Here is a 919213-nt window from a genome sequence, read left to right on the forward strand (position 1 = left end):
GAGCTGCCCCGTTTGCGCTACCGCTGCTGGGCGGTGGTGCCACGGTGGGCAGGGTGGTTCGTCGCCTTGTGGAGTTGCCCCGTTGGCGCTACCGGCCGCTGCACGGTGGCATCCTGCCCGGTGCCCGGTGCCCGGTGCCCGGTGCCCGGTGCCCGGTGCCCGGTGCCCGGTGCCCGGTGCGACTCGCCGAGCCGAGGAGTTCGATGCGGGGTCGGGGCGGGATCGGGGCGGAGGGCTTTTCGCGCCGCGCTGGCGGTAGCGCCAACGGGGCAGCTCCAAAGGGCCCGTAGGGGACTCCCGATGCTCGTCGAACAGGATTTCGTCAACCCGCCGTCGTCGCTGTGGCCCGCCGGACGGGTCGAATGTGGGAGGGCCGTTCCGATGGGCTGAGCTGGCTGAGTTGGGCCGGCTGGGCTGGGCATTGCCAGGGCCTTTGTCGGGCGGTTCGGGCGCATGTCGGATGCGCGAAACAGGTCCTACCGCGACTTGCCGTTTCGGGCCGACATGGATACGGAGCGTCGCTATGGTGCCCACGACGCGTACCCATGACAGGAGGTCTGATGGGCAACGAGGTGCTGCGGGTGGCGATGGCCGCCGTGGGGGAGACGGCCGAGTCGCTGGCGGAGAAGGTCCGTGTCGACCCGAAGACGGCCGCCCGGTGGCTGGCGGACGGGCGGACTCCCCACCCCAGGACCCGGTTCGCGGTCGCCGGCCTGCTCGGCAAGGAGGTTGCCGAGCTATGGCCGGAGCCGTTCCGCCGCCGGGACCTGCCGTGGTTCCGGGCATGGGCCGAGTTGGAGCAGGACGCCACCTCGCTCCGGTCGTACCAGCCGTTGTTGGTGCCGGGGCTGCTCCAGACCGAGGGGTACGCCCGGGCCGTGCTGAGCACCGGCGGGCTGCTGCCGGCGGCCGAGGTGGAGCGGATCGTGGCCGGCCGGCTCGACCGGCAGGCGATCCTGTCCGCCGAGGCCCCACCGCAGCTCGTGGCGGTGATCGACGAGGTGGTGCTGCGCCGGGTGGTCGGCGACCGGATGGTGATAGCCGGCCAGCTCGCCCACCTCGTGTCGATGGCCGAGCGGGAGCACGTGCAGGTTCGGGTGATCCCCGCCGAGAACCCGTGGCACACCGGGCTGGCCGGGCCGTTCGTTCTCGCCCGTTTGCCCGACGGGACGGAGTTCGCATATATCGACAACCAGCTTCGCGGTCAGGTCGTGAGCGACCCGGTCGACGTTGCTAGCCTGGGACGCAGGTGGGAGAGCGTCACCGGCGAGGCGCTGCCCCATCGCCGGTCGATCGAGCTGATCAGGGAGGTGGCGACGACATGGAGCTGACCGACTCGCTGACGGCTGCCCGTTGGCGCACCGCGACCCGTAGCAGCAACAACGGCGGGGACTGCGTCGAGGTGGCCGACAACCTGGCCGGGCGGGTGCTGGTGCGCGACAGCAAGGACCGCGACGGCGGGACCCTCAGCTTCGCCCCGGCCGCCTGGCGGGCCTTTGTGGACCTTGCCCGCCGCCCGCCGACCGCCTGACCGGGCGGCCGGGGGGCTCAGGCCGTACCCCAGCTGTAGGTCTGCTTGCGGAGCTTGAGGTAGACGAAGGCCTCGGTGGCGAGCACGCCCTCGACGGCGCGCAGCCGTTGCAGGATCTCCAGCAGGTGGGCGTCGTTGCGGCAGACCACCTCGGCGAGCAGGTCGAACGACCCGGCGGTGATCACCACGTAGTCGACCTCCTCGAACTCGGCGAGCCGGTCGGCCACCGCCTCCAGGTCGCCGTCGGTGCGCAGGCCGATCATGGCCTGGCGGGGGAAGCCGAGTTGGAGTGGGTCGGTCACCGCGACGATCTGCATCACCCCGGCGTCGAGCAGTCGCTGCACCCGCTGGCGCACCGCCGCCTCGGACAGGCCGACCGCCTTGCCGATCGTCGCGTACGGCCGGCGGCCGTCCTCCTGGAGCTGCTCGATGATCTGCTTGGCGACGTCGTCCAACAGAGCGTGACTGGCACCCCCGCGGACGGCGACGCGTCGCCCGCCGTTGCCGCTCTCCTGCTGCCGGATGGTCATCGTCCGCTCCCCATGTCCGCTTCCTCCACGGAATCGTAGTGCCCCGGCGCAGTCTGGCGTAATTCGTGGTGCATCGCTATCGCGGCAACGGAATCCCTTGTGAGGCAGGTCAGCTCATGTCAGGATCAGTCGTCCATCGCCTGAAGACCCTCCCGCCGTCGGGCCATCCCCCGTCCCGCCCGCCGGCGATGACCCCCTAGGAGTCGTCACATGCGAACTCCCCTCCGGCCCCTCACCCGGCGTGGTCTGCTCACCGGCACCCTCGGATCCGCCACGATGCTCGCCACGGCGGGCGCGCTCGCCGGCTGCGGCACCAAGGGCGCCCAGCAGACCGAGGCCGGCTGCGTCAGTGAAGACCTCTCCGGCACGGAGAAGAAGCTGGCGTTCTCGAACTGGCCGCAGTACATGGACGTCGACGACAAGAACGAGTCGAAGCGGCCCAGCCTGGACGCGTTCGTCGCCTCCAGCGGCGTCCAGGTGACCTACACCGAGGACATCAACGACAACAACGAGTTCTTCGGCAAGGTGCAGAACCAGCTCGCCGCCTGTCAGGGCACCGGGCGGGACATCATCGTGCTGACCGACTGGATGGCCGCCCGGATGATCCGGCTCGGCTGGATCCAGAAGCTCGACCCGGCCAAGATTCCCAACGTGACGGCCAACCTGCTGCCGTCGCTGCTCAACCGCTCCTTCGACCCGGAGAACCGGATCTCCATCCCGTGGCAGTCCGGCCTCGCCGGCCTCGCCTACAACGGCGGCGTCACCAAGGAGATCCGTACGGTCGACGAGCTGCTGACCCGCCCCGACCTCAAGGGGAAGGTCACCGCGCTGTCCGAGATGCGCGACACGATGGGCCTGCTGCTCCAGTCGAACGGCCACGACTCGGCGAACTTCACCGCCGCCCAGTTCGACGACGCGCTGAACAAGCTCAAGAAGGCCGTCGACTCGGGGCAGATCCGCAAGTTCACCGGCAACGACTACGCCCCCGACCTGGCCAAGGGTGACATCGCCGCGTGCGTCGGCTGGTCCGGCGACATCATCCAGCTGTCCGGCGAGAACGAGAAGATCAAGTTCGTGGCGCCGGACTCCGGCGTGATGCTGTTCAGCGACAACATGATGGTGCCGAACAAGGCCACCCACCGGGCGAACGCCGAAGAGCTGATCAACTACTACTACCAGCCGGCGGTCGCCGCGAAGCTGGCCGCGTACGTCAACTACATCTGCCCGGTCAAGGGCGCGCAGGCCGAGATGGAGAAGATCGACCCGGAGCTGGCCGCCAACCCGCTGGTCTTCCCGGACGACACCCTGCTTGCGAAGTCCAAGGTGTTCATGGCGCTGGACGAGAAGCAGGAGAGGGAGTACGAGGGCAAGTTCCAGCAGGTCATCGGCGCGTGACGGGGATGAGCGCGAAGACGACGGGACGCGACGCGCCGGCCGGCGACCTGCGGCTGGTCAACCTGACCAAGAGGTTCGGCATCTTCACCGCGGTCGACGACCTCGGCCTCACCATCGGCCAGGGCTCGTTCTTCGCCCTGCTCGGGGCGTCCGGCTGCGGCAAGACCACCACCCTGCGCATGATCGCCGGCCTGGAGCAGCCGACGAGCGGGCAGGTGCTGCTCGGTGACCGGGACATCGCGCGGCTGCGCCCGTACAAGCGGCCGGTCAACACCGTGTTCCAGAGCTACGCGCTCTTCCCGCACCTCAACATCTTCGAGAACGTGGCGTTCGGGCTGCGTCGGCGCGGCATCCGCTCCGTCGGCGACGAGGTCATGCGGATGCTCGCGCTGGTGCAACTCGACGACTTCGGCCACCGCCGCCCGGCCCAGCTCTCCGGCGGGCAGCAGCAGCGGGTCGCGCTGGCCCGCGCGCTGATCAACCGGCCCCAGGTGCTGCTGCTCGACGAGCCGCTCGGCGCGCTCGACCTGAAGCTGCGCCGGCAGATGCAGATCGAGCTGAAGCGCATCCAGACCGAGGTCGGGATCACCTTCGTGCACGTCACCCACGACCAGGAGGAGGCCATGACCATGGCCGACACCGTCGCGGTGATGAACGCGGGGCGGATCGAGCAGCTCGGCGCTCCGGCCGACATCTACGAGTACCCGGCCACCGCGTTCGTGGCGAACTTCCTCGGCCAGTCCAACCTGCTCGCCGCCGAGGCAGCCGGTCCCGCCGGGTCCGAGGTGCCCGTCACCGCCCACGGTGCCGGCTTCTCCGTGCCCGCCGACCGCGCCCGCGCCGACCGGGGCACGGTCTACCTGGGGGTACGCCCCGAGAAGCTGCACCTGGCGGACTCCGCCGATCAGGTTCCCGCCGGCCACCAGCACGTCACCGGCGTGGTCACCGACGCCTCGTACGTCGGGGTCAGCACCCAGTACCTGGTACGCACCGGCTGGGGCGGCGAGCTGTCCGCGTTCGCGGCGAACAGCGGGCTCGGCGGCCGGCTGCCGGTCGGCGCGTCCGTGGTGGCGCACTGGGACCCCCGGCACGCGTTCCTGCTGCCCCGGGAGCCGGGTCAGGACGACCGCACCGCCGGCCTGCTCGACGAGCCGGTGGGTGCGTCCTCGTGACGGCGCTGGCCCACGTACCCACGTCGACGGGGCGACCGGCTGGGCCCCCGCAGCCGGCCCGGCGCGGGCGGCACCGGCTGCTGCCGTACCTGCTGCTCCTGCCCGGCGCGGCCTGGCTGCTGCTGTTCTTCGCCGTGCCGCTGTTCCAGCTCGCCGTTGCGAGCCTGTACGACCCCAGCGGCTCGCTCTCCACCGGGTACGCGCTGACCTGGGCGTTCGGCAACTACCCGGACGTGTTGCAGGCGTACTGGCCGCAGTTCGCCCGCTCCTTCGGGTACGCCGGGATCGCCCTGGTGCTGGCCCTGCTGATGGGCTACCCGCTGGCGTACGCGATCGCGCAGAAGGCCGGCCGGTGGAAGAACCTGTTGCTGGTCTGCGTGGTCGCCCCGATGTTCACCAGCTTCCTGGTGCGCACCCTGGCCTGGAAGACGATCCTGTCCGACAACGGCGCTCTGGTCGGGCTGCTGCGCGACGTGCACCTGCTCGGCCCCGACGGCCGGCTGCTGGCCACGCCGATCGCGGTGATCCTCGGGCTGACGTACAACTTCCTGCCCTTCCTGGTGCTGCCGCTGTACGCGAGCCTGGAGCGGCTCGACCACCGGCTGCTGGAGGCGGCCGGCGACCTGTACGCGAGCCCGGTGCAGACGTTCCGCCGGGTCACCCTGCCGCTGTCGATGCCCGGCCTGATCGCCGGCACGCTGCTGTTCTTCATCCCGGCCACCGGCGACTACATCAACGCGGAGCTGCTCGGCACCCCCAACGAGTACATGATCGGCAACGTCATCGACTCGGCGTTCCTGGTCCGGCTGGACTACCCGCAGGGCGCGGCGCTGTCGTTCCTGCTGATGGCGGCGATCCTCGCGGTGGTCTTCGGCTACCTGCGCCGAGCCGGCACGGAGGAAGTGCTATGAGGTTTTCCCGTTGGCTGGCCGACCGCTGGGTGATGGGCGTGGCCCTGCTGGTGCTCGGCTACCTGGCCCTGCCGATCGCCGTGGTCGCCGCCCTGTCGTTCAACCGCCCGTCCAGCCGCCTGTCCTACGACTTCAACGAGTTCACCCTCGACAACTGGCGGCAGCCCTGCGCCACCTCCGACATGTGCGACGCCGTGCTGCGCAGCGTGCAGATCGGCTTCATCTCCACCGTCGTCGCCACCGCGCTCGGCACGCTGATGGCGTTCGCGCTGGTGCGGCACCGGTTCACCGGCCGGTCCGGGATCAACCTGCTGATCTTCCTGCCGATGGCCACCCCCGAGCTGGTGATGGGCACCTCGCTGCTGGCCCTGTTCGTCTCCGCCGGCGTGCCGCAGGGCTTCTGGACCGTCGTCATCGCGCACGTCATGTTCTGCGTGTCGTTCGTGGTGGTGACGGTCAAGGCGCGGCTCGCCGGGATGGACCGGCGGCTGGAGGAGGCCGCAGCGGACCTGTACGCCGGCCCGTGGCAGACGTTCCGCCTGGTCACCCTGCCGCTGGTGCTCCCCGGAATCGTGGCCGCCGCGCTGCTGGCGTTCTCCCTCAGCTTCGACGACTTCATCATCACGAACTTCAACGCGGGCACCACCGTCACGTTCCCGATGTACGTCTGGGGTGCCGCCCAGCGGGGCATCCCGCCGCAGGTCAACGTCATCGGCACGGCGATGTTCGTGATCGCGCTGCTGCTCGTCGGGCTCACCTCGCTGCGCGGCCGACGGTCCCGCCGGGCAGCCCTCCCGATCGCCCCGACAGCAGGCCGCCCGGTCACCCCGGCCCCCGGCCTGCCGGTCGCCCCGGCAGCCGGCGGCCGGGCGAAGAATCCGTCATGATCCTCCCGCATACCGGCCGGGCGCTCGCCGACGCGGCACCCGTGCCGTACTGGCTCGACCGGCCGGAACGCCCCGACCCGCTGCCGCCCCTGACCGACGCCCACGCCGCCGACCTGCTGGTGATCGGCGGCGGGTACAGCGGGCTGTGGGCGGCCCTGCTGGCCAAGCAGGCCGACCCCGAGCGGGACGTGCTGCTCGTCGAGGCCGGCACCTGCGGCTGGGCGGCGTCCGGGCGCAACGGCGGGTTCTGCGCCGCCTCGCTCACCCACGGGCTGGCCAACGGGGCGGACCGTTTCCCCCGCGAGATCGCCGAGCTGGAACGCCTCGGCCGGGAGAACCTGGCCGACATCGCCGCCACCGTCGACGCGTACGGCATCGACTGCGACTTCGAGCGCACCGGCGAACTGGCGGTGGCCGTCGAGCCGTACCAGCTCGCCGGGCTCGCCGAGGATGTGGAACTGGCCCGCCGGTACGGCCACGACACGCGGCTGCTCGACCGCGACGAGGTGCGCGCCGAGGTCGACTCGCCGACGTACCTCGGCGGGCTGTGGGACCGCGACCGGGTGGCGATGCTCGACCCGGCGCGGCTGGCCTGGGGGCTGCGCCGGGCCTGCCTCGACCTCGGCGTGCGCATCCACGAGCACACCCGGGTCACCGGCCTGCGCGGCGACGGCCCCGCCCTGCGCGCCGCCACCCTCGGCGGAACCGGGCGGGCCCCCGGCGTCGTCCGCGCCCGGCGGGTCGTCCTCGCCACCAACGCGTTCCCGCCGCTGCTGCGCCGGCTGCGCGCCTGGCTCGTCCCCGTCTACGACTACGCCCTGATGACCGAGCCGTTGAGCCCGGCCCAGCGGGACGCGATCGGCTGGCGCAACCGGCAGGGGCTCGCCGACACCGGCAACCAGTTCCACTACTACCGGATCACCGGCGACGGGCGGATCCTGTTCGGCGGCTACGACGCGGTCTACCACCACGGCAACCGGGTCGCCCCCGAGCTGGAGCAGCGGCCGGCCACCTTCACCGCCCTCGCCGAGCACTTCTTCACCACGTTCCCGCAGCTCGCCGACGTGCGCTTCAGTCACCGCTGGGGCGGCGTCATCGACACCTGCACCCGGTTCTGCCCGTTCTTCGGCACCGCGTACGACGGGCGGCTCGCGTACGCCGCCGGCTACACCGGCCTCGGCGTCGGGGCCACCCGGTTCGGCGCGCGGGTGATGCTCGACCTGCTGGCCGGCGGGGACACCCCGCTGACCCGGCTCGACATGGTCCGGGGCAAGCCGCTGCCGTTCCCGCCGGAGCCCGTCCGGGCCGCCGGCATCCACCTCACCCGCTGGTCGCTGGCCCGCGCCGACGCGCGCGACGGCCGGCGCAACCTCTGGCTCCGTACGCTCGATCGTCTTGGTTTGGGGTTCGATACCTGATGCGCATCCTGCTCGTCGGCGCCGGCGGTGTCGGCTCCGCCGCCGTCGCCATCGCCGCCCGCCGAACATTCTTCGACACCATGGTCGTCGCCGACGCCGACCCCGCCCGCGCCGCCCGCGCGGTCGACGGCCACGGGGACCGCTTCGTCGCCGCGACCGTCGACGCCTCCCGCGCCGACGCGGTGGCCGCGCTGTGCCGCGAGCACCGGATCACCCACGTGCTCAACGCCGTCGACCCGCGCTTCGTCATGCCGATCTTCGACGGCGCGTACGCGGCCGGCGCCGACTACCTCGACATGGCGATGTCCCTGTCCCACCCGCACCCGAAGCGCCCGCACGCCCAGACCGGCGTGAAGCTCGGCGACGACCAGTTCGCCGCCGCCGACCGGTGGGCCGGGGCGGGCCGGCTCGCGCTGTGCGGCATCGGCGTCGAGCCGGGCCTTTCCGACATCTTCGCCCGGTACGCCGCCGACGAGCTGTTCGGCGAGATCGACGAGATCGGGGTACGCGACGGCGCGAACCTGACCGTGGAGGGCCACGCCTTCGCCCCGTCCTTCTCCATCTGGACGACGATCGAGGAGTGCCTGAACCCGCCGGTGATCTGGGAGAGGGATCGGGGCTGGTACACCACCGAGCCATTCAGCGAGCCCGAGGTGTTCCACTTCCCCGAGGGGATCGGCCCGGTGGAGTGCGTCAACGTCGAGCACGAGGAGGTGCTGCTCATCCCGCGCTGGGTCGACGCGCGGCGGGTCACCTTCAAGTACGGCCTCGGCGAGGAGTTCATCGAGGTCCTGCGCACCCTGCACAAGCTCGGCCTGGACTCCACCGAACCGGTCACCGTGCGCGGCGTGCCGATGTCCCCGCGCGACGTGGTGGCCGCCTGCCTGCCCGACCCGGCCACCCTCGGGGCGAAGATGCGCGGCAAGACCTGCGCCGGCACCTGGGTCCGGGGCCTGTCGAAGTCGGGCGAGCCCCGCGAGGTCTACCTCTACCACGTCGTCGACAACGAGTGGTCCATGCGTGAGTACGGCCACCAGGCCGTCGTCTGGCAGACCGCCGTCAACCCGGTCGTCGCCCTGGAACTGCTCGCCACCGGCGCGTGGTCCGGCACCGGCGTGCTCGGCCCGGAGGCGCTGCCCCCGCGCCCGTTCCTCGACCTGCTCACCGGCTACGGCTCGCCCTGGGCGATACAGGAACGATGACCAGCCGCAGTCGCCAGCCGTACGACCACCCGGACATCACCGATGGCGGAGCGGCAGTCGCCTCACCCGTAGACGGCCTCTGGCGAAGCTGACGACCGCCCCGATGCGGAGGTCGTCGAGAACCGACGGCAGGTTGGCGATCAACAGCTCCGTGCGGCTCTGGGCCGGATCGGCAGTTCCTGTTCCGAGATGGCCGTCGCAGCGAATTCCAGTGCGGAGAGCACGTCCGCGCGTTCGAGGTGCGGGTAGCCGCCCAGCACGTCGTCGATGCTGCGCCCGGCCGCGAGCTGGCCGAGTACGGCGGTGGCGGTGACCCGAGTGTCCCGGATACAGGGCAGCCCGCCCATCCGCCCGGGGTCGACGGTGATCCGCTTTGAAGCCATGGCTGGACTCTACGGCTGGCCGATGGATCACCGCTGTTCCCCGCGCCAGCCGATCAGGGAGGTGGCGATCCGAACTACGGCGGCTGCGTGTCGATCGACAGCGATGTCGACTGGGCCGACGGTAGCGTCACCCACCTTCCTCCGCGATCTTGCGCTTGAGGCCCGGTCAAATGTAGTAAATCGGTCATATTTGGGGCCGTAACTGCAAGATCGCGGGAGGCAAGGGGGAGGGGCGGGGCAGGGTGGGGTTTTCCACAGGAGGGTTGGTTTTCCACAGGGCGCGGGGTGGGTGCAGCGGCTGGGGTGTGGTTCTGGGCAGTCTGCCTGCATGGGGACTCAACTTTGGCGTACCGCGTCGCTGCTCCAAGCCACCACGCGGAAGCGGCTCCGGGTCGGTGTAGCGAACGGGCGGGTTGTCCGGGTGCGGCGAGGGGTGTACGCGAATCGCTCTGTCGATGATCGCGATTCGCTACAAGCCCTGTTGATGTGCCTGCCGCCCGAGACGATGCTGGCCCGGCAGACTGCCGCCCGAATGCATGGTTTCGGTGTTCTGCTCGAAGGTGCCGTTCATGTGCAGTTGCCGCCCGAAGTCCCCAAGCCGCGCCTTCCTGGTCTGTTGGTCCACCACTCGGCCCTGCCGGCGGAGCCGGTCATGGTGGACGGGCTGCCCTGTGTGCCGGCTGCCAGATGCGCGGTGGACCTGGCGAGGACGGTGCGGCGACTGGACGCTCTCCCGGTGCTCGACGCCGCGGTTCGGTCCGGCGCGGTGTGCCGGGATGAGTTGGTCGTGGAAGCCCTGGTCCATCGAGGGCTACGGGGTGTGCGCCAGGCGCGCTCACTGGCGTTGTTGGCCGACGGGCGGTCCGAGTGCCGACAGGAGAGCCAGCTGCGGTTGGTGCTGATCGACGGCGGCCTGCCGGCGCCGGAGCCGCAAATCTGGGTGCTGGACGGGGACGGGGTGGCGCGATACCGGCTCGACCTGGGATACCGCGAGCGGCAGGTTGGCATCGAGTACGACGGTCTGTCCCACCTCGATCGTGATCGACTGCGACATGACCGGGACCGCGCCAACTGGCTGGATGCCGAGGGCTGGACGATGCGCTACTTTACGGACCGCGACCTCTACCGCCGCCCTGCCCACATCGTCGCGACGGTCCGCACAGCCCTATGTAGCTGACCCACCCTCCCCGCGTCCCCGCGTCCCCGCGATCTTGCACCAGCGGCCCCGACAACTTTCGTGAAGCGGGCATTTCAGGGGCCGCAACTGCAAGATCGCGGGAGGGAGAGGGTGAAAGTGTGGGTGGGTGGTCAGGGAGGGCTGTTGGGTACGAGGTGGGAGCGGATCAGGAATCTCACGCCGTCGGGGGCCTCCAGGCTGAAGCCGCTGCCCCGGCCCGGGACCACATCGACCGTGAGCCTGGTGTGCTTCCAGAGCTGCCACTGGGATTTCGAGATCCAGAACCCGACGGGCTCGGGGACGCCGTCGATCACCAACGAGGCGAGCAGCACGTCGGAGCCGCCGGTGCGGAACTCGCCCGCCGGGTAGCACATCGGGGCGCTGCCGTCGCAGCAGCCGCCGGACTGGTGGAACATCAGCGGCCCGTGCCGCCCCCGCAGCGACCGGATCAGCTCGGCCGCCGCGGGGGTGAGGGAGACGGGCGACGCCGCACCGCCCGGGTCGGGCGGGAAACGCTCGCCGGTGCCGACCGGATCGGCCATCAGAAGAAGCCGAGCTTCTTGGGGGAGTAGCTGACCAGCAGGTTCTTCGTCTGCTGGTAGTGCTCCAGCATCATCTTGTGGTTCTCCCGGCCGATGCCGGACTGCTTGTACCCGCCGAACGCGGCGTGCGCCGGGTACGCGTGATAGCAGTTCGTCCAGACCCGACCGGCCTGGATCGCGCGTCCGGCCCGGTACGCGGTGTTCATGTCCCGGGTCCAGACGCCGGCCCCGAGCCCGTACAGGGTGTCGTTGGCGATCTTCACGGCGTCGTCGAGGTCGGCGAAGGAGGTCACCGAGACGACCGGGCCGAAGATCTCCTCCTGGAAGATCCGCATCGCGTTGTCGCCTTCGAAGATGGTCGGCTGCACGTAGTACCCGCCGGACAGCTCCCCGCCGAGGTCGGCGCGCTCGCCGCCGGTGAGCACGCGCGCGCCCTCCTGGCGGCCGATGTCCAGATAGGACAGGATTTTCTCCAACTGGTCGTTGGACGCCTGCGCGCCGATCATCGTGTCGGTGTCCAGCGGGTGACCCTGGCGTACCGCCCGGGTGCGGTCCACCGCCGCGGCGAGGAAGTCGGCGTAGTGGCCCTGCTGGATCAGCGCCCTCGACGGGCAGGTGCAGACCTCGCCGGAGTTGAGGGCGAACATGGTGAACCCTTCGAGGGCCTTGTCCAGGAAGTCGTCGGACGCCGCGCTCACGTCGTCGAAGAAGATGTTCGGGCTCTTGCCGCCCAGCTCCAGGGTGACCGGCTTGATGTTCTCGCTGGCGTACTGCATGATCAGCCGCCCGGTGGTGGTCTCGCCGGTGAACGCCACCTTCGCCACCCGGGGCGAGGAGGCCAGCGGCTTGCCCGCCTCGACGCCGAAGCCGTTGACGACGTTGACCACGCCGGGCGGGAGCAGGTCGGCGATCAGCGAGATCAGGTAATGGATGGACGCCGGGGTCTGCTCGGCGGGCTTGAGCACCACGGCGTTGCCGGCGGCGAGGGCCGGGGCGAGCTTCCACACGGCCATCAGGATCGGGAAGTTCCACGGGATGATCTGCCCGACCACGCCGAGCGGCTCGTGGAAGTGGTAGGCCACGGTGTCGTCGTCCAGCTCGCCGAGGCTGCCCTCCTGGGCCCGGATCGCCCCTGCGAAGTACCGGAAGTGGTCGATGGCGAGCGGAATGTCGGCGGCCAGGGTCTCCCGTACCGGCTTGCCGTTCTCCCAGGTCTCGGCGACCGCGAGGGACTCCAGGTTCTCCTGCATCCGGTCGGCGATCCGGTTGAGGATCAGCGCCCGCTCGGCGACCGGGGTGCGGCCCCAGGCGTCGGCGGCGCCGTGGGCGGCGTCGAGGGCGCGTTCGACGTCCTCGGCGGTGCCGCGGGCCACCTCGCAGAACGTCTGGCCCGTGATCGGGGTGGAATTCTCGAAGTACTGGCCGCCGTGCGGCTTGACGTACTCGCCGCCGATGAAGTGGTCGTAGCGGGACTGCCAGTGGGTGGGCGCGTCGTAGCGCGTCATCGGTACCTCCGCCGTCGGTGCTCGGGGTGACGGCGGCGACGTTAGTTACACCGACGTTGCAGCGACGTTGCGCGCGGGAGGTCGTACTCGATGCCGAGCTGGCGGGCGCGGGCCAGCGCGAGGGGCCGGCGGGGTGCACCGGGCGGCAGCGCCCGCGCCAGGGCCTGCCAGCCGGCCAGGTCGTCGGTGCCGGCTGGCGTCGCGGTCCAGGCCGCGAGCGCCGCCGGGTCGCCGCCGGCCAGCACGGCGGCGCGCAACTGCCCGTCGACCAGCCGGCGCAGCCGCGCGACCCCCGGCGCGTCGGAGGAGGGCAGCAACGACCCGGGGTACGCGTCGAGCGCCCCCGCCACCTCACCGCGTTCCAGCAGCTCGGTGACGGTCCGGAAGTCCGCCCGCACCCGGGCGCGCAGCCGGTACGGGCGGGAGCCGAGCAGCTCCGCCCCCAGCGCCCGGCGCAGCCGGGACAGCTCGGCGCGCAGGGTGACCGGGTGCAGCCGGTCGTCGCCGTACAGGTCGAGCCCGAGCTGCTCGCCGGTGCGCCCCTCGGGATGGTCGAGCAGCAGCACCAGCAGCTCGCTGTGTCGGCGGCCGAGCCGGACGGTCCGCCCGCCGACGCGCACCTCCGCCTCGTCGCGGCCCAGCGCGCGCACGGTGACCGTGTCCGGCTCGGCCGGGCGGGCGGCGGCGAGCTGGGCCTCGGCGGCCCGGGCGGTGGCCCGGACCAGGGCGAGGCTCTGCGGGTGGGCGAGGTGGTCGCCGCCGGTGATGTCGACCGCGCCGAGCAGCCGCCCGGTGGCCGGGTCGTGGATCGGGGCGGCGGCGCAGGTCCAGCGCTGCACGCGCCGGCTGAAGTGCTCGGTGGCGAAGATCTGCACGCTGTGGTCGCAGGCCAGGGCGGTGCCGGGGGCGTTGGTGCCGGCGTGCGCCTCGTCCCAGCGGGCGCCGGGCACGAAGTTCATCCGCTCGGCGTGCCGGAGCACCCCGGGATGCCCCTCCACCCAGAGCAGCCGCCCGTGCGCGTCGCAGACCGCCATCAGGTGCGCGCCGTCCAGGGCGATCCCGCCGAGCAGGTCCCGGAACAGCGGCAGCACCCGGGCCAGCGGGTGGGCCGCCCGATAGCCCTCCAGCGCGTCGTCGGTCAGCTCGACCGGCGGGGCGACCTCGGGGTCGACCAGCGCCGAGCGCTGCCAGGACCGGCGGACCACCTCCCGCACCCGGCCCGGCTCGGTTCCCGCGAGGAACGCCTCGTGGGCGGCGCCGACCTGCGCGATCCGCTCCGCCGGATCGGCGCCGAACTCCAGGGCGAGCCACGGGTCAGCCATCGGTGACCTCCTCGCGACCATCGTGACGTAGCTCACCACCGATCGCCAACACCGGTTGCCGGTCGGGTTTCGTCCGGGCGATGCGCCCGTAGGCCCGATGGCTGCCGGGTGCGGGCCCACGGGTGGTGTCGTCCGGGCGGCGGGCCCGTCAGCCGAAGGCGTTGTCGAGAATGTCCAGGCCCCGGGCCAGCTCCGCGTCGGAGATGACCAGCGGGGGCAGCAGGCGCAGCACGTTGCCGTACGTGCCGCAGGTCAGCACCAGCAGGCCGGCGGCGTGGCAGGCCGCCGCGACCGCCGCCGCGGCGGCCGGGTCCGGGACCAGGGTGCCGGGTCGGACCAGTTCCACGGCGAGCATCGCGCCCCGGCCGCGTACCTCGGCGATCCGCGGATCGCCGGCGGCGATGGCGCACAGCCGCTCGTCCATCGTCGCCCCGATCCGGCGGGCGGTGGCGGCCAGGTCCAGCTCGTGCATGGTCTCGATCGTCGCCAGCGCCGCCGCGCAGGCGATCGGGTTGCCGCCGTACGTGCCGCCCAGGCCGCCCACGTGCACCGCGTCCATCAGCTCGGCCCGGCCGGTCACCGCCGCCAGCGGCAGACCGCCGGCGATGCCCTTGGCCAGGGTGACCAGGTCCGGGACGACGTCCTCGTGGTCGCAGGCGAACCAGTCCCCGGTGCGGCAGAACCCGGTCTGGATCTCGTCGGCCACGAAGACCACCCCGGCCGCCGTCGCCCACTCGCGCAACGCCGGCAGGAACCCCGGCGCCGGTACGACGAAGCCCCCCTCGCCCTGGATCGGCTCGATCAGCAGCGCGGCGACGTTCTCCGCGCCGACCTGCTTCTCCACCGTCTCGATCGCCCGGGCGGCGGCCTCCGCCCCGGACAGCCCCCCGTCCCGCAGCGGGTACGACATCGGCACCCGGTAGACCTCGCCGGCGAACGGCCCGAACCGGTGCTTGTACGGCATGTTCTTCGCGGTCAGCGCCATGGTCAGGTTGGTCCGGCCGTGGTACGCGTGGTCGAACACCACCACTGCGGGACGCCCGGTGGCGTGCCGGGCGACCTTCACCGCGTTCTCCACCGCCTCGGCGCCCGAGTTGAACAGCGCCGAGCGTTTCTCGAACGTGCCGGGGGTGAGCGCGTTGAGCTGCTCGCAGACGGCCACGTACGACTCGTACGGCGCGACCATGAAGCAGGTGTGGGTGAACCGCTCGACCTGCGCCTTCACCGCCTCGACCACCCGGGGCGCGGAGTTGCCGACGTTGGTGACCGCGATGCCGGCGGCGAAGTCGATCCACTCCCGCCCGTCGACGTCGGTGATCGTGCCGCCGCCCGCCCGGTCCACGTACGCGCCGACGACGCTGCCGACGCCCCGGGCCACCGCCGCACCGCGCCGTTTGTGCAGCTCCTCCGAGGAAGTCATGGGGTCAGCCCTCGATGTTGTGCATGACGTGCTTGATCCGGGTGTAGTCCTCCAGGCTGTACACCGAGAGGTCCTTGCCGTGCCCGGAGTGCTTGAAGCCGCCGTGCGGCATCTCCGAGACGAACGGGATGTGGGTGTTCACCCAGACGCAGCCGAAGTCGAGCCGGCGGGTCATCCGCATCGCCCGGCCGTGGTCGCGCGTCCAGACCGACGCCGACAGGCCGTAGTCGACGCCGTTGGCCCAGCGCACCGCCTCGTCCTCGTCGGAGAAGCGCTGCACGGTGATGACCGGCCCGAACACCTCGTCCTGGATGATCTCGTCGGCCTGGCGCAGCCCGGAAACCACGGTCGGCGCGTAGAAGTAGCCGCGCTCGCCCTGCCGGGAGCCGCCGGCCCGGATCGCCGCGTGGTCCGGCAGCCGGTCGACGAAGCCGCTCACCCGGGCGAGCTGGTTGGCGTTGTTCAGCGGGCCGTACAGCACGTCGGCGTCGTCCGGGGGGCCGGTCCTCGTGTTGCGGGCCTGCTCGGCGAGCGCGGCCACGAAGTCGTCGTGGATGCCGGGGCCGGCGAGCACCCGGGTCGCGGCCGTGCAGTCCTGGCCGGCGTTGAAGTAGCCGCCCATCGCGATCGCCTCGGCCGCCGCGGCCACGTCCGCGTCGTCGAAGAGCACCACCGGGGCCTTGCCGCCCAGCTCCAGGTGGGTCCGCTTCAGGTCCGGCGCGGCGGCGGCGGCGACCTCCATGCCCGCCCGGGTCGAGCCCGTGATCGACACGAGCTGCGGAATCGGGTGCGACACGAGGGTACGACCGGTGTCCCGGTCGCCACAGACCACGTTGAACACCCCGGGCGGGAAGAACTCAGCGGCGATCTCGGCGAGCAGCAGCGTCGACACCGGCGTGGTGTCGGACGGCTTCAACACCACCGTGTTGCCCGCCGCGAGCGCCGGGGCGATCTTCCAGACCGCCATCATCAGCGGGTAGTTCCACGGGGTCACCTGGGCGCACACGCCGATCGGCTCGCGCCGCACGTACGAGGTGTGCCCGGCCAGGTACTCCCCGGCGGAACGGCCCTCCAGCAGCCGGGCCGCGCCGGCGAAGAAGCGGAACTGGTCCACCGCCGGGGGCAGTTCCTCCTCGGCAGTGAGTTGGCGGGGCTTGCCGGTGTTGCGGACCTCCGCGTCGACCAGCTCGGCCGCCCGAGCCTCCACCGCGTCGGCGAGCCTGAGCAGCGCCCTCTGCCGTTCCCCCGGGGTGGTGTCCCGCCACGTCTCGAACGCGGCGGAGGCCGCCCCCATGGCCGCGTCCACGTCCGCCGCGCCGGAGACCGGCGACTGGGCGAAGACCTCGCCCGTGCACGGGTCGATCAGGTCGGCGTACCCGCCGTCGACCGGGTCGACGTACGCGCCGTTGACGAAGTTGCGCAGCTTCTGCTGATCGCTCATCAGGTGTCTCCGGGGGATGGCCGAGGGTGCGGACGCGGAGGTTATCGGAATCTGACTGCCATCTTGGCTACCGAATTCGCGGCAGACAAGGGTTTGAGCGACTGTTTCCGTGCGAGTGCGCGTGGTCTAGGCTGCCGAGGTGTGGAGCCGAGAGCCTTCTTCGTCGCCGGCCGCCCCGCACACGGCGAGGGCGAGCTGACCGTCACCCACCCGTACGACGGGCGCGCGGTGGGGCGTACCACCCTCGCCACGCCCGACCAGGTCGAGGCCGCCGTCGCGGCTGCGGCCGGGGTGGCGGCGGAGGCCGCGGCCCTGCCCGCACACGTCCGCGCGGCGGCCCTGGACCACGTGTCGCGCCGGCTCGCCGAGCGGGCCGAGGAGGCCGCCGCGCTGATCACCGCCGAGAACGGCAAGCCGGTCAGGTGGGCGCGGGCCGAGGTGGGACGCGCGGTATCGACGTTCCGCTGGGCGGCCGAGGAGGCCCGGCGGTTCTCCGGCGAACTGCAACGCCTCGACACAGACCCGACGGCCACCGGGCGGATCGCCCTGGTCCGGCGGGTGCCGAAGGGGCCGGTGCTCGGCATCGCGCCGTTCAACTTCCCGCTCAACCTGGTCGCGCACAAGGTCGCCCCGGCCATCGCGGTCGGCGCGCCCATCGTGGTGAAGCCCGCCCCGGCCACCCCGCTGTCGGCGCTGCTGCTCGGCGAGATCCTCGCCGAGACGGAGCTGCCCGAGGGGATGTTCTCGGTGCTGCCGCTGCCCAACGAGCGGGCCGCCGAGCTGGTCGCCGACCCGAGGCTGCCGGTGGTGTCGTTCACCGGCTCCGGGCCCGTCGGCGCGGCCGTCCGCCGGTCCGTGCCCGACAAGCACGTCACCCTTGAGCTGGGCGGCAACGCGGCGGCCGTCATCTGCGAGGACTGGAACACCGACGAGGACCTGACCTTCGCCGCGCACCGGATCGCCACGTTCTCCAACTACCAGGCCGGGCAGTCGTGCATCGCCGTGCAGCGGGTGTACGTGCACGAGTGGCTCTACGACGCCTTCCTGCCCAGGCTGGTCGCGTCGGTGCAGGCGCTGCGGACGGGAGACCCGTCCGACGAGCTGACCGACGTCGGGCCGCTGGTCTCCGTCGCGGCGGCCGAGCGGGTCGAGGCGTGGGTCGACGAGGCGGTGGTGGCCGGGGCGACCATCGAGGTGGGCGGCCGGCGCGACGGCGCGACCTACCCGCCGACCGTGCTGTCCGGGGTGCCGGCCCATGCGAAGGTGCACGCCGAGGAGGTGTTCGGGCCGGTCCTGGTGGTCGCCCGGGTGGAGAACGACGCCGCGGCGTTCGCCGCCGTCAACGACTCGCCGTACGGCCTCCAGGCGGGCGTGTTCACCCACCGCCTCGATGTGGCCTTCGCCGCCCACCGGGCGCTGGAGGTGGGCGGGGTGATCGTGGGCGACGTGCCGTCGTACCGGGCCGACCAGATGCCGTACGGGGGAGTGAAGGGCAGCGGCGTCGGCCGCGAGGGCCTGCGCAGCGCGATGGACGACTACACCGACGCTCGCGTCATGGTGCTGACCGGCGTGCAGTTGTAGCGCTACCAGGTGCCGTCGTCGCGTACCCGGGCGGGGGCGCGGCCGAGCAGCAGGGTGGTGAGGGCGGCGTCGATGTCGTCGCCGAGGAACCACTCGCCGGCCTGGTCCAGCACGAACACCCGGCCCCGCTCGTCGATGGCGATGATGCTGTCCTGGCCCTCCGCGCCGAGGGGAAACAGCCGCCTGCCGAGGACCGCGCCGAAGTCGGCGAGGGTGTCCGCCGAGTGCGCCGCTCGCGTCGGATTGGTGTTGAACCAGCTGATCCACACCTCCTGCCCGGGGCCACGACGGAAGGATGGGACGGCCGGGAACGCGGTGAGGGCGGCCCTCGCCGCCGGGAAGGGTTCGTGCCGGTGCAGCTGACCGGCCACCTCGCACGTGTCCTCGATGGCCCCGGCCGCGAGAACCGGGTTGAACATCGCGTCCTCCCACCCGCCGTCCATCAGCGAGTCGGCGACCTCGGCGGGGAAACGGCCAGGGTGGATCGGCGCCTGCGACTCCGGCCGCCACTCCCGCGTGTAGGCGAGATCGGACCAGTCGAGTGCGTGGAAGTGCACCAGGAAGTTCACGCACGAGTCGCAGGGCCGCTCGGCCGCGCCCCCCGCCGGGTCCCCGGGCTCGCGCACCCGGTGCACCTCGAGCCGGCAGGTCTCGAGAAGGGAGTAGGCGTCCGCCATGGTCATCGGCCCCCCGCCCTCGGCGGCGCGGCGGTGGTCGTACGCGTGCAGCAGGTCGGACACGACGATCACTTCCGCGTGTCGGTCTCCGCCCCGCGCCAGATGGCCCGGAGGCAACTCGTCGAGGTAGGCCCGGACCAGCGGGTGGTGCCGAAGGGCGACGTCGCCCTTGGCGCCCTGCGCCGTGTATAGACGACCCTCGACGGTCAGGTGCGCGACGGCACCCGGCGTCGGCAGGCGGCGCACCTCGCGGAGGAGTTGGCTCGCCGGGTCCACCGTGCGCGGCGCGGGCAGCTCCGGCCGGCTGCGCCGGTACATCTCCCGCACGGCGGGGAAGGGCAGGCGGGGCCAGGTCGAGACCTCGCCGGTCTCCTTGTCCACCACCATGGTCGGCAGGTCGCCGGGAGGCACGGCGGCGGTCTGGGCCACAGTGGATGTGATCAGGTAACCGAGGTCGAATTCCTCGACCAGCGGGGCGCACTCGTGCCCGAGGCGTTGGGAGTCCCGGTGGGCCCAGACGGCGGCGAGTTGCTCGGCCTGCTGATGGTCGATCACCCGGTTGAAGTTACCGGACCCCACGGATTCCGTGGCACCCGGTATGTTCTGGCCTACCTACGGTGACGAGGAGGGTGGCGTTGGCCGAGAGCGTGGACCGGGACGCCAACCGGGCACTGCGGGCCCGGTTCGACGAGGTGCACGGCCAGTACCGACAGCTCCGCTCGGGACTGGACGAACTCCAGAGCCGACTCGCGCACCTCCGGGTCACCGAACGCTCCGACGACGGGCAGGTGACCGTCGTCGCCGGAGCCCGGGGCGAACTCGTCTCGGTGGATGTGCACCCCTCCGTGTTCCAGGACCGAGATGCCAAGGCGCTGAGCCGGAAGATCACCACGACGGTGCACCGGGCCACCGCCGCCGCGGTCGCCGCCACACAGGAGTTGGTCGCCGGCTACCTGCCGGCCGGATCGGGCTCGGTGGACTTCCTCCGTACCGGCGACTTCGGGTCCCTGCTGGGCCGGGTCGACGCCGTCATGCGGCGCGGGGAGTGAGCGGCATGGCCGATGGGCAGCTCTGGCTGGACCCGGGCCGCGCGCGTCGCGGCGGCGCCGACCTGACCTCGGCCGGCGAGGCGGTGGCCGCCCGGCGCGCGCAGGTGGGCGGCCGGATCGCGGCGGCCAGCGCGGCCCGCCCCTGGGGCCGGGACGGCATCGGCGCGGCCTTCGAGAAGCAGTACCGCGGGTTCGAGGACACCCTGCTGCGCGCCTGGGCGGGCGTCGGGCGCGCCATCGAGAACCTGGGCGACGACGTCGTGCGGTCCGTGGACAACGAGGTGACGACGGACGCCCGAAGTGCCGGACGGCTCGACCGGATCTCCGACCAGCGGCCCGCCGGGCGCTGACGACCCCGAGGACCGCCGTGAGCCTGCTGCCGAGCCCGATCCCGCACCCCCTCGACTACTCGCCGTGGGAGCTGCCCGGCTGGGTCTACGAGGCCCTCGACTGGGTGATCGGCGTGGAGTGGCCGGAGGGCGACGAGCGGGCGGTCTGGGACCTCGCCGACCAGTGGTACGGCGTGGCCGAGGCCCTGGCGGGGCCGCGCGACGACGCGGTCGCCGCCGCCGGCGAGGTGCGCAGCGGGTACGGCGGCATCGGGGCGGTCGCGGAGGCGTTCGACGCCGCCTGGCGGCGGGTGGCCGACGGCGACGAGGCCCCGCTGCCGGTCCTGCTGGCCGTCAGCGTCGACCTCGGCCGGCTGGTCGAGGAGTGCGGCTGCGACATCGAGGGGGCGAAACTCGAGGTCTGGATCGAGCTGGGCATTCTCGTCGTCGAGCTGCTCTCGGTGGCCGTGGCGGCGGTGCTTACCGCAGGCGCCGCCTCGCCCGCCGCCGGCGCCGCGATCACCGCGAGCCGGTTCGTCGTGCAGCAGATCTTCAAGCGGCTGATGGCCCAACTGGCCCGCAAGACCCTCAAGCAGGGCCTGAAGGAGGCCGGGGAACGCGCCGCCAAGCGGGTGGCCGAGGGCGGCGTGCGGGGGCTGGCCCGGAAGGCGGCGCTCGGCGGGCTGGCGGAGGCGGCCGAGGAGGCCGGGGTCACGCTCGCCACGCAGGCGTACCAGAACACGACCGGCCGCCGGCACGGCCTGGACCTGGCGGACGCGGGAATGTCCGCGCTCGGCGGCCTGGCGGGCGGGGCGGTGGCGCCGCTGGCCGGTCTCGGCCGACACGCGACCGGGCGGGCGGCGCGCGTCGGCGAGCACTTCGGCCGCGAGATGACCGGTGAGATGATCGCCGAACAGGCGGCCCGCCTGGCCACCGGCCAGGGCCCGATGTCCCTGGAGGACGCGGCGCGGGCGGCGGCGTCGGGCGTCACCGGATCGGCCACCGGCCAGACCGACGCGGCGCTGCACCACCGGATGGCCGCCCTCGCCGGGGCGTCCTTCGCCCCGACGGACCTCGGAGCCGTGCCGGTGCCGACGACGCCGGACGGTGCACCGCTCCCCGCCGCCGGGATGACGAGCAGGGAGGGTGACCAGCCGCAACCTGTGGACGGTGGCGCTCCGCCCGAGCGCGTGGTCGCTGCCGCTCAGTCACCAGCCACCGCCACGACGCCCGCACATGCGCAGGCGCCCTTCGTTCCCCCGGTTGACACCCCCGGGCTCCCGGCGACGCCGGTCATGTCCGCCATCCCGGTAGATCCCGCGGTCGGTCTGCCCTCCGCACCGCAGTCCGGGTCCGGCCCCGGTTCGGTGGAAGCAGCAGGGCCCGGCCACCCGACGCTGTCGTCGATCCCGGCCGACGCCGCACAACCCGGGAGCCGGGGCGTGGAGACAGGGCCGCCGGCAGCCGTCGGTGGCAGCTCGTCGACCGTCGGCGGATCGAACCCCGTTCCACTGGCGAACGCGACGTCGACTCAGCCTTCGTCGCCGATCTCGGCGGCGGCGTCCGGCGCGAACCCGACCACCCTCCCGCCGGTGGTGTCGGCGTCGCCGTACGGCACCGCCGGCCCACTCGGAGCGATCGGGCAGAACAGCTTGGTCACGGGACACGATCCGGCTCCGCCGCCACGGTTTCTCCCGTTGGAGACCGGGCACCCGCACCCGCGTCCAGCTCCGCAATCGGCCCCGCAGCCCGCGCCGGAGCACCCCGATCCCACGGATCCCACCGTTCCACGGCCGAGGTCACCCGAGTGGTATGCGGCGCAGTGGGCTGCTGAGCGCGAGGCGTTCGACCGGCGCCGGTACCGGGACTACTTCCAGCGGCAGCGTGCCTGGTACGAGGACAAGCGGCGACGCGATCGTGCGGCCGAGCTTCGTGAGGAGGCTGAGCAGCACTACGAGCAGGCGCGCTGGCTGATTCGCGAGGCGTACAGCCTGCACCGCGCAGGCCGCCGTGACCTCGCCGACCAGTTCATCCGGGACGGCCGGCAGGCGGAGCGCCAGTACCACCGGCAGATGGGCCTCGCAGAGGAGGTGCTCGCCGGAAGGGCCGCCCCCAAGGTCGTCGAGGTGGACAACCGGGAGGACTTCGAGCGCATCAACAGCGACGACCCCTCCCTCATCGTCGGCGTCGTGGAGGGCGACGGCCCCTCGGCGCTGACCGGCGACGACGATCCGCCGCCGATCGACCGGTCCCGCCGCTACGGGCAGTGGGGCGGGCTGCGCCCGCCGCTGGCGCTGCATCAGTCGGACCTCGAACAGGCTGTGCCCCGGGACGCCGGTGGGCGGATCCTGCGGACCGCCGACCCCCGGCGGGGCGGCTGGTTCCGGCTGGCCAACGACGGCGGGCCGGCCGCCGACCCCACCCGGGGCATCAACTGCCTGGACTGCACCCTCTCTCTCTACGAGACGTGGATGCACGGGCGTCCTCGGGTCTCCGCACCCCGCACCTTCGACGGGTACGCCGCCGGGGACATCACCCGGCCCCTCGGCGGTGAGATCGACGGCCCGGGGCGGGTGGAGGACGCCACCGGCGGGCGCTTCCAGAAGGTCGTAGACCCCGATGAGGAAGCCTCCCCGTGGGATACGTGGGGCGCGGTGAGCCGGGGGTTCGGCAGCGTGGAGGGCCGGTTGCGGGCCGGCGGTCACGGCAGCTACGCGTTCCTCATCACCACGTACGAGGGCGGCGGGTCACACGCCTGGGTGGCGCTCAACCAGAACGGGAGCGTGCTCTACCTGGACCCGCAGAGCGGTGCTGTCTCGGACATGCCGCTCTACACGCACAGCAGCAGGCCGGCCCCGCACAACGTGACAGGAATCGACGCCCTGATCCTCGGCCCGGACGGTCGTCCCATGCCGCTGGCCGGCGCAGGGCCGGGGACGTTCAGCCAGCGGGCCGAGGCGTCCGATGAGCCGCCCGCGCCCGTGCGAGAGCGGCAGCCGGGCCCCGACGACCCGTCGGACGACGACCTGTACATCAACCGGATGCACCTGCTCGAAGGCCCAGGATCAATTGATCCGGAGTCCTGGGGACCCGAGAAATCGGGGCGTCCGAAGGACTACCCTCCCACGTCTGGCGAGGGCGAGGCGGATTCTGAAGGCGACAGGCTCCGCCAAGCCCGTAACGAGGCCCGGGATCACCGGTTGGCGAGTGGGATCTCGCCAAAGCATGTTGTCGCTGCCAGCTCTGATCTCGATCAGGTATTCGCCGCCGGTGTCACACCGGCGGAGCTCGCGTCCGAACTGGACGGGGTTACCCTGCGACGGCTCGTGCCACAACTGGACGAGGCGGCAGCTCAGGATGTTGCCAGGCTCCTCGCGGACCGTCGGGTACGTCAGATGCTGGACGACACCTGGCGAGTTTCATCAATCGGCGAGCCGTTACTCGCCGAGACGCTGGTAGAGCAACTGGTGCAGCAACCGAACCTGGCGCGGGTGATGTTGGAGACGCCGGAGTTGGTCGTGTCTCTGACCGCGCGTCCAGAGACGCTGCATCATCTTGCGAGCTATGAGCGTGCGATCGGCGTACTGGAATCCGTAGCGGTCGAGGTCAACGGGCGCGATCTAGATTCGATGGCCGATGCGAGTGCGCCAAAGCCACGGCCCACGCCATTGAGCGCCGAACAGCGAGAAATCAGCGCGAGTGTTGATCTGGGGTCCAGTGATCCGGCTCAGCCAGGTTTCGACCAGACGCGGCGTGCAGATGTCGAATACCAAGCCGAGTTTCTCGAACGCCTTTACCAGGATTCGGTGTCCGCGCAGGAAGAGTTGGTGACGCTGGCCCAGGGCCTTGCCCATGACGGAGACCAGGTGGTCGGTGCGGCGGGCTGGCGTCCGAGGCCCAAAGGTAGGCAACGCGCGGAGGATAAGATAAGAAAATACCAGGGTGACGTATCGCGGTTGCTCGATCTCGCTGCGGCGAAGGTCGAGTTCAACTCGCTGGGTGATGTCTACAAGGCCCTCGAACGGCTGCGTGACCATCCCAGAGTGCAAATCGTCGCTTGCGACGACCGGTTCCAGGCTCCACAGAATAGTGGCTATCGGGACGTCCAGTTGGTGCTGAGGATGTCCAACGGGCATCTTGCGGAGTTTCGGCTGCACCTGGCAAGCATGGACGAGGTGGCTGCCTGGGAGCACTCTCTCTACGAGGTCAAGCGAGACCTTGAGTCTCTGGCCCGTCAGGATGGCCGGAAGTTGAACTTGCGAGAGCGGGCGATAGTTGACGGTATCCTTGAACGCCAGCAGCAGCTGTTCTGGAACGCGCTAATTTCGTCTCTATAGGAAGCCAAATGAGACCTGTGTCCGGCCTGATCCTTCCCTCCTATTATCGCTACTATGCCTCACCGGTGAAGATTGTCGCTTCGTCTGATGGTGGTATCCGGGTGTGGCGGGTCTCCATCGACACTGGCGGCTGGCGGCAGGAAAACGAAATTTTCGAAGAGATAGTGTTTGCCGTCGGTGGTGACATCTTTACGCTTTCACCCGACCGGTTCGTGCAGGAGGTGGAAGCGTATCGAGGCCGGCATCTGTCAGGAAAGGGGCCGATTTTCGCGCTCTACGAGACAGTCGATGCAATCATCGGCGCGGAGACGCGAGAGGGGCGCCGCCTCACGGAGCGAGAGCAGGTGTTGGTGCGAGGCATCAGGCGGAAAACCTTCGTCTTGTTCGAGGAGCAGTTGCAGCAGGGAGGTGATCCTGGAGCAGACCCAACCATCGCCGCTCCCTAGTCCGGAACTATCCAGCGCGGGATCTCTCGATCAGTCGTTCTGACCGAGGAAGTGGCCCCTCCTCGGGCCCACACCCACCAAGATCCACTATCGGTGCTTGAGGGGTGCCCCCTGAAGGGAGCGGGGCGGGGAACCCGGTGGACGCGGATGGCGGTGGTGTGGCTATTATTAGTCCGCACGCCGCCCGGCCCAGCCGGCGCGGGGAGCATGGTGGCTGTAGCTCAGTTGGCAGAGCACCGGGTTGTGGTCCCGGTTGTCGTGGGTTCAATTCCCATCAGTCACCCGTTGCACGAAGGCCCCCTCCGTACGGAGGGGGCCTTCGTCGTATCCAGGGCTGCCGGTCAGGTGGTCGGCTCGGCGCTGGGGGTCTCGGCGGTGTCGCCGGGGGTGGCCTCGGCGCTCGGGGAGGCGGCGGCGTCCGGGTCGTACGGAAGGGCACTGCCCTTGACGTACTCGTCCCAGCTCATGTTCCAGTCGGTCCAGCCGTTGCCGTTGGCGAGCTTGCGCTCGGTGCCCTTGACGGTGATCGGGTCGCCGATCCGGGTGTTGGCGAACAGCCAGGCGCCGTTCTTCATCGAGACGTTCACGCAGCCGTGCGAGACGTTGACGCTGCCCTGCTGCCCCTCCGACCAGGGGGCGGCGTGGATGAACTCGCCACCCCAGGTGAGCCGCTGGGCATAGTCGATCTTCGTGCGGTAGCCCTCCTCGGGGCCCAGTTCCTCCATGGTGTCGAAGACCGTCTTGCGCAGCTTCTCGATGACGATCATGGTGCCGCTGGAGGACGGGGTGCTCTTCTTGCCAAGGCTGACGGGGATGGTCTTGATCACCTTGCCGTCCTTGGTGACGGTCATCCGCTTGGTCTTGTTGTCGACCGTCATGATCACCGCCGGGCCGGTCTTGACGTCGACCGACAGGTCGGCCCGGCCGTACCAGCCGTCACCGAGGGGCAGGCCGCCGGCCTGGATCCGGTACGAGACGGCAGTGCCGGCCTTCCAGAACTCCTTCGGCCGGAACCGGATCTCGGTGGGGCTGACCCAGTGCCAGATTCCCTCCTGGGCGGGCGTGGAGGTCACCGTCATCCGGCGCTGGACGTCGTCGCGGTAGTCCTCCGAGACGGCCCGGCTGAACTTGACGATGAGCGGCATGCCGACGCCGACGACCTGGCCGTCCCCGAGGAAGCTGCTGATCCGGACCTGCTTGCCCGGCTTCGCCATCGTGGTGAAGGTGCTGGTCGCCTGCGCCGGCTTGCCGTCGTCGCCGGTGGCGGTGACGGTGGCGGTGTAGGTCTCGCCGTACTTCAGGGCGCCCTTCGGCAGCCAGCTTCCGCCGTCGGCGGCCACGTTGCCCTCGACGGCCCCGCCGGCGGAGTCCTTCAGCTCGACGGTGGTGTCCTTCGCGTCCTTGGTGGTGAAGGCGACGCCGGTGGACGCCGGCACGTCCTTGGCGTCGGCTGCGGGCCCGGTGATGGTGGCGGTGGCCTTCGGTGCGCTCTCGCCGCCGCCCTGCCAGGCCGGCGAATTGCCCCCGCCGCCCTCGTTCGTGCAGGCGGAGGTCACCGCCAGTACGGCGGCGAGCAGCCCCGCCGCGAACATCCGGCGGCGGCCGTCCCGCCGGCTCAGCTGGTCCTGCGTCGCGCGCATGATTCCCTCACTGTCGTGGTGCCCCGGTTGCCATCGTCTCTCACTGACGCACGGGAACACGTACCCGTTGCGGGGGGTGAAGAGAAACACGGGGACCATCATGTCCGAATGCTGCTAAAATATCGACCTTTGCGAGCGCTGTACCTGAACGACGGGAGGGCGGGGCACCCGACAAGTCGGGTGCCCCGCCCTCCCGTGGCGGTCGTCGCGTCAGGCCAGATCCGGGCCGGAGCCGCCCTCCGGCACCGGCAGCGCGCTGCCCTTGACGAACTCGGCCCAGCTCAGGCTCCAGGCCGTCCAGCCGTTGCCGGCGGCGAGCTTGCGCTCGGTGCCCTTGATGGTGATCGGGTCGCCGACCTTGGTCTGCGCGAAGAGCCACTTCGCATGCGCCGTGGAGACGTTCACGCAACCGTGCGATACGTTCTGCCGCCCCTGCACGTGCTCGGACCACGGCGCGGCGTGGATGTACTCACCGCCCCAGGTGAGCCGCTGGGCGAAGTCGATCTCGGTGACGTAGCGGTTGGCCGGGTCAGGATCGTCCCGGGTGTCGAAGGTCGTCGACTCCTTCTTCTCCATGACGACCATGGTGCCGCTGGAGGACGGGGTGCTCTTCTTGCCCAGGCTGACCGGGATCGTACGAACGACCTGGCCGTCCTCGGAGACGGTCATCTTCTTGGTGGCGTTGTCGACCTTCATGACGAACGACCGGCCGATCTTGGCGGTGGCGCTCCGGTCGACGTTGCCGTACTTGCCGTTGCTCAGCGGGATGCCGGCCAGCGCGATCCGTACGGTGATCGTGGTGCCGGACTTCCAGTACTCCGGCGCCCGGTAGTACGCCTGCGTGCCGTTGGAGACCCAGTGCCAGGCACCCGGCTGCGGCGGGTCGGTGCGGACGAACATCCGCTTCTGCACCGCCTTCCGGTCCTTGGCGGGGATGCCCGGGTGGAACTCGGCGACCACCGGCATGCCGACGCCGTACGTCTTGTCGCTGAACAGGTAGAGCCCGGAGGCGATCGTCGACTTCGGCTTGGCCATCGTGGTGAAGGTGCTGGTGCCCTCCCGGGTCTGGCCACCCTCGCCGGCGGCCGTGACGACGGCGGTGTAGCGGGTGCCGTACTTCAAGGCGCTGTTCGGAACCCACGACGAGCCGTCGGCGCGCCAGCGGCCCTCGACCTTGGCACCGTTGGCGGCGGTGAGGGCGACATCGGTCACCTTGCCGCCCTCGGGAATCTTCGCGGAGATCTCGGCGCTGACCGGCCTGTTCTTGGCGCCGTCCGCCGGGCTGACCGTGAGCGGCGGGCCGGCACTGGTGGCCGGCTCGGCCGGGGCCGTCCCTGATTCCGCGGCGACGCTGCTGCCGACGGAGGGGGCAGCGTCGACGAACTCCGCCTTCTTCTGGTCGTCTCCGCACCCGGTCAGTGCCAGCGACGCCATCAGGCTCAGGGCCCCCACCCTTGCCCCGACCCGCGCGAACCTGCCCATTCCCACCCCTGTTCTCGCGTCCTGGCGGACATCGTGCCGCATGAGGGCCAGGAAGTATCGCCTGCCTGCACCTGAGTCGTTGGTTTGTGTGGTTATGTCCGGTAAGCCTGCCCGAAGGGGGGAGCTGGGTATCGGATTGGAGTGCGCTCCGGAGGGCATGCTAATCTTCTCCCCGTTGCCAACGAGCGCCGCTAGCTCAACTGGCAGAGCAGCGGACTCTTAATCCGCGGGTTCGGGGTTCGAGTCCCTGGCGGCGCACCACCTCTGTCAAGGCCATATAGCCATCTGGCTATATGGCCTTGATCTTTGGGTGTCGCTGGGTGTCATATGGGCGTGGCCCGCAGTCGGGCCGGACTCGCGCCCCCAACATGGCGAGACGGTTAAACCGTCATAACACGCAAAGTACGCGAATCAGACGTCCTCTCACATGCAGGGTCAGAGTGGCAGGTGATCGCGTACCAGGCTTTCGGCCGAGTCGATCGCGGTCACCAGCGCATTCGCGACGTCGTACTGGTCGAGCCCTGCTAAGGCGGCTTTAGCCTCTGGCCGCAGGGGAGATGGCGAGACGTCCAGGTTGGCGGCTTCGTCGGGGAACGGCGTCGCGAGCAGCGCCTCGGCGAGATTCGCAACTCCCGCAGGGTGGCACCGACAGAGGCTTTCGTTGACCGGGGTGGGCAGGGTCGACGCAAGGACCGCCAAGCCGTTGAGGTGTTTCTTGAGATCGAGGTGATCCATTCGTGCTGCGGTCAGCAGCTCCTCTCGTGTCACGACCCGACAGGCGATGATCTTGATCTCGTGGAGCAGGTCCAGGGCGCGGTTGAGGGCTCGCTCGTGGCGTACGCCCACAGACCGGCGGGCCCGCTCTTCGTCACGGGTCGTGTCCTCGGCGAGCTTGCGGGCCTTGTCGTGGGCTCGCCATAGGCGGGCGTCGCGCCAGGCGAGCCCGCCGAACACGGCGAGCGGGGCGCAGGTCGTCGCGATGATGTCAGTGATCTCCATGAAGGAATCCCCCCGGTGTGCGGTGACGGAGGAAAAAATTCTTGAGGCTGCTGGGGTCTCGATGCCCGACGCCTGAGCGGCTGCTCAGCCACTGGCGCCCCTCTCCGACCTCCGCATTGGCCGACGGCAAGCGGTGGAGGCGGCCGGCCACGGACGGCGGCCTTGCGGGCCGCTTATCAGGATCAGCACAGGTCACCCGGGACCGTCCGTATGGCAGGCAGGATTGACTGCCAACTGCCGGACCGCCTCTAGGCTCGGGGCCCGTTAGTGGTGCTCGGTCATCTGACTTGGATCTCGGATGTGTGCGGCAAGACGGGGATAAGCCCCGTCTTGCCGCACCTCGATAGACCCGCGAATCACTGAAGACGAACCGCACCACGGCACTCTGTAGTGGTCAGCGCCAAAGAGCCTGCACCGTACAGACCCCTATCTCGTATCCGCTACCGGCCGGCGCCGGGTGTGGTGGTGATAAGAGGTCGCAGGGTGTGGGCGGCTATGCGCATGCCTTCAAGGGTCTTGTCGAGCGAGCCGCCCCACACAGGGTCTTCGTGCTCTACTGCGATGTCGCCGTCGTATCTGGCGGCGTAGAGGGTGTCGACGATCCGGTTCCAGTCGAGTTGGCCGCGGCCCGGAATTCGGTAGCGCCACCAGCCGACGTCAGTAGTTGAGGCACGTTTGACGGTTTTGCCGAACACTCCGTGCCTAGTGCGTGCTCGCGAGTCGATCTGAATGTCTTTGGCTTGGACGTGGCCGACAATGCCGGTTTGCAGAGCGTGTTCGAGCGCATCTAGAGGGTCGATGCCAAGCCAGGGCAGGTGGGATGGGTCGTAGGTGAGGCCGAAGCCAAGGTCGGCCATCCAGTCCCACAGCTCCGGCGAGTAGGCGAGGTTGGCTGGGTATCCATCGGGATGCCATCCCTCCATAGGGCAGTTCTCGACGAGCAGTTTGACGTCTCGGTCGGCTGCGTACTGGGTGAGCTGGGGCAGGTGCTGCTCGGCAAGTTTTAGGTTGGCGGCTACCGGCTGGGTGATGTCGCGTCCAATGAACGTGTTGACGTGCCGGACGCACAATGCGGCGGCCGCGTCGATGCAGGCTCGCAGGTGCTGGTGGATGCGGTCGCGTTCTGTGACGTCACGGTGCAGGTTGTTCTCGCAGTAGGTGATCGCTGAGATGGTGAGGCTGTGGCGTTCCATCAGTTCGTGATTTCGGGCGACGTCGCCGGCGGTGAGGCCGGCGACGTCGAGGTGGGCGGCATGGTGGATGTGCTGGCTGCCGACCGGCCAAGCGGCAACTTCCAGTGCCTCATATCCGGCCAGGCTCGCCCAGTCCGCGATGTCGTCCAATGTCATCTGACCGAGTGCAGCAGTTAGCAGCCCAAGTCTCATAACGTTTCTTATTGCCTTTCGGGTTCAGGTTCGGTTTAGCAACGGAGGGTGGTCACGCGGCAGCAGAAATCCACTGCGGCGCGGTTCCTGACTGAGCGTGGGGTAGCCGGCGGTCTGCCATATAAGGTTGGTGGGAGCGATTTTCATCGCGGATCCAGTAAAGCCAGCCCAGCCATTTAAATGTGTCTTGGGTCATGGGGTAGAGCGAGCCGTGCTTGCTGGTTTGCAAGGGCAGCAGGTGCTGCAGAAGGTCGATCGCATCGTTGAGGATGCGATCGTCGCGTGGCTGTGTCTGCACCTGGGCAAGGTGAAGGTATTTGAGGCTTTCCAGCGTGTCGGGGTGGCTCCCTCCTTGAACTCGGGCACGGTCTTGGGCAACCGCCTCCAGGAGAGTGATGGCGTTTACCCCGTCGTGGGCAAGGACGCGCATTTTCGCTTTAGAGTGCCGGGCGTCGTTGGAGTCAGCATGGTCGAAGCCCAGTTCATGGGACCGATCGATGATGATGCCGTCGTAGCGGGCTGCGGATTCTCCGTTGTGTCCGAGCTGTCCTAGAAGCCATGCGTATTGGCAGCGGAAATTAAATTGCGTGCGCATGTCTGTGTCCGGCGAGCGGGCTAGGCGCGCCTCCAGCGAGCGAAATCCGACCTCAGCCTGGTCGAGCCTGCCGAGTCCGACCAAGGACCAGAGCATTATCAGCGTGGTCTGCGGGTCGCCGTAGCCGAAGACCTCCTCTTCATCCTTGCTCAGCCGGCGCAGCAGGGTCGCTGCCTTCCGGTAGTTGCCGCTCTCACAGTAGGCTTGGGCATAGCAGCGCCGTACGTCCAAAACTGCTGGGTGGCGACGACCCAGATGGTTCGCCAAAGGTGATGCGACATGAATGAGCCGCAAAGCGGCCCGCTCGTCTCGATCTGCGATCAAGGCTTCCGACAGCGAGGCGACCGTAGCCACCATCGCTGCGCAGGTTTGCGGGTCGAGCGATGGCGGACGACAGCGGCGCAGCAGTGTCCGCAACTGCACGATCGCCGTCGAGGTGTCGAACCGATCAGCGCGGCTCATAGTGCGCAGGTCCTGCCCGCTGGTTGTCAGGAATTCGGCGCCCTCCAAGATGCTGCCAGCCACGCCATCTTGGCCACTACTTTGAATGAGGCCTGGGATGTCGAAACGCCACTGTGGCGTCGCCGTCGCGGTGTTGCCCGAGGATGTGCCATCTTCGTCACCCGCAGTCGAGGCGTGGCAGTGGGTGATGTTGGCGTCTGCTTGCGTGGTGGCGTCGGCAGTGGAGCGGTGACCTGTCGGTCGGCTTAAGGAGTCGCTGCCGGTGCCGCAGATATGCGCGGGCTGGGCCGGATCCGTGGGAAGCGCGATGCGGCGCTGTTGCTGAAACAGGCACCCCAGCCCCAGTTCGAAGGCATCGTGAGCGATTTCGCCGATGGGCCCCGTCTCGCTACCGCTGGCATCATCCAAGTCCCCGCTTTCCTCGATCGGCAGAGACTCGATCGCGGCCATCATCTCGCTGAAGCTCTTCAGGCGGCTACCGAATCCCTCGGGTAGTGCAACCTCGCCGAGCCGGAGCAATTGCATGTCCAAGAGGTCCATGTCGAGCTCATCGTCGTTGAATTCGGTCATCGCGTCACCTCCTGGGTCGTCGCCCGCTGCGGGGCATATCCGGCTAGCGTCGGAGTGGCCCGCAGCGCAGCTTTGGCTTTGTTGTAATTGGTCTTCACCGTCTCTGCACTGATGCCTAAGAGCTCGGCGACCTGCTTTTGAGTGAGGTCCTCGACGCCGATAAGGATCAGTACCTGCCGCTGTCGAGGCGGCAGTGCTCCGATCGCACGCTGCAGGTCCACCCGTGAAGGCACCGTGCTGCTTGGATCTGAGGTCGCCGACCACCTGGCCTGCCATTTCTCGACCTTGGTACCCACGACGTCGTCTCCGGGAACGACGTCAGCGTGGCCTTTGCTGGCGTACCAATTCTTGATACGCCACCACGCGACCCTTATCAGCACCGCTTCCGGTGCCCGGAGCGTGTCCCATCCCCGCATCATGTGGGCCCAGGTCTCCTGCTCGATCTGCTCGGCTAATCCTGTGTCGGCGACCCGGCGCTGGATAAAAGCCGCTAGTCTGCGATGGTGCAGCTCGTAGAACGTCTCACGGGGATCGGCTCCCTTCGCGTGCGCATTGCCGCCCGCCACTTTGGTCGTCCCATCGTCGTCATTGTCTCGGGGAGGTAAGTGAGGCCTGCGCCGCCGCAGCAGTCAGCGACCAGACGAGGTCTCACTTTGCGGCGAGACCTCGGCGGCCTGTACGGCGGTCTCCATCACCGAGCCACCAGAACCGCAACGCCGGTTGCCCGCCAATAGCTAAGTCCGCAGGCGATCCGGCAACGGGGGATGTGTGTGACGCGGATCACATGACGAGCTGGGGTGTGTCCTGTATGGGTTTTTGACCTGGGATTGTTGATCATGCTCGGGTGGTGGGGCGTAGTGAGTTGACCGACAGGGCCTGGGCGCGGATTGAGCCGTTACTTCCGCCCGTCGTGGGTCGGGGTCGCAGGTGGCGTGATCACCGGCAGGTGATCAATGCGATCCTGTGGAAGCTGCGGGCCGGTGCCTAGTGGCGGGACCTGCCCGAGCGTTACGGGCCGTGGAAGACCGCGCATGAACGGTTGCGGATCTGGACAGGACGTGGTGCTTCCTTTCGCGTCGTTTCCTGTCGTAGTAGGCCCGTGACTCTGGTTGCGACAGTGAGGCGAACGCGGCGAGGTAGAAGGCGCGTTTGAGCTGTTTGTTACCTCGCCGGGCGGGGTGTTCGCCGCGAATGGAGGAGCCGGAGGCGCGTGTGACCGGTGCTAGGCCGGTGTAAGCGGCCAGGTGTCCGGCCGTGGCGAAGGCGTTGCCGTCGCCGACGTCGATGAGGATTCGGGCGGCGGTCCTGACCCCAATGCCGGGCATGAAGGTCAGGACCGCAGAAAGAGGGCGGGCCTCCAGGAGCTCCCCGATCCGGGCCGCGAGGAGTCTTCGCTGGTTCAACACGGAGCCGAGAGTGCTGACACGACCGGGGATGATGAGTGTGGCGGCGTCGGTGCCTGGGGCGACCACGGTCTGTTCGGCGAGCGCAGTGAAGATGTCCTAGACCAGGCGTTCTGCCATCTGCGGCCGCCTTCGGCCGCAGCAGTGCGACCAGCCTGCGTCGTCCTGCATTCCTGAGCTGGGCCGGGGAGCCGAAGCGTTCGAGCAGTGTGAGCACTGTGGGGTGGTCCAGGCGGGGGCCGAGGACCTTCTCCAGCGGCGGGTGAATCTGCGTCAGCAGACCCCGCAGTCGGTTCTTGGTGCGGGTTACCTCGGTGGCAAGGTCGTCGTCGAAGCCGGTGAGCATCTCCAGCTCGGCCACGGCCTCATCGGCCGGTTCGACGGCCCGCAGCGTGTGCGGCATCACGCGGGCTGCGTCCGCGATGACGTGCGTGTCGCGGGCATCGCCTTGGCCTCGCCGGGGTAGAGGTCGGCGATTCGCCGCATCGTCAAAGGGCGGTTCGGTAGCTCTTGTACATTGTGGGTTTGGCTCGGGATGTGAATGCGAGTGATGGTCGTAACCGGTGAGGTCTCGGTCGCGTTGGGCCGATCATGGGCGAGCGAGCGGCGTACCCGAGTGACCTGACCGATGAGCAGTGGGCGGTGGTCGGACCGTTCCTGCAGGCGTGGAAGGACCGGCACCCGTCGGTGTCGGGGCATCAGGGTCGCTACGAGCTATGGGAGATCGTGAACGCGATCTTCTACCAGAACCCGGACCGGGTGTCAGTGGGCGTACCTGCCGCACGACCTGCTCGCCGAAGTCGGCCACCTACTACTACTTCGCCCTGTGGCGTGACGACGGCACCGACCAGGTGATTCACGATCTGTTGCGCTGCCAGGCGAGGGAGAAGGCCGGCCGCCGGGAGGACCCGACCGCGGTGGTGTTGGACACCCAGTCGATCCGGGCCGCCAACCACGTCCCGGCCGCGACGACGGGCAAGGACGCCGGCAAGAAGGTCCCGGGCCGCAAACGAGGCCTGGCCGTGGACGCCCTGGGGTTGATCATCGCGGTGGTGGTCACCGCCGCGTCGGTCACCGACAACGCGATCGGCATCCGGCTGCTGGACAACGTGGTGGCACACACCCCGACGGTGACCAAGGCATGGTCGACGCCGGGTTCAAAGACGACGTGCAGATCCACGGCGCCGTAAACGGTATCGACGTTGAGCAGGTCAAACGCTGCGACACCACGGCCGGGTTCGTGCCGATCGCCCGCCGGTGGGTGGTGGAGCAGACCAACGGCACCCTGATGCTGCACCGCCGCCTGGTCCGCGAGTACGAGAGCCGACCCGCCTCAGCGGTGTCCCGCACCTGGTGGACATCCACGGCGAACCTCATCCGCCGGCTGACCGGCACCACCACGCCGTCCTGGCGCGACCCAGCCCACCAGCGGTGACCCAGCCGCCGCTGCTGACCCTGCTCACCGAGCGCGAAACCGCCGCCGGCCTCACCGTCGAGCGGCTCCACGAGCAGATCGCCACCCTCACCGACCAGCTCACCGCAGCCCAGACCGAGGTGGCCGAACTCGCCATCACCCGCAAGACGCTCCTGAGCCTCGGCGGCCGCCCGACACCGCACCACCTGCCGACACGACCATCGCCAGCCCGGCCTACCAGCAGATCCTCGCCGTGTTCCACGACGCCACCGCGCTGATGCGCTCCAAGGACATCTGCCATGCCCTCGGCACCGGCACCACCGCCAAGGACACCGAGAACCTCCGCGCCAAACTCAAACGCCTCGTCGCCCGCCAGATCCTCACCGAATCCGAGGCCGGCCTGTTCACCCTCACCCCGCCACCGCCAGCCGCGTAGCACCACGTACAGGACCTCTACCCCGCGCACAAACCCACAACGGACAAACTGTCCTAAATCACCCTCTCACTGGGGTTGGGGCCTCTTTCGTGCCAGGGGGGTCGCTCATGGGTGCCCGGGAGCCGTTGGACCGGTCGGCGCTTGCCGGCCAGACGCGGTCCGAAGGTTGGGTCGACGGCGACGGTCTGTCGCGTCATGGGCACGCTCCTAAAAGGAGTTCGTGTTGCCTGGTCACTATCTGACCGGTGGCCGCTGCGCCCGTCCGGCCACGGCTCAGCCCGGGCGACTACCTGCTTGAGCTTGCTACTCCATCCTCGAGGTAGACACCGCCACGCCCGATCGCAGCGACCGCCGCGGCGACCCGCCGAGCCAACCGAGGGATCAACACTTCTTCCAGGCGCGCCGGCTCCACGAACTCGAACCGATCCAGCTCCTCCGGGCAGAGGCGCATCGTTGCGATCTGGTCCGCCGTCAGCACACCACCGTCGAACACGAACATGAGCCCGCCGTCCCACGGGGGGCTCGCCGGAACCCAGTCGACGCACAGCAGCGCTCCCGTGGGCACCGAGAGACCCAGTTCCTCCCTGATCTCACGCGCGCAGGCATCCGCCGGAGACTCGTCCGGTTCCACCGTCCCACCGGGAACTTCCCACACGTCCTTGTACGTCGGGTGAACCACCAACACCCGACCCGCTCGGTCACGGAGGATCACACCAGCCGCCGCGCGGACCCGCGTCACGTTTGCGATGTAGGAGAGCTCAGGTTTGGGCTGCGTCTCGGCCACGACGACTGACCCTACGGGCTTGCCCGGCTCTGTGGAACCAACGGTGTTCGGGGTTGACCCTGTCCGTCAAACCGGGGCAGGCCCAGATCAACGAGGTCTCCGGCTTCAGATTCTGCAACGTTGCTGAACCATCCACCGGAGACCTCGATACACGCCGCACTCCGACCCGTGAAGATCCTTGAGCCGGCTCAGACCCTGGAACCGACCCTCACAGTCGACACGTACACCCAGGGCGTCCGATTACGGTCGGAACGGTTACCTTCGGAGCCCGTAGGCGCGGTCGATCTGCTGGGCCACTCGATCGCCTGCGGTGTCCCAGGCTTCTGCCCGGATGGAGACCGCACCGGTGGTGCGACTCAGCGCCGGGTGCGTGACCTGGGCCCGGTACACCCCGTCGTGCCCGCGCGACACCCGGGCCGGCGTCCAGTGCGCGCCGTCGTCGTACGAGACCGAGAGCTTGAGCCCGGCGATGGCGGGTGCTCCGGTCGGCTGGGGCTGCCACGGGGTGACCGTGGAGGCGTACGGCCGCCCCGCCCGGGCGTTGTCGTCCAGGGCCAGGTCGAGGCCGTAGTTGAGCTGGATCAGCGGTTGCCAGCCACAGGCTCCCTCACTGCCGAGGTAGGTGGACGGGCACTGGTACGGGATGGCGACGTTGCCCGCCTCGACGCGGCTCGATCGGAAGGTCCAGTCGGTGCTGACCTTCTTGCCGTACTGCTGCCCGCTGAACTTGTCCTCGTAGGCGGTGCGCAGCGTGTACTTCGCCGGGTCCGCACCGAGGGTGTAGTGCGGGAGGTTGACCCCACCCGGGGCGGAGGGGATCTTGACGCCGTCGCGTTCCAGTGAGTAGTTCACGCTGCCGTCCGAGACGACCCACTTCTCCCGGTCGTTGACGGGGACCGTGCCGCCCAGGTAGACGTACAGGTCGTCGCCCTCGCGGCAGACCATGCAGAGGCTGGTCACCGTGTTCGGCTTCCACTGCGCGCCGGGTGTGATCATCCCAAGAGCACTGGGCCCCTGGTTGATGGTCTCCGATGCGGACGAGGGGACGCTGAAGCCGCCGGAGGTCTGGATGGAGCGTTCCGGTAGGGCCGGGTCGTTGTGATTGATCAGCGCATAGTCCCGGCTCCACCGGATGTCCGGTGAAGCTCGTGCTGAGCGATCAGCCACTGGCCATGGTGCCGTTGCGTCTGCACCCGGTGGACCTCGAGTGCGCGCTGCTCGTGCGCGACTCGACCCTGCTGTCCGCCCTGTCCGCGTTGTTCGAGATGTACTGGGAGCGCGCTGTCCCGTTCGACGTCGGCATCGGCGACAAGCCGCTACCGAACGAGGACGCCCCCTCCGGTCCGGAGCGGGCACTGTTGTCGCTGCTCATGGCGGGACTGACCGACCAGGGCACCGCCGACCATCTCGGCTGGCACCTGCGGACCGTCCGGCGTCATCTCAGCGCCCTGCTCCGGCGGCTGGACGCCGCAACCCGCTTCCAGGCCGGCTACCAGGCCGTGCAGCGGGGCTGGATCACTCCCGAGGACGCACCGGCACCGTGAGTCGACTGATGAGTCCGGGCGAGGAGGCGGCGTACGAGCTGATCGTCGACCGCCCGTCAGCGACCCTGGCCGCCCTCGCCGGAAGCTGGTCGGGGGGCGAGCGACTCCCCGCGGTGCTCGCCCGACTCGCCGCCGCCGGCCTGATCACCGTCCTGCCCGGACCACCCGAGAGGTACGTGGCCACCGCTCCGGAGAAGATCGCCTCCACCGTGCTGGTCGAGCGAGAATTGGAACTGGACCTGGCGGAGGAGTTTGCCCAGCGGTTGGCGACGGCGTACCGAAAAGCGCGGGCCGAAGCTGCGACGGCAGACGTCGTCGAGGTCGTCACCGGGCACCGCGCCGTGCGCCAGCGTCTCGCCCAGGTGCAGCGCTGCGCGTGACGGGAGATCATGTGCCTTGAGACGCCTCCCTATCTGGATCCGGACGGAACCGGCACGGCCGACCTCGAGTTGCTCGCGGCCGGGGTCACGTCGCGGTGCATCTACGACCGGGCCGCGATCGAACAGGCCGGGGTGCTGCCCGAGATCGAGCAGATGGTCCGCGCCGGTCAAGAGGCACGGGTGTTGCCGAACCTGCCGATGAGGCTGTACATCGCCGACGGCCGGCTGGCCGTGCTGCCGTTGCAGCGTGACTCCGCCGGCTCCGAGGCCGTGATCGTCGTGCACGCCTCGGCGCTGCTCGACGCGCTCGGCAAGCTGTTCGAAGGGCTCTGGCAACGCGCCGTACCGTTGCGCCTTCCGACCGTGAAGGCGCAACCTGGGCGGCGACGGCACGCCGTGTCCGAGGAGAGACTCATCGCCCTCCTGCTCTCCGGCATCACCGACGAGGCCATCGCCCGGCATCTCGGCATCAGCTACCGGACGGCACAGCGTCACATCGCCGCGCTGATGGCCGGGCTCGGCGCGGACACGCGGTTCCAGGCCGGCGTCCAGGCCGCCTTTCGTGAGCATCGCAATCTCGGGACGCCACTCGACGTGGGCCAGGAGGTTCACCCACCCCGATCGTCCTGACCGTCCGGAGGTACACGTCAGCGCAGCGCCGCGAGTGTCGTCGCGAGCCGGTCGAAGACGACCTCGTCGACGGTCACTCCGGCGTGCCGGAGGGCGAGCACGGCCGCGCCGACCACCCCGTCGGGGACGATGCATACCTCCGCGGTGGCGCCGTCCCGGGCGTACCGGGCCGCGATCTGGTCGGCCAGCGTGCGGTGCCGGGTGAGGATGCCGCCGCCGAGCGTGATCACGCCGCTCAGGCCGGGGATGACCACCGCGTCGAGGGTGCGCAGCAGCGCGTCGGCGGCGTCGCGGACGATCTCGTCGGCGATCTCGTCGCCGGCGGCCTGGAAGGCCAGGTGCGCGAACTGGGCGAGCTGCACCGGGCGGATCGCGTAGAGGGTGTCGAGTGCGTACGAGACGATGGCCGGGCGACCGTCGGAATCCGGAGCGTGGCCGCCGGCCTGGCCGAGTTGGTCCAGGAGTAGTCCGGTGAGCGCGGTGGCCGGACCGCGGCGGTCGAGCTCGGCCAGCGCCGCCCGGACCACCCGCTGTCCTATGTAGAAGCCGGAGCCGTCGTCGCCGAGCAGCCAGCCGAGCCCGTCGGCGGTGGCGATCATCCGGCCCCGCTCGACCCTGATGGCCGCCGCGCCCGTGCCGGCGACGAGCGCGTATCCGGCCTCCCGGTACGTGCCGGAGAAGAAGGTGGCCAGCAGGTCCGATTCGACGACCGGGGTCGCGGTGATGCCGACTGCCTTCAGCGGTGCGGTGAACGACTCGACGTCCATGTGCGGGCTCGCGCCGGCCATGGCGAACACGACCCCGCCGATCTCCTCACCTGACACGCCGGCGGCCGCCAACGCGGCCGTGGCACTGGCCGCCACCGAAGCGGCCGCGTGTACGGGTCCGGCGGAGGTCGGGTTTCCGCTGCCGGTGCGGGCGTAGCCGAGACATCGGCCCTCGGCGGTGACGACAATGCTACGGGTCGAGGTGCCGCCGGCGTCGACGGCGAGCAGATCAGGCATCGTTACCAACCCGTGACCCGGGGCTCATTGCCCCCACCGAGATTCTGCAATTAGTTTTCACGAACTGAATCTAACAGTGATAGGACTTTTCATCATCATGTCTTCGGCTGAAGTATCCCCGGCGCAACCGACGGCCGAGTTCGGCGTCAGCAGTCGCATCCGGGCGCAGCTGTCACACATGACACAGTCCATGGCGAAGATCGGCCAGCTCCTCCTGGAGAACCCCGAGCTGCCGCTCCAGTTGTCGATCACCGAGCTTGCGGAGCGCGCGGGCACCTCGGCGGCGACGGTGACCCGCTTCTGCCGGCTGATCGGCTACGGCGGCTACCTGCCCCTGCGGGTCAGCTCGGCGGCCGACCTTGGGCGGTCGAGCGCGCAGGACACCTGGGAGCAGGTGATCGGGAACACCTTCCACCCGGGGCAGGACCCCGCCGAGGTGTTGCGGATGCTGCTCAACACGCACGTCGGCGCGTTGCAGGCCACCGCCGATCTGGCCGACCTCGCCCTGATGCAACGGGTCGTCGCCGCCATCGCCGCCAGCTGGCACGTGGACATCTACGGCATCGGCGGCAGTGGGATCGTCGCCGCCGGCATGCATGAGCGCCTGTACCGGATCGGGATCAACGCGCATGCGTGGACCGAGGTGCACCTCGGCCTCACCAGCGGCGCGCTGCTGGGGGAGGGCGCCGTGGCGATCGGCATCTCCAACAGCGGTCGCACCAGCGAGACAGTGGAGATGCTGGCGCTCGCCGGTTCGCAGGGCGCGCTCACCGTGGCCCTGACAAGCGATCCCAGCTCGCCGCTCGCCGCAGCCGCAGACATGCACATCCAGAGCTACGCGCCCGGCGAGTACCTCCAGCCCGGGGACTTCGCCGCGCAGCACGCCCAGCTGTTTCTGTTCGACCTGCTCTACCTGATGGTCGCGCAACAGAACTTCGAACGCACCACGACGACGCTCGCCCGGACCGCTGCGGCCATCGCCAGCCATCGCGAAACCCAGTCCCGGCCGCCGCGTACCGCGACCGCCTCCCCGACGAACGGAACGCCTTCCTGATGACGACCCTCTTCCGTGACTATTCGACGCATGTCTCCAGCCGCCTCCGCGCCATCGACGAGGAGGTCCGTTCGGGCGGCCTGGACGGGGCGATCGAGCTGATCGTCAACGCGATCGAGAACGACGGTGTGCTGCACGCCTTCGGCACCGGTCACTCCGAGGCCTTCGCGATGGAGATCGCCGGCCGGGCCGGCGGGTTCATCCCGAGTCACGCCATCGCGCTGCGGGACCTGGTCCTGTTCGGTGCCCGGAGCGACGCCTCCATCCTCGTCGGTGCCGAGTTGGAACGCGACAACAGCATCGTGGACGAGCTCTACGACCTGTACGAGATGCACCCGGCCGACGTGTTCCTCATCGCCTCCAACTCGGGCGTGAACGGCTCGATCGTCGGGCTCGCCCTGCGCGCCAAGGCCGAGGGGCATCCGGTGATCGCCGTGACCAGCCTCGAACACACCAACGCGGTCGCCCCCAAGCATCCCAGCGGGAAGCGCCTCTCGGACGTCGCCGACATCGTCCTGGACAACCGTGCTCCGTACGGAGACGCCACCCTCGGCCTCGGTGACGGGCTCGGGGTGGGGGCGGTCTCGTCGATCACCGCGGCCTACTTCGCGCAGCTGCTGACCATCGGCGCGGCGGAGCGCATCCGAGCGGCCGGGCAGGTGCCGCCGCTGTACATCTCGGCCAACATTCCCGGCGGCGACGAGCACAACGGCGCCCTGGAACGGCGCTACGGGACGCGCATCAAGCCCGTCGCGTGATCCCGGGCAACCGCGGTGACGCCCGACGTCGCAGCGGACCCGCCACGGCCACAGAAATCGCAGACAGCAAGGCCCATCGAAAGGTAGCCACCCATGTCCTCTGAATTGAAACCATTCAATCGCCGGCTGTTCCTGCGGGGTGCGCTGGCGACGTCGCTGGTCCCCGTCGCCGGTGTGCTGGCCGCGTGCGCCTCGCCGGGCGACGACGCACCCAAGGGCACGTCGACCACCGGCGCCACGAGCGCCCAGAACCCGTTCGGACTGGCCGCCAACACCGAAGTCGACGCGGTCGTCTTCAACGGCGGCTACGGCTACGACTACGTCACGTTCGCGGGCGGCCTGGCCGAGGCGAAGCACAGCGGCGTCAAGATCAAGGTCCAGCCGTCGACGGAGATCGCCCAGGAACTCCAGCCCCGGTTCGTCGGTGGTAACCCGCCTGACCTGATCAACAACGGCGGTGCGGGCAAGATCTCGCTGAGCACGATCGTCGACCAGCTGGAGACCCTCGACGACGTCCTCGACGCGACCAACTACGGCGGTACGAAGATCGCGGACAGCCTCTACCCGGGGGTCAAGCTGCCCGGCACGTTCAACGGGAAGTTCGTCGCGCTGAACTACGTGATGACCGTCTTCTCGCTCTGGCACTCGGCCTCGCTGTTCGAGGAGAACGGCTGGACCCCGCCGAAGACCTGGGCCGAGGCGAAGGATCTCGGCGCCAAGGCGAAGGCGAAGGGCAAGTACCTGTTCGTCTTCGGCAAGGAGGCGGCCAACTACTACCACTGGACGCTGGTCGACTCGGCGATCAAGGAGGGCGGGCACGAGGTACGCCTGGCCCTGGAGAACCTGGCGCCGAACGCGTGGTCGCACCCGGCGATCCAGGGCGTTCTCAAGGAGATCCACGACATCGTGCGGGCCGGCTACATCGTGCCCGGTGGCGCAGGCACCCAGTTCACCGCCGCGCAGGCGAAGTGGAGCAACGACCAGCAGGCTCTGCTGTACAGCTCGGGCGGCTGGATCGAGAACGAGATGAAGAAGGCCACCAAGGCGGGCTTCCGGATGACCGGTGTGCCGGTGCCGACCCTGTCGACGAGCCCGGCGCTGCCGTTCGAGGCGCTGCGAGCCGCAGCCGGCGAACCGTTCATCGTGCCGGCCAAGGGCAAGAGCCCGGCGGGTGGCAAGGAGGTTCTGCGCGCGATGCTCTCCAGCGAGGCCGCCGCCAACTTCTCGAAGACCCGGCTGGCACCGACGGTCGTCAAGGGGACCGTACCGGCCGACGGCTACGGCTCGACCGCGCTGGTCTCGCAGACCAAGATGCTCGAGGCCGCCGGCCAGAACATCTTCGACTTCGTCTCCGAGGGTTACTACGGGATGGGCGCCGACCAACTGGTCCTGTGGAACTCGTTCCTCGCCGGCGACCTCGACGTCGCCGGAATGACCAAGGGCCTGCAGTCCGTGAACGACAAGATCGCGAAAGACTCGTCCATCCAGAAGATCAAGGTTAGCTGAATGCGATGACAGGTACGACGATGCTGGGCGGCCGGCGTGCCGCCAAGCGCCGCCGCAAGCTCACCTTCGACCGGGTGAGCTTCATGGCGGTGTTCCTGGTGCTTCCCCTGGCCATCTTCGCGATCTTCGTGATCTCGCCGTTCGTCCAGGCGCTGTACTTCGCGATGACGGACTGGACCGGCTTCTCGCCGGACATGCACTTCATCGGTCTGGAGAACTTCGTCAGGCTCTTCGGTGACGATGTCTTCCTGCGCGCTCTGCTGAACAACGTGGTGCTCGCGATCGTGGTGCCCATCGTGACCATCGCGCTCGCTCTGGCGATCGCCAGCATGGTGACCGTCGGTGGCCCGAGTACGGGAACCGTGCGGGGCCTTCGCGGGTCCAGCTTCTACCGGGTCGTCTCGTTCTTCCCGTACACGGTGCCCGCCATCGCCGTCGGGCTGATCTGGGCCCAGGTGTACGACCCGTCGAGAGGGCTGCTCAACGGCCTTCTCGCCGGAGTCGGCCTCGACGGGTTCGCGGACTTCCCGTGGCTCGGCAAGGCCACCACCGCGTTGCCGGCGTCGATCTTCGTCATCATCTGGAGCTTCGTCGGCTTCTACACCGTGCTGTTCGTCGCGGCGATCAAAGGTATCCCGGCTGAGACGTACGAGGCCGCGCGCCTGGACGGTGCCGGTCGCTTCCGCACCGCCTTCTCGATCACCATCCCGCAGATCCGGGACAGCGTACGGACCGCGTACGTCTACCTCGGCATCATCGCCCTCGACGCGTTCATCTACATGCAGGCGTTGAACCCCACCGGCGGGCCCGAGTACTCGACGCTGACCATGAGCCAGCAGTTGTACACCGTGGCCTTCCGTAAGGGGCAGTTCGGGTACGCGACCGCCATGGGCGTGGTACTCGCGGTGGTGACACTGATGTTCGCCGCGATCGTGTTCCTGGCCGACCGCCTGACCAGCGGACGTGCCGACGGGAAGGAGCGGACATGACCGCGCTCGCCGCCGAGAAGGCGCGCCCGGCCACCTCGGCCACCCCCGCGCCGCCTCGCCGTCGCCGGAAAACCAGCCGTGGCGACATCGCCGTCGCGGCGACCTCACACACCCTCCTCGTCGCCTGGGCCGTCATCGTCATCGTCCCGTTCCTGTGGACGGTCATGTCGTCGTTCAAGTCGACCGGTGAGATTCTGGCGTCGCCGTTCTCGCTGCCCAGCGAGTGGAGCTTCCGCAACTACGCGGCGGCCTGGACGGGCGCCGGAATCGGCGGCTACTTCCTGAACACGGTCATCGTGGTGGGCACCGCGCTGTTCATCGTCATGTTGCTCGGCGCGATGTGCTCGTACGTGTTGGCGCGGTTCCGCTTCCCGGGCAACCGGTTCATCTACAACGCGCTGCTCACCTCGATGACGTTCCCGCTGTTCCTCGCGATCGTGCCGCTCTTCTTCATCCTGCGGAACTTCGGGCTGCTGAACACCCTGCCGGGCCTGATCCTGACCTACGTCGCGTTCGCCCTTCCGTTCACCGTCTTCTTCCTGCACTCGTTCTTCAAGGCGCTGCCGGACGAGATCCACGAGGCGGCGCAGATCGACGGCGCGGGGGAGTGGAGCACGTTCTTCCGGGTGATGCTGCCCATGGCGAAACCCGGTCTGGCCTCGGTGGCCATCTTCAACTTCCTCGGGCTGTGGAACCAGTTCCTACTGCCCATCGTCCTCAACACCGATCGTGACAACTACGTGCTGACGCAGGGCATGGCGGTGTTCGCGTCGAGGGCCGGCTACGCGGTCGACTTCGGCGCGCTGTTCGCGGCGGTCGTGATGACCGTCCTTCCCGTACTCGCCATCTATGTGATCTTCCAGCGCCGGCTTGAGGGCTCGGTCTCACAAGGCACCTTCCGCTAGCCCGCGCCCACCCGCCACACCTAGCCAACCCCTCACGCCTATCGCTAGGCGTTTCACGTCCACCAGGAAATGAGGACAGTCTTGCGCGCGACTCTCCGCCGCATGATGGCCGCTGGGCTCATCGTCGCGGCGACGACAACCTGGGGGCTGGTCAACGCCCCCACCCACGCATCGGCGGCCCCGTCGGCGTCGAACATCCCGGCCGACCCGTACGACGTTCCCGGCTACGCCCCGGACGGCACGACCAACGTGGCCGCGACCGCCAGGGTGACGTCCTCGTCCAGCTACGAGATGGCCAACGAGTCCTGGGCCATGGCGCTGCTCAACAACGGGGTGGCGGGCAAGGCCGACGGCTGGAGCACCAACCCCTACGACAAGGTGCAGGTCCCCACCACGGCGGCCTGGGCGAGCTACGACCTCGGGGCGTCACACGACATCGACCGCGTCGTCGTGTTCCCGAGGGACAAGAGCTTCCCCGCCGACTACCGCATCGAGGTGTCGTCCGACGGCACCGAGTACCGCAGCGTCTTCACCAGCACCGGCAACGCGGCCGGCCGCACCGCGCCCCAGGTCGTCGACCTGGCCGACGTGGAGGGCCGCTTCCTGCGGCTGTACGTCACCCGCCGCAACGGCGTCGCGACCGGTGACGGATACCTCGTACAGCTCTCCGAACTGGCCGTCTTCGGCGGGCTCAACGAGACGATCCTGTCCATCGAGAAGCCCGCGCTGCTGCTGGAGACCGGGGCCGTCGAACGGCTACCCCACCGGGCGGTCGCGCCCGGCGGGACCCCGAAGCTTGTCTGGACCTCGTCCGACGTGGGTGTGGCCACCGTCGACGGCTCGGGCGTGGTGACCGCCGTGGCACCGGGCAAGACGGTGATCACGATGGCCGCGCCGCAGCTGGAGAAGTCCAGGTCGATCCCGGTCGAGGTCCGCAACGAGGTGGAACGGGTCGAGGACAAGTTCGTGATCTCGGCCTTCTGGCCGCCCACCACCGAACACGTGAACGAGACCCAGTACAGCTACCTGGGCGACGCGGGGATCGACCTGGTGCTCGCGACCCAGCTGCACAGCTCCAAGGAAATCAACATGGAGATGGCGCGGCTGGCGCACAAGAACGGCTTCCAGATCATGGTCCAGGACGGCCGCATCGGGCCCGGCATGGTCAACATGACCGACGAGCAGATCCGGCAGGAGGTGCTGGGATACACCAACGTCCCAGGCGTCGGCGGGTTCTTCATCGTGGACGAGCCGTACGACCCGACCCCGTACGCCCGGGTGTTCAACACCATCAAGGAGGTCGCGCCCGAGTACGACGCCCACCTGAACTTCCTGCCGAGCTTCGCGTACGGGTCCGAGGCCGAGTTCACGCGGGTGACGCAGGGGTGGCTCGACCGGGTCGGTGACCGCGGCTACCTGATGTACGACCGGTACCCGTTCGGCTGGACCGAGAACAGCCTCGACTACACCGGCTTCCTGAACAACATGAACACGGTGCGGAAGGTCGGGCTGGCCAACAACGTCAAGACGGCGCAGTACCTGCAGGCTGTCGGGGTTCCTGGCAACTTCCGGCGGATGAACCCGACCGAGATCCGCTACGAGGCCAACATGGCTCTCGCGTACGGGTACAAGAATCTCTCGTACTTCACCTGGTGGACGCCGACCAACCGCGGCGAGGTCTTCACCGACGCCATCATGACCGCCGACGGGCAGAAGACCGACCTGTTCGAGCCGGTGAAGCAGCTCAACAGCGAGATCCACGCCCTCGGGCCCACCCTGATGAGGCTGGACGCCAAGGAGGTCTACCTCAACGGTCAGACCTGGGGCCAGGAGGCTGTGCCGGCGGACTTCCTGGTGCGCGCGCAGTCGAAGGACGACCTCACCTTCTCGTACATGCGCGACCGCGAGAACGGCCGCAACTACGTGATGGTCGTCAACAACAGCTTCACCCAGGCGAAGGACGTCTCGCTGCGCTTCGGCACCGGGATCGGCTCGCTCGAGGAGGTCAGCCGGCAGACCGGCAAGCCGGTCGGCGTCGCGCTGGACAACGGCGCCCTGAACCGCAAGTTCGACAAGGGCGAGGCCGTCCTCTACGCGCTCCCCGCCGGCTACGACTACGACGCTCGCCCGACTCCGGTGAACGCCAATATCGCCGAGCACAAGCCGGTCACCGCCGACAGCACCCAGAGCGGGGGCGACTGGTCGCCGACCGGCGTCACCGACGGGCAGCGCTTCGCGCAGGGCGCCGTGAACGGGTGGAGCACGCCGACCACCGAAGCCTCCCGGAAGGCGAACCTCACCGTCGACCTCGGCAGGGAAGAGACCCTGAACCGGATCGACCTCTACCCGGCGGGCACCGTTATCGACTACGGCGGCACCTTCCCACGGGACTTCGCCGTCCAGGTGTCGACGGACGGCGAGTCGTGGCGAACGGTCAAGACCGTCACCGGTCAGGGCCGCGCCGCCGGTCCGCTCAGCTACAGCTTCGACGCCACCAAGGGCCGCTACGTGCGGATCGCCGTGCAGGAGATGAACCGGTGGGGCGGCGGCTACGCCGCGGCGTTGGCCGAGCTCGAGGTGTACCACGACGACGGCGGCACCCCGGCGCCCCAGTCCCCGCCGGTCACGCCCGCGCCCCCGCCGTACGTCGAGGGCCAGAACATCGCCAAGAACAAGACGGTGGTCGTGTCCTCCACCACCCCCGACAGCACCTACGAGCAGTGGGGCTATGCCTCCAAGTTCCTGGTCGACGGGCGGACGGACAACGGTTGGACCAGTAACATCCGGCGCAACACGACACCCAACGCGCAGGAGTGGGCCGTCGTCGGTCTTCGCGCCGACTACGACGTGAGCGAGGTGAAGGTCCACGCGCTCGGCGCCTTCCCGGTCGACTACAAGGTGCAGCTCTCATCGGACGGGGGCGAGTGGACCACCATCGCCGACGTGAAGGGTGACAACGGCAGCACCGCAAAGCCACGGGTGTTCACCCTGGACAAGCCCGTGCGCGCCGCCTTTGTTCGGGTCATCGGCAGCAAGCTGCGCATGGGCGGCAGTGCGGCCGACGGCTACCTCATGCAGGTGGCGGAGATCGAGGCCTTCGGCACACCGGCCAGCGACCGGCAGGCACTGCGGAAGCGGATCGCGGAGGCCGAGGGCAAGTCGGAACCGCAGTACACGGCCGACAGCTGGGCGGGCCTCACCGACGCACTCGCGAAGGCCAGGACGGTCGCTGCGGCCGCCTACCCCTACCAGTACGAAGTGGACAAGGCCGAGCGGGCGCTGTCCACCGCCCTGGAGGCTCTGGTCCGTCATCCCAACTGGGAACGCGCCGTCGAGTACCGCAAGGGTGCCCGCGTGATCCACAACGACCGGGCGTACGAGGCCCAGTGGTCAACGCGTGCCGAAGTGCCTGGCGTCTCTCCCTGGGGCGCTTGGGCCGAGGTGGGCGTCCCGGTGGAGACCCCCCAGGGCAAGCACGCCTCGTGGACGAACTCGTGGATCTACACCAGCGGCGACATCGTGGCCCACGACGGCCACCTGTGGAAGGCGCAGTGGTGGACCCGCAACCAGGAGCCCGGTGACCGGAACGGGCCCTGGCTCGACCTCGGGAGCTACTGACAGGTCAGTGAAGGCCGGGGCGCGGTCGTGACGACCGCGCCCCGGCCTTCGGGTCATCAGTTCGCGTGACCGCCCGGCCTGTCCGCCCACGCGGTGTTCGTCGCTGCTGGTCGCTGGAGCGGCGCACGACCAGCTCCGGCTGGAACACCACGTGTCGGTGCCGGTGCGTCTCGCCGGACTCGCCCTCCTCCAGCAGCAGTTGCGCCGCGGTGCGGCCGAGCTGCTCGCGGGGTTGACGCACCGACGACAGCGGCACCGCCGCCGCGCCGGCGAACTCGATGTCGTCGTAGCCGACGATGGCCACGTCGGCGGGCACCCGCATGCCGCGCGTGGTCACCTCCTGCAGCACGCCGAGCGCGATCAGGTCGTTGGCGCAGAAGACGGCGGTGGGACGTTGCCGGGCGGGCAGGGCCAGCAGGTCCTCGGCGGCGCGTCGTCCGGCGGCGACGGTCAGGCTGGCGGTCGTCGCGACCCGCAGTTCGGCGCCGTCACCGCGTTCGTCCAGCGCGGCGGCGGCCCCGGCGTGCCGTTCGGCGACCTGGGCGATGGAGAACGGGCCACCGAGGTACGCGATGCGGCGGTGGCCCTGGTCCAGCAGGTGGTCCATGGCCAGCCGGCCGCCGAGCACGTCGTCGACGGCCACCGAGCAGCGGCTGGCCCGGCCCGCGCCCCGGTCGACGAGCACCACCGGAATACCGCGGTCGACCAGCTTCTCCAGGTGGGGTTGGGAGCCGTGCCGGACCGGGGTGATGAGCACGCCACGGACCCGCTGCTCCTCCAGCAGTTCCAGGTGCCGGCGTTCCCGGGCGCCGTCCTCGCCGCTGTTGCAGACGATGAGCATGGCGCCGGCCTCCTCGACCACCTGTTCGGCGCCGCGCACCACGTCGGTGAAGAACGGGTTGGCCACGTCCAGTACGACGATGGCGATGGTGCGACTCTGTCCGGCGCGCAGTTGGCGAGCGGAGTCGTTGCGGACGTAGCCGAGCTCGGTGATGGCCTCGAGCACCCGCTGGCGGGTGGCGGGGGCGACCGTGTCGGGCCGGTTGAGCACGTTGCTCACCGTGCCGACGGAAACGTCGGCGTGCCGGGCCACCTCTTTGATGTTCGCCGCTGCCATGGCTCCCTCGACGATCGGTGCGGTGGTTGGTTGCGGCCCGCGGCCGGGGTGCGGGCACCTCGGTCGCGGTGTCTCCTGCTGCCGTACCGGCGGGTCGGAACTGGTCCGACCGGGTGACGGCCGGGATTCTATAGCGCTTAAAACGTTTCATCATGCCAACGACGGTGCCGGCGCGTCCCCGAGTGCTGGCCGTAGGGGCGGTTCCGGACCCGCCTTGTGGGTCCGCTCGGGCAACCGGCGAGAAATCGCCGGCAAACCCTTGACGGCGTGAATGCCTGCCCCTACGGTCCAAGCACAACCACTGAAACGATTCAGGGGGTCGGATGGGCCCCGGCGCACCGGGCGCGGACGGCGCTCCGCTGCTGGTACTGGACGGCGTGGTCGTCCTCGGTCCGCCCCCCGTCTTCGACAAGAGCGACATCGACCAGTTTCAGTTCTGACCGCCCACCCGGCGGTGCCGACGCCCGTCGCGCCGGCACCGCCCGGGGGAGGCACCGATGGGAGAACCATGCCCCGCGTCTGTTTCACCTTGCAGGTCGATCCCGCCCGCCTGCACGAGTACCGGGCCCGGCACGCGCGCGTGTGGTCTGAGATGCTCGCCGCCCTGGCCGAGAGCGGATGGCGCGACTACTCCCTCTTCCTCCGCGAAGACGGCCTGCTCGTGGGGTTCCTGGTGACCGACGACTTCGCGGCGGCACAGGCCGCCATGCAGGCCCGCGACGTCAACGCCCGCTGGCAGGCGGAGATGGCACCCTTCTTCCTCAACCTCGACCAGGGCACGGCCGACCGTGCCATGCGGCCACTGGACGAGATCTTCAACCTAGAGGCGCAGCTCGCCGCCCAGACGGGAGAAACACCATGACCCAGACCGACGCGCCGACCGACGAGGGAGTCAAGCAGGCCCTACGCGCGCAGCGCATCGAGACCCCGTCCTGGGCGTACGCGAACTCCGGCACCCGCTTCAGGGTCTTCCCGCAGGAAGGTGTGCCCCGCAACCCGTACGAGAAGATCGCCGACGCCGCGACGGTGCACCGGCTGACCGGGGTGGCACCCACAGTGGCCCTGCACATTCCGTGGGACCAGGTCGACGACTACGCCGCGCTGGCGAAGCACGCGACGGACCTGGGGGTAGCGCTTGGCGTGATCAACTCGAACGTGTTCCAGGACCCGGACTACATGCTTGGCAGCGTCACCAATCCGGACCCGCGGGTGCGACGCAAGGCGACCGACCATCTCCTCGAGTGCGTCGACATCATGGACGCCACCGGTTCGCGCGACCTGAAACTGTGGTTCTCCGACGGCACCAACTACCCGGGCCAGGACGACATTCGCGCCCGGCAGGACCGCCTCGCCGCCGCGCTGCGGGAGGTGTACGGCCGACTCGGTCCGAATCAGCGGATGCTGCTGGAGTACAAGCTGTTCGAGCCCGCCTTCTACACCACGGACGTGCCGGACTGGGGCACCGCCTACGCGCACTGCCTGGAGCTCGGGCCGAAGGCGCAGGTCGTCATCGACACCGGACACCACGCGCCGGGCACGAACATCGAGTTCATCGTCGCGTTCCTGCTGCGCGCCGGAAAGCTCGGCGCCTTCGACTTCAACTCCCGGTTCTACGCGGACGACGACCTCATGGTCGGCTCCGCGGACCCGTTCCAGCTGTTCCGCATCATGTACGAGATCGTGCGCGGCGACGCCCTGCGCCAGGAGTCCGGCATCGCCTTCATGCTCGACCAGTGCCACAACATCGAGCCGAAGATCCCCGCGATCATCCGCTCGGTGCTCAACGTGCAGGAGGCCACCGCCAAGGCCCTGCTCGTCGACGCCGACGCGCTCGCCGACGCGCAGCAGGCCGGTGACGTGCTCGGCGCCAACGCGGTCCTGATGGACGCCTACAACACCGACGTGCGGCCGCTCCTCGCCGAGCTGCGCACCGAGATGGGCCTGGACCCCGACCCGATCGCCGCCTACGCCCGATCCGGCTACTTCGAGCGCATCCGCGCCGAACGCGCCGGCGGGCAGCAGGCCGGCTGGGGCGCCTGACCACCACCCGAGAACGCATACAGGAGACGTGAGAACGATGCATCCCGAGGTACAGGCACTCATCGCCCGCAGCAACCGGCTCGGCGCCGACACGACCACCACCAACTACGCCGGCGGCAACACCTCCGCCAGGGGCGAGGCCACCGATCCGGTGACCGGTGGCCCCGTCGAGCTGCTCTGGGTCAAGGGCTCGGGCGGCGACCTGGGCACGCTGACCGAGGCCGGCCTGGCCGTGCTCCGGCTCGACCGCCTCCGGGCCCTCGTCGATGTCTACCCGGGCGTCGAGCGGGAGGACGAGATGGTCGCCGCGTTCGACTACTGCCTGCACGGGCGGGGTGGGGCCGCGCCGTCGATCGACACGGCGATGCACGGTCTGGTCGACGCCCCGCACGTCGACCACCTGCACCCCGACGCGGGCATCGCGATCGCCGCTGCCGCCGACGGGCCGGAGCTGACCAAGGAGATCTTCGGCGACCGGGTGCTGTGGGTGCCGTGGCGGCGGCCCGGCTTCCAGCTCGGCCTCGACATCGCCGCCGTGGCGAGGGCCAACCCGCAGGCGATCGGCGTGATCCTCGGCGGGCACGGCATCACGGCCTGGGGGGCGAGCAGCGAGGAGTGCGAGCGCAACTCGCTGGAGATCGTCCGTACCACCCAGGCGTACCTCGACGACCGGGGCCGGGCCGAGCCGTTCGGCCCGGTGCTCCACGGATACGAGCCGCTGCCGGTGGACGAGCGGCGGGCCCGCGCGGCGGCCCTGGCGCCGGTCCTCAGGGGCCTGGCGTCGACCGACCGTCCGCAGGTCGGCCACTTCACCGACAGCAACGCGGTGCTCGACTTCGTCGCCCGCGAACGGCACCCCGCGCTCGCGGCGCTCGGCACCTCCTGCCCGGACCACTTCCTGCGCACCAAGGTCCGCCCGATGGTGCTCGACCTTGCGCCCACCGCCCCGCTCGAAGACACGATCGTCCGGCTCAAGGAGTTGCACACCGCCTACCGCGACGACTACCGCGCCTACTACGAGCGGCACGCCACCGGCGACAGCCCGCCGATGCGCGGCGCCGACCCGGCCGTCGTCCTCGTGCCCGGGGTGGGCATGTTCAGCTTCGGGGCCAACAAGCAGACCGCCCGGGTCGCCGGCGAGTTCTACGTCAACGCCATCAACGTCATGCGCGGCGCCGAGTCGGTGTCGCGGTACGCGCCGATCGACGAGGCCGAGAAGTTCCGCATCGAGTACTGGGCGCTCGAAGAGGCCAAGCTCGCCCGGATGCCCAAGCCCAAGCCCCTCGCCACCCGGATCGCCCTGGTCACCGGTGCCGGCTCGGGCATCGGCCGGGCCATCGCCCACCGCCTCGCCGCCGAGGGCGCCTGCGTGGTCGTCACCGACCGGGACGCCGCCGCCGCCGACACCGTCGCCGGTGAGCTGGGCGGGCCGGACGTCGCGGTGGCCGTACCGGTGGACGTCACCGACGCCGAGGCGGTGGCCGCCGCGGTCCGCGCGGCGGTGCTCGCCTACGGCGGCCTGGATCTGGTGGTGAACAACGCCGGGCTGTCGCTGTCGAAGTCGTTGCTGGAGACGACCGAGGCGGACTGGGACGTACAGCACGACGTGATGGCCAAGGGCTCGTTCCTGGTCTCGCGGGAGGCCGCTCGGGTCCTCATCGATCAGGCAATGGGCGGCGACATCGTCTACATCTCCAGCAAGAACTCCCTGTTCGCCGGCCCGAACAACGTCGCCTACGGCGCCGCCAAGGCCGACCAGGCGCACCAGGTCCGCCTGCTCGCCGCCGAACTCGGCGGCTACGGCATCCGGGTCAACGGCATCAACCCCGACGGCGTGGTCCGCGGCTCCGGCATCTTCGCCGGCGGCTGGGGCGCCAAGCGCGCCGCCGTCTACGGAGTGCCGGAGGAGGAGCTGGGGGAGTTCTACGCCCGACGCACGCTGCTCAAGCGCGAGGTGCTGCCCGAGCACGTGGCCAACGCCGTCTTCACGCTCACCGGCGGCGAGCTGTCCCACACGACGGGTCTGCACATCCCGGTGGACGCCGGCGTCGCTGCGGCCTTCCTCCGCTGACCCGGCGTGGTGCGGGATGAGGACGACGATGCTCGTGGAGAATCCGGTGCTCGACGAGGGGGTCAGCTGCGACCGGCTCGGCGTGACCGCCCCGATTCAGGCGGTCGGGTGGGCAGTTCGGCGGGGAATGCGGTGAGCAGCGTCCGCCTCGCCGCAGTGGACCTGGGCGCGTCCAGCGGCCGGGTCATGCTCGCCCGCGTCGGCCCAGGCCACCTGGAGCTGGCCGAGGTGCACCGCATTCCCAACGAACCCGTGCGGGTCGGGAACACCTTGCACTGGGACATCCTCGCCCTCTATCGGGGCATCCTCGACGGCCTGCGGGCCGCCGGGCCGGTGACCAGCATCGGCGTCGACTCCTGGGCCGTCGACTACGGGCTGCTCGACGCCTCCGGCGCGCTGCTCGGCAACCCGGTGCACTACCGGGACAGCCGCACCGACGGGGTGGCCGAGCGGATCGCCGAACAGCTGGGCGAGGAGCAGCTCTACACGACCACGGGCCTGCAACAACTGCCGTTCAACACGCTCTACCAGCTCGCCGCCGCGGCCGGCACGCCGCAGCTGGGCATCGCCCGCCGGCTGCTGCTGATCCCGGACCTTGTCGCGTACTGGCTCACCGGTCAGCTCGGCGCCGAGATCACCAACGCCTCGACGACCCAGCTGTACGACCTGCGCCGGCGGGCCTGGGCCACCGGCCTGATGGCCGACGCCGGCATCCGCAGCGAGCTGTTCCCGCCGCTGCGCGAGCCGGGCACCCGGATCGGCCCGGTCCTGCCCGGCCTGGGGCTGCCCGGCTCGCCGCAGGTGGTGGCCGTGGGTTCGCACGACACCGCCTCGGCGGTGGTGGGCGTGCCGGCGGCGGGGAACCGCTTCGCCTACATCTCCTGCGGCACCTGGTCCCTGGTGGGAGTCGAACTCGACGCCCCGGTGCTCACCGAGGCGAGCCGGCAGGCCAACTTCACCAACGAATCCGGCGTCGACGGCACGATCCGCTACCTGCGCAACGTGATGGGTCTGTGGCTGCTGCAGGAATCGCTGCGTACCTGGGGTGGCCCCGACCTGCCCGACCTGCTGCGGCGGGCGGCCCTTGAACCGGCCTTCCGCTCCGTCGTGGACCCGGACGACCCGGCGTTCCTGCCGCCCGGCGACATGCCCACGCGCATCGCCGACGCCTGCCGGCACGCCGGCGAGCCGGTACCCGCCACCCCGACCGCCATCGTCCGCTGCATCCTCGACAGCCTCGCGCTGGCGCACCGGCGGGCCGTCCGCCAGGCGCAGCAGCTCTCCGGCCGGCACGTCGACGCCGTGCACATCGTCGGCGGCGGCGCCCGCAACGAACTGCTGTGCCAGCTCACCGCCGACGCCTGCGGGCTGCCGGTGCTCGCCGGGCCGGTCGAGGCCACCGCGCTCGGCAACGTCCTGGTACAGGCCCGCACCGCCGGTATCATCGGCGGCGACCTGGCCGCCCTGCGGGCCGTGCTGCGCGAGACCCAACACGTCGTGCGGTACGAGTCGCGCGGCGACGAGGCGGCCTGGCGGGCCGCCGAGACCAGGATTGGTGGGTGAACATGCGCATCGCACTGTTCGTGACCTGCCTCGCCGACACACTCTTTCCCGAGGCGGCGAAGGCGACGGTGCGGTTGTTGGAGCGTCTGGGGCATGAGGTGGTGTTCCCGACCGATCAGACGTGCTGCGGGCAGATGCACGTGAACACCGGCTACCCGGACGAGGCGTTGCGGCTGGTGCGCCGGCACGTGCGGGTGTTCGCCCCGTACGACGTGGTGGTCGCCCCGTCCGGCTCCTGTGTCGGTTCGGTGCGGCACCAGCACGCGATGCTGGCCCGCCGGGCCGGCGACGAGCGGTTGGCCGGTCAGGCGGAGGAGGTGGGCCGGCGCACGTACGAGCTGTCGGAGCTGCTGGTCGACATGCTGGGGGTGACGGATGTGGGGGCGTACTACCCGCATCGGGTGACGTACCACCCGACCTGTCATTCGTTGCGGATGCTGCGGGTGGGGGATCGGCCGCTGCGACTGTTGCGTGCGGTGCGGGGTCTGGATCTGGTGGAGTTGCCGCAGGCGGACGAGTGTTGCGGGTTCGGTGGGACGTTCGCGGTGAAGAACGCGGACACCTCCACGGCGATGCTGGCGGACAAGATGCGTCATGTGCTGGCGACGCGGGCTGACGTGTGTACGGCGGGGGACGCCTCGTGCCTGATGCACATCGGTGGTGGCCTGTCCCGGCTGAGGGCGGGGGTGCGCACGGTGCATCTGGCGGAGATCCTGGCAAGCACGGAGGGCTCGGAGACGGCGGGGGAGCGGGACCGGTTGGAGGTGCGATCGTGAGCCGCACGTTCCTGGGCATGCCGGCGACGGCGCCGCGCGGGGTGGGGCATCTGCGTGGCGACGAGCCGTTCCCCGCGGCGGCCCGGCGGGCGTTGGGTGACGCGCAGCTGCGCCGCAACCTGCGCCACGCCACCACCACCATCCGGGCCAAGTCGGGGGCGGTGATCGACGAGGTGCCGGACTGGGCGGAGCTGCGCGCCGCCGGATCGGCGATCAAGACCGACGCCATGGCCCGTCTGCCGGAGCTGCTCGAACAGTTGGAGGCGGCGGTCACCGCGGCCGGTGGCACCGTGCACTGGGCGGCCGACGCGGTCGAGGCGAACCGGATCGTGACCGAGTTGGTGGCCGCGACCGGCAGCGACCGGGTCATCAAGGTCAAATCGATGGCGACCCAGGAGATCGGCCTGAACGAGGCGCTGGAGGCGGCCGGGATCGAACCGGTGGAGACCGACCTGGCCGAGCTGATCGTGCAGCTCGGCCAGGACCGGCCCAGCCACATCCTGGTGCCGGCGATCCACCGCAACCGGGCGGAGATCCGGGAGATCTTCCGGCGGGAGATGCCCGACGTCGACCCCGGGCTGACCAGCGAGCCGGCGGCCCTGGCCGCCGCCGCCCGCCGCTACCTGCGCCGGATCTTCCTGAGCACCCGGGTAGCCGTGTCCGGGGCGAACTTCGCCGTCGCCGAGACCGGCACCCTCGCGGTGGTCGAGTCCGAGGGCAACGGACGGATGTGTCTCACCCTCCCGGAGACCCTGATCACCGTGATGGGCATCGAGAAGGTCATCCCCCGGTGGGCGGACCTCGGGGTGTTCCTGCAACTGCTGCCGAGGGCGTCGACCGGGGAACGGATGAACCCGTACACCTCGATGTGGACCGGGGTGACTCCCGGCGACGGGCCGCAGCAGGTGCACCTGGTGCTGCTGGACAACGGCCGCAGCGCGGTGCTCGCCGACGAGGTCGGCCGGCAGGCGCTGCACTGCATCCGCTGCTCCGCCTGCCTCAACGTCTGCCCGGTCTACGAGCGCACCGGCGGGCACGCCTACGGGTCGGTCTACCCGGGGCCGATCGGGGCGGTGCTGTCCCCCCAGCTGACCGGGGTCGCCGACAACGCCTCCCTGCCGTATGCCTCATCGCTCTGCGGCGCCTGCTACGACGCCTGCCCCGTCATGATCAACATCCCGGAACTGCTGGTGCACCTGCGCAGTCAAGCCCCCCACCCGCGCGCCGAAGCGGCGGTGATGGCCGCAGCCGCGTACACGATGGACCACCCGGCGCTGTACGCGGCCGCGCAGCGGGCCGCGGGCCTGACCCGGGTCGCCGGCCGCGCCCTGCCCCCACCGCTGAACGGCTGGACCAGCAGCCGCGACCTGCCGCACCCGCCATCGCAGACCTTCCGCCAGTGGTGGGCCGAGCGGTGAACTCACGCGAGCTTGTGCTCGGCCGGATCCGCGCTGCCCTCGGCGACAACCCGGCAACAGTCGATGTGCCACGCGGGTACCGGCCCGCCGGCTCCGCCGCCGACCTCGACCTGCTGGTCCACCGCCTGACCGACTACCGGGCCACCGTCCATCGGTGTGCCGGCGGCGAGGTCGCGCAGGTGATCGGCCGGATCCTCGGCGGCCGGCGCATCGTGATCCCGCCCGGACTGCCCCGCCACTGGCTGCCCGACAGCGTTGCCACGGTGATCGACGACAACCTCACCGTGGAACAGATCGCCGCCGTCGACGGGGTCGTCACGGCGGCCGCCGTGGCCGTCGCCGAAACCGGAACCGTGGTCCTCGACGCCGACCCGGACCAGGGCCGCCGGATCATCAGCCTGCTGCCCGACGTGCACGTCTGCGTGTTGCGGGCCGACCAGGTCGTCGCCGGCGTGCCGGACGCCCTCGCCCGGGTTGCTCCGCACCGGCCGCTCACCTGGATCAGCGGGCCCTCCGCCACCAGCGACATCGAACTCAACCGGGTCGAGGGCGTCCACGGGCCCCGACAGCTGCACGTCGTGATAATTCCCCCCGCCTAGCGCGGGTGTCCACGTCTCAGGGGGAGGCCGACGGGACTCACCCGCATCCTCGCTGTCAGAAGAGGGTCAGCGGCTCGACCGGCATCGGTTGGGGCAGTGATTGCAGTTCGGGTACGCGTGCCCGTACGGCGTCGTGGAAGCGGCGGGCGAGCACGGGCGCCTCGGCGTTGTCCGGGGTGTGGACGAACATGGTGGGCGTACGGCCCTCGCGCAGCCATCCGACGGTGACGTCGATCCACCGCTGCCAGCCCTCCACGGTCCGGGCGGAGTCGTCGCGGCCGAGATACCGGACGATCGGCCGGTCGGTCAGCGCGCGCGATCGGAGCGGCATGCGCGGCTTCCTGGTCCACGCCTCCCGTTCCGCGTCGCTGGTCGGAGGGCTCCGGAAGAACGCGGTGGTGTCGAACGGGATCCACTCGGCAGCCGCGGCGGCGAGCGCCTCCTCCAGGAGCGACGTCGAGCGAGGATCGTCGAAGAAGGCGGGATGCCGGACTTCCACGGCATACCGGTGGGAACTGGGGAGCCGGCGCAGAAAGCGGGCGAGCACGGCGACGTCAGCCGGGCCGAACGACCCCGGCAGTTGGATCCACAGGGCGTGGGCCCGGGGGCCGAGCGGCTCGATCGCGTCCAGGAAGACGCGAAGCGCCTCGTCGACGTCGGCGAGGCGGCGTTCGTGCGTGATGAGCTTCGGCACCTTGAGCACGAAGCGGAAGTCGGGGTCGGTCTGCTGCGCCCACGAGGTCACGGTGTCCCTGGTCGGAGTCGCGTAGAAGGTCGTGTTCCCCTCGACGGCGTCGCACCAACCGGCGTAGTGCCGCAGGCGCTCGTGGGACGGAAGTGGGTGCGCCAGCAGGCGCCCCTGCCATGCCTTGTGGGTCCACATCGCGCAGCCCACGTGAAGACGCATCACCCCGACCCCTTCCGGCCTGCCGATGCCGGCGGGCGTCGACCGAACATGAACCGGCGGTACTACGACGCCCGCAGCGCGGGGTAGGTCAGCTCTTCGCCGTAGGCGCGCAGCAACTCGGGCAGTACGTAGTAGTCGGGGTGGTCCTCGACCAGATGCAAGCGCGTCAGCTCGCACACGAGTGGGTACACCTTGGTCGAGGAGACCAGGGCGAGGGCGGCGGCGCTCCGCGTCGTGAAGTGGCTCTCCGGGTGGCGGGCCAGCAGTCGGAACAACCGGGCGGCGTCCGGGGTGAGCGCCGCGTACGACCAGGAGAACACCGAGCGGATGTTCGTCGCCGGATCACTGTCGGCGAGGACGTCCAGCCGCCGGCGCGAGTTGCGCAGATGCATGGCGAGGTAGCCGAGTGAGGTGCTGGGATGCCGGTTCGCGAAGGTGGCCGCGCCGGCCAGTGCCAGGGGCAGCCCCTCGCAGTGCTCGATGACCTCGTTGAGCGCCGGGTGGTCGGCGGCCGCCCGTAGGGCACCGAGTCGGCGGGCGAGCAGGTCCCGGGCCTCGATCAGTGGCATGCGAGACAGCGTCAGCAGGTCGGCGCCGTCGGCGGTGCCCAAACCGGAAAGTCGCTCCCGGCTGGTCACCAGGACCAGCGAGCCTGCCGACCCTGGCAGCAGGGGACGGACCTGCTGGGCATCGCGGGCGTTGTCCAACAGGATCAGCATCCGACGGTCAGCCATCAGGGTTCGGTATAGGCCGACCTGAGCGTCCGGATTCGTCGGCATTTGGTGCGACGGGAAATGCAACGCCGCAAGGAGACTGTGGAGGGCCGCGCCGGTCGTCAACGGGCTGTGGTGCGGGTCGAACCCGCGCAGGTTGAGATAGATCTGGCCGTCGGGGAACCGGTGGCGCACCCGGTGGGCCCAGTGGACGGCCAGGGCGGTCTTGCCGATTCCGGCGCTGCCCACGATCGCCAGGGTGGCCGTCGCGCCGTCCGTCGCGGTCAGGTGGGCATCGAGCAGCCGCATCGGCTCCGCCCGCCCGACGAACGAGGGGATGCTGGCCGGAAGCTGCGCCGGCACCGGGCCCGGCATCAAATCCGTCACTGTCCGTGTTGGAAGTGCCCGCGATTTTGTGATCAACGCTGCCGCTTCTTCGTCACTGAGAGTGAGTGCGTCGGCCAGTTTGCGAAGTGTGCCGGTGTGCGGCTGCTGGATCCGGCCGGTTTCGAGACCACGGATCGTGCCCACGCTCAACCGCGAGAGGCTGGCCAGTTCTTCCTGCGTAAGGAGGGCCCGCCTGCGTAGGGCGCGCACGAGGCCGGCGAGTGAGGCGGCTGGCGTGGACGCGTCGTGACTCAGATCCTCCGCCAAGGCCGTGCCTCCAACTTGATGACTTATTGACGGTTAGTTATCTGGATCTACCCGCATGCCCGGGAGAAAGTGTAGCCACTCTCCGTCGATTTTCAGGAAGGGGGCTCGCGTATCCTCATGGCCTCAAACCCGCCTGCCGCCTCAGCTTTCCGGCAACTGCTCAGGTACGTGCGTCCTCACCGTCGGGTCCTGGCGGTCGGCACCGTGGTCAGCTCCGCCGGTGGCGCCGCAGCCCTGGCGACACCGCTGCTGGCCAGGGAGTTCGTCGATCGGTTGGGCTCCGGGCGGCCGATCCTGGGGCTGAGTGTCCTGCTCTGCGGGATCGTGCTCGCCGGTGCCGTCGTCGCCGCCGCGGGCCGGTACCTGATCGACCGGACCGCCGAGGAGATCGTCCGCGACGTCCGGTCCGGCCTGGTCACCCGGCTGCTGCGGCTGCGGGTCGGTGCGCTCAACACCACGCCCCCAGGTGACCTGATCTCCCGGGTCACCGCAGACACCACGCTGCTGCGTCACGCGACCACCAACGACCTGGTGGACCTGGTGCTCGGGACGGTCGTCCTGCTCGGGATGGCCGGATTCATGGCCTACCTGGACCCGGTCCTGTTCGGCGTGGTGGCCGCGGTGATGCTGCTGGTCGGCGGGGCCACCGCCCTGGTCATGCCGCGCCTCGGCGCGGCGAACCGGCGGGCGCAGGATGCCCTCGGCGACATCGGCGGCCAGTTGGAACGCGCTCTCGGCGCGTTGCGCACCATCAAGGCCAACGGTGCGGAGCGGCGCGAGGCCGGGGTGATGCACCGGGCGGTCGACACGGCCCGCGACGAGGGGATCACCGCCGCCCGGTGGAGCGCCGTCGCCGGTTCCGCGTCCGGACTGGTCGTTCAGCTGTCCTTCCTCGCCGTGTTCGGGGTCGGCGGTGCCCGGGTGGCCGACGGCAGCCTGCCGGTGTCGTCGTTGATCGCCTTCCTGATGTACCTGTTCTACCTGTACTCACCGATCAACCAGCTGGTGCAGGGGGTCAGCGGGCTGCAGGCCGGGATGGCCGCCGTGCGCCGCATCGAGGAGGTCGAAGCGCTCTCCACCGAGCCGGACGACCGGATGCCCCCCACCGGCGCCGCGCGAAGCGCCCCGGCCGCCGACGTCGCTCCGCACGGCACAGTCGGCCGGTACCCCGGCGGCGGCCCGTCCGCCGAGGTCGCCGTCGCCTTCCGCGAGGTCCACTTCCGGTACGCCCCCGACGGGCCGGACATTCTGTCCGGAGTGGACTTCGAGGTGCCGGTGGGCGGGATGACCGCGCTGGTCGGCCCCTCCGGCGCAGGCAAGTCGACGGTGTTCGCGTTGCTCGAGCGCTTCCACGAGGCGGACTCCGGGGTGGTGGAGTTCGCCGGCCGCGACGTGTGTGACCTGCCCATCCCGCAGCTGCGCGCGGACCTGGGGTACGTGGAGCAGGACGCGCCCGTGCTGTCCGGGACCCTTCGGGAGAACCTGCTCTTCGCCGCGCCGGACGCCTCCGCCGCCCAACTGGCCGAGGCCATGGAACAGACCCGGCTGAACGATCTCGTCAGTCGCCTCCCCGACGGCCTGGACACCCTGGTCGGGCATCGGGGGATGAACCTCTCCGGCGGGGAACGGCAACGCATCGCGATCGCCAGGGCCCTGTTGCGCCGTCCCCGGGTGCTGCTGTTGGACGAGGCGACCTCCGCCCTCGACGGGCTCAACGAGCTGAGCCTGCGCGACGCGATCGCCGAGGTGGCGCGGGTCAGCACCGTGCTGATCATCGCGCACCGACTCTCCACGGTGACCATGGCCCGGCAGATCCTGCTCCTCGACGGGGGCCGGATCCGAGCCCGTGGCACCCACGCCGAGCTGATCGACTCCGACGACCTCTACCGAACCCTCGCGATGACGCAGCTGCTCGACGCGCAGTCCGGCGCGGTTCGACGCACGGCCACCGCCTCCTGATCCACTGCGCAACGAAGGATTGGCCAGACAGACATGACACAGCAGGGCGAGATTGCGATCGTCGGGATGGCCGCCCGGGTTCCCGGCGCGGACAACGTCGAGACCTTCTGGAGCAACATCCTCGACGGCCACGAGGCGATGGCCGTCACCGACGACGAGGTCGCGCGCCTGCGGGGCGTCAAGGAGTCGACTCTGGTTCGCCCCGAGTACCGGCGGGTCTACGCCGGCGCCGCCGACCTCGACCTGTTCGACGCCGACTTCTTCGGCCTCAGTCCGCGGGAAGCCGCCCTGGCCGACCCGCAGTTCCGCCTCTTCCTGGAGCTGGCCCACTCCAGCCTGACCGCGGGCGGGCACGACCCGGCGGGCGACCTCGGCCGGGTCGGCGTGTACGGGGGCAGCGCGGCCAGCGACTATCGCGAGGACTACATCGAGGCCAACCCGACGGTGGCCGACGCGGCCGGCGGGATGAGCATCCGCATCGGCAACAGCCCGGACTACATCGCCCCCCTGGTGTCGTACAAGCTCGGTTTCCAGGGGCCGAGCCTGTCCGTGTACACCGCCTGCTCCACCTCCCTGGTCGCCGTGCACCTCGGGGTGCAGGCCCTGCTCCTCGGCGAGATCGACGTGGCCGTGGCCGGGGGCGTCCAGGTGGACCTCCCCCTGGACGTGGGCTACGTGTACGAGGCCGGGGGAATCCGCTCCGCCGACGGCCATGTCCGCCCGTTCTCCGCCGACGCCTCCGGCACCATCTTCTCCAACGGTGGAGCGGTGGTGGTGCTCAAGCGGCTGGCTGACGCGCAGGCCGCCGGGGACCTCATCCACGGAGTCCTGCTCGGCTCGGCGATCACCAACGACGGCAACCTGCGGGCCGGGTTCGCCGCGCCCGGCGTGGACGGGCAGATCAAGGTGGTCCGCGCCGCCCTGGAACGCGCGGGGCTGACCGCCCGGGCGATCGGGCTGATGGAGGCCCACGGCACCGGCACGGTGGTCGGCGACCCGATCGAGGTGGACGCGCTGACCCAGGCGTACCGGGCGGACACCGACGAGGCCAGCTACTGCGCGCTGGGGTCGGTGAAGGGCAACGTCGGACATCTCGGAGCGGCCGCCGGGGTGGCCGGACTGATCAAGGCGACCCTGGCGGTCCGGGAGGGAATCATCCCGCCGACGATCAACTGGGCCCCGGTGAACCCCGCCATCACCCTGGACGACAGCCCGTTCCGGCTGGCCACCGAGCCTCAGCCGTGGACCGGTGAGGCCCGGCGGGTCGCCGCGGTCAGCTCGTTCGGCATCGGCGGGACCAACGCGCACGTCCTCGTGGCTCCGGCACCGGAGCCCGAGCAGCGGCCCGATCCGGTCGGGCCGCACCTGCTCACCCTCTCCGCCCGCACACCGGAGGCGCTCGCCACCGTCGCGGACCGGCTCGCGGCACACCTGGAGACCGCCGACGTCCGCCTCGACGACCTCGAGTTCACCCTGCACGAGGGGCGCACGGCGCACCCGGTACGACGGGCGGTGGCGGCCCGGTCGACGACGGAGGCGGTGGACCGGCTGCGGGCCGCCGGCTCCCACCCGGCCGTCCCGGTCACCGGTCACCGCGAGGTCGCCTTCCTCCTGCCCGGACAGGGCGCCCAACACCCCGGGACGGGGCGCGGGCTGTACGCGGCCGAGCCCGCGTACCGGGAAGCGGTCGACGCCTGCAGCGACCTGCTCGTACCCCTGCTCGGCCTGGACCTGCGCACCCTCCTGCACGCCGACCCGACCGACGACGCGGCGCAGGCAGCCCTGGCCCAGACCGCCGTCACCCAGCCGGCCATCTTCACCCTGGAGTGGGCGTTGGCCGCCCTGTGGAAGGCCCGGGGAGTCGTACCGGCCGCGCTGATCGGGCACAGCGTCGGTGAGCTCACCGCCGCCGCCATCTCCGGGGTCTTCTCCCTGGAGGACGCGCTGCGCGTGGTGGCAGCCCGGGGTCGGCTCATGCAGTCCGTCGCCCCGGGCGCGATGCTCGCCCTGCCGGTCGGCGTCGAAGCCGCGGCCGACCTGCTCCCGCCGGACCTGGAGATCGCCGCCGACAACTCCCCGTCGGCCTGCGTGGTCAGCGGCACCGAGGAGGCGGTGGCCCGGTTCGCCGCCGAGCTGGAGGACATCGGGATCACCGGCACCCCGCTGCGCACCTCGCACGCCTTCCACTCGCGGATGATGGAGCCGATCCTCGACGAGTACGCCGCCGTGGTCGCCGCGACCCGGCTCGCCGCACCCACCGTGCCGTTCCTGTCCAACGTCACCGGCGACTGGGCCGACCCGGAGCAGGTCACCCAGCCTGGCTACTGGGTCACGCACCTGCGCCAGCCGGTCCGGTTCCGGGCCTCGGCCGCCCAGCTGATCCGCCGGGGAAACCCGTTCCTGCTGGAGGTCGGCCCGGGACGCGCGCTCGGTGCGTTCGCCCGACAGACCGCGATCGCGCAGGGCATGACCCCGCAGTGGGCCGGCAGCCTGCCGACCGTGCGGGAGGGTACCGACGAGCGGGACCACATCCTGGCGACCACCGGGGCGTTGTGGGCCGCCGGGGTGCCGGTCGACCTGGCCGCCGTCCGCACCGGGCCGGCGCCCCGCCGGGTCGAGCTGCCCGGGTACCCGTACGAGCGACGGCGGCACTGGGTCGACCCCGACCCGACCGCCCGGACCGTGGTGGCCGAGACCGAGCAGATCCCGAACGAACCGCTGCAGACCCCGTTCTACGTGCCGGTCTGGACCCAGGCGCCGCGCACCGCCGGAGCCGCGGACGTCTTCGGCGAGCACTGGCTGGTCCTCGGGACCGACCCGACGTTCACCGCCGAGGTCGCCGCCGCGGCCCTCGCGCACGGCGCCAGTGTGACCCGGCTCGACGCGGGGCCGGCGTTGATCGAGGACTTCGGCGTCTTCGAGGCCGACCCGGAGGACCCGACCCAGATCCGGGCGGTCATCGAGCAGCTGTGGGACAGCGGCCAGGCACCCGACCGGGTGGTCGTCGGCTACGACGTGCCGGGCCCGGAGGGGCACCCGACCGGCACCGACCCGACCCCGGCGCACCAGTCGTACCGGCGGGCCGCCGTCCTGGCCTGCGCCCTGCTCGACGTGGTCCGCGACCCGGTGGAGCTGGTCGTGGTCACCAGCCGGCTGTTCTCCGTGGCCGGTGAGGAGGCGGTGCCGTTCAGCGCGACCGCACTGGGCCCGTTCCGGGCGCTGCCGCGGGAGGCCTCGCTGGTGACGGTACGTCACATCGACCTGGACGGGATCGGCCCGGCGCGGGTGCGCGCGACCCGACTCGTCGACGAGATCCGGCATCCCGCCGACGAGGTGGTCGCGGTGCGCGGGCACCGTCGGGCGATCAGGTCGTACGCCACCCTGCGACACGGGCCGGTCCACCGGTCCGCCCTGCGCCCCGGCGGGGTCTACGTCATCACCGGTGGTCTCGGCGGCCTCGGCGTCACCATCGCCGAGTCGCTGGCCGAGACGGAACAGGCCCGGCTGGTCCTGGTCGGCCGGACCGGCCTGCCGGAGCGGGCCCGGTGGGCGGAGCTGTCCGAGGCTGCGGGGACCGACGAGACGGTGCGCCAACGGATCGAGGCGGTGCAGCGGATGGAGCGCCTCGGCGCCCAGGTGCGGGTGGTCGCCGCCGACATCACCGATCCCGACGCCCTGGCCGCGGTGCTGGGGGAGACCGTGGCGGAGTTCGGTGCCGTGCACGGCATCGTGCACGCCGCCGGGCTGGCCGGTGGGCAGTTGCTCGCCCTGCACGACGAGCAGAACGCGGCGAGGGTCCTGCGTCCGAAGGTGGACGCGGTCCTGGCGCTGTACGACCAACTCACCACCGAGAAGTATCCGGAGCTGGACTTCGTCGCGCTGTGCTCGTCCATCATCGCGGTCACCTCCGGGTACGGCCTGTGTGACTACGCCGCGGCGAACCTGTTCATGGACGCGTTCGCGAACTCGGTGGCCGACCGGCCGGGCCGTCCCCGGGTCGTCTCCATGAACTGGGTCGGCTGGCGCGAGGTCGGCATGGTGGCCGACCAGGGCGCATCCCAGGGGGTGCAGGCACTGCGGGCGATCAGCCAGGGCGGTCGGACGGAACCCCTCGCCCATCCGTTCCTGCAGTCGGTCACCGTGAAGGCGGACGGCACCCACCGGTACCAGGGGATGCTCACCCCGGACGGACACCGGGCCCTCATGGAGCACCGGATCGCCGGCGCGGCGGTGGTTCCGGCGACGATGCTCCTGGAGTCCGTCCGTGCGGCGGCCCACCACGCCCTGGGCGAGGTGCCGGTGCGGATCCAGGACCTCCTCTTCAGCGACCCGATCGTGGTCACCGGTCCACTCACCCTGACCCTGTCGTTCGCGCCGGAGCGAGCCGCCGAGGGCGCCCCGTTCGAGATCACGGTCGGCGCGGACGGGGCGGGCCCCCGGACGGTGCACTGCCAGGGCGTGCTGCGGACGATCGACAAACTGGCCGGTGAGACGGTCGACCTGGACCGGGTCCGGGCCGCGCTGCCGGCCGTCGACGCCCGACGGCAGTCCTCCGGGATGGTGGCCTTCGGCCCGTACTTCGACGTGGTCCGGGAGTACTTCCGCGACGGGGACACCGGGCTCGCCCGGCTCGTGGCCGATGACGCCGACCCCCGGCTCTGGTTGCATCCGGCCCTGCTGGACCAGGCCGCCCACGGCCTGTCCGGCGCGGCGGCGAGCTACCTGCCGTTCTCGTACGCGGGGGTGCGGGTGTACGCGCCGATCCCGGCCGAGGCATGGGTGCTGCAGACGCACCGCCAAGACCCGGACCGACCCGAGTTCATCGAGGTCGACGAGGTCATCGTCGACCGCGACGGGCGGGTCTGCGTGATGGTGGACAGCTACATCCTGCGAGCCCAGACCGCGGCGGGAACGGCCTCCGCCGCCGCCGACGCGTCACCGACCCGCCCGGCGGCGGTGGCCGGTGGGCCGACCGGGTCGTCGTCGGGTGACTCCCTGATGCTGATCAGCAGCGAGCAGGGGATCGAGCTGTTCCGCCGGATGCTCGCGGTGCCGGACCAGCCACAGCTGATCACCTCGGTGGGTCCGCTGCAGAAGCGGATCGACGAGATGCGGGCCTTCTCCGCCGACGCGGTCACGACCCACCAGGACACCACGGCCGGCGCGGGCACCGCCCGCGCGGAGAACCTCGGCGGGTACGTCCCGCCGGAGACCGACGTGGAGAGCGCCATCGCCGAACTGTGGGCGCAGGCGCTCGGCATCGCCCCGATCGGCCTCGACGACGAGTTCCTCGTCCTCGGCGGCTCGTCGTTGACGGCGGTCCAGCTGTCCTCGCGGACCCGCGAGCGGTTCGGCATCCAACTGTCCGTCGCCGAACTGTTCGAGCACTCGACGGTGCGTCGGCTCGCGGTCCTCGTGGACAACCGGCTCGACGCCCTGTTGGACAGGCTCGTCGACCAGGCCGCCGGCTCCGGGGACGGTTGGGCGTGAGCGGGGACCGGCCCACCCGGGCGGAGCTGCGGGCCCAGATCCTCGCCGGACGCCGGTCGTTCATGGCGCCAGCCCCGTCGCGGCCGACGCCGCTCTCCGAGTACCCGGACCTGTTGCCGATGACGGAGGCGCAGCGGCGGCTCTGGTTCGCCGACCGGCTGGCCGGACCGCTGCCGGTCTTCACGCTCAGTACGGAGATCGAGGTCTGGCCGGACCGGGACGTGATCGTGGCGGCCTGCCGCACCCTGGTCGACCAGCATGCCGCCCTGCGCAGTGCCGTCGTGGTCGAGGCGGGGGTGCCCTCGATCCGGCTGCGTCCCGCCGCCGACTTCCCGGTGTCCTACGTCGATCTGGGCGGCCTCTCGGCGGTGGCGGCGCAGGCCGAGCTGGCCCGGCACCGTGCCCGGGCCGCCCGGTACCGGTTCGACCTGGAACACGAGCCGCTGATCCGCTTCACCCACCTGCGACTGCCGGACGGGAAGGGCCGTCTGCTGATCTCCGTGCACCACCTCACCTGCGACGGGCACTCCCTTTCCCTCCTGGCGGAGACGCTGAGCACGGGCCGGCCCACGTCGGAGCGGATGGACTACCCCGACTACGCGGTCTGGCGCGACTCGGTGGAGCAACGCGCCGCGCTCCGCGCGGAGGTCGACCGGGCGGTGGCGGCACTCGGCGACGCCCCTTACCCCGTACGGATCCCGGCCGACCTCGTCGAGGTCCCGGCCGACCCCGCGCCGGCCGGTGGGCCCGCGGCACCGCAGGTCGGTGCGCCGGCGGATGCCTTCGAGCACGACGTCGCGCTCCCGGCGGAGCTGCACGACGAGGTCCGGGCGGCCGCCCAGGCCCGCCGGACCACCGACACGGTGCTTCTCTTCGCCGCGTGGGCCCGGGTGGTGGCGGCCTGGACGGGCCGTACCGACCTTGTCCTGGGCATGCCGGTCTCGGTGCGCGACCACGAGGACGTGGCCCGGATAGTGGGGCTGTTCGTCAACACCGCTCTGGTCCGGGTCACTGTCGACCCGCTCGCTCCTGCCGGGGACACGGTGGCGGCCTGCGCGGCGGCGGTGGCGAGGGCCCTCGGGACCACCCAGGCACCCCTGGAGGCGGTCCGGCGGGGCGTCTACGGCCCGTCCGCCGGCCCGTCCGCAGGCCTCGGCGTGTGCTTCAACAAGTTCTCCGTCGACCCGCGTCTGATGGATCTCGTCCCGCGACCACCCTCTCCGGGGGCAGCCGAGATGCCGGTCGTACTGGAGATCGCCGACGACAGCCGGCGCTATCACACCAAACTCGTCTTCGACCCGACCCTGTACCGTCCCGCCACGATCGCCCGGCTGGCCCGGGCCTTCCACGCCCAGCTGGCCGAGTTGATCGGCTCGACCCCGCCCCCCGTCCCGTCCGACCTGGGCCGGTCTGCTCCGGACCTGCCCGGCCCCGGGACGTCCGACGTGGCGCCGACCAGCTCCGAACGGCCGGGGGCCGACCCCGCCGGGGGGTCGGAGCTGCTCGACGTCCTGCGCGGGCACGCGGCGGCCGACCCGACGCGCACGGCCGTCGACGGGGAGACCGGGACGCTGACCTGGCAGGAGCTGCGGGACGCGGTCGACGACCTCACCGGTCGGCTGCGGGCGGCCGGGGCGCGACCCGGCGACCGGGTGGTGGTGGACACCACGCGGGGCGTGCCGGCCCTGATCGGGCTGCTGGCGTGCCTGGCCGCCGACACGGTGTACGTGCCGCTGTCGCGGCGGCTGCCCGGTCCGCGCCGCGCCGCCGTCGCACAGCAGGCGGCGGCCACCTGGGAGATCACCGACGTGGACGGCGACGGGTCGACGGTTCGCCCGCTGCCGGGCCGGCCCGGCCCGGAGCTGCCGACCGCCCCCGGATACCTGATCTTCACCTCGGGGAGCACCGGGGTGCCGCGCGGCGTCCACGTCGCGACCGGCACCCTTCTCCGACACGCCCGGGGCATGGTCGAGCGGCTCGCCGTCCGCCCCGCCGACCGGTACCTCCAGTTCGCCGAGCACGGCTTCGACGCGGCCATCGAGCAGGTCGTCGTGCCACTCCTGGCCGGTGCCACCCTGGTCCTGCGCGGCGAGCAGCCGTGGGACCCCACCCACTTCGGTCGGATCTCCCGGCGGACCGAGGTGACCGTGGCGAACCTGCCCACGCCGTGGTTCGTCCAGTTCACGGGCGCACCGCAGGCGACCTGGGCGGACCTCGCCGGCAGCGCCCTGCGCATCGTCCTGGCCGGCGGGGACGCCCTCACCCCCGAGGCGGTCGCCCGGTGGGCGGCGTCGGCCCCGCGACGCATCGCCCTGCTCAACGCGTACGGTCCGACGGAGTCGGTGATCACCGCGACGGTCGGCACGGTGGCTGTGACCGCGGGCGGTGCGGTGCCGGCGTACCCGTCGATCGGCGCGGCCGTACCCGGCCACGAGGTCCTCGTCGTCGACGCCCGGCTCGACCCGGTCGCCCCCGGGGAGGTCGGGGAGCTGCTCGCCGGAGGGCCGCTCGCCACCGGCTACCTCGCCGATCCCCGGGCGACCGCGTTGGCCTTCGTTCCGCACCTGACGCGACCGGGGGAACGGCTGTACCGGACCGGCGACCTGGTCCGCCACTCGCCGGCCGACGGCGGACTGGAGTTCCTGCGTCGTGCCGACGACCAGGTGAAGGTCCGGGGGGTCCGGATCGAGCTCGGGGACGTCGAGGCCGCGTTGCGCGCCCACCCCGACGTCGCCGAGGCGGTGGCCACGGTCACCGACGGCCCGGACCGGCACTTCGTGGGTTGGGTGGTGCTCCGCCCGGGCCGCGCCGTCGGTGAGGCCGAGCTGCGTACCGCGGCGGCCGGCCGGCTGCCGCAGGTCGGCGCGCCCCGCCGGGTGCACGTCCTGGACCACCTGCCCAGGAGCGCCGGGGAGAAACCCGACCGTCAGGCGCTGCGGGAGCGCACCACCGATCCGGCCGCGCCCGCCTCCTCCGGCTCCGCCGCTCCCGCGCCCGCCTCCGCTGTCTTCGCCCCCGCACCCGCCGGTGGCGGCGCCGCGCTGGTGGCCGCCCTGGCCGGGGAGCTGCTGGCCACCACCGTCGAGGTGGACAGCGACTTCTTCGCCTGCGGCGGGGACTCGCTGAGCGCGGCGCAGCTCGCCGCCCGGTGCGCCGAGGCATTCCACCGCGACGTCGACCTGGCCACGGTCTTCGCCAATCCGACGCCGGACCGGCTGGCCGCGGCGATCGGCGCGCTGCCGGAGGTCGGGCCGGACGACACCGGCGACGGCCCGCCGGTGCCCCGCCGGCCACAGCCGGGCGACCGGACGGCACTGACCCCCACCCAGCAGCGGTTCTGGTTCGCCGCCCGGCTCCAGGGCCCGGCCGCCCAGGTCGTGCCGATCCCGTTGCGTCTGGCCGGCCCGCTCGACGTGGACGCGCTGCGCGCCGCCCTGACCGCGCTGCTCGAACGGCACGGAGTGCTCCGTAGCCGGATCGTCGGGTGGGGCGACGGGGTTCGCGCCGAGGTGCACGGCGTCGACGAGGACGCCCTCGCCGGTCACCTCGCCCTCCGGACCGCCCGGGACACGGCCGGCGCCGACCGGGCCGTGGCCGCGGAGATCCGGCGGTCGTTCGACCTGCGGGAGTCGTGGTTCCGGCCGTACCTGACCGTGCTCGACGACGGTGAGCACGTCCTGCACCTGGCGGTGCACCACATCGCGGTGGACGGCGACTCGGTCGGCATCCTGGTCCGGGAACTCCTCGACAACTATCAGCGCGCCCGGCGGGGCGAGCCGGTCCAGCGGGACCCGGTGATCCAGTACCCGGACGCCGCCTGGGCGCAGGCGGGGACCCGGCGGGCGGCCGACCGGCTGCCCGACGCCGTACGGGCGCTGGCCGGCACGGTCGACCTCGACCTGTCGGCCGCCGGCCCGGACCCGGGGGACGCGGCGGCCCGGCGGCTCACGGTGCCGGTCGACGCGTATCGCGCCGACGCGGTGGCCCGGCGCCACGGCGTCACCCCGTACTCGGTGGTGATGGCCGCCTGGCAGCGGGCGCTGGCCCGGTGGAGCGGCTCCACCGGCTTCGCCGTCGGGCTGCCGGTGTCGCTGCGCGACGCGACGGGCGCCGGCATCCCGGGACCGTTCCTCAACACGGCAGCCGTCCGTGCCGTGCCGGCCGGCGGCACCCGTGCCGAGCACCTCGCCCGGGTGCAGGAGAGCCTGACCGCGGCGTACGCGTACCGGTTCGTGCCCTTCGACCGGGTGACGGCGCTCGCCGACCGGCGGCCGGACCGGGCCGTCCCGGTGTTCCGGACGATGGTGGGCTGGGAGCAGGGCCACGAGGCCGCGACCGTGGATGGGCTGCGGGTGGACTGGTTCGAGCCGACCTCGCTCGGCCTGCCGGCGCCGCTGGTGCTCACCGTCACCGCCAACGGTCGGGCGCACACCCTGGCCGTCCGGTTCGACTCCGGCCAGGTCGGCCGGCGTCGGGCCGCCGACCTGGTGGACCTGCTGGTGGCGGAGCTGGGCGACGACCCGGGCGACGAGACCCACGTCGGGTCGGCCGGCGCCCCGGCCGGGGCGGTCGACCGGTTGGCCGACCGGGTGGCGCGGCAGCCGGGCGGGCCGGCCGTCGTGCAGGGCGAGCGGGTGTACGACTTCGCGGAGCTGGACCGGCAGGTGAGCGCGGTGGCGGCCGGGCTGCGGGCATCGGGTGTCGAACGCGGCGACCGGGTGCTGGTGTCGCTGGCGACCCGGCTGGACACGCTGGTCGTGGCGTACGCGCTGTGGCGGCTCGGCGCGGTGTACGTGCCGCTCGGCCCCACCCCACCGGTGGACCGGGTGCGCCGGATCGCCTCGGTCAGCGCCGCCGGATGGTTGGTCGCCGACCGGGACACCGGCGACGTCCCCGCCACGGACGGCGGGGCGGTGCTGACCCGGATCGCCTGGCCGTTCGGTGCCCCCGCCGACCCGTCGGACCACGGGCCCACCGAGCCGTCCGGCTACCGTCCGCTGCCATCCGAGGCGGCGTACATCATCCACACGTCCGGTTCGACCGGGCAGCCGAAGGGCGTCGTGGTGGAGCACGGCCAGCTCGCCGCATTCCTCGCCGCCTTCGACGCCTTCGGCCCATGGGCGGGAGCGCGGTGCCTGGTCGGGCTCGCCGCGCCCACCTTCGACGCGAGCGTGCTGGAACTGTGCTGGCCGGCCCTGCGCGGCGGCCCGGTCGTCTACCCGACCGAGTCGGTCACCTTCGACCCGGCCTCGGTGGTACGGGCGTTCGCCACCGTACGGGGACATGGCTGGCCCGCCGCGGCCTTCGCCACCCCCAGCCTCTGGCAGGAGGTGCTCCGCCTGGACCCCGACGCCGTACGCGATGTCGCCGTCGGCACCGGTGGCGAGCCGGTGTCGGCCGATCTCCTGTCCGCGCTGCACGCGGCCGGCGCCCGGCCGAGCGTGTTCTACGGCCCGGCCGAGACGACGATCATCTGCGCCGGTGTCCAGGCCGATGCCGAACCCGGATCGGCGCTGGTCGGTGTGGCCCTCACGCCGACCCGGCTGTACGTCCTGGCCGACGACGCCCGCCCGGCCACCGAGGGCGAGGCGTACGTGGCCGGGCCCCTGGTCGCCCGGGGTTACATCGACGCCCCGCGGGACACCGCCCTGCGGTTCGTGCCCGACCCGGAGGGCACCGGGGCCCGGATGTACCGCACCGGTGACCGGGTTCGTCGCCGTGCCGACGGCGTTCTGATCTTCCTCGGGCGCCGCGACGACCAGGTGAAGGTGCGCGGGGTACGGATCGAACTGGGGGAGGTGCAGGCGTGCCTGACCGCCCACCCCGGGATCGAGGCGGCGGCGGTCGTCCTCGTCGGCGAGGGTGGCACGGCGCGGCTGGCCGCCGCCGTGGTCGCCCGCGATCCGGCCGCCGAACCCGACGACCTGGCCGTCCAGGTGCGGTCCTGGGCCGAGTCCCGGCTCGTCCCGCAGGCCGTGCCGGTCGTCGTGCCGGTCCCGGCCCTGCCGGTGTCGGAGCACGGCAAGATCGACCGACAGGCGTTGCTGGCCCGGCTCGGGGGCGACGACGCCGAGCCCGACCGGACCGCCGTCCTGGGCGACGACCCGGTCGTCCGGCTGGTCGCCGCGGTGTGGCAGGCGCACCTGCACGCCCCGGTCCCGTCGGCCACCACCGACTTCTTCGAGGCCGGTGGACACTCGATCGCGCTCCTGCACGTGGTGGAGACCATCGAGCGCATCTTCAGCATCGACTTCCCGATCGCGCGGGCGTTCGAGGTACGGACGGTCACGGCGATGGCGGACGAGATCCGGGCCATCGCCGGCGACAGCGCCGGGCCGACAGCGGGCATCGCGCTGGAGGTATTCGGAGGCAGCCCGCAATGACGTTGCAACTCAACGATCCGGAGCGGATGGCCGAGTTCCAGCGCCGGTTGGCCGCCGCCGGGCTCACGCCCGCGCCGGCGGTGGCGGAGCGGGCCCCCGGCACCGGGGCGGGCGCTGACCGGCGGGCGTTGCAGCCCAGCGAGGCCGGGCTGTGGTTCCTCGACCGGCTGCACCCGGGCAGCCCCGAGTACATCGTCGCCGCCGCCGTCGCCATCCGGGGCGACCTGGACCCGGGTCGGCTCGCCGCCGTGTTCGCCGGGCTCGTCGCCCGACACCCCACGCTGCGCACCCGGTTCGCCGACAACGACGGCACGGCGTACGCCGAGACGATGCCGCAGGCGCACCCACCGGCTCCGGTCGTCGAGACCCCGCCGGACCTGGACACCTGGTTGTCCGCCGCGGCGGCGGAACCGTTCGATCTGCGGACCGCCCCGCTGGCGCGGCTGCGGTTGGCCGGTGACGGCACCCGTACCGTCGCGCTGCTGACCGCCCACCACATCGTGGTCGACGGCGCCGCGCTGGACACCCTGCTCACCGAGCTGTTCGCCGGGTACGCGGGCGCTCCGCAGCACCCCGCGCCGGTCGCGCCCCGCCCACGCCCGCCGATGCCCCGGTCGCCCGAGAGCGCGGCCTGGTGGCGGGCCAGCCTGGACGGGGTCGAGCCGGTGGACCCGCCCACGATCGGCGCCCGCCCGGCCGGTCCCCGCCGGGGCCAGCGCGTCGGCCACCGCCTCGACACCGACCTGAACGAGGGGATCGACGCCCTCGTCCGGCGGTACGGGGTGACCCGGCCGGCGGTTTTCGCCGCCGCGTACCGGCTCGTCCTGCGGGCTTTGTACAGCCACGACGACATCCTCGTCGGCCTCCCGGTCAGCCTCCGCGCCAAGCAGGACGCCGGGGAACTGGGCAACTTCGTCAACCTGGTCTGCCTGCGCAACCCGACCCGGGCGACGACCACCGTCGCCGACCTGCTGCGTGCCGAGCAGCGGGCGCTGATCCAGGCGATCGCCCACCGGGACACCCCGTTCGACGAGGTGGCCGATCACCTCGCCGGAGGGGTCCGGGGCGGCGACCGAACGCTGGTCCGGGCGGTGTTCAGCCACCACCGCACCCAGGAGCGGGAGGCGACCCGGGTGGCCGGGCTGGTGGTGGAACGGCTCGACGTCGACCTGGGCACCGCGAAGTTCGACCTGACCCTGCAGGTGGAGGACGTCGGGGCCGGCTCCCGGCTGTGGCTGGAGCACGACGTCGCGGCGTACCCCGACGACGTCGCCCGCTCCCTGCTGGACAGCTACCGGCGGGCGCTGACCGCGGTGGTGGCCCGGCCGCAGGCCGCCCTGTCGGCGGTTCTCCTCGACGACCGCCGCCCGGCCGTCGCCCCCGGGTGGACCGGACGAGGGAACCGGGGCGTGGTCGGCTGGTTCGAGGAGACCGCCGCCCGCCACCCCGGCCGGATCGCGGTCGCCGACGGGACCACCTACGGCGAACTGGACGCCTGGGCGGACCGGATCGCGGCCCGGCTGCGCCCGGCCGGCCCGGACGCCCCGCCGGTCGCCATCCTCACCGGTCGGAACCCGGGGATGCTCGCCGCCATCCTCGCGGCGGCGAAGTCGGGCCGCACCTACGTCCCGCTGGACGCCGAGCACCCCCGGGGCCGGATCCGCCAGATCCTCGACCAGGCGGGCGTCGACACCGTGATCGCCGATGCGAGCAGCTCCGAGGTGCCGACCGGCCGGCAGGTCGTGGACGTCGACGACTGCCGGCGGGCACCGCGACCGGACACCGCACCGGATCGGGCGCCGATCCCGTGGTCCGCCCCGCTGTACCGGATCTACACCTCCGGCTCGACCGGCGCCCCGAAGGGCGTCGCCGTCACCCACGCCAACCTCGGCTCCCTGATCGACGGGGCGCGGGACCTGCTCGACCTGCGCCCCGACGACCGGTGGAGCGTGTTCCACTCGGTCGCGTTCGACTTCTCGGTGTGGGAGATCTGGGCGCCGCTGGTCGACGGCGCCACCGTCGTCCTGGTCGACCGGGACACCGCCCGGACGCCGCAGCGCTTCCTCCGGCTGCTCCACGACGAACGGGTCACCGTCGTCAACCAGACGCCGACCGCGTTCGGGTCGCTGACCCAGGCCGTCACCGAGGACGGTCCCGGGACGCCGGACTCGCTGAGGCTGGTGGTGTTCGGCGGTGAGGCGTTGCGGCCGGCCACCCTGGCGGGCTGGTTCGAACGCCTCGGTGACCGGACCCCCCGCATGGTCAACATGTACGGCATCACCGAGACCACCGTGCACGTGACGTGGCGGGACATCACCCGCGACGACATCGGCGTCGCGAGCCCGATCGGCAGGCCGCTGCCCACCCTCGCCACGGTGGTGGTCGACGCCGACCTCAACCGCCAGCCCGTCGGGTTCGCCGGGGAACTCATGGTCGCGGGAGCCGGGGTGAGCCTCGGGTACGCCGGCTCACCGGCCCGTACCGCCCTGCGGTTCGTCCCCGACCTCACCGGTGGCGGTGGCCGGATGTACCGCACCGGCGACCGGGTCCGGGAGCGTGCCGACGGCGACCTCGACTACCTCGGACGCGTCGACGAGCAGCTCAAGGTGCGCGGATTCCGGATCGAACCCGCCGAGGTCGAGCACGCCCTGCTCGCCCACCCGGACGTGACGGACGCCGCCGTGACAGCCGCCCAGGTCGGGCGTGCCGGCGTCGGGTTGATCGGCTTCGTGCAGGCCGGCCCGGCGGCCGACCCGGATCAGATCCGTGCCTTCGTCGCCGTCCGGCTCCCCGACCACATGGTTCCCCGGGTGCACCGGCTCGACCGGCTGCCCCGCACCGTCAACGGCAAGCTCGACCGGCGGGCCCTGCTGGCCCTGGCCGCGGAACTGGCCCCCCAGCGGTCCGGCCCGGCCGACGGCGGGCACCCCGTAGACGACCGGGAACGGGCGGCGGTCGCGGTCTGGCAGGACCTCCTCGGCGTCGCCGACGTCCGGGTGACCGACAACTTCTTCGCCCTCGGCGGGGACTCGATCCTGGCGGTCCAGGCGGCCACGGCGATGTCCGCCCGGGGACTGCCGGTCACCGTCGCCGACATCTTCGACCACCAGTCGATCCGGGACGTGATCGCGGCCGTCCCCGGCACGACGGTGGCGGAGCCGACGGAGGCCCCGACCACGCCGGTGGCCCCGGTCGGCCGGGCGGACCACCGGCACCTGCTCGCCCCCGGCGACGCCGACCGGCTGCCCGCCGGGGTGCAGGACGCGTACCCGCTGACCCTGCTGCAGCAGGGGATGCTCTTTCACCAACTGGAACAGAACAGCTACCTGAACGTCACCACCACCCTGGTGCGGTGCGCCGTCTTCGACGGTGAGCTGCTGCGGCAGGCGTTCGACCGGGTCGTCCAGCGGCACCCGGTGCTGCGCAGCGGATTCGACCTCGCCACCTGTTCCGAGCCGCTGCAACTGGTCTGGCGGCACGTCGGCGTCGACCTGCCCGTGGTCGACTGGCGGGACCGGGACGACGCCGAGGTCCAACGGGGCCTGCGGGACTGGATGGCCGAGCAGCGCCGCCAGCCGTTCGACTTGACCCGCCCGCCCCTGGTCCGGTTCACCGCCCACCGCGTTTCCGACACGGAGTTCTGGTTCAGCGCGGTGGAGTGCCACGCCATCCTGGACGGCTGGAGCTTCACCTCCACCCTCACCGAGGTCCTGGAGGAGTACGACCGGGTGTGCGCCGCCGCCCGGGACAACCGGCCACTCGCCCGGCTCGTCCCGCCGCCGGACTCGTTCGGCGACCACGTCTGGCGGGAGCGGCGCACCCTGGCCGACCCGGCGGCGGTCGAGCTGTTCCGGGACGTCATCGCCCGGGCCCGGCCGGTGCGGATCCCGACCCGGACCGAGGGCGGCGCTCCCGGACACCGGCAGCGGGCCCTGCTGCCGCTCGCCCCCGAGGTGCAACGCGGGCTGGAGGCGGCGACGGTCCGGCTGCGCCTGCCGATGAAGAGCCTGCTGCTGGCGGCGCACGCGGTGGTGATGTCCGTCCTGTCCAACGCGGACGCGGTCACCCTGGGGATGGTGACCAACGGCCGGCCGGAGACGGCCGGCAGCACCCAGACCCGGGGCCTGTACCTGAACACCCTGCCGCTGACCGTCGGCGTCGGTGGGCGCACCCTCGCCGACCTGGCCCGGGCCTGCCTGGCCGAGGAGAGCCGGCTGCTGCGCTTCCGTACCTATCCGGGAGTGGCGACGGAACTGGCGTTCGGCCGGCAGCAGCTGATGACGACCGCGTTCAACTACACCCGGTTCCACGCGATGAAGCGGGTGAGCAGCGGCGGCGACGTCCGCCGGGTGGGGCACCTGGAGGAGGAGGCCCCCACCAACTACCCCCTGTACGTGTCGTTCGACCACGGTGCCGCCGACGACAGCGACCACCTGGTCCTCATCCTGATGGCCTCCCCGCGGCACTTCACCGACGCCGCCGTGGAGTCCCTGCTCTCCTGCTACCGCGCCGTGCTCACCGCGATGGCCGCCGACCCGAGCCTGCCGGTGACCGACGTGGCGTGGTCGACGGGGAACACCCCGACCGCCACCCCGGCACCGGATCCGGGCACCCTCCCGGGGCTGCACGAGACCGTCATCGACCGGGCGGCCCGCTGGCCGGACCAGATGGCGGTGCGCGACGCCGGTGGCGCCGTGCTCACGTACCGGCAACTGGCCGACGCGGTCGGGCGGGCCGCCGGTGGGCTGCGGGCGGCCGGCGTCGGGCGGGGCGACACCGTCGGGGTCTGCCTGCCGCGCGACCACCGGTTGGTGGTGACCATCCTCGCGGTCCTCAGCGTCGGCGCGGTGTACGTCCCGGTCGACCCCGACCTGCCGGCGGCCCGCCAGCGGGTGATCCGCGACCGGGCGTCCCTGCGGTACGTGGTCGCGGCCACCCCCACCCGGCCGCACCTGGCCCCGGAGATCCCGGTCCTCGACGTCGACGACCTGGCGGCGCACCCCACGCCGGCCGGGCCTCCGGTCGCCACGCACCCGGGGGAACTGGCGTACCTGATGTTCACCTCCGGGTCGACCGGGGAGCCGAAGGGCGTCATGATCCCGCACGGCGCGTTGACCGCGTTCGACGGCGCGATCGGCGACCGGTACGGCCCGGGGGCGGTGATGCTGGCCGCCACCAACGCGTCGTTCGACATCTCCGTCGCGGAACTGCTGATCCCGCTGGCCCACGGCGCCGGGGTGGTGGTCTTCGACCGGGGCGGGCGCTTCGACCCGGACGAGTTCGCCACGGTGGTGCGTCGTGCCGGGGTGACCATGGTCCAGGCCACGCCCTCGCTCTGGACCGAACTGCTCGACGGGGACGCCGACCTGCGCGGGATCGAGGCGTGGACCGGCGGCGAGGCGTTGACCGCCCGGCTGGGGCGGTCGCTGCTGGGCCGGGCCGGGGCGGTGCACAACTGGTACGGGCCGACCGAGACCACCATCTGGTCCACCGTCCACCCGGTGACCCCGGACGACCTTGACCCGGCGGTGGTGCCGGTCGGTCGGGCGCTGCCCGGTGAGGCCGCCCACGTCATCGGGGCGGGGCTGCGGCAGGTGCCCGACGAGATGGTCGGTGAGGTCTTCATCGGCGGCGCCGGACTGGCCCGTGGCTACCTCGGCGACCCGGCGCGGACCGCCCTGCGGTTCGTCCCCGACCCGTTCGGGGCGCCGGGATCGCGGATGTACCGCACCGGGGACCGGGCCCACCGGCGGGCCGACGGGGTGCTCCACTTCGCCGGTCGCGTCGACGACCAGGTCAAGCTCAACGGGTACCGGATCGAACCGGGAGAGATCGAGGCGGTGCTGGCCGGGCTCGCCGAGGTCGCCCGGGTGGCGGTCGCGGTACGACACGGCCAACTCGTGGCGTTCGTCGTCCCGAGGCAGGACGAGATCGACCTCGCCGCCCTGCGGGGACGGCTGCGGGACCTGCTCCCGGGTCACCTGGTGCCCCGCCTGGTCCGTGCCGACGACCTGCCGTTGAACGCCAACGGCAAGGTCGACCGGGGGCGGTTGCCGGACGTGGTGTTCACCCAGGACGTGTCGACGGCGGAGTTCGTCGCGGCGTCCAGCGCCGCCGAACGGACCCTGGCCGACGTGTGGCGGGAGGTCCTCGGCGCTGACCGGATCGGCGTCCACGACAACTTCCTCGACCTCGGTGGGGACTCGATCACCGCGTTGCGGACGGTCGCCCGGGTCAAGGCGCGGGGACTTCAGGTCGCGGTCGCCGACATGCTCGGCCCGCAGACCCTGGCGGAGGTGGCTGCGGGGGCGACCACGGTTGCCACGCCCGCCGAGTCGGCGGCCGGGCCTGACGGGCCCGGCCCGGCCGACGACGGACGGGCCGGATCGGCTGGGTCGGACGTCCCGACCGGTTCGGACCCGGCGGACCGATCCGCCCGGGCCGGCGGCGGGGTGCACCCGAACGCCGGCGGGATCGTCGAACCGGCCGGCGAGCCGGAGCGGGCGGCCCACCCCGCCGCGTCGCTCGACGGCGTCGACGTCAGCCTGGCTGGCCTCGACGAGGAGACCGCCCGTGCCCTGATCGCGCGGCTGAGCAGCAACGGAGAGGAGCGTTCCCGATGAGCGGCCCGAGCCTGGTTGAGGCGATCTACCCGCTGACCCCGCTACAGGAGGGGATGCTTCTGGAGTCCCTCGACGCCGGAGACGCCCGTGCGTACCTGAGCCAGGTCCGCTACACCCTGCGCGGGGCGGTGGACGCCGATGCGCTGCGGTCGGCGTGGACCGCGGTCGCCGCCAAGCATCAGGCGCTGCGGGCCTGCGTGGCGTACACCGGGCTGACCGCCCCGGTGCAGGCCGTGTACCGGCAGCCGTTCGACCTGCTCGAGGTCGTCGACGGGGTGCACGACGACGAGGCCCTCGACGAGCACCTCCGGCGGGACCTGGACGCCGGGTTCGACCTGGAACGTGCGCCCCTGCACCGGGTGCGACTTCTCGAACGCGCCGACGGCACGTGGGAGATGGTGTGGACCTCTCACCACATCATGATCGACGGCTGGTCCATCCCGATCGTGGTCAGCGACGTCTTCGTCGCGTACGGCCAACGGTGCGCCGGGGCCCCGATCGATCTCCTCCCGACCGCCGACTACCGCGACTACCTGCGGTGGACCGCCGGGCGGGACCGGGGGCAGGTGCTGGAACACTGGCGGCGGGCGCTGCGGGGGTTCACCGAGCCGACGCCCCTGCCGGCGCCGGCGCCCGGTGCGGTCGACCGGGGCCGCCAGGTCCTCGTAGCGACCCTGCCGGCCGTGGAGTCGACCCGGCTCGTCCAGCGGGCCAAGCAGGAACGGGTCACCCTCAACACCCTGATCCAGGCCGCCTGGACGGTCGTCCTGGCCCGGTTCAGCGGCCGCGACGACGTGCTGTTCGGCGCCACCGTCTCCGGCCGGCCGGCGGCCGTGCACGGGGCGGAGACGATGGTCGGCCTGTTCATCAACACCCTCCCGGTACGGGCCCGGCTGCCCCGACGGGTGCCGGTGGCGACCTGGTTGCAGGACCTCCAGCGGCGCTTCCTGGCCAGCCGGGAGTACGAGGAGGCGTCGCTGCGCGACATCCGGTCGGTGGCCGAGGTGCCCCGGCACCGGAGCCTCTTCGAGACCATCGTGGTGGTCGAGAACTATCCGCTGATCACCGACGAACGGTTCGGTGACCGGCGCCCTCCGGTGGACATCGTCGCGGCCACCTCCCGGGAGGAACTCGCCCACCCGCTCGTGCTCAGCGTGGCGGGCGGGGCGGAGACGGTGGTCGAGCTGTTCTACGACGACGCCAAGGTCTCGGCTCCGGCGGCCCAGGCGATGCTCGACGGGTTCGTCGCGGTCCTCCGGGCGCTGGCCGACGGCAGCGCGTCCGGGGTGGCCGACCTGCTGGCGGCGGTGCCGGCGGCTCCTTCGCTGACCGGCGGGTCGCCGGCTGTCGCGGAGCCGCCGCTGGTGCCGGCGGTGCTCCGGGCCATGGCGGCGGCGTCCCCCGACGCGGTGGCCGTGGTCGACGGTCCCCGCCGGGTGAGCTACGCGGCGCTGCTCCACGCCGCCGACCGGGGGGCCGGTCGGCTGCGCCGGCACGGTGTCGTCCCCGGCGGGACGGTCGCCCTGCTCGCCGATCGTGGCGTCGACCGGGTCGCGGCGACCCTGGCGGTGTGGTTCGCCGGGGGCCAGTTCGTGCCGCTGGATCCGGACTGGCCGGCAGCCCGGACCACCGCGCTGCTGGCCCAGGTCGACCTCACCGTGGTCCTCACCGACGATCCGGCCGGCGTGGCCACCGACGCCCCGGTGCTGTCCCTGACCGACCTCCTCGCGGACGCCGACAGCGTCGACGCCCAGGAGCCGGTGGAGGCGGGCCGCACCGACGCGGCGTACACGATCTTCACCTCGGGGACCACCGGGCGATCCAAGCCGGTCGTCATCGAGCACGGTGCCCTCGCCGCAGCGGTGGCGGGGTGGGAGACGGCCCACTCGTTCGCCGCCCGTACCCGCAACCACCTGCATCTGGCGAACCCGGCCTTCGACGTGGCGATCGGCGAGGTGCTCCGGGCGCTGTGCGCCGGCCGGACGGTGGTCGTGGCCTCCCGGGCCGCCGGGGAGGACCCGGCGGCGCTGCTCGACCTGATCCTCGACGAGCAGGTAGACGTCGTGGACATTCCGCCCAGCCTGCTGCGTCCCCTGATGGACGAGGTGGAGCTGTCCGGGCAGCGCCTCGACCAGCTCAGCACCGTCCTGATCGGCGGGGAGTCCTGGTTCGCCCGCGACTACGTCCGCCTTGCCGAGGTCGCCGGCGCGCGGACCCGGGTGGTCAACGCGTACGGCATCACCGAGACCAGCATCGACAGCGCGTACGCGGTCCTGGGCACCGTCGCCGGCCAGGCCGAGACGCTCTGGCTGGACGCCACGTACCCGGGGGTGGACGCGCTCCTCGTGGACGGGACCGGCAGGCCGGCCCCGGTGGGGGCCCGGGGCGAGGTGTGGCTCAGCGGCCCCACGCTCGCCCGCGGGTACGACCGGGATCCGGCCCGCACCGCCCTGCGGTTCGTCCCCGACGCCCGCCCCGGCCGCGCCGGCGCGCGGGCGTACCGCACCGGTGACCTGGGCACGATCGACGGACGGGGACGGCTGCACCTGCTCGGCCGGGTCGACGCGCAACTGTCGGTCAACGGGCACCGGATCGAGCCGCAGGAGGTGGAGGCGGCACTCCTCGTCCACCCCGATGTGGCCGGCGCCGCGGTCACGGTCCGCGACGGGCACCTGGTGGGGTTCGTGACCTCCCAGACCGCGACCCTGGACACCGAACAGGTACGGGCCCACCTGCGCGCACTGCTGCCGTCGTACGCCGTGCCGATGCTGGTCCAGATCGACGCCCTGCCGGTCACCGCGAACGGCAAGCTCGACCGCGCGGCGCTGCCGGCCACGGTGGACGGCCGTCCCACCGTCACCGGCCACGTCGAGCCGTCCACCCCGACGGAGCGGATCCTGGCCGAGGTGTGGCGGGAGGTCCTCGGGGTCGACGTGGTCGGTGTCCGGGACAACTTCTTCGACCTCGGCGGCGACTCGATCGCCGGGTTGCGGGTCAAGGGCCGGGCCGCCGGGCAGGGCATCGACCTGCAACCGCGCGACGTGTTCGCATACCAGACCGTGGCTGACCTGGCCGCCTACGTGGACGCCCGGGAGCCCGACGCGGCCGTGGCGACCTCGGTCCACGAGGGTGAAGTCCCGTTGCTGCCGATCCAGCGGCTGTTCCTGGACCACGCCGGCGTCGACCCGGCCCACTTCGACATGGCCCAGGGCATCCGGCTGGCCCAGGCCCTCGACCCGGACACCGTACGGGCGGCGCTGGAGGCCGTCGCCCGCCGGCACGGCGCCCTGCGGACCCGGTTCCGGCGCACCTCCGACGGATGGCGGCAGTGGGTCGAGGCGGCACCCGACCCGCTGGTGACCCTCCGGGTGGTGGACCTGCGGGGGCGTCCCGACGATCGGGCGGCCACCCACCGGTCGCTGCTCGCCGGCCACCGTTCCGGCCACGACCTGGCCGCCAGCCCGCTCTGGTCCTGCCTGGTGGTGCTCGACGACGAGGAGACCACCCTCTACTTCGCCGTGCATCACCTGGTCATGGACATCTACTCGTGGCGGTTGGTGATCCAGGACTTCCTCGGCAAATACACCGTCCTGGCCGCCGGCGAACCGCCCCGGGACACGCCGATGGCCGGCTACCCCGAGTACGCCGTCGCGGCGGCGGCGCAGACCAGGTCCCTGCGGGAGCTGGAGTCGGCCTGGCTGTCGACGATCGGCACTCCCCGTCCGGTCCCGACCACCGAGTCGGGCGGCGAGAACACCCTGGCCGGGGTCCGGAGCGTCGAGGGGGCGGTGTCCCCGACGGCCACCGACACGCTGCATCGGTTGCGCGCCGACGGCGGTACCGCCAGCCCGGTCCTGGTCACCCTGCTGGCCGTGTTCTCCCGCGCCTACAGCCGGTGGTCCGGGGAGGATCTGTACCTGTTCGTGGAGACCCACGGCCGGGACACCACCCTGGGCGGGGTGGACACCAGCGCCGCCGTCGGGTGGTTCACCGCGCTGTACCCCGCGACCGTGCCGTACCGGCCCACCGAGTCCTTTTCCGACACCTGGTGGCGGGTGCGCCGGCTGGTCGAGTCGGTGCCCCGCCCGGTGTCGTCGTTCGGGCTGCTCCGCGACGCCGAACCGCGGTCGGCGCTGGCCGATGTCCCGCTGCCACAGATCGCGCTGAACCACACCGGGACCATGTCGGCCGACGTCGACGGCTCCCACCGGCACGGGTTGAGCGTGGTGCCGGTGCCGTCGCTGATCGCCGACCCGACCACCCGCCGCGACCAGTTGATCGACGTGGAGACCGGCGTCGCGGACGGCCGGTTCCAGTTCGCCGTGAACTACAGCTCCGCGCACTTCGACCAGGCCGGCATCGAGAAGTTCGCCGCCCTGTTCAGCGAGGAGATGGAGAACCTGCCTGACCACATCGAGGAGGAGAAGACTCATGGCGCTGTTTGACGAGGACGACGACACCATCATCTACGCCGTCGTGGTCAACCACGAGGAGCAGTACTCCGTCTGGCCCGTCGACCGGGAGGTACCGGACGGCTGGCGCGAGGTCGGGGTGACCGGACGCGTCCGGGAGTGCCTCGACCACATCGAGAAGGTGTGGGTGGACATGCGCCCGCTCAGCCTCCGCCGAGCACTGGAACCACAGTGACGTTCCCGGCGACGAAGCGCACCGCCACCCAGCCCGCCGTGGCCGACCATGCCCCGCACGAACCGGCCGGCCCGCTGCCGTACGGGCCGGACTGGGCGCTCCTGCCGTCGGTCTTCGCCCGGGTGGCCGGCATGCCGATGGACTGGCTCCTCGTCGAGCCGGGGGCCGACCACGCCACCGCGCGGGCCGCCGGGGAACGGGCCCTGGCGGAGATCGTCCGGCAGCCGCTGTTCGCCGAGGCGTTGACCTGGCAGAACCGGGGCATGTTCCAGCAGGCGCGGCGCAACCTCGACTCCACGCGGCCGAAGCGACGCCGCGAGGCGCAGCGACGGCTCTGGGCGTACGCGGCCCGGTACTGCGCGAAGAACGACACCATCGGGTTCTTCGGGCCGATCGTCTGGGGCTCGGTCACCACCGGCGCCACCGACGTCGGCCCGGTGACCGGCCGGCTGCTCCGACGCGGGGTGTTCTTCGAGCACTGGGCGCTGCGGGCGGTGGCCGCCGCGATCGAGACCCGGCACGGCCTCGACCCGTGGACCATCCCGCGGCTGGCCGCCGGGGTGGCCGTCGTCGCCGACGGGGTGCTGCTGGCCGACAACGCCCCGATGCGGCTGGCCGCGCTGCCGCGCCGGGTCGTCGAGGTGTGCGACGGCACCCGGACCGTCGCCGACGTGGTGGACGAACTCGCCGACCACCCCGCGCCGGAGGTCAACGCCGCCCTGACCCGGCTGCGGGCGATGGGAGTCCTCACCGCCGGGCTGGTGGTGCCCCGGCGGGTCGACCCGGAGGCGCACCTGCGCGGCCAACTCGCCCGGGTCGCCGATCCGGGTCGCCGGGTGGCGGCGCAGGCGGACCTGGCCGAGTTGGTGGCGGCCCGGAACCGGGTCACCGACGCCGCCGGGGACGCCGACCGGCTCGCCGATGCCCTCGACGGCCTCGACCAGTCGTTCGTCGGGATCACCGGGCATGCCCCCCAGCGTGGTGCCGGCCGCTTCTACGCCGGGCGGGGAGTGGTCTACGAGGACTGCCTCGGCGACCTTCCGGTTCGCCTCGGCGCCGACGTGCTGGACCGGATCCGTCCCGCCCTGGAACTGTTGCTGTTCAGCGCGGCCTGGTTCACCCGGGCGGTGGCCCAGTCCTACGAGCGGTTCGTCGCGGACCTGATCACCGAGCGGGAGTCGACACCCGGCGCCGGGGTGCCGCTGTCGGAGGTCCTGACGGCGGTGGCTGGCACGACCGAGTGGGGTGCCGCGTCCCCGGCCGACGCCGTCGCGCAGCGGCTGCGCCGGACCTGGCACGCCCTCCTGGTCGCCGGAGCCGACCCGGGCCGGCGGCGGATCGGGCACGACGCGGCCGCCCTGCGTCCCCTGGTCGAGTCCGCCTTCGCCCACGACGTGGTGGGGTGGCGCGGCACCCGGCTGTACAGCCCCGACCTGATGATCGCCGCCCGGTCGGCGGCGGACCTGCGCGACGGGCGGTTCCTGGCTGTCCTCGGCGAACTTCACCCGGCCCACAACACCATGGACGTGTTGGCCGCCGACGCCTGGCACCCGGACCGCGACCGGTGGCACGAATGGCTGGACCGCAGCGCCCCCGCCGACCGGGTGACCCCGCTGTATCCGCTGGACCACGAGCAGATCAACTCGCGGACCGTCCCGCCGTCGGCCTACCTGTCGCCGTCCGCCACCTACCTGGGGCTGGGCTCCGGCGCGCCGTACCACCCCCGGAACGCCCGGCTGCTCCCGGTGTCGGCGCTGCGGGCGACCCGCGTCGGCGACCGGGTCGTCATCACCTCGTCGGTCGACCCGGAGTACGCCGGTGACGTGCCCACCGTCCTCGGTGAGCTGCTGGCCAACGCGGCGGCCACCCGGTTCGGGGTCCTGCCGGCCGCCGACCACCGCCCCCGGCTGTGCATCGACGACCTGGTGGTGCAGCGGGAGAGCTGGACGTTGTCCTACCCCGAGTTGCCCGGTTCGAAGCAGAGCGCCGACCGGGCGTACGGCGAACTGCGGGCCGTCGGCGCGGCCCGGGACATGCCCCGGCACGTGTTCGTCACCGTCGGCGGCGAGCGCAAGCCGTTCCACCTGGACTTCGACAATCCGCTGTCGGTGGAGGTGCTGCTCACGCACGTCCGGCGACAGCGGATCGCCGATCCGACGGGGCGGGCCACCTTCGTGGAGATGCTGCCCGCCCCCGATCAGCTCTGGCTGACCGACGGGACGGGTCGCCGGTACACCGCCGAGTTCCGGATCGCCTGCGTCGACCAGCGCACCGCCGGCGACGCACACCCCTCGTCCACCGGAGCGCAACGATGAGCGTCGCCCGTCTCGTCCCCCCGCCGGGTCCCGCCGACGATCGTCCGGTGCTGGTCGTCGTCCCGTACGCCGGCAGCGGCGTCGCGCCGTTCCGGGACTGGGGCGCCGACCTGGCGAGCCTGGCCACGGTCACCGCCGTCCTGCTCCCGGGCCGGGAGCGGCTGTTCGGCAAGCCGGCGCTGACTTCGATGACCGACATTCTGCGCGGGCTGACCCCTCAGGTCACCGCGCTGCGACCCCGGCCGGTGGTGCTGTTCGGGCACAGTCTGGGCGCGGCGGTCGCCTTCGGACTGGCCCGCGAGCTGTGCCGGGAGGGCGTCCCGCCGGCCGCCCTGATCGTCTCCGGAGCCGGTAGTCCCTGCCGCCGGGACCCCACCGACGTGATGCACCTGCTCAGCGACGAAGACCTGCTGCAACGCACCGTCGACTACGGCGGAATGCCCCCGGAGCTGCTGGCCAGCCGCGATCTGCTGGCCGTGTTCACCCCGATCCTGCGCGCCGACTACCAGGTCCTGGAGACCTGGGCCGTGGACCCGCTGCCGCCGCTGGACCTCCCGGTGACGGTGCTACGCGGGGTCAGCGACACCTCGGTCACCGACTACCAGGCCGACGGGTGGCGCACCCACACCGTCGCGCCGCCCGTCGAACGGTTCTTTCCCGGCGGGCACTTCTTCGTCCACACCGCCCGGGAGGAAGTGCTCCACACCGTCCGCGACGTGCTGGCCGCCGTGCCCCGCCGCGTCTACACCTGACCCGCGACACAACGATTAGGAGAAGTACCTTGCACGCGATCTCGTTGACCGGTCACGGCCCCGGAGGCCTGGAGATCCACGACGTGCCGGATCCGGTCGCCGCCGGCAACCAGACCCTGCTCCGCGTCCGCAGCGCGGGCGTCAACTTCTCCGACGTCCACATCGTCGAGGGGACCTACTCCCTCAAGCCGCCGCTGCCGTACCGCCCGGGCATCGAGGCGGTGGGCACCACCGCCGATGGCCGCCGGATGCTGGGCCGGGCCAGGCAGGGGGCCTGGGCGGAGGTTTTCGTCGCCGAACAGTTCCTCGAGGTGCCCGATTTCGTCTCCGACCGGGCCGCCCTCGCGATGGCCACCCAGGGGTTCACCGCCTGGCACATCCTGCGGACCATGGCCCGGATCAGCCGTGGGGACACCGTCGCGGTGATGGCCGCCGCCGGCGGCGTCGGGTCGATCGCCGTGCAGCTCGCCAAGGCGTGGGGGGCCCGCCGGGTGATCGGCGCGGCGTCCACCCCGGACAAGCGCGCGCACGTCGCCGCCCTGGGCGCCGACGAGACGGTGGACTCCACCACCACCGACATCGGCGCGGCCCTGGTCGAGGCGAACGGGGGCCGCATGGTCGACGTGATCCTGGAGATGCACGGCGGGCCGCAGCTCGACTCGGCTCTTTCCGCGCTGGCGCCGTGCGGGCGAATGGTGATCTTCGGCTCGACCTCGGGGGAGCTCAGCACCCCGGTCCGGCCCGAGTCGCTGATGGCCGGCACCCGGACCATCGCCGGCTTCTCGGCGTACAACCTGGTCTCCGACCGGCACGAGGTGTTCCCGGAGACCATGGTGGGACTGTTCGGCATGATCAAGAAGGGGCAGCTCGACATGGAGACGGGCCGGTCGTACCCGTTCCGGGACGTGGCGCAGGCCGTGACCGACATGCGGGCGCGGGTCACGACCGGCAAGGTCAGCCTGGACTTCGTGGGCTGAGCCGGATGGAAGCCGTCCCCGCCGGGATTCCCGCCGCCCTGGGCCGCGTCGTGGCCGCCCACCCCGACCGCACGGCGCTGGTCGTCGCCGACGACGCTGTCACGTACGCCGAACTCGGCCGTCGGGTCGACGCGGTGGCCGTCGCCCTTGCCGCGTGCGGGGTGGGCCGGGGCGACGTGGTGGGCCTCCGCCTCGACCGGTCCGTCGACATGGTGGTGGCCCTGTTCGGGGTGCTGCGGGCGGGGGCGGCGTACGTCCCGGTGGACCCGGCGCATCCGGCCCGGCGCCAGGCGGCGGTCCTGGCGGAGGCGGGCGTCACCCGGCTGATCACCGAACCGGGCACCCCGACCGGCCCGGACGTCGTGGTGCCGGAGCTGGCCGACGCGTTGCGCGGTGAGGTCACCGTCGACGCCGCCGCGCTCGCCCGGCTGCCCGAGGTCACCGATGCCGACCTGGCGTACGTGGTGTTCACCTCCGGTTCCACCGGCCGTCCGAAGGGGGCGATGGTGCCGCACGGGGCGGTCCTGGCGCTGGCCGACGGACTCCTCGCCTGCGGGGCGGCCGGGCCGGGACACGACGTGGTGGCGTGGAACGCCGGCCTCTCCTTCGACGCCTCGGTCCAGCAGTGGCTGCGGCTGCTGCGTGGCGACACCGTGGTCCTGCTCCGCGAGGCCGACCGGCTCGACCCGGCCGCGTTCGCCGAGGTGCTGCGCACCCGTCGGGTCACCGACCTCGACATCACCCCCACCCACCTGCGGGCGCTGCTGCCGTACCTGGACCAGTGCGGGGACCTGCGCATCCTGGTCGGCGGCGAGGCCATCGGGGACGGGCTGTGGGCGGAACTGACCGAGCGGGCCGGGACGACGGCGTACAACGTCTACGGGCCGACCGAGTGCACCGTGGACACGGTGGTGGCCCGGGTCGGTGCGGCGGACCTGCCGGTGATCGGCCAGCCCCTGCCCGGCGTCCGCGCCCGAGTGGTCGACCCGGCGTTGCGCGAGGTGGGGCCCCGGGAGCTGGGTGAGTTGCTCCTCGCCGGCCCCCAGGTGGCCTGGGGGTATCTGGGGCGGCCCGCGGCGACCGCCCTGGCGTTCGTGCCGGATGCCGGTGCCGGACGGGGCGGGCGGGCATACCGCACCGGCGACCTGGTGCGGCAGCTGCCCGACGGGGACCTGGCGTACCACGGACGCCGGGACCACCAGGTGAAGATCCGGGGAGTGCGGATCGAGTTGGGCGACATCGAGCACGCGTTGCGCCGACTGCCCGGGGTCACCGATGCCGTGGCGCTGGTCCGCGACGGCGCTGTCATGGCGGTGGTCACCGGGCAACCCGACCCCGGTGCCTGGCGCGCCGACCTGGCCGACGTCCTGCCGGCCGTCGCCGTACCCGCCGATCTGGTGGTCCTGGCGGCGCTGCCCCGCAACGCCAGCGGCAAAGCCGACCGGGCGGCCGTCTCCGCCCTGCTCCGCGCCGGCCGTGCGGCCCCGGCCGACCCCGCTCCCGCCGCGCCGCCGATGACCGACCGGGAACGCTACGTCGCCCGGCTCTGGACGGAGGTCTTCGGGGCCCGTGACCTCAGCGCGGACAGTGAGTTCGCCGCGCACGGCGGGCACTCCCTGTCCGCGATGGTCGTCGCCGAGCGAGCGGCCCGGGAGACCGGACGGGCCGTCACCGTCGCAGACGTGCTGGCCGAATCCACCGTCGGCGGGTTCGCCGCCGTCCTGGACGTCCGGCCCGCCGCCGCCGCGCCGCCGCGACCCGCCCGCCCGATCACCGGGGGCCGGCGCAGCGCTCCGCTGGCACCCCAACAGGAGGGGCTGTTCCTGCTCCACCAGATGTACCCGCACTGCTCCGCCTACCACGTCCCGGCGCTGCTGCGCCTGCGTGGCCCGGTCGACCTGGACCGTCTCGACCGCGCGGTCGCCACCGTGCTGGGGCGGCACGCGGCCCTGCGTACCCGGGTCGGAATGGTCGCCGCCCGGCCGGTGCAACTGGTCGCGGACCCGCCGGAGCACGGCGGCCTGGTGGTGGCCGACCCCACCAGCACCGTCGAGGACTGGGCGGCCGAGGTGGTTCGCCGCCCGTTCCGGCTGGACACCGGCCCCCTGTTCCGGGCGGAGGTGCTGGTCACCGGAGCGGACACCTGCCTCCTTGCCCTGGTCGGGCACCACATCGTGGTCGACGGCTGGTCCATCGAGGTGGTCCAGCGCGACATCGGTCGGGCGTACCGGGGTGAGCACCTTCCCGAGCCGGTGCAGTTCCCCGCAGTCGCCGCCGCCGCCCGTTCCCCGGAGCACCGGGCCGCGGTCGAGGCGGAACTCGCCTGGTGGGTGAAGCGACTGGCCGACCTGCCCGGGCCGGTCCGGCTGCCGTTCGCCCGCCGCCGTCCGGTCACCCCCCGGTTCCGGGCCGGGCGGGTGGCCCACCGGCTGCCCGAACAGGTGGCCGGAGAGCTGCGCGACCTCGCGGTACGTCACCGGGTGCCGCTGTTCCCCCTGCTCGCCCTGGGCCTGGCGACGGTGCTCAACCGGTACACCGGGCAGGACGACCTGGTCATCGGCACCCCGGTCGCGGACCGGGACGACGCGGACCTGGCCGATTCGGTGGGCTTCTTCAACAACTCGCTGGTCCTGCGCCTGGCCGTGGACCGGAACCGGTCGGTGCGGGACAACCTGCGCATGGTGGCCGACGAGGTCGCCACGGCCCTGGCCCACCGGCGCGTGCCCTTCGACGAGCTGGTTCGGGAACTCGCCCCGCCCCGGGTCGCCGCGGCCAACCCGATCTTCCAGATCTGGTGCAACCTGCTGTCGTATCCGGCGACGCCGCTGGACCTCGGCCCGGGGACCCGGGTCGAGGCGCTCACCCCGCCGTTGCCGGGGGCGTTGTTCGACATCTCGGCGTACTTCGTCGACGACCGGGACGGTGTCGGGCTCGAGCTGGTCTACGACCTGGACCTGTTCGACCACGACCAGATCGAGGCGGTGGCCGACGACTGCGTCCGGGTGCTCGCCGACCTTCCTCGCGACGCTGCCCGGCTGCTCGCCGACGTCGGACGGGCCGACACGAGCACGGCGCGGTCCCCCTGGCGGGCGTACCCGCCGGTCACCTCGTCAGCGGCGGAACTCGGGCGCACCCTCCTGGCCGCCCTGCGGCGCACCGGGAACAGCCCCGCAGTCCTGGCCGGTGACGGGACATTGACCGGCGATCAGCTCGCCTCCACCGTCGTCGATCTCGGGACGGCGCTGGAACGCGTCGACCCTGGGCGGCGACGTGTGGTGGCGGTGATGGGTGGCCGGAGTCCGGCGCTGGTCGCGGCCCTGGTCGCCGTGCTGGCCGGAGCCAGGACGTTTCTGCTGGTCGACGCCGCCCTGCCGCCGACCCGCCGAGAGCGGATGCTGGCCGCCGCCGGCGACCCGGTCGTGGTCGATGCCACCGGTGACCGTCCGGCCGTGCGCCCGGACCAGGCCGCAGGCATCCCGGCGGCCCGGGACGGAGCGTCACCGGTGTCCGGTTCGGGATCGCTACCTGCCGGGACGGCCTACCTCGCGTTCACCTCCGGCAGCACCGGTCACCCCCGGCCGGTGGCCGCCCCGGCGGCCCCGCTGGCGGCCCTGCTCCAGTGGTACCCGGCCGCGTACCGGCTCACCGGGGAGGACCGGTTCTCCGCGCTCGCCGGGGTCGGCCACGACCCCCTGCTCCGTGAGGTGCTGGTCGCGGTGGCGGTGGGTGCGTCGGTGCACCTGCCGGCAGCCTCGGAGGCCGCGTCGCCGACCGCGCTGGTCCGCTGGCTCGCCGTCCGGCGGATCACCGTTCTGCACCTGAGTCCCGCCCTGGGGCGGCTGCTCGTCGCGGCTGCTCAGGCGTCCGGCGTCCGGCTGGTCGACGTCCGACTGGTCGCCTTCGGCGGCGGCGCGGTGGACGCTCGGGACGTCGCTGGTATCGCCCGACTCTGTCCCGGGGCGCGGGTGGTGTCGCACTACGGTGCCACCGAGACCCCCCAGGTGGCCGCCACGATCGACCACGGCCATCCCCGATCCCGGGAGACCGCCGACATCCGACCGCTGGTCGGCCCGGCCTCGCCCACCGCCGAGATCCTGCTCACCGACGACGACGGGCGCCCGGTGCCGGTCAACGTGGTGGGCGAGATCCGGGTCCGCAGCCCGTACCTGGCCCTCGGCTACCCGGGGGACCCGACCGGCACGGCCCACCGTTTCGGGCCGGACCCGCACGGCGAGAAGGGCGTGCGGCTGTACCGGACCGGGGACCTCGGGATGGCCCGGCCGGACGGCACCATCGAGTTCCGGGGCCGGGCCGACCGGCAGGTCAGCCTCAACGGCACCCGGGTCGAGCTGGACGAGATCGAGGCGGTGCTGCGGGAGCACCCCGACGTGACCGACTGCCTCCTGCTCGCCGACGGGCCCGACGGGGTCACCGCGTACGTGGCCGGGCCGCCGGAGCTGACCGGGGACGGATTGCGCCGGCACCTCGCCGACCTGCTGCCGGCCACCATGCACCCCGGTGACCTGCGGATCCTGGCGGCCATGCCGCTCACCCCGAACGGCAAGCCGGACATCGCCGCGCTGCGCGCGATCGCCGTCACGGCCGACGCACGCGCCGACGGGCCCATGGTGTCGCTGGTCGGGCGGGTCTGCGCCGCCGCCCTGGGCCACGACACCCTCGGCCCGGATGTCAACTTCTTCGACGCCGGTGGTTCGTCGCTCAGGCTGATCGAGGTGGAGGCCCGGCTCAGCCGTGCCCTGGGCGCTCCCGTCGGGCTGGCCACCCTCTTCCAGAACCCGACCGTCCGGTCGCTGGCGGCGGCCGTCGACCGGATCGTGACCCAGCCATCGAGAGGGAGTGTCCCGGGTGAGTAGTCCGGACGATCGGCGAGCACTGGTCCTCGTCGGGTACGTGCAGGGTTGGCTGCCGTTGCTGCGCCGCACCGTCGGCGACCTGCGCGTGATCATCATCGAGGAGCCGGCCGTGGCGTACGCCCGGGGGGCCCGCGCCCACCTCGCCGCCCACTGGCCCGAGTGCGACCTGTACGAACTGGACTTCCGACGCCCGATGGCGGCCGACCTGTTCCACCTCTGGCATCCGGACCTGCGGATCCAGGCGGTCGTCCCGGTCGACGACGCGGGGGTGGTGTTCGCGGCGCGGTTGGCCCAGCGCCTCGGCCTGCCCGGCGCCGGACCGGCGTCGGCGGAGATCCTCGGCGACAAGTTCCTCCTGCGCCAGGTGGCGGAGGCCGGTGGCGTCGCCGGCCCGCAGTGGCGGCTCATCCGCTCGCCCGCCGACGCGGTGGCCTTCGCCGAACGGGTTCCCGGCGGGCTGGTGCTCAAGCCGACCGCGCGGGCGGGCTCGTCCGGGGTGCAGATCGTCCCGGACGCCGCCGACGTTCCGGCGGGCTGGGAGCGGATGGTCGCCCCACCGGCGCACAGCAGCACGCGCTTCCCCGCGGTGGAGTCCTACCTGGCCGAGCGGCGCATGGTCGGGCGGCAGTACAACGTGAACCTGCTGGTCCGCCGGGGAGAGGTGCTCTTCCGCAACGTCACCGCCACCGATGTCGCCCCCGGTGCAAATCCGGTGCCGGTGACCGAGACCATCGACCCGGACCTGCCGCCGGCGCAGTACGCCCAGTTGGTCGCCGAGGCGGAGCGGCTGGTCGCCGCAGTCGACTTCGACACGGGGTTCATCCACAGCGAGTGGATCATGGAAGACGGCGTGGTCCGGCTGGTGGAGTGCGGGGGGCGCCTCGCCGGCGGCCCCATCATGCTGATGATCGGATACGCGTACTCCTACGACGTCGTCGCGGCGTACCTGGCGGTGATGTCCGGCGAGCCGCTGGACGTGGCCCCGCCGACCCAGCCGCGCTCGGCCTCGATGTTGCTGACCAAGCACGTCCGGCCGGGGCGGGTGACGGCGATCACCGGCGCCGGGGCCGCCGGGGCTCGGGATGGTGTCCTGGCCCTGGACGTCTTCGTCGCCGAGGGAGACCAGGTGGGGGAACTGGTCTCTCTGCCGAGCGTGGCCGCCAGGGTGGTCACGCTCGGCCGGACCGTCGCCGAGGCCCGGTCGGTCGGCGAGGACGCCCTCGCCGTCCTCGACGTCAGCACCGTCCTTTCCGTGGTCGAGGACGGCCGAGGCGGGAGGCCGGATCGTCAACTCCGGGTTGACGAATGAGGGTGCGTCAACCTATGGTTGACGCATGACGAGTCCTGCCCAGATGCCCAGTTCGATCCGCCTCGACGACCTCATCGCCGGGATCAAGAAGGCCCACACCGACACCCTCGACCAGCTCGCCGGGGCGGTCGTGGTGGCCGACCACCTCGGCGACGTCGCCGACCACCTGATCGGCCACTTCGTCGACCAGGCCCGCCGCTCCGGCGCGTCCTGGACGGAGATCGGCCGCAGCATGGGGGTGAGCAAGCAGGCGGCGCAGAAGAGGTTCGTGCCGAAGGCGTCCACCGAACCGTCGGCCCTCGACCCCAACCGCGGGTTCGGCAACTTCACGCCGCGCGCCCGCAATGTCGTGGTCGCCGCCCAGGAGGTGGCCCGCGCCGTCGGGAACGCCGAGATCCGCCCCGAGCACCTGGTGCTCGGGCTGCTCGGCGAGCCCGACGGCCTCGCCGCGAGGGCGATCGTCGCCCAGGGCGTACCGCTGGAGCGGTTGCGGGAGGCCGCGACCGCGGCCCTGCCGGCGCCGACCGACACGCTGCCCGCCCTGATCCCGTTCGACCCCGGGGCCAAGAAGGCGCTCGAACTCACCATGCGGGAGGCGCTGCGGCTCGGTCACCAGCACGTCGGCACCGAGCACATCCTGCTCGCCCTGCTGCAACTGGAGGACGGCGCCGGAGTGCTCACCGGCCTCGGCGTGGACGGGGCCGCCGTCGAGGCCGCCGTCGCCGAGGCTCTCGCCGCCGCACAGGAGTAGGAAGGCCCTGCCGCGCCTGCGGGTGGGAGCGTCGCCGCCCGACAGCCGTCGGGCGGCGACGGGGCGTCAGGAGGCTGCGGGTGGCACCGGAGAGACGGCTGCGGCGGTGGGGAATCCGTACCGGAGCGCGTGCTCGGGATCGGCCGGGTCGACCTGGCGGATCCCGGCGTCGGCGAGCCGCTTGTTGACCTCGTCGAGCTGCTCGCGGACCAGCCGGGCCTCCTCCTCGGTGACCCGGCCCCGGTGCGGCTTGCCGGCGTGCTCGATGGTGCCGTAGTCCGGCTTCTCGGCGCCCTTGCGCGCCTTCGGCGGGCGGACCCGCTCGGCGGTCTTGAGCAGTTGGGCCATCGGCACGTCGGTGGCCATCGCGTCGAACTCGCTGGCGGTCAGCACCACCCGGCGGGGCTCGCCGCCGCCGTGCTGGTCGTGGATCTCCACCACCGCGACGTCCAGCGTGGCGTCGTCGATGCTCTCCACCTCGGCCGTGGTGGCGTCCAGCTGCACGGGGCCGGCGACCAGGTCGGGGTGCTCCAGCACCACGACGCGGACCACCTCGTCGTCCGGCCGCAGAACGGTGCCGCTGAAGTCGGAGACGTGGATCGTCTTCTTGCCCATGCGCGGAGCTTCTCCTGTCGATGACCGGAATTTCGGACCAGAAGAAGTTACCCGACAGGTGTGCGAAAACCCCGGCTCGACCCGGCCGGGTGTGTCGTCACCGACGTTGATCGTTGCGCCCACGGGGACGGCGGACCATGCTCACCCGATGGCTGACCCATCGGCGACCCACCGGCCACCCGGACCCGGGGCGCGAACTCATCGGCCGCCGCGCACCGAGGCCGAGGCGCTCGCCGTACAGGACCGGATGCGACCCCTCGCCGACCTGGTCGGGCCGGGTCCCACCGCGCCCGCGACGGTGGCCGGCCTGGACGTGGCGTACGCCGAGAGCGGCGACCGGCTCGCGGCGGCCGTCACCGTGCTGGACGCCCGGACGCTGGCCGTGGTGGACCGGGCGGTCGGCGTGGGGCGGCCCGCGTTCCCCTACGTCCCCGGGCTGTTCGCCTTCCGGGAACTGCCCGCGCTGCTGGACGCGCTGGAGAAGCTGACCGTCCGCCCGGAACTGCTGGTCTGCGACGGGCACGGGCTGGCCCACCCGCGCCGGTTCGGGCTCGCCTGCCACCTGGGCGTGGTCACCGGGCTCCCCGCGATCGGGGTGGGCAAGACGCCGCTGGTCGGCGAGTGGGAGCCGCCGGCGGCCCGGCGCGGCGCCTGGTCGCCGCTGCGCGACGGCGGGGAGGTGGTCGGCCGGGTGCTGCGTACCCGGGACGGGGTGAAGCCGGTCTTCGTGAGCGTCGGGCACCGGATGAGCCTGGACAACGCCTGCGCCCGGGTGCTCGCGCTGACGCCGAGGTACCGGCTGCCGGAGACCACCCGCACCGCCGACCGACTCTGCCGCGAGGCGCTGGCCGCCGCCTGCTGACGGACCTGCTGGCCGCCCGCCCACGCGGCGGGCGGGGGCGGTTTCCGTAACGCAAGGCACATGCGGGGAGCTCGACGAACTACCGGGCCCCGCACCCGGTAGTAACCTGACCAGCGGACCCCACCCGGGGATGAACGGTGAGGTGAGCATGGCGGTACGTCGGCGGGCGACGCGGATCGCGGCGGTCTGCGTGATGCTGGGCGGCCTCGTGGCCGTCGGGGCGACGCCGGCCCTGGCCGACGGCGACTCGGTGCGGGTGCGCTCGGCCGACAGCTTCCGGGCGGGCGGCTCGCCGGGGACGGTCAACGTCGAGGTGCGCAAGCGCACCGGGGGCTGCGTGCTGGTCCGTACCGGGTTGGGGCTGCGGCTCGACGGCCTCGCCGCGGACCAGGCCTCCGTCCAGGTGGCCAAGGCCGGTCGGTGGTGGCCGGTGTCGGTCTCCGGCGGCGGGGGCGGGGTCACCGCGAGTCAGGTCGCGCCGACGAACCCCACGCTGTGCAAGGGCAAGAGCCTCACGGTGCGCTACCGGGTGACGTTCCGGGCGGGTACGCCGGGCGGCCGGCTGGAGCTGGCGGGTGAGGCGACCAACGCGTTCGGCCGTGCCCTCGGCCGGGACGCCACCGCGGCCCGGGTGATCGGGGAGAAGAAGAAGCCGAGCCCGTCACCCACCTCGTCGCGTAAACCGTCGCCGAGCCCGACCGTGGCGCCCACCGAGGCGGTGGAGGCCGGCGGCCCGACCCTGGCCGCGGCCGCCGCCCGGGCCGGCTCGGCAACCCCGGTCGCCGCCGAGGAGGACTCCGGCGGTCTGTCGGTGTTCATGCTCTTCGGCGTCGGCCTGGTCGTGGTGGGCGTCGGCCTGATTGTGCTGCTGGTGCGCCGGTCCCGGGCCGACAAGGAGCCGGCCGCCGGCCGGGGCGAGTACCCGCCGGTGCCGCTGCAGGGCAACCCGGGCGGCACCACGTACCGCTCCGGAGGCGGGGCGGCGACCCCGCCCGCGCCGCCCACCGGCGGGGTGTACGGCCGGCCGGCCGCACCCCCGTCCGCCGGGACGTACGGCGCCCGCCCCGGCCCGCCGGCCGCCCCGCCGGTCAGTGGCGGCGGGGTCTACGGCGGCGGTACGGCGTACCCGGCTGGCGACACCCCGCCCCGGCAGCCCGGCCCGCCCGAGGCGCCGGGTCCGGGTGGGCCGCCTGGTCCAGGTGGGATGCCGGGTCCGGGTGGGACGCCGCCCGGCCCGGGTGGGCCCCCCGCGCCCGCCGGTGGCGGCGACGCGACGACGATCATGCCCCGCCTCCCCGGCTGAGGCGGGGGAGACGGGGGCGCTCCGATACGCTCAGGTGCGTTGAGGACCTGCGGCCAAGGAGCGGAACCCGTGTCTGATCTGTCCCGGATCGTGAAGGCGTACGACGTCCGGGGTACGGTGCCGGACGAGTGGGACGAGCGGGCGGCCGAGGCGCTCGGCGTCGCCTTCGGTCAGGTTCTCGCCGCCGCCGACGAGCCCGGCGACGCGGTGGTGATCGCGCACGACATGCGGGCCAGCGGTCCGGCCCTGGCCGAGGCGTTCGCCGCCGGCGTCCGGGCGCAGGGGCGGTCGGTCATCGAGCTGGGTCTCGCCTCCACCGACATGCTCTACTACGCCTCCGGCATCCTCGGCCTGCCCGGTGCCATGTTCACGGCCAGCCACAACCCGGCCAAGTACAACGGCATCAAGTTGTGCCGCTCGGCCGCCCGCCCGATCGGGCAGGACAGCGGCCTGGCCGAGATCCGGGACCGGGCGCAGGCGCTGCTCGACTCCGGTGCCGCGCCCCCGGCCGAGGCACCGACCCGGCCGACCGAGCGGCGCGACCTGCGCCCGGAGTACGCCGCCCACCTGCGCGGGCTGGTCGATCTCTCCGGCATCCGGCCGCTGAAGGTCGTGGTCGACGCCGGCAACGGGATGGGTGGTTGGACGGTGCCCAGCGTGCTCGGCGACGTCGTGCTGCCGGCGCTGCCGCTGGAGATCGTGCCGCTCTACTTCGAGCTGGACGGCACGTTCCCCAACCACGAGGCCAACCCGCTGGACCCGGCGAACCTGGTCGACCTCCAGCGGGCCGTCCGCGAGCACGGCGCCGACCTGGGGCTGGCCTTCGACGGCGATGCCGACCGCTGCTTCGTCGTCGACGAGCGCGGCGAGCCGGTCTCCCCGTCGGCGATCACCGCCCTCGTGGCGGTCCGCGAGCTGGCCCGGCATCCCGGGTCCACGGTGATCCACAACCCGATCACCTCCCGGGCGGTGCCGGAGATCATCGCCGAGCACGGCGGCAAGCCGGTGGTGGCCCGGGTCGGGCACTCCTTCATCAAGGCCGAGATGGCCCGCACCAACGCCGTCTTCGGTGGCGAGCACTCCGCCCATTACTACTTCCGGGACTTCTGGTTCGCCGACACCGGCATGCTGGCCGCGATGCACGCCCTCGCCGCGCTCGGCGAGCAGGACCTACCGCTGTCCGAGCTGGCCCGGGAGTACGAGCGGTACGTCGCGTCCGGCGAGATCAACTCTACGGTGGCCGACCAGGCGGCGAGGGTGGCCGAGGTGCGCGCCGCGTACCCGGAGGCGACCGCCGGCGAGCTGGACGGGCTCACCCTGAGCTTCCCCGACGGCGCCTGGTTCAACCTGCGTGCCAGCAACACCGAGCCGCTGTTGCGGCTGAACGTCGAGGCGCCGACCGAGGAGCGGATGATCTCACTCCGCGACGAGGTGCTCGACCGGGTTCGCCGATAAGATCGCCTGCGCCGGTCGGCACCGTCGACCGCCGTCCCCGCACCGTGGAAGGAGCCGCACCATGGCCCTGGACCCGCAGTTGCTCGAGATCCTCGCCTGCCCCGACACACACCATGCCCCGCTGGACTACGACGCCGGGGCGCAGACGTTGACCTGCACCGAGTGCGGCCGGATCTTCGAGGTGCGCGACGACGTGCCGGTGCTGCTGCTCGACGAGGCGCGCGGCGGACCCGCGCAGCAGCCGTGATGGAGGGAACGGCCGGAGTCAGCGGCCGCCGCGACGCCGACGAGTCCCTGCTGGACGACCCGGACGCCCTCGCGGAGCACGACCCGGGCGGCATGCTCCGGTTCACCGCCTCCGCCGGGGCGCAGGTCCGGGAGTCCGCCGCCCTGACCGCCGAGACGAACCTGACCGCGCTCGCCGACGACGGCCGCCCCCGGGCGGTCGTCATCGCCGGCATCGGCACGGCCGGGCGTACCGGCGACGTGCTGGCCACGGTTGCCGGGCCGCGTTGCCCGGTCCCGGTCATCCCGCACCGCAGCGCCGGCGTGCCCGGCTGGGTGGGCGCCGCCGACGTGGTGATCGCGGTCAGCGCCTCCGGCCGCAGTCCCGAGGCGCTCGGCGCGGCCGAGGCCGCGCACCGCCGTGGCGCCCGGCTGGTCGCCGTCGGCGCCCCCGACTCGCAGTTGCAGGCGGCGGCCGAGCGGGCCCGCGCGCCGTTCATCCCGGTGCCCCGCCGCGCCCCGGCCCGGGCCAGCCTGTGGGCGCTCACCGTGCCGGTTCTGCTCGCCGCCCGTACGCTCGGGCTCGTGAAGGTCAACGAGGCGGATCTGGCCGAGACGGCGGCGCGGCTCGACGCGGACGCCGACCGGTGCCGTGCCACGGCCGAGGCGTTCGTCAACCCCGCGAAGTCGCTGGCCCTTGGGCTGGCGGGGTCGATCCCCATCGTCTGGGGCTCGTCGCCGTTGGCCACCGTGGCGGCCCGCCGGTTCGGTGACACCCTGTCGGCCAACGCCCGCTATCCCGTGGTCAGCGGGGCGCTCGGCGAGGCCGGCCGGGGGCGGGTCGGCCTGCTCGACGGCGTGTTCGGCGGCCTCGCCGAGGGCGAGCGGGACATCTTCGCGGACCCGGAGGAGACCGAGGTGAAGGGCACCCGGCTGCGGCTGGTGCTGCTGCGCGACGGCGGCCTCAACGCCGAGGACGACGCCGACGAGCCGCTGGCGGTCGAGGAGCGTCGGGCCGACGCCGTGCAGACCCTCGCCGAGCGGCGCGGGGTGCGCTGCGACGTGGTGACCGCCGAGGGCGGCTCCGCGCTGGAGCGGCTCGCCTCGCTGGTGGCGGTGCCGGACTTCGCCTCCGTCTACCTGGCCCTGGCACACGGACTGGACCCGATGGCGGTTCCGGCCATCACAGAAATGAAGGAGCTGGCAAACCAGTGAGCACGTGCGGCATCGAACGGGGAGCGGCATGAGCGCCGACGGCGGTACCAAGGCGATCGTCGCGGCGCTGTTCGCGAACGTGGGCATCGCGATAACGAAGTTCATCGCGTTCCTGTTGACCGGCTCCTCGTCGATGCTGGCCGAGTCGATCCACTCAGTGGCCGACTCCGGCAACCAGGGCCTGCTGCTGCTCGGCGGCCGGCGGGCCAAGCGCGCCGCAACCCCCGAGCACCCCTTCGGGTACGGCCGGGAGCGCTACATCTACGCGTTCATCGTGTCGATCGTGCTGTTCAGCGTCGGCGGCCTGTTCGCGCTGTACGAGGCGTGGCACAAGGCGGCCAAACCGCACGGGATCGAGAGCTGGCACTGGGTGCCGGTCGTCGTGCTGGTCGCGGCCATCGTGATGGAGAGCTTCTCCTTCCGTACGGCGATCAAGGAGTCCAACCACATCCGGGGCAACCAGTCCTGGGTGCACTTCATCCGCCGGTCCAAGGCCCCGGAGCTGCCGGTGGTGCTGCTGGAGGACTTCGGCGCGCTGGTCGGTCTGGTCTTCGCGCTGTTCGGCGTGGGGATGACCCTGATCACCGGCAACGGCATGTGGGACGCGGCCGGCACCGCCATGATCGGCGTCCTGCTGGTGCTCATCGCGATCGTCCTGGCGATCGAGACGAAGAGCCTGCTGCTCGGTGAGGGCGCCGAGCCGAAGGACGTGGCCGCGATCGAGCGGGCCGTCACCGCCGGCCCGGAGGTCGAGCGGATCATCCACATGAAGACGCTCTACCTGGGCCCGGAGGAGCTGCTGGTGGCCGCGAAGGTCGCGGTCCCGGCGTGCGAGAGCGCCGAGGAGTTGGCGCGGGGGATCAACGCCGTCGAGATGCGGATCCGCGCGGCCGTCCCGGTCGCCCGGGTGATCTATCTGGAGCCGGACATCTGGTCCGTCGCGGCAGAGCGGGCCGGCACCGGCACCGCGGCTCCCACGGCCGCCCCGGACGCGCCGGACGCCGCGGTGCCGCACGCGACGGAGACCGCCACCGACGAGACCCGCACCGGGAGCTGAGGTGGAACCGCTGCACGGGCCGATCCGGGACTACGCCTGGGGATCCCGTTCGGCGATCGCCGAGTTGCAGGGGCGCCCGGTGCCCAGCGCGGGGCCGGAGGCCGAGCTGTGGCTGGGTGCCCACCCGGGTGCGCCGGCCACGGTGCGGCGCGGTGGTGCGGCGGCGAGCCTGGTCGACCTGCTGGCCGCCGAGCCGGGGCGCTGGCTCGGCGACCGGGTGGTCGAGCGGTTCGGCCCCCGGCTGCCGTTCCTGCTCAAGGTGCTCGCCGCGGACGCCCCGCTGAGCCTCCAGGCCCACCCGGACCCGGAGCAGGCCCGTGCCGGGTACGCGGCCGACGCGGCGCGCCCGGCGGGGGAGCGCAACTACGCCGACCCGCACCACAAGCCGGAGTTGCTGGTCGCGCTCTCGCCGTTCGAGGCGCTCTGCGGGTTCCGCGACCCGGCGGAGTCGGCCGAGGCGCTGGCCGCGTTCGGCGTGCCGGCGCTGGAGCCGGTGGTGTCGGCGCTGCGCGGCGGCCCGGCGGGGCTGCGGGAGGCCGTCCGGCTGCTGCTGAGCTGGCCGGCGGGGGAGCGGGCCGGGCTGGTGGCGGACGTGCTGGCGGCGCAGGCCGCGGGGCCGGACGCGGAGCTCGCCCGAGCGCTGGCCGGCCACTACCCGGGGGACCCCGGGGTGCTGGTGGCGCTGCTGCTCAACCACCTCCGGCTCGCCCCCGGGGAGGCGATCTGGATGCCGGCCGGCAACCTGCACGCCTACCTGCGGGGCACGGGCGTGGAGATCATGGCGGCCAGCGACAACGTGCTGCGCGGCGGGCTGACCCCGAAGCGGGTGGACGTCGACGAGCTGCTGCGGGTGCTCCGCTTCGAGGTGCTCGACGACCCGGTGGTGGCTCCGGAGCCGGTGTCCGCCGGGGTGATCCGCTGGCCGGTGCCCGTCGACGACTTCGCGCTGCACCGGGTGCGGCTGGACGCCGGCGCGCTGCCGGTCCGGCTCACGGTGCCGGGGCCCCGCGTGGTGCTCTGCCGGGCCGGGAGGCTCTCGGTCGACGACGGTCGGGGCGTTGTCGCCCTTGTGCCGGGGCAGTCCGCGATCGGCCCGGCTGACGCCGGCCCGCTCGTTCTCGACGGCGAGGGCGAGGCGTACGTGGCCACCCCAGGGCTCGACTGACAGTGCCCCCCCCGTAGAGGTAGGTCGACCCACGCGGCCGACACATATCCGAAATTCCCGGAATAGCTTGACGTGGCGCTGGCGCAGTGTGACGCTATGGGTACGCAGCGTTAACAAGACGAAGGTCTGAGGGCGCGCGGGGAACCAAACCGGGGGGATGCGCGGGGCGGCCGGACAGTGGGCGGGAAAGTCCGTTCACGACCGACCGCCCCGCGCGCTGTCCGCCTTCGCGCGTAAAGTGAAGGGTCGCGCAGCACTTCGTTCTTCGACAGGAGCTTCTATGACCAGCACCCTCCCGGCCGTCCCCAGCGGTACGCCGTCCGAGGACCGGCCGAGCACCCTCGCCGAGGGCGACTTCAAGGTGGCGGATCTGTCGCTCGCCGAGTTCGGGCGCAAGGAGATCCAGCTCGCCGAGCACGAGATGCCGGGCCTGATGGCGATCCGTCGTGAGTTCGCGCAGGCGCAGCCCCTCGCGGGGGCGCGGATCACCGGCTCGCTGCACATGACCATTCAGACGGCTGTGTTGATCGAGACCCTGGTGGCGCTCGGTGCTGAGGTTCGTTGGGCGTCGTGCAACATCTTCTCCACCCAGGATCATGCCGCCGCCGCGATCGTCGTCGGCGCGGACGGCACGCCCGAGGCCCCGGCCGGTGTGCCGGTGTACGCCTGGAAGGGCGAGAGTCTTCAGGAGTACTGGTGGTGCACCGAGCAGGTGCTGGCCTGGCCGGACGGTCAGGGTCCGAACATGATCCTCGACGACGGCGGCGACGCCACCCTGCTCGTGCACAAGGGTGTCGAGTTCGAGAAGGCCGGGGCTGTTCCGCCGGTCGAGTCCGCCGACTCCGAGGAGTACGCGGTCATCCTTGAGGTGCTGCACCGTTCCCTCGCCGAGGACGGCCAGCGCTGGACCCGGATCGCCGCCGGCATCAAGGGCGTGACCGAGGAGACCACGACCGGCGTGCACCGGCTCTACGAGATGCACCGCAACGGCACCCTGCTCTTCCCGGCCATCAACGTCAACGACTCGGTGACGAAGAGCAAGTTCGACAACAAGTACGGCTGCCGCCACTCGCTGATCGATGGCATCAACCGGGCCACCGACGTGCTGATCGGCGGCAAGATGGCCGTCGTGCTCGGCTACGGCGATGTGGGTAAGGGCTGTGCCGAGTCGCTGCGTGGTCAGGGCGCCCGGGTCGTGGTGACCGAGGTCGACCCGATCTGTGCCCTTCAGGCGGCGATGGACGGCTACCAGGTGGCGACCCTGGACGATGTGGTCGGGCAGGCGGACATCTTCGTCACGGCCACCGGCTGCTTCGACGTCATCACCAATGAGCACATGGCGCGGATGAAGCACCAGGCCATCGTGGGTAACATCGGTCACTTCGACAACGAGATCGACATGGCTGGCCTGGCCAAGCGCTCCGATGTCGAGCGGGTGAACATCAAGCCGCAGGTCGATCTGTGGAAGTTCGCCGACGGGCACTCGATCATCGTGCTGTCCGAGGGTCGGCTGCTGAACCTGGGCAACGCGACCGGGCACCCGAGCTTCGTGATGTCGAACTCGTTCGCGAACCAGACGATCGCGCAGATCGAGTTGTTCACCAAGCCCGAGGACTACCCGATCGGCGTCTACGTGCTGCCGAAGCACCTGGACGAGAAGGTGGCCCGGCTGCACCTGGGCGCGCTCGGCGCGAAGCTGAGCACGCTGACCAAGGAGCAGGCCGCCTACCTGGGCGTCTCGCAGGAGGGCCCGTTCAAGCCGGAGCACTACCGCTACTGATCCGCACGACAGGGACCGGGTCTGCCGCGCCGCGGCGGGCCCGGTCCCTTCGTGTACCGGGCCGGCCGCGTGGCCGGTGACATCGTCCTGAACAACTTGACGAGGTCACGGAACGGGAGGAAGGTATGGCTGCCCTAAGTTAGCTGAGGCATGCTGACGGATCATGGAGTGCCGATGTTCGCCACCTACCTGATCGGCCTGCGGGAGGGCCTGGAAGCGACCCTGGTGGTCAGCATCCTGGTCGCCTTCCTCGTGAAGTCGCAGCGCCGGGACCGGCTCCCCCAGGTGTGGGCGGGCGTCGGCCTCGCGGTGGCCCTCTCGGTGCTGTTCGGCTGGCTGATCGAGTACACCTCGACCTCGCTGCTGGCCCGCTCCGAGGACCGCGAGCTGTTCGAGGCGGTCACCTCGGTCGCGGCCGTCGCCTTCGTCACCTGGATGATCTTCTGGATGCGCCGGGCCGCCCGGACAATGGCCGGTGAGCTGCGCGGCAGACTGAGCGAGGCGCTCGCGGTCGGCTCCGTCGCGGTGGCCGGGATGGCCTTCCTCGCGGTGATCCGGGAGGGCTTGGAGACCGCCCTCATCTTCTACTCCGCCGCCCAGGGCGCGGCCGGGGACAGCGGGCCGCTGCTGGCCCTGATCGGCGGTATCGCCAGCGCCGTGGCCATCGGCGTGGGCCTCTACTTCAGTGCCCTGAAGATCAACCTGTCCACGTTCTTCACCTGGACCGGCGCCCTGCTGATCCTGGTCGCCGCCGGCATCCTCAAGTACGGCGTGCACGACTTCCAGGAGGCCGGCGTGCTGCCCGGCCTGAACGACCTGGCCTTCGACATCACCGGAGTGCTCGACCCGAGCACCTGGTACGCCGCCCTGCTCGCCGGGATGTTCAACGTCACCCCCGCGCCGAGCGTGCTGGAGATGGTCGCCTGGGTCGCGTACGCCCTGCCGGTGCTGCTGATCTTCCTGCGCCGGCCAGCCGCCCCGGCCCGGCCCGCCACGAACACCGCCGCCGAACCGTCCGGCCCGGCGGCCCCCGGCACCGACTCTTCCCCCACCAGCGGAACCGGGCCGGCGACCGCGTCGCCGCGCGCCTGACCTCACGAGGAGAAACTCCTGATGCGTACCACCCGCTTCCTGGCTCTGGCCGCCACCGGCGTGCTGGCCACCACCGGCGTCGCCGCCTGCGGCGGAGCGGAGAAGGACGGCGCAGCCGGCGACGGGGGCCCGATCACCGTCAAGGCGACCGACACCGCGTGCGAGGTCGGCCGCACCGACCTGCCCGCCGGCCAGACCTCCTTCAAAATCACCAACTCCGGTGCCAAGGTCACGGAGTTCTACGTCTACGCGGCCGGGGACCGGGTGATGGGCGAGGTGGAGAACATCGCCCCCGGGCTCAGCCGCGAGCTGCGCGTCGAGCTGCCCGCCGGGACGTACGAGACGGCCTGCAAGCCTGGGATGATCGGCAAGGGCATCCGGGGGGCGCTGAAGGTCAGCGGCACCGCCGCGACCGTCGCTCCCGACGCCGCGCTGGCCGAGGCCACCGCGAGCTACCAGCGCTACGTCAACAGCCAGACCGCCGCCCTGCTGACCAAGACCGAGGAGTTCGTGGCCGCGGTCAAGGCCGGCGACGTGGCGAAGGCCAAGGCGCTGTACCCGGTGGCCCGGACCTACTGGGAGCGGATCGAGCCGGTAGCGGAGAGCTTCGGCGACCTCGACCCGAAGATCGACGGCCGCGAGGAGGTCATCGAGGAGGGCATGGAGTTCACCGGCTTCCACCGGATCGAGAAGGACCTCTGGACGACCGGCGACATCAGCAAGGACGGCCCGATCGCCGACCAGCTCCTGGTCGACGTCAAGGCGATCGTGGCCAAGGCCAACGCCGAGAAGCTCACCCCGCTCCAGCTCGCCAACGGCGCGAAGGCGCTGCTCGACGAGGTCGCCAGCGGCAAGATCACCGGCGAGGAGGAGCGCTACTCGCACACCGACCTCTGGGACTTCAACGCCAACCTGGAGGGCTCGAAGGCGGCGATCGCCTCGCTCCGCCCGGCTCTGGAGCAGCGCTCCCCGGAGCTGGTCGCCCAGCTCGACAAGGAGTTCACCAACGTGGAGACCGCGCTCGGCAAGCACCGCGACGGGGACGGCTGGAAGCTGCACACCGCGCTGAGCAAGGCCGAGCTGAAGGAACTATCGGACAGCATCAACGCGCTGGCCGAGCCGATCAGCAAGGTGGCGGCGGTCGTCGCCCGGTGACCGACCGCCCCGGTGGGCGCAGCGACGAGGCAGGGAAGGGTGACGGCATGAGCGGGAATCAGGTGTCCCGGCGGAGGGCGATCACGCTCGCCAGCGCGGGCGTCGCCGGGGTGGCCGGCGTCGCCGTCGGGGCCGGCGCGCTGGCCCGGGGCGGCGGCGACCGCGCCGCTGCCGATGAGGGCGCGGCGGCCGGCGCGGTGCCGTTCCACGGTGAGCACCAGGCGGGCATCACCACCCCGGCCCAGGACCGGCTGCACTTCGTCGCGTTCGACGTCGTCAGCAAGGACCGGACCCGGCTCGTCGAGCTGCTCCAGGAGTGGACGGCCGCAGCCGCCCGGATGACCGCCGGGCGGGACGCCGGGGTGATCGGCGCGGTCGGCGGCGTCCCCGAGGCACCGCCGGACGACACCGGGGAGGCCCTCGGGCTGCCCCCTTCGCAGCTCACCCTCACCATCGGCTTCGGCCCGACGCTGTTCCGCGACGCCCAGGGGAAGGACCGGTTCGGCCTCGCCGGCCGCCGACCCGCCCCGCTGGCCGACCTGCCGCACTTCGCCGGGGACGCGTTGCGCCCGGAGCTGTCCGGCGGGGACCTCTGCGTCCAGGCCTGCGCCAACGACCCCCAGGTGGCGGTGCACGCCATCCGGAACCTGGCCCGGATCGGCATGGGCGTGGTGAGCGTCCGGTGGTCGCAGCTCGGCTTCGGGCGCACCTCGTCGACGTCCCGGGGGCAGGCCACCCCGCGCAACCTGTTCGGCTTCAAGGACGGCACCGCCAACCTCAAGGCCGAGGACGCCGGGCTGCTGCGCGAGCAGCTCTGGGCCCAGCCGGGCGACGGGCCGGACTGGATGGCCGGCGGGTCCTACCTGGTCACCCGCAAGATCCGGATGCTGGTCGAGACCTGGGACCGCAGCTCCCTGGTCGAGCAGGAGCAGATCGTCGGGCGGACCAAGGGCAGCGGCGCCCCGCTGGGCCGGGGCGACGAGTTCGACGAGCCCGACCTCGCCGCGAAGGGCGACGACGGTCAGCCGCTGATCGCCGAGACCGCGCACGTCCGGCTCGCCCACCCGAGCCAGCACGACGGCGCGCGCCTGCTGCGCCGGGGCTACAACTTCGTGGACGGCTCGGACGGGCTGGGCCGGCTCGACGCCGGGCTGTTCTTCATCGCCTACCAGCGGGACCCGCGCAAGCAGTTCGTGCCGATCCAGACCCGGCTGGCCCGCAACGACGCGATGAACGAGTACCTGCGGCACGTCTCCAGCGGCATCTTCGCCTGCCCGCCCGGGGTGCGCGACGGCGGCGACCACTGGGGCCGGACGCTCTTCGGCTGAGCCGGGCGGCCGGGCCCTGCCGGCGTCGGCGCGGCGTGCCGCCCGGCCCGCGTACCGGCGGGTCAGTCGCCGGTCCCGGCGACGTGCGGCCCACCCCCGGCCGGTGCCGGGGTCAGCTCCGGCCACAGCGGCGCGGTGCGGGCCCGGGCCCGGTGCAGCCGGTGGGTCGCCCGGCGGTGCCGCTCGGCCAGCACGGTGGCCAGGCACATCCCCGCCGGTAGGCCGGCCGGCGGCGGCGGTGTCGTCACGGCTGCCACCTCCGCCCAGAGCGCCCCGGCCAGCCGGGACCGGGCCGGCTCGGCGAACCGGTGCGCCCGGGTGACGTACTGCCGGACGGCCAGCGCGAGGCCGTCGTCGAGACGGGTGAGGTCCAGCGCGTACGCCCAGCCGGCCAGCGCCGGGGCCAGCAGCGGGGCGGGCCGCCAGGCGGTGGCGACGCGGGTGTGCACCACCATCGTGCCGGCCACCAGGTCGCCGAGCCGCCGGCCCCGCCGGTCGGTGAGCATCACCGCCACGCTCGCCACCCAGCTCAGCAGGGGCAGCACCAGGCCGGGCCACTCCACGGCCACTCCGACCAGGGCCCGGGTCAGCGACTGCCGCAGCCCCACCGGCCCGCCGTCGACCCGTACCACCCGCAGCCCGACCACCAGCTTGCCGGGCGTGCGGCCCCCGGCGAACCGCTCCCACAGCGTCGGGTAGCCGACCAGGACCAGGATCGCCCCGACGGTCTGCAGCGCGCTGCTGAGCGCCGCGTCCACGAGCCCGGCGGGGAACGCGGCCACCGCCGCCGACAGGCCGATCACCAGGACCACCGCGATCGCCGCCTGCGCCACCAGGTCGAGCAGCAGCGCCAGCACCCGGGAGCCGATCCGGGCGGCCCGGACGTCCAGCGCCACGGCCTCGCCGCTGACCAGGCCGGCGTCCCCGCCGGACGCGCCGGCGAACGGTGCCGGTGGTTGCGCGTTCACCAGCACAGTGAACACTATGGTCGCCGGACGGGGGAGGACCAGTGGATCTCGACGCGTACGTCGCCGAGCACCGGGGCGGATGGCGCCGGTTGGAGGAGCTGTCGGGCCGGCGTCGACTCTCCGCCGCCGAGGCCGACGAGCTGGTCGCGCTCTACCAGCGGGCCGCCACCCACCTGTCCGTGCTGCGCAGCCGCTCGCCCGAGCCCGGGCTCGTCGCCGAGCTCTCCCAGCTCGTGCTGCGGGCCCGGGGCCGGATCACCGGCCGGCCCCGCCCGTCGTGGGCCGCCGTCGGGCGGTTCCTGCTGGTCGGCTTCCCCGGTGCGGTCTACCGGGCCTGGCCGTGGTGGTGCGCGGTGGCGACCGGTTTCAGCCTGCTCAGCGGCTTCCTCATCTGGTACGTCGCCGGGCACCCGGACACCGCCGCCGCGTTCGTCGGCGAGGAGGCAGCCGCCGAGCTGGTCCGGTCCGGGTTCGCCGGCTACTACACCGAGTTCTCCGCGCCGACCTTCGCCTTCCACCTGTGGACGCACAACGCCTGGCTGGCCGCCCAGTGCCTTGCCTCCGGGGTGCTGGTCGTGCCGGTGCTCTGGCTGCTCTGGCAGAACGCGCTCAACGTCGGGGTGGTCGGCGGGGTGATGGTCTCCTACGGCCGGGCCGACGTGTTCTTCGGCATGATCACCCCGCACGGCCTGCTGGAGCTCACCGGGGTCTTCGTGGCCGCCGGGGTCGGGCTGCGCACCGCGTGGGCGTGGATCGCGCCGCCACCCCGGCTCACCCGGGGCCGCGCGGTGGCCGAGGCCGGCCGCTCCGCCGTGCTGGCCGCGGTGGGCCTGGTCGGCGTGTTCGCGGTCTCCGCCGGCCTGGAGGCGTTCGTCACCCCGGCCCCGCTGCCGGCCGCGCTCCGCATCGGCGCCGGCGCGGCCGTCTGGCTCGCCTTCCTCGCGTACGTCGTCGTGCTCGGCCGCCGGGCGGTCGGTGGGAGCGGCGTCCGGCCGGGTACCACCGCCGGGTCCACGGCCGACGCCTCGGGGCTCAGAGCCGGCCGAGGGACTTGAGGCGGAGGTAGGCGTCGGCCACCTCGGGGGCCAGCCGGTCCGCTGGGGCGTCCAGCACCGTGACGCCGTACCGGGTCAGGACGGCGCGGAGGCGGTCCCGCTCGGCCAGGGCGCGCCAGGCCGCCGCGGCGGCGTACGCGTCGGCGGGCCGGCCCGGTGCGGCGGTGGTCAGCGCGGTGAGCACGGGGTCGTGGGTCGCGGCGACGATCACCCGGTGCCGGGCGGCCAGCCGGGGCAGCACCGGCAGCAGCCCCTCACCGAGCGCCCCGGCCTCCAGCGCGGTGAACAGCACCACCAGGCTGCGTTGCCGCTCCCGGCGCAGCACCTCGCCGGCGATCAGCGCGAAGTCGGTCTCCACCAGGGCCGGCTGGAGCGGGGCGACCGCGTCCACCAGCCGGGCCAGCAGCGCCGGCCGGCCCGCGCCGGTCACCACGGTCCGGACCACGGCGTCGGCGGCGATCAGGTCGACCCGGTCGCCGGCGCGGGCGGCCAGCGCGGTGAGCAGCAGCGCGGCGTCGAGGAAGGTGTCCAGCCGGGGCTCGTCGCCGATCCGCGCCGCCGAGGTCCGCCCGGTGTCGAGGACGCAGACCAGCCGCCGGTCCCGCTCCGGGCGCCAGGTACGCACCAGCACGTCGGAACGGCGGGCGCTGGCCCGCCAGTCGATCGAGCGGACGTCGTCGCCGACGACGTACTCGCGCAGCGTGTCGAACTCGGTGCCCTCGCCCCGGCCCCGGGTCACCTGGGTGCCGTCGATCACCCGCAGCCGGGCCAGCTTCTCCGGCAGGTGCCGGCGGGAGTCGAAGCGGGGCAGCACCCGCAGCGTCCACGCCGGGGTGGCGGGGCGGCCGGCGCGCTGCCGGAACGCCAGCCGCAGCGGCCCGTACGAGCGGACGGTCAGCGCGACTGCCGGCCGGTCGCCGCGCCGGGCCGGGGTGAGCCGGGTCGGCAGGTCGACGCCCGCCCCCGGATCCACCCGGACGACCTGCTCCGGCGGCACGTCCGGCCGCGCTCCGGCCGACGGCACCCACTCGTCCCGGACCCGGGCGCGCAGCGTACGGGCTGAGTCGTTGGTCAGCCGCAGGGTGACGGTCGCGGTGCCGCCGAGTCGGACCCGCCGGTCCCCGTCCCGGTCGGCCGCGATCCCGGCCGGCGGCGCGGCCAGCGCCCAGTCGACGGCGGTCAGCGCCAGCACGGCCATGGTCATCAGGGCCACCCCGACGAACGGCGCCGGCCACAGCGGCAGGGTGGCGGCACCCGCCCCCAGCAGCGCCGCCGCCCGCCAGGTCATCGCGGCGTCGGCACGGTGGCCAGCACCGTGTCCAGCACCGCGTCCACCCCGACCCCCTCCAACTCCACCTCCGGGCGCAGCCGCAGCCGGTGCCGCAGAGTGGGGCGGGCGACGGCCTTCACGTCATCGGGGGTGACGTGGTCCCGGCCGGCCAGCCAGGCCCACGCCTTCGCGGTGGCGAGTAGGCCGGTCGCGCCCCGGGGGGAAGCGCCCAGCTCCAGCGCCGGCACGGCCCGGGTGCCCCGGCACAGGTCCACGACGTAGCCGAGCACCGGTTCGGCCACGTACACCCGGCCGACCGCCGCCCGGGCCGCGGCCAGGTCGTCGGCGGTGGCCACCGGCCGTACGCCGGCCGCGGCCAGGTCGCGCGGGTCGAACCCGGCGTGGTGCGCCCGGAGCACGCCCAGCTCCTCCTCCCGGCTGGGCAGCGGCACGGTGAGCTTGAGCAGGAACCGGTCGAGCTGCGCCTCCGGCAGCGGGTAGGTGCCCTCGTACTCGATGGGGTTCTGGGTGGCGGCCACGATGAACGGCTCCGGCAGCGGCCGGCGCTCGCCCTCCACCGACACCTGCCGCTCCTCCATCACCTCCAGCAGCGCGGACTGGGTCTTCGGCGGGGTCCGGTTGATCTCGTCGGCGAGCAGCAGGTTGGTGAAGACCGGCCCCTCGCGGAAGGTGAACGCGGCGGTGCGCGGGTCGAAGATCAGCGAACCGGTGACGTCGCCGGGCATCAGGTCCGGGGTGAACTGCACCCGTTTGCTGGTCAGGTCGAGGGCAGCGGCGACGGTCCGGACCAGCAGCGTCTTGGCTACCCCGGGCACCCCCTCCAGCAGCACGTGCCCCCGGCAGAGCAGGGCGAGCACCAGGCCGGTGACCACCCCGTCCTGCCCGACGACCGCCTTGGCCACCTCGGCGCGCAGCCGGTGCAGGGCGGCGCGGGCGTCGTCCGGGCCGGCGGTCGGCGGCTCGGCGGTTCCGGCGGGTCGGGTCACCGGGGGTCCTCCTTCGGCGGGGCGGAACGGGGGCGGGGGACGGCCGTCGGCCGGTGGGGGCCGGGCGGGTCGGCCGGTGGGTCGGCGGCGGCCGGTGGGTCGGTGCGGTGCGGGTCGGCCGGTGGGTCGCGGCGGGGCGGGTCCGGTGGACGCGGGCCGGCGTCCGCCCGGGCCGCCTCGGGCGTCCCCGCGACGGTACGGGTCAGCAGGTCCAGCGAGCGGGCCAGGTCCAGCAGCTCGCGGTCGGTGGTCGGCTCGTCGCCGTACAGCAGGTCGTGGGCCTGCGCGGCGGTGCCGCCGGCCCGCGCGGCGACGGCGGCGGTCACCGCGTCGGGGGGCGGGTCGGTGGGCAGGTTGAGCCGGGGCAGCAGCCGGGCCAGGGCGGCGGAGCGCAGCGTGTCGGCGGCCGGGCCCCGGGCGCGGGCCCGTTGGTAGAGCCGGGCCCGGCCGAGCACCGTCTCGGCCGAGCAGACGGCCACCGGCAGCGGTTCGGCCACCGGGGGGCCGAGCCGGCGGGCCCGCCAGAGCACCAGCAGCAGCGCGGCCAGGGCGAGCTGCGTCAGCAGGGCCCAGAACCAGGCGGGGAAGGCCGCCCAGAGCGGGTTGGGCGGGGACTGGCCGTCGGCGGCGGAGCCCTCGTCGCCCGGGTCCTCGCCGGACGTGCCCGGTCCGTCGCCGCCGCCGGGCGGCCTGTCGGTGCCGGTCCCGCCGCCGGGGCCCTCGCGATCGGCCGGCCAGCTCGGCCCGTCGGTGCCGCCGGGGCCCGGTGGGGGCGGGGCGGGACCGTCCAGGTCGAGCCAGACCACCCGGCCGGTCGTGCCGAGCAGGCCGGTGGCCAGCTCCCGGTTGCCCCGCTCGGCGATCCGGTCGTTGCGGAACGGGTCGCTGGTCCCGATCACCACGGTCTCGGTCGATGAGGGCACCCGGGCGAGCCCTGCGGCGTAGCAGCGGTCCACGGCCGCCCCGGACCGGCCGGGCGGGACGGCGTAGCGCTGCCGCTCGACGGCGGCGACCCCGGCGCGGGCCGCCTCGGGCAGCGCGCAGGGCCGCCCGTCGGCGTCCGGGCCGACCGCCCGGGTGGCCCACCGCCGGCCGGCGGGGACCAGGGGCAGGCCGGTGGCCTCCAGCACCTGCCGGGGCGGGTCGACCAGCACGAGTCGGGTCCGGCCGGGCAGGTCGCGCAGCGCGCCGAGGGTGTTCGGGTGCAGCAGTCCCGGCGCGGGCACGAAGAGCGTCGCCCGGCCGGCGGTGGCCAGCATCGCCCGCAGTGGGTCGGTCTCCCGCTGCACGGCGACGCCCCGGGCGCGCAGCGCGTCGGCGAGCCGGCTGCCGCCGTCCGTGTCGGTGGCGACCGGGGAGAGGAATCCCGGCTCGGTGGGGTCGGGCTGGTCCACGGCCTGGGTGACCACGGTGATCGTGATCAGCAGCCCGGCCAGTCCCAGCGGGATCGCCAGTCGGTGCCAACGCCGGCGGCGCGGTGCGGCGGCGGGTGCCGGAGCGGCGGGCCCGATGTGGTGCGGCACGGTGGTCACGCCCGCTCACCGCCCTGCGGGGCCGGGGCCGTGAGGACCAGGTGCAGTTCCGCGGCCAGCTCCCGCATCCGGTGGTCGTGCTCGGCGGCGGCCGGGCGCTGGGCGTACCAGAGGTCGGAGAAGATCCCGGCGGCGGCGGCGAGCGGCGGGCCGACCGGGGGACGGCGTGCCGTGGCGGCCGAGGTCAGCTCCGCGACCGTCATGCCCGGGCGCTGCTCCACCACCCGCCGGGCCGCCAGCTCGCCGAGCATGCCGCGTAGCCGCTCCCGCACCGCCTCGGCGTAGCGGCCCTGCGCCGCCAGCCGGTCGGCCAGGGGACCGGCCCCGTCCGGCGCGGGTGCCGCCGTCCCGGCGGTGGCCGGGCCGGTGCCCCGGTGCCGCCGGAGCCGGGGCCGCCGGGCGCGGCGGAGGCGGGGCAGCCGGAGCCGGGGCAGCCGGCGGGGCACCCAGGCCGGGTAGTGGTACCAGCCGAGCGCGACCAGCCCGGCTGCCAGCAGCAGGAGCAGGGCGACCAGCGGCAGCGGCAGGTGGTCGCCCAGCGCGGCCGTGGTCTCGGTCCACCACCGGCTGAGGCTCACCGGTCGGCCGCCAGCAGCGCCGGCTCGCCGAGTCCCGCCGGGGACCGGGAGAGCCGGATGTCCAGCCCCTCGGTGCGCATCCGGCCCTCCAGGTGCAGGACCGCGTCGAGGCAGGCCAGCGCCGGGTAGGCGACGCCGTTCACGCAGGCCCAGATCGCGCCGGAGACCGGCACGGCCCAGGCCGGGTCGGTGAGGGCCGCGAGGCCCAGCTCGCGCAGCCCGTAGAAGACGCCCAGGCCCAACCCGACCCGGACGATCCACCAGGCCAGGTAGCCGAGGAGGCGGACGGCGGCGGCCCGGCAGCCGGTGCGCAGCGCGAGGGCGGCGGCCCGCAGCGGCGCCCGGGCGGCGGCGACCCGGTCCACGACCAGCGCCGACGCGACCGAGCCCAGCAGCGCCCAGGCGACCACCCAGCCCGGCCCGAGCAGGGCCGCCACGAGCATGACCGCGCCGACCCCGGCGGCCAGCAGCGCGGTCGCCCCCGGCCGGGCCCCGGCGGGCCGGACCAGCTCGCCGGGGCCGGCGGTACGGCCCAGCAACGCCGCCCCGGCGGCCCGGGCGGCCGGGTTGCCGAGCAGCAGGACGATCACCGCCTCGGTTGCCGCCCCCACCGCCAGCAGCCCCCAGTACGGGGCGAGCTGGTCCAGCTGGAACGCGAAGCCGGGCGGCCCGGCCCCGGCGGCGACCCGCAGGGGGTGCAGCAGGAACTGCTCGGCGGTGGCGAGGACGAGTGCGGCCGGGATGAGCACCCGGGCGTGCCCGCGCAGCAGCAGGACGGCGGAGTCGAGCAGCTCCCCGACGGTCAGCGGCCGGCGCGGGAGCACGGCGGTCGGGCCGGCAGCTGGCACGCGTACTCCCCGGGGACGGCTGGCGATGGCCGGGGCTCGGCGGCACCCGCACCGGTCATGGTGACACGACCCCGCGCGCTGGACGTGCGGTGGACGGCCAACCGGCAGTACCGTGCCGGGTGACGCCGATCCCGGCGAACCGCCGACGCCGTCAGGGTGACGCCGGTCCCACCGAGACGAACGGGGATGGAAGTATAAATCCCATGAGAGCCCGGGTACTGGTGGTCGACGACGACCCCGCGCTCGCCGAGATGCTCGGCATCGTCCTGCGCAGCGAGGGCTTCCTGCCCTCGTTCGTCGCCGACGGGGAACGGGCGCTGGCCGCGTTCCGGGAAAGTCGGCCCGATATCGTCCTGCTCGACCTGATGCTGCCCGGAATGAGCGGTATCGACGTGGCCCGGGCGATCCGCGGCGAGTCCGGCGTGCCCATCGTGATGCTCACGGCGAAGAGCGACACCGTCGACGTGGTGCTCGGGCTGGAGTCCGGCGCCGACGACTACGTGGTCAAGCCGTTCAAGCCCAAGGAGTTGGTGGCCCGGATGCGGGCCCGGCTGCGTCGGGGCGAGGACGTGGCGCCGGAGATGCTGACCATCGGGCCACCCGGCAACCAGATCAGCATCGATGTGCCGGCGCACACCGTCAGCCGCAACGGCGAGGAGGTGAAGCTGACGCCGCTGGAGTTCGACCTGCTGGTCGCGCTCGCCCGCAAGCCGCGTCAGGTGTTCACCCGGGAGGTGCTGCTGGAGCAGGTCTGGGGATACCGGCATGCCGCCGACACCCGGCTGGTCAACGTGCACGTGCAGCGGTTGCGGGCCAAGATCGAGCCGGATCCGGAGCGACCGGAAATCATCCTCACCGTCCGGGGCGTGGGCTACAAGGCCGGCACCGGATAGCCTGGGTCGCACTGTGACCACCTCCCCGACGTCCGGTCCCTCACCCGCGGTCACCCGCCGGCCACCCGCCGCGCGGGAGCTGTGGCGTGTGCTGGCCGGGAGGGTGGCCCGGCTGGCGGCCGGCGTGCGCCAGACCTGGCGCCGCTCGCTGCAGGTCCGGGTGGTGACCATCACGCTGGTCACCTCCAGCCTGCTCGTCGGCGGGTTCGCGTACCTGATCGCCGACAAGATCACCAACATCCTGGTGGAGAACGCGGAGACCGACGTCCGGCTCCGGCTCAGCAGCGGCAGCGACTACGCGGCCAAGCAGTTCAGCCTCTACAGCCAGGCGCAGGAGGCCCAGCTCCAGGACACCATCGACGGCACGGTCAACTACCTGGCCGGCGGGGACCCGCAGCAGACCAGCGGGGTGGTGGTCGGGATCATCGCCGACGACTACCCCGGCATCATCGAGCCGCGCTTCTCCCCGGACGTGGAGGTCGGCCCGCTGATCAGCCGCGAGCTGCGGGCCACGGTCGCCGGGGGCAAGATCGCCAGCCAGATCCGCACCGGCCGGCTGGCCACCGACTCCACGAAATACCTGGTGTACGGCTCGCCGGTGCCGACCCGCTTCGGCCAGGTGGAGTTGTACTACCTGGTGCCACTGACCCGCCAGGACGCCACGGCGGCGGACGCCCGGGCCACCGTGGTGGCCACCGGGGCGGCGTTGGTGCTCCTGCTCGGCCTGCTCGCCGCCCTGGTCACCCGGCTGGTGGTGACGCCGGTGCGGGTGGCCGCCCGGACGGCCCAGCGGCTCTCCGCCGGCCTGCTCGACCAGCGGATGGTGGTCAACGGGGAGGACGACCTGGCGCTGCTGGCCGCGTCGTTCAACCAGATGGCCACCAACCTGCAACGACAGATCCTCCGGCTGGAGGAGATGTCCCGGTTGCAGCGCCGCTTCACCTCCGACGTCTCCCACGAGCTGCGTACGCCGCTGACCACGGTCCGGATGGCCGCCGACCTGATCTTCGCCGAGCGGGACGAGTTCGACCCGGCGGTGGCTCGCAGCGCCGAGCTGCTCCAGGCCGAGCTGGACCGGTTCGAGGAGCTGCTCACCGACCTGCTGGAGATCAGCCGCTTCGACGCCGGGTTCGCCATGCTGGACTCCGAGCCGACCGACCTGGTGCCGGTGGTGCACCGGGTCGCCGACCGGCTGGCCGGGCTGGCCGAGCGGGTCGGGGTGGCCATCGAGCTGGACGTGCCCGACTCCCCGGTGATCGCCGAGGTGGACCCGCGCCGGGTCGAGCGGGTGCTGCGCAACCTGGTCGGCAACGCCGTCGAGCACGGCGAGGCCAAGCCCGTCCTGATCACCCTCGGGCACGACGAGACGGCGGTCGCGATCACCGTCCGGGACCACGGGGTGGGGCTCAAGCCGGGCGAGGAGAAGCTGGTCTTCAACCGGTTCTGGCGGGCCGACCCGTCCCGGGCCCGGCAGACCGGGGGCACCGGTCTCGGCCTGTCCATCAGCCTGGAGGACGCCCGGCTGCACGGCGGCTGGCTGGAGGCGTGGGGCGCGCCGGGCCAGGGCGCCCAGTTCCGACTCACCCTGCCGGCCCGGGCCGGCGACCGGCTGACCACGTCCCCGCTGAGGCTGGTCCCCGGCGACGCGGCCCTGCCGTTCGGTGGCCCCCGGGACGGCGGGCTGCTCGCCATCGGCTCCGGAACCGGGGGCGCGCTGGCCATCGGGCCCGCCCCGGCGACCGGCGACCGCGCGGAGGTGGGGTCGTGACGCCGCGCCGCCGGCTCGCCGCGCCCCTCGCCGGGCTGCTCCTGCTCACCGGGATCACCGGCTGCGGCATCCCCAAGGAGTCCGAGGTCAGGGTCGATGGGCAGGTGACCGCCGCCAGGTCCGGCTCGTCGAGCTACCGCCGGGACGAGCCACCGGGCCCCGCCGCCAGCGGCACCGACCGCAAGGCCTTCGTCACGAACTTCCTCTCCGCCGCCGCCGGTGAGGCGGACCGGGCCTACTACCGGGTCAAGCAGTTCGTCGCCCCGGACGGGCGCAGCCGGATCCAGGAGAAGCAGCCCAGCGAGGTGGCTCTCACCGTGGTGCGACTGCGCGAGACGCCGGTGATCACCGAGACCACGGACGGCATCAAGGTCACCCTCCGGGTGCAGCAGATCGGCCTGCTGCGCGCCGACGGCACGCTGGTGCCGCCGGTGGCCACCGACACCGAGTACCGGTTCAAGCTGAGCGCCGCCCAGGAGGACAAGCCGGACGCCGGCTGGTACGTCAAGGACCCGCCGCCGAACGTGCTGCTGCTCAGCGACGACGCGCTGCGCCAGTACTACCAGACCCACACCGTCTACTTCTGGAACACCGACCACACCCGGCTGGTGCCCGACCAGCGCTACCTGCCCCTGGCCGTGCCCGACGAGCGGCGGGTCACCGAGGTGGTGAAGTGGCTGACGGCCGGGCCGTCGGAGTGGCTGGGGTCGGGGACGCGCCGGCTGCCGGACGGCACCCGCCTGATCAACAACGCGACCGAGTCGGACGGGCAGTGGGAGGTCAACCTCGACATGCCCGTCGACGCGGACGACAAGCGGGTCGAGCAGTTCGTCGACCAGCTCGCCTGGTCGCTGCCGGAGCTGGACGGCCAACTGGAGCTGAAGATCCACAACCAGTCCCGGAAGAAGGTGCCCGACCTCGCCGCGCACCGCCGGGCGAATCCGGCGTACCCGGTCACCGGCGACCCGCAGCGGTTCTGCGTCTACGACGGGGCGGTCCACCCGCTCGCCTTCGCCGGCGAGGCGAGCGGCCGGGTGCCGGTCGTGGCGGCGTACAACAAGGGTGTCGTGTCGGCCGGGTTCAGCCGCTCCGACGACACTGTGCTGGCCGCCCTGGTGACGACCGGGCCGGACCAGCGGCAGCGGCTCACGGTCGGCGCCGGCGCGGAGCCGGTCAGCGTCTTCCAGCGCAGCCCCCAGTCGTACGCCTCGATGGGCCGGCCGGTCTGGCTGCGCTCGCCCGACCCGGACCGCCCGCAGGGGCTGGTGGTGGCCGACGGCCGGCTCTACCGGTTCGACGGGAACGCCCAGCTCCGGCTGCTGCCGCTGACCGTCGAGGGCGAGGTGACGGCGGTGGCCGCCTCGCTGGACGGGCACCGGATCGCGGCGATCGTCGGAGGCGGCCTGTACGTCGCGGCGGTCAACCTGAACGGCGGTGTGGTCTCCGTGGGCCAGGCCCGTCGGCTGGTCACCTCGCTGACCGACCTCTCCGCGGTCGACTGGGCGACGGAGAACAGCCTGGACCTGGCCGGGTCGGTGGGGCGGCCGGCGGTCTACCAGATCAGCGTGGACGGTGCCCTGGAGACGGCGCTGCGTAACGACGTCGGGGCCCGGGTGACCCACCTGTCGACGTACCCGCTCAACCCGGTGGTGCCGTTCTCCAGCGGCAACCTGATGTACGAGGCGAACGGGGTGGCGTACCGGAACAACCCGTTCGACACCATCAAGCGGGACCAGGTGTTGGAGGTGACCCCGCCGCCGACCGGGGTACGGGCCGGCAACCCCACGGCCCCGTTCTTCCTCTACTGAGCGGGCGCGGTGCGCGGCGTCGGCGGGCTCTGGGCGGACCTCACCGACCTGGTGCTGCCGGTGGAGTGCGCCGGCTGCCGGGACCGCACGGCGACCGTCCGGCGCGGGTTCTGCCCCCGCTGCGTGGCGGCGCTGGAGGCGCTGGACCCCCGCCCCGTACGTCCGACCCCCGCCCCGGCCGGCCTGCCGCCGTGCGTTGCTCTCGGCCCGTACGCCGGGCCGCTGCGGGAGGCGCTGCTGGCGTACAAGGAGCGGGGCCGGCACGGGCTGGCCCAGCCGTTGGGTGGGCTGCTCGCGGAGGTGGTGGCCGACGCGGTGGGCGGGACGAGGCCGGTGCTGCTGGCCCCGGTGCCGGACACGGCGGCGGCGGCCCGCGCCCGGTACGGCGACCACCTGGACCGGCTGGCCCGGCACGCGGCGGTCCGGCTGCGCCGGGCCGGGTGGCCGGTGCGGGTGGTCCGGCCGCTGCGGGCGCTGCCCCGGCCGGACTCGACCACCCTGGACCGCGCCGGCCGCGCCCGGGCGGCGGAGTCGGCGTTCCGGTCCCGCCCCGGGGCGGGGCCGCCCCGGCCCCGCGTCGGCGTGCCGACGCCGGTGGTCGTGCTGCTCGACGACATCGTCACCACCGGGGTCACCCTGGCCGCCGCCGGTCGGGCGCTCAACGCGACCGGCCTGTCACCGCAGGTCGCCGCGGTGCTCGCCGCGACCGAAAAACGGCGTCATTGATGACGTTTCGTGTTTTGCGTTTCACCCGACCGTGTTCATCCTGTGAAAGTTCTGAGCCTTTCCGGGTCGGGGGGTGACGGACGGACGAACAAGGGTTAGCGTTTTGTTGTCGGGGGTAGGAAGGCATTCCCACCCGCCCCCGGCGGTGAGAGGAGGCGGAGCCGCACTGACCCGGTCGACGCCGTACGGGCTGCCCAGAGGGCGAGCCGGCCGGGATTTCCGAATCGAAGGCCGTCCGAACAAGGGAGGTCACGTGGACATCGTGGTCAAGGGCCGCAACGTCGAGGTTCCGGATCATTACCGGGTGCACGTAGCCGAGAAGCTCGCGAAGATCGAACGTTACGATCACAAACTTATTCGTGTTGACGTCGAGTTGTTCCACGAGCGCAATCCACGCCAGTCCGACCATTGCCAACGGGTCGAGATAACGTGCGTTTCCCGTGGTCCGGTGATTCGGGCCGAGGCCTGCACCGACGATTTCTACAGCGCGCTCGACGCCGCGATCGCGAAGCTGGACAACCGGCTGCGCCGGGCGGCGGACCGCCGCCGGGTCCACCGGGGCCGGCACGCACCGATCTCCGTCGCGGCGGCCACCGCCGACCTGCCGGTGGCGGATCTCGGGTCCCCCGTCGCGGCCCTCGACGGCTCGCGAACGGCCACCGCCGTCGCGGAACGGGTCGAGGAGGAGTACGACGACCAGCCCTGGCACATCGCCCGGGCGAAGGTGCACCCCGCCGAGCCGATGACCGTCGACGACGCGCTGTTCCAGATGGAACTGGTCGGGCACGACTTCTACCTGTTCCACGACAAGGAGTCCGGCCGCCCCAGCGTCGTCTACCGCAGACACGCCTACGACTACGGAATCATCTCCCTCGACGCCTGACCCCGACCGGCCGTTCCCCGCCGGCCCGTACGGGTCAGCGGGGAACGTCGGTGGCGAGCCGGGCGTAGATGTAGGAGTCGACCCGGATGCCGTCCGGAGCGGGCAGCCGGCCACGCAGCAGGCCCTCGCGGGAAAACCCTGCCTTCTCCAGCACCCGCTGCGAGGCCACGTTTTCGGGGCGGGTGCCCGCCCAGATCCGCGCGATCCCGACCTCGTCGAACGCCCAGCCGACGACGAGGCGGGCCGCCCGGGTGGCCAGGCCCCGGCCCCGCCCGGCGGGCAGCATGTTGTAGCCGATCATCGCCTGCCCCGTCGACGGCTCGTCGTGGTACAGCGCGCAGCCGCCGGCCAGCTCGCCCGTCGCTGAGTCCACAATGGCCAGTTCAGCGGCGACCCCGGCCAGCCAGCGGCTCCCCGCGAGGCGGCAGCGCCGCTCGATGTCGGCGAGCGACGGCGGCTCCGGCGGGACCCGGTTGGCGACGACCTCGGGCCGGCGGTGCAGCCGGTACATCCCCTCCACGTCGTCCGCGCCGACCGGGCGAAGGGCCACCACGCCGTCGGTGAGCCGGCCGCCGGGCAGGTCGGGCAGGGTCCGGGCCACGGGGCCGGGCGGGTCGTCGGCCAGCCGCACCCAGCAGACCCGGTCGTGCCGGCCGCCGTCGCGGGCCGGGGTCGCCGCGCGGCGTACCCCCTCGTGCTGGAAGCCGGCGGCGAGCGCGACCCGCTGGCTGGCCGTGTTCTCCGGGTGGGTGAGCAGCTCCAGCCGGGCCGTGCCGTGCGCGAACGCCGCCGCGGCCAGGGCCCGGGTCGCGGCGCTGGCCACTCCGCGCCCGCGCGCCCACGGCGCGACCCAGTAGCCGATCTCCGCCTGGCCCCGCACCGGAACCGGGTTGCTCAGGCCGATGCCGCCGAGCAGCCGGTCGGTGGCCGGGTCCGCGATCGCGTACGCGGCCCCGCCGGTGGCCCGGGTCGCCGGGGCACCCTCGGCGATCCACCACCGGGCGTCCGCCTCGGTGTACGGGCTGGGCAGGCCGGGCAGGAACCGCTGGGTGAGCGGGTCGGAGCAGGCCGACACCGTGTCCGCGACGTCATCGACGTGGAACGGCCGCAGCCGGACCCCGTCGGCCTCGACGGTGTCGGGCGGCGCGCTCATGTCAGGTCCCCAGGGAGCAGCGAGCCGGTCCAGGCGTCGCCCCGGGTGCCGTCGCGGCGGGTCAGTGCCGCCCGGGCCACGCCCTCCATGGTGAAGCCGGCCTTCTCCGCCGCCCGGCGGGAGGCGGTGTTGCCGACGAGCGCCCGCCACTCGATCCGGGCCAGGCCGAGGGTGGTGAAACCCCAGGTGGCCAGGGCGGCGGTCGCGGCGGGCATGTAGCCCCGGCCCCGGGCGTGCGGCGCGGTCATGAAGCCGACCATGCCCTGCACCGGGTCGGCGGCGGAGATCCGCAGGTCGATCGAGGCGAGGTACCGGTCGTCGCCGTCGGCGACGGTGAAGTACGCCCCCGTGCCGCGCGCCCACGTCGCCTCGGCGATGTCCCGCTTGAACCCCTCGGCGTGCGTCCGCTCGTACGGGGCCGGCACCGTGGTCCACTCGATCGTGTGCGGGTCGCGGCAGGTTTCGGCGATCGCGTCCAGGTCGCGCTCCTCGATCGGCCGCAGCCGCAGCTCCCCGGCCCCGACGGTGGCGAACAGGGTGGGCTGCGCCCGGCCGAAGACGGCGGCCCGGCGGGCGTCCAGGGTTTCCGGTCCGGCCGGCCCGGGGGCGCCCGGCGCGGGCAGCTCGCCGGGGAACAGGGAGCCGACCCAGCCCTCCCGCCGGCCGTCGGCTGCCGGGTGGGCCAGCCGCAGCTCGCCCTCGACCCGGAAGCCGGCGCGCAGCGCGGCCAGCCTGGAGGCGTGGTTGCCGATCTCGGCCTGCCAGAGCAGCCGGCGCAGCCCGAGGGCGTCGAACGCCCACCGGGCGACGGCCCGGGTGGCCCGGGCGGCGATGCCCCGACCCCGGGCCCAGGGGGCCACCCAGTAGCCGATCTCACCGGTGTCGGCCGCCTTGTCCAGCGCCACCAGGCCGCAGGAGGCGAGCAGTTCCCCCGTGGCGCCGTCGCAGACGGCGAACGGGGCACCGGTGCCGTCGCGCCAGGCCGCCGCGCTGAGTTCGGTGACGAACCCGTGGGCATGTTCGCGCAGGTACGGGCGGGGTACGGTGGTCCAGCGCTGGATGTCCGGATCCTGGCAGGCCCGGTGCACGGCGTCAGCGTCGGTTGCCTGCCAGGGCCGCAGCAGCAGGCCGTCCTCGGTGAGTTCCACGGGTTCCATCCGAGCCATCGTGCCGGATCGTTCGCGCTGGGCGTAACCGGATATCCCGCCGCCGGCCCGCGGTCCGAGCGTTATGTCGGTTTCGGCCGATCGGACCGCCGCCACCAGTGACCATCGGGCCGACGGAGCGCCTACGATGGGTCGAGACTGTCTAGGGGAGCGTTGATCCGTGTCGATTCTGGAAAAGGTCCTCCGCGCGGGCGAGGGCCGTATGGTGCGCCGGCTGAAGGCCATCGCCGCCGCCGTCAACTCGATCGAGGACGACTACGTCAACCTCACCGATGACGAGTTGCGGGGGCTCACTGATCAGTACCGGGAGCGGCTGGCCGACGGCGAGACCCTCGACGACCTGCTGCCGGAGGCCTTCGCCGCGGTGCGCGAGGCGTCCGCCCGGGTGCTCGGCCAGCGGCCGTACGACGTCCAGGTGATGGGTGGGGCGGCGCTGCACTTCGGCAACATCGCCGAGATGAAGACCGGTGAGGGCAAGACCCTGACCTCGGTCATGGCGGTGTATCTCAACGCGCTGTCCGGCAAGGGCGTGCACGTGATCACGGTCAACGACTACCTGGCCCCGCGTGACGCCGCCTGGATGGGGCAGGTGCACAGGTTCCTCGGTCTCACCGTCGGCGTGGTGCTGCCCAACCGGCCGGCCAGCGAGCACCGCGCCGCGTACGAGTGCGACATCACCTACGGCACCAACAACGAGTTCGGCTTCGACTACCTGCGCGACAACATGGCCTGGTCGAAGGACGAGCTGGTCCAGCGGGGCCACAACTTCGCGGTGGTCGACGAGGTCGACTCGATCCTGATCGACGAGGCCCGGACGCCGCTGATCATCTCCGGCCCGGCCGAGCACTCGGCCCGCTGGTACGGCGAGTTCTCCGGCGTGGTGGCCCGGCTCCAGCCCGGCAAGGACGGCGAGGGCGACTACGAGGTCGACTATGCCAAGCGCACCATCGCGGTGACCGAGCGCGGCGTGGCGAAGGTGGAGGACCGGCTCGGCATCGACAACCTCTACGAGTCGGTGAACACCCCCCTCGTCGGTTACCTGAACAACGCCATCAAGGCTAAGGAGCTGTACAAGCGCGACAAGGACTACATCGTCAGCGACGGCGAGGTCCTGATCGTCGACGAGTTCACCGGCCGCATCCTGCACGGGCGCCGCTACAACGAGGGCATGCACCAGGCGATCGAGGCCAAGGAGGGGGTGGAGATCAAGCAGGAGAACCAGACCCTGGCCACCATCACCCTCCAGAACTACTTCCGCCTCTACGAGAAGCTCTCCGGCATGACCGGTACGGCCCAGACCGAGGCGGGCGAGTTCAACAAGGTCTACAACGTCGGCGTGGTGACGATCCCGACCCACCGGCCGATGGTCCGGGAGGACCGGGCCGACGTCATCTACAAGACTGAGAAGGCCAAGTTCAACGCGGTCGTCGAGGACATCGCCGAGCGGCACCAGGCCGGTCAGCCGGTGCTGGTCGGCACCGTCTCGGTGGAGAACTCCGAGATCATCTCCCAGCTGCTGCGCCGCCGGGGCATCCCGCACTCCGTGCTGAACGCCAAGTTCCACGCCAAGGAGGCGGAGATCGTCGCCCAGGCCGGGCGCAAGGGCGGGGTCACCGTGGCGACCAACATGGCCGGCCGGGGCACCGACATCCTGCTCGGCGGCAACCCCGAGTTCCTCGCCGCCAACGAGCTGCGCCAACGCGGCCTCGACCCGGCGGAGAACGAGGAGGAGTACGCCAAGGCCATGGAGGAGGTCCTGCCCAAGTGGAAGCAGGCCTGCGAGGCCGAGGCGGAGGAGGTCGCGGGCGTCGGCGGGCTCTACGTGCTGGGGACCGAGCGGCACGAGTCCCGGCGGATCGACAACCAGCTGCGCGGTCGGGCCGGCCGGCAGGGTGACCCGGGCGAGTCCCGCTTCTACCTGTCCCTGCAGGACGAGCTGATGAAGCGGTTCCGGGCCGGCGCGGTCGAGGCGGTGATGGACCGCTTCAACATCCCCGAGGACGTGCCCATCGAGTCGAAGATGGTGACCCGTCAGATCAAGAGCGCCCAGGCCCAGATCGAGGGCCAGAACGCCGAGATCCGCAAGAACGTCCTGAAGTACGACGAGGTGCTCAACAAGCAGCGCCAGGTCATCTACGCCGAGCGCCTCCGGGTGCTCAACGGCGAGGACCTCTCCGACCAGGTCCGCAACATGATCGACGACGTGATCGGCGCGTACGTGATCGGTGCCACCAGCGACGGCTACGCCGAGGACTGGGACCTCGAACAGCTCTGGGCCAGCCTCAAGCAGCTCTACCCGGTGGGCGTCACCCTGGCCGAGCTGGAGGAGGAGATCGGCTCCCGGGCCGGCTTCGACCAGGACTTCCTGCTCGCCCGCCTCAAGGAGGACGCGAACGCCGCCTACGACCGGCGCGAGGAGCAGCTCGGCGAGGAGGGCACCCGCGAGCTGGAGCGGATGGTGCTGCTTCAGGTCATCGACCGCAAGTGGCGTGAGCACCTCTACGAGATGGACTACCTCCAGGAGGGCATCAGTCTGCGGGCGTACGCCCAGCGTGACCCGGTGGTGGAGTACCAGCGCGAGGGCTTCGACATGTTCGCCACCATGATGGACGGCATCAAGGAGGAGACGGTCGGCTTCCTCTACAACCTGGAGGTCCAGGTCCAGGAGGCCGAGGCCGAGGTTGAGGCCGAGGAGGTGCAGCTGCTGGACAAGCCGGTGGAGATCCGGGCCAAGGGCCTGGGTCGCGCCCCCCAGCAGCAGGGCCTGCAGTACTCCGCACCGACCATCGACGGTGAGGCCGGAGCCGGGGCGGTCGCCGTGGAGCGGCCCGAGGAGAAGGCCCCGCCGGTGCGCGCGGCCCGCTCCGAGCGGCCGGCCCGGCCGGCGGCCCCGCCGGCCCCCGAGGCTCAGCGCCGCCCGGCGGCCTTCGGCGGGAGCGGGCAGGCCGTGGCGGCCAACTCCGCCCGGGAGACGGTTCCGGCCCGGGGAGAGGCCGGCGGCCCGTCGCGTAACGCGCCCTGCCCGTGCGGCTCCGGCCGCAAGTACAAGCGGTGCCACGGCGCGGCCAACGGCGGCAACTGACCCGTCCGGCGCCGCCGACAACGGCGCCCGTCCCACCAGCGAGCACACGAAGGGGCCCCGGCGAACGCCGGGGCCCCTTGCTGTCCGCCAGGTCGCCCCGGCTTCGGCCCCGTGCCCGGCCTGGCTGCCGGCCCGCTGCGGGGACCGATTTCCGGCCCCGGCCTCGGGGCGCGGGCGCAGCCGTCGGGGCGGTCAGACGAGCTGGAGTACGGTGCAGAGCCAGCGACCGCGCCGATGCTCCAGACGGAGTGCCATCGCCCAGGTGTGCCCGGCGGCGCTGCCCAGGACGGCGGCGGCCTCCACGGCCGCGGGGCGGGGTTCGCAGACCCGCAGTCGGCGCAGCCGCACGGTCGGGCGGGTGGAGCGGCGACGGACCGGGCCGGTGCGCGCCGCCGCCCTGGTCAGTTCGTTCATCACGTCCGCCGAGCAGGCCGGCTCGCTCATCGGGCGGATCTGCCCGAGCGGCCGGTAGCCGTTGAGGATCTCCAGGCAGGTGGTGACGAAGCGCTGGACGGCCCGGGTGGCCTCCGGCGTGGCCGTGACCAGCGCGGCGGGCGGCGGGGCCGGTGAAGTGGCCCGCCCAGGACCGCCAGGGGCGGGGCGGGGGTCGTGCGGGCGCCCGCCGGGGCGGGCCGGGATGCGGCGGTGCGCCTCGAACAGGTCGAGGGCCAGTTGGGCGGCGACCGGGCGGGGCCAGCCCTCGGCCGGCTCCTCGGTGAACGGCGGGTCGAGCGGGGGCGCCGGTCGCACCCGGACCGCAGGACGGACGGGCCCGGGACGACGGGACTCAATCATCGAAACCCCCGCTGCTTGCGTTTGCCTTCGTTTGCCTCCGACAAGCTCGATTCTCGGCCAGGATAATGCCCGCGGTCAATGCCGCTCGGTGCGGTGGCCGCTACTCGGCGTCGCGGTCGTTCAGCGGGTTGTCCCGGACCCACTCGGCGGTCTCGGCGTATTTGTGCTGGATGTACTCCTCCAGGCGGGCGCGCTCGACCCGCCAGTGCCCCCGACCGCCGACCTTGATCCCGGGCAGCTCACCGCTGCGCACCATGTGGTAGACCTGCGAGTCCGACACGTTGAGCTCGGCGGCCACGTCGGAGAGCAGCAGGAACCTCGGCTCCATGAGAACTCCCGGGGTTGACGTCGTTTGCCTCAGTTTGCCATCCACTGCCGACAGCGTCGCCGACCCGCCACCCGCGCGGCAACCTCCCGTGCGGCGGGTGCGGGTGTATGACGGTCTAGGCGTACGGCATGATCGGCGCCCGGGGCCGGCGCACGCCGGCCGGCAGGCGGAGCGGGGGAGACGACCGGTGACCGAGGAGCTTGTCCGGGTGTACGTGCCGGCGATCGTGCCGATGCTGGCCCGCCTCCCCGAGCAGGGGCTGCCCGAGACCGACGCCCACACGGTGACCCCCGCCCTGCGCGAGTGGTACACCGAGGGCGACGAGGAGGAACTGGAGTACGTCGCGTTCACCCGGGCCGCCCAGGACGCGCTGCTCCTGCTCCGGGACGACCCGGCCGCGCCCCGTCGGCGCGCGGTGGTCGCCGTCGACGTCCCCGCCTCGGCGCTGCGGCGCACCGACGACGTGCTCGGCTCCAGCGCCGTCCGGCTGGTCCGACCGGTGCCGGTGACGGCGGTGGCCGCGCTGCACGTCGACGGCGACGACGCGCGTGACGACGTGGCCGCCGCCGCTGCCGTGGCCGCCGAGGCGCTGGCCGACGACCCGGACGCCCAGTTCACCGTCGACAGCGCCGAGGACCACGAGCTGGAGTGGTACGACGTCAGCGAGCTGGAGCAGCTGCTGCGCGCGGCGTCCTGACGCCGCCCGCGCACCCCGTGTCCGCCGTACCGGCGGGTGGGGCGGTGCCGGGGGACGGGTCGACCCGTCAGCGGTCGGCCGCCGCCCCCGCCGCCTCGTCGTCGGCCGCCGTCTCGGTGGCGTCGTCGCCCGGAGTGGGGCCCAGCGTGCGGCCGAAGGCGATGAGCGCGGTGAGCGCGCCGACGAAGAGCACCCAGATCCCGTTGTCGATCCGCGAGGTGCCCAGCGAGGTCTGGGCGACCGCGTCCGCCTCGCTCAGCGCGCCGGCCAGGTCGAGCAGCGAGCGCCCGCCGACCCGGATGATGATCTCGGCGAGCAGCAGGAGCAGGCCGGGACCGGCCCCGGCCAGCAGGTAACCGGGCCAGCGGGGGGCGGGCGAGGCCTGGTCGCGCCGCTCGGCGCGCCGCCTGGCCCAGGTGAGGTACCCGAAGGCGAGCAGACCCGCCAGCAGCCCGGCGAGCAGGGACTCCGACCGGGACACCCACTTCGCGGCGCCGACCATCGACTCCTGGGTGTCGCCCGCGCCGAAGAGGTCGAACAGCGGGTCCCGGGCCCGGCTGAACGCCACCACGAAGACCAGCGCGCCGAGCGCGGCGGCGATGATCGCGCCGGCCACCCGGGCGTTGCCTGCGCCGGCGACGGCACCGCCGATGATCGCCGCCGCGGCGGTGGTGCCGGCGATGACGTTGGTGGTCGCGTTGTCGAAGTAGGTCAGGTTGATCGCCACCGCCGCCGCGAGCCCGACCAGCACCCCGGTGCCGACCGCGACGGCGAAGCGCAGGGTGACCCGCTCGACGCCCCGCCGGGCCAGCAGGTTGGTCGCCGCCAGGGCGACCGCCGCGCCGGCCACCAGCGCGGCCGAGATGACCCCGGGCAGCGCGAACGCGGAGAGGCTGATCGCGGTGACCCCCGCCTCGGCGGAGGTGATCACCGCCCGGGTGGACCAGAGCATCGCCGCCAGCCAGGCCACGGCCAGCAGCGCCAGCACGACCGCCCCCGGGGCGCGCGCCGGCGTCGTACCTCCGGCGGCCGGTTCCGGCCCCACGGGCGACGCCGGCCCGGCGGCGTCGCCGGGCTCGTCGGCCCCGGCCGGGGCGCCCTGCACCGGCTGGTCCGGCTCCGCGGCGGTGGCGCTGCCGGGCTGGTTGCTCATCGTCTCCCCTTCGACGGACGCCCGGACCCGGCCGGCTCTGCCGGCGCACGGGCGGGGCTGGTCACCGGCCATCCAGCGTACGCGCCACCCGACCGCCGGCCCGCCGCCCGTCCGTCGCCACCCGACCCGCCCGTCCCGTGCCCCGGGCGGTGCGGGGAGTGGGCGGCGGCGGGCGAGGAATCGTAGGGGCGGCGAGGGCTGGGCGAGGGAATCGCCGGAGGTGGAGGCGGGTCGGCCGGTGATTCGCAGGGCGGGGGCCGCTGGGGCCGCGCGGGCCAGGTCGGGCGGGTGGGGCCGGGGCGGGGCGAAACCGGGGGTGCCGCGTGGGAGAATCGGCGCAGGTCCCGCCGCCGCGACCGGTGCAGCCCGCGGCGTACGGCGTCCGGCCGCCCGGCCGGTGCCCGCGGGTCCGATTTCGCCACCGCTGCCGAGATCGCCAGGAGCCCCGATGGACGCCGTGTTCTCCGTACCCGAGCCGCGTAACGAGCCGGTCCGTGCCTATGAGCCGGGCAGCGCCGACCGGGAGCGGCTCCAGCGACGCCTGGCCGACCTGGCCGGCGAGCGCCTCGACCTGCCGATGACCATCGCCGGCGAGCAGCGGATGGCCGGCGGCGAGTCGATCGATGTGGTGCAGCCGCACCGGCACGCGCATGTGCTGGGCGTCACCGGCCACGCCACCCACGACGACGCCCGCGCCGCCGTCAGGGCAGCCAAGGACGCCGCCCCGATGTGGCGGGCCCTGCCGTTCGAGGAGCGCGCGGCGATCTTCCTGCGCGCCGCCGAGCTGCTCGCCGGCCCGTGGCGGGACACCGTCAACGCCGCCACCATGCTCGGCCAGTCGAAGACCGCCGTCCAGGCCGAGATCGACGCGGCCTGCGAGCTGATCGACTTCCTCCGGTTCAACGTGCACTTCGCCCGGGGCCTGCTGGAGGAGCAGCCACTGTCCTCCCCGGGGGTGTGGAACCGCCTCGACCACCGCCCCTTGGAGGGCTTCGTCTACGCGGTCACCCCGTTCAACTTCACCGCGATCGCCGGCAACCTGCCCTCCGCCCCGGCGCTGCTCGGCAACACCGTGGTCTGGAAGCCGAGCCCGACCCAGCAGTTCGCCGCGCACTTCACCATGCGGCTGTTCGAGGCGGCCGGCCTGCCGCCCGGCGTGATCAACATGGTCACCGGGCGGGGCGAGGAGGTCTCCGACGTGGTGCTCGCCGACCCGGACCTGGCCGGCATCCACTTCACCGGCTCGACCAGGGTCTTCCAGCAGCTGTGGCGGACCGTCGGCGACAACATCCACCGCTACCGGGGCTACCCCCGGCTGGTCGGCGAGACCGGCGGCAAGGACTTCGTGGTCGCGCACACCAGCGCCGACGTGGACGCGCTGCACACCGCGCTGATCCGCGGCGCGTACGAGTACCAGGGCCAGAAGTGCTCGGCGGCGTCCCGGGCGTACGTCCCGCGGTCGCTCTGGGAGGGCGGGCTGCGCGACCGGCTGGCCGCCACCGCCGACTCGCTGACCTACGGCGACGTCACCGACTTCACCAACTTCGGCGGCGCGGTGATCGACGCCAAGGCGTTCGACCGGCACACCGCAGCTCTGGAGCTGATCACCGGCGACGGCTCCTGCACCGTGCTGGCCGGCGGCACCGCCGACGACTCGGTCGGGTGGTTCGTCCGGCCGACCCTGTTCGAGTGCACCGACGCCGCACACGAGACGTTCACCACCGAGTACTTCGGCCCGATCCTCGGCGTGCACGTCTTCGACGACGCCCGCTTCGACGAGGTCGTCGCCCAGGCCGAGTCGATCGCCCCGTACGCGCTGACCGGGGCGATCTTCGCCACTGACCGCCGGGTGGTCGACGCGGTGGCCGAGCGCATGCGGTATGCGGCCGGGAACTTCTACATCAACGACAAGCCGACCGGCGCGGTGGTGGGGCAGCAGCCGTTCGGCGGCGCCCGGGCCAGCGGCACCAACGACAAGGCCGGCTCCTGGCACAACCTGGTCCGCTGGATGTCGCCCCGGACGATCAAGGAGACCTTCGTCCCACCGACCGACCACACCTACCCCCACATGGGCTGACGCGTCCGGCGAGGGCTCCCGCCGCGTCGCGGGGGCCCTGGCCGTGCGCAGCGTGACCGGCCCTCAACGGACTGTCGCCCGCCGACAGTGCACAAAGGAAACCCTCCAGGGTGGCGAAACTGGCAAATCCTGGACGCCAGGTCGGCAAAGTGGCAGCGTAATGGGCATGGCGGATTCCGGAGTGAACCCTACGGCGGCGGCCCTCCTCGGGCTGCTCCACGAGGGTCCCATGACAGGCGGTCAGCTGATGGCCGCCGCCGAGCGCAAGCTCGCCCCGTACTGGTCGATGACACGCAGCCAGGTCTACCGCGAGCTGCCGGTGCTGGCCGAGCGCGGTCTGGTGCGGTTGGGCAAGCCCGGCCCTCGATCCAGCCAGCCGTACGCGATCACCGCGGCCGGCAAGCGGACGTTCTCCCGCTGGCTGGCCGAGGACCCGGGGCGGGACACCATCCGCAACCCGATCGCCCTGCGGGTCGCGTTCGGCGGCCTGCACTCGGCCACCCAGCTGCGCAACCTCCAAGTCTCCGCCAACGAATACCACAGCGAAGCCCTGGCCCGGGTGCGGGAGCAGGTGAAGAACGCCAAGAAGGAGGGCGACGCGTACGACGCCAGCGCGCTGGAGTTCGCCGTCGCCTACCACAAGGCCGCCCTGTCCTGGCTGAAGTCCGCCCCCGTCGGCTGACCCGATCGACGGCCCGCCACCCCGCCACCGGGCCGTCCCGGGGACTGCGTTCGCCCGTGACCAGCGCGGCCGACAGGCTCGCGCCCGTCGGCCGCGCGGACACTTTTCGCCCGCCACCGTGGGGCTCGCGAGCTGACCTGCCGTATTCGCAGTAGTCTTGTCTGTCGTGACCGCTGCCGATTACGCCGAACAGCTCAAGGAACTCGACGCCATCCTGCGCAACATCGAGGCTGTGCTCAACCTCGACCGACTGCACGAGGACAAGGCCCGGCTCGAGGAGCAGGCCTCCGCGCCGGACCTGTGGGACGACCAGGCCAAGGCGCAGCAGGTGACCTCCCAGCTGTCGTACGTCAACGGCGAGATCAGCAAGCTGGGCAGCCTGCGCTCCCGGCTCGACGACGCCCGCGTGCTGCTGGAGCTCGCCGAGGCCGAGGACGACCCCGGGGTGCTCACCGAGGTGGAGACCGAGATCGGCGGGCTCACCAAGGCCATCCAGGAGATGGAGGTTCGCACCCTGCTGTCCGGCGAGTACGACTCGCGGGAGGCGCTGGTGGCGATCCGGGCCGGGGCCGGCGGCGTGGACGCGGCCGACTTCGCCGAGATGCTGCTGCGGATGTACCTGCGCTGGGCCGAGCGGCACGGCTACCCCACCGAGGTCTACGAGACCTCGTACGCGGAGGAGGCGGGCCTGAAGTCCGCCACCTTCGCGGTCAAGGTCCCGTACGCCTACGGCACGCTGAGCGTGGAGTCCGGCACCCACCGCCTCGTGCGGATCAGCCCGTTCGACAACCAGGGCCGCCGGCAGACCAGCTTCGCCGGCGTCGAGGTGCTGCCGGTGACCGAGCAGACCGACCACATCGACATCCCTGAGAACGAGATGCGGGTCGACGTCTACCGGTCCTCCGGCCCGGGCGGGCAGAGCGTCAACACCACCGACTCGGCGGTGCGGCTCACCCACATCCCCTCCGGCATCGTGGTGACCTGCCAGAACGAGAAGTCCCAGCTCCAGAACAAGGCGTCCGCGATGCGGGTGCTCCAGGCCCGGCTGCTGGAGCGCAAGCGCCAGGAGGAGCAGGCCAAGCTGGAGGGGCTCAAGGAGAACGCCGCCGGCTCGTGGGGCGACCAGATGCGCTCGTACGTCCTGCACCCGTACCAGATGGTGAAGGATCTCCGAACCGAGCAGGAGACCGGCAATCCGACCTCGGTCTTCGACGGCGAGCTGGACAGCTTCATCGAAGCCGGTATCCGTTGGCGCAAGCAGCGACAGCTCGCCGGCGACGCTGCGTGATCGATCGCGGGCGGAGCGCGTCGTCGATCTCCCGTTAACCGGGTATTTCGATGACGCGCCTCGCATCGGCGGGCGTGGGGGCTTGGCTCATCGGTTACACCGCGTAGACTCACCACCCGTGATTCAGCTTGAGCAAGTGACGAAGACGTACCCGAAGGCGTCCCGGCCTTCGCTCGACAACGTGTCCGTCTCGATCGAGAAGGGCGAGTTCGTCTTCTTCATCGGTCCATCAGGCTCCGGCAAGTCCACCATCATCAAGCTGCTGCTGCACGAGGTGACCCCGAACAAGGGGCGGGTCGTCGTCAACAGCAAGGACGTCACCTCGATGCGCTCCTGGAAGCGACCGCACTTCCGGCGCTCGATCGGCTGTGTCTTCCAGGACTTCCGGCTGCTGCCGAACCGCACTGCGTACGAGAACGTGGCGTTCGCCCTCGAGGTGATCGGCAAGACCAAGGCGGTCGCCCGCCGGGTCGTTCCCGAGGTGCTGGAGCTGGTCGGGCTCGGTGGCAAGGAGCACCGCTACCCGCACGAGCTCTCCGGTGGTGAGCAGCAGCGGGTCGCCGTCGCCCGGGCGTTCGTGAACCGTCCGCTGATCCTGCTCGCGGACGAGCCGACCGGAAACCTGGACCCGGACACGTCGATCGAGATCATGCGCCTCCTGGACCGGATCAACCGCACCGGCACGACCGTCGTGATGGTCACTCACGACTCCAACATCGTGAACCAGATGCGGCGTCGGGTCATCGAGATCGAGAGCGGTCGCATCGTGCGCGACCAGGCCCGTGGCGTCTACGGGTGAGCCGGCGCTCCACCCCTGTGCAGCCTGACGACGATCACCTCACGCCGGAGACCCGGAGGAATTCCCGATGCGCGTGAAATACGTCCTGTCCGAGGTACTGGTCGGACTGTGGCGCAACGTGACCATGACCATCGCGATGATCATCACGATGGCTGTGTCGTTGACCATGCTCGGTGCCAGCGGTCTGATGTACAGCCAGGTAAACGACATGAAGGACCTCTACTACAAGAACATCGAGGTCTCGATCTTCCTGAAGAAGGAGGCCAACGAACAGCAGCGCGCCGACATCGACACCAAGCTGAAGAGCGACCCCCTGATCAAGGAGGTCGTCTTCGTTGACAAGGCCGAGGCGTACAAGCGCTTCCAGGAGATGTTCCAGGACGCGCCCGACCTGCTGAGCGCGGTCAAGGCGGACAGCCTGCCCGAGTCGTTCCGACTCAAGCTGGTCAACCCCGAGCAGTACCGGGAGATCTACAACCAGTACAAGGACACCGAGGGCGTCGACGAGATCGTCGACCAGAGCCAACTCCTGGACAAGATCTTCAAGATCCTCACCTCGGTCCAGAACATCGCCCTGGCGGCCGCGGCGGTGATGGCAATCGCCGCGTTGCTGCTGGTGGCGAACACGATCCAGGTCGCGGCGTACAGCAAGCGGCGTGAGGTCGCGGTCATGAAGCTCGTCGGCGCGTCCAACTGGTTCATCCAGGCGCCGTTCGTGCTGGAGGCCGTGGTCGCGGGCCTGATCGGCTCGCTGCTCGCACTTGTCGCCCTGATAGCGGCCAAGTATCTGCTGTTCGACGGCGCGCTCAGTGACCTTCAGGGACTGCTCTCCCCGGTCTCCTGGGGCGACATCCTCGTCGTTTTCCCGATCATGGCCGGCGTGGGTGGTCTGGTCAGCGCCGTCACCGCCTGGGTGACCCTCCGGTTCTACCTGCGGGTCTAGTCACCCCCGGGTCCGTCCGACGCGGCAGGGCCCTCCGACGCGGAATAATCCGCGCCGGAGGGCCCTTGTCGTTCGGGTAGCATGATCTCCGCTTCCGGCCCCGGCCGGCAGCCGCAACGAGGGGAGGTGGCGCCGATGCCACGGGAGAAGGGGCGCAAGGTCGTCGCCTCCAACAAGAAGGCGCGCCACGACTACGCCATCCTCGACACGTACGAGGCGGGCATGCAGCTGACCGGCACCGAGGTCAAGTCGCTGCGGGCGGGGCGGGCGTCGCTGGTCGACGCCTTCGCCCAGGAGCGCGACGGCGAGCTCTATCTGCACTCCATGCACATCCCGGAGTACACCCAGGGCACCTGGACCAACCACGAGCCCCGGCGTACCCGCAAGCTGCTGCTCAAGCGGCTGGAGCTCGACCGGCTGATCGGCAAGACCCGCGAGGGCGGCCTGACCATGGTCCCGTTGCAGGTCTACTTCTCCGACGGCTGGGCCAAGGTGGAGATCGCCCTGGCCAAGGGCAAGAAGTCGTACGACAAGCGGCAGGACCTCGCCAAGCGGGACGCGGACCGGGAGATCGCACGGGCCGCCGGCCGGCGTGGCAAAGGCATGGACGACTGATTCATCCCTGTTCGTCCGTTCCGGCACGCCGGAGCGGGCCTCGGGATGAAACCGGTTGCGGAAGGCGTTAGGCTTGTGTGGAGCCGCCGACAGGGGCGGCCCGTCGAGGGGGTGACTGGTTTCGACTTCGTACGCAGCGACAGGGGAAGCGAGCCGAGGAAGCCGACGTCGTCTCGAGAATCGGTCGTCGGAAACTTATAAGCGCCAAGAACAATCGCGCTGACTTCGCTCTCGCCGCCTGAGGCGAGTAGCTAAGTCTGTCGGCCTGGGAACGCCTTCGTCCCAGTCAGCCGGCATCAGTTAGAGGGCTGGCCAATCGGACCCGGTCGCGGGGTCCGTGCGGCGAGATTAATCAGCGACTGGGCCCGTCACACCAACTCGCTCGCGTGAGCGGTGGGGCCGAGTAGAGGCATAGCGAGCTGCGCTCGGAGAAGCCCTGACAAACCGGCGAAGGACCCGGGTTCGATTCCCGGCACCTCCACCACCTGACTGTGCGCCCCGGTCCACTGGACCGGGGCGCACAGTCGTGTCCGGGCCGGTGGACAGGCCGGTGACCCGAAGCCGGGGAACCGGAAACGGCGCGGGCGCGTCGAAGGGGTATGCGTCGTCCAGTTCTCGCCCTGGTGGGCCTGCCCCTGCTCCTCATGGCGGCCGGTTGCGACCCGGCCGGGTCGGAGCTGGCAGCCGACGACCGGTGGGAGTCGTTCCACCAGCGGGCCGTCGAGGTGGCCGAGGCGTGGCGCCCCGGAAACGCCTGGACCACCGGGTACGTGCCGCTTCAGGAGCCGACCGTGCTGCTCGGGGACCCCGACTTCACCCCGGAGACCGAGCAGGCGTTCCGCAACGGCTGGTACCGGGAGCAGATCCCGGTGCCCACCGCCAAGCCGGCCGACGCCGCGATCCGCTTCCCCGACGGGACCATGACCGTGCCGCTGGTCAGCGCCAGCACGGCGTACCGGCAGCTCGACCAGGGCGACCCGCCGCCGTGCGAGGGCCGGCCGCAGTGGCCGACGCCCGAGAAACGGCCGGGCTTCCGGCCGAAGCCCGGTGCCACGGGCGGGCCGACCATCGAGCCCGGCCCAGACGGGCCGATCATCAAGCCGGGTACCACGGACGGGCCGACCATCGAGCCGGGGCCGGACGGGCCGGTGAGTAGCGTGCCGTCGACTGCCTGCGTGCCGCTGACCGTCACCGCCGTGCGGCTCGGTGCCGCGCCGGTGCATACCAGCCGGGGTGAGGCGCAGGTCCCGGCCTGGGTGTTCACCGTCGAGGAGCTGAAGGCCCCGGTAGCCCGGCTCGCGGTCGTGCCCGGCTCGGTCACCGCCGTGCCCCGGGGCGTCGCGCCTACCCGGCCGGCACCCGACGGCGTGGTCGGTGCCCAGGACCTCCAGGCCGTCAACGGGGCCCGGCTGACCTGGCGGATCGGCATGGGCGCCTGCGACACCGGGGCCAATCCGTTGGTGCAGGAGCGCGACGATGTGGTGGTGGTCGGCGGCGGTGTCACCCCGGCCACCGGCATCTGCACCGATCAGCTTGTGCTCAAGCCGGTCACCGCCACCCTAAAGGCACCGCTCGGCGACCGGACGGTGCTCGACGTGACCACCGGCACGCCGCTGGTACTGCGCCGCTGACCCGCCGCCCCCGGCTGTGGCCCCGCGCTGGCCGCGATCTGTCCCGACTGCCGACTGCCGACTGCCGACGAGCGGTGAGTGGGTGGGGTCGTACTCGGCGGTCCATGTGGAGCTGCCCCGTCTGTGCTATCGGTCGGCGGTAGCACAGACGGGGCAGCTCCACATGGACTGACCGAGGGGTGGCCCAGCTCGGGGGTGGCCAATCCCAGCCCGGTGGTAGGCCATCCTGGCGGTAGGCCGGCCATTCGCCCCACGGAACCCAACCAGGCCCTGCGGCCCGCCCGGCCCGCCCGCACAGGCCAGTGCCTGCCTGGGTCTTCCCGGTTGGCCTGGCTGTGCCCGCGGGGCCTGGCTGCGCCGAGTGGGCGCCCGGTGGGCCGGGTAAGCCCCGTCGGCCCGCGGCGGTCGGCCCGCGGCGGTCGGCGGGCGGGGCGGGGTGGCGGGTGGGCTGGGGCTCAGAGCAGCCGTGGGACGTCGGTGCTGATCGGCACCGGCAGCACGGTGGGCCGGTCCGCGGCCAGCGCGGCGCGCAGCGCGTCGCCCAACCCGTCGGGCTCCTCGACGACCGTGGCGGCGCAGCCGTACCCCCGGGCCACCGCGGTGATGTCCAGGCCGGGCAGGTCCAGGCCGGGGACCCCGGGGGTGTGCTTCAGTTCGGCGAACGACTTGAGGATCGCGTACTGCTGGTTGACCGGGACCACGACGGCGAGCGGCAGGCGCAGCCGCGCGGCCGTCCACAGGGCCTGCACCGAGTAGTGGAACGAGCCGTCCCCGATCACCGCCACCACCGGGCGGCCCCGCCCGGTGTCCCGCTCGGCCAGCGCGATCCCGACAGCTGCCGGTAGCCCGAAGCCGAGCCCGCCGCTGGCCATCGTGAAGTAGGACGCGGGCCGGGTGGCCGGCAGCCGGCGGCGCAGCGCGGCCAGGTTGGACGGTGACTCCTGCACCAGCACCCCGTCGGGCGGCCAGTGCCGGGCCAGGATCGCGAAGAGGCCGTCCGGGCTCAGCGGTGGGCCCAGGTCGGGCGGCTCCGGGGCGGGTCGGGGCGGCGGGGGCGGGCGCTCGGCCGCCGGGAGCAGGTCGACCAGGGCGGCGAGCGCCAGACCCGGGTCGCCGAGCAGGCTGTCCCCGACCGGCGCGCGGGCCGTCTCCTCCGGGTCGTCGGTCACGTGCAGCAGCCGGGAGCCGGCGGGCAGGTAGTCCCCGGGCACGTGTGGGTAGTACCGGAACACCGGCGCGCCGACCACCAGCACCGTGTCGTGCCCGCGCAGCGCGTCGGCCAGCGGCCCGATCGCGTACGGCAGCACGCCCCGGTAGTACGGGTGGTCCTCGGGGAACGCGGCCCGTTCCGGGGCCGGCGCGGACCAGACCGGGGCGGCCAGCCGCTCGGCCAACGCGACCGCCGCCGGCCACGCTCCGGCCCGGTCGACCGCCCCGCCGAGGACGAGTGCCGGGGAGCGGCTGGCGGCCACCGTGGCGGCGAACTCGCGCAGCCGGGTCGGGTCCGGGGCGTACCGGGTGGCCACCGTGCGCACCTCGGGCGCCCCGGACGCCGGCTGCTGCCAGTCGTCCAGCGGCAGGGAGAGGAAGACCGGCCCGGCCGGCGGCTGCACCGCCGTGGCGTACGCCCGCATGAACGCCGCCGGGATGTCCTGCGCGCGGGGCGGCTCGTAGCCCCACTTGACGTACGGCTGGGTCAGCTCGACCGCCCGGCGACTGGTCAGCCGGGGCTCGATCAGCAGCATCTCCCGGGTCTGCTGGCCGGCGGTGACGATCAGCGGGGTCTTGTTGTGCCAGGCGGTGACCAGGTTGCCCATGCCGTTGCCGGTGCCCGGGGCGGTGTGCAGGTTGACGTGCGCGGGGCGGCCGGTCGCCTGGGCGTACCCGTCGGCCATCCCCACCGCGGACGCCTCGTGCAGGGCGTGCACGTAGTGGAAGTCGGCGGGGAAGTCCTGCAGGAACGGCTCCTCGGTGGAGCCGGGGTTGCCGAAGACGGTGGTCAGGCCCAGCGCCCGGAGCAGGTCGTACGTCGTCTCGCGGACCGTTGCCATCGGTGGGCCTCCGTGTCGCGGCGCGGGCTGCCTCCTCGCCGGAGACGAGCGGCGATCGGGCCCCCGACCTGCCGAATCTATCCGGAAAAGGCTCACCTATCGGCCAATTCGCCCAGCCCGTACTGGTCGCCGCCACGCCGGCCCGGGGTCAGGGGAGCGGGAAGGGCAGCTTGATCCCGTCCAGCGCCCGCCCGCACGGGCAGTCCCGCCCGGCCGGCAGGGCGGCGACCGCGTCCAACAGCACCCCGCGCAGCCGGTCGGTGTTCTCGCCGAAGACCCGGAAGACCTCCTCCTGGGTCACCGACTCGCCGCTCTCCACCCCCGCGTCCAGGTCGGTGACCAGGGCGATCGGGGTATAGCAGAGGGCCAACTCCCGGGCCAGCACCGCCTCCGGGTGGCCGGTCATGTTGACCACCGCCCCGCCGATCGCGGTGAACCAGCGGGACTCCGCCCGGGTGGAGAAGCGCGGCCCCTCCACGACCACCATCGTCCCGCCGTCGACCGCCGATACGCCCCGCCCGGCTGCCGCGTCGAGCAGCGTCCGGCGACCCACCGGGCAGTACGGGTCGGCGAAGGTCACGTGCACCGCGCCCCGGTCGTAGTATGTCTGGACCCGGCCGCTGGTGCGGTCGATGAGCTGGTCCGGCACCACGAAGGTGCCCGGCCCCAACTCGGGGCGCAGCCCGCCGACCGCGCACGGGGCGAGCACCTGGCGCACCCCGAGCGACCGCAGCGCCCACAGGTTCGCCCGGTACGGGATCAGGTGCGGCGGGTGCCGGTGGTCGCGCCCGTGGCGGGGCAGGAACGCCACCCGCCGGCCGCCCACCTCGGCGATCGTCACCGGGTCCGACGGCTCCCCGTACGGCGTCTCCACCTGGTGCTCGGTGGCACCTTCCAGGAGGGCGTAGAGCCCCGAGCCGCCGATCACCGCGATGTCCGCCGTCGGCCCCATCGCCACCCCCTCCGGTCCCACTCGATCATCCACCGGTCAGACCTTAACCAGTGCCCCGACCGCAAGCTATGGTGCCAGGCATGGCGTTGACAGCAGGGATGAGCGCGGAGTCCCGTGCCGACCGGGTGTGGCCCTCCACATCCCCGCTCGGCCCCGGCGTCGATGCCGTCCGGTCCGGCCGCGGTGCCGACGTCCGGGGCGACGGCCCCCGTCCCTCGGCGCGTGGCTGACGGATGTCTGACATGCAGGGAGAAGACCAGGCGATCGGCGGGCGTGCGATGGAGTCGATGACCGGACGGCTGCTGGTCGCGACCCCGACGCTCAAGGACCCGAACTTCGACCGGACGGTGGTGCTGCTGGTCGCGCACGAGCCGGGCGGGGCGCTGGGCGTGGTGCTCAACCGGGCCACCGAGGTCCCGGTCGTCGACGTCCTCGGCGACTGGAGCTACCTGGCCCGGGACCCGGCGGTGCTGTTCGAGGGCGGGCCGGTGCAGCCGGACTCGGCGATCTGTCTGGCCCGGTTGCGCGGCCCGGCCAAGCGGTTGCGCGGCTTCCACCAGGTCGCCGGCGCCGTCGGCACGATCGACCTCTCCGCCGACCCGGAGCGGATGCGGGAGAGCGTCGGCGGCATCCGGGTCTTCGCCGGCTACTCCGGTTGGGGTGCGGGCCAGCTCGAACAGGAGATCGAGGACGGCTCCTGGTTCGTCTTCGACGCGCTGCCCGGGGACGCCTTCGTCGACCGCCCGGACGACCTGTGGCCGATGGTCCTGCGCCGGCAGGGCGGCATGATGGCGGCGGTCGCCCACTTCCCGCCGGACGTCGCGCTGAACTGACCCGTGGGTGAGGGCCCGCGAGATGACCATGGCGGCCGGCGTGTGTATAGTTCTCTCCGTGCCCGGGCAACCGGGGGCAAAGTGAGGGGCCGTGGCGCAGCTGGTAGCGCACCACACTGGCAGTGTGGGGGTCAGGGGTTCGAGTCCCCTCGGCTCCACCCTTACGAAACGCCCTGGTGAGAAAGCGATTCTCTCACCAGGGCGTTTCTCGTTTTCGCTGCTCCCGGGCTACTGCATGCCAGAACCGTGCCAGATCAGGCGCTGAGTTTGCCGCGCGCCTCTTCGATCAGGGCGTCCCGGCGAATGTTTCTAACCTCATCGATTGGGCGTTTTGCAGCTCAGCAGCGGCAGCTGTTCCTGGCTTCGCGCGCGACACGTCTCGTGGACGGTTCGGCTTCGCGGTTTGGAGTCATCGACCGTTCCAGCCCGTAGGGAGGGAGTAATGCCAGCCTTCCTGCCATGCGAACGGTGCATCGACCTGGTCTTCGAGCGGAACTCCGTCCAGGAGATTCGCCAGAGCCCATCGGTTGGCGGAGTGGGCGATGAGCAGGATCTTCTTGCCGTCCCAATCGCGGGCGACTTCGGTGAGGAAGTCGCGTGTCTGGTCGACCACGTCCTGGTAGCTCTGCCCTTCCGGGAACGGCTCGTGGATGTGCTGAGACCTGATGCGTGCGAGCTCGCCGACCGGCATCCCGTTGAACGTCCCGTAGTTGCACTCACGCAGTCGTGGGTCTTGGCGAATGGGGATCCCGGTTTCTGTGAAGGCGATCTCGGCCGTCTCGACTGCGCGAGCCAGGTCCGAGGTGAACACGGCGGTAAGGCCGTCCCCGCTGCGGCGCTGCCCAAGATCGTGAGCCAGTTTTCGGCCCGTCTCCGACAGTTGTCCGGGCAGCCAACCGGTAGCGAAGCCGGTTTCGTTGTCCGTGGTGATCGAGTGGGTCTCGTAGACGATCTCGACTGCCATCGTGCGCTCCTCCTCGATGTCGCCAGGCAGCAATCGTCGCAGCGGTGGGGGCGCTGTTGTCAAAGGCCGGACGCCTCGGATCCGCCCGGCACGACGGCCCTGAACCTGCTCGGCGGGGCCGAGTCGTCTTCGGACGACTCGGCCCCGCTTTCGGTTCGTCAGGGGGCCACCCGGGTAGCCGGGCTGTCGCCCGGCAGGCCCGACATGTCGGCCTCGACCGGCGGCAACGGAGTGGTTCCGAGAACGCTGCCGTCCCTGGAGTACGCGGTGAGGGTGGCCGGCTGGTCCGGCGGTATCCGGGTGGTGCCGGCGTTCGACGCGTCGAGGGCGACCGTGGCCGGAGGCGCGCCGCCGACCGCGACCGTGACGCGGGCCGCGTCCGGCGGGGCGATCACCCGCACCTGGTCCGTCGGCGTGCGGGTGCCGTTGTCGGCCCGGATCCGCCAGCCGATCGGTCGCCGGTCGGCACCCTCGGCCGGCAGCAGCAGCCGCAGGTCGATCGACCAGCCGGTTCGGTCGTCGCCGTGCATGGCGTACGCGATCACCCCGCCGCCGGCGGGCTGCACGGTGAGTAGCGCGGCGGTCTGGCCGTGCTCGCTGCCCGACCAGCGCACCCGTACCGTCGTCCCGGCAGACAGGAGGCGACTGTCTTGAAGTGCCCAATCGGCCAAGTTGCGCAGGTTGGCGTCGTCCAGTGGCGTACCTCGGGCGCCCTGTCGGGCGGCGGCGAGCAGGACGTCCATCCCCGGCCCGGTCGAGCCGATCCCGGCGTACGGGCCGCCACCCAGGCCGCCCTGGAAGAACACGTGGTCGCCACGGGTGACCCGGATGAGGGGTTCGCTCCGAAGCGGCGCGGGGGGCAGGACGGCGATCCCGACCCCGCTGCCGTCCGCCCTGGCGAGGTCCTGGTACTCCAGGGTTCCCCTCGGCGTGTACCGAGGGGCGCCACTGATCTTCACGGTGGATTCGGCCGGCCCGACGACGACCGCGAATCCGCGCCCGTCGGGACCGTCCTGCATCAGGGTCATCACCGGGTCGTGGGTATCCCCGCTGTGGCCGGCGTAGCGCATCTGTTGGGCACTGGCCCCGGCCGGACCCACGTACCAGACCAGCGCCTCCTTGGTCAGCAGGCCGAACCGCCGCGGCACCGTGACCAGCGCGACCCGCTGGCCGGGCTGGTCACTGCCGTAGAGCAGACGAATCCGGTCGCGATCGCCGACCTTCCACATGCCGTCCGAGTTCCAGCCACCCAACGGGTTGTCGGTGCTCAGCCGCGAATCGGTGCTGATCCGTGCCCGCAGCGTGTCCAGCCAGGCCTGATCGGCGGCCAGCGCGCCCCGGGGCGGCGCGTCGAGCAGCGCTGCCGGGGCGGCGGCCACCGCGATGCCCGGCACCCACCCGGGCAGGGGCACCACGTTGGCCTGGACCCCGACGACCGCGGATACGACTGCGGCGGCCACCGCCGCCCGGATCAGCCGCGTCCGCCGGTGCCGTCGCTCGCGCCTGGCGAACCCCGGCCACGGGTCCTCAGGTACGTCGACGCCGTGCGCGGCCTGGCACAGCGCAGGATTGAGCGTCGAATTCGCGAAGCTCTCGATCATGCCAGTTCCTCCTCGAGCCGTACCGGGGACTGCGGGGCGGGTGGGGCGAACTCGACCCGCAGCCGGGCCAACCCGCGCGACGCCTGGCTCTTCACCGAGCCGATGGAACAGCCGAGAACCTTGGCGGCGTCCGCCTCGCTGAGGTCCTCGAAGTAGCGCAGCACCAGAACCGCCTGGGTCCTGGGCGGCAACCGCCGCAGCGCGGTGAGGAGCAGTTGCCGCTCCTCCACCTGCGCGTACGCGTCCGGCGTCGGCGCGCTGTCGGAGGTCAGCAGCGGCACCTCCAGCGGTCGCCGCCGACGCCGCCAGGAGATCGCCGTGTTGACCATCGCCCGGCGTACGTACACCTCGGGCGCGTCCCTGCGCAGCACCCGCCCCCAGCGCCGATGGGTCTTCTCCAACGCCGACTGCGCCAGGTCCTCGGCTGCCCCCCGGTCGCCGGTCAGCAGGTAGGCCGTTCGGAGCAACGGCCCCCACTGTCGTTGTACGAACAGCCGGAACTGTTCGTCGTCCTCGTGCCGACTCACGCCACCTCCAGGTCGCGTCCGCCTCGCGTTCACGTGCGGATGCAGAGTGAGACGCAATCGGCGGCGTCCGGGGTTGAGCGGGAAACCGCTCAGGTTCGGTGGCTGTCCGAGCTCAGCGCCGGGTCATCGTGGACGCGTATCCGCCCCCACCTGGGTAGATCCACTCGCCGGTGACCGTGGTGTCGTCGGCGCTGAACGTGCCCTCGTAGTAGGCCGGGCTGCCCTTCGCGCCGCCCCAGATGATGAGCTTGTCGCCGACGAGTTCGTAGACGTAGTCGAGGGTGTTGCCGGCACTGTCGTAGAACCGCGACACCACGTCCGCGCCGATCGGCTCGCCGAACGGGTGCAGGTGGCCGATGACCTCCAGGCCGGTGACCGGCTGGCCGAACTGGGTCAGCTCCACGTGCTGGAGCAGGAAGAAGCCGCCGGTCATCCACTCGTACCGCACGGTTCCCTCGGCGCCGCCGGTCACCGTCCAGGTGCCGACCAGGCGGTCCAGGGGGGTCAGTTCGGCGCTCGGCTGGGTGTTCTCAGACATCGTGTCCTCCTCGGTGGTTGCTTGCCGGTACCTCGGAGGCGGCACCCCGGCTTTGACATCTCACGACGTCGACCTGCTGTGGCCCGCGTCACATCCCCTGCGCGTCAAAGTGCCCGGTGCGGCCACGAGGTAGCGGCGAACACTGACCCAGGAGGAAGCCATGACCACCGTTCCCGCCGTCGGCCGCTCGTCCGAGCGTCTGCTCCTTCGGCGTAGCGTGATCCGAGGCCCGCGAACACGAGGATGACCATGAAGTATCTGCTGCTCAGCTACACGCCGGCCGCCGCGTGGAACGCCGCGACCGCCGACACGCCGTCCGAGGAGGCGCTGGCCGCGTTCGCCGCGTACCAGCGGTTCGAACAGGAGCTGATCGAGACCGGCGAGTTCGTCAGCAGTGAGGGTCTCGGGCACCCGGCCGTCAGCACCACGGTCCGCAGGACCCCGACCGGGCCGGTGGCGACCGACGGCCCGTTCGTCGAGCTCAAGGAGGTCCTGGCCAGTTTCGCGGTGATCGACGCGGCCAGCCAGGAGCGCGCCGTCGAGATCGTCTCGCGGATGGTCGAGGTGCTGGGCGAACCGATGGAGATCCGGCCGATCATGGGCGAGGACTTCGCCGCGTGAACGGCCTCCGCGGCGTCGCGGGCCGTCGAGCGGCCCAATTCGCGTGACGTCGGAGGTCGAGCACCTGCTGCGCGTCGAGGCGCCGCAGGTGCTCGGCGCGTTGGTGCGGCGCTTCGGCCGATTCGACATCGCCGAGGACGCGGTGCAGGAGGCGTTGCTCGTCGCGAGCCGGGCGTGGCCGACCGACGGTGTGCCGGAGCACCCGCGGAGCTGGCTGATCAGGATCGGGTACCGCCGGATGGTCGACCTGCTCCGCGCCGACCAGGCCCGACGCCGTCGCGAGCAGCACGTCGGCATGACCGAGCTGGCGATGCGGGATCCGGCCCGGCGGGCGCACCCGCCGCTGGAGACCGACGACAGTCTCACGCTACTGCTGCTGTGCTGCCATCCCGCGCTGAGCGCCACCTCCCAGGTGGCGCTCACCCTGCGCGCGGTCGGCGGCCTGACGACTGAGGAGATCGCGCACGCCTACGGAACGGCCGAGAACACCATGGGCGCCCGGATCAGCCGCGCCAAGCAGCAGCTGGCCCGCGCCGGTGCCCGGTTCACCCCGCCGACCGACGCCGACCGGGACAGCCGGGTGAACGCCGTCATGCAGGTGCTGTACCTGATCTTCAACGAGGGCTACACGGCCTCCACCGGCGACGCGCTCGCCCGCGTCGACCTGACCCGCGAGGCGATCCGGCTGACCCGCATGCTCCGCGACTCCCTGCCGGACGACGCCGAGGCGACCGGGCTGCTCGCGCTGATGCTGCTCACCGAGTCGCGGCGGGCTGCCCGTACGCGGGGCGACGAGCTGTTGCCGCTCGACGAGCAGGACCGGACACTGTGGAATCCCGAGCTGATCCGTGAGGGCACCGGGCTGATCGACAGCGTCTGGCGGCGGCGCGAGGTCGGCACGTACCAGTTGCAGGCGGCGATCGCGGCCGTGCACGCCGCGGCAGCGTCACCGGACCGGACGGACTGGCCACAGATCGCGGCGCTGTACCTCGGACTGGAACAACTCAGCCCGACCGCGCCGGTACGGCTGAGCCGGGTGGTCGCGGTCGCCCACGCGTACGGGCCGGCCCGTGGGTTGGCGCTGCTCGACGACCTCAACCGGAGCTACCACCTGGACGAGGAACCGCTGACCCGGCAACGGGAACGCGCCGTCCGCGCCCACCTGCTGGAGATGACCGGCGACGCAGCCGGCGCGGCGACGAGGTACCGCGAGGCGGCGGCCCTGACGCGGAACCAGGTCGAACAGCGGTACCTGCTGGGTCGGGCCGGTCGCATCGAGTGACCGTGTTGCCCGCGCTGGACGCGCTGGCCGTCGCCGTCGCGCGTAGCGTGATCGTGCAGCTGGCAGTATCCCCGGGAGGAAACGAATCGTGACCCTGTCCACCCCCGCTCCCACGCTCGCGTACTTCGGCGTCGACGCGCTGATCGACGACGACACCCGGGCCCTCCAGGCCGCCGTACGTGGCTTCGTCGACCGGCGGATCCGCCCGGAGATCGCCACCTGGTACGAGGACGGCAGCCTGCCCGTCCGGGACCTGGCCCGCGAACTCGGCGAACTCGGCGTGCTCGGCATGCACCTGGAGGGCTACGGCTGCGCCGGCACCTCCGCCGTCGCGTACGGGCTGGCCTGCTTCGAGCTGGAGGCGGGCGACTCGGGGCTGCGCTCCCTCGTCTCGGTGCAGGGATCGCTCGCCATGTACGCCATCTGGCGGTTCGGCTCCGAGGAGCAGAAGCAGCAGTGGCTGCCCCGGATGGCCGCCGGCGAGGCGATCGGCTGCTTCGGCCTGACGGAACCGGACTTCGGCTCCGACCCGGCCGGCATGCGGACCAGGGCCCGCCGCGACGGGGCCGACTGGGTGCTCGACGGTACCAAGATGTGGATCACCAACGGCTCCGTCGCGGATGTCGCCGTGGTGTGGGCCCGCACCGACGAGGGCGTCCGCGGCTTCCTCGTCCCCGCCGGCACCCCCGGCTTCACCGCCCCGGAGATCACCCGCAAGCTCTCCCTGCGCGCCTCGGTGACATCGGAACTCGTCCTCGACGACGTGCGGCTGCCCGCCGACGCGATGCTGCCGGAGGCCGCCGGCCTGTCCGGGCCGCTGTCGTGTCTCAACGAGGCCCGCTTCGGCATCGTCTTCGGGGCGCTGGGCGCGGCCCACGACTGCCTGGACACGACGATCGCGTACGCCCGCAGCCGCCTGATCTTCGACAAGCCGCTCGCCGCGTACCAGGCCACCCAGCTCAAGTTCGCCGACATGGGGCTGGAACTGGGCAAGGGGATGCTGCTGGCGTTGCAGATCGGCGCGATGAAGGACGCCGGCACGCTCGACCACCGGCAGGTCAGCCTGGGCAAGCTCAACAGCGTGCGGGAGGCCATCGCCATCGCCCGCGAGTGCCGGTCGATCCTCGGCGCGGCCGGGATCACCCTCGACTACCCGGTCATCCGGCACTCGGCCAACCTCGAATCCGTGCTCACCTACGAGGGCACCTCCGAGGTGCACCAGCTGATCATCGGACAGGTGCTGACCGGCCACGCCGCCTTCAAGTGAGCGGGGTCCGGCCCGGCCGGTCGGGAGCTGTGGCCCGTGAGGCTTGCCCGCCTCGACTCAATCGACGGCCCTGCCGCTGATCGGGGCCCGCCGGATCAGGGCCCGGTCGGCTGTTCGACGGGGACCAGGACGGTGCTGCCGGACCAGTTGATGTCCTCGTCCGAGATGGCCTTGTCCGGCTCGTCGTCCTCGTCCAGCGTGGAGTAGCTCGCGTAGTAGCGGCCGAAGCCGTACCCGCCGGCAGTCAGGGTGGCCAGCGCCCACGGCCGTAGCTGGTCGCGCAGCTTGTCGGGTGCCCGCCGGTCGACCGGCACCCGGAGGACCCCGAGCAGGTCGTACCACTCGTCTGCGGTGCCGGCATCGACGATCCGGGAGAGCGAGAACGCGTGCCGCACCTCCGGCTCCCGGCTGATCCACCTGACCTCGTTGAACATGTCGCCTCCTGCTGCTCGGAAGGACTTCCCGAAGCAGCATCGCTGACCAACTTGCTTATATCAAGAGGGTGGCTGCTGGCGTGTCCGTCGACTATGGTCACCCACATGGAAGCGCCAACGAACGAATGGAGTTGAGATGGCATCGAACCCCTCAAGGACACGTCGTAAGTCAACGCCTCCGCCCGCGTCCCCGACGGTCCAGGCGTGGGAGCTCGGGATGCGGCTGCGTGAGCGCCGCGAGGATGTGGGGATGACGGCGGTCGCGGCGGGCCGCGCCAGCGGCATCACGCAGGCGTACATCTCCGGGGTGGAGGCCGGCCGGGTCAAGGTGCCCGCCGACCGGCTGGCCCAGCTTGTCAAGATCTACGAGCTCGACCCGTCCGACGCCACCGAGCTGGAGGAGCTGCGGGTCGGTGCCATGCAGCGGGCCTGGTGGCACCAGTACTCGCAGCTCTTCCCCGCCGACTTCCTCCGCTTCCTCGGCTACGAGGCGGGCGCAGAGCACGTCCGCAGCTACCACAACGAACTGGTGGACGGGCTGTTGCAGACCGAGGAGTACGCCCGCGCGGTCATCCGGGGCGGCAACACCTACGTCCGGCTGACGGAGATGGACCGGCGCGTCGCCGCACGGATGGCACGGCAGCGGCGGCTGGACGGTGACCACCCACTGCGCCTGACCACCGTGATCGCCGAGGGCGCGCTGCGGCAGCAGGTGGGCGGCCCGAAGGTGATGCGCGCCCAGCTCGACCACCTCGACCGGCTGCTGACCGAGCGCCCAGGTGAGATCGAGATCCGGGTGATGCCGTTCGCCGCCGGTGCACACCCTGCGCTCGGCAGCCCGTTCCAGATCCTGTCGTTCCCGTCGCCCCGGCTGCCCGAGCTCGTCTGGCAGGAGGTGCTCACCTCCAGCGACATCATTGACCAGTCCAGCCGGGTCGCGGACTACGCCGTGACCTTCGCCGAGGCGCGGGAGCGGGCGTTAAGCTCGGCGGAGTCGCTGGCGCTGATCCGGCGGATCGCCAAGGAGATGACGTGATGACCCCTCGCCTCACCCCCGATCGTGGCTGGTTCAAGTCCTCCCGCAGCGCCAACAACGCGGCCTGCGTCGAGGTGCGGTTCGTCGGTGGCGCGGTGGGCGTCCGCGACACCAAGGACCGCAGCGGCCCGGCGCTCGCCTTCGACGGCAGCTCCTGGGCCACCTTCCTGACCGGGCTCAAGGCCGAATCGGCCAGTTAGCACTCCAACGTCACTTCGCCTGTCTGCGCTGGTAGTGGGATTGTCGGGCTCGGGCTTGGGATGTTCGTCGCCAGACCGACCAGTGCAGGATGTGCTCTGGTGAAAGCGCCAGGCCAGGGTGATGAACCGGTGCCAGCCTGTCCAGCCGCGGACCTGGTAGTGGTCCAGGCACAGTCGCGGAGTGTCCGATCCCGCCCGACGTTCATCCGCCCTCCGGGAGTCCCGTTCCGCTCCTTGCGGATGACCCGAGATCCTGGCCAGGGCCTCGGTCTCACCGGCCCTCAGCTATGTCTCCTCTTCCCGTACCTGCCCCGGGAGGTCGTCGCCACGCCGCCCCGGACACCGGGCAGTCGGGCGGCGGCCTGACGAATGCCCCCCACCCGGTCGGGGACCTGCCCTTCAGCCCCTTTGGAGCTGCCCCGTCCACGCTCCCACTCCACCGGTAGCACAAACGGGGCAGCTCCAAAGGGACCAACGCAGGGCACGCCGACCCGGTAGGGGCCGATGGTGTCGGCAGCGCGCGCGCATTCCAAGGGGCCTGCCAGCCGGAGACCCCACGACTTTGCCGGGGCCCTGCAGCGGCAGTACACCGGCACCGCCGGTCGTGTGGAGAACAGCCAGGTCGGACCAACCCGTCGGAGTGCGCCATTGCCCCATCCGAGACGGCCAGGGTCGGTGTTTGAGCCGACCAGTCAGTCACCAGTGGACCGTTGATCGGAAAGCCGACAGACATAACCGCACGCATCGCCGCCTCCGTAGCCTCGTCAGCACCGCACACCGAGGAGGTTGGGTGTCTGACGTCCGCATCCGGATCGAATTCACGCCGCTCGCCGACGACGACGAGTTCGTCCTCAACGAGCTGACCGAGGAGCTGGCGGACGACCTCGGCGAGGCCGGCGAGGTGGAGCGCGTCGAGCGGCCCACCACCGACCCGGCCGCCAAGGGCGTCGGCGAGCTGGCGCTCGGCGTGGTGACCGTGCTGGCGGGCGTCGACCCCGGCTACGTGCAGGCCCTGGTCGACGTGGTCCTGGCATTCCTGCAACGTCACACCGGCCGCCGGGTGCACCTGCGGGTCGGTGACGTCGAGTTGACCATCGACCGGCCCACCCACGGCCAGACCGACGAGCTGATCAGGACGATGCAGGCCGAGCTCGAACGGTCCCGCCGCTGATGGGTCGGCACGCCCTGCTGCTCGGTACGGCCGCCTGCCACGTCGACCGCGAGCTTGCGCACCTTCCCTCGGTACGACAGGACGTGGCGCAGCTCAAGGCGCTGCTGGACGGGGCCGGCGAGTTCGACACCGTACGCGCCGAACTGGACCTGCCGGCCGCGCACCTGCGTCAGGTCGTCGAGGAGTTCTACGGCGCGCGGCGCAACGGCGACCTGGCGCTGCTCTACTACTCCGGCCACGGCGTGCTGCACGGCGACGGGCAGTCGCTGTTCCTGGCCGCGACCGACACGGTCTGCGGGCAGTTGCACGCGACCGCGTTCGACACCGACGGCACCCTGCGTCATCTGCTCAACCACACCAAGGCCAGCCAGAAGGTCGTCCTTCTCGACTGCTGCTTCTCCGGCGCGTTCACGGCCCGGCACCGTTTCCGTGGCGGCGTGCGCGAGGAGCCGCGCCGCGCCAAGCGTGAGCGCGGCACCTTCATCCTGACCTCAAGCACCCACCTGAAGGCGTCGAAGGCGCAGGGACCGGACCAGCCGTCGATCTTCACCGAGGTGCTCCTCACCGGCCTGCGGGGCGCGGCCGAGGGGACGGCGGACGACGGCTGGATCACCACCAACGACCTCTCCCGGTACGCCCTGACCGAGATGGCCCGGCGTCGTCAGCACAACCCGGTCGAGTCGAGTGAGGGAGTCACCGAACCGATCCGGCTGGCGACCGTGCCCGGATCCGCCGCCGCCGCGAAGCAGGTGGCAGCCGCCCCGGCCACTCCGGCGGACGAGGCGCCGTTCGACGCGGACCAGTGGCGCCGCCTGGTGACCTACTACGTCAACTGCATGCAGCGGTCGACCGTGCTGCAGTCCCTCATCGATCCCCAGGCAACCGGCACGTACGTCGCGGCTCCGCCCGGGTCCGAGGCCGTCCTCACCGCGGACACGCCCGTCCGGCTGGGCGGTACGGCCGCCACACTCGCCGCGCGGGCCCGTGCCGACGGCAGGGAGGTGCAGTACGGCTATCCGGTCGTCGCCATCCGGCCCGGCCGGGGCAGACCTCCACGGCTCGCCCCACTCCTGGTCTGCGATGTCACCGTCGGCGCGGACGACGTCCTGCACGCCTCCTTTCCGCCCCGCCCCAGTTCAGCCCTCGTCGACCTGTTCCAGCTCTCCGAGGTGGAAGCCGACGAACTGCGGCAACGCGTCGAGCAGGCCTTCGTACCGGGGGATCCCGCCGCCCTGGTCGCCACCGCCGATGTGCTCATGAAGACGTTCGGGCTGGCCCCGGTGGTCGAGCTCGACCCGGCGACGCTCGCCGGCACCATCCGGCCGGGACCGGTGAGCCGGGTGCAGAACGCGGCCATCCTCTACACCGTCGACGCCACCGAGTCGCCGCAGCGGCAGCTCGTCGACGATCTGCGGGGCATGGTCAAGAATCCGAAGCTCATCGAGCGGACCGCCCTGGGCGCGCTGGCGCTCCGCCCCGACGAGGTGCCGCCGAAGCCGGTCGTGACGGTGGCGATGAGCGCCACGAACGAGGCACAGGAAGAGATCATCCAGGCGGCGATGTCGCAGCCGTTGACCGTCGCCCAGGGGCCGCCGGGCACCGGCAAGAGTCAACTGGTCACCGCCCTGCTGGCCACCGCCACCGCCGCCGGCCAGAGCGTGCTCATCGGTTCCACCAGCAATCAGGCCGTCGACTCGGTGCTCGGCCGGGTCACCGATTTGATCGGTCCGGGCCTGCTGGTGCGTACCGGCAACAAGGAACACCGTCTGCAGGAACCGAAACACCTCGCCGACATCCTCGCGGCCTATCCGCCGGCGGAGCACCGCACCGAGCCGGACGACCGTACGCCGCTGCACGAGCTGCGAATGCTGGCCGAAGAGGCGGCCCGCCTCCGTGGGAGGCTCGACGAGCTGCGTCTGCTCGAACGCGACCTCGCCGAGCTGGCCGTCGAGCGTGACTCCGACCCGGGCGCCGGGGTGGCCACGCTGCCGGACGACGACAAAGCCCTCAAGCAGCTCGTCCAACGGACCGATCGAGCGCTCGCCAGCAGGTGGTTCGGGTGGTGGTACCGGTGGCGGCTGCGGGCGTACCGGGTCGTCGACCGGGACGCCGTCGAGGCGCTCGCCGAGCGGGCCGTGATCGAGCTGCGCTGGCGCGAACGCCGGCAGCGTCTCGCCGAGCTGCCCGACGCCGAGGCTTCCTGGCGGGAACTCGTCGACCTGGTCGGCACCGACAGGCCCGCCCGCAGCATCGAGCTGCTGCGGGCGCAGATCGCCCGCCGGGTGGCTGCGGGAGCGCGCCTGTTGCAGGACCGGGCCGACGAGATGGCCAAGCCGCAGTCGGACAGCTGGGCCTACTTCCCCGAGCTGCTGCGGGTGCTGCCGGGCTGGGCGGTGACCGCGCTCTCCGCCCGGCGGTTGCGCAGAAGCCCCGCCTTGTACGACCTTGTGGTGATCGACGAGGCGGCGCAGTGCACCATTCCCGCGATCCTGCCCATGCTCTACCGCGCCAAGCGGGCACTGATCATCGGTGATCCGCGTCAGCTCGCGCCCGTCGTGGACCTGCCCGAGACCGACGACGTCACCGAGCGAGCCCGGGCCGATGTGAGTACCACCTGGCTGACCACCCGCCGGCTCACCTACACGGGCCACTCCGCGTACGACGCGTTCGCTGCCGCAGCGGGCGCGACGCACCTCCTCGACGAGCACTACCGGTGCCACCCGGACATCGTCGAGGTGCCGAACCGGGAGGTCTACCAGGGACGGCTCACCGTGCTGACCGACCCGGCCCGGCTGGCTGCTCCGGCCGATCCGGCGGTGCGCTGGCGCGACGTACCCGGAAGGTTCAGCCCCGGGGCGACCGGTTCCGGGCGTAACCAGGTGGAGATCGATCAGGTCGTCGCCGAGGTGGCGCACCTGCGGGCGGCGTACCCCGATGCCTCGATCGGGGTGGTCACGCCGCTCGCCGCGCACCAGCGTCGCCTGGCCGCAGCCCTGCGCGACGCCGGCCTCACCGACAACCTGCTCTGCGCGACCATCCACAAGTTCCAGGGCAGCGAACGGGACATCATGGTCGTCTCGCCGGTCGGTGCGCACGGCATCCCGGACCGCACCCGAGGCTGGCTCGTGCACCAGACCAACCTGTGGAATGTCGCCATCACCCGGGCCCGGTCCCAACTCGTCGTGGTCGGCGACCGTTCGTGGTGGTCGGGGCAACGTGGACTGCTCACCGCTCTGGCCCTCGGCCGCGAGGCCGCCGACAGAGTGCCGGATGCCTCGGTGGTGGCTACCGACCGGCTGCACCGCGCCCTTGGGGAAGCCGGCCTCGCCGTGCGGCGCGACGTACCCGTCGCCGGGCGGACCATCGACCTTCTTGTGTGCCACGCGGATGTCGAACTGGCCGTCGTCGTCGACGATCCGGCGGGGGATTCCGACGGCCGAGGACTGCGTAAGGTGCTCGCCCAGCTCGACATCACCGCTGGCCGCACCCCCGTCCGTCGCGTACCGGCCTGGCGTTGTCTGGCGGAGCCGGAGCGGGTAGCGGCCGAGCTGACCGACGACCTGCGCCGGTCAGCCGGTACGGATGCCCAGGAAGGGTGATGTCGAGACTTCTCGCCACGAGTGCCTACTTTCAGTGACACTGCCTGCCCACGTGATCCGACGGTCGTGACGACTACCAGCTCACCGCTGCTCCAGGTCCCGCCACGCTTCCAGTCAGGCGAGGTGGCCGTCGATCTCGGCCAGCTCATCGGCGGTGAAGTCCAGGTTGTCCAGCGCCGAGACGTTCGTCTCCAACTGCTCCACGCTGCTCGCGCCGATGATCAGGCTGGTCATCTGGGGGTCGCGCAGCGCCCAGGCGAGCGCGAGCTGGGCCAGCGACTGGCCGCGTCGCTCGGCGATCGCGCCGAGCGCCCGTACGGTGGCCATCTTCTTCTCGTCGAGGTCGCCCTCGTTGAGGAAGACGCTGGTGCGCACCCGGGAGTCGGCCGGGATGCCGCCCAGGTAGCGGTCGGTGAGCAGGCCCTGGGCGAGCGGGCTGTACGCGATGCAGCCCGCCCCGACCCGCTCCAGCGTGTCCAGCAGCCCGTCGTCCTCCGTCCAGCGGTTGAGCATCGAGTACGACGGCTGGTTGATCAGCAGCGGCGTGCCGAGGTCGCGCAGGATCGCGGCGGCCCGCTCGGTCTGCTCCGAGTCGTAGTTGGAGACGCCGACGTAGAGGGCCTTGCCGGAGCGGACGATCGCGTCGAGCGCGCCCATCGTCTCCTCCAGCGGGGTGTCCGGGTCGAACCGGTGGGAGTAGAAGACGTCGACGTAGTCCAGGCCGAGGCGGCGCAGCGACTGGTCCAGCGAGGAGATCAGGTTCTTACGGGAGCCCCACTCGCCGTACGGGCCGGGCCACATCAGGTATCCGGCCTTGCTGGAGACGACCAGTTCGTCCCGGTACGCCCTGAGGTCGGTGGCGAGGAGCCGGCCGAAGGTCTCCTCCGCCGCCCCGGGCGGGGGACCGTAGTTGTTGGCCAGGTCGAAGTGGGTGACGCCGAGGTCGAAGGCGCGGCGGACGATGTCCCGCTGCCGCTCGAACGGCCGGTCGGGCCCGAAGTTGTGCCACAGCCCGAGCGAGACGGCGGGCAGCCGCAGCCCGCTGCGCCCGGCGCGCCGGTAGGTCATCGTCTGGTAGCGCTCGTGGGCGGCTCGGTGGGTCACAACCACCGATCCTATCGCCGGGCCCAGCGCGCGACGGCCGCCGTGCTGGCGGCCCATCAGTTCCGCGACGCGGTCGTACCCGCCGGCCCTGATCGTCGTCCGGGAACACCATCCCGCGATCGCCTCTTGCAAGTGCGGCTCATGTCACTCTAAAGGGGACAGACGTCCGCAGACGGCCGTACTAGCCTGGCGCGGTGCCGAGCAATCCCCTCTCACTCCGGCGGCTCCCGGGTCCGCTCCGCGCGGTACTCAGCTGCGCCACGGCCGTTGTGGTCGCGGCCGGGGCGATCTACCTTCTGGGCCCGTGGTCGGCCGCTTCGCCCCCACAACCCGACGAACCCCGGCCGCTCGGTAAGCCGGTGGCCGTATCGGGCCGGTCGGTGTCCGTCCTCGCGGCCGGTGACATCCTCGTGCATCCGGAGCTGTGGCAACAGGCCCGGCGGGACGGTCGAGGCGAGATGAACTTCGCCCCGATGCTCGCCGGCGCGCGGCCCGCCGTCACCGCGTCCGATCTTGCCCTGTGTCACCTGGAGACGCCGCTCGCCCCGTCCGGCGGGCCGTACATCGGATTCCCGAAGTTCAGCGTGCCGCAGGAGGTGGTGCGGGGAATCAAGGAGACCGGATTCGACGGTTGCTCGACCGCCTCAAACCACAGCATCGACCAGGGTTATGCCGGGGTGAAGCGGACCCTGGACGCGTTGGACCGCGCGAAGCTGGGGCACACCGGCACGTACCGGACCGCCAGCGACGCCCGGCGTCCGCAGATCTACCAGGTCGAGGGCGCCCGGGTCGCGCACCTGAGCTACACCAAGAGCTTCAACGGGCTGCGCCGACCATCCGGTCAGAACTGGGTGGCAAACCTGATCGACGTAGCGAAGATCGAGCGCGACGCCGACAACGCTCGGGAGGCAGGTGCCGAGATCGTCGCGGTCAGCCTGCACTGGGGTACGGAGTACGAGCACGAGCCCGACGTCGACCAGCAGACCTGGGCCCGCAAGGTGGCGGAGGTCAGGAACGTCGACGTGGTCTTCGGTCACCACGCCCACGTCGTGCAGCCGGTGGAGAAGATCGGCGGCAAGTGGATCGTGTACGGGATGGGCAATCAGATCGCCCGCCACGCTGAGCCGGTGAACGTGAACCGGGATGGCGCCATGATCAGGGTGACCTTCGGCCCGACCGACTCGACGAAACGGTGGAAGGTGATAGCCATAGAGGCGATCCCGACCTTCGTCGATCTCAACCCGGATATCCGTTTGGTTGATCTCGAACAGTCGCTGGCCGATCCGGCGCTCTCACCCGGCCGGCGCCGGATCTACGAGGCGGCCGTGGAGCGGATCCAGGGCAGCCTCCTGACCAGGGCCGCCGACGAGGCCGGCCTGGTGGTACGCGGTACGCCCCTGCGCGATTGAGCGGTCCCGCCGGTACCGGGTCGACGGGCCGGGCCTGCCTATCACGCCCATCACGCCCGCATCGCGAACCTTTTCGCTAATCCGAATATTGCTAGCATTCGTCCTGGTTCGGGGTGTCTGCCGGTTGGGCAGCCGACGGAGCTCCGGCTTCGGTGGGCCGATCACGGGGGAAGGTAATCGGTTCGTGTCAGGCAGATTGGCGCAGCTTGCGCACCAGAGCCCCGGCGCCAGACCGGTCCAGCAGGATCAGCTGTTGGTCTGGCGGCGCCGCGCGCTCGACCAGCAGTTGCCGGCTGCGGCGTTTCCCGCCGGCACCAGTGCGCCATCGCTGGTCTACCTCTGGGCGACGATGTTCGTGGTGGCGGCGGCGGTGCTCGGTTTCACCGTGAACGCCCAGCGGGGCGTGCCCCCGGCGGTGGTCGACTCGCAGCTCGACGTCGTGTCGAAGATTGCCGGCAACCTCCGGTCGAACACCGGTGCCGCGGTCGAGGAACTCGACCGGACGGTAGCCGGACGGGCGGACGCGGACGACGCCGCGCTTCCGGCTCGGGTGGTCGCCGACGGGGCGGTCTGGAGTGGCGCCGCCATTGTGGAGACCGCATCCCGGAAACCGGTCACGGCCAGGGGCGCCGCGCTGCCGTACGAGCTCTTGCCGCCGGTGCTGCCCGCCAACGACACGATCACAGTCACCACCCCGGACGGTCCCGCCCTGGTACGCGGCGTCATTCTCGACGACACCCGGACCCTGCTCGCGATGCAGCCGCTCACCCTGCGGAACCTGCGGCTGAACCCGGACGCCGGACACGGCATCTTCATCATCACCCCGGACGGCCGGAGCAGCCTGATGCAGGGCGCGAACGCCGTCGACCCGGTCCACCTGCCGGTGGTCTTCCAGGGGCTGGCCGAGTCGGACTCCCGGCGCAGCCGGGAGGTGGTCGTGCAGGAATGGCCGGACCGGCACCTGGTGGTGTCGTCCGCCCCGGTCCGGAACGCCGGGCTGGTCGTCACCTCGCTCCTCGCCGCAGACGTGGCCGAGGGCACCTCTGGCATCAGCGGCCTGCTGCTCGGGCTCACCCTGCTGGCGGTGGCCGCGCCGGCCTTCCTGCTCATGCGAATGTCCCTGGTCCGCCCGGTACGGGCGCTGCTGGCGCAGGCCAAGGCCGACGCGTGCGGTGTCGTCACGCCCCACCGGGCGTCCGCCCGGGTCGCCGAGGCGCAACGCGTCGCCCGTGCACTGGCGCTCGCCTCCGGCGACAGCCCACCACCCGACCGCCGGTGGCTGCCCAGCGTCCTGCAGGGGCTGTCACTGGCCACCGTGGTCGCCCTCATCTGGCCGGTGGCGGCGGTGGCGCTCACCCTCAGCTCACCCGCCGGGTCGATACCCGCCCAGCTCGTACGGGACGAGGAGAACCGCGCCGAGGCGGCTGGCAACTCGCTCGGCAGTGCCCTCGACGGCGGCCTGCAGACGGTCTCCCGGATCTCCCGGTCCGTGCGGGCCTCCGATCCGGTGGCGACGTCCCGGCTGCTCGAAAGGGAACTCGACGAGGCGCGACGGTTCCGGGTGCTCTATGTGATCGGCCCCGACGGGAAGATAGTGACCACCGCCGGCCGGAAGCCGCTGCGGAGCGTCGGACCGGTGCCGGGCGAAACCGGGGTACTTCTCGACGACACGGTGTCCCGGATGCCGGTGCTGTACGCGTACCGGCTGATCGATGACGGCTTCGCCCTGGTCGGTGAGTTCGACCCGGACCCGCTGCTGGGGCTGATCCGCAACGTCGACGGTCGGGTCCGGGTCGTCGACGCCGAACTGCGCACCATCCTCGACTCCGAGGGATTCCGTGCCTACCAGCCACTCCAGGGTGAACTGGCCAGGCAGGTGGCGGTCGAGGTGCTACCCGGTGCCACGGTCGGCCGATCCAGCACCTCGAACGGGGATCCCGCACTCATCGCCGCCACCGGCCTGAACTATCCGGACACGGTCGCGCAACTAGAGTGGTCCATTGTGGTCGAGCAGGACCTCGCCGGGCTGCGCCTGCCGGAAGTCGTCGAGCGACGCTGGACCCTGCTGCTGGCCGGTGCGGTGGTGGGCATCATCCTGCTCACCCAGGTGTGGCAGCTCTACATCTTCGTCCGGCCCCTGCAGCGGCTGGCCGCCGTCTCCGAGCGGATCAGCGCGGGATCGGTCGACCTGCCGGTCCCACCCCAGCGGCACGACGACATTGGGGCAGTGGCCATGTGCCTGGAGATCTGCCGCCAGGTCCGCCACACCGGTTCCGCCCGATTCGGCGGTGCCATCCGGATGCGGGGCACCGAGGAGGACCGCACGACCGTACTGCCCCCCATCCGACGCCACGCCGCCCCTTCGGGCCGGGCCAGAAAGGGCTGACGTGACATACCTGTACACCGTCTACAGTCTGTGTTGCCTCGCGCTGGTGGTGGCTGGCGTGCTCGAGCAGCGCAACCACTATCGCAACCTGCACCGCATCCCGCATCGGGTGTTGGTGAACGGGATCCGGGGCAAGAGCTCGATAACCCGGCTCTGTGCCGGCGCGTTGCGCGGTGGCAACCAGGTCGTGGTGGCCAAGACGACCGGCACCGCCGCGCGGTTCATCTTCCCGGACGCCAGTGAGGAGCCGGTGCACCGCAAGTTCGGCATCGCCAACGTGGTCGAGCAGATCGGCATCGTCCGGCGGGCCGCCGTCTATCACCCGGACACACTGGTCATCGAGTGTATGGCGGTGATGCCGGCGCTTCAGGAGATCAACCAGAGCAAGCTGATCCGGTCGAACATCGGGGTGCTCTGCAACGTACGCGAGGACCACCTCGCCGAGATGGGCCCCACCCTGAACGACGTCGCCCGGTCGCTGTGCCGGTCGATGCCGGTGGGCGGGCTCTGCATCACCGCTGAGAAGGACCGGCTGGCCATCCTCGAAAAGGAGGCCGCCCGGCGCAACTGCCGGCTCATCGCGGTGGACCCCGACTCGGTGACCGACCGGGAGATGGCCGGCTTCGGCTGGATCACGTTCAAGGAGAACGTGGCCATCGCGTTGGCCGTGGCCGAGCAGCTCGGCGTCGACCGGCAGAGCGCGCTGGTCGGGATGTGGTCGGCACCCCCCGACCCGGGCGTGCTGTCGGTGGCCCGGGTGTTGCACGACAGCAAGCGGGTCCGGTTCGCCAACATCTTCGCCGCCAACGATCCCGAGTCGACGTACATGAACATCGCGCAGCTGGAGAGCCAGCACCTCATCAGCCGCCCGCTGACCATGCTGATCAACTGTCGGCCGGACCGGATGGAACGCAACGGCCAGATGGGCGCGCTGACCGCCCGGGTAGAACCGGAGAGCATCGTGCTGATCGGGGAGATGACCCGCAGCGCCCGGGGCAGCGTACCGGCGGAACTTCAGGACCGGGTGGTCGACCTGGGCGGCAAGCTCTCGCCGAGACGCCTGCTCGCCGAGGTGATGGCGGCGACCGGTGACGACTCGTCCATCGTGGCCGTCGGCAACATTCACGGCCAGGGTGAGGTGCTGCTGCACGAGCTGGCAGCGCTGGACAGCTGGTCGCCGCAGGACCACGGCCGGTCCGACTCGATGCTGCGGATGCCCACCAACCCCGGTCTGACCAGATTTGACAGGACCGCCCTGCTGGAAAGGACCCGACGGTGACCCTCGGAGGAGAGCTCAGCGCTCAACTCGCCACCGCATGCCTCGGCATCGGGCTGGTTTTCGCCCTGCTGTGCTATCTGACCACCAACCTGTCCCCCGGTGGCATGATCACGCCGGGGTGGATGGCGCTGGCCCTGATCGAGGACCCGCTGCAGGCCGCAGTCATCGTGGTGATGACCGTGGTCACCTACGGGCTGACCCTGCTGATGCAGCGGGTCGTCATCCTCTACGGCAAGCGGCTCTTTGCGGCGATCGTGCTGCTGAGCGTCTTTCTGCAGATGACGCTCTTCGTGATCGTCCAACGGGACCTGCCACTGCTGTTCGCGCACCAGACCCTGGGCTTCGTCGCGCCCGGACTCATCGCGTACCAGCTTGTGCGGCAGCCACCGAAGGCGACCGTGATCGCCACGATGATGGTAACCGCGATCACCTACGGTGTCGCGTTCAGCGGTGTCGTCGCCGGCCTGGTACCGGTCACCTGACCCGCCCCTCTACCGGAGAGAACACAGCATGAACTACCGGACGTACTCCCGCAGCCGGGCGGCGCTGCTGACCGTGGCCGCGTTCACGCTGCTGGTCGGCGGCGGTACCTTCGCCTACGTGGCGGCGCGGCCGTCGATGGCCGACCGGCTCGTCCTCACCCTGGGCTCGGCGGACGGGCAGAGCATGACGGGCAACGCCGGTGGGTTCAGCCACCGGCGGCTGAGCGCGCCGGACCGTACCGAGATCCTGGACGCCGACGGGGAACTCGTCGCGACCATGACCGACGGCGCCCGGACCGCCCACCTGATCGGGCCGGAGCGCACCTTCGCGGAACCACGCTTCACCAAGGCGAAGATCAACACCAATCTCTGGATACGGCTCGCGCCCCGGGGGTGGCGCGCCGGGGCCGAGAAGGAGGCATGGTTCTCCGAGTGGCTCGCGGCGGCCCGCAAGGACCGCTCGCCCGACGTCCTGGCGGTGGCGATGGAATACACCTACCTCGGCCAGCCGAAGAAGGACCGCGACGGCCAGCAGTATTCCGGCAATGCCGCCTTCGGGCCGCTCTCCAACCTCGATCCGGACGGTCGAGCCGAGAACTCCGACTTCTACGACTACCTCGGGGTCTCCTGGACGTTCCCCGACAAACGCGAGCGACCGGCCCCCTCGCACATCCTCAGCCTGGACTGCTCCGGGTTCCTGCGGATGGTCTACGGCTACCGCATGAAGTACCCGTTGCGGGGCACCAACAACCCGGGTGCGGGCCTACCGCGCCGGGCCTTCGCCATGGCCCAGCACGGGCCAGGCGTGCAGTTGATGCCGAACACCGGCCGGCGGGCCCGTGAGCTGGACCGGCTACTCCCCGGTGACCTGCTCTTCTTCAACGCCGGGCCGGTGCAGGGCGCCAACATCGAGCACTCGGGAATGTATCTCGGGGTAGACGACCGGGGTCATCATCGGTTCATCTCCAGCCGCACCACCGCGAACGGCCCGACCATGGGCGACCTCGGGGGCGACTCCACCCTGGATGGTACGGGCTACTGGGCCTTGCGCTGGCGTACCGCCCGCCGACTCTGATCAGTTCGCGGTGAGCCGGTCGGCGAGGGCCTTCACCACCCGGTCGCGGCCTTCCTCATCCCCCCGGACCGACCAGCTCAGCTCCAGGTGGATGTAGGCCGTGTCCAGATCGGCGGCGGCCAGGCCCTGCGCGTTCCGGGTCCCCTCCAGTTGACCGCACCGCTGCGCCCAGGCCCGGCAGGTGGTCAGGCCGGCCTCGGACAGGCCGTCGGCGATCCGGCGGGCCAGCCGGTTGGTCGGCGCTGAACCGGTCGACACCACGGCCTGGGCGTCACGGAGGTTCCGGTCGGCGAAACCGTGCAGTTGCATCTGGTGCAGGCCGTTGCGGGCGAACTCGATCGCCAGCACGTGAAACAGCGACCTGCTGTTGTGCGCGACATCGGCCGCGCCCTTCGCGGCCTGCCGATGCGCCCCGGCAATCAGCAACACGCTGCCCGGCACCTGCCGATGCAACGCCAGCCCCAGCAGCTCAGTGTTGATGTCGAAACCGGGATGCGGCACCTCGATCACCCACCGGGGTGCCGCCGAGCGGTCGACCAGCACCACACCCCAGGTTCGGTCGTCCGAGCCGGTGGCCAGGAACAGGCTGAACGGTCGGCCGGTGGCCGGATCGTCGCCGTGGTGGGCCTCGAAGCCGAGCGTGCCGAACAGTTCCTCCTGCCCGGCCCGGTCATCCCGGCCGGTGAGTAGCAACTGGGCCACTTCGCGGGCCTGGGCGCGTTCCTCGGATGTCGGGTTCCGGTGGGGGCCAACCGCGGACAGGCCGGCAATCAATCCGGCAATTAGCCGCTCCGGGTCCGGCCCGGGCGGGCTTTCCGGCCTTTTCTGGTCCTCGGCGCAGCCGGCGGACGCAAGCAGCGCGAGGGTGGCGGTGGTCGCCGTGGCGAGTATCTGTCGCCGGGTCGAGCCAACGGGGAAACTCGACTTCGGCATCCGTGCAGGCTACCGGATCATGAACGGCACTCTCGGAGCAACGGATCAGACTGATTGACATGAGCTCACGTGCTTGGAGGACCTGTGGCGGTCTCGGTAAGGCCCCTCGGCGGAATACGGGTCATCGTCGCGGCTCTCTTCGGAACTGTGCTGATCTGCGGTGCCGTCCGACGGAGGACCTGCTGCTCCAGTTGCCCATCCTGCTCGGGGCCGCCGGGGGCCTGGCGATCGTGGCGGCGCTCGTCTGGATCAAGACGGGCCGCCCGGGTTAGGAAGGTGCCCTTCCTATACCGAATGCGTTAATAAGGTGCCCTACCTTTCGCGTAGTTTCGGGGGATGCGCTTCGTCCAGCTCGACATTCCCAAGCCCATCTCCAAGATCGGCCTCGGCACCTGGCAGTTCGGCTCGAAGGAGTGGGGCTACGGGCCCGACTACGAGCGCCGAGCGGCGGAGATCGTCCGGCGGGCGCTCGACCTCGGGGTCACCCTGTTCGACACCGCCGAGGTGTACGGCTTCGGCCGCAGCGAGCGAATCCTCGGCGCGGCCCTCGGAGACGACCGGGGCAGGGTCGTGGTGGCCAGCAAGATCTTCTCGCTGTTGCCGGTCGCCCCGGTGGTGCAGCAGCGGGCGGTCGCCTCGGCGGCCCGGCTCGGCGTGCGCACCATCGACCTGTACCAGGTGCACCAGGCCAACCCGGTGGTCGCCGACACCACCACCATGCGGGGCATGCGGGCGTTGCAGGACGTCGGCCTGGTCGCCGAGGTCGGGGTGAGCAACTACAGCCTGCGCCGCTGGCGGTTCGCCGAGGCCGCGTTGGGCCGGCGGGTGCTCAGCAACCAGGTCCGCTACAGCATGGTCGACCGCGGGCCCGAGGAGGACCTCCTGCCGTACGCGGAGCAGGCCGGCCGGATCGTCATCGCGTACAGCCCGCTCGCCCAGGGCTTCCTGTCCGGCCGGTACGACGCGCGGAACCCGCCGAGCGGGGCGGTGCGCCGGGCCAACCCGTACTTCCTGCCGGAGAACCTGGAGCGCGGCGCCGCGCTGATCGGCGCGCTGCGCGAGGTGGCCGACGCGCACGACGCCACACCCAGCCAGATCGCCCTGGCCCACCTGCTGCGGCACCCCAACGTGGTGGCCATCCCCGGTGCGTCGAGCGTGGAACAGGTGGAGCGCAACGCCGCCGCCGCCGAGATCGACCTGGCCGACGACGAGTACGCGGCGTTGGCCGCCGCCGCCCGCAACTTTCGCCCGGTCACCGGCCTCGCGGCGGTGCCGAAGCTGATTCGCGCCCGGGCGGGAAGGTGAGGGCCCAGGCCCGTGTGGGCGACGGGACGGGGCGACGGGCCGTACCGCGCTAGCGTTGGTGGGGTGACTGAGCCCAACCAGGTTCTCCCGGTCCTGCCCGCCGACCTGCCTGCCACCCTGGGCGAGCTGCGGGCCGCCGGGCACCGACACCGCACGGTCAAGCAGGAACTCCGAGACAACCTCCTCGCCCGGATGCGCACCGGCGAGGACCGCTTCCCCGGCATCGTCGGGTACGACGACACGGTGCTGCCCCAGGTCGAGCGGGCCCTGCTCGCCGGCCACGACATGGTGCTGCTCGGCGAGCGCGGCCAGGGCAAGACCCGGCTGATCCGCTCGCTGGCCGCGCTGCTCGACGAGTGGACCCCCGTCATCGCCGGCTCGGTGCTCAACGAGCACCCGATGCGCCCCCTCACCCCCGCCTCCCGCGCCCTGGCCGAGTCCGCCGGCGACGACCTGCCGGTCGGCTGGCTGCACCGCTCGCTGCGCTACGGCGAGAAGCTCGCCACCCCGGACACCAGCGTCGGCGACCTGATCGGCGACGTGGACCCGATCCGGATCGCCCAGGGCCGCACCCTCGGCGACCCGGAGACGATCCACTTCGGGCTGGTGCCCCGCACCAACCGGGGCATCTTCGCCATCAACGAGCTGCCCGACCTGGCCGAACGGATCCAGGTGGCGCTGCTCAACGTGTTGGAGGAGCGGGACATCCAGATCCGGGGCTACCAGCTACGGCTGCCGCTGGACCTGTTCCTGGTGGCCAGCGCCAACCCGGAGGACTACACCAACCGGGGCCGGATCATCACCCCGCTCCGGGACCGGTTCGGCGCCGAGGTCCACACCCACTACCCGCTGGAGCTGGAACTGGAGCTGGCGCTGATCCGGCAGGAGGCCGACCTGGTCGGCGAGGTGCCGGAGCACGTGCTGGAGGTGCTCGCCCGGTTCGCCCGCGCGGTCCGCGAGTCGCCGTCGGTCGACCAGCGCTCCGGCGTCTCCGCCCGGTTCGCCATCGCCGCCGCCGAGACGGTGGCCGCCGCCGCGCTGCGGCGCACCGGTCTGCTCGCCGCCGGCTCCGATCCGGCGTCCGAGGCGCCGGTGGCCCGGATCGGCGACGCCGTGTCGGTGACCTCGACACTGCGCGGCAAGGTCGAGTTCGAGAGCGGCGAGGAGGGGCGGGAGATCGAGCTCCTGGAACATCTGCTACGTACCGCCACGGACGACACGTTCCGGGTCCGGCTGGCCGGGCTGGACCTGTCCGGCTTCACCGCGCTGGTGGACGACGGCCGGGTGGTCGAGACCGGCGAGCTGGTCTCCTCGACCGAGCTGCTGCGCCAGGTCGGCACCGTGCCGGGGCTGGCCAAGGCGCTCGACCGGCTGGGGATGGGCGACGCGCCGACGCCGGAGCAGGCGGCGGCAGGCATCGAGTTCGTCCTGGAAGGGCTGCACCTGACGCGCCGGCTCGGCAAGGACGTCACCGACAGCGGGCGCACCGTCTACGGCAGCCGGGGCTGAGCCGTGGCCGGCAACCGGTTCCGGTACGGGCAGTGGCACGGCGGGCCGGACCCGCTCGCCCCGCCGTACGACGTGCGGGCGGCGGTGGACGCGGTAGGGGCGGAGGTGCTGGCCGGCGGCAGCCTGCGGCAGGCGCTGCGCGACCTGCTGCGGCGCGGCCTGCAGGGCCGGGGCGGCCTGGACGACCTGGCCGCCCGGGCCCGGCGGCTGCGCCGGGAGACGCTGCGCCGGGGCGACCTGGACGGCGCGGTGACCCGGGCCCGGGCGCTGCTCGACCAGGCCCTCGCCGCCGAGCGGGACGAGCTGCGCGGGCGCACCGACGAGGCGGCCCGGTTCGCCGAGGCGGTGCTGGACAACCTGCCCCGGTCCACGGCCCGCGCCGTGCAGGAGCTCTCCGGGTACTCCTGGGTCAGCGCCGAGGCCCGGCAGGCGTACCAGCGGATCCTCGACGGGCTGCGCGGCGACGTGCTGGAACAGCGCTTCGCCGGGCTGCGGGACGCGGCGCGGGCCGCAGCCGACCCGGCCGCCCAACGGCAGCTCGCCGAGATGATGCGCGACCTCAACGACCTGCTTGCCCGGCACGCCCGGTCGGAGGACACCACCGACGCGTTCGCGGAGTTCATGCGCCGGCACGGCGAGTTCTTCCCGGAGCGGCCGAAGGACGTCGACGAGCTGGTCGACGTGCTGGCCCGGCGCGCGGCGGCGGGGGAGCGGCTGATGCGGTCCCTGTCGGACCAGCAGCGCGAGGAGCTGGCCGGCCTGATGCGCCAGTCCCTCGGCGACCGGCTGGCCGGTGAGCTGTCGGCGCTGGACGCGAACCTGCGGGCGCTGCGACCCGACCTGAACTGGAATCGGGGCGAGCGGGTCCGCGGCGAGCAGTCGCTCGGGTACGGCGAGGCGGCCGACGCGCTCGGTGAGATCGCCGAGCTGGACGAGCTGCTGGACGCCCTCGACCAGGACCAGCCCGGGGCCACCCTGGACGACGTGGACGTCGACGCGGTGTCCCGGACGCTGGGCCGCGACGCCGCCGACGACGTGCGCCGGCTGCGGGAGCTGGAACGGGAGCTGCGCCGGCAGGGCTGGGTCACCCGGGACTCCGACGGGCTGACGCTGAGCCCGAAGGCGCTGCGCCGGCTCGCCGGCACCGCCCTGCGCCGGGTCTTCGCCGACCTGACCGCTGGGCCGCGCGGCCAGCACGACCTGCGCTCGGCCGGGCCCGCCGGCGAGGCGAGCGGGGCCTCCCGGCCATGGGAGTACGGCGACGAGCAGCCGCTCGACGTGGTGCGCACCCTGACCCGGGCGGTCGCCCGATCGGGCCCGACGGTGCCCGTCCAACTCGCGGTCTCCGACTTCGAGGTGGTGGAGACCGAGCGCCGGGCATCGGCGGCGGTGGCGCTCTGCGTGGACCTGTCGTACTCGATGATCTCGCAGGGGCGGTGGGGGCCGATGAAGCAGACGGCGCTGGCGCTGTCCCACCTGGTGGCGACCCGGTTCCCGCAGGACGCGTTGCAGATCGTCGGCTTCGGCCGGGAGGCGGCGCCGCTGACCCAGGCGGAGCTGGCGGCGGTGGAACCGGACCTGCAGCAGGGCACCAACCTCCAGCACGCGCTGCGGCTGGCCGGCCGGCACCTGCGCCGCCATCCGGGCGCGGAGCCGGTGGTCCTCGTGGTCACCGACGGCGAGCCGACCGCCCACCTCGACCCCGACGACGGTGAGGCGTACTTCAACTGGCCGCCGCTGCAGGAGACGATCGAGGCCACGATCCGGGAGGTGGACCGGCTGACCCGGGCCGGCGCCACGCTCAACCTGTTCATGCTCGGCGACGACCCGGGCCTGCGCCGCTTCGTCGACGCGGTGGCCCGCCGTTCCCGGGGCCGGATGTTCACCCCGGACCTCGACGACCTCGGCGAGTACGTGGTCAGCGACTACCTCCGCGCCCGCCGGGGCCGCCGCTGACGGCAGGACCGAACCGCCGTCAAAGTGGCCCTGTTCGTGGCGTGCCCCTGCGCTTGCGGTGCCCCTGCGCTTGCGGTGCCCCTGCGCTTGCGGTGCCCCTGCACTCGCGGCGTGCTCTTGGCTCACAGGGTGCCCGGCAGCGGGCTGGTCCGCTCCGACCGGCCAACCCTCCATTGCTCCCTATGGAGCTGCCCCGTTCGTGCTACCGCCGATCCGGGGACCGTTCGTGCTACCACCGGTCCGGTAGCGCAGACGGGGCAGCTCCATAGGGAGCGCGCAGTGGCACCCGGACGCCCGCAAGGTCGGCCGTGGCGTCCGGAGTGGGCATGCAGTGGCACCCGGACGCCCGCGAGGTCGGCCGTGGCGTTCGGGCCGGCGGCGTGGGGGGCGACCACCGGTCCCCGGCCGTCACGTCGGCCCCGGCCGTCACGTCGGCTCCGGCCGTCGGCCCCGGCCGTCGGCCCCGGCCGTCACGTCGGCCCCCGGGCCAGCCTCGTCCCCTTCCGGGTGAACCGAATGCGCCCACCAGGGGGAGGGCGGCGGGGAGCCGGGTTGACTGGGGGCGTGGAGAGCGGGCGGTTGCGGCGGGCGTACGACGAGGTGCTCGCCGAGGTGGACGCGGGCGGGTTCGAGCCGCCGGGTGGCGGGGAGCTGAGCGCCGAGCAGATCGTGGCGCACCTGGCGGCCAACGACGAGCTGATGAGCGAGGCCACCGAGGCGGTGCTGGCTGGGTCGCCGTTCGCGTACTACGACCTGGAGACCGTGCATCGGCCGCAGCTCGACGCGCTGGTCGCCGAGTGCGGTGGGCTGGTCGGGCTGGCCACCATGCTGCGTGCCACCAGCCAGAAGCTCTGCGTACTGGTGGACCGGCTGGGTCCGGCGGTGGCGCAGACGCTCGTCGAGACCCGCCTGCACGAGGACGTCGACCTGCGGGTCGACGAGGCGCTGCCCTGGGGTCGCACCCTTGACCTGCACACCCGGGTCCACCTGCCCAAGCACCTCGCCCAGCTCCGCGCACTACGCCCGGAGTTGCACCCCCACCGCGGCTGACGACCCGACGCAAGAGGTCCCACGGGTTCGACCCTGTCGCGCGTACAGTGATCGCATGTGTGCTGTCCGTGTGGATCATGGCGTTGACCACGACGGAGCGGTGGATCTGCTGCGCCGGTCGTACGCCGCGGTCCCCGCCGGTGAGACCGTGCGACTGGCCAAACGCACTTCGAACCTGTTCCGCCCGAGATCGGCGCCGAGCGCCCCCGGGCTGGACGTCACCGGCCTCGGTGGGGTGATCGGGGTCGACCCCGAGGCGCGCACCGCCGACGTGCAGGGCATGTGCACGTACGAGCGGCTGGTCGACGCCACCCTGGCCCACGGGCTGATGCCGCTGGTGGTCCCGCAGCTGCGCACCATCACCCTGGGCGGGGCGGTGACCGGCCTCGGCATCGAGTCCACCTCGTTCCGGAATGGCCTGCCGCACGAATCCGTCCTGGAGATGGACGTGCTCACCGGCGCGGGCGAGATCGTCGCCGCCCGCCCCGACGGGGAGCACGCCGACCTCTTCGCCGCCTTCCCCAACTCGCTGGGCAGCCTCGGCTACGCCACCCGGCTGCGCATCGAGCTCGCGCCCGTGCGCCGGTACGTGGCCCTGCGCAACGTCCGCTTCACCGACCTGACCGCGCTGACCGACGCCATCGGCGAGGTCACGGCCACCCGGTCCTGGGGCGGGGAGCCGGTGGACGCGATGGACGGGGTGGTGTTCAGCCCTGGCGAGGCGTACCTGGTGCTGGCGGCCTTCACCGACGACGCGCCGCGGGTCAGCGACTACACCGGCCAGGACATCTACTATCGCTCGCTGCGCCGGCTCACCCGCGACTGGCTGAGCACCTACGACTACCTCTGGCGCTGGGACACCGACTGGTTCTGGTGCTCGGCGGCGTTCGGGGTGCAGCACCCGGTCGTTCGGCGGGTCTGGCCGGCCCGCTGGCGGCGCAGCGACGTCTACCACCGCCTCGTCCGGCTGGAGCACCGGCACCAGGTCGCCGCGCGCATCGACCGGCTGCGCGGCCAGCCTGCCCGGGAGCGGGTGGTGCAGGACGTGGAGATCCCGCTGGAGGGCATGGCCGACTTCCTGCGCTGGTTCGCCCGCGAGGTGCGGATGTCCCCGGTCTGGCTCTGCCCGCTGCGGCTGCGTGAGCCGGCCGGCCCCGGATCGGCCCGACCCTGGCCGCTGTACCCCCTACGCCCCGGGCAGAACTACGTCAACATCGGCTTCTGGGGGACCGTGCCGATCGCCGAGGGCGCCGCCGACGGCGACGTCAACCGGCTGATCGAGCGCGCGGTGTCCGACGCGGGCGGCCACAAGTCGCTCTACTCGGACGCGTACTACGACCGTCAGGCCTTCGACCGTCTCTACGGCGGCGGAACCTGGCGTGCGGTGAAGGACCGTTACGACCCGGACCACCGGCTCACCGGACTTTACGAGAAGGCGGTAGCACGAAGATGAGCCTGACCGATCGAGAACAGGGGGCGGCGAGCGTCCCGTCCACCCCGCCGGCCGGCGGCCGGCGGCCGGCGCCGACCGTGTCCGACGTGGTCCGCGCCGTAACGGCCGGACCCCTGCCGGTGCGAATCACCGGGTACGACGGCAGCGCCGTCGGCCCCGCCGACGCCGGGATCACCCTGGCCATCCGCTCCGAGCGGGGCCTGTCGTACCTGCTCACCGCGCCCGGCGACCTGGGCATGGCCCGGGCGTACGTCAGCGGCGACCTGGAGCTGATCGGCGTCCACCGGGGCGACCCGTACGAGGCGCTGCGGGTGCTCAAGGACGAGCTGAGGCTCCGCCCGCCGGCGCTGGCCGACGGGCTGGCCCTGGTGCGCGGGCTGGGCTGGGAGCGGCTGATGCCGCCGCCACCCCCGCCGCAGGAGGCCGCGCCGCGCTGGAAGCGGGTGATGAACGGGCTGCGCCACTCCCGGTCCCGGGACAGCACCGCCATCTCGCACCACTACGACGTCTCGAACGCCTTCTACGAGAGGGTGCTCGGCCCCTCGATGACGTACACCTGCGCGGTGTTCCGCGGCCCCGACGACACGCTGGAGCAGGCCCAGGCCGCCAAGTACGACCTGGTCGCCGGGAAACTCGCGCTCAAGCCGGGGATGCGGCTGCTCGACGTGGGCTGCGGCTGGGGCGGCATGGTCCGGCACGCGGCCCGCGAGTACGGGGTCAAGGCGCTCGGGGTGACCCTGTCGAGGGCGCAGGCGCAGTGGGCGCAGGCGGCGATCGAGCGGGAAGGGCTGACCGATCTCGCCGAGGTGCGGCACCTGGACTACCGGGACGCGCCGCGCGAGCAGTTCGACGTGATCTCCTCGATCGGCCTGACCGAGCACATCGGAGTGCGCAACTACCCGGTCTACTTCAGCGCCCTGCGGGACCGGCTGCGGCCCGGGGGCCGGCTGCTCAACCACTGCATCACCCGCGCCGACAACCGGGCCCCGCACCGCTCCGGCGCGTTCATCGACCGGTACGTCTTCCCCGACGGCGAGCTGCCCGGCCCGGGCCGGCTGATCGGCGAGATCCACGATGCCGGGCTGGAGGTGCACCACGAGGAGAACCTGCGCCAGCACTACGCGCTGACCCTGGCGGGGTGGTGTCGCAACCTGGTGGCGAACTGGGACGAGTGCGTGGCCGAGGTCGGCGAGGGCACCGCCCGGGTGTGGGGCCTGTACATGGCCGGCTCCCGGCTGGCGTTCGAGCGAAACGGCATCCAGCTGCACCAGGTGCTGGCCACCCGCAACGGCCCGGACGGGGTGAACGGCTACCCGCTGCGTCCGGACTGGACCGCCTGACCCACCGTACGACGAAAGGGGCGGCCATCCTCGGCCGCCCCTTTCGTCGAACCGATTGACAAGCAAATTTTTTACGTACAAACTTGTTTTTGTTATGAGAGACGTCCTGTACCTCGAAGAGATGTCGCAGGCCGAGACCCTGCTCAAGCCGCAGCGGATCGAGGTGCTGCGCCAGCTCGCCGACCCGGGCACCTGCACCGAGGTCGCCAACCGGCTGGGGCAGACCCCGCAGCGGGTCTACTACCACGTCAAGCAGCTCGTCGCGGCCGGACTGGTTGAGCAGGTGGCCGAGCGCAAGGTGCGCGGCATCAGCGAGGGCATCTACCAGGCGGTCGCCCGGTCCTACTGGCTCTCGCCCCGGCTCGTCGGCCGGATCGGCGGGCTGCGCCGGGCCCGCGACGAGCTGAGCCTCGGCCACCTGGTCGACCTCATGGAGGAGGTCCAGGCGGACGTCGCCGCCCTGGACCGGGCCGCTCCCGAGCTGCCCTCGATCGGGGTCTCCGGGGAGATCCGGGTGCCGGCCGAGCGCCGGCAGGAGTTCCTCGCCGACCTGCGCACCACCCTGCAAGAGCTGTTCACCCGCTACGGGGGCGCCGAGGGGGACGCCTTCAAGCTCGCCGTGGCCTGCTATCCCAAGGGAGAAGACCGTGACTGAACCGATGACCCTGCGCGCCCGGCTCGCCGCACCCGCCGAGGCCGTCCACCGAGCCCTCACCGACCCGGCCGAGCTGCGTGTCTGGCTGGCCGAGCACGCCGAGGTGGAGCTGCCCCACCGGTACGCGTTCTGGGGGCGCTACACCCCGGAGGGCGACGCCCCGCACCAGCGGCTCCTGCACGCCGACGAGCGGATACTGCGCTTCGCCTGGCTGCTCGACGGGGTCGAGACCACCACCGAGATCGCCCTGGAGCCGGAGGGGGAGTCGACGATCCTCACCCTGCGGCAGAGCCACTTCGACTTCGCCGAGGCGATCAACGGCGGTTCGATCCGGGGCGTGTTCCAGACGTACTGGGGCCTGGCGATCGCCAACCTGGCCGCCCGGCTGGAGGGCCGCGCGCTGCTGCCGCGCACCGACTTCACCTCCGCCGACCTGCGCGGCGAGCTGCTCATCGCCGCCCCGCTGCCGAAGGTGTACGAGTCGCTGATCGACTCGGAGCAGGCCAGCGCCTGGTTCGGGTACCCGATCGGCATCGAGCCCTGGGTCGGCGGCCGGTACGCCATGGGCGGCTTCGAGGCCGGTTACGCGGCCAAGGTGGTCGACCTGGACCCGGGCCGGCGGATGTCGGTCGACTGGGGTCCGACCGGCGTCACCACCTGGGAGCTGGCCGAGTCCGACGGGAAGACCAAGCTCACCATCGTGCAGAGCGGCTTCGACGAGCAGAACCCCCCGTACGCGGCGTGGAGCGGCTCGGTCGCCGGCCTCGGCGAGCTGGTCCGCTACCACCAGATGCCGGACTGGCAGCCCATCTGGCTCCCGGAGGAGCCGGCGACCGCCGACGCGGTCGGCTGAGCAGCACGCGTCCGCCCGCCCGCCACGGCAACCAGTCGCGGCGGGCGGACGCGCCCCGTCCTGAGCCCCTGGAACTCGGAGCGGTGAAAGCTGGAGGTGCAGAAGGCCGGGCGAGTGGGTAATGCGGGGCGATGTTCTTCATATTCGGGCTCCGCACCAACGTCGACCGCTCGGGCGTGGTGCAGCAGGTGTGCCGCAACTGCGGCAACCATGCGGCCCAGGTGATCAGCCGGCGGTCCACGAAGTTCACCCTGTTCTTCGTTCCGCTCATCCCGGTGCGGACCCGCTACACGCAGCAGTGCACCTTCTGCGGCGCCCAGTACGACATCGCCAAGGCCGAGGCGCGACGCCTCCCGGTCGGCTGATCCGCCGATGGCCCGCTTCCTCTGCTGGCTGATCGGCAGCCAGCCCGCCCCCGTGCCCGAGACCCCCGTCCACACCGCCTCCCGCCCGCCCTGCACCCCGGGCCGCCGCCCTCGTCGCCGCGCCCGCCGCCCGTCGGCCGGTACCGCCCTGCCCCGCTCGCCCTGGAACCGCTCCGCCGGCCGCTGAGCCGCCGCCGACCCGCGCGGTTGTCTTCGCCCTGGAGCCGGCGGCCCCAGCAGCGGCACCTACGCTGGGGCGGCTGCGAAGAACGGGGAGAATCGTGCGCAACCACCCGGCCGTCGTGCTCGTCGCCGTCCTGCTGTCGACTGTGTCGCTGCCCATCTCACTGACCGGTGCCTCGGTCGCATTGCCGGACATCGGCCGCGACCTCGACGCCGGGCTGGCCGGGGTGCAGTGGGTGGTGAACGGCTACAACGCCACCTTCGCCAGCTTCATGCTCGCCACCGGCGCGCTCGCCGACCTGTTCGGCCGCCGCCGGGTCTACGCCGTCGGCCTGGTGATCTTCGCGGTGGCCGGGCTGGCCGGCGCGGTCGCCGGGAACATCGTGCTGCTCGACGTCGCCCGAGTGCTCGCCGGGATCGGCGCGGCGGCCGCCGCCACCAGCGCCTCCGCCCTGCTCGCGGACGCGTTCCAGGGCCCGGCCCGGGCCCGCGCGTTCAGCCTCTTCGGCACGGCCATCGGTGTCGGCCTCGCGTTCGGCCCGTCGATCGCCGGGCTGCTGATCGAGGCGTTCGGCTGGCGGGCCGTCTTCGCCGCCCCTGCGCTGGCCACCTGTGCGGTCCTCGCCCTGGTCCCGTTGCTGCCGGAGTCCCGCCCGGCGCGCGCCGGCAGGGTGGACTGGGCGGGTACCGTCACGTTCACCAGCGCGCTGCTGCTGCTCATCTTCGGCTTCGTGCAGGGCCCCGAGTTCGGCTGGTCCGCCCCGGTGATCGTGGCCGCCTTCGTCGCGGCGGCGGCCCTGCTGGCGGTCTTCGTCCGGGTGGAGCGCCGCCGCCCCGAGCCGATGTTCGACCTGGCCCTGCTGGCGAGCCCCCGGTTCCTCGGTGTCTGCCTGGCGGCGGCCACCATCGTCGCGGTGCTGGTGCCGCTGCTGGTCTACCTGCCGTCGTACCTGACCACGGTGGTCGGCATGAGCCCCGGTGCGGCCGGCGGGACGCTCATCCTGCTCACCGCCCCCACCCTGGTGCTGCCGCTGCTCGGCGGCGCGCTGACCCGGCTGGTGCCGGCCCCTGCGGTGATCGTCGCGTCCGTGGTGGTGGTCGCGGTCGGGGCGGCCTGGGCCACCGTGCTCGCCCCGGACAGCGACGCCGCGACCCTCGCGGGACCGCTGCTGACCATCGGGTTGGGGATCGGACTGTCGATCGGGCTGCTCGACGCGATCGCGATCGGCAGCGTCGCGCCGGGCCGGGCGGCCACCGGGGCCGGGATGATCAATACTGCCCGGTTGTCCAGCGAGACGATCGCCATCGCGGTGGTCGGCGCGGTGCTGGCCAGCACCACCGCCGGCCGGCTCGCCGACCCGGGCTTCACCGGTGGTCTGCGTACCGTGCTCTGGGTGATGGCCGGAGCGGCGCTGGTCGCCGCCGCCACGGTCGCCGTGCTGGTGCGGCGCGGCGCGGCCCGCGCCGAACCGGCGCAAAGGGCCTATCGTGGCGTGTCGTGACGAGCACCGCGCAGCGACTGGCCGAGATCCGGGGCGACGCACCACCTCGGCGGCACAACGCCCGGACGATCGCCGCCCTGACCGGTAACCCCGGCTGCGCCCGCCGGGCCGTGCTGGACAGCGCGGGGGTGGACAAGCCGAAGCTGGCCGAGCGGGTCGGCTTCCCGGCCCGATTCGGCCAGTCCCGGTTCGCCATCACCCGGGGCAACGTGTTCGAGGCGCAGGTCAAGGCCGACGGCGGGGCCGAGCTGCTCCGGCTGGTCGCCGAGCGGCTCGGCGTCGACCCGGGCGGCCCGGCGACGTGGACCGACCTCGGTGCCGACGACCGGCCCGGCCAACCCGACCGGTCCGCGCGGTCCCGGGCCGCGTTGGCCGCAGCCGCGCCGACCGGCGCCGGGGACCCGGCCGCCCTGTTCGACCATCCGCTGCTCGGCCTGGACGTCGCCGGCCAGCGGGTGCACCTGGAGCCGGACCTGGTCGCCGCCCGGCTCGCCGGCCGGTTCCACGTGGTCGAGGTCAAGTCGTTCCCGGTGATCGACGGGCAGGCCGACCCGGGCAAGGTGGCCGCCGCCGCGATCCAGTCCGCCGTCTACGTGCTGGCCCTGCGCGAGCTGCTCGCCGCCGAGGGGCACGATCCCGAACTGGTCTCCTCGGACGTGCTGCTGGTCTGCCCGCGCGACTTCGCCAACCAGCCGGTGGCCAGCCTCGTCGACGTGCGCAAGCAACTGCTGGTGCTGCGCCGGCAGCTCGACCGGGCGGCCCGGATCGACGACCTGCTGGCCGACGTGCCGGCCGGCTTCACCGCCGACCCCACGGCCGACCCCGTCGATTTGCGCCGCTCCCTGCTGTCGGTGCCGGCCCGCTACGCGCCCGACTGCCTGGCCGTCTGCGAGCTGGCGTACTTCTGCCGGCACGCCACCCGCGCCGAGACGGCCACCCTGGGCCGGCCGGTCCGCGAGGCGCTCGGCGGGGTGGCGACGGTGGCGGAGGCGCTCGCGCTGGCCGGCGGCGAGCACGCCGGCGAGCCGGAGCAGGCGGAGGCCGCCGCGCTGCTGCGGGCCGCGGCCCGGCTGCGCGCCAACGCCCTGGCCGGGCGACCCGCATGAGTACGCTGCGCGCGCTCGCGAGGGCCCAGGCGCTCGCCGCCGGGGTGGCCCAGCCGGTGGCCACCGTCCGGCACCTGCACCTGTCGCCCCGGCCGCTGGTGCTGGTGCCGCTGGCCATGGCCGGCGAGGCCAACGCGCCCCTCGCTGCGCTGGTCGGCGCCGCCCCGGACGACGCCCGGCTGCTGATCGTGCCGCAGCCCCGCAACCGGGACCAGCGCTTCGCGTTCGCCGCCGAGCTGGCCGGGATCGTGCTGCCCTACCTGGACTCCTTCCGGGGGTTGTCCGAGGCCGTCGCGGTGGACCGGGGCCGCGACGTCCGGCACCGGTACGTCGACGCGCCGCAGCTGCTGCTGCCGAACCCGGCCGGGGTCACGTTCCTGCGGCTGTTCGGCCGTTCCACCCGGTTCCGCCGGCCCGACGGCGAGTACCCGGTGCACCCGTCGGTGCCGCTGCTCGGGCGCTGGCTGACCTTCTTCGCCGAACGGGCCGAGCACCCCGGCTCGTCGGCGCTGCTGGCGATGACCGAGGCGCTGACCCTGCACTGGGCCACCGGGCAGAGCGCGGTGGAGGACCTGCACCTGCCGGCGGTGCTCGGCTGGCTCGACCCGCCGCCAGGGCTGGACGGCGTGCGGGCGGCGGCCCGGGCCGAGGACCCGGCGGTCTGCCCCCCCGCCGGCCCGACCACCGACCCGGAGTTCGACAACCGGGTGCTCGCCCCGGCCATCGCCGCGTACACCGACGCGGCCGACGACGACACCGCCCGCCGGTCCGCGTACGCGGAGCTGGAGCGGGCCCTGCGCGGACAGCTCGCGCCCACCTGGGAGCTGATGTGGCGCGGCGTGGGGCTGCTCGCCGCGCTGCCGCCCGGCGCGCGGGTCGAGGGGCGCTGGGCCGGCGACCGGGACGCCTTCACCGCGTACGCCGAGCACGTCGACGCCGGCGGCGGGCCGCAGCCGCGCCGGGACGGGGCGGTGGCCGCGGCCGCGCGCCTGCACCGGCTGGAGCGGGCCGGCACCTCGTACGCGGTCCAGCGCGCCTACGACGACCCGCTGGTGATGGCCGAGCACCGGCTGACCGGGGAGGCGTTCGTCGGGGACGTGACGCTGGCCGACCCGATGCGGGTGGACGACACCGGCAAACGACCGGTGCTGCGGCCCCGAATCCAGGTGGTCACCACCGAGCCGGTGGCGGTGCCGGTGGGCGCGACGCTGTACTCGCCGGCCCGGCCGGGGCAGAAGGCGAAGGTGGTCTTCCTGACCCCGGCTGCCGACGGCAAGACCGAGGTGGTGCTGGAGCTCTCCGGCGGGATGGGCCGAGGGCTGAGCGCCCCGCCGGGCACCGTGCCGGAGGTGGGGGAGCGGCTCTGCCTCACCACCCTGTCGGACGGGTTCCTGCCGGCGGGGACGTTCCCCGATCCGGCGGAGACCCCGTGGACCCACGGCGGCCCCCCGGCCGCGACTACCCCCGACCAGAGCCCCGGCCCCGCTGCCGCTGCCCGTGTTGGTGTCGGGGCTGGTGTCGCTTCCACTACGGTGGTCGGCCCGTCCGACGGTGACCCGGCCGAGGACTGGGCTTGACCCGCTCCCCGGCTGGCCCGGCGGGTGCGCTCCTGGGCTCCTTTGGAGCTGCCCGCGTGAACGGGGCACCGGATGAGAGCCCTCTGGCCAACCCCGGCCACGCCTGGCGGCCCTCGCGGCTCTGGCGACCCCTGGCGGCCCTTGGCCGCCCCGTTTGTGGGGGCAGCTCCAAAGGAGCACTCGACACCACGTCCCACCCGGACGGGTCGTCCGCTGTCGAAGCGACAATGCGTTTCTGCTTGACCCGCGTGCGTACCCCGTGGGGCAGCCACGGCGCCGGCATCCAGGCCAACGGGCCGTCGCGGTGACTGCCGCCGCGCCGGCCCCCACGAACCATGGCAGCACTCGCCGGCGGCGGCCGGAAGACCCTGGCGGCCCGCCCGTAGGCTGACTACGCTTTCGTCGTTCGCCGTCAACGACCGGTCCTCACCATCGAGGTGCGCAAGGAGAGGAAGCCGGAGCGACCGCTGTGCTGCCCCACGACGCGCCTCACCCCCGCACGACCCCCGCCGGGGCGTACCGGCCCGGTCGGGCCGGACTCGTCGTGGCCGCGATCGTCCTGCTCGTCGAGGCGGTCTGGCTGGTCGCCCGACTGCCCGGCGCGGCCCTGGTCAGCGATCTCGGCGCGGTCGCGGTGGCGGGCTGGGCCGGCTACGCGTGCGTCGACGCGGCCCGCCGGCACCCCGCGCCGCTACGCCGGTTCTGGGCGCTGCTCGCGGCCACCATGGGTTTCGCCGTGCTCGGCCGGGCACTGTGGACGGCGCAGCGGCTCGGCGACGGCGGCCTGCCGAACACCCCGCTGATCGGGTTGCTGTTCACCCTCGGCATCGTCACCGGCACCGCCGCGCTGCTCTGCTCCCTCGCCGCCCCGCGCAGCGCCGTCGGGCGGGCCCGGACGGTGCTGGACGGCGTCATCGTCGGGCTCGCCCTCATCCCGATCGGCTGGGTCGTGGTGTTCCGCGGCATCGCCGCCGCCGACCTGACCGACCCGCTGCGCACCTTCGGGCTGCTCTACCCGATGCTCGATCTGGTGCAGCTGACCATCCTGGTCGCGGTGGCCGGGCCGGCCCGGCCGATGTGGCGTCCGCTGACCCTGATCGGGGCCAGCCTGGTCACCCGGGCGGTCGCCGACGCCACATATGTCTCGCTCTTCGCGAGCGGCAGCTACGCCCCCGGCCACCCGATCGACGTCTGCTGGCCGCTGAGCTACCTGCTGATCGCCGCAGCCAGCCGATACCCGCTGCCCCCGGCCCCGGACGACGTCGACGAGCCCACCGAGTCGCCGCTGCCGCCCTGGTGGCGGGTCGCCCTGCCGTACCTGCCGGTGGGCGGGGCGATCGTGGCGGTGATACTGGCCCGGCGGCCCACCGGGCAGACCCCGCACATGGTCTTCCTCGGCATGATGGCGCTGCTCGGCGTCCTGGCGCTGCGGCAGGGGCTGGCCGCCAACGAGAACCTCCGGCTGGTCGCCCGGCTGCGCCAACTCGCCTACACCGACCAGCTCACCGGCCTGCCGAACCGGCTGATGTTCAACCGCCGGCTGCGCGAGGCGCTGCGCGACGAGGCCCCGGTCGCCGTGCTGCTGCTGGACCTGGACGGCTTCAAGCAGGTCAACGACCGGTTCGGGCACGGCGCCGGTGACCTCCTGCTGACCAGCATCGCCGGCCGGATGGCGCGGGCCGTGGCCGACGACGGCAGCATCGCCCGGCTCGGGGGTGACGAGTTCGCCGTCCTCGTCGACGGCGACCGGCAGGTCCGGCCGGAGCGGGTGGCCGAGCGGCTGCTCGCAGCCCTGCAACCCTCCCCCGGGGAGGAGGAGGCGGGCGTGCACCCCTCGGCCAGCATCGGCATCGCCGAGTACGGCCCCCAGCACGCCTCCCACACCGACCTGCTCCGCGACGCCGACATCGCCATGTACGCCGCCAAGGCGGGCGGCAAGTCCGTGTACCGCACCTGCACCCCGGCCCTGCGGGAGGCGACGGTGAGCCGGGCGGAGCTGATCGCCGACCTGCGCCGCGCCGTCGACGAGGAGCAACTGCACCTGGAGTACCAGCCGATCGTCGACCTGGTCACCGGCGAGGTGCGCAGCGCCGAGGCGCTGGTGCGCTGGCGACATCCCCGGCTGGGGCTGCTCACCCCGGCGCGTTTCCTGCCGCTGGCCGAGGAGACCGGGCTGATCCTGCCGATCGACCGGTGGGTGATCCACGAGGCCTGCCGGGCCGCCGCCACCTGGCGGGACCGCGCCCCGGAGGCGACGGTCGCGGTGAACATCGCCGCCGCGCACCTGCGCCGGCCGGACCTGATCGCCACCGTCACCGCGGCCACCGCCGGCGCCGGCCTGGCACCCCGCGCGCTGACCCTGGAGCTGACCGAGTCGGCGCTGATCGACGGCAGCGACACGGTGCTGGAGCGGCTGCGTCAGCTCCGCGAGCTGGGCATCCGGATCGCCATCGACGACTTCGGCACCGGCTACTCGTCGCTGAGCTACCTGCACCACATCCCGGCCACCGAGCTGAAGATCGACCGGTCGTTCGTGGCCCGGTTGGGCGAGGACACCCGGGCGTACGCGACGGTGGAGATGGTGACCCGGTTGGCCGGGGCGTTCGACCTGACCGTGATCGCCGAGGGGGTGGAGACCGACGAGCAGCACGAGGCGGTCACCGCGATCGGCTGCGTCCACGGCCAGGGCTGGCGCTACGGTCGCCCCACCAACCTCGCCGACCTGCGCGCCGCACTGGCCCCGGCGGTACGACCCCGGGGTTGACCCTCACGCGACGGGCGGCGGGCGGCCCGGTCAGGGCGTCACAACAGCAGGTCGAGCAGCAGGACGCCGGCGAAGCCGACCACCGAGATGATCGTCTCCATCACCGACCAGCTCTTGATGGTCTGCCCGACGGTCAGCCCGAAGTACTCCTTCACCAGCCAGAAGCCGGCGTCGTTGACGTGCGAGAAGAACAGCGAGCCGCAGCCGACGGCCAGGGCCAGCAGTGCCACCCCGGGCCGGTCCAGGGTCGCCGCCAGCGGGGCGACGATGCCGGCCGCGGTGATCGTGGCGACCGTCGCCGAGCCGGTCGCGACCCGGATGCCGACCGCGACCAGCCAGCCCAGCAGCAGCGGGGACAGGCTGGCGTTCTCCGCCGCGTCGGCGACCAGGTTGCCCACCCCGGCGTCCACCAGCACCTGCTTGAACCCGCCGCCCGCCGCGACGATCAGCAGGATGCCCGCGATCGGCGGCAGCGAGCCGCCTAGCACCGACGAGACCTGCTTGCGGCTGAACCCGGCCTGGAAGCCGAGGGTGAACATGGCCACGATCACCCCGGCCAGCAGCGCCACGATCGGGGCGCCGACGATGTCCAGGGCCTTGCGGCCGGCGCTGCCCTCGGCCAGGACCAGCTCGCCGACGGCCCGCAGCAGCATCAGCGCCACCGGCAGCAGCACGGTGATCACCGCCGGCCAGAACTTCGGGGCCCGGCGGGCGGTCTCGGTGCCGGAGTCGTCGACCGGTGCGCCGGGGCGGCCGGTGCCGGGGTTGAGCAGGTCGTCCTCGGTGAGCAGCTCGCCGTCCACGCCGCCCTGCTGGCGGCCCGCGGCGCCGCGGTCGGTCCCGCCACCCCCGACGCCGGCCGACGTACGGGTCGGCAGCAGCGCCTCGGGGATCGTCGCGGGGACGTACCGGGAGATGATGTTGCCGAAGACCGGCCCGGCGATGATCACGGTCGGGATGGCGATCAGCAGGCCCAGCCCCAGCGTCAGGCCCAGGTCCGCGTTGAGCGAGGAGATCGCCACCAGCGGGCCGGGGTGCGGCGGGACCAGGCCGTGCAGCACCGACAGGCCGGCCAGCGCCGGGATGCCGACCTTCATCAGCGGCACGCCGGTGCGCTTCGCGACCAGCAGCACGATCGGCACCAGCAGCACCACGCCGACCTCGAAGAACAGCGGCAGGCCGATCAGCGCGGCCACCCCGGCCATCGCCCAGGGCAGGGCCGACCCGGAGACCTTGTTGACGATCCGGGTGACGATGCCGTCCGCGCCACCGGACTCGGCGAGCAGGCCGCCGATCATCGCCCCGAGGGCGATCAGCAGGCCGACCCCGCCGACGGTGGAGCCGACGCCGCCGCTGAACGACGTGACGATGGCGTCGGGCCCGACCCCGGCGGCGATGCCGAGCACGGCCGCGCCGAGGATCAGCGCCAGGAACGGATGGAGCTTGCCCCAGGCGATCAGGGCCACCACCACGGCGATGCCCAGCAGGGCCGCGATGATCAGTTGGGCGTCACCGGCGTCGGTGAGTGGTTCCGCCGGTGCGGCGAGCAGAGTGACCACGGCTATCACGACCTTCGGACGGCGTCCGTGCCAGCAGGGTACGGGCGATCACATGGGTGGAGAGGTGGACGGTGGCTCCGGCGGCAGGCTCGGGGCCAGCCGCCGCAGCGACGCGAACGTCGGGACGAGCGCGTCGTACAGCTCGGAGTGCAGCGGAAGCAGGGCGGCGTAGACGGCGGCGGCGGTCGGGTCGGGGCGTACCGTCTCGTCGATCTTCACCAGGTCGGCGGCGACGTCGACGGACGCGATCAGGCCGAGGGCCTGCATGCCCAGCAGTGCCGCGCCGAAGCTGGACCCCTCGTGGCCGGCAGGGAACCGCACCGGCATGCCGAGCGCGTCGGCGAGCATCTGCCGCCACAGCGGGCTCCGGGCGAAGCCGCCGCTGGCCCGCACCTCCCGCACCTCGTTGCCGGCCGCCCGCACCGACGACAGCACCAGGGCGAGCTGCTGGCAGACCCCCTCCAGCGCCGCCCGCACCAGGTGCTCGCGGCGGTGGCCGTGGGTCAACCCGACGTACGCCCCGCGCGGCAGCGCGCTCCAGTGCGGGGCGCGCTCGCTGAGCAGGTACGGCAGCATGATCAGCCCGCCGGAGCCGACCGGCGCGTGGGCGGCCAGGTCGAGCAGCTTCTCCTCGGACTCCTCGCCCAGCTCGGGGGCCAGCGCGTCGCCGGCCCACTGCAACACGATCCCGCCGTTGTTGATCGCGCCGCCGACCACCCAGCGGTCCTCGGTCAGCGCGTAGCAGAACACGCCGCCGAGCGGGTCGACGGCGGGGCGTTCGACCATCACCCGCATCGCCCCGCTGGTGCCGATCGAGCAGGCCACCACGCCGGGGTGTACCGCGCCGAGGCCCAGGTTGGCCAGCGGGCCGTCGCCGGCGCCGACCACGATCGGGGTGTCCGCCGGCAGGCCGGTCGCGGCGGCGGCCTCCGTGGTGAGCCCCGGCAGCACGGTGGTGGTCGGGACGAGCTGCGGGAGCTGATCCTCGGTGATCCCGGCGACCCGCAGCGCCTCGGCGTCCCAGGCGAGCCTCCGAATGTCCATCAGGCCGCTGGCCGAGGCGACCGAGTGGTCGGTGACCAGCGTCTCGCACAGCCGCAGCAGCACATAGTCCTTGATGCCGACCCAGTGGGCGACCCGCTCGAACAGTTTCGGCTCCTGCTCGGCGAACCAGACCAGCTTCGGCAGCGGTGCCATCGGGTGCACCGGGGTGCCGGTTCGCCGGTGCAGCGCCAGCCCCGACGGGACCGCCCGCAGCCGCTCGGCCTGCCGGCTGGAGCGGGAGTCCGCCCAGGTCACCGACGCGGTCAGCGGCTTACCGGCCGGGTCGAGCCCGATCAGGCTGTGCATCGCGGTGCTGAACGACAGCCCGGCGATCGGCCCGGGCAGCTCCGCCACCACCGCACGGACCGTCTCCACCACCGCGTCGAAGATCAGCAGGGGATCCTGCTCGGCGTAGCCGGGGTGCGGCTCGTCCAACGGGTAGCCGACGGAGTGGGTGGCGAGCTGCCGACCGTCCGTGTCGAACGCGACGCTCTTCGTGCTGGTGGTGCCGATGTCGACCCCGATCACGACACGCGGGCGCTGGTCCGGGCCGGTCACGGGTCCCCCCTCGCGTCGGTGCTGCCGGCGCGACATCGCGGCCCGGCTGCGGCTGACGTTACCCAGCGATCCACCGATCCACACGGCGTCGCCGAGGACCGCCGACAGAACGTGAACCGACGCGACGTCATCCGCTTATCGTCCGCTCTTGTCCGCCAATCAGGTGATTCGCCGGCTTCGCCGGGGTCGTCCGGCCGGTCGGCGCCGTTGATCCGGATGACACCCCGGTTGGCGGCTCGCGCGGCTAAGGAGTCGGCGTGGCGAAGACTGATTCGACGGGTTCCACGTGGCGGTACCGGTGGACGTACCGGCAGAACGAACGACGACAGCGGACGTACCGCGCCGCCGAGCAGGCGTGGCGGCGGCGCGACGAGGAGCTGCGGCGGCTGCGCGCGGCGGCGGCCGACTTCGGCCGGCGCGCGACGGCGGACGCCGGCCTGCCCCTGGAACTCGCCCCCGGCGAGCGGGTCCACTGGGCGCTGCCCGCCGCGCAACTGGTCGAGCTGCGGCACACCGCCGTGCTCCCCGCCCCCGACCTCAGCGTCGACCCCGGCCGGCCGGCGCTGCACCACCGACGCCCCGACGGGGTCAAGGTCACCGACGCCGGGATCGCCGTGCTCACCGACCGCCGGCTGGTCCTGCTCGGCGGGCGCGGCCGGCGCGACTGGGCGTACGGGAAGATGACCGGACTGGCCCACGACCCGGCGGCGCCGGTCACGCTGATCCAGGTCCTCGACCGGCGGCGCACCTCCGGGCTGCTGTTGCCCGCCGAGGCCGCCGCCGAGTTCCGGTTCACCCTCGCCCTCGCCTTCGCCGAGGCCATCGAGCAGCGAGGAGCCGTGCTCGCCCAGCTCGACGAGCTGATCGCCGAGCACGACCAGACCCGGCCGTTCCGCCCGGCCATCGCCACCCCCGGCCAGGCCCGGATCACCGCCGCCGTGCCGGGCGGCCGGCGTACCGTCGCGGTGGCCGTCGCCGCGGCGCTGCTGGTCCCCGCGGTGCTCTTCGAGTCGGACCCGCCGGTGCGGCCCGGCTCCGACGTCGCGTCCGCCGCCACCGCCGCCCCCACCCCCGTCCCCACGGCCCGCCCCGTCCTGCGGGCCACCCCGAAGACGACCCCGAAGGCGAACCCGAAGGCGACTCCGGAGTCGCGGCGGCGCACCGCGTCACCCACCGCGAAGCGCGACGGGCTCTGCGGCGCACCGGCGAACCCGTTCGGGTACGACTACTGCGGCGGCTCGCGCGTCCGCAGGCCCGACGTGCGGGTGTGCGACTTCTTCGACTGCGGGCAGGACTTCTGGGCCGGGCGGGGGTACCTGGTGCAGTGCCGCGACGGCGCGGTCAGCCTCACCGGCGGTCGGCGGGACGCCTGCGCCACGCACGACGGGCTCCGCCGCACCGTCTGGGCCTGAGTCCGCCTCCCGGGTCGGCGGGGTGGCGCGGGTGTCGCACCATCGGCGTCGTGATCAATCTGAAGCGGAACCACCACCACAAGAAGAAGCGTCGGGGCGACTCCTGCACCGACTGCGACTGCGACGGCCCGGACTGCTGCGACTTCGGGCTCTTCTCGTTCATGCTCACCCTCGGCTCGGTGGCCGCCGGGGCGACCCGGGCACCCGTCGTCGACCGGGCCGGCCGGGCCGCGATCCTCGGCTACCGGCGCTGGCTGTCGCACCGCTGGCCGGGCCAGTGCCGTTACACCCCGACGTGCAGCGCGTACGGGCTGGCCGCCGTAGAGCGGCACGGCCTGGCCGTGGGCGGGCGGATGGCCGCCGACCGGCTGCGCCGCTGCAAGCCCCACGTGCCCCGGGGCACCCACGACCCGGTCCGCTGACCGCCCGCGCCGCCCTGCGCAGCCCTGGCCGTTTCGGCGGCCGGGCGGCGTCAGACGGTGCCGAAGTCGGGGACGGTGAGGGTGCCGTCGGCGGCCAGCGGGAAGCCCGGGTTCCAGGCAATCTCCCACAGGTGCCCGTCCGGGTCGGCGAAGTAGCCGGCGTACCCGCCGTAGAAGGTTTCCCGGGCGGGCCTGGTGACCGTCGCCCCGGCCTCGACCGCCGCCCCGATCACCCCGTCGACCTCCTCGCGGGACCGGACGTTCTGCGCCAGGCTGAGCCCGCCAAAGCCGTCCGAGCCCGCGTCGCCGATGCCGGCGTCGGCGGCCAGCTTGTCACGCGCCCACAGCACGACGGCCAGGCCGCCGGCCTGGAGGAAGACGGTCTGCTCGACCTCCTGACCGCGCCAGCCGAGCCGCTCGTAGAAGGCGCGGGCCCGGGACAGGTCGGCGACTCCGAGGGTCACGAGGCTGATCCGCTGTTCCATCCGCGTACGGTAACCCCCGGCCGGGGCCGGCTCACCCGTCGGCACTCATTCCGGGGCGTGGCAGACGGCCTCGACGTTGTTGCCGTCCGGGTCGCGAACGAACGCGCCGAAGTAGGTCGGGTGGTACTCCGGCCAGATCCGCGGGGCGTGCAGCACCTCCGCGCCCGAGGCGACCGCCGCGTCGTGGAACGCCCGCACAGCGGCCCGGTCCGGGGCGGTGAAGGCGATGTGCGCCTCGTGGGCCTCTCCGGGCGAGGTCATGGGGCTGAGCCAGAAGTCAGGTCGCTCGCTGCCGTAGCCGATCACATCGCCGAACTCCATCAGCCGGCGCCCGCCCAGCGGGGCGAGGACGGCGTCGTAGAAGGCGGCGCTGGCCGGCACGCCCCGGACCTGGATGCCCAGGTGATCGATCATGGTGGGTCTCCCTCGCGTGTTGTGGCGAGGCCACGCTAGGGCCCGACTACGACAGTTTCGTCTCCGCCGAAGCTGGACGACGAACCGGCCGTCATCGGCCGAACAGCCGCTCGTGCTGGGCCCGGGCCAGCTCCACCAGCCGGCGCCGCACGTGTGGCAACTCGACCTCCCTGAACTTGAGGTTGGCCGGGAAGTCGAACTCGTCGCCGGTCCGCATCGCCTCGTCCAGCCCGTCGTCGGTCAGGTCCACGGTGCGGTGGCCCAGCAGCTGCGCCGGGTCGTACCGGCCGGTGGCCAGCAGCCGGTGCCACTGCGGGGTGCCGGGGTGGGGGCGGAACTCGAAGACGTTCGCCCGGAAGGTGCCGGGCGCGTTCTCGGTCAGGTCCCACAGCTCGCGTACGTGCCGGACGGTCGCCTCCAACTCGGCACGCGTCTCGGCGGGCCCGCCGAGGACGAAGTGACCCCTGACGTTGATGCCCCGGCGGGTGAGCCGGCGGACCACGTCCCGGGTCAGCTCGGGCCTGATCCGCTGGCGGAGGTGGCCGAGAACGCGCTCGCTGCCGGACTCGATGCCGAGCGCGACCTCCCGGCAGCCGTTCGCCGCGAGCGTCTCCAGGAAGGCGTCGTCGGCGTGGGCGAGGACGTTGATCCGGCCGGTGGCGTCCCAGACGTACCGGCCGCCGACGTCGGCCTCGGCGAACGCGGGCATGCAGCGCCGGGCGAACCGTTCGTAGCCGAGAAAGAGGTCGTCGACGAACCGGAACGCCCGCACGCCGTACCGGACGTTGAGCTCGTCCATCTCCGCGATGATGTTGGCCGGCTCCCGGGCGCGGATGGCAACGTTCAGGTTGGCGCTGACGGCCGCGCCGCAGAACGAACACTCGTACGGGCAGCCGCGGGCGCCCACCATCGCCGCCTCCCACGGCCCGTCGCCCGGCCGGTACGGGTCGGCGGCGAAGAACCGCCGGTCGACGAACGGCAGGGCGTTGACGTCCGGGGCCAGGTGCCAGGCCGTGCCCGGTACGCCGCCCGTGACCGGCGTACCCAGGATCGGGTCCCGCCACATCACGCCCGGAAGCCGTACCCGCTGGTGGTGGTCGTTCAGCAGCTCGACGAGCCGGGTCTCGGCCTCGCCGACGATCAGCGCCTCCAGGCGGGCGAACCGCGGGTCCGCGATGACCGACTCCGGCCTCGCCTTCGCCTGGTGACCGCCGACCATGATCTGGATCTCGGCGTCGAGGCCGGCGGCGATGCGGGCGCTCAGCTCGTACGTCGGCGCCAGCAGGTTGAACCCCACCCAGCGGGGCGCGGCCTCGTTGACGATGCTCTGGATCTCCTCGACGCTGAGGCCGAGGGACTCGCCGTCGAGGACGCCCACGCTGAAGCCCTGCACGGTGGCGTAGGTGGCGAGGTAGCCCAGGCCGAGCACCGGCAGGGTGAAGTCGTTGACCCGGGGGCGGAGCGTGTAGTCGCGTAGCGGCGCGTTGACCAACAGCAGGTCGAGCGGCGTGCCCGGCTCGACGCCGAGGATGGGCTGCTGCTCAGACGGCTCCGGCCTGTCGGCAGCGGAGGGCGAGGGCGGTGTACGGGCCCAGGTGCTCACCGGTGACTCGCCGCCACGTGCCGGCGGCGAGGGTCCGTCGGCCGGCCGGAAATGGTCGGGATTCGCGCGCCGCGCCCAGGTGCGGACGCCCGGGTCGCCGTACGGGTAGAGCGACCAGTCGTTGCTTCGGTCGGCAATTGCCGCCCCGGCGCTCCGGGGGGCGATCCCGGGAATCGTCTGGAGCTTCTTGACCAGGACCGACGGTGAGAGCTCCGGCCAGGACCCGCCGTGGGCGAGGAACGCGGTTGCGGCGTGCCGGAGCGGCCTGCGCCCGAACGCCGCGCCACTCTCGGTGAAGTAGCCATCGCTCAGGGTTAACACGCGCTTCGGAGATGGGGAAGTGTGAATGTCTATCTCGGCAGATGGTGCGATCCCGGTCCCGAACTGCGCCGCCGCTCAGGCGGCGATCGTCCGGGTGGAGGCGTCCACGTCGGCGGGCCCTCCTGCGTCCGAAGAGCCGCTTTCTATGTCGACCTGCTCGCAAACCGGGGAGCCCTCCTCGGCGAACCGTACACAGAGCAGCTCGATGGCAAGCTTCGGGAACTGCGGTTCTACCTGGACCGCGATGCGGTGCGGGTGACGTATTGGATAGCGTCCGACCGGCGGATCATCCTGTTGACGGTTTTTCGGGAGACCCGGATGCGGGAGGAGCGCGAAGTTGAACGCGCCCGTCGGGCGCTTGAGCGATGCGTAACGGAGCGGCACACGGTGAACGAGGGGGCGGAGCGATGAACGATCGCGCTGACTGGAACGAACTCCGGGAGCGCCGGATGGCCGAGCCGGGTGCCGCGGAAGCCTGCGAGGCGGCGCGCATGGCCTTCGAGCTCGGCCAAGCGGTGCGGCAGTTGCGAGAGCAGAACGGGTGGAGCCAGACCCACCTGGCGAGGGTGGCCGGCATGACGCAGTCCGCCGTCGCCCGCTTCGAAGCAGGGGGCACCGTGCCCACCTTGGCTGTCCTGGAGCGCCTGGCCCGAGCCCTGGGTATGAGGCTCGATGTCAAATTCGCCCCAGCAGCAGACGCGGCCTGAATTCCAGATCATTTCGATCTTGGTTGTCGAGAAGTGGGCTACTCACGGGATGATCGCTGCTCGGCCGATCAAGCGGCGATCGCCCGTGCCGCCGTGTACGTGTCGGCAGGAAGCGGATGGGCCAGCTCCCAGACGATCCGCATCGGCCGGTCCCCGGTGTGCTCCCGGTACGCCATCGGCCCCGCGTACAGGTAAGCCGGCGCGCCGAGGTCCCGGTCCGGCACCCGGGTCTCCCGGACGAACAGGTGCACCGTAGACCCCTGCTTCCCGTGATTGATGTACCGCTGCCCGGTCGTCGACACCGACGACGTGGTGCTCTGCGACTCCCACTGGAACAGCCGCTCGGTGATGGCCCGGTCGGCATACATGGTGGTGGGGGAGTAGTGCCGCTCCGACTTGACCAGCGTGACGAAGAACAGGTCCGCCTGCTCTGCCTCAAGCCACTTCACGCCCTCACGCAGCGACCCCGGGTTCGACATCCCGAACGCCGCACACGCCTCGTTTCGGCTGTACCGGGCGTGCACCCGCAGCACCCCCGCCCGCGTCGTCACCCGGTGGATCCGCTCCCGCAGCACCTCGGCGACCTGGCGCAGCTCGACGCAGCGCGCCGGCTCCGCCCACAGCCGCGTCACCCGCTCGTCCCGTGAGGCCAGCGACGAGTTCGGCCCCCACAGGTCGAAGTGCAGCATGTCCCAGAGCCGGCCGGCTGCGGGCCGTTCACCGGCCGCGACTCGGGCCAGTAGGTCCAGCCGGTCCACGTCGTCGAGGTGCAGCATCCGCCCGACCGCCCGCCCCAGCTCACGGTCGTCCGGGCCGGGGGGCGACGTCTCAAGGCCGGCGAGCCGCCGCAGCCCGGTCCATCCACCGACCGACGCCGACCGGTACACGTCTTCGATCTCCAGCCCGGTCTCGTGCAGGAACGTGGCCAGGTTGACGTCCCCGAGCTGCCGCAGCTCCGCGACCAGGCCCTTCTTCGAGGTGGGCATGGCGCTCCTGAGGTTGCTCAGCACCACCTCTTTCGCCACCCGGTCCAGCTCGACGTGGCAGCCGCTCGGCAGGGAGGGGAAGTTCTGCTCGACCGCGTCCCTGATCGCACGCCGGGTCACCCCGGTCAGCGCCCGCCAGCGCAGGTCGAAGCGGAAGTTCGCGTGCTGCCCGCCGATGAAGTCCAGCACCGTGAGGCAGGGCTTGTCGTCGTCCAGCCGCAGGCCACGGCCGAGCTGCTGAAGGAAGATCGTGGCGCTCTCGGTGGGCCGCAGCATCAGGATCGTGTCGACCATCGGCAGGTCGACCCCCTCGTTGAACAGGTCCACCGTGAACAGCACGCGCAGCTTCCCGGCCTTGAACTCCCGTAGCAGTTCGTCCCGCGACCGCCCGGCGCGGTCCGCCCGGGAGGTCACCGCAGCCGACGGTACGCCCCGGCGGGTGAACCAGTCCGCCATGAACTCCGCGTGCCCGATACTCACGCAGAACCCGAGCGCCCGCATCCGGTCCACGTCGACCTTGTCCCGCACGGCCTTGAGGATGATCCGCGCCCGCGCCTCGTTGCCGGTGTAGACACCGCCGAGCTCGCCCAGGTCGTACCCCTGGCCGCGCTTCCACCGCAGGTGCGACAGGTCCACGTCGTCGTGCATCCCGAAATACTGGAACGGGGCGAGCAACTGCCGCTCCAGTGCCTCCCACAGGTGCAGCTCCACGGCGGCGTGGCCGTCGAACCACCGCCGCACGTCGCCACCGTCGGCCCGGTCCGGGGTCGCCGTCAGCCCAAGCAGTACGCGCGGCTCCAACTGATCCAGCAGCCGGGCGTACGTCGGCGCCTCCGCGTGGTGGAACTCGTCGACGATGACCATGTCGTACGCCTCGGGGTCGATCTCCCGCCGGTGCAGCGACTGGATCGACGCGAAGACGTGCCGCCAGTCGGTCGGCTCCCTGCCGCCGACCAGCAGCTCGCCGAAGCTGCCGTCACCCATCACCTGGCGGAACGTCGCGAGGCTCTGCTTGAGGATCTGCTCCTGATGGGCGACGAAGAGCAGCGAGTCCACGGTCTTGCTGCGGTGTAGGCGTCGGTAGTCCAGCGCCGCCACGACCGTCTTGCCGGTGCCGGTCGCCATCACCACCAGGTTCCGGTGCCGGCCGTGCACCTGCCGCTCGGCGTCCAGGTCGGCCAGGATCTCCGCCTGGTACGGGTACGGCCGCACGTCCAGGTTCGCGATCTCGGTGACGGTGCCGTCCGACCGCTCACCACGCAGCGCCTGCCGCAGGCGTCCGGCGTCCCTGGTCGGCTCGTACGCCTCGAACGCCGGGTCGTTCCAGTAGTCCTCGAACGTGGCGGTGAACGTGTCGATGACGTGCGGCTGCTCGATGTTCGAGATCCGGACGTTCCATTCCACCCCGTCGACGAGCGCGGCCTTCGACAGATTCGACGAGCCGACGTACGCCGTGGTGGTGCCGTTGTTGCGGCGGAACAGCCACGCCTTGGCGTGCAGCCGGGTGGTTCTGGTCTCGTAGGAGACCTTGACCTCGGCTCCCAACTCGGCGAGCCGGTCCAGCGCCCGCTGGTCGGTGGCGCCCATGTAGGTCGTGGTGATGACCCGCAGCATGCCGCCGCGCCGGATCAGCTCGCGGATGGCCGGCTCGACGATGCGCAGGCCGTGCCACTTGATGAACGCGCAGAGCAGGTCGACGTGGTTGGCGGAGGCCATCTCGTGGGTGACCTCGTGGCCGATGCGGGGCTGGTGGCGGCCGTTGACCAGGAGTGCGCCGGTGGAGAGCGGGGTGGTGGGGCGCTGCGGGAAGGTCGGCTGCGCGGGTGGGGTGGGTGGGGCGGCGATGGCGTGCAGGAGATTCCGGGCGTCGGTGACCTGGTCGCTGGGGCCGGCCGCGTCGGGGTTGAGATCCGCGATTGCGGTGGCGAGGCGGTTGGCCAGGTCGACCTGGCGGTGGAGCTTGTCGTCGCCGCCGGGAACGGCCTGCAGGGCGCGGCTGATGAGGGTGGCGAGGTGACGGGTCAGGAACTCGTGGGAGTCGGCGGGGTCGAGGGGGCGGTGCTGGACCAGGGCGGCGTCGAGGTGGTGGAGCTGGCCGGCGAGCTGGTGGGTGATCAGGTGCTCGTAGATGCCGCGCGCAAGATCCGTCACTCGGGCAAGTTAAGCCCTCGCGATACGCCTTGCACCTGGGCACCGGTCGAGGCGGCCTGTCGGATAACTGACACGTCAGCCCAGCTATTGGACAAAGCACCTCTTTAACTGTTTCCGCCCGGGTTTCCCCCGTAAAGCCACGGCGATGGCGATGACCAGCAAAAGCAGTGTCCCTAAGACGGGTGGCTGTCCTTCGAGGGGCCAGACTATTGACTGATGGGTTGCGGGGCAGTGATCTGTGGCCCCAAGGGATCACATCGAACGGGGTCCCGCTGGTGGGCCTACTGCCGGTAATCTTCCCGACGTCTTGGAGCGAGATGAAGAGGCGATGCGCAGGATGCGGACTCCAGTAGCTTGGCGCTGGTGGCTGCATCGCACCTGGCATGACCTGGTATGGGACAAATTGCGTATCGAGTAAGAGCGCTGATCGTAACCCTGTCGTTGTGCGGGCTGTCTGGCGAATCTATGTTGGCGAAAAGTAGCGCTAGTTTGTAATGGGGGAATTGGATGGCGGAAGAGGAGCGGACCTTCGAGGCGGAAGTGCTCCGTGTTGCTCGGGCACTATTTGGTCGGTCAAATCAGTACCAGGGCTCCGGTTACCTGGACGGTAGGGAACGCGACGGGATCTTCATTTCCGAAGACTCCGTTGTGCTAATCGAATGCACTGTGTCTCGTCGGAAGGATAAGGCGACTTCAGATGGGCTAAAGCTTGCTAAGGCGTGTGCCGACTTTGCCAAGCAGTATCCCATGCGCCTGATAAAGGGTTACTTCGTTACGCGTGATGAGCCTCAGCCTGAGCAACGTGCCGCGATAGCGCGGCTCGGTGCGCCGGTAGTGGCCTGCAGCATGGCTCAACTCCGAGGCCAGCTTATCAATTCCCTTGAGTATCTCACCATTCGCCCTTCGTATCCATTTGGTAGTGCGCGTGACCCTGTATCCGGCAAAACGAATCCCAAAGAGTCCTACGTGCCCTTGGAGTTTGGGGTTGTTGGCGGGGGAGACCCTGTGGGGCTCCAGTACATTGCGTCACAAGTTGGATCCGGGCATTGTGTCGCCCTAATTGGTGACTATGGTGCCGGGAAGAGTATGACGATTCGCGAGGTTTTCAAAAAACTTGCTGAGTCTCACAGGAGGGGCGACCGCCGTTTCCCTGTGGTGCTTAACCTCCGCGATCATCAAGGGCAACGTGACCCCGACGAAGCCTTGGAGCGACATGCCCGGAAGATAGGATTCGAAGGTCGATCCCAGCTCGTCCGGGCATGGCTTGCGGGGGACGTTCATCTTCTACTGGATGGCTTCGACGAGATTGCTACGCCCGGCTGGATGGGGCGGGCGACGAGTTGGCGGGACATTAGGCGTTTGGCTACAGATCTCGTGCGCAAGTTCATCGATGGCACACCTGATGGTAGTGGGATCTTTATAACGGGGCGAACGCATTTCTTCGACAGCCTTCAAGAAGCGAGATCGTCTCTGGGGTTGCCATTATCTGCAAAAATTTTCACGACAAGCGACTTCACTGAATCCCAAATCTCGGCTTATCTCAAGCGGTATGACTGGGCCGAGGCGCTTCCTGAGTGGTTGCCGTCGCGACCGTTGCTCCTCGGCTATCTAGTAGCGACCGGTCTTCTGAAAGAGGCGTTGGCTACTGATGGATACTCGTCTGCTGCTGCCGCTTGGGATGTGTTGTTGGATAAGATTACAGAAAGGGAGGCGCGCAACTCTTCCGACGCTTTCGTTGAGGGATCAACGATTCGATTAATAATCGAACGGCTTGCTACAACCGCACGTGCGCGGCTGGACGGAATGGGGCCGCTCGCCCCAAATGACCTAACGAATGCCTTTACGTCGGTGGTGGGCTCGCCACCTGATGAGGGCAGTTACCAGATCCTACAGCGTCTTCCCGGATTAGGCGTGCAAGACGAGAGTAGTGGATCGCGCTACTTCATCGATTCGTCCTTGGCTGATGCCGCCCGCGCTGGTGATGTGACAAGATGGCTTACGGACCATTACTCCGACAAGTCACTTCTTGCTATACGAGGCACGGCTGCTGTAATGGAGTCATTGGGAATCGATATGGTGGTGGAGCGGCTTGTAGCGAGCGCTGTTAAGGGGACGCAGGCTGGTGCTGCCGCTGCGGCGTTCCAGCGTGAGGGCGGCGCCGACGGGATTTTGTTGGACATGCTGCAGGCAGCGAAAAGGCTACAGGACTTCAAGACCTCTGCATCCCTGTCGTTGGAGGGCTTGTTGATACCAACCCTGTCTATTGATGACGACTCCAGCCTGCGTGATGTTGTCTTTACTGATAGCGTAATTCAACATATGGATTTGACTGAATTTGAAGGTGACTCCAAAATGCCGACGTTCGTAAGGTGCGTCTTCGGCTTAATTGAAGGTGTTGCGTCCGTCGAGGCCCTTCCTGGGGGCTCCTTCATTGATTGCGACTACGAGCAATTTGATGCTGCGGCTCGAACGACCCGCGGGATTCTGGGAATCGTTTCCTTGACACCTCGGCAGCGAGTCGCACTAACAGTCCTTAAGAAGCTATATGTGCAAAGAGGGGTTGGCCGCCGAGAGGGTTCCCTCTATCGTGGTCTGGATGACAAGCATCGCGCCTTGGTGCCAGATGTGATCAGTGTCCTGACTTCCGCCGGCTTTGCATTAAGGGCTAAGCAGGCGAGTAACGTGCTTATCCTTCCGGCAAGGGGGCAAGCTGTGCGAGTCAGGAGGCTTCTAGAAGCGCCTGTCCAGTCTAGGGAGGAATTTTTCGCTTCGCTTTAGGGACACTTCTTAAGGTTTCGGGTATGTGTAGTCAATCAGGCGGACGGCAATTGCAATAATAAAGCGTTCGCGGTGCGTGCCGGCTGTCACGACAGGCCAACTCGCGAGCGGCCCCGGGGCGTGAGCTGCGGGGCCGCCCGAACTGCGCATCGGCCGGCTCTCCGCGACCGAGTACAGGCAGACCGGCCGGGTGAAGGGCCCACGACACGGTCCGGGTTGCAGCGAAGGTCGCTGACCTGGGCGGGTCGGCGGTCGTCATCGGTACGGCGGCCAAGTGGGCGATGGTCACCGACGGTTCTTGGCCGTGGGCGATCGTTGACGAGGCGTACCAGATGCGGTCGGATGCCCTGTTGCGCGTGGCGGGCAGGTTCGAGCGGGCGTTGTTCGTGGGGGATCCGGGGCAGCTCGATCCTTTTTCCACGGTCGAGACCGCGCGGTGGACGGGTTTGACGTGGGATCCGATGCAGTCTGCGGTGGCGGTGCTGCAGCGGCACAACCCGGGGCTGCCGGGGTACCGGTTGCCGGTGTCGTAGTGGCTGCCGGGGTCGGCGGCGCCGGTGGTCGCGGCGGCGTCCTACCCGTTCACGGGGCTTTGCTTATGAGTAAGATCCGTCACCGCTGAGAGCTGACTACTCTGCCGTGTCCCGCGCTGTTCCGAAAGCGCGTCGGATCAGGAGCGCTTTCCGGCGCTGGCAGCGCGACCGGGCGTGAGCGCGACACGACGGCCCGATGGGTGGTCCCCGATAGGGGTGTGCCCGGGCACCCGCCACCAAGCGGTGACAGGTGCCCGGGCGTTGTGGTCGGTCAGGTCAGGCGGGGCCGCCCGGCTGGACCACTCCGTTGACCTTCAACGTGTACGGCGCGTACTGGTTGACCTGCTCGGTCGGCTCGTCGTAGGCGACCACGGCGACGACCTTCGGGAACAGGCTGAGCAGGGCCAGCTTCGCCCGGTTCAGCGTCAGGCTCGACTTGCCGTCGAACTCGAACTGCGCGGCAATCGAGTGCTGCTCGTCGATGCCGATCAGCCGCAGGTTCCAGTTGTTGACGGTGATCGGCTTGATCTCCGTCGGCGAGTCGAACGGGGCGAGGCTGGTGCCGTCGCTGACCGCCGTGCCGCCGACGGTGATGTCGTCGACCAGCAGACCGCCCTCGTTGACGCCGCCGTCGCTGACGTAGCGGAAGCCGAGCAGGATCGTCTTGCCGGCGTACGCGGACAGGTCGAACGAGTGCGCCTCGAACCCGTCGGTCGTCCCGTTGAGCGCCGGACCGAACGGCCCGTCGATCGTCTTGTCGCCCGGGACGGCGGTGTAGGACGCGCCGCCGTCGGTGGAGACGGTGACGTAGCCGTAGTCGAAGCCGAACTCCGCACCGTACTTGGCGGCGAAGCGCAGCGTCGGGTCGGCGGTCGGCACGGCGACCGACGTGACCGCTGCGGCGTCCATGTTGTTGCCGTTCCCGGACCACAGGACCGGGTTGCCGGAGCGGTCCGGGTCGTTCGACACGACGGTCCACGCCAGCGGCAGCGGCGGCAGCGTCTTGGTGCCCTCGAACGACAGCGACCGCAGGTCACGGCCGCGCAGGAGCCGCCCGTCGGCCTTCTGCAGCGGTACGAAGTCGGCCCCGTTCGGCGCCGCCCCGGGGGTGGCGTTGGCGGCCGGGTTGGCCAGGTTGACCGTGGAGCGCAGGCTCGGCGTGGTCACCCGGCTCTTCGGTACGCCGAGCATGATCCCGCGCCGCGAGTCACCAACGATCTTGTCGACCAGCGTCATCGTCTGGTAGTCGTGGATGACCTGGTACATCTTGCTGACGCCCTTGGCCTTCAGCGCCGCGTCCAGGCTGGCCAGCCCCTGCCGCTCACCGTCCTTGTGCAGCCGGGAGATGATGTCCGTGCCGTACCGGTCGTACAGGAACTGCATGAACGAGTACGCGTTGCCGTAGTCGGCGAGCACCGCGTTCGGGTTCGGGCTCTCGCCCCACAGGGTGAGCGAGTTCTCCGGGCCGCCGCAGTCCCGTGGGTTGACGTTGTACGGCGTCTGCACCGTGCCGAAGCCCTGGTAGCAGTAGAGGTGGCTGTCGGCTCCCCGGTCGAAGACGGTCGTCGTGGTGTCGACGTAGCCGGTCAGCGTCTGGGCGAAGTCGGCCAGACCCTCGTTGATCCAGTTCCCCTCGAAGGGGTCGGTGTAGTAGTGCGCCAGGTGCTGCCACTCGTGGGCGAAGGTGCCCTCGTAGTTGAAGGGGCGGGCCGGGCGGCTGGTGCACAGGTCGTCAGTGGGCTCGTTCGGCGGGTTCGCCCCGGTGCGGTGGGCCCAGTCGAACGCGTCGACGGTCATGACGTTGCGGTCGAACAGCTCGTTGAACTGGGCCGAGAAGAAGCCCGCGATGTAGGTCGGGTTGGCCGGGAACTCGTAGTAGTTGTCGTCCCGGACGTTGTCGATCAGGGTGACCGTCTTGTTGCCGCCGCCGGTGTAGTCGCCGCCGTTGCCGTTGGCGTCCGGTCCGAGCAGGGCGTTGGTGCCGTCCCGGTCCGGCGGCGTGCTGAACGCGGCCGTCTCCTTCGGGTACATGTTGGTGTCGAACTCGTGGACGAAGCTCGCCACCTGCGCATCGGTGATTTGCGTCGACGAGGGGATCTGGGTTCGGCAGTCGCCGGCCGGGAAGGCGATGTCGTTGGCGACCCACACCTCGACGTTGTTGCCCGAGCCGCGCAGCGTGTAGTCCTTGCGGTAGATCCGGCCCTCGAAGTCGTTCATCCCGAGCCACTGCCGGACCGTGCCGACCGGCGGCGTCTCCGCAGCGGACGTGGTCTTCGAACGCTCCTGCGCGCGCGGCTGGTACCGGGTCGGCGTCTCGACCTTGCGGCCGTCCAGCGTGAAGTCCTTGCGGGTGAGCTCCCGGGTGTCGCTGGGCTGAGCCCGCTTCGCCACGGCCTGCTCGGGGGCGGCCGTCGCGGCTGACGCGGGAAGGACGCCCATAAGTGGTAGAACGAGTGTGATGGCTGCTGCACCGGCGATGCGGCTACGCGCCATGGGCCCCCCTTTGGGATGATGTGAATCCGGTTGACGGGGTCGCCGTCACAATCCACCGGGATTACATTTACGTTCGTACTGGTATCGATTGTCTTTGGCAATCGTCTTACCGCACGATCCGTCTTCACCGAGCCGGCTCTCCTGCCCCGTGGACGCCGCCTGCTCTCTGCCGCAGCCGTGTGGCGCTGGAGTGCTCGCCGAGGGCATCCGCCGGCCGGACCGGACACGTGAAGGGGGGCGACGCCGGTAGCCTCCGAAGATGCCGACGCCGAAGGCACGTCGCGTTGTGCCGGAGGGACGCGCCTGATCTGCCGGTTTCGCTCCCCGCTATCGTTTCTTTCGTCTTGGTGGGTATGGTGGGGTGGGTTCGAGGCGTCCGGAGGGTGATGTTGTGACCGTGGTGCCCGCAGGCGGAGTGGAGCCCAGCGGCGAGGAGCTCAGGCGTTTTGCCCGGCGGTTCCTTCGCGGGCGGCGATTGCAGCTGATCATCGATGGGTCGGAGCCGGTGGATGTGCCGCCCGTGGTGGGCGAGGCGCTGGCTGAGGTCGTTTCGATCCTGGGGCGCGGGCGGCCGGTGCGGGTGATGCAGGAGAACGTCGAGATCTCTACCGGAGAGGCTGCCGCGATTCTCGGAGTGACGAGGCCGACCGTCGTCAAACTGATGAACGACGGCGCGTTGCCCTACACACGCCCCAACTCCAGTCGCCGGGTTGCTCTGCACGATGTGCTGACCTACAAGGAGCAGCGATCGAGGGCCCGGCGCGAGGCGTTGGACGAGCTCACCGGGGACGCGATCGACATGGGCGTCTACGACGAGGCGATGCGGCGTGGGCGTGAGCCGTCGGACGATCAGCCGGGGCGTGACGGCGGCCGATGATCGTAGCCGTGCTGGATGCGTGCGTTCTCGTGCCCAGTGTCCTCGCTGACACCCTGCTGCGTTGCGCCGAGCAGGACCTGTATCGCCCGGTCTGGTCCGAGGCGATCCTTGGCGAGGTGCGTCGGAACCTGCCGCCTTCGGTTCGCGGTGCGAAAGCCGAACGTCGGATCGAGGTCATGCGTGAGCACTTTCCGGAGGCGATGGTCTCGGGGTACGAGCAACTTGTCAGCCAAATGAGCAACCATCCCAAGGACCGTCATGTGCTCGCCGCCGCCGTTGCGGCCGACGCAGAGGCGATCGTCACCGCCAACCTCCGCGATTTTCCCGACCACGCGCTCGCGCCGTACGCCATCGAAGCGCTGCACCCCGACGATTTCCTCTGTGCCCTGCTGGACGCCGTCCCGGATCGGGTCGCCGAGGTCATCATGCGGCAAGCGGAGGCCACCGGGAGGGGTGGGCGACCAAGACTAAACGTCGACGACATTCTCGCTGGCCTGGCGGGATGCCGGGTTACCCGGTTTGCGCACCAGGTTTCGGTGAAGCTGACATCTGGCCGGTAGCAGATCGGTGTGACGGTTGGCCTTCGGAGATACCCCTATTGACCAGCTAAGGGACGTCTCGTAACTTGGCAGTCAGTCCATGGTGGATCATGTCGTGGTGCAGGTGATCTCGGCAGTTCGCCCGGAGTGGATCTTCCCGTTCACCGGGTTGCAGCCCGCGCAGTTCCGCAGGTTGGTTCGGCTGGTCGCCGAGCGTGGCGGTGATGCGATCGCTGACGGGCGGCCGGGCCGGCAGTGGTCTCTCGACCTCGCCGACCGGGTGCTGCTGGTCGCGACCTACTGGCGCACGAACCTGACGATGCGTCAGATCGGCCCGCTGTTCGGGGTGTCGCACTCCGCCGCCCATCGGGTCATCGACACCCTCGGCCCTCTGCTCGCCCTCGCCCCGATGCGCCGACGTCGGGTCGACCAGGTCGCGATCGTCGACGGCACCCTCGTCCCGACCCGGGACCACCGGCTGGCCGCCCCGAGCAAGAACTACCGCTACTCGACGAACCTGCAGGTCGCCATCGACGCCCACACCCGCCTCGTCGTCGCCCTCGGCGACCCGCAACCCGGCAACCGCAACGACACCATCGTCTACCGCACCAGCGGCATCGACCAGAAACTGGCCGGACGGCCGGTCATGGCCGACGGCGCCTACCGCGGCAACCCTGAGGTGATCATCCTGTACCGCAAGCCCGCCGACGGCAGCGAGCTGCCCGAGTGGAAGGCAGACCTGAACAAGCAGCACCGCACCATCCGGGCGCAGGTCGAACACACCCTGGCCCGCATGAAGTGCTTCAAAATCCTGCGCGACTACCGGCGCGCCGCCCACACATTGGCCGACACCGCTTCCGGCATCGCCCACCTCCACAACATCATCCTCGCCGGGTGACACCAGCACTGTTGCCGAGCAACGCCTTCACCGAGTTACGAGACATCCTTTAGGCTCACCAACCGAGTCGGTGGTGGGAGGTGGGGCGATGCCCGTCGGGCTGGAGGTGCCGCCCGCCGTCGAGGCGGAACGGGTCATCACGGCAGTGCTGGCCGACCTGCGCTCTGGCGATCACCGGGGCGTGGTGGTCGACTCGCCGCCCGGTGCCGGTAAGTCGACCCTCGTGGTCCGCGCCGCCGTCGAGCTGGCTGCTGCCGGTGAGCCGCTGATCGTCATCGCGCAGACCAACGAGCAGGTCGACGACCTCATCGACCGGCTCGCCCGCAAGGCCCCCGAGCTGCGCATCGGCCGGCTCTCCGCCACCGAGTACAGGCCGTCCGACCGGGTGAAGGGCCACGAGACGGTCAAGGTTGCCGCGAAGGTCGCCGATCTCGGCGGGCCGTCCGTCATCATCGGTACGGCCGCCAAGTGGGCCATGGTCACCGACGGCTCCTGGCCGTGGGCGATCGTCGACGAGGCGTACCAGATGCGGTCGGACGCCCTGTTGCGCGTGGCCGGCAGGTTCGAGCGGGCCCTGTTCGTGGGGGATCCTGGGCAGCTCGACCCGTTCTCCACGGTCGAGACCGCGCGGTGGACGGGGCTGACCTGGGATCCGATGCAGTCCGCGGTGGCGGTGCTGCTGCGACACAACCCGGAGCTGCCGGTGTACCGGCTGCCGGTGTCGTGGCGGCTGCCCGCGTCGGCGGCGCCGGTGGTCGCGGCGGCGTTCTACCCGTTCACCGGGTTCCGCGCCGGCACAGGGCATGGTGAGCGGGCGCTCGCGTTGACCGAGGCCGGGCCGGGAGACGCCGTCGACGCGGCGGTGGAGTTGGCGGCGTCGTCGGGCTGGGCGTTGTACGAGCTGCCGGAGCGGCACACCCTGCGTACCGATGGGGAGGCCGCCGCCGCGTGCGCCGCGCTGGCGCTGCGGGTGTTGCGGCGGGGAGCGGTTGCCGTCTCGGAGCACGCGCCGGCCGGCGCGCCGGTCACCGCCGACCGGATCGCCGTCGGGGCCGCGCACCGCGACCAGGTCGCGGCCATCCGTGCGCACCTCGGCGAGGCCGGGGCGGGCATCACGGTGGACACCGCCAACCGGCTCCAGGGCCGCGAGTACGACGTGACGATCGTGTTGCACCCGCTTTCCGGGCGGCGGGACGCGACGGCGTTCCACCTGGAGTCGGGGCGGCTGTGCGTGCTGACGTCCCGGCACCGGCACGCGTGCGTGGTGGTGGCGCGGGCGGGGATCGTGGAGCTGCTGGACGCCCACCCATCGTCCGAGCCGGTGCACCTCAACGTCCCGGTCAAGTTCCCGGACGGCTGGCAGGCCAACCAGGCGATACTGAGTTACCTGCATTCTCAGTGACGCGCGACTGCGCCTGCTCGCCGCCGGGGCCCCGGGTGCGTGGATCCACCTCCCCGACGAGTTTTTGCTGGTTCAGGGCATGTCTGCGGGTAGGACACCAGGGAAGTGCGCTACAGATAGCGGTGACATGTGGAGAGTTTCCGTGTGGGGTTATGCCGGACGCCTCCCCGAGAGGTCAGCGTCGGAGAGGACGGAGAGCTCGTGATCATTCCCCGCAGCACGATCGTGGCGGCGAAGCCGGACATCCCGGATGCGTGACCTGCTCCGATCCGTGCGGGGGAAGCGCCTGGGCCTCGCGGAGTACGACGCCGACTTCTACGCCATCGTGCAGTCCGTTGACGGCCCGGTTCTGAAGACCGAGCGGATCCAGACGTTCCGTGAGCCGGGCAGCCCGAGCTGGGAGGCGTTCGCCGAGGGCCGCTGGGAGGAAGCGCTGCGCATCGCTGCCGAGCCCAACCCGGAGCTGGCGCGCTTCTTCCAGCAACTGGCGGAACGCGGCTCCGGGCTGCGGCGTCTGCGGATCGTCGAGCCGCCGCTCACCCCGTACCTGATCTGGGAGCTGCATTTCCTCCGCCACCGAGCCGACGCCGGCGAGCGGATCCGGGTGCTCGACGCCGATCTGGTCGGGGAGTTGGAGAGGGACCACGGCACCGTGCCCGAACTGATGGTCGCCGGTCGGCAGGCGGTGTACGAGGTCAGGTACGACGAGACCGGCACGCCGGTCGGAGCGGACAAGTTCGTCGACCCGGCGGTGGTCGAAGGCTGCCGGACGCAGGTCCTGGCGCTGCTGGACAAGGCCGAATCGTTCGACTCGTTCTTCGCTCGTGAGATCGATGGGACCCGGCCGCCCAAAGTCGACGCTCAGTAGCTGCCCGACGCGATCTCACCTGTCGACGTCTGCTGGGAATCCGCCTCTGCGAGAAGGGCCAGCAGCGTGTCGGACAACGCGGGTGCTGCGGCGATCGTCATCTCCGAGAGCGCGTCGTGGCTCGTGCCGTCGCGGTCGACCACCCTGGCTCCCGCCTCCCGTGCTATCGCCACTCCTGCGGCCATGTCCCAGGCATGGTTCGACAGGGTCAACGCCGCATCGATCCGGCCCTCGGCGAGCCACGCCAGGTCGAGGGCGGCTGACCCGGTCATTCGTACCCGTTGCGCCTTCTCGGCGAGCCGAGCCGTCAGTGCGAGACGCAGCCGGTTCTTCGGGGCTGCACCCGGTCCCACTGCGTAGTCGCCGATGGCGACGATCGCCTCACTCAAGTTTCCGGTGGTGCTGGCTCTGATCGGCTTGCCGTTGAGGCTCGCCCCATCGCCTCTGGCAGCCGCGTAACGGCTGTCGAGTAAGGGCAGCTCGATGACGCCGAGTACGGCCTCGTTGTGGTGGACCAGCCCGAGCGAGACGGCGCACAGGGGGATACCGCGTACGAAGTTGGCGGTGCCGTCGATGGGGTCGAGAACCCACCGCAAATCCGCTGAACCTGTGCTGCCCTCCTCCTCGCCGAGGAAACCGATGGCTGGCGTTGCGTGGCGGAGAAAGGCGCGAAGCTCCCGCTCGATTGTGAAGTCCAACTCGGAGGCAAGGTCCCGGTCGCCCTTGGCAATCAGCGATCCCGGTGAGCGCCCCCGCATGGCCTCCGCTCCTTGCCTGACCGCCTCGATGGCCACCGGAAGCAGTTCGGTGTAGTCCCTCACAGCAGCCGCCCCAGCTTCCATTGCGACTCGAAGACCTGTTCGAACACGGGGTAGAGCCCCGCCTCTCGCTCCTGCCGGCGCATTACGAACGCGGGGGCGTCCACCCCTCGACTCTCGGTCAGGTAGGGCTGGGCCACGCAGAGACCGTCCACGAGCACGATGTTGAACCGAAGTGTGCTGTCGTAGATGGCGAGTTCCAAGCTGCTGCGAAGCTCAGCGGGGAGCCGGTCGCGGACGCGGAGCATCGTCTCGATGTTGAGCTTGGTCAGGGCCGACAGTTGCCCGGCCGGAAAGCCCTCCTCCACTTCGCGTGCCGGCATGGCAGCACCGTCGGGGTCGAGAAAGAGGCAACGGATGCGGGTGCCCTTTTCCACGAGCGCGTGCCATCCGCGGTCCGGGTAGTCCTGGCACAGCATGTTGAGCGACAGGCCCGTTGCCCGGATTTCACGGGCGCTGTCGAACAACATGCTCGCGGGCAGACGTGCCGAGAGTTCGGACCTGTTCGGGTAGACCGCCGTGAGACCCGCGAGTTGGTCGGCGGAATTCTCCGGCCGCTCTTCCTGTGATTGCAGGGCCAGCATCACATCGCCGGGAGGGACAGCCGTTGTCTCCCAGTTCCGGACGTCCGCAGCGGTGGGCGACCACGTCAGCAGCGAAGCGAGCAGTCGGGCGAAGTCCTCGTGGTTGAGCCCGGCCGCCGTTCGCATTCGTCTCGTCTGCTGCTGAGCCAGAGATACGAAGTCGGGCTTGTCTGCGTCTGGGAACAGGCGGAGCGAGTCTTCGACGCCGGCGGTTGAGACGAAGCGGCTGCGGACCTCCTCGTTTGCCTTGCCGAGTGCCGTGTCGAGCGCGGCCTGCATCTCCGGGCGTGGGCAGACGGCTTCCTGTCCGGCCTCCCACTTCGAGACGGTGCGCTCGGCCACGCCCAAGTGCGCGGCGAAGTCCCGAATGCTCATCCGCAGGGCATGCCGTAGCGCCCTCGTCTCCCGGCCGGTCCATCGCTGCACCGTCGTCATCGCGCCACCTTCGGTCACGTCAAGCCGCCTTCGGGCAGCGTATCGGCAGTATGTGCGGCGGTGTTACCGCCTAGGTGCAGTGCGTAGTCGTTCTGGTCGAGGCTGCTCCCGATGATGGTGGACACATGGCCCGGGGCGGGTGCTGGCTCCGGGGACGAGTCCTTCCTCGACACGTCTCCGCCCCCGCCCGCCCCGGCGCCATTCCACCGATCAACCGGGGCCCTCCCTCCACCGAACCCGAGGACAAGGGCCCCTCCTTCCAACAGGGGAGCGTGAGCGTGGCGTACTCGGACGAGGTCGTACGGGAGGCCGTGTGGCAATGGCTGCGGCTGGTGGCGGCGGACGTGGAGCTGGAGCCGTACCTGGTCGGGGTCGATCTGGGCCGGCTCGGCGACCACCTGGCGGCGGCCCTCGGCGCGGCGCTCGACGGGCGCGCGGCGGCGGATGCCTGGCCGGGGCTCGGGCTGGGAGAGGAGCAGCACCGGCGACTGGTCGACTACCTCGCCGGGGTGCTCTGGGCGCTCGACGTGCCACAGACCGCGATCGCCGCCGCCCGCGCCACCTTCGCCGAAGAGGCACGCCCAACGGGGACCGCCGGGGAGGCACGCCCAACCGGGACCGCCGGGAAGGCACATCCAACCGGGGCCGGCCGGTGAGCGGCGTCGGCCTCGCCGCCTCCTGGGCGGCCACCGTCGCCGGCATCGACCGGGCCGCCGACCACTTCTGGTGCACGCTCGCCGACCGGATGCCCGCCCTGCTGCCCGAACGCGACGCGCCCCTGTTCCTGGCCGCCCTCGGTCAGCTCGCCACCGGCGACGACGGCCGGGCCGGGCGGGCCGCGCTGCTGACCGTCCTCGGCCGGGCCTGGCGCGACTGTCACCTCGGCCCGCACCACCAGGCGCTGATCGGCGAGGCCCTGGTCGCCACGGTGGCCCGCCACGCGCACCCACAGTGGACGGCCGCGCTGGCCGGCGCCTGGGAGCAGGCTGCCTGCCGCACGCTGACCGCCGTCCCGTACGCCGCCGACCGCGTCGGCGACGGCCCGGCCTGGTGGCCGGTGGAGGTGCTCGATCACGATCGGCCCGCCGGGGGCGTCGCCATTCTCACCGTACGTCCCCGGCGGCGGCTGCCGTTCCGCCCCGGCCAGGCCGTACCGGTCAGCGTCCCCGGTCTGCCCGGCCGGTGGCGCTGGTACTCGCCCACCAACGCGCCCCGCCCGGACGGCACGATCGAGCTGCACGTCCGCGCCGCAGGCGCCGTCTCCCGCGTCCTCGTCGACCGGGTACGCCCCGGCGGGCCGCTCTGGCTCGGCCCGCCCCGGGGCGCCGGCCTCACGCTCGCCCCCGACTCGACCGCCGACCTGCTCCTCGTCGCCGGGGGCACCGGCCTCGCCCCGCTGCGCGCCCTGGTCGAGCAGGTCGCCGCCGCGCCGGGCAGCCGGCGGGTGACCCTGGTCGTCGGCGTCCGCGCCTTCGCCGACCTGTACGACCCGATCAGCCTCGACAAGCTCCAGACCGCCCACGACTGGCTGACCGTCGTGCCCGCGTTCTCCCACGATGAGCACGTCGAGCCCGACGAGCGGGGCGACGCCATCACCGTCGCCCTGCGGCACCATCGGCCGGCCCAGGAGGTGTACGCCTGCGGCCCACCCGCGATGGTGGCCGGCATGCGGCTGCGGCTGCTCGCCGCCGGGGTGCCCGCCGACCGCATCCACCTGCCCGACGGCTGCGAGCGCTGACCGCACCCACCCGGCCGGTTGTCCACCGACGATGATCGGCGGGTCAGCGGTTCGGCGATCCGACGCCTACGCTGTGTGGGGGCGCCGGCCGACCGGGAACCTCCGGCGGGCCGGAGCCTTTCCTGGCCGCACGAACGATGAGGATTCCCGTGGGTTCCGCAACCCCTCAGGACGACCACACCGCTCGGCTCTCCGACCGATTCGACACCAGCGTGCCCCACCCCGCCCGGCGCTACAACTACTGGCTCGGCGGCAAGGACAACTTCGCCGTGGACCGGGAGTCCGGCGACCGGATCGCGGCCGCGTACCCGGCGATCCGCACCCTCGCCCGGGAGAACCGGGCCTTCCTCCAGCGGGCGGTGCGGTACCTGGCCGGCGAGGCCGGCGTCCGGCAGTTCCTCGACATCGGCACCGGCATCCCGGCGGCCGACAACACCCACGAGGTGGCCCAGGCGGTGGCCCCCGAGTCGCGGGTCCTGTACGCCGACAACGATCCGATGGTGCTGGCCCACGCGCGGGCGCTGCTGACCAGTTCCCCCGCCGGCACGACGGCGTACCTCGACGCCGACCTGCGCGACCCGGAGCGCATCCTGGCCGCCGACGAGCTGCACCGCACGCTGGACCTGTCCCGGCCGGTGGCGCTGCTCCTGGTCGCGGTCGCGCACTTCCTGACCGACGCCGACCGGCCGTACGAGGCGGTCGGCCGGCTGGTCGAAGCGCTGCCGTCGGGCAGCTACCTGGTGCTGAGCCACGTCACCATCGACCTCATGCCCGCCGAGGTCGTCGAGCGGATGCACATCGAGTTGGCGGCGCGCACGGTCGAACGGGAAGCCGTCCCCCGGTCCCGGGCGGAGTTCGCCCGGTTCTTCGACGGCCTTGAGCTGGTCGAGCCGGGCGTCGTCCCGGTGACGCAGTGGCGTGCCGAGGTGCCCGAGTCCGAGCGCCCGCCGCTGGCCGAGGCGTCGATCTACGGCGCGGTCGCCCGCAAGCCCTGACCTCCGGCGCCCCGCCGTGCGCCCGCTGTGCCGCTGCCATCCGCCGCCGGGGTTCCGGCGGGCTTGCTCGCGTTGCTTTCGCATGCCTCGATTGGTGTGAGATCGTCGGTGTCGATGCGTGGCCATCTCGGCACAGGGGGTGATCGGCATGGGGATCGCTGGCTGGCCGTCCGAGTGGTCGGTGCGGAAGTTCGGGCCCACCCTCGCGGTGTCTCTGCGCCGGGAGATCCCGGCGGCCCTGCACCGCGCGGTCGAGCTGGCCCGAGGCGCTCGGGAGGCGTCCGAACTGGACACCGACCACGCCTTCGGGCCGGTGCGCTGGAAGCAGCAGTACGAGGTGCTGCACGAGCACCTGCGCGAACTGCCCGACGTGACGGACGTGCATCCTCCCGGCGCGCAGGTGCGGGTGACAATCTGCCGCGACCATCTCCTGCTGCCGTGGCGGTACGCCAAGCGCGCCGACGTGGACATTCGGGACGCCCGGCCCGGCCGTGACCTCAGCCGGCTGATCCGGGACCTGTTGGTGCTCTTCGGGCCGGAGCCCAGCCACGAGGAGGTGCCCCTGCCGATGATGCCGCGCAGCCCCGAGGAGGCCCGCGACCGTGAGCCCCTGCGGGAGATCGTGGAGCAGTTCGCCGCCCGGCCCGAGGTGGTGCTCGTCGGGTTCGCCTGCAACTCCGACGCGGGCCTGCTCCGCGTGTCCTGGGGTGAGGCAGCACTAATCCGCGGCAACGAGCTGGAATGGGGCCACGTCGAGGACCTGCCGCTGCCCGTCGGCCGCTCGCCGCGCCGGCCTGCGGGATGAGGTGAGCAGTACCGCCGTTTCCGCCGGGCTGCGGGTGGTGGTTCAGGTGGCGTACTGGTCGCCGAACTCGCGGACGCCGCCGACGTCGACGGTGATCCGGCTGTTGTCGATCCACGCCCCGGTCGTGGCCCGCCAGCTCGGGTCGTCGCGCTCGTCGATATCGCTCCAGTCGGGCCGGTGGAGGCGGAGCTGAATCGGCCCGGTCGACGCGCCGGGCGCGAGCACCCCGTCGGTGAAGGTCAGCTCCACCCAGCCGGGGGCCGGCGTGCCCGGCAGCGGGTAGCGGGTCGGCGTCGGCGTCGGGCTGGGCGAACTGCTCGGCGGCGGCGGGGGCGGCGGGGGCGGGGGCGAGGGCGGGATGAAGAAGAAGAGTTGGCGTCGGATCCGATCGCAGCCCAACTCCGCCCAGTCGCACGCGGTTGCCAGCGAGACGTTGCCGCCCTCGAAGAGCATGTGGTACCGCACCCGCACGGTGGTGAGGTGCAGCGGCTGCGTACCGGTGTTGGTGACCCGCAGGTCGAACTGGGCCTGGTTGTTTGTCGGCGACCAGTCGGAGTTCAGGTAGCTGACCTTCGCCTTCCCGTACGCGGTGCGCAGGCTGGTGGCGGCCGAGGGGGTGGAGTAGCCGCCGATCGCGTACGCCTGGATCGCGATCCGGTAGTCGGTGCCCGGCGCCAGGTCGGTCAGCGTGATGCTGGAGGTGTCCACGTCACCCAGGCCCCGGTATGTGTGGGGGCCCAGCGGCATCATCACCTGGTATCTGATCGGGCCCGCGCCCTCCGGCTCGTCCACCCAGGTCGAGGGCGTCCACGACAGGGTGAGCCGGTGGGGCTCGTCGACGACCACGACGGGCGCGCCCGGGGTGGTCAGCGCCGGGGTGTCGTCCGCCCGCGCAGCGGTGACGGCGAGCAGGCTCAGCAGGCCGGCGACGGCGGCTGCGGCGATGACGCGACGGACATTCATGATGTCGATGCTAGGGATTTGATTAAGCGACATCAATGTTTGTTCGGCTGGATCTCCGGTTCGGCGGGCACGCGTTGATCTGCGATCTTCGCCGCTGGCGATTCCCGTGAATAGTGTCACCGTCCCGATGGGGCGACCGCTTTGGAGATCTACGCAGGCCGATGGAGTCCCCGGGTCAGGAGCGGGCCGTCCCCGCGACGCGGCGCGTGGCCTCGTCCAGCCAGCGGCGGTACCACCCGGCGAAGCCCAGCGGCGTGCCGTCGTCGTCCAGCAGCGGCTCCAACCCGCCCTGCTCGGCGGTGCCGTCGGCCCACATCGTGCCCCGCGCCGGCCCGGTGACCACCAGGACGTCCCGCAGCGCGCAGCCCTTGTGGCACAGGTACAGCAGGCCGCCGAAGTGCGCCTCGTCGTACATGATCGCGTCGTGCCGCTCCCACCAGGACTCCTCGGCCGCGTCGTACTCCTGCGCCGAGGCGAAGTCGTCCTCCTCGGGCTGCTCGGGCAGATCGTCCGCCTGGTTGAACGCCTCGGTGTAGGGGAACGGCCGCACCAGGGAGTCCGGGGTGGTCATGTCGGCGCCGTCGCCCTCCCACTGCCACCGGCCGTCGACCCGGCGCGGCGGGAACAGCCCGTACGCCGGGCCCGCGCCGCCCCGGCCGGCCTGGAGCAGGAACGACCGGTACTCCGTCGGCAGCTCCACCCGGAACTGGTCCTCCAGCTCGGCCAGCTCCGCCGGGGTCAGCGGCGGCTCCAGCTCCCAGCCGTGCCCGCCCGCCCCGAACACCTCGTCGTCGGCCGCCGGGGCGGCGGCCAGGAGGCCCAGCCTCTGTCGCACGTCGGACCAGTCGTGTCCCGTCACGCCCGAGACCGTACCGACACCCACCGACGCGGCGGGTTGTCGGTGCGGTGAGGTTGACTGTGCGCACCGAGCACGAGGGAGGGCCGCATGGGCGGGACGTCGGCGGGGGTGCGGATCGAGCGGTGGGCCGAGGACGACCTCGGCCTGTTGCGCCAGCTCAACATCCACGAGGTCCGGGAACACACCGGGGGCCCGGAGACCGAGGAACAGGTCGTCGCCCGGCACGCCCGCTACGTGGCCGGCCCCGGCCCCGGCAGCGGGAACATGTTCACCGTCGTGCTGCTGCCCGAGCGGGTCAAGGTCGGCAGCGTCGGCTACTGGGAACGGGTCTGGCACGACGAGCCGGTGTACGAGATGGGCTGGGCGATCCTGCCCGCGTACCAGGGGCGCGGGCTGGCCACCGCGGCGGTGCGCGAGGCGCTGGCCCTGGCCCGCGCCGAGCGGAACCATCGGCACGCCCACGCGTACCCCTCGGTGGGCAACCCACCGTCGAACGCCGTCTGCCGCAAGGCCGGCTTCGCGCTGCTCGGCGAGACCGACTTCGAGTATCCGCCGGGCCGGTGGATGCGCTGCAACGACTGGCGTATCGCGCTCACCGGCTGACCGCCCCCGCCGGCCGGAGCCGCCCCCACGCCGCCGTCCGGTGCCACTACCAGGGCAGGACGCCGTACCCGCCGTCGCCGTTGGCGAGGTGGCCCCAGAGGACGCCGCTCGGGCCGTCCGCCGGCAGCGTCGCCAGGTGCACGCTCACCTCGGCCCCCTCCTGCGGGCTGCGGAACCCGGAATGGCCGTTGAGGTCGGTGGCGCAGTAGCCCGGGTTGGCCGCGTTCACCTTGACCGGGGTGTCCCGCAGCTCCTTGGCGTACATCACGGTCACCATGTTCAGCGCCGCCTTCGAAGACGGGTACGGCACCGAGGTCATCGCGAAGTACGGCCCCGCCGGGTCGGTCATCGTGGCGAGCGAGCCGATCTCGCTGGACACGTTGACGATCCGGGCGGCCGGCGCGCGCAGCAGCAGCGGCAGCAGGGCGTTGGTCACCGCCACCACCCCGAAGACGTTCGTCTCGTACACCCGGCGCAGGATGCCGACGGTGGTGTCGCTGGGCAGCGACCGCTTCCGGTCGCCCAACACGATCCCCGCGTTGTTGACCAGCACGTCCAGCCCGTCGTACCGCTCGGCCACCCACGCGGCGGCGGCGGCCACCGACGCCTCGTCGGTGACGTCCAGCGGCACGGAGGTCGCGTCCACCCCGTCGGCGCGCAGCTTCTGCTCGGCCTCCCGGCCCCGGTCGGCGTCCCGCGCGCCGATCAGCACGGTCATCCCCCGGGCGCCGAGCTGCCGCGCCGTCTCGTACCCGATTCCCTTGTTCGCCCCGGTGATCAGGGCCGTCATCGTCGTCATGCACCGAGCATGCCGCCGTCGGGGGCCGGCCGGGAGAGACGCCTGAGCCTGGGACCGGCGGTACCACCCTCGGCCCGTCGGGCCGGGGCAGACTGGGGCATGACGACGAGCGGACTGCGACGTGACGAGCTGGCGGCGTTCCTGCGCAGCCGGCGGAACCGGCTGCGGCCCGCCGAGGTCGGCCTGCCCGACGGGGTACGCCGCCGCACCCCGGGCCTGCGCCGCCAGGAGGTCGCCCAGCTCGCCGGGATGTCCGTCGACTACTACGTCCGCCTCGAACAGGGGCGCGGCCCGCACCCGTCCCGGCAGGTGCTCGCCGCGCTGGCCCGGGCGCTGCTGCTGACCCGGGACGAGCGGGAGTACCTGTTCCGGGTGGCCGGGGAGAGCCCGCCGCCGTCGCCGGGGCCCAGCCGGGAGGTGTCCGACGGGCTGCGCCACCTGCTCGACAGCATGACGCTGACCCCGGCGTACCTGGTCGACGCGAAGTACGACCTGCTCGCCGTCAACCGGCTGGCCACCTTCTTCGTCGGCGACGGCGCGACCGGGGAGCCGAACATGATCCGCTGGATGTTCCGCCGACCCGACGCGGACGCGTCCTGGGACGACCCGGACGTCCGTCGGTTCGTCCGGACATCGGTGGCCGACCTGCGCGCGGCGTACGGCCGGTACCCGGGCGACCGGGGGCTGGCCGATCTGGTCACCGAGCTGCTCGGCGTCTCGCCGCGGTTCGCCGGGCTCTGGGCCGAGCACGACGTGGCGGAGCGCCGCCCGGTGGTGAAGCGGGTGCCGCACCCCGAGCTGGGGCCGCTGGAGTTCGAGTGCCGGGTGCTGCACGTGCCCGACGCCGACCAACGGCTCATTGTCTACGTGGCCGCTCCGGGCTCGCCGACCGAGACCGCGTTCCACCGGCTCGCCGACCGGGTCGGTTCCTGAGCGGCTGTCCCCACCGGTTCGAACCGTCGGGGCGGAGAGCGCGGCTGGCTCTCCCCGCCGCCGGCCCCCCGTGGCTGTCGCGCCGGCCTGAGGCGAGCGACACGTAGGCCCGGCCGGCTGCGGAAGCGGGCCCCCGCCGGCCGTGGAGGCGGTGACGAGGGCCCCGACGCGTCCGCTCAGTCGGGGAGGTAGTCGAAGGTGTCCGGGTTCGGCCCCTGCCGGCCCGCCTCGCCCCTGTCCAGGCCGCTGATCCGGGCCATCGTCGCGTCGTCCAGCTCGAAGTCGAAGATCCGGAAGTTCTCCTCGATCCGGCTCGGGGTGGTCGACTTGGGGAAGACGATGTCGCCGCGCTGCACGTGCCAGCGCAGCACGACCTGGGCCACGGTCCGGCCGACCTGCCCGGCGATGTCGAGCAGGGTCGGGTCGTCGAGCACCTTGCCCTGCGCGATCGGGGACCACGCCTCGGTGCGGATGTCGTGCGCGCTGCCGTACGCGCGCACCTCCTCGTTGCCGAGGTACGGGTGCACCTCGATCTGGTTGACCGCCGGCACCACGGCCGACTCGGCGGCGAGCCGCTCAAGGTGCGGCACCTGGAAGTTCGACACCCCGATGGAGCGGGCCCGGCCGTCGCGCCGGAACTCCTCCAGGACCTTCCAGGTGGAGACGAAGTCGCCGTCGTAGCGGGTGGGCAGCGGCCAGTGGATCAGGAACAGGTCGATGTGGTCCATCTTCAGCGCCGCGAGCGTGGAGTCGAACGCCCGGCGGGCGTCGTCCGGGCGGTGGAAGCCGTTGTTCAGCTTGCTGGTGACGAAGACCTCGCCCCGGTCCAGGCCGGAGGCGCGGACCGCCTCGCCCACCTCGGCCTCGTTGCCGTACATCTCGGCGGTGTCGATGTGCCGGTAGCCGATCTCCAGGGCCCGGCCGACCGCCTCGGCGGTGTCCTTCGGCTCGATCTGGAACACCCCGAAGCCGAGCTGCGGGATGGTATTGCCGTCGTTGAGCGTGATGTCGGGAATCGTGTTCGCCATTCGGCCGCCTCTTCCATTCGTCCGGGGCCGGCCGGTGCGGGAGCGCTTTCCCGCCCGCCGACCGGTCCGGCCGTGCCACCCGGTTCTCGTACCCCTTCCGGCCGCTTCCTCACGGTCCGGGGCGGGTGATGTGCGACAACCGGGCGGCTCCGGCGGCCCGACGAGCGGGTGGCGCCGGCGGGGGTCACCCCCAGATCGCGGCGGCCCACTCCGGGTGGTCGATGAACGGGTTGCGGTTGCCCTGCCAGCGGTCGTAGATGACCTGGTTGCGGCGCTTCTCGAAGGCGTCCGGCGGGTCGAGCTGGTTCCAGGAGAGCAGCACCGACAGCTTGCCCAGGTACGGGGCGCTGCCGTTGGACACGGAGTTGTTCATCTCCAGGTTCGCCCAGCCGTCGCCGCCCTCGTACCGGATCGCCATGTACATGATCATGCGAGCCACGTCGCCCTTGACGGCGTTGCGCGGCTCGAACGAGTCGGAGTCGGTGTAGCAGCCGGCGGCCTCGGAGACGGCGCTGCCGCCGTTGTCGAAGTCCTTGTTGCCGCGCGTGGAGTTGACCGAGACGTCCTCGGGGCGCAGGTGGTGCACGTCGGTGCCCGGCCCGGTGGCGGTGCCGAAGTTCCCGTGCGACTTGGCCCAGACGTGCTCCCGGTTCCAGTCGTTGACCCCGCCGCCGTTGGTGGTCTTGCTCTGCGACCGGCCGGTGTAGAGCAGCAGCACGTTGTTGGCGTTAGCCGGGTCCTGGTCGGTGTCCTTCAACGCGTCCCACACCTGGTCGTAGCTGAGCTTCGTCTGCGGGCTGATGATGGTGTGCAGCGAGTTGCGCAGCGCGGTGCCCGTCTTGCCGACGGCGTTGACGTAGTACGTCGAGTCGTACGGGCCGGAGCTGCCGGTCGGGCTGGGCGTCGGGGTGGGCGTGGCGGTGGGGGTGGCGGTCGGCGTCGGGGTGGGCGTCGGGCCGGGGGTGTCGCCGCCGAGGCTCATCGCGGTCGGGTTCTTCAGCCCGCCGTGGCTGAAGTACGCGGTCAGCGCCCCGGTGGTGGTGATCTGCCTGCCCCGCAGCCCCGGGTTGGTCAGCAGCCCGAAGCCAGTCCGGTACGCGGCGGTCACCTGGACGTAGAGCATCCTGCTCGTGCTGGTCTCGGCGGCGGTGTCGGCGATGGCGATCGCCGTGTCCGCCGTGTAGCCGGACGTGATCACCGTGGACGTCGCGGTCGGTTGGCCGATGACGTACCCGGTGACGGTGGCCGCGCGGCCGTCCTGGGCGGCCAGCGCCTGAGCGACGGTCAGCGAGGCCGCCGCCGAGGCGGAGGTGCTCGCCACGACGGGTGTCACCAGGGCCACGGCCAGTGCGAACGCCGTGATCAGCCGCCCGGGTAGCGAGCGGGTGACGCTCTTTGTATTCATGGTCAGCGATGTTAGCGGCGGAGGCCTGACCACCGGGAGAGCGCCGGAAAACTTTACGGGGGTGAATTCGCCGATCGGGGTTCGAACAGCACCGGCCAGGGGCGCAAAGCAGGGGTGAGCGGGGCGGTCGGCCGCGTCGGCTCCGCGTCGGCCAGCACCTCGGCGGCCAGCTCCCCGAACACCGGCGCGGCGGGGTGGCCGGCGCGCTGCGGCCAGGCCGCCGAGGTGCGCTTCACCAGCGGCGACCCCGCAACCGGCCGCCAGGCGATGCGCGGCTCCCGGCGGACCGTCGCCGCCGGCTCGACGGCCACCGCCCCGCCGGCCAGCACCAACCCGAACAGGAACTCCGGGTTCCGGGCCGGCCGCACCCGCCGGGGCGTGAAGCCGTGCCGCCGGCACACGTCCAGGACGTGGTCGTGCCACTGGGGCGCCGTCGTCCGGGGCGCGGCGATCAGGTCCAGGCCGGCCAGCGTCGCCAGCTCGACCTCCCGGGGCCGCGCCAGCGGCGACGCGCGGGGCAGCACCACCCCCAGCGGTACGGCCACCGCCGGCCCGAACCGCAGCCCGTCGGCACTGACCGGGTGGTGCACCAGCCCCACGTCCAGCCGCCGCTGCGCGAGCATCCGGACCTGCTCGGCGCTGGTCAGCTCGTGCAGGTCGACGTCCAGGCCGGGGGCCCGCGCGGCGAGCCGGTCCAGCAGCTCACGCAGCGTCACCGCTGGGGTCTCCGGCGGCACCCCGGCCCGCAGTACCCCGAGCGTCCCGGCCCGGACCTGGCGCATCAGGTCGCGCGCCCGCTGCTCGGCGGCGAGCAGCTCATCGGCCTCGCCGAGCAGGAGTTGACCGGCGGTGGTCAGCCGCACCTGCCGGCGGGACCGGTCGAACAGCTCGACCGTCAGCTCCCGCTCCAGCCGCTGGATCGACTGGCTCAGCGGCGGCTGCGCCATGCCCAGCGTCTCGGCCGCCCGGCCGAAGTGCAGCTCGCGGGCGACCACCACGAAGTGCCGCAGGTGCCGGAGCAGGTCCACGGCCGCCGACCCTACGCCAGCGTCCCGACCGGCGGGGCGGGGAACCGGGTGGGCGGACGCCCGGGCCTCGCCCGCCGGTACGGTGCCGGGGTGACGGTGGGGGAGCGGATCGCGGACGTCTTCGGCCGAGCCGGGGTGGCCGCCAGCCTGCACGTGGTCGACGTCGACGACGACCCGGAACGGGCCCTCGTCGACGCAGACCCGGGGCGGGCAGGCGACGCGGACCCGGGGCGGGTGGGCGGCGCGGAACCGAAACGGGTGGGCGGCGACGTGGGCCCGGGGCGGGTGGGCGGACCGGCCCGCGAGGTGGCGGTGCGCGCCGACGAGCAGGTGGTCATCGCGTCGGTCTTCAAGATCCTTCTGGTGCTGGAGTTCGCCCGGCAGGCCAGCGTCGGGCAGCTCGACCCGACCGAGCGGGTGCTGGTCCGGGCGGCGGACCGGCTCGGCGGCTGGGGGGTGGCCGGCTGCGCCGACGACGCCGAGGTGTCGCTGCGCGACCTGGCGTACTTCGCCATGTCGGTCAGCGACAACACGGCCGCCGATCTGCTGCTGCGCCGGGTCGGCCGGGACGTGCTGCCGATGCTCGCCGCCGAGCTGGGGCTGCCGCGCACCCGGATCGTCGGCGGGCCCCGCGAGCTGGTGGAGACGATGCTCGCCGACGTGGGGGCCCGCACCGAGGCGGAGTTCGCCCGGATCTTCCCCACCCTCTCCGACGAGCGGGTCCGGGCCATGCGGGTGCTCGACCCCGCGCACACCACGTCGAGCACCGCCCGGGAGATGACCCGGCTGCTCGGCCTGATCTGGCGCGACGAGGCCGGTCCGGCGCCGGCCTGCGCGACGGTCCGGGAGCTGATGGACCGGCAGCTCTTCTGGACCCGGCTCGCCTCCGGCTTCCCGCCCGGCGTGCGGGTCCGCGCCAAGACCGGCACCCTGCCCGGCCTGCACCTGGAGGCCGGGGTCGCCGAGTACCCCGACGGTCGCCGGTACGCGATGGCGGTGTTCGCCCGCACCGAACGGCTGGCTACCCGCCGCATCGACGTGGACCTGGCCATGGGCGAGGCGGCGCGGATCGCCGTCGAGGCCCTGCGCGACGGCTGATTTCCCGGCCCGTCGCCGCCGGACAGGGGTGCTGGGCTGGGCCGATACCCGATCGCATATCGGCCGTGCGTGCCGTCGATCTTGGACGCGGCCGGGGCCGCGGTGGTGAGGTCGAGGGGTCCCACCCGCACGACCTGACGGGGAGAATCCACCATGCCCGAGAACCACCTCGACCGCCGCCGCCTGCTGCGCGACGCCGCTACCGGAGCCGCCCTGGTCACCGTCGGCGGCCTCGCCGCCACCGGACCGGCAGCCCCGGCCCGGGCCGCCGCGCCCGCCCCGGCCCCCGCCCCCCGCCGCCCCGGAGCCGTCAGCTTCCGCTGGTGGGGCACCTCGGGCTGGCGGATCGACATCGGCGACCGGACGGTGCTGGTCGACCCGTACCTCAGCCGGTACGACACCGGGCTGTTCACCGGGAAGTTCAACCAGGAGACGCCGCTCACCGTCGCCGAGGACGTCCTCGGCCGGTACGTCGACCGGGCCAGCACGATCCTGGTCACCCACACCCACTGGGACCACTTCAACGACGTGCCCCGGATCGCCCAGCGCACCGGCGCCCGGGTGTTCGGCACGCTCACCGCGTACCACCTCGGGCTGGCGTACGGGCTGCCGGTCGGGCAGCTCAGCCCGGTCAAGGGCGGGGAGGTGCTCCAGTTCGGCGACCACACCGTCGAGGTGGTCGGCTCGCTGCACAGCCGCAACGCGTCGTACTCGATGGCCTTTCCCGGGGTGCGGGTGACCCCGCCGGCCCGGCCCGAGACGATCGCCGACCTGCCGGAGGGCGACACCCTCGCCTACCAGGTGCGGATCGCCGGCGGCCCGGCGGTGTTCTTCATGGGTGCCAGCGACTTCGTCGAGCGCGACCTCGCCGGGCTGGCCCCGGACGTGGCGATGGTCGCCCTCCAGTCCAGCACCGCCACCGCCGACTACGTGGCCCGGCTGATGGCCGCCCTCGACCACCCGAAGGTCGTGGTGCCGGTGCACTGGGACAACTTCGAGACGCCGCTGGTCAACCCGCCGACGGTCGCGCCGGCCGACCGCGAACGGCTCGACGCGCTGATCGCGGCGGTGCGCGCCGTGTCCCCCCGTACCAGGGTGCTGGTGCCGGAGTACGGCACGGCGTACCGCTTCTGAGCCCGGTCGCCAGTTGGCCCGGCGGGGGTCGGGGTCCGTGCGGCCCCGGCCCCCGCGCGGGTGCGTGCCGCCGCCCGATGATCGATCGACCGCAGTCGGGCAGTGACCGTCCGGTGTGGAATCCCGCCCCCGCCGACGCGTGAAGCGTGGAAAACTACGGCGGCCGGGATGACGCACTGATGGGACGGCACTATGGAAATGTCACGCCGCGATCTCCTCCGGGCCGCCGGCATCGCCGGCGCCGCCATGACCCCGTTGGTGGGGGCGGGTGAGGCACTGGCCGCCGACCGGGCTGTCGGAGCAGGAGAAGCGGCGGGCCCGGAGTACGACCCGCAGCAGCGCTTCGTCCAGGTGGTCGGCGGGGGCAGCGGGGTGCTGTACGGCATCCGCGCCGACGGCGCCCTGCTCTGGTACCGCCACGTCGACTGGCAGACGGTGGGCACCACCTGGGCCAGCGGCTCGGGACGGATCATCGGCGACGGTTTCCACCAGTTCGTCAGCGTCTTCGGTGGCGTCGACGGCTCGCTGTACTGCCTGCGTGGCGACGGCACGCTGCACCGCTACCGCTACGTCTGCTCGAACCTCGAGACCGGCGCCGGCTCCTGGGCCGCCCCGAACGGGGTGCAGATCGGCAACGGGTTCGACAAGTACCCACGCCTGTTCGGCTTCAACGGCTACGTCTACGGGGTCACCGCGGCCGGCGACGTGTACGCCTACCGGTTCAATCCGACGACCGGCACCTGGATCAACGGCTCCGGCACGCTGATCGGCAACTTCAAGACCTACCAGCTCTACGCCGACGACAGCGGTGTCGTCTACGCGGTCCGGTACGGCTACGTCTACTGGCACCGGTACACCGGCGGGGCCTGGGCCTCCGGTTCCGGGATGCAGATCGGCAGCGGGTTCACCAACCTGATGTACGTGGGGCTGATCGCGGCCGGGCAGGGCGCGCTCTACGGGGTCAACCCGGGCGTCTCCACCCAGTCGTGGCCGGGCAGCCTGGTGGAGTACCGGCTGAACAACTGGACCACGGCCGGCGCGGACCAGTCGGCCTCGTGGGCCAACGGCGGCGCGGGGAAGATCGTCAACGCGGGCTGGACGATCCAGCGGACCGCCGCGCTGCAGGGCTACACCCGGACGAACAGCGTGCGGCCCGGCGAGACCGTCCACATCGCCACGTCGAGCACCTTCGCCACGTTCACCGCGACGATGGTGCGGGTGGCACCGAGCGCCGCCGCCCCGGTGGAGGTCGCCGCGCCCGTGACGGTCGCCGGTGGCGTGCAACCGGTGCCGACGGGTTTCGTGCACACCGGCTGCGGCTGGGCCGACACCCTCTCGGTGCCGATCCCCGCCGACCTGCCCTCCGGGCTGTACGCCATGCGGCTGGAGGGCCCGCACGGGTTGCGGCGTCACCTGCCCTTCATCGTCAAGCCGGTCGTGCCCGCCAACCGCGTCGCCCTCATCTTCCCGACGAACACCTACCACGCCTACAACACGTACGGGAACCACAGCCAGTACTGCTCCGACCTCACCGGCGTACGCACCCTGTCGCTGCGGCGCCCCTCGACGGAGCTGAACGTCGAGGTCACCGGCAACATGGAGCACACGCTCTACTCGGACGTCCTGCTGACCCGCTGGATGACCGAGGAGAACATCGGCTTCGACTCGTACAACGACACCGATCTGCACCTGATCGCCGACTGGTCCCCGTACGACGCCGTCGTGCTGGGCAGCCACCCCGAGTACTGGTCCGAGGCGATGCGGCAGCACATGATCGCCTATGTCGCGGGCGGTGGGCGGCTGATCTACACGGGCGGCAACGGCGTCTACGAGCGGGTGTCGTTCAGCGCCGACCTGGGTCGGGTCAACTTCCGCAAGACCACCGGCGCGCGGGACGTCCTCAGTGGCGTCGGGATGCCCGCCTCCGAGCTCATCGGCGTGAACTACATCGACGACAGTTGGTTCACGTTCGCGCCCTACCGGGTGGTCAACAACCACGCCCTGCTCGCCGGCACCGGGCTCGCCGTGGGTGACCAGTTCGGCCATGCCGGGTACAACGGCGCCGCCAGCGGGTGGGAGGTGGACACCTTCCTCGGGCTCGCCGGTGAGGCGACCGAGGCACAGGTCATCGCGCGGGGCACCAACCCGGGCGGCGGCGCCTCGATGGTCTTCATGGAGAAGCCCAACGGCGGCTTCGTGTTCAGCGCGTCCTCCATCACCTTCAACGGCGCGCTCGCGACGGACGCCGCGGTGTCGACGATCCTGCGCAACGTGTTCACGCTCGCGTTGCCGGGCACGTAGGGCACCGGGGAAATTGCCCTCGCCGGTGGGGTCGGCGGGCGGAGCGCCGCAGGTCGTGCCGTCGGCGGCACCAGCCCGCCCCTCGATCTGTCCGGTGCTAGAGTCTGCGCGGTCCGGCGACGCTTCGGGGAGGATCGGCGATGGCGACGGCCTTCCGCGACGCCCTGTCCCAGTTACTCAAGGCCCGCGTGCCGGTGCTCCAAATCTGCTCGTACGAGGAACAGCGGGTGCTCGCCGAGATCGCCGCGGTCGCCCACGACGCCGCCCGGGTGCGCACTCCGCGCGGGGTCTGGACCTGGTCGGCGACCCGGGGTCTGGTGCCGCCCGACGGCAACCGGCGACAGGGCACCACCGATCCGGTGGCCGCCCTCGACGCGGCCTGGCGGATCGACGAGCCGGCCCTGGTCGTCCTCGCCGACCTGCACCCCGCGCTCGGCGCCGGTGGCCGCCCGGCCGACCCCGGGGTGGTGCGCCGGCTGCGTGAGCTGGCCGTCGCCTACCGCAGCGGCCCCGTGCCGCGCACCCTGCTGCTGTTGTCCCCGGTGTCGGACCTCCCGGTCGAGCTGACCAAGGACGTCACGGCGGTCGATTTCCCGCTGCCCACCGAGCCGGAGATCCGCGCGGTGCTGGAGGGGATCATCGCCGCCAACGCGACGACCGGGCGTATCCGCATCGACCTGGACGAGCGGGGCCGGGAACGGCTGGCCAAGGCGGCCCTCGGGCTGACCCTGCACGAGGCGGAGAACGCGTTCGCCCGCGCCATGGTGGATGACGGCGTGCTCGACGCCCGCGACCTGCGGCTCGTGCACGAGGAGAAGCGGCAGGCCGTCCGGCGCAGCGGGCTGCTGGAGTTCCTCGACGCCCCGGTGCCGCTGGGCGACGTCGGCGGCCTGGAGAACCTCAAGCGCTGGCTGGCCAAGCGGGACGGCTCCTGGCTCGCCGAGGCCGCCGGGTACGGGCTGCCGGCCCCACGCGGCGTCCTGATCACCGGCGTCCCCGGCTGCGGAAAGTCGCTGACCGCGAAGGCGGTCGCCGCCGCCTGGGGGCTGCCGCTGCTGCGGCTGGACATCGGCAAGGTCTTCGCCGGGCTGGTCGGCTCCAGCGAGCAGAACATGCGCGAGGCGATCCGGGTCGCCGAGGCGACCGCGCCCTGCGTGCTCTGGCTGGACGAGATCGAGAAGGGCTTCGCCGGTGGCGCGGGCGGCGACTCGGGCACCTCCGCCCGGGTCTTCGGCTCGTTCCTGACCTGGATGCAGGAGAAGACCCGTCCGGTCTTCGTCATCGCCACCGCCAACGACTTCGCCGCCCTCCCGCCGGAGCTGCTGCGCAAGGGACGCTTCGACGAGATCTTCTTCGTCGACCTGCCGACCCGGGCCGAACGCGCCTCGATCTGGAGCCTGCACATCGCCCGCCGGCTGCGGCACCCGGCCGTGGCCGGGGAGCTGACCGTCGACCCTGGACTGCTGGCCGAGCTGTCCGGGCTCAGCGACGGCTACTCCGGCGCGGAGATCGAGCAGGCCGTCGTCGCCGGGCTCGTCGACGCGTACGCGGAGCGCCGGCCGCTGCGCCGCGACGACCTGTTGCGCGCACTCGTCAACATGGTTCCGTTGAGTGTCACCCAGGCCGAGCGGATCACCGCCGTACGGAACTGGGCGGAACACCGGGCGGTCGCCGCGACCGCCGCCGAGGACTGGGACCTCGAACCCCGTCCGTCGGGTGGCCCGGGGCTGCCGGGCGGCGGGCACGGGGGCCGGGCGGTGGAGTTCTGATGCCGGTCCCCGCCCCCATCATCATCATCACCACCACCACGACGACGACGACAGGAGAGCGCCGGTGAGCATCTCGCTGATACTCGTACCCCTGGCGGTGGCCACCGTGGCCGCCGCGCACGCCGCCACCGCCGACCGCGACGGCGAGGGCCGGGTGGTCTGCCAGGTGCAGACCCGGATGCGTGACGAAACGCTGCTCGCCGCCGCGCTGCGGGACACCGGCGCGGCGGTGACCGCCGCCACCGACGAGATCACCGCCGACTGGGCCGGGGTACGGGCCGGCTTCCGCCGCGGCCCGGACGGCATCTGGACCGCGCACCTCAGCGGCGAGGTCGACGAGGAGCGGGCGGTGGAGATCGTCCGGTCGGTCGACGCCGCGTACGGGCGGCAGGTGCAGGGCGCGGTGCTGGAACGGCTGCGGGCCCAGGCCCCGGCCGCCGGGCTGCGACTGGAGTCGGAGCAGGTCACCGAGGACGCCTCGGTCCGGCTCGTCTTCGCCGTGCAGGAGCGGGACCGGTGACCGGCCAGCCCCGCGTCGTCGTCACCGTCAACCCGGACGGCTCGGTCAGCGCCGAGACCCAGGGCCTGCTCGGCGAGAGCTGCCTCGACTACGTGGCCGTGCTGGAGGACCTGCTCGACGCGCGGACGGTGCGCAGCGCGTACACGGCCGACCGCGACCGGGTGGCCACCGTCGTCGCCGACGAGCAGCACGATGTCGACCGCGCCTGACGGTTGGCCGCCGGGCTGGCCGCCCGCGTCGGGCCCACCGGCGTACCCGCCGCCGCCCGGCCCGCCCGGGTATCCGCCCCCGCCCGCTCCCGGCCCGAAGGGGTACCAGCCGCCGGCCGGTCCGCCCACCTGGGCCGGCGCGCCGCCGGTGCGCTCGCCCGGGGTCAGCGTCTGGTGGCGGCTGCGGCACAGCTGGTGGGTGCTGTTTCCGATCCTCGGGTTCAGCTGCTTCGGCGGGATCGGCTTCCTCTACGTCGGCATCCGGGCCCGGCGCGCGGCGTGGTGGATCTCCGGCATCGTCTACCTGCTCGTCGGCTGGGGCAGCCTCATCGGGCTCGAAGCCGTCGAGAAGGAGAGCGCCGCCAGCGCCTGGTGCGTCGGCCTGTGGCTCGTGGCCTGGATCGTCAGCATCATGCACGCCCTCGTGGTCAACGTGTACTGGTTGCAGTGGCGGGCCGGCCACCGGCCCTGGTACACCCGGCCCGCGCCGGGCTGGCCCGGGTCCGCGTACCCGCCCGGGGCCCTCGCCCCGCCGCCCGGCCCGCAGGTGGGCGGCGGCTTCGGCAGCCCCGTCTCCGGCCCGCTCGCCGTCGGGCAGCAGGGCGGGTACTGGGCCACCGGCGAGGCCGCGACCAAGGTCCCCGTCGACCCGACCGCCGGCCCGCCGCCGTCGACGCCGCTCCCCATGGTCGACCCGACCGCCGCGCCCCTGAGCTTCGGCACGCCGCTGAGCTTCGGGACGCCGGTCTTCGGCCCGCCCCCCACCCCGCCGTCGACCGCGGTGGGAACGCCGGCCGCCGCGCCGTCCCCGGTGGAGGTCAACGCCGCCGGGGCCGGGCAGCTCGCCGCGCTGCCCGGCTTCGACGCCGCCCGCGCCGGGCGGGTGCTCGCCGCCCGGGAGGCCCGCCGGGGGTTCGGCAGCGTCGCCGAGTTCGCCGCCGCCGCCGAGCTGGCCCCGCACGAGTACGCCCGCCTGCGCGACCTGCTCGTCTGCGTGCCGCCCGCCGGCCCGCCCGCCCACCCGGGGACGTCCGGTGGACGCGTACTCGATTTCTGAGACCGGCCCGGTGCGGCGCTCCGCCGCCGGGCCCGGCCGGGTGGCGCTGGCCCGGTTCCTCGCGTCGACCCGGGCCGAGGGGCCCGGCGAGCGGACCGCCCTGTGGGTGCAGGGCTGCGCGATCCGCTGCCCGGGCTGCTTCAACCCCCAGCTCTGGACCTTCCGGGGCGGGGAACTCGTCGCGCCGGCCGACCTGGTCGAGCGGGTCCTCGCCGCCGGCACACAGGGGGTGACCCTGCTCGGCGGCGAACCGTTCGACCAGGCCGGCGCCCTGGCCGAGATGGCCGCCGGGGTGCGCCGGGCCGGCCGGTCGGTGATGACCTTCACCGGCTACACCCGCGACGGCCTGCGCCGCGCCGTCGACAGCGGACGCGAAGACGTGGCAGCCCTGCTGGCCGAGACCGACCTGCTGGTCGCCGGGCCGTTCCGGGCCGACCTGGTGGACACCGACCGGCCCTGGGTGGGCTCCACCAACCAGGAGTTCGCGCTGCTCAACGACCGCTTCCCGGGGCTGCTCGACGAGCTGCCCGAGACACCGGACCGGGTCGAGGTGACCGTCGACGCCACCGGCCGGGTCTCGGTCAACGGCTGGGCCGAGGTCGACGCGCTGGACGAGCTGCTGGCCTCGGTGGGCCGCCCCCAGCGCCGGTCGGCCAACGCCGAGCGCCGGTAGCCGTAGCCCGCTCGGACCAGCGCGCCGAGCAGGCACCACACCGGGGGGACTCTCACTCCGGGGCCGCCCGGCGGGTCAGCCGCCAGTACTGCCGCTTCTCCTCGTCCCGCACCACCACCCCGAGCCGGGCCAACTCCCGCCGCAGGTCGTCGGCGTCCCCGCGCCGGCCCCGGTCCACCGCCCGCTGCCGCGCCCGCAACAGGGCGTCCGCCCCCGCCGGCAGCCCCGGCAGCCCGTCCACCCACCGCCGGTACGCGTCCCGGTGCGGGTCCGCGTCCGCCCACGGCCAGCCGTGCCCCCGGAACGCGGCGGCCAGCCGCCCGGCGCTCACGTCGCCGCGCTCCCGGGCCAGCTCCTCCTCCCCGTCGCCCAGCAGCACCAGGTCCCGCCGGTCGACGAACACCACCCGCACGGCCTGGCGGGAAAACTCCTGGTCCCGTCCGTCGCGGCGCAGCCGGACCCGGTCCGCGTCCACCTCGACCCGCAGCCGCTCCCAGGTGCCGATTCCGGCGACGACGAGCCCGGCCAGCGCGCCGAGCGCCAGCGCCCCGGCCTTGGCCCAGGGCTGGGACAGCCCGGCCAGCAGCTCGAACCAGCCCTGCGCGGGCACCCACGGCAGCCCGGCGACCGGGCCGGCGACGACGGTGAGCAGCCAGCCGGCGCCGGCCCCGACCAGCGGGAAGCCGCCCCACATGACCGCCAGCTCGCCCGCCCCGCCGTCGACCCGCGTCGGCGTGTCCCCGGCTCCCACGGTCAGGACACCTCCCGGCGCAGCGTGCGGACCAGCCCGGCCGCCAGCGGCAGCACCGTCCAGACCAGCACCGACACGGCCATCCGCCCCCACTGACCGGCCGTCACCTCCGGGCCGAAGAGCGGCTCCATGGCGACGCTGGTGTCCAGCCAGCGGGCTGGCTCCCGCAGCGCCGCGACCATGCCGGCCAGCACCGCCCAGACCGTCGGCAGCAGCAGGTAGGTGACCACCGCCAGCGGGGTGTTCAGCAGCAGCAGGCCGAACGCCGTGCCCATCAGCACCCCCAGCACCTGCAGGACCACCGCGTGGAACAGCCGGGCGCCCTCGAACGACCAGTCGCCCGACCCGCCCGTCGCCTTCGCGACCAGCGTGCCGAGCGCGGCGACGGCCAGGGTGACCAGCACCGACGCCAGCGCGGCCAGCACCACCGCGGCGAGCTTCGCGACGACCACCCGCTCCCGGCGGGGCACCAGCGCGTACGTGGTCAGCGCCGTGCGCTGGGACCACTCCCCGGTGATCGACAGGATGCCCAGCACCGGCAGGAGCAGGCCGGCGGGGAGCAGCTGCGGGACGAAGAACGCGGTGAACGTCTGTTCGTCGTCGGCCAGCACCCACAGCTGCACCACGACGATCGCGACGGAGATCAGGCCGATGCTGGCCAGCAGCCACCGTCCGGCCCGGGTGTCGACGAGCTTGCGCAGCTCCACGGCGGTCAGCCGGGTCAGCGACGGTCCGCGTACCCCCGGGTGAGCCGCCGGGGCGACCGCGGGTGCGGTGGGGGCGGTGCTCGCGCTCATGCGGTGGTCTCCTTCGTCGACGTGCCGCCGGTGAGGGTGAGGAAGAGCTGTTCCAGGCCACCGCCGCCGGCCGGGCGCAGCTCGGTGAGGGCGACCCCCGCGTCCGCCGCTGCCTGCCCGACCACGCCGGGCTCGGCTTGGACCAGCAGGCCGCCGCCGGGCGACGCGGCCGGGCCGGCGGCGACCGTCGCGGCGAGACCCGCGTCAGCCAGCGCCCGCCGCAGGGCCTCCCCGTCGCGGGCCCGGACCAGCGTGCCGGCGTCGGCCAGCAGCTCGTCCGTGCCGCCGGAGGCGACCACCCGACCACCCCCGATCACCACCAACTGGTCGGCCACCGCCTCCACCTCCCTCAGCAGGTGGGAGGAGAGCAGCACGGCGCCGCCCCGGTCGGCGAAGTCGCGCAGCAGGCCGCGCATCCAGAAGATGCCCTCCGGGTCCAGGCCGTTCGCCGGCTCGTCCAGGATCAGCACCCGGGGGTCGCCCAGCAGCGCGTGCGCCAGGCCGAGCCGCTGCCGCATCCCCAACGAGTACGCCCCGACGCGCCGCCGCGCGGCACCCGCGCCCAGCCCGACATGGTCGAGCTTCACGTCGACCTCCCGCCGGGGCACGCCCATCGTGGCGGCGGCCAGCGTCAGCACCTCCCGTCCGGTCCGCCCGGAGTGCTGCGCCGAGGCGTCCAGCAGCACCCCGACCACCCGGCCCGGGTTCGCCAGCCGCCGGTACGGCACTCCACAGACGGTGGCGGTGCCCGCGCTCGGCGGGGCCAGCCCGCAGATCATCCGCATCGTGGTGGACTTGCCGGCCCCGTTCGGGCCGAGGAAGCCGGTGACGCTGCCCGGCGCGCAGGTGAAGCTGACGTCGTCGACGGCGGCGCGACCGCCGTACCGCTTGGTCAGATGCTCAACTTCGATCATGGGTCGAGCCTGCCCGCGCCACCCGGCCGGGCGCTGCGGTCACCGGTCGAGAACCACGTCGACCTCCGGCCACGGCCGGCGTCGACTTTGGTAGCTGTCGGCGGGGCCCCGGCCTTCCTAGCATGGGGTGGTGACCAGCGCCGTCGTACCGGATCATCCCTGGCTGCTGCCGGGTGCCCTCGCCGACGTGGCGTCGTCCGGGGCGCGACCCCGACGGACCACCCGCGACTGGCTGGTGGACGCCCTCCTCTTCCTGTTCGCCCTCGGCTGGGCCGTCGCCGCCGCCTGGGACGCCGGCCAGCCCGACCCGGAGCTGGCCGGGCGGCTGCCGTACGAGTGGTTGCAAAGCCTCGACACCGTGCTCGGGCTGCTGGCCTGCGCGGCGCTGTGGTTCCGCCGCCGCTGGCCCCTCGGCCTGGCGGTGGCCACCCTGCCGCTCGGGCTGTTCTCGGCGACCGCCGCGGTGGCCCTCGTGGTCGTCATGTTCACGGTCGTGGTGCACCGCCCGCTGTCGCAGGCCGCGCTGGTGTTCGGCGGCTGCGCGCTGACCAGCGTCAGCTACGCGATGCTCCGCCCCGACCCGGCGATCGGATGGCGGGGCGAGCTGGCCTGGGCGGGCATCTTCACCGGCTCGGTGCTCGCCTGGGGGATGTTCGTCCGGGCCCGGCGGCAGCTCATTCTGTCCCTGCGGGATCGGGCCGACCGGGCCGAGGCGGAGCAGCAGCTCCGGGTGGCGCAGGCCCGGCAGCTGGAGCGCACCCGGATCGCCCGGGAGATGCACGACGTGCTGGCGCATCGGATCTCGCTGCTCAGCCTGCACGCCGGGGCGCTCGAGTTCCGGCCGGACGCGCCGCCGCAGGAGGTCGCCCGGGCGGCCGGCGTGATCCGGGAGAGCGCCCACGCCGCCCTCCAGGACCTGCGCGAGGTCATCGGCGTCCTCCGCGCCGAAGACCCGCCCCCACCCGGGCCGGCGTCGTCGGGCCAGGTGCCTACCGGGTCGGCTCGCTCCGGCTCCGCCCCCACCCCGGCGGCCCGGTCGGCGCCGGAGCCGGCCGCGGTGGAACGGCCGCAGCCGACCCTGGCCGACGTACCCGGGCTGGTCGCGGAGTCCCGGGCCGCCGGCATGCGGGTGGAGGTGGTCGACACCGTCGAGGCGGCCGGGACCGCACCCGCCGCGCTCGGGCGCGGCGCGTACCGGATCGTCCAGGAGGGGCTGACCAACGCCCGCAAGCACGCGCCGGGCGCGGCCGTCACCGTCCGGCTGTCCGGGGCACCCGGCGAGGGGCTGACCGTCGACGTCCGCAACCGCTGGCCGGTGGGGACCGGGTCGTCGCCCGTCATCCCCGGCACCGGCACCGGCCTGGTCGGCGTCGCCGAACGGGTCAGCCTGGCCGGCGGGCGTCTGGAACACGGGCGGGACGGTTCCGGCGACTTCCGGCTGACCGCCTGGCTACCCTGGCCGGCATGACCGGCAGGGAATACGACGACGACGGCGGCCCCGGACAGGGAGGCCCGGGGGAGCCCGTGCGGGTGCTGATCGTCGACGACGACGCCCTGGTCCGGGCCGGCCTGTCGATGATCCTCGGCGGCGTGCCCGACCTCCGGGTGGTCGGCGAGGCCGCCGACGGCGACCAGGTGCCGGCCGCCGTCGCCGCCTGCGCGCCCGACGTGGTGCTGATGGACATCCGGATGCCCCGGGTGGACGGGCTCGCCGCCACCGAGGCGCTGCGCGCCCAGCCCCGCCCGCCCGAGGTCCTCGTCCTGACCACCTTCGACGCCGACGACCAGGTGCTGCGGGCGCTGCGCGCCGGGGCGGCCGGGTTCCTGCTCAAGGACACCCCGCCCGCCGAGATCGTCCGGGCGGTGCGCCGGGTCGCAGCCGGGGAGGCCACCCTCTCACCGACGGTCACTCGGCAACTGATCCGGCACGTCACCGCGTTCGGGCCGGCCGGCTTCGACCCCCGCCGCGAACGGGCGCTGCGGTTGCTGGCCGGGCTCAGCGAGCGGGAACGGGAGGTCGCGGTCGCCCTCGGTCAGGGCCGGACCAACGCCGAGATCTCCGTCGAGCTGTTCATGAGCGTGGCGACGGTCAAGGCCTACGTCTCGCGCCTGCTCACCAAGCTCGACCTGAACAACCGCGTCCAGGTCGCCATCCTGGTGCACGACGCCGGCCTGGCCTGATCCCACCACCGCCCCGCCCCCGCGCTTCCTCGTGGGCCGCCCCTTGATCGTCTACTGGTCACCGGCGCGACACGCCGGGCGGGACGCCGGTACGCGACAGACGATCTCCACGGCTGACCAATCGAGCACCGCCGGCGTCGGCAGCACCCTGGGCGGGATCGGCAGGGTTGGAGGCGGTGACCAGCGCGGCGCGATGGGGCTCCCGTGCGGCGGGACGGGTTGGCCGGTCGCGCGGTGACCACTGGCCGGAGGCCGAGATTCCGGCCAGGGCCCCGGTCTCACCGGCCCTCAGTTATGTCTCCTCTCCCCGTACCTGCCCCGGGAGGTAGGCCCCGTACACCGGGCAGCCGGGCGGCGGCCTGACGAATCCCCCCCACCCGGTCGGGGACCTGCCCTTCAGCCCCTTTGGAGCTGCCCCGTCCACGCTCCCACTCCACCGACAGCACAAACGGGGCAGCTCCAAAGGGACCAACGCAGGGCAGGTCGACCCGGCAGGGGCCGATGGGGTCGGCAGCGCGCGCATCCCATGGGGCCTGCCAAGCCGGAGACCCTGATGACTTTGCCGGGGCCCTGGCTGGGGCCCTGGTGCGTGGAGTTTTCGGCATCATGAAGTCGACGCCGGGAACATGGACGGCCGACCGGTCATTTCCTCGACGAAGACCGAAAGCCCGATCAGTTCCTCGCCGTCGAAGAGCGATCCCCAGGCGACGAGGCCCGATCGTGAGGGAAGGTCGAACATTCCGTCGACCCGGAACCTGTGATGTGGCACGGGGGATGCCGTCAGAGCACTGCCGACTCGACATCCTCGTCGTCGGAGCCCGCATCCGGTGCGATGATTCTGAAGTTCGGCACCCGACGACGTTTTTCGGGTGCGAGCGGCGTCACTCCGGCCGGGACCCGAGTTCGGTGCAGGAAAATTCCGGTCATGCAGGTATCGCACCAGACGAGGGCGGTGCCGGACCCACTGCTGCTTCCGGTGAACGCCAGACGCACCTCACCGTCTCCGTTTGTGGGGCAGACGACGCGCTTGCGGGCTGGGAGTGCCTGGTACAGCTCTTCAAACGCGTCCATCCACGCTTCCCAGAGCGTCAACATGACTCCCTCCAAGGCAAGGCCTACTGATTCGCGGGATGGTTGTCCCACCATCGCCGCTCATGCTCCCGTGCGGGCTCCTCCCAGGGCTCAGTGTCCTCCGCTCTGGCTGGGTAGGGCAGCCCGTCCCGGATCTGCTGCACGTGGAAGCGTTCGTGTTCAAGGGTGCGGGCGAGTTCTTCTTCGCTGCGAAAGGCGGCGCGGTTCAGATACACCGTGCCGTCCGGGCCGGTGATTCCGGCGACTCCGTCACGGCTCTTGTTGATCACCACCTTGACCCCTTGCATGTCGATGCCGTACTTGTCGACCACGGCACGAACGTTGCTCATGTTCATCAGCAGTTTTTGGCCGCTCTTGGCGATACCGCTGTCACGTCGGAGTAGCCCGTCTTCTGGCGTGGTGGGGTCGTGGCGGGCGAGGTGGCGGAGTTGGGCTTCCAGCCGTTCCAGGACGCCGTCCAGCCGGCGCAGGATCGGGGCGACCCGACGGAGGCTGCCGATCAGCCCCGTGAGCAGCCGGGCGATCTTCGCGGCCCACCTCGCGGCCAGCGTGGACACCTGCGCGACCACCCAGGGTGTGCCCACGCCGAGCGTGCCGCCGGCGATGGCGAGCCATTCCCACAGCCGTACGGCGAGCACCGAGACGAAGTCGGCGATCAGATCCCGGACGAGTTCCCGTACCAGGGCGACCACCAGCCCGGTCCCGGTGGTGACGATGGCCATCGCCTCGGCGCCGGCACCCATGGTGGAAAGCGCCTCGCGGTGCCGCCCGGCGTGGGTCCGGTACGCCGTGCCGGCCTCGCCCCACCAGCCGGCCAGTTCGGAGGCGACAGCCGTGTCCAGGTCGGCGGCCGAGGAGCGCAGCGCCGCCGTGATGTTGGACCAGGTGGCGGCGTACGCGGTGAGTTGGTCGGGGTCGCCGGCCAGCCAGTCGAGCGCGTCGGAGAGCGGTTTGAGATGCTCGATGAGCCAGGCCACGCCCCAGGAGACGAGCTGACCCAGCGGGTCGACGACGACGGCGAGGGTGTCCAGGCCGGCGGCGAAGCCGCCGATCGTCCCGTCGATCCAGGAGCCGCTGCGGAACGCCTCGACCAGCAGGTCGACGTCCTCGGCCAGGCCGATGCCCGACCAGCCGGTGGTGCTGTCCACCCGCCCGGCGACCAGCGGGTTCGGCGCGCTCACCCGAGCCGCCCCGCCGTCGGATGGCGGGCCCCGACGGCGGCCCCGGCGGGCGGAACGACAAGCCGGGCCGGGGGCACGGTCACCGGGGCGGGCTGAGGCGTTCGGCGGCGCGCTGGTCGCCGTCCCAGTACCGGGAGGCCGCCGCGCGTACCCCGTGGGCGGTCTCGTCCAGCGCGTCGTGCGACTCGCGGAGCACCCGCTCGGCCAGGTCGTGCAGCGGCTTCAGCATCGCCGGGAAGGCCGCGCACAGCTGCCCGTACGCCTGGCCACCGAGCCGGATGCCACCGGCCGCGCCGATCGCCTGCCGGACCGTCGCGCCGATCCGGTCAAGGTTGGCCGCGTGCGCGGTCAGCGCCTCGGGGGTGACCTCCAGGGCCGTCGGACTGCCCGTGCCGCCGGCCGGGGCGCGGTCACCGGTCACGGCTCGACCCCGGGACGCCGCCGGCCGGGAGGGTCGTCGGGCGGTGGGGCGGGGAAGCGGCGGTCGTACCCGTCGAGGACGGCCCGACCGGTCTCGGTGTCGGCGCCGACGGTGTCGGCGACCGCTTCGGCGACCCGGCCGGTCAGGGCGGCCTGCGCCCGGCGCAGCGCGGTCATGATCTCGCGTTCGAGCCGGGCCGCCGGCCAACCGGTGAGCCGGTCGTCGAGGTGCAGCGCGACCAGGCCGCCGGAGCTGTCGACCCGTGCCTCGACCAGCCCGCCGGCGGCCCCGGCGCTGCCGGTGAGCCCGGCGACACGCGCGGCGAGCCGCTGCGCCCGCTCGGCGCGCTCGGAGATCGAGGCCGACCAGTCGGCCACCCACCGCTCGGCGTCGTCCAGGTCCCGACCGAACACCGCCGCCTCCCGTCGTCCGGAGCCGACCCAGACTAGCGGCGTTCACCGCCCGGCGCGGCCCCGCGCTGCGGCCCGGGTGCGCCGCGCCGGCTGCGGCCGGCTGATCGGTACCGTGCCCGCCCGGTACGCCGACGCGCCGGCCCGGCCGCGGGGCAGTCCTCGCGGTCGGGTCGGCGGATCCCGCCTGGCGGCCCCCGGTCAGTCGCCGCTGGTGCCGATCCCGCAGTTCGGCGCGGACCAGACGGTCGTGTTCGACGTCTGGTCGCTGTTGTTCTCCCGGCGGGAGTCCACGTGGACGTGGTCGTCGTGGTCCGGGTACCCGGGGCCGTAGATGCCGCTGAAGCCGTGGTCGCGGGCCGCGCGGGCGGCGTCGCACAACGACGAGTCGCGGGGGACGAGGTCGGCGGCGGTGCCGTAGAGGTGCTGGCTGTCCGCTGCCCCACCGACCTGCTTGTTGCACTCCTTGCTGCGGAAGCCGCTGGTGACGAGCATCGGCTTGTCCCCGAGGTCGCGCCGCAGCGCCTCCAGCTTCCACATGGTGCGCAGCGCGTTGGCCTTCGTCTTCGTCGCCGACAGCGGACCCCCGCTCCAGCCGCCCCGGCCACAGCCGCCGTCCAACTCCTTGTAGCTGAAGTGACGCGGGGTGCAGTCGTTGTCCTGGAGCGCGTACAGCTTGGCGTACGTCTGCGGCCCGGCGACCCCGTCGGCCTTCAGCCCGTACGCCGACTGGAAGCGCTTGACCGCGGCGGCGGTCTTCGGGCCGTACCGGCCGTCGTTCTCCACGATGTCCCGGGTGCCGGCCCACCCGGCGACCCGGATCTGGAGTTGGCGGACGTCGTCGCCGGAGCGCCCCTGGTACAGGTTTCGTTTCCAGGTGTAGCAGCCGTCGGCGTGGGCCGCCGGGGCGGCCACCACCGTGGCGATCGCGACGCCCGGCAACGCCAGGGCGAACGCGACCACGGCCCGCTTCAAGGTTTCGGCACGCACGGAAGTCCTCCCGTAAGGAGAGCGAGTGGGGTGAGCCGGGTCCGTCGACCGGGACGTCCCGTCCGTTCCACCCTCGCATCGTGGGGGCCTTTCGGAGGCGAATAACCGGAATTGTTCTCGCTTTACCCGTGGTTGGGGATCTGCCGGGGAAAGGGGGGTGAAATGGGGACACCCCATTGCGTCTCGCTGATGCACGGAGGGGCCGAAACGGTACGCGGGGCGCGGCGTGACGGAAACGTGATTCGGATCCGACGGAGGGTGACTGTCGGGGCGCGAGCGGCCGGCGGTAACGTCACCGGGGGCTGGGGGAGGTGGCTGTGGCACGTGGTGGCGTCTTCTGTGTCGAGGGACAGTGGCATCGCGACCTCAACGAGCGCGGATCGGTCCTGCCGACCCTGGAGCTGCTCGAACGGCTCGGCAAGATCCGGTTCATCCACAAGGACGCGGCCACCCGGGACGAGCTCTTCTACTTCCTCGACCGCTGGCTGCTCAAGCAGTACGCCGACTACCGGGTGGGCTTCTTCGCCATGCACGGCGAGCCGAGCCGGCTCTGCCTCACCGACTGGGACTCCGTCGACCTCGCCGACGTGGCCGAGCGGATGGCCGGCCGGTGCGAGGGCCGGCGGCTCTACTTCGGCAGCTGCTCGGTGCTGCGGGCGTCCGACGCCGCGCTGCGCGACTTCCTCGACGCCACCGGCGCCGCGTTGATCTGCGGCTTCACCCGCGAGGTCGACTGGGTGGAGTCGGCCGCGTTCGAGACCGTGCTGCTCGACGTGCTCGCCAACGGGCACCGGCACAACGCCGCCGAGCTGCGGATGGGCTCCGCACACTGGGCGCCCCTGGCGGCGTACCTGGGCTTCCGGGTGATCTACGCCAACGGCCGGGCGTGGCGGCCAACCGTGCGACCCCGGGTGCCGGCCCAGCCCACGGGGCGGACGGCAGCCCGGTCCCGCTCGGCGGGCACCGGTAGAAACGACTGACGGCACGGCACGCGGCATCGCGAGCAGCACCCGCCGGCTCGGGACCCTGCGGCTCAGTATCCGGCGGCTCAGTATCCGGCGGTGAAGCGCATGTTCTCGAAGCGCGGGTGCTCGATCTCGTCCACGACGGCGACGGCCAGGTCCTCGTAGCTCAGCACCGCGCGGCCCCGCTCGTCGGTGACCGGCTCGTCCGTGCCGGTCCGGTAGTGGCCCGTGCGCTCGCCGGGGTGGAACTCCAGCGGCGGTGGGGAGATGTACGTCCAGGTCATCCCGTCGGCCGAAGACCGGTACCAGGCCAGCGCGTCGGCCTGGCCCAGCGCGGAGTCCCGGTACTCCTCGGGGAAGTCCGGCTCCTCAACGAACGGGACGCCCCTCGGGCTGAGCAGGGTCGCCCCGCCGCCGACGTGGATCACCCGGGGCGGGTTCGGCAGGTCCCGCAGCACCGTGATCAGGTTCTCCGCCGCGTCCCGCCACAGCGCACGCTCCCCGCCGCCGACCGCCACCACGATCGCGTCCGCGCCCGGAGCCAGCTCCCGTACGCTGCGCGCCGAGGTGGCGTCACCGGTGACCAGGTCGACCCCGGCCGGCAGGTAGCTGACCGCCTCCGGCCGGCGCACCGCCGCGGTCACCCGGTGGCCCCGGTTCACCGCCTCGGCGGTGATCCGCGAACCCGCCGTGCCGCCGGCCCCGAACACCACGATGTCGCTCATCGCCTGACCGCCTCCCGCGCCGCACCCGTCGTCGTCCGTCCCCAGGCTAGGGAGCCGAGACGCCCCGGCGGTGCCGTTCCGGCGATCCCGGTCGGGAAGGCCGCGACCGGCGGGGCCGACCGGGCTCAGTCGACGAGGGCGGAGTAGACGAGCTGACGCAGCTGCGTTCGCAACGGGTAGGTGCTCGACGGCAGGAGCTGGGTGAACAGCAGCGCGGTGACCTCCTCCACCGGGTCCACCCAGAACGCGGTGCTGGCCATCCCGCCCCAGTAGTACTCGCCGACGCTGCTCGGCACCCGGGCCGGGACCGGATCCTGCACCACGGCGAAGCCGAGGCCGAACCCGACGCCCTCCAGCACCGTCTCGGCGAACCCGGACGGGGAGAACGAGGCCAGGTCCCGACCGCCGGGCAGGTGGTTGCGGGTCATGAAGCGCACCGTGCGGGGCCCGAGCAGGCGCACGCCGTCCAGCTCGCCGCCGCGCAGCAGCATTTGGGTGAAGCGGTGGTAGTCGGCGGCCGTCGAGACCAGCCCGCCGCCGCCGGACAGCCACGTCGGCTCGGTCAGGGCGGCTCGGCCGATCGAGTCGGCCCTGAACACCTGGCCGGTCGCCGGGTTCGGGGCGTACAGGGCGGCCAGCCGCTTGGCGTCCGGCTCGTCGACCCACCAGCGGGTGTCGGTCATGCCCAGCGGGCGTAGGATCCGGTCGGCGAGGAACTGGTCCAGCCGCCGGCCGGAGACGACCTCGACGAGCCGGCCGAGCACGTCGCTGGAGACCCCGTAGTTCCAGCTGCTGCCCGGCTGGAAGAGCAGCGGCAGCCGGGCCAGCGTCCGCGTGGCGGCGGTCAGGTCGGCCCCGGCGGGCACGCTGAGGTCGAAGCCGGCGGCCCGGTACAGGCCGTCGACCACCGAGACCTGGGCGAAGCCGTACGTCAGCCCGGCGGTGTGCGTGAGCAGGTGCCAGATCCGGATCGGCTCGACCGTCGGCACCGTGTGCGGGCTGGTCACCGGGCCCCTGTCGTAGACCCGGGCGTCGGCGAACTCCGGCAGCCAGCGGCTGATCGGGTCGGTCAGCTCGAACCGGCCCTCCTCCCACAGCATCATCGCCGCGACCGAGGTGATCGGCTTGGTCATCGAGTAGATGCGCCAGAGGGTGTCCGGCTCGACCGGGGCGCCCGCCTCCCGGTCCCGCAGGCCGTAGGTCGAGGAGTGGGCGATCTCGCCCCGGCGGGTGACGACGATCTGCCAGCCGGCGAGCCGCCCCTCGTCGACGTACCTGCCGAAGTGTTCGTCGATCCGCGCCAGCCGGGCGGGATCGAAGCCGAGCCGGTCGGGGTCGGTGCTGCGCGCCACACTCACCCGCCGAACCTACTAGCCGTTACGGGCCGTGCGGAAGATGCCGGCTTGCCCAGTAGGCTGACCAGGTGTTGGAGCCGACCGAGGACGTCACCTTCCGCCACGACGACTGGTACGGCGAGGAGCTGGTCGACCGGCACTTCGTGCGCTGCGAGTTCTTCCACGTGGACCTGACCGAGGTAATCAGCCGGGGTGCCGTCTTCACCGGCTGCACCTTCGGCAACGTGGCGTTCAACGCCTCCCGGCACACCGACTCGGCCTTCACCCGCTGCGTCTTCAAAAGGTGCAACTTCTTCGACGCCGAGTTCACCGGCTGCAAGCTGGTCGGCAGCAGCTTCGAGGAGTGCGACCTGCGTCCGCTGCGAATCGACGGCGGGGACTGGTCGTTCGTGGCCCTGCCGGGGGCCGACCTGCGCGGGGCGCGCCTGACCGACGTGCGGATGCGCGAGGTGGACCTGACCGGCGCCGACCTGACCGGCGCCACGGTCACCGGCGTCGACCTGTCCGGGGCCCAGCTGCACGGCTCCCGGCTCTCCCGCGCCGACCTGCGCGGCAGCGACCTGTCCGCGCTCGACCCGACCGTGGTGGAGCGGGCCGACGCGCTGATCGACGTCGATCAGGCGCTGGTGCTGGCCCGGGCGCTCGGCTTCCGGCTCGGCTGACCCCGGCCGGTTCTGAGCCGCCCCGGCGTCCCGGCAGCCGGGCCGCCGCCGGCCGGTCGGGGCGGAGAGGCCCCCGGGGGACAGTTTGTCCGTCGCGCCGCCGCGGAGCGGCCGTACGTTTTCTGCTGTCCCGGTCCGTCCATCCACTGTGGAGGCTTCACCGATGAGCAGCACCGCCACCCGTACCGTCCGTCCCGCGGCTCCCCTCGGCGACGAGGAGTCGGGGGAGACGCTCCGGGAGATCCCGCTGCCGCCGTACATCACGGGGGAGGACGCCCAGTTCGCGGTGCGGGCGGTGGTGGTGCACGCGCCCCGGCGCTGGTCGGGCGGGACGGTCTGCCGCAACGACGCGAGCCCGCACCCGTGCCGGCTGCACCGCTGGGGCCGGCGGGTGCTCACGCTGCGCGGTCTTCGGTCCGCCGAGATCGACGCGCTGATCGAGCGGGGCGACCCCACCGTGACGGTCCGCCCGCCCGACCGCCCCGGTGCCTGAGGATGCGGCGGGCCCGCGTCCCGTCCCGGCGGGCCCGCCGCCACGTCCCGTGGCCTGCGACCCGGGCCCCTTCCTCCGCACCCGGAAGGGGACCGGGTCGGTCAACAGGCGATCGGCTTCACCCAGGAGCACTCCCGGCCCTCGGGGGTCCGCGGCGTGTCGGGCGCAGCAGGCGGCGCCGGCCGCGACGCCCCCGGATCCCGTTCGCTGTACGACGCCAGCGCGATCGCGATCTGGTCCTCCAGCCCCTTGACCGACGAGGCGAGGTAGTTGTTCAGCACGATGGAGAAGGCCAGCAGGTGCCCGTCGGCGTCGGTGACGTAGCCGGAGAGGCCGGACGCGCCGGTCAGGCTGCCGGTCTTGGCGTGCACGTTGTCCGCCGCAGCAGTGCCGCGCATTCGGCTGCGCAGGGTGCCGCCCACGAAACGGTCGGCGTTGCCGGCGACCGGCAGCGCGGCGTACCAGGCGTCGAACCACGGCTCGGCGCGGACCGTGGCGAGCAGGGCGGCGAACTGGGCCGGCGGGATCATGTTCCGCCGGGACAGCCCGGAGCCGTCCCGCTGGCGCAGCGTCCCGGTGTCCATCCCGGTGTCGGCGACGTACTCGCTGATCGCGGTGAGCCCGGCCGGCCAGGTCCCGGAGCCGGTGAGGATGCGGCCGATCTCCTTGGTCAGCACCTCGGCGTGACCGTTGTTGGAAAGCTTGAGGAACGGCACCATCAGTTCGGCCAGGGCCATCGAGTCGTGCCTGGCGATCGGGGTGGCGTCGGCCGGGGTGGCCCGCCCGGGCACCGTCCGGCCGAGCACCCTGACGCCGTGCCGGCGCAGGGCGGCGCGGAACACGTCGGCGGCGTACCCGGTCGGCTCCCAGACGGTCACCCACTCGCTGGCCGGGTCCGCGCCCACGGCGATCTGGCCGGTGACGACGACGGTGTTGCTCCCGTGCGCGCGCTCGAAGGAGAGGGTGGTCTCCCCGGTGGACACGGTCTCGGCGCGGTTGTCGATCCGCAGGTACCCGTTCGGCGGGGTCATGGTGACCGCCGGCTTCCCCCCGGCCGTGGTGGCCGGGGCGGCGTGCACGATCGCGGTGCCCGCGTCGTAGTCCGTGTCCGGCGCGACGGTCAGCGCCGAGACCTGCGCGGCGTAGTAGTAGGGCTCGTCGTCCCAGGTCCAGTCCGAGCCCAGCCGGGTGTCGTCGTAGCGGGTGTCGTCGGCGACCAGGTCCCCGGTCACCACCCGGATGCCGGCTGCGGCGACCTGGGTGGCCAGTTCGTCGTAGTCGGTGGCGAGCATGGTGGGGTCGCCGCCGCCGCGTAGGTAGAGATTCCCGGAGACCAGCCCGCTCCGCCGCCGCCCGTCCGCGCTCACCGTGGTGCTGAACCGGTGGCCCGGGCCGAGCAGCGCCAGCGCCGCCGTCGAGGTCAACAGCTTGGTGTTGGAGGCCGGGACCAGCCGACGGTCACCGTTGCGGTCGTAGCGGGTCTCGCCCGTCGCGGTGTCCACCACGACCACCCCGGCCTGCGCGCCGGCGAGCCGGGAGTCGGCCAGGATCGCGTCGATGGTCGCGGTGAGCCGCGTCCGCGCCGGGGTGGGCGCCTCGGCGGTCGCGGTGGGGGCGCCGGCCGTGGCCGCGACGGCGACCAACGCCGCCAGCGCGAGCGCCCGGGGGAAGAGACGACGATGCATGCGCTGATGCTGCCATGCAGCTTTCTGCCGGGAAACCCCATCAGGTGAAGGTTATTGCCAAACCGGGGAGGTCAGGGGTTCGCGCCGCGCCGTCCGAGAACACCAGCAGCAGGGTGCCGAGGAACTCGGCCGCATACCACCTAGCGTCGTCCATGGGCCCAGCCTAGGGAGTGTCGGGGCAGCTGGGAGGCGGTTTTGCTGTGCGGGATCGGTCGAGCGCGGTCTATTTGACGGATGCCTCGTCAGGAGGCAACGTAGGCAGGGAGGGGCATGCGACCTGCCCCGTTTCGTACGGCGACGGGCCTTTCGTCGCCCAGCTCCCCCGCGTGCTCGTCCGCGGGCTGAGCCCGGCCTGTGCCGATCCGCGACCGGAAGAACCCACGAGGAGCCCACCATGCTGACCATGACCGACAACGCCGTGCTCGTGATCCGCGACCTCGCCGCCCAGGAGGATGTCTCCCCGGACGGCGGCCTGCGCATCGCCGCCGACGCCGACGCCGGCTCGCTCACCATCGAGCTGGTGCCCGAGCCGGCGCAGGGCGACCAGGTGGTGGACACCGAGGGGGCCCGGATCTTCCTCGACTCCGACGCCGCCGAGCTGCTCAGCGACACCTCGGTCGACGCCAGCGTCGACGACGAGGGAATCGTCCAGTTCGGCTTCACCGACAAGGAGTAGTCGCTCCGGCTTCACCCGCGAGGGAGGGGCCGCCACCCGCGAGGAAGGGCCGTCGCGACTCAGTCGGCCCGTCCGGCCTCGCCGCCCCGGTGCGGTCGGCCGGGGCGGCCACGCTCCGGGCCGCCGCGCCACCCGCCGGTCCGGCGCTCGCCACCCGACCACGCGCGGTCCTCCCCGCCGGGCCGCGTCCCGGGTCGCCGGTCGTCCGCCGGCCGCGCCCCCTCCGGTCGGCTGAGGTCGAACAGCACCCGTGCCAGGTGGTGCGAGGTGCTCCAGGCCGCCCAGTTCGTCGTCGACCCGGCCCCGGCCATGCCCCGGGACCGGCGCAGGATCTCGTGGTCGCCCCAGGAGAAGCCGGCCCCGCCCGCCGGCCAGTGTGGTGCCGACACCAGCGTCCGGCACAGGTCCGCCACCCGCTCGTCGCCCCGGCCGCCGCGCCGCGACCAGCGGTACACCCACCACGCCCCGTCGGTCGTGTAGCGGACGGTGGGCAGCCGGTCCCCGGCGACGTCCGCCCCGGGCACCGCGCAGTCGACCCCGTAGTCGCCGTACCCGACGCCGAGGTCGGCCAGCCGCCGCCAGAGCAGCCAGTCCCAGCGGTCCAGGCGTACCGGCTCGTCGGTGGGGAGCCGGGACAACGTCGGCGGCACCCCGCCGGCCGCCACGGTCACCGCCTGCCAGGCGTGCCGCCGCGCCCAGTCCACCAGCCGGCGAACCCGAGGCTCCGCCGACCGGACGTCGGCGGGGCAGCAGACGTCCCCGGCGTCCACGAGGAGTTCGCACTGTTCCGGGGCCAGCCGGGTGAGCCGCCAGATCCGCTCCACCGCGGCCGTCGTCGCGTCCGGGCCCGACCGGTCGAGGCCGGCCCGTAGCCGCACCACCAGCCGGTCGGCGTACGCCCGGGCCGCCAGGCCGTGCGCCGTCAGCCGTGCGTCGCTCTCCGTGAGCCCTGCCACCGGGACCAGCGGTACGCCCCAGCGGACCAGTTCGCCGCCCGCCCCGTCGGGCAGCGCGGTCACGTCGACCGCCGGCAGCAGCCCCGGCGGCAGCCGGGTGAGGCTGTCCGGAAGGGATTGGTCCATCGTGGACACGTCGAGCACCGGGGCGAGCAGGGCGGCCGTGACGCCGTCGAGGTGCCGGAGCGCCTCCAGCGTGCTCCGTCGACCGGTGAGGACGGGGCGGTAGACCGGCTCCGCCGCCCGATCCCTGTGCGCGGGCACCATAGTTCAATGTAGCGACACATCGGCGCTCGTCACAGGGCTTCCGGCAAATGCGGGCGCGCGGGCGCGTCGGTCGCTACCATCCTCGGGTGCCCGGCGCCCCCATTCGCTATCGCTCGTCCGAGGAAGACAGTGCCCGGTGGCGTGGTTTCCCCTTTCGCGACGGCGACATCGTCATCAGCACCCGGTCCAAGAACGGCACCACCTGGATGCAGATGATCTGCGCCCTGCTGGTGTTCGGCACACCCGAGCTGCCGGCGCCGCTGCCGGAGCTGTCGCCCTGGCTGGACTGGCTGGTCGAGCCCCGCGACGAGGTGTACGCCCGGCTCGCCGCCCAGCCGCACCGCCGGTTCGTCAAGACCCACACCCCGCTCGACGGGATCCCGCTGGACGACCGGGCGCACTACGTCGTGGTGGCCCGGCACCCGCTGGACATGGCGGTCTCCCTCTGGCACCAGAGCGGCAACCTCGACCGGGAGCGGCTGGCCGAGCTGACCGGCCAGCCGGCGCCGCAGGGACCGTCCGCCCCGCGTACCCCGTTGGTGGAGGCGCTGGGGCGCTGGGTGGACCGGGAGGCCGACCCGCGCGAGGAGATGGACTCCCTCCAGGGGGTGATGTGGCATCTCGGCGATGCCTGGGCCCGCCGGGACCGGCCCAACGTGACTCTGGTGCACTACGACGACCTGGTGGCCGACCTGGACGGGCAGATGCGCGCGCTGGCCGGCCGGTTCGGCATCGAGGTGCCCGCGCCGCGCTGGCCTGAGCTGGTCGAGGCCGCCACCTTCGACCGGATGTGCCAACGGGCCGACCGGCTCGTTCCCGACCCGGCGGGCGTGCTGAAGGACCGGTCGGCCTTCTTCCGGCGCGGTCGCTCCGGGCAGGGCCGGGAGCTGCTCGACGAGGCGACGCTGGCCCGGTACCGGGCCCGGACCGCCGTCCTCGCCCCGCCGGACCTGCTCGCCTGGCTGCACCGCGACGGCTGACCAGCCCCGGTGGCGGTCGACGACGGGGCCGTACCCGCCGGTCCGCGCCGTCGCTCCGCCAGCGGGCCCGCCGGCCGTTCCGCGCCGCCGGAGCGGCCCGCCTGGTCGTCCGCCCCGGCCGGGGCGGTCAGGACGCCTCGACTAATCCGCAGCTCAGCGGCGTGATCACATAGCTGAGAGTCCATGATTGGACAGCTCCTGCGCTGGCCCTGGATGGGCGGCAGCGATTAGCGTTTGCCTCATAAAGGGTATTGATCAGATTGAACCGGCAAGTGGCATCTGATCGGTATTTATCTCCCTTTCACCCCTCTAGCTCGCCGCCCCTAGCAGGCGGCAGTCAAGGAGCCACCATGTCCACCGCCGCCAAGCAGCCCGCCGATCAGCCCGTCGCGAGCGCCAGCGACCGCACCGAGGCCAGCGCGCAACTCGTTCCCGCGACCTTCGCCGGGATGCCACCCACCGCGCAGCTCTTCTGGGCGGTGATCGAGTCCACCGGGGTGCTGGTCCGCGGCTTCGGGGCCGCCTCCGCCGCCCGGCTCGGCGTCGGCATCTACCAGGTCGTCTTCGCCCACGACGTGTCCCAGTCGGCGTTCGTCGGGACGATCGGCCTGACCGGCAGCATCGGCAACTCGCCCAGCGGCGAGATCGCGGTGGTCGGCCGCGCCGGCGTGCCCAACGGGGTCTTCGTCCAGACCTTCACCTCGGCAGGGGTGCCCGCGGACCGGTCGTTCCACCTGACCGTCGCGTCCTGACCCCGCGAAATCCGGTCCCCGTCACGTCCGGTGGCGGGGACCGGTCGGGTGTCGAGCCCGGACACGGGCGCACGGCGCCGCCGCGACCCGGGGGTCGTAACGTCGCCGCGCTCCGGCCGTCTCCCACCACCGCAGCCGTACGGCGGTACGCCGGCGGGGACCTGGCTCGACCGGCCCGGTTGCGCCGGCTGATGCTCTCGATGCCCGGTCCGGGCGGGCCCAAACCCCGGATCAGTGAGGATTTCCATCATCTGCCGTTCCCGGCGTGACGGGGGCCGCCACCGGGTATGTGCCCGGCATGGAGCATTTCACGATCGCGACCGTCGCCGAGAAGAGCCCAGATTTCCGGCGGGTGCTGTGGACCGGTGAGCACACCCAGCTGGTGATCATGACCATCCCGCCGGGCGGCGAGATCGGCGAGGAGGTCCACGAGGACACCGACCAGATTCTCACCTTCGTCAGCGGCACCGGCGAGGCCCGGGTGGCCGGGGAGAAGAAGGAGGTCGCCCAGGGCGACCTGGTGGTCGTACCGGCCGGGACGAAGCACAACTTCGTCAACACCGGCCCCAACCCGCTGGTCCTCTACACCGTCTACGGCCCGCCCGAGCACGCCGACCAGGCCGTGCACCGGACCAAGGAGGAGGCCGACGCGGCGGAGGCGGCCGGCAAGGACGAGCCGCCGACCTCCTGACCGGTCCGGCCCGGCCGGCGAGGGCCCCCGCGCCCTCGCCGGCCTGATCCAGGCGGGCGCGGGTACCCGGCGCGGGTGGACCAGCCGCCGATCTCCGACTACGGGTTCCTCTCCGACTGCCGCTCCGGCGCGCTGGTCGGCCGGGACGGCTCGGTCGACTGGTGGTGCCCGGACCGGTTCGACGGCGCCTCCGTCTTCGGCCGGCTGCTGGACCCACGGGCCGGGCACTGGCGGCTCGCGCCGCTCGCTCCGGCCCGGGTGGAGCGGGCGTACCGGCCGGACACGCTGGTGCTGCGCACGGTCCACCACACGCCCTCCGGCAGCGTCGCGGTCACCGACGCCCTCTCCGCCCAGATCGGCGCGCGCGGCCACGAGGTGGGGATGGACTCCCCGGCCGTGCTGCTGCGGGTGGTCGAGGGGCTCACCGGCCGGGTCCGGATGGGCCTGGACTTCGTTCCGCGCCCCGAGTGCGGCCTGCTCACCCCGTACCTGCACGAGCAGGACGACGGCGCTGTGCTGGCCGCCGCCGGGCCGGTCACGCTGGTGCTGCGCGGCACCGGACCGGCCCTGCGCGCCGACCAGGACCGGGTCCGGCAGGAGTTCGAGGTCGCCGCCGGGCAGCGCGTCGGCTTCGACCTGGCGTACGCGCCGGCGTACCGCGAGCGGCCGGCCCGGCTGGACCCGGTCGTCGCGCTCGCCGAGACGGTGCGGGCCTGGGAGGGGTTCCGGGAGACGCACCGCTACGACGGCGCGTACGCCCCGCAGGTGCGACACGGCGCGACCGTGCTCACCGGCCTGACGTACGCCCGCAGCGGCGCGGTCGCCGCGGCCCTGACCACGTCGTTGCCGGAACGGATCGGCGGCGACCGCAACTACGACTACCGCTTCTCCTGGCTGCGTGACTTCTCGATGACCATGCGCGCCCTCTGGGTGGCCGCCTGCCCGACCGAGGCCTCCCGGCTCTTCGCCTGGGCGGCCCGCTCGATCGGCCGGGTCGGCGGGACGCCGGTGCCCGTGCTGTTCGGGCTGGAGGGGGAGCGGGACCTCACCGAGCACGACTGCACCCACCTGCGGGGGTACGCCGGCAGCCGGCCGGTCCGGATCGGCAACGACGCGTGGCGGCAGCGCCAGCTCGACGTGCCGGGCGAGGTCATCTCGGCGGTCTGGCGGCTGCACGAGCAACTCGGCGAACCGTTCGCGGAAGAGCTGCGGGAGATGGTGGTGGGGCTCGCCGAGCAGGTCGCCGCGACCTGGCGGCTGCCCGACCGGGGGATGTGGGAGACCCGGGACACCGACCGGCACTACCTGTCGTCCAAGGTGCTCTGCTGGACGGCGCTGGACCGGGCGGTCGTGCTGGCCCCGCAGCTCGGCGACCGCGCCGACCCCCGCCGCTGGGCGGCCATCCGGGACGAGATCCGCGCGACCGTGCTCCGCGAGGGCTGGAACGACCGGGTCGGCGCGTACACCGGGGCCTTCGGCTCGACGGAGCTGGACGCCTCGGCCCTCTTCCTGCCGGTGGTGCACTTCCTGGAGGCGTCCGACCCGCGGATGCGCGCCACCATCGCGGTGGTCGAACGCGAGCTTGGCACCGACGACGGGCTGGTGCGGCGCTGGAACACCGACCCGGCCGGCTTCCTGCTCTGCTCGTTCTGGCTGGTGGAGTGCCTGGTGATGGCCGGTGAGCCGGAGCGGGCCCGGCGGCTGTTCGAGCGGATCCTCGGGCACGCCAACGACGTGGGGCTGTTCGCCGAGCAGGTCGACCCGCGCACGGGGGCCCAGCTGGGCAACTTCCCGCAGGCGCTGTCCCACATCGGGCTGATCAACGCGGCCTGGCGGCTCACCGACCCGGCAGCGGCCTGAGCCCGGTGCCCGGTCCGGCCGTGCGCCGCGACGGTGGCGACCGGGGTCCCGGGGGTCGGCGGTGGCGTCGGGCCGGGCCCGTTCCCGTCGTCGCGGGCTGCAACAGGTCTGCAACCGTCAGGCATTGACGATGCTGTGTGGCCGGTCATAGCCTCAGGCGTGGGAAAGCCCTTTCCCCGAGGTGGTGAACCCACCTTCCCCCTGCGCGGTGACGGGCACTCCGCCAGGGCGCACGGTCCTCGGGCGTGGACCAACCGTCCCAAGCGCGCCACGACGCGCGTCGTCGTGGCCGCAACCACCTCCGAGAGCCGCCACCATCCTGCCAAGGAGGACAGAAGTGCAGATCAGACGCGCCAAAAACCGGCACCCGCTGCTGTGGGCGGTGGGGGCAGGGGCGACCGCGGTCACCCTCGCCGCCGGCATGGGCTCCTCCGCCCTCGCGGCCAGTGTCTTCTCCGACAACTTCAACGACGGCGACGCCTCCGGCTGGTCCAAGTCCGGCGGCACCTGGTCGGTGCTCACCGACGGTTCCGGGGTGTTCAACCAGGCCAGCACCAGCAGCGAGCTGGCCCGGCAGTTCGCCGGCCAGACCAGTTGGACCGACTACCAGGTGCAGGCCCGGGTGAAGCCCACCGGCTTCGGCTCCTCCACCGGGCTGGTCGGCCTCGCCGCCCGCTCCGCCAGCAGCACCAAGATGTACCGGCTGGCGCTGCTCGGCTCCGGCCGGGCCGAACTCCAGGCAGTCAACGGCAGCCAGATCACCGCGATCGGCTCGGCCTCGCTCGGGGTCAGCGCCGGGAACTGGTACACGCTGCGGATCGAAACCAGCGGCAGCACCATCCGCGGCTTCGTCAACGGCACGCAGATCGCCTCCGGCAGCAACAGCCTGGCCGCGTCCGGCCGGGTCGGCCTGGTCACCGCGTACGCCAGCGGCAGCTTCGACGACGTGACGGTCGACTCGGGCGGCGGCGGCACGCCGACCACCCCGCCGTCGACGACCGCCCCGCCGACCAGCGCCCCGCCCACCACCACGCCGCCGACGACGCCCCCGCCGACCACCCCGCCGGCGAGCTGGCCGACGCCCACCAGCAGCCAGAAGGTCGACGCCACCATCCCGGTCTCCGGCACCCTCGACGGCGGCATGAAGCGCTACTACGGCATCGGCGACGGCGGCCAGTCCGAGAGCCAGGACCCGATGTTCGAGCTGGCCGCCGGGGCCACCCTGAAGAACGTGATCATCGGGGCGCCGGCCGGTGACGGCGTGCACTGCGAAGGCAACTGCACCCTGATCAACGTCTGGTGGGAGGACGTGGGCGAGGACGCCGCCACCTTCCGCGGCGGAACCACGTACACGGTCGACGGTGGCGGCGCGCGGTCCGGCACCGACAAGGTGTTCCAGCACAACGGCGCGGGCACCGTCTACATCAGGAACTTCCGGGTGGAGAACTCCGGCAAGCTCTACCGGGCCTGCGGCAACTGCTCGACCTCGTACCAGCGCCACGTGGTGCTGGACAACATCACCGCCACTTCCACGAAGGTGCTGGCCGGCATCAACACCAACTGGGGCGACACCGCCCGGTTCAGCCGGATCACCATCCTCAACGATCCCAACCACAGCACCAAGATCTGCCAGAAGTGGAAGGGCGTACCGAAGGGCAGCGAGCCGACCGAGATCGGCGAGGGCGCCGACGGCGTGAACTGCCTCTACTCCGCCTCCGACATCACCTGGAGGTAGGAAAGCGGCGGCTCGACCCCGGGGGTGGGTCGAGCCGGCGAGGCCCTGCGGACCGTCCGCGTCCGCAGGGCCGCCGGGCCCGTGCCCCGGGCTGGCATGGTCGGGGGGATCGCGGGTAGAACAGCCGTCATGGACAGCCTCGACCAGCCCAGCGTCCTGCTCCCCGGCGACGTGCGGATGCCGCTGCTCGGCTTCGGCACCTGGCAGGCCACGGGCCAGGCCGGGTGCGACGCCGTGCTCGCCGCCCTCGACGCCGGTTACCGGCACCTCGACACCGCCACCATGTACGGCAACGAGGAGGAGGTGGGCCGGGCGGTCCGGGAGAGCGGGCTGCGCCGGGAGGACATCTTCATCACCACCAAGCTGCCGCCGGACCGGGTGGGACGGGAGCGGGAGACGATCGAGGCCAGTCTCCGCGCGCTCGGCACCGACCACGTCGACCTGTGGCTGATCCACTGGCCGCCGTCCGCGCCGGCCGACAGCATCCCGGTCTGGCGGGAGCTGCTCGCCGCCCGGGACGAGAACCTGACCCGGGCGGTCGGGGTGAGCAACTACGGCACCGCGCAGATCGACGAGCTGATCCAGGCCACCGAGGAGAACCCGGCAGTCAACCAGATCCGGTGGAGCCCGTCGCTGTACGACCGGCAGCGGCACCTGGAGCACCGGGACCGGGGCGTGGTGCTGGAGGGGTACAGCCCGTTCAAGTCCAGCGACCTGGCGGACCCGGTGCTGACCCGGATCGCCGCCGCGCACGGGGTGTCGCCGGCCCAGGTGGTGCTGCGCTGGCACATCGACCACGAGATCGTGGTGATCCCGAAGTCGGTCACTCCGGAGCGGATCCGCGCCAACGCCGACATCTGGGGCTTCTCGCTGACCGCCGAGGAGATGCGCGACATCGACGCCCTCGGCCACTGACGACGCCGCCCCCGTCCTCCAGTCGACGGTCTACGCCGCAATGCGGAGAGCCAAAAGCAGCATGCCCCGTAACGGACTCCGACGGCGACTACCGGAGCGCTCGTGTAGATAGCCTGTGGAGGGTATGCCTGACCCGCCAGAGAGTTGGGTGGAGGCAGGCTGGCTGCTGTCCGGCGAAGACCTGTGCGCCTACGACGGCTCCCGACTCGCGGTCCAGGAAGTCCGGTCGTACGCGGGCCAAGCACGCATGTACGACCTGACGTCACGATTGACTCGCTCGTCGAATCGCTCTCACCGATGTCTCAATGCAGAACATGGCAGTCGCAATCTTTTGCATAGGGATCATTTCCATGCATGTTTCTGAATTGCTCTTCCATCTCACGCGCCGTCGGGGGTTGTACTTGCTGAACGACAAGTACGTGACCGCAGTCGCATTCGTCGAGGGATTCGACCAGGCGTTGGACCGGCGGCCCCTGGAGGGGTTTCACGAGTGGGTGTGCCAACGCGTTCTCGGACGCCATACCGGCATGTCGTGGCCGTACGTCGTCGCTTCCGTCGAGGTTCCGGAGGTGTTGTCGGGCGGCTGTGACCTGAATGCCCTCGACTCGGAGACGCAGCGGCGGATGATCGACCGCATGCTCGTTCTCATCGAGGAGTTCACCGGGGCGGTTGAGGTCAAGGTCAGGTAAGGCCGGGAACGACGCAGGGGATGGGACCCGTCGGGTCGTGCCCCAGGGCCCCGGCAAAGTCGTGCGGGTCTCCGGCTTGGCAGGCTCCATGGGATGCGCGCGCTGCCGACATGATCGGCCCCTGCCAGGTCGGCCTCTGCCGGGTCGGCGTGCCCTGCGTTGGTCCCTTTGGAGCTGCCCCGTTTGTGCTGTCGGTGAAGTGGGAGCGTGGACGGGGCAGCTCCAAAGGGGCTGAAGGGCAGGTCCCCCGACCGGGTGGGGGCATTCGTCAGGCCGCCGCCCGACTGCCCGGTGTACGGGGCGGCGTAGCGGCGACCTCCGGGGCAGGCACGGGGAGAGGAGACATAGCTGAGGGCCGGTGAAACCGAGGCCCTGGCCAGGATCTCGGGTCATCTGCAAGGAGCGGAACGGGATTCCCGGAAGGCGGATGAACGTCGGGCGGGATCGGAGGCCCGTCCACGCCTTCTTTCAGAGAGCGCAGAGTGTACGACGACATGGATCACGCGGCGCTCGACTGGTACGACGGCGACGAGCCGTTGCTCGAAGCCGGGACGGCCCGTCTCTACCTGGACTTCGGCGGCGACTTCGCGCGGATGGAGCCCGTCCTCCAGTTGACGACCACCGTTGGGAGCGGCAGAGCCGGTGTTCGGCCAGACCTGGGCCCAGACGATCAGTGACTTCGCGGTGGAGGCGGTGATGAACAGTCGGCTGGCGTTCGAGCCGCTGCTGGCGGACCACCCTGGGATGGGCAGCGGGCTGCTCGACGGCCACGTACAGGTCGAGTTCACGGAGGAGGGGCGACGTCTGGCTGATGAACTCGCCGCCCGCCTCGACCGGAACCAGGAGCCGGAGCGTTGAGAGCGTACGACTTGGAGGCCGCGATGGCTGTGCTGATCCAGTCGCTGTCGCGGATGTCGACGAGGGCGAAGGCGGCGTTGTTCGGGGCCTGTGGTGAAGCGCTGTCGCCGTTGCTGGCCGACGTGGAGAGACTGACCTCGGGCAGATGGACCTTTCCTGATTCTCGGGTCGCTCTCGATGCCGTGGCCCGGTTCGTCGTCGGAGGCGCGGCTCAAGCCGACTACGCCGATCTTCGTGACCGGCTGCTCGCCTCCGGCCCTAACGGCCACGAACTGGACTCGCCGTGGAGCACGTACGCGCAGGACGCCCTTACCTGCATCGACGCGGCCTTGGTCGCGTCGTCGCTCTCGGCTGAGGAGTTCCGCGACGTCTGGATCGAGTTCGCCGTGGAGCCGATGGTCGCGTCGCTCAACGCGCGTGGCTACGACGTTTGGCACGAGCCCGTCCCGGCGGGTGGCAGCTCACTCCAGGTCGAACTCGACAACGTGGTCGAGTTCCTGGCCGAGACTGCCGTCTGGCTGTCCCAGTCCGACGAGGTCACCTCCTCGGACTACACCGAGCTGATCCGGGAGGCGGCGGTGATCCGGCCACCATTCGACCCGTAGCCGGTGTATGGAGGGTGACGGCCGGCCGGCCGCCACCGTCCATGGCGTTACCGGGTCAGAGCCGGGTGCAGGCCGCGCCGTTGAGGGTGAAGCTGGTCGGCGACGAGTACGCGCCGTTCAGCGTCCCCTGGTAGCCAAAGCTGGCGGTGCCGCCCGGGGCGAGCGTGCCGTTGTGGCCGATGTTCCGCGCGGTCACCGCCGACCCGCTCTGGGTCACGGTGGCGTTCCACGAGCCGGTGATCTGCTGCCCGGCCGGCAGGCTGTACGCCAGCGTCCAGCCGTTGACCGTCGACGAACCGGTGTTGGTGATCTGCACGTCGGCGGTGAAGCCGTTGTTCCACGAGTTCGGCGTGTACTTCACCGCGCAGCCGCCCCCGGCCGGGGGAGTGGTCGGCGGGGGCGTGGTCGGCGGCGGTGTGCCGCCGGTGTTCACCGACTGCGAGAACGAGTTGACCGCCAGCCCCGCGCCGCCCTGCCACGGCTCGAAGCCGGCCTGGATGCTGGTGAGGTACCACGAGCTGGTGATCGCGCCCCGGTTGCGCGTGTCGTTGATGAAGTCCAGGACGTCGAAGCTCATGGTGGGGATCGCCGACGGGGCCAGGTACGAGATGACGTTGTTGCCGCCGTTGTTGCCCCGCCAGACCTCCCAGGTGCGGCCGGCGACGGTGGCGCTGCCCACGGGCGAGCCGATCGGCTGGATCGAGCCCTGCCGGTTGAGCCAGATCATGATCTCCATCTGGTTCACCCCGTCCCGCTTCGGCGACGGGTCCAGCCAGATGTCGTACGAGGCGTTGTAGGTGGCCCCGCCGACGTAGTTGTAGCTGATGCTGCTGGGCGCGCTGCTGATCTGGCTCACCTGGACCGGCAGGTTCGTGCCGGGGGAGCAGTTGGTGTAGTGGCAGCCCACGAAGATCGACGGGTACGACACCGGCCCACCGTTGGTCGGGGCGGAGCCCTGCTGGCTGGTGATGCCGAACCCGTTGCCGGTGACGTTGATGCACTGTTGCGCGCTGGTGCCCCAGCGGTTGTTCTGCACGACGTACTTCCCGCCGATGACCGTCGAGCCGTACTGCTCGCAGATCTGGGTGTCGGCGGAGGCGGTGCCGCCGAGGGCGACGGCGACGAGCGAGCCGGCGGCGAGCAGGCCGGCGGTCGCGAGGGCGCGGATTGGACGCTTCATGAATGCTCCTAGGCTTCGGTGTCGGACGGGTCCGGAGGTGCGTCGGGAGCGCTCCCATGCGCTGCGGACACATTCACATGCCTGAAACCTTCGCGCAACCGGGACCGGCTCGTTTTCACCCCGGAGCGCATTCACTGGCGTGAATCACGCCCCGGCGCTCGCCTGGCCGGCTGGCTTTCGGCGATCGACGCCGCCCCGTCGAGGGGCGACCCGGCCGGGACGAACGGCCCTGGCGTGCACCGATCGCACCGAGTAGTGTCTTGCCTCCAACGCGTGCCGAACTCCCCTCCGGAGGCGTACACCACGATGGGTGGCTCCCCCCTGCGCATTCTCGTCGTCGGCGCGGGCATCGCCGGTCTGGCCGTGGCCCGGGGCCTGCGGATGGCGGGTTTCCGGCCCGACGTCACCGAGAAGCTGCCCCCGTCGGAACTCGTCGACACCGGCCTCTACCTGCCCGGCAATGCTGCGCGGGCGCTGCGCCGGCTGGACCTCGACGGCCCGGTGCGCCCGCTCGGGCAGGTCGTGCACCGGCAGTGCTTCCTCGACGCCTCCGGTGCCCCACTGTGCGAGGTCGACCTGGACGCCCTCTGGGCCGACGTCGGCGAGTGCCGGGCGCTGCCCTGGTCCGAGCTGCACCGGGTGCTGCTCACCGGGGCCGGCGGCGAGGTCCGGCACGGGGCCGAGGTGTGCGGGATCGAGCTGCTGCCCGCCGCCGTCGGCGTCACCTTCGCCGACAACACCGCCGCTGAGTACGACCTGGTGGTCGGCGCGGACGGCCCACGCTCGGCGGTGCGTTCCCTGGCCGCGCTGGGCGGGCCGTCCCGACCGGCGGGCCAGGTGGTCTACCGGGCCGTGGTCCGGGGCGGCCCCCGGGTCGAGGAGTGGACCGCGCTGCTCGGCCAGCGGGCCGGCTTCCTCGTCGTGCCGCTCGGTGCCGGGCGGCTCTACTGCTACGCCGACGAGGCGGGCACGGTGCCGCCGGCCGACCCGCCGGCCCGGCTCCGCGAGCTGTTCGGCGGGTACGGCGGGCCGGTGCCGGAGGTGCTGGAGGCGCTGGAACGGGTGCACGTCGGCACCACCGAGGAGGTCGAGCTGGGGCGCTGGTCCCGGGGGCGGGTGCTGCTCGTCGGCGACGCCGCCCACGCCACCGCCCCGACCCTGTCCCAGGGGGCGGCCATGGCGCTGGAGGACGCCGTGGTGCTGGCCGACTCGCTGAAGGGTGCCGACACCGTCGAGGCGGCCCTGACGGCGTACGAGAGTCGCCGCCGTCCGCGTACCCGGTGGGTGCGGGACCGGACCCGGGACCGCAACCGCACCCGAGACGTGTCGCCGGCGCTGCGCGACCCGCTGCTGCGCGGGCGCGGCGGGCGGATCTTCGGCGAGCACTACCGATTGTTGGTCGACCCGCTGTGAGGGTTCGCCCGCGGGGCGGTCATCGTAGCCGCCCACCCCACGCGGCACCCCCACCTGCTGGGGACTATCCTCCCTACGGATGACGGCCCGCAGATAATCACGCGTGCCGAGCGGCACAAACCCAGAACCGGAGGCCACTCGTGACCACCGTCGCACCCAAGCCGGTCGTGACCCGGCCCTGGCCGGTACGAGAGCCGGTCAAGGGGTCGGCATTCTCGCGGCTGCTGCGCACCACGGACGCGAAGCAGATCGGGATCATGTACATGATCACCGCGTTCGTGTTCTTCATGGTCGGCGGCCTGATGGCGCTGATCATGCGGGCCGAGCTGGCTCGCCCCGGGCTGCAGTTCCTGTCGCCGGAGCAGTACAACCAGCTCTTCACGATGCACGGCACGATCATGCTGCTGTTCTTCGCGACGCCGGTCGTGTTCGCCTTCGCGAACTACGTGGTGCCGCTCCAGATCGGTGCCCCGGACGTGTCGTTCCCGCGGCTGAACGCCTTCGCCTACTGGCTCTACCTGTTCGGCGGCCTGCTGGCGACCGGCGGCTTCCTCACCCCGGGCGGCGCGGCGGACTTCGGCTGGACGGCGTACACCCCGCTGAGCACGGTCGAGCACTCGCCGGGCGTCGGCGCCAACATGTGGGTCGTCGGCCTGGCCATCTCCGGTCTGGGCACGATCCTCGGCGCGGTGAACCTGATCACCACGATCCTGACCCTGCGCGCGCCCGGAATGACCATGTTCCGGATGCCGATCTTCACCTGGAACATGCTGGTCACCAGCCTGCTGGCGATCCTGATCTTCCCGCTGCTGGCCGCCGCGCTCTTCGCGCTCGCCGCAGACCGGCTGCTCGGCGCGCACGTGTACGACCCCGCCACCGGCGGGCCGATGCTGTGGCAGCACCTCTTCTGGTTCTTCGGGCACCCCGAGGTCTACATCATCGCGCTGCCGTTCTTCGGCATCATCACCGAGGTCATCCCGGTCTTCTCCCGCAAGCCGATCTTCGGCTACAAGGGTCTGGTCGCCGCGACCATCGCCATCGCCGCCCTGTCGATGAGCGTGTGGGCGCACCACATGTTCTCCACCGGCCAGGTGCTGCTGCCGTTCTTCAGCTTCCTGAGCTACCTGATCGCCGTCCCGACCGGTATGAAGTTCTTCAACTGGATCGGCACCATGTGGCGGGGCCAGATCACCTTCGAGACGCCGATGCTCTTCGCCGTCGGCTTCCTGGTGACCTTCCTCTTCGGTGGCCTGACCGGTGTGCTGCTGGCCAGCCCGCCGCTGGACTTCCACGTGCACGACTCGTACTTCGTGGTGGCGCACTTCCACTACGTGCTCTTCGGCACGATCGTGTTCGCCGTCTTCGCCGGGGTCTACTTCTGGTTCCCGAAGATGTTCGGCCGGATGCTCGACGAGCGGCTGGGCAAGATTCACTTCTGGCTGACGATGATCGGCTTCCACACGACCTTCCTGGTGCAGCATTGGCTCGGCGCCGAGGGCATGCCGCGCCGGTACGCCGACTACGCACCTCAGGACGGCTTCACCACGCTGAACATGATCTCCACGATCGGCGCCTTCATCACCGGCATCTCGACCCTGCCGTTCCTCTGGAACTGCTGGAAGTCGTACAAGACCGGCCCGGTGGTCGAGGTCGACGACCCGTGGGGTCACGGCAACTCGCTGGAGTGGGCGACCAGCTCGCCGCCCCCGCTGCGCAACTTCGACCGGATGCCGCGGATCCGCTCCGAGCGCCCGGCGTTCGACGCGAAGTTCCCGGAGCTGGCCGCCGGCCAGAGCCTGGCCGGCCCGCCCGAGGGCGGCGCGAAGCCGCTGACCAGCGAGTCCAACGGTGGCGCCAGCTACCAGGAGGACACCGCCGGGAACCTCGACCAGCGCTGACCCACACCGCACCGTACGACGGGCGCCGCACCCCCACCGGGGTACGGCGCCCGTCGCCTCTTCCCGTGGCGGGTCGTCACCCCGTGCCGTCCGCCCCGGTGACGCCGTCGCGGCCCTGCCCGTCGCGGCCCCGTCCGACCGGCCCTGGCCCGCCGGCCCGCCGGTGGGGCGTCACGACTTGCCGGATGTCGCGGCTTCCGGGGCGGGGGTGGGTGCGATGTGCGGGACATCAAGTTGTCCAGGCCGGGCCAGCTCGCCGCCGCCCGCCGGGGTCAGGGCGCGGCGGTGGCGCAGCTCGGCGGGGAGCACGGCGGCGGCGATCAGCAGGCCGATCGCGCCGGTCACCACGAACCCCCACCAGGGCGCGGAGGCGTCGATCACCGCACCGGACAGCGGGGCACCCAGCGCGATGCCCACGGTCACCGCGGAGCCGTGCAGGCCCATCGCCTCACCGCGCACGGCGGCCGGGACCAGCCGGCTGACCGCGTCGGCGGTGGCGGCGAGGGTCGGCGCGCAGAGCATGCCGGCCGGGACCAGCGCCAGGCTGAGCAGCCACCAGTGCCCGCCGCCCAGCCCGACCGGGAGGGTGCACAGGCTGAGCGCGGCCACCAGCGCCAGCGGGGACACCTGCCGGCTGACCGCGCCGTACGCGAAGCCGCCGACCAGCGAGGCGACCGCCCACGCCGCGAGCACCGCGCCCGTCCAGCCGACCTCGCCGCCGGCCCGCAGCACGGCGACCACCGCGACGTCGGTGCCGCCCAGCACCAGCGTGGCGGCGAGGCTGGCCACCAACAGGGCGACCAGCCGGGCCGTCAGCCACTCCCGGCGGGGCACCCGGCGGCGCTCGCGGGGCGGCTCGTCGGTGGCGCGGGTGGGCGGGTTCAGCAGCCAGAGGGCGATGCCGGCGGCGACGACGCCGGCGCCGACCGCGTACAGGGTGAACCGGGCGGACACGGCGGTGGACAGCGCCACGGCGAGGGCCGGGCCGACCATGAACGACAGCTCCATCGACATCGAGTCGAGCGCGTACGCCGGGCGACGCCGCTGCGGCGGCACCAGCGCCGCGATCGACTGCCGGATCACCGAGAAGATGGGCAGGGCGAGCAGCCCGGCGACGAACGCGGCCGGCAGCAGCACCGGATAGGGCAGCGCCGGCGCGGTGGACCAGAAGATCGCCTCGGCGACGGTGGTCAGGGCGAGCACCGGGCGCAGGCCGTGCCGGTCCACCAGCCGGCCGAGCAGCGGGGCGCCCAGCGCCGCGCCCACGGTGGTGGCCGCCCCGACCAGGCCGGCCGCCCCGTACCCCCGGCCGAGGTCGAACACCACGTGGAAGGTGATGGTCACCCCGGTGGCGGTGAGCGGGACGCGGGCGAGCACCGACACCAGCAGCAACGACCGGAGACCGGGCAGGGCGAGCACCTGCCGGTAAGGCTTCATGTTCACGACGGTCCGTACCTCCGGCGACATCCTCGTCCCCGGGTACGACACCCGCCAGCGGTTTACCGCCTCAGGCGGCCCGGATCACCGGCTCGCCGTGCATGGCCACTCCGGCACCCTCCATCGCGCGCAGCGCGACGTCCAGCGTCTCCGGTGCCACGGCGGCGGTCAGGTCGAGCAGCACGGTGGTGGCGAACCCCTCCCGTGCGGCGTCCAGCGCGGTGGCCCGTACGCAGTGGTCGGTGGCGATGCCGACCAGGTCGACGCGGTCCACGCCCCGGGCGCGCAGCCAGTCGGCCAGGCACTCGCCGTCGTCGGCGTGCCCCTCGAAGCCGGAGTACGCCGCCGCGCGCTCGCCCTTGTGGAAGATCGCCTCGACCGGGCCGGTGGTCAGCTCCGGGTGGAACTCCGAGCCGGCCGTGCCGACGACGCAGTGCACCGGCCAGGAGTCGATGTAGTCCGGCGGGTCGCCGAAGTGCGCCCCCGGGTCCACGTGGTAGTCCTTCGTCGCCACCACGTGGTCCCAGCGGTCGGGATCGGCGGCGAGCAGCCGGGAGATCCCGGCGGCGACGCCCGCCCCGCCCGTCACCGCGAGGGACCCGCCCTCGCAGAAGTCGTTCTGCACGTCGACGATGATCAGCGCGTTGGCCATGTCAGGGGTGCTCCTTCGCGGTGCGGGTCAGCCGGGCGGATGGCGAGGCGGCGGGGCGGTGGGCGCGGGTCAGCCGGCGGGGACGACGGTCACCGGGATCGCCGGGTCGCCGGCGGAGAGCTTCAGGCCCTCCCACGGGATCGAGATCAGGCACTGCCGCAGGTGCTCCCGCGACTCGTCCAGCGTCGGCAGGTCGACCGGCTCGCCGCCGGCCACGTACGACCGCTGCAGCAGCCGGTCGTGCGACTGCCGGTCCGGCACGCCCTGCGGGACGACGATCTCCTCGGTCGCGGTACCGGTCGGCTTGTGCCGGCGGACGGCCACCTTCCGGCCGCCGATCGTGGCCTTGTGCTCCGAGCGCTTCACCACCGGCCGCCCCGCCACCTCGACCAGCTTGTAGACCAGGCCGGCGGTGGGCGCCCCGGAGCCGGTGACCACGGCCGTGCCCGCGCCGTACATGTCGACCGGCTCGGCGGCGAGCGTGGCGATGGCGTACTCGTCGAGGTCGCCGGAGACGATGATCTTCGTCTCGGTGGCGCCGAGGGAGTCGAGCAACTCGCGGGACTGCTGGGCGATCACCGTCAGGTCGCCGGAGTCGATCCGGATCGCGCGCAGTTCCGGCCCGGCGACCTCGATCGCGTTGCGGATGCCCTGGCTGATGTCGTACGTGTCGACCAGCAGCGTGGTGTCCTTGCCCAGCGTGGCGACCTGGGAGGCGAACGCCGCCCGCTCGTCGCCGTGCAGCAGGGTGAACGCGTGCGCGGCGGTGCCGGCGGTGGGGATGCCGTACCGTTCGCCGGCGGCCAGGTTCGAGGTGAACCGGAACCCGGCCAGGTACGCGGACCGCGCGGCGGCGACCGCCGCCTCCTCGTGGGCCCGCCGGGAGCCCATCTCGATCAGAGTCCGGCCCCGGGCCGCGGTGACCATCCGGGCGGCCGCCGCGGCCACCGCGCAGTCGTGGTTGAGCACCGACAGCGCCAGCGTCTCCAGCACCACGCACTCGGCGAAGCCCCCGGAGACGGTGAGGATGGGGGAGCCGGGGAAGAACAGCTCGCCCTCGGCGTACCCGTCGATGTCGCCGGTGAAGCGGTAACCGGCCAGCCAATCGGCGCCGGCGTCGTCGACCACCCCACCGCGGCGCAGGAAGTCGACCTCGTCGGCCGAGAAGCGGAAGTCGCGGATCATGCCGATCAGCCGGGCGGTGCCGGCGACCACTCCGTACCGGCGACCGGTGGGCAGCCGGCGGCTGAAGACCTCGAAGACACACGGGCGGTCGGCGGTGCCGTCCCGTAGGGCGGCGCTGACCATGGTCAGCTCGTAGTGGTCGGTCAACAGCGCGGGGCGAAGGGTGCTCACCTGACCAGCCTAGAGTTCACTGCGCAGGCTCGCCCTCCTGGCCCGGGTACGACCGCAGTGCGGAACGCAGCTCGGCGCGCCCGGTCACCCCGAGCTTGCTGTAGACGTGTTGCAGGTGGTTGTCCACGGTCCGGCTGGACAGGAAGAGCCGCTCGGCGATCGCGCGGCTGGTCGCGCCCTGCGCGGCGAGCCGGGCGACCTCCCACTCCCGGTCGCTGAGGGCGGGCTGCCCGAGCCGCAGCGCCGGGGTGTCGACCTGGTCGCACCTGCCGAGGAGTTCGCCGAGGCGCGCGTGGGCGGCGGAGGCCGAGCTGGACCGGCGCCGCCGCAGCCGGCGAGCCGCCGCCGCGGTGGCCTCGGCGGCGTACACCCGCAGGTCCAGCCCGGCGAAGCCGTCGGCCACCGCGAGCAGTTCCTCGGCCGAGTTGTCGGCGGCGGCCCGGGCGCACCGGGCCAGCAGCGACGGCAGCGGGCCGTCGACCCGCTCGGACAGCTCGGCCAGCCGCTGGGCCACCGTCCGCCGGCTGCCGTCGCCGCAGGTCGGCCCGACCAGGGCGGTCGCCTGGCCCAACCGGACCAGGTCGTGCAGGACGAGCACCTCGTGCCCGGCGAACCCGTCGTCGCGGAGCCGGTCGGCCAGGGCTGCGAGGTGCTTGGCGGCGCCGGCCGGGTCGCCGGCGGTGGCGAGCACCGCTCCGCGGGCCTGCTCCAGCCAGGGGTAGAGCACCGCCATCCCCGGGGCGTGGGTGCGGTCCGCCTCGGCCATCGCCTCGGCGGCGTGCGCGGCGTCGCCCCGCAGCGCCGCCGCCTGGGCCCGCTCGGCGTGCGCCAGGCCCGCGTACACCCGGCTGGTGGCCAGCACCGCGCACGCGCCGAGGCTCGTCCTCAGTGCCGTGCCGCTCTGGCCGCGCAGCCGCGCCGCGTACGCCTGGAGGATGGCCAGGTAACCGGTGCCGAGCCGGAAGTCGCCCGCGCCGGCGAGGTCGGCGAACTCGTCGGCCACGATCGCGTCGATGCCGGCAAGGTCGCCGGCGAGGGCGAGCCGGGTCCCCCGGGCCAGCTCCAGGGCGAGTTGCAGGTACGGCATGTCGCCGCGCCAACGGGCCATTTCGGCCTGCACCTGGTGGATCGCCGCGCCGCTGAGGGTGAGCTGTCCCTGGGCGGCCTGGAGATGCGCCAGGGTGCACCGGGCGAGCTCGCGGGCGGCCACCCCGGCGGCCGGGCGGTCCAGCACCGCCCGGGCCAGCCGCACCGCCGGGCCGGTGTCCAGCCGATGCAGCCGCATGATCGCCTCGAAGGCGTTCACCCGGGCCTGGTCGGTGGCGTCGGGCAGCTCCCCGGCCCGCGCCGCGATGTCGTCCACCGTGGACTCCTGGCTGAGACCCCAGTAGCTGACCATCCCCCGCACGGTGAGCCACCGGCTGCGCCGCCCTGCCCCCGCCGCGTCGTCGGCGACCGCGTCGAGCATCACGATCGCCTCCTCCGGCCGGTCGGCGAACATCAGGAGGGTGGCCAGCAGTTCCGCGGCGTCGAAGCCCCCGTCGGCGTCCAGCGCCGCCCTGGCCAGCCGGGTCGCCAGCGGCACGTCGTACCGGGCGAACGCCTGGGCGGCCGCTCCCAGCAGCAACGCCGGGTCCTGTGCGGTGCCGGAGTCCAGCCGCCACACCGCCACGCGCAGCAGGTCGTCGCGGCGCCGCGTGCCCACCGCTTCCACCAGCTCGGCCAGTCGGGCCTGTAACCGTCGGGTGCGGCTGACCGGGCAGCGCCGCCGCATCACCTCGCCGTAGAGCGGGTGCGCCAGCCGGACGTCGGTTCGGCGGTCGTTGCGCTCCACCGCGATCAGGCCACGCTCCTCGGCGGTCTCCACGTCGGCCGGCTCCACCGCCTGCCCGAGCAGGTGCAGCCCGAGCGGCTCGCCGAAGGCGACCAGCTCCAGCACCGCCCGGACCCCGGGGGTGAGCTGCCCGATCCGGGTGTCGATCAACTCGGTGAGGGTGGGTGCCAGCGTCAGCCGGCCGGTCCACTGCCACATCCCGTACGTGCGGGTCAGCTCGCCGGGCGGGGCGGCCATGACCAGCTCGCGCAGGAGCAGCGCGTTGCCGCCGGAGAGCCGCCACAGCCGGTCGGCGGAACACGGGTCGACCGGACCCTTGAGGATGGCGGCGAGCAGGTCGGTGGTGTCCGCCAGCCCCAGCGGGGCCAGCTCCACGTGGTCGACCAGGCCGTCGGTCCACAGTGCCCGGATCGGCAGCGGCAACTGCTCGCCGTCACGCAGCGTCCCGACCACGGTGGCGTTCTCCGCGCGGCCGATCAGGTGCACGAGCGCGGCCGACGGCGGGTCGAGCAGGTGCGCGTCGTCGACCGCCAGCACGATGTGCCGCCCGGCGGCCTGCTGCTGCAACTGCTGCACCGCCCAGCGCAGCACGCCCGCCGGTGAGAGCCCCGGCGGCTGTTCGGCCGGGAGCACCTGGACCAGCCCGCCGAACGGCAGCGCCGCCGTGGTGGCGCTGGCCGAGACGGTCCAGACGGCGTACCCGTCGGTGGGGACCCCGGCCAGCGCCTCGCGCAGCAGCCGGCTCTTGCCGACGCCGGCCGACCCGCTGTAGAAGAGCCCGCGCCCGTCGGCGCCGGTCGCCGCGGCCAGCAGGCGGTCGAGTTCATCCCTGCGGCCGACGAACTCCCACCGACTCATCGGGGCAGCATATCGATCGCAGCCGGTACGCGTGTGCGCCGTGACGCTCCGAAGTTGAGTAATCTGTCGATCAGCGCTGAGTATTCGCTTTACGGGGTTCATGTTCGCGCCGGCCGTACTCTTTCCGAATCCGGAGTGTCCCCACCGGACAGACCACGCGGCCGGGTCCGAGCACGGCCGCCCTCACCGGGAGGCAGCCTGATGCAGCCGGGTCCACTCCCCTCGGCCGACGTGTCCGACGAGCCGAGCGGGCCGGCCGGCCCGCTGCGGTGCGGCCCGACGCCCACCCGGCTCGGGGTGACCGAGGCCCGGCCGGACGACCCGCTCGCCGTGGTCGCCGCCGGGCCGGCCGGTGCCGCCCGGCGTGACGTGCTCGCCTCCCTGCTGGGGCTCGCCCCGGGGATGCTCGCCGTCCCGCCCGGGAGTTGGCTGCTGGTCGACCACGCCCGGGTGCCGACCCGGGCCGCCTACGTGCCCGGCTACCGCCAGCCGCACGCGTACGCGCCGGACCGGTCGGCGGCGGGCCCGGCGCTGGCCCGGCCGCCGCGCCGGGTCGAGCTTGCCGTCGCCGAGCCGCTGCTGCGGCACTTCACCGTGGTCGACTCGCCCGACACCGACACGCTGGGCGTCGCCGGCGGGCGGGTGCTGCTCGACGCGGTCGGCCGGGCCGGGGCGTTGCTGTTCGTGATCGCGGCGGACCAGGCGTTCACGGCCGCCGAGCTGCACCTGCTGGCCGAGGCCGCCCACGCCGCGGCCGAGGTCTTCCTCGTGGTGACGCCCGGCGTCTCGGGTTGGGCCCCGCCCCCAACCGGGCGGCCGGCTGCCGGGTCGGATCGACCGGACGGGCCCGGGGCGCGGGGACGGGTGACGAGCAGCCGCCGGGACCCGGCGTGGACGGACGGCACGGGGGCCTCCGTCCCGACGGGTTCCGGCGGCCGGGTCGGCCGGCCGCCGACGCAGTCCGCGCAGCCGGGTGGGCCGGTGGACCGGTCGCCGGCCCGGCTGCCGGTCGAGCCGGACCCGGTCGACGCAACGGACCAGGTGGACGCAACGGACCAGGTGGACGCAACGGACCAGGTGGACGCGGCGGACCCGGTCGAGGTGGTGCTGGCCGCGCACCGTGCGGTGCTGCTCGCCGCCGTGCCGGCCCTGGCCGTGGCCCACTGGTACCCGGCCCGGCCGGACGACGTCGGCGCGCTGCGGCGGGCCCTGGTGGGCTGGGCCGCCGGCGAGGGACTGCGCCGGGCCAGCGCCCGGTCGCCGGTGCTGCCCGGGACGCACGGCCGGGTCCCGGTGTCGCCCGGCGCGGAGGCGACCGGGTGGGCCGAGCGGCTGGACCAGCAGGCCCGCTCCCGCGCCCAGCGCATCCGCCAGCACGTCGCCCTGGAGCTGGCCAAGACCCACCTGCGGGTGGTGCAGGAGATCGTCTTCGGGGTCGGCTGCGCGGGCCTGCCGCAGCTGCTCGACCGCGAACTGGAGGCGCTCTCCCTGCTCGCCACCGCCCAGTGCGACGAGGCGGTGCGGGCCCTGCTCGACGATGCAGCCGGGCGGGTCCTGGGCGCCCCGGTGCCCGAGGGGGTCCGGCGGCGGATCGGCAACGCCGTCCGCTGGGGGCTCGCCGACCACCCGGCCGGCCGGGACCTCGACCGGGTGCTGCTGGTCACCAGCACCGCCGGGGTGGCCGAGGTGGCCGGCGCCGGTGCGGTGGACGCGGTCTCCGGCTACCCGGTCGGGGAACGTGTCGAGGTGCTCCCGCCGGTCGCCGTGGCGCTCTCCGGCGGCTGCTGGCAGCACTGGCGCAGCCCCGGCAACGACGACCCGGGCGGCGCCCGGTCCTGGGCGCAACGGGCGCTGCGCGAGGTCGAGCTGGAGCTGACCCGGGACATCTCCCGACGCTTCGAAGCCGTCCGCCGCTCGCTCGGCGCGGTGCTCTCCGAGGCGGTCGACCACGGCATCCTGCTCGCCTGACGCCGGCCCGGACCGGCCGGTGGGGCCCCGACGGGGTCCTGCCGGGCCGGCCCGCGCGCCGGTCGTCGGGGCGGCTCCGGCTGATGATCCGGACCCGTCCGGCGTTCCGGTTCATCGCTTCCCGGCAACCGGTGGCACGATGGGGGGCATGGCGGCTCCGCAGGTTGCACCGGTCGAGACGCCGGCCACCGAAGAGGTGCCGGCTTCCGACCGGCCGTGGGTGACGATTGTGTGGGACGACCCGGTGAATCTGATGTCGTACGTGACCTGGGTCCTCCAGAAGTTGTTCGGGTACAGCCGGGAGAAGGCGGAGAAGCTCATGCTGGACGTGCACCACAAGGGCCGGGCGGTCGTCTCCAGCGGTGCCCGGGAACGGATGGAGCACGACGCGGCGCAGCTGCACGCGTACGGGCTGTGGGCCACGGTGGAGCGATCGTGAGCATGTTCCGGCGTCGGGGCGACCGGTACGTCGCCACCCTTGCCGTCGACGAGGTCCGGGTCCTGCGCAAGGTGGCCTCCGAGGTGGTGGGGCTGCTCACCGACGGCTTCGACCACTCCGACCCGGTGCTGGGCCGGCTCTTCCCCGAGGTCTACCCGGACGACTCGGCCGGGACGGCGGAGTTCCGCCGGTACACCGAGGGCGACCTGAAGACCGGCAAGATCGACCAGGCCGGGGCGATCCTCGCCGCCCTGCCGGACTCCTCCGGCGGCGAGGTCCAGCTCGACGCCGAGGCGGCCGAGGCGTGGCTGCGGGCGCTCAACGACGCCCGCCTGGCGATGGGCGTCCGGCTGGAGGTCAAGGACGGCACGGACCTCGGTGCGGAGCTGGACGAGGCGGTCGCCGCCGACCCGTCGTCGAGCCGGGTGTTCCAACTGTCGGTCTACGCGTACCTCGGGTATCTACAGGAATCCCTGCTCAACGCCATGATCGACTGAGCGTGACCGTCGCCACCCTCAAGTGGGCAGGTGGAGGGGCTAGGCTGGACGGCGTGCTGAGCCTCGACCAGTCGATCATCGACGCGATCGTCGCCCACGCCCGCCGGGACCACCCGGACGAGGCGTGCGGCGTGGTCGCCGGTCCCGCCGGCAGTGACACCCCGATCCGGCACATCCCCATGGAGAACGCGGCCCGCTCCATGACGTTCTACGAGTTCGACTCGATGGAGCACCTGCGGCTGTGGCGGGAGATGGACGACCGCGACGAGGAACCGATCGTCATCTACCACTCGCACACCGCGACCGAGGCGTACCCGTCGCGTACCGACGTCGCCCTCGCCGGCGAGCCTGGCGCGCACTACCTGCTCGTCTCCACCCGCGAGCCCGACACCGAGGAGATCCGCTCCTACCGGATCGTCGACGGCGTGGTGACGGAGGAGCCGGTCCGGATCGTGGACGCCGCCGTGGACCCGAACGCCGTCCAGTCCTACATGTTCGGGCAGAGCCCGGCGACGGTCGACTACGAGTGTTCCGACCGCTGATTCCAGCGGCATCGCGGCATTCATTCCTTCCCGTCACCGAGCAACCGCACATCCGGACAAGGAGCACGACACCATGGCCATCGAGGTTCGCATCCCCACCATCCTGCGCAGCTACACCGGCGGCGCGAAGGTCGTCGAGGGCACCGGCGACACGCTCACCGACCTGCTCGCCGACCTGGACTCCCGGCACGCCGGCCTGCGCGGCCGGCTGGTGACCGAAGCCGGCGTGCTGCACCGCTTCGTCAACGTCTACGTCAACGACGAGGACGTCCGCTTCCTCGGCGCGCTCGACGCCAAGCTCAACGACGGCGACAGCGTCACCATCCTGCCGGCCGTGGCCGGCGGCGCGTTCGGCTTCGCCGCGGCGGCGGCGATCGCCTCGCACACGGTAGCCACGCGCGCCGCCGCCGTCCGCTGAGGCGGGGCGGCGATGGCGCGGTACGACAGCCTGTTGGACGCCTGCGGCGGCACGCCCCTGGTCGGGCTGCCCCGGCTCTCGCCGACGGTGCCCGAGGGGGCGCCGCCGGTGCGGCTCTGGGCCAAGCTGGAGGACCGGAATCCGACCGGCAGCATCAAGGACCGGGCGGCCCTGTTCATGGTCCGCCGGGCCGAGTCCGACGGCCGGCTCCGCCCGGGCGACACCATCCTGGAGCCGACCAGCGGCAACACCGGCATCTCGCTGGCCATGGTGGCGAAGCTGCGGGGCTACCGGGTGGTCTGCGTGATGCCGGAGAACGTCTCGACCGAGCGGGTCCAACTGCTCCGGATGTACGGCGCGGAGATCATCTTTTCGCCGGCCGCCGGCGGCTCCAACCAGGCGGTCGCCACCGCCAAGCAGATCGCCGCCGAACACCCCGACTGGGTGATGCTCTACCAGTACGGCAACGACGCGAACGCCCGGGCGCACTACGAGACCACGGGCCCGGAGCTGCTCCAGGACCTGCCCACGATCACCCACTTCGTGGCCGGGCTCGGCACCACCGGCACCCTCATGGGCACCGGGCGTTACCTGCGCGAGAAGGTCGAGGGCATCCAGGTCGTGGCCGCCGAGCCCCGCTACGGGGAACTGGTCTACGGGCTGCGCAACATCGATGAGGGGTACGTCCCGGAGCTCTACGACGCCACCGTGCTGTCCCGGCGGTTCTCCGTCGGCACCAGGGACGCCGTGTTGCGTACCCGGCAGCTCGTGGAGGTGGAGGGGATCTTCGCCGGCTTCTCCACCGGGGCCATCCTGCACGCCGCCCTGGCGGTGGCGCACGAGGCGGTCCGGGACGGCCGCCGGGCCGACGTCGCGTTCGTGGTCTGCGACGGCGGCTGGAAGTACCTCAGCACCGGCGCGTACGGCGGCACCCTCGCCGACGCCGAGGAGGCCCTGGAGGGGCAGCTCTGGGCCTGAGGACGAGCCTGACGGCGCCGACGGGCCGTGACCGGGTGACCGGTCCGGCCCGTCCGTCGTCTTCGGCCCGTCCGTCTCCGGCCGGCGGCTGCTGCGGGTGTCACGTTGATGACAACTTCCACTAGATGATTCTTGCCCCGGCGCGCGTCAGCGTAGGCTGCGCAGCGTGTCGTACACGTCGATGAAGATCATGGACGGGACGGCGGCCGACGTGACGACTACGGTTCGTGACAGCGGGACAACCACATGCGACTGACCGTTCTCGGCTGTGCCGGGAGCTTCCCCGGCCCCGACTCCCCGTGCTCGGCCTACCTGGTCGAGGCCGACGGTTTCCGGCTCCTGGTCGACTTCGGCTCCGGCGCGCTGTCCACCCTCCAGCGTTACGCCGGGCTGCACGCCCCGGACGCCATCCTCCTCACCCACCTGCACTGCGACCACATGCTCGACGCGGTGACATACGTGGTGGTGCGCCGGTACGCCCCGGACGGCCCGTGTCCGCCCCTGCCGGTGTACGCACCCTCCGGCGCGCCGGACCGGCTGGCGCTGGCCTACGGGCAGGACGAAAGCACCGTCGAGGACGTCTACCAGTTCTACGGCCTGGAACCGGGCACGTTCCCGATCGGCCCGTTCACCGTCACCGTCGACCGGATGAACCACCCCGTCGAGACGTACGGGGTGCGGCTTGAGCACGACGGCCGGGTGCTCTGCTACTCGTCCGACACCGCGCCGTGCGAGGCGCTGCTGCGGCTGGCCCAGGACGCCGACGTCTTCCTCTGCGAGGCCAGCTACCTCGACGGGGTGGACAACCCGCCGGACCTGCACCTGACCGGCCGGGAGGCCGGCGAGGCGGCCACCAAGGCGGGGGTGGGCCGGCTGCTGCTGACCCACCTGGTCGCCGCGTGGGGCAGCGAGGCGCTCACCATCGAGGGGGCCGGCGCCGCGTACGACGGGCCGCTGGAAGTGGTCCGCTCGGGCGCCTGCTACGACATCTGACCGACCTCGGCCGTCGGCGGACGCGGACAGCGGGACACCCCGGGGCGGTTCGATCACCGCACCGCATAGGGTGCAGGCATGGCGCGACCTGACGGGCGGCGGCCCGACCAACTCCGACCGGTGACCCTGACCCGGGGCTGGAGCACCCACCCGGAGGGCTCCGTGCTCGTCGAGTTCGGCGAGACCCGGGTGCTGTGCACGGCCAGCGTCACCGAGGGGGTGCCCCGGTGGCGCAAGGGATCCGGGCTGGGCTGGGTGACCGCCGAGTACGCGATGCTGCCCCGGGCCACGAACACCCGCTCGGACCGGGAGAGCATCAAGGGGCGCGTCGGCGGGCGGACCCACGAGATCTCCCGGCTGATCGGCCGCAGCCTGCGGGCCGGCATCGACCTCAAGGCGCTCGGCGAGAACTCGATCGTGCTGGACTGCGACGTCCTCCAGGCCGACGGCGGCACCCGCACCGCGGCGATCACCGGCGCTTACGTGGCGCTGCACGACGCGGTGAGCTGGCTGGCCGACCGCAAGTCGCTGGCCGGGAAGCCGGAGAAGGTGATGCACCGTTCCGTCGCCGCGGTGAGCGTCGGCGTGATTGCGGGCGAGGCCCGGCTGGACCTCTGCTATGAAGAGGACGTGGCGGCCGAGGTCGACATGAACGTGGTCTGCACCGGCACCGGCGAGTTCGTCGAGGTGCAGGGGACGGGGGAGTCCGGGGTCTTCGCCCGCGACCAGCTCGACGCCCTGCTCGACCTGGCCGTCGCCGGCTGCGCGGAACTGGCCGAGGCCCAGCGGAAGGCTCTCTCATGAACAAGGTGCTGCTCGCCACCCGTAACCGGAAGAAGCTGATCGAGCTTCAGCGGATCCTCGACGGCGCGCTCGGCGCGCACCGGGTCGCACTGCTCGGCCTCGACGACGTCGAGGACTACCCGGAGCTGCCGGAGACCGGCCTGACCTTCGGCGAGAACGCGCTCATCAAGGCGCGGGAGGGCTGCCGGCGCACCGGCCTGCTCACCATCGCCGACGACTCCGGCCTCGCCGTCGACGCCCTCAACGGGATGCCGGGGGTGTTCAGCGCCCGCTGGGCCGGCCGGCACGGCGACGACCGGGCCAACTTCCAGCTCGTGCTGGACCAGATCGCCGACCTGCCCGACGACAACCGGGGCGCGTCGTTCGTCTGCACGGTGGCGCTGGTGCTGCCCGGCGGCAAGGAGCACCTGGTCGACGGCCGGCAGGCCGGCCGGCTGCTGCGCGCGCCGCGCGGCGAGGGCGGCTTCGGGTACGACCCGATCTTCCTCGGCGACGGCCAGGACCGCACCAACGCGGAGCTGACCCCGCCGGAGAAGGACGCGATCAGCCACCGGGGCAAGGCGCTGCGCGAGCTGGCCAAGCTGATCGCCAAGGTCCTCCCGCCAGCGGCCTGACGGCGGGCGGCGGATCGCCGGGGGTGGGTCGTGCCGGGTGCCCGGCTTCCGCCACCCCCGGCGGTCAGCCGAGTGGGCCGATCTCCCGCTCGATCGCGGCCCGCAGCGCCGGGCCGTGCACGACCTCGCGCGCGGCCTCCATCAGCGGGGCGAGGAAGGCGTCCGGCCCCGGCTCCCCGATCGTCGTACCGAGCGCGGCCAGGGCGGCCCGACCGGCCGGCGACGGCGTCAGCGGGGCGCGTAGCTGGAGCCCGCGTACGGCGGCCAGCAGTTCCACCGCGAGCAGGCTGGCCAGGTTGTCCAGCACGGTGAGCAGCTTCTTCGTCGCCGCCCAGCCCATCGAGACGTGGTCCTCCTGCATCCCGCTGGTGGGCAGCGAGTCCACCGAGGCGGGGGCGGCCAGCCGGCGGTTCTCCGCGACGATCCCGGCGGCCGTGTACTGGGCGATCATCAGCCCGGAGTTGACCCCGGCGTCGGGGGAGAGGAACGCCGGCAGCTCCCGGGACCGGGTCACGTCGAGCAGCCGGTCCACCCGCCGCTCGGAGATCGCCCCCACCTCGGCGGCGGCGATGGCCAGGAAGTCGGCGGCGAAGCCGAGCGGGGCGCCGTGGAAGTTCCCGGTGGACTCGACCCGGCCGTCCGGCAGCACCACCGGGTTGTCCACCACGGACACCAGTTCCCGGTCGGCCACGGTCCGGACGAAGTCCAGGGTGTCCCGGGCCGCGCCGGCGACCTGCGGCGCGCAGCGCATCGAGTACGCGTCCTGCACGGCGTGCGCCAGGTCGTCGCGGTGCGAGTCCATCACCGCCGACTTCTGGAGCAGCCGGTGGATGTTCGCCGCCGACACCGACTGGCCGGGGTGCGGGCGGATCGCGTGCAGCTCCGGCAGGAACGGCCGCTCCGAGCCGAGCATCGCCTCGATGGCCAGGGCGGCCGTCACGTCGGCCATGGCGAACAGGTGCGCCGCGTCGTTGATGGCCAGCAGCAGCATGCCGAGCATGCCGTCGGTGCCGTTGATCAGGGCCAGCCCCTCCTTGGCGGCCAGCTCCACCGGGGTCAGCCCGGCCTCGCGCAGCGCGTCGGCGGCGTCGAGCCGTTCGCCGGCCGGGCCGAGCACCCAGCCCTCGCCGAGCAGCACCAGCGCGCAGTGCGCCAGCGGGGCCAGGTCGCCGGAAGCGCCGAGCGAGCCGTGCTCCGGCACCCAGGGGGTGACGTCGTGGTTGAGCAGGTCGACCAGGGCCTCGGCGACCAGTGGGCGGACCCCGGAGCGGCCCAGCGCCAGCGAGCGGACCCGCAGCAGCATCATCGCCCGGACCACCTCACGCGGCATCGGAGCGCCCACCCCGGCGGCGTGCGAGCGGATCAGCGCGTGTTGCAGCTCCGCTCGCCGTTCCGGCGCGACGAAGGTGTTCGCGAGGGCCCCGAAGCCGGTGGAGACGCCGTACACGGGCCGGCCGGCGGCCTCGATCCGGTCCACGATGGATCGGCTGGCCGCCATCGCGTCCACGGTGGACGGGGCGAGGGCGACCCGGGCGCTGCCTCGGGCCACGGCGAGCACGTCGGCGGGGTAGATCCCGGTGGGCTGGACGGTCACGATCGACATTGCGGCACTCCGTTGTGCAGAACCTGGCGGATCAGGGGGACACCGGGCCGGTAGGCCAGGTGCAGGTGCGACGGCGCGTCGAGGATGGTCAGGTCGGCCCGGGCGCCGGGCCGCAGCACCCCGATGTCGGTGCGGCGCAGCGCCCGCGCTCCCCCGGCGGTCGCGGCCCAGACCGCCTCCGCCGGGGTCATCCGCATCTCGCGTACGGCGAGGGCGACGCAGAACGGCATCGACGAGGTGTACGACGAGCCGGGGTTGCAGTCCGTCGCCAGGGCCACGGTGACGCCGGCGTCGAGCAGCCGGCGCGCGTCCGGGTACGGCGAGCGGGTGGAGAACTCCGCCCCGGGCAGCAGTGTGGCGACGGTGGCCGTCCCCGACCCGTCGGGTGCGGTCGAGTCGGCGAGCGCGGCCACGTCCGCGTCGTCGAGGTGGGTGCAGTGGTCGACGCTGGCCGCCCCCAGCTCCACCCCGAGCCGCACGCCCGGCCCGGGGCCGAGCTGGTTGGCGTGCAGCCGCCCCCCGAGCCCGGCCGCCTGCCCTACGGTGAGGATGGCCCGGGCGTGGTCGGCGTCGAACGCGCCCCGCTCGCAGAACACGTCCACCCAGCGGGCGTACGGGGCGGCGGCGGCGAGCATCGGCCCGCACACCAGTTCCACGTAGTCGTCGGGGCGGTCGGCGTACTCGGCGGGGACGACGTGCGCGCCGAGGAACGTCGTCTCGTCGCTCACCTCGGCGGCGATCCGCAGCGACCGGGCCTCGTCGGCGACGGTCAACCCGTACCCGCTCTTGATCTCGATCGTGGTGGTGCCCTGCCGCATCGCCTCGCCGACCAGCCGGCGCACGGTGGCACGCAGCGTGTCGTCGGAGGCCGCCCGGGTCGCGCCGACCGTGGTCCGGATGCCTCCGCCGGTGTACGGCTGGCCGGCCATCCGGGCGGCGAACTCGACGGACCGGTCCCCGGCGAACACCAGGTGGGCGTGGCTGTCCACGAACCCGGGCAGCGCCGCCGCCCCCTCGGCGTCGATCCGCCGGTCGGCGGCGGGCGCGTACCGGGCCGGGCCGACCCAGGCGACGCTCCCCTCCTCGACCAGCACGGCCGCGTCGCGGCGCAGCCCGAGCGGGCTGCCGTCGCCGGTGCCGGCGACGTTGGTCACCAGCTCACCGATGTTGTCGACCAGCAGGCTGCTCACCGGGTCACCGCCCCGATCGCGGTACGCAGCTCGCGCGGCACGTCCACCCTCAGGTGCCGCCCGTCGGCGACCACCTGCCGGCCGTCCACCACGACCGAGGCGACATCGGCGGCGGTCGCCGCGAAGAACGCCCCCGCCGGCGGCACCCCGGCCGTGCGGGCACTGTCCAGCCGTACGGTGACCAGGTCGGCGCGGTCGCCGACGGCGATCCGGCCGGCGTCGCGCCAGCCGAGCGCGGCGTGCCCGGCGACGGTCGCGGCGGTCAGCAACTCGGCCGGGGTGAAGTGGCCGCGCCGCCGGGTACGCAGCCGCTCGTCCAGCTCCACCGCGCGGGCCTCCTCGAACAGGTCGATTACGGCGTGGCTGTCGCTGCCGAGGCTCAGCGCGACGCCCGCCTCGGCCAGCCGGCGGGCCGGCCCGATCCCGTCGGCGAGGTCCCGCTCGGTGGTGGGGCAGAGGCAGACCCCGGTGCCGGTGTCGCCGAGCAGAGTCACGTCGGCGCTGGTGGGGTGGGTGGCGTGCACGGCGACGGTGCCCGGGCCGAGCACCCCGTGGTCTGCGAGCAACCGGGCCGGCGTGCGGCCGTGCGCGGCCCGGCAGGCGTCGTTCTCGGCGGGCTGCTCGGACAGGTGCAGGTGCAGCGGTGCCCCGCGCCGGTTGGCCCAGCCGGCCACGGTGGCGAGCTGTTCCGCCGGCACGGCGCGGACCGAGTGCACGGCCGCCCCGACCAGCACGCGCCGGGTGTCGCCGCTCCGCCCGGTGTCGCCGCTTCGTTTGGTGTCGCCGGTCCGTTCGACGGTGTCGGCGAGGGCCGAGGCCCGGTCGGCCCAGCGCAGGGCGTCGCCGTCGCCGAACCGCCGCTGCGGCCCGGTCAGCGGCTCGCCGTCCACCGTGGCGGTCAGGTAGCAGGCGTCCAGCAGGGTGAGCCGGATCCCGGCCTGCGTGGCGGCCTCAACCAGGGCGGCCCCCATCGCGTTCGGGTCGGCGTACGGCGTGCCGTCGGGGCCGTGGTGCAGGTAGTGGAACTCGCCGACGCAGGTGATCCCGGCCAGCGCCATCTCGGCGTACGCGGCCCGGGCCAGGGCCAGGTAGCTGTCCGGGTCGAGCCGGGTCGCCACCTCGTACATGACATCCCGCCAGGTCCAGAAGTCGCCCCGGCCGCCGTGGGTGCGTCCGCGCAGCGCCCGGTGGAACGCGTGCGAGTGGGCGTTGGCCAGCCCGGGCAGGGTCAGCCCGGGCAGCCGGGTGGCATCGCCGAGCACCTCCACCCCGGCTGTGGGCGTGCCCGCGCCGCCGAGCGGGGTGACGGCGGTGATCCGGCCGTCCTCGGCCTCGATCAGCACGTCGGCGGTCGGCTCGGCCTGGTCGGGCAGCCAGGCGTACTCGGCGAGCCAGCGGGTCTCGGTCACCTCTTCCACTCCCTTTGGAGCTGCCCCGTCTGCGCTACCGCGCCCAGCGCCCGCGAGGGCGACCACGAGGGCACCAGCACCAGCACCGGCGTCGGCGTCGGCGTCGCTGCCAGGGACGGCGCCAGCGCCAGCGCCAGCGCCGGTGTCGGCGACGGCGACAGGGCCAGCGCCAGCGCCGGCGTCGGCGACGGCGACGGCGACAGGGCCAGCGCCGGCGACGGCGTCGGCGACGGCGACAGGGCCAGCGCCGGTGGTGCCGGCGAGGGGCGAGGGGCCGTACCCGGCCTCTGCCCCGTTTGTGCGGGCAGCTCCATAGGGCCCGGAATGTGCTGGCTGCCCCGGGTGGGGTCCGCGCCGGCCGGCGTGCGTCGGCCCGGCCCCGGGTTCGTGGCCGGCCCGACCGTCGAAAGCCCTGGCCCGGCCGTCGAAAGCCCTGGCCCGGCCGCCGAAAGCTGGATCAGACGCATGTCAGCTCCTTCAGGACCTGGGCCAAAGCGGCGACCCCGGCGGCGCAGTCGGCGTCGGTGGCCGCCTCGGCGGGGGAGTGCGACACCCCGGTCGGGTTGCGCACGAACAGCATGGCGGTGGGCAGGTGCCCGGCGAGCACCCCGGCGTCGTGACCCGCCCCGGTCGGCAGGACCGGCGCGCCCAGCAGCGCCGCCAGCCGCCCGCCGAGGCCGCCGTCGAAGGCGACCAACGGGGTCGCCGACTCCTCGGTGAGGGTGACCTCCGTGCCGTCCCGGCCGGCCCGGTCGGCGGCCTTGGCGCGAACCGCGTCGACCAGGCCGGTCAGCGTGTCCGGCTCGGCCGCGCGGGCGTCCAGCCAGCCGGTCACCTTCGAGGGGATCGCGTTGGTGGCGTTCGGCTCGACCCGGACCCGACCGACCGTGGCGTGCGCGCCGCGCAGCCGGGCCTCCTTGTTCGCCGCGAGCACGGTGAACGCGTACGTGAGCATGGGGTCGCGGCGGTCGGCCATCCGGGTCGTACCGGCGTGGTTGCCCTCGCCGTGGAAGTCGAAGCGCCAGCGGCCGTGCGGCCAGATGGCGCTGGCGACCGCGACCGCCGCGTCGCGCTCGACCAGCGCGCGGCCCTGCTCGACGTGCAGCTCCACGAAGCACGAGAACCCGCCCAGCAGGTCGGGCCGGGCACCTGCGGGCCGGTCGCCCAACGCCTCGGCCAGGCTGACCCCGTCGGCGTCGCGCAGGCCGGCCGCGCGGTCCGGATCGAGTGCGCCGGTGAGCAGCCGCGACCCCAGGCACGGCACGCCGAACCGGGCACCCTCCTCCTCGGCGAACGCGGCCACGACGAGGGGACGGACCGGGGTCGCCCCGGCGGCGCGCAGCTCGTCCACGGCGAGGAACGCGCTGACGATGCCGAGCGGCCCGTCGTACGCGCCGCCGTGCGGCACCGAGTCGAAGTGGCTGCCGGTCAGCACCGCGTCCCCGGCGGCCGGGTCGCCCCAGCGGGCGAAAAGATTGCCGTTGCCGTCGGCGGTGACCGGCATGCCCCGGCCGGCGGCCTGCGCCCGGAACCAGTCGCGCAGCGCCAGCTCCGGCTCCGTGAACGAGTACCGCAGGTAGCCGCCGCTGCCAGGGTCCCGGCCGACCGGGGCGATGGAGTCCCAGAGCACCCGGAACCGGCCGGCCAGGTCCGCGAGGTCCGCCGTCATGCCCGGCCCTCGGCCATCGGCACCCGCACGCCGGTGTGGTCGGCGACCTCGCGGGCGGTGTCGTAGCCGGCGTCGACGTGCCGGATGACGCCCATCGCCGGGTCGTTGGTGAGCACCCGCTCGATCTTCTGCCCGGCCAGCGCGGTGCCGTCTGCGACGCAGACCTGGCCGGCGTGGATGGACCGGCCGATGCCGACCCCGCCGCCGTGGTGGATGGACACCCAGGACGCCCCGCTGGCGGTGTTGACCAGCGCGTTGAGCAGCGGCCAGTCGGCGATCGCGTCGGAGCCGTCGGCCATCGCCTCGGTCTCCCGGTAGGGGCTGGCCACGCTGCCGCAGTCCAGGTGGTCCCGGCCGATGACGACCGGCGCGCTCAGCTCGCCGGAGGCGACCATCTCGTTGAACCGCACTCCGGCCTTGTCCCGCTCGCCGTAACCGAGCCAGCAGATCCGGGCCGGCAGGCCCTGGAAGGCGACCCGTTCGCCGGCCAGTCGCATCCACCGGGCCAGGGACTCGTTCTCCGGGAACAGGTCGAGGATCGCCCGGTCGGTGGCGGCGATGTCGGCCGGGTCGCCGGAGAGCGCCGCCCACCGGAACGGCCCCTTGCCCTCGCAGAACAGCGGCCGGATGTACGCCGGCACGAAACCGGGGAAGTCGAACGCCCGCTCGTACCCGCCGAGTTGCGCCTCGCCCCGGATCGAGTTGCCGTAGTCGAAGACCTCGGCCCCCGCGTCGAGGAAGCCGACCATCGCCTCGACGTGCCTCGCCATCGAGGCCCGCGCGCGGTCGGTGAACTCGGTCGGCTTCGCCCTCGCGTAGTCCCCGGCGTCGGCCGGCTCCACCCCCTCCGGCAGGTACGACAGCGGGTCGTGCGCGCTGGTCTGGTCGGTGACGATGTCGATCTCCACGCCCCGGCGCAGCAGCTCGGGGAAGACGGTGGCGGCGTTGCCCACCACGCCGACGCTGAGCGCGCGGCGGTCCCGCTTCGCGGCGAGCGCCCGCTCCACCGCGTCGTCCAGGGAGTCGGCGACCTCGTCGAGGTAGCGGTCGTGGACCCGGCGGTCCAACCGGGTGCGGTCCACGTCGACGATGAGACACGCGCCGCCGTTCATGGTGACCGCGAGGGGCTGGGCCCCGCCCATCCCGCCGCACCCGGCGGTGAGCGTCAGCGTCCCGGCCAGCGTGCCGGCGAACCTCTTCGCGGCGACGGCGGCGAACGTCTCGTACGTGCCCTGGAGGATGCCCTGGGTGCCGATGTAGATCCATGATCCGGCGGTCATCTGCCCGTACATGGTCAGGCCGAGCTGCTCCAGGCGGCGGAACTCCGGCCAGGTGGCCCAGTCGCCGACCAGGTTGGAGTTGGCCAGCAGCACCCGGGGCGCCCACTCGTGGGTGCGCAGCACCCCGACCGGGCGGCCGGACTGCACCAGCATCGTCTCGTCCTCGCGCAGGTCGGTCAGCGTGCGCACCAGCGCGTGGTACGACGGCCAGTCCCGCGCGGCCTTCCCGGTGCCGCCGTAGACGACCAGGTCGTCGGGGCGCTCGGCCACCTCCGGGTCGAGGTTGTTCATCAGCATCCGCAGGGCGGCCTCCTGCGGCCACCCCCGGGCGGTCAGCGCGGTGCCACGGGCGGCGCGGACGGGCTGGGGCATCTCGGTTCTCCTCTCAGCCGAGGAACAACTGGCGACGGGCGGCGGAGGACTCGAACGCCTCCAGCCGACGCTGGGTCTCGGCGGGCGCGGCGTCGCAGATGGCCTGGAGGACCACCATCGCCAGGGTCATCGGGGCGGTGTGCAGGTCGAACACCAGATCGGTGCCGACGGCGGCGGGGAGCACCACCTCGGCGTGGTCGATGGCCGGGCTGACCGGCGAGTCGGTGATGGCCACCACGGTCAGCCCCGCGGCCCGTGCCTCGCGCAGCGCGTCCAGGGTCTCCCGGGGGTAGCGGGGCAGCACGAACGCCAGCAGGGCGGTCGCCCCGGCGGCGGCGGCCTGTTCGAGGCGGTCGGTGAGCAGGCTGCCGCCGTCGTCGAGCACCCGCACGTCCGGGTGCACCTTGGCGGCGAAGTACGCGAAGTACGCGGCCAGCGGCGCGGCGGCCCGCAGCCCGAGCACCGGCAGCGGGCGGCTCGCGGCGAGCAGCTCGCCCGTCTCGGCGATCCGGTCCAGGTCGGCGAGCTGCCCGGCCAGCCGCTCCAGGTTGCTCACCTCGGCCCGGACGGCGCGTTGCAGCTCGTTGCCGCCGCCGGAGGACCCGCCAGTGGCCGCGCCGGTCAGCTCGCGCAGCCGGCGGCGCAGCGCCGGGTAGCCGTCGTGGCCGAGCGCCACGGCGAACCGGGTCACCGACGGCTGGCTCACCCCGGCCAGCTCGGCCACCTCGGCGGCGGAGAGGTACGCCGCCGTGGCGGCGTGCTGCACCAGGCTGTGCGCGATGCGGCGCTGGGTGGGCGTGAGCCGCACGCCCTGGAAGAGGTCGAGCACCCGGTCGGCGGACGCCGCGACGGTGACTTCCTCATTCATGCGGCGACTCTATGCATGGAAACTTTCACGGGCAACCCCTCTGGGCCGGGAACACCGGCGGAGTGATGCTCCGGGGCTGACACGTCTCTGTACTATCCGCACGGCGGGTGAGCAGAGGAGTGTGGGGCATGCAGCCGGACGGTCCGTACAGGTTCACCGAGGTGATGGGCGTTTGCCAGGTCGGCAGAGCCTGGTGGGCCGTCGACGGGCAGGACCGGCTGGTCACGGTCGCGGTACTCGACCCGCTGGTGGCCGAGTACCCCGAGTGGCGGCGGGCCTTCTCCGGCATGGCCGACGTGCTGGCCGCGCCCGGCGGCGGTGGCCGCCCCTACATCGGCGCCGACTTCGACGCCGCCGCGCCCTGGGCCGCGTACACCGCCGACGGCGGGCCCGGCGCGGAGCACCTCTTCCAGGCGCTCGGCCACCCGATCCGCGCCGAGCAGGCGCGCGACGACAGCACGGTCGCGATGCTCCAGGTGCCCGCCCAGCCGACCACCGGGCCGACGGCGCACCCGACCACCGGGCCGACCACGCACCCGACGTCGGGTGGGCCGACGTCCGGTGGGCCGATCCCCACCCAGCCGACCTCCGGCGGGCCGGTCGCCGCGTGGGCGTTGCAGGGCGACCCGTACCAGCTTCGACCGGTCTCCGGGCAGCCGCACCCGGTCTCGGGGATCCCGCAGCCGGTCTCCGGGCAGCCGCAGCCCGTCTCCGGCATCCCGCAGCCCGTCTCGGGGGTCCCGCAGCCCGTCTCCGGGGCAGCGCCGTCGGTTTCCGGGCCGCCCCGCTCGGTCTCCGGGGTCCCGGGGTTCGCCACCGACCGGCCCGTGTCGGTGTCGCCGCAGCACCAGCCGGTGAGCGTCCCGCCGCACGACCCGTTCGCCTCGCCGGTCCGCCGCATCCAGCCCTCCGCGTCGCCCCGGCGGGGTGGCGTCGGGCCGCTGGCCGCCGTCGCGGCGCTGCTGCTGGTCGCCCTGGCCGTCGGCGGGGTCGGCGTCTGGGGCGTCACGGCCACCGGCCCCGAGGCGCCGGCGCCGACCGCCACGTCCACCGCCTTCCCGAGCGCCACCCCGGTCAGCCCCGGCCTCAAGCCGTGGGCGCAGGCCGCGCTGCGCAGCCCCGAGGAGCGGGCGCTGGCCACCGTCGGGCCGTCCATGGTGTTCATGGAGGTCGTCGTCACCGGGTACGTGCGGAACAAGGCGGACAACGCGCTGCTGCGCAAGGCCCCGGTCATCCTCAACCGGCGGTGCACCGGCTTCGTGGCCCGCCCCGACGGGCACGTCCTGACCAACAGCCAGTGCGTGCAGCCGACCCCGGAGATCCTGCTCTCCAACGCCCTCAGCGCCCTGGGTAACGCGCTCGCCGCCGGGGGCACCCTCGAGCGCTCCGAGGTCGCGGCCTTCGTCAAGGCCCGGCAGCGGACCGCCGTCTTCACCGGTCCCGAGGCCGGTACCCAGCCCGAGGCCCGGCTGTACGGGCAGCTCAACGTGGCCAAGGGCGACGTCACTGACACCCCGGCGATCCCCGGCACCGTCGTGCGCGCCCTCACCCTGGAGGAGGGCAACGTCGCGCTGGTCAAGCTGGCCCAGGAGAACCTCCCCACCGCCGAGCTGAACCCGTCGGCCACCGTCGCCGCAGAGACCCCCCTGCTCGTCCTCGGGTACGGCACCACGGACACCAGCTACCGCTCCGCCACGTACACGGTGTCGTCGAAGCCGGTGACGGTGACCGGGGTGGACGCCCCGTCGCCGGTGAACGCGTACCGGATCAACGAGGACCTGGGGCTCTACTCGCGGGGCGGCATCGCCATCGACGCCGGCGGGCGGGTGGTCGGGATGCTGGACAACGACATCCTGCGCCCCGACAAGGCCAACCGGGTGGTCGTCCCGGTGTCTGCCGTGACCGGCCTGCTCGGCGCGGCCGGCGTCGAGAACAGCCTCGGCGAGGCCGACAAGCGGTACCGCAGCGGCCTGGACGCCTACTTCGCCGGCCGGAACTCCGCCGCGATCAGCGAGCTGGACGGCGTCGTGCGGGACTCGCCGGCGAACCTGCTGGCGCAGGTCTACCGGCAGGCGGCGGTGGACAGCGGCGGCACCGACGGCGGGGCGGACCGGTTGGGCTGGGCGGTGCCGCTGCTCGCCGTGGCCGGGGGCGTGTTCGCCGCCGGGCTCGTCGGCCTGGTGGTGCTGCTGCTGCGGCGGCGCGGCCGGGCGTAACGGCACGCAGGCGGTGCGGCCTGCTGCGGCGGCGCGGCCGGGCGTAACGGCGGGGTGCGGTCAGCGGCCGGGCGCGGTCGTTCCGGTGAGGTACGGGCCGACCCGGGTGCGCAGCACCACCAGGGCGAACGCCCAGGGCAGCACCAGGGCGGTGGCCAGATCGAACCAGCCGCCCTCCGGCGGGGTCCGCAGCACCCACAGGATCGCCGCGTGGCTGAGCACGACGGCGATGCCGCACGCCGCGAGCCAACCGATCGCCCGGGCCGCCCGAGCGCCGACGTGCCCGTCCAGCCCCTCGGCGAGCCGGACCAGGCCGCCGCTGATCAGCACGGCGGTCAGCACGCCCAGCACGGGCCGGCCGAAGTCGCCGGCCTTCACGTCCAACGGGGTGCTCAGGCCGGTGGCCACCAGGGCCACGCCGAGCGCCAGCATCGCCGCCGCCAGGCCCACCGGGACGCGCTCGCGGAAGCGGCGCAGCAGTCGGCCGGCGAGCACGAAGACCAGGCAGGCCGGGACGAGGAAGACCCCGAGCGGGCCGGCGGTGACCGCGCCGGGCGCGAGATGAGCGGCGGCCAGCCCGCCCAGGGCCACCGCCCAGGTGACCGCCGCCGGGAAACGCTCCAGCCAGCGGTACGCGACGGCGATCAGCAGGAGCACCGAGACGAACCAGAACGCCGAGAAGGGCCGGACGGCCGCGGTGCCGCCCCACAGCGCGGCGCGGAACGCGCCCTCGGCCGCCTCCCCGGTGGCGGCGTCGGCGACGGCCAGCCCCGCGAAGAGCAGCACGAACCACGTCACGTACGGCAGGCCGAGGGTGCGCCAGCGCTTGCGCAGCTCGCCGCGCAGCGGGCGTCCGGGCGTCCAGAAGTAGCCGGTGAGCAGGAAGAACAGGGGCACGTGCCAGGTGTAGACGGCGGCCCGGGTGACGTTGTCGCTCCACACGTGACCGACGACCACGGCGGCGATGCCCACGACCCGTAGGAGATCGACTCCGGCGGATCGGGTGCTCACCGGTGCCGTCGTGCTGGTTGCCGCCATGGCGCGCATCATCGCAGACGTGTCTGGCCGGTCCGGTCCACCCCGAGGGCGTACCCGGGGCCGTCGTACGCCGTGCATCGCATAGCCTTGCCCGCGACGAGCAGCCCGACCCGGTGGAGGTGCGAGGGTGTCCGGTGTCCGCGCCCAGGTGCGTCGCCTGCGGTCGGTGCCGCGTCCGGCCTGGGTCGCCGCGGCGGTCGTCGGCCTGCTCCTCGCCTCGGTCGCCGTGGTGGTCTGGCCGGCGTCGAGGTCGGGGGAGCAGCGGGCCGCCTGGTCCGCGGGCGAGGGCGCGCCGCCGGCCCGGCCCGCCGCCCCCGTGGACGCCACGGCCTGCGCGGCCAACGTGGCGACCATGACCGGCTTCGTCCCCGTCTCCGCGCTGGACCTGCCCGCGCGTGCCAACTGGCGGGACCGCCCGCCGGCGTACGCGTTCGACCGGACGGCGGAGGTGGCCCGGGGCTTCGACCGGGTCGGCTACTGCCTGGAGCTGACCGGCCCGGCCGGCCCGAAATGGGTCTGGACGGCGCTGGAGCCGTTCACCGCCGACGCCCGCCGCCTCGGCCCGCCCGGTCGCGACGGCCGGATCGTCCGGCAGCGGGTCAACGACGTGGAGGTCGCCACCAACGTCGCGGGCCTGAGCACCGGCACCGGCCTGCCGGGCTACCTGGAGATGTGGCCCAACTCGTACGGCCCGGGCAGCTCGGGGCAGGTCTCCGGCGCGTCCGGCGCCCGGTACGACGCCGACGACGACGTGTTTCCCGCCGTCGGGTACGGCTCGTTCCAGGTGCACCTGGTCGGCGGCACCCGGCCGTCCCCGGTCGCGCCGCAGACCGTGCTGGCCGTCAACGGGTTCACCTCGAACGCCGCGCCGCTGTCGCTCGGCATCGGCACCGCGCCCGGGGATCGTCCCGACTGGACGTTCGCGGCCAATGCGACCGAGTTCACCCAGCGCCGGCTGACCGTGTACGCCCGGCCGTCGGTGCTCGACGTGCAGCAGCATCCCGCGGACCGCCAGCTCTATCCGCGCGACGCCGGCAACGGCGCGACGGTCGCCGTGTCCGGCAGGGTCACCGACCCCCGGGTCACCGCCGTTCAGCTCAAGGTCAGCAGCGGCGCCGACGGCTGGGAGGAGACCGTGCCGGCCGGAACCGGGCGGACCTTCGCCCTGCGGCACCGGATCACGGCGGGGCTGCGCGAGTACCGGGTGGAGCTGCGGGTGCTCGGCGACGGGGTGGTTCGCCGGGTCGGCCTGTGGGAGGGCGTGGTGGCCGGCGACGTCTACGTCATCCAGGGCCAGTCCAACGCGGTCGCCGGCATGCAGCGGGGCTCGGCGGCGGGGGAGGAGTCCCCCTTCCTGCGCAGCTACGGCTCGCCCGCGGCCGACCGTGCTCTCTCCGCCGCCGACCGGAGCTGGCACTACGCCGTCGGCGACGCGGCCCGGCAGCCGGGCTCGGTCGGGCAGTGGGGCATCCGGGCGGCCCACCGCCTCATGGACACCTACCGGATTCCGGTGGCCGTCCTCAACGGCGCCGAGAACGGCCGGCAGGTCTCCCACTTCCAACGCCACGACGCCGACCCCGACGACCTGGGCAGCAACTACGGCCGGCTGCGACGGCGGCTCAAGGCGGCCGGGGTGATCGGCGACGTGCGTGCCGTCCTGTGGTTCCAGGGCGAGGCCGACAACAACCGGACGGCCGCCCACGTCGCCGGGGTCACGGCGCTGCTGCGGGACTGGCGCGCGGACCTCGGCGCCGACGTGGACCGGGGGACCCGGTACTACGTGTTCCAGGTCCGCACCTCCCCGTGCGGCGACAGCGGCACTCCGGAGCTGCGCGAGGCGCAGCGCCGGATGGGCGACACCCTCGGGGTGACCGTGCTGTCCACCAACGGGCTCTCCGGCCACGCCGGCTGCCACTTCGACTGGGAGCGGGGGTACCGCGAGCTGGGCGACCAGGCGTTCGCCGTGCTGGCCCGGGACCTGCACAAGGGGCCCGGCGCGGGGGTCGCCCCGCCGAACCCGCGCTCCGCCGCCTTCACCGACGCCGCCCGCACCGAGCTGGTCGTCAAGCTCCGCGACGACGCCCCGCTGACCGTCGACCCCGGCGTCGGCGTCGACTTCCGCCTCGCCGGCACCGCCGCCACGGTCGTCGGGGTCGCCTACCAGGCGGGCGGCCGGCTGGTCCTGACCCTCTCCGGCCCGGCCGGTGCCGCCACGGCGGTGAGCTACCTGGGCCGGGCCGGGGCGGGGCCGTGGATCGTCAACCCCACCGGCGTCGGCCTGCTCACCTTCGCCGACCTGCCCATCGCCCCCGGCCCGTGACGGCGGCGGCGTCCACCGGCCCCGTGGCGGGCGGGCGGTGCGCCGGCGTCACCCACGACCGGGTCAGCATCAACGCCAGGAAGATCCAGGACAGGCCGTCGACCGAAAGCGGGTTCCACACCACCTCGGTGAGCGAGTAGACGAGCAGGAGCGCGACCGGGGCCTTCGCGGTGAACGCCCGCCCGTCGTCGACCCGCCCGTGCAGCAGCGCCGTGGCCCACAGCGCCCAGACCGCCAGGGCGACGAATCCGCCGGCGAAGACGACCAGCACGTACCCGGAGTGGAAGAAGTGCGTCGGCGCGTCCCCGGCGTCCTGCAGCCGGTACCACTTCGACACGCCGACCCCGGTGGCCGTCGCGTCGGCGAGGTACTCCCGGGCGACGACCCAGATGTTGCCCCGGTTGCTCAGCGTCGTCCTCGACGCCGTCCACATCAGGTACGTGGCGACGCCGACGGACGCCAGCACCAGCGCCGCGCAACCGGCCAGGTGGATGCGGGCGTACCGGCGGCGGCGCTCCAGCAGGAAGCTGCCGAGCAGCCACGCCCCGGCGGCGGCGAGCGCCAGGTAGCTGGTGCGCGAGCCCGTCGCCACGATGATCAGCAGGCAGAAGACGGTCGTCGCCGCCAGTTCGGCGCGGCGCAGCGCGCAGACGGCGGCGACCAGCGTGAACGACGTGATCAGCGCGATGTAGTTCTCGGAGTCGAAGAAGCTCTTGAACAGCGCCCCCGCGGCCGAGCACTTCTCCAGCTTCCCGGCCGTGCAGGGCCGCCAGGCCGCCGAACCGGTCAGGGCCGTCGGGATCGTCAGCACCGCCAGCACGGCCAGCCCGAGGTACGCCGTGGCCCGCGTGGTCAGCGCCGCCCGGCCGGCGAGCAGCGCCCCGGCGAGCAGCAGCAGCCCCGCCGCCGCGTACGCCACCAGCCGCGACCCGTAGAGCCCCGCCCCGGTGAGGGCGTCCACGGCGACGCACCAGACCAGCAGCACGGCGGCCGCCGCCCAGGCGACCCGCAGCCACCGGTCGTCGGGCCCGCGCAGGCCGAGGCTGTTCCGGCTGCGCAGGTTGACGCCGCCCCGGCTGCGCAGGTCGTGCCGGCCCGACCAGAGCACCCAGGCCAGCAGGCCCGCCACGAGCAGCCCGATGAGCGCGGAACTGCGCTTCCCGGCGAGCACCGGCGCGGCGCTCAGCCCGACCGCGAACCCGACCAGCGCGAGGGCGGTCCGCGCGTCGCCGAACGCCGCGACGACCTTCCCCCGCGTGGCCAGCAGCCACCCGGCCACCGCCAGGCCGCCGACCGTCAGCAGGACTCCGAAGAGGGTGACCAACTCAATCCCTTTCTCTGGTCGACGCCGGGCGCGGCGCGACGGCGGCGGTCGGACGATCGCGGCGGACGACGGCGGCGAGGAGGCCCCAGAGCAGCGCCACGAGGAGCGCGTCGCAGACCAGACTGGACACGACGGCGCCCTGCCAGCCGTACGCCGGGATCAGCCACACGTTCAGCCCCGCGTTGACGACGCCGACGGCGATCTGGCAGACCGTACGCCGCCCCTGCAGGCGGCTGCCCGACAGGGTGTCCGCGGCCAGGTAGTGCAGGGACTTCAGCACCAGCAACGCGCTGAGGCCCTGCAGCGCGGGCGTCGCCGCCGCGTACTCCGCGCCGAAGACCAGCGGCATCGTCGGAGCGAGCGCGACCAGCAGCAGGGCGGCGGGAACGCTGAACCCCAGGTACTTCGGCAGCAGCGAGCGGGTCAGCCGCAGCGCCGCCCGGGGGCCGGCGCGGCCCGCCTCGAAGAAGCGGGGGTACGCGACCGCCGCCATCGACCGCGCCGGCGTGTACGCGAAGTCGACCACCCGGTATGCCGCCGCGTAGACGGCCGCGCCCTCCGGGCTGCCCAGCCGCGCCAGCATCACCTTGTCGAGGTCGTTGTAGACGCTCTGCGCCGACAGCCCGACGGCGAAGAGCATGCCGGTGCGGGCCTGCGCGAACGAGCCGCGCACGTCCACCGGCAGGCGGCCCGGGCCGCGCGCGCCGTACCAGAGCACCGGCAGGCAGATCACGCCGGAGACGACGACGGCCGTCACGGCCCACGCGTGCAGGGTCAGCGGACCCGCCGCGGCCAGCGCCAGGACCACCGCCGCGACCAGCCGGCACACGTGCAGCAGGGCGGGGATCAGCGAGGCCGCGAAGACCCGGCCCCGGGCCTGGACGGAGGCCGCCACGACCTCGACGAGCCGCCAGGCCAGCAGGTCCGCCACGGCCAGCGCGGCGACGTCCACCAGGCGCACCTGCCCGCCCCAGATCGCCACCCCCGCCGCAGTCACCAGGACCGCCGCGCCCGCGCCGAAGGTGGCGGTCAGCACCAGGCCGCGGGCGAGGTGGCGGCGCCACTCGGCCGGCGCGTCGGCGTAGCTCTGGAAGATCAGGCTGGGCACGCCGGCCGACGCGAACGGAGACACCACCGCCACGAGCGCGGTGACGCCGACGAACAGCCCGTACGCCTCGATCGGCATCTCCCGGGCCAACAGCACGAAGAGCACGCCCTGCGCGAGGGTGCGCAGCAGCGTGCCGATCAGGAACGTGCCCGAGCGGCGCAGGAAGCCGTCGCCCCGGCGGCGGTGCGGCGGTGCGGCGGGGCCGCCCGGCCGGTCGGCCTCGGTGCCGGCGACGGTCATCGGGTCAGCTCCTGGACCCACCGGCGGCTCACCACGGCCGGGTCGAGCGCCGCCGACCGGGCCCGCCACGCGCGGGCGAAGTCGTCCGGGCCGGGCCGGCCGTCCCCGGTCAACCGCCGCACCACCTCGGCGAGCGCCGCCGGGCCCGGCTCCGCCGCCAGGGCGCCGGGCACCAGGGCCGGGATCAGCTCGTCCAGCGCGGGCACCGGCAGGGCGGCCACCGGCAGCCCCGCCTCGGCCGCCTCGACGACGCTGAACCCGAACGTCTCCGCCCGCGACGGGTGCACGAGCAGGTCCGCCTCGGCGAGCAGCCCGGCCACCCCCGGCAACCTGCCCAGGAACGTCGCCCGGTGCGCCACGCCCAGCTCCCGCGCCCGGGCCTGCAGCAGCGCCCACTCCTCGCCGTCCCCGGCGAGCGAGAGCCGGTACGTCTCCGGCAGCAGCGCCAGCGCGTCCAGCGCGCAGCCGTGATTCTTGAGCGGCCGGAGCGCGGCCGTGGTGACCAGGTGGATCCGGTCGGGGTCGGCCACCGGCCGGGGCGGGACGTCCGGGGCCACCGGAACGGCATTGGGGATGGTGACGACGGGCTGCCCGGGGGCGAGCCGCCGCACGGTCCGCGCCACGCCGTCGGAGACGGCCACGACGAGCCGGGGACGCAGCGCGGCGGCCCGGCTCGCCCGGGCCAGCGCGCGCACCCGCCGGTCGATGTCCAGCCGGGCCGGCAGCAGCGAGTGCTCCCAGGCGACGAAGTCGCGGCCGGTGCCGGCGAGCGCCGCGCCCACCGGCACCGCCCCCCACAGCCCGCTGGCCACCACCTGCACGTCGGCCGGCAGGGCGCGCAGCCGGCGGCGCAGCGGCGGCACGGCCTCCACCAGCCGGGTGATCCGGGTGCCCAGCCCCAGGTGGTCGACGGCCAGGTCGTCGAGGCCGGCCGGGACGGCCCGGGACAGCACGGTCGCGGTGACCTCGACCCCCTGCGCCCGCAGCCCGCGCATCAGCAGCACGGCCGCCCGCTCCATGCCGTACAGGGGCTCCAGCTGCGGCAGGACGAAGTGCAGGCGCATCAGCGGACCCCGTCGCCCGGTCGCGCGTCGACGGGACGGGACGCGGCGCGGGACCCGCGCAGGGCGAGCCGCTCCAGCGTCGCCCGGGGCACGAGGCCCAGCGCGGCGATGGTCGCGTTGGGCACCGACGGCGGCGAGTTGCGTCGGATGGCGCGCACCAGCTCGCGCGCGCCCGCCCAGTCCCGCGCCTGCAGGGCGTACCGCAGGGTCTGAGCGGCGACGAAGTCGGCGAACGTCTCCGGCGCCCACACCCCCTCCCACCGGCGCGCCCACTGCCACGAGGTGCGCCAGTCGGCGCCCGCCGAGATCGACCCGGGGCTGCCCACGGTGTAGACGGTGGTGGCCTCCGGCACCTGCGCGATCCGCGTGCCGGGGAGGCGGGCGGCCCGGACCAGCCAGTCCCAGTCCTGGTGGCGGGGGAGGGTCTCGTCCCACGGGCAGGCCGTGGCGAGCCGGTGGGTGGTCAGCAGGGTCGAGGTGGCCAGCGACTGGCGGCCGACGCCGAGGCGGCGGCGGCGGAAGAGGTAGTCCTCCGGCCGGACGTCCGCGCCGATCAGCTCGGTGGGCGTCGCCGTCGGCAGCGGCTCGCCGCCGGCCTTGCGTTGCAGGATCCGGGACGACACCACCGGCTGCCAGCCCTCGGCTGCCAGCCGCTCCAGGACGGGAAGCTGGACCGCCAGCTTGGTGGGCAGCCAGGCGTCGTCGTCGTCCAGGAACGCGACGTGGGTGCCGGACGCGGCGTGGGCGACGCCGAGGTTGCGCGCGTACGAGCCCCGCCGGCCGCCACCCGTGCGGACCACCTCGTCGATCTCCCCGCGCAGCGCGTCCACCGTCGCCGGCACCTCGGGCAGGTCGCAGACGACCACGACGTGCACGGACACCCCCCGCTGGGCGCGCGCCGACAGGACCGCCTCGGCGATGCTGGGCCGGCCCGTAGTCGGGATCACGACCGTAACGTCCGTCAACTGAATCTCCACAGAACTCGGGGGAAGGGGTCGCGCGCCGTCCTCGGCGGGCCGTCGGGGCACCGGTCAGCGCCCACCCGCGCGGAACACCTCCGCCACGGTGCGCAGCAGCACCTTGGCGTCCAGCCACAGCGACCAGTTCTCGATGTAGTAGTTGTCGAAGCGTGCCCGGTCGGAGATCGGGGTGTCCCCGCGCAGGCCGCTGACCTGCGCCAGCCCGGTGAGCCCGACCGGGGCCCGATGCCGCATGGAGTAGGTGGGGTACTCGGCGGAGAACTTCTCCACGAAGTACGGGCGCTCCGGGCGCGGCCCGACCACGCTCATGTCGCCGCGCAGGATGTTCCACAGCTGGGGCAGCTCGTCCAGGGACGTGCGGCGCATGAACCGCCCGACGGGGCCCACCCGCCGGTCGTGCGCGATCGACCAGTTCGTCCGCGACTCGTGCTCGTCCACCGGGCGCATCGAACGGAACTTGATGATGCGGAACGTCCGGCCGTGCCGGCCGATGCGCTCCTGGTGGAAGAAGATGTCCCGCCCGCCGTCGAGGAACGTCGCGACCGCGCAGAGCAGCAGCACCGGGCTGAGCAGGAGCAGCGCCAGCGAGGCGAAGACGATGTCCGACGCGCGCTTGAGCGCCCACCGGGGGCCGGAGAGGGTGATGTCGCCGACCTTGACGATCGGGATCGCCCCGATGTGGTCGCCGGAGGATCGGGAGCCCCAGAGCCGGGGCACCGCCCACAGGTCGCAGCCCGCGTTGCCCGGCCGGTGCAGGACCTCCATCAGCACCGGCTCCGGGCAGCCCGGGTCGGCGATGAGCAGCACCTCGCACTCGACCAGCGCCACGAGCTTCTCGAGCTGGTCGAGCGTGCCGATCAGCGGGTGCGCGCTGGGCGCCGGCCGCGCCGCGGCGTCGACGCAGCCGACGAAACGCAGCCCGTACTGGGGGTAGCGGCGCAGCAGGCGGGCCAGCTCCACCGCCGTCGGCCCGCTGCCGATGACGATCGCGTTGTGCTCCACCCACCGGCGCCTGCGGGCGACGAGGGTGAACTCGCGGGTCAGCGCGCGGCCGACGACGACCAGCCCGGCGGCGAGGGCCACCTGCTGGGTGAAGCCGAGCACGTACTCGGCCGACGCGTGGCGCAGGGCGGCGATGATGGCGACGATCGCGCCGCAGGCCAGCAGGCGACCGGAGAGGCTGGGCAGTTCGTCGAGGAAGCTGACGTGCCGGCGGGCCCGGTACAGGCCGCCCGCCGCGAAGAACGCGACGGTCAGCCCGGCCATCACCAGGGTGCCGCGCCAGTGCTGGTGGGTCAGCGCCAGCGGCACCAGCAGCGCGACGACGTCCACCGGGGCGGTCATCATCCAGGCCCGCAGCCACCGGGTCCGCCGGGAGGCGCGCGAACCGGCGTACGGCAGCACCGCCGTCGTGTCCAGGCCGGGCACGCTCACCCGCTCGCCGCCGGCCCGCTCGCCGCCGGCCCGGGGCGCGGGGAACCACGCACCGGGGTCCCGGTTCTGCGCGGTCGCCGGTACGCCCCGCGGCGCGGCGTCGTCGCGCGGCGCGGCAGCGGCGTGGTCTCCCGTCGCTGGTTGGCCTGACATGTCGGTCCTTCCCCCGTGGCCACCACGGACGGCACAGGTCGGTCCGTGGGGGCGCACGAAGGATACGAGTGCCGCGCGCGTCCCGACAGGGCCGACAGTGCAATCCGGCGTCCTACTTCCCGGCGGTGCCCAGAATCTCCGGCACGGCGTCCCGGCGTACGGCGTCGTAGAAGGTCTTCGCCTTGGCGGTGTCCGCGAAGACGACGCTCTCGCTGCCGACCCGGCCCGTGCCCCGCGTCGGGCTGGTGAAGAACACCAGGTTGCGGCCGCGCAGCCCGCGCAGGTCGGCCGCCGTGTCCATCAGGGACAGCTCCTTGTCGACGGAGACCGCGGCCGAGGACGCCTTGACGAAGTCGTTGAGGCGGCCCGGGCTGGTGAGGATGCCACCCGAGGCCGCCTTGTCGAGGATCGCCTTGATGACCTGCTGCTGGTGCCGGATGCGGGCGAAGTCGCCGTCCGGGAACTGCTTGCGCTGCCGCGCGTAGTCCAGGGCGGTCTCCCCGTCCATCGTCTGCATCCCCTGCCGGAACGTGCGGAACGGCGGGTGGATCGAGGTGAAGGTCTTCTCCGCGTAAACGTCGATGCCGCCGAGGGCGTCGATGATCTCCGTGAAGCCGGCGAAGTCGATCACCGCTACGTGGTCGACGCGGACCTGGGTGAACTCCTCGACCGTCTGCACCATCAGCGGGATGCCGCCCCACGCGTACGCAGCGTTGATCTTGGCGTTCCGGCCGCCGTGCCCGGCCCTCGACCGTGGCACGTGCACCCACGTGTCCCGGGGAATCGAGACCAGCTGCGCGCTCTTCCGGTCCTTCGGCAGGTGGGCCAGGATGATCGTGTCGGTCCGCGAGCCCGTGGTGCCGTCCGGGTCCCGGGAGTCGCTGCCCAGCACCATGATGTTCATGGCGTCCCCGGCCACCACCGGCGGCCGGTTCTCCCGCGGCACCTCCGTGAAGGCGTCCACCCGCTCGATGTCCTTCTCCACCGAGCGCAGGTAGAGCGCCGCCGCGCCGACGCCACCGGCCCCGAGCAGGGCGACCACCAGCAGCGTGACGAGCGCGACCCGCCGGCCCCGGCGACGGCGCGCCGGGGGCCGCGGCTCCACGTCGGAGGCGGCGGCCGCGGGGCCGGGCGGCGCGGACCCCGCGAGCTGCTGATGATCTGGCATGGGCGCATGCTACTGACTCCCCGCCCTGCCGGGGGTCCCGGGAACGGTCCGAGCCTGTGACCCCCTCCGGCGGCGAGGGCCCCCGCGCATCGCCCGGACCTGGTACAACCCTCCCGTGGACGTCACGAAGCTCCGACGGGCCATCGCCCGCACCCGGCTCGCCCCGGTCGCCGCCTTTCCCAAGCGGCTCGCCCGGGTGGCCCGGCACGACGCCAAGGTGCTGCGCTCCTCCGCCCGGTGGCTGGTCACCTCCCGGGAGCATCACAACTACACATACGAGCTGACCAAGCTGAGTCGGCAGCACCTGGCCTGGTTCGTCAGCGTCGCGTGTGACGTGCCGGTGGCCCGGGTCCGGGGCTGGTTTGCCGAGATCGAGGGCGACGAGGAACTGCGCGGGCACATCGAACGGGCCACCGCCGAGGCGTCCCGCCGGGGCCTGGCCGACCGGAAGGTCCGCTACGCCCGCCGGATCGGCTGGTACGCCATGGTCCGCGCCACCCGCCCCGCGCACGTTGTGGAGACCGGCGTCGACAAGGGGCTGGGCAGCTGCGTGCTGGCCGCCGCCCTGCTGCGCAACGCCGCCGAGGGGCACCCCGGCCGGGTCACCTCGCTGGACATCAACCCCGAGGCCGGCTACCTGGCCCGCACCGCGCCCTGGTCGGAGGTGGTCGACCTGGTCGTCGGCGACTCCATCGCCTCGATCGAGGCCCTCGACCGTCCCGTCGACCTCTTCCTGCACGACAGCGACCACAGCCGGGCGCACGAGAAGCGCGAGTTCGACGCCGTCGAGCCGAAGCTCGCCCCCGGCGCGCTGCTGCTCACCGACAACGTCACCACCACCAACGTTCTCGCCGAACACGCCGAACGCACCGGCCGTCGCTTCCTCGCGTACCGGGAGACACCGGCCCGACACTGGTACCCGGGCGACGGGGTCGGGGCGGCCTGGTGAGGCTGGCGGCCGTGCACACGTACCCGGTCAAGGGCTGCCACCGGCTGGACCACGACGGCGCCCGGGTGGAACCGTGGGGCTTGGCCGGCGACCGGCGTTGGATGGTGGTCGACGCCGACGGCCTCGGCGTCACCCAGCGGGAGACCACCGCGCTGGTCGGGCTGCGGGCCGCTCCCCGCGACGGCGGCCTGGTGCTGCGGGCCGCCGGCCGCCCCGACTTGGACGTCGCCGAGCCGACCGGGGCGCCGCCGCTGCCCGTGCGGGTGTTCCGCGACCGGCTGCCGGCCCCCGCGCTCCCCGCCGGGCCGGCCGCCGACGACTGGCTCAGCGCCCTGCTCGGCCGCCCGGTCCGCCTGGTCTACCTGGCCCGGCCCACCCGGCACCTGGCGCCCGGCGCCCGCGCCCACGACACCGGCGACCGGGTCAGCTTCGCCGACCAGTACCCCCTGCTGCTGGCCACCACCGGCTCCCTCGACGCGCTCAACGGCTGGCTGGCCGAGGCCGGCGAGGCACCCGTGCCGATCAGCCGGTTCCGGCCCAACCTCGTCGTCGACGGGGCACCCGCCTGGGCCGAGGACGACTGGGCCGGCCGGTGGCTGCGGATCGGCTCCGCGCGCTTCCGCGCCGCCGGCCCGTGCGGCCGCTGCGTGGTCACCACCACCGACCAGGAGACCGGGGTACGCGGCAAGGAGCCGCTGCGCACCCTCGGGCGGCACCGGAACATCGACGGAAAGCTGCCGTTCGGCCTGCACCTCGTCCCCGACGGGCCGGGTGTGGTGCGCGTCGGGGACCCGGTGGGGCCGGCGGACTGACCGGGCACGGACGCCGGCGGCTGACGCGCAGCGATCGGCCGTAGGTCACGGCCGAATGCGCGCCGTGCCCGACAGGAATGCCGCGAGGCGATCGGCTTCCTGGGCGACCGCGGTGCGTTCGGCGCGGGTGAAATCACGCAGCGGTGTGACGGAGATGGTTCCGGCGGTACCGGTCCAGGTGGCGGCCACTCGGCCGTCGACGAGGACAAGGCGCTCCCCGGCCACGGACAGGCCCCGGTGGCTGTCGTCGATGATGCGGCTGCGGTCGTGGTAGCCGAGGATGACGTTGTCGAAGGCTGGTAGGAAACGGACGGGTGCGGGCGTGTCGGGCTCGGGTCTTGGGGCGTCGGGGAGGTCGAGCAGTTCGCGGCCGCGGTGGTCGCGGAAACTGACCAGTTCGTCGCGGACCGCGGTCACGGCGTGGGGCAGACCGGCCAGTCCACACCAGGCGCGTAGGTCGGCGCTGGCGGCGGGGCCGAACGCCCGCAAATATCGGCGCACCAGGTCCTCGCCGGCGGGGTCAGCGCGGCCGGTTGCCAGCGACGCCCCCGGCGTGGCATCGAGCGGGACGGGACGGCCGAGCCAGGTGGACAGGGGCAGGTACAGCGCTCCGGCGGTGCTGCGCCAGGTGCCGCGCGGCGGAAGTTGGACCGTCGGTACGAGCGCGGCGACGACGGCTTCGCCCAGTACGCGAGGTGCTGGCCCTGGCCAGTGCTCGGCCAGGGCGCGTCCGATGTCGCCGAGTGAGCGGGCCTGTCCGTCGGCCATGAGCGCCTGTGCCCGGGCTGCGAGGTCGTCCAGGTTGAGCCCGGTGAGCTCGCGGCGGTAGGTCCCGAGGGTCCGCTGCCGGAGCAGGGCGTGGTGGCGTGGCCGCCAGTTCCATGCGTCGTCCGCGGCAACGAGGTGCACGGTGCGGCGCATGAGGTGCAGCCGTACCAGGATCCGCTGCTCGAGGAGCCGGCTGAGTTCTTCGGGATTGAAGCCGTTCATGCGGGACCAGAGGCCGATGAAGGGTTCCTGTGGTTCTTGGGCCTGCAGTCCGCCCAGCCGGGCGACGGTGCTGAGCACGGTCGCCTCGGTGCGTTCGAGCAGGAATTGGCGTGCCAGGGTCGCTCGATTGAGCGCGCGGGCGTCGAGGCGCGTGGTCACAGCTGCTCCGTCATGGTCAGGTCAGGCGGCCCAAGGGGCGCGTGCGCGTGCACCAGGCGGAGGGTCAGCCGGCGTCGTACTCGACCGCGACGTCGAGAACCCAGGTGACGCCGAAGCGGTCCTTGAGCATGCCGTAGAGCGGGGCCCAGCCGGCGGGGCCGAGGTCCTGGAGGACGATCGCGCCTTCGGACAGACCCTTCCAGTAGGTGGTGATCTCGTCCTCGTCCTGGCTGCGGACGGAGACGAAGACCGCCTTGTCGCCGGGGCCGTAGGACTGGTTGCCGGGCACGTCGTAGGCCATGACGTGGAAGCCGTTGTCGGCCCGGACCTGGCCCCACATGATCTGGTCGGCCTCGGCCGGGGCCGAGACGTTGTGGGCGTCGGAGTAGGTCACCAGGGCGATCTGGCCGCCGAACACGGACTGGTAGAACTCCAGCGCCTGGCGGGCGGCGGCGCGGAAGTTCAGGTGGGTGGTGGTGGTGATGCCCACGATGGCTCCTGTCGAGAGATGGCAAAGGGGTAGATGGCCGGCTTCGCCCGGATCGTCGTGGCCGGCCGGTGTGAGCGAAGACTTGCAGCAGTAGGTGCCAGGGTGTGGCACCTACTGCGGGCAGAATCGAATTCATGCCGAAAACCTCCGCCCGACTGCTGGCCCTGCTGTCGCTGCTGCAGGCCCGGCGGGACTGGCCCGGCACACTGCTGGCCGAACGCCTGGACATCAGCCTGCGCACCGTGCGCCGCGACGTCGACCGGCTACGCGAACTCGGCTACCCCATAGCCGCAGTCAAGGGCCCCGACGGCGGCTACCGGCTCAGCGCCGGCACCGAACTACCCCCGCTGCTGTTCGACGACGAACAGGCAGTCGCCCTCGCCATCGCCCTGCAGATCACCGCCACCACCCCCGGCGACGGCCTCGCAGAAGCCGCCGCACGGGCACTGAACACCATCCGGCAGGTCATGCCCGCTCGGCTACGGCACCGCATCAACGCCCTGCGAGTCACCGCCGTCGAGCCGCCCACCACTCGGCCGGTCGCACCGGTCGACGGCGACGTGCTCCTGGCGGTCAGCGCAGCCGCCCACGCCCACGAGGTGCTGCGCTTCCACTACGGCCCCGAGAGCGCGGACAAGCCCCCGCGCCGCGTCGAGCCCCACCACGTCATCACCTGGGACGGGCGCTGGTACCTCGTCGCGTGGGACCTCGACCGCGACGAGTGGCGCATCTTCCGCGTGGACCGGATCATCCTGCGCACCCCGAACGGGCCCCGGTTCACCCCACGCGCGCTGCCCGGAGAAGACGTCGCCACCTACGTCATCGGCAGGTTCCGCGGCTCCGACGACGCCTCCGGTGGCTGGCCCTGCCGCGGCACGGTGATCCTCGACCTGCCCGCGGCCACCGCAGCCCTCTACACCCGCGACGGCGTCGTCGAGGAGTTCGGCCCCGACCGCTGCCGGCTCACCCTCGGGTCATGGTCATGGCCCAGCCTCGCCGCCGCCGCCGCCCGGTTCGACGCCGACATCGACGTCGTCGGCCCCGACGAACTGACCAACGCCTTCGCACACCTAGCCCGCAGGTTCACCAGAACCGCAGCCGGTGCCGGCACCGCAGCACCGACGCCCCGAGTCGAGGCGAACGGGTGAGCGGGCGAGCACCGAGCCCGGGCGGGGCGACGGCGATCAGGCGGTCGGGGCGGCGTCGGGGCACCCGTCGGCGGTCAGGTCGAGCCACATGAGGATCTCGTCCCGGTCGTCGCCCGGGGCGACCCGCAGCGCGCCCGGCAACCGGCCAATCTCCCGGTAGCCGAGCCGCGCGTAGAACCGCTCCAGCCCCAGTCCACCCCGCACGGTGACGTGCAGCGCCTCCCGGCCCAGCTTGCGGCCGAGCCGCTCCGCCTCGCGCATCAGCGCCAGCCCGTGCCCCCGGCCCTGGGTGTCGGGGTGCACCATCACCCGCTTCAGCACGCACCAGTGCGCCTTGAGATGGAACCGGTTGTCGGCGAGGACCAGCACGGCCACGGGGCGCGCGCCGTCGTACCCGACGAGCAGCCGGTCCGGGCCGTCGACGAGGTCGACGAAGGTCTTCTCGGCCACGGGGCGGACGTCGGCGGCGGTGACCGGCGCCACGAAGCCGACCGCGCCGCCGGCGTTGGTGACGTCCACCCAGAGGCGGACGATCTGCTCGCGCAGCTCGGGGGTCAGCTCGGGGTCGAGGACGAAGCGCAGACTCACGCTGCCATCCTGCCGCCGGGCGGCCCCGGCCGACCTGTGATCGTGATACGCCTGACAGCCGACGGCACGGCGGCCGACCCGTACCGCCGGCTGTCACCTCGTTGGTGCGGGAGAGGGGACTCGAACCCCCACGTCCTCACGGACACAGGAACCTAAATCCTGCGCGGCTGCCAATTACGCCACTCCCGCCGACGCGGAAAGTCTAGAGCGTCGGGCCGCCACCGTGTTGAGCGCCGCCGCCCGCAGGATGGTGGAGACGGTGCCATGGCTGACCGCGCAGCCTCCCTCGGGCAGTTCCCGCAGCAGACACGCGAGCTTCTTCGGCCCGAGCGTGGGGTTGGCCAGCGCGTGGTGGAGCACGGTCTCGCGGACCGCGGCTGCCCGCCACCGTCGCCCACCCTGCCTCCGCGACACCGAGCCCTGCTCCTCCAGACGCTGTCGGAGACGGTGAAGGTAGCCCGGGTGGCAGCCGGCCCGACGTGCCGCTTCCCCCGCGTCCAGTTCCCGGCGGTCGACGAGACGGAACAACTCGACCAGTTCCTCGGTCGTGACCGTCCGAGCCGTGGCGGACCCGTTCGCCTGGTCAGTGGCCGCCGGATCCGAGGGAGCCACCCCGAACCGGCGGCGGTTCCGGCCGGCGTAGGTGGGGGTCTGGCTGTGGCAGTTCGGGCAGAGCAGGCGGAGGTTCTCGCGCCGGCAGTCCCAGAAGCGGCCGTTGCGGTGATCGACCTGGAGCGTGAGGGGGCGGCCGTTCCAGCACGTACCCACGCCGCAGTCGGCGCACAGCAGGGGCGTCCCGGTCGACGCCAGTGCCCGGCGGAGCACGTCCGGATGTGCCCGGCGGCGGCTCGGATCCCGTAACACGAGCAGGTCGTCCGGGGACCGGGAGGACGGCCCCGAGGCTCGCCGGAGGCCGGTGCGCCGAAAATGAGAGGTGTCGATGCCATGTGCGTCGATGCGACGCCGCAGATGCGCGTGGGAGCCACCGTTCTGGGGCAGCCCCAGGTGTCTCAGGACGTCCGCGATGCTGTGCGAGGCCGCGACCAGGTCCCGCAGCAGCGCCTCCGAATACTTGTAACGGGCCACGTGCGAAGGGTAGTGGCCCGGTGTGACGGTCTCAGTCCAGCCCGAGGTCGCGGCGCAGCTTGGCGACGTGGCCGGTGGCCTTGACGTTGTAGAGCGCCCGCTCGATCTTCCCGTCCGGGTCGATGACGAAGGTGGACCGGATCACCCCGGTCACCGTCCGGCCGTACGACTGCTTCTCGCCGTACGCGCCGTACGCGGTGAGCACCGCCTTGTCGGCGTCGCCGACCAGCGGGAAGGTGATGGCGTCCCGGTCGCGGAACTTCGCCAGTTTCTCCGGCTTGTCGGGGGAGATGCCGACCACCTCGTAGCCGGCCGCCTGGAGCGAGGCGAGCGAGTCGCGGAAGTCGCACGCCTGCTTGGTGCAGCCGGGGGTCATCGCGGCGGGGTAGGCGTACAGGATGACCTTCCGGCCGCGCAGGTCGGCCAGGGAGAGGGTCTCGCCGGTGTCGGTCGGCAGGGTGAACTCGGGCGCGGGGTCACCGGGGTTGAGTCGGGCGGGCGCGGTCATGGCGGAAACCCTACCGCCGTCCCGGCGCGGGCCGGCGTGGGCGACGCGCCGGCACTCGTGAGCAACTTCATGGCTTGTTGCAAGCTATTGGCAACAGTGGTTCTCTGGAAATAGGGTTACCTCGTCGGTGCGGGCCCGCCCACCGCGCCCCGGGAGGTCGAGTGGAAACCCTGGCGATGCACATCTCCAACGGGATCGTCAACGGTCCCGTCGCCGCCCTCTTCGCCGCCTTCGCGCTGGCGGTGCTGGCCCTGTGCGTGCTGCGTGGCCGGCGCGACCTGGACGACCGGCTCGCCCCGATGGCCGGCCTGGTCGCCGCGTTCATCTTCGCCGTCCAGATGCTCAACTTCCCGATCTTCACCGCCGGCGTGAGCGGTCACCTGCTCGGCGGCGCGCTCGCCGCGATGCTGGTCGGCCCGTGGGTCGGCGCGCTCTGCGTGGCGGTCGTGCTGGTCGTGCAGGCGCTGGTGTTCGGCGACGGCGGGGTGGCCATGCTCGGCCTGAACATCAGCAACATGGCCGTCCTCGGCACCGCCGCGGCGTACCTGCTGATCACCCTGCTGCTGCGGGTGCTGCCCCGCAACCCGGCCGGCCTCGGCGTGACCGCCTTCGTCTCGGCGCTGGTCAGCGTCGTCGTCGCGTCCCAGGGCTTCGTGCTGCAGTACTGGCTGGGTGGCACCACCGACCTGGGCGGCAACCTGGCCGGCCTGGCCGGCACCATGGCCGGCGCCCACCTGCTGATCGGCATCGGCGAGGGCCTGATCACCGCGACCACCGTGGTCACCGTCGCGAAGGTCCGCCCCGATCTCGTGTACGCGCTGCGCGCCCTGAAGCCGGCCGCGCCGGCTCCCGTCGTCCCGGTCGCCGGAGGTGCCCGATGAGCAAGCGTCCCTGGGCATTCGTCGTCGGTGGCCTGCTGGTCGCCCTGCTGCTGGCCGGTGTGGTCAGCAACTACGCCTCGTCGCACCCGGACGGGTTGGACTCGTCGCTGCTCAAGGGCTGCACGGTCAACGCCGAGGACGAGATCACCGGCGGTAGCTGCCCGGCCCAGCAGACGCGGGACCACGAGCTGGCCGACAGCCCGCTGGCCGACTACGGCATCCGGGGCGTGGACAACGACTTCCTCTCCACCGGCCTCTCCGGCGTCCTCGGGGTGCTGCTCACCTTCGCCGTCGGTGGCGGCGTGTTCTGGTTGCTGCGCCGCCGGGGCTCGGGGCAGGGCGCCGGCCACACCACCGCCGCCGGACCGACCGGCGGGGAGCAGGCCGGGGGCGACCCGGTCGGCGGCGGGCGCGGCGACGACGCCTCGCGCGTGGCGAACAGCCGGTAGGCGGGACGGCGATGGGGGCCGGCCACGCCCACGTGCTCTACCGGGAGTCGTCCTCGCCGGTGCACCGCCTCCCGCCGGAGGTGAAGATCGCCGCGATGGTGCTGTTCACCGTCGCGGTGGTGGCCACCCCGCGCGCGGCGTTCTGGGCCTTCGGCGGGTACGCCCTGCTGGTCGCGGTGGTGGCCGCGCTGGCCCGGGTGGGGCCGGGCTGGCTGCTGCGCCGGGCGGCGATCGAGCTGCCGTTCGTGCTGTTCGCGTTCGCGCTGCCGTTCCTCGGGGCGGGCGAGCGGGTCGACGTGGCGGGGCTGAGTCTCTCCGTCGACGGGCTGCTCGGCGGGTGGAACATCATCGCCAAGGGCACCCTCGGCGTACTGGCGTCGCTGCTGCTCGCGGCGACCACGACGACCCGGGACCTGATCGTCGGCCTGGACCGGCTGCGCTGCCCGCAGATCCTCACCCAGATCGCCACCTTCATGCTGCGCTACCTGGACGTGCTGGTCGGCGAGGCCCGCCGGATGCGGGTGGCCCGGGTCTCCCGGGGGGACGACCCGCGGTTCCTGTGGCAACTGCGCGGTTTCGCCGCCGGGATCGGGGCGCTGTTCCTGCGCGCGTTCGAGCGCGGCGAGCGGGTCTACCTGGCGATGGTGTCGCGCGGCTACTCCGGCCGGATGCCGGCGGTCTGGCAGGGGGCGGGCGCGGCGACCGCCGGGCAGTGGCTGGTCGGGGCGGCGGTGCCGCTGGTCGCGGCCACCATCGCCGGGGCCGCCGTCGTCCTGCAATGATCGGGTACGTGCAGACCCCGGCTCCTGTCTCCCTCGACGTGCGCGGCGTGCGGTTCGCCTATCCGGACGGGCACGTCGCCCTGCACGGGGTGGACCTGACCGTGCCGCGCGGCGAACGGGTGGCGCTGCTCGGCCCCAACGGTGCCGGCAAGACCACCCTGGTGCTGCACCTCAACGGCATCCTCACCGCCACCGAGGGTTCGGTGCGCGTCGGCGGGCTGACCGTCAGCCGGGACCGGGGCACCCTCGCGGAGATCCGCCGCCGGGTGGGCATCGTCTTCCAGGACCCGGACGACCAGCTCTTCCTGCCCACCGTCGCTGAGGACGTGGCGTTCGGGCCGGCCAACCTGGGGCTGCGTGGGGCGGAGCTGACGGCCCGGGTGGACGAGGCCCTGGCGGCGGTGGGGATGGGCGAGCACCGGGACCGCACCCCGCACCACCTGTCGTTCGGGCAGCGCCGCCGGGTGGCGGTGGCCACGGTGCTGGCCATGCGGCCGGAGATCCTGGTGCTCGACGAGCCGTCGTCGAACCTCGACCCGGCGGCCCGTCGGGAGCTGGCCGGGATCCTGCGCGCCCTGCCGGTGACGCTGCTGATGGTCACCCACGACCTGCCGTACGCGCTGGAGCTGTGCGACCGCTCGGTCATCCTCGACGAGGGACGCATCGTCGCCGACGCCCCCACCCGCACCCTCCTGGCGAACCAGGAGTTGCTGTCGACCCACCGCCTGGAACTTCCCTACGGCTTCACCCCTCACCTCTGACCCGGGGCGGTCGGGGCGCCGTGGTGCCGCTGGATGGGGCGTTAGGACGGTTCGTTCCCCAGCGCGAGCCCATGATCGACGCCGGAGGGCGACGGGGCGGGGCGGGCCGCGGCGGCGGCGCGGAGGCGGAGGAGGCCGGCGGCTGTGGCGCCGGCTCCTCCGGCCAGGACCAGGGTGACCAGGAGGCGGGCCAGGCCGCCGGGCCAGGGGGCCGGGGGAACCGAGCGGCTGAGGACGGCGAGGTTGGTGACGCCGACGAACAGGGCCAGGCAGGCCCCGGCCAGCGCCAGCGCGAAGTCGGCGGCGGGGCGGCGGGCCAGCGCGTACCCGCCCGCCGCGAGCGCACCCAGGCCGGTGAGCACCGCCCAGACCTGCCCGGCGAGCAGGCCGGCCAGCACCCCGCCCAGCCCGGACGCGCCGGCGTCCAGCTCCCGGCCGACGGTGAGCACGATCGCGGCCACCCCGCCGACGGTCAGCGCCGCGCCGACCCCGGCCAGCGCCCTGGCCGCCGCCGCGGTGCCGGCGGCCAGCAGCCCGGCGGCGCCCAGCGCGAGGAAGCCGAGGGTCGCCGCCACCCACCAGGGGTACGGGTCCGGCGGCGGCACCCAGTCGAGGGTGCCCCGGACCTCCACGGGCTCGGTGCCGTCGCGCAGTGGCACGGCCCAGTCCAGGACCCGCTGCTCCCGGGTCGGGTCGGCGCGCACCCGCGCGGGCGGGTCGGGCTCCTGCCACCGGATGCGCCGGTCGTGCCAGCGGGCCGCCGGCCCGTCGTCGATCCGCCGCCAGTCCGGGGCGGCGGCCGGGTCGGCCTGGGCGGGCAGGGTGGCGTCCCCCGACAGGGTCCGGTTCAGGTATGTCGCCGGGGAGCGGCTGTTCTCGAACACCCCGTCCGGCCCGACCCGCAGGTACGGCTCCCCGGAGTAGCCGATCACCTCGACCGGCCGCCCGGTGCGGTTGACCAGCTCCAGCCGGGCCCCCGCCTCCACCACCCGGACGGTCAGCCCCGGGCGGGCCGGGGCGACCCCGATCGCCTCGGCCCGGTAGTCGGTGCCGTCCGGGGCCTCCCCGCCGTGCGCGGCGGCCGGCGCGGCGGTGCCGAGGACGGCGACCAGCATGGCGGCGGCGACCAGCCCGCCCCGACGGAGCAGCCCACCCGGGCGCACCGGCCCACCTGGGCGGAGCGGCCTGCCCCGGCGCAGCGGCGCGGGGGTCACTTGCCGGCCGCCGCCACCGCCGCCGTGATGCCCGTGGGGCTGCGGTCGGAGAGTTCCTTGCCGTCGACCTTGATCGTCGGCGTGCCGGTGATCCCGGCCTTGCTCGCGTCCTCGGTGACGTGCTCGGTCCACGCCCGGTACGTGCCGTCGGAGACGCAGGAGGAGAAGTCGTCCCGGTTCAGCCCGACGCCGGCGCCGATCTCGACCAGCTCGTCGTTGCTCAGCCCGGCGCCGCCCTCCGGCGGCTGCCGGTCGAACAGCGCGGCGGTGAACTCCCGGAACTTGCCGCCCTTCGCCGCGCACCCGGAGGCGGCCGAGGACCGGGTGGAGTACTCGGTCGTCGAGAACCGGTTGAGGTAGGCCACCGGGTGGAAGACGACCCGGGCCTTGCCCTCGTTGACCAGCTGCTCGATCGTCGCGCCGCTGCTCTGCTGGAACTGCTTGCAGGCCGGGCAGAGGAAGTCCTCGTACAGGTCGATGGTGGCGGGCCCGTCCCCGTACGCGACTCCGGTGCCGTTCTCGGTCGCGCCGGGCGGGGCGGTGAAGGTGTCGGAGCGCTGGCTGGACCAGACGGCCCAGCCGATCCCGCCGGCGATCACCAGCACGGCGACCGCCGCAACCGAGGTCCAGAGGGTCCGCCGCCGGCGGCGTTCCCGGGCCAGTTGCTGCCGGACCACCCGGGCGGTGTCCCGCTGTCCCTTGCGACTACTCATCCTCGTCCTCCACAGGTGCGTCCGCGAGCCAGCCGTCCATGGAGACGGGGGTTCGGGGCCAGCTCAGCAGGAATCCGGCCAGCGCCAGGAATCCCAGGTCCCGGAGGATCTCCGGGAGGTAGCTCGGGGCCTGTCCGGCGGCGAGCTGCCCGCCGCTGCCGAAGCAGCCGCAGTCGATGGCCAGGCCACGGGCCCAGGCCGAGGCGATGCCGGCGACGAAGACCACCAGGAGCGCGGCCGACACCCCGGCGGCCAGCCGGGTGGCCAGCCCCACCAGCAGCAGCAGCCCCAGGGCCAGCTCGACGAAGGGCAGCGCCGCGCCGATCACCGTCGCGACGTCGTAAGGCAGCACCTGGTACGCGTTGACGGCGCGCCCGGAGGCGGCCAGGTCACCGACCTTGGTCCCGCCGGCGACGAGCCAGACGGCGGCGAGCCCGAGCCGGGCGGCGACGCCCAGCCACGGGCGGACGGCGGGCCAGCGGACGGCCCCGATGCGTCGTGCGGTCATGGTCATTGGTCGCCCCGGCTCCGACGGAAGTTCCCGGTCATCCGGCGAGTGCGTCGCCGACCGCCTCGACCAGGTCGGCGCGGGCCCGGGCCACCCGGGAGCGGATGGTGCCGACGGGCACCCCCTCCACGGCGGCGGCCTCCGCGTACGACAGGCCGAGGAGTTGGGTGAGCACGAAGGCGCCGCGCCGCTCGGCGGGCAGCCGGCGTACCAGATCGGTGGCGCCGAGCTGCCCGGCGGGGTCCGGGTACGGGCGGTCGGCGTGCGCGTGGCCGACCAGCCGCTCGGCGAGCCGCCGCCGACGGACCACGGTGCGCAGGTGGTCGGCGCAGGCCCGGCGGGCGATGCCGAGCAGCCAGGTCCGGGCGCTGGAGCGCCCCTCGAAGCCGGGCAGCGCCCGGAACGCCCGCAGGTAGGTCTCCTGGGTGAGGTCGTCGGCGCTGTCCCGGTCGACCAGCGCGGCGGCGAACCGCCACACCTCGGCCTGGGTGGCCCGGACGAACGCCGCCTGGGCGACCGGGTCACCGCCGCGCGCGGCGAGCGCCCAGTCGGTCGCCCCGCCCCGGGCGGCGTCGCCCGCCGGACCCCGGGCACCGACGCCTGCGGCATCGGGCGGACCGACGGCGGCGGGGTCACGCGGGGCGGGGATCACGTCACATCAGGGTACGCGGCAGAACTGGGCCGGGCAGGGTCCTTCGGCCCTTCCATGGCGTGGCCCACTCGGGGAACTTTCCCGGTCCCCGGCCCGACTACCCGCTCATGACATGCGACGACGTGCGCGCGGCGTTGTCGGCGCGGCTGGACGGCGAGGACCCGCCGGCGGTCGGCACCGGGTCCGGGCCGACGCGGGTGCCGGCCCGGGTCGCCGATCGGCCCCCGCGTCGGCGAGCATGGCCGACATGACTGCTGCCAATCTCCGGCCTCCCCGCCGCCGGCTCGCGCGGGTGGGCGCGCTCGCCGGCCTGCTGGTCACCGTCGTCGCCCTGTTGCTGGCCCCGGCCACCCCCGCAAGCGCCCACGCGGTGCTGGTGAGCAGCAGCCCGGCCGCGTCCGCCGTGGTGCCCGGCGGGCCGGCCGAGGTGGTGCTGACGTTCAGCGAGCCGGTGCGCAAGGTGGCCGGGAAGATCCGGGTGATCGCCCCGGACGGCGCGCGGGCCGACCGGGGGGAGCCGGCCTTCGAGAGCACGGTGGTGACCGTGCCGGTGGACCCGTCCGCCGGGCGGGGCACCTACCTGGTCAGCTACCGGGTCATCTCGGCGGACAGCCACCCGGTGTCCGGCGCGTTCACCTACTCCGTGGGCGCCCCGTCGACGCCGCCGACGGACGCGGGGTCCGACAACCGGGCCGACCCGGTGGTGGAGAACGGGGTCAAGGTCGCCAAGTACCTCGGGTACGCGGGGCTGCTGCTGCTGGTCGGCCCGGCGCTGGTGCTCGGCGCGCTGTGGCCGCGTCGGCTCTCCCGCCGGGGCCCGGCCCGGCTGGCCTGGACGGGGCTGGGCCTGCTGGTGTTCGCCACGCTCGCCGAGCTGTGGTTGCAGGTGCCGTACACCGCCGGGGGCGGGCTGTTCGACGTGACCGGGGCGGGCCTCGGCGACGTGCTGGGCAGCACGTACGGCGCGACGCACCTGGTCCGGCTGGGCCTGCTCGCGGCGGCGGCGTTCCTGCTCCGCCCGCTCTTCGCCGGGCCGGTGGGCCGCACCGACGGGGTGATCCTGGCGGTTCTCGGCGGCGCGGCGCTGCTCACCTGGCCGCTGGCCGGGCACCCGGCGGCCTCGCCCGCCCCGGCCGTGTCGGTGGTGGTCGACGCGGTGCACCTGGGCAGCATGGCGGTCTGGCTGGGCGGGTTGGTGATGCTCGGCGGGTTCCTGCTGCGTCGGGCCGACGAGCGGGAGCTGGGCGCGATCCTGCCGATCTGGTCGCGCTGGGCGGCGCTGGCCGTCGCGGCGCTGCTGCTCGCCGGCACGGTGCAGGCGCTGATCGAGGTGGCCACCCCGACCGCCCTGGTCGACACCACGTACGGGCGGCTGGTGCTGGCCAAGATCGTGCTGTTCGTCCTGGTGCTCGGCGTGGCCGCGTACTCCCGGGCGCTGGTGCGCCGGCGCTCCGCCGCGGGGCGGCCGACGCCGGTGCGGCGGGCGGTGTGGGCGGAGTTGGCGATCACCGCGGTGGTGCTCGCGGTGTCGGCGACCCTGGTGCAGACGCCGCCGGCCCGCACCGCCGGCGCCGACGTGAACGGCACGCAGGCCGGCCTGTTCACCACCACCCTGTCCAGCCCGCTCTACTCCCTCCAGGTCGAGATGGACCCGGCCGAACGGGGCAACAACTCGCTGCACCTGTACGCATACACGAAGGACAATCGACCGCAGCCGGTGGAGGAGTGGAAGGCCACCGCCGCGCTGCCGGCGGCCGGGATCGAGCCGATCGAGATCCTGCTGCTGCCGCTGACCGACAACCACGCGACCGGGGAGCTCAACCTGCCCGCCGCGGGGGAGTGGCAGTTCCGTTTCACCGTCCGGACCTCGGACATCGACCAGGCCACGGTGAGCGCCACCGTGAGCATCCGCTAGAGAGAGGCAGTTCCCCATGCTCCGTCACCGGCGTTCCGCAACCGCCGCCGTCCTGGCCCTCGGCGTCGCCGCCGTGGTGCTCGGCGTGGCCGCGCCCGCCTCGGCGCACGTCTCGGTCAACCCGAAGGAGGCGACCCAGGGCGGCTACGGCCGGTTCGCGTTCCGGGTGCCGAACGAGAGCGACGAGGCCTCCACGACCAAGGTCGAGGTGGTGCTGCCGGAGAACGCCCCGGTCGGTTCGGTGTCCACGATGCCGGTGCCGGGCTGGACGGTGGCGATGGAGAAGCGCAAGGTGGACCCGCCGGTGCAGGTGCACGGCAGCGAGGTCACCGAGGCCGTGTCGAAGATCACCTGGACGGCGACGGGCGACGCGGCGGTCAAGCCGGGCCAGTTCCAGGAGTTCCCGGTCTCGATGGGGCCGCTGCCGGAGGTGGACACGATGGTGTTCAAGGCGCTTCAGACGTACTCGGACGGCAATGTGGTGCGCTGGATCGAGGAGCCGTCCGCCGCCGGGGCCGAGGAGCCGGATAAGCCCGCGCCGGTGCTCACCCTCACCGCGGCGGCCCCGTCGGCGGGGGCGTCGGCGCCGGCCGTGGCAGCCGCCGGCGCGGACGACGACGATGATGACTCCGACGGCGGCGCGGGCACCGCGTTCGGGGTGGCGGGGCTGGTCGCCGGGTTGGCCGGCCTGGCCCTGGGCGGCCTCGCGTTCGCCCGTACCCGGCGGGAGCCGGCCGCGAGGTCCTGAGCCGTCCCGTACCGCCCGCTGGCCCGCCGGTTCGTACCGGCGGGCCAGCGCCTTTTCCGCGTCGCCGTACGCCGTTGCTGGTGATATCGGGTGATTGTGCGATTTGCATCGGTATGGTCGTCCGGGTACCCGGCCACGGAAGGAAACGACACGGATGCGATTCGCTCGCGCGCTCGTCGGCATGCTGCTGCTCACCATCGGAATCCCGGCGCTGCTGGCCGGTGCCGCCCTCGGCGTCGCCACCCGGCGCGTCGACCCCGACGGCGGCGTCACCGCCCGGATCGGCGCGGTGGACCTGCAGGCGGAACTCGCCGCCGGGTGGCTCCCCGTGGCCGTCTGGGCGCTGATCGTCCTGGGTGGCCTGCTGGTGGTGTCCGCCGCGCTCCTGCTGCGACCGGTGCGCCCCCGCGAGGTGGTCTTCGTGGTCGAGCCCGACCAGGTGCCGGTGCTCGCCGGCCGGCTCGGGATGACCTCGCTCGACGCGCTCGGCGCCGGCCCCGCGCCGGCCCCGGCGGTTCCCGCCGAACGACAACTGGTGGCGGTGGGTCCGCCCGCCGGCCGACCCCGCCCGGCGCTGGGGCCGGCCCCGGCCCGCCGCCCGGCCACCCTGGCCGACCTCGCCCCGCCGTCCCCGCCGGCACCGCTGGCCTGGCCGCCGCTGAACCCGGAGACCACGGCCCGGCCGGTGCGCATCGAACCCCGCCGCATCCGCCCGGCAGCGCCCGGCCCGGCCCGCGCCCGCCAACCCTCCTGACCGGTACGCCGCCCGCAGCCTGCGGGGCGGCTGCGCCCCTCCCCGGCGTTGACCGGAGAGTTCGTCACTCGACGGCGGGCGGCCCTCCGCGCTGCCGACGCGGAGGGCCGCCTCACCGGGGGGCCGGTGCCACGGGAGATGCCCGAGGTTGGGGCAAGATTAGCCGGTATCGGCGCTACTCGGGAGTTCTGTCCAGTTGGTGCGATTTCTTATCCCTGGCGGTGGTCGGTCCGGCCCGCCGGGCGACCGGCAGGGTCACCAGCAGCAGCAGGCTCAGCAGCACGTACGTGTTGCGGACCAGGAACTCCCCGGGCGAGTCCGTGCGCACCGGGGCCACCCCCCAGTCGTGGAACGAGACCACCCCGTAGACGATCACCGCGCCGGTGAACACGGCCAGCCCGGTCAACCACCGGCGACGCCGCGCCCCGTCGGGCGTGGCCGGGTTCGTGCCCAGCGCCGCGTCGGCCAGCACCACCACCGCCGGGACGAACCAGTAGATGTGGTGGGTCCAGGTGATCGGGCTGACCAGCGCGCCCACCAGCCCGGTCAGGGTCAGGCCGGTGAGCGCGTCCCCGGCCGAGGCGGCGCGGGCGGCCCGCCACAGCCCGTACCCGGCGACGAGCAGGGCCAGCGCGAGCCACAGCGCCCGGTTCGGCTCGGCCGGCGCGGTGAACCGGCTGAGCAGCCCGAACAACGACTGGTTCCCGGTGTAGTCGGTGCGCCCGACCCGGTTGGTCGCCCACAACTCGTGGGTCCAGAACCGCCACGAGTCCGCCGGGGCCACGGCCGCCACGAGCAGGGTGGCCCCGGCGGCGGTCGCCGACGCCACGGCCGCCTCCCGCCAGCGGCGGGTCGCCAGCAGGTAGACGATGAAGATGCCCGGGTAGAGCTTCAGGGCGGTGGCCAACCCGATGCCGACCCCCGCCCAGCGCCGCCCCTGCGGCACCCCGAAGAGCAGGTCGGCCAGGACCAGCACGACCAGCAGCATGTTGATCTGACCGAAGGTGATCGTCTCCCGGGTGCTCTCCACCGCGAAGACCAGCAGCACCGCGACGGTGAGGGTGAACGTCCGGGGCAGGCCGTGCCGGGCGACGACCGGGGCGAGTAGCCAGCGGGTGGTCACCACCACGGCGAGCGCGGTCAGGATCGTGAAGACCGCGATCGTGAGGCCCAGCGGCAGCAGCGCGAACGGGCGCAGCAGCAGCGCGCTCAGCGGGGGGTAGGTGAAGTACAGCTCGCCCTGGACCCGGTCCGGCTGCGCGTAGTCGTAGAGCGGGTGGCCGGCGGCCCACCAGTCCATCGCCCGCATGTAGATCTTCAGGTCGAAGAAGTTGTGCACCAGCCCGGGCAGGTACAACGCCGGGAGGACGGCAGCCAGGGCCAGCACCGTGACCAGCCGGCGGACCCTGCGGCCGCCCGGCTCGTCGGCGGTGACGGAGGGTGGCGCGATCGGTTCAGCTGGCACGGGGAAACCCTAGCGGTCCATCCGGCCGACAGTGCCGAGGCGCGAGTGCGTGGGCTGCGCGTAGGCTGTGGCCGTGGCTGACCTCCTCGTCTGGATCGACTGTGAGATGACCGGATTGGACCTCGGCAGGGACGCCCTGATCGAGGTCGCCGCGCTCGTCACCGACCCCGACCTCAACGTGCTCGGTGACGGTGTCGACGTGGTGATCCACGCCGACGAGGCGGCGCTGGAGGGGATGCCGGAGATCGTCCGGACCATGCACGGCAAGTCCGGCCTCACCGAGGAGGTCCGGCGTTCGGCCGTGACCCTGGCCGAGGCCGAGGACCTGGTGCTCGACTACGTCACCAGCCACGTCAAGGACCCGCGCACCGCGCCGCTGTGCGGCAACTCCATCGCCACCGACCGGGGCTTCATCGCCCGGGACATGCCGCGCCTGGACGCGCACCTGCACTACCGGATGATCGACGTCTCCTCCATCAAGGAGCTGTGCCGGCGCTGGTACCCGCGGGTGTACTTCGGGCAGCCGCGGAAGGGGCTGGCCCACCGGGCGCTGGCCGACATCCGGGAGAGCATCCGCGAGCTGGAGTACTACCGGCGTACCCTCTTCGTCCCGCTGCCCGGCCCCGATGTGGACACCGCCAAGGCCATCGCCGCCGAGCTCTGAGCCCCGGGCCCCGGCCGCGCGGGTTCAGCGGGCGGTAAGGCCGCGCCGGGTGGAGACGCCGGCCGGCAGCCGGTTCAGCGCCGCCCAGGACAGCGCCGGCTCCGTGCGGCACGCGTTGCGCACCTCGCGGTACGCCCGCTGCGCGGGGAACCGCCCGCCTGCGGCTTCCCGCCAGCGGCGCTCGGCGTCCTGTTGGTACCGGTCATAAGGCAGATTCGGCATGACCATACCGTCCCAGAGAAAGTTGTACATGAATGGAAATGGTTATGACGTTCGATCGATGAGTCCGGTTCCCGTCGACGGCAACCGGACGACGAATCGACAATCATCGGTGATCTTCGGTACGTCTACCCGCCCGTCGGTCGCCTCAATCAGCCTGAGCACGGTGGTGGTTGGCGTACCGTGATCATGTTGGCCTCGGGGTGGGGCGCGTTCTGGCGGTGCGGAGGAGGGTGACCGGTGCTCGACCGGCGGCTGTACCTGCACCTGGCGACCTGGCTCGGGCAGTGGCCGGCCGGACCCGGACTGAACGTGGTCGGCTCGCGCCGGCGTGCCCTGCCCGCCTGGGACGGCCGGCTCCGCCCGGCGATCGCGGTCGGCGACGGCCGCGGCACGGTGCTTTCGGTGGCGCCCCGGCACGTCCCGGCGGTCCGGGCGCTGGCCGGTCAGTCGGAGCGGCGGCTGATTGCCGGTCTGCCGGCCGCCGTGGATTACCCCGGGTGGGTGTGCCACGAGGACGTTTTCCGGTGGACCCTGGCCCCGGCCCCGCTGCCGGACGTGGGGGAGTGGGTCGCGCCGACCGAGCCAGGGCTGCCGCGGTGGCTGCGGCTGTTCGACCGCGAGGTGCTGGTGGTTCGGGGCGCCGACGGACGGTACCTGGCCGGCGCGGCGATCAAGCGGCACGACGCCCACGGGCACGAGTTGGCCGTCGGCACCGCGCCGGAGGCCAGGGGGCGCGGGTTGGCGCGCCGGCTCGTCGCCCGGGCCGCCCGCCGGGTGCTCGACGGGGGTGCGGTGCCGACGTACCGGCACGACCCCGCCAACGTCGCGTCGGCGCGGGTCGCCGAGGCGGCCGGCTTCGCGGACCAGGGCTGGCGGTCGTACGGGGTGTACCCGCCGTGACTCCGGGCCCCGGCGGCCCGTAGCTGCCCGCCGGCCCCGGCCGGTGCCCGTGGCCGCCGGTGTGACGGCGGACACCGGTGGGTAGGGGTGGCCGCATGGCTGACAACCGCGCACCGACACCGGATCCGGAGCCCGAGTACGGGTCCGGGTCGCGCCCCACCGGCCCGTCCGGCCCACAGGGCGGTGGCCCGCCCGCGACCGTCGCCCCCGGCCCGCGCGACGCCGCGCCGGACGCCGTCCCCGGTGCGGACACCGTCGCCAAGCCGTCCCGCCGCAAGGACCGCACCCGCTACCTCTACCTCGCGGTCATCGCCGCCGTCCTCGCGGGCATCGCGGTCGGGCTGCTCTTCCCCGCCTTCGGCAAGTCCCTTGCCCCGCTCGGCACCGGTTTCGTCAACCTGATCAAGATGATGATCGGTCCGGTGATCTTCTGCACCATCGTGCTCGGCGTGGGCTCGGTACGGAAGGCGGCGCAGGTCGGCAAGGTCGGCGGCCTCGCCCTCGGCTACTTCCTGCTGATGTCGACCGTCGCGCTGGCGATCGGCCTGGTGGTCGGCAACCTGATCCACCCGGGCTCGGGGCTGGCCCTCGACGGCGCGCTCGCCGGTGCCGGCCAGAAGGCTGCCGGTGGGGAGTCCGAGGGGACCGTCGACTTCGTTCTCGGCATCATTCCGACCACCCTGTTCTCCGCGCTGACCGAGGGCGACGTGCTTCAGGCGCTCCTCGTCGCGCTGCTGGTCGGGTTCGCGGTGCAGAGCCTCGGCCGGCGTGGCGAGCCGGTGATCAATGCGATCGCCGTACTCCAGCGGGTGGTCTTCAAGGTGCTTGCGATGATCATGTGGCTGGCGCCGATCGGTGCGTTCGGGGCGATCGCCGCCGTGGTCGGCGCGACCGGCGTGGACGCGCTGAAGAGCCTGGCCCAGATCATGCTCGGCTTCTACGCCACCTGCGCGATCTTCGTGTTCCTGGTGCTCGGCGCGCTGCTCTGGTTCGTCGCCCGGATCTCGATCTTCAAGCTGCTGCGCTACCTGGGCCGGGAGTTCCTGCTGATCCTGTCCACCTCGTCGTCGGAGTCGGCGCTGCCCCGGCTGATCGCCAAGATGGAACACGTCGGGGTGAGCAAGCCGGTGGTCGGCATCACCGTCCCCACCGGATACTCGTTCAATCTCGACGGCACCGCGATCTACCTGACCATGGCCGCGCTGTTCATCGCCGAGGCGATGGGCAAGCCGCTGTCGATCGGCGAGCAGATCTCGCTGCTGCTCTTCATGATCATCGCCTCGAAGGGGGCGGCCGGGGTGACCGGTGCCGGCCTGGCCACCCTGGCCGGCGGCCTCCAGTCGCACCGCCCGGACCTGGTCGACGGGGTGGGGCTGATCGTCGGGATCGACCGGTTCATGTCCGAGGCCCGGGCGCTGACCAATTTCGCCGGCAACGCTGTGGCCACCGTGCTGGTCGGCACCTGGACCCAGGGCTTCGACCGGGACCGGGCGAAGCGGGTGCTGCGCGGCGACGACCCGTTCGACGAGGCGACCATGCTCGACGACCCGCACGGAGACGACGTGCCCCGCGACGGGACGGAGGCGGATGTGCGGGCAGCCGACCCGGATCGCCCGGTGCTCGCCCTGCGCTGACGCGCGCCGGCCGGTGCCGCAGGCGGGGCGCGGACCGTGGATCCCGGGCCGGATCCACGGTCCGCAGCCTTCCCCCAGGCCCTCCCGTGGGGCGGCCGGTCGCTCCCACCGGCCGCCGTCCCGCCCATGACGCTACGTATCGATATTGGGTCGGGCAAGGGGTGATCGGCGGGTTGACGGTGTCGTTTAGTGGACTTGACCTGGGGTGAAGTGGGTCAGCCGGTTTCCGGAGCTAGTGACGCAGAGTGCGGATCGGGGTCGGCGTCCGGCGGGTGGAGCCGGAGCGGCTCCGGCGGCTCGGGGTCAACCGGCCAGGCCGAGCGCCTCCGCCGCCGCCCGCCCGTTCGCGTGGCTCGCCCCGTACGTGGTCACGTAGGCGCGAGCGCCCGTCGGCCGCCACCGGCCCGGCCAGCCCATCTCCACCACGGTCACCGGATGCGTGGCGGCCAGCGCGTCGACCAGGTCGGGGCCGCCGGGGAGCCGGTGCAGGTGCCGGCCCACCAGCACGATGGGCCGGGCCCCGGCGAGCCCGCGCAGGGACGCCACGTCGGTCTCGGCGGCCACCACCCGCACCTCCTCCAGCCCGGCCAGGTGCGGGCCGAGCCCCCACGGCACCCGCTCCTCGGCGATCGTGGACGCGGTGTGCAACTGGACCACCAGCGGCCGGCCCAACCCCGTGACGTCGCCCTCGACGCGGACGGCACGCCGCGCGACGGCGTACCCGAGGTCGGTCGGGGCGGGGGGCGGCGTGCCGGCGGGCCGGGTCCAGGCCGCGAGCGCCGCGGTGCGGCCGGCGGCCTCCTCCACCCGGGCCCGGTCCAGCCGACCGTCGCCGAGCGCGTCGACGATCTCGGCGGCCACCCGCTCGACCAGCTCGGCGTCGACCTTGAACCCGATGCAGAGCAGGTCCGCCCCGGCGGCGAGCGCGCGGACCGCGGCCGGGCCGACGCCCCCGGCGGCGAGCACCGCGCCCTGCATCTCCAGCGCGTCGGTGATCACCGTCCCGGTAAAGCCGTACTCGCGGCGCAGCAGGTCGACCAGGACCGCCCGGCTGAAGGTGGCCGGGTCGCCCCCGGTCAGCGCGGGGACCCGGATGTGCGCCGTCATGATCGACCGCACCCCGGCCCCGACGGCGGCGGCGAACGGCGGCAGGTCCCGCTCGCGGAGGACGGCCGGTGACACGTCCACGGTCGGCAGCTCGTGGTGGGAGTCGGCGACCGTCGCGCCGTGGCCGGGGAAGTGCTTCGCGCAGGCGGCCACGCCGGTCGACTGGAGGCCGGCGACGGCGGCGGCCGAGTGGACGGCCACCCGGGCCGGGTCGGCGCCGAACGAGCGGGTGCCGATGACCGGGTTCTCGTCGGCGGTGTTCACGTCCACGGTCGGCGCGAGGTTGACGGTGATCCCGAGGGCGGCCAGCTCGGCCCCGATGGCCGCGTACACCCGCTCGGTCACCGCCGGATCGTCGACCGCGCCGAGCGCGGCGTTGCCCGGGTACGGGCTGCCGGTGGCGCGGGCGAGCCGGGTGACGTCGCCGCCCTCCTCGTCGATGGCGACCAGCACGTCGGGCCGGGCCGCGCGCAGCGCCGCCGTGCTCGCCGCGAGCTGGGCGAAGTCGTGCACGTTCGTGCCGAACAGGGTGTGCCCGGCCAGGCCCTCGCCCACGAGGCCGACGGCCCAGTCCGGCGGGACGGGCCCCGGGTACGCGGCGAGTAGGGTGCCCAGCGCGAGCCGGCGCAGTCCTGGATCGGTCCCCACGAGTCTGTCCCCTTCCGGTGCCCGAGGGCACGAACGTCGTACCGGGTTCGCCGGCGGGACCACGGTCGCTGCCGGGTCGTCCGACCACCCGGTCCCGGGCGGCCGTTACGCTACGGACACCCGTCTGCAGGTCGGTAGTGGTGAGTAGAGTTTACGAATAGCTAGAGGACATGGCATGAGTGCGACCCGGCTGCCCGGCACCCCCCGCCTGTTACGAGCGCTCAACGACCGCGCGACATTGGAGCTGTTACTCGAGCGCGGGCCGCTGACCCGGGCCCGGATCGGCGAGCTGACCGGCCTGTCCAAGGTCACCGCCAGCCAGCTGGTCGAGCGGCTGGAGGAGCGCGGCCTGGTCGCCCGGGTCGGCGAGCAGGCCGGCGGGCGGGGCCCGAACGCCCAGCTCTACGCCGTCCGGCCCAGCAGCGCGTACGTGGTCGGGGTGGAGGTCGGCGCGGACCGGGTGGTCGCGGCCTGCGCCGACATCACGGGCGCGGTGACCGGCCGGGTGGAGCAGTCCACCCGGGACACCGACGACCCGGTCGGCGTGGTGCACAACGCCGTCGTCCAGGCCGCCAGCAGCGCCGGGGCCGAGTTGTCCGGCGTGCGTCGGGTGGTGCTGGGCACGCCCGGCCTGGTCGACCCGGGCACCGGCGACATCACCTTCGCGTTCAACCTGCCGCGCTGGCACCGTGGCCTGCTCGCCGCGTTGCGCGAGGACCTGGACACCCCGGTGGTCTTCGAGAACGACGTCAACCTGGCCGCCGTCGCCGAGGCGCAGTCGGGCGCGGCCCGGGAGTTGGCCGACTTCGTGCTGGTCTGGTTGGGCGCGGGCGTCGGTCTGGCGATCATGCTCGGCGGACGGCTGCACCACGGCAGCAGCGGCGCGGCCGGCGAGATCGGCTACCTGCCGGTGCCCGGGGCGCCGATCCCGCGCGACGTGTCCCGCCGGGCCAAGCCGGCCTTCCAGCAGCTCGCCGGCAGCGACGCGGTGCTGGCGGTGGCCCGGGAGCACGGCATCGTCGCCGACTGCGCCGCCGAGGCGGTACGCGCGGCGGTCGAGGCCGACGCCGCACCGGTGCTCGACGAGCTGGCCCGCCGGCTCGCCCTGGGCGTGGCGAGCACCTGCGTGGTGCTCGACCCACCGCTGGTGGTGCTCGCCGGCGAGGTCGGGCGGGCCGGCGGCGCGGCGCTGGCTGGGCGGGTGCAGCGCGAGGTGGCGGCGATCACCCTGGTCCGCCCCCGGGTGGTGCCGAGCGGGCTGACCGAGGAGCCGGTCCTGCACGGCGCCCTGCGCACTGCTCTGGACGCCGTGCGGGACGAGGTGTTCGGCAGCACCGTGGGCTGACCACGCGTCCGTCACGTAGGAATTCTTCACCATCACCCGGGGCGCTGCAACAAGTTGTCGCGCCCCGGGTGTGCAGGGTCAGATCAGGTCGCGGCGGCGGAACGCGGCGAACGCGGCCACCGTCAGCCCGCCGGTCACCGCCAGCAGCACCGCCAGCCCGAGCCCCCAGCCGAGCTGGTAGGTGCCGTCGCAGTAGCCGGACACGCCCCGGCACCTGGTGGCGTCGGAGAGCCGGGCCTCCCCGGTCAGCCAGGCGTCGAGGTAGGTGGAGAGCATCCAGTCCTCGCCCCGCGGTATGCCCACCACCTCCACCACCACCCGCAGGCCGAGCTCCCACACCACCGTGTACGCCATGACCGCGCCGAGCGCCGCCGCCGTCCGCCGGCCGAGGGTGGCGATGGCGAAACCGGCCGTCGCGGCGAACAGCACCAGCACCACCCCGCGGGCCCAGGTCAGCCACAGCCACGGCCAGAAGCCCTCGTCGGTCGCCCCGGGCATCCCGGCGGTCTGCCCGATCAGCCAGAACGCGCCCCCGTACGCCGTCGACGCCAGCACCGACACCGCCGTCAGCGCGCCGAGCAGCGTGCCCAGCTTCGCGCCGAGCACGGCGAGCCGCCGGGGCCGCCAGATCAGCAGGTTGACCACCCCGCCGGTGGACAGGTCCGCCCCGATGTACGAGGCCCCGACCAGGAACCCGAACAGCACCAGGAAGAGGATCAGGAGGTACAGCAGCGGGCGGGCCTGGTTGGCGAAGTTGAACACCCCCTGGAGGTGGTCGGTGGCCACCGGCAGCCGCTCCCGCTGGGCAGGGTCGAACGCCGAGCAGTCGTCCGGGAAGCTCTCCGCCTCCTCCGGCGGCAGGTTTCCCCGCGCGGCAGCCAGGCACCGCTGGTACGTGGACTCCAGGGCCTGCCGTTCCTCGGCCGCCGCCTGCTGGGCCTCGGCGACCTCGATCGACGACGGCCGGTGCGAGCCGACCAGGGTGGTCACCGCGGTCACCCCGAACGCCAGCACCAGCAGCACCAGCATGAGCTGGACGAAGCGGCGCGCGGCCAGCCGCTCCAGCTCGGCCCGTACCAGGTTCACGCCCTTGCCTCCCTGTCGTCGCCGACGGTCACGTCGAGGTCGATGAGCCGGCCCTCGCCGGGTTCGACGGGTGCCGGCTCGTAGGCCAGCCCGGGCAGCTCGGGACGCTCCGCCCCGTCGTCGGTGAGCTCCAGGAAGACGCTCTCCAGGTCGGGCCGCAGCGGCACCAGCTCGCGGACCCAGAGCCCCTGCTCGCCCAGCAGCCGGCTGATCTCGCCGGCGTCGGGCACCCCGCCGACGACGAGGTGCTCGGCGCGTTCCTCCACCGGCAGCCCCTCCTGGCGCAGCAGCTCCGCAGCCCGCCCCTGCTCGGGCACCCCGACCTGCCACTCGTGCTGGTCGTGGCCGTCCAGCACGCCCTCCACCGGCCCGGCGGCCACCCGCCGCCCCCGGGAGATGATCGTCACGTGGTCGCAGATCAGCTGGATCTCGCCGAGGATGTGGCTGGACAGCAGCACGGTCACCCCGGCGGCGGCCAGCTCCCGCATCAGGTCCCGCATCTCCCGGATGCCCGCCGGGTCCAGCCCGTTCGCCGGCTCGTCCAGGATCAGCAGCTCCGGCTCCTTGAGCAGGGCCGAGGCCACCGCGAGCCGCTGCCGCATGCCCAGCGAGTAGCCCTTGACCTCGTCGGCGCCCCGGCCGCGCAGCCCCACCTGGTCCAGCACCTCGTCCACCCGCCGGGTCGGCACCCCGCCGGCCAGGGCGAGCAGCCGCAGCGTGCGGTGCCCGGTGAAGTTGCCGAAGAACTGCGGCGTCTCCACGATCGCGCCGACCCGCCCGGCCACCGCGGCCGACCGGCGCGGCACGTCCTCGCCGAACAGCCGCATCCGGCCCGCGTCGGCGCGGACCAGCCCGAGCAGGGCGCGCAGCGTGGTGGTCTTGCCCGAGCCATTCGGCCCCAGGAAGCCGTGGATCTCGCCCCGCCCCACCAGCAGGTCGAAGCCGTCGACGGCGACCTGGCGGCTGCGGCGCGGGCCGTGGAAGGTCTTGCGTAGCCCCTCGATCTCGATTACGGCGCTCACCCGAGACGCTCCCTGAATTGGTATGGCATCTGGTTCCTCCCCCGTGCGGTGACCAACGCCACGGCGCCTCACCCTAGGGCGTGGCCACCGCCCGTGGGGGGCGGTGCGGCGGTGCGTGGTTGGATGGACGGGTGACTGGTGACCTGATCCCCGGCGTCGTCGGCGCCGCCCCCGCCACCGCCCCCGTGGACGCGGATCTGGTGGTCAGCCTGGACGGTGTGGGCGTACGCCGGTCCGACACCGCGCTGCTGCACGACGTGGACTGGCGGGTCGAGCTGGACGAGCGCTGGGTCGTGCTGGGGCCCAACGGGGCCGGCAAGACGACGCTGCTGAGCCTGGCCGCCGGCCGGCTGCACCCGACCACGGGCACGGCGCACGTGCTCGGCGAGCGGATCGGCCGGACCGACGTCAACGAGCTGCGGACGCGGATCGGCCTGTCCACCGCCGCCCTCGCCGAGCGGGTGCCCGCCGAGGAGCGGGTGGTCGACGTGGTGGTCACCGCCGCCTGGTCGGTGGTGGGGCGCTGGCGGGAGAGCTACGACCGCACCGACGAGGCCCGGGCCCACGCCCTGCTCGGCCAGTTCGGCATCGGCCACCTCGCCGACCGGGCGTACGGCACCCTGTCCGAAGGGGAGCGCAAGCGGGTGCAGATCGCCCGGGCGCTGATGACCGATCCCGAGCTGCTGCTGCTCGACGAGCCCGCCGCCGGCCTCGACCTGGGCGGGCGCGAGGACTTGGTGGCCCGGCTGGCCGAGCTGGCGTACGACCCGGACGCCCCGGCCCTGGTCCTGGTCACCCACCACGTCGAGGAGATCCCGCCGGGCTTCACCCACGCCCTGCTGCTGCGCGAGGGCGGCGTGATGGCCCAGGGGCTGCTCGCCGACACCCTGACCGCCGACAATCTCTCCAAGACCTTCGGCCTGCCCCTGACGGTCGACCGCGTCGGCGACCGCTGGACGGCCCGCGCCGCCTGAGCCGCGAGGAGTGTCGAGCGTGCAGCAGACCCGGGTGGTCGTGGTGGGCAGCGCCAACATGGACCTGGTGGCCACCGCGCCGGCCCTGCCGCGTCCCGGTGAGACGGTGCTCGGCAGCGCCTTCGTCATGGTCCCCGGCGGCAAGGGCGCCAACCAGGCCGTCGCCGCCGTGCGGGCCGGCGCGTCCTGCGCGTTCCTCGGCGCGATCGGCTCCGACGCGTTCGGGGTCACCCTCAAGGCCCGAATCACCGCGGCCGGTGTCGACACCGGCCAGCTCCGCGTGGTGTACGGGGCGTCCGGCGTCGCCCTGGTCATGGTCGGCGCCGACGGTGAGAACGCGATCATGGTCACCCCGGGGGCGAACGCCGCGTTCACCGATCTCACCGAGGGCGAGCTGGCCGCCGTGCGGGCGGCGGACGTGCTGGTCGCCCAGTTGGAGATCCCGGTCGCGACGGTGACCGAGGCGGCGCTCGCCGCCCGCGCCGCCGGCACCCGGGTGATCCTCAACGCGGCGCCGGCCCAGCGGGTGCCGGACGAACTGCTCGCCGCCGTCGACCTGCTGGTGGTCAACGAGAACGAGGCGCTGGCGCTCACCGGGCGCGGCCGGGACGACCCGGGAGCGCTGCTGGCGCTCGCGCCCCGGGCGGTGCTGACCCTGGGCGGGGACGGCGCCTGGTACGTCGAGCGGGACGCCGAGCCCGCGTACGTCCCGGCGGTGCGGGTCGACGTGGTCGACTCGACGGCAGCCGGGGACGCCTTCACGGCGGCCCTCGCCGTGGCCTGGGGCGAGGGGCGGGACCTGCTTGCCGCCGTGCGGTGGGCGGCGGCGGCCGGTGCGGCCTGCGTACGCCGGCTCGGCGCGTCCGTGGCCCTGCCCCGCCGGGCCGAGATCGACGAGCTCCACGCCCCGTCGGCCTGACGGGCCAGACGCCGTCAGCCGGCTCCGGGTCGGTCAGCCCGGGTCGGTCAGCCCGGGTCGTCGGTCAGCTTCTCGCCCCGGCGACGCAGCATGCCCAGGCCGGGGATGCCGGCGACGGCGAGCCTCAGGTCCCGGGTGACGTCGAGCAGGTCGTGCAGGTCCGGCCCGACCCGGTCCAGGGTGGCCAGGATCGGCAGGATGTCGGCGGTGAGATGCTCCTTGAGCTTGGGCAGCTCGTCGACCAGCCGGATAGCCGCCGTCACCTCCTCGTGGCTGAGTTCCTCGACGAAGCGGGTCGCCATCGGCGCGGCCCGCCGCAGCGCCGGCTCGTACGCGGCGAGCAGCTCGCCGGCGGTGTCGGCCGCCCCGGCGGCGGCGTCCACCGTGGCGGCGGCCCGGCTGGCGACCCCCTCGGCCGAGGCGACCACCACGGCCGCCGCGGTGGCGACCCCGGTGGCGGTGTCGATCGCGGTGGTCGCGGAGGCGCTGATCACGGCCACCTCCCGGACGGCGGCCTCGGCGTCGTCGAGCACCCGGTCCGTCCGGTCCAGCGTCCCCTCGATCCGGTCCACCACCCCGTTGATCCGGGACAGCAGCGCCTCCACCCCGTCCAGCACCGCGAACGCGCGGACCGGGACGGCGGCGAACGAGGCGGCCGAGCCGAGGGCCTGATCGAAGGCGGACCGGGTGAGGCCGAGGACAGCGGTCGGTCGGGGAAGGGGAATCGCCATGCCTCCCAGTGTGCGTCGGGCCGGCCAGTGCCGCCCGGTCAGCGCCCGGCGGCCCGGGCGACGCGCGCTGCCCACCAGATCAGCGGGGCCTGCGCCGGCAGCCGGCCGTAGGCCACCGCCCGGCGGGCGGGACTCCGGTGCCGCCAGTCGCCGGCCATCCGCACGTTCGCCGGTAGCACCGCCACGAAGAGCGCGGCGGCGGCCAGCCCGCCCCTGCGCCGGGTACGCGGGTGGGCCACGGCCGCGGCCACGGCCAGCTCCGCGACCCCGCTGGCGTACGTCCAGAAGCGGGCCGGGCCGGGCAGCGCGCGCGGCACGATCGGGTCGTAGAGGCCGGGCTTCACCAGGTGGGTGACGCCCGCGGCGGCGAGCAGCCCGGCCAGGGCGAGCGCCTCACCACGGCGTTCGGTCATCGGCGCTCCCCCTGCTGTTCGACGGCGCGCTGCACGGCGCGGTAGATCTGCCCGAACCGTAGCGCGTCCGGGGTACGCAGCAGCATCACCTCCTGGCCGTGGTGCTGCACCCACAGCTCGTTCACCCGGTTGCCCCGCTCGTACGAGCGGTCCAGCCAGCCGAGCGGCACCTCCAGGAATGGGACCAGGGCCAGCGCGCCCACGGCACAGGCAGCCAGGATGATCAGGGCCAGCGTCCAGTTGCCCCGGTCCTGCGCAGACCAGGCGAGCGACACCACGCAGACCAGCGCCACCAGCGGTGGCAGCGACAACAGCAGCACCAGCACGCCCCGGCCGACCACCCGCCCGCGTACGGCGAGGGTGGTCCGCCCCCGCGCGTGCCAGACGTACGTGACGTCGGCGATTCCGATGGTGTGGCCGCCCACCCGGATCGACTCGGACGTCACCTGTACCGCGTCGTCCCGGTAATAGAGGGTCATCACTAAGGCTAACCGGCCGTGGCCGCGCCGCGCCTCCGCGTGTGGGGGTCTTTCCGGCGCGTGGCCGGCGTGGTGAGGCGTTGCGCGGTGGGGGTTCCGGGGCCCTTTGGAGCTGCCCCGCCTGTGCGCGGCCCGTCCCCCGGGTCTGCCCCGTCCATGCGGGCAGCCCCATAGGCGGTCGGAAACACCTCCGTCGCATCGCGAGCGGCGAACCTCTCCGCCCCGGCGTACCGTCCGTGGGCGGGACCGGGCGGGACCTCTACGTCCTGTTGCGCGGCCTGGCGATGTTGCCCGACGGGCCTGTGTCCCGCACCCGGAGGGCCGGCGACTGGCTACTCTCCACCGCGCGCTGCACAGCCCGGTAGATCTGCCCGAAGCGCAGCGCGTCGCGGGTGCTCAGCAGTCGCACCGGGTGGCCGCGCCACCGGACCCACAGTTCAAGCTGCCGGCTGCCTCGGGCGTACGAGCGGTCCAGGTGCTCGAAGAGGAAGTCGGCGACCGGTCCGACGGCGAGCCCGACCAGCACCGAGGCCCCCACGATGGCGATCGTGACGGTCAGCGAGCGGTGCAGCCACAGCGCCAGCGCCACGCCCAGCGCGGCGGCGACCAGTGGCCCGGCGAGTGCGGCGCCGATCGCGCCCCGGCCGACGAGCACCCGCCAGGACCGGCTGCCGCGCAGGTGCCAGACCATGCTGATCTCGGCCAGCGGGTACGCCTGGCCGTCCACGTGGATGGCGGCGGAGGTGACCTGCACCGACCTGTCGTCGTAGTACCTGACCATGGCGGACTCCGTGACGCGGGGTGGACACCAGACTACTTACCCCAACGACCCGGGCCGTAAGGTTGGCACGCGACTTCGACGAGGAAGTGAGGGCGGCGTGAGCGAGTTCGTGCGGCTGGAGACCAGGGACGGCATCGGCACCATCCGGTTGGAGCGGCCGCCGATGAACGCGCTCAACAAGCAGGTCCAGGAGGAGTTGCGGGCCGCCGCTGCGGCCGCCACCGCCGACCCCGAGGTCCGCGCCGTCATCGTGTACGGCGGGGAGAAGGTCTTCGCGGCCGGCGCGGACATCAAGGAGATGGCCGACATGTCCTACGTGGACATGGCAGAGCGGGCGGCCGGCCTGTCCAGCGCGCTCGGCGAGTTCGCCCGGATCCCCAAGCCGGTGGTCGCCGCGATCACCGGGTACGCCCTCGGCGGCGGGTGCGAGCTGGCCCTGGCCTGCGACTGGCGGGTGGTGGCCGAGGACGCCAAGCTCGGCCAGCCGGAGATCAAGCTCGGTGTCATCCCCGGCGCGGGCGGCACCCAGCGGCTGGCCCGTCTCGTCGGCCCGGCCCGGGCCAAGGACCTGATCATGTCGGGCCGGATGGTGGACGCCCAGGAGGCGCTGCGGATCGGCCTGGCCGACCGGGTGGTCCCGGCCGCCGAGGTGTACTCCGCCGCCGTCGAGTTGGTGAAGCCGTACCTGAAGGGTCCGGTGCAGGCGCTGCGGGCGGCGAAGCTCGCGGTCGACGGCGGCCTGGACATGGATCTCACCTCCGGCCTGGCCTGGGAGAGTCAGCTCTTCGCGGCGCTGTTCGCCACCGACGACCGGCGCGAGGGGATGGCCGCCTTCGTCGAGAAGCGCAAGCCGGACTTCACCGGGCGCTGACCCGAGGGCGGTTCACATTCCGCCTACCGGCCAGTAGCGTGTGACTCCGGCCACGGACGAGGGGAACGGCGATGACGGAGCGGGTCGAAGGTCACGGCGGGGAACTGGCGCTCGCGGCGCTGCGCGCGCACGGCGTACGGGAGATGTTCACCCTCTCCGGCGGGCACGTCTTCCCGCTCTACGACGCGGCCCACAAGGCCGGATTCCCGCTCTACGACGTCCGGCACGAGCAGTCGGCGGTCTTCGCGGCCGAGGCGGTGGCCAAGCTCAACCGCCGCCCCGGCCTCGCCGTGCTCACCGCCGGCCCCGGCGTCACCAACGGCATCTCCGGGCTGACCAGCGCGTTCTTCAACGCGTCGCCGGTGCTGGTGCTCGGGGGTCGGGCCCCGCAGTTCCGCTGGGGCTCCGGCAGCCTCCAGGAGATGGACCACCTGCCACTGGTCGCCCCGGTCACCAAGCACGCCGAGACGGTGTTCAGCGCCGACGACATCCCGCGCGCGGTCAGCGCCGCGCTGACGACCGCGCTCACCCCGCACCGGGGCCCGGTCTTCCTGGACGTCCCCCTGGAGGCGGTCTTCTCCGTCGGCGACGCCGAACTGCCCGAGGCGGCCCCGCCCGCCCCGGTCGAGGCCGACCCGGAGGAGGTGGCGAGGGCCGCCGCACTGATCGCCGCCGCCCGCCGTCCGGTGATCATCGCCGGCTCCGACGTGTACGCCGGGGGCGCCGTCGACGCACTGCGGGCCGCCGCCGAGGCGTTGCAGGTGCCCGTCTTCACCAACGGCATGGGCCGGGGCGCGCTGCCGCCGACCCACCCGCTCGCCTTCGCGAAGGCCCGCCGGGTCGCCCTGCGCGGCGCCGACGTGGTCGTCGTGGTCGGCACCCCGCTGGACTTCCGGCTCGGCTTCGGCGACTTCGGGGGCGCCCAGGTCGTGCACGTGGTGGACGCCCCCGGCCAGCGCGCCACCCACGTCCAGCCGGCCGCCTCGCCCGCCGGCGACCTGCGGTTGGTCCTCACCGCGTTCGCCGACCACCCCGGCGACCGGGCCGACCACGCCGACTGGATCGCCGAGCTGCGCGTCGCCGAGGACGCCGCGAAGGCCCGCGACGGCGAGGAGATGGCCGCCGAGACCGACCCGATCCGACCGGCCCGGGTCTACGGCGAGCTGCGCCGGGTCCTCGCCCCGGACGCCATCACCATCGGCGACGGGGGCGACTTCGTCTCGTACGCCGGGAAGTACCTGGAGCCCGCCCAGCCCGGCACCTGGCTCGACCCCGGCCCGTACGGCTGCCTCGGCACCGGCATGGGCTACGCCATGGGGGCCCGGGTCAGCCACCCGGACCGGCAGGTCTGCGTGCTGATGGGCGACGGCGCGGCCGGGTTCTCGCTGATGGACGTGGAGTCCCTGGTCCGCCAGCGGCTCCCCGTGGTGATCGTGGTCGGCAACAACGGCATCTGGGGCCTGGAGAAGCACCCGATGCGGGCCATGTACGGCTACGACGTGGCCGCCGACCTCCAGCCCGGGCTGCGCTACGACAAGGTCGTCGAGGCCCTCGGCGGCGCGGGGGAGCTGGTGGAGAAGGCCGCCGACCTCGCCCCGGCCCTGGACCGCGCCTTCGCCTCCGGCGTGCCGTACCTGGTCAACGTCCTGACCGATCCGGCCGATGCGTACCCCCGCTCCTCGAACCTGGCCTGAGGCCGCCGTCGGCCCTCGGCGTGATCCGCCGAGGGCTGAATCACCGGATTGTCTGCGCCCGTCGCCGTAACGTCAGCCGCGCCTCGGCAGTTTGTCAGTGCCGTCGGCCATGTGGCGTGACGAGCGAGACGACGGGAGCTTTCCATGACGTACGCGATCCGGGCGGAGGGTCTGGTGCGGCGCTTCGGCGCCACCACGGCCCTCGCCGGAGTCGACCTCGCGGTCCCCACCGGGACCGTGTTCGGGCTGCTCGGGCCCAACGGGGCCGGCAAGACCACCATCGTGCGGGTGCTCGCCACCCTGCTCGCCGCCGACGAGGGCCACGCCACCGTGGGCGGGTACGACATCCGCCGCGACGCCCACCGGGTCCGCCAGCTCATCGGCCTCACCGGCCAGTACGCCTCGGTCGACGAGGCCCTCACCGGCACCGAGAACCTGCTGCTGATCGGGCGGCTGCTCGGGCTGAGTCGGGCCGACGGCCGGGCCCGGGCGGGTGAGCTGCTCGCCAGGTTCCAGCTGACCGACGCCGCCGACCGGGCGGCGAAGACCTACTCCGGCGGGATGCGCCGCCGTCTGGACCTGGCCGCCAGCCTCGTCGGCCGGCCGCAGGTGCTCTTCCTCGACGAGCCGACCACCGGGCTGGACCCGCGCAGCCGCAACGAGCTGTGGGACACGGTCCGAGAACTGGTCACCGACGGGGTGACCGTGCTGCTGACCACGCAGTACCTGGAGGAGGCCGACCAGCTCGCCGGCGAGATCGCCGTCGTCGACCATGGCCGGGTGATCGCCCAGGGCACGCCGGAGGAGCTGAAGGCCAAGACCGGCGGCCAGGTGCTCACGGTCCGCCCGGTGGACCCGACCGACCTGGCGACCGTGGTGTCCATCGCCGGCGAGGTGGCCGCCGTCACCCCGGAGGTCGCCCACACCACCGTCACCGTCCCGGTGAACGACCCGGCGGTGCTGCCCGCCGTGGTCCGCCGCCTCGACGCCGCCGAGGTTCCGGTGGCTGAGCTGGCCCTGCGCGGCTCCAGCCTCGACGAGGTCTTCCTCTCCCTCACCGGCCACCGCGCCGAGTCCGACGCCCCGGCCGGGGCCGACCTGGAAAGGACGCCGGCATGACCGCCGCCACCGTCACCGCCCCGCTGGCCCCGGCCCGACGGCTCGGCGTGTCCGCCGGGCTGCGGCACACCCTCACCCTGGCCTGGCGCAGCCTGGTGCAGATCAAGCACAACCCGATGGAGCTGCTCGACCTGAGCATCCAGCCGGTGATGTTCGTGCTGCTGTTCACGTACGTCTTCGGCACGGCCATCTCCGGCTCGCCGGGGGAGTACCTGACGTTCGCGCTGCCCGGCATCATCGTGCAGAACGCCCTCTTCGCCACCATGACCACCGGGTTCGGGCTGAACAACGACCTCACCAAGGGCGTGTTCGACCGGCTGCGCGCCCTGCCGATCGCCCGTTGGTCGCCGTTGGCCGGGCGGATCCTCGCCGACACGGTGAAGCAGGCCTGGTCGGTGTCGCTGCTGATCGGCGTCGGCGCGATCCTCGGCTTCCGGCTGGGCAACGGGGTGTTCGGGCTGCTCGGGGCGTTCGTCCTGCTGCTCGGTTTCTCGCTGGCCGCCGCGTGGATCTCGGTGCTGGTCGGGGTGCTGGTCAGCGAGCCCGAGAAGGTGCAGATCTTCGGCTTCATGGTGATCTTCCCGCTCACCTTCACCAGCAACGTCTTCGTCCCGACCGACCGGATGCCGAGCTGGCTCCAGCACTGGGTCGAGGTCAACCCGGTGACCATCCTGGCCGACGCCCTGCGCGGACTGCTGGTCGGTGGCCCGGTGGCCGCCCCGGTCGTCCAGTCGATGCTCTGGGCCGTCGCCCTCGCCGCCGTCTTCGCGCCCCTGGCGGTTCGGGCGCTCAGGCGTCGAGTGTGACCCGCACCAGCTCGCGGACCGGCTCCAGCCGGCAGTCTGACCGGGCTCGCCGCCGCGTCAGGCCCCCGGCCGGTCGTCCTCCCGGGGCGGGTCGCCCTCCTTGCGGCGCAGGTCGTCCTCGCGCCGGCGCAGGTCGTCCTCCCAGCGGCGGAACAGCTCCTGGTCCTGCTCGCGGGAGTGCTCGGCGAGGGAGCTGAGGAACTCCGGGTCGTCGTCCGGGGCGACGGGCCGGCGGCGCTCGGCCGGAGCGCGGCCGAGCGGCCCGGCCGCCCGGGGCCGGCCCGCGGCGGGCTCCCGTCCCGCGACGAACCAGGCGATCGAGCCGACCAGCGGGAAGATCAGGATGACCAGCACCCAGGCGATCCGGGGCAGGCCGCGGACCTGGCCCTCCTCGGCCGAGAGACAGCTGATCAGCGCGCAGACCGCGAGGACGATCTGGATCAGGAAGAGTAGGACGTACAGCCTGGCCATCCCCCTATCATGGCGCACCTTCGCCCGATCACCACAGTCCGCGCACCGTCAGCAGCACACCCACCGCGGCCTGCCCGAGGGCGGCCAGGGCGACCACGGGCATGGTCCGCGATGTGCCGCGCATCGGGCCCGAGCCGACGGCCCGCCCCCAGCAGAGGACCAGCGCCGCCGCCCAGCCGGCGATCGCCACGCCGGCCAGCACCGCCCCGGTCGCGTCCCCGGTGAGGGCCAACCGGACGGTCAGCACGGTGACGACGGTGAGCGCGAGCAGGGTGCGCCGCCAGGCCAGCCGGGTCCGTTCGGGTTGCAGCCCCGGGTCCCCGGTCACTGGCCGCCGACCGCCCGGACGAGCACGGCCACCACCAGCAGCAGCGCGCCCAGCCCCACGGCGAGGGCGAGGACGGCGGGGAAGCGGGACGCCGGTAGCTCCTCGCCGAGCCGGATGGCCCGCTCGGTGCGGGCCCAGTGGTCCACGGCCCGCACCGCCACCGTCCCGCCGAGCAGCAGCAGCGCGACGGCGATCGCCTCGCGCAGGTGCGCCAGCGGCAGCGGCGGCAGGAACTGGGCCGCGGCCAGCCCGCCGGCGACTAGCGCCAGCCCGGTGCGCAGCCAGGCCAGGAACGTCCGCTCGTTGGCCAGGGAGAACCGGTAGTCGGGCGTGCTGCCCACCGACCGCAGCTCCCGCGGGTCGAACCACCGTCGCACCGTCTCCCACACGAAGCCGATTATCCGCTTTGCCCCCGGCATAGCCTGGACCGGTGACCGATCTTGATGCGATGACGCTGCGTGAGGCGTACGACAACCAGCTGAAGGCATGGGTGCCGGACCCGCTCCCGGCCGGGGTGACCGTGGAGCGGGACGGGCCGCTGTCCCGCATTCTCGGCCTGGACCACGCGGGTTTCCTCAGCTACCGGGACCTGGGCGGCCTGACCGGGGCGGCGCTGGACGAGCTGATCGCTCGGCAGGTGGAGTTCTTCCGGGCCCGGGGCGAGCAGGTGGAGTGGAAGCTGCACGGCCACGACGAGCCGGCCGACCTGCCCGACCGGTTGCGGGCCGCCGGGTTCGTCCCGGAGGAGCGGGAGACCGTCGTGATCGGCCCGGTCGCGCCGCTGGCCGCAGCCCTCCCGGTGGTCCCCGAGGGGGTACGCCTGCGTGAGGTGACCGCCCGCGCCGACCTGGACCGGATCGTGGTCATGGAGGAGGAGGTCTGGGGCGACAGCCGGGGTCACCTCGCCGACGGGCTGGAGCGGGAGATCGCCGCCGACCCGCAGTCGATCACGGTGGTGGTCGCCGAGGCGGGGGAGACCGTGGTCAGCGCCGGCTGGGTGCGCTACGTCCCCGGCACCGGCTTCGCGACGTTGTGGGGCGGCTCGACGCTGGAGGGTTGGCGCCGCCGGGGCATCTACCGGGCGTTGGTCGGACACCGGGCGCGGTTGGCCGCCCAGCGCGACCGCACCCTGCTCCAGGTGGACGCCTCCGACGACAGCCGGCCGATCCTGGAGCGGCTCGGCCTCGTCCCGGTCACCACCACCACGCCCTACATCTACACTCCGTGACCATGGGGCAGCGACTGACGGACGACGAGCGGCTCACCCTGAAGACCGGCGCGTTCGGCGCGGTCTTCCTGGTCTCGAACGCCGATCCGGGCGTGCTCGCGCTGCTGCGGGAGAGCTTCGCCGCGTCCGGGGTGTTGGCGCAGGCGGGCGGGCCGGTGAAGGAGGCCCTCACCACCGGGCCGCTGCCGATGCTGCCCCGCGACTCGGCCCTGGAGATCGAGTCGGTGGTGCTGCCGGCGCTCGGCCGGGCGGTGGAGATCCTGCGGGAGAAGTCCCCGGAGGACGTGGCCGGCTACCGGTCGCTGGTGCTCGCCGCCGCCGACCGGGTGGCCCGGGCGCACCGGGGGGTGGTGCCGGCCGAGGCGGCGGCGATCGACAAGATCAGGGCCGCGCTGGCCGAGCCGGCCTGACCCCCGCCGCACGCGACCCGGCCGGGTCGCGTGCGGTGAGCTGTGTCACTCCGGGGCCCCCGGAGGTCGAAGCTACTTGTGGGTAACATTGGGCCGTGGGCAACTGCACAGCAGCCCGCTGTTGACCGGGCGTCAACGGACGCGCGAGGCTGCGCCCGAGACCGGGCGAGCAATCGCAACACCAACAGGAGGGTCGTCGAAGCGCGATGAACATCGTCGTACTCGTCAAGCAGGTGCCCGATTCGGGCGCGGACCGCAGCCTGCGCACTGACGACAACACCGTCGACCGCGGTTCGGCGAACAACGTCATCAACGAGATGGACGAGTACGCCATCGAAGAGGCGTTGAAGATCAAGGAGGCGCACGGCGGCGAGGTCACCATCCTGACCATGGGTCCGGACCGGGCGACCGAGTCGATCCGCAAGGCGCTCTCCATGGGGCCGGACAAGGCCGTGCACGTCGTCGACGACGCCCTGCACGGGTCCTGCGCCGTGGCCACCTCGAAGGTGCTCGCCGCCGCTCTCGGTCAGCTGGGCGCCGACCTGGTGATCTGCGGCGCCGAGTCGACCGACGGCCGGGTCCAGGTCCTGCCGCACATGATCGCCGAGCGCCTCGGCGTCGCCGCGCTGACCGGTGCGCGCAAGCTCACCGTCGACGGTGCCACCCTGACCGTCGAGCGGCAGACCGAGGAGGGCTACGAGGTGGTAACCGCCTCGACCCCGGCCGTCGTCTCCGTCTGGGACACCATCAACGAGCCGCGCTACCCGTCCTTCAAGGGCATCATGGCCGCCAAGAAGAAGCCGGTGCAGACGCTCTCCCTGGGTGACCTCGGCGTTGCCCCGGCCGAGGTGGGCTTCGACGGCGCGACCAGCGCCGTGCTGGGGCACACCAAGCGCCCACCGCGCTCCGGCGGCGCGAAGGTCACCGACGAGGGCTCCGGCGGCGTGCAGCTGGTCGAGTTCCTCGCCACCGAGAAGTTCGTGTGAGGGGTCTGGACATGTCTGAGGTTCTCGTCGTCGTCGAAGCCACCCGGGAGTTCGGCGTCAAGAAGGTCACCCTGGAGATGCTCACCCTCGCCCGCGAGCTGGGCACGCCGAGCGCGGTCGTGCTCGGTGGCCCCGGCGCCGCCGAGGCGCTGAGCGCCAAGCTGGGCGAGTACGGCGCGGAGAAGATCTACGCCGCAGAGGGTGAGGAGATCGACGGCTACCTGGTGGCCCCCAAGGCCACCGTGCTGGCCGAGTTGGTCAAGCGGGTCCAGCCCGCGGCCGTGCTGCTCGCCTCCGCCCAGGAGGGCAAGGAGATCGCCGCCCGGCTGGCCGTCAAGCTGGACAACGGCATCCTGACCGACGTGGTCGGCCTCGCGGCCGACGGCACCGCCACCCAGGTCGCGTTCGCCGGCTCGGCCATCGTGAAGTCCAAGGTCACCAAGGGCCTCCCGCTGGTCACCGTCCGGCCGAACTCGGTCACCCCGGTGCCGGCCGCCGCCACCCCGACCGTCGAGCAGCTCACCGTGTCGGTCACCGACACCGACAAGCTGGCCAAGGTCGTCGACCGGGTCGCCGAGCAGAAGGGCTCGCGCCCCGAGCTGACCGAGGCCGGCGTGGTCGTCTCCGGCGGTCGTGGCGTCGGCAACGCCGACAACTTCAAGCTGGTCGAGGAGCTGGCCGACCTGCTCGGCGGCGCCGTCGGGGCGTCCCGCGCGGCCGTCGACTCCGGCTTCTACCCGCACCAGTTCCAGGTGGGCCAGACCGGCAAGACCGTCTCCCCGCAGCTCTACGTCGCGCTGGGCATCTCCGGGGCGATCCAGCACCGGGCCGGCATGCAGACCTCGAAGACCATCGTCGCCGTGAACAAGGACGGCGAGGCCCCGATCTTCGAGCTGGCCGACTTCGGCGTCGTCGGCGACCTGTTCAAGGTCGTCCCGCAGGCCGCCGAGGAGATCCGCAAGCGCAAGTGAACGAGGCCCCCTGGGGCTGCCCGCAGATACCCGGAAAGAGTGGCCGTCCCACGTGGGACGGCCACTCTTTCCCGTATTTGCCGCGTTCGGAGGGCGGGGGTGGGGGAGGGGGCTGATCGGCGGGTCGGGGAGCTGAGCCGGCCCGCCGACCAGCCCGTCGAGGTGCCCCTCGACCGGCTGTCGCCGGAGTGGGCGGGGTGTCGGGTCGATGCCTGAGACCTTGTAGTACCCCGGAACGGTCGGGGGAATCGCCAGGTGGGGTGCGGGGGTTCTGCTCTCGCCATTCGGCCGCGCCACGGTGGTCTCCCCGGAGGTGGGCGAGGGTGCCCTCCGGCTTCGGGTTGCCGGTGCCCCGGTCAGTAGGCTGAACGGCGATGGCATACCTGGATCACGCCGCGACGACTCCGATGCTCGACGAGGCACTGGAGGCGTACCTGGCCGCTGCCCGCGAGGTCGGCAACGCGTCGTCGCTGCACGCGGCCGGCCGACGCGCCCGGCGCTGGGTGGAGGAGTCCCGCGAGCGGGTGGCCGCCGCGCTGGGCGCCCGCCCGTCCGAGGTCATCTTCACCGGCGGCGGCACGGAGAGCGACAACCTCGCGGTCAAGGGCATCTTCTGGGCCCGCCGGTCCGCGTCCCCGGGCCGGCGGCGGCTGATCTCCAGCGCCGTCGAGCACCACGCCGTGCTCGACGCGGTCGACTGGCTGGTCGACCACGAGGCGGCCGAGGTGGGATGGCTGCCGGTGGACGCCGCCGGTCGGCTCGCCCCGGAGACGCTGCGCGCCGAGTTGGCCGCGCACGGCGACGACGTGGCCCTGGTCACCGCCATGTGGGCCAACAACGAGGTGGGCACCATCCAGCCGGTCGCCGCGCTGGCCGCCGTCGCCGCCGAGCACGGCGTGCCGTTCCACACCGACGCGATCCAGGCCGTCGGCCAGGTGCCGGTCGACTTCGCCGCCAGCGGCGTCTCAGCGCTCACCGTCACCGGGCACAAGCTGGGCGGCCCTGCGGGCGTCGGCGCGCTGGTGCTCGCCCGGGATGTCGCGGCCACCCCGCTGCTGCACGGCGGCGGGCAGGAGCGCGACGTCCGCTCCGGGACGCTGGACACCGCCGGCATCGTCGCCTTCGCGGTCGCGGTGGAGGCGGCCGTGAAGGGCCAGCAGGAGTACGCGGCCCGGGTGGCCGTCCTCCGCGACGACCTGGTGGAGCGGGTCCGGCACGCCGTCCCCGAGGTGGTCTTCAACGGCGACCCCGCCGACCGGCTCCCGGGCAACGCGCACTTCTCCTTCCCGGGCTGCGAGGGCGACGCCCTGCTCCTGCTGCTCGACGCCCAGGGCATCGCCTGTTCCACGGGCTCGGCCTGCTCGGCCGGGGTGGCCCAGCCCTCGCACGTGCTGATCGCGATGGGCGCCGATGACGACCGCGCCCGTTCCTCGCTCCGCTTCACCCTCGGCCACACCAGCACCCAGGCAGAGATCGACGCCCTGGTGACGGCCCTCCCGGCCGCAGTCGACCGCGCCCGCCGCGCCGCCGCCCTCCGCACCCCCCGCTAGCCCTCACCCCCGCCGACCAGATGGACTCGTGGGCCCGGTTCGGTGCCGTGCGCGTTCCGCCCCCGGCACCGTTCCATGATCGACGGGGCGACAGGACGGGGCCGGTACGCTCGGGTGGGGAAGGGAGCGTGACGGGGTGAGGGTTCTTGCGGCCATGTCGGGCGGGGTGGACTCCGCCGTGGCGGCGGCGCGGGCCGTGGAGGCCGGGCACGACGTGACTGGCGTGCACCTGGCGCTCGCCCGCAATCCGCAGACGTACCGCACCGGGGCGCGGGGGTGCTGCACGCTGGAGGACTCCCGGGATGCCCGGCGGGCCGCCGACGTGATCGGCATCCCGTTCTACGTGTGGGACATGGCCGACCGGTTCCACGAAGAGGTGGTAGACGACTTCGTCGCCGAGTACGCGGCCGGTCGTACCCCGAACCCCTGCCTGCGCTGCAACGAGAAGATCAAGTTCGCGGCGGTGCTGGACCGGGCCGTGGCCCTGGGCTTCGACGCCGTCGTCACCGGCCACCACGCCCGGCTCGGCCCGGACGGCCTGCTGCGCCGCAGCGTCGACCTCGCCAAGGACCAGTCGTACGTGCTGGCGGTGCTGACCCGTGCCCAGCTCGACCGGTCGGTCTTCCCGCTCGGCGACTCGACGAAGGCGCAGGTCCGCGAGGAGGCGGCCCGCCGCGGGCTGGCCGTGGCCGACAAGCCCGACTCGCACGACATCTGCTTCATCGCCGATGGCGACACCAGGGGCTTCCTGGCCGGACGACTCGGCGAGGCGTCGGGCGACGTGGTCGACGCGCTCACCGGCGCGGTGGTCGGCAGCCACACCGGCGCCTACGCGTACACGGTGGGGCAGCGGCGCGGCCTGCACCTGGACCGGCCCGCCCCGGACGGACGACCGCGTTACGTGCTCTCGATCACACCGAAGACCAACACCGTCACCGTGGGGCCGGCCGAGGCGCTCGAGGTCTTCTCGGTGCGCGCCGAGCGTCCGGTCTGGACCGGTGGGGGGCGGCCGGCCGGGCCGGTCGGGTGCGAGGTGCAGTTGCGCGCCCACGGTGACGTGGTGCCGGCCACCGTCGAGCTGATCGGGGACACGCTGCGCGCCGAGCTGGGCCGTCCGGTGCGCGGGGTCGCCGCGGGCCAGGCCGTGGTGGCGTACCGGCCGGACCCGGCCGGCGACGTGGTGCTCGGCTCCGCCACCATCACCGCCTGATCCGTATACCCTTCGCCCGTGACAGATCTTGCGTGGCCCTGGCCGGCCGGCGCGGCGACCGGTATCGGCTCGCTGCCCGGCACCGACGTCGCCGAGGCGCAGCGGGTCGTCCTCGGGGAGCTGCCCGCGCTGCCCCACCTGCCCGAGCTGCCCGAGCGCGGCCCGGGCGCGGACCTGATCGGCCGCACCGGAGGCCTGCTGGTCGAGCTGCCGGTCGAGTTGTACGCGGGCCGATGGCGGGTCGCCCCCCGGCCGGGCCGGGACCTGCGCCGGGCCCGGGACCTGATGGAACGCGACCTCGACCAGCTCGCCGAGCAGGCCGAGGCGTACGCGGGGACGGTCAAGGTGCAGGCGGCCGGCCCGTACACCCTGGCCGCCTCGCTCGATCTGCCGATCGGTGGGCGGATGCTGCGCGACCCGGGCGCGGTGCGGGACCTCACCGGGTCGCTCGCCGAAGGGCTGCGCGCGCACGTGGCGGCGGTGGCCCGCCGGCTGCCCCGGGCCACGGTGCTGCTCCAGCTCGACGAGCCGTCCCTGCCTGCCGTCCTGGCTGGGCGGGTGCCCACGGAGAGCGGTCTCGGCACGTACCGCCCGGTGGCGCAGCCCGACGCGGCGGACCTGCTGCGCACGGTGGTCGAGGCGGTCGGGGTCCCGGTCGTGGTGCACTGTTGCGCGCCGGACGTCCCGCTGGAGCTGTTCCGCTCGGCCGGCGCTGCCGCGGTCGCGCTGGACCTGAGCCTGGTGCGGGACCTGGACCCGCTCGGCGAGGCGATCGACGCCGGGCTCGGGCTGCTGGCCGGCGCCGCCCCGGCCACCCCGCCGCCGGCCGGTGGCGCGCCGACCTCCGCTCAGGTCGCCGACCGGGTACGTCAACTCTGGGACCGCCTCGGCTTCCCGCGCCGTCGCCTCGCCGAGCAGGTGGTGGTCACCCCGGCCTGCGGCCTCGCCGGAGCCAGCCCGCAGTACGTCCGGGCGGTGCTCGCGGCGTGCCGGGACGCGGGCCGGCGACTCGCCGAGGACTGAGGTTTCCGGTCGGACCCGGTGGGCAAGATGGCCCCATGGTTGGACAACTGCGTTCCACGGTGATCGACTGCCCGGATCCCCGCGCCCTCGCGGCGTTCTACGCCGAGCTGCTGGGCCTGCCGGTGGCGGAGGAGGACTCCGAGGGCGACGAGTGGGTGGTGCTCGGCGGCCCGGTCGGCCGCCATCCTCGGCTCGCCTTCCAGCAGGCGCCCGACCTGCGCCCGCCGGCCTGGCCGGACCCGGAGCGGCCCCAGCAGTTCCACCTCGATGTCACCGTCTCCGACATCGAGGCCGCCGAGAAGGCGGCGCTGGCCCTGGGCGCGCGGCGGCTGCCCGGCGAGGGCGAGGGTTTCCGGGTCTACGCCGACCCGGCCGGCCACCCGTTCTGCCTGTGTTGGGACTGACCCGCGCTCCCGTGGCGCGGCTTGCTGCCGCCGGGCATGATCACGGGGGTGATTGACACCTCGCTCCGGCGGGCCTCCGGCTCGCTCTTCGGCCTCGCCTACGGTGACGCGCTGGGCCGGCCGACCGAGTTCCTGACCGTCGCCGAGATCCACCGCCGGTACGGCCCGTCCGGCCCTCGCGAGTTGGAGGGCGACCCGGCGCTGGTCACCGACGACACCCAGATGGCGCTCGCGGTGGGCTGGGCGCTGCACGACGCTCCAGCGTTCACCCCGGAGGCGGTCGAGCCGCTGCTGCGGGAGCGCTTCCTGGCCTGGGCGGTCAGCCCGGACAACAACCGCGCCCCGGGGATGACCTGCCTGCGGGCCTGCGCCGAGCTGTCCCGGGGGGTGCGCTGGCAGGAGGCGACCGTCGCCGGCTCGAAGGGCTGCGGCGCCAACATGCGGGTCACCCCCGTCGGGCTGCTCCCCGTCGACCTGGACACCCTGGCCGGCCTCGCCCAGCTCCAGGCCGGGCTGACCCACGGCCACCCCACCGGGCTGGCCGCCAGTGAGCTGACCGCCTACGCGGTCCGGCTGCTGCGCGACGGCGTCGCCCTGGCCGAGTTGCCGGTGCTGCTCGCCGAGCGGGCCCGCGAGCAGCGTCGGGTCTACCGGGCGGACTGGCTCGGCGACCTGTGGCAGCGCCCGGGGGTGGACTCCCCGGAGGAGTTCATCGCCCGCGGCTGGGACGAGTGCCTGGCCGCCCTGGGCCGGCTGACCACGACGCTCACCCGCCCCGACGACGGCGGCGACCCGTGCCGGCGTACCGGTGAGGGGTGGGTGGCCGAGGAGGCGCTGGCGACGGCGTTGCTCTGCGCGCTGTGGCACGCCGACGACCCGGTCGGCGCGCTGGCCCGGGGTGCGACCACCGCCGGCGACTCCGACTCCATCGCGGCCCTGGCCGGCGCCTTCGTCGGCGCCGCCCACGGACTGTCCGCCTGGCCGCGCGACTGGTCCACCCGCATCGAGTACGCCGACCAACTAACCACCCTCGCCACCCCCCACGACTGACCCCCGCCCACCTGACCAGCCCGTTGACCAAGAGGTTTGCGTCACGCCAGGCCACCCCGCCGCCGACGCGAACCTCTTGCTCTCTGGGGTTAGGGGGTGGGGAGGTGGGGGAGGGTGCGGAGCTGGCGCCAGAGGGTGGGGTCGCACCTGCCCGCGTTGTCCCGGAAAACCGAGGTGGCGATCCGGATGGGTTCGCTGATGTCGAGGTAGCTGTCGTGGTCGGCGCCGGGGTCCCAGTCGCGGGTGGGCATGCGGACGTGATCGTCCCGGTCGGACTTGTCCTGGCTGGTGACCTTGAGCACGTCGGCGTCCCGGTCGTCGGCCCGCAGCACCACGCAGGGGCGGACCTTCGAGCCGGTGCCGTCGGCGTACGGGACCTCGGCCCACCAGACCTCGCCGGGTCGGGGCGTACCGGCGGGGGCGGTGCCTCGCTCGGCGGCGCGCGGCCGGGGTGGGGCGGCCGGTCGGCCCGGGGCCCGCGTGCCGGCGCCCCGGCCGGGACGGGTGGCGGTGGATCCGGGGCGCGGCCGGTCCCGCTGCGGTCGGGCCCGGTCCCGCCGGGCGCGCTCGGTCCCGGCGTTGCGTCGGCGCCACTCGCTCCACGCCCAGCCCGCCGCGACGGCCAGCACGATCGCCAGTGCCCAGAGCAGCCAGTCCGTCATCCGTGCCTCCCGCTGTCCGGCGTCGGCCCGGGCCTGCCGACGTGCGGCGATCCTCGCACGTCGGCGGGGTGACGGCCCGCCGGGCGCGGCGGGCGGCCCGGCGGATTGTCACACCCGACCGATACGGTGCGGGGGTAGCTTGATCACGGGAGGTCGCACGACGTGTCCGGTGGCGGCAAGGTGTCGGAAAGCGGCGGGATGTCCGAGAGCGGCAAGGTGTCGGGGAGCGGCGGGATGTCCGAGAGCGGCGGGGCGTCGGGGAGCGGCAGGGCGTCCGGGGACGATCCGGCGTCGGCGGCGGGTCCGGCCGCGCCGGACGGTGCTGAGGGTGCGGTTGCGCAGCAGGTCACCCCGGCGCAGGAGGCGGCGGCCGGGGCCGAGCCGACCCCCGAGGCGCGGGAGCGGCATTCCACTCTCAGCCAGGAGTTGACCGATCACCAGTACCGCTACTACGTCCTGGACTCCCCGATCGTCACCGACGCCGAGTTCGACCGGCAGCTACGCGAGCTGGAGGCGCTGGAGGCCGAGTTCCCGGCCCTGCGCACCCCGGACTCCCCGACCCAGCGGGTCGGCGGCACCTTCTCCACCGACTTCACCCCGGTCGCCCACGCCGAGCGGATGCTCTCCCTGGACAACGCCTTCGCCGACGAGGAGTTGGCGGCCTGGGCCGAGCGGGTCGAGCGGGACGCCGGCGGCACGGTCTCCTACCTGTGCGAGCTCAAAGTCGACGGGCTGGCGATCAACCTGACCTACGAGCAGGGCCGGCTGGTGCGCGCGGCCACCCGGGGCGACGGGCGCACCGGCGAGGACGTCACCGCCAACGTCCGCAGCATCCGGGACGTGCCGGCCCGGCTGACCTCGTCGGCCGAGTTCCCCGAGGTGCCCGAGTTCATCGAGGTGCGCGGCGAGATCTACTTCCCGATCGCCGGCTTCGCCGACCTCAACGCCAGCCTGGTGGAGCAGGGCAAGGCCCCGTTCGCCAACCCGCGCAACGCCGCCGCCGGCAGCCTGCGCCAGAAGGACCCGCGGATCACCGCGTCCCGGCCGCTGCGGCTGGTGGTGCACGGCGTCGGTGCCCGGCGCGGCTTCGCCCCGACCGCCCAGTCCGAGTCGTACGCGGCGCTGCGGGCGTGGGGGCTGCCGACCAGCGACCGCTGGCGGGTGGTGCCCGACCTGGCCGGGGTCGCGGAGTTCATCGCGTACTACGCCGAGCACCGGCACGACGTCGAGCACGAGATCGACGGCGTGGTGGTCAAGGTGGACCCGGTCTCCATCCAGGGCCGGCTCGGCTCCACCAGCCGGGCCCCGCGCTGGGCGATCGCCTTCAAGTACCCGCCGGAGGAGGTCAACACCAAGCTGCTCGACATCGACGTCAACGTCGGCCGCACGGGCCGGGTCACCCCGTTCGCCGTCCTGGCACCGGTCCTGGTGGCCGGCTCGACGGTGGCCCTGGCCACCCTGCACAACGCGCAGGAGGTGGAGCGCAAGGGTGTGCTGATCGGCGACACGGTGGTGATCCGCAAGGCGGGCGACGTGATCCCCGAGGTGCTCGGCCCGGTGGTCGACCTGCGTCCCGCCGACGCCCGGCCGTTCGTCATGCCGACCACCTGTCCGGCCTGCGGCACCCCGCTGCGGCCGGAGAAGGAGGCGGACGTCGACATCCGCTGCCCGAACAGCCGTGGCTGCCCCGCGCAGTTGCGCGAGCGGGTCTTCCACCTGGCCGGCCGGGGCGCGTTCGACATCGAGGTGCTCGGCTACAAGGGCGCGGCGGCGCTGCTGGACGCGCAGGTCATCGCCGACGAGGGTGACCTGTTCTCCCTCGACGCCGAGAAGCTGGCCCGGTCGCCGTTCTTCGTCAACAAGGACGGCAGCCTCGGCAGCAACGCCGTGAAGCTGATCGACAACCTTGCCGTGGCCCGGGAGCGCGACCTGTGGCGGGTGCTGGTGGCGCTCTCGATCCGGCACGTGGGCCCGACGGCGGCACAGGCCCTCGCCCGGCACTTCCGCTCGATGGCGGCCATCGAGGCGGCCGGCGAGGAGGAACTGTCCTCGGTCGACGGCGTCGGCCCGACGATCGCGGCCAGCATCAAGGAGTGGTTCGCCGTCGACTGGCACCGCGAGGTGGTCCGCAAATGGGCCGAGGCGGGCGTACGGATGGCCGAGGAGGCCGTCGACGAGGGGCCACGCCCGCTGGAGGGGCTCACCGTCGTGGTGACCGGCACCCTGGCCGGGTTCTCCCGCGACCAGGCCGCCGAGGCGATCCAGATCCGGGGCGGCAAGGTCACCGGCTCGGTCTCCAAGAAGACCGGCTTCGTCGTGGTCGGGGACAACCCCGGCTCCAAGGCCGACAAGGCGGTCAGCCTGAAGGTGCCGGTGTTGGACGAGGAGGGCTTCCGGGTCCTGCTCGACCAGGGCCCGGACGCGGCCCGTGAGGTGGCCCGCGTCGGCGAGTGACCCGGCCGCCGCCGCCGAGCGCCCCGGCCGTCACCGGCCCGGGTGACCCGGCCGGAGGGCCCGCGGGGGCGGGTCGTGAATCTTGACCCCACCTGGTCGCGTATACCAACTTAATTACGACTACGACCGATTCGTGGCTGTCGTCTCGGAAAAAGCGGCACTCAGGGCGTTTCATGGGGGCACGACGGGCGCAGGGCCCGCCGTGGCCGCTGCCCGGAGGTGCGATGGAGACCGCAGATCCGCGAAACTCCGTCCCGCCGGGACGGGTTACGCCCTTCTACGGCTTCGTCGCCGCCGTCGCGGTGCTGGCGCTGCTGGTCTCGGCCGGGCCACTGATCGAGCTGCCGGGCCGGCTAGCCGGGCTACCGGTGGCGTTCTGGACGATGGCGGCCCTCGCCGTGGTCTGCGACGCGCGGCCGTTCGTGCCCCCGGGGCGCCGGCAGTCCTCGGCGGTATTCCCGTCCACTTGCTTCACCTTCGCCATCCTGCTCGGCTGGGGGCTCGGTCCGGCCGTGGCGGTGCAGACGGTCGCGGTGGTCGTCTCCGGTTGGCGGATGGGGTACGCCGCCTGGCGGTCCGGCTTCAACGCGGCCCAGTACGCCTGCGCGCTGGCCGCCGCTGCGGCGGTCACGGGCCTGGGGCCGGGCGGGATCTTCGAGGGCGGGCACCTGGGCTGGAGCGACGTGCTGGCCGTCGGCGGGGCGGCGGCGGCCTGGTTCGTGGCCAACTACGGTCTGGTCAGCACCGCCATCCGGTGGCGTTTCGGTGGCCGCTGGTGGCCCGGGTTCCGCTCGGGCCTTGGGTACGAGCTGATCTCCACCGGTTCGTTGCTGCTGCTCGCCCCCGTGCTGGTGACGGCAGCCCGGGCCAGCGCCGCGCTGATTCCGTTGGTGCTGGTGCCGCTGTTCGCGGTGTACCGGATGGCCCACCTCGCCGCCGAGCAGGAGCAGCTGGGCGCGCTCGACCCGCTCACCGGCCTGCCCAACCGCAAGGCGCTGCTCGCGGAGGTGGCCGAGCAGGTCCACCTGCACGCCGAGCGCGCCGCCCGGGGCGAGCCGGACGCCCACCTGGCGCTGCTGCTGATCGACCTGGACCGGTTCAAGAACGTCAACGACGCGCTCGGTCACGCCGTGGGCGACCGGCTGCTGGTCGAGGTGAGTGCCCGGCTGGCCGGCGCGGTGGGGGAGCGGGACCTGCTCGCCCGCCTCGGCGGGGACGAGTTCGCCATCGTCAGCACCGGCCTGACCGGCGTGGACGCCGCCCGGGAGACCGCCGAGCGGCTGGTGGGTGCTCTCGCCGAGCCGGTGGCGCTGGACGGGCTGCCGCTGGACGTCGGCGGCTCCATCGGCATCGCGCTCTACCCCGAGCACGGGGAGGACTTCGCCACCCTGATGCGCCACGCCGACGTGGCGATGTACGACGCCAAGCAGCGCAGCGACACCGTCGCCGTGTACGCCGCCGAGTCCGACCACAACTCCGCCGAGCGGCTGGGTCTGCTGGCCGACCTGCGGCGCGTACTCGAAGCGGGGCCGGCGGGCCGGGACGACGGTCGGGGGCCGGCGGGGCGGGACGACGGTCGGGGGCCGGCGGGGCGGGACGACGGTCGGGGGGCGGCCGGGGTGCGCGGCGGGGACGGCGCTGCCCTGCCCGCCGCCCTCGCCCCGGCGGTCGCCGGCCGCGGTGGCGCGGGGCGCTCGACCGGCGGGTCGGCCCGCTGGGGCGTCCGCCGGAACCGGGAGCGCTCGGGGCCGGCCCACCCCGACGAGCTGATCCAGCGGATCGTCACCGCCGCCGACCCCATCCGCCGGCGGGCCGCCGCCACCGGCGCCGGGCTGGAGCAGCCGGGCGACACCGGGCCGGAGCAGCCGGCCGAACCGGGCGGCGGCGGGGCGGCGGAGGCGGATCCCGGGACCGGCCCGGGGGCCGGGGTCGCGTACGCGGAGCCGACCGGCCGGCGGCCGGGGCCCGACGAGCCGGGCAACCCCGGCGAGATCACCATGTACTACCAGCCGCAGGTCGCCATCGCCACCGGCGAGGTGGTGGGCGTGGAGGCGCTGCTGCGCTGGCGGCATCCGCGCCGGGGAATGGTCGACCCGGAGGAGCTGATCCGGGTCGCCGAGCAGAGCGCGGTGATGCGGCTGCTCACCCGCCGGGTGGTCGACGACGTGGTGGAACAGCTGGCGAAGTGGTCGGCGGCCGGGATCAGCCTGCGGGCGGCGCTCAACGTCAGCGTCCGGGACCTGCACACCGGCGAGATCGCCGACCAGATCGCCGACCGGCTGGCCCGCTTCGGCGTCCGGCCGGAGCGGCTGCAACTGGAGATCACCGAGGGCGCGCTGATGGCCGACCCGCGCCGGGTGCTGGCCACCATCTCCCGGTTGCACTCCATCGGGGTGGCCATCGCGCTGGACGACTTCGGCACCGGCTACTCGTCGATGCAGCACCTGCGCCGGTTGCCGCTGTCCGAGGTGAAGGTGGACCGGTCGTTCGTGCTCGGGATGGCCGACGACGCGGACGACGCCGCCATCGTCCGGTCGATGATCGAGCTGGCCGGGGCGCTCGGGCTGCGGGTCGTCGCGGAGGGGGTGGAGGACGAGCGGACCTGGCGGCTGCTGCACGCCGCCGGCTGCGACGTGGCGCAGGGCTGGTTCTACGCCCGGCCGATGCCGGCCGAGGAGTTGGCCGCGTGGCTCGCCCGGTACCGGCCGCTGCGGCCGGCCGCGCGGGAGGCGGAGAGCCGGCCCCCGCGCGCCCGCTGACCCGACGGCGTCTGGGCGCCGCGGGGCCGGAGGGGAAGCCGGGACGTCGGGGGCACCGCATGGCCGGAGGGGGAGTCGGGGACGCCGGGCCGGTGCTGGACAATAGACTCGCTCCGGTCACCGCACGTCATCGTCATCCCGACGTGCGGCGGGCCACCGCCAGAAACCAGCACGACAGCCACGAAGGGGGCACTGATGGCCGCCATCTCCCGCGAGGAGGTCGCGCACCTGGCGCGACTGTCGCGGCTCGCCGTCACGGAGGAGGAGCTCGACACCTTCGCCGGCCAGCTCGACACGATCCTCCAGGCGGTCGCCCAGGTCGGCGAGGTCGCCGCGGCGGACATCCCGCCGACCTCCCACTCCGTACCGCTGACGAACGTGCTGCGCGAGGACGTGGTGGTGCCGGGCCTGACCCCGGCGGAGGCCCTGTCGGGCGCGCCCGACGCGGAGGAACAGCGGTTCCGCGTCCCGCGGATCCTGGACGAGGATGTGGCGTCGTGACTGATCTGACCAAGCTGACCGCCGTCGAGATCGCCGGTCTCGTCGCCGGCGGGGAGACCTCGGCCGTCGAGGTGACCCGGGCCCACCTGGACCGGATCGCCGCCGTCGAGGGCCGGGTGCACGCCTTCCTGCACGTCGACACCGAGGGCGCGCTCGCCGCCGCCCGCGCGGTCGACGAGCGCCGGGCGGCCGGGGAGGAGCTGGGCCCGCTGGCCGGCGTCCCGGTGGCCGTGAAGGACGTGCTCACCACCAAGGGCGTGCCGACCACCGTCGGGTCGAAGATCCTCGAGGGCTGGCGCCCGCCGTACGACGCGACGATCGTGCAGCGGCTGCGGGCGGCCGGCACGGTGATGCTCGGCAAGACGAACATGGACGAGTTCGCCATGGGCTCCTCCACGGAATACTCGGCGTACGGCCCGAGCCACAACCCGTGGGACCTCGGCCGCATCCCGGGCGGCTCCGGTGGCGGCAGCGCCGCCGCCATCGCGGCGTACGAGGCGCCGCTGGCGATCGGCTCGGACACCGGCGGCTCGATCCGCCAGCCGGGCGCGGTCACCGGCACCGTCGGGGCGAAGCCCACCTACGGCGGCACCTCCCGGTACGGCCTGGTGGCGTTCTCCTCCTCGCTGGACACCCCGGGCCCGTGCGCGCGTACGGTGCTGGACGCGGCGCTGCTGCACGCGGCGATCGGCGGCCACGACCCGCGCGACTCCACCTCCATCCCGCAGCCGGTGCCCGACGTGGTGGCCGCCGCGCGGCTCGGCGCGACCGGCGACCTGACCGGCGTGAAGCTGGGCGTGGTCACGGAGTTCACCGGCGAGGGCGCCGAGCCGGGCGTGATGGCGGCGTTCCGCGAGTCGGTCGACGCGCTGGCCAAGCTGGGCGCCGAGATCGTGGAGGTGTCCTGCCCCCACTTCAAGTACGCGCTGCCGGCGTACTACCTGATCGCCCCCAGCGAGTGCTCCTCCAACCTGGCCCGGTTCGACGGCGTCCGGTTCGGCCTGCGGGTCGGCGACGACGGCAACCGGTCGCTGGAGGAGGTCATGTCGCTGACCCGGGAGGCCGGCTTCGGGCCCGAGGTCAAGCGCCGGATCATGCTCGGCACGTACGCCCTCTCTTCGGGCTACTACGACGCCTACTACGGGCAGGCGCAGAAGGTCCGCACCCTGATCACCCGGGACTTCACCGCCGCGTTCGAGCGGGTGGACGCGCTGATCTCGCCGACCACGCCGTTCGTGGCGTTCCCGATCGGCGCGCGCACCGCCGACCCGTACCAGATGTACCTGGCGGACCTGTTCACCATTCCGACGAACCTGTACGGCGGGCCGGGCATCTCGGTGCCGTGCGGCCTCTCGGAGGGGCTGCCGGTCGGTCTTCAGGTGATGGCACCGACGATGGCGGACGACCGGATGTACCGGGTCGCCGCCGCGCTGGAGTCCGCGGTCGGCACGTTCACCCCACCGGCATTGTGAGGCAGGAGCACCGATGACGACCACCTTGCCCGCGTACGACGACGTCGTTGCGCGCTACGAACCGGTGATCGGCCTGGAGACCCACGTCGAGCTGGGCACGAACACCAAGATGTTCTGCGGCTGCCCCACCGACTTCGGCGGCGAGCCGAACACCCGGGTCTGCCCGGTCTGCCTCGGACTGCCCGGCTCGCTGCCGGTGGCGAACAAGGCGGCCATCGAGGCGACGATCCGGATCGGCCTGGCGCTGAACTGCTCGATCGCGCAGTGGTGCCGGTTCGCGCGGAAGAACTACTTCTACCCGGACATGCCGAAGGACTTCCAGATCAGCCAGTACGACGAGCCGCTCTGCGTCGACGGGTACCTGGACGTGGAGGTCAACGGCGAGCTGGTCCGGATCGGCATCGAGCGGGTGCACCTGGAGGAGGACACCGGCAAGTCGCTGCACGTCGGCGGCGCCACCGGCCGCATCCACGGCGCGACCGAGTCGCTGGTCGACTACAACCGGGCCGGCATCCCGCTGGTGGAGATCGTCACCAAGCCGGTCCCGGGTATCGGGGCGCTCGCCCCCGAGGTGGCCCGCGCGTACGTCGCCGAGCTGCGCGACGTGATCCGCTCCCTGGGGGTCTCCGACGTGCGGATGGAGGAGGGCTCGCTGCGCTGCGACGTGAACACCTCCCTCAACCTCCCGGGCGCGGAGTGGGGGACCCGCACCGAGACGAAGAACGTCAACTCGCTGCGTTCGGTGGAGCGGGCGGTCCGCTCGGAGATGCTGCGCCAGGCGTCGGTGCTCGACGCGGGCGGCCGGATCATCCAGGAGACCCGGCACTTCCAGGAGGACACCGGGGGCACCCGGCCGGGCCGGTCGAAGGAGACCGCCACCGACTACCGGTACTTCCCGGAGCCGGACCTGGTGCCGCTCGCCCCGGACACGGCGTGGGTGGCCGAGCTGAAGGCCGCCCTGCCGGAGCTGCCCCGGCTGCACCGCCGCCGGCTCCAGGAGCAGTGGGGCCTGTCCGACGCCGACATGCAGTCGGTGCTCAACGCCGGCGCGGTCGAGCTGATCGAGGCCACCATCGCCGCCGGGGCCACCCCCGCCGCCGCCCGCAAGTGGTGGCTGGGCGAGCTGTCCCGCCGGGCCAACGAGGCCGGCGTGGAGCTGGCCGACATCGGGGCCACCCCGAACCAGGTCGCCGAGCTGCAGGGGCTGGTCGATGCCGGCAAGCTCAACGACAAGCTGGCCCGCACCGTCCTGGAGGGCGTGGTGGCCGGTGAGGGCTCACCCACCCAGATCATGGCCAACCGGGGCCTGGAGGTCGTCTCCGACACCGGCGCGCTCACCGCCGCCGTGGACGAGGCGATCGCCGCGAACCCGGGCATCGCCGAGAAGATCCGCAGCGGCAAGGTCGCGGCGGCCGGCGCGCTGGTCGGCGCGGTCATGAAGACCACCCGGGGCCAGGCCGACGCCAAGACCGTCCGCGAGCTGATCCTGGAGCGCCTCGGCGCCCAGGGCTGAGGCCCCATCGGGAAGGCCGCCGCCGGGATCCGGCGGTGGCCTTCCGCCTCTTTCAGTACGCGGCCCCGCACCCCTCGCGAGGGCGTCAACGGCGACGCCCGGATGGAGCCACCGTGAACCAGCACGACCTCGATGTCCTCGACGAGATCCAGCAGCGGGTGCTCTGGCTCGCCACCCGGATCGTCGACGCCGCCAACCACGACCGGGACACCGGCGACGGGGTGAAGGTCGGCGGCCACCAGGCGTCCAGCGCCTCCCTGGTCACCGCGATGACCGCGCTGTGGTTCGCCCACCTCGACGCCGAGGACCGGGTCGCGGTCAAGCCGCACGCCTCCCCGGTCTTCCACGCCGTCCAGTACCTGCTGGGCAACCTGGACCGGTCGTACCTGCCGAGGCTGCGGGCCCGGGGCGGCCTCCAGTCGTACCCGTCGCGCACCAAGGACCCGGACGGCGTCGACTTCTCCACCGGCTCGGTCGGCCTCGGTGCCGCCGCGCCGCTGTTCGCCGCCGTCACCCGCCGGTACGTCGACGCCCACTTCGGCGAGCGCCCGCACTCCCGGTTCGTGGCGCTGATCGGCGACGCCGAGCTGGACGAGGGCAACATCTGGGAGGCCGTCGCCGACTCCGCCACGACCGGCCTGGGCAACGTGATGTGGCTGGTCGACTTCAACCGCCAGTCGCTGGACCGGGTCGTCCCGGGTATCCGGATCAACCAGTGGCGCGGCCAGTTCGAGGCCGCCGGCTGGCACGTCGTCGAGGTCAAGTACGGTCGCCGGCTCGCCCAGGCGTACGCCCGGCCGGGCGGGGAGGCGCTGCGCGACTGGATCGACGCGATGCCCAACGAGCAGTACCAGTCGCTGTTCGGGCTGGCCGGTCCGGCGTTGCGCACGCAGTTCCTCGACGGGGCGCCCGCCGGGATCGCCGAGCTCATCGCCGACATCGCCGACGACGAGCTGGGCCCGCTGGTCACCGACCTGGGCGGGCACGACCTCGCGGCGATGCTCGACGCCTACGCCCAGTGCGACGCGGTCACCGACCGGCCCAGCGTGGTCTTCGCGTACACGGTGAAGGGGTGGGGGCTGCCGATCGCCGGCAACCCGCGCAACCACTCCGCGCTGCTGTCCACCGGGCAGGTCGACGTCCTGCGCGCCGCGCAGGGCCTGACCGTCGAGACCGAGTGGGACCGCCTCGACCCGGCGACCCCGGCCGGCATCCGGGCCGGCGAGCGCCGCGAGGCGCTGTCCCGCGCGCCCCGCGAGCGGGCCCTGCCGGTCACCGTCCCGGAGACCACCCGGGTACGCGCCAACAAGCCCGTCTCCACCCAGGAGGTCTTCGGCCGGGTGCTGGTGGAGCTGGCCCGGGACGAGCACATCGCCCCGTACCTGGTCACCACCGCCCCGGACGTGGCCACCTCCACCAACCTGGCCGGGTTCATCAACAAGACCGGGGTGTTCGCCCCGACCGCGCAGCGGTCCTGGACGGAGGACCGGATGCTGCGCTGGACGGAGAGCCCGTCGGGCCAGCACATTGAGCTGGGCATCTCGGAGATGAACCTGTTCCTGCTGCTCGGCCAGCTCGGCCTGTCCTGGGACCTGTCCGGGCAGCCGCTGCTGCCGGTCGGCACGGTCTACGACCCGTTCGTGCTGCGCGGGCTGGACGCGTTCCTGTACGGCACGTACTCCGGCTCCCGGTTCGTGGTCGCCGGCACCCCGTCGGGCATCACCCTCGCCCCCGAGGGCGGCGCCCACCAGTCGACGATCACCGCCTCGGTCGGGCTGGAGCTACCCGGGGTCACCTTCGTCGAGCCGGCGTACGCGGCCACCCTCGACTGGCTGCTCTGCGACGCGCTCGGGCAGATCGCCGCCGGTGGCGTGCCGGCCACCACCGCCGCGCCGGCCGAGGACGGGGCGTACTACTTCCGGCTCAGCACCCGCCCGATCGACCAGGCCCCCTTCGAGGCGGCCCGGGCCCGGATCGGCGACGCGGTGCTGCGCCGGCAGGCGGTCGCCGGGGCGTACCGGCTGGTGGACGCGCACGAGGCGTACCCGCACCTGGTCGACGCCCCGGTGGTGCAGCTCGCCGCGTCCGGCGCGGTGCTGCCCGAGGTGCTGGCCGCCGCCGCCGAGCTGGCCGAGGAGGGCGTGGCCGCGCACGTGGTCGACGTGACCAGCCTGGACCGGCTCTACCGGGCCTGGCAGCGCACCCTGCGCCAGGGCGTGCGGACGGCCACCGTGCCGAGCGTGCCCGGGGCGCTGCGGTCGGCGTTCGTCGACCGGGTGCCGGTGGTGACCGTGCACGACGCCGCCTCGCACGCGATGGCGTGGCTCGGCTCGGCCCTCGGCGCGCACGCCGTGCCGCTGGGCGTGGACGAGTTCGGCCAGTCCGGCAGCGTCCGCGAGCTGTACGAGCTGCACGACCTGCTGCCGGGCAGCATCGTCAACGCCGCCCTGGCCGCCCTGGCCCTGCGCTGACCCGCCCCCGCCGTCCCCGGCCCGCCGCGCTCAGCGGGTCGGGGTGGGGGTGACGGGGACCTCGGCGCCGGCCTTCGGGTCCCGCACCACGTGCCGTTCCAGGCTGACCTGCGACTGGCCGGTCCCGCCGACGGTGATGTCGTCGTACGCCTGGAGCAGCTTGTCCTTGTCGAGGTAGAGCACCGTCATCGACAGCGGGGTGGGCTTCTCGCCCTCCAGGCCGCGCAGCCCGGCCCCGCCGGTGGACCCCTCCACCATGAGCTGGGTGGGCATCTGGCCCGGCACCTGCGGCAGCTTGGATACCTGGCGGGCGTGGGTGTGGCCGGCGAGGACCAGCGGGCAGGTGCCCGACAGCGGCCCGGCGGACGCCGGGTCGTGCACCAGGGCGATGTTCACCGGCTTGGGCGAGTTGCGGACGGTGGTGGCGAGCTGGTCGCCGGCCCCGATCACCTGGTCGGCGACCTGCTTGGTCAGGCCGCTGCCGGCGGGCGAGGTCTCCTTGTCCGGGGTGAACCGGGGATCGCCGGTGCCGGCGATGGTCAGCCCGGCGACGGTGGTGGTCGAGTTGTTCAGCACGATCGCGTTCGGCTGCTGGGCCACCGCCGCTGCCGTCTTCCCCGAGTCGTGGTTGCCCCGGATGTACACGTACGGCTTCTTGAGCAGCCCGATCGACCCGACGTAGGACGCCTCCGGCTCGCTGCCCCAGTCGGTGAGGTCGCCGGTGTCGATCACCACGTCGATGCCGAACTGCTCGACCACGGTGCGGATGAGCTGCCAGCCGGTCGGGTTGAGGTGCATGTCGGAGACGTGCAGGACCCGGGTGGTGCCGGGCGCCGGCTCGTACACCGGCAGCGCGGACACGGTGGTGTAGAGCTGGCTGACGTTGCCGACGAGGCGTTGGAGCTGCTCGGCGTACTTGGTGTAGTCGTTGGCGATCTTCCGGGCGTCACCGACGATCGCCGGGGCGTTCACCAGCAACCCCTCGTACCGGGGCTCCTCGATGGCCTGCGGGCGGAGGGTGGACGCGGCCAGGCCGAGGCTGCCGGCGGTGACCGCCAGGGCGAGCCCGCCGGCCCAGGCGGTGCGCCGGGTGTCCCGGAAGACCAGGCCGGCCAGCAGCAGGGTGACCAGCAGCGTCGCGCCGACGGTACGCAGGCCGAGGCGCATCACCCCGGTGCGGACGTCGGTGACGGCGGACTGGCTGGCTCGGCTGATGCTCGCCGGGTCGTCGATCAGCGCCTCGGTGCGTCGCTGGTCCAGTGCCCCCAGCCCCACGGTCAGGTGGGTCGGCCCGTCGTGGCTGTTCAGTTGCAGGGCACCCAGCGGCGGGATGTCGACGGTGGTGCTGCCGGTGAGCGCGGGCGCGAGGGTCAACTCGGCCCGGAAGGGACCGATGTCGGTCTGCACCCGTCCGCCGGCGAAGGTGCCGATCACCACCCCGGCCAGGGCGATCGCCACGACGGCGAGCGCCACGCCCACCCGGCGGGCCAGCACCCGGCCCCGGCCGGACGAGACGTCCCCGCGTCGGCGCGGGAGGGCCCAGCGCCGGCCACGACCGGTCGCCGGGGTGTCGGCGTCCCCGGTGTTTCGCTGTTCGTTCTCCTGGCCGTCCATGCTGAGATTCTGACCTGCCCAGTGAAGGATCTTGGCAAACCCGGGATTCCGCCGCGCCGCGCCGCGCGGGCCGGGGTGCTACGGCCGTTGCCCGTCGCGGCTAGCCACGCCCCGCGCCGCCGTCGGGGAAGACCAGCCGCAGGATGCGGTCGTCCTCGGGGGCCGGCTCGCCCCGCCCGTCGTGGTTGGAGGTGGTGACCCAGATCGACCCGTCGGGCGCGGCGACCGTCGCCCGCAGCCGACCGTATTTTCGGGTGAGCAGCTCCCGGGGCTGGCCGAGCATGGTGCCGGTGTCGGTCAGCTCGGCCAGCCAGATCCGTTCCCCGCGCAGGCAGGAGGTGACCAGCAGCCGGTCGGTCGCCGCCAGGCCCGAGCAGGACGCGTCGGAGGTCTTCCACTGCACCAGCGGGTCGGTGTACCGCCTGTCGCCGGCCTTCCCCTCGACCAGGGGCCAGCCGTAGTTGCCGCCCTTGGTGATCTGGTTGATCTCATCCCAGGTGTTCTGGCCGAACTCGACCGCGTACATCCGCTTGCCGGCGTCCCAGGCGAGGCCCTGCACGTTGCGGTGCCCCAGCGACCAGACCGGGGACCCCGGGTACGGGTTGCCCGGGGCCGGCTTGCCGTCCGGGGTGATCCGCAGGATCTTGCCGCCGAGGCTCTTCCGGTCCTGCGCGGACTCCCGGTTGCCGGCGTCGCCGGCGCTGGCGTACAGGTAGCCATCCGGGCCGAAGGCGAGCCCGCCGCCGTTGTGGGTCCCGGACCGGGGGATGCCCGTCAGGACCGGCGTCGGCCGGCCGCCCAGTTCCAGCTTGACGATCCGGTTGTCCCGCTCGGCGGTGTGGTAGACGAATACCGTCCGGTCCGTCGCGTAGCGGGGGGACACGGCGATGCCGAGCAGGCCGCCCTCCCCGCCGGCCGCGACGTCGGGCACGGTCTGCACGGCGGTGACGGTCAGCCCGTCCCGCCCGGACCCGGGCCCGACCTTGAGGATCCGGCCGCTGTCCCGCTCGGTGACCAGCGCGCCGCCGTCGGGCAGGAACGCGATCCCCCACGGCACCCGCAGGCCCTTGGCCAGCACGGTGGCGACCATCTGCTGGCCGCTGCCGCCGCCGGGGGCGGAGGCGGAGGGGGTCGGCAGGTTCGGCGGCTCGCCGGCCGGGTCGGGGTCCGGCTCGCCGAAGCTGCATCCGGCGGTGGCCAGCAGCAGCGCCGCGCACGACGCCGCAGCCACCGCGCGCGCAGAGGTCTTCCGGGGGTACGGGCGACGGGGGCTCACCCGGCCCAGCCTAGCCGCCCGGACGGTCCTGCGCGGGGGGCCGCGCGGGTGGGGCCGCCCCGGCCCCGCCACCCGGGCGGTCGGCCGGTCACCGCCGCCCGGGCCCCGCCACCGGGTGGTTCGGCCCGCACCAACGGGGGACCGGCGCCGCCGGGCGACTATCGTCGTCGGGCGTGAAGGTATGGATTCCGCACCCGGCCGGTCGCGGCCTGCTCGGCGACGTGCCGCCCGGGGTGACCGTCGAGGTGGTCGAGTCGCCGTCCCGCCTCCCGTCCGACGTCGCCGACGTGCGGTTCTGGGTGCCCCCGTTCCTGTCTGGCGGGGACGCCACCGCCCTGCTCGGCGAGCTGCCCGACCTGCGGGTGGTGCAGCTCCTCTCCGCCGGGGCCGACGCCTGGGTCGGCCGGGTCCCGGTCGGGGTGATGCTCTGCGACGCGCGCGGGGTGCACGACTCCGGCACCGCCGAGTGGGTGGCCACCGCGGTCCTCTCCCAGCTGCGCGGCTTCCCCACCTTCGCCGTCGCCCAGTCCCGCCGCGAGTGGGCGTACGACCGGGTCTGCCCGACCGACGAGCTGGCCGGCAAGCGGGTGCTGATCGTCGGCGCGGGCTCGATCGGGGCGGCGGTGCGCGCCCGGCTGGCGCCGTTCGAGGTGACCTTCACCCTGGTCGCCCGGACGGCCCGCCCCGCCGAGGGGGTGCACGGGGTCGACGAGCTGCCGGCGCTGCTGCCCGAGGCCGACGTGGTGGTGCTGCTGGTGCCGCTCACCGAGGCGACCCGGGGCCTGGTCGACGAGGAGTTCCTCGCCGCGATGCCCGACGGCGCGCTGCTGGTCAACGCCGCACGCGGCCCGGTGGCCAGGACGGACGCGCTGGTCGCCGAGCTGGCTTCCGGCCGGCTACGGGCCGCGCTGGACGTCACCGACCCCGAGCCGTTGCCCGCCGACCACCCGCTGTGGGGGCTGCCCAACGTGCTGCTCACCCCGCACGTCGCCGGCTCGGTGCGCGGGCTGTTGCCCCGGGCGTACCGGCTGGTGGGGGAGCAGGTGCGGCGGTTGGCCGCCGGCCAGCCGCTGATCAACACGGTTTCGGACGGCTACTGACCCGTCCGCCGGCCGACCCGCCGACGTGTCCGGCCCGCCGGTCGGGTGGGCCGGGCCGGCAGGGTCAGGCGGCCGGGCCGGGCACGGTCGGCTGGGTCAGATTGTGCGGCCGGGCAGGCTATGGCCGGTGACGGCGACGAGCCGGGGCAGTTCGGTTCCGGGCACCGCGGGCAGGACCAGCCACTCGCCGTCGTCGAGCCGGGCGACGGCCCGGCCCCGGGCGTCGGCGGTCAGCTCGACGATCCGTTCCCAGCCGATCCGGCGCTGCCCGGTCAGCGCCCGCAGGCGCAGCTCCCGGGCGTCCGCCTCGGTGCCTGAGCGCCAGGCCCAGACGGCGACGGCGAGGGGAAGGAGCAGCACCGGCAGGAAGTACCACCGGGCGGCGGCCAGCGGCAGCGCCCCGATGAAGGCGATCACCGCCGCGACCAGGATCGCCTGGTTGGGGCGGAAGCGGACGGTCTCGGCGCGACTCACCCCCAGATGATCCCACCTGGGCGGGGCCGGCCCCCGGGCGGGCGGGGGCGGGGGTGACCGGCGCCATGGGAGTGACTTGAATCACTCATTTTCATGGCCTGGCAGCCGTTTCCTGCGGTGACGGTGGATCGTTTCATCATGTTGGGCCGGCGAACCAGCCGCGCCCACGCCGCCCGGACCGCCACGCCGGGCGACGCCGCCGACCGCAACCCCCGCACCGTCGTACCGCACCGCCCGTGCCCCCTCACGAAGGCGATCGTCGTGTCCGTCGCGTATCCCTCCGGCACCTCCCGCAGCCTCCCGCGTCCCGCCGACCTCCTGGTGCTGGCGACGGCGGCGCTGCTCGCCCTCGCCGGCCTGGCCGGCGCAATCCCGCCGCTGGCCGCGGTGGCGCTCGCCGGCGCCGCCGGCAGCGTCCTGGCCGGCGTCCGGCTGTCCCTGCTGGCCGTGCCCGTCCGGTACGCCGCCGGCGGCGACCCAGACCGGGCCGGCCGCCGCGCCATCCGTTGCCGCTCGGCCGCCGGGCTGCTCGACGCGGCGGTGGCCACGGTCGGGCTGACCGTCGCGGTGCTCCCCCTGGTCGGCACCGGCCGATGGGTCGCCGTCGGCGCGGCCGGTCTCGGGATCGCCGCCCTGCTGCACACCGGCGGGCTGCTCCTGCTGCCCGGCCGCAGCCGGCTGCCGAACCGGGCCCGGGTCCGCCGCGTGGTCGACATCGTCAGCCTGGGCCTGAGCCTGATCTTCGCCGCCTGGGTGCTGCTGCCGCCGGGGGAGACCCCGCCCGCAGCCCGGGTCGCGGTGGTGGCCGGCGGGTTCGGCCTCGCGGCGATCGGCGTCGCGGCGCTGGCCGACTGGCGGCGCCGGCCGGGCGCGGCGATCTGCCTGCTCGGCGCCGGGGCGGCCCAGTTCGGCCTGCTCGCGCTGATCGTGCTGCTCGCCTACGACGCCCCGGACCGGGCCCTGCTGACCACCGTCGGGCCGCTGGTGGTCGGGGCGCTGCTCACCGCCGACGGGGTCCGCCGGGTGGCCGCCGGAGACCCGCGCCGCCCGGGTGGCCCGACCCCCGTCTGGCCCCGGGTCAGCGCGCCGGCCGCGATCGCCGCCCTGGCCGCCGTCGGGCACCTCTACGCGCACGGCGACTTCACGCCGGGGGCGATCCTGCTCGGGCTGGCGGTGACCCCGCCGCTGGTGGTCCGGGAGCTGATGACCGCCACCGACAACCGCCGGTACGCCACCCGCCTCGCCGCCCAGGAGGCGCACTTCCGGGCCCTGGTCTCGGGCGGCGACGACCTGATCCTGCTGCTGGACGACGCGCTGCGGGTGCGCTGGCAGTCCCCGGCCGCGACCCGGCTGTTCGGGCTGACCGACGCCGACGTCCTCGGCCGACCCTTCGCCGACCTGCTGCACCCCGCTGACCTCCCGCGCGCCGCGCTGCTGCTCGACGAGGTGCGCGCCGGCGTCCGGCCGACGCTGCTGGCCGCCCGGCTGCGCGACGGGCACGGGGTGTGGCGGGAGACCGAGTCCACGATCAGCGACCAGCGCGGGGTGCCCGAGGTGCACGCGCTGGCGCTGTACGTGCGTGACGTCGGCGAGCGTCGCCGGCTGGAGCGCGCGGTGCGCCAGCTCGCCGCGACCGATCAGCTCACCGGGCTGGCCAACCGGCGCGAGCTGCTGCGCGAGCTGGCCGCCCGGCGGGACGGGGCGGGGGCGCTGCTGGTGGTGGACCTGCACGGCCTGGGCGCGATCAACGACGGTCGCGGCCACGCGGTCGGCGACGTGGTGGTGGTGGAGGTGGCCCGCCGGCTGCGCGCCGCGGTCGGCCCGGACGACCTGGTGGCCCGGCTGGTCGGCGACGAGTTCGGCGTGGTCACCACCGCCGGCCCGGTGCTGGCGTACGCACTGGGCACCCGGCTGCTGGAGGTGCTCGGCGAGCCGTACCGGGTGGCGGGCGCCGAGGTCCGGTTGCAGGCCAGCATCGGCCTGGCCGAGATCCCCGGCGCGACCGCCGACGACGCGTTGCGCCAGGCGGACCTGGCCCGCCGGCGGGCCGCCCAGCTCGGCCGGGACCGGATCGAGTGGTACGACGCGTACCTGGAGGAGCAGCTCGTCCGCCGGCTCGATCTGGAGCGGGAGCTGCCCGGCGCGGTGGCCCGGGGCGAGCTGGACCTGGTCTACCAGCCGGTGCTCGGGCTGGCCGACCGGCTGCCGGTGGGCACCGAGGCGCTGCTGCGCTGGCGCAGCCCGGTGCTGGGCACCGTGCTCCCGGCCGAGCTGCTGCCGGTCGCCGAGGACCTGGACCTCGTCGGCGAGGTGGGCCGCTGGGTGCTGGACCGGGCCTGCCGTCAACTGGCCGACTGGTCGGCGGGGGGTTGGCAGCTCTGGATGTCGGTGAACGTCACCCCTCGGGAGTTGGCCGCGCCGGACTTCCTCCAACGCACCGCGGCGGTGCTGGCCACCCACGGGCTGCCGCCGGAGCGGCTGGTGGCCGAGGTGGCCGAGCCGCGCGTCGGCGCGGAGCTGCCGACGATGGTGGCCCGGCTCGCCGGGCTGCGCTCGCTCGGCGTGCGCACCGCGCTGGACGACTTCCGGGCCGCGCACGCCTCGCTGGCCCAGCTCCGCCGGCTCCCCATCGACCTGCTCAAGCTGGCCCCGCACGGGGTCGACGGGACCGACGGCGGGCACAACCAGCTGGTCGACGTGGTGGTCAGCCTCGGCGACCGGCTCGGCCTGGAGATCGTCGCCGCACAGTTGGAGACGCCGGCACAGGCGGACGCCGCCGGCCGGGCGGGCTGCCGCTACGGGCAGGGCTTCGCGCTGGCCCGCCCGGCGACCGCCGAGCGGGTGGAGGCGTACTTCGAGGAGTTCCCGTCCGCGTCCCGGTGAGGGCGTCCGGGACGGTGGGGCGCGGAGTGCTGAACCGGTTCACCTGACCCGGGGCGGCGCGGTGCTGCCCCGGGGCGTGAGGTTGGCGGTCTCGTCCTGGAGCTCGCCGGTCGGCTCGCCGGCGATCACCCGGAGCAGCTGCCGGGCGGCGTGCGCGCCGTACGCGGGGATGTCCCGGCCGAGGGCGGTCAGCGGCGGGTGCACGAGCTGGCACAGCGGGGAGTCGTCCCAGGCGACGATCGACAGGTCGCCGGGGACCTGAAGGCCCATCTCCTGGGCCACGGACAGCCCCGCTATCGCCATCACGTCGTTGTCGTAGATGACGGCGGTGGGGCGGTTCGGCGAGCTGAGCAGCCGCCGGGTGGCCCGGGCCCCCTCCTCGCCGGTGTAGTCCGACCAGACGGTGACCGACTCGTCGAGACCGAGCCGCCCGCACACCTCGGTGAACGCGTCGCTGCGGATCTCGGTGTGCAGCAGCGCGGGCAGGCCGCCGACCCGGGCGATCCGTCGGTGGCCCAGGGCTACCAGGTACTCCACCGTCTCGGCCAGCGCCGCGGCCTCGTCGGACCAGACGCTGGCCAGCGAGCCGGTGTGCCCGGGGCCGCCGATCACCACGGCCGGCAGTTGCAGCTCCTCCAGCGCCGGCACCCGCCGGTCGTCGGTGCGCAGGTCGCAGACGAAGACCCCGTCCACCCGGCGCTCGGCCCACCAGCGGCGGTAGACCGCGATCTCCGCGTCCTGGTCGGCGACCACCTGGAGGGTCAGCGCGAACGACCGGGCCGACAGTTCGGCCTCGACGCCGCTGATCAGCTCCATGAAGAACGGCTCGATGCCGAGGATCCGGGCCGGGCGGCACAAGGCCAGGCCGACGGCCTTGGCGGTGGCGCCGGAGAGCGCCCGCGCGGCGCTGCTCGGGCTGAACCCGATCTCGGCGGCGATGGCCAGGATGCGCTGCCGGGTCGCCTCGGAGACGCCGGGCTGTCCGTTCATCGCGTACGAGACCGCGCCCTTGGACACCCCGGCCCGCCGCGCGACGTCGGCGATGGTCGGCCGCTTCACCGGCGTGTCTCCTCCACTTGCTGGGCCCGCCACGGGCGGGGTGTCACCGCGCCGGGGTGGCCGGCGGCCCTCACGCTACTGCAACCGGCCCCACGGGTGCCCGGGGCCGGGGCCGCCTCGCCGCGCGACCGAACGGATTACTTGCCCGGTTAAGCATACGGGGCGTCGGTCGAGCGCGGCTGACGCTGTCGCCGATCGGGATGCCATAGAGCGGTGAACCACGCATGTTCGCGCTCCCATGCGGCCGGAAGTTACGGAACGGTCCCGGGCTTAACCGTTCGTTGACACCACCGAGACGGGATCGTACGGTGGCTTCACTTATCCGGTTCAGTCAACGACTCTCGATGTCGGGAGCGTTCCCATCTTGCTCGGAGGATGACATGAAACGGTCCTGGACCCACTGGGCCCGCGCGGTCGCCGTGGGCGCGGTCAGCCTGGCCGTGGTGGCCGCGTGCAGCGGCAAGAGCACCAGCGGCGGCGACGAGGCGGGCGGCGGCGCGGTCACCCTGAAAATCAACTTCTGGGGCGACTTCGGGCTCCAGGACCTGAAGACCAAGTACGAGGCCGCACACCCGAACGTCAAGATCCAGCTCAACTCGGGCGAGTACAACGCGCAGCACGAGGACCTGCAGAAGAAGCTGGTCGCCGGCTCGGGCGCGGCGGACATCGCCGCCATCGACGAGGGCTTCATGGTCCAGTTCCGCAGCCAGTCCGACAAGTTCGTCAACCTGCTGGACAAGGGCGCCGGGCAGTACGAGAGCAAGTACCTGCCGTGGAAGTGGAAGCAGTCGCTGTCCGCCGACGGCAAGACCCAGATCGGCCTCGGCACCGACGTCGGCGGCCTCGCCATGTGCTACCGCACCGACCTGTTCAAGGCCGCCGGCCTGCCCACCGAGCGGGACCAGGTCTCCGCGCTCTGGCCCACCTGGGACCGGTTCATCGAGGTCGGTCAGCAGTACACCGCCAAGACCGACAAGAAGTTCCTCGACGCCGGGACCAACCTGTTCAACCCGGTCCTCGGCCAGCAGCAGACCGGCTTCTACAACGAGCAGGAGCAGCTCCAGATGGAGGGCGGCCCGAAGGTCGCCTTCGACTACACGGTCAAGGCCCTCCAAGCCGACATCTCGGCCAACCTGACCAGCTTCCAGGCCGACTGGGACAAGGGCTTCACCAGCGGCGCCTTCGCCGTCCTCGCCTGCCCGGCGTGGATGCTGGGCCACATCAAGGACACCGCCCCCGGCACCAAGGGCAAGTGGGACATCGCGGCGGTGCCCGGCGGCGGCGGCAACTGGGGCGGGTCGTTCCTGACCGTCCCCAAGCAGAGCAAGCACGCCGACGAGGCGTACAAGCTGCTGGAGTGGCTGGTCCAGCCGGAGCAGCAGATCGAGGTCTTCAAGAAGGTCGGCAACCTGCCGTCGCAGCCGGCCCTGTACTCCGACCCGGCCATCGCCGAGTTCAAGAACCCGTTCTTCAACGACGCGCCGGTCGGGCAGATCTTCCCGAAGATGGCGCAGGGCCTCACCCCGCAGTACCTGGGCAAGAAGAACGGTCCGACCCGCGTCGCGGTGGAGAACGTCATCAAGCGGGTGGAGAACAAGACCCTCAAGCCGGACGCCGCCTGGGCGGAGGCGGTCAAGGAGGCCGAGAAGGCCGGCAGGTCCTGACGGTCCGGTGACCGGTGGCGGGGCCGCCCCGCCCCGCCACCGCCCCGGCGTCCCACCCCGGAGACAGTCCACCTCGGCCCAGGAGCGTCCCATGTCCTCCACCCGTGCCGCGCCCGCCCCGCCGGGCCGTCGTACCCCGCGCAAGCGCGGCGCCGACGGCCCCGGGGCCGACGAGCGGCGGCTCACCTGGCGCAACCGGCTGTACCGCTTCGACATGCGCTACATGCCGTACCTGCTGATCGCCCCGTTCTTCCTGATCTTCGGAGTCTTCGGGCTCTTCCCGCTGATCTTCAACGGGGTCGTCTCGCTGCGGAACTACCAGCTCGACGACCCGACCCTGCCGCCCTGGGCTGGCTTCGACAACTTCGCGAGGCTGCTCGGCGACGAGGACTTCTGGAACGCGCTCTACAACACCTTCGGCATCTTCCTGCTCTCCTCGATACCGCAGCTCCTGCTCGCCCTGGTGGTCGCCTCGCTGCTGAACCGCAAGCTGCGCGCGCAGACCTGGTGGCGGGTCGGCATCCTGCTGCCGTACGTCACCCCGCTGGTCGCCTCGACCATGGTGTTCAGCGTCTTCTTCTCCCGCGACTTCGGCATGGCCAACTGGCTGCTCGGCCTCGTGGGCCTGGGCGGCGACGCCCCGGCCGACTGGCGGGCCGACAAGTTCCACTCCTGGATCGCCATCGCCACCATGGTCAACTGGAAGTGGATCGGCTACAACGCGCTGCTCTACCTGGCCGCGATGCAGTCCATCCCGCGCGACGTCTACGAAGCGTCGGCCATCGACGGCGCCGGCCCGTGGCGGCAGCTCTGGCGGATCACCGTGCCGATGATCCAGCCGGTCGTCGTCTTCACCGTGGTGCTCTCCACCATCGGTGGGCTCCAGCTCTTCACCGAGCCGATGCTGTTCGACCTGAACGCGCAGGCGGCCACCGGCGGCCCGAACGGCGAGTGGCAGACCATCGCCCAGCTCATCTACAAGGTCGGCTGGAAGGACCTCGACCTCGGGTACGCCGCCGCGATGTCCTGGGCCCTGTTTTTGATCATCCTCGTCGTCGCCGGCATCAACACGCTGCTGACGAACCGACTCTCCGGAGGCCGCCAGTGAGCGCGAGGAGTGGGCCGCGCGGGCGCAACCGGGCGCGGCTGCTGGGCCGGGCACCGCAGGACACCGCGGCCGGCGTCTGGACGTACCTGCTGCTGGCGACGACGATCCTGCTCTCCGCGTTCCCGCTGTACTGGATGTTCGTCATCGCCACCAGCAACGACGAGGCGCTCGCGAAGATCCCGCCGGCGGTGGTCCCGGGCGACCAGTTCCTGACGAACCTGGACGAGGTCTTCTCCCTTCAGGACGTCTACTTCGCCGCCGGCCTGGTCAACAGCGCCCTCGTCTCCACCGCGGTCACCGCCTCGGTGCTGTTCTTCTGCTCGCTGGCCGGGTTCGCCTTCGCGAAGCTGCGGTTCAAGGGCAGTAGGTGGCTGATGCTCTTCGTGGTGCTCACCCTCACCGTGCCCAACCAGCTCGGCATCGTCGCGCTCTACATCGTGATGGGCAAGCTCGGCTGGAACGGCACCCTGCTCGCGGTCATCGCCCCCGGCCTGGTCACCGCGTTCGGGGTGTTCTACATGCGGCAGTTCATCCTCAACACCGTGCCCGACGAGCTGGTCGAGTCGGCCCGGATGGACGGCGCGACCACGATGCGCGTCTACTGGAACATCGTGCTGCCGGCGATCCGCCCGGCGCTGGCCGTGCTCGGCCTGCTCACCTTCGTCGGCACCTGGAACGACTTCCAGTGGCCGCTGATCACGCTCAGCGGCACCGACTTCCCCACCTCGATGGTGGCCATCTCCGACCTCGCCAGCGGCAACTACGTGATCTACCGGCGGGTGCTCGCGGGGGCGTTCGTCGCCACCGTGCCCCTGCTGATCATGCTGTTCGTCGGTGGCCGCCAGATCGTCCGCGGAATCATGGAAGGTGCGGTGAAGTCGTGACCCGGCATTCGTTGTCCGAGGGGTGGGTGCTGCGGGCCGTTCCCGGCCCGCAGGTGCCGCCGGAGATCGTCGACCGGGCGGTCCCGGCGACCGTGCCCGGCTGCGTGCACACCGATCTGCTCGCCGCCGGTTTCATCCCCGACCCGTACCTGGACGACAACGAGACGGCGCTGGCCTGGATCGGGCGCACCGACTGGGTGTACGAGACCACCTTCGACCGGCCGGCCGGTGACGCCGACCGGGTCGACCTGGCCTGCGCCGGCCTCGACACGGTCGCCACCGTCACCCTCAACGGCGCCGAGGTCGGCCGCACCGAGAACATGCACCGCGGCCACCGCTTCGACGTCACGTCCGCGCTGCGGCCAGGGGCCAACACGCTGACCGTCCGCCTCGACTCGCCGTACCGGTACGCGGAGGCGCACCGGGACCGGCTCGGCGACCGGCCCAACGCGTACCCGGAGCCCTTCAACTTCATCCGGAAGACGGCCTGCAACTTCGGCTGGGACTGGGGGCCGACGGTGGTCACCGCCGGCATCTGGCAGGACATCGCCCTGGACGCCTGGTCCACGGCCCGGCTGGCGACGGTCCGCCCGCTGGTCACCGTCGCCGGCGGCGTCGGCCGGGTCGAGCTGCGCGTCGAGGTCGAGCACGCCGCCGAGGAGCCGGTCACCGTCCGCGCCGAGGTGGCCGGCGTCGCCGCCGAGGCCGTCGTGGCGGCCGGCCAACGCACGGCCGCGCTGACCGTCGAGGTCCGCGACCCCGCGCTGTGGTGGCCCCGGGGGTACGGGGACCAGCCGCTGCACCCCCTCGCGGTGACCCTGCACGCCGCCGACGGGCGGAAGCTGGACGCCTGGTCCCGCCGGATCGGCTTCCGCACGGTCCGCCTGGACACCGCCCCGGACGAGCACGGTTCCGCGTTCGCCCTGCACGTCAACGACGTGCCGGTGTTCGTGCGCGGCGTCAACTGGATCCCCGACGACGCCTTCCCCAACCGGGTGACCCGGCAGCGGCTGGCCGAGCGCTTCGACCAGGCCGCCGGGGCGAACATCAACCTGCTGCGGGTCTGGGGCGGCGGCCGGTACGAGTCGGAGGACTTCTACGAGCTGGCCGACGAGCGGGGGCTGCTGGTCCAGCAGGACTTCCTGTTCGCCTGCGCGGCGTACCCGGAGGAGGAGCCGTTCGGCTCCGAGGTCGAGGCCGAGGCGCGCGAGCAGGTCACCCGGCTGGCCGCCCACCCGTCGCTGGTGCTGTGGACCGGCAACAACGAGAACATCTGGGGCTGGCGCGACTGGGACTGGCAGGAGCCCCTCGCGGGCCGCACCTGGGGCCGGGGCTACTACCTGGACCTGCTGCCCCGGATCGTCGCCGAGCTGGACCCGACCCGCCCGTACTGGCCGGGCAGCCCCTGGTCGGGCTGGTCGGACGGGTCGGGCTGGTCGGACGGGTCGGGCTCCGAGGAGATCCACCCGAACGACCCGGCGCACGGCACCACGCACATCTGGGACGTGTGGAACACCGACGACTACACGAAGTACCGGGAGTACGTCCCCCGGTTCGTCGCCGAGTTCGGCTACCAGGCGCCCCCGGCGTACGCGACCCTGCGCCGGGCGATCTCCGACGACCCCCTCGCCCACGACTCGCCCGGCATGGCCCACCACCAGAAGGCCATCGGCGGCGACGCGAAGCTCCAACGCGGCCTGGACGCCCACCTGCCGCCGCCGGTCGACTTCGACGAGTGGCACTACTTCACGCAGCTCAACCAGGCCCGGGCCATCCAGCTCGGGGTGGAACACTTCCGCTCGCACCGGCCGGTCTGCGCGGGCACCATCGTCTGGCAGCTGAACGACTGCTGGCCGGTGACCTCCTGGTCGGCGATCGACGGCGACGGCCGCCGCAAACCGCTGTGGTACGCGCTGCGCCGGGCGTACGCCGACCGGCTGCTCACGGTCCAGCCCCGCGACGGCGGGCTGGCGCTGGTGGCGGTCAACGAGACCGGCCGGCCGTGGCGGGCCCCCGCCACGGTCACCCGGCTCACCCTGGACGGCGAGGCGCGGGCGAAGACGACGTACGACCTCGACGTGCCCGCGTACGCCTCGGTGACGCTGGAGTTGCCGGCGGACCTGGCGCGGCCCGAGGAGGCCCGGCGGGAGCTGCTGGTGGCCGAGGCGGGCCAGGGCGTCGAGCGGGCGTTCTGGTTCTTCGCCGAGGACAGGGACATTCCCTGGCCGGTGGCCGACCACGAGGCCACGGCCGAATTGTTCGACGGCGGTGTGCGGGTTCGGGTTACCGCCCGCACGATCCTGCGCGACCTGGCCCTGTTCCCGGACCGGCTCGACCCGGCCGCCGAGGTCGACGACGCTCTGATCACCCTGCTGCCGGGCGAGTCGACGACGTTCACGGTCCGCGCACCGCGCCCGTTCGACGTGACCGCCCTGACCATTCGGCCCGTGCTGCGAACGGTCAATTGAAGGGAGGGCCAGCACGACGGTGAGCCTTGCGATGTCCGGGTTGCTCGCGCGCCGCCCCGCCGCGCTCCGCCAAGATCGTGCTCGATCCGGGATGTAGTGGCATCCCGGATTAAACGACACCACTGCATCCACGATTGAGCGTGATCTTGGACAGGCCAGCCTGCGCGGAGAACGGCAAGTGGGCCTGTGGCCGACCGGGCTTTCGGCCGGTCAGGAACAGGCCGGGCGCTACGCCGCCTTGAACACCTCGTCAAGGTGCCATTCCAGGAACTCCTGGTGCGGCCGGTCCCGGACGGCCGCTGGTACGGCGATCTGCGCGGGGTCGAGTTCGGCAACGGGGAGCAGTTCTACTCCCGGGCTGGCGATCGCTTCCCGCTACTGCCGGACGTCGGGTGGATGCACCCTGAGCAGCTCGTGTCCGCCCCCGATGCCCGCCCGGCACCGATCGTCGGCGAGGATCTACCAAGATCGGGTAGGCCGTCGTGCCGGAAGACCGGCCTGTCGACGCCGCACCACCGAGGGGGAGCCATGATCGCGGAGCATGTGCGGGACGCGTCGGCCACAGCAGTCGTGTTCGGCTTCTTCGCGTCGAGCTGGTTCGGCTGGGCCCAGGAGGCGCCGCCCAGGAGTTGGCGTCCGGTACTCGCCGTCGGATCGGTGCTCTCGCTGCTCACCGCCGTCGCCGGCGGGATTCTCACCTGGCGCCGCTGGTCCGACCCGACGGCCTTCGACGCCGACACCAGCCGCACCTTCGGCCTGGTCGTCGGCATCGAGTTCGGCGTCGCGGCACTCGGCGCCGGGCTGCTCGCCCTGCGAGGCCGCCGGGAGCTGATCCCCGTCTGGGTGGCGCTCGTGGTGGGGGTGCACCTGTTCCCGGTCGCGGCGCTGCTCGACTATCCGTTGATCCACGTGGTCGCCGCCCTGGTGACGGCGGCGGCGCTGGCGGCGGTTCCGGTCGCCCGGGCCCGCACCGTGCCGGTGAGCGCGGTGGTCGGAATCGGCGCGGGCGGGGTGCTGCTCGCCGCCGCGGTGTCGTCGCTCGTCATCGCCCTGGTCGGGTACTGAGCGGCGTCGGGGAGGCTTGCCGGACGCGGATACGTGAGCAGCGTCGGGGAGGCCCCTGCCGGGCGCGGGAGCGGCGGCAGGGGCCCCGCGCCTACTCCGGCACCCGGCGGTACGCGCCGTCGCTGGCCGAGGTGGCCATCGAGGCGTACGCGCGCAGCGCCGCCGACACCGGCCGTTCGCGGTCGACCGGGGTGTACGGCCGGGCGCGCTTCTCCTGGGCGATCCGGCGGGCCTCCAGCACGTCGGCGGCGACGTCGAGCGAGATCGACCGGTTCGGGATGTCGATGATGATCTCGTCGCCGGGCTCGACCAGGGCGATCAGGCCGCCGGAGGCCGCCTCGGGGGAGGCGTGCCCGATGGACAGCCCCGAGGTGCCGCCGGAGAACCGGCCGTCGGTGAGCAGCGCGCAGGACTTGCCCAGCCCCCGGCCCTTGAGGAACGAGGTGGGGTAGAGCATCTCCTGCATGCCGGGGCCGCCCTTCGGGCCCTCGTACCGGATCACCACCACGTCCCCGGCGACGATCTCCTTCGCCAGGATCGCCGTCACCGCGTCGTCCTGCGACTCGTACACCTTTGCCGGGCCGCGGAAGGTCAGGCAGTCGTCGGGCACCCCGGCGGTCTTCACCACGCAGCCCTCCGGGGCGAGGTTGCCGTGCAGGATGGCCAGCCCGCCGTCCGCGCTGTAGGCATGGGCGAGGTCCCGCACGCAGCCACCGGCCGCGTCGGTGTCCAGCGTGGACCAGCGGTTGGTGGTGGAGAACGGCTCGGTGGTGCGCACCCCGCCGGGGGCGGCGTGGAAGAGCTCGACCGCCTCGGAGGTGGCCGAGCCGCCCCGCACGTCCCAGTCGGCGAGCCACTGCGCGAGGCTGGGGGAGTGCACGGCGTGCACGTCCCGGTGCAGCAGGCCGGCGCGGTCCAGCTCGCCGAGGATGGCCGGGATGCCGCCGGCCCGGTGCACGTCCTCCATGTGGTACTGCGGCGAGTTCGGGGCGACCTTGGCCAGGCACGGCACCCGGCGGGAGATCGCGTCGATGTCGGCCACCGAGAAGTCCATCTCGGCCTCCCGGGCGGCGGCGAGCAGGTGCAGGATCGTGTTGGTCGACCCGCCCATCGCCACGTCCAGGGCGACCGCATTCTCGAACGCGGCCCGGTTGGCGACCTGCCGGGGCAGCACCGAGGTGTCGTCGCCGTCGTACCAGCGCTTGGCGATCTCCACGACGGTGCGGCCGGCCTCGACGAAGAGCGACCGGCGCGCGGCGTGGGTGGCCAGCGTCGAGCCGTTGCCGGGCAGGGCCAGGCCGATCGCCTCGGCGAGGCAGTTCATCGAGTTCGCGGTGAACATGCCGGAGCAGGATCCGCAGGTCGGGCAGGCCGACCGCTCGATCTCGCCGAGTTGGTCGTCGGTGACCGCGTCGTTGGACGAGGCGACCATGGCGTCGATCAGATCGATCTTGGAGTGCACGATCCCCTCGATCGCCATCGTCTTGCCGGCCTCCATCGGGCCGCCGGAGACGAAGACGGTGGGGATGTTCAGCCGCAGCGCGGCCAGCAGCATGCCGGGGGTGATCTTGTCGCAGTTCGAGATGCAGACCAGGGCGTCCGCGCAGTGCGCGTTGACCATGTACTCCACCGCGTCGGCGATCAGCTCCCGGCTGGGCAGGGAGTAGAGCATCCCGCCGTGGCCCATGGCGATGCCGTCGTCGACCGCGATCGTGTTGAACTCCCGGCCCACCCCGCCGGCCTCGGCCACCGCGTCGGCGACGAGGCCGCCCATGTCCTTGAGATGCACGTGGCCGGGCACGAACTGGGTGAAACTGTTGGCGATGGCGACGATCGGCTTGCCGAAGTCGTCGTCGGTCATCCCGGTGGCCCGCCACAGGGCCCGGGCGCCGGCCATCGTCCGGCCGTGCGTGGAGGTTCTCGACCGCAGCTCAGGCATGCGTACCAGTCTTGCACCGTCGGCCGGGGTGCTCCCAGGGGTGCCGCGCCGTGTCCCAACAGTTGCGCACCCGGCCCCCCATGCCGAGCGGGCATCCGGCACAGTTGAGGACGTGCACTTCCCCCCGGGCATGATTGCTGTGGCGGTGCTGAGCGGCCTCGTGGCCGCCGGCGCCACCGCGCTGCTCGTCGTCCTCGCCCGCCGGGCGGGGCGGGGGCCCGGCCAGGCCGTCGCGCTGGTCGCCGCCGCCGGGGCGTTCGCGCTGTTCAGTCTGCTGATCGGGTGGGCGGTGCCGCTCGTCGGCGGCCCGCACCTGGCCGATCAGCAGGGTCTGCGCGTCGGCTGGGCCACCCTGGTCTCCGTCGGCACCGCGGTGAGCGCGTTCGCCTTCGGCGCGGGCCTGCTCCGGCTGACCGGCGCGGGGCCCACCCGGGCGGCGACGGCCCGGCTGGTGCTCGACGGCCTGATCATGGCGACCGCGCTCTGGTTCGTCGGCTGGGTTCTCCTCTCCGAGCCGACCCGGCTGCTCGCCACCGCCGTCCCGGCGGCCTGCGCGCCGATCCTGCTGGCCAGCGTCAGCGTGGCGCTCATCGCCGGGCTCACCCTGATCGTGCTCATGCGGGCCGCCGCGCCCCGCCGCCGGCTGGCCTGGCTCGGCGCCGGGATCACGGCGGTCACCTGCGGCGGGTTGGGCATCGCCGGCGGGCTCTGCCAGGCCGTGCCCGGCATGCTGCTGGCCGGCACGGTCCTGCTCGCGGCCGGGCTGCTGACCGCCGCGCTGGCCGTGCACCGGGCCGTGCACCGGGCCGCCCCGCCGGGGCAGCTCGACGTCGACCTGATCCGCCGGGATGGCGCGTACGCCTTCGTCCCGATGGTCGCGATGGCCGCCTCCGCGATGTACCACCTGCTCCAGGGCGGCCGGTTCGACGCGCTGGGCATCGTCGCCGGCAGCGTCGAGGGGTTCGCGCTGGTGGCCCGGCAGTACCTCGCCCTGCACGACGTGCGCCGGTACGCGAGCCGGCTCGCCGAGCGCGAGGCGCACTTCCGGGAGCTGGCCCACACCGACCCGCTGACCGGCCTGGCCAACCGGCGGGGGCTGCTGCGCGCCCTGCAGGACAGCACCGGTTCCGGCGTCCCGTGCGTGCTGCTCGGCCTGGACCTGGACGGCTTCAAGAACGTCAACGACATGCGCGGGCACGACGTGGGCGACGAGGTGCTGGCCGAGGTGGGCCGGCGGTTGCGCGGCAACCTGCGCCCCGGCGACCTGGCCGCCCGGCTGGGCGGCGACGAGTTCGCGGTGCTCATGCCCGGCCGCCCGCCCGACGCCGGCCGGGTCGCCGAGCGGCTGCTCGGGCTGCTCGGCCGCCCGTACGAGCAGCCGGGCGGGCCGGTCTTCCTCTCGGTCAGCATCGGGGTGGCCGGGCAGCCCGACGAGCCGGACACCGAGCTGCTGCTGCGCCACGCCGACCTGGCCCTGCGCTACGCCAAGCAGCGCGGCAAGAACCGGATCGAGCACTACGACGTCGCCTACGACGAGCTGCTGCGCCGCCGCACGACGCTGGAGCACGAGCTGCGCGGCGCGATCGAGCGCGACGAGCTGCGGTTGGTGTTCCAGCCGGTGGCGTCGCTGCCGTCGGTGCGCCCGGTGGGCGCGGAGGCGCTGCTGCGTTGGCGCCATCCGGAGCTGGGCAACGTCCGCCCGGACGAGTTCATCCCGCTGGCCGAGGAGTGCGGGATGATCGCCAAGCTCGGGGCGTGGGTGCTGCACCAGGCGTGTCACCAGCTCTCCCGCTGGCTGGCCGACGGGCACGACGTGTGGGTCTCGGTGAACGTCTCCCCCCGGGAGCTGCACGCCCCCGAGTACGTGGTCCAGGTCGCCGAGGCGCTGCGCGCCCACCACGTGCCGCCGCAGCGGCTGGTGCTGGAGGTCACCGAGCACGCCGTCGCGACCGACCTCGACGAACTGGTCCGGCGGCTGACCGCGCTGCGGCGTACCGGCGTCCGGATCGCCCTGGACGACTTCGGCGCCGGGTACTCGTCGCTCGGGCAGCTACGCCGGCTGCCGATCGACATTCTCAAGATCGACCACAGTCTGGTCGCCGAGCACGAGCCGGTTCGCCCCGTGGGCACCGACGGCCCGGCCTTCGCCCCGATGGTCGACATCGTCATGCGGCTGGGCCACCAGCTCGGGATGGAGGTGATCGCCGAGGGGGTGACCACCCCCACCGAGCTGGCCGCGGTGGTCGCCGCCGGTTGCCGGTGGGGCCAGGGCGCGCTCTTCGGCTGGGGGGTGCCGGGCGAGCACCTGGAGGCGATGCTGGAGGCCGCCACGTCCGGTGGCGCGCGTCCCGCCCCCGTGTCGGCGCCGCCCGCCGGGCACCTCGCCGGGCACCCCGCTGCCGTGCCGGCCCCGCCCGCGGCGGCGCGTCCGCGGCGGCTGCCGGCGATGCCCGCCCAACGCCCCGACGGGGGCGCGTCCGCGCAGCTCGGGGCGGTCGGCACCGGTGTGCCGGAGAGCACGTCACCGACGCCCGTTAACCAAAATGTGGGATCAGTTGACTCATCGCGTGAGATGCGGCAGGCTTGACCGCATGCCGTCGACCTCTCTTCGAGTACTTACCTGAGCGCACTCTCCGTCATCGAGAGTGCGCTGGCCCCGTGCATCTGCACGAGGGCCGTTTTTATTGCCGTCGGACCCATCCGGGTGTGCCCCGCCCGCGTTGCACCGCCTGAAGAGCATCAGCCACTCCAGCCGAAGGCCTGAACCGCCATGACGAGACCCACGCCAGAGACCCTCGCCCACTCCGCCCGCCGGACCCGTGCCGGCGCCGAGCCGGCGACCGCCGACCAGGTCGCGCCGTCCGCCCCGGCGGTACGGCAGCCCGCCCCCGCGCAGATCTCCGGAGCCGGGTCGCTCGTACGGTCCCTGGAGGCGCTCGGCGTCGACGTCGTCTTCGGCATCCCGGGCGGGGCGATCCTCCCGGCGTACGACCCGCTCTACGACTCCACCGTCCGGCACATCCTGGTCCGGCACGAGCAGGGCGCCGGACACGCGGCCACCGGGTACGCCCAGGCCACCGGCAAGGTCGGGGTCTGCATGGCCACCTCCGGCCCGGGCGCGACGAACCTGGTCACCCCGATCGCCGACGCGTACATGGACTCGGTGGCCATGGTGGCGATCACCGGTCAGGTGGCCCGGCCGTCGATCGGCACGGACGCCTTCCAGGAGGCCGACATCCAGGGCATCACCCTGCCGATCACCAAGCACAACTTCCTGGTGCAGACGCCGGAGGAGATCCCGCAGGTGCTCGCCGAGGCGTTCCACCTGGCCTCGACCGGCCGCCCCGGCCCGGTGCTGGTGGACATCCCGAAGGACGTCCTCCAGGCGCAGACCACCTTCTCCTGGCCGCCGACGCTGGACCTGCCCGGGTACCGGCCGACCCTGCACCCGCACGGCAAGCAGATCCGGGAGGCCGCCCGGCTGATGACCTCGGCCCGCCGGCCGGTGCTCTACGTCGGCGGCGGGGTGCTCAAGGCCGGCGCCACGGACGGGCTGCGTCGGCTGGCCGAGCTGACCGGCATCCCGGTGGTCACCACGCTGATGGCGCTCGGGGCGTTCCCCGACTCGCACCCGCAGCACCTGGGCATGCCGGGCATGCACGGCACCGTGTCGGCGGTCTACGGCCTGCAGAAGTCGGACCTGATCGTGGCGCTCGGCGCCCGGTTCGACGACCGCGTCACCGGCCAGCTGGACTCGTTCGCCCCGGACGCGACCGTCGTGCACGCCGACATCGACCCGGCCGAGATCGGCAAGAACCGGCACGCGGACGTGCCGATCGTCGGCGACGCCCGGCACGTGATCGACGAGCTGATCGCCGCGGTCACCACCGAGCGGTCCGCCGGCCGTCCGGCCGACCTTGGCGACTGGTGGGCCCAGCTCGACGAGCTGCGCAAGCGGTACCCGCTGGGCTACGAGGAGTCGGCCGACGGCTCCCTCTCCCCGCAGTACGTGATCGAGCGGCTCGGGAAGATCGTCGGGCCGGAGGCCGTCTACGTCGCCGGCGTCGGCCAGCACCAGATGTGGGCGTCGCAGTTCATCTCGTACGAGCGGCCGGGCACCTGGCTCAACTCCGGCGGCCTCGGCACCATGGGCTACGCGGTCCCGGCCGCCATGGGGGCCAAGGTGGGCAGGCCGGACACGGTGGTCTGGGCGGTGGACGGCGACGGCTGCTTCCAGATGACCAACCAGGAGCTGGCCACCTGCGCGCTGGAGGGCATCCCGGTCAAGATCGCCGTGATCAACAACGGCAACCTCGGCATGGTCCGGCAGTGGCAGACGCTGTTCTACAACGAGCGGTACTCGAACACCGAGCTGGGCACCCACAAGCACCGCATCCCGGATTTCGTCAAGCTCGCCGAGGCGCTCGGCTGCGTCGGCCTGCGCTGCGAGAGCGCGGCCGACGTGGACTCCACCATCGAGGCGGCGATGGCGATCAACGACGCCCCCGTCGTGATCGACTTCGTGGTCGGCAAGGACGCGATGGTCTGGCCGATGGTGGCCGCCGGCACCAGCAACGACGAGATCATGTTCGCCCGCGGCGTCCGCCCGACCTTCGACGAGGACGATGTGTAGTCATGACCGAATGCACCGAGCGAAGCGAGGGCCATGAGGGCATGACAAGGAAGGCAGTTCCATGACCGAATGCACCGAGCGAAGCGAGGGCCATGAGGGCATGACGAGGAAGGCACTGTAATGAACCTGCACACGCTTTCGGTGCTCGTGGAGAACAAGCCGGGCGTCCTGGCCCGGGTCTCCGGGCTGTTCTCCCGGCGCGGCTTCAACATCGACAGTCTCGCCGTCGGCGAGACCGAGAACCCGGACGTCTCCCGGATCACCATCGTGGTCAACGCCGAGTCGTCCCCCCTGGAACAGGTCACCAAGCAGCTCAACAAGCTGGTCAACGTGCTCAAGATCGTCGAGCTGGACCCGCAGGTCTCGGTCGCCCGGGAACTGCTGCTGGTCAAGGTCCGCGCCGACCGGGCCATCCGTGGCCAGGTGCTCGAGACGGTCAACCTGTTCCGCGCCCGGGTGGTCGACGTCGCGCCCGACACGCTGACGATCGAGGCCACCGGCACCCCCGACAAGCTGGACGCGCTGCTGCGCGACCTCGAAACGTTCGGGATCAAGGAGATGGTCCAGTCCGGCACGGTGGCGATCGGGCGCGGCTCGCGTTCGATCGCCGCCGGCCCGGCGCTGAGGGCCGCCTGAGTCCCTTGCCCGCCACACCACCCGCACAAGCCACGACGGGCCGCCCGGGCCGCCGTACGAAAGGGAAGTCAATGAGCGTTGAGGTGTACTACGACGACGATGCCGACCTGGGCCTGATCCAGGCCAAGAAGGTGGCGGTGATCGGGTACGGCAGCCAGGGCCACGCCCACGCGCTGTCGCTGCGGGACTCCGGCGTCGACGTGGTGATCGGCCTGCCGGCGGGCTCGAAGAGCCGTCCCAAGGCCGAGGAGCAGGGCCTGCGGGTGCTCACCCCGGCGGAGGCCGCGGCCGAGGCCGACGTGATCATGATCCTGGCCCCGGACACCGCCCAGCGGACCCTCTACACGGAGGCGATCGCGCCGAACCTGGCGCCCGGCAAGGCCATCCTCTTCGGCCACGGCTTCAACATCCGGTACGACCTGATCAAGCCGCCGGCCGACGTGGACGTCGCGATGGTCGCCCCGAAGGGCCCGGGTCACCTGGTCCGCCGCCAGTACGTCGACGGCAAGGGCGTGCCCTGCCTGGTCGCCGTCGAGCAGGACGCCACCGGCACCGCCCTCGCGCTGGCCCTGGCCTACGCGAAGGGGATCGGCGGCACCCGGGCCGGCGTGATCCGGACCACCTTCAAGGAGGAGACGGAGACCGACCTGTTCGGCGAGCAGGCGGTGCTCTGCGGCGGCGCGGCGGCCCTGGTGCAGACCGGGTTCGAGGTGCTCACCGAGGCGGGCTACGCCCCCGAGGTGGCCTACTTCGAGTGCCTGCACGAGCTGAAGCTGATCGTCGACCTGATGTACGAGGGCGGCATCGCGAAGATGCGCTACAGCATCTCCGACACCGCCGAGTACGGCGACCTCTCCCGTGGCCCGCGCGTGATCGACGCCCGGGTCAAAGAGGAGATGCGCAAGATCCTCGGCGAGGTCCAGTCCGGCCAGTTCGCCCGCGAGTGGATCGCCGAGGACGACGCGGGCCGGCCGAACTTCGCCAAGTGGCAGGCCGAGGGCGCGGCGCACCCGATCGAGGAGACCGGCAGCAAGCTGCGAGGCATGATGAGCTGGGTCGACCGGCCGATCACCGAGACCGCCTGAGCCACACCGCACGCGACGACCCGCCCGCCGTCCTCCCCGGCGCCGGGCGGGTCGCCGCTGTCTGCTCGCCTGTCCGTAACCCCGCTGACATGTCGGGTTTGTGAGGGCCCTCACCCCGCAGTCCGGGGCACGCCGGCCAGCCCGCGCCCTACCATCGCGGGTAGGTGCGTAGCCGCCACCTGACGGCCATGGCACGACTCGGCGCAGGGCGCAGCGCGGCGCCCCCACGTCCCGGCCGACCGCCACACGACCTCTACGAGGACCGATGACTCCTGTCGTACTGATCGCCGAAGAACTCGCCCCCGCCGCCATCGAGGTGCTCGCCCACGACTTCGACGTCCGTCACGTCGACGGCACCGACCGTCAGGCCCTGCTCTCCGCGCTCTCCGAGGCCGACGCGGTGATCGTGCGCAGCGCCACGCAGATCGACGCCGAGGCGATCGCCGCCGCCCCGCGGCTGAAGGTGGTGGCCCGGGCCGGCGTGGGTCTGGACAACGTCGAGGTTCCGGCCGCCACCGCGCGGGGCGTCATGGTCGTCAACGCCCCCACCTCCAACATCGTCTCCGCCGCCGAGCAGGCCGTCGCGCTGCTGCTGGCCGTGGCCCGCAACACCGCCAGCGCCAGCGCCGCGCTCAAGGCCGGCGAGTGGAAGCGGTCCAAGTACACCGGCGTCGAGGTGCAGGGCAAGACCGTGGGCGTGGTCGGCCTCGGCCGGATCGGGGTGCTCTTCGCGTCTCGGATCGCCGCCTTCGGCACCCGGCTGATCGCGTACGACCCGTACATCCAGCCGGCCCGCGCGGCGCAGCTCGGGGTGCGCCTGGTCGGGCTGGAGGAGCTGCTGCGGGAGAGCGACTTCATCTCGATCCACCTGCCGAAGACCCCGGAGACCGTGGGCCTGATCGGCGAGAAGGAACTGGCGATCGTCAAGCCGGGGGTGCGGATCGTCAACGCGGCCCGGGGCGGGCTGGTCGACGAGCAGGCCCTCGCCGACGCGATCGCCGAGGGCCGGGTCGGTGGTGCCGGCGTCGACGTGTACAGCAAGGAGCCGTGCACCTCCTCCCCGCTGTTCGCCTTCGACAACGTGGTGGCCACCCCGCACCTGGGCGCCTCCACCGCCGAGGCGCAGGACAAGGCCGGCCTGGCCGTGGCCAGGAGCGTGAAGCTGGCGTTGCAGGGCGAGTTCGTGCCGGACGCGGTCAACGTGCAGGCCGGCGGCGTGGTCGCCGAGGACGTCCGCCCGCTGCTGCCGCTGGCCGAGAAGCTCGGCCGGGCGTTCACCGCCGTGGCCGGCGGGGTGGCCGCCAGCGTCACCGTCGAGGTGCGCGGGGCAGTCGTCAACCACGACGTCTCGGTGCTCAAGCTCGCGGCCACCAAGGGGCTGTTCAGCTCCGTGGTCGAGGAGCAGGTCACCTACGTCAACGCGCCGCACCTGGCCGCCGAGCGTGGCGTCGAGGTCAACCTCGCCAGCCAGGCCGACACCGCCGAGCACCCGACCTTGGTGACCGTCCGCGGCGCGCTGCCGGACGGTCGCACGGTCAGCGTCTCCGGCACGGTCACCCACGCCGGGGCCCGCGACGTCCTCAAGCTCACCGAGGTGGACGGCTTCGACGTGGAGATCGGCGCGGAGGGCATCCTGCTCTTCCTGCGCTACGCGGACCGGCCGGGCGTGGTCGGCACCGTCGGCACCCTGCTCGGCGAGGCCGGCATCAACATCGCGGCGATGCAGGTGGCCCGCCGGGAGGCCGGCGGTGAGACGCTGATGACCCTCACGGTCGACCAGGCGCTCGGCGCGGACCTGCTCACCTCCGCGGCTGACTCGATCGGCGCGACCTCGGCCAGCGCCGCCGACCTGCGCGACGAGTAGGTCCATCCAGGATTCGAGTGACACGGCGTCCACGCAGGACGGATCGGGGGCCCGGCCGAACGGCCGGGCCCCTCGCCGTCAACCGGTCAGCGGCGCGCCGGGGCGGGTGGCGGGTAGACCGAGCCGTCCTGGTAGTCGAACAGCATCAGGTGACACTCGCCGGCCAGCCGCTCGATGTCGAGCAGCACCTGGTCCTCGCAGGCCGGGTTGAGGTTCATCTCGATGTGGTCGTTGGCCGCGTGCAGGGGCGCGACCACCCACGGGGAACCCGGGCCCGCCGGTCGGTCCGGATAGCGGCCGGTGATCGCCCGGTAGAAGGCGACGACCCGTGGGTCCGGATAGCGGTCGTCGTGCTGCCCCTGTCGGCACCGTTGCACCGCTGCCCGCACGTCCATGGGCGTGGCCCTGTCCGGGAGGGCCCACACGCTCAGATCGAAACTCACGGCGGACAGCGTGCCATCCCGGGCCGGGGAAGTCACCGTGACACCGCCGCAGGTCAGTCGCGAAACTTCCGAGCGTCCTTCGGAGACGGTCCGCAGTGGAGACCCTTGCATCGAGTTACGGCGATTCGCTAGCGTACTCGTGCGGTCACTGGTTGAGTTCGGCGTCGGCCCGTCTTCGGGTGACGCGGTTGACGTCCGCCCCGGCCCGGGTCCGCACCCCTCGATTGCGCGAGCCACGCGCACTCGTCGCTGACCGGCTCCCACGGCCGTTGCCGAGACCGTGGGGGCCGATCGCGGGTCACCCACGGCCGGGATGCGAAGACCGGCCGCCGAGGGTGGCCCGGTCGGATCTCAGCGGCGGCGGTGCGCGAACAGCGCCCGGTAGTCCGACCCGTCGCGGAACCAGTCCAGCCCCGCCGGGCCCGCGGCGTAGAGCGCGGTGGCGTAGGCGTCGGCCACCGCCAGGTCCGGCCCGATCACCGTGGCGGCGTCGAGCTGGTCGGCGGGCTCCCCGGTGTGCGGGTCGACCACGTGCCCCCGCCGCCCGGTCACCCCGGAGGTGCCCACCGCGCCGGCCGTCATCTCCAGCACGAGCGGAGGCCGGCGAGAGTCGGTCGGGTGGTGCACGGCCACCCGCCACGGGCCGCCGTGCGCGGCGTGCCCGCGTACCACCAGGTCGGCGCCGGTGAGCACGGCGTAGTCGTGGATGCCGGCGGCGCGCAGCCGGGCTGCGGCCCGCTCCACCGCCCAGCCGCCGAGCAGGCCGCCCGGGTCGAAGCCGCCGGGCACCGCCCACGCGTCGAACCAGCCGTCGGTCGCCGCCCGCATGGCGGCGCACCGGTCCACCAGGTCGGCCAGCGGTGGGTACGACTCGGGGCTGATCTCCCCCCGGCGCAGCCGGGAGACGAGGCTGTCGCGCCGGTTCGGGCCGTAGGTGAGGTCGATGGCCCGCAGTTCGGCGACGGCGTCGGCGAGCGCCTCGCCCACCCCACGCCGGCCCAGCCAGCTCGGGGCGTTGAGCAGCAGGGAGTACTCGGCCGTGCTGGTGCCGACGGTGTGCTGCACGGCGATCCGGTCGGCGGCGGTGCCACCGGCCCGGTCGAGGCGGTGGGTGCGGCTGCCCAGGCGCAGGTCGGGGCGGCGGCTGGCGAATGTCGACTGGTCCACCCACTGCGTGCGGGGCTGCTCGTCGACCCACCGGTGCCGGGGCTGCTCGTCGATCCGCATGGCAGTCGCTCCTTCGCTGACGGCGCCGCAGCGATACGGCGAATCCCGTCCGGGCCCCGTGACCCGTTCGCCATCGACCCTAAGCAGCGAAGTTGACCACACCATGAATCCCACCTGGGAGCCTGCTGTGCGTTCCCTTCCCAAAGTGTGGAAGCATCGTACCGGGAGGCGGGACGGAGTCGTACCGTTGCGGAAGACGACGAGGCGAGGGAGCTCACGACGTGGCACGGATCGCGGTGGTGGCCGGGGACGGGATCGGATCCGAGGTGGTCGCGCAGGCCCTCAAGGTCATCGACGCTGTCCTACCCGGGGTGGAGACCACCGAGTACGACCTCGGTGCGGCCCGTTACCACCGCACCGGCGAGGTGCTGCCGGACTCCGTCCTGACCGAGCTGGCCGGGCACGACGCGATCCTGCTCGGCGCGGTCGGCGACCCGAGCGTCCCGCCGGGCGTGCTGGAGCGCGGCCTGCTGCTCAAGCTCCGGTTCGCCTTCGACCAGTACGTCAACCTGCGCCCGTCGCGGCTGTGGCCCGGCGTGGCCGGCCCGCTGGCCACCGTCAAGCCCGGCGAGGTCGACCTGGTCGTGGTCCGGGAGGGCACCGAGGGGCTCTACGCCGGCGCGGGCGGCTCGCTGCACCGGGACACCCCGGCCGAGGTGGCCACCGAGGAGAGCCTGAACACCCGGCACGGGGTGGAGCGGGTCATCCGCGACGCGTTCGCCCGGGCGTCCCGTCGTGAGCGGCGCAAGGTCACCCTGGTGCACAAGACCAACGTGCTGACCCACGCCGGGTCGCTGTGGGCCCGCGCCTTCGCGGCTGTGGCCGCCGAGCACCCGGACGTGGCCACGGAGTACCAGCACGTCGACGCCGCCGCGATGTTCCTGGTCACCCAGCCCCAGCGGTACGACGTGGTGGTCACCGACAACCTCTTCGGCGACATCCTCACCGACATCGCCGCCGCGGTCACCGGCGGCATCGGGCTGGCCGCCAGCGGCTGCATCAACCCCACCGGGGCGTACCCGTCGATGTTCGAGCCGGTGCACGGCTCCGCGCCGGACATCGCCGGCCAGGGCATCGCCGACCCGGTGGCCGCCGTGCTCTCCGCCGCCCTGCTGCTCGACCAGCTCGGGCACGCCGACGCCGCGGCACGGGTGACCGCCGCCGTCGGCGCGGAGCTGGCCGGCCGCGCCCCGGGCGTACCGCTGCGCACCGCCGAGGTGGGCGACCGCCTCGCCGCGCACGCGGTGGCCTGACCGGCGGCCCGCCCCGCCCCGATGCCCCGACGAAAGGGCGTCTGAACAGCCGGAACGCCCGTTCGGGGTGTCCGTCCCGCCGTTACGCGGCTACCCGCTGAACGACCGTTCGGGGTAAGTTGCTGGCACCAGTGAATCCGGCGTGCGGTCCCGGCCGCCGTCGTCCCAGGGAGGTCCACGCGATGAGCGGTGGTGACATGCTCGACTTCGAGATCCGTCCGAATTCCACGCCGGTATCCGCCGCGGACCGGGCCGCCCTGCTCGCGAACCCGGGCTTCGGCCGGGTCTTCACCGACCACATGGTCACCATCCGGTACGCGGACGGCAAGGGCTGGTACGACGCCCGGATCGAGGCGCGCGCGCCGATCCCGATGGACCCGGCCGCCGCGGTGCTGCACTACGCGCAGGAGATCTTCGAGGGCCTGAAGGCCTACCGCACCGGCGACGGCGCGGTGACCATGTTCCGGCCGGAGGCCAACGCGGCCCGGTTCGCCGAGTCGGCCCGCCGGATGGCGATGCCGCAGCTGCCGCCGGAGACGTTCGTCGAGTCGCTGCGCCGGCTGGTCGAGATCGACCGGGAGTGGATCCCCGACGGCGACGGGAGCAGCCTCTACCTGCGACCGTTCATGTTCGCCAGCGAGGTCTTCCTCGGCGTCCGCCCGGCCAACGAGTACCTGTACGTGGTCATCGCCTCCCCAGCGGGGGCGTACTTCTCCGGCGGGGTCAAGCCGGTGACGGTGTGGGTGTCGCCGGACTACACCCGCGCGGCCCCGGGCGGCACCGGCGCGGCCAAGTGCGGTGGAAACTACGCCGCTTCGCTGGCCGCCCAGGCCGAGGCGATCGAGGCCGGCTGCGACCAGGTGGTCTTCCTCGACGCCGTGGAGCGGCGCTTCGTCGACGAGCTGGGCGGGATGAACGTCTTCTTCGTCTACGACGACGACACCCTGGTCACCCCGCCGCTGACCGGCACCATCCTGCCGGGCATCACCCGCGACGCGATCCTCACCCTGGCCGCCGAGGCCGGCCACCGGGTCGAGGAGCGGCCGGTCAGCTTCGCCGACTGGCAGGCCGACGCGGCCAGCGGTCGGCTGCGCGAGGCCTTCGCCTGCGGCACCGCGGCCGTGGTCACGCCGATCGGCAAGGTCCGCTTCACCGACGGCGAGTTCCTCGTCGGTGGCGGCGAGCCGGGCCGGGTGACCACCGACCTGCACCGACGGCTAATGGACGTCCAGCGCGGCCGGGCCGCCGACCCGCACGGCTGGGTCACCCGGGTCCTCTGAGTATCGACAGGTCCGCTGACCAGCGGCTCCACCGCCCGGGTGCCGGTCACACCCGGGCGGTTCGGTGTCATCCCGCCGGGTGGCTGATCACCGTCAGGGCGCCCGGCCGGTGCCCGCCGTCCCGGCGGGTGGGTCTGGCGTGCCGGGGAGCGGCCCGGACGCGGAGGTCAAGCCAGCAGATGGTCGCGGAGGGCGGTGAGCTGGTCGTCGGTGACGCCGGCATGCCGCAGGTACCCCTCGACGGAGCCGTGTCCCGCGCGCAGCTCGGTCAGGAACAGCGACATCGCCTCGGCCGGGGACGCCAGGAACGGCGCGGGGAGTTCCTCGGCCTCGGGGGTGGTGGCGGCCACCCAGGCGCTGAACCGCGCCGATGCCTCCGTGCTCAGCGCGTAGTCGGCGACGATGTCGGCGTCGCTCACGCCGAGCACCGAGAGGGTCAGCGCGCAGACGATGCCGGTGCGGTCCTTGCCGGCAACGCAGTGCACGACGACCGGGGCGGCGGCGCCGTCGGCGATCAGCCCGACCGCCTCGGCCAGCCCGGCGGCGCCGGTCCCGGCGAGGGCGGCGTACCGGTCGGCGAGGTAACGGGCCAGGCTTGAGCCGGGCTCGTACTGCGACTCCGCCCACGCGGTGTGCTCCGGGTGGATGTGCCGGTAGGTGAGCCCGTCCAGCTCCGGCACCCGGCCGTCCCGGGCCACCTCGTCCGGGCGGCGCAGGTCGATCACGGTGCGGACGCCGAGGGCGACGAAGGCGTCCCGGTCGGCGCCGTCGATCCGGTGCGGTGAGTCCGAGCGGTAGAGCCGTCCCCAGGCGACGGTGCGCCCGTCGCCCGCCGGGTAGCCGCCGACATCACGGAAGTTGAACATCGCGGAGAAGGGAATCCTGCGGGTTACCTCGATCGCGTCCACCCTGACACGGTAACGGCCGGTGGGGGTGAACCCCACCGGCCGTGACGGTGAATTGAGCCCCGCCGGCCGGGCCGGCGGCTTCCGCTCAGCGAGCGGTGCCCGGGGGCAGGTTGCCGTAGCTCTCGTCGTAGTAGCCGCCGAGCTTGTCCCGGTACGCCGGGTCGCTGTGGCTGTTCTCGTCGTACTCGGGCGCGGCCTTGATCTGGTCCTTGTCGCGGTCGACGTGCACCTTGCGCTCGTCGTGGTCGACGTGGTTGACCGTGCCGGCCGGCAGCATGACCTTCTTGCCGAAGATCCACGGGCCGGTGTCGACCACCAGGTAGCTGCTGCCGACCTCGTGACTCGCGCTGTCGATCTTGCCGATGCTGCCGTCGGTGGCCTCGACCTTGTAACCGACCAGGTCGGCGTCGGCCGCCGACGCCCGGTCGCGGTAGCTCCACGGGTCGAACGCACCGGCGGGGGCGCCGCCGGCGATCGAACCCTGCCCGCCGTGGGTCAGGGGCTCCGGCGTGCCGTGTGCGGTGTGCGGGTCGAGCCTGTCCATGGGGTGCTCCTGCCTCGACTGTCGTAGTCGTCTCGGAGAGGGGATGTTCTCGTGTCCGAAATACACCTACCCAGCCCGGTCGGCCCCTACACACGTACCGCCGGAAACGCCGACTCCGCCGGCACCGCGGTAGCGGCGTCGGCGGAGTCGGGGCGGCGGGCTCAGGCCAGCGCGGCCTGCGCGTCGAGCGCCACCGCGGCGGCGTGCACCACGGCGGCGATCCGCAGTCCCTCGTGCACCTGCTCGCGGGTGAAGCCGGCCCCGCGCAGCGTCTTCTCGTGCGACTCCAGGCAGACGCCGCAGCCGGTGATCGCCGAGACGGCGAGGCACCAGAGCTCGAAGTCGCCCTTCTCCACACCCGGTCGGGCGATGATCTGCATCCGCAGTCGGGCCGGCATCGACGCGTACTGGTCGTCGCCGATGAGGTGCTTGGCCCGGTAGTAGACGTTGTTCATGGCCATGATCGTGGCGGCGCCCTTGGCCGCCTCGACCGCCTCGGGGGTGAGGTGGCCGGCGGCCTCGGCGGCGATCTCCCGAAGCACCACCGGGTTGCGCGCCGCGACGGCGCAGGCCAGCGCGGTGCCCCAGGCCTGCTCCGGCTTCAGCGTCGAGGCGCCGACGGTGGAGCCGAGGTTGAGCTTGATGTCCTTGGCGTACTCCGGCAGGGCTGCCTTGACCGCGTCGAGACCCATCGTCAGGCCCCGGCGCCGGCGAGCAGCCTGGTGGCGTCGAGGGTGTCGCCGCCCTTGTTCCAGTTGCACGGGCACAGCTCGTCGGTCTGCAGCGCGTCGAGCACCCGCAGCACCTCGGAGACGTTCCGGCCGACCGAGCCGGCGGTCACCATGGCGAACTGGATCTCGTTGTCCGGGTCGACGATGAAGGTGGCGCGCTGGGCCACGCCGTCCTCGCCCAGCACGCCGCAGTCGGCGGTCAGCTCGCGCTTGATGTCGCTGAGCATGGGGAAGGGCAGCTCGCGCAGGTCCGGGTGGTCCTTGCGCCAGGCGTAGTGGACGAACTCGTTGTCCACCGACACGCCGAGGACCTGGGCGTCCCGGTCGGCGAACTCGCCGTTCAGCCGGCCGAACTCGGCGATCTCCGTCGGGCAGATGAAGGTGAAGTCCTTCGGCCAGAAGAAGACAACCCGCCACTTGCCCTGGTGGGACTTGTGGTTGATCGACTCGAACGCGTTGTCGGCGTCGAGAGACACGCAGGCGGTGAGTTCGTACTCGGGAAAGCGGTCACCGACAGTGAGCACGGGGTCCTCCTTGGCAGCGGCACGAGGCCGGTAACTGGATCTGTTCCAGATACTGCCGGAGCGGCGTTTCGGCTTGATGGCGGCCAGGTGACTTGTGAACCCGATCACCAGCGGCGGGTTCTGCACTGCAGGTGGGGGCGGATGAGGTATCGCAACCCTGCGTCACCGTCCCGCCATGTGGATTGCGCCTCCCAAAACGGTGGGGAGGGTGGCAGAGTGGTGATCGTGACCAGCAACGTCGTCATTATCGGCACCTAGCGCGCCCGGCCCCCCTCCGCCGAGCGCGCAGACCTCCCGCATCCGCGGGAGGTCTTTTTGTTGGTCCCGCCCCGCCCCGCCGCCCCGTCCCGCCCGCGCCCGAGAGGACCTCCATGACGTTCCAGGTCTACGACACGACACTGCGCGACGGCGCCCAGCGAGAGGGGCTCACCTACTCGGTGGTCGACAAGCTGGCCGTCGCCCGGCTGCTCGACGAGTTCGGGGTCGGTTTCATCGAGGGGGGCTGGCCGGGCGCCGTGCCCAAGGACACCGAGTTCTTCCGCCGGGCCCGCACCGAGCTGGACCTGAAGCACGCCCAGCTCGTCGCGTTCGGGGCGACCCGCAAGGCCGGCGTCGCGGTCGCCGACGACCCGCAGGTCCGGGCGCTGCTGGACGCGCAGACCCCGGCCATCGCGCTGGTCGCCAAGGCCGACCTGCGGCACGTCGAGCGGGCGCTGCGCACCACCGCCGCCGAGAACCTGGCGATGATCCGGGACACCGTGACGCACCTCGTCGCCGAGGGGCGGCGGGTCTTCGTCGACGGCGAGCACTTCTTCGACGGCTACCGGCACGACCCGGCGTACGGGGCGGAGGTGGTGCAGACCGCGCTGGCCGCCGGCGCCGAGGTGATGGTGCTCTGCGACACCAACGGCGGGATGCTGCCCTCCCAGGTGGCCGCCGCGATCGCCGACCTGGTGGCGCGGACCGGCGTCGATCCCGGGCGGCTCGGCATGCACGCCCAGAACGACACCGCCTGCGCGGTGGCCAACACCATCGCGGCCGTCGAGGCCGGCGTCCGCCACGTCCAGGGCACCGCCAACGGGTACGGCGAGCGCCCCGGCAACGCCGACATCTTCGCCGTCGTCGCCAACCTCCAGCTCAAGCTCGGGCTGCCGGTCCTACCGGACGGCTGCCTGGAGCAGATGGTGCGGGTCTCCCACGCCATCGCCGAGATCGCCAACATCGCCCCCGACACCCACCAGGCGTACGCCGGGGCCGCCGCCTTCGCCCACAAGGCGGGGCTGCACGCGAGCGCGATCAAGGTGGATCCGCTGCTCTACAACCATGTGGACCCACGTGTGGTGGGCAACGACATGCGGATCCTGATCACCGAGATGGCCGGCCGGGCCAGCGTCGAGCTCAAGAGCCGCGAGCTGGGCCTGGACCTGGCCGGCCATCCGGAGACCCTGTCGAAGGTGACCAGCCGGGTGAAGGAGCTGGAGGCCGGGGGCTGGTCCTTCGAGGCCGCCGACGCCTCCTTCGAGCTGCTGGTCCGCTCCGAGCTGCCCGGCGCCGCGCCGACCCGGCCGTTCGCCCTGGAGTCGTACCGGGTGCTGGTCGAGCACCGCGAGGACGGCGCGGTCGTCTCCGAGGCCACCGTCAAGATCCGGGTGCGCGGCGAGCGGGTGATCGCCACGGCCGAGGGGAACGGCCCGATCAACGCCCTGGACGAGGCGCTGCGGGTCGGCCTGTGCCGGCACTACCCGGAGCTGCGCGACTTCGAGCTGGCCGACTACAAGGTGCGCATCCTGGAGGGCAGCCACGGCACCGGCGCGGTCACCCGGGTGCTGGTGGAGACCGCCGACGGGACGGGCCGGGACTGGACGACCGTCGGCGTGCACCCGAACGTGGTCGAGGCGTCCTGGCGCGCCCTCGTCGACGCGCTCACCTACGGCCTGGACCGCGCCCACGTCTGAGCGGGGGCGCGGTGCCGACGCGCAGGGGCTGCCCGCTCACCCGCCGGCCAGGGGTGGGGCGGGCACCCGCAGCCCCGCCAGGACCGCGCGGTGGTCGCTGCCCGGCAGCGGGTGCACCGCCACCGACCGGACGGCGATCCGCCGGTCCACCAGCACGTGGTCGATCGTCACCGGCGGGATCAGGTCACCGTCGTAGGGGCCCCAGGTGCCGGTGAGCCCGGCGCCGGCTGCGTCGGCCGCGTCGGCGTAACCGGTGGCCAGCAGGGCGCGCAGCGGCGCGTGGTCGAGGGTGGCGTTGAAGTCCCCGGCCAGGATCGACAACCCCGCCGCCGGGGTGGCCGCCGGTTGCGCCTCCAGGTCGGCACGCCAGGCCCCGACCTGGTCGACCGCGTACGGGGCCGCCGGGTGGGCCGACTCGACCCGCACCGGCGGCCCGCCCGGCGGCGTCACCGTGCCGTACGCCTGGCTGAATCCCCAGCCGCCGCGGTTCTGCCGGATCCCGCCCCCGGCGATCGGGAAGCGGGCGTAGAGGCCCGAACCGGTGGTGCCCACCTGCGGGTTGAGCTGCCGGTGGGGCAGCAGGCCGGCCAGGCCCAGCCGGTCCAACTCGGTTGCCGCGCCCGGGGTGAACTCCTGCACGGTCAGCACGTCGACCCGGTGCGCGCGGACCAGGTCCACCACGGTGCGGGCGTCGGCCGCGCCGGCCAGCAGGTTGGCGGTGAGCAGCCGCAGCTCCGGCCCCTGCGCGGCGGGCCGCCCGCCGGGCAGCGCCCGGGGCGCGACTGTCCCGATCAGCGCCACCGCGACCAGGGCCGCGACCGCCGCCGGCCAGCGACGTCGCAGAGCGAGCGCGAGCAGCAGCGGCACGGGCGACCAGGCCGCCACGTACGGGGTGAAGGCGACCGCCTGCACGAGCGGGCCCCGTTCCAGGCCGGTCAGCCGGACCGCCGCCCAGGCCAGCCCGGGCGCCACGGCCAGCCAGCAGAGCCCCGCGCGGACCCGGGCACCTCGGTCGAATCCGGGCGGCGCCTTCTCGGACGTGGTCACGGCGACACGTTAGCCTCCGCCGAGCACCCAGGGCCATTGCGTTGTCGCGGGTGCGGCCCGACTTCGCAATCGCCCTGGCCGAGCACCCGCGGAGCGGTGCCCCGGGCGCCTTTCGCGAATTGTCGAGCGCTCACGTTTCGCAATTTATTTGATCGCCTGAATAAATCCGAAACGCCGTGGCAATCTATTGACCCTGCACTTTTCCCGGTGCTAGTTTCCACCTGGTTCCAGCCCTGGTGCTCTCGGTAGTAAGAGCTGCTCAGAGCTTGTCTGGCGGCCCGTCCTTCCGGCATTGTCAATGTGTCGGCGGCGGCTGTGCCGACGCTTTTACGAAGCACCGATCGGGCTCGGAAGCTATCCGACTCGTTGCCTGACGAGCCGGTCGTTTCGACACGGTCAACAAAAGGGGGACCTGTCATGGCGAGATTCATTTCCGGTAGGGCGGCTGCGGTCGCGTTCGGCGTGTTGGCGCTGACACTGACCGGTGGCGGCATCGCCGTCGCCCAGACGACGACGGCGAAGCCCGCGGCCCAGAGCGGGCAGCCGGGGGCCCGCCCCGCCGCGCGGGTGGGCCAGCCGACGGTGACGCCGGCCGAGGCGGCCCGGGCCAAGGCGGCGCTGCGGGACGTGAGCCCGTCGTTCGTGGCCGGCTCCACCTCCTTCGCGGTGGTCAGCAGCGCCGGCGTGCTGCTCCGGGGGCACGACGCGGTCTCCGCGACCAGGTACGGCCCCGGCCAGTACCAGGTCATCTTCAACCACAGCCTGGTCCGGGGCGCGTACGTGGCCAACATCGGCGACGCCGCCAACTGCTGCATCCCGCCGGCCGGCGAGGTCTCGGTCGCGCCGCGGCTCGGCACGCCGAACGGCGTGTTCGTGCAGACGGTCGACTCGACCGGTGCCCCGTCGGACCGACCCTTCCACCTGGCGGTGTTCACCCCCTGATCCGCGCCACCCGACGACGCCGGCCCTTGGCGGGCCGGCGTCGTCGCGTCCGCTACCGGACCCGGGGCGTACTTCGCGGCGGATGGCGACACTCGCCCCGGTCAGGGGGACAAAGGGGCTCCGAGTGGCGTAATTTCCGACGTTTGCCGGACCGCCGCCCGGGAAGCAAGCACCGTGACGGACATCTCGGACACCCTGGCCAGCCTGCCCAGCCCGGTCGATCCCGATCCGACCGGCGCCGAGCTGCAACAGACGCTCTTCGAGGTCAAACGCGTGATCGTCGGGCAGGATCGGCTCGTCGAACGCCTGCTCACCGCGCTGCTCGCGAACGGCCATTGCCTGCTGGAGGGCGTCCCCGGCGTGGCCAAGACGCTCGCCGCGCACACCCTCGCCACCGTGGTCGGCGGAACCTTCTCCCGGATCCAGTTCACCCCGGACCTGGTGCCCTCCGACATCGTCGGCACCCGCATCTACCGGGCCTCGAAGGAGAGCTTCGACGTCGAGCTCGGCCCGATCATGGCCAACCTGCTGCTCGCCGACGAGATCAACCGCGCCCCGGCCAAGGTGCAGTCCGCGCTGCTCGAGGCGATGGCCGAGCGGCAGGTCTCCATCGGCGGGCGGAGCTGGCCCGTCCCCGACCCGTTCCTGGTGCTCGCCACCCAGAACCCGATCGAGTCCGAAGGCGTGTACCAGCTCCCCGAGGCGCAGCGCGACCGGTTCCTCCTCAAGATCGTCGTGGACTACCCGGGGGACGCCGACGAGCTGGCCATCCTCTACCGGATGAGCGCCGGCCGGCCGAGTCCGCGCCCGGTCCTCGACCCCGGCCGGCTGCGCGCGCTGCAACGCCGGGCCGGCGACGTCTTCGTGCACCACGCCCTCGCCGAGTACGTCGTCCGGCTGATCCTGGCCACCCGGGACCCGGGCCGGTTCGGGCTGCCCGAGATCGCGCCGTTGCTGGCGTACGGGGCCAGCCCCCGGGCCACCCTGGGCCTGGTCGCCGCCGCCCGGGCCCAGGCGCTGCTGCGCGGCCGGGACCACGTGCTGCCCGAGGACGTCCGGGAACTGGCGGTGGACGTCCTCGCCCACCGGCTGGTGCTCTCCTTCGACGCGGTCGCCGACGGGGTCTCCGCCGAGGCGGTGGTGCGTCGGCTGGTCGACGCGGTGCCGCCGCCCCGGATCGCCACCCACCACACCGGGTACGCCACCGACCTGGCGGCGGCGTGAGGGGCCCCGCCGTCCCGCCCGCACGGGACGGGACCACGCGGTCGTCGAACGGGACCCCACCGACGTGGAGCGGGGCCCCGCCGGCCGACCCGACCCTGGCTGACCCGACCCTGGCCGACCTCGCGCCGGGCGGGCGGCTGCGCCGGCTGGAGCTGACCGTCACCCGCCGCCTGGACGGGCTGCTGCACGGCCAGTACCGCGGGCTGCTGCCCGGTCCGGGCAGCGAGGTCGCCGGCAGCCGCGAGTACCGGCCGGGCGAGGACGAGGTGCGCCGAATGGACTGGGCCGTCACCGCCCGGACCACCGTCCCGCACGTCCGCGAGGTCGACGCCGACCGGGAGCTGACCACCTGGCTGCTGGTGGACGCCAGCCCCAGCATGGAGTACGGCACCGCCGAACTGGACAAGCGCGAGCTGGCGGTGGCCGCGGTGGCGGCGGTCGGCTTCCTCACCGCCGGCACCGGCAACCGGCTCGGCGCCCAACTGCTGGCCCCGGACGGGCTGCGCCGGTTCCCCGCCCGCAGCGGCCGGACCCACCTGCTCGGGCTGCTCCGCACGTTGCTGTCCGCGCCGCGCGTCGGCGGGTACGAACTGGACACCGCACCGCTGGCACCCCCGGACCTGACCGACGGGTTGGCCGCGGTGGCACGGGTCGCCACCCGACGGGGCCTGGTCGTGGTGGTCTCCGACTTCCTCGACGGGCTGCCCGACGACCCGGCGGCCCCGCCGCCCTGGGAGGCGCCGCTGCGCCGGCTCGCCGTGCGGCACCAGGTGCTCGCCGTGCAGGTGACCGACCCGCGTGAACTGGAGCTGCCGGACGTCGGCCTGATCACCCTGGTCGACCCGGAGACCGGCCGGCGGCGGGAGGTGTGGACCGGCGACCTCCGGCTGCGCGAGCGGTACGCCGAGGCTGCCGCCGCCCAACGTGACCAGGTCAGCCAGGCGCTGCGCCGGTGCGGGGCGGGCCACCTGCCGCTGCGCACCGACCGGGACTGGTGCGCGGACATCGTCCGGCACGTGCACGCCCAGCGCCGGCTCGCCCTGGCACCGGCGGCGAGCGGAGGCGGCCCGACGCGGAGGCCGGGCGCGGTGCGGGGAGGTGTCGCGTGAACTGGCAGTCACCCGTCCGGCTCTGGTTGCTGCTCGGGGTCGCCGCCCTGGCCGCCGGCTACCTGCTGGCCCAGCGCCGCCGCAGCCGGTACGCCGTCCGCTTCACCAACCTGCGGCTGCTCGACCGGGTCGCCCCGCACCGTCCCACGTGGCGTCGGCACCTGCCGGCCGGCCTCTTCCTGGCCATGCTCGCGCTGCTGGTGGTGGGCTTCGCCCGGCCGCACGACGAGGTACGGGTGCCCCGGGAACGGGCCACCGTCATGGTGGCCGTGGACGTGTCCACCTCGATGCTCGCCTCCGACGTCGAACCGGACCGGCTCAGCGCGGCCAAACAGGCCGCCCGGCGGTTCGTCGACGGACTGCCCGACGAGTTCAACGTGGGGCTGGTCGCGTTCGCCGGCAGCGCCGCGGTGCTGGTGCCGCCCGGCACCGACCGGGAGGCCCTGCACGAGGGGATCGACCGCCTCGCCGAGGGTGCCACCGGCGTGCAGGGCACCGCCATCGGGGAGGCGATCAACACCTCGCTCGGCGCGTTGAAGGGGCTGGACAGTCAGGCGGCCAAGCAGCCACCGCCGGCCCGGATCATCCTGCTCTCCGACGGGGCGAACACCTCCGGCATGGACCCGATGGAGGCCGCCGACGAGGCGGTCGCGGCGAAGGTGCCGGTGCACACCATCTCGTTCGGCACCCCGTCCGGGTTCGTCGACCGGGGCGGGCGGCCCATCCAGGTGCCGGTGGACGGGCAGACCCTCAGGGCGGTGGCCGACTCCACCGGGGGCGGCTTCCACGAGGCGACCAGCAGCGCGGAGCTGCGGGCGGTCTACGACGACATCGGCACCTCGGTCGGCTACCGCCGGGAGCGGCAGGACGTCTCCGCCCGGTTCATCGGGCTCGGGCTGGTCCTGGCGATGGGTGCCGCGGCGGGGTCGATGCGGTGGTTCTCCCGGCTGCCCTGAACCGGTCGGGCGCGGGCCCCGGCGCGTCGGCACGCCGACCCTTCCGGTTACCCGAGACGGACATCCGCGGTGACAAGGACGTGAGGAGCACGCATGGCAGTGCAGACCGGACTGGGCGAGCCGCGCGGACCGTGGTTCGTCTCGCCCGAACTCGACCCGGACGGACGGGGCCGGTGGGACGTACCCGGTCAGGAGGGGGGCGGCCGGCGGCGCGGCTGGCGGGACCGGCTGCTGGCCGCGGCCGGGGTGGTGGCCCTGTCCACCCTGTCCGGCGCGGCGGCCGGCATGTGGGTCGCCGAACAGGCCGGCGCGCCGGGCCCGGCGGCGGCGTCGGCGGCGCCGGTGCCCGCCGAGCTGGTCACCGCCGCCGAGCGGACCGTGCCGGGCGTGGTTTCGGTGCTGGTCGGGGGCGGCTCCGGTGCCGCGGCGACCGGCTCCGGGTTCGCCATCGACGACCAGCAGCACCTGATCACCAACGACCACATCCTGGCCAAGGGCGGCGGAAGAGCGATCACGGTGGAGCTGCCGGACGGCCGGCGGTTCCCCGCCGAGGTGGTCGGCCGGGAGCCGGGCAGCGACCTGGCCGTGCTCCGGGTGCCCCCGGACGCCGGCCTGGCCCCGCTGCCACTGGCCAAGCCGGGCGCCACCCGGGTCGGCGAGCCGGTGCTCGCGGTCGGTTCCCCGCTCGGGCTGGCCGGCACCGTCACCGCGGGCATCGTCAGCGCGCTCGATCGCCAGGTGCGGCTCGGCACCAACCGGCACCGGGCAGTGCAGACCGACGCGTCGATCAACCCGGGCAACTCCGGCGGCCCGCTGGTCAACGCCCGGGGCGAGGTGGTCGGGGTGAACACCGCCATCGCCACCATCGACGGCAGCGGCTCGATCGGCATCGGCTTCGCCATCCCGATCGACCAGGTGCAGCAGACCGCCGACACCATCATCGGCAAGGGCGGCTGAGCAGTCCGGCCCCCGGCTCTCGGCCCTTCGGCGACCCATGCCCGACAACGGGCGCGGGTGGGGCGTTAGCCTCGGGGCGTGGACGACGGACTGCGGGTGAACGACCGGCTGGTGGTGCCGGGAGCCGAGCTGCGCGAACGGTTCTCCCGCTCGTCGGGCCCGGGCGGGCAGGGCGTCAACACCACCGACTCGCGGGTGGAGCTGAGCTTCGACGTGGCCGGTTCGCCGAGCCTGCCGGAGCCACTACGCGCCCGGGCGCTGCAACGCCTGGCCGGCCGGCTCGTCGACGGGGTGCTCACCGTCGCCGCCAGTGAGCACCGGGCCCAGCTCGCCAACCGGGAGGCGGCCCGGGAACGGATGGCGGCGCTGCTGCGCGAGGCGGTGGCCCCGCCACCCCCGCCGCGTCGCCCGACCCGCCCGTCGCGGGGCGCCAAGGAGCGCCGCCTCGCCGACAAGAAGCGTCAGTCCCAGCGCAAGCGCGACCGCCGGGCCGACGGCGACTGACGTCCCGGCGCAGGCCGGCGGCGTCGCGTCGACCGGCGGTGACCGTCCCCGAGCGAAAATCGGGGGCACCGCGGCGGGGTCGGCCGTAGCGTGCCGGGGCGTGAGCACCCCGCCGACGCCCGACTTCTCCGTCAAGCCCACCCTCACCGGAGACCGCGTGGTCCTGCGCCCGTTCGTCGACGACGACGTGGCGGCCCTCCGCGCCGCCATAGCCGATCCCGAGGTCCGCCGGCTGACCGGCAGCCCGCCCGACGAATTCGACGAGCGGCGGCTGCGCGACTGGTACGGCAGCCGCAACGCGCAGACCGACCGGCTCGACCTCGCGGTGGTCGACCGGGCCACCGGCGACTGCGTCGGCGAGGTCGTCCTCAACGACTGGGACGGGTGGAACCGCGCCTGCAACTTCCGCATCCTGTTCGCCGCGTCCGGCCGGAACCGGGGGCTGGGCACCGAGGCGGTGCGGCTGGTCGTCGGGTACGGCTTCGAGCGGCTCGGCGTGCACCGGATCTCGCTGGAGGTGTTCGCCTTCAACCCCCGGGCCCGGCGGGTCTACGAGAAGGTCGGCTTCGTCACCGAGGGGGTGCTGCGCCAGGTGCTGCGCGACGGCGACGACTGGGTGGACGCCACGGTGATGTCGATCCTCGCCCCCGAGTGGGCCGCGCATCGCGGTCACCCCTGACCCGGGCCGCACCCCGGCCCGGGCACCGGGTCGGCGTGGGGCGACCCGGGGCCGGCGGGTGCCGGCATGCGGGAGGACGTTGAGGGAGGGCCATCGATATGGTCAAATGGCTCTGGGAGCAACCGGGTCGTCACCGACCGCACGACGTCACGTGACAGGAGCCCCCTCACCATGTTTCGAAGGCCAATCGTTCCGGCCCTGCTCGCCGCCCTCGTGGCGGTCTCCCTCACCCTGCTGACCGGGTTGATCGCCGCCGCGTCCACCCTCCCCGCGTCCGCCGCGCCCGCCGTCGCCGCACCGGTGCGGGTCATGCCGCTCGGCGACTCGATCACCGGCTCGCCCGGTTGTTGGCGGTCGATCCTCTGGAACCGCCTCCAGTCCACCGGCCACACGAACATCGACTTCGTCGGCACGCTCGGCCCGCAGGGCTGCGGGCAGGCGTACGACGGTGACAACGAGGGCCACGGCGGGTATCTGGTGACGAACGTCGCCAACCAGAACCTGCTTCCCGGCTGGCTCTCCGCCACCCACCCCGACATCGTGCTCATGCACTTCGCCACCAACGACGTCTGGAGCAACATCGCGCCGGCGACCATCCTGGCCGCTCACTCGAAGCTGGTGGACCAGATGCGGGCCAGCAATCCGGCGATGCGGGTGATCGTCGCGAAGATCATTCCGATGGCCCCGGCCACCTGCGCCGAGTGCGGGCAGCGGGTGGTCGCGTTCAACAGCGCGATCGACGGCTGGGCGGCGGGGAAGACCACCGCACAGTCCCCGATCGTGGTCGTCGACCAGTGGACGGGCTTCAGCACCGCCACCGACACGTACGACGGGGTGCATCCCAACGCCGCCGGCGACCAGAAGATGTCGGATCGCTGGTACCCGGCGCTGGCCGCCGCGCTCTCCGGCACCACCCCCACCCCGACCCCGACGAGCACGCCGACGCCCACCGCGGGCCCGACCCCGGGGGCCGGCTGCACGGCCGGCTACCGGATCGTCGGGCAGTGGCAGGGCGGCTTCCAGGGCGAGGTGATCGTCCGCAACACCGGGACCGCCCGGACCGCCGGCTGGACGGTCGGCTTCACCCTCCCCGACGGCCAGCGGATCAGCCAGGCGTGGAACGCCGAGCTGACCCAGACCGGCGGCGCGGTCACCGCCCGCAACGTGAGCTGGAACGGGGCGCTCGCCCCGGGCGCGGAGGCCACCTTCGGCTTCCTCGGCAGCGGCACCGCCGCGCCCACCGTCCCGACCCTGAGCTGCACGGCGAGCTGAGGCCGGGAGAGTTGGGAGGGGCTCCTGCCGCGCCACGGGCGTCGGGAGGGGCCCCTGCGCTCAGCCGAGCGCGGCGAGCAGCCGGGCGCGCAGGACGGCGGCCCGCTCGGCGAAACCGCGCTGCGCGGCGGCGTACTCGGCGCGGCCCTCCGGCGTCTCCACCCGCACCGGCGGGTACCCGAGCGCGGCCAGGTCGTACGGGCTGGCCCGCATGTCCAGCGCGCGGATCTCCCGGGCCAGGGCGAAGCCGTCGGCCACCAGCTCCGAGCAGACCAGCGGGGAGAGCTTGTACGCCCACTTGTAGAGGTCCATGTTGGCGTGCAAACAGCCCGGCTGCTCCAGGTCGTGCTGGCTCTCCCGGGTCGGGGCGAGCAGGTTCAGTGGCCGGGCCGGGGCGGTGAAGAACCGGTACGCGTCGAAGTGGCTGCACCGCACGCCCCGCTCCTCGACCACGGCTGCCGTCTCCGCCGGGCTGAGCCGCAGCGGCCACGCGTTGTGGCGTACCTCCTCCTGGGTCTGCCGGTAGACCATCGCCCACTCGTGCATCCCGAAGCAGCCCAGGTGCGCCGGCCGGCCGGCGGTCGCCGCGAGCAGGGCGCGGATCCAGTCCACCGAGCCGGCCCGCCGGGCGCGTACCCCCTCGGCGTCGAGGGTGAGCCCGGCGGCGGTGGCCCGGTAGTCCGGGCCGAACTCGGCCGGGTCCGCGCCGCGCAGCACCACGCCCGCCCCGGGATGCCAGCGGCGGAGCTGGGTGGGGCGGTGCGAGTAGTAGGTGAAGAGGAAGTCCTCCACCGGGTGCTTCGCGCCGGTGCGGCGGCGGGCCAGGTGCGGGGTCAGCCACCCGTCGACCCGCTCCTCGTGGGCGCGCCGCCGGGCCTGCCAGTCGGTCAGGTGCAGCGGTGCGGCGGGGACGAGGGCGGCGGTCACCGTCCCAGCGTACGACCGCCGCCCGGCCACCCCCTGCGCCCACCCCGGGGCGGTGCCGGGGTGGGCGCAGGGGTCAGGGCACGTCCACCCGGACCCCGGCGGAGAACACCCCGCTGCGCAGCTCGAGCTGCTTCGGCCGGGCCGGGCCGTCGACCGTGAACACCAGCGGCAGCACCAGCCGGCTGCCCGCGGCGAGCGGCTGGGCGAACACGTCCCGCCCCTGGTTGGCCAGCCGGGTCGCCGCCTCGTCGGTGCTGACCCAGGTGCCGCCCGGCAGGTATGCCCGCTGCATCTGACCGTGCCAGGTCTGCTGCTGCGGGCTGACGTTGCGGACCCCGACGGTGGCCTGGCACTGCCCGCCGGCGACCGGCCTGCTCGGGCAGGCGACCCGGTAGACGGTGAACTCCAGCGCCTGCTCGCGCAGCGGCACGCCGACCACTCCCGTCGCGCTGCGCCCCACCCAGGCGCCGCTGGTCGGCTGCTTGGTCGTGTCGATCGCGGCGACCCGCCGGGTGGCGGTCAGCGTGGCCGCGAGGACCACCCCGGCCAGCAGCGCCAGGGCCGCCCCCACCAGCAGCCAGACCGGGGGCCTGCGGCGGCGGGCCGCAGCCGTCGGTGTGGCGGGCCGGGGGTACACGGTCCCCCGGTCGCTCGTCCCCGGCACGGTCGCCCCGGCGGTCCCGGCCGGCGCGGTGGCCCCGGGCTGCCGGGCACGGGAGCGCCCGCGTCGGCGCCGCTGCCACCACCACAGCCCGCCGAGCCCGGCCAGGAGAACCACGGCCAGGGCGGCGAGCAGCACCGGCGGCCGGCGCCACGGTGGGGCCGCGGTGACCTCGGCCGCCGGTACCGTCGCGCCGCTCCAGGTCGCGGTCGCGCAGTCGTACGGCCGGTTGCCGTCGCTCGTGAAGGCGCAGGCCGGTGCGGTGAGCGGTCGGCCCGGCGCGGCGGCGGAGAGCGCGGTGTGCAGCGTGGTGGTGCTGCGGGCGGGCAGGTTGAGCTGCCAGGTCACCTCGGTGCTCGCCGCCGAGCGGGTGGCCCGCCCGCCGGGGGTGATCCAGGTCGCGGACGTCCCGGCCGGCAGCTCCTGGCGCACCGTGGTGGCCAGTGGCCGGCTCCCGGTGTTGCGGACCTGGACCTGGTAGCCCGGCGCGGGTGTGCCGGCCGGCGTGACCGCCACCGTCACCGGTGACGGTGCGCCCTGGGTCGGCACCACCACGGACGGCGAGACCAGCGGCGGCGGCGCGGGAGCCGCCGGCGTCGGCGCCGTCGCCGAGTCGGTTGGTGTCGGGGTCTCCGTCGGCGTGGCGACGGCTGCGACCGGGCGGGCCGCCGCTGCCGGCGTGGCCGCCTCCGGGGCCGCCGTGGGCAGTGCCGGCACGGCGGCGAGGATGCCGAGGCAGTGTACGAACACCGCGAGGGCCCTGTGGTTTCGTGTCGATGCAGGCATACGAACGAACCTCCGGTAGCCGACGCTAGGCGCGACGCCACGTCGTGCGGGTACGAAGTGGCGAACCCGGCCCGAGCCGGCGACGGACCACGTAGGGTGGCCGCCCCGGGCCCTCCCTCCTGGCACCCCGACCGCCGCCTGGGGTGCCGCCCCGTGCGCGTAGCAGGAGGGCACTCGCTGCCCTGGCGTGCCCGTCGGCGCGGCCGGACGTCGTCCCGGGGCTAGATTGGCCTGGTGCGTATCGCTCGTTTCGCTCATGCCAAGGGAATGTCGTTCGGGGCCGTCGAGGGCGAGCCGGAGGCGGGTCCGCAGGGCCTGACCATCGCCGAGATCGAGGGCCACCCGTTCGGGCAGATCCAGTTCAGCGGCGCCCGGTGGGCGCTCTCCGACGTCCGACTGCTCTCCCCGATCCTGCCCAGCAAGGTGGTCTGTGTCGGCCGCAACTACGCCGAGCACGCCGCCGAGCAGGGCAGCGCGGTGCCGAAGGAGCCGCTGCTCTTCCTCAAGCCGTCCACCTCGGTGATCGGCCCGCGCGACGCCATCCGGCTGCCGATCTTCTCCAAGCGGGTCGAGCACGAGGCCGAGCTGGCCGTGGTGATCGGTGCCCCCGGGGCCCGCCGGGCCGACCGGGCCGCCGCCGAGCGGGCCATCTTCGGCTACACCTGCGCCAACGACGTGACCGCCCGGGACCTCCAGCGCTCCGACGGGCAGTGGACCCGCGCCAAGGGCTTCGACTCGTTCTGCCCCATCGGACCCTGGATCACCACGGATCTGGACGTCACCGACCTGGAGATCCGGTGCGAGGTGGGCCGCAACCAGGAGGAAATGGAGGTGCGGCAGCTCGGCCGGACGCGGGACATGGTCTTCGACGTCCCGGCCCTGGTGTCGTACGTCTCGCACGTGATGACGCTGCTCCCCGGCGACGTGGTGCTCACCGGCACCCCCGCGGGGGTTAGCCCGCTCGTGGCGGGGGATACCGTCACCGTTCGTATCGAGGGGATCGGGGAGCTGACCAACCCGGTCGTCCCGGTCGGCTGACTCGTCGGGGCCCGGAACCGCAGCACAGCAGGGGTTTCGGGCCCCCGATTTGGCCCAGCCGGGGCCGGGAGGGTAAAGTTTCTCTCCGGTGCCGCAAGGCACCGAACGGCACCGTGAGGTGCCAATGGGGTATGGGGTAATTGGCAGCCCAACTGATTCTGGTTCAGTTAGTCTAGGTTCGAGTCCTGGTACCCCAGCAACCGGTGGTCGCGAGAGCGCCGGTCGCTGGATCCCGCTGGAGAGCGCTCCGGTCGCCCGCAAGGGGGCTGGAAGAATCTCTGGTAGAGTTCGGCGGCACCGCCCGGCAGGGTGGTGCAGGAGAAGGTTCTGGCCCCGTCGTCTAGTGGCCCAGGACGCCGCCCTCTCAAGGCGGTAGCGCCGGTTCGAATCCGGTCGGGGCTACAGTTCCGATCAGCCCGTCTCACTTCGGTGGGGCGGGCTGTTTCGCATTCCGAGCCCGGTAGTTGAGCCACCGGGGGTAGCTCACGAAGGATCCGCAGCCGGGCCGTGGTGGCGGCGCTGTGCTCGGCCCCGCCACCCACCCCCTGCGCGCTCGCGAGGGGGCCCGCCGCTAGACTACAGCGGCGCCGACCGTCAGGCCGGCGATGCAGGAAAAGTCTTGGCCCCGTCGTCTAGTGGCCCAGGACGCCGCCCTCTCAAGGCGGTAGCGCCGGTTCGAATCCGGTCGGGGCTACAACTCCACTCGGCCCGTCTCACCTAGGTGAGACGGGCCGTTCTCATACCCACCCCACCACCCGGGCGGGGGCGGGGCGGGGGTGGGGTCAGAGGCCGGAGAGGCGTTGGCCGGCTCTTACCACCGCCATGGCGTGGCGTTCGCCGGGGCGGCGGCCGAGGCGCTCGATCGGGCCGGAGATGCTGATCGAGGCGATCACCCGGCCCGTGCGGTCGCGGATCGGGGCCGAGACGCTCGCCACACCCGCCTCCCGCTCGGCGACGCTCTGCGCCCAGCCCCGCCGGCGTACCTCGGCCAGCGTGCGGCCGGTGAACTTCGACCGGGGCAGCAGCGGCATCACCGCCTCCGGCGGCTCCCAGGCCAGCAGGATCTGCGCCGCCGAGCCTGCGGTCATCGGCAGCACCGAGCCCACCGGCACGGTGTCCCGTAGGCCGCTGGCCCGCTCGGCGGCGGCCACGCAGATCCGCTCGTCGGCTCGGCGCAGGTAGAGCTGGGCGCTCTCCCCGGTGGCGTCGCGCAGCGCGGCCAGCAGCGGCTCCGCCGCTGTCAGCAGCACGTCCGGCGCGGCGTTGGCGAGCTCACCGAGTCGGGGGCCGGGGCGCCAGCGGCCCTGGGTGTCCCGGACCAGCATCCGGTGGATCTCCAGCGCCTGCGCCAGCCGGTGCGCGGTGGCCCGGGGCAGCTTGGTGCGTTCAACGAGTTCGGCCAGGCTGGCGCCGTCGACACAGGCGGCCAGGATGACCACCGCCTTGTCGAGAACGCCGACACCGCTCATACTGTGTCCCACAAGCCGAAACTTACCTCCCAGAATTTAGGATGTCCAGATGGTGGGAGTCACTCGATCGAGGACCCTGGCCGAGAAGGTCTGGGACACGCACGTCGTCCGGTCCGCCGAGGGCGAACCGGACCTGCTCTACATCGACCTGCACCTGCTGCACGAGGTCACCAGCCCGCAGGCCTTCGACGGGCTGCGGCTCGCCGGCCGCCGCGTGCGCCGCACCGACCTCACGCTCGCGACCGAGGACCACAACACCCCGACGGGGTACGCGGATCCGGCGTTCCAGCAGCGGCGCGGCGACCTGCTCACGATCGCGGACCCCACCTCCCGCACCCAGATCGAGACGCTGCGCCGCAACTGCGCCGAGTTCGGCGTCCGGCTGCACCCGCTCGGCGACGCCAACCAGGGCATCGTGCACGTCATCGGCCCGCAGCTCGGCGTCACCCAGCCCGGCATGACGATCGTCTGTGGCGATTCACACACCGCCACCCACGGGGCGTTCGGCGCCCTCGCGTTCGGCATCGGCACCAGCGAGGTCGAGCACGTGCTGGCCACCCAGACGCTGCCGCAGGCCCGCCCGAAGACGATGGCCGTGAACGTCACCGGCCAGCTCGGCCCCGGCGTCACCGCCAAGGACCTGGTGCTCGCCCTGATCACCCAGGTCGGCACCGGCGGCGGGCGTGGGCACATCGTGGAGTACCGGGGCGAGGCGATCCGCGCGTTGTCCATGGAGGGGCGGATGACCGTCGCCAACATGTCCATCGAGTGGGGCGCCAAGGCCGGCATGATCGCGCCGGACGAGACCACCTTCGCGTACCTCAAGGGGCGGCCGAACGCGCCGCAGGGAGCCGACTGGGACGCGGCGGTCGACCACTGGCGGACGCTGCCCACCGACGAGGGGGCGACCTTCGACGCCGAGGTGACCCTCGACGCGAGCCGGATCACCCCGTTCGTCACCTGGGGCACCAACCCCGGTCAGGGCGCCCCGCTGGGCGCGGTCGTGCCGGACCCGGAGGAGTTCGGCACCGACTCCGAACGGGCCGCCGCCCGCCGGGCCCTGGAATACATGGACCTCGCGCCGGGCACCCCGCTGCGCGACCTCTCCGTCGACGTGGTCTTCGTCGGCTCCTGCACCAACGGCCGGCTGGAGGACCTGCGCGCCGCCGCCGACGTGCTGCGCGGGCAGAAGGTCGCCGACGGCGTACGGATGCTCGTGGTCCCAGGCTCCGCAGTCGTCCGGGAGGCCGCCGAGGCCGAGGGACTGGACAAGGTGTTCACCGACGCCGGGGCCGAGTGGCGGTTCGCCGGCTGCTCGATGTGCCTGGGCATGAACCCGGACACGCTCTCCCCGGGGGAGCGTTCCGCCTCGACCTCCAACCGCAACTTCGAGGGGCGCCAGGGCCGGGGTGGCCGCACCCACCTGGTGTCGCCGCCGGTCGCCGCCGCCACCGCCGTGGTCGGCCGGCTGGCCGCCCCCGCCGACCTGTAGAAGGGCAGCCGCGACAGATGGACAAGTTCACCGTGCACACCGGCAACGCCGTGCCGCTACGCCGTTCCAACGTGGACACCGATCAGATCATCCCCGCCGTGTACCTCAAGCGGGTGACCCGGACCGGATTCGCCGACGGGCTGTTCAGTGCGTGGCGGGAGGACCCGTCATTCGTGTTGAACGATCCCGCGTATTCGGGCGCGTCGATTCTTGTGGCCGGCCCGGAGTTCGGTACGGGGTCGTCTCGGGAGCACGCCGTCTGGGCGCTGCGGGACTGGGGGTTCCGGGCGGTGATCTCGCCCCGGTTCGGCGACATCTTCCGCGGCAACGCCCTCAAGGAGGGTCTGCTGCCGGTCGAGTTGGAATTGAAAGCCGTAGAGGAGTTGTGGCGCCTCGTCGAGTCCGACCCCACCACCGCCGTCACCGTCGACCTGACCTCCCGCGAAGTCCGGGCGGGGGATGCCGCCTGGTCGTTCCCCCTCGACGACTTCAGCCGCTGGCGGCTGCTGGAGGGGTTGGATGACATTGGACTCACGCTCCGCCACGAGGCCGAAATCACCTCGTACGAGCGCGGTCGGCCGCCGTTCCTGCCTGCCGTGGCATAGCCGTACGCCCGATCCGGCATCGCTTTCCGCCCCCACCGGCCCGCCCGGTGGGGGCGAATCCGTTGCGACACAAGGCCTTTTTTCGACCGAATGTTTGTGTCCAGGCAGCACAGGGCATACCGTGCGCGCAGAATGGCTCGCGTCGAGTCAGTTGCACAATCGGGAGGAAGTCGTGAACAAGGCCGAGCTCATCGAGGCGCTCGCCGTTCGCCTGGGGGACCGGAAGACGGCGACGGCCGCGCTCGACGCGGTCCTCGCTGAGGTCCAGGCGGCGGTCACCAAGGGCGAGAAGGTGGCGATCACCGGATTCGGAGCGTTCGAGAAGCGCGTCCGGGGAGCCCGAACAGCGCGCAACCCGCGGACCGGCGAGGCGGTGAAGGTCAAGAAGACATCCGTCCCGACCTTCCGGCCGGGTGCCGGGTTCAAGGAGATGGTGGCCAGCGGCAAGGTGCCGAAGGCCACGGCGGCGGCGAAGAAGACCGCCACGGCCGCCACCAAGACCACGGCCGCCAAGGCGACCGGGGCCAAGACGACTACCGCGAAGGCCACGACGGCCAAGGCGGCGGGCGCCAAGGCCACCGGTGCCAAGGCGGCCGGTACGAAGGCGGCCGGTACGAAGGCCACGACGGCCAAGGCGGCGGGTACGAAGGCCACCGGCGCCAAGGCCACCGCCGCGACGAAGAAGGCGGCCCCGGCCAAGGCGACCAAGACAACGGCGTCCACGGCCACCACCAAGAAGGCCGCCCCCGCGAAGAAGACCGCGGCGGCGACCAAGTCGACCACGGGGAAGAAGACCACCGCGGCGGCGACCAAGAGCGCGGCGAGCAAGAGCACGGCGGCCAAGAAGGCGCCGGCGAAGAAGTCCTCGGCCAAGAAGGCGGCTACCAAGCGCTGACCGGCCGAACCGTCGAAAGGGGCGCCCACCGGACCGGTGGGCGCCCCTTCCGCTTGTCCGGGTACGGGTTCCGGTTCCGGCCCGTTGACCGACGGCGTGCGGCGCGCGCAGAATCGCCGGACCCCCACCGGTCGGCGAAAGGCAGCCCGTGCGCTACCGCCACCTCCACACCGCCACGCTCGCCCTGGGCATCGTCGTCCTGATCGACGTGCTGCGGGTCTTCCTCCCCTCGGTCATCACCATCTTCGGGCAGGCCGCCACCACCCCCGCCGAACTGCTGGGGGCGTTCGCGCTCGGCTGGTTCGTGCTCGCCCTGGCCTTTCCCGCGCTGCTGCGCCGGTTGGGCGCCCGCCCGGTCACGCTGGTCGCCGCCGTGGCGCTGGCCGGCCTCCGGCTCGCCCTCACCGCCGCCCCGGGCGGCCGGGCGCAACTCTGGCTGGCCACCGCAGGCCTGGTGGCCGGGCTACTCTGGCTGGCCGGCACCGCGGCCGGCACCCATCGGCCGGTGCCCGGGCTGGCGCTGGGGCTGGCCCTCGGCGCGGTCGTGCACGCGGGCCTCGGCACGTACGACCTGGTCTGGCGGGGTGGCTGGGCCGGGTGGGCCGGCAGCGTCGTCCTCGTGGGGCTCTTCCTGGCCGCGACGATCCGCCCCGCGCCGCCGGTGGAACCGGCCCGGTCCGCGCCGCCGGTGGAACCGGACGGCGGTGCCCGCGCGTGGCTGCTCGCCGGCCCGGCGCTGCTGCTGACCGGGATGGTGGCGCTCTCCCCGGCGGTGGCGGAGACCGCGTCCTCCTACCGGCGTGGTCCCGGCGACGGCCTCGCCCGTTCGGCGGCCGGTGACGTGTCCGCCCTGTTCAGCTACGCCGTCGCCGTCTTCCTGTTCGCCGCGCTGGCCCGGCCGCCGCGCGGGTACGCGCGGCTGCTCGGCCCGCTCGCGCTGGTGCTCGGGGCGGTGCTGTTCGCCGCCGGGGAGCCGGGCCGGCTGGGGCCGGCGGTCCTGCTGACCGCCGCCGGCGTCGGCGCGTGCCTGAGCCTCGCCGGGGCCGCTGCCCCGGCCTCCGCCGCTGCCCCGGGCCGGTCCGCCCGGTCTCCGCTCGCGGCGGTGCTGGGCATGCTGCTCTTCGCCGTCGCCGCCGTCGGCTACTACGCCGCCTACGACCTCGGCTATCCGAACGCGGCGGTGCCGGTCGTCGTGGCCGGCCTCGTCGCCGTCGTGGCGCTCGCCCCGGCCCTCCGGGGCGGGACGGCCGCGCCGGCCGGGGCGGCGTCCTGGGCGTGGGCCACACCTTTCGCCGTGGTCTCCGGCCTGGTCGCCCTCCTCGTGACGAACCTGCCGGCCGCCGAGGTGGCCCCGCTCCGGCCCGGCAGCCCGCCCGCCGAGGTGCGGGTGGTGGCGTACAACGTCCGGATGGGGTTCGGGCTGGACGGACGGTTCGACCCGGGCGGGCTGGCCCGGGTGGTCGCCGCCGAGCGGCCGGACGTGGTGGTGCTCGGCGAGGTGGACCGGGGCTGGCTGCTCAACGGCGGCCACGACACCCTCACCCTGCTCGCGGCGCGGCTGCGCATGCCGTACGTGTTCGCGCCCGCCGCCGACCCGGTGTGGGGCGACGCGGTGCTCAGTCGGTTCCCTGTGGAGTCGGCCCGGACCGTGGCGCTGGCGGCGCTCGGCGCGCCCACCGGCGCCCAGGCGCTCGGCGTCACCGTCGACCTCGGCGGCGACGCGCGCCTCGCGGTGGTCGCCACCCACCTGCAACCGCCGCCCGGCCAAGAGCCGGTGGCGCAGGCCCGCGCCGTGGCGCGGTTCGCTCTGGGGTACGCCGCCGGCCGGCCCCTCGTGGTCGCCGGGGACCTGAACACCGAGCCGGGCGCCCCGGCGTACGCGGAGTTCACCCGCGCCGGTCTGGTGGACGCGTTCGCCGCGGCCCGGCCCCTGTTCACCAGCCCGGCCGACGATCCGCGCGAGCAGATCGACCACGTCCTGGTCTCGCCGGGCGTGGTGGCCGGTGGGCCGGTGGCGCCGCGCAGCACCGCCAGCGACCACCTTCCGGTCGCGGTCACCCTCACCCTGCCACCCACCGTCGCCGGCTGACGCCCGGGCCGAACCCCGTCGGCCGCGCCCGTTCGTCAGAGGCGGCCGGCTGACGCCGTCACAGGGGGTCGGCGGCGAGAAGGCGGTCGGCGGCGAAGGCGAGCAGCCAACCGCCGCCCTTCGGTGTGGTGAAGTCGTCGGCGCGGCCGGTGAGGCGTTCCATCGCCCCGGGGATCACCTTGCCCTGGGTGCACACCCCGGCCCTGGCCTCCTCGGCGGCCAGCTCGGTGAGGCAGGCCGCGGCGGCCAGCGCCCGCTCGTCCGGGTCCTGGCCGGGCTGCGGCTCGTCGAGGTCGCCGGCCACCTCGATCGGCAGGTCCAGCAGGGCCGCCGCCGGGTCCAGGGTCTGCACGCAGCGGCGGGCCGAGGCCGACAGCAGCCGGACCGGGCGGACCAGGGCCACCAGGGGCGCCAGGGCGTGCGCCTGCGCCCAGCCGGTGTCGTCGAGCGGTCGGCCGGCGTCCGGGCCTGACCAGGTGCCGCGCCTGCCGGCGTGGGCGTGCCGGACCAGCGCCACCGTCGCGGTGACCGGCGGCAGGGCGGCGAACGCGGCCAGCACCTCGGCGTCGTGCGGGTAGCTGACCAGGCGCGTCGCCTCCCAGGCGGGGAGCCAGCGGATCCCGTCGACCTCGGTGTCGGGCTGGAAGCCCCCGTCGGCGACCGCCCGCATCGACCAGTAGTCGACCGCCTTCGGCCGGCCCTCGCTGCGGTACCGGATGGTGGGCAGCCGGACCTGGGGCACCGCCCGCACGTCGGCCTCCTCGGCGACCTCCCGGACGGCGGCCGACAGCGGATGCTCGCCCGCCTCCAGCTTGCCCTTGGGCAGCGACCAGTCGCCGTACCGGGGACGGTGCACCAGGCAGACCAGCACGCCGTCCTCGTCCGGGCGCCAGACGACCCCGCCCGCCGCCCGGATCATCCGTTCCCCCTCCGACATCCGCCCAGCCTAGGCTCAACCGGGGGTGCCGCCGACGCGGCGCAGCAGCAGGTCCTGCAGATGGGTCAGCGGAGCGTCCGGCGCTCCCGTCCGGCGGGTCCAGGAGCCGTCCCCGGCCAGCTCGAACGCCTCCACGTCGGGGCTGAACGCCGCGGCCAGCACGTGGTCCAACTCGGCCCTGGCCACCGGGTCGCTCACCTGCACCAGTGCCTCCACCCGGCGGTCCAGGTTGCGGTGCATCAGGTCGGCCGAGCCCATCCAGAACTCGGCAGCCCCGTTGTTGCCGAACCGGAAGATCCGGGAGTGCTCCAGGAACCGGCCGAGTATCGACCGGACCCGGATGTTCTCCGACAGCCCCCGCACTCCCGGGCGCAGCGTGCACATGCCCCGGATCAGCAGGTCCACGTGCACCCCGGCCCGGGACGCCCGGTAGAGCGCGTCGGTGACCTTCTCGTCGACCAGCGAGTTCACCTTGAACTGCACCAGCCCCGGCATGCCGAGCCGGACGTGGGTGATCTCCCGCTCGATCCGCTCGATCAGCCCCCGCCGGATCCCCTGCGGGGCCACCATCAGCCGCCGGTACGCGGTCTGCCGGCTGTAGCCGGTGAGCACGTTGAACAGGTCGGTGAGGTCGGCGCCGATCTCCGGGTCGGCGGTCAGCATGCCGAAGTCCTCGTACAGCCGGGCGGTCTTCGGGTGGTAGTTCCCGGTGCCGATGTGGCAGTAGCGGCGGATCTGGGTGCCCTCCTGGCGCACCACCAGGGCGGTCTTGCAGTGCGTCTTGAGGCCGACCAGGCCGTACACCACGTGGCAGCCGGCGCGCTCCAGCGTGCGCGCCCAGCCGATGTTGGCCACCTCGTCGAACCGGGCCTTCAGCTCCACCAGCACCACCACCTGCTTGCCGGCGGCGGCCGCGTCGACCAGCGCGTCGACGATCGGGGAGTCCCCGCTGGTGCGGTAGAGGGTCTGCTTGATGGCCAGCACGTCCGGGTCGGCCGCCGCCTGCTCGACGAAGCGCTGCACGCTCGTCGCGAACGAGTGGTACGGGTGGTGCACCAGCACGTCCCCGTCCCGCAGGGTGGCGAAGACGCTGCGCGGCACCTCGCCCTCGGTGAGCCGGGGGTGGGTGGCCGGCACGAACGGCGGGTCCTTCAGGTCGGGGCGGTCGGCGTCGCCGTAGAGCTGCCACAGCGCGGACAGGTCGAGCAGGCCACGGACCCGCAGCACGTCGTGGCCGTCCATGTCCAGCTCGCGGACCAGCAGCTCCAGCATGTGGTCGGAGATGGAGGCGGCCACCTCCAGCCGTACCGGCGGGCCGAACCGGCGGCGGGCCAGCTCCCGCTCCAGGGCTTGGAGCAGGTCCTCGTCGCGGTCCTCGTCGACCTCCACCTCGGTGTTGCGGGTGACCCGGAACAGGTGGCACTCGACCACCTGCATGCCGGAGAAGAGCTGCTCCAGGTGCACCGAGATCAGCTCCTCGACCGGGAGCACCCGCACCCCGGGGGAGTCCCGGCCGACCCGGACGAACCGGGGCACGTTGTTCGGCACCTTGACCCGGGCGAACAGCTCCGAGCCGCCGTCGGGGTCGCGGACGGCGACGGCCAGGTTCAGCGATCGCCCGGAGATGTACGGGAACGGGTGCGCGGGGTCGACCGCGAGCGGGGTGAGCACCGGGAAGATGTGCTCGCGGAAGTAGGTGCGCAGCCGCTCCCGCTCGGGCGCGTCCAGGTCCGACCAGCTCAGGATTCGGATGTCCTCGGCGGCGAGTTTCGGCAGCACGTCGTCGACGGAACAGGCGGCGTGCCGGCCGACCAGGTCGGCGGTCCGCTCGGTGATCAGCTCAAGCTGGGTGCGCAGCGGCAGCCGGTCCCCGCCGCGCACCGGCAGCCCCGCCGACAGGCGGCGCTTCAGCCCGGCCACCCGCACCATGTAGAACTCGTCGAGGTTGCTGGCGAAGATGGCCAGGAACTTCGCCCGCTCCAGCAGTGGGGTGCGCGGGTCCTCGGCCAGGGCCAGCACCCGGGCGTTGAAGTCGAGCCAGGACAGCTCCCGGTTGAGGAACCGGTCCTCGGGCAGCGGCTCCGGCGGCGTCGGCTCCACGTCGGTGCCGGTGCCGGTGCCGGGGTCGGGGTCGGAGTCGGGCGCGGGCAGGGCCGCCGCCGTCGGCTGCTCGCTGGGCGCGTCGAGCACCTCCTCCAACCCGGCGGATGCCGCCCCGGCGGCCGGGCCGGACGCGGCCAGCTCGTCCTCGGCGGTCTCCCGGGGGCGGAAGCGGCCGTCGACGCCGCGCTGGCGGGACCCGTTGCGGGCGGGCGTGGGGTCGACGGCTTCCCGCCCACCGGTGGGGCGGTCGGCGGCGGGTGGGCGGTCGTCGGTGGACGGGCCGGTGGGTTGCTCGCGAGGGGTGCTCACCCGCTCATAATGTCCCGGAACGGGTTAACGCAAAATGAACTTGGGCGGGTAGCTCACGGCATCGTCGGCAACGTCACCCGGACGATCTCCCCGACGGTGTCGGTCTCGATCCGGACCCGCTGGCCCAGCCGGAGCAGCCGCAGCCCGGAGGCGTCGAACGCCCGGGCCGGGAAGGCCAGCTCGGTGCCGTCGTCGAGGAGCAGCACGCCGCTGCGCGTCGCCGCGTCGTAGGTGGCCACCGTGCCCTGCATGGCAGCACCGTACACCCCGCGCCGGGCCGGTCGGGTCAACCCGGGTGGGCGGCCGGCCGGTCGACGCCGGCCAGGGCGGCGGTGCGTGGCCCGAGCCCCAGCCGGGCGGCGGCGGCCAGGTCGGCGGCCGTGTCGACGTCCCGGCGCAGGGCCGGCCAGTCGCCGGTCAGCGGCAACGCGCCGCCCGCCAAATGAGCCGCCGCCGAGCCGACCCCGAACCGGGGGTCCAGCGGCACGCCGGGCGGCGCGGCGAGCAGCACGGTGCCGCTGCCCGGGGCGTCGGCCACGAACCGGCGTACCCCGGCAAGGCCGGCGGTGACCGCGTCCAGCGCGGCGGCCAGCTCGGCCGGGCGCAGCGCCGGCAGGTCCGCGGTGAGCCCGGCCACCCACGCCCCGCCGCCGGCGGTCGCAACCTCGGCGCCGTGCCGGAAGGCGGCGTTCAGGCCGGCGTCCGGCGCGTCCGGCACGGCCCGCGCGCCCGCCGCGCCGGCCATCGCCGCCACCAGCGGGTCGTCGGTGACCACCACCACGGCGGCCACCGCCGGGCACGCCCGCACCGCGGCGACCGTGTCGGCCGCCAGGGCCAGCGCCAGCTCCTCGTGGGGTACGCCGGGCAGCGCCCCGCGCAGCCGGCTCTTCGCCGCACCGAGACGCTTCACCGGTACCACCACCGTCCAGGTTCGCTGCCGCACGGGGCAATCCTGCCAGTCGGGCGCGGCACCCGCACTGGCCGTACCCGGGGCGAGCAGGCATGATTTCGCTGCGGGCAGCGCGGGCGGGTGCGGCGCGGGTCGGGGCTACGAGGAGGCAGGGTGACACGGCGCAGGCTGGGGTTCTGGCAACGGTTCGCCGTGCTGCTGGTGAAGCCCGTGATGGTGGTCTGGACCCGGCGCACCTGGCGGGGCATGGAGCAGCTGCGCCGCCCCGGCGGAATCATCATCGTGCCGAACCACCTCTCGCACGCCGACCCGCTGGTTTCCGCGCACTTCGTCTACGACGCGGGGCGCTGGCCCCGGTTTCTCGGCAAGGCCAGCGTCTTCCGGGTGCCGGTGGCGGGCTGGATCCTGCACCGGTGCCGGCAGATCCCGGTGGAACGGGGCACGGCGGACGCCGTCAAGTCGCTGGACACCCTGGTCGCCGCGCTCTCCGAGGGGGGCGCGGTGGTGATCTACCCGGAGGGGACCACCACCCGCGAGCCGGAGCTGTGGCCGATGAAGGGCAAGACCGGCGCCGCCCGGCTGGCGCTGGCCACCGGGGCCCCGGTGGTCCCCGTCGCCATGTGGGGCCCGGAGAAGCTCTTCGACCCGCGGACCAACCGGTTCAGCCTGCGGCCCCGCATCCCGGTGACCGTCGTCGCCGGTCCGCCGGTCGACCTGAGCCGGTGGGTCGGCTCGACGCCAACCAAGGCCACCCTGGAAGAGATGACCGAGGCCATCATGCTGCGCCTGCGCGACCAGCTCGCCGAGATCCGCGGCGGGACGCCGCCACCGTTGTGGGAACGGCCGTCCCGGCCCGCCGTCACCCGCTCCCTGCCGGTCGAGGGGGGTGCGGCGTGACCGGCCACGTGGCCGTGCTGGGGGCCGGGTCGTGGGGGACGGCGTTCGCCAAGATCCTCGCCGACGCCGGCCGGGACGTGACGATCTGGGCCCGGCGGCAGCCGGTGGCCGAGGCGATCCGGTCGCGTCGGCACAACCCGGAGTACCTGCCGGACCTGCGGCTGCCGGAACGGGTCACCGGCACCGCCGACGCCGCCGAGGCGATCACCGGCGCGGAGATCGTGGTGCTGGCCGTGCCGTCGCAGACGCTGCGCGGCAACCTCGCCGAGTGGACCGGCCACCTGCACCCGGACTCGACGCTGGTGTCGCTGATGAAGGGCATCGAGCTGGGCACCACCCGGCGGATGAGCGAGGTGATCGTGGAGACCGCCGGGGTCACCCCGGACCGGGTGGTGGTGGTCTCCGGCCCGAATCTCGCCCCCGAGATCGCCGCCGAGCAGCCCGCCGCCACCGTGGTCGCCGGCACCGACGACGACCGTGCCCAGCTCGTCCAGGCGTCGATCCGGACGCCGTACTTCCGGCCTTACACCAACGACGACGTGATCGGCTGCGAGCTGGGCGGGGCCGTGAAGAACGTGATCGCCCTCGCGTACGGCATCGCCACCGCGATGGGGTTCGGCGACAACACCCGGGCGATGCTGATGACCCGGGGGCTGGCCGAGACCGCCCGCCTCGGGGTGGCGCTCGGCGCGGACCCGATCACCTTCGCCGGGCTGGCCGGGATGGGCGACCTCGTGGCGTCCTGCTCGTCGCCGCTGGCCCGCAACCGGACCTTCGGCGAGCACCTGGGCCGGGGGGAGACCCTGGAGCAGGCCCAGTCGGCCACCCGGCAGACCGCCGAGGGCGTGAAGAGCTGCCTGGCCATCCGGGACCTGGCCCGCTCGCACGGGGTGGAGATGCCGATCACCGAGCAGATCGAGCGGATCTGTCACGAGGGGATGGACCCCCGGCTCGCCGTGGACGTGTTGATGAGCCGCACCGCCAAGCCCGAGTCGTACGAGTGAGGCCCGCATGAGCGCACCGACCAGTGACGGCGACGGCACCCGCTGCGTCCGGGCCGGCCTGCCCGAGCCGACCCCGGGGCAGCCGTTCCTGCCCGGGCCGGTCTTCGCCGCGACGTACCACCTCGACCCGTGGCAGGGGCCGGCGGCGACCCCGAACGGGTACGGCCGGCCGGACAACCCGACCCGCCGGCTGCTGGAGGCGGCCATCGGCGAGCTGGAGGGCGGTGACGTCCGGGTCTTCGCCAGCGGGCAGGCGGCCATCACCGGCCTGCTGCTGGCGCTGCTGCGCCCCGGCGACACCGTGCTGCTCCCCGCCGACGGGTACTACCCGATGCGGGCGTTCGCCACCGACACCCTCGCCGGGATCGGCGTGCGGGTGCTGTTCGCGCCGACCGCCGGGCCGTACCCGTCGTTCGACGGGGTCCGGCTGGTGCTGCTGGAGACCCCGGCCAACCCGGGCCTGGACGTCGCCGACATCGCCACGCTGGCCCGGGACGCGCACGCCGCCGGCGCCCTCGTCGCGGTCGACAACACCACCGCCACGCCGCTCGGCCAGCGCCCGCTGGATCTCGGCGCGGACCTGGTGGTCGCCTCCGGCACCAAGGCCCTGACCGGGCACTCCGACCTGCTGCTCGGCTACGTGGCGACCCGTACGCCGGAGCTGCTCGACCCGGTCACCGCCTGGCGCACCGTCACGGGCGCGGTGCCCGGGGCGTTCGACGCGTGGCTGGCGCACCGCTCGCTGGCCACTCTCGACCTGCGGCTGGCCCGGCAGTCCGCCAACGCCGAGGCGCTGGCCCGGCTGCTCGCCGGCCGTCCCGACGTGACGGGCCTGCGTTGGCCGGGCCTGCCCGACGACCCCGCGTACCCGGTGGCGGTGGCGCAGCTGCGCCGGATGCCCGGGATGCTCGCGTTCGACCTGGGCGACGCCGAGCGGGTCGGCCGGTTCGTCGACGCGGCCCGGCTGGTGGACGCGGCCACCTCGTTCGGCGGCCTGCACACCACGGCGGACCGCCGGGCCCAGTGGGGCGATGACACCGCCCCCGGCTTCGTCCGGCTCTCCTGCGGGGTGGAGGACACCGCCGACCTGCTGGCCGACGTCACCGCCGCTCTCGACGCCTGAGTGGAAGGCCGCCGCCTGGGGTCGCCGGGGCGCGGGTGGGGTGTGGTGGTGGCCCACCCGCCGGCCGGCGGTGCGGACCGGGCGGCGGGTGGACCACGACGAGGGGCCGGCGGGTGCCGGCCGGGGTGGGCCGCGCCGGCCGGCCGGGGCGGGACCCCCCGGCCGGCCGGGCGGCGGTCAGCGGCGGGGCGGGGCTGTGGCGAAGGCGGTCCAGGCTGTCGGCGGGAAGATCAGCGCCGGGCCGGCCGGGTCCTTGGAGTCGCGGACCGCGATCGCGTCGGGCACGACCGCCATCTCCACGCAGGCACCTTCGTCGCCGCTGCGGCTGCTCTTGCGCCATCGCGCCGCAGCCAGCGCCGCGCTCGTCGTCGGGGTCATGGTCCTACCGTCCTTTCAGGATGCGGAAGAGCTGTTCCCGGCTGGCCGCGGGGCTGAGCGCGACCGTCCGTAGATGCTCCATGATCTTGGTGCAGGTACGCAGGTCACCGGCCCGGTCCAGGACCATCTGCCCGGCCACCGTCTCCACCGACGCGATGATCGGATCCTCCGGGTCGGGGAACTCCAGGATGTGCAGCGAGCCCCGGGTGCCCCGGTGGTAGCCCGCGGCCAGCGGGATCACCTGGACGGTGATGTTGGGTAGCTCGGACGCCTTGAGCAGGTGGCGTAGTTGCTCCTCCATCACGCTCTCACCGCCCACCGGGCGCAGCAGTGCGCCCTCGTCGATGATCGCGTCGAGGATCGGCGGATTCTCGTCGGTGAGCCGCTGCTGGCGGTCGAGTCGCAGGTGGACCCGCTGCTCCACCTGGTCGTCGCTGAGGGTGTGCGGGCCGCCCCGCATGACCGCCCGGATGTAGTCCGCCGTCTGCAACAGGCCGGGCACCACCGAGGGCTCGAAGTTGGCGATGCCGCTCGCCTCCGCCTCCAGCGCGATGAAGTCGATGGTCCGCCGGTCCAGCAGGTACGAGTAGGACACCCACCAGCCCGGCTTGCGGGCGTCCTTGGCGAGCTGGACGGCTGCGGCGAGTTCGTCGGCGCCCACGCCGTAGAGGGTGAGCAGGGCGCGCACCGTGGCCGGGTTGATCAGCGTCTGGGCGTTCTCGTACCGGGACAGGGTGCTCCGGGTGCTGTTGATCTCGTCGGCGGCGGCCTCGAGGGTGAGGCCGGCCGCCTCCCGGTGGGTGCGCAGCGCGATGCCGAGCCGTCGGGCCCGGGCGGTCTTCGGTGCCATGCATTGATGGTGACACACATCTTCGGGAAGGTGTACATGAGAGAACGCCGATGAGAGTTGCATTCACGCCTATCCACATGTCAATGTGTGACCAGTTCCTCACCGCCGGTTGTCGTGGCGACGGTGGTGGTGAGTGACCGGAGGGGATGGGGCGCGTGGCGATCGGGTTTTCTCCCCCGTACCCGATCGCCACGTGCCGCCACCCGGGACGCACCAGAAGGGAGTCGCATGACGGTGATCGCCTCCTGGCCCAGGGTGTCGCGGTGCCGCTGGTGCGCGCATCCGGTGCTCCGCGACAACGACGACGCGTGGATCCACGCGAGCCTGGCCTACGTGTGCCGGGACCGTTCGGGTGGCCTCGCGGCGACCACGGCGGAGCCCGAACAGGCGTCCGCCCGGCCGGAGTGGGGCGGGACCGGAGGGCGGCCATGACCCGGTTCCTGGTGGTGCTGACCGACGTCCGGCCCGTCGACGGACCCGTCCGGGACGAGCGGCGCGCGCCCGAGCGGCGCCGTCAGGTGGTCGGCGCGAGCAGCCGGGAGGCGGCCGACCGGATCGCCGGCGCGTTCATGGCGCTGGGCATGGTGCGGGCCGGCCGGCAGCGGGTGAAGGTGATCGCGGTCGGTCGCCGCTACGGCATCTGACCGCCGGTCGGCCGCCGACCACCCCGAGCGTCCGAGCTGATGTGATTACGCTGCGTGTAGGCGATGTTGACCGGTTGCGGTGTATTGCCGCCCTCCCCGGGTATCGGCATCCATGCCTCGCCACCCACAGTAAGGTCAACCGGGTGAGCGCCATCAGCCTCGCATCGCGGACGAAAGGGTGACCGAGTGACCACCCCAGGCAAGACCCGTGTGGCCCTCGTCTTCGGCGGCCGAAGCCCCGAACACGGCATCTCCTGCGTCAGCGCCGGCAGCGTGCTCGGCGCGCTCGACCCGGACGAGTTCGAGGTGGTCCCCGTGGGCATCACCCGGGCCGGCAAGTGGGTGCTGACCAGCGGTGACCCTCGCGAGCTGGCGATCAGCGCCCGGCGGCTGCCGGAGATCACCGCCGAGGCCGGCGCCGACATCGTGCTGCGCGCCGACCCGACGGGCAACGGGCTGATGGTGCTCGACCCGACCCAGGGCCCCCAGGTGCTCGCCGACGTCGACGTGGTCTTCCCCGTCCTGCACGGCGCCTACGGCGAGGACGGCACCATCCAGGGCATGCTGGAGATGGCCGGCATCCCGTACGTCGGGGCGAACGTCTTCGCCTCCGCCGCCGCCATGGACAAGGAGTTCACCAAGAAGCTCTGCGCCGCCGAGGGCATCCCGGTCGGGCCGTACGCCGTGCTGCGCAACGGGGTGACCCTCTCCGAGGAGGACAAGCAGCGGCTCGGCCTGCCGGTCTTCGTCAAGCCGTCCCGGGCCGGCTCGTCGTTCGGCATCACCAAGGTCGACGACTGGGCCGACCTGGAGGCCGCCGTCGCCGTCGCCCGGGAGATCGACCCGAAGGTGCTGGTCGAGGGCGCGATCGTCGGCCGGGAGATCGAGTGCGGCGTGCTGGAGGACGAGGCCGGCGGCGGGGCCGAGGCGTCCCTGCTGGCCGAGGTGCGCGCCGGCGGCGAGCACGCCTGGTACGACTTCGAGGCGAAGTACCTCTCCGAGCCCGAGTACGACCTCCCGGCACCCCTGCCCGAGCACGTCACCCGCCAGGTCCAGGAGTACGCCGTCCGGGCGTTCGCCGCGCTGGACTGCGCCGGGCTGGCCCGGGTCGACTTCTTCGTCACCCCCGAGCTGGACGTCTACCTCAACGAGATCAACACCATGCCGGGGTTCACCCCGACGTCGATGTTCCCGCTGATGTGGGCCGCCTCCGGGCTGGAGTACCCGAAGCTGGTAAACCGCCTGATCCGCACCGCCCAGCGGCGCGGCGTAGGCCTGCACTGAACCCCGCACCCGGCCCCCTCCGCGCCGGGCGGGCCCGGCCCGCGCTCAGCCCGTGCAGCCGGCCGGGACGGCGCCGCCGGAGGGCACCGAGGCGACCACCACGTCGGAGATCGGGCTCACCCACTGCAGGGCCGACCCGTGCGCGTGGGGGACGGTGACCCGCACGGCGGTCTCCCGGTCGACGGTGGTGAGCACGGTCGCGTCCGGCCCCTCGACCGGGTACCAGCAGACCTTGTTGACCACCCAGACGTCGTCGGTGCTGCCGGGGGTGGGCTCGTCGCCGCCGCAGGCGACGGTGAGCGCCGGATCGCCGTACGCGGCGTTCTGCTCGGGGCCGGCGGTGACCGGCCGCTGGCCCAGGCCCCGCACGGTCGACGGGAGCTGCGACGTCAGGGCACGGCACACGATCTCGGGCCGGGCGGGCAGCTTCGGGGCGGCCATCTCGACCGGCGCGGTGGACTGCGGCTGGGCGCTGGTCGCCGCCGGGGCCGGCTCGGCGGCCGGGGTGTCCGGGGCGAGCTTGGCGAAGGTGAACCCGGCGACGGCCACGGTCACCGGGACGGCGATCAGCGTGGCCATCAGCGCCGCGCTCCGGTTGGCCCGGTCCCGGCGGGGCGGGACCTGGGCCTGCCCGTCAGCCACGTCGGCACCGGCGGTGTTATCGGTGTTGTCGGTCTTGTCGGGGGAGGAACTGATCTCGTCCACTTACAGGCGCACCACCGAACACGTGAGGGTGCGGGTGATGCCGGGCACCATCTGCACGTTGCTGACGATGAGTTTGCCGAGCTCGTCGACCGTGTTGGCCTCGGTGAGCACGACCACGTCGTACGGGCCGGTGACGGCGTCGACGCGTACCACGCCGGCAAGGTCCGCGATCAGATCGGCCACGTCACGCGCTCGGCCGACCTCGGTCTGGATGAGGATGTACGCCTGTACCACGACTCGACCTCCGTCCGTCGCCGCCCGCAGGCGGCCCGAAGGGTGAAACTACCTTACGGACCAGGTCTGATCCCTATCGGTGGCCAAGGAGAAGCGGTGAGCGAGCGCGACGGGCGCGACAGCGGATGGGGCGCGGGACGGTTCCGGGCCCACGGCGGGTACGGGCGCGACGGGGGACGGGCATGAGTGTGGCCGGGATCGGCGAGTTCGGGTTGATCGACCGGGTCACCGCCCGGCTGCCCCAGGGAGCGGCCTGCCTGCTGGGGCCCGGCGACGACGCGGCGGTGCTGGTCGCGCCGGACGCCCGCGTCGTCGCGTCCACCGACGTGCTGGTCGAGGGGCGGCACTTCCGGCGGGACTGGTCCAGCGCCCGGGACGTGGGGCACCGGGCGGCGGCGGCCAACCTGGCCGACATCGCGGCGATGGGCGGCACCCCGACCGCGCTGCTGGTGGCGTTGTGCATGCCGGCGGACCTGGACCCGGCCTGGACCGAGGAGTTGGCCGACGGGCTGGCCGCCGAGGCGGCCACGGTGGGGGCGAGCGTGGTCGGCGGCGACATGTCCGCCAGCCCGACGCTGACGATCGCGGTCACCGCCCTCGGTGACCTGGGCGGGCTGGCCCCGGTGCTCCGCTCGGGCGCCCGAGCGGGGGACGTGCTGGCCCTGGCCGGCCGCAGCGGGTACGCCGCCGCCGGGTACACCGTGCTGTCCCGGGGCTTCCGCACCCCGAAGCTGCTGGTCGAGGCGTACCGGCGGCCCGAGGTGCCGTACCCGGCCGGCCCGCACGCCGCCCGGCTCGGCGCCACCGCCATGATCGACGTGTCGGACGGGCTGCTGGCCGACCTCGGGCACGTGGCCCGGGCCAGCGGGGTCGGCATCGACGTGCGCCGGGACGCCTTCGAGGTGCCCCGGCAGATGCGCGACGCCGCCCAGGCGCTCGGGGCCGACCCGTACTCGTGGATCCTCGGCGGTGGCGACGACCACGCGCTGGCCGCGACCTTCCCCCCGGCGGTGGCGCTGCCCGCGCCGTGGCGGCCGGTCGGCCGGGTGGTGGAGGGCGGGGGTGTGACCGTCGACGGCGCACCGTACACCGGGCCGACCGGCTGGGACCACTTCCGGTAACGGCTGGTCAGGGACGTACCCTTCACCGGTGAGTGAGATTGAGATCCGCGCGACCCGCTTCGACTCGCCGGAGTCGCAGCGGCTCGTCCGGGCCGCCCTGGCGGACCTGGGTCAGCGGTACGGAGGCAGCGGGGACGACACCCCGGTCGACGCCGTCGAGTTCGAGCCGCCGGGCGGGGCGTTCCTGGTCGCGTACCTGGCCGGGGAGCCGGTGGGGTGCGGCGGCTGGCGCAGCCACGGCGACACCGGGGACACCGCGGAGCTGAAGCGGATGTACACCAGCCCTGCGGCGCGCGGACGAGGCGTGGCGCGGGCGGTGCTCGTGGCCGTCGAGCGGTCGGCGCGCGAGCACGGGCGCAAGCGGCTCATCCTGGAGTGCGGGGACAAGCAGCCCGAGGCGATCGCCATGTACACCTCGGCCGGGTACGAGAACATCCCGAACTTCGGGTACTACCAGGACGCCCCGGGCTGCCTCTCCTTCGGCCGTACCCTCTGACGCCCCCATCCCCGCCGTGCTCCGCCCCGAGGGCGGACACGAAAAGCCGGCGGGCCCTCAGGGGACCCGCCGGATTTCGGCGAAAGATGGGTCGGCGCTACCGCGTCAGGCGCGGGTGACCTTGCCGGCCTTGATGCAGGAGGTGCAGACCTGCAACTTCTTGGTGGTGCCGCCACCGGCCGGGGTGCGCACCGACTGGATGTTCGGGTTCCAGCGGCGGTTGGTCCGCCGGTGCGAGTGGGACACGTTGTGGCCGAAGCCCGGTCCCTTGCCACAGACGTCGCACACGCTAGCCACGGGATACTCCTGGGTGTTTTGAAACGTTCATGAGGTCGCCGCCAAGCGCTGCCCGGGCAACCTGGTCAGGTTACCCGATGCCCCCGTGCCTGGCCAACCGGCCCCTGTCGAGCATGACGGCTGTGCAGGCGCTCACCCGACCAGGCCGAGGGGCCGCGCGGCGGGGACGTCCGTGCGGCGGAGCGGCGAAGTGGGTGGCGGGGTGCGGTTGGGCGGTGGACACGCCGGAACGGGACGGTCGGCCCGGGCGCGTGTCGGTGCGCGCCAGTAGGCTTCTCGCCGTGCTGGACACCCTCGACGCCGCCGCGGTGCGCCGCTGGTGCGCGGGCGGGTTGGCCGCGCTCCGCCGGCACCAGGGGGAGATCGACGACCTCAACGTCTACCCGGTTCCCGACGGCGACACCGGCACCAACCTCGTGCTCACCCTCACCTCGGCCCAGCAGGCCCTGGCGATGGACCTGGCCACCGTAGGCGACGGCGGGTCCACCGAGCACGGGCACGCGCTGCGGCTGATGGCGCGCGGCGCGCTGCTCGGCGCCAGGGGCAACTCCGGGGTGATCCTGTCGCAGATCCTGCGCGGCTTCGCCGACGCCCTGGCCACCGTGCCGGCGGTGCGGGGCCGCCAGCTGGCCGCCGCGCTGCGCGACGCCACCGCGGCGGCGTACGCCGCTGTCGCCCGCCCGGTCGAGGGCACCCTGCTCAGCGTGGTCGCGGCGGCGGCCGGGGCGGCCGAGTCGGCGGACAGCGACGACCTGCGCATCGTCGCCCGGGAGGCGGCCGGGGCGGCGGCCCGGGCCTTGGCGCGCACCCCCGAGCAGTTGCCGGCCCTGGCTCGCGCCGGCGTGGTCGACGCCGGTGGTCGGGGGCTGTGCCTGCTGCTCGACGCGCTGGTCGAGGTGATCACGGGGGAAAGCCCGGCCCGGCCGGCGTTGGCCCCGCGCGAGGCCCGCCCGCCGGCCACCGCCGCCCGGGAGACCGGCTCGGCGGAGTACGCGTACGAGGTGCAGTTCCTGCTCGACGCCGGGCCCGAGGCGGTCACCCGGCTGCGGGAGATCCTGGCCGGGCTCGGCGACTCGCTCGTGGTGGTCGGCGACGGGCCCACCGATGCGGCGTCGACCACCTGGAACGTGCACGTGCACGTCAACGACGTGGGCGCGGCCGTGGAGGCGGGGGTGGAGGCCGGCCGGCCGTACCGGATCTCGGTGACCCGCTTCGCGGACCAGGTGGCCACGCCGACCCCGGCCCACCACGGCCGGGCGGCCGTGGTGGTCGCCTCCGGCGTCGGCATGGCGGAACTGTTCGAGGGCGAGGGGGCGACGGTGGTGCCGGGCAACCCGTCCATCGGTGAGCTGCTCGACGCCGTCCGGGCCACGGCGGCGGCCCGGGTGGTGGTGCTGCCCAATGACCCGAACACCCAGGCCGTGGCGAGCGCCGCCGCGCGGGAGGCGCACGCGCTCGGGGTGAAGGTCAGCGTGGTGCCGACCCGGTCGCCGGTGCAGGCGCTGGCCGCCCTCGCCGTGCGCGACCCGGAGCGCCGCTTCGCCGACGACGTGATCGCGATGGCCGAGGCCGCGGGCGCGTGCCGGTACGCCGAGGTCTGCTGGGCCAGCCGGGAGGCGCTGACCGTCGCCGGCCCGTGCCGCCCCGGTGACGTGCTCGCCCTGGTCGAGGGGGAGGTGCACCTGATCGGCGTCGACCTGGCCGACACCTGCGCCGCCGTGGTCGACCGGATGCTCGGCGGCGGCGGCGAGCTGGTCACCCTGCTCTCCGGCGCGGACGCCCCCGACGGGCTGGCCGAGGCCGTCCGCGAGCACGTCGCGCGGCGCTGGCCGTTCGTGGAGGTCCAGGCGTACCCGGGCGGCCAACCGCACTATCCGCTCCTGGTGGGGGTCGAATGACGACGTCCGAGCCGGCCACGGTCGACACGCCGCTGAAGAAGCTGGTCGGCGACAAGACGGCCAAGGCCCTGGCCGGGCACCTCGACCTGCACACCGCCGGTGACCTGGTCTACCACTTCCCCCGCCGGTACGACGAGCGCGGCGAGCACACCGACATCCGCTCGCTGGACGTCGGCGAGCAGGTCACCGTGCTGGCCCAGGTGCAGAGAACCGCCGTGCGGCCGATGCGCCAGCGCCGGGGCAACCTGCTGGAGGTGACCGTCGGGGACGACTCCGGCGGCGTGCTCACCCTGACCTTCTTCGGCAACCAGGCGTGGCGGGAGCGGGAGCTGCGCCCCGGCCGGTGGGGGCTGTTCGCCGGCAAGGTCACCGAGTTCCGGGGCAAGCGGCAGCTCAACGGCCCGGAGTACGTCATGCTCGGCGACGGCGGCGACGGTGAGGCCGCCGTCGACGAGGGGGTCGAGGAGTTCGCCGGTGCGTTGATCCCGGTGTACCCGGCTGCGGCGGCGGTGCCGACCTGGGTGATCGCCCGCTGCGTGCGGGTGGTGCTGGACACCTTCACCCCGCCGGAGGACCCGCAGCCCGCCACCGTCCGGGTCGACCGCAAACTGGTCGGGATCGACACCGCGCTGCGCGAGATCCACCGGCCGTCCAGCAAGGAGAACCTGTACCGGGCCCGCCGCCGGCTCAAGTGGGACGAGGCGTTCGCCGTGCAGCTCACCCTCGTGCAGCGCAAGCTCCGAGCCGCGGCCTGGCCGGCGAAGGCCCGGCCGCCGCGCGCCGGTGGGCTGCTCGACGCGTTCGACGCCCGGCTGCCGTACGACCTGACCCCCGGCCAGCGGACGGTCGGCGCGGAGATCGCCGCCGACCTGACCGTCGCGCACCCGATGCACCGGCTGCTCCAGGGCGAGGTCGGCTCCGGCAAGACGGTGGTGGCGCTGCGGGCGATGCTCCAGGTGGTCGACGCCGGCGGGCAGGCCGCGCTGCTCGCCCCGACCGAGGTCCTCGCCGCCCAGCACCACCGGGGGATGCTCGACCTGCTCGGCCCGCTCGCCCGGGCCGGCGAGCTGGGTGCGGCCGACGACGCCACCCGGGTCGAGCTGGTCACCGGCTCGCTCGGTGCGGCAGCCCGCCGGCAGGCCCTCGCCGAGGTGGCCGGCGGGCGGGCCGGGATCGTGCTGGGCACCCACGCTCTGCTGTACGAGGGGGTGGACTTCGCCGACCTGGGCCTCGTGGTGGTCGACGAGCAGCACCGGTTCGGCGTGGAGCAGCGCGACGCGTTGCGCTCCAAGGCCGACCAGCCGCCGCACGTGCTGGTGATGACGGCCACCCCGATCCCGCGCACGGTGGCGATGACCGTCTACGGCGACCTGGAGACGTCCACCCTGTCCCAGCTCCCGCAGGGGCGTTCGCCGATCGCCTCGCACGTGGTGCCGGCCGCCGAGAAGCCGGCCTTCCTGGACCGGGCCTGGCGCCGGCTCCGCGAGGAGGTCGCCGCCGGTCACCAGGCGTACGTGGTGTGCCCCCGGATCGGCGAGGGACCGGCGTCGGAGGAGGAGCCGCCCCGCGAGGACGACAACGGTCGACGGCCCCCGCTCGCGGTGACCGAGGTCGCCCCGCTGCTCGCCGAGGGGCCGCTGCACGGGCTGCGGATCGGCGTCCTGCACGGGAAGCTGCCCGCCGACGAGAAGGACGCCGTGATGCGCTCCTTCGCCGCCGGCGACCTGGACGTGCTGGTCGCCACCACGGTCATCGAGGTCGGCGTCGACGTGCCCAACGCCACCGTGATGATCGTGCTGGACGCCGACCGGTTCGGCATGTCCCAGCTGCACCAGCTGCGCGGTCGGGTGGGCCGGGGCTCGGCGGCCGGGCTCTGCCTGCTGGTCAGCGAGGCGGCCGAGGGCTCCTCGGCCCGGGAGCGCCTCGACGCGGTGGCGTCCACCACGGACGGTTTCAAGCTCGCCGAGCTGGACTTGGAGCAGCGCCGCGAGGGCGACGTGCTCGGGGCCACCCAGTCCGGCCGGCGCTCGCACCTGCGGCTCCTGTCGCTGCTACGCGACGCCGACCTGATCCGGGACGCCCGGGCTGAGGCGATCGCCCTGGTCGAGGAGGACCCGGAGCTGGAACGCCACCCGGCGCTGGCCGCCTCGGTGGCCGCCCTGGTCGACGAGGAACGCGCGGAGTACCTGGAGAAGGGCTGATTCCGCCCCGGGCGGGCTGATCGACTCCGGGTGGGGCACCGGGTGGCCCTCGTGGAGGCGCGTCCGCGCCTAGGCTCGACCGATGTCGACCCCGTCTCTCCTTCGTGGCATGGTGCTGCTGGCCCAGGGCGACCGGCGCGCCGTCGAGCAGGCCACCGGCCTAGCCGACGACGCCACCGGTCAGCCCTGCTCCGGCCGGACCCGGTTTCAGATCGCCTCGATCAGCAAGAACATGGCCGCCGCGGCCGTCCTGCTCCTCGCCGAGCGGGAAAGGCTCGACGTGCACGATCCCGTCGACCGGTGGGTGCCGAACTGCCCGCCGGCCTGGCGGCCCATCACCCTGCACCACCTGCTCACCCACACCTCGGGCCTCGGGCACTGGGCGGAGTACCCGCTGCTCGACCTGGCCGGCGCGATCGACCCCGACGAGCTGCTGGCCGCGTTCCGCGCGGTCCCGCCGCTGTTCGACCCCGGTGCGGGCTGGCACTACAGCAGCCCGGGTTACGTCCTGCTCGCCCGCGCCGTCGAGCGGGCCGCCGACCGGCCGTACCGGGACTTCCTGGCGGAGGAGGTCTTCGCGCCGCTGGGCATGACCGGCAGCTTCGCCGGCTCCGGCGCGGGACACGCCGACGTGGCGACGGGCCACTCCGGCGGCCGTCCGGTGCACTCCTGGGACCTGGACACGGTGAGCATGGGCGCAGGTGATGTCTGGTGCACCGCCGACGACCTACTGGCCTGGCTCGACGGGCTGCGGGACGCCCGACTGCTCACCCCCGCCTCGGTCGCGCGGATGATCACCGCGTACGCGCCGACCGGTTCCGGCCCGCAGGCTTACGGGTACGGCTGCTTCGTCGGCCCGCTGGCGGGGGAGCGGTCGGTCGGCCACTCCGGGCACAACCTCGGCTTCAAGGCGTTCGTCGCCTGGCTGCCGGACTCCGACCGCCGGCTGGTCGTGCTGACCAACGACGACGAGGACCCGGTCGCCCACACCCTGACCGACCACCTCCTCACCACCGACTGACCACTCGCACCCGCCGCGTCCCGCGTGAGCGCTCTTTCTCGGATTTGGTGGCCTCCGGCGAGCACGACGCCACCAATTCCGGGAAAGAGCGCGACTCTGCGGGGTGGGGGACGGCCCGGATGGGGCGAGGGCGCGTCGGCCGGGTGGTCGACGCGCCCTCGGGTCGTGCGGTTCGGGGAAACCCGCTCAGGTCAGCGGGTCAGGGTGGGTCGGTGGGTCAGGAGGTGAAGCGGATCCGCCGACGCCGGGCGACGACGAAGAGCACCGCGCCGGCCGCCAGCAGGGCCACAGCGCCTGCGGCGATGCCGCCGGCCGCCGCGCCGGTCACCGGCAGGCCACCGTCCTGGTCGCCGCCACCGGTGCCGCCATCGTCGCAGCCGGAGATCGGAGCGGTCCACTTGATCGGCCCGGCGGACTCCAGGTCGCCGGTGATGACGACGGTCAGGCCCTTGGAGGCCGGGAAGCGCAGGGACTTGTTGGTGCCCGGCTCGATGGTGACGGTCTGCGGCTTGCCGGTGCTCGGGGTGAAGGTCGAGGTCAGGCTGACGCCGTTCTTCGGGTTCTGGATCAGCAGGTACAGATCGTCGCAGGTGGACTCGTAGGAGGTCTCCGGCTCGCCGACCCCGGGCTCCTGGCACTCCGCCGGGGCCTTTTGGGTGCCGGTCCAGAGGCTCTTCCCGTTCGCGGTGACGGTGATCTGGCCGTCCACCGCAGCGGCGTCCAGCTCGACCTTCTCGATGCTGCGCAGGGCGACCGTGACGGCCTTGTTGAAGCCCTTGTCGGTGGCGATCACGAAGTTCGCCGCGGCGTTGCCGTCGCGGTTGATCAGGTTGAACGTGACCTTGCCCTGGCAGTCGGACTCGACGACCACCTCGGGGGCAGCCTCGCAGGTCTCGCCGCCGCCGTTGTACCAGGCATGCGGGCCCTTCGACTGGGAGCCGATGCCCTTGGGGCTGCCGACCTTGCGGTTGCGGTAGAGGTCCTTCTCCGTCAGCGGGTCAATGATCTTGTCGCCGAAGACGAAGTCGACCTGGGTGTAGCAGGTGGGGACCTCGACCTTGAACTTCAGCGTGGACCGGGTGCCCACCTCGTCCTTGGCGACCGAGGTGAACTTGTCGACCGACTTGCTCAGCACGTACTGCGGGAACTCGACCTTCGCCGATGGGGCGACGTATGAGACCAGCGCGAAGGCCTGCTCCTCGCCCTCGCAGAGCGGGCCGTTGACCAGCGTGATGCTGGCCTCGCCGCGCTTGCCGCGGAAGGTGTGCGTGTACCGCGCGTCGGCGGCGCTGACGCAGGTCGGCCCCTCGGGGGCGGGCGGGGCCGGCGACTCGCTTGCGGACGGCGTCGGCGCGGGCGAGGCCGGGGAGGCCGACGGGGACGGGGACGGGCTGGTGGCCAGCGCCGGCGACGACGCCGCGAACGCCGTGGCGAGGCCGGCCAGGGCGGCGGCGGCCACGACGATCGGCCGCCGCGGCGACAGCTTGGGACGGATCACGCGTACTCCCGGGGTGAAGAAAGCATCAGGGGTGCGGCGCGGGGTAGCGGGGGTCATCTGTCGCGGCCGGGTGCGGCGCGCCCGCGACGACGCCTCCCGGCGCCGGTGGGCCGGCGGGACGCGGCCGGCACCCGGCAGACCCTAGCGAGAACGGGCCGGCCGGCACAGCGCACGGAAACCCCCGGAAGCGATGTTATAGATTTGAGATTATTGATGTACGCCCGGTGATCGTGGCGTGACCCTTTAGGCACGCACCGTGGCGCCCCCCGGGGTCGCGTAGCGTCGGGGCATGAGCAGGAGCAGGCGGTGACCCGGATCGTGGCCGGGACGCTCGGCGGCCGGCGGATCGCCGCGCCGCCCGGCGCCGGCACCCGACCCACCTCCGACCGGGTGCGGGAGGCTCTGTTCAGCGCGGTGCAGGCCGACGTCGACCTGGCCGGTGCGCGCTTCGCCGACCTGTACGCCGGGTCCGGCGCGGTCGGGCTGGAGGCGCTGTCCCGGGGCGCGGCACACGTGCTGCTGGTCGAGTCCGATCCCCGGGCCGCCCGCGTGGTCCGGGAGAACATCGCCGCGCTGCGGGCCGCCCCGGCCGCCCGGCTGGTCACCGGCCGGGTCGCCACGGTGCTGGCGGCCGGGCCGGACGGCGGGCCGTACGACGTGGTGTTCGCCGATCCGCCGTACGCCGTGTCCGACGCCGAGGTCACCGAGCTGTTGGCCGCGCTGGTCGACGGCGACTGGCTGGCGGCTGACGCCCTGGTGGTGGTGGAACGGTCCAGCCGGACCGGCCCGGTCGGCTGGGTGCCGGGCGTCGCCGGGGAGCGTAGCCGTCGATACGGCGAGACCACCCTTTGGTACGGTCGCCGCTCATGAGACGTGCGGTGTGTCCCGGCTCGTTCGACCCGGTCACCAATGGACACCTCGACATCATCGGGCGGGCCGCCCGACTCTTCGACGAGGTGATCGTCGGCGTGCTGGTGAACCAGTCGAAGAGCGGCCTGTTCACGGTCGAGGAGCGGATCGACATGCTCCGGGAGGTGACGTCCTCCTACGACAACGTGCGGGTCGCGTCCTTCCGTGGCCTGCTGGTCGACTTCTGCCGGGCGCAGCAGGCCAGTGTGCTGATCAAGGGCCTGCGGGCGGTCAGCGACTTCGACTACGAGCTCCAGATGGCCCAGATGAACATCGGCCTGGCCGGGGTGGAGACGTTGTTCATGCCGACCAACCCGCTCTACTCCTTCCTCTCCTCCAGCCTGGTCAAGGACGTGGCCAAGTGGGGCGGCGACATCTCCTCCCACGTCCCGGACCTGGTCCGGGACGCCCTCCGGTCCCGCCTCACCCCGCACCCCTGACCCGCGCGCCCGATCTCGTGCGTCGGCCAGCGGATCGCCCCGTTGCGGGCGATTCGTCGGGCCTACGCGTGCCCGATCGGCCCCGTCGGGCGCGACACGACGCGCGCCGGACGGGGTGGACCGGCAAGCGGTGGCCCTGGCGCGACATGATGGGTCGAGCGGGAACCCGGCCGTAGCCCGCATCATGTAGGTCGGCCGACGAACGACAGGAGTGAGGTACCGGTGGACCCGCTCGATCGCATCGACGAACTGATCGCCATGGTGGAGCAGGCCCGCTCCGTCCCGATGTCGCGGAACAACTGCATGGTCGACCGGGGCGAGATGATCGCCGTCCTCGACGAGATGCGTGCCGATTTCCCCGCCAACCTGCGCCGGGCCGCCGTCCTGCTGGAGGAGCGGGACAAGATCATGGATGCCGGCAAGCGCGAGGCCGACCGGATCATCAGCGAGGGTGAGGCGGAACACGCCCGCCTGGTGTCGGTGAACGAGATCACCGTCTCGGCCGAGCACGAGGGGGCCCGGATCATCGCCGAGGCCCGGGCCGAGGCGCAACGGCTGCGCGAGGAGGTCGACGACTACGTCGACACCGCGCTGGCGAACTTCGAGCAGTTCCTCACCCGGGCGCTCGCCTCGATAGAGCGCGGCCGGGACAAGATGCACGCGCTACGGGAGATCGGCACCTTCGGTGGGGACGAGGCGGATCGCCCGCTACCCTTCTGAGCGGCACCTCAGCAGCCGACAGGCGGGTCGGGCGCCGCCCCCGGTTCGACGGTCCGGCGGTCGCCCAGGTAACCTGCTTTGTCGGCCTCTCACCGGCCGGAGTCTGACTATGCCCAAACACTCGTCTTCATCACTCAACCCCAAGGCGCCGCTGGTCCTCGACACGAGGGACCTGCCGCGTCGCCCTGGCGCGTTGCGTACGGTCAAGCGGGTCGTCCCGGCACCGGCGGACCTCGGCGGGGAGTTGATCGGCGTACCGGAGGGCACCGACCTCGACCTCGACCTGAGGCTGCAGTCGGTGTCCGAGGGCGTGTTCGTCTCGGGGACCGTCAGCGGTCTCGTCAGGGGCGAGTGCGGCCGGTGCCTGCGCGAGATCAACGACTCGGTGGCCGTGAACGTCCAGGAGCTGTACGCGTACGAGGGCAGCACCACGGACGAAACGACCGACGAGGACGAGGTGGGCCGGATGCAGGACGATCTGATCGACCTGGAGCCGGCGCTGCGGGACGCGGTGGTGCTCGCGCTGCCGACCAACCCGCTCTGCCGGGAGGACTGCCCAGGCTTGTGCCCCGAGTGCGGGGTGCAGTGGGACGATCTGCCGGCCGACCACAGTCACCAGCAGATCGACCCGCGTTGGGCGGGCCTGTCGCAACTGACCCGTACAGAGGAGTAAGAACCGTGGCCGTCCCGAAGCGCAAGATGTCGCGCAGCAACACCCGGTCCCGCCGGGCGAACTGGAAGGCGGCCGTGGTCGCGACCGTGGCCTGCCCGCAGTGCAAGTCGGCGAAGCTGCCGCACACCGCCTGCTCCGTCTGCGGCACGTACAACGGCCGCCAGGTCATCGAGGTCTGACCTGGACGCCGAGTGACGCCCCCGACCCCAGGTCGGGTGGCGCGCGCATCCTGGCGATCGCCCGGTGCCCCGGCTCCCGCCGTCGCCGGCCGGCCCGTTCCGGCCGACGTCCCGGCGGAGCCGGGCACCGTGCGGATCGCCGTTGACCTCCTCGGCGGGGACGATGCTCCCGCCGTCGTGGTTGACGGCGCTCTGCATGCCATGCGCGCCGACCCGCACCTGCACCTCCTGCTCGTCGGCCCCGCCGAGGTCGCCGACGGGCTGATCGGTGCCCTCGACCCGGTGCAGCGCACCCGGGTCACGGTCCGGCCGGTGCGGGCCGCCGTCGGCATGGCCGACCACCCCGTCGCCGCCCGCGGCGACAGCACGGTGCGGGCGGCGGTCACCGCCGTCCGCGACGGGACCGCTGACGCGGTGGTCTCCGCCGGCGCCACCGGCGCCACCGTCACCGCCGCCGCACTGGGTCTCGGCCGCTGGCCACATGTGCGACGGCCGGCGCTGGTGGCCACCCTGCCGGCGGTCGTCGGCCCGGTGGTGCTGCTCGACGTCGGTGGCTCCCTGGAACCCGGTCCCGCCACGCTGGCCCGGCACGCCGTGCTCGGTGCGGCCTATGCGGCCGTCGCGCACGGGGTGGCCGAGCCCCGGGTCGGGTTGCTGTCCGTGGGGACCGAGGCCGGCAAGGGGGACCGGCTGCGGCGCACCGCCGATCCGATGCTCGCCGCCGTGTCGCTGCCCCACGGGGCGCGCTACGTCGGCCTCGTCGAGGGGTACGACATCGCCTCCGGCGCGCGCGCCGACGTGGTGGTGACCGACGGCTTCACCGGCAACGTGCTGCTCAAGGCGATCGAGGGCGCGTACGCGATGGCCGGCGGGCCGCCCGCCAGCGGCGGTGTCCCCCGGGCGGCTGCCCTGCTGGGGGTGGCCGGGACGGTGGTCGTCTGCCACGGCGCGGCCCGGGAGGACGATGTCGCCTCCGGCATCGCCCTCGCCGCCCACCTGTGGCGTCGGCGGGCCACCGAAACGGTCTCCGCGCTGCTCGATCGTGCTCCGCAAACCCCCGCCCAGCCCGGTGACCACGCCGATCGCACCACCGACACCGAGGTGAGCCTGTGACCGCCCGTCCCGTCCCGGCCCGACCGGCCGCGTGCTCCGCGCCGGCCCCGGGGGGCCCGCCGCGCGCGGCCCGCCCGGTCGCGAACGAAGAGGTAACCGCATCATGACCAACGACAAGCGGCGGCGGGCCCCCGTCGGCCACCTGGAGTCCGCCTTCGGGGTCTCGCTGAACCCGGAACTGCTGGAGCGGGCCCTGACCCACCGCTCGTACGCGTACGAGAACGGCGGCCTGCCCACCAACGAGCGGCTGGAGTTCCTCGGCGACTCGGTGCTCGGCGTGGTGATCACCGCCGCGCTCTTCCACAACCACCCCGATCTTCCCGAGGGGCAGCTCGCGAAGCTCCGGGCGAGCGTGGTGAACATGCGCGCGCTCGCCGATGTGGCGCGTGGGCTGGGCCCGGACGGGCTGGGCGCGTACCTGCTGCTGGGCAAGGGCGAGGAGAGCACCGGCGGCCGGGACAAGGCGAGCATCCTCGCCGACACCCTGGAGGCCCTGCTCGGCGCGATCTACCTCCAGTACGGCCTCGACACCGCCGCCATCGTGATCCACCGGCTGTTCGACCCGCTGATGGCCGAGTCGGCCGGTCGGGGCGCCGCGCTGGACTGGAAGACCAGCCTGCAGGAGCTGACCGCCGCGCTGGGGCTGGGCGTCCCGGAGTACCGGATCGAGGGCACCGGCCCCGACCACCTCAAGACGTTCACCGCCTGGGTGGTGGTCGCCGGCAACCGCTACGGCGGGGCGGAGGGGCGCAGCAAGAAGGAGGCCGAGCAGCGTGCCGCCGAGTCCGCCTGGCGGGAGCTGACCGCCCAGGCCGAGCGGGACCAGGCCGAGCGGGACGCCGCCGAGTTGACCGCCCAGGCCGAGCGGGACGCCGCCGAGCGGGCGGCGACCGAAGAGTCGGCGGCCGGCGAGGCCGGGACGCCGGCGGCGGTGGGGGCGATCGCGCCCGGCGGGGCGAACGGGTCCACCGCGAACCCGGCCGGCGGCAGCGCGCTGGACGCCCGGACGGCCGATGAGGCGGGCCGTGCCTGAGCTGCCCGAGGTCGAGACCGTCCGGCAGGGCCTGGCCCAGTGGGTCACCGACCGGCGGATCGCCACCGTCGAAGTGCGCCACCCCCGGGCGGTCCGCCGCCACCTGGCCGGCCCGGCGCACTTCGCCGACGTGCTGGCCGGGCGGACGGTGCACGATGTGCGGCGGCGCGGCAAGTACCTGTGGCTGCCGCTGGACAGCGGTGACGCCATCGTCGGCCACCTCGGCATGTCCGGCCAGCTGCTGTTCCAGCCGGCCACGGCGGCCGACGAGCTGCACCTGCGGGTCCGGTTCCGGTTCGCCGACGATGGCCCCGAGCTGCGCTTCGTCGACCAGCGCACGTTCGGCGGGCTGTCGGTCTCCGAGGGCGGGGCGGAACTGCCGGGGGAGATCGCGCACATCGCCCGGGACCCGATGGACCCGGAGTTCTCCGACGACGCCTTCGTCACCACCCTGCGCCGCCGGCGTACCGAGGTGAAGCGGGCGCTGCTCGACCAGACCCTGATCTCCGGGGTCGGCAACATCTACGCCGACGAGGCGCTGTGGCGGGCCCGGTTGCACGGCGCCCGGCCGACCGACGCGCTGACCGGGCCGACCGCGCTGCGGCTGCTCGGCCACGTCCGCGACGTCCTCAGCGAGGCGATCACCGAGGGCGGCACCAGCTTCGACGCCCTGTACGTCAACGTCAACGGCGAGAGCGGCTACTTCGACCGCGCCCTCAACGCGTACGGCCGAGAGGGTGAGCCGTGCAGGCGGTGCGGGACGCCGATGCGCCGCGAGGCGTTCATGAACCGCTCCTCGTACAGCTGTCCCCGCTGCCAGCCCCGCCCCCGGGGTGCGCTCCGGGGATGACCTCGGGCACCCCGGAGCGGCCGACCGGCCCCGCCGCCCGGGGTGCGTCCCGTCGACGTGCCGGCAGGATTAGCCGCCCGATCCGCGGGGCATCTGGGCCGCCATGGACGTACAGCGCATGCCGGCGGCCGGTCACCGCGCCGATGCCCCGGACGAACCCGAATCCCCGCGGAGCCGGCCATGAGCGCCGACGTGCAGACCGGCACCGTACGGACCAACGTGCCGGCCCGGCTCGACCGGCTCCCGTGGTCCCGCTGGCACTGGATGATCGTCATCGGCCTCGGCACGGTGTGGATCCTCGACGGCCTAGAGGTCACCATCGTCGGTAACCTCTCCGGCAAGCTGGCCGAGCCGGGCAGCGGCCTGAACATCACCCAGAGCCAGGTCACCGGCCTGGCCGCCGCGCTCTACGTGGCCGGCGCCTGCACCGGCGCGCTCTTCTTCGGCTGGCTCACCGACCGGTTCGGCCGGAAGAAACTGTTCCTGCTGACGCTGGGCGTCTACCTGGTCGCCACCGCGATGACCGCGCTCTCCTTCGACACCTGGTGGTTCTTCCTGTTCCGGTTCCTGACCGGCATGGGCATCGGCGGCGAGTACGCGGCGATCAACTCCGCGATCGACGAGCTGATCCCGGCCCGGCACCGGGGCCGGATCGACATCATCATCAACGGCACCTTCTGGCTGGGCGCCGCGCTGGGCGCGCTGCTGACCGTGCCACTGCTCAACGGCCTGCCCACCGGCGTCGGCTGGCGGGTGGCGTTCGGCCTCGGCGCGGTGCTGGGGGTGGTGGTCCTGCTCGTCCGCCGGCACGTGCCCGAGAGCCCACGATGGTTGTTCATCCACGGCCGGGGCGAGGAGGCCGAGCGGCTGGTCGACTCCGTCGAGCGGGAGGTGGAGCGGGAGACCGGCCGGAAACTCGACGCCGCCGACAGCTACCTCGAGATCCGCCAGCGCCGCAGCACCGGCTTCCTGACCATCGCGAAGACCCTCTTCGCCCGGTACCCGAAGCGCGCCGTCCTCGGCTTCTCGCTCTTCGTCGGGCAGGCGTTCCTCTACAACGCCATCACCTTCGGCTTCGCCCAGATCCTGGAGACCTTCTTCGAGGTGCCGCCGGGCAACAGCGGCTACTACTTCGCGGTGATCGCGGTCGGTAACCTGCTCGGCCCGCTGCTGCTGGGCCGGCTCTTCGACACGGTCGGCCGGGTGCCGATGATCGCCGGGTCGTACATCATCTCCGGCCTGCTGTTGCTCGGCACCGCGTGGCTGTTCCACGACGGGGTGCTCAGCGCGACCACGATGACCGCCTGCTGGTGCGCGGTGCTCTTCTTCGCCTCCGCGGGGGCCAGCGCGGCGTACCTGACGGTCAGCGAGATCTTCCCGATGGAGACCCGGGCCATGGCGATCGCGTTCTTCTACGCGATCGGCACCGCCGCCGGCGGCATCACCGGCCCGCTGCTGTTCTCGAAGCTGGTGGGCAGCGGCCAGGTCAGCGACACCGTGCTCGCCTTCGTGATCGGCGCCTCCGTGATGATCGTCGGCGGCATCGTCGAGCTGGTCCTCGGCGTCCAAGCCGAGGGGAAGTCGCTGGAGGAACTGGCAACGCCGTTGAGCGCCGAGGAGGCCGGCGTGCCCCGGCAGCGCGGGGCGGACGACGCCGCGATCCCGGCCGCCACCGGCTGACGCGGCACACCCCGCGACGCCGCTCCCGCCGGCCGGGGGCGGCGTCGCCGTGTCGGGGCCACCCCGGGGGTCAGGGGGCGGCCGGGCACGGTGCCCGCCACGCGTCGAGCCGGCGGTCCTTGCGCATCGAGGCGAAGCCGTACCCGACCGTGGCCACGCAGAACTCGGTGGGGTCGCCGGTGTACTCGACGTGGAACACCGGCTTCCCGGCGTCGGCGAACGGCAGCAGCTTGGCGCACCGGCGCAGCCGGACGCACTCCTCGTCGACCGCGAAGTCGAAGTCCGGCGCCAGCGCGGCCACCTGTGGCACGTCGCCCAGCAGGCCGGGGGAGAGGCTCAGCGTACGGGCCAGCCCGGCGACCCGCCGGTTGAACATCAGCTGGTCGTCGAAGTCCAGGGGGAGGCCGGGGCGGTGGGCGTACCCGTCGGCGTCGGCCAGCGCCACCGCGCCGAAGCCCTTGCCCCGGCAGAGCCGGAACCGGTCGGCGAGGATCGGTTCCAGCACGTCCCACCGCCGGACGTCCACCCAGCGGGTGTCCGGCCGCCGGCCCGCCCCGCCGCGCACCGCCGCCGGGTACCGGTCGGCGTCCGGGTCCGTCCCGGCGTACGAGCCGACGGCGACCTGACAGACCAGCCGGCGGTCCCGGGCGCGCAGCTCCGCGGTCTCGGTGGCGGTGGTAGGCACCGGGTCGAGCAGGAACACGTCCGCGTCGACGGTGGTGTCTAGCGGCCCGGCGAGCTGCCACTGCCACCGCCACTGCCGGGCCGAGTCGGCCGGCCATCGGGTGGGCGCGCCCGGCGGGAGCAGGTCCGCCCGGCAGCCGTACGCCGCCGTGAGCAGCGTCACCGCGACGAGGGACCGCAGCAGCCGGCGTGGCCCACGCCCCACGCCGGGCGAGCGCAGCCGGATCCGCATCGGCAGCTCCCGGGTAGCTGGCGGCTCTCGGCCGCCCGGTCGGGCCCGCCGCCCCCACGTACCGCCTCGGCGGGCCTCACCCGGTGCAACGAGCGGGGCTCCTGCGACGACTCGCCCGGGCCGCAGGGGTCACGACCGCCGCCTCAGCGCGGGGTGCCGAAGTCCTGCGTCCAGTACGGCCCGTTGCTGGTGGCCACGCCGACACCGATCTCGGTGAACGAGCAGTTCAGGATGTTGGCCCGGTGGTCGGAGCTGTTCATCCAGGCGTTCATCACCGCGGCCGGGGTCTGCTGGTTCCAGGCGACGTTCTCGCCGTACGCGCGCCAGGCGTACCCGACCCGGTCGAGCCGCTTGCGGACGTCGCTGCCGTCGCTGCCGTCGTGTGCCATCTCGCGGTGGTCGGCCTGGTCCTGGCTGTGCGCCTGGGCGGCTTTCGTCAGCTTGCTGTTGATCTTCAGCGCGCGGCAGCCGGCCTTGGCCCGTTCGGCGTTGACCAGGTCGACGACCTGCCGGGCCTGGGTGCTGACGCCCGTCCCGGCGACGCTGCGGGACGTCGTCGCCGGGGTGCTGCGCTGGTTGCTCCGCGACGCGGCGGTGGACCGGCTGGGCTCCGGCGTCGGCTTGGCGGTCCGACTCGGCGTGCCCGACGGGCGGGCGGTGGTGGGTGAGGCGCTCGGCGATCCGGCGGCCGAAGCGGACGTCGCGTCGGGGTCGGCCGGCGCGGCGGCGACCGGGCCGTCGGCGGCGGCCGGGTCGGTCCGCGGGTCGTCCCCGCCCGGCAGGGCCAGGGCGCCGACGCCGAGGCTGACGACCAGGGTGGCAGCCGCGGCGGCCCCGCCGATCAGCAGGGGGCGCGGGAACCGGCGGGCCGGCCGGTGCCGCCCCTCGCTGCCGGCCGGGGCGTCCCCGGCCCGGCCTCCCCGGTGCGCCGTGAGGCCCCCCTGCGGCCCGCCGGCCGCCGACGCGACGGGCACGACCCGGGTGCGCTCCGCTTCCTCCGGCCCGCCGACGGGCTGGTCGTGCCACGGTCCGGTCGGGTGGTCGTGCCACTGCCCGGTCGGCTGGTCGCGCCACGGTTCGGTCGGCTGGCTGTGCCACGGCTCGGTGTCGGGTTGCCACGGCTCGCCGTCGGGCCGTCGTGGCTCGCCCGCGGGCTGCCACCGACCGGTGGGCTCCTCCCGATGGGGCTCGCCGCCCGGTCGGTCCCACCGTGCGGTGGGCTGCCGCGCCCACGGCCGGTCGTCGGGCTCCGCCCGGTGCGGATCGGCGGCCCACCGGTCACCCGGCTGGTCCGGCTCGTCCCCGAACAGGTACGCCGACCGCGGCTCGGGCCGGTCGGTCAGCCAGGCGGGCTTGCCGGCCGGGGATTCCTCACGCCGGCGGGTGCCCTCCGGGTCGTTCGGGTCGTTCGAGCCATACACGCCTGTCGCCTCCACGGGTCGGTTGCGGACCGGGCTGAACCTACGGGTGCGGCGCGAGCTGCGGCAACGTGGCTAAGGAAGAGTTAAGCGAATCCGGCTCGCACGGATGGCCACTTCCAGTGATCCGAGGCGTACAGTTAACGCGTCCGGACAGAGCGTGTCCGTGCCTGGTGGCAGCCCCCGACAAGTGGACCGGCAGACGTAGAGATGATCTACGGCCTGCGGGAACTTGACGAATGGCGGTTGTCGGCTCAATATGTAGGTGTCGCCAGTCGCGCCCGGTCATGCCCAGAATCGCTGGGAATGACAGCCGCGAACGAGTGGGCGCGCGTTGGCCGGTCTTTCTGGCAGCGCATATCAAGGAGTCAGTATGGCGAAGGCCCTCTACGGCCACGTAGGTGCAGCGCCCGATCGGCGTCTGCTCGACGAGGTCACCCGACTGCGGTCCAGGGTTCAGGCACTGGAGTTCGAGATCACGCGCCTGCGTGCCGAGAATGATCGGCTCGCGGCGGCTGTGGCGGAGGCGGACGATCTGCTCCGTCTGGCCGAGCCGGCGCTGACCTGATCTTCGGTTGTCGGACAACTGAATCGCACCACGCAAAATCGCGCGCCGACACTTATGTGCCGGCGCGCCGCCATGTCCGGGCCATTCCCCCGGCACCATTTCCTGATCTTGAATAATTGATCAAGCTTCGGTCCGGCGATCCGTCCGATCCGTACCGTGGACGCCCGGTGCCGGTCGCGACGCGCCGGTGGCGAACGGCCTCCCGGGCGGGTCGCGTGTCCGGCCCCCGGTGACGCCGGGTTAGTCTGCGGGTGACCAGGTCCGCGCAGCCCACGACGGTCGGCGACCACCGGACGAGGATCGAGAAGGTGTATCTCAAGAGCCTGACGGTGAAGGGGTTCAAGTCCTTCGCCTCCGCGACGACGCTGAAGCTGGAGCCCGGGATCACCTGCGTGGTGGGCCCGAACGGCTCCGGCAAGTCCAACGTCGTCGACGCCATCGCCTGGGTGCTCGGCGAGCAGGGCGCCAAGGCGCTGCGCGGCGGCAAGATGGAGGACGTCATCTTCGCCGGCACCGCCGGGCGGTCGCCGCTGGGCCGGGCCGAGGTCACCCTCACCATCGACAACACCGACGGCGCGCTGCCGATCGAGTACACCGAGGTCTCCATCACCCGCCGGATGTTCCGCTCCGGCGAGAGCGAGTACGAGATCAACGGCGACTCCTGCCGCCTGCTCGACATCCAGGAGCTGCTGTCGGACTCCGGCATCGGCCGGGAGATGCACATCATCGTCGGGCAGGGCCGGCTCGACGGGATGCTGCACGCCAAGCCGGAGGACCGGCGGGCGTTCATCGAGGAGGCGGCCGGCGTCCTCAAGCACCGCAAGCGCAAGGAGAAGGCGCTGCGGAAGCTGGACGCGATGCAGACCAACCTCAACCGGCTCACCGACCTCACCGCCGAACTGCGCCGCCAGCTCAAGCCGCTGGGCCGGCAGGCCGAGATGGCCCGGCGGGCCGCCGCGATCCAGGCCAACCTGCGCGACGCCCGGCTGCGGCTGCTCGCCGACGACCTGGCCACCCTGCGCGCCACCCTCGACAAGGAGATCGCCGACGAGAGCGCCCTGCGCGAGCGGCGCGAGCAGATCGAGGCGGAGCACGTCGAGGTGCAGGGCCGGCTCGGTGAGCTGGAGGCGGCACTGGCGGAGGACGCCCCGCTGCTGGCTGCCGCCCAGGACACCTGGTACAAGCTCTCCGCGCTGTCCGAGCGGTTCCGCTCCATCGAGCAGCTCGCCCGGGAGCGGCTGCGTCACCTCAGCGCCACCGGCGACGACGAGCGCCCCGGCCGCGACCCCGACCAGCTGGAGGCCGAGGCCGAGCGGGTCCACGAGCAGGAGGAGGAGCTGCGGGCGGCGCTCACAGACGACCAGATCCGGCTCGCCGAGGCCGTCGAGCACCGGCAGGAGCTGGAACGGCAGCTCGCCGCCGCCGAGCGGGAACTGGTCGCGGCGGCCAAGGCCATCGCCGACCGGCGCGAGGGGCTGGCCCGGCTCACCGGCCAGGTGAACTCGGCGCGGGCCCGCACCACCAGCGCCGGTGAGGAGATCGACCGGCTCGCCGCCGCGCACGCCGACGCCCTGGCCCGCGCCGAGCAGGCGCAGGCCGACCTCGACGCGGTGGCCGAACAGTCCACCGAGGCCGACCGGGACAACGCCGACCTCGACGCCCGGCACGCCGAGGCGGTCGCGGTGCAGGAGAAGGCGCAGGCAGCGGTCCGGTCCCTCACCGACGCCGAGCGGGCCGTCGAGAAGGACGCCGCGACGCACAAGGCCCGCGAGGAGGCGCTCGCCACCGGGCTGCGCCGCAAGGACGGCGCAGGCGCACTGCTCGCCCGCGCCGACGAGGTGCCCGGCCTGCTCGGCAGCCTGGCCGGGCTGCTCACCGTCGCCCCCGGCCACTCCGCGGCGCTCGCCGCGGCGCTCGGCGGGCTCGCCGACGCGGTCGCCGTCAGCGGCGTCGACGAGGCGGTCGAGGCGATGCGGCTGCTGAAGATCGCCGACGCCGGCCGGGCCGGCCTGCTGGTCGGCAGCCCCGCCGGGCCGGGCATGACCGGGTCGGCCGACGCGCTGCGCCCGAAGCTGCCCGAGCACGCCCGCTGGGCCCCCGACCTGGTCGAGTGCTCGGCCGAGCTGCGCCCGGCCGTGCACCGGGCGCTGCGCGACGTGGTGCTGGTCGACGACCTTGCCGCCGCGTCCGAGCTGGTCGCCGGGAACCCGGAGCTGCGCGCGGTCACCGGGGACGGCGACGTGGTCGGGGCGTACGCGGCGGCCGGCGGGTCGGCCAAGGCACCCAGCTTCATCGAGGTGCAGGCCGCCGTGGAGGAGGCCCGGACCAACCGGATGGCCGCCGAGCGGGCCGCCGCCGAGCTGCGCGACCAGCTCGGCGAGGCGCGAGCCGAGGTGGCCGCCGCGAAGGAGGTGGTGCAGCATGCCGCCGCCGCGAGGCGGGAGGCCGAGAGCCACCGCAACGCCGCCGCCCGTCGGCTCGCCGAACTGGGTGCCGCCGCCCGGTCGGCGAAGGCGGAGACCGACCGGCTCGGCGACTCCCGGTCCCGTGCCGAGGCGGCCCGGGAACGCGACCTGACCGCCCTGGCTGAGCTGGCGGAACGGCTCCGGCTGGCCGAGGCCACCCCGCTCGACGCCGAGCCGTCCACCGAGGAGCGCGACCAGCTCGCCGCGATGGTGCCGCGGGCCCGGCAGAACGAGATGGAGGTCCGGCTCGCGGTGCGTACCGCCGAGGAGCGGGTCTCCTCGATCGCCGGCCGGGCCGACTCGCTGCGCCGGCAGGCCACCGCCGAGCGGGCCGCGCGGGAGCGCGCGGCGGCCCGTCGGGCCGCCCGGGCCCGGGGCGCGGACATCGCCCGGGCCGTGGCCGGTGGCGCCCGCGAGGCGCTGGCCCGGTTGGCCACCACGATCGCACGGGCCGAGGAGCACCGGGACGCCGTGGCCCGCGAGCGCGCCACCCGGGAGGCCGAGCTGTCCGAGGTACGCGGCGCGGCCAAGCGCCTCGGCGCGGAACTGGAGCGGCTGACCAGCCAGGTGCACCGGGACGAGGTGGCCCGTGCCGAGCAGCGGCTGCGCATCGAGCAGTTGGAGGCGAAGGCCGCCGAGGACTTCGGCCTGGACGTGGAGACCCTGGTCGCCGAGTACGGCCCGCACCAGCCCGTACCGCCGACGCAGGCGGACGTGGCGGCGGCCGAGCGGGACGGGCTGCCGGTGCCCGAGCCGGTCGCCTACGAGCGCCCGGTGCAGGAGAAGCGGGCCGCCAAGGCGGAGCGGGAGCTGGCCCTGCTGGGCAAGGTGAACCCGCTCGCGCTGGAGGAGTTCGCCGCGCTGGAGGAGCGCTTCAAGTTCCTCACCGAGCAACTGGAGGACCTCAAGGCCACCCGCCGGGACCTGCTCACCGTCGTCAAGGACGTCGACGAGCGGATCCTGGAGGTGTTCGCCAGCGCGTTCGCCGACACCGCCCGGGAGTTCGAGCAGGTCTTCACGGTGCTCTTCCCCGGCGGCGAGGGTCGGCTGATCCTCACCGAACCCGACGACCTGCTCGTCACCGGCGTGGAGGTGGAGGCCCGTCCGCCGGGTAAGAGGATCAAGCGGCTCTCCCTGCTCTCCGGCGGCGAGCGGTCGCTGACCGCGGTGGCCATGCTGGTGGCGATCTTCCGGGCCCGGCCCAGTCCGTTCTACATCATGGACGAGGTGGAGGCGGCCCTCGACGACGTCAACCTGGGCCGGTTGATCACGTTGCTGGCACAGTTGCGGGAGAAGAGTCAGCTGATCGTCATCACGCACCAGAAGCGGACGATGGAGATCGCCGACGCCCTGTACGGCGTGACCATGCGCAATGGGGTGACCCAGGTGATCAGCCAACGGCTCAACCGGGCCGACGGGGACGACGAGCGGCGTGGCCGCGGCGAGGAGAACGAGTAGTGGGTCGGGAACGGGCGACGGCGCTCCTGGTGGATTTCGACGGCGTCCTGCGGCGGTGGGACCCGGCGGTGGCCGCCGGGGTGGAGCGGGAGTACGGCCTGTCCGAGGGCGTCCTCACCGAGATCGCCATGCATTGGGGGCGGCTCCAGCCGGTGCTGACCGGCAGGGTCAGCCACGCCGACTGGATGACCAGCGTCTCCGACGCGCTGACCGACTCCGTGGGCGACCCCGAGCGGGCCCGTGCCGCCGTCGAGCAGTGGCAGCGCTACCGCGGCGAGGTGGACCCCGAGGTGCTCGACTTCGTCCGCGAGGCGCGGGCCGGCGGTATCCGGGTCGGGCTCGGCACGAACGCCACCGACCTGCTCGACGCCGACCTCGTCGCGCTCGGCCTGGTCGGTGAGCTCGACGTGGTGGTCAACTCCTCGAAGATCGGGGTGCACAAGCCGGCGAAGGAGTACTTCCAGGCCGCCTGCGAGGCGCTGGAGACCCCGCCGGCCAGGGTGCTCTTCGTCGACGACGAGGACCGGGCGATCCGGGGTGCCCGCGTCGCCGGGCTGTCGGCGCTGCGCTGGAGCGGCCCGGCCGACCTGCGCTACCTACGGGCGGCGCTGGCCTACTGAGGGCGCGAGGCGGCGGCCGGGCCGGTAGCTTCCTGACCGGCGCGACGGAGTGGTTGCGGGGTCACTCGCCGGTGCGGCCGTCGATGCGTTCGCGGATCAGATCGGCGTGGCCGTTGTGTCGGGCGTACTCCTCGATCAGGTGCACGTAGACCCAGCGCAGGTTGAACGTCCGGCGCTTCGGACCGACCTCGGTGAACGTGTCGTCGAGCGCCCGGCCGGCGGCGGCGGCGCGGGCCAGCGCCACCTCCCGGTGGTAGGTGGCGAAGTCGGCCTCGGCGTCGGCGGCGCTGACGTCGTGGTCGGCGTCCGGGTTCTCCGGGGTGTAGTAGGGGTAGTCGACCCGCTCGCCGGCGAAGCTCTCCCGCAACCACCAGGCCTCCACCTCGGCCAGATGCCGGACCAGGCCGAGCAGGGTGAGCCCCGAGGGCTCGACGCTCGGCGTGCGTAGCTGCTCCGCGGTCAGCCCGGCGCACTTGAGCAGCAGGGTCTGCCGGTGGTAGTCCAGCCAGCCCTCCAGCATGGTGCGCTCGTCGCCGACGTAGGGCTCGGGGGTCCGGGTGATCTCCGGTGCTCGCCAGGTCATGCCGTCCATTTTTGTCGAGCACTGTGACAGTTCGCGACCGGGCATCAGGGCGGCTCGCCCGGCGGCTGGCGGTGAGCGGGTGCGTCGGGGTACGGCCGGGGTGCAGCCGTACCCCGACGCGCGTGGGGCGTTCCGGGTGCTGACGTCAGCCCTCGGGCCGCGGGTGCTTCGTCAACGTCTGCCGACGATGGTCACCTGGGCGGAGCCTTCGGGCATTCCGGCGATGCTGACGCGATTTCCGGCGGCCGTGGTGGGGGTGCCCCTGCCGGGGAGCGGTTGGAGTGCGTCCCAGGTGCCGTTGGGGTGGCGGATCTTGTGGTAGATGCCGTTGTCGGCGCCGACGATGAGTATCTGGGCGGAGCCGTCGGGCATCGCGGTGATGGCGACGTCCTTGCCGGCTGCGGGGGCTGACGTGCCGTAGCCGCTGATGGGTTGGAATCCGGTCCAGGTGCCGTTGGGGTTGCGGATCTGGTGGTGGACGATGTTGTTGGCGCCGACGATGAGGACTTGGGCGGAGCCGTCGGGCATGCCGGCGATGCTGACGTTGCTGCCGGCGGCCGTGGTGGGGGTGCCCATGCCGGGGAGCGGTTGGAGTGCGTCCCAGGTGCCGTTGGGGTGGCGGATCTTGTGGTAGATGCCGTTGTCGGCGCCGACGATGAGTATCTGGGCGGAGCCGTCGGGCATCGCGGTGATGGCGACGTCCTTGCCGGCTGCGGGGGCTGACGTGCCGTAGCCGCTGATGGGTTGGAATCCGGTCCAGGTGCCGTTGGGGTTGCGGATCTGGTGGTAGATGTCGTTGTTCGCGCCGACGATGAGGACTTGGGCGGAGCCGTCGGGCATGCCGGCGATGCTGACGCGGCTGCCGGCTGCGGGGGCTGAGGTGCCGTGGCCGGCGAGTGGTGCGAACCCGGTCCAGGTGCCGTTGGGGTTGCGGATCTCGTGGAAGATGCTGCTGTCGGCCCCGACGATGAGCAACTGGGCGGAGCGGTCCGCCATTCCGGTGATCGCCATGTCGCGTGCCTCGCCGGGGGCTGTCGTCTGGTAGCCGGCCAACGGCTGGAACCCCGTCCACGACCTGTCCGGGTACCGCGCCTGGTGGTACATCGGGCCGACGCCCGAGCCGGTGCCCGGGCCGCCGGCCATGGCGGCTGCGACGTCGCGGCGCATCGCGTCGAGGTCGATGAAGGAGGGGTCGATCTTTCCGGTGGTGCTGGTCTCGCGGTGGCCCCGGGCGTAACTGGCGTCGCGGCCCAGCGTGCGGAGCACCGCGGCGGTGGCGGCGACGGACGCGTTGTACTGGGCCTGGGTCATCGACTGGTTGACGCCGTTGTAGTCGATCTCCCACCCGATCAGCATCGTGTTGCCGCTGCCTGCGGGGATGGGTCCGCTGCCCCGGCTGTTGCCGGCGTGGTTGGCGCGGTTGGCGGAGATCAGGTGGAACACGCCGTTGTAGTCGACCAGCGCATGACACAGTGGACCGGGCAGGTCGGACCGGCCGTTGATGCAGACGCCCAGTGCCGGTGCCGGTCTGCTCGGGCTGGATGTGGCGGCGGTGTGATGCCACAGCACACCGATCGGGGCGAACGAGCCGCTGACCCCCCGCGAGCGCCAGTCTCCTTCCTCGACAACCGCGACGCCGGCCGCTCGCAGGACATCGGCAAGCCAGGGAATCCCCATGCAATTCTTCCTTCCACCCAAGGGGTGACCATGCCCTCACACGGCAAGGGCAGAGAGTGTTCTGACGGAACACGGGAAGATCATCGCTGTTGAATGTCTCGTTTTGGTATCAGTCACGGACCTGCTGCGGGTATGGGCAGGTCGACCGCGCCACGGAGTGGAACAGGGCAAAGTCGCGATTCGATGCCTCACCGCACAACTGCCGAATCCCGGCGGTACGGCGGAAGGTCAGCCGCCGGACGTGAGGCGCTGCCGCATCACCTCACGCAGGTGGCCCGCGCTGGTGGTGCCCTCGACGGTCACCTCGGCAGTCCGACCGGCGTGTACCAGGGTGGCGACCGCGTTGCCGAAGTACGGCCCGGCCAGCCGCTTCCATCGCAACGGCGGGCGGCGGACCCCGGCGGTGCGGGCGAGGGCCCGGGTGGCTCCGGCCGGTCCGGGCGACCAGCCCAGCTTCATCAGCGGGCGCAACCCGGCGGGCACCTGGTTGTGGATGGGCGAGCAGGTGAGCTGGTGCACCGGGGTGACCACGTCCGGGTCGTCGAACCGCGCCCGAGCCACGTACGAGTGGTGCACGTCACCGGAGAGCACGCTGATCGACGCCGGTGGCGCGTACGCCGGTCCGGCCCCGACCCGCTCGCCGGGCTCGCCGGGGGTGCCGCTGCCGATGCGGGCGAAGAGGGCGCCGAGCGCGTCGAACGAGCGGCGGAACGCGGCCCAGTGCTCCAGGTCCAGCGCCCGGCGCAGCTTCTCCGACAGCTGGGCGACCCGGTGCCGTCGGGAGTCGGCGAGCTTCTCGTTCCACGCCTCCACGTGGTGGATGCCCGGCGGCAGCAGCCAGGGCAGGGACGCGCCGACCACGAGGTGGTCGTAGACGCCGTGGGCCCGGTCGAGGAACCACGACCACTCGCCCGGGGGCAGCATCGCCCGCTGGTCGGACTCCAGCACCCGGCTGCACCGGTTGTCCAGCATGACCAGCCGGGTCCGGCCCAGGTCCAGCGCGTAGCTCCACTGGTACTGCACGGCCCGCCACCGCTCGGTGTCGTGGGCGAGGTCGGCCTCGGTGTCGACCCGCTGCCCGAACTCGCGCAGCACGCCGGTGGCGTCCGCCGCCGCGCTGACCTTGGCGAAGACCGGGTCAGCGGCGATCTCGTCGGGGGAGAGGTTGCCCAGGTGCTGGTAGACCCAGTACGAGGCGAGGCCGCTGCTGATCCGCTCCGCCCACCAGGGCTGGTCGCGCATGTCGGCCCGCCACTCGGCCGAGGTGTTCCAGTCGTCGATGATCTCGTGGTCGTCGAAGATCATCACGCTCGGGACAGTGGAGAACAGCCAGCGGATCTCCGGGTCCCGCCACGACTCCAGGTAGAGCTTCGTGTACTCGTCGAAGCTGACCACCTGGTCGCCCGGCGCGCCCTTGGGCCGCCGGCGGCGCCGCTTCAGCAGCCGCCGGACCGTGGGGGAGGTCACGTCGGCGTAGACCTGGTCGCCGAGCAGCACCAGCAGGTCGGGCTGGGCGGCGGCCTGGTCCGGCTCGGCCATCAGCCGCCGGGCGTACGCGTCGAGCGCGTCCGGGGGCAGCTTGCGGGCGGTCGAGTGCTGGGTGGTCTCCCGGCAGGAGCCGAACACCAGACGCACCGGCTGGTCCCGGTCGTCGGCGGCCCGGGTGCGGATCACGCTGGGCGGGAAGCTGCCCTGCGGCTCCGGCCAGGCCACCTCGTCGTCGACCAGCACCTCGTACGCCGTCGCGCTGTCCGGGGTGAGCCCCGTCACCACGACGAGCGCGTAGTGGTGGTCGTACGCCGAGAAGGTGACCGCGGTGCCCCCGGCGCCGTCTGCCGTGCGGACCCGGACCGTCGCGGGCGCACTGGTCTCCACCCAGACCGTGGCCCGCGTGCCGACGACCCGGCGCAGCAGCGGGCCGATGAGCAGGCGGGGAGCCGGCATGGGTGACCTCCAGGGTGAGCCGATCTCATCATTTCTACCCGGTCGGCGGCTGCGCCAGCCACGGCTGGGCGAGCGTACCCGCAGCTCGGTCGCCCGCCGGGTGCGGTGGCTGGGACGCCGCCACCGGCATCTGACAGGATTTCGGCATGACGGAATACCTCCTCATCGCGCTCGCCCTGCTCGGAGTGCTGATCCTCGGCGGCCTCGGGCTGGTGGTGCCACGGCTGCGCCGGCGCCCCGAACCGCCGCTGCCGGAGACGGAGGTGGACACCCGGGCCGAGGAGGACCTCGCCGGGCCGCCCGTCGAGGCACCCGAGTCCGAACTCTCCACCGGGATCCTGGTCGAGCCGCCGCCCGTGCTGGAGGCGCCCGCGCCCACCGTCGAGGTGCCCGAGCCGACCGCCGGCCGGCTGGTCCGGCTGCGCTCCCGGCTGTCGCGCTCGCAGAACGCCTTCGGCAAGGGCCTGCTCGGGCTGCTCTCCCGCGACCACCTCGACGAGGACGCCTGGGAGGAGATCGAGGACAGCCTGATCACCGCCGACGTCGGAATCGACGCCACCCGGGACATCGTCGACCGGCTCCGGGAACGGACCCGGGTGCTCGGCACCCGATCCGCCACCGAGCTGCGCGCCCTGCTCGCCGCCGAACTGGTCAACGCCCTCGACCCGAGCCTGGACCGGTCGCTGCGGACCGCCCCGAAGGATGGCGTCCCGGCGGTGCTGCTGGTGGTCGGGGTCAACGGCGCCGGCAAGACCACCACCTGCGGCAAGATCGCCCGGGTGCTGGTCGCCGACGGCCGTACCGTGCTGCTCGGGGCGGCCGACACCTTCCGCGCCGCCGCCGCCGACCAGCTGGAGACCTGGGGCGGCCGGGTCGGCGCGGAGACCGTCCGCGGCCCGGAGGCCGCCGACCCGGCCAGCGTGGCCTTCGACGCGGTCAAGCGGGGCATCGACACCGGCGTGGACACTGTGCTTATCGACACCGCCGGCCGGCTGCAGAACAAGGTCGGCCTGATGGACGAGCTGGGCAAGGTCAAGCGGGTGGTCGAGAAGCACGGCCCGATCGACGAGACCCTGCTCATCCTCGACGCCACCACCGGCCAGAACGGCCTTGAGCAGGCCCGGGTCTTCACCGAGGTGGTCAAGGTGACCGGGGTGGTGCTGACCAAGCTCGACGGCACCGCCAAGGGCGGCATCGTGATCGCCGTGCAGCGCAAGCTCGGCATTCCGGTCAAGCTGGTCGGCCTCGGCGAGGGCAAGGACGACCTGGCCCCGTTCGACCCGGCGCAGTTCGTCGACGCGCTGCTCGGCACCGAGCCGCTCGCCCGGGACGCGTAACCTCGCAGTGACCAGTGACGATCGCGCCCACGCCGGATGGCGCGAGGACCGCCACCCGGCGCCGGGCCTCGGGAGACCGTACGTGACTTCGCAGGAGATCCCGCTGCACGGCGGGAACGTGAGCACCGTGGTCCGGGTGGGCGACACCGTCCGACGCAACGCCGGCCCGTGGACCCCGTCCGTGCACGCCCTGCTGCGCCACCTGGAGTACGTCGGGTTCACCGGTGCTCCCAGGGCACTCGGGATGGACGAGCGCAACCGCGAGGTGCTGTCGTACCTGGAGGGGGAGTGCGGGGAGTACCCCCTGGCCCCGCACTGGGTCACCGACGAGGCGCTGGTCACGGTCGCCACCATGTTGCGGATGTTCCACGACGCCCAGTACGGCTTCGTTCCGCAGCCCGGGGCGGTATGGCGCTCGTTCGGGCCGCCGCCGCCGGACACCGAGGTGATCTGTCACCACGACGCCGCCCCGCACAACGTCATCTGGCGGCCGGACGGCACCCTCGGGCTGATCGACTTCGACCTCGCCTCGCCGGGCGCGCGGATCTACGACGTGGCGTACGCGGCGTGGACCTGGGTGCCGATCTTCTCCGACCGGGACTCGATCACGCTGGGCTGGAACCGCCCGGACCGGCCGCGCCGGCTGCGGCTGTTCGCCGACGCGTACGGGCTGATCCCGCGCGATCGGCACCGGCTGATCCGGACCATCCGCAAGCGCGTCGTCGACCACGTCGAGGGCATCCGCCGGATGGCCGCCGCGGGGGAGCCGGCGTTCGTCCGGATCGTGCACAAGGGTCACCTCCGGCGCCCCATGCGCGACCTACGCCTGCTCGACTACGAACGCCACGCCCTGGAGTACGCCCTCCGCTAACCCCACGCCCATCCCGCCTGTACTCGCATCTTCTGGGAAAGAGTGGTCATTCCGTCGGGATGGCCACTCTTTTCGTGAACGAGGGAGAAGGGTGGGGACGGTGAGGGGTTCTTCACACGTATGAAACACAGCGTCACGGGCTGGAAATCGACCGGTGACGCTGAAGGAAACAGGAGGCGACCAAGCTTCCGCGCAACCGGCGTACGGGCGACGTTGCCTCGGAAGCCGCGAAGGAGGGAACTTCACCTTTAGGAGGCCAGCGTGCCTGAAGCACCGACGATCGACGGCGCCAACACCGTTTGGCTGCTGGTTTCGACCGCGCTCGTGCTGCTCATGACGCCCGGGCTCGCGCTGTTCTACGGCGGGCTCAACCGGGCCAAGGGCGTGCTCAACATGATGATGATGAGCTTCTCCGCCATCGGGCTCATCTCTGTTCTGTGGTGGTTCTACGGCTTCAGCGTCGCCTTCGGGGCCGACGTGAACGGATTCTGGGGCGACCCGGGCGCGTACCTCGGCACCAAGACCTTCCTGGCCGAGACGGACCTGTGGGGCGCCACCGCGGAGAACCCCAGCGGCATCGGGGTCCCGCTCTACGTGTTCATGGCGTTCCAGATGGTCTTCGCGGTGATCACCGTCGCGCTGATCAGTGGCGCCATCTCCGACCGGGCCAAGTTCGGCGGCTGGCTGCTGTTCGCCTTCGGCTGGGCGACGTTGGTCTACTTCCCGGTCGCGCACTGGGTGTGGGGCGGCGGCATCATCGGCGGTGACATCCACGCGTTGGACTTCGCCGGTGGCACCGCGGTGCACATCAACGCCGGTGCGGCGGCCCTGGCCGTGGCGCTGGTGCTCGGCAAGCGGCTCGGCTGGCCCCGCGAGGGCATGAAGCCGCACAACATCCCGCTGGTCGCGCTCGGTGCCGGCCTGCTCTGGTTCGGCTGGTTCGGGTTCAACGCCGGCTCGGAGCTGACCGTCGACTCGGTCGCCGGGCTCGCGTTCATCAACACCCAGCTCGCCACCGCCGCGGCGGTGCTCGGCTGGCTCGCGGTGGAGTGGATCAAGGACAAGCGGCCGACCATGGTCGGCGCGTCCTCCGGCGCCGTCGCCGGCCTGGTCGCCATCACCCCGGCCTGTGGCTTCATCGCCCCCTGGGCCGCGGTCCTGCTCGGCATCGTCGCCGGCGTGGTCTGCGCGCTCGCCATCAGCCTGAAGTACAAGCTCGGCTACGACGACTCCCTCGACGTGGTCGGCGTGCACTTCGTCGGCGGCTGGATCGGGTCGCTGTGGCTCGGCCTGTTCGCCACCAACTCGGTCAACGCCGCGATCAGCGACGTGGTCGGCGCCTCCGACGGACTGTTCTACGGCGGCGGCCTCACCCAACTCGGCCGCCAGGCGCTCGCCGGCCTGATCGTGACCGTCTGGTCGTTCGCGGTCGCCTGGGTGCTCGCCTTCGCGATCGAGAAGACCATCGGCTTCCGGGTCAAGCCCGAGGCCGAGGTCGAGGGAATCGACATCGCCGAGCACGCCGAGAGCGGCTACGACCTCTCCCCGGCCGGTGGCAGCGGCAGCGGCAGCGCGTTCGCGCTCGCCGGGATCGGGACGCCGGCCGGTACCGCCGGCACCAAGCCGGCCTCGGCGGAGCCCGCCGAGCCGGTCAGCGCGAAGGTCGCCGGTTAACGTTCCTGGGATGGAGGGGTTGGACATGAAGCTGGTGACCGCGGTCATCAAGCCGTACCAGTTGGACTCGGTGAAGGAGGCTCTGCACGCCCTCGGGGTGGCCGGGCTGACTGTCAGCGAGGTCCAGGGGTACGGCCGGCAGAAGGGGCACACCGAGGTCTACCGGGGTGCCGAGTACACGGTCGAGTTCCTGCCCAAGATCCGGGTGGAGGTGCTGACCGACGAGATCGACGTCGACAAGATCGTCGACGCCATCGTCGGGGCCGCCCGGACCGGCAAGATCGGCGACGGCAAGGTGTGGGTCACCGGCGTCGAGGAGGTAGTCCGGGTCCGCACGGGCGAACGCGGCCTCGACGCCCTCTAGGGCCGGAATACGGGAGATGACCTCGTTGATCAAGAGGAATACGTCGGAAAGCGCCGGTGACGGTGACGCAAACCTCTTGATCAACGAGGTCGTTGGCGTTGTCGGGGGGATGGGGGAGAGAGCTCGGAGGGCTCGGGCGGGGGCGTTCGAGCGGTGGCTGGCGGGACTGTTGCCCTGGCCGGGCGGGGTGGCGTTGGTGGCCGTGGGCGGGCTGGGGCGGCGGGAGTGTGCGCCGTACGGGGACCTGGACCTGGTGTTGCTGCATGCCGGGGTGGGCGGGATGGACGAGTTGGCGCCGAAGGTCTGGTACCCGATCTGGGATGCGGGGCTGCGGCTGGACCACTCGGTGCGTACCGTCGCCGAGGCGCTCTCGGTGGCCCAGGACGACGTCAAGGTCGCCCTCGGCCTGCTCGACGCCCGGTTCGTCGCCGGGGACCGGGAACTGGCCGACACGCTGGTCCGGACCGCCACCGACCACTGGCGGCGCACCGTTGTCCGCCGCCTCCCGGGCCTGCGGGAGATCACCACCGCCCGCTGGCAGGCCCACGGCGAGTTGGCCTTCCTGCTGGAGGGTGACCTCAAGGAGGCCGCCGGCGGCCTGCGCGACGTGGGCATCCTGCGGGCCATCGCCACCGCCGGCATCACCGACGCGCTGCGCCCCGCTGTCCGGGCCGCCCACCTGCGCCTGCTGGACACCCGCGACGCCCTGCACGAGCAGGCCCGCCGCCGCATCGACCGGCTGGTCGCCCAGGAACGCGACGGGGTCGCAGCCCGGCTCGGGCTGCGGCAGCCCGGCGCGACTGACGCCGCCCAGTGGCCTGAAGCCGTCGGGGGACAGCTCCAGCCCGGACCGGAGCCCGACGACGGCGACGCGCTGCTACGCCGCCAGCCACCCGAGGACCCGGCCCACAAGCGAGAACAGGGGCCCGACGACGGTGACGGCGACGCGCTGCTGCGCCGGGTCGCGGGGGACGCCCGCACGATCAGCCACGCCCTCGACGACGCCTGGCGGGCCGCCGACCGGCTGCGCTCCGGCCGCCGCCGGGGCGTCGATTCCCGGCCGGTGCGCCGCCCGGTCGCCCGGGACGTCGTCGAGCACGACGGGGAGCTGGTGCTGGCCCGCACCGCCATCGGCGCCCGCCCCGACCCGAGCCTGTCGCTGCGGATGGCCGCCGCGGCGGCCACCACCCGGCTGCCGATCGCCCGGGCCACCTGCGAGTGGCTGGCCGCGTACTGTCCGCCGCTGCCGTCGCCGTGGCCCGCCGAGGCGCGCGCCGCGCTGATCACCCTGCTCGGGGCCGGTCCCGGGCTGGTGCCCGCCTGGGAGACCTGCGACCGGTACGGGCTGGTCGACGGCTGGCTGCCCGAGTGGACCCGAATGCGCAGCCTGCCCCAGCACAACCCGGTGCACCGGTACACCCTCGACAGGCACCTCGTGCAGGCCGCGTACGAGGCAGGTCGGCACACCCGCGAGGTGGACCGGCCGGACCTGCTGCTGCTCGGCGCGCTCCTGCACGACATCGGCAAAGGGCTGCCGGGCGTAGGTGCCGCCGGGCGGGCCGGCAGGCATGAGCCCGCCCACGCGGACCACAGCACCGTGGGCGCGCCGCTGGCCGAGGCCGTGGCCGCCCGGATCGGCCTGCCCGGGCCCGAGGTGGCGCTGATCGGCACGCTGGTCCGGCTGCACCTGCTCCTGCCCGACGTGGCCACCCGCCGCGACCTGTCCGACCCGGTGACCATCGCCCGGGTCGCCGAGCAGGTCGGCGACCCGACCACCCTGGATTTGCTGCACGCCCTGGTCCGCGCCGACGCGGCGGCCACCGGCCCGGCCGCCTGGTCGGACTGGAAGGGCCGGCTCGTCGCCGAGCTGGTCACCCGGGTCCGCACGGCGCTGGACACCGGCGTGCTGCCCGCCCCGCCCGCCCCGGACCCGGCGCTGATCGCCGGGCCACTGCCGGTCGTACACCTGACCGGGGACCGGGTGGCGGTGGCCGCGGCCGACCGGCGGGGGCTGCTCGCGACGGTGGCCGGCTGTCTGGCCCTGCACCGGCTGGAGGTGCTCGCCGCGGACGCCGCCACGGTCGACGGCCGGGCCCTGGTCGAGTGCCGGGTGCAACCCCGGTACGGTCTGCCGCCCGACCCGATCGCGCTCGGCGGCGACCTGCGCCGGGCGGTCGCCGGGGACGTCTCGGTCACCCAGCGTCTGCGCGGCCGGGCCCTCGCGGCGCGCGGCGGCGGGGCGGCGCCCCGGGTGGTCTGGCATCGGGAGGCGGCCACCGACGCGGTCCTGCTGGAGCTGCGCGCCGCCGACGCGGCCGGGCTGCTGTACCGGGTGACCTGCGCCCTCGACGAGGCCGGCGCCCAGGTCCGCGCGGCCCGGATCTCCACCCTCGGCGGCGACGTGGTGGACGCCTTCTACCTGGTCGGCGGCTGGCCCTCCGACGACGAGCGGGCCCGCCTGGAGGCCGCGGTCCTGGCCGCCGTGTGAGGGGCCGCCCTGGCCGCAGTGTGCGGCGGGAGCGGCCGTCCCCGCCCTCGGGCCCGCCTCCCGTCGTCGCGATCCCGCCGCTCGGCGGCGGGGCCGAAGCGCGGGCGCGGTCGGCGGGCTACCCTAGCCATGGCCGGACACCTGAGCCCGGCCGCGTTGTGCCCGCCGGAACACTGACAAACGGGATGTTCGCGTGTTTGACACCTTGAGTGACCGCCTCTCCGGGATCTTCACCAAGCTCCGCGGCAAGGGTCGGCTCACCGACGCCGACATCGACGCCACCGCGCGCGAGATCCGCATGGCGCTGCTGGAGGCCGACGTCGCCCTGCCGGTGGTCAAGGGCTTCATCGCGAACGTCAAGGAGCGGGCGCGCGGCGCGGAGGTCTCCCAGGCGCTGAACCCGGCGCAGATGATCGTCAAGATCGTCAACGAGGAGCTGATCAACGTCCTCGGCGGCGAGGGTCGGCGGCTCCAGTTCGCCAAGCAGCCGCCGACCGTGATCATGCTGGCCGGCCTCCAGGGTTCCGGCAAGACCACCCTGGCCGGCAAGCTGGCCCGCTGGCTCAAGGCCCAGGGCCACCAGCCGCTGCTGGTCGCCGCCGACCTCCAGCGCCCCAACGCCGTCGGGCAGCTCCAGGTGCTCGGTGGCCGCGCCGGCGTCGAGGTGTACGCCCCGGAGCCCGGCAACGGCACCGGCGACCCGGTGCAGGTCGCGCGCGCCTCGATCGAGCACGCGAAGCGGTCCGCCCGGGACATCGTCATCGTCGACACCGCCGGCCGGCTCGGCATCGACGCCGAGATGATGCGGCAGGCCGCCGACATCCGCGACGCGGTCAACCCGGACGAGGTCATCTTCGTCATCGACGCGATGGTCGGTCAGGACGCCGTACGCACCGCCGAGGCGTTCCGCGACGGCGTCGGCATCACCGGCGTCGTGCTCTCCAAGCTCGACGGCGACGCCCGGGGCGGCGCCGCGCTCTCGGTCCGCGAGGTGACCGGGCAGCCGATCCTGTTCGCCTCCACCGGCGAGAAGCTGGAGGACTTCGACGTCTTCCACCCCGACCGGATGGCCAGCCGGATCCTCGGCATGGGCGACGTCCTCACTCTGATCGAGCAGGCCGAACAGGCCTTCGACTCCGATCAGAAGGAGAAGATGACCGCCAAGCTGATGGGCGGCGAGCAGTTCACCCTGGAGGACTTCCTCGACCAGCTCATCGCGGTCCGCCGGATGGGCCCGATCGCCAACGTGCTGGCCATGATGCCGGGCATGGGGCAGATGAAGGACCAGCTCGCCGAGCTGGACGACAAGCACTTCGACCGGGTCACCGCGATCATCCGGTCGATGACCCCGGCCGAGCGCACCAACCCGAAGATCATCAACGGCTCCCGTCGGGCCCGGATCGCCGGCGGCTCGGGCGTCACGGTGATGGACGTCAACCAGCTGCTCAACCGCTTCACCGACGCGCAGAAGATGATGAAGCAGATGGGCGGCATGATGGGCCTGCCCGGCGGTGGTCGGCGCAAGGCGACCAAGTCGCCGAAGAACAAGCGCAAGGGCACCAAGGGCGGCAATCGGCCGCGTACGGGGGCGGGCGCCGGGCTGCCGGGCGGCTTCCCGGGCGGCATGCCGCAGCTCCCGCCGGGTCTGGACCCGAACGACCTGGCCGGTGGGCAGGGGCTCCCGCCCGGCTTCAAGCTTCCGAAGATCGACTTCAACAAGCTCGGCAAGGGCGGCGACAACCACCCCCGCTGACGCGTGTCGGTGACGGTGGGTGACACATCTGCGCCTTAGGGTGGTCGTCGCCCCCTGGGAGGAGATGTCATGACCGCAGCGCCGATCCTGCCCGAACGGCACGAGTGGACGGTCGACGACCTCGGTGACCTGCCGAAGGACCTTCCGTACGAACTGATCAACGGAAGGTTGATCCTGCCGTCGCCCACTCTGCTGCACCAGGGCATGTGCGTCGAGCTTCTGCTCGCGCTTCGGATCAACTGCCCGACGGAGTACCAAATCGGGATCGACCTGTCGATGCGGGTCGACCGTCGTAACGAGCCCAGGCCGGACGTCGTCGCGGTCCGCCGGGGCAACGCCGACCGCAGCCCGCTGCCGGTCGAGGAGGCGCTGCTCGCGGTGGAGGTCGTCTCGCCGACGTCCACCTTCCGCGACATGTACGACAAGGCCAAGGTCTACGCACACGCCGGGGTGCGGTCGTACTGGGTCGTGGACCCGCTCCAGGAACGCGTCACGCTGACCGAGTACGTGCTCGGCGCCGGCCGCGAGTACGAGCAGGTCGCCCACACCGATGCCCTGTTCGTCACCGAGCGCCCCTGGAAGGTCTCCGTCAACCTGCCGGCGCTCACCACCCGCCGGGACGGCCTGCTCGCCACCGACGGGGAGTGATCGGGTAGGACTGTGTGCATGGCTCTGCATGTGCGCGGTGTGCTGCTCCCCGACGACGAGGTCCGGGATCTCTGGCTGGTCGGCGACCGGGTCACCTTCGACCCGGTGCCCGGGGCGGAGACGGTGGTCGACGGCGGCTTCATCCTGCCCGGGTTGACCGACGCCCACTGCCACCTCGGCATCGCCCGGGGCGGTGCCCCGATCACCTCCCTGGACCAGGCCCGCGCGCTGGCCCGCGTCGACCGGGACGCCGGGGTCCTCGCGATCCGGGACGCCGGCTCGCCGTACCCGTACCCCGAGCTCGACGACGACCCGGAGTTGCCGCGACTGGCCCGCGCGGGCCGGCACGTCGCCCCGCCGAAGCGCTACCTGCGCGACATCGGCGTGGAGGTCGACGCGGCGGAGGTGGCCGCCACCGTCGCCGCCCAGGCCGCCGCCGGCAACGGCTGGGTCAAACTGGTCGGCGACTGGATCGACCGGGGGGTCGGCGACCTCGCCCCCGCCTGGGACGCCGACACGATGACCGCCGCCGTGGCCGCCGCGCACGACGCCGGGGTGCGGGCGGCGGTGCACACCTTCTCCGAGTCCGCCGTCGAGATCATGGTGCGGGCCGGGGTGGACTCGGTCGAGCACGGCACCGGGCTCAGCCTCGACCTGATCGACCTGATGGCCCGGCAGGGCACCGCCCTCGTCCCCACGATGATCAACATCGCGACGTTCGGCGGGATCGCCGAGCAGGCCCGCGCGAAGTTCCCCGGGTACGCCGACCACATGCTCGCCCTGCGCGACCGGTTCCCCGAGGTGGTCCGGTCCGCGTACGAGGCGGGGGTGCCCATCTACGTCGGCACCGACGCGGGCGGCGGCATCGACCACGGGCTGGCCGCCGAGGAGATGATGCTGCTGCACGAGCAGGCCGGCATGTCGGCGGTGGACGTCCTGGCCGCCGCCTCCTGGAAGGCGCGGGAGTGGCTGGGCTTCCCGGGCCTGGTCGAGGGCGGCCTCGCGGACCTCACGGTCTACCCGAAGGACCCCCGCCGCGACCTGTCCGTGGTCCGCACCCCCACCCGAATCATCCTCCGCGGCCAACCCCTCCGAAGAGGGTGAGGGTCAGGTCGGTCAGGGACCGGGCGGTCCGGTCGACCGGGGAGCGGGGGAGCACGATGTGGCTGACCACCAGGCGGACGATGGTGTCGGCGGCGAACGCCAGGGCGGCCGGGTCGGCCGCCGGGAGGCGGACCGTGGCCCAGTCCAGCAGCGCTCCGGTCGCCTCGGTGAGTACCAGTTCGGCGCGGGTGGTCAGGTACGGCAGCAGCTCGTCCGAGCCGCCCCGGGCGCTGGTCAGGATCGCCTTGAGCAGCGGGTTGTCCGCCGCCGCGGCGAGGGTGTGCGAGATCGCCGCGTACGCCCCGGCCGGGATGTCGTCGCCGTGCGCGTCCAGGTTGGCCCGCACGTCGGTGACGAACCGGTCCACCTCACGCCGGGCGAGGGCCTCGGCCAGCCCCGCCTTGCTGCCGAACTCGTTGTAGACCGTCTGCCGGCTCACCCCGGCGGCGCCGGCCACCTCGCCCATCCGTACGCCGTCCCAGCCGCCGGCCACGGTCTGCGCCCGGGCGGCGTCGACGATACTGTTCCGCAGTCGCTGCCGGGCGGCGTCCCTGAACTCACCCATGGTGGTCGAAGTCTACGGCCGGGGCTGCCCGACCCGCCGCCACGGGCGGCCGGGACCGCCCCTGGTGCATGGCCCGGTAGCGGTACGCGGCGTGCCCATGACGGCCGCCCGGCGGGTGACCCGGGAACGGCATGTCGCGCCCGATGGCGGCCGTCCGGCGGGGGCCGCATAGGATGTGCGGTCATGGCACGCGTGCTCACTCCCCGAGCGGAAGACTTTCCCCGCTGGTACCAGGACCTGATCGCCAAGGCGAAACTGGCCGACAACGGCCCGGTCCGAGGGACCATGGTCATCCGACCGGCCGGCTACGCCATCTGGGAGCGGATGCAGGCCGAGATGGACGCCCGGATCAAGGCGGCCGGCGCGGAGAACGCGTACTTCCCGCTGTTCATCCCGGAGAGCTACCTCAAGCGCGAGGCCGAGCACGTCGAGGGCTTCTCGCCGGAGCTGGCGGTGGTCACCCACGGCGGCGGCAAGCAGCTCGCCGAGCCGGTGGTGGTGCGCCCCACCAGCGAGACGGTGATCGGCGAGTTCATGGCCAAGTGGATCGACTCGTACCGGGACCTGCCGCTGCTGCTCAACCAGTGGGCGAACGTGGTCCGCTGGGAGCTGCGCCCCCGGATCTTCCTGCGCACCAGCGAGTTCCTCTGGCAGGAGGGGCACACCGCCCACGCGACCCGCTCCGATGCCCAGGCGTACGCCCGGAAGATCCTGCACGAGGCGTACGAGGACCTGATGGTCAACGTGCTCGCCATCCCCGTGGTGGTCGGCCTGAAGACCAGCCGTGAGCGCTTCGCCGGGGCCACCGCCACGTTCACGTGCGAGGGCATGATGGGCGACGGCAAGGCCCTCCAGCTCGGCACCAGCCACGAGCTGGGGCAGAACTTCGCCAAGGCGTTCGACATCAGCTACTCCTCCGCCGAGGGCGGCCGGGAGCACGCCTGGACGACCTCCTGGGGCACCTCCACGCGGATGCTGGGCGGCCTGATCATGGCCCACGGCGACGACAACGGGCTGCGGGTGCCGCCGAGGCTGGCGCCGGTCCAGGCGTACGTGATGGTGGTGAAGGCCGGCGAGGGCGTCGGAGAGGCGGCGGCCGAGCTGCTCGACGCGCTGCGCGACGCCGGGGTCCGGGTCGCGCTCGACGACCGCACCGACACCCCGTTCGGCCGCCGGGCCGTCGACGCCGAGCTGCGCGGCTATCCGGTACGCGTCGAGGTCGGCCCCCGCGACCTGGCCGCCGGCAACGCGGTCGTGGTCCGGCGTACGGACGGCTCGAAGTCGCCCACCCCGGTGGCCGAGGTGGTCGGCGCGGTGCTGGCCGCCCTGGAGGCCGACCAGCGGGCGCTGCACGACCAGGCCCTCGCGCACCGCGAGTCCCGAACCGTCGAGGTCGCCACGCTCGCCGAGGCGATCGAGGCCGCGGCCACCGGCTGGGCCCGGGTGCCGTGGTCGGCGGTCGGCGTGGCCGGCGAGGCCGAGGCGAACGGCCAGGGCGTCACCGTGCGCTGCCTGCTGCGCGCCGACGGCTCGGTCCCGGACTCCGAGGACGAGCCCGACCTGGTCGCCATCCTGGCCCGCGCCTACTGACCCACCGCCTGCGAGGGTCAGGTCGGCGGGAGCTCCACGTCGCAGTCCAGCCGGGTGCGAGCCGCCGCGGCCTCGGCCTCCGGGTGGTCCCCGCCGAGGGTGCGCTCGTAGCTCGCCATGGTGTCCCGCAGCAGCTCGCGGGCGCCCTCGTGGTCCTCGTCGGCGCGCCGGTCACCGCTCAGGTTCGAAGCGCAGGCCAGGGTGTAGGGGTGCGCCGCGCCCCGGACCGCGCGCAGGCGTTCCAGCAACTCCTCGCCGAGCCGCCGCGCCGCCCGCACCTCACCGAGCGCCCGCAGGTCGCTGGTTAGGTTGGTGCCGCAGGCAAGGGTGTACGGGTGGTCCGGGGCGAGCGCCGCCGACAGCCCGGCCCGGGTGCGCTCGTTGAGCTGGCGCGCCCTCTCCGGCTCGCCGGTCAGCCGCAGGCAGATCGCGAGGTTCACGGCGGCGCACAGCGCGTACGGATGCTCCTCGCCGGCCGTGTCGCGCAGCCGCTCCAGCGCGTCCTCGGCGCGGGCCCGGGCCCCGGGGGTCTCGCCGAGGCAGCGCAGGTCGTTGGCCAGGTTGCTGGCGGCGGCCAGCGACTCGGCGTAGTCCGGCCCGAACCGGTGCCGGTGCTGGGCCAGGCAGCCGCTGGCCAACTGGTACGCGTCGAGGTAGCGCCCGGCCTTGCGGCGGGTGACCGCTAGGTCCTTCATCGCCCGCAGCGAGTCCGGATGGTCGGGGCCGAGGAGCACCCCGTAGCGCCGGTGGACCTCCTCCTGGAGTTCCCACGCCCGGGCGTACTCCCCGCACTCGCGCAGGTCCCGGGCGACGTTGTTGGCGGAGAACAGCGTCGACCGGGTCTCCTCGCCGCCGAACCGGATCCGGTACCGGCGCAGGGCGTCCTCGTCGAGGGCGAGTGCGGCCCGGAACTCGCCCATCATCCGCCGGGACACCGCGTAGTTGTGCGCGGTGAGCAGCGTGCGCGGGTGGTCGGGGCCCAGCGCCAGCAGCCCGCGCTCGTGGGCCCGGCGGTCCAGCTCGTACGCCGCCTTCCAGTCGCCGAGCCGGCGCAGGTCCGCCGCCAGGCCGTTCGCCGCGCCGAGCGTCTCCGGGTGCCCCTCGCCGAGGTCGGCGCGGGCCCGGGCCAGGTTCGCCTCATCCAGCGACCGGGCCTGCTCGTACTCGCCCCGGCTGCGCAGCGCGTTGGCCAGCGTGACGCTCAGCGCCACCACGTCCGGGTGGCTCCGGGCGATCACCTCCACCCAGGCCGCCCGGGCCCGGGTGCCCAGTCGCTGGCACGCGGTGTACTCGCCCCGGGCGAAGAGGTACCGGCACAGGTTGATCACCAGGCCACGGACCGCCGGGTCGTCCGCGGCGGGGGCCACGTCGGCGGCCTCGGCGTGCACCAGCAGGTCGGCGTACCGGGTGCGGTGGACGATCTGGTCCGGCTCGCCCGGGTCGGCGGCGGCGAGCAGCCGTCGGGCCGTTCCGGCGTACGCGTGGCGCTCGGCATCGGTGAGCTGCTCCCGGAGGAACTGCTGGAAGACCCGGTGCAGCTGGACGGTCTCCCGGCCGTCGCGCTCGCCGATCCGGGCCAGCCCGTACCCGCCGATCTCTTGGAAGATGCCCGCCCGGGACATGGTGTCCCCGATCTCCTCGCCGAGCGGGGTGGGCAGCTCGACCGCCGGCCGGCTGCCGTCGGGCGGGCCGAGCAGCAGGGACATCGGCACCGGGTCCGGCCCCAGGAACGCGCACAGCCGCAGTAGCTGGGCGGCGGACAGCCGGCGCTCCCGGAGCCGGTTCATCGGCAGCACCCAGGCCATCACGACCTGCCGCTCGTACGACGCGACCTGGGCCTGGTTGAGCAGCGCGGTCATCCGCTGCTCGCTCTCGACCAGGTAGTCCCGCACGGGCAGGTGCGAGGTCGACAGGTACCCGGCGCTGGCGTCGAGGGCGAGCGGCAGGTCGCCGAACCGGTCGGCCAGCTGGAAGGCGTCGTGCTCGGTCAGCCGGGGCGCCCGCCGACGCAGGAAGTCGAGGCTCTCCATCCGTCGGTAGACGTCCAACTCCAGCACGTCGGCGCGGGACCGCCAGTCCTCGTCCCGCGAGGTCACCAGCACGTGGCACCGCCCCCGCGGCGCCCGTCCGTTGGGCAGCAGCCGGGCCAGCTCGTGCGGTGCGGGTGCGTTGTCGAAGACCAGCAGCCAGTCGCGGACCGGCTCGCCCCGGCGCAGCGCCTCCAGCACCGTGTCGGCGGTCACCCCGAGGTCGTCGCTGATCCGCAGGCCGATCGAGGCGGCCAGCCCGGCCAGGTCGGCCCGGGCAGTGGAGAGCTGCTCGCTGCGCACGTACCAGACCAGGTCGTAGCAGGCCGCGAAGCGGTACGCGTACTCGACCGCGAGCTGGGTCTTGCCGACCCCGGCCGGGCCCAGCACCGCCGTCGGCATCACCGCCGTCACATCCCCGGTGAGCAGCTCCCGCAGCTCCCGCAGCGCCTCCTCCCGGCCGGTGAAGTTCGGGTTGCGGGGCGGGAAGGGCTGGCGCCAGTACCGGGGCTGGTGCAGCGGCCAGGGCGCGGCTGACGACCCGCGGGGAGCCGGGGCGTCCAGCCCGAACAGGGCGAGGACCTCGGCGCGGGCGTCGGCCTCGTCCAGCACGCCGAGCACCGGGCACTCGCCGGCGGCGAGGAACGTCGGCCGGCGCAGCCCGACCGCCACCGGGCGGAACGCGGCCCCCCGCTCGGCCCGCAGGGCGGCCACCGCCTCCGCCCACTCGGCGACCGAGCGCGTTCCGGCGCGCAGCAGCGCGTCGCTCAGCACCAGCAGCAGCCCGGCGGCGTCTCCGGCCGCGTCCCGTAGCAGCGCGGCGAGGTCGTCGGCGGGCCGGGGATCGAGCTGTCGTGGCTCGGTGCCGGTCCCGCCCTGTTCGAGCTGCTCGCAGAGCCACTCCGCCCACAGCCGGTCGGCCCCGGCATGGGTCAGGACGATCCGCGGCCGGCCTTCGGCGGCGCTGCGCTGAGCACTCATCGAGCCTCCCTGGTCCCGGCCGCCGGACTCCCGAGGCCCGGTTGGGGCGGCCCGACCGAGCTACGAGGATAGCCTTCCGCACCCTCCACCTCACCCTCCGTCCGTCCTATCGGGAACCCGACACCGGCCGACGGGTCAGGCCGCGGCCGGGTCCGGTGCCGTCCGGGCGGGCCGATCGCCGGCCGGCGCCCGGCCCGATGGCGCGGCCGGCGCCGGCGCTCCGGGCACCCCGGCGACCCGCCGGGCCAGGTGATCGATCAGGCGGTACAGGTCAGCGCAGTACACCGACGGGTTGTCGAAGCCGCGCCCGGCGCGGAACCGGTGCGGGTACAGGCCGCCCCCACAGATCCGGTGCACCGGGCAGGCCCGGCACGCCCCGGGCAGCCCGGCCGCGCCGGCCTGGCCGGCCCGCACCGCGGGGTGGGCCAGCGCCGCGTCGAACCGGTCGGAGTGCACGGTCAGCCCCGTCGCCGCGGCCCCCGGGTAGGCCGCCTTCAGGGTGTCCACCAGCTCGATCTCGCCGTCGGTCTCCACCACCACGAACGCCGCCGGGGACAGCCCGACGGACTCGACCCGGCTCGACCCGCCGAGCAGCAGCACCAGGATCTCCTCCAGCATCCGCACGCCGGTCTCCCGGCGGGGCGCCGCGTACCAGCGCTCGAAGACCGCGATCAGCCAGTCGGCGTATGGCGTCGAGGCCGGGTCGGCCGGCCGACCCGGCGGCGGGTCGGTCCAGGTGCCGTGCGGCAGCAGGAAGTCGACCACCGGCGGGTCGAACTCCAGCAGCGCCTCGTAGGCGCGGACGGGGTCGGTGCGGAGGTCCACGGTGGCCAGCAGGCCGGCGAAGAGCGGCCGGTAGCGCGGCCCGGACAGCAGCTCCAGGGCGCGGACGGTGGCCGGGTAGCTGCTGCCGCCGTCGCGGCGGCGGCGGTGCCGGTCGGTCGCGGACCGGTCGCCGTCGAGGCTCACCCCGACCCGCACGTCGTGCCGCCGGAACGTCTCCAGCATGTCCCGGTCGAGCAGGGTCCCGTTGGTCTGCACCACGAAGGACAGTGCGGTCCCCGCCCCGGCGAGCCGGCGCAGCTCGGTCACCACGTGTTCCAGCCGGCGGGCACCGGCGAGCAGCGGCTCGCCGCCGTGCAGGACGACGCTGGCCTCGGCGACCCCGTGCTCGCGCAGGTGCTCGGCGATTCGCTCCCCGGTCCGCCGCACCACCTCGGCGCTCATCACCCGGGGCCGGCGGGCCCAGCTCTGGTCGGCCATCTCGTAGACGTAGCAGTAGTCGCAGGCCAGGTTGCACCGGCTGTGCACCTTCAGCACGAACTCCTGGAACGGCACCGGGGCCGCCGGAGGGCCGGCGTCGGTCACCGGCCCCCCTCGTCCGCCCCGGGCCCGGCCGGGTCGTCCCGGCCCCGGTACGGCGCGGTGGGCACGCCGCCGTTCTGGTTGTTGAACCGGGCCACGACCCGTCCCCCGGCGCTCGCCTCGGCCCGGACCCGCCGGATCACGTGGCGGAGCACGTCGGTGCCGCTCTCCGCCAGATCGTCGAGCATCTCCTCCGGCAGGATCGTCGGTGCGGACCCGAACTCGGCTTCCCTCATGCGCTCGGCCATCCCTCCGCCAAGTGCCGCAGGCCGCGCTCCGACGAGCGGCCCAGCTATGAACGTCGATCCCAAAGGCCGAGGATAACTCGCGGGTGCTCGGTCGAAGGGCCCGTGCGAGCTGCGGCAGTCGGCGACCGCCTGGACGCGGGTGGCGGCGCGAGGGCGGGACGGACCCGTCCCGCCGGTCCGCGGCCGGCCCGCCCAGGCGCGGGGGGCGGGCCCACGGCTGGCCTGGGCCCACTGCCGGCAGTGGGCCCACGCCCGGCCCGGGCCGGGAGCTAACCGTCCCCGGCCAGCCGGTCCAGCAGCCGCCGGGTGGCCGCCGGGTCCGCGTCGTCCGCGCCGAGCGAACGGACCTGCCCGGCCAGCACGTCCCGCAGCTCCCGGCGGGCCCCGCCGAGATTGCCGAGACCGGCCAGCGCCTCGGCCGCCGCGGACCGGGCGGCGAGGGCCCGGCGGTGCCCGGGGCCGAGCCGCTGGGCGAGGATGTCGGCCACCGCCCGCAACTCCTCCCGGGCCTCGGTGAACTGCTCCGCCGCCAGCAGCGCCCGGCCGAAGGCGACCCGCACCTCGACGGTGGGGGCACCGTCCGGGCCGTGGCGGCGGCCGTGCAGCTCCACCGCCCGGCGGTAGCACGCCACCGCGGCGGACCGCTCGCGCAGCGCGAGCAGCGCCTCCGCCAGCAGGCGGACCCGGTCGGCCAGCCGGGGGTCGTCGGCGGGCGTGACGTCGACCGCCCGGGCGAGGGCCTGTCGGGCGGCGTCCAGGTCGGCCCGGGAGCCGAACCGGTCGGCCCGCGCCCGCAGCGCGTCGCCGAGGTCGGCCAGCCGCCTGCCGAGCTGAGCGCCGGAGGCCGGTGACGTCCGCACGGCCTCCTCGTACCGGGCGCACGCCTCCTGGATGTCGCCCGCGTCACCGGCCGCGTCGTACCGCAGCCGCAGGGCGTCGCCCAGCGCGGCGAGGTGGCGGTGCCGGTCCGGGTGGAAGCCGGGCACCGCATCGAGCAGCCGGCGGGCGGCGTTGACCAGCGCGTCGCGGTCGTGGTCCCGACCGTCCCGGTCGACGCGCAGCCGCAGCAGCCGGCCGAGGGTGGCCAGGCACTCGACGTGCGTCACGTCGTCGCGGCCGCCAGCCGCCACGGCGGCCTGTGCCGTCGCCACCGCTGCGTCCAGCTCGGCGGGGTCACCGGTGGCGACGGACAGCTCGCCACGCGCCTCGGCGAGGCCGTGCAGGACCCGGGCGTCGCCGTCCGGCCCGGAACGCTCGGTGGCCTCGGCGTAGAGGGCTGCGGCGCGGCGCAGCAGTTCCGGCTCGCCGGCCTCCCGGGCGGCGCGGCGCAGCAGGTCCGCCAGGCGTACCCGGCGAGTGTGCCGCCCCGGCGTGTCCGCCACGTCGCCGCTCACCGCGTCCGCCCGGGTCAGCGCGGTCCGGTCCCCGGTCAGCGCGTACCGGCGCAGCAGCGCGTCGACAGCCCGCAGCCGCAGGTCGTCCCCGCCCGCCCCGGGGGCCGCCCCGGCCGCCGCAAGGTAGAGCTCGACCGCCTCGTCGAGGTCCGCCACCGCGCCGAGCCGGTCGGCCCGGACCACCAGCGCACGGGCCAGCCCGACGGTGCCGCGCCACCGCCCGGGGCGGGGGCCGTCGGGCACGGCGAGGGCGCTGCGGAACAGGGCCACGGCCTCGTTCAGGTCGGCCGTGGCGCCGCGCTCGGTGCACAGCGACAACCGGACCTCGGCGAGGTCCAGCACCGCCTCGGGGTCGTCCGGCTCCGTGCCGCCGTCGGCCCACCGCCGCACCTGCTCCAGGATGGAAGCCGCCTCGACCAGGTCGGTGACGTCCCCGGTGAGCTGGAACCGGGCCCGCAGCGCGCGGGCGAGGCCGGTCAGGTCGGTGCGGTCCGGGCCGGCGGCCGTCGCCTGCCGCAACACCCGGATGGTCGCGTCGAGCCCGTCGAGGTCCTGCTCGTCCACGGGTGAGCCGGTGACGGACGGGTCTGGCTCCGCCGTCACCAGAGGGCTCGGCTTCGCTGTCACCCGGCGGACCGGGTGGTGGCCGTTGACCGGGGACGGCGGGCCCGGGTCCGGCTCCCGCTGCTCGACGAACTCGATCAGCTCCCGGTGTCGACCGCCGAGCCGGGTCAGCACCGTGGCCGGGAGGCGGCCGAAGGACTCGCCGAGCCCCGCGTCGCCGGCCACCCCGGCCGGAGCGCTCAGCGCCGCCGCGAACTCCCGCATGCTGATGCCCATCTGGTGGGCCAGGAACCGGGCGATCTCGTGCCGTAGGCGCAGCAGGTCGGTGTGCAGCAGCAGGTCCCGCAGCATCGGCCGGATGCCCTGGTGGAAGTCGAACCGCAGGTCTCCCGCCGGGTCGGGCTGCCGGACGAGCAGCCCACCGAGGAGCACCTCCGCCAGGTGCGCGGGGTGGGCCGGCGCCGCCGACGCCTGCTGCACCAGGCGCATGATCGGCAGTGTCACCGGAAGGTCCGCGAGCTGGGTGGCCAGCCGCAGCGCCTCCGGGCTGGCGGTGGCCAGGAACCTGCTCAGCCGCCGGGCCGCCTCGTCCTGCGGGGGGCCGCCGACCGGTTCGACGGGTTCCGGCGGCCCGGGCTGCGGCGGCAGCGTGACCACCGCGTCGATCGTGCCGTCGCCGGTGCCGGTGAGCCGCGCCCAGCCGGCCAGCCAGTCCGGCTGGATCTGCAGCACCGGCACCGGGACGATCCCGCGCAGGCCCGCGCCGGGCCGCCACTGCCGGGGTACGAACCGGAGGCGGCGGTTGGCGCTGTCGCCCCCGGTCGCGGTGAGCCGGCCGCGCACCGGCACCAGGCCGCTGCGCCGCCACATCCGCTGGGGCAGCGGTTGCAGGATCGCCACGGTCTCGTGCCGGGCCCAGGTCTGCAGGGTGTGGAACATCGAGCCGTCGTGCCACTCCGGCCCGGCGCAGTCGCTGACCACGAGGATGAGCTGGCGCCCCCGGGGGTCGAGCAGTTCCCGCGTCGAGTGGCCGGGTACGCCGGGCCCGTCGGTCGGGCCCACGCTGAGTCGCCGCTCAGCCCCGGACGGCAGCCGCACCCGCTGGACGTGGCGGAAGGCCCTCAGCCGGCTCAGCGCCGACTCCAGGTCGGCCACCAGCGGACGCCAGACGGCCATCGACGCCCCGCCGTCCACGGCGAGGGTCAGGTCGAACCACGGCTGGGGCGTCGGGCGCAGGACCGGCACCCACAGTCCCTGCTCCACGACCCGCGCCGCGGTGGCCTCCTCGTCGAGGGCGAGCGTGTTCGGGTCGGGCACTCGGCGGCGCAGCGGACGCAGGCTCCGGGCCAACGCCCGGGTGTCCAGGGCGGGGGGTGCCGGGGCGCGGACCGGCAGGCCCGCGCCGCCGCTTCCCGCCGGCCGTCCGGCCGGCCGGGGCACGTGCAGGCGTACCCAACGCACCGGGTCGGGTGCGTCGGTGCCATCCGCCCGCGTCGGGGTGGGCCGGAGCCTTGTCAGGGGCGTCCGGGGGGTGGGGAGCCGGTTGGGTTCCGCCCCCTCGGGCGTCGGGTCCGCCGGTTCGGCCGGGTCGGTGTCCGCAAGGTCGGCCGGCGTCGGAGACGTTCCCGCTTCGGTCGGCGGACCGCCGCCGGGCAGGAACCGGGCCAGCCAGAGGGCGTCCGCGAGCTCCCGCGGCTGCACGTCGAGACCGCGCAGCGCACCCACCAGCCGGACCGTGCTCATCAGCTGTCCGGCCCCGCGTCGAGCTGCCGCAGCACCAGGTCCGCGAGCCGTTCCCGGTCCGGCCGCCCGCCGTCGGGTGCCTGGACGGTGAGGTAGATGGCGTTGAGGAGCTGGTCGGTGGCGAGGGTGCCGCGCTCCCGCCGGGACAGGAACAGCTCGACCAGGTCGGCCGTCTCGGCCGTCGGCTCGGTTCCGAAGTGCGCGGCGACGATCGCGGCGAGCTGCTCGGCGTCCGGCTGGCCCAGGTCCAGCCGCAGGCACCGGCGGTGGAACGCGGGGGAGAACTCGCGCTCGCCGTTGCTGGTCATGATCACGAGCGGGAACGCGTGGCAGCGCACCACGCCCTGGTGCACCGCCACCTGGTCCGCGCTGCCCTCGACCGGCAGTTCGACCTGTGGCTGGCTGGCGGCGATCCGTTGCAGCTCCGGGACGCGGTACTCGCCGTCCTCGAAGATGTTGAGCAGGTCGTTCGGCAGGTCCACGTCGCTCTTGTCGATCTCGTCGATCAGCAGCACCCGGGGGTGCTCGTACGGCAGCAGGGCCGTGCCGAGCGGCCCCAGGTGCAGGTAGCGGCCGATCGGCAGGTCCCCCGCAGTGCCGAGCTGATGGTGCAGGCTGGCCTCCTGGAGCCGGCCGATCGCGTCGTAGCTGTAGAGCCCCTCGGCGAGGGTGGACCGGCTGGTGATCGGCCAGCGCAGCACCGGCCCCAGGGCCAGCTCGTGCGCCACCGCGTACGCCAGGGTCGACTTGCCCACCCCCGGCTTTCCGGTGACCAACAGCGGGCGCCGCAGGTAGAGGGCGGCGTTGACCAGCTCCAGCTCGTCGGGGCGGGGCTGGTAGCTGACCGCCCGGTGCAGCTCACCGAGCCGTCGGCCGGCCGCGCCGTCCGGGCTCGACGGCGGTGCCGCCAGGGGGGCGCCGTCGAACACCCGCCAGGGCGGGGGAGGTGGCAGCCGGAGTATCCCGGAGTGGGGACTCCCCGTGCCCCGATAGATCCACCAGTCCTGCAACGTATCGTCCCTCCTGTCGGCCGGCCCGCGCCGGTCTCACCACTGCGCGTCGAGCGTCGAGGGGTCCCGGAAGCGCCGGAACGGGTCGTCCCAGAGCAGGACCAGCCGGTGCCCGCAGTGGTCGTCGTCGCGGGCCGCCACCGCGGCGGCGCGCAGCTGGCGGACGTCCAGCGGCAGCGACCCTATCGGCCGGCGGCGCAGCCGGGACTCCAGGTCGGCCAGGAACGCCACCCCCCGGCAGGCGCCGGCGCCGCCCGGGGCGGGGTGCCGGTCGCAGCCCGCCCGGCTCCACAGCGCCACCGGTGCCCCGGCCCGCACCCCGACCTCCAGCAGCGTGCGCTGGGCCGGGTCCGTGGTCGGGCCGGGCAGCAGCACGCCTCCGGGGTTGGTCGTGGTCAGGTGGGCGTAGAACCAGGTCGGATCCGTCTCGGCTCGGCAGTCGACGGTGGCGAAGGACATCCCCTCCGCCGACGCCGACAGCGCCTCCCACCGCTCCTCGGCCTCCGGCCCGGCCGCCCCGCCCTCGCCGTCGTCGGCGATCCGCACCAGCACGGGCCGGACCAACCCGAGCGGGGCGACGTCGTGCGGGGCGAGGACCCACTCGTCGATCGGCAGGTCGAGCAGCTCCGGCGGCAGTGCCAGCTCGACCATCACGGTGCGGCCCCAACCGAGCTGGCGGAGCCCGACGTGCAGCTCGCGGCGCAGGGCGGCCTCCAGCTGGGGCAGGGCCATCGGCTCGTCGTGCTGGGCCAGGCAGCGCACGTCGTCCCGGCTCCGGTAGACGGACACGGACAGCAGGTAGCGCCGCTGGTCGTGGCCGGCGGGGGTGACCTCGACCAGCACCGACGACCGCTCCACCGACGGCACCCGCTGGGCGGGGAGCAGGGCTGGCCGGTGCTGGGCGAGCTGCGCCCGCTGGCCCAGCCGGAACGCCAGGTCGTCGACCCAGTCCTGGAGCCGGCCACGCTCGGTGGCCGGGCAGCGGGGGATCAGCGCGGTGGCGAAGACGAGCAGCGGGTGCAGCTCCCCGCGCCGGGCCTGCGCGACGTCGTCGAGGGCGCGGACGACGTCGCGCCGGTCCAGCAGCGGCTGGGTCGGCGTCGGCGCCCACCGGCCGCACGCCCGCTCGTAGAGCTGGTGCGCGTCGTCGGCTGCCGGCAATCGGGCCAGGATGCCGCGCACCTTCGCCTCCTCGGCGGCCCGCAGCACCGGCAGCTTCGCCCCCGGGTCCAGCAGCTCGGCCACCTCGGGCGCGGTGGCGGCGGCACGCCGGGCCCGCAACCGGTCCACGGCGTGGGCCCAGGAGCCGTCGGCGCCGTGGTGCCGGTCGTGGCCGCGCCACAGCTCGCGCAGCAGGGCCACGGGCAGCCCGCGCAGCTCGCCGAGGGGCACGGCCAGCCCGCCGTACGGGTCGCCGGGGCTGCGGGCGGTCTTCACCACGGCGCACACCTCGCCGCTGGTGAGGTCCACGATCGGGCTGCCGGAACTGCCCTCGGCCAGCTCGTCGTCGCGGACCCGCAGCGCCGTGGCACCCCGGACGCCCTGCCGGCCCGCCGAGTACAGCCAGGCCGAGGTGGGCTCCGGGGTGCCGTACGCCCCGGCGAAGCCGAAGGTGTGCAGCGGTGCGCCGTCGGGCGGCGGTTGCTCGCCGAGCCACACGCAGGGGTGGTCGGCGGGCGCGTCGGCCACCCGGAGCACCGCGAGGTCGGGCAGGGGCCAGATCGAGTGGCCGCCGGTCGAGGCTGGGGCGGCGTGCACGACCCGGGCGCTCAGCGGCCGGCCGCCCCAGCGCACCGGCAGCGTGGCGCCCTCCCGGCCGTTCACGACGTGGGCGCAGGTCAGGGCGTAGCCGGGGGCGACGAAGAAGGCTGTGCCGCCGCGGATGCCGTCGCCCCGGGGCACCTCGATCACGGTGGACCGCAGGGCCCGGCTGATCTCGTCGAATCCGTCGGCGACCAGCGGGGCCCCCATGATGTGCGGCCCCTCAGCCGTTCGTGGCCGTGGGCGCCGGGCGGTCGTCGGCCTGGCCGTTCTGCCAACCGAGGGTGATCTTGAGGTTGGCCTCGGCGCCGGCCTCGGTGAGCACGCTGAGCACCCGGCCGGTCTTCGCCGACATGGTGACCCCGAACTCCACGCTGACCGAGTCGGGGCGGGCCTCGCGCAGCCCGGCGCGGACGCTGCCCGCCACCCCCCGCACCGTCTCCAACAGGCCCTCCAGGCGGTACACCTGGTCCTCCCGCCAGCCCACGTCGGCCGGGCCGGCGGTGCCGGCGACCCGGACCCAGACCGTCTCGCCACTGGGCAACTCGACCCGTACGTCCTCCGACACAGGCCCGTCCTTCCGCTCGGCGACGCGTGTCCATCACACCGTAGCGATTCAGCGACGGGGATCGACAGCCCGAAACGGCCGATCGGGTGTCGGAACAACGGCGCACCGGCCGCCCGGCCGAGCCCCGGTAGGGTCGGTGCCCATGACGCTCTCGCCCGGCCGGTTGATCATGCATCGCAACGTGCGGCACGGCCGGATCGGTTGGGTCCGGGCGGGGCGGGTGGTCAGCGACGACGAGCGCGGGCTGCTCATCTTCGTCGCCCGCAACTCGCCGGCGGCCTCTGAGGTCACCGAGGCCGGCCTCGGGTTGCGGGCGATGCCGTTCGCCGAGTGGGTCACGTCGTCGTACCGGCTGGCGCTCGGGCGGTGGAACGGGCCGTCGGTGCTCAAGTTCCTGCCCGTGGGCGCGGCCCACTCGGTCTGGTGGTTCTCCGACGCCGACGGGCGCTTCGCCAACTGGTACGTCAATCTGGAGGAGCCGGGTGTCCGCTGGGACGACGGCGACGTGGTCGGGGTGGACATCATCGACCAGGACCTCGACGTGGTGATCCGGCCGGACCGCAGCTGGGAGTGGAAGGACGAGGAGGAGTTCGCCGAGCGGCTGGCCCTCCCCGACGACTACTGGGTGGCCGACGAGGCGGCGGTGCGCGCCGAAGGGCTGCGGGTGATCGCCCGCGCCGAGGCTGGCGAGTTCCCGTTCGACGGCACCTGGTGCGACTTCACCCCGCCGCCCGGGTGGGAGGTGCCGGAGAAACTGCCGGACGGCTGGGACCGTCCGCCGGCCTGCTGAGCAGGTGCCGCGAGCGTCCGACCAGTCGGACAAAGGGCGCGAAGGGCCGGAATCCGGCAGTCGGGCGAGTGACCTGGCCCGCCGGTGTGAAGGATCCCGGCCCGATCTGGCAGAATGGGTCGCTGGTATCCGGCGCGCGTTCGGCGCCCTCTAACCCGGGCGCGTCGCCAGTCCACCGAGTAGTCTCCGGCCCAAACCCCACTGTGCCGGTCGGCGCTCACCCGTGCACCGCCCGTGTTGGGTCGGTGAGATCGCAACAGGAGCGAAACAACTGTGGCCGTAAAGATCCGGCTCCTGCGGATGGGCAAGATCCGCAACCCGCAGTACCGCATCGTCATCGCCGACTCGCGTACCAAGCGGGACGGTCGCGCGATCGAGTTCGTCGGCGTGTACCAGCCGAAGGAAGACCCTTCGGTGATCGAGGTCAAGTCGGAGCGGGTCCAGTACTGGCTGTCCGTCGGCGCGCAGCCGAGCGAGGCCGTGCAGCGCCTGCTCGAGCTGACCGGCGACTGGCAGAAGTTCAAGGGCCTGCCGGCCCCGCCGCCGCTGAAGGTCGCCGCCGAGCGCGTCGACCGCAAGGCGGCGTACGAGGCTGAGGCGAAGGCCGCCGCCGGCCTGACCGAGGCTCCGGCGAAGCCGGCCAAGAAGGCCGCCAAGGCTGAGGCACCGAAGGCTGAGGCACCGAAGGCCGAGGCTGAGGCGCCGAAGGCCGAGGCGCAGCCCGCCACGAACGCTGGCGAGCAGGCCTGACATGCCACTGCGTCCGGCGCTCGAGCACCTGGTCAAGGGCATCGTCGATCACCCGGACGACGTCCGGGTCCGGATGGCCGACTCCCGTCGGGGCAAGCGGCTGGAAATCCGCGTGCACCCGGAAGACCTCGGCACGGTGATCGGGCGGTCCGGCCGGACTGCCAAGGCGCTGCGCCAGGTGATCGGCTCCATCGGTGGGCGTGGCGTGCGCGTCGACATCGTCGACTCGTACTGATGCGGCTCATCGTCGGCAGGATCGGTAAGCCGCACGGCCTCCGCGGTGAAGTCACCGTGGAAGTGCGCACCGACGAGCCCGAGGCACGCTTCGCGCCCGGCTCGGTACTCAGTACCGAGCCGGGCGCGGCGCCGCCGGCCAACCCCGCCCCCGGCCCCGGAGTGCCGTTCCGGGTCCCGGCCGAGCTGACCGTGGAGTCCGCCCGCTGGCACCAGGGGCGGATGCTGGTCGCGTTCGAGGGCATCCTCGAGCGCGACGTCGCCGAGGCGCTGCGCGGCACCCTGATCGGGGTGGACAGCGCCGGCGTCGCCTCGCCGGAGGACCCGGAGGAGTTCCACGACCACCAGCTCGTCGGCCTCGCCGTGGTCACCCCGGGCGGCGAGCACCTCGGTGAGGTGACCCGGATCGATCACGCACCCGCGTCCGACCTGCTGGTGTTGCGCCGCCCCGAGGGGCGTACCGCGCTCGTCCCGTTCGTCAAGGCGATCGTCCTCGAGGTGGATGTCGCCGGGGGACGTGTCGTCGTCGATCCGCCAGCCGGTCTGTTCGATCTCTAGACCGCTGGAGCACCCGCGCATGCGCGTCGACGTCGTGTCGATCTTCCCCGAGTACTTCACCCCGCTGGACCTCTCCCTGATCGGTAGGGCCCGGGCCAACGGCGTGCTGCGGCTGGCCGTACACGACCTGCGGAGCTGGACCCACGACGTGCACCGCACCGTCGACGACACCCCCTACGGCGGCGGGCCCGGCATGGTGATGCGGCCCGAGCCGTGGGGGGACGCGCTCGACGCCCTCGCCCCGGCGGAGCTGACCCCCGACGGTCTGACCCCCGACGGCCTGACCCTGCCCCGGCTGCTGGTGCCCTCCCCGGCCGGGGAGCCGTTCACCCAGGCCATGGCGCACGAGCTGGCCGGCGAGTCGCACCTGCTGTTCGCCTGCGGCCGGTACGAGGGCATCGACCAGCGGGTGCTCGACCAGGCCGCCACCCGGATGCGGGTGACCGAGGTGTCGCTCGGCGACTACGTGCTCTTCGGCGGCGAGGTGGCGGTGCTGGTGATCCTGGAGGCGGTCACCCGGCTGCTGCCCGGGGTGCTCGGCAACGCCGGGTCGCTGGACGAGGAGTCGCACGCCCACGGGCTGCTGGAGGCGCCGATGTACACCAAGCCGGCGGCCTGGCGGGGGCACGAGGTGCCGGAGGTGCTCCGCTCCGGCGACCACGGGAAGATCGCCCGCTGGCGGCGCGACGAGGCGCTGGCGCGCACCGCGACCCGCCGGCCCGACATGTTCGCCGCGCTCGACCCGGCGAGCCTGGACAAGCGGGACAGGGCGGCCCTGGACCGGGCCGGATTTCAGGTGCCGCCGGGGAATGTGGCAAAGTAGGGGGGTTGCCGCAACCGTCCGCGCCGTGGGCGGCTGCGAGGATTCCCGACCGGGGCCGCCCGTCGGCCGCCACCCGGGGATCAGAATCACCCATCCGCGCACCGACTGACGGTGCGCCGTGAGCCTCACGAGGACACAGCGATGAATATCCTGGACGCCCTTGACGCCCAGTCGAAGCGGGTCGACATTCCCCAGTTCCGTGCCGGTGACACCGTCAAGGTGCACGCGCGGGTCGTCGAGGGCAACCGGTCCCGTGTCCAGATCTTCCAGGGCGTCGTCATCCGCCGCCAGGGTGACGGCCTGCGCGAGACCTTCTCGGTCCGCAAGGTCAGCTTCGGTGTGGGCGTCGAGCGGACCTACCCGGTGAACAGCCCGGGCATCGACCGGATCGAGATCGTGACCCGCGGTGCCGTCCGTCGCGCCAAGCTCTACTACCTGCGCGAGCTGCGGGGCAAGAAGGCCAAGATCAAGGAGCGCCGCGAGAAGCAGTCGAGCTGACTGCTCGCTAGCCACACCGCCTGAGCTACGCGGATGTCGTACGGGCCAGCCCCGGTTACGCTGTTCGCACGGGCACAGGCGGGCATCGGCGCGTCGCGGCGGCAGCTGCGGCCACAGATCGTCCCACTACCGCCCGTGGGGCCTCGACGAGGCTCCCGGGCGGTAGTGGCATTTCTGCGGACCGGGGAGTGGCCAGGTGCGGACGCTTGACGAGGACGGCGCTGTCGATCCGTGGCGCCGGCGCCCCCGGCGCCCCCGCCGACAGATGCCGCTCTGGCAGGAGCTGCCCCTGCTGCTGATCGTCGCCTTCTGCCTGGCGGTGCTGATCCGCACCTTCCTGCTCCAGGCGTTCTTCATCCCGTCCGGGTCGATGGAGGACACCCTGCTCATCGGCGACCGGGTGCTCGTCAACAAGGTCGTCTACGACGTGCGGGATCCGCAGCGCGGCGAGGTGGTGGTCTTCCGGGGCACCGACAGGTGGGTCGCCCAGCAGGCCCAGGAGCCCGAGCCCGGGATGGCCGGGAAGTTCGCCCGCGCGGTCGGCGACCTGGTCGGGCTCAGCCGCCCCGGCGAGAAGGACTTCATCAAGCGGGTCATCGGCCTCCCCGGCGACCGGGTGGAGTGCTGCGACGCCCAGGGTCGGGTCACCGTCAACGACGTTCCGCTCGACGAGCCGTACGTGATCCGGAACTCCCCGCTGGACCTGCCGCCAAATCCGAGTGAGTGCCGGTCGCGGCGCTTCGCCGAGGTGGTGGTCCCGCCCGGCCAGATCTTCGTGATGGGCGACCACCGGCTGGTCTCCCAGGACGCCCGCTGCCAGGGCCCGGTGCCGATCGACAACGTCGTCGGGCGGGCGTTCGTCGTGGTCTGGCCGTCCTCCCGGTGGGCGTCGCTGTCGGTGCCGGACACCTTCACCGGAGTCACCAGGCCCGTCACGGCTGCCGGCGACCCCCCGGCCCCCGCGCGCCCCACCGGATCGGGCGGTGTGCTGCTGCTCCTCCCGGTCTCGGCCGCGGTGTCCGTCCTCGCGCGTTCCGGGCGGTCCGGGTGGTCGCGGCGACGTAGGCTCCACCCGTGATTGACGAGCAGACCGACAAGAAGAGCGGCTCCTTTTGGAAGGAGCTGCCCATCCTTCTGGGCGTGGCGATCCTGGTCGCGGTGCTGGTGCGGGCCTTCGTGCTGCAGACCTTCTACATCCCGTCGCCGTCCATGGAGAACACCCTCCAGATCGACGATCGGGTGCTGGTCAACAAGCTGGTGTACGACTTCCGGTCGCCGCACCGCGGCGAGGTGATCGTCTTCAAGGCGCCCACCGAGTGGAGCGGCAACCCCGACGGCGAGGACTTCATCAAGCGGGTGATCGGCGTCGGCGGCGACCACGTGGTCTGCTGCGACCCGCAGGAGCGGTTGGTGATCAACGGCAGGCCGCTCGACGAGCCGTACATCTACTCGGCAGCCGGACAGCAGGACAAGCCGGCCGACCAGGAGTTCGACATCACCGTCCCGAAGGGGCGGCTGTGGGTGATGGGTGACCACCGCTCGGCCTCCGGCGACTCGCTGGAGCACTGGCAGCAGTCCGGCCAGAACATCCAGAGCGCCACCATCCCCGAGGACCAGGTGGTCGGCCGCGCCTTCACCGTCTTCTGGCCGGTCGGCCGGGCCACCTGGCTCACCGTCCCGGAGTCGTTCGACGGCATCCCCAACCCCTGATCCACCCACCGACCCCCGGGTGGGCGTGGGCGACGCGGGCCGGGTCTGGCAGGCTGGGAAGGTGACCGTCTACACCCCTCGACGTGCGGCGCGCGTGTTGCTCGTCGACGACGCCGACCGGGTGCTGCTCTTCGCCGGTTGCGACCCGGCGCGGCCCGAGCACCGGTACTGGCTCACCCCCGGTGGCGGACTGGAGCCGGGTGAGTCCCCGGCGACCGGCGCCGCCCGGGAGTTGGCCGAGGAGACGGGCCTGCGGCTAACCCCGGCCGAGCTGGGCGAGCCGGTGTGGCGGGAGACGCTCCGGTTCCCCTTCGACGGCGTGCGGTACCAGCAGGAGCAGGAGTTCTTCCTGGTCCGGGTGCCGTCCTGGGAGGTGGACACCGCCGGCTTCAACGCCGTCGAGCGGGCCAGCGTCTTCGGGCACCGGTGGTGGCCGGCCGACGAACTGGCCGCCACCACCGAGCGGTACTACCCGGCCGACCTGCCGGCCCTGCTGCGCCGGGTGCTGGCCGCGCGGCCCGACGCGCAGACCCCGCCCGCCGGGTCCGCCGGGGCCGTCCCTGCGGCCGGAGGTACGCCGTGCTGACCCCGCCGCGCACAGTGGTCCGCCGGGAGGCCGGGCTGTACGCGCTGGAGCGCGCCCTGCAACGCCGAGGCTTCCGGAACGTGGCGGGCGCCGACGAGGCCGGCCGGGGCGCCTGCGCCGGCCCGCTGGTCGCGGCGGCGGCGGTGCTGCCCGAGGGGCGACGCGGCGAGATCGACGGGCTGGCCGACTCCAAGCTGCTCACCCCGGCCAGCCGGGAGCGCATCTACGAGCAGGTGGTCACCCGCGCCCTGGCGTACGCGGTGGTGGTGATCCCGGCCGACGAGGTGGACACCCGCGGCCTGCACGTGTGCAACCTCGCCGCGATGCGCCGGGCGCTGGCGTCGCTGGACACCCGCCCGGACTACGTGCTGACCGACGGCTTCGGCGTCGACGGGCTGGACGTGCCGGGGCTGGCGGTCTGGAAGGGCGACCGGGTGGCCGCCTGTGTGGCGGCGGCGAGCGTGCTGGCCAAGGTCACCCGGGACCGGATCATGGTCGAGCTGGACGGGACGTTCCCCGACTACGGCTTCGCCGAGCACAAGGGCTACATCACGGCGGAGCACACCGCCGCTCTGCGGGAGCACGGACCGTGCCGGGAACACCGCTTCTCGTACGTGAACGTGGCCGCCGTGTCCGGCCTGGACGGGCTGCCACCCAGGTCCCGTCGACCGGTGGGTGCGCGCCCGGACGAGCCGATGGAGCGCTTCGGGACATCAGGAGGTACCGTCGGCGTGGCGTTGGGCGAGCAGCCCCGACCTCCCGCGCCGGTGGGGGAAGATGTGGTCATGGAAGGCGGAGTGCGATGAGCGCGGAAGATCTCGAGAAGTACGAGACCGAGATGGAGCTCCAGCTCTACCGGGAGTACCGCGACATCGTCCGCCAGTTCTCCTACGTCGTGGAGACGGAGCGCCGCTTCTACCTGGCCAATCAGGTGGACCTGCACGTGCGCAACTCCGACGGCGAGGTCTACTTCGAGGTCGAGATGCACGACGCCTGGGTGTGGGACATGTACCGTCCCGCCCGGTTCGTCAAGAACGTCCGGGTGATGACGTTCAAGGACGTCAACGTCGAGGAGCTGGAGAAGCCCGACATCTCCCTGCCGGCCGACTCCGGCTTCGGCGGCTGACGGTCCTTCCTTCCGGCAGCCCACCCGCGTCGACCGGTCCGGCGCCGGCCGCACGTCCCCACCGCCCGGCCCCGCCGCACTCCGTCGGCACCACCGCGCCGGCCCACGCCCGACGGCACCGCCGTGGTTGCGGGCGGCCACCCGAACTCCTCGAGGCTGATCGCCTCGTCCGGCCCGGCTGATGTTGTCCACAGTGGTCATTACGGGCTGCCCTGGTCCGGGTCAGCGGCTTGCCCGCTGCCGGGCCGGGTGCGGCGGCGACGCACCGGCTCTGCGTGGGCCGGGCCGACCGGTCGGGCCATAGCAGATCATCGGTCCGGGCGAGGACTGTCCACAGCCCGTCCGGCCGTCCACAGGCGAGCGGTCTGCGGTGGCGGCGCGTCCCGGGATTCCGGCACGCTGCCGAGCATGTGGACGAGGACCGGGGCCGGTGGCTCAGGATGGGGCGGGACCGGTGCCGGCGGGCGGCGGGCCCGGGGTGAGGCCGCCCGCAGGCTGGCGCGACCGGCCACGGCGGTGCTGTCCGTAGCGGCGCTCTGCGCGGCGGTCCTCGCCGCCGGGGCCGGTCCCGTGGCTCCGCCGCAATCCGGCGCTGCCAGCGTGGTGATCGTGTCCGCCGTCGGGCCCGGCCCCGTGCCGCCCGGTGTCGGGCCCGGCCCCGTGCCGCCCGGTCCGCCCGGTGTCGGGCCGGCCCTCGTCCCGCCCGGTCCGTCCGGTGTCGGGCCGGCGGCAGCGCCCGACGCGGCGGCCCGGGCGCAAGCTTCCACGCCGGACGCGCGGTTCCGGTGGCCGCTCGACGGCGTCCCTCGACCGGCCCGTCGCTTCGCGCCGCCCCCGCAGCCGTGGCTGCCCGGCCACCGGGGCGTCGACCTGATCGCCGTGCCGGGCGCCGTGGTCCGGGCCGCCGGGTCGGGGGTGGTGCTGTTCGCCGGCCCGGTCGCGGGTCGTCCCGTGGTCACGGTCGGGCATGACGCGGGGCTGCGGACCACGTACGAGCCGGTGCGGCCCGGCGTCCGCGCCGGGGACCGGGTGGCCGCCGGCGCGCCGTTGGGCCGGCTGCTGCCCGGGCACCCGGGCTGCCCCGAGCCGGCCTGCCTGCACTGGGGGCTGCGCCGGGGAGCGGAGTACCTGGACCCGCTGGCCCTGCTCGGGCTCGGCCCCGTCCGGCTCCTGCCCACCTGACCGCCCCCGCCGCCACGGTGCCGCCTTCCCGCAGCCGCCGCCTTTGACCTGCTCGGGGTGGCCCATGCGTGACGTGCTCGGCACGCGGTCTCCGGTGCAGCCGCCGGTGCGGTCGCCGGTCAGCGCCGGGTGAGCATCGCCGGCAGCCGCGCGGCGAGCCGCTCGTACTCGTGCGGCGCGTTGTAGACCTGGCCGCACAGCCGGAGCCAGCCACGGTCGTTCCAGGTCATCACCGCCACCTCGGTGGACAGCTCCTCGGCGATCCGGCCCCGCAGGGCGCGGGCGTCGTCGAACGTGGCGGCCAGCCCGGCCGGCAGCGGGACGATCCGCATCGCCACCGTCGGCCCGCCCGGATCCGGCAGGTCGGCCGGTGCCACCCCCAGCGCGTCCCCCACCACCCGCTGCCCGTACGCGGCCAGCGCGGCGTTGTGCGCCCGCACCCGGTCGACGCCGAGGCTGCGCAGGGTCCAGACGCCGGCCGGCGCGGCCAGCCACGACGTGTAGTCCAGGGTCGCCTGCCACTCGACGTTGCCCGGGAAGCCGGCCCCCTGTTCCCAGGAGACCACCAGCGGTTCCATCCGGTCCCGCCACGACGGGGCAACCACCAGCGCGGCGGTGCCGCGCGGGGCGTACCCCCATTTGTGCAGGTTGCCGACCCAGAAGTCCGCGCCGATGTCCCCGACGGGGGTCGGCAGCATGCCCGGCGCGTGGGCGGCGTCGACGAGCACCGGCACCTCGTGCTCGTGGGCGGCCCCGACGATCGCCGCGGCCGGGAAGAGGCGGGCGGTGGCCGAGGTGAGCTGGTCGACGATGAGCAGCTTCGTCCGTCCGGGCCGCAGCTCCGCCCGGACGAGCTGGACGACCTGCTCGGCCGTCGCGGTCAACGGCACGTGCACGGTGCGGCGGGTCGCCCCGGTGCGCCGGCACTCGCGGTCGACGGATAAGCCGACGGCGCCGTAGCCGTGGTCGGTGGTGAGCACCTCGTCGCCGGGGCGCAGGCCGAGCGACTGAAGGACCACGGCGACGCCGGTGGTGGCGTTGCCGACCAGCGCGGTGCCGTCGGGGTCGGCGCCGAGGAAGGCGGCCAGGTGCCGGCGGGTGTGGGCGATCCGGTCCACCAGGCTCGGCCCGAAGAAGCGCAGCGGGTTGGCCTCCATCTCGTCGCGGAGCCGCTGCTGGGCGCGCTGCACCCCGATCGGCACCGCGCCGAACGAGCCGTGGTTGAGGTGGCTCACCGCCGGGTCGAGGGAGAAGAGCAGCCGGGCGCCGGGGATGGGCTCGGGCGGCTGCGGCGCGCTCATCCCATGATCGTAGCCCGACACCCATCGACGGTGCCCCCCAACGACCACCCGGCTCAGGCGCGCGGGTGCGCCTGCCGGTACGCGGCGCGCAGCCGCTCGACCGAGACGTGGGTGTAGATCTGCGTGCTGGCCAGTGACGAGTGGCCCAGCAGCTCCTGCACCGCCCGCAGGTCCGCGCCGCCCTCCAGCAGGTGGGTGGCGGCCGAGTGACGCAGGCCGTGCGGGCTGGTCCGGGGCAGCCCCGTCGCCTCCGCGTACCCGGCGACGATCCGTCGGGCGGTGGTCGGGTGGAGTCGGCCGCCCCGGGCCCCGAGCAGCAGGGCTTCGCCGGACTCCGGGCCGGCGAGGGCGGTCCGCCCGGCTCGCAGCCACTCGTCCAGTGCCCGTTGCGCCGGGACCCCGTAGGGCACGGACCGCTCCCGGGCGCCCTTGCCGAGCACCCGGACCACCCGGCGGGCGTCGTCCACATCGGCGGTGTCCAAGCCGCACGCCTCGCTGATCCGCACCCCGGTCGCGTAGAGCAGCTCGAGCAGAACCCGGTCCCGCAGCACCACGGCCCGCGCCGCCTCCTCGTCGGCGGGAGCCGACGGTGAGGCGGTGGAAGGATCCGGCTCCGCCAGGAGACGTTCGCCGCCACGCCCTTCCGTCCTGGTGGCGGGGGCCGGGGTCGTCGGGCGGGAGACCGGGGCCTCGATCAGGGCGGTCACCTGGTCGGTGCGGAGCACGGTCGGCAGGTCCCGGTGGGCCCGGGGGCTCGCCAGCGGGGCGGCCACGTCGGTGGGCAGCAGGCCGGCGCGGTGGGCCCACGCGCTGAACGTCCGCGCCGAGGCGGCCCGCCGGGCCATCGTGGTCCGTGCGGCCCCGGTCGTCCGCTGCTTCGCCAGCCAGCTGCGCAGCACGCCGAGGTCGAGGTCGGCCACCGCGATGCAGCCCATCCGAGCGGCGTGGTCGAACAGGGAAACCAGATCGCCGACGTACGCCCGGACGGTGTGCGCCGAGCGGTTGCGCACCCGGGCCAGGTGGTCGGCGAAGTCGTCCACCGCCTCCCGCAGCGCCACCGGAAGGGCCGCGTGCGTTGCCCTCGTGCCGCGCTCGGCGCGGTTCACCGGGCGCCTTCCGGCCTACCCGCCGCGGCCGGCCAACCGGGCCGCGCCCCTCCGTCGCCTCGCACCGGCTCAGCTTACGAGCGCCCCGCTACCCGGGCAGCACGGCGGGCCGACGGGCAGACGGGCGGCGGGCCGCGGGCAGCACGGCGGGCGACGGGCTGACGGCGTGGCGGGCCGACGGGCCCACGGGGCGAGGGGCGGTGTGGCCACCGAGCCGGGCGAGCGCGGGCGGGTCTGAGTGCGGGGTGAGGTGAACGGTGCTGGCTGGCCGGAGGCGAGCGGGGGAGACTTTGACGTGGTAGGCCGTCGGTGCCAGCGCCGTCACCGGGCCGTACCCGGAATCCGCCCGTGCCGACGCGAGGCCGCCGGCCGGGCACCCTCAGGAAGGAGGGGACCGAGCATGGGCCTGGATGTCGTCCTCTACCGGCTGGTCCGTCCCGGCCCCGGCCGCCGTCGCCCGTCGTACGCCAGCGTGCAGGTGGTGGCGGATCCGCGCGACGTGCTGGTGGACCTGTTGGCGCGGGTGTGCGGCGGTGGGTGTACCCCGTTGCTGGATCGGCTCGACCCGGGTGGCGAGCTGGTCGTGGCAGTCGGGCAGGTGCCGCAACTGCTCGCCGAGCTGCGCTGCCTCGGCGAGGCAGCTGGGAATCCGGCGGAGGCGGAACAGGTGCGCCGGCTGGTGGGCCTGGCCCGGCGCTGCCTGCGCGACCACGACGTACAGCTCCGCTTCGAGGGCGACTGAGCGACACGGCTGGCCCTACGTCCGTGATGACGCCGACCGGCCGTGCCGAGCGGGCCACGCGGCGGACCGGTCCCGGCCGGGTCGTCACGGCGGCGGGCCCGCGATGGAACCGGGGGCGCTGGCCGGAGGGGTGCCGGGAGCGCTGGCCGGGCGGGCGACCAGCGCGTACCCGTCGTCGCGGCGGCGCACCATACCCAGCTCCTCCAGCAGGGAGAGCTTGCGCAGGGCGGTCCGGAGATCCACGCCGGCGCGGGCGGCCAGCCGGTCCACGTCGACCGCTCCGCGTCGGGGCATCGACTCCAGCACCAGCGCCGCCTCGTCGTCGAGCAGGTCCCGGGGGTGTTGCGGGGCGCGGGTCGGTGGCGCCAGGTCGGCGCCGATGCGGCCCACCTCCTCCAGCACGTGCGGCACGCCGGTGACCAGCCTCGCCGACGGCTGCTCGCGCAGCAGTTCGTGGGCGCCCACCGACATGGCGGAGGTGACCGGGCCGGGCACCACCATCGGGCGCCGGCCGACCGCGAGGGCCCGGTTGAACGTCTGGGTCGCGCCGCTGCGCGCCGCGGCCTCCACCAGCACCGTGCCCAGCGTCGCCGCCGCGATCACCCGGTTGCGGATGAGGAACCGGGGACGGAACGGCTCGGCGCCCGGCATCCACTCACTGACCAGCAGCCCGGTCTCGGCGATTCGGTCGAACAGGCCCGCGTTGCCCATCGGGTAGGGCCGGTCGATCCCGCAGGCGAGCACCACCACCGTCAGCCCGCCGGCGTTGAGCGCGCCCCGGTGCGCCGCGGCGTCGATGCCGAAGGCGCCTCCGGAGACCACCGTCCAGTCCCGGTCGGCCAGCCCGTAGCCGAGCTCGGTGGCCACGTGCAAGCCGTACCCGGTGGCGGCCCGGGCGCCGACCACCGCGACCGACCGGTCCAGCGCCTCCCGGAGCGGCCAACCGCCGCGCGTCCAGAGGCAGAGCGGGGGAGCGGCCTCCCGGTCCACCCTCCGGTTGGCGCCCGGCAGAACCATCCGGCGCAGGTCCTCCACGCGGGCCGGCCACTCCTCGTCGTCGGGGGTGACGATCCGGGCACCGAGCCGCTGCGTACGGGCCAGGGCGTCGGCCGCCACGGCCCGGGCGTCCCCCTCCCGGGATCGGGCCGCCACGGCGGCACGCAGCCACTCCTCGGGTGCCCCGCCGTCGAGCAGCAGGTCCAGCGCGCCCGCCGGGCCCAGCTCGTCGACCAGCCCGTGCACCGACCGGGTGCCGGGCTCGGCGAGCCAGGTCAACGCCACCCGGGCCAGCAGGTCCTCCTCGGTGTTCACGCCGCGTCCCCCGTCCTGAGCTGGATGGCCTCCCGGACGTCGTCGGAGTGCGGCCGATCCCGCCCGTCGAGGTCGGCGACGGTCCATGCCATCCGGATGATCCGGTCGAAGCCGCGCGCCGACAGCGCGCCGGAGTCGAGCCGGCCGCGCAGCTCGCGGGTGTCCCGGTCGGGCAGCCGCCAGGGTGGACGGCGCAGCCGGGGACCGGGGACCTCCGCGTTGACCCGCCAGCCGGCGTCCGCCCAACGTTCGGCGGCGGCCCGGCGGCCGGCGGCCACCCGGGCCGCGACGGCGGCCGACGGCTCCTCGGTCATCGTCGCCTCCATCAACTCCGCCGCCCGTAACGGCGGCAGGGTGACCTGCACGTCGATCCGGTCCAGGAGCGGGCCGGAGAGCCGGCCGAGATAGCGCCGGCGGGCCAGCGGGGAGCACTCGCAGTAGTTATCCCCGGCTGGCTTCGCGCAGGGGCAAGGGTTGGCGGCGAGCACCAGTTGCGTCCGGGCCGGGTACTCGGTGCCACCCCGGCTGCGGGCGAGCTGCACCCGGCCGTTCTCCAGCGGCTGGCGCAGCGCTTCCAGTGAGCCCTTGCCGAACTCGGGCGCTTCGTCGAGGAAGAGCACCCCGCGGTGGGCGAGCGACACCGCACCGGGGCGGGCCAGCCCTGACCCGCCGCCGACCAGCGAGGCCACCGTCGCGGTGTGGTGCGGTGCCTGGAACGGCGGCCGGCGCAGCAGCCGGCCGCCGGCCGGCAGCAGCCCGGCGATCGAGTGCAGCGCGGTGACCTCCAGCGCCGCCTCGTCGTCCAGCTCGGGCAGGATGGACGGCAGTCGTTCGGCGAGCATGGTCTTGCCGGCCCCGGGCGGCCCGAACAGCGCCAGGTGGTGCCCGCCGGCGGCGGCCACCTCCAGGGCCCGCCGACCGAGCGCCTGCCCGGCCACGTCGGCCAGGTCCGGCCCGTCGGGGCCGGCGGACGGCGTCTGGGCGGGCGGCTCGATCAGCGGCGTGCCGTCCCGGACGAACTCGACCAACCGGTGGAGCGTGTCCACGGCGCGGACCCGGACGCCCGGGACGACCGCCGCCTCGGCCGCGTTGTCGGCCGGGACGATCACCCGCTCCAGGCCGGCCCGCGCTGCGGCGGCCACCATCGGCAGCACCCCACGCACCGGCCGGACGGTGCCGTCGAGGCCCAGTTCGCCGAGGACCACCACCCGATCCAGCGCCAGCAGCGGCAGCTCCCCGGAGCCGCCGAGCAGCGCCACGGCGATCGCCAGGTCGAAGGCCGAGCCGAACTTCGGCATCGTGGCCGGAAGCAGGTTGAGGGTGATCCGCCGGTTCGGCCACCGCTGGCCGGAGTTGACGACCGCGGCGCGGACCCGGTCGCGCGCCTCGTGCAGGGCGGTGTCGGGCAGTCCGGAGATCACCACGGCCGGCAGCCCGGGCGCGAGGTCCGCCTCCACCTCCACCACGTGCCCGGCCACCCCGACCAGGCCGACGCAGAGCACCTTCGCGTAGCTCATGCCTGGCAGCCCATCTCAGAACGCACCCTTGAGGTGCTCGACCCGGGCCGCGCCCGCGTCGGGCAGTTCGACCGACAGCACGTCGAACCGCACCTCGTCAGCGGTGGTGCGGGTCTCCGCGAGCCACCGGGCGGCCAGCCCCCGCAGCCGCCGCGCCTTCGCCGGCACGACCGCCTCGGCCGGCGTGCCGAAGTCGGCGGTGCGTCTCGTCTTCACCTCGCAGAAGGCGAGCACCGCGCCGTCCCAGGCGATGATGTCGATCTCGCCGGCCGGGCAGCGCCAGTTTCGGGCGACCGGGCGTAGCCCCGCCCCGATCAGGTGTCGGACGGCGCAGCGCTCCCCGTACGCGCCGACCGCCTGGTTCCGCTTCGTCATGCGTCGCACCATGCCGGGCCCGGCAGCCCGCCGGGGGGAGCCTGTGGACGACGGGGCTGCTGTGGACGACCGGACGATCATGCCCCCGGCGTGCTATGGACGGCCGTGCCGCCGGTGTCCGCGACGGGGGCGGGCGAGGATGCGGACCGCACGGTCCGGTCCCGTTCGGGAGGAAGCCGGCATCCGGATGGCGCGGGGGTACGACTGTCACATACGGTGCCCGTCGTGAACGCACGACGGAGCTTTCCCGATGATCAGGAGCCGAGCTGGTACCCCGGCGAGCGCGGGTACGGCGAGCCGGACTGGCGCCCGCCGGGCGACGACCGCTATCCAGCGGACGAGTTTCGCGCCTCGGACCAGCGCGGGGACACCGGTGAGCGACGCTATGACGAGCTGACAGACCCGCCCGTCGGCCGGTATGCCGAGGCCGGGCGGCACGGGGCGGACGACGCGTTCGGGCTCACCGACACCGACACCGACAGTTACCGGCCGTCGCGGTCGAGGCGGGCCGACGCCAGCTCGTTCGGGGTGTCGGTGGACGAGCTCGCCGCGGAGCGGGAGGCGCGCCGGGCGGCCCGGGCCGTCGAGACCGGGCTGTCCGCCGGGTCGCGGGGTGCGGACCCCGTCCTGGCGAGCGGCCAGAGCTCGGCCACGTTCCCGCCGCCCGCCGTCGAGCGTGCCGTCGAGTTTCCGCTGACCGTCGGCCAGCGGCCCATGCCGGTCTCCGGCGCCCCGTACGACGCCGCCCCCCGGGACACCCCGCCCCAGTCGGACCCGCTGGGCCTCGACCCGGTCGGGCGCAGGTCGGAAACCGGCCGCCCCGTGCCGCTCGGCAGCTACCCGATCGTCGACCCGAACCGCCCCGCGGAGGCGGACCGCCCGGGCGGGGCGGACCGGGATGCGGGCCCCGGCCCGGTGGCCGAGGCGGGGCGCGGGGCCGAGGCGGGGCGCTCGGCCGAGCCCGTACGCGGGGCCGAGACGGGACCGGCGGCCGGGACGCCGCACCCGCTGGAGATGCCGACCGGACCGATGCCTTCCATGGCCGTCCGACCGGATCTGCCCCCGTCGGGCCTGGACCCGGCGTACGCCCCGGACGGGCTGCGCCGCCCCGGCCCGCCGCAGTCCGACGGCGTCTACCGGACCCGCCGCCCGGCGCTGGCGGTGTTGATCGCGCTGCTGGTGGTGGTCTTCGAGGTCCCGGCCCTGCGGGTGCTACGGCACGGCGTGCTCGGCGATCCGCTCTCCGCCGCCGACGTCGTGGTGGGCATCTTCCTGGTCGCCGGGCTGCCGATCTTCGGCGTCGGGCTCTACGGGCTGCGCACCGGCGGCCTCGCGCTCGCCGAAGGCAGCCGGGGCTGGCTGCGCCCGCCGACGGCATACCTCACGGTCGGCCTGGTGCTTTTCGTCGCCGCGGCCCTCGCCACCCGCTGACCGGAGGGCCGCGCAGAGGCGTACACTGGTCGACTGGCGACCGCCGCACGCGGTCGACCTCGCGCGCCCTCCCCACGCCCCGTCGTGGGGCGGCGGCCTCCCTGGTCCCGATTCCGGTCGGGAACACCATGGCCGACGACCAGGCGCCAGGACGCCCGGCCACCGGCCGGGCGTGACAACCAGGGATCTTGAGGAGTACCCAACCATGGCCGTCGTGACCATGCGTCAGCTGCTGGAGAGCGGTGTCCACTTCGGGCACCAGACCCGGCGCTGGAACCCGAAGATGAAGCGCTTCATCATGACCGAGCGCAACGGCATCTACATCATCGACCTGCGCCAGACCCTCGACTACATCGAGAAGGCGTTCGAGTTCATTCGCAACACCGTCGCCGAGGGCGGCAGCATCCTCTTCGTCGGCACCAAGAAGCAGGCCCAGGAGGCCATCGCGGAGCAGGCGACCCGGGTCGGCCAGCCGTACGTGAACCACCGCTGGCTCGGTGGCATGCTGACCAACTTCCAGACGGTGTACAAGCGGCTGCAGCGGATGAAGGAGCTGGAGGCGCTGGGTGACCTGAGCGGCACCACCGCCGGTTACACCAAGAAGGAGACCCTGCAGCTCTCCCGCGAGAAGATCAAGCTGACCCGCACCCTGGGTGGTCTGCGGGACATGCAGAAGCTTCCGGCCGCAGTCTGGATCGTCGACACGAAGAAGGAGCACATCGCCGTCGACGAGGCCCGCAAGCTGGGCATCCCGGTGATCGCGGTGCTCGACACCAACTGCGACCCGGACGAGGTCGACTTCCCGATCCCGGGCAACGACGACGCGATCCGCTCGGCCGAGCTGCTGACCAGGGTCGTGGCCGCCGCCGTCGCCGACGGCCTGATCGCCCGTTCCGGCCGTCGCCGGGGCGGCGACGAGAAGCCGGAGCCGGGCCAGGTCGGCACCGACGAGCCGCTGGCCGAGTGGGAGCGCGAGCTGCTCGAGGAGCCGAAGAAGGCCGACGAGCAGCGCGCACAGCCGGCGCAGTCGGCTGAGCAGCCCGCCGCGCAGTCGGCTGAGCAGCCGGCGCAGCCCGCCGAGCAGCCCGCACAGCCTGCCGAGCAGCCGGCGGCCGCCGCCGCGGAGTAACCGCACCGCCGTTCCCCGCCGTCCGGGAAACCGGACGGCGGGGACGGCAGGTACGCCGGCGCAGCCGGCCCGGACCCGGGTAACCGGGACCCAGAACATCCCACCCGCTGTCTCAAGACCGAAGAGAGAGTCATGTCCAACTTCACCGCCGCGGACGTCAAGAAGCTCCGCGACCTCACCGGCGCCGGCATGATGGACTCCAAGAAGGCGCTGACCGAGGCCGAGGGCGACTTCGACAAGGCCATCGAGATCCTGCGCGTCAAGGGCGCGAAGGATGTCGGCAAGCGGGCCGGCCGGACGGCCGCCAACGGCCTGATCGCGCACTCGGGCAAGGCGCTGCTGGAGCTCAACTGCGAGACCGACTTCGTCGCCAAGAACGACGCCTTCATCGTGCTGGCCCAGCAGCTCGTCGAGCACGGCGAGGGCAGCGGCGCGAGCACCGCCGAGGAGCTGCTCGCCAGCACGATCGACGGCAAGCCGGTCGCCGACCTGATCCAGGAGCAGTCCGTCAAGATCGGCGAGAAGCTGGTGCTCAACCGCTTCGCCAAGCTGGACGGCACCGTCGCGGTCTACCTGCACCGCAAGAGCCAGGACCTGCCGCCGGCCGTCGGTGTGCTGGTGGAGTACGCCGGCAAGACCGACGAGGCCGGTGACGCCGACGCCCGTGGCGTGGCCATGCAGATCGCGGCGATGCGGCCGAAGTACCTCACCCGCGACGAGGTTCCGGCCGACGTCGTCGAGGCAGAGCGGCGCATCGCCGAGCAGACCGCCCGCGAGGAGAACAAGCCCGAGGCGGCGCTGCCGAAGATCATCGAGGGCCGGGTCAACGCCTTCTTCAAGGACTATGTCCTGGTCGAGCAGTCATCGGTCGCCGACAACAAGAAGAGCGTGAAGCAGTTGCTGGCCGAGGCCGGCATCGAGGTGACCCGCTTCCTGCGGTTCGAGGTCGGCCAGGCCTGAGCCGCTCGTCGGGCGTGACGCGCCCGCGGGCAGGGAACGTCGACGGGGAGGCCGCTGGTGTACGCGACAGGCACCGCGGCCTCCCTGTCGCATAGGGTCAGCGACGGCAGGTACGCGGTAACCGGCGCACGTTTGGTGCGCGTGGGGAGGGACGGGGCGGATGACGCAGGTTGTTGGTGACCGGAGCCTGGAAGCGGATGATCCGACCGCCCCACCGCCCGGACGGGCCCGTCGGGTGGTGCTGAAGCTCTCCGGCGAGGTCTTCGGCGGCGGGGCGATCGGCGTCGACCCGGACGTCGTACAGGCCATCGCCCGGCAGATCGCCACCGTGGTCCGCCGCGGCGTGCAGGTCTCGGTGGTGGTCGGTGGCGGCAACTTCTTCCGCGGCGCGGAGCTGCAGAAGCGCGGTATGGACCGGGCCCGCGCCGACTACATGGGCATGCTGGGCACCGTGATGAACTGCCTCGCCCTCCAGGACTTCCTGGAGAAGGAGGGCATCGAGACCCGGGTGCAGAGCGCGATCACGATGGCCCAGGTCGCCGAGCCGTACATCCCGCTGCGCGCCATCCGGCACCTGGAGAAGGGCCGTGTGGTCATCTTCGGCGCCGGCGCGGGCATGCCGTACTTCTCCACCGACACCGTGGCCGCCCAGCGCGCGTTGGAGATCCGCGCCGATGTGGTCCTGATGAGCAAGAACGGCGTGGACGGCGTCTACTCCGCCGACCCCCGGATCGACCCGACCGCCAGCAAGTTCGACTCGATCACCTTCTCCGAGGTGCTGCGCCGCAACCTGCGGGTGGCCGACGCCGCCGCATTCAGCCTGTGCATGGAGAACGGCCTGCCGATGCTGGTCTTCGGCGCGCAGGGCGAGGACACGATCATCCGTGCGGTGGGTGGCGACAAGATCGGCACCCTGATCACCGCCTGAGCGGCCGGCGGCCGGCGAGCGACGGTCCTCCGGACACGACAGCAAAGCCCACCACGAACACGAGAAGGAGGCGAGGAGACCGGTGATCGACGACACCCTCCTCGAGGCCGAGGAGAAGATGGAGCGTGCGATCGAGCACGCCAAGGAAGAGTTCGGCGCCATCCGCACCGGTCGCGCCAACGCCGCCATGTTCTCCAAGGTCATCATCGACTACTACGGCACCCCGACGCCGCTGCCCCAGATGGCGTCCATCGGGGTCCCCGAGCCACGCATGGTGATCATCAAGCCGTACGACAACTCGCAGATCGGCGCCATGGAAAGGGCGATCCGCGACTCCGACCTCGGCCTCAACCCGAACAACGAGGGCAACCAGCTCCGCATCCTCGTCCCGCAGATGACCGAGGAGCGGCGCCGCGAGATGACCAAGGTCGCCCGGCACAAGGGCGAGGAGGCCAAGGTGGCCATCCGCAACATCCGCCGCAAGGGCAAGGAAGAGCTGGACCGGCTCGTCAAGGACGGCGAGGTCGGCGAGGACGACGGCCGCCGCGCCGAGAAGGACCTCGACGACCTGACCCAGAAGTACGTCGCAAGCGTCGACGAGCTGGTCAAGCACAAGGAGACCGAGCTCCTGGAGGTCTGATCCGCGACCGGCCCGGGCCGGTCGCGTGACCTGCCGTGGCACCGGTGTGCCGTCGCCGTCGGGCGGCGGGACGCCGGTGCCTTCGTCGTCGCGGGCCGCTGCCGCCCCGGTGGGCGGCCACCAGGCCACCACCCGGGCCTTCACCGGGCGGGGAGTCCGCGCACCGTCGCCGGCCGGCGACGGTGGCCCATCGTCCGCCCGGCCCGGGCGGCCGGTGCAGTAGGCTCGGCACGATTCCGACCACCACGCGGTGAACGGTCGGAATCGGCCGGCCGTCAGGCCGGTCAACCGGACAGAACTGTCGTTGTAGGGGATGGTCTTGGTCGTACGTCATGTGGTGAACCCCGTACCGCGTCCGCTCGGTGCGTGATGTCCCACCTCGACCCCTACCGCAGCGCCGAGCCTCGAGGCTGGGACCAGCCGGACGCCCCTGCCGCGCTTCCCTGGCCCGACCGTGACCTCGAACCAGGGCATTGGGCACACAGCGCCGCCACCGACGCGTACCCGCCCTCGGCCCCCGACATGCTCGGTGCCACCGCGACCGACCCGGCCGCGATCGGCACGTCCGAGCCCGAGGTCCGGGCCGAGTCGCGCCGGCTGGGGCCGCTCGACGCGGACACCACCGACCCGTACGGCGCCCGCCCGCTGCCCGGCGGCGACGAGCCGGTCTGGCCCGGCCTCCCCGACGTCGGGAACCAGGATCACCCCGACCGGGACCGCCCGGCCGGCCCCGGTCACCCCGCCTGGCCGGTCGACGAGCCCGTCGCCGGGCGCGAGTCGGCCCCGCCGCCGTACCGGCCGGAGGAGCCTTCCGCGACGGTGGCCGGCGTCGACGCGGAGCCGGGCCGGCCCCCGGGCCGACGGCAGCCCGGGCGCCGGCGGGCCCGCGCGGACCGCCCGCCCACCCAACAGGCCCCGCCCAGCCGCGGGGGACGCAACCTGCCCGCCGCGATCGGGGTGGGCGTCGGTCTCGGCACGGCCGTGCTGGTGCCACTTTTCTTCTACCTGCCCGCCTTCCTGTTCGTGCTCGCCGCCGCCATCGCGATCGGCACCTGGGAGATGGCCCGAGCGGTTCGCCGTGGCGGGGCCCACCCGCCGCTGGTGCCGCTGCTCACCGGCGGCGTGCTCACGGTCGGCCTGGCGTGGTTCGCCGGCCCGGACGCGCTCAGCCTCGGCCTGCTGGTGACCGTGCTGGGCACGATGGTCTGGCGGCTGGGCGACGGCCCGGGCAACTACCAGCGCGACCTGACGGCGGCCACCCTGATCGCGGTCTACGTGCCGTTCCTCGGCGGGTTCGCGGCGATGCTCGCCGCAGCGCCCGGCGACGGGCACCTGCGGGTGCTGGTCACCCTGGTCGCGGTGGTGCTCTCCGACACCGGCGGGTACGCCGCCGGGGTCAACTTCGGCAAGCACCCGATGGCCCCCTCGATCAGTCCGAAGAAGTCCTGGGAGGGCTTCGCCGGGTCGATCACCGCCGCCGCCCTCGGCAGCGCCCTGCTGATCTGGCTGCTGTTCGACGTGGCCCCATGGTGGGGCGCGCTGTTCGGGGTGGCCGTCTCCTGCGCGGCGGTCCTCGGCGACCTGGCGGAGTCCATGATCAAGCGGGACCTCGGCGTGAAGGACATGAGCAACCTGCTGCCTGGCCACGGTGGCCTGATGGACCGCCTTGACTCGATCCTGTTCGCGGTTCCCACCGCGTACCTGCTGCTGGCCGTGTTCGTCCCGGTGGTGGGCTGAGGCATGGATCACGCCGGGCACCCCGTGCCGGCCGCCCGGTCGGGGGCGATTCGGCACCTCCGGCCAGGCGCGTCGTCCGTTCGGCGTGGGAGACTGGGAGCGCCATGACGAGCCTTCCGCTGATTCCTGTCGCCCCGGACGCCCCCGCCGCACGCCGCGCGGCCATGCCGCCCCGCCACCTTGCCGACCTCGATCTGGCCGGTCGGCGGGCGCTGGTCACCGAGCTGGGCGAGCCGGCGTTCCGCGCGAAGCAGATTTCCACCCACTACTTCGGCCGGCTGGTTCGCGACCCCGCCGAGATGACCGATCTGCCCGCCGCCACCCGGGACCGGCTGGCCGGCGCGCTGTTGCCCACTCTGCTCACCCCGGTTCGCGAGCTGGCCTGCGACGACGGGGCCACCCGCAAGGCGCTCTGGCGGCTGCACGACGGCTCGCTGGTGGAGAGCGTGCTGATGGGCTACCCGGACCGGGTCACCGTCTGCATCTCCAGCCAGGCCGGCTGCGGGATGGCCTGCCCGTTCTGCGCGACCGGCCAGGCCGGTCTGACCCGTAACCTCTCCACCGCCGAGATCGTCGACCAGGCGGTCTACCTGGCAGGCGTGGCCGCCTCCGGCGCGGTCGCCGGCTCCCCGTCACGGCTGTCCCACGTGGTGTTCATGGGGATGGGCGAGCCGCTGGCCAACTACTCGCGGGTGATCGCGGCGATCCGCCGGCTGGTCGCCCCCGCCCCGGACGGGCTCGGGTTGTCCCAGCGGCACATCACCGTCTCCACGGTCGGCCTGGTCCCGGCCATCCGCCGCCTGGCCAGCGAAGACCTGTCGGTGACCCTTGCGTTGTCCCTGCACGCGCCCGATGATGAGCTGCGCGACGAGCTCGTGCCGGTCAACCAGCGCTGGAAGGTGGCCGAGGTGCTGGACGCAGCGTGGGACTACGCCGCCCAGACGGGGCGCCGGGTGTCCATCGAGTACGCGATGATCAAGGACGTGAACGACCAGCCGTGGCGGGCCGACCTCCTCGGCCGGTTGCTGGCCGGCAAGCTGACCCACGTCAACCTCATCCCGCTCAACCCGACCCCGGGCAGCCGGTGGGACGCGAGTCCCAAGCCGGTCGAGCGGGAGTTCGTCCGGCGCCTGCGCGCCGCCGGGGTGTCCACGACGGTGCGGGACACCCGGGGGCGCGAGATCGACGGCGCCTGCGGGCAGCTCGCCGCGGCCGAGGACAACGACACCGACGCGCCGCAGGAGGCGACGGCGTGACCGGGCGTAGCGAACGAGACCAGGAGACATAGTGGCGAGTCAGGGTCAGCGTTTCCGGCGTAAGGCGCTCCGTCGGGGCTACAAGGTCGACGAGGTGGACGCCTTCCTGGACCGGGTCGAGGCGACGCTCGCCGGACAGCCGGTCGGCGCGCCCGTGGCTTCCCAGGAGGTCCACGACGTCGTCTTCCGGGTCCGCTTCAACGGCTACGACGAGTGGCAGGTCGACCTGCACCTCGACCGGGTCGAGCGGCAGCTGGCCGAGCTGGAGGAGCGCGGCGGCGTGGTCAGCCGTGGCACCGACTCCGGGATGTCCGACCGACTCGGCTCGTCGAACCGGATGGGCCCGCCGATGCGTGATGACCGTGGCCCGGTTCCGATGCGTGATGACCGTGGCCCGGTTCCGATGCGTGATGACCGTGGCCCGGTTCCGATGCGTGATGACCGTGGCCCGGTTCCGATGCGTGATGACCGTGGCCCGGTTCCGATGCGTGATGACCGTGGCCCGGTTCCGATGCGTGATGACCGTGGGCCCGTCCCGATGCGTGATGACCGTGGCCCGGTCCCGATGCGTGATGACCGTGGCCTGGTTCCGATGCGCGATGACCGTGGCCCCGGGCCCGTGCCGCCCCGACCGATGCCCGCGCAGGCCGGTCCGCCCGCCGACCGGTACGGCCGCTACGACGAGCCGAGTGGCGCCTTCGCTGCCGGTGGCTACGACGAGCCGAGCGGCGCCTTCGCCGCCGGTGGCTACGACGCCCCGCGCGGCGGGTACGACACCCCACGGGGTCCGGGTGGCCCTGGCCCTGGTCCCGGCGTGGGCCCTGGCCCCGGCGTGGGCCACGGCCACGGCGGCCCCCCGCCGCGAGGGCTGCCCGCCGGGACGGGTGGCTACGGCCCAGACGGCCGGTTCGACGGCTTCGAGGCGGGCCGGCACGGTCGGGCCGACATGACCGCCGAGATCCGGATGCCCGAGCGGGACCTGCGTGAGCTGCGCGGTCGCGGCCCGGCCGGGCCGCCGCCCCTGCCGCAGCAGCCGCTCGGTGGCCCGCCGATGGGCGGGCCGTCCCCGGTCGCCGGGCCGCCGGTGGGTGGCCCGCCGCCGATGGCCGGCCCGCCGATGGCCGGCCCGCCGGTGGGTGGCCCGCCGCCGATGGCCGGTCCGCCGATGGCCGGCCCCCCCGGCGGCGACCTCCACCGCGTGGACCAGATCCGCCGCGGCTTCCAGGTGCGCCGCTTCGGCAGCGGGTACGACCCGGAGCAGGTCGACCGGCTCTTCGACGGCATCCTCGGCGGCATGACCGGCCGCGGCCCGATGCCGGTCAACCCGAAGGACCTGGACACCCTGCGATTCGGCCTGGTTCCTGGCGGCTACTTCGAGGCGGAGGTCGACGCGGCGCTGAAGGATGTCCAGGACATTCTCTTCGGCCGCTGACCGGCGGCAGGCGGGTTCCGACGCCGACGTACGACGAGGGCCCGTCCCCTGCTCAGCAGGGTGACGGGCCCTCGGTGCCTGACGTGGTCGGTGGGCCGCCGGTCGTGGGCAGGAGCGCAGGCCTCGTGGTCAGGAGCGCAGGCCGTTGCGCCGCAGCACCGCGTCACCGATGACGACGGCCAGCAGCAGCACGGCCAGGCCGACCAGCCAGATGTCCTCGACCCTGCCCTCGTGGTTGCCGCACAGCATCGCCAGCAACGCCAGGGCGGAGAGCACCGCGCCGATCCGCCCCGCCTTCCGGTGCCCGGGCTTGTGCTGATCTGGCGACGTCACCGGCTCGCTTCCTGCCACTGTCGGTCCTTCCCTCGCGATTCGGATCTCCGGTTAGTCTGGCACGCCCCGCGCCTGTCCTCGTCCGGTGGGGGTTTCCCGGTGCGCGTCCGCTGTCGGGTGCCAGCCGTCGTCGGGTGCCGTCCGGCCCGGAGCGCCCGGGTCGGACGGCACTACCGGCGTCGCGGGTTGCCGACGACACTGCCTCCGGTAGCGTTCTGACGTACACCTTGATTGCCTGTTTGAGGGGGACTGCGGTGCGAGTGACCGGTACGGGACATGCCAGCATGCGGATCGACACGGCCGCGGGCAGCATCCTGTGCGACCCGTGGGTCAATCCCGCCTACTTCGCGTCCTGGTTCCCGTTCCCCGACAACTCCCTGCTCGACTGGGAGGCCCTCGGTCAGGTCGACTACCTGTACGTGTCGCACCTGCACCGGGACCACTTCGACGCGGCGCACCTCAAGCGGTACGTGTCGAAGGACGCGACCGTCCTGCTGCCCGAGTTCCCCACCTCGGAGATGGAGGACGAACTGCGGGAGCTGGGCTTCACGAAGTTCCTCCGGGCGCCGAACGAGCAGGTCGTCGAGCTCGACGGCGGTCTCAAGATCATGATTCAGGCGTTGACCAGCCCCACCGACGGCCCGATCGGCGATTCCTCCCTCTGGGTCGAGTACGACGGGGTCCGGCTGCTCAACCAGAACGACGCCCGTCCGACGGACCTGAGTGTCTTCACCGAGCTGGGCCACGTGCACGCGCACATGCTCCAGTTCTCGGGTGCGATCTGGTACCCGATGGTCTACGAGCTGCCGCAGTCGGCGAAGACCGCGTTCGGCAAGCAGAAGCGGGAGCGGCAGTTCGACCGCACCTGGCGCTACATCGGCGACCTGAAGGCCGACCACGTCTTCCCGATCGCCGGCCCGCCGTGCTTCCTCGACGACGCGTTGTGGCAGTTCAACGACATCCACGGCGACGAGGGCAACATCTTCCCCGACCAGTCGGTGTTCCTGTCCGAGTACGCCAAGGTCGGCGGCACCAACGGCATCGTGCTGCTGCCCGGCAGCGTCGCCGAGGTCACCACCGAAGGCGCGACGACCACCCACCCGGTGCCGATCGAGGAGTTCTTCGCGAACAAGGTCGCCCACCTGGAGGAGATGCGGGAGCGCAAGCGCGGCGTCATCGAGGCGGAGAAGGCGTCCTGGCGGCACCCCGAGGTCGACGTGCTGGCCGGGATGAAGCGCCGGATCGAGCCGCTGCTGGAGGAGTCGATCTACCTGGCCAAGGGGGTCGGCGGTCCGGTCCGTTTCGATCTGGTCGGCTACGACGGGGAGAGCGTCGAGTCGATCGTGGTGGACTTCCCGGGCAAGGAGGTGCGCCCGTACGCCGAGGAGAAGGTCCGCTACCGGTTCCGCACCGATCGGGCGCTGGTCGAGCACCTGCTGCACATCGACGAGGTGGACTGGGTCAACTCGCTCTTCCTGTCCTGCCGGTTCTCCGCCGCCCGGATCGGCCAGTACAACGAGTTCGTGTACGCCTTCTTCAAGTGCCTGTCCACCGAGCGCCTCCAGTACGCCGAGGGCTGGTACGACGAGCACGAGCGGAGCACCGACGCCGAGGACGTCACCCTCGGCGACTGGGTGGTGCAGCGCCGCTGCCCGCACCTGAAGGCGGACCTGACCCGGTTCGGCATCGTCGAGGGCGACCAGCTCACCTGCCAGCTGCACGGCTGGAAGTTCGACCTGCCCAGCGGCCGCTGCCTGACCAGCGTCGGTCACAAGGTCCGCGCCCACCGCGCCACCGCCGAGACCCCGACCTCCTGACCCGCCACCACCCCACCGCCCCACCCGTTCACGATCGACGGGGTGGGTGGGCGGTGGGGTGGACGGGTCAGCGACCCAGGTCTGTGAGGATGCGGCGGGCGGCGTTGTGGCCGGCGGCGCCGATGACGCTGCCGGCCGGGTGGCAGCCGGCGCTGCCCGCGTACACGCCGTCGACGCCGGTGGCGTAGGGCATCCGGTCGGTGAAGGAGACCGTGTTGTCGACGTGGTGGATGTGGCCGCCGGTGATGCCGAAGTGGGCCTCGATGCCGGGCGGGGGGAGCGGGACGGCGTCGGCGATCAGGTCGGCGGTGCCGGGGGCGTACCGCTCGCAGATCTCCACCAGCCGCGACACGTACCCGGGCAGGGCCTCGTCCCAGGTGGTGCCGGCCAGCTCGTAGGGGACCGACTGGACGAACAGCGCCGAGGAGTGGTGGCCGGCGGCGTCGGACAGCGACGGGTCGACGGTGGTGTGCAGGTACCACTCGATGGTCGGCTCGTCGGGCAGCCGGCCGGCCTGGACGTCCGCCCACATCGCCCGCAGCGCCGCCATCGGCGGCTCGCCCCCGCCGCCGACCAGGGACGCCGAGCCGGGCAGCAGGTGGATGGTGGAGCCGAACGGGCTCGGCGCGCCCTCGGGCAGGCAGGAGAAGCGGGGCAGCCCGGTCAGCGCCAGGTTGAGCTTGAGGGTGGTGCCGGGGCGGCGGACCGCCGCCATCCGCTGGGTCAGCGGCGCCGGCAGCGCGCCGTCGGGCAGCAGGTCGATCAGCCGGTACGGGTCGCAGGCCCCGAGCACCACCCGGGCGGCCACGTGCCGGCCGTCGGCCAGGGTCACCCCGCCGGCCGCGCCGCCGTCGAGGGTGATCGCGGCGACCGGCGTCCCGGTGAGGATGCGGGCCCCGGCGGCGCGGGCCGCGTCGGCGAAGGTGCGCGAGACCGTGCCCATCCCGCCCTCGGCGATCATCCAGGTGCCGTCGGAGCCGGGCAGTCGGCACATGTTGTGCGCGAGGAAGTTGTGCCCGGTGCCCGGGTCGTCCGGGCCGGCGTTCAGCCCGGACAGGCCGTCGGTGACCGCGTACATGCTGACCAGCAGCTCGGAACGGAAGTCGAAGCGGGCCAGGTGGTCGGCGACCGAGCCGCGTACCAGGTCGACGAAGACCTGCCGCAGCGCGGGCCGGACGTGCCGTTCGGCGGTCTCCTCGACTGGCAGCGGCTCGGCCAGCCAGGCCGGTGCCAGGTCGTCGCGCAGCGCCGCCAGCTCGGCCTGCATGGCGTCGTCGGCGGCCACGTCGGCGGGGGAGAAGAACTCCGTGAGCTGCCGCCGGGTCGCCGCGTGGTCGCTGCCCATCAGCAGGTACGGCGATCCGGCGCCGCCCGGGGTGGGCAGGAAGTAGTGCGGGTCGCGGCGCAGCACCGGGATGCGCACGTCGAGCGTGGCGAGCAGCTCCGGCGGCATCAGCCCGAGCAGGTACGACCCGGTGGAGTGGCGCAGCCCCGGCACCTTCGGGAACGGGTTCTCGGTGCGGGTCGCCCCGCCGATCACGTCGGCGGCCTCCAGCACCAGCACGTCCAGCCCGGCACGGGCCAGCAGGATCGCCGAGACCAGCCCGTTGTGCCCGGACCCGACGATCACCACGTCGGCCCGGGTCGGCAGCTCGCCTGCCCCGCTCATGCGGCCATCACCACGGCACTCGCCCCGCTCGTACGGCCATCACCGCTGCGCTCGCTCATGCTCGGGCAGCCTAGTGCCGCGCCGCCCCCGGCGGGAGGCCGTCGCCGGTCCCGTTCGGACCGGGAGCCCTCCGGAGAGCCGTCACCTGGTCGGGCCGGGAGCTCCCCGGAGAACCGTCACCCGGGCGGGGCGCGGCGGATGCGCCAGCGGGACAGGGCGAGGGTGGCGGAGTAGCCGGCCAGCACGATCACGTGGAAGAGGTAGAGCCAGAGCAGGACCGCCACCCCCGCGCCGATCTCGTCGAAGCCGCCGAACGGCACGCCCAGGTCGATCGGGAGCGAGGCGAAGAGGACGAAGCCGTGCAGGAATCCGGAGAGGTTGGCGGCGGTGAACGACCCGATGCCCAGCGCGGAGAGCCAGTCCGGCGAGGCCGGACCGACCACCCGGAACAGCCAGAGCAGCACCGGGGTGAGCACCAGCCAGACCGCCAGGAACGACAGCACCACCCCCAGCGCGCCGCTCCATCCGCCCTGTCGGACCAGCCTGGTGGTCGTCGGCAGCGCGAGCAGGATCGACAGCAGCAGGGCCGGGGCCGGCGCCAGCAGGGGGAGCAGTAGCAGCCGGCCCCGCCAGCCGACCAGCGACTCGTCGCTGCGCGGCATGGCGACCGAGACGAACGCGCGGCGCAGCCCCTCGCCGTAGAGCGACGCCGGCAGCAGCGACGCCAACGCCGGCAGCGGGGTCAACCCCACCCCCGCCTCCACCAGCGCCTGCACCGCGTGGGGCGCGCCGATCGCGTCCGGCAGCGTCTCCACGGCGTACGAGGTGAGCCGGCGCACCCGGTCGGCTCCCGCCAGCAGCGAGGTGAGCCAGATCGCCAGCAGGGCCACCGGCACCACGGCGATCGCCCCGTAGAAGGTGATGGCGGCGGCGTGCAGGGACAGGTCCCGGCCCCGCAGCGGGCGGAACGCCGCACTGGTGATCCGCTTCGCCCGTTGCCATCCGCTGCCCATCGCGGCTTCTTTCCCCGTACCGCCCCGCGTCACTCACGACAGCGCAGGCCGCGCAGGTCACCGTCCGGGCCGTCCGCCGCTCACTAGGATCGCCGCCATGGGAATCCTCGCCACGGAACGCCTGGTCCTGCGGGACTGGACCGCCGACCCGGCCGACCTGACCCGGATCTTCGACATCTACTCCCGGCCCGAGGTCGCCCGCTGGCTGGCAGCGCCCGGCCTGCCGCTCACCGACCCGGCGCAGGCGGCCGACCGGCTCGCGATGTGGCGGGATCGGCACGCGGAGCACGGCGACCGGTACGGCACCTGGGCGATCGAGGTCCGCGACACCGGCGTGGTGGTCGGCACGGCGCTGCTCAAGCCGCTGCCCGGCCGGGACGAGAGCGTGTTGACCAGCGACATCGAGGTCGGCTGGCACCTGCACCCGGACTCGTGGGGCCACGGGTACGCCACCGAGGCGGCCCGGTCGCTGGTGGCCCGGGAGTTGGCGACCGGCACCCCGCAGGTCTGGGCGGTGGTGTCGCCGGGCAACGCCGCGTCGATGGCGGTGGCCCTCCGGCTCGGCATGACCCACGTGGGCCGCCGCACCGACTGGTACGGCGGCGAGGAGGTGGAGGCCTTCGTGCTCCGCGCCGCTGCTTGATCGCGCCGCCGCCTGCCAACACCGACGGCGGGGCAGGCAGGGGCCCTTCGCGGCCCTACGGAGCTGCCCCGTCTATGCGCCCGCCTAGGCGCTCTTCCCCGCGTCCCTCCCTGCACCCTTCCTGCCCTCCCTGCACCCCTCCCTGCCCTCCCTCCACCCCTCCCTGCCCTCCCTCCACCCCTCCCTGCACCCTCCCTGCGCCCGCCTCCGTGCGCCCGCCGGTCCCCGGCGGAACCCGTGCGGAATCTTGGACACTTATTGGCTCCTGGGAACGGGAAGTGTCCAAGGTCTGCGGGGATCGGGTCGGCGTCGACGGCCGGGGATGGTGAGCGGGGCGACCAGGGGCGGGACCAGCCGATGAAGGGGCGAAGTAGACCGTCAGGGCGACCTGGTTCGGGTGGGTGCGCAGCCGGTCCGCGATCGCGTCGTGCATCAGCAGGCAGAGGTAGACCGCCAGCGCGACCCGGTCCCGGGCGTGCTCGGTGCGCAGGCCCAGCTTCGCCGGCTGGCACGGCCACGGTGCGGCGCAGACCCGGCACTGCCACGTCGGGCGGGCCGCGACGTGCTGGCGCAGCTCGGCCAGCGGCACCCCGTACCCGGTCACCGCCGTCGCCCGACCCGGCGCAGGGGCCCGGCGGCCCGGTGGGTCGGCGTCGCCAGGGCCGCCGCGTCGACGCGGGCGATGTCCGCGGGCCCGGCCCACCGGTGCGTGCGGCCCGTCCGCCGGTTCGGCGGGGTAGTCGGGGCGAGGGCCGGCTTCGTCCGGGGACCCGGCCGGGAGCCCTCAACCACCCGTAGCGGATGGCTTTGCGGTGCCTGCCTCGTGCGGGCACCGAAATCAGGCCGTCAGCCGACCGGCAGCCCGCGCTGCCGGTCGAACGACCTGCCATCCGACCCCCGCGACGAGATCTTGGAAGAATTCGGCCCCTAGAGGGGCCGTTTCCTTCCAAGATCTGCCCAACGCCCGGCCAGAGAACAGCATCAAACGGTCAGGAAGCCGTGTTGATCTTGGTGTAGGTCCGTGATCCTCGTGGACGAGTGTGTTATGCCACCTCGACGAAGTCGAGTTCCGCCCAGCGGCTCAGGTAGGTGAACCGCAGCGTGTTGTAGCCCGCGTTGAGCGTCACGTCGACGCCCACCTGCCGCCAGACGTCCCAGCCTGTGTTGGGATAGGTGACGACCTTCGGGTTCGCGCCGTTGACCGTCAACGTGTGTTGGGCGTCGCCGTAGCCGGCGGCGTAGGCGACGTGGGCGCGGTAGCCGCCGGCCCGGGGCGCGAAGACCGTCACCTCGACCCAGCTGTCCGCGTAGTCCATGTACGCCACGACCTGGCCCTGCGACGTGTTCGGGGCGGCGCGGACCGCGCAGTGGTTGAGCGTGCCGCGCTCGGTCTCGTACCGCACGCGGCTGCCCCGCACCACGGGGTACCCGCCGGACCAGCCCAGTGCCGCCACGTACATGCCGCGGGCGGAGTAGTTGTTGATCCAGCCGTGGAAGACGATGTGGTCGCCGCTCGCCTCGCGTACAACGTCCGCGCCGCCCGGCCCGCGCACCGCCGAGTCCAGCGACGCGGTGGTCATCAGCGAGCGGTACGCCTTCGTGTACGGCCCGGTGAGCGAGGTCGACGTGGCGTAGCTGGTCTGGTAGCCGTCGCCGCCGTAACCGCCGAGCGAGTAGAACAGCACGTACTGCGCGCCCACCTTCGTCAGCACGGGCGCCTCGATGATGCCGCCCTCCTCGGCGCGACCGCTGCGCAGCAGCTCGACCCGGCCACCCTGGAGAGCGACGCCGTCGGCGGCGACCTGTTGCAGCCAAAGGCTGGTGGGCTGGCCGATGGCGTTGCCGTCGTCCTTGTAGAGCAGGTAGCGAAGCCCGGTGCTGTCGGTGAAACTCGCCGCGTCGATGTCCCCGCCCTCGCCGGCGTTGCAGACCAGCGGCTGGGTGCCGACCGCGCTGAACGGCCCGAGCGGCGACGTGGCCAGCGCCGCGCCGAGGCACTGCCGGCCGGTGGCCCGGCTGCGGGCGGTGTAGTAGAGCAGGTACCGCCCGTCGGCCCGCTGGGACACGTCGGGCGCCCAGGTCAGCCCCCCGTTCGCCCAGGCGCCGAGCGTCGGCATCGCGTCGGGCCGCCGGGTCCACGGGCCGGTCAGCGAAGCGGCCGTGGCGACCGGAACGTTGCCGTTGCCGTTGTTCGTGGAATACGCGTAGTAGGTGCCGCCGAACTTGACGACGTCGGGGTCCGGGAAGTCGCTGGCGATGACCAGCGACGGCGCGGCGGTGGCGGCCCGGGCCACTCCCGGGCTGACGAGCAGTGGTGCGGCGACCAGTGTGGCCGCCAGCCAGACGAGAGCTTTCCGCATGGCAGAATTCAACCACAATCATCGATGTGTCGAAAGATTCCTGCGGGCGGCACCTGCCCGCATCGAACGCCGTGTCGGACAGGTTGTGCGATGCGCTGCCGCGAGGGCTGCGGCGGCTAGGCTGACCTGAGCAGAATGTCCCGCTGAGGGGGTGAGCCCGATGGCCCAGGCGGCCTTCGCGCCCGAGCCGGCGCCCGATCATGCCGAGCCGGCGCAGCAGCCCACCGAGCCGTCGTTCGACGTGCTGCGGTGGCACGACGAGCCGTGGACCGCCCAGCTCGCCCTCGACCTGTTGCCGGAGACCAACGGCCCCAAGGTTGAGGTCCTGAGCGGAAGCGTGATCGTGACACCACATGCCGGAGTCGACCATCAGTCGGTCGAGCGAGAGTTGCCGTACCTGCTGCACCGCGCCGCGCGGCGGGTCGGACTGTGGGCCTACCCCGAGATCAATATCCTTTCGGGCGAGGACCTGTTCATTCCGGACATCGCTGTGTTGACCAGTCCCGGTGGCGGCCGGACGACGATGAAGATCAGCGACGCGGTGCTCCTCGGGGAGATCGTGTCGCCGGGCAACCGGCGCAAGGACGTGATCGATCGGCCCCGGGAGTACGCCGCCGCCGGGGTGCCCTTCTTCCTCCGCGTCGACCTGCGCAACCGGGTGCCCACGCTGGCGCTGTTCGAGCTGGTCGAGGGGGAGTACCGGCCGCTGGCCGCCGCTGCGGCGGGCACCACTTTCGTGATGACACGCCCCTTCGAGTTCTCCGTCGACCCGGCCGACCTCCTCGACGACGAGGCCCCCTGAACGGCGGACCGGGGAACGCGTGAGGCTCCCAGCGGGCGCTCAGCGACGCTGGGGAAGAATAGGCGGGTGACAACTCCCCGCGCTCTCGTCCTGCTCGGGTCGACCGGTTCGGTCGGCACCCAGGCCGTCGACATCGTCCGGCGCAACCCTGACCGGTTCCGGGTGGTGGCGCTCGGTGCCGGGGGCGGCAACGTCGAGCTGCTCGCCGCCCAGGCCCTCGAACTGCGCGTCGAAGCGGTCGGGGTGGCGAAGGCGTCCGCCGCGCAGGACCTCCAGCTCGCCTTCTACGCCGAGGCGAGCCGGCGCGGCTGGTCCAGCGGCGACTTCAAGCTGCCCAAGATCGTGGCCGGCCCGGACGCGATGACCGAGCTGGCCCAGTGGCCCTGTGACGTGGTGCTCAACGGCGTGGTCGGCTCGCTCGGGCTCGCGCCGACCCTCGCGGCGCTGCGCGCCGGCCGTACCCTCGCGCTGGCCAACAAGGAGTCCCTCGTCGCCGGCGGCCCGCTCGTGAGGGCCGCCATGACGCGGCCCGGGCAGCTCGTCCCGGTGGACTCCGAGCACACCGCGCTCGCCCAGTGCCTGCGCTCCGGCGCCCGTGGCGAGGTGCGGCGGCTGATCGTCACCGCCAGCGGCGGCCCGTTCCGGGGCAGGCGGCGCGACGAGTTGACGCACGTCACGCCCGAACAGGCGCTCGCACACCCCACCTGGAACATGGGACCCGTCATCACGATCAACTCGGCGACGATGGTCAACAAGGCACTGGAGGTGATCGAGGCGCACGAGCTGTTCGACGTGCCGTACGCCGATATCACCGTGACGGTGCACCCGACCTCGGTAATCCACTCGATGGTCGAGTTCTTCGACGGCTCCACCATCGCCCAGGCCAGCCCGCCGGACATGCGGCTGCCGATCGCGGTGGCCCTCGGCTGGCCCGACCGGGTGCCCGACGCCGCCGCTGCCGTGGACTGGACCAAGGCCCACACCTGGGAGTTCGCCCCGCTGGACGACGAGGCGTTCCCGGCGGTGGCGCTGGCCAAGGCTGCCGGGGAGGCCGGGCGTTGCCGCCCGGCGGTCTACAACGCGGCCAACGAGGAGTGCGTGGCGGCGTTCATCGCCGGCCGGTTGCCGTTCCTCGGCATCGTGGACACCCTCCGGCGCGTGCTGGAGGACACTCCCGATTTCGCCGAACCAGGTACCGTCGAGGACGTGCTCGCCGCCGAGTCGTGGGCACGCGCGCACGCGCAGGAGATCATCGTGGCGTCAGTGGAAGGATCTTGATGGCGTACCTGCTCGGGGTGGTGCTCTTCGCCCTGGCCATCCTCGTCTCGGTCAGCCTGCACGAGGCGGGGCACATGCTCACCGCCAAGGCGTTCGGGATGAAGGTCACCAAGTACTTCGTCGGCTTCGGCCCGACCCTCTGGTCGGTCAAGCGGGGCGAGACCGAGTACGGCATCAAGGGCATCCCGCTCGGCGGCTTCTGCAAGATCGTCGGCATGACGCCGCAGGACGACGACGTCGACCCGGCCGACCAGCCCCGGGCGATGTGGCGCTACCCGGTCTGGAAGCGGACCATCGTGATGTCCGCCGGCTCGATCACCCACTTCGCGCTCGCCCTGGTGGCGACCTGGATCGTCGCGATGTCCGCCGGCCTGCCCAACCCCGACTTCCCGACCACCGACGCCGAGGTCTACCAGGAGCCGGCGGTGATCGCGCTGGCCGACTGCGTGGTGCCGGACAGCGTCAACCGGGCGTGCGCGGCCGGCGACCCGGCCAGCCCCGCCGCTGCGGCCAACCTGCGCGACGGCGACCGGATCACCTCGATCAACGGCACCCCGGTCAACAACTACGGCGACATGCTGGTCGCGCTGCGGGCCACCAAGCCCGGCGACAAGGCCGAGATCGGGTACGTCCGTGATGGCCAGCCGGGCACCACGAGCACCGTGCTCGGCCAGACCCAGCGCCCGCCGCTGGACGACCCGAAGGGCCAGGTCGGCCCGGTGTCCGCGCTCGGCATCGGCCTCCGGTACAGCACCCCCACCCGGGTCGAGTACGGGCCGGTGTCCGCGTTCGGCGGCACCGCCCGGTTCACCGGCGACATGGCCGTCGGCACGTACGAGGCGATGAAGCGCATCCCGCAGAAGGTGCCGGCCCTGTGGACGGCGATCACCGGCGGCGAGCGGGACATGGACACCCCGATCAGCGTGGTCGGCGCGAGCCGGCTCGGCGGCGAGGCGGTGGAGAACAACGCCTGGCTGATCTTCTTCATGCTGTTCATCTCGCTGAACTTCTTCATCGGCGTGTTCAACCTGCTGCCGCTGCTCCCGCTCGACGGCGGACACATCGCGATCGCCTGGTTCGAGCGGGCCCGGTCGTGGCTGTTCGCCCGCTTCGGCAAGCCGGACCCGGGCCGCGTCGACTACCTCAAACTCATGCCCATCACGTACGTGGTGATCCTGATCGGTGGCGTGTTCACGCTGCTGACCATCACCGCGGACGTCGTCAACCCCATCACGCTCTTCTCAAGGTGAGTGCCTGAAGTGACCGCAGTCAGTCTCGGTATGCCCGCCGCGCCGCCCCCCGCGCTCGCCCCCCGGCGGCTCAGCCGCCAGATCATGGTCGGCTCCGTGCCGGTCGGTGGGGGTGCGCCCGTGTCGGTGCAGTCGATGACCACCACCCTCACCTCCGACGTCAACGCCACCCTCCAGCAGATCGCCGAGCTGACCGCGTCCGGGTGCCAGATCGTCCGGGTGGCCGTGCCGAGCCAGGACGACGTCGAGGCGCTGCCGGCGATCGCCCGCAAGTCGCAGATCCCGGTCATCGCCGACATCCACTTCCAGCCCAAGTACGTCTTCGCCGCGATCGACGCCGGCTGCGCCGCCGTGCGGGTGAACCCGGGCAACATCCGGCAGTTCGACGACAAGGTGAAGGAGATCGCCAAGGCGGCCGGCGCCGCCGGGGTGCCGATCCGGATCGGGGTGAACGCCGGCTCGCTGGACAAGCGGCTGCTCGCCAAGTACGGCAGGGCCACCGCCGAGGCGCTGGTCGAGTCGGCGCTGTGGGAGTGCTCGTTGTTCGAGGAGCACGGCTTCCGGGACATCAAGATCTCGGTGAAGCACAACGACCCGGTGGTGATGATCCGGGCGTACCGGCAGCTCGCCGAGAAGTGCGACTACCCGCTGCACCTCGGCGTGACCGAGGCCGGGCCGGCGTTCCAGGGAACCATCAAGTCGGCGGTCGCCTTCGGCGCGCTGCTGGCCGAGGGGATCGGCGACACGATCCGGGTCTCGCTGTCGGCCCCGCCGGTGGAGGAGATCAAGGTCGGCAACCAGATCCTGGAGTCGCTGGGGCTGCGCGAGCGGGGCCTGGAGATCGTTTCCTGCCCGTCCTGCGGCCGGGCGCAGGTCGACGTCTACAAGCTGGCCGAGGAGGTCACGGCCGGTCTTGAGGGACTGCCGGTGCCACTGCGGGTGGCCGTGATGGGCTGCGTCGTCAACGGCCCGGGCGAGGCCCGCGAGGCCGACCTCGGCGTCGCCTCCGGTAACGGCAAGGGGCAGATCTTCGTCAAGGGCAAGGTCGTCAAGACCGTCCCGGAGGCGCAGATCGTGGAGACCCTGATCTTCGAGGCGCTCCGAATCGCCGACGAGATGGGCGCGGAACTTCCCGAAGAGCTCCGGGGCCTGGTCCCCGGCCCCACGGTCACGGTCCACTGACCCACCCACCCGGGCGCGACGTGCCCGGGTGGACACGCCCCTGCCCGGGCGGCAAATTCAAAGAAGAGTGGCCATTCCGCAGGGAATGGCCACTCTTTCCTTGAATGTGTGCGGGAGGCGGGCGTGGGAGGTGGGAGCAGGCGGGGGCGGGGTGGGTCAGTCGGATTCGGCGAGGATGGCGTAGAGCTTGCGGCGGGTCTCGGCGAGCACCTGGGCGGCCCGTTCCCGCTGGTCGTCGGTGCCGGTCGTCATCACCTGGCGTAGCGCCTGCATCGCCTGGTTGCCGGCGTCGCGGATGTCGTGCCAGCTGTTGACCGTGTCCTCGGCGAACTCGCCCCACGGCGGGGCCTGTGCCGCCCCGTCGGCCTCGGCGCGGCCCGCCTCGGTGACCGTGAACCGCTTCCGGCCGCCGCCGGCCTCCTCGGTCGCGACGGTGACGACGCCCTCGTCCTCCAGGAGTTGGAGCGTCGGGTAGATCGACCCGGGGCTGGGCCGCCAGGCCCCGCCGGTGCGGGAGTCGATCTCCTGGATCATCTCGTATCCGTGCATCGGCCGCTCGGTGAGCAGGGCCAGCACGGCGGCCCGCACGTTGGGCCGGCGTCCCCGGCCGCGCCCCCGGTGACCGCCCCGGCCGCCGCCATGCCCGTGCGGCCCGTGTGGGCCGGGTGGGAACGGCGGCCCGGGGGGACCGGGCGGGAGCGGCGGGAAGCCGAAGCCGCGCATCCGGGCCTCGTGCTCGTGTACGTGCATCCGGTGGTGGAAACCCATCAGGGTTCTCCCTTCCATGTTCTGTCGCTGATGCATCAACGATATATCGCCAACGTGTCGGCGACAAGGCTGCGTGCTGTCGGCCGTGCGTCGGGGTCGCCCGGCTCGACGTCCGGCGTACCCGTCCCGGTGGGCTCGGCACTCGGCCGGCGAGGCGGCGGGGTGATCTGGCAGGCTGGTAACCGTGCTGACGGTGCCGGTACGGCAATTGGGGGAGTCGGAGCGCCGCGCGGTCGAGCGGCTGCTCGACCTCGACCCGTTCGCGGGAGCGCAGGTCGCCGAGCGAATCGCCGCGCGGGGGCTGGCCTGGTGGCGGGCCGAGGGGCGGATCCTGGGGTACGGCGCACGCCGCAGCCTGGAGTCGATCTGCTGGCTCGGCGGCAACCTCACACCGGTGCTCGCCTCGGAGCCCGCCGTCGCCGCCTACGCCGAACTGCTCGCCGCCGAGGATCGGCTCTGCTCGTCGATCGTCGGCCGGGCGGACGCGGTGCTCGGGCTGTGGGACCGGCTCTGCGGGCACTGGGGGCCGGCCCGGGACGTCCGACCCAACCAGCCGCTGCTGGCCGCCGACGCGCTGCCGTCGGTGGTCGTCGACCCCGAGGTGCGACTGGTACGCGCCAACGAGATCGACCGGCTCTTCCCGGCGGCCGTTGCCATGTACACCGAGGAGGTGGGCGTCTCGCCGTTGGCCGAGGACGGCGGGCACGGCTACCGGCGGCGGGTCACCGACCTGGTCCGGGCCGGTCGGGCGTACGCCCGGTTCGTCGACGGCCAGGTGGTGTTCAAGGCCGAACTGGCGGTGGTGACCCGGCGTACCGCGCAGGTCCAGGGGGTCTGGGTGTCGCCGGAGTGGCGCGGCCGGGGGCTCGCCACGGCGGCGATGGCGGCGGTGACCCGGGACGCGCTGCTGCGGGTCGCCCCGACGGTCAGCCTGTACGTCAACGACTTCAACCTGCCCGCCCGCCGCGTCTACGAGCGGTGTGGCTTCCGCCCGGTCGGCACCCTCGCCACCGTGCTGTTCTGAGTGTGCGGGCAAGCTCCCCGCTGACACCCGCCTGACCAGCGCCCTCCGGCGGTCCCTAGCCGTCCGGCGGTCCTGGCGTCCCGGGCATGGCCCCCGGGGGCGTACCCCGATGGGGTAAATGCGTTGAACGGCCCGGCCGGATCACGCAAGGTGGGGGTACCGCCGCCCCGGAGTCCGGAGGGACCGACATGCGCCTTTTCCGTGACCTGTGGGCCACCTCGGCTCGCCGGATGACGGTCGTCGCCGTGCTGATCGTCCTCGGCGCCGCCGGCCAGGCCGCTGCGGCGGCGCTCGCCGGCCCGGTGCTGGTGCACCGCTCGGGGGTGCTGTTCGCCGTCCTCGCGGTGGCGCTCTGCGCCGCGGTCGTCACCGACCTCACCATCGGGCTGGTGATGGCCGGGCTGACCGCGGACTGGTCCGCCGACGTCCGGCGGCGGCTGTGCCGGGTGGCGTTCGGGCAGGATCTGCCCACCCTGGAGGGAACCCCGGTCGGGGAACTGCTGGACCGGATCGACGGGGACGTCTACCAGGTGGCCTCCGAGGTGCGCGGGCACGGCGTACGGATCGCCCAGATGTCCGCCACGGGCCTGCTCTCCACCGTCGTCGCACTGGTGGTCTGGTGGCCGGCCGGGGTGAGCATGCTCACGTTGACGGCGTTGCTCGTGGTCGTGCTGCGCCGGCCGACCCGGCGGATCGCCCCGGCCCGGATGGCCGAGGAGGAGGCCTGGACGGACCTCGCCGCCGTGATGGAGGAGGCCGTCCACGGCCAGGACGACGTGCGCACGAGCCTGGCCCGGCCGTACGTGCTGCGGCTCTACGCCCGGCGGGCGGCCGAGGTGCTGACCCGGGGGCGGCTGGTGTGGCGGATGTCGGCGGAGGTCACCGCCGTCGGCGCCGGGATCATCCGGGTCGGCATCGTCGGGGTGGTCCTCGGCGGGGCCTGGGCGCTGGCCTCCGGCCGGATCGACGCGGCCCGGCTGACCGCCGTCTGGCTGCTGGTGCTCGCCTTCGGCGCGACCGTCGAGCACATCAGCCGGATGGTGCCCGAGTTGCAGTACGCGCTCGGCGCCTGGGGGCGGGTGCAGCTTCTCCAGGACTCCCGGCAGGAACCGACCGGTGGCCGGGAGCCCGTCGAGGGCGACCTGGTCGTGCGGAACCTCACCTTCCGCTACCCGGAGGGTGGGGCGGAGGGCGACCGAGCGCCGGCGCTGCGCGACGTCTCGCTGACCTTCGTCCGGGGCCGGTCGTACGCCCTGGTCGGGCGGACCGGGTCCGGCAAGTCCACCCTGGCCAAGGTGCTCACCCGGGCGGTGGACCTGCCGCGCGGCACCGTGCTGCTCGGCGGGGCGGACCTGCTCGACCTGGACGTCGAGCGGCTGCGCCGGTGGGTGGCCGTGGTGCCGCAGCGCACCGAGATCCTGGCCGGCACGCTCGCCGAGAACGTCGCCCTGTTCGACCCGGCCCTGCTCGACGACGCCGCCCGGGCGCTGCGCGAGCTGGGCCTGGCCGGTTGGGTCGCCGAGTTGCCCGACGGCCTGGACACCCGGCTCGGTGAGGGCGGGCACGTGCTGTCCGCCGGGCAGGAGCAGCTCGTCGCGTTCGCCCGGATCCTGGTCCGCGACCCGCACGTGGTGATCCTCGACGAGGCCACCGCCCGGCTGGACCCGGTCACCGAGACGCTGGTGCAGCGGGCCACCGAGCGGCTGCTCACCGACCGGATCGGCATCGTCATCGCCCACCGGCTCTCCTCGGTGCGCGGCTGCGACGAGGTGGTGGTGCTGGCCGACGGGGCCGTGGTCGAGGCCGGCCCGTTGCGCTCCTCGGAGCGGTTCGCCGAGCTGCTGGCCGTCAGCCACGCTTCCGCGTACGCCGAGGCGGGGGCGGCCGGGCGGAGCGGCGGCACGGCGCTGCTGACCGATCCTCCGCCGGCCCCGGCCCCGGCCCCGGGTGCCGGTCCCGGCGGGGCGAGCACGTCGGGTGCCGGCCCCGCCGGGGCGGGCGTGCCGGGTGCCGGTCCCGGTGGGGCGAGCGTGCCGGTCGGCGCGGCCCGGACGAAGGTCGAGCCGCCCCCGCTGCCGTCGACGCCGCCCGCCCGGACGATGCGGGAGATCCTGCGCCTGACCACCAACGACCCCCGGTACGGCCTGACCGCGATCGCGCTGTTCGGGTTCGGGGGGCTGCTCGGCCTGGACGGCTCGGTGCTGCCCTGGCTCTGGGCCGACCTGGTGGACGGCTCCGGCGGGCCGTGGTGGCCGGCGGTCGGGATCGTGACCGCGCTGTTGGTGACCGCGCCGGTGCCCTACTTCACCAGCTTCTGGTTCCCCAACTGGTGGGTCCGCCAGATGCTGCGGATCAGCCTGCGGCTGGTGCACGGGCAGACCGGCCCGCGCCGGATCAGCGGGCACACCCCGGCCGAGGTGGTCGCCCAGGGCGGCGACACCGAACGGGTGGTGATCCTCGCCGACAACCTGCTCGACCAGGCCATCGCGGTGCTCATCGTGGTCGCCATGACGCTGGTCTCCGGCAGCCTGGTGCCGGCCGCGTTCTTCGCCGGGACGGTGGTCGTCTCCGGGCTGGCGGCGACGCTGTTCGGGCCGCGCCTGGAACGGTCCGCCCGGGCCACCGTCGCGGCCCGGGCGGCGTTCGCCACCTCGCTGGTGTCGTCCCTGTCGGCCGCCCGCACGGTGAAGCTCGCCGGCGCCACCCGGCCGGTGCTGGGCCACCTCGCCGACCTCGACGCCACCCGCAGCGAGCGGCAGCGCCGGGAGATCTCCGTGCAGGTCTGGTCCCGTTCCACGCCAGCCCTGGTCAGCGGCCTGCTGCCGATCGGCGCCTGGGCGCTCTACCTCGGTGGGGGGCTGTCCGCCGGGGCCACCCTGGTCGTGGTGTCCACCCTCGGCGCGGCCCGCTGGTTCGCGTGGACCACGGCGTCCCTGGTCTCGCAGCTCCCGTCGGCCCGGGTGTGGACGCGCCGGACGGTGGCGATGGCCGGGGTGGGGACGTACTCGGCGCCGGTGGACGGGGTGGACCTGGCCGCCGGGACCGCGTCCGCGCCCGAGCCCCCGCCCCGGCACCCGCTGCGCCGGCTGGACCTGGTCGGCTTCGGCGCGCTGCACACCGACGGGACGCTCGCCGTCCGGGACGTCGACCTGACCGTCGAACGCGGCCAGCTCGTGCTCGTCGTCGGGCCGGTCGGCTCCGGCAAGTCCTCGCTGCTGCGCGCGCTGGCCGGGATCGTGCACCACACCGGCGCGCTGCGCTGGAACTCGGAGCCGGTCACCTCACCGGAGCTGTTCCTGCGCCCCCAGCAGGTCGGCTACGTGGGCCAGCTCCCCCGGGTGCTCTCCGGCACGGTCTGCGACAACGTCGCGCTCGGCCACGACGTGGACGCGGCCGGCGCGGTGTCGACCGCCCAACTCGACCACGACCTGGCCGCCGCCGGGGGCGGGCTCGGGCTGCTCATCGGGCACAAGGGGACCCGGCTCTCCGGCGGGCAGCTGCAGCGGCTGGCGCTGGCCCGGGCGTTGGCCCCGCGTACCGAGCTGCTGGTCGCAGACGACGTGTCGTCGGCGCTGGACGTCACCACGGAGCTGGAGCTGTGGGCGGCGCTGCGGGAGAACGGGGTGACGGTGGTCGGCTCGACGTCGAAGCGGGCGGCGCTGGTCCGGGCGGACCAGGTGGTGGTGCTGATCGGCGGGACGGTGGCGGCCAAGGGCCCGTGGCGGGACCTGGAGGACGACTGGGGCCACCTGGCGGGCTGACCGACCCTTCCCCGCGCCCCGCCGAACCTTGGACAGTTGCCGTCGCGTGCGAACGGCAACTGTCCAAGGTTTCTGATGTCAGAAGGCTCGGGCGTACTGGGTCGGCCAGGACGGGGCGGCGGCGAGCTTGGCCGCCGCCCGGCGGGGCCAGTACGGGTCGCGCAGCAGCTCCCGGCCTAGCAGGATGAGGTCCGCCTCCCCGTCGGCGACGATCTGCTCGGCCTGCTCGGGCTCGACGATCAGGCCGACCGCGCCGGTCGGCACCCCGGCCTCCCGGCGGATCCGCGCGGCCAGCGGCACCTGGTAGCCGGGGCCGACCGGGATGGTGGCTCGGGCGGAGGCGCCGCCGGAGGAGGCATCCACCAGGTCGACGCCGGCCGCCGCCAGCTCCTTGGCGAGCACCACGCTGTCCTCGACGGTCCAGCCGTCCTCGGTCCAGTCGGTGGCGGAGATCCGGGCCAGCACCGGCACGTTCTCGCCGATCGCCGCGCGGACCGCGCGGGCCACCGCCAGGGTCAGCCGCATCCGGCCGGCCCGGTCGCCGCCCCAGCCGTCGGCGCGGTGGTTGGTCAGCGGGGACAGGAACTCGTGCAGCAGGTAGCCGTGCGCGGCGTGGATCTCCACGGCGGCGAACCCGGCGTCCACCGCCCTCCCGGCGGCGGTGGCGAACGCCTCGATCACGCCCGCGATCCCGGCCTCGTCGAGCGCGGTCGGCACCCGGTACTCGGGCACGAACGGCTCCGCGCCGGGGCCGACCGGGGTCCAGCCGCCCTCGGCGTCCGGCACCCCGCCGCGCTGTGCCGCCCACGGCCGGTACGTCGACGCCTTGAATCCGGCGTGCGCGAGCTGGACGGCCGGCACCGCGCCCTGTGCGGCGATGAACTCCGTGACCGGCCGCCAGGCGTCGACGTGGGCGTCGGACCAGAGGCCGGTGTCCTGAGGGCTGATCCGGCCCTCGGGCACCACGGCGGTCGCCTCGGTGATCACCAGGCCGACGCCGCCGACCGCGCGGGCGCCCAGGTGCACCCGGTGCCAGTCGGTGGGCAGGCCGTCCGGGCCGGCGCTGTACTGGCACATCGGGGCCAGGGCGACCCGGTTGGGCAGGGTGACGGCCCGTAGGGCCAGGGGGGTGAACAGACTGCTCATGTACGGATCCTCTCCGGCCCAGGCGCAGGCGCGGGCTTCAGGGACGCGTGATCAAGAGGTGCACGTCAGGACCGATCTCCGCAGTGCCGCAAACCTCTTGATCAACACGGGGGTCAGGCGGGGACGGGGCTCAGGTCGTCGGTGCGGACGGGAGCGTCCGGTTCGGTCAGGTCCCGCCGCCCGGCCGAGTCGTACGCGGCCCGGTCGAGGGTGCCCTCCCGGGCGGCGACGATGGTCGGGACGACGGCCTGACCGGCCACGTTGGTGGCGGTGCGGATCATGTCCAGGATCGGGTCGATGGCCAGCAGCAGGCCGGCGCCGGCCAGCGGCAGGCCCAACGTGCTCAGGGTCAGCGTGAGCATCACGATCGCGCCGGTCAGGCCGGCGGTGGCCGCCGAGCCGACCACGGAGACGAACGCGATCAGCAGGTAGTCGCCGACGCCGAGGTCCACCCCGAAGACCTGCGCCACGAAGATCGCCGCGAGGGCCGGGTAGATCGCCGCGCAGCCGTCCATCTTCGTGGTGGCGCCGAAGGGCACCGCGAACGAGGCGTACTCGCGGGGGACGCCGAGGCGCTCGACGGAACGCTGGGTCACCGGCATCGTCCCGACCGAGGAGCGGGAGACGAAGGCCAACTCGATGGCCGGCCAGGCGCCGGCGAAGAAGCGCAGCGGGTTGAGCCGGCCGGCGACGGCCAGCAGCAGCGGGTAGACCACGAACAGCACGATCGCGCAGCCGACGTACACGGCGGTGGTGAACTTCGCCAGCGGGGCCAGCAGGTCCCAGCCGTACGAGGCGATGGCGTGGCCGATCAGGCCGAGGGTGCCGATCGGGGCGAGCCGGATCACCCACCACAGCGCCTTCTGCACGATGGCCAGCAGTGACCGGTTGAGCGCCACGAACGGCTCGGCAGCCTCGCCGACCAGCAGCGCGGCGGCGCCCACCACCAGGGCCAGGAAGACGATCTGGAGCACGTTGCCCTCGACGAACGCGCCGACGGGGTTGGTCGGCACGATGCCGGTGAGGAAGTCCGTCCACGAGCCGGTGGCCTTCGGCGGGGCGGCCCCGCCGACGTCCAGGGTGACGCCCCGGCCCGGGTCGGTGAGCAGGCCGATGCCGATGCCGATGCCCACCGCGATCAGGGCGGTGACGCCGAACCAGAGCAGCGTCTTGAGCGCCAGCCGGGCGGCGTTGGCCACGCCGCGCAGGCTGACCACGCTGACCACGATGGCGGTGAAGACCAGCGGCGGCACGGCCAGCTTGAGCAGCTGGACGAAGAGGCTGCCGACGGTGTCGAGGGTGCTGGCCAGCCAGCTCAGGTCGTTGGCGCGGGCGAGGAAGCCCAGCGCCACGCCGAGGACGAGGCCGAGCAGGATCTGCAGGGAGAAGGGGAACTTGCGCAGGGCGGAAGCCATGAGGATGTGTCCAGGGGTCTGGGGGCGGTCGGTCGGGCGGGCGTCAGGAGACGGGCCGCGCCGGACAGATGCCGCTGGCCTGCCGTCGGAGGTCGACGTACAGGCGCACGGTGAGGTGCCAGACGTTGGTCATCGCCTGCCGACGGTACGCCGCCCCCGCCGCAGGTGGAAGGAGCGCTGGTGGTGAGGCTCCTTACAGGTGGCGGTGGCGGAGCCCGGCGTCGACCGGCGGTGCGGGGCGGTGGCGACGGCCGGTGTCGACCGGAGGTGCCGGGCGGTGGTCAGGCCCGGAGGCCCCCTCAGCGGCTGCGTCGGGCGAGGGTGGCTGCGGTGGCCAGGCCCCAGGCGGCGCAGACCGCGAGCAGCACCCGTTCCAGCACGCCGACCAGGGTGCCCCGGCCGACGACGAGCATCGCCAGCCCCACCGCCCCGGCCAGCGGCAGCGACACCGCCGCGCCGCAGGCGGCGAACCGCCGCAGCCGGGGTGCCGCGGCCGGGTTGAACAGCACCGCCAGCATCGCGAACACCACGGCCGCCGTCGCCGCGATGCTCGCCCCGCCGTGCACCAGGTCGGCTACGGTGGCCGGCTCGAACGGCGGCAGCGGGCAGCCGGCGCTGCACGTCACCGCGCCGGAGAGCGCCGTGCACACGCCGCCGGCGGCGAGCAGGCCGGCCGCGATCCGCAGCGCCGCCGGCAGCGCCACGGCGAGCAGCAGCAGCGCGCCGGCCAGGGCGAACACCCCGATCCGGTACGTCGGGGCGTACCCGCTGTCGGCGACGCCGGCCTCGCTGACGTACCCGGTCAGGCCGGGGCCAGGACCGGCGATCACGGCGACGGTCGCCGCGACCGCGCCCGCCAGGAGGCAGCCGGCAGCCGACGCGGCGGCGACCCGGGACGCGGGCGACGCCGGGGCGGTCCGGCCGGGTCGGGGCTCGGCGTCGGACGGCCCGGTCGGTGTCGGCCGGCGCCGGTCAGCCACGCCCGTGCGGCGTGGTCCAGCCGGAGGTGTCCGGACCCAGCGGCACGATCCCGGTGGGGTTGATCGCCGGGTGGGTGCCGTAGTAGTGCCGCTTGATGTGGTCGAAGTCGACCGTGTCGCCGAAACCGGGGGTCTGGAACAGGTCCCGGGCGTACGCCCACAGCACCGGCAGTTCGGTCAGCTTGTGCCGGTTGCACTTGAAGTGCCCGTGGTACGCCGCGTCGAACCGGACCAGCGTGGTGAACAGCCGCACGTCGGCCTCGGTGATTGCGTCACCCAGCAGGTAGCGCCGGCCCACCAGCCGCTCCGACAGCGCGTCGAGCCGGCCGAACAGCGCGGTGAACGCCTCGTCGTACGCGGCCTGGGAGGTGGCGAAGCCGCACCGGTAGACGCCGTTGTTGACGTCGCGGTGGATCTCGACCATCAACGCGTCCAGCTCGTCGCGCAGCCCGGCCGGGTAGAGGTCCGGCGCGCCGGGGCGGTGCAGGCTCCGCCACTGCGTGGACAGGTCCAGGGTGAGCTGCGGGTAGTCGTTGCTGACCACCCGCCCGGTGAGCGTGTCGACGAGGGCCGGCACGGTCACCCGGCCGGTGTATCCCGGGTCGGTCGCCAGGTACGCCTCCGACAGGTACGAGATGCCGAGCGCCGGGTCCCGCCCGCCGGGGTCGAGGGTGAACCGCCAGCCCCGCTCGTCGCGGATCGGGTCGACTGTGGCGAGCGAGATCGCGTCGTCCAGGCCGAGCAGTCCCCAGACGATCCGGGCCCGGTGCGCCCACGGGCAGGCCCGGCACCAGACGAGGCGGTACCGGCCGGCTTCGAGCGGCCACCGGCCGTGGGCGTCCGGCCCGCCGCCGGGCGGCGAGTCGGAGTCGGGGGTGACCCGCCCGGTGAACCGGTTGGGTTGGCGGACGAACTCCCCGCTGCCGGAGGTCTCTGCGCTGAACTGGGCCCGGGCCATGCGGACAACCTATCGGCTCTCCGCGCGGATATCCTGGCCCGCGTCGCCGTGACCCGGCGGCCCTGTGACCCGGCGGCTCCGTGCCGGCCTTCCCACCCCGAAGGACTACGTCGATGACCGTGGCATATCTCGTGGCCGGTGTCCGCACCCCGATCGGCCGGTACGCCGGCGCGCTGTCCGGGGTACGCCCCGACGACCTCGCCGCGCACGTGATCCGCGAGCTGGTCGCCCGGCACCCGTCGGTCGACTGGGCCCGGGTCGACGACGTGGTGCTCGGCTGCGCCAACCAGGCCGGCGAGGACAACCGCAACGTGGCCCGGATGGCCGCGCTGCTGGCCGGGTTGCCCGGCGAGGTGCCCGGCAGCACCGTGAACCGGCTCTGCGGCTCCGGCCTGGACGCGCTGGCCATCGCCGCCCGGCAGATCATCGCCGGGGAGGCGGAGCTGGTGGTGGCCGGCGGGGTGGAGAGCATGAGCCGCGCGCCGTTCGTCATGCCGAAGGCCACCTCGGCGTTCTCCCGGTCCCCCGAGGTGTACGACACCACGATCGGCTGGCGGCTGGTCAACCCGCTGATGGAGAAGGAGTGGGGCATCGACTCGATGCCCGAGACCGCCGAGAACGTGGCCGCCGAGTACGGCGTCGACCGCGCCGCGCAGGACGCGTTCGCGTACCGGTCGCAGCAGCGGGCCGCCAGGGCGCAGGCCGGCGGCCGGTTCGCCGAGGAGATCGTGCCGGTGACCGTGCCGGCCGGTCGGCGCGAGACGCGGCTGGTCGAGGTCGACGAGCACCCCCGGGAGACGTCGCTGGAGAAGCTGGCCGCGCTGCCCACCCCGTTCCGGTCCGGCGGCACGGTGACCGCCGGCAACTCCTCCGGCGTCAACGACGGCGCGGTCGCCCTGCTGGTGGCGAGCGAGGCGGCGGTGGCCCGGTACGGGCTGACCCCGCTGGCCCGGGTCACCGGCGCAGCCGCCGCCGGGGTGCCGCCCCGGGTGATGGGGATCGGGCCGGTGCCGGCCACCCGCCGGCTGCTCGACCGGCTCGGCGTCGGCCTCGACCGGGTCGACGTGATCGAGCTGAACGAGGCGTTCGCCGCCCAGTCAGTGGCGGTGCTGCGCGAGCTGGGCCTGCCCGAGGACGCCGAGCACGTCAACCCCAACGGCGGCGCGATCGCCCTGGGGCACCCGCTGGGGGCCAGCGGGGCCCGGCTGGCGCTCACCGCCGCGCTGGAGCTGCGCCGCCGGGGTGGCCGGCGGGCGCTCGCCACCATGTGCGTCGGGGTGGGGCAGGGCATCTCGCTGATGCTGGAGTCAGTCGGCTGATCGGTACCGGGCGGCCGAATCGGATCTCGCCTACCGTGGAGTCTGCGGCTTAGAGTGTGGACCACCACAGACCTGCGGGTCGGCCGGCCACCGTCCGGGTGCGACGCACCCGGCGGCCGGCGCGGCCCGTGGCGCGGCGACGATTGGCGGGAGCGACACATGCCGGACGGACTTCCCACCGAGATCGACCTGAGCCGGCCGAGCGCGGCCCGGGTCTACGACTACTTCCTCGGCGGCGCGCACAACTTCGAGATCGACCGGAGGCTGGCCGAGCAGATCGCCGGCATGACGCCGAACCTGCCCGCCACGATGCGCGCCGGCCGGGAGTTCCTGCGCCGCGCGGTGCGGGTGCTGCTCGACGCCGGCATCGACCAGTTTCTCGACATCGGCTCGGGGATTCCCACCGTGGGCAATGTCCACGAGGTGGCCCAGGGCGCGAACCCGAAGGCCCGGGTGGTCTACGTCGACATCGACCCGGTGGCCGTGGCGCACAGCCGGGAGCTGCTGGCCGGCAACGACCTGACCGGCGTCATCCATGCCGACCTGCGGGAGCCGGAGCGCATCCTCGCCGAGTGCCGGGCCTCGGGCCTGCTCGACTTCGGCCGCCCGGTCGGCATCCTGCTCGCCGGGGTGGTGCACTTCGTCCCGGACGCCGACCGCCCCGCCGACGTCCTGGCCACCCTGCGGGCCGCCGCCGTCCCCGGCAGCTTCCTGGTCGTCTCACACTCCACGTTCGAGGACCAGCCGCAGGAGATGCTGGACGCGCAGCGGCTGTCGGCGCGCACCGACACCGAGATCACCCTGCGCTCCCGGGCCGAGGTCACCGGGTTCTTCGGCGACTGGACGATCCTGGAGCCGGGCGTGGTGCACATGCCGCTGTGGCGACCCGACTCACCGTCCGACGTGGACGACCATCCCGAGCGGTTCGGCGCGTTCGGCGGCGTCGCCCGGTACGACCAGCCAGCCGGCTAGGCGGACATGACAGCCGTGCCGGAGCCCGGGGGCGAGCAGCTCAGCCGGGCCGGCGCCCAGGCGTACGCCGCCGGGTGGACCCGCGCGGCACGCCGTGTCGGGTTCGTGCCGCTGAGCGCCGACGAGACTGAGCGGCTCCTGTTGGTGCACACGGTGCGGCTGGCCCAGGCGCTGCTCGCCGAGGCGTTCTCCGCCCAGCCCGCCGAGGACGTCGGCCGGGCTCTGGTCGAGGCGCACCTGATCGGGCCCGGGCTCCTGGACTGGTCGGTCACCGCGCTCGGGGAACGGTTCGCGGCCCAGGTGCTGCCGGGCCACGAGGCCCGGCCCGGCACGGCCGACCGGGTCGCCGCCCTCCAGGGCGCTCTCGCCGGCGGGTTCGCCCGGGCGCTGCGCGACCGCACCTTCGCCCAGCAGGAACGCATCGCCCGCAGCGCGTGGCAGGCCCGGGACGAAGTCGAACAGGCCCTGCGGGACAGCGAGGCGCGGTTCCGGGCGCTCTTCACCGGGGCGGCGATCGGGATCGGCATCGCCGGCACGGACGGGCAGATCATCGAGGTCAACCAGTCCTTCGCCGACATGCTCGGCTACTCCGCCGAGGAACTGCGGCACACCAACGTGGCGGGGCTGTTCCACGCCGACGACGCGGCCGGGATGTGGGAGCTGTACCAGGAGCTGATCGGGGGCAAGCACGACTCGGCCCGGGTGAAGAAGCGCTACCACCGCAAGGACGGCAGTGTGGTGTGGACGGACCTGGCCGTTTCGCTGATCCGGTACGACGACGGACGGCCACGCTTCACCGTGGCGATGATCGAGGACATCACCGAGCGGTACGAGCTGGAGCAGCGGCTGCGCTTCCAGGCGCTGCACGACCCGCTCACCGGCCTACCCAACCGGACGCTGTTCTTCGAGACCCTCGGCGAGGTGCTCGGCGACGCCGGCCCGGACCACCGGATCGGGGTCTGCTTCCTCGACCTGGACGGTTTCAAGGCGGTCAACGACAGCCTCGGGCACGACCTCGGCGACCGGCTGCTGGTCGTGATCGCCCGCCGGCTGGCCGAGTGCGTCGCCGGGCACGGCCACCTGGTCGCCCGGATGGGCGGCGACGAGTTCGTCATCCTCGTCGACGGCGGCGACGGCATCGACGACGCGGTGGGCGTCGCGGAGATGGCCCTCGCGGCGGTCTCCGCCCCGGTGCACGTCGGTGACCAGCAGCTCGCGGTGTCGGCCAGCATCGGCATCGTGGACTGTCTGTGCGCCGAGACCAGCGCGTCGGAGCTGATGAAGGCCGCCGACACCACCCTGTACTGGGCGAAGGCGGAGGGGCGCGGCCGGTGGGCGGTCTACGACCCCGAGCGCAGCGCCCAGGACATCGCCCGTTCGGCGCTCGTCGCCGGCCTGCCCGCGGCGCTGGACCGGGGCGAGTTCGTCGTCCACTACCAGCCGATCGTGTCGCTGCGGAAGTCCTCGATGGTGGCCGTCGAGGCGCTGGTCCGCTGGCAGCACCCGGAGTTGGGGCTGGTCGGGCCGGACCGGTTCATCGGGTTGGCCGAGGAGACCGGCCTGATCGTCCGGCTCGGCGAGTGGGTGCTCCGGCAGGCGTGCCGCGACGCCGAGGCGTGGCACCGGGAATTTCCGGAGGCGAAGCTGGTGGTCAGCGTCAACCTGGCCGCGCGGCAGGCCGACGACCCGGGCATCGTGGACACGGTGGCGAGCGCGCTGAGCCGCACCGGGCTGCCCGCCGGCCTGCTCCAGTTGGAGCTGACCGAGAGCGCCGTGATGGGCACCCCGGGGGAGCCGCTGCGGTCGCTGCGCCAGCTCGCCGACCTCGGCGTACGGCTGGCGATCGACGACTTCGGCACCGGATACTCGAACCTGGCTTACCTGCGGCGGCTGCCCATCCACTGCCTCAAGCTGGCCGGGCCGTTCGTGGAGGGAATCCGGGCGGACGACCCGTTGGACCCGGCCGACCACCGCGACGAGCGGATCGTGGACGCGCTGGTCCGGCTGGCACACGCCCTGGAGCTGTGGGTCACCGCCGAGGCGGTGGAGACCCAGGCGCAGGCCGAGCGGCTGCGCGCGCTGCACTGCGACACCGGGCAGGGGTGCTGGTTCGGTGCCCCGGCCCCGGCCGATGTGATCACCGCCCGGCTGCGCGGCGACGATCCCCCAGAGGGAGTGGCATGAGCCTGACGGACTCGCAAACGATCGTCTCGGTGGTGGCCGCGCTGGCCATCGTGGCCGGGCTGGCCGGGGTGGTGGTGCCGGGGCTGCCCGCACTGCCGCTGTGCTGGGGCGGGGTGCTGGTGTGGGCGCTGTTCGGCGAGGCCGGGTCGGGTCGCTGGCTGGTGCTGGCCGCCGCCACCGTGGTCGCCGTCGGCGGTGCCGTGGTCAAGTACCTGTGGCCGGGGCGCAACCTGAAGAGCGCCGGGGTGCCGACGTCGTCCCTGCTGGCCGGGGGCGTGCTCGGGCTGGTGGGGTTCTTCGTGATCCCGGTGGTGGGGCTGGTGGTCGGCTTCGTCGGCGGGGTGTGGGGTGCCGAGCGGCTGCGGCTGGGCAGCAACCAGCTCGCCTGGCCGTCGACGGTGCAGGCGCTCAAGGCCGCCGGCCTGTCCATGCTGGTGGAGTTCCTCGCCGGCCTGGTGATCGGCGTGCTCTGGGTCGCCGGCCTGCTGTTCGCGTGAGCGTGGTGCGGCGGCGGGGGCGGATCGCCGTACGGTGAGAGAGAGGTGAACGCCCCGCGCCGCCGCGTGCCGGGCGTTGCCGAGCGCCCGGCGGGGCCCGTCCGGATCGGGCCTGGTCACAGGCCCAAGGATGCGCCGGAGCACCGCTGCAGGCAAGGCAATTTGGGTACGCCTCGCGCGTGAGCGCCGTGGGCCCCAATCCCGCATTAGGCTGTCTTCGTCTTGGCGCTCGCCCGGGGGAGCCGCCGCCCAGGAGGTGATCTTGTTCAGCAAAGTGAACAAAAACGGGGTGGTTGATCTCTAGCGCCCCAGGTCAAGAAGTCTGCTCCCCGCACACGCGGGGGTGATCCCACCTATGACCTGGGCAGGGTCGCCGAGAGCCTCTGCTCCCCGCACACGCGGGGGTGATCCGTCGTTCCAGTCGGACCCCTCGACCCGCGTCCCCTGCTCCCCGCACACGCGGGGGTGATCCCCGAGTCGCATGCCGCCGAGCCACCGGCCGCGCCTGCTCCCCGCACACGCGGGGGTGATCCCGCCGCATGGTGGGGAAAGCCGTCTGGGGATGCCTGCTCCCCGCACACGCGGGGGTGATCCCTCGTCGCACCTCTGGCACACCCACTTCAGCTTCTGCTCCCCGCACACGCGGGGGTGATCCCGCCGCATGGTGGGGAAAGCCGTCTGGGGATGCCTGCTCCCCGCACACGCGGGGGTGATCCCACCGATTCCGGTGGCGAGGGTCCGGCCGGTCGCTGCTCCCCGCACACGCGGGGGTGATCCCGAAGCGGCGGACATGCTCGAAGAGGGAGACGTCTGCTCCCCGCACACGCGGGGGTGATCCTTTTCACGGGCACCAGGAGCACCGGCACAGCCGCTGCTCCCCGCACACGCGGGGGTGATCCGAAGAACTGGCGGGAGCAGCCCACCAACATGCTCTGCTCCCCGCACACGCGGGGGTGATCCCGAAGCCCTCAGCCGGCAGTACCCGGGCGTCGACTGCTCCCCGCACACGCGGGGGTGATCCGGCCCGGAGGCTCCTGTGCCGGTTGGCGGCGGTCTGCTCCCCGCACACGCGGGGGTGATCCCCGTGGCGGTTCGAGGTACGTCGCGATGATGGCCTGCTCCCCGCACACGCGGGGGTGATCCCTCAAAGCCCACCCCAAAGCGCGGGGTTTCTACCTGCTCCCCGCACACGCGGGGGTGATCCCACGGTGGCCGCTCAGGAGCTGACGCGGCTGTTCTGCTCCCCGCCCACGCGGGGGTGATCCACGCCCGAGCGGCAATTCTCAACGAGCCGATCTCTGCTCCCCGCACACGTGGGGGTGATCTCGACCTCGACCACGATCCTCTCCGAGTTCCGGAGGCCGGCCGCGAAACGGCAGGCTGCCAAGAGAAGTGCGCAGCCGACGGGATCACCCCCTGTCAGCGGCCGGTCGAGCTTCCCGGGGACGGCCAGTCGCAAGATCAGGAAAGCGCGACCGTGGGGTCACTGCGCAGCTGCACGAAGTCGACGATCTCGTCGAGGCCGGGTCGGTAGCCGTCGCTGGTGTCCACCTCGAACTCGGGTACGTCGAGTCGGACGCGATCGAAGCTGTCGTGGCCGACCGCGTGCACCCGCTGCTCGATGAGGGACACGTCGGCGTGTGCGCGCCGGGTGGGGTTCTCGTTCTGCCGCTGCCGGATTCGGTCCCAGGCGATCTCGGCCGCGAGCTGGCAATGCACGACCCGGATGTCGGCAAGGCCGGCCAGGGGCCGCAGGTGGGGACGCCAGAGCCGGTCCTGGAAGGCCGCCTCGGCCACCGTGGTGACACCCGACGTCAGGAGCAGTTCCAGCACCTGGAAGAACGTCGGCAGCGTACGCAGGGTCAGCGCGTCGCTCGGCGCGGCGATGAAGTCACCGGCCGCGTGGACCATGCCCTCCTTGATCTCGTCCCGGCAGATCGCCGGACAGCCGATCCTGCGGGCGAGCCGATGGGCGAGCGTGGTCTTGCCCGCGCCGGGCGGACCGCTGACGACGACAAGAGTCGGTCTACTCCGCGCCAGGTCGCTCATGGTCGCGCTCGCGGCGGGACGGGGCGTGGTACGCCGGTCACGCTCGACGCTCGGTAGCAGTGCACGGCCAGATCGCTCCCCGCTGAGTGGCGTGAGGTGGGCGGGCGCGAAGAAAGGCCCCCAGCGTCGCGCCGGGGCCCCTTCGACACTTCCGGGTCAGGCGACGGGGCCGATCTGCTTGGCCAGGTCGATGAACGACTGCCAGGTCCGGGGGTTGAGGTGGAGGGTGCCGCCCTCGCGGTCCTTGGTGTCGCGCACCAGCACGACGCCCGGCATGTTGTCGGCCACCTCGACGCAGGACCCGCCGTTGCCGCCGGACCTGGTCGACTTCCGCCAGTGTGGGGTCATCGATTCCATGACTTCGCCACCTCTTTGATCAGCTCGATGGACTGCCGGCGGGAAAGCGCCTCGTTCCGCACGAACTCCCACGTCTTCGCCAGCCTAGCAACGTCGGCGGGCGCATCGACGATCTGCGCGCTGAGCTGGTTGTCCGCGTGGGCCACCCGGGTGCCGTCGGGCAACTCGGCGATGATGAACTGACCGGCCAGCCCCAGGTACATCCCGGCGTCCACGGGCACGACGTGCACCTGGATGTGCTCCCGCAGCGCCTGCGCGGCGAGGTGGTCGAGCTGTTCCGCCATGAGCCCCGGCTGGTCGAGCACCGGCCGGCGCAGCACGCTCTCGTCGACGACGGCGATGAACTGCGGCGGGCGGTCGCGCTCCAGGACCTCCTGCCGTCCCAGCCTCGACGCGACGTTCCGCTCGACCTCGTCGGCAGTGAACCGACCCCCGGCCAGCGTCGCCCGCGCGTACCGCTCGGTCTGGAGCAGGCCGGGGAGGTAGGACAGCTCGTACCAGCGCAGCGTGGTCGCCTCGCGCTCGAACTCGATCCATTCGCGCAGCCAGACCGGGTCGGCGTCCAGCTTGGCCAGCTCGCGGAGCATCCGGCCGAACCGGTCATCGAGGTGGTAGTGGCCGTCGAGCGCCTTCATGTACTCCTTCGTCGGCGGGCGACCGCCCGTCTCGACCGAGCTGACATGGGAGCCGGAGTAGCCGATGGCCCGGCCGAGTTCGTCCTGACTGGCCCCGAGTGACGCTCGGAACAGTCGCAGTTCACTGAGCACGTAATTTGTGGCCGTACCCATCGATCCCCCAATTTTGGCTCAGCCTCGTCGGTGTGTCTCGCGTGGTCGCCCGACCAGCCCTCTGACCTGCGCGGACCGGGCGAGCGCGTATGGAGAGTAGCGGCGTCCTCACCAGACTGTCACTACGCGGACCCGCTTTCGGCCCTACGGCGGGGGCGGGTTCTGCGCCGGGGGGTCGCCCGGTCCTGCCAAGAGCTGGCGACCCCCACCTGTGCGGCGAGGAGGGGGAAAGAGTGGACAGACACCATGGAGGCTGGGCTGGTGGTGCCGCCACCGCTCTCCCCGATGATCGGCGGGGGCCGGGAGTGAACCCGCTGGTCGCCACGGGGGACGTGCTGACCCTTCAGCCATGCGACTACTGCATCGGGCAGACGGTCCTGTGGTTGAAGGTCACGTACGTCCCCCGGTACGCGAACTTCCTGGCGTCCCGGTGGGTGCGGTTGGAGGGGCTGGAGCTGCGTCCCGACGGCACGCCGTGGCGGGAGCGCATCGTCATGGTCCGGGTGCAGGCGATCCGCGACGACCCGCCGGCCCGGCTGGAACCGCAGGCGCGGGAGCGGTGACGGGCCGCCACCCACCGAGGTACGCCGGCGGACCGTGTCTCACCTGCGGCAGGCCGTGGCCGTGCTTCGAACGTCAGTTGGCGAGTCTCGTCGAGTTCGCCGGCCGGGGGGATCTGCTCGTGGCGTACCTGGGTGACTGGTACCGCCTGGGGGTCGACGAGCGGGAGCGGCGCGGCCTGTCGCCCGACCCGGACATGGAACTGCGGCACCTCGGGTGGCTCGACATGGTCCTGCCGGCGCAGGGGGAGCAGCGCAGCGGCGATGCCTGAGGCCGGGCCGCCCAGGAAGCCGCAGTGCGGGGATCTCCTGCACGTCACCCGGGCCGCCAGCGTCCAGTTCGTCCGGCCCATCGTCTTCCGCGTCATCCGCGTCCACGACGACTGGCACACCTACCATGGGTGGCTGTGGCTGGACGGCTACGAGGTCGACGCCAAGGGCGATGCCGTGGCCCGCCGCTCGATCTACGTCCAGCCGGCGGGGCTGCGGTGGCTGACCTCCGTACCGGGCCCACCGGCAGCGCGTACGGGCGCTCCCGGTGCCGCCCGGCGGCCCAGCGTGACCGGCAGGCGTTGAGCCTCTTTGTCAGCCGCCGGGGCGTGGTCAGCGGCGCGCCAGGTCGCCCCCCAGGGCGTGCCGTCGTGCCCACCGGGTGATCGCGGAGGCGATGGCGTCGGGCCGGTCCTCGGGCGCGTGGTGGCCGGCCGGGCCGCAGTGCTCCGTCTCCAGGGCCGCCAGGTGCGCCGCGCACCAGTCGGCCTGTTCGGGGCCGATCAGCAGGGTGGGCGAGGAGTCGAAGGTGAGCAGCAGCTTCGGTACGTCGCTCGTGGCCAGCCAGTCCCCGTACGCGGCCACCCGCTCGGCGACGTCGGCCGGCTCGCCGTCGAGTGGCAGTGAGCGGGCCCACTCCAGCAGCGGGCGGCGGCTCTCCCGGGTCGGGTAGGGCGCTCGGTAGGCGTTCAGGTCCGCCTCGGTCAGCGGGTGCAGCACCCCGCCCGTGTAGGCCGAGTCCAGGAAGAAGTCGCTGTCGAGCACCAGGGCCTCGCCCTGTGGCCCGCGCATGGCCTCGGCGCGCGCCCGGGGCCCCTCGCCCAGCTCGGCCCAGGACATCGGCCGCAGGATCGTCTCCAGGAAGGCCACGCCGCGCACCCGGTCGGGGTGCCGGGCGGCCCGGTCGAAGGCGAGCGCGCCGCCCCAGTCGTGGCCGACGAGCACCGCATCGTCCAGGCCCAGCCGGTCGAACCAGGCGTCGAGGTAGCGGGCGTGGTCGGCGAAGCGGTACGGCAGGTCGGGCTTGCCGGAGCGGCCCATGCCGATCAGGTCGGGGGCGAGCAGCCGGGCGGGCAGGTCGAGCGCCGGCAGCACGTTGCGCCACAGCCGGGACGAGCCGGGGTTGCCGTGCAGGAACACGAAGGCCGGGCCGCTGCCGGTCTCCTCGTGGTACATCGTCGAGTCCAGGACGGTCGTCACCGGCATGGCGGGGCCCCTCAATCGTTTGTCTCACTAACGGTTCTGCTCGCCGAAGCTAATTCGTTAGTCTGACTAACGCAAGGGGTACGCTCGTGGCATGAGTGACAGTGGGCCCGAGCCGACGCGCGCCGCCGACCGGCGGGTCGCCCCCGCGCGGCTGCGCAACCTGCCGACCCGGCTGCTGTCCCTGGCGGCCATCCACTCGGACCGTCGGGTGAACGAGGAACTGGCCCGCGCCGATGCCCGCAAGTGGCACTACGCGGTGCTCGCGGCCCTGGACGAAGCCGGCCCCGCGAGCCAGGCGGAGCTGAGCAGCCACACCGGCATCTACCGCAGCGACCTGGTCGCGGTGCTCAACGAGTTGGCCGACCGGGGACTGGTGGAACGCGCGCCCGATCCCGCCGACCGCCGCCGCAACGTCGTCACCCTCACCGCGCCGGGCCGCCGTCAGCTCCGCCGCCTGGACGGGTTGCTCGCCGACGTGGAGGACGAGGTTCTCGCACCCCTGACCCCGCCGGAACGCGAGCAACTCACCCGGTTGCTCGCCGCCCTGGTGTACGGCCGGGACCGCAACGGGTGAACAGCCGCGGTGTTTGCCGGCGCAACGCGGCGGGGCATTGACGGTGATCCGGTCAGGCAGTAGACCTTGGTGATGGAGGCCCGCGCATGAGCAAAGCACCCCTGTCCCTCGAAGAGTTACGGGCCGCCGTCGCCGCCGGCAAGCTCGACACGGTGGTGCTGGCGCTGGTCGACATGCAGGGGCGGTTGCAGGGCAAGCGGTTCCACGCGCCGTTCTTCCTCGACCAGGTGGTCGAGAACGGCAGCGAGGGTTGCGACTACCTGCTCGCCGTGGACGTCGACATGAACACCGTCGACGGGTACGCGATGTCGAGCTGGGAGCGCGGCTACGGCGACCTCGCCATGGTGCCCGACATGGATACGCTGCGCCGGGTGCCGTGGCAACCGGGGACGGCGATGCTGCTGGCCGACCTGGCGTGGCCGGACGGGTCCGGGCCGGTGGTCGCCTCGCCCCGGCAGATCCTGCGCCGCCAGCTCGACCGGCTCGCCGCACACGGGCTGACCGCGTACGCCGGCACCGAGCTGGAGTTCGTCCTCTACCGCGACTCGTACGAGGACGCCTGGCGGCGCGGCTACCGCGAGCTGACCCCGGCGAACCAGTACAACGTGGACTACTCGCTCCTCGGCACCGCCCGGGTCGAGCCGCTGCTGCGCCGCATCCGCACCGAGATGGCCGGCGCGGGCCTGACCCCGGAGAGCGCCAAGGGCGAGTGCAACCTCGGCCAGCACGAGATCGCCTTCCGCTATGACGAGGCGGTGGCCTGCGCCGACCATCACGTGATCTACAAGAACGGGGCGAAGGAGATCGCCGCCCAGGAGGGCATGTCGATCACCTTCATGGCCAAGCCGAACGCCCGGGAGGGCAACTCCTGCCACATCCACTTCTCGCTGCGCGACGCCGACGGCCGCTCCGCCATGCTCGGCGAGGGCCCGGCGCACCTCAGCGTCACCGGGCAGCGGGTGCTGGCCGGGCTGCTGGACACCATGCGCGAGTTCAGCCTGCTGTTCGCCCCGAACATCAACTCGTACAAGCGGTACCAGCCCGGCTCGTTCGCCCCGACCGCGCTGCGCTGGGGCACCGACAACCGCACCTGCGCGCTGCGGCTGGTCGGCCACGGCGAGGGGATGCGGGTGGAGAACCGGGTGCCCGGCGCGGACGTCAACCCGTACCTGGCGATCGCCGCGCTGGTGGCCGGCGCGGTGCACGGCATCGAACGTGAGCTGGAGTTGGGCGCGGAGTGCACCGGCAACGCGTACGACGACCCGGCCGCCGAGCGGGTGCCGGCCACCCTGCGCGACGCCCTGTCCCTGTGGGAGTCCTCGACGATCGCGAGAGCCGTCTTCGGCGACGAGGTCCACGCCCACTACGCCAACCAGGCGCGCGTGGAGCTGACCGCCTTCGACGCCGCGGTAACGGACTGGGAACTGACCCGTGGCTTCGAACGCCTCTAACCCCGCGATCTTGCACTCCGGGCCTTACCCCCACCCCCACCCCCACCGCGATCTTGCACTTCGGGCCCTCGCCCCCGTCCCTTCCGCGATCTTGCACTTTGGGCCCTTGATATCGGGCTTATGTGGCATTCGTCGGGGCCGGAAGTCCATGATCGCGGGCGGCGGGCGGCGGGCGGCGGGCGGCGGGCGGCGGGGAGCGGGCGGCGGGGAACGGGGAACGGGCGAGGGGGCGGCGGGCGAGGGAAGTGGGGCGAGGACGCGGGCCCGGAGCGCGGGGCGCGGGCGAGGACGGGGGCGCGGGGAGCGGGAGTGGGGAGTGGGGAGCAGGGAGTGGCGGGGGAGTGGGGAGCAGGGAGTGGCGGGGGAGTGGGAGTGGGAAGAAACGGGAGAGGGAGGGTGGTGGGGGCGTGACGCAGGTGGTTAATCCCGCTAGCGGGGTTGTGGTGGGGGAGGCGGCGGCCACCTCGCTGGCGGAGGTCGACGCGGCCGTGGGGCGGGCGCAGCGGGCGTTCGAGGGGTGGCGGAAGGTGGCGCCGGGGGACCGGGCGCGGGTGTTGCGTCGGTTCGCCGGGCTGGTGGACGCGCACCTGGAGGAGTTGGCCTCGCTGGAGGTGCGCAACTCCGGGCACACCATCGGCAACGCGCGGTGGGAGGCGGGCAACGTCCGGGACGTGCTCGACTACTACGCGGGCGCGCCCGAGCGGCTGACCGGCCAACAGATTCCCGTGCCGGGCGGGTTGGACGTCACCTTCCACGAGCCGCTGGGCGTGGTCGGGGTGATCGTGCCGTGGAACTTCCCGATGCCGATCGCCGCGTGGGGCTTCGCCCCGGCGCTCGCCGCCGGCAACACGGTGCTGCTCAAGCCGGCCGAGCTGACCCCGCTGACCGCGCTGCGCCTGGCCGAGCTGGGCCGCGAGGCCGGGCTGCCCGACGACGTGTTCACCGTGTTGCCCGGCGAAGGGCCGGTGGTGGGGGAGCGGTTCGTCACCCACCCGGCCGTACGCAAGGTGTGCTTCACCGGCTCCACCGAGGTCGGCACCCGGATCATGGCCGGCTGCGCCGCCCAGGTGAAACGGGTGACCCTGGAGCTGGGCGGCAAGAGCGCGAACGTGGTCTTCGCCGACGCCGACCTGGCCAAGGCTGCGGCCACCGCGCCGTACGCGGTCTTCGACAACGCCGGCCAGGACTGCTGCGCCCGGTCCCGGATCCTGGTCGAGCGCCCGGTGTACGACCGGTTCCTGGAGCTGCTGGAGCCGGCGGTGCGGGGCTTCCGGGTGGAGGATCCGGCGCTCGACACCGCCGAGATGGGCCCGCTGATCTCCGCCGGCCAGCGCGACCGGGTCGCCGGGTACGTCGACGGGGCGAAGGTCGCGTTCACCGGCTCCTGCCCGGAGGGCCCCGGCTTCTGGTACGCCCCGACGGTGCTGCTCGCCGACTCGCCGGCCGACCGGCACTGGCGGGAGGAGGTCTTCGGCCCGGTGGTGTCGGTGCTTCCGTTCGACGACGAGGCGGACGCGGTCCGGCTGGCCAACGACACCGAGTACGGCCTGTCCGGCTCGGTCTGGACCCGGGACGTGGGCCGGGCGATCCGGGTGGCCCGGGCGGTGGAGGCGGGCAACCTGAGCGTCAACTCGCACTCGTCGGTGCGGTACTGGACCCCGTTCGGTGGGATGAAGCGCTCCGGGCTCGGCCGCGAGTTGGGCCCGGACGCGTTGCACGCCTTCACCGACGTCAAGAACGTCTTCATCGCCACGGAGGAGTGACAAGGTGCAGGGTCGGTTGGAGGGGCGCGTCGCGGTGGTCACCGGGGCGGGCAGCGGGATCGGGTTGGCCACGGTGCGGCGGTTCGCCGCCGAGGGGGCGCGGGTGGTCTGCGTCGACATCGACGCGGCGGCGGGCGGGAGGGCCGCCGAGGAGGTCGGCGGGGAGTTCGTCGCCTGCGACGTGGCCGACGATACGGCGGTGCGGGAGCTGTTCGACGGGGTGGCCGACCGGCACGGCCGGGTGGACGTGGCGTTCAACAACGCCGGCATCTCCCCGCCGGAGGACGACTCGATCCTGGAGACCGGCCTGGACGCCTGGGAGCGGGTGCTGCGGGTCAACACGACCAGCGTCTACCTGTGCTGCAAGTACGTCATCCCGCACATGCGCCGGCAGGGCAAGGGGTCGATCATCAACACGGCGTCGTTCGTGGCGCTGATGGGGGCGGCCACCTCGCAGATCGCGTACACGGCGAGCAAGGGCGGGGTGCTGGCGATGACCCGGGAGTTGGGCGTGCAGTTCGCCCGGGAGGGCATCCGGGTCAACGCGCTGTGCCCCGGCCCGGTGGCCACCCCACTGCTGTTGGAGCTGTTCGCCGCCGACCCGGAGCGGGCGGCCCGCAGGCTGGTGCACGTGCCGATGGGGCGGTTCGGCCAGCCGGAGGAGATCGCCGCAGCGGTGGCCTTCCTGGCCAGCGACGACTCGTCGTTCATGACCGCCGCGCAGTTCGTCGTCGACGGGGGGATCACCGGCGCGTACGTCACCCCGCTGTGACCCGGCCGCTGATCGGGGTCGGGTGACCACCCTGGTCCGGGCGTTCCGACTGGCGGGAGGGCCATCCCACTTTTCGGTAGGTGGTGCGAGGATGGCGGCATGGGGAAGGTCTATCCGGCCATCGACGGGCGGCTGCGCGACTTCATCGAGGAGCAGGCCGTCTTCTTCGTGGCCACCGCGCCCTCCGGCGTCGACGGGCACGTCAACCTCTCGCCGAAGGGGATGCGCGGCACCTTCGTCATCCTCGGCCCGCACCGGGTGGCCTGGCTCGACTTCCACGGCAGCGGCGCGGAGACCATCGCCCACCTGCGGCAGAACGGCCGGATAACGCTGATGTTCTGCGCCTTCACGGGCCCGCCGAACATCGTCCGGCTGCACGGGCGGGGCACGGCGGTGACGGTGGAGGACGCCGGCTTCGCCGACCGGCTCGGCGACTTCCCCGACCCGCCGGATCTGCACTCCGCCCGCGCGGTGATCACGGTCGACGTCGACCGGGTCAGCGACTCCTGCGGGTACGCGGTGCCCCTGATGGACTATCAGGGTGACCGGGACCTGTTAGTCAGGTCACACTCTCGGCGCACCACCGATGACCTGGTCACCTACCGGGCCACGAAGAACGCCGCGAGCATCGACGGCCTCCCGGTCTTCTGACGCAGTCCGCCATACGCAGGCCGTTCCCGCTGTTCCGCCGGCCGGCGGTGGCTGCCCTCCGCACCGATTCCCGCCGGCGGCCGGCGGTGACGTGTGGTGAGACCCGGGTTACCAGCGTCGCGCCGGGCGGATGCGTTACGTTGCTGGTCCGTCTGGGTAGAAGTCGGGGCACGGCGGCGATCATGTGGTCGGCAGGGGACGATCATGCGGTCCTCGGGGGGAACAGCCGTTGCGGGAGGGTGTATGAGCTCGGCCCAGGGGGGCGAGGACGGGCTGCGCCCGTCCGTCGGGAACGTCGATGAGGCGATCCCGCCGCTGCTCACGGCCGCGTTCGCCGCCGGCGGCGAGATGGGGGAGCGGCTGGGCGGGTTCGACTGGACGACCAGTCCGCTCGGCTCCCCGGCCGGCTGGCCGGCGGCGATGTGCCACGCGGTCGCCACGATGCTCTCCTCCCGGGCGCAGATCGTGATGTTCTGGGGGCCGGAGCACCGCGCCTTCTACAACGACGCCTACCTGCCGACCATCGGCGCCAAGCACCCGCACGCGATCGGCCAGCCCGCCCGGGAGCACTGGCTGGAGACCTGGGACGTGCTCGGGCCGCTGCTCGCGTCGGTCCGGGAGACCGGCGAGCCCTACCGGGGCGAGAACCATCCCTTCGTGCTCGACCGGCACGGCTTCCTGGAAGACGTCTACTTCGACGTCTCCTACGACCCGATCCGGGACGCGGACGGCGGCATCAGCGGGGTCTTCTGCATCGTGAGCGAAACCACCGGCCGGGTGCTCGGCGAGCGCCGGCTGCGGGCCCTGGCCGAGCTGGGCGCCGGCCTGGCCGAGGCGGAGCAGTCCGGCGAACTGGCGACGGCCGCCGCCCGGGTGCTGGACCAGTACCGGGCCGACGTCCCGTTCGGCCTGGTCTATCTGCGTGACGACGCTGGCCCGCTCACCCTCGCCGGGCGCAGCGGCCCCGGCGGCTCCTCGGCGGTCGCCGCGCCGCCGCTCGGCGGGACCGCCACGGCCGTGCTGAGCCGGGTCGCCGACGGCGGGGTCGCCGCCACGGTCGACGTCGCCGACCTGCTCGCGGAGGTGCCCGACGGGGTAGCCGGGCAAGCGCTGGTGCTGCCGCTCACCGCCACCAACGAGCCCGCGGGGGCCCTCGTGGTGGGGGTGTCCGCCCGGCTGCCGCTCACCGACGAGTACCGCACGTTCTTCGACCTGATCGCCGCCCAGCTCTCCCGCACGGTGGGCCGGCAGCGGGCGTACGAGCAGGAACAGGCCCGGGCCGCCGAGCTGGCCGCGCTGGACCGGGCCAAGACCAGCTTCTTCGCCAACATCAGCCACGAGTTCCGCACCCCGCTGACCCTGGTGCTGGGGCCCCTGGAGGACCTGCTCGCCGACCCGGCGCTGCCGGTGCCCTACACCGACCAGCTCACCATGATGCACCGCAACGCGCTGCGCCTGCTCAAGCTGGTCAACACGGTGCTGGACTTCTCCCGGCTGGAGTCCGGCCGGCTCGCCGCACACTACGAGCCCACCGACCTGGCCGACTACACCTCCCGGCTGGCCAGCACCTTCCGCTCGGCCGCCGAACGCGTCGGCCTGCGCCTGGCGGTCGACTGTCCGCCGCTGCCCGGTCCGGTCTTCGTCGACCGGGACATGTGGGAGAAGATCGTCCTCAACCTGGTCGCCAACGCGGTGAAGTTCACCTTCTACGGCGAGGTCCGGGTCCGGATCCGGGCGGTCGACGGCGCGGCCCGGCTGGAGGTCACCGACACCGGCGTCGGGATTCCCCCCGAGGAACTCTCGCGTGTCTTCGAGCGGTTCCACCGGGTTCCCGGCGTCCGCTCCCGCACCCACGAGGGCACCGGGATCGGGCTCGCCCTGGTCCGCGAGCTGGTGGAGATGCATGGCGGGCGGGTGGAGGCACACAGCCGGGTCGGTGCGGGCAGCACCTTCGCCGTGACCCTCCCGTTCGGCTCCGCCCACCTGCCCGCCGACCGGGTCCCGACCGGCGTCCCGGCGGCCCCTTCCGCCCCTGCCGAGCTGGCGCAGGCCCGGCTCTTCGCCGCCGAGAACGCGCTGTGGGCCGATGCGGCCCCGGTCACCTCGTCGGCCGTGCCCGCCGGCCGGGTGCCGGCCGGCCGCATCCTGTTCGCCGACGACAACGCCGACCTGCGCGAGCACGTCGCCCGGCTGCTCTCCCCGTCCTGGGAGGTGGTGGCCGTGCCGGACGGCGTCGAGGCGCTGCGCCAGGCCGTGCAGTCCCCGTTCGACCTGGTGCTGACCGACGTGATGATGCCCCGGCTGGACGGGTTCGGCCTGGTCACCGCGCTGCGCGCGGAACCGCGTACCCGGCATGTGCCGATCGTGTTGCTCTCCGCCCGGGCCGGCTCGGCCGAGGCGGTCGCCGGCCTGTCGGTCGGCGCGGACGACTACCTGACCAAGCCGTTCTCCAGCGAGGAGCTGATCGCCCGGGTCCGGGCGAACGTCGAGCTGGGCCAGCTTCGCGGGCAGATCATCCGGCGGCTGCGCGCGCTGGCCGACGCCGCCGTAGCGGTGAACACCGCCCGCACCACCGCCGAGGTGCTCCAGGTGGCCGCCCGGCACGCGCTCGGCCTCGCCGAGGCCGCCCGGGTGGTGGTCACCGCTACCGGGGCCCGCTCCGAGGCCGACGGCGGCGGCACGGCCGCCGCCGAACCGTCCATCGTGCTGCCGCTGACCGGCACCGCCGGGGAGCAGCTCGGCGAGCTGCGGGTCTGGGGGCGCGGGGAGGACGCCACCGACACCGCCCAGGCCGCGTTGACCCAGCTCGCCCGGCTGATCGGCGTACGGCTGGAGAACGCCCAGCTCTACGAGGCCGAGCATCGCATCGCCACCACCCTCCAGCACAGCCTGCTGCCCCGTACCCTGCCCCGGCTGCCCGGCGCGGTGATGGCCAGCTGCTACCTGCCCGGCAGCGCCGACGTGGAGGTCGGCGGCGACTGGTACGACGTCGTCGAGCTCGACGACGACGAACTCGTCCTGGTCATCGGCGACGTGGTCGGCAAGGGCGTCCGGGCCGCCGCCGCGATGGGCCAGCTCCGCAACGCGCTGCGGGCGTACGTCCTGGAGGGCTACGACCCGGGCAAGTCGCTGACCCGGCTCAACCGGCTGGTCGGCTCGACCGAGCAGTCCTCCTTCGCGACGGTGGTCTGCCTCCAGTTCTCCCCCCGCACCGGGCGGCTGCGCTACGCCAGCGCCGGGCATCCGTCCCCCCTGCTGATCCAGGGCGACGACGTGGGATTCCTGCACGACCGCGCGCTCGGGCCACCGGTCGGCGCCATTCCCGCCGCGTCGTACCTCACGGTGGAGGACGAGTTGGCCCCCGGGGCCCGGCTGCTGCTCTACACCGACGGCCTGATCGAGGACCGTCAGCTCGGCATCGACGCCGCCCTCGGGCGGTTGCGCGACGACGCCACCGGGCACGTCGGGCACGTCGCCGACCTGGTCGACGCGGTCGTCGAGCGGGTGGCCTCCCAGCCGCGCCGCGACGACGTCGCGGTTCTCGCGCTGGAGGTGACCGAGCCGAACCGGTTCGCGCTGCGGCTGCCGGCCGACCCGATCCGACTCAGCGTGCTGCGTCGGCGGCTGGAGGACTTCCTCGTCGCCCACCGGGTCGATGAGATCGACCTGTTCGACCTGACAGTGGCGGTCTCGGAGGCCGCCGCCAACGCCATCGAGCACCCGGTCGAGCCGGCCGAGCCGACCATCGGCGTGGAGGTGACGATCGCCGACCGCACCGTGGTGGCCACCATCCTGGACAGCGGGCAGTGGCGGGAGTCGACCGGCGCGGGCTTCCGTGGCCGGGGTCTGGAGCTGATCAAGGCGCTGGGCGAGCTGACGGTGCGCCGGACACCCGAGGGGACCGAGGTGACGCTGCGCCGGCGGCTCAAGGACTGATCGCCCCGGCCCGTAGGGCGGGGCGGGCTGGCTCGTAGGGTGAGGCGGGCTGGCTTGTCGGCTCAGGCCGGCGCGACCCAGGCCTGGTCGGCCAGGCCGGAGATCTCCAGCACCCGCCGGACCTGACGGGACGGCAGCACGGTCAGCGCGTCCGGGTACCGCTGGGAGAGCTGGACCGCGGCGTGGATCGCGGCGGAGTCGAAGAAGGTGACCGCCCGCAGGTCGAGGGTGACCCGCCCGGCCGGCTCACGCAGGACGGTCTGGAGCATCGTGTCGGCCGTGGCCATGTCCACCTCGCCGGAGACCACCACGCGGACGTGGTCGCCGTCGGTCTCCGCCCAGGCGGCGAAGACGGGCGGCGCTCCCTCTTGATCCACGCAGAACACGATGGCACAGCGGAAGTTGCCCGGCAACAACCATCCGGTCGGCGCCGTGGTGGAGGTCACCGCCGCCGCCGGGCACCGCGCCGACGGGCCGCGAGTCGGGCCGGCGATAGGCTTGCGCCATGACCGTCCGTGCGCCGCTGACCCCCGGCACTCTCTCCCCGATGCGACCGGTGCCGGGTCACATCGTCCGACCTGAGTACGTGGGCAAGAAGCGCCCCCAGGAGTGGCGCGGCTCGCACGTGCAGACCCCGGAGACCATCGAGAAGATGCGGGTCGCCAGCCGGCTCGCCGCCCAGGCCACCCAGCTCGCCGGGGAGCACTGCAAGCCCGGCGTCACCACCGACGAGATCGACCGGGTGGTGCACGAGTTCCTCTGCGACCACGGGGCCTACCCGTCGACGCTCGGCTACAAGGGCTTCCCGAAGTCCTGCTGCACCAGCCTCAACGAGGTGATCTGCCACGGCATCCCGGACTCGACGATCCTGGCCGACGGCGACATCATCAACGTCGACGTCACCGCGTACCTCGACGGGGTGCACGGCGACACCGACGCGACCTTCTGCGTGGGGGAGGTCAGCGAGGAGGCCCGGCTGCTGGTCGAGCGGACCCACGAGGCGATGATGCGGGGGATCAAGGCGGTCGTCCCGGGCCGGCAGATCAACGTGATCGGCCGGGTCATCGAGTCGTACGCCAAGCGGTTCGGCTACGGCGTGGTCCGCGACTTCACCGGCCACGGCATCGGCGAGTCCTTCCACAGCGGGCTCTACGTGCCGCACTACGACAGCCCCCGCCCCACGGACGTGATGGAGCCGGGGATGACCTTCACCATCGAGCCGATGATCACCCTCGGCACCTACCAGTACGACATGTGGGACGACGGCTGGACGGTGGTCACCAAGGACCGCAGGTGGACGGCCCAGTTCGAGCACACCATCCTCGTGACGGAGGACGGTCACGAGATCCTGACCCTGCCGTGACCGAGACCCCCGCGGCGCTGCGCGAGGCGCACCACGCGGACGTGTCCGGCGGCTGGCTGCGGCCGGCCGTCTTCGGCGCGATGGACGGCCTGGTCACCAACATCGCCCTGATCGCGGGCGTCGGCGGTGGCGGGGTGTCGCCGCGCAGCATCGTGCTCACCGGCGCGGCCGGCCTGGTCGCCGGTGCCATCTCGATGGGCCTCGGCGAGTACACCAGCGTCCGGTCGGCCAACGAGCAGGTGGCGGCCGAGGTGGCCAAGGAACGCCGGGAGCTGGAGCGGCACCCGGAGGCGGAGGCCCGCGAGCTGGCCGACGCGTGGGTGGCCCGGGGCCTGTCCCGCGACCTGGCCACGCAGGTCGCCGAGGCGGTGCGGCGCAACCCGGAGGAGGCGCTGCGGGTGCACGTCCGGGAGGAGTTGGGCGTCGACCCGGACGAACAGCCGAGCCCGTGGACGGCGGCGATCTCGTCGTTCCTGTTCTTCTCGGTCGGGGCGCTGGTCCCGCTGCTGACGTACCTGTTCGGCGCGACCAGCCTGTGGTTGGCGCTGGCCGTCGGCGGGCTCGGGCTGTTCGTGGCCGGGGCGGTCGTGGCCCGGTTCACCAGGCGCCCCTGGTGGTCCAGCGGCCTGCGGCAGCTCCTGCTCGGCGCGGCGGCGGCCGGCGCGACGTACTTCATCGGCACCCTGATCGGCATCCAGGGCGGCCTGTAGGCCGCTCCCACCCGCGCGGGCGGCCCGAGGGCGCGGGTCAGCCGGCGAACAGGTCGTCGATGGTGCCGTCGACGGGCTGGCCCCGGGCGGTCAGCTCCTCGGCCTGCCGGGCCAGCATCGCGCCGACCTCGGTCATGTCCGCCCCGGCCAGGCCGGTACGCCGGATCGCGTCCCCCGGGTCGCGGAAGTAGGTGCGGCTGAGCAGCCCGTTCACGGTGGCCGCGGCCAGCCGGGCCTCGCCGAGCATCAGCAGCGCCTGGTCCGTCTCGTACCACCCGGCGAGCCGGGCGGCCCGGGAGTGCGCGGCGCAGCCCCGGTACCACGCCTGCCGGGCGGGTTCGGTGAACTCCGCCGGCCTGGCCCGGGCCAGCCGGGCCAGGTGCTCGTCGCGCAGTGCCGGCAGCCAGCCGGTCGGGTCGTGCACCGGCCGGGTGGTGACGTACCGGTCCGCGGTGAGCGGCCACAGCGCGGTGATCGCCCGAGCCCGGCGGAGATGCTCGTCGGCGGCGGCGACGCTCAGGTCGACCAGCACGCCGTCCACCCGGCGGGTCGCCGGGGCCGGGCCCACGCCGGCCCGGTACGTGGCGATCAGCAGCCCGACCTCGCCGTCCCCACCGCCGTCGTCGTCACCGTGGGCCAGCGGGCCGTGCACCGCGACCGCGAGGACGTCGGCCGGGAAGCGCCGCCTCGCCGCGTCCGCGACCCGTTCCGCCACCGACCATCGGGGATCGTCCTGGTACGGGTCCACGAACCACCTCTGCCTCGCCGACTGCCCGCCGGACCGGCCGCCGGGAGGGCCGCCGGGACGCCGGCTCCACCCTAGTCACCGGTCGCCGACGCCGCCCGGACCGCCGCGCCCGGCCGGCACCAGCCGGAAGATGCGGATCTCCCGCCCGCCGGCCCGCTCGACGTACGTCTGGTACGCCGGCCACTCGGTGACCAGCAGCGTCCAGAGCCGGTCGCGTTCCGCGCCACTGGCCGCCTCGGCCCGGACCGCCACCCGCCGGCCCTTGACGTCCACCTCCGCCTCGGGGTGCGTGAGCAGGTTCATCGCCCAGCCGGGCTGGTGCTGCTGCCCCCAGTTGGAGCCGATCACCACGTAGGCGTCGCCGTCGGGGACGTACAGCAGGGGGTTGCTGCGCGGCAGGCCGGAGCGGCGGCCGGTGGTGGTGATGACGAGCGAGGGGATCAGGCCGAGCGCGACCACCCGGCCCCGGGTGAGCCGGCCGATCACCCGGTCGGCGGGGACGAGCAGCCGGGCCGCCGTGCCGAACCAGCGGTGGTGGCCGAAGCGACGGGTGAGGGTTCCGAGAGCGGACACGCGACCAGTCTGCCGCCCCCGGCCCGGGGCGGCACCCCCAGGCCCGAGCTGGGCGCGGGAACGTCCCGGCCGTCAGTCCGAACGCCGTCCCGGCCGTCAGTCGAGGCGGCGCTCGACGGCCAGCCGGGACCGGGTGAACAGGCCCGCGCCGAGCATCGCCACCAGCGGCACCACCACCAGCACCCCCAGGGTGAGCCAGGGCACCACGACCGGGTACGGCTCCTCCACCGGCCAGGCGTCGGCGTACCGGCGGTTCGTGGCGGCCAGGATGATCACGGCGGTGCCCAGCCCGGCCGCGATGCCCAGGGCCGAGCCGAGCCCGGCGATCACCCCTGCCTGGCAGAGCGACAGCACCCGGCGTACCCGGGGGCTGGCGCCCACTGCCGCCAGGGTGGACAGGTCGGCCCGTCCCTCGGCCGCGGCGAGGCCGGTGGCGACGGCCGCCGCGCCGACGGTGATCAGGCCGGAGACGATGGCCAGCAGCAGCAGGATCGGCCGCTGGTCGGTGTCGGGGCGTCCGCGCTCGACAACCACCCGCAGCGGGGCGAGGTGCCGCAGCTCGGCGTCGAAGCGGTCCTGCTGGTCGGGGGTCGGCACCGCGTCGGTGGCCAGGACATAGCCGACCTGGTGCGCGGCGAGCCCGACCCGGGCGGCGGCGGCGTGGGACAGCACGAGCTGGTCCACCCCGGTCTCGCCGCGCAGCACGTACCCGGGCACGGTGGCCCGGATGGTCTCCGTCGACTGCGGTTCGTCGCGTGTCCGCGTCGCAGTCAGGGTGACCCGGCCGTCGAGGACGTAGCGCGGGTCGGTCACCACTGCGCCGCCGGCCCGCAGCACCCGGCGGGCGGCGGTGATCTCCTGCGGGGCGGCGCCGGTGAGCGCGGCCAACGCGTCGCCATCGTCCACCACCGACGACAGCGAGTAGCCGTTGTATCCGCCCGAGAACCACTCGACGCAGCGTGGGTCGGCCCGGAGGCGCAGCCGTTCGGCGGCGTCCTGGAGCTGCCCCGTCTCGTACGGGCAGATCTGTCCGGGTGGCAGCTCCGCCTGGACCTCGCACCAGTCCTCCACGGTGGTGGTGGCGGGGGTGGCGGGCGCGGTGCAGGCCGGGGTGTCGATCCGGGTCACCCCGCTGGGCGGCAGCTCGGCGGCCGCTACCTCGGCGACCCGGGCCACCGGCGGCAGCGGCCCGGTCGCGGCGTCGGAGCCGACGACCAGGACGTGGCCGTACGGCAGGCCCGGCCGGTAGGTGGCCGTCGTCCGCGCGTCGTCGCTGGCCACGTACACGCCGAGGGCGACGCTGCCGGCGACCGCGGCCATCACCGCCGAGATGGCCGGGGCGGCCGAGGCGCGGTTGCGGCTCGCGTCCCGCAGCGCGACGCGGGGGGCCAGTGGCAGCCACCGGCCGGCCCGGGCGAGCAACCCGACCAGCGTCGGGGTGGCGAAGACCAGCCCCAGCTCGCCGAGGACCAGGCCGGCGAAGAGCACCGGCGTGACGCTGCGGGCGGCGCCCAGCGCGGCCACCGCCGCGCCGCCGACGGTCAGCGCCGCCCCGAGCAGCGGCCAGCGCCGCCGGTGCGGGGGCGAGGTGCGCCGGCCCGCCAGCCCGGCCACCACGTCCTGGCGGGCGGCGGTCCAGGCCGGCGCCAGCGCCGCGAGCACCCCGGCCAGCACCGCGACCGTGGCGATCGCCGCCAGCGCGGCCGGAAAGATCCGGTACGCCCCGAAGCGCTCCTGGAAGAGGTACTCCTCCGTCAGGGGCCGGGCGGCGATCGCGGCGACGACGCCCAGCGCCAGCCCGGCGGCGGCCCCGGCGCAGCCCAGCACCACCCCGTCGGCCAGCACGATGCGGCGCAGGTGGGCGGCGTCCCCGCCGGCCACGGCGACCAGGGCGAGATCCCGGCGCCGGCGGCGCACCCCGACGGCGAACGCCGGCCCCACCAGGAGCACGACCTCCAGCAGGCCGAGGCCGCCGATCAGCACCGCGTTGCTGGCGTCCTCGGCGCTCACCGAAGCGGTGAGCATCCCGGCGTCGACGCCGGGATGGGGCGCCGGGGTACGGGCGACCACCGTGATCCCGCGCGCGTTGAGCCGGTCGGTCAGGCCGGGGTCGACGCCGTCCGGCAGGTCGGCGAGCCACCTCGTCTCGCCCTGCGACTCGACCGGCGTGGGGGCCGTCGGTGGCAGGGTCACCATGGGGCCCAGGCTGTCGGGGAACTCCACCACCCCGACCACGGTCCGGTCGCCCGAGCCGTCGGCCGGGGTGACCCTGTCGCCGGGCCGGACGTGCAGCCGGCGCAGCGCCGCCCGGTTCAGCCCGATCTCGTCGGCGGCCGTCGGCGGGCGGCCGGCGAGCTGTCGGGCCTGCCCGCGCAGCAGCGGGTCGGTGAGGTCGAGCTGCCGGCCGTCGAACGGCTCGCGCCGGTTGCCGACGCGCGCCTCGAACGTCACCCACCACTGCACCTCGCGGACCCGGCTGCCGGCCGGGAGCTGGGCGGTCAGTTCGGCGGCGGTGACCGGCCGGCTCCGGTGCCGGATGCCCTCGCGAGGATGGCTGGTGTCGCCCCAGGCGTCCTGCACCAGCGGGCCGTCCGCCAGCCAGTGCAGCTCCGCGTCGGCGGTGCCGAGCTGACGGTCGATCCGCTCGGCCCGGGTCAGCTGGGACATGTCGTAGCTGACGGCGGCGAAGGTCAGCGCCAGCACGGGCAGGGTGATCATCGCGAGCACCAGCGCGGTGCGACCCCGGGCCCGCCCGGCCTCCCGCCGCGCGATGCGCAGCGCAGTCCGCCAGGAGCGCAGCGCCGCCACGATCCGCCGCTGCCGGGGACCGCCGTCGATCTCGCCCGCCGGGGCCGGCGGCGGCACGTCGGCCGGGCGTCGGTCCCGCCGCGACGGGACGATGGTTGCCCGCTTCGGGCTCACCGACCGCTGCCGGCCAGGAGCTGCTCGACGCCGCCCAGCGGCGCCGTCGAGTCCACCATGACCCCGTCGCGCAGGAACACCACCCGGTCGGCCCAGGCGGCGTGCCGGGCCTCGTGGGTGACCAGCACGGCGGCGGCACCCGCGTCGACCCGGCGGCGCAGCAGGCGCAGCACCGCCTCGCCGGTCTGCGAGTCGAGCGCGCCGGTCGGCTCGTCGGCGAGGACGAGCCGACGCTCGCCGACCAGGGCCCGGGCGATGGCCACCCGCTGCTGCTGCCCGCCGGACAACTGGTCCGGGAAGCGCCCGCCCAGCTCGGTCAGCCCCACCTCGTCGAGCGCGACCCGGGCAGCCCGCCGCGCCTGGCGTACGCCGACGCCGTCCAGTTCGAGGGGGAGCGCGACGTTCTCGGCGGCGGTGAGGCTGCCCAGCAGGTTGAGGTTCTGGAAGATGTAGCCGATCCGCCGGCGGCGCACCCGGGCCAGCGCGCGGCGGTCGAGCGCGCCCAACGGCTGCCCCTCGACGAGGATCTCGCCCGCGGTCGGCCCGTCGAGCCCGCCGGCCAGGGCGAGCAGGGTGGACTTGCCGGAGCCGGAGGGCCCCATCACCGCGACCAACTCGCCGGTGCCGACGGTGAGGTTGACCCCGCGTAGGGCGTGCACGGTGGCCTCGCCGCTGCCGTGGGTGCGGTGGACGTCGCGCAGGTCGAGCACCGCCGCTCCGGGCGCGGTGGGGCCGGTCCCCGGCGCGTCGTCCGGTCCGCTCACCGCCGTGCCTCCTCGCCGTCCCGACCAGCCGCGTCCGTCGGCCGACCGACCTCCCCCGCCCGGCCGTCGGGCCGCGGTGCCGGCCGGTACCGCACGAGGCTCGTCTCGCAGTGGTCCAGCCAGCGGACCTCCGCCTCGGCCTGGAACACCATCGCGTCCAGCACCAGCCGCCAGGGCAGGTCCTCGGGGCGGTCGCTGGCGTACTTCAACCGGGTCAACTCCTGCAGGGTCCGCATGGTGGCGGTGCGTTGGGTCTGCACCACCGATCGCACGTCCACGCCCGGGGTGGTCAGCGCGAGGGCCAGCTTGATGGCCAGTTCGTCGCGGGGGCGGTCGGTCCGGCTGAGCGGGGTCGCGAACCACAGCGCCAGGTCCGCCCGCCCGGCGTCGGTGATCTCGTACGGCCGCTGCCCGCCCTCGTGCTCCGGCAGCGGGCGCACCAGCCCGTCCCGTTCCAGCCGGGACAGGGTGGTGTAGACCTGCCCGATGTTCAGCGGCCACGTCGAGCCGGTCGACTCCTCGAACGCGGCCCGGAGCTGGTAGCCGTACATCTGGCCGCGTTCGAGCAGCGCGAGCAGGCCGTGACGGATGGACATGGTCCGGAGTATGCATACCTGGTATGCCACCCGCAACCGGGGGCGGCGGGCGGCGGCTGCCCGGCGAGCGGCGAACCGCTCCGGGGCCGGTCAGTCGGGCCGACCGGGGAACGCGACGGTGACCGGAGTCACCCCTGCGGTGCGTCGCCAGCGGGTGGCCCGCACCGCGCAGTCGGTCAGCGCCGCGAGGGCCCGATTGCGGTCCGCGCCGGTGGTGTGCGGCAGCGCCGCCCGCCAGAACGCGGCGGTGCGCTCCTCCACCTCGACCGCCAGCCGCAGCGCGCTGGCCGCGTCGGTGACCGGGAAGGGCAGCGCGTACCCGGCCTTGTCGGCGGGGACCGGGTCGCCGGCCGCGCTGAGCTGGAGCACCAGCGCGTCGCGCCGGGCCCGGTGCGCCCCCTCGGCCTTGCGGGCGGCCGTGCGGGCGGCGTCGGTGAGCCGGACCCCGATCGGCGCGTACGCGTAGACCGCGGCGTACTCGGCGGCGAGCGCGTCGGCCAGCGCCTGGGCCGGCCCGGACGGTGTCTGTCGACGGATCACTTCAGCGCCTCCACGTGGGTGGCCCGGGCGGCGGCGATCGAGCCGAGCAGCGCGGCCCGCTCGGCCGGCGCCCCGGCGCAGAGCTTCGCGGCCGACTCGCGCCCGTTCTGCTCCGCCTGACGCAGGCCGGCGAGCGTGGCCGTCCGGTCGCCGCCGGCGCTGGCCCCGGCCGACGGCGCGCCCGGGGACGCGGACGCCGGGCGGCCGAACAGCTTCGCCAGTTCGGCGGCGTGTGCCTCGTGTGCCTCGGCGATCGGGGTGAGCCTCTTGGCCAGGCCGGGGTCGGCGGCCAGCGCGGCGCGGTGCCGGGCGGCCAGCTCGCGCGCCTCGGCGGCGAGGGGTTCGAGCGGGTCGGGGGCCGGGTCCGGCTCGTCGCCGTCGAAAAGATCACAGCCGGTCAGCGGTGCGACGGCACCACCGAGTGTCAGCAGCGCGCCGACCCGCAGCAGCTTTCGCCGGGAATGTCCCTGTGCCGGGTCGTGCCGTGTCGTTCTGCCCTTCGCCACCGGGCAAGTCAACACCATTCGAGCACGGACGTGGGCGACCGGCGTCGGTGCGCCGCCCGGCCCGCCGCGCGGTGGGCGCGTTACGCTCTGCGCACCACCGGCGCTTCGCTCCGGTGGTGCGCCGGCATGGTGCCCGACCGGGCACCGTCGATCACGAGAGGGTGCGCCAGATGACGCAGCGTGGCCGTGCCACCAGGTCGACGGGACCGACGGGGAGACCCCGGCGCGCCGACGGCCCCCGGAGCGGTGACCGCGTCGGCAGCCCTCCCCGGGGCGACCTCGCGGCCCGGCGAGCCCGGTTGCGCGCGGTGATCGAGCCGGTCGTCAACGAGGTCGGGTGCGACCTGGAGGACCTCTCCGTCTCCCCGGCCGGCCGCCGGCACGTGGTGCGGGTGATCGTGGACGCCGACGGCGGGATCAGCCTGGACGCGGTGGCGGACGTCTCCCGGGCCGTCTCCGCCGCGCTCGACGCGGCCGAGGAGGCCGGCGGCGACATCCTGGCCGGCGAGTACCAGCTGGAGGTCAGCTCCCCCGGGGTGGACCGCCCGCTCACCCTGCCCCGGCACTGGCGGCGTAACGTCGGCCGGCTGGTGAAGGTGACCGCCCGGGGCACGCTGCCCGAGCAGTCCGGCGGCGACCGCCAGGTCACCGGCCGGGTGGTCGAGGCCGACGACGAGCGCGTGGTGCTGGAGACCGATTCGGGCCGCGCGGAGTTCCGCCATGCCGAGCTCGGCCCCGGCCGGGTTCAGGTCGAGTTCAACCGCCTCGACGAGGTGGGCGACGACGAGCTCGGCGACAACGAGGACATTGACGACATCGACGACGAAGATGATGTGGAGGACGAGGAGAGGTGAACATCGACCTCGCGGCGCTGCGCGCACTCGAGCGCGAGCGGGAGATCCCGTTCGACACGATCCTCGCGGCGATCGAGACCGCGCTGCTGACCGCCTACCGGCACACCGACGGGGCCGAATCGCACGCCCGGGTGGAGATCGACCGGAAGTCCGGCGGGGCCCTGGTCTACGCCCAGGAGACGGACGAGGACGGCAGTGTGGTGCGGGAGTGGGACGACACCCCGCACGACTTCGGCCGGATCGCGGCCATGACCGCCAAGCAGGTGATCCTCCAGCGGTTGCGGGAGGCCACCGACGAGGTGCACTTCGGCGAGTACGTCGGCCGCGACGGTGACCTGGTCACCGGCGTGGTGCAGGCGCACGAGGCGCGGTCCGAGAAGGGCATCGTCAGCGTCGACCTCGGCAAGCTGGAGGGCGTGCTGCCGCAGTCCGAGCAGGTCCCCGGCGAGCGGTACACGCACGGCGAGCGGATCCGCTGCGTCGTGGTGCACGTCGCCAAGGGGATGCGCGGCCCGCAGATCACCCTCTCCCGGTCCCACCCGGCGCTGGTGAAGAAGCTGTTCGCGCTGGAGGTCCCGGAGATCGCCGACGGCACCGTGGAGATCGGCGCCATCGCCCGCGAGGCCGGCTACCGCACGAAGATCGCGGTGCGTTCCACCACGCCGGGCGTGAACGCCAAGGGCGCCTGCATCGGCCCGATGGGCCAGCGCGTCCGCGCGGTGATGAGCGAGCTGCACGGTGAGAAGATCGACATCATCGACTGGTCGGACGACCCGGCCACCTTCGTCGGCAACGCGCTGTCGCCGGCCAAGGCGCTGCGGGTCGAGGTGGTCGACCTGGCCACCCGCACGGCCCGGGTGACCGTGCCGGACTTCCAGCTCTCGCTGGCGATCGGCCGGGAGGGGCAGAACGCCCGTCTTGCTGCCCGGATGACCGGTTGGCGAATCGACATCCGGTCGGATGCGGAGCAGGCCAGCACGTCCGCGCGGGGCGGGGCTGATCACGTCAGGGAGCCGGGCGGAGCGATCTCGGGCAGCTAGGGGTAGACTTCTTCCGGTGGTACGACATGCGCTGCCGGAGCGCACCTGTGTGGGTTGCCGGCGACGTGCGCCGGCCAACGAATTGCTGCGAATGGTCGCGGTCGGCAACGAGGCTGGTCACAGCCTCCGTCCCGATCCGGCTCGCAGGCTGCCGGGTCGGGGAGCGAACATGCACCCGGATCCGGCCTGCTTCGCGCTGGCGGTGCGGCGGCGTGCCTTCGGGCGTGCGCTGCGGGTCACCGGGGTCGTCGATCACGGTGAGCTGGCCGAGCATCTCGATGCGCCAACCACTACGTCAGGTCATCCCGACCGGGCGAGGGTCGCTAGCAAGGTAGGACGACCGACATGAGCACACGATGAAGTCCCTGAAATGACCAGGCTTCAAGTGCACGAGTGAGGTTGCTGCGGGTGCTGCCCGCACGACCTCGGAGTGAGGAGTGCAGTGGCAGGTAAGGCCCGCGTACACGAGCTTGCTAAGGAGCTCGGGGTCGAAAGCAAGACCGTTCTCGCCAAGTTGAAGGAAATGGGCGAGTTCGTGAAGTCCGCGTCCAGCACCGTCGAGGCGCCCGTCGCCCGGCGGCTGCGTAACGCATTTGTCGCCTCCGCCGGTTCGCCGGCGCCGTCCGCCCCTCCGGCGGCTGCCCCGAGTGCGACGTCGACCCCGACTCCGTCCCCGTCCCCATCCCCGTCCCCGGGTGCCCCCCGGGTCGCGGCGAAGCCGATGCCGCCGCGGCGGCCCGGTCCGCCGACCCCCGGCCCGAAGCCCAAGGGGCCAGTTCCCGGCCTGTCGCAGCCGGTGGCCCCGGTCGCCAAGCCGGCGAGTGCCCACGACATCGAGGTGGCGGCCGCCGAGGCGCGTGCCGCCGCGCTGAAGGCCGAGCAGGAGGCCGCGGTCAAGGCCGCCCAGGCCGCCCGGCAGCAGCAGCGAGAGAACGTCCGTCGGGAGCCACCCACCGAGGGTGGTCCCCGTCCCGGCCCGCGCCCGAACACGGGTCCGGGTGCGGGTCCGAACACGGGTCCGGGTGCGATGCCGCCCCGGCCGGGTTCCCCGGCCGCCGGTCGCCCCGGTGCGCCGGCCCCGGGCCCGGGTGCCCGTCCGGGCGGTCGTCCGCCGGCGCGCAGCGCCGGTAACAACCCGTTCGGTATCCAGGGCGGTCAGCAGCGGCCCCCGGCCGCCGGTGGTGGCGGTCCCCGCCCGAGCCCGGCGGGGATGCCGCCCCGGCCGAGTCCGGCCTCCATGCCGCCCCGGCCCAGCCCGGCCTCCATGCCGAGCCAGCGCCCCGGTCGTCCAGGTGGCGGCCCCGGCGCGGGTCGTCCCGGTGGCGGCGGTGGCGCGGGTCGTCCCGGCGGCGGTGCCGGTGGCGGTGGCTTCCGCGGCGGTCCCGGTGGCGGCGGCGGTGGCGGTGGCTTCCGCGGCGGTCCCGGTGGCGGCGGTGCCGGTGCCGGTGGCGGTGGCTACCGTGGCGGTCCCGGTGGTGGCGGCGGTGCTCCCGGCGGCGGTTTCCGCCCGGGTGCACCGGCCGGTGGCGGCGGTCGTCCGGGTGGTGGCGGCCGTGGCCGTGGCGGCGGTGCCGCGGGTGCCTTCGGGCGTCCGGGCGGCAGGCCGACCCGTGGCCGCAAGTCCAAGAAGCAGCGCAGACAGGAGTTCGACAACCTGTCGGCCCCGACCATGAGCTCGGGTGCTCCCCGGGGTCAGGGTCAGGCCGTCAGGCTCTCCCGTGGCGCCTCGCTGTCGGACTTCGCCGACAGGATCAACGCCAACCCGGGTTCGCTGGTCCAGGAGATGTTCAACCTGGGCGAGATGGTCACGGCGACCCAGTCGTGCTCCGACGAGACCCTGCTGCTGCTGGGTGAGCACCTCGGCTTCGACGTGCAGATCGTCAGCCCGGAGGACGAGGACCGCGAGCTGCTCGCGCAGTTCAACATCGACCTCGACGCCGAGGTCGCGGAGGACCGCCTGGTCAGCCGTGCGCCGGTCGTGACCGTCATGGGCCACGTCGACCACGGTAAGACCAAGCTGCTCGACGCGATCCGCAAGGCGAACGTCGTGGCCGGCGAGGCGGGTGGCATCACCCAGCACATCGGTGCCTACCAGGTGCACGTCCCGCACGAGGGCGTGGACCGGGCGGTGACCTTCATCGACACCCCGGGCCACGAGGCGTTCACCGCCATGCGTGCCCGTGGTGCCCAGGTCACCGACATCGTGGTGCTGGTGGTCGCGGCCGACGACGGCGTGATGCCGCAGACGATCGAGGCGTTGAACCACGCCAAGGCGGCGGACGTGCCGATCGTGGTCGCGGTCAACAAGATCGACAAGCCGGACGCCAACCCGGACAAGGTCCGCCAGCAGCTGACCGAGTACGGCCTGGTCGCCGAGGAGTACGGCGGCGAGACGATGTTCGTCAACGTGGCCGCGAAGCCGGGCATCGGCATCGAGGAGCTCCTCGAGGCCGTCCTGCTCACCGCCGACGCGTCGCTGGAGCTGACCGCTCCGATCGACGGGCCGGCGCAGGGTGTGGCCATCGAGGCGCACCTGGACAAGGGCCGCGGTGCGGTGGCGACGGTGCTGGTGCAGAAGGGCACCCTGCGGGCGGGCGACTCCATCGTCGCCGGCGGGGCGCACGGCCGGGTCCGGGCGATGCTCGACGAGAACGGCAACCAGGTCGCCGAGGCGGGTCCGGCCCGTCCGGTGCTGGTGCTCGGTCTCACCGCGGTCCCCGGGGCGGGCGACACCTTCCTCGCCGCGGCGGACGACCGCACGGTGCGTCAGATCGCCGAGCAGCGGCAGGCGCGGCGGCGGGCGGCGTCCTTCGCCAACTCCCGTGGCCGGGCCACTCTCGAGACGCTCATGGAGCAGCTCAAGGAGGGCGAGAAGACCTCGCTCAACCTGGTGCTCAAGGGCGACGTCTCCGGTTCCGTGGAGGCCCTCGAGGACGCCCTGTTCAACCTGGACATCCCGGAGGAGGTCCAGCTCAGGATCATCCACCGGGGCGTGGGTGCGATCACCGAGAGCGACGTCATGCTCGCGAGCGCCTCGTCCGAGGCGGTCACGATCATCGGCTTCAACGTGCGGGCCGCCAACAAGGTCCGCGAGATCGCCGACCGCGAGGGCGTGGAGATCCGGTACTACACGGTCATCTACCAGGCCATCGAGGAGATCGACGCCGCGCTCAAGGGGCTGCTCAAGCCGGAGTACGAGGAGGTCGAGCTGGGCAGCGCGGAGATCCGCGACGTCTTCCGCTCGTCCAAGGTCGGCAACATCTCCGGCTGTATCGTCCGGTCCGGAATCCTGCGCCGCAACGCCAAGGCGCGGCTGCTTCGGGACGGGCAGGTGGTGGCGGACAGCCTCACCATCAGCTCGCTCAAGCGGTTCAAGGATGACGCGACGGAGGTCCGCGAGGGCTTCGAGTGTGGTCTGACCCTGGCCGGGTACAACAACGTCCAGGTCGGCGACATCATCGAGACCTTCGAGATGCGGGAGAAGCCGCGCCCCTGACCCGTTCGACATAGTGATCAAGGGGTTTACGCCCGCAACGGCGTAAACCCCTTGATCATGTGGGGGCCACTGCGGGTATCGTCCGGGGCGATGTTCACCGGAACCGCGGTCTTCGACCTGCTGCTGCCGGGCGACTCCCGGTCGCTCAAAGCCAAGAGATCATATGTACGGCCGATCGTGGCGGCGCTGCGCCGCTTCGAGGTGTCGGCCGCCGAGGTGGGAGCGCTCGACCTGCACGGTCGGGCGGAGATTGCCGTGGCCGTGGTGGCCGCGGAGGGCGCGCACGTGCGCGAGGTGCTCGACTCGTGCGAGCGCCTCGTCGCGGGCCGTCCCGAGGTCGAGCTGCTGTCGGTGCGTCGCCACCTGCACGGCGACGGCGACGACTGACCGGCGTCGGGCGGTGCTGCCCGTGCCCGGCGGTCGACCCGACGGCGAAGGTAGTGTTCGAATTGTTGGCTGGTCGGATTCCGGCGGCGTACCGCGCCCCCGGACCGACCGGGAGCGGGACGCCGTGGAGGTGGGCAAGATGACGGATCCGGCCAAGGTACGCCGGCACGCGGAGCGGGTTCGCGAACTGGTCGCGTCGGTGGTGCGGAGCCAGATCAAGGACCCCCGGCTCGGCATGATCACTATCACAGACGCCCGGATCACCGCCGACCTGCGCGAAGCGACGGTCTTCTACACCGTCCTCGGCGACACGGCGGAGCAGTCCAGCACGGCGGCGGCGCTGGAGAGCGCCAAGGGGATGCTGCGCAGCACGGTCGGCAAGGCTCTCGGGCTGCGCCACTCGCCGTCGCTGACCTTCGTCCTCGACGACGTGCAGGACCAGGTCAAGCAGATCGACGACCTGCTGGTCCAGGCCCGCACCGCCGACGCCGAGGTGCAGCGCCTCGCCGCCGGCGCCCGGTACGCGGGCGAGGCCCAGCCGTACCGGGTGGACGAGGAGGACGAGGACGGGGACTCCGCCGACGAGGGGGCCGACGACGAGCACACCCCCCGCAGCGCGGACCGGCCGTGACAGGGCCCACCGTCGGGCCCGCCGGGCCTGGCCCGGCCGAGGCCGACTGGGCCGCCGCCGTCGCGGCGGTGCGTCGCCTGCCGGACGACGCCCGGGTCCTGCTGATCTGCCACGTCAACCCCGACGGGGACGCGCTGGGCAGCATGCTCGGCTTCGGGCTGGGGTTGCGTCAGCTCGGCGTACGCCGGTTGCAGGCGACCTTCCCCGGCCCGCCGGAGGTGCCCGAGCCGTTCCGTGCCCTGCCGGGGCTGGATCTGCTGGTCCCGGAGGTCGACGCGGACCCGGCGCCGGAGCTGGTCGTCTGCTTCGACGCGGCGAGCGAGTCGCGGCTCGGCGGCCTGGTCGACCGGCTGGAGACCGCCGGGGCCGCGCTGGTGCTCGACCACCACGCCTCCAACACCCGGTTCGGCGGGATCAACCTGGTCGACCCCCGGGCGGCGGCCACCTCGGTGGTGGCCGAGGAACTGCTGAACCGGCTCGGGGCGACCCTGGACGCCGCGATCGCCGAATGCCTCTACGTCGCGCTGACCACCGACACCGGGTCGTTCCGGTTCGAGGCGACCACGCCGGCGGTGCACGAGCTGGCGGCCCGGTTGCTGGCCACCGGCATCCGGCCCGGCGACATCTCCCGCCGGGTCTTCGACACCCGACCCTTCGGTGCGGTGCGGCTGTTCGGCGAGGTGCTCTGCCGGGCCCGCCTGGAGCCGGCGGCGGCCGGTGGCCACGGCCTCGTCTGGACGTACGCCACGCTCGACGACCTGGCCCGGCACGACCAGCGACCGTATGTGCTGGAGGCGCTGATCGACTCGGTGCGGTGCACCGCCGAGGCCGACGTGAGCTGCGTGGTCAAGCAGGTCCGCGCGGCGGAGTGGGCGGTGTCGATGCGCAGCAAGGGCGCGGTGGACGTGAGCCACGTCGCGGTCGCCCTCGGCGGCGGCGGCCACCGGCTCGCGGCCGGCTTCACCGGTCGCGGCACCGCCGAGGACGTGATGGCCGGCATCCGCACCGAGCTGGACAAGGCGTTGATCGAGGCGTAGATCAGGGACGACTCCGGGGGGTGTTGGTCTTCCCGCGCTCCGCCAGGACGGGGAGAATTGCGGGATGGATCACCCGCGCGAGCTCATCGTCACGGAGCCCCGGGTCTGGGACCGCCCCGTGGTCTCCGTGCCGGTGCTGATCTGCCTCTCCCTCGTCGGCGGGCAACTGCCCTCGTTCTCCGCCTCGGCGAACCTCTACACGCTCGGCACCGGGGGCGCGTTGATCTGGCTGGGCCTGGGTGCCCGGGTGTCCCGGCGGCCGGCGCCCCGCCGGCTCGGCATGGGCACGGTCTGGTGGCTGCTCCCGGTGGCCGTGTTCGGCGTCTTCGAGGGCGTCACCTTCGTCCTGCACGCCGGTGACGAGTTTCCCACCTTCTCCCGGCTGGCCGACCCGTTGCTGGAGGACGAACTGGTCCGCTCGGCGGCCTGGTTCGCCTGGCTCGCCGCGTTCTGGGGGCTGGTGCGGCGATGATGCGGGCCCTCGCCATCGGCGGCTTCGTCACCGCCCTGGTGCTCTTCGCCGCGGTCGAGTGGGCCGCCCGCCGCCCGGGCTCCCGGATCCCGTCGCTGGCCGACGTCTGCGCCTACGTGATGCGCTACGAGGTGGGCCCGGTGCCGGTCGGCCGGATCGGCCTGTTCGGTTTCTGGTGGTGGCTCGGCTGGCACTTCCTGGCCCGCTGAGGGGACGCCAACCACGGTCCGCGACCCACCGGCGGGATCTCACCCTGTCCAGATGGCGGGAAGAGTGGGCAGCATGTGGACCTGAACGATAACTTGGGAATCGACCGGTGCCGTGTCCCGCGGTGCTGGCCAACGGTGGTGACGCCACACCCGGCATCGCCTCCCTCCAGGGTCAGACCGACCCGGGCGCACGCCCAGACCGGCCGTTCTGGTGATCCCGGACCGCCCGTCGGGCGCCAGCACGACCGGCCGCAGGGCCACCACGTCGCCGTGGCCCGCACCCTGGAAGGACCGAATCATGTCGAGCAAGCCCAAGACCGAGAACACCGACGAGGCGCGCGAGCAGGCCCGCCGCGCTCTGCAGACGTCGATGGACACCCGCCAGTGACCCACCCCACCCGGCCCTGATGCCTCACCCCCATTCCCAGGTCGTCGGCTGTGGGAGCTGAGCGGCACCCGTGAGGGTTGGGCGGCGGGTGGTGTCGTCGCCAGCGACGGGTAAGGAATAGCACTTCTTGTGCTCCTTACCCTCGCCGTGCCAGGATCGGCGGCGATGAGTCAGCCCGCCACCGCCCCGTCCGCCGTCGCGTCGCCGCGACGCATCGCCACCCTGGCCCTGCCGGCCCTCGTGGTGCTCGCCGCTGAGCCGCTCTACGTCCTGGTCGACACGGCCGTGGTCGGTCACCTCGGCCGGCTGCCGCTCGCCGCGCTGGCCGTCGCCGGCACCGTGATGACCCTGATCGCCTGGCTGGGCACCGTGCTGGCGTACGGGATCACCGGACGGGCCGCCCGCCGGTTCGGCTCCGGCGACCGGGCCGCCGCCGTGGCCGAGGGCGTCCAGGCGTCCTGGCTGGCCCTCGGGGCCGGGGTGCTGGTCGCGCTCGTCATGCAGCTCGGCGCAGGCCCGCTGGTCGACGCGCTCGCCGGGCCCGGTGAGGTCGCCGACGCGGCCGGGCGGTGGCTGCGGGTCGCGGCGCTCGGCGCCCCCGGGCTGCTGCTCGCCGCAGCAGGCAACGGCTGGCTGCGTGGCGTGCAGGACACCCGTCGGCCGCTGTGGTTCGTGCTCGGGCCCAACCTGCTCTCCGCGCTGCTCTGCCCGCTGCTGGTCTACCCCGTCGGGTGGGGGCTCACCGGCTCGGCGGTGGCCAACGTGGTGGCCCAGACCATCTCCGGCGGGCTGTTCGCCGCCGCGCTGGTGAGCGAGCGGGTGGCGCTGCGCCCTCGACCGGGGGTGATCCGCCAGCAGCTCGTGCTCAGCCGGGACCTGCTGATCCGGGGCGTCGCCTTCCAGGCCAGCTTCCTGTCCGCCACCGCCGTCGCCGCCCGGTTCGGTGCGGCGGCGGTCGGCGCCCACCAGATCGCCGTACAACTGTGGTTCCTCACCGTCCTGGTGCTCGACGCCCTCGCGATCGCCGCGCAGGCGTTGATCGGCGCGGCGCTCGGCGCCGGCGACGATGCCGGCGCCCGCGCCCTGGCCCGGCGGGTCGCCCTGCTCGGTGCCGGCTGCGGCGTGGCGTTCGCGGCCCTCATCGCCGTCGGGGCCGGCGTCGTGCCGGGGCTGTTCAGCTCCGACGAGCAGGTACGCGAACAGGCCATGGTCGCCTGGCCCTGGCTGGTGGCGTTGCAGCCGATCGGCGGCGTGGTGTTCGCCCTCGACGGGGTGCTGATCGGCGCGGGTGACGTCCGCTACCTGCGCAACCTCACGATCGTCGCGGCGTTCGGCGGTTTCCTGCCGGCGATCTGGCTGGCGTACGCGTTCGACCTGGGCCTCGGCGGCATTTGGGCCGGCCTGTTCCTGTTCGTGCTGCTCCGGTTGGCGGCCCTGCTGCTGCGGCTGCGCTCCGGCGGCTGGGTCGTGGTCGGCGCCGTCCGCTGAGCGGAACGGACGGGCACGCGGCGGGCCAGGGTCAGCAGGATCCGGGGACGCGGGCGGCCCGTTCAGGGTCGAAGACCTCCGTCAGGGGCACCCCGCGGGCCGGCCCGACCTGGCGGCCGTTGGACACCCAGGGCTTCACGTCGAGGAAACCCTCCTGCCTCAGCAGGTCGCACTCGGCGTTCCAGATGACGGCCTCGGCGGAGTCCAGCCAGAGGCCACGCTCCGAGGGTGAGGCGTGGTCGGGGTGGGGCAGGTGCCAGACCACGGCGTCCCGGACGACCACCAGGTCGGCCTCGGGCGGGGCCTGCCCGGCCAGCCGCTCGAAGGCGTACACCCAGGAGAACCGGGTGGTCACCGCCAGCACGGGGATCCCGTTGGTGTTCTCGGTGGCCTCGTAGCTGATCTTTCCGGAGACCCTGATCTCCTTCTTCGAGCGGAAGCTCTTGTCCATCCGGGTGGCGAAGTACCAGAAGCGTGCGTCGGTGAAGTATGGCGAGAGTTCCTCGCGGGCGTCCTCCGCCAGCACGGCGAGGAAGGGCTTGTAGCTGCCGTGCAGCATGGTGGCGCCCAGGCGGCTCTCGATCAGCGCCCGCCGGGTCGTGTCGAGCGCCGTGCGCACCTGCGCCGCGCTGAACGGGCCCGTGGGCCGGGCCGGGGGCAGTTGGATTCCCCGCTCTCCGACGGCGAACCCGGCGGCGGGGGTGCCGGCGAAGTAGTCCCGGGGCTCACCGGCGGCGAAGCTGTCCGCGCCCGGCGACGGCGTCGACGGCGTGGCGCTGCGGACGCCGTCGACGACGGTGCGGACGACGGTCACCGTCGCGCCGAGCAGGGCCACCGCGCCCAGCGCGACCGCGCCGACGAGCAGCTTCCCGCGATGCCGCCCCCAGGCCAGCCGCCGCCGCTCCGCCCGGTCCAGCTGTTGTTCCGTGCCCACCTGGCGCATCCAGTCCGGCAGCCGGACCTCCTCCTCGCCGTGGGCGACGGCGTACCGACCCGGTCCGGCCGCTGGGGCCGCTTCGCTGGCCGCGGTCGGTTCGCCGGCCTGGATCCGCTCGCTGGTTGGAGCCGTTTCGCTGGCTGCGGTCGGTTCGCCGGCCGGGATTCGTTCGCTGGCCGGGGCCGGTTCGCTGGCCGGGATTCGTTTGCTGGCCGGGTCGGAAGTGGATGCAGGAACGGGTGGCTGCTGCTCGGTCATCGCGCGGGTCCTGATCAACGGCGTGGCAAAGGCGCATGATCCTCGCACCCGGCGCCGCGACCGCGCAGCCCGGTTTCGCGGCGTCCTGCGCCGGACTTACAGGCGGTCGCCGAGCTGCATTCTCGCGAACACGTAGGCGGTGCCCGCGACGAGAATCGTTGCCACCGTCGCGACGACCACGAACGACACGATCGCCGAGACGACCGGGTGCCGCTCGCTGAACCGGCTCCGTTCCTGCCAGCGCCACAGTGTCCGCCGAGCCTCCCGCAGGCCCGGTGTGGCGTCCACCAGGTCGGACAGGCGTCGGCCGAGGGTCCGCCGGGGCGGCTCGGGGTTGCGCATCCACTCGGGCAGATCGACTCGGGCGTGGCGCTCGTGCGGGGGCGGGGTGCTCATGGGGCTCCGGGGGAGGTCGAGGAGGGGCGTCGCCGCATTGTGCCGTGCGGTGGCGGGCGGCACGACCCCGTCTGGCAGGCTTGGCGGTCGTGAGCGCAGACGGTCTGATCGTGGTCGACAAGCCCGGCGGCATGACGTCGCACGACGTGGTGGCGCGGATCCGCCGGTTGGCCCGGACCCGCCGGGTCGGGCACGGCGGCACGCTCGACCCGATGGCCACCGGCGTGCTGGTGATCGGGGTCGGCCGGGCCACCCGGCTGCTGACGTACGTCATCGGCGCCGGCAAGAGCTATGCGGCCACCGTCCGGCTCGGGCAGGCCACCGTCACCGACGACGCCGAGGGCGACGTGCTGGCCACCACCCCGGCCGGGACGGTCACCGACGAGGCGATCCGGTCGACGTTCGCGGCGCTGACCGGCGAGATCGACCAGGTGCCGAGCGCGGTCAGCGCCATCAAGATCGACGGCCAGCGGGCGTACAAGCGGGTACGCGAGGGGGAGAGCGTCGAGCTACCCGCCCGCCGGGTCACCGTGAGCCGCCTCGACGTGCTGGCCATCCGCCGGGACACCCCCGACGTGGTGGACGTGGACGTCGACGTGACCTGCTCGTCCGGGACGTACATCCGGGCGCTGGCCCGGGACGCGGGCCTGGCGCTCTCGGTCGGCGGCCACCTCACCGCGCTGCGCCGTACCGCGGTCGGCGGCTTCGCCCTGGCCGAGGCGGCGACCCTCGCCGAGCTGGAGCAGCGCGCGCCCGAGGTGGTGAACCTGCCGCTCGACGCCGCGGCCGACCGGTTCTTCCCGCGCCGGGTGGCCACCGCCGACGAGGCGAAGGTGCTCTCCCACGGCGGCCCGCTCGACCCGGTCGGCCTCGCCGGGCCGTACGCCGTCTTCGGCCCCGACGGCGGCCTGATCGCTATCGTCAGCGAGCGGGACGGCCGGGCCCGCGCGGAGATCGTGCTCGCCCCGGCCTGACGGTGGGCGGGGTACGGCCCGCCGGCGCGGCCGGTCGCGGAAGGCAGGGGAGGATCGTGATGCAGCGGTGGCGGGGGTACGACGCGGTGCCCGGTGGCTGGGGCCGTTCGGTCGTCACCATCGGCGTCTTCGACGGCGTGCACAAGGGGCACCAGGCGACCATCGGGCACGCCGTGGCCCGGGCGCGGGAGCTGGGCGTGCAGTCGGTGGTGGTGACCTTCGACCCGCATCCGGCCGAGGTGGTGCGCCCTGGTTCCCACCCGGCGGTGCTCACCGAGCCCGCCCGCAAGGCCGAGCTGATCGAGGCGCTCGGCGTCGACGCGCTCTGCGTGGTGCCGTTCACCCCGGAGTTCTCCCGGGTGCCGGCCGAGGCGTTCGTGCACGACATCCTGGTCCAGCACCTGCACGCCGCCCTGGTGGTGGTGGGGGAGAACTTCCGGTTCGGGCACAAGGCGGCCGGCGACGTGGCGCTGCTGGAGCGCCTCGGCCGGACCTTCGGTTTCTCGGTCGAGGGAGCGCCGCTGGTCGCCGAGGACAGCACCGTGTTCTCCTCGACCTACATCCGGGCCTGCGTCGACGCCGGTGACGTCGCCGCGGCGGCCGCCGCGCTGGGCCGTCCGCACCGGGTCGAGGGGGTGGTGGTCCGGGGCGACCAGCGCGGCCGGGAGCTGGGCTTCCCCACCGCCAACCTGCTCTGCCACCGGTACGTGGCGGTGCCCGCCGACGGCGTCTACGCCGCCCGGCTGGTCCGCCGGGGGCACCGGAAGTGGCTGGCCGCAGCCGTCTCGGTCGGCACCAACCCGACGTTCTCCGGCCTGGAGCGGCGGGTCGAGGCGTACGCGCTGGACTTCTCCGGGGACCTGTACGGCGAGCGGCTGGCCCTGGACTTCGTCACCCACCTGCGCGGTCAGGTGCGCTACGACGCGGTCGAGCCGCTGATCGCCCAGATCGCCGAGGACGTCGAGCGCACCCGCCGCGCCCTCGGCTGAGCCGGCCGCCGCGCCCTTGGCTGAGCCGGCCCGCCACGTCGAGCCGCCACGTCGGACGCCCTTGACGGGCGGTTCCGCCGGGGGCTGGTAGTCTGGCCGGGACGTCGACTGACCGACGTGGGGCCTCGCGTGCCTGCACGACGCCGCGGGTGCGAGGTGCCGGTCCGTCTCCGGTCCACCGACCGACACGACGGACACCAGTGATCAACCCATCGAAACAGGGAGAACATGGCGCTCGACCAGGAAGCCAAGGCCAAGATCCGCGCGGAGTACGCGACCGCCGAGGGTGACACCGGTTCGCCGGAGGTGCAGGTCGCGGTCCTCACGAAGCGGATCGCCGAGCTCACCGAGCACCTGAAGGTGCACAAGCACGACCACCACAGCCGTCGTGGGCTGCTGCTGCTGGTCGGCCGTCGCCGTCGGTTGCTCAACTACGTCCAGAAGAAGGACATCAGCCGTTACCGCTCGCTCATCGAGCGGCTCGGCCTGCGCCGTTGACGTGACGGGGGAGCGACCCAGCGGGTCGCTCCCCCGATCGGCGTCCACCACCTGACGAAAACAGGGGCCGCGCGACCACCCGACAGGGAGCCGGTCAGCGTACCGGTCTCCGGTAGTGGCCCCCGGGAGCCCCGGCAGCTCGCCGGCACCCCGGGCGCTTCGATCGAAGACCGGACGTCTGAGCAGCTCCCCGCGTCGTGGGCCCCCCGATGCGAAGGAGCACCACCGAACCATGACCGGGCAGAACCTCGGCACCGAATCCCGCACCGCCGTGATCGACAACGGGTCCTTCGGCACCCGTGAGATCACCTTCTCCACCGGTCGGCTGGCCCGCCAGGCCGCCGGCTCCGTCGTCGCCCAGCTCGGCGAGACGGTCGTCCTGTCCGCCACCACCGCCGGTAAGCACCCGAAGGAGCAGTTCGACTTCTTCCCGCTGACCGTCGACGTCGAGGAGCGGATGTACGCCGCGGGCCGGATCCCCGGCTCGTTCTTCCGTCGCGAGGGCCGCCCCAGCGAGGACGCGATCCTCACCTGCCGGCTGATCGACCGGCCGCTGCGCCCGTCGTTCGTCAAGGGCCTGCGCAACGAGGTCCAGGTCGTCGAGACCATCCTCGCGCTCGACCCGCAGCACCCGTACGACGTGGTGGCGATCAACGCCGCGTCGATGTCGACCAAGCTCTCCGGCCTGCCGTTCTCCGGCCCGATCGGGGCGACCCGGGTCGCGCACATCGACGGCCAGTGGGTCGCCTTCCCGACCCTGGAGGAGCTGGCCCGGGCCACCTTCGACATGGTCGTGGCCGGCCGCACCCTCGACGACGGTGACGTCGCGATCATGATGGTCGAGGCCGAGGCCACCCCGAACGCCGTGGCCCTGATCGCGGGCGGCGCCACCGCCCCGACCGAGGAGATCGTCGCCAGCGGCCTGGAGGCCGCCAAGCCGGCCATCCGCGAGCTGTGCCGCGCCCAGAGCGAGCTGGCCGAGGTGGCCGCCAAGCCGGTCACCGAGTTCCCGGTCTTCCTGGACTACCAGGCCGACGTGTACGACGCGGTGGCCGACCTGGGCCGCGCCGAGGTCGCCGAGGCCCTGAAGATCGCCGGCAAGGCCGACCGCGAGGAGGCCCTGGACCGGGTCAAGGCCAAGGTCGCCGAGGAGTTGGGCGGTCGCTTCGAGGGCCGGGAGAAGGAGCTGTCCGCCGCCTTCCGGTCGCTGACCAAGTCCGAGGTGCGCAACCGGGTGCTCCGCGAGCAGGTCCGCATCGACGGCCGCGGCCCGCGCGACATCCGCTCGCTGACCGCCGAGGTCGGCGTGCTGCCCCGGGTCCACGGCTCGGCGCTGTTCGAGCGGGGCGAGACCCAGATCCTGGGCGTGACCACCCTGAACATGCTGCGCATGGAGCAGATGGTGGACACCCTCTCGCCGGAGAACCGCAAGCGCTACATGCACAACTACAACTTCCCGCCGTACTCGACCGGTGAGACCGGCCGGGTCGGCTCGCCGAAGCGGCGCGAGATCGGCCACGGCGCGCTCGCCGAGCGGGCCCTGATCCCGGTGCTGCCGTCGCGCGAGGAGTTCCCCTACGCCATCCGGCAGGTCTCCGAGGCGCTCAGCTCCAACGGCTCCACCTCGATGGGCTCGGTCTGCGCCTCGACGCTGGGCCTGCTGTCGGCCGGTGTGCCGCTGAAGGCGCCGGTCGCCGGCATCGCCATGGGTCTCATCTCGGACGAGGTGGACGGCAAGACCCGGTACGTGACGCTGACCGACATCCTCGGTGCCGAGGACGCGTTCGGCGACATGGACTTCAAGGTCGCCGGTACGCCGGAGTTCGTCACCGCGCTCCAGCTCGACACCAAGCTCAACGGCATCCCGTCGGACGTGCTGGCCGCCGCGCTCCAGCAGGCGAACGAGGCCCGGCAGACCATCCTCGGCGTGATGCAGCGGGCCATCGAGGGGCCGGCCGAGATGTCGGAGTACGCTCCGCGGGTCACCACCGTGAAGATCCCGGTCGACAAGATCGGCATGGTGATCGGCCCGAAGGGCCAGACCATCAACGCGATCCAGGACGAGACCGGCGCCGAGATCTCCATCGAGGACGACGGCACCATCTACGTCGGCGCGACCAACGGCCCGTCGGCCCAGGCGGCGGTGGACCGGATCAACGGCATCGCCAACCCGACCCTGCCGAAGGCGGGGGAGCGGTTCCTCGGCACGGTGGTCAAGACCGCCGCGTTCGGCGCGTTCGTTTCGCTGCTGCCGGGCCGCGACGGCCTGCTGCACATCTCCAAGGTGGGCGACGGCAAGCGGGTCGAGCGGGTCGAGGACTTCCTCAACGTCGGCGACAGGGTCGAGGTGGAGATCGCGGACATCGACGCCCGCGGCAAGATCTACCTCGACAAGGTCCGCCCGGAGGGCGCCGAGGCGCCGGCCGCCACCGGCGAGGTCGCCGGCGGCGAGCGTCCGGCCAGCCGCGGCGGCGACCGGGGCCCGCGTGACCGCGGTGACCGCGAGCGCGGCGGCGACCGGGGCGGTCGTGGCCCGGGCGGCGGCGAGCGCGCCCCGGGCGGCAGCGAGGGCGGCGAAGGCGGCGGCGAGGGTGGCGAGGGCGGCGAGCGTCCGCGCCGCCGGACCCGGCACAGCTGATCATGGTCCGGCCGGGTGGCGACGACGTCGCCACCCGGCCGGTTTTGTCACACCGCACCACCCACCCCTCGTCGAACTGAGAGCAGGTTTCCGTGAGTCGGGCCCAGCGCGCGTCTTTTCCTGCGGGTCGACGGGGGGTGGCGCCGTCCGGGGCCGTCCGGCACGCCACCGGGGCACAGCCCGGGCGGGCCGGCGGGTCGACCCGGGCGGTCACCCGCACGCTGAGTGACGATCCGCTGGGCGGCACGGTACGCCGTACCGTGCTGCCCAGCGGGCTTCGCGTGCTCACCGAGGCGATCCCGGCGATGCGCAGCGTCTCGTTCGGCATCTGGGTCTCCGTCGGCTCCCGGGACGAGACCGGCCCGCAGGCCGGTGCCGCGCACTTCCTGGAGCACCTGCTCTTCAAGGGCACCCACAAGCGCACCGCTCTGGACATCTCCTCCGGGATCGAGGCGGTGGGCGGCGAGACGAACGCCTTCACCACGAAGGAATACACCTGCTACTACGCCCGCGTGCTGGACGAGGACCTGCCGCTGGCCATCGACGTGATGTGCGACGCGGTCGCCGACTCGCTGCTGGAGCCGGCCGACGTGGAGATCGAGCGCGGCGTCATCCTCGAAGAGATCGCCATGCACGACGACGAGCCCGGCGACGAGGTGCACGACCTGTTCGCCCGCGCCGTCTACGGCGACCACCCCCTCGGCCGGCTGATCTCCGGCACCGAGGAGACGGTCACCCCGATGACCCGCCGGCAGATCCACGGCTTCTACCGCCGCCACTACACCCCGGCGCAGATCGTCGTCGCCGCCGCCGGCAACCTCGACCACGCCGCCGTGGTCAAGCTGGTCTGCCAGGCGCTGGCCGGGACCCCGCTGGACACCGACCCGGCCACGCCGGCCCCGCACCGTCCGGCCACCCCGGCGGTACGCGTGGAGCCGGCCACCACCCTGGTCGAGCAGAAGGAGACCGAGCAGGCGCACGTCATCATCGGCTGCCCCGGCATCGACCGCGTCGACGAGCGGCGCTTCGCCCTCGGGGTGCTCAACAACGTGCTCGGCGGCGGCATGTCCAGCCGGCTGTTCCAGGAGATCCGGGAGCGGCGCGGCCTGGCCTACTCGGTCTACTCCTACGCCAGCCAGTACGCCGACAGCGGCCTGTTCGCCGTCTACGCCGGCTGCGCGCCCGGGAAGGTGGACGAGGTGCTGAAGCTGACCCGCGCCGAGTTGGCCCGGGTGGCCGCCGACGGGCTGACCGAGGCCGAGGTGGCCCGGGGCAAGGGGATGAGCAAGGGCTCGTTCGTGCTCGGCCTGGAGGACACCGGCTCCCGGATGAGCCGGCTCGCCAAGGGGGAGCTGCTCTACGGCGATCTGATGCCGGTCGACGAGCTGCTGGCCCGGGTCGACGCGGTGACCGTGGACGACGTGAACACCCTCGCCGCCGAGGTGCTCGCCCGGCCGATGTCCCTCGCGGTCGTCGGCCCGTTCGGCGATCGGGACTTCACCTCCTGACCGCCGTGCCGCCCCGTCGGCGGCGGCACGTGGGACGGTCGGCGGTCGGCCCGGTGTGGGCGGCCCGGCTGGGATAGGTTGTGCCCCGTGACTGACGAGCTGGGGAAGAGCCCCGAGGAGCTGATCCGGGTCGGCGTGCTGGGTGCCCGGGGCCGGATGGGCATCGAGGTGTGCAAGGCGGTCGACGGGGCGTCCGACCTGGAACTGGTGGCGAGGATCGACCAGGGCGAGGACCTGCGCGCCGCATCCGACGCCGGTGCCGAGGTGGTTGTCGACTTCACCACCCCCGACGTCGTCATGGACAATCTGCGCTGGTGCATCGACCAGGGCATCAACGCGGTCGTCGGCACCACCGGCTTCACCGAGCAGCGGCTCGAGCGGGTGCGCGGCTGGCTGGCCGACAAGCCCGGCGTCGGCGTGGTGATCGCCCCCAACTTCGGCATCGGCGCGGTGCTGATGATGCAGTTCGCGGCGCGGGCGGCCCGGCACTTCGAGTCCGTCGAGATCATCGAGCAGCACCACCCGCGCAAGCTCGACGCACCCAGCGGCACCGCCACGCACACCGCCCGGCAGATCGCGCGGGCCCGCGCCGAGGCCGGCCTCGGCCCGGTTCCGGACGCCACGAAGGACGAGGTGGCGGGTGCCCGGGGGGCCGACATCGACGGGGTACGCGTGCACGCCGTGCGCGCCACCGGCCTGGTCGCCCACCAGGAGGTGCTGTTCGGCACCCTGGGTGAGACGCTGACCATCCGGCACGACTCGTACGACCGGGTGTCGTTCATGCCCGGCGTGCTGCTGGCCGTCCGCGCGGTGCGCAACCGCCCCGGCCTCACCATCGGCCTGGACCCGCTGCTCGACTGACCCGGCCCGCGCCGCGCGGCCGGCCCGCAGGCAGCCCCGTCGGCGGCCGGCGCCCACAGCCGGCCGGCGGCCCGGAAGGACGCGGAAAACGATCGCCGGACGGGTGGACCGGCCCTAGGCTCGCCGGATGATCGACTCGAACCTCCGCGACCGCGCCAGGCGGCACGTCACCCTGCGCCCGGTCGACGACGACAACTGGCGCACCGTCGCCGACGTGGTGCCCCGCGACGACCAGCGGGCCTGGGTGTACCCGATGGCGGCCCGCTACCTGCTGATCAGCGCCCGAGGCGACGTCTGGACCTCCCTGGCGGTGTACGCCGACGAGGCCGTCGTCGGGCACGTCATGTGGGGCGTCGACGACGACGGTTCGCGGTGGATCGGCGGCATGGTCGTCGACGCCGCCGAGCAGGGCCGGGGGGTGGGCGCTGCCACCGTGACCACCCTGGCCACCTGGCTGCTCGCCCAGCCGGGCTGCCCGGCCGTCCGCCTGTCGTACCACCCGGAGAACCTGGCCGCCGTCGCCCTCTACCCCCGCCTGGGCTTCACCCCGACGGGCGCGGTGGAGGACGACGAACTGGTCGCCGAACTCACCGACCCGCCCCGACGGCAGTGACACCGTCGCCCGCCGCCCCGACGTGGTGAGCCGGGAGCCGGTCAGTCGGCGGGGGCCGGATCGTCGGCGGAGACCGCGACGTGCAGCCGGAGCTGGTTGACCAGCATGTCGTCCACGTCGAGGGCCCGGGCCGCCCCGTCGGGCTCCCAGCCGGCGGTGGTGAGGAACTTCCGGGTCGCCGGGTCGGCGTCGAACGCCCACGCCACCGCGCGGCCGAAACCGTCCTCCCGCCACAGGTCCACGCTCGCGGCGAGCAGCCGGCTGCCGTGCCCGCGTCGGCCCCAGCGCGGCTCGACCAGCAGGTCCGTCACCGCCACCACGTCGGGCCCGAGCGCCTCGGCCGGTTCGTTCGGGGCGAGTGACTCGGCGTCGGCCGGACCCGAGGCGACGAACCCCACCAGATACGATTGCTCGGCCTGTTCGACGGCGACCAGCACCCGGTGCGCGCCCGAGGGCGGCTCCTGCACGGCCGCACTCCACCGCCGGGCGAGGTACGCCTCGTCCAGGTTGTCGAGCACGTGCCGGGGCAGGATCCGGCGGTAGGCGACCCGCCAGGTCGCGAGCTGGATGTGTGCGATCTCGCCGGCGTCTTCCGGACGCGCCGGGCGGACGTACCCGAGAGCCATGGGACGTGAGCCTACGCAGGGCGGGGGAGACGATGGTGGCGCAGGGTGCCGAACGGAGGACCGGGCAGGTCATTGTCGTCGGCTGCCTCGCCGTCGTGGTGGCCCTGTTTCTGTCGATGGCGGCCGTGCGGCACGGCTTCTTCGACCTGAAGGTCTACTACGGCGCGCTGAACTTCTGGGTGCACGACGGCGGGGAGATCTACGACTTCCTCAAGCCCGGCACCCAGTACGGCTTCACCTACCCGCCGTTCGCCGCCCTGGCGATGCTGCCGATGGCGGTGCTGCCCTGGACGGCGGCGATCGTGGTGAGCGTGGCCGCGTCCGTGGTGGTCAGCGCCGTGCTGATCTGGTGGCTGGTCGACCCGATCGCCCGCCGCGCCGGCTGGACCCGCTGGTACGCCCTCGCCGTGGCGCTCCTGCTGGCCGCCGCGTTCGAGCCGATGCGCGAGACGGTCAACTTCGGCCAGGTCAACATGCTGCTGCTGTTCCTGGTCGCGGTGGACCTGCTGCGGCTGCTGCCGGCCGGCAACCGGTGGGCCGGGGTGGGCATCGGCGTGGCCACCGCGATCAAGCTGACTCCGGGGATCTTCCTCGTCTACCTGCTGGTCACCGGGCGCTGGCGGGCCGCGCTGACCGCCGTCGGCGCCGCCGCCACGGCCAGCCTGGTCGCCGCCGCGCTCTTCCCCGACGCGTCCCGGGAGTTCTGGACCTCGGCGCTGTGGAACACCGGCCGGGTCGGCGAGCTGGCGTTCGTGTCCAACCAGTCGCTGCGCGGCGTGGTGGCCCGGCTGAACCCCGAGCACCCCAGCAGCCTGGCCTGGGCGGTGCTGGTGCTGGCCACCCTCGCGGTCTGGGCGTGGCGGTCCCGGGCCGCCGCGGCGGCCGGCGACGAGGCCACCGGCCTGGCCCTGACCGGCGCGGTGATGTGCCTGGTCAGCCCCGTGACCTGGGTGCACCACCTGGTGTGGCTGCTGCCGGGGCTGATCCTGCTGGTCGACAACGGCATGGCAGCCCCCGCCCGCAGCCGTCGGCGCGGCGTCCTGCTGGCCGCCGCCGCGATCGGGTACGGCTTCCTGATCAGCCGGATCGTCTGGGCCTGGGAGAAGGACTTCACCGGCGTCGACGGCTTCCTCGGCAGCAACACCTACGTCTGGATCAGCCTGGCCCTGCTGCTGTTCCTGCCGGTCCGCAGGTGGGCCGCGCCGGTCGGGCTCGGGTCGGCCGGGGGCCGCCGCCGGCCGGGTCAACCGTCGAGGCGCCCGGCGTAGCGCAGCTCGACCAGACCGAGCGGGGGCGTTCCGCCGGCCAGCGGCACGCGGTAGGTCGTCCGCTCGCCGTCCGGTGACAGCCCGGCCCGCTCGTAGAAGCGGCGGGCCCGCCGGTTGTCCCGGAGCACCCAGAGCCGGTACGCGCTCCAGCCCTGCCGGGCCAGCCGCTCCTTCGCCGCCGCCAGCAGCCGCCCGCTCGTTCCGTCCCCCCAGTACGCCTTCTCGACGTACATGGTCAGCACCTCGCCGAGGGTGTGATCCAGGTCGGCCCGGTCCTGGTTGTTCCGGTACGGCCCGAACGTGGTGAACCCGACGACCGCACCGTCCCGCTCGGCCAGCAGGGTGGTGAACGGGTGCTCCGGGTCGGCCGTGCCGGTGTCCCGCCGCCGCTGCGCCCAGGCGGTCACGTTGAGCCGGTCCAGCACCTCGTCCGGCATGAACCCGACGTAGCCGTCCTGCCAGCCGTGCACGTGCACCCGGGCGACCGCCTCGGCGTCGTCCGGCTCCTCGGGGCGGATGATCAGCATGCGTCCGTTCTATGCCCCGGCGGGCGCGTCGTCCAGCGAGCCGCACCGGTGTCGTACGCCTGGATTAGGGTGCCCCCGATGGTCACACCGGAATCGCTCTCGCTCGCCCAGGCCCGGCGGGTGGCGCTGGCCGCCCAGGGTTTCGCCGACCCGGCCCCCGCCGGGGCGCTCACCCGACGGCACCTGCGCCGGGTGCTCGACCGGGTCGGGCTGATCCAGATGGACTCGGTCAACGTGCTGCAACGCGCGCACTACCTACCGCTCTACAGCCGGCTCGGGCCGTATCCGACGGCGCTGCTCGACGCGGCGGCCTACCGCAGCCCCCGGGAGTTGTTCGAATACTGGGGGCACGAGGCGTCGCTGGTCCCGGTCGAGCTGCACCCGACGCTGCGCTGGCGGATGGCCCGGGCGCACGACGACGCCTGGGGCGCAATGCGCCGCATCGCCCGGGAGCAGCCTGGCCTGGTCGCCTGGGTGCGCGACGAGGTGACCGCCCGGGGGCCGCTGACCGCCGCCGAGATCGAGCACGACGCCCCCCGGGAGACCGGCAACTGGGGGTGGAACTGGTCGGCCGTGAAGAAGGCCCTGGAGTTCCTGTTCTGGGCCGGCGAGGTGGCCGCCGCCGACCGCACCACGTCCTTCGCCCGCCGCTACGACCTGGCGGAGCGGGTGCTGCCCCCGGCCGTGCTGGCCGCGCCCACCCCGACCGACGCGGAGGCGTACCGGGCGCTGGTCGGGATCGCTGCCCGGTCGCTCGGGGTGGCCGCCGAGCCGGAGCTGCGCGACTATTTCCGCCTCCCGGCGGCCGGTGCCCGGCGGGCGATCGCCGAGCTGGCCGAGGCCGGCGAGCTGACCCCGGTGACGGTGCGCGGCTGGCGACACCCGGCCTGGCTGCACGCCACCGCCCGGCTGCCCCGCTGGGCGCGGAGCAACACGCTGGTCAGCCCGTTCGACCCGCTGGTCTGGGAGCGTGGCCGCACCGAGCGGCTGTTCGGCCTCAGCTACCGCATCGAGATCTACGTGCCGGCCCCGCAGCGGGTGTACGGCTACTACGTGCTGCCGTTCCTCCAGGGTGAGCGGTTCACCGCCCGGGTCGACCTGAAGGCCGATCGGAGGGCGCGCGTGCTGCTGGTCCCGGCCGCCTGGGCGGAGCCGGGCGTCGACCCGGGGGAGACGGCGATCGCCCTGGCCGCCGAGCTGTACCGGCTGGCCGGCTGGCTCGGGCTGGACGCGGTCGCCCCGCCGGCAGCCGGCGACCTCGCCGTCCCGCTGGCCGCCGCGCTGAGGGGCGGGCCCGGTGTACCGTGAGCGGCGTGACGAGCGTTGACGGCCCGGCCGCTCGGCCGGACGCCCAGGCCGGGGGCGCACCCGCCCCACAGTCCGCACCGGCCGGCGCCCCGGTCGCGTGGCCAACGGGCCAGCAGCACGGCCCGGCCTGGGCAACGGGCCAGCAGCCCGATGCCGCCTGCCCAACGGGACAGCAGCCCGATTCCGCGTGGCCGGCGGGTCAGCAGCCCGATTCCGCGTGGCCGCCGCCGGGGGCGTACCCGATGGCCGAGCCGGACCGGTTGACCCGCTTCGTCATGCGGGTCTACGACCGCTCGCCCCGCTGGGCGGTGCCCCTGGCCGCGCTCGGCTGCGTCGGCCTCGGCGTGGCGTACGCGCTGCTCAGCGACCCGACCCGGGCCGCGCCCGACGCCGCCCCGAGCTGCCTGCTGAAGCTCACCACCGGGCTGGACTGCCCGGGCTGCGGCGGCACCCGCGCGCTCTGGTACGTGCTGCACGGCGACGTGCCGGCCGCCGCCCGGCACCACTTCCTCTTCGTCTTCGCGCTGCCCTTCCTGACGTACCTCTTCGTGGCCTGGGCCGGGAAGCAGGCGTTCGGCTGGCGGCTGCCGGAGCCGCAGATCAGCTCGAAGCTGATCGGCGGGTTCCTGGCCCTCTGGCTGGTCTTCTCGGTGGCCCGCAACCTCCCCTGGGCACCCTTCACCTCCCTCTACGTCTGACAGGCCCCGTCCCCGTCCCGGCACGCTCCCGGCCTCGGTCGGGGCCTCGGTCGCGGCGGCGCATCGGATAGCTGCCGTTCGCGGACACCAGAACCTCGCCGGCGGTGGGGATGGCTCCCGTGGTGCCTGTGGAGCTGCCCCGTCTGTGCGCCCGGCCTGGGTTCGTCGCGCGCCTGACCGTTGTGCGCCCGGCCCGGGTTTTCGCGCTCCTGACCGTGGCGGGGGTGGCTCCCGTGGTGCCTGTGGAGCTGCCCCGTTTGTGCGCCCGCCTGCCGTACCGTCCGCCTGTCTGGCCCGTCTGCCACGCATGCTTCTCCGGCCGTCCGGCCGTCCGGCGCGTGTGCCCTGCGCGTGCGTAGACGTCCGGCCTGAAGGGAGGAGCGAAGCCGCGTGCCCCGTTTGTGCGGGCAGCTCCATAGGCGTCGGGCAAGGGGCAGTCCGCCCAAGCCGGGGCACCGCATCCGCAGCCTCAGCCCACCCCGCTGCCGCCCGGCCCGCCCGCCCCGGCCCGCCCGCCCCGGCCCGCCCGCCCCGCCCCGGCCTGCCCGCCCCGGCCGACCCAGCCCGCCTGTTTCGCTCGTCCGTCGACCGATCGCGAGGTCTTGACCGGTCCGGCCGCGAGACTTTGGCCACCCCCGGCTGCCGGTGGGCGGGGGAAACGCACTGGGATCCGCAGCTCGGGCCGAGGAACCGCAGGTGAGGGTGGGCGAGCCCGACTTGGGCCGCCGGCGACGGGGCCACTAAAGTCGCAGGAATGCCGGAGATGGTGCAGCCCCAGGTCAAGCTGATCGCGTGGACCCAGTTCCAGGCCCCGGACGACGTGCCGTGGTCGACCGACGCCGACGGCGGCCAGGCGCTCGCCGAGTTCGCCGGCCGGGCCTGCTACCAGAGCTGGAAGAAGCCGAACCCGGCCACCGCCACCAACGCCGGCTACCTGGCGCACATTCTTGAGGTCGGGCACCTGTCGGTGCTGGAGCACGGCTCGGTGAGTTTCTACTTCACCGGGGTGTCCCGCTCCTTCACCCACGAGCTGATCCGGCACCGGCACTTCTCGTACTCCCAGCTCTCCCAGCGGTACGTCCCGGAGCGGGACGCCGCCATGGTCGAGCCCCGGGCGATCGCCGAGGACCCGGAGCTGCACAAGCGGTTCGTCGAGGCCGCCGAGGCCAGCGTGCGGGCGTACACGGAACTGCTGGAGGGCCTCGAAGAGCGGTTCGCCGACGAGCCCAACCCGACGCTGCGTCGCAAGCAGGCCCGGCAGGCTGCCCGCGCGGTGCTGCCCAACGCCACCGAGACCCGGATCGTGGTCACTGGCAACTACCGGGCCTGGCGGCACTTCATCGCGATGCGGGCCACCGAGCAGGCCGACGTGGAGATCCGGGAGTTGGCGGTGGAATGCCTGCGCCAGCTGCAGGGGGTCGCCCCGAGCGTCTTCGCCGACTTCGTCGTCACCACCCTGCCCGACGGCACGCAGGTCGCGGTCAGCCCGCACGGCGAGTGAGTCCTGAGCCCTTCCCCGCCGACCCTCCGGTGGTCGTCCGCTAGGTTGTGAACATGACGCACGACCACCCAGTTGCCGCCGAGCGGGCGGTGTCCCGCCCGTTCGGTCGACTGCTCACGGCCATGGTGACCCCGTTCAACGCTGACGGCTCCCTCGACCTCGACGGCGCCGTACGGCTCGCGAACCACCTCGTCGACGAGCAGGGCAACGACGCGCTCGTGCTCAACGGCACCACCGGCGAATCGCCCACCACCACCGACGTGGAGAAGGAACGTCTGATCCGTGCCGTGGCGGAGGCGATCGGCGACCGGGCCAGGGTGGTCGCCGGGGTCGGCACCAACGACACCCGGCACACCATCGAGCTGGCCGCGGCGGCCGAGAAGGCCGGCGCGCACGGCCTGCTCGTGGTGACCCCGTACTACAACAAGCCGCCGCAGAGCGGGCTGGTCCGGCACTTCACCGCGGTCGCGGACGCCACCGGACTGCCGATCATGCTCTACGACATCCCGCACCGCGCCGGGGTGCCGATCGCCACCGAGACCATCGTGCGCCTCGCCGAGCACGGCCGCATCGTCGCGGTCAAGGACGCCAAGAGCGACCTCACCGCCACCTCGTGGGTGACCAGCCGCACCGAACTGGCGTACTACAGCGGCGAGGACTCGCTCACCCTGCCCGCCCTGGCGGTCGGCTGCGTGGGCGTGGTCGGCACGTCGACCCACTTCACCGGCGTGCTGACGAAGCGGATGATCGAGGCGTACGACGCGGGCGACACCGGCACCGCGTTGGCGCTGCACCGGCGGCTGCTGCCCCTGTTCACCGGCATCTTCCGTACCCAGGGCACCATCCTGGTCAAGGCGGGCCTGGCAGCCAAGGGCCTGCCGGCCGGCCCCGTACGACTCCCGCTGGTGGACGCCACCGACGACGAGATCGCCCAGCTGCGCGCAGACTGCGCGGCGGCGGGTCTGGAGCTCCCCGAATGATCGAACGACACGACGGACGCCGGGTTGCGGCGTCGCAGAATGAGGTGGACGCGTGACCGAGGCGCACAACGAGGGGGAACTGCCCCCGCCGCTGCCGGAGGGTGGCCTGCGGATCATCCCGCTCGGCGGGCTCGGTGCCATCGGTCGGAACATGACCGTCTTCGAGTACGACGGCAAGCTGCTGATCGTCGACTGCGGGGTGCTCTTCCCCGACGTCGAGCAGCCGGGCGTGGACCTGATCCTGCCCGACTTCGGGCCGATCCTGGACCGGCTCGCCGACGTGCAGGCGATCGTGCTCACCCATGGCCACGAGGACCACATCGGCGCGGTGCCGTACCTGCTCGCCCACAAGCCTGACATTCCGCTCGTCGGCTCCCAGTTCACCCTCGCCCTGGTCGAGGCGAAGCTGGCCGAGCGGCGGATCCAGCCGTACACGCTGACCGTGCGGGAGGGCGGGCGGGAACGGCTCGGGCCGTTCGAGTGCGAGTTCTTCGCGGTCAACCACTCGATCCCGGACGCCCTCGCGGTGGCCATCCGCACCCCGGCCGGCCTGGTGCTGCACACCGGCGACTTCAAGATGGACCAGCTCCCGCTGGACGGCCGGATCACCGACCTGGCCGGCTTCGCCCGGCTCGGCGCCGAGGGCGTCGACCTGCTGCTGTCGGACTCCACCAACGCGGAGATCCCCGGCTTCGTCACCCCGGAGCGGGAGATCGGGCCGGTGCTCGACTCGATCTTCGCGAAGGCGAAGGGGCGGATCATCGTCGCCTCGTTCGCCTCGCACGTGCACCGGGTGCAGCAGGTCTTCGACTCGGCCGCCGAACACGGCCGCAAGGTCGCGCTGATCGGCCGCTCGATGGTCCGCAACATGGGCATCGCCCGGGACCTCGGCCTGCTCAACATCCCGGCGGGCCTCGTGGTCGGCATCGAGGAGGCGACCACGCTGCCGCCCGAGCAGCTGCTGCTGATGTCCACCGGCTCGCAGGGCGAGCCGATGAGCGCGCTGGGCCGGATGGCCAGCGGCGACCACCGGCACATCACCATCGCCCCCGGCGACACGGTGGTGCTGGCGTCCTCGCTGGTGCCCGGCAACGAGACCTCGGTGTACCGGGTGATCAACCGGCTGGCCCGGGCCGGCGCGGTGGTGGTGCACAAGGACGTCGCGAAGGTGCACGTCTCCGGCCACGCCCCCGCCGGCGAGCTGCTCTACCTGCTCAACGTGGTCCGCCCGAGCAACCTGATGCCGGTGCACGGCGAGTGGCGGCACCTGCGGGCGCACGCCCGGCTGGGCATCGAGTCCGGGGTCGCCCCGGACCGGGTGGTGCTCTGCGAGGACGGCGACGTCGTCGACCTGGTCGAGGGCCGCGCCAGCCTGGTCGGCCACGTGAAGAGCCGGTACGTCTACGTCGACGGCCTGGCCGTCGGAGACGTCAGCGAGTCGCTGCTCACCGAGCGGCGCATCCTCGGCGACGGCGGCTTCATCGCCACCACCGTGGTGGTCGACTCGGTCACCGGCAAGGTGGTGGCCGGGCCGACCCTCTCGGCGAAGGGCTTCTCCGAGGACCCGGAGGCGTTCAATCCGGTTATTCCGCTGGTCACCGAGGCGCTGAACCGGGCCGCGGCGGACGGCATCACCGACCCGCACCAGCTCCAGCAGATCGTCCGGCGCACCGTCGGGCGCTGGGTCAACGACAAGTACCGGCGTCGGCCGATGATCGTCCCGACGGTCGTCGAGGTCTGACGGCCCACACTTCACCGCGCGTCCCGACGCCGGCCCACCCCTCGGGGTGGGCCGGCGTCGGCCCGTTGGCCCTGGGTCAGGGGAGCGCGGCGACCGCCTCCGCGTACGTCACGCCCGTGGCGACCGCCGCGGTGACCAGCACGTCGAGTTGCGCCGGGGCCACCCCGTGGGCCAGGTCCGTGGTGACGTCGCCGGCCAGCACCAGCTCCCCGCCGTCGTCGTGCGCGTACGCCTTGGGCAGCAGCCGGTCGTGGTTCCAGGCGTTGCAGAACGCGTACGCCTCGGCGCGTCGGTCCGCCGGCAGGCGCCGGGTGGCCAGCACCCGTATGTGCAGGATCTCGCCCCGCTCCCCGGCCTGCCGGAACTCGATCACCGCCGGGTCCCACCGCCCGACCACGGCCCCGCCGGTCCGCAGCGTCCAGGTGTCTCCTCGCCGGTCCAGGGCGGCCGTGATCAGGGCGACGGTCAGCGCCCCCGGCTCGTCGTCGGCCAGCCCGTCGTATCCGTCGTCGGTGCCGTCGCCGTCCGTGCCGCTGTCGCCGGTGCCGCCGGTGCCGGTGCCGTCGCCGTCCACCTCGTCGGCGGGCAGCGGGACCGGGTCGGCGATCGGCCGTTCGGCCAGTCGGGCGGCGATCCGGCCGGACTGGTGACCCGTGCCGTTGCGGGCGTCGAAGCTGCCCGCGAGCCCGGTCGCCAGCTCGGCCAGCAGCCCGCCGAGCCGGGCCACGTCGATGTCCCCGCCCGCCCGGTCGGCGGGGCGCGGTTCGGGCATCCGCCGGTCGCCCCGCCCGGCCTCGGTGGCGAGGGCGCACAGCAGCGCCCCGGCGGCGGCGAACTCCATCGTCGCCATGTCGTCGGCCGGCTGGCCCAGCCGGGGCACCTGCTCGGCAAGGATGTCCAGGCCCCGGTCCAGGTGCCCGCCCAGCGCACAGAACCGCAGGTGCGCGGCGAGGTACGGGAAGGCCGCCCGTTCCCGCCGGTGCCGCCGGTACGCCTCGACGTGCGCCCGGGCGGCCCGCTCCGGCTCACCGGCGCGCAGCAGCGGCAGCAGCGCCCCGGCCAGCGCCCGCTCGGGCTGGTCGGTGCAGTACGCCGAGCCCCGCGCCGGCTCGTCGAACAGCGGGCGCAGCTCGGCCAGGGCCGCCGCCCAGTCGCCCCAGCCGGTGAGCAGTTCGGCTCGGCGGGACGGGGCGCAGCCCGGACAGCCGGCGGCCGGGTCGACGGGGGCGGTGCGCCAGCGGTCGTACCAGCGGCGGGCCGCCGGCTCGTCGCCGAGGTGGTCGGCGAGCCGGCAGCGCAGCTCGGCCACCAGGTCGCCCGGCGTGTCGTCCGCGTCGCCCGGCCCGCCGGGGGAGCGGGCGAGGTCGTCCAGCTCGGCCCGGGCCTGGTCCAGCCCGATGCGGGGGGTGGCGAACACCGCCTCCACCGCGAAGCGCTGGTAGCGGCGTGGCTCGACGCCCCGCTCGCCGGGCGGCCCGGGCACCCGGTCGAGGAGCTCCCGGCAGCGCCGGACCGGCTCGAACAGCCGCCACCGCTCACCCTGCCGCAGATACGCGTCGATCAGCGCGAACCGGGCGTCCAGGCCGGTGCGCAGGTCGCCGGCCGCCTCGGCGGTGGCGGCGACCCGTTCCAGCTCGGCGGCGCGCGGCTCGGAGTCGGGCAGGTCCCGGGCGGCGGCCAGCGCCTCGGCCGGGCTTCGGTCGCCGCTCGCCGGCCCCCGGGACCGGCCCTCCCCGCGGCCCCCGAGCCGGCCGTCCCACGGGCGCGGCTGCCCGGCCGTCCCGGTCACTGCCGTGCCCCGCTTGCCAGCTGCCCGACGGCGGCGGCGAGCTGGCAGCCGGTCGAGATGCCGCAGTCGAGCAGCTGGTCGAGCTGGTGCGGGGTCACCCCGCGTTCCAGGTCGGTGATCACCTCGCCGCAGACCAGGGCGCGCCCGTCGTCGTCGACGTGTACGAAGGCCTTGGGCCAGTAGCGGTCGTGGTTCCAGGAGTTGCAGAAGGCGTGCAGGGTCGGCACGTACTCGATGGGGAAGGTCGGCCCGGCGACGGTGCGCACCTGGAGGATCTCACCGGCGGCGCCCATCCGTAGGAACCAGATGAGACTGTCGTCCCAGCGGCCGAGCAGCCGGCCCTGCGGGTCCCCCGAGACCGCGTACCCCCGGGCGTGCAGCACGGCGGCGATCAGCTCGCCGGTCAACGGGCGCAGCGTTCGGCCAGGCCCGGCCAGGGGGCCGTCCGGGCCGTCCTCGAAATCCGACGACGCCATCGGGCATCCCTTCTGAGGCGAATAACACAACAGGCGGCGCCGTCAGTGCTGCGACGCGCGGACACGACCCGGAAAAGCGGCGATCCGCCGGGTCCCGCCGTTACGGTGACTCTATGGCGGGCCGTACCTCTCAGGCGAGCCGGCGACGCGGCGCGTCGCCGCGTGGCACCACGAACAGTCGTGCCCGTCAGCCGGCGAAGAAGACCACCAAGGCGGCGCCCCGGCGGCGCACCGCCGCAGCGCGGCCCGGCCGGGCGCACCACGTGGGCCGCGCGGTCGGCACGGTGTGGATGGGGCTGGCGCACGGCGTCGGCTGGGCGGTGCGGGCTGCCGGCCGGCAGGCCGCCTCGGCCCGCGACCTCGACCCGGAGCACCGGCGCGACGGCGGCGGCCTGCTGCTGCTCGGCCTCGCCCTGCTCAGCGCGGTGGCCATCTGGTTCTCCGGGGCCGGCCCGCTGGGCGCCCGGCTCGCGGACACGGTCCGGCTCTTCCTCGGGGCGATCTCGGTCGTAGTGCCCGTGCTGCTGTCGATCGGCGCGTGGCGGCTGATGCGCACGCCGGCCGACCCGGAGCACCGCGGCCGGGGCCTGGTCGGCTGGGGGTCCATGCTGGTCGCCACGGCGGCGATGCTGCACATCGGACAGAACCCGGTGGACTCGGTCCAGCGCGACTACGCCGGCGGCCTGATCGGCGCGGGCGTCGGCGACCTGCTGGAGAGCGCCGTAACGGCCTGGGTGGCCGTGCCGCTGCTGCTCCTGCTGCTGGTCTTCGGCCTGCTGGTGGTCACGGCCACCCCGATCAACAAGATCCCGGAGCGGCTCGGGATGCTCGCCGGGGCGGTGGCCGGCACGCCGCCGGCCGTCGACGAGGTCGAGGTCGAGGTGGTGGAGGTGGTCGAGAAGAAGCCGGCCCGCCGCCGCCCGGCCAAGCGCGCCGCGCCGCCGCTGCCCGACCCGGACGACTTCGAGGAGGGGTACGAGGGGGTCGACCTCCAGGAGACGGTGGTGCTGCCCCGCAAGCCCCCGGCGAAGGTGCCCGCCACCCGCAAGCCGGTCGAGCCGCCGGAGCACTCGCCCGCGCCCACCCGGGCCGAGCAGCTCGCGCTCAGCGGCCTGTCCGGCGACTACACGCTGCCGCCGGCCAACATCCTCAGCGGTGGCGCCGCGCCGAAGACCCGGAGCAAGGCCAACGACGAGATCATCGCGGCGCTGACCGGCGTGTTCGACCAGTTCGGGGTGGACGCCGAGGTGACCGGCTTCACCCGGGGCCCGACGGTCACCCGGTACGAGGTCGAGCTGGGGCCGGGCGTCAAGGTCGAGCGGATCACCCAGCTCTCCCGCAACATCGCGTACGCGGTGAAGTCGCCGGACGTGCGGATCCTCAGCCCGATCCCGGGCAAGAGCGCGGTCGGCGTGGAGATCCCGAACACCGACCCGGAGAACGTGGCCCTCGGCGACGTACTGCGCTCCCGGGTGGCCACCAGCGACCACCACCCGATGGTGGTCGCCCTCGGCAAGGACATCGAGGGCGGCTTCGTGGTGGCCAACCTCGCGAAGATGCCGCACATCCTGATCGCGGGCGCCACCGGCGCCGGGAAGTCGTCCTGCCTCAACACCCTGCTGGTGTCCATCCTCACCCGGGCCACTCCGGACGAGGTGCGGCTGCTGCTGATCGACCCGAAACGGGTCGAGATGACCGGCTACGAGGGCATCCCGCACCTGGTCACCCCGATCGTGACCAACGCGAAGAAGGCGGCCGACTCGCTGGACTGGGTCGTCCGCGAGATGGACATGCGCTACGACGACCTCGCCGCGAACGGGGTCCGGCACATCGACGACTTCAACCGCAAGGTGCGCAGTGGGGAGATCACAGCCCCGCCGGGCAGCGAGCGGGAGATGCGGCCGTACCCGTACCTGTTGGTGATCGTCGACGAGCTGGCGGACCTGATGATGGTCGCCCCCCGCGACGTGGAGGACTCGGTCGTCCGGATCACCCAGCTCGCCCGCGCGGCCGGCATCCACCTGGTGCTGGCCACCCAGCGCCCCTCGGTCGACGTGGTGACCGGCCTGATCAAGGCCAACGTGCCGTCCCGGCTGGCGTTCGCCACCTCGTCGCTGGCCGACTCGCGGGTCATCCTGGACCAGCCGGGCGCGGAGAAGCTGCTCGGCCGGGGCGACGGGCTGTTCCTGCCGATGGGCGCGTCGAAGCCGGTCCGGATCCAGGGCGCCTGGGTCACCGAGCGCGAGATCGCCGACGTGGTGAAGTTCTGCAAGGACCAGCGCGAGCCGGAGTTCCGCCCGGACGTGCTGGCCCCGGCGCAGGACACCAGGAAGAAGGTCGACGAGGAGATCGGCGACGACCTCGACCTGCTGGTGCAGGCGGTCGAGCTGGTGGTCACCTCGCAGTTCGGCTCGACCTCGATGCTCCAGCGCAAGCTGCGGGTCGGCTTCGCCAAGGCGGGCCGGTTGATGGACCTGATGGAGACCCGGGGCGTGGTCGGCCCGTCGGAGGGTTCCAAGGCCCGCGACGTGCTGGTCAAGCCGGACGAGCTGGATGAGGTCCTGGCCGGCCTGGGCGGCGCGGGGGACTGAACACCGCCCACGACGACGAGGGCCCGCCGGATCACCGGCGGGCCCGTCGCGCGTCGGGGGTCAGGCGTTGAGGATCACGGCGGCCAGCACCATGCCGAGGACGGCGCCGGCCACGCTCGCGGCGGCGGCGTACCAGCCGAGCGGCTTGTCGCCCTGGACGGCGCCGACGATGCCCAGGACGACGCCGACCAGGCCGAAGATCGGAGGCATCAGGAACACCGCGACGACGGCGAAGACGAAGCCGAGGATCGTGCAGATCCGGGCGGCGTTGCTGCGCGGGCGGGCGGTGCTGTGCATGTCGGTCATGACGTCCTCCTGGTGAGAGCCTCCTGGTGCGGTCGGCGGCTCTCTACCCACTGTGGCCGTTCGTCACGCCTCGCGGCGGGTCGAGGGCGTGCGGTCAGTGGAAGACCTTGAGACCGACGACCCCGGCGACGATCAGCAGCAGGCAGGCGATCCGGGCCACGGTCGCCGGCTCGTGCAGCGCCACCATGCCGACCAAGGCGGTGCCCACCGCGCCGATGCCGACCCAGACCACGTACCCGGTACCGACCGGGATCTGCCGCAGCGCGTACCCGAGCCCGGCCATGCTCAGCACCAGGGCGACGGCGAAGACGGCCGTGGGCAGGGGGCGACGGAAGCCGGCGCTGCGGTCGAGGGCGATCGCCCACGCGGTTTCGAGGAATCCGGAGAGAACCAGAACGAGCCAGGCCATGTGACATCACCTTCGAGGGCTGCCCGGGCCACCGGGGCCGGGACGAGTGGAAAAGACCTCGCAGGCGTCTTGGCCTCACCGGGTACGCCCACCCTCGTCCGGGGCGGCCCGCAACCACCGGGCCGCCGAGTCGAACCTAACACCCGGTTGACCAGGGGAGAGGTGAAACGAGCCACGTTCGGGTTGACCTGAAGTTGACTTCAGGTCGCAGTATTGCCGGCATGACTCTGCTCGTCTCCGACCGGGAGGTCGCCGCCGTCCTCGACGCGTCCACCACCGTGGCCGCGATGCGGGACGCCCTGCTCGCCGCCCACGCCGGCCGGCTGGTCGCGCCGCCCCGGGCGTCCGCCCCGCTGAGCGGCGGCCGGATGGTCCTCACCGCCGGGCAGCTCACCGACGAGTGGTACGGCTACCGCACGTACGACACGTTCGGCCACCCGCAGGGCGAGCAGATCGTCGTGCTGCACGACGGGCGGACCGGGGCGGTGCGGGCGATCGCCGTCGGCGAGGAGCTGGGCTCCCGGCGCACCGGAGGGCTGGGCGGGGTGGCGGTCGACGCGCTGGCCCGGCCGGACGCGGCCACCCTCGGCGTGATCGGCTCGGGCGGGCAGGCGTGGACGCAGGTCTGGGCCACCGCCGCCGTGCGCCCGCTGCGCGAGGTGACCGTGCACAGCCGCTCGGCGGCCCGCCGGGAGTCGTTCGCCGCCCGGGTCCGCGCCGAGCTGGGCGTCCCGGCCCGCGCCGTGGCCACGGCCCGGGCCGCCGTGACCGGCCGGGACGTCGTGGTGATCGCCACCACCAGCCACACGCCGGTGCTGGACGCCGCCGACCTCGCCCCGGGGGCACACGTCAACGCGGTCGGCTTCAAGCAGCGCGGCCGGGCCGAGTTCGGCACCGATCTGCTGGACGCCGCCGACGTCCTGGTCACGGACTCGCCGGCCCAGGCGATGGCGTACGACCCGCCGATGCTCGCCGCGCTGCCCCCGTACGCGGGGCGGCTGGCCGACCTGGGCGCGGTGCTGGCCGGGGCGGTCCCGGGGCGGACCGGGGCGGACCAGGTGTCGGTGTTCTGCTCCACCGGCCTGGCCGGCACGGAGGTCTTCCTGCTCGACCGCCTGGTCCAGGTCGGGGTGGCCCGGCTCTGACGGCGGGCCGGCACCCGACCCCCGGCTGTCGGCGCGGAGGGTGGCGACCGCCGTTGCCAGGTGGCCTCCGCGCGCCCGGTACCCTCGGATGGTGTCTGCCACCTCCTCTTCCGACATCTCCAGCTCGGCACGTCCGGCGCCGCGCCGCGACCTGGAGCCGTCGTCCGACAGCTCCAGCTCGGCGCGTCCGGCGCCGGGGCGCGACCTGGAGCCGTCGTCCGCCGCTACCGGCCGCCGCGTTGCCCTGCTGACGCTGGGCTGCGCCCGTAACGAGGTCGACTCGGAGGAGTTGGCCGCCCGGCTGCACGCCGACGGCTGGCAGGTGACTACCGACGGCGAGGGTGCCGACGTGGTGGTCGTCAACACCTGCGGCTTCGTGGAGAAGGCCAAGCAGGACTCGATCCAGACGCTGCTGGCCGCCGCCGACACCGGCGCGAAGGTGGTCGCCGCCGGCTGCATGGCCGAGCGGTACGGCCGGGAGTTGGCCAACAGCCTGCCCGAGGCGCAGGCGGTGCTGAGCTTCGACGACTACCCGGACATCGCCGCCCGGCTCGACGCGGTCGTGGCCGGGGAGTCGATCGACGCGCACACCCCGCGCGACCGGCGTGAGCTGCTGCCGCTGACCCCGGTCGCCCGGCGCGACAGCGCGGTCTCGCTGCCCGGCCACGGCACCTCGCGGGCGGCCGTGCAGACCGACGAGCACACCCCGGCCCACCTGCGCCAGGTGCTGCGGCACCGGCTCGACACCGGCCCGGTGGCGTCGCTGAAGCTGGCCAGCGGCTGCGATCGGCGTTGCGCGTTCTGCGCCATTCCGGCCTTCCGGGGGGCGTTCGTCTCGCGTACGCCCGACGAGCTGCTCGCCGAGGCGGAGTGGCTGGCCCGCAGCGGCGTCCGGGAGCTGGTGCTGGTCAGCGAGAATTCGACGTCGTACGGCAAGGACCTGGGCGACCCCCGGGCGCTGGAGAAGCTGCTGCCGCAGCTCGCCGCCGTGTCCGGCATCGTCCGGGTCCGGGTGAGCTACCTCCAGCCCGCCGAGACCCGGCCCGGGCTGGTCGAGGCGATCGCCGGCACGCCGGGCGTCGCGCCCTACTTCGACCTGTCGTTCCAGCACTCCAGCGAGCCGGTGTTGCGCCGGATGCGCCGTTTCGGCTCCACCGACCGGTTCCTGGAGCTGCTGGCCTCCGCCCGCGCCCTGGCCCCGCAGGCCGGTGCGCGGAGCAACTTCATCGTCGGCTTCCCCGGCGAGACCCGCGCCGACATCGCCGAGCTGGTCCGCTTCTTCACCGAGGCCCGGCTCGACGCGATCGGCATGTTCGACTACAGCGACGAGGACGGCACCGAGGCCGCCGGCCTGCCCGGCAAGGTCTCCGCCGCCACCATCAAGCGCCGGTACGACAGGCTCAGCGCGCTCGCCGACGAGCTGTGCTCGCAGCGCGCCGAGGAGCGGCTCGGCTCCACGGTCGAGGTGCTGGTCGACTCGGTCGACGACGGCGTGGTCGAGGGCCGGGCGGCGCACCAGGCCCCCGAGGTCGACGGCTCGACCACCCTGGTCGCCCCGGTCGAGGGCGGTGTGGACCTGGCCGCGCTGCGCCCCGGCGACCTGGTGCGGGCGACGGTCACCGCCACCGAAGGGGTGGACCTGGTCGCGGTCCCGGATGAGATGATCTCGGCGGCGCCCGGCGCGGCACGGTGACGGCGGGCCCTGAGAGAGCGGGGGAGCCACGTGGTGCGGCGCCAGGTACGCCACGGCGGCCCGATCGGGGCACGCCGATGACTCCGGCGGCGGGGTCGACGCCGTCGCCGGTGGTCGCCCGGGTGCCGGTGCTCAACGCGGCCAACGCGCTGACCCTGCTGCGGCTGGTGCTGGTGCCGGTCTTCGGGGCGACGGTCGTGATGTCGGCGATGAGCCACTCCGGGTGGCGGATCGTGGCCTGCCTGATCTTCGTCTTCGCCTCGGCCACCGACCTGGTGGACGGCTGGATCGCCCGCCGCTTCGGCCTGGTCACCTCCGTGGGTCAGGTCGCCGACCCGATCGCCGACAAGGCGCTCACCGGCGCGGCCCTGGTGCTGTTGTCCTGGTACGACCTGCTGCCCTGGTGGGTGACCGCGCTGATCCTGGCCCGCGAGCTGGGCATCACGGCGCTGCGGTTCTGGGTGATCCGGCACGGCGTCATCGCGGCCAGCCGGGGCGGCAAGATCAAGACTGCGCTCCAGATCCTCGCGATCACCTGGTACCTGTGGCCGATGCCGGCCGGTCTCGCCGACGTCGGCCCCTGGATCATGGCCGCCGCGGTGGTCGTCACGGTGGTCACCGGCTTCGACTACATCGCCCAGGCCCTCCGGCTCCGTCGGCCCCGCCCCTGACCGACCCCACCCAGCAGGCCCCGGCCTCCCCGGTGGTCCTGGGGCGGTCGGCGGCCCGCCCGGCGACCACCACCTGACCGCCAGTGGTGGGCGGGAGGATGCGTGGGCAGGGTGGCGTAGGGCGGCAGCGGTGGGGAAAGGAACGTGGGCATGGAGACGGATGCGAACGGGCGGCGGCCGGTCGGGAACCCGGCGGCCGGGGTGGTGCACCGCCTCGCGCAGCGGCACGAGACGCTGGCGACCGTGGAGTCGCTCACCGGTGGGCTGCTCTCCGCCTCGCTCGTGGAGATCGCCGGGGTGAGCGGCGTCTACCGGGGCGGGCTGGTTGTGTACGCCACCGAGCTGAAGGCGTGGCTGGCCGGCGTACCGGAGGACCTGCTGGCCGACCGCGGACCCGTCGACCCGGACGTGGCCCTCGCCCTGGCCGAGGGCGGCCGGCGGCGCTGCGGGGCCGACTGGGGGTTGGCCACCACCGGCGTGGCCGGGCCGCAGCCGCAGGACGGCAAGCCGGTCGGGCTGGTCTACATCGCCGTCGCCGGGCCGGGCGGCGCCGAGGTCACCCGGCTCGACCTGGACGGCGGCCGGGACCACATCCGCTCCGCCACGGTGATCGAGGCGTTGCGGCTGCTCGCCCAGCGGATCCACGCGGCGGAGGTGGCGACTGCTTCGGGCCTGCCGGCCGCCGCCGACGGGGATCCCGCGACCGCCGCGACGGGCGGGCGTTGAGCGGCCACCGCCAGATGGTGGGGCAGGGTGGGATGTCACTGGGGCCGGCAGCGGGTACGGTTGCGGGAAGGCTCCGACGCGTGTCGTCGGCACCGGGGCGGTACACCGCGCCGGGAACGACCGCCGTCGGAGGGGTGAGACCAGTCAGGGGAGGTGCGATGGTCCTGCTACGCCGGGTGATCGGTGACGCACTGCGGGCGCGCCGGCAGGGGCAGCAGCGCACCCTGCGCGAGGTCTCCTCCGCGGCGAACGTGAGCCTGGGCTACCTGTCCGAGATCGAGCGCGGCCAGAAGGAGCCCTCCAGCGAGCTGCTGGCCGCCATCTGCGACGCCCTCGGTGCCCGCCTCTCCGAGCTGCTCCGCGAGGTCAGCGACACGGTGGCGCTCGCCGAGCAGCTCCCGGGGGTGCTGATGCCGGTGCAGGACGAGCCCGTCGAGCCGGCGCCGGTGGGCCGCGCCTCCGTCCGCAACGCCGCAGGCCGTGGGGTGCGTCAGGTCTCCACGGGTGGCTCGGTGTCGGTGGCCGTGCACCAGGACTCGCCGCTGAAGGCCACCCTGCGCAGCACGAGGGTGCGCCCCGCCGACCGCGACCGCGACGTCGTCTGCGCCGCCTGAACCAGCCCGCCGCCTGATCCAGCCCGCCGGGCGGCCCACCCCGGCCGCCGACACGCCCCGGGGCGCCTCGTCGGCGGGAGCCCCGACGCCGCCCGCCGGCCCGACCGCGCGGCAGGTGCGACCCCGGCCACCCGACGACGTGGCCGGGCTTTCCCGCGCCGCGTACTGTTGATCAGACGGCGGCGCGTGCCGCTCGTGGACGTACGGATGCCGGGCTGGCGCCCGGCTGGGACCATGGCTTCACTGCCGCGTGCGACCGCCGGCCGGACCGCCCGGCACGGTCGGGGCGGCGCGACTCTACTGAGGGGATACCGCGGAGATGGCGAACCCGTTCGTCAAGGGCTGGAAATACCTGATGGCGCTCTTCGGTGCCCGGATCGACGAGCACGCCGACCCCAAGGTGCAGATCCAGCAGGCCGTCGAGGAGGCGCAGCGCCAGCACCAGGCGCTGGTCCAGCAGGCGGCGGCCGTGATCGGCAACCAGCGTCAGCTGGAGCTGAAGCTGTCCCGGCAGATGTCCGAGGTCGAGCGGCTGCAGGGCAACGCCCGGCAGGCCCTGGTCCTCGCCGACCAGGCCCGGGCCCGCGGCGACGAGGCGGAGGCCGGCAAGTACGAGCAGTCCGCCCAGATGCTGGCCACCCAGCTCGTCTCGGCCGAACAGGCCACGGAAGACCTGAAGACCCTGCACGATCAGGCGCTCGGCGCCGCCGCGCAGGCCCGCCGGGCGGTGGAGAACAACTCCATGATCCTCCAGCAGAAGCTGGCCGAGCGCACCAAGCTGCTCAGCCAGCTGGAGCAGGCCAAGATGCAGGAGAGCGTGGCCCGCTCGCTGGAGTCGATGTCCTCCCTGACGGCCTCCGGCAGCACCCCCTCGCTGGACGAGGTGCGGGACCGCATCGAGCAGCGCTACGCCACCGCGATGGGCCGCGCCGAGCTGGCCGGCAACTCCGTCGAGGGCCGGATGCTGGAGATCCAGAAGGCGTCCCTGGACTCGGCCGGCTCGTCCCGGCTGGAGCAGATCCGTTCCAGCATGGCCGGCGAGCAGCTAGCCGGCCGGCAGGACCGCGCGGCGGGGCAGGGACAGGCCGCTCCGACCGCCGACCCGGTCGCCGCGGCCCGGCTCGACCAGATCCGGGCCAGCATGGGCCAGGAGCGCGGCAGCGGGGACACCACCGCCGCCGGCTGAGCGGCACCAGCGCCGCTGGTCGGGCGGCACCAGGGCCGGACTGGTCGGGCGGCGTCAGCGCCGTCGGTCGGGCGGCCGGAATGAGGAGGCACGCATGGCAGACGAGCGGGCACGGTACTTCCGCGATCTGCGCCGGCTGCGGCGGGCCGCCCGCCGGTGGAGCGTCCTGGGCGGTGGCCTGACCGGGGCGGCGGCCGTGCTGACCCCGTACGCCGGGCTCGGGCTCCCCGACGCGGCCTGGGCCGGCGCCGCGGGCAGCGCGGTGGCCCTGGCCGCCTGGCGCTGGCTCGACCTGCGGGCCCACGCGTCGCGGCCGGCGCCCCCGGCGCTCGACCCGGCCGAGGCCGCCGCCCGGTCCCGGGCCCGGCTGGTCGCCGCCGTGGAACGACTCCCGGCCGGGCAGGGGGTGCTGGCCGAGGTGCGCCGGGCCCGGTCCCGGCTGGCCCTGCGCGGCACCAGCGTGGCCGAGCCGTGGGCCCGGCTGGACCGGGCCGCGCTGACCCTCGGCGGGATGACCGGCCAGCTGACCGGGTTGGCCGAGCCGGCCGTGCTGGAGGCCGCCGCCGCCGACCGTTCGCTGCGCGAGCTGGCCGGGCGGGTGGCCAGCGTCGAGCGGGCCCTGCGGCTCGCCCCGGCCGACGCCCGGGCCCCGCTCGCCGGCGCCCACCGGGAGCTGTCCGGGCAGCTGGAAAGCGGGGTGTCCGCGTACGAGCGACTGGTGGTGGCCGCCGCCGGCTACCTGGCCGAGGACGCCCGCCCCAGCAGCGAGCACGCCGCCGCGTCCCGGCTCGCCGAGGCGACCGACCTGCTGCACGGGGTGGCCTCGGCGCTGGCCGAGCTGCGTACCGTCGGCGAACCCCTGCGCGCCCCCACCCGCTGACCGCTCAGCCGGGGGTGCTCACCGCCACCGGCGGGGTGAACGGCGAGCTGCCGACCACGTTGAACGACCGCACCCGGTAGTGGTACGTCACACCCCGGGCCAGGCCGGTGTTGGTGAACCCCCGCCCGTGCACCGTGAACGCGACGACCTCCCGCTCGAACGCCGGGTCGAGGGCCCGCTGCACCACGAAGCCGGCCCCCGGCCCGCCCGGCGGCCCGGCCGCCCAGGTCAGCGCCACTGCCGCCGTGTCGGGCGCGGGGGCGCTCGCGGCGCCGGCCAGCGCCGTGGGCGGTGCGGGCCGAGGCGGGGTGGTGACGGTGGCGACGGTCGACCACGGCGACGCCGCCCCCAGGTAGGTGGTCCGCACCCGGTAGTAGTAGGTGGTCTCCGCAGCGACCACGGCGTCCACGTGCTGCCCGCCCACCCCGATCGCGGTGGTCACCGGCCCGCTGGTGAACGTCGGGTTGGTGGCCCGCTGCACGTCCACGCCGGTGGCGAAGGAGCGGTTCGCCCAGCGCAGCGCCACCCGGGGCGGCGCGGCCGGCGGGATCGCCGCGACCAGCCCGGCCGGGGCGGCGAGCCGGACCGCCGCCGGCACCCCGTTGGACCAGGCCGAGCAGCTCACCTCGTTCTCCGCCCGGATCCGGTAGTGGTACGTCACCCCCGGGGTGACCGTCGCGTCGGTGTACCGGTTGGCGGCGGCGGCCACCGTGATCGCGATGACCCCCTCGGTGAACGCGATGTCGGTGGCCCGCTGGAGCAGGTGGCTGCGGGCCTGCGGGTGGCTGCCGTTGCCGGTCCAGGTCAGCGCGATCGCCGGCAGCACGGTCGCCGACCCGGCCATCGGTGTGGCCGTCAGCCCGGTCGGGCCCTTCGGGGCGACCCGCAGCACCAGCGGGCGGCTCATGCCCTGGTCCCGGTGGCCGCCGAGCTGGCTGTGCCAGCGGTACTCCCAGCCCATGTTGACCAGCTGGTTCACCACCGCCGCCGGCCGGCCGTCGAGCGGGCTGACCGGGGTCGAGCCGATCCGGGCGCCGGCCGGGCGCGTCGGGTCGAGCAGCCGGACGCTGTCGCCGAGCTTGAACGGCAGGACGGGCGCGACGGGGCGCAGCGCCACGACCACGTCCTCCCGGGGGTTCACCCGGACCGTCTCCTTCCAGCCCAGCTCGTTGGCCTCCGGCAGGCGGATCGTGCCGTCCCGGCCGACGCGGTTGACGAGTTGCACGTCGCAGCCGCCGACGTGCACGGGGTGGGTCTGCCCGGCGTCCCCGGTGATCCGCCAGAGCTGGGTGCCGTCGGCGGGCGCGCCGACCGGGACCGTCGGGTCGGCGATCACCAGGGTCTCGGTGGCCGGGTCGACGGGCCCGAGCGGCAGGGTCACCGGGCCGAGCGGGCCGGCGTTCGGGTGGGCGACCCCGAGCCGGCCGGCGACCCGCCCGTACGCCGGCTCGAACACCTGCCCCACCGCCTTCACCGCCAGCGGCAGGGTCACCGGTACGGCGGCCCCGGCCGGCGTGAAGCTGACCGAGGTGGCGTACGCCGTGACCACGGTGTCCCCGGCCGTGCGGGTGCCGAACGCGGCGTCGTACGCCGGCTGGGGCACGATCGGCGGGCGCTGGCTGGCCGCATACGCGGCGGGCAGCCGGTCGGCGAGCCGGGCCAGGTCGAACGGCTCGGCGGGCTCGCCGGCCACCTGGAACTGGAGCAGGGTGCGGGTGTTCGGCCCGTACCCGGGGCGGGTGCCGGCGATCCCGCCCACGGCGGTGCGGTCCGGCGCGTCGGTGTGGTGGTCGTAGCGGGGGTCGAACCGGGGCAGCGGGGCCGGGCAGTCGTTGTACAGGATCACCGTGGCACCGGGCGGGACGGCGGAGAAGTCGACCACCACGTCGGCCCGTTCCCCGGGGGCGAGCAGCAGGGTGTGCCCGTCGACGTTCAGCACGGTCGGGTCCTGCCGGTCGTACCGGTAGCCCACCGGGCGGTTGGGCAGCACCACCGGGGCGGGCAGCAGCCCGCACTCGTTGCCGACCTGGACGAACTCCGGCCCGGCCCCGGCGGGGTCCGGCACCCCGCCGTCGCGGCCGTCCGTGGGCCAGTGCGCCGGGCGGCCGGGGGAGCGGACCGCCTCCACCATCGGCACCTCGCCCGCGTCGGCGTCGTGCAGCTCGCCGTCCGGGCCCCACATCGGGCCGTCCGAGCGGGCCCGGTAGAGCTGGAGGTTGAGGCCGCGGTCCGCGCAGGCGTTGAGGATCCGGAACCGGTACGCCCTCGGCGCCACCGTCAGGTACGGGTAGGCGACCCCGTTGACCAGCGGGGTGTCGCCGTACGCCTCCGGCACCGCCGACGGGTGCGGCACGCCCGGGGCCAGCGGCGGCTCGTCGGGGGCGGCGACCGGATCGTGGTGCGGGTTCGGCGCCGGCCCGGCCGGGCGGCCGTCGGTCTCCGGGTCCGGCCCCGGTCGGGCGACCGCCTCCCGGCCTGGCGGGGGGCCCGTCCACGGGCCGTAGTCCCAGCGGCCGGTCGGGTTGCCGCCCGAGGCCCGGTACGGGTTCTGCCGGGGCTGGTAGACGTGTGGGTGCCACAGGCTGCCCCGGGCCCCCCAGCGGTCCCGGTCCCAGGTCGGGTCCTGGGCGGCGAGCTGGGTGTCGTCCGGCACGAAGGTGCGGTCCTGGATCACCAGCGGCAGCTGCTCGGCGGGCAGCACGCCGTCGGCGACGAGGTGCTCCTCGGCCGGGTCGGCGAGCAGGTAGAGCGCGAGCTGCCCGGAGTGGACGGTGAGCCGGGACAGGCCGAGCGTGTTGTCGTGCAGCCACATCAGCCGGCCGCTCTGCTCGTTCGGGTAGTACAGGGTCGTCGCCCCGGGGCCGGGCGGCGGCATGTCCGGTACGTGGGTCAGCCCCACCCCCGTCGGGTACGGGGTGATCTCGCCGGCCGGGGTGACCCACTGCCACGGGTTGCCGGCGCTGATCCAGCCGGTCTGCCCGCCGTACAGGTGCGGCACGGCCCGGTTCTGCGGGTACGGCGCCGGCCCGTCCAGCGGCCCAACCCCGGCCCCGTCGAGCGTCGGGTCGACGGGCAGGAACAGGTCACCGGCCCGCCCGGTGGGGAGCTGGTTGATGAACTTGATCCGTACCGGCCGGCCCCGCCGGGCCACGATCACCGGCCCGAGCAGGTACGGCCGGTCGGGCGGGGCGACCGTGTTGTGCCCGGAGCCGTCGGTGCCCAGGTTGAGCTGCCGGTAGCCGCGCAGTCGGGTGGCGGGCAGGTCGCGGTGCAGGCGCTGGGCGTACTCCTGGAGACCGATCTCGTAGTAGTCGCAGCCCGGCCAGGTGAGGGTGTCGGGGACGGCCACCGGCAGGTACCCGCCCAGCTCGGTGCGGCCCTCCTCGCCCGGGCCCGGCAGCGCGTCGACGAACTTGCGCAGGCCGGTGCCGGGGACCGTCCCGCCCCGCCCGTCGGGGACCGGCAGCGGGCTGGTGGCGAAGTTGGGCACCGGCCCGAAGCTGCGCGGGACCGCGGCCGGGTCGAGGCTGGCCGGGACGGGGGCCGCGTCCTCGGCGACCCGGGCCGCCGGCACGGTCGGCCCGACCTCCCGGCCGGTGCGGGCGGCCCGGTCGGCGAGGTTGGTGCGCAGTCTGCGGAACAGCACGATGGCTCTCCCCGGGATCGAGGCGCACCGGCCGCCACCCCCTTGGGGCGACCGGCGTGCCCGTTGACGATCGGTGAGCACTCAACCGCAGCATGCGACGCCGGACCCCTGGTTAGGAACTACCCAATCGTCCGTATCTGCGGGCGGCCCGGACCCGGACCGGCGTGTCGGGGCAGGTCAGGGTGTCGACCGGCCCGGTCGCCGGGGTCAGGAGGGCGTCGGGGCGTCAGGAGGGGCGCCGGGGTCAGGAGAGCGCCGGGTTAGGAGGGCGCCGGTCGGGGCGGGGCGGTGCCCGGCGGGCCGGGCTGGCAGGCCGGGCACCAGTAGGTGACCCGTTCGCCCAGCTCTTCCTTGCGGATCGCGGTGCCGCACCGGCGACAGGGCTGCGCACGCCGGCCGTACACGTAGCTGGTTTGCCCCCGGTGCAGCGAGCCGGTGGTGCTCTGGGTCCACCGCCCCCGGTTGGCCGCCAGCAGCTTCTGCGCGAGCGTCACCGTGCCGGCCAGGTCGGGCACCGCGCCGACCCGGGTCCACGGCGAGATCCCGCGCAGGAACAGCACCTCGCACTTGTACAGGTTGCCCACGCCGGCCAGGTTGCGCTGGTCGAGCAGCGCCTCCCCGATCGCCGCCTCCGGTCGCGCGGCGAGCCGGCGGACCGCCTCGGCCGGGTCCCAGTCGGCACCGAGTAGGTCCGGGCCGAGGTGCCCCACCAGCGTGTCCTCCTCGGCCGTCGGCACCAACGCCAGCTCGTGCAGGTGGTACCCGACGGCCACCGAGTCGGGGCCGCGCAGGACCGCCCGGATCAGGTGCGCGGGCCGGGCCGTCCAGCGTTCGCCCGGCGCGTACGCCCGCCAGGCCCCGTCCATCCGCAGGTGCGAGTGCAGCGTCCAGCGGGTCGCCCGATCGTCACCGGCGGCCGGGGCGGTGACCGGCTCCGGGGCGGTGAGCCGGAGCAGCAGGTGCTTGCCCCGGCTGGCCGACTCGCGCACCGTCCAGCCGGTCAGGTCAACGGTGGCCAACTGCGGCACCCGAAAATCGCAGCCGGTGAGCCGGACCCCGCCGAGGGCGCGGTGCAGGACGCGGGCGGTGTTCCAGACGGTGTCACCTTCGGGCACCCCGCCATTCTCCCTCCCCGAACGGGATTCGCGTGTATCGCCATTTGTACGGAGGTTCCCATCGATCGAGCGAAAGGCAACGATCAGGGTGTTCTGAGGAGGAACAACGTGAATTGTCCACGTACTCCCGTCCGTAGCCTCGTCCTCTCCCCGCTGCTCGCCGTCGCACTCCTATACCTGGCCGCCGTCCCCGTACCGCCCGCCTCCGCCCTGCTGCCGGCGGCCTTCGCCGGACCCGCCGCCGCGTCTCCCCGCGTCGCCGACGCGGTCGCGCCGACCGAGCGGTGGGACGCCGACCTCTCCCGCGCCGGCGGCCTCAACGCCCGCTGGGCCGGCGGCGGGCTCCGGCTGTCCGACCGGACGCCGCACGCCGTCACCACCGCCGCCCTGGACCGGCACACGCCGGTCGCCGAGGGCGCGTACCTGAGCCCGGAGCACGCCCTGACCCGACCCGCCACCCGGGTCCGCGCCGAGGTGGACGCGGACGCCGGACCGGACGCCGCGGTGGAGGTCCAGGTGCGCGGCCGGCACGCCGCCGGCTGGACCGAGTGGCGCACGGCCGGCCCGGCCGCCGTCTTCGACCAGCCGGTCACCCGGGTCCAGGCCCGGGTGCTGCTCACCGCCCGCACCGCCGGGGCCACCCTGGCGGTACGCGCCGTCCGGCTCACCGCCGACCGGGCGGCCGTCGCCGCCGCGTCCACCCCCGGCCGGGTCTACCGGGTCTACGCCACCCGGATCGGGCTGGTCGGCGGGACCACCGCCAACGGGCACGTCGTCACGTCCCGTGACCACTTCGCGGCGCTGCCGTCCCGGCGCTCGCTCTCCCCGCGCGGCACCGGCGACTACACCCTCCGGGTCTGCACCACCAGCGGCAGCCGCTGCGAGTACGCCCCGGTCTGGGACGTCGGGCCGTGGAACACCCGGGACGACTACTGGAACCCCGCCGCCGTCCGGGAGAACTGGAAGGACCTCCCGCAGGGCAGGCCCGAGGCGCAGGCCGCGTACCAGGACGGCTACCACGGCGGGCGGGACCAGTTCGGCCGGACCGTGCTGAACCCGGGCGGCGTCGACCTCGCCGACGGCACCTTCTGGGACGGCCTCCAACTCACCGACAACGCCTGGGTGGACGTCGCGTACCTGTGGACCGGCACCGGCCCGCACGGCGTGATCGGCTCCGGCCCGCTCAACCTCCGCACCGGCCCCGGCACCGGGTACGCCGTCCGTGGCCTCGCCGCCACGTACGCCCACGTGCCGATCCAGTGCTACGTCACCGGCCAGACCGTCAGCGGCACCTACCGGACCACGAACCGGTGGAACCGCCTCGCCAGCGGGCAGTACGTCAGCCACGCGTACATCTCCGCCGTGTACGGCGGCGCAGCGCCGCGCTGCTGACCGCCGCCGGCCGGGGCCGGGGCGCTCGCGTCCCGGCCCCGCGCGTCCTGGCTCCTCGCCCGGTCCCGCGTCGGCGCGGCGTCCGGCGTCGCCCCGGCCCGTCCCCGCAACTGGGGGCGGGTCAGGGGCGTTCCTCCGGGCGGGCCGGGCGCACGATTTCCTGGTAGCGGGGATGGCTGGCGCCGTAGATCGCGAAGTTGAGCCGCGCGAGGGACAAACTCAGGTCGCCGTTCGGGCCGCCCCGGACCACGTCGGCGTCGGCGTCACCCTGGCCGTCGTCGGTCCAGAAGCAGACCGGGCAGGTGCCGCCCCCGGTTTTCGATGCGCAGCAGGGGCATGCCGACGGAACCCATTGTTCACCCACCGGAAGAGCATTCCACAAGCGGCCATCGGGCATCAGTCCGGCGGTGGTCCGATTTCGTCACCCACCGAACGGCCGTTCCCGACCGTTCCCCCGACCGCCTCCGGCCTCGTGTCGTGCTCAGGCGGCGGCGGTGACGGCCACCAGGTCACCCGGCCCGACCGCGAGCACGTCGACGGCCCGGCCGCCGTTTACCGCCACCGCGACCCGGCCGGCCGAGTCCACGTGGATCACCAACTCGCCGGGCGGGGCGTCGCCGAAGGTCCGCCCGTGCACCGCCGCTCGCCCGGCCACCCACAGCCGGGCCGGCAGCGCGGCCAGCAGGTCGCCCGGCGCGGCGAGCTGCACGTTGCCGAAGTGGTCCACGGTCAGCACCTCGGCGGTGAAGCCGTCGGGGCCGGGCCGCACCACCGGCTCGGGGAGCCGGACCAGGTCGGCGGGGTCGACCGCCGGGCCGGCGTCGGAAAGCGACGCGCCGAGCGCCAGCCGGGCCGCGACCGGGGCGAAGACGTCCCGGCCGTGGAAGGTGCGGGACACCTCGGGGGCCAGCCACTGTGGATTGGTCAGCTCGACTGCCGCCGTGACGCCACCGAGCGCGGTGGCGGCGTCCAGCAGCAGCCCGTTGTCCGGGCCGACCAGCAGCCCGCCCGGGGTGGCCAGGCCGATCCCGCGCCGGGCGGTGCCCACCCCCGGATCTACCACCGCCACGTGCACCCCGACCGGCAGGTACGGCACCGTCTGGGCGAGCACGGCCGCGCCCCGGCGCACGTCGGCCGGCGGCACCAGGTGGGTCACGTCGATCACCCTGGCGGCCGGGGCGAGCCGCCCGATCACCCCGTGGCAGGCGGCCACGAACCCGTCGGCGAGGCCGTAGTCGGTGGTCAGCGAGATCCACACCATGGGCATCCTCCTCGTACTCGGGTGTCTCCCATGCCGCCCGCAGCGCGGGGCGGCGCGGCTGCCGGTTCGACGCTAACCTCTCGGCCGTGACCCGTGTGCTGCTGGTGCCCGGCCGGAACGAGCCGCTGCCCGGCCACTGGCAGGAGTGGCTGCGCGGCCGAGACGCGGTTCGCCGCTGGGTCCGCCACGCGAGGCGCGGCCGGTACGTGGCCGAGGACCGGGTGGCCGCGCTCGCCGCCGCGCTGGACGAGACAACCGAGCCGACCGTGCTGGTGGCGCACAGCGCCGGTTGCCTCACCGTGGCGCTCTGGGCGCTCGGCGGCCCCGGCCCGGTGCGGGGGGCGCTGCTGGTCGCCCCGCCCGACATCGACGAGCCGTGGACGGACGGGGAGTCCTCGATGCCGGCGCTGCCCGACGACCCGCTGCCGTTCCCGTCGATCCTGGCCGCGAGTCGCGACGACCCGATGATGGCGTACGAGCGGGCGGCGCACTACGCCGGGCGGTGGGGTGCCGAGCTGGTCGACCTCGGCGACGCCGGGCACGTCACGACCGCCGACGGCTACGGCCCTTGGCCGCTTGCGGAGGACCTGATCGCTCAATTGACGAGCCGCTGACCCCTGGTTGCGTAACAGTGGAGCGATGTGGTGAGGGTGGCTGAGCGGATCGGCGTACAGCGCGGCGACGACGTCCTCACGCTGGAGCATCGCCGCGCACCACGCGTAGTGGCCGTCCTTGCCCGTCGGGTCGTAGGCGTTGCTGGTGAGCACGGCGTAGACCGCGCGATAGAGCAGGAGCCGGGTCATCGGATATCCGGCCTGGTCGTGCAGGCGGTGGAGTAGCTCTTCGTCGAGCGTCCGGTGCTCGCTGCCGTACATGTCGAAGATGGCGGCGGTGACGCTCGCCTCGAAGGCGGGATCGGCTTCGGTGGTGAGGAATCCCCAGTCGAGCACTGCGGCGGGGGCGCCGTCTGCGGTGACCAGGACATTGGCCGGGACGAGGTCGCCGTGCAGGATGGTGCCGGGCGCGGCGGGCAGGTGTTCGATCAGCAGCCGGATCCGTTTCATCAGCTCGTCGAAGCCGTCAACGGATGCGGCGAGCTGTTCGCCGTAGCGTTCCACCCGGCGGTCGAGCAGGGCGGACAGGGCGGAGTGCCAGGTGTCGTGCCCCTGCCATACCGGGATGTCCTCGTCGATGACCGTCAGCGCCCGGCAGCTGACGCCGGCTGCGGTGGCGCGCAGCTCAGCCAGGATGGCGAGCATGCAGTGCTGAGCCTGCTCCACGGTCACCTGCCCGGACCGCAGGGCGTCACGCAGCGGCATGCCCCTGAGTTCCCGTTCGACCGTGACGGTGTGTCCGGCTATCTCGTGGATGTCGAGGATCTCGGGAGTCCGGAAGGAGAGGCGCTGGTCGCTCAGGTGGGTGTAGAAGGCGCGCAGGGGTTCCAGCTCGGCATGCTGCCGCCGGAACCAGACCTTGCCGACGAGTCCGTCGCCGAGGCTGTAGACCTCGCCCTCCATACCGCGTCCGATGATCTCCGCCCGAGCGAACCCGAGGCCGCTGAACCGTGCCGACCAGTCCACGCTGTCATGACCGACCATCGTGCTGTCCTTTCTGCCGCTGCTCCGCGCGGAACCGTGCGGCCATCCGGTACGAGTCCTCGTCGCGCTGCACGAGAAGCAGCGGCCGGTAGCCCGAGGGCATCACGGCGTCGAACCCGAACCAAATCGGCACGCCGCTCGATGTCACCGTCTCCGGGCTGGCCGTCGAGGCATTCTTCCCCGCTGACCCCGCGACCACCGAGGCGCTCCATGCCCTCGCCAAGCCGGGAGCCGGCATGGGCAGTTGACCCTTTGCGCAGGCGCTGATGCCCGCCGAGGCGGATGCGATCTGCGGCACGGCAACCGGCTCGCCCTGACGGTCCGGACGGTCCTGCGCCAGCATCGGCCCGACCGGGACGGATGCTGCCCGGTGTGCCGGGTCCCGCACTGCCCGGCGGCGACCACCGCACGGAACCTCCTCGCGGCCATCCGGTGGACCAGCGACGGAGCTGCGGTACGGCGGCAGCGAGGTGCGACGGCCGGGCCGGTTGCCCGCGACCGGAACGAACCGTAGTCGTCGCGGTTGAAGGGCCAACCGGCCCCGTGGCCGAACGGGTACTGGCACGGCCAGAGGCAACAAGCAATCATGCTTCCATGGATCCTGCTCCGGCGTCCGTCGCTGTCGATCCGCTACGGCCCCGCCGGGTCTGGTACGTCGTCGCGGCGCTGATCGCCGCCGGCGGCGTGCTGGCCGCCGCCGCGATGCTGTTCCTGATTCCCTTCGGGGGTGACCTCGGGCAGCGCGTCACGTCCGGGCAGCCGCTCACCGTGCATATGCCTGAGGCCGGGAAGATGGTGTGGGTCAAGGGCGAGCAGTCTCTCCCAGCCTGCCAATACTCGGAGGCCGACACCCAGAAGCTCGAAGAGTCGGTTCGGATTTCGATGCTCGCCGACGATCTCACCTTGGAGGTGGACGGCGAGCGTTGGCGCGGCCTACAGATGATGCGCGTCAAACCGGTCGGCACGTACACGCTGACCTGCACGGTCCCGGAACACGCCACCTCGTCCTTCTCGATCGGTGATCCTCCCCGGTTCCACGACCCGCGTTCGAAGGCCCTGGCGGCGCTGGCCGGCTCGGCCTTGGCATCCCTGTGCGTGCTGGTCGGTGCCGTGTTGACGGTGGTCATCGCGGTCCGGCGCCATCGGCGCGGAAAGCGTCTCGCCGAGCGGCACCCAACGGTCGGATAGCGCCGGTCCGGCGCCCTGCGGCCCACGATCGCCCGTCCACGCCTGTTGCGGGTGCTGGTCCGCCTCTGTCCAACCGACATGTCGTGCCGCTGATCGAGTGCCTCTCGGACCTCGCTCTGAGCGGCCAGCTCACAGTCTGATGACGCGGTCGTCCGTCACCCAGCTGACGTCCGGATTGTGGCGGACCACGTCAAGTTGGGCATCAGTCATGTTCGCGCCGAACCCGAGGAGAGCAGCTGTGAAGATCGCGATGGGAGCGACACCGACCTCCCGGGCGACGGCCTCCGGGTCCGCACCGGGCCGCACTTCGACGAGGTACGACCCTGGGATGCGCTCCGTTGAGGTACTACGGCGGTACGGGGCCGGCCGGGTGGGCACGTCGGCCTCGATATCCCACACCAGGGCCTCGGCGCGGAGCGCGTCGAGCTGGGCGGTGGTGAGCCGGGCCCCGAATCCGGCGTCCCAGGTCCGGTACACGTCGTGCGGACGGATCCCGATCCGGGACCACAACTCGTCGAAGAAGGCCATCTGTCCCGGCTCAGGTTCGGAGTCGACCCAGATCAGGTGGTCCAACGGTTCGTCCATGCGCACCCTTCAGACGTCGGTCGGCCGCTCGGACGCCCCATCAGGACGTGGCCCTTGTCCTATGTGTCATGTGGCCTGAAGTTGTTCAAAAGGATGCCGACCTGAGGTGCCGGCCCGACCGGGCCGGCACCTCAGGGTCGCATCCGTCGAGCTGGTCGGCCTACCTGTCGGCCTTCTGCTGCCGGTCGGGATCGGCCTCCGCCGGACCCGTGTCGGTGTGGCGGCCGGAACCCCGGCGTGGCCCCGGGGCGCTGCCGGCGACCGTCGCCACGCGGGGACGGCGCAGCGTCATGAGGAGACCGACGATCACCAGCGCCAGGCCGATGACCGCGAGCGCGAGCGGACCCCACAGCTTGACCATCTGGAGCAGCTGCCGGTTGGAGCCCGCCTTGTCGGCGCTGCTTGCGATCGTGTCGTCGGTGTAGGTGAAGACCGCGTCGAGGATGACGGTCTCCTGCCCGTTGTCGCCGACGAGCTTCTTGCTCTGCTTCTCCTGCACCTTGATGAACTGGCCGGTGGCCGGCTCCACCCACACGGTGCGGGTGTTGCTGTAGCTGATCCGGCCGGTGGTGGCACCGGGCACCAACTGGCCCACCAGGAGCTTCAGGCGGTCGGCCGGCAACTCCTGCGTCCCGTCGCGGATCTCCTGGGTGAACTGGTACGTCTCCAGCCCGTTGATCTGCTCGGTCTTGATGAAGCGTGCCGGCTGGGTGGTGCTGATGTCCCGGTCGAAGATCTCGTAGGTCTTCTTCTCGGTGCCGAACGGGAACTTGTAGATCTGGCCCGAGTAGTTGACGCGCTGCCGGTCGCTGCCGGTGTCGAGCCACTGCTTGTCCCACTGCTGGGCGGCGCCGGTCTTGCGGTCGAGCGCCAGCGACGTGCTGTAGGCGCTGATCAGGGCCTTGGTGTCGGTACGGATGACCTCCTGCCCGACCAGCCACACGACGGCGTCGCCGTCGAGCGGGCCGTCCAGCTTGGCGGTCTCTCCGGTGTCCGGCGTTACGGTGATGGTCGAGCGCAGGGTGCCCTGGTTCACCTCCGCCTTGCCGTTGGTGATCTGCATGAAGCGGGCGTTGGGTGCCTCGGCGACGGACTGGGTACGCTCCAGGTCGTACGGCAGACGTTCCGCCTGGGGTGCCACGACGAACGCGAGACCGCCGGCGAAGACCAACGCGAGGACACCGACGCCGAACAGCGCGGCGCCGATGACGCGAGACCTCATAGTGCCTCCACGTATTGAGGGACGGGTAGTTCGGCAGGCGGACTGCTTGCCGGCTGCCAGAGGTTACTACCGAGTTACATCCCGAAGCGACCCCTGCGCGGCATCTTCTACGCTCGATCGCCGGGTTCCGCCGCTTTCCGGAGCACCATTGTGAAGTTCCACGTGAGCGTCTCCCGCAGCGCCGGGACCCGGGCGACCCACCGCGCCCACCCCGGGTGGTACCGGGGCAGCACGTCGACGATGTCGATGGCGCCGGCGCGCCGGGCCGCCCTGGCCCACCGCATCGCCCGCCCGGCGCTGACCGGGAACAGGGTGTGCCCGACCCGGTTCTTCGGCTCCCGGCCGTTGCGGCGCAGGTAGCGCAGCCGGGCCCGCTCGCCGCCCAGGAAGTGCCACGGCGAGGTCTCGTGGCCGCCCCACGGGGACAGCCACGGGGTGAACGACACGAACACGGTGCCGCCGGCGCGGGTCACCCGGACCATCTCGTCCAGCATCGCCTCGGGATCGGCGACGTGTTCGAGCACATTGGACGAGTAGCAGACCTCCACCCCGCCGGTCCGTACGGGCAGTGCGGTCCCGCTGCCCCGCAGCATGCCCGACACCGCCGCACCGGCCGCGGCGAAGTCACCGACGGCCGGGTCCAGACCGATGTACGCCGCGCCGGCCTCCCGGAACTCGGTGGCGAAGTAGCCGGGGCCGCCACCCACGTCGAGGACCCGCGCACCGGCGAGGTCCACGTAGGACCGCAGTTGGCGTACGGAGTCCTTGGCGAGCAGCGAGTAGAACCGGTCGGGGTCGGACTGTTCGTGCAGGAAGCCGCGGAACAGCGCGACCGACCGGCCGAGCGTCGCCCGGTACCGATTCTCGTCGGGTGGCGCGGAAGAGGGCTCCGGCGACGGCTCGGTGTCGGCCTCGGGCGGGCGACCGGCGGCCGGCACCACGGCCGCCGCGACGGCGCACACCGCCGCGAGCATCGCCGCCTGCACGACGGCCCCGTACACCCATTCCTGCCCGTGCCCCAGCAGTCGGCCCAGGACGGCCACCGAGATGCCGCCGGCACCGGCGGCGAAGGCGATCCCCGGCAGCGCACCCGGCCGCAGCAGGCGCACCAGCATGGCGGCGAGCAGCAGCGCGGCCGCGGCCACGCCGCCGAGGGCGACCGCGAGCGCCATCAGCGGCACCACGACCCACCATTCGCCGCCGGTACGGGACGGCCGGTCCGTCGCCGGGCCCTGGACCGGTCGGCGGCGTCGAGCCGGCACGAGCGCGGCGAGTCCGACGAGGAACACGGCCGCAGCACCCGCCACCAGCCCGGCCCGATAGGGCCGGTCCGGGGCGAAACTGAGCGTCACGGTGCCGCCGCTGCCGGCCGGCACCTCGAACGCCTGCTGCCATCCGTCGACCCGCTCGGCCCGCAGCCGCCGGCCGTCCAGCGTCGCGGTCCAGCCGGCGTTGAAGTTCTCCGTCACGACGAGCAGCGCCGCCTCGCCCGCGCCGATCGTGACCGTCCGGTCGGTGGCGGCCCACCGGCCGACCTGCACGTCGCGCGACCGCGTCGGCGCCGCCCGGTCGGTCCCGTCCGGCACGAGCGCTGCCGAGTCCACGACGAACGCGGCCGAGGGCACCGTGCGCAGGCGGTGTTCGCCCGCGGGGAGCTGCACCCCCTCGCTCGCGAAGTCGTCGCACACGGTCACCGCCAGCGACCGGCCGGCGCGCAGGTCCGCCAGGGTGCCGGAGACCGAGGTCGGGTATCCGACGCCGTCGAGCGACACCGTCGGCCCGCCGCCGCACGGCACCGCCACCGGCGTGTCGGCACCGGTCGGCCGCAGGAGGCCGGCGAGCGCGGGAACCTCGACCTCGGCGATGCCGACCGGTGCCGGCCACGCGTTGCCGCGCGGGTCGGCCACCGCGCCGTCGAACGCGGTCACCGCGATGTCCAGTCGGTCGGTGGTCAGCGCCGGGAAGCGGATCCAGCCGTCCGCGTCGACCGGCGCGGCGGTCGAACCGGACCCGGTGCGCAGCACGACCTGCCGCGGCCGGGCGGAGACCGGCGCCGTCGGCGCGACCAGTCGCACCCGGTCGATCTTCCGACGCTGCTCCCACCGCAGGCGCAGTGTCGGACGGTCGTCGACCGGTTCCGCGAGCCATGCCGTGGCCGGATCGCCGTCCACCGCCGCGTCGGCGGCGACCGTGACGTCCCCGGCGAGCACCGACGACGCCGAGGCGGTCACCGGGCGGTCCACCGGCATCGACCCGCCCGTGCGCGGTCGCGCGGTCAGGCGCAGGTGGTACGTCGCGTCCACCGGCGTCGCGAAGAACCGGTCCACGCCCAGCGGCTCCTCGCCCGTACGGGCCAGGAACTGGTCGCAGCGGAGCCCGTCCGGGCCGGTGAAGCAGGCGCTGCGGTCCTGCGGGGCGCGGCTGAACGCGTACGCCGGTGCCGGCCCCCCGCTCAGGTCCGCCGGCGCGCGCAGCCCACGCTGGGCCGCCAGCCCCGCGACGCCGAGCTCGCGCAGCGCCACCGCGCCGCCGCTGTAGCCCTCGCGGAGGGCGAGCACCGTCACCCGTACGGTCGTGGTCAGGCCGGGGAGCGTCTCGAGCCGGTGCGGTCCGGGAGTGTCGGGCACCGCTCGGTCGACCGCACCCTGGTCGGTGCTGACCCGCACCAGCCCGACCGGGAGCGCCACCCGCAGGTCGTCGGAGAAGTCGACGGTCACCTCGGTGACCCGGCGCGGCGTGTCGAGGGTGAACTCCAGCCATTGGCCCGAAGCCGGTTGGAACGGGTCGGAGCGCCAGGCGGTGGCCGGGTCCCCGTCGAGCGCGGCGAACGGGAGGTGGGACGGCTCGGTGCCGCTGCCGGAGTCGGCGAAGCTGGCGCTGCTGGACGCGTCCACCGACCGGATGCCCTGGTACACGGCGACGGTCTGGTGCCCATCGGCGGCGAACGGGAGCAGGTCGGTGCGGATCCGTCCCTGCCGGGTCGCCTCGTCGGCGGTCAGGGTGTGGCTGACGTTGTCGCGCATCCGGCCCACGTTCAGCTCGCGCCGACGCAGCCCGTCGGTGACGATCCGGGGACCGGCCGCGTCGGCCGGTTCCGCGTCGCCGGTCAGCAGGACCGGCTGCCGCGGGTCGAGCAGGCCCTGCTCGAGCACCCCGAGCAGCGACTCCGGTCCGCCGCTGACCACCGGCACGTCGGCGCGGGCCGACGCCGACACGGTGGGCACCGCGCGGTCGACCGCGAAGATCTCGATCGCCGGTACGGACTCCGCCGCGTCGACCGGGCTGCGCTGCGGATCGTCGACGCTCACCTTGGGGCCGAACGAGGCGGCCGGCCGCAGCCCCGGGGAGCCCGCGATCGCCTGCCGGATGACCGCGACCGGCGGGGCGCCGCTGGCCGTCCGGTCGATGTCGTGGCGGACCAGCAGGTAGCGGTAGCCGGAGCGGGCGAGGAAGTCGGCGAGCGCCGGTGAGCCACGGCCCTGCGCCAGGACCGTCTCGACGGTGTCCATCACCCGGATGTTGCCCTCGGAGCCGAGCGGGATCTGGTGCCGGGTCGCCCAGGGGGCGCCGGTCAGCGGCTGAAGCGGCTCGTCCACCGTCCGGCCCCAGGTGTGCTGCGCGAACCCGGATCCGGGGACGACCAGCGTGCGGGCCTGCGGATCCTGCGCGGCGAGCCAGCCGGCTGCCTGTCGCCAGTGTGCGGGCAGGTCCGTCCAGCCAGGACCCGGCCGCAGCATGAGCATCCACGCGGGCGCGGACGCGACGAGCAGCAGGACCGCCACGACCGGCGCCGCAGGGATCCGCACCCGGCGGCGGGCGACCAGGTGGCTGGCCGCGTGGGCGAGGCCGAGCAGGAGCGGCAGCCGCAGCACCGGCTCGAACTTGTGCACGTTGCGCAGCGGCGCGAGCGGCCCGTCGAGCAGGTCGCGGACGAACGGGGCGAGCGGGCTGTCCAGCGTGCCGAGGTAGCCGGTGGTCAGCAGGGTCAGCCCGGTCAGCACGCCGAGTACGAGAAAGCGGCGCTCGGGCAGGCCGCGCAGCGCGAGCCCCACCAGGCCGACCAGGGCGACCAGCGCGGTCGCGGCCATCAGTACGGGGTTGTCGATGAGCACCCAGCCGGCCGGCCACCAGGGTTCGCCCTGGACGACGTAGCCGACCCACTGGTTGGTGCCGCGTATGGCCTGGAAGAGCGAGGTCACCGCGGTGGTCGTCGCCGAGGACTCGATGTAGTCCAGGAACGGCAGGCTGTACTGCCCGAAGAGCAGCAGCGGCGCGACCCACCAGAGGGTCGCGCCCGCCACGAAGACGCACCACCAGGCGGTGAGCACGGCCAGTTGCCGGTCCCAGCGCCGGGTCGCCAGCCAGAGTGCGGGAAGCACCAGCGCCATTACGGTGGCGGCGGCGTTGATCCCGCCCATGAAGAGCACGGCGAGCCCGGAGAGGGCCGCCGCGCGTCGGGCCGAGCCGATGCGGCGCACCGCCGCCAACGGCAGCAGCACCCACGGCAGCACGACCACCGGCAGCATCTCCGCGGAGAGCGGGCCGATCTCGGTCAGCATCCGGGGCGCGAGCGCGTAGGCCAGCCCGGCCAGCAGCCGCCCGGGCTCGGCGCCGATCCGCAGCGCCCGGGCGAGCAGCACCACGCCGAGGTACCCGGCGCAGAGCAGGAGTGCGCTCCAGGCTCGCTGGGTCACCCACGGGGGCAGGCCGAGCAGGTCACCGACGGCGAAGAACGGCCCCATCGGGAACAGGTAGCCGTACGCCTGCTGCTGCAGTTCCCCCGAGGCCGCCTCCGGGTTCCACAGGTGCAGCGCCCGGGCCATGAACCCGATCGGATCGACGGCCAGGTCCAGCTTGGTGTCGAAGGTGGTCCGGCCGGGGCGCTGCAGCACGGCGACCATCACGAGGAGGAGCGCGCCCGCCCAGGTGGCGAGACGCCGCCGGCGACGGTCCACCGCATCGGGGCCGACGGCCGCGCCCACCGGCCGGGCGGCGGTCGGCCCGGAAACACGGTCCCGCGTGGTGGCCGTCATCGGCGGCACTTCGGCGGCAGGCAGCTGAACTCGGCCAGCGCGGAGAAGAAGATCTGCTGGATGCCGGACGGTCGCGGGGTCAGCGCGACCCGTCCGCCCGTGGCACGGGCGATCTGTCTGAGCTCGTCCGGATCGATCTCCGGGCCGACGCCGATGAACAGGATCGGCACCGGGCGGCGCTTGTCGCGCAGCCCGGCCAGCTCGTCCAGGAGCTTGGCACGGCTGATCCCGCTGGCGTTGTCGTCTTTGCCGTCGGTCAGGACGAGCACCATGTTGATCCGCCCAACGGTCCAGTTCCGGGTCGCGTCGCGGTACGCGGCGAGCGTGGTGTCGTAGAGCCCGGTCGCGCCGTTCGGCTTGACCCGTACCCGGTCGAGCGCGTCCACGATCTCCGCACGGCGCGGGCCGACCGGACCCACCGGTACGACCTCGCGGTAGTCACGCTCGCCGTCCAGGTCGGTGGAGAACTCCCAGACGCCGAGCTCGGTGGTGCCCAGGAGCAGTTCCGCGCCGCCCTGCGCGGCCTTGATCGTGGCGGAGAGCCGGGTCTGCGTCGATCCCGGCAGCCGCGCGGCCATCGATCCGGAGATGTCCAGGACCGCGAGCATCCGGGCGCTGATGTGCACCCCGCCCCACGCGTTGAGCAGCGTGGTCGCGTCCGCCTCGGCGGGTATGGGCGCGGGCGGGTACGCGCCGGTGCGGATCCCGCTGCCGGCGGGGATGCCGGCGGGCGACCCGCCGCTGGGGGTGCGCAGGCCGTGGCCGGTCAACGCCGCCGCGCCCTCGGTGGCGAGCATCCCGCGCAGGAAGGCGGCGGCACCGTCGCGGCGCGCATCGGAGGCGAGGATCGCGTACGGGTAGTCCGGGCCGGGTACGGGCGTCGGCGGGTAGACGGCGACCTGGCGGGTACCGCCGCCGGCGGCCAGGAGGATCTCCTGCTCGGTGCTGACGACCGCGGATTCGGTCGCACCGGGGCCGGTGGGTGTGGGGGCCGCGCCGGGGAACGGCACCGTGCGGGCCGCCAGTCGGCGCATGATCGCCGCCGCGCCGGCCGCACCCGCCGCCGGTTGGGCGGAGTCGGCGAGCGCCCGGATGCCCACCAGCGCGCCGAAGCCGAGCGGGCTGGCCGTCGGGTCGGGCAGCACGACGGGCAGCGGTGGTCGTTCGGCGGCGACCAGGCTGGTCCAATTGAGGTCGCGGTCGCGCCTCAGCCGCGCGGCCGACCGCTCGTCGAGCGACAGCACGACCGGGGTGCTCGCCACGGAGACGCCCTCCGCCGGCACCTGGAAGGCGCCGGCGGCGTGGGCCCGGCGCAGCCACAGCGTCGACTCCGGCAACCAGGCGTCGGGGGGAGTCGAGGTCTCGGCCGTGCCTGCGGGCGGCGGACCCGTCGCCGTGCCGGTCCCCGCACCGCCGGCCGCCGGACGGGTGAGGTCGCGCAGCACGTCCGCGGACTCGCGCGCCTGCACCGTCACGTCGAGGCAGCGTTCCCGGGCGGCCAGGTCGCGCGCGACCTGTCGGGCGGGCGCTTCGACGCTCGGCGCCACCGCGATCCGCAGCGCGGTCCGTTGTGTACAAGGCGGTTCACGCCGGGTCCGATCGAGGTAGCTGGTCGCACCCCAACCGCCGAGCACCGCGACCAGCGCACCGCTCAGCAGCAGGACCGGCCAGAACTCCGGCCGGGTCCGCAGGCCGCCGTTCGCCACACTTCCTCCTCTGTGACGTCACCGTTGCGGAAACTCTGCAGAGCGCCCTAGTGTGACGCAACCGCGAACCGTACTCGCAAGTAGGGGTGGATGAGTAGGTCATGACCCAAACCTCTGGTCCGCATGTCCTCTTCCTCAGTTGGCGGGACACACGGCATCCGGAGGGCGGCGGTTCGGAGGTCTTCCTCGAACGGGTCGCAGCCGAGTTGGTCGCACGCGGTTACCGGGTGACCCTGTTCTGCCAGGCACACGCCGACGGCCCCGCCCTGGAGACGATGCCCGACGGGTTCCGCATCCTGCGCCGCGGCGGCCGTCACACGGTCTACCTGTACGCGGCCCTGGTCTACCTGGCGGGCGTCTTCGGCATCGGTCCGCTCGCCCGTCGGCGGCTCGGCCGGCCGGACGTGATCGTCGACGTGTGCAACGGCATGCCGTTCCTCAGCCGGGTCTACGCCCGCCGCCCGGTCATCGCGCTGGTCCACCACGTGCACCGTGAGCAGTGGCCGGTGGTCTTCGGCCCGTGGATGGCCCGGATCGGCTGGTGGATCGAGTCGCGGCTGGCGATCCGGGTCTACCGGACCTGCCAGTACGTCACGGTGTCCGAGTCGACGCGCAGCGAGCTCGCCGGGCTCGGCGTCGACCCGGGCCGCATCGCGGTCATCCACAACGGAACGCCGGCCGTCGTCGGCCCGCCGGTGCCGCGCACCGCCCACCCGAGCCTGGTGGTGCTCGGCCGGCTCGTCCCGCACAAGCGGGTGGAGTTGGCGCTGCGAGCCAGTGCGCTGCTCGCCACGGAGCTGCCGGAGCTCGAGCTGGTGGTGGCCGGCCAGGGCTGGTGGGACGAGCCGCTGCGGCAGCTCGCCGCCGACCTCGACATCGTCGACCGCGTCCGGTTCACCGGGTTCGTGCCGGAGGAGCGCAAGCACGAGTTGCTGTGCCGCTCGTGGGTGTCGTTGGTGCCGTCGCTCAAGGAGGGCTGGGGGCTGACCATCGTGGAGGCCGGTGCCCGGGGCACCCCGTCCGTCGCGTTCCGCGCCGCCGGTGGGGTCGCCGAGGCGATGGCCGACGGGCAGACCGGCATGCTGGTCGACGACGAGTTCCAGTTCTTCCAGGCGGTCCGGGCATTGCTGATGGACGCGGACCGGCGCGCGGGGATGGGCACGGCTGCCACGGCCTATGCGCGGCGTTTCACCTGGTCGGTGTCGGGGGCGGCATTCGCTGACGTGGTCGCCGGGCAGTTGCCGGCGACCACGTCGCAGCTAGCGGATCAGCGGTTGCCGTAGACCTTGGTGACAGCGGTGTCGGTGCTTTCCTCGGCGACGTGGTCGGCGGACGGGCTCACCGCTCCGACCGTCGCGACGAGGCCGATGACGCCCAGCGCCGCGCCGAGGACAGCAGCGACGGCGAACGTGGCCAGCTTGGCCATAGCTCTACCTCCCCGGGTTCGTGAGTGCGCGGAATATACCACGATCTTTGTCGTCTGAGCAGCAGAGCCAGGAGGGCGAGAACCACGATCGCCGCGGCGACCAGGTGCGCGGCGGCCGCGGGCCACCGCCGGCCGGCGGGTGGCGGCGGTACGGCGGCCGGGTTCTCCCACAGCTCAAGGTGCGGACCGGCGAAGACCGGACGCAGTCCGGCGAGGGCCGTCGCGGGCGGCTCGCCGCCGGGCTCGCGCCGGACCAGCACCCACCGGACCCCCAGCTCGGCGAGCGGGCCGTCCGCGTCGAGAACGGCACGGACCCGCGCCGCCCGTGGGTTCTCGCCGTCGACCGTCACGTCGCCGACCCGCAGCGCGTCGTTCATCAGCACCGGCGCGTCCAGGTAGCGCGGCGCGGGGTCACGCACCACAGTGTCCTGGGCCCAGCCGTAACGCTGATAGCCCTCGAACGGCAGCGAGAGCACCTCGCCGGGCGTGCCGGCGACCCGCGCCGCCACCGCGTCCCAGTCGGCCGGGTAGCGCACCGGCCGGAGCTGCCCGGCGGCGCCGAAGGCCAGGTCGGGCAGGATCGCCACCGGCAGCAGCGCGGCCGCGACCAGCACGACCCGGCCCGCCCCGGCGTCGAGGCGGCGAGCCAACCTGCCGGCGAGCACCTCGGCGCCGAGGGCCACCCCCAGCGCCAGCAGGACCGCGTACGGGATCAGGAACTTCTGGCCGTCGCGCAGCAGCCCGGCGCCCGGAACCGTGCCGATGAGCCGTTCCAGGACCGGCGCACCGGGCCCGGTGCCCGCTGCGGCGAGCAGGAACGCACCGGCCGCGAGCAGCCCCAGCCGCCCGGCCCCGCCCGGCCACCGCCGGCGCAGTTCCCGCACACCCACCACGGCCACCGCGAGCAGCACCAGCGTCGCGACCGGAACCAGCGGCGAGGATCGGCTGTCGGGAACGGTCTGGGCGTTCCAGATGCCGCCGGTGCCGGCCAGCGCGGTCCACGCGCCGGCCCAGTTCTCGGCCCGCGCGGCGAACGCGGCGACGCCCTCCGGGTCCGACCGGCCGTCGGCGGCACTCGTCGCGGCTGCGACCAGCCAGGGCGCGTTGATCGCGGTGACCGCGCCGAGTGCGGCGGCGGTCGCCCGGCGCCAGCCCGCGAAGCCACCGGGCAGCAGCACGGCCACGGTGCACAGCGCGATCACGCCGCCGGTCGGGGTCACCGCGGCCGGCGCCGCCGCCAGCACCAGGCGGGCCAGCCCGCCGGGCCGGCCGGTGCGCACGTCCCGCACCGCGGCGACCAGCCAGGGCAGGGCCGCGTACGCCAGCAGGAGGCCCCACTGCCCGAGCAGCAGCCGCTCGGCGAGGTACGGCGTCCAGGCGTAGGCGAACGCGCCGGCCACCCGGGTGAGCGTCCGCCCGGTCGGCATCAGCCGGGCCATGCCGAGCGCCGCCAGGTAGACGATCGCGACCAGCGCGATCCGCTGCACCAACCAGCCCGGCGCGACGAGGTTGGCGACCGACACCAGCGCGTCCAGCGGCACGGCGCGGGGCAGCGCGTCGGCCGGCGCGACCATCTCCCAGTTCAGCGGCTGACGGGGCACGAAGACCATGTCGTAGCGCAGCACGTAACCGGGCAGGACCAGCGGGGCGAGCACCACGGCGGTGATCGCCGCCGCGACGGCGTGCGGCGCGGCGTACGGGATCAGCCGGTGGCGCACCGGCTACCCGACCGGCTGTGGCACCAGCGCGCCGATCTCGATCTCGTCGGTGCAGAGGGTGGCCGCCGGTTCGTCCACCGCGAGCTGGACCTCGTCGCCGCCACCAGGCACGAGCAGGAACATCGCGTTGAGCCCGCGGTGCACGTCGAACGGCACCACCTCGCCGTCGCCGAGCCGGAACGTGGCGGTGGTGTCCCGGTCGCTGATGTACCCGATCCGTACCACCTGCCAGTAGTCGACGACCGTCCCCCGCAGCGGGATCCGCGCCGTCCGGCCACCCGCGACCTTGTGGCCGCAGCCCGGCGCCGGCCCGGGCGCCGCCTTGACGCCCTTGACCCAGGCCGGGCGGACGTTGCCGGAGGCGTCGAAGACCCACAGCTTGCGGGCCCTGGTCACGAAGGTCGGTCCGTCGTCGAGCGGCGCGAAGAATCGCGACTGCATGTTCCACGGGTGGGACAACCCCGGGACCACGATCTCGGGCACCGGCTGGTCCATGAACACCGTTCCCGGCTCGGCGGTGGCCAGGCCGGCGCGGGCAGTGTTCAGGTAGTCGCGACTGGCCTTGGACCGCCAGTCGGTGCCGAAGTCGACGCCGCTGTAGACGCTGCTGGCGATCAGCAGGACCAGGCCGACGGCGAGCGCGGTGGCGAACGGCTGGGGGTGGTTGCGGATCAGCGCCGGCTCGGCGGGCTCGGCGGTGCTGGCCGGTTCGGCGGCGCCGGCGGGCTCCGTGGCGTCGGCGAGTTCGGCCCGGCGCAGGCCGCAGAGCGCCACGCCGGCGCAGAGGGCCGCGACGAGCAGCACGTCGCCGAAGTAGCGCGGCACCAGGCCGGCCACGCCGCTGAACCCGGACCCGAGCCGGGTTGCGCCGATCAGCCCGGCCGCCAGCCCGGAGTAGAGCGCCAGCAGGATCCACGCCCGGACCGCCACCGTGCGGCGCAGCCACACCGTGCCGGCGACGAACGCCGCCACGATCGCCCACGAGACCCACTGTGCAGCCTGGACCGGGGCGGCGACGGCGGGGCCGTCCGAGGCGTCGAGCCAGGTCCACGGGCCGCCCACCATGCCGGCGGGGAGAGACTGCCCGTAGAACTGCTGGAGGAAGGCGCCGACCTCGCCCGCCGAGATCGGCGCGCGGAGCGCGGACGTCGACATCGACAGGTACCCGGCCAGGTACACCACGGAGATCCCGGTGAGCACCAGCCAGGCGGGCCACCAGCGGCGGATCGTGGTCAGCACCGCCCGCAGCGGCCCGCCCGGCGCGTAGAGGCAGAGGGTCAGCAGGAAGACCGCCGCGACCACCAGCAGCGCCTTCTCGAAGAAGAGCAGGGCGACGACGACCGACGCGCCGAGCGCGACCAGGTGGCGGCGCCGGCGGGTACGGATGTACCGCACCTGGGCCCCGATGGCCACGATCATGGCCAACTGCATCGGCAGCAGGTTGATCCCCACCGCCCACCACGCGCTGACCTCCAGCGTCAGCGGGTTGAACACGAACAGGCACAGCGGCACCAGCAACGCCCAGCCCGCCGGGAGCAGGAGGCGCAGCAGGCGGTAGAAGGCGACGCTGACGGCCACCTGACCGAGCACCATGAGCGCGGCGTACGGCCAGTACTCGTACTCGGTCAGCCGGTGGGTGACCCAGGTGAGCAGCCGGGCGGCCGGCATGAGGTGGTTGTTGTAGAGCGCGAACAGGTGCCCCGGCGCCAGGCCGCCGGCGTCGGCCTGGGCGATGATCGGGAAGTCGTCGGCGGTGAGGAACCCGCGGGTGGTGATCGATGCCCGCCAGAACACGCTCGCGGTGATCAGCACGACGGCGGCGATGTGGATCGGGTCGACGCGCCGGGCGGCCGTGGTGGCGGGCGCGGTCGTGGTGTCGGGCGTGGCCGTGGTCGTGGTGTCGGGCGTGGCCGTGGCCGCCGGCTCGGTCATCGGGGCGGCTCCTCGCGACGGAACAGGACCATGTTGACGTAACGCGGCCGCGGGTGGACGACCCGTCGGGCGAAGCTCTGCGCCACCCGGCCGACCGCCGCCCGCTGGTGCGCGAGCAGGTCGAAGCCGCCCAGCGGCACCCAGCGGTCGTCCGGCATGACGTGCGGCCGGTAGCCCCACCCGTCGAGCAGCGCGAGCACCGGGTCGATCGGCTGGATCCGCTCTTCGAGCTCGATGAGCAGAAGCGGGCCGTCCCGCCGGATGGTGCGCTCGGCACCGCGTAGCGCCGGCAGTTCGTGGCCCTCGACGTCGAGCTTGACGAACCGCACGTCGGTGAGCCCGAGACCGTCCACTGTGATCCGGTCGACGGTGACCGACGGGCCGTCACCATGCTCCACGGACGAGGTGCCGATACCGGGACCACCGGCGGGAACGAACAGCTCCGCCTTACCCGGCCGGTCGGAGGCCACCGCCTCGACGACCCGCACGTCCGGGTAGGCGGCGGCCACACACCGCGCCAGCTCGGCGGCCGGCTCCACCGCCACGACCCGGTCGGCCAGCCGCCGCAGGCCGCGGGTCCACGGCCCGTACCAGGCACCGATGTCCACAGCGGTGCCGCCGCGCGGCGCGTAGGAGGGCAGCCGGGCGAGTTCCGGTTCGACCCGCGGATAGGCGAGCCGAACGGCGGCCCCGACGGCGCGGGCCGGCAGCCTGGCGGCGAACCGCGAGCTCAGTTCCGTGGACAGCGTGCTGGCCATGGTGTGGAACCTTAGTCCCTTACCTACGGATGGGTAGACCCGAGGTTTCCTCGCCAGTAACCTGCACTGGCCGGCGGGCGATTTCCGTGCCGGGCCGGCGGAAGGATGCGGCGATGACACAGGCGGACGGTGCGGCGACGGTCGATGTCTGCGTCGTGGGCGGCTGCGGCCGGGTCGGCCTGCCGCTGGGCATCGCGCTGGCCTCCCGCGGCCTGCGCGTCGTGCTGTACGACATCGACGCCGCCGCGGTCGACCGGGTCAACTCCGGTTCGTTGCCCTTCGCCGAGGAGGGCGCCGCGGAGCCGCTGACCGAAGCGCTGGCCGCCGGCCGGCTGCGCGCGAGCACCGAGGCGACGAGCGTCGGTCTGGCCGACACCCTGGTCGTGGTCGTGGGCACCCCCGTCGACGAGCACCTCAACCCCGACCTCAGCGCGGTGCCCCGGGCGCTGGAACGCTGCGCCGAGCACCTGCACGACGGGCAGCTGGTAATCCTGCGCAGCACGGTCTACCCGGGCGTGACGGCGCTGACCGAGAAGCTGCTGGCGAGCAGGGGCCTCACGGTCGACGTGGCGTTCTGCCCGGAGCGGATCGCCGAGGGCCGGGCGATGACCGAGCTGTTCACCCTGCCGCAGATCGTCGCGGCCCGGACGCCACGGGCCATGGAACGGGCGGAGCTGCTCTTCCGCCGGCTCACCGACTCGATCGTCCCGTTGGAGCCGGAGGAGGCCGAGCTCGCGAAGCTGTTCACCAACACCTGGCGGTACGTGAAGTTCGCGACCGCCAACCAGTTCTGGATGATGGCCAACGACTTCGGCCTCGACTTCGCCCGCATCCGGCACGCCGTCTCGTTCGACTACCCGCGCGCGGCTGACCTGCCGATGCCCGGGTTCGCCGCCGGGCCGTGCCTGCTCAAGGACACCATGCAGCTGGCCGCGTTCAACCGGAACAACTTCGTGCTCGGCCACTCGGCGATGTTGATCAATGAGGGCCTGCCGCTGTACCTGGTCTCCCGGCTGGAGGACCGGTTCGACCTCGCCACGATGACCGTCGGCATCCTGGGCATGGCGTTCAAGGGCGGCAGCGACGACTCCCGCAGCAGCCTGGCGTACAAACTGCGCAAGATCCTCAGGCTCAAGGCGGGGGAGACCCTGTGCACCGACCCGTACGTGGCCGACGACCGGATCCTCCCGCTCGACGAGGTGCTCAGGCGGGCCGACCTGCTGGTGATCGCCGCACCACATGCCGACTACGCCGACCTCGACACCGACCAGCCGCTGATCGACATGTGGGGCCTGACCGGACGGGGCGTGCGGGTATGACGCCCCGGGTCACGGTGGTCATCCCGGTCTACAACGAGGGCGCGGACGTCGTCCGCTGCCTCGACCGCATCCTGTGCGAGGTGCTGCTGCCGGCCGAGGTGCTCATCGTGCACGACATGCCGGAGGACACCACCGTCCCGTACGCCTGGGAGGTCGCCCGCCGCGACCCGCGGGTCCGCCCGGTGCTCAACACGTACGGGCCGGGGCCGGCAAACGCGATCCGGTTCGGCATCGACGCGGCGCGGGCGCCGGTCGCCGTGGTGACGATGGCCGACGGCTGTGACGACCCACGGCAGATCGACGACCTGGCCCGGCTCGTCGACCGTGGTGTGGTGGTCGCCGCCGCGTCCCGCTACATGCCCGGTGGGCAGCAGGTCGGCGGGCCGCGTTTCAAGCGGATGGCCTCCCGGTGGGCCGGGCGCACCCTGTGGCTGCTGGCGAGGGTCGGCACCCGCGACGCGACCAACAGCTTCAAGGCGTACGACACCGACTTCGTCCGCGAGGTCGGCATCGAGTCCCGGACCGGGTTCGAGATCGGCATCGAGCTGACCGCGAAGGCGACCCGGCTGCGCCGCCCGGTCGCCGAGATCCCGACGATCTGGCTGGATCGGCAGCTCGGCGAGTCGCACTTCGACGTGGGGCGGTTCCTGCCCAGCTATCTGCGCTGGTACTTTTTCGCGTTCGGCCGGCGGCTGACCGCGCAGCAACTCGCGGCGCGGTGGGAGGCGCGGCGCCCGGCGCCGGCCACGCCCGCGCCGGACGTGGCGACCGACGCCGACGTGGCGCGGTAGAGGAGGTACGGATGGCGACGGTGTTGGTCACCGGCTCGGCGGGGTTCATCGGCGGCTACCTGGTGGAGGAGCTGCTCAACCGCGGGCACGAGGTGGTCGGGCTCGACAACCACTCGAAGTACGGCCCGGTGGCGCACAGCTACGACGACCATCCCCGCTACCGGTTCGTCGAGGGCGACGCACGCGACGCCGCGCTCCTCGCCGACCTGCTCGCCGGCTGCGACCACTTCGTCGCCGGCGCCGCGATGATCGGCGGGATCTCCTACTTCCACGCGTACGCGTACGACCTCCTCGCCACCAACGAGCGGATCATGGCGGCGTCCTGCGACGCGGCGATCGCGGCGCACCGGGCCGGCCGGCTGCGAAAGGTCACCTACATCTCGTCGTCGATGGTGTACGAGTCGACCGACCGCTGGCCGAGCCGGGAGGGCGACGAGCGGCGGATCCCGCCGCCGCTGTCCTCGTACGGCTTCCAGAAGCTGGCGGTCGAGTACTACGCGCGGGCGGCCTGGGACCAGTACCGGTTGCCGTACACGATCGTGCGGCCGTTCAACTGTGTCGGGGTCGGCGAGGGGCGTGCGCTCGGCGAGGCGGAGGTGCTGTCCGGCAACGTCAAGCTGGCGATGTCGCATGTGGTCCCCGACCTGGTGCAGAAGATCGTCAAGGGGCAGGACCCGCTGCGCATCCTCGGCACCGGCGAGCAGGTGCGGCACTACACCTACGGTGGCGACCTGGCGCGCGGGATCGCGGTGGCGATGGAGCACGAGGCGGCGCGCAACGAGGACTTCAACCTCTCGACCGCCGACTCGACCACGGTGCTGGAGCTGGCCGAGCTGATCTGGCGCAAGATCAAGGGCCCGGACGTGCCGTTCCGCCACGTCAGCGACGAGCCGTTCGAGCACGACGTGACCAAGCGGGTGCCGGACGTCGCCAAGGCCCGCGAGGTGCTCGGCTTCACCGCGACGACCGGCCTCGACGCGATGCTCGACGAGGTGATCCCGTGGGTGACCCGGGCCGTGCACGACGGCCGCCTCTGACCCGCGCCGTGCCCGGTTGGCACCGCGACCCACCTCCCAGGCGGCTGGTGCCGTGACCATGACGACGTCCGCCCGGCGGCGGATCGGCATGTCCGGGGCGGCGGTGGCCGTGGCGGGAGCGCTGACCAACGGGCTCGGCTACCTCGTGCCCGTCCTCGGCGCCCGCCAGCTCGGCCCCGGCGACCTGGGCGCGCTGGCCACCGTCCTCGCGATCGCGGCGATCGCCGGCGTTCCCGGGGTGGGGCTGCAGATCGCGGTCGCGATCCACCGGGCCCGCAACCGCAGCGCGGCGAGCGGCCGGATCGGGTGGCTGACCGCGGCCGTCTGTGCCGGCGCCGTGGTTGTCCTGACGCCGGTCCTGAGCGCGCTGCTGGATCTTCCGCCGGCCGTGACGCTGCTGCTCGCGGTCTACACCGGCGCCGTGGTGGCGGCCGGCAGGTGGTTGGGCGAGTTGCAGGGTGACGAGCGCTTCCTGCGCCTGGCACTCGGCATGGCGGTGCTGGCCGTCGGCCGGTACGCCGGCCTGATCGCCGGCCTGCTGCTCGGCGCCGGCCTGACCGGGTCGGTCCTGGCGGGTACGGCCGTCACGCTGCTGATCCCGCCGGTCCTGGCCCACCTGGCCCGTTCGCGGGTCGACGCGTCGGGCGGCCACGGCATCACCGCCCGTCAGGTCCTCACCGCCTGCTCGGCGACGCTCGCGATGCTCGTCGTCTCGTACGCCGACCTGATCCTGGCCCGCCACCTGCTGCCCGCGGACGCCTCGGGCGGGTACGCGGTCGGGACCGTGCTCACCAAGGGGGCGCTGTGGGCGCCGCAGGTGGTCACGGTGCTGGCGCTCCCGCGCCTGGCGCAGGGCAACCGGCGGGCGCTCATGATCGCCCTCGGGCTGGTGGCCGGCTGCGGCGCGTCGCTGGTGGCGGCGTCGGCGCTCGCCGGTGGGCTCGCGTTCCGCCTGGCGGGCGGCGCCGACTACGTCGGCCTCGGCCGCTACGCGCCGGTCTTCGCCGCCACCGGCGCCCTGTACGCGCTGGTGTTCGTGCTGGTCAACGCCCAGGTGGCGGCGGGCGCGCGGTGGCCATCGGCGCCACTGTGGGCGGCGACGGTCGGCCTGATCGTGGTTGCCGAGTGGATGGTGCCGCACACCTTCACGGCGATCCTGTGGTGCGCGGTCGGCACGGCCGCGGTGGCGCTCGCGCTCACCGCGCTCGCGACCCGCCGGGGAGGCGCGCAGCCGGTGCCGTGACCGGTGCCCTCCGCACCGACGAGGCCCCGGCACGAGGCCAGGGTGTCGACCGGTGCCCGCCGCCGAGCCGATGCCAGCCACGGCGGCCGGTCGCTTCACCATGGGCGAGTCGGCAGCCCTGGGGCGGACCGTATTATGGGGCCGGACCCATCCCAGGCCCTGGATCTGGACCTGGTTGTGGCTGTCGACGCTGCTGCGACGATTCTCGTGCTCGGCGATGGCAGCCGGGTCTCGTAGGCTTTGACAGTGGAAAGCAGCCGGGGGCGGATCATGGCCCATATGTTGGATGCGGCGGAGAACGCCTCGCCGGTCGAGGCGGTCGAGGCGGTCACCCGGGAACTCGGTGTGGCGCTGCGGGCACGTAGCGTCGCGTTCCTGATCGCGGATCTCAGTGGTCGGGCGCTGGTCCGGTTGGCCCACGTACCACTCGACGGTGCCGATGTGGGCCGCCGGGACGGCGCTGAGGGCGCCACGGTGATGCCGTTCGACGGCGGCCCCGCCGAGCAGGCGCTACGCACCCAGACGGCGCAGGTTGTCGCGCGGCCTGACAGGTGGACGGTGTTGACGCCGGTCACCGACCGCGGTGAGGCGATCGGCCTGCTCGAGATGATCCTGCCGGACGAGCCCGCTCCACGGGCGCTGGAGGAGATCGCCCGCACGGCGCACGTGCTGGCCTACGTGGTGATTGCCAACCGGCGGTACACCGACCTTTTCGAGTGGGGGCAACGCACGACCCCCTTCACCCTGTCCGGGGAGATCCAGCGCCGCCTGCTGCCCGGCTCGTTCACGTGTGAGGGCAGTGCGTTCACCCTGTCCGGCTGGCTCGAACCCGCCGCCAGCATCGGCGGGGACACCTTCGACTACAGCCTTTCCCGGGACGAACTGCACTTCAGCGTCACCGACGCGATGGGCCACGGGGTGGCCAGCGCGCTGACGGCCACCCTGGGCGTGGGCAGCCTGCGCAACAGCCGCCGGCGCGGGGAGGGTCTGGTGGAGCAGGCCGCCGCCGCGAATGCCGACGTGGCCGAACACACCGCTGTGCCCGGCAGTTACCTCACCGCGGTCCTCGGCCGTCTCGACCTGCGCACCGGGGTGTGCGCGCTGCTCAACGCAGGGCACGTGCCGCCGCTGCTGGTACGAGACGGGGACACCCGGGCGCTGCCGCTACCGGCCAACTTCCCCCTGGGCATGTTCGCCGAGGCCGACTACCGAGCCGGCGAGATCACGCTGCGACCCGGTGATCGTCTGGTAGTGGTAACCGATGGCATGCGGGAGCGCAACGCCGCCAGCCTGGACCTACCGGCCATGTTGCGGTCGATCACCGGCCTGCACCCGCGCGAGGCCGTCCGGGCGCTGGCCGATGCCGTGCTCAAGGTCAGCGGACCGGCACTGGCCGATGATGCCACCCTGTTCATCCTCGACTGGCACAGCGGGCACAGCGAGGAACGGCGTACCAGCTCCGGCGCCGACCAGGCGCGTGCCAGCACCGCGCTGCCCGACTGACTAACGGCCTGTCGCGTCGTCCGTGGACGGCACATCGGCCTCAGCCGCCTGCACGCTGTCGTAGACACGGATGGCTCGATCCACCGATGTGACCGCCAGGACGCTGTGCACGGCGGGCTGCACCGCGGCGAGGCACAACCGACCGCCGACGTCACGCAACGCCTTGAACATCATCACCAGCGCGCCGAGCCCGCTGGAGTCCATGAACCCCACCCCGGCCAGATCCACCACCACCTGGCGGTCACCGGCGTCGACCAACCGTTGCAGACCCTCGCGCAACTGCGGGGACGTCGCCATGTCCAGCTCGCCGCCCACTTCGAGCACGGTGCAACCCCGGCCCGGCCGGACCGACAACAGCAACCCCACAACGACCTCCCCACGCCGGTGATCCCGGCTTACCCTAACTGCCAGCGGGCGAACCGCCGCCGGGCCGGCGTACGTCGAGCCGACATCCTGACCGTTTCACCTCAGCAACCCCGGGTAGTGCTGAGCACAGCCGGAGCATCCCGCCTTAGGGTGTGACGCAGTAGTCCGGCGGGTCACGCACGGGCCGGGGGAGGAGCCACACAATGCGGTTGAGTATGACGCTGTCACTCCCGCGTCAACCGTCCTCGGTGACCCGGGCCCGCCATGTACTCGCCACCCTGCTGAGCCTCACCGACGCCGCCGAGGACTCTCGTGGCCACCTCGCCGTGCTGATCACCGAGGCATGCGCCAACGCGGTGATACACGCCGATCTCGACAGCGTCGTCGACCTCGCCATCGTCATCGACGACGAGGTGTGCCTGCTCAAGGTCGGCAACCGCGGCAGTACCCCCGATGGCGCGGGACTCGATGCTGAGCTCCCCGCCCCGCTCACCGTCGGCGGCCGTGGACTGCCCCTGATCGCCGCACTGTCCGACACGGCCGCCTTCGTCGCCGGGCCACCGGACCAGGTGCTGCTACACATCACCAAAAACCTCGATTGACGTACGAAAGCCGCGTCACCACCCTCAGTAGGTTCCTCCTTCCGAGACGCGGCGGGTGTCTCTGGGCGGATCCCGTGGCGGGGCGACCGCCACGGGGAGTAGCGGCTGAAGGGCGTCCAGCAGCGGACCGGGGTGGATCGGGGCGCCATTGGGGTCTTGTCCGGCCTCGAACTCGCCGATCTCCAGCCCGACGACGTCGAACTCGCTCATGGCGAGCGCGGCGGATCTGAGATCGCTGAGCGTGAGGCCGCCCGGCACGAGGTAGTCGGTGGGCACGATGCCGGGCTCGAGGACGTCGCAATCGATGTGTACGTAGACCGGACGGCCGGCGATCGCGGCCCGCAACCTTTCCGCCAGGTCTGGGCCTACCTCGACCAGCGTGATCACGCCGTCATCGATCAAGGACTGTTCGGCCGGGTCGATGTCGCGTACCCCACAGAGGATCGCGTTTTCTGGTTTCAGCCCCTGTCCCAGCCCGGAGTCCCACATGCCGAGCGGGCCACTGAGGGCGAGGCCTCCGAGGTAACCAGTGGTGGTGCTCTGGGGTGTGTTGAGATCCGCATGCGCGTCGAACCAGACGACCACCGCATCTGGGCGGTGCCTGGCGACGACCGGGAGCGTGGCCAGGGCGACCGCGCAGCGGCTCAGCGCTGTGACGGGAAGAGCGCCGTCGCGGAACAGCTCGTCGAAGTGCTCCGACATGGCGTGGAGCGCCGGTCGGGCCAGGGCCAGTTCCTCGTCCCAGTTCGTGCACAGTGCGGGCTGGGGCGACCCGATGACGACCGGCGCTGACCCCAGGCGAGCTGCGAGTTCGGCTGCGATCATGCCCGATCCCCGCATGGCGTGGTCATTGTGGTCGCCGGCGCGGGCCGCGAAGTGGGTGATCACCGGTTCCGGGGTGTTGGAGGCGGACACGGGTTCTCGCTTTCACCAGAGCTGGCAGTGACGACCTGACCGTAGGAGCCGTCGAAGTAGTGACACAATGAGCAAGTAGTGCGCAATCTGCTGCATCTTCCAGCAGATTGCACAGAGGAAGGGGGCGATCTGCGTGCTGGATGATCTCGATCACCGACTGATCTCAGAGTTGCGTCACGACAGCCGCGCCCCGGTCGCCGTCCTGGCCCGGGTCCTCGGTGTGAACCGATCGACGGTGACCACGAGAATCGAGCGGCTCCGCGACTCCGGGGTGATCGAGGCGTTCACGGTTCGGCTGAGCAACGACGTCGACCGGGACGCCATCCGGGGCGTCACGATGGTCAGGATCGAACCGAACCGTGGCCAGGACGTAGTGCGGGCGGTGCGGGGCTACCCCGAGGTCGAGACTCTGTTCTCCACGATCGGGGCCTGGGATCTGGTCCTACAGCTGCGCGCCGCCTCACTGTCGGAGTTCGATCTCGCACTGGAGAGAATCCGTGGACTCGCGGGGGTCCTGGACACGCAGACGAGCCTGCTGTTCAACTCGCTGACGGGTGACCGCCCAGCCGTTGGAGCAGACCGCCCGGCGGGGACCACCGCGGGCGTGGTCAGCCGCGCAGGCGTAGGCCGCGGGGAGTCGCCCGGAAGCCGGCGGCGGTGAGCGCGTCGCGCAGCGGGGACGCGGAGATCGCCTCCCCGTCGGCCCGCTCCACCGAGATCGCCCCGAGCGCGCCGGAGTGCACCGCGTCGGCCAGCGCCTTGCCGGCCGCCGCGAGGGCGTCGGGGTCGTCGGCGAAGGAGAGGATCGTCCGGCCGCCGCGCTCGACGTAGAGCAGCAGGTCGCCGCCGACCAGCACGACCAGCGCGCCCGCCTTGCGGCCGGCCCGGTGCCCGGTGGCCGGGGCCGCCCCGTCGCCGGAGTCGACCACGCGCTCGGGCCAGGGCAGCGCCGCGCCGTACGGGTTGGCGGGGTCGGTGGCGGCCAGCACCAGGGCCGCCCCGCCCCGGCCCCGGCCAGGCCCGGCCGGGTCGGCGAGGGCGCGGATCCGCTCCACCGCCCCCGGCACCGCGAACTGGGCCGCGCCCAGCCCCTCCACGAAGTACCCCCGGCGGGCCGCGCCGCGCTCCTCCAGCGCCGACAGCACCGGGTACACGGCCGCGAAGCCGCCGGTGACCTGTTCGGCGACGACCGCGCCCCGGGTCACCACGCCGTGCCGCTCCAGCAGCACGTCGGCCAGGGCGGCGGCCCGCCGGGTGGGATCCAGGTCCCGTTCCGGCAGGCGGGACCAGCGGCCGGCGACGGTGGGCGGGCCGGTGCGGCTGGGCAGCGCGACCCGGCCGGGGCGGCGGTACCGGGTGCGCGGCGCGGTCGGCCGGGACCGGTGCGCCCCGCCGCCGCCGAGCGCCGCCCGCAGCGGGGCGAGGGTGTCGTTGGTGAGGTGCCCGGCCCACACCAGGTCCCAGAGCGCGGCGGTCAGCGCGGCGTCGTCGGTGGACTCCACCCGGTCGGACAGCGACCGGAAGAACAGCGCCTGCCCGTCGGCGAGCGCGTCCAGCACGGCGTCGTGCAGCGGGGTACGGGTCAACGCGTCGTCGGGCGGCGGGAGCAGCAGCGGCGCGGAGTCGGCGTACGCCAGGGTGACCCAGCCGTCGCCGCCGGAGATCGCCCCGGCCCCGGCCCAGACCACCTCGCCGCTGGCGCACAGCTCGTCGAGCTGGGCGGGGGAGTAGTCGGCGACCCGGCCGGGCAGCACCAGGCGTTCCAGCGCGGACGCCGGCACCGCCGCGCCCTGCAACTGCTCGACGGCGGCGGCCAGCGCCTCCACCCCCCGCGCCGACGCCCCGACCTGCTGCCAGCGGGGCAGGAACGCGGCGAGGGCCCGGGGCGGCACCGGCTCGATCTCCCGGCGCAGCGCGGCCAGGGACCGGCGGCGCAGCATCCGCAGCACCTCGGCGTCGCACCACTGGGTGCCCACGCTGTCGGGGGCGAACTCGCCGGACACCACCCGCCCGGTCGCGGCGAGCCGGCGCAGCGCCTGCTCCACCACGAACACCCCGAGCCCGAACCGGGCCGCGCAGGTGGCGGCGGCGAACGGGCCGTGGGTGCGGGCGTACCGGGCGACGAGATCGCCGAGCGGGTCGGCCACCGGGGCGAGGTACGCCTCGGCCACCCCGACCGGCAGCGCCACGCCCAGCGCGTCGCGCAGCCGGGCGGCGTCCTCGACGATCACCCAGCGGTCCTCGCCGGCGATCCGTACCCGCAGCACCCGGCGGGCCGCCGCCAGCCCGGTGAGCCAGTCGAGGGGGGCGCCGCGTTCGGCCAGTTCCGCCTCGGACAGGTCGCCGAGGGTGCGCAGCAGCTCGACGGCGTCCTCGGCGTCGCGGGGGCGGCGCTGCTCGGTGCGCCAGCGCAGCTGCCGCTCGGTCTCGGCGAGCACCGCCGGGTCGAGCAGCTCGCGCAGGTCGACCCGGCCGAGCAGCTCGCCGAGCAGCGCCGAGTCCAGCGCCAGGGCGGCGGCCCGCCGCTCGGCGAGGGGGGCGTCGCCCTCGTAGAGGAACGCGCCGACGTACCCGAAAAGAAGCGATCGGGCGAACGGCGACGGCTGGGTCGTCTCCACCTCCACCAGGCGGACCTTGCGGGTGGCCAGGTCGCGCATCAGCCCGGCCAGCGCCGGCTGGTCGAAGACGTCCTGGAGGCACTCCCGGGCGGCCTCCAGGGTGACCGGGAAGTCGGCGTACTCGCGGGCCACGTCGAGGAGTTGGGCGGCGCGTTGGCGCTGCTGCCACAGCGGCTGCCGGCGGCGCGGGTCGCGGCGGGGCAGCAGCAGCGACCGGGCCGCGCACTCCCGGAACCGGGACGCGAACAGCGCGGACGTGCCGACCGACTCCTCGACGAGCTGAGTGATCTCGTCGGGCTCGAAGACCACCACGTCGGCCCCGGGCGGCTCCTCGGCGGTGTCCGGCAGCCGCACCACGATCCCGTCGTCCGACGGCATGACCTGGGCGTCGACGCCGTACCGTTCGGCCAGCCGGCGGCCGATCGCCAGCGCCCAGGGGCCGTTGACCCGGGCCCCGAGCACCGAGTGCACGGCGAGCCGCCAGTCGCCCAGCTCGTCGCGGAACCGCTCGACCAGCACCGTCCGGTCGTCCGGCAGGGACCGGGTGGCGGCCTGCTGCTCCCGCAGGTACGCCATCAGGTTTCCGGCGGCCCAGTCGTCCAGCCCTCCGGCGCGCAGCGCGGCCACCGCCGCCTCGTCGCCGTGGCGCACCAGGGCGCGCACCCGGGCACCGATGGCCCGGCCCAGCTCCACGGGGCGGCCGAGCTGGTCGCCCTTCCAGAACGGCATCCGCGCGGCCTGGCCGGGGGCGGGCGACACCAGCACCCGGTCGGGGGTGATCTCCTCGATCCGCCACGAGGACGAGCCGAGCAGGAACACGTCGCCGATGCGCGACTCGTAGACCATCTCCTCGTCCAGCTCGCCCACCCGGGCGGCCCGCTCCGCGCCGGCGAGGAAGACCCCGAACAGGCCCCGGTCGGGGATGGTGCCGCCGCTGGTGACGGCGAGGCGCTGCGCGCCGGGCCGGCCGGTGAGCACGTCGGCGGCCCGGTCCCAGACCAGCCGGGGCCGCAGCTCCGCGAACGCGGTCGACGGGTACCGGCCGGAGAGCATGTCCAGCACGGCGTGCAGCGCGGAGTCGGGCAGCTCGGCGAAGGGCGCGGCCCGGCGGACCAGGACGGCCAGGTCGCCGACCCGCCACGGCTCCAGCGCGACCATCGCGACGATCTGCTGGGCCAGCACGTCGAGGGGGTTGCGCGGGTGGTGCAGCTCCTCGATCGCGCCCTCGGCCATCCGCCCGGCGACCACCGCGCAGGACAGCAGGTCGCCCCGGTGCTTCGGGAAGACCACGCCCCGGGAGACCGCGCCGACCTGGTGCCCGGCCCGGCCGACGCGTTGCAGGCCGGCGGCGACGCTGGGCGGGGCCTCGATCTGCACCACCAGGTCGACCGCGCCCATGTCGATGCCCAGCTCCAGGCTGGAGGTGGCCACCACGGCGGGGAGCTGCCCGGACTTGAGCGCCTCCTCGATGTGCTTGCGCTCTTCCCTGGAGACGCTGCCGTGGTGGGCGCGGGCGATCACCGGGGCCGCCCCGGCCGCTGCGCCGGACTGGGCCATCACCTCGGCTGGCGGCCGGCCGCCGGAACCGCTGGCGCCGGAACCGCCGACGCCGGAATCTCTGGTATCGGAATCTCTGGTGTCGGAACCGGCGGTGTCGGAACCGCCGGCGGCGGCCAGCTCCTCGGCGGCCAGTTCGTTGAGCCGGGCACAGAGCCGTTCGGCGCTGCGCCGTGAGTTGGTGAAGACGATCGTCGAGCGGTGCGCCCGGACGAGGGAGAAGACCCGTTCCTCCACGGCCGGCCAGATCGAGGCCCGGCGCGGGCCGGGGCCACCGAGGTCGTCGGCGGGCTGTTCCCGCTCGTCGAGGCGGGTCATGTCCTCCACCGGGACCTGGACGCTCACCTCGATGGTCTTGGCGCTGGGCGGCTGCACCACATCGACCGGGCGGGCTCCGCCGAGGAACCGGGCGCAGGCGTCGACCGGCCGGACGGTGGCGGACAGGCCGATCCGCTGGGCGGGGGCGGGCAGCAGATCGTCGAGGCGCTCCAGGGAGAGCGCGAGGTGTGCGCCGCGCTTGGTCCCGGCGACCGCGTGCACCTCGTCGACGATGACCGTCTGCACGCCGCGCAGCGAGTCCCGCGCGGCGGAGGTGAGCAGCAGGAACAGCGACTCGGGGGTGGTGATGAGGATGTCCGGCGGGGTGCGGGCGAAGGCCCGCCGCTCGTCGGCGGGGGTGTCCCCGGTGCGCATCCCCACGGTGATCTCCGGCGGGGCCACGCCCAGCCGGGTGGCGGCCTGCCGGATGCCCGCGAGGGGGGCGCGCAGGTTGCGTTCGACGTCGACGGCGAGCGCCTTGAGCGGGCTGACGTAGAGCACCCGGCAGCGCTGCCGGGCCTCGGCCGGCGGCGGTGACCCGGCGAGCCGGTCCAGCGACCAGAGGAACGCCGCGAGGGTCTTGCCGGAGCCGGTGGGCGCGACGACCAGGGCGTTTCGGCCCGCCGCCACGGAACGCCAGGCGCCGACCTGGGCGGCGGTGGGCGCGGCGAAGGCCGCGGCGAACCATTCCCGGGTCGCCGCCCCGAACCCCGCCAGCACCCGCGCCGCGTCCGCCGCGCCCGGCCCGGCCGTCACCTCCGCCATGCCCCCATCCTGCCCCGGAGGTGGGACATCCAGGCCGGCCAGGAGAGGCGGCCCACGCCCGACCAGTACGGATGGCTGTTCGACTGCGGCGAAATGCGCCCAGAAAGCGCCTTTTCTTCCGTTAAGTCTTACTTAACTGCTTGCTCGTGCGCCGCAACCTAAAGTAACTTCACTCACAACGCTAGGGGTGAGGAGAGCGGATGGCTGTCGAGGAACGAGGTGCCGGGTTCGGTGCCGACGTGCTCATTCGCAAGGTCGACAGCCATCTTGCCGCACTGCGCGCCAGCCTGCACAGCCCTGAGCTGGAGCTGGCCGAGCAGCTCGCGAGCTGCCTGCGGGAGCTGGTCCGGCAGACCGCCCAGTCCAGCGCGGCCGACCGGGGGCAGGTCCGCGTCGCCGTGCACTACTTCGTCCTGCGCCGGGAGAGCCGTGGACGGTTGCTTCCCGTGCGGTCCCTCGCCGCCGCCCAGCGCGTGGTCAACAAGGTCGTGCTCCAGCTCGGCCGCCCCGACCTGCTGGTGGAGACCCGCCGCGACCCGCTGCTGGAGGACCGCCCCCGCCTGCGGTTCGAGACCCGCCCCGAGCCCCGGCCGCACGATTGTGTGAACCGGTGAACGTGGGCGGACCCAGCGATTCCTCGCCCTGGAAGAAGCGGTAGGCGTCCTCGAACTCGCGGTACATCTTCTCGTCGTCGAACCATGCCGAGGTGCTCCGGCAGAGCTCGTCGTGGTCGCGCTCCGATCGCCCAGCAGCCAGCCACACGCCGAAGCCCAAGGGCCGGCCGTACGCCGGGCTTGATCGCGCTCGAACACGGAAATAGTGGCCTCCGCCGCGGCGGGAGAGCACTATTCCCCGGATCAAGCGCGACCTTGCGGGCGGGACCCCAAGCGGGACCCCGGGCGGACCCCCGGGCTGACCCCCGGGCGGGACCCCGGACGGGGCCCGGGCGGGACCCCGGGCGGATCCCGGGCGAATCCCGGGCGGGATCCGGGGCGGGACCCCGGGCGGGATCCGGGGCGGGACCCCGGCGGGGGTCAGGCTCCGCCACGGAACAGGCCCCCGGCGTATGCCGAGGGCCTGCGGGCCGAACGGGGTCAGCCGACGTTCTTGGCCAGGTCGACGAGACCGCGCCAGGCATCCGGGGAGAAGGCCAGCGTTCCGCCGTCACGGTCCTTCGTGTCACGGACGAGGACGACGCCGGGCAGGTTGTCGGCGACCTCGACGCAGTCGCCGCCGTTGCCGCCGCTCTTGGTGCTCTTGCGCCACTGCGCGCCGGTCATGTCCATGCTGCTGCCGCTTCCCTCAGGAGGTCCAGGGACTGCGACCGGGACAGGGCCTCGCCCCGGATGCGTTCCCACCGTCGTTCGAGCGTAGCAAGCTGGGACGCCTGATCGATGATGTGCGCCTGGGCCTGGCTGTCCACGTGTGCCACCCGCGTCCCGCCGGGAAGCTCGGCGATCGTGAAGGGGCCGTCGAGCCCCGGATAGGTCGGGGCGTCGCGGGGAACGATGTGCAGTTGGACGGTCGGAAGCTCCGCGCAGGTCACCAGGTGGGCGAGCTGGTCCGTCATGGTCGCCCGCCCTCCGGCCGCCGCCCGGTGGATCACCTGCTCGTCGATGACAACGACGGTCAGCGGCGCTTCGTCGCAGGTGAGGATCGCCTGCCGGTTGATCCGGGCCGCGACCAGGTCGTCGACCTCGGCCGGCGATAATGGCTGCCCATGGAACGTGGCGCGCGCGTACGCCTCGGTCTGTAACAGGCCCGGAATCCATGCGAACTGGAAGGCCCGCAGCGCGACCGCCGCGCGCTCGATGTCGACCCACGGCCGGAACCACACCGGTTCCCGGCGCAGAGCATCCGGCCACAGGTCGGCGACGTCCTTTCCGAGGATCTTCGCGATTTCGGCACGGTGCCGGGTCTGCGGAATGCGACCCGGGTTGGCCCAGCGGGCGACGGTCTTCGGGTGAATCCCTATGCGACCTGCGAGGCTTTCGGAGGTCTCGCACGCCTCGGCGAGGGCTGCGACGAACGCGTGGTTCATGCCTGAGTCCCTTCAAGAGCAAACAGAACGTCCGAAAGAAATCATCTAACGCTGTGTGATTGCTCCGCAACCCTCGGCAGGCTGTCATCGGGACGGCGTGGGTTGGCAGGCGAGGAGTGCGCCCCGGCCCGCGTTCGTCGAGGGGGCCGCCCGGTCCTTCCCGCGCACCCGAGCGGGTGGCCCCCTCTCCAATCTCCACGGACAGGGGGATCACCGTGCCGAAGCGAGAGCCGCCCCGGAGGGCGGCGGTGACCGCCCGACCGATCCACCCGGGCGACGTACTGCACCTGACCCGTGCCGCGAGCCCGCAGTTCGTCAAGCCGATCACCGTACGGGTCATTCGCGAGATGAAGAACCAGCACACGTACCACGGCTGGACGTGGATCGAGGCGTACGAGCTGAACGCCGCAGGCGACGCCGTCGCGAAGCGCGAGCTGTTCGTGCTGCGCGAGGGGCTGCACCGGCTCGCCGCGGCCCCACGGCAAGCCGCGCCTGTCCGGAGTGCCAATCCCACCCGGGTGTCCTGATGCCCCGCCCACACCTGCCGATGCGTCCCGCCTGGCTGTGCCGGGTCTGCGCCGCACAGTGGCCCTGCCCGCCGGCGCAGCTCGACCTGCCCACCGAGTTCCACGGCCACACCGTCGCGCTCGTCTTCTACCTGGCCGCCATGATGCACGACGCCATGGACGACATGTACCGACTCGGCGGTCGCCCCGACAGAACTGCGATGCACGCCCGGTTCCTCGGCTGGCTGTCCCTGACCCGCCGCCACCCCGCACCGAACGGCGCTGACCGCCCGCCGCCGCGCCCTGAATTCCGGCAAAACCGCCCATAGGGCCGCGAACTGGCGTCTGATCGCTCATAGGCGCTTCCCTTGGCGCGCACGGCTGCCACCTCGACCGGGAGCGCGGGTGCTCGTACTGCTGATCCTCCACCTCGTGGCGGCGCTCGTCGCGCCGCTGCTGGTCCGGTGGTGGGGACCGCGGGCCTGCTATCCGCTGGCGCTCGCGCCGGCCGCCGCGTTCGGCTGGGCGCTGGCCCGCACGCCCGCGGTGCGCGACGGCGGCGCGGTGGTCGAGACGTACCCCTGGGTGCCGCAGCTACGGCTGGAGCTGGCGTTCCGGATGACCACCCTGTCCTGGCTGATGACCCTGCTGGTCGGCGGCGTGGGGGCGCTGGTGCTGGTCTACTGCGCCCGGTACTTCTCCGCCGGGTCGCGGGGGCTGGCCCGGTTCGCCGCCGTGCTGGTGGCCTTCGCCGGCGCGATGCTCGGCCTGGTGCTCTCCGACGACCTGCTGCTGCTCTACGTCTGCTGGGAGCTGACCACGATCTTCTCGTACCTGCTGATCGGGCACAGCAGCGAGCGGCGGTCCAGCCGCTGGGCCGCCGGCCAGGCGCTCATGGTGACCACCCTCGGCGGGCTGGCCATGCTGGTCGGGTTCCTGATGCTCGGCCGGCACGCCGACGGGTACCGCTTGTCCGCCCTCGCGGCGGCAGACCTGCCGCACGGTGGCTACCTGGCCACGGCCGTGCTGCTGGTGCTGGCCGGGGCGCTGAGCAAGTCGGCGGTGCTGCCGTTCAGCTCCTGGCTGCCGGCGGCGATGGCCGCGCCCACGCCGGTCAGCGCGTACCTGCACGCGGCGGCGATGGTGAAGGCCGGCATCTACCTGCTCGGGCTGCTCGCCCCGGTGCTCGCGGCGGCCGGCCCGTGGCGGCCCGTGGTGGTCACCGCCGGGCTGCTCACCATGCTGGCCGGCGGGTGGGCGGCGCTGCGCCAGACCGACCTGAAGCTGCTGCTGGCGTACGGCACGGTCAGCCAGCTCGGACTGCTCACCGTGGTCCTCGGGGCGGGCACCCCGCAGGCCGCGCTGGCCGGCACCGCGATGCTGCTCGCCCACGCCCTGTTCAAGGCGGCGCTCTTCCTCGTCGTCGGCGCGATCGACCACACCACCGGCACCCGGGACCTGCGGGAGCTGTCCGGGCTCCGCCGGCACGCCCCGCTGCTGGCCACGGTCGGGACGCTCGCCGCGGCCTCGATGGCCGGGGTGCCCCCGCTGGTCGGCTTCGTCGCCAAGGAGGCGGTTCTCGCCGCGTTCACCGACCATCCGCTGGTCCTCGCCGGACTGGTCGCCGGGACCGTGCTGACCGTCGCCTACAGCGCCCGCTTCGTCTGGGGCGCGTTCGCCGACCGGCCGCCCGTCGCGCCCGTCGAGCCGGACCCGGTCCCCGTCGCCATGCTGGGGCCGCCGGCCCTGCTGGCCGTCGCCGGGCTCGTCGTCGGGCTGCTCGCCGGCCCGCTGGGCCGCCTGCTGCGCCCGTACGCCGAGCTGCTCGGCCCGGTCGACGAGGGCCTCGCGCTGTGGCACGGGCCGACCGCCGCGCTCGGCCTCTCCGCCCTGGCACTCGGCGGCGGCGCGGTGCTGTTCGCGCTGCGCGGCCCGCTCGCCCCCGTGGTGGCGCGGGTCCGCGTGCCGGTGGACGGCGCCCGGGGGTACGAGTGGCTGACCCACCAGTTCGACCGGCTCGCCATCGAGGTCACCAGCGTCACCCAGCGCGGGTCCCTGCCCCAGTACCTCGGCACCATCCTGATCGTCCTGGTGGTCGTGCCCGGCGGGGCGATGCTGGCCGCGCGCCCCTGGCGGCAGGGGATCGTCTTCTGGGACAACCCGTTGCAACTGGTGGTGGGGCTGGTCATCGCGGTGGCTGCGTTGGTGGCCGTCGGCGCCCGCCGCCGGCTCACCGCGATGTTGCTGGTCGGGGTCACCGGCTATGGCATCGCGATGCTGTTCGTCCTGCACGGCGCGCCGGACCTGGCGCTGACCCAGTTCCTGGTGGAGAGCTCCACCATCGCGGTCTTCGTGCTGGTGCTGCGCCGGCTGCCCGAGCGGTTCTCCGCCCGTCCGCTGCGCCGCAGTCGCTGGGTACGCCGCTCGATCGGCGTGGCCGTCGGCGTGGTGCTAGGCGGGTTCTCCCTGGTCGCGGCCGGGGCCCGGACCGCGACGCCGATCTCGCTGGCCTTCCCGGACCTGGCGGTCGCCGCCGGGTACGGGCGCAACGTCGTCAACGTGACCCTGGTCGACATCCGGGCCTGGGACACCATGGGCGAGATCTCGGTGCTGGTGGTGGCCGCGACCGGGGTGGCCAGCCTGATCTTCGAGCGCTCCCGGACCGGTCCCCGCCCGCGCCGCCCCCGCCGCCCCGAGGCGCCCCGCCATCCGGGGCCGCAGCGGCCGGTCTGGCTGCGCGGCGGGCCGACCCTGCGGGAGCACCGCCGATCGATCGTCTTCGAGGTGGTCACCCGGCTGCTCTTCCACACCATCGTGCTGTTCTCCCTGTTCCTGCTCTTCGCCGGTCACAACGCGCCGGGCGGCGGCTTCTCCGGCGGCCTGGTGGCCAGCCTCGCCCTGGTCGTGCGCTACCTGGCCGGCGGCCGGTACGAGCTGGCCGAGGCGGCCCCGGTCTCCGCAGGCACGATCCTCGGCGCGGGCCTGGCGGTGTCGGTCGGCACCGGCGTGGCCGCCCTCGTCGCCGGCCGGTCCGTGCTGGAGAGCGTGAAGATCGACCTCGCGCTGCCCGGCGTCGGAGACCTCCACGTCGTCTCGTCGCTCCTCTTCGACGTCGGCGTCTATCTGATCGTGGTCGGCCTGATGCTGGACATCCTGCGCAGCCTCGGCGCGGAGATCGACCGGCACATCGAGGCGGCCGGCCAGCGCGGGCGCGGGCTGGTCGTCGACCCGAAGGGGAAGCTGCGGTGAACGGAACCGGGACGACCATGGTGCTGGTCGTGGTCGTCGGCGTGCTCGCCGGCACCGGCGTCACCCTGCTGCTGGAGCGCAGCCTGACCCGCATCCTGCTCGGCGTCATCCTGCTCGGCAACGGGGTGAACCTGCTGGTCCTGATCGGTGGCCGGTCCGGTGGGGCCCCGGTGGTCGGCACTGGCCCGGTCGACCGGATGAGCGACCCGCTGACGCAGGCGATGGTGCTCACCGCCATCGTGATCACCTTCGGGCTCACCGCGTTCCTGCTCGCCGTCGCGTACCGCAGCTGGTACCTGCAGGGCAACGACGAGGTGCAGGACGACCTGGAGGACCGCCAGGTCGCCGAGTTGGCCGCTCGCAACGAGCTGCCCGCGCCCGACCTCGGCGGCGAGGGACCGGACAGTGACCCGGAGCAGGTCGCCCCGGAGCCGCACCTGCGCCGCCTGCGGCGGACGGAGGAGCCGTGACCGGTCACCAGGCGCTCGTACCCCTGCCGGTGGTGGTGCCCCTGCTGGGCGCCGCGCTCACCCTGCTGCTGGCCAACCGGCCCCGGCTGCAACGCGACGTCAGCGTGGTCGGGTTGAGCACCAGCCTGGTGGTCGCCGTGGTGCTGCTGGTCGAGGCGTACCGGCACGGGCCGGTGGTGGTGCGGATCGGTGGGTGGCCCCCGCCGGTGGGGATCGTGCTGGTGGCCGACCAGCTCGCCGCGCTGATGGTGGTGGTCTCCTCGGCGGTGACGCTGTGCGTGCTGCTCTACTCGATCGGCCAGGGGCAGGGGGAGACCGGCGAGTCGGCCCCGCTGACCATCTACCACCCCACCTACCTGGTGCTCACCGCCGGCGTGACCAACGCCTTCCTCGCCGGCGACCTGTTCAACCTCTTCGTCGGCTTCGAGATCCTGCTGGCCGCGAGCTTCGTGCTGATCACGCTCGGCGGCACGGAGGTCCGGATTCGGACCGGGTCGATGTACGTGGTGGTCAGCATCCTGTCCTCGATGATCTTCCTGGCCGGGGTGGGCCTGGTGTACGCGGCCACCGGCACCCTCAACATGGCCCAGCTCGCCCAGCGGCTCGACGCGCTGCCGGACAACGTACGGCTCTGCCTCCAGCTCATGCTGCTGCTGGCGTTCGGGATCAAGGCGGCGGTGTTCCCGTTGTCGGCCTGGCTGCCGGACAGCTACCCGACCGCGCCCGCGCCGGTCACCGCGGTCTTCGCCGGCCTGCTCACCAAGGTCGGCGTGTACGCGATCATCCGCACCGAGACCCTGCTCTTCCCCGGCGGCCAGGTCTCCGGGCTGCTGATGGTGGTGGCCGGGCTGACCATGGTGGTCGGCATCCTCGGCGCGGTCGCCCAGTCGGACATCAAGCGGATCTTCTCGTTCACGCTGGTCAGCCACATCGGCTACATGATCTTCGGGGTGGCGCTGAGCACCGTCGCCGGGCTGGCCGGGGCGATCTTCTACGTGGCGCACCACATCACCATCCAGACCACCCTGTTCCTGGTCGCCGGGCTGGTCGAGGAGCGGGCCGGCAGCACCGACCTGCGCCGGCTCGGCGGGCTGGCCCGGGTCGCCCCGCTGCTCGCGGTGCTCTTCTTCGTGCCCGCGATGAACCTCGCCGGTATCCCGCCGTTCTCCGGGTTCCTCGGCAAGCTGGGCCTGCTCCAGGCCGGGGTGGCGGTCGGCGGCCCGCTGTCCTGGGCGCTGGTCGCCGCCGGCACCGCCACCAGCCTGGTCACCCTCTACGCCGCGTCCCGGGTCTGGAGCATCGCGTTCTGGCGGGAGCCCCAGCTGGCCACCACCGAGCCGACGGTCCGGCTGCCCGCCCTGATGATCGGCGCCACCGCCGCCCTGGTGGTGCTGGGGCTGGTGTTCACCGTCGCCGCCGGTCCGCTGTTCGAGGTCAGCACCGACGCGGCCACCGACCTGCGGGCCCGCACCCCGTACGTGCGGGCCGTGCTTCCCGGCGGCGTGCCGTGACCGGGGCCCGCCGCCCGGCCGCCCCCGGCGACCCGCAGCCCGCGAAGGGGCGGGACGGCCCGGTCGGCCCAGACGGCCCGGTCGGCCCAGACGGCCCGGACGGGCCGGCGGCCCGGGGCCAAAGCCGGGCCGTGCGGTGGCGGGACCGGCTGACGGCCCTCGCCTGGATGGTCGGGGTCTGGAACCTGCTCTGGGGCCGGCCCTCCTGGGGCAACCTGCTGGGCGGGCTGCTGGTCGGCGTGGCCGTGCTGGTGTTCTTCCCGCTGCCGCCGGTCACCTTCGGCGGCCGGCTGCGCCCCTGGGCGCTGCTCGTGCTGGCGGGCCGGTTCGTCACGGAACTGGTCGGCGCCAGCATCCACGTGGCCCGGGTCGCCGTGCAGCCCGGCTATCTGCCCCGGGGCGCCATCATCGCGGTACGCCTGCGGGTGCGCACCGACCTGAACCTGGCGCTGACCGCCGAGGCGATCTCGCTGGTCCCCGGCACCCTGATCATCGAGGTCGACCGGGAACGCGGCCTGCTCTACGTGCACGTGCTCGACGTACGCGGCCCGGCGGACCTGACCGACAGCCGGGACCGGGTCCTCGCCACCGAGGCCAGGATCGTCCGCGCGATCGGTTCCGCCGCCGAACTCCGCCTGCTGGACACCCCTGCCCCGGACGTGCCCGCCCCGGCCGTCGCAGATCCCGACCGTCCCACTGACAGGGGGCCAGACCAGTGACCTTGCTGCTCGCCGCCGTGCTCACCGTGCTCTTCTCGGTGACCGCGCTGCTCGCGCTGACCCGGCTGTACCGCGGCCCCTCGCTGCTGGACCGCGTGGTCGCGGCCGACGTGCTGCTCAACACGATGGCCGGCGCGGTCGGGGCGGAGGCGGCGGTCAACCGGCACGCCACCACCCTGCCGGTGCTCGTGGTGCTGTCCCTGCTCGGCTTCGTCGGTGCGGTGGCCGTGGTCCGCTTCGCCGTCCGGGAGGAGTCGTGAGCGCGGGCGCGGTCGCCGACTGGCTGGGCGCGGCCTGCCTGGTCGCCGGCGGACTGCTCAGCCTCGCCGCCGGGATCGGCGTGCTGCGCTTCCCGGACGTGCTCGACCGGATGCACGCGGCCACCAAGCCACAGGTGCTCGGCGTGCTGCTGCTGCTCGTCGGGGTGGCGTTGCGGCTGCGCACGACGTCCGACATCGGCATGATCTTCCTGGTCGCGGTCTTCCAGTTGGCCACCGCGCCGGTCGCCGCCCAGATGGTCGGCCGGGCCGCGTACCGCTCGGGCCGGGTCGACCGCTCCCTGCTCGACGTCGACGAACTCGCCGAGGAGCGGTGAGGGCGTCCCTCAGCGGGCACTCAGCCGACGCCGATAAAATGGGCCACATGATCGACTCTTCTGCCCAGGAGGGCAGCAGTAGCCAGCCGGGTCGCGCCCGGCATCTTCCCGTCCCGACGGCCCCGGGAGCCCTGAGCAACCCGTGTTGATCGTCGTAGGACTCGCCCTCATCATCGTTCTCACCGCCGCCACGGGTTACTTCGTGGCCCAGGAGTTCGGCTACGTCGCCGTGGACCGGGGGCGGCTCAAGCAGCTCGCCGACGAAGGCGACCAGGCCGCCGCCCGGGCCCTCGAAGTGACCGGCCGGCTCTCCTTCATGCTCTCCGGCGCACAGCTCGGCATCACGGTGACCGCCCTGCTGGTCGGTTACGCCGCCGAGCCCTACCTGGGCGCGGGGCTGGCCGAGCTGCTCGACGTGGCCGGGGTGTCCACCGCCGTCGCCCTGCCGCTGTCCGTCGCGCTGGCCCTGCTCATCGCAACCGTCGTGCAGATGGTCCTCGGCGAGCTGGCCCCGAAGAACCTGGCCATCGCCCGAGCCGAGCAACTGGCCCGGGCGTTGAGCCGGTCCACCCTGATGTACCTGAAGGTCGCCGGGCCGGTGATCACGCTCTTCGACAAGGCCGCCGTCCGGCTGCTCCGTCGGATCGGCATCGAGCCGATCGAGGAGCTGCCCAGCGGCGCCACCCCGAAGGACCTGGAACAGATCATCGCCGAGTCCCGGGAGGAGGGGCACCTGAACGCCGAGATGTCCGACCTGCTCGACCGTGGGCTCGACTTCCGGACGCTGACCGCCGGGGAGGCCATGGTGCCCCGGGTCGACGTGCACACCGTCCGGGCACACGAGCCGCTGAGCCGGGTGGTGGAGCTGCTCGACACCGGGCACTCCCGGTTCCCCGTCCGGGGCACCGAGGGCGTCGACGACCTGGTCGGCGTCGTCGGCATCGCCGACGTGCTGGCCGTGCCCCCGGCCGAGCGCGCGACCACCCCGGTCAGCGCGGTGGCCGGGCCCCCGCTGCTGGTGCCGGAGACGCTGCCGCTGCCGACGGTGCTGGACCGCCTCCGGGTCGGGCACCGGCAGCTCGCCTGCGTGGTCGACGAGTACGGCGGCTTCGCCGGCGTGATCACGCTCGAGGACATCGCCGAGGAGCTGGTCGGCCCGATCCGGGACGAGGACGATCCGCCGGATCGGGCCCCCGCCCGGCAGGACGACGGCTCCTGGGTGGTGCCGGCCCGCTGGCGGATCGACGAGGTCGCCGACAGCACCGGCATCGCCCTGCCCGAGGCCCCCGAGTACGACACCCTCTCCGGGCTCGTCATGCGCGAGCTGGGCCGGGTGCCCGAGGTGGGCGACCGGCTGGAGATCGCCCTGGTGGCCGACGGTGACGCCCAGACCGAGCGGCGCGCCCTGGTCGAGGTGCTCGCGGTGGACCGGCACGTCGCCGACTCGGTGCGGCTCCGGCTCACCGGGGCCACCGCGGGCGAGGGGGAGACGGCATGAGCCCGGGAGTGGCGCTCCTCGTCTCCGTGGTGCTGCTGGCGCTGAACGCGTTCTTCGTGGCCGCCGAGTTCGCGCTGGTGGCCAGCAAGCGGTATCGACTGGAACAGGCCGTCGCCGAGGGCGGCGGCCGGGGGGCCCGTGCGGCCCTGGACGGCGTACGCGAGCTGTCCCTGATGCTGGCCGGCGCGCAGCTCGGCATCACGCTGTGCACGCTGGGCCTGGGCGCGTTGGCCGAGCCGGCGATCGAGGGCCTGCTCAGCCCGCTGCTGCACGCCGTGGGCCTGCCGACGGCGGCCAGTCACATCGTCGCGCTGGTGTTCGCCCTGACCCTGGTCACCTTCCTGCACCTGGTGGTCGGCGAGATGGCCCCGAAGTCCTGGGCGATCACCGACGCGGAGCGCTCGGCGACCCTGCTGGCGCTGCCGTTCCGGGCCTTCGCCCGGGTGGCCCGGCCGGTGCTGTCGCTGCTCAACGCCCTGGCCAACGCGATCCTGCGGCTGGTCCGGGTGAACCCGCAGGACCAGCTCGCCCAGGTGCACGGCCCGGCCGAGCTGCGCATCCTGCTGGAACAGTCCCGCGAGCACGGGCTGCTCGGCGCCGAGCAGCACCAGTTGCTCACCAGCATGCTGGAGCTCCAGGGCACCACGGTCGCCCAGGTGATGGAGCCGTTCGACCAGATCGTCACGGTCCGCCGGGACGATCCGGCGGAGCGGATCGAGGAGGTCTCCCGGGACAGCGGCCGGTCCCGGCTGGCGGTGCTGGACTCCGGCGGCGAGGTGTGCGGCCTGGTGCACGTCCGGGAGGCCGTGCGGGCCACCACCACCGGCCGGACGGCCACCGCCGGCGAGCTGATGAGCGCCGCGTTCACGCTGCCGGGGACGGCGTCGGTGACGGAGGCGGTGACCGCGATGCAGGGCCAGCAGGCCCAGCTCGCCCTGGTCCGCAACGGCGGCGGACCGACCCGCCCGATCGGCTTCGTGGCGCTGGAGGACCTGCTGGAGGAGGTCATCGGCGAGTTCGACGACGAGACCGACCCGGTGCCCCGGGGCCGCCGGCTGCGCTGAGGCCGTCGGGGGCCGCCGGCTGCACTTGAGGACTGTCCGGGGCCGGTCCGGCGACCAGCCGGGCCGGCCCCTGGCGTCCGCGCCGGTCCGGCAGGACTGTCCGGCCGCCGACCGGGAAAGCCGTGCCACCACCGAGGGGGTACGGAGGGGGCGGCGTGCGGCTGACCGGGGTGTCGCCGGAGTCCGGCCGGACCGGGCTCGCGGTGCACACCACGCTGGCGAATCCGAGCACCCGCCCCGGGTTGCGGCTGCCCGGGCGGGTGACGCTGCACGCCGGTCGCGACGATGTCCCCGTCCGGCGGCTCCGGCTCGGCCTGGTCACCCAGGTCGAGCCGGACGACCCGGGCGCCCCCCGCCGGCTCGTGCAGTTCCACCAGGTGTCGATCGCCGGGGCGTTCGTGGTGCCGGCCGGGCGGCGGCGGGCGGTCGACTTCGCGCTGCCGCTGCCCTGGGAGACCCCGGTCACGATCTTCGGTGGAGTGCCGCTGATGAGCCTGCGGATGGGCCTGCGCACCGAGGCGTCGGTCGACGTCGACCTGGAGCAGGGCGCGATGGTCCCGCTCTTCGTGCACCCCCTGCCGACCCAGCAGCACGTCCTCGCCGCCCTGGACGCGCTCGGGTTCAGCCTGCGCCAGGCCGGCCTGGTCGCCGCCCGGCTGCCCGGGGTGGAGCAGGCGCTGCCGCTGCACCAGCGGCTCGGCTGGTGGGTCGCGCCGCTCTACGCCGGCCCGATCACCGAGCTGGAGGTGATCTTCGTGGCCAACTCCGCCGGCCTGGAGGTGATCCTCTGGGCCGACCGCAGGCTCTCCCTGGCCGGGATCACCCACCAGAGCATCAGCCGGTTCCGGGTCTGGCATGCCGGCGCGGACCGGGCCGACTGGGTCGCCGTGGTGGACGGCTGGCTGCGACACGCGATCAACCGGCACGCCGCGGCGGCGGCGCACGGTCACTGGTCGGCCCGGATCAGCGAGTCGGCGCACGTGAGCCGCCGGCCGGACCAGCCGGTCCGGCCGGGCTACGGGCTGGGCGGCACCGCCGGCGGCGCGGGCATCGGCGGGGGCGGGGGCGGCGGCGACGGCACCTGAGCCGTACGCCGCCGCCCCCGGGGGTCGTGCCCTCTTACACCGAGGCGGTGGCGAGCTTGACGCTGAAGCCGAGGAAGAGCGCGGCCACCCCGGTGGTCGCCCCGGCGGCCAGCCGGCGGCGCTGGCGGAACTGGGCGGCCAGGTACGTCCCCGCGAAGATCAGCATCGTCAGGTACAGCACGCTGGTCGCCTGGGCGATCAGCCCGAGCAGCAGGAACGACAGTGCCGGCCAGGCGTACCCGGGGTCGACGAACTGGATGAAGAACGAGATGAAGAACAGGATCGCCTTCGGGTTGAGCAGGCTGATCACCAGCGCCCGCCGGAACGGGCTGCGCAGCTCCGCCGGCTCGGCGGCGTCGATCAGCCGCGGCGCGGCCGGGTCGTTGCGGTCCCGCCAGCGCCGCAACGCGCCGCGCAGCATCGCCAGCCCGACCCAGCCCAGGTATGCCGCGCCGACGTACTTCACCACCAGGAACAGCGGCGGGTACGCCTGGAGCAGCGACGCCACCCCGGCGGCGGAGAGGACCATCAGCACCGAGTCGCCGAGGAACACCCCGGCGGCGGCCCGGTAGCCGGTCCGTACCCCGCGTTTGGCGGCGGTGGAGAGCACGAAGAGTGAGTTGGGGCCGGGGAGCAGCACGATCGCCACGGTCCCCAGCACGTACGTCCAGATGTCGGTGATGCCCAGCACGCCCGACATCATTGCGCCGGGGCCGGCGCGGCGGAAACCCATTCCCGCAGCATGGCCTGTGCGTTCGGCCACTCGTCGGCGATCATCGAATACTGGACGGAGTCCCGCCAGGAGCCGTCGTGCCGGATGCGGTGCCGGCGCAGCACCCCCTCCCGGGTGGCGCCCAGCCGCTCGATGGCCCGCTGCGAGCGCTCGTTGCGCACGTCGGTGTGCCACACCACCCGCTCCGCGCCCAGTTCCTCGAAGGCGCGGGTGAGCAGCAGCAGCTTCGCCTCGGTGTTGATCCCCGTCCGCCACCAGGGCCGACCCAGGTACGTGTACCCGATGGCCACCGTCCGCAGCGCCGGGTCGACCTCGTAGAAGGAGGTGGTGCCGACCACCGCCCCGGTGACCGCGCACCGCTGGACCCAGGGCACCCGCTCGCCCCGGTGGTGGGCCGCGAGCGCCGTCCGGATCAGCTCGGCCGTCCCGGCCGGATCGGCCGGCTGCGGCCAGCCCAGGTGCCGCCACACCTCCGGATCGGCGGTGGCGGCGTGCAGCTCGTCGGCGTGCGCGAGGTCCAGCGGTTCGAGCACGACGTGCGCGCCCCGCAGGGTGGCCGGCTCCAGCCACGGCGACCGCTCGGCCCGCAGGTACGCCGGCAGCGGCGCGGCCACCCCGGCGGCCGGCTCGGCCGGCCCGGCGGTCAGCCGCAGTGGCAGCACCCCGGCCCAGTGCGGCAGGTCCAGGTCGGTCTCGTCCTCGCGTACCCCGCCGGCGCGGGACCGGACGGACACCTCGCGCAGCGGCAGCGCCAGCACGGCCGTCTCGGCGAGTTCCCGGCGGCTCGGCGGCCGGCTGTCCGCGCTGCGCCCGGCGGCGGCCTTCTCCACCAGCGCGGTCATCGCGGCGGCCTTCTCCCCGGCGTCGGTGACCAGGTGCGCGGTGCCGTGCGCGACCACCGACCGGTAGTTGGCGCTGTGGTGGAACTGCGAGCGGGCGTAGACCAGAGCGTCGAGCAGGGTCACCGCGACGCAGACCGGCAGGCCGTCGCCCCGGGCGGCGAGCAGCGGCCGGCTGCCGGTCGAGCCGTGCAGGTAGAGGGTGTCGCCGATCCGGACGTGCAGGGTGGGTAGCAGCCGGGGCTCGCCGTCCACGGTGAACCCGAGCACGCAGTGGTACGCCTCGTCGAGCACGGCGTGCGCGGCGGCCCGGTCGTAGCTCATCCGTTCGCGGGTGCGGGTGGCGGTGGTCCGGGGCGTGGGTGGGTACATGCGACAGCCCGCCTTTGTGCTAGTACAATGCCGAAATTGTGTCAGCACATTATCAGGTGAGCGGCGGGACGGCCGCCGAGATCTCGGTCAGCGTGGAATCGGGCATCCGATCCGGCGAACTGCCGGCCGGGGCGGCGCTGCCGCCGGTGCGGGCCCTCGCCGCCGAGCTGGCGGTCAGCCCGGCCACGGTCGCCCGCGCGTACCAGGAGTTGCGCCAGCGCGGCCTGCTCGCCACCGCTGGCCGGCACGGCACCCGGGTGCGCCCCCGGCCGCCGGTGGCCACCCGCCGGGCGTTGCGGCCGAGCCCCGCCCTCGGTGCCCGCGACCTGTCCCGCGGTGAGCCCGACACCCGGCTGCTCCCGCCGCTCAGCCCGCACCTGGCCGCCCTCGCCGCCGAGTTCACCGTCCCCGTCGGGTACGCCTCGGTCGGCGTCCTGCCCGAGCTGGCCGACGCGGCCCGGGAGCGGCTCGCCGCCGACGGGGTGCCCGCCGGCGACGTCACCGTGACCGGGGGCGCGCTCGACGGCATCGAACGGCTGCTCGCCGCCCACCTGCGCCCCGGCGACGCGGTCGCCGTGGAGGACCCGGGCTGGGCCCACCTGCTGGACCTGGTCGCCGCGCTCGGGCTGCGCGCGATCGGCGTCCCGGTGGACGACGACGGGCCGGTCGAGGCCGGGGTGCGGGCCGCCCTGGCCGCCGGGGCGCGGGCCCTGGTGGTGACCAGCCGGGCGCAGAACCCGACCGGGGCGGCCGTCTCCGCCGACCGGGCCGCCGCGCTGCGCGCCCTGCTCGCCGGCCGCGACGGCCTGCTGCTGATCGAGGACGACCACGCAGCCGAGCTGGCCCGGGTGCCGCTGCACCCGCTCGCCGGGGCCACCCCGGCGTGGGCCTTCATCCGGTCGGTCAGCAAGCCGTACGGCCCCGACCTGCGGCTCGCGGTGCTGGCCGGCGACGAGGCCACAGTGGCCCGGGTCGTCGGCCGGGCCCGGGTCGGCGCCGGCTGGGTCTCCACCGTGCTGCAACGCCTCGTGCTGGCGCTCTGGCGCGATCCGGCCACCGCCGCGCTGGTGGACCGGGCCGGCGAGAGCTACGAACGCCGCCGGGGCGACCTGCTCGCCGCCCTGGCCGCCCGAGGCCTGACCGGCTACGGCCGTACCGGAATCAACGTATGGCTCCCCGTGCCGGACGAGACCAGCGCCGTCACCGCGCTGCGCGACGCGGGCTGGGCGGTCGCCCCGGGCGGGCTGTTCCGGATCGCCGCCGAGCCCGGGCTGCGGATCACGGTCAGCTCGCTCGCCGCCGCCGACTCGCTCGCCGCCACCGACATCCCGGCGCTGGCCGACGCGCTGGCAGCCGCCGCCCACCCCGCCCCCCCACCCGGCTTCACCGCCTAACCGCGCCGGGTGGGGGTAGGGACACGCCGGGCCGGGGTGTTCGCTTGAGCGGGTGGGGGCCGGGTAGGAAGATCGTCATGTCCGAGACCGAGACCCCGCCCGGGGCGCAGCGGTTCATCCCGCCGCAGGCCGACACCATCGACGAGCTGCGCCTCGCCGCGAGCGGCTGCCGGGGCTGCGAGCTGTACCGGGACGCCACCCAGACCGTTTTCGGCCGCGGCGGCGAGGGCGCCCGGGTGGTGCTGGTCGGCGAGCAGCCCGGCGACCTGGAGGACCAGAAGGGGCTGCCGTTCGTCGGGCCGGCTGGCCGGCTGCTGCGCCGGGCGGTCGACGACGCCGGGCTCGACCCGAGCCAGCTCTACCTGACGAACTCCGTCAAGCACTTCCGCTTCGAGCTACGCGGCAGGCGGCGCATCCACCAGACCCCGGACCAGGTGCACGTCACCGCCTGCCGGCCCTGGCTGGTGGCCGAGTTCGCCCGGCTGAGCCCGGACGTCGTGGTGGTGCTCGGCGCGACCGCCGCGAAGGCGCTGCTCGGCCCCGCGTTCCGGGTCACCCGGCAGCGGGGCGCGCTGATGCCGTGGCCGGCCTCGGCCCAGCACCCGGAGGACTTCGCCCGGGTGCCGGTCGACTCCGCCGGGAAGGTGGCCGACGCCCCGGCGGCCCGGCTGCTGGCCACCATCCACCCGTCGGCCGTGCTGCGCGCCGACGACCAGGACATCGCGTACGCCGGCCTGGTCGCCGACCTCACCATCGCCGCCGGCGCCCTCTCCGCCTGATCAACAACCCGCCCGCCCACCCAGGCGGCTCTCCCGGGTCGATCCTGGACAGTTGTCGTCCTCGGGGGCCGGTAACTGTCCAAGATCGGGCCTGCTGTCCATCCGGGCCCGCCGGCTGACGCGGCGGCTGGTGGCCGCTGGGGCGTGAGCGGTGCCGGCCCGTACGCCGCCGCCCAGCGTGAGCGGTGCCGGCCGGCTTCTGCCCCGGCTACCTGGTGACGGCGATCGGAAGTTCGGCCTGTGGCAGACCCGGGTGCCGGTGGGGGCCGGGCTGCGCAAGGATGGGGCAGCCCACCGCCCCTTACCCGGGAGCCCACCGCCCTTCCCGAGGAGTCCCGATGGCCACCGACCTCACCGCGCCGGCCCCGAGCCGGATCGACGTCGCCCCGATCCAGCGCCGGACGGTGCGGCTGCTCTTCGTGACCCAGATCATCGGGGGCGTCGGCGTCACCATCGGCGTCACGGTCGGGGCACTGCTCGCCGCCCGGATCGCCGGCACGGCGGTCGCCGGCCTGGCGCAGAGCGCCGGGGTGGTGGGCGGCGCGCTGCTCGCCGTCCCGGTCACCCGGATCATGACGGGATACGGCCGCAGACCCGGCCTGGTCACCGCGTACCTGGTCGGGGCCGCCGGGGGCGTGCTGGTGGTGCTCGCCGCGGTGACCCGCCAGGTGCCCCTGCTCTTCCTCGGCATGCTGCTGTTCGGCGGCGGCACGGCCGCCAACCTCCAGGCCCGCTACACGGCCGTCGATCTCGCCGAGCCGGCCCGCCGGGGCCGCCAGCTCTCCGTGGTCGTCTGGGCCACCACGGTCGGGGCGGTGGCCGCGCCGAACTTCGCCGCGTTGGCCGACCGGACCACCCGGGGCTGGGGCCTGCCGCCGCTGGCCGGCCCGTTCGCGTTCAGCGCCGTGGCGTTCACGCTCGCCGCCGGCGTACTGCTGGTGCTGTTGCGGCCGGATCCGCTGCTCACCGCGCGCCGGCTCGCGGCGGCCGAGGCCCCCGAGGCGGCCGGGGATCCGGCGGCGACCGGCCGGCGCGGGGCGGGCATGCGGGTGGCCTGGCGGGTGGTCCGCGCGCGGCCGGCGGCCCGGCTGGGCATCGCCGCCGTCGCGGTCGGCCACCTGGTGATGGTCGCGGTGATGTCGATGACCCCGGTACGCCTCGGCGAGTACCACTCCGACGCCGCCGTGCTCGGGGTGGTCGGGGTCGTGCTCAGCCTGCACATCGCCGGCATGTACGCGCTGTCCCCGGTGGTCGGCTGGCTCACCGACCGGCTCGGCCGACGCCCGGTGATCCTCGGCGGCCTGGCGGTGCTGCTGGCGGCCTGCGCGGTGGCGGGCGTCTCCGGGCACCACACGGCGGGGCTCTCGGTCGGCCTGGTCCTGCTCGGGCTGGGCTGGTCCGGGACGATGGTAGCCGGCTCCACCCTGCTGTCGGAATCGGTGCCCACTGCCGTGCGGCCCAGCGTGCAGGGGCTCTCCGACCTGACGATGGGCCTGGCCGGGGCCGCCGCCGGCGCGCTGAGCGGGTTCGTCATGCAGGTGGCCGGCTATCCGACGCTCACCCTGCTGGCGGCGATCGCGACGGTGCCCCTGCTGGCGCTAGCGTTGCGTCCGGCGTCCGTACCGGCGCCGGACGAGGAGGACCGACAGTGCGGCTGACCGACTTCTGGACCCGGCTGGAGGAGGTGTTCGGGCGGGGCTACGCGGCCAGCATCGCCTCGGACCAGGTGCTGTCCCAGCTCGGCGGGCGGACCATCGAGCAGGCGCTGAGATCGGGTGAGCAGACCCACGTGGTGTGGCGGGCGGTGGTCGCCGCGTACCCCGACCGGGTGCCTGCGCGGCTACGCTGAGCAGCCATTTCTTCCGCTCTGCGTGTCGCTTGCCGAGTCGTACACCTGTTCGGCTATTGTCCACAGCGGGGTGCTCGTCCACAGCTCACGGCCGGTCGGCTGGTGTTCTGTCGGACCCAGCGCCTAGCGTGTCCGCGTGACGAGAAGCTCAGCAGCAAAGACGCCGGCGAAGGCAGGGGTGGCAAACATGGCGGCAGGGCCCGACCGGGAGAAGGCGCTCGACCTTGCTCTCGCCCAGATCGACAAGCAGTTCGGCAAGGGCTCGGTGATGCGGCTGGGGGAGCGGCCGGTTGTCCAGACCTCGGTCATCCCAACCGGTTCCATCGCGCTCGACGTGGCGCTCGGCGTGGGCGGCCTGCCCCGCGGCCGGGTCGTCGAGATCTACGGCCCGGAATCCAGCGGTAAGACGACGGTGGCCCTGCACGCGGTGGCCAACGCCCAGCGGGCCGGCGGCATCGCCGCCTTCGTCGACGCCGAGCACGCGCTCGACCCGGACTACGCGAAGGCCCTCGGCGTCGACACCGATTCCCTGCTGGTCTCCCAGCCGGACACCGGTGAGCAGGCGCTGGAGATCGTGGACATGCTGGTCCGCTCCGGCGCGATCGACATCATCGTGATCGACTCGGTGGCGGCCCTGGTGCCGCGCGCCGAGATCGAGGGCGAGATGGGCGACAGCCACGTGGGCCTCCAGGCCCGGCTGATGAGCCAGGCGCTGCGGAAGATCACCGGCGTGCTCAACAACACCGGCACCACGGCGATCTTCATCAACCAGCTCCGCGAGAAGATCGGCGTGATGTTCGGCAGCCCGGAGACCACCACCGGCGGCCGGGCGCTGAAGTTCTACGCCTCGGTCCGGCTCGACGTACGCCGCATCGAGAGCCTCAAGGACGGCACCGACGTGGTCGGTAACCGCACCCGGTGCAAGGTCGTGAAGAACAAGGTCGCCGCGCCGTTCAAGCAGGCCGAGTTCGACATCATGTACGGCAAGGGCATCTCCCGCGAGGGCTCGCTCATCGACGTGGGCGTGGAGCAGGCGATCATCCGCAAGTCCGGCGCCTGGTACACGTACGACGGCGACCAGCTCGGCCAGGGCAAGGAGAAGGCCCGGGAGTTCCTCAAGGAAAATCCGGACGTGGCGGCCGAGATCGAGAAGAAGATCCTGGAGAAGCTCGGCGTCGGGGTCGGCGCGGGCGACGCCGCCGGCGGCCCGGAGCTGCCGCCGGTCGACTTCTGACCGGTAGCTGACCAGTGGCAGGACGACGCGCCCGGGCGGGGCGGGGCTGGGATGCCAGCCCGTCCCGGTCGGGCGACGCCGACACTCCGCCCCGTCCCCGGCGTGGCCGCCCCGATCCGGCGACCGACCCGGAGGCCGGCGGACAGGCCCCGCCCCGGGACGAGGCCGAGGTGGCGCGGGAGATCTGCCTGCGCCAGCTCGCCCTGCGCCCGCGCACCCGCGCCGAGCTGGCCGCCGCGCTCGCCAAGCGGGGGATCTCCGAGGAGGTTTCCGCCGGAGTGCTCGACCGGTACGACGAGGTCGGCATCATCGACGACGCGGCCTTCGCCCGGGCCTGGGTGTCCAGCCGGCACGCCGGCCGGGGGCTGGCCCGCCGGGCGCTCGCCAACGAGCTGCGCCGGCGCGGCGTGGACGGCGAGGTGGCCACCGAGGCGCTCGGCGAGCTGGACGAGGAGACCGAGGCCGAGACGGCCCGGGTGCTGGTCGAACGGAAGCTGCGCACGGCCCGGGGCGAGCCGGACGCGGTGTTCCGCCGGCTCGTCGGCATGCTCGCCCGCAAGGGCTACCCGCCCGGCGTGGCGATCCGGGCGGTGAAGGACGCGCTCGCCGCGCAGAGCGCCGAGGCGGCCGAGTTCGCCGACCGGATCGACGCCGACGCGCTCGCCGACGCGGAGGGCGACGTCGACCGGGACAGCCGCAGCCTCGACTGACCGGCACGGCCGGCCGTGTGGGATGTCCGGTGGAGGCGGCGGGTGTCCCTGCGGGGTTCGTCAAGCCGTGATCGGCGGGGTGTGGCGGGAAGGCGGCGGTGGCCCGCCGGTGCTGTTGCACGCCGAGGGCCCGGCGGTGTGGCCGATGCTCGCCGAGGCTGTCGGTCGCGGGCTCGACACCAGGATCGGGCTGGAGGACACCTTCGTGCTGCCGGGCGGCGCGCCGGCCGCCGACAATGCCGCGCTGGTCGACGCGGCCCTCGCGGGAGGAGTCCGCTGAGCCGAGCAGCGCCGATGCCCCGACGGCGGGCGCGCCACGCCACCTTTGTCCGGCGGTGTCCGGCGTCGGATTGGCGTTCGGTGACCCCTTAACTTCGCTCCGTTCGAGGGGTTTGATCATGAGTCCTTGACCAGACGGCCCCCGGAGACCTAGCCTCGCCATACAGGCTCACATTGCCCGACCAGCGCAGGCTAAGCGCACAACATAGATCGCGTAACAGAACAGCATCACTTTGGCCGGCTCGCCGGCCTGCGGTGCCAGCTCCGACAGGCCGGACCAGAGCTGGTGCGACAACTGCACCCGGCTGCCGACGATGCCCACGGGCACCGCCGGTGGTGAGAGCTACCCATGGCCAGCCGCTCAGGTCGGGCGTCTCAGAGCCGCAGCGCGCGTGCCCAGTGGCACGAGCACTGCGGCGCCGACGTTCAGGGGAGGCGGCCATGGCGGGGTGGCACAGGTACACCGGTGGTCCCGACAGGACGGCCGTCGGTCGCGACGCACCGACGGCCGGCGGTGGCCAGGCCCGTCGGCTCGTTTCGGCCCGCGTCGACGTGGCGGTGTGGTCGTGAACGCCTTCGATGCCCTCATCCTCGCCGTGGTGCTGGTGCTGGCCGTCGTGGTCGTCGGCGCGGTGCTGGTGGGGCTGCGCACGATGCGCCGGATCAGCACCGCCCCCCGCCCCGAGGACCCGGCCTTCGTCGCCGAGAAGGACCGCCAGGAACAGTCCCTGGCCGCGCTACGCACCGCCGCCGACGAGGTGAACAGCACCATCGACGTGGCCAAGTCCGCAGCCGCGGCGGCGCGCGCCGAGGCCGCCGCCGCGAAGGCCGAGGCGAAGGCGGCCCGCTCCGAGGCCGGGCGGGTGCTCGACGGCGCCCGCGCGGAGGCGGACACCGTCCTGGAGCGGGCCCACAAGCAGGCCGAGGCGGACGCCGAGCAACTGCGCACGGCGGCCCGGCGCAGCGGCGAACGCGAGGTGGCGGTGCTCGCCTCGACCACCCGGGAACAGGCCGCCGAGGTGGAGCGGCGGGCCGCCCGGATGGACGAGCGGGAGCGGTTGCACACCGAGGAGGTGGAGCGGTTCGCCGGCCGGGAGCGGCAGCTCACCGCCGCCAGCGCAGCCCTGGCCGTCCGGGAGTCCGCGCTGGTCGAGCGGGAACGGGCCCTGACCGAGGCGGAGGAGCAGGCCCGGCGGGAGCTGGAGCGCGTCGCCGGGCTGACCGTCGACGCCGCCCGCACGGAGCTGATCGAGGCGATCGAGACGCAGGCCAAGCGGGAGGCCGCGCTGCTGGTTCGGGACATCGAGTCGGACGCCCGCAGCACGGCCGATCAGCGCGCCCGGCACATCGTCGTGGACGCCATCCAGCGGATCGCCAGCGAACAGACCGCGGAGAGCGTGGTCAGCGTCCTGCACCTGCCCGGGGACGAGATGAAGGGGCGGATCATCGGCCGGGAGGGGCGCAACATCCGCGCCTTCGAGTCGGTCACCGGGGTCAACCTGATCATCGACGACACCCCTGAGGCGGTGCTGCTCTCCTGCTTCGACCCGGTGCGGCGCGAGGTCGGCCGGGTCACCCTGGAGAAGCTGGTCCTCGACGGCCGGATCCACCCGCACCGGATCGAGGAGGTCTACGACCTGGCCCGGCAGGAGGTCGAGCAGCTCTGCCGCCGCGCCGCCGAGGACGCCCTCGTCGAGGTCGGCATCACCGAGATCCACGACGAGATGGTCACCCTGCTCGGCCGGCTGCGCTACCGAACCTCGTACGGGCAGAACGTGCTCAAGCACCTGGTGGAGACCGCGCACATCGCCGGGATCATGGCTGCCGAGCTGCGGCTGGACGTGCCGACGATCAAGCGGTCGGCGTTCCTGCACGACATCGGCAAGGCGCTCACCCACGAGGTGGAGGGCAGCCACGCCATCATCGGCGCCGACCTGGCCCGCAAGTACGGCGAGAGCGAGGACGTCGTCCACGCCATCGAGGCGCACCACAACGAGGTGCCGCCGCAGACCATCGAGGCCGTCCTCACCCAGGCTTCCGACGCCTGCTCCGGTGGCCGGCCGGGGGCGCGGCGGGAGAGCCTGGAGGCGTACGTCAAGCGGCTGGAGCGGATCGAAGAGATCGCGGCCGGGAAGATCGGCGTGGAGAAGGTCTTCGCCATGCAGGCGGGCCGGGAGATCCGGGTGATGGTCAAGCCCGACGACGTCGACGACATCGGCGCGGCGGTGCTGGCCCGGGACGTGGCCAAGCAGATCGAGGAGGAGCTGACCTACCCGGGTCAGATCCGGGTGACCGTGGTGCGCGAGTCCCGGGTCACCGAGATCGCCCGCTGACCCGACGCAACGCGAAGGGCCGGCCCGATTCGTCGGGCCGGCCCTTCATCGTCCGCGGGATCAGGCGCCGCCGGCGCCCTCGGACTGCGAAGCGAGCGCCGCCGGTGGCGGGTTCTGGGCCGGGATGCCGGCGGTCTTGCGGCCCCGGGAGAGCCGCCGCTGGACGTACTGGGCCAGCTTCGACAGCGAGTAGTTCACCAGGATGAACAGCACCGCGATCACGACGTAGACCTGGATCGGGTTCTCCAGCACGCCGATGATCTGCTTGCCGATGTTCAGGGTCTCCTCGTAGCTGATGATGAAGCCGAGCGAGGTGTCCTTGAGCACCACGACGAGCTGGCTGATCAGCGCCGGCAGCATGATCCGGAACGCCTGCGGCAGCAGGATCATCCGGGTGGTCTGCGACGGGGAGAGGCCGATCGCGGAGGCGGCCTCTGCCTGCCCGCCGGGCAGGCCCTCCATGCCGGAGCGGAGGATCTCGGCGATCACCACCGAGTTGTAGATGGCCAGGCCGATGACCAGGTACCACAGCGCGTCGAACGAGACGCCGAACTCGGGGAAGCCGCGGGCCACGAAGAAGATCGTGATGACCACGGGCAGGCCCCGGAACACCTCGACGCAGACCCGGGTGACCGCCGACAGCAGCACGCTCAGCCCGCGCAGCAGGTACGCCAGCGGCGCGGCGAGGCCGGTGAACCGGCGGCGGGTCAGGCTCTTGAGCTGGATCCGCAGCACCGCGAGCAGGGTGCCGACCACCAGTGAGGCGACGATCGCCAGGGCGGCGGCGGTCAGCGTGTTCTTGAAGCCGAGGCCGATCCGGTCCCACACCAGCGAGAAGTTCTCGTTGGAGGGGTCGATCAGCGGCCCCCACAGTTCCATCGAGAACTGGCCCTTGGCGTCCAGCGGCTTGTAGACCAGGAAGTACGCGCCGACGAGCAGCAGCACCGTCGCCAGCACGCTGCCGACCAGGGTCATCCGGCGCTGCCGGGGGCCGGGGATGTCGTAGAGCACGCTCTGTTGGCTCATCGGGCCACCGCCTGCCGCTTCTCGATCCGGTCGAGGAGCGCGCCGAGGGGGATCGTCATGATCAGATATCCGATCGAGATGCCGATGGCGACAGGGACGAAGGCGTAACCCTCGGCCGAGGTCAGTTGATCGGCGGTCTGCGACAGATCACCGACCACGCCGAAGAAGCCGATCAGGGCCGAGTTCTTGATCATCGCGATGATCACTGAGCCGAGTGGCACCACGGAGGCCTTCCAGGACTGCGGCAGCACCACGTACCGCAGGTTCTGGCCGAAGGTGAGGCCCAGTGACCGGGCGGCCTCCGCCTGGCCGGCGGAGACGGCGTTTACCCCGGAGCGCAGTGCCTCGCAGACGAACGCCGCGGTGTAGAGCACCAGCGCGATCAGCGCGAAGCGGAAGTACGGTAGGTCCGTGTCGAGCCGGCTGAACAGCATGTCCACGCCGGGGATGCGCAGGAAGTCCGCGTTGGAGCCGAGCGCAGGCAGGGCGAACGCGGCGAAGAACATCACCACGGTCAGCGGCATGTTCCGGAAAACGTTGACGTAGCCGGTGCCGAGCGCCCGCAGCGGCGGCACCGGGGAGATCCGCAGTACCGCTACGACGGCGCCCAGGATCAGGGCGCCGATCGCGGCGAGTACGCAGATCTGGAGGGTGAGCCAGAAACCACCCGCGAAGACGTCGAACTTGTCGATGAGCACATTCACGGGTCGGTCTTCCTCCCCACCCTCCAGATCAACGAATCAGTTCAGTAGCGGTTGACGGTCGGGGCGGAGCCCAGCTCGGCACCGAACTTGCCGGCGGTGCCGTCCCAGGCCTTCTTCCAGCTGCCGTCGGCGAACGCCTTCTCCAGCGTGTCGTTGACGAAGTTGCGGAAGGCGGTGTCCTCCTTCTTCACCCCGAGGCCGTAGGGCTCCTTGGTGAAGTTGTCCCCGGCCAGCTTGAACGAGGCCTCGTCCTTGGCGATGTAGCCGAGCAGGATCACGTTGTCCGTGGTGACGGCGTCGACCTGGCCGCCCTTGAGGGCGTCGCGGCACTTGTCGTAGGTGTCGAAGAGCACCAGCTGGGTGGCGACGTCCTTGACGTGCTTCTTGATCTCCTCGGCCGGGGTGGAGCCGGTGACCGAGCAGACCTTCTTGGCGCCGTCCTTGAACGAGTCCGGGCCGGTGATCGCGGCGTCGTCCTTCTTCACCATGATGTTCTGGCCGGCCTCGTAGTACGGCCCGGCGAACGCGATGCGCTCCTTGCGCTTGTCGTTGATGGTGTAAGTCGCGGCGACCAGGTCGACCGTGCCGTTCACGATCACATCCTCGCGGACCTTCGAGGGGGCCTCAACCCACTCGATCTTGTCCTCGGGGATGCCCAGCTCCTTGACGATGATCTTCGCAACCTCGACGTCGAAGCCTTCCGGCTTGCCCGACAGGCCCTTCTGGCCGAAGCCGGGCTGGTCGAACTTCGTGCCGATCTTGATGGACTGGGCCTTGTTGAGGCGCTCCATCGTGCTGCCGGCGGCGAAGGACTTGCTGCCGGATCCGGCGCTCTCCTCGGCGTCGTTGTCACCGCAGGCGGTGATGCCGAGTGCCAGGGTGGCGGCCGCCGCGAGCGCCGCTACGCGCGTGATACGCATGTGTTTCTCCTTCTCGATCGGAACCCGCCGGGCGGCGGCGCGCTCCAGGTACGGACGCCTAGTGGGTGAGAATCTTGGAGAGGAAGTCCCTGGCCCGCTCGCTGCGCGGGTTGGCGAAGAACTCGGCCGGGGGCGCGTCCTCCACGAGTTGGCCGTCGGCCATGAAGATGACCCGGTTGGCCGCGTGCCGGGCGAAGCCCATCTCGTGGGTGACCACGACCATGGTCATGCCCTCGCGGGCCAGCGAGGTCATCACGTCCAGCACCTCGCCCACCATCTCCGGGTCCAGTGCGCTGGTCGGCTCGTCGAAGAGCATCGCCTTGGGCTGCATGGCCAGCGCTCGGGCGATCGCCACCCGCTGCTGTTGGCCGCCGGAGAGCTGGGCGGGGAACTTGTCGGCCTGGTTGGCGATGCCCACCCGGTCCAGCAGGGCCAGCCCGCGCTCGCGTGCGCTCGCCGCCTTCTCCTTGCGAACCTTGACGGGACCCAGGGTGACGTTCTCCAGGATGGTCTTGTGCGCGAAGAGGTTGAACGACTGGAACACCATGCCGACCTCGCTGCGCAGCTTCGCCAGCGCCTTCCCTTCGGCCGGCAACGGCTGGCCGTCGAAGGTGATGGTGCCGGAGCTGATCGGCTCCAGCCGGTTGATCGTGCGGCAGAGGGTCGACTTCCCGGAGCCGGACGGGCCGATCACCACGACCACCTCGCCCTTGCCGACGGAGAGCGAGACGTCGTCCAGCACGTGCAGCGGCCCGAACCACTTGTTGACCGAGTCGAGCACGATGAGCGGTTCGCCCGTCGTCACGTCGTCCACCGTCCCTGTCGTCGTGTACGCCAGGGAGTCGGATGACCCCCGGTCCGGCCACTGTAGGCGGGCCGAGATGGCGGAACGCAACTCGTCTGGTCACGGTGCGGTAACACCGGTAACGATCCGCTCCGGGAGTCCGAATTCCGGGGCCGGACGGCCGGCCGGGTGGCGAGGTCCACCCCCACTCGGAGACCATGAGGGGATGACCGAACCGGTACGCCTGACCGAATACGCCCGCGGTGGTGGGTGCGCGTGCAAGATCCCGCCCGGCGAGCTGGAGACGCTGGTCGCCGGCCTCGGCCCCGCCAGCGGTACGGCCGAGCTGCTGGTCGGCCTCGACCACGGCGACGACGCCGCGGTGGTCCGCCTCGACGAGCGCACCGGCCTGGTCACCACGGCCGACTTCTTCACCCCGGTCGTCGACGACGCCTACGACTGGGGCCGCATCGCCGCCGCGAACGCGCTTTCCGACGTGTACGCCATGGGCGGCACGCCGCTCGTCGCGCTCAACCTGCTCTGCTGGCCCCGGGAGCGGCTGCCGATCGAGCTGGCCGGGGAGGTGCTGCGCGGCGGCCAGGACGTGGCCCGGAAGGCCGGCTGTCACCTGTCCGGCGGGCACAGCGTCGACGACGACGGCCCGAAGTACGGCCTCGCGGTCACCGGTGTGGTCCGGCCGGAGGAGCTGATCACGCTGGACGCCGGGCGGGCCGGGCTGCCGTTGTCGCTGACCAAGCCGCTCGGCGTGGGGGTGCTCAACACCCGGCACAAGGCCACCGGGGAGTGGTTCGCCGAGGCGGTCGCCTCGATGGCGGCGCTGAACCGGGACGCCGCCCGCGCGGCGGTCGCCGCCGGGGTCCGCTGCGGCACCGACGTGACCGGGTTCGGGCTGCTCGGGCACGCCTCGAAGCTGGCCCGGGCCAGCCGGCTCACGGTGGCGATCGACGCGGCCCGGGTGCCGTACCTGCCGGGCGCGCGGGAGGCCGTCCGCGACGGGTACGTCAGCGGCGGCACCCGCCGCAACCTGGACTGGGTCACCTCGTGGACCGACTTCGGCGCGGCCGGCGAGGCGGAGCGGCTGCTGCTGGCCGACGCCCAGACCTCGGGTGGGCTGCTGGTCGCCGGTGAGATCCCGGGGGCCACGGTGGTCGGCGAGCTGCTGCCGCGCGGCGAGCACCTCGTCGTGGTGCGCTAAGTGGGGCTGTAGCGCCGGGCCGCGCAGAGCCGGGCCGCGCAGAGCCGGGCCGTGGTCGTTGACCCGGGGCGGGTGTCGGGTGTCGGACAGCCACCATACCCGATAAACTGTCATCTTCCCGCCACTCTCCGCAACGGCAGGTCAGGAAATTTTGCCCGGAATGGTCACAGACCGGTAACTTGCGCCCGGCTGAGGTCATATGCCCCCCACCATCGTCATTAAGGCCCGATCCGGAGGCCGGTGGGACGAACGCAGCGAGGAGGCGGCATGACCGAGCTGTGGAACTGGAGAATCGACGGGGTACCCCCGGTGGAGGTCTACCCGGCGTTGGCCGAGGCCCTGGGGCGGGTGGTGATGCCGCTCGCGGTGGCCGACCCCGCCCGGCTGCCCACGTACGCGGTGATCTGCGACGTCTGGCAGGCGCCAGGGGAGTTCGGCACGATCGTGGACTGTTACGGGGTGCCCGAGAACCTGCCCGAGCTTCCCGGCATCGCCGCGCTGGCCCGGCTGCTCGGCCGTAACTGCCTGCTGCGCGACGACACCCTCGACGCCGGCCGGCACCTGCTGGTCGCGCCCGACGGCACGATCCGCCCGGTGCACTTCGACGTCGCCGAGACCGACGACGGCGAGGTGCTGGGCAACCAGCGCCTCTGCACGCTGGCCAACCCCGGCTGCCGGGGCTGGTCCCGGTGCCACCGCTCCAGGTGGGCCCCGGACTCGGTCGTCCCGGCCCTGGCCGCCGCCTGACCGGGGTGGCCCGGCGCCGACGGCCGGGAGACCGGCATCGCAGCCGGCCCCGGCCCTCGGCGTCAGCGCCGGCCGGACGGCCGGGAGACCGGCATCGCAGCCGGCCCCCGGCCCCCGGCGACGGCGCGGCGTGGTCCGCCCAGGGCGGGACCAGGCCGGCTCAGCCCCCGGCGGCCGGCTGCTGGCTCCCGCCGCGGACCACCAGCTGGTCCAGCAGGGTCGCGGTGGCCTCGGCGACGGCGGCCACCGCCGCGTCGAACGCCGCCGCGTTGTGCGCGGCCGGCGCCCGGAACCCGGAGATCTTCCGGACGTACTGCAACGCCGCCGCCTCGACGTCGGCCCGGGTCACCTCCGGCACGTACGGCTCACGCAAGGTCTTGATGCTTCGGCACACGGCTCCTCCTCGTTCGAGTTGATCGGCTCGCCCGGATACGCTGTCCGGGTCATGACTACCGCAGCGGCGGGCAGCCCGCGCACCTACCAGGTGCGCACGTACGGCTGCCAGATGAACGTGCACGACTCCGAGCGCATCTCCGGCCTGCTGGAACAGGCCGGTTACCTGCGTGCCGCCGAGGCCGACGACAACCCGGACGTGGTGGTGTTCAACACCTGCGCCGTCCGGGAGAACGCCGACAACCGGCTCTACGGCAACCTGGGTCATCTGCGCCCCGTGAAGGACAAGCATCCGGGAATGCAGATCGCCGTCGGCGGCTGCCTCGCCCAGAAGGACCGCGGCGACATCGTCCGCAAGGCCCCCTGGGTGGACGTGGTGTTCGGCACGCACAACATCGGCTCGCTGCCGGTGCTGCTGGAGCGGGCCCGGCACAACGCCACCGCCGAGGTGGAGATCCTCGAATCCCTCGACGTCTTCCCCTCGACGCTGCCGACACGGCGCGAGTCGACGTACGCCGGCTGGGTGTCGATCTCGGTGGGCTGCAACAACACGTGCACGTTCTGCATCGTGCCCTCCCTGCGCGGCAAGGAGAAGGACCGTCGCCCCGGCGACATCCTCTCCGAGGTCCGCGCCCTGGTCGACGAGGGCGTGCTGGAGGTGACCCTGCTCGGGCAGAACGTCAACTCCTACGGCGTCGCGTTCGGCGACGCCGGCGAGCCGAACTGGAAGCGCGGCGGCGGCCAGTCGGCTTTTGCCGAGCTGCTGCGGGCCTGCGGGGACATCGACGGGCTGGAGCGGGTCCGGTTCACCAGCCCGCACCCGAAGGACTTCACCGACGACGTGATCGCCGCGATGGCCGAGACCCCGAACGTCTGCCCCTCGCTGCACATGCCGTTGCAGTCCGGCTCTGACGACGTGCTGAAGGCGATGCGGCGGTCGTACCGGTCGGAGAAGTACCTGGGGATCATCTCCAAGGTCCGGGCGGCGATGCCGCACGCGGCGATCACCACCGACATCATCGTCGGCTTCCCCGGCGAGACCGAGGCGGACTTCCAGCGCACCCTGGACGTGGTCCGCGAGTCCCGGTTCTCCTCGGCGTTCACCTTCCAGTACTCCAAGCGCCCCGGCACCCCGGCCGCGACGATGGACGGCCAGATCCCCAAGCAGGTGGTCCAGGAGCGGTACGAACGGCTGATCGCCACGGTCGAGGAGATCACCTGGGCGGAGAACAAGCGGCTGGTCGGGGAGACCCTCGAGGTGCTGGTCGCCGTCGGCGAGGGACGCAAGGACGAGCGCACCGGCCGGATGTCCGGCCGGGCCCGCGACGGCCGCCTCGTGCACTTCGCGACGGGCGTGGCCGGAGCGAACGGCCAGCTCGGTGCGACGGGTGCAGCCGGAGCGAACGGCCAGCCGGGCGGCGCGGGGGCCCTCGCCGGGCGGATCCGTCCCGGGGACATCGTGCACACCACGGTCACGTACGCCGCCCCGCACCACCTCAACGCGGACGGCGAGCCGCTGTCGCACCGCCGCACCCGGGCCGGCGACGCCGCCGAGGCGGGCCGCTCCCCGCGTACCCCCGGGGTGTTGCTCGGCCTGCCCACGATCGGCGCGCCGGCCGCGGCCCCCGCGCCGACGACCGGCTGCGCCGCCCACTGACGCGATCGGGGCCCGCCGCACGGGCGGGCCCCGACCAGCCTTCCGACGGTCAGACCGAGATCTTGCCGGCCCCCGCGCCGCCCGTCACGATCGACTTGACGCTGCTCGCGCTGTCGAGGGTGTACGAGTACGGGATGCTCTTCACGCTGCCGCCGGTCTGGCCGCTGCCGGAGCCCGCGAGGTGGTTGTTCCGGGCGACCAGGGTGCCCGGCCCGGAGCTGCCCGGAAGGGTCGCCGGGCGTCGGGCCCGGGGCGGCGAGGGCGCGGACAGACGGGAGCCCTCGGTCCCGTGGTGGGACCGGGGGCTCCCGGAGTTGCTGGGCTCAGCCGGCCTGCTCGGCGAGCTGGAGGAACTGGCGCTTCGAGGCGAGCGCCTGCTCGGCATCCTTGACCCGCCGGGCGTCCCCGGCGGCCTGGGCCCGGGCCAACCGCTCCTCGGCCTCGGCGACCTGCACCCGCATCTGGGTCAGCAGCGGGTTGTCCTCCTTGGTGGTCCGCCGCCACGCGGAGTCCATCACCTCGCGGACCTTGTCGTCGATCGCGCGCAGCCGGCGCTCCAGCCCGGCAGCCGCCTCCCGAGGAACCCGGCCGGCCTCGTGCCACTGCGCCTGGATGTCCCGCAGCTTGGCCTGGGCGCCCTTCGGGTCGCTGTCGATGTTCAGCGCCTCCGCCTCGGCGATCAGCGCCTGCTTGCGCTCCAGGTTGCCCCGCTGCTCGTCGTCCCGGGCCGAGAAGACCTCGCTGCGCCGGGTGAAGAAGGCGTCCTGGGCCGCCCGGAACCGTTCCCAGAGCTTCTGCTCGGCCTCCTTGGAGGCGCGCGGGGCCGCCTTCCACTGGGTCATCAGGTCCTTGAGCTGGTTGGCCGTGGCCGCCCAGTCGGTGGACTCCTTCAGCTTGTCCGCCTCGGCGACCAGCTCCTCCTTGACCTGCTGCGCCTGCTTGCGCTCAGCGTCCAGGGTGGCGAAGTGGGCGCCCCGGCGGCGGGTGAAGGCGTCCCGCGCGGCGGCGAAGCGCTTCCACAGCTCACCGTCGGCCTTCTTGTCGACCCCGCGGACGGTCTTCCACTCGTCGAGGATCTCCTTGAGCCGGTCGCCGGCGGTCTTCCAGCCGGTCGACTCGGCGGCCAGCTTCTCCGCCTCCTCCACCAGAGCGGTCTTGCGGGCCAACGCCTCGACCCGGGCCGCGTCCTTGGCGGCGCGGGCCTCGCCGGCCTTCTCCTCGGCGACGACGGCGAGCTTGTCCAGCCGTGCGACCAGCGCGTCGATGTCGCCGACGACATGCGCCTCGGCGAGCGAGGCGCGGATCCGCCGGATGGTGGCCAGCGATCCGCCGGCGTCAGCCGCGCCCGAGTTGAGCCGTGCCTCGGTCAGGTTCACCTCGGTGACCAGGTCCGCGAAGCGGCGGGCGAAATGGGCCAGCCCCTCCTCAGGGGCTCCCGCCTGCCAGGATCCGACCACCCGCTCGCCCTCGGCGGTCTTGACGTACACGGTGCCGTCCGCGTCCACCCGTCCGAAGGCCGTCCAGTCGCTCATGTGCCCATCCTCGATCTCCCGGCGTCGACGGGACGAGCCCGCGATCGCCGCCACGGCGCAGCAAGTTACTCCCGGCATTGTCACAGGTCCGCCCCCGTCCGCGTCGAGCGCCTGTCGTCGACCGTGACCATACGGTGTCCTAGCGCCGGATGACCGGATCGGCGCGGGGACGCACCGGAGGGTCCGGCTACGGTGAACGGGTGCCTCTGGTCGCCGCCGCCGTCTGCCCCCATCCGCCTCTGCTCGTGCCGGAAGTGGCCGGCGCCGCTGCCGGCGAGCTGGACGAACTCCGCGCCGCCTGCGCCGCGTCCGTGGCCCGGCTGCTCGCCGCCGGGCCGGACGCGATCGTGCTGGTCGGCGCCGGTCCGGCGACCCTGTCGTTCCGGTCCGCCGACTACGGCTCGCTGCGGGCGTACGGGGTGGACAGGCAGGTGCGGCTGTGGCGGGTCAACTGCGCGGGGGGTGAGCGCCTCCCGCTGAGCCTGACGATCGGCGCGTGGCTCCTCGGCCGCTCCGGCACCGGGCTGCCCCGGTTCGCGCACGCGATCGCCGCCGACGCGCCCCCGCAGGAGTGCGTCCGGGTCGGCGCCGAACTGGTCGGGGCGGCGGCGGACCACCGGGTGGCGCTGCTGGTGCTGGGGGACGGATCGGCGTGCCGCGGGACGAAGGCGCCCGGCTACGACGACCCGCGCGCGCAGGCGTACGACGACGGGGTGGCCCGGGCCCTGGCCGACGCCGACGCCGAGGCCCTGCTCGGCCTCGACCCGGCGCTGTCGGCGGAGCTGAGCGCCGCCGGCCGGGCCCCCTGGCAGGTGCTGGCCGGCGCGGTCCGCGCGGCGGGCGGTGACTGGCGCGGCGAACTGGGCCACCACGAGGCGCCTTACGGCGTCGCCTACCTCGTGGCCAACTGGGAGCCGGCGTGAGCGCGGGCGGCGTCCCGCCCGGCACTGTGGTGGCGGTGGTCGGGCCGACCGCCGCCGGGAAGTCCGCGCTGAGCATCGCCCTCGCGCAGGCCCTGGGCGGCGAGGTGGTCAACGCCGACTCGATGCAGCTCTACCGGGGCATGGACATCGGCACCGCGAAGCTCACCCCGGCCGAGCGGGAGGGCGTGCCGCACCACCTGCTCGACATCTGGGAGGTGACCGAGCCGGCCAGCGCCGCCGAGTACCAGCGGCTGGCCCGCGCGGCGGTCGACGACGTCCTGGCCCGGGGCCGGGTGCCGCTGCTGGTCGGCGGCTCCGGCCTGTACGTGCGGGCGGTGCTGGAGCGGTTCGAGTTCCCCGGCACCGACCCGGTCGTGCGGGAGCGGCTGGAGGCGGAGCTGGTCGAGGCCGGCCCGGCCCCCCTGTACGCGCGGCTGCGCGCGGCGGACCCGGCCGCGGCCGGGGGCATCCTGCCCGGCAACGGCCGGCGGATCGTCCGCGCCCTGGAGGTGATCGAGCTGACCGGGGCGCCGTTCACCGCGGCCCTGCCCGAACCCACCCCGTACTACCCGTCTGTGCAGCTCGGGGTGGACCTGGACACCACGGCGCTGGACGAGCGGATAGCCCTGCGGGTGGACCGGATGTGGGCCGACGGTCTGGTCGCCGAGACCCGGGCCCTGGTCGGGTGCGGCCTGCGCGAGGGCCGCACGGCCAGCCGGGCGCTCGGCTACCAGCAGGTGCTGCGGCTGCTCGCCGGGGAGCTGACCGAGAGCGGGGCGCACGACGAGACGGTTCGGGCCACCCGCCGGTTCGTCCGCCGACAGCGCTCCTGGTTCCGCCGCGATCCCCGGATCCACTGGCTGGACTCCGCAGCGCCGGGCCTGGTTGCCGACGCCCTGCGTCTCGTCCCCGCCGCTGCGCGATGATGGGGGTGTGGAGTTCACCAAGGGGCACGGCACCGGCAACGACTTCGTCATCCTTCCCGACCCGGACGGCGCGCTCGACCTGACCCCGGGGATGGTCGCCGCGCTGTGCGACCGGCGGCGGGGCCTCGGCGCGGACGGCGTCCTGCGGGTGGTGCGGGCCGCCAAGCACCCCGAGGGCGCGGCCCTGGCCGGCGACGCCGAGTGGTTCATGGACTACCGCAACGCCGACGGGTCGGTCGCCGAGATGTGCGGCAACGGCGCCCGGGTCTTCGTCCGCTACCTGCTGGAGACCGGGCTGGCCACGCCGTCCGGCGCGGCGCTGCCGGTGGCCACCCGGGCCGGCGTCGTGCGCGCGCTGGTCGAGGGCGACACGGTCTCGGTCGAGATGCGCCGCCCCCGGCTGTACGACGTGGCGACCGCCGCCCTGGGCGGGCTGACCCTGCCGGGCACCGCTGTGGACGTCGGCAACCCGCACCTGGTCTGCGTCCTCCCCGGCGGCCTGGACCTGGCCGGTCTGGACCTGACCCGGGCGCCGGTGTTCGACGCCGGGGTCTTCCCCTCCGGGGTGAACGTCGAGTTCACCGCGCCGGGCGACCCCGTCGGCGGCACCGACGTCCACGTGCTCATGCGGGTCTACGAGCGGGGATCCGCCGAGACGCTGTCCTGCGGCACCGGCGCGTGCGCGGTCGCCGCGGTCGCCCTGCGCGACGCCGGCCGGGACACCGGCACGGCGACGGTCGACGTCCCCGGCGGCCGCCTCACGGTCACGGTGACGGACGACTCCTGTTGGCTCGCCGGCCCAGCCCTCCTGATCGCCACCGGCACAGTCACCCTCCCCGGATAGAAGCCCGGGCCGATCAAGAGGTTCGGGTCAGATCCGGCAACCCGGCTGACGCAAACCTCCTGATCGAACCGGGTCAGGGGGTGGCGCTGGCGGTGGCGGCGATCTCCGGGAGGTCGGCGGGGCCCGGGTCGGCGGCGGGAGGCGGGGCCGGGGACTGGGCGGCGGCGCGGACGGCGGCGGCAACCGCCGGGGCGACCCGGGAGTCGAAGACGCTGGGGACGATGACCGTCGGGTTGATCTTCTCCTCACCGACCACGTCCGCGATCGCCCGGGCGGCGGCGATCGCCATCTCCTCGGTGAACTCCTCGGCGTGCGCGTCCAGCATGCCCCGGAACACGCCCGGGAAGGCGAGCACGTTGTTGATCTGGTTCGGCTGGTCGGAGCGGCCGGTGGCCACCACGGCGGCGTGTTTGCGCGCCTCCCGGGGGTCGACCTCAGGGTCCGGGTTGGCCAGCGCGAAGACGATCGAGTCCTTGGCCATGGTGGCGATGTCGTCGCCGGTGAGCAGGTTCGGCGCGCTGACGCCGATGAACACGTCCGCGCCGCGCACCGCCCCGGGCAGGTCGCCGGAGTAGTTCTCCTTGTTGGTGTTCTCGGCCAGCCACTGCCAGGCCGGGTTGAGCCCGCTCAGGCCGGGGTGCAGGGCGCCCTGCCGGTCGCACGCGATGATGTCGCCGACGCCCTGGCGGAGCAGCAGCTTCATGATCGCGGTGCCGGCCGCGCCGGCGCCGGAGACGACCACCCGGACGTCCGCGAGCTGCTTGCCCACCACGCGCAGCGCGTTGGTCAGCGCGGCCAGCACGCAGATCGCGGTGCCGTGCTGGTCGTCGTGGAAGACCGGGATGTCGAGCAGCTCGCGCAGCCGGGCCTCGATCTCGAAGCAGCGCGGCGCGGCGATGTCCTCCAGGTTGATCCCGCCGTACGCGGGCGCGATCGCCTTGACGATCGCCACGATCTCGTCGGTGTCCTGGGTGTCCAGCACCACCGGCCAGGCGTCCACCCCGCCGAAGCGCTTGAACAGCGCCGCCTTGCCCTCCATCACGGGCAGCGACGCGGCCGGCCCGAGATTGCCCAGGCCGAGCACGGCCGAGCCGTCGCTGACCACCGCGACCGTGTTGCGCTTGATGGTCAACCGGCGGGCGTCCGCCGGGTTCTCGGCGATCGCCATGCAGACCCGGGCCACCCCCGGGGTGTACGCCCGGGACAGCTCGTCACGGTTGCGCAGCGCCACCTTCGAGCTGACCTCGATCTTGCCGCCGAGGTGCAACAGGAACGTGCGGTCGGAGACCTTGCGGACGTCCACCCCGTCGAGCGCGGTGAGCGCGTCGACCACCTGGTCGGCGTGGCCGGCGTCGGCGGTGTCGCAGGTCAGGTCGACGAGCACGTGGGTCGGGTCGGAGTCGACCACGTCCAGCGCGGTGACGATCGCCCCGGCCTCGCCGACGGAGGTGGTCAGCCGGCCGATCGAGGAGGCGTCCGCGGGCACGGCGATCCGGATGGTGATCGAGAACCCGGCACTCGGAAGTCGGGTGATGGCCACGGGAATGCCTCCGTCAACGCTGATCGGCCGGTCGTATGTCGCCCCGCATTTCTACTCGCCCGCACCGGTCGCGTCGCATTCGCCCCCACTTTTGGTGGTCCATGCAACGGGCATATAGCAGGTGCGTTCGACGTTGTCACATGTCAGGATTGCTCGTACGCGACGGAAAGCCGTCGCTTCGCTACAGAACGGACAGGGAGGCGCACTTGCGCGACCAGGAGACCTACGTACCCCTCTCAGACGACGAAATCGACGCCACCACCGGGGGGTTCGAGCTGTCGGAGCGGCAGGCGCTGCGGCGGGTCCCTGGCCTCTCCACCGAGCTCACCGACGTCACCGAGGTCGAGTACCGCCAGCTCCGGCTGGAGCGGGTCGTCCTCGTCGGAGTATGGACCGAGGGCAGCCAGACCGATGCCGAGAACTCCCTCACCGAGCTGGCGGCGCTGGCCGAGACGGCCGGCTCGCAGGTGCTGGAGGGGCTGATCCAGCGCCGCAACCGCCCCGACCCGGCGACGTACATCGGCCGGGGCAAGGTCGACGACCTCGGGTCGATGGTGCTTTCCTCCGGCGCCGACACGGTGATCTGCGACGGTGAGCTGTCCCCGTCCCAGCTCCGCAACCTGGAGCAACGCACCAAGGTCAAGGTGGTCGACCGCACCGCGCTGATCCTGGACATCTTCGCCCAGCACGCCAAGAGCAAGGAGGGCCGGGCGCAGGTCGAGCTGGCCCAGCTCGAATACCTGCTGCCTCGGCTGCGCGGTTGGGGCGAGACGCTGTCCCGGCAGACCGGTGGCTCCGGTCGCGGCGGCGGCGCGGGCGGCGGCGTGGGTGTGCGCGGTCCCGGTGAGACCAAGCTGGAAACCGACCGGCGTCGCATCCGGCACCGCATCTCCCGGCTGCGCCGGGAAATCAAGGCCATGAAGACGGTACGCCAGACCAAGCGCTCCCGCCGCTCCCGCAACGCCGTACCGGCCGTGGCGATCGCCGGCTACACCAACGCCGGCAAGTCAAGCCTGCTCAACCGGCTGACGGGGGCCGGAGTGCTGGTGGAGAACGCGCTGTTCGCCACCCTGGACCCGACCACCCGCAAGACCACCGCCCCCGACGGCCGGATCTACACCCTCTCCGACACCGTCGGCTTCGTCCGGCACCTGCCGCACCAGATCGTCGAGGCGTTCCGCTCGACCCTGGAGGAGGTCGCCGAGTCCGACCTGGTGGTGCACGTCGTCGACGGCGCCCACCCGGACCCGGAGGAGCAGGTCCGGGCGGTCCGCGAGGTGCTCGCCGAGGTGGGTGCCGACCGGCTGCCCGAGCTGCTGGTGATCAACAAGACCGACGCGGCCGACGAGGACACCCTGCTGCGGCTCAAGCGGCTCTGGCCGGACGCCGTCTTCGCCTCGGCCCGCTCGGGGCGGGGGATCGACGAGGTTCGGGCGGCCATCGAGGAACGGCTGCCCAGCCCGGCGGTGGAGGTCCGCGCGGTGCTCCCGTACGACCGGGGTGACCTGGTGGCCCGGGTGCACCGGCAGGGCGAGGTGCTCAGCGCCGCCCACCTGCCCGAGGGCACGCTGCTGCACGTGCGGGTCGGTGAGGCGCTCGCCGCCGAGCTCACCCCGTACGCCGCAGTGGAGGCACCCGTCGCCGTCCCCACCCGCTGAGTGACCCCGGGGCCGGTACGCCGGCCCCGGGGATCGCGGCGCCTCCGTCGGGGCGACGTCCCCCGCCGGCGTGCGGGATCGGCGTCGGCCGGGTGGTGCCTGCTGGCACGGGTCCGTACCGCCCGGTCGTGAGGGGCGACTCAACGTCGGCGTCCCGGCGTGACTCCGGTATTCACGCGGCATGCGACACTGAACCTCATGCGCCGCGCTGTTTCCTCGGTCACGGTTGCCCTCGGCCTGCTCGGGGCGACCGTGGCGCTCTCCGGAGCCGCCCTGGCCGCGCCCGCCGCCCCGGCGGCCGCCGCACCCGAGCCGACTCCCGGCAAGAAGCGCTGCACGGTCGTCGACGAGCGCCTGCGGGAGCTCTCCGGCCTGGTGGCCACGAAGAGCGGATACGTGGTGGTCAACGACGGCACCGACGTCGAGAGCCACAAGCGGGTGTTCTTCCTCGACACCAAGTGCAAGCTGGCGAGGGAGCCGGTGCGCTACTCGGGCAAGGGTCCGCTCGACACCGAGGACCTCGCGCTCTCGCCGGACGGCGAGAAGCTGTGGATCGCCGACATCGGCGACAACATCGGCGCCCAGCGGCGCGAGCGGGTGGCGGTGTGGAGCATGCCGGCCGACGGGTCGGCCAAGCCGGTGCTGCACCGGCTCTCCTACCCCGAGGGCAAGCCGCACGACGCCGAGGCGCTGCTGATCGGCGACGACGGCAAGCCGCTGATCATCACCAAGGTGGCCAGCGGCAAGGCCCAGATCTTCACCCCGTCGGGCAAGCTCAGGACCGGCGAAACCGAACCGGTGCCGATGACCAGGGTCGGCGAGGTGTCGCTGCCGAAGACGACCACCCCGAACGTGCTGAACATTTTCGGCCGGGTCGCCGTCACCGGCGCCGCCCGCTCGCCCGACGGCACGAAGGTGGTGCTGCGCACGTACGCGGACGCCTTCGAGTACGACGTGTCGAACGGCGACATCGTCGGGGCGCTGACCGGCGGCAAGCCCCGGGTGACCCCGCTGACGGACCCGTTCGGCGAGGCGATCTCCTACACCCCGGACGGCAAGTCGTTCGTCACGGTCTCCGACGGCGGTGAGCTGGCCCCGGACGACCCGATCGACATCCTGGGCTACGCCCCCTCCACCACCGGCGCCGAGGCGCTGACCGGTGGCGACGCCGGCCCGCCCAAGTCCGCGGCGGGGCAGTCCTGGATGGAGGGGCTGAGCCTCGACCAGATCACGTACCTGATCGCCGCGGTCGGCGTGGTCGGCGCGCTGATGGTCGGCGCGGGCATCCTCGGCATCGTGCGGGCGCGGAAGCGCCCCGCGCCGGCCGGCGGTCCGAAGGCCCGCCAGGACGTGCCGGAGCGGGACGAGTTCCCGCTGGACGACAGCCCGGACGAGTCCGGCTACGGCCGCCCGGCCGACGGCCCGCCGCCGCCGGGCGGGGACCGTTCGCGCGGCGGGGTCTACGGCGGCGCGCCGGCCGCTGTGTACGGCGAGGGCCCGGCTGCCGGCGGCCCGGCCCAGGGCCCCTCCCGCGGGGTCTACGGCGGCGGTGGTGGCCGTCCCGCAGGCGGTGGTGGCCGCCCCGGTGGCGGCGGTGGCCGGCCTGTAGGCGGCGGCCGGCCTCAGGGCGGCGGGGTCTACGGCGGCGGTGGCCGACCTGGCGGTGGTGGCGTCTACGGCGGGGACCAGCCCGCCGGCGGGCAGCCCCCGGGCGGGGGCCAGCCCGGCCGGGACAGCCGGCCGGTGCGCGGCGGGGTGTACGGCGGCGGAGGGCGTGCCGAGCCGCCCCGGCGGGGGCGGGACCCCCGGGACCCGCGCGACTCCCGCGCGGGTCGGCGCGGCGAGGGCGGGCACGACGACGGGCGGGGCGGCTACGGCGGCCAGGCGCCCGGCAGCGGTCGCGGGCACCGTGGCGACCGCTACTGACCGATTCACCTATCGATCGGCGCCGACGCGGACACCGGTCGCCGGCGGCATGATCGACGATGCCTCGCTGAGGCTTCGCCGGGGCGATGGCCGTCGGGGCAACGGCCTTCAGGGCAACGGCCGCCGTGGCGACCGCTGCCCGTCAGCGGTCAGATCCGACGCAGGACGGCGACGACCCGGCCCATGATGGTGGCGTCGTCGCCGGGGATCGGGTCGAAGGCCGGGTTCTGCGGCATCAGCCAGACGTGGCCGTCCCGGTGGCGGTAGGTCTTCACCGTCGCCTCCCCGTCGAGCATCGCCGCGACGATCTCGCCGGAGTCGGCGGTCGGCTGCTGCCGGACCACCACCCAGTCCCCGTCGCAGATGGCGGCGTCGAGCATCGAGTCGCCCTTGACCTGGAGCATGAAGACCTCGCCCTCGCCGACCAGCTCGCGGGGGAGGGGGAAGATGTCCTCCACCGCCTGCTCGGCGAGGATCGGCCCACCGGCGGCGATCCGGCCCAGCATCGGCACGTACGCCGGGGTGGGCCGCTGCGAGCGGGACGCCTCGTCGTCGATCATGTCGCTGGGGGCCCGGACGTCCACCGCGCGCGGCCGGTTCGGGTCGCGGCGCAGGAAGCCCTTCTTCTCCAGCTCCTTGAGCTGGTAGGCGACGCTGGACGGGGAGACGAGCCCGACGGCCTCGCCGATCTCCCGCACGCTCGGCGGGTACCCGTGCCGATCGACCCAGGTGCGAATGAACTCCAGGATGCGGCGCTGCCGGGCGGTGAGGTCGACCGTGGCCGGGTCGGGGAAGCTGCTGACCACCGGGGTGACCGCTCGCACGGCCGGCTGCCCGGTCCGGCTGCGCGCGGCGCGGGGGCGCCGAGTGGCCGGCGGACCCGCCTCGGCGATCTGCTGCGGGTTCTTCGGCCGGCTGGCCCGGTCCTCGGTCACGTCCGTCCTCCCTGGTCGGCGCTGGGTGCCTCGGCGGCTCGTGGTGCGTGCGGGGTGTGGCGACCGGGCGGGGCGGAACCCGCCGCGTCCGGTTGTTCTTGACCGTATAGGTGGGATCGGTCATTTTCAAACATCTGTACGACCTTCGTCGGCGTGTCGGAGCGGGAAACCGGGAAATCCGAACGCCTGTTCTGGTAAACGGTACGCGGCTCTCGAACATCAGTTCGAGCTCCGGCGTGCCCTGCCTGCGGTTTTCCGCCCTCGGTGGGTCGGCCGTGACCAGGGGGAGCGGTCCCGCGTTGGGGCTTTCGGCGATCCGGTGAGGGGGAGTGCGGGACGTGATCCTGATGACGCGCCGGGCGGGTCGGCGAACTTGATTTCGGTCCGCCGGACGCATACGGTCGACCCCTAGATGTAGTAGTCACATGGGCGTAAGTCGCCTACAGGTTGGGTTCAACTACCGACCGCACTCCCTGCTGCCGCACCCGGTGGCGGCCCCACGCGGGGCCGGCGCCGCGGTTCCGTGCGTCCGGGGGTGCCCGGTGTGCCCGCCAACGACGAAGGAGGTCAGGCGATGCGGTGCCCGTACTGCAGGCACGCCGACTCCCGGGTCGTCGACTCGCGGGAGGCCGACGACGGCCAGTTGATCCGCCGGCGGCGGTCCTGCCCGGAGTGCGGCAAGCGGTTCACCACCGTCGAGGAGGCGGTGCTCGCGGTGGTCAAGCGCAGCGGGGTGACCGAGCCGTTCAGCCGTACCAAGATCGGCGGTGGGGTGCGCAAGGCGTGCCAGGGGCGGCCGGTCGACGAGGACTCCATCGCCCTGCTCGCCCAGAAGGTCGAGGAGACCATCCGGGCCAGGGGGGCCGCCGAGATCCCCAGCCACGACGTGGGGCTGGCGATCCTCGGCCCACTGCGGGACCTGGATGAGGTGGCGTACCTCCGCTTCGCCAGCGTCTACCGCTCGTTCGACTCGCTGACCGACTTCGAGCGCGAGATCGAGACGCTGCGAGCCGCCGCCCGCGCCCGCGAGGGCGCCGGGGCGGACGGCGACGCCGGGGCGGCGGCGGGGGCCGCCGACCGTACCGTTTGAACTTTTCCTGAATTGCTGACAGTGCGACGCGCGGCGGGTGACCGCGCAGACGAGGGGGCGGATGAGATGGCGGGGGACGGCGTGACAGCCAGCCGGACGCGGACGAAGGCCGGCGCGGGCCTCAAAATCGAGCGGGTGTGGACGACCGACGGGGTCCACCCGTACGACGAGGTGACGTGGGAGCGTCGCGACGTCGTGATGACGAACTGGCGGGACGGCTCGATCAACTTCGAGCAGCGCGGGGTCGAGTTCCCCGAGTCCTGGAGCGTCAACGCGGCCAACATCGTGACCACCAAGTACTTCCGGGGCGCGGTGGGCACCCCGGATCGGGAGTGGTCGCTGCGGCAGCTCATCGACCGGGTGGTCAGCACCTACCGCAAGGCGGGCGAGGAGTACGGCTACTTCGCGGCCCCGGCCGACGCCGAGGTGTTCGCCCACGAGCTGACCTGGATGCTGCTGCACCAGGTGTTCAGCTTCAACTCGCCGGTCTGGTTCAACGTCGGCACGCCGTCGCCCCAACAGGTCTCTGCGTGCCTGCCGTACGATTCGCTGGTCAGCACGCCCGGAGGGTTGGTGCCGATCGGCAAGCTGGTCGAAGAGAACGCCGTCGGGACCAAGGTGTACGACGGCAACGGCCTGACCAAGATCGTCGCCGTCAAGGCCAACGGGGTGCGCGATGTCATCCGGCTGCACACCAAGGCGGGTTACCAGCTCGACGTCACGCCGGACCACGTGGTGTGGAAGAGCACGGGCCACGGGTCGGGCCGCTGGGTCGAGGCCGGCACGCTGACGCCCGGCGACCAACTCGAGTGGCACCGCACGTACGCCTATGGCGAGAGCGAGATCGACCTGCGGGAGATCCGCGAAGCCGCCCTCGCCGGCTGGTTGCAGTCCGACGGGTTTGTGGGTCAGTACGACGAGGGCACGAACCGGTCGTTGACGATCGAGGCGATTACGGTCAACGACGACGAGTTGGACTGGGTCACCGGCACCCTCGACGAGGTCTTCTGCGGCGCTCACCGGCACGAGCGCCCGGTGGAGACGCAGAGCGACGAGCTGGACTGCCGGCGTACCCGCCTCTACGGCGAGCACCTGCGTCCGTTCGTGGACAAGTGGGACCTGCTCACGCGCGGCGTCGGGATGGAGGTGCCGGCGAGGCTCCTCACCGCGCCGCTGCCGGTCGTGGCGGCGTACCTGCGCAGCATCTTCCAGGCCGAGGGCTACGTCTCGGCGCGCGAGCAGTCGACGCTCGTCGCGGTGGACATGATCTCGGAGAAGCTGATCCGTGGTGTGCAGAGCCTGTTGCTGCGCTTCGGGATCTTTTCCCGCGTCGCGTACAAGCCGGACCCGCGTCCGGACCGCAAGGGCTGCTGGTCGGTTCGGATCCAGAACGACGGCGACCGAGACCTCTTCGCCACGCACATCGGGTTCGTCGGCGCGGAGAAGATGGCCAAGCTCGAACAGAGCTTCGGCAAGCCGGGTCGGCCGGCCAACGACGTCAAGCGGCTGGAGATCGACCACGTCGAGGCGCTCGGCACGATGGAGGTCTACGACATCCAGACGGATAGCGGCGAGTTCCTCGCCGGTAACCTCCGGGTGCACAACTGTTTCATCCTGGCCGTCGACGACTCGATGGACTCGATCCTCGACTGGTACAAGGAGGAGGGGCTGATCTTCAAGGGCGGCTCCGGCTCCGGGGTCAACCTGTCCCGGATCCGCTCCTCCCGGGAGCTGCTCTCCTCCGGTGGCACCGCCTCCGGCCCGGTCAGCTTCATGCGCGGCGCGGACGCGAGCGCGGGGACCATAAAGTCCGGCGGCGCCACCCGGCGCGCGGCCAAGATGGTCATCCTCGACGTCGACCACCCGGACATCGAGGAGTTCGTGATCACCAAGGCGCGCGAGGAGGACAAGATCCGCGCGCTGCGGGACGCCGGCTTCGACATGGACCTCGGCGGCAACGACATCGTCAGCGTGCAGTACCAGAACGCCAACAACTCGGTCCGGGTCTCCGACGAGTTCATGTCGGCGGTGGAGAACGGCGGCGGCTTCGACCTGCGCGGCCGGCTCGACGGGCAGACCATCGAGACCATCGACGCCAAGAAGCTGTTCCGCACCATCTCCCAGGCCGCCTGGGAGTGCGCCGACCCCGGCCTGCAGTACGACGACACCATCAACGACTGGCACACCTGCCCGGAGACCGGCCGGATCACCGCGTCTAATCCCTGCTCAGAGTACTTGCACCTGGACAACTCCTCGTGCAACCTGGCCTCGCTCAACCTGATGAAGTTCCTCCGCGCAGACGGTGGCTTCGAGGTGGAGAAGTTCGTCAGGTCCGTCGAGTTCGTCATCACCGCGATGGACATCTCGATCTGCTTCGCCGACTTCCCGACCGAGAAGATCGGCGAGACCACCCGCGCCTACCGGCAGCTCGGCATCGGGTACGCCAACCTCGGCGCGCTGCTGATGGCCTCGGGCCTGCCGTACGACTCGGAGCAGGGCCGCTCGGTCGCCGCCTCGATCACCTCCCTGATGACCGGCACCGCGTACCGCCGCTCGGCCGAGCTGGCCGGCATCGTCGGCCCGTACGACGGCTACGCCCGCAACGCCGAGCCGCACAAGCGGGTCATGCGCAAGCACGCCGCCGCCAACGACGAGATCAAGCCGACGGGCACCGTGGCCACCGCGATCGGCCGCGAGGCGACCAAGCAGTGGACCCAGGGCAACAAGATCGGTGACAAGTTCGGCTGGCGCAACTCGCAGGCCGCAGTACTGGCTCCGACCGGCACCATTGGCCTCATGATGGACTGCGACACCACCGGCGTCGAGCCGGACCTGGCGCTGGTCAAGTTCAAGAAGCTGGTCGGCGGCGGCTCGATGCAGATCGTCAACCAGACCGTCCCGCGCGCCCTGCGCAGCATCGGCTACCCCGAGGAGCAGGTCGAGGCGATCGTCGAGCACATCGCCGACCACGGCCACGTGGTGGACGCCCCCGGCCTCAAGCCGGAGCACTACCCGGTCTTCGACTGCGCCATGGGCGAGCGGACCATCGCGCCGATGGGGCACGTGCGGATGATGGCGGCCGTCCAGCCGTTCATCTCCGGTGCCATCTCCAAGACGGTCAACATGCCGGAGCAGGCCACCGTCGCCGACGTCGAGAAGATCTACTTCGAGGGCTGGAAGCTCGGCCTCAAGGCGCTGGCCATCTACCGGGACAACTGCAAGGTCGGCCAGCCGCTGTCCGTGGCCAAGCCGAACAAGACGATCGCGCCCGCCGTGGTTCCGGTCGCGGTGGAGAAGACGGTCGAGAAGGTCGTCGAGTACCGCCCGGTGCGTAAGCGGCTGCCGAAGAAGCGCCCGTCGCAGACGGTCAGCTTCTCCGTCGGCGGTGCCGAGGGGTACCTCACCGCGTCGTCGTACCCCGATGACGGCCTCGGCGAGGTCTTCCTCAAGATGTCGAAGCAGGGCTCGACCCTGGCCGGGGTGATGGACGCCTTCTCGGTGGCCATCTCCATCGGTCTCCAGTACGGCGTCCCGCTGGAGACGTACGTCAGCAAGTTCACCAACATGCGCTTCGAGCCGGCCGGCATGACCGACGACCCGGACGTGCGGATGGCCGCCTCGGTGATGGACTACATCTTCCGTCGCCTGGCCCTGGACTTCCTGCCGTACGAGGGCCGCGCCGAGCTGGGCATCTTCACCGCCAAGGAGCGGGCCGCGCAGCTGCGGGCCGAGGCGGAGGCGGAGAGCGCGTCGGTCAGCGGTGCGGAGCTGACCGCGATGGCCTCCTCCGCCCCGGTCGAGGCACCGGAGACGAAGACCGGCCCGATCGCCCAGCCGGCGCAGGAACTGGCCGACGTCGCCGCCGCCAAGCCGGCCCCGTCGGTCGGCTCCAGCACCGAACTGCTGGAGGCCGTGATCGGCAAGGCCGCCGACGCGCCGCTCTGCTTCACCTGCGGCACGAAGATGCGCCCGGCCGGCAGCTGCTACGTCTGCGAGGGCTGCGGCTCCACCAGCGGTTGCAGCTGACAGAAGGCAACGAGCCCCGGGCGTTGACGCGCCCGGGGCTCGTGAGCCGGGGCCAGGCGGCAGGCAACGGAAGCGTCAAGTCGATGTCACCGTGCCTCCCTACACTGTCCCGGTGATCCACGAAGCTCTATCGATCGCCGCCAGCTACGCCGGGTTCGCCGCCCGCGAGGCGCGCGGCGTGTCGCCCGCGTACGAGCGCCTGGCCCTGGCGGTCTCCCGCGACGCCGAGGTGCTCGCGCGGCTCGGCACGCTCCCGCCGGCCAGGCGGCAGCCCAACCTGCTCTTCGGCGTCGTACGGTTCCTCGGCGGCCCGGTCGAGGACCCGGCCGCGTTTCGCGACTTCGCGGTGGCGCACTGGCCGGCGATCGAGGCGGAGCTGCGCATCCGAGCCACCCAGACCAACGAGGCCGGGCGGTGCGCCGTGCTGCTGCCGGTGCTCGCCGCGCTGCCGCAGCCGCTCGCGCTGCTGGAGGTCGGCGCGTCCGCCGGGCTCTGCCTCTACCCCGACCGGTACGCCTACCGCTACGGCGGCCACCTGCTCGGCGCGGGCGAGCCGGTCCTCGACTGCGCGCTCACCGGGACGGCCCCACCCGACGGCCGGCCCGAGGTGGTGTGGCGGGCCGGCCTGGACCTGAACCCGCTCGACGTCACCGACCCGGCCGACGTCGCCTGGCTGGACGCGCTCATCTGGCCCGAGCACACTCACCGCCGGGCCCGGCTGCGAGCCGCCGCAGCCGTCGCCGCGACCGATCCGCCGCTGTTGGTCCGCGGCGACCTGGTGGACGACCTGCCGGCCCTGGCCGCGCGGGCCCCGGCCGGCGCGACGCTGGTGGTGTTCCACACCTCCGTGCTCTACCAGGTGCCGCCGCCGCGCCGGGAGGCGTTCGTCGAGGTGGTGCGCGGCCTACCCGGGCACTGGGTTGCCAACGAGGACCCGGGCGTACTGGGGCACGACGCGCTGCCGGAGCCGCCGGACGAGGCGCTGTACAACGTGCTCGCGCTGGACGGCGAGCCGCTGGCCTGGACCCGCCCCCACGGGCAGGCGATCACCTGGTTCGCCCAGGCTGGGCGGTCCCGCCCGTTCGTCGAGCTGACGGCGCGCGTACCCACCGAAACGGAGGGCCCGGATGTCCCACGATGAGGAGCGCACGGCGCTGCTGGCGGCGCTTCACGCGCAGCGCCACCACGTGCTCGGCATCCTGGACGGGCTGCCCGAGGAGGCCCTGCGCCGGCCGGTGCTGCCGTCCGGCTGGTCCTGTCTGGGGCTGGTCCGCCACCTCGCCCTCGACGTCGAGCGGTTCTGGTTCCGGGCCGTCGTCGCCGGTGAGCGCGTCGGCCTGGAGTCCGGGGCCGACGCCTGGCGGGTCGACGCGGAGACGCCGGCCGCGGCGGTGTTCGACCTGTACCGGCGGGAGGCGGAGCTGGCCGACGCGGTGATCGCCGGCACCGACCTGGCCGCCGCCCCGGCCTGGTGGCCGGAGGAGGTCTTCCCGGGCCTGCCGCCGCACGCCCTGCGCCGGACGGTCCTGCACGTGATCACCGAGACCGCCTGCCACGCCGGGCACCTCGACGCCGCCCGGGAACTGATCGACGGCCGGACGTGGCTGGTGCTGACGGACTGACCGCGCCGGCGTCCCCACGGCGGCTCCGGCGGCGACTAGGGTGGCCGGTCATGGGGGAACCGGACTGGCTGCGGGAGACCCGCGCCGCGTACGACACGGTGGCGGTCGACTACGCCCGACTGGTGCACGGCGAGCTGGCGGGCAAGCCGCTGGAACGGGCGATGCTGGCCACCTTCGCCGAGCTGGTCGGCGACGCGGGGCCGGTCGTCGAGGTCGGCTGCGGCACCGGCCGGATCACCGCCCACCTGCGCGACCTGGGGCTGGACGTCGCGGGGCTCGACCTGTCCCCGGGGATGGTCGCGGTGGCCCGGGACGCCTGGCCGGGGCTGCGCTTCGCCGTCGGCTCGATGACCGACCTGCCGCTGCCCGACGGCGGGCTCGCCGGCCTCGTCGCCTGGTATTCGATCATCCACCTGCCGCCGGAGGTGCTGCCCGGGGTCTTCGCCGGGTTCCACCGGGTGCTCGCCCCGGGCGGTGAGCTGCTGCTCGCGTTCAAGGCCGGCGACGAGCGTTTCCGCCTCGAGCAGGCGTACGGCCACACCGTCTCCTACGACGTGCACTGGCTGCCGCCGGACCGGGTCGCCGCGCAGCTCGCCGGGGCCGGTTTCGCCGTACACGCCCGCCTGCTCCGGGAGCCCGAGGGGTACGAGCGCGGCCCGCAGGCGTACCTGCTGGCCCGCCGGCCCGGCGGGGAGGCCGGGCGGTGACCGTCGTCCTGTTCACCCTCGGCGGGACCATCGCGATGGCCGGGTCCGCCGGGGGCGGGGTGGTCGCCCGGCTCACCGGGGCCGACCTGGTCGCGGCCGTGCCGGGCCTCGCCGACCTCGGCCACCCGATCGACGTACGCGACACGCGGGCGGTGCCCAGCGCGGACCTCACGTACCGGCAGATCCTGGACCTGGTCGCCGCGGCGTCGTCGGCGGTGGCCGGCGGCGCGGCCGGCGTGGTGGTGACCCAGGGCACCGACACGCTGGAGGAGACGGTGTTCCTGGCCGACCTGCTCTGGCCACACCCGGAGCCGCTCGTCTTCACCGGTGCGATGCGCAACCCCACCCTCGCCGGTGCGGACGGCCCGGCGAATCTGCTCGCGGCGGCCCGGGTGGCCGCCGCCCCGGCCGCCCGCGATCTGGGGGCACTGGTCGTGTGTAACGACGAGGTGCACGCCGCCCGCTGGGTCCGCAAGACGCACAGCACCAGCACCGGTGCCTTCGTCTCACCCAACGTCGGGCCGCTCGGGCACGTGGTGGAGGGGGAGGTGCGGGTGCTGACCCGACCGCATCGGCTGCCCCCGGTGCCCGGGGTGGACGCCGACCGGCTCGACGCGGTCCGGGTGGCCCTGCACACCGTCACCCTCGACGAGGACACCGACCTCGTCACCGGCCTGTCCCGGGGCCGGGACGGGGTGGTCGTGGCCGGGTTCGGCGTCGGGCACGTCCCGCCCGCGCTCGCCCCGGTGCTCGGAGAACTGGCGGAGCGGGTGCCGGTGGTACTCACCTCGCGCATCGGGGCCGGGGCGGTGCTGCGGCACACGTACGGGGCGGTGGGGTCGGAGACCGACCTTCAGCGGCGTGGGCTGGTCAACGGTGGGCTGCTCGACCCGTACAAGGCGAAGGTGCTGCTGAGGGTGCTGCTCGCGGCGGGCGCGGACCGGGCGGACATCGCCGCCGCGTTCGCCCGGCGCGGCTGAACCCGGACCGGCGGCTGCCGACACTGCCCGTACGTGACCTGACTGAGGGCTTCCGTCCGACGCGGACAGCCCGTACGGTGTCCGACGACAACCGGCGGGAGCCCGCCGGGGACGGCGGAGGTGGGGCGTGCGCGGCCGGATCTGTCTCGCGGGCGTTGCGGTGCTGGTCGTGTCGGGGTGCGCCGCCCAGGACCCCGAGCCGGTGGCGGTGCCCCGGGCCGAGCCGGTCGTGCTCGACGTGCCGGCGGCCTCCTCGGGCGGCGCGTGCCGGCTGCTCGACTTCGCGGTGATCGAGGAGCACACCGGGAAACGGTTCGACGTGGCGGCGTCCAGCTCGCGCGGTGACACGCACACCTGCGTGGTCCGCGCGGAGCAGGCGCTGCTGCCCGAACTGGCGCTCACCGTCAGCGCCACCTCGATCGACGTGGCGGGCTTCACCGCCGACGTGCGGCCGGGCGGGGCCCGAGCGGTCAGCAAGTTGGGCCGGGCCGGCTACCGGCGGACCGCCTCCGCCGCCGACGGCCACGGGCCGGTCGCCGAGGTCGGCTGGCTGGCAGCCGAGGACCGGCTCGCCACGTTGCGTTGGACGTTGCCGAAGGGCACCACCCGCGCCGCCGCCGAGGAGCTCACGGAACGGCTCGTCGGCCTGGCGCAGACGGTCGACACCCGGGCACTGTGAGCCCCGGCCCGATCGGGCCGGCATCGCCGGGCCGATCGGGCGCGCCAGGGCAGGGGTGTCAGTGGGCGGCGACGAACACCCGGGAGGCGACCTCGCGGGGCAGCCGGATCCGGTCGCCGGAGCGGTCGATGAAGACGCCGTCGCGCTCCTGGGCCACGGTCACCGTGGCGCCCGGGTCGACCCCGGCGGCGTGCAGCTGGCGCAGCACGTCGGCGTCGGTCTGCACGCTCTCGCAGATGCGCCGCACCACCACCGGGCCGGACAGCCCGGGGAACGCCAGGTTGCGCTCACCCGCGTCCTCGGTGCCGTCGGCCGGCGCCTCCAGGGTGCCCAGCTCCTCCAGGCCCGGGATGGGGTTGCCGTACGGCGAGCGGGTCGGGCGGTTGAGCAGGTCGTAGACCCGCTTCTCCACCGCGTCGCTCATCACGTGCTCCCACCGGCAGGCCTCCTCGTGGGCCTCCTCGTAGGGCATTCCGATGACGTTGACCAGCAGCAGCTCGGCGAGCCGGTGCTTGCGCATCACGGACACGGCGGCGCTGCGGCCCAGCCCGGTCAGCATCAGGTGCCGGTCGCCCTCGACGGTGAGCAGCCCGTCGCGCTCCATCCGGGCGACGGTCTGGCTGACGGTGGGGCCGCTCTGGCTCAACCGTTCGGCGATGCGGGCACGCAGCGGCGGCACGCCCTCCTCTTCCAGCTCGAGGATGGTGCGTAGGTACATCTCGGTCGTGTCGACCAGGTCATTCACGTCAGCGACCTCCCAGAGGTCGATGCTACCCCGGACGCCGGACAAGGCTCTCCGGCGAAACGCGAGGTCGCTGCCCGGATGGTGTTGACTGGACACCATGTCCGGTACCGAGGAACCGCTGGTCGAGGCCGACCGGCTCGCCGCCGAGCTCGATCACGCCGACCCGCCCACCCTGCTCGACGTCCGCTGGCGGCTCGTCGGCCCGCCCGGCCGCGACGACTACGCCGCCGGCCATCTCCCCGGCGCGGTCTTCGTCGACCTCGACACCGAGCTGTGCGGGCCGCCCGGCGCCGCCGGCCGGCACCCGCTGCCCGACCCCGCCGCCCTCCAGTCCGCGCTGCGGGCCGCCGGCGTCCGCGCCGGTCACCCCGTCGTCGTGTACGACGGCGGCGACGGGTTGGCCGCCGCCCGCGCCTGGTGGACGCTGCGCTGGGCCGGGCACCGGTCGGTGCGGCTGCTGCACGGCGGCTACCCGGCCTGGGTGGCCGCCGGCCTGCCCGTGTCCACCGAGGTCCCCGCCCCGGTGCCCGGCGACGTGTCGGTCCGGCCGGGGGAGCTGCCGGTGCTGGACACCGGTGCCGCCGCCGCGCTCGCCGCCGCCGGCTCCGGGGTGCTGCTCGACGTGCGGGCCGGGGCGCGCTACCGGGGCGAGACCGAGCCGATCGACCCCGTCGCCGGGCACGTGCCGGGCGCGGTGAACCTGCCCGCCGGCGGGTACGTCGACCCGGACGGGCGGTTCCCCGCCGCAGCCGTGCTGCGGGACCGGTTCGCCGCCGCCGGGGTCACCGACGCCGCGCCGGTCGGGGCGTACTGCGGCTCCGGGGTGACCGCCGCGCAGGCCGTGCTCGCCCTGCACCTCGCCGGCCGCCCGGACGCCGCGCTCTACGTCGGGTCGTGGAGCAACTGGGTCGCCGACCCGTCCCGCCCCGTCGCCACCGGCGGCTGACCGCAGGTTCCGCGGCCGACACCGGCCGCGGAGCCAGCGCGTGTGACGGGCCGCCGTCGGTGCTCGTGCGACGATGGGCCCATGTCCGAGGACACTGTGGTGGTGTGGGACGAGGCCTTGCTCGCCTACGACATGGGTGACCATCCGCTCGACCCGGTCCGGGTGGAGCTGACCGTCGCGCTCGCCCGCGAGCTGGGCGTTCTCGACCGGCCCGGGGTCCGTCTGGTCGCTCCGGCGCCGGCCGACGACGCCCTGCTCACCCGGGTGCACGACCCGCGCTACCTGAACGCGGTGCGGATCGCCCCCCGGGACCCGCTCTTCGCCGGCTACGGGCTGGGCACCTCCGACAACCCGGTCTTCGACGGGATGCACGAGTCCAGCGCGCTGATCGCCGGGGCCACCGTGGCCGCCGCCGAGGCGGTCTGGCGGGGCGAGGCACGGCGCGCGGTCAACGTGGCCGGGGGACTGCACCACGCCATGCCGGACCGGGCCGCCGGCTTCTGCGTCTACAACGATCCCGCGGTCGCCATCGCCCGGCTGCTCGACCTCGGCGCGCAGCGGGTCGCGTACGTGGACGTGGACGTGCACCACGGCGACGGCGTGCAGGAGATCTTCTACCACGACCCCCGGGTGCTCACGGTCAGCCTGCACGAGACCCCGCTGGCCCTGTTCCCCGGCACCGGCTTCCCCGACGAGACCGGCGGCCCCGGCGCGGAGGGCAGCGCCGTCAACGTGCCGCTGCCGCCCGGCGTCGACGACACCGGCTGGCAGCGGGCGTTCCACGCGATCGTGCCGTCGGTGCTGCGCGCGTTCCGGCCGCAGATCCTCGTGACCCAGTGCGGCGCCGACGGGCACCGGATCGACCCCCTCGCCGACCTGCACCTCTCCGTCGACGGGCAGCGGGCCACCTACGTCGCCCTGCGGGCGCTCGCCGACGAGCTGTGCGAGGGCCGCTGGGTGGCCACCGGCGGCGGCGGGTACGCCCTGGTCGAGGTGGTGCCACGGGCGTGGACCCACCTGCTGGCGGTGGCCACCGGCGACCCGGTCGACCCGGCCACGCCCACCCCGCCGGGTTGGCGGCGGCTGGCCGCCGAGCGCCGCCCCGGCCGGGAGGTGCCCCTGCGGATGACCGACGACGTCGACCCGGCGTACGAGCCGTGGCAGCCGACGGGCGAGCCGAACGCGGTGGACCGGGCCGTGGCGGCCACCCGCAAGGCGGTGTTCCCGCTGCTCGGGCTCGACCCGCACGACCCGCGTGACTGAGTCGGCGTACCCGGGGAGGGGACCGAAGGCGTGACCACTGTCGACCAGCCGGTGGACGTGCTGCTCAGCGACGGCACGACCGTCGGGCTGCGGCCGATCCGTCCGGACGACGCGCCGGGCATCGTGGCGCTGCACTCGCGGTTCTCCGAGCGCACCCGCTACCTGCGCTACTTCTCGCCGTACCCGCGGATCCCGGAGCGGGACCTGCGGCGGTTCGTGGTGGTCGACCACCGGGACCGGGAGGCGTTCGTGGTGCTGGCCGCCGACCGGATCGTCGCCGTCGGCCGGTACGAGCGGCTCGGCCCGCAGGCCCCCGAGGCCGAGGTCGCGTTCGTGGTGGAGGACGCCTACCAGGGCCGGGGGATCGGTTCGGTGCTGCTGGAGCACCTGGCCGACGCCGCCCGGCGGGCCGGGATCGTGCGCTTCGTCGCCGAGGTGCTCCCGGCCAACGGGGCGATGCTGCGGGTCTTCGCCGACTTCGGCTACCAGGTCCAGCGCCAGTACGCCGACGGCGTGGTGCACCTCAGCTTCCCGATCGCTCCCACCGAGCAGACGCTGGAGGTGCAGCGCGGCCGGGAGCACCGCACCGAGGCGCGTTCCATCGCCCGGCTGCTCGCCCCCCGGGGCGTCGCCGTGTACGGGGCCAGCGCCACCGGTCAGGGCGTCGGCGCGGCGCTGCTCGGGCACCTGCGCGACGGCGGGTTCACCGGGGCGGTGGTGCCCGTGCACCCGAGCGCGGCGACGGTGGCGGGGCTGCCCGCGTACCCCTCGGCGGTCGACGCCGGCCGGGCGATCGACCTGGCGGTGGTCGCGGTGGCCCCGGAGGCGGTCGGCGCGGTGGTGGCCGACGCGGCGGCGGCCGGCGCGCACGGCCTGGTGGTGATCTCCGCCGGCTTCGCCGAGGCCGGCCCGGCGGGCGCGGCGGCCCAGCGGGCCCTGGTCCGCGCGGCGCACGCCGCCGGCATGCGGGTCGTCGGCCCGAACTGCCTCGGCGTGGCCAACACCGACGAGGCGGTGCGCCTCAACGCGACCCTCGCCCCGGCGCTGCCGGCACCCGGCCGGGTGGGCATCTTCAGCCAGTCCGGGGCGTTCGGGGTGGCCCTGCTCGCCGAGGCGCACCGGCGGGGCCTGGGCGTGTCGAGCTTCGTCTCGGCCGGCAACCGGGCCGACGTCTCCGGCAACGACCTGCTCCAGTACTGGCAGGACGACCCCGGCACCGACGTGATCATGTTGTACCTGGAGACGTTCGGCAACCCACGCAAGTTCGCCCGGCTGGCCCGGCGGATCGGCCGGGACAAGCCGGTGGTGGCGCTGGCCTCCCCGGCCCGCCCGCCCGGGCTGAACGCCGACGCCCCCGGCCCGGACGCGGTCGCGGTCAGCGCCCTGTTCGCGCAGTCCGGGGTGATCCGGGTGGACACCGTCGCCGAGTTGCTCGACGTCGGCGTGCTGCTGGCCCACCAGCCGCTGCCGGCCGGCCGGCGGGTCGGCGTGGTGGGCAACTCCTCGGCGCTGACCGGGCTGGCCGCCACGGCCTGCGCCGCGCAGGGGCTGACCGTGGCCGCCGGGTACCCGTCCGACGTGGGGCCCCAGGCCGGGGCGGCCGAGTTCGCCGCCGCGCTCGGCGTCGCCGCCGCCGACGACGGCGTGGACGCCCTCGTCGCGGTCTTCGCTCCGCCGCTGCCCGGGCAGCTCACCGACCCCGAGGCCGACTTCGCCGCCGCTCTGCCCGGTGCGTTCGGCGCCGGTCGGCCGGTGGTGGCCACGTTCCTCGCCGGGCGGCCCCCGGCCGGGGTGCCGGCCTACCCGAGCGTGGAGGAGGCGGTGCGCGCCCTGGCTCGGGTCGCCACGTACGCCGACTGGCTGCGTCGCCCACCCGGCGTGCTGCCCGAGCTGCCCCGGATCGACCCCGCCGCCGCCCAGGCCGCGCTGCGGGCCGACGGCGCCGATCCGGCCGGGCTGCTCGGCGCGTACGGGATCGACGTGGCGCCCTCCGTGCCGGCGCGCTCGGCCGACGAGGCGGTGGCCGCCGCCGGGGCGCTCGGCTGGCCGGTGGCGCTGAAGGCCGCCGCAGCCGGGCTACGGCACCGCCTCGACCTCGGCGCGGTCCGCCTCGACCTGGCAGACGAGCCGGCCGTCCGCCGGGCGTACGCGGAAATGGCGGCGGCCTTCGGCGCGGACGTCCTGGTGCAGGCGATGGTTCCGCCCGGAGTGCCCTGCGTGGTGGAGCTGGTGGAGGACCCGGCGTTCGGGCCGGTGGTCGGGTTCGGGCTCGGCGGCGTCGCCACCGAACTGCTCGGCGACCGGGCCTGGCGGGCGGTGCCGCTGACCGACTCCGACGCCGGCGAGCTGGTCGACACGCCCCGGGCCGCGCCGCTGCTGCGCGGGCACCGCGGGGCCGCCCCGGTGGACCGGGCGGCTCTGGTGGAGCTGCTGCTGCGGGTCGGGCGGCTCGCCGACGAGCAGCCCCGGGTCCGCTCGCTCACCCTCAACCCGGTGCTGGCCCGCCCGGACGGAGTCTCCGTGCTGCACGCCACCGTCCGCACCGGCGCCGCCGGTGCCCGCCCCGATACCGGCCCCCGCCGGCTGTGAGGGGCGCCGCCACGCGCGAGGGGCCCCGGCGAACCGCCGGGGCCCCTCCTTGCGACACGACCGCTCAGCAGGCGAACGCCTCCAGGCGCTGTGCCCGCTCCGGGTCGCGCAGCTTCAGCAGCGTCACCTTCTCGATCTGCCGGATCCGCTCCCGCGACAGGCCGAACTCCCTGCCCACCTCGTCCAGGGTGCGCTGCCGGCCGTCGTCCAGGCCGAACCGGAGCCGGATCACGGCCTGCTCCCGCTGGGACAGGGTGGCCAGCACGATCCGCACCTCGTTGCGCAGCTCGCCGTCGGCGGCGGCCTCGCCCGGCCCGGCGGACGGGTCCACGGCGGCGACGAAGTCGCCGAGGACGCTCTCGCCGTCCTCGCCGACGGCCTGGTCCAGGCTGACCGGCTCCCGGTCGTACGAGATCAGCTCGATGACCTGGAACTCGGGGACGCCCATGGCCCTGGCGACCTCGGCGACGATGGGCTCGCGACCCAGCGTGACGGCCAACTCGCGGCGGGCCCGGACCATCCGGTTGACCTGCTCGACCATGTGCACCGGGATGCGGATGGTGCGGGCCTGGTCGGCCATCGCCCGGGTGATCGCCTGCCGGATCCACCAGGTGGCGTACGTGGAGAACTTGAAGCCCTTGGTGTAGTCGAACTTCTCCACCGCCCGGATCAGGCCCAGGTTGCCCTCCTGGATCAGGTCCAGGAACGCCATCCCCCGGCCGGTGTACCGCTTGGCGATGCTGACGACGAGGCGCAGGTTCGCCTCGAGCAGGTGGTCCTTGGCCGCGCGGCCCTCGGCGACGATCAGCTCCAGGTCGGACCGCAGCTGCGTGGACACCGGGGTGCAGGTCGCCAGCTTCTCCTCGGCGAAGAGCCCGGCCTCGATCCGGCGGGACAGCTCGACCTCCTGCGCGGCGGTGAGCAGCTTGGTGCGCCCGATGCCGTTGAGGTAGGCCCGGACCAGGTCCGTGGAGATGCCGCGCTCGTCGGTGGCGTCCAGGTCGGTGAGGGTGTCGGTGCCGAGCTCGGCGTCGATGGTGACGGCCGGGCCGATCTGGTTCTCGGTCATCTGCAGGACCATCTCTGTTCTCCCCGTGTCCACGTCGGTGCCGTCTCACCGGCCCAGTGGCGCCGGTGACACACACTCTGGCAAGTCGGGCGTGAAACGGGAGTGAGGCGATCGGGGAACCGACACGGATAATAGGGGGTGCCCGTGCGTCCGTGGCTTGCCGACCCCGGTTACCGTGCCAGCGGTCGGCCGTTTTGGCCGGTCACACGGTCGGTCGCTGCGGCGACCGACCACCGAGAGACTGGAGCGTGTCGTGGTCTTCAAGCGGCTCATGCAGGCGATGGGCGTGGGCGGCCCGTCGGTGGAGACGATCCTGGCGAACCCGAACTGCCGCCCCGGCGGGCAGTTGGAGGGCACCGTCCACGTGGCTGGCGGCGAGCACCCGGTGGACGTCGAGTATGTCGCGCTGGGCCTGGTCACCCGGGTCGAGGTGGAGAGCGGTGACAACGACTACGAGACCACCCAGGAGTTCCAGCGCCGCCAGCTGACGGGGGCGTTCCGGCTGGAGCCGGGGCAGCGCTACGACGTGCCCTTCCGCTTCGACGTGCCGTGGGAGACGCCGCTGACCGAGCTGTACGGGCAGCACCTGCACGGGATGACGATGGGGCTGCGCACCGAGCTGGAGGTGGCCCGCGCGGTGGACAAGGGCGACCTGGACGCGGTGGCGGTGCACCCGCTGCCGGCCCAGGAGGCGCTGCTGGAGGCGTTGCTGCGGCTGGGCTTCCGGTTCGCCCGCGCCGACAACGAGCGGGGCCACATCTACGGGGTACGGCAGACCCTGCCGTTCTACCAGGAGATCGAGTTCTACCCGGCGCCCCAGTACGCCCGGGCGATCAACCAGCTGGAGGTCACCTTCGTCACCGACCCGCAGCAGGTGCAGGTGGTGCTGGAGATCGACAAGCGGGGCGGCGTCCTCACCGAGGGTCGGGACGCGTTCGGTCGCTTCACCGTCCCCCACGCCACGGCACACAACACGGACTGGGCCGCCCAGCTCGACGGCTGGATCCGCCAGTCCGTCCAACGCCGTGGCCTGTTCTTCTGACCCTCCCCCTGCGGACGGCCCGGCCCGTCACGGGCACAGTTGATCAAGAGGTTTGCGTCCGGGGCCCGGCTCCGGGCGCAAACCTCTTGATCAACGGGGCGGGGTCAGAGGTCCAGGAGGAGGGTGCGGGGGCCTACGTTGACGCTTTCCACCAGCATGTGGGTGCGGAAGCGGCCCGTCGCTACCGGGGCGCCGCGCTCGCGCAGCGCCTCGACGACCGTCGTTACCAGGGGTTCCGCCATCTCTGCCGGGGCGGCGGCGGTCCAGCTCGGCCGGCGGCCCCGGCGGGCGTCGCCGTAGAGGGTGAACTGGCTGACCACCAGGATGCCGGCGCCGGTGTCCGCCGCGCTGCGCTCGTCGTCCAGGATGCGCAGCTCGTGGACCTTCCGGGCCATGGTCCGTGCGGTCTCCGGGGTGTCGGTGTGGGTCACCCCGAGCAGCACCAGCAGCCCGTCGGTGACCTCGCCGACGACCTCGCCGTCGACCGTGACGCTGGCCCGGCCGACCGTCTGCACCACCGCCCGCATCAGGCGGTGACCGGCTCGATGATGCCGCGCTCCACCAGGTGCGCCACGATCGGGCCGGCCGAGTCGGCCAGTTCCTCCGGCGCCACGTCGTGCGCGGCGGCGAGCAGCGCGAGCTGGTCACGCAGCGGCAGCCGACCGTCCGCGCCGCCGACCAGGGCCAGCACCAGCGGGTCGACCTCCTCGGTCCAGCGCAGCCCGTGCGGCATGGCGAGGACCTGCCGGTCCACGGCCCAGCCATCGTCGCCCATAGTGGCCTCCTGGCGGAGCTGGAGCCCGTCGGCGGCCCGGTAGCGCTCGGCGAGCAGCCCCTCGGTGTCACGTGCTCGCAGCCAGTCCTGGCGGTCGAACCAGGCGGCGATCCGGTCGCCCATCGGCGGCTCCACCCGCTGCCGCAGGTCCTCCACCCGGACCGCCGGGTCGGCGTGCCCGGCGCGGCGCAGCGAGACGATGCCGAAGCCGACCGCCTCCACCTTGTGCGCGTCGAACCAGTCCAGCCAGGCAGCCATCCGGTGCGGGTCGGCGGCCTCGCCGACGTCGGTCAGCCACAGGTTGACGTACGCCATCGGGTCGGCGACCTCGCGCTGGATCACCCAGGCGTCCAGGCCGGTGCCGGCGAACCAGCCGGCCACCCGCTCGCCCCAGTCCTCGCCCGTCACGTGCACCCAGTTGGCGAGGTACTGCATGGTGCCGCCCTCGGTGAGCAGGCCCGGGGCGGCGGCGGCCAGTTCGGACCCGATCGCGTCGCCCGCCCGGCCGGAGTCCCGATAGACGTGGGTGGTGGTGCCGGGGCCCACCACGAACGGCGGGTTGCTGACCACCAGGTCGAACCGGCGCCCGGCGACCGGGGCGACCATGTCGCCGCGTAGCAGCTCCCAGTCCTGGCCGTTGAGCGCGGCGGTGGTGGCGGCGAAACGCAGCGCCCGCCGCGAGAGGTCGGTGGCGGTGACCCGGCGGGCGTGCTCCGACAGGTGCAGCGCCTGCACCCCGGAGCCGGTGCCCAGGTCCAGCGCGGTCTCCACCGGCCGGCGCACGGCCGCCCCGATCAGCGTCTGGGTCGCCCCGCCGATGCCGAGCACGTGCTCGGAGTGCAGCGGCCGGCCCGGCCGGGAACTGGCCGGCAGGTCGGCGAGGACCCACCAGTCGTCCCCGTACGGCTCCAGGTCCACGCCGGCGCGCAGGCCGTCGCCGTGCCGCTCGACCAGGCCCCCGGCCAGCGCCTCATCCACGGTCAGCGGGGCGAGCGCGGCGGCCACCGCGGCCTCCGGCTCGGTCTGATCGCAGATGAACACCCGGATCAGCGTGCCGAGCGGGTCACGGTCCTCGGTGGCCCGCAGCGCGGCCCGGAAGTCGTTGCGGGCCGCCCCGCCGGTGGCCTGTGGGCCGAGCCGGTCGGCGATCCCGTTCGAGGTGTACGCGGCGCGGGTCAGCGCCGTCCGGAGCGCGTCGACGCCGGCGGGGGAGAGCAGCATGTCGTGTTCGTCCACGTTGCCATCCTGCCCTCCGTGCCCGGGCGACCCGTCACCGCCGCCCGCAAATCCGCCCGCCGGGGAGCGGGAGCGGCTCGGCGCGGGCCCCGGGGAGTCGCCGTCGGCCCCGGGCCGGTGGCGGGGAGGATGGACGGCATGACGGTTTCGCTCCCCATCGACCCCGAGGCCAACCGGCTGCTGGAGCGCAGCCCGCTGGCGCTGCTGCTCGGCATGGTGCTCGACCAACAGATTGTCCAACCAGGGAAAACGGCGTTCTAGGTCTTCGCCGAGCGGCTTCAGGGGCGCGGGTCGTGGACAGGCTCGGCGTCGTCCCGCCAGTTCGATGTGAAGATCCAGTCGAGGCCATCCTCCCCGTCCGTATCGAGATGGGGAGCGCGACGCAGGCCGGTGCGTGCGGCGACCTTCAGCGACGCTGCGTTGTCGGGTCGGACTCTCGCGATGATCGGATAGTCGGGCAGGTGCGCTGTTGCCCAGTTGACCACGGTGGTGGCGGCTTCGGTGGCTACTCCGTTGCCCCAGGCCAGCGGGTCAAGCCGGTAGAAGAGGTTCAAGATGGTGCGGCCATGCAGCTGCATCAGCTTGATGCCGCAGAAGCCGAGTGGCTGACAGGTCCGCAGCTGGCTGTGGACGGTCCAGTAGCCGAAGCCGTGCTGGTTCCAGTGCTCGTTCCAGCGTTGGTACCGCTCCTCGGCTTCCGTACGGGTGGCAAGCGCGTCAGCCGGGTTGTGGGCGTACGCCCTTGGATCGCTGTGGATCCGATAGATGGTGTCGATATCAACGTGGATCGGGCGGCGTAGCGACAGCCGAGGAGTGCGCAGTTCTTCGTTGTCGATCACATCGGCGCGGCCCATGTTGAGATCTTCCCCTTCCGGGGCCATCGGGTCGAGGTTCGACCTGGTGGCGGCTTCGACACGCCAGGTAATCGTCGCCAGCGGGTTCTGGTGAGGGACCATGATTGCCATGACGCTGTCCTTGCCTATCGATCCAGCGGCGAACGAACTTCTCAATCGGAATGCGCTGGCCCTTGTCCTCGGGCTCGTCCTCGACCAGCAGATCCCCATGGAGAAGGCGTTCTCCTCGCCGTACGTGCTGGCGCAGCGGCTCGGGCACGAGCCGGACGCCCGCGAACTGGCCGGGTACGACCCGGACGAGTTGGTGGCGGTCTTCGCCCGGCCACCGGCCCTGCACCGGTTCCCAAAGGCGATGGCGGCCCGGGTGCAGGAGGTGTGCCGAACCCTGGTGGACAGGTACGACGGGGACGCCGCCCGGCTCTGGGCCGACGCCGCCGACGGGCGGGAACTGCTGGCCCGGATCGCCGGGCTGCCCGGGTTCGGCCGGCAGAAGGCGCAGATCTTCCTCGCCCTACTCGGCAAGCGGTTCGGCGTCACCCCGGACGGCTGGCGCGAGGCGGCCGGCGGGTACGGCGACGCCGACGCGTACCGGTCGGTCGCCGACGTCACCGACCAGGAGTCGCTGCGCCGGGTGCGGGAGCACAAGCAGCGGATGAAGGCGGAGGCGAAGGCCGCGAAGGGCTGACGCGACCCGCCCGCCGGGCTCGTCGCCCGTACGGCGGGGGCGACGGTGGACGGGCGGGGTCGGGCGTGGGTCTCGTCCCGTCGGTGGCTACCCGTAGGGCCGTTGACGTGGCATTCTGCAACCAGAGCAGCGGGTATCGGGCGACGCCCATCCCGCCGCAACGGCGCAGCGGGTGGTCGTCCGGCGCGCGACGGCACGGGCCTGCCGATCGGGTGCGTCCACCGGGAGTGGTGGGCGGCCCGCGGCTGATCCCGATCGCCTGGGCTCAGGCCCGCAGCCGCCCCCGGAGGGCATCATGGCCAATCCCGTCATCCGGTCGATCACCGCGACCCCCAGCACGCTCCAGCCCGGCCAGACCGCCCAGGTGGTGATCGACGCCTACGACCCGGACGCCCGCACGGTCACCGTGACCGGGAAGGTCACCGACGTGGCCGGGCACGTGGCGACCGCCACCACCACGCTGACCGTCGGCGACCCGCTGAAGTTCGAGTTGACCACGACCGATCCGGCCGTGACGATCGTCGCCGACCCGGCGGCGTCCGGTCGCTTCTCGGTCCGGGTCTGATGTTCACCCGTACGGTCACCCTGACCGCGCGGGTGGCGGACGCGGGGGGCAACACCACCACCGTCAGCACGGCGGTCAGGGTGGCGGCGCCGACAGCCCTGGGCTGGACACCTCCGGGGAGTTCGGTCGCCGCGATCCAGGCGATGCTCGCCCGGTACCCGCACCCGGGGACGGTGCGGCTCTACTCCGGCCCCGGCGCCGGCCTGGAGCCCTGGTCGGGGCTTCTCGCCCAGGTGCCCGCCGACTGCCCGCTGCACTACAGCTTCAAGGACTGGACCGCCGGCACCTCGGCGGCGGCCGTGCGCGACTGGCTCTCGGCCCGGCCCGCCAGCCGCCGGCGGGTGGTGGACCTGGTGACGCTCGACCACGAACCGGAGCAGCAGTCCGGGGCCGACCCGGCCCCGGCGGCGTTCCGGCAGCAGTGGCAGGAACTGGTCGCCGCGCTCGCCGGGCACCCCCGCCGTCGCGAGGTCTGGCTGGTGCCGGTGTTCACCGAGTACGCCGCCCGACGGCAGGCGTCCTGGTGGGCCGAGTTCGGGGTGGTCGCCAGCTACCCCGGGGTGGACGCGGTGGGGTTCGACATCTACGACACCGGCTACGAGCGGTACCGCACCCCGGTCGAGCGCAACGAGTTCGCGCTCGCCCAGGCGAGGCGGGTCGGCAGGCCGCTGGTGGTCCCGGAGTGGGGGATCAGGCGCAAGCCCACCCTCGACGACGGGACGCCGTACGACCCGGACGGGGCCGTCTGCGCGCAGGCCATGCGGGACAACATGGCCCACCTGCGGGCGCAGCCCGACGTGCCGTACGTCGAGTGGTTCTACCGGGGCGACTGTGACCTGCACGCCACGCTGACGTACCCGTCCGGGCGGACGTACGTGCGCGACGCGGAGCGTGCCGCGTTCGGGCAGCTCATGGGCTGAGGCGCGGCGACGGACGACTCAGGCGGCGGTGGGCCGGGAGAGCGCGGCGAGGGCGCGCCGGACGTCGGCCAGCGAGACCGTCGCCGAGTCGTCCAGCTCGGTCAGGCCGGCCTCGATCCACTGCCGCATCAGGGTGGTCACCCCGATGCCGCGGGCGTCGGCGGCGGCCCGCACCCGCTCGTACGTCTCCAGCGGCAGCCGCACCGAGCGGCTGACCATCGGCACGTCGGTGTCGGGGGCGGGCAACTCCACCGGCTGGCTGGAGTCGATCAGCTCGGCGAGCCGGTCGTCGCCGCCGTGGAACTGCTTGGTCGCGTCGTTACGGTTCATCGCCACGCCTCCTCATCGACGGGATCTGCGAACGGCCTCGTCGTAGCGCTTGGCCTCGACGTCGCTCAGCTCCCGGGCGGACAGGACGTCCCAGTCGTTGTCGGCGCCGTCGGCCTCGGCGAGCAGCACCGCCAGCCGCCGTCCGTGGCGGGCCGCGGCGTAGACCACCATCACGTCGTCGCCGAGGTGCCGGATGACCCGGCGCGGGCTGTGCAGCGCCTCCCAGACCTCGCCGGGCGTGACGCCGTAGACGCGCAGGTTGGCCAGCGCCTCGTCGGTGAAGCTGAACCGGCTGCCCACGAGGCGGAGCGTACCACGCGCGTAACACGCGCCGGAAAGAACCGATTTTCGCTGATCATCGGTCGGGAGTGACAGGATGGGGGCAGTCCCTCTTGGAGGTCCGTGGTGAAGCGTCAGGCGTACGAACCGATCCTGATCACCGACGCGGCCCGCAGCCAGGGCGATCAGCTCAACAGCCGGCAGCGGCGCTACATCGTGATGATGGCCATCCGGGTGGCGTGCGTGATCGCCGGCGCGATCCTGGTCGGCGCGCAGGCCCCCATGCTCTGGCTCTGGCTGCCGCTGTGCGGCCTCGGGATGGTGCTCATCCCGTGGCTGGCGGTGCTGCTGGCCAACGACCGGCCGCCGAAGGAGCAGCACCGGCTGGCCAACCGGTTCCAACCCCGCAACCGGGACGAGACCCCGCCGATGAGCCTGACCGCCGACGAGCGCCCGTACAAGGTCATCGACGCCGAGCCCTGACCGGCCCGGCCGGGACCCGGCGCGTCCGGGGTCAGGAGGCGGGTCGGGCCCCGACCGTGGAGACGGCCAGCGCGCCGAGGTCGCCGGCCCGGTCCAGCGCCTCCCTGGGGTTGGCCCCGGCCAGCCAGGCGGACAGCAGCCCAGCGGCGAAGGCATCCCCGGCCCCGGTGACGTCGGCCACGGCCACCCGCCGCGCCGGGGCGACACTGACCGTCGCCGTCCGGTCGGCCCAGACCGCCCCGGCCGCGCCCCGCTTGACCACCACCCGCCTCGCCGTCGCCGACAGTGCCCTGGCCTGCGCCGCCGGGTCCAGCCCGCCGGCCAGCACGGCCGCCTCGTCGGCGTTGACCAGCAGCAGGTCGACGCCGCGTACCCAGGCCAGGAAGGACGCCGCGCCGACCCGTCGCAGCGGCGCCGCAGACGCCGCGTCGACGCTGATGCTGAGCCCGCGCTCGCGCGCCGCGGCCAGCGCGCGCAACCCGGCCCCGCGCGATCCGTCGTCGAGCAGGGTGTACGCGGACAGGTGCAGATGCCGCGCGTCCGGCGCCCCGGCCAGGGCCCGCTCCACGTGCCCGGCGGTGAGCCACAGGTTCGCGCCCCGCTCGGTGACCATCGTGCGCTCCCCGTCGCCGGTGAGCACGATGACGGTGCCGGTGGCGCGGCCCGGGTGCCGCTCTACCGCGCAGTCCACGCCGGCGCGCTCCAGCTCGCCCACCCGGTCGCGTCCCGCGTCGTCGTCCCCGACCGCGCCGACCATGGTCACCGGGACGTCCTGGGCGGCGAGCCAGGCGGCGGTGTTGGCCGCCTGCCCGCCGCCGCCGACCCGGATGGCGGCCGGGGTGTCCGAGCCGGTCGCCAGCGGCCCGCCGAGCACCGCGACCACGTCGGTGATCAGGTCGCCGACGACGACGACGCGGGACGGAGCGGTCATGCGGCGGAGTCCCCGCGGTGCGCCGCGGCGACCGCGATCCGGGCGGCGAGGTCGGCGTTGCGCAGGATGATCCGCACGTTCACCGTGAGGCTGGCGCCGGCGGTGGCGGAGTGGAAGTGGGCCAGCAGGTACGGCGTCACGGCCTTGCCGGTCACCCCGTCGCGCTCCAGCAGGGCCAGGCCCTCGGTGAGCGTCCGGTCGTGCAGGGCCGGGTCGAGCTGCTCGTCGACCGGGAGCGGGTTGGCCACGAGCAGGCCGCCGGAGTGCACGCCGTGCCCGACCCGGGCTGCCAGCACGTCGGCGACCTGCTCCGGGGAGTCGACCGACCAGTCCAGGTCGAACCCGGCGTCGGTGAGGTAGAAGCCGGGGAATCGCCGGGTGCGGTAGCCGACGACGGCGACGCCGAGGGTCTCCAGCCGCTCCAGGGTGGCCCCCACGTCGAGGATCGACTTGACCCCGGCGCAGACCACCGCGATCGGCGTCCGGGCCAGGGTGCCCAGGTCGGCGGACTCGTCGAAGGTGTGCGCGGCCTCCCGGTGCACCCCGCCCAGCCCGCCGGTGGCGAAGACCCCGATTCCCGCGGCGGCGGCCACCGCGCTGGTGGCGGCTACCGTGGTGGCTCCGTCCGCCCCGGTCGCGGCGGCCACCGCCAGGTCGCGGACGGAGAGCTTGCTCACCCCGTCGACGGTGGCGAGCCGGGTCAGCTCCGCGTCGTCCAGCCCCACCACCAGCTGGCCGGCGACCATGCCGATGGTCGCCGGGACAGCGCCGGCGTCGCGTACCGTCTGCTCGATCTCGCGGGCCACCCGCAAGTTGTCCGGCCGGGGAAGGCCGTGCGACACAATGGTGCTCTCCAGGGCGACGACCGGGCGGTGCTCGCGCAGGGCGGTTGCCACCTCGGCGCCGAGACGAACGTGGAAGTTATTCACATCTACTACGTTACGGGCTCGCGCGCGGGTGGCCTGCGGTGGACCCGGTCAGGCCGACCTGTCAAACTGGAAAGTTGGAGGTGCAGTCGTGAGCACAGAGGTTCTTGAGCGTCCGGAACTGAAGGACGCCGACACCGGTCCCGAGATGTTCCACTACGTCCGCAAGGAGAAGATCGCCGAAAGTGCCGTCATGGGCACCTTCGTCGTCGCACTGTGCGGGGAGAAGTTTCCGGTGACCAAGGCGGCCAAACCGGGCTCGCCGGTCTGCCCGAAGTGCAAGGAGATCTACGAATCCTGGCGCGAGTGACCGTGGGCGGCCGGAACGGCCGCCCACGTAACCTTCGTCGGTGACCACCTCCACCGCCCTGCTCCTCGCCGACCTGACTGGAGTGGCGGTCTTCGCCGCCTCCGGCGCCTCCGCAGCGGTGGTCAAACGGCTCGACCTGTTCGGCGTCGCCTTCGTCGGCTTCGTCGCCGCGCTCGGCGGCGGGATCTTCCGCGACCTGGTCATCGGCGAGGCGCCCCCGCTGGCCTTCGCCGACTGGCGGTACGCCGCCACCGCCGCGGTCACCGCCGCCGCCGTGTTCTGGCTGCACCCCCAGTTCGCCCGGCTGCGCACCACCGTGCTGGTCCTCGACGCCGCCGGCCTCGGGCTGTTCACCGTCACCGGCACCCTCAAGGCGCTCGACGCCCAGGTCCCGCCGGTCGGGGCCTGCCTCATCGGCATGCTCACCGCCATCGGCGGCGGGCTCGCCCGGGACCTGCTCACCGGCGAGATCCCCGTGGTGCTGCGCCGGGAGATCTACGCGGTGGCGGCTCTCGCCGGCTCGATCGCAGTGGCGGCGCTCCACGCGTCCGGGCACGCCGGCGCTGCCGGGCTGACCGCCGCGGCGGTGTTCGTCTTCGCGCTGCGCCTGATGGCGCTGCGGCGGCGTTGGTCCGCCCCGGTGGCCACACTCCGCCCGCCCCGCACCGGTACCCGCGACCCACACCTCTGACTCAGGGTGATGACGGGGATGCCCTCGGTGGGGTGTCGAGCGGTGCGGATGTGACCAGCGTGGCGTCGCCTGGGCCGACCGGCGCGCGCTGGTTATGCTGACTCGGCCTTCGCGGCAACCGATGCGCGAGGGCCTTTTTCATGGGCGGCGGTACCCGTGGCCCTCGGCCGGGGTCCGCCGTCGTGGCGGTCGGAGAGGAGCCTGACGCGTGGCAGCCCGGACGCCGGCGCTCGAGACGTTTCCACCACTGCGCGCCTGGCAGCGCAAGGCGCTCGTGGAGTACCTGCGACGACGTAGCGAGGACTTCACGGCGGTCGCCACCCCCGGGGCCGGCAAGACCACCTTCGCCCTGCGGATCGCCGCTGAGCTGCTCGCCGACGGCACCGTCGAGGCGGTCACCGTGGTCGCTCCCACCGAGCACCTGAAGAGCCAGTGGGCCGAGGCCGCGGCCCGGATCGGCATCCAGCTCGACTCGGCGTTCCGCAACGCCGATCTGCACTCCTCCGCCGACTTCCACGGAGCCGTCGTCACGTATGCGCAGGTCGGCATGGCGCCCCAGGTGCACCGGCGGCGCACCATGACCCGCCGCACCCTGGTCATCCTGGACGAGATCCACCACGCCGGCGACTCCCGGACCTGGGGCGACGGCGTGAAGGCGTCGTTCGAGCCCGCCGTGCGCCGGCTGATGCTGACCGGCACGCCGTTCCGCTCCGACGACAACCCGATCCCCTTCGTCACCTACGAGCGGGGCGGTGACGGTCTGCTCCGCTCCCGCGCCGACGTCGTGTACGGCTACTCCGACGCGCTGCGCGACAACGTGGTCCGGCCGGTGCTCTTCCTGGCGTACTCGGGGGAGACCCGGTGGCGGACCAACGCGGGGGACGAGCTGTCCGCCCGGCTGGGCGAGCCGATGACCCAGGACCTGATCGCGCAGGCCTGGCGCACCGCCCTGGACCCGGCCGGCGACTGGATGCCGCAGGTGCTGCGGGCCGCCGACGCCCGGCTGACCGTGCTGCGCAACGCCGGGATGACCGACGCCGGCGGGCTGATCATCGCCAGCGACCAGCAGACCGCCCGCTCGTACGCGCGCCTCATCGAGCAGACGACCGGCGAGAAGGCCACGGTGGTGCTCTCCGACGACCAGGGCGCGTCCGCCCGGATCGCGACGTTCGCGGAGTCCGGGCAGCGGTGGATGGTCGCGGTCCGGATGGTCTCCGAGGGCGTCGACATCCCCCGGCTGGCGGTTGGTGTCTACGCCACCAGCGCCAGCACGCCGCTCTACTTCGCGCAGGCCATCGGGCGGTTCGTCCGGGCCCGCCGCCCGGGGGAGACCGCATCGGTCTTCCTGCCCAGCGTGCCGCATCTGCTCGGGCTGGCCAGCGAGATGGAGGCCGAGCGGGACCACGTGCTCGGCAAGCCGAAGGACCGCGAGGGCTTCGACGACGACCTGCTGGAGCGCGCGCAGCGTGACGACCAGGCCAGCGGGGAGCTGGAGAAGCGGTTCGCCGCCCTGTCCGCCACGGCCGAGCTGGACCAGGTGATCTTCGACGGCGCGTCCTTCGGCACCGCCGCCCAGGCCGGCACCCCCGAGGAGGAGGAGTACCTGGGCCTGCCCGGGCTGCTCACCGCCGACCAGGTCTCCCTGCTGCTCACCAAGCGGCAGGCCGAGCAGTTGGCGGCCCAGCGCCGCCGGGCCGTCGACCGGGCCGCTGAGCAGGCCCCGGTGGCCACGGTGGCGCCCCCGCCGCCGATGAGCGCGGCCCAGCGTCGGGTGGCGCTACGGCGGCAGCTGAACGCCCTGGTGGCCTCCCGGCACCACCGCACGGGCCTGCCGCACGGCAAGATCCACGCCGAGCTGCGCCGCCTCTGCGGCGGCCCTCCGAGCGCCCAGGCCACCATCGAGCAGCTGGAGGAACGCATAGCCACGGTCCAGACCCTCTGACCGACCCCGGCCCCTGCAGAGGGCTCCGCCGGTGCCGATGGGGGCCGTGGGCGGGTTGGGCGGAAGTGGTGCCCGAAGTGCCGAAAAGCCGGCCGGAGGGCCCCTGTGGGGCACCTCCGGCCGGCAATGTCGGTGTGGGGTCTACGCGGTCTCAGTTCGCCATAAGATCGGCGCCACGCCAGCTGAACTCGGGGTCCGTCGCGTACCGCACGGTGATCTTCACGAGATCCTCCGCGTACTTGTTCGCGTGGTGCCCACAGAACACCAGCTCGCTCCCGCCCGCCAGAGTGATACGGAGCTTGCCGGCAGCGTTGCAGCGGTCGCACCGTTCATCGGCGGCTGGGGGAGCCACCGTCTCGTGCGGCGGCGTGAGGGTCGGGGTCATCGCCTTCCTCCTCTGGTCGTCACCGATGAACAATCTCTTCGGTCGTTGCTCACCTATCGTGCAACACCCAACTCGGGCCCTGCCTTCCCTGTGTGCCCGCGGGGGACCGAGGTCACACATGGCAGCAACAGTGTGCCGTGCACCAAGGGTGCCACGTCAACGATCACAATCGTGCAACCGGCCGATCACCATCGGGTGTTGTACGTCTGGTGATCAAACCGACACGGCTGGTTGACGCGGCGGGCTCAGTCCAGGTAGTCACGGAGTACCTGTGAACGGGACGGGTGACGCAGCTTCGACATCGTCTTGGACTCGATCTGCCGGATCCGCTCCCGGGTCACCCCGTAGACCTGGCCGATCTCGTCCAGCGTGCGCGGCTGGCCGTCGGTCAGGCCGAAGCGGAGCCGGACCACGCCCGCCTCCCGTTCGGAGAGGGTCTGGAGCACCTGCTGGAGCTGGTCCTGCAACAGCGAGAAGGAGACGGCGTCGACCGCGACGACGGCCTCCGAGTCCTCGATGAAGTCGCCGAGCTGGCTGTCGCCCTCGTCACCGATGGTCTGGTCGAGCGAAATGGGCTCCCGGGCGTACTGCTGGATCTCCAGCACCTTTTCCGGTGTGATGTCCATCTCCTTGGCCAGCTCCTCCGGGGTGGGCTCGCGGCCCAGGTCCTGGAGCAGCTCGCGCTGGATGCGGCCGAGCTTGTTGATGACCTCGACCATGTGCACCGGGATGCGGATGGTGCGGGCCTGGTCGGCCATCGCCCGGGTGATCGCCTGCCGGATCCACCAGGTGGCGTACGTGGAGAACTTGTAGCCCTTGGTGTAGTCGAACTTCTCCACCGCCCGGATCAGGCCCAGGTTGCCCTCCTGGATCAGGTCCAGGAACGCCATCCCGCGGCCCGTGTAGCGCTTGGCCAGCGACACCACCAGCCGGAGGTTGGCCTCCAGTAGGTGGTTCTTCGCCCGCTCGCCGTCCCGGGTGATCCAGCCAAGGTCGCGGACCATGTCGCGGACGAGCTTCTCCTCGCCCTCCTCGGCGGCACGCAGCCGCTCGGCGGCATAGAGGCCCGCCTCGATCCGCTTGGCGAGCTCCACCTCCTGCTCGGCGTTTAGCAGGGGCACCTTGCCGATCTGCTTGAGGTACGCCCGGACGGAGTCGGCGGAGGCGGTCAGCTCGGCGTCGCGGCGCGCCTGCTTGAGCGCCTCGGACTCCTCGTCGTCCCACTCGAAGTCGTTGTCGGTGGCGGAACTCGCGGCGTCGGACGCGGCGGCCCGGGCCAGCTCGGCCGGCTCCTCGACCACCACGTCCTCAATCTCGGCGGCGAGTTCCTCCGGGTCGATCTCGCCCTCGCCCTTGGCCTTGCCGGCGGGCTTGCCGGCGGCCGCGGCGACGGTCGCCTTGGTGGCCCGGGTGGACTTCGTGGCCTTCGCCGGGACGGCCGCCTTGGCGACCGCCTCGGTGGTGGCCTTGCGCGCGGCGACCTTGCGGGGCTCCGGGGTGGCCTCGTCGGCGGCGGAGGCCTGTTTCTGGGCCGGCGCGGCGGCCTTCTTGGTGGTCTTGGCGGTGGTGGCACGGGACGCCGGGGTGGCCGACCGGGCGGCGGCGACTCGGCGGCGGGGGCCGACCGAGCCGTCCACGACCACGGTCACCCCCGCTTCCGCGAGCGCCCGCAGGATCTTCTTGGCCTGGGCCGGAGTCACCTCGGCGGACTCGACGGTGCGCGCGAGCTGGGCCGACGTGAGCTGGCCACCGGCGCTCTGCGCGTGGGCGATCAGGGTGTCGGTGAGCGAGCGAACGTCGGCGCCGGTCTGGCGGGGTTCTGTCACGAATGACCTTCCGGAGGCGAAAAGCGAGCACGGCCGGGTTGTCCGGCGCAGCGCGGGACACGGTGCCGGACGATTTGGTTGAGGGACCCCCGTGTCCCGGGCCGGCCGGTCGTCGGCGGTCCGTGGCGCGTGGGCAGGGGTGAATTGTAACGCCGTCTGCGGGGATCATCCTGCGCCGCACTGCGTACCGGCGGTTGGGACCGCTGATTCGGCGTAGATGTGGACTTCGTAAGGATGATACCGGCGTGCCAAGCGGGGGATCCCGCCTGCCGAGGCCGGCGGTGAGCCGGCTGCGCCCGAACTGCCGGTCGGCGCGACGCTCGCGGGTCGACCGCAGTGGCGGAGGCGGCGGCGGGCGCGGACGCCACGGCCGGGGAGTTAGGCACTTAGCGGACAATACCAACTACAACCGGACGTGCCGGTCAAACTCTGCCCTCAAGGTGCGAGGTGGGCGACAGCGCGGCAACTGGCCCCGTTCCCAGGATCCGGGCGCCGTCCGCGACCCGGTCCCTGACCGTGGAGGAGCTGCGCCGGACCTGGTGGCGGTTCGGGTTGCTGGCATCTGAGGCAGCGGGCACAGTTCCTCCAGGACGTCACACGGTGTCGGCAACCGTTGATCTTCGTGGCCTCTGCCCGTACTTCATCCATCCGCCCGGGCCGGCGTGCGGGAAGGGAGCGAACCATGACCAGTTCGACGCCGACGCCGGGGGAACTTCTCAAAATCGCGATCGACGTGGCTCGGGATGCGGCGGACACCGCGTACCGGATGCGCGCCGAGGGGGTCTTCGTCGCCGCGACCAAGTCCACCGTCACCGACGTGGTCACCGCCGCCGACCGGGCGGTCGAGCGGCAGGTCCTCGACGCGCTGGCCACGCTCCGCCCCGACGACTCGGTGCTCGGCGAGGAGTACGGCGGGGGCGCGGCCGGCGAGGCGAGCAGCGGGGTGCGATGGATCGTCGACCCGATCGACGGCACCGTCAACTACCTGTACGGGCTGCCGTACTGCGCGGTCTCGCTGGCCGCCGAGGTCGACGGCGAGGTGGTCGCCGGGGTGGTGCGAAACGTGTTCACGGGCGAGGAGTGGACGGCCACCGTCGGCGGCGGCGCCTGGCGTGCGGGGGAGCGGCTGCGCTGCTCGACCGAGACCGACCTCGGCCAGGCGCTGGTCGCCACCGGGTTCGGCTACGACCCGAGGCGGCGGTCGCACCAGGCCCGGGTGCTCGCCGAGCTGATCCCGCACGTGCGGGACATCCGCCGGCAGGGCGCCGCCGCGCTGGACCTCTGCCTGGCCGCCGAGGGCCGGGTGGACGCGTACTACGAGAAGGGGTTGGCCGCCTGGGACCAGGCGGCCGGGGCGCTGGTCGCTGCCGAGGCCGGGCTTCGGGTCGGCGGGCTGGGTGGCCGACCGGCCGGGCCCGACCTGGTGATCGCCGCACCGTCGGCGCTGTTCGTGCCGCTGCACGACCGGCTGGCCGACCTGGACGCCTCGGGCGGGCCCTGACCGCCGGGTCACTTCTTGACGGGCATCGGGCACGAGCCGAGCGGCGCGACCGGGGCGCCCAGGTCGCCGAGGGCCTGGTTCACCTCGGTGGTGGTGGCCAACTGCTGGAAGCCGTTGCCCAGCACCACGTCGACGGTGTCGTCCTTGCGCTTGGCGTCGTACCCGTCCTCGGCGTTGTTGAGGAAGTACGCGCGCAGCAGGTGCGCGGAGCCGACGCCCTTCGGGCCGTACCGCAGCACCGCGACGTCGTCGATCTGCTTCTTCTCGTTGCTGAACTTCTTGACCTGGAACTGACGGTTGCTGAACTCGTCGGCGACCTGGGAGGCGAGGCCGGGCCGGTCTGTGCCGTTGAGTACGTTGATCTTCACGTCCTTGCGCTCGCGCAGGTTGATGTCCGCCAGCGGGGCGCCCTCGGGGCAGCCGCCGGCCAGTCCGGCCTCGCCCTGGGTGTCGCGAACCAGGGCGACGACCACGAAGACCAGGGCGACGACCGCCAGCAGACCGACGACAACGAGTGCTCGCACTCGCGCAAAACTCATCTGGGCGCTCCCCGGACGATGGGTGGGTGGCGGCGGCCGTCGGCGGTCAGGCCGCCCCGCCGGCCGTCGAGTACGCCGCTGAGGTTAACGGTTGTCCGGCCGTCGCGTGGAAACAGTCCGACATGCCGGCGCGCCAACCGGGAAGCGGGTACTACTACCCCTATCTTCGTGTCGCCTGAGTCACATTGGGAACAACTTCGACGGCTGGGGCGTACATCTGAGCCACGAGGGCGGTATACATGCCTCGCCAGAGGGGGGTAAGGTACCGCGCTCGCCGGGGTGCTTCTCTGGCTGCCCTGACCTGACCGGCCGTCGGGTCGGGTGACCGACACAAAATGGTGGCCGGCCAACGGAACCGAAACAGCGTCGCCCGGCGTTACAACCGGAAGCGACCATATCGATATGGGAGAGTGAGACCGATGGCCACCGACTACGACGCCCCGCGTCGCGACGAGGTCGACCTCGGCGAGGACAGCCTGGAAGAGCTCAAAGCCCGACGCGTCGACTCACAGTCGGGCGCCGTGGACGTCGACGAGGCCGAGGTCGCCGAGAGCTTCGAGCTGCCCGGCGCTGACCTGGCCGACGAGGAACTCACGGTCAAGGTGCTACCGATGCAGCAGGACGAGTTCCGCTGCGCCCGCTGCTTCCTCGTCCACCACCGTAGCCAGCTGGCGGTCGAGCGCAATGGCGAGCTGATCTGCCGAGAGTGCGTCTGACCCTGACTCGGGACACCGGCGGCGGCCTCCCAGACGAGGCCGCCGCTTCGGGAGTTGACACTTCCCGCCCGCCTGCCGGCGCTGACCCCGCCGGAGCCTCACCGACCGGTGTCGCCGCCGTGCGCCGGTGGCGGGAAGCTGCTTGACTCGTCACAGCAGCTTCCACCCACACCCATCGGGGAGGTCGGCGCATGGGCGAGCGCAGCGACGACGGCACGGGCGGAGGCCCGGTCACCGGCGGTCCGATCATGCCCGGTCCGACCATGCCCGACGCCGCTGAACGCGACGGGGGCGGGTCGGTCGGGGCCGAGCACGTCGCGGTCAGGCCGGACGCGGCGGCACCGGGTGCCGACCGGCGCGACGGGACCGGGCGCGACGTGCCGGACGACGGCCGGACCGAGATCGGCGCCACCGTGGCCGCGCTGACCGCCGACGACATCGAGCCGGCCCGGCGGCGGCAGCTGTTGACCCGGCTCGTCGGGCAGGTGCGCGTCCGAGGGCTCGCCGACCTGTTCAAGCCGACGGCCGCCGTGCGGTGGATGACCGACGCCGTCGCCGAGGTCGCCCCCCACGTGCCCGTTCGTGACCTGGCCACCCTGCGTCGGCACTTCCCGGGCCTGGACGACGAGGCGCTGGCCGACCGGCTGATCCGCAACGCCGCCCGGACGACCGCCGGGATCGGCGCGGCCGGCGGCGGGATCGCAGCCGTGGAGTGGACGGTCGCCCCCACGCTCCTGTCCGCGCCGGTGCTGCTGGCCGCCGAGACGGTGGCGGTCGTGGCCGTAGAGCTGAAGATGATCGGCGAGCTGCACGAGGTGTACGGCGCCCCGCTGCCCACCGGCGGCAGCCAGCGGACGGTGGCCGTGGTCCAGTCCTGGGCCGGCCAGCGCGGGATCAACCCGATGCTGCCCGGAGTGGGCGTCGGCGCGGTCCTCGGCACGGCGGCGCGTAAGGAACTGCGGGACACCCTGCTCAAGCGCTTCGGCCGAAACCTGACCACCCTCGGCCCGTTCCTGACCGGGGCGGCGGTGGCCAGCTACCTCAACCGGCGGGCCACCCGGTCCCTCGCCGACCAGCTCCGTGCCGACCTGCGCAGGCAGCGCCGGACGTTGCCCGGCGGCGGCAACACGCCCGCGCTGCCCTGAGCCGGCCCCGGCGGGATCAGGCGGCGGCGTCCTCCGGCAGGATCAGGCGGCGGCGTCGCGGGCGGCGAGGAGCGCCGCGGCGAGGCGTACCGGGTCGCGGGTGCTGACCACCCAGAACGGGGTGGGGTCGGCGGGGTCGTCGAGCACCACCTGCACCGCCCCGGAGATCCACGGGCGCTGGACCACGAAGGCGAGTGGGTCGGCCCCGACGCCGAGCACCTCGCGGCGGCCCGTGGCGTCCAGCGGGACGGCGTCGGCCACGAACCGCACCGGCAGCCGGGCGTCGTCGACCCGTAGCTCCCCGTCGGCCACCGCGACCCGGATCCGTCCCAGCCACCACAGGGCGGCCACCGCCGCCGGCAGCAGCACCACGAACGGCAGCCAGCCGCGCGCCCCGTCGGCGCCCAACCACAGCTCCAGGGCGAAGAAGCCGCCGAGCGCCAGACCGGCCAGCCAGGCCCACCAGGGCAGGCTGAGACGTTCCGCATAGGCGGTGGTCACGGCGGTGGCAGGGGGCGAGGACGGCGATCGGCTCACTCCTGCAAGGGTACGGCGCACGACCGGTGGTCGACCCGGCAGGATGGCAGGGTCACCCCGTGAACCGGACGGAAGAGGAAGACCGTGACCGACGACGTACCCGTGCCCGTACGGCTGCTCGATCCGGGGCTGCCGCTGCCGGCGTACGCCCATCCCGGCGACGCCGGGGCCGACCTGATGGCCGCCGCGGACGTGGAGCTGCCCCCCGGCGGGCGGGCCCTGGTCCCCACCGGCGTGGCGATCGCCCTCCCGGAGGGGTACGTCGGCCTGGTGCACCCCCGGTCGGGCCTGGCGGCCAGGCTCGGCGTGACGGTGCTCAACGCGCCCGGTACGGTCGACGCCGGCTACCGGGGTGAGATCCTCGTCAACCTGATCAACCATGATCGGAAGGAACCGGCGAAGATCTCCCGTGGCGATCGGATCGCGCAGCTCGTTGTCCAGCGGGTGGAGCGGGTCGATTTCCGGCCGGTGGCCGAGCTGCCGCCGTCCCGGCGGGGCGCCGGTGGGCACGGCTCGACCGGTGGACACGCCGGGCTCGTCCCGCCGTCGGCGGACCGGGCCAGCGGCCAGTCGGAAGAGGTGGCAGGGTGAGTGCGAACAGCGGAGGGTGGGCGCAGTGATCTTCTCCCGAAAGCGGGCCGGTGGCGGTCGGCAGGGCCGTGACGAGCGGGCCGCCGAGGTCCTGGACGGGCACGACGCCGAGGCGTCGGGGCCGGAGCGCGGCCCGTACGACGTCGCCGAGGCCCCGGACGGGGTGCAGCGGCTCGACCTGGGCAGCCTCCAGATCCCGGCGGTGGCCGACGTCGAGGTCCGCGTGCAGGCCGACCCGGAGGGCGTGATCCAGCAGGTCGTCCTCGTGCACGGCGAGAGCGCGTTGCAGCTCGGCGTCTTCGCCGCGCCCCGCTCCGACGGCATCTGGGACGAGGTGCGCGAGGAGATCCGCCAGTCCCTGTTCAACGACGGCGCTGCCGCCCAGGAGGTGCAGGGCGAGTACGGCCCCGAGCTGCGCGCCCGGGTCCGTACCCCGGACGGCCTGACCGACCTGCGGTTCGTCGGCGTCGACGGCCCCCGTTGGATGGTCCGCGGCGTCTTCCAGGGCGCCGCCGCCACCGACCCGGCCGCCGCCGGCCCGCTGGCCGAGTGCCTGGACGGGCTGGTCGTCGACCGCGGCCAGGAGGCCAAGCCGGTGCGCGAGCCGCTGCCGCTGCGGCTGCCCCGCGAGGTCGCCGAGCAGGCCGGCGAGCAGGCCGGCGAGGGCGGCCCCGGGGCCCCGGGCCCGATCGAGGCCTGACCCGACGTCCGCCCGTGCCCGGGCCGGCCCGTCGGCGCTTTGCCGGCGGCCCGTCCCGGGCGGCCGGGTGGTCTGCCCTGGCCGCCGCTCGGCGTACGCTGGCGGGACGGTCCGGCAGGCGCGGGGCCGCCCGGCGGAGGAGAGGGTGACGCGGAGGTCATGACGACCGACGAGGGCAGCAGGGTCTCGCTGCGGCGGCTCCTGCACCGGCTCACCGCGAGCGAGGCCGAGATCGAGGCGCAGGAGCTGCGCCGGGAGAGCGCGCAGTCCGGCGGCACGCCGGCCCGGCAGTGCACGCGCGGTCAGGTGGTCTCGGTCACCGGCAGGTTGCGTACCGTGGTCTACACTCCTCGGACCAACCTGCCCACCCTGGAGGCCGACCTGTACGACGGCAGCGACGTGGTGACCCTGGTGTGGCTCGGCCGGCGGCACATCGCCGGCATCGAGCCGGGGCGCCACCTGACCGCCCGAGGACGGGTGGCGGTGCGGGACGACCGCAAGGTCATCTACAACCCGTACTACGAGCTGGAGTCGCCGAAGTGACGGCGCGGACGCCGGGAACGGGAGAGACGCGATGACCACCGGACAGCACCGGACGACCGAACCGGGGACCGGCCCGGAGGACTCCGAGCGGCTGCCGAGCCTCGCCGAGCAGATGGCCGACCAGCTCGGCGGCTGGCGTGGGCTGGTCGAGTCCAGCATCCCGGTGGTCGTGTTCGTGATCGCCAACATCCTCGGCGAGCTGCGACCCGCGGTGATCGCCTCGGTGGCCGTGGGCCTGCTCATCGCCGGGCTGCGGCTGGCCCAGCGCCGGCCGGTGCGGCACGCGGTCAACGGCCTGTTCGGCATCGGCATCGGCGCGGCGATCGCCTGGCGCACCGGCGACGAACGCGACTTCTACCTACCGGGCATCCTCTACGGCATCGGGTACGGGCTGGCCCTGCTCGTGTCGGCGGCGATCCGGCAGCCCCTGGTGGGCTGGATCTGGTCGGTGCTGGTGGCCAAGGGACGCTCGGAGTGGCGGGACGACCCGCGCCTGGTGCGCACCTTCACCCAGCTGACCGTGCTCTGGGGCGTGGTGTGGCTGGCCAAGGTCGGCGTGCAGGCCGGGCTCTACCTCGCCCACCAGGACACCGCCCTCGGCATCGCCCGGCTGGCCCTGGGCTACCCGCCGTACGCGCTGCTGCTGCTGATCACGGTGTGGACGGTGCGCCGGGTGACCCGCGAGGCCGCCGCACCGGAGCCGCTGCCCGGGGCCTGAGCCGCGACCGGCCGCTCAGCGCGCGCCGCGGGTCCGCTCGACGCTGTCCGGGCCGAGGATCACAGAGCGGACCTCGTCCTCCACCTCGGCGGTGCAGACGAAGACCAACTCGTCGCCGGCCTCGATCGGGTCGTCCGGGCTGGGCACCAGCACCCGCTTGCCGCGCAGGATCGCCACCAGGGCGGCGTCCCGGGGGATCGGCACCGCGTGGATCGGCTGCCCCACGTACGGGGCGGTCGGTGGCAGGGTGATCTCCACCAGGTTCGCCTCGCCCTGACGGAACGTCATCAGCCGCACCAGATCGCCGACGGTGACCGCCTCCTCGACCAGTGCCGCCATCACCCGCGGCTTGCTCACCGAGACGTCGACGCCCCACTGCTCGGTGAACAGCCACTCGTTCTCGGCCCGGTTGACCCGGGCCACCACCCGGGGCACCGCGAACTCGGTCTTGGCCAACAGCGACACCACCAGGTTGACCTTGTCGTCCCCGGTCGCCGCGACCACCACGTCGCAGCCGGCGATGTTGGCCTCCTCCAGGCTGGCCAGCTCGCACGCGTCGGCGAGCACCCAGTCGGCGTCGGGCACCCGGTCCGGCCGCAGCATCCGGGGCTGACGCTCGATCAGCATCACCTGGTGGCCGTTGTCGATCAGTTCCTGGGCGATCGAGCGGCCCACGTTGCCGGCGCCGGCGATGGCGATCCGCATCTTCAGTGCGCTCCTTCCGGCGGGCTCCCCGCCGCCGACGTGACCGACGTCATGATGTCGTCGGTGACCAGCATGAAGACCTGGTCGCCCTCCTGCACGACGGTGGACCCGGTGGGCAACGTGCCGATGCCGAAGCGGGACAGGTACGCCACCCGGGCGCCGGCCGCCGCCTCGACGGCCCGCAGCGGCCGGCCGATCCAGTCCTTGTGCACCGGCACCTCGATGATCGACACGGTGCTGGTCGGGTCCCGGAAGATCTCCACGTTGCCCTCGGGGATCAGGTGTCGCAGCATCCGGTCGGCCGTCCACCGGACGGTGGCCACGGTGGGGATGCCCAGCCGCTCGTAGACCTGCGCCCGGCGCGGGTCGTAGATCCGGGCGGCCACCCGGGAGACGCCGAAGGTCTCGCGGGCCAGCCGGGCCGAGATGATGTTCGAGTTGTCGCCGCTGGAGACCGCGGCGAAGGCGTCCGCCCGCTCGATGCCGGCCTGCCGCAGGACCTCGCCGTCGAAGCCGGCGCCGGTGACGGTGGCGCCGGCGAAGCTCGGGCTGAGCCGGCGGAACGCGTCGGCGTCCTGGTCGATGACCGCCACCGAGTGCCCCCGGGACTCCAGGCTCTGGGCCAGGGTCGACCCGACCCGGCCGCAGCCCATGATCACGACATGCACGGTGTCCCTCCCAAGGTGCGCGCACCCGCCCGGCCTCGCCGGTGACCTGTTCGACTGCGAGCCTGCCACGTCCTGGTCGCAGGCGGGGGACGACGGTACCGCGCCCTCCCACGACCCCGCGCTCCGCCACCCCCGGCGACCGCCGGCCGGTGGTCGTACCCTTAGCGCTTGTGGCCAGTCCCACCTCGCTGCTGAAGCGGCTGCTCGTCGGTCGACCGTTCCGGTCCGACCGGCTTCAGCACACCCTCCTGCCGAAGCGCATCGCGCTGCCCGTCTTCGCCTCCGACGCGTTGTCCAGCGTCGCGTACGCCCCGGACGAGATCCTGCTGACGCTGTCCATCGCGGGCGCGTCGGCGTTCATCTTCTCGCCGTGGATCGCGCTCGCGGTGGTCGTGGTGATGCTGACGGTGGTGGCCAGCTACCGGCAGAACGTGCACGCCTACCCCTCGGGCGGCGGCGACTACGAGGTGGCCACGGTCAACCTCGGTCCCCGGGCCGGTCTCGCGGTGGCCAGCGCCCTACTGGTCGACTACGTGCTCACCGTCGCCGTGTCGGTCTCCTCGGGGGTGGCCAACCTGGGCTCGGTGGTGCCGTTCGTGGCCACCCACAAGGTGCTCATCGCGGTCAGCGCGGTGGTGGTGCTCACCGCGATGAACCTGCGCGGCCTGCGCGAGTCCGGCACCGCCTTCGCCATCCCGACGTACGGCTTCGTGATCGTGATCGGCGGGATGATCCTCACCGGCCTGGTCCGGGTGTTCATCCTCGGCGACGACCTACGCGCCCCGAGCGCCGGCCTGGAGATCCAGGCCGAGCACAGCGTCACCGGGTTCGCCCTGATCTTCCTGCTGCTGCGCACCTTCTCCTCCGGCTGTGCCGCGCTCACCGGCGTGGAGGCGATCTCCAACGGGGTGCCGGCGTTCAAGAAGCCGAAGAGCCGCAACGCCGCCACCACCCTGCTGCTGCTCGGCACCATCTCGGTGAGCATGCTGGTCGGCATCATCTGGCTGGCCCGGCTGACCGGGCTCCAGTTCGTCGAGGACCCGGCGCGGCAGATCCTCTCCGGCCCGGACGGGTACGTGCAGAAGACCGTCACCGCCCAACTCGGCGAGACGGTGTTCGGCTCCGGGTCGATCCTGCTGTACGTGGTCGCCGGGGTGACCGCGCTGATCCTCTTCCTGGCCGCGAACACCGCGTTCAACGGCTTCCCGGTGCTCGGCTCGATCCTCGCCCAGGACCGCTACCTGCCCCGGCAGCTGCACACCCGGGGCGACCGGCTGGCGTTCTCCAACGGCATCGTCTTCCTGTCCGTCTGCGCGGTGGTGCTGATCGTCGGCTTCCAGGCCGAGGTGACGAAGCTGATCCAGCTCTACATCGTCGGCGTCTTCGTCTCGTTCACGCTCTCCCAGGCCGGCATGATCCGGCACTGGAACCGGCGCCTGCGCACCGAGCGGGACGTCCAGGCCCGTCGCCGGATGATCCGGTCCCGGGCGATCAACACCTTCGGCATGGCGATGACGGGCGCGGTGCTGGTCGTCGTGCTGATCACCAAGTTCCTGCTCGGCGCGTGGATCGCCATCGTCGCGATGGCGCTGCTCTACGTGCTGATGCAGGCCATCCGCCGGCACTACGACCGGATCGCCGCCGAGTTGGAGCCGACCGAGGCCCGGGGCGTGCTGCCCGCCCGCAACCACGCCATCGTGCTGGTCAGCAAGCTGCACCAGCCGACCCTGCGGGCCATCGCGTACGCCCGGGCCACCCGGCCGGACACGTTGACGGCGGTGACGGTCAACGTCGACGAGAAGGACACCCGGCTCCTCCAGGCCGACTGGGAGCGCAGGGAGCTGCCGGTGCCGCTGACCGTGGTCGACTCGCCGTACCGGGAGATCACCCGGCCGATCCTCGACTTCGTGGCCAACACCCGCCGGGAGTCGCCGCGCGACGTGGTCACCGTCTTCATCCCCGAGTACGTCGTCGGGCGCTGGTGGGAGAACCTGTTGCACAACCAGAGCGCGCTGCGGCTGAAGGGGCGGCTGCTGTTCGAGCCGGGCGTGATGGTGACCAGCGTGCCGTGGCAGCTCGCCTCGACCGCCGGCAAGAACCTCGACCGATTGGACGCGACGCTGAGCCGGGGCCCCGCCCGCGGCCCCCGGGTCGCCCCACGCAGCACCCTGCCGCCGCCGGCGCCGCCGGTGGCCTCCGCCCCGCCCGGCGAGAGCACCCCGATCGAGGGAGACCAACGATGACCGCAGTGGACGTGGGCGACGGCGACCGGCACGGCCCGCTGGACACCGGGCTGCCGGACACCGGGCCGGGCGACACCGGGCCGGGCGACGGCGGGCCGGGCGACGGCGACCGGCGCGGGCTGGAGGAGGCCGAGCGGGTCGAGCTGACCGTCGACGCGGTCGCCCCCGGGGGGCACTGCGTGGCCCGGGTGAACGGCCAGGTGCTCTTCGTCCGGCACGCGCTGCCCGGCGAGCGGGTGGTGGCCGAGGTCACCGAGGTGCACCGCGGGTTCGTCCGGGCCGACGCGGTGACGGTGCTCGACGCCGCCCCGGAGCGGGTCGAGCCGCCCTGCCCGTACGCGGGGCCCGGCCGCTGCGGCGGCTGCGACCTCCAGCACGTCGCGCCCCAGGCCCAGCTCGACTGGAAGACGTCGGTGGTGCGCGAGCAGCTCAGCCGCCTCGCCGGACTCACCGACTCCGAGATCGACCGGCTCGGCGTCCGGGTCGAGGCGCTGCCCGGCGGGCCGCTGGGCTGGCGCTCCCGGGTCCGCTACGCGGTCGACGCCGCCGGCCGGGCCGGGCTGCTCAAGCACCGCTCGCACGAGGTGGTGCCGATCGACCGCTGCCTGATCGCCCACCCGGCGATCCAGGAGCTGCCGGTGCTCGCCCCGAGCGGGGCCCGCTGGCCCGAGGCGGACGCGGTGGAGACGGTGGCCTCCACCGGCGGCGACGTCACCGTCACGGCCCTGGCCGACGGGGTGCCCACCCCGGTCGACGGGCCGCCGGTGGTCCGCGAGGTGGCCGTCGGCCGGGACTGGACGCTGCCCGCGTCCGGCTTCTGGCAGGTGCACCCGGCCGCGGCGGACACCCTGGTCGACGCCGTGCTCGACCTGCTCGCCCCGAAGCCGGGCGAGTCGGCCTGGGACCTCTACGGCGGGGCGGGGCTGTTCGCCGCCGCGCTCGTCGGGCGGGTCGGCCCGGACACCCGGGTCACCGTCGTCGAGTCCGCCACGCCGAGCGTCGCCGCCGCCCGGGAGAACCTGCGGGACCTGCCCCGGGTCGAGGTCGTGGCGGCCCGGGTGGAGACCGCGCTGGCCCGCCGCCGGATCATCGGGCCGGTGGACCTGGTGGTGCTGGACCCGCCGCGCACCGGGGCGGGCGCGCAGGTGGTGCGGGACGTGCTGACCGCCTCCCCGCGCGCCGTGGCGTACGTGTCCTGCGACCCGGCCGCCTTCGCCCGGGACGTGCGGACGTTCGCCGAGGCGGGCTGGCGGCTGGCGGAGCTGCGCGGCTTCGACCTGTTCCCGATGACCCAGCACGTCGAGGTGGTCGGGCTGCTGCTGCCGCCGATCGCCGGAAAGTAGCCGGTCGTGCGGATCGTCGGGCTGATGTCGGGGACGTCCTACGACGGGGTGGACGTGGCCGCGGCGGAGTTCACGGCCGACGGGGACACCCTGCGGCTGCGTCCGTTGGGGTTCGCCAGCCTGGACCTCGACGACGGGCTGCGGGCGGAGATCGGGGCGCTGCTGCCGCCGAACCCGACCACGATCGAGGCAGTCTGCCGGCTGGACAACCGGCTCGGCGAGGTGTTCGCCGAGGCGGCGGCGCGCGGGGTGGAGCTGGCCGGCGGGCGGGTCGACGCGGTCGTCTCGCCCGGGCAGACCGTGTTCCACTGGGTCGATGGCGGCCGGGCGCGGGGCACCCTCCAGCTCGGCACGCCGGCCCGGGTGGCCGCGCGGGTGGGCGTACCGGTGCTGTCGGACCTGCGGTCGGCGGACGTCGCGGCCGGCGGGCAGGGCGCGCCCCTGGTGCCGGCCTTCGACGCGCTGCTGCTGGGCGGCCCGGCCGGGCCGCCCCGGGCCGCGCTCAACCTGGGCGGCATCGCCAACCTCACCGTGGTCGCGCCGGGCGCCCCGGTCCTCGGGTACGACGTGGGCCCGGCCAACGCGCTGCTCGACGCGGCGGCCCGGCGCTTCCTCGGCCGCCCCTGCGACCTCGACGGGGCCCGGGCGGCGGTCGGTCGGGTGCACGCCGGGCTGCTGGAGCTGCTGCTCGCCGAGCCGTACTACGCCGCCCCTCCGCCGAAGTCCACCGGCAAGGAGCTGTTCCACGCCGGCTACCTGGACCACCGGCTCGCCGCGCTCGGGGGGCCGGTGGCCGCCGACGACGTGCTGGCCACGCTGACCGAGCTGACCGCCCGGACGGTCGCCGCCGAGTGCGACCGGCACGGGGTGGCCGAGGTGGTGGCCGCCGGGGGCGGGGTGTGCAATCCCACACTCCGGGGTCGGCTGGCCGCGCTCGGCGAAGGCCGGTGGCGGCTGCGCGCCAGCGACGAGCTGGGGGTGCCGACCCAGGCCAAGGAGGCGTACGCGTTCGCCCTGCTCGGTTGGCTCTCCTGGCACGGCCTGCCAGGGGCGATCCCGTCGGTCACCGGGGCCCGGGAGGCGGCCGTGCTGGGCTCCTGGACGCCGTCCGGGCCGGCCCGCTCCGCGCCGCCGGTCACTCCGCCCCGACGGCTGGTGATCACGGCCTGACTGTCGTTCCGGTCAGGCGGCTGGTTGCCGGCCGGACTGCGGACTACCGGACGGCCGATAGACTCTTCGCTCATGAGCGTTGAAGAGGACACGGCCAACCACGGCCGGCTGCTGGGCACGGTGCGGGGTCCGCAGGACGTGAAGCGGATGACGGCCGAGCAGCTGGACATCCTCGCCGCCGAGATCCGCGACTTCCTGATCGCCAAGGTCTCCCGCACCGGTGGGCACGTCGGGCCCAACCTGGGCGTGGTGGAGCTGACCCTGGCGATGCACCGGGTCTTCGACTCCCCCCGGGACCGGCTCCTGTTCGACACCGGCCACCAGTCGTACGTGCACAAGATCCTCACCGGCCGGCAGGACGGCTTCGACAAGCTGCGCCAGCGCGGCGGCCTCTCCGGCTACCCGAGCCAGGCCGAGAGCGAGCACGACCTGGTCGAGAACTCGCACGCCTCCACCGCCCTGTCCTACGCCGACGGCCTGGCCAAGGCGTACGCGCTGCGCGGCGAGCAGCGCAGCGTGGTCGCCGTGGTCGGCGACGGCGCGTTGACCGGCGGCATGTGCTGGGAGGCGCTGAACAACATCGCCACCGCCGGCAACTCGCTGGTGATCGTGGTCAACGACAACGGCCGCTCCTACTCGCCGACGATCGGCGGCCTGGCCGACCACCTCTCCGCGCTGCGGCTCAACCCCGGCTACGAGAGGATCCTCGACACCGTCAAGGACGCCCTCGGCTCGACCCCGCTGGTCGGCCGGCCGATGTACGAGGTGCTGCACGCGGTCAAGAAGGGCATCAAGGACGCGGTCGCCCCCCAGGCGATGTTCGAGGACCTGGGCATCAAGTACGTCGGCCCGGTCGACGGCCACGACCGCGAGGCCGTCGAGTCGGCGCTGCGGGCGGCGAAGAACTTCGGCGGCCCGGTGATCGTGCACGCCGTCACCCGCAAGGGCTACGGCTACCGCCCGGCCGAGGAGGACGAGGCGGACTGCTTCCACGGCCCCGGCGCGTTCGACGTGGAGACCGGCAAGCTGGTCGCCGCCCCCTCGGTGAAGTGGACCCACGTCTTCGCCGACGAGCTGGTCGCGATCGCCGACTCCCGCCCCGACGTGGTGGGCATCACCGCCGCGATGGCCGAGCCCACCGGCATCGCCAAGCTGGCCCGCAAGCACCCCGGCCGGGTCTACGACGTCGGCATCGCCGAGCAGCACGCCGTCACCTCGGCCGCCGGGCTGGCCCTGGGCGGGCTGCACCCGGTGGTGGCGGTCTACGCGACCTTCCTCAACCGGGCCTTCGACCAGGTCCTGCTCGACGTGGCGATGCACAAGCTGCCGGTGACGTTCGTGCTGGACCGGGCCGGGATCACCGGCCCGGACGGGCCGAGCCACTACGGCATGTGGGACATGTCCGTCTTCGGGGTGGTGCCGGGCCTGCGCATCGCCGCGCCCCGGGACGCCGCGACCCTGCGCGAGGAGCTGCGCGAGGCGGTCGCCGTGGACGACGGCCCGACCATCGTCCGGTTCCCGACCGGCACCGTCGCCGCCGACCTGCCGGCCGTGCGCCGGGTCGGGACGGTCGACGTGCTGGCCGAGTCGGCGCGTACGGACGTGCTGCTGGTCGCGATCGGCTCGTTCGGGCAGCTCGGCATGGAGGTCGCCACCCGGGTCGCCGAGCAGGGCTACGGGGTGACCGTGGTCGACCCGCGCTGGGTCCGGCCCGTCCCCGCCGAGCTGGTCGAGTTGGCCGCCGCCCACCGCCTCGTCGTCACCGTCGAGGACGGGGTCCGCGTCGGCGGGGTCGGCGACGCCCTCGCCCAGGCGATGCGGGACGCCGACGTCCGGGTGCCGCTGCGCGACCTGGGCGTGCCGGCCGAGTGGCACCCGCACGGCACCCGCGCGCAGATCCTCGCCGACCTGGGCCTCACCGCCCAGGACATCGCCCGGGACGTCACCGGGTGGATCTCCCGCCTGGACGACCAGTCGATCGAGCAGGTCGGCCTGCCGACCGGCCGCGGAACCGCCGCGCAGAACTGAAAGAAAGGGGCACCTTCTTCACGCCGCCTGGCGTGAGAAGGTGCCCCTTCCTCATCGCGCCTGCAGGCCCGAAGCTCGCCGGGCGGGGTCCGGTGCCGGGCCGGGGGTCAGCGGCCGCCGACCGAGCGGTAGTAGGTCTTCTCCGCGCCGGCCAGGCTGAAGGTGGCCTTGCTCACCGGCTGTGGCACCACCACCAGCCCGGGGCGGTTGACCAGCCGGGGGGTGCCCGGCGGCACCGACAGCGAGCTGTACCGGCTGGACCGCCAGCTCAGCACCACCAACGGCTGGCCCGGCACGGGCAGCACGTACGCCTGCAGGGTGTTGGCCCGGTCGGCCGGCGAGACCACCGGGTCGCCGCCGTCGGCCGGCCGGTACACCACGGCGGTCATGGTGCCCGCGTCGGTCTCCCAGCTCAGCTGCTCCAGGTCGGCCGGGTCGCCGCCGCCCAGCGCCACCTCGCCCAGGGCGCGGACGCTCACCTTCGCCATCGGCCAGGACTCCGGCACCGAGCGGGGTGCGTCCCGGTCGCCGATCCGGCGGGGGACGCTGCCGAACGGGCCCTGCTCGTCGGCGAGCACGCAGGTGTCCAGGCCGTCCAGCGCCCGCCGGCCCGAGCCGGTCTCGTCCCGGACCAGGGGATACCGCGGGTCCGTGGTGGCCGTACCGAGGTCGAGCAGGCGGTCGGCGGCCCGACCACGCGGCAGCGACCGGGTGGCCCGCAGCGTCGCGGTCAGCGCCACGGCCCGGCAGGCCGGCACGTCCACCGGGTCGGTCAGCCCGTCCCGGCTGGAAAGCGCCCGGCCCTTGGGGCTGAGCAGTCGCTCCACCCGGCCGGAGAGCAGGTAGCGACGCCCGCTGCCGGTCTGCACGGGCAGCACGTCGGAGTAGGCGAGGTAGCCGGGCTCGGTGTACTCGCTGGCCCGGTCGACCACGTACCGGTCGCCGTCGCCGGTCAGTTGGAGCAGCCAGGAGGCACTCTCGCCGGGAACGTCGGCGGCCACCAGGGCCAGGGGGGCGCCGTCCACCTCACCGGACCACAGGATCCCGGACGAGGGCAGGTGCGCGCGGTCGTCGGCGGGCGTCCGCCAGGCCCGGACCGCCTCGGTGATCGCCGCCGTCGCGGCGCTGTCGCCGGCCAGCCGCCCCCGCGCGGGCCACACCCGCAGCGTCCCGTCCAGGCTGTCGTAGCCGACGGGAAGGGCGTCCGGCTTCCGGTCGGCCACCGGCCCGCAGGCCGTGCCGGCCAGCAGCAGGGTGAGCAGTGTGGTGGCCGTCATGCCGCGCCGGCGGGCTGAAGCCACCTGTACGCCCCCGATCGCGTCGCCCGGTCGTGTTCGCGCCCCACATGGTACGAGACGCCCGGACCGCGCGGACCGGCACCTCGCGCCGTCCCGTGAGCTGCGGCGGGACCGACCACATAGGACCGGCCGGCGATTTCAGGGCCTTCGTCGGCTCCGGTAGACTCCGCCGACTGTGACCCCTGCCGAGCCCCGTGGAGACTTCCCCCCGGTTCCCGACGCTCCCGTGGGGTCCGCCGCCCGGACAACGGCGGCGACCGCCGAGCCGCCGGCCGACGCGGGGCCCGTGGCCACCGAGCAGCCGGCCCCCGCCGCCGCTCCGGCCCCCGCCGCCGCTCCGGCCGACGCCGACGCTGTGCCCGAGGAGGCGGCCCGGGCCGCGGCGGAGCCGGGCGGGGCCCGCAAACGGCGCCTGCGGTGGACGACCCGGCGGCGGGACCTCGCCGTGTACGGCCTGTTCCTGCTCGCCGCGCTCTGGGTGACCAGCCGGATCTGGGTCGACCCGGCGGGCCGGGTCGCGTCGCTGTACAGCAGCGACCCGGCGCAGGTGCAGTTCTTCCTCGCACACAGCGTGCGGGTGGTGCTGCACGGGGAGTTCCCGTTCTACACCGACCAGTTCAACTTCCCCGACGGGGTCAACCTGATGGCCAACACGGCCATCCTGGCGCTCGGCATCCCGATGGTGCCGGTGACCCTGCTCTTCGGGCCGGCCGTGTCCTTCGTGGTGCTGGTCACCCTCGGCCTCGCCGGCACCGCCGCCGCCTGGTACCGGGTGCTCTCCCGGCATGTGGTGCGCACCCCGCTGGCCGCCGCCGTCGGCGGCTGGTTCTGCGGCTTCTCCCCGGCGATGCTCTCGCACGCCAGTTGGCACCCGAACATCATCAGCCAGTTCCTGCTGCCGTTCATCGTCTGGCGGGTGCTGGTGATCACCCGGTCGCGCCGGCCGGTACGGGACGGGGCGCTGCTGGCACTGCTCGTGGTCGTGCAGGCGTTCATCAACGAGGAGATCCTGCTCTTCACCGCGATGGCGTGCGGGGTGTTCCTGATCGCCGTCCTGGTGCAGCGGCCCGCGCTGTGGTCGGCGGCGTGGCGGCCGTTGGGCGTCGCGGTGGCGGTGTGCACCGTGCTGGCCGGGGCGCTGCTGGCGTACCCGCTCTACGTGCAGTTCGCCGGGCCGATGGCGTACCACGGGCTCAGCGACGCGGTCCGGGACTACGGCAACGACATCGCCGCCTTCTTCGCCCCGGGCTCGCCCACCCTCGGCGGCAACGAGCGGGCCAACGTCAACCTGGCCCCGAACTACTCCGAGGAGAACGCCTTCTTCGGCTGGAGCCTCGCCCTGCTGTCCGTCGGCATCGTGTTCTGGCTGCGCCGCGAGCCGTTGGTCCGGGCGCTCGCCGCGACCGGGGCGTTCTTCGCGGTGCTCTCGCTCGGCGAGCGGGTCTCCTGGTGGGACCGGGAGCTGTTCACCGGCCCGTGGGAGCTGCTGGTGCGGGTGCCGCTGCTGGACGCGGTGGTGCCGACCCGGTTCGGGATGATCACCACGGCGGTGATCGGCGTGCTGCTGGCGCTCGCCGTCGAGCGGATCTGGTCGCTGCGGCCGGCCGAGGCCCGTACCGTGCGCACCCTCGGCGTCGGCGCGCTGGCACTGGCGCTGCTGCCGATCATGCCGATGCCGCTGAAGGTCACCTCGCGCCCGCCGGTGCCGAAGTTCATCACCGCCGACCGGTGGCGCCAGTACGTCGGGGCGGACCAGACCCTGGTGCCGATCCCGGTGCCCAGCATGGGCAACACCCACGGGATGCGCTGGGCCGCGTCCACCAACCTCGACTTCAAGATCCCCGGCGGCTACTTCCTCGCCCCGCGCAACGGCAACACGGGCGACCCGGGACGCTTCGGCGGCCGGCCCAGCGGGGTCGGCCGGCTGCTGGAGGAGGTGGCCACCACCGGCCGGACGCCGGAACTGGACGACCGGCAGCGCCGCCGCTCCCTCGACGAGCTGCGGCACTGGCGGGCCGCCGTCCTGGTGCTCCCCGTGGGCCAGCACAACGCGGAGCCGCTGCGGCGTACCGTCGAGGAGCTGGTCGGCCCCGGGCGCCGTGAGCTGGACGTGTGGGTCTGGGACGTCCGGACGCTGACCGCCCCGACGGCCTGATGGCGGCCCCGGCCGCGCCCGCCGCCGCTGACCCGGAGGAGACGGGCGGGCGCGCGTCGGCCGGTCGCCGTCCCCGGCGGGTGCGGGGCTTCGACGTCGCGGTGGTCGCCGGCTACCTCGGCCTGGCGGTGCTGCTCACCGGCGGCCAGTGGGGGCGCCCCGATCGGCTGTTCCACCAGGACAACGACCAGATGCTGTTCGAGTGGATGCTGGCCCGGGCGGCCCGCGCCGTCACCGGGCTGGAGAACCCGCTGCACAGCGCGGCCCTGAACTCGCCGGACGGGGTCAACCTGATGGCCAACACCTCGGTGCTCGGGCTGGGCGTGCCGCTGACCCCGGTGACGCTGCTGCTCGGCACCCAGCCGGCGTTCCTGGTGGCGGTGGTCGTCTGCCTCGCCGGCACCGCCACCGCCTGGTACGTCCTGCTGGCCCGCCGGCTCGTCGGCTCCCGGGTCGCCGCCGCAGTCGGCGGCCTGGTCTGCGGCTTCGCCCCCGGCATGGTCGCCCAGGCCGGGGCGCACCCGCACATGGCCGCCCAGTTCCTGGTGCCGCCGATCCTGGGGCTGGTGTTCCGGCCGGAGCCCGGCCGGGTCGGCCGGCGCGGGGTGGCGCTCGGGCTGCTGGTGGCGTACCAGGTCTTCCTCGGCGAGGAGGTGCTGGTGTTCCTGGCGCTCGCCGCCGGCGTGCTGGCCGTCGCGTACGGTCTCGCCGACCGGGCGGCGGCCCGCCGGCTGGCGCCCGCGTTCCTTGGCCGGATCGGGGTGGGCGCGCTGGTGGCGGGGGCGCTGCTGGCGTACCCGCTGTGGTTCCAGTTCGCCGGGCCGGGCCACTACCGGGGGATGCCGTTCGACGCGCCGGGGTTCCGGCTCGACGCCGCCTCGTTCACCGCCTCGGCCCGGCAGACGGTGTTCGGCGACGACCACCTGCCCGGCCTGCTGGCCCCGAACCCGACCGAGGAGAACTCGTTCTTCGGGCCGGGCCTGCTGGTGCTCGCCGTGGTGATCGTGATCTGGCTGTGGCGTCGTCCGCTGGTCCGGGCGCTGGCGGTGGTCGGGGCCGGGGCCGCCCTGTTCTCCCTCGGCACGGTCGTCCGGGTGGACGGGGTGTCGACCGGGCTGCCCGGGCCGTACCGGCTCGTCGCCGGGGTGCCGCTGCTCGACCTGGTGGTGCCGGCCCGGTTCGCGCTGGTCTGCGTACCGGTGCTGGGGGTGCTGGTCGCCCTGTCCCTGGACCGGATCCGGTCGGCCGCCGCCGCCCCCGGTGACGGCCCGGCCGGCGGGCCGGCGGCGCCGGTGCGACTGCTCTGGGGCGGCGCGGTGGCCGCCGCGCTGCTCCCGCTCGCGCCCACCCCGATCCGCACCGTGCCGGCGTGGCCGGTGCCGGCCTTCGTGGCCGACGGCGGCTGGCGGGCGTACGTGCCGGCCGGCCGGACGCTGGTGCCCGTGCCGCCGGTGACCGGGGCCGGGGTCAGCCCGGCGACGTTCTGGTCGGCCCGGACCCGGCTGGCGTTCACCGCCCCGGGCGGCTACTTCATCGGCCCCCGCGCCGCCGACGACCCGACCGCCCGCTGGGGTGCCCCGGACCGACCGACGGCCCTGCTGCTGCGCTGGGTGGCCGAGACCGGCCAGGTGCCGGTGCTGACCGACGCGGACCGCCGGCAGGCGGCGGTGGACCTGCGGCACTGGCGGGCCGCCGTGCTGGTGCAGGGCGGCCTGGACCGGGGCGACCCGGTCCGCCGTACCGTCGACCAGCTCGTCGGCCCCGGCCGCGAGATCGACGGCGCCTGGGTGTGGGACGTGCGCGGCCTGGTGGGCTGACGCCCCGGGCGGGGCCGCCTCCCGGGGCGTGGGGGGAGGAAAAGGTGGCCCTTTCGCCACCTGTCAGCGCGACCCGGCACCTGGTTACCTGGCGGACGACGATGATCCACCAGAGAAAGCAGGACGCCATGGCTATCCTCCGCCGAGCCCTCGCCGTCTCCGCCGCGATCGCCGCCGCGGGCGCCGGGGTGCTGGTCAACGCGTCGCCGGCGCTGGCCAGCACCCCGGCCAGCTGCTCCAGCGTCCGCCAGATCGGCACCACCCGGGTGCTGACGGTGGGCGGCATGGAGGCTGCGTCGGTCAAGCAGTACTACGGGTGCGGCTACAACTACGCCTACATCTACGTGTGGGAGCAGTACCGCAACACCCACTCGAACTGGGACCTGTACGTCCACGTGATCGACCACACGGACAGCGGCTCGGACTACGGGGTGGGCGAGCTCAACAACACCACCCGGGCGGAGCTGTGGGGCAAGGCGGCCAACACCGCCGCGCACTGCACGCACGTGACCGGCTACCTCAACTCCACGGGCGGCTCGACCAGCAAGGTCTGCTGACGTCGTCCCCGGCCGGGGCGTGCCCGACCGCGCCCCGGCCCGCCCCCGCATCCTGATTTGACGAGAGGACCCCATGAGCGTCACCCACAAGCTGGCGAGCGTCGGCACAGTCGCCGCGCTGGCCGCCACCGCGGTCGCCGTCACCGGCGCCCCGGCCCAGGCCGCCGCCTACAACGGCGCCTGCGGCAGCGGCTACACCGTGATCGACAAGATGGACGCCGGCGGCGGCCGGGGAACCATCTTCCTGACGTACAACAGCGGCTGGAACTGCGTCGTCACCGTCACCAACACCCCGGGCACCAAGCAGTTCATGTCGGCGATGGTGCAGCGTTCCGGCACGAACTGGGTCCGGGACGAGGGCACCTACAGCCAGTACGCCGGCCCGGTCTACGCGTACGCACCGAACGACTGCGTCGACTGGGGCGGCATCGTCGGCGACAAGTACATCCGCATGATCGAGTGGGACGACCACTGCGGCTGAGCCCACGCGTCACCCGGCCGGCGGTCGGTCCCCACCCGCCGGCCGTCCGCTGGGCGGCTCAGCCGACCAGCGGGCGGACGTCCCACAGCCAGACGTCGTCGACCCGTTGCGCCGGGCCGAGCAGGGCGGTCATCAAATCGCGCAGGACCGCCTCGCGGGGGTGCGCGCCGAGGACGACCACCGACGCCTTCCAGTAGCGCAGGTCGTCGACCGCTTGGCGGCGGTCTTCGTCGGTCAGCGGCGGCAGCGTGCCGGAGTCCATCGTGGCGTAGACCAGGGTGCTGGTCGGCCGGTTCGGGGCGCCGAAGACGCCCTCGCCGTCGGCGTTCGGGCCGATGAAGTAGCCGCCGGGAATCGGGAACCCGTGCCCGGTCAGCGCGCTCCAACGCAGGGTGGGCAGGCCGTGCACGTTGCTGGGGATCGGCACCGGCACCAGGGTCCGGCCCGCCGGCACGTAGGGCCGCCAGCCGCCGGCCGTGATGAAGCGCGGCGGCGGGTCGATCTGCTGGGCCGGCAGCGGCCGGGGCACCAGCGGCAGCACGGCGAGCGCGACGGCGGCGTACCCGACAGGGCGGGTCCAGCGGCGCGCTCGGGCCGGCCCGGCGGTGGGGCCGGTCGGTGCCCCGGCGGCCCGCGCCGGGGCCTTCGGGCCGGTGGTGCCGGCGGGCGAACGGGGGGCCGGCACCACCGGCGCGGGGGCCTGCGCGGTGCGCGCCAGGGCGTCCCAGGCCAGGGCGAGCAGCACGCCGAGGGCGGCGGCCACCACCAGGGCCAGCCGGGTGGGCATCATCATCTCCACCAGCGGCAGGTCGTCCGAGATGTACGACCAGGGGCCGTCGATCGTGGTCTCCGCGCCGTCGAAGCGCACCACCGGGCCGATCGAGGCGACGGTGAAGACCACCACCAGCACGGCGACGATCCGGGCCGCCAGCGACCGGCGGACCAGCAGCACCAGGGCGGCCAGCGCCACCAGCACCAGCGGCCAGCCGAACCAGGTGTTCTGTTCGGTCAGGCCGATGGTCTTCTCCACCGCCTCGTCCCCGGCGACGGTGTCCCGGGCGAACGTCACGAAGGCCACCAGGTCCTCGCCCCAGTTGTGGAACACCCCGCCCTGCAGGCCCCGGTAGGACTGCGGGCCGTTGAACTGGAACCAGATCGGGTACGCCGTGAGCAGCAGCGTCAGCCCGCCGCCGAGGCCGAGCGCGGCCAGGAAACCGCCGACCCGCTGCCGCGCCGCCCGGGGGCGCTGCACCGCGTACGCGGCCACCACCACCAGGCAGCCCAGCGCGGTCAGCAGCAACATCTCCTCGTTGATGAAGATCTGGTACGCCACCAGCAGGCCGAGCACCACCCCGTCGCGCCGCCAGCTCCGCCCCGGCTCACCGAGCCGCAGCACCCGGGCCACGATCACCGGCAGCAGGTAGTTCGAGACGAAGTTCGGCTGCCCGTTGGCGTGGTGCACGATGCCGGGCGCGAAGCCGAGGAACGCGCCGCCGACGAACGCCGCCGCGCGCGAGCGCACCAGGTGCCGCGACAGCATCCAGTACGACGTGCCGGCCGTCGCCGCGAGCGCCCCGCCGAGGTAGAGGGCGTACGTCACCTGCGGCCCGAACAGCCACGTCACCGGGGCCAGCGGCAGGGTGGCACCGAGCAGCGACGTGTTCGCCATCATGTTCACCCCGTCCGGGGCGTTCTGCCGCATGGAGAACAGCGGGTTCTCCAGGTGGCGCAGCGAGTACGCGCCGTGCGAGAAGAGCCACTCGAACCAGCTGTGGTCGGTCGGCAGGTGCGACGACACCCGGTGCTGGACGTCCCCCCAGTAGTTCAGGCACACGAGAACGCCGAGCAGCACATAGGCTCCGATGGCCAGCGCGTCGGCTCGGGTCGGTCGCCGCCGGGGCCGACGCGGCGTGCCTGTGCCCGCCCCGTCGGGTCCGGTCGGAGCGGCCTGCGCCGCGACGGGTGCGGATTCGGAGTTCAGCGAGGGGTCTACCACCGGCACAGCCACGACGGGCCATCGTACAGAGGTCGCCGCGTGGCAGCGCCCGGCCGGTGCGCCCCGGTGCCGACCGTCGGCCGGCAGCCAGCTCGGGGAGGAACACCAGTGACCGTCATCGACCTTGGTGAGCTGCGCGGCGACGTCGAGCCGGACCCGCCGCCCCGCCCGCCCCGGGCGGTGGGCCGGCCGCTGCGGGCGGCCCTGGCCGGGGCCGTCGCCCTGCTCACCCTGGCCACGTCCGCGCCGGTCGCGCGAACCGCCTCGGCGGTCGTCCCCGGCGGGCTCGGCCGCGAGGTCCGCGTCGTCGGCGGCCGGCTGTACGTGGTGGACCCGGAGACGCCGGGCGCTGGCGGGACACGGGGGGTGACCGTCTACGCGACGCCGGCCGCCGCGGGTGGCGCCCTGCGACCGCTGTGGCGCACCTCGGTGCCCGGCGGGGAAAGGCAGTTCCAGGTGCAGGAGCACGGCGGGCTCGTGCTGATCACCGGGGGCGGGGGCCAGGACGGCCGGGTGGTCGAGACGGTCGCGCTGGACGCGGCGACCGGGCGGGAACGGTGGCGGCTTCCCGGCTTACCGGCTCCCACCGTCGGCGACGGGCTGCTCCTTGTCGGGGGCGGCGACGAGACGACGGACCCGCTGCGCGTGGTCGACCTGTCGTCGGGGCAGCCCCGGTGGTCGGCGCCGGTGGACCGGGGCAGGACGGCCTACCACTACCGGGGCGCGGAGATCGACGAGATCGTGCTGATTCCCGAGTCCGGGCGGATCGAGGTGCGGGACGCCGGTTCCGGGGCGGTCCTCCGCGCTGGCGATCCACGTCCGGGCGGGTCACCGGAAGACCAGAGCGCCGGTTTTGCCGGGGACCTGCTGCTGATGACGGCCCACGACAGGGTCAGTAACGGCAGCCGGGTCACCGCGTACGGGCTGGACGCGCTGGACCGGCGCTGGGAACTCGACCTGTCCCCGGCCGCGTACCTCACGGAGTGCGGCGACCTGCTCTGCGTCGGAAGTCCGGAAGCCGGGCTGTCGGCGCTCGACCCGGCGACGCGCCGGCCCAGGTGGGTCAACCCGCGCTGGCAGTGGCTCGTCGCGGTCCGGGGCGACCGGCTTCTCGTGGCCGCCGACGACCGCCTGGCGGCCGTGGAGTTCGCCGTGCTGGACGCCGCCACCGGACGGACGATCGCCGAGCTGGGGCGTTGGGAGCGCGTGCCCAACCAGGAACCGGACGGGCCGCTGTTCGGCACCCGGCGCACCCGGGAGGGCGGGCTGCTCGTCGCCGAGCTGGACCCGGCGCGGGCGGGGGCCCGGTGGCTCGACGTGCTGCCCGGCTCGGTGGAGAGTTGCTACTCCAGCGGCCGGGACCTGCTCTGCCGCCACCTGAGCGGGACGTTCGGCTGGTGGCGGCTGCCCCGGTGACGCCCTCGGAGCGGAGTCACCAGTTGGGCTGGGCGGGCGGCGGGGGCAGCGGCACGTCGGGCGGCCGGATGACGTAGACGATCCCGCCGCTGCCGCCCAGCCAGGCGGCCTCGAACCGGTCCCGGCCCACCGTGCGGCGCACGCCGACGTCGTCCGGGGCGTACGGGTCGTTGAGCACCGGGTCGCCGTCGGCGGTGAACCCGACCAGCACCACCAGGTGCCCCCTGGTGTCGTAGTCCAGCCCCGGCACCTCGCCCCGGCGGAACGCGGCGGAGAGCACCAGCGGCACCCCGGCCGCCACGAACGCCCCGGCCTCGGCCAGCGACCGCAGCCGGGTGACGAACGCGTCCACCCCGTGTTCGCCGGCGTACGCCGTGTTGAACGACCAGTTACCCGCCCCGTCGAAGGCCGGGTCGTAGCAGTGCCGGGCGGCGTGCACCACCACCGGCCGGGGGCCGGGCGGCGTGATCCAGGCGTACCGGTCGGGGGCCGGACCGGCGCCCCAGTGGTCCAGCACCATCGAGACGCTGGTCGGGCTGCACCAGGAGTCCCCGCCGCCACCCCAGCGCCCCTCCTGCCCGCCGAGCAGCCGCTGCGAGTACCGGGGCACGTCCAGCGTCCGGCCCCAGCCGGCCCGGTCGCCCTCGGTGGCCCGGTGCGTGCCGATCGGGGTGGCCGGCTGGGCGCCGGAGGCGACCGCGCCGAGCGCGCGCAGCACCGGGGTGGCGGTGCCGCCGGCCGGCCGCAGCAGCGTCACCCGGGCCTGCCAGCCGGTGACCGTCGCGCCGGTGACGACCAGGGTGTCCGTGTCCACCCGGGCGTCGGCGTCCTGCTGGCCGGGCACGGAGGTGCGGCCGAAGGGCTCGTCGTCGGCGGCCCAGCGGGCCAGCTGGTACCAGCCGGTGGCCGGGGCGTCGGCGTGCCAGCCGCGCAGCTCGACGAGGATGCCGCAGCCGTCGGGGGTGTCGGCGGCCCAGGAGGGGACCACCTCGGCGACGGCGAACCCGGTGGACACCGGCGGCGAGGTCCAGCTCGCCGTGTCGTACCGGCGGGTGGGGTCGTCGGGGTGGGCGAGCCGGCCGGTCGGGGCGGCGAGGACCGCGCCGGCGGCGTCCGCGCGGACCCCGTCGCCGGCCCCGGCGGCCAGGTCGGCCGGGAGCCGGAAGCGCCGGTGGACGACGTCCCGCCGGGTGGTTAGGTCCGGTCCGGTCATCGCCGCTCCCTCCGCCGCAGATCAGCGCCGGGAAGCATCCCGTACCTGAAGGTTTTTTGCAACGCCCGCGGCGGGATTGCCGGCGGCGCGGGCGGCGCGACGCCGGTTTGGTGGCCGGCACTAGGTTTGTCGGCAGGTCAGCCGGGAGGTCGGGTATGCGGGTACTGGTGGTCGAGGACGAGCGCAACCTCGCCGACGCGATCGCGCGTGGGCTGCGTAAGCGCGGCATGGCGGTCGACGTCGCCTACGACGGGAACTCGGGCCACGAGATGGCCTTCGTCACCCGGTACGACGTGGTGGTGCTGGACCGGGACCTGCCCGGCATGCACGGCGACCAGATCTGCGCCGAGCTGGCCGCCTCCGGCACCCTGACCCGGGTGCTCATGCTCACCGCCAGCGGCACGGTCGCCGACCGGGTCGAGGGGTTGCAGCTCGGCGCGGACGACTACCTGCCCAAGCCGTTCGCCTTCGACGAGCTGGTGGCCCGGGTGCAGGCGCTCGGCCGGCGGGCCACCCCGGCGGCCCCGCCGGTGCTCGCCGTCGCCGACCTGGTGCTCGACCCGGCCCGCCGGCTGGTGACCCGGGGCGGCGTGCCGGTCGACCTGACGAACAAGGAGTTCGGGGTGCTGGCCGAGCTGCTCAAGGCGCGCGGGGCGGTGGTATCCAGCGAGGAACTGCTGGAACGGGTCTGGGACGCCAACACCGACCCGTTCACCACCATCGTCCGGGTCACCGTGATGACCCTGCGCAAGAAGCTGGGCGACCCGCCGCTGATCGAGACGGTCGTCGGCGCCGGCTACCGCACCGCCGAGGGATCGGCGTGAGCGCCCCGCCCCGCCCCGCCGCCCGCCGTCGCACCCTGCCCTGGCCGGCGCTGCGCCGCCCGGCCGTCCGGCTGCGACCCACCCTGCGGCTGCGGCTCACCCTGCTCAACGGGGTGCTGCTGGTGGGCGCCGGGGCGATCCTGGTGCTGCTGGCCTGGCTGCTGGTCCGCGACGCGCTGCGCCCCACCGACGAGCTGGTCCCCGGCACCACCGTGCTGCTGGCCGACGGTCGGCTGCTCGACGCCGGGCAGTGGCAGCAGCAGCTCGTCGACGCGGCGTCGAACGAGCTGCTGGCCAAGGGCCTGGTGGCGCTGCTGGCGATCAGCGTGGTCGGGGTGGCCGGCGCGTACGCGGTGGCGGGGCGGGCGCTGCGCCCGCTGCACCAGGTCACCGCGACCGCCCAGCGGCTCGGCGAGGCCACCCTCGACCAGCGGATCGGCTGGTCCGGGGCGGACGACGAGGTGGCCGAGCTGGCCAAGACGTTCGACGCCATGCTGGACCGGATCGCCGCCGCGTTCGAGGCGCAGAGGCGCTTCGTGGCCAACGCCTCGCACGAACTGCGCACCCCGCTGGCGGTGATGCGGACCGAGATCGACGTGACGCTCAGCGACGACGAGGCGGACGCCGCCGAGTACCGCCGGATGGCCACCGTGGTCCGGGACGCCTCCGAGCGGGCCAACGGGCTGGTCGACGCGCTGCTGGTGCTCGCCCGCAGCGAGGCCCAGGCCGGCCGGCGGCTGGGCCGACGCACCGAGTGGGACCTGGCCACCGGCACCGTCAACGCGCTCTCGGCCATGCGCCGGGAGATGGAGCGGATCGGGCTGCGGGTGCAGACGTCCCTGGAGCCGGCCCCGGTCGTCGGCGACCCCGGGCTGCTGGACCGGCTGGCCGGCAACCTGATCGAGAACGCGGTCCGCTACAACCACCTGCACGGCCTGATCCGGGTGCGCACCGGCACGGACGGCCGCTCGTCCTGGCTGGTCGTCGCCAACACCGGGTTCGAGGTCAGCCAGGCCGACGTGCCGGGGCTGTTCGAGCCGTTCCGCCGGGGCGGGCAGGAACGCACCGGGGCCCGGGGTTCCGGGCTGGGCCTGTCCATCGTCCGGGCGGTCTGCGACGCGCACGGCGGGACCGTGCGGGTCGTCGCCCAGCCGGGCGGCGGCCTTGAGGTCACGGTGACCCTGCCCGCCGCCGACGCCACGCCGGTGCTGACCGGCCCGGCCCACGGCGGTGGGCGGCTCACGACCGACCGGTGACGGCCCCGTCCCGCAGGTGCGGGCGGCACGTCGGCGGGCGGCCGGGGTCGCACCACGCCCCGCCGGCCCGGCGGCACGTCGGCGGGCGGCCAGGGCCGCACCACGCCCCGCCGGCCCGGCGGCACGTCGCTCGGGCCCACCCGGCGCTCAGCTTTTCGTGTGCCCGGCCCGGCTGACCAGGCACGGCGGGTGCCGGGTGGGCGGGCCGGGCGGGGTCAGGTGGCCGGGCCGCGCCGGGCAGTCGGCCGGCGGGGCCGCGCGGTCGGGCAGAGCCGCCGGGCGGTCGGGCACAATGCGCCACCCGTGCTGGACGACCGCCGGCCGATAGGCCAAGGTGTGGTGGCGCCATGTCCCACGCGGTGCGCCCAGGACCGGCCGCGCCTCAGGCCGTCCGGCGCCCGCGGCCACCCCCCGTCCGACGCGCTTCGGGAGTTGCCCGTGACCCACCCCTCGGCCCTGGCCCGCCGAACCCTGGCGACGCTCGCCGCCGCCGCGCTGACCGTCGCCGGCCTCGCCGTCGCCGACCCGGCGAACGCCGCGCCCGGCCACCCCACCGTGGTCTCCACCGTCCCGTCGGCCGCGTCGCCGAACATCCAGGACGGCACGGTGTTCGCCATCCACGACGCCGGTACGAAGATCATTGCGGCGGGATCGTTCAGCAAGGTGCGCAACCGCAACTCCGACGTGGACATCACCCGTGACTACGTGCTCGCCTTCGACAAGGCCACCGGAGCGGTCGACACCGCGTTCGCGCCGACCGTCGACAACGAGGTGAACGCGGTGACGGCCGGCCCGACCGCAGGCACCGTCTACCTGGCCGGCAAGTTCAACACGGTCAACGGCGTCACCCGGCGCAAGGTGGCCCTGGTCGACGTCGCCACCGGGGCCACGGTCACCAGCTTCGCCGGGCCGGCGTTCAACGGCCTGATCGACGACGTCGCCCTGGCCGGCAACCGGCTGCTCGTCGGCGGCATCTTCACCACCGCCGGGAACGCCAACCCGCGCGGCGGGCTCGCCTCGCTCAACGCCACCACCGGCGCACTGGACGGCTACCTCACCACCACCCTCACCGAGAACCACAACTACGACGGGGTGAGCGGGGCCAAGGCCGGCGTCGGCGCGGAGAAGCTCGCGCTCTCCCCGGACGGCACCCAGCTCGTGGTGATCGGCAACTTCAAGAAGGCCGACGGGGTGCTGCACGACCAGATCGTGAAGCTGGACCTCGGCGCCACCGCCGCCACCGTCGCCGACTGGAACACCAGCCGGTACACCCCGCGCTGCTCGTACTGGGCGTTCGACTCGTACATGCGGGACGTGGCCTTCGCCCCCGACGGCAGCTACTTCGTGGTGGTCACCACCGGCGGGGCGCACGCCGGATCGCTGTGCGACAGCGCCGCCCGCTGGGAGGCCGCCGCGACCGGCGACGCCCAGCAGCCCACCTGGGCCAACTACTCCGGCGGCGACACCTTCCTCTCCGTCGGAATCAGCGAGCAGGCCGTCTACGTCGGCGGGCACCTGCGCTGGCTGAACAACAGCCTCGGCGGCGACTCCGCGCAGGCCGGCGCCATCGGCCGGGCCAGCATCGCCGCCCTCGACCCGGGCAACGGGCTGCCGCTGTCCTGGAACCCCGGCCGGCACCCGCGCGGCTACGGCGTGGCCGAACTGCTGGTCACCCCGCAGGGCATCTGGCTCGGCTCCGACCAGTCCTGGATCGGCAACTTCACCTACCGCCGGGAGCGGATCGCGTTCTTCCCGCTGACCGGCGGCAACGCCCCGCACCCGACCACCACCGCCGGCCTGCCCGGCAGCGTGTACCAGGCCGGGGTTCCGGTGCCCACCCACGTGCTGCACCGGGTGAACGCCGGCGGCCCCGCCGTCGCGTCCACCACCGGCGGTCCGGACTGGAGCGCCGACGACTCCGGCAACCCGAGCGCCTACCACAACGCCGGCAGCAGCACCGCGGGCTACGCCGCCGTCGGCAGCCTGGACGCCACCGTCCCGGCCGGCACCCCGGCCGGGCTGTTCGACACCGAGCGGTACGACGCCGCGGCCGCCCCGGAGATGCAGTGGGACCTTCCGGTGCCGGCCGGCACCGAGGTGGAGGTCCGTCTCTACCTCGCCAACCGGTACGCCGGCACCTCGACCCCCGGCAAGCGGGTCTTCGACGTGACCCTCGACGGCACCCTCGTCCTGGACAACCTCGACCTGGCGGTCACGCCCGGGCACAACGTCGGCACCATGCGGTCGTTCACGATCGTCAGCGACGGCAGCGTCGACATCGACTTCGGGCACGTGGTGGAGAACCCGCTCGTCAACGCCATCGAGATCGTCAAGACCGGCCCGCCGCCCACCGGCACGGGCAACGAGGTGCAGTCCCGCGCGTACGACGGGGCGGCCACGGTCGGTGCCGCGACCCCGGTGGCCAACCCGGACAACACCGCGTGGTCCACGGCCAGGGGCGCGTTCTGGGTGGGCGGCACTCTGTTCTACGCGACGAACGGCGCGCTCCAGCGGCGCACCTTCGACGGGACCACCTTCGGCACGCCCAGCCTCGTCGACCCGTACCACGACGCGTACTGGGACACGGTGGAGACCGACTCCGGGCCGGAGGGTCAGACCTACGTCGGGGTGAACAGCAACTTCTACCCCGAGATCGCGAACGTCACCGGCATGTTCTACACCGCCGGCCGGCTCTACTACACCCTCGCCGGCCAGGGTGGACTGTACTGGCGCTGGTTCACCCCGGACAGCGGCGCGGTCGGCGCCGACAAGTTCACCGTCGCGGGGGTGACCGGATTCGCCGACACCGGCTCGGTCCTCCTGGCCGGCGGCACCCTGTACCAGGTCAGCCGCTCGACCGGCGCGCTCGCCTCGACCGCGTGGGCCGGCGGCGTGCCCACCGGCGCGTTCACCACCGTCAGCGGCCCCGCCGTGGACGGGGTCGACTGGCGCGCCAAGGCCGTCTTCGTCGGCCCGTAGACCCCCGTCGCACCACGGGGGCGTCCCGGCCCGGTCCCGCGTCCGCGCGGGGCCGGGCCGGGCCCTTTCCCGGGTACGCCGGAAAGGCGTTGCCCGGACCGGTGGAGGCTGGCAGGATCGGCCGCGTCAGCCCGACGGCCGGAGGGAGGTGCGGTTGATGTCCACGACCAGTCCCGCGCCCCGCCTCACCCGCCGCTGACCTTCTGCCGATCACGCGGGGCGCCCCACTCCTTCATGGAGGAAAACCGTGAGCGCACGGATCAGGAACATCAGCTTCGACTGCCACGACACCTACGCGCTGGCCGGCTTCTGGGCGGAGGTGTTCGGCTCCGAACGGCAGCCCGACGACTTCCCCGGTGACCCGGAGGCGATGGTGCTCACCCCGGACGGATCGACCGTGCTCTTCATTCAGGTGCCGGAGGACAAGACGGTGAAGAACCGGGTCCACCTGTGCCTGGAGCCCGCCGACCGGCCCCGGGATGCCGAGGTCGAGCGGCTGGTCGACCTCGGCGCCACCCAGGTGGACGACCGGCGGCAGCCGGACGGCGCCGGCTGGGTGGTGCTCGCCGACCCGGAGGGCAACGAGTTCTGCGTGCTGCGCAGCGCCGCCGAGCGGGCTGCGACGGCCTGACGCCCGGAGCGGGCGGGCCGCGACGGCGTGACCCGCCCGACGGGACGGGCCCCCTTCGCCGCGACGGCGGAGGGGGCCCGTGTCACGCGTGGCTCAGGAGCGCTGCTCGATCTGGCCGCGCATGGTGACGAACTCGGCCTTCGCCTGGGCGCCGGTCTTGAAGTACATCACGATCATGCCGACGCTGCCCTTGTCGGCCCAGGCGCAGATGCCCAGCTTGATGCCCTCGCTCTCGCTGTCGCCGCAGCGCGCCTCGCCGCCCAGCGGGCCCGGGTCCACCGCGGCGACGTTGCTCATGGTCAGGTCGGGGCCGCTGAACGCTTCGTCCAGTTCCTTCTTCGGGTCGGTCACCAGGCCGGACGCCGCGGCGATCATCACCAGGTCCTTCTTGGCCGGGTCGCCGTAGACCGCCCCGGCGGTGCTGGTCTCGTTCTGCACTGTGGACTTCATCTCGGCGATCATCCCGTCCACCACCGCCTGGAGCTCGGGCTCGGTGGCCTTCGGTCGGCCGGCGAGGGTGGCCGGGGCGGTCACCCGGGTGTTGGTGGCCTCGACCGCGTCGCTCACGTCGTCCTTGACGGCGAACCAGGTGATCGCCCCGCCGCCGCAGCAGAGCACCAGCACCACGGCCAGGACGATCAGCACGATCTTGCCGGTCTTGGACTTCTTCGGCGCTGGCGGCAGCGGCGCGCCGTACGGCTGGCCGGCCGGCGGGTAGCCGCCCTGCTGCGGGGCGGGCTGTTCGCCGTACGGCTGCTGCGGCTGGTTCGGGTAGGGGTCGCCCGGTTGGGACATGTTCAGTCAGCTCCAAACAGTGGATCAGGAGCGGTGATCGTAGCCAGCCGGTCCGACAGCCGTTGCCCCGTCCGCCGGCTGAAACGACGACCGCGGTGGCCGGAGCGCCCCGGGGGACGCCCGTGCCACCGCGGTCGCGGGGGAGCGGGATCGGTCAGGCGGGCAGGCTGGCCGCCCCGAGCGGCAGGAACCGCCGGCCGGTGACCCGCTCGCTGGTGCCGGTCCGGTCCAGGTACGGCGTGACGCCGCCCAGGTGGAACGGCCAGCCGGCGCCGAGGATCATGCACAGGTCGATGTCCTGCGCCTCCGCGACGACGCCCTCGTCGAGCATCAGCCGGATCTCCTGCGCCAGCGCGTCCAGCGCGTTCTGCCGCACCTGCTCGGCGGTCAGCGGCGCGTCGCCGACCACCAGCAGCTTGGCCACCTCGTCGTTGATCTGGTCGTCGACCACGATCGGCTGGCCCGCCTCGGCGATCCGCTTCAGGTTCTCGCTGACGGCGAACCGGTCCGGGAACGCCGTGTGCAGCGTGCCGCCCACGTGGTACGCCACGGCCGGGCCGACGAGCTGGAGCAGGGCGAGCGGGCGCATCGGCAGGCCCAGCGGGTCCAGCGCGGCGTTCGCCACGTCCAGCGGGGTGCCCGCGTCCACGGCGGCGAAGACGGTGCCGAGGAAGCGGGTGAGCAGCCGGTTCACCACGAACGCCGGGGCGTCGGAGACCAGCACCGACGACTTCTTCAACTGCTTGCCGACCGCGAACGCGGTGGCCAGGGTGGCGTCGTCGGTGCGCTCGCCCCGGACGATCTCCAGCAGCGGCAGCACGGCGACCGGGTTGAAGAAGTGGAAGCCGACCACCCGCTCCGGGTGCTCCAGTTCCTCGGCCATAGCGGTGATCGACAGCGACGAGGTGTTGGTGGCGAGCACCGCCTCCGGGGAGACGATCTTCTCCAGCTCGGCCCAGACCTGCTTCTTGACGTTCAGGTCCTCGAACACGGCCTCGATGACGAAGTCGGCGTCCGCGAACGTGGCCTTGTCGACCGAGCCGCCGACCAGGCCGTACAGCTTGGCGGCCGTGCCCTTGTCCATCCGGCCCTTGCTGACGGCCTTCTCGATCTGGGTGTGCACGTAGGCCACGCCCTTGTCGACCCGGGCCTGGTCCAGGTCGGTCATGACGACCGGGACCTGGAGGCGGCGGGCGAACAGCAGCGCGAGCTGGCTGGCCATCAGGCCGGCGCCGACGATGCCGACCTTGGTGACCGGGCGGGCCAGGCCCTTGTCCGGCGCGCCGGCCGGCCGCTTGGCCCGCCGCTGTACCAGGTCGAACGCGTACAGCCCGCTGCGTAGCTCCTCGGAGAAGACCAGGTCCGCCAGCGCCTCGTCCTCGGCGGCGGTGCCGGTCGCGAAGTCCGCGTCCTTCGCCGTCTCCAGCAGGTCCAGCGCCCGGTACGCGGCCGGCACCGCGCCGTGCAGCCGCTGGTCCAGCGTCTGCCGGGCGAAGTACAGCACGCCGGCCCACATGTCCTTGTCGACCTCGGGCCGGGTCACGGTGACCTCGCCGCGGACCACGCCGGCGGCCCACTCCAGGGACCGCTCCAGGAAGTCCGCCGGCTCTAGCAGTACGTCGGCGATGCCCAGCTCGGCGGCCTGCTTCGGCCTGAGCATCTTGTTCTGCATCAGCGGGTTCTGCAGGATCACCTGGGTCGCGGCCGGAATGCCGATCAGGTTCGGCAGGAGCTGGGTGCCGCCCCAGCCGGGGACCAGCCCGAGGGAGACCTCGGGCAGCGCGAGCGCGGAGGCCCCGCCGGACAGGGTCCGGTAGTGGCAGTGCAGGGCCAGCTCCAGGCCGCCGCCCATCGCCGCGCCGTTGACGAAGGCGAACGTCGGGACCTGGCTGTCCTTCAGCCGGGCGAAGACCCGGTGGCCGAGCCGGCCGATCTCCAGGGCCTGCTCCCGGTCGGCGAGCTGCGGCAGGCTGGTGAGGTCCGCCCCGACGCAGAAGATGTACGGCTTCCCGGTGACCGCGACGAACGCCGGGTCGGCGGCGAGGGCGGCGGTGATCGCCTCGTCCAGGCTGGTCAGCCCGCCCGGGCCGAAGCTGTTCGGCTTGGTGTGGTCGAAGCCGTTGTCCAGGGTGATCAGGGCGGCCGGCCGGTCCAGCCCCGGCACGTTCACCTGGCGCAGCAGCGCCCTGGTGACCACCTCGTTCGGTGCGGCGAGCGCGCTCACTTGTTGCCCTCCTGTGCAGCCTCGGCGGCGGAACCGGTCCAGTTCGGGTTCTCCCAGATGACCGTGCCGCCCATGCCGATGCCGATGCACATGGCGGTGAGGCCGTAGCGGACCTCGGGATGCTCGGCGAACTGCCGGGCGAGCTGGGTCATCAGCCGCACGCCCGAGGAGGCGAGCGGGTGGCCGACGGCGATCGCGCCGCCCCACGGGTTGACCCGGGGGTCGTCGTCGGCGATGCCGAAGTGGTCGAGGAAGGCGAGCACCTGCACGGCGAACGCCTCGTTCAGCTCGAACAGTCCGATGTCGTCGATGCTCAGGCCGGCGATGCGTAGCGCCTTCTCGGTCGACGGGATCGGGCCGACGCCCATCACCTCGGGCTCGACGCCGACGAAGCCGTACGACACCAGCCGCATGGCGATCGGCAGGCCCAGCTCGCGGGCGGTGTCCTCGGCGGCGATCAGGCTCGCGGTGGCACCGTCGTTCAGGCCGGCGGCGTTGCCCGCGGTGACCTTGCCGTGCGGGCGGAACGGGGTCTTGAGGGTGGCGAGCTTCTCCAGCGAGGTATCCCGGGGCGCCTCGTCGACTCCTGCCAGCCCCCAGCCGCCGTCGGCGTCGCGGATCGCCATCGGCACCAGGTCGCCCTGGAGCTTGTCGTTGGCGTACGCCTTCGCCGTCTTCTGCTGCGAGGCGAGCGCGAACGCGTCGGCGCGGTCCTTGGTGACCTGCGGGACCCGGTCGTGCAGGTTCTCCGCGGTGGCGCCCATGACCAGCGCGGACGGGTCGACCAGCTTCTCCGCGACGATTCGCGGGTTGGGGTCGACGCCCTCGCCCATCGGGTGCCGGCCCATGTGCTCGACGCCGCCGGCGATCGCGATGTCGTACGCGCCCATGGCGATGCCGCCGGCCACGGTGGTGACGGCGGTCATCGCCCCGGCGCACATCCGGTCGATGGCGAAGCCGGGGACGGTCTTGGGCAGCCCGGCCAGCAGGGCCGCGGTGCGGCCGATGGTGAGGCCCTGGTCGCCGATCTGGGTGGTGGCGGCGATGGCGACCTCCTCGACCCGCTCCGGCGGAAGCTGCGGGTTGCGGCGCAGCAGCTCGCGGATGCAGCGGATCACCAGGTCGTCGGCGCGGGTGTTGGCGTACATGCCACCCGCCTTGCCGAACGGGGTGCGGACGCCGTCGACGAAGACGACATCCCGGACTTCACGGGGCACTTGAGCCTCCTTATCGACCAAAATCCGGCCTCCGCGCCGACAGGCGGCACTACGGACCGGATGAAGGTCGCCGGCACGGGCGTGGTCCCTCGGATGCTACTCGCCAGTAACCACGCCCGGCACCCACCCCGCTGTGTCCCACCCCACACCCACCCCTGCGGGCGTCCCACCCCCGCCCCGCCCCGCCCCGTTGATCAAGAGGTTTGCGTCAGGGGCGGCTACTCCAATGACGCAAACCTCTTGATCAACGGGAAAAGCGGGTCAGGGGGTCGGGGGCGCCAGGGCTGGGGTCAGGTCGTTGGTCAGGAGGGTGATCTGCCATTCGCGGGCGCCGAAGCCGCGCAGCGTCTCGGCCACCGTGTCCTCGGTGACCTCGTCCGGCGGGGTCCAGGCGAGGCGGCGGACGGAGTCCGGGGTGATCAGGTTCTCCGGCGGCAGGGTGTGCGCGCCGGCGATCCGGACCACCACCTCCCGGCACCGGGCCAGCCGGCCGGCGGCCACCGGGTCCCGCTCAGCCCACCGGTGCGGCGGGGGCGGCCCCTCCACCGCCGGGGTGACCGGCAGCGCGTCCTCCGGCAACTGCCGGGCGTCGTCGAGGGCCGCCAGCCAGGTGCGGGCCAGCCGGCGCACCGACCGGCCGCCGAACCCGGGCAGGGTGAGCAGGGTCTTCTCGTCCACAGGGTCCAGCTCCGCGGCGGCCACGATCGCCGAGTCCGGCAGCACCCGGCCAGGCGCGGCGTCCCGGCGGGAGGCGATCTGGTCCCGGGCGTACCAGAGGGAACGGACCCGGGCCTGGGCACGGGCGCCGCGCACCCGATGGATGCCCGAGGTGCGCCGCCACGGCTCCGCGCGGACCCGGGGCGGGCGGGCGCCGTTTCGCACCAGGGCGGCGAACTCCTCCGCCGCCCAGGCCGACTTGCCCTGCCGGGCCAGCTCCGCGTCGAGGGAGTCGCGCAGGTCGGTGAGCATCTCCACGTCCAGGGCGGCGTAGGTGAGCCACGACTCCGGCAGCGGCCGGCTCGACCAGTCCGCAGCCGAGTGGTGCTTCTCCAGGGTGAAGCCGAGCAGCTGCTCGGTCAGCGCGGCCAGGCCGACCCGCTCGAATCCGGCCAGCCGAGCGGCCAGTTCCGTGTCGAACAGTCGCCGCGGGCGCAGCCCCAACTCGGCCAGGCAGGGCAGGTCCTGGCTGGCGGCATGCAGCACCCACTCGACGTCGGCGATCGCCGCGTCCAGGGTGCTCAGGTCGGGCAGCGGCAGTGGGTCGATCAGCGCCGTGCCCGCACCGGCCCGCCGTAGCTGGACGAGATAGGCGCGCTGGCTGTAGCGGTACCCCGAGGCGCGCTCGGCGTCCAGGGCCACCGGGCCGGTGCCGGCCGCGAACCGGGCCACCACCTCGGCGAGCTCGGCCTCGGTGGCCACCGGCAGGGGGGTGCCGTCGCGGGGGGCGGTCAGTGGCACGGGCTCGCTGCCGGTCGGTTCGGGCCCCGCGTCCACCGGCTCCGGCGCGGCCGACGGCGGGTGGCGCGGCGCGTCTCCGGTACGGCTTTCGGCGGCCCGACGGCGCAGGGGTGGTTCGTCGGTCACCTGACAACCCTAGTGCGCCGGGGGATCCGGCGCGCGCAGCCGGGTAGGGCGTGTGTCGGCGCCGGCGACTTGACCCGACATGGCAGGGTCGGACACCGGGGGAGACAAAGCGCGACAGCGCAGGTACGGTCTTCGGGCCGCCGACCGGTGACGAACCCGCGTCGGCGGGGGCAACGGGGGCGTCTACGGGGAGGTCGTGGCGATGACGACGGCTGGGTACGGTCCGACAGGCGCGGGACAGGGACCCGACGACGGTTCCGGAGGCGGTTGGTCGGACCCGGCCCGTACCGCCGAGGCATGGGACGGCCCGGCCCGGCCCGGCCCGCTGCCGCCACGGATCGTCCCGCCCCGAGGCACCGCCGCCCCCTACCCGCCGCCCGCAATCCCCGGTCAGGCCCCCGTTCCCGGTCAGGCCCCTGTCCCTGGTCAGGCCCCCGTTCCCGGTCAGGCCCCCGTCCCTGGTCAGGCCGCTTGGGCTCCGCCGCCGAACGCCGGCCAGTGGGGTGGGCCGGCGCCGGTTCCCGGGCAGTACCCACCGGTGCACGGGCAGCAGCCGGCCCCGCCCGCCGGCCCGGTTGCGCCGCCCTCGGTCCCCGGCCCGGCGTACCCGCCGCAGGGCGCGTCGGCCCCCGGCTGGCCCGCCCCGACCCCGCCCGCCCGGCCCGCCCGGGGCCGCGCGCTGACCCTGGTCACGCTGGGGTTGGCCGTGGTGCTGGCCCTGGTGGCGGGCGTGCAGGCGTACCAGATCCACCGGCTCTCCGACCGGCTCTCCGGGACCGACCAGCGGCAGGCCGCCGCGCAGCAGGGCGACGGCACCCGACTCGACGACCTCGACCAGCGGACCCAGACCCTGGAGAGGCAGGCCGGGGCCCAGTTCAACCCCGAGGCGGTGGCCAGCGCCGTGCTGCCCAGCGTGTTCCGGGTCCGGGCCGGGCAGTTCACCGGCACCGCGTTCGCGGTCGGCAAGCCGGCCAGCGGCGGCGGGACGAACCTGTTCACCAACTTCCACGTGGTGGAGTCGGTCTGGGAGAGCGGCGGCCGGGAGGTCTTCCTGGAACGCACCGATCAGCGCTATCCGGCCACGATCGTCAAGGTCGACGAGGCCAACGACGTCGCCCACCTACGCACCACGAGCAAGTTCACCGGCCTGGTCACGGCGTCCGCGGCGGTCAAGTCCGGCCAGCAGATCGTCGTGGTCGGCGCCCCGCTCGGTCTCCAGGACAGCGTCACCACCGGCGTGGTCAGCGCCTTCCGCGAGGCCAAGCAGGGCTCGGGTCCGGTCATCCAGTTCGATGCCCCGATCAACCCCGGCAACTCGGGTGGTCCCGTGATCAACGGCCAGAAGCAGGTCGTCGGGATCGCCACCGCCAAGGCCCGCGATGCCGAGGGCATCGGCCTCGCCGTACCCATCAAGGTCGCCTGCGACGGCTTCCGGATCTGCTGAACCGGCCGTCGTTGCCTCGTACCAGCCCGGTCCGTCGCCGTCGTCCGGCCGCGGGCCAGTCACCTGGAGGATGAGATATGTCCCAGCCACCGAGCGGGTCCGGGGGCCAGCCGCCCTACCCGCCGCCGGCCGGCCCCGGCCAGCCCGTGCCCCAGCAGTACGGCCCGACCGGCCATCCGGCCGAGTCGACCCGGCAGTTCACCCCCGGCCAGTACGGCAGCCCGCAGCCCCCGGCGGAGCCGACGCAGCAGTTCGGCCAGTACGGCGCCCCGCAGCCCTCGGCGGAGCCGCCGCAGCAGCCGGGCCAGTACGGCGCCCAGCAGCCGGGCCAGTACGGGGCCCCGCAGCCGGGCCAGTACGGCGCCCCGCAGTCCGCCCCGCCCGCGCCGGCCTACGGTCAGCAGCCGCCGCAGTCGGCCCCGCCCGCGCCGGCCTACGGCCAGCAGGCGCCGCAGTCCGCCCCGCCGTTCGGGCAGCAGGTCTCCACCCCGGGGTACGCCCAGCCGATGTCGGTGCCCCCGGCCTCCGGTCCGGGCTTCGGCCCCCCGATGTCCGGCCCACCCGGCGTGCCGCCGTACGGCCCGGCGGCGCCCTCCCCGGGCAAGGGCCGACGCAGCGTGCTGGTGCTGGCCCTGGTGGCCGGGCTGCTCTTCGTCCTCGGCGGCGTGATGACCGGCCTCTACGTGACCAAAGGCAACGAGCTGGACCGCACGGAGCAGCGGCTGACCGCTCAGGTCAGCGAGCGGGACGGGACGATCACGGCGAACAAGACCGAGATCGACAAGCTCAAGAAGGACCTGCAGGGCGTGCGGGACAAGCTCTCGAACACCGAGCAGGACCTCACCGGCACCCGCAACGACCGTGACGAGCAGGCCCGGCAGAAGAAGGTCATCGCCACCTGCCTGGACAAGCTCACCACCGCGCTGACCGCGGCGGCGGCGAACAACAAGGCCGCGTACGACAAGGCCACCCAGGGGATGAACAAGGTCTGCGACGAGGCCGAGGACTACCTCTGACTCTGACAGGTGCGCCCGCCCGGGCCGCGCCCACCGGACCCCGGTCCGGTGGGCGCGGCCCGCGTCGTCTCCGTTCCCGTCCCCGCCGCCCGGCGGGCTCGCCGTGCCGGGCCCGGTGGGTCAGGCGGCGCCGGCCGGGCGGCGCTCCGGGAGGGCGGTCACCCCGGGCGGCGGCAGGCCCGCCGTCGAGGCGAGCAGCGCGCACCAGGCCAGCAGGTGCGGGGTCAGGTCCTCGCCGAGCGGCGTCCAGGAGGCCCGGATCTCGATGTCGGCGACGGTCGGCGGCCCGGCCAGGTCACCGAACCGGGTCGACATCGTCTGGGTGATCGTGCCCCCGATCGCCCGGTGCGGGGCGTCGTGGACGTCCAGCGCGTCGGTCAGCCAGGTCCAGCCCACCCCGGGCAGCAACGGGTCGGTGGCCAGGTCGGCCTCCAGCTCCGCCGTGACGTAGGTGACCAGCCGCAGGGTGCCCTGCCAGGCCTCGTGCCCGGCCGGGTCGTGCAGCAGGATCAACCGCCCGGTGGCGACCTCGTCGTCGTCGCGCAGCACCGTCGCGGAGAGCGCGAACGCGTACGGCGCGAGCCGCTGCGGTGCGCCGACCTCCTCCAGGGCGATCTCCGACCGGGGCGCGGCCGACCGCAGCCCGGCGACCGCGCGGGCGAAGGTCTCCGGAAGCGCGATCGGGGGGGCCATGCGGGCAGCCTATGCCGCCTGCTGCCCGGCTGCCGGAAACGGCACGCCGACAGCCAGCCCCGCCGGACGGGAGTGGGTCACAAAAGGTGGCGGGGGTGGGGGACGGGCATCGGCGGCGTGGCACGATTGCCGCGATGACCACCGACACCACGGGCACTGCCGCCCGAGACGGAGAACCCCGCCGCGGCGGACCGGCCGACTCCCCGTTCGTCCGGGCCTGCCGGCGCGAGGACGGCCCGCGCACCCCGGTCTGGTTCATGCGCCAGGCCGGCCGGTCGCTGCCGGAGTACCGCGAGATCCGCAAGAACGTGGGGATGCTGGAGTCCTGTCGCCGCCCCGACCTGGTCGCCGAGATCACCCTCCAGCCGGTGCGCCGACACCGGGTCGACGCGGCGATCCTGTTCAGCGACATCGTGGTCCCGGTCGCCGCCGCCGGGGTGGACCTGGACATCGTCCCGGGCACCGGGCCGGTGGTGGCCGAGCCGGTGCGCACGGCCGCCGACGTCGAGCGGATCCGGCCGATCACCCGCGACGACGTCTCCTACGTGGACTCCGCGGTCCGGCTGCTCGTCGCCGAGCTGGGCGACACCCCGCTGATCGGCTTCGCCGGCGCCCCGTTCACCCTGGCCAGCTACCTGGTCGAGGGCGGCCCGTCGCGCAACCACGCGAAGACCAAGGCCCTCATGTACGGCGAGCCGGAGCTGTGGCACGCGCTCTGCGCCCGGCTGGCCGACGTGACAGGCGCGTTCCTGCGGGTGCAGGTCGACGCCGGGGTGTCCGCGGTGCAGCTGTTCGACTCGTGGGCCGGCGCGCTGTCCGAGGCCGACTACCGGCGGTACGTGCTGCCGCACTCGACGAAGGTGCTGTCCGGGCTGGCCGACGCCGGGGTGCCCCGGATCCACTTCGGGGTGGGCACCGCCGAGCTGCTCGGCGCGATGGGCGAGGCCGGGGCCGACGTGGTCGGGGTGGACTGGCGTACCCCGCTGGACGTGGCGACCCGCCGGATCGGCGCCGACCGGGCCGTGCAGGGCAACCTGGACCCGGCGGTGCTGCTCGCCCCGTGGCCGGTGGTGGAGGCCGAGGTGCGGCGGATCCTCGCCGAGGGCCGGGCCACCCCCGGCCACGTGTTCAACCTCGGTCACGGCGTGCTGCCGGAGACCGATCCGGACGTGTTGACCAGGGTGGTCGCGCTGGTGCACGAGGTGTCCGCGCGTCCGGCGGAGTGAGGGAGTGACCGTGCGGCAACCGTGGCGGGTGGCGATCGTCGGGGGCGGGATCACCGGGCTGGCCGCCGCCGTGCGGCTGCGGGACCGCGCGCCCGCCGGCACCGAGATCACCGTGTACGAGCAGTCCGGCGCGCTCGGCGGCAAGCTGCGCACCGGCGAGCTGGCCGGGCAGCCGGTCGAGTTCGGCGCCGAGTCGTTCCTGATGCGCGACCCGGCCGGCGGGGAGTCCGCCGCCGTCGCCCTGGCCCGCAGGCTCGGGCTGGCCGACGAGATCGTGCACCCCACCGTCGGGCAGGCCGCCCTCGCGGTCGACGGCGGGCTGCGCCCGATCCCGGGCGGGACGCTGGTGGGCGTACCCGGGGATCTGGCGCAGGTGACGACGGTCGCACAGCCGGACGCGGACGCCGACCGCGACACCGGCCGCCCGCTGCTGGCCCCCGGCGCGGACGTCTCCGTCGGGGCGCTGGTCCGCTCCCGGCTCGGCGACCAGGTGGTGGACCGGTTGGTGGACCCGATGCTCGGTGGCGTCTACGCCGGCCGGGCCGACGACCTGTCCCTGGTCACCACGATGCCGGCGCTGGCCCACTCGGCCCGCACGGAGCACACCCTGGTCGGCGCGGTCCGGGCCGCGCAGGCCGCCGCGCCGCGCGCCCCCGGCACCCCGGTCTTCGGCACCCTGGCCGGCGGGCTGAGCCGGCTGGTCGAGGCCGCCGCCACGGCCGGCGGGGCGACGATCCGCCGGGACGCGGCGGTACGCGAACTGACCCCGACGGCGACCGGCTGGCAGCTGACCGTCGGCCCGACCCGCGACCCGGAGTCGGTGGAGGTGGACGCCGTGGTGCTGGCCGTGCCGGCCCGCCCCGCCGCCCGGCTGCTGGCCGGGATCGCGCCGGAGACCGCCGCGACCGTCGGCGCGCTGGACTACGCCAGCGTCGCGCTGGTCACCCTGGCCCTGCCCGAGCCGGCGCTGCCGGCGCTGTCCGGGTTCCTGGTGCCGGCCACCGAGGGGCTGTTGATCAAGGCGTCGACGTTCTTCACCACCAAGTGGGGGCACCTCGCCCGACCGGACGGGCTGGCCCTGGTGCGCGCCTCGGTCGGCCGGTACGGCGAGGAGGCGTCCCTCCAGGTCACCGACGCCGACCTGGTGGCGGCGGTGCACCGGGAGCTGTCGACGGTGCTGGCCGCGCCGCTGCCCGCGCCGGTGGCCAGCCACGTGCAGCGGTGGGGCGGGGCGCTGCCGCAGTACACCCCGGGACACCCCGACCGGGTGGCCGCCGCCCGGGCGGCGCTGCGCGGCGCGCACCCGACGCTGGCCCTGGCCGGCGCCGGCTACGACGGCGTCGGCATCCCGGTCTGCGTCCGCTCCGGCGCGACGGCGGCCGAAGAGATCATTACAGCACTGGGAGGATCGGTAGCATGACCGAGCAGACCAACGCGAACCGGCTGCGGGAGCTGAACGACAGCATCCGTTACACGATGTGGTCGGTGTACCGGGCCACCAGCCCGCTGCCGTCACTACGCGAGAACGTCACCGGCGAGGTCGAGGCCCTCTTCGAGGAGCTGGCCGGCAAGGACGTGACGGTCCGCGGCACGTACGACGTGGCCGGGCTGCGCGCCGACGCCGACCTGATGATCTGGTGGCACTCGTCGTCCAGCGACGCGCTCCAGGACGCGTACCTGCGGTTCCGCCGGACCACGCTCGGCCGGGCGATGACCCCGGTGTGGTCGCAGATGGCGCTGCACCGGCCGGCGGAGTTCAACAAGAGCCACATTCCGGCGTTCCTGGCCGGCGAGGAGGCCCGGGCGTACACGTGCGTCTACCCGTTCGTCCGCTCGTACGAGTGGTATCTGCTGCCGGACGCCGAGCGGCGCGAGTTGCTGGCCGAGCACGGCAAGATGGCCCGGGGCTACCCGGACGTGCGGGCCAACACGGTCGCCTCGTTCGCCCTCGGCGACTACGAGTGGATGCTCGCCTTCGAGGCCGACGAACTACACCGGATCGTCGACCTGATGCGCGACCTGCGGGCTTCCCGGGCCCGCCGGCACGTCCGGGAGGAGATCCCCTTCTACACCGGCCGACGCCGCCCGATCGCCGACATCGTCTCCTGCCTGGTCTGAGCGCCACCCCCGCCCCCGCCACGACACCTGACGCCGCCCGCCCAGCCCGCCCGCCCCGCGCCGCCTGGCACGCGCCGCCCGCCCCGCGCCGGCCCGTCCCCGCGCCGCCTGCGCCGCGCCGGCCCGTCCCCGCGCCGCCTGCGCCGCGCCGCCTGCGCCGCGCCGCCTGCGCCGCGCCGCCTGCGCCGCGCCGCCTGCGCCGCGCCGCCTGCGCCGCGCCGCCTGCGCCGCGCCGGCCCGTCCCCGCTAAAACACGGAACTAGTGGCCACCCGGCCAAGGGGTGGCCACTAGTTCCGTGTTCAGGCGCGATCTTGCCCGTGCGGGGTGTGGTCCTGTCGGTCCGGGTGGGTCGTGTTCGGCTGGTCGGTGGGGGAGGGGGTCAGGTGGTTGCCGTGCAGGTGGGCGTCGGCGCGGTGTTGGTGCCGGTCGAGGAGCCGATGAAGCCGAAGGCGGTCTTCGCCCCGGCGGCCAGCGCCCCGTTGTACGCGACGTTGCGGGCGGTCACCGTGGACCCGCTGCTGGTCACGGTGGCGTTCCACGACGAGCTGACCTGCTGGCCGTTGGCGTACGTCCAGGTCACCGTCCAGCTCTTGATCGCCGACGCGCCGGCGGTCACCTCGACCTCGCCCTGGAACCCGCCGGTCCAGGAGTTGGTGACCCGGTAGGTCGCGTTGCAGCGACCCGTCGCCGGGGGCGTGGTGGGCGGGGTCGTCGTCGGCGGGGTGGTCGTCGGCGGCGTGGTGGGCGGGGTGGTGGTCGGCGGGGTGGTCGGGCCGCCGCCGCCGAAGTCCACGTCGCTGCACAGGTAGTACGACTGGTCCAGGTGGCTGGCCTGCCAGATGGTGTAGACGATGTGCCGGCCGGTGCGGCCCGGCGCGTTCGCCGGCACCTGGATCGACACGCCCTGCGCCTCCGGCGTCCACTGCGACGCCGGGGTGTTGCCGATCTGGCCGGCCAGTTCCAGGTCGCCCCAGGCCAGTGGCTTGGTGAGCGCGTTGAAGCCCTGCTTCGTCACGTACACCCGGATGTAGTCGGCGCCGTGGCTGGCCTGGTCGTAGAACTTGATGCGGAAGTTGTTCGTCACCGGCGCGGTCTTCCACGCGCCGACGGTGTCGAGCGCGTTGTACCGGCCGCTGGAGGAGCGACCGGCGCTGCACAGTTGGCCGTCCGGGATGGCGGCCTGGTGGTTGCCGGCGACGCCCTCGCGGAACAGGCCGTTCCAGTTCCACATGGCGTTCGGGTCGGCCTGCCAGGCCTGCCAGCACATCGGGTCCAGGGTGGCCATGTTCGGGTTCTGGAAGTCGCTGCCCCAGCGCTGCCAGCAGCCGTAGTTGCGGGACGCGGGGTCGACGACCGAGCCGTGGGCGGACGCGGGGTTCGCCAGGGCGGTGGTGAGCAGCAGCGCGACGGCCGCGCCGGCGGCGAGCAGCCAGGCTGCCAGGCGCGGCGTGGAACGCCTGCGGACGGGGGTGGACATGGGAGCCTCCGGGTGAGAGGTCGGACTGCGACGACGCCCGGACGGCGGGAGTTGCCCCTCCCGTGCCGGCTCGTGCTGATCCCGCGGCGGCTCCTGCCTGCGCAGATTTCCACAGCAATTCACTTATGTCAATGGATGGCGCTTTCCCGGCGCATCGGGGTGTGCGGGATGCCGTCCTCGACGTACTCGGGCCCGCTGGCGGCGAAGCCGTGCCGGGCGTAGAAGCCGGTCAGGTGGGACTGCGCCTCCAGCACGCACGGCCGGTCGCCCACCACGGCCAGGGCCTCGGCCATCAGTCGGCCGGCGTACCCGCCGCGCCGGGCGTCCGGCGCCACCACCACGCGGCCGATCCGCGCAACACCGTCGGGGTCGGCCAGAATTCGCAGGTACGCCAGGACGGCGCCGTCGCGGGCCAGCCAGAGATGCCGGGTGCCCGGCTCGACGTCGCGGCCGTCCAGTTCCGGGTACGGGCACGCCTGCTCCACCACGAACACGTCGATGCGGAGTCGGAGCAGGTCATGGAAGGTGCGGGCGTCCAGCTCGGCGAAGGAGGCGAGTCGGGCCTCGACGGTCTGCGGCGGCATCCGGCGATGGTAGGTGCCCGCGCCAGCCGGGAGGCGGTGGCCCCTTCCCGGCGGCCGGTTGGGGTGGCCTCCGGTGTCGGCGGGCGCGGACGCGCACCGTCACCGGTCAGCGGGCACGGGCGGTCGCCGTGCCCGCTCAGCGGGGGCGGGCGGTTGCTGTGCCCGCTCAGCGGGGGCGGGCGGCGGCGGGCGCGGGCGGTCGCTGTCCCCGGTCAGCGGGGGCGGGCGCCGACGGCGTCGCGGATCTCCGCGCCCCGGTCGCCCTCCTCCTGCCGGGCGCAGTGGGCGCAACAGAAGAAGCGGCCCGAGACCTCGACCCCATGGCCGACGATCTTGACCTGGCAGTGCTCGCAGATCGGCGCCAGCCGGTGCGCCGCGCACTCGAAGCAGTCGAAGGTGTGCACGTCGCCGCTGACCGTGCGTACCTCGAACGCCATCCAGTAGTCGTTGCCGCAGACCTCGCACGTCGCCATGGCCGAACCCCCCGAGAAGAGAACATGTGGCCCCCAGCGTGCGGCAGCGGCCCGATCCGGGCGGCCGGAACGGCCGAAGCCGGCCGTTCCGGCGGCGTGTCGGGCCGGCGTGTCGGGCGTTGTGCCTGGTGGAAGCCTCGAACCTCGGAGGACGACGTGATCAGGCGCGCTGCGCTGACCCGTCCCGCCCGGACGGCGGGCGTCCGCGGCTCAGGCCTGCGGCTCCAGCCGGACGGAGACCGAGTTCACGCAGTGCCGGGTGTCCTTCGGGGTGAACCCCTCGCCGCGGAAGACGTGGCCGAGGTGACTGTCGCAGCGCGCGCAGCGGATCTCCGTACGCCGCATGCCGTGGCTGTTGTCCTCGATCTCCCGCACCGCGCCCGGGATCGCGTCGTCGAAGCTCGGCCAGCCGCAGTGCGAGTCAAACTTCGTGTCACTGGGGTACAGCTGTGCCCCGCAGGCACGGCAGTGGTAGACGCCGGGCGTCTTCGTGTCCACGTACTCGCCGGTCCATGCGGGCTCGGTGCCGGCCTCGCGCAGCACCCGGAACTCCTCCGGGCTCAGCCGGACCCGCCACTCGTCCTCGGTCCTGGGCAGTTCGTTCTCGTCAAGACTCACCCGACAACGGTACGTCGGGTGTCGGTGCCGTGGCATATGGTCTCGGGATGGGCAGCACCACGAAGGCAACGGCCACGGAGATCGAGGTGGCCGGTCACATGGTTCGGCTGACCAGCCCGGACCGGGTGATCTTCCCGGAGCGGGGCTTCACCAAGGCGCATGTCTTCAGCTACTACGTCGCGGTGGGCGAGAGCATCCTGCGCGCCCTGCGGGACCGACCGACCACGCTGCAACGCTTCCCCGACGGCATCGCCGGTGAGATGTTCTTCCAGAAGCGGGTGCCCAGCCGGGGCGTGCCGCCGTGGGTGCGCACCGCCCGGATCAGCTTCCCCAGCGGCCGGACGGCCGACGAGCTCTGCCCGGCCGACCTCGCCCACGTGGCCTGGGCCGCCCAGATGGGCACCGTCGTGTTCCACCCGTGGCCGGTGCGCGCCGGCCACGTCGACCACCCCGACGAGCTGCGGATCGACCTCGACCCGCAGCCGGGCACCGACTTCGTCGACGCGGCGGCCGCCGCCGCCGAGGTGCGAGCCCTGCTGGACGAGCTGGGCGCGACCGGCTGGCCGAAGACCTCCGGCGGCCGGGGCGTGCACGTCTACCTGCGGATCGCGCCCCGGTGGACGTTCACCGAGGTGCGGCGGGCCACCATCGCGTTGGCCCGGGAGTTGGAGCGCCGCCGCCCCGACCTGGTCACCACCGCCTGGTGGAAGGAGCAGCGGGGCGAGCGGGTCTTCGTCGACTACAACCAGATGGCCCGGGACCGCACGATCGCCTGCGCGTACTCGCTGCGGGCCACCTCCCGGGCCACCGTGTCCACCCCGGTCACCTGGGACGAGCTGCCCGACGTGGACCCGGACGAGTTCCACCTGGGCAGCGTCCCGGCCCGCCTGGCCGAGCGGGGCGACCCGCACGCGGGCATCGACGACGCCCCGTGGGACATCACCCCGCTGCTGGAGTGGGCCGACCGGGACGCCGCCGCGGGCCAGGGTGACATGCCGTACCCGCCGGACCACCCCAAGATGCCGGGCGAGCCGAAGCGGGTCCAGCCCTCGAAGGACCGCGACCGCCCGCGCTGACCGCCCGCGCTGACAAGCCGGGTCGCTCACGTCGCCGGCAGCCCGGCGCTTGCGTCGCCCGGCCGGCTGACGCACCCGGCTCAGCGGAGCGGGCCCATCATCGCCTCCACGGCCTCCTTGGCCGTCCGCAGGTCCACGCCCGTCGCTTCCCGGTACGCCTTGATCGCCTTGAGCTTCTCGCCCCGGGCCAGGTGCTCGCGGACCCCGGGCGGCCCCGGCCGCTCGTCCACCACCCCGAGGTGGTCCATGACCAGTTGCAGGCGCCGCTCGATCTCGGCCAGCCGTCGTGGCGTGCTCTGGTCCTGCCGGGTCCCGGCGAACTGGGCGGCAAACAGCAGCACGACAGCGATGATCAGCATGGTGAGGGCGATCTCCATGACAGCCATCCAAGCAGATCGACGCCGGGGCCGGCGGCCACGGGTGGGGCGGGACGGGCCACCGCGCTGCGGGTCCGCCATAACGGTCGGATAACGGGCGCGAACCTTTCCGGACCCGCAGCGAGTCATTGTGATCGTCGGCCCGCTGGGCCCAGGAAGGCGGCGCGATGGCGATGGTGTGGAGGCGGGCCCGGGCGGCCCGGGGGCTGCTGCTCGCCGCGGTGGTGGCGGCCCTGGTGGCGATCGCCCTCGTCACCGGGTTGGCCGACTACAACCGGCGGGCCGTCGACGCGGGGCAGCGGGCGGTGTTCGCCGCGTCTCCCGCGCAGGAGCGCAGCCTGCTGGTCAGTGGCTCCGGTGGCGCGGACCGGGCCGCCTACGCCGACCGGGACAGGGCAGTCCGGGCCCGTTTCGCCGACGGGCTCGGCGGGGCGTCCGTGGCGGTGCGTGGGGCCCGCTACGGCACCGGCCGCGAGCTGACCGGCGACCTCGGGGTGGCCCGCACCGGCACCGATCCGGTCTTCGCCGAGCTGACCACCCTGGAGGACCTGAACGGCCACGCCGACCTGGTCGCCGGGCGGCAGCCCGAACGTGGTGCCGAGCCGATGCAGGCGCTGCTGCCGGAACGGGTCGCCGGCCTGCTCGGCCTGACCGTCGGCGAGCGGGTGCCACTGCGGGACCGGGCCAGCGAACGGACCAGCCAGGTGGAGGTGGTCGGGCTCTTCCGGCCCCGGGACCCGGCCGGGTCGTACTGGCGGCTCGCGCCGGGCGCCGTCGCCGCCGGCTCCGCCACGTCGTACGGGCCGTTCCTGCTCGATCCGGCCGACTTCGACCGGACCTTCCCCGCCACCACGTCGGCGTCCTGGCTGGTCGAACCCGATCTGGCCGCCGTCGAGCCGAGCCGGCTGGGGGCCGTCAAGCGGGCCGTCGCCACCGAGGTCGCGGAGCTGCCCGAGGCGACCGGTCTCGGCTCGTCCGCCCGGAGCGTCACCACGATGGACCGGCTGATCGACCGGCTCGGGCGCGCCGACCTGGTGGGCCGTTCCTCGCTGCTCACCCCGCTGCTGCTCATCCTGGTTCTCGGCGGCTACGCGCTGGTGCTGGTGGCCGCCCTGCTCAACGAGGATCGCCGCGCGCAGACGGCGCTGCTGCGCGCCCGGGGCGCGGCCCGGCGACAGATCGCCGGCCTGGCCGCCAGGGAGGCGGCCCTGGTGGTCCTCCCGGCCGCGCTGCTCGGGCCGCCGCTCGCCGCCGAGGCCCTGCGCCACGTCGGCCAGGACCAGACGTGGTCCGACCCGTCGGCCGCGGGGAGCACGCTCACCTGGGCGGTCGCCGCCGCCACTGCCGCCGGCTGTCTGGTGGCCATGGTGCTGCCGGCGATGCGCCGGGCCGGCACGTACGTCGCCGACCTGGCGGCCCGGTCCCGGCCGAGCCGGGCCGCCACGGCCCAGCGGGCCGGCGCCGACCTGGCCCTGGTCGGCCTGGCCGTGCTCGCCTGGGTCCAGCTGCGGCAGTACTCCTCACCGCTGGCCGGTGCGGGCGGCCGGCTCGGCATCGACCCGCTGCTGGTGGCGGCGCCGACGCTGGGCGTGCTGGCCGGCGCCGTGCTCGCGCTGCGCCTGCTGCCGCCGGCCACCCGGTTCGCCGAGCGGTTCGTGGACGCCCGGCCCTGGACCGCCACGATGCTGGGCATGTGGCAGGCCGGCCGGCGTCCGCATGCCGGCCCGGTGCTGCTGCTCGCGCTCGCCGTGGGCGGTAGCACCCTGGCCTGGTCGCTGGTCACCACCGGGGAACGGTCGCACGTCGACCAGGCCGACCACAGCGTCGGCGCCGACCTGCGGCTGGTCGAGCGCTCCGGGGCCGCGCCGGCTGACCGGGCGGGCCGGCTGGCCGGAGCACCCGGCGTCGACCGGACGCTGCCCGCCTGGCGCGACGACATCCGGGTGGGACGCGAGGACCTGCCGGTCAGCGTGCTGAGCATCGACGCGGCGGCGGCGCCGGGCGTGGTCCGGCTCAACGACCGGATCCTCGACGAGCCGGCCCGGGCCCTGTTCGACCGTCAGGTACGGGGCCGGGTCGCGCCCGCCGGCGTCGAGCTGCCCGCCGACACCCGACGGCTCACCGGCACCGTCCGCACCCCGGTCACCGGGGCCATGCGCCCGCACCCGGTCGCGGTGTCCGTGCTGCTCACCACGGCTGACGGCGGTTCCTGGCGGGTACCGCTGGCCACCGGGGGCAGCGACGGTCGGCCGGTCCCGGCGGCGGTGGACCTGCCCGACACCGGTGGCCGGGCCTACCGGCTGGCCGGCTTCGAGGCCACCGGGGGCCCGGCGCTGGGCTCCAACTACGGGCTGGAGGTGACCGGGCTGCGCACGGTGGATGCCGCCGGGACGACGAGCCCGGTGCGGCTCACCGGCGACTGGGTGACCCTGGTGGACGAGCCGAAGCAGGCGGAGCCGGTCCGGCTCGACGACGACGGCGGCGGGCTGCGCACCGGCCGGTGGGTCGCGGTCGTCGAGGGCGGCCGGTTCGCGTCGCAGCCGTCCAGCCGCTTCGCCGTCGTGCCGGTCGGGGACAGCCCGCCGGTGCCGGCGTTGATCACCCCGCAGGTGGCCCGGGCGCTGAGCGTCGGCCAGGGCGACACGATGCAGGTCAGCCTCTCCGGGGCCACCCTGTCGGTCCAGGTGGTGGGCGAGGTCGAGGCGGTGCCGGCCACCGGATCGGCGGCCGGCATGCTGCTGGACCTGCCCGCCGCGGTCGACTGGCTGATCCGCGCCAAGGGGGCGGTCCGGCCGGTCTCGGAGTGGTGGGTGCGCACCGACCCCGGCGGGTATCCGGAGGCGGCGCGGGCGGTCGCCGACCTGCCCGGGGTCACCGTGCTGGACCGGCGGGCGACGGCGGCGGAGGCCGACCGTGACCCGTACTGGCTCGGCACCCGAACCGGTCTGCTCGCGGCGGCGCTGGGCTCTCTCCTGCTCGCCCTGGTCGGGCTGGGCGTGGACGTCTGGGCCACCGCGCGCCGACGGATCGGGGAGCTGACCGTCCTGCACACGCTGGGCGCCACGCCACGGCTGCTGGCCCGCGCGCTGCTCGCCGAACAGGCATTCCTGGCCGGGATCGGCGTCGGCGTCGGGCTGCTGGTCGGCGCCGGGGTGGGTGCCACCATGGCCCCGCTCGTGGTGCTCACCCGGGCGGCGGACCGACCGGTGCCGGAGGCGGCCTTCGCGCTGCCCTGGCTGCCGGTCGTCGGTACCGCCCTCGGCCTGCTGCTGGCGGCGCTCGCGTTCAGCACGGCGATCGCCACGGGAATCCGCCAGCGGCTGGCGGCGGCGCAACTGCGGTTCGGCGGTGACCAGTGAGGAGCGTCGGCGTGGTCGCGGTTCGGCCCGGGCCGGTGGAGAGCGTCGGCGTGGTCGCGGTCCGGGCCTGGCCGGTGGAGGGCGTCGGCGTGGTCGCCGGCCGGCGTGGATCAGTCAACGGCGTCGGCGCGGTCGCGGTCCGACGCGGGCCGGTGGGTCGCGGCGGCGCGGCCACGGATCGGGGGAGAGCAGTGAGTGCAGTGACCGTGCGTACCGGGGCGGGCAGCCGATGACCGGGGCCGCCCGCCGGGTGCGGGCCTTCGGCGGGCAGTTCCTGCTGCTGGGGGTGCTGGCCCTGGTGGCCGTGCTGCTGGTCACCGGGATCCCCCGCGTCGCCGACCGGCTCGTGCAGCAGGGCCTTCGGGAGTACGTGGCCGGCCGCCCGGTCGCCGAGCGGGACCTGACCCGGAGCGCCGAGGAGGTATCGGTCGAGGGGGGCCAGGGGCCGGTCAGTGCGGCGCGGGGCCGTGAGCTCGACGCGTTCGAGGCGAGCATGCCGCCCCCGGTCCGGGCCGCAGTGCAGAGCCGCTGGTATGTCGCGGAGACCGCGTTCGGCAGGCTGACCGGGCCGGACCTGGCGGCGAAGAACCTCCTCGTCGTCTCCCGGCTGCGCGTGCTGCCCGGCGTCGCGGAGGCGGCCACCCTGGTCGAGGGGCGCTGGCCGACCGAGGCGACCGGGCCGGACCGGCCGGTCGAGGTAGCGCTGGCCACCGACACGGCGCGGAAGCTGAACCTGCGGGCAGGCAGCCGCTTGCGCTGGGCCGCGGGGAAGGGGGCCGGACCGCTGTGGCTGCTCGTGGTCGGGGTCTTCGAGCCGAACCGACCGGCGGACGGGATCTGGGACACGCTGCCGCTGGTCCAGCGGGTGACCGAACCGGCCGGCGACGGGGAGCCGTACGAGATGGTGGCGGTGACCGGCGACGCCGGCCTGGACGCGGTGGCCGCCGCCGGCGGCGCGGTCCGGTTCTCCTGGCGGTACCGGCTGGGCGCCGCCGGCTTGGACGTGGCCGACGTGCCCGCCGTGATCGACGGCGTGCGGCGGCTGGTCCGTGAGTCCCCGCCGGGGCTGAAGGTCACCCAGGCGGTGGACGTCCCGTTGCAGCAGTTCCTCGACGCTGTCTCCGCCGCGCGGACGCTGCTCGCGGTGATCGCCGCGGGGGTGATCGCCACCCTGGCCGGGTTGATCGGGCTCGCCGCCCGGCTCGCGGCCCGCCGCCGGGAGACCGAGTTCGCCCTGCTGGTCGCCCGGGGCGGCGCACCGGCCAGCGGTGCGCTGCGCAGCCTCGCCGAGTCGCTGCTGGTCGTCCCGCCGGCCGCGGCGCTGGGGTGGTTGCTCGGCCGGCTGCTGCCCGGCTCCGGCGGCTGGGCTGACTGGCTGGCCCTGGCCACGGCGGTCCTGGCCACCCTGGCCCTGCCGCTGGCCACGCTGGCCGTCTCGGCCGTCCCGGGCGGCCGGCGCGACCTGGTGACCGCCCGCCCCGGTGGCCGCCGGCTGACCGTGGAACTGCTGGTCGTGGCGCTGGCCGTGTTGGCCGTCGTGCTGCTGCGGCGCCGGGGCCTGACCCCGGGGTCGGTCGATCCGCTGCTGATCTCGGTGCCGGTGCTGCTGGCCGTCGCTGCGGCGGTGCTCGCGCAGCGGCTCTATCCCTGGCCGCTGCGGCTGCTGAGCCGCGTCGCCGCCCGGCTGCGGGGCAGCGTGACGTTCCTCGGTGCCGCCCGGGCGAGCCGGTCGGCCGCCACCGCGCCGGTGATCGTCGTGGTGGTGGCGATCGCGACGGCGGCGTTCTGCGCCGTCGTGGCCACCGGCATCGAGGCCGGTCGGGACCGGACGGCGACGCTCGCCGTGCCGGCGTCCGCGCTGGTCGACGGCGAGCGGCTCGCCCCCGACACCGGTGCCGCCCTCCGGGCGCTGCCCGGCGTCCGGCGGGCCACCCCGGTCGTGCGGGACACCGCGCTGCGGATCTCCCACCCGCGCGGCGCCGACGCGGGGCTCGCCGCCGTCACCGTGCTGCTGGTCGACGGGCCCGGGTTCGCCGAGGCGGCCCGGGACGCCGGGCTGGCGGTGTCGGTGCCCCCGCAACTGCGGGGCGAACCCGCCCAGGGGCCGGCCCCCGCGCTGGTCTCCCCGGCGCTGGCCGCCGACCTGGCCCGCAAGGGCCTCGACGGCTCGGCCCTGGTGTCCGTGCAGGGACGCGACTACCTGTTCCGGATGGCCGGCACGGCGGACGGCTTCCCACTCGTCCCGGCCGCCACCGACCGGTTCGTGGTGCTGCCCTGGCAGGCGTTGCCCGCCTCGGGCCCGACCGGCCCGGTGCCGACGGCCTTCCTGATCTCCGGCGACGGATTCGACGTGGAGGCGCTGCGGCAGGCGGGCGACGAGGGGCAGCACCGCTACCAGAGCGGCGGCACCATCGTCGCGGGGGAGCGACCGCGCGGCGCCGAGGTGACCACCTGGCGGGGCGCCCGGGACTCCCTCGGCGAGGGCGGCGCGAACGGCCTGCTGGTCTTCGGTTTCGCCGCCGGGGCGGGCGGCGGGGCCGCCCTCGGCCTGCTGGCGATCGCCTTCGCGGTGCTCGCCGGGGCGCGGGCCCGGGGGCAGGTGCTGTCCCGGCTGCGCACCCTCGGCCTGTCCCGTCGCCAGTGGCGCGCGCTGCTGCTGGTCGAGCTGACGCCGCTGGTCGCCGTCGCGCTGCTCACCGGCGCGGTGACGGGCGCGCTGCTGCCCCTGCTGCTGACCCCGGTGCTCGGGCTGACCGCGTTCACCGGGGGCACACCGGTCCGGGTCGCGTTCTCGCCCGGGTTGGTCGGCGCCGTGCTCGTGGTCGGCGCGGTGGCGCTGGCCCTCGCGGTGACCGTGGAGACGCTGAACAACCGCCGGCTGCGCCTCGGTGAGGTGCTGCGGCTCGGAGAGGAGAGCTGAGATGACAGCCACCGTGGAGGCGTCCGCCGTACCGGACCTGGCCACCCTGCAGGAGCGGGCCGCGCAACGCGCGGCCGAGCGGGCCGGCGGGCAGGACCGGCTGCGCGGACACATCGTCTGCGACGGCCTGGTGCGGATCTTCAAGTCCGACGGCATCGAGGTGGTCGCGTTGCAGGGCCTCGACCTGGTCATCGACCGGGGTGAGCTGGTCGCGATCGTCGGGGCGTCCGGGTCGGGCAAGTCGACCCTGCTGAACATCCTGTCCGGGCTGGACACCCCGACCGCCGGCATCGCCCGGGTCGCCGAGTACGACCTGCTCACCCTCTCCGCCCGGCGCAGGCTCAGCTACCGGCGGGAGATGGCCGGCTTCGTCTGGCAGCAGACCGGGCGCAACCTGCTGCCGTACCTGACCGCCCTGGAGAACGTCGAGCTGCCGATGAAGCTGGCCGGGCGGCGCGGGCGGCGGGTCCGCCGGGATCGAGCCCGGGAGCTGCTCGAACTGGTCGGCGTGGGCCACCTCGCCGACCGGCGGCCGGGACAGCTCAGCGGCGGGGAGCAGCAGCGCTGCGCGATCTCCGTGGCGGTGGCCAACGACCCGGAGGTGCTCTTCGCCGATGAGCCGACCGGCGAGCTGGACGAGGCCACCGGCGCCGAGGTCTTCGCCGCGCTGCGGCAGATCAACGCGGAGCTGGGGGTGACGGTGGTGGTGGTGACCCACGACTCCGCCGTGTCCACCCAGGTCCGCCGGACCGTCGCGATCCGCGACGGCCGGACCTCCTCCGAGGTACGCCGCACCGCCCGGATCGGCGCGGACGGCGCCACCGAGCTGGTCAGCGAGGAGTACGCGGTGCTCGACCGCGCCGGCCGGATGCAGCTCCCGGCGTCCTTCGTGGACACGCTGGCCCTGCGCGACCGGGTCCGACTCAACCTGGAACCCGACCACGTCGAGGTGCGGCCGGGTGACCGGGCCGACGCCGAACGGAGTGACGCATGACCGAGCAGCCGTTCTCACGCCCGGCGGCCACCGCCACCACCATCGAGGAGGTGGTGCGGGTGACCGGGTTGAGCCGTACCTTCGGCCGGGGTGAGCGTGCCGTGCACGCCGTCCGGGACGTCTCGTTCACCGCAGGCAAGGGCGAGCTGGTCGCCCTGCAGGGGCGGTCGGGCGCCGGCAAGACCACCCTGCTGAACCTGGTCGGCGGCCTGGACCGGCCGGACTCCGGGCAGGTCCGGGTGGCCGGGCACGACCTCGGCACGGCCGGCGAGCGGGAGCTGCTGCGGTTGCGCCGGGGCACCGTCGGCTTCGTCTTCCAGACCTTCGGACTGATCCCGATCCTCTCCGCCGCCGAGAACGTCGGGGTGCCACTGCGGCTGGCGAAGGTGCCCGCCGTCGAGCGGGAGGAGCGGGTGTCGGTGCTGCTGGAGCTGGTCGGGCTGGGCGGGCACGCCGCGCAGCGGCCGTACGAGCTCTCCGGCGGGCAGCAGCAGCGGGTGGCGCTGGCCCGGGCCCTGGCCAACGAGCCGGACCTGCTGATCGCCGACGAGCCCACCGGCCAGCTCGACTCGGAGACCGGCCGGTCGATCATGGACCTGCTCCGGGCGGTGGTGCACGCGCGCGGGATGACCGCGCTGGTCGCCACGCACGACCCGGCCCTCATCGAGCTGGCCGACCGCACCCTGACCCTCCGCGACGGCCAACTCCTCCCCACCCTCCCCGCCTGACCCCACCCCCCAGCCCTCCGCGATCTTGCACTTGCGGCCCTCAGTATGGGCGTTTCACCTGGTATGGCCGGGCCGCAACTGCAAGATCGCGGGGAGGGGTGGGGTGGGGAGGGAGGGTGGGGTGGGGTGGGTTCAGAGGGGGAGCTTCATGCCCTCGTGGGTGGCGACGAAGCCGAGGTGGCGGTAGAAGCGGTGGGCGTCCGCGCGGGTCTTGTCCGTGGTGAGCTGCACCAGCGCGCAGCCGCGCCGCCTGGCCTGGTCGATCGCCCAGCGCATCATCTCCCGCCCCAGCCCCTGCCCGCGGCGGTCCGAGCGCACCCGCACCGCCTCGATGAGCGACCGCTCGGCCCCGTGCCGGCCGAGCCCGGGGATGTAGGTGATCTGCATGCAGCCCACCAGCACCCCGTCCTCGTCGGCCACCACGAGGTGGTTGCGGGGGTCGGCGGAGATGTCCGCGAACGCCCTCTCGTACGCCTCGTCGACCTCGGTGAAATCGCGGGCCTTGCCCAGCATGTCGTCGGCCAGCAGGGCGATGACGGCCGGCAGGTCGGCCCGGACCGCCTCCCGGAAGATCACGGTGCGCATGGCATCAGCCTGGCACAGCGACCCGGGGCGATGCCCCGGCGACCTGGTTGCCGGCAGGGGGCAGCATGATGCGACATGGACGTCCTGCTGCTGCCGTTCCGCTGGGTCTACCGGGGGCTGGTCTGGTTCGCCAACTCGCCCCGGACGCTGATCGCGTCGTACCTGTTGATGATCATTGTGGCCGGGGTCATCTACAGCCACGTGGAGCACAAGAGCGCCACCGATTCGGTGTGGTGGGCGGTGGTGACCGCCTCCACCGTCGGGTACGGCGACATCTCGCCGACCACCGGCGCGGGGCGCACCCTCGCGGCCCTGCTCATCTCGACCATGGTGCTGCTGGTCATCCCGCTGATCACCGCGCACTTCGCCAGCCAGTTGATCGTGGACGACGACGCCTTCGAGCACGCCGAGCAGGAGGAGTTGAAGGCCGACGTGCGGCGGATGCGGGCACTGCTGGAGGAGTTGGCGGCCCGGCACGGGATCGTCCTGCCGGCCGAGCCGGCCCCCTCGCCCGCCCCGCCGCGGGCGACCAGAAGGCGGGGCCGGGGCCGCCGCCGGGGGTGAGCCGTCAGCGGGCCGGGCAGCGCAGCCCCTCCCGGGGCACCGTCAACGAGACCAGGTAGGCGTCCACCGCGTTCGTCACGCAGTTCGTCTGCGGGTACGCCGTGTGCCCCTCGCCCTCCCAGGTCAGCACCCGGCCCACGCCCAGCATCGAGGCCAGCTTCGGGGTCTGCTCGTACGGGGTCGCCGGGTCGCCGGTCGTGCCCACCACCACGATGGGCGGCGCGCCGACGGCCTTGCCGGTCGGATACGGGTCCCGCCCACCCGGCCACTCGACGCAGCCGAGCATGCCCACGGCCAACGCCGGGCCGAACAGCGGGTACTTCTCCCGCCACTGCGACTGGAGCTGGCGAACCCGCTGCAGGGTCGGCTTCTCCGACTCGTCGGTGCAGTTGACCGCGAGGTTGGCGTCGAACAGGTTCGAGTACCGCCCGTCGTCCTCCCGGCCCGCGTACGAGTCGGCCAGCCGGAACACCTCAGCCGGATCGCCGCCGTCGAGCCGGTCGATCGCCTGGGCCAGCTCCTGCCAGCCCGACTCCGTGTAGAGCGAGGAGATGACCGCGTAGAAGACCCAGCCCGCGGTGGCCTCCCGGCCGTCCGCCGCCTTCACCGGGGAGACCCTGGCCTTGTCGATCGCCGAGGTCACCGCGGCCCGGGCGTCCGGGGCGAGCGGGCAGCGCCCGGTGTTGGCCGCGCACCACCGGGCGAAGTTGTCGAACGCCCGCTCGAAGCCCTTCGCCTGACTCTCCGAGCCGGCCACCAGGTCCTGCGTCGGGTCCACCGCGCCGTCGAGCACCAGGGCCCGGACCCGCTGCGGGTAGAGCTGGGCGTACGTCGCCCCGAGCAGGGTGCCGTAGGAGTAGCCGAGGTAGGTCAGCTTCTCGTCGCCGACCGCCGCGCGCACCGCGTCCATGTCCCGGGCGGCCTGCTCGGTGCCGTAGAGCGAGAGCTGGTTGCCGTACTTGTCGCCGCAGCCCCGCCCGATCCGCTGGTTGAGCGCGACGAACCCGTCGAAGGATGCCTGGGACTCCGGGTCCGGGTCGTAGCCGAAGCTGGCGTCCAGGTCGGTGTCGGGGATGCACTTCACCGGGCTGGACCGGGCCACCCCGCGCGGGTCGAACCCGACGATGTCGAACCGCTCGGTGACCGACGGGGGCAGCCCTCCGAACGCCGGGCCGAAGGAGAGGTAGACGGCCGTGTCCACCCCGGAGCTGCCGGGGCCGCCCGGGTTGATCACGAGTGAGCCGATCCGGTTCCGCTGCTTCGTGGACCGGGCCCGCAGCAGGGCGATCTCGAAGGTCTCCCCGCTGCCCGGGCCGGCCGTGGCGCCGGTGCCGGAGCCCCAGTTGCGCGGCACGGCGATCCGCGTGCACTCGTACCGCATGTCCGGCGCGCCCCGGCCCACCAGCTCGTCGGCCACCTCCGGGCAGGCCCGCCAGGTCGGCGCGGCACCCGTCGGCGCGGCCTCGCCCTCGGTCTCCGTGCGCGGGGCGAACGCGGGCATCGTGCAGCCGGTGGCGACCACCGCCGCCGCGACGAGCCCGGCGATGGTCAGCCGGACCCGGCGGATCCGGTCGGGAAAGCGGGTCACCGGCACGCCTCTCGTGGTCGGGTCGACGGCTCAGGCTACGCCCGTCCCGGGACGGCCTCGGCGGTCGCCGCCGGATCGCCGCGCAGGACCTGGTCGACGTCGTACCTGATCGGGCGGTCGAGCTGGTCGTAGCCGCAGGACCGGGGATCGCGGTCGGGCCGCCAGCGGACGAACCGGGCGGTGTGCCGGAGCCGGTCGCCCTCCATCGCGTCGTAGCCCACCTCGGCCACCAACTCCGGGCGCAGCGGCTCCCACTCGAGGTTCTTCGTCCCCGTCCACCGGCTCACCCCGCCGGGGATGCGCTGGCCGCGCTCGTGGTCGCCGTGCACCCAGGGGTGCTCGTCGCCGACGTCCCGGTAGGGGGCCAGCTCGTCCAGCAGCTCCTCGCGCCGGGCCGCCGTGAACGAGGAGCTGACCCCGATGTGGTGCAGGATGCCGGCCTCGTCGTAGAGGCCGAGCAGCAGCGAGCCGACCACCGGCCCGGTCTTGTGCCAGCGGAAGCCGGCCACCACCACGTCGGCCGTGCGGGCGTGCTTGACCTTGAACATCAGCCGCTTGCCCGGCTCGTACGGCAGGTCGGCCGGCTTGACGATGAGCCCGTCGAGCCCCGCGCCCTCGAACACGTCGAACCAGCGGCGGGCCTTTTCCGGGTCCGTGGTGACCTGGGTGACGTGCACCGGCGGGCGGACCCCGGCCAGGGCCTGCTCCAGCCGGGCCCGGCGCTGCGGGTACGGCTGGTCGGTCAGCAGCTCGTCGTCGAGGGCGAGCAGGTCGAAGGCGACGAAGTCGGCCGGGGTGGTCTCGGCCAGCAGCTTCACCCGGGACGCGGCGGGATGGATGCGCTGGGCGAGCAGCTCGAAGTCGAGCCGGGGCTGGCCGTCCGGGCCGTCGCGCCGGATCACGATCAGCTCGCCGTCGACGGCGCAGCGCTCGGGGAGCTGCCGCAGCGCCTGCTCGACCACCTCGGGGAAGTAGCGGGTCATCGTCTTGCCGCCCCGGCTGGCCAGCTCCACCTCGTCGCCGTCGCGGAACACGATGCAGCGGAAGCCGTCCCACTTCGGCTCGTACGTCATACCGGGGTCGGTGGGCAGTCGCGACACGGCCTTGGCCAGCATCGGCTCGACCGGCGGGTTGATCGGCAGGTCCACGGCGACAGTCAACCAGACACCACCGACAGTCGTGAGGCGGATCACCGGGGGTGAGGGGGTGACCTGTCCCGGTCCATCCCGTTCGTTCCCCCGGGACCGGATGGCGTTTCCGCAGCTCGGAGCTAGTTTCGCCGGATGCGGGAGTGGATCTGCGGGTGCTGCGGGCGCTGGGGGGTCAGCGTCGAGCTGATCCGCGGCCGGTACCGCTACCGCCTGGTGCGCCGCTACCCGGCCCGCTTCGGCGGCGGCAAGGACGTGCTCGGCGAGGTCGGCACCGTCGCCGAACTGGACGACCTGCTGCGCCGCCGTACCCCGCTCACCCTCGCCGACCTCCACGAGACCGAGGCGGCCTGACCCGTCCCGGACAGGGGCGAGCGGTGCTGAGGTTCCCGGCGTAGCCGGGCCGGGTCGTCAGTGTGATCGTGAAGGCCGTCGGTGTTGAGGCGTTCCCGGCGGTTGAGTGGGCGTCGTCGGGTTACTCGCGGACCTGAGCGTTGACTGTGGGCTGCGCGTCACCGCTGTCCGCGCCCAGGCCCGCGAGCAGGCGCAGCCCGTCCTCGGCGGGGCTGCCGGGGGGCGCGGACAGCACCAGCAGCTCCCTGCCTGATTCGTCCGGTAATGCAAAGTTCTCCTGGTGCAGCTCCAGCAGTCCGACCAGCGGGTGCCGGAACGCCTTGCGTCCATGTGTGCGGGCGCGTACGTCCGCGCGGGCCCAGAGGCGGCGGAAGCGCTCGCTGCCCATCGCCAGCTCGCCGATGAGCGAGGCCAGGCGGGGGTCCTCGGGGTATTTGCCGGCGGCCAGGCGCAGGTGCCCGACCACGTCGAGGGTGCAATTCTCCCAGTCCGCGTAAAGGCCGCGCTCGGCCTCCTCAAGGAAGAGGTGCCGGGCGGTGTTCAGGCCCGGCATCGGCCGGCTGTAGAGGAGCCCGGCGAGGCGGTTCCCGGCGAGCACGTCCAGGCGGTGGTCCATGATCAGCGTGGGTGCGTCGACGACCAGGTCGAGGATGCGCAGCAGCTCCGGCCGGACCCGCCCGCCCGGCGCCCTCGCGCGGCGACGGCGCTGCCGGGCGAGCCGGTAGAGGTGCCCGCGTTCGGTCTCGTCGAGGCCGAGGACGCGGGCGAGCGCGTCGAGGACCTGCTCGGAGGGCTGGGTCGCGCGGCCCTGCTCCAGGCGTACGTAGTAGTCGACGCTGACTCCGGACAGGTGCGCGACCTCTTCGCGGCGCAGCCCTTCGACCCGGCGGCGGCTGTCGGTGGGGATGCCGACGGCCGCCGGGTCGACCCGGGAACGCCGGGTCCGCAGGAACCCCGCGAGATCATCCATGCCCCCAGTATCGCCTCGGTGGTGCCCACGAAGGTGGTCCTCCCGTTACCAGGAAGTCCCGTCCGATGGAAGAGGCGCCCCTGAACGCCGGGCGACGCGGCGCCCAGAATCGAAGGCACCCGATCCGAAGGAGTTTCCATGAAGACGCTGATCGTCTACGCCCACCCAGAGCCGAAGTCGCTCAACAGTTCGCTGAAGGACCTCGCGGTGTCCACATTGGAAGCCGCCGGGCACGAGGTGCGGGTGAGCGATCTGTACGCGATGAACTGGAAGGCGGTCGTGGACGCCGCGGACTACGGCCCCGACGCCTCAAGTCCGCTGAGGGTCGCCCTGGACTCGGGCCGGGCCTTCGACGCCAGGACGCTCACCCCGGACGTCCTCGCCGAGCAGGAGAAGCTGCTGTGGGCCGACACGATCATCTTCCAGTTCCCGCTGTGGTGGTACACGATGCCCGCGATCCTCAAAGGCTGGGTGGACCGGGTGTTCACCTACCACTTCGCGTACGGCGTCGGCGAGCACAGCGACACCAGGTACGGCGAGCGCTTCGGCGAAGGCACCCTCGCGGGCCGGAAGGCTCTGCTGTCGGTGACCGCCGGCGGCCCGGAGTCGCATTACGCCGCTCGCGGGATCAACGGCCCCATCGACGATCTGCTGTTCCCGATCCACCACGGCATCCTCTATTACCCGGGCATCGAGGTGCTGCCGCCGTTCGTGCTGTACGGCGCCGACCGGATGACCGGCGAGGACTACCCGGACGTCGCCAAGGCATGGGAACAGCGCCTGCTCACCCTGGACTCGACCGAGCCGATCGCGTTCCGGCGGCAGAACTTCGGTGACTACGAGATCCCCTCGTTGCAGCTGAAGGAGGGACTGGAACCCGCGGGCCGTACGGGATTCGGGCTGCACCTGCGTGGCTGACCGCCGGCGATGGACAGGACGAGCTGGGGCGCGAACCCGAGGAGCAGCCAGGGGGCCGAGGCGGCGGTGAGGGTGAGCGCAACGGCCAGGGTGACCTTCGCGAACAGTCCGGCGAGCCCCGTGCGGAGCGGAAACTGCCCAAGGCTGTGCGGCGCGTCGGTGGCCGAAGGGACGGAGGCCAGTCGTCGTGGTGCGGGCTGCCGGCGAGGATCGTCGAGCGGTAGGTTTCGACGACAGGGGAGGGGCCATGCGCTTCGAGGCAGTGACGGAGATCGACGCCGACGCCGAGCAGGTCTGGAGGGTGCAGTCCGACATCGACCGGTGGCCGGAGTGGACCGCCTCGGTGTCCCGCGCCCGGCGGCTGGAACCGGGGCCGTTGACGGTCGGCTCGACCGCGCGGCTGGAGCAGCCGCGGCTGCGCCCCGCGGTGTGGCGGGTCGTCGAGGTCGAGGCGCCGTACCGCTTCGTCTGGGTGTCGAACGCCCCGGGCGTACGTAGCCGGGGCGACCACCGGATCGTCCCGCTGCCCGACGGCCGGGTCCGGGTCGAGCTGACGTTGGAACAGTCGGGCCCGCTCGCCGCCCTCGTGGGCCGGCTCTACGGCGGGCTGACCCGCCGGTACCTCCGGCTGGAGGCTGACGGCCTCAGGCGTTGCGTTGAGCGGCCTTGACCAGCCGCTTCTCCAGCACGGCGAGGGAAATGCCGTTGGCGTCCGGCCGGTTGCCGACGATCTCGTAGCCGTGCCGCCCGTACAGCCGCAGGTTCCGTTCGCTGGCGGCCCCGGTGAACAGCACGAAGCGGGACACCCGGTCGGCGCAGGCCGCCTCCACCGCCCGCAGCAGCAGGGCCCCGACCCCCTGGCCCTGCTGGTCCGGGGCCACGGCCAGCCGGCCGACGTGGGCGGTGTCGTCGGCGACCCGCGCCCGGACCGAGCCGACCAGCCGGTGCCCGGCCCGGGCGACCAGCACCGTCTCCGGGCCGGCCAGCGCGGCCAGGACCTCTTCGAGCGTCTCGGTGAGCGGCGGGAGCAACGGGTCGGCGTAGTGCTGGGCCTCGGTCACGTAGGCGGCCCGCTGCACGGTGAGGATCTCACCGGCGTCGGCGGGGGTGGCTGGAGTGATCAGTGGTGGCGTGGTCACGACCCCAGCTCACCACACCGCCGGCGCGCGGCTCGCAGGGCCGTACCCTGGCGGTTTCGCGGACCCCAGGAAAGGCGGCGATGGTGCCCGAGCTGACCTATCCGCACGTCGGAGCCACCGACGTCGGCGAGCTGCCCGCGGGCTGGCGGCACGTCCGGCACCGGGTGCGGCTGCCGGACGGCTGCTTCGCCACGGCCGGCGCGGCGGTGCTCGACTGGCGGCTGCACCGGGCCGCCGGGATCCGGATCGACGCCGACGCGCCCCGGGCCGAGCCCGGGGTCACCGTCGTCTCCCGGTTGGGCGTCGGCCCGCTGCGGCTGGCCGCGCCGTGCGCGGTGGTCTGGGCCGCCGACGACGCCCGCCGGGCCGGCTTCGGGTACGGCACGCTGCCCGGCCATCCGGCCCGGGGCGAGGAGGCGTTCGTGGTGAGTCGGGACGACACCGGTGCCGTCTGGTTCGAGGTGCGCGCGTTCAGCCGACCGGACCGCTGGTTCATGCGCGCGGCCGGGCCGGCGGGCCGGGCCTTCCAACGCGGGTACGCCTGGTGGCTCGGCCGGACCCTGCGCCGGCTCTGCGCCCGGCCCTGACCGGTACGCCGGCCACGCAGCGCGCGGCGACCGGGGCCGCGGGAGGCATCAGTACCGGGCGAAGGAGCGGATCGGCATTCTCGGCCCGTACCTCGGGGCGTGCACGCCCTCGGCGGCGAGCAGCAGGCAGACCCGGCCGCGGTGGCCCCGGAACGGCTCCAGCAGTGCGAGCATCCGGGCGTCGTCGCCGCGTGGCTCCCCGGCCAGGGCCCAGGCCACCGTGTTCGGCACGTGGTAGTCGCCGACGCTGACCGCGTCCGGGTCCCCGAACGCGATCCGGGCCACCTCGGCGGCGGTCCACGGGCCGATCCCCCGGATCGCGGTGAGCCGGCGGGTGGCCTCGGCGGAGTCGGCGCAGCGTTCCAGCCGGTCGGCCTCGGCGGCGGCCCGGCGCAGCGTGTCGGCCCGTTTCTGCTCCACCCCGAACGGGTGGAAGGCCCAGTACGGCGTGGCGGCCACCGCCGCCGGCTCGGGCGGCAGCAGCAGCGGCTGCAACGGCCCCGGCGCCGGCTCGCCGAAGTGGCGCACGGTCGCCGAGTACGCCCGGTACGCCTCCGTGCCGGTGACCTTCTGCTCCAGGATCGCCCGCAGCACGCGCGGGAAGAGCTGGCCGGTGGCCGGCATCCGCAGCCCGGCGTGCCGCGCGGCCAGCCGGGCCACCAGCGGGTGCGCGCCGGCCAGCTCGGCGAAGCCGGTGAGGTCGTCGCGCAGCCCGGCGACCGCCTCGGCCTGCTGGACCGCCCAGTCGGCGCCGGGACCGTACCCCTCGGCGAGCAGGTCCCCGTCGCCGGCCGGGCGCAGCGCGAGGGTGGCCGGGCCAGCGGGGGTGCGGGTGGCCCACCAGAACGTGCCGGCGGCGATCCGGGCGCACGGGTCGTACGTGCTGAACGTGAGCGACCGGACGGAGGCGGCCAGCCGGTAGCCGGCCGGTGGGCGCAGCGTCCGGCGGGCGGCGGGTTCGGTCACCCCTGACACTCTGCCACGACCCCCGGCCGGGACGGACGGCCCCGCATGCACGCAGACCCCCGGGCGTCCGACGACGTCAGCCCGGCCCCCAATGGCCCGGTCGCCCGGTGGTGCGGAGCCACCGGGTCAACGGGTCACCGGCGGACGGAGAAGATTCCCGGTGGCGGCGGGGTGGAGTCGGTGGCGTCGGCGTCGCGCACGACGGCGGCCCCGCCGACGAACCGGTCGAGCTCGTCGCCGGCCACCACCCGACCGGGGAACCAGTCCCCGGCCGCCCGGCGGGTCAGCTCCGGCACCGGCGGCTCGACCCGGCCCGCGACCAGCACCAGGTTGCCGTAGCGCCGGCCGCGCAGCACCGCCGCGTCGCCGATCAGGCAGGCCCGGGGCAGCACCGCGCGGACCGTGGCGACCTGGGCGCGGGCGTGCCGCAGCGGCGGGCCGTCGGCGACGTTGGCCAGGTACCAGCCGCCGCCGTGGAGCACCCGGGCCACCTCCGCCGCGTACTCCACGCTGGTCAGGTGGGCCGGGGTGCGGGCACCGGAGAAGACGTCCGCGACCACCACGTCGTAGCTGCCGTCCCTGGTGGACCCCAGGGTGGCCCGGGCGTCGGCGACGCGCACCTTCAGCCGGGGGTCGGCCGGCCAGGGCAGCTCCCGGCGGACCAGGTCGACCAGGGCGGCGTCCACCTCGGCCACCCGCTGGGTCGAGCCGGGGCGGGTGGCCTGCACGTACCGGGGCAGGGTCAGCGCGCCGCCGCCCAGGTGCAGCACCCGCAGCGGCGCGCCCGCCGGGGCGACCAGGTCGAGCGCGGCGGCCAGCCGCCGGACGTACTCGAACTCCAGGTGGGTGGGGTCGGCGAGGTCCACGTGTGACTGCGGGGCGCCGTCGAGCAGCAGGGTGAACGAGCGCGGCCGGTCCGCGTCCGGGACCAGCTCGGCCTCGCCGGTGTCCACCCGCGCCACGATGCGGTCCGTACCCCGGCGGCGCCCCATCAGCGACGCCCCGTCCGGACGACGACCCGGCGGCGGCTCCGTGGCCGGGCGGGGAGGCGGCCCATCAGCGGTGCTGCCCGCGGCCCCGGGCCGCGGCGGTCAGCGCCCGGTGCAGCAGGCGGGCGTCGCCGAGCAGCGCCCGCAGGCGGCGCTCCAGGCCGGCGATCGGGATCAGGTTCTGCGGGGCCCGCGGGTCCTTGTACGGGGTGGACGCGAACCGGGGGAGGGTGACCAGCGACAGGTCGGCCAGCGCGATCGCCTCGGACTCGGCCAGCTCGGCCGAGCACTCGACCCGCACGATGCCGGCCCACGGCGCACCGCCGCCGCCCGGCAGCCGCAGGTACCAGGAGTACCCGCCCCAGGCGGTGACGAGCCGGAACACCGGGGACCGCTGGCCCGCCCGCAGCCCGGTCACCACGGCGGTCAGCCGGGCGTCGAGGTACTGGCTGTGCTGGGTCTTGACGTAGCCGAGGGTGCGGGGGAGCTGCCGGCGGCTGCGCAGCGGGCCGTCGACCACCAGCAGGTCCCCGTCGACCCGGGCCGCCCCGGAGACCTCCACCTCCAGCGCGGTCAGCGGACCCTGCACGGCGGCTTGGAGCTTGTTCAGCTCACCGGTGCCGCTGACCCGGTGCACCGGGTAGCGCACCGTCCCGGCCCGAACCTCCCGGGCCGACGGGCTGGCCGTGAACAGCCCTCGCCGCACCTGCGTTCCGGCGAGCCGGGCCGCGCCCCGCTCCAGGTCGCAGCGGACCACCCCGGCCGCGTACGAGGCGGCCACCCCGGGGAACGACGCGCCGTCGGCCTCGGCCGTCCAGACGCTGGCGTCGATCCGGCGCACCCCGTCGACCAGCAGCACCACGTCCGGCGCCCGCACCCCGGCCCGGACGTCGATGGCCCGCCAGTCCACCGCCGGCAGCTCCACCTCGGCGTCGACCTGCTGCCTGCTCGGCGTGGCCGGCCCGCCGGGGACCGCCTCGAAGGACGCCCCGTAGCCCGGGCCCCAGGCGTCGACGAACAGCTCCGGGGCCGCCACGCCCGGCGGCCCCGTCCCGGCAGTGCCGGTCGGCCCGGCAGTGCCGGTCGGCCCCGTCACAGGCCGGTCCGTTCCACGCGGGCGGAGCGGGCGTCCTTGCGGACCTCGTACCGGACCGGGATGCGCTCGGCGAGGGCCGGCACATGGGTGACCACCCCGACCATCCGGTCGCCCCGGGCGGCCAGGCTCTCCAGGGTGGCCGCCACCGTGTCCAGCGTGGCCGCGTCCAGGGTGCCGAACCCCTCGTCCAGGACGATCGACTCCAGGCTCGCCGCCGTGGTGGACATCCCGGCGAGCTGCTCCGACAGCGCCAGCGCCAGGGCCAGCGACGCCTGGAACGTCTCCCCGCCGGACAGCGTGCGCACCCCGCGCCGCAGCCCCGCGTCGTGGTGGTCGACCACGAAGAACTCGCCCTTGTCGTGCACCAGGTCGTACTGGCCGCCGGACAGCTCACGCAGGATCCCCGACGCGCCGTCGACCAGCAGGTCCAGCGCCTCGGCCAGCAGCCAGCGCTCGAAGTTGTTGGCCCGCAGGTGCCCCGCGAGGGCCCGGGCCACCCGGGCCTGCTGCTCGTGGCCGGCCCGCTGCCCGTGCAGCTCGGCGGCCTGCTCGCGGCGCTCCACCAGCCGCCGGTGGGCCGCCTCGGCGCGCTCCACCGCGACGGTGGCCGCCCGCACCGGGTCGTCCCCGGCGGCCAGCCCGGCGGCGGCGAAGACCCCGCCGATCCGCTCCTCCACGGCCGCGGCGGCGGCCTCCGCCGCGGCGACCGCCTCGGCCAGCCCCACCCGGTCCGCCCGCCGCCGCCGCGCCTGCGCGTCGGCCCATTCGGTCAGCGTCGTCCAGGCCGCGGCCACGTCGTCGCGGTCGGCGGCCGGCGGGCCGAACCGGGCCAGCCCGTCCCGGGTCGCGTCGAAGTCCCACCACGCGGCGCGCAGCCGCTCCTCGGCGGCCTCCAGCGCGGCCCGGGCCCGCCGGGCGGCGTCCCGGCCGGCCCGCACCCCGCCCGCAGCCTCGTCCAGCTCCCGGCGCAGCCGGGTGTGCTCGGCCAGGTCGTGTCGCAGCGCCTCGGGGGCGGCGGCCCCGGCGAGCTGGTCGTCCAGCTCGGCCAGCCGGCCCCGGAGCTGGTCGTGCTGGGCCCGGGCGCGTAGCAGCACCCGCTCCAGGTCCCGGGCCGCCGCGTCGCGCTCCTGCACCGCCTGCTGCGCCTGCTGGGTCGCCGCCCGGGCCGCCTTCCCGGCGGCGGTGGCCCTGGCCACCGCCGATCCGGCCGGCACCGCCGGCACCCGGGGCACCACCTGCTCGCAGACCGGGCAGGCCGCCCCGTCGACCAGGTGCGCCCGCAGCGCCACCGCCTGGTCGGTGGCCTTCGCCTCCTCGTGCGCCCGGAACGCGGCGTCCAGCTCGACCTCGGCCCGCCCGGCCGCCGACCGCGCCGCCGCCAGCGCGGCCACCGCCGCGTCGTGCTCGCGCTGCGCCGCAGTCACCGCCGTGGCCACCGACCCGACCTCGCCGGCCAGCCGGTCCCGGTCGGCGTGCGCCTTGAGCAGCAGCCGCAGCGTGCTCTCGTCGCCCGCGCCGGCCAGCTCCCCGCGCAGCTTCTCCTCGCGCTCCTCGGCCAGCGCCACCCCGGCCGCCGCCTCGTCGGCGCCGGACCGCGCGGCGGCCACCGCCCGGGCCACCTCGGCCACCCCGTCGGGCGGCCGCACCGCGCCGAGCCCGGCCAGCTCGGCGTCGAGGGCGGCCAGCGCCGCGTGCGCGTCCCGCGCCGCCGCCCGGGCCCGCTCCCGTTCCGGTACGGCCGCCGCGACCGCCTCGGCCAGCTCGTGCGCCCGGCCGACCTGGGTCTGCGCGTCGGCCAGCGCCGCGTCGTCGACGTCGGCGAGCCCGCCGAGCATCCGGTCGACCGCCTCCAGCTTCGCGTCGGCCTGACCCGCCCGCTCGGTGGCCCGCTTCTGCACGGTCTCGTAGACGCCGAGGCCGAGCAGGTTGACCAGGATCTGCTGCCGGGTCGCCGGCCGGGCGTGCAGGAAGTCGGCGAACTGCCCCTGCGGCAGCACCACGCAGCTGGTGAACTGCTCGTACGGCAGCCCGACCGCCTCCAGCACGGCCCGCTCCATCTCGGCCGGCGTGCCGGCCACCACCTCGCCCAGGTCCTCCGGGCTGAGCCCGGTGTCCAGCTTGGTCACGTCGAACCCGGGCGGCATGAGCTGCAACCCGGCGTTGGCCGTCTTGACGTTGCCCCGGCCGTCCCGGCGGACCACCCGGGTCGCCACGTAGCGGTCACCGGCCGACTCGAAGACCAGCCGGACCCGGGCCTCGGTGGCCGACGGGGCGAGCGCGTTGGCCAGCCCTCGCGTCCCGCCCCACCGGGGCACCGTGCCGTAGAGGGCGAAGCAGATCGCGTCCAGCACCGTCGACTTGCCCGAGCCGGTCGGGCCGACCAGGGCGAAGAAGTCGGCGTCGGTGAAGTCCACGGTCGTCTCGTCGCGGAAGACGGTGAAGCCCGCCATGTCCAGCCGCATCGGGCGCATCAGCGATCCGCCTCCTCGAACAGCTCGTCGAACAGTTCCCGGACCTCGGAGTCGGCGTGCCCCTTGCTGTCCAGGTAGTCGGCGAACAGGTCACGGGGTGACCGGCCGGCCCGCTGGGCGGTGCGCGTCCCGCTGCCGGGGGCCGGCACCAGCTCCGGGTCGATCCGGATCTCCAGGGCCCGGGGGAGCAGCTCCTGCACCTGCTCGCGCAGCCCGGCCCGGGGCTGCTCCCGGACGAACACCCGCAGCCAACCCTCCGGCGGGGCGACCTCGGCGAGCTGGGCCAGGGTGCCGCGTACCGTGCGCAGCGGCACGGCCGCCGGGACCGGCACCTCGCGGATGCGCGCCGCGCTCGTCGCCGTCACCTCGACCATGGTGACCGACGGGATGTTCTCCTGCTCGCCGAAGTCCACCGCGAGGGGGCTGCCGCTGTACCGGATCGGGCAGGGGCCGGATACCCGCTGCGACCGGTGCAGGTGGCCCAGCGCCACGTAGTGCGCGGTGCCCGGGAACACCGTCGCCGGGACGGCGTACCCGAGGACGGTGTGCGCGTCCCGCTCGCCGCCGCCGGTGGTCGCCCCGACCACGGTGAGGTGGGCGGTGACCAGATGCACCCGGTCCGGCTCGGTGAAGCCCTCGGTCAGCCGGCCGAGCACCCGGCCGAGGTGGTCGGCGTACGTCTGGGTGGCCTCGGCGGCGGTCAGCTCGTACATCTCCACGGCGCGGACGGCGTACCGCTGGGACAGGAACGGCAGCGCGGCCACCCGCCACCGCTCGCCGCTCGCGGTGACCCCGTCGATCACGTGCTCGTCCGGGTTCTCCCGGACCCCGCCGCGCAGGGTGATGCCGGCCGCCTCGGCCCACGGCCGCAGCGCGTCGAGGGCCTGGCCGTTGTCGTGGTTGCCGCCGATGGCCAGCACGTCCGCGCCGGTGCGGCGCAGCGCGGTCAGCGCCCGGGTGACCAGCCGGGTCGCCTCCGGGGTGGGGGCGGCCGTGTCGTACAGGTCGCCGGCGACGATCACCAGGTCCGGCTGCTCCTGCCGGGCCACGTCGATCACCCCGGCGAGGACCTGCTTGTGCTCCTCGGCCCGGGACTGCCCCTTGAGCACCTTGCCGACGTGCCAGTCCGAGGTGTGCAGGATCTTCACCGTGTGGGCCCTTCGTTCGCGACTGCGGGGCTTCCTCGCTTCGCTCGGGCGTTCCTCGCGCTCACGGGTCTTTCGCCCCCTAGAACGGGATGTCGTCGTCGGCGCCGCCGCCCGAGCCGACCACCGCGAACGGGTCGGCCGCCCCGGTGATCGACCGTAGCGTCTCCGAGGGCGCCCGGCCGGCCTCGGAGACGCGGGTGGCCCACGCCGGGAACGGGAACTCCAGGCAGAGCGGGACCGGGATGTCCGGCTGGTTGACGAACATCGTGCCCGGCTTGGCCAGGAGCGCCCGCTGCCGCTGGGCGGGTGGGAGGAAGCCGTACTCCGGGCGGGACGCCTCGGCCGGGTCGAGCCGGCCGACCACCCGGATCGCCGAGTTGGTGACGATCCGCCGCTCCACCTCGCTCGCCGTCTGCTGCGCCCCGATCAGGATCACCCCGAGCGAGCGGCCCCGCTCGGCGATGTCCAGCAGCACCTCCTTGATCGGAGAGGAGCCCTCCCGGGGGGCGTACTTGTTCAGCTCGTCGAGGACGACGAAGAGCAGCGGCTTGGCCGTGCCGGACTTCTCCTTGCGCTCGAACTCGCTCTTGAGCGTCACGCCGACCACGAAGCGCTGCGCCCGGTCGGGCAGGTTGTGCAGGTCGACGACGGTGACCTGGGCGCTCTCGGCGGTGTTGATCGAGTGCGGGCGGCGGGTGGCCAGGTCGCCCCGGATCAGCCGGCCCAGGTCCTTCTTGCTGCCGATCAGCCGCCGGGCGAACGCGTTGACCGTGCCCAGGCCGACCGCGCTGCCCGCCCAGTCGCTTCGGGTCTCGTCGTCGTTGAGCTGCTCGACGATGTGGTCGACCAGGTCGGTGTACGAGCCGAGCCGGACCCCGTCGACGCTCACCCCGCCGTCGGCGGGCTGGGCGTAGCGGGCCAGGTGGGCGGCGACCGAGTGGACGACCATCGTGTACTGCTGGCGCTCGTCGTCGGCGTCGGCGAAGACGTACGGCAGGAGGCGGTCGGCGCAGAACTCGCTCAGCGTCCAGTAGAAGCTGTCCACCCCGGTCAGCCGGCTGCTCACGTCCGGCGTGCCGGAGGAGTCGCCGGCCCGGGGCGGGGCGTAGACCCGCACGTCGGGGAAGGCGCCGGCGTCCAGCCCGAGCTTCGCGTAGCCGGCCCGGGTGGCGTCGTCGAGGCGGGTGTTGGGGTGGTCGAGGAACAGCAGGTCCTCGCCCTTGACGTTGAAGATCAGCGCCTTGGCGTTGACGGCGTCCCCGCCGAGCACGCCGGAGCGGAAGACCGAGTAGAGCAGGAAGGTGGCGAAGCTGGTCTTGGTGGCCACCCCGGAGATGCCGGAGATGGAGACGTGCGCGCCCCGACTGCCGTCGAGGAAGTCGGCGTTGAGGTAGACCGGCACCCCGTCGCGGCCCATCCCCATCGGGATCCGCCGCTCCATCCGGTCGAAGTGCAGCGCCCGGGCCCGCGCGTCGCCCTCGGCCCGGTGCACCACGGCCCCCGGCGTCGGCGGGACGTAGACCTCGGGGTCGACCCGGGTGGTGGTGATCTCGGCCGCCTCCTGCACCATCGCCGGCAGGGTGCCGTCGGCGATGGCGAAGACGTCGGAGTCGAACTGGGCGCCCTCGTGCCGCGCCCGCACCTGGGTCACCACCCCGGCGATGGTCACCGGCTCCCGGTCGGGCATCTCGCGCCGGGTCACCACCACGTCGTCGAGCTGGAGATAGCTGCCGGGGGCCACGGCCGTCCAGAACGTCAGCGGGGTGGCGTCGGCGGTGCCGAGCACCCGGCCGACCCCCTCGCCGGGGCCGTCGAACTCGTCGTCGGTCATCCACGCGCTCCGGTCGGCTGGTCGTCTCGGTGAAGGCCCACGGGGTGCATCCTGCCCGAGGGATGCGACAGGTTGCCACGCGACGCGGCGGACGCCACCCGCCGCGCCCGACATCATGGCGCAGCGCGCCCGTCCAGGCACGGACGGTGGCGAGCGAGCCGTCCGCCGCCGGGCTGGCCGCGGTACCTGCCGCTGCCAGTTGCGCTGTCCACGCGTCCACGCGTCGACTGTAGGGAGCAGGCAGGTGGGCCAGGGCCCCGTAGCGACATCCACCGTTATGGGAGTAAGCGTGGTAGCCGCGGCTTGATCGATGGATTGCGGCGAAACCCTGATCATGTTGTATGCCCTGGCCGTCGTGTTTGGGCGGGTGAGGTGGGGCAGCGGGCCGGCCGTCCGAGCGGCTGGGGTGTCGGGCGGGTAGTGCCACCTCGCCCCTTTGCTCTGCTGCCGTCACCGCAACACCAGCACTGCCGTGCAGCACCAGCGCCAGCGTTGCGCAGCCGTTTCGGGTCGGGTGCCGGCACTAGAGGTCGGCAGCATCGTCACGCTTCGCGAGCGTTGCGCCGGGGGCAGCAGAGCAAAGGGGGCGCTGCGGGGTTGCCCGCCGGACGGCGACGACGACGTCAGCGTCGGCGCTTCCGCCCCTTGGGGTGGGACTTCACGATCGTCTGCTGATTTTGGAGAACCCGGCCGGCGTGTCGTCTCACAAATCAGCAGACGATCACGCCACGACAGGCTGCCGTGCACCCCGACGCCACCGCGCACATCCTCGCCACCCAAGGGCGGCTGTGCCGATGACTTCGACACGGCCCTAGCCTGACCGGTTCATCGGAGGACTGAGAAGGGCCGCCCCCGATGGTGGGGGCCGCGTCGTCCGCGGGGCCGCTCGTCAGCCCTGTTCCTCTTCGTCCGCTGGCGGCCGGGGTGGATTTGGATAGAGGGGTACGAGTTGGATGCCAGGGGCGATGCGGTCGTCCGGCGGGAACTGTTCGTTCTCAAGGAGGGCATCCGGAAGATGAACTGCCCGACCGGGCCCACCCCCGCCCAGGGTGGCCGCCGACCCGTCAACCAGCGTCCCGGCTGAGGCATCACCCCTGCCGACACTGCGGACACCGCCGGGGCTACGCGCCGGGCTACGGGGCCGGGGCGGGCGCCCCGTCCCGGGCGTACCGGAGCATCAGCGTGCCGTCGGCGGCGGCCAGCACGTGCCGCAGCGGCAGTTCCCGGTGCGGGCCGGGGTCCCCGGCGGTGATCCGGCCCGGACCCGCCCCGGCGAGCAGCGGCGCGACGGTGAGGCAGACCTCGTCGACCAGGTCGGCTGCGGTGAGCGCCCCGAACAGGTGCGGCCCGCCCTCGCAGAGGAGTTGGCCGAGGCCCCGCTGGCGCAGCTCGGCGAGACCGGCAACCAGGTCCACCCGGTCGGTCCCGCAGCGCACCAGCTCGGCCACCTCGGCCAGGCCGGGGGGCGCCTCGGCGGCGGCATGGGTGAGCACGACCGGCCGCACCGGCGCGTCGGCGAACGCGGCCTGCGCCGGGTCCAGGTCCAGTGAGCCGGAGACCACGACCAGCGTCGGGTACTCGGCCAGCCCCTGCGCGCGACGCCAGGCCCGGCGCGGCCCGCTGAGCCGTACCGCGCCGTAGCCCTCGTGCCGCAGGGTGCCGGCGGCCACCAGCAGGCCGTCGCAGAGCATCCGCAGCAGGCCGAACACCCGCTTGTCCGGCTCGCCGGAGAGCCCGGCGGAGTAGCCGTCCACGGTGACCGCGCCGTCGACGCTGGTCACGAAGTTCACCCGCAGGCGGGGACCGGCGGCCCGGCCGTAGAGGGCGGTCAGCTCCGCGTCGTCGAGCGGCGACGGCGACGGGGCCGGCCACAGCCGGGAGATCGGGCTTGCGACGCTCATTCGCCGGGCGGACCGGTGACCGGAGGGGTGGGCTCGGGGGTGCGGTGCTGACAGTCGCACCATTTTCGGCCCGGACAGTCGTCGTGCCGCCGCTCCCGGCAGGCTCGGCAGATCATGCCGGCAGCCTATGCCGGGGAAGAGCGGGGCGGCGCAGGGCCCGGCAGGATCCGCCAACTGGCGGCCCGGCGTGGTGGGGGCGAAACACGGCGGTAACGATATGGGAACGCTCCCATAGACTCATTGACACCTCTCGGACTCGCCGGCAATCTCATGGGAGCGCTCCCGTCGTGTGTCGCGGATCTCTTTCGAGCACGCCGGGTGTCCTCCGCAGGCTCCGTCCTCGGCGGCGCGCGACTGCACAGCACCCCCACCACACGACACAGCCTCACCACTGAAAGAGGGGTCTCGGATGAGCGTCCCAATCCGTCGTCGGCGGCTCGCGGCCATCGCGCTCGCGTCCGTCGCGGTGATCGCCACCGTCTCCGCCTGCGGCGACGACTCGTCGGAAACGAGCAGCGGCGACGGCCCCGTCACCCTGGTCGTCGACGTCTTCGGCGACCAGGGCTTCGGCTACGACGAGCTCTACAAGCAGTACGAAGCGGAGCACCCGAACGTCAAGATCCAGGAGCGCGGCAAGGGCCTCGGCCTCGGTGACTACAACACCCGGCTGACCCAGCAGATCACCGCGGGCTCCGGCGCCGGCGACGTGGTCGCGCTCGAAGAGGGCACGATCGTGCAGTTCTACGCCCAGTCCGACAAGTTCGTGAACCTGGCCGACCACGGCGCGAACGACATCAAGGGCAACTTCCTGCCGTGGAAGTGGGAGCAGGGCACCACCCCGGACGGCAAGGTCCTCGGCCTCGGCACCGACGTCGGCTCGATGGCGCTGTGCTACCGCAGCGACCTGTTCAAGGCCGCCGGCCTGCCGACCGACCGCGAGCAGGTCGGCGCCCTCTGGCCGACCTGGGACGAGTTCATCGCCACCGGCCAGAAGTTCGCCGCCGCCGACAAGAAGCACAAGTTCGTCGACTCGGCGACCAACTTCTACAACGTCGTGCTGATGCAGACCGCCGGCTCCGGCTCCGGCTACACCTACTACGACAAGAGCAACAAGCTGGTCATCGGCGAGAACGCGGACGTCAGGACCGCGTACGACCTGACCACCAAGATGATCTCCGCCGGCCTGTCGAACAACCTTCAGTCGTTCTCGAACGAGTGGAACGCCGGCTTCAAGAACGGCACCTTCGCCACCATCGCCTGCCCCGCCTGGATGACCGGTGTCATCAAGGGCCAGGCCGGTGACGCGGCGGCCGGCAAGTGGGACGTCGCCAAGGCCCCGGGCAGCGGCGGCAACTGGGGCGGCTCCTTCCTGGCCGTGCCGAAGGCCAGCAAGCACGCCAAGGAGGCCGCCGCGCTGGCGAAGTTCCTGACCAGCGCCAAGGGCCAGACCGAGGCGTTCAAGAAGGTCGGCAACCTGCCCTCGTCGCCGCAGGCCCTGACCGACCCGGCCGTGGCCGACTCGACCAACGAGTACTTCAGCAAGGCCCCGGTCGGCAAGATCTTCGCCGCCGGTGCGACCGACCTGAAGCCGGTCTACCTCGGCCCGAAGAACAACGCGGTCCGCACGGCCGTGGAGAACACCCTGCGCGCCGTCGAGCAGGGCAAGTCCGCCGGCGAGCAGTGGGAGTCGGCGCTGAAGAACGGCGCGGCCGCCGGTAAGTGACCGGCTGAACCGACCGTGGGTGGCGTCGACAGTGCGACTGTCGGCGCCGCCCGCGGTGCCCGGTAAGCCCCGGCGCCGCCCGCGCGGCCGGCCGGTAAGCCCCCGGCGTCGCCCGCGCGACGGGTCGCGCCGACCGACGAGAAGGACCGTCGATGAGCCTGGACCTCCACACCGCAGCGCCCCCCGGCGGGGGTGGTGACCCCGCCCGCCGGGCCCGTGCCGCGCGCCGCCGCCTGGCCTCCCTCACCCGGCTGGACCTGAAGTACTCCCCGTACCTGTACGTCCTGCCGTTCTTCGCGATCTTCGTCGTCTTCAGCGCGTACCCGATCGGTTACACCGTCTGGATCGCGCTCACCGACCGGTCGCCGCTGAACGCCACGATCAGCTTCGTCGGCCTGGACAACTTCGTCGAGCTGTTGACCGAGGACCCGCAGTTCTGGAACGCGGTGGTCAACACGTTCGGCATGTTCGCGCTCTCCACCGTGCCGCAGCTGCTGCTGGCGCTGGTGCTGGCCAACGCGTTGAACCGGAAGCTGCGCGCGCAGACCTTCTTCCGGATGGCCATCGCGATGCCGATCATCACCTCCACCGCCGTGGTCGCGCTGATCTTCTCGATGCTCTACGCGAAGGAGTTCGGCCTGATCAACTGGCTGCTCGACCTGGTCGGCCTCGGCCCGATCGACTGGCGGGCGAACCGCCTCGCCTCCTGGTTCGCCATCTCGACCATGGTCGACTGGCGCTGGGTCGGCTACAACGCCCTGATCTACCTGGCCGCCATGCAGTCGATCAGCAAGGACATGTACGAGGCGGCGTCGCTGGACGGGGCGTCCCGCCGCCGGCAGTTCTGGTCGATCACCATTCCGCAGCTCCGCCCGACGATCATCTTCACGCTGATCATCTCGACCATCGGCGGGTTGCAGCTCTTCACCGAGCCGCTGCTGTTCACCAGTGGCTCCGGGGGCATCTCCGGCGGATCCGAGGGGCAGTTCCAGACCATCACCATGTACCTGCTCGACGTGATGAACACCCGGTTCCGCTGGGGGTACGCCGGCGCCGTGGCGCTCGTGCTGTTCCTGCTCATCGCGCTGGTGTCGCTGGTGAACTACCTGCTCGCCCGTCGCATCAGTTCCGACAAGTGAGGGTTGCGCCAGATGACGACCACGACGCTCCGCCCACCCGTACGCCCGACCCCGAAGGCGCCGCGCGACGCCCACAAGGCCGACCGGCTCTGGAAGGCCACCCCGCTGACCTGGGTCGGGCTGGTCCTCGGCGTGATCCTCTCCCTGTTCCCGTTCTACTGGATGATCGTCATCGCGTCCCGGACGAACGACGCGGCCAACTCCTGGCCGCCGCCGTTCCTGCCCGGCGGCAAGCTCGGCGAGAACATCCAGCGGGTGCTGGAGAACGGTGACGCCAACATCGTCAAGGGGCTGATGAACTCGTTCCTGGTCTCCGGGACGATCACCGTCGCCACGGTCTTCTTCGGCTCCCTGGCCGGCTTCGCGTTCGCCAAGCTGCGCTTCCGCGGCAAGAACGCGATGCTGCTGGTCATCCTCGCCTCGATGATGGTGCCGATCCAGCTCGGCGTGCTGCCGCTGTACATCCTGATGGCCAAGCTCGACTGGCTGAACACCATGCCGTCGGTCACCGTGCCGTTCCTCATCGGCGGCTTCGGCATCTTCATGATGCGCCAGTACGCCGAGCAGGCCGTTCCGAACGAGCTTATCGAGGCGGCCCGGGTGGACGGCTGCTCCACCTGGCGGGTCTACTGGCACGTCGTCGTCCCCGCGCTGCGGCCGGCGGCGGCCGTGCTCGGCCTGCTCACCTTCATGGAGCAGTGGAACCAGTTCTTCTGGCCGTTCGTGGTGCTCGCCGACCCGGCCAACCCGACCGTGCAGATCTCGCTGCGCAGCCTCAACACGGCGTACTTCGCCGACAACTCGCAGATCTTCGCAGGCACGTTGATCGCCACGCTCCCGCTGTTCATCGTGTTCGTCCTGTTCGGCCGCCAGATCATCGGCGGGATCATGGAAGGTGCCGTCAAGTCGTGAACGATCCGACCCGCCCGCCCGCCGTCGGCGTCCTCGACCACGGCCCGGCACCGTCCTTCCCGCCCGGTTTCCTGTGGGGCGCCGCGACCGCCGCGTACCAGATCGAGGGCGCGGCCACCGAGGGCGGACGCGCCCCGTCGATCTGGGACACGTTCAGCCACACCCAGGGGCGGACCGTCGGCGGCGACACCGGCGACGTGGCCTGCGACCACTACCACCGGATGCCCGACGACGTGCGCCTGATGGCCGAGCTGGGCCTGAAGTCGTACCGGTTCTCGGTGTCCTGGCCTCGGGTGCAGCCCGGCGGCTCGGGGGCGGCCAACCCCGAGGGGCTCGACTTCTACCGGCGGCTGGTCGACGAGCTGCTGGGCCACGGCATCGAGCCCTGGCTGACCCTCTACCACTGGGACCTGCCCCAGCCGCTGGAGGACGCCGGCGGCTGGCCGGCCCGGGACACCGCGGCCCGGTTCGCCGACTACGCGCGGCTCGTCGCGGACGCGCTCGGCGACCGGGTGCGCTACTGGACCACGCTCAACGAGCCGTGGTGCTCGGCGTTCCTCGGGTACGGCTCGGGCGTGCACGCGCCCGGGCGCACCGACGGGGCGGACGCGGTCCGGGCCGGGCACCACCTGATGCTCGGCCACGGCCTGGCCGTCCAGGCGCTGCGGGCGGCCCGCCCGGACGCCCAGCTCGGCATCACGGTGAACCTCTACCCGGTCGATCCCGCCAGCACCGCGCCCGCCGACGTGGACGCGGCCCGGCGGATCGACGGGCTGGCCAACCGGTTCTTCCTCGACCCGGTGCTGCGCGGTGCGTACCCCGAAGACCTCCGGGCGGACCTGGCGGCGGTCACCGACTTCGGGCACGTGCGCGACGGCGACCTGGAGACCATCTCGACCCCGCTCGACCTGGTCGGGATCAACTACTACAGCCGCCACGTGGTCGCCGCCGCCCCGGCCGAGGGGGAGCGGTCGCGGGACCACCCGCGGGCGCCGAGCTGCTGGCCGGGCAGCGAGGACGTCCGGTTCGTCACCCGGGGGTTCCCGGTTACCGACATGGACTGGGAGATCGACGCCCCCGGGCTGGTGGAGACCCTGGAGCGGGTGCACCGCGAGTACACCGGCCTGCCGCTCTACGTGACCGAGAACGGGTCGGCGTTCGTCGACGCGGTCATCGACGGTCAGGTGGACGACGTCGACCGATTGGCCTACTTCGACTCCCACCTGCGGGCGGCACACGCCGCGATCGACTCCGGGGTGCCCCTACGGGGCTACTTCGCCTGGTCGCTGTTGGATAATTTCGAGTGGGCCTGGGGGTACACCAAGCGCTTCGGCATGGTGTACGTGGACTACCGCAGCCAGACCCGCATCCCCAAGTCCAGCGCCAGGTGGTACGCCGAGGTGATCCGACGCAACGGTCTGGCCGCACAATAGGCGGGGGCCAGCCAGTGACGGGCGGACCCGGCGCACCCCCGACGGCGGGGCGCGCCGGGCCGCCCGATGTCGGAGGAGCAGAAATGACAACGCAGCGCACGCGGTCGCTCGGGCGTCCGACCCTGGACGCGGTCGCCGCCCGCGCCGGCGTCGGGCGCGGCACGGTCTCCCGGGTGGTGAACGGCTCTCCCCAGGTGAGCCCCGAGGCCCGGGCCGCGGTGCAGCAGGCCATCGCGGAGCTGGGGTACGTGCCCAACCGGGCGGCCCGGGCACTGGTCACCCAGCGGACCGACTCGGTGGCGCTGGTCGTCTCCGAGTCCGGTGACCGGGTCTTCACCGAGCCCTTCTTCGCCGGAATCGTCCGGGGGGTCAGCTCCGGCCTGCTGGAGACGCCCCTGCAGCTCTGGCTGGCCATGGTGCAGTCCCCGATCGAGCGGGAGCGGGTCGAGCACCACCTGACCAACCAGCACGTCGACGGCGTACTGCTGCTCTCCCTGCACGACGCCGACCCGCTGCCCACCCTGCTGGAGGAGCGCGACCTGCCGACCGTGCTCGGCGGTCGGCCGGCCCGGATGCTGCAACCGGGCGCGCAGCCGGCGTACTACGTCGACGTGGACAACGTCGGCGGCGCCCGGCACGCCGTGGAGTACCTCTTCGCCCGTGGGCGGCGGCGGATCGCCACCATCGCCGGCACCCAGGACATGGGCGCCGGCGTGGCCCGCCTGACCGGTTACCGGGAGGCGGTCCAGGCCACCGGGGCCGGGCTCAACCCCGACCTGATCTCGTACGGCGACTTCAGCGAGGGCAGCGGGGCGGCCTGCATGCGCCGCCTGCTGGAGGTCTGCCCCGACCTCGACGCGGTCTTCGTCGCCTCCGACCTGATGGCCTTCGGCGCGCTGCGGACGCTGCGCGAGGCCGGCCGGCGGGTGCCGGAGGACGTGGCGGTGATCGGCTTCGACGACGCACCGGTGGCCCGGCAGGCCGACCCGCCGCTGACCACGGTCTTCCAGCCGGTCGAGGAGATGGGCCGGCAGATGGCCCGCCTGCTGGTGGCCCGCATCCGCGGCGACGACCTGCCGGCCAACCACATCCTCCTCGACACCCACATGGTCCGCCGCGCCTCGGCCTGACCCCGCGCCCCGCCGCCCGCCGCCCCGGGCGTCGGGGTGTGCGGGTTCAGAGCCAGCGGCGAAGTTCGCGCTTGGCCAGGGACGAGCGGTGGACCTCGTCGGGGCCGTCGGCCAGGCGCAGGGTGCGAGCCTGGGCCCAGAGGGCGGCGAGCGGGGTGTCCTGGCTGACGCCCGCGCCGCCGTACCCCTGGATGGCCTTGTCGATAACCCACTCCGCCATCGCCGGGGTGGCGATCTTGATGGCCTGGATCTCGGTGTGCGCGCCCTTGTTGCCGACGGTGTCCATCAGCCAGGCGGTCTTGAGCACCAGCAGCCGGGCCTGCTCGATGCGAACCCGGGACTCGGCGATCCACTCCCGGACCACGCCCTGCTCGGCCAGCGGCCGGCCGAACGCGATCCGCTGGTTGGCCCGGCGGCACAGCAGCTCCAGAGCCCGCTCGGCCATGCCGATCAGCCGCATGCAGTGGTGGATGCGGCCGGGGCCGAGCCGGGCCTGGGCGATGGCGAAGCCGGTGCCCTCGGCCCCGACCAGGTTCTCCGCCGGCACCCGGACGCCCGTGAAGTCGATCTCCGCGTGCCCGCCGTGCGAGGCGTCGCTGTAGCCGAACACGGTCATCCCGCGCCGCACGGTCACCCCCGGGGTGTCCCGGGGCACCAGGATCATGCTCTGCTGGCGGTGCCGGTCGGCGTCGGGATCGGTCTTGCCCATCACGATGAAGATCTCGCAGCGCGGGTCCATCGCCCCGGACGACCACCACTTGCGGCCGTCGACCACGTACTCCTCGCCGTCACGGGTGATCCGGGTGGCGATGTTGGTGGCGTCGGAGGAGGCCACCTCCGGCTCGGTCATGCAGAACGCCGAGCGGATCTCGCCGTCGAGCAACGGCTTCAGCCAGCGCTCCCGCTGCGCCTCACAGCCGAACTCCGCCAGCAGCTCCATGTTGCCGGTGTCCGGGGCGGCGCAGTTGACCGCCTCCGGGGCCAGGTGCGGGCTGCGCCCGGTCAGCTCCGCCAGCGGCGCGTACTGGAGGTTGGTCAGCCCGGCGCCGTAGCGCGGGTCGGGGAGGAAGAGGTTCCACAGGTCGCGCCGGCGCGCCTCGGCCTTCAGCTCCTCCAGCACGGGCGACCGCGACCACGGGTCGCCGGCCGCCGCGACCTGCTCGGCGTGCACCGCCTCGGCCGGGTACACGCACTCGTCGAGGAACGCGGTCAGCCGCGCGCGCAGCTTCTCGGTGCGGGCGTCGAACTGGAAGTCCATCACTTCTCCCTGACTGCGCGCAGCCCGTGCTCGACCAGCGGCGCCACCAACTCGCCGATCCGGTCGAAGCCCCCGCCGAGCGTCTGCCCGAGGGTGTGCCGGTAGTGGATGCCCTCGCAGATCACCGCGAGCTTGAAGCAGCCCAGGGCGACGTGCCAGTGCAGCGGGCCGACGTCGACGTCGCTGCGGCCGGCGTACCGGTCGATCAGCTCGGCCCCCGAGGGGAAGCCGGCGCGCGGGCCGAGCCCGTCGGCGACCGGGTTGTCGACGGCCGCGTCGCTGTCGCCGAGCACGGTCCAGTACGTCAGCAGGAGCCCGAGGTCGGCCAGCGGGTCGCCGAGGGTGGCCATCTCCCAGTCCAGCACGGCCCGCACCGACACCGGGGCCCCGAGGGTGCCGTGCGCCTCCTCGGCGGAGTCGGTGCCGGTCGCGGCCCCGGAGGCGGCCGGGGCGGGTGCGTTCGCGCCGGTGCCGACGGTGGCGAGGAGGTTGTCCAACCGGTAGTCGCCGTGCACGATCCGGCCCGCGTTCGCGCCCTCGGGGACGGAGCCGGCGAGCGCGTCGCGCAGCTCGTCGACGCCCGGCAGCGGACGGCTGCGGGACTGGTCGAGCTGGCCGGCCCAGCGCCGGACCTGCCGACCCAGGAAGCCCTCGGGGCGGCCGAAGTCGGCCAGCCCGACCGCGGCGGGCTCGACCGTGTGCAGGGCGGCCAGGGTGTCCATCATCGCCGTGGCCAGGTCGCGCCGCTGCCCGTCGGTCAGCGGGTCGGTCTGCGACCGGCTGCGGAACACCTCCCCGTCGACCTTCTCCATCAGGTAGAAGGGCGCGCCGATCACGTCGGTGTCGGGGCAGAACAGCAGCGCCTCGGGGACCGGCACGGCGGTCGGGGCGAGCGCGGAGATGATCCGGTGTTCCCGGGCCATGTCGTGCGCGGTGGCCAGCACGTGCCCGAGCGGGGGCCGGCGCAGCACCACCTCGTGCCCGCCGGAGCGGAGCAGGTAGGTCAGGTTGGACTTGCCACCGGCGATCAGGTGGGCCCGCAACGGCGCGGCGGCCAGCTCGGGGCGACGCGCGCCCAAATACGCGGTGAGCCGGTCGAGGTCCAGCCCTCTCGGAGCACCCGCGCCGGCCCCGCTGCCCACGTGGGCGACGGCCGGATCAGTCATCCGAATAGTTGATGGCACCTCAGCCGTCCTGTCAAGGCGGGTTTTTCCCCGGGGACATGCCGCGGCAACAGGGGCGAAATGGTCAACCGGCAGGCTGGTTCCCAGCCTGCCGGCCGTCAGATGCCGGCCCGTCCAGCGGAGGGACGACCATGTTGCTGAGAGTTCGGGTGACCCTGCCGGACCGTCCCGGCACCCTCGGTCAGGTGGCCCGCACACTCGGGGTCTCCGGTGCCGACATCGTCCAGGTCGTCGTCCTGGAACGGCTCGGCGGGCGGGCGGTCGACGACTTCACCGTGGTCTGGCCGGGGGCGGCCCGGGTGGAGCGGCTGCTGGCCGGCCTCGCTGCCATCCCCGGGGTCCGGGTCGACGGCGTCTGGCGGGCGATCGGCGCGCCGACCACCACCGGGCAGGACGCCGAGCTGCTGGCCCAGGTCGCCGGCAACCCGGCCGACGGGCTGGCCACCCTGGTCGACGCCGTGCCCGGGCTGCTCGCGGCGGACTGGGCGGTGGCGGCGGTGGTCCCGCTGGACTGGGCGTCGCGCACGGGCGCGGCCGGCGGCGACGCCACCGTGGCGCACGCGAGCTGGCGGGCGCCCGTCCCGCCCGTGCTGCCCGAGGTCACCCCGCTGCGGGCCCGCGCGTTGACCAGCACCGACGGCACCCACTACGCGATCGCGCCGTTCGGCCGGGCCGGCCTGGTGCTCGTGGTGGCCCGGGACCAGACCGGGATGCTGACCCCCGCCGCGTTCCACTCCACCGAGGTGGACCGCCTCACCCAACTGGTCCGGGCCAGCGCGGTGATCCTCGGCGACCGGCTGGACCTGGTGGGTGCCCCGCCGGTGGTGGCCGGCGGTTGAGCGACCGGGCCCCGGTGCGGGGCCCTGGGTCATGCGGCGGTTCCCGGGTCTTCACCGCCGGGCAACGGAGCGGCAACAGCGGCCCGGCATCGTCGTGGACGGGGAAGGGAGACAATCATGGCGCTGTGGCGGATTCGAGCCACCGTGGACGACCGACCGGGTTACCTGTCGGTGCTCACGGCGAGCCTCGCGTTGCGCGGGGTCAACATCCTCACCGTGCAGGTGCACACCACCGAGGTGGGAGCGGTCGACGACTTCCTCGTCGACGCACCCGACTCGCTCGACGAGGCGGAGCTGGTCGCCGCCGTGGAACGGGGCCGGGGGCGGGACTGCTGGGTGGCGCGCAGTGAGGCGCGCGGCCTGGCCGACCAGCCCACCCGGGTGCTCGGCCTGGCCACCCGACTGGTCCGGGACCCGGACGCGACGGGGGAGGTGCTGCGCACCCTGCTCGGCGCCGACGAGGTCACCTGGCGACCCACCCCGGTCGGCGGCGGCATCACCGGCACCACGATGGCGCTGCCCGACCCGACCGGTGGGTCGTACGAGCTGAGCCGGGTCGCGCCGACCTTCACCCCGGCCGAGTACGCCCGGGCCCAGGCGCTCGCCGAACTCGCGGCGACCGCGGCCCGCCGGGCCGCCGACCGGGTCACCCTGGTCCTGCCCGACGGCGCCGAGCTGGTCGTCCGTCCGGCCGGCGCCGACGACCTGGCCGGCGTGCTGGAGCTGCACCGGCGCTGCTCGGCGCGGACCCGGCAGCGCCGGTACCTCGGCGGGGCGGCACTTCCCGCGCCGGCCCGGCTGCGCCGGCTGCTGGAGCCGACCCAGGGCCTGACCCTCGTCGCGACCACGACCGGCTCCGGCGGGGCGGCGGAGTCGGTCGTCGCGATGGCGAACCTGCTCGCCGAGGGGGACGAGGCCGAGGTGGCGCTGCTGGTCAGCGACGAGTGGCAGCGGCGGGGGCTCGGCACGGCCCTGCTGCGCCGGCTGGTGGGCCACGCCGAGCGGGCCGGTCTCGCGGCCCTGCACCTGCACGTCCAGGCGGAGAACGCGCCGATGCTGCGCACGCTGACCCGGCTCGCCCGCCCGACGGCAACGGAGCGGGACGGCTCGTTGGTCACCGTCACGGTGCCGCTCGTCGCCGCCAGGGTGCCCGGGGCGGTGCCGGCCCAGGGCCGGTAGGCGGGGCGCCCGTTGCGCCGGCAACGGCCGGGCCGTCCGGCTACGCCGAGCGGGGCCGGCCCGAGACGCAGAAGCGGTTGCCCTCGGTGTCGGCGAGCACGACGTACGGCGAGGCTCCCGGTTCGAGCTGCGTCGGGTAGTGCGGCCAGTCGACCCGCCGGGCGCCGAGCCCGACGAGGCGTTCCACCTCGCCGTCGAGATCCCGGCCGCCAGCGGTCAGGTCCAGGTGGACGCGCGGGAACTCCTCGACCCGGCTCTCGCTGAGGTCCATCGCGAGCGCCGGGCCGGGAACGCCGGGCGGCGGCGCGAGCACGATCCACTCGTCGCCCGGATAGCGCGGCGGTCGCCGCGCGTAGCCCAGGGCGGCGGCCCAGAACCGGGCCGCCCGCTCACAGTCGGACACTCCTACCGAGACCTGCGAGATCATCGCCATCGGGCGATGGTATCGGCGGCGCGGCGGCGGGAGGGGCCCGCCGACGGGCGGCGGGCCCCTGCGCGCCCCGCCCGTCACGCTGGCGCTCGTCGCCGCCACGGGTCCGCCAGTGGTGTCGGCCCGGGGCCGGTAGCCCGTGACCGGCCCGACGGGCGGCCGTGACCGTGCTCAGGGGGCGGGGTAGCTGCGGTACTCGCGCGAGCGCGGCCGGTTGAGGCCTGCTCCGCTGTGGAGTGCATGGGGTGTTCGTCGGCGTGGGGTCTATCCGTCATGCGGGCGAAGGGCCGGGTGTCGGCGCATGATGACCCGCCACTTGTTCGATGGCAGGTCGTCACGGAACGAGGCGAGCCCGGTGCAGTACTTGGATATCCGGCAGGGGCGATGCCCGAGGGCCCACAGTTGGCGGTCGGCTACTGCGGCGGAGCCTGCGGCTTTGGTCTCGATGATCGAAACCCCCGTGAGATTCAGTCGCGTGTCGTCGCGCAGCGCCCATGTCACGTCGGTGTCGACGGTGATCCGGCTGTTCGAGTCGGGCAGATAGAGCGTGCTGCGGCGATAGCTGGTCCTGAGGGTCGGGCAGAACGCGTCGTAGCGCGCGTCTTTGATGCCCGCCTTGCGCAGCACCTCAGCGACGAAGGAGCGGTCCTCGCCTGTCAGCTCGTCCGAGACGGTGGCACCGTACGGCAGTCGTTGCTTCACCGTGTTGCCACGGATGCCGCAGGTCTTCACCTCGAGGTAGGAGACGCCGGAGTCCAGGTAGACGCGTCGTCGGACCTTGAACCGTCTCCGTCGTCCTTGCGTAGCCAGAAGATAGGTGGTCAGCTCCGGGGTGTCGTAGTAGAGCGACTCGTACCCGAAGCAGCGTTGCTTGTCGATTTCAAGGATGCGAGCCGTACGAGCCAGCCCGGCAAGGAACACCCCGGCCGATGCCAGGGGTAGCACGTACTTGCGGTCGACCCGCGTCTGCAGCGTCGCTCGGCAGAGGAGTTCTTCGAGGTCGATCGGGTGGAGCGTGGCAAGCGCAGGGAACGCGGTGGCTGCGTCGATGCCGCTCACGGTCGAGCACCACGCAGCGCGCCGGGCATGGTGGCAGCCACCTTGTCGTGGTCGCCAATCGCGGCCCGCTGGCCCTTGGCCACCGTGAACCGTACGTCGACCAGGGTGGTGTCGTTGACGAGGTCGACGCGTTGGACGGTTACTTTTCGCACGGTAGCGCCGAGCAGGCTTTCGAGGTGCCGAATGAGTGTCGGTTCATCGGTGAACGCCGAGTCGAGCATCATCGTCTGCTGGCGGTGGCGACGGAGCAGCTTCGGGTGCCCGGCAAGGTACATGACGGCGATGACCAGGCCCATAAGCACGAAGGCCAACGTGCCGACCTCCGCACCCAGTCCGCCGAGCAGACCCAGCGCCAACGCGGAGAAGTAGTAGGCCACCTCCTCCTGGTCCAGTTCGGCAGAGCGAAGCCGGATGATGGACAGCACGCCAAAGAGTCCCAGCCCCAGGCCGGCACCTACGGTGCTGGTCGCCAGCGAGGCGGCGACAGCGAGCACTCCGACGTTGACCCCCAGGTACGCGACTACCAGGTCGCGACGACGGTGCCGGGGAAGGTAGACGCCGAAGGTCAGTAGCCCAATCGCTATGAGGTCAGCTGCGTAGAACAGAACTGGCGGCATGGGGATCCTCTTAGGGGTCTGACCGGCATGCGTCTGATGTCAGGCTGGGGTGCACGTATGGTCATGTTTTGCTCTCTCTGCGTGCATAGCATGGGGTCTGCTGTGCCTACTTGTCCACGGCCTGCGGCCCGAGGGTCGGAAATGAGGCTGTTGGAGCAGATCAGCGTCCCGCGACCAGGGGCGGATTCCGGATGCCGTGCCCGGTCAACGTCCAGAGACGAGGCACTAGGCGTTCGGCGGTAGTGCCGTCCAGTCGGGGAAGTTGCCGTAGAGGCGGTTCTCGCCGCCGACCGTGACGGCCTGCACCAACAGGTCGCCGCCGACGAAGGCGCCCTTCCAGGAGGCGCCCCGGCCGCCGAACGGCTCGTCCCGGTCGCCGCGCGAGCGCGGCCTGTTGATGCCGACCTTGAACGCCTGGAGGTCGAGCGCGAGCTTGCCGGCCAGCTCCTCGTCGTCGCAGGCGAGGCTGGCGACCAGCGCGCCGTTGGAGGCGTTCATCGCGGCCAGCAACTCGTCGGTGGTGTCCACCACCACGATCGTGTCGACCGGCCCGAACGGCTCGGCGTGCATCAGCCGGGACCGGCCGGGCGGGGCGAGCAGCACCGACGGGGCCACGTACGCCGAGGTGTCCTGGCCGTCGAGGAGCGGAGCCCCGGTCAGCTTGCCCCGGTGCAGCGGGACCGCGCCGCCGCGGACCGCCTCGTCGACCTTGCGCCGCAGCTCGTCGGCCTTGGCCCCGCTGATCAGCGGGCCGAAGTCCAGCTCGGGCAGCGGGTCGCCGGCCCGCCAGTTCTCGTCCACCGCGAGTGGATGGCCGAATCGGATCGAGCGAACCACCGGCAGGTACATGTCGAGGAACTCGTCGACCAGGTCGCGCTGGACCACGAACCGGGGGTACGCGGTGCACCGCTGCTTGCCGTACTCGAAGCCCTTCCTCAGGTGCCCGGCGAGCAGGTCCCACTGGGAGAAGCCCCAGATGCCCCAGGCGTTGAGGCCCTCCTGCTCGATGAAGTGCCGCTTGTCGGAGTCGAGCAGCGCGGCAGCGACCTTTCCGCCGTTGGACCGCCCGCCGACGAATGCGACGGCGCCGATCTCCGGGGCGCGCACCAGCACCTCGGACAGCTCCTCGCCGCCGCCGGAGAGCAGGGTGGCGGGGAGCCCGGCGCGGTGCATCAGCGCGTGCGCGACGGTGAGGCAGACGGCGCCGCCCTGGGACGGGGTCTTCGCGATCACCGCGTTCCCGGCGAGCAGCTGCACCAGCTCGGCGTGCACCAGCACGCTCATCGGGTAGTTCCAGCTCGCGATGTTGCTGACCGGGCCGGGCAGCGGCTCCCGACCGTCGGCCAGCATCCGGTCGATCTCACCGACGTACCAGCGGACGCCGTCGAGGGCCCGGTCCACGTCGGCGCAGGCCAGCCGCCACGGCTTGCCGATCTCCCAGACCAGCAGCAGGGCGAGCAGGTCGCGGTGGGCGGTGAGGGCGTCCAGGGCCTCGGAGACCCGGGCCTTCCGCTCGGCGAGGGGGGTCCGCGCCCAGTCGCGGTGTGCGTGGGCGGCGAAGGCGACCGCGGCGTGGGCGGCGTCGGCGTCCAGCCGGGGCAGGTTGACCAGGACCGTGTTGTCGACCGGGGTGCGCACGGGGTGTGGTACGCCGCCAGCCCGCCAGTCGCCCTCGACGAGGTTGCGCAGGGTGGTCGCGCCGTCCGCCTCGGGCCCGAAGGCCTCGGGTGTGGCGGCCACCGCGCGGGCGAGGGTCTCGGCCCAGGCGGTGCCGTCGGCGAGTCGTAGAGCCATCGGATCTCCTCAGGGTTAACCGGGGAGCGGCGGCATCGATGGCACCGCTGGTGGCCGTACTGTCCCGTGTCGATGCGCGGACGGCAACAGTACGTTCGTATCCCAGGACGCGAGTCGACCGCGCGATCGCCCGCCTCACGTCCTTCGGGCCGGGTCGGTGGTGGCGGCGGGTCTTCCCAATGACGCGATCCGCTCGATACATTGTCGGATATCCATGGGAGCGCTCCCGTGCCCCCTTGGCCCCCACCACACCCGCCGCCGGTGGCGACGCCGACCCGAGCCCGACGCCCGTCCCGCGTCCGGTCGGCGCCGCCGGGGCGCCGTCCGTCAGGAGCCCGCACATGCGCCACCCGATCCGGCCCTCCCGGCCGCCGTCGCCCGCCGGGGACCCGCCGCGGCCCGCCCGCCGCAGTCGACCCTGGCTGCGGCGCCTGCTCGCCGCCGGTGCCGCCCTGGCCGCCGGCCTCGCCGCGGGCGTCGCCGCGCCGCAGGCCGCCCCCGTCGCCGCCGCGCCCGCCTTCAACTACGCCGAGGCGTTGCAGAAGTCGCTGTTCTTCTACGAGGCCCAGCAGTCCGGGAGGAAGCCGGCCTGGAACCGGGTCTCCTGGCGCGGCGACTCCGCGCTCACCGACGGCTCCGACGTCGGCGTGGACCTCACCGGCGGCTGGTACGACGCCGGCGACCACGTGAAGTTCGGCTTCCCGATGGCGTTCAGCGCGACGATGCTGGCCTGGGGCGCGGTCGAGTACCGCGCCGGGTACACCGCGTCCGGGCAGCTCACCCAGCTGCTGAACAACCTGCGCTTCGTCAACGACTACTTCGTCAAGGCGCACCCCGCACCGAACGTCCTCTACGGGCAGGTCGGCAAGGGCGACGACGACCACAAGTGGTGGGGACCGGCCGAGGTGATGCCGATGGCGCGGCCCGCGTACAAGATCGATGCGAGCTGCGGCGGCGCGGACCTGGCGGGGGAGACGGCAGCCGCGATGGCCGCGTCGTCGATGGTGTTCCGGCCCACCGACGCCGCCTACGCCGACAAGCTGCTCGGGCACGCGAGGCAGCTCTACACGTTCGCCGACACGGTGCGCAAGAACTACCACGAGTGCATCACCGACGCGACCAGCTTCTACCGCTCGTGGAGCGGGTACCAGGACGAGCTGGTCTGGGGCGCGATCTGGCTGCACCGGGCCACCGGCGAGGCCGGCTACCTGGCCAAGGCCGAGAGCGAGTACGACAAGCTCGGCACCGAGAACCAGACCACCACCCGGTCCTACAAGTGGACCATCGCCTGGGACAACAAGCAGTTCGGGGCGTACGTGCTGCTGGCCAACCTGACCGGCAAGCAGAAGTACGTCGACGACGCCAACCGCTGGCTGGACTGGTGGACCGTCGGGGTGAACGGGTCCAAGGTCAACTACTCGCCCGGCGGGATGGCGGTCCTCGACTCCTGGGGCGCGCTGCGGTACGCCGCGAACACCTCGTTCGCCGCGCTGGTCTACAGCGACCGGACCACCGACGCCACCCGCAAGGCGCGCTACCACGACTTCGCCGTACGGCAGATCAACTACGCGCTCGGCGACAACCCGCGCAGCTCCAGCTACGTGATCGGGTTCGGGGCCAACTCGCCGCGCAATCCGCACCACCGCACCGCCCACGGCTCCTGGTGGGACAGCCAGACCGTGCCCACCGAGACCCGGCACGTGCTCCACGGCGCGCTGGTCGGCGGCCCTTCGGCGGCCAACGACGCGTACACCGACAGCCGGTCCGACTACGTGATGAACGAGGTCGCCACCGACTACAACGCCGGCTTCACCTCCGCGCTCGCCCGGCTCTCCTCCGAGTACGGCGGCACCCCGCTCGCCGGCTTCCCGGGCACCTCGGCCCCGGACCTCGACGAGCTGACCGTGGAGACCACGGTGATGCAGGCCGAGCCCCGCGCCACCGGGCTGAAGGCGATCATCTACAACAAGTCGGCGTTCCCGGCGCGGGCGCTGACCAACGGCAAGTTCCGCTACTACTTCCGCCCCGACGGCACCGGCCCGGTGCAGGTCACCCCCGGCTACACCCAGGGCTGCCCGTCGCCGGCCACGGCCAAGCAGTACAGCGGCGACATCTGGTACGTCGAGGTGGACTGCACCGGACACACCATCGCCCCCGCCGGTCAGTCGCAACACCGGATGGAGGTCCAGTTCAAGGTCGGCGTGCCGGAGGGCGGCACCTGGGACCCGACCAACGACCCGTCGTACCAGGTGATTGCCGGGCCGAACCGCAAGGTGCCGCTGTACGCCGGGACCACCCGGGTCTGGGGCGAGGAGCCGACCTCGACGCCCACGGACACCACCCCGCCCAGCGCGCCCGGCGCCCCCGTCGCGTCCGCGCTCACCCCCACCTCGGTCACGCTGACCTGGCCCGCGTCCACCGACACCGGGGGCAGCGGCCTGGCCGGCTACGAGATCACCCAGGAGACGGTCGGCAGCGACGCGCTGGTGCTGCACCGCAGCGGCACCAACAGCCTGACCGTCTCGTCGCTCGCCCCGGCCCGGAACTACCGGTTCTGGGTGAACGCCCGCGACGGCGCCGGCAACCGCTCGACGTCCTCGCCGACGGTCCCGGTGGTCACCCCCGCCGGGGGCGGCCCGGACACCACCCCGCCGACCGCGCCCGGCACCCCGACCGCGTCGGCCGTCGGCCCGACCGGGCTCACCCTCGGCTGGGGGCCGTCCACCGACGACGTCGGCGTCACCGGCTACCGGGTCTACCGCAAGACGTGGCCGGTGGACACCGCGATCGCCACGGTCACCGGCACCAGCCACCCGGTCACCGGGCTGACCCCCGCCACCGCGTACGCGTTCTACGTCGTCGCGCTGGACGCCGCCGGCAACCCGTCGATCCCGTCGCCCACCGTCACGGTGACCACCACCGGGACGCCCACCCCCACGCCGACCCCGACCACGCCCACCGGGTCCTGCCGGGTCGGCTACGCGACCAGCGACTGGAGCACCGGGTTCACCGCCAACATCACGATCACCAACACCGGCACGACGGCGCTCACCGGCTGGACCCTGGCGTTCGCCTTCCCCAACGCCGGGCAGCAGGCGGGCCAGGCGTGGTCGGCGAACGTCACCCAGACCGGCACCGCCGTGACCGCCTCGAACCTCTCCTACAACGGGGCGCTCGCACCGGGGGCGTCCACGAGCTTCGGCTTCAACGGCACCCACACCGGCACCAACCCGAAGCCCACCGCGTTCACCCTGAACGGCTCCCCCTGCACGATCGCCTGACCCCGCGTTGTTGAAATCTTGGACGGTTCCCGCCCCCACGGGACTATTCAGTCCCACGGGACGGGAACCGTCCAAGATTCATGTTCCGGGGTGCCAGCCCGCCGCCAGCAGGGCGCGGTGGAGGGTGTCCGCGACCTTGTCGGGGCGGGCGCGGACGAGCCAGGCGGGGAAGCGCAGGATCCGGTCGCCCGCCGTCCACGTGCACCCCCCACTCCCGCCAGTACGCGTCCAGCCAGCGGGTTCGCCCGCCCGCGTCGGTGCGCCGGTGTTGGAGATCCGGCCGGGGCAGGCCGTGTCGCCGGCACAGCCGCAGGAAGTCGATCTCCGACAGTGCCTCCGCGCCCCCCGGCGATGTCGTCGACGGCCCGGTGGACGAGGTGACGCCGGTGGGCCCGGGGGAGTGCGTCGACCACCGCCCGGATCTCCTCCGGTGTCACCCGCCGCTGCTGACAGCCGGCGGCCAGCACCGCTTGGGCCTCGTCGACGGTGCGCGCCCAGCCGGCGGCGTCGACCAGGGCGCGGGCCGTCGTCGTCCGGGGCGGCCGGGCGATCTGGAGATGCGCCCGCGGCAGCACCGACGTGCGGTGCACCACCACCGCCACCATGTCGACCGGCAGCCGCCGCAGCACCGTCCGGCCGGCCCGGCGGGTCGCCGGCACCAGGACGTGCAGCGGCTCCCGTCGCAGCCCCCGCACACCGGCTTCGGCCGCCGCGGTGGCCCCGGCCAGCACCGCGCGGGGGCCGGTGGCGAGCACCGCCACCCACAGTTGCTGGTCCCGGGTCAGCCGGCCGTTGCCGGTGAGCAGGACACCCCGGCAGACCGAGCGCCACCGGCCGGATCGCACCCGTCCCCGGACGACGCCGGGACCGAGCAGGCACGTCGCCTGGGCGGTGGTGAGGACGCCGGACTGTGCGAACGCCAGCCAGCCGAGCGGGTCCTCGCGGTCGTCGGAAAACGTGGACACCATCCCATGACCCTGCCCACCCAGCGCTCACCCGTCTGCCCCGTCCGGCCGTGCGGGGTGTACCCGTCCGGACCTTGGACACCTACCGTCGCCGGGGAACAGCAGGTGTCCAAGATTCGGCGTGTTTCCGGGGCGTCCGGGATCAGTCGGCCAGGTCGCCGGCGAGGAGGTCCATCAGCAGGCCGTCGTGCCAGCGGCCGTCCTCGCCGCGCTCGTAGCGGCGCAGCACCCCGACCGGGCGGAAGCCCACCTTCGCGTACGCGCGGATCGCGGGGGTGTTGGCCGCCGCCGGGTCGATGGTGAGCCGGTGGTGGCCGTGGTCGTCGATCAAATGCCGGGCCAGGGTGCGGACGGCGTCCCCGCCCAGCCCGCTGCCGCGTACCTCCGGGTCGAGGAAGAGGTCGAGGCTGGCGTGCCGGTAGTCGGGGTCGCTCTCGGCGTACCACTGGATGGCGCCGACGACCCGGCCGTCGTGCTCGATCGCGTACACGGTCAGCACGTCGTCGGCCAGGTCGGCGCGCACGGCCCCGGTCAGGTCGTCGCCGCCGCGCCACCAGCGCCGCACCTCGGGCGTGGACCGGATCGCCGCGAGGACCGGCACGTCGGCGTCCGTCGCCGGTCGAAGCGTGACCGCCCTGCCCCTCAGCGTCGGCATCGCGCTCAGCCCCGCAGCTCGCCGTGCTCGACGCAGACCGCCGCCCAACCCACCGGCAGCACCTGCACCTTCATCCGCCGTCGGCAGTGCGCGCAGAACCGGGGCGGCTCCAGCTCGCGCGCCGCCCGGCACGCCGGGTGACCCCCGGCGTCCGCCGGCTCCCCGCACCGGTCGCACCACACCCGCGTCGTGGTCATCGGCGTCGGCATCACAGCGTCGCGGAGAGGGCCTTGACCGGCATCTTCAGGTCGTCCAGCAGCGCCAGGTCGTCGGTCGCCGGCCGGCCCAGTGTGGTCAGGTAGTTGCCGACGATGACCGCGTTGATGCCGCCGAGCAGGCCTTCCCGGGTGCCCAGGTCGCCGAGGGTGAGCTCCCGGCCGCCCGCGTACCGCAGGATGGTGCGCGGCATGGCCAGCCGGAACGCGGCGATGGCGCGCAGCGCGTCCTTGCCCTCGACCACCGGACGGTCGCCCAGCGGGGTGCCCGGGCGCGGGTTGAGGAAGTTCAGCGGGACCTCGTGCGGGTCCAGCGCGGCGAGCTGCGCGGCGAACTCCGCGCGCTGCTCCACCGTCTCGCCGAGGCCGAGGATGCCGCCGCAGCAGACCTCCATGCCGGACTCGCGGACCATCCTCAGCGTCTCCCACCGCTCCTCCCAGGAGTGGGTGGTGACGACGTTCGGGAAGTAGGAGCGGCAGGTCTCCAGGTTGTGGTTGTAGCGGTGCACGCCCATGTCGACCAGCTCGTCGACCTGCTCCTGGCTCAGCATGCCGAGCGACGCGGCGACCTGGATGTCGACCTCGGCCCTGATCGCGGCGACGCCCTCGCGCAGCTGCTTCATCAGCCGGGCGTCGGGGCCACGAACGGCGGCCACGATGCAGAACTCGGTCGCCCCGGTCGCCGCGGTCTGCTTCGCCGCCTTCACCAGGGAGGGGATGTCCAGCAGGACCGAGCGGACCGGCGAGGTGAACAGGCCGGACTGCGAGCAGAAGTGGCAGTCCTCCGGGCAGCCGCCGGTCTTCAGCGAGACGATGCCCTCGACCTCGACCTCCGGCCCGCACCAGCGCATCCGCACCTCGTGCGCGAGCTGGAGGGCGGCGGGGAGGTGCTCGTCGGGCAGGTTCAGCACGGCGAGGACACCGGCCTCGTCGAGGCCGACGCCGTTCTCCAGCACCTGCTCTCGGGCCTGGTCGAGGATCTCTGGCATGGCTCGTACCCTACAAGGCCACCCCGACCCGGAGAAGCGCCGAGCACGCCCAGGTGGCCCCCGGCCACCCCCTGCCCGCTTCCGTACGTCCCCCGCTCGGGACCACTGGCGGTCCCGCGTGCCGGGGCCGCGCCACGCCGGGCCGAGGGCCGCGGGTGGTAGCTTCGCCCGGGCGTAGGCGGCCGTGGCGGACGGCCGGGATCGGCGGACGTGGGGAGCGTGGCGTGGCGGACTGGCTGGCGGTGCTGCACCGCCGTGCCGAGCTGCGGGCGAAGGCGGGACTGACCCGCCGGCTGCGCCCCCGGGCCGCCGGCGACGCCGTGGTCGACCTCGCCGGCAACGACTACCTCGGCCTGGCCACCCACCCCGAGGTCACCGCCGCGGCCGGGCGGGCCCTCGCGGCGTACGGGCTGGGCGCGACCGGCTCCCGGCTGGTACGCGGGTCCACCGACGTCCACCACGGGCTGGAGGCCGCCCTCGCGGACTGGCTCGGCACCGACGGCAGCCTGGTCTTCTCCTCCGGTTACCTGGCCAACCTCGGCGCGGTCCGGGCGCTGGCGCAGCCGCGTACCCTGCTCGTCTCGGACGCCCACAACCACGCCTCGCTGATCGACGGCTGCCGGATCTCCGGCGCGGAGACCGTGGTCACCCCGCACGCCGACCCGGCGGCGGTGGCCGCCGCGCTGGTCGCCGCGCCCGGCCGCCCGGCCGTGGTGGTCACCGAGTCGGTCTTCTCCGTCGACGGCGACCTCGCCCCGCTGGCGGAGCTGCATGCCGTGGCCCGCCGGCACGGCGCCCTGCTGCTGGTCGACGACGCGCACGCGCTCGGCGTCACGGGCCCGGCCGGCGCGGGCGGGGTGGCCGCCGCCGGGCTGGCCGGCGAGCCGGACGTGGTGGTCACCGCGACCCTGTCCAAGGCGCTGGGCGGCGCGGGGGGCGTGGTCGCCGGGCCGGCCGAGTTCGTCCGGCACCTGGTGGAGACCGGCCGGACCTTCATCTTCGACACCGCCCTGCCGCCGGCCGTGGCCGCCGGGGTCCGTGCCGCGCTGGACCTGGCCCGCGCCGGCGACGACCTGCGCGCCGAGCTGGCCGAGCGGGCCGCGGAGGCCGTACGCCGGCTGCGCGCCGCCGGGCTGACCGTCTCCGCCCCGGACGCCGCCGTGGTGTCGGTGACCGCCCCGGGCCCGGAGGCGGCGACCGCCTGGGCCGCCGACTGCGCCGCCCGGGGGGTGGCCGTCGGCTGCTTCCGCCCGCCGTCCACCCCGGACAGCCGGTCCCGGCTGCGGCTGACGATCAGCGCCGGGGTGCCCCGGGCGGACTTCGAGCGGGCCCTCGACGTGATCGTGGAGTGCGCTCCGTGACTGGTGGAGGTGACGTCGTGAGCGGGGCGTGGACCGGGCCGGTGCTGGTCACCGGCACCGACACCGGGGTCGGCAAGACGGTGGTGACCGCGGCGGTGACGGCCGCCGCGCAGGCCGCCGGCCTGCGGGTCGCCGTGGTCAAGCCCGGTCAGACGGGTACGGCCACCGGCGAACCGGGCGACGTCGACTCGGTGACCCGGCTGGCCGCCCCGCTCACCGGCCGGACCCTGGCCAGCTACCCCGACCCGCTCGCCCCGCTCGCCGCCGCCCGGGTGGCGCGGCTGGAGCCGCTGGAGCTGTACGACGTCGTCGACGCCGTCCGTGAGGAGGCCGACAAGCACGACCTGGTGCTGATCGAGGGGGCCGGCGGGCTGCTCGTACCGATGGGGCTGCGTCCCTCGGGGGAGCCCTGGACGGTGGCCGACCTGGCGGTGGCGCTCGACGCCCCCGCCGTGGTGGTTGCCCGCGCCGGGCTGGGCACCCTCAACCACACCGCGCTGACCCTCGAGGCGCTCCAGCGGCGCGCGGTGCCGGCCGGAGTGGTGGTCGGCGCCTGGCCGGCGACGCCGGAGCTGGTGCACTGGGCGAACCTGACCGATCTGGTGCCCAACCTGTTCGGCGCGCTTCCTGCGGGCGCCGGGGCGATGGACCCGGGGGTGTTCCGCCGGTCCGCCCCGGGCTGGCTCACCCCGGCGCTGTACGGGGTGCTCGACGACTGGCGCGCCTGGGCCGAGGACAGCGGCTGAGCACCGGCCCGGCCGGCGTCCGTCGGGCGGCCACGAGCCGTCGGGCGGCCCTCTGACTTTCGTCGGTGTCCGGGCCCGACCAGCGTCGGTAGCCTGGCCGCCATGCGGTGGGGGCGGTGGGAGCGGTGGCGTGGCGGCGTCCGGGGCGGGCGGCGCGGGTTCCTGCGGGACGGGTTGCTCTGGGCGGTGGTCGCGGCGCCGATCGGCTTCGCCCGGCTCACGCCGCCGTACGACAGGCACACCGTCCCGCTCGGGCTCGGCGCCCTGCTGCTGCTCGCCGTCGCCGTCCGGCTGGGCCACCGCCGGCCGCTGCCCGCGCTGGTGCTGGTCGTGCTCGGTTCCCTGCTCGACGGCAACTTCGTCTTCGCCATCCCGGTGTTCAGCTACCTGGCCGGACGGCGCAGCACCGGCACGGCCCCCGCCGCGGCGGTGTTCGGGGTGATCGCCGCCGGCGGCACCATCCTGAACGTGGGACTGCTCGGCACCGGTGCCGCCACCTGGTTCCTGCTCGCCTCGGTGCTGCTCTTCGCCGGGGTGTTCCCGTGGCTGGTCGGCCGGTACCGGCGGCAGCAGCGGGAGCTGGTGGTGGCGGGGGACCGGCACGTCGAGGCGGTGGCCCGGGAGCGGCGCGGCGCGGCCGAGCGGATCCGGCTGCGGGAGCGGGCCCGGATCGCCCAGGAGATGCACGACTCCCTCGGCCACGAGCTGAGCCTGATCGCGCTGCGCGCCGCCGCCCTCGAACTCGCCGACGACCTGCCGGCCCGGCACCGGACGGCGGCCGGGGAGCTGCGTGCCAGCGTCGCCGGGGCCACCGAGCGGCTGCACGAGATCATCGGGGTGCTCCGGGAGGAGGGCGGTGGCCCGGCGTCCACCCTGCCGGCCGGGGAGAGCGTCGCGGAGCTGGTCGGCCGGGCCCGGGAGGCGGGGATGGCGGTGCGGCTGGACGGCGACCCCCTCGACCTGCCCGCGATGGCCGGGCACGCGGCGCACCGGGTGGTCCGGGAGGCGCTGACCAACGCCGCCCGGTACGCCCCCGGCGCGCCGGTCACCGTCACCCTGGCCCGCCTCGGCGGCCGGGTCGAGGTGGGCGTGGCCAACGCCCCGCCGCCGGCCGGCCCGCTGCCCGGCCCGCCGTCCAGCGGCTCGGGCCTGCTCGCCCTTCGGGAGCGGGTCCGCCTGGCCGGCGGCACGCTGACCGCAGGCCCGGGGGCGGCGGGCGGCTTCACGGTGCTGGCCCGCCTCCCGCTCGCGCCCACCCCGCCGCTCGACCCCCCACCGCCACAGCCGGTCGAGAGCCGGCCGGTGGAAGGGCGGTCGGCGGATGGACGGTCGGTCGAAGGGCGGTCGGCGGAGGCGGCGCGGCGGCTGCGCGAGGCCCGTCGCCGGGTCCGGCGGAGCCTGGTCGCGGCGCTCGGCGCCCCGGTGGTGCTCGGGCTGGTGCTGACCCTGGTCTACTACCCGTTCGCCACGGCGGGCGCGGTCCTCGACGCCGCGACCTTCGACCGGCTGCCGCTGGGCGCCGCCCGGCAGGAGCTGACCGGCCTGCCACGCCGCCAGGCGGAGCCGCCGGCCGGGGCGGGCCCCGGCTGCGAGTACTACACCGACGGCAACTTCCCGCTCGCGCAGGCCACCTGGCGGCTCTGCTTCTCGGACGGGCGACTCGTGGGCAAGGAGCGGATCGACCGATGACGGACCGATGGGACGACGTGCCGGGCGAAGCCCGGCCGGTGCGGGTGGTGCTCGCCGACGACGAGGCGATGATCCGGGCCGGGGTCCGGGCGATCCTCGGCGCGGACCTCGGCATCGAGGTGGTCGGCGAGGCCGGCGACGGCGCGGCGGCCGTCGAGCTGGTCCGGGCCCACCGGCCGGACGTGGCGCTGCTGGACATCCGGATGCCCCGCCTGGACGGGCTGGCCGCCGCCGCCGAGATCCGCCGGCTGGCGCCGGGCACGGCCACGGTCATGCTCACCACGTTCGGCGAGGACGACCACGTGGCCCGGGCGCTCGGGCACGGCGCGAGCGGTTTCCTGCTCAAGGCCGGCGACCCGCGGGAGCTGCTCGCCGGGGTGCGGGCGGTGGCTGGCGGCGGGGCGTACCTGTCGCCGCGGATCGCCCGTCGGGTGATCGAACTGAACGGGGCCCGGATGGCCCGCCGCCCGGCGGCCCGGGACCGCACCGCCGGGCTGACCGACCGGGAGCGGGAGGTGCTCGCCCTGGTCGGCGCGGGCCTGTCCAACGCCGAGATCGCCCGCCGCCTGCACCTCGTCGAGGGCACCGTGAAGAGCTATCTGACCAGCATCTTCACCCGCCTGGAGGTGCGCAACCGGGTGCAGGCGGCGATCCTCGCCCACGAGGCAGGCCTCGTCGAGACGTGATCCTCAGGCGTCGCGGTGGCGCAGGGCGGCCCGGCCGGCGGCCAGCGCGGCGGCGGCCCAGCCGGCGAGCAGCAGCAGCCCCACCACCGGCGGGTACGGGTCGGCGTCCCCGGCGAGGAAGTGGCCCCCGGCGACGCCCGGGAAGCCGTCGGCGATCCGGGTCAGCACGGCGATGCCCGGCTCCTGGAGCGACAGCGGCACGATCATCAGCACCGCGATCAGGACGATCACCGTCAGCACCGCGCTGCGCAGCACCGCGCCGAGGCCGAGCGCCAGCACCCCGACCAGCGCCAGGTAGGCCGCCGACGCCAGCACGTCGCGGACCGTGCCGCCGAGCGGGGCGTCGCCCCACTCGCCGAGCACCGCGCCGGCGACCAGCGCGCCGACCCCGCCGAGCAGCAGCCCCGCCCCGAAGGTCACCGCCCCGGTCACCGCGGCCTTCGCCAGCAGTACGCGACCGCGCGACGGCGTGCAGCGCAGGGTGGTCCGCAGCGTGCCGGCGCCGAACTCGGCGGTGATCGCGAGCAGACCGATGGCCAGCACGGCGTACTGGGTGAGTTCCAGGGAGCCGATGACGACGCTGCCGACGGTGACGATCCCCCGGTCGTCGGCCGGGTCGTCGTTGGTGTTGGCGTTGGCGGCGTAGATGGCGAGCTGGCCGGCGGCGGCGGCCGTCAGCAGGACCGCCGACAACAGCGTCCACCAGGTGGACCGCACCGACCACAGCTTGGTCCACTCGGCGGCGACCGCCCCGGCGAACGGGCCGACAGTCGGAGCGGTACGGGTGGCGGGCTGCGCGTTCATCGGGCCTCGATCCGGTGGTGGGTGGTGGGGGAGTCGGCCGGGGTGGCGGCGTACTCGACGCTGCCGTCGGTGAGCGCCATGAACGCCTGCTCCAGCGACGCGGCCACCGGGGTCAGCTCGTGCAGGGCCACCCCCAGCTCGTACGCGAGGTCGCCGACCCGGTCGGCGGTCAGCCCGGTGACGGTCAGCCCGTGCGGTCCGTCGGCCTCGACGACGCCTCCGTCGCCGGCCAGCCGCCCGGCCAGCGCCGCCAGGCCGGCCGGCTGCGGGCCGCGTACCCGCACCGAGGCGGCGGCGGAGCCGCCCGCGATCACCTCGGCGGTGGGCGCGTCGGCGATGAGCCGGCCCCGGCCGATCACCACGAGGTGGTCGGCGGTCTGCTGCATCTCGCTCATCAGGTGGCTGGAGACCAGCACCGTCCGGCCCTGCGCGGCGAGCGAGCGGGTGAGCTGCCGGATCCAGCGCACCCCGTCCGGGTCGAGGCCGTTGACCGGCTCGTCGAACAGCAGGACGGGCGGGTCGCCGAGCAGCGCCCCGGCGATGCCGAGCCGCTGGCCCATGCCGAGGGAGAGGGTCCTGCCGGGCTTCGCGGCGGCCCGGTCGTCCAGGCCGACCAGGGCCAGCACCTCGTCGACCCGGCGGCGGCCGATGCCGTTGCTGCGCGCGGTGGCCAGCAGGTGGGCACGCCCGGGCCGGGCGGGGTGGATCGCCCCGGCGTCCAGCAGCGCGCCGACGGTGTGCAGCGGGTGCCGCAGCTCCCGGTACGGCCGGCCGTCGATCAGGGCGCGGCCGGCGGTGGGCCGGTCCAGGCCGAGGATCATCCGCATGGTGGTGGACTTGCCCGCGCCGTTCGGGCCGAGGAACCCGGTGACCCGGCCGGGTGCGATGTCGACGGTCAGGTCGTCGACGGCGGTCGTGGGGCCGAACCGCTTCGTCAGGCCACGTAGTGTGATCATGGATCGACGGTAGGGATCCGGGCGGCCCGCCCGCTGCTGTCGATCGGCGACGACCCACCCCCACCTTCGTCAGGTCCGCCGCGCCGGCTTCCGGTCGTCCGCCGGCCAGCCCGGTGCGCCGGTGAGGCGGCTCGCGAGGGCGGTCAGGGGCGGGCGACCACGAAGGCGTCCGGCATTCGGAAGGTCAGGTTGTCCGGGTACCAGGGCGGGCGGACGACGCGTACCCCGTCGAGCAGCGGCGCGGCCTCGGCGACCACCACGGCGGCCTCCAGCCGGGCCAACTGGGCGCCGACGCAGCGGTGCGCCCCCGCCCCGAACGCCAGGTGCCGGCGGGAGCCGCGCTGCCCCGGGCGGAACTCGTCCGGGGCCGCCACCACGTCGGGGTCCCGGCCGGCGCGGGCCAGCCAGAGCACCACGCCGGTCCCCGCCGGCACCGCCGTCCCGCCCAGCGTGGCGTCCACGGCCGCCACCCGCCGCCAGGTGACGATGGGCGGCTCCAGCCGCAGGCCCTCCTCGACCACGTCGGCGACCGCGAGGCTGCCGTCGCGCAGCCCGGCGCGCACCGTCGGCTCGCCGGTCAGCCGGTGCAGCAGCAGGGTGAGGAACTGCGAGGTGGTCTCCTGGCCGGCGACCAGCAGGAAGAACAACGCCCCGACGACCACGTCGGGCGAGTGCCCGGCGGCCCGCAGCCGGGCGGCGAGGCCACCCCCGGTGGCGGCGAACCCCCGCAGCACGGTGTGGAAGCGGCCCACCTCGGCGGCGAGCGCCCGCTGCCGCGCCTCGTCGAGCGGGGCCCAGAACAGCTCCAGCGCCGCGCGGGCGAACTCCTTCACCGCGCCGACCGGGGCGTCCGGCAGCTCGACCAGCCGGGCCAGCACCAGCAGCGGCAGGTCCGCGGCGAGGTCGGCGTACAGGTCGACCGGTACGCCCGCGTCGAGCGTCGCGCGCAGCCGGGCCACCCGCTCGCGGACCAGGCCGGTCAGCCAGGGCCGCTGCGCGGCGACCCGGGTCGGGTGCAGCGCGTCGGCGACGATGCCGCGGATCTCCGGGTGGCTCGCCCCGCCGTTGTTCGCCAGGGTCGGCGGCAGCCTGAACTGGTGCCCGGCGAGCACCCGAAGGGCGGCCACCGGCAGCGGGGTGACCGCGTCCAGGGCGTTGTCGGGCCGGAAGGTCACCGGGTCGGCGAGCACCTGGCGGACCAGCGCGTGCCGGGTCACCACCAGGTGTCCGACGCCGACGTGGTCGACGACCGTCGCCACGTCCGGCCACCGCCCGCCGACGGCGTCCCCCCACCCCCGGAACAGCACGACGTCAACCTAGCGGGCGGCTCCCGGGGGCGCCGGGTCCAGCTCCCACACGGTGGTGCGCTTCACCCGTACGCTCTCCAGCGCCTCCGGCACCGGCACGTCGTAGACGGCCAGCTCGCGGAACCGCTCCCGGGGCAGGAACGCCCGGCCCGGGTCGCCGACCAGCACCAGGGCGCCGGCCCGGGCGGCCCGGAGCAGGAAGCGCAGCATCCGCCGGGCCATCGCCTCGCTGTAGAAGACGTCCCCGGCGAGCACCACCTCGGCGTCGGCGGCGTCGCCGTCGAGGATGTCGCCCAGCTCGGCGTCGACGCGTACCCCGTTGGCCTTGGCGTTGAGGGCGACTGCGGCCACTGCGCGCTCGTCGACCTCGACGGCGCGCACGGCCGCCGCGCCGGCCCGGGCGGCGGCGATGGCGACCAGGCCGGAGCCGGACGCGAGGTCGAGCACCCGGCGGCCGGCGACCAGCTCGGGGTGGTCGGTGACGTACCGGGCGAGTCCCTGCCCGCCGGCCCAGGCGAACGCCCAGAACGGCGGCGGCTGGGAGCTGCGGAACTCGCCCTCGGTGAGCTCCCACAGCCCGATCGGCTCGTCGGCCTGGTGCAGGCGGACCTCGGGGACGAAGGTCACCGGGGCGAGCCGCGCGTGCAGCTTCACGAAGGCTGTGGAGAGTTCGGACACGCGCCGATTCTCCCGGCCGGCCCGGCCGCCCGTCGACGTGGGGCCGCGATCGACCAATATAACTACAGGCATCGACTTTACAAAAACTCCTCCCTTGTAAAACGCGGTGACCCGTGCCACAGTCGGGGCGTACCCGGGAGATCGGAGGTCGGCGATGGCCGCGCGTGCCGAATCGACAGTCCCGTCCGAAGCACCAGCCCTTTCCGGCACCTGGCGCGACCCGCGCAGGCCGCTCTGGCCGCTCGCGCTGGTGGTGCCGGCGCTGCCTTTCCTGGCCTGGCTGACCTGGCGAGGCGGGGCGGGGTCGTGGGCCTGGTGGCTCACCCCGGTGGCGGTCTTCGGCGTGATCCCCGTGGTCGACCTGCTGATCGGCGACGACCGGCGCAACCCGCCGGAGGAGGCGGTGCCGAACCTGGCGCGGGACGGCTACTACCGTTGGCTCACCTACCTCTACCTTCCCGCCCAGTACGGCGGACTGGTTCTCGGCTGCGCGCTCTGGGCCTCGGGCGACCTGCACCCGCTCGGCGCGGCCGGGCTGGTCGCCACCCTTGGCGTGGTCGACGGCATCGCCATCAACACCGCCCACGAGTTGGGTCACAAGCGGGAGCGGCTGGAGCGCTGGCTGTCCAAGGTGGCCCTCGCCCCGACCGGGTACGGGCACTTCCACGTCGAGCACAACCGGGGCCACCACGTCCGGGTCGCCACCCCGCCGGACCCGGCCAGCTCCCGGCTCGGGGAGAGCTTCTACGCGTTCTGGCCGCGTACCGTCTGGGGCGGCCTGCGGTCGGCCTGGCGGCTGGAGACGGCCCGGTTCCGCATCCGGGGCCGCAGCCCGTGGACGTACCGCAACGACATCCTCAACGCCTGGGCGATGACCGTCGTCCTGTTCGCCGTCCTGGTCGCCGCGTTCGGGCCGGGCGTGCTGCCCTTCCTGCTGCTTCAGGGCGTCTTCGGGTTCTCCCTGCTGGAGGTGGTCAACTATCTGGAGCACTACGGCCTGGCTCGGCGGCACACCCGGGCCGGCCGGTACGAGAAGGTCGACCCCCGGCACAGCTGGAACAGCGACCGTACGGTCACCAACGTCTTCCTCTTCCAGCTCCAGCGGCACAGCGACCACCACGCCAACCCGCTGCGCCGCTACCAGACGCTGCGCAGCTTCAGCTCTTCGCCGCAGCTTCCCGCCGGGTACGCCACCATGATCGTCGCCGCCCTGCTGCCGCCCGTGTGGCGGCGGGTGATGGACCGCCGGGTGCTCGCCCACTACGGCGGCGAACTGGACCTGGCCAACGTCCACCCGCCGGCCCGGGCCCGGCTGCGGAAACGCCTGGGCCAGCCGGCACCCGGCACCCCCGCGCAGACTTCCGGCTGACCCCCGTGTCGCGCTGCGCAGGCGGTGGCTTCGGTGGGCGGGAGGCGGTCTGGTGCGGTCAGCCCACGCCGTCGGGCTGTGGTTGGGGCTGCTCGGCCCGGCGGGAACGCTCCTGTGCCGGGGCGGACCAGTCGAGCTGGGCCGGATCCAGCCCCAGCTCGCGGGAGGTCGCCAGCCGGATCCACTCGGCGAACTGGCGGCGGGAGATCACCCGTTCGTGGACCGCGAACTGAACGGCGAGGCCGTCCATCACCGCGTTGATCCGCCAGGCCGCGCCGGCCGGGTCGGCGCACTCGAAGATGCCCTCGCGCACCCCGTCGCTGATCACCGCTGCGAGATCCTCCCGCCAGCGCAGGTCCAGCCGGCGGGAGAGCTTCTCCAGCTCCGGGGTACGCAGGGACTCCGACCAACCGTCGATCCACATCGGCCAGGAGGTCGACCGGCCGGTCGGGGTGTAGAGCTTGAGCATCCTGCGGAGCTTGACCAGGGGGGAGCCGGACGACCGGACCACGGCGTCGAGCCGGGCGAGGTCCTGTTCCACCGCGTACTCGAAGGCCTGGGCGAGGAGCCGTTCCTTGGTGGCGAAGTGGTAGAAAACCAGTGCCTGGCTGACCCCGGCGGCCTGCGCCACGTCGGCCGTGCGGGTGTTGGCCAGCCCTCGTTCCGTGATCACGTCACAGGCCGTGCGCAACAGGGCATCCAGGCGGATCTCGGCGGCACGTCTCGTCACGCCGCTACCGTAACCTATCCGTTCGTGCACAAACAGTTACCGCTGCGGCTGATTCACACCAAGAGAGTCGGAAGACGGACAGTTTTTCCCTCTTGCCAGGCATGCCCCGAGTGCTCCTATCCAGGTTCCTAGGAAGCTTGCGCACCGAGTTCCTCACCTCACCACCCGCACGCTGTCCCCTCGAGCTGGGGTGAGCGCAGTTTCTGGGATTTAGTGGCCTCGGCGAGCTGCGAGGCCACTAAATCCCAGAAACTGCGTCGGGGGTGGCGCGGGTGGCGCGGGGGCGCTGGGGGTGGCTCGGTGAGGGCGGGGCGCGCCGGGGCTGGCCCCGAGTTGGCAACCGTTCCCGGACTCGGCTAAAGTTCTCATCCGTCACCGGTTAACGCCGGAGACAAGCGGACGTAGCGCAGCTGGTAGCGCATCACCTTGCCAAGGTGAGGGTCGCGGGTTCGAATCCCGTCGTCCGCTCGGAGCTGCCACCATGCATGTCGGAGGCACCTCGGTGGAGTGGCCGAGAGGCGAGGCAACGGCCTGCAAAGCCGTGTACACGGGTTCAAATCCCGTCTCCACCTCGGCAAGTTGCGAGGGCGATTGGCGCAGTGGGAGCGCGCTTCCTTGACACGGAAGAGGTCACTGGTTCAAACCCAGTATCGCCCACCAGTAGTTGACAGGCTGTACGACCCGTTACCGGAGTTCCGGTAACGGGTCGTTTGCTGTCCGGCCCCGTGTGCCGCTGTCAGTGCCGCAAGATCCTCGACGCTTCGCGAAGCCGGTGGGCGCCGCACCCGCCGTGCCGGTCGACCGGCCGCGTGGGGACGACCACCCCGGGACCGGGTGGCGGGGCTGTTCAGCCGGATACCGGCAGCGGTTGAACGGCCGCTGCGGATAACGGTTCCATATAGCTGGCGATGTGCCGCAGTGCGCCGCGATATCCAACTGACGGCATCGCAAGGCCGCGATGCGGGGTAGCAACTCGCGCGTCACGGAGGTCTGCGATGCATGACGGCAACATGAGCGCGTCAGGTGGGCGGACCGTGGATCTGCTCCGTGCGCGCCCGCCACTACGTCGAACACTGGTCAGCGCGCTGGCCGCGACGATGGCGATCGTCGTCCTGGTGAGCGGGACCGGGGATCTGCCGCAGCCGGTCGATGCCCCGAAAGCGGCGTCGCGCACGGGAGCCGAGTCGGCCGGTGGCGCCGCGACGGACGCCGCCGCACCGGGGCAGCGGTGGGATGGTCCGGCGAAGGCCAGCGCTGCTGCGCAGCAGCAGGTGAACCGGAAGATCCCCGCCTCCCAACGATCGCGCTATCCGCAGCACTCGCTGCCGCAGCAGCCGACCGCCCCGGCCAACACCGTCTCGCTGCGGCAGCCGTCGAAGACGCCGGTGCGTGGCTACCAGCCGACCAGCAGCCGGGAGTTGGCGCAGCAGCGCGATGCGTACCAGCAGGTCTACGCCAACGCCGACGGCACCCAGACCACCGCGTTCTCCACCGCGCCGATCAACTACCGGACCCCCGGCGGCGGTTGGGCGCCGATCGACCCGAAGCTGACCGCCGACACCGCTTCGGGCTGGCGCAACGCGGCCGACGCGGTGGGGATCCGGCTTGCCGCACGGGCCAACGCTCCGGCCCTGGCCCGCTTCGCCACCGCCGACGGCAAGGCCGTGTCGTACGGGTTGGCCGGTGCCGCGCCGGTGTCCGGACGGGCCGACGGGGCGCTGGTCACCTACCGTGGCGTACTGCCCGGGGTGGACCTGGAACTGGAGTCGCGCCCCGGGGCGCTGAAGGAGACCCTGGTACTGCGCTCCGCGGACGCGCCGAGGGTGTACGACTTCCCGCTGCGCCTCGAAGGGCTCACCGCGGCGGTACACGACGGCGCGGTGCGGCTCTCCGACGCCGCCGGCACGGTGCGGGCCGTCTTCCCGCCGGGCTACGTCATCGACGCCGCACCCGTTCCGGCGACCTCGACGGCCGTCAGGTACCAGCTGCTCGGCGTCGGCGGCAGGCCGACGCTGCGGGTCTCCGTGGACGACGGGTGGCTGCGCGACCAGGCCCGGGTCTACCCGGTGCGGCTGGACCCGACGGTGGAACTGCCGGTCGCGGAGGTCAACGCCGACTCGGCCATGTACGTGCACGGCTCCAGCTCCGCCGCGGGCGGCACCGAGCTGCGGGTCGGTACGGTGAGCGGCGCCAACGCCGCGTCGTACGTCAGGTTCGGCAGCCTGGTGGACCGGCTGCGCTACCACACCATCTTCGGCGCGCAGCTACAGGTGGTCAACTACGACTCCGACTCCTGCCAGGCGCGGGAGGTGACCGTGCACCCGGTGACGGCCGGGTGGTCGGCCGGCGCCGGCTACTCCTATCCCGGCCCGGCTGTCGGCCCGGCGTTGGCCGGCGAGTCGTTCGCGCACGGCTACGTCGCATTCGGCCAGGATCACTCGGCCTGCCCGGCCGAGGCCGAGGCGTTCGACCTGGGCGGTGCCGGGGCCGACCTGGTGCAGCGTTGGGTCAACGGGGAACAGGGCAACAACGGCCTGTCGCTGCGGGCCTCGGCCGACCCGCTCAGCGGGAAGCGGTTCACCGGCACCGGAACGGCGAACCCGCCGAAGCTGTTCGTGACGCACAGTCCGTACAACGCCTCGTACCAGATCCCGAAGCCGGTGCCCAACCCGCCGGTGTTGCAGAACCAGGACGGCCGGGTCGCCGTGACGGTGACCAACCTCAGCGCCGAGGCCTGGGCGGTGGGCAACTACTACCTGGCCTACCGTGCCTACGACGCGGAGACCGGCGCGGCGGTCTCCCAGCAGCGCGCGGCCAACCTGACCGCCCCGGTGGCCCGCGGCGCCCAGGTGACCCTCGACGCGACCATCAAGGCCATGCCGCCGGGCAGGTACTTCCTCGACTTCACCATGGTGCGCACCGGCGGCGTCGTCTTCACGGACCACCAGGTGCCGCCCGCCCGGATGGTGCTCGAGGTCATCGACATCCCCCCGGTCGTGCAGGAGCTCTACCCGCCGAACGGCTACCCCGCACCGACCCTGTCCCCGCAGCTGTGGGCGCGCGCGGTGGACATCGACGCGCCGCCGGGATTGTCGCTGACCTACAAGTTCGAGGTGTGCGAGCAGACGGCGGCCGGCGGCACCACCGGCTGCTTCGACTCCGGCTTCCAGGACAAGACCGCCTGGACCGTGCCGGCCGGCCGGCTGTACTGGAGCAAGGCCTACCAGTGGCGGGTGATCGTCAAGGACGCCGGTAACGAGGTGTCGTCGCCGTATTCGACGCTGCTCACCTCCGTGCCGCAGCCGGAGATCACCTCGCGGATCGCGGGCGCGACGACTGCGGCGCGCGACCGCGAGTTCGACGCGCAGACCGGCAACGTCTCCACCACCGCGATGGACGCCACGGTCACCACGGTCGGTCCCGAGCTGAATCTGGTCCGCACCTACAACAGCCTCGACCCGCGGCGCGACGGCGCGTTCGGGGCCGGCTGGTCGACCCGGTACGACATGCGTCTCGTCGCCGACGCGGACGGCTCCGGCAACGTGCTGGTCACCTACCCGGACGGGCAGCAGGTGCGCTTCGGCAGGAACCCGGACGGCACCTTCGCCGCACCGTCCGGCCGTACCGCGTCGCTGACCTGGAACGGCACCATCTGGACGCTGGTGGACAAGGCGAAGATGGCCTACCAGTTCTCCGCCGCCGGCCGGCTGACGAAGATCACCGATGCCGCCCTGCGGTCGATCGTGCTGACCTACAACGCCACCGACGGGAAGCTGGCCCGGGCCCGGGTCTCGAACAGCCAGACCAACACCGCCGGCCGGTCGCTGACCTTCACCTGGTCCGGCGCGCACGTGAGCAGCGTCGCCGCGGACCCGGTCAACGGCACCGCGCCCACGTGGGCCTACACCTACAGCGGTGACCTGCTCACCTCGGTCTGCGCCCCGGGCAACGTCTGCACCCAGTACGGCCACGGCACCGGCTCGCACTACCGCACCGGGGTGCTCGACGCGAAGCCGGAGTCGTACTGGCGCCTGGGCGAGGCGCAGGGCACCGCCGCCGGCAGCGAGGTCGCGGTCAACCTCGGCAAGGACGCCGGCACCCACGCGAGCGTCACCCTCGGCGCGGCCGGCGCGCTGACCGGCACCGGCAACACCGCGACCAGCTTCAACGGCACCTCCTCGATGGTCGAGCTGCCCAAGGGCGCGGTGAAGAAGCCCCGCGACGCCGCGGTCGAGCTCTGGTTCAAGAACAGCGTCACCGGCAGTGGCGGCCCGTTGCTGGGCTACCAGGACAAGGCGCTCGGCGCCGAGTCCACCACCGGGGTGCCGGTGCTGTACGTGGGCACCGACGGCAGGCTTCGCGGCCAGTTCGGTGGCCCCACGATCGCGCCGCTGACCTCGACCGCCGCCGTCAACGACGGGCGCTGGCACCACGTCGTGCTGTCGGCCATGGGCGGCGTGCAGACGCTCTACCTCGACGGCGCCAAGGTGGCCGAGCGCACCGGCGCCACGGTCGAGCACTCGCTGCTCACCTTCAACCAGCTCGGCGCGGCGTACGCGACCTCGCCGGCCTCCTGGCCGGCCTGGGGGGCGACGGCGCGACGGCACTACACCGGCGCGATCGACGAGGTGGCCATCTACTCCCACCCGCTGGGCCAGGCGGCGGTCACCGCGCACTACCGGTACGCCGCAGGCGCCGACCAGTTGACCACGGTGACCCTGCCCAGCGGCAAGGTCGCGGCGCGGTTCACGTACGACACAACGGCCGACCGGGTCAGCAAGCACACCGATCGGCAAGGCGGCACCTGGAGCATCGGCGCGCCGCTGGTGTACGGCGGCGACACCGACCTGCGCCGCAGCGTGCAGGTGCTGGACCCGGCCAACCGGCCGCACCTGTACGAGTACGACGCGCTCACCGGGCAACTGCTGCGCTCGGGCACCCCGCTCGGCCTGGAGACCCGCGAGGAGGACCGGCCCGGCTCGCCCACACCGACACCGTCACCGCCGCCGACGAAGGTGTGCTCCACCCCCGACCCGGGCGACCCGGCGTTCTGCACGATCATCCCGGGTGACGCGGGCGGGCCGGTGTTCGTGCGGCACCCGCTGGACGGGATGGCGATCCGCACGTTCGAGTACGACGATCGCGGCAACCAGAGCGTGGTCACGAACGAGAACGGCGACGCCGTACGGATGACCTACGACGAGCGCGGCAATGTCACGTCCAAGCGGACCTGCCGCACCGCCAGCGTCTGCCAGACCACCTACACGACCTACCCGGCGACCGTGACGGACCCGCTCGACCCGCGTAACGACCGGCCGACGGAGTCGCGGGACGGACGTTCGGCCAACGCCACCGACAACACCTACCGCACCACCTACACCTACACCTCGGCCGGTGAGCTGGCGACGCAGGTCAACCCGGACGGCAGCACGGTCAGCCACACGTACACCACCGGCGGCGAGGCCGCGTACGGCGGCGGCAACGTGCCGGCCGGTCTGCTGCTGAGCACCACCGACGCGCGCGGCAAGGTCACTCGCTACGCCTACTACCAGAACGGCGACCTGTACCGGGCCACGCAGCCGTCGGGTGCGAGCACCAGCTACACCTACGACGCGCTCGGTCGCTCGCTCACCACCACGGAGACCTCGAACGCCTACCCGGCCGGGGTGGTCAGCAGCTCCACCTACGACGCGCTGTCGCGGCTGGTCGGCACCACCGGGCCGGCCACGACCGACAAAGTGACCGGCCAGGTGCACCAGAAGCGCTCCACGACCGGCTACGACGTGGACGGCAACGTGACCCGCGTCGACGTCGACGACGTGCGCGGCGACGACGAGACCCGCACCACCACGTGGGAGTACAACCAGTACAACCAGCCGATCAAGGTCACGGATGCGGAGGGCAACGAGACCGTCAAGAACTTCGACCGGTTCGGCAACGAGACCTCAGTCGTGGACGCCAACGGCAACCGGTACGACTACGCCTACACCGCGCGCAACGCGTTGGCCGAGGTCCGGCTGCGGGCGTACGCCGGTGACGGGGGCCCCAGCACCGGCGACTACCTGGTGCTGCACACCTACTCGTACGACTACGCGGGGCGGATGGTCAGCGACACCGACGCGATGGGTCGGCGGTTGGAGTACCAGTACCAGGGCGACGACCAGCTCCACCGCATCGTGCTGAAGAACTTCCGCAACCCCGACGGCACCACGCGTGACTACGTGGTGGAGGAGAACACCTACGACGGCGCCGGCAATCTCACCCGGCAGGCCGCGGCCAACGGCACCTCGGTCACCCAGCAGACGTTCACGCGGGTGGGCAACGTCGCCAGCGTCGTGGTCAACCCCGGTGGTGCCGCGCTGACCACGTCGTACACGTACGACGCGATGGGCAACGCCACCCGGGTGATGCGCACCGGCCGGGCGTCCAACGTGCCGTGGACCATGTCCACCGCCCCGGAGCAGGTCGACTACGCCTACGACGACAGCGGCAACCCGATCCGCCAGACGGTCACCGCCGGCTCGGTCACCCGGGTCACCACCAGCGCCTACGACCAGCGCGGCCTGCTGACCGCCAGCACCGACCCGGCCGGGCGGACCACCAGCTACGCCTACGACGAGCTGGGCCGCCAGGTCAGGGCGACCGTTCCGACGGTGGCCGCCGAGGAGAACGGCGGCGCGTCGACCACGGTCACGCCGACCACGGTCACCGGCTACAACACCTTCGACGAGACGGTGCACCTGGCCGACGCCCGGGGCAACGTCAGCAGCTACACCTACAACCGGGTGGGCCGCCAGGTCGGCCGCGCCGCCCCGACGTACTGGCCGCCCGCGGGGGTGGGCTCGCTGCAACCGACCACCACGACCCGCTACGACGCCGCGGGCAACGTGGTCGAGACCGTCGACGCCCGGGGCAACGCCACCCGATACCAGTACGACCAGCTCGGACGGCTGGTCAGCCAGGACGAGCCGACCGGCGTCACGGATCGGGCCGTGACCCGGTACAGCTACACCCGCACCGGCCAGATGCTGTCGGCGACCGGCCCCACCGGCGACCGGACCGAGGCGACCTACGACGACCTCGACCGGCAGCTCACCACGACGGTGTTGGAGCGGTACCCCACCGCCCGCACCCTCACCACGCGGTACCGCTACGACGACGCCGGCAACATCACGTCGATGGCGTCGCCCGGCGGCGCCACCACCTCCAACGTGTACGACACGCTCGGTCAGGTCACCCGCGTGGTCGACCCCGCCGGGGTGTCCACCAGCTACGGGTACGACTACGCCGGCCGGCAGGTGCGCACCAGCGACGGGTTGGGCCGCACCGAGCGGGTCGACTACGACCCACTGGGGCTGATCACCGCCGAGTCGGACGTGGCGCCGGACGGATCGGTCCTGCGTACCCAGACCTACGGCTACGACGCCACGGGCAACATGATCTCGGCGACCAGCCCGGGCGGCGTGACCACGAGGTACGAGTACGACGCGCTCGACCGCCCGACCCGGCAGGTGGAGCCCGTCACCGCCACCACCTCGATCACCACCAGCTTCGGTTACGACGCGGCCGGCAACCGCACCCGCTACACCGACGGGCGCGGCAACCGCACCATCTCCACCTACAACAGTTGGGGGCTACTGGAGTCACAGATCGAGCCGGCCACCACCGCGCACCCCAACGCGACCGACCGCACCTGGACGGTGGCGTACAACATCGCCGGGCAGCCGACCAAGCTGACCTCGCCCGGCGGGGTGGCCCGGATTCGCAGCTACGACGCGGCGGGCCGGCTGACCGGTGAGACCGGCAGCGGCGCCGGCGCACCGGAGCGCACCCTCGGCTACGACCTGACCGGCCGGCTGACCCGGGCCTCCGCGCCGGCCGGCACCGACACGTTCAGCTACGACGACCGCGGCAACCTGCTGAAGTCCACCGGCCGGGCCGGCACCGCCAGCTTCGGCTACGACGCCGACGGCCAGCTGACCAGCCGGGACGACGCCTCCGGGACGTCCGCCTACACCTACAACCGGGGCCAGCTCACCGCGATCCGCGACGGCATCGCCAACGTCACCCAGAGCTACACCTACGACGCCGCCGGGCAGGTGACCGGCATCGACTACGGCTCCGGCCGCATCCGCGCCTTCGCCTACGACAACCTGGCGCGCGTCACCAGCGACGTCACCCGAAACTCGGCCGGGCAGTCGGTCAGCTCGATCGGCTACACCTACAACGTCGAGGACAAGCTGGTCGGCAAGAAGACGACCGGAACGGTCGGGGCGGGTGACAACACCTACGCCTACGACCTGGCCGGGCGCCTGGTCTCGTGGACCGGCCCGCAGGGCGCCGTGGCATACGCCTGGGATGCCTCCGGCAACCGGACCCGGGCCGGCGCGAAGACCGCCACGTACGACGAGCGCAACCGCCTGATGTCCGACTCGGACTACACGTACGCCTACACCGCGCGTGGCACCCTCGCCTCGCGGACCAGCTCCGGCCTGACCGAGGCGTACGCCTTCGACGCGTTCGACCGGCTCACCGCCGCCGGCACGGTGGGCTACACGTACGACGCGCTGGACCGGGTGGCGACTCGCGGCGGGGTCTCGTTCGGCTACGCGGGCACGGCGGACGACGTCGTCACCGACGGCGCCGGCCGCTACTCCCGCGGGCCGGCCGGCGAGGTCGTCGCCGTCGGAACCGGTGACGAGGAGCTGCTGGCCGTCACCGACGGACACGGCGACGTGGTGGCCGGCATCGACCCGGCCGACACCGCCCTGACCGACGTCACCGACTCGAAGGCGTACGACCCCTTCGGCGAGGTCGTCGCCACCGAGGGCGACACGGGTGACCTGGGCTTCCAGGGCGACTGGACCGACCCGGCCACCGGCCAGGTCGACATGGGGGCGCGCTGGTACGAGCCGGGCGCCGGGGCGTTCGTCTCCCGCGACACGGTCGGATACCGCAGCGGCGACGCGATCCTGGCCAACCGGTACACCTACGCGGCGGGCGACCCGCTGGCGCACACCGACCCGGACGGGCACTGGCCGTCCTGCGGTTGGTGCAAGTCGGTGGTCAACAAGGTCAAGAAGGCCGCTTCCAAAGTCTGGTCCGGGGTGAAGAAGGTGGCCAGCGCCGCCTGGTCCGGGGTGAAGAAGGTGGCCAGCGCCGTCTGGTCCGGGGTGAAGTCCGTTGCCAGTTGGGTCGGGTCGGCGATCAAGAGTGTGGCCAGGGCGATCTCCAGCGCGGCGAAGGCCATCTACAACAAGGCCCGCTCGGTCGTCAGATGGGTCAGCGGGAAGATCAAATCCGCGGCCACCTGGGTGTCCGGCAAGGTGTCCCGCGCGATCAAGGCGGTGAGCAAGGCCACCGCCGGGGCGGTGAACTGGGCCAAGCAGAAGGCCGCGCAGGCGCGGCAGGCGATCTACGTGGCGAAGCAGAGGATCACCGAGACCGCGCGACGGGCCATCGAGTACGCGGTCCAGCACAACCCGATCAGGGCCGTCGCCGCCGCGCTCAAGCCGGTGATTTCCACCATCAAGGCGGTGGTGTCGGTCGCGGCGCACATCCCGGCCGCGGTGGTCGCCACCGTCCGGGACGTCGTTGCCGACACGGTCCAGGCAGCCAAGGTCATCTACGAGACGGCCGTCCAGGCGGCCGGCGTGGTCGTCGAGGCGGTGTCCAAGGCGGCCGAGGCGGTGGTGGACTTCGCCCAGGCGGCGGCGCCGTACGTGCAGAGTGCGCTGAAGATCGCGGCCGACGCCATCGGCGTCACCGACCTGGTCAGCTGCGTGACCAAGGGTGACCTCGAGGCGTGTGCCTGGACCGCGGCGACGATCGCCGGCTACGCCCTCGGTGGCGCCGGCGGCGGCGCGGTGCGCGCGGCGCGGTTGGGGAGCCTCGCCGTCAAGCACGCCGACGAGATCGCCGACGTGGCCCGGGGCGGATCGAAGCTGGTCAAGGACGCCAAGCACAGCATGGACAACGTCGCCGACGTGGCGTCCTGCGCCACCGGCAACAGCTTCAGCGGCGAGACCCTGGTCCGGATGGCCGATGGCTCGACCAAGCCGATCAGCAAGGTCAAGGTGGGGGAGAAGGTGCTCGCCGCCGACCCCACCACCGGCCGCACCGGCGCCTTCACGGTCAACGCCGTCATCGTCGGCGAGGGCCAGAAGGAGCTCGTCGAGGTCGAAGTGGACACCGACGGCGCGGCGGGCACGGCGAGCGACACGGTCACCGCGACGCAGGGCCACCCGTTCTGGTCGCCGGAGGGCCGGCGCTGGGTCCAGGCCGGCGACCTGGCCCCCGGCGACCAGCTGCAGACGTCCACCGGCGGCACGGCGACCGCGCTGGCCACCAGGGAGTGGACCGAGCGGAAGCGGGTGTACAACCTCTCCGTCGACACGTTGCACACGTTCTTCGTGATCGTCGGCGGCCTGGACATGTTGGTGCACAACACCGACCCCGCCTGCCCGGTCCACGGCCCGACCAACCTGTCCGGCCTGCTCGACAAGTCACCCAGCCCGTGCACCTGCCCGGGGGGCAGGGGCGACATCGTGAACGACGGCACCGACATCATCGGCGGCACCCTGGAGCGTCGGGAGCGGTTCAACAACGCGGTCGACACGGTGGAGTCGGCTCAGGGCGTCGGCGACAACTTCATACCCGGCGAGACGGTCCTCGACCCGCTCCTCTCCGTGACCCTGAGCGTCGGCGCACTCGGCCACACCGGACGCCTGGTCGTCAAGACGCTCGCCAAGAGGAGGCTTCGGTGAGGTCGCGCATCGCACTTAAACCGACAAGGAGTCAAATGTCGACAAAATATAGTCCCAGATCGCTCGGGGTGCGGCTGTTGGCGGTGCTGGGGCTGCTGCTGGCGGCGTCCGCGGTGGCGGTCGTCCGGCCGGCGCCGGTGTCCGCGGACGCGGCCGGGCTGGGCGGCGACTACGTTCCGCTGCCCAGCAATGCCGCGCTGCTCGACACCCGTTACGGCATCGGCGGGCACACCGACGTCGTCGGGAGCGGCGGCGTGGTGACGTTCCCGGTCCTGGGTGTCGAGGGCATCCCCGACTCCGGGGTCAGCGCGGTGCTGATCCGGCTGCTGGCTCCGGGCGGCACCGGCAACACCTACCTGCAGGCATATCCCGACGGCACCACCCCGAACGGGATCTCGATGGTCAACATTGCCCCGGGGGAGCAGATCTCCAACACCGCGGTCGTCCGTCCGGGCAGCAACGGCCGGATCGCCGTGCGCAACTTTGCCGGTAACACGCACGTCATCGCCACTGCGCAGGGCTACTTCCGCTCCACCGTCGGCGGTGGCGGTGGTGGGTTCGTCCCCGTCGCGCAGGACAAGTTGGTCGACACCCGGGACGGCACGGGAACGGCCCTGGCGAAGATCCCCGCGCAGGGCACCCGCACGGCGACGTTGACCGGCGCCGTGATCCCGAGCACCGCGACCGCGGTGCTGGCCGACGTCGTCGCGGTCAACGTGACCGTGTCCGGCTGGCTCGGTGTGACGCCGGCCGGCGGCGGCGGGCCGGGGCACTCGGCGCTCAACTTCGAGGCGACCGGAAACCACTCGCACGTCGTCTCGCTGCCGCTCTCCGCAGCCGGTCAGGTCACCTTCACCAACAGGAGCGGCGGCGCGATCGACCTGATCGTCGTGCCGTACGGCTACATCACCGGCAGCGCCGGCGAGGGGGCCGGCTTCCGCTACCTTCCGGCGACCCGGCTCTACGACAGCGGAACCGCGATCGCGGCCGGCGGCGTGGTCGACGTGCAGGTGGCCGGCAGGCTCGGGCTGCCGACCCGGGGGGTGGCCGGCGTGGTGCTCAGTGTGATCGCCTCCGGTCCGACCGCCGGCGGCGGCGTCAAGGTGTGGCCGACCGGCGGCGCCGAGCCCAGCGTCAGCCAGGTGCACGCACGCGCCTCCCGCGACACGGCCGCCCTGGTGATCGTCCGGCCCGGCAGCAACGGCCACGTCCGGCTCAAGAACAACACGGGCGGAACCACCCGCCTCGTCGTGGACATCCAGGGGTTCTTCACCGATCCGATTCCGTCGGCGTCGGTGGAGCCCTTCGCGGCGTCAGTGGGTGTGCAGGCCGGCCCGGCGGCGGGTGCGTCGCTGGGGATGGTGGAGTACGCGTACACGGACAACATCGGCCGGGTGCTGATCGGCCACCAGCCCGATGTGGACAACTTCGGCACGGTGCAGTGGACCGTGGTGTCGGGTAGCGAGGCGTTCTCGGGTCGACCGTCGCTGGGTGTGTCGGGCGACGGCCGGGTGCAGGTGGCGACCCGTTACTCGGACTCGGACGTGTGGGCGCGCACGCAGACCGCGGTGGGTTCGGCGACGTGGGCCCCCTGGGCTGACTTCGGCGGTTCGATGGCCGCGGCCCCGGCGCTGGCGCTGCTGCCGTCCGGGACGATGGCGGTCTTCGCCGTGGACGCCGACGGCAAGCTGTGGGTCTACCAGCAGACCGGCGCCGTTCCGGGCTGGCAGGCTCTGATCGACCGGAACTTCGTCGGCACCCCGGTCGTCGCGCAGACCCGCACCGGTGTGCGGTTGTTCCTCCGTACCGTGTCCGGCACGGTGGAGACGGCCGAGTACGTCGAGGGCACCCTGTCCGGGTGGACGAACCTGGGTGGCACCGGCACCGGCGTGCCGGCGGTGGTGGTGTACCCGGGGTACCGGACGCGGGTGTTCGTGCGGTCCCTGGACGGGACGATCGCGACGAAGTACCAGGACGCGACGGGGACGTTCCCGGCGGCCTGGACGTCGCTGGGGTCGTACGTGTCGGCGGGTGCGCCGGCGGCGGTGCTGGATCCCGTGCTGGGTCGTACGGCGGTGGTCACGCGTAGCCCGTCGGGCGCGGTGATGCTGTCGTGGGAGACGACGCAGGGTTCGGGGGCGTTCGGCGGATGGTCGGCGGCGATTCCGGATCTGTTCGAGTCGACGGCGACGGATCCGACGATCGTGCCGGTGAACAACAGCGCGGGACAGACCTGGCTGATCCTGTTCCGCAACGCGAACAACGCGAGCCGGGTCTACGAGCGGCAGCCGGTGGCGGGCCTGGCCGCGGCGACCGGTCGGGACCGGGCGACCTCGGCGGGGATCGCGGGTCTCGGCGGCGCGTCGGTCGCGCGGGGCGTCTTCGCCGCGCGTACCCTTCCGGCCCCGCCGGCGTAGCGCACCCTCCGGGTGGGCGCGGCGTCGTCGCGCCCACCCGGTCGGCGCGGGCCGGAGTACGGGCCCGAGTACGGGCCCGAGTACGGGATGTGCGGCGTCGCCGACGTCCCACCGGTACTGGTTAGCGTCACCCCGACGCCGTGACACGGCGGCACGGAAGGGGCGCACATGCGATTCACAGCGGGCTCCGGAGTCCCACGATCGTTGGTCGGCTGCGGCATCGGTGGCAGGAAGTGGGATCTGCTCGCCGTCAGCGAGGCCAGCACCGCCAACCCCTCATATTGAACAGTCGACCATCTATCGGTTCGTCGACGGCACCGTCCACCTGTGATGGGCGACGACCCGCATCGTTGGCATGATCGAAAGGATTGCCATGAATCCGTCACGATGGCGTGCCCGGCTGGCCGCCGCGCAGGTCGCGGCGTTGGCCGCGACCCTGCTGGCGATGGCCCAGCCGGCACCCGCGCGGGCCGCCGACACCGTGAGCTGTGTCGCCCAGACGTCGGTCTTCGGCGCGGACGCCGGCGGCACGATCTGGCGCTACCCCCTCAACGCGCCCGGCAGCGCGAACTCCGCCTTCTCGGCCCGCATGTCCGGCGGTACGGGCTGGGAGACCTTCGGCCGGGTCATCGGCGGCCCGGGTGGCCGGGTCTACGGCATCAACGCCAACGGCCTGTACCGCTACCGCTGGACCAGCAGCGGCTGGGAGATGACCAACGGCGCCGGCGGTCAGCGGATCAGCACGGGCTTCACCCAGTACGCCACCGCCGGGTTCCGGGACAAGATCACCGTCGACGAGCGGGGCGACTTCTACCTCGTCGACGGCGAGGGAAGGCTGCGCGTCCACCGGTACGACGAGGCGGCGGGCAAGTGGCTCCTCTCGAACCGGCTGCTCGACACCGGCTGGGGTCGTTTCGACCTTATCGTCGCCGCAGGCCCGGGTGTGTTGTACGCCCGGGACGCCACCGACGGCCGGCTCTTCCGCTACCGCTACGAGCCGGACAGCCAGCGTTGGCTCGAGTACCAGGAGGCCGTCGGCGCCGGCTGGAACGTGTTCGGCAGGGGCATCTTCTCGGCCGGCGGCGACACCCTGTTCGGCATCGACAACGGCGGGATCCTGTCGCAGTACCGCTTCCGCGAGGACAACCGCACCTGGGCGATCCACCGGTGGACCATCGGCACCGGCTGGAACATCTTCAGCAGCGTGGCCTTTGTCACCGACGCCTGCACGCTGACCGCGTCGCACGTGCCGGCCCGGCCGGCGGTGCAGGTGGTCCAGAACGCGCCCGCGGCCGTGACGCAGGCCGCCTCCAACAGCATCGAACTCGCCCACTCCGACAACATCGGCCGGCTGTTGCACGGGCGGATGAACCCGGACAACTTCAGCTCGTTGCAGCTCACCGCAGTCTCCGGCAGCGAGGGGTTCAGCGGGGTGCCGGCGCTGTCCGAGACCACGCAGAACCTGGTGCGGATCACGGCTCGCAACATCAACAGCAACGTCTGGACCCGCACCCAGTCCGTCGCCGGCAGCCCCGGCTGGGGCGGCTGGACCGACCTGGGTGGCCGGATGGCCTCCGGTCCCGCCGTGGTACGACTGTCCGACGAGCGTGAGGTGGTGTTCGCGGTGGACGCGGCCGGCGCCCTGTGGGCCCGCTGGCAGGACCCCGCGCACCCGGACCTGCTGGCCTGGCGCAAGCTCGGCGGCACCGGCCTGACCGGCACCCCGCTGGCGGTGCCGCTGGACGACGAGAGCGCTCTGGTCATCGTCGCGGACAGCACCGGCACGCTGCGGGCGGCCCGGTACGCGGGCGGAACGCTGCAGGCGTGGACCAGCCTCGGCGGCAGCGGCTTCACCGGCACCCCGGCCGTGGTGGTGCTGCCCGGCTACCGGATGCGGATCTTCGCCCGGAACGGCGCGGGCCGGATCATGGCCACGGAACGCCGCGCCGACGGCACCTTCACCGGGGCGTGGACGCCGGTCGGCGGCTCCGGCACCGTAGCGGCGGGAGCGCCGAGCGCGGTGCTGAGCCCGGCCACCGGCCAGATCGGGGTCTTCGTGCGCGGCTCCGACGGCTACATCCACTACGCAGCCGAGACGACGCAGGGCAGCGGCGAGTGGGGCGACTGGATCCCGGCCCAGGACGCCTTCGAGACCTACGCCGCCGATCCGACGGCATTCAGCTTCACCAACGCCAACGGTCCGAACATGGCCTACCTGACCCGGACCGCCGGCGGCAGGCTGCGGCTGTACACCGTCCAGGAGTCGCTCGCCCGGGTGGGCGGGGCCGATCGGGCCCGTGGGGCCACCGGTTCCGCCCCGCGTCCGGTCTTCCTCCGGCACGTACTTCCCGATCCGCCTGCCCCCCGCTGATCCGCCGCCGGAGAGGGGGCCAACGGGCTCCCTCTCCGGCGCACGGCGGTCATCGACCGAAGAAGCTCTCGTACATCGGCGAGCGGTAACCCGGCAGCCGTCGCGGGTCCGCCGCCGCCTCGGTGTCCGGCCGGTGTCCGGCCGGCGGTTCCCCCTCGGCCGTGGTGGCCGCCACCATCGCGCGGGCGGCGACCGCGCGTAGATAGCGGTCGCCGATCCGGCTGGCGAGGTCGCGGGCGGAGACGGCGTCGTCGAGCGCCCGCCGGGGCCGCCCACCGGCCAGCCGCGCGGCGCACCGAGCCAGTGCGGCCTCGCACTGGGTGGGCAGGTCGCCGGTGGCGGCGGTGCGGGCCATGGCCTCGGTCAGCGTCCGCTCGGCTGCGTCAAGGTCGCCGGCCCGGCACTCGAGCTGGCCCAACATGGCCAGCGCGGCGCCCTCCAGGCCGGTGGCACCGATGCGGCGGGCGATGCGCAGCGCCTCGTGCGCGCCGGTGAGCGCCTGCTCCGGCTGCCCGGCATCGAACTGCGCGTCGGCCATGTTGCTCAGGCTGCCGCCGACGTGAAGCGGTGTCCCGTGCTGCCGCCGCAGCGCCAGGGCCTGTTCGTGGCGGCGCAGCGACCGGACCGGATCGCCGGTGAGGTAGTGCAGGTTGCCCAGCGCGTCGAGGCAGGCTGACAGGAGCAGGTGATCCGGGAGACCCTCGGCCACCTTCGCGCCGGCGAGCAGATCCGCCTCGGCGCCGGCCGGGTCGCCGTCGGCCTGGCGCAGCTTCGCCCGGTAGTAGAGGGTCACCGCGTACTCGGTGTGCAGCCCGAGCGTGGCGGTCAGGGCCAGGCCACGATCGATCAACGCGAGTGCCTCGACGGGGTAGCCGCTGCGCCAGAACAGCGCGTAGCTCAGCCAGGCCAGGCGCACCGCCAGGCGGGCCGGCTCGCCCCCGGTCTCGCTGGCCCGGGCCACCGCCGCCGCGATGTTGGGATGCTCGGTGTCCAACCAGCCGCTGACCTGCACCACGGTCTCCGGCCAGGTCTGCCACGGCCCGACGGGGTCGGGCAGCGGGTCGGTGGGGGTCCAACCGGCGTTGGCCAGGGCGGTGGCCCGCTCGGCCGCCACGATGTAGGTCTCGACCAGCCGCCGTAGCGCGGCGGCGCGGTCGGCCCCGCTCTCGTGCGCCTGCGCCTGTTCGTACGCGAGGAGACGCAGCAGGTCGTGCATCTCGTACCGACCGGGTTGCCGCGGCTCCAGCAACCGTTGGTCGGCGAGGGTCTCCACCACCGCGTGCGCCTCCTCGGGCCCCCGGCCGAGCAGGGCCGCGACCGCGCCGACGCTGATCACGGCCAGCGGCACCGCGCCGATGAGCCGGAAAGCGCGGGCACACAGCCGCTCGTGTGCGTCGCCCTCGGACAGCGCCGCGTACGCCAGGTGCAGGGTGCGCCGGACGCCGAGGTCGTCGTAGGACAACTCGTCGAGGCGCCGGGCGGGGTCGGCGAGCCGGTCGGCGAACGCCGCCAGCGGCCAGCCGGGCCGGCTCGCCAACCGGGCCGCGGCGACCCGCAGCGCCAGCGGCAGATTGCCGCACAGCAGGGCCAGGCGGTGCGCGGAGGCGGGATCGGCAGCGATCCGTTCGTCCGCACCGGCTCGGCCCAGCAGATCGACCGCGTCGGGGACGGGCAGCACGTCGACCGGCAGGTGCCGCCCGCGGGGCAGGGTGGCCAGGTGGCGGCGGCTGGTGATGATGGCGGCACTGGGCGGCCCCGCCGGCAGCAGCGCCGCGACCTGGGCCGCGGTGTGCGCGTTGTCGAGGATCACCAGGATCCGCCGGCCGGCGACGTACCGGCGGTAGACGGCGGTCGCCTCGGCCTCGTCGACGGGCGCCGCGCCACTGGGTACGCCGAGCGCGCGCAGCAGGCGGCCGAGGGCGTCGATCGGGGGCGCGGCGGGTTCCGCGCCGCGCAGGTCCAGGTAGAGCACGCCATCGGGGAAGTGCTCGGCGCACAGGTGGGCCAGGTGCACCGCGAGCGCGGACTTGCCGACCCCGCCCGGACCGTGCAGCGCGATGACCGCCCCGGTGCCGGCCTCCAGCTCCGCCCGGCCGGCCGCGATCTCGGTCGCGCGCCCGACGAAGGGCTCCACCGCCGGCGGCAGGTCGTGGACGGTCGAGCTGGTCGCCCGGGGCGGGGCCACCACCGGGCCGCTGGGATCTCGGTTGTGCAGGATGTCCTCGTGCAGCCGCCGCAACCGCGGCCCCGGGTCCAGCCCGGTCTGCTCGGCCAGCATCCGCCGGGCAGCGCGGAACGCGTCCAGGGCGCCGGTGACGTCGCCGAGGCGATACAGGCCCAGCATCAGCTGCTCCCAGGCCCGCTGGCGCTGTGGATGACGCTCGAGCAGGGCGCGTAGCCGCCGTACCGTCTCGCCCGGGGTGCCGAGCTGCAACGTCGCCTCCGCCAGGTCCTCCTCGGCCAGCAGGTATCGCTCGGTCAGCGCGGCGACCCGACCCGCCGTCAGCGGGGACAGCGGCACGTCGGCCAGCGGGTCACCGCGCCACATGTCGACCGCCACGGTCAGCTCGGCCTGCGCCATCGCGGCGTCTCCGACGGCCAGGCAGGCCCGTCCCCGCGAGGCGGCGGCATCGAACCGATCCACGTCGCGCTCCTGCTGGCGCACCCGCAGCAGGTAACCGCCCGCGTCGGCGACGATCCGTGGTGGCGTGTCGGGGGCGTCCAGGAGGCGGCGTAGGCCGAGCACGTAGGTGCGTAGGTTGGCCAGGGCCGAGGCCGGCGGCTCGTCACCCCACAGTGCCGCGATCAGCTGTGCCGCGCCGACGACCTCGTTGGGCGTCAGCAGCAGGGTGGCCAGCAGCTGCCGCTGTTTCCTGGAGCCGAGCGGCACCGCCCGGCCGGCGGCGCTCTCGACCGTCAACGGGCCGAGCAGGTTGAACCGCATGTGACACGATCACCTTTCGCGCCGGTGGCCGCTGCGCCGGTCAGGGGCGCAGCGGTCTCGGCGACGTGCGCGGCGTACCGTCCGCTGCCCGGATCACCGTACCGCCATCTCGCTGCCCACGCGCTGCTGCCAGTGCATCCTCAGTCGACGGTCGGGCATGCCAGCGGTGAACCGTATCGGCGGGAGCGGCGGCCCCTCCGTACCACCGGAGGTGCCGCAGCGGCCGGGTATGGGGACGGCCAGATTGAAGTACCGTTTGCACTGTGTTCGTTGAAACGCTCCATCCGGCCCGGCACAGACGCTGATTCGGTGTCCGAGATGGCGGGTCACGGTGCCGGCGACGCGTCCGTGTCGGCGCAGCTGCGCCGGCTCCGCGAGCAACTCGGCCTCACCCAGCGGGACCTGGCGGTTTCCGCGAACGTCAGCCTCGCGGCGATCCGTGACCTGGAGCAGGGGCGCACCCGGGTGCCCCGCACCGCCACCCTGCACGCGCTCGCCCACTACCTCGGTGCGGCGGGGGCGGACACCACCGCCCTGCTGAGCCAGGTGGCGCCGGCGGCGCGGTCGCGCCGGGCGCAGCCCCCACCACCGGCCGGTGCCGGGCCCCTGACCGTGGCGGTGCTCGGCCCGCTGCTCCTTCGGCGCGGCGGCACCGAGCTGCGGCTCGGCTCGGCGAAACACCGCTGTCTGCTGGCCCGGCTGGCACTGGCCGGGGGCGAGGTGGTGGGGCGCGAGGAGCTGATGGGCCTGCTGTGGGGTGAGGATCGCCCGCCGTCCGCGCTGAACCTGCTGCACAGCTACGTCGGCCGGCTTCGCCGCCTGTGGGGGGCGGAGGGGGCAGGCGTTCTGGTTGCCGCTGGCAGCGGATATCGGCTGGCGCTCGACGCCGACCAACTTGACCTGCTGCGCTTCCGTGAGCTGGTCGCGGCCGGTCACACCGCCGACGACTCCGGGCGGGCGCTGGGGCAGCTGCTCGCGGCGGCCCGGTTGTGGCGTGGCGAGACCGACGTGGAGCAGTTGCGTGGCACCCCGCTGGTCGCCGCCCTGTTCGAGCAGTACGCGACGCTGCTGTGCCAGGCCGCCGCGCTCGGCCGCCAACTGGGCGAGCAGGAGCAGGTGTTGCCGCTGCTGCGAGAGCTGGCGGAGCGGCTCGAGCTGCACGAGCCGCTGCACGCCGAACTGATCATGACGGCGGTGGCGTCCGGACGGCAGGCCGAGGCGTTGGCCGCGTACGACCGGGTCCGCCGGGCACTGATCGAACAGCTTGGCGTCGATCCGGGTCCGCAGCTCCGCTACGCCCACGAGGCGGTGCTCCGGCAGCAGTGGCCGGCGGCCGTCGCCCCGTCGCCCCGGACTGCCTCGATCCGGCAGGTGCCGGCGGGGCCGTCCGATTTCGTCGGCCGCGACCGGGAGCTGGAGCGGATCGGCGTGGAGCTGGCCCGCTCCGCCCCGACGTCGATGCGGGTGGTGCTGATCAGCGGCTCGGCCGGGGTCGGCAAGACAGCGCTGGCCCTGACCCTGGCGCATCGGCTGCGCGACGAGTATCCGGACGGTCAGCTGTACGCCGACCTGCGCAGCGGTACCAGCGGTCCGGCGACGCCGATGGGGGTGCTGGGACGTTTCCTGCGCGCGCTCGGGGTGCCGGCCGGCCGGATAGGGCCGGACGAGGAGGAGGCGTCGGCGCTGCTGCGCAGCGCCCTGGCCGACCGCCGGATGCTGCTGGTGTTGGACAACGCCCGCGATGCGGCGCAGGTGCGGGTGCTCCTGCCGGGCCCGGGCGGCAGCGACGCGCTGGTGACGAGCCGGCGCAGGCTGCCCGACCTGTCGCCCTGGCTGATCGTCGACCTGGCGACCCTGTCCACTCCGGACGCCGTCCGGCTGATGGACTCGACCGTGGGCGCGGGCCGGGTGTCGGCCGATCCGGAGTCCGCCCGCGAGCTGGCGGTCGCCTGCGGGCAGTTGCCGCTGGCGCTGCGCATCGCCGCCGGAAGGCTGGCCAGCCGACCGGCCTGGACCACGTCGGAGCTGGCCCACCGGCTGCGCGACGAGAACCACCGGCTGACCCAGCTGAGCGCGGGCGACACCAGCGTGCTGGCCAGCTTCCAGCTCAGCTACCAGGACCTGAGCGAGCCGGTCCGCCGGGCGTTCCGGCTGTGTGCGCTGCATCCCGGGGACGACTTCGGCGTCGAAGCCACCGCGGAGCTGCTCGGTGTGGGCCAGGTGGAGGCTGACCTGGTGCTGGGCGAGCTGCTGGACGCCAACATGCTGCTGCAGTACACCGCCGAGCGATTCCGCTTCCACGACCTGCTCGGGCTGTACGCGGCGCGGCTGGTGGGCGAGGAGGACCCGGCCGACGCCGACGCCGCCCGGGAACGGCTGCACTCCTGGTCGCTGCGGACGGCCACGGAGGCGGTCGAACTGCTCAACCCGGGCATGGTGCGGCTGGTCGCCAGTTCCGGCGGCGGGCCCTTCGCCGACCAGGAGGCGGCGCTGCGCTGGTTGGATGCGGAGGCCGGGGCGCTGCTGGCGCTGGTCGAGCGGGTGGCGGACAGCGCTCGGCCGCGGCTGAGCTGGCTGCTGGCCGACCAGCTACGCGGGTACTTCCTGATCCGCCGACACGTCGACCGCTGGCTGCGTACCGCCGAAGCCGGGCTGCGGGCCGCCACGGCGGCGGCCGACCGGGCCGGCCGGGCCGCGATGCTGCTCAGCCGCGGGCAGGCGATGTGGGCGCTGGGCCGGCACGCGCAGGCGCTGGCCGACTACCGGGCCGGCGAGCGGCTGGCCCAGGGCTCGGACTGGCCGGCCGCTGCCCCGTACCTGTGGCACAACATCGGCGTGGTGCGGGCCGAGCAGGGCCGCCTGGACGAGGCGGAACGCGGGTACCGGGAGGCGCTGCGGCTGTGCGGCGACCGCGCCGAGCTGGCGGCGGTGCGGGGGCTGGCGCTCAACGGGCTCGGCGCCATGTACGCCGATCAGGGCCAGCTGGCGGAAGCGGCGGAGTGCCTGCGCGACGCCCTGCGGAGCAACGCGGCAGCCGGTCGGACGGCGTCGGTGCTGTCCACCCGGGGCAACCTGGGCATGGTGTTGCGCCAGCTCGGTCAGGAACGCGCGGCCGAGAATCACCTGACTGCCGCGCTGGCCGGCTACCGGCGCCGGTCCAACATGCACGGGGAGCTGTCCACCCTGGACGAGTTGAGCCAGCTCTACGCGCAGCGCGGTGACGCGGCCCGGGCACTGAGCGCCGCCCAACAGGGGTACGACCTCGCGGTGATCGTCCGGGACCAGCGGGCGCAGGCTGCGTTGTTGTGCACGATGGGGGAGGCGCGTCGGGCCGGCGGCGACCCCGCCGGGGCGCTGCGCTGCCTGCGGCAGGCGCTGGACATGGCACGCCAGAACGGCTATCCCTACTTCGCCGCGCGCGCACAGGTAGGGCTGGCCGTCGTGAACCTGGGCCTGGGAGCGTACGGGCTCGCCCGGGGCTGCGCGGCGGAGGCCCGTGAGCTGGCGACGGCGCACGACTTCCGGATGGTCGAGGCGGATGCGCTGGCGGCGCTCGCCCGCTGCCTGGCCGCCACCGACGCCGACGAGGCGCCGGCGACGATCGCGGCGGCCGTCGCCGCGTACCGCGCGGTCGGCGCGCAGGTGCTGGCCGATCGCCTCCGGGATCTGCTGACGGCGGGCCGCTGACCGTCGTGCCCGGCCCGCCGGATCGGCGGAACGTCCTCTCGGCGGTGCAGCCGAGGGCGGCACCGGCCGGGCCTGTGAGGGGCCTGTACCGAACTTGTACGGAGGCTGTATCCACCTGCGCCGATGTCGCGATAGCTTCTGCCTGCCCACCTGAGCCTGGGCGGTTGTTCGGGGTAGCTGTCGTCCGATGGGGAGCAGAAGCGATGGATCCTGCACCGGTGGCTACGACCGACGCAGTGGCGCAGCACACCGTGCTGGCGCAGCGGCGGATCGAGGACGTCCTCGAGCGTGTCCGCAGCGAGATCGAATGGGTGGACGTCACCCTGCTGCGGGAGGGTCTCTCTCCCCGGCTCGGAGGGATCGACGGCATGTACGTCCGGCACCTGGCCGGGCTGACGGAGGAACTGCCGCCGCTGGTGGTGCACCGGGACACGATGCGCGTGATGGACGGGTTGCACCGGCTGGCCGCGGCGCGCGGCCGAGGTCAGCGGCAGGTGCCCGTGGTGTACTTCGAGGGAACCGGCGACGAGGCCTTCGTCGTCGCGGTGCGGCTCAACGCGGCCCACGGCAAGACGCTGCGCGCGGGGGACCGTGCGGCGGCGGCGCGGCGCATCCTCGGCACGTATCCCCACTGTTCAGACCGCTGGATCGCCTCGGTGTGCGGGGTCGCGCCGCGCACCGTCGCCGCGTTGCGGCAGGAGTCGGCCGACGGCCGCCAGCGGCCGGAGACCCGGATCGGCCGCGACGGCCGGCGTCACCCGATCTCCGCCCAGGAGGGTCGCCGCGTGGCCGAGCAGATCATGCGCGAGGAGCCGGGGGCGAGCCTGCGGGTGGTGGCCCGCCGCGCCGGCGTGTCCGTCGGCACCGCGCTGGACGTGCAGCGGCGCCTGCTGGCCGCAGGCCCCGAGGGGATCCGGCGCACCGACGGCGCGGCGCGGCAGTGGGCCGCGGCGGACGCCGGGCAGCCCGCCGTGCTCAGGATTCGCGAGCAGTTGGAATGGTTGACCCGGGAGCCGACACTGCGCTACACGGATCAGGGCCGGGCGCTGCTGCGAATGGTGTCAGCCACGCTGGCCTTCCTCGACCGCTCCGGCCCGACGGCGGACGTGCTGCCGGACCACTGTCGGCGCTCGCTGGACGCGGTGGCGCGCGCCTGCGCCGGCGGCTGGCTCGACTTCGCCGATCAGCTCGGCGACGAGGAGGCCCCGCCGCGGGCGGCCTGAACGCCGCAACCGCGCCGCGATGATCCGTCGGAGGGCGGGCCCGGCCGCCACCTACAGCGGCGGGGTGACGTCCCGGCGCTCCTCGACCCGGCGGTACTCCACCGGCTCGGTGGTGGTGACCACCTCGCGGCGACGGCCCCAGACCAGCGTGGTCATGACGAGGCCGAGCACGCCGGCGGCCATCAGGATCCAGCCGACGACGTCCAGGTTGACGCCGCCGAGGTTGGCGTCGAGCGCGAACGTGAGGATCGCGCCGACCGCGATCAGGAAGATGCTTGTGCCGATACCCACGACAGCCTCCTTCGGGGGATGCAGTGTGCTGTCGATGGAAGGAAGTACCCCGTGGGTGAACCGCGTAATCGGCCGACCCGGGAGGTGGTCCGAGTGGTTCTCCCCGGCGGTACCTTCCGGTGGCGGTCGGACGCCGGTGGGCCGGTGCCGTCGGCGATCTTGTCGTCGGGTACAGTTCACCCCGTCACCGAGAGCATCGGCGACACGCGGACGTAGCGCAGCTGGTAGCGCATCACCTTGCCAAGGTGAGGGTCGCGGGTTCGAATCCCGTCGTCCGCTCGCGATCCGCCCCGTCGGGGCCGACCGCCGCTGGCCCCGACATGTTCGGGCCGGGTGCCCGCGGGCGATTGGCGCAGTGGGAGCGCGCTTCCTTGACACGGAAGAGGTCACTGGTTCAAACCCAGTATCGCCCACCAGAAACGCACGGTCCTTCCTCCTACCTCCCGGCCCCCCGTCGTGGGGGCGGCCACGTCCAGTTCGGCGGGCGGGTCGGCGTGGGGCGGGACGGTGTCGGGGAGTACTCGTAGACTCGCCCGATGACTTCCCCCAGCGACACGCTCACCGAGACTCCGCTGGGCGTGCTCCGCCGGGTCTTCGGCTACGACGCCTTCCGCGGCGAGCAGCAGGAGATCATCGACCACGTGGTCGGCGGCGGCGACGCCCTGGTCCTGATGCCGACGGGCGGCGGCAAGTCGCTGTGCTATCAGATCCCCGCGCTGGTGCGCGACGGCGTCGCGGTGGTCGTCTCCCCGCTGATCGCCCTCATGCAGGACCAGGTCGACGCGCTCACCGCCGTCGGGGTGCGGGCCGGCTTCCTCAACTCCACCCTCGATTTCGACGCCCGGCGGCGGGTCGAGGCGGCGTTCCTCGCCGGGGAACTGGACCTGCTCTACCTCGCCCCGGAGGCGCTGGGCAGCCGCGCCACCGTCGGGCTGCTGGAGCGCGGCCGAATCGGGCTGTTCGCCATCGACGAGGCGCACTGCGTGGCGCAGTGGGGCCACGACTTCCGCCCCGACTACCTGGCGCTGTCGATGCTGCACGAGCGCTGGCCCGCGGTGCCCCGGATCGCGCTGACCGCCACGGCCACCGCTGCGACCGCCACCGAGATCGCCACCCGGCTCGGCCTCACCGGGGCCCGGCACTTCGTGGCCAGCTTCGACCGGCCCAACATCCAGTACCGGATCGCCCCCAAGCGCGAGCCCCGCAAGCAACTGCTCGACCTGATCCGCACCGAGCACCCCGGCGACGCCGGCATCGTCTACTGCCTGTCCCGGGCATCGGTCGACAAGACGGCCGAGCTCCTGGTCGCCAACGGCGTCTCCGCGCTGCCGTACCACGCGGGCCTGGACGCGGCCACCCGCGCCGCGAACCAGAAGCGGTTCCTGCGCGAGGACGGCCTCGTCATGGTCGCCACCATCGCCTTCGGGATGGGCATCGACAAGCCGGACGTGCGGTTCGTCGCCCACCTCGACCTGCCCCGCTCGGTGGAGGGCTACTACCAGGAGACCGGCCGCGCCGGCCGGGACGGCCTGCCGTCGACCGCCTGGCTGGCGTACGGGCTCCAGGACGTCGTGCAGCAGCGCAAGATGATCGAATCCTCGGAGGGCGACCTCGCCCACCGGCGGGTGCTCGCCGCCCACCTCGACGCGATGCTGGCCCTCTGCGAGACCGTGGAGTGCCGCCGGGTGCGGCTGCTGAGCTACTTCGGCCAGGACAGCGGGCCGTGCGGCAACTGCGACACCTGCCTGGAGCCGCCCGAGTCCTGGGACGGCACGGTCGCCGCGCAGAAGCTGCTGTCGACGGTGCTGCGGCTGCACCGGGAACGCAACCAGAAGTTCGGCGCGGGGCAGTGCATCGACATCCTGCTCGGCCGGCGCACCGAGAAGGTGACCCAGCACCGCCACGACGCGCTGACCGTGTTCGGCATCGGCGAGGAGCTGAGCGAGGCCGAGTGGCGGGGCGTGGTCCGGCAACTGCTCGCCCAGGGCCTGCTCGCCGTCGAGGGCGACTACGGCACCCTGGTCCTCACCGACACCAGCGCCGAGGTGCTGGGCCGGCGTCGGCCGGTGCCGATGCGCCGCGAGGCGGCCCGGCCGGCGCGGACCCGGTCGGCGAGGACCCGCCCCGGCGCGACTGCGGCCGTCGAGCTGTCCCCGGCGGCCGAGCCGGTGTTCGAGCGGCTGCGCGCCTGGCGGGCGGCCACCGCCAAGGAGCAGGGGGTGCCCGCGTACGTGGTGTTCCACGACGCGACGCTGCGTCAGATCGCCGTCGACCCGCCGTCGACGCTCGACGACCTGGCCCGCGTCAACGGGGTGGGGGAGGCCAAGCTCGCCCGGTACGGCGAGCAGATCCTCGTGGCCCTCGCCGGCTGACCTCCGCGAGCGGGCCGGTCGGGCGGTTCTGCCGTCGGCAGATCCGCTGCCGGTGAACACCGTTGTCGCCCCGGCCCGGGGGCCGGCACTGTGGGCGGATGAGACTTCTGGTGCTGGGCGGCACGGGCTTCGTGGGCGGGGCGACGGTCGGCGAGGCGGTGCGCCGAGGCTGGTCGGTGACGGTGTTCAACCGAGGGCTGCGCGACGCGCCGCCGGCGGGCGTACACGTGTTGCGGGGTGACCGGACGACGCCCGGCGGCCTGGCCGCGCTGGCCGGCGGCGAGTGGGACCTGGTGGTCGACACCTGGGCCGGCGCGCCGCGCGCGGTGCGGGACGCGGCCCGGGCGCTGCACGGCTCGGCGGGGTGGTACGGCTACGTATCCAGCGGCTCCGTCTACGCGCTGCCGTTCCCGCTCGGCGCGGCCGAGGACGCGCCCGTCGTGACCGCCGAGGCGGACGCCACCGACGGCGGGTACCCGGAGCTGAAGGCCGGCGGGGAGCGGGCCGCCGTGGAGGTGTTCGGCGACCGGGCGCTGCTGGCCCGGGCCGGGTTGATCATCGGGCCGGGTGAGGACATTGGGCGGCTGCCCTGGTGGCTGACCCGGATCGCCCGGGGCGGCGACGTGCTCGCCCCCGGCCCCACGGACCTGCCGGTGCAGTACGTCGACGTCCGCGACCTGGCGAGCTGGCTGCTGGACCGGGGCGCGGCGGGGTCCGGCGGGGCGTACAACGTGGTGTCGCGGACCGGGCACGCGACGATGGGCGAGCTGCTCGACGCCTGCGTCGTGGCCACCGGCTCGGCGGCCCGGCTGCGCTGGACCGCGCCGGAGTCGATCCTCGCCGCCGGCGTGGAGCCCTGGAACGACCTGCCGATCTGGGTCCCCGTCGGGCACGAGTACCGCTGGCTGCACGAGCGGGACGTCGAGCGGGCGTACGCGACGGGGCTGGCCTGCCGGCCGGCGGCCGAGACCGTCGCCGACACCTGGGCCTGGCTGCGCGAGGTGGGGACGGCGCCGCCGAGCGCCGGCCGCCCGCCCCGGGCACCGGTGGGCCTGGCCCCACAGCGGGAGGCGGCACTGCTCGCCGCCGCCCGCTGACCCCGCCGCCCGGCGTCGGGCGGCTCAGGCCCGGGCTACCGGCAGGTCGAGCACCTCGTCGATGCTGCGGCGGGGGGTCGGGGAGCCCGGCTGGCCGTACCCGATGCGCATCACCATCTGCGGGGTGCCGAACCGGCCCAGGGACAACCGCAGCGCCTCCCGTGCCCCCGGTACCTCGATCGGCTGGGAGAGCATCGACACGCCCAGCCCGGCGTCGGTGGCGGTGAGCAGCACCCGTTGCAGGGCCTGGCCGGCGATCACCTGGTCGGTGGTGGTGTTGCCCGTCGCGCCGAGCACGGCGACCAGCGGCTCCGGCTCGAAGTCCCGCCCCGGGGCCCGGTCGCGCCCGCCGAAGCCGCGACTGGGCAGCAGGTCCTGCGGTTCGCCCAGCGGGCCGCCGGCGGCGGCCGGGATCCCGTCGGGGGCGGGCGCGGTGCGGACCCAGTCGGCCAGTTCGGCGCGGTAGGCGGGGTCGCGCTCCAGGACCCGGTTGGCGCTGCGGGCGATCTCGGCGAACGCGTTCACGGCGCTCACCCCGATCACCAGTTCCAGCCAGCCCTGCTCGGCCCGGGCCGCCTCGCCGAGCCGCCAGCGGACGTCGGCGGGCACCGGGTCGGGCCAGAACGGGGTGCGGTTGCTGAACCGGTGCGGGATGGCCGCGTACAGGCCCTGCTCGGCCGGGGTGGGGCGGCGTGGCACGTCGGGGGTGAGCCGGGCGAGCACGTCGGTCTCCGTCGGGTACGGGCGCAGCCGGACCTTCGCCGGGGTGCCCGCCACCGCCAGGGACAGCCGCAGGTTGAACAGGGCCGCCCCGCAGGCGATCCGGGCGCCCCAGCCGCTCGGGTCGGTCGCCGGCAGCCGACGCTCCCGGTCCAGCATCACCTCGATCCCGCCGTCGCGCAGGCGGAACCGCCACGGCTGGGTGTTGAGCAGTGAGGGCGCCCGAACGGCGTCCGTCGCGGCGGCCCTGAGCTGCTCGACGGTGAAGTCGGTCTCCATGGTGGTGCTCCTTCCCGTGGCTGTTCCTGCCGTCCCGTTCGGTCCACCCCCACAGTGCGTGATCGGGGTGGGGCGCGGGCAGGGCCGGATGTCCCCTCTGTCCCGGGACCCCCTGCCCGGGCGGCCCACGGTCGGCGTCGGGACCTTCGGCCCGTGCGGGCGGCGGCGCGAGGGGGTAGAAATGAGGGATGATCAGGGTGTTCCTTCTCGACGACCACGAGGTCGTCCGTCGTGGCCTTGCCGACCTGCTCACCAGCAGCGGCGGCATCGAGGTGGTGGGTGAGTCGGGCTCCGCCCAGGAGGCGGCCCGCCGCATCCCCGCGCTGCGGCCCGACGTGGCGATCCTCGACGCCCGGCTGCCCGACGGCAACGGCATCGACGTGTGCCGGGACGTCCGCGCCGTGGACTCGTCGATCAAGGGCCTGATCCTCACCTCGTACGAGGACGACGAGGCGCTGTTCGCGGCGATCATGGCCGGCGCGGCCGGCTATGTGCTCAAGCAGATCCGCGGCACCGACCTGGTCGACGCGGTGCACCGGGTGGCCGCCGGGCAGTCGCTGCTCGATCCGGCGATCACCACCCGGGTGCTGGAGCGCATCCGCAGCGGCGTGGAGCAGCCCAATGAGCTGAAGGCCCTCACCGAGCAGGAGCGCCGCATCCTGGAGTACGTCGCCGAAGGGCTGACCAACCGGGAGATCGCCGGCAAGATGTTCCTCGCCGAGAAGACGGTGAAGAACTACGTCTCCAGCGTGCTGGCCAAGCTGGGCCTGGAGCGTCGCACCCAGGCCGCCGTCCTGGCCACCCGCCTCCTGGGCCCCCGCCACTAGCTAGGGGCCCGTAGCGGCATCCACCGTCATGGGGGTAAGTGCGGTAGCTGCTTGGTCGATGGATCTCGGCGAATCCCTGATCATGTTGTGGGCCTTGGCCGTGGGTGCCGGGCGGGTAGTGCCACCTTGCCTCCTTTGCTCTGCTGCCGCCACCGCAACGCCAGCACCGCCGTGCAGCACCAGCACCAGCTTCGCGTAGCCGCTTCGCGTCGGGTGCCGGCACGAGAGGTCGGCAGAACCGTCACGCTCACGCTCCGCACGCGTTGCGCCGGGGGCAGCAGAGCAAAGGAGGCGCTGCGGGGTTGGCCGCCGTCGGCGAGGACGTCAGCGTCGACGTTCCCGCCCCGTCCGTGGGGTGGGGCGGGGTTCACGATCGTCTGTTGATTTTGGAGAACCCGCCCGGCGTGTCGTCTCACAAATCAGCAGACGATCACGCCACGACAGGCTGTCCTGCACCCTGACGCCGCCAAAGGTGGCTACTTCGACGCATGCCTGGCGCGCCCGGAGTGAGTGTCGTTACGTCAGGGTCAGCGGCCGTAGCCGGTCAGGGATCGGGCGACGGGCTGGCCGGTGGCCCGGCGGTGCCGGATGACGACGGTCATCGCGGCGAGGCGCTCCGTCACGCACTGGCAAGGAAGGCGTGTGCCAGTGTGTGGCCGAGCAGTTGGCCGGCTTCCTCGGCGTTTCTGCGCCCGACGAGGACTTCCTCGTTGGCGGCGCGGCCGAGCCCGTGGATCATCGCGTACACCCACTCGGGCGGGAGGTCGGCGCGGAGTTCGCCCCGGTCGGCGGCGTCGGTCAACCACACCAGTAGCGGCTCGTCGGCCGCGGGGCGGCGCAGCGGCGCGTCGGTGGCCGCGCCGGGACGGTTGTCGAGGAAACGGTAGCGTTCGCCGACTTGGATGATCCCGTGGCCAAGACGGTGGAAGACCGTCGCGGCCGTGGCCCCTGGTGTGATCGCGGTCGTGACGACGGCCCGCTCCACGTCGACGACAAGGTCGATGAGCGCCTGAATCAGGTGCTCTCGCGTAGGAAAGTGCCGGTAGACGGTGATTCGTGCCACGCCGGAGGCCTCGGCGATCTGCCGCATGCTCGCCTCGGGGTTGGCCGCGAGCATGCGGATGGCCGCGGCGATCACGGCGTCCCGGTTGCGTCGCGCGTCCTGCCGCATCCCATGGTCGACCACGTTGAGCTCAGTAGCGTCACCCACCCGGTAAATGATACAACCTGTCGCAACTGATACAGCGTGTTTCATTTGGAGGGTTGCGTGGACATGATCGAGACAGTCGACCCGGGCCTGTCGAGGCGGAAGCGGCGGTTGACTCTGGTATCGGTGGCGTTGGGCGTGGTGATGGTCAGCCTGGACGGAACCGTCGTGCACATAGCCAACCCGACGATCGCCCGCGACCTCGGCTCGTCGATGACCGATCTGCAGTGGGTGACCAACGGCTATCTTCTCGCCCTGGCGGTGACGTTGATCGTCGGCGGCAGGCTCGGCGACAGGTTCGGCCGGCGCCGGATCTTCGTGATCGGAGTCGCCGGTTTCGCCCTCGCCTCTCTCGGGTGCGGTCTGTCGCTGTCGACCCCGGCACTGATTGCCTTCCGGGTGTTCCAGGGATTCGCCGGGGCGTTGTTGGTGCCGAACACCCTTGCGATCCTGAGGTCGGCCTTCCCGCCGGCCGAGCTGAGCCGTGCCATCGGGACGTGGGGCGCGGCATCGGCGTTCGCCGCCGCCGCCGGGCCGATCGTCGGCGGGCTGCTGGTGGAGTACCTGTCCTGGCCGGCGATCTTCCTGCTGAACGTGCCGATCGGACTGGTCGCTGCCGTGCTCGCCGTTCGGTGGATCGACGAGAGCCGTGCTCCGGGCGGCGCTGGGCGGTTCGACATCGCCGGTGCCGGCGCGCTGGCTGCGGCGTTGTTCGTACTGGTCTGGGCGCTGACCGGCGCGCTCGGCCGAGGGTGGGGGTACGGGGCTGCGAGCGCGGCCACGGCCCTGATTCTTCTGGTGGGGTTCGTGGCTCGGCAGCGCAGTGCTCCCGCTCCGATTCTTCCGCTGTCGCTGTTTCGGTCCCGCGCCCTGTCGGTCGGTGTCGTCCTGCTCGTGACGGGCAACCTCGCGCTGTACGGGGTGCTGTTCTCCATCGGCCTGTACATGCAGAACGTGCACGGCTACCCGCCGTTGGAGACCGGTGTTCGCCTGCTGCCGCTGATGGCGGTGTTCACGGTCAGCTCGCCGCTGGCTGGACGCCTGACTGAGAAGTTCGGCGCGCGCTGGCCGTTGGCGCTCGGGATGGCGCTGCTCGCGGCCAGCTTCTTCGGGCTGGCTGGCCTGTCGGCGGACTCCCCCTACGGCCAGCAGTGGCCATGGTTGATCCTGCTGGGGTTCGGCATGGGAATCGTCGTGGTCGCCGGGACCGAGACCATCATCGGGGCGGCACCTGCCCGGCACAGCGGGGTGGCGGGCGGTCTGCAGACCACCGCGAACCAGCTCGGTGGGGTGCTGGGCACCACGGTCTTCGGGACGGTGATCGCAACGATCGTGGCACGGACACTACCGTCAGAACTGCGCCGCGCGGATGTCCCGGACGCGATCGCGGAACAGGCCCTCGCACACACCGGCCTGGCGGAGCAGGGGATCGCCCCACTCGCCGCGCAGACGAACGAGCTGGCCGTGGCGGCGATCACGACGGCAACCGAACGTGCGTTCATGTCCGGCATGCACGCGGTCATGTGGGTCGGCGGCGGTATCGCGCTCCTCAGCGCGCTGCTGGCGCTGCTGATCCCAGCACGCCGCTCCGGAACCGCGGCGCCCGAGCCGACCGAGGTCGACTGGCGGGGACGGGGCCAACGAGCCGGCGACTCCCCGTCACCACGCCCACCTGCCCCGACTGCCTGAGCACGGCGGGGCGACCGCCAAGCGCCCGGGGACGGTGGCGGTCGCCCCGCCCGACGACGGCTGTTGGTCGACCCGGGCCGTGGGGCGGAGGGGCGGCAGCGTACGACCGACGAGGCGCGCCGGTGCTGGCGCGCTGGCCCGGCCGGGGCGATCACCCGTTCGGCACCCGCAACCGCGTGTGCACCGCCGGACGTCAGTCGACGACCGCGCCGTGGGCCTCGGCCAGTACGACCGCGCCCGCCAGGTCCAGCTTGGTACTGCGCAGCCTCGCCGCCCCCAGGTCGACGCCCGCCAGGTTCGCGCCCCGGAGGTCCGCCTCGTGGAGGTTGGCGTTTCGCAGGGTCGCGCCCGAGAGGTCGCAACCCCGCAGGCAGGCGCGGCGCAGGTCCGCTTCCGACAGGTCAGCGTCCTGCAACGGCACGCCGGTGAGGTCCTGCCCGGCGAGTTCGACACCGCGCATGACGACCCCTCGCCACTGGCCGCCGGTCACCGAGATCGGGCGCAGCTTGCATTCGACGAAGATGCTGCCGGTGAGCTTGCAGCCGGTGAGGGTGGCGGTGAAGAGCGAGGTGCGCCGGAACTCGCAGGTCACGAAGGCCGACGCGGTGTGGGTGGAGGCGTTCAGCCGGCAGTTGGCGAACACGCACGACTCGAACTGCGCCCCGGTGCTGAGCGACTCGGTTAGGTCGACCTCGCGGAAGACGCACCTGCGGTAGGTCTCCCCCGACAGGTCGCGGCCGTACCAGTCCAGGCCGACGAACTCTTCCTCAGTCCACGTCTCCGCATGGCGCATCTGTGGCTCCTTCACTGGCAGCGGCCCGGCTAAATGATACGGACCGTATCATTTGCTGTTCGGCGGTTCCAGTTTCGGCCGGCCCTCGGTCGCCGGAACGCACCCTTGCCTTTCGATGACCAACTCCCTACTGTTCCGATAGGAAAGGCAGACTTTTTTGGGAGGGCTCATGGCACCATCGGACGGCCAGACCAGGCGTCAGGTCATCGGCGGCATCGCGGGGGTCGCCGGGGCGGTCGCCGCGTCGGCGCTCACGCCCGAACAGGCGCTCGCGGGCGGGCCCGACGAGCGGCCCTTCCGCGCCGACACCTCCGGCCAGCGCCCCACGGCGCGGCCGAACGTGCTGGTCATCCTCGGCGACGACCTGGGCTGGGCCGACCTGGGCAGCTACGGATCGCCCGACATCCGCACGCCCCACCTGGACCGACTCGCCCGCGACGGGGTCCGCTTCACCAACGGCTACTCCGCCGCCGCCGTCTGCTCCCCGACCCGCTTCGCCCTCTACACCGGCCGCTACCCCGGGCGGCTGCCCGGCGGGCTGCCCGAGCCCATCGGCCGGGCCCACGAACTGGAGGGCCTGCCCCCGGGGCACCCCACGCTGGCCTCCCTGCTCAAGGGCGCGGGCTACACCACCGCCATGTACGGCAAGTGGCACTGCGGGTTCCTGCCCTGGTTCAGCCCGCTGCGGTCGGGCTGGGACGAGTTCTTCGGCAACTTCTCCGGCGGCCTCGACTACTACTCCAAGGTCAGCCACCTGGGCCAGCACGACCTGTACGAGGGTGAGGTGCCGGTGGAGTCCCTGGACTACTACACCGACACGGTCGCCGACCGCGCCGCCGCGTTCGTCCGGCGCTCGCACCGCCGCCCCTGGCTGTTGAACCTGAACTTCACCAGCCCGCACTGGCCCTGGGAGGCCCCGGGCGACCGGGCGGTCAGCGCGGAGTTGACCGCGCGCATCCGGGCGGGCGAGAGCGGCGTGCTGTTCCACCGCGACGGCGGCTCCCTCGACACGTACCGCAGGATGGTGGAGAACCTCGACCGCGCCGTCGGGCAGGTGCTGACCGCGCTGCGGCAGACCGGCCAGGAGCGGGACACCGTCGTCCTCTTCGCCAGCGACAACGGGGGCGAACGGTTCTCCCACCAGTGGCCGCTGACCGGCGGCAAGGGCGGCCTCGCGGAGGGCGGCATCCGGGTGCCCACCGTCCTGCGGTGGCCCGCCCGCGTCCGGCCGGGCCAGGTCAGCCACGAGCCGGTGGTGACCCAGGACTGGACGGCGACCCTGGTCGAGATCGCCGGGGCACGGCCGGATCCGGGGCACCCCTTCGACGGCGCGAGCCTCGCCGGCTACCTGCTGCGGGGGGAGCCGGCCCCGGAGCGGGACCTGTTCTGGCGTACCCGGGGGGACCGCGCGCTGCGCCAGGGGCGCTGGAAGTACTTCCGTAGCGTCGGCGGGCCGGACACCCTGTACGACCTCGTCGCCGACCCGCGCGAGCAGGCCAACCGGGCCCGCCAGCGGCCGGACCTGGTCGGGGCGCTACGTGGCCGCTGGGAGGCGATCGACGCCACCCTGCTGTGCTACCCCTGAACCGGCCGCCCCGGCCACTCTCGGCGGCGCGGGCGCTGCGGGACCGGGGTCACGCCGTGGCCGCCGCGTCCACCGCCATGGAGAGCCTCGGGCCGGGCCCGGGTTCAGTCGCGGAGCGGGACCGACCAGCGCAGTTCGGTGCCGTGCGGGATCGCCGGGCGTACCTCGAAGTCGCCGGAGTGGCGCTCGGCGCGCTCGCGGAGGTTGACCAGGCCGCCCCGGGCGGCGGCCGGGGCGCAGCCCCGGCCGTCGTCGGTGACGGTGACCGTGACCCAGCCGCCGTCGACGGCCACCGCCACCGCGACCCGGCTGGCCTCGGCGTGGCGGACCGCGTTGGACAGCGCCTCGCGCAGCACGGCGGTCAGGTCGGGGCGGATCGGCTCCGGAACGGCGCTGTCGATCGGCCCGGTCAGCTCCAGCGTCGGCCGGAAGCCCAGCGACCCGGCGGCCACGTCGACCGCCTCGCGGATCTCGGTGCGCAGCGCCGCGCTCATCGGGGTACGCAGCTCGAAGATGGTCCGCCGGATGTCCCGGATGGTTTCGTCCAGGGCGTCGACGGCCCCGTTGATCCGCTTGGCCACCTCGGGGCGGGTGTTCATCGCGCCGCTCTGCAACTGCAGGCCGATGGCGAACAGCCGCTGGATCACCACGTCGTGCAGGTCCCGGGCGATGCGCTCGCGGTCCTCCAGGACCACCAGCAGCTCCCGCTCCTCCTGCCCCCGGGCCCGCTCCATGGCCAGCGCGGCCTGCCCGGCGAAGCTGCCCAGCAGCGCCACGTCGTCGTCGGTGGCCCCGCCCCGGTCCGGCCCGTACGCGATCACCAGGACGCCGTGCAGGGCGTCGGCGGCGGCCAGCGGGGACACCACCGCCGGCCCGGTGGTCACCGGGGCCGGCCAGGGCGCCGCCTCGGCCAGGTTCTCCACCAGCTCGTGCCCCCGGCCGGTGACCGACCCGGCAAAGGCGGTCTCGGCGGCTGGCAGCACCGCGCCGACCAGCTCCCGGGCCCGCCCGTCGGCACCGTCGACCACCTCCACGGTGAACTCGCCGGCGTCCTCGTCGTAGAGCAGCACCACGGCCAGCTCCGCCTCGGCGACCTCCCGGGCGCGGCGGGCCACCAGCGTCAGCGCGTCGGTGCGCCGCACCTCGCCGAGCAGCACCGAGGTGATCTCGGCGGCGGCGGCCAGCCAGCGTTCCCGGCGGTGGGCCAGCGCGTACAGCCGGGCGTTCTCGATCGCCACGCCGGCCGCGGCGGCCAGGGCCACCACGATCTCCTCGTCGTCCTCGGTGAACTCGGCGGCACCCTGCTTCTCGGCCAGGTAGAGGTTGCCGAACACCTGGTCGCGGATGCGCACCGGCACGCCGAGGAAACTGTGCATCGGCGGGTGGTTCGGTGGGAAGCCGTACGACTGCGGGTGCTTGGTGATGTCCGGCATCCGCACCGGCTGCGGGTCGTCGATGAGCAGCCCGAGCACGCCCCGGCCGTGCGGCAGCTCACCGATGCTCGCGTGCAGCTCGGCGTCGATGCCGTGCACGATGAAGTCGTGCAGCAGCCGGTCGGAGCCGATCACCCCGAGCGCGCCGTACCGGGCGCCGGCCAGCTCGCAGGCGGACTGCACGATCCGTTGCAGGGTGCTGCGCAGGTCCAGGTCGGTGCCGATGCCGACCACCGCGTCGAGCAGGGCGCGCAGCCGTTCCCGGCTGGTGACCACCTCACCCACCCGGTCCAGCATCTCCTGGAGCAGCTCGTCGAGCCGGACCCGCGACAGCGGGCTCAGCCCCAGCGACGGGGTGACGTGTTCGTGCATCGGGTTCGGTGTGCTGCTGGCCACCGGCCGATGCTATCGCCCGTGGCCTCGCGGGTCATGGCCCCGGTGGCCGGCCGGAGCCTGGGGTTCACGCTTCCGTGGAGCGCACCGCGGTGGTGTCCACGACCTGCTCGGTGGGCAGCCGCGGGGTGTGCGGCGGGCCGGCGTGCTCCGGGTCCGCGATCCCCATCCGCAGCACCAGGTACGGGTATCCCATCCCGGCGAGCACCTGGCGCAGGGCCTGCCGGGTTCCCTCCACCTCCACCACGCCGGACAGCGGCACCATCGACACACCCAGCCGGGTGGCGGTCAGCCACGCCGCGGAGAGCGCCTCGCCGGCCCGCAGCCAGCTGTCCCGCTCGTCCTCGTCGCCGAAGAGCAGCCCGTACACCGCCGTCCGGTCGTGGCCCTCGCCGACCGGCAGGATGCCGGGGCGGCCGAAGTCCCGGCCCGGCACGGTGGTCTGCGGCGCCTGCTCGGGCAGCACCTCGGGCGGCAGGCCGATGCCGGCGCCCGTGCGGCTCGTCCAGTAGGCCAACTCCTCGCGCAGCTGCGGGTCCTCCGCCTCGACCGACCCGGCGTGCGATGCCGCGGCGGCCAGGTCCATCACCTGGTCGGCGTTGAGGATCTGCAACCGGGTGCCCTCGGCAGCGACCGCCTTCGTGATGTCGTCGACGGCCGGGGTCGGCACGGGCTCGTCGCTGACCGGCCGCCGGTCGGTGTGCCGGACCTGCATGCACTGCACCGTGTGCATGGCGTCCGGATCCGCCTCGGCGCGCTTGAGGCCGGTGAGCCGGGCCAGCAGCTCCGGATCGCTCGGGTCGGAGATCCGCTCGACCACGAAGTCCCAGCCCTCGGCAGCCAGTGCCACCCGGGCGTGGTGCAGGGCCGCGCCGCAGCTCAGCGCGACCAGCCGGCCCTCCGGGTCGGCGGCGGACAGCTGCCGTTCCCGCACGACGTGCAGCTCCAGGGCGTCGGGCAGGACCCGCCAGCGCCACGGCTGCGTGTTGTGCACCGAGGGGGCGTGACCGGCCATCGCGGCGGCCTCCGCGAGGGCGGTGGTCAGGGAGCGGTCCGGCGTCTCGTGGCTCATCGTCACGACCTTTCGTCTCTGCCCATCGTGCCCCTCCGGGCGGTGCCCCGGGCGGGGTTGCCGCTTCAACGTGCGGCACGGGCTGCCCGGTCGCACGGGTCCGTGGGTCCCGTCCCGTCCGGACACTTGCCTCCGCCGATCATGACAGGCGCGGCGGACGATTCGTTCGTTGGCATCCTCGCCGCGCCCTGCGCGGCGACCGCGTCCCTCCAGGAGGCACCGGAGTGATGGTGATCCACGGCACGGCGAGGGTTGCTTCCACCTGCGCGACTGAAGGGCAGGGAAGGACCCCTTGTCACCGTCTGTACGACAGGGGGTCCTTCCCTGCCCGCGCGGCCTCAGCGCTCGCGGACCACCGCGACCGGGCAGTGGGCGTGCTGGATGAGCTGTTGGCCGACCGAGCCGAGCAGCATGCCGCGCAGCCCGCCTCGGCCGCGGGTGCCGACCACCACGAGCTGGGCGTCCCGGCTCGCCTCGATGAGCGTGCGGGCCGGGCGGCCGGTCACCACGTCGACGGTCACCTCGACCTCGGGGAACGTCTCCCGCCACCTCGCCAGTGGCTCCACCAGCGCCGCCCGCTCCGCCGCCACCGCGTCGGCGGGGGCGGGGCCGCCGTCCGTCGCCGGCTCCCAGGCCCGCACCACGTGCAGCGGTACGTGCCGCTGGGCCGCCCGCTCGACGGCGAACCCGAGGGCCAGCAGCGATGTCGGCGACCCGTCGACCCCGACCACCACCCGCCCGGCGCGGCCGGCGGCGGCGTCGTCACGGACCACCACCACCGGGCAGTGGGCGTGTGCGGTCACCGACACGGCGGTGGAGCCGACGAGTAGCCCGCCGAACCCGCCGTGACCTCGGCTGCCGAGCACCAACAGGCCGGCCCCGGCGGAGCGTTCCTCCAGCAGCAGCGCCGGCGGCCCGTCGAACACCTCGCCGTGCACGGTCAGCCCGGGCCGCGCAGCGGCGGCGTCGGAGGCGGCCGTGCCGACCAGCTCCTCCACCTGCCGCCGGGCGGTCTCGTCGGGCCAGATGCCGGGGGCCACCCCGGGGCCGATCCACCCGGCCACGGTCACCCACTCGAAGACGTACGCCAGGCGGACCGGCCGTCCCGTGCGCTCCGCCTCGTCCAACGCCCAGTTCAGCGCGACGTTGGCGTCGGCGGAACCGTCGTAGCCGACCAGGATCTCATCACTCATCGGGTCCGCCTTTCGGTGCCTCGGGGGCCGTCTCCCGGATCCAGCGCCACTCGGCCACCCGCGGGTCGTCCTCGCCGAAGCGGCGGGTGTGGTCGCGGCAGGCCTGCCGGGCGTCCACCATCTCCTGGCGCAGGCGCGCGGCCCGGGAGGCCAGGCCCGGCGTCCGGTCGATCACGTCGATCACCAGGTGGAACCGGTCCAGGTCGTTGAGCATCACCATGTCGAACGGCGTGGTGGTGGTGCCCTCCTCCTTGTACCCGCGCACGTGCAGGTTGTCGTGGTTGGTCCGGCGGTAGGTGAGCCGGTGGATCAGCCACGGGTAGCCGTGGTACGCGAAGACGATCGGCTTGTCGCGGGTGAAGATGGTGTCGAACTCGCTGTCGGGCAGGCCGTGCGGGTGCTCCGACGGCGGCTGCAGGCGCATCAGGTCGACCACGTTGACCACCCGCACCTTCAGGTTGGGCAGGTGCTGGCGGAGCAGTTCGGCGGCGGCCAGGGTCTCCAGCGTCGGCACGTCCCCGGCGCAGCCGAGCACCACGTCCGGCTCGTCGCCGTCGTCGGTGCTGGCCCAGTCCCAGATGCCCAGGCCGCGCCGGCAGTGCTGGATCGCCTCGTCCATGGTCAGCCAGTTCGGCGCGGCCTGCTTGCCGGCCACCACCACGTTGATGTAGTGCCGGCTGCGCAGGCAGTGGTCCATCGTGGACAGCAGGGTGTTGCCGTCCGGCGGCAGGTAGACCCGGACCACCTCGGCCTTCTTGTTCATCACGTGGTCGATGAAGCCCGGGTCCTGGTGGGAGAAGCCGTTGTGGTCCTGCCGCCAGACATGGCTGGAGAGCAGGTAGTTCAGCGAGGCCACCGGCTGCCGCCACGGGATGGCCCGGGTCACCTTCAACCACTTGGCATGCTGGTTGACCATCGAGTCGACGATGTGGATGAACGCCTCGTAGCTGGTGAAGATGCCGTGCCGACCGGTCAGCAGGTACCCCTCCAGCCAGCCCTGGCACAGGTGCTCGGAGAGCACCTCCATCACCCGGCCGTCGGGGGAGAGGTGGTCGTCGCCGGCCGTGGTCTCGGCGACGAACGCCCGGTCGGTGACCTCGAAGGCCGCGCCGAGCCGGTTGGAGGCCACCTCGTCGGGGCCGAACAGGCGGAACGTCTGCGGGTTGGCGGTGATCACGTCGCGGACCCACTTGCCGAGCACGCCGGTGGCCCCGGCCGTCGGCTCGCCGGGCCGCTCGACGTCGACCCCGTATTCCCGGAAGTCGGGCAGGGTCAGGTCGCGCAGCACCGTACCGCCGTTGGTGACCGGGTTGGCGCTCATCCGCAGGTCGCCCTTCGGCGGGAGCGCGGCCAGCTCGGCGACCGGTGCGCCGGTGGCGTCGAACAGCTCCTCCGGCCGGTAGCTGCGCAGCCAGCGCTCCAGCTCGGCCAGGTGCTCCGGGTTGTCGCGCACCTCGGCGATCGGCACCTGGTGGGCGCGGAACGTCCCCTGCACCTGCTTGCCGTCGACCGTGTCCGGGCCGGTCCAGCCCTTCGGCGTACGCAGGATGATCATCGGCCAGCGGGGGCGCTCGACCGTGCCGCCGGAGCGGGCCCGGCGCTGGATGTCGGCGATCTCGTCGACCGCCCGGTCCAGGGTGGCGGCGAGGAGGTGGTGCACGGTCGCCGGGTCGTCACCGGCGACGACGTACGGCTGGTAGCCGAAGCCGCGCATCATGTCCAGCAGGTCGTCGGTGGGGATCCGGTCCAGCACCGCCGGGTTGGCGATCTTGTAGCCGTTCAGGTGCAGGATGGGCAGCACCGCCCCGTCCCGGGCCGGGTTGAGAAAGACGTTGGACAGCCAGCTCCCCGCGAGCGGGCCGGTCTCCGCCTCGCCGTCGCCGATCACGCAGGCGACCAGCAGGTCCGGGTTGTCGAACGCGGCGCCGTACGCGTGGCTCAGCGCGTACCCCAGCTCGCCGCCCTCGTGGATCGAACCCGGCACCTCCGGGGCGACGTGGCTCGGGATGCCGCCGGGGAAGGAGAACTGGCGGAACAGCCGCTGCATGCCCGTCTCGTCGCGGCTTACGGAGTGGTACAGCTCGCTGTAGGTGCCCTCCAGCCAGGTGTTCGCCACCAGGGCGGGGCCGCCGTGCCCGGGGCCGGTGATGAAGATCGTCGGTAGCTTCCGGTCGACGATGATCCGGTTGAGGTGGGCGTAGAGCAGGTTCAAGCCGGGGCTGGTGCCCCAGTGGCCGAGCAGCCGCGGCTTGACGTGCTCGGGTCGTAACGGCTCCCGCAGCAGCGGGTTGTCCAGCAGGTAGATCTGCCCGACGGTCAGGTAGTTGGCCGCCCGCCAGTACGCGTCCAGTTGGCGCAGCTCGTCTTCGGTCAAGGGGCTGTGCAGGTCTACAGCGGTGTCCATGCTGCGTTACCCTCTCGCGGATCGGGGACTTTCGCATCCCGGTGTCCCGGCCTTCCCGGCGCGTCCAGCCTCGTCGCCCACCCGGGGATCGAGCAGGGCCGTTGGTCCCGGGACGCGAGGGCGTCTGGTCCCGGGACGCGTGGCGTCATGCCCCGTCCGGCGCGGTGGAGACGAGTCCACGGACGACGATGACCGGGGCGGGGGAGTGGTAGAGCAGCGACTGGCTGACCGCGCCGAGCATCCCGCGCAGCGGCTCGTCCCCCCGGCCGGCGACGATCGCGAGCTGCGCCGAGCGGGACCGGTCGACCAGGACGTCACCGGGGTCGCCGACGACGCTGTGGCACTCGGCCCGCACCGAGGGGTGCCGCCGTCCGTACCGGGCCACCGCCTCGGCCAGCTCGACGCCGGCGTCCTCGGCGGACCCGGCCGCGCCGCCGCCCTCGACCGATCGCGCCGGCTCGGTGATCCGGACGGCGAGCAGCGGGGCCGACCGGCGGGCGGCGTAGTCGAAGGCGAACCCCAGCGCCGTCCGGGAGCTCACCGACCCGTCGACGCCGACCAGCACCGGACCCTGCGGCGGCGGCCCGGGGCGCACCACCAGCACCGGGCAGCCGGCCTGGGCGGCGAGCTGCACCGCCAGGGCGTCGGCGGGGATGCAGTCCTCGCAGCGGGACATCCCGCCGTCCCCGACGGCGACCAGGAACGCCGACTCGGAGCGGCGGATCAGCGCGGCCAGCGGGGAGCCCTCGACGATCTCCCCGTACACGGGCAGCGCCGGCTCCACCTCGCCGGCCACGGCGGTGGCCCGCTCGATGAGGTCCTCGGCCTCGGCGCGCGGGCCGGCGGCCGAGGGGGCCTCCAGGGCCGCCGCCCAGTTGAACGCGTGCAGCAGGCTGAGCGGGCGGCCGTGGCTCGCGGCGTCGCGGGCGGCCAGCCGGACGACCTGGAGGGCGTCGTCGTCCGACGAACCGATCGCGGCCACCACCGGCGCGTCGGCGGTTGCGGCCATCCGGCCTCACCTCCCCGCGCCACGATGCCCCTGTGGCCGAGCGTAGTGGCGCGGATGAGCGCGCGGGGCCGGATCGGTGGGGTCACCGGGGGCGCGAGCTGGGCGGGACGGAAGACCCAGCCCCGACGCGGGATGCCAACGCCGCTACGGCCAACTGAACAGGCTGAAGCCGCCGCCTCCCGTATGGAGGGCGTTGGTCAGCCCGGGGTGTCCTCGTCCGCTGGCGGCTGGGGCTGGCGGTACTTCTTGATCCACGCCTCGATGTCCTCGGCCAACCAGACCTTCATGCCGCGCAGTTCCCGGTACGGCTTGGGGAAGGTGGGCCGGTTCACGATCTGCTGAAACCGGGACCGGGAGACGCCCAAACGTTGGGCGATCTCGTAAGGGCCCATCAGGTCGCCCGGTCCAGCAGCCATGGTCTGAACGTATGCACGGTCTCATCTCCCCGAACGGCGATCCCCGATTGGGGGTCCCCAATTTGACACCCAGGCAACTGGCGGTGTGTGATCGGTGGCGCGGTACCTCCGCCCTGGTTGAGCTGGGCTCGGCGGGGCGGGGTGCCGCAGAAACCGAACCCCGTGGGAGGTATCGATGGCGCTGCAGGACGCCCGACACCTGGCTCTCGTGAGGCCACGCCAGGGCTTTCGATGGGACTCCTGCGTCTCTTGGATCTGGAGGGGCAGGGACGACCGGCTTGACCTCACCCGGGCGGCAGGCACGTCCGGTGCGGCCGGATCGGTCGTACGCCGGGCCAGGACACGGTGACTGCGCGTCGGCTGCCTCTGTTGATCCTGGATGCCTGGCGTGCCCTCGACTGGCATAAGCGCCGGCGGTGTGCCGCTTGTCGGCCGAGCGGCGGGTGCCCCCTGGTTGAGGTGGCCAAGGCCCGGATCAGGGCATGGCGACGCTACGGCCCTCGCCGATGATCGAACTCAAGGCCGGTGACGTCCTTCACGTAACCGCCGCGTGCAGCGTGCAGTTCACCAAGCCGATGATGTTTCGCCTGATCAAGGTTCGGCACGACCTGGTCACCTACGACCACTGGATCTGGCTCGCCGGCTACCAGCTCGACGCCAAAGGCGAGGCCATGGCCCGCCGGGAGATCTTCGTTCAACCGGCGGGTCTGATCGTGCAACGACGAACCGCCCCGGCGCCCGCCATCGCCAAACACGACAGTGGTCAACCAGGGCGGTCCGGATCGAACGTGCGGGCCTAAGCCGTATCGGCGGGTATCCCCGCATGGGTCGGGCCGCCGATCGAGCGTCAACTTTCGTTGACAGGCGGGCTCTGTCAATGTAAGTTGACGCCATGAGTCAGGCGACGGAACTAGCGGCGGCAGCCGGCAGCACCGATCCCCGGGTCGGTCTGCGCGCCGTGCGCGCCCTGCGCCGGCTCCTCGAACGGCTGGAGGTGGTCCAGGTGGACAACGCCCGACGACAGGGCTGGTCCTGGCAGGAGATCGCCGACGCCCTCGAGGTCAGCCGGCAGGCGGTCCACAAGAAGCACGCCGGGCGACCGGCGGCCCCGAACTCCTGGGAGGCGTGATGTTCGAACGGTTCACCGACCGAGCCCGCGAAGTGGTCCGCCGAGCCCGCGACGAGGCGCGGGCCGCCGGCCGGCGGCCGATCGACACCGAGCACCTGCTGCTCGCGATCCTCGCCGACGCCGACAGCCTCGCGGCACGGGTGCTGCGCGACGCCGACGTCCGCGCCGACGACCTGCGCGCCGCCGTCGCCCGGCACACCGCCGACGGCGGGGCGGGACTCGCCGAGGCCGACATCGACGCGCTGCGCGAGATCGGCATCGACCTCTCCGCCGTCGTCGCCCGGGTCGAGGAGTCCTTCGGCCCCGACGCGCTGCGCGCCGCGGCCCCGGGCCCCCGCCGCCGCTGGGGTCGCCGGCAGCACCCCGGCGGCCCGTTCACCCCCCGGGCGAAGAAGGTGCTGGAGCTGGCGCTGCGGGAGGCGCTCGGGCTGAGACACCGGCACATCGGCACCGAGCACATCCTGCTCGGCCTGCTCCGCGAGGCCGGAGGGACGGCCGCCCTGGTGCTCACCGAGGCTGGGCTCGACCTGGCCGACCTGCGTCGCCGGGTGGAGGCCGCCCTGCGGACGGCGGCCTAGAAGGGGAGGGAGGGGCCCTTCCCAGCCTCCGGTGGGCGGAAACGGCACCTCCCTCCCGGCAAACCTGTTTTCGGTGCGCGCAACCTCACCGGTCGCCGGGTCGCCGCCCGGTCGGAGTTGCTGCACACTGGCGCCGTGGATGCTGAGCAGGACACGCGTTCGACCGCCGCCGTCGGCGGGTTGCGCTCCGCGGTGGTGGTCAACCCGGTGAAGGTGACCGATCTCGACGAACTGCGCGAGACCGTCGATGCCGCCCTCACCGCCGCCGGCTGGCCCCAGCCGCTGTGGTTCGAGACCACCCCCGACGACCCGGGGCGAGGTCAGACCGAGGAGGCCGTCAAGGCGGGCGTCGACGTGGTCTTCGCCTGCGGCGGGGACGGCACCGTGATGTCCTGCGTCAGCGGCCTGGTCGGCACCGACGTGGCCCTGGCCGTCCTGCCCCAGGGCACCGGCAACCTGCTCGCCGCCAACCTCGGCCTTTCCACCGACCTGGCCGCCGGGCTGGAGGTGGCCGTCGAGCGGGGGCGCCGACAGCTCGACGTCGGCGCGGTCGAGGACAGCTACTTCGCCGTCATGGCCGGGATGGGCTTCGACGCCCAGATGCTCGACGCCACCTCCGAGACCACCAAGGCCCGCATCGGCTGGCCCGCGTACGTCGTGGGGGCCGCCCGGCACCTGCGGGACCGGCCGATGAAGGTCTCCATCCGCATCGACGACCGGCCGCCGCTGCGCCGCCGGGCCCGCTCGGTGCTGGTCGCCAACGTCGGACGCCTCCAGGGCGGGGTCACCCTGCTCCCCGACGCCGAACCGGACGACGGCTGGCTCGACGTCGCGGTGCTCACCCCGCGTGCGCTGCGGCACTGGCTGGCCATGGGCTGGGCGCTGGTCCGGCGCCGGGGCAGCGTGCCCCGGATGGAGGTCTTCCGCGCCCGCAAGGTGGAGATCACCAGCAACCGGGCCCAGCCGCGCGAGCTGGACGGCGACCTCATCTCCCCCGGGCGACGGCTCGTGGCGGAGATCCGCCCCCGCGCCCTGTGGCTCTGCGTGCCGCAGCCCGAGGAGACGCCCGACCTGTCCGTCGACGCGTCCGCAGCCAAGGAGCGGGGCGAGGAGCTGGTCGAGGAGGCGCGCCGTGAGTAGCACCAAGATGGTGCCGGAGACCCGGCTGATGTCCGACCAGGAGCTGTCGGCCGACGACGCCTGGCACACGCTGCGCCGGCAGGGCGGCTGGTGCCTGCTGCGGGACGCGTTCGTCCGGTTCCGCTACGGCGACGGGTTCAGCCACGCCCGGGCGTTCGCGTTGCAGCTCTGCCTCGCCGTGGTGCCGTTCATGATCGCCCTCACCGGCCTGATCACCGACCTCGGCGCCGACGCGGGCGGCGAGGTGGTCGCCGACACCGTCCTCGCCCTGACCCCCGGGCAGAGCGAGGCGATGGTGCAGGACCTGCTGGTCGACAGCGAGCGCACCGAGGACGCCGGCGAGCTGGCGCTGACCCTCGGCCTGCTCACCGGCCTCTTCGCGCTCACCACCACCATGGCGCAGATCGAGCGGGGCGCGAACCGGATCTACGGCGTCGAGCGGGACCGTCCGGCGCTGTGGAAGTACCTGCGCGCGGCCGTGCTCGCGGTCGTCGCGGGCGTCCCGGCGCTGACCGGCTTCCTGATCCTCGTCGGCGGCGGGGCGTTGGGCGACTCGGTGCGGCGGCACTACAAGTGGGGCGAGTTCGCCCACGGCGCGTGGGACGTGGTCCGCTGGCCGCTGAGCCTCGGGCTGACCGTGCTCGCCGTGGCCCTGCTGTTCCGGCACGCTCCCCGGCGCAACCAGCCCGGCCTGTCCTGGCTGTTCTTCGGCGCCGGCATCGCCACCGCGCTGTGGTGGTTGGCCAGCCTGCTGCTCGCCGCCTACGTTCAGGTCAGCGACGGGTTCGGCCAGACGTACGGGGCGCTGACCGGGATGATGGCGCTGCTGCTCTGGGCCAACCTCACCGGGATGGCGCTGTTCGGCGGGCTGGCCTTCGCCGCCCAGCTCGAGGCGATGCGGATCGGCGTGCAGGAGCCGGCCCAGCCGGACCGGTGGCAGCCCGAGGCCGAGCGCGAGGAGCTCCACGACACCGGCGAAATGACCTCACTCTGACCCGTCGCGGTGTACGCGCGGCCCGAACCGGGTAAACCGCCTCGCCAGGACAGACAAGGGAGGTGCGGGATGACCGCGGTCAAAGACGTGGTGCGGCGACCACTCGGCCATTTCGCTGAGCGGAGCATCGCCGGGCTGGTGGCCGTCGGCGGCGCGGGGGTCGCCTTCGGCCTGCTGCTGATGCTCGTACGCTTCCGCTGGAGCCCGCTGAACGACGCCGACCACGAGGTCGCGGAGTGGTTCAACGGGCTCGTCGCGCCGCACGGCCCCCTGGTGACCGTGCTTCAGGCGATCACCGATCTCGGCGGGCGGCCGGTGCTGATCTGGCTGGTCAGCGTCGCCGTGATCGGGCTGCTGATCCGGCGTCAGGCCCGGCTGGCCGTCTACCTGATCATCACCGGGGTCGGCGGGCTGATCCTCGACCCGTCGCTGAAGGCCCTGGTCGGTCGGCTCCGCCCGGTGGTGGACGTGCCGATCGCCAGCGCCCCCGGCAACAGCTTCCCCAGTGGGCACGCCCTCGGCTCGTTCGTCGCGTACGGGGCGCTGCTGCTGGTGTTCCTGCCCGCCATGGCACCCCGCTGGCGCAAGCCGGCGATCGCGATCGCCGCCGCGCTGGTGGCGCTGATCGGGCTGACCCGGATCGCGCTGGGCGTGCACTACGTCTCGGACGTGCTCGGCGGCTGGCTGCTCGGCGCGGCCTGGTTGGGCATCACCGCGTACGCCTTCCGGCTGTGGCGGCGCGAGCGCGGCCGGCCGGTGCCGCCGCTGACCGAGGGCCTGGAGCCCGAGGCGGGGCACGACATCGCCCCCGCCCCGGCCGAGGAGCACGTGCTGGATCACCCCCGCTCCACCGTCGCCGAGCTGCTGGTCGGCTGGGTGCTGGTGTTCGGCGCCCTGTACGCCTTCGGCACGTTCGTCAGCTACCACGCCAAGGACACCTTCTTCGGCACCCTGGACACCGAGGTCCCGCGCTGGTTCGCCGAGCGGCACACCGACACGCTCACCGACGTGAGCTGGTGGTGGAGCAAGCTCGGCGACACCCACGCGATCCTGATCGTCTCGCTGGTGTTCTGCCCGCTGGTGCTCGCCGTGTGGCGGCGCTGGCGGCCGGTGCTCTTCGTGGCGCTGGCGATGTTCGGCGAGCTGACCCTCTTCCTCGCCTCCGCCCACGTCGTCGACCGGCCCCGCCCGCCGGTGGAGAACCTGGACGGGCAGATGCCCACCTCGTCGTTCCCGTCCGGGCACATCGCCGCCACCATCTGCATCTGGCTGGCCATCGCGGTCATCGTGTTCCCCCGTACCGACCGTTGGTGGCGGTGGATCTTCGTGGCCCTGGCAGTGATCATGCCGGTCGGCGTGGCCACCTCCCGGATGTACCGGGGCATGCACCACCCCACCGACTTCATGGGCGCGATCCTGCTCAGCGCCCTGTGGATCGGCCTGCTCTACTGGGCGATCCGCCCCAACGCCGACCTGGCCGAGGGCAACCAGCCGGCCATTTCCTCGGAGCAGGTCGACGAGCTGGACGACGAGCTGGCCAAGGCCGGCCGGCCGGACTGACCCGCGCCATGCTGCGGGTGATGACCTGGAACATCAGGACGGGCGGCCGGGACCGGACAGGTCCCGGCCGGCTGGACCGGGTGGCCCGGGTCGTCGCCGCGCAGCGGCCGGACCTGCTGGCCGTCCAGGAACTGCGGGGCTTCGACTCGGGCGACGTGCTGGCCGGGTTCGCCGCCGAGGTGGGCATGCGGCCGTACCTGGCCCGTTCCTGCCTCGGCCAGCCGGTGGCGGTGCTGGTCCGCGCGCCGCTGCGGGTGCTCGCGGCGGGCCCGGTCCGCCGCCCGTTCCACCACGCCGCCGTACGGGTCACCGTGGCCACCGACGCCGGTCCGTTCACCGTGTTCGCCGCCCACCTCGACCCGTACACCGGGCTGCGGCGGCGCATCGAGGCCGGCTGGCTGGCCGCCGCCGTCCGCCGGGCCCCCGGCGAGCTGGCGCTGCTGGCCGGGGACCTGAACACCCTCGACCCGGGCACCGACCACACCGCCCGGGTCGCCCGGCTGCCGCCCGCGTACCGCCGCCGTCACCTGCGCCGGGACGGCCGGACGGTGGAGACCCGGGCGGTGGCCCGACTCGCCGCCGCCGGGCTGGTCGACCTGTACGCCGCGTGCGGGCCCGGCGACGAGGGGCTGACGGCGCCCACCCGGCACGGCGGCGGCGCCGAGTTCTCCGGCATGCGGCTGGACTACCTCTTCGGCACCCGCGCACTGGCCCGGCTGGTCCGGTCCTGCGAGGTGCGGCGCGGCGGCGACACCGAGTACGCCTCCGACCACTACCCGGTGCTCGCCGAGCTCGACCTGACCCCAACCTGACCGGCGCGCCCCGCGCCCCGGCCACCCCGAGCCCCGGCCACCCCGAGCCCCGTCGATCTTGCACTTCGGGCCCCGACTAAAGGGGCAGAAGCCTCATCGCGGGGGCCGTAAGTGCAAGATCGCGGGGTGTGGGGTGCGGGTGGGGGGTGGGGTTAGAGGAGGAGGTTGAGGAGGACGGTCAGGGCGATCGAGGCCAGGACCGAGAAGAGGATCATCAGGAGACAGCCGAGGCCACCGCCGAGCGGGCGGATCTCCGTGTTGCCGATGCGCATGGCGGTCCTTGTCCTAGTGCGGGGCGAGCAGGGCGCGTACCGCCGCGGCGACCTCGGCCGGGGCGGTGGTGGCGACATTGTGGGCGGCGCCCGGGACGACAGCCGTGCGGGCGTTCGGCACCAGGCGGGTGAGCTGGTCCCGCCAGGCGGCCGGTGCCACCGGGTCGCGGGAGCCAGCGATCACCAGGGTGGGCGCGGCGACCCGGGCGGCGTCCGCCTCGATCGCGTTGCGCACCGAGTGCGAGAGGGTGGCGTACACCCGGGGAGGGCGGGCGTCCCAGACGTCGCGGAGCAGGAGCGGGGTCTGCAACGGCGCCTCGCGCAGGGTGTCGACCAGCCAGCGGCCGAACAGTCCCCGCCGGGTGCGGGCGGCCGGGTCACTGGTCGGCCCGGCCAGCACGAGCGCCCGGACCCGCCCGGGGTGGCGGGCGGCCAGCGCGGCGGCCACCTCCGCGCCGAACGAGTGTCCCAGCACGCACGCGGGCGGCAGCGCGTACGCGGTCAGCCACGCCGCCAGGTGCTCGGCGTGCCGGGTGACGTCGTACGCGCCGGACGGGTGGGCGCTGAGGCCGAAGCCGGGCAGGTCTGGCACGTACACCGGGTGGGTGGACGCCAGCGCCAGGGCCAGCGGGGTGAGGTAGCGGTGCGACACCGCCAGCCCGTGCACCAGCACCACGGGCGGGGCCCCGGTGCGCGGGTCGGCAGTGCGGCGGGTGTGTGTACGCAGGCCGTCGACCAGCCGCCACTCGCTGGTCAGCCCGGCGGCGGGCCGGGGGGCGGCCAGGGCGAGCCGCAGTTGCGCCGGGGAGAACCCCACAGGCGAGGTCGCAGCGGACGGGCGCCTCGGCCGGATCGTCGCCGTCACAGCTCGCGGAGTCGGGGGAGTAGTTCCTCCCGGGCCCAGTCCAGGAACATCGGCTGGGTGTCGCCGCCGATCTGGACGAGCGCGACGTGGGTGAAGCCGGCGTCGACGAACTTCTTGAACGCCTCCACGTGCCGCTCGGTGTCCGGGCCGCAGGAGATCCCCTCGGCGACGTCCTCCTCGCGGACGAACTGGGTCGCGGCGGCGAACGCGTCGGGGTCGGGCAGGTCGGCGTTGACCTTCCAGCCCATCCCGAACCAGCGGAACTGGTCGTGCACGATCTTGCGGCACTCCGCCTCGTCCGGGCCGTAGCAGATCGCCACCTGGCCGTACCGGGGTCGGCCCGCGCCGCCCGCCTCGTCGTACATCTGGATGATGTGCGGGTCCGGCTCGGTGGCGACGATCCCGTCCGCGTAGTCGGCGGCCAGCGTCGCCGACTGCCGGCCGGACGCGGCGACGGCCATCGGCACCGGGCGGCCGGGCCGGTCCCAGACGTACGCGTCGGGGACGTCGTAGTGGTTGCCGGAGAAGGTCAGCGTCTCGCCGTTGAGCAGCGGCCGGATGATCTGCAACGCCTCCTCGAACATCTCGTGCCGCTGCTGCACGTGCGGCCAGCCGCCGACGATGTGCTCGTTGAGGTTCTCCCCGGCGCCCAGGCCGAGGGTGAACCGGCCGTCTGAGAGCACCCCGATCGTGCTGGCCTTCTGCGCCACGACGGCGGGGTGGTAGCGGCGGATCGGGCAGGTCACGAAGGACATCAGCTCGGCCCGGCTGGTGGCGTGGGCGACCGCGCCGAGCACCGACCAGGCGTACGGGGCGTGGCCCTGGGAGTCCAGCCAGGGGTAGTAGTGGTCGGAGATCACGAGCTGGTCGAAGCCGGCAGCCTCGGCACGTACCGCGTGGTCCACCAACTCCTTGGGGCCGGCCTGCTCGCACATCAGGGTGTATCCGACGTTGACCATCGCGACATCTCCTTCGCTCCTCCGATCATCCCCGGATACCCCGACCGCCCGTCGTCAACCCTCGGATCCGCTTCGCCCCAGCCCCACCCAGCCCTCGCCCGCCTCGCGCGCCCGCTTCGCCTCGCCGGCCCCGTCCGCGCCCGCCCGTCCGCGCCCGCCCCACCTGCGCCCGCAGTTTCCGGGAAAGAGTGGTCATTCCGGCGCGGTTGGCCACTCTTTCCTTGAACGAGTGGGGTGGAGACACGCACCTTAACCGGTTCAGGGCTGCCCAGCCGTGGGGATGATCGGTGGGTCGCGATGGGATCAGGTTGTCGCGGTAGGCGTAGCCGATCGCCCAGCAGAGCGCGTGCGGGTGCCGCAGGCGCGCGGCCCAGCCACGGGTCCCGATGTCCGTCGACCACTCACTGAACCGGTTGCTCCGGACGGGATATCGGCTTACGCTGATCCCTGCGCCGTCGGGAGCCGGACGGGCGGCTGACGGGCCAGTCGCCTTCTACGTCACCACCACCGCACCCCCGCCTGGGCACGGGGGGACCCCTCCCTGAGGAAGGCCATGAGAAAACGTCTCTCCGTCGCGGGCGTCGCCCTGCTGACGGTTCTCGCCGCCGTGTTCGCCTTCGGGCAGCCGGCGCACGCCGCCGCCGGCTTCTCCGTCGCCAACGGCAAGCTGTACGACGCCAACGGCACCGAGTTCGTCATGCGGGGCGTCAACCACGCCCACACCTGGTACGCGCAGCAGACCAGCTCCTTCGCCAACGTCAAGGCGCTCGGCGCGAACACCGTACGGGTGGTGCTGGCCAGCGGCGACCGCTGGGCCAAGAACGACACCGCCGACGTCGCCAACGTCATCTCGCTGTGCAAGGCCAACAAGCTGATCTGCGTGCTGGAGGTGCACGACACCACCGGCTACGGCGAGCAGAGCGGCGCGATCACCCTCGACCGGGCGGTCGACTACTGGCTTAGCATCTCCAGCGCCCTCGCCGGCCAGGAGAAGTACGTCATCGTCAACATCGGCAACGAGCCGTACGGCAACCAGGGCTACGGCACCTGGGCCACCGACTCGGCCAACGCGATCAAGCGGCTGCGTACCGCCGGCCTGACGCACACCATCATGGTCGACGCCCCGAACTGGGGCCAGGACTGGTCGTTCACCATGCGCGACAACGCCGCGTCCGTCTTCGCGGCCGACCCGCAGAAGAACACCGTCTTCTCCATCCACATGTACGGCGTCTTCGACACCGCCGCGGAGATCACCGACTACCTCGGCCGGTTCCGCGCCGCCAAGCTGCCGATCGTGGTCGGCGAGTTCGGCTTCGACCACTCCGACGGCAACCCCGACGAGGACACCATCCTGTCGTACAGCCAGGCCAACGGGATCGGGTACCTGGGCTGGTCGTGGAGCGGCAACGGCGGCGGCGTCGAGTACCTCGACATGGCCACCAACTTCAACCCGGCGGCCCTGACCACCTGGGGTCAGCGGATCTTCAACGGCGCCAACGGCATCAGGGCGACGTCGAGGGAAGCGTCGGTGTACGGCGGCGTCACCCCGACGACTCCGCCGCCCACCACGCCCCCGCCGACGACGCCCCCGCCCACCACTCCGCCGCCCACCACGCCCCCGCCCACGACTCCGCCGCCGACCGGCGGCTGCACGGCGACGTACACGATCGTCAACCAGTGGCAGGGCGGCTTCCAGGGCGAGGTAAAGGTGACCGCCGGCTCCGCCGCGATCAACGGCTGGACGGCGAGGTGGACGTACGCCAACGGCCAGGCCGTCACCCAGTCCTGGAACGCCACGGTGACCAGCAGTGGGTCGGCCGTGACCGCCCGCAACGTGGCCTACAACGGCAAACTCGGCGCGGGGGCCAGCACCAGCTTCGGCTTCATCGGCAGCTCGGGCGGCACCAACGCCGTCCCCGCCGTCACCTGCACCGCGTCCTGACACCCTGCGGTGGCCGGGTCCGCACGGACCCGGCCACCCCAACTTCCCTGTCCGTGGCGAGGGGCCGGCGTCCCGACCGGCCCGGACCGGACGACCCGAGCGGCCCCACCCGCCGCGGAAGATCGCGCCCTTCGGCCCCACCCGCCCGGGGCTTTCGGCCCTGCGGGTCGCAGCCTCTCCTGACAGCATGGAAGGAGAGGTCTCCCGTACGGGACATGGACAGACGAGCCCGCCGCGGGGGCCGGGGAAATGGGGAATGATCATGAGCGAGCAGCGTTTCGCCGGACGGGTCGCGGTCGTGACCGGAGCCGGATCGGGTATCGGGCAGGCGGTCGCCCAGCAGCTTGCGGCGGAGGGAGCCACGGTCATCGGCTGTGACGTCGATGCCGAGGGTCTCGCCACGACCACCAAGCTCATGGAGGAGGACGGCCACCCCGGGACGATGATCGTCGCCGACATCACGGCGCAGGCCGACATCGACCGGATCGTCGCCGCGCTGCCGGACCAACGCGTCGACCTGTTGGCCAACGTGGCGGGGGTCATGGACCACTTCATCCCCGTCACGGAACTGGACGACGCCACCTGGGACCGTGTCCTGGCGGTGAACCTCACTGGTCCCATGCGGCTGTGCCGGGCCATGCTGCCGCTGATGACGGCGCGGGGCGGGGGTGCGATCGTCAACGTCGCCTCCATCGGCGGCCTCACCGGAGCGGTCGCCGGCAGCGCGTACGTCTCCTCGAAGCACGGGCTGGTCGGCCTGACCCGCTCGATCGCCAACCTGTACGCCGAGGACGGCGTTCGGGCCAACGCGGTCTGCCCCGGTGGCGTCCAGACCAACATCGGCCGCAGCGCCGCGCCGAAGGTTCCGTGGGCGTACCAGCGTCTGGAGCGGTCGTTCGGCCGGGTCACCCGGACGGCCACGCCCGCCGAGGTCTCCACGCTGGTCTGCTGGCTGGGCTCCGACGAGGCGATCAACGTCAACGGGGCCGTCGTCGCCTCCGACGGAGGTTGGACCTCCTGAGTCGGCGTGGCACCGCCCCCGAGTGCCAGGAAGGGCACCCCCTCGACAGCGGTGCGGCGGCGGGCCTCAGCCGATCGCGTCGACCTCCAGCAGCAGGGTCTGCTCGGGGTGCAGGGCGGGAAGCTGGAGACCGACCGCCGCCAGCACCGCGCCGGGCAGGGTGACCCCGTCGGGCAGCCAGCCGGGCTCGGCGAGTTGCAACACGGCCGGCTCCGGCACGCCGGCCACCGGCCGCACCGCGTACCGGCGGGACCGGTCCAGCCCCGGCAGCCGCACCGGGCCCGGAATCTGGGCGACCGAGGTGGCCAGCCGCGCCACGGCGTACACCGCCCGGGAACCGTCGGCGGCGACGACGCCGTGGGCCCAGACGGCCGGGTCCGGGTGGTCGACCCGGACCACCCGCCCGGAGTGCAGCAGCGGGCGCAGCCGCTTGTACAACGCCACCCAGGCGGCCAGCTCGGTCCGCTCCACGTAGCCGACCGCGCCGATGTCCCACTCGATGCCGAAGTGGCCGAAGAGCGCGGTGGCGGCCCGGAACCCCAGCTCGTGCACCCGGCCCGTGGTGTGCGAGCGCTCCGGCCCGACGTGGCTGCCGACCAGCTCCGGCGGGAGCAGCAGCCCGGTCCAGCGCTGGATGGCCAGCCGCTCCAGGGCGTCGTTGCAGTCGCTGGCCCAGACCCGGTCGGTGCGGCGCAGGATCTCCAGATCCACCCGCGCGCCGCCGGACGAGCAGCTCTCGATCTCCACCCCCGGGTGGCGGCGGCGCAGCTCGTCGAGCAGCTGGTAGACGGCGAGGGTCTGCGCGTGCACCCCCGGCCGCCCGTCGTGGCCGGCCTCGGTGAGGTCCCGGTTGTGGTCCCACTTCAGGTACGCGATGCCGTCGTGCCCGGTGAGCAGCGCGTCGAGCAGCCCGAGCAGGTGGTCGTACGCGTCGGCGCGGGCCAGGTCGAGGACCTGCTGGTGTCGCCACTCGGGCGGCAGCCGGCCGGACGCGGACAGCACCCAGTCCGGGTGGGCGCGAAACAGGTCGGAGTCCGGGTTGACCATCTCCGGTTCGACCCAGAGGCCGAACTGCATGCCGTGGCCCCGCACGTGGTCGATCAGCGGTTGCAGCCCGTGCGGCCAGACGGTCTCGTCGACGTGCCAGTCACCGAGCCCGGCCCAGTCGTGCCGGCGACCCCGGAACCACCCGTCGTCGAGCACGAAACGTTCCACTCCGACCCGCGCCGCGTGGTCGGCGAGGGCCCGCAACCGGTCCAGGTCGTGGTCGAAGTAGACCGCCTCCCACACGTTGAGGGTCACCGGACGCGGGGAACGGGGATGCCCCGGCCGGGCCCGCAGGTGGGTGTGCAGCACGTCGCTGAGCCCGTCCAGCCCGGCACTGGACCAGGCCGCGTAGAGCAGGGGAGTGGTGTACGTCCCGCCGGGGGCGAGCAGCACCTCGCCCGGGGCGAGCAACTCCCCGCCGCCGAGCGTCGACTCACCGGTGGGCCGCCGCTCGGCGACGGTGACGTGGTCGCCGCTCCACGCGGTGTGCACCGCCCACACCTCGCCGTGTCGGAACCCGAACCCGGCCGTCCCGGCGGCCAGCAGCAGCGTCGCGTCGTGCCCGGTCCGGCCGTGCCGGCCCTCCCGGACCCACGCGCCCATCGGCCACGGGTGCCGCTGCGGGCTGCGTTCCCGGCACCACCGGCCGGTCAGGTCGAGCAGTTCGACCGCGACCGCCGGCACCGGCAGCACCGGGGTCAGTTCCCGCAGCTCGTACGGGGAGTCGCCGTCGTTGCGCAGCGCGTGCCGCAGCAGCACCAGCCCGGAGGGGTCCAGCTCGACGGTGACGGTCAGCGCCAGCGCGGCGGCCGGGTCCGTCGCCGCCACGGTGACCTGGGCGGAGCCGGTCGGGTCGTCGTCGGTCACGTCGAGGGCGTCGAGCCGGAACGCGGTGGACCAGGCGTCGCCGTCGCGGTGCCCGGCCAGCCCCGGCCGACCGCTCCAGCCGGCGCTGGTCTCGGGCAGCAGGGACAGCACGGTCGGCGCGTCGAAGCTGCTCGGCACCACCGGCGCGACGCCCGCGTCGACCAGCGCGGACAGGTCGTCGGCGGCGAGTGGGCCGAGTTCGGCGCCCCAGTGCGCGATCCGGGGCAGCCCTGGCCCGCGCGCGTCGAGCACCAGGCTGGTCCGCGCCCGGCGTAGGTGGACGATCGTCATCCCTTGGACGCTCCCAGCGTGAGGTCCCGGACGAACTGCTTCCGCAACAGGAAGAAAGATCACCAGGTGGGGATCGCGACCAGCCCGGAGCCGGCCGAGTCGAGGCGATAGGCGCAAGAATCGACTGAGATGAAATTCTATAGGCGGCAGGGCCGGCCCGCCGGGTCGCACGGGCCCGTCGTGGTCGGCCCGGCGGGCGCAGCGCCGGCGGTCCGGCCTGATCCCGGTCGCAGAACCCCAGTGTCGTACGTGCTGGGCGTCCTCGGCGGAGACGGTGGTGCCGCCCGCCTCGACCTGCGGCAGCGACGACAGCGAACGGGTCAACGTGTACGCGAAGCGGAGCGCCTCGGCCAGGTCGGCGACCGCCACCGGCAGATGGATCACGTGACGGGGCGCGGGATCGTCCGCCCCGGTGAACGCCTCGACGGCGGCCCGGGGCAGCGCCGCGAAGACGCCGCCGGGCGCGGGTGCCGATTCCGGGTTCACGACTGGCACCGCCGGGCCTGGGTGCCCTGCCAGTCGCGCAGCGCCCGCCGAAGCCGGCGGCGGGGAACTGGCGGTCGCGGACATGTCTCGGGTGCAGCCGCAGCGGGGGTGTGCCGCCGTAGACGGTTCCTCGGGTCATCGGTCACCTTCTGGTTGGTGGATGGGGCGGCCCTGGCGGAGGGGGAGTTCCGGGCAGGGCCGCCCCGCCCGGCGACCGCAGCCTCAATCGGCGAGTACGGCTCACCGGGCTGCCGGTGGGTGGTGCTGATTCCGGGCGGGTCAGGGTCGCGAAGGCGCACCTGACCGTGATAGGTATTCATCAAGTCGGTCGGAGCCGGAATGCGCGCGGAACGCGGCTCCATGTTGAGACCCGACGAGAACCGGTATGCGTCTGCCACACGCGAGGCCGTCTCTCGTCACCTTCTCGGCTGTTGGCACAGCCGCGGTTGCCGTGCTTGCACCGGGCGTCCCCGGGGGTCGGCGATCACCCTCACCCGAAGGCCACATTTCCAGTGGGCTCGAACTGGAGCAATGGTTCCTTCGCGGGCCTCGCCAACTTATTCGAGAGGTGGATCATGCCGCACAAACCGTTCATCCGGACGCTGCGCGCGCAGTGGCTCGGCCAGCAGCTACGGGCCCTGCGGGAGGAGCGGGGGATGACCCTGAAGCTCGTCTCCGAGCACCTGCAACGGGACATGTCGGCGCTCGGTCGCTACGAGCGGGCGGACTGGCCCATTCGCAAGGGCGACGTCACCGCACTGCTCGACCTGTACGGCTTTCACCACGCGGCCGAGCGAGCCCGGCTGCTGTCCCTCGCCGAGGAGGTGTGGCGCACCGACCGCTGGGACGAGGACTACGGGGACGTGGTCGACTCGTCGTTCATCGAGTACCCCTGGCTGGAGGGCCGCGCCGAGCGCATCTGCTCCTACAACGCCCTTTTGCTACCGGGTCTGCTCCAGACTCCCGCCTATGCGGAGGCTGTCATCCGCAACGCGGCAGAGCCGGGAGTCCCCGAACTGACCCTGGAACGGTGGGTGAAACTCCGAATGGAGCGGCAGCGGGTGCTCGACGGACCTACTCGGATCGGAGTGGTGCTTGAGGAGGGTGTCCTGCGTCGTCCCGTCGGTGGGAGATCGACGATGGCGGACCAGCTTCGCCATCTCACCCAACTCTCCCAGCGCAGGAAAATCGCAGTGCGGGTACTTCCCTCCAATGTGGCTTTGCATGCCGGTATGGATGGAACATTCACTCTGTTCACGCTCCCCGCTCCATATCCGGAGGTTGCCTACCTGGAGAACCTGGGCGGGCGGCTCTACCTGGAAGCACCGAAGTCCCAGCGCTTCATCGACGCGTACGATCGGCTCGTGAATGCCGCACTCGGCGAAGCCGAGTCGGCAGAGCTGATCGTCATGATCTCGGAGGACATGTCATGAGCGAGACTCTGCCGCCGGTCGCGTGGCACATCAGCACCAGGAGTAACGACAACGGCGGGAGCTGTGTGGAGGCGGGGCCGGTGCTGGACGGGTCCGGGCGGGTTGCCGTCCGGCACAGCAAGGCACCCGACGTCGCAACGATCGTCTACACGGCCGAGGAGTGGGCGGCCTTCGTGGGCGGGGTCAAGGACGGCGAGTTCGACTTCACCGACGGCTGAGCCACAATCCGTCGTACCGCGCAACCAGGGCCCCGGCAGAGTCGTGAGGGTCTCCGGCCTGGCAGGGCCCCAGGGGATGCGCGCGCTGCCGACGCCATCGGTGCCTTGGCCGGGTCGGCCTGCCCTGTGTTGGCCCCTGTGGAGCTGCCCCGTCCACGCTACCGCTCCATCGGTAGCACAAACGGGGCAGCTCCACAGGGGCCAACGGGCAGGTCCCCGGCCGGGAGCATTCGTCAGGCCGCCGCCCGACCGCCCGACGTACGGGGCGGCGTAGCGGCGACCTCCCGGGGCATCTGCGGGAGAGGAGACCCAGCTGAGGACCGGCGAGATTGAGGACCTGGACGCCCGGCACCAAAGCCGTCCCCGGCCCCGGAAGTTGACCGGCCAGGTGGCCGGGCCCGAACGGGTCCGGCCACCTCACCGTCGGAGCTACACCGCGACGACGTCGGCGACGACGCAGGCGATGTTGTCCGGCGCTCCGCCGTCGTGGGCCAACTCGACCAGCCGTTCCACGACCCGGGCGGGTTCGTCGCCCGCCCTGAGCGCGGCGTGCAGCGCCCCGGGGTTGACGACCGTGGACAGCCCGTCGGAGCAGAGCAGGTAGCGGTCGCCCTCGACGGCGGTTCGCAGCGCCAGGTCCGCCTCTACCTGCGTCCCGCCCGCGCCGAGGGCCCGCACCAGCAGGGACCGTTGCGGGTGCGCGGGGACCTCCGCCGGGTCGAGCCGGCCCTGGTCGACCAGCGACTGCACGTACGTGTGGTCGCGGGTGAGCGGAAACAGTTCGCCCGCGCGCAGCAGGTACGCCCGGGTGTCGCCGACGTGCACCAGCGCCAACTGGGCGCCGGAGCGCAGCAGCGCGGTCAGGGTGGTGACCGGTTGGTGGTCGGCCACGGCCATCGCGCGCACGGCGCGGTCGGCGTCGGCGACTGCGCCGGCCAGCAGCGTGATCAGCTCGCCGGCCGGCGCGTCGGCCGACTCCACCAGCCTGAGGGCGTCGATGGCGGCGGCGCTCGCGGCGGCACCACCCGGGCCGCGCATGCCGTCGGCGACGGCCAGCAACCGCTCGCCGGCGTATGCGGCGTCCTCGTTGCTGTCCCGTATGGCCCCGATGTCGCAGCGGGTGGCGTGGCGGAGGCCGAGGGCAGGGATCGGGTCGGACATGGTGGTACCCCTGTCTGTCAGGACGTCGACGAGGCGGGTGGCGAGTCGACCGCGGGCCGCCGTGTCGGCGCTGATCCGCCGCCAGTACGCCTCGACCGCCCCGGCCGCCGCCGCGGGCCTCAGCCCGCAGACGGTGCGGATCTCGGCCAGCGGCATGCCGATGCGCCGGAGCGCGGCGATCAGCCGGGCCTGTTCCACCTGCTCCGGGGCGTAGAGCCGGTACCCCGACTCGGCATCGACGGCGGCCGGGCGCAACAGCCCCAGCTCGTCGTACAGCCGCAACGCCTTCGGCGTGAGGCGCACCGCCCTGGCGAACGCCCCGATGGTCAGCAGCCCCACGTCGACATCCTCCTCGCGCCGGTCGCGGCGACCGGCACGGACCAGGCTGGGACCTCCCCGAAGGTCAAGGTCAAGCCAGTCCGTGAGGAGGGCGACGCGCCGGGTCTGCTCACAGCCATCTCACAGCGCTCGCGACTAGGGTCGGGCGGTGAGCGGCGGCGCTCCAGGGTGGAGCCCGCGCCCGTCTACGGGAGTGGCGATGGTCTTCAAGAAGATGTTGAGCGCGTTCGGTGTCGGCGGTCCCACCGTGGACACCGTCCTTGCCAACCCGAACACCCGGCCGGGGCTCGCCCTCGAGGGCAAGGTCAACCTGGTCGGCGGCGACGCGTCGGCGGCCATCGAGCAGATCGTCGTCGGCCTGGTCACCCGGGTCGAGATGGAGAGCGGCGACAGTGAGTACGCCGGTGTGATGGAGTTCCACCGGCTGCCGGTCGCCGGGGCGTTCGAGTTGGCCCCGAAGCAGCAGCTCTCGATTCCGTTCCAGCTTCCGATGCCGTGGGAAACCCCGATCACCGACGTGTACGGCCAGCGCCTGCACGGCATGACGATGGGGCTGCGCACCGAGGTGGCGGTGGCCCGAGCGGTCGACAAGAGCGACCTCGACCAGGTCAACGTCCACCCGCTGCCGGTGCAGGAGCGCATCCTGGACGCCTTCGCCCGGCTCGGCTTCCGGTTCAAGGGCGCCGACCTGGAGCGCGGCCACATCCGTGGCACGCAGCAGACGCTGCCGTTCTACCAGGAGATCGAGTTCTACGCCGCGTCGCAGTACGCGCAGGTCATCAACGAGGTCGAGCTGACCTTCGTGACCAGCCCCCAGGGCATCGACGTGGTGCTGGAGTGTGACAAGCGGGGCGGCTTCCTCAGCGCCGGCCACGACGTGTTCGGCCGGTACAGCGTCGCGCACACGGATGCCGACCGGGTCGACTGGGCGCAGGTCGTCGACGGCTGGCTCCAGGAGACCACGTCCCGCTACGGCGGCCTGCGCGCGCAGGGCTTCGGCGCACCGCAGGGCTTCGGTACGCCCCCCGGCTACGGGGCCTCGCACGGCTACCCGATGCAGCACGGGCACGGCGGCCACGGGCACGGCGGCCACGGCCGGGGCGGCGGCATGGGCGGCATCGTCGCGGGCGCGGCGCTCGGCGCCGTCGGCGGGATGGTCGCCGGCGAGATGATCGAGGACGCGGTCGAGGGCGACTTTGCCGAGGACTGGGGCTCCGGCGGCGACGAGGAGTGACGCACGTATCACGGTGGCCCTCCGGGAGATTCCCGGAGGGCCACCGTGCTGATCCGTGCGGTCAGTGCCTGCTCTTGCGCTCCGTGTCGCTGCGGTAGTTGCTGCCGGCCTTGGCCAGACCCCGGCTACCGAGGTAGCCGATGGACAGCAGCGTGATGAAGAACCAGGCCTGCGGGGCGCGGAAGATGTCCACGCCGACCGAGTTCTTGCCGACCAGGTACGACGCGGCCAGCACGCCGATCACCGACGCGACGTAGACCCAGAACTCCGTCGTCATGAAGGCCTGCTTGGTCTCCGTGCCCGGCGCCTGCATCGGCTCGCGATGCCCGTCGTGCATCATCGGCATCTGCCTGGTGGGCGCCTCGTTCATCGCGCGGTTCGGCATGTCGTTCATCGCGCGGTTCGGCGCTTCCTGGGTCCGGTTCGTCGACCTGGTGGATGCAGCCTGCGTGCTCATCTTGTCCTCCTCAGGATGCGATGAGTCCTACCTGCGCTCCCTCGCCCCGCTACCGCGTTTCGGCCACGGCACGGTTGGCGTTCTCGGCGGGGGCACCCCCCGACTACCCCGGCGTCCGCCGAGTTAACACCCGCCGGCCCACCGAATGGCGGCGTCGGCGCGGGCCTGGCGTGGGGTTTGGTCGGCCGGCACCCGGGCACGCAGCGCGATCCGACAGATCTGCGAGGTGATGGACGTGCGTGAGGACGACATGATGCGGGAGTCCGCCCGCAAGGCCGAGCAACGGATCGCCGGTGGGGTGTACGGCCCGGGGGCCCTCGACGAGGTCACCGTGCCGCAGACCGACGAGACGCGGGTCCTCCAGGAGGAGGACCCGGGCGACCCGGCGGACGTCCCGATCGACCCGGAGGTGTTGCGCGACGGCGGCCCGACCCGGGGCCAGGGCGCGCTGACCACGACCGGCGGCACTGCCGGCCCGGCGAGCGTGCGGCGGGTGGCCCGGCAGCCGGAGCGGCACCCGGGGAAGGTCGCACCGACCACCACCGGCGACGCCACCACGGGCGGCCTGAGCACCCCGGCGGGCGGCTCGACGAGTGACCAGTCGAGCAGCGCCAGCCAGGTCGGCGACTTCACCGACGACTGACCGCCCCCGCCCGCCCCGCCCCCGCCCGCCCCGGGCGCGGAACTTGGACAGTTGTCGTTCCGAGTGGACGGTAACTGTCCAAGATCCACCTCGGGCGCGTGGGGGGTGGGGGGTCAGGCGGGGCGGAGGATGCCCAGGCGTTGGGTGGCGCGGGTCAGGGCGACGTAGAGGTCGCTGTGCCCGCGCGGGGACTCGGCCACGATCCGTTCCGGATCGACCACCAGGACGGAGTCGAACTCCAGCCCCTTGGCCTGCCCGACGGTCAGCACGACCACCCGGCTCTCCAGCTCCGGGTGCTCGCCGACGGCCGCCTCCGGCAGCGCCGCGACCAGGGCGGTGCCCAGCTCGTCGACCCGGCCGGCGGGGACGATCACCCCGAGCCGCCCGTCGGCCAGCCCGGCCGCCTCGGCGACCGCCGCCTCGGTCAGCTCGCGGGGCAGCGCGTCCTCGGCGACCCGACGGTCCCACGGCGGCACCCCGCTCTCCCGTACGGAGCGCGGCGGGAGCAGGTGCGGGTCGATCTTCGTCAGCACCTCGGCGGCCACCGCCATGATCTCGGCGGGCGTGCGGTAGCTGACGGTCAGCTCCTCCAGCCGCCACCGCTGCGCCACGTACGGCTCCAGCGCGTCGGCCCATGAGGGGGTGCCGGCGAGCGCCCCGGTCTGCGCCACGTCCCCGACGATCGTCATCGACCGGCTCGGGCAGCGGCGCATCAGCAGCCGCCAGGCCATCGGCGACAGCTCCTGCGCCTCGTCGACGATCACGTGCCCGAACGCCCAACCCCGGTCGGCGGCGGCGCGCTGGGCGGCGGTCAGCCCGTCGGACTCCTCCTGGCGCTCCAGCAACTGGTCGGCGTCCAGCAGGTCGGTGACGCCGAGGATCTCGCCGCCCTCGGCCTCGTCCTCCACGTCGATGGAGCGGGAGCCCCGGGCGATCTCCAGCACGCCCTCGGCGTACTCGCGTTGGGAAGCCCGGATGCGCTGCCGGCGGGCCGCAGCGGTGCGGTCGTCCTCGCCGAGCAGCTCGGCGGCCTCGTCGAGCAGCGGCACGTCGGCCGGCGTCCAGCCGCCCGGCCGGCGGTGCAGCAGGGCCCGCTCGGCGTCGGTCAGCTCGGGTGCGGCGGCGGCGATCCGGTCGGGGTCGGCGTACAGGTCGGTGAGCAGGCGCTGCGGGGTGAGCACCGGCCAGAGTCGGTCCAGCGCGGCCCGCACCTCGGGCTCCTCGCGCAGCTCGCGGCGGATCTCCGCGACGTCGGCCTCGTCGAGCAGGTTCTCCCCGCCCAGCGGGTCCGCGCCGATCCGGTCGGCCACCTGGTCGGCCAGGGCGTGCACGATCTCGACGTCGAAGACCGCGCGCGCCAGGTTGTGCGGCCGACCGGTGCGGCGGGCGCGGTCCCGGGCCGCCCGGACGGTCTCCGGGTCCAGCCGCAGCACCTCCCGCTCGACTTCGATCTCCAGCGGTTCGTCGGGAACCCACTGCCGGTCCCGCACCGCCTCGGTGAGCACCTGCACCATCTCGGCACGGCCCTTGACCGCCGCGGCCTCCGCCGGCTCCGTCCGGCGGGCGCTGACCCCGGGAAAAAGGTCCCCGGGGGTACGCAGCAGCACGCCCGTCTCGGCCAGCGCCGGGAGCACCTGCGAGATGTAGCGCAGGAACGTCTCGTTCGGGCCGACCAGCAGCACGCCCCGGCTGGAGAGCACATTGCGGTGGGTGTAGAGCAGGTACGCCGCGCGGTGCAGGGCGACGGCGGTCTTGCCGGTGCCCGGGCCGCCCTGGACCACCAGCGTGCCGGGCAGGTCGGCGCGGATGATCCGGTCCTGCTCGGCCTGGATGGTCTCGACGATGTCGCGCATCCGGCCGGTCCGGCCGGCGGTGAGCGCGGCGAGCAGCGACGCCTCCCCGGTCAGCTCCTCGTGCGCGGTGGGGGAGGCGGCGGCCAGGTCGAGCACCTCGTCGTTGAGGGCCGTCACCTTGCGCTGCCGGGTCCGCAGGTGCCGTCGCCGCCGTACCCCCTGCGGGTTGGCGGCGGTGGCCAGGTAGAAGGCCCGGGCGGCGGGGGCCCGCCAGTCCATCAGCAGCGGGTCGTAGTCGCCGCTGGTGTCGAAGATGCCGATCCGGCCGATGTAGTGGCGCGCGCCGTCGTCGGCGTCCAGCCGGCCGAAGCAGAGCCCGTTCTCCACGGCGGAGAACTGCTCGACCTGTTCGGCGTACATCTGCACGGAGCTGTCCCGCTGGGACCGGGCCTGGAGGGTGCCGCCGGTGGTGTGTAGTTCCTCGGCGAGCCGCCGGGCGGCCTGTTCCCGCATGCCGTCCAGCCGGCCGTAGAGCATGGAGACGTACTCCTGCTCGGGGCCGATCTCGTCGTCGTGCCGTAGCTCGTCGGGACCCGCGGAGTGCCTTGACAAGCCGTCTCCCTAGTGATTAGGATTGCATTCGGAACGGCATTTATCGCCGTTCCTTTTTTGTGCCTGAACTGCAAAAGATACCGTGCGGCGACCTCTCCCACCAAGCGATCGGTCGGGAGCCACCGCCGCCGGGGACGGAGTCGTGCGGGATGTTGCTGGGTGCCGGTCAGCGTGTCGTCTTCATCGGGGACAGCATCACCGACTGCGGCCGGCGTGACGCCGCCGCCCCCTACGGCGTCGGGTACCCGAGTCTGGTCCGCGCGTTCGTCGACGCCCGGCACCCGGAGCGCGAGCTGACCTGGGTCAACCGGGGGATCAGCGGCAACACCGTCCGGGACCTGGCGGCCCGCTGGGACGCCGACGCGATCGGCGAGCGCCCCGACTGGCTCTCCGTGATGATCGGGATCAACGACATCTGGCGCGCGTTCGTCCCCGGCCGGGAGGCCGAGGCGGTGCCGATCGACGAGTACGAGCGCACCCTGCGCGCGCTGCTGCGGCGGGCCGTGGACGCCACGGGGTGCCGACTGCTCCTCGCCGACCCGTTCTTCATCGAGGCCGATGTCGACGAGCCGCAGCGCGCCGAGACCGACCGGTACGCCGCCGTGGTAGCCGCCCTCGCCAAGGACTTCGACGCGGTGCACGTGGCCACCCAGGCGGCCTTCGACCGGGTGCTGCGGCACAGCCCGTCGAGCCGCTGGGCCGACGACCGGGTGCACCCGGAGCTGCCCGGCCATGCGGTCATCGCGGACGCCTTCCTGACCGCCCTGGCCGCCTGAGGTCGGTCAGCGGCGGTTGGTGCAGACCTGGCTGCTCCGGCCGACCGTCTCCACGGACCACACCACCGCGACCGTGAAGCAATAGTCGTCGGCCCGGTCCAGGCCGTAGACCAGCAAGCTCGTGCTGCCCGGCGGGAGGGTCTCGAACGCGCGGGGCTCCTGCCCGGACTGGCCCTTGGCGAGCACCACCGGCCCGGTCGCACCCGCCGGGTACGTCCAGCGCAGCGCGATGTTGTCCCGGTTGTCCCGGACGGTGAACCCGCCCGGCGGGGTGCCGGGTGAGGCGGCGGCCCGGGGACTGGCCGACGCGCCGCCGGACGGTGCGCCGCCGGACGGGCCGCCGGAGCTTGGCGGGGCGGTGACCGAGGGTGCCGGGCCGGGTGCCGGACGGTCGACCCGGGCGACCCCGGCGATCACCGCCGCCGTGCCGAGCACCACCACGGTCACCCCGCCGAGCACCACGAGCGGGGTGAGCCGGCGCGGCGGGGGCGCGGGCGGGCGGGGGACCAGCACCGGGAGCAGCCGGGACCGGTCCTCCCGGGTCACGGGCGGGTGCACGGCCCGCACCCCGGCCGGCTCGTCGGCGGCACCGGCCAGGCCGACGACCGTCGGGGGCAGCGAGCTCGCGGCCGGCCGTCCCGGCTCGTCCGGCCACCGGTCGTCGTCCTCCGGGTACGGCCGGACGCCCCGCTCGCCGCCGTCCCGGGGCCACCGGTCGTCGTCCTCCGGGTACGGCTGGACGCCCCGCTCGTCGCCGTCCCGGGGCCAGTGATCGTCGTCGACGGCGCGGGCCGGGGCACCGCGCGCGGCGTGTTGCGTGACCCACGGATCGTCCCCGGCGGGGTACGCGGGGGCGTGGTGGGCCATCCCGTCCGGGGGCGTCCGGGGGGCGGGCACGGCCGGCGGGTACGGGTCGTCCTCCGGCGGCCACGCCGTCTGGTACGTCGGTGGCCCCTCGGCGGCTGGCGGGACGCGGGCTGCCGGGACCACGGGTGCCTCCGCCGGCTCCTCCCGGTCGGCCGGGGGCGTCCGCGCGCAGACGTGGTCGGGGTTTGCGGCGGCCCGGGCCAGGCCCGCCACCTGCACGGCGAGCGGGTCGTCCATGGCGAGGTGCTGCCGGCACAGCTCCCGGGCCAGGGCCAGGTGGTCGTGCGCCTCGGCGAACTCCCCGCAGTCGCGCTGCATCGCCCCGAGCCGGGCCAGCATCTTGATGCCGCCGGGGTGGCCGTCCCCGTACACCTCCCGGTGCAGCTCCCAGGCGTCCTGCAACCGCTCCCGGGCCACCTCGCACTGGCCGCGGGCGTACTCGACGGTGGCCAGGTCGGCGTGGGCGGCCAGCACCCGCAGCGACTCCGGCCCGTCGGAGGCGGTCAGCTCGATGATGACGTCGGAGTAGAGCCGGGCGGCGCGGGCGTAGCTGCCGACCCGGTGCAGCACCGCGGCGAGGGTCGCCGCCGCCGAGACCGTACGCGGGTCGGAGGGGCTGTACAGCCGGCTCGTGGCCGCGTACGCGAAAGCAGCCCACCCCCGCGCCGAGTGAGGCTCGCCCAGCGCGACCAGCACACGGGCCTGGAGGCCGGCGGCGTCGGCCAGCTCGGGGGAGGCGTGGTCGGGGCGCGGATCGGCGTCGCTCAGCGCGTCGGAGAGCAGCTGTTGCGCGCCGGCCAGGTCGCCAGCGGACACCAGGTGGTGCGCCTGGACGGTCAAATCACCGAAGGCGGAGGACACGCCTCATCGTGGCCGTCCCGCGACAATATGTACAACCCCCCGATTATCGCGATTCGGTCATCATCCGGTCAGGTGGTCGGCGAGCGTCTCGCTGATCCGGCGGAGCTGGTCCACCTGGGCGGGGCTGAGCGCGTCGAAGAGGTGCCGGCGCACCCCCTCGACGTGGCCGGGCGCGGCGGCGGCGAGTGCGGCGTGCCCGGCGTCGGTGAGCGCGGCGACCTGCCCGCGCCGGTCGGTCGGGCAGTCCTCCCGCCGGATCCAGCCGGACGCCTCCAGCCTCGCGGCGGCGTGTGAGAGCCGGCTGCGCGAGGAGCCGGTCGCGTCGGCCAGGTCGCCCATCCGCAGCCGCCGGTCGGGCGCCTCCGAGAGCCGGACCAGGATCTCGTAGTACGCGTGCGGCATGCCCGCGTCGCGTTGCAGCTCGCGGTCGAGCGTGTCCATCAGCGCCCGGGAGGCGGCGAGGTACGCCCGCCAGGTGCGTTGCTCGTCAGGGTCCAGCCAGCGGGTCATGGACCCAGCATAACGAACTCGTTGAACGCTCAACCAAATCGCGCTAGCCTGGACGGCATGGGAATCCACCGCCTCAACCACGCCGTCCTCTACGTCTCCGACCTGGCCCGCAGCGTCGCCTTCTACCGTGACGTGCTGGGCTTCCGGGTCATCCCGATGACCCCCGACGGATTCCGGGGCGCGGCCTTCCTCCAGGCCGCCGGCTCCACCAACGACCACGACCTCGGCCTGTTCGAGCTCGGCGGGGCCGCCAGCCGCTCCACCGCAGGCCGAGCCACCGTCGGCCTCTACCACCTGGCCTGGGAGGTCGACACCCTCGACGAGCTCGCCGGCACCGCCGAGCGACTGACCGCCGCCGGCGCCCTGGTCGGCAGCTCCGACCACGGCACCACCAAGAGCCTCTACGGGCAGGACCCGGACGGGCTCGAGTTCGAGATCGTCTGGCTGATCCCGGCCGACCGGCTCGACGACGACGCCCTGGCCGCCCGCAAGCGGATCGGCCGCCTCGACCTGGACCGCGAGCGGCAGCGCTACGGCGGTCAGACGCGCGGCGGGGTGGGCATCTCCGTCCCGGCCTGACCACCGGGGTGGGGAGCCGCGTCCCGGGCCGGTGGGGTAGAACGACAGCATGCCGACCGACACCGTCCTGCACGAGCTGCTCGCCCGACAGCTCGAAGCCTGGTTGCCCGCAGCGCTGCACCGCGCCCGGCGGGCCACCCTCGCCCTGGCGTACGCCGGGACCGACGCGGGGGGCGCGGACGCCGCGCTGCGGGCGGTGGCGGGCCTCGCCGACCGGCTGCGCGGGTTCCGGCTGACCATCCTGGTGCTGGCCGACGGCGACCAGGCGCTGCCGGCCCGGTTGGGCGCGATCGAGGCGACCCTGCCCGCCGAGGTGACCGTGCACGTCATGCCCGGCGACCCGGCGCGGCTGCCGGTGGCGCTCAAGGCGGCCGGGGCGGTGGGCGCGCCGCTGCTGACCGTGGCCCACGGCGCGGACCCGACGCCGGCCCTGCTGGCCGCCGCGCGGGCCGGCCGCCCGGCCGACCTGCTGCTGGTCACCGGCCCCGGAGCGCCCCTGCGGCCGGCGCTGGACGCGGCCGGCTTCCCGCTGGTCACCGAGGCCCACCTGGTCGCGGCGACCGCCCCGGCGGCGCCACCGGCCGGCGGGCCCGACGGGTGGCACGTGGCGTTCGCGACCTCGTCGGACCGCAGCCTCCAGGCGTTCAAGGACGCGCTCTGGGCGGTCGCCTCCGGGATGCGCCTGCTCGACCCGGCCGACGCGCGGGGGCGGCCCTTCGACGTCGTCGCGGAGCCGGATCCGGGGCCGCTGGCCCGGGAGCTGCTCGCCGAGCTCGACCGCCACGGCCCGGGTACGGTCACCGAGCTGCGCCGACACGCCCTCACCGCGACGCCCTACCGGGCTGCCGACGCGACCCGGGCGGTGACCGGCCTGCTCGACTCGGGGGCGGTGACCCGTGACCCGGAGCACGGCCGGCTCGGCGGGGACGTGGTGATCACCGCAGCCCCGGGGTGACCGTCCGTCCGGAACGCTGCCGGCCGAAATGCGACCGGGACGTCGAGCGGGGCACCGACGTCAACGTCGGCGCCCCGCTCGAATCCGGGAGGTCAGGCCCGGGACTTGTCCTGCTTCCACGACAGCGGACCGGGCAGGTCGACGCGGTGCGCCTTGGCCCGCGAGTTCCAGGACCATCGGCCGATCTTGATGCTCCACGAGGAGAAGCCGTTCTCGGTGAAGTTCAGGATGATCGGGCCGTACTTCTTGCGCTTACGGAACATGAGGCCCATCGCGGGGCTCCCTTCGTCACCAATCGTCTGCCGTGTCGAGATTGAACATGCCCGAAACGACGATTCGCGAAACCTCTCCGGGTCCCCACTGGACTGTGTCGCCGCGCGGCCCGACAATCTCTATCCACCGGATGGGTGTTACGGGGTGATCAGTACTGGTGGAAGCGATGGACAACGGGTCGGGAGATGCTGATCTCAACTTGTGGAAGGGCGTTGACCGGCCGCGCGGGGCGACGGCACGATGAGCACATGTCGCAGCGGGACGAGCCTCTCCTCACCGCCCGCGTGCACGTCGACCTGGTCCGGCACGCGAGCGCGCTCTGTTGAGCTGACCGGTCAACCGGCTCGGCCCCCGTCACCGCGTCCCGTCCGCCCGTCCGCTCACGGCGGAGGGCGTGCCACCGCGTCCCGCCTGCCGGGGCGCGCTCCACCGATCGTGGACCCACCTCCTCCGTGGACAGAGCAGGAGACAGTCGTGCCCCCATCCCCGCGTCCGCTGCAGCAGCCCACCCCCGTCGCGCCCGCCTCACCCACCGTGGACCGGCCCGGGGCCGGCACCGTCGAGCTGTGCCCGGTCGACCTCAATCTGCTCCGCGCCCTGCTGCGCCGGCAGGCGGCCACGGTCACCGTGGTCACCGCGCCGGGGCCCTCCGCCGGCCGGGGACGCCCGCCGCTGCCGCCGGCCGGGTTCACCGCCACCTCGTTCACCTCGGTGTCGCTGGAGCCGCCGCTGGTGTCGTTCTGCCTCGCCCGGGCGTCGTCGAGCTGGCCGGCCATCGAACGCGCGGAGCACGTGGCCGTGCATCTGCTCGCGGCCGGGCAGCAGCAGGTGGCCCGCACCTTCGCCACCAGCGGCATCGACCGCTTTGCCGCGCACCGGGGCTGGACGGCCGGCCCGTTCGGGGTGCCACTGGTCGACGGGGCGCTCGCGGTGCTGCTCTGCCGGGTGGTGCACCGGGTGGCCGCAGGCGACCACACGATCGTCATCGCCGAGCCGCTGGCTCTCGGGTCGGGGGAGGACGGCAACCCGCTGGTGCACCACCGGGCCGGCTTCACCACCACCGTCGACCCGTGGGAGGTCCCCGGCTGAGCGCGCCGGCCCGTACCGAGGGGTCAGGCGCCGGGGTCGACCCGCCGCCGGCCCGGTCCGCGCCGCCACTGCCCGCAGGCGGCGGTCAGCGGGGTTCCCAGGCGTCGGGCGGGGCGATCAGCCGCCGCACGTGGCCCGGCAGCCGGCCGCTGGTCAGCTCGGACAGGCTCACCTCGTCGACCACCTGACGGACCGCCGCCCGGACGGCGACCCAGAGCCGGGGCAGGTTCTCCGCCGCCCCCTCGTAGCTGGTCTCTTCGGGGCGCATTCCGCGCACCCCGGCCAGTGGGCCGTCGACGGCGCGCAGGATCGCCCCGATGGTGACCTCCTTCGGCGGCCGGGCCAGCGTGTAGCCGCCCTCGGCGCCCCGCTGGGCCCGGACCAGCCCGGCCCGGCGCAGGTCGGCCAGGACCGCCTCCAGGAACTTGCGCGGCATGTCCTGCTCCGCCGCGATGGCCTGGGTGGACAGCAGGGAGGGGTACGCGGTGGCGAGGCTCAGCGCCGCCCGTACCGCGTAGTCACCGCGCGCGGAGATCTGCACCCCCTCATCATGCCCGCCCCGCCCTGCCGGTCGGGTCGGTGGGCGGCCGGGGCCGGACGATCCGGCTCGCCGCCGCCCCGTCCCGCCCGCCGCCGTGGCCCGCCGGACGCTCCCACCCGCCCGTCGCCGCGTGCTCCCGGCTGTTGCGCGACGACCCGCCCGCTCCACCCGCTCCGCCCGGCGCGTCCGGCTGCCTCCCGCCGCCCGCGCGTGTGGTTGGCGGCTGCTCCAGCCCGTTGTGGTACGACGCCTGCTCCCGCTCTCGGTGGGGCGGCACCGGCTCGCGGTCTCGGTGAGGCGGTGCCGGCTCGCGGCCCTCGCGGTCCCGCTGCGGCGGCCCGATGGGCGTCGGCCGGCCCCGGGCAGCCCGGAACACGCCGGGGCTCACCCCCGCCTCGCGGGTGAAGAAGCGGCCGAAGTTGGTCGGCTCCGGGAAGCCCAGCCGGCGACCGATCCGGGCGATCGGCTCGTCGGTGGCGGCGAGCAGCCGGCTGGCCTGCAGGGCCACCCGCTCGTCGATCACCTGCTTCGCGCTGCGCCCGGTCACCGCCAGGCAGGCCCGGGTCAGGGTACGCACCGAGCAGCCGATCCGGGTCGCGTAGTCCTCCACCCGGCGGGTGTGCTGGTAGCCGCGCTCGACCTCCTGGCGGAGCCGCCGGAACGTGGTGCTCTCGGCGCGCCGCTCGGCCTGCGCCGGGGCCGCCGCGTCGGCGTCCAGCAGCGTGAGCCGCAGCAGCAGCACGGCGAGCTGGTGACGGAGCAGGGCGCGGGCGGCGGGCACGTCCGGTTGCCGTCGCAGGTCCACCACGAGCTGGGTGACCTCGTTGAGCACCGCGTCCCCGTCCTCGCCGGCGAGCTGCCGGTGTGTCGGCACACCGCCGCCGTCGAGGCCCGGGTCCCGCAGCAGGGCCGTGGGCGTCCAGCGCAGCACCACGGCGTCGAGCCGCCCCCCGGCGTGGCGCAGCGCCTGACCGGGGCGTACCCGCAGCAGGGTTCCGGGGCGGCAGGGCAGCGGCCGGAAGTCCAGCTCGGCGGTGCCGTGGCCGCCGGTGATCAGGACCACGAGGTCCGCGTCGAGCAGGACGGGGCGTCGCCACTCGGGGTCCGGGGCGAGGTCGCCGAGGGTGAGGGCGGCGATGCCGGCGGACCGGGCGGCGGCGTCGGCGCTGGGCGCGGGGCGGGCCGTCGCCAGGTCGGGGCGGGTCGACGCCTGGTCGGTGGGGGGTGCCGGGGAGGGCTGACCGGAGGGGACCATCGCTGCGACGGTAACCCGCGCCCGAGTGGGCCGCATCCCGACGCGGCCCGGGTCGCCCCGTCCCGCGCCGGCCCGGCGGCTTGTCGCGGCCCCCCGGGGCAACCCGTTCCACGCCGGCCCGGCGGCTTGTCGGGGCACGCCGACCCGGCTAGGTTACCGAGCGGTAGCGCCGGGTCCGGCGGACCACCGGCGGCCCCCGAACGGCGATGGGATGGGCATGACGGATCTGTTCTCGGTCGAAGGCAAGAAGGTCCTGGTCACGGGCGGCTCACGGGGCATCGGGCTGATGATCGCCCGGGGCTTCGTGCGGGCCGGCGCGGACGTGATCATCTCTTCCCGCAAGGCGGACGTCTGCGAGGCGGTGGCCGAGGAACTGTCCGCCGAGGGGCGCTGCGCGGCGATCCCCGCCGACCTGGGCCACGACGCGGGGGCCGAGGGCCTGGCCGCGGCCGTCCAGGAGCGGGTGGACCGGCTCGACGTGCTGGTCAACAACGCCGGGGCCACCTGGGGAGCGCCGTTGGAGTCGTACCCGGAGAGCGCGTTCGACAAGCTCTGGGCGGTCAACGTCAAGGCCGTCTTCCGGCTCACCACCGCCCTGTTGCCGGCGCTTCGCGCGGCGGCCACCGACGACGACCCGGCCCGGGTGATCAACATCGGCTCGATCGACGGCATCCGGGTGCCGTCCATGGAGGTGTACGCGTACTCGGCCACCAAGGCGGCCGTGCACATGCTCACCCGTGGCCTCGCCCACCAGCTCGCCGGCGAGCGGATCACCGTGAACGCGATCGCGCCGGGGCCGTTCGAGAGCAAGATGATGGCCTTCGCGCTGCAGGACCCGGCGGCCCGGGCGGCGATCGAGCAGCAGGTCCCGCTCGGCCGGATCGGGCGCCCCGAGGACATGGCCGGCACCGCGATCTACCTGTCGTCGCGGGCGGGGGCGTACCTGACCGGCGCGGTCATCCCCGTCGACGGCGGGATCACGACGCACGGCTGAGCGCGTACCCACAGCAGCGGCCGGGGCCGCGCGGACTCGGCAGATCCGCGCGGCCCCGGCCGGCGTCGTGTCAGCGACCGGCGAGGAGCCGGTTCACCGCCGTGTCGACGTCCAGGTGCTCGGCCTCCCGGCCGCGCGGGACGACGACGTAGGTCCGCCGCAGGAAGCGCACCAGGACGCTGCGCGGCACCTCGAACAGGGCGTTGCCGTCCGGTGACGACAGGGCCAGCGCGACGAAGTCGCCGCGCGGGGTGGCCCACGGCCAGACCCGCACGTCGCCGATGCCGGCCGGCTCGTCCAGGCCGGTGACCAGCAGTTCGCGGGCGAACGACCAGCTCACCGCCTCGCCGCCGGCGGATTCGGCATGGAACAGGACATGGACCGCATACGGATCAGCAGGGTCGTAACGCAGGCTGGCACGCACCGGCAATGCGGTGGCGTCAGGCGCGACGAGCCTTAGCGACGTCTCGACCTCTACGGTCGTCGGTCGGATGACACTCATGGACGTTCTCCCCCCGGCACCGCTGCGGAACGCGCGTGTCCCGCTTTTCCCATACTCAGGTGCTACTCCTGGCTACGCTCCGCCATACGCTGACTTCACCCAGTGGTGGGAAGGGGGTCGGAAACGCCGCTAGAATGTGAAAATTCTTGTACGATATCCGGTTCTGCCCAGTACGTGATCCCGCCCGGCATCGGGGTGGTTCAGACGTCGACTTACTCCGGTAACGTCCAGTGGTCCGATGGAGTGACGGGCCGGAGCGACACTGGAGGGCGAAATGGCAACGAACCGATCCTCAGTGGATGTGCCGGCCTGGTCCGGCCCCCCGAAAGGAGGGGCCCGAGCAGCCGAAAGGCGGGGGTACGCAGTGCCGAAGGACCAGCGCGGCCGGGGTGGCCCCGACGGCCCGGTAGTCGGGGGCGGGACGGCGGTCGCCGAGCGGCGCAGCGGGCGTTTCCGGCAGCGGGTGGCCACCACCCTCGACCTGATCCGCGCCAACCCCACCGGCCGGGTCGCCCTCAAGATCTTCATCTCCATCGCCGGCGCCCTCGTCGTCACCATCGGTATCGCACTGATCCCGCTGCCTGGCCCCGGCTGGCTGCTGGTGATCGCCGGGCTGGGCATCTGGGCCGTGGAGTTCCACTGGGCCCGCCGGCTGCTCAACTTCACCCGCCGGCACGTGCAGGGCTGGACCCGGTGGGTCACCAGCCGGTCCCTGGCGGTGCGGTTCGTGCTCGGGTCCGTGGGCCTCGTCTTCGTCGCCGTGGTGGTCTGGCTCTCGCTCAAGTACAGCCTCGGCATCGACCTGCTGGCCCGGCTGCTGCACTACCTCGCGACGCACTGACCCCCGGATTCGCGGTCCGGTCCCTCGATCGGGTAGAGTCATCGGCGCTGAGGGCGATTAGCTCAGTGGGAGAGCGCTTCGTTCACACCGAAGAGGTCGCTGGTTCGATACCAGCATCGCCCACCAGGAAAGAGGGCACATCCGATCGATGGATGTGCCCTCTTTCGCGTCCTGAGTATCTAACTGAGTGACTATCCCTCCGGGGTCAGCGCGAAGATGCGATCCATAGCGACCGCGCCGCTGAGTAGCACCGGCCGGAGTTGGTGCCGGTAGACCTTCTCCGTGACCGTGGTGCCGGAGTGCCCGCACAGGTCGGCGATGTCCTCCAAGCTCACGCCGCTACTGGACAGCACGGAGACGAAGCTGTGTCGCAGTTCCCGGGGCGTCCAGTCGGTGGCGGTCAGTCCGGCCTTGGCGGCGACCCGGCGAAACGCTCGCCGGACGTTCGCGGCGTCCAGGGCGCTGCCGGTCGAACTGGCGAACACGAGGTTCCCGGGCTGCCAGTCCTTGCCCGCCTTCTCTCGGTCCCGGTGCTGTAGCGCCCGGTGCCGCCGCAGTGCGACCACACATCGCAGCGGCAGTGCGAGAGTGCGTCGTGACTTCCTGGTCTTGGTGTCGCCGCCGGCCCGGACCGAATGCCATACCGCGATGGACGGTGGATGCGGCGGATCATCGGCGGGCCGGCCGTCCAGGTCGACGTGATCCCACGTGAGGGCCCGTAGTTCCTCGGTGCGCGCGCCGGTCAGCAGGGACAGCACCACGTAAGCGATGTCTCGTAACGCGACGGCGTTCCGGTGCGGACTGTGGGTGATCTTCAATGGCATGGGCATGGGCTCGCACAGCAGGCAACCAGGCGCACGCGTGTCGGCGGTCGCCCAAGCCCCCGGGCAGCGCAGCCTCAAGCCGAATTTCCAGCTGTCAGGCGGTTCAGGATGGTCCGGGCCAGCGCGGCGAGCCGGGTTTGCAGGTCGTCGTCGGCCCGCCCGCCGAGGTCGTCTTCGAGATGCGCGGCCAGGGCGGCGACCGTTGGGAGCAGGTCGTCCAGCGGGCTGCCCTCGTGTCCCACCACGTAAAGACAATGGGTTCCCACCTCGGCGGGGATGCTGTGGTCGAGGATCCGCTCGCAGGTGTCGGCCGCGATCAGCGCCACCGCCGTCGGTAGCTCCGGCTCCGGGAGTCCGAGTTCGGCGGTGACCGCCCCCAGGCGCCGATTCGCGTCATGCGCCGGCAGTGTCCGAGCTGACTCTGCCGCGAGCGCCACCACGGCGTCGCCGTCGACGCCGGCCACCAGCAGGTCGCAGCCCAGCATCACCGCGTGGTGCGGGTCGGCGTCGTAGAGCAGTGCCCGGGCCTGTTCGGTCCGGAGCCGGCGAAGAAGTTCGTCATCCACGCGCCGAGGCTAAGGGCCGCCACGTAACCCCGGCCGTCTGTCTGGTCAGGATGGTCGAGCAGGATGCCTGGGGTAGCAGGTGATTACCGCGGCCAGGTCTGAGTGGATCTTCCCGTTCACGGGGCTGCAGCCCGCCCAGTTCCGGAAGCTGGTCCGGCTGGTCGCCGAGCGTGGCGGCGATGGCATCGCCGACGGCCGGCCGGGCTGGCAATGGGCCCTTGACCTCGCCAACCGGTGCTGCTGGTGGCCACCTATGGCGTACGAACCTGACGATGCGGCAGATCGGCCCGCTGTTCGGGGTGTCGCACTCCGTGGCCCACTGGGTCATCGACACCCTCGCACCGCTGCTGGCCCTGGCGTCGGTGCGGAAGCGACCGGTCGAGCAGATCGCGATCGTCGACGGCACCCTGATCCCCACACGCGACCACCGCTTGGCCGCCCGCAGCAAGAACTACCGGGACTCGACGAACTTGCAGGTCGCCATCGACGCAAGCACCCGCCTGGTCATCGCCGTCGGGGACCCGCAGCCCGGCAACCGCAACGACACGGTCGTCTACCGCGCCTCGGGCATCGACCAGAAGCTGACCGGGCGGCCAGTGATGGCCGACGGCGGCTACCGGGGCAACCCGCAGGTGATCATGCCGTGCCGCAAGCCCGCCGACGGCACCGACCTCCAGCCCGGAAGCAAGCCCTCAACGTCGAACACAGAACCGTCCGAGCAGGGGTCGAACACGCCCTGGCCAGGATGAAGTGCTTCAAGATCCTGCGTGACTACCGTCGTGCCGCCCACACATTGACCGACGGCGCTTCCGGCATCGCTAACCTCCACACCATTATCCTCAGCCGGCTGACCACCGGCCCGATGCTGGGTAACGCCTTCACCCAGTTACGAGACGTCCCTTAGGTTGAGAGTTGCCCTGCCGATCACCGTAGACGGATTGCCGATGTCCGCGGAAACTTCCCCTTGACACGACGTGGACATACTGAGGGGCACCAGCCAGTTCGCAGATAGCTGCTGGCCTTCGTGGTGACTCAACGGTTGGAGGCACGAGATGAGATGGCTCATGGTCCTGATCGCAGTATTGGTGGTCATCTCGGCAGTCTGGCTGTGGCGCCGATCCCGCAACATGCCACCGGACGCCGACAGTCGAATCCGTAATCTGCGGGCATCGACTGACGCCCGGACGCGGCTCGATGAGCACCGCAATCCCTCCCAGGGCAGCGCCGGCAGCGGCAGCGGTGGCGTGGGTGGCGTCATCGGTTGACGTCACCCTGCAGCCGGCAGGACACCCATCTGGCCATAGATGTTGGGCACTCACCCGGGCGACCAGGCATGGACAATGATCAGGTAACGCCAGCCGATGGGGGCGATCCGAACCAACCGGCCGTTCAGAGCGCGGCGCGCGGCCAGATTTGCGGCTACAAGATCGGCATGATACGCCCTAGACGCCGCCGCACGTCGGAGCTTGGCGCGCGCTCAGCAGTGACTAGGGCGGATGTAGACACCGCACCAGGCCGGAGCCTCGACGGTCCAGACCTGCCACCCGCCGTAGTCTTTTCGAACCTCGAAGGGCCAAGTGTGCCGGCTGCCCACCAGCGACACCCGATCTTGCCACCAGACCGCGTGAACCTCGGTGACCACCAGGGCGACACCCTCTCGGGTCCGCTACTCAGCCGCAGCACGTACACGGCTACCGCCGCGTCCGGGGCTGGCTCTCCCCGTTCCGCCTCGACCTGGGCTCGCACCGCCCACGCCGCAGGAACGGCCAGCGTGCCTGTGCACGCCGGGACGACGAGGGACAGGAGAACTCAGGGCCAGTGCTTCGAGGGGCTTCCCGCTTTACGCCAGGCACTCTAGCGATCTTGAGCTAGCTTGATCGAGATGATAAAGGCCAATGTGTTTGGATGATCATCCGGCACAGATCCGGCACAGCCGAGCCCGAAAACGGGTGGCAAACGTCGTGAAGCGCTGAGGACCTCCCCGCTGGTCAGAGGCCGGATATGCCCGATTGCGGGTGATCTCTGCTCGGCTTCCGGCATTAGGGGTTCTAGGCTCCTCCCTCGGTCCGAACCACGGCGAGCGGCTGCAACCGCACGACCTGGGTCGTCCAGCAGTCAGACGATTCGGTCGCGAGCTCTGCTCCGCAGTTGCACACCAAGTTGGGGCCGTCTCGACCGGCGGGGCCGCAGCAGCCGCTACGGCGTTTGTCGTCGGGGTGCAGGCGGTGCACGAGCAGGTCGTCTGGGCTGATCAGGACAGTGTTTCGCGGTCCTGCGGAGACCAGAAGTCCCTCGTCCTCGCTCCATACGTAGGGCGGCCCGAACGGGTCGACGGCGACCGCGAACTTCCCGCTTGGCACCCATGCTGGACAGGGTGCGCCAGGTTGTAGATCAGACGGCGCGACCGGCTCCGGCAACTCCGCGAACTGCACCTCGTCCAGGTCATTGGTAACAAAGGTTCTGCAGCGGATACAGGAGAAGACCGTCATGCAGAGATCATCGTGTAGCCGCCGGTTCTGCGGAAGTCGCTCCGGCTGACTGTCCATTCTGCCGATGTCGGGCGCTAGGTGTAGTGACCATGAGCGTTGTTGACGGCGGTACAGCAACGGCGTCAGCGGCCAAGTGAGTCGCCGAGGCACGTCGTGTCTCCTGGCACCGCCGAGGGGGCGGCTGACGCCAGAGGTCGGATAGCTGCTGATGCCACTTCTCGCCGATGGGTGGTGGTCCTGTCGCGCTGATGGACTGGTGATGGGCCGGCACGGGTGGGAGCCTGGTTATCGGCATCCGGTGGGTTGCCGCAGGCTGCCCACCCGTGGTGATGAGCGAATCCGGGCCATCGTGGACGGCGGAAAGGCCGTGCGGGGCCGCTCAACGGATCCGGGAGACCGGCACAGCGGCCGGTGCGGTCGAGAGCCGGCGGGACGTGACCCGCATCAGCGGCAGGAAGGCCGCTCAACATCTCCGACATCGAGTCCAGCAATCCGACAGGAAAGCCGCGCTGGCGTGCTCAACGAGCGCCAGAGTAGCACCGGGTACCGACACGTCAACCCGCCGTGAATCCGGCATCGAGCCGATCCGACCGGCTGCCGGCCGGTGTGGGAGGACTTTCTGTACGTCTATCAAGGGGGCCCTTGACGGGCCGCACGCGCCGCCGCCAGGGCGCGCGCCGGCCGCTGTCGCTCTGCGGCCGTCACGCCTGATGCCCGGCGGCGGTCGCGGAGTTACGGTTACTGCGCCTCCGGCGGGGGCGCTCCGGCTCCAGGATGGCCGGGGCTCCGTCGGCGGGTCGCGGTCCGTGGGTGGTTGCGGTAGGCCATCCCGCCCGCCATCGACCCGGGCAAGCTGAGCAGACCACCGCCCGACCCGCCAGCGTCCGAACCCGCCGTCAAGGCCGTCTTGACGTGGCGGGCCGGGCGGCGGCCCGTTCCCCAGCAGGGTGGGTCGATGGCAGACGGGATGGCAAGCTGGTCGCTCCAGGATGGACAAGCGTGAGGTGCTGCTCAGGACCAAAGGAGTTCATCGCCGTGTCGAAGACCGCCGCCTGCGCCCCCTCTTGATCAGCGCACCAAACACGCCGGCGCACACAACCGAACAGACGCCCATGATTACCGCCGCGAACGGATCACTTTTCGGGCCTGACAGAAGGCTCACCGATGTAATTCCGAACCCGATGGCAAAAATTGGCAATATCATGCGTGCCGCACGGCGGTGATGACGCCGATTGTGCGCGGCGTTAATCCGACGTTCTTCGGGACCGAGCTCTTTCACCCACGGGGTGTTGAAGGGCCAGTTGGCAGCCCAGATTATTGCAGCCAACCCTACAATAGTCACCAGCACCACAATGATGGCTTTGAAGAACATGCTCTACCTCCAGAAGCCGTCAGTCCACCAGAACCGAAGGGTAGGGCCGAGCGTAGGGCCGCCGGTTAGGTGCGCCAAGCAGTCGGGCACCACCTCGTGCCCGATACGTGCCCGATCCAGCGGTCAACACGGGTTAGCAGCGGCACATCGACAGCCTCAACCTGAACGGTCCGTGACCGTGGACCGGCCGGCATGGCTACTCATGGTGTAGATCAATCCGATTCCCAAGCTGACAGTGCTCGATCGTCCCCGCCGGGGAAGTGTTCCGGCGGGTGGTAGAACGGGGCATGGAGATCGCGCAGCTCAGCCAGGCGTTGGATGACATCTTCGACGGCGCGATCGTGCATCACGGGTACACCGACTACATCCGCGATTACGAAGTCATCGTCTACGTCACCGCAGACCCGCGTACCGGCATCCCACCCGTCCACCTCCGCTACCTCTTCAAGTACTGCGTCGCAGCCGAGGTGCAGACGGCGGTGAGTCCCGATACCTGGCGTTGCTCGCTCGACGAGCGACTGACCGACCGGGAGATCGGTCCAGACCTGGACGGCTTCGTGTGGGCAGTGCGCTGGCAGCCGCTCTACCCAGGTGCGGAGGTGGTGGCAGACTCCGAGCGTGCCCGGTCGTGGGCTGACAAGATCGGCATTCCCTTTCACGAGGTCCGCTTCAAGATGAATGCTCACGCCATCACTCTCATTTTCAGCGACCTTGACGTGACGGAGATGAGGGAGGGCTACGCGCCCTTCACAGTCACCGAGGACGACTGATGCAAGGATCTTGCAACTCGCCCGGGGGCGACTAACTGGGCGACGATCGGGACGGACGCCAGCGGACGAGCAGGGATACTGATGGACGGTTCCAGCAGTTCAACGCCCGTGAAGCGGCAGGCCAAAGCCCCGTGTTGGTTGCCTGGGGGTCAAGCAGTCACCGAGGGGCGAACCAGCGGCCCTGTTGCTGTCGACAGCCACGGTGACAGCAACCGGGCCGGACGTCAGGGGCCGGCGATGGAGCGCTATGGATCAGCGCCGGACGTCAGCAACGTACGCGGACGTGCCCGGACGGAGCGCCCAGAAACTCACAAGCGAGAGGTCGGTGCATCCGGAGGGCGGGGGGCTGGATGGTCTGACCTGGCGACATGCGTGCGGTGTTGGGCTGGCCGCGAAGTGTGACCACCCGTACCGTCCGTTGTGCAGGCTCTACGCCGGAAGTCGTCGACCTCATGCAGGAGGAGTCATGGCTGACTGATGCCGAATGACACTGGTCGACGTACCGCTCAATCGCGATGCTCGATCAAGCTAGTAGACGTCAATCGATGCCTGTGGGGCACCGCGACAGCGCCGCTTGTTCTACCGTATGCCTGCGGTCATGCAGACGTGAACCGCGCTCAGGCCGGGAAAGCCCGCCACATGGGACGGACGGTAGATGAACAGACGAGCCTTCGCGGCGGTCGCCGCGACCCTCCTCGCCATCACGATGGCACCAGCCGCTCAGGCCGCGCCACCGACAGACGACACGTCAAAGAACGGCACGCCGCCCATCGTAGGGATCGAAATACTGTCGCCCGCCGACCGAGCCGACCAGCTGGCGCAAGAACCGATCCTCACGCTCAGCCAGCGTGTCCACGAGCTGACCGCAGACGTGTATGACGCACACATCGCCGGCTCGAAGGTTGACACGCCGAACCGCACCCTGGTGCTCTACTGGGCGGGCCAGGTTCCAAACGAGCTGAGCCACCTGCGCTCACAGGCCGCCATCAGCGGCGTCAAACTGGTGATCAAGTCGGCCCGATACTCCCGTCAGCAGCTCATGCGGGCGGCAGACGAAGTCATGCCGACCTCAGAGCTCTACGGCGAGCCGGTCACCGTGAAGCTAGCGACCGACGGATCCGGGCTGACAGTCATCGTCGATGACCTGCCAGCCGTCGCGCGCGGCGCAAAAGCTGCCAAGGCCGGCGAATTGGCTCTCCTGCAGCGCATCTCCGCCACCCGTAGCCGGACCGGCATTCCCATCACGGTGTCCGCTGGACGTGCCAACAATCCGGAATTCCAAACTCGCGCTGCCGACACCAGCCCCTACTGGGGTGGAGCGATGCTATCGATCAACGGCGGCGCCTGCACGAGCGGTTTCAGCATGTACGCCTCCGGGGACCCGTCGAGGCGCTTCACCCTGAGTGCCGCACACTGCTTTGATTTCCTGGACGGCGTCCCGGTCTCTAACGGCGTCGGCTCGGCCATGGGTACCAGTGACTTCGTTCACGAGTTGTACGACAGGACTGCGGCCTACGACCTGGGTGTTGTCCGGCTCGGCACCAGCAAGAGCAACCAGCCGTACATCTACATCGGCAACAACCCCACCGACGGTGTGATCACCGTCTCCGGCTACAGAGCCGATGGGGTGCCAGAGGGTGGCAACTACTGCGTGCACGGAATCACAGCAGTCAATTGCAACCTGATCTCCGACGGGCAAAACAAGGATTGTTCGGGATGGCCCCCGGAGGGACGGTGTGTTTACACCATCGCGTACCATCCCAAGACCCCTGGTACCGTCACGGCATGCCATGGCGACAGCGGCGGTCCAATCTACAACTGGACGAACGGTGGGAGCTCGGTCCTGGCCGCAGGAATCGTCAGCTGGGGTGAAAACACCCTGGGTAGCTTTTTCGCCCCAGTGATCTCCGAAGCCCGGGGTTATAACTACTACGTCCCGTGCCAATCCGGCGGCGGCATGTCCGTGGTCGCCAGTGCGGTCAACAATATTTCAGGCCTGCGGGTCGCCACACCCTCCACGCCCTAGCACCACGTAAGCCAGCGGCAGCCCGCCGTCACGCGGCCCGGCGCCGGCTTGCTAGTGCGGGCGGTGCTCTTGCACGGCGCGGTCGCCATGGAACCGCGTTTCGACGCTGATCGATAGCCACTCAGTTAGACCCCCAGCCGCGACCAGAGGGCGCATCTATCGATTGGATGCGCCCTCTGAGAGGCCGTCCGGCCACCCAATGACGCGCTCGGTGGTGACGCCTCGAAGGTTGGCCCCATCCCACCGGGCCCCGGTGACGTCCGTGCGTCCGTACTCCGGATCGTGAGTCCTAACGTAGCTGAACTGCGCGTAGGACAGATCCGCGTCGCGCAGGTCGGCATCCCGCAGATCGCAGCCAGCAAAGCTGGAACCCCGGAGAGACGCACCCCGGAGGTCGGCACCACGGAAATCACAAAACTTGAAGGAGTGCCTATCGAGGGTGCGATGCCGAAGATCGCGACCCACGAACGACTGCCTCGTCGCGCCGGGCAGGATACTCATCCGCGAACCGTAGCCCGATCGCCCGTTGCCGGAACACCGGCTTTCTACGCGCTCACATGCGACGCATCATGCGGCGCAGGGCAGCCGGCCGCCGGCCTGTGTGGAGGACTTTCTAGTACGTCTATCAAGGCGGCCCCGAATGGCCCGCACGCGCCACCGCCCGGGCGCGCGCCGGCCACTGTCGTTCCACGGCCGTCACGCCTGATGCCCGGCGGCTGGCGCGGAGAGCGGGGCCCCTGGGGTCGCCGCAGACGGGATAGCGGGGAGTGGTGGAGGTTCGTCGCCGGCAGCCGGGCGCGCCGCGCCTGAGCAGCGCGGCGCAGGGAAGGGCACAACAGCGGGCGGTGTGTGGGCGTGCCCGATGCGCGCTGACAAGCCTGGTAGGGAGCTGCGCCGTCTCTAGCGTCCTTTGGACGTGACAAGCCGATGGGCTCCGAGTGCCGGCGCGAGCGCCCACCGGCGTGCCAGTAGAGTGGCCGCGCTCAACGCGCCAGCGACGATCGCAACCTCGAAGAACACGACGGGCAACGCCGTGCTGTAGCCGGTTGCCCAGGCGAAGCTCATCGTCACTGGAGTGATCAGGATGCCGGCGATGGGCAGTAGCAAAGCCATAGTCCAAACGGTTCGGCCGATTGCCGCGATGTCACTCATCCGGATCTTTACGGTGAGGAGCGCGCCGACGAATGCGACTACCGCGCCTACGTATGGCGCGTTTGGCAGCCACCACAGGAACACCCACGCGAGAGCCAGGCCCGGCGTCGCTCCGGCGAGTGCGGTGAGTAGGAGCCGCTTGGTGTCGTACGGTAGCCGGCTCGTGCCAGCCTCGGTGGCGATGTTTCGGGCGAATGCTCGAATGTCGGAGTCTCCCAGCAGCTGCTCGGGTGTGACCCCGTCGGCGACTGCTGCCTCCAGTTCCTCACGTAGGTCATTGGCTAGAGCCGTGCGATCCCGCTGCGCGATGCCCATGGATCGCCACTCGTGTTCTGCGACGGCGATGACGTCGTCCACGTTCTGCATGCCTACCTCCTGTCGGTTGACGCGGAGGGCTCCACGTCGGCGATCGTGGCGTTGATCGTGTCGGTGAACCTTGTCCACTGCCGCGTCCACGCGGTCAGCCTGCCCTGACCCTCTTGGGTGATTGCGTACACCTTTCGTGGTGGACCGGTGGGGCTGTCCTCGACCTTGTCGACGACGAGTCCGAGCCGGCGCATGCGGGTGAGCAGGGGGTAGACCGTGCCGTATCCGACCGCTTCCAGTCCAGCGGCGTTGAGTCGGCGTACCAACTCGTAGCCATGGGCCGGTTCCTTCGCCAGCAACGCGAGCATGCACATGTCGAGGGCGCCACGCAGCAGTTGAGTTTGGCGGTCAGCCTCCGAGCCCGCTGCCTCGTCGGGAGGTATCATGCGTCGCATAGTAGTGCCAGGTAGTAGGTGTGGTCAAATAGCGCGCTGGGGTTTCGCGATTCTATGGACTAGCTGGTGATGCGGGAGTTGTGGCGAGACGTGATCGGGCCAGTGCAGCACGGCCAGCGTGATTAGCTGCTGACAGCAGCGGGCCGAGACGAAGGCGACCAAGGTCGGCCTCGCATGGATGGTCGGCCAAGACCGGCGAGGACGCGGGACTCACGCGGACGAGGCGCGCAGTTCTTACAAGCGAGGGGTCGGGCAGCGAGGTAGCAAGAAGGCAGCGCGAACATCGGCATGGGTCGACCTCGAACGTGAAACAACCACGTCCGGCACTTTGCTTCTCGACGGGAACCGTCACCAGTTGACAGCGGCCGACAGCTTCGGACCGCATACTCCCCGGCGGGATTCCAATCCTCGTCGGAGGATGTTCCCTGCTAGGTCCGGCAGGCAGTGGCGGTCGTTACGTTCTATCGACGCTCGATGTACCGTCGGTAGTGGTTGTCCGCTGGCGAGAGCTGGGGCGGGTTCGTCCTTCCTGCGCTGGGAGCGTTGTTGTGTCGCATGTCGATCCGCGGTTCGGGGCTCAGTTGCGGGTTCTGCGTGCCGGCCGGGGTTTGTCTCTGCGGGCGCTCGGGCAGCTCGCGCATCGGGGGAAGAGTCACCTGCATGATCTGGAGACGGGTGCGAAGGCTCCGACGCCCGAGACGGCTCGGCATCTTGATGGGGTTCTTCAGGCTGGAGGTGTGCTCGCGCGGCTCGTTGGTCGGCCTGTCGATCATGACGCTGAAGCCGATGATCTGCTTGCGCGGGTGCGTGCCAGTGATGTGAGCGCCGAGACGCTGACCCGGATCGAGGCGAGCGTCGACGATCTGGCCAGCGCGTACGCGACCACCCGGCCGGTGGATCTGCTTCCGATGGTGCGGAAGCACTTGGCGTATGTGGGCCGGCTGCTGGATGGTCGGGGGACTCTGGCGCAGCGGCGGCGTCTGGTCGTTGCGGGCGGCTGGTTGTCCGTGCTGCGTGCGACGGTGCACGTCGATCTTCAGCAGCGTTCCGCCGCCGGCGCGCACCTGGTCGCCGCTGCCACGCTTGCCGATCATGCCGAGCATTCGGAGATCCGGGCGTGGTGCCTGGAGACCCGGGCGTGGGATCGACTCACCCAGGGTGAGCACCGGCAGGCGATCGGTCTGTCTCAGCAGGCCCAGCGGGTGGCACCTCGGGGAAGCTCGGCGCACATTCAGGCGACGGCTCAGGAGGCGCGGGGGTGGGCGCGGGTGGGTGACGTGCGGCGGACCCGTGGCGCGCTGGACCGCCTGGAGCGGTTGACCGCGAACCTGCCCGTGCCGGAGCGGGCTGAGCACCATTACCGGTACGACCCGACGAAGGCGCTGGCGTACACGGCGACGACGCTGTCGTGGGCGGGTGACCCGGCCGCCGAGCAGGTGGCCCGGGTGGCGTTGGCGGAGTTGGACCCGCGCGGTGATGGGGGTGACCGGCCACGGCGGTCCGCTTCTGCCCGCCTGGATCTGGCGTTGGCGTTGGTGGCCGCCGGCCAGCCTGACGAGGCTGGCGCGGTCGCCGCTGAGGCGATCCGTTCCGGGCGGGTGGCGTCGTCGAACTGGTGGCGGGCGCGCGAGGTGCTCCGGCGGGTTGAGCAGACCGACGCGGCAGGGGCGTCGGTGCTGCGCGAGGTGTACCAGGCGTACCGGCCCGTCGGCTGACAGCGGACAGCCGACCCGACCAGCGGACACCCAACACCTTTGAGTAACCGCCCGATCGCTCAATGCTGTGCTCGAGGGCGGGATTGGCGCGAACACACCAGATGGCCGCGACCCGCTCATAGCCGGGCGCGGCGGTGTCGGTCCTTCCAAGAGCACGCCGCCGCGCCCCTACCAGCGGAGGTGGGATGAGCGACAGCGGTTCGGTCGAGGGCAGAGGCGAGCAGATCCAGCAGGCGGAACGGGAAGCCGCCAAACGACGGATCCTGGCGCTGGCCGAGAAGGAACGGATACCGGCCGAGGAGACGACCAGGGCGGTGCCGGACCGGCGGTGGCGTCGTGGACAGCAGTAACCTGTTGCCGGTCGGTCGGCGGGTCGCGTACTGGCGGGGACGGCGCAAGCTCTCCCAGCAGGTGTTCGCCGACCGGCTCGGCAAGTCCAAGAGCTGGGTCGACAAGGTCGAGCGGGGTGTCCGGTCGCTGGACAAGATGTCGATCCTCCAGGACATCGCCGCCGTGCTGCGCATCGACACGGCGGTGCTGCTCGGTCGGGACACCCGGCCCGCCGACGTGACCGGGCGGGTCGAGGGCGTCGAGCGTGTCCGGGAGGCCCTGTCGACGTACGACATCGCGGTGGGCCGGTCGGCGGCGCGCTGTCAGGTGTTGCCGGCGGATCGGCTGGCGCGGGAAGTCACGCATGCGTGGATCACCTTCCAGCACGCCCGGTACCCGCAGGTGACCGCGATGATCCCGGAACTGTTGGCCGGCGCGCAACGCGCCCACGCCGACGAGCCGGGATCGGGCCGCTCGGTGCTGGTCGAGGCGTACCGGGTGACCGCGTCGCTGCTGGTGAAGCTCGGCGAGGCCGAGCTGGCCTGGCTGGCCGCCGACCGGGCCATGGCCACCGCGACCGGTGAGCCGGTGCTGGTGGCCACCGCCACCGTGCAACTTTGCCAGGTGCTCCGGGTGACGGGGCGAGCGCGGGCCGCCTTGTCGACGGCGCTGGCCGCCGCGTACCGGATCGCCCCGGCTGACCCCGACGACGCGGAAGTACCGGAGCTGTCGCTGTGTGGGACGCTGCTCGTTCAGGCCGCCCTGGCGGCGGCCCGCCACGGCGACGACCACACCACCGCTGATCTCATCGACGAGGCTGCCGCCATGGCCGCCCGCGTCGGTGACGGCCACGACCACCACCACACCGCGTTCGGGCCGACAACCGTCGACCTGGCCCGGGTCGCCGCAGCCCTCGACCTGGGCAACGCCGGCGACGCGGTTGCCTGGCACGAGAAGACCACCAACCGGGACGGATGGCGGTGGCTGCCCGCCGAACACCGCGCCGCGCACCTGCTCGACGCCGCCTGCGCCTATCTCCAGGCCGGGGACCCGACCAGCGCCGGTCGGGTCATGGTCGAGGCCGACCGTACGGCACCGGCCGAGGTACGCCAGCGCCCCGCCGCCCGATCGGTGCTCGCCCAGGTAGCCCGTGACCCGCACGCCCCGGCCACGATCATCCAACTCGCCGCCGCGCTCGGGGTGACCTGACCATGACCGCACCGTTCCTGTCCCTGGCCCAGATCCGCAACCGGCTGACCCTCACCGCCCGCTGGGTCCTCCGCGACCATCAACCCCGACCCGACGGCCGCTGTCCGATCTGCCGGGCAGCAGACTGCTCGGTGGCCACCGCGGCCCGTGACGTGCTCCGCGCAGCCAAGGAAGTACAGCTGTGGAGTACAGCAACCGAGCCGACCGCACCCGACCGGGACGACCCCCAGCAGGACGGATGATCTCGGACGACACCCGATCCGACCGTCTTGCCGAGAGTTCACACCGAAGGCGCGGCGTCCCCGCTACGCCGCGAGCTGCATGCACAGGTCACTCACCGCGCCGGTCAGCTCGGCGAGCCGCTCCACGATCTCGCGCCGCTCAGTGCTGCGCACCCTGCGGCGGACGTTCCAGCCGCAGCCGCAGCCGCAGCCGCAGCCGCCGATGACGATGCGCGCCGCGAGGATCCCGAACCCGCTGCCCACGAGGCCAGACGTCGCCAGCTACGCGGTTGGGCGGGGCGTTCCGGGCCGGCCGCTAACGGTCACGAACCCGGCCCGCCCTGCCAGACAGATGGCATCAGGGCTAGACCAGTATGAACAACCCGGCGGCTAGCCCGACATGATGCCTCTGATCAGCGAAAATCGGGTGATGCGCGAGGTTCCCGCCAGGTCCGAGATGTTGCCTCGGCGGCCTCAACCTGGCCGGTTGGGTCTTGACGTAGCCAGGGGCAGCATGGATTCTCGTTACTGGCATAGACCAATCCACAGACCCCGACCCGGGCTCCGGCCCCGACGGCCCGATCGGCTCCCATGCTGACCCGACGGCCGGCGGATCTTGTGCCGGTCAGCCCCTGCATGCCACACCATCGCGCTCCGAGCCGGCGCGCGCCGGCAACAGCTACCGACCCTGAACCAACAAAGTGGAGGTCGCGTGTTCCTTCTACGCTCATCTCGCGGTTGTCGCCGCGCTGTCGCATTAGCCGCATCGGTCACGCTTTCCGTGGGCGTGCTGGCCCCCCTGCCTGCCAGCGCCGGGCGACCGGAGGCCAGCCATACGGCTCGAATCCTGCCGGTGCCGCAGCAGATCGACTCGCGTCCGGGATCCGTGGCGCTGCCCGACAACATCGATGTTGTCGCGGGCGAGGCTGCCGACCCGGCAGCGCAGACAACGCTCGTGGAGTTGCTCTCCGCACACGGCGTCACCGCCCGGATCGTGCGCCAGAGTGACCTGGCGACACGCGCACCGATGATCATCCTGGGCGGGCCGCGCGAGACGCTGGCGAGCACCGATGCGCTACGCGCCCTCAACGTCGTGGGTCCGGAGTCGCTGCCCGGTCAGGGGTACGTGTTGGCGGCTGGTCACGATAACCGTGGTCGGTCGCGGATCGTGCTCTCCGGTGTGGACGGCACCGGCACCTTCTACGCGGTCCAGTCGCTGCGCCAACTGCTCGCAAAGAAGGGCTCCCGGGTAACCGTCGACGGCGTGCAGGTCCGCGACTGGCCGGGGTACCAGGTCCGTGGCGGTATGGAGTCCTTCTACGGACCGGTCTGGTCGCAGGAGGACCGGCGCTCGCAGATCGAGTTCCTGGCGCGGCACAAGATGAACCAGTTCTTCTACGGACCGGCCGACGACCTGCGCACCGGTTCCAACTGGAGCTCGTTGTACGAGGCGGCGGAACTGGCCCGGCTGAAGGAGATCGCCGACCTGGCGAAGGCGCGCCATGTCGACTTCGTGTACCGGATCTCGCCGGAGGCGCCGATGGCGCCCAGCAAGGGGATCTGTCACGTGCGCGAAGCCGATCGGGCCAAGCTGCTGGCACGCTTCGAGCAGATGTGGGAGATCGGTGTCCGAAGCTACGTCATCGCCTGGGACGACGTGTCGGGCAACTTCGCCTGCCAGGAGGACCGGGACGCCTACCGTGGAGACCGGTCACCGCTCGCGGTAGCCCAGGCCGAGGTCACCAACTTCATGCAGAAGGAGTTCATCGAGAAGCACCCCGGCGCCAGCCGCATGGTGGCCGTGCCGACGGAGTACTGGGGCATGACGAAGACCCCGTACACGGAGCGCTTCGACGAGCTGCTGAGCACCGAGGTCGACCTGTACTGGACGGGGCCGGCGGTGGTCTCGCCGAGTATCACCGAGGCGGACCTCCAGGCTGCCCAGGGCGTGTGGTCGCGGCACCGGATCATGCTCTGGGACAACTACCCGGTCAACGACTACGCCACCAACCGGCTGCTGCTGGGCCCGCTGAAGAACCGCGACGCCGGCATGGCGGACAAGACGATCGGCATCTCGTTCAACGAGCTCGTCGGTTTCCAGGACGCCTCGCAGATCGCCCTCGGCACCCAGGCCGACTACGCCTGGAACCCGGTGGCCTACGATGCGGAACGCTCCTGGACACACACCCTGCAGATTCTTGGCGGTGACGCGTACGAGGAGCTGAGGCTCTTCGCCGAGAACAACCGGGCAAGCGTCCTGGACGCCACCACCCGGCCGGAGTTTGCGGCGCTCATCACCCGTCTCATCGCCGACTACCGGGCCGGCCGACCCGTGAACGCCCAGCTCGACCGGGTCGACCGTGAGCTGCGCCGCCTCGAGGAACTCCCGACCACGCTACGGGCGAAGCTCGACAACCCGGTTCTGCTCAAGCAGATCGCGCCCTGGCTGGACCGGGTCGGCGTGACCGGCCAGGCAGGTCGGGCGGCCCTGCGTATTCTCAAGGCCCAGGACAAGGGCGCCAGCGAAGCCGCCTGGGTGGCCCGACGGGACCAGTCGAGCGCCCGCCTCATTCTCGACCGCACCTGGCACCAGATCAGCCCCGGTCCGGTCGACGAGCTGTTGAGCTTCGCGGCGTCCCAGAGCGACGCCTACATCGGTGACCGCTGGTACGGGGACCTTGGGGCACCCTCCGGCGCACCGGCCGCCGCATCGGGTTCATCGTTGGGCAGTCTGACCGACCGGCGTGACGACACGCTCTACGTCGCCGCCAGCGTGCCGCAGGCCGGGGACGCGATCACGGTCCCGATCACCAAGCCCCACAAGCTGTCGGCGGTGACCGTGGTGCAGGACGCGACCGCTCCCGCGGACGGCATGATCCAGGCGCTCGTCGACGGCACCTGGGTGGACCTCGGGCAGCTCGCCGACGGATTCACCAAGGTGCGGGCCTCGGACATCGCGGCCAGCGCGGTACGGATCCAGTGGGCTGCCGGTAGCGTCGCGCCGCGCGTCTACGAGATCGTTCCGCACTACTCCGACGTGCTCCGCGGTCGGGTCTCGGTCGAACCGTCGGGTGCGATCGTCGCACCCGGGGCGACCAAGCGGTTCCAGGTCGCTCTCGAGGCGTTCGACGAGGGCAAGGTGAAGGGGAGCGTCACCGCCAGCGGCCCGGCCGGCTGGACCGTCACCCCGGCGACGCAGGTTCTCCAGGCGCGGCCGGACGGTCGGACCATCGTCACGAGGGTGCCGGTTGCCGTTACCGTCCCGTCCGACGCTGCCCGGGGCCGGCACCAGGTGACAGTTACGTTCCAGAAGGACGGCGTCGCGCCGGTGAACCTGCCGCTGACGATCATCGTGGGGGAGGGCAGCTACCCGGACTTCGTGACCGGGGCCAACCCGTCCGGTTACTGGAGGCTGGGCGACGCGGCCGGTTCCAGGACCGCCGTCGACAGCTCCACCAGCGGGCAGAACGGGACCTACCAGAGCGCTGAGCCGGGTGCCGAGGGCGTGCTTGCCGGCAACGGCGCGGCCGACCTCTCGAACGGCTACATCGAGGCGCCGCGCGCCCCGCGTACCAACCTGGCCGGGCCGTTCACGGTGGAAGCCTGGGTCAAGCTCGACACGCTCGTCGCGGCGCCCGGACAGGCGATCATCGAGAGCTACACCGGGCCGGCCGTCAACGGGTTCGCGTTGAGGGCGAGCAACGGTGTCCTGCAGGCGTGGTCGCTCGGCGCTCCGGGGAAGGGACACGGCGTCGTGTCCGGCCGCACCCAGCTGACGCCGAACAAGTGGCACCATACCGCTGCCGTGTTCGACGGATCGCGGCTGACCGTGTACCTCGACGGCGTCGCGGACAGCAGCGTCGCGACGACGGTGGCCCCGGGCAGCGGCACGGCGAGCATCAAGCTCGGTGGTCGCGGGGACGACACGTCCCAGCGGCTGCAGGGTGACCTCGACGAGGCGGCGATCTATGACCGCGCGCTGACGGCGACCGAGATCCAGGAGCACTACTTCGCCGGAATCGGGTAGCCAGACCTTCCGGATGCGCGTCAGCCGCCCTGCGGCGGTGGGCTGACGCGCATCCGGATGGCGTACCGGTCCCCGCGGTAGAGCGACCGCCCGAACTCCACGACCTTGCCCATGTTGTCGACGGAGATGCGCTCTATCAGGAACGCCGGGTCGTCCTCGGCGACTTCGAGTCGCTTCGCCTCGGTGGCGGTCAGCCGCGCGATGGTCACGGTCTGCCGTGCCGATTCGAGTCGTACGCCGAAGGCGCGACCCAGGATGTCGTAGAGCGAGTCGTCGCGCCCCAACACGTCGAGCAGGGTGGGGAACCGCGCAGTGGCGAGGTTGGTCCGTTCCAGTGCCATCGGGATCCCGTCGGCGGTACGGATCCGCTCGATGTAGTGGGTCGGCTCGCCCGGAGCGATGTCGAGGTTGGTGGCGACGGTGCGGGTGGCCGGGCGGGTGCGGGCGCGGTAGCTCTTGGCGCCCGGCGTCATACCGCGCATTCGCATGTCCTCGCTGAACGAGCGGAATATCTCCGAGTGCGTCAGGGTCGGATGCTGCACAAAGGTGCCGCGTCCAGGGACCCGCCGGACCATTCCCTTCGTCTCCAGCGCGTCGATGGAGCCCCGGACGGTCATCCGGGCCACTCCGAACCGCTCGGCGAGCACCCGCTCGGAGGGGAGCAGGGCGCCATCTCGTGAGCTCAGGACCAGGGCGGTGAGCACGTCGGTGATGTGCCTGCCCTTGCCACGGTTCTGCTCCGCCAACAACGACTCAAGCGCTCCGTCGCTCGGCTCATGTCGGGTCCTCGGCACGAGTTTGTCTCCTTCTGCTCGATCGACGTCATCGTACGTGGCAGGGCCGCGCTTCTCGGTGACGTCGGCCTACCCGTTGACCAGCGGTCTATACCAGTATTACAGTCGGGCTCTCCGCCGGTGGGGTGGGGTGGCGACAACAACGATCGGAGAACTGGATGCCCAGGAAGTACGGCGTGTTGGGAGCAGCTGCGATGCTCACCGTCACGCTCGCCGCATGCGCGCCAGGCAGCGGTGACGACGGCGGCGACGGCGGTGACGCCGTCAACCTGAAGGTCTGGGGATGGCGGCAGGAGGATGTCGCGGCGTACAACAAGATCTTCAAGATCTATGAGGACGCCAACCCCGGTGTCACCGTGGAGTACGTCCCCTACAAGAACACCGAATACGACACGATCCTCAAGACAGGGCTCACCGACGCCAACGGCCCGGACGTGGCACAACTCCGTTCCTACGGCCTGCTTCAGCCGCTGGTCGCCGCCGGCGGTCTGGTGCCCCTCGATGATCAGATCAAAGAGTTGGCAGCCTTCTCGAAGCCGGTCCTCGACGGTGCCCGGGGCGAAAGCGACGGAAAGGTCTACGGAGTGCCGTTCGCGCTCCAGACCCTGCACGTGATCTACAACGAGAAGCTCTTCGCCGCTCACGGCATCAAGGCCCCCACCACCTGGGCGGAGATGATCGCGGCGTTCGACAAGCTCAAGGGCGCCGACGTCATCCCGCTGGCCAGCACGGTCACCGACACCTGGATGCTGCCGATCCAGCACGAGATCTTCGGGGCCACGACCTACGGCGGCACCGACTACCTGAACAAGATGATGACCGGCGGGGCGAAGTTCACCGACGGCCCCTGGGTGAAGTCGCTCGAGACCTGGAAGGGCACCAACAAGTACTGGGCACCGCAGTCGTCCGGGGTGAGCTACGCCGACGCGCAGGCGCTCTTCACCTCCGGCCGCGCCGCGATGTTCCCGGGCGGGATCTGGGAACTCGGCGTGTTCGAGAAGGCCAACCCCGACCTGAAGATGGGCATCTTCAACGTGCCGCCCGCGCCTGGCGCGGCGGTCGACAAGACGCTCGTTCCCGGCTACGTCGACGGTTCGTTCGGGGTCTCGGCGAAGTCCCCCAAGCAGAAGGCCGCGCTGGACCTGGTGCGGTGGATGGCGTCGGAGGAGTTCGGCCGGGCGTACTCCAACGAGTTGCGTCAGATCTCCGCGGTCCCCAAGGTCCAGCCCCAGGACGAACTCCTGGCCCAGGCCCTGCGGGCGTACCAGGAGAACCCGAGCCCGTACGTCACCTACGCGTACTTCTCCGGTGGGTCACCCACGGCCTGGGATCTCGCCTCGGCGGCCTTCTCCGACTATCTGCTCGGGCGACGTGCCGCCGCTGATGCGGCCGGACACGTCCAGCGAGGGGTCGATCAGTGGTTCCGGCCCAAGAACTGAATGTCCGTCCTGCCCGGCGGCGACGCCGCCAGGCAGGACGGACCTCACTGGGGTGGATCGCGGCATTCTGCCTACCGGCGTTCGCTCTCTACGGCCTCTTCGTCGTGGTACCTCTGGTCACCGCCTTCTACTACGGGCTGTTCCGCTGGGAGGGCACCCGCCAGGCGGACTTCGTCGGGATCGGCAACTACCGGGAGATCTTCACCCGCTATCCGTTGAGCGATGAGATCGCCGCCGCGCTGGGGCACAACGTGCTCTTCTTCGTCGGCACCATGGCGATCCAGAACACCATCGGGCTGGGCCTGGCCGTACTCCTGCATCGAAACCCATGGGGAAAGCGGTTGTTCCAGACGCTCTTCTCGCTTCCCTACCTGATCAGTCCGCTGATCGTCGGCTACATCTGGTCGCTCCTGCTGAGCCCCACCTTCGGCCCGATCAACCACGTGCTCAGAGGTGTCGGCCTGGACTCGTGGGCACGCCCGTGGCTCGGTGAGCCGGACATCGCGCTGCCGGTACTGATCCTGGTCAACGCCTGGCAATGGATCGGTGGGCCCATGCTCATCTTCGGCGCCGCCCTGGCCGGTGTCCCACGCGAGTTGGAGGAGGCGGCCGCCATCGACGGCGCCTCAGCCGCCCGGGCCTTCTGGAAGGTCAGGTTCCCCCTCCTGATGCCGGCCGTCGGGGTGATCACCGTCCTGACGTTCATCGGGTGCTTCAACATCTTCGACCTCGTCTACGCGCTGGGCGGATCCGACGGCGGCCCCGGAGGTGCCATGGACGTGCTGGGCCTGCTCTACTACCGGACCGCCTTCCAGGGCGGCAGCAACGCGATCGGAGAGTCCTCGGCGTTGGCCATGCTCATCTTCGTGTTCATCTTCGGGATCGCCGTCGTCCTGGAGCGGGTGCTGCGCCGCCGGGAGGTGACGTAGATGAACACCCTGACGACCACCCCTCGTACGACGCCGGAAACCACCGGCGGGTCGGCGCGCCCGGACGGTACCCGCCGGCGTGTGCTCACCCGCGGCATCGGCATCCAGGTCGTTCTGTGGGCGTACGCCGGCATCGCCTTCGGCCCGCTGCTGCTGGTGCTGATCGGCTCGTTCCGTTCCAACGCGGAGATCCTTCGCGCACCGGTCGGGCTGCCCAGTTCGTTCGACGTGAGCAACTACGTCCGCGCCTGGGAGACCGCGTCGATCTCGACGTACCTGCTCAACTCGCTGGCCGTGACGGGCGCCTCGGTGGTGCTGTGCGTCGGCGTGTCGGCGCTGGCCGCCTACGCCCTGGCCAGGTGGCGATTCCGGGGACGCGCTCTGCTGGCGGCGTTCTTCCTGTCGGGTCTGATGATTCCCGCGAAGCTCGGCCTGCTGCCGGTGTTCTACATGTTCCAGTCGATGGGTCTGATCGACAGCCGGATCGGGCTGGTGCTGCTGTACGCGGCGGGCGGCATTCCGTTCTCCGTGTTCGTGATCATGGGGTTCATGCGGGGGTTGCCCGGGGAACTGGAGGAGGCCGCGAGGATCGACGGAGCACACGAGGGACGCCTGTTCGTCTCTATCGTGCTGCCACTGATGCGTCCGGCACTCGCGGTGGTCACGGTCTTCCAGTTCGCGCCGACCTGGAACGACTTCTTCTATCCGCTGGTCCTGATGCGCAGCGGCGACAAATACACCATCCCCGTCGGGCTGACCCGGTTCTTCGGTGAGTTCGCCGCCGATCGCGGCACCCTGTTCGCCGGGCTCGTGATCGCCCTGGTCCCGCTGGCAGTGGTGTTCGCACTGGCGACCAAGCAGATCGTCGCCGGCCTGACCGCTGGGATGTCACGATGACAGCTACCGTGACCATCGACGGCGGGAAATCGCAGCTCCGGATGCTGCTGAGCACCCCAGCCGGTCGCCAGCTCGGGATCGGGCCCGGCTTCGTCTACCAGCCAGGCGAGGACGGCGTCGCCCGGATCCTGGACGCCATCCGCGGCGCTGCGGACACCATCTCGCTGCCCACCCAGGTGGCAGGTGTGCTTGCCGGTCTGACCGGCGTACCGGGTGACCACGCCGCGCGTCGACGCCTCGCCCTCGCCATCACGAGGCTCCTCGGCGGTCCCGCCGCGGTCGTGGAGGACAGCGTCCTCGCCCACGCCGGCGCCCTCGACGGTGCCGGCGTGGTCCTGTGCGTCGGAACCGGGACAACGGTTCTGGCGGTGGCCGCAGACGGCAACTACGCCCGGCTCGACGGGTGGGGCCCACACCTCGGCGACCGCGGCAGCGCGTTCGCCGTCGGGCTGGCCGGGATGCGCGCCGCGACGGCGTCGTACGACCGGGTCGGGCCGGAAACCACGCTGGCCGACCGCCTCGGCGCGGCGCTCGGGGGCACCGACCTGGCGGCGCTCCAGCGGTACTACCGGGACCCCGCCATGATCCCCCGCACGGCGGCCTTCGCTCTCGACGTCCTCGACGCGGCCGCCCACGCCGACCCGGTGGCGGGCCGCATCTGTGCCACGGCCGCCACCGATCTCGCTGACGCGGCGGAGGCGGCGACCACCCGACTCCGCCTGAGCGAAGCGGAACGCCGGGTGTCGTACAGCGGACGGCTACTGGCCCAGGGGAACGTCCTGCATCGGGCACTGTCCGCAGAACTCGACGCCAGAGGGCTGCCGCTGGTCAGCCCCAAGGCCGAGCCGCTCGAGGGCGGCCCCGCGCTACTGCGCGGCACCGGTCCCTACGCCCGCCTGCTGGCGGACCAGAACCCGGGCGGGGACGCGTGAGGGTCGGACACGGGACGGCCCGCTTCGCGGTCGTGCCCGGAGAACCCATGGGTGGATACGTCGACCGATCCCAGGGCGTACAGGGCGTGCTCGACCCGATCGAGGTCCACGTGGTGACCTTCGCCGACGACGGCCACCGGTTCGCGCTGGTGGTCGCGGACCTGGTCTGCGTGAACGTCGACGTCGTCGATCGGATCCGGACCGCCATGCGGGGCATCGGGGTGTCCTCCTGCTGGGTTGCCGCCACGCACACGCACGCGAGCCCCGAGTCGGGCTGTTTCCCCGGCGGTGGGGTCACGCCACGGCCCGTCGGCGAGCGGCTCGTGGCCGCGTCACTCGCGGCCGCGCGCCACGCCATGGCAGCCGAGCGGGCAGCCCGGCTCGGCGCCACCCGCACCCTGGTTTCCGGGCTCGCGGGTCGCCGTAACCTCGCGGACCCGCCGGCGATGGACATCCCCGTCGACACCATCGCGGTCACCGCGGGCACCGACGTGGTCGGCCTGATAGTGATCTCCCCGGTCCACCCGACCGTCCTTCCCGCCGACAACAACCAGGTGAGCGCGGACCTCAGTGGCGGCATTCGCCGAGCACTGTCCGCACCTGACCGATGGGTGGTCGTCGCCACCGGCGCCGCCGGCGACATCAGTACCCGGCACACCCGCCAGGGATCCGGGCGACCCGAAGTGGACCGGCTCGGCACCCTGGTAGCCGGCCGCGTGGAGCCGTCGCCACCTGTCGGCCACCACCCAGCGGCACCGGTACGGCCACCGGTCTCGCGGAACGTCCGACTACGGCCCAAACAGCCGGCGGAGCTCGACGCGTCCGCCCGCCCGACCCCGCAGGTCGGAGACGGTCGGATCCGTCTGGTCCTGCAACAGGGGCTGCGGATCGCGCAGGAGCAGGCCGCCCGCCGGCGCACCGAACCATATGTGGCCGAGATCGCGGCGGTACACCTCGACGGGGTCACGATCGTCGGCGTGCCCGGCGAGATGTTCCTGGAACTGGGCGAAGCGATCCGCTCCGGGGCAGGGGACCAGGTTTCCGACGTCGTCATCCTCGGCTACACGAACGGCTACCTCGGCTACCTGCCCGCCCGCGACACACCACCCTGCTACGAAACCTATGCCAGCCCGGTCAGCGCCGGCAGCGGCGAGATCCTCGTCGAAGCTGCCGTCGAGGCCGCCGTAGAGGCCGCCCGCGACCGTGACCGTTCCAGGAGGAACAGTGCCTGAACCCGCCTACGCCAACATCGCCCGGGGCGCACTCGAACAGATCCTCGCCACCCAACTCGGTGCGATCGAGTCGGCGGCCACGATCGTTGCCGACGCGATCGCCGCCGGTGGTGTCCTGCAGACGTTCGGGACCGGCCATTCGCGGATCGTCACCCTCGAACTCGCGGCGCGCGCCGGTGGTCTCGTCCCCGTCGGCATGCTGGCGGTCAAGGATCTCGTGATGTTCGGCGGCGCCGACCCGGGACCGATCCTCGACCCGACGTACGAGCGCGAGTCCGGCCTGGCCGAGCGGATCTACGAGCTCGCCAAGCCCGCCCCGCAGGACGTCTTCCTGATCGTTTCCAACTCCGGCATCAACGCCGCCGTGACCGAGATGGCGGCGCTGGCCCGTGAGCGCGCGCATCCGATCATCGCCGTCACCTCACTCGCACACACCCGCTCCGCCGGGGCACGTACGACCCAGGGAGCGCATCTCGCCGACCTGGCCGATGTGGTGATCGACAACCATGCCCCGGCCGGGGACGCGGCACTGGAGATCACCCCCGAGGTTCGGATCGGGGCGATCTCGTCGTTCACCGGGGTGCTCATCGCACAGCTCCTCACCGAACTGGTCTGCCGCCGCCTGCTGGAGCGCGGCATCAACCCGCCGGTATACACATCCGCGAATCTCGCCTCGGGCGACGCGCGCAACGCCGACCTCCTGGAGCGGTACCACGGTCGGGTCCGCCCCATCGAACCCTGACTGCGCGGAGGTCAACGAGATCGCGTAGGTGGCCGTGGTGTGGTGCGGAATGTCGTTCGCGACGCCGCACCCATCGCGGCAACCATGGACGCCGCCCGGCGTCCGGCGCCCGAACAGGAACCCACCGCTGCCCAGGCCGGGTCCGGCGAACAACCAGGTTGATCGCGACAGGTCGCGTCGGGTAGGAACACGGCATGCTACGTGGCGACAAGATCGGGCTGCGGGCCCGACACGAAACCGACGTTCCCGTCCTGCAGTCCGAGCTCTACGACGACGTCGCGACCCGGTCGAAGGCCGACTCCCGACCATGGCGTCCGATCGCACCCGGCTCAGCCGCGTCGCCATACACGGTCTCCGACCCCACCGACGATGCCGCGTGCTTCTCGGTGGTGCAGCTCGCCGATGACGAACTGGCAGGCGAGGCGCTGTTGTGGGGCATCGACCTGCACAACAGGATGGCGCACATCGGAATCTCGCTGAGGCCGGCCTTCCGCGGCCGTGGGCTGGGCACCGACGTCATCCGGGTGCTGTGCCACTACGGTCTCGTGGTGCGCGGCCTGCATCGGTTGCAGATCGAGACGCTGGCCGACAACGCCGCGATGATACGAGCAGCCACCCAGGCAGGGTTCGTGGCCGAAGGCACCCTGCGCCGTGCGGCTTGGGTGAATGGGGACTTCGCCGATCAGGTCATTCTCGGGTTGCTCGCCACCGAGGGCGCTGGGGTTACGAGCACGGTCCGACTACCCTCACCGCCGTGAAGGCAATGGAGATCGAAGCACCCATCGTCGGTGTCACCGTCTACCCGGACCGGGCCCGGGTCACCCGCCGGGGCAGCACCCGGCTGGCCGCCGGTGAGCACCGGGTACGTATCGCACCGTTGCCGCTGGGCCTGCGGCGGGACTCGCTACGGGTCGGTGGCCGGGGCGCGGCCACCGTGCTCGGTGTGGACGTGACGACGTGGCGGCAGGCGCGCAGCGTCGACGGGCAGGTCCGCGAACTGGAGCAGCGGCGCCGGGAACTGGCCGACGAGCTGGCCGAGGCCAACGACACGTACGAGATCGAGGAGCAGCGGGGGCAGTTCCTCGCCCGGCTGGCCGAGCGGGCCGGCGGCACGTACGCCCGCGCGCTGGCCTCCGGCGACGCCGGCCCCACCGACGTGGCCACCTTCGCCGACTCGATGGCCGGCCAGCTCGCCGACTCCCAGGGCCGCCGGCGCGGGCTGGCCCGGCGGCGTACCGACCTGACCGAGGAACTGGCGGCCGTCGAGCGGCAGTTGAACGCCGCGAACGGCAAGCGGAAGCCGGACCGGCTGGCCGCCGAGGTGACCGTGTCGGTGGACGCCGACGACGCCGAGCTGGACCTGGAGCTGACCTACCTGGTCGACGGGGCCCGGTGGCAGCCCTCCTACGACCTGCGGCTGGTCGACGACACCATGAACGTCACCTGGTTCGGCCTGGTCAGCCAGGACACCGGCGAGGACTGGCCGGAGTGCGTACTCCAGCTCTCGACCGCCCGCCCGGCGGCGGCGGCCGGCGTACCCGAACTGTCGCCCTGGTATCTCGACCGGGTCCGGCCGGTGCCGCCGCAGATGCCCAAGCCTGCGGCGAGCTACGGCGCGCCGCCGGCACCCCCGCCGCCCGGCGGTCCGCCGCCCACCATGGGCGGTGCGGCCCGGTCCGGCCCGTCGCGCCCCAAGGTGCAGGAGAGCGTCGCCGTGGTCGAGCAGGGGGTCACCGCAGCCACCTACCGGCCGGCCCGCCCGGTCGCGGTGCCGGCGGACGGCAGCGCCTACCGGGCCACCATCGCCGTACTGGACCTGCCGGCCCGGCTGGACCATGTGACCGTGCCGGTCCGCGCGGCCGAGGCGCACCTGCGTGCGACGGTACGCAACACCTCGACACACACGCTGCTCCCCGGCGCGGCAGCGGTCTTCCATGGTGCCGACTTCGTCGCGGCCACCCGGCTGCCGATGTGGGCGCCCGGTGAGGAGACCGAACTCGCGCTCGGGGTGGACGACCGGGTACGGGTGGAACGGAAACTGGGCCGGCGTGCCGACACCCGGGCCACGCTCGGGTCGACCCGGCGGCGGGACGTGGAGTACCGGATCAGCGTGGCCAACCACACGCCCCGGCCGGCGAGCGTGGAGGTGCGCGACCAGCTGCCGGTGTCCCGCGACGAGGCCGTTGTCGTGCGGGAACCCACCCTCACCCCGCCGCCGGCCGAGCGTACCGAGCTGGGCGAGCTGACCTGGCGGCTGCGGCTCGCGCCGGGGGAGAGCGGCGAGATCACCATGGGCTTCCGGGTCGAACTCGCCAAGGGGGTCGAACTGGCCGGCTGGCGGGAGTGACCGGGTAGGAAAGGGGCCCTTCTCGTCGGCTGCTCATCGGAGGGCTGCTCATCGGGGGGCGGCGAGCGCGCGGAGGGCCGTCAGGTCGAGGACCGCGATCCGGCGGTACCCGGTGCGGATCAGTCTCTTCGCCCGCAGGGTCCGCAACGCGCGCTGGGTCGTGTCCGTCGCCGCTCCGACCAGGGTCGCGAGTTCGGTGTGGCTCAGCTCGACCCCGATGACGAGTTCGTCGTCGTCGGTCCGTCCGCAGTGCGCCGCGATGTCGGCGAGCACCCGGGCGAGCCTGACGTGCACCGGGTAGGCGGCGAAGTCCACCCGGCGGGTGTTCGCCCACCGCAGCCGCTCGCCCACGGTGGCCGTGACCTGGGCGGCCACCGTGGGGTGGCCGCCCAGGTAGGCGAGGAAGTCCGCCTGCCTGATGACAGTGGACACCACGTCGCCGCACGCGGTCGCGGTCGCGGTGCGGCCATGCCCGGTGATGGCCGCCAACTCGCCGACGAGGTCGCCGGGCAGGCGGATCGCCAGCAGCCGCTCCGTCCCGTCCACGGCTGCGGTGACCTTGACGAAGCCGCGCCGGATCACCTCGACGTGGGTGTCCCGCGCCCCCTCGGTCAGCAGGCGCCGGCCGGCGGACACCGTGCGGGTGATGCCGAGGGCCAGCAGTTCCCGGCGCGTGGCGGAGGCGACCTGGTCCATGAACGACCCGGCGGACCAGGCGGCGTCGTCGTCCGGCGGTGCGGCAGACATGCGATGTCCTCCTGAGGCATGGCGGGAGAGATCCCGTCCTTTCCCGGAATACCGCTCGCCGGACAGGGATGCAATACCCGCATCGGACAGTCCGGCACGTCGAGGGGAGGGGACGTGGAGTCACACCTAGGGCAGTCCTGCCGCTGACAGCCTGTCGCACGTCAGCCCGCCGGTCCCGGGACAGCCCGAGGACCGGCGGGCCGGCTGTCTGCGCCCGTGCGCCCGGCCGTCCGTCAGATGAGGGCGGGTGACGACGCGGGCTGGTGTGGCACGGATCGGAGGAGCAGTGGCGAAGACCGTCCGACCGCCCGGCCGAGCGGCCGGACCGGGGCACGACGGCCGGCGGGCGGCGGGCCGGGGTCACCGGCCGGCGGGCGGCGAGGCGGTGAGCCCCGACGATTCGGCGGGCCACGAACCTGCCCCGGCGCCGGGGGAGCTCTCGCCCGGGCACCGGGAGAGCCTCCGGCGGCTCCTGGAGCGCGAGCTCACCGAGGCGTGGCGCGCAGCGAGGGCGGCGGGGGTGCCCCCGGCCGCCCTCGCGGCCCTGGTGACCGACCGGGCCCGGGCGCTCTGGCTACTGGGGGGCCTCACCGATGACGCGCAGCACCTCGTCGACGACGCGTCGGACGGCATCGGCGTCGTCGAGCAGGGCTGAGACCCACTCGTCGGGGCGCGGTGCGCCGTCGGGCGTCCGGTCGATCTCGTCGCTCCCGGTGCCCGTGCCGAAGACGGTGCCGAGGACCCCCACCACCGTGGCCGCCGGGTCCGCTCCGGAGCGCAGCCCTCGGGTGATCGCCGACACGGCGGCGGACGCGAGGTCGGCCAGTTGGGCCTCGGCGCGCTCCGGCGGGCCGACGGGCAGCAGCGGGCGGGGGTCCGCCACCCCGTCGCCCGGCGCGGCGAGGACCGGGGGGCGCTTGCTGCCGAGCGGACGCTCCACGTAGTCGGCGTACCAGCGCGGTCGCCTCCGCATGGCGGCCAGCACCCGGTCGACCTCCCGGGACACCGTCGGGCCGTCGCCGCCCGTCAGGTCGCCGGTCACCGACTCCCGCCGCTGCGCCCAACTGTCCAACGGCCAGAGCTGGGTGCCGGCGGTGGCGCTCACGCCGACCCAGGTGAGGATCTGCACGGCGAGGTCGGTCAGCCAGGGGTCCTCGCCGAGCTCGGCGGCGAGCCAGCCCGGCACCCGGGGGCGTTGCAGCGCACCGCGGCGGCCACGCCGGCGGCGGTGACCGTCGACGGTGGCGGCGGTGAGCCGGGCGGACACCCAGCGCTCCACGTCGATGATCGGCACTTTGGCGTTGGCGATCAGGTCGGTGACGACGGCCTCCACGTCGTCGTGGTGGCGGTCGAGGCAGTCGTCGGCGAGCATCTGGACCGCGGTCGCGCAGGCCCAGTGGCCCCGCCGGCGTTCGACCGGTCGGGTCACCCGCTGGAAGACGATCGGCCAGACGATGTCGTACGCGGCGCTGACGAGCCGGGCGCGGGCCGCGGGTGACGTGGACGCCGCGCGGGACGCCAGGTCACCCCGGCGGGCCAGGTCGCGCAGCTCCCTCACCGCGGACCGGGGGCGGGGCAGCAGCGCCCTGCCCATCGTCGGCGTATCGGTGGCGGCGCGCGGGGACGGCAGCGAGGCCGTGTCATTCGCGTTCGTCATGACGCTCCTCCCGGAACAGGCACCGAGCTACGGGGGTTGTCATCTGCAATTTGCAGATGGAAAGAGGTTTGTCGGTGATCGATACCAATGTGTCGGATGTGCGCGCCGCGCGTTGTCCCCGGCCGGCGAAGCGGCGGCTCGTGGCCCCGCCAATACTCGTGTCAATTCCCGATCGGCACTGGCCAGACGATTGCCAATCTGCTGGTCAGATAATGGTCGTGAAGTGGACAGCCGGAGCCGGACGGGCCGCGCCGCCGGCTGCGGACCGGTAGCCTCCCCACCGTCCTGACGGACCACCGCAGAGAGGAGACGACCCTGCGCCCCGGGAGCGAACCCCGCCCCTCGTACGAGGACGGGCTTCGGCAGGAACTGCTGGAGCTGCGTCGGGGGCCCGGTCTGCAGAGCAGCCCCCTGCTCCGTCGCCTGGGGCCGCGACTGGCCGACCTGTGCGGCATCTCGCCGGCGGAGCCCGACCCGGTGGTACGCGCGAAGGTGCGGGCCACCCTGCTGGCCCTCTCCGCCGACATGCCCACCGACCTGCGTCGTGCCCTCGTGCTGGCGTACGCGCTCGATCCCGAGCATTCCTACCTGCGGCTGGACCGGCGGACGGACCAACTCGCGCGCGAGCTGTCGTGCCAGCAGCGCACGGCGCGCCGCCGGATCGACGAGGCGGTGGCCCGGCTGGTGGGCGCCGCCGTCGCGGACGCCCCGTCCGACACGGGCCCGTCCTGGCACCTGCACGGCATGCACGCGCTGCTGCGGCTCGACACGCCGTCACCCGAGCTCTACGAGACGCGGGACGTCGTGGCGATCCGGCCCGTCGGGGAGATCACCGTGCAGTTCAGCCTGCCCCGGCGACCGGGCGACGACCGCCCGGAGCACGACGTCGCCGTCGACGTCCTCTACGGGGCGCGGATCCGGGAGGTGACCCGGCACAACGACGGGCAGTTCTTCCGGCTCGTCCTCACCCTGCCCCGGATCCTGGCACCCGGGGAGCGGCACGAGCTGTGCCTGCACTACCGCGTCCCGGCGGGCCAGCCGATCCGGGAGCACTACGTCTTCCAGCCGCTCGCGCCGTGCGCCCGCTGCACCGTACGGCTGCGGTTCCCGCCGGGAGGCGGCCCCGCGCTGGTCTGGCGCCTGGACGGCGTGCCGCCGCGTTCCGTGGACGACCGCGCGCCGGGCGGGGACCGGCTCAGCCCGGACGGCATCGGCGAGGTGTCGTCCGCCTTCGACGGCCTGCAACAGGGCTACGCGTACGGCCTGGCCTGGGCCGCCGCCGGCCCGGACGGCTGACGCGGCGGCCGGGCGGCGACGACGTGCGGGCGGGACGGCGGCGCGGTCCGTCAGATAGGGACGTGGAGAGTTTCCCCACCCGGTCGCGGGCAGACGGGTCCCGTACCCGCAACGTGGTCCGACGGCCCCCGGCGACGCCCGTGGACCCGGCCGAGGGGGCGACCCCCCGGTGAACCCCTTCGCGCTGTTCGAGGACGACACGGACGAGCCGGACGAGGTCGAGTTCGTCACCGACACGCACCGGCGCCGGTTCGTGGCCCTGCTGATCGACACCTCACGCTCGATGGCCGCCACCCAGAGCAACGGGGTGGTGGCCATCGACGCGCTCAACCGGGAGCTGGCCCGCTGGCTGCCGACACTGCGCGCCGAGGGCCGCGGGCCGCTCCGGGACGTCGAGTTCGTGGTCGTCACCTTCGGCGCGGGCGGGGTGAGCGTGGTGTCCGGCGACGGCACGCCGTCGGCCGAGGACGGCGGGGCCTTCGTACCCGCGTCGCGGCTGGAGCTGGCCCCTCTGGTGGCGGGAGGCGCGACGCCCATGGTGGAGGCGGTGGAGTTGGCGCTGACCCTCGTGGAGCAACGGCGGCGGCACGTGCAGACGGTCCACGCCCAGCAGACCGGCGGCCCACGGCTGATCCTGGTCAGCGACGGCGCGCCGACCGACGCCGAGGGCAACCCGACGGACGACTGGAAACCGCTCGCCCGACGGCTGGAACAGTGGCGCTCGACCGGGCGGATGCGGCTGTTCGCGTTCGGCGTGCCGGGCGTCGACGACGAGGTGATGCGGGCACTCGCCACCCCCAGCGGCTACTTCCCCCTGGCGGACCTCGACCTGAGGAAGCTGCTCGACCTGATCCTCGTGGCCACGTCCGAACACGTCGACTTCGAGCAGGTGCGCAGCCAGGTGTACGGGGACGAGCTCTGGTGACGGCACGGTGGTCGGTCCTGGCCGGCAGCGTCGCGGGCGGGGCGCACGCCCGCGCCGGGGTGAGCGGCCAGGACGCGTACGCGGTCCGGGAGGTCGACGGCGTGCTGCTGCTCGTCGTCGCCGACGGAGCCGGCGGGCGGCGCTGCGCCGCAGCCGGCGCGTCGTTGGTCGTCGCGCTGGCGACGCAGGTGCTCGTCGCTCTCGTCCGGGACCGGCCACCGGGGACCGCCGTCGCCTGGTCCGCCCTGCTGGACGCCGCACGGGACCAGCTCCTGCGGCGGTTCCGGCGGGCGGCGCGGGCCCTGGCGCGGGCCGCCGGCGGGTTCCGCCCCGAGGACCTCGCCACGACGGTGACCGTGGTGGTCGCCCACCCGCCGTGGGTCGGCGTGCTCGCCGTCGGTGACGGTGTGGTCGTGGTCCGCACCGGCGGTGGCGACCTCGCCCTGCTGGCCGCCCCGCCGGACGCCGCCGGTCGGCCACCCGGCGCGACGGCGCTGCTGCCGACGGCCCGGGCCGTGGCGGATACCCGCCGGCTGGTCGCGCGGCTGCCCGACCTGACCGGGCTCGCCGTGTGCACCGACGGCCTGGACAGCCTCCTCGTCGAGTACGACGGGACGCGGCCCAACCGGCCGGCTGCCGCCGCGTTCGGGCAGCTCTTCGCGCTGGTCGAGGCGGCCGACCCGGACCCGACGGCGCTGACCCGGCTGCTCTGCGGCCGGCAGGTCGGCGCGCTCACCGACGACGACCGCACCCTCGTGCTGGTGGTGCCCCGATGAGCCTCGACGTGTGGCTGACCGCCCCGGACGGCCGCCGGTCGGCCGCCAGCCTGGGCGACCCGGTCGGGTCGGCCGGCTCCCAGGGGCGGGTCTTCGGGCTGCGGGACCGGCCGGACACGGTGGTGAAGGTGCTGCACCGCGCGGACCGGGTGCACCTGGCCGACCGGCTGCGGGTCATGCTCGCCGACCCGGCCGGATGGGTCGGGGGGGCCGGGCAGCCGTTGGTGGCCTGGCCGAGCGCCGCGGTGCACCGGCGCGACGACGGCCGGCTGCTCGGCTACGCCGCGCCCCGGCTCGCCCACCCGCGCTTCGCCCCGCTGCCGGCCCTGTTCAACCCGGCCGTCCGGGCCCGGATGCTGCCCGGCGCGACGTGGTCCTGGTGGCTGACCGTGGCGGAGGAGCTGGCACGTGTCGTCCACGTCGTGCACCAGCGCGGGCACGTGGTCGGTGACCTCGCGCCGGCGAATGTCTTCGTCTCCGCGTCCGGGGGCGTCTGCCTCATCGACGCGGACGGCTGGCAGCTGGGCGACCCGGCGACCGGGGTGGACCTGACGTGCCCGTTCTCCCGGCCCGAGTACACGGCGCCCGAGCACCTGGACGAGCCGCCGCGCAGGCGGGAACCGGCCAGCGACCACTGGGCCCTGGCCGTGCTGGTGGGTCAGCTCACCTGCCTCGGCTTCCACCCCTTCGGGGGCGTACCCCGCGAGGCCGCCGGGCCGGTCGAGGAGGTCGACAACGTCCGGCTCCGCCGGTGCCGGCTGCTCGGCGCCGACGTCCGGGCACCCGCCGCCGCCGTCCCGCCGGAGGCCCTGCCTGCGGTGCTGCGCCGCCGGCTCGGCGATGCCCTCGACGCCGGGCACGCCGCGCCCGCCGCCCGCCCCGGCCCGCAGTCCTGGGCGGCGGCCCTCGCGTACGCCAGGGACGGCCTGACGCCCTGCCCAGCCGTGGCGACCCACGTGTACCCGCGCGAGGCCCGGCACTGCCCCTGGTGCCGGATGGTCGAGGCCGGAGCGCCCGATCCGTTCCCCGGGGGCGGACGATGAAGACGATCGGGATCAGCCGGGTCGCCGACCGTACCGCCGTGCTCGGTCCCGGCCTGCGCGCGGTCGTCTGGGTCCGGGGTTGCCCGCTGCGGTGCGCGGGTTGCGTCGCGCCCGAGGACCTGCCCTTCACCGGCGGGACCACCCGCACCGTCGACGACCTGGCCGGCTGGCTCGGCGGCCTGCCGCCGGAGATCACCGGCGTGACGTTCTCCGGCGGCGAGCCGATGGCGCAGGCGGCGGGGCTCAGCGCGCTGGTGGACCGGATCCGGGCCGGCCGCGACTGGTCGGTGATGTCGTTCAGCGGATACCCGATCGAGCACCTGCGCCGGCACGGCGACTCGGACCAGCGGCGGCTGCTGGGGCAGCTCGACATCCTCGTGGACGGTCCCTACGTGGCGGCCCGCCACGCCGACCTCAGGTGGCGCGGCTCCGCGAACCAGCGGCTGCACCTCCTCACCGATCGGCACGCGCCGCCGGACCGGGACGTCTCGGCGGGGATCGAGCTGCACCTGACCGGCGACGGCGTCGAGTGGATCGGTGTACCGCCGGTGGCCGACTTCCGCGCCGGGTTCGAGGCCGCCATGGCGGCCCGGGGAGTCGTGCTCGCGCCGCCCGACGGTGCCGCGCCACCGCCCGACCATCCCGCGCCGACCGACGAGAGAGGCCGATGATGTCCGGAAGCCCGAAGTACACGACCGTCGCGCTCGACGCCGCCCGCCGGGCCCAGGTGGAGGCCGCCCGGCGGCGACGCGAGGAGGAACGCCGACGACGCCGGGAGGAGGCCCGCCGGCGGCGGCTCGACGCCGGCATCGCAGCCGCGACCGCGCGCCGGGACGCCCTGACGGCGCGGCTACGCCACCTCGCCGACACGTCCCGGGCGCTGCCCCAGGGCATCGAGGTGACCGCGGAGGCCGCCCGGGTCGCCGCGCTGCCCCGGCCCGCCGACGAGGCCGGGCTCGCCCGGACCGGCACGGAGCTGCGCGGTGCGGAACGCCGTGCGGACGCGTTGACCGCCGCCGTGGCGGGGGAGCTGACCCGCCGGGAGCACGGCCGCGCCCTGGACCTCATCCTCGAACCGCTGCGCGAGCTGGTCGACGGCGAACGCCTCGACCCGGCCGGGCACCGGTCCGTCGCGGCGCTGCGGGCCGAGGCGCAGGACCGCACCGGGGACGCCCGGAGATTCGCCGAGACCCACCGGCGGCTCGGCGGGGCCGTCGGGGCGCACCTGGAGACGGTCCGCGACCGGCAGGGCCAGCTGCTGCGGCTGGCCACGGAGACCGACGAGCTCGCCGGCCGGTTGGCCGTCGTGCTCACCGACGCCGAGGCGGCGGGGGTCGCGGTGACCGAGGCGGCCGAGCTGCGCGCCGAGGTGGCCGACCTGCGCGGGGAACGGGACGCCGGGAACCTGAGCCGCTGGGAGCACCGGGTGGACGGGCTGCGCCGCCGCGTCGAGGCCGTGACGGCCGACGTCGACGCCCGCCTCGACCAGCTGGAGCGGATGGCGGTCATCGTGGAGGCGGCCAGCGCCGCGCTGCCCGCCGCCGGCCTGCGGGTGGTGCCGGGCAGCCTGACGGAGCGGGACGCGACGGTGGTCTTCGTCGCCCAGCGCGCCGACGGGTCGGCCATCGAGCTCACCGTGCACGCCGATGACGGCCAGGGCAACCGGCTGGAGTACCGCAGCGACGGGGTCGACACGGTCGTGGAGACCTCGCCGGACGGCGAGAACGCCCGCTGCGACCTGACCGAGGAACTGCTCGAACGCTTCCACGCCCAGCTCGACCGGCAGGGCGTGGCCGCCGACGGCCTGCACTGGGAGGGCAAACCCGGCAGGCCCAGGCCACCCGCCCGGCAGGCCCAGGAGCGCGCCGGCCACGACGACCGGAACCGGCAGTGAGCGACGGCTCGCCGGGTCGGCCCACGGCCCGACCGGCCGCGCCCTGGCTGGAGCGGGTCACCGCGGAGATCGCCCGGGGCCGGCACGTGATCATCCACGGCAACGTCCGTGACCTGGTCCGGTGGGACCGGTCGTTCCAGCCGTTGCGCCATGCGGTCACCGGGCTGCTGTCGGTCTTCGGTTACCAGCTCACCGGCTACTACGACCTGATCGACGGGTTGAGCTTCGCGGGCCCGGACGACGAGCGGGAGTTCCAGCGGCTGACCGCCGTGGGCGGCGACCGGTCCGCCGAGCCCGAGCCGCCGGCGTCGACCGGCCGCGCCGGCGCGGTCCGGAACCGGTTCGCCGCAGCGCTGCGTGACGCCCCGGCACCGACGTTGAGCAATCCGTACGACGCGCTGGCCGCGATCCGCACGGTGCTGCGGCAGGGCGCCACCTCGTCGGCGTTCATCGTCGACATGGTCGATCTGATGCTCGCCCCGCCCGACCGGGGTGGGGACGCCGAGCGCCGCCTGTTGGGCACCATGGCCAAGGCGATGACCGAGGCGGCCCAGACCGGCGCGGTGCGCAACCTGCTCGTGCTGGTCGCCGACGACCTGGGCACCCTGCCGGCCTGGCTCTACCGGGACCGGCCGTACGTCCAGGTGGTCGAGGCGGCGCTGCCCACCTTCGACGAGCGGCACGTGTACCTGCACCAGCAGGCCCGCCACTTCCACCAGGCGGCCGACGCCCAGCGGGCCTCCGACGACCTGAGGGTGCTGGCCAACCTCAGCGAGGGCATGGCGGTCACCGAACTGGACGGCCTGTGGCGGATGAGCAAGCTCCAGCGCATCCCGCTGGACGAGCCCCGGACGCTGATGAAGCGCACCCTCTTCGGCCCCCGTCGGGACCCCTGGCGACAGGTCCGGGACCGGCTCACCCGGTTCGTCCCCGCAGTCGAGGACCGAGTCGTCGGCCAGCCCGTCGCGGTCGAACGGGTCCGCCGGGCGCTGACGGCCGCCACCGTCGGCATCGACTTCGTGGCCGACCCGCACAGCTCCGAGTCACGCCCCAAGGGGATCTTCTTCTTCGTCGGGCCCACCGGCGTCGGCAAGACGGAGCTCGCCCGGGCGCTGAGCGAGTTCGTCTTCGACGACGAGACCGCGCTGGCCCGGTTCGACATGTCGACGTTCGCCGAGTCGCACTCCGCGGAGCGGCTGACCGGAGCGCCACCCGGGTACGTCGGCCACGAACGCGGCGGGGAGCTGACGAACCGGGTGAGCCAGCGCCCGTTCAGCGTGCTGCTCTTCGACGAGATCGAGAAGGCGCACGCCTCGGTGTTCGACAAGTTCCTCCAGGTGCTCGACGACGGTCGGCTCACGGACGCGTTGGGCAACACCGCCTACTTCTCCGAGACGATCATCATCTTCACGTCGAACCTGGGGGCCGCCGAGACGTACGGCTGGCTCGACGGCGGTGAACTGCCCGACTACGACACGGTCACCACGCACTTCGAACGGGCCGTACGGGAGCACTTCACCACCGGGCTCGGGCGGCCCGAGCTGCTCGGCCGGCTGGGCGGCGGCATCACCGTCTTCGACATCCTGCGACCGGAGTTCGTCGATCGCATCGTCCGCAAACTGCTGGCGCAGCTCACCGCCAGCGCGGGCCGCCAGGGCGTGCGACTGACCGTCGACGAGGAGGCCGTCGTGCTGCGGGTGCAGGAGGTGATGCGTCGGCCGGAGGCGCTGCGGCTCGGGGTGCGCAGCATCCGCGACGTCCTGGACCGCCTGGTGCGCGACCCTCTGGTGGGGCACGTCTTCGACCATCCCGGGCAGGTCTCCCTGCACCTGTCGGTCGGGCCGCACGGCACGGTGATCCGCGACGCCTGACCTCACCGGGTCAGTGGTGCCCAGAGCTGGGCGATGACGCTCGCGCCGCGCTGGCAGGCCGCACCGACGACGCCGGTCAGGTCGTCCGCGAGCAGGCCGGCGACCAGCGCGCCGGCCAGGGCGACGAGGATCGCCAGCCGCGCGGCACGGTGGGCCGGTGGGAGCTGCTGTCGTCCGCCGTCAGTCAAGGCCGCCCCAATCCCGTGCCAGGATCCAACTCGCCGGCCCGAAACCGCCCTCCCGGCCCGGGTCTCGACCGGAGACCAGGAAGAAGCGCACCTCGCCGAAGTCGCGCTCGGCCGCCAGGACGAGGTTGTGCAACCCGTTGTCCACCAGCCACGCCCGCACCCCGTCCGGTTCCGCCGGGCCGGCCGACAGCTTCCCGAGCAGGTCCGCCTTGGACACGACGAATGCCAGCCGCCGGCTGCGCGTGCGGACGCCGTAGTCCTGCAACCGCTGCACGGTGGCGTTGTACGCGTCCTCCGGGTCGTGCGTCGCCGGGTTCGCCGCGGCGAAGACGTCCGGCGCGCCCTCGGCGTACTCGTCGCGCACCCGCCGCACCGAGAACGGATCGAGGACATAGATCAGCGAGCGGGCGTGGTCGAGGTAGGACAGCCGGGCGTTCTGCTCCCGGTCGACGAGGTTCTCGCCCGCCGCGTCGAAGAGGTGCACCAGCACGACCCGCGATCGGAGGGCCAGCCGGAGCGTGACGGCGACGGGCGGCCCGCCGGCGTCCGTCTTCGCCGGTGACCCGCCGTCCCGCAGGAGCCGGGCGTACGTCTCGTGCCGCTGCCGGTCGCGCTCGTCGGGGAGGGACACGTCGGCGCCGGCCTCCTCCCCGCCGTGGTGCAGCCCCACCAGCGCCGACATGATCAGCTGGGTCTTGCCGGCCGACGCGGGGCCGAACACGGGCATCCGGACGTCGGTGACCACCCCGGCACCGGGCAGCAGGGCCTCCCCGCAGCTCGGGCAGTACGCCTCCAGTCGGCGGCTGGAGGCGGCCCGCAGGACGGTGGTCGGCAGCCGCCAGCCGCAACCGCAGCGCCGCCACAGCACGCCGAGCCGGCCAGGCCGCAGGTCCCGGTGCAGGTCGTCGCCCGCCAGCCGGTCCTCCGTCGGGTGCGGCCCGAGGCACCGGTACGCGGGCACGGCCGCCAGCTCGTAGCAGTGCCGGCAACTGGCCCGGGAGTGCCGCACCGCCTGCCAGCCCGCGTCCGCCCCGCGCAGCAGCTGGACCGCGGCCCCGCCGACCAGCCAGGCCGCCGCCGTGACACCCGCCGTGACCAGCGCGACGCCCAGGACCCCGGCGGCGACGCCCAGCGACACGCTGAGCTGGACGGCGACGACCGGTACGTACAGCGGCCACCAGGCCTGGTGGGCCCGCGCCCACGGCAGCGGCCGGGTCCAGACCCGACCGGTGATCGTGAGGGCCCGGTCCGCCACGGCGCGGACGTCGAGCAGCACCTGGGCGGCGAAGTACTGTGGCCAGGCCCGGTCGCGGCGGACGAAGGCCGGCGCCACCCGCCCCGGCAGGGCGCCCCGGCGGACCTGCTCGGGGGTGCGCACCCGGGCCCAGGACGCCCGGCCGAGCAGGACGACGCCGGCGAGCCCGAGCACCAGGGCCAGGCCGCCGACCAGTCCGGCGCCCACTCCGACGATGGCCAGCGGCGCGGAGACGAAGACCAGGCACGCCACGCAGGCCGCCACATAGATGAAGAGCCAGATGTACGGCATCGGTCACCGACGCCCGAACGGGTGGGTCAGCCGATAGCCCCGGCGCCGATGGCGGTACGCGTCGACGTGTCGCTGCCAGCCGTCACGCCAGGCGCTGTCGAGTTGGCCGAAGTACCGGCTGGCGCGTTCGATCTGCTCGTCCTGGGCCCGGGTCAGCCAGTGCCCGAGGGCTTGTTCGAGCGGCGTCGCCTGCGGGGTAGCGGGCCCGCCCGCGAGCAGGTAGTAGGACAGGACGGCGGGCGCCACGGCGTCCTCGTGGCGCAGCGCGTCGGTCAGCCGGGAGACGAGGGGCGCCAGCAGGGCCGGGTGCCGGTCGAGCACCGCGTCCAGGGCCCGGAAGGCGACCACCCGCGCCAGCACCGACGCGACGTCGGCCTGCCGCATCTCCACGAGGCGGGGCGAGCACCCGCGCAGGTGCCGCAGCAGCGTCGCGGTGCGCTCACCGTCCGGGCCCCGGCGCAACTCGGCGACGATGGCGGTCAGGGTGCCGTCGTCCTCCAGTTCCCCACGCACCTGCGGGTTGGCCGTCATCAGCCCACCGGCGAGCAGCGCCCGGCAGAGGTCGAGCAGCCGTGGGCTCGGCACCGCGCTGCCGGTGACCTGCGCGACGAGCTGGCGGTACACCCACGCGGGCGGCCGGGAGCCCGCCGGAGCGAGGTCCCGCAGCAGTTCCAGCTCGGCGGTCGTGGGCGGGGCCTGGCTCCACAACGCCCCCGCCGTCCAGGAGAACCACCCGGGATCGTGCCGAACCTCGCGGAGGTGGCGCTCGACGACGGCGGAACGGTTCTCGCCGTGTCGTACCGTCGCGCCCAGCACCGCCTCCGCCAGTTGCGGCCGCAACGTGCTGACGCGGGGAAGCAGCGACTCCCGCCAGGTGTCACCGATCTTGGCCTGGGCCGTCTCGCCGAGCAGGGCGCGTTCGCCCAGCACAGCGATGAGCCGATCGTGCAGCACGGCCTCGCACGGCCAGCCGCGAGGACGGATCTCCCGGGGATGATCCGCCCAGTACCCGACAAACGGCTCGGCGGCGTCCTGGATGTCGTCCCACCGCACACCGACGCGGAACCGGGCGGCCACCCGCAGCAGGACGGCGAACCGCGGCGGCGGCACCCCCGAGGTGAGGGCCTCGGTGAGGATCTGCCGAGCCTGCTCGTCGTGGTCCGCGTCCCACTCGCCGGCCGGCAGCGCGGGCAGCGGCCGATCCGTCAGCACGCCCCGGGTTCGGGCGGCCTCGACCTCGCTGATCATGAGAGCGAGCCGGACCTCGGCGGCCCGGCCGGGCACGAGGCCGTCGCAGCCGACCTCGTCGAGCAGCACCAGCACCTCCTGCGGCCACCGCTCGGGGGTCTCGGCGAACAGGTCGGCGACGTCGATGCCGTACGCGCGGCGCATCCCCGCCGGCCCGGTGCGCAACCAGCCCACGATGGCCTCGGCGTGCCGGGGGTCCGGTCTGCGGTGCAGGATGGCGGCCAGCCCGAGTGCGGCGGCGGCCTCGTCCGACCGCCCGCCCGCGACGGTGATCCCGGACTCGGTCGCCACGCGCAGGGCGTCCACCACGTCCCGGGGGTCCTCCGTGAGGAACAGGTCCACCCAGCGGCGGGCGGCGGCGGTCGGCGCCACCGGGGTGTGCGCGTGCCGGCACAGGTCGAACACCGCGTAGCCGAGTTCGTTGTCGACCCGGGCGGCCGGGCCGGCGAACTCCGGCAGCACCGCGACGATCGGCAGCGCGGAACGCGCCGGATCGGTCGAGAACACCTTGAACCCCAACTCCAGTGCCCGCTCACGCGGCACGAGGAGGGTGCCCGCGACGATCCACGACACGACCGACGCCGTGTCGTCGCCCACGAAGAGCACCCGCCGCCGGCCGGGCCGCCCGGCCTCGGCGAGGGCGGAGACCAGGGCGAGCAGCGTCACCGGGCCGTCCGGCTGGGCGAGCACGAAGTCCCGCGCGTGGGCGGGGGAGAGGGCGGCACCCACCCCGTCGGTGAGCGCCACCGGTGCGCTGCGGGTCGTCGGCGCCGGCTCGGCCGACCAGAACGCCGCGCGGAACAGCTGCGCCGGCCGCAGGTCGTCGTAGCTGGCGGGGTCGGTGGTGACGACGGCGTGGGTGAGCTGGTTGCCCTCCCGGGTGCCGTTGGCCTCGCGACCCAGGTAGACCCCCGACGCCGTGGCCAGGAGGCCGCCGGACCGGATGTGCGCGAACGAGGGCGGGTACTGCGCGACGGGCCTCCGGTCGGCCATCCACGACGACGGCGGCTCGTAGAGCAGGTTGTTCCTGACCAGGTCCTCCCCGGCAGCGGCCTCGTCGGAGGACCGGGCCTGGAACTGCAACCCCGCGCCGCCCTTGAGCCCCTGCCCGGGGCGGCAGTCGGTGTAGACCAACGTCTCGAACCGACCGGTCATCGGGCGGCCCTGGTGCGCGGCACCACGTTGAACTCGCTGAGCAGCCACAGCAGCGGCTCGTCCACCCGGAACGGCTGGACCCCGCGCGCGTCGACCTTGTTCTCGTCGTAGTCCGGCTCGGCCCCGAGCGCCGAGACGGTGAAGTAGCGGAAGTGGCGGTAGTTGAGGGTGAGGTGGGTGTCGATGTCGTCCGCCCCCCATTCGTGCAGCAACGCGCGGACGTGCTCGTGGGTGACCCGCCCGGCCTGCTCGTCGTAGGAGGGACCGGGCACCGGCCGGCGGACCAGCGGATGGTCCGGGCCCAACACGTCGAAGAACGCGTCGATCTTCGCGAACGCCACCGCCACCGGGATCGTGATGTTCCGGCGGCCACCGAGCCGGTGGCTGATCCGCAGGTTCTCGGTCACCCGGCTGACCACGTCGATGGTGCTGGCGTGCGTGTCGACCGCCGACGCGGGCAGCCGGATCCGGTCCCGCGCCTGCGGGATCATGAACGGGTCGAGCAGCAGGATGAGGGCGTCGGCCGCGCCGAGGTAGCGCAGGTTGTCGACCGTCTCCTGGTCGATCAGATCCTCCCCGGCGGTGTCGAAGAAGGACAGGAAGGTGGTCTCGTGGCCGGTGATCCCCCGGTTCTGCCGCCAGGCGAACACGATCGGCTCGCGCCGGCCGAACTCCGCCTGGCCGGTGCGCTGGTAGAGCCCGCCGTCGGGGAAGAGCGCGCCGGCCGGGTCGAGGAAGTCCCGGCCGCCGCCGGTCTCGGCCCGGAACTGGCTGTCGCCGACCAGCCGGACGTCGGCGCCGAAGCGCTGCCCCATGCCGTGTCGCAACTGGTGCGACAGCACCTTGAGGTACACGCTCTTGCCGGTGTGCCGCGCGCCCGCCATGGCGATGAGCGGGCTGCGCCCCTCGCCGAACGTCGCCGGCAGCCGGCTGTGGCAGGTCGGGCAGACCTTGACCGCGGACTCGGTGCCGCAGTGCGGACACGCCGAGGCAGTCACCGCCCGCAGGGCGCGACGGGTCCCCGGGAACGACGGCAGCACCAGCTCCTTGATGCCGATCTCCCGGTCCCTGGCCTCGTCCCACTGGGGCTTGCACGGGTCCTTGCCCGGCGACCGACGCCCCGTGCACCGGAACCACGGCGCTCGCAGGTCGATCTTGGCGTAGCAGTACGGGCAGGAGGGCGTGGGCATGTCAGGACACCTTCATCTCGTGGATCGGGTCGGTGACCCGGGCCCCGGTCGGCTGGATCACGAAACAACGCAGCCAGTACGGCCTGGCCAGGCCGGAGGGCATCGTGAAGGGCAGCTGCCACGGCGTGTCCGGCCGCAGGGAGAGGCCGGTCACCCGGGCCAGCTCGGTGCCCTGCTCCGGGCGTACCGGCATGGCCAGGCCCGGCGCGGCCACGAGGAGCAGCTCCACCCCCTCGCACGGCCGGTCGACGTCGACGCTCAGCAGCCGCTTGCGGCTGAAAGGCCCGCCGGCGCGTTGGAGGTGGTACCCGACCGCCACGGGGACGCGGTCGACCGGCACGGACTCGGGGACGGAGAACGTCTCCCCGGCCGGGCCGCGCTCGACCGTCCGGACGGAGACCCGGCCGCCGCCGGAGGAGACCGGGATGCGGCAGCCCGACTCGGTGAACTGCCCACGGGTCAGCCGCCGGACCACCGGCGGGCCGTGCGGCGGCGTGAACGTGACCTCCGCCAGGTGTACCGAGGACGGCCACACCCAGGCGACGTTGACCTCGTCCCCGGTGCGGCGGGCGACGAGCTGCCCGACCGGTTCGGTCACCCCGAGCAGGACCGGCTCGCCCACCACGGCGGTCCCGGTCGCCGCGTCGACGGTGAACGGCACGTACACGAGCCGCCCGCTCGGCACGGTCACCTCCAGCAGGGTCTCCGCCCCCTGCTCCAGCCGGTCGCTGACCAGCGCCTCGCCGTACCCCTCCATCTCGTCGCGGCGGATCCGCTCTCCTACCGTCCACGACGGGGTCAGCTCGGACCTGCGGATCGACACCGTGCCGCCGGTGGGGGTGAGCCAGGCGAGGTGGGCTGTCGCGGTCTGCGCGTCGACCGCGGTGACGTGGGCCCGCAGCCGCTCCACGTGTGGCGGGGCCGCGTCGCGCAGCGCCGCGTGGGCCACCACGAGCGGCGAGGTGACCTCCTCGCCCTGTTCGTCGCGGTAGACCGTGACGATGCCGTAGTACCGGTCGGTCCTGCCGTCGCCGGTGTCGTCCGAGAGCCCGGTGTGGCCTGCGGTCACCGGCTCCCCGTCCTGCGGGGAGACCGGTGGCCGGCCGAGGGTGCGCCGCACCCGCACGCCCTCCGCAGCCGGGTGCGCCCGCCAGGCGCAGGAAATCCCGTCGGGGCGCACCCACACCCGCACGGCCAGCACGGGCGGCACCACCAGGATCCGCACCGTCGCCGGTCGTGACCAGTCGCCGCCGACGCTGGCGAAGACGCCGTAGTGCAGGGGCCGGGCGGGCGGCGGGGCCCCGTCCGTCGCTTCCGTCAGGGAGCCCTCCACGACCACCTCGCCGTCGGCCGACGAGCGGACAATCCGGTCGGCGCGGACCACCCGGTAGCGCACCTCCGCCGCCGGGGTGGGCGGCGCCGTCCAGGTCAGGCGGACACCGGTGTCCACCGCCCGCGCCGACAGGTCGCGCGGGGGCGACGGCGCGAGCGCGCCCAGCCGGTCGGCGAGACCGTCGTCGTCACCGGCGATGCGCAGGGCCGAGCGCAGCAGCCGGGCCGCCTCCTCCTCGCGCTCCGTCCGGGCCGCCTCGTCGGCCGCCCGCCGCAGCGACTCGACCTCGCCCAGCAGGGCCTCGACCTGACTACGCAGTTCGTCGCGGTGCGGATCGTCGGCCGGCAGCACCGCCAGGGCCTGCCGGGCCGCGAGGAGCTGCCCGTCGGCGACCAGGTCACGGATCCTGTCCGCCGGGCCGACCTCGGGTTCCGCGTCGACCGGCAGGCTGGCGACCACCGACTGGGCGTCGCCCTGCGCCAGCCCGGCGTCGGTGGCGATCGGCACCAGCATGCCGTCCGCGATTCCCCTGGCCCGCCCGGCGCGGAGCCGCTCGACGACCTGGAACACCGCGAGCGCCCGCAGGTCCACGCCGTCGCTCACGGCCCGCTCCAGCAGACCCAGGGCCTCCTTGCGGGTCCGGACCGCGGTGGCGTCGGCCAACCGGTTCGCCTCCTGCGCGCGGGCGCGCACCGTGGCCGCGTCGAGCGCCACCGCCTCCGGGCCGAGCAGCCGGAACGGCGCACCGTCGGGGTGCACCACCTGGACGACGGTGGGCACGCCGAGCAGATCCTGGAGCCGAACCAGCGCGCGGTACGCCGTGCGTTCCATGCCGGAGCCGGTGGGCAGCTCGACCGGATCCACCACCGCCAGGCCGGCGCGCCGGACCGCCTCGTCGATCTGGCCCGTGTCCAGGCCCGGCCAGTGCCCGGCGATCTCCTTGAGCTGGCCCCGGGTGATCCGGCCCAGCGCGCCGTACGCCCGGGCGAGGTCCCGGGCGAACCGCTCGGACTCGGCGCGGGACCCGCGGTCGTGCTCCTCGGCCCGGTCCCGCCACCAGCGTGGCTCGAACATGTCCGCGCCGTGCTCGGCGCGCAGTTGCTCGTCCCGGCTGAACAGCTGCGCGCAGACCCGGGCCCCCGCGTCGACGCCGCCCGAGCGCTGGTTCCACAGCCGCCGGATCGCCGTCAGGTGCTCTCGGAGCTGGGCCGCGGACATGTCCGGGGTGACCGCGTAGTGCCGGGCCAGGTCCGTGGGCGCCAGCCCGCCGGGCTGGTCCCGCAGCGGCATGATCACGTCCCGCAGGTACGCGCGCTGGTCGAACGCCATCAGCTCAGCCCCGTACCGTGAGTGCCGCGACGACCTCCCGGGCCTGGTGCACCTCGTCCTCGCTGAGCACGCTGACCTGGACCTCGATGGTGAGTTCCTGCCCGGAGCCCGGCTCGACCGCGTGCAGCCTCAGCTCTCCCCCCACACTCACGCCCATGCTGATGGCGACGGGCGAGTGCCTCGGCAGCGGCGGCAGGCCGCCGATGACCCCCGCGCCCCGGTCCACCGGCTTGTTCGCCGCCAGGTCGGGGCTCTCGGCGGCGCCAGCCTGCTCGTAGATCTCGATCTGCACGGCGGTCTGGCCGTCCTCGATGGTCCGGGCGTCCAGCTCGCGGCCCTCGATGGGCAGCGCCTCGTTCGCGTGGACCAGGTGCTCGACGTACATCTTCTCCGGCTGCGACCGCCAGTCGGGCGCCGAGGTGTCCTGCAGCTTCACGCCGAAGGACTTCGGCAGGACGGTGACGATCCGCCTGTTGGCGCTGGCGGTCAGCGACTCCTCGTCCATTCCGAGCGCCAGCGCCAGCGCCGACGCCCGCTGCTGCTTCTCCTCGGCGGTCGGCGCCGCGCCCTGCCCGTCCCACGCCCACAGCGCCCGGCTGAGCGCGAAGCGGGCCGCGCCCTTGGCCACCGCCAGGTCGGGGTCGTGCAGGCGTGGCGTCCAGCCCCACCTCTCGGCCAGCCGCCGGGCCACGGCCGGCATCTTGCTGGAGCCACCGACCAGCAGCACCTCGTCGATGGCCGCCGCCGGATCGGCGATCCCCAGCTTGTCGCCCAGGGTGTTCAGGGTGCGCTCGGTGTACTCGACGGTCCGGTCGAGCAGGTCCCGCGTGATGTCCTCGAACGTCTCCCGGTTGACCTCCACCGACGTGGACGCCCCCGCGTAGCGCATCGGCACCCGGCGCGACGTGACGGTCGACAACTGCTGCTTGACCTCCTCCGCGGTCAGCGCGAGATCCTGCATGAACTCCTCGTCCAGGGTCGGATCGTCGGCCGGCCCGGCGTGGCCCACGAACTCGTCGACCAGGTACTGGACCAGGCGCGCGTCCCAGTCGGCGCCGCCGAGCTGCTGGTCGCCGTCGGTGCAGAGCACCTCGACGGCGCTCGCGTCGATCCGGATGACCGTGGTGTCGAAGGTGCCGCCGCCCAGGTCGTACACCAGGACCGTCCGGGTGGTCTCGCCGTTGAGGTCGTACTGCAGGGCGGCGGCGACCGGCTCGGGCACGACCTCGACGACGTCCAGGCCGGCGATCCTGCCGGCGTTGCGGGTGGCGTCCCGCTCCAACAGGCCGAAGTACGCCGGCACCGTGATCACCACCTGGTTCACCGGGCGCTTCGTGTAGTACTCGGCGTCCTGGGCCAGCTGCTTGAGGATCAGCGCGGAGATCGACTCAGGGGTGTACGTGGTGTCGTCGAACTCCCACTGGGCCTCCCTGCCCATGCTCCGCTTGACCCGTTCGACCACCCGGGACGGGTAGAGCCGGGACACCCGCTTGGCGGCCTCGCCCACCACCACCTCGCCGGTGCCCTCCTCGAAGTAGACGACCGACGGGGTGGTCTCGTCGTTCGTGATGACGTTGCGGACGACGGCGGGCCGACCGGTCTCGTCGATGTACGAAACGACCGAGTACGTCGTACCCAGGTCGATGCCGAAGAAGGTCAGGCTCTCGTCCGACATGGTGCTCCTGTCCGCTGGTCCGCTTATTCACTGAGCTGTCACGGGTTGGGCGTGGGCTGGGTGGCGCTCGAGGGCTCCGGCCCGGTCCCGGCCGGGGCGGGATCCGGGTCGGGGAGCCAGCGGTGGACCCTGACCGCGGCGGGCACGACCGTGCGCCCGGCCTCGACGTCGTGGTAGCCGTCCAGGACGACTTCGGCGACGGTTCCCTCCTGGCCGGGGTCGACGGCCGGCACCGTCCCGGTGGCCCGCTGCGTCGACGGATCGAACGCGGCACCGGGCACCGGGACCAGCACGGTGACACCGGCCCGTTCGAGGGTCAGCTCCACGCTGGCGGCATAGCTGCGCAGCAGGTCCGCCGCCGCTGCGGCGGTGAACCCGGCGGGCAGTCCCGTGGCGGTGCGCAGCAGGTCGTGGCGCAGCCGCTGGAGGTCGGTCAGCAGCGGGCGGAGCAGAATCAGCCGCTCGCCGGCGCGCAGCCGCTGGTTCTCCTCGTGCAGCCGGTCGATGACCTGCTCGCGGGCCGCCGCGCGATGGTGTTCGCGGGCGACCTCGGCCCGGAGCCCGGCCAGTTCGTCGCCCAGCCGCTGCGCCAGTTCGTCGAGCCGGTCCGGGCCCGTGGCGGGTTCCGGGGCGACCGCCGGTTCCTGCGGACCCGCCCCGACGGCGGGTTCCTCCTCGGCGGGACCCTGCGCTTCCTCGTGCACCCCGTGCTCCCTCCGTGGTCCCTTCCGCTGCCGCGGCGGGCGTCTCGGTCATGTCTGACGGACCGCGTCGCCGGCGTCGGGCGGTCCCGTCCGTCAGGCACAGTCGACGGACGGCACGGGCGGAGGACGATCAGGTGGGCAGTGTTCGACGTACGGCCGCGGGTTTCCTGGCGGCGCTGGCGGCACTGACCGCCGTGGTCCTGCCCGGCGGCCCGGCGATGGCGGCCCCGGCGACCGGTGACGAGGTGTACGCGGCGCTCGGCGTCAACCGGGTGGCGGGCGACTACGTGGTGCTGGTGGACGTGTCCCGTTCGATGCGCGAGGGCGGGCGGTACGAGCGGGTGAAGGCGTCGCTGCGGTCGTTCCTCGCCGCGCTCGCGCCGGACGACCGGATCGCGTTGGTGACCTTCGCGGACTCGGCGAGGGTGGTCCACGACGGCCCGGCCGGTCGTTCCCCCGACCAGGTCGTCGGCAAGCTGCCGCGCACCGCCGACGGGCGGCACACCGACATCGGCGCGGCGATCGAGACGAGCCTGCGGCTGCTGAACCGCCAGGGCTCGCCGCAGATCGCCACGGTCGTCATGCTCACCGACGGGCGGCACGACCCGCCGGCCGGCAGCGCCTACCCGTTCGAGCAGGGGTATGCGTGGAACCAGCTGGCCGGGGCCGGCCGGTCGTTGCGGAAGACCTCCCTGAACGCCTACGCCGTGCCCCTGGCGGGGTCGACCGGCGCGCCGCTGCTGGCCAGGGTCTACCCGGGTGCCCGGATTCTCGCGCCCGCGTCGATCGACCGGCTGGGCGAGCAGCTGGAACAGCCCAAGTCCGCAGCCCGGGCGGCGAAGGCCCGCAGCGTGCTCGGCGACGACGCTGCCCACGGCATCCAGGTGAACTGGCCCGCCGCCGCCGGCCGGATCGCCGCCGGCCGGACCCGGCTGGAGGTCCGGCTCCGGTCGACCGCCACGAGAATCCCGTTGGTGGTCGATCACCTCGCCGTGCGCAGTGACCGGCCGGACGTCCGGGTCACGGTGCCGGCCGGCCCGGTCGAGCTGCCCGTCGGCGGCACCGCGACCGTGCCGGTGACCGTCGAGTGGGACGCCGGACCCCGCCGGGTGGCGCCGCTGTCCCAGGTCACGGCGAGCACGACGCTGACCCTCAGTGGCGACGTGGGTTCACCGTGGGCGGACGTGCTGACCGGTGACCTCGGGCTGACCTTCGCGCCGCGACTGGACGGCGGGGCGACCCGGGTGTCCCTCTCCGCCGAGCGCGGCAGCCTCGGGTGGTGGGCCGCCGGGGGCGTCCTGCTGCTGGTCCTGGCCGGGGTCGGATGGTGGGTGCGCCGGCGGCGGCTGGCCCCGCCCCTCGCCGGGACGCTGCTGGTACGCGCGCCCGACGGGGAGGATCGCGAGCTGCCGCTGGCGGGCCGGCGGGCCGCGCTCACCGCCGGATCGGCGGGACTGCCCGGGTACGGCGAGGTGACCGCGTCCCGTGCCTCCGCCGCGTCCGCCGAGATCCGCCTGGTGATCCGCTACTCCCCGGACGGCTCGGCCGTCGGCCGGCAGGCCGGCACCTGCGGCCCGGGCGAGACCGTGGAACTGGGCGGTGCGGCGTTCACCTGGCGGCATGCCGCGCCCGTGCGACGCGGCGGGGTGGCGAGCATCCCGGGGGTGGCCCGGTGACCGGCGCGGACGACCGGCGCGAGGGCGCGGTCGACGAGTTACGGGAAGCCGACCTGCTCGCCCACGGCGAACTGGTCCCGACCGGGGACCGGGCCCCGGACGGGGGGTCGGCCACCGCCCCGATCCCGGTGCGCTGCGGGCGGCCCCTGCTGTACCCCGTGCCCGTTCGAGACCTGCCGGTGTACCTGCGCCGCCGGGCCGAGGCGACGGGCGGGTCGTACGTCGGGGCGCTGTTCGCCTTCGACCTCGACGCCCTGCCGAGGGGGCAGCGGTACACGGCCGCGTACTTCGAGGTGACACTGGCCGACGAGCGGGCGCTGGCCGCGCGGCTGGACGGCGACGGCGGCGCGCTCGGCCTGACCTACCCGGCCGACGACGCCGAGCCGGCGTCGGCGACCGCGGCACACGTCGTGGCGGCGGCCCGGACCCGTCCGGGCTGGCTGCGCCGGCTGGCGAGCCGGGCGGCAACGTCCCGCGCCCACGTCTTCGGTATCCACCGCCACGAGTTCGGCTGGACGTACGAGGACCCGCGCGGCGAGCTGCTGGTGCCCCGTGCCCACGGCATGCACGCGCTGCTGGAGCTACCGGCCGGGACGACGCGGGTCGCCGGAACCCTCGACGTCCGGGTGCGGGTCGCCGGCGGCCGGGAGCGGTACAGCGCCGGCCTGCGCGAGTCGGTGCGGTTCGACGAGACGCTCTCCCCGGGCTGCCCCGTGGACGGCGCGGCGGTCCGGCTGTGCATGGCCGCCGACGTGTCCGGCTACAGCAGACGCAGCACCGCCGCCGCCGAGGAGGTCCAGCGGGACCTGGTCGCGCTGCTGTCCCTGGCGCGGCGGGCGGCCGGTGTGGCGGACTCCGACGTCACCCCCCAACCGCAGGGCGACGGCCAGTTCACCGTGTTGCCGGTCGGCATCGACGAGGCCGTGGTGATCTCCCGCCTGGTGCGCGGCCTGGAGCGGCACCTGCGGGAGCTGAACACCGGCCGGGCACCGGCGGACCGGCTGCGGCTGCGGGTCGCGCTGCACCGGGGACTGGTCAAGGCGGCGGCCAACGGCTGGGTCGGCGTGGCGGCCGTCGCGGTGCACCGCATCCTCGACAGCCCGCCCCTACGGGACGCGTTGGCCGCCCGACCGGCGGTCGACTTCGTCCTCGGGTTGCCCGACGTGCTGTTCCAGGACGTCATCGCGCACGCGACCCAACCGCCCCTGCCGGCCGACTTCGCCCCGGTCACGGTGGACCTGCCGGCCAAGGACTTCGTCGAACACGGCTGGCTGTACGTCGGCCCGGGAGAGGCCGGATGAGCACCCTGTACGCCCTGCTGGTCGGCATCGACAGATATCGCTCACCGGCGGTGCC

Annotated in this window: 782 protein-coding genes, 13 tRNA genes, 1 other RNA gene, 18 pseudogenes, 1 CRISPR repeat array and 1 riboswitch (1 of these 816 cut by a window edge); of the genes and pseudogenes, 503 read left to right on the plus strand and 311 right to left on the minus strand. The window is 73.3% G+C overall.

Going from position 1 to position 919213, the window contains the following annotated elements:
- Positions 1-560: 560 nt before the first annotated feature.
- Entirely contained in the window at positions 561-1331 is a 771-nt protein-coding gene (locus ACQPZO_RS05260; RefSeq protein ID WP_433347537.1) for a helix-turn-helix domain-containing protein, read from the plus strand.
- Positions 1322-1531 carry a DUF397 domain-containing protein gene (locus ACQPZO_RS05265; RefSeq protein ID WP_433347539.1) on the plus strand — a complete coding sequence of 70 codons (210 nt, stop codon included), beginning with the start codon at positions 1322-1324 and terminating at the stop codon, positions 1529-1531. The genes ACQPZO_RS05260 and ACQPZO_RS05265 overlap by 10 nt, the downstream gene beginning before the upstream one ends.
- A 17-nt stretch (positions 1532-1548) precedes the next feature.
- Here ACQPZO_RS05265 and ACQPZO_RS05270 read toward each other — a convergent pair whose 3' ends face one another.
- A complete protein-coding gene (locus ACQPZO_RS05270; RefSeq protein WP_161687247.1) occupies positions 1549-2061 on the minus strand; it encodes an Lrp/AsnC family transcriptional regulator in 513 nt (170 codons plus the stop codon).
- Between the two features lie 210 nt (positions 2062-2271).
- On the opposite strand from ACQPZO_RS05270, the gene ACQPZO_RS05275 reads away from it, so the two are divergent.
- Genes ACQPZO_RS05275 through ACQPZO_RS05300 form a run of 6 tightly spaced genes read left to right on the plus strand, consistent with a single transcriptional unit; the run spans position 2272 to position 9046 of the window.
- Positions 2272-3456, plus strand: coding sequence for an extracellular solute-binding protein (locus ACQPZO_RS05275; protein WP_433347542.1), 1185 nt, complete (start codon positions 2272-2274; stop codon positions 3454-3456).
- A 5-nt stretch (positions 3457-3461) separates the two neighbouring features.
- Positions 3462-4628 carry an ABC transporter ATP-binding protein gene (locus ACQPZO_RS05280; protein ID WP_433347544.1) on the plus strand — a complete coding sequence of 389 codons (1167 nt, stop codon included), beginning with the start codon at positions 3462-3464 and terminating at the stop codon, positions 4626-4628.
- A complete protein-coding gene (locus ACQPZO_RS05285; protein ID WP_433347546.1) occupies positions 4625-5539 on the plus strand; it encodes an ABC transporter permease in 915 nt (304 codons plus the stop codon). Before ACQPZO_RS05280 ends, ACQPZO_RS05285 begins: the two co-directional genes overlap by 4 nt.
- A complete protein-coding gene (locus ACQPZO_RS05290) occupies positions 5536-6426 on the plus strand; it encodes an ABC transporter permease (RefSeq protein WP_433347548.1) in 891 nt (296 codons plus the stop codon). The genes ACQPZO_RS05285 and ACQPZO_RS05290 overlap by 4 nt, the downstream gene beginning before the upstream one ends.
- Entirely contained in the window at positions 6423-7844 is a 1422-nt protein-coding gene (locus ACQPZO_RS05295; RefSeq protein ID WP_433347550.1) for an NAD(P)/FAD-dependent oxidoreductase, read from the plus strand. Before ACQPZO_RS05290 ends, ACQPZO_RS05295 begins: the two co-directional genes overlap by 4 nt.
- On the plus strand, positions 7844-9046 hold the full coding sequence (locus tag ACQPZO_RS05300) for a saccharopine dehydrogenase family protein (protein ID WP_433347552.1): 1203 nt from the start codon (positions 7844-7846) through the stop codon (positions 9044-9046). The genes ACQPZO_RS05295 and ACQPZO_RS05300 overlap by 1 nt, the downstream gene beginning before the upstream one ends.
- Before the next feature lie 140 nt (positions 9047-9186).
- Here ACQPZO_RS05300 and ACQPZO_RS05305 read toward each other — a convergent pair whose 3' ends face one another.
- On the minus strand, positions 9187-9429 hold the full coding sequence (locus ACQPZO_RS05305; protein ID WP_433347554.1) for a DUF433 domain-containing protein: 243 nt from the start codon (positions 9427-9429) through the stop codon (positions 9187-9189).
- Positions 9430-9862: 433 nt separating this feature from the next.
- Between ACQPZO_RS05305 and ACQPZO_RS05310 the strand changes: the two genes are divergently transcribed.
- Positions 9863-10606 (plus strand): DUF559 domain-containing protein, encoded by a 744-nt coding sequence (locus ACQPZO_RS05310; protein WP_433347556.1) that lies wholly within the window; start codon positions 9863-9865, stop codon positions 10604-10606.
- A gap of 131 nt (positions 10607-10737) precedes the next feature.
- On the opposite strand, the gene ACQPZO_RS05315 is transcribed toward ACQPZO_RS05310, so the two are convergent.
- From ACQPZO_RS05315 to ACQPZO_RS05335, 5 genes are all read right to left on the minus strand, one after another.
- Positions 10738-11148: a DUF779 domain-containing protein gene (locus tag ACQPZO_RS05315; RefSeq protein ID WP_433347558.1), complete on the minus strand. Its 411-nt coding sequence runs from the start codon at positions 11146-11148 to the stop codon at positions 10738-10740.
- Entirely contained in the window at positions 11148-12653 is a 1506-nt protein-coding gene (gene adh, locus ACQPZO_RS05320; protein ID WP_433347560.1) for an aldehyde dehydrogenase, read from the minus strand. Before adh ends, ACQPZO_RS05315 begins: the two co-directional genes overlap by 1 nt.
- A gap of 41 nt (positions 12654-12694) precedes the next feature.
- Positions 12695-13975, minus strand: a complete 1281-nt coding sequence (locus ACQPZO_RS05325) for a GAF domain-containing protein (RefSeq protein WP_433347562.1) — start codon at positions 13973-13975, stop codon at positions 12695-12697.
- A gap of 148 nt (positions 13976-14123) precedes the next feature.
- Complete coding sequence (gene gabT, locus ACQPZO_RS05330) at positions 14124-15395, minus strand: 4-aminobutyrate--2-oxoglutarate transaminase (RefSeq protein ID WP_433347564.1); 1272 nt, start codon at positions 15393-15395, stop codon at positions 14124-14126.
- A gap of 4 nt (positions 15396-15399) precedes the next feature.
- Positions 15400-16836 carry a gamma-aminobutyraldehyde dehydrogenase gene (locus ACQPZO_RS05335; RefSeq protein ID WP_433347566.1) on the minus strand — a complete coding sequence of 479 codons (1437 nt, stop codon included), beginning with the start codon at positions 16834-16836 and terminating at the stop codon, positions 15400-15402.
- Positions 16837-16977: 141 nt separating this feature from the next.
- On the opposite strand from ACQPZO_RS05335, the gene ACQPZO_RS05340 reads away from it, so the two are divergent.
- Positions 16978-18417, plus strand: a complete 1440-nt coding sequence (locus ACQPZO_RS05340; protein WP_433347568.1) for an aldehyde dehydrogenase family protein — start codon at positions 16978-16980, stop codon at positions 18415-18417.
- Between the two features lie 2 nt (positions 18418-18419).
- Here the strand turns inward: ACQPZO_RS05340 and ACQPZO_RS05345 are convergent, their stop codons facing one another.
- Positions 18420-19649, minus strand: a complete 1230-nt coding sequence (locus tag ACQPZO_RS05345) for an SUKH-3 domain-containing protein (protein ID WP_433347570.1) — start codon at positions 19647-19649, stop codon at positions 18420-18422.
- A 74-nt stretch (positions 19650-19723) separates the two neighbouring features.
- On the opposite strand from ACQPZO_RS05345, the gene ACQPZO_RS05350 reads away from it, so the two are divergent.
- The 5 genes from ACQPZO_RS05350 to ACQPZO_RS05370 all read left to right on the plus strand — a co-directional run bounded on the left by ACQPZO_RS05350 (position 19724) and on the right by ACQPZO_RS05370 (position 25538).
- Positions 19724-20143 (plus strand): YbaB/EbfC family nucleoid-associated protein, encoded by a 420-nt coding sequence (locus tag ACQPZO_RS05350; protein ID WP_433350813.1) that lies wholly within the window; start codon positions 19724-19726, stop codon positions 20141-20143.
- Positions 20144-20148: 5 nt separating this feature from the next.
- Positions 20149-20493, plus strand: a complete 345-nt coding sequence (locus tag ACQPZO_RS05355) for a hypothetical protein (RefSeq protein WP_433347572.1) — start codon at positions 20149-20151, stop codon at positions 20491-20493.
- A gap of 17 nt (positions 20494-20510) precedes the next feature.
- On the plus strand, positions 20511-24809 hold the full coding sequence (locus tag ACQPZO_RS05360) for a toxin glutamine deamidase domain-containing protein (RefSeq protein ID WP_433347574.1): 4299 nt from the start codon (positions 20511-20513) through the stop codon (positions 24807-24809).
- A gap of 8 nt (positions 24810-24817) precedes the next feature.
- A complete protein-coding gene (locus tag ACQPZO_RS05365) occupies positions 24818-25255 on the plus strand; it encodes a hypothetical protein (RefSeq protein ID WP_433347576.1) in 438 nt (145 codons plus the stop codon).
- 210 nt (positions 25256-25465) lie between these two features.
- Positions 25466-25538, plus strand: a tRNA-His gene (locus ACQPZO_RS05370).
- A 58-nt stretch (positions 25539-25596) separates the two neighbouring features.
- On the opposite strand, the gene ACQPZO_RS05375 is transcribed toward ACQPZO_RS05370, so the two are convergent.
- Positions 25597-26895, minus strand: a complete 1299-nt coding sequence (locus ACQPZO_RS05375; protein WP_433347578.1) for an Ig-like domain-containing protein — start codon at positions 26893-26895, stop codon at positions 25597-25599.
- Between the two features lie 210 nt (positions 26896-27105).
- On the minus strand, positions 27106-28377 hold the full coding sequence (locus ACQPZO_RS05380; RefSeq protein WP_433347580.1) for an Ig-like domain-containing protein: 1272 nt from the start codon (positions 28375-28377) through the stop codon (positions 27106-27108).
- Between the two features lie 185 nt (positions 28378-28562).
- Here ACQPZO_RS05380 and ACQPZO_RS05385 point away from each other — a divergent pair.
- Positions 28563-28638: transfer RNA gene (locus ACQPZO_RS05385), tRNA-Lys, on the plus strand.
- Between the two features lie 174 nt (positions 28639-28812).
- On the opposite strand, the gene ACQPZO_RS05390 is transcribed toward ACQPZO_RS05385, so the two are convergent.
- The 4 genes from ACQPZO_RS05390 to ACQPZO_RS05405 all read right to left on the minus strand — a co-directional run bounded on the left by ACQPZO_RS05390 (position 28813) and on the right by ACQPZO_RS05405 (position 32954).
- Positions 28813-29376 (minus strand): hypothetical protein, encoded by a 564-nt coding sequence (locus ACQPZO_RS05390; protein WP_433347582.1) that lies wholly within the window; start codon positions 29374-29376, stop codon positions 28813-28815.
- Positions 29377-29816: 440 nt separating this feature from the next.
- Positions 29817-30725: a sugar phosphate isomerase/epimerase family protein gene (locus ACQPZO_RS05395; protein ID WP_433347584.1), complete on the minus strand. Its 909-nt coding sequence runs from the start codon at positions 30723-30725 to the stop codon at positions 29817-29819.
- An 88-nt stretch (positions 30726-30813) separates the two neighbouring features.
- Positions 30814-32388, minus strand: a complete 1575-nt coding sequence (locus tag ACQPZO_RS05400; protein ID WP_433347586.1) for a hypothetical protein — start codon at positions 32386-32388, stop codon at positions 30814-30816.
- Positions 32385-32954: an RNA polymerase sigma factor gene (locus tag ACQPZO_RS05405; RefSeq protein ID WP_433347588.1), complete on the minus strand. Its 570-nt coding sequence runs from the start codon at positions 32952-32954 to the stop codon at positions 32385-32387. The genes ACQPZO_RS05400 and ACQPZO_RS05405 overlap by 4 nt, the downstream gene beginning before the upstream one ends.
- 281 nt (positions 32955-33235) lie before the next feature.
- Between ACQPZO_RS05405 and ACQPZO_RS05410 the strand changes: the two are divergent.
- A pseudogene (locus tag ACQPZO_RS05410) lies at positions 33236-33472 on the plus strand (transposase); the annotation flags it as partial.
- On the opposite strand, the pseudogene ACQPZO_RS05415 reads toward ACQPZO_RS05410, so the two are convergent.
- Positions 33447-34283: pseudogene (locus ACQPZO_RS05415) on the minus strand (IS110 family transposase); the annotation flags it as partial. The pseudogenes ACQPZO_RS05410 and ACQPZO_RS05415 overlap by 26 nt on opposite strands.
- Before the next feature lie 99 nt (positions 34284-34382).
- On the opposite strand from ACQPZO_RS05415, the pseudogene ACQPZO_RS05420 reads away from it, so the two are divergent.
- The 3 genes and pseudogenes from ACQPZO_RS05420 (at position 34383) to ACQPZO_RS05430 (ending at position 35641) form a co-directional block, all read left to right on the plus strand.
- A pseudogene (locus ACQPZO_RS05420) lies at positions 34383-35226 on the plus strand (IS5 family transposase).
- Complete coding sequence (locus ACQPZO_RS05425) at positions 35223-35483, plus strand: hypothetical protein (protein ID WP_433347590.1); 261 nt, start codon at positions 35223-35225, stop codon at positions 35481-35483. The pseudogene ACQPZO_RS05420 and the gene ACQPZO_RS05425 overlap by 4 nt, the downstream one beginning before the upstream one ends.
- Positions 35459-35641, plus strand: coding sequence for a hypothetical protein (locus ACQPZO_RS05430; RefSeq protein WP_433347592.1), 183 nt, complete (start codon positions 35459-35461; stop codon positions 35639-35641). Before ACQPZO_RS05425 ends, ACQPZO_RS05430 begins: the two co-directional genes overlap by 25 nt.
- A gap of 286 nt (positions 35642-35927) precedes the next feature.
- Here ACQPZO_RS05430 and ACQPZO_RS05435 read toward each other — a convergent pair whose 3' ends face one another.
- The gene (locus tag ACQPZO_RS05435) at positions 35928-36425 is read right to left on the minus strand and encodes an NUDIX domain-containing protein (RefSeq protein WP_433347594.1); all 498 of its coding nucleotides are present in this window, start codon (positions 36423-36425) and stop codon (positions 35928-35930) included.
- A 255-nt stretch (positions 36426-36680) separates the two neighbouring features.
- On the minus strand, positions 36681-37421 hold the full coding sequence (locus ACQPZO_RS05440; protein ID WP_433347596.1) for a hypothetical protein: 741 nt from the start codon (positions 37419-37421) through the stop codon (positions 36681-36683).
- 143 nt (positions 37422-37564) lie between these two features.
- Between ACQPZO_RS05440 and ACQPZO_RS05445 the strand changes: the two genes are divergently transcribed.
- From ACQPZO_RS05445 to ACQPZO_RS05455, 3 genes are read left to right on the plus strand one after another with little or no spacing between them, the layout of a single operon-like run.
- The gene (locus ACQPZO_RS05445) at positions 37565-37969 is read left to right on the plus strand and encodes a hypothetical protein (RefSeq protein ID WP_433347598.1); all 405 of its coding nucleotides are present in this window, start codon (positions 37565-37567) and stop codon (positions 37967-37969) included.
- Entirely contained in the window at positions 37966-38349 is a 384-nt protein-coding gene (locus tag ACQPZO_RS05450; RefSeq protein ID WP_433347600.1) for a hypothetical protein, read from the plus strand. The genes ACQPZO_RS05445 and ACQPZO_RS05450 overlap by 4 nt, the downstream gene beginning before the upstream one ends.
- Before the next feature lie 9 nt (positions 38350-38358).
- Positions 38359-38979 carry a helix-turn-helix domain-containing protein gene (locus ACQPZO_RS05455; RefSeq protein ID WP_433347602.1) on the plus strand — a complete coding sequence of 207 codons (621 nt, stop codon included), beginning with the start codon at positions 38359-38361 and terminating at the stop codon, positions 38977-38979.
- 17 nt (positions 38980-38996) lie between these two features.
- Here the strand turns inward: ACQPZO_RS05455 and ACQPZO_RS05460 are convergent, their stop codons facing one another.
- Positions 38997-39983: an N-acetylglucosamine kinase gene (locus ACQPZO_RS05460; RefSeq protein ID WP_433347604.1), complete on the minus strand. Its 987-nt coding sequence runs from the start codon at positions 39981-39983 to the stop codon at positions 38997-38999.
- 178 nt (positions 39984-40161) lie between these two features.
- Between ACQPZO_RS05460 and ACQPZO_RS05465 the strand changes: the two genes are divergently transcribed.
- From ACQPZO_RS05465 to ACQPZO_RS05490, 6 genes are all read left to right on the plus strand, one after another.
- Positions 40162-41037: a MurR/RpiR family transcriptional regulator gene (locus tag ACQPZO_RS05465; RefSeq protein WP_433347606.1), complete on the plus strand. Its 876-nt coding sequence runs from the start codon at positions 40162-40164 to the stop codon at positions 41035-41037.
- Positions 41037-41795 carry a sugar isomerase domain-containing protein gene (locus tag ACQPZO_RS05470; protein WP_433347608.1) on the plus strand — a complete coding sequence of 253 codons (759 nt, stop codon included), beginning with the start codon at positions 41037-41039 and terminating at the stop codon, positions 41793-41795. The genes ACQPZO_RS05465 and ACQPZO_RS05470 overlap by 1 nt, the downstream gene beginning before the upstream one ends.
- 93 nt (positions 41796-41888) lie before the next feature.
- Positions 41889-43301, plus strand: coding sequence for an N-acetylglucosamine/diacetylchitobiose ABC transporter substrate-binding protein (gene ngcE, locus ACQPZO_RS05475; RefSeq protein WP_433347610.1), 1413 nt, complete (start codon positions 41889-41891; stop codon positions 43299-43301).
- Positions 43302-43306: 5 nt separating this feature from the next.
- Positions 43307-44290 carry a carbohydrate ABC transporter permease gene (locus ACQPZO_RS05480; protein WP_433347612.1) on the plus strand — a complete coding sequence of 328 codons (984 nt, stop codon included), beginning with the start codon at positions 43307-43309 and terminating at the stop codon, positions 44288-44290.
- A complete protein-coding gene (locus tag ACQPZO_RS05485; RefSeq protein WP_433347614.1) occupies positions 44287-45195 on the plus strand; it encodes a carbohydrate ABC transporter permease in 909 nt (302 codons plus the stop codon). The genes ACQPZO_RS05480 and ACQPZO_RS05485 overlap by 4 nt, the downstream gene beginning before the upstream one ends.
- Before the next feature lie 102 nt (positions 45196-45297).
- Positions 45298-48813, plus strand: a complete 3516-nt coding sequence (locus ACQPZO_RS05490; RefSeq protein ID WP_433347616.1) for a discoidin domain-containing protein — start codon at positions 45298-45300, stop codon at positions 48811-48813.
- A gap of 4 nt (positions 48814-48817) precedes the next feature.
- Here ACQPZO_RS05490 and ACQPZO_RS05495 read toward each other — a convergent pair whose 3' ends face one another.
- Positions 48818-49930 carry a LacI family DNA-binding transcriptional regulator gene (locus ACQPZO_RS05495; RefSeq protein ID WP_433347618.1) on the minus strand — a complete coding sequence of 371 codons (1113 nt, stop codon included), beginning with the start codon at positions 49928-49930 and terminating at the stop codon, positions 48818-48820.
- A 508-nt stretch (positions 49931-50438) separates the two neighbouring features.
- On the opposite strand from ACQPZO_RS05495, the gene ACQPZO_RS05500 reads away from it, so the two are divergent.
- The 7 genes from ACQPZO_RS05500 to ACQPZO_RS05530 all read left to right on the plus strand — a co-directional run bounded on the left by ACQPZO_RS05500 (position 50439) and on the right by ACQPZO_RS05530 (position 58397).
- Positions 50439-50792, plus strand: a complete 354-nt coding sequence (locus tag ACQPZO_RS05500; RefSeq protein WP_433347620.1) for an L-rhamnose mutarotase — start codon at positions 50439-50441, stop codon at positions 50790-50792.
- Positions 50789-51970 (plus strand): L-rhamnose isomerase, encoded by a 1182-nt coding sequence (rhaI, locus tag ACQPZO_RS05505; RefSeq protein ID WP_433347622.1) that lies wholly within the window; start codon positions 50789-50791, stop codon positions 51968-51970. The genes ACQPZO_RS05500 and rhaI overlap by 4 nt, the downstream gene beginning before the upstream one ends.
- 37 nt (positions 51971-52007) lie before the next feature.
- Positions 52008-54041 (plus strand): bifunctional aldolase/short-chain dehydrogenase, encoded by a 2034-nt coding sequence (locus tag ACQPZO_RS05510; RefSeq protein ID WP_433347624.1) that lies wholly within the window; start codon positions 52008-52010, stop codon positions 54039-54041.
- Positions 54042-54173: 132 nt separating this feature from the next.
- Positions 54174-55604, plus strand: coding sequence for a rhamnulokinase (locus ACQPZO_RS05515; RefSeq protein WP_433347626.1), 1431 nt, complete (start codon positions 54174-54176; stop codon positions 55602-55604).
- 2 nt (positions 55605-55606) lie between these two features.
- Positions 55607-56380 carry a (Fe-S)-binding protein gene (locus ACQPZO_RS05520; protein WP_433350815.1) on the plus strand — a complete coding sequence of 258 codons (774 nt, stop codon included), beginning with the start codon at positions 55607-55609 and terminating at the stop codon, positions 56378-56380.
- 17 nt (positions 56381-56397) lie between these two features.
- Positions 56398-57798, plus strand: a complete 1401-nt coding sequence (locus ACQPZO_RS05525) for a lactate utilization protein B (protein ID WP_433350816.1) — start codon at positions 56398-56400, stop codon at positions 57796-57798.
- The gene (locus ACQPZO_RS05530) at positions 57795-58397 is read left to right on the plus strand and encodes a LutC/YkgG family protein (protein ID WP_433347628.1); all 603 of its coding nucleotides are present in this window, start codon (positions 57795-57797) and stop codon (positions 58395-58397) included. The genes ACQPZO_RS05525 and ACQPZO_RS05530 overlap by 4 nt, the downstream gene beginning before the upstream one ends.
- Positions 58398-58452: 55 nt before the next feature.
- Here ACQPZO_RS05530 and ACQPZO_RS05535 read toward each other — a convergent pair whose 3' ends face one another.
- From ACQPZO_RS05535 to ACQPZO_RS05545, 3 genes and pseudogenes are all read right to left on the minus strand, one after another.
- On the minus strand, positions 58453-59280 hold the full coding sequence (locus tag ACQPZO_RS05535; protein ID WP_433350818.1) for a DUF72 domain-containing protein: 828 nt from the start codon (positions 59278-59280) through the stop codon (positions 58453-58455).
- An 86-nt stretch (positions 59281-59366) separates the two neighbouring features.
- The gene (locus ACQPZO_RS05540) at positions 59367-60404 is read right to left on the minus strand and encodes an NB-ARC domain-containing protein (RefSeq protein WP_433350820.1); all 1038 of its coding nucleotides are present in this window, start codon (positions 60402-60404) and stop codon (positions 59367-59369) included.
- 93 nt (positions 60405-60497) lie between these two features.
- Positions 60498-60614, minus strand: a pseudogene (locus tag ACQPZO_RS05545) (helix-turn-helix domain-containing protein); the annotation flags it as partial.
- Between the two features lie 225 nt (positions 60615-60839).
- Here ACQPZO_RS05545 and ACQPZO_RS05550 point away from each other — a divergent pair.
- From ACQPZO_RS05550 to ACQPZO_RS05605, 12 genes are read left to right on the plus strand one after another with little or no spacing between them, the layout of a single operon-like run.
- Positions 60840-62630, plus strand: coding sequence for an ABC transporter ATP-binding protein (locus ACQPZO_RS05550; protein ID WP_433347631.1), 1791 nt, complete (start codon positions 60840-60842; stop codon positions 62628-62630).
- Positions 62631-62663: 33 nt separating this feature from the next.
- The gene (locus tag ACQPZO_RS05555) at positions 62664-68120 is read left to right on the plus strand and encodes an SDR family NAD(P)-dependent oxidoreductase (RefSeq protein WP_433347633.1); all 5457 of its coding nucleotides are present in this window, start codon (positions 62664-62666) and stop codon (positions 68118-68120) included.
- Positions 68117-74503: an AMP-binding protein gene (locus tag ACQPZO_RS05560; RefSeq protein ID WP_433347635.1), complete on the plus strand. Its 6387-nt coding sequence runs from the start codon at positions 68117-68119 to the stop codon at positions 74501-74503. Before ACQPZO_RS05555 ends, ACQPZO_RS05560 begins: the two co-directional genes overlap by 4 nt.
- Positions 74500-81126 (plus strand): amino acid adenylation domain-containing protein, encoded by a 6627-nt coding sequence (locus ACQPZO_RS05565; protein WP_433347637.1) that lies wholly within the window; start codon positions 74500-74502, stop codon positions 81124-81126. Before ACQPZO_RS05560 ends, ACQPZO_RS05565 begins: the two co-directional genes overlap by 4 nt.
- Complete coding sequence (locus tag ACQPZO_RS05570; RefSeq protein ID WP_433347639.1) at positions 81123-85571, plus strand: condensation domain-containing protein; 4449 nt, start codon at positions 81123-81125, stop codon at positions 85569-85571. The genes ACQPZO_RS05565 and ACQPZO_RS05570 overlap by 4 nt, the downstream gene beginning before the upstream one ends.
- Positions 85558-85773 carry an MbtH family protein gene (locus ACQPZO_RS05575; protein ID WP_091621624.1) on the plus strand — a complete coding sequence of 72 codons (216 nt, stop codon included), beginning with the start codon at positions 85558-85560 and terminating at the stop codon, positions 85771-85773. Before ACQPZO_RS05570 ends, ACQPZO_RS05575 begins: the two co-directional genes overlap by 14 nt.
- Complete coding sequence (locus tag ACQPZO_RS05580) at positions 85770-88088, plus strand: lantibiotic dehydratase (protein WP_433347642.1); 2319 nt, start codon at positions 85770-85772, stop codon at positions 88086-88088. Before ACQPZO_RS05575 ends, ACQPZO_RS05580 begins: the two co-directional genes overlap by 4 nt.
- On the plus strand, positions 88085-88840 hold the full coding sequence (locus ACQPZO_RS05585) for a thioesterase II family protein (protein ID WP_433347644.1): 756 nt from the start codon (positions 88085-88087) through the stop codon (positions 88838-88840). The genes ACQPZO_RS05580 and ACQPZO_RS05585 overlap by 4 nt, the downstream gene beginning before the upstream one ends.
- 29 nt (positions 88841-88869) lie before the next feature.
- Positions 88870-89817 (plus strand): quinone oxidoreductase family protein, encoded by a 948-nt coding sequence (locus ACQPZO_RS05590; RefSeq protein WP_433347646.1) that lies wholly within the window; start codon positions 88870-88872, stop codon positions 89815-89817.
- A 5-nt stretch (positions 89818-89822) separates the two neighbouring features.
- The gene (locus ACQPZO_RS05595; RefSeq protein WP_433347648.1) at positions 89823-94691 is read left to right on the plus strand and encodes an amino acid adenylation domain-containing protein; all 4869 of its coding nucleotides are present in this window, start codon (positions 89823-89825) and stop codon (positions 94689-94691) included.
- Positions 94684-96000, plus strand: a complete 1317-nt coding sequence (locus ACQPZO_RS05600; RefSeq protein WP_433347650.1) for an ATP-grasp domain-containing protein — start codon at positions 94684-94686, stop codon at positions 95998-96000. Before ACQPZO_RS05595 ends, ACQPZO_RS05600 begins: the two co-directional genes overlap by 8 nt.
- 25 nt (positions 96001-96025) lie before the next feature.
- Positions 96026-96751, plus strand: coding sequence for a Clp protease N-terminal domain-containing protein (locus ACQPZO_RS05605; RefSeq protein ID WP_433347652.1), 726 nt, complete (start codon positions 96026-96028; stop codon positions 96749-96751).
- A gap of 66 nt (positions 96752-96817) precedes the next feature.
- Here ACQPZO_RS05605 and ACQPZO_RS05610 read toward each other — a convergent pair whose 3' ends face one another.
- Positions 96818-97366 (minus strand): hypothetical protein, encoded by a 549-nt coding sequence (locus ACQPZO_RS05610; RefSeq protein ID WP_433347654.1) that lies wholly within the window; start codon positions 97364-97366, stop codon positions 96818-96820.
- 148 nt (positions 97367-97514) lie between these two features.
- On the opposite strand from ACQPZO_RS05610, the gene nfi reads away from it, so the two are divergent.
- The 11 genes from nfi (at position 97515) to efeB (ending at position 110003) form a co-directional block, all read left to right on the plus strand.
- Positions 97515-98228 (plus strand): deoxyribonuclease V, encoded by a 714-nt coding sequence (gene nfi, locus ACQPZO_RS05615; RefSeq protein ID WP_433347656.1) that lies wholly within the window; start codon positions 97515-97517, stop codon positions 98226-98228.
- Between the two features lie 148 nt (positions 98229-98376).
- Positions 98377-99531 (plus strand): hypothetical protein, encoded by a 1155-nt coding sequence (locus ACQPZO_RS05620; protein ID WP_433347658.1) that lies wholly within the window; start codon positions 98377-98379, stop codon positions 99529-99531.
- A gap of 69 nt (positions 99532-99600) precedes the next feature.
- Positions 99601-100986, plus strand: coding sequence for a phosphomannomutase/phosphoglucomutase (locus ACQPZO_RS05625; protein WP_433347660.1), 1386 nt, complete (start codon positions 99601-99603; stop codon positions 100984-100986).
- A gap of 61 nt (positions 100987-101047) precedes the next feature.
- Entirely contained in the window at positions 101048-101233 is a 186-nt protein-coding gene (locus ACQPZO_RS05630; RefSeq protein WP_117665810.1) for a Trm112 family protein, read from the plus strand.
- Positions 101230-102426 (plus strand): SIS domain-containing protein, encoded by a 1197-nt coding sequence (locus tag ACQPZO_RS05635; protein WP_433347663.1) that lies wholly within the window; start codon positions 101230-101232, stop codon positions 102424-102426. Before ACQPZO_RS05630 ends, ACQPZO_RS05635 begins: the two co-directional genes overlap by 4 nt.
- Positions 102427-102454: 28 nt before the next feature.
- Positions 102455-103483: a cation diffusion facilitator family transporter gene (locus tag ACQPZO_RS05640; RefSeq protein WP_433347665.1), complete on the plus strand. Its 1029-nt coding sequence runs from the start codon at positions 102455-102457 to the stop codon at positions 103481-103483.
- 1 nt (position 103484) lies between these two features.
- Positions 103485-104648 (plus strand): mannose-6-phosphate isomerase, class I, encoded by a 1164-nt coding sequence (gene manA, locus ACQPZO_RS05645; protein ID WP_433347667.1) that lies wholly within the window; start codon positions 103485-103487, stop codon positions 104646-104648.
- A 280-nt stretch (positions 104649-104928) separates the two neighbouring features.
- The gene (gene ahcY / locus ACQPZO_RS05650) at positions 104929-106428 is read left to right on the plus strand and encodes an adenosylhomocysteinase (protein ID WP_433347669.1); all 1500 of its coding nucleotides are present in this window, start codon (positions 104929-104931) and stop codon (positions 106426-106428) included.
- A 174-nt stretch (positions 106429-106602) separates the two neighbouring features.
- A complete protein-coding gene (gene efeU, locus ACQPZO_RS05655) occupies positions 106603-107520 on the plus strand; it encodes an iron uptake transporter permease EfeU (RefSeq protein ID WP_433350822.1) in 918 nt (305 codons plus the stop codon).
- 21 nt (positions 107521-107541) lie between these two features.
- Positions 107542-108675 carry an iron uptake system protein EfeO gene (gene efeO / locus ACQPZO_RS05660; protein WP_433347671.1) on the plus strand — a complete coding sequence of 378 codons (1134 nt, stop codon included), beginning with the start codon at positions 107542-107544 and terminating at the stop codon, positions 108673-108675.
- 47 nt (positions 108676-108722) lie between these two features.
- On the plus strand, positions 108723-110003 hold the full coding sequence (efeB, locus tag ACQPZO_RS05665; protein WP_433347673.1) for an iron uptake transporter deferrochelatase/peroxidase subunit: 1281 nt from the start codon (positions 108723-108725) through the stop codon (positions 110001-110003).
- A gap of 62 nt (positions 110004-110065) precedes the next feature.
- Here efeB and ACQPZO_RS05670 read toward each other — a convergent pair whose 3' ends face one another.
- Positions 110066-110971, minus strand: a complete 906-nt coding sequence (locus tag ACQPZO_RS05670) for an RDD family protein (RefSeq protein WP_433347675.1) — start codon at positions 110969-110971, stop codon at positions 110066-110068.
- A 41-nt stretch (positions 110972-111012) separates the two neighbouring features.
- Between ACQPZO_RS05670 and ACQPZO_RS05675 the strand changes: the two genes are divergently transcribed.
- Positions 111013-112026 carry a stage II sporulation protein M gene (locus tag ACQPZO_RS05675; protein WP_433347677.1) on the plus strand — a complete coding sequence of 338 codons (1014 nt, stop codon included), beginning with the start codon at positions 111013-111015 and terminating at the stop codon, positions 112024-112026.
- On the opposite strand, the gene ACQPZO_RS05680 is transcribed toward ACQPZO_RS05675, so the two are convergent.
- Genes ACQPZO_RS05680 through ACQPZO_RS05700 form a run of 5 tightly spaced genes read right to left on the minus strand, consistent with a single transcriptional unit; the run spans position 112004 to position 117261 of the window.
- Positions 112004-113314 (minus strand): DUF58 domain-containing protein, encoded by a 1311-nt coding sequence (locus ACQPZO_RS05680; protein ID WP_433347679.1) that lies wholly within the window; start codon positions 113312-113314, stop codon positions 112004-112006. The two genes, ACQPZO_RS05675 and ACQPZO_RS05680, sit on opposite strands and share 23 nt — an antisense overlap.
- Positions 113311-114303, minus strand: coding sequence for an AAA family ATPase (locus tag ACQPZO_RS05685; protein ID WP_433347681.1), 993 nt, complete (start codon positions 114301-114303; stop codon positions 113311-113313). Before ACQPZO_RS05685 ends, ACQPZO_RS05680 begins: the two co-directional genes overlap by 4 nt.
- Positions 114300-115835: a DUF4350 domain-containing protein gene (locus ACQPZO_RS05690; RefSeq protein ID WP_433347683.1), complete on the minus strand. Its 1536-nt coding sequence runs from the start codon at positions 115833-115835 to the stop codon at positions 114300-114302. The genes ACQPZO_RS05685 and ACQPZO_RS05690 overlap by 4 nt, the downstream gene beginning before the upstream one ends.
- Positions 115832-116413: a DUF4129 domain-containing protein gene (locus ACQPZO_RS05695; RefSeq protein WP_433347685.1), complete on the minus strand. Its 582-nt coding sequence runs from the start codon at positions 116411-116413 to the stop codon at positions 115832-115834. The genes ACQPZO_RS05690 and ACQPZO_RS05695 overlap by 4 nt, the downstream gene beginning before the upstream one ends.
- Positions 116410-117261 carry a hypothetical protein gene (locus ACQPZO_RS05700; RefSeq protein ID WP_433347687.1) on the minus strand — a complete coding sequence of 284 codons (852 nt, stop codon included), beginning with the start codon at positions 117259-117261 and terminating at the stop codon, positions 116410-116412. The genes ACQPZO_RS05695 and ACQPZO_RS05700 overlap by 4 nt, the downstream gene beginning before the upstream one ends.
- Positions 117262-117464: 203 nt before the next feature.
- Between ACQPZO_RS05700 and mtrA the strand changes: the two genes are divergently transcribed.
- The 5 genes from mtrA (at position 117465) to hpf (ending at position 123339) form a co-directional block, all read left to right on the plus strand.
- On the plus strand, positions 117465-118154 hold the full coding sequence (gene mtrA / locus ACQPZO_RS05705) for an MtrAB system response regulator MtrA (RefSeq protein ID WP_350886704.1): 690 nt from the start codon (positions 117465-117467) through the stop codon (positions 118152-118154).
- A gap of 13 nt (positions 118155-118167) precedes the next feature.
- Entirely contained in the window at positions 118168-119922 is a 1755-nt protein-coding gene (mtrB, locus tag ACQPZO_RS05710; RefSeq protein WP_433347689.1) for an MtrAB system histidine kinase MtrB, read from the plus strand.
- A complete protein-coding gene (locus ACQPZO_RS05715; RefSeq protein WP_433347691.1) occupies positions 119919-121730 on the plus strand; it encodes an LpqB family beta-propeller domain-containing protein in 1812 nt (603 codons plus the stop codon). Before mtrB ends, ACQPZO_RS05715 begins: the two co-directional genes overlap by 4 nt.
- A 9-nt stretch (positions 121731-121739) precedes the next feature.
- Positions 121740-122456 (plus strand): ComF family protein, encoded by a 717-nt coding sequence (locus ACQPZO_RS05720; protein WP_433347693.1) that lies wholly within the window; start codon positions 121740-121742, stop codon positions 122454-122456.
- A 253-nt stretch (positions 122457-122709) separates the two neighbouring features.
- Positions 122710-123339 (plus strand): ribosome hibernation-promoting factor, HPF/YfiA family, encoded by a 630-nt coding sequence (gene hpf / locus ACQPZO_RS05725; RefSeq protein WP_433347695.1) that lies wholly within the window; start codon positions 122710-122712, stop codon positions 123337-123339.
- A 34-nt stretch (positions 123340-123373) separates the two neighbouring features.
- Here hpf and ACQPZO_RS05730 read toward each other — a convergent pair whose 3' ends face one another.
- Both ACQPZO_RS05730 and ACQPZO_RS05735 read right to left on the minus strand, forming a co-directional pair.
- Positions 123374-124492: a GNAT family N-acetyltransferase gene (locus tag ACQPZO_RS05730; protein ID WP_433347697.1), complete on the minus strand. Its 1119-nt coding sequence runs from the start codon at positions 124490-124492 to the stop codon at positions 123374-123376.
- Positions 124489-125649 (minus strand): GNAT family N-acetyltransferase, encoded by a 1161-nt coding sequence (locus tag ACQPZO_RS05735; RefSeq protein ID WP_433347699.1) that lies wholly within the window; start codon positions 125647-125649, stop codon positions 124489-124491. Before ACQPZO_RS05735 ends, ACQPZO_RS05730 begins: the two co-directional genes overlap by 4 nt.
- A 169-nt stretch (positions 125650-125818) precedes the next feature.
- Here ACQPZO_RS05735 and secA point away from each other — a divergent pair, with 169 nt between their 5' ends.
- The gene (gene secA, locus ACQPZO_RS05740; protein ID WP_433347701.1) at positions 125819-128740 is read left to right on the plus strand and encodes a preprotein translocase subunit SecA; all 2922 of its coding nucleotides are present in this window, start codon (positions 125819-125821) and stop codon (positions 128738-128740) included.
- A 192-nt stretch (positions 128741-128932) separates the two neighbouring features.
- Here the strand turns inward: secA and ACQPZO_RS05745 are convergent, their stop codons facing one another.
- Both ACQPZO_RS05745 and ACQPZO_RS05750 read right to left on the minus strand, forming a co-directional pair.
- On the minus strand, positions 128933-129535 hold the full coding sequence (locus ACQPZO_RS05745; protein ID WP_433347703.1) for an Rv3235 family protein: 603 nt from the start codon (positions 129533-129535) through the stop codon (positions 128933-128935).
- Positions 129536-129635: 100 nt separating this feature from the next.
- Positions 129636-129863 (minus strand): helix-turn-helix transcriptional regulator, encoded by a 228-nt coding sequence (locus ACQPZO_RS05750; RefSeq protein ID WP_387016962.1) that lies wholly within the window; start codon positions 129861-129863, stop codon positions 129636-129638.
- 187 nt (positions 129864-130050) lie between these two features.
- On the opposite strand from ACQPZO_RS05750, the gene ACQPZO_RS05755 reads away from it, so the two are divergent.
- The gene (locus tag ACQPZO_RS05755; RefSeq protein WP_433347706.1) at positions 130051-130560 is read left to right on the plus strand and encodes a DUF6912 family protein; all 510 of its coding nucleotides are present in this window, start codon (positions 130051-130053) and stop codon (positions 130558-130560) included.
- Between the two features lie 67 nt (positions 130561-130627).
- Here ACQPZO_RS05755 and ACQPZO_RS05760 read toward each other — a convergent pair whose 3' ends face one another.
- Positions 130628-131713: a hypothetical protein gene (locus ACQPZO_RS05760; protein WP_433347708.1), complete on the minus strand. Its 1086-nt coding sequence runs from the start codon at positions 131711-131713 to the stop codon at positions 130628-130630.
- 448 nt (positions 131714-132161) lie between these two features.
- Here ACQPZO_RS05760 and pruA point away from each other — a divergent pair, with 448 nt between their 5' ends.
- The 8 genes from pruA to ACQPZO_RS05800 all read left to right on the plus strand — a co-directional run bounded on the left by pruA (position 132162) and on the right by ACQPZO_RS05800 (position 139748).
- Complete coding sequence (gene pruA / locus ACQPZO_RS05765; RefSeq protein WP_433347709.1) at positions 132162-133790, plus strand: L-glutamate gamma-semialdehyde dehydrogenase; 1629 nt, start codon at positions 132162-132164, stop codon at positions 133788-133790.
- 166 nt (positions 133791-133956) lie between these two features.
- Positions 133957-134472, plus strand: a complete 516-nt coding sequence (locus ACQPZO_RS05770; RefSeq protein WP_433347711.1) for a PadR family transcriptional regulator — start codon at positions 133957-133959, stop codon at positions 134470-134472.
- A 166-nt stretch (positions 134473-134638) separates the two neighbouring features.
- Positions 134639-135760, plus strand: a complete 1122-nt coding sequence (gene prfB / locus ACQPZO_RS05775; RefSeq protein ID WP_433347713.1) for a peptide chain release factor 2 — start codon at positions 134639-134641, stop codon at positions 135758-135760.
- A 118-nt stretch (positions 135761-135878) separates the two neighbouring features.
- Positions 135879-136559, plus strand: a complete 681-nt coding sequence (gene ftsE, locus ACQPZO_RS05780; protein WP_117665857.1) for a cell division ATP-binding protein FtsE — start codon at positions 135879-135881, stop codon at positions 136557-136559.
- Positions 136560-136626: 67 nt separating this feature from the next.
- Positions 136627-137502 carry a permease-like cell division protein FtsX gene (gene ftsX / locus ACQPZO_RS05785; protein WP_433347715.1) on the plus strand — a complete coding sequence of 292 codons (876 nt, stop codon included), beginning with the start codon at positions 136627-136629 and terminating at the stop codon, positions 137500-137502.
- A 135-nt stretch (positions 137503-137637) separates the two neighbouring features.
- On the plus strand, positions 137638-138117 hold the full coding sequence (gene smpB, locus ACQPZO_RS05790; RefSeq protein ID WP_433347717.1) for an SsrA-binding protein SmpB: 480 nt from the start codon (positions 137638-137640) through the stop codon (positions 138115-138117).
- A 107-nt stretch (positions 138118-138224) separates the two neighbouring features.
- Positions 138225-138601, plus strand: a transfer-messenger RNA (tmRNA) gene (ssrA, locus tag ACQPZO_RS05795).
- Positions 138602-138716: 115 nt separating this feature from the next.
- The gene (locus ACQPZO_RS05800; RefSeq protein WP_433347719.1) at positions 138717-139748 is read left to right on the plus strand and encodes a hypothetical protein; all 1032 of its coding nucleotides are present in this window, start codon (positions 138717-138719) and stop codon (positions 139746-139748) included.
- A 455-nt stretch (positions 139749-140203) separates the two neighbouring features.
- Here the strand turns inward: ACQPZO_RS05800 and mdlC are convergent, their stop codons facing one another.
- Positions 140204-141799: a benzoylformate decarboxylase gene (mdlC, locus tag ACQPZO_RS05805; protein WP_433347721.1), complete on the minus strand. Its 1596-nt coding sequence runs from the start codon at positions 141797-141799 to the stop codon at positions 140204-140206.
- 148 nt (positions 141800-141947) lie between these two features.
- Positions 141948-142751, minus strand: coding sequence for an S-methyl-5'-thioadenosine phosphorylase (locus tag ACQPZO_RS05810; RefSeq protein WP_396669896.1), 804 nt, complete (start codon positions 142749-142751; stop codon positions 141948-141950).
- A 242-nt stretch (positions 142752-142993) separates the two neighbouring features.
- On the opposite strand from ACQPZO_RS05810, the gene ACQPZO_RS05815 reads away from it, so the two are divergent.
- A complete protein-coding gene (locus ACQPZO_RS05815; RefSeq protein WP_433347722.1) occupies positions 142994-143584 on the plus strand; it encodes a YqgE/AlgH family protein in 591 nt (196 codons plus the stop codon).
- 85 nt (positions 143585-143669) lie between these two features.
- Positions 143670-143742: transfer RNA gene (locus tag ACQPZO_RS05820), tRNA-Ala, on the plus strand.
- 251 nt (positions 143743-143993) lie between these two features.
- On the opposite strand, the gene ACQPZO_RS05825 is transcribed toward ACQPZO_RS05820, so the two are convergent.
- The 4 genes from ACQPZO_RS05825 to ACQPZO_RS05840 all read right to left on the minus strand — a co-directional run bounded on the left by ACQPZO_RS05825 (position 143994) and on the right by ACQPZO_RS05840 (position 147214).
- Positions 143994-144548, minus strand: coding sequence for a histidine phosphatase family protein (locus ACQPZO_RS05825; protein ID WP_433347724.1), 555 nt, complete (start codon positions 144546-144548; stop codon positions 143994-143996).
- Positions 144549-144706: 158 nt separating this feature from the next.
- On the minus strand, positions 144707-146149 hold the full coding sequence (locus ACQPZO_RS05830; RefSeq protein ID WP_433347726.1) for a hypothetical protein: 1443 nt from the start codon (positions 146147-146149) through the stop codon (positions 144707-144709).
- On the minus strand, positions 146146-146676 hold the full coding sequence (locus ACQPZO_RS05835) for a SigE family RNA polymerase sigma factor (RefSeq protein WP_433347728.1): 531 nt from the start codon (positions 146674-146676) through the stop codon (positions 146146-146148). The genes ACQPZO_RS05830 and ACQPZO_RS05835 overlap by 4 nt, the downstream gene beginning before the upstream one ends.
- Before the next feature lie 112 nt (positions 146677-146788).
- Positions 146789-147214, minus strand: coding sequence for a hypothetical protein (locus ACQPZO_RS05840; protein WP_433347730.1), 426 nt, complete (start codon positions 147212-147214; stop codon positions 146789-146791).
- 249 nt (positions 147215-147463) lie between these two features.
- Between ACQPZO_RS05840 and ACQPZO_RS05845 the strand changes: the two genes are divergently transcribed.
- The 3 genes from ACQPZO_RS05845 to ACQPZO_RS05855 all read left to right on the plus strand — a co-directional run bounded on the left by ACQPZO_RS05845 (position 147464) and on the right by ACQPZO_RS05855 (position 150384).
- Positions 147464-147835 carry a YciI family protein gene (locus ACQPZO_RS05845; RefSeq protein WP_433347731.1) on the plus strand — a complete coding sequence of 124 codons (372 nt, stop codon included), beginning with the start codon at positions 147464-147466 and terminating at the stop codon, positions 147833-147835.
- A 43-nt stretch (positions 147836-147878) separates the two neighbouring features.
- Positions 147879-149117 carry an RNA polymerase sigma factor gene (locus tag ACQPZO_RS05850; protein ID WP_433347733.1) on the plus strand — a complete coding sequence of 413 codons (1239 nt, stop codon included), beginning with the start codon at positions 147879-147881 and terminating at the stop codon, positions 149115-149117.
- A 139-nt stretch (positions 149118-149256) separates the two neighbouring features.
- On the plus strand, positions 149257-150384 hold the full coding sequence (locus ACQPZO_RS05855; RefSeq protein WP_433350825.1) for an acyl-CoA dehydrogenase family protein: 1128 nt from the start codon (positions 149257-149259) through the stop codon (positions 150382-150384).
- Between the two features lie 95 nt (positions 150385-150479).
- Here the strand turns inward: ACQPZO_RS05855 and ACQPZO_RS05860 are convergent, their stop codons facing one another.
- On the minus strand, positions 150480-150818 hold the full coding sequence (locus tag ACQPZO_RS05860) for a hypothetical protein (RefSeq protein WP_433347735.1): 339 nt from the start codon (positions 150816-150818) through the stop codon (positions 150480-150482).
- Positions 150819-151035: 217 nt separating this feature from the next.
- Between ACQPZO_RS05860 and ACQPZO_RS05865 the strand changes: the two genes are divergently transcribed.
- Entirely contained in the window at positions 151036-151854 is an 819-nt protein-coding gene (locus ACQPZO_RS05865) for a helix-turn-helix domain-containing protein (RefSeq protein WP_433347737.1), read from the plus strand.
- On the plus strand, positions 151854-152054 hold the full coding sequence (locus ACQPZO_RS05870) for a DUF397 domain-containing protein (protein ID WP_433347739.1): 201 nt from the start codon (positions 151854-151856) through the stop codon (positions 152052-152054). The genes ACQPZO_RS05865 and ACQPZO_RS05870 overlap by 1 nt, the downstream gene beginning before the upstream one ends.
- Positions 152055-152064: 10 nt before the next feature.
- On the opposite strand, the pseudogene ACQPZO_RS05875 reads toward ACQPZO_RS05870, so the two are convergent.
- A pseudogene (locus tag ACQPZO_RS05875) lies at positions 152065-152222 on the minus strand (IS701 family transposase); the annotation flags it as partial.
- 622 nt (positions 152223-152844) lie between these two features.
- On the opposite strand from ACQPZO_RS05875, the gene ACQPZO_RS05880 reads away from it, so the two are divergent.
- Both ACQPZO_RS05880 and ACQPZO_RS05885 read left to right on the plus strand, forming a co-directional pair.
- On the plus strand, positions 152845-153225 hold the full coding sequence (locus ACQPZO_RS05880) for a hypothetical protein (protein WP_433347741.1): 381 nt from the start codon (positions 152845-152847) through the stop codon (positions 153223-153225).
- Positions 153225-156824: an AAA domain-containing protein gene (locus ACQPZO_RS05885; protein ID WP_433347743.1), complete on the plus strand. Its 3600-nt coding sequence runs from the start codon at positions 153225-153227 to the stop codon at positions 156822-156824. Before ACQPZO_RS05880 ends, ACQPZO_RS05885 begins: the two co-directional genes overlap by 1 nt.
- Before the next feature lie 114 nt (positions 156825-156938).
- Here the strand turns inward: ACQPZO_RS05885 and mgrA are convergent, their stop codons facing one another.
- Complete coding sequence (mgrA, locus tag ACQPZO_RS05890; RefSeq protein ID WP_433350827.1) at positions 156939-157892, minus strand: L-glyceraldehyde 3-phosphate reductase; 954 nt, start codon at positions 157890-157892, stop codon at positions 156939-156941.
- A 416-nt stretch (positions 157893-158308) separates the two neighbouring features.
- Here mgrA and ACQPZO_RS05895 point away from each other — a divergent pair, with 416 nt between their 5' ends.
- The 5 genes from ACQPZO_RS05895 to ACQPZO_RS05915 all read left to right on the plus strand — a co-directional run bounded on the left by ACQPZO_RS05895 (position 158309) and on the right by ACQPZO_RS05915 (position 164559).
- Positions 158309-159337 (plus strand): CapA family protein, encoded by a 1029-nt coding sequence (locus ACQPZO_RS05895; RefSeq protein WP_433347745.1) that lies wholly within the window; start codon positions 158309-158311, stop codon positions 159335-159337.
- A 253-nt stretch (positions 159338-159590) separates the two neighbouring features.
- Complete coding sequence (locus tag ACQPZO_RS05900; protein ID WP_433347747.1) at positions 159591-161723, plus strand: HAMP domain-containing protein; 2133 nt, start codon at positions 159591-159593, stop codon at positions 161721-161723.
- Between the two features lies 1 nt (position 161724).
- Positions 161725-163002: a poly-gamma-glutamate synthase PgsB gene (pgsB, locus tag ACQPZO_RS05905; RefSeq protein WP_433347749.1), complete on the plus strand. Its 1278-nt coding sequence runs from the start codon at positions 161725-161727 to the stop codon at positions 163000-163002.
- Complete coding sequence (locus tag ACQPZO_RS05910; RefSeq protein WP_433347751.1) at positions 162999-163484, plus strand: poly-gamma-glutamate biosynthesis protein PgsC/CapC; 486 nt, start codon at positions 162999-163001, stop codon at positions 163482-163484. The genes pgsB and ACQPZO_RS05910 overlap by 4 nt, the downstream gene beginning before the upstream one ends.
- Positions 163485-163512: 28 nt before the next feature.
- Complete coding sequence (locus ACQPZO_RS05915; RefSeq protein WP_433347752.1) at positions 163513-164559, plus strand: NlpC/P60 family protein; 1047 nt, start codon at positions 163513-163515, stop codon at positions 164557-164559.
- Here the strand turns inward: ACQPZO_RS05915 and ACQPZO_RS05920 are convergent, their stop codons facing one another.
- On the minus strand, positions 164560-165492 hold the full coding sequence (locus ACQPZO_RS05920; RefSeq protein WP_433347754.1) for a hypothetical protein: 933 nt from the start codon (positions 165490-165492) through the stop codon (positions 164560-164562).
- Between the two features lie 336 nt (positions 165493-165828).
- Between ACQPZO_RS05920 and ACQPZO_RS05925 the strand changes: the two genes are divergently transcribed.
- The 13 genes from ACQPZO_RS05925 to ACQPZO_RS05985 all read left to right on the plus strand — a co-directional run bounded on the left by ACQPZO_RS05925 (position 165829) and on the right by ACQPZO_RS05985 (position 183110).
- Positions 165829-166797 carry an aldo/keto reductase gene (locus ACQPZO_RS05925; protein WP_433347756.1) on the plus strand — a complete coding sequence of 323 codons (969 nt, stop codon included), beginning with the start codon at positions 165829-165831 and terminating at the stop codon, positions 166795-166797.
- 63 nt (positions 166798-166860) lie between these two features.
- Positions 166861-168306, plus strand: coding sequence for a magnesium chelatase (locus ACQPZO_RS05930; RefSeq protein ID WP_433347757.1), 1446 nt, complete (start codon positions 166861-166863; stop codon positions 168304-168306).
- Between the two features lie 3 nt (positions 168307-168309).
- Positions 168310-170262 (plus strand): vWA domain-containing protein, encoded by a 1953-nt coding sequence (locus ACQPZO_RS05935; RefSeq protein WP_433347759.1) that lies wholly within the window; start codon positions 168310-168312, stop codon positions 170260-170262.
- A gap of 516 nt (positions 170263-170778) precedes the next feature.
- On the plus strand, positions 170779-171312 hold the full coding sequence (locus ACQPZO_RS05940) for a hypothetical protein (protein WP_433347761.1): 534 nt from the start codon (positions 170779-170781) through the stop codon (positions 171310-171312).
- Positions 171313-171367: 55 nt separating this feature from the next.
- Positions 171368-172765, plus strand: a complete 1398-nt coding sequence (locus ACQPZO_RS05945) for an FAD-binding oxidoreductase (RefSeq protein WP_433347762.1) — start codon at positions 171368-171370, stop codon at positions 172763-172765.
- On the plus strand, positions 172762-174105 hold the full coding sequence (locus tag ACQPZO_RS05950; protein ID WP_433347764.1) for a class I SAM-dependent methyltransferase: 1344 nt from the start codon (positions 172762-172764) through the stop codon (positions 174103-174105). Before ACQPZO_RS05945 ends, ACQPZO_RS05950 begins: the two co-directional genes overlap by 4 nt.
- Positions 174106-174199: 94 nt before the next feature.
- Complete coding sequence (locus ACQPZO_RS05955; protein WP_433347766.1) at positions 174200-174760, plus strand: helix-turn-helix domain-containing protein; 561 nt, start codon at positions 174200-174202, stop codon at positions 174758-174760.
- Positions 174753-175613 carry an SRPBCC domain-containing protein gene (locus ACQPZO_RS05960; RefSeq protein ID WP_433347767.1) on the plus strand — a complete coding sequence of 287 codons (861 nt, stop codon included), beginning with the start codon at positions 174753-174755 and terminating at the stop codon, positions 175611-175613. Before ACQPZO_RS05955 ends, ACQPZO_RS05960 begins: the two co-directional genes overlap by 8 nt.
- A gap of 131 nt (positions 175614-175744) precedes the next feature.
- Entirely contained in the window at positions 175745-175978 is a 234-nt protein-coding gene (locus ACQPZO_RS05965) for a zinc-ribbon domain-containing protein (RefSeq protein WP_405113171.1), read from the plus strand.
- A 281-nt stretch (positions 175979-176259) separates the two neighbouring features.
- The gene (locus ACQPZO_RS05970; protein ID WP_433347770.1) at positions 176260-177663 is read left to right on the plus strand and encodes an MFS transporter; all 1404 of its coding nucleotides are present in this window, start codon (positions 176260-176262) and stop codon (positions 177661-177663) included.
- Complete coding sequence (locus ACQPZO_RS05975; RefSeq protein WP_433347772.1) at positions 177660-178769, plus strand: hypothetical protein; 1110 nt, start codon at positions 177660-177662, stop codon at positions 178767-178769. Before ACQPZO_RS05970 ends, ACQPZO_RS05975 begins: the two co-directional genes overlap by 4 nt.
- Positions 178766-180346: a hypothetical protein gene (locus tag ACQPZO_RS05980; RefSeq protein WP_433347774.1), complete on the plus strand. Its 1581-nt coding sequence runs from the start codon at positions 178766-178768 to the stop codon at positions 180344-180346. The genes ACQPZO_RS05975 and ACQPZO_RS05980 overlap by 4 nt, the downstream gene beginning before the upstream one ends.
- 544 nt (positions 180347-180890) lie before the next feature.
- On the plus strand, positions 180891-183110 hold the full coding sequence (locus ACQPZO_RS05985; protein ID WP_433347776.1) for a putative bifunctional diguanylate cyclase/phosphodiesterase: 2220 nt from the start codon (positions 180891-180893) through the stop codon (positions 183108-183110).
- 38 nt (positions 183111-183148) lie between these two features.
- Here the strand turns inward: ACQPZO_RS05985 and ACQPZO_RS05990 are convergent, their stop codons facing one another.
- On the minus strand, positions 183149-184669 hold the full coding sequence (locus tag ACQPZO_RS05990) for an SLC13 family permease (protein ID WP_433347778.1): 1521 nt from the start codon (positions 184667-184669) through the stop codon (positions 183149-183151).
- A gap of 48 nt (positions 184670-184717) precedes the next feature.
- Positions 184718-186271: a gluconokinase gene (locus tag ACQPZO_RS05995; protein ID WP_433347780.1), complete on the minus strand. Its 1554-nt coding sequence runs from the start codon at positions 186269-186271 to the stop codon at positions 184718-184720.
- Between the two features lie 257 nt (positions 186272-186528).
- On the opposite strand from ACQPZO_RS05995, the gene ACQPZO_RS06000 reads away from it, so the two are divergent.
- Both ACQPZO_RS06000 and yidD read left to right on the plus strand, forming a co-directional pair.
- Positions 186529-187683, plus strand: a complete 1155-nt coding sequence (locus ACQPZO_RS06000; RefSeq protein ID WP_433347782.1) for a hypothetical protein — start codon at positions 186529-186531, stop codon at positions 187681-187683.
- Between the two features lie 50 nt (positions 187684-187733).
- Positions 187734-188105 (plus strand): membrane protein insertion efficiency factor YidD, encoded by a 372-nt coding sequence (yidD, locus tag ACQPZO_RS06005; protein WP_433347784.1) that lies wholly within the window; start codon positions 187734-187736, stop codon positions 188103-188105.
- 50 nt (positions 188106-188155) lie between these two features.
- Here yidD and ACQPZO_RS06010 read toward each other — a convergent pair whose 3' ends face one another.
- From ACQPZO_RS06010 to ACQPZO_RS06020, 3 genes are all read right to left on the minus strand, one after another.
- A complete protein-coding gene (locus ACQPZO_RS06010; protein ID WP_433347786.1) occupies positions 188156-188590 on the minus strand; it encodes a VOC family protein in 435 nt (144 codons plus the stop codon).
- 45 nt (positions 188591-188635) lie between these two features.
- Entirely contained in the window at positions 188636-189004 is a 369-nt protein-coding gene (locus ACQPZO_RS06015; protein WP_433347788.1) for a VOC family protein, read from the minus strand.
- A gap of 91 nt (positions 189005-189095) precedes the next feature.
- Entirely contained in the window at positions 189096-190928 is a 1833-nt protein-coding gene (locus tag ACQPZO_RS06020) for a B12-binding domain-containing radical SAM protein (RefSeq protein ID WP_433347790.1), read from the minus strand.
- 21 nt (positions 190929-190949) lie between these two features.
- Here ACQPZO_RS06020 and ACQPZO_RS06025 point away from each other — a divergent pair, with 21 nt between their 5' ends.
- Positions 190950-191339 carry a type II toxin-antitoxin system RelE/ParE family toxin gene (locus ACQPZO_RS06025; protein ID WP_433347792.1) on the plus strand — a complete coding sequence of 130 codons (390 nt, stop codon included), beginning with the start codon at positions 190950-190952 and terminating at the stop codon, positions 191337-191339.
- Positions 191336-191635, plus strand: a complete 300-nt coding sequence (locus ACQPZO_RS06030) for a helix-turn-helix domain-containing protein (RefSeq protein ID WP_433347794.1) — start codon at positions 191336-191338, stop codon at positions 191633-191635. The genes ACQPZO_RS06025 and ACQPZO_RS06030 overlap by 4 nt, the downstream gene beginning before the upstream one ends.
- Positions 191636-191703: 68 nt before the next feature.
- Here the strand turns inward: ACQPZO_RS06030 and ACQPZO_RS06035 are convergent, their stop codons facing one another.
- On the minus strand, positions 191704-194772 hold the full coding sequence (locus ACQPZO_RS06035) for a DUF3427 domain-containing protein (RefSeq protein ID WP_433347796.1): 3069 nt from the start codon (positions 194770-194772) through the stop codon (positions 191704-191706).
- A gap of 747 nt (positions 194773-195519) precedes the next feature.
- On the opposite strand from ACQPZO_RS06035, the gene ACQPZO_RS06040 reads away from it, so the two are divergent.
- The gene (locus ACQPZO_RS06040; protein WP_433347798.1) at positions 195520-197550 is read left to right on the plus strand and encodes an NACHT domain-containing protein; all 2031 of its coding nucleotides are present in this window, start codon (positions 195520-195522) and stop codon (positions 197548-197550) included.
- A gap of 136 nt (positions 197551-197686) precedes the next feature.
- Positions 197687-198080: pseudogene (locus tag ACQPZO_RS06045) on the plus strand (helicase); the annotation flags it as partial.
- A gap of 279 nt (positions 198081-198359) precedes the next feature.
- On the opposite strand, the gene ACQPZO_RS06050 reads toward ACQPZO_RS06045, so the two are convergent.
- Positions 198360-200522, minus strand: a complete 2163-nt coding sequence (locus ACQPZO_RS06050) for a choice-of-anchor J domain-containing protein (protein ID WP_433347800.1) — start codon at positions 200520-200522, stop codon at positions 198360-198362.
- 445 nt (positions 200523-200967) lie between these two features.
- On the opposite strand from ACQPZO_RS06050, the gene ACQPZO_RS06055 reads away from it, so the two are divergent.
- The 5 genes from ACQPZO_RS06055 to ACQPZO_RS06075 all read left to right on the plus strand — a co-directional run bounded on the left by ACQPZO_RS06055 (position 200968) and on the right by ACQPZO_RS06075 (position 205160).
- Positions 200968-201453 carry a helix-turn-helix domain-containing protein gene (locus ACQPZO_RS06055; RefSeq protein ID WP_433347801.1) on the plus strand — a complete coding sequence of 162 codons (486 nt, stop codon included), beginning with the start codon at positions 200968-200970 and terminating at the stop codon, positions 201451-201453.
- A complete protein-coding gene (locus ACQPZO_RS06060) occupies positions 201450-202013 on the plus strand; it encodes a PIN domain-containing protein (protein ID WP_433347803.1) in 564 nt (187 codons plus the stop codon). Before ACQPZO_RS06055 ends, ACQPZO_RS06060 begins: the two co-directional genes overlap by 4 nt.
- A gap of 97 nt (positions 202014-202110) precedes the next feature.
- Positions 202111-202890, plus strand: a complete 780-nt coding sequence (locus ACQPZO_RS06065) for a transposase family protein (RefSeq protein ID WP_433350829.1) — start codon at positions 202111-202113, stop codon at positions 202888-202890.
- A gap of 88 nt (positions 202891-202978) precedes the next feature.
- Positions 202979-204292 (plus strand): AAA domain-containing protein, encoded by a 1314-nt coding sequence (locus ACQPZO_RS06070; protein ID WP_433347805.1) that lies wholly within the window; start codon positions 202979-202981, stop codon positions 204290-204292.
- Between the two features lie 250 nt (positions 204293-204542).
- Positions 204543-205160, plus strand: coding sequence for a DUF6879 family protein (locus ACQPZO_RS06075; protein ID WP_433347807.1), 618 nt, complete (start codon positions 204543-204545; stop codon positions 205158-205160).
- On the opposite strand, the gene ACQPZO_RS06080 is transcribed toward ACQPZO_RS06075, so the two are convergent.
- Entirely contained in the window at positions 205154-205981 is an 828-nt protein-coding gene (locus ACQPZO_RS06080; protein ID WP_433347809.1) for an inositol monophosphatase family protein, read from the minus strand. The two genes, ACQPZO_RS06075 and ACQPZO_RS06080, sit on opposite strands and share 7 nt — an antisense overlap.
- The gene (locus tag ACQPZO_RS06085; protein WP_433347811.1) at positions 205978-206997 is read right to left on the minus strand and encodes a DUF5919 domain-containing protein; all 1020 of its coding nucleotides are present in this window, start codon (positions 206995-206997) and stop codon (positions 205978-205980) included. Before ACQPZO_RS06085 ends, ACQPZO_RS06080 begins: the two co-directional genes overlap by 4 nt.
- A gap of 278 nt (positions 206998-207275) precedes the next feature.
- On the opposite strand from ACQPZO_RS06085, the gene ACQPZO_RS06090 reads away from it, so the two are divergent.
- The 4 genes from ACQPZO_RS06090 to ACQPZO_RS06105 all read left to right on the plus strand — a co-directional run bounded on the left by ACQPZO_RS06090 (position 207276) and on the right by ACQPZO_RS06105 (position 210535).
- Positions 207276-207653 (plus strand): globin, encoded by a 378-nt coding sequence (locus ACQPZO_RS06090; RefSeq protein ID WP_433347813.1) that lies wholly within the window; start codon positions 207276-207278, stop codon positions 207651-207653.
- Positions 207650-208735, plus strand: coding sequence for an FAD-binding oxidoreductase (locus ACQPZO_RS06095; RefSeq protein WP_433347815.1), 1086 nt, complete (start codon positions 207650-207652; stop codon positions 208733-208735). Before ACQPZO_RS06090 ends, ACQPZO_RS06095 begins: the two co-directional genes overlap by 4 nt.
- Positions 208736-208872: 137 nt before the next feature.
- Positions 208873-209730 carry an SAM-dependent methyltransferase gene (locus tag ACQPZO_RS06100; protein WP_433347816.1) on the plus strand — a complete coding sequence of 286 codons (858 nt, stop codon included), beginning with the start codon at positions 208873-208875 and terminating at the stop codon, positions 209728-209730.
- 148 nt (positions 209731-209878) lie between these two features.
- Positions 209879-210535, plus strand: a complete 657-nt coding sequence (locus ACQPZO_RS06105) for a hypothetical protein (RefSeq protein WP_433347818.1) — start codon at positions 209879-209881, stop codon at positions 210533-210535.
- Between the two features lie 42 nt (positions 210536-210577).
- Here the strand turns inward: ACQPZO_RS06105 and ACQPZO_RS06110 are convergent, their stop codons facing one another.
- A complete protein-coding gene (locus ACQPZO_RS06110) occupies positions 210578-211498 on the minus strand; it encodes a cellulose binding domain-containing protein (RefSeq protein ID WP_433347820.1) in 921 nt (306 codons plus the stop codon).
- A 175-nt stretch (positions 211499-211673) separates the two neighbouring features.
- Positions 211674-212357: an SMI1/KNR4 family protein gene (locus tag ACQPZO_RS06115; RefSeq protein WP_433347821.1), complete on the minus strand. Its 684-nt coding sequence runs from the start codon at positions 212355-212357 to the stop codon at positions 211674-211676.
- 87 nt (positions 212358-212444) lie between these two features.
- Here ACQPZO_RS06115 and ACQPZO_RS06120 point away from each other — a divergent pair, with 87 nt between their 5' ends.
- On the plus strand, positions 212445-212960 hold the full coding sequence (locus tag ACQPZO_RS06120) for a GNAT family N-acetyltransferase (RefSeq protein WP_433347823.1): 516 nt from the start codon (positions 212445-212447) through the stop codon (positions 212958-212960).
- Between the two features lie 46 nt (positions 212961-213006).
- Here ACQPZO_RS06120 and ACQPZO_RS06125 read toward each other — a convergent pair whose 3' ends face one another.
- Positions 213007-213759 (minus strand): SDR family NAD(P)-dependent oxidoreductase, encoded by a 753-nt coding sequence (locus ACQPZO_RS06125; RefSeq protein ID WP_433347825.1) that lies wholly within the window; start codon positions 213757-213759, stop codon positions 213007-213009.
- Between the two features lie 99 nt (positions 213760-213858).
- Here ACQPZO_RS06125 and ACQPZO_RS06130 point away from each other — a divergent pair, with 99 nt between their 5' ends.
- Entirely contained in the window at positions 213859-214692 is an 834-nt protein-coding gene (locus tag ACQPZO_RS06130) for a helix-turn-helix transcriptional regulator (protein ID WP_433347827.1), read from the plus strand.
- 176 nt (positions 214693-214868) lie between these two features.
- Here the strand turns inward: ACQPZO_RS06130 and ACQPZO_RS06135 are convergent, their stop codons facing one another.
- The 3 genes from ACQPZO_RS06135 to ACQPZO_RS06145 form a co-directional block, all read right to left on the minus strand.
- Complete coding sequence (locus tag ACQPZO_RS06135) at positions 214869-215720, minus strand: aldo/keto reductase (protein ID WP_433347829.1); 852 nt, start codon at positions 215718-215720, stop codon at positions 214869-214871.
- A gap of 184 nt (positions 215721-215904) precedes the next feature.
- A complete protein-coding gene (locus ACQPZO_RS06140) occupies positions 215905-217125 on the minus strand; it encodes an endonuclease (protein ID WP_433347831.1) in 1221 nt (406 codons plus the stop codon).
- A 53-nt stretch (positions 217126-217178) separates the two neighbouring features.
- The gene (locus tag ACQPZO_RS06145) at positions 217179-218153 is read right to left on the minus strand and encodes a LysR family transcriptional regulator (RefSeq protein ID WP_433347832.1); all 975 of its coding nucleotides are present in this window, start codon (positions 218151-218153) and stop codon (positions 217179-217181) included.
- Here ACQPZO_RS06145 and ACQPZO_RS06150 point away from each other — a divergent pair.
- From ACQPZO_RS06150 to ACQPZO_RS06185, 8 genes are all read left to right on the plus strand, one after another.
- Positions 218136-219251, plus strand: coding sequence for a serine hydrolase (locus ACQPZO_RS06150; protein WP_433347834.1), 1116 nt, complete (start codon positions 218136-218138; stop codon positions 219249-219251). The genes ACQPZO_RS06145 and ACQPZO_RS06150 overlap by 18 nt on opposite strands.
- A 153-nt stretch (positions 219252-219404) precedes the next feature.
- Positions 219405-220385, plus strand: a complete 981-nt coding sequence (locus ACQPZO_RS06155; protein ID WP_433347836.1) for an MBL fold metallo-hydrolase — start codon at positions 219405-219407, stop codon at positions 220383-220385.
- Between the two features lie 192 nt (positions 220386-220577).
- A complete protein-coding gene (locus ACQPZO_RS06160; protein WP_433347838.1) occupies positions 220578-222686 on the plus strand; it encodes a N,N-dimethylformamidase beta subunit family domain-containing protein in 2109 nt (702 codons plus the stop codon).
- Between the two features lie 140 nt (positions 222687-222826).
- Complete coding sequence (locus ACQPZO_RS06165; protein WP_433347839.1) at positions 222827-224455, plus strand: AAA family ATPase; 1629 nt, start codon at positions 222827-222829, stop codon at positions 224453-224455.
- A 64-nt stretch (positions 224456-224519) separates the two neighbouring features.
- Entirely contained in the window at positions 224520-224975 is a 456-nt protein-coding gene (locus tag ACQPZO_RS06170) for a hypothetical protein (RefSeq protein WP_433347841.1), read from the plus strand.
- Entirely contained in the window at positions 224972-225184 is a 213-nt protein-coding gene (locus ACQPZO_RS06175) for a DUF2997 domain-containing protein (protein WP_350886408.1), read from the plus strand. The genes ACQPZO_RS06170 and ACQPZO_RS06175 overlap by 4 nt, the downstream gene beginning before the upstream one ends.
- Complete coding sequence (locus ACQPZO_RS06180; protein ID WP_433347843.1) at positions 225168-226241, plus strand: helix-hairpin-helix domain-containing protein; 1074 nt, start codon at positions 225168-225170, stop codon at positions 226239-226241. Before ACQPZO_RS06175 ends, ACQPZO_RS06180 begins: the two co-directional genes overlap by 17 nt.
- A complete protein-coding gene (locus ACQPZO_RS06185; RefSeq protein WP_433347845.1) occupies positions 226219-226914 on the plus strand; it encodes a 4Fe-4S single cluster domain-containing protein in 696 nt (231 codons plus the stop codon). The genes ACQPZO_RS06180 and ACQPZO_RS06185 overlap by 23 nt, the downstream gene beginning before the upstream one ends.
- 52 nt (positions 226915-226966) lie before the next feature.
- On the opposite strand, the gene ACQPZO_RS06190 is transcribed toward ACQPZO_RS06185, so the two are convergent.
- Genes ACQPZO_RS06190 through ACQPZO_RS06200 form a run of 3 tightly spaced genes read right to left on the minus strand, consistent with a single transcriptional unit; the run spans position 226967 to position 229376 of the window.
- Positions 226967-227665 carry a YqeB family protein gene (locus ACQPZO_RS06190; RefSeq protein WP_433347846.1) on the minus strand — a complete coding sequence of 233 codons (699 nt, stop codon included), beginning with the start codon at positions 227663-227665 and terminating at the stop codon, positions 226967-226969.
- 2 nt (positions 227666-227667) lie between these two features.
- Complete coding sequence (locus ACQPZO_RS06195) at positions 227668-228462, minus strand: ABC transporter permease (RefSeq protein WP_433347848.1); 795 nt, start codon at positions 228460-228462, stop codon at positions 227668-227670.
- The gene (locus ACQPZO_RS06200) at positions 228459-229376 is read right to left on the minus strand and encodes an ABC transporter ATP-binding protein (RefSeq protein ID WP_433347850.1); all 918 of its coding nucleotides are present in this window, start codon (positions 229374-229376) and stop codon (positions 228459-228461) included. The genes ACQPZO_RS06195 and ACQPZO_RS06200 overlap by 4 nt, the downstream gene beginning before the upstream one ends.
- Before the next feature lie 130 nt (positions 229377-229506).
- Between ACQPZO_RS06200 and ACQPZO_RS06205 the strand changes: the two genes are divergently transcribed.
- Both ACQPZO_RS06205 and ACQPZO_RS06210 read left to right on the plus strand, forming a co-directional pair.
- Positions 229507-230844, plus strand: a complete 1338-nt coding sequence (locus tag ACQPZO_RS06205; RefSeq protein ID WP_433347852.1) for a sensor histidine kinase — start codon at positions 229507-229509, stop codon at positions 230842-230844.
- The gene (locus ACQPZO_RS06210; RefSeq protein WP_433350831.1) at positions 230823-231557 is read left to right on the plus strand and encodes a response regulator; all 735 of its coding nucleotides are present in this window, start codon (positions 230823-230825) and stop codon (positions 231555-231557) included. The genes ACQPZO_RS06205 and ACQPZO_RS06210 overlap by 22 nt, the downstream gene beginning before the upstream one ends.
- 604 nt (positions 231558-232161) lie before the next feature.
- On the opposite strand, the gene ACQPZO_RS06215 is transcribed toward ACQPZO_RS06210, so the two are convergent.
- From ACQPZO_RS06215 to ACQPZO_RS06240, 6 genes are all read right to left on the minus strand, one after another.
- Positions 232162-232296, minus strand: a complete 135-nt coding sequence (locus tag ACQPZO_RS06215; protein WP_433347854.1) for a hypothetical protein — start codon at positions 232294-232296, stop codon at positions 232162-232164.
- 41 nt (positions 232297-232337) lie between these two features.
- On the minus strand, positions 232338-232652 hold the full coding sequence (locus tag ACQPZO_RS06220; protein WP_433347856.1) for a hypothetical protein: 315 nt from the start codon (positions 232650-232652) through the stop codon (positions 232338-232340).
- A 20-nt stretch (positions 232653-232672) separates the two neighbouring features.
- Positions 232673-233830, minus strand: coding sequence for a hypothetical protein (locus ACQPZO_RS06225; RefSeq protein ID WP_433347858.1), 1158 nt, complete (start codon positions 233828-233830; stop codon positions 232673-232675).
- A gap of 79 nt (positions 233831-233909) precedes the next feature.
- Complete coding sequence (locus ACQPZO_RS06230) at positions 233910-234251, minus strand: type VII secretion target (RefSeq protein ID WP_433347860.1); 342 nt, start codon at positions 234249-234251, stop codon at positions 233910-233912.
- Positions 234248-234664 carry a YbaB/EbfC family nucleoid-associated protein gene (locus tag ACQPZO_RS06235; RefSeq protein WP_433347862.1) on the minus strand — a complete coding sequence of 139 codons (417 nt, stop codon included), beginning with the start codon at positions 234662-234664 and terminating at the stop codon, positions 234248-234250. The genes ACQPZO_RS06230 and ACQPZO_RS06235 overlap by 4 nt, the downstream gene beginning before the upstream one ends.
- Positions 234665-234862: 198 nt before the next feature.
- Positions 234863-235651, minus strand: coding sequence for a D-Ala-D-Ala carboxypeptidase family metallohydrolase (locus ACQPZO_RS06240; RefSeq protein WP_433347864.1), 789 nt, complete (start codon positions 235649-235651; stop codon positions 234863-234865).
- A 317-nt stretch (positions 235652-235968) separates the two neighbouring features.
- Between ACQPZO_RS06240 and ACQPZO_RS06245 the strand changes: the two genes are divergently transcribed.
- Complete coding sequence (locus ACQPZO_RS06245; protein WP_433347866.1) at positions 235969-236631, plus strand: DUF6642 family protein; 663 nt, start codon at positions 235969-235971, stop codon at positions 236629-236631.
- A 68-nt stretch (positions 236632-236699) separates the two neighbouring features.
- Here ACQPZO_RS06245 and ACQPZO_RS06250 read toward each other — a convergent pair whose 3' ends face one another.
- Entirely contained in the window at positions 236700-237341 is a 642-nt protein-coding gene (locus tag ACQPZO_RS06250; RefSeq protein ID WP_433347868.1) for an NAD(P)-dependent oxidoreductase, read from the minus strand.
- A 125-nt stretch (positions 237342-237466) separates the two neighbouring features.
- Entirely contained in the window at positions 237467-238699 is a 1233-nt protein-coding gene (locus ACQPZO_RS06255) for a serine hydrolase domain-containing protein (protein ID WP_433347870.1), read from the minus strand.
- 65 nt (positions 238700-238764) lie between these two features.
- Here ACQPZO_RS06255 and ACQPZO_RS06260 point away from each other — a divergent pair, with 65 nt between their 5' ends.
- On the plus strand, positions 238765-239358 hold the full coding sequence (locus tag ACQPZO_RS06260; protein WP_433347872.1) for a pentapeptide repeat-containing protein: 594 nt from the start codon (positions 238765-238767) through the stop codon (positions 239356-239358).
- A gap of 163 nt (positions 239359-239521) precedes the next feature.
- Complete coding sequence (locus tag ACQPZO_RS06265) at positions 239522-239851, plus strand: hypothetical protein (protein ID WP_433347874.1); 330 nt, start codon at positions 239522-239524, stop codon at positions 239849-239851.
- 101 nt (positions 239852-239952) lie between these two features.
- On the opposite strand, the gene dacB is transcribed toward ACQPZO_RS06265, so the two are convergent.
- Entirely contained in the window at positions 239953-241536 is a 1584-nt protein-coding gene (gene dacB, locus ACQPZO_RS06270) for a D-alanyl-D-alanine carboxypeptidase/D-alanyl-D-alanine endopeptidase (protein WP_433347876.1), read from the minus strand.
- Positions 241537-241930: 394 nt separating this feature from the next.
- Between dacB and ACQPZO_RS06275 the strand changes: the two genes are divergently transcribed.
- Complete coding sequence (locus tag ACQPZO_RS06275) at positions 241931-242212, plus strand: HesB/IscA family protein (protein WP_387016834.1); 282 nt, start codon at positions 241931-241933, stop codon at positions 242210-242212.
- 59 nt (positions 242213-242271) lie between these two features.
- Here ACQPZO_RS06275 and ACQPZO_RS06280 read toward each other — a convergent pair whose 3' ends face one another.
- Positions 242272-243435 carry a beta family protein gene (locus ACQPZO_RS06280; RefSeq protein WP_433347878.1) on the minus strand — a complete coding sequence of 388 codons (1164 nt, stop codon included), beginning with the start codon at positions 243433-243435 and terminating at the stop codon, positions 242272-242274.
- A gap of 86 nt (positions 243436-243521) precedes the next feature.
- Here ACQPZO_RS06280 and ACQPZO_RS06285 point away from each other — a divergent pair, with 86 nt between their 5' ends.
- The 10 genes from ACQPZO_RS06285 (at position 243522) to ACQPZO_RS06330 (ending at position 252520) form a co-directional block, all read left to right on the plus strand.
- A complete protein-coding gene (locus tag ACQPZO_RS06285) occupies positions 243522-244415 on the plus strand; it encodes a sulfotransferase domain-containing protein (RefSeq protein WP_433347880.1) in 894 nt (297 codons plus the stop codon).
- A gap of 350 nt (positions 244416-244765) precedes the next feature.
- Complete coding sequence (locus tag ACQPZO_RS06290; protein ID WP_433347882.1) at positions 244766-245167, plus strand: hypothetical protein; 402 nt, start codon at positions 244766-244768, stop codon at positions 245165-245167.
- A 298-nt stretch (positions 245168-245465) separates the two neighbouring features.
- The gene (locus ACQPZO_RS06295; protein ID WP_350886376.1) at positions 245466-245858 is read left to right on the plus strand and encodes a cupin domain-containing protein; all 393 of its coding nucleotides are present in this window, start codon (positions 245466-245468) and stop codon (positions 245856-245858) included.
- A gap of 75 nt (positions 245859-245933) precedes the next feature.
- Entirely contained in the window at positions 245934-247718 is a 1785-nt protein-coding gene (locus ACQPZO_RS06300; RefSeq protein WP_433347884.1) for a glycoside hydrolase family 15 protein, read from the plus strand.
- A gap of 337 nt (positions 247719-248055) precedes the next feature.
- A complete protein-coding gene (locus ACQPZO_RS06305; RefSeq protein ID WP_433347886.1) occupies positions 248056-249453 on the plus strand; it encodes a pectate lyase in 1398 nt (465 codons plus the stop codon).
- A gap of 129 nt (positions 249454-249582) precedes the next feature.
- Complete coding sequence (locus tag ACQPZO_RS06310; RefSeq protein ID WP_433347887.1) at positions 249583-250368, plus strand: aldo/keto reductase; 786 nt, start codon at positions 249583-249585, stop codon at positions 250366-250368.
- Positions 250369-250682: 314 nt separating this feature from the next.
- Positions 250683-251057: a hypothetical protein gene (locus tag ACQPZO_RS06315; protein ID WP_433347889.1), complete on the plus strand. Its 375-nt coding sequence runs from the start codon at positions 250683-250685 to the stop codon at positions 251055-251057.
- Positions 251058-251539: 482 nt separating this feature from the next.
- The gene (locus tag ACQPZO_RS06320) at positions 251540-251734 is read left to right on the plus strand and encodes a hypothetical protein (RefSeq protein ID WP_433347891.1); all 195 of its coding nucleotides are present in this window, start codon (positions 251540-251542) and stop codon (positions 251732-251734) included.
- Between the two features lie 19 nt (positions 251735-251753).
- The gene (locus tag ACQPZO_RS06325; protein WP_433347893.1) at positions 251754-251915 is read left to right on the plus strand and encodes a hypothetical protein; all 162 of its coding nucleotides are present in this window, start codon (positions 251754-251756) and stop codon (positions 251913-251915) included.
- A 23-nt stretch (positions 251916-251938) separates the two neighbouring features.
- Positions 251939-252520, plus strand: a complete 582-nt coding sequence (locus tag ACQPZO_RS06330; RefSeq protein ID WP_433347894.1) for a hypothetical protein — start codon at positions 251939-251941, stop codon at positions 252518-252520.
- Positions 252521-252575: 55 nt separating this feature from the next.
- Here the strand turns inward: ACQPZO_RS06330 and ACQPZO_RS06335 are convergent, their stop codons facing one another.
- Positions 252576-253700: a GH12 family glycosyl hydrolase domain-containing protein gene (locus tag ACQPZO_RS06335; protein WP_433347896.1), complete on the minus strand. Its 1125-nt coding sequence runs from the start codon at positions 253698-253700 to the stop codon at positions 252576-252578.
- Between the two features lie 306 nt (positions 253701-254006).
- Here ACQPZO_RS06335 and ACQPZO_RS06340 point away from each other — a divergent pair, with 306 nt between their 5' ends.
- Together ACQPZO_RS06340 and ctaD are read left to right on the plus strand one after the other, a co-directional pair.
- Entirely contained in the window at positions 254007-255113 is a 1107-nt protein-coding gene (locus tag ACQPZO_RS06340) for an FAD-dependent monooxygenase (RefSeq protein ID WP_433350833.1), read from the plus strand.
- 140 nt (positions 255114-255253) lie between these two features.
- Positions 255254-257011 (plus strand): aa3-type cytochrome oxidase subunit I, encoded by a 1758-nt coding sequence (ctaD, locus tag ACQPZO_RS06345; RefSeq protein ID WP_433347897.1) that lies wholly within the window; start codon positions 255254-255256, stop codon positions 257009-257011.
- Positions 257012-257182: 171 nt separating this feature from the next.
- On the opposite strand, the gene ACQPZO_RS06350 is transcribed toward ctaD, so the two are convergent.
- The 4 genes from ACQPZO_RS06350 to ACQPZO_RS06365 form a co-directional block, all read right to left on the minus strand.
- Positions 257183-258478 (minus strand): MFS transporter, encoded by a 1296-nt coding sequence (locus ACQPZO_RS06350; RefSeq protein WP_433347899.1) that lies wholly within the window; start codon positions 258476-258478, stop codon positions 257183-257185.
- Between the two features lie 40 nt (positions 258479-258518).
- Positions 258519-259100 carry an isochorismatase family protein gene (locus ACQPZO_RS06355; RefSeq protein WP_433347900.1) on the minus strand — a complete coding sequence of 194 codons (582 nt, stop codon included), beginning with the start codon at positions 259098-259100 and terminating at the stop codon, positions 258519-258521.
- A gap of 69 nt (positions 259101-259169) precedes the next feature.
- Positions 259170-260456 (minus strand): nicotinate phosphoribosyltransferase, encoded by a 1287-nt coding sequence (locus ACQPZO_RS06360; protein ID WP_433347902.1) that lies wholly within the window; start codon positions 260454-260456, stop codon positions 259170-259172.
- Between the two features lie 16 nt (positions 260457-260472).
- Positions 260473-263148 carry a LuxR C-terminal-related transcriptional regulator gene (locus ACQPZO_RS06365; RefSeq protein ID WP_433347904.1) on the minus strand — a complete coding sequence of 892 codons (2676 nt, stop codon included), beginning with the start codon at positions 263146-263148 and terminating at the stop codon, positions 260473-260475.
- Between the two features lie 201 nt (positions 263149-263349).
- Here ACQPZO_RS06365 and ACQPZO_RS06370 point away from each other — a divergent pair, with 201 nt between their 5' ends.
- The 9 genes from ACQPZO_RS06370 (at position 263350) to rdgB (ending at position 270401) form a co-directional block, all read left to right on the plus strand.
- A complete protein-coding gene (locus ACQPZO_RS06370) occupies positions 263350-265116 on the plus strand; it encodes a hypothetical protein (protein ID WP_433347906.1) in 1767 nt (588 codons plus the stop codon).
- 148 nt (positions 265117-265264) lie between these two features.
- Entirely contained in the window at positions 265265-265555 is a 291-nt protein-coding gene (gene clpS, locus ACQPZO_RS06375) for an ATP-dependent Clp protease adapter ClpS (protein ID WP_350886347.1), read from the plus strand.
- Positions 265556-265557: 2 nt separating this feature from the next.
- Positions 265558-266052 carry a DUF2017 domain-containing protein gene (locus tag ACQPZO_RS06380; RefSeq protein WP_396669901.1) on the plus strand — a complete coding sequence of 165 codons (495 nt, stop codon included), beginning with the start codon at positions 265558-265560 and terminating at the stop codon, positions 266050-266052.
- Between the two features lie 53 nt (positions 266053-266105).
- Complete coding sequence (locus ACQPZO_RS06385) at positions 266106-266594, plus strand: Mov34/MPN/PAD-1 family protein (protein ID WP_433347908.1); 489 nt, start codon at positions 266106-266108, stop codon at positions 266592-266594.
- A 73-nt stretch (positions 266595-266667) separates the two neighbouring features.
- Positions 266668-267012: a MoaD/ThiS family protein gene (locus tag ACQPZO_RS06390; RefSeq protein ID WP_387016810.1), complete on the plus strand. Its 345-nt coding sequence runs from the start codon at positions 266668-266670 to the stop codon at positions 267010-267012.
- A gap of 12 nt (positions 267013-267024) precedes the next feature.
- Positions 267025-267990 (plus strand): PLP-dependent cysteine synthase family protein, encoded by a 966-nt coding sequence (locus tag ACQPZO_RS06395; RefSeq protein ID WP_433347910.1) that lies wholly within the window; start codon positions 267025-267027, stop codon positions 267988-267990.
- Between the two features lie 246 nt (positions 267991-268236).
- Positions 268237-268983, plus strand: a complete 747-nt coding sequence (locus tag ACQPZO_RS06400; RefSeq protein WP_433347913.1) for an MBL fold metallo-hydrolase — start codon at positions 268237-268239, stop codon at positions 268981-268983.
- Positions 268984-269061: 78 nt separating this feature from the next.
- Positions 269062-269787: a ribonuclease PH gene (rph, locus tag ACQPZO_RS06405; protein WP_433347915.1), complete on the plus strand. Its 726-nt coding sequence runs from the start codon at positions 269062-269064 to the stop codon at positions 269785-269787.
- Entirely contained in the window at positions 269784-270401 is a 618-nt protein-coding gene (gene rdgB / locus ACQPZO_RS06410; protein ID WP_405113031.1) for an RdgB/HAM1 family non-canonical purine NTP pyrophosphatase, read from the plus strand. The genes rph and rdgB overlap by 4 nt, the downstream gene beginning before the upstream one ends.
- Positions 270402-270465: 64 nt before the next feature.
- Here rdgB and hutH read toward each other — a convergent pair whose 3' ends face one another.
- Genes hutH through ACQPZO_RS06445 form a run of 7 tightly spaced genes read right to left on the minus strand, consistent with a single transcriptional unit; the run spans position 270466 to position 278792 of the window.
- Positions 270466-272004 carry a histidine ammonia-lyase gene (hutH, locus tag ACQPZO_RS06415; protein ID WP_433347917.1) on the minus strand — a complete coding sequence of 513 codons (1539 nt, stop codon included), beginning with the start codon at positions 272002-272004 and terminating at the stop codon, positions 270466-270468.
- Positions 271992-273194 carry an imidazolonepropionase gene (gene hutI, locus ACQPZO_RS06420; protein ID WP_433347919.1) on the minus strand — a complete coding sequence of 401 codons (1203 nt, stop codon included), beginning with the start codon at positions 273192-273194 and terminating at the stop codon, positions 271992-271994. The genes hutH and hutI overlap by 13 nt, the downstream gene beginning before the upstream one ends.
- The gene (locus ACQPZO_RS06425; protein ID WP_433347921.1) at positions 273191-274669 is read right to left on the minus strand and encodes a formimidoylglutamate deiminase; all 1479 of its coding nucleotides are present in this window, start codon (positions 274667-274669) and stop codon (positions 273191-273193) included. Before ACQPZO_RS06425 ends, hutI begins: the two co-directional genes overlap by 4 nt.
- Positions 274600-275070, minus strand: coding sequence for a hypothetical protein (locus ACQPZO_RS06430; protein WP_433347923.1), 471 nt, complete (start codon positions 275068-275070; stop codon positions 274600-274602). The genes ACQPZO_RS06425 and ACQPZO_RS06430 overlap by 70 nt, the downstream gene beginning before the upstream one ends.
- Positions 275061-276272 carry an allantoate amidohydrolase gene (locus ACQPZO_RS06435; RefSeq protein WP_433347925.1) on the minus strand — a complete coding sequence of 404 codons (1212 nt, stop codon included), beginning with the start codon at positions 276270-276272 and terminating at the stop codon, positions 275061-275063. The genes ACQPZO_RS06430 and ACQPZO_RS06435 overlap by 10 nt, the downstream gene beginning before the upstream one ends.
- Entirely contained in the window at positions 276269-277924 is a 1656-nt protein-coding gene (gene hutU, locus ACQPZO_RS06440) for a urocanate hydratase (protein ID WP_433347927.1), read from the minus strand. The genes ACQPZO_RS06435 and hutU overlap by 4 nt, the downstream gene beginning before the upstream one ends.
- 13 nt (positions 277925-277937) lie before the next feature.
- Positions 277938-278792 carry a MurR/RpiR family transcriptional regulator gene (locus tag ACQPZO_RS06445; RefSeq protein ID WP_433347929.1) on the minus strand — a complete coding sequence of 285 codons (855 nt, stop codon included), beginning with the start codon at positions 278790-278792 and terminating at the stop codon, positions 277938-277940.
- 128 nt (positions 278793-278920) lie between these two features.
- Between ACQPZO_RS06445 and ACQPZO_RS06450 the strand changes: the two genes are divergently transcribed.
- Positions 278921-281008, plus strand: coding sequence for a trypsin-like peptidase domain-containing protein (locus tag ACQPZO_RS06450; RefSeq protein WP_433347930.1), 2088 nt, complete (start codon positions 278921-278923; stop codon positions 281006-281008).
- Positions 281009-281068: 60 nt separating this feature from the next.
- Here ACQPZO_RS06450 and ACQPZO_RS06455 read toward each other — a convergent pair whose 3' ends face one another.
- The gene (locus tag ACQPZO_RS06455) at positions 281069-282046 is read right to left on the minus strand and encodes an acyltransferase family protein (protein WP_433347931.1); all 978 of its coding nucleotides are present in this window, start codon (positions 282044-282046) and stop codon (positions 281069-281071) included.
- A 127-nt stretch (positions 282047-282173) separates the two neighbouring features.
- On the opposite strand from ACQPZO_RS06455, the gene ACQPZO_RS06460 reads away from it, so the two are divergent.
- Complete coding sequence (locus ACQPZO_RS06460) at positions 282174-284366, plus strand: sialate O-acetylesterase (protein WP_433347933.1); 2193 nt, start codon at positions 282174-282176, stop codon at positions 284364-284366.
- Here the strand turns inward: ACQPZO_RS06460 and ACQPZO_RS06465 are convergent.
- The 6 genes from ACQPZO_RS06465 to ACQPZO_RS06490 form a co-directional block, all read right to left on the minus strand.
- Positions 284329-285690, minus strand: coding sequence for an O-antigen ligase family protein (locus ACQPZO_RS06465; RefSeq protein WP_433347934.1), 1362 nt, complete (start codon positions 285688-285690; stop codon positions 284329-284331). The genes ACQPZO_RS06460 and ACQPZO_RS06465 overlap by 38 nt on opposite strands.
- A gap of 1 nt (position 285691) precedes the next feature.
- Entirely contained in the window at positions 285692-287038 is a 1347-nt protein-coding gene (locus ACQPZO_RS06470) for a lipopolysaccharide biosynthesis protein (RefSeq protein WP_433347936.1), read from the minus strand.
- Positions 287035-288102 carry a glycosyltransferase gene (locus tag ACQPZO_RS06475; RefSeq protein ID WP_433347938.1) on the minus strand — a complete coding sequence of 356 codons (1068 nt, stop codon included), beginning with the start codon at positions 288100-288102 and terminating at the stop codon, positions 287035-287037. Before ACQPZO_RS06475 ends, ACQPZO_RS06470 begins: the two co-directional genes overlap by 4 nt.
- A complete protein-coding gene (locus ACQPZO_RS06480) occupies positions 288102-289049 on the minus strand; it encodes a glycosyltransferase (protein ID WP_433347940.1) in 948 nt (315 codons plus the stop codon). The genes ACQPZO_RS06475 and ACQPZO_RS06480 overlap by 1 nt, the downstream gene beginning before the upstream one ends.
- Before the next feature lie 84 nt (positions 289050-289133).
- Positions 289134-290669: a sugar transferase gene (locus tag ACQPZO_RS06485; protein ID WP_433347941.1), complete on the minus strand. Its 1536-nt coding sequence runs from the start codon at positions 290667-290669 to the stop codon at positions 289134-289136.
- Positions 290670-290781: 112 nt separating this feature from the next.
- Complete coding sequence (locus ACQPZO_RS06490) at positions 290782-291837, minus strand: LCP family protein (protein ID WP_433347943.1); 1056 nt, start codon at positions 291835-291837, stop codon at positions 290782-290784.
- Between the two features lie 115 nt (positions 291838-291952).
- On the opposite strand from ACQPZO_RS06490, the gene ACQPZO_RS06495 reads away from it, so the two are divergent.
- A complete protein-coding gene (locus tag ACQPZO_RS06495) occupies positions 291953-292786 on the plus strand; it encodes a class I SAM-dependent methyltransferase (protein WP_433347944.1) in 834 nt (277 codons plus the stop codon).
- A complete protein-coding gene (locus ACQPZO_RS06500; protein ID WP_433347946.1) occupies positions 292783-293598 on the plus strand; it encodes an MOSC domain-containing protein in 816 nt (271 codons plus the stop codon). Before ACQPZO_RS06495 ends, ACQPZO_RS06500 begins: the two co-directional genes overlap by 4 nt.
- A gap of 45 nt (positions 293599-293643) precedes the next feature.
- Here ACQPZO_RS06500 and ACQPZO_RS06505 read toward each other — a convergent pair whose 3' ends face one another.
- Positions 293644-294747: a winged helix DNA-binding domain-containing protein gene (locus ACQPZO_RS06505; RefSeq protein WP_433347948.1), complete on the minus strand. Its 1104-nt coding sequence runs from the start codon at positions 294745-294747 to the stop codon at positions 293644-293646.
- A 64-nt stretch (positions 294748-294811) separates the two neighbouring features.
- Positions 294812-295237 (minus strand): VOC family protein, encoded by a 426-nt coding sequence (locus tag ACQPZO_RS06510; RefSeq protein WP_433347950.1) that lies wholly within the window; start codon positions 295235-295237, stop codon positions 294812-294814.
- A 134-nt stretch (positions 295238-295371) separates the two neighbouring features.
- Here ACQPZO_RS06510 and ACQPZO_RS06515 point away from each other — a divergent pair, with 134 nt between their 5' ends.
- A complete protein-coding gene (locus tag ACQPZO_RS06515) occupies positions 295372-296385 on the plus strand; it encodes a helix-turn-helix transcriptional regulator (protein WP_433347951.1) in 1014 nt (337 codons plus the stop codon).
- Between the two features lie 36 nt (positions 296386-296421).
- Here the strand turns inward: ACQPZO_RS06515 and ACQPZO_RS06520 are convergent, their stop codons facing one another.
- From ACQPZO_RS06520 to bcp, 4 genes are all read right to left on the minus strand, one after another.
- Positions 296422-296973 (minus strand): N-acetyltransferase family protein, encoded by a 552-nt coding sequence (locus ACQPZO_RS06520; RefSeq protein ID WP_433347953.1) that lies wholly within the window; start codon positions 296971-296973, stop codon positions 296422-296424.
- 102 nt (positions 296974-297075) lie between these two features.
- Positions 297076-297162: transfer RNA gene (locus ACQPZO_RS06525), tRNA-Leu, on the minus strand.
- Positions 297148-298059: an HNH endonuclease signature motif containing protein gene (locus ACQPZO_RS06530; protein ID WP_433347955.1), complete on the minus strand. Its 912-nt coding sequence runs from the start codon at positions 298057-298059 to the stop codon at positions 297148-297150. The genes ACQPZO_RS06525 and ACQPZO_RS06530 overlap by 15 nt, the downstream gene beginning before the upstream one ends.
- 31 nt (positions 298060-298090) lie before the next feature.
- Positions 298091-298567: a thioredoxin-dependent thiol peroxidase gene (gene bcp, locus ACQPZO_RS06535; protein WP_350886294.1), complete on the minus strand. Its 477-nt coding sequence runs from the start codon at positions 298565-298567 to the stop codon at positions 298091-298093.
- A 161-nt stretch (positions 298568-298728) separates the two neighbouring features.
- Here bcp and ACQPZO_RS06540 point away from each other — a divergent pair, with 161 nt between their 5' ends.
- From ACQPZO_RS06540 to ACQPZO_RS06555, 4 genes are read left to right on the plus strand one after another with little or no spacing between them, the layout of a single operon-like run.
- Positions 298729-299448, plus strand: a complete 720-nt coding sequence (locus tag ACQPZO_RS06540) for an energy-coupling factor ABC transporter permease (RefSeq protein WP_433347957.1) — start codon at positions 298729-298731, stop codon at positions 299446-299448.
- Complete coding sequence (locus tag ACQPZO_RS06545; RefSeq protein ID WP_433347959.1) at positions 299445-299897, plus strand: PDGLE domain-containing protein; 453 nt, start codon at positions 299445-299447, stop codon at positions 299895-299897. The genes ACQPZO_RS06540 and ACQPZO_RS06545 overlap by 4 nt, the downstream gene beginning before the upstream one ends.
- Positions 299898-299908: 11 nt before the next feature.
- Positions 299909-300679 carry a cobalt ECF transporter T component CbiQ gene (cbiQ, locus tag ACQPZO_RS06550; protein WP_433347961.1) on the plus strand — a complete coding sequence of 257 codons (771 nt, stop codon included), beginning with the start codon at positions 299909-299911 and terminating at the stop codon, positions 300677-300679.
- A complete protein-coding gene (locus ACQPZO_RS06555) occupies positions 300676-301440 on the plus strand; it encodes an energy-coupling factor ABC transporter ATP-binding protein (RefSeq protein WP_433347963.1) in 765 nt (254 codons plus the stop codon). The genes cbiQ and ACQPZO_RS06555 overlap by 4 nt, the downstream gene beginning before the upstream one ends.
- A 41-nt stretch (positions 301441-301481) precedes the next feature.
- On the opposite strand, the gene ACQPZO_RS06560 is transcribed toward ACQPZO_RS06555, so the two are convergent.
- From ACQPZO_RS06560 to ACQPZO_RS06575, 4 genes are read right to left on the minus strand one after another with little or no spacing between them, the layout of a single operon-like run.
- The gene (locus tag ACQPZO_RS06560) at positions 301482-302603 is read right to left on the minus strand and encodes a hypothetical protein (RefSeq protein ID WP_433347964.1); all 1122 of its coding nucleotides are present in this window, start codon (positions 302601-302603) and stop codon (positions 301482-301484) included.
- 47 nt (positions 302604-302650) lie between these two features.
- Positions 302651-303367 (minus strand): DsbA family protein, encoded by a 717-nt coding sequence (locus ACQPZO_RS06565; RefSeq protein ID WP_433347966.1) that lies wholly within the window; start codon positions 303365-303367, stop codon positions 302651-302653.
- Positions 303360-303881 (minus strand): MauE/DoxX family redox-associated membrane protein, encoded by a 522-nt coding sequence (locus tag ACQPZO_RS06570; RefSeq protein WP_433347968.1) that lies wholly within the window; start codon positions 303879-303881, stop codon positions 303360-303362. The genes ACQPZO_RS06565 and ACQPZO_RS06570 overlap by 8 nt, the downstream gene beginning before the upstream one ends.
- A 31-nt stretch (positions 303882-303912) precedes the next feature.
- On the minus strand, positions 303913-304527 hold the full coding sequence (locus tag ACQPZO_RS06575; protein WP_433347970.1) for a sigma-70 family RNA polymerase sigma factor: 615 nt from the start codon (positions 304525-304527) through the stop codon (positions 303913-303915).
- A gap of 247 nt (positions 304528-304774) precedes the next feature.
- Between ACQPZO_RS06575 and ACQPZO_RS06580 the strand changes: the two genes are divergently transcribed.
- The 3 genes from ACQPZO_RS06580 (at position 304775) to ACQPZO_RS06590 (ending at position 307944) form a co-directional block, all read left to right on the plus strand.
- Positions 304775-306442 carry a copper resistance CopC/CopD family protein gene (locus ACQPZO_RS06580; protein ID WP_433347972.1) on the plus strand — a complete coding sequence of 556 codons (1668 nt, stop codon included), beginning with the start codon at positions 304775-304777 and terminating at the stop codon, positions 306440-306442.
- Positions 306443-306458: 16 nt separating this feature from the next.
- Positions 306459-307190: a YcnI family copper-binding membrane protein gene (locus ACQPZO_RS06585; RefSeq protein ID WP_433347974.1), complete on the plus strand. Its 732-nt coding sequence runs from the start codon at positions 306459-306461 to the stop codon at positions 307188-307190.
- Between the two features lie 154 nt (positions 307191-307344).
- Positions 307345-307944, plus strand: coding sequence for a hypothetical protein (locus tag ACQPZO_RS06590; RefSeq protein ID WP_433347976.1), 600 nt, complete (start codon positions 307345-307347; stop codon positions 307942-307944).
- A 175-nt stretch (positions 307945-308119) separates the two neighbouring features.
- Here ACQPZO_RS06590 and ACQPZO_RS06595 read toward each other — a convergent pair whose 3' ends face one another.
- Positions 308120-309409, minus strand: a complete 1290-nt coding sequence (locus ACQPZO_RS06595) for a glycosyltransferase family 87 protein (RefSeq protein ID WP_433347978.1) — start codon at positions 309407-309409, stop codon at positions 308120-308122.
- Positions 309410-309476: 67 nt separating this feature from the next.
- Between ACQPZO_RS06595 and orn the strand changes: the two genes are divergently transcribed.
- Positions 309477-310073: an oligoribonuclease gene (gene orn, locus ACQPZO_RS06600; protein ID WP_433347980.1), complete on the plus strand. Its 597-nt coding sequence runs from the start codon at positions 309477-309479 to the stop codon at positions 310071-310073.
- Positions 310074-310097: 24 nt separating this feature from the next.
- Here orn and ACQPZO_RS06605 read toward each other — a convergent pair whose 3' ends face one another.
- Positions 310098-310295: a DNA repair protein gene (locus tag ACQPZO_RS06605; RefSeq protein ID WP_433347982.1), complete on the minus strand. Its 198-nt coding sequence runs from the start codon at positions 310293-310295 to the stop codon at positions 310098-310100.
- A gap of 237 nt (positions 310296-310532) precedes the next feature.
- Here ACQPZO_RS06605 and ACQPZO_RS06610 point away from each other — a divergent pair, with 237 nt between their 5' ends.
- Together ACQPZO_RS06610 and ACQPZO_RS06615 are read left to right on the plus strand one after the other, a co-directional pair.
- Positions 310533-311195 carry a GNAT family N-acetyltransferase gene (locus tag ACQPZO_RS06610; protein WP_433347983.1) on the plus strand — a complete coding sequence of 221 codons (663 nt, stop codon included), beginning with the start codon at positions 310533-310535 and terminating at the stop codon, positions 311193-311195.
- 95 nt (positions 311196-311290) lie between these two features.
- Positions 311291-312829, plus strand: coding sequence for a cation:dicarboxylate symporter family transporter (locus ACQPZO_RS06615; protein WP_433347985.1), 1539 nt, complete (start codon positions 311291-311293; stop codon positions 312827-312829).
- A gap of 303 nt (positions 312830-313132) precedes the next feature.
- Here ACQPZO_RS06615 and ACQPZO_RS06620 read toward each other — a convergent pair whose 3' ends face one another.
- Positions 313133-314584 carry a glycoside hydrolase family 3 protein gene (locus ACQPZO_RS06620; RefSeq protein ID WP_433347986.1) on the minus strand — a complete coding sequence of 484 codons (1452 nt, stop codon included), beginning with the start codon at positions 314582-314584 and terminating at the stop codon, positions 313133-313135.
- 175 nt (positions 314585-314759) lie between these two features.
- Here ACQPZO_RS06620 and ACQPZO_RS06625 point away from each other — a divergent pair, with 175 nt between their 5' ends.
- Complete coding sequence (locus ACQPZO_RS06625; RefSeq protein ID WP_433347988.1) at positions 314760-315929, plus strand: ROK family transcriptional regulator; 1170 nt, start codon at positions 314760-314762, stop codon at positions 315927-315929.
- A gap of 78 nt (positions 315930-316007) precedes the next feature.
- Here ACQPZO_RS06625 and ACQPZO_RS06630 read toward each other — a convergent pair whose 3' ends face one another.
- A complete protein-coding gene (locus tag ACQPZO_RS06630) occupies positions 316008-317015 on the minus strand; it encodes an ABC transporter permease subunit (protein ID WP_433347989.1) in 1008 nt (335 codons plus the stop codon).
- Positions 317012-318037 (minus strand): ABC transporter ATP-binding protein, encoded by a 1026-nt coding sequence (locus tag ACQPZO_RS06635; protein ID WP_433347991.1) that lies wholly within the window; start codon positions 318035-318037, stop codon positions 317012-317014. The genes ACQPZO_RS06630 and ACQPZO_RS06635 overlap by 4 nt, the downstream gene beginning before the upstream one ends.
- Before the next feature lie 131 nt (positions 318038-318168).
- On the opposite strand from ACQPZO_RS06635, the gene ACQPZO_RS06640 reads away from it, so the two are divergent.
- Both ACQPZO_RS06640 and ACQPZO_RS06645 read left to right on the plus strand, forming a co-directional pair.
- Positions 318169-319011: an ABC transporter ATP-binding protein gene (locus ACQPZO_RS06640; RefSeq protein WP_405112947.1), complete on the plus strand. Its 843-nt coding sequence runs from the start codon at positions 318169-318171 to the stop codon at positions 319009-319011.
- 19 nt (positions 319012-319030) lie between these two features.
- Positions 319031-319930, plus strand: coding sequence for a ribokinase (locus ACQPZO_RS06645; RefSeq protein ID WP_433347993.1), 900 nt, complete (start codon positions 319031-319033; stop codon positions 319928-319930).
- 47 nt (positions 319931-319977) lie between these two features.
- On the opposite strand, the gene ACQPZO_RS06650 is transcribed toward ACQPZO_RS06645, so the two are convergent.
- The 4 genes from ACQPZO_RS06650 to ACQPZO_RS06665 all read right to left on the minus strand — a co-directional run bounded on the left by ACQPZO_RS06650 (position 319978) and on the right by ACQPZO_RS06665 (position 322334).
- Complete coding sequence (locus ACQPZO_RS06650; RefSeq protein ID WP_433347995.1) at positions 319978-320661, minus strand: hypothetical protein; 684 nt, start codon at positions 320659-320661, stop codon at positions 319978-319980.
- A gap of 38 nt (positions 320662-320699) precedes the next feature.
- On the minus strand, positions 320700-321074 hold the full coding sequence (locus tag ACQPZO_RS06655) for a hypothetical protein (protein ID WP_433347997.1): 375 nt from the start codon (positions 321072-321074) through the stop codon (positions 320700-320702).
- Positions 321071-321553, minus strand: a complete 483-nt coding sequence (locus tag ACQPZO_RS06660; protein WP_433347999.1) for a DUF6232 family protein — start codon at positions 321551-321553, stop codon at positions 321071-321073. The genes ACQPZO_RS06655 and ACQPZO_RS06660 overlap by 4 nt, the downstream gene beginning before the upstream one ends.
- Positions 321554-321812: 259 nt before the next feature.
- Positions 321813-322334, minus strand: coding sequence for a DUF6232 family protein (locus ACQPZO_RS06665; protein ID WP_433348001.1), 522 nt, complete (start codon positions 322332-322334; stop codon positions 321813-321815).
- Between the two features lie 97 nt (positions 322335-322431).
- Between ACQPZO_RS06665 and ACQPZO_RS06670 the strand changes: the two genes are divergently transcribed.
- From ACQPZO_RS06670 to ACQPZO_RS06685, 4 genes are all read left to right on the plus strand, one after another.
- Positions 322432-323205 carry an enoyl-CoA hydratase/isomerase family protein gene (locus ACQPZO_RS06670; RefSeq protein WP_433348003.1) on the plus strand — a complete coding sequence of 258 codons (774 nt, stop codon included), beginning with the start codon at positions 322432-322434 and terminating at the stop codon, positions 323203-323205.
- Between the two features lie 71 nt (positions 323206-323276).
- Positions 323277-324899 (plus strand): acetolactate synthase, encoded by a 1623-nt coding sequence (locus ACQPZO_RS06675; RefSeq protein WP_433348005.1) that lies wholly within the window; start codon positions 323277-323279, stop codon positions 324897-324899.
- A gap of 144 nt (positions 324900-325043) precedes the next feature.
- The gene (locus ACQPZO_RS06680; protein ID WP_433348007.1) at positions 325044-326018 is read left to right on the plus strand and encodes an ATP-binding cassette domain-containing protein; all 975 of its coding nucleotides are present in this window, start codon (positions 325044-325046) and stop codon (positions 326016-326018) included.
- Positions 326015-326824 carry an ABC transporter permease gene (locus ACQPZO_RS06685; RefSeq protein WP_433348009.1) on the plus strand — a complete coding sequence of 270 codons (810 nt, stop codon included), beginning with the start codon at positions 326015-326017 and terminating at the stop codon, positions 326822-326824. The genes ACQPZO_RS06680 and ACQPZO_RS06685 overlap by 4 nt, the downstream gene beginning before the upstream one ends.
- 57 nt (positions 326825-326881) lie before the next feature.
- On the opposite strand, the gene ACQPZO_RS06690 is transcribed toward ACQPZO_RS06685, so the two are convergent.
- From ACQPZO_RS06690 to ACQPZO_RS06700, 3 genes are read right to left on the minus strand one after another with little or no spacing between them, the layout of a single operon-like run.
- Positions 326882-327295 carry a PLD nuclease N-terminal domain-containing protein gene (locus ACQPZO_RS06690; RefSeq protein ID WP_433348011.1) on the minus strand — a complete coding sequence of 138 codons (414 nt, stop codon included), beginning with the start codon at positions 327293-327295 and terminating at the stop codon, positions 326882-326884.
- A 28-nt stretch (positions 327296-327323) separates the two neighbouring features.
- Positions 327324-327623 carry a DUF202 domain-containing protein gene (locus ACQPZO_RS06695; RefSeq protein ID WP_433348013.1) on the minus strand — a complete coding sequence of 100 codons (300 nt, stop codon included), beginning with the start codon at positions 327621-327623 and terminating at the stop codon, positions 327324-327326.
- Positions 327620-328042 carry a YidH family protein gene (locus ACQPZO_RS06700; RefSeq protein WP_433348015.1) on the minus strand — a complete coding sequence of 141 codons (423 nt, stop codon included), beginning with the start codon at positions 328040-328042 and terminating at the stop codon, positions 327620-327622. The genes ACQPZO_RS06695 and ACQPZO_RS06700 overlap by 4 nt, the downstream gene beginning before the upstream one ends.
- Positions 328043-328053: 11 nt before the next feature.
- Between ACQPZO_RS06700 and ACQPZO_RS06705 the strand changes: the two genes are divergently transcribed.
- The 9 genes from ACQPZO_RS06705 to ACQPZO_RS06745 all read left to right on the plus strand — a co-directional run bounded on the left by ACQPZO_RS06705 (position 328054) and on the right by ACQPZO_RS06745 (position 336455).
- Positions 328054-328851 carry a GNAT family N-acetyltransferase gene (locus ACQPZO_RS06705; RefSeq protein ID WP_433348017.1) on the plus strand — a complete coding sequence of 266 codons (798 nt, stop codon included), beginning with the start codon at positions 328054-328056 and terminating at the stop codon, positions 328849-328851.
- The gene (locus tag ACQPZO_RS06710) at positions 328848-329261 is read left to right on the plus strand and encodes a hypothetical protein (RefSeq protein WP_433348019.1); all 414 of its coding nucleotides are present in this window, start codon (positions 328848-328850) and stop codon (positions 329259-329261) included. The genes ACQPZO_RS06705 and ACQPZO_RS06710 overlap by 4 nt, the downstream gene beginning before the upstream one ends.
- A gap of 206 nt (positions 329262-329467) precedes the next feature.
- On the plus strand, positions 329468-330247 hold the full coding sequence (locus ACQPZO_RS06715; RefSeq protein WP_387016706.1) for an electron transfer flavoprotein subunit beta/FixA family protein: 780 nt from the start codon (positions 329468-329470) through the stop codon (positions 330245-330247).
- An 11-nt stretch (positions 330248-330258) separates the two neighbouring features.
- The gene (locus tag ACQPZO_RS06720; RefSeq protein WP_387016704.1) at positions 330259-331218 is read left to right on the plus strand and encodes an electron transfer flavoprotein subunit alpha/FixB family protein; all 960 of its coding nucleotides are present in this window, start codon (positions 330259-330261) and stop codon (positions 331216-331218) included.
- A 374-nt stretch (positions 331219-331592) separates the two neighbouring features.
- Positions 331593-332768 (plus strand): cysteine desulfurase family protein, encoded by a 1176-nt coding sequence (locus tag ACQPZO_RS06725; RefSeq protein WP_433348022.1) that lies wholly within the window; start codon positions 331593-331595, stop codon positions 332766-332768.
- Positions 332769-332904: 136 nt separating this feature from the next.
- Positions 332905-333978 carry a tRNA 2-thiouridine(34) synthase MnmA gene (gene mnmA, locus ACQPZO_RS06730; protein WP_433348024.1) on the plus strand — a complete coding sequence of 358 codons (1074 nt, stop codon included), beginning with the start codon at positions 332905-332907 and terminating at the stop codon, positions 333976-333978.
- An 18-nt stretch (positions 333979-333996) separates the two neighbouring features.
- Entirely contained in the window at positions 333997-335001 is a 1005-nt protein-coding gene (locus ACQPZO_RS06735) for a methionine synthase (RefSeq protein ID WP_433348026.1), read from the plus strand.
- Between the two features lie 35 nt (positions 335002-335036).
- Positions 335037-335405, plus strand: a complete 369-nt coding sequence (locus ACQPZO_RS06740; protein WP_433348028.1) for a VOC family protein — start codon at positions 335037-335039, stop codon at positions 335403-335405.
- A 36-nt stretch (positions 335406-335441) separates the two neighbouring features.
- Positions 335442-336455, plus strand: a complete 1014-nt coding sequence (locus tag ACQPZO_RS06745; protein ID WP_433348030.1) for an ADP-ribosylglycohydrolase family protein — start codon at positions 335442-335444, stop codon at positions 336453-336455.
- Positions 336456-336544: 89 nt separating this feature from the next.
- Here the strand turns inward: ACQPZO_RS06745 and ACQPZO_RS06750 are convergent, their stop codons facing one another.
- Positions 336545-337117 (minus strand): type II toxin-antitoxin system PemK/MazF family toxin, encoded by a 573-nt coding sequence (locus ACQPZO_RS06750; protein ID WP_433348032.1) that lies wholly within the window; start codon positions 337115-337117, stop codon positions 336545-336547.
- 234 nt (positions 337118-337351) lie between these two features.
- Between ACQPZO_RS06750 and ligA the strand changes: the two genes are divergently transcribed.
- From ligA to ACQPZO_RS06780, 6 genes are all read left to right on the plus strand, one after another.
- Positions 337352-339571, plus strand: a complete 2220-nt coding sequence (gene ligA, locus ACQPZO_RS06755) for an NAD-dependent DNA ligase LigA (RefSeq protein WP_433348034.1) — start codon at positions 337352-337354, stop codon at positions 339569-339571.
- Between the two features lie 224 nt (positions 339572-339795).
- Positions 339796-342330: an EAL domain-containing protein gene (locus tag ACQPZO_RS06760; protein ID WP_433348035.1), complete on the plus strand. Its 2535-nt coding sequence runs from the start codon at positions 339796-339798 to the stop codon at positions 342328-342330.
- Between the two features lie 195 nt (positions 342331-342525).
- Positions 342526-342831 (plus strand): Asp-tRNA(Asn)/Glu-tRNA(Gln) amidotransferase subunit GatC, encoded by a 306-nt coding sequence (gene gatC / locus ACQPZO_RS06765; RefSeq protein ID WP_007075103.1) that lies wholly within the window; start codon positions 342526-342528, stop codon positions 342829-342831.
- Positions 342828-344303, plus strand: a complete 1476-nt coding sequence (gene gatA / locus ACQPZO_RS06770) for an Asp-tRNA(Asn)/Glu-tRNA(Gln) amidotransferase subunit GatA (protein WP_433348036.1) — start codon at positions 342828-342830, stop codon at positions 344301-344303. Before gatC ends, gatA begins: the two co-directional genes overlap by 4 nt.
- Positions 344304-344316: 13 nt before the next feature.
- The gene (gene gatB, locus ACQPZO_RS06775) at positions 344317-345816 is read left to right on the plus strand and encodes an Asp-tRNA(Asn)/Glu-tRNA(Gln) amidotransferase subunit GatB (RefSeq protein WP_433348038.1); all 1500 of its coding nucleotides are present in this window, start codon (positions 344317-344319) and stop codon (positions 345814-345816) included.
- A 113-nt stretch (positions 345817-345929) separates the two neighbouring features.
- Positions 345930-348287, plus strand: coding sequence for a transketolase-like TK C-terminal-containing protein (locus ACQPZO_RS06780; protein WP_433348040.1), 2358 nt, complete (start codon positions 345930-345932; stop codon positions 348285-348287).
- Between the two features lie 30 nt (positions 348288-348317).
- Here the strand turns inward: ACQPZO_RS06780 and ACQPZO_RS06785 are convergent, their stop codons facing one another.
- The gene (locus ACQPZO_RS06785) at positions 348318-349901 is read right to left on the minus strand and encodes a metallophosphoesterase (RefSeq protein ID WP_433348042.1); all 1584 of its coding nucleotides are present in this window, start codon (positions 349899-349901) and stop codon (positions 348318-348320) included.
- Positions 349902-350001: 100 nt separating this feature from the next.
- Positions 350002-351177, minus strand: coding sequence for a PQQ-dependent sugar dehydrogenase (locus ACQPZO_RS06790; protein ID WP_433348043.1), 1176 nt, complete (start codon positions 351175-351177; stop codon positions 350002-350004).
- A 173-nt stretch (positions 351178-351350) separates the two neighbouring features.
- Between ACQPZO_RS06790 and ACQPZO_RS06795 the strand changes: the two genes are divergently transcribed.
- Positions 351351-352277, plus strand: coding sequence for a 2-hydroxyacid dehydrogenase (locus tag ACQPZO_RS06795; RefSeq protein WP_433348045.1), 927 nt, complete (start codon positions 351351-351353; stop codon positions 352275-352277).
- A gap of 96 nt (positions 352278-352373) precedes the next feature.
- Here ACQPZO_RS06795 and ACQPZO_RS06800 read toward each other — a convergent pair whose 3' ends face one another.
- Positions 352374-352751, minus strand: coding sequence for a PH domain-containing protein (locus ACQPZO_RS06800; RefSeq protein ID WP_433348047.1), 378 nt, complete (start codon positions 352749-352751; stop codon positions 352374-352376).
- 138 nt (positions 352752-352889) lie between these two features.
- On the opposite strand from ACQPZO_RS06800, the gene ACQPZO_RS06805 reads away from it, so the two are divergent.
- Positions 352890-355634, plus strand: a complete 2745-nt coding sequence (locus tag ACQPZO_RS06805; RefSeq protein WP_433348049.1) for a putative bifunctional diguanylate cyclase/phosphodiesterase — start codon at positions 352890-352892, stop codon at positions 355632-355634.
- 39 nt (positions 355635-355673) lie between these two features.
- Here the strand turns inward: ACQPZO_RS06805 and ACQPZO_RS06810 are convergent, their stop codons facing one another.
- Positions 355674-356693, minus strand: coding sequence for a LacI family DNA-binding transcriptional regulator (locus ACQPZO_RS06810; protein WP_433348050.1), 1020 nt, complete (start codon positions 356691-356693; stop codon positions 355674-355676).
- Positions 356694-357073: 380 nt separating this feature from the next.
- On the opposite strand from ACQPZO_RS06810, the gene ACQPZO_RS06815 reads away from it, so the two are divergent.
- From ACQPZO_RS06815 to ACQPZO_RS06835, 5 genes are all read left to right on the plus strand, one after another.
- Positions 357074-358357: an ABC transporter substrate-binding protein gene (locus ACQPZO_RS06815; RefSeq protein WP_433348052.1), complete on the plus strand. Its 1284-nt coding sequence runs from the start codon at positions 357074-357076 to the stop codon at positions 358355-358357.
- A 91-nt stretch (positions 358358-358448) separates the two neighbouring features.
- Entirely contained in the window at positions 358449-359465 is a 1017-nt protein-coding gene (locus ACQPZO_RS06820) for a carbohydrate ABC transporter permease (protein ID WP_433348054.1), read from the plus strand.
- 38 nt (positions 359466-359503) lie between these two features.
- Positions 359504-360349, plus strand: coding sequence for a carbohydrate ABC transporter permease (locus ACQPZO_RS06825; RefSeq protein WP_433350835.1), 846 nt, complete (start codon positions 359504-359506; stop codon positions 360347-360349).
- Positions 360346-362817 carry a glycoside hydrolase family 2 protein gene (locus ACQPZO_RS06830; RefSeq protein WP_433348056.1) on the plus strand — a complete coding sequence of 824 codons (2472 nt, stop codon included), beginning with the start codon at positions 360346-360348 and terminating at the stop codon, positions 362815-362817. The genes ACQPZO_RS06825 and ACQPZO_RS06830 overlap by 4 nt, the downstream gene beginning before the upstream one ends.
- Before the next feature lie 528 nt (positions 362818-363345).
- Positions 363346-363882: a hypothetical protein gene (locus ACQPZO_RS06835; RefSeq protein WP_433348058.1), complete on the plus strand. Its 537-nt coding sequence runs from the start codon at positions 363346-363348 to the stop codon at positions 363880-363882.
- A 91-nt stretch (positions 363883-363973) separates the two neighbouring features.
- Here the strand turns inward: ACQPZO_RS06835 and ilvD are convergent, their stop codons facing one another.
- On the minus strand, positions 363974-365821 hold the full coding sequence (gene ilvD, locus ACQPZO_RS06840; protein WP_433348060.1) for a dihydroxy-acid dehydratase: 1848 nt from the start codon (positions 365819-365821) through the stop codon (positions 363974-363976).
- A 130-nt stretch (positions 365822-365951) separates the two neighbouring features.
- Between ilvD and ACQPZO_RS06845 the strand changes: the two genes are divergently transcribed.
- From ACQPZO_RS06845 to serA, 5 genes are all read left to right on the plus strand, one after another.
- Positions 365952-368408 (plus strand): putative bifunctional diguanylate cyclase/phosphodiesterase, encoded by a 2457-nt coding sequence (locus ACQPZO_RS06845; protein WP_433350837.1) that lies wholly within the window; start codon positions 365952-365954, stop codon positions 368406-368408.
- A 183-nt stretch (positions 368409-368591) separates the two neighbouring features.
- Positions 368592-370454 (plus strand): acetolactate synthase large subunit, encoded by a 1863-nt coding sequence (locus tag ACQPZO_RS06850; protein ID WP_433348061.1) that lies wholly within the window; start codon positions 368592-368594, stop codon positions 370452-370454.
- A 120-nt stretch (positions 370455-370574) separates the two neighbouring features.
- Positions 370575-371090 carry an acetolactate synthase small subunit gene (gene ilvN, locus ACQPZO_RS06855; protein ID WP_396669758.1) on the plus strand — a complete coding sequence of 172 codons (516 nt, stop codon included), beginning with the start codon at positions 370575-370577 and terminating at the stop codon, positions 371088-371090.
- A gap of 71 nt (positions 371091-371161) precedes the next feature.
- The gene (gene ilvC, locus ACQPZO_RS06860) at positions 371162-372175 is read left to right on the plus strand and encodes a ketol-acid reductoisomerase (protein ID WP_433348064.1); all 1014 of its coding nucleotides are present in this window, start codon (positions 371162-371164) and stop codon (positions 372173-372175) included.
- A gap of 265 nt (positions 372176-372440) precedes the next feature.
- Positions 372441-374039, plus strand: coding sequence for a phosphoglycerate dehydrogenase (gene serA / locus ACQPZO_RS06865; RefSeq protein ID WP_433348066.1), 1599 nt, complete (start codon positions 372441-372443; stop codon positions 374037-374039).
- Between the two features lie 86 nt (positions 374040-374125).
- Here serA and ACQPZO_RS06870 read toward each other — a convergent pair whose 3' ends face one another.
- Positions 374126-374482, minus strand: coding sequence for a hypothetical protein (locus tag ACQPZO_RS06870; protein ID WP_433348068.1), 357 nt, complete (start codon positions 374480-374482; stop codon positions 374126-374128).
- A 351-nt stretch (positions 374483-374833) separates the two neighbouring features.
- Complete coding sequence (locus tag ACQPZO_RS06875; protein ID WP_433348070.1) at positions 374834-375709, minus strand: FAD:protein FMN transferase; 876 nt, start codon at positions 375707-375709, stop codon at positions 374834-374836.
- Between the two features lie 221 nt (positions 375710-375930).
- Between ACQPZO_RS06875 and ACQPZO_RS06880 the strand changes: the two genes are divergently transcribed.
- Both ACQPZO_RS06880 and ACQPZO_RS06885 read left to right on the plus strand, forming a co-directional pair.
- Complete coding sequence (locus tag ACQPZO_RS06880) at positions 375931-376962, plus strand: 3-isopropylmalate dehydrogenase (RefSeq protein ID WP_433348072.1); 1032 nt, start codon at positions 375931-375933, stop codon at positions 376960-376962.
- A gap of 182 nt (positions 376963-377144) precedes the next feature.
- A complete protein-coding gene (locus ACQPZO_RS06885; protein ID WP_433348074.1) occupies positions 377145-378242 on the plus strand; it encodes a branched-chain amino acid aminotransferase in 1098 nt (365 codons plus the stop codon).
- Positions 378243-378409: 167 nt separating this feature from the next.
- On the opposite strand, the gene ACQPZO_RS06890 is transcribed toward ACQPZO_RS06885, so the two are convergent.
- From ACQPZO_RS06890 to ACQPZO_RS06905, 4 genes are all read right to left on the minus strand, one after another.
- Positions 378410-379108, minus strand: a complete 699-nt coding sequence (locus tag ACQPZO_RS06890; RefSeq protein ID WP_433350839.1) for a tyrosine-protein phosphatase — start codon at positions 379106-379108, stop codon at positions 378410-378412.
- A gap of 127 nt (positions 379109-379235) precedes the next feature.
- Positions 379236-379694, minus strand: coding sequence for a PRC-barrel domain-containing protein (locus ACQPZO_RS06895; protein WP_433348076.1), 459 nt, complete (start codon positions 379692-379694; stop codon positions 379236-379238).
- Positions 379695-379855: 161 nt separating this feature from the next.
- Entirely contained in the window at positions 379856-380386 is a 531-nt protein-coding gene (locus tag ACQPZO_RS06900; protein WP_350885845.1) for a carboxymuconolactone decarboxylase family protein, read from the minus strand.
- A 2-nt stretch (positions 380387-380388) separates the two neighbouring features.
- Positions 380389-380949 (minus strand): peroxiredoxin, encoded by a 561-nt coding sequence (locus tag ACQPZO_RS06905; RefSeq protein WP_350885843.1) that lies wholly within the window; start codon positions 380947-380949, stop codon positions 380389-380391.
- 371 nt (positions 380950-381320) lie between these two features.
- On the opposite strand from ACQPZO_RS06905, the gene cimA reads away from it, so the two are divergent.
- A complete protein-coding gene (gene cimA, locus ACQPZO_RS06910; RefSeq protein ID WP_433348078.1) occupies positions 381321-382904 on the plus strand; it encodes a citramalate synthase in 1584 nt (527 codons plus the stop codon).
- 36 nt (positions 382905-382940) lie between these two features.
- Here the strand turns inward: cimA and ACQPZO_RS06915 are convergent, their stop codons facing one another.
- A complete protein-coding gene (locus tag ACQPZO_RS06915) occupies positions 382941-383882 on the minus strand; it encodes an endonuclease/exonuclease/phosphatase family protein (RefSeq protein ID WP_433350841.1) in 942 nt (313 codons plus the stop codon).
- A gap of 486 nt (positions 383883-384368) precedes the next feature.
- Here ACQPZO_RS06915 and ACQPZO_RS06920 point away from each other — a divergent pair, with 486 nt between their 5' ends.
- From ACQPZO_RS06920 to ACQPZO_RS06955, 8 genes are all read left to right on the plus strand, one after another.
- Positions 384369-384893, plus strand: a complete 525-nt coding sequence (locus tag ACQPZO_RS06920) for a hypothetical protein (RefSeq protein WP_433348080.1) — start codon at positions 384369-384371, stop codon at positions 384891-384893.
- 174 nt (positions 384894-385067) lie between these two features.
- Positions 385068-386117 carry an AAA family ATPase gene (locus tag ACQPZO_RS06925; protein WP_387016601.1) on the plus strand — a complete coding sequence of 350 codons (1050 nt, stop codon included), beginning with the start codon at positions 385068-385070 and terminating at the stop codon, positions 386115-386117.
- A 95-nt stretch (positions 386118-386212) separates the two neighbouring features.
- The gene (locus ACQPZO_RS06930; RefSeq protein WP_433350842.1) at positions 386213-387226 is read left to right on the plus strand and encodes a DUF58 domain-containing protein; all 1014 of its coding nucleotides are present in this window, start codon (positions 386213-386215) and stop codon (positions 387224-387226) included.
- Entirely contained in the window at positions 387223-388182 is a 960-nt protein-coding gene (locus tag ACQPZO_RS06935) for a VWA domain-containing protein (protein ID WP_433348082.1), read from the plus strand. The genes ACQPZO_RS06930 and ACQPZO_RS06935 overlap by 4 nt, the downstream gene beginning before the upstream one ends.
- Positions 388183-388275: 93 nt before the next feature.
- Positions 388276-389139 (plus strand): S1C family serine protease, encoded by an 864-nt coding sequence (locus ACQPZO_RS06940; RefSeq protein WP_433348084.1) that lies wholly within the window; start codon positions 388276-388278, stop codon positions 389137-389139.
- A 78-nt stretch (positions 389140-389217) separates the two neighbouring features.
- A complete protein-coding gene (arfB, locus tag ACQPZO_RS06945; RefSeq protein WP_433348086.1) occupies positions 389218-389643 on the plus strand; it encodes an alternative ribosome rescue aminoacyl-tRNA hydrolase ArfB in 426 nt (141 codons plus the stop codon).
- A gap of 100 nt (positions 389644-389743) precedes the next feature.
- A complete protein-coding gene (locus ACQPZO_RS06950) occupies positions 389744-390322 on the plus strand; it encodes a GNAT family N-acetyltransferase (protein ID WP_433348088.1) in 579 nt (192 codons plus the stop codon).
- A gap of 171 nt (positions 390323-390493) precedes the next feature.
- The gene (locus ACQPZO_RS06955) at positions 390494-391594 is read left to right on the plus strand and encodes a cellulose binding domain-containing protein (protein ID WP_433348090.1); all 1101 of its coding nucleotides are present in this window, start codon (positions 390494-390496) and stop codon (positions 391592-391594) included.
- A 60-nt stretch (positions 391595-391654) separates the two neighbouring features.
- Here the strand turns inward: ACQPZO_RS06955 and ACQPZO_RS06960 are convergent, their stop codons facing one another.
- On the minus strand, positions 391655-392521 hold the full coding sequence (locus ACQPZO_RS06960; protein WP_433348092.1) for a 3-methyladenine DNA glycosylase: 867 nt from the start codon (positions 392519-392521) through the stop codon (positions 391655-391657).
- A gap of 73 nt (positions 392522-392594) precedes the next feature.
- Complete coding sequence (locus ACQPZO_RS06965; protein ID WP_433348093.1) at positions 392595-393968, minus strand: hypothetical protein; 1374 nt, start codon at positions 393966-393968, stop codon at positions 392595-392597.
- 234 nt (positions 393969-394202) lie between these two features.
- Here ACQPZO_RS06965 and ACQPZO_RS06970 point away from each other — a divergent pair, with 234 nt between their 5' ends.
- From ACQPZO_RS06970 to ACQPZO_RS06985, 4 genes are all read left to right on the plus strand, one after another.
- Positions 394203-395006: a fumarylacetoacetate hydrolase family protein gene (locus tag ACQPZO_RS06970; protein WP_433348095.1), complete on the plus strand. Its 804-nt coding sequence runs from the start codon at positions 394203-394205 to the stop codon at positions 395004-395006.
- Positions 395007-395131: 125 nt separating this feature from the next.
- Positions 395132-395203, plus strand: a tRNA-Gln gene (locus tag ACQPZO_RS06975).
- Positions 395204-395335: 132 nt separating this feature from the next.
- A tRNA-Glu gene (locus ACQPZO_RS06980) sits at positions 395336-395408 on the plus strand.
- Positions 395409-395627: 219 nt separating this feature from the next.
- Positions 395628-395700 (plus strand) — tRNA-Glu (locus ACQPZO_RS06985).
- Between the two features lie 88 nt (positions 395701-395788).
- Here ACQPZO_RS06985 and ACQPZO_RS06990 read toward each other — a convergent pair.
- Positions 395789-396475 (minus strand): IclR family transcriptional regulator, encoded by a 687-nt coding sequence (locus tag ACQPZO_RS06990; protein WP_091671614.1) that lies wholly within the window; start codon positions 396473-396475, stop codon positions 395789-395791.
- A gap of 49 nt (positions 396476-396524) precedes the next feature.
- Here ACQPZO_RS06990 and leuC point away from each other — a divergent pair, with 49 nt between their 5' ends.
- The 4 genes from leuC (at position 396525) to ACQPZO_RS07010 (ending at position 401556) form a co-directional block, all read left to right on the plus strand.
- Positions 396525-397967 carry a 3-isopropylmalate dehydratase large subunit gene (leuC, locus tag ACQPZO_RS06995; protein ID WP_433348097.1) on the plus strand — a complete coding sequence of 481 codons (1443 nt, stop codon included), beginning with the start codon at positions 396525-396527 and terminating at the stop codon, positions 397965-397967.
- Between the two features lie 17 nt (positions 397968-397984).
- A complete protein-coding gene (gene leuD, locus ACQPZO_RS07000; protein ID WP_433348099.1) occupies positions 397985-398572 on the plus strand; it encodes a 3-isopropylmalate dehydratase small subunit in 588 nt (195 codons plus the stop codon).
- Between the two features lie 172 nt (positions 398573-398744).
- Positions 398745-399467, plus strand: coding sequence for an HU family DNA-binding protein (locus ACQPZO_RS07005; protein WP_433348101.1), 723 nt, complete (start codon positions 398745-398747; stop codon positions 399465-399467).
- 148 nt (positions 399468-399615) lie between these two features.
- Positions 399616-401556 carry an endonuclease/exonuclease/phosphatase family protein gene (locus ACQPZO_RS07010; protein ID WP_433348102.1) on the plus strand — a complete coding sequence of 647 codons (1941 nt, stop codon included), beginning with the start codon at positions 399616-399618 and terminating at the stop codon, positions 401554-401556.
- Between the two features lie 58 nt (positions 401557-401614).
- On the opposite strand, the gene ACQPZO_RS07015 is transcribed toward ACQPZO_RS07010, so the two are convergent.
- The 4 genes from ACQPZO_RS07015 to cofC form a co-directional block, all read right to left on the minus strand.
- Positions 401615-402493 (minus strand): NUDIX hydrolase, encoded by an 879-nt coding sequence (locus ACQPZO_RS07015; RefSeq protein WP_433348104.1) that lies wholly within the window; start codon positions 402491-402493, stop codon positions 401615-401617.
- A 15-nt stretch (positions 402494-402508) separates the two neighbouring features.
- Positions 402509-404644: an RNA degradosome polyphosphate kinase gene (locus tag ACQPZO_RS07020; protein WP_433350844.1), complete on the minus strand. Its 2136-nt coding sequence runs from the start codon at positions 404642-404644 to the stop codon at positions 402509-402511.
- Between the two features lie 314 nt (positions 404645-404958).
- On the minus strand, positions 404959-405156 hold the full coding sequence (locus ACQPZO_RS07025) for a cold-shock protein (protein ID WP_350885811.1): 198 nt from the start codon (positions 405154-405156) through the stop codon (positions 404959-404961).
- 35 nt (positions 405157-405191) lie between these two features.
- Positions 405192-405848: a 2-phospho-L-lactate guanylyltransferase gene (gene cofC / locus ACQPZO_RS07030; RefSeq protein WP_433348106.1), complete on the minus strand. Its 657-nt coding sequence runs from the start codon at positions 405846-405848 to the stop codon at positions 405192-405194.
- Positions 405849-405968: 120 nt separating this feature from the next.
- Here cofC and ACQPZO_RS07035 point away from each other — a divergent pair, with 120 nt between their 5' ends.
- The 3 genes from ACQPZO_RS07035 to ACQPZO_RS07045 are packed head-to-tail and all read left to right on the plus strand — an operon-like array spanning position 405969 to position 408839.
- Positions 405969-406712: a lysophospholipid acyltransferase family protein gene (locus ACQPZO_RS07035; protein WP_433348108.1), complete on the plus strand. Its 744-nt coding sequence runs from the start codon at positions 405969-405971 to the stop codon at positions 406710-406712.
- Complete coding sequence (locus ACQPZO_RS07040) at positions 406709-407716, plus strand: NAD(P)H-dependent glycerol-3-phosphate dehydrogenase (protein ID WP_433348110.1); 1008 nt, start codon at positions 406709-406711, stop codon at positions 407714-407716. Before ACQPZO_RS07035 ends, ACQPZO_RS07040 begins: the two co-directional genes overlap by 4 nt.
- 7 nt (positions 407717-407723) lie before the next feature.
- On the plus strand, positions 407724-408839 hold the full coding sequence (locus ACQPZO_RS07045; protein ID WP_433348112.1) for a cystathionine gamma-lyase: 1116 nt from the start codon (positions 407724-407726) through the stop codon (positions 408837-408839).
- Positions 408840-409016: 177 nt separating this feature from the next.
- On the opposite strand, the gene ACQPZO_RS07050 is transcribed toward ACQPZO_RS07045, so the two are convergent.
- Positions 409017-409217 carry a DUF397 domain-containing protein gene (locus ACQPZO_RS07050; protein ID WP_405112796.1) on the minus strand — a complete coding sequence of 67 codons (201 nt, stop codon included), beginning with the start codon at positions 409215-409217 and terminating at the stop codon, positions 409017-409019.
- A gap of 4 nt (positions 409218-409221) precedes the next feature.
- Positions 409222-410067: a helix-turn-helix domain-containing protein gene (locus ACQPZO_RS07055; RefSeq protein WP_433348115.1), complete on the minus strand. Its 846-nt coding sequence runs from the start codon at positions 410065-410067 to the stop codon at positions 409222-409224.
- Between the two features lie 228 nt (positions 410068-410295).
- Between ACQPZO_RS07055 and ACQPZO_RS07060 the strand changes: the two genes are divergently transcribed.
- The 3 genes from ACQPZO_RS07060 to ACQPZO_RS07070 all read left to right on the plus strand — a co-directional run bounded on the left by ACQPZO_RS07060 (position 410296) and on the right by ACQPZO_RS07070 (position 411995).
- Positions 410296-410499 carry a hypothetical protein gene (locus tag ACQPZO_RS07060; protein WP_433348116.1) on the plus strand — a complete coding sequence of 68 codons (204 nt, stop codon included), beginning with the start codon at positions 410296-410298 and terminating at the stop codon, positions 410497-410499.
- Positions 410496-410711, plus strand: coding sequence for a hypothetical protein (locus ACQPZO_RS07065; protein WP_433348118.1), 216 nt, complete (start codon positions 410496-410498; stop codon positions 410709-410711). Before ACQPZO_RS07060 ends, ACQPZO_RS07065 begins: the two co-directional genes overlap by 4 nt.
- 186 nt (positions 410712-410897) lie before the next feature.
- Positions 410898-411995: a D-alanine--D-alanine ligase family protein gene (locus ACQPZO_RS07070; RefSeq protein ID WP_433348120.1), complete on the plus strand. Its 1098-nt coding sequence runs from the start codon at positions 410898-410900 to the stop codon at positions 411993-411995.
- A gap of 45 nt (positions 411996-412040) precedes the next feature.
- On the opposite strand, the gene ACQPZO_RS07075 is transcribed toward ACQPZO_RS07070, so the two are convergent.
- The gene (locus tag ACQPZO_RS07075; protein ID WP_433350846.1) at positions 412041-412691 is read right to left on the minus strand and encodes a DUF3515 family protein; all 651 of its coding nucleotides are present in this window, start codon (positions 412689-412691) and stop codon (positions 412041-412043) included.
- Between the two features lie 9 nt (positions 412692-412700).
- Complete coding sequence (locus ACQPZO_RS07080; protein ID WP_161687828.1) at positions 412701-412934, minus strand: Lrp/AsnC ligand binding domain-containing protein; 234 nt, start codon at positions 412932-412934, stop codon at positions 412701-412703.
- 182 nt (positions 412935-413116) lie between these two features.
- Between ACQPZO_RS07080 and ACQPZO_RS07085 the strand changes: the two genes are divergently transcribed.
- Both ACQPZO_RS07085 and ACQPZO_RS07090 read left to right on the plus strand, forming a co-directional pair.
- Positions 413117-414055, plus strand: coding sequence for a thiamine-phosphate kinase (locus ACQPZO_RS07085; protein WP_433348123.1), 939 nt, complete (start codon positions 413117-413119; stop codon positions 414053-414055).
- A 28-nt stretch (positions 414056-414083) separates the two neighbouring features.
- On the plus strand, positions 414084-414551 hold the full coding sequence (locus tag ACQPZO_RS07090) for a GNAT family N-acetyltransferase (RefSeq protein ID WP_433348125.1): 468 nt from the start codon (positions 414084-414086) through the stop codon (positions 414549-414551).
- A 105-nt stretch (positions 414552-414656) separates the two neighbouring features.
- On the opposite strand, the gene rpmB is transcribed toward ACQPZO_RS07090, so the two are convergent.
- The gene (gene rpmB / locus ACQPZO_RS07095) at positions 414657-414848 is read right to left on the minus strand and encodes a 50S ribosomal protein L28 (RefSeq protein ID WP_013284551.1); all 192 of its coding nucleotides are present in this window, start codon (positions 414846-414848) and stop codon (positions 414657-414659) included.
- Positions 414849-415129: 281 nt separating this feature from the next.
- On the opposite strand from rpmB, the gene ACQPZO_RS07100 reads away from it, so the two are divergent.
- From ACQPZO_RS07100 to ACQPZO_RS07110, 3 genes are all read left to right on the plus strand, one after another.
- A complete protein-coding gene (locus tag ACQPZO_RS07100; RefSeq protein WP_433348127.1) occupies positions 415130-416746 on the plus strand; it encodes a DAK2 domain-containing protein in 1617 nt (538 codons plus the stop codon).
- Positions 416743-418947, plus strand: coding sequence for an ATP-dependent DNA helicase RecG (gene recG / locus ACQPZO_RS07105; RefSeq protein ID WP_433348129.1), 2205 nt, complete (start codon positions 416743-416745; stop codon positions 418945-418947). Before ACQPZO_RS07100 ends, recG begins: the two co-directional genes overlap by 4 nt.
- 82 nt (positions 418948-419029) lie before the next feature.
- Entirely contained in the window at positions 419030-419968 is a 939-nt protein-coding gene (locus tag ACQPZO_RS07110) for a serine hydrolase domain-containing protein (protein ID WP_433348131.1), read from the plus strand.
- Between the two features lie 217 nt (positions 419969-420185).
- Here ACQPZO_RS07110 and ACQPZO_RS07115 read toward each other — a convergent pair whose 3' ends face one another.
- Positions 420186-421466: a hypothetical protein gene (locus ACQPZO_RS07115; protein WP_433348133.1), complete on the minus strand. Its 1281-nt coding sequence runs from the start codon at positions 421464-421466 to the stop codon at positions 420186-420188.
- Positions 421467-421772: 306 nt separating this feature from the next.
- Here ACQPZO_RS07115 and rsmD point away from each other — a divergent pair, with 306 nt between their 5' ends.
- The 9 genes from rsmD (at position 421773) to ACQPZO_RS07160 (ending at position 429063) form a co-directional block, all read left to right on the plus strand.
- Positions 421773-422336, plus strand: coding sequence for a 16S rRNA (guanine(966)-N(2))-methyltransferase RsmD (gene rsmD / locus ACQPZO_RS07120; RefSeq protein WP_433348135.1), 564 nt, complete (start codon positions 421773-421775; stop codon positions 422334-422336).
- Entirely contained in the window at positions 422333-422815 is a 483-nt protein-coding gene (gene coaD / locus ACQPZO_RS07125; protein ID WP_387016554.1) for a pantetheine-phosphate adenylyltransferase, read from the plus strand. The genes rsmD and coaD overlap by 4 nt, the downstream gene beginning before the upstream one ends.
- Positions 422816-423037: 222 nt before the next feature.
- Positions 423038-423535 carry a hypothetical protein gene (locus ACQPZO_RS07130; protein WP_387016552.1) on the plus strand — a complete coding sequence of 166 codons (498 nt, stop codon included), beginning with the start codon at positions 423038-423040 and terminating at the stop codon, positions 423533-423535.
- A gap of 109 nt (positions 423536-423644) precedes the next feature.
- The gene (locus ACQPZO_RS07135) at positions 423645-424208 is read left to right on the plus strand and encodes a YceD family protein (protein WP_433348138.1); all 564 of its coding nucleotides are present in this window, start codon (positions 423645-423647) and stop codon (positions 424206-424208) included.
- 5 nt (positions 424209-424213) lie between these two features.
- Positions 424214-424387, plus strand: coding sequence for a 50S ribosomal protein L32 (rpmF, locus tag ACQPZO_RS07140; RefSeq protein ID WP_161687848.1), 174 nt, complete (start codon positions 424214-424216; stop codon positions 424385-424387).
- Positions 424388-424516: 129 nt separating this feature from the next.
- Positions 424517-425500, plus strand: coding sequence for a phosphate acyltransferase PlsX (locus ACQPZO_RS07145; protein ID WP_433348140.1), 984 nt, complete (start codon positions 424517-424519; stop codon positions 425498-425500).
- 103 nt (positions 425501-425603) lie between these two features.
- Positions 425604-426533, plus strand: coding sequence for a ribonuclease III (gene rnc, locus ACQPZO_RS07150; RefSeq protein ID WP_433348142.1), 930 nt, complete (start codon positions 425604-425606; stop codon positions 426531-426533).
- The gene (gene mutM, locus ACQPZO_RS07155; protein WP_433348144.1) at positions 426526-427383 is read left to right on the plus strand and encodes a bifunctional DNA-formamidopyrimidine glycosylase/DNA-(apurinic or apyrimidinic site) lyase; all 858 of its coding nucleotides are present in this window, start codon (positions 426526-426528) and stop codon (positions 427381-427383) included. The genes rnc and mutM overlap by 8 nt, the downstream gene beginning before the upstream one ends.
- Before the next feature lie 180 nt (positions 427384-427563).
- Positions 427564-429063, plus strand: coding sequence for an MFS transporter (locus tag ACQPZO_RS07160; RefSeq protein ID WP_433348146.1), 1500 nt, complete (start codon positions 427564-427566; stop codon positions 429061-429063).
- A 70-nt stretch (positions 429064-429133) separates the two neighbouring features.
- Here ACQPZO_RS07160 and ACQPZO_RS07165 read toward each other — a convergent pair whose 3' ends face one another.
- Together ACQPZO_RS07165 and ACQPZO_RS07170 are read right to left on the minus strand one after the other, a co-directional pair.
- Positions 429134-429979, minus strand: coding sequence for an endo alpha-1,4 polygalactosaminidase (locus ACQPZO_RS07165; protein ID WP_433348148.1), 846 nt, complete (start codon positions 429977-429979; stop codon positions 429134-429136).
- Positions 429980-430122: 143 nt separating this feature from the next.
- The gene (locus tag ACQPZO_RS07170) at positions 430123-431400 is read right to left on the minus strand and encodes a CAP domain-containing protein (protein ID WP_433348150.1); all 1278 of its coding nucleotides are present in this window, start codon (positions 431398-431400) and stop codon (positions 430123-430125) included.
- A gap of 370 nt (positions 431401-431770) precedes the next feature.
- On the opposite strand from ACQPZO_RS07170, the gene ACQPZO_RS07175 reads away from it, so the two are divergent.
- The 3 genes from ACQPZO_RS07175 (at position 431771) to ACQPZO_RS07185 (ending at position 436508) form a co-directional block, all read left to right on the plus strand.
- Positions 431771-431965 carry a hypothetical protein gene (locus tag ACQPZO_RS07175; RefSeq protein WP_396669800.1) on the plus strand — a complete coding sequence of 65 codons (195 nt, stop codon included), beginning with the start codon at positions 431771-431773 and terminating at the stop codon, positions 431963-431965.
- Between the two features lie 308 nt (positions 431966-432273).
- The gene (smc, locus tag ACQPZO_RS07180) at positions 432274-435888 is read left to right on the plus strand and encodes a chromosome segregation protein SMC (RefSeq protein ID WP_433350848.1); all 3615 of its coding nucleotides are present in this window, start codon (positions 432274-432276) and stop codon (positions 435886-435888) included.
- Positions 435888-436508, plus strand: a complete 621-nt coding sequence (locus ACQPZO_RS07185) for an HAD family hydrolase (RefSeq protein ID WP_405112761.1) — start codon at positions 435888-435890, stop codon at positions 436506-436508. The genes smc and ACQPZO_RS07185 overlap by 1 nt, the downstream gene beginning before the upstream one ends.
- 61 nt (positions 436509-436569) lie before the next feature.
- Here the strand turns inward: ACQPZO_RS07185 and ACQPZO_RS07190 are convergent, their stop codons facing one another.
- From ACQPZO_RS07190 to ACQPZO_RS07200, 3 genes are all read right to left on the minus strand, one after another.
- Positions 436570-437091 carry a DinB family protein gene (locus ACQPZO_RS07190; RefSeq protein ID WP_433348152.1) on the minus strand — a complete coding sequence of 174 codons (522 nt, stop codon included), beginning with the start codon at positions 437089-437091 and terminating at the stop codon, positions 436570-436572.
- Positions 437092-437262: 171 nt separating this feature from the next.
- The gene (locus tag ACQPZO_RS07195; protein ID WP_433348154.1) at positions 437263-438768 is read right to left on the minus strand and encodes an N-acetylmuramoyl-L-alanine amidase; all 1506 of its coding nucleotides are present in this window, start codon (positions 438766-438768) and stop codon (positions 437263-437265) included.
- 228 nt (positions 438769-438996) lie between these two features.
- Entirely contained in the window at positions 438997-440712 is a 1716-nt protein-coding gene (locus ACQPZO_RS07200; protein ID WP_433348156.1) for an alkaline phosphatase D family protein, read from the minus strand.
- 146 nt (positions 440713-440858) lie between these two features.
- Here ACQPZO_RS07200 and ftsY point away from each other — a divergent pair, with 146 nt between their 5' ends.
- The 8 genes from ftsY to ACQPZO_RS07240 all read left to right on the plus strand — a co-directional run bounded on the left by ftsY (position 440859) and on the right by ACQPZO_RS07240 (position 450951).
- Complete coding sequence (ftsY, locus tag ACQPZO_RS07205; RefSeq protein WP_433348158.1) at positions 440859-442049, plus strand: signal recognition particle-docking protein FtsY; 1191 nt, start codon at positions 440859-440861, stop codon at positions 442047-442049.
- Positions 442050-442056: 7 nt separating this feature from the next.
- A complete protein-coding gene (locus ACQPZO_RS07210; RefSeq protein ID WP_433348160.1) occupies positions 442057-442920 on the plus strand; it encodes an aminoglycoside phosphotransferase family protein in 864 nt (287 codons plus the stop codon).
- Positions 442921-443181: 261 nt separating this feature from the next.
- A complete protein-coding gene (locus tag ACQPZO_RS07215) occupies positions 443182-444594 on the plus strand; it encodes an ammonium transporter (protein ID WP_433348162.1) in 1413 nt (470 codons plus the stop codon).
- A gap of 25 nt (positions 444595-444619) precedes the next feature.
- On the plus strand, positions 444620-444958 hold the full coding sequence (locus ACQPZO_RS07220; protein WP_387017112.1) for a P-II family nitrogen regulator: 339 nt from the start codon (positions 444620-444622) through the stop codon (positions 444956-444958).
- A 16-nt stretch (positions 444959-444974) separates the two neighbouring features.
- Positions 444975-447446: a bifunctional uridylyltransferase/uridylyl-removing protein GlnD gene (locus ACQPZO_RS07225; RefSeq protein WP_433348164.1), complete on the plus strand. Its 2472-nt coding sequence runs from the start codon at positions 444975-444977 to the stop codon at positions 447444-447446.
- Positions 447447-447639: 193 nt separating this feature from the next.
- Positions 447640-449199 (plus strand): signal recognition particle protein, encoded by a 1560-nt coding sequence (gene ffh / locus ACQPZO_RS07230; protein WP_350888509.1) that lies wholly within the window; start codon positions 447640-447642, stop codon positions 449197-449199.
- Positions 449200-449268: 69 nt separating this feature from the next.
- A complete protein-coding gene (locus tag ACQPZO_RS07235) occupies positions 449269-449847 on the plus strand; it encodes a Uma2 family endonuclease (RefSeq protein WP_433348166.1) in 579 nt (192 codons plus the stop codon).
- A gap of 18 nt (positions 449848-449865) precedes the next feature.
- A complete protein-coding gene (locus tag ACQPZO_RS07240) occupies positions 449866-450951 on the plus strand; it encodes an amidohydrolase family protein (protein ID WP_433348168.1) in 1086 nt (361 codons plus the stop codon).
- Here the strand turns inward: ACQPZO_RS07240 and ACQPZO_RS07245 are convergent.
- Positions 450917-451516, minus strand: coding sequence for a TetR family transcriptional regulator (locus ACQPZO_RS07245; RefSeq protein WP_433348170.1), 600 nt, complete (start codon positions 451514-451516; stop codon positions 450917-450919). The two genes, ACQPZO_RS07240 and ACQPZO_RS07245, sit on opposite strands and share 35 nt — an antisense overlap.
- 183 nt (positions 451517-451699) lie before the next feature.
- On the opposite strand from ACQPZO_RS07245, the gene proS reads away from it, so the two are divergent.
- Positions 451700-453106, plus strand: coding sequence for a proline--tRNA ligase (gene proS / locus ACQPZO_RS07250; RefSeq protein WP_433348172.1), 1407 nt, complete (start codon positions 451700-451702; stop codon positions 453104-453106).
- A 17-nt stretch (positions 453107-453123) separates the two neighbouring features.
- Here proS and fxsT read toward each other — a convergent pair whose 3' ends face one another.
- From fxsT to ACQPZO_RS07285, 7 genes are all read right to left on the minus strand, one after another.
- Positions 453124-456114: an FxSxx-COOH system tetratricopeptide repeat protein gene (gene fxsT, locus ACQPZO_RS07255; RefSeq protein WP_433348174.1), complete on the minus strand. Its 2991-nt coding sequence runs from the start codon at positions 456112-456114 to the stop codon at positions 453124-453126.
- Between the two features lie 135 nt (positions 456115-456249).
- Positions 456250-457482, minus strand: a complete 1233-nt coding sequence (locus tag ACQPZO_RS07260; RefSeq protein ID WP_433348176.1) for an FxsB family cyclophane-forming radical SAM/SPASM peptide maturase — start codon at positions 457480-457482, stop codon at positions 456250-456252.
- Positions 457479-457715, minus strand: a complete 237-nt coding sequence (locus ACQPZO_RS07265; RefSeq protein ID WP_433348178.1) for a hypothetical protein — start codon at positions 457713-457715, stop codon at positions 457479-457481. The genes ACQPZO_RS07260 and ACQPZO_RS07265 overlap by 4 nt, the downstream gene beginning before the upstream one ends.
- A 281-nt stretch (positions 457716-457996) precedes the next feature.
- Positions 457997-461428: an SAV_2336 N-terminal domain-related protein gene (locus ACQPZO_RS07270; protein ID WP_433348180.1), complete on the minus strand. Its 3432-nt coding sequence runs from the start codon at positions 461426-461428 to the stop codon at positions 457997-457999.
- A complete protein-coding gene (locus tag ACQPZO_RS07275) occupies positions 461428-462357 on the minus strand; it encodes an AAA family ATPase (protein ID WP_433348182.1) in 930 nt (309 codons plus the stop codon). Before ACQPZO_RS07275 ends, ACQPZO_RS07270 begins: the two co-directional genes overlap by 1 nt.
- 117 nt (positions 462358-462474) lie before the next feature.
- Complete coding sequence (locus ACQPZO_RS07280; protein ID WP_433348184.1) at positions 462475-464409, minus strand: trypsin-like peptidase domain-containing protein; 1935 nt, start codon at positions 464407-464409, stop codon at positions 462475-462477.
- A gap of 13 nt (positions 464410-464422) precedes the next feature.
- Complete coding sequence (locus tag ACQPZO_RS07285) at positions 464423-464767, minus strand: CU044_2847 family protein (protein WP_433348186.1); 345 nt, start codon at positions 464765-464767, stop codon at positions 464423-464425.
- A gap of 142 nt (positions 464768-464909) precedes the next feature.
- Between ACQPZO_RS07285 and ACQPZO_RS07290 the strand changes: the two genes are divergently transcribed.
- From ACQPZO_RS07290 to ACQPZO_RS07345, 12 genes and pseudogenes are all read left to right on the plus strand, one after another.
- Positions 464910-465557, plus strand: a complete 648-nt coding sequence (locus tag ACQPZO_RS07290; RefSeq protein ID WP_433348187.1) for a DUF402 domain-containing protein — start codon at positions 464910-464912, stop codon at positions 465555-465557.
- Positions 465558-465830: 273 nt separating this feature from the next.
- On the plus strand, positions 465831-466307 hold the full coding sequence (rpsP, locus tag ACQPZO_RS07295) for a 30S ribosomal protein S16 (protein WP_433348189.1): 477 nt from the start codon (positions 465831-465833) through the stop codon (positions 466305-466307).
- A 1-nt stretch (position 466308) separates the two neighbouring features.
- Complete coding sequence (locus tag ACQPZO_RS07300; protein ID WP_405112718.1) at positions 466309-466542, plus strand: RNA-binding protein; 234 nt, start codon at positions 466309-466311, stop codon at positions 466540-466542.
- Positions 466542-467099, plus strand: coding sequence for a ribosome maturation factor RimM (rimM, locus tag ACQPZO_RS07305; RefSeq protein WP_433348191.1), 558 nt, complete (start codon positions 466542-466544; stop codon positions 467097-467099). The genes ACQPZO_RS07300 and rimM overlap by 1 nt, the downstream gene beginning before the upstream one ends.
- Positions 467100-467118: 19 nt before the next feature.
- Entirely contained in the window at positions 467119-467922 is an 804-nt protein-coding gene (gene trmD, locus ACQPZO_RS07310) for a tRNA (guanosine(37)-N1)-methyltransferase TrmD (RefSeq protein ID WP_433348193.1), read from the plus strand.
- Positions 467923-468063: 141 nt separating this feature from the next.
- Complete coding sequence (gene rplS, locus ACQPZO_RS07315) at positions 468064-468420, plus strand: 50S ribosomal protein L19 (protein WP_161687914.1); 357 nt, start codon at positions 468064-468066, stop codon at positions 468418-468420.
- Positions 468421-468616: 196 nt separating this feature from the next.
- Positions 468617-469485 (plus strand): annotated as a pseudogene (lepB, locus tag ACQPZO_RS07320) (signal peptidase I).
- A gap of 9 nt (positions 469486-469494) precedes the next feature.
- Positions 469495-470130: a signal peptidase I gene (lepB, locus tag ACQPZO_RS07325; protein ID WP_396669826.1), complete on the plus strand. Its 636-nt coding sequence runs from the start codon at positions 469495-469497 to the stop codon at positions 470128-470130.
- A gap of 61 nt (positions 470131-470191) precedes the next feature.
- Complete coding sequence (locus ACQPZO_RS07330; protein WP_433348196.1) at positions 470192-470716, plus strand: NUDIX hydrolase; 525 nt, start codon at positions 470192-470194, stop codon at positions 470714-470716.
- Positions 470710-471522: a ribonuclease HII gene (locus ACQPZO_RS07335; protein WP_433348198.1), complete on the plus strand. Its 813-nt coding sequence runs from the start codon at positions 470710-470712 to the stop codon at positions 471520-471522. Before ACQPZO_RS07330 ends, ACQPZO_RS07335 begins: the two co-directional genes overlap by 7 nt.
- Positions 471519-471842 (plus strand): DUF2469 domain-containing protein, encoded by a 324-nt coding sequence (locus tag ACQPZO_RS07340; RefSeq protein ID WP_007075222.1) that lies wholly within the window; start codon positions 471519-471521, stop codon positions 471840-471842. Before ACQPZO_RS07335 ends, ACQPZO_RS07340 begins: the two co-directional genes overlap by 4 nt.
- A gap of 519 nt (positions 471843-472361) precedes the next feature.
- Positions 472362-473024 carry a murein hydrolase activator EnvC family protein gene (locus ACQPZO_RS07345; protein ID WP_433350850.1) on the plus strand — a complete coding sequence of 221 codons (663 nt, stop codon included), beginning with the start codon at positions 472362-472364 and terminating at the stop codon, positions 473022-473024.
- Between the two features lie 119 nt (positions 473025-473143).
- Here the strand turns inward: ACQPZO_RS07345 and ACQPZO_RS07350 are convergent, their stop codons facing one another.
- The gene (locus ACQPZO_RS07350) at positions 473144-474325 is read right to left on the minus strand and encodes an aminotransferase class V-fold PLP-dependent enzyme (RefSeq protein ID WP_433348200.1); all 1182 of its coding nucleotides are present in this window, start codon (positions 474323-474325) and stop codon (positions 473144-473146) included.
- A gap of 53 nt (positions 474326-474378) precedes the next feature.
- Entirely contained in the window at positions 474379-475431 is a 1053-nt protein-coding gene (locus tag ACQPZO_RS07355; protein WP_433348202.1) for a tyrosine recombinase XerC, read from the minus strand.
- 400 nt (positions 475432-475831) lie between these two features.
- Between ACQPZO_RS07355 and ACQPZO_RS07360 the strand changes: the two genes are divergently transcribed.
- A complete protein-coding gene (locus ACQPZO_RS07360; RefSeq protein WP_433348204.1) occupies positions 475832-476173 on the plus strand; it encodes a hypothetical protein in 342 nt (113 codons plus the stop codon).
- Positions 476174-476257: 84 nt separating this feature from the next.
- On the opposite strand, the gene ACQPZO_RS07365 is transcribed toward ACQPZO_RS07360, so the two are convergent.
- Genes ACQPZO_RS07365 through ACQPZO_RS07375 form a run of 3 tightly spaced genes read right to left on the minus strand, consistent with a single transcriptional unit; the run spans position 476258 to position 479376 of the window.
- Positions 476258-477571, minus strand: a complete 1314-nt coding sequence (locus ACQPZO_RS07365; protein WP_433348206.1) for a DNA-processing protein DprA — start codon at positions 477569-477571, stop codon at positions 476258-476260.
- Positions 477481-479001, minus strand: a complete 1521-nt coding sequence (locus ACQPZO_RS07370) for a YifB family Mg chelatase-like AAA ATPase (RefSeq protein ID WP_433348208.1) — start codon at positions 478999-479001, stop codon at positions 477481-477483. The genes ACQPZO_RS07365 and ACQPZO_RS07370 overlap by 91 nt, the downstream gene beginning before the upstream one ends.
- Before the next feature lie 15 nt (positions 479002-479016).
- Positions 479017-479376, minus strand: coding sequence for a YraN family protein (locus tag ACQPZO_RS07375; protein WP_396669834.1), 360 nt, complete (start codon positions 479374-479376; stop codon positions 479017-479019).
- A gap of 225 nt (positions 479377-479601) precedes the next feature.
- Here ACQPZO_RS07375 and ACQPZO_RS07380 point away from each other — a divergent pair, with 225 nt between their 5' ends.
- From ACQPZO_RS07380 to ACQPZO_RS07415, 8 genes are all read left to right on the plus strand, one after another.
- Positions 479602-480807, plus strand: coding sequence for a hypothetical protein (locus ACQPZO_RS07380; RefSeq protein WP_433348210.1), 1206 nt, complete (start codon positions 479602-479604; stop codon positions 480805-480807).
- A 205-nt stretch (positions 480808-481012) separates the two neighbouring features.
- Positions 481013-481936 carry a 30S ribosomal protein S2 gene (gene rpsB, locus ACQPZO_RS07385; protein WP_433348211.1) on the plus strand — a complete coding sequence of 308 codons (924 nt, stop codon included), beginning with the start codon at positions 481013-481015 and terminating at the stop codon, positions 481934-481936.
- Between the two features lie 132 nt (positions 481937-482068).
- Positions 482069-482896, plus strand: a complete 828-nt coding sequence (tsf, locus tag ACQPZO_RS07390) for a translation elongation factor Ts (RefSeq protein ID WP_433348213.1) — start codon at positions 482069-482071, stop codon at positions 482894-482896.
- Between the two features lie 160 nt (positions 482897-483056).
- The gene (gene pyrH, locus ACQPZO_RS07395) at positions 483057-483824 is read left to right on the plus strand and encodes a UMP kinase (RefSeq protein WP_161687936.1); all 768 of its coding nucleotides are present in this window, start codon (positions 483057-483059) and stop codon (positions 483822-483824) included.
- 82 nt (positions 483825-483906) lie between these two features.
- Complete coding sequence (gene frr, locus ACQPZO_RS07400) at positions 483907-484464, plus strand: ribosome recycling factor (protein ID WP_350887964.1); 558 nt, start codon at positions 483907-483909, stop codon at positions 484462-484464.
- A 369-nt stretch (positions 484465-484833) separates the two neighbouring features.
- A complete protein-coding gene (locus ACQPZO_RS07405; RefSeq protein ID WP_433348216.1) occupies positions 484834-486201 on the plus strand; it encodes a phosphatidate cytidylyltransferase in 1368 nt (455 codons plus the stop codon).
- Between the two features lie 104 nt (positions 486202-486305).
- Positions 486306-487457, plus strand: coding sequence for a 23S rRNA (adenine(2503)-C(2))-methyltransferase RlmN (rlmN, locus tag ACQPZO_RS07410; protein ID WP_433348218.1), 1152 nt, complete (start codon positions 486306-486308; stop codon positions 487455-487457).
- Between the two features lie 31 nt (positions 487458-487488).
- The gene (locus ACQPZO_RS07415) at positions 487489-488889 is read left to right on the plus strand and encodes a DivIVA domain-containing protein (RefSeq protein ID WP_433348220.1); all 1401 of its coding nucleotides are present in this window, start codon (positions 487489-487491) and stop codon (positions 488887-488889) included.
- 129 nt (positions 488890-489018) lie between these two features.
- Here ACQPZO_RS07415 and ACQPZO_RS07420 read toward each other — a convergent pair whose 3' ends face one another.
- Positions 489019-489240 carry a DUF2631 domain-containing protein gene (locus tag ACQPZO_RS07420; protein ID WP_161687946.1) on the minus strand — a complete coding sequence of 74 codons (222 nt, stop codon included), beginning with the start codon at positions 489238-489240 and terminating at the stop codon, positions 489019-489021.
- Positions 489241-489476: 236 nt separating this feature from the next.
- Between ACQPZO_RS07420 and ACQPZO_RS07425 the strand changes: the two genes are divergently transcribed.
- Positions 489477-491039: a Rieske 2Fe-2S domain-containing protein gene (locus ACQPZO_RS07425; protein ID WP_433348222.1), complete on the plus strand. Its 1563-nt coding sequence runs from the start codon at positions 489477-489479 to the stop codon at positions 491037-491039.
- A 67-nt stretch (positions 491040-491106) separates the two neighbouring features.
- Here ACQPZO_RS07425 and ACQPZO_RS07430 read toward each other — a convergent pair whose 3' ends face one another.
- Together ACQPZO_RS07430 and ACQPZO_RS07435 are read right to left on the minus strand one after the other, a co-directional pair.
- Positions 491107-492708, minus strand: a complete 1602-nt coding sequence (locus tag ACQPZO_RS07430; RefSeq protein ID WP_161687950.1) for a phytoene desaturase family protein — start codon at positions 492706-492708, stop codon at positions 491107-491109.
- 176 nt (positions 492709-492884) lie between these two features.
- Entirely contained in the window at positions 492885-493721 is an 837-nt protein-coding gene (locus tag ACQPZO_RS07435) for a YhjD/YihY/BrkB family envelope integrity protein (RefSeq protein WP_433348224.1), read from the minus strand.
- Between the two features lie 97 nt (positions 493722-493818).
- On the opposite strand from ACQPZO_RS07435, the gene ACQPZO_RS07440 reads away from it, so the two are divergent.
- The gene (locus ACQPZO_RS07440; protein ID WP_433348226.1) at positions 493819-494364 is read left to right on the plus strand and encodes a GNAT family N-acetyltransferase; all 546 of its coding nucleotides are present in this window, start codon (positions 493819-493821) and stop codon (positions 494362-494364) included.
- Positions 494365-495407: 1043 nt separating this feature from the next.
- Here the strand turns inward: ACQPZO_RS07440 and ACQPZO_RS07445 are convergent.
- Positions 495408-496724 (minus strand): family 43 glycosylhydrolase, encoded by a 1317-nt coding sequence (locus ACQPZO_RS07445; protein ID WP_433348228.1) that lies wholly within the window; start codon positions 496722-496724, stop codon positions 495408-495410.
- 160 nt (positions 496725-496884) lie between these two features.
- On the opposite strand from ACQPZO_RS07445, the gene ACQPZO_RS07450 reads away from it, so the two are divergent.
- From ACQPZO_RS07450 to ispG, 4 genes are all read left to right on the plus strand, one after another.
- Positions 496885-497526 carry a Uma2 family endonuclease gene (locus tag ACQPZO_RS07450; protein WP_433348230.1) on the plus strand — a complete coding sequence of 214 codons (642 nt, stop codon included), beginning with the start codon at positions 496885-496887 and terminating at the stop codon, positions 497524-497526.
- A gap of 66 nt (positions 497527-497592) precedes the next feature.
- On the plus strand, positions 497593-498804 hold the full coding sequence (gene dxr / locus ACQPZO_RS07455) for a 1-deoxy-D-xylulose-5-phosphate reductoisomerase (protein ID WP_433348232.1): 1212 nt from the start codon (positions 497593-497595) through the stop codon (positions 498802-498804).
- Entirely contained in the window at positions 498804-500054 is a 1251-nt protein-coding gene (locus ACQPZO_RS07460; RefSeq protein WP_433348234.1) for a M50 family metallopeptidase, read from the plus strand. The genes dxr and ACQPZO_RS07460 overlap by 1 nt, the downstream gene beginning before the upstream one ends.
- Positions 500055-500063: 9 nt before the next feature.
- A complete protein-coding gene (gene ispG / locus ACQPZO_RS07465) occupies positions 500064-501236 on the plus strand; it encodes a flavodoxin-dependent (E)-4-hydroxy-3-methylbut-2-enyl-diphosphate synthase (protein WP_433348236.1) in 1173 nt (390 codons plus the stop codon).
- A gap of 156 nt (positions 501237-501392) precedes the next feature.
- On the opposite strand, the gene ACQPZO_RS07470 is transcribed toward ispG, so the two are convergent.
- Entirely contained in the window at positions 501393-502004 is a 612-nt protein-coding gene (locus ACQPZO_RS07470; protein WP_433348238.1) for a PadR family transcriptional regulator, read from the minus strand.
- Positions 502005-502188: 184 nt separating this feature from the next.
- Between ACQPZO_RS07470 and ACQPZO_RS07475 the strand changes: the two genes are divergently transcribed.
- Together ACQPZO_RS07475 and ACQPZO_RS07480 are read left to right on the plus strand one after the other, a co-directional pair.
- On the plus strand, positions 502189-503028 hold the full coding sequence (locus ACQPZO_RS07475; RefSeq protein ID WP_433348240.1) for a GNAT family N-acetyltransferase: 840 nt from the start codon (positions 502189-502191) through the stop codon (positions 503026-503028).
- Positions 503029-503216: 188 nt separating this feature from the next.
- Positions 503217-506789, plus strand: coding sequence for an ATP-binding cassette domain-containing protein (locus tag ACQPZO_RS07480; protein WP_433348242.1), 3573 nt, complete (start codon positions 503217-503219; stop codon positions 506787-506789).
- A gap of 78 nt (positions 506790-506867) precedes the next feature.
- Here ACQPZO_RS07480 and ACQPZO_RS07485 read toward each other — a convergent pair whose 3' ends face one another.
- From ACQPZO_RS07485 to ACQPZO_RS07500, 4 genes are all read right to left on the minus strand, one after another.
- Positions 506868-507935, minus strand: a complete 1068-nt coding sequence (locus tag ACQPZO_RS07485; RefSeq protein WP_433348244.1) for an NADH:flavin oxidoreductase/NADH oxidase — start codon at positions 507933-507935, stop codon at positions 506868-506870.
- A gap of 113 nt (positions 507936-508048) precedes the next feature.
- Positions 508049-509338 carry a dicarboxylate/amino acid:cation symporter gene (locus ACQPZO_RS07490; protein ID WP_433350852.1) on the minus strand — a complete coding sequence of 430 codons (1290 nt, stop codon included), beginning with the start codon at positions 509336-509338 and terminating at the stop codon, positions 508049-508051.
- A 311-nt stretch (positions 509339-509649) separates the two neighbouring features.
- Positions 509650-510330, minus strand: a complete 681-nt coding sequence (locus ACQPZO_RS07495; protein WP_433348246.1) for a DUF998 domain-containing protein — start codon at positions 510328-510330, stop codon at positions 509650-509652.
- Entirely contained in the window at positions 510323-511288 is a 966-nt protein-coding gene (locus ACQPZO_RS07500; RefSeq protein ID WP_433348248.1) for a glutathione S-transferase family protein, read from the minus strand. Before ACQPZO_RS07500 ends, ACQPZO_RS07495 begins: the two co-directional genes overlap by 8 nt.
- Positions 511289-511401: 113 nt before the next feature.
- Here ACQPZO_RS07500 and pcaF point away from each other — a divergent pair, with 113 nt between their 5' ends.
- From pcaF to ACQPZO_RS07520, 4 genes are all read left to right on the plus strand, one after another.
- Positions 511402-512607: a 3-oxoadipyl-CoA thiolase gene (pcaF, locus tag ACQPZO_RS07505; protein ID WP_433348250.1), complete on the plus strand. Its 1206-nt coding sequence runs from the start codon at positions 511402-511404 to the stop codon at positions 512605-512607.
- A 159-nt stretch (positions 512608-512766) separates the two neighbouring features.
- The gene (locus ACQPZO_RS07510; protein WP_396674683.1) at positions 512767-513579 is read left to right on the plus strand and encodes an SAM-dependent methyltransferase; all 813 of its coding nucleotides are present in this window, start codon (positions 512767-512769) and stop codon (positions 513577-513579) included.
- A 6-nt stretch (positions 513580-513585) separates the two neighbouring features.
- Entirely contained in the window at positions 513586-515763 is a 2178-nt protein-coding gene (locus ACQPZO_RS07515; protein ID WP_433348252.1) for a putative bifunctional diguanylate cyclase/phosphodiesterase, read from the plus strand.
- Positions 515760-516260, plus strand: a complete 501-nt coding sequence (locus ACQPZO_RS07520) for a DUF456 domain-containing protein (protein WP_433348254.1) — start codon at positions 515760-515762, stop codon at positions 516258-516260. The genes ACQPZO_RS07515 and ACQPZO_RS07520 overlap by 4 nt, the downstream gene beginning before the upstream one ends.
- A 322-nt stretch (positions 516261-516582) precedes the next feature.
- Positions 516583-517586: a CRISPR direct-repeat array (repeat unit 28 nt; unit sequence CTGCTCCCCGCACACGCGGGGGTGATCC).
- 135 nt (positions 517587-517721) lie between these two features.
- Here the strand turns inward: ACQPZO_RS07520 and ACQPZO_RS07525 are convergent.
- From ACQPZO_RS07525 to ACQPZO_RS07535, 3 genes are all read right to left on the minus strand, one after another.
- Entirely contained in the window at positions 517722-518309 is a 588-nt protein-coding gene (locus tag ACQPZO_RS07525) for an AAA family ATPase (protein WP_433348256.1), read from the minus strand.
- Between the two features lie 156 nt (positions 518310-518465).
- Positions 518466-518657 carry a DUF397 domain-containing protein gene (locus tag ACQPZO_RS07530; RefSeq protein ID WP_433350854.1) on the minus strand — a complete coding sequence of 64 codons (192 nt, stop codon included), beginning with the start codon at positions 518655-518657 and terminating at the stop codon, positions 518466-518468.
- On the minus strand, positions 518654-519454 hold the full coding sequence (locus ACQPZO_RS07535; protein WP_433348258.1) for a helix-turn-helix domain-containing protein: 801 nt from the start codon (positions 519452-519454) through the stop codon (positions 518654-518656). The genes ACQPZO_RS07530 and ACQPZO_RS07535 overlap by 4 nt, the downstream gene beginning before the upstream one ends.
- A 305-nt stretch (positions 519455-519759) precedes the next feature.
- On the opposite strand from ACQPZO_RS07535, the gene ACQPZO_RS07540 reads away from it, so the two are divergent.
- The 3 genes from ACQPZO_RS07540 to ACQPZO_RS07550 all read left to right on the plus strand — a co-directional run bounded on the left by ACQPZO_RS07540 (position 519760) and on the right by ACQPZO_RS07550 (position 520590).
- On the plus strand, positions 519760-520017 hold the full coding sequence (locus ACQPZO_RS07540; RefSeq protein ID WP_433348260.1) for a hypothetical protein: 258 nt from the start codon (positions 519760-519762) through the stop codon (positions 520015-520017).
- Between the two features lie 77 nt (positions 520018-520094).
- Positions 520095-520286, plus strand: a complete 192-nt coding sequence (locus ACQPZO_RS07545) for a hypothetical protein (RefSeq protein WP_433348262.1) — start codon at positions 520095-520097, stop codon at positions 520284-520286.
- Positions 520279-520590, plus strand: coding sequence for a hypothetical protein (locus tag ACQPZO_RS07550; protein ID WP_433348264.1), 312 nt, complete (start codon positions 520279-520281; stop codon positions 520588-520590). The genes ACQPZO_RS07545 and ACQPZO_RS07550 overlap by 8 nt, the downstream gene beginning before the upstream one ends.
- Before the next feature lie 27 nt (positions 520591-520617).
- On the opposite strand, the gene ACQPZO_RS07555 is transcribed toward ACQPZO_RS07550, so the two are convergent.
- Positions 520618-521490: a haloalkane dehalogenase gene (locus tag ACQPZO_RS07555; RefSeq protein WP_433348266.1), complete on the minus strand. Its 873-nt coding sequence runs from the start codon at positions 521488-521490 to the stop codon at positions 520618-520620.
- A 91-nt stretch (positions 521491-521581) separates the two neighbouring features.
- Between ACQPZO_RS07555 and ACQPZO_RS07560 the strand changes: the two genes are divergently transcribed.
- From ACQPZO_RS07560 to ACQPZO_RS07585, 6 genes are all read left to right on the plus strand, one after another.
- Complete coding sequence (locus ACQPZO_RS07560) at positions 521582-522064, plus strand: MarR family winged helix-turn-helix transcriptional regulator (RefSeq protein WP_433348268.1); 483 nt, start codon at positions 521582-521584, stop codon at positions 522062-522064.
- Between the two features lie 86 nt (positions 522065-522150).
- Positions 522151-523515 carry a glutamine synthetase family protein gene (locus ACQPZO_RS07565; RefSeq protein ID WP_433348270.1) on the plus strand — a complete coding sequence of 455 codons (1365 nt, stop codon included), beginning with the start codon at positions 522151-522153 and terminating at the stop codon, positions 523513-523515.
- A 416-nt stretch (positions 523516-523931) separates the two neighbouring features.
- The gene (locus tag ACQPZO_RS07570; RefSeq protein ID WP_433350856.1) at positions 523932-525278 is read left to right on the plus strand and encodes an aldehyde dehydrogenase family protein; all 1347 of its coding nucleotides are present in this window, start codon (positions 523932-523934) and stop codon (positions 525276-525278) included.
- Positions 525279-525282: 4 nt separating this feature from the next.
- Positions 525283-526050, plus strand: coding sequence for a 3-oxoacyl-ACP reductase (locus ACQPZO_RS07575; protein WP_433348272.1), 768 nt, complete (start codon positions 525283-525285; stop codon positions 526048-526050).
- A 99-nt stretch (positions 526051-526149) separates the two neighbouring features.
- Entirely contained in the window at positions 526150-526701 is a 552-nt protein-coding gene (locus ACQPZO_RS07580; protein WP_433348274.1) for a pyridoxamine 5'-phosphate oxidase family protein, read from the plus strand.
- Between the two features lie 243 nt (positions 526702-526944).
- A complete protein-coding gene (locus ACQPZO_RS07585; RefSeq protein WP_433348276.1) occupies positions 526945-530637 on the plus strand; it encodes a SpoIIE family protein phosphatase in 3693 nt (1230 codons plus the stop codon).
- Positions 530638-530699: 62 nt separating this feature from the next.
- Here ACQPZO_RS07585 and ACQPZO_RS07590 read toward each other — a convergent pair whose 3' ends face one another.
- Entirely contained in the window at positions 530700-531014 is a 315-nt protein-coding gene (locus ACQPZO_RS07590; protein ID WP_433348278.1) for an STAS domain-containing protein, read from the minus strand.
- Between the two features lie 128 nt (positions 531015-531142).
- Here ACQPZO_RS07590 and map point away from each other — a divergent pair, with 128 nt between their 5' ends.
- Both map and ACQPZO_RS07600 read left to right on the plus strand, forming a co-directional pair.
- Positions 531143-532000, plus strand: coding sequence for a type I methionyl aminopeptidase (map, locus tag ACQPZO_RS07595; protein ID WP_433348280.1), 858 nt, complete (start codon positions 531143-531145; stop codon positions 531998-532000).
- Positions 531997-532710, plus strand: a complete 714-nt coding sequence (locus ACQPZO_RS07600; RefSeq protein WP_433348281.1) for a VIT1/CCC1 transporter family protein — start codon at positions 531997-531999, stop codon at positions 532708-532710. Before map ends, ACQPZO_RS07600 begins: the two co-directional genes overlap by 4 nt.
- A gap of 37 nt (positions 532711-532747) precedes the next feature.
- On the opposite strand, the gene ACQPZO_RS07605 is transcribed toward ACQPZO_RS07600, so the two are convergent.
- From ACQPZO_RS07605 to ACQPZO_RS07635, 7 genes are all read right to left on the minus strand, one after another.
- Positions 532748-533458: a nucleotidyltransferase domain-containing protein gene (locus ACQPZO_RS07605; protein WP_433348282.1), complete on the minus strand. Its 711-nt coding sequence runs from the start codon at positions 533456-533458 to the stop codon at positions 532748-532750.
- Between the two features lie 75 nt (positions 533459-533533).
- Positions 533534-534031: a nitroreductase family deazaflavin-dependent oxidoreductase gene (locus ACQPZO_RS07610; RefSeq protein ID WP_433348283.1), complete on the minus strand. Its 498-nt coding sequence runs from the start codon at positions 534029-534031 to the stop codon at positions 533534-533536.
- 96 nt (positions 534032-534127) lie between these two features.
- Complete coding sequence (locus ACQPZO_RS07615; RefSeq protein ID WP_433348285.1) at positions 534128-536953, minus strand: FtsX-like permease family protein; 2826 nt, start codon at positions 536951-536953, stop codon at positions 534128-534130.
- Entirely contained in the window at positions 536950-537717 is a 768-nt protein-coding gene (locus tag ACQPZO_RS07620; protein WP_433348287.1) for an ABC transporter ATP-binding protein, read from the minus strand. The genes ACQPZO_RS07615 and ACQPZO_RS07620 overlap by 4 nt, the downstream gene beginning before the upstream one ends.
- The gene (locus ACQPZO_RS07625; protein ID WP_396674728.1) at positions 537714-538313 is read right to left on the minus strand and encodes a PadR family transcriptional regulator; all 600 of its coding nucleotides are present in this window, start codon (positions 538311-538313) and stop codon (positions 537714-537716) included. Before ACQPZO_RS07625 ends, ACQPZO_RS07620 begins: the two co-directional genes overlap by 4 nt.
- A gap of 90 nt (positions 538314-538403) precedes the next feature.
- Positions 538404-538853, minus strand: a complete 450-nt coding sequence (locus ACQPZO_RS07630; RefSeq protein WP_433348289.1) for a ferritin-like domain-containing protein — start codon at positions 538851-538853, stop codon at positions 538404-538406.
- Entirely contained in the window at positions 538850-539302 is a 453-nt protein-coding gene (locus ACQPZO_RS07635) for a hypothetical protein (RefSeq protein WP_433350858.1), read from the minus strand. Before ACQPZO_RS07635 ends, ACQPZO_RS07630 begins: the two co-directional genes overlap by 4 nt.
- 227 nt (positions 539303-539529) lie before the next feature.
- On the opposite strand from ACQPZO_RS07635, the gene rimP reads away from it, so the two are divergent.
- The 10 genes from rimP (at position 539530) to ACQPZO_RS07685 (ending at position 549361) form a co-directional block, all read left to right on the plus strand.
- A complete protein-coding gene (gene rimP, locus ACQPZO_RS07640) occupies positions 539530-540213 on the plus strand; it encodes a ribosome maturation factor RimP (protein ID WP_433348291.1) in 684 nt (227 codons plus the stop codon).
- A complete protein-coding gene (gene nusA, locus ACQPZO_RS07645; RefSeq protein ID WP_433348293.1) occupies positions 540210-541253 on the plus strand; it encodes a transcription termination factor NusA in 1044 nt (347 codons plus the stop codon). The genes rimP and nusA overlap by 4 nt, the downstream gene beginning before the upstream one ends.
- 16 nt (positions 541254-541269) lie before the next feature.
- Positions 541270-541602: a YlxR family protein gene (locus ACQPZO_RS07650; protein WP_350887882.1), complete on the plus strand. Its 333-nt coding sequence runs from the start codon at positions 541270-541272 to the stop codon at positions 541600-541602.
- A 93-nt stretch (positions 541603-541695) separates the two neighbouring features.
- Complete coding sequence (gene infB, locus ACQPZO_RS07655) at positions 541696-544749, plus strand: translation initiation factor IF-2 (RefSeq protein WP_433348296.1); 3054 nt, start codon at positions 541696-541698, stop codon at positions 544747-544749.
- Between the two features lie 90 nt (positions 544750-544839).
- Positions 544840-545136, plus strand: a complete 297-nt coding sequence (locus ACQPZO_RS07660) for a DUF503 domain-containing protein (RefSeq protein ID WP_117666457.1) — start codon at positions 544840-544842, stop codon at positions 545134-545136.
- 139 nt (positions 545137-545275) lie between these two features.
- Positions 545276-545767: a 30S ribosome-binding factor RbfA gene (gene rbfA, locus ACQPZO_RS07665; protein WP_433348298.1), complete on the plus strand. Its 492-nt coding sequence runs from the start codon at positions 545276-545278 to the stop codon at positions 545765-545767.
- A complete protein-coding gene (locus tag ACQPZO_RS07670; RefSeq protein WP_433348300.1) occupies positions 545764-546804 on the plus strand; it encodes a DHH family phosphoesterase in 1041 nt (346 codons plus the stop codon). Before rbfA ends, ACQPZO_RS07670 begins: the two co-directional genes overlap by 4 nt.
- A gap of 64 nt (positions 546805-546868) precedes the next feature.
- A complete protein-coding gene (locus ACQPZO_RS07675) occupies positions 546869-547276 on the plus strand; it encodes a hypothetical protein (protein WP_396674736.1) in 408 nt (135 codons plus the stop codon).
- Positions 547276-547485, plus strand: a complete 210-nt coding sequence (locus ACQPZO_RS07680) for a DUF6186 family protein (RefSeq protein WP_396674774.1) — start codon at positions 547276-547278, stop codon at positions 547483-547485. The genes ACQPZO_RS07675 and ACQPZO_RS07680 overlap by 1 nt, the downstream gene beginning before the upstream one ends.
- 553 nt (positions 547486-548038) lie before the next feature.
- Entirely contained in the window at positions 548039-549361 is a 1323-nt protein-coding gene (locus tag ACQPZO_RS07685) for an MATE family efflux transporter (RefSeq protein WP_433348303.1), read from the plus strand.
- 31 nt (positions 549362-549392) lie between these two features.
- Here the strand turns inward: ACQPZO_RS07685 and ACQPZO_RS07690 are convergent, their stop codons facing one another.
- Together ACQPZO_RS07690 and ACQPZO_RS07695 are read right to left on the minus strand one after the other, a co-directional pair.
- Complete coding sequence (locus tag ACQPZO_RS07690; protein WP_433348305.1) at positions 549393-550556, minus strand: hypothetical protein; 1164 nt, start codon at positions 550554-550556, stop codon at positions 549393-549395.
- A 96-nt stretch (positions 550557-550652) separates the two neighbouring features.
- Positions 550653-550952 carry a hypothetical protein gene (locus tag ACQPZO_RS07695; protein WP_433348307.1) on the minus strand — a complete coding sequence of 100 codons (300 nt, stop codon included), beginning with the start codon at positions 550950-550952 and terminating at the stop codon, positions 550653-550655.
- Between the two features lie 89 nt (positions 550953-551041).
- On the opposite strand from ACQPZO_RS07695, the gene truB reads away from it, so the two are divergent.
- The 7 genes from truB (at position 551042) to ACQPZO_RS07730 (ending at position 559033) form a co-directional block, all read left to right on the plus strand.
- The gene (truB, locus tag ACQPZO_RS07700) at positions 551042-551926 is read left to right on the plus strand and encodes a tRNA pseudouridine(55) synthase TruB (RefSeq protein ID WP_433348308.1); all 885 of its coding nucleotides are present in this window, start codon (positions 551042-551044) and stop codon (positions 551924-551926) included.
- Positions 551927-551985: 59 nt separating this feature from the next.
- The gene (locus ACQPZO_RS07705; protein WP_433348310.1) at positions 551986-552915 is read left to right on the plus strand and encodes a bifunctional riboflavin kinase/FAD synthetase; all 930 of its coding nucleotides are present in this window, start codon (positions 551986-551988) and stop codon (positions 552913-552915) included.
- Between the two features lie 228 nt (positions 552916-553143).
- Entirely contained in the window at positions 553144-553413 is a 270-nt protein-coding gene (gene rpsO, locus ACQPZO_RS07710; protein ID WP_007075299.1) for a 30S ribosomal protein S15, read from the plus strand.
- Between the two features lie 232 nt (positions 553414-553645).
- On the plus strand, positions 553646-556051 hold the full coding sequence (locus ACQPZO_RS07715; RefSeq protein WP_433348312.1) for a polyribonucleotide nucleotidyltransferase: 2406 nt from the start codon (positions 553646-553648) through the stop codon (positions 556049-556051).
- A gap of 137 nt (positions 556052-556188) precedes the next feature.
- On the plus strand, positions 556189-557559 hold the full coding sequence (locus ACQPZO_RS07720) for a M16 family metallopeptidase (protein ID WP_433348314.1): 1371 nt from the start codon (positions 556189-556191) through the stop codon (positions 557557-557559).
- Between the two features lie 87 nt (positions 557560-557646).
- On the plus strand, positions 557647-558420 hold the full coding sequence (gene dapB, locus ACQPZO_RS07725; protein ID WP_433348316.1) for a 4-hydroxy-tetrahydrodipicolinate reductase: 774 nt from the start codon (positions 557647-557649) through the stop codon (positions 558418-558420).
- 127 nt (positions 558421-558547) lie between these two features.
- Positions 558548-559033, plus strand: a complete 486-nt coding sequence (locus tag ACQPZO_RS07730) for a GNAT family N-acetyltransferase (RefSeq protein ID WP_433348318.1) — start codon at positions 558548-558550, stop codon at positions 559031-559033.
- A 41-nt stretch (positions 559034-559074) separates the two neighbouring features.
- Here the strand turns inward: ACQPZO_RS07730 and ACQPZO_RS07735 are convergent, their stop codons facing one another.
- Complete coding sequence (locus ACQPZO_RS07735; RefSeq protein WP_433348320.1) at positions 559075-559659, minus strand: N-acetyltransferase family protein; 585 nt, start codon at positions 559657-559659, stop codon at positions 559075-559077.
- Positions 559660-559694: 35 nt separating this feature from the next.
- On the opposite strand from ACQPZO_RS07735, the gene ACQPZO_RS07740 reads away from it, so the two are divergent.
- Positions 559695-560927 (plus strand): glycosyltransferase 87 family protein, encoded by a 1233-nt coding sequence (locus ACQPZO_RS07740; RefSeq protein WP_433350860.1) that lies wholly within the window; start codon positions 559695-559697, stop codon positions 560925-560927.
- Here ACQPZO_RS07740 and ACQPZO_RS07745 read toward each other — a convergent pair.
- Positions 560903-561454 carry an N-acetyltransferase family protein gene (locus ACQPZO_RS07745; protein ID WP_433348322.1) on the minus strand — a complete coding sequence of 184 codons (552 nt, stop codon included), beginning with the start codon at positions 561452-561454 and terminating at the stop codon, positions 560903-560905. The genes ACQPZO_RS07740 and ACQPZO_RS07745 overlap by 25 nt on opposite strands.
- 78 nt (positions 561455-561532) lie before the next feature.
- On the opposite strand from ACQPZO_RS07745, the gene ACQPZO_RS07750 reads away from it, so the two are divergent.
- From ACQPZO_RS07750 to ACQPZO_RS07770, 5 genes are all read left to right on the plus strand, one after another.
- Positions 561533-562762, plus strand: coding sequence for a winged helix-turn-helix domain-containing protein (locus ACQPZO_RS07750; RefSeq protein ID WP_433348324.1), 1230 nt, complete (start codon positions 561533-561535; stop codon positions 562760-562762).
- Entirely contained in the window at positions 562759-563460 is a 702-nt protein-coding gene (locus tag ACQPZO_RS07755; RefSeq protein ID WP_433348326.1) for a DUF2752 domain-containing protein, read from the plus strand. Before ACQPZO_RS07750 ends, ACQPZO_RS07755 begins: the two co-directional genes overlap by 4 nt.
- 763 nt (positions 563461-564223) lie before the next feature.
- Positions 564224-564961, plus strand: coding sequence for an FAD-dependent thymidylate synthase (thyX, locus tag ACQPZO_RS07760; protein WP_396674778.1), 738 nt, complete (start codon positions 564224-564226; stop codon positions 564959-564961).
- 53 nt (positions 564962-565014) lie between these two features.
- Positions 565015-565941, plus strand: a complete 927-nt coding sequence (gene dapA / locus ACQPZO_RS07765) for a 4-hydroxy-tetrahydrodipicolinate synthase (protein ID WP_433348328.1) — start codon at positions 565015-565017, stop codon at positions 565939-565941.
- Positions 565942-565993: 52 nt separating this feature from the next.
- Positions 565994-567682, plus strand: coding sequence for a ribonuclease J (locus ACQPZO_RS07770; RefSeq protein ID WP_405112485.1), 1689 nt, complete (start codon positions 565994-565996; stop codon positions 567680-567682).
- Positions 567683-567758: 76 nt separating this feature from the next.
- Here the strand turns inward: ACQPZO_RS07770 and ACQPZO_RS07775 are convergent, their stop codons facing one another.
- Positions 567759-569471, minus strand: a complete 1713-nt coding sequence (locus tag ACQPZO_RS07775; protein WP_433348330.1) for a YbjN domain-containing protein — start codon at positions 569469-569471, stop codon at positions 567759-567761.
- Positions 569468-569947 (minus strand): YbjN domain-containing protein, encoded by a 480-nt coding sequence (locus ACQPZO_RS07780; RefSeq protein WP_433348332.1) that lies wholly within the window; start codon positions 569945-569947, stop codon positions 569468-569470. The genes ACQPZO_RS07775 and ACQPZO_RS07780 overlap by 4 nt, the downstream gene beginning before the upstream one ends.
- 113 nt (positions 569948-570060) lie before the next feature.
- On the opposite strand from ACQPZO_RS07780, the gene ACQPZO_RS07785 reads away from it, so the two are divergent.
- The gene (locus ACQPZO_RS07785; RefSeq protein WP_433348334.1) at positions 570061-572538 is read left to right on the plus strand and encodes a DNA translocase FtsK 4TM domain-containing protein; all 2478 of its coding nucleotides are present in this window, start codon (positions 570061-570063) and stop codon (positions 572536-572538) included.
- 60 nt (positions 572539-572598) lie between these two features.
- Here the strand turns inward: ACQPZO_RS07785 and ACQPZO_RS07790 are convergent, their stop codons facing one another.
- Complete coding sequence (locus ACQPZO_RS07790; protein ID WP_433348336.1) at positions 572599-572844, minus strand: hypothetical protein; 246 nt, start codon at positions 572842-572844, stop codon at positions 572599-572601.
- Positions 572845-572938: 94 nt separating this feature from the next.
- Positions 572939-573253, minus strand: coding sequence for a DMT family transporter (locus ACQPZO_RS07795; protein WP_433348338.1), 315 nt, complete (start codon positions 573251-573253; stop codon positions 572939-572941).
- A gap of 58 nt (positions 573254-573311) precedes the next feature.
- A riboswitch (guanidine-III (ykkC-III) riboswitch) is annotated at positions 573312-573382 on the minus strand.
- 92 nt (positions 573383-573474) lie between these two features.
- Between ACQPZO_RS07795 and ACQPZO_RS07800 the strand changes: the two genes are divergently transcribed.
- From ACQPZO_RS07800 to pspM, 7 genes are all read left to right on the plus strand, one after another.
- Entirely contained in the window at positions 573475-574398 is a 924-nt protein-coding gene (locus tag ACQPZO_RS07800; protein ID WP_433348340.1) for an ornithine cyclodeaminase family protein, read from the plus strand.
- Between the two features lie 88 nt (positions 574399-574486).
- Positions 574487-576091: a 30S ribosomal protein S12 methylthiotransferase RimO gene (rimO, locus tag ACQPZO_RS07805; RefSeq protein ID WP_433348342.1), complete on the plus strand. Its 1605-nt coding sequence runs from the start codon at positions 574487-574489 to the stop codon at positions 576089-576091.
- A gap of 77 nt (positions 576092-576168) precedes the next feature.
- Entirely contained in the window at positions 576169-576762 is a 594-nt protein-coding gene (gene pgsA, locus ACQPZO_RS07810) for a CDP-diacylglycerol--glycerol-3-phosphate 3-phosphatidyltransferase (RefSeq protein ID WP_405112465.1), read from the plus strand.
- A gap of 150 nt (positions 576763-576912) precedes the next feature.
- Positions 576913-577488 carry a CinA family protein gene (locus tag ACQPZO_RS07815; RefSeq protein ID WP_433348345.1) on the plus strand — a complete coding sequence of 192 codons (576 nt, stop codon included), beginning with the start codon at positions 576913-576915 and terminating at the stop codon, positions 577486-577488.
- Between the two features lie 158 nt (positions 577489-577646).
- Positions 577647-578102, plus strand: coding sequence for a helix-turn-helix domain-containing protein (locus ACQPZO_RS07820; protein WP_396674761.1), 456 nt, complete (start codon positions 577647-577649; stop codon positions 578100-578102).
- A gap of 319 nt (positions 578103-578421) precedes the next feature.
- Entirely contained in the window at positions 578422-579288 is an 867-nt protein-coding gene (locus ACQPZO_RS07825; RefSeq protein WP_433348347.1) for a PspA/IM30 family protein, read from the plus strand.
- Between the two features lie 94 nt (positions 579289-579382).
- Complete coding sequence (gene pspM / locus ACQPZO_RS07830; protein WP_433348349.1) at positions 579383-580168, plus strand: phage shock envelope stress response protein PspM; 786 nt, start codon at positions 579383-579385, stop codon at positions 580166-580168.
- A gap of 4 nt (positions 580169-580172) precedes the next feature.
- Here the strand turns inward: pspM and ACQPZO_RS07835 are convergent, their stop codons facing one another.
- Complete coding sequence (locus ACQPZO_RS07835) at positions 580173-583817, minus strand: multicopper oxidase domain-containing protein (protein ID WP_433350862.1); 3645 nt, start codon at positions 583815-583817, stop codon at positions 580173-580175.
- Between the two features lie 257 nt (positions 583818-584074).
- Positions 584075-584929: a zinc finger domain-containing protein gene (locus ACQPZO_RS07840; RefSeq protein WP_433348351.1), complete on the minus strand. Its 855-nt coding sequence runs from the start codon at positions 584927-584929 to the stop codon at positions 584075-584077.
- Positions 584930-585037: 108 nt separating this feature from the next.
- Between ACQPZO_RS07840 and ACQPZO_RS07845 the strand changes: the two genes are divergently transcribed.
- Positions 585038-586321, plus strand: a complete 1284-nt coding sequence (locus tag ACQPZO_RS07845) for a hypothetical protein (protein ID WP_433348353.1) — start codon at positions 585038-585040, stop codon at positions 586319-586321.
- A 121-nt stretch (positions 586322-586442) separates the two neighbouring features.
- Here the strand turns inward: ACQPZO_RS07845 and ACQPZO_RS07850 are convergent, their stop codons facing one another.
- Together ACQPZO_RS07850 and ACQPZO_RS07855 are read right to left on the minus strand one after the other, a co-directional pair.
- Complete coding sequence (locus ACQPZO_RS07850; protein ID WP_433348355.1) at positions 586443-586718, minus strand: CPCC family cysteine-rich protein; 276 nt, start codon at positions 586716-586718, stop codon at positions 586443-586445.
- 84 nt (positions 586719-586802) lie between these two features.
- Positions 586803-587588, minus strand: coding sequence for an S-adenosyl-L-methionine hydrolase (locus tag ACQPZO_RS07855; RefSeq protein ID WP_433348357.1), 786 nt, complete (start codon positions 587586-587588; stop codon positions 586803-586805).
- A 98-nt stretch (positions 587589-587686) separates the two neighbouring features.
- Between ACQPZO_RS07855 and ACQPZO_RS07860 the strand changes: the two genes are divergently transcribed.
- Positions 587687-588196 carry an RBBP9/YdeN family alpha/beta hydrolase gene (locus ACQPZO_RS07860; RefSeq protein WP_433350864.1) on the plus strand — a complete coding sequence of 170 codons (510 nt, stop codon included), beginning with the start codon at positions 587687-587689 and terminating at the stop codon, positions 588194-588196.
- A 249-nt stretch (positions 588197-588445) separates the two neighbouring features.
- On the opposite strand, the pseudogene ACQPZO_RS07865 reads toward ACQPZO_RS07860, so the two are convergent.
- Both ACQPZO_RS07865 and ACQPZO_RS07870 read right to left on the minus strand, forming a co-directional pair.
- Positions 588446-589180 (minus strand): annotated as a pseudogene (locus tag ACQPZO_RS07865) (phosphotransferase family protein); the annotation flags it as partial.
- Positions 589167-589523, minus strand: a complete 357-nt coding sequence (locus ACQPZO_RS07870; RefSeq protein ID WP_433348359.1) for a hypothetical protein — start codon at positions 589521-589523, stop codon at positions 589167-589169. The gene ACQPZO_RS07870 and the pseudogene ACQPZO_RS07865, both read right to left, overlap by 14 nt.
- A 251-nt stretch (positions 589524-589774) precedes the next feature.
- On the opposite strand from ACQPZO_RS07870, the gene ACQPZO_RS07875 reads away from it, so the two are divergent.
- Positions 589775-590368, plus strand: a complete 594-nt coding sequence (locus ACQPZO_RS07875; RefSeq protein WP_433348361.1) for a hypothetical protein — start codon at positions 589775-589777, stop codon at positions 590366-590368.
- Between the two features lie 129 nt (positions 590369-590497).
- Here ACQPZO_RS07875 and ACQPZO_RS07880 read toward each other — a convergent pair whose 3' ends face one another.
- The 4 genes from ACQPZO_RS07880 to ACQPZO_RS07895 all read right to left on the minus strand — a co-directional run bounded on the left by ACQPZO_RS07880 (position 590498) and on the right by ACQPZO_RS07895 (position 598914).
- A complete protein-coding gene (locus ACQPZO_RS07880) occupies positions 590498-590953 on the minus strand; it encodes a hypothetical protein (RefSeq protein ID WP_433348363.1) in 456 nt (151 codons plus the stop codon).
- 160 nt (positions 590954-591113) lie between these two features.
- A complete protein-coding gene (locus ACQPZO_RS07885; protein ID WP_433348365.1) occupies positions 591114-592175 on the minus strand; it encodes a DUF3068 domain-containing protein in 1062 nt (353 codons plus the stop codon).
- A gap of 107 nt (positions 592176-592282) precedes the next feature.
- Entirely contained in the window at positions 592283-597208 is a 4926-nt protein-coding gene (locus ACQPZO_RS07890; RefSeq protein ID WP_433348367.1) for an alpha-(1->3)-arabinofuranosyltransferase domain-containing protein, read from the minus strand.
- On the minus strand, positions 597205-598914 hold the full coding sequence (locus ACQPZO_RS07895; RefSeq protein WP_433348369.1) for a substrate-binding domain-containing protein: 1710 nt from the start codon (positions 598912-598914) through the stop codon (positions 597205-597207). Before ACQPZO_RS07895 ends, ACQPZO_RS07890 begins: the two co-directional genes overlap by 4 nt.
- A 101-nt stretch (positions 598915-599015) precedes the next feature.
- On the opposite strand from ACQPZO_RS07895, the gene ACQPZO_RS07900 reads away from it, so the two are divergent.
- Positions 599016-600197, plus strand: a complete 1182-nt coding sequence (locus ACQPZO_RS07900) for a glycosyltransferase family 4 protein (protein WP_433348371.1) — start codon at positions 599016-599018, stop codon at positions 600195-600197.
- A 55-nt stretch (positions 600198-600252) separates the two neighbouring features.
- Here ACQPZO_RS07900 and ACQPZO_RS07905 read toward each other — a convergent pair whose 3' ends face one another.
- The 3 genes from ACQPZO_RS07905 to ACQPZO_RS07915 are packed head-to-tail and all read right to left on the minus strand — an operon-like array spanning position 600253 to position 604748.
- On the minus strand, positions 600253-602058 hold the full coding sequence (locus tag ACQPZO_RS07905) for a hypothetical protein (protein ID WP_433348373.1): 1806 nt from the start codon (positions 602056-602058) through the stop codon (positions 600253-600255).
- Between the two features lie 3 nt (positions 602059-602061).
- Positions 602062-603990 carry a hypothetical protein gene (locus ACQPZO_RS07910; protein WP_433348375.1) on the minus strand — a complete coding sequence of 643 codons (1929 nt, stop codon included), beginning with the start codon at positions 603988-603990 and terminating at the stop codon, positions 602062-602064.
- Entirely contained in the window at positions 603987-604748 is a 762-nt protein-coding gene (locus tag ACQPZO_RS07915) for an FkbM family methyltransferase (protein ID WP_433348377.1), read from the minus strand. The genes ACQPZO_RS07910 and ACQPZO_RS07915 overlap by 4 nt, the downstream gene beginning before the upstream one ends.
- Positions 604749-604861: 113 nt before the next feature.
- Here ACQPZO_RS07915 and ACQPZO_RS07920 point away from each other — a divergent pair, with 113 nt between their 5' ends.
- The 5 genes from ACQPZO_RS07920 to ACQPZO_RS07940 all read left to right on the plus strand — a co-directional run bounded on the left by ACQPZO_RS07920 (position 604862) and on the right by ACQPZO_RS07940 (position 610641).
- Positions 604862-606067, plus strand: coding sequence for a nucleotide sugar dehydrogenase (locus ACQPZO_RS07920; protein ID WP_433348379.1), 1206 nt, complete (start codon positions 604862-604864; stop codon positions 606065-606067).
- Positions 606064-606858 (plus strand): glycosyltransferase family 2 protein, encoded by a 795-nt coding sequence (locus ACQPZO_RS07925; RefSeq protein WP_433348381.1) that lies wholly within the window; start codon positions 606064-606066, stop codon positions 606856-606858. Before ACQPZO_RS07920 ends, ACQPZO_RS07925 begins: the two co-directional genes overlap by 4 nt.
- An 11-nt stretch (positions 606859-606869) precedes the next feature.
- Positions 606870-607895 (plus strand): NAD-dependent epimerase/dehydratase family protein, encoded by a 1026-nt coding sequence (locus ACQPZO_RS07930; RefSeq protein ID WP_433348383.1) that lies wholly within the window; start codon positions 606870-606872, stop codon positions 607893-607895.
- Between the two features lie 58 nt (positions 607896-607953).
- Positions 607954-609138, plus strand: coding sequence for a polysaccharide biosynthesis protein (locus tag ACQPZO_RS07935; RefSeq protein ID WP_433348385.1), 1185 nt, complete (start codon positions 607954-607956; stop codon positions 609136-609138).
- 246 nt (positions 609139-609384) lie between these two features.
- Positions 609385-610641, plus strand: a complete 1257-nt coding sequence (locus ACQPZO_RS07940) for a PP2C family protein-serine/threonine phosphatase (RefSeq protein WP_433348387.1) — start codon at positions 609385-609387, stop codon at positions 610639-610641.
- On the opposite strand, the gene ACQPZO_RS07945 is transcribed toward ACQPZO_RS07940, so the two are convergent.
- Positions 610642-610956 (minus strand): STAS domain-containing protein, encoded by a 315-nt coding sequence (locus tag ACQPZO_RS07945; RefSeq protein ID WP_433348389.1) that lies wholly within the window; start codon positions 610954-610956, stop codon positions 610642-610644.
- 266 nt (positions 610957-611222) lie between these two features.
- On the opposite strand from ACQPZO_RS07945, the gene ACQPZO_RS07950 reads away from it, so the two are divergent.
- A complete protein-coding gene (locus ACQPZO_RS07950; RefSeq protein WP_433348392.1) occupies positions 611223-611609 on the plus strand; it encodes an ATP-binding protein in 387 nt (128 codons plus the stop codon).
- Positions 611610-611633: 24 nt separating this feature from the next.
- Here ACQPZO_RS07950 and ACQPZO_RS07955 read toward each other — a convergent pair whose 3' ends face one another.
- A complete protein-coding gene (locus tag ACQPZO_RS07955) occupies positions 611634-612524 on the minus strand; it encodes an arginase family protein (RefSeq protein ID WP_433348394.1) in 891 nt (296 codons plus the stop codon).
- Positions 612525-612657: 133 nt separating this feature from the next.
- Here ACQPZO_RS07955 and ACQPZO_RS07960 point away from each other — a divergent pair, with 133 nt between their 5' ends.
- Complete coding sequence (locus tag ACQPZO_RS07960; RefSeq protein ID WP_433348396.1) at positions 612658-613185, plus strand: Lrp/AsnC family transcriptional regulator; 528 nt, start codon at positions 612658-612660, stop codon at positions 613183-613185.
- On the opposite strand, the gene ACQPZO_RS07965 is transcribed toward ACQPZO_RS07960, so the two are convergent.
- Entirely contained in the window at positions 613133-617782 is a 4650-nt protein-coding gene (locus tag ACQPZO_RS07965) for an ATP-dependent helicase (protein ID WP_433348398.1), read from the minus strand. The two genes, ACQPZO_RS07960 and ACQPZO_RS07965, sit on opposite strands and share 53 nt — an antisense overlap.
- A 200-nt stretch (positions 617783-617982) precedes the next feature.
- Here ACQPZO_RS07965 and ACQPZO_RS07970 point away from each other — a divergent pair, with 200 nt between their 5' ends.
- On the plus strand, positions 617983-618396 hold the full coding sequence (locus tag ACQPZO_RS07970) for a hypothetical protein (protein WP_433348400.1): 414 nt from the start codon (positions 617983-617985) through the stop codon (positions 618394-618396).
- Positions 618397-618876: 480 nt separating this feature from the next.
- Here ACQPZO_RS07970 and ACQPZO_RS07975 read toward each other — a convergent pair whose 3' ends face one another.
- Positions 618877-619062 (minus strand): DUF397 domain-containing protein, encoded by a 186-nt coding sequence (locus ACQPZO_RS07975; RefSeq protein WP_433348402.1) that lies wholly within the window; start codon positions 619060-619062, stop codon positions 618877-618879.
- Positions 619059-619823 (minus strand): Scr1 family TA system antitoxin-like transcriptional regulator, encoded by a 765-nt coding sequence (locus ACQPZO_RS07980; RefSeq protein ID WP_433348404.1) that lies wholly within the window; start codon positions 619821-619823, stop codon positions 619059-619061. The genes ACQPZO_RS07975 and ACQPZO_RS07980 overlap by 4 nt, the downstream gene beginning before the upstream one ends.
- Before the next feature lie 248 nt (positions 619824-620071).
- Here ACQPZO_RS07980 and ACQPZO_RS07985 point away from each other — a divergent pair, with 248 nt between their 5' ends.
- The 11 genes from ACQPZO_RS07985 to ACQPZO_RS08035 all read left to right on the plus strand — a co-directional run bounded on the left by ACQPZO_RS07985 (position 620072) and on the right by ACQPZO_RS08035 (position 630520).
- Positions 620072-620350, plus strand: a complete 279-nt coding sequence (locus ACQPZO_RS07985) for a hypothetical protein (RefSeq protein WP_433348406.1) — start codon at positions 620072-620074, stop codon at positions 620348-620350.
- Entirely contained in the window at positions 620350-620658 is a 309-nt protein-coding gene (locus tag ACQPZO_RS07990) for a hypothetical protein (RefSeq protein ID WP_433348408.1), read from the plus strand. The genes ACQPZO_RS07985 and ACQPZO_RS07990 overlap by 1 nt, the downstream gene beginning before the upstream one ends.
- Positions 620659-620734: 76 nt before the next feature.
- A complete protein-coding gene (locus ACQPZO_RS07995; protein ID WP_433348410.1) occupies positions 620735-623578 on the plus strand; it encodes a Na+/H+ antiporter subunit A in 2844 nt (947 codons plus the stop codon).
- 17 nt (positions 623579-623595) lie between these two features.
- Positions 623596-624048 (plus strand): Na(+)/H(+) antiporter subunit C, encoded by a 453-nt coding sequence (locus tag ACQPZO_RS08000; protein ID WP_433350866.1) that lies wholly within the window; start codon positions 623596-623598, stop codon positions 624046-624048.
- Positions 624045-625559, plus strand: coding sequence for a Na+/H+ antiporter subunit D (locus ACQPZO_RS08005; protein ID WP_433348412.1), 1515 nt, complete (start codon positions 624045-624047; stop codon positions 625557-625559). Before ACQPZO_RS08000 ends, ACQPZO_RS08005 begins: the two co-directional genes overlap by 4 nt.
- Positions 625556-626278 (plus strand): Na+/H+ antiporter subunit E, encoded by a 723-nt coding sequence (locus tag ACQPZO_RS08010; RefSeq protein WP_433348414.1) that lies wholly within the window; start codon positions 625556-625558, stop codon positions 626276-626278. The genes ACQPZO_RS08005 and ACQPZO_RS08010 overlap by 4 nt, the downstream gene beginning before the upstream one ends.
- Positions 626275-626538: a monovalent cation/H+ antiporter complex subunit F gene (locus ACQPZO_RS08015; protein WP_350885291.1), complete on the plus strand. Its 264-nt coding sequence runs from the start codon at positions 626275-626277 to the stop codon at positions 626536-626538. The genes ACQPZO_RS08010 and ACQPZO_RS08015 overlap by 4 nt, the downstream gene beginning before the upstream one ends.
- Positions 626535-626873: a monovalent cation/H(+) antiporter subunit G gene (mnhG, locus tag ACQPZO_RS08020; protein ID WP_433348416.1), complete on the plus strand. Its 339-nt coding sequence runs from the start codon at positions 626535-626537 to the stop codon at positions 626871-626873. Before ACQPZO_RS08015 ends, mnhG begins: the two co-directional genes overlap by 4 nt.
- Positions 626874-627015: 142 nt before the next feature.
- The gene (locus ACQPZO_RS08025) at positions 627016-628371 is read left to right on the plus strand and encodes a hemolysin family protein (RefSeq protein ID WP_433348418.1); all 1356 of its coding nucleotides are present in this window, start codon (positions 627016-627018) and stop codon (positions 628369-628371) included.
- Entirely contained in the window at positions 628368-629435 is a 1068-nt protein-coding gene (locus tag ACQPZO_RS08030; protein ID WP_433348420.1) for a hemolysin family protein, read from the plus strand. The genes ACQPZO_RS08025 and ACQPZO_RS08030 overlap by 4 nt, the downstream gene beginning before the upstream one ends.
- A 155-nt stretch (positions 629436-629590) precedes the next feature.
- A complete protein-coding gene (locus ACQPZO_RS08035) occupies positions 629591-630520 on the plus strand; it encodes a sporulation protein (RefSeq protein WP_433348422.1) in 930 nt (309 codons plus the stop codon).
- A 34-nt stretch (positions 630521-630554) separates the two neighbouring features.
- Here ACQPZO_RS08035 and leuE read toward each other — a convergent pair whose 3' ends face one another.
- Positions 630555-631223 (minus strand): leucine efflux protein LeuE, encoded by a 669-nt coding sequence (gene leuE / locus ACQPZO_RS08040; RefSeq protein WP_433350868.1) that lies wholly within the window; start codon positions 631221-631223, stop codon positions 630555-630557.
- Positions 631220-632464: a bifunctional pyridoxamine 5'-phosphate oxidase family protein/GNAT family N-acetyltransferase gene (locus ACQPZO_RS08045; RefSeq protein ID WP_433348424.1), complete on the minus strand. Its 1245-nt coding sequence runs from the start codon at positions 632462-632464 to the stop codon at positions 631220-631222. The genes leuE and ACQPZO_RS08045 overlap by 4 nt, the downstream gene beginning before the upstream one ends.
- A 38-nt stretch (positions 632465-632502) precedes the next feature.
- Between ACQPZO_RS08045 and ACQPZO_RS08050 the strand changes: the two genes are divergently transcribed.
- From ACQPZO_RS08050 to ACQPZO_RS08080, 7 genes are all read left to right on the plus strand, one after another.
- Positions 632503-633858 carry an aminotransferase class I/II-fold pyridoxal phosphate-dependent enzyme gene (locus ACQPZO_RS08050; protein ID WP_433348426.1) on the plus strand — a complete coding sequence of 452 codons (1356 nt, stop codon included), beginning with the start codon at positions 632503-632505 and terminating at the stop codon, positions 633856-633858.
- A 77-nt stretch (positions 633859-633935) separates the two neighbouring features.
- Complete coding sequence (locus ACQPZO_RS08055; protein ID WP_433348428.1) at positions 633936-634637, plus strand: UdgX family uracil-DNA binding protein; 702 nt, start codon at positions 633936-633938, stop codon at positions 634635-634637.
- A 338-nt stretch (positions 634638-634975) separates the two neighbouring features.
- Positions 634976-636295 carry an MFS transporter gene (locus ACQPZO_RS08060; RefSeq protein WP_433348430.1) on the plus strand — a complete coding sequence of 440 codons (1320 nt, stop codon included), beginning with the start codon at positions 634976-634978 and terminating at the stop codon, positions 636293-636295.
- Complete coding sequence (locus tag ACQPZO_RS08065) at positions 636286-636486, plus strand: DUF3046 domain-containing protein (protein ID WP_350885271.1); 201 nt, start codon at positions 636286-636288, stop codon at positions 636484-636486. The genes ACQPZO_RS08060 and ACQPZO_RS08065 overlap by 10 nt, the downstream gene beginning before the upstream one ends.
- A 187-nt stretch (positions 636487-636673) precedes the next feature.
- The gene (gene recA, locus ACQPZO_RS08070; protein WP_433348433.1) at positions 636674-637720 is read left to right on the plus strand and encodes a recombinase RecA; all 1047 of its coding nucleotides are present in this window, start codon (positions 636674-636676) and stop codon (positions 637718-637720) included.
- Between the two features lie 14 nt (positions 637721-637734).
- On the plus strand, positions 637735-638430 hold the full coding sequence (locus tag ACQPZO_RS08075; RefSeq protein WP_433348435.1) for a regulatory protein RecX: 696 nt from the start codon (positions 637735-637737) through the stop codon (positions 638428-638430).
- Between the two features lie 67 nt (positions 638431-638497).
- On the plus strand, positions 638498-638710 hold the full coding sequence (locus tag ACQPZO_RS08080) for a 3-keto-5-aminohexanoate cleavage protein (protein ID WP_433348437.1): 213 nt from the start codon (positions 638498-638500) through the stop codon (positions 638708-638710).
- Between the two features lie 168 nt (positions 638711-638878).
- On the opposite strand, the gene ACQPZO_RS08085 is transcribed toward ACQPZO_RS08080, so the two are convergent.
- The gene (locus ACQPZO_RS08085; RefSeq protein ID WP_433348439.1) at positions 638879-639031 is read right to left on the minus strand and encodes a hypothetical protein; all 153 of its coding nucleotides are present in this window, start codon (positions 639029-639031) and stop codon (positions 638879-638881) included.
- A 244-nt stretch (positions 639032-639275) separates the two neighbouring features.
- Between ACQPZO_RS08085 and rny the strand changes: the two genes are divergently transcribed.
- The gene (gene rny / locus ACQPZO_RS08090) at positions 639276-641042 is read left to right on the plus strand and encodes a ribonuclease Y (protein ID WP_433348441.1); all 1767 of its coding nucleotides are present in this window, start codon (positions 639276-639278) and stop codon (positions 641040-641042) included.
- 60 nt (positions 641043-641102) lie between these two features.
- Here rny and ACQPZO_RS08095 read toward each other — a convergent pair whose 3' ends face one another.
- From ACQPZO_RS08095 to ACQPZO_RS08110, 4 genes are read right to left on the minus strand one after another with little or no spacing between them, the layout of a single operon-like run.
- Positions 641103-642068 carry an amino acid ABC transporter permease gene (locus ACQPZO_RS08095; RefSeq protein ID WP_433348443.1) on the minus strand — a complete coding sequence of 322 codons (966 nt, stop codon included), beginning with the start codon at positions 642066-642068 and terminating at the stop codon, positions 641103-641105.
- Complete coding sequence (locus tag ACQPZO_RS08100) at positions 642065-642772, minus strand: amino acid ABC transporter permease (RefSeq protein ID WP_433348445.1); 708 nt, start codon at positions 642770-642772, stop codon at positions 642065-642067. The genes ACQPZO_RS08095 and ACQPZO_RS08100 overlap by 4 nt, the downstream gene beginning before the upstream one ends.
- A 41-nt stretch (positions 642773-642813) precedes the next feature.
- The gene (locus tag ACQPZO_RS08105) at positions 642814-643692 is read right to left on the minus strand and encodes a glutamate ABC transporter substrate-binding protein (protein ID WP_433348447.1); all 879 of its coding nucleotides are present in this window, start codon (positions 643690-643692) and stop codon (positions 642814-642816) included.
- Between the two features lie 58 nt (positions 643693-643750).
- Positions 643751-644506, minus strand: coding sequence for an amino acid ABC transporter ATP-binding protein (locus ACQPZO_RS08110; protein ID WP_433348449.1), 756 nt, complete (start codon positions 644504-644506; stop codon positions 643751-643753).
- A gap of 196 nt (positions 644507-644702) precedes the next feature.
- Here ACQPZO_RS08110 and selD point away from each other — a divergent pair, with 196 nt between their 5' ends.
- Both selD and ACQPZO_RS08120 read left to right on the plus strand, forming a co-directional pair.
- The gene (selD, locus tag ACQPZO_RS08115; RefSeq protein WP_433348451.1) at positions 644703-645692 is read left to right on the plus strand and encodes a selenide, water dikinase SelD; all 990 of its coding nucleotides are present in this window, start codon (positions 644703-644705) and stop codon (positions 645690-645692) included.
- A gap of 267 nt (positions 645693-645959) precedes the next feature.
- On the plus strand, positions 645960-646439 hold the full coding sequence (locus ACQPZO_RS08120; RefSeq protein WP_433348453.1) for a hypothetical protein: 480 nt from the start codon (positions 645960-645962) through the stop codon (positions 646437-646439).
- A gap of 160 nt (positions 646440-646599) precedes the next feature.
- Here ACQPZO_RS08120 and ACQPZO_RS08125 read toward each other — a convergent pair whose 3' ends face one another.
- Positions 646600-646833, minus strand: a complete 234-nt coding sequence (locus tag ACQPZO_RS08125) for a DUF2277 family protein (RefSeq protein ID WP_387016254.1) — start codon at positions 646831-646833, stop codon at positions 646600-646602.
- 51 nt (positions 646834-646884) lie between these two features.
- Here ACQPZO_RS08125 and miaB point away from each other — a divergent pair, with 51 nt between their 5' ends.
- Complete coding sequence (miaB, locus tag ACQPZO_RS08130; protein ID WP_433348456.1) at positions 646885-648489, plus strand: tRNA (N6-isopentenyl adenosine(37)-C2)-methylthiotransferase MiaB; 1605 nt, start codon at positions 646885-646887, stop codon at positions 648487-648489.
- A 323-nt stretch (positions 648490-648812) separates the two neighbouring features.
- Here miaB and ACQPZO_RS08135 read toward each other — a convergent pair whose 3' ends face one another.
- Positions 648813-650021, minus strand: coding sequence for a DUF349 domain-containing protein (locus tag ACQPZO_RS08135; RefSeq protein ID WP_433348458.1), 1209 nt, complete (start codon positions 650019-650021; stop codon positions 648813-648815).
- Between the two features lie 149 nt (positions 650022-650170).
- On the opposite strand from ACQPZO_RS08135, the gene ACQPZO_RS08140 reads away from it, so the two are divergent.
- Genes ACQPZO_RS08140 through dapF form a run of 3 tightly spaced genes read left to right on the plus strand, consistent with a single transcriptional unit; the run spans position 650171 to position 652714 of the window.
- Positions 650171-650944, plus strand: a complete 774-nt coding sequence (locus tag ACQPZO_RS08140) for a class III extradiol dioxygenase subunit B-like domain-containing protein (protein ID WP_433348460.1) — start codon at positions 650171-650173, stop codon at positions 650942-650944.
- Positions 650929-651870: a tRNA (adenosine(37)-N6)-dimethylallyltransferase MiaA gene (gene miaA, locus ACQPZO_RS08145; RefSeq protein WP_433350870.1), complete on the plus strand. Its 942-nt coding sequence runs from the start codon at positions 650929-650931 to the stop codon at positions 651868-651870. Before ACQPZO_RS08140 ends, miaA begins: the two co-directional genes overlap by 16 nt.
- A gap of 7 nt (positions 651871-651877) precedes the next feature.
- Positions 651878-652714 (plus strand): diaminopimelate epimerase, encoded by an 837-nt coding sequence (dapF, locus tag ACQPZO_RS08150; protein ID WP_433348462.1) that lies wholly within the window; start codon positions 651878-651880, stop codon positions 652712-652714.
- 73 nt (positions 652715-652787) lie between these two features.
- On the opposite strand, the gene ACQPZO_RS08155 is transcribed toward dapF, so the two are convergent.
- Positions 652788-654254 (minus strand): NAD-dependent malic enzyme, encoded by a 1467-nt coding sequence (locus tag ACQPZO_RS08155; RefSeq protein ID WP_396673374.1) that lies wholly within the window; start codon positions 654252-654254, stop codon positions 652788-652790.
- Between the two features lie 206 nt (positions 654255-654460).
- Between ACQPZO_RS08155 and hflX the strand changes: the two genes are divergently transcribed.
- Positions 654461-655912: a GTPase HflX gene (gene hflX, locus ACQPZO_RS08160; protein ID WP_433348465.1), complete on the plus strand. Its 1452-nt coding sequence runs from the start codon at positions 654461-654463 to the stop codon at positions 655910-655912.
- A 198-nt stretch (positions 655913-656110) separates the two neighbouring features.
- Positions 656111-657838 carry a hypothetical protein gene (locus tag ACQPZO_RS08165; RefSeq protein WP_433348467.1) on the plus strand — a complete coding sequence of 576 codons (1728 nt, stop codon included), beginning with the start codon at positions 656111-656113 and terminating at the stop codon, positions 657836-657838.
- A 149-nt stretch (positions 657839-657987) separates the two neighbouring features.
- Here ACQPZO_RS08165 and lexA read toward each other — a convergent pair whose 3' ends face one another.
- Positions 657988-658773 carry a transcriptional repressor LexA gene (gene lexA, locus ACQPZO_RS08170; RefSeq protein ID WP_161688192.1) on the minus strand — a complete coding sequence of 262 codons (786 nt, stop codon included), beginning with the start codon at positions 658771-658773 and terminating at the stop codon, positions 657988-657990.
- 574 nt (positions 658774-659347) lie between these two features.
- Between lexA and nrdR the strand changes: the two genes are divergently transcribed.
- From nrdR to ACQPZO_RS08215, 9 genes and pseudogenes are all read left to right on the plus strand, one after another.
- Positions 659348-659863, plus strand: a complete 516-nt coding sequence (gene nrdR / locus ACQPZO_RS08175) for a transcriptional regulator NrdR (protein ID WP_433348469.1) — start codon at positions 659348-659350, stop codon at positions 659861-659863.
- Between the two features lie 66 nt (positions 659864-659929).
- Positions 659930-660397, plus strand: a pseudogene (locus ACQPZO_RS08180) (vitamin B12-dependent ribonucleotide reductase); the annotation flags it as partial.
- A gap of 39 nt (positions 660398-660436) precedes the next feature.
- Positions 660437-661231, plus strand: a pseudogene (locus ACQPZO_RS08185) (LAGLIDADG family homing endonuclease); the annotation flags it as partial.
- A gap of 225 nt (positions 661232-661456) precedes the next feature.
- A pseudogene (locus ACQPZO_RS08190) lies at positions 661457-663889 on the plus strand (vitamin B12-dependent ribonucleotide reductase); the annotation flags it as partial.
- A gap of 133 nt (positions 663890-664022) precedes the next feature.
- Positions 664023-664946, plus strand: a pseudogene (locus ACQPZO_RS08195) (DUF2332 domain-containing protein); the annotation flags it as partial.
- Positions 664947-665016: 70 nt separating this feature from the next.
- Positions 665017-665511 (plus strand): DUF664 domain-containing protein, encoded by a 495-nt coding sequence (locus tag ACQPZO_RS08200; protein WP_433348471.1) that lies wholly within the window; start codon positions 665017-665019, stop codon positions 665509-665511.
- A gap of 50 nt (positions 665512-665561) precedes the next feature.
- Positions 665562-666218, plus strand: coding sequence for a class I SAM-dependent DNA methyltransferase (locus ACQPZO_RS08205; protein WP_433348473.1), 657 nt, complete (start codon positions 665562-665564; stop codon positions 666216-666218).
- Positions 666219-666253: 35 nt separating this feature from the next.
- Positions 666254-667198 (plus strand): asparaginase domain-containing protein, encoded by a 945-nt coding sequence (locus tag ACQPZO_RS08210; protein WP_433350872.1) that lies wholly within the window; start codon positions 666254-666256, stop codon positions 667196-667198.
- Positions 667199-667325: 127 nt separating this feature from the next.
- Complete coding sequence (locus ACQPZO_RS08215) at positions 667326-667877, plus strand: hypothetical protein (protein WP_433348475.1); 552 nt, start codon at positions 667326-667328, stop codon at positions 667875-667877.
- A gap of 58 nt (positions 667878-667935) precedes the next feature.
- Here the strand turns inward: ACQPZO_RS08215 and ACQPZO_RS08220 are convergent, their stop codons facing one another.
- Positions 667936-668595: a metal-dependent transcriptional regulator gene (locus ACQPZO_RS08220; RefSeq protein ID WP_433350874.1), complete on the minus strand. Its 660-nt coding sequence runs from the start codon at positions 668593-668595 to the stop codon at positions 667936-667938.
- A 124-nt stretch (positions 668596-668719) separates the two neighbouring features.
- On the opposite strand from ACQPZO_RS08220, the gene ACQPZO_RS08225 reads away from it, so the two are divergent.
- From ACQPZO_RS08225 to ACQPZO_RS08235, 3 genes are all read left to right on the plus strand, one after another.
- Positions 668720-669568, plus strand: a complete 849-nt coding sequence (locus ACQPZO_RS08225) for a sulfurtransferase (protein ID WP_433348477.1) — start codon at positions 668720-668722, stop codon at positions 669566-669568.
- Between the two features lie 81 nt (positions 669569-669649).
- Positions 669650-670831 (plus strand): acetoin utilization protein AcuC, encoded by a 1182-nt coding sequence (locus ACQPZO_RS08230; RefSeq protein ID WP_433348479.1) that lies wholly within the window; start codon positions 669650-669652, stop codon positions 670829-670831.
- Between the two features lie 30 nt (positions 670832-670861).
- Positions 670862-673420 (plus strand): GNAT family N-acetyltransferase, encoded by a 2559-nt coding sequence (locus ACQPZO_RS08235; RefSeq protein WP_433348480.1) that lies wholly within the window; start codon positions 670862-670864, stop codon positions 673418-673420.
- A 64-nt stretch (positions 673421-673484) separates the two neighbouring features.
- Here the strand turns inward: ACQPZO_RS08235 and sigB are convergent, their stop codons facing one another.
- Positions 673485-674489 carry an RNA polymerase sigma factor SigB gene (sigB, locus tag ACQPZO_RS08240; protein ID WP_433348482.1) on the minus strand — a complete coding sequence of 335 codons (1005 nt, stop codon included), beginning with the start codon at positions 674487-674489 and terminating at the stop codon, positions 673485-673487.
- 253 nt (positions 674490-674742) lie between these two features.
- Here sigB and ACQPZO_RS08245 point away from each other — a divergent pair, with 253 nt between their 5' ends.
- Positions 674743-675531 (plus strand): sporulation protein, encoded by a 789-nt coding sequence (locus tag ACQPZO_RS08245; RefSeq protein ID WP_433348484.1) that lies wholly within the window; start codon positions 674743-674745, stop codon positions 675529-675531.
- Positions 675532-675635: 104 nt separating this feature from the next.
- Here ACQPZO_RS08245 and dtd read toward each other — a convergent pair whose 3' ends face one another.
- The gene (gene dtd, locus ACQPZO_RS08250; RefSeq protein WP_387016221.1) at positions 675636-676058 is read right to left on the minus strand and encodes a D-aminoacyl-tRNA deacylase; all 423 of its coding nucleotides are present in this window, start codon (positions 676056-676058) and stop codon (positions 675636-675638) included.
- Positions 676058-677542 carry a DUF7059 domain-containing protein gene (locus ACQPZO_RS08255; RefSeq protein WP_433348487.1) on the minus strand — a complete coding sequence of 495 codons (1485 nt, stop codon included), beginning with the start codon at positions 677540-677542 and terminating at the stop codon, positions 676058-676060. Before ACQPZO_RS08255 ends, dtd begins: the two co-directional genes overlap by 1 nt.
- 138 nt (positions 677543-677680) lie before the next feature.
- On the opposite strand from ACQPZO_RS08255, the gene ACQPZO_RS08260 reads away from it, so the two are divergent.
- Positions 677681-677803 carry a hypothetical protein gene (locus tag ACQPZO_RS08260; protein WP_433348489.1) on the plus strand — a complete coding sequence of 41 codons (123 nt, stop codon included), beginning with the start codon at positions 677681-677683 and terminating at the stop codon, positions 677801-677803.
- Between the two features lie 17 nt (positions 677804-677820).
- Here the strand turns inward: ACQPZO_RS08260 and ACQPZO_RS08265 are convergent, their stop codons facing one another.
- Positions 677821-678507, minus strand: a complete 687-nt coding sequence (locus ACQPZO_RS08265; RefSeq protein WP_433348490.1) for a GNAT family N-acetyltransferase — start codon at positions 678505-678507, stop codon at positions 677821-677823.
- Here ACQPZO_RS08265 and ACQPZO_RS08270 point away from each other — a divergent pair.
- From ACQPZO_RS08270 to ACQPZO_RS08280, 3 genes are all read left to right on the plus strand, one after another.
- On the plus strand, positions 678497-679081 hold the full coding sequence (locus ACQPZO_RS08270; RefSeq protein WP_433348492.1) for an HhH-GPD-type base excision DNA repair protein: 585 nt from the start codon (positions 678497-678499) through the stop codon (positions 679079-679081). The genes ACQPZO_RS08265 and ACQPZO_RS08270 overlap by 11 nt on opposite strands.
- 295 nt (positions 679082-679376) lie before the next feature.
- Entirely contained in the window at positions 679377-679646 is a 270-nt protein-coding gene (locus ACQPZO_RS08275) for a hypothetical protein (RefSeq protein WP_350885207.1), read from the plus strand.
- Positions 679646-680566 (plus strand): hypothetical protein, encoded by a 921-nt coding sequence (locus tag ACQPZO_RS08280; protein WP_433348494.1) that lies wholly within the window; start codon positions 679646-679648, stop codon positions 680564-680566. Before ACQPZO_RS08275 ends, ACQPZO_RS08280 begins: the two co-directional genes overlap by 1 nt.
- Before the next feature lie 18 nt (positions 680567-680584).
- Here ACQPZO_RS08280 and ACQPZO_RS08285 read toward each other — a convergent pair whose 3' ends face one another.
- Both ACQPZO_RS08285 and ACQPZO_RS08290 read right to left on the minus strand, forming a co-directional pair.
- On the minus strand, positions 680585-680896 hold the full coding sequence (locus tag ACQPZO_RS08285) for a hypothetical protein (protein ID WP_433348496.1): 312 nt from the start codon (positions 680894-680896) through the stop codon (positions 680585-680587).
- Positions 680897-680908: 12 nt separating this feature from the next.
- Positions 680909-681196: a hypothetical protein gene (locus tag ACQPZO_RS08290; protein WP_117666624.1), complete on the minus strand. Its 288-nt coding sequence runs from the start codon at positions 681194-681196 to the stop codon at positions 680909-680911.
- A gap of 105 nt (positions 681197-681301) precedes the next feature.
- Between ACQPZO_RS08290 and ACQPZO_RS08295 the strand changes: the two genes are divergently transcribed.
- Positions 681302-681658: a DUF3099 domain-containing protein gene (locus tag ACQPZO_RS08295; RefSeq protein WP_433350876.1), complete on the plus strand. Its 357-nt coding sequence runs from the start codon at positions 681302-681304 to the stop codon at positions 681656-681658.
- A 31-nt stretch (positions 681659-681689) separates the two neighbouring features.
- Here ACQPZO_RS08295 and ACQPZO_RS08300 read toward each other — a convergent pair whose 3' ends face one another.
- Both ACQPZO_RS08300 and ACQPZO_RS08305 read right to left on the minus strand, forming a co-directional pair.
- The gene (locus ACQPZO_RS08300) at positions 681690-682589 is read right to left on the minus strand and encodes a carbohydrate kinase family protein (protein WP_433348499.1); all 900 of its coding nucleotides are present in this window, start codon (positions 682587-682589) and stop codon (positions 681690-681692) included.
- On the minus strand, positions 682586-683518 hold the full coding sequence (locus ACQPZO_RS08305; RefSeq protein ID WP_433348501.1) for a pseudouridine-5'-phosphate glycosidase: 933 nt from the start codon (positions 683516-683518) through the stop codon (positions 682586-682588). The genes ACQPZO_RS08300 and ACQPZO_RS08305 overlap by 4 nt, the downstream gene beginning before the upstream one ends.
- Positions 683519-683606: 88 nt before the next feature.
- Here ACQPZO_RS08305 and ACQPZO_RS08310 point away from each other — a divergent pair, with 88 nt between their 5' ends.
- The 3 genes from ACQPZO_RS08310 to ACQPZO_RS08320 all read left to right on the plus strand — a co-directional run bounded on the left by ACQPZO_RS08310 (position 683607) and on the right by ACQPZO_RS08320 (position 686458).
- Complete coding sequence (locus tag ACQPZO_RS08310) at positions 683607-683825, plus strand: DUF3039 domain-containing protein (protein WP_161688218.1); 219 nt, start codon at positions 683607-683609, stop codon at positions 683823-683825.
- A 40-nt stretch (positions 683826-683865) separates the two neighbouring features.
- Positions 683866-684516, plus strand: a complete 651-nt coding sequence (locus tag ACQPZO_RS08315) for a trimeric intracellular cation channel family protein (protein ID WP_433348503.1) — start codon at positions 683866-683868, stop codon at positions 684514-684516.
- Positions 684517-684724: 208 nt separating this feature from the next.
- The gene (locus ACQPZO_RS08320) at positions 684725-686458 is read left to right on the plus strand and encodes a DEAD/DEAH box helicase (protein WP_433348505.1); all 1734 of its coding nucleotides are present in this window, start codon (positions 684725-684727) and stop codon (positions 686456-686458) included.
- Positions 686459-686609: 151 nt separating this feature from the next.
- Here ACQPZO_RS08320 and ACQPZO_RS08325 read toward each other — a convergent pair whose 3' ends face one another.
- Together ACQPZO_RS08325 and ACQPZO_RS08330 are read right to left on the minus strand one after the other, a co-directional pair.
- Complete coding sequence (locus tag ACQPZO_RS08325; RefSeq protein ID WP_350885194.1) at positions 686610-686843, minus strand: DUF7455 domain-containing protein; 234 nt, start codon at positions 686841-686843, stop codon at positions 686610-686612.
- Positions 686844-687088: 245 nt separating this feature from the next.
- Positions 687089-688669 carry an RNA polymerase sigma factor gene (locus tag ACQPZO_RS08330; protein WP_433348508.1) on the minus strand — a complete coding sequence of 527 codons (1581 nt, stop codon included), beginning with the start codon at positions 688667-688669 and terminating at the stop codon, positions 687089-687091.
- A gap of 682 nt (positions 688670-689351) precedes the next feature.
- Here ACQPZO_RS08330 and ACQPZO_RS08335 point away from each other — a divergent pair.
- On the plus strand, positions 689352-690170 hold the full coding sequence (locus ACQPZO_RS08335) for an inositol monophosphatase family protein (RefSeq protein ID WP_433348510.1): 819 nt from the start codon (positions 689352-689354) through the stop codon (positions 690168-690170).
- Positions 690171-690178: 8 nt separating this feature from the next.
- On the opposite strand, the gene ACQPZO_RS08340 is transcribed toward ACQPZO_RS08335, so the two are convergent.
- Complete coding sequence (locus tag ACQPZO_RS08340; RefSeq protein WP_433350878.1) at positions 690179-690694, minus strand: LytR C-terminal domain-containing protein; 516 nt, start codon at positions 690692-690694, stop codon at positions 690179-690181.
- 434 nt (positions 690695-691128) lie between these two features.
- Here ACQPZO_RS08340 and ACQPZO_RS08345 point away from each other — a divergent pair, with 434 nt between their 5' ends.
- Together ACQPZO_RS08345 and ACQPZO_RS08350 are read left to right on the plus strand one after the other, a co-directional pair.
- Positions 691129-691425, plus strand: coding sequence for a DUF4193 domain-containing protein (locus tag ACQPZO_RS08345; protein ID WP_007075406.1), 297 nt, complete (start codon positions 691129-691131; stop codon positions 691423-691425).
- A gap of 263 nt (positions 691426-691688) precedes the next feature.
- The gene (locus ACQPZO_RS08350; protein ID WP_433350879.1) at positions 691689-692570 is read left to right on the plus strand and encodes a hypothetical protein; all 882 of its coding nucleotides are present in this window, start codon (positions 691689-691691) and stop codon (positions 692568-692570) included.
- A gap of 42 nt (positions 692571-692612) precedes the next feature.
- Here the strand turns inward: ACQPZO_RS08350 and ACQPZO_RS08355 are convergent, their stop codons facing one another.
- A complete protein-coding gene (locus tag ACQPZO_RS08355; protein WP_433348512.1) occupies positions 692613-693107 on the minus strand; it encodes a DUF3093 domain-containing protein in 495 nt (164 codons plus the stop codon).
- Positions 693108-693191: 84 nt separating this feature from the next.
- Here ACQPZO_RS08355 and dut point away from each other — a divergent pair, with 84 nt between their 5' ends.
- The 4 genes from dut (at position 693192) to ACQPZO_RS08375 (ending at position 695659) form a co-directional block, all read left to right on the plus strand.
- Positions 693192-693698 (plus strand): dUTP diphosphatase, encoded by a 507-nt coding sequence (dut, locus tag ACQPZO_RS08360; RefSeq protein ID WP_387016194.1) that lies wholly within the window; start codon positions 693192-693194, stop codon positions 693696-693698.
- A 25-nt stretch (positions 693699-693723) separates the two neighbouring features.
- Entirely contained in the window at positions 693724-694398 is a 675-nt protein-coding gene (locus ACQPZO_RS08365; RefSeq protein WP_433348514.1) for a DUF3710 domain-containing protein, read from the plus strand.
- 159 nt (positions 694399-694557) lie between these two features.
- Entirely contained in the window at positions 694558-694941 is a 384-nt protein-coding gene (locus ACQPZO_RS08370) for an OB-fold nucleic acid binding domain-containing protein (protein ID WP_117666658.1), read from the plus strand.
- Between the two features lie 31 nt (positions 694942-694972).
- Positions 694973-695659, plus strand: coding sequence for a DUF3159 domain-containing protein (locus tag ACQPZO_RS08375; protein ID WP_396673334.1), 687 nt, complete (start codon positions 694973-694975; stop codon positions 695657-695659).
- A gap of 15 nt (positions 695660-695674) precedes the next feature.
- Here the strand turns inward: ACQPZO_RS08375 and ACQPZO_RS08380 are convergent, their stop codons facing one another.
- Entirely contained in the window at positions 695675-696364 is a 690-nt protein-coding gene (locus ACQPZO_RS08380; RefSeq protein WP_433348517.1) for a potassium channel family protein, read from the minus strand.
- 2 nt (positions 696365-696366) lie between these two features.
- A complete protein-coding gene (locus ACQPZO_RS08385) occupies positions 696367-697032 on the minus strand; it encodes a potassium channel family protein (RefSeq protein ID WP_433348519.1) in 666 nt (221 codons plus the stop codon).
- 170 nt (positions 697033-697202) lie between these two features.
- Between ACQPZO_RS08385 and ACQPZO_RS08390 the strand changes: the two genes are divergently transcribed.
- The 4 genes from ACQPZO_RS08390 to dxs all read left to right on the plus strand — a co-directional run bounded on the left by ACQPZO_RS08390 (position 697203) and on the right by dxs (position 703816).
- Complete coding sequence (locus ACQPZO_RS08390) at positions 697203-699275, plus strand: APC family permease (protein ID WP_433348521.1); 2073 nt, start codon at positions 697203-697205, stop codon at positions 699273-699275.
- The gene (locus ACQPZO_RS08395) at positions 699272-700618 is read left to right on the plus strand and encodes a class I SAM-dependent RNA methyltransferase (protein WP_433348523.1); all 1347 of its coding nucleotides are present in this window, start codon (positions 699272-699274) and stop codon (positions 700616-700618) included. The genes ACQPZO_RS08390 and ACQPZO_RS08395 overlap by 4 nt, the downstream gene beginning before the upstream one ends.
- 24 nt (positions 700619-700642) lie before the next feature.
- Positions 700643-701788: an anhydro-N-acetylmuramic acid kinase gene (locus ACQPZO_RS08400; protein ID WP_433348525.1), complete on the plus strand. Its 1146-nt coding sequence runs from the start codon at positions 700643-700645 to the stop codon at positions 701786-701788.
- Between the two features lie 72 nt (positions 701789-701860).
- Positions 701861-703816, plus strand: coding sequence for a 1-deoxy-D-xylulose-5-phosphate synthase (gene dxs, locus ACQPZO_RS08405; protein WP_433348527.1), 1956 nt, complete (start codon positions 701861-701863; stop codon positions 703814-703816).
- A 107-nt stretch (positions 703817-703923) separates the two neighbouring features.
- On the opposite strand, the gene ACQPZO_RS08410 is transcribed toward dxs, so the two are convergent.
- Positions 703924-705117 (minus strand): hypothetical protein, encoded by a 1194-nt coding sequence (locus tag ACQPZO_RS08410; RefSeq protein WP_433348529.1) that lies wholly within the window; start codon positions 705115-705117, stop codon positions 703924-703926.
- Between the two features lie 352 nt (positions 705118-705469).
- On the opposite strand from ACQPZO_RS08410, the gene ACQPZO_RS08415 reads away from it, so the two are divergent.
- The 4 genes from ACQPZO_RS08415 (at position 705470) to ACQPZO_RS08430 (ending at position 710124) form a co-directional block, all read left to right on the plus strand.
- Positions 705470-707269 carry a hypothetical protein gene (locus ACQPZO_RS08415; protein ID WP_433350881.1) on the plus strand — a complete coding sequence of 600 codons (1800 nt, stop codon included), beginning with the start codon at positions 705470-705472 and terminating at the stop codon, positions 707267-707269.
- The gene (locus tag ACQPZO_RS08420) at positions 707227-709086 is read left to right on the plus strand and encodes a hypothetical protein (RefSeq protein WP_433348531.1); all 1860 of its coding nucleotides are present in this window, start codon (positions 707227-707229) and stop codon (positions 709084-709086) included. The genes ACQPZO_RS08415 and ACQPZO_RS08420 overlap by 43 nt, the downstream gene beginning before the upstream one ends.
- 128 nt (positions 709087-709214) lie before the next feature.
- The gene (locus tag ACQPZO_RS08425; protein WP_433348533.1) at positions 709215-709643 is read left to right on the plus strand and encodes a hypothetical protein; all 429 of its coding nucleotides are present in this window, start codon (positions 709215-709217) and stop codon (positions 709641-709643) included.
- Between the two features lie 73 nt (positions 709644-709716).
- Positions 709717-710124 (plus strand): hypothetical protein, encoded by a 408-nt coding sequence (locus ACQPZO_RS08430; RefSeq protein ID WP_433348535.1) that lies wholly within the window; start codon positions 709717-709719, stop codon positions 710122-710124.
- 58 nt (positions 710125-710182) lie between these two features.
- Here the strand turns inward: ACQPZO_RS08430 and ACQPZO_RS08435 are convergent, their stop codons facing one another.
- A complete protein-coding gene (locus ACQPZO_RS08435; protein WP_433348537.1) occupies positions 710183-712132 on the minus strand; it encodes a hypothetical protein in 1950 nt (649 codons plus the stop codon).
- A 96-nt stretch (positions 712133-712228) separates the two neighbouring features.
- On the opposite strand from ACQPZO_RS08435, the gene ACQPZO_RS08440 reads away from it, so the two are divergent.
- Positions 712229-713536, plus strand: a complete 1308-nt coding sequence (locus tag ACQPZO_RS08440) for a PQQ-binding-like beta-propeller repeat protein (protein WP_433348539.1) — start codon at positions 712229-712231, stop codon at positions 713534-713536.
- A 16-nt stretch (positions 713537-713552) separates the two neighbouring features.
- Here the strand turns inward: ACQPZO_RS08440 and ACQPZO_RS08445 are convergent, their stop codons facing one another.
- On the minus strand, positions 713553-714749 hold the full coding sequence (locus ACQPZO_RS08445) for a C39 family peptidase (protein WP_433348541.1): 1197 nt from the start codon (positions 714747-714749) through the stop codon (positions 713553-713555).
- Positions 714750-714904: 155 nt separating this feature from the next.
- Here ACQPZO_RS08445 and ACQPZO_RS08450 point away from each other — a divergent pair, with 155 nt between their 5' ends.
- From ACQPZO_RS08450 to ACQPZO_RS08465, 4 genes are all read left to right on the plus strand, one after another.
- Positions 714905-715573 (plus strand): response regulator transcription factor, encoded by a 669-nt coding sequence (locus ACQPZO_RS08450; RefSeq protein ID WP_433348543.1) that lies wholly within the window; start codon positions 714905-714907, stop codon positions 715571-715573.
- A gap of 71 nt (positions 715574-715644) precedes the next feature.
- On the plus strand, positions 715645-716829 hold the full coding sequence (locus ACQPZO_RS08455) for a sensor histidine kinase (RefSeq protein ID WP_433350883.1): 1185 nt from the start codon (positions 715645-715647) through the stop codon (positions 716827-716829).
- Positions 716830-717267: 438 nt separating this feature from the next.
- Positions 717268-719808 carry a malectin domain-containing carbohydrate-binding protein gene (locus ACQPZO_RS08460; RefSeq protein WP_433348545.1) on the plus strand — a complete coding sequence of 847 codons (2541 nt, stop codon included), beginning with the start codon at positions 717268-717270 and terminating at the stop codon, positions 719806-719808.
- A 247-nt stretch (positions 719809-720055) separates the two neighbouring features.
- Positions 720056-720439, plus strand: a complete 384-nt coding sequence (locus ACQPZO_RS08465; protein ID WP_433348547.1) for a VOC family protein — start codon at positions 720056-720058, stop codon at positions 720437-720439.
- Positions 720440-720532: 93 nt separating this feature from the next.
- Here the strand turns inward: ACQPZO_RS08465 and ACQPZO_RS08470 are convergent, their stop codons facing one another.
- From ACQPZO_RS08470 to ACQPZO_RS08485, 4 genes are all read right to left on the minus strand, one after another.
- A complete protein-coding gene (locus ACQPZO_RS08470) occupies positions 720533-721234 on the minus strand; it encodes a hypothetical protein (RefSeq protein ID WP_433348549.1) in 702 nt (233 codons plus the stop codon).
- A gap of 154 nt (positions 721235-721388) precedes the next feature.
- Positions 721389-723458: a 3-hydroxyacyl-CoA dehydrogenase NAD-binding domain-containing protein gene (locus ACQPZO_RS08475; RefSeq protein ID WP_433348551.1), complete on the minus strand. Its 2070-nt coding sequence runs from the start codon at positions 723456-723458 to the stop codon at positions 721389-721391.
- Entirely contained in the window at positions 723455-724675 is a 1221-nt protein-coding gene (locus ACQPZO_RS08480) for a thiolase family protein (protein ID WP_433348553.1), read from the minus strand. Before ACQPZO_RS08480 ends, ACQPZO_RS08475 begins: the two co-directional genes overlap by 4 nt.
- A gap of 261 nt (positions 724676-724936) precedes the next feature.
- Positions 724937-726259, minus strand: coding sequence for a ribonuclease D (locus ACQPZO_RS08485; protein ID WP_433348555.1), 1323 nt, complete (start codon positions 726257-726259; stop codon positions 724937-724939).
- A gap of 202 nt (positions 726260-726461) precedes the next feature.
- Between ACQPZO_RS08485 and ACQPZO_RS08490 the strand changes: the two genes are divergently transcribed.
- Entirely contained in the window at positions 726462-727703 is a 1242-nt protein-coding gene (locus ACQPZO_RS08490; protein ID WP_433348557.1) for a trypsin-like peptidase domain-containing protein, read from the plus strand.
- A gap of 77 nt (positions 727704-727780) precedes the next feature.
- Positions 727781-728719 carry a hypothetical protein gene (locus ACQPZO_RS08495; protein WP_433348559.1) on the plus strand — a complete coding sequence of 313 codons (939 nt, stop codon included), beginning with the start codon at positions 727781-727783 and terminating at the stop codon, positions 728717-728719.
- A gap of 120 nt (positions 728720-728839) precedes the next feature.
- Here the strand turns inward: ACQPZO_RS08495 and ACQPZO_RS08500 are convergent, their stop codons facing one another.
- A complete protein-coding gene (locus ACQPZO_RS08500; RefSeq protein WP_433348561.1) occupies positions 728840-729412 on the minus strand; it encodes a DUF3000 domain-containing protein in 573 nt (190 codons plus the stop codon).
- Positions 729413-729546: 134 nt separating this feature from the next.
- On the opposite strand from ACQPZO_RS08500, the gene hemE reads away from it, so the two are divergent.
- Genes hemE through hemQ form a run of 3 tightly spaced genes read left to right on the plus strand, consistent with a single transcriptional unit; the run spans position 729547 to position 732756 of the window.
- Positions 729547-730638, plus strand: a complete 1092-nt coding sequence (hemE, locus tag ACQPZO_RS08505) for a uroporphyrinogen decarboxylase (RefSeq protein WP_433348563.1) — start codon at positions 729547-729549, stop codon at positions 730636-730638.
- 10 nt (positions 730639-730648) lie between these two features.
- The gene (hemG, locus tag ACQPZO_RS08510) at positions 730649-732058 is read left to right on the plus strand and encodes a protoporphyrinogen oxidase (RefSeq protein ID WP_433348565.1); all 1410 of its coding nucleotides are present in this window, start codon (positions 730649-730651) and stop codon (positions 732056-732058) included.
- Complete coding sequence (hemQ, locus tag ACQPZO_RS08515) at positions 732055-732756, plus strand: hydrogen peroxide-dependent heme synthase (RefSeq protein WP_433348567.1); 702 nt, start codon at positions 732055-732057, stop codon at positions 732754-732756. Before hemG ends, hemQ begins: the two co-directional genes overlap by 4 nt.
- 380 nt (positions 732757-733136) lie before the next feature.
- Here hemQ and ACQPZO_RS08520 read toward each other — a convergent pair whose 3' ends face one another.
- From ACQPZO_RS08520 to msrB, 4 genes are all read right to left on the minus strand, one after another.
- Positions 733137-734234, minus strand: coding sequence for a lytic polysaccharide monooxygenase auxiliary activity family 9 protein (locus ACQPZO_RS08520; protein ID WP_433348569.1), 1098 nt, complete (start codon positions 734232-734234; stop codon positions 733137-733139).
- A 128-nt stretch (positions 734235-734362) separates the two neighbouring features.
- The gene (locus tag ACQPZO_RS08525) at positions 734363-734818 is read right to left on the minus strand and encodes a GNAT family N-acetyltransferase (RefSeq protein WP_433348571.1); all 456 of its coding nucleotides are present in this window, start codon (positions 734816-734818) and stop codon (positions 734363-734365) included.
- Positions 734819-735030: 212 nt separating this feature from the next.
- On the minus strand, positions 735031-735291 hold the full coding sequence (locus tag ACQPZO_RS08530; protein WP_161692252.1) for a Prokaryotic metallothionein: 261 nt from the start codon (positions 735289-735291) through the stop codon (positions 735031-735033).
- Positions 735292-735501: 210 nt separating this feature from the next.
- Complete coding sequence (gene msrB, locus ACQPZO_RS08535) at positions 735502-735909, minus strand: peptide-methionine (R)-S-oxide reductase MsrB (protein WP_433348574.1); 408 nt, start codon at positions 735907-735909, stop codon at positions 735502-735504.
- 47 nt (positions 735910-735956) lie between these two features.
- Here msrB and ligD point away from each other — a divergent pair, with 47 nt between their 5' ends.
- A complete protein-coding gene (gene ligD / locus ACQPZO_RS08540; RefSeq protein WP_433348575.1) occupies positions 735957-736985 on the plus strand; it encodes a non-homologous end-joining DNA ligase in 1029 nt (342 codons plus the stop codon).
- An 80-nt stretch (positions 736986-737065) separates the two neighbouring features.
- Here ligD and ACQPZO_RS08545 read toward each other — a convergent pair whose 3' ends face one another.
- Entirely contained in the window at positions 737066-737362 is a 297-nt protein-coding gene (locus ACQPZO_RS08545) for a hypothetical protein (protein WP_433348577.1), read from the minus strand.
- Positions 737363-737529: 167 nt separating this feature from the next.
- On the opposite strand from ACQPZO_RS08545, the gene ACQPZO_RS08550 reads away from it, so the two are divergent.
- From ACQPZO_RS08550 to ACQPZO_RS08570, 5 genes are read left to right on the plus strand one after another with little or no spacing between them, the layout of a single operon-like run.
- Positions 737530-740721 carry an FtsX-like permease family protein gene (locus tag ACQPZO_RS08550; protein WP_433348579.1) on the plus strand — a complete coding sequence of 1064 codons (3192 nt, stop codon included), beginning with the start codon at positions 737530-737532 and terminating at the stop codon, positions 740719-740721.
- An 11-nt stretch (positions 740722-740732) separates the two neighbouring features.
- Positions 740733-740954 (plus strand): hypothetical protein, encoded by a 222-nt coding sequence (locus ACQPZO_RS08555; RefSeq protein WP_433348581.1) that lies wholly within the window; start codon positions 740733-740735, stop codon positions 740952-740954.
- Complete coding sequence (locus tag ACQPZO_RS08560; protein WP_433348583.1) at positions 740951-743641, plus strand: FtsX-like permease family protein; 2691 nt, start codon at positions 740951-740953, stop codon at positions 743639-743641. The genes ACQPZO_RS08555 and ACQPZO_RS08560 overlap by 4 nt, the downstream gene beginning before the upstream one ends.
- Before the next feature lies 1 nt (position 743642).
- Positions 743643-744635 (plus strand): ABC transporter ATP-binding protein, encoded by a 993-nt coding sequence (locus tag ACQPZO_RS08565; protein ID WP_433348585.1) that lies wholly within the window; start codon positions 743643-743645, stop codon positions 744633-744635.
- Positions 744632-745363 carry an ABC transporter ATP-binding protein gene (locus ACQPZO_RS08570; RefSeq protein WP_433348587.1) on the plus strand — a complete coding sequence of 244 codons (732 nt, stop codon included), beginning with the start codon at positions 744632-744634 and terminating at the stop codon, positions 745361-745363. The genes ACQPZO_RS08565 and ACQPZO_RS08570 overlap by 4 nt, the downstream gene beginning before the upstream one ends.
- Before the next feature lie 132 nt (positions 745364-745495).
- On the opposite strand, the gene ACQPZO_RS08575 is transcribed toward ACQPZO_RS08570, so the two are convergent.
- A complete protein-coding gene (locus tag ACQPZO_RS08575) occupies positions 745496-745948 on the minus strand; it encodes an N-acetyltransferase family protein (protein WP_433348589.1) in 453 nt (150 codons plus the stop codon).
- A gap of 75 nt (positions 745949-746023) precedes the next feature.
- On the opposite strand from ACQPZO_RS08575, the gene ACQPZO_RS08580 reads away from it, so the two are divergent.
- A complete protein-coding gene (locus ACQPZO_RS08580; RefSeq protein WP_433348591.1) occupies positions 746024-746512 on the plus strand; it encodes a potassium channel family protein in 489 nt (162 codons plus the stop codon).
- A gap of 4 nt (positions 746513-746516) precedes the next feature.
- Here ACQPZO_RS08580 and ACQPZO_RS08585 read toward each other — a convergent pair whose 3' ends face one another.
- Positions 746517-748079: an alpha/beta hydrolase gene (locus ACQPZO_RS08585; protein WP_433350885.1), complete on the minus strand. Its 1563-nt coding sequence runs from the start codon at positions 748077-748079 to the stop codon at positions 746517-746519.
- A 56-nt stretch (positions 748080-748135) separates the two neighbouring features.
- Positions 748136-749248 carry an ATP-dependent DNA ligase gene (locus ACQPZO_RS08590; protein WP_433350887.1) on the minus strand — a complete coding sequence of 371 codons (1113 nt, stop codon included), beginning with the start codon at positions 749246-749248 and terminating at the stop codon, positions 748136-748138.
- Between the two features lie 135 nt (positions 749249-749383).
- Here ACQPZO_RS08590 and ACQPZO_RS08595 point away from each other — a divergent pair, with 135 nt between their 5' ends.
- Entirely contained in the window at positions 749384-749602 is a 219-nt protein-coding gene (locus tag ACQPZO_RS08595; RefSeq protein ID WP_433348593.1) for a hypothetical protein, read from the plus strand.
- Between the two features lie 121 nt (positions 749603-749723).
- On the opposite strand, the gene ACQPZO_RS08600 is transcribed toward ACQPZO_RS08595, so the two are convergent.
- The gene (locus tag ACQPZO_RS08600) at positions 749724-750572 is read right to left on the minus strand and encodes a helix-turn-helix transcriptional regulator (protein ID WP_433348595.1); all 849 of its coding nucleotides are present in this window, start codon (positions 750570-750572) and stop codon (positions 749724-749726) included.
- A 138-nt stretch (positions 750573-750710) separates the two neighbouring features.
- Between ACQPZO_RS08600 and ACQPZO_RS08605 the strand changes: the two genes are divergently transcribed.
- Both ACQPZO_RS08605 and ACQPZO_RS08610 read left to right on the plus strand, forming a co-directional pair.
- Positions 750711-751490 carry an NAD(P)H-dependent oxidoreductase gene (locus ACQPZO_RS08605; RefSeq protein WP_433348597.1) on the plus strand — a complete coding sequence of 260 codons (780 nt, stop codon included), beginning with the start codon at positions 750711-750713 and terminating at the stop codon, positions 751488-751490.
- Between the two features lie 247 nt (positions 751491-751737).
- Complete coding sequence (locus ACQPZO_RS08610) at positions 751738-752160, plus strand: SRPBCC family protein (RefSeq protein WP_433348599.1); 423 nt, start codon at positions 751738-751740, stop codon at positions 752158-752160.
- Here ACQPZO_RS08610 and ACQPZO_RS08615 read toward each other — a convergent pair.
- Positions 752135-752629, minus strand: a complete 495-nt coding sequence (locus ACQPZO_RS08615) for a GNAT family N-acetyltransferase (RefSeq protein WP_433348601.1) — start codon at positions 752627-752629, stop codon at positions 752135-752137. The genes ACQPZO_RS08610 and ACQPZO_RS08615 overlap by 26 nt on opposite strands.
- Positions 752630-752709: 80 nt before the next feature.
- Here ACQPZO_RS08615 and ACQPZO_RS08620 point away from each other — a divergent pair, with 80 nt between their 5' ends.
- Complete coding sequence (locus ACQPZO_RS08620) at positions 752710-753216, plus strand: DUF1990 family protein (protein WP_433348603.1); 507 nt, start codon at positions 752710-752712, stop codon at positions 753214-753216.
- Positions 753217-753264: 48 nt separating this feature from the next.
- On the opposite strand, the gene ACQPZO_RS08625 is transcribed toward ACQPZO_RS08620, so the two are convergent.
- The 7 genes from ACQPZO_RS08625 to ACQPZO_RS08655 all read right to left on the minus strand — a co-directional run bounded on the left by ACQPZO_RS08625 (position 753265) and on the right by ACQPZO_RS08655 (position 763618).
- A complete protein-coding gene (locus ACQPZO_RS08625; RefSeq protein ID WP_433348605.1) occupies positions 753265-754191 on the minus strand; it encodes a DNA-3-methyladenine glycosylase family protein in 927 nt (308 codons plus the stop codon).
- Between the two features lie 125 nt (positions 754192-754316).
- Positions 754317-755174, minus strand: a complete 858-nt coding sequence (locus ACQPZO_RS08630; RefSeq protein WP_433348607.1) for a spermidine synthase — start codon at positions 755172-755174, stop codon at positions 754317-754319.
- Between the two features lie 64 nt (positions 755175-755238).
- Complete coding sequence (locus tag ACQPZO_RS08635) at positions 755239-756192, minus strand: hypothetical protein (RefSeq protein WP_433350889.1); 954 nt, start codon at positions 756190-756192, stop codon at positions 755239-755241.
- 71 nt (positions 756193-756263) lie between these two features.
- Positions 756264-758738, minus strand: a complete 2475-nt coding sequence (locus ACQPZO_RS08640; protein WP_433348609.1) for an AAA family ATPase — start codon at positions 758736-758738, stop codon at positions 756264-756266.
- Positions 758738-759886, minus strand: coding sequence for an exonuclease SbcCD subunit D (locus ACQPZO_RS08645; RefSeq protein WP_433348611.1), 1149 nt, complete (start codon positions 759884-759886; stop codon positions 758738-758740). The genes ACQPZO_RS08640 and ACQPZO_RS08645 overlap by 1 nt, the downstream gene beginning before the upstream one ends.
- Before the next feature lie 79 nt (positions 759887-759965).
- The gene (locus ACQPZO_RS08650; protein ID WP_433348613.1) at positions 759966-761717 is read right to left on the minus strand and encodes an ATP-binding protein; all 1752 of its coding nucleotides are present in this window, start codon (positions 761715-761717) and stop codon (positions 759966-759968) included.
- A 1133-nt stretch (positions 761718-762850) separates the two neighbouring features.
- Positions 762851-763618: a pyrimidine reductase family protein gene (locus ACQPZO_RS08655; protein WP_433348615.1), complete on the minus strand. Its 768-nt coding sequence runs from the start codon at positions 763616-763618 to the stop codon at positions 762851-762853.
- A gap of 409 nt (positions 763619-764027) precedes the next feature.
- Here ACQPZO_RS08655 and ACQPZO_RS08660 point away from each other — a divergent pair, with 409 nt between their 5' ends.
- The 5 genes from ACQPZO_RS08660 (at position 764028) to ACQPZO_RS08680 (ending at position 769955) form a co-directional block, all read left to right on the plus strand.
- On the plus strand, positions 764028-765341 hold the full coding sequence (locus tag ACQPZO_RS08660; protein ID WP_433348617.1) for an ABC transporter substrate-binding protein: 1314 nt from the start codon (positions 764028-764030) through the stop codon (positions 765339-765341).
- 152 nt (positions 765342-765493) lie between these two features.
- A complete protein-coding gene (locus ACQPZO_RS08665; protein ID WP_433348619.1) occupies positions 765494-766480 on the plus strand; it encodes a carbohydrate ABC transporter permease in 987 nt (328 codons plus the stop codon).
- Between the two features lie 12 nt (positions 766481-766492).
- A complete protein-coding gene (locus ACQPZO_RS08670) occupies positions 766493-767392 on the plus strand; it encodes a carbohydrate ABC transporter permease (RefSeq protein ID WP_433348621.1) in 900 nt (299 codons plus the stop codon).
- The gene (locus tag ACQPZO_RS08675; protein ID WP_433348623.1) at positions 767389-768825 is read left to right on the plus strand and encodes a GH1 family beta-glucosidase; all 1437 of its coding nucleotides are present in this window, start codon (positions 767389-767391) and stop codon (positions 768823-768825) included. The genes ACQPZO_RS08670 and ACQPZO_RS08675 overlap by 4 nt, the downstream gene beginning before the upstream one ends.
- Before the next feature lie 83 nt (positions 768826-768908).
- On the plus strand, positions 768909-769955 hold the full coding sequence (locus ACQPZO_RS08680; RefSeq protein WP_405112072.1) for a LacI family DNA-binding transcriptional regulator: 1047 nt from the start codon (positions 768909-768911) through the stop codon (positions 769953-769955).
- A 46-nt stretch (positions 769956-770001) separates the two neighbouring features.
- Here the strand turns inward: ACQPZO_RS08680 and ACQPZO_RS08685 are convergent, their stop codons facing one another.
- Positions 770002-771213, minus strand: a complete 1212-nt coding sequence (locus ACQPZO_RS08685; RefSeq protein ID WP_433348625.1) for an acyl-CoA dehydrogenase family protein — start codon at positions 771211-771213, stop codon at positions 770002-770004.
- A complete protein-coding gene (locus ACQPZO_RS08690; RefSeq protein WP_433348627.1) occupies positions 771213-772379 on the minus strand; it encodes a phosphotransferase family protein in 1167 nt (388 codons plus the stop codon). Before ACQPZO_RS08690 ends, ACQPZO_RS08685 begins: the two co-directional genes overlap by 1 nt.
- Positions 772380-772528: 149 nt before the next feature.
- Between ACQPZO_RS08690 and ACQPZO_RS08695 the strand changes: the two genes are divergently transcribed.
- Complete coding sequence (locus ACQPZO_RS08695) at positions 772529-773236, plus strand: amino acid-binding protein (RefSeq protein ID WP_433348629.1); 708 nt, start codon at positions 772529-772531, stop codon at positions 773234-773236.
- Between the two features lie 117 nt (positions 773237-773353).
- On the plus strand, positions 773354-774415 hold the full coding sequence (locus ACQPZO_RS08700) for a GNAT family N-acetyltransferase (protein WP_433348631.1): 1062 nt from the start codon (positions 773354-773356) through the stop codon (positions 774413-774415).
- 40 nt (positions 774416-774455) lie between these two features.
- On the opposite strand, the gene ACQPZO_RS08705 is transcribed toward ACQPZO_RS08700, so the two are convergent.
- From ACQPZO_RS08705 to ACQPZO_RS08720, 4 genes are all read right to left on the minus strand, one after another.
- Complete coding sequence (locus tag ACQPZO_RS08705) at positions 774456-774848, minus strand: VOC family protein (protein ID WP_433348633.1); 393 nt, start codon at positions 774846-774848, stop codon at positions 774456-774458.
- 261 nt (positions 774849-775109) lie between these two features.
- Positions 775110-775904: a polyphosphate polymerase domain-containing protein gene (locus tag ACQPZO_RS08710; RefSeq protein ID WP_433348635.1), complete on the minus strand. Its 795-nt coding sequence runs from the start codon at positions 775902-775904 to the stop codon at positions 775110-775112.
- Entirely contained in the window at positions 775901-776521 is a 621-nt protein-coding gene (locus tag ACQPZO_RS08715) for a DUF4956 domain-containing protein (protein WP_433348636.1), read from the minus strand. Before ACQPZO_RS08715 ends, ACQPZO_RS08710 begins: the two co-directional genes overlap by 4 nt.
- 225 nt (positions 776522-776746) lie before the next feature.
- Positions 776747-778315, minus strand: a complete 1569-nt coding sequence (locus ACQPZO_RS08720; RefSeq protein WP_433348638.1) for an aldehyde dehydrogenase family protein — start codon at positions 778313-778315, stop codon at positions 776747-776749.
- A gap of 341 nt (positions 778316-778656) precedes the next feature.
- Between ACQPZO_RS08720 and ACQPZO_RS08725 the strand changes: the two genes are divergently transcribed.
- Entirely contained in the window at positions 778657-781596 is a 2940-nt protein-coding gene (locus ACQPZO_RS08725; protein ID WP_433348640.1) for a glycoside hydrolase family 9 protein, read from the plus strand.
- 47 nt (positions 781597-781643) lie between these two features.
- On the opposite strand, the gene ACQPZO_RS08730 is transcribed toward ACQPZO_RS08725, so the two are convergent.
- The 4 genes from ACQPZO_RS08730 to bioB all read right to left on the minus strand — a co-directional run bounded on the left by ACQPZO_RS08730 (position 781644) and on the right by bioB (position 784420).
- Positions 781644-782564: a hypothetical protein gene (locus ACQPZO_RS08730; RefSeq protein WP_433348642.1), complete on the minus strand. Its 921-nt coding sequence runs from the start codon at positions 782562-782564 to the stop codon at positions 781644-781646.
- A gap of 139 nt (positions 782565-782703) precedes the next feature.
- The gene (locus ACQPZO_RS08735) at positions 782704-783216 is read right to left on the minus strand and encodes a GNAT family N-acetyltransferase (RefSeq protein WP_350885698.1); all 513 of its coding nucleotides are present in this window, start codon (positions 783214-783216) and stop codon (positions 782704-782706) included.
- Between the two features lie 5 nt (positions 783217-783221).
- The gene (locus tag ACQPZO_RS08740; protein WP_433348644.1) at positions 783222-783428 is read right to left on the minus strand and encodes a hypothetical protein; all 207 of its coding nucleotides are present in this window, start codon (positions 783426-783428) and stop codon (positions 783222-783224) included.
- Entirely contained in the window at positions 783425-784420 is a 996-nt protein-coding gene (gene bioB, locus ACQPZO_RS08745; RefSeq protein ID WP_433348646.1) for a biotin synthase BioB, read from the minus strand. Before bioB ends, ACQPZO_RS08740 begins: the two co-directional genes overlap by 4 nt.
- Before the next feature lie 224 nt (positions 784421-784644).
- On the opposite strand from bioB, the gene ACQPZO_RS08750 reads away from it, so the two are divergent.
- From ACQPZO_RS08750 to ACQPZO_RS08765, 4 genes are all read left to right on the plus strand, one after another.
- On the plus strand, positions 784645-785781 hold the full coding sequence (locus tag ACQPZO_RS08750; protein ID WP_433348648.1) for an 8-amino-7-oxononanoate synthase: 1137 nt from the start codon (positions 784645-784647) through the stop codon (positions 785779-785781).
- Between the two features lie 41 nt (positions 785782-785822).
- Positions 785823-786527, plus strand: coding sequence for a dethiobiotin synthase (bioD, locus tag ACQPZO_RS08755; RefSeq protein ID WP_433350891.1), 705 nt, complete (start codon positions 785823-785825; stop codon positions 786525-786527).
- 102 nt (positions 786528-786629) lie between these two features.
- On the plus strand, positions 786630-788216 hold the full coding sequence (locus ACQPZO_RS08760) for a sensor histidine kinase (protein ID WP_433348650.1): 1587 nt from the start codon (positions 786630-786632) through the stop codon (positions 788214-788216).
- On the plus strand, positions 788213-788902 hold the full coding sequence (locus tag ACQPZO_RS08765; protein WP_433348652.1) for a response regulator transcription factor: 690 nt from the start codon (positions 788213-788215) through the stop codon (positions 788900-788902). The genes ACQPZO_RS08760 and ACQPZO_RS08765 overlap by 4 nt, the downstream gene beginning before the upstream one ends.
- A 3-nt stretch (positions 788903-788905) precedes the next feature.
- Here the strand turns inward: ACQPZO_RS08765 and ACQPZO_RS08770 are convergent, their stop codons facing one another.
- The 4 genes from ACQPZO_RS08770 to ACQPZO_RS08785 all read right to left on the minus strand — a co-directional run bounded on the left by ACQPZO_RS08770 (position 788906) and on the right by ACQPZO_RS08785 (position 792647).
- Positions 788906-789706, minus strand: coding sequence for an ABC transporter permease (locus ACQPZO_RS08770; RefSeq protein WP_433348654.1), 801 nt, complete (start codon positions 789704-789706; stop codon positions 788906-788908).
- Positions 789703-790662 carry an ABC transporter ATP-binding protein gene (locus ACQPZO_RS08775; RefSeq protein WP_433348656.1) on the minus strand — a complete coding sequence of 320 codons (960 nt, stop codon included), beginning with the start codon at positions 790660-790662 and terminating at the stop codon, positions 789703-789705. The genes ACQPZO_RS08770 and ACQPZO_RS08775 overlap by 4 nt, the downstream gene beginning before the upstream one ends.
- A 143-nt stretch (positions 790663-790805) precedes the next feature.
- Positions 790806-791969: a cytochrome P450 gene (locus ACQPZO_RS08780; protein ID WP_433348658.1), complete on the minus strand. Its 1164-nt coding sequence runs from the start codon at positions 791967-791969 to the stop codon at positions 790806-790808.
- A 9-nt stretch (positions 791970-791978) separates the two neighbouring features.
- On the minus strand, positions 791979-792647 hold the full coding sequence (locus tag ACQPZO_RS08785) for a class I SAM-dependent methyltransferase (RefSeq protein WP_433348660.1): 669 nt from the start codon (positions 792645-792647) through the stop codon (positions 791979-791981).
- 154 nt (positions 792648-792801) lie between these two features.
- Here ACQPZO_RS08785 and ACQPZO_RS08790 point away from each other — a divergent pair, with 154 nt between their 5' ends.
- The gene (locus tag ACQPZO_RS08790) at positions 792802-794016 is read left to right on the plus strand and encodes an alkane 1-monooxygenase (protein ID WP_433348661.1); all 1215 of its coding nucleotides are present in this window, start codon (positions 792802-792804) and stop codon (positions 794014-794016) included.
- Positions 794017-794074: 58 nt separating this feature from the next.
- Here the strand turns inward: ACQPZO_RS08790 and ACQPZO_RS08795 are convergent, their stop codons facing one another.
- Complete coding sequence (locus ACQPZO_RS08795; RefSeq protein ID WP_433348663.1) at positions 794075-794746, minus strand: TetR/AcrR family transcriptional regulator; 672 nt, start codon at positions 794744-794746, stop codon at positions 794075-794077.
- A 395-nt stretch (positions 794747-795141) separates the two neighbouring features.
- On the opposite strand from ACQPZO_RS08795, the gene ACQPZO_RS08800 reads away from it, so the two are divergent.
- The 6 genes from ACQPZO_RS08800 to ACQPZO_RS08825 all read left to right on the plus strand — a co-directional run bounded on the left by ACQPZO_RS08800 (position 795142) and on the right by ACQPZO_RS08825 (position 810300).
- A tRNA-Gly gene (locus ACQPZO_RS08800) sits at positions 795142-795214 on the plus strand.
- A gap of 33 nt (positions 795215-795247) precedes the next feature.
- A tRNA-Cys gene (locus ACQPZO_RS08805) sits at positions 795248-795318 on the plus strand.
- A gap of 13 nt (positions 795319-795331) precedes the next feature.
- A tRNA-Val gene (locus ACQPZO_RS08810) sits at positions 795332-795406 on the plus strand.
- Positions 795407-795780: 374 nt separating this feature from the next.
- Positions 795781-805512 carry an RHS repeat-associated core domain-containing protein gene (locus ACQPZO_RS08815; protein WP_433348665.1) on the plus strand — a complete coding sequence of 3244 codons (9732 nt, stop codon included), beginning with the start codon at positions 795781-795783 and terminating at the stop codon, positions 805510-805512.
- A 35-nt stretch (positions 805513-805547) separates the two neighbouring features.
- On the plus strand, positions 805548-807929 hold the full coding sequence (locus tag ACQPZO_RS08820; protein WP_433348667.1) for a hypothetical protein: 2382 nt from the start codon (positions 805548-805550) through the stop codon (positions 807927-807929).
- A gap of 373 nt (positions 807930-808302) precedes the next feature.
- Positions 808303-810300, plus strand: coding sequence for a tachylectin-related carbohydrate-binding protein (locus tag ACQPZO_RS08825; RefSeq protein WP_433348669.1), 1998 nt, complete (start codon positions 808303-808305; stop codon positions 810298-810300).
- Positions 810301-810349: 49 nt separating this feature from the next.
- Here ACQPZO_RS08825 and ACQPZO_RS08830 read toward each other — a convergent pair whose 3' ends face one another.
- Positions 810350-813244 carry a BTAD domain-containing putative transcriptional regulator gene (locus ACQPZO_RS08830; RefSeq protein ID WP_433348671.1) on the minus strand — a complete coding sequence of 965 codons (2895 nt, stop codon included), beginning with the start codon at positions 813242-813244 and terminating at the stop codon, positions 810350-810352.
- Positions 813245-813562: 318 nt separating this feature from the next.
- Here ACQPZO_RS08830 and ACQPZO_RS08835 point away from each other — a divergent pair, with 318 nt between their 5' ends.
- Positions 813563-816931, plus strand: a complete 3369-nt coding sequence (locus ACQPZO_RS08835) for a BTAD domain-containing putative transcriptional regulator (RefSeq protein WP_433350893.1) — start codon at positions 813563-813565, stop codon at positions 816929-816931.
- 218 nt (positions 816932-817149) lie between these two features.
- Complete coding sequence (locus ACQPZO_RS08840) at positions 817150-818154, plus strand: ParB/RepB/Spo0J family partition protein (RefSeq protein WP_433348673.1); 1005 nt, start codon at positions 817150-817152, stop codon at positions 818152-818154.
- Between the two features lie 51 nt (positions 818155-818205).
- On the opposite strand, the gene ACQPZO_RS08845 is transcribed toward ACQPZO_RS08840, so the two are convergent.
- Positions 818206-818445, minus strand: a complete 240-nt coding sequence (locus ACQPZO_RS08845) for a DUF6458 family protein (RefSeq protein WP_161692301.1) — start codon at positions 818443-818445, stop codon at positions 818206-818208.
- 206 nt (positions 818446-818651) lie between these two features.
- Here ACQPZO_RS08845 and ACQPZO_RS08850 point away from each other — a divergent pair.
- The 4 genes from ACQPZO_RS08850 to ACQPZO_RS08865 all read left to right on the plus strand — a co-directional run bounded on the left by ACQPZO_RS08850 (position 818652) and on the right by ACQPZO_RS08865 (position 821914).
- Positions 818652-818724 (plus strand) — tRNA-Gly (locus tag ACQPZO_RS08850).
- A gap of 62 nt (positions 818725-818786) precedes the next feature.
- Positions 818787-818861 (plus strand) — tRNA-Val (locus ACQPZO_RS08855).
- Positions 818862-818981: 120 nt separating this feature from the next.
- Positions 818982-820817, plus strand: a complete 1836-nt coding sequence (gene recQ / locus ACQPZO_RS08860; RefSeq protein WP_405112000.1) for a DNA helicase RecQ — start codon at positions 818982-818984, stop codon at positions 820815-820817.
- A 98-nt stretch (positions 820818-820915) separates the two neighbouring features.
- Complete coding sequence (locus ACQPZO_RS08865; RefSeq protein ID WP_433348676.1) at positions 820916-821914, plus strand: reductase; 999 nt, start codon at positions 820916-820918, stop codon at positions 821912-821914.
- Between the two features lie 24 nt (positions 821915-821938).
- Here the strand turns inward: ACQPZO_RS08865 and ACQPZO_RS08870 are convergent, their stop codons facing one another.
- On the minus strand, positions 821939-822913 hold the full coding sequence (locus ACQPZO_RS08870) for an Acg family FMN-binding oxidoreductase (protein WP_433348678.1): 975 nt from the start codon (positions 822911-822913) through the stop codon (positions 821939-821941).
- Between the two features lie 188 nt (positions 822914-823101).
- On the opposite strand from ACQPZO_RS08870, the gene ACQPZO_RS08875 reads away from it, so the two are divergent.
- Positions 823102-823740: a response regulator gene (locus ACQPZO_RS08875; protein ID WP_433348680.1), complete on the plus strand. Its 639-nt coding sequence runs from the start codon at positions 823102-823104 to the stop codon at positions 823738-823740.
- 619 nt (positions 823741-824359) lie between these two features.
- On the opposite strand, the gene ACQPZO_RS08880 is transcribed toward ACQPZO_RS08875, so the two are convergent.
- Entirely contained in the window at positions 824360-824911 is a 552-nt protein-coding gene (locus ACQPZO_RS08880; RefSeq protein WP_433348682.1) for a TetR/AcrR family transcriptional regulator, read from the minus strand.
- A gap of 102 nt (positions 824912-825013) precedes the next feature.
- Here ACQPZO_RS08880 and ACQPZO_RS08885 point away from each other — a divergent pair, with 102 nt between their 5' ends.
- The gene (locus ACQPZO_RS08885; RefSeq protein WP_433348684.1) at positions 825014-826636 is read left to right on the plus strand and encodes an MFS transporter; all 1623 of its coding nucleotides are present in this window, start codon (positions 825014-825016) and stop codon (positions 826634-826636) included.
- Between the two features lie 193 nt (positions 826637-826829).
- Here ACQPZO_RS08885 and ACQPZO_RS08890 read toward each other — a convergent pair whose 3' ends face one another.
- Positions 826830-827429, minus strand: a complete 600-nt coding sequence (locus ACQPZO_RS08890; RefSeq protein WP_433348686.1) for a pentapeptide repeat-containing protein — start codon at positions 827427-827429, stop codon at positions 826830-826832.
- Between the two features lie 169 nt (positions 827430-827598).
- Here ACQPZO_RS08890 and ACQPZO_RS08895 point away from each other — a divergent pair, with 169 nt between their 5' ends.
- Positions 827599-829014 (plus strand): sulfatase family protein, encoded by a 1416-nt coding sequence (locus ACQPZO_RS08895; RefSeq protein WP_433348688.1) that lies wholly within the window; start codon positions 827599-827601, stop codon positions 829012-829014.
- Between the two features lie 104 nt (positions 829015-829118).
- On the opposite strand, the gene ACQPZO_RS08900 is transcribed toward ACQPZO_RS08895, so the two are convergent.
- From ACQPZO_RS08900 to ACQPZO_RS08925, 6 genes are all read right to left on the minus strand, one after another.
- Positions 829119-830819 carry a sensor histidine kinase gene (locus ACQPZO_RS08900; protein WP_433350894.1) on the minus strand — a complete coding sequence of 567 codons (1701 nt, stop codon included), beginning with the start codon at positions 830817-830819 and terminating at the stop codon, positions 829119-829121.
- A gap of 88 nt (positions 830820-830907) precedes the next feature.
- Positions 830908-831912 carry an Acg family FMN-binding oxidoreductase gene (locus tag ACQPZO_RS08905; protein WP_433348690.1) on the minus strand — a complete coding sequence of 335 codons (1005 nt, stop codon included), beginning with the start codon at positions 831910-831912 and terminating at the stop codon, positions 830908-830910.
- Positions 831913-832250: 338 nt separating this feature from the next.
- Positions 832251-833105, minus strand: coding sequence for a universal stress protein (locus ACQPZO_RS08910; protein ID WP_433348692.1), 855 nt, complete (start codon positions 833103-833105; stop codon positions 832251-832253).
- On the minus strand, positions 833098-835509 hold the full coding sequence (locus ACQPZO_RS08915) for a phosphoketolase family protein (protein ID WP_433348694.1): 2412 nt from the start codon (positions 835507-835509) through the stop codon (positions 833098-833100). The genes ACQPZO_RS08910 and ACQPZO_RS08915 overlap by 8 nt, the downstream gene beginning before the upstream one ends.
- A gap of 145 nt (positions 835510-835654) precedes the next feature.
- Positions 835655-836518, minus strand: coding sequence for a universal stress protein (locus ACQPZO_RS08920; protein ID WP_433348696.1), 864 nt, complete (start codon positions 836516-836518; stop codon positions 835655-835657).
- A gap of 197 nt (positions 836519-836715) precedes the next feature.
- Positions 836716-836934: a helix-turn-helix transcriptional regulator gene (locus ACQPZO_RS08925; protein ID WP_433348697.1), complete on the minus strand. Its 219-nt coding sequence runs from the start codon at positions 836932-836934 to the stop codon at positions 836716-836718.
- 506 nt (positions 836935-837440) lie between these two features.
- Here ACQPZO_RS08925 and ACQPZO_RS08930 point away from each other — a divergent pair.
- The 8 genes and pseudogenes from ACQPZO_RS08930 to ACQPZO_RS08965 all read left to right on the plus strand — a co-directional run bounded on the left by ACQPZO_RS08930 (position 837441) and on the right by ACQPZO_RS08965 (position 843147).
- A complete protein-coding gene (locus tag ACQPZO_RS08930) occupies positions 837441-837734 on the plus strand; it encodes a hypothetical protein (protein ID WP_433348699.1) in 294 nt (97 codons plus the stop codon).
- A 92-nt stretch (positions 837735-837826) separates the two neighbouring features.
- Complete coding sequence (locus ACQPZO_RS08935; protein WP_350885751.1) at positions 837827-838063, plus strand: HTH domain-containing protein; 237 nt, start codon at positions 837827-837829, stop codon at positions 838061-838063.
- Positions 838063-838197, plus strand: a pseudogene (locus ACQPZO_RS08940) (Clp protease N-terminal domain-containing protein); the annotation flags it as partial. The gene ACQPZO_RS08935 and the pseudogene ACQPZO_RS08940, both read left to right, overlap by 1 nt.
- Before the next feature lie 219 nt (positions 838198-838416).
- A pseudogene (locus ACQPZO_RS08945) lies at positions 838417-838614 on the plus strand (Clp protease N-terminal domain-containing protein); the annotation flags it as partial.
- Positions 838615-838776: 162 nt separating this feature from the next.
- Positions 838777-839781, plus strand: coding sequence for a diacylglycerol/lipid kinase family protein (locus tag ACQPZO_RS08950; RefSeq protein WP_433348701.1), 1005 nt, complete (start codon positions 838777-838779; stop codon positions 839779-839781).
- Positions 839774-840775, plus strand: coding sequence for a YihY/virulence factor BrkB family protein (locus ACQPZO_RS08955; protein WP_433348703.1), 1002 nt, complete (start codon positions 839774-839776; stop codon positions 840773-840775). Before ACQPZO_RS08950 ends, ACQPZO_RS08955 begins: the two co-directional genes overlap by 8 nt.
- 69 nt (positions 840776-840844) lie before the next feature.
- A complete protein-coding gene (locus tag ACQPZO_RS08960) occupies positions 840845-842335 on the plus strand; it encodes a phosphatase PAP2 family protein (protein ID WP_433348705.1) in 1491 nt (496 codons plus the stop codon).
- An 8-nt stretch (positions 842336-842343) separates the two neighbouring features.
- Complete coding sequence (locus tag ACQPZO_RS08965) at positions 842344-843147, plus strand: endonuclease/exonuclease/phosphatase family protein (RefSeq protein ID WP_433348707.1); 804 nt, start codon at positions 842344-842346, stop codon at positions 843145-843147.
- Positions 843148-843432: 285 nt separating this feature from the next.
- On the opposite strand, the gene ACQPZO_RS08970 is transcribed toward ACQPZO_RS08965, so the two are convergent.
- Positions 843433-844236 (minus strand): alpha/beta fold hydrolase, encoded by an 804-nt coding sequence (locus ACQPZO_RS08970; RefSeq protein ID WP_433348708.1) that lies wholly within the window; start codon positions 844234-844236, stop codon positions 843433-843435.
- Positions 844237-844280: 44 nt separating this feature from the next.
- Entirely contained in the window at positions 844281-845243 is a 963-nt protein-coding gene (locus ACQPZO_RS08975) for a TIGR03557 family F420-dependent LLM class oxidoreductase (RefSeq protein ID WP_433348710.1), read from the minus strand.
- A gap of 553 nt (positions 845244-845796) precedes the next feature.
- Between ACQPZO_RS08975 and ACQPZO_RS08980 the strand changes: the two genes are divergently transcribed.
- Together ACQPZO_RS08980 and ACQPZO_RS08985 are read left to right on the plus strand one after the other, a co-directional pair.
- On the plus strand, positions 845797-847185 hold the full coding sequence (locus tag ACQPZO_RS08980) for a cellulase family glycosylhydrolase (RefSeq protein WP_433348712.1): 1389 nt from the start codon (positions 845797-845799) through the stop codon (positions 847183-847185).
- A 262-nt stretch (positions 847186-847447) separates the two neighbouring features.
- Positions 847448-848206, plus strand: a complete 759-nt coding sequence (locus ACQPZO_RS08985; protein WP_433348714.1) for an SDR family NAD(P)-dependent oxidoreductase — start codon at positions 847448-847450, stop codon at positions 848204-848206.
- 66 nt (positions 848207-848272) lie between these two features.
- Here the strand turns inward: ACQPZO_RS08985 and ACQPZO_RS08990 are convergent, their stop codons facing one another.
- Positions 848273-850411: an alpha-galactosidase gene (locus ACQPZO_RS08990; protein WP_433350896.1), complete on the minus strand. Its 2139-nt coding sequence runs from the start codon at positions 850409-850411 to the stop codon at positions 848273-848275.
- A gap of 153 nt (positions 850412-850564) precedes the next feature.
- Positions 850565-850795 (minus strand): annotated as a pseudogene (locus ACQPZO_RS08995) (hypothetical protein); the annotation flags it as partial.
- Between the two features lie 677 nt (positions 850796-851472).
- Here ACQPZO_RS08995 and ACQPZO_RS09000 point away from each other — a divergent pair.
- Positions 851473-852330 (plus strand): helix-turn-helix domain-containing protein, encoded by an 858-nt coding sequence (locus ACQPZO_RS09000; protein WP_433348716.1) that lies wholly within the window; start codon positions 851473-851475, stop codon positions 852328-852330.
- Entirely contained in the window at positions 852327-852548 is a 222-nt protein-coding gene (locus tag ACQPZO_RS09005; RefSeq protein WP_433348718.1) for a DUF397 domain-containing protein, read from the plus strand. The genes ACQPZO_RS09000 and ACQPZO_RS09005 overlap by 4 nt, the downstream gene beginning before the upstream one ends.
- Before the next feature lie 429 nt (positions 852549-852977).
- Here the strand turns inward: ACQPZO_RS09005 and ACQPZO_RS09010 are convergent, their stop codons facing one another.
- Positions 852978-854048: a MerR family transcriptional regulator gene (locus ACQPZO_RS09010; protein WP_433348719.1), complete on the minus strand. Its 1071-nt coding sequence runs from the start codon at positions 854046-854048 to the stop codon at positions 852978-852980.
- 199 nt (positions 854049-854247) lie between these two features.
- On the opposite strand from ACQPZO_RS09010, the gene ACQPZO_RS09015 reads away from it, so the two are divergent.
- Positions 854248-855282 (plus strand): sporulation protein, encoded by a 1035-nt coding sequence (locus tag ACQPZO_RS09015; protein ID WP_433348721.1) that lies wholly within the window; start codon positions 854248-854250, stop codon positions 855280-855282.
- Positions 855283-855343: 61 nt separating this feature from the next.
- Here ACQPZO_RS09015 and ACQPZO_RS09020 read toward each other — a convergent pair whose 3' ends face one another.
- On the minus strand, positions 855344-855739 hold the full coding sequence (locus ACQPZO_RS09020) for a hypothetical protein (RefSeq protein ID WP_433348723.1): 396 nt from the start codon (positions 855737-855739) through the stop codon (positions 855344-855346).
- A gap of 235 nt (positions 855740-855974) precedes the next feature.
- Here ACQPZO_RS09020 and ACQPZO_RS09025 point away from each other — a divergent pair, with 235 nt between their 5' ends.
- A complete protein-coding gene (locus ACQPZO_RS09025; RefSeq protein ID WP_433348725.1) occupies positions 855975-856382 on the plus strand; it encodes a hypothetical protein in 408 nt (135 codons plus the stop codon).
- 113 nt (positions 856383-856495) lie between these two features.
- Here the strand turns inward: ACQPZO_RS09025 and ACQPZO_RS09030 are convergent, their stop codons facing one another.
- Positions 856496-858712: a HelD family protein gene (locus ACQPZO_RS09030; protein WP_433350898.1), complete on the minus strand. Its 2217-nt coding sequence runs from the start codon at positions 858710-858712 to the stop codon at positions 856496-856498.
- Between the two features lie 224 nt (positions 858713-858936).
- On the opposite strand from ACQPZO_RS09030, the gene ACQPZO_RS09035 reads away from it, so the two are divergent.
- A complete protein-coding gene (locus tag ACQPZO_RS09035) occupies positions 858937-859563 on the plus strand; it encodes an SGNH/GDSL hydrolase family protein (RefSeq protein ID WP_433348727.1) in 627 nt (208 codons plus the stop codon).
- A 6-nt stretch (positions 859564-859569) separates the two neighbouring features.
- Here ACQPZO_RS09035 and ACQPZO_RS09040 read toward each other — a convergent pair whose 3' ends face one another.
- Both ACQPZO_RS09040 and ACQPZO_RS09045 read right to left on the minus strand, forming a co-directional pair.
- Positions 859570-861291 (minus strand): tetratricopeptide repeat protein, encoded by a 1722-nt coding sequence (locus ACQPZO_RS09040; protein ID WP_433348729.1) that lies wholly within the window; start codon positions 861289-861291, stop codon positions 859570-859572.
- 60 nt (positions 861292-861351) lie between these two features.
- Complete coding sequence (locus ACQPZO_RS09045) at positions 861352-861801, minus strand: MarR family winged helix-turn-helix transcriptional regulator (protein ID WP_433348731.1); 450 nt, start codon at positions 861799-861801, stop codon at positions 861352-861354.
- Between the two features lie 57 nt (positions 861802-861858).
- Between ACQPZO_RS09045 and ACQPZO_RS09050 the strand changes: the two genes are divergently transcribed.
- Positions 861859-862380: a VOC family protein gene (locus ACQPZO_RS09050; RefSeq protein WP_433348733.1), complete on the plus strand. Its 522-nt coding sequence runs from the start codon at positions 861859-861861 to the stop codon at positions 862378-862380.
- Between the two features lie 49 nt (positions 862381-862429).
- Entirely contained in the window at positions 862430-863335 is a 906-nt protein-coding gene (locus ACQPZO_RS09055; protein ID WP_433348734.1) for a hypothetical protein, read from the plus strand.
- Between the two features lie 92 nt (positions 863336-863427).
- Here ACQPZO_RS09055 and ACQPZO_RS09060 read toward each other — a convergent pair whose 3' ends face one another.
- The gene (locus tag ACQPZO_RS09060; RefSeq protein ID WP_007075522.1) at positions 863428-863607 is read right to left on the minus strand and encodes a DUF4236 domain-containing protein; all 180 of its coding nucleotides are present in this window, start codon (positions 863605-863607) and stop codon (positions 863428-863430) included.
- A gap of 249 nt (positions 863608-863856) precedes the next feature.
- Here ACQPZO_RS09060 and ACQPZO_RS09065 point away from each other — a divergent pair, with 249 nt between their 5' ends.
- Positions 863857-863934: a putative leader peptide gene (locus tag ACQPZO_RS09065; RefSeq protein WP_405103913.1), complete on the plus strand. Its 78-nt coding sequence runs from the start codon at positions 863857-863859 to the stop codon at positions 863932-863934.
- Positions 863935-864142: 208 nt separating this feature from the next.
- Positions 864143-864697 carry a flavin reductase family protein gene (locus tag ACQPZO_RS09070; protein WP_433350900.1) on the plus strand — a complete coding sequence of 185 codons (555 nt, stop codon included), beginning with the start codon at positions 864143-864145 and terminating at the stop codon, positions 864695-864697.
- Positions 864698-864782: 85 nt separating this feature from the next.
- Here ACQPZO_RS09070 and ACQPZO_RS09075 read toward each other — a convergent pair whose 3' ends face one another.
- Positions 864783-865238 (minus strand): RrF2 family transcriptional regulator, encoded by a 456-nt coding sequence (locus ACQPZO_RS09075; protein WP_350888802.1) that lies wholly within the window; start codon positions 865236-865238, stop codon positions 864783-864785.
- A gap of 211 nt (positions 865239-865449) precedes the next feature.
- Positions 865450-866493 (minus strand): annotated as a pseudogene (locus ACQPZO_RS09080) (helix-turn-helix transcriptional regulator); the annotation flags it as partial.
- A gap of 217 nt (positions 866494-866710) precedes the next feature.
- Here ACQPZO_RS09080 and ACQPZO_RS09085 point away from each other — a divergent pair.
- Positions 866711-867487: an SDR family oxidoreductase gene (locus tag ACQPZO_RS09085; RefSeq protein ID WP_433348736.1), complete on the plus strand. Its 777-nt coding sequence runs from the start codon at positions 866711-866713 to the stop codon at positions 867485-867487.
- A gap of 70 nt (positions 867488-867557) precedes the next feature.
- Here the strand turns inward: ACQPZO_RS09085 and ACQPZO_RS09090 are convergent, their stop codons facing one another.
- Positions 867558-867989, minus strand: coding sequence for an SsgA family sporulation/cell division regulator (locus ACQPZO_RS09090; protein WP_007457244.1), 432 nt, complete (start codon positions 867987-867989; stop codon positions 867558-867560).
- 274 nt (positions 867990-868263) lie between these two features.
- Between ACQPZO_RS09090 and ACQPZO_RS09095 the strand changes: the two genes are divergently transcribed.
- Positions 868264-868830, plus strand: coding sequence for a TIGR02611 family protein (locus tag ACQPZO_RS09095; RefSeq protein WP_433348738.1), 567 nt, complete (start codon positions 868264-868266; stop codon positions 868828-868830).
- Between the two features lie 51 nt (positions 868831-868881).
- Positions 868882-868956 (plus strand) — tRNA-Val (locus tag ACQPZO_RS09100).
- A 65-nt stretch (positions 868957-869021) separates the two neighbouring features.
- Here the strand turns inward: ACQPZO_RS09100 and ACQPZO_RS09105 are convergent.
- Together ACQPZO_RS09105 and ACQPZO_RS09110 are read right to left on the minus strand one after the other, a co-directional pair.
- Positions 869022-869597: pseudogene (locus tag ACQPZO_RS09105) on the minus strand (tyrosine-type recombinase/integrase); the annotation flags it as partial.
- Between the two features lie 131 nt (positions 869598-869728).
- Positions 869729-870220, minus strand: coding sequence for a hypothetical protein (locus ACQPZO_RS09110; protein ID WP_433348740.1), 492 nt, complete (start codon positions 870218-870220; stop codon positions 869729-869731).
- 79 nt (positions 870221-870299) lie between these two features.
- On the opposite strand from ACQPZO_RS09110, the pseudogene ACQPZO_RS09115 reads away from it, so the two are divergent.
- Positions 870300-871124: pseudogene (locus ACQPZO_RS09115) on the plus strand (transposase family protein).
- A 160-nt stretch (positions 871125-871284) separates the two neighbouring features.
- Positions 871285-871485, plus strand: coding sequence for a hypothetical protein (locus ACQPZO_RS09120; protein ID WP_433348742.1), 201 nt, complete (start codon positions 871285-871287; stop codon positions 871483-871485).
- A gap of 2251 nt (positions 871486-873736) precedes the next feature.
- On the opposite strand, the gene ACQPZO_RS09125 is transcribed toward ACQPZO_RS09120, so the two are convergent.
- Positions 873737-874081, minus strand: coding sequence for a hypothetical protein (locus ACQPZO_RS09125; RefSeq protein ID WP_433348744.1), 345 nt, complete (start codon positions 874079-874081; stop codon positions 873737-873739).
- Positions 874082-874368: 287 nt separating this feature from the next.
- Here ACQPZO_RS09125 and ACQPZO_RS09130 point away from each other — a divergent pair, with 287 nt between their 5' ends.
- Both ACQPZO_RS09130 and ACQPZO_RS09135 read left to right on the plus strand, forming a co-directional pair.
- Positions 874369-874851 carry a HalD/BesD family halogenase gene (locus ACQPZO_RS09130; protein WP_433348746.1) on the plus strand — a complete coding sequence of 161 codons (483 nt, stop codon included), beginning with the start codon at positions 874369-874371 and terminating at the stop codon, positions 874849-874851.
- Between the two features lie 655 nt (positions 874852-875506).
- Positions 875507-876877, plus strand: coding sequence for a trypsin-like serine protease (locus ACQPZO_RS09135; protein ID WP_433348748.1), 1371 nt, complete (start codon positions 875507-875509; stop codon positions 876875-876877).
- 156 nt (positions 876878-877033) lie between these two features.
- On the opposite strand, the gene ACQPZO_RS09140 is transcribed toward ACQPZO_RS09135, so the two are convergent.
- The 3 genes from ACQPZO_RS09140 to ACQPZO_RS09150 form a co-directional block, all read right to left on the minus strand.
- Entirely contained in the window at positions 877034-877378 is a 345-nt protein-coding gene (locus ACQPZO_RS09140) for a pentapeptide repeat-containing protein (protein ID WP_433348750.1), read from the minus strand.
- A 399-nt stretch (positions 877379-877777) separates the two neighbouring features.
- Positions 877778-878395, minus strand: a complete 618-nt coding sequence (locus tag ACQPZO_RS09145; RefSeq protein WP_433348752.1) for a hypothetical protein — start codon at positions 878393-878395, stop codon at positions 877778-877780.
- Positions 878396-878397: 2 nt separating this feature from the next.
- A complete protein-coding gene (locus ACQPZO_RS09150; protein ID WP_433348754.1) occupies positions 878398-878781 on the minus strand; it encodes a PadR family transcriptional regulator in 384 nt (127 codons plus the stop codon).
- 518 nt (positions 878782-879299) lie between these two features.
- On the opposite strand from ACQPZO_RS09150, the gene ACQPZO_RS09155 reads away from it, so the two are divergent.
- From ACQPZO_RS09155 to ACQPZO_RS09170, 4 genes are all read left to right on the plus strand, one after another.
- Complete coding sequence (locus tag ACQPZO_RS09155) at positions 879300-880505, plus strand: helix-turn-helix domain-containing protein (protein ID WP_433350902.1); 1206 nt, start codon at positions 879300-879302, stop codon at positions 880503-880505.
- A gap of 185 nt (positions 880506-880690) precedes the next feature.
- Complete coding sequence (locus tag ACQPZO_RS09160) at positions 880691-880855, plus strand: hypothetical protein (protein ID WP_433348756.1); 165 nt, start codon at positions 880691-880693, stop codon at positions 880853-880855.
- Positions 880842-882044, plus strand: a complete 1203-nt coding sequence (locus ACQPZO_RS09165) for a helix-turn-helix domain-containing protein (RefSeq protein ID WP_433348758.1) — start codon at positions 880842-880844, stop codon at positions 882042-882044. The genes ACQPZO_RS09160 and ACQPZO_RS09165 overlap by 14 nt, the downstream gene beginning before the upstream one ends.
- Positions 882045-882046: 2 nt before the next feature.
- Positions 882047-882286, plus strand: a complete 240-nt coding sequence (locus tag ACQPZO_RS09170; RefSeq protein WP_433348760.1) for a hypothetical protein — start codon at positions 882047-882049, stop codon at positions 882284-882286.
- Positions 882287-882349: 63 nt separating this feature from the next.
- Here ACQPZO_RS09170 and ACQPZO_RS09175 read toward each other — a convergent pair whose 3' ends face one another.
- Positions 882350-882529, minus strand: coding sequence for a hypothetical protein (locus ACQPZO_RS09175; RefSeq protein ID WP_433348762.1), 180 nt, complete (start codon positions 882527-882529; stop codon positions 882350-882352).
- 517 nt (positions 882530-883046) lie between these two features.
- Here ACQPZO_RS09175 and ACQPZO_RS09180 point away from each other — a divergent pair.
- The gene (locus tag ACQPZO_RS09180; RefSeq protein WP_433348764.1) at positions 883047-886292 is read left to right on the plus strand and encodes a beta-N-acetylglucosaminidase domain-containing protein; all 3246 of its coding nucleotides are present in this window, start codon (positions 883047-883049) and stop codon (positions 886290-886292) included.
- 20 nt (positions 886293-886312) lie between these two features.
- Here ACQPZO_RS09180 and ACQPZO_RS09185 read toward each other — a convergent pair whose 3' ends face one another.
- Positions 886313-887086: a GntR family transcriptional regulator gene (locus ACQPZO_RS09185; protein ID WP_433348766.1), complete on the minus strand. Its 774-nt coding sequence runs from the start codon at positions 887084-887086 to the stop codon at positions 886313-886315.
- Between the two features lie 176 nt (positions 887087-887262).
- On the opposite strand from ACQPZO_RS09185, the gene ACQPZO_RS09190 reads away from it, so the two are divergent.
- The 8 genes from ACQPZO_RS09190 to ACQPZO_RS09225 all read left to right on the plus strand — a co-directional run bounded on the left by ACQPZO_RS09190 (position 887263) and on the right by ACQPZO_RS09225 (position 895604).
- Complete coding sequence (locus tag ACQPZO_RS09190) at positions 887263-888525, plus strand: ABC transporter substrate-binding protein (RefSeq protein WP_433348768.1); 1263 nt, start codon at positions 887263-887265, stop codon at positions 888523-888525.
- Between the two features lie 104 nt (positions 888526-888629).
- Positions 888630-889454 carry a carbohydrate ABC transporter permease gene (locus ACQPZO_RS09195; protein WP_433348770.1) on the plus strand — a complete coding sequence of 275 codons (825 nt, stop codon included), beginning with the start codon at positions 888630-888632 and terminating at the stop codon, positions 889452-889454.
- Complete coding sequence (locus ACQPZO_RS09200; RefSeq protein WP_433348772.1) at positions 889455-890351, plus strand: carbohydrate ABC transporter permease; 897 nt, start codon at positions 889455-889457, stop codon at positions 890349-890351.
- Positions 890348-891283 carry an N-acetylglucosamine kinase gene (locus ACQPZO_RS09205; protein ID WP_433348774.1) on the plus strand — a complete coding sequence of 312 codons (936 nt, stop codon included), beginning with the start codon at positions 890348-890350 and terminating at the stop codon, positions 891281-891283. The genes ACQPZO_RS09200 and ACQPZO_RS09205 overlap by 4 nt, the downstream gene beginning before the upstream one ends.
- A gap of 47 nt (positions 891284-891330) precedes the next feature.
- Positions 891331-892515 (plus strand): hypothetical protein, encoded by a 1185-nt coding sequence (locus ACQPZO_RS09210; protein WP_433348776.1) that lies wholly within the window; start codon positions 891331-891333, stop codon positions 892513-892515.
- Positions 892508-893257 carry a sugar isomerase domain-containing protein gene (locus ACQPZO_RS09215; protein WP_433348778.1) on the plus strand — a complete coding sequence of 250 codons (750 nt, stop codon included), beginning with the start codon at positions 892508-892510 and terminating at the stop codon, positions 893255-893257. Before ACQPZO_RS09210 ends, ACQPZO_RS09215 begins: the two co-directional genes overlap by 8 nt.
- Before the next feature lie 194 nt (positions 893258-893451).
- Complete coding sequence (locus ACQPZO_RS09220; protein WP_433348780.1) at positions 893452-894015, plus strand: GNAT family N-acetyltransferase; 564 nt, start codon at positions 893452-893454, stop codon at positions 894013-894015.
- A 5-nt stretch (positions 894016-894020) separates the two neighbouring features.
- Positions 894021-895604, plus strand: coding sequence for a mucoidy inhibitor MuiA family protein (locus ACQPZO_RS09225; RefSeq protein ID WP_433350904.1), 1584 nt, complete (start codon positions 894021-894023; stop codon positions 895602-895604).
- 48 nt (positions 895605-895652) lie between these two features.
- Here ACQPZO_RS09225 and ACQPZO_RS09230 read toward each other — a convergent pair whose 3' ends face one another.
- Positions 895653-896351 (minus strand): Crp/Fnr family transcriptional regulator, encoded by a 699-nt coding sequence (locus ACQPZO_RS09230; protein WP_433348782.1) that lies wholly within the window; start codon positions 896349-896351, stop codon positions 895653-895655.
- Positions 896352-896637: 286 nt separating this feature from the next.
- Between ACQPZO_RS09230 and ACQPZO_RS09235 the strand changes: the two genes are divergently transcribed.
- Positions 896638-897006: a hypothetical protein gene (locus ACQPZO_RS09235; protein ID WP_433348784.1), complete on the plus strand. Its 369-nt coding sequence runs from the start codon at positions 896638-896640 to the stop codon at positions 897004-897006.
- Here ACQPZO_RS09235 and ACQPZO_RS09240 read toward each other — a convergent pair.
- Entirely contained in the window at positions 896926-898008 is a 1083-nt protein-coding gene (locus ACQPZO_RS09240; RefSeq protein WP_433348786.1) for a hypothetical protein, read from the minus strand. The genes ACQPZO_RS09235 and ACQPZO_RS09240 overlap by 81 nt on opposite strands.
- Before the next feature lie 477 nt (positions 898009-898485).
- Between ACQPZO_RS09240 and ACQPZO_RS09245 the strand changes: the two genes are divergently transcribed.
- The 7 genes from ACQPZO_RS09245 to ACQPZO_RS09275 all read left to right on the plus strand — a co-directional run bounded on the left by ACQPZO_RS09245 (position 898486) and on the right by ACQPZO_RS09275 (position 905813).
- Positions 898486-899304, plus strand: a complete 819-nt coding sequence (locus ACQPZO_RS09245) for a hypothetical protein (RefSeq protein WP_433348788.1) — start codon at positions 898486-898488, stop codon at positions 899302-899304.
- A gap of 169 nt (positions 899305-899473) precedes the next feature.
- The gene (locus tag ACQPZO_RS09250; protein ID WP_433348790.1) at positions 899474-900229 is read left to right on the plus strand and encodes a vWA domain-containing protein; all 756 of its coding nucleotides are present in this window, start codon (positions 899474-899476) and stop codon (positions 900227-900229) included.
- Positions 900226-901005 carry a protein phosphatase 2C domain-containing protein gene (locus tag ACQPZO_RS09255; RefSeq protein ID WP_433348792.1) on the plus strand — a complete coding sequence of 260 codons (780 nt, stop codon included), beginning with the start codon at positions 900226-900228 and terminating at the stop codon, positions 901003-901005. Before ACQPZO_RS09250 ends, ACQPZO_RS09255 begins: the two co-directional genes overlap by 4 nt.
- Positions 901002-902048 (plus strand): hypothetical protein, encoded by a 1047-nt coding sequence (locus tag ACQPZO_RS09260; protein WP_433348794.1) that lies wholly within the window; start codon positions 901002-901004, stop codon positions 902046-902048. The genes ACQPZO_RS09255 and ACQPZO_RS09260 overlap by 4 nt, the downstream gene beginning before the upstream one ends.
- Positions 902045-902719, plus strand: coding sequence for a 4Fe-4S single cluster domain-containing protein (locus ACQPZO_RS09265; RefSeq protein WP_433348796.1), 675 nt, complete (start codon positions 902045-902047; stop codon positions 902717-902719). The genes ACQPZO_RS09260 and ACQPZO_RS09265 overlap by 4 nt, the downstream gene beginning before the upstream one ends.
- On the plus strand, positions 902716-903942 hold the full coding sequence (locus ACQPZO_RS09270) for a hypothetical protein (RefSeq protein ID WP_433348798.1): 1227 nt from the start codon (positions 902716-902718) through the stop codon (positions 903940-903942). The genes ACQPZO_RS09265 and ACQPZO_RS09270 overlap by 4 nt, the downstream gene beginning before the upstream one ends.
- Positions 903939-905813: an AAA family ATPase gene (locus tag ACQPZO_RS09275; RefSeq protein WP_433348800.1), complete on the plus strand. Its 1875-nt coding sequence runs from the start codon at positions 903939-903941 to the stop codon at positions 905811-905813. Before ACQPZO_RS09270 ends, ACQPZO_RS09275 begins: the two co-directional genes overlap by 4 nt.
- Positions 905814-905815: 2 nt before the next feature.
- Here ACQPZO_RS09275 and ACQPZO_RS09280 read toward each other — a convergent pair whose 3' ends face one another.
- Genes ACQPZO_RS09280 through grpE form a run of 7 tightly spaced genes read right to left on the minus strand, consistent with a single transcriptional unit; the run spans position 905816 to position 916181 of the window.
- Positions 905816-906001, minus strand: coding sequence for a hypothetical protein (locus tag ACQPZO_RS09280; protein ID WP_433348802.1), 186 nt, complete (start codon positions 905999-906001; stop codon positions 905816-905818).
- The gene (locus ACQPZO_RS09285; RefSeq protein ID WP_433348804.1) at positions 905994-907547 is read right to left on the minus strand and encodes a TRAFAC clade GTPase domain-containing protein; all 1554 of its coding nucleotides are present in this window, start codon (positions 907545-907547) and stop codon (positions 905994-905996) included. Before ACQPZO_RS09285 ends, ACQPZO_RS09280 begins: the two co-directional genes overlap by 8 nt.
- A gap of 3 nt (positions 907548-907550) precedes the next feature.
- Positions 907551-909950: a GTPase-associated protein 1-related protein gene (locus tag ACQPZO_RS09290; protein ID WP_433348806.1), complete on the minus strand. Its 2400-nt coding sequence runs from the start codon at positions 909948-909950 to the stop codon at positions 907551-907553.
- Positions 909947-911140, minus strand: a complete 1194-nt coding sequence (locus ACQPZO_RS09295; RefSeq protein ID WP_433348808.1) for a hypothetical protein — start codon at positions 911138-911140, stop codon at positions 909947-909949. Before ACQPZO_RS09295 ends, ACQPZO_RS09290 begins: the two co-directional genes overlap by 4 nt.
- Before the next feature lies 1 nt (position 911141).
- Positions 911142-913802 (minus strand): hypothetical protein, encoded by a 2661-nt coding sequence (locus ACQPZO_RS09300; protein WP_433348810.1) that lies wholly within the window; start codon positions 913800-913802, stop codon positions 911142-911144.
- A gap of 4 nt (positions 913803-913806) precedes the next feature.
- A complete protein-coding gene (locus tag ACQPZO_RS09305) occupies positions 913807-915477 on the minus strand; it encodes an Hsp70 family protein (protein ID WP_433348812.1) in 1671 nt (556 codons plus the stop codon).
- Between the two features lie 38 nt (positions 915478-915515).
- The gene (grpE, locus tag ACQPZO_RS09310; protein WP_433348814.1) at positions 915516-916181 is read right to left on the minus strand and encodes a nucleotide exchange factor GrpE; all 666 of its coding nucleotides are present in this window, start codon (positions 916179-916181) and stop codon (positions 915516-915518) included.
- Between the two features lie 134 nt (positions 916182-916315).
- Here grpE and ACQPZO_RS09315 point away from each other — a divergent pair, with 134 nt between their 5' ends.
- The 3 genes in view from ACQPZO_RS09315 to ACQPZO_RS09325 are tightly spaced (each overlapping or abutting the next) and all read left to right on the plus strand, a layout consistent with a single transcriptional unit that may run on beyond the window.
- A complete protein-coding gene (locus ACQPZO_RS09315; RefSeq protein ID WP_433348816.1) occupies positions 916316-917857 on the plus strand; it encodes a VWA domain-containing protein in 1542 nt (513 codons plus the stop codon).
- Positions 917854-919158 (plus strand): hypothetical protein, encoded by a 1305-nt coding sequence (locus tag ACQPZO_RS09320; protein WP_433348817.1) that lies wholly within the window; start codon positions 917854-917856, stop codon positions 919156-919158. Before ACQPZO_RS09315 ends, ACQPZO_RS09320 begins: the two co-directional genes overlap by 4 nt.
- Positions 919155-919213 carry the 5' end (the start) of a caspase family protein gene (locus ACQPZO_RS09325; protein WP_433348819.1) on the plus strand. The gene runs 1930 nt beyond the window's last position, so 59 of the gene's 1989 nt are visible here — the first part of the coding sequence; the start codon lies at positions 919155-919157; its stop codon lies beyond the right edge, outside the window. The genes ACQPZO_RS09320 and ACQPZO_RS09325 overlap by 4 nt, the downstream gene beginning before the upstream one ends.

This window comes from Micromonospora sp. CA-111912 (genome assembly GCF_050948415.1).
Lineage (GTDB): Bacteria > Actinomycetota > Actinomycetes > Mycobacteriales > Micromonosporaceae > Micromonospora.

Excerpts from the sequence above, each read along its gene's own strand:
- ACQPZO_RS09210 (WP_433348776.1), top strand. The coding sequence starts at position 891,331 with ATGGGTGGATACGTCGACCGATCCCAGGGCGTACAGGGCGTGCTCGAC.
- ACQPZO_RS05610 (WP_433347654.1), bottom strand. The coding sequence starts at position 97,366 with ATGGGCAAGAAGACGATCCACGTCTCCGACTTCAGCGGCACCGTTCTG.
- nfi (WP_433347656.1), top strand. The coding sequence starts at position 97,515 with ATGGCTGACCCATCGGCGACCCACCGGCCACCCGGACCCGGGGCGCGA.
- ACQPZO_RS07680 (WP_396674774.1), top strand. The coding sequence starts at position 547,276 with ATGCGGGCCCTCGCCATCGGCGGCTTCGTCACCGCCCTGGTGCTCTTC.
- ACQPZO_RS06180 (WP_433347843.1), top strand. The coding sequence starts at position 225,168 with ATGTCGACCGCGCCTGACGGTTGGCCGCCGGGCTGGCCGCCCGCGTCG.
- ACQPZO_RS08700 (WP_433348631.1), top strand. The coding sequence starts at position 773,354 with ATGGCGCTGTGGCGGATTCGAGCCACCGTGGACGACCGACCGGGTTAC.
- ACQPZO_RS06310 (WP_433347887.1), top strand. The coding sequence starts at position 249,583 with ATGGACAGCCTCGACCAGCCCAGCGTCCTGCTCCCCGGCGACGTGCGG.
- ACQPZO_RS08105 (WP_433348447.1), bottom strand. The coding sequence starts at position 643,692 with ATGCGTATCACGCGCGTAGCGGCGCTCGCGGCGGCCGCCACCCTGGCA.
- ACQPZO_RS05315 (WP_433347558.1), bottom strand. The coding sequence starts at position 11,148 with ATGGCCGATCCGGTCGGCACCGGCGAGCGTTTCCCGCCCGACCCGGGC.
- ACQPZO_RS06470 (WP_433347936.1), bottom strand. The coding sequence starts at position 287,038 with ATGACCGTCGCCGGCACCGAGGCCGACCGGCCGGGCGGCCCCGCCGCA.
- ACQPZO_RS05300 (WP_433347552.1), top strand. The coding sequence starts at position 7,844 with ATGCGCATCCTGCTCGTCGGCGCCGGCGGTGTCGGCTCCGCCGCCGTC.
- ACQPZO_RS05940 (WP_433347761.1), top strand. The coding sequence starts at position 170,779 with ATGCGCCCACCAGGGGGAGGGCGGCGGGGAGCCGGGTTGACTGGGGGC.
- gatB (WP_433348038.1), top strand. The coding sequence starts at position 344,317 with ATGACGACCACCTTGCCCGCGTACGACGACGTCGTTGCGCGCTACGAA.
- dacB (WP_433347876.1), bottom strand. The coding sequence starts at position 241,536 with ATGCATCGTCGTCTCTTCCCCCGGGCGCTCGCGCTGGCGGCGTTGGTC.
- ACQPZO_RS08630 (WP_433348607.1), bottom strand. The coding sequence starts at position 755,174 with ATGGGGCGCCGCCGGGGTACGGACCGCATCGTGGCGCGGGTGGACACC.
- ACQPZO_RS08695 (WP_433348629.1), top strand. The coding sequence starts at position 772,529 with ATGTTGCTGAGAGTTCGGGTGACCCTGCCGGACCGTCCCGGCACCCTC.
- ACQPZO_RS07485 (WP_433348244.1), bottom strand. The coding sequence starts at position 507,935 with ATGAGCAGTCTGTTCACCCCCCTGGCCCTACGGGCCGTCACCCTGCCC.
- ACQPZO_RS09300 (WP_433348810.1), bottom strand. The coding sequence starts at position 913,802 with ATGGCGTTCGACCAGCGCGCGTACCTGCGGGACGTGATCATGCCGCTG.
- ACQPZO_RS06805 (WP_433348049.1), top strand. The coding sequence starts at position 352,890 with ATGTTGGGCCGGCGAACCAGCCGCGCCCACGCCGCCCGGACCGCCACG.
- ACQPZO_RS08210 (WP_433350872.1), top strand. The coding sequence starts at position 666,254 with ATGGCCGGGTCCGCCGGGGGCGGGGTGGTCGCCCGGCTCACCGGGGCC.
- ACQPZO_RS08325 (WP_350885194.1), bottom strand. The coding sequence starts at position 686,843 with ATGACCCCGACCCTCACGCCGCCGCACGAGACGGTGGCTCCCCCAGCC.
- ACQPZO_RS06845 (WP_433350837.1), top strand. The coding sequence starts at position 365,952 with ATGATTGCTGTGGCGGTGCTGAGCGGCCTCGTGGCCGCCGGCGCCACC.
- ACQPZO_RS06895 (WP_433348076.1), bottom strand. The coding sequence starts at position 379,694 with ATGGACAGGCTCGACCCGCACACCGCACACGGCACGCCGGAGCCCCTG.
- ACQPZO_RS06485 (WP_433347941.1), bottom strand. The coding sequence starts at position 290,669 with ATGTCAGGCCAACCAGCGACGGGAGACCACGCCGCTGCCGCGCCGCGC.
- ACQPZO_RS07370 (WP_433348208.1), bottom strand. The coding sequence starts at position 479,001 with ATGAGCTACGCGAAGGTGCTCTGCGTCGGCCTGGTCGGGGTGGCCGGG.
- ACQPZO_RS08730 (WP_433348642.1), bottom strand. The coding sequence starts at position 782,564 with ATGGTGTCCACGTTTTCCGACGACCGCGAGGACCCGCTCGGCTGGCTG.
- ACQPZO_RS05925 (WP_433347756.1), top strand. The coding sequence starts at position 165,829 with ATGCGCTTCGTCCAGCTCGACATTCCCAAGCCCATCTCCAAGATCGGC.
- ACQPZO_RS07975 (WP_433348402.1), bottom strand. The coding sequence starts at position 619,062 with ATGACCGGCGCGCAGTGGCGCAAGAGCACCAAGAGCGGCGGCAACGGC.
- ACQPZO_RS08620 (WP_433348603.1), top strand. The coding sequence starts at position 752,710 with ATGGTGCCCGAGCTGACCTATCCGCACGTCGGAGCCACCGACGTCGGC.
- ACQPZO_RS07265 (WP_433348178.1), bottom strand. The coding sequence starts at position 457,715 with ATGAGGGAAGCCGAGTTCGGGTCCGCACCGACGATCCTGCCGGAGGAG.
- ACQPZO_RS06900 (WP_350885845.1), bottom strand. The coding sequence starts at position 380,386 with ATGGGTCTCGACGCGGTCAAGGCAGCCCTGCCGGAGTACGCCAAGGAC.
- ACQPZO_RS08685 (WP_433348625.1), bottom strand. The coding sequence starts at position 771,213 with ATGGACTTCCAGTTCGACGCCCGCACCGAGAAGCTGCGCGCGCGGCTG.
- ACQPZO_RS06040 (WP_433347798.1), top strand. The coding sequence starts at position 195,520 with ATGCGCCTGATAAAGGGTTACTTCGTTACGCGTGATGAGCCTCAGCCT.
- ACQPZO_RS08120 (WP_433348453.1), top strand. The coding sequence starts at position 645,960 with ATGACCGAGCTGTGGAACTGGAGAATCGACGGGGTACCCCCGGTGGAG.
- dtd (WP_387016221.1), bottom strand. The coding sequence starts at position 676,058 with ATGCGGGCGGTGGTGCAGACGGTCGGCCGGGCCAGCGTCACGGTCGAC.
- ACQPZO_RS08225 (WP_433348477.1), top strand. The coding sequence starts at position 668,720 with ATGTCCGGTACCGAGGAACCGCTGGTCGAGGCCGACCGGCTCGCCGCC.
- ACQPZO_RS06515 (WP_433347951.1), top strand. The coding sequence starts at position 295,372 with ATGCCGAAAACCTCCGCCCGACTGCTGGCCCTGCTGTCGCTGCTGCAG.
- ACQPZO_RS07925 (WP_433348381.1), top strand. The coding sequence starts at position 606,064 with ATGACGCCCCGGGTCACGGTGGTCATCCCGGTCTACAACGAGGGCGCG.
- ACQPZO_RS07690 (WP_433348305.1), bottom strand. The coding sequence starts at position 550,556 with ATGACCGAGCAGCAGCCACCCGTTCCTGCATCCACTTCCGACCCGGCC.
- leuE (WP_433350868.1), bottom strand. The coding sequence starts at position 631,223 with ATGATGTCGGGCGTGCTGGGCATCACCGACATCTGGACGTACGTGCTG.
- ACQPZO_RS08530 (WP_161692252.1), bottom strand. The coding sequence starts at position 735,291 with ATGGCGACGTGCGAGGTCTGCGGCAACGACTACTGGATGGCGTTCGAG.
- ACQPZO_RS05305 (WP_433347554.1), bottom strand. The coding sequence starts at position 9,429 with ATGGCTTCAAAGCGGATCACCGTCGACCCCGGGCGGATGGGCGGGCTG.
- ACQPZO_RS05270 (WP_161687247.1), bottom strand. The coding sequence starts at position 2,061 with ATGACCATCCGGCAGCAGGAGAGCGGCAACGGCGGGCGACGCGTCGCC.
- ACQPZO_RS05680 (WP_433347679.1), bottom strand. The coding sequence starts at position 113,314 with ATGACCTGGCGGGCGGCGGCGCTGCTGGGGGCGGGTGCCGCCACCCTG.
- rpsB (WP_433348211.1), top strand. The coding sequence starts at position 481,013 with ATGGCCGTCGTGACCATGCGTCAGCTGCTGGAGAGCGGTGTCCACTTC.
- ACQPZO_RS08655 (WP_433348615.1), bottom strand. The coding sequence starts at position 763,618 with ATGAGCGTCGCAAGCCCGATCTCCCGGCTGTGGCCGGCCCCGTCGCCG.
- ACQPZO_RS05630 (WP_117665810.1), top strand. The coding sequence starts at position 101,048 with ATGGCCCTGGACCCGCAGTTGCTCGAGATCCTCGCCTGCCCCGACACA.
- pruA (WP_433347709.1), top strand. The coding sequence starts at position 132,162 with ATGGACGCCGTGTTCTCCGTACCCGAGCCGCGTAACGAGCCGGTCCGT.
- ACQPZO_RS08930 (WP_433348699.1), top strand. The coding sequence starts at position 837,441 with ATGATCGAACTCAAGGCCGGTGACGTCCTTCACGTAACCGCCGCGTGC.
- fxsT (WP_433348174.1), bottom strand. The coding sequence starts at position 456,114 with ATGAGTGCTCAGCGCAGCGCCGCCGAAGGCCGGCCGCGGATCGTCCTG.
- ACQPZO_RS08960 (WP_433348705.1), top strand. The coding sequence starts at position 840,845 with ATGACCGCGGTCAAAGACGTGGTGCGGCGACCACTCGGCCATTTCGCT.
- ACQPZO_RS07440 (WP_433348226.1), top strand. The coding sequence starts at position 493,819 with ATGGGAATCCTCGCCACGGAACGCCTGGTCCTGCGGGACTGGACCGCC.
- ftsY (WP_433348158.1), top strand. The coding sequence starts at position 440,859 with ATGACGGAATACCTCCTCATCGCGCTCGCCCTGCTCGGAGTGCTGATC.
- ACQPZO_RS06650 (WP_433347995.1), bottom strand. The coding sequence starts at position 320,661 with ATGGCGATTCCCCTTCCCCGACCGACCGCTGTCCTCGGCCTCACCCGG.
- ACQPZO_RS07965 (WP_433348398.1), bottom strand. The coding sequence starts at position 617,782 with ATGGCGGAGGTGACGGCCGGGCCGGGCGCGGCGGACGCGGCGCGGGTG.
- ACQPZO_RS05500 (WP_433347620.1), top strand. The coding sequence starts at position 50,439 with ATGCCCCGCGTCTGTTTCACCTTGCAGGTCGATCCCGCCCGCCTGCAC.
- ngcE (WP_433347610.1), top strand. The coding sequence starts at position 41,889 with ATGTCCTCTGAATTGAAACCATTCAATCGCCGGCTGTTCCTGCGGGGT.
- ACQPZO_RS06355 (WP_433347900.1), bottom strand. The coding sequence starts at position 259,100 with ATGGCCAACGCGCTGATCATCGTCGACGTGCAGAACGACTTCTGCGAG.
- ACQPZO_RS05295 (WP_433347550.1), top strand. The coding sequence starts at position 6,423 with ATGATCCTCCCGCATACCGGCCGGGCGCTCGCCGACGCGGCACCCGTG.
- ACQPZO_RS06135 (WP_433347829.1), bottom strand. The coding sequence starts at position 215,720 with ATGGCGAACACGATTCCCGACATCACGCTCAACGACGGCAATACCATC.
- ACQPZO_RS07360 (WP_433348204.1), top strand. The coding sequence starts at position 475,832 with ATGGGCCTGGATGTCGTCCTCTACCGGCTGGTCCGTCCCGGCCCCGGC.
- ACQPZO_RS09000 (WP_433348716.1), top strand. The coding sequence starts at position 851,473 with ATGCCGCACAAACCGTTCATCCGGACGCTGCGCGCGCAGTGGCTCGGC.
- ACQPZO_RS06890 (WP_433350839.1), bottom strand. The coding sequence starts at position 379,108 with ATGTTCAACTTCCGTGATGTCGGCGGCTACCCGGCGGGCGACGGGCGC.
- ACQPZO_RS08915 (WP_433348694.1), bottom strand. The coding sequence starts at position 835,509 with ATGGACACCGCTGTAGACCTGCACAGCCCCTTGACCGAAGACGAGCTG.
- ACQPZO_RS05355 (WP_433347572.1), top strand. The coding sequence starts at position 20,149 with ATGGCCGATGGGCAGCTCTGGCTGGACCCGGGCCGCGCGCGTCGCGGC.
- ACQPZO_RS07850 (WP_433348355.1), bottom strand. The coding sequence starts at position 586,718 with ATGCCCGATGGCCGCTTGTGGAATGCTCTTCCGGTGGGTGAACAATGG.
- pyrH (WP_161687936.1), top strand. The coding sequence starts at position 483,057 with ATGACGCAGGTTGTTGGTGACCGGAGCCTGGAAGCGGATGATCCGACC.
- ACQPZO_RS06590 (WP_433347976.1), top strand. The coding sequence starts at position 307,345 with ATGCGATTCGCTCGCGCGCTCGTCGGCATGCTGCTGCTCACCATCGGA.
- ACQPZO_RS05945 (WP_433347762.1), top strand. The coding sequence starts at position 171,368 with ATGTGTGCTGTCCGTGTGGATCATGGCGTTGACCACGACGGAGCGGTG.
- ACQPZO_RS06105 (WP_433347818.1), top strand. The coding sequence starts at position 209,879 with ATGGGGATCGCTGGCTGGCCGTCCGAGTGGTCGGTGCGGAAGTTCGGG.
- ACQPZO_RS07735 (WP_433348320.1), bottom strand. The coding sequence starts at position 559,659 with ATGGCTCTCGGGTACGTCCGCCCGGCGCGTCCGGAAGACGCCGGCGAG.
- ACQPZO_RS05555 (WP_433347633.1), top strand. The coding sequence starts at position 62,664 with ATGACACAGCAGGGCGAGATTGCGATCGTCGGGATGGCCGCCCGGGTT.
- ACQPZO_RS07135 (WP_433348138.1), top strand. The coding sequence starts at position 423,645 with ATGCCCAAACACTCGTCTTCATCACTCAACCCCAAGGCGCCGCTGGTC.
- ACQPZO_RS09240 (WP_433348786.1), bottom strand. The coding sequence starts at position 898,008 with ATGACGAACGCGAATGACACGGCCTCGCTGCCGTCCCCGCGCGCCGCC.
- ACQPZO_RS06490 (WP_433347943.1), bottom strand. The coding sequence starts at position 291,837 with ATGCCAGATCATCAGCAGCTCGCGGGGTCCGCGCCGCCCGGCCCCGCG.
- ACQPZO_RS09065 (WP_405103913.1), top strand. The coding sequence starts at position 863,857 with ATGTCGCAGCGGGACGAGCCTCTCCTCACCGCCCGCGTGCACGTCGAC.
- ACQPZO_RS05770 (WP_433347711.1), top strand. The coding sequence starts at position 133,957 with ATGGCGGATTCCGGAGTGAACCCTACGGCGGCGGCCCTCCTCGGGCTG.
- recQ (WP_405112000.1), top strand. The coding sequence starts at position 818,982 with ATGACTTCCCCCAGCGACACGCTCACCGAGACTCCGCTGGGCGTGCTC.
- ACQPZO_RS09050 (WP_433348733.1), top strand. The coding sequence starts at position 861,859 with ATGGGAATCCACCGCCTCAACCACGCCGTCCTCTACGTCTCCGACCTG.
- ACQPZO_RS08885 (WP_433348684.1), top strand. The coding sequence starts at position 825,014 with ATGATCGAGACAGTCGACCCGGGCCTGTCGAGGCGGAAGCGGCGGTTG.
- mdlC (WP_433347721.1), bottom strand. The coding sequence starts at position 141,799 with ATGGCAACGGTCCGCGAGACGACGTACGACCTGCTCCGGGCGCTGGGC.
- ACQPZO_RS07555 (WP_433348266.1), bottom strand. The coding sequence starts at position 521,490 with ATGCCGGTGACGACCGTCCTGGACTCGACGATGTACCACGAGGAGACC.
- ACQPZO_RS05490 (WP_433347616.1), top strand. The coding sequence starts at position 45,298 with ATGATGGCCGCTGGGCTCATCGTCGCGGCGACGACAACCTGGGGGCTG.
- hutU (WP_433347927.1), bottom strand. The coding sequence starts at position 277,924 with ATGCCCCAGCCCGTCCGCGCCGCCCGTGGCACCGCGCTGACCGCCCGG.
- ACQPZO_RS06010 (WP_433347786.1), bottom strand. The coding sequence starts at position 188,590 with ATGGAACAGCGGATCAGCCTCGTGACCCTCGGAGTCGCCGACCTGTCC.
- ACQPZO_RS06250 (WP_433347868.1), bottom strand. The coding sequence starts at position 237,341 with ATGAGCGACATCGTGGTGTTCGGGGCCGGCGGCACGGCGGGTTCGCGG.
- sigB (WP_433348482.1), bottom strand. The coding sequence starts at position 674,489 with ATGACCGAGAACCAGATCGGCCCGGCCGTCACCATCGACGCCGAGCTC.
- ACQPZO_RS08220 (WP_433350874.1), bottom strand. The coding sequence starts at position 668,595 with ATGTACCTACGCACCATCCTCGAGCTGGAAGAGGAGGGCGTGCCGCCG.
- ACQPZO_RS07980 (WP_433348404.1), bottom strand. The coding sequence starts at position 619,823 with ATGAACCACGCGTTCGTCGCAGCCCTCGCCGAGGCGTGCGAGACCTCC.
- ACQPZO_RS09295 (WP_433348808.1), bottom strand. The coding sequence starts at position 911,140 with ATGCCCACGCCCTCCTGCCCGTACTGCTACGCCAAGATCGACCTGCGA.
- ACQPZO_RS05535 (WP_433350818.1), bottom strand. The coding sequence starts at position 59,280 with ATGTGGACCCACAAGGCATGGCAGGGGCGCCTGCTGGCGCACCCACTT.
- ACQPZO_RS09060 (WP_007075522.1), bottom strand. The coding sequence starts at position 863,607 with ATGGGCCTCATGTTCCGTAAGCGCAAGAAGTACGGCCCGATCATCCTG.
- ACQPZO_RS07535 (WP_433348258.1), bottom strand. The coding sequence starts at position 519,454 with ATGGGTACGGCCACAAATTACGTGCTCAGTGAACTGCGACTGTTCCGA.
- rpsO (WP_007075299.1), top strand. The coding sequence starts at position 553,144 with ATGGCGCTCGACCAGGAAGCCAAGGCCAAGATCCGCGCGGAGTACGCG.
- recG (WP_433348129.1), top strand. The coding sequence starts at position 416,743 with ATGACGACGTCCGAGCCGGCCACGGTCGACACGCCGCTGAAGAAGCTG.
- ACQPZO_RS06585 (WP_433347974.1), top strand. The coding sequence starts at position 306,459 with ATGCTCCGTCACCGGCGTTCCGCAACCGCCGCCGTCCTGGCCCTCGGC.
- ACQPZO_RS08735 (WP_350885698.1), bottom strand. The coding sequence starts at position 783,216 with ATGCCGACGCTGAGGGGCAGGGCGGTCACGCTTCGACCGGCGACGGAC.
- ACQPZO_RS05485 (WP_433347614.1), top strand. The coding sequence starts at position 44,287 with ATGACCGCGCTCGCCGCCGAGAAGGCGCGCCCGGCCACCTCGGCCACC.
- serA (WP_433348066.1), top strand. The coding sequence starts at position 372,441 with ATGACTCCTGTCGTACTGATCGCCGAAGAACTCGCCCCCGCCGCCATC.
- ACQPZO_RS06430 (WP_433347923.1), bottom strand. The coding sequence starts at position 275,070 with ATGCGTCTGATCCAGCTTTCGGCGGCCGGGCCAGGGCTTTCGACGGCC.
- ACQPZO_RS06835 (WP_433348058.1), top strand. The coding sequence starts at position 363,346 with ATGATCGCGGAGCATGTGCGGGACGCGTCGGCCACAGCAGTCGTGTTC.
- ACQPZO_RS05605 (WP_433347652.1), top strand. The coding sequence starts at position 96,026 with ATGACGAGTCCTGCCCAGATGCCCAGTTCGATCCGCCTCGACGACCTC.
- ACQPZO_RS08375 (WP_396673334.1), top strand. The coding sequence starts at position 694,973 with ATGACCACCGGACAGCACCGGACGACCGAACCGGGGACCGGCCCGGAG.
- ACQPZO_RS07675 (WP_396674736.1), top strand. The coding sequence starts at position 546,869 with ATGGATCACCCGCGCGAGCTCATCGTCACGGAGCCCCGGGTCTGGGAC.
- ACQPZO_RS06390 (WP_387016810.1), top strand. The coding sequence starts at position 266,668 with ATGGCCATCGAGGTTCGCATCCCCACCATCCTGCGCAGCTACACCGGC.
- ACQPZO_RS09015 (WP_433348721.1), top strand. The coding sequence starts at position 854,248 with ATGGTCTTCAAGAAGATGTTGAGCGCGTTCGGTGTCGGCGGTCCCACC.
- bcp (WP_350886294.1), bottom strand. The coding sequence starts at position 298,567 with ATGACCGCGCCCGCCCGACTCAACCCCGGTGACCCCGCGCCCGAGTTC.
- ACQPZO_RS07235 (WP_433348166.1), top strand. The coding sequence starts at position 449,269 with ATGACCGCAGCGCCGATCCTGCCCGAACGGCACGAGTGGACGGTCGAC.
- ACQPZO_RS06435 (WP_433347925.1), bottom strand. The coding sequence starts at position 276,272 with ATGACGGCGGACCTCGCGGACCTGGCCGGCCGGTTCCGGGTGCTCTGG.
- ACQPZO_RS07900 (WP_433348371.1), top strand. The coding sequence starts at position 599,016 with ATGACCCAAACCTCTGGTCCGCATGTCCTCTTCCTCAGTTGGCGGGAC.
- ACQPZO_RS07435 (WP_433348224.1), bottom strand. The coding sequence starts at position 493,721 with ATGGGCAGCGGATGGCAACGGGCGAAGCGGATCACCAGTGCGGCGTTC.
- ACQPZO_RS05390 (WP_433347582.1), bottom strand. The coding sequence starts at position 29,376 with ATGGAGATCACTGACATCATCGCGACGACCTGCGCCCCGCTCGCCGTG.
- ACQPZO_RS05525 (WP_433350816.1), top strand. The coding sequence starts at position 56,398 with ATGCCGGCGACGGCGCCGCGCGGGGTGGGGCATCTGCGTGGCGACGAG.
- ACQPZO_RS06570 (WP_433347968.1), bottom strand. The coding sequence starts at position 303,881 with ATGACCATGACCGCACGACGCATCGGGGCCGTCCGCTGGCCCGCCGTC.
- ACQPZO_RS06665 (WP_433348001.1), bottom strand. The coding sequence starts at position 322,334 with ATGGTCAGGTACTACGACGACAGGTCGGTGCAGGTCACCTCCGCCGCC.
- ACQPZO_RS05325 (WP_433347562.1), bottom strand. The coding sequence starts at position 13,975 with ATGGCTGACCCGTGGCTCGCCCTGGAGTTCGGCGCCGATCCGGCGGAG.
- ACQPZO_RS05870 (WP_433347739.1), top strand. The coding sequence starts at position 151,854 with ATGACCCCTCGCCTCACCCCCGATCGTGGCTGGTTCAAGTCCTCCCGC.
- ACQPZO_RS08500 (WP_433348561.1), bottom strand. The coding sequence starts at position 729,412 with ATGGCCCCCCCGATCGCGCTTCCGGAGACCTTCGCCCGCGCGGTCGCC.
- ACQPZO_RS07915 (WP_433348377.1), bottom strand. The coding sequence starts at position 604,748 with ATGGCCAGCACGCTGTCCACGGAACTGAGCTCGCGGTTCGCCGCCAGG.
- ACQPZO_RS09135 (WP_433348748.1), top strand. The coding sequence starts at position 875,507 with ATGAACAGACGAGCCTTCGCGGCGGTCGCCGCGACCCTCCTCGCCATC.
- ACQPZO_RS08490 (WP_433348557.1), top strand. The coding sequence starts at position 726,462 with ATGACGACGGCTGGGTACGGTCCGACAGGCGCGGGACAGGGACCCGAC.
- rdgB (WP_405113031.1), top strand. The coding sequence starts at position 269,784 with ATGAACAAGGTGCTGCTCGCCACCCGTAACCGGAAGAAGCTGATCGAG.
- ACQPZO_RS08835 (WP_433350893.1), top strand. The coding sequence starts at position 813,563 with ATGGCGGGTCACGGTGCCGGCGACGCGTCCGTGTCGGCGCAGCTGCGC.
- ACQPZO_RS09285 (WP_433348804.1), bottom strand. The coding sequence starts at position 907,547 with ATGCCGTACATCTGGCTCTTCATCTATGTGGCGGCCTGCGTGGCGTGC.
- ACQPZO_RS07240 (WP_433348168.1), top strand. The coding sequence starts at position 449,866 with ATGGCTCTGCATGTGCGCGGTGTGCTGCTCCCCGACGACGAGGTCCGG.
- ACQPZO_RS08400 (WP_433348525.1), top strand. The coding sequence starts at position 700,643 with ATGTCGGGGACGTCCTACGACGGGGTGGACGTGGCCGCGGCGGAGTTC.
- ACQPZO_RS07430 (WP_161687950.1), bottom strand. The coding sequence starts at position 492,708 with ATGAGCGGGGCAGGCGAGCTGCCGACCCGGGCCGACGTGGTGATCGTC.
- rhaI (WP_433347622.1), top strand. The coding sequence starts at position 50,789 with ATGACCCAGACCGACGCGCCGACCGACGAGGGAGTCAAGCAGGCCCTA.
- ACQPZO_RS08605 (WP_433348597.1), top strand. The coding sequence starts at position 750,711 with ATGAAGACGCTGATCGTCTACGCCCACCCAGAGCCGAAGTCGCTCAAC.
- ACQPZO_RS05965 (WP_405113171.1), top strand. The coding sequence starts at position 175,745 with ATGTTCTTCATATTCGGGCTCCGCACCAACGTCGACCGCTCGGGCGTG.
- ACQPZO_RS09265 (WP_433348796.1), top strand. The coding sequence starts at position 902,045 with ATGAAGACGATCGGGATCAGCCGGGTCGCCGACCGTACCGCCGTGCTC.
- ACQPZO_RS06655 (WP_433347997.1), bottom strand. The coding sequence starts at position 321,074 with ATGACCGAACGCCGTGGTGAGGCGCTCGCCCTGGCCGGGCTGCTCGCC.
- ACQPZO_RS05470 (WP_433347608.1), top strand. The coding sequence starts at position 41,037 with ATGACGACCCTCTTCCGTGACTATTCGACGCATGTCTCCAGCCGCCTC.
- pcaF (WP_433348250.1), top strand. The coding sequence starts at position 511,402 with ATGACCGTGGCATATCTCGTGGCCGGTGTCCGCACCCCGATCGGCCGG.
- ACQPZO_RS06335 (WP_433347896.1), bottom strand. The coding sequence starts at position 253,700 with ATGAAGCGTCCAATCCGCGCCCTCGCGACCGCCGGCCTGCTCGCCGCC.
- ACQPZO_RS07970 (WP_433348400.1), top strand. The coding sequence starts at position 617,983 with ATGGCTGTCGAGGAACGAGGTGCCGGGTTCGGTGCCGACGTGCTCATT.
- ACQPZO_RS08095 (WP_433348443.1), bottom strand. The coding sequence starts at position 642,068 with ATGAGCCAACAGAGCGTGCTCTACGACATCCCCGGCCCCCGGCAGCGC.
- ACQPZO_RS06085 (WP_433347811.1), bottom strand. The coding sequence starts at position 206,997 with ATGACGACGGTGCAGCGATGGACCGGCCGGGAGACGAGGGCGCTACGG.
- ACQPZO_RS07065 (WP_433348118.1), top strand. The coding sequence starts at position 410,496 with ATGACCCGGTTCCTGGTGGTGCTGACCGACGTCCGGCCCGTCGACGGA.
- ACQPZO_RS05260 (WP_433347537.1), top strand. The coding sequence starts at position 561 with ATGGGCAACGAGGTGCTGCGGGTGGCGATGGCCGCCGTGGGGGAGACG.
- ACQPZO_RS07515 (WP_433348252.1), top strand. The coding sequence starts at position 513,586 with ATGACAGCCGTGCCGGAGCCCGGGGGCGAGCAGCTCAGCCGGGCCGGC.
- ACQPZO_RS08925 (WP_433348697.1), bottom strand. The coding sequence starts at position 836,934 with ATGGCTGCTGGACCGGGCGACCTGATGGGCCCTTACGAGATCGCCCAA.
- ACQPZO_RS05570 (WP_433347639.1), top strand. The coding sequence starts at position 81,123 with ATGAGCGGCCCGAGCCTGGTTGAGGCGATCTACCCGCTGACCCCGCTA.
- ACQPZO_RS05865 (WP_433347737.1), top strand. The coding sequence starts at position 151,036 with ATGCGGCTGCGTGAGCGCCGCGAGGATGTGGGGATGACGGCGGTCGCG.
- ACQPZO_RS08165 (WP_433348467.1), top strand. The coding sequence starts at position 656,111 with ATGCGCCGCGCTGTTTCCTCGGTCACGGTTGCCCTCGGCCTGCTCGGG.
- ACQPZO_RS06280 (WP_433347878.1), bottom strand. The coding sequence starts at position 243,435 with ATGGTGCCCGCGCACAGGGATCGGGCGGCGGAGCCGGTCTACCGCCCC.
- ACQPZO_RS07225 (WP_433348164.1), top strand. The coding sequence starts at position 444,975 with ATGACCTCGTTGATCAAGAGGAATACGTCGGAAAGCGCCGGTGACGGT.
- ACQPZO_RS06140 (WP_433347831.1), bottom strand. The coding sequence starts at position 217,125 with ATGAATACAAAGAGCGTCACCCGCTCGCTACCCGGGCGGCTGATCACG.
- ACQPZO_RS09055 (WP_433348734.1), top strand. The coding sequence starts at position 862,430 with ATGCCGACCGACACCGTCCTGCACGAGCTGCTCGCCCGACAGCTCGAA.
- ACQPZO_RS08595 (WP_433348593.1), top strand. The coding sequence starts at position 749,384 with ATGCGGGAGTGGATCTGCGGGTGCTGCGGGCGCTGGGGGGTCAGCGTC.
- ACQPZO_RS07405 (WP_433348216.1), top strand. The coding sequence starts at position 484,834 with ATGTCCCACCTCGACCCCTACCGCAGCGCCGAGCCTCGAGGCTGGGAC.
- ACQPZO_RS08870 (WP_433348678.1), bottom strand. The coding sequence starts at position 822,913 with ATGGAGACCGACTTCACCGTCGAGCAGCTCAGGGCCGCCGCGACGGAC.
- ligA (WP_433348034.1), top strand. The coding sequence starts at position 337,352 with ATGTCCGAGAGCGGCGGGGCGTCGGGGAGCGGCAGGGCGTCCGGGGAC.
- ACQPZO_RS07200 (WP_433348156.1), bottom strand. The coding sequence starts at position 440,712 with ATGCCGGCTCCCCGCCTGCTCATCGGCCCGCTGCTGCGCCGGGTCGTC.
- ACQPZO_RS06100 (WP_433347816.1), top strand. The coding sequence starts at position 208,873 with ATGAGGATTCCCGTGGGTTCCGCAACCCCTCAGGACGACCACACCGCT.
- ACQPZO_RS06075 (WP_433347807.1), top strand. The coding sequence starts at position 204,543 with ATGCGTGACCTGCTCCGATCCGTGCGGGGGAAGCGCCTGGGCCTCGCG.
- ACQPZO_RS09090 (WP_007457244.1), bottom strand. The coding sequence starts at position 867,989 with ATGAGTGTCATCCGACCGACGACCGTAGAGGTCGAGACGTCGCTAAGG.
- ACQPZO_RS08975 (WP_433348710.1), bottom strand. The coding sequence starts at position 845,243 with ATGGTCAACGTCGGATACACCCTGATGTGCGAGCAGGCCGGCCCCAAG.
- ACQPZO_RS07750 (WP_433348324.1), top strand. The coding sequence starts at position 561,533 with ATGGTCACACCGGAATCGCTCTCGCTCGCCCAGGCCCGGCGGGTGGCG.
- ACQPZO_RS08965 (WP_433348707.1), top strand. The coding sequence starts at position 842,344 with ATGCTGCGGGTGATGACCTGGAACATCAGGACGGGCGGCCGGGACCGG.
- ACQPZO_RS05265 (WP_433347539.1), top strand. The coding sequence starts at position 1,322 with ATGGAGCTGACCGACTCGCTGACGGCTGCCCGTTGGCGCACCGCGACC.
- ACQPZO_RS05520 (WP_433350815.1), top strand. The coding sequence starts at position 55,607 with ATGCGCATCGCACTGTTCGTGACCTGCCTCGCCGACACACTCTTTCCC.
- tsf (WP_433348213.1), top strand. The coding sequence starts at position 482,069 with ATGTCCAACTTCACCGCCGCGGACGTCAAGAAGCTCCGCGACCTCACC.
- ACQPZO_RS08920 (WP_433348696.1), bottom strand. The coding sequence starts at position 836,518 with ATGGCCGCAACCGCCGACGCGCCGGTGGTGGCCGCGATCGGTTCGTCG.
- ACQPZO_RS08470 (WP_433348549.1), bottom strand. The coding sequence starts at position 721,234 with ATGTCCCAACCGGGCGACCCCTACCCGAACCAGCCGCAGCAGCCGTAC.
- ACQPZO_RS07270 (WP_433348180.1), bottom strand. The coding sequence starts at position 461,428 with ATGAGCACGGTCCGGCTGGTGGGTGCGCTGCGCGGTCTCGACGTGCAG.
- ACQPZO_RS06990 (WP_091671614.1), bottom strand. The coding sequence starts at position 396,475 with ATGAGCGGTGTCGGCGTTCTCGACAAGGCGGTGGTCATCCTGGCCGCC.
- ACQPZO_RS06380 (WP_396669901.1), top strand. The coding sequence starts at position 265,558 with ATGTTCCGGCGTCGGGGCGACCGGTACGTCGCCACCCTTGCCGTCGAC.
- ACQPZO_RS07935 (WP_433348385.1), top strand. The coding sequence starts at position 607,954 with ATGACGACGTCCGCCCGGCGGCGGATCGGCATGTCCGGGGCGGCGGTG.
- ACQPZO_RS07825 (WP_433348347.1), top strand. The coding sequence starts at position 578,422 with ATGGCGAACCCGTTCGTCAAGGGCTGGAAATACCTGATGGCGCTCTTC.
- ACQPZO_RS09225 (WP_433350904.1), top strand. The coding sequence starts at position 894,021 with ATGGAGATCGAAGCACCCATCGTCGGTGTCACCGTCTACCCGGACCGG.
- ftsX (WP_433347715.1), top strand. The coding sequence starts at position 136,627 with ATGCGCGTGAAATACGTCCTGTCCGAGGTACTGGTCGGACTGTGGCGC.
- ACQPZO_RS07815 (WP_433348345.1), top strand. The coding sequence starts at position 576,913 with ATGGAGACGGATGCGAACGGGCGGCGGCCGGTCGGGAACCCGGCGGCC.
- ACQPZO_RS07375 (WP_396669834.1), bottom strand. The coding sequence starts at position 479,376 with ATGACGAAGCGGAACCAGGCGGTCGGCGCGTACGGGGAGCGCTGCGCC.
- ACQPZO_RS07715 (WP_433348312.1), top strand. The coding sequence starts at position 553,646 with ATGACCGGGCAGAACCTCGGCACCGAATCCCGCACCGCCGTGATCGAC.
- ACQPZO_RS05365 (WP_433347576.1), top strand. The coding sequence starts at position 24,818 with ATGAGACCTGTGTCCGGCCTGATCCTTCCCTCCTATTATCGCTACTAT.
- selD (WP_433348451.1), top strand. The coding sequence starts at position 644,703 with ATGACCGAACCGGTACGCCTGACCGAATACGCCCGCGGTGGTGGGTGC.
- ACQPZO_RS08520 (WP_433348569.1), bottom strand. The coding sequence starts at position 734,234 with ATGTCCACCCCCGTCCGCAGGCGTTCCACGCCGCGCCTGGCAGCCTGG.
- ACQPZO_RS09270 (WP_433348798.1), top strand. The coding sequence starts at position 902,716 with ATGATGTCCGGAAGCCCGAAGTACACGACCGTCGCGCTCGACGCCGCC.
- ACQPZO_RS06220 (WP_433347856.1), bottom strand. The coding sequence starts at position 232,652 with ATGTTGACGCTCTGGGAAGCGTGGATGGACGCGTTTGAAGAGCTGTAC.
- ACQPZO_RS07745 (WP_433348322.1), bottom strand. The coding sequence starts at position 561,454 with ATGCTGATCATCCGCCCCGAGGAGCCGGACGACGCCGAGGCGGTCGCC.
- ACQPZO_RS07580 (WP_433348274.1), top strand. The coding sequence starts at position 526,150 with ATGGGGAAGGTCTATCCGGCCATCGACGGGCGGCTGCGCGACTTCATC.
- ACQPZO_RS08055 (WP_433348428.1), top strand. The coding sequence starts at position 633,936 with ATGTCCGAGACCGAGACCCCGCCCGGGGCGCAGCGGTTCATCCCGCCG.
- ACQPZO_RS08820 (WP_433348667.1), top strand. The coding sequence starts at position 805,548 with ATGTCGACAAAATATAGTCCCAGATCGCTCGGGGTGCGGCTGTTGGCG.
- pspM (WP_433348349.1), top strand. The coding sequence starts at position 579,383 with ATGGCAGACGAGCGGGCACGGTACTTCCGCGATCTGCGCCGGCTGCGG.
- ACQPZO_RS08285 (WP_433348496.1), bottom strand. The coding sequence starts at position 680,896 with ATGAACCGTAACGACGCGACCAAGCAGTTCCACGGCGGCGACGACCGG.
- ACQPZO_RS07565 (WP_433348270.1), top strand. The coding sequence starts at position 522,151 with ATGAGCAAAGCACCCCTGTCCCTCGAAGAGTTACGGGCCGCCGTCGCC.
- efeO (WP_433347671.1), top strand. The coding sequence starts at position 107,542 with ATGCGTACCACCCGCTTCCTGGCTCTGGCCGCCACCGGCGTGCTGGCC.
- ACQPZO_RS06785 (WP_433348042.1), bottom strand. The coding sequence starts at position 349,901 with ATGGACGGCCAGGAGAACGAACAGCGAAACACCGGGGACGCCGACACC.
- ACQPZO_RS06555 (WP_433347963.1), top strand. The coding sequence starts at position 300,676 with ATGATCGGGTACGTGCAGACCCCGGCTCCTGTCTCCCTCGACGTGCGC.
- ACQPZO_RS08430 (WP_433348535.1), top strand. The coding sequence starts at position 709,717 with ATGAGCGTCACCCACAAGCTGGCGAGCGTCGGCACAGTCGCCGCGCTG.
- ACQPZO_RS08335 (WP_433348510.1), top strand. The coding sequence starts at position 689,352 with ATGACCAGTTCGACGCCGACGCCGGGGGAACTTCTCAAAATCGCGATC.
- ACQPZO_RS08715 (WP_433348636.1), bottom strand. The coding sequence starts at position 776,521 with ATGCCGCCAGTTCTGTTCTACGCAGCTGACCTCATAGCGATTGGGCTA.
- ACQPZO_RS06155 (WP_433347836.1), top strand. The coding sequence starts at position 219,405 with ATGCCCGAGAACCACCTCGACCGCCGCCGCCTGCTGCGCGACGCCGCT.
- ACQPZO_RS08265 (WP_433348490.1), bottom strand. The coding sequence starts at position 678,507 with ATGGCAATCATGGTCCCTCACCAGAACCCGCTGGCGACGATTACCTGG.
- ACQPZO_RS07525 (WP_433348256.1), bottom strand. The coding sequence starts at position 518,309 with ATGAGCGACCTGGCGCGGAGTAGACCGACTCTTGTCGTCGTCAGCGGT.
- ACQPZO_RS06885 (WP_433348074.1), top strand. The coding sequence starts at position 377,145 with ATGAGCGGTGGTGACATGCTCGACTTCGAGATCCGTCCGAATTCCACG.
- ACQPZO_RS06370 (WP_433347906.1), top strand. The coding sequence starts at position 263,350 with ATGCAGCCGGGTCCACTCCCCTCGGCCGACGTGTCCGACGAGCCGAGC.
- ACQPZO_RS06295 (WP_350886376.1), top strand. The coding sequence starts at position 245,466 with ATGGAGCATTTCACGATCGCGACCGTCGCCGAGAAGAGCCCAGATTTC.
- ACQPZO_RS09120 (WP_433348742.1), top strand. The coding sequence starts at position 871,285 with ATGGTCCTGATCGCAGTATTGGTGGTCATCTCGGCAGTCTGGCTGTGG.
- ACQPZO_RS06215 (WP_433347854.1), bottom strand. The coding sequence starts at position 232,296 with ATGTTCGACCTTCCCTCACGATCGGGCCTCGTCGCCTGGGGATCGCTC.
- ligD (WP_433348575.1), top strand. The coding sequence starts at position 735,957 with ATGGGCAGCACCACGAAGGCAACGGCCACGGAGATCGAGGTGGCCGGT.
- ACQPZO_RS08790 (WP_433348661.1), top strand. The coding sequence starts at position 792,802 with ATGGCCGCGCGTGCCGAATCGACAGTCCCGTCCGAAGCACCAGCCCTT.
- hemE (WP_433348563.1), top strand. The coding sequence starts at position 729,547 with ATGACCACCGACACCACGGGCACTGCCGCCCGAGACGGAGAACCCCGC.
- ACQPZO_RS05280 (WP_433347544.1), top strand. The coding sequence starts at position 3,462 with ATGAGCGCGAAGACGACGGGACGCGACGCGCCGGCCGGCGACCTGCGG.
- ACQPZO_RS05585 (WP_433347644.1), top strand. The coding sequence starts at position 88,085 with ATGAGCGTCGCCCGTCTCGTCCCCCCGCCGGGTCCCGCCGACGATCGT.
- ACQPZO_RS06580 (WP_433347972.1), top strand. The coding sequence starts at position 304,775 with ATGACTGCTGCCAATCTCCGGCCTCCCCGCCGCCGGCTCGCGCGGGTG.
- trmD (WP_433348193.1), top strand. The coding sequence starts at position 467,119 with ATGCGCGTCGACGTCGTGTCGATCTTCCCCGAGTACTTCACCCCGCTG.
- ACQPZO_RS08905 (WP_433348690.1), bottom strand. The coding sequence starts at position 831,912 with ATGAGCCACGAGACGCCGGACCGCTCCCTGACCACCGCCCTCGCGGAG.
- ACQPZO_RS06615 (WP_433347985.1), top strand. The coding sequence starts at position 311,291 with ATGGCTGACAACCGCGCACCGACACCGGATCCGGAGCCCGAGTACGGG.
- ACQPZO_RS07195 (WP_433348154.1), bottom strand. The coding sequence starts at position 438,768 with ATGGGGATTCCCTGGCTTGCCGATGTCCTGCGAGCGGCCGGCGTCGCG.
- ACQPZO_RS06120 (WP_433347823.1), top strand. The coding sequence starts at position 212,445 with ATGGGCGGGACGTCGGCGGGGGTGCGGATCGAGCGGTGGGCCGAGGAC.
- ACQPZO_RS05800 (WP_433347719.1), top strand. The coding sequence starts at position 138,717 with ATGCGTCGTCCAGTTCTCGCCCTGGTGGGCCTGCCCCTGCTCCTCATG.
- ACQPZO_RS06050 (WP_433347800.1), bottom strand. The coding sequence starts at position 200,522 with ATGGGCGTCCTTCCCGCGTCAGCCGCGACGGCCGCCCCCGAGCAGGCC.
- hutH (WP_433347917.1), bottom strand. The coding sequence starts at position 272,004 with ATGTCGATCGTGACCGTCCAGCCCACCGGGATCTACCCCGCCGACGTG.
- ACQPZO_RS06715 (WP_387016706.1), top strand. The coding sequence starts at position 329,468 with ATGAACATCGTCGTACTCGTCAAGCAGGTGCCCGATTCGGGCGCGGAC.
- ACQPZO_RS08980 (WP_433348712.1), top strand. The coding sequence starts at position 845,797 with ATGAGAAAACGTCTCTCCGTCGCGGGCGTCGCCCTGCTGACGGTTCTC.
- ACQPZO_RS09230 (WP_433348782.1), bottom strand. The coding sequence starts at position 896,351 with ATGTCTGCCGCACCGCCGGACGACGACGCCGCCTGGTCCGCCGGGTCG.
- ACQPZO_RS09020 (WP_433348723.1), bottom strand. The coding sequence starts at position 855,739 with ATGAGCACGCAGGCTGCATCCACCAGGTCGACGAACCGGACCCAGGAA.
- ACQPZO_RS07705 (WP_433348310.1), top strand. The coding sequence starts at position 551,986 with ATGCAGCGGTGGCGGGGGTACGACGCGGTGCCCGGTGGCTGGGGCCGT.
- ACQPZO_RS06060 (WP_433347803.1), top strand. The coding sequence starts at position 201,450 with ATGATCGTAGCCGTGCTGGATGCGTGCGTTCTCGTGCCCAGTGTCCTC.
- ACQPZO_RS06815 (WP_433348052.1), top strand. The coding sequence starts at position 357,074 with ATGAAACGGTCCTGGACCCACTGGGCCCGCGCGGTCGCCGTGGGCGCG.
- ACQPZO_RS06720 (WP_387016704.1), top strand. The coding sequence starts at position 330,259 with ATGTCTGAGGTTCTCGTCGTCGTCGAAGCCACCCGGGAGTTCGGCGTC.
- ACQPZO_RS09170 (WP_433348760.1), top strand. The coding sequence starts at position 882,047 with ATGACCGCACCGTTCCTGTCCCTGGCCCAGATCCGCAACCGGCTGACC.
- ACQPZO_RS07730 (WP_433348318.1), top strand. The coding sequence starts at position 558,548 with ATGATCGACTCGAACCTCCGCGACCGCGCCAGGCGGCACGTCACCCTG.
- ACQPZO_RS06445 (WP_433347929.1), bottom strand. The coding sequence starts at position 278,792 with ATGAATGAGGAAGTCACCGTCGCGGCGTCCGCCGACCGGGTGCTCGAC.
- ACQPZO_RS05440 (WP_433347596.1), bottom strand. The coding sequence starts at position 37,421 with ATGATCACACCCGGCGCGCAGTGGAAGCCGAACACGGTGACCAGCCTC.
- ACQPZO_RS08775 (WP_433348656.1), bottom strand. The coding sequence starts at position 790,662 with ATGATCACACTACGTGGCCTGACGAAGCGGTTCGGCCCCACGACCGCC.
- ACQPZO_RS07625 (WP_396674728.1), bottom strand. The coding sequence starts at position 538,313 with ATGTCCATCCGTCACGGCCTGCTCGCGCTGCTCGAACGCGGCCAGATG.
- ACQPZO_RS06850 (WP_433348061.1), top strand. The coding sequence starts at position 368,592 with ATGACGAGACCCACGCCAGAGACCCTCGCCCACTCCGCCCGCCGGACC.
- ACQPZO_RS05860 (WP_433347735.1), bottom strand. The coding sequence starts at position 150,818 with ATGTTCAACGAGGTCAGGTGGATCAGCCGGGAGCCGGAGGTGCGGCAC.
- ACQPZO_RS08985 (WP_433348714.1), top strand. The coding sequence starts at position 847,448 with ATGAGCGAGCAGCGTTTCGCCGGACGGGTCGCGGTCGTGACCGGAGCC.
- ACQPZO_RS07055 (WP_433348115.1), bottom strand. The coding sequence starts at position 410,067 with ATGGCACCGAAGACCGCCCGGGCCCGACGGCTCGGCATCGCGCTGCGC.
- ACQPZO_RS08865 (WP_433348676.1), top strand. The coding sequence starts at position 820,916 with ATGAGACTTCTGGTGCTGGGCGGCACGGGCTTCGTGGGCGGGGCGACG.
- ACQPZO_RS07920 (WP_433348379.1), top strand. The coding sequence starts at position 604,862 with ATGACACAGGCGGACGGTGCGGCGACGGTCGATGTCTGCGTCGTGGGC.
- ACQPZO_RS08910 (WP_433348692.1), bottom strand. The coding sequence starts at position 833,105 with ATGAGTGATGAGATCCTGGTCGGCTACGACGGTTCCGCCGACGCCAAC.
- ACQPZO_RS08825 (WP_433348669.1), top strand. The coding sequence starts at position 808,303 with ATGAATCCGTCACGATGGCGTGCCCGGCTGGCCGCCGCGCAGGTCGCG.
- coaD (WP_387016554.1), top strand. The coding sequence starts at position 422,333 with ATGAGACGTGCGGTGTGTCCCGGCTCGTTCGACCCGGTCACCAATGGA.
- nrdR (WP_433348469.1), top strand. The coding sequence starts at position 659,348 with ATGCGGTGCCCGTACTGCAGGCACGCCGACTCCCGGGTCGTCGACTCG.
- ACQPZO_RS07160 (WP_433348146.1), top strand. The coding sequence starts at position 427,564 with ATGAGCGCCGACGTGCAGACCGGCACCGTACGGACCAACGTGCCGGCC.
- ACQPZO_RS08545 (WP_433348577.1), bottom strand. The coding sequence starts at position 737,362 with ATGGAGATCGCCCTCACCATGCTGATCATCGCTGTCGTGCTGCTGTTT.
- ACQPZO_RS09305 (WP_433348812.1), bottom strand. The coding sequence starts at position 915,477 with ATGTCGGACGAGAGCCTGACCTTCTTCGGCATCGACCTGGGTACGACG.
- ACQPZO_RS07660 (WP_117666457.1), top strand. The coding sequence starts at position 544,840 with ATGTTCACCGGAACCGCGGTCTTCGACCTGCTGCTGCCGGGCGACTCC.
- ACQPZO_RS08990 (WP_433350896.1), bottom strand. The coding sequence starts at position 850,411 with ATGACGATCGTCCACCTACGCCGGGCGCGGACCAGCCTGGTGCTCGAC.
- ACQPZO_RS05465 (WP_433347606.1), top strand. The coding sequence starts at position 40,162 with ATGACACAGTCCATGGCGAAGATCGGCCAGCTCCTCCTGGAGAACCCC.
- ACQPZO_RS07175 (WP_396669800.1), top strand. The coding sequence starts at position 431,771 with ATGGCGAAGGCCCTCTACGGCCACGTAGGTGCAGCGCCCGATCGGCGT.
- ACQPZO_RS07340 (WP_007075222.1), top strand. The coding sequence starts at position 471,519 with ATGAGCGCGGAAGATCTCGAGAAGTACGAGACCGAGATGGAGCTCCAG.
- ACQPZO_RS05375 (WP_433347578.1), bottom strand. The coding sequence starts at position 26,895 with ATGCGCGCGACGCAGGACCAGCTGAGCCGGCGGGACGGCCGCCGCCGG.
- thyX (WP_396674778.1), top strand. The coding sequence starts at position 564,224 with ATGGTGCAGCCCCAGGTCAAGCTGATCGCGTGGACCCAGTTCCAGGCC.
- rnc (WP_433348142.1), top strand. The coding sequence starts at position 425,604 with ATGACCAACGACAAGCGGCGGCGGGCCCCCGTCGGCCACCTGGAGTCC.
- ACQPZO_RS06920 (WP_433348080.1), top strand. The coding sequence starts at position 384,369 with ATGGCGAGATTCATTTCCGGTAGGGCGGCTGCGGTCGCGTTCGGCGTG.
- ACQPZO_RS08450 (WP_433348543.1), top strand. The coding sequence starts at position 714,905 with ATGCGGGTACTGGTGGTCGAGGACGAGCGCAACCTCGCCGACGCGATC.
- bioB (WP_433348646.1), bottom strand. The coding sequence starts at position 784,420 with ATGCCAGAGATCCTCGACCAGGCCCGAGAGCAGGTGCTGGAGAACGGC.
- ACQPZO_RS08495 (WP_433348559.1), top strand. The coding sequence starts at position 727,781 with ATGTCCCAGCCACCGAGCGGGTCCGGGGGCCAGCCGCCCTACCCGCCG.
- ACQPZO_RS09045 (WP_433348731.1), bottom strand. The coding sequence starts at position 861,801 with ATGACCCGCTGGCTGGACCCTGACGAGCAACGCACCTGGCGGGCGTAC.
- ACQPZO_RS05640 (WP_433347665.1), top strand. The coding sequence starts at position 102,455 with ATGAGCGCCGACGGCGGTACCAAGGCGATCGTCGCGGCGCTGTTCGCG.
- ACQPZO_RS07785 (WP_433348334.1), top strand. The coding sequence starts at position 570,061 with ATGGCGGGCCGTACCTCTCAGGCGAGCCGGCGACGCGGCGCGTCGCCG.
- rph (WP_433347915.1), top strand. The coding sequence starts at position 269,062 with ATGGCGCGACCTGACGGGCGGCGGCCCGACCAACTCCGACCGGTGACC.
- ACQPZO_RS08395 (WP_433348523.1), top strand. The coding sequence starts at position 699,272 with ATGACCGCAGTGGACGTGGGCGACGGCGACCGGCACGGCCCGCTGGAC.
- rbfA (WP_433348298.1), top strand. The coding sequence starts at position 545,276 with ATGACGGATCCGGCCAAGGTACGCCGGCACGCGGAGCGGGTTCGCGAA.
- ACQPZO_RS07550 (WP_433348264.1), top strand. The coding sequence starts at position 520,279 with ATGCCTGAGGCCGGGCCGCCCAGGAAGCCGCAGTGCGGGGATCTCCTG.
- ACQPZO_RS08765 (WP_433348652.1), top strand. The coding sequence starts at position 788,213 with ATGACGGACCGATGGGACGACGTGCCGGGCGAAGCCCGGCCGGTGCGG.
- ACQPZO_RS07790 (WP_433348336.1), bottom strand. The coding sequence starts at position 572,844 with ATGACCGACATGCACAGCACCGCCCGCCCGCGCAGCAACGCCGCCCGG.
- ACQPZO_RS09260 (WP_433348794.1), top strand. The coding sequence starts at position 901,002 with ATGAGCCTCGACGTGTGGCTGACCGCCCCGGACGGCCGCCGGTCGGCC.
- ACQPZO_RS06325 (WP_433347893.1), top strand. The coding sequence starts at position 251,754 with ATGAACAGTCGGCTGGCGTTCGAGCCGCTGCTGGCGGACCACCCTGGG.
- ACQPZO_RS05745 (WP_433347703.1), bottom strand. The coding sequence starts at position 129,535 with ATGATTGAGTCCCGTCGTCCCGGGCCCGTCCGTCCTGCGGTCCGGGTG.
- ACQPZO_RS05955 (WP_433347766.1), top strand. The coding sequence starts at position 174,200 with ATGAGAGACGTCCTGTACCTCGAAGAGATGTCGCAGGCCGAGACCCTG.
- ACQPZO_RS06030 (WP_433347794.1), top strand. The coding sequence starts at position 191,336 with ATGAACGATCGCGCTGACTGGAACGAACTCCGGGAGCGCCGGATGGCC.
- ACQPZO_RS08720 (WP_433348638.1), bottom strand. The coding sequence starts at position 778,315 with ATGGCTCTACGACTCGCCGACGGCACCGCCTGGGCCGAGACCCTCGCC.
- ACQPZO_RS05400 (WP_433347586.1), bottom strand. The coding sequence starts at position 32,388 with ATGACCGAATTCAACGACGATGAGCTCGACATGGACCTCTTGGACATG.
- ACQPZO_RS06760 (WP_433348035.1), top strand. The coding sequence starts at position 339,796 with ATGGAGACCGCAGATCCGCGAAACTCCGTCCCGCCGGGACGGGTTACG.
- ACQPZO_RS09005 (WP_433348718.1), top strand. The coding sequence starts at position 852,327 with ATGAGCGAGACTCTGCCGCCGGTCGCGTGGCACATCAGCACCAGGAGT.
- ACQPZO_RS06940 (WP_433348084.1), top strand. The coding sequence starts at position 388,276 with ATGGCAGTGCAGACCGGACTGGGCGAGCCGCGCGGACCGTGGTTCGTC.
- ACQPZO_RS07560 (WP_433348268.1), top strand. The coding sequence starts at position 521,582 with ATGAGTGACAGTGGGCCCGAGCCGACGCGCGCCGCCGACCGGCGGGTC.
- ACQPZO_RS08660 (WP_433348617.1), top strand. The coding sequence starts at position 764,028 with ATGAGCGTCCCAATCCGTCGTCGGCGGCTCGCGGCCATCGCGCTCGCG.
- ACQPZO_RS08680 (WP_405112072.1), top strand. The coding sequence starts at position 768,909 with ATGACAACGCAGCGCACGCGGTCGCTCGGGCGTCCGACCCTGGACGCG.
- ACQPZO_RS05510 (WP_433347624.1), top strand. The coding sequence starts at position 52,008 with ATGCATCCCGAGGTACAGGCACTCATCGCCCGCAGCAACCGGCTCGGC.
- ACQPZO_RS06070 (WP_433347805.1), top strand. The coding sequence starts at position 202,979 with ATGCCCGTCGGGCTGGAGGTGCCGCCCGCCGTCGAGGCGGAACGGGTC.
- ACQPZO_RS09125 (WP_433348744.1), bottom strand. The coding sequence starts at position 874,081 with ATGTTCTTCAAAGCCATCATTGTGGTGCTGGTGACTATTGTAGGGTTG.
- ACQPZO_RS07880 (WP_433348363.1), bottom strand. The coding sequence starts at position 590,953 with ATGGACGAACCGTTGGACCACCTGATCTGGGTCGACTCCGAACCTGAG.
- ACQPZO_RS07365 (WP_433348206.1), bottom strand. The coding sequence starts at position 477,571 with ATGGACCGTCGCCGACCTCGACGGGCGGGATCGGCCGCACTCCGACGA.
- ACQPZO_RS05915 (WP_433347752.1), top strand. The coding sequence starts at position 163,513 with ATGAACTACCGGACGTACTCCCGCAGCCGGGCGGCGCTGCTGACCGTG.
- ACQPZO_RS09160 (WP_433348756.1), top strand. The coding sequence starts at position 880,691 with ATGAGCGACAGCGGTTCGGTCGAGGGCAGAGGCGAGCAGATCCAGCAG.
- ilvC (WP_433348064.1), top strand. The coding sequence starts at position 371,162 with ATGAGCGTTGAGGTGTACTACGACGACGATGCCGACCTGGGCCTGATC.
- ACQPZO_RS08935 (WP_350885751.1), top strand. The coding sequence starts at position 837,827 with ATGAGTCAGGCGACGGAACTAGCGGCGGCAGCCGGCAGCACCGATCCC.
- dapA (WP_433348328.1), top strand. The coding sequence starts at position 565,015 with ATGACGCACGACCACCCAGTTGCCGCCGAGCGGGCGGTGTCCCGCCCG.
- proS (WP_433348172.1), top strand. The coding sequence starts at position 451,700 with ATGGCACGCGTGCTCACTCCCCGAGCGGAAGACTTTCCCCGCTGGTAC.
- ACQPZO_RS07165 (WP_433348148.1), bottom strand. The coding sequence starts at position 429,979 with ATGCGGATCCGGCTGCGCTCGCCCGGCGTGGGGCGTGGGCCACGCCGG.
- ACQPZO_RS07280 (WP_433348184.1), bottom strand. The coding sequence starts at position 464,409 with ATGGGGGCCCCGCTGGTCGCCGACGGATTCGACGAGATCAGCCGGGCC.
- ACQPZO_RS06820 (WP_433348054.1), top strand. The coding sequence starts at position 358,449 with ATGTCCTCCACCCGTGCCGCGCCCGCCCCGCCGGGCCGTCGTACCCCG.
- ACQPZO_RS05840 (WP_433347730.1), bottom strand. The coding sequence starts at position 147,214 with ATGTCTGAGAACACCCAGCCGAGCGCCGAACTGACCCCCCTGGACCGC.
- ACQPZO_RS05460 (WP_433347604.1), bottom strand. The coding sequence starts at position 39,983 with ATGCCTGATCTGCTCGCCGTCGACGCCGGCGGCACCTCGACCCGTAGC.
- ACQPZO_RS08350 (WP_433350879.1), top strand. The coding sequence starts at position 691,689 with ATGCCCGACGCCGCTGAACGCGACGGGGGCGGGTCGGTCGGGGCCGAG.
- ACQPZO_RS08550 (WP_433348579.1), top strand. The coding sequence starts at position 737,530 with ATGGCGATGGTGTGGAGGCGGGCCCGGGCGGCCCGGGGGCTGCTGCTC.
- ACQPZO_RS06675 (WP_433348005.1), top strand. The coding sequence starts at position 323,277 with ATGACGGAGCGGGTCGAAGGTCACGGCGGGGAACTGGCGCTCGCGGCG.
- clpS (WP_350886347.1), top strand. The coding sequence starts at position 265,265 with ATGGCGGCTCCGCAGGTTGCACCGGTCGAGACGCCGGCCACCGAAGAG.
- ahcY (WP_433347669.1), top strand. The coding sequence starts at position 104,929 with ATGACCAGCACCCTCCCGGCCGTCCCCAGCGGTACGCCGTCCGAGGAC.
- ACQPZO_RS06350 (WP_433347899.1), bottom strand. The coding sequence starts at position 258,478 with ATGTCGCCGGAGGTACGGACCGTCGTGAACATGAAGCCTTACCGGCAG.
- ACQPZO_RS07685 (WP_433348303.1), top strand. The coding sequence starts at position 548,039 with ATGAGTCAGCCCGCCACCGCCCCGTCCGCCGTCGCGTCGCCGCGACGC.
- ACQPZO_RS06475 (WP_433347938.1), bottom strand. The coding sequence starts at position 288,102 with ATGCGCCTGCACTTCGTCCTGCCGCAGCTGGAGCCCCTGTACGGCATG.
- ACQPZO_RS05495 (WP_433347618.1), bottom strand. The coding sequence starts at position 49,930 with ATGGCAGCGGCGAACATCAAAGAGGTGGCCCGGCACGCCGACGTTTCC.
- ACQPZO_RS08900 (WP_433350894.1), bottom strand. The coding sequence starts at position 830,819 with ATGCACGAACACGTCACCCCGTCGCTGGGGCTGAGCCCGCTGTCGCGG.
- ACQPZO_RS05565 (WP_433347637.1), top strand. The coding sequence starts at position 74,500 with ATGACGTTGCAACTCAACGATCCGGAGCGGATGGCCGAGTTCCAGCGC.
- ACQPZO_RS07875 (WP_433348361.1), top strand. The coding sequence starts at position 589,775 with ATGGATCCTGCTCCGGCGTCCGTCGCTGTCGATCCGCTACGGCCCCGC.
- ACQPZO_RS06605 (WP_433347982.1), bottom strand. The coding sequence starts at position 310,295 with ATGCCGAATCTGCCTTATGACCGGTACCAACAGGACGCCGAGCGCCGC.
- ACQPZO_RS05760 (WP_433347708.1), bottom strand. The coding sequence starts at position 131,713 with ATGAGCAACCAGCCCGGCAGCGCCACCGCCGCGGAGCCGGACCAGCCG.
- ACQPZO_RS08345 (WP_007075406.1), top strand. The coding sequence starts at position 691,129 with ATGGCCACCGACTACGACGCCCCGCGTCGCGACGAGGTCGACCTCGGC.
- ACQPZO_RS05735 (WP_433347699.1), bottom strand. The coding sequence starts at position 125,649 with ATGGAACCCGTGGAACTCACCGAGGACGGCCTGCTGCTGCGGCCCTGG.
- ACQPZO_RS07885 (WP_433348365.1), bottom strand. The coding sequence starts at position 592,175 with ATGAGGTCTCGCGTCATCGGCGCCGCGCTGTTCGGCGTCGGTGTCCTC.
- ACQPZO_RS05595 (WP_433347648.1), top strand. The coding sequence starts at position 89,823 with ATGGAAGCCGTCCCCGCCGGGATTCCCGCCGCCCTGGGCCGCGTCGTG.
- ilvN (WP_396669758.1), top strand. The coding sequence starts at position 370,575 with ATGAACCTGCACACGCTTTCGGTGCTCGTGGAGAACAAGCCGGGCGTC.
- ACQPZO_RS08670 (WP_433348621.1), top strand. The coding sequence starts at position 766,493 with ATGACGACCACGACGCTCCGCCCACCCGTACGCCCGACCCCGAAGGCG.
- ilvD (WP_433348060.1), bottom strand. The coding sequence starts at position 365,821 with ATGCCTGAGCTGCGGTCGAGAACCTCCACGCACGGCCGGACGATGGCC.
- ACQPZO_RS09200 (WP_433348772.1), top strand. The coding sequence starts at position 889,455 with ATGAACACCCTGACGACCACCCCTCGTACGACGCCGGAAACCACCGGC.
- ACQPZO_RS08895 (WP_433348688.1), top strand. The coding sequence starts at position 827,599 with ATGGCACCATCGGACGGCCAGACCAGGCGTCAGGTCATCGGCGGCATC.
- ACQPZO_RS07795 (WP_433348338.1), bottom strand. The coding sequence starts at position 573,253 with ATGGCCTGGCTCGTTCTGGTTCTCTCCGGATTCCTCGAAACCGCGTGG.
- ACQPZO_RS05815 (WP_433347722.1), top strand. The coding sequence starts at position 142,994 with ATGCAGGGAGAAGACCAGGCGATCGGCGGGCGTGCGATGGAGTCGATG.
- ACQPZO_RS07220 (WP_387017112.1), top strand. The coding sequence starts at position 444,620 with ATGAAGCTGGTGACCGCGGTCATCAAGCCGTACCAGTTGGACTCGGTG.
- rlmN (WP_433348218.1), top strand. The coding sequence starts at position 486,306 with ATGACGAGCCTTCCGCTGATTCCTGTCGCCCCGGACGCCCCCGCCGCA.
- hemQ (WP_433348567.1), top strand. The coding sequence starts at position 732,055 with ATGACCGAGCAGACCAACGCGAACCGGCTGCGGGAGCTGAACGACAGC.
- ACQPZO_RS07800 (WP_433348340.1), top strand. The coding sequence starts at position 573,475 with ATGACTCTGCTCGTCTCCGACCGGGAGGTCGCCGCCGTCCTCGACGCG.
- ACQPZO_RS08280 (WP_433348494.1), top strand. The coding sequence starts at position 679,646 with ATGTTCACCCGTACGGTCACCCTGACCGCGCGGGTGGCGGACGCGGGG.
- ACQPZO_RS06690 (WP_433348011.1), bottom strand. The coding sequence starts at position 327,295 with ATGGCCAGGCTGTACGTCCTACTCTTCCTGATCCAGATCGTCCTCGCG.
- rimM (WP_433348191.1), top strand. The coding sequence starts at position 466,542 with ATGCGGCTCATCGTCGGCAGGATCGGTAAGCCGCACGGCCTCCGCGGT.
- ACQPZO_RS08045 (WP_433348424.1), bottom strand. The coding sequence starts at position 632,464 with ATGTACCCACCCACGCCCCGGACCACCGCCACCCGCACCCGCGAACGG.
- ACQPZO_RS08650 (WP_433348613.1), bottom strand. The coding sequence starts at position 761,717 with ATGACCGACGACGAGTTCGACGGCCCCGGCGAGGGGGTCGGCCGGGTG.
- ACQPZO_RS07190 (WP_433348152.1), bottom strand. The coding sequence starts at position 437,091 with ATGACCTGGCGAGCACCGGAGATCACCCGGACCCCCGAGCCCTACGTC.
- ACQPZO_RS05825 (WP_433347724.1), bottom strand. The coding sequence starts at position 144,548 with ATGGCAGTCGAGATCGTCTACGAGACCCACTCGATCACCACGGACAAC.
- mtrA (WP_350886704.1), top strand. The coding sequence starts at position 117,465 with ATGAGAGCCCGGGTACTGGTGGTCGACGACGACCCCGCGCTCGCCGAG.
- ACQPZO_RS07820 (WP_396674761.1), top strand. The coding sequence starts at position 577,647 with ATGGTCCTGCTACGCCGGGTGATCGGTGACGCACTGCGGGCGCGCCGG.
- ACQPZO_RS05730 (WP_433347697.1), bottom strand. The coding sequence starts at position 124,492 with ATGAGCGCGCCGCCCGACACCGTCGAGGCCGACGGGGTCCGGCTGCGG.
- ACQPZO_RS08270 (WP_433348492.1), top strand. The coding sequence starts at position 678,497 with ATGATTGCCATGACGCTGTCCTTGCCTATCGATCCAGCGGCGAACGAA.
- ACQPZO_RS07460 (WP_433348234.1), top strand. The coding sequence starts at position 498,804 with ATGGCGTACCTGCTCGGGGTGGTGCTCTTCGCCCTGGCCATCCTCGTC.
- ACQPZO_RS07450 (WP_433348230.1), top strand. The coding sequence starts at position 496,885 with ATGGCCCAGGCGGCCTTCGCGCCCGAGCCGGCGCCCGATCATGCCGAG.
- ACQPZO_RS06685 (WP_433348009.1), top strand. The coding sequence starts at position 326,015 with ATGACCGCCGCCACCGTCACCGCCCCGCTGGCCCCGGCCCGACGGCTC.
- ACQPZO_RS08200 (WP_433348471.1), top strand. The coding sequence starts at position 665,017 with ATGTCCCACGATGAGGAGCGCACGGCGCTGCTGGCGGCGCTTCACGCG.
- ACQPZO_RS06455 (WP_433347931.1), bottom strand. The coding sequence starts at position 282,046 with ATGGCGGCAACCAGCACGACGGCACCGGTGAGCACCCGATCCGCCGGA.
- ACQPZO_RS07780 (WP_433348332.1), bottom strand. The coding sequence starts at position 569,947 with ATGGCGTCGTCGGATTTCGAGGACGGCCCGGACGGCCCCCTGGCCGGG.
- rplS (WP_161687914.1), top strand. The coding sequence starts at position 468,064 with ATGAATATCCTGGACGCCCTTGACGCCCAGTCGAAGCGGGTCGACATT.
- ACQPZO_RS05980 (WP_433347774.1), top strand. The coding sequence starts at position 178,766 with ATGAGTACGCTGCGCGCGCTCGCGAGGGCCCAGGCGCTCGCCGCCGGG.
- ACQPZO_RS06565 (WP_433347966.1), bottom strand. The coding sequence starts at position 303,367 with ATGAGTAGTCGCAAGGGACAGCGGGACACCGCCCGGGTGGTCCGGCAG.
- map (WP_433348280.1), top strand. The coding sequence starts at position 531,143 with ATGACCGTCCGTGCGCCGCTGACCCCCGGCACTCTCTCCCCGATGCGA.
- ACQPZO_RS07470 (WP_433348238.1), bottom strand. The coding sequence starts at position 502,004 with ATGGGTTTCCACCACCGGATGCACGTACACGAGCACGAGGCCCGGATG.
- ACQPZO_RS07510 (WP_396674683.1), top strand. The coding sequence starts at position 512,767 with ATGCCGGACGGACTTCCCACCGAGATCGACCTGAGCCGGCCGAGCGCG.
- ACQPZO_RS09220 (WP_433348780.1), top strand. The coding sequence starts at position 893,452 with ATGCTACGTGGCGACAAGATCGGGCTGCGGGCCCGACACGAAACCGAC.
- ACQPZO_RS07990 (WP_433348408.1), top strand. The coding sequence starts at position 620,350 with ATGCCCCGCCCACACCTGCCGATGCGTCCCGCCTGGCTGTGCCGGGTC.
- ACQPZO_RS05335 (WP_433347566.1), bottom strand. The coding sequence starts at position 16,836 with ATGAGCGATCAGCAGAAGCTGCGCAACTTCGTCAACGGCGCGTACGTC.
- ACQPZO_RS07245 (WP_433348170.1), bottom strand. The coding sequence starts at position 451,516 with ATGGGTGAGTTCAGGGACGCCGCCCGGCAGCGACTGCGGAACAGTATC.
- ACQPZO_RS07530 (WP_433350854.1), bottom strand. The coding sequence starts at position 518,657 with ATGACCCCACACTGGCGGAAGTCGACCAGGTCCGGCGGCAACGGCGGG.
- ACQPZO_RS08565 (WP_433348585.1), top strand. The coding sequence starts at position 743,643 with ATGACAGCCACCGTGGAGGCGTCCGCCGTACCGGACCTGGCCACCCTG.
- ACQPZO_RS05920 (WP_433347754.1), bottom strand. The coding sequence starts at position 165,492 with ATGCCGAAGTCGAGTTTCCCCGTTGGCTCGACCCGGCGACAGATACTC.
- ACQPZO_RS06725 (WP_433348022.1), top strand. The coding sequence starts at position 331,593 with ATGGCATACCTGGATCACGCCGCGACGACTCCGATGCTCGACGAGGCA.
- ACQPZO_RS09145 (WP_433348752.1), bottom strand. The coding sequence starts at position 878,395 with ATGCAGAACGTGGACGACGTCATCGCCGTCGCAGAACACGAGTGGCGA.
- ACQPZO_RS06315 (WP_433347889.1), top strand. The coding sequence starts at position 250,683 with ATGGCAGTCGCAATCTTTTGCATAGGGATCATTTCCATGCATGTTTCT.
- ACQPZO_RS09130 (WP_433348746.1), top strand. The coding sequence starts at position 874,369 with ATGGAGATCGCGCAGCTCAGCCAGGCGTTGGATGACATCTTCGACGGC.
- ACQPZO_RS08525 (WP_433348571.1), bottom strand. The coding sequence starts at position 734,818 with ATGCCGCCGCAGACCGTCGAGGCCCGACTCGCCTCCTTCGCCGAGCTG.
- ACQPZO_RS08830 (WP_433348671.1), bottom strand. The coding sequence starts at position 813,244 with ATGCGGTTCAACCTGCTCGGCCCGTTGACGGTCGAGAGCGCCGCCGGC.
- ACQPZO_RS06330 (WP_433347894.1), top strand. The coding sequence starts at position 251,939 with ATGGCTGTGCTGATCCAGTCGCTGTCGCGGATGTCGACGAGGGCGAAG.
- ACQPZO_RS06545 (WP_433347959.1), top strand. The coding sequence starts at position 299,445 with ATGAGCAAGCGTCCCTGGGCATTCGTCGTCGGTGGCCTGCTGGTCGCC.
- ACQPZO_RS07290 (WP_433348187.1), top strand. The coding sequence starts at position 464,910 with ATGACGCTCTCGCCCGGCCGGTTGATCATGCATCGCAACGTGCGGCAC.
- ACQPZO_RS06750 (WP_433348032.1), bottom strand. The coding sequence starts at position 337,117 with ATGACGGACTGGCTGCTCTGGGCACTGGCGATCGTGCTGGCCGTCGCG.
- ACQPZO_RS06265 (WP_433347874.1), top strand. The coding sequence starts at position 239,522 with ATGAGCAGCACCGCCACCCGTACCGTCCGTCCCGCGGCTCCCCTCGGC.
- ACQPZO_RS06660 (WP_433347999.1), bottom strand. The coding sequence starts at position 321,553 with ATGACCCTCTATTACCGGGACGACGCGGTACAGGTGACGTCCGAGTCG.
- ACQPZO_RS07050 (WP_405112796.1), bottom strand. The coding sequence starts at position 409,217 with ATGACCCCGACGACGAGCGCGGCGCTGGCTGCGGCGCGATGGCGCAAG.
- ACQPZO_RS07445 (WP_433348228.1), bottom strand. The coding sequence starts at position 496,724 with ATGCGGAAAGCTCTCGTCTGGCTGGCGGCCACACTGGTCGCCGCACCA.
- ACQPZO_RS09030 (WP_433350898.1), bottom strand. The coding sequence starts at position 858,712 with ATGCTCTACGGCCGGCTGGACGGCATGCGGGAACAGGCCGCCCGGCGG.
- ACQPZO_RS08380 (WP_433348517.1), bottom strand. The coding sequence starts at position 696,364 with ATGCGGATCGCCATCGCCGGCGCCGGCAACGTGGGCCGCTCGATCGCC.
- ACQPZO_RS07015 (WP_433348104.1), bottom strand. The coding sequence starts at position 402,493 with ATGTCGGAGGGGGAACGGATGATCCGGGCGGCGGGCGGGGTCGTCTGG.
- efeU (WP_433350822.1), top strand. The coding sequence starts at position 106,603 with ATGTTCGCCACCTACCTGATCGGCCTGCGGGAGGGCCTGGAAGCGACC.
- ACQPZO_RS05275 (WP_433347542.1), top strand. The coding sequence starts at position 2,272 with ATGCGAACTCCCCTCCGGCCCCTCACCCGGCGTGGTCTGCTCACCGGC.
- ACQPZO_RS05575 (WP_091621624.1), top strand. The coding sequence starts at position 85,558 with ATGGCGCTGTTTGACGAGGACGACGACACCATCATCTACGCCGTCGTG.
- ACQPZO_RS07910 (WP_433348375.1), bottom strand. The coding sequence starts at position 603,990 with ATGACCGAGCCGGCGGCCACGGCCACGCCCGACACCACGACCACGGCC.
- ACQPZO_RS09085 (WP_433348736.1), top strand. The coding sequence starts at position 866,711 with ATGACGGATCTGTTCTCGGTCGAAGGCAAGAAGGTCCTGGTCACGGGC.
- ACQPZO_RS06200 (WP_433347850.1), bottom strand. The coding sequence starts at position 229,376 with ATGATCGAAGTTGAGCATCTGACCAAGCGGTACGGCGGTCGCGCCGCC.
- ACQPZO_RS08275 (WP_350885207.1), top strand. The coding sequence starts at position 679,377 with ATGGCCAATCCCGTCATCCGGTCGATCACCGCGACCCCCAGCACGCTC.
- ACQPZO_RS05290 (WP_433347548.1), top strand. The coding sequence starts at position 5,536 with ATGAGGTTTTCCCGTTGGCTGGCCGACCGCTGGGTGATGGGCGTGGCC.
- cimA (WP_433348078.1), top strand. The coding sequence starts at position 381,321 with ATGACGTTCCAGGTCTACGACACGACACTGCGCGACGGCGCCCAGCGA.
- ACQPZO_RS08575 (WP_433348589.1), bottom strand. The coding sequence starts at position 745,948 with ATGCGCACCGTGATCTTCCGGGAGGCGGTCCGGGCCGACCTGCCGGCC.
- ACQPZO_RS08300 (WP_433348499.1), bottom strand. The coding sequence starts at position 682,589 with ATGACCGCTCCGTCCCGCGTCGTCGTCGTCGGCGACCTGATCACCGAC.
- ACQPZO_RS07930 (WP_433348383.1), top strand. The coding sequence starts at position 606,870 with ATGGCGACGGTGTTGGTCACCGGCTCGGCGGGGTTCATCGGCGGCTAC.
- ACQPZO_RS08260 (WP_433348489.1), top strand. The coding sequence starts at position 677,681 with ATGACGGTTTCGCTCCCCATCGACCCCGAGGCCAACCGGCTGCTGGAG.
- ACQPZO_RS08600 (WP_433348595.1), bottom strand. The coding sequence starts at position 750,572 with ATGGATGATCTCGCGGGGTTCCTGCGGACCCGGCGTTCCCGGGTCGAC.
- ACQPZO_RS06130 (WP_433347827.1), top strand. The coding sequence starts at position 213,859 with ATGACGACGAGCGGACTGCGACGTGACGAGCTGGCGGCGTTCCTGCGC.
- ACQPZO_RS06395 (WP_433347910.1), top strand. The coding sequence starts at position 267,025 with ATGGCGCGGTACGACAGCCTGTTGGACGCCTGCGGCGGCACGCCCCTG.
- ACQPZO_RS07480 (WP_433348242.1), top strand. The coding sequence starts at position 503,217 with ATGCGCCTTTTCCGTGACCTGTGGGCCACCTCGGCTCGCCGGATGACG.
- ACQPZO_RS06745 (WP_433348030.1), top strand. The coding sequence starts at position 335,442 with ATGATCACGGGGGTGATTGACACCTCGCTCCGGCGGGCCTCCGGCTCG.
- ACQPZO_RS05950 (WP_433347764.1), top strand. The coding sequence starts at position 172,762 with ATGAGCCTGACCGATCGAGAACAGGGGGCGGCGAGCGTCCCGTCCACC.
- ACQPZO_RS09205 (WP_433348774.1), top strand. The coding sequence starts at position 890,348 with ATGACAGCTACCGTGACCATCGACGGCGGGAAATCGCAGCTCCGGATG.
- ACQPZO_RS08140 (WP_433348460.1), top strand. The coding sequence starts at position 650,171 with ATGACCGGATCGGCGCGGGGACGCACCGGAGGGTCCGGCTACGGTGAA.
- ACQPZO_RS06165 (WP_433347839.1), top strand. The coding sequence starts at position 222,827 with ATGGCGACGGCCTTCCGCGACGCCCTGTCCCAGTTACTCAAGGCCCGC.
- ACQPZO_RS07110 (WP_433348131.1), top strand. The coding sequence starts at position 419,030 with ATGTCGACCCCGTCTCTCCTTCGTGGCATGGTGCTGCTGGCCCAGGGC.
- ACQPZO_RS08230 (WP_433348479.1), top strand. The coding sequence starts at position 669,650 with ATGTCCGAGGACACTGTGGTGGTGTGGGACGAGGCCTTGCTCGCCTAC.
- gatC (WP_007075103.1), top strand. The coding sequence starts at position 342,526 with ATGGCCGCCATCTCCCGCGAGGAGGTCGCGCACCTGGCGCGACTGTCG.
- ACQPZO_RS06160 (WP_433347838.1), top strand. The coding sequence starts at position 220,578 with ATGGAAATGTCACGCCGCGATCTCCTCCGGGCCGCCGGCATCGCCGGC.
- ACQPZO_RS09290 (WP_433348806.1), bottom strand. The coding sequence starts at position 909,950 with ATGACCGGTCGGTTCGAGACGTTGGTCTACACCGACTGCCGCCCCGGG.
- ACQPZO_RS07950 (WP_433348392.1), top strand. The coding sequence starts at position 611,223 with ATGACGCTGTCACTCCCGCGTCAACCGTCCTCGGTGACCCGGGCCCGC.
- mgrA (WP_433350827.1), bottom strand. The coding sequence starts at position 157,892 with ATGACCTACCGGCGCGCCGGGCGCAGCGGGCTGCGGCTGCCCGCCGTC.
- ACQPZO_RS08760 (WP_433348650.1), top strand. The coding sequence starts at position 786,630 with ATGCGGTGGGGGCGGTGGGAGCGGTGGCGTGGCGGCGTCCGGGGCGGG.
- ACQPZO_RS06955 (WP_433348090.1), top strand. The coding sequence starts at position 390,494 with ATGTTTCGAAGGCCAATCGTTCCGGCCCTGCTCGCCGCCCTCGTGGCG.
- cbiQ (WP_433347961.1), top strand. The coding sequence starts at position 299,909 with ATGGGGGCCGGCCACGCCCACGTGCTCTACCGGGAGTCGTCCTCGCCG.
- ACQPZO_RS08610 (WP_433348599.1), top strand. The coding sequence starts at position 751,738 with ATGCGCTTCGAGGCAGTGACGGAGATCGACGCCGACGCCGAGCAGGTC.
- ACQPZO_RS06965 (WP_433348093.1), bottom strand. The coding sequence starts at position 393,968 with ATGCCTGCATCGACACGAAACCACAGGGCCCTCGCGGTGTTCGTACAC.
- ACQPZO_RS06015 (WP_433347788.1), bottom strand. The coding sequence starts at position 189,004 with ATGATCGATCACCTGGGCATCCAGGTCCGGGGCGTGCCGGCCAGCGCC.
- dxs (WP_433348527.1), top strand. The coding sequence starts at position 701,861 with ATGAGCGTTGAAGAGGACACGGCCAACCACGGCCGGCTGCTGGGCACG.
- ACQPZO_RS05455 (WP_433347602.1), top strand. The coding sequence starts at position 38,359 with ATGTGCCTTGAGACGCCTCCCTATCTGGATCCGGACGGAACCGGCACG.
- ACQPZO_RS06340 (WP_433350833.1), top strand. The coding sequence starts at position 254,007 with ATGGGTGGCTCCCCCCTGCGCATTCTCGTCGTCGGCGCGGGCATCGCC.
- ACQPZO_RS05810 (WP_396669896.1), bottom strand. The coding sequence starts at position 142,751 with ATGGGGCCGACGGCGGACATCGCGGTGATCGGCGGCTCGGGGCTCTAC.
- recA (WP_433348433.1), top strand. The coding sequence starts at position 636,674 with ATGGCGGCAGGGCCCGACCGGGAGAAGGCGCTCGACCTTGCTCTCGCC.
- ACQPZO_RS05380 (WP_433347580.1), bottom strand. The coding sequence starts at position 28,377 with ATGGGCAGGTTCGCGCGGGTCGGGGCAAGGGTGGGGGCCCTGAGCCTG.
- smpB (WP_433347717.1), top strand. The coding sequence starts at position 137,638 with ATGCCACGGGAGAAGGGGCGCAAGGTCGTCGCCTCCAACAAGAAGGCG.
- ACQPZO_RS07060 (WP_433348116.1), top strand. The coding sequence starts at position 410,296 with ATGACGGTGATCGCCTCCTGGCCCAGGGTGTCGCGGTGCCGCTGGTGC.
- ACQPZO_RS07585 (WP_433348276.1), top strand. The coding sequence starts at position 526,945 with ATGAGCTCGGCCCAGGGGGGCGAGGACGGGCTGCGCCCGTCCGTCGGG.
- ACQPZO_RS08875 (WP_433348680.1), top strand. The coding sequence starts at position 823,102 with ATGATCAGGGTGTTCCTTCTCGACGACCACGAGGTCGTCCGTCGTGGC.
- ACQPZO_RS07855 (WP_433348357.1), bottom strand. The coding sequence starts at position 587,588 with ATGCCCATGGTGTGGATCTCGCTGACCACCGACTACGGCCTCGCCGAC.
- ACQPZO_RS09095 (WP_433348738.1), top strand. The coding sequence starts at position 868,264 with ATGGCAACGAACCGATCCTCAGTGGATGTGCCGGCCTGGTCCGGCCCC.
- ACQPZO_RS07085 (WP_433348123.1), top strand. The coding sequence starts at position 413,117 with ATGAGTGTGGCCGGGATCGGCGAGTTCGGGTTGATCGACCGGGTCACC.
- ACQPZO_RS08135 (WP_433348458.1), bottom strand. The coding sequence starts at position 650,021 with ATGAGCGACTGGACGGCCTTCGGACGGGTGGACGCGGACGGCACCGTG.
- ACQPZO_RS06290 (WP_433347882.1), top strand. The coding sequence starts at position 244,766 with ATGTCCACCGCCGCCAAGCAGCCCGCCGATCAGCCCGTCGCGAGCGCC.
- ACQPZO_RS08890 (WP_433348686.1), bottom strand. The coding sequence starts at position 827,429 with ATGCGCCATGCGGAGACGTGGACTGAGGAAGAGTTCGTCGGCCTGGAC.
- adh (WP_433347560.1), bottom strand. The coding sequence starts at position 12,653 with ATGACGCGCTACGACGCGCCCACCCACTGGCAGTCCCGCTACGACCAC.
- ACQPZO_RS09035 (WP_433348727.1), top strand. The coding sequence starts at position 858,937 with ATGTTGCTGGGTGCCGGTCAGCGTGTCGTCTTCATCGGGGACAGCATC.
- ACQPZO_RS06740 (WP_433348028.1), top strand. The coding sequence starts at position 335,037 with ATGGTTGGACAACTGCGTTCCACGGTGATCGACTGCCCGGATCCCCGC.
- ACQPZO_RS05395 (WP_433347584.1), bottom strand. The coding sequence starts at position 30,725 with ATGACATTGGACGACATCGCGGACTGGGCGAGCCTGGCCGGATATGAG.
- ACQPZO_RS06195 (WP_433347848.1), bottom strand. The coding sequence starts at position 228,462 with ATGAGCGCGAGCACCGCCCCCACCGCACCCGCGGTCGCCCCGGCGGCT.
- pgsA (WP_405112465.1), top strand. The coding sequence starts at position 576,169 with ATGACTCCGGCGGCGGGGTCGACGCCGTCGCCGGTGGTCGCCCGGGTG.
- ACQPZO_RS07025 (WP_350885811.1), bottom strand. The coding sequence starts at position 405,156 with ATGCAGGGCACGGTGGCCACCTACGACGCGGCGACGCGCAGCGGCGTG.
- ACQPZO_RS06110 (WP_433347820.1), bottom strand. The coding sequence starts at position 211,498 with ATGAATGTCCGTCGCGTCATCGCCGCAGCCGCCGTCGCCGGCCTGCTG.
- ACQPZO_RS08445 (WP_433348541.1), bottom strand. The coding sequence starts at position 714,749 with ATGACCGGACCGGACCTAACCACCCGGCGGGACGTCGTCCACCGGCGC.
- ACQPZO_RS05480 (WP_433347612.1), top strand. The coding sequence starts at position 43,307 with ATGACAGGTACGACGATGCTGGGCGGCCGGCGTGCCGCCAAGCGCCGC.
- ACQPZO_RS08725 (WP_433348640.1), top strand. The coding sequence starts at position 778,657 with ATGCGCCACCCGATCCGGCCCTCCCGGCCGCCGTCGCCCGCCGGGGAC.
- ACQPZO_RS07520 (WP_433348254.1), top strand. The coding sequence starts at position 515,760 with ATGAGCCTGACGGACTCGCAAACGATCGTCTCGGTGGTGGCCGCGCTG.
- rimO (WP_433348342.1), top strand. The coding sequence starts at position 574,487 with ATGGTGTCTGCCACCTCCTCTTCCGACATCTCCAGCTCGGCACGTCCG.
- miaB (WP_433348456.1), top strand. The coding sequence starts at position 646,885 with ATGACTACCGCAGCGGCGGGCAGCCCGCGCACCTACCAGGTGCGCACG.
- ACQPZO_RS08665 (WP_433348619.1), top strand. The coding sequence starts at position 765,494 with ATGAGCCTGGACCTCCACACCGCAGCGCCCCCCGGCGGGGGTGGTGAC.
- ACQPZO_RS06625 (WP_433347988.1), top strand. The coding sequence starts at position 314,760 with ATGAGTGCGACCCGGCTGCCCGGCACCCCCCGCCTGTTACGAGCGCTC.
- ACQPZO_RS08570 (WP_433348587.1), top strand. The coding sequence starts at position 744,632 with ATGACCGAGCAGCCGTTCTCACGCCCGGCGGCCACCGCCACCACCATC.
- ACQPZO_RS08640 (WP_433348609.1), bottom strand. The coding sequence starts at position 758,738 with ATGCGCCCGATGCGGCTGGACATGGCGGGCTTCACCGTCTTCCGCGAC.
- rimP (WP_433348291.1), top strand. The coding sequence starts at position 539,530 with ATGACGCAGCGTGGCCGTGCCACCAGGTCGACGGGACCGACGGGGAGA.
- ACQPZO_RS06450 (WP_433347930.1), top strand. The coding sequence starts at position 278,921 with ATGCAGCCGGACGGTCCGTACAGGTTCACCGAGGTGATGGGCGTTTGC.
- ACQPZO_RS08425 (WP_433348533.1), top strand. The coding sequence starts at position 709,215 with ATGGCTATCCTCCGCCGAGCCCTCGCCGTCTCCGCCGCGATCGCCGCC.
- ACQPZO_RS08560 (WP_433348583.1), top strand. The coding sequence starts at position 740,951 with ATGACCGGGGCCGCCCGCCGGGTGCGGGCCTTCGGCGGGCAGTTCCTG.
- ACQPZO_RS08690 (WP_433348627.1), bottom strand. The coding sequence starts at position 772,379 with ATGACTGATCCGGCCGTCGCCCACGTGGGCAGCGGGGCCGGCGCGGGT.
- ACQPZO_RS05845 (WP_433347731.1), top strand. The coding sequence starts at position 147,464 with ATGAAGTATCTGCTGCTCAGCTACACGCCGGCCGCCGCGTGGAACGCC.
- ACQPZO_RS08770 (WP_433348654.1), bottom strand. The coding sequence starts at position 789,706 with ATGAACGCGCAGCCCGCCACCCGTACCGCTCCGACTGTCGGCCCGTTC.
- ACQPZO_RS06365 (WP_433347904.1), bottom strand. The coding sequence starts at position 263,148 with ATGAGTCGGTGGGAGTTCGTCGGCCGCAGGGATGAACTCGACCGCCTG.
- ACQPZO_RS05750 (WP_387016962.1), bottom strand. The coding sequence starts at position 129,863 with ATGGAGCCGAGGTTCCTGCTGCTCTCCGACGTGGCCGCCGAGCTCAAC.
- ACQPZO_RS06125 (WP_433347825.1), bottom strand. The coding sequence starts at position 213,759 with ATGACGACGATGACGGCCCTGATCACCGGGGCGAACAAGGGAATCGGG.
- ACQPZO_RS06400 (WP_433347913.1), top strand. The coding sequence starts at position 268,237 with ATGCGACTGACCGTTCTCGGCTGTGCCGGGAGCTTCCCCGGCCCCGAC.
- ACQPZO_RS06680 (WP_433348007.1), top strand. The coding sequence starts at position 325,044 with ATGACGTACGCGATCCGGGCGGAGGGTCTGGTGCGGCGCTTCGGCGCC.
- ACQPZO_RS08060 (WP_433348430.1), top strand. The coding sequence starts at position 634,976 with ATGGCCACCGACCTCACCGCGCCGGCCCCGAGCCGGATCGACGTCGCC.
- leuD (WP_433348099.1), top strand. The coding sequence starts at position 397,985 with ATGGACAAGTTCACCGTGCACACCGGCAACGCCGTGCCGCTACGCCGT.
- ACQPZO_RS08205 (WP_433348473.1), top strand. The coding sequence starts at position 665,562 with ATGGGGGAACCGGACTGGCTGCGGGAGACCCGCGCCGCGTACGACACG.
- ACQPZO_RS07870 (WP_433348359.1), bottom strand. The coding sequence starts at position 589,523 with ATGCTGGCGCAGGACCGTCCGGACCGTCAGGGCGAGCCGGTTGCCGTG.
- ACQPZO_RS08030 (WP_433348420.1), top strand. The coding sequence starts at position 628,368 with ATGAGCCCGGGAGTGGCGCTCCTCGTCTCCGTGGTGCTGCTGGCGCTG.
- ACQPZO_RS06700 (WP_433348015.1), bottom strand. The coding sequence starts at position 328,042 with ATGCCGGGGGCAAAGCGGATAATCGGCTTCGTGTGGGAGACGGTGCGA.
- ACQPZO_RS09140 (WP_433348750.1), bottom strand. The coding sequence starts at position 877,378 with ATGAGTATCCTGCCCGGCGCGACGAGGCAGTCGTTCGTGGGTCGCGAT.
- ACQPZO_RS06275 (WP_387016834.1), top strand. The coding sequence starts at position 241,931 with ATGCTGACCATGACCGACAACGCCGTGCTCGTGATCCGCGACCTCGCC.
- ACQPZO_RS08705 (WP_433348633.1), bottom strand. The coding sequence starts at position 774,848 with ATGGCGATGATCTCGCAGGTCTCGGTAGGAGTGTCCGACTGTGAGCGG.
- ACQPZO_RS05620 (WP_433347658.1), top strand. The coding sequence starts at position 98,377 with ATGGCGGTACGTCGGCGGGCGACGCGGATCGCGGCGGTCTGCGTGATG.
- ACQPZO_RS05885 (WP_433347743.1), top strand. The coding sequence starts at position 153,225 with ATGGGTCGGCACGCCCTGCTGCTCGGTACGGCCGCCTGCCACGTCGAC.
- gabT (WP_433347564.1), bottom strand. The coding sequence starts at position 15,395 with ATGACTTCCTCGGAGGAGCTGCACAAACGGCGCGGTGCGGCGGTGGCC.
- efeB (WP_433347673.1), top strand. The coding sequence starts at position 108,723 with ATGAGCGGGAATCAGGTGTCCCGGCGGAGGGCGATCACGCTCGCCAGC.
- ACQPZO_RS05830 (WP_433347726.1), bottom strand. The coding sequence starts at position 146,149 with ATGATCGAGAGCTTCGCGAATTCGACGCTCAATCCTGCGCTGTGCCAG.
- ACQPZO_RS07500 (WP_433348248.1), bottom strand. The coding sequence starts at position 511,288 with ATGGCCCGGGCCCAGTTCAGCGCAGAGACCTCCGGCAGCGGGGAGTTC.
- ACQPZO_RS07300 (WP_405112718.1), top strand. The coding sequence starts at position 466,309 with ATGCCACTGCGTCCGGCGCTCGAGCACCTGGTCAAGGGCATCGTCGAT.
- leuC (WP_433348097.1), top strand. The coding sequence starts at position 396,525 with ATGGTGGGAGTCACTCGATCGAGGACCCTGGCCGAGAAGGTCTGGGAC.
- ACQPZO_RS07890 (WP_433348367.1), bottom strand. The coding sequence starts at position 597,208 with ATGACGGCCACCACGCGGGACCGTGTTTCCGGGCCGACCGCCGCCCGG.
- ACQPZO_RS07350 (WP_433348200.1), bottom strand. The coding sequence starts at position 474,325 with ATGAGCGCGCCGCAGCCGCCCGAGCCCATCCCCGGCGCCCGGCTGCTC.
- ACQPZO_RS07695 (WP_433348307.1), bottom strand. The coding sequence starts at position 550,952 with ATGAGCACCCCGCCCCCGCACGAGCGCCACGCCCGAGTCGATCTGCCC.
- ACQPZO_RS08880 (WP_433348682.1), bottom strand. The coding sequence starts at position 824,911 with ATGCGGCAGGACGCGCGACGCAACCGGGACGCCGTGATCGCCGCGGCC.
- ACQPZO_RS06875 (WP_433348070.1), bottom strand. The coding sequence starts at position 375,709 with ATGCGGATCGACGAGCAGCCCCGGCACCGGTGGGTCGACGAGCAGCCC.
- ACQPZO_RS09150 (WP_433348754.1), bottom strand. The coding sequence starts at position 878,781 with ATGATACCTCCCGACGAGGCAGCGGGCTCGGAGGCTGACCGCCAAACT.
- ACQPZO_RS08370 (WP_117666658.1), top strand. The coding sequence starts at position 694,558 with ATGACGACCGACGAGGGCAGCAGGGTCTCGCTGCGGCGGCTCCTGCAC.
- ACQPZO_RS08580 (WP_433348591.1), top strand. The coding sequence starts at position 746,024 with ATGGACGTCCTGCTGCTGCCGTTCCGCTGGGTCTACCGGGGGCTGGTC.
- ACQPZO_RS07045 (WP_433348112.1), top strand. The coding sequence starts at position 407,724 with ATGAGCGCACCGACCAGTGACGGCGACGGCACCCGCTGCGTCCGGGCC.
- ACQPZO_RS08000 (WP_433350866.1), top strand. The coding sequence starts at position 623,596 with ATGGTGCTGGTCGTGGTCGTCGGCGTGCTCGCCGGCACCGGCGTCACC.